The 922746-nt window shown below is 71.7% G+C and carries 817 protein-coding genes, 8 tRNA genes, 3 rRNA genes, 28 pseudogenes and 2 riboswitches (2 of these 858 cut by a window edge); of the genes and pseudogenes, 470 read left to right on the top strand and 386 right to left on the bottom strand.

Translation table 11 applies throughout. The features are described 5' to 3' along the window. A protein-coding gene (locus AC5677_RS08015; protein ID WP_497194313.1) for an amino acid deaminase/aldolase crosses the window boundary here: on the bottom strand, window positions 1-937 show its 5' portion. 368 nt of this gene lie to the left of the window's left edge; the window shows 937 of its 1305 coding nt (coding positions 1-937); it begins with the start codon at window positions 935-937; its stop codon lies off the left edge, out of view. A 201-nt stretch (window positions 938-1138) separates the two neighbouring features. On the opposite strand from AC5677_RS08015, the gene AC5677_RS08010 reads away from it, so the two are divergent. The 4 genes from AC5677_RS08010 (at window position 1139) to AC5677_RS07995 (ending at window position 5331) form a co-directional block, all read left to right on the top strand. Beyond that, the gene (locus AC5677_RS08010; RefSeq protein WP_497194312.1) at window positions 1139-2524 is read left to right on the top strand and encodes a hypothetical protein; all 1386 of its coding nucleotides are present in this window, start codon (window positions 1139-1141) and stop codon (window positions 2522-2524) included. Then, entirely contained in the window at window positions 2521-3684 is a 1164-nt protein-coding gene (mycP, locus tag AC5677_RS08005) for a type VII secretion-associated serine protease mycosin (RefSeq protein WP_497194311.1), read from the top strand. Before AC5677_RS08010 ends, mycP begins: the two co-directional genes overlap by 4 nt. A 66-nt stretch (window positions 3685-3750) precedes the next feature. Then, entirely contained in the window at window positions 3751-4482 is a 732-nt protein-coding gene (locus tag AC5677_RS08000; RefSeq protein ID WP_497194310.1) for an SseB family protein, read from the top strand. Between the two features lie 99 nt (window positions 4483-4581). Further along, a complete protein-coding gene (locus tag AC5677_RS07995) occupies window positions 4582-5331 on the top strand; it encodes an MIP family channel protein (protein WP_497194309.1) in 750 nt (249 codons plus the stop codon). 91 nt (window positions 5332-5422) lie between these two features. Here the strand turns inward: AC5677_RS07995 and AC5677_RS07990 are convergent, their stop codons facing one another. Further along, complete coding sequence (locus AC5677_RS07990) at window positions 5423-5824, bottom strand: DUF1844 domain-containing protein (RefSeq protein ID WP_497194308.1); 402 nt, start codon at window positions 5822-5824, stop codon at window positions 5423-5425. Between the two features lie 334 nt (window positions 5825-6158). Between AC5677_RS07990 and infC the strand changes: the two genes are divergently transcribed. From infC to AC5677_RS07940, 10 genes are all read left to right on the top strand, one after another. Then, window positions 6159-6872 (top strand): translation initiation factor IF-3, encoded by a 714-nt coding sequence (infC, locus tag AC5677_RS07985; protein WP_388268032.1) that lies wholly within the window; start codon window positions 6159-6161, stop codon window positions 6870-6872. Window positions 6873-6995: 123 nt separating this feature from the next. Beyond that, window positions 6996-7190 carry a 50S ribosomal protein L35 gene (gene rpmI, locus AC5677_RS07980; protein WP_006607578.1) on the top strand — a complete coding sequence of 65 codons (195 nt, stop codon included), beginning with the start codon at window positions 6996-6998 and terminating at the stop codon, window positions 7188-7190. Between the two features lie 107 nt (window positions 7191-7297). Beyond that, window positions 7298-7681: a 50S ribosomal protein L20 gene (rplT, locus tag AC5677_RS07975; RefSeq protein WP_393541208.1), complete on the top strand. Its 384-nt coding sequence runs from the start codon at window positions 7298-7300 to the stop codon at window positions 7679-7681. A 124-nt stretch (window positions 7682-7805) separates the two neighbouring features. Continuing rightward, window positions 7806-8660: a TrmH family RNA methyltransferase gene (locus tag AC5677_RS07970; protein ID WP_497194307.1), complete on the top strand. Its 855-nt coding sequence runs from the start codon at window positions 7806-7808 to the stop codon at window positions 8658-8660. Window positions 8661-8742: 82 nt separating this feature from the next. After that, window positions 8743-9927 (top strand): sensor histidine kinase, encoded by a 1185-nt coding sequence (locus AC5677_RS07965; protein ID WP_497194306.1) that lies wholly within the window; start codon window positions 8743-8745, stop codon window positions 9925-9927. 155 nt (window positions 9928-10082) lie between these two features. Continuing rightward, a complete protein-coding gene (pheS, locus tag AC5677_RS07960) occupies window positions 10083-11207 on the top strand; it encodes a phenylalanine--tRNA ligase subunit alpha (protein ID WP_497194305.1) in 1125 nt (374 codons plus the stop codon). Next, complete coding sequence (pheT, locus tag AC5677_RS07955; RefSeq protein ID WP_497194304.1) at window positions 11207-13732, top strand: phenylalanine--tRNA ligase subunit beta; 2526 nt, start codon at window positions 11207-11209, stop codon at window positions 13730-13732. Before pheS ends, pheT begins: the two co-directional genes overlap by 1 nt. Before the next feature lie 163 nt (window positions 13733-13895). Then, window positions 13896-15137, top strand: a complete 1242-nt coding sequence (locus AC5677_RS07950) for a PP2C family protein-serine/threonine phosphatase (protein ID WP_497194303.1) — start codon at window positions 13896-13898, stop codon at window positions 15135-15137. A gap of 77 nt (window positions 15138-15214) precedes the next feature. Continuing rightward, a complete protein-coding gene (locus tag AC5677_RS07945) occupies window positions 15215-16552 on the top strand; it encodes an NsdA family TPR-like regulatory protein (RefSeq protein ID WP_497194302.1) in 1338 nt (445 codons plus the stop codon). 48 nt (window positions 16553-16600) lie between these two features. Next, window positions 16601-17131, top strand: a complete 531-nt coding sequence (locus AC5677_RS07940; RefSeq protein WP_497194301.1) for an NUDIX domain-containing protein — start codon at window positions 16601-16603, stop codon at window positions 17129-17131. Between the two features lie 27 nt (window positions 17132-17158). Here the strand turns inward: AC5677_RS07940 and AC5677_RS07935 are convergent, their stop codons facing one another. Together AC5677_RS07935 and AC5677_RS07930 are read right to left on the bottom strand one after the other, a co-directional pair. Further along, window positions 17159-17416 (bottom strand): hypothetical protein, encoded by a 258-nt coding sequence (locus AC5677_RS07935; protein WP_497196540.1) that lies wholly within the window; start codon window positions 17414-17416, stop codon window positions 17159-17161. Between the two features lie 350 nt (window positions 17417-17766). Beyond that, on the bottom strand, window positions 17767-18636 hold the full coding sequence (locus AC5677_RS07930; protein ID WP_497194300.1) for a 3-hydroxybutyryl-CoA dehydrogenase: 870 nt from the start codon (window positions 18634-18636) through the stop codon (window positions 17767-17769). A gap of 160 nt (window positions 18637-18796) precedes the next feature. On the opposite strand from AC5677_RS07930, the gene AC5677_RS07925 reads away from it, so the two are divergent. Then, window positions 18797-20020 carry a glycoside hydrolase family 10-like protein gene (locus AC5677_RS07925; RefSeq protein ID WP_497194299.1) on the top strand — a complete coding sequence of 408 codons (1224 nt, stop codon included), beginning with the start codon at window positions 18797-18799 and terminating at the stop codon, window positions 20018-20020. Window positions 20021-20062: 42 nt separating this feature from the next. Here the strand turns inward: AC5677_RS07925 and AC5677_RS07920 are convergent, their stop codons facing one another. Both AC5677_RS07920 and AC5677_RS07915 read right to left on the bottom strand, forming a co-directional pair. After that, window positions 20063-20269, bottom strand: a complete 207-nt coding sequence (locus AC5677_RS07920; RefSeq protein ID WP_497194298.1) for a DUF1918 domain-containing protein — start codon at window positions 20267-20269, stop codon at window positions 20063-20065. A 192-nt stretch (window positions 20270-20461) separates the two neighbouring features. Continuing rightward, complete coding sequence (locus tag AC5677_RS07915; RefSeq protein ID WP_497194297.1) at window positions 20462-21421, bottom strand: DMT family transporter; 960 nt, start codon at window positions 21419-21421, stop codon at window positions 20462-20464. Here AC5677_RS07915 and AC5677_RS07910 point away from each other — a divergent pair. The 4 genes from AC5677_RS07910 (at window position 21420) to AC5677_RS07895 (ending at window position 24985) form a co-directional block, all read left to right on the top strand. Beyond that, complete coding sequence (locus AC5677_RS07910; protein WP_497194296.1) at window positions 21420-22880, top strand: aminotransferase-like domain-containing protein; 1461 nt, start codon at window positions 21420-21422, stop codon at window positions 22878-22880. The genes AC5677_RS07915 and AC5677_RS07910 overlap by 2 nt on opposite strands. 123 nt (window positions 22881-23003) lie before the next feature. After that, complete coding sequence (locus AC5677_RS07905; RefSeq protein ID WP_497194295.1) at window positions 23004-23456, top strand: GNAT family N-acetyltransferase; 453 nt, start codon at window positions 23004-23006, stop codon at window positions 23454-23456. A gap of 97 nt (window positions 23457-23553) precedes the next feature. Then, on the top strand, window positions 23554-24123 hold the full coding sequence (locus tag AC5677_RS07900; RefSeq protein WP_497194294.1) for a histidine phosphatase family protein: 570 nt from the start codon (window positions 23554-23556) through the stop codon (window positions 24121-24123). 106 nt (window positions 24124-24229) lie between these two features. Continuing rightward, window positions 24230-24985, top strand: coding sequence for a hypothetical protein (locus tag AC5677_RS07895; RefSeq protein ID WP_497194293.1), 756 nt, complete (start codon window positions 24230-24232; stop codon window positions 24983-24985). A 32-nt stretch (window positions 24986-25017) separates the two neighbouring features. Here AC5677_RS07895 and AC5677_RS07890 read toward each other — a convergent pair whose 3' ends face one another. The 3 genes from AC5677_RS07890 to AC5677_RS07880 form a co-directional block, all read right to left on the bottom strand. Beyond that, window positions 25018-25179: a nuclear transport factor 2 family protein gene (locus AC5677_RS07890; RefSeq protein WP_497194292.1), complete on the bottom strand. Its 162-nt coding sequence runs from the start codon at window positions 25177-25179 to the stop codon at window positions 25018-25020. A gap of 181 nt (window positions 25180-25360) precedes the next feature. Then, complete coding sequence (locus AC5677_RS07885; protein ID WP_497194291.1) at window positions 25361-26113, bottom strand: helix-turn-helix transcriptional regulator; 753 nt, start codon at window positions 26111-26113, stop codon at window positions 25361-25363. 236 nt (window positions 26114-26349) lie between these two features. Next, window positions 26350-27474, bottom strand: coding sequence for a class I SAM-dependent methyltransferase (locus tag AC5677_RS07880; RefSeq protein WP_497194290.1), 1125 nt, complete (start codon window positions 27472-27474; stop codon window positions 26350-26352). A 138-nt stretch (window positions 27475-27612) separates the two neighbouring features. Between AC5677_RS07880 and AC5677_RS07875 the strand changes: the two genes are divergently transcribed. From AC5677_RS07875 to AC5677_RS07850, 6 genes are all read left to right on the top strand, one after another. Continuing rightward, complete coding sequence (locus AC5677_RS07875) at window positions 27613-27804, top strand: DUF1059 domain-containing protein (RefSeq protein WP_497194289.1); 192 nt, start codon at window positions 27613-27615, stop codon at window positions 27802-27804. Between the two features lie 179 nt (window positions 27805-27983). Beyond that, entirely contained in the window at window positions 27984-29012 is a 1029-nt protein-coding gene (argC, locus tag AC5677_RS07870) for an N-acetyl-gamma-glutamyl-phosphate reductase (RefSeq protein WP_497194288.1), read from the top strand. An 88-nt stretch (window positions 29013-29100) separates the two neighbouring features. Continuing rightward, window positions 29101-30255 (top strand): bifunctional glutamate N-acetyltransferase/amino-acid acetyltransferase ArgJ, encoded by a 1155-nt coding sequence (gene argJ / locus AC5677_RS07865; RefSeq protein ID WP_497194287.1) that lies wholly within the window; start codon window positions 29101-29103, stop codon window positions 30253-30255. After that, window positions 30252-31193 carry an acetylglutamate kinase gene (gene argB, locus AC5677_RS07860; RefSeq protein ID WP_497194286.1) on the top strand — a complete coding sequence of 314 codons (942 nt, stop codon included), beginning with the start codon at window positions 30252-30254 and terminating at the stop codon, window positions 31191-31193. Before argJ ends, argB begins: the two co-directional genes overlap by 4 nt. A gap of 73 nt (window positions 31194-31266) precedes the next feature. Beyond that, on the top strand, window positions 31267-32502 hold the full coding sequence (locus AC5677_RS07855) for an acetylornithine transaminase (RefSeq protein WP_497194285.1): 1236 nt from the start codon (window positions 31267-31269) through the stop codon (window positions 32500-32502). An 8-nt stretch (window positions 32503-32510) separates the two neighbouring features. Further along, entirely contained in the window at window positions 32511-33053 is a 543-nt protein-coding gene (locus AC5677_RS07850) for an arginine repressor (RefSeq protein ID WP_497194284.1), read from the top strand. A gap of 27 nt (window positions 33054-33080) precedes the next feature. Here AC5677_RS07850 and AC5677_RS07845 read toward each other — a convergent pair whose 3' ends face one another. From AC5677_RS07845 to AC5677_RS07810, 8 genes are all read right to left on the bottom strand, one after another. Beyond that, a complete protein-coding gene (locus AC5677_RS07845) occupies window positions 33081-34046 on the bottom strand; it encodes an LLM class flavin-dependent oxidoreductase (RefSeq protein ID WP_497194283.1) in 966 nt (321 codons plus the stop codon). Next, window positions 34046-37183 (bottom strand): S41 family peptidase, encoded by a 3138-nt coding sequence (locus AC5677_RS07840; protein ID WP_497194282.1) that lies wholly within the window; start codon window positions 37181-37183, stop codon window positions 34046-34048. Before AC5677_RS07840 ends, AC5677_RS07845 begins: the two co-directional genes overlap by 1 nt. Window positions 37184-37284: 101 nt before the next feature. Further along, complete coding sequence (locus AC5677_RS07835) at window positions 37285-38835, bottom strand: nitroreductase family protein (RefSeq protein ID WP_497194281.1); 1551 nt, start codon at window positions 38833-38835, stop codon at window positions 37285-37287. A 25-nt stretch (window positions 38836-38860) separates the two neighbouring features. Next, on the bottom strand, window positions 38861-40858 hold the full coding sequence (locus tag AC5677_RS07830) for a TOMM precursor leader peptide-binding protein (protein ID WP_497194280.1): 1998 nt from the start codon (window positions 40856-40858) through the stop codon (window positions 38861-38863). Window positions 40859-40944: 86 nt separating this feature from the next. Next, complete coding sequence (locus tag AC5677_RS07825) at window positions 40945-41094, bottom strand: thiazolylpeptide-type bacteriocin (protein ID WP_403504570.1); 150 nt, start codon at window positions 41092-41094, stop codon at window positions 40945-40947. Between the two features lie 86 nt (window positions 41095-41180). Then, a complete protein-coding gene (locus AC5677_RS07820; RefSeq protein WP_497194279.1) occupies window positions 41181-43241 on the bottom strand; it encodes a TOMM precursor leader peptide-binding protein in 2061 nt (686 codons plus the stop codon). Window positions 43242-43664: 423 nt separating this feature from the next. Further along, on the bottom strand, window positions 43665-46751 hold the full coding sequence (locus AC5677_RS07815; RefSeq protein ID WP_497194278.1) for a lantibiotic dehydratase: 3087 nt from the start codon (window positions 46749-46751) through the stop codon (window positions 43665-43667). 59 nt (window positions 46752-46810) lie between these two features. Beyond that, a complete protein-coding gene (locus AC5677_RS07810; RefSeq protein ID WP_497194277.1) occupies window positions 46811-47749 on the bottom strand; it encodes an LLM class flavin-dependent oxidoreductase in 939 nt (312 codons plus the stop codon). Between the two features lie 404 nt (window positions 47750-48153). Between AC5677_RS07810 and pstS the strand changes: the two genes are divergently transcribed. Continuing rightward, window positions 48154-49296 (top strand): phosphate ABC transporter substrate-binding protein PstS, encoded by a 1143-nt coding sequence (gene pstS, locus AC5677_RS07805; RefSeq protein WP_497194276.1) that lies wholly within the window; start codon window positions 48154-48156, stop codon window positions 49294-49296. Between the two features lie 85 nt (window positions 49297-49381). Here the strand turns inward: pstS and AC5677_RS07800 are convergent. Continuing rightward, window positions 49382-49458 (bottom strand) — tRNA-Pro (locus AC5677_RS07800). 142 nt (window positions 49459-49600) lie between these two features. Here AC5677_RS07800 and AC5677_RS07795 point away from each other — a divergent pair. The 6 genes from AC5677_RS07795 (at window position 49601) to AC5677_RS07770 (ending at window position 57758) form a co-directional block, all read left to right on the top strand. Then, a complete protein-coding gene (locus AC5677_RS07795) occupies window positions 49601-49978 on the top strand; it encodes a DUF488 domain-containing protein (RefSeq protein ID WP_497194275.1) in 378 nt (125 codons plus the stop codon). A 117-nt stretch (window positions 49979-50095) separates the two neighbouring features. Further along, window positions 50096-51292 carry an argininosuccinate synthase gene (locus AC5677_RS07790; RefSeq protein WP_497194274.1) on the top strand — a complete coding sequence of 399 codons (1197 nt, stop codon included), beginning with the start codon at window positions 50096-50098 and terminating at the stop codon, window positions 51290-51292. Window positions 51293-51445: 153 nt separating this feature from the next. Then, on the top strand, window positions 51446-52876 hold the full coding sequence (argH, locus tag AC5677_RS07785) for an argininosuccinate lyase (RefSeq protein ID WP_497194273.1): 1431 nt from the start codon (window positions 51446-51448) through the stop codon (window positions 52874-52876). A gap of 166 nt (window positions 52877-53042) precedes the next feature. Beyond that, window positions 53043-53594: a TetR/AcrR family transcriptional regulator gene (locus AC5677_RS07780; protein ID WP_497194272.1), complete on the top strand. Its 552-nt coding sequence runs from the start codon at window positions 53043-53045 to the stop codon at window positions 53592-53594. Beyond that, entirely contained in the window at window positions 53591-55198 is a 1608-nt protein-coding gene (locus tag AC5677_RS07775) for an MFS transporter (RefSeq protein WP_497194271.1), read from the top strand. Before AC5677_RS07780 ends, AC5677_RS07775 begins: the two co-directional genes overlap by 4 nt. 589 nt (window positions 55199-55787) lie before the next feature. Then, on the top strand, window positions 55788-57758 hold the full coding sequence (locus AC5677_RS07770; RefSeq protein WP_497194270.1) for a bifunctional metallophosphatase/5'-nucleotidase: 1971 nt from the start codon (window positions 55788-55790) through the stop codon (window positions 57756-57758). A 179-nt stretch (window positions 57759-57937) separates the two neighbouring features. On the opposite strand, the gene AC5677_RS07765 is transcribed toward AC5677_RS07770, so the two are convergent. Continuing rightward, window positions 57938-58606: a lysophospholipid acyltransferase family protein gene (locus AC5677_RS07765; protein WP_497196539.1), complete on the bottom strand. Its 669-nt coding sequence runs from the start codon at window positions 58604-58606 to the stop codon at window positions 57938-57940. Window positions 58607-58882: 276 nt separating this feature from the next. Between AC5677_RS07765 and AC5677_RS07760 the strand changes: the two genes are divergently transcribed. Next, entirely contained in the window at window positions 58883-60040 is a 1158-nt protein-coding gene (locus AC5677_RS07760) for a glycerophosphodiester phosphodiesterase (protein ID WP_497194269.1), read from the top strand. Between the two features lie 220 nt (window positions 60041-60260). Beyond that, on the top strand, window positions 60261-60806 hold the full coding sequence (locus AC5677_RS07755) for a GNAT family N-acetyltransferase (protein WP_497194268.1): 546 nt from the start codon (window positions 60261-60263) through the stop codon (window positions 60804-60806). A 117-nt stretch (window positions 60807-60923) separates the two neighbouring features. On the opposite strand, the gene AC5677_RS07750 is transcribed toward AC5677_RS07755, so the two are convergent. Continuing rightward, window positions 60924-61367: a hypothetical protein gene (locus tag AC5677_RS07750; RefSeq protein ID WP_497194267.1), complete on the bottom strand. Its 444-nt coding sequence runs from the start codon at window positions 61365-61367 to the stop codon at window positions 60924-60926. Then, window positions 61360-61728 carry a hypothetical protein gene (locus AC5677_RS07745; RefSeq protein ID WP_497194266.1) on the bottom strand — a complete coding sequence of 123 codons (369 nt, stop codon included), beginning with the start codon at window positions 61726-61728 and terminating at the stop codon, window positions 61360-61362. The genes AC5677_RS07750 and AC5677_RS07745 overlap by 8 nt, the downstream gene beginning before the upstream one ends. 783 nt (window positions 61729-62511) lie before the next feature. Between AC5677_RS07745 and AC5677_RS07740 the strand changes: the two genes are divergently transcribed. From AC5677_RS07740 to AC5677_RS07705, 8 genes are all read left to right on the top strand, one after another. After that, a complete protein-coding gene (locus AC5677_RS07740; protein WP_497194265.1) occupies window positions 62512-63603 on the top strand; it encodes a methionine ABC transporter ATP-binding protein in 1092 nt (363 codons plus the stop codon). Beyond that, on the top strand, window positions 63600-64334 hold the full coding sequence (locus tag AC5677_RS07735; protein ID WP_497194264.1) for a methionine ABC transporter permease: 735 nt from the start codon (window positions 63600-63602) through the stop codon (window positions 64332-64334). The genes AC5677_RS07740 and AC5677_RS07735 overlap by 4 nt, the downstream gene beginning before the upstream one ends. An 88-nt stretch (window positions 64335-64422) precedes the next feature. Further along, complete coding sequence (locus AC5677_RS07730) at window positions 64423-65280, top strand: MetQ/NlpA family ABC transporter substrate-binding protein (RefSeq protein WP_497194263.1); 858 nt, start codon at window positions 64423-64425, stop codon at window positions 65278-65280. A 233-nt stretch (window positions 65281-65513) separates the two neighbouring features. Next, complete coding sequence (locus tag AC5677_RS07725) at window positions 65514-66149, top strand: GNAT family N-acetyltransferase (protein WP_497194262.1); 636 nt, start codon at window positions 65514-65516, stop codon at window positions 66147-66149. Between the two features lie 133 nt (window positions 66150-66282). Beyond that, the gene (gene cbiE / locus AC5677_RS07720) at window positions 66283-67503 is read left to right on the top strand and encodes a precorrin-6y C5,15-methyltransferase (decarboxylating) subunit CbiE (RefSeq protein WP_497194261.1); all 1221 of its coding nucleotides are present in this window, start codon (window positions 66283-66285) and stop codon (window positions 67501-67503) included. Window positions 67504-67740: 237 nt separating this feature from the next. Then, a complete protein-coding gene (cobT, locus tag AC5677_RS07715) occupies window positions 67741-71544 on the top strand; it encodes a nicotinate-nucleotide--dimethylbenzimidazole phosphoribosyltransferase (RefSeq protein WP_497194260.1) in 3804 nt (1267 codons plus the stop codon). Between the two features lie 199 nt (window positions 71545-71743). Continuing rightward, window positions 71744-72991: a uroporphyrinogen-III C-methyltransferase gene (gene cobA, locus AC5677_RS07710; RefSeq protein WP_497194259.1), complete on the top strand. Its 1248-nt coding sequence runs from the start codon at window positions 71744-71746 to the stop codon at window positions 72989-72991. Between the two features lie 107 nt (window positions 72992-73098). Then, complete coding sequence (locus AC5677_RS07705) at window positions 73099-73914, top strand: TrmH family RNA methyltransferase (protein WP_497194258.1); 816 nt, start codon at window positions 73099-73101, stop codon at window positions 73912-73914. Between the two features lie 115 nt (window positions 73915-74029). On the opposite strand, the gene AC5677_RS07700 is transcribed toward AC5677_RS07705, so the two are convergent. After that, window positions 74030-75418, bottom strand: coding sequence for a serine/threonine-protein kinase (locus AC5677_RS07700; protein WP_497194257.1), 1389 nt, complete (start codon window positions 75416-75418; stop codon window positions 74030-74032). Between the two features lie 98 nt (window positions 75419-75516). On the opposite strand from AC5677_RS07700, the pseudogene AC5677_RS07695 reads away from it, so the two are divergent. The 4 genes and pseudogenes from AC5677_RS07695 to AC5677_RS07680 all read left to right on the top strand — a co-directional run. After that, window positions 75517-75771, top strand: a pseudogene (locus AC5677_RS07695) (hypothetical protein); the annotation flags it as partial. A 425-nt stretch (window positions 75772-76196) separates the two neighbouring features. Then, a complete protein-coding gene (locus AC5677_RS07690) occupies window positions 76197-76367 on the top strand; it encodes a hypothetical protein (protein WP_497194256.1) in 171 nt (56 codons plus the stop codon). 258 nt (window positions 76368-76625) lie between these two features. After that, complete coding sequence (locus tag AC5677_RS07685) at window positions 76626-77609, top strand: phosphotransferase family protein (protein WP_497194255.1); 984 nt, start codon at window positions 76626-76628, stop codon at window positions 77607-77609. A gap of 132 nt (window positions 77610-77741) precedes the next feature. Beyond that, the gene (locus AC5677_RS07680) at window positions 77742-78020 is read left to right on the top strand and encodes a TFIIB-type zinc ribbon-containing protein (RefSeq protein ID WP_497194254.1); all 279 of its coding nucleotides are present in this window, start codon (window positions 77742-77744) and stop codon (window positions 78018-78020) included. A gap of 63 nt (window positions 78021-78083) precedes the next feature. On the opposite strand, the gene AC5677_RS07675 is transcribed toward AC5677_RS07680, so the two are convergent. The 5 genes from AC5677_RS07675 to AC5677_RS07655 all read right to left on the bottom strand — a co-directional run bounded on the left by AC5677_RS07675 (window position 78084) and on the right by AC5677_RS07655 (window position 78541). Then, window positions 78084-78155 (bottom strand) — tRNA-Val (locus AC5677_RS07675). A 35-nt stretch (window positions 78156-78190) separates the two neighbouring features. Beyond that, window positions 78191-78262: transfer RNA gene (locus AC5677_RS07670), tRNA-Val, on the bottom strand. Between the two features lie 24 nt (window positions 78263-78286). Continuing rightward, a tRNA-Val gene (locus AC5677_RS07665) sits at window positions 78287-78358 on the bottom strand. Between the two features lies 1 nt (window position 78359). Beyond that, a tRNA-Cys gene (locus tag AC5677_RS07660) sits at window positions 78360-78433 on the bottom strand. A 35-nt stretch (window positions 78434-78468) separates the two neighbouring features. After that, a tRNA-Gly gene (locus tag AC5677_RS07655) sits at window positions 78469-78541 on the bottom strand. 177 nt (window positions 78542-78718) lie between these two features. Here AC5677_RS07655 and AC5677_RS07650 point away from each other — a divergent pair. From AC5677_RS07650 to AC5677_RS07640, 3 genes are all read left to right on the top strand, one after another. Continuing rightward, window positions 78719-79789, top strand: coding sequence for a chorismate-binding protein (locus tag AC5677_RS07650; RefSeq protein ID WP_497194253.1), 1071 nt, complete (start codon window positions 78719-78721; stop codon window positions 79787-79789). Further along, the gene (locus tag AC5677_RS07645) at window positions 79786-80610 is read left to right on the top strand and encodes an aminotransferase class IV (protein WP_497194252.1); all 825 of its coding nucleotides are present in this window, start codon (window positions 79786-79788) and stop codon (window positions 80608-80610) included. The genes AC5677_RS07650 and AC5677_RS07645 overlap by 4 nt, the downstream gene beginning before the upstream one ends. A gap of 76 nt (window positions 80611-80686) precedes the next feature. Beyond that, the gene (locus tag AC5677_RS07640; RefSeq protein ID WP_497194251.1) at window positions 80687-81517 is read left to right on the top strand and encodes a GNAT family N-acetyltransferase; all 831 of its coding nucleotides are present in this window, start codon (window positions 80687-80689) and stop codon (window positions 81515-81517) included. Between the two features lie 21 nt (window positions 81518-81538). Here the strand turns inward: AC5677_RS07640 and AC5677_RS07635 are convergent, their stop codons facing one another. After that, a complete protein-coding gene (locus AC5677_RS07635) occupies window positions 81539-82069 on the bottom strand; it encodes a DsbA family protein (protein WP_497194250.1) in 531 nt (176 codons plus the stop codon). Window positions 82070-82260: 191 nt separating this feature from the next. Between AC5677_RS07635 and AC5677_RS07630 the strand changes: the two genes are divergently transcribed. After that, window positions 82261-82731 carry a hypothetical protein gene (locus AC5677_RS07630; RefSeq protein WP_497194249.1) on the top strand — a complete coding sequence of 157 codons (471 nt, stop codon included), beginning with the start codon at window positions 82261-82263 and terminating at the stop codon, window positions 82729-82731. Window positions 82732-82799: 68 nt separating this feature from the next. Beyond that, complete coding sequence (locus tag AC5677_RS07625; protein WP_497194248.1) at window positions 82800-82955, top strand: hypothetical protein; 156 nt, start codon at window positions 82800-82802, stop codon at window positions 82953-82955. 45 nt (window positions 82956-83000) lie between these two features. Here the strand turns inward: AC5677_RS07625 and AC5677_RS07620 are convergent, their stop codons facing one another. Both AC5677_RS07620 and AC5677_RS07615 read right to left on the bottom strand, forming a co-directional pair. Beyond that, a complete protein-coding gene (locus AC5677_RS07620; protein ID WP_497194247.1) occupies window positions 83001-83567 on the bottom strand; it encodes a CGNR zinc finger domain-containing protein in 567 nt (188 codons plus the stop codon). Between the two features lie 228 nt (window positions 83568-83795). Further along, the gene (locus AC5677_RS07615) at window positions 83796-84209 is read right to left on the bottom strand and encodes an SsgA family sporulation/cell division regulator (RefSeq protein ID WP_003959770.1); all 414 of its coding nucleotides are present in this window, start codon (window positions 84207-84209) and stop codon (window positions 83796-83798) included. 190 nt (window positions 84210-84399) lie between these two features. Here AC5677_RS07615 and AC5677_RS07610 point away from each other — a divergent pair, with 190 nt between their 5' ends. The 4 genes from AC5677_RS07610 to AC5677_RS07595 all read left to right on the top strand — a co-directional run bounded on the left by AC5677_RS07610 (window position 84400) and on the right by AC5677_RS07595 (window position 85672). Beyond that, window positions 84400-84831 carry a TIGR02611 family protein gene (locus AC5677_RS07610; RefSeq protein ID WP_497194246.1) on the top strand — a complete coding sequence of 144 codons (432 nt, stop codon included), beginning with the start codon at window positions 84400-84402 and terminating at the stop codon, window positions 84829-84831. A gap of 53 nt (window positions 84832-84884) precedes the next feature. Next, window positions 84885-84956 (top strand) — tRNA-Val (locus tag AC5677_RS07605). A gap of 86 nt (window positions 84957-85042) precedes the next feature. Further along, complete coding sequence (locus tag AC5677_RS07600) at window positions 85043-85504, top strand: SRPBCC family protein (RefSeq protein WP_497194245.1); 462 nt, start codon at window positions 85043-85045, stop codon at window positions 85502-85504. A gap of 96 nt (window positions 85505-85600) precedes the next feature. Continuing rightward, window positions 85601-85672 (top strand) — tRNA-Val (locus AC5677_RS07595). A 125-nt stretch (window positions 85673-85797) separates the two neighbouring features. On the opposite strand, the gene AC5677_RS07590 is transcribed toward AC5677_RS07595, so the two are convergent. Next, window positions 85798-86523 carry an exonuclease domain-containing protein gene (locus AC5677_RS07590; RefSeq protein ID WP_497196538.1) on the bottom strand — a complete coding sequence of 242 codons (726 nt, stop codon included), beginning with the start codon at window positions 86521-86523 and terminating at the stop codon, window positions 85798-85800. Between the two features lie 202 nt (window positions 86524-86725). Between AC5677_RS07590 and AC5677_RS07585 the strand changes: the two genes are divergently transcribed. From AC5677_RS07585 to thrS, 3 genes are all read left to right on the top strand, one after another. After that, window positions 86726-87313, top strand: coding sequence for a DUF4365 domain-containing protein (locus tag AC5677_RS07585; RefSeq protein WP_497194244.1), 588 nt, complete (start codon window positions 86726-86728; stop codon window positions 87311-87313). Beyond that, window positions 87313-88536: a hypothetical protein gene (locus AC5677_RS07580; protein ID WP_497194243.1), complete on the top strand. Its 1224-nt coding sequence runs from the start codon at window positions 87313-87315 to the stop codon at window positions 88534-88536. The genes AC5677_RS07585 and AC5677_RS07580 overlap by 1 nt, the downstream gene beginning before the upstream one ends. Before the next feature lie 114 nt (window positions 88537-88650). After that, window positions 88651-90633, top strand: coding sequence for a threonine--tRNA ligase (gene thrS / locus AC5677_RS07575; protein WP_497194242.1), 1983 nt, complete (start codon window positions 88651-88653; stop codon window positions 90631-90633). Between the two features lie 63 nt (window positions 90634-90696). On the opposite strand, the gene AC5677_RS07570 is transcribed toward thrS, so the two are convergent. Next, window positions 90697-91344 carry a potassium channel family protein gene (locus AC5677_RS07570; RefSeq protein WP_497194241.1) on the bottom strand — a complete coding sequence of 216 codons (648 nt, stop codon included), beginning with the start codon at window positions 91342-91344 and terminating at the stop codon, window positions 90697-90699. A gap of 61 nt (window positions 91345-91405) precedes the next feature. On the opposite strand from AC5677_RS07570, the gene AC5677_RS07565 reads away from it, so the two are divergent. The 3 genes from AC5677_RS07565 to AC5677_RS07555 all read left to right on the top strand — a co-directional run bounded on the left by AC5677_RS07565 (window position 91406) and on the right by AC5677_RS07555 (window position 94051). Continuing rightward, the gene (locus AC5677_RS07565) at window positions 91406-91963 is read left to right on the top strand and encodes an HIT family protein (protein WP_497194240.1); all 558 of its coding nucleotides are present in this window, start codon (window positions 91406-91408) and stop codon (window positions 91961-91963) included. 91 nt (window positions 91964-92054) lie between these two features. Next, window positions 92055-92849: a polysaccharide deacetylase family protein gene (locus tag AC5677_RS07560; protein ID WP_497194239.1), complete on the top strand. Its 795-nt coding sequence runs from the start codon at window positions 92055-92057 to the stop codon at window positions 92847-92849. Continuing rightward, window positions 92849-94051 carry a YncE family protein gene (locus AC5677_RS07555; protein ID WP_497194238.1) on the top strand — a complete coding sequence of 401 codons (1203 nt, stop codon included), beginning with the start codon at window positions 92849-92851 and terminating at the stop codon, window positions 94049-94051. Before AC5677_RS07560 ends, AC5677_RS07555 begins: the two co-directional genes overlap by 1 nt. A 30-nt stretch (window positions 94052-94081) precedes the next feature. Here AC5677_RS07555 and AC5677_RS07550 read toward each other — a convergent pair whose 3' ends face one another. Continuing rightward, a complete protein-coding gene (locus AC5677_RS07550) occupies window positions 94082-95761 on the bottom strand; it encodes an AbeC-like domain-containing protein (protein ID WP_497194237.1) in 1680 nt (559 codons plus the stop codon). 131 nt (window positions 95762-95892) lie between these two features. Beyond that, complete coding sequence (locus tag AC5677_RS07545; RefSeq protein WP_497194236.1) at window positions 95893-98091, bottom strand: elongation factor G-like protein EF-G2; 2199 nt, start codon at window positions 98089-98091, stop codon at window positions 95893-95895. Between the two features lie 264 nt (window positions 98092-98355). Between AC5677_RS07545 and pgsA the strand changes: the two genes are divergently transcribed. From pgsA to AC5677_RS07470, 15 genes are all read left to right on the top strand, one after another. Then, on the top strand, window positions 98356-99012 hold the full coding sequence (pgsA, locus tag AC5677_RS07540; protein ID WP_497194235.1) for a phosphatidylinositol phosphate synthase: 657 nt from the start codon (window positions 98356-98358) through the stop codon (window positions 99010-99012). Further along, window positions 99009-99959 carry a phosphatidylinositol mannoside acyltransferase gene (locus tag AC5677_RS07535; RefSeq protein ID WP_497194234.1) on the top strand — a complete coding sequence of 317 codons (951 nt, stop codon included), beginning with the start codon at window positions 99009-99011 and terminating at the stop codon, window positions 99957-99959. Before pgsA ends, AC5677_RS07535 begins: the two co-directional genes overlap by 4 nt. Beyond that, a complete protein-coding gene (locus tag AC5677_RS07530) occupies window positions 99956-101116 on the top strand; it encodes a glycosyltransferase family 4 protein (RefSeq protein WP_497194233.1) in 1161 nt (386 codons plus the stop codon). The genes AC5677_RS07535 and AC5677_RS07530 overlap by 4 nt, the downstream gene beginning before the upstream one ends. Before the next feature lie 74 nt (window positions 101117-101190). Next, the gene (locus tag AC5677_RS07525; RefSeq protein ID WP_497194232.1) at window positions 101191-101736 is read left to right on the top strand and encodes a LemA family protein; all 546 of its coding nucleotides are present in this window, start codon (window positions 101191-101193) and stop codon (window positions 101734-101736) included. A 222-nt stretch (window positions 101737-101958) separates the two neighbouring features. Continuing rightward, entirely contained in the window at window positions 101959-102870 is a 912-nt protein-coding gene (pdxS, locus tag AC5677_RS07520) for a pyridoxal 5'-phosphate synthase lyase subunit PdxS (RefSeq protein ID WP_030067142.1), read from the top strand. A 60-nt stretch (window positions 102871-102930) separates the two neighbouring features. Beyond that, window positions 102931-103521, top strand: a complete 591-nt coding sequence (pdxT, locus tag AC5677_RS07515; RefSeq protein ID WP_497194231.1) for a pyridoxal 5'-phosphate synthase glutaminase subunit PdxT — start codon at window positions 102931-102933, stop codon at window positions 103519-103521. Between the two features lie 63 nt (window positions 103522-103584). Beyond that, window positions 103585-104337, top strand: coding sequence for a YebC/PmpR family DNA-binding transcriptional regulator (locus tag AC5677_RS07510; protein ID WP_497194230.1), 753 nt, complete (start codon window positions 103585-103587; stop codon window positions 104335-104337). 237 nt (window positions 104338-104574) lie between these two features. After that, window positions 104575-105123, top strand: a complete 549-nt coding sequence (gene ruvC, locus AC5677_RS07505) for a crossover junction endodeoxyribonuclease RuvC (protein ID WP_497194229.1) — start codon at window positions 104575-104577, stop codon at window positions 105121-105123. Beyond that, entirely contained in the window at window positions 105120-105737 is a 618-nt protein-coding gene (gene ruvA, locus AC5677_RS07500; protein WP_497194228.1) for a Holliday junction branch migration protein RuvA, read from the top strand. Before ruvC ends, ruvA begins: the two co-directional genes overlap by 4 nt. Window positions 105738-105819: 82 nt before the next feature. Further along, the gene (ruvB, locus tag AC5677_RS07495) at window positions 105820-106911 is read left to right on the top strand and encodes a Holliday junction branch migration DNA helicase RuvB (RefSeq protein ID WP_497194227.1); all 1092 of its coding nucleotides are present in this window, start codon (window positions 105820-105822) and stop codon (window positions 106909-106911) included. 161 nt (window positions 106912-107072) lie between these two features. Next, the gene (gene yajC / locus AC5677_RS07490) at window positions 107073-107636 is read left to right on the top strand and encodes a preprotein translocase subunit YajC (RefSeq protein ID WP_497194226.1); all 564 of its coding nucleotides are present in this window, start codon (window positions 107073-107075) and stop codon (window positions 107634-107636) included. Window positions 107637-107783: 147 nt separating this feature from the next. Further along, entirely contained in the window at window positions 107784-109577 is a 1794-nt protein-coding gene (secD, locus tag AC5677_RS07485; RefSeq protein WP_497194225.1) for a protein translocase subunit SecD, read from the top strand. Window position 109578: 1 nt separating this feature from the next. Continuing rightward, window positions 109579-110691, top strand: coding sequence for a protein translocase subunit SecF (gene secF, locus AC5677_RS07480; RefSeq protein WP_497194224.1), 1113 nt, complete (start codon window positions 109579-109581; stop codon window positions 110689-110691). Continuing rightward, window positions 110688-111236 (top strand): adenine phosphoribosyltransferase, encoded by a 549-nt coding sequence (locus AC5677_RS07475; protein ID WP_497194223.1) that lies wholly within the window; start codon window positions 110688-110690, stop codon window positions 111234-111236. Before secF ends, AC5677_RS07475 begins: the two co-directional genes overlap by 4 nt. Before the next feature lie 172 nt (window positions 111237-111408). Then, complete coding sequence (locus AC5677_RS07470; protein WP_497194222.1) at window positions 111409-114009, top strand: RelA/SpoT family protein; 2601 nt, start codon at window positions 111409-111411, stop codon at window positions 114007-114009. Between the two features lie 62 nt (window positions 114010-114071). Here the strand turns inward: AC5677_RS07470 and AC5677_RS07465 are convergent, their stop codons facing one another. Continuing rightward, window positions 114072-115301: a DUF349 domain-containing protein gene (locus AC5677_RS07465; protein ID WP_497194221.1), complete on the bottom strand. Its 1230-nt coding sequence runs from the start codon at window positions 115299-115301 to the stop codon at window positions 114072-114074. A 252-nt stretch (window positions 115302-115553) separates the two neighbouring features. Further along, on the bottom strand, window positions 115554-116384 hold the full coding sequence (locus tag AC5677_RS07460) for a peptidylprolyl isomerase (RefSeq protein ID WP_497194220.1): 831 nt from the start codon (window positions 116382-116384) through the stop codon (window positions 115554-115556). Window positions 116385-116594: 210 nt separating this feature from the next. Between AC5677_RS07460 and AC5677_RS07455 the strand changes: the two genes are divergently transcribed. The 4 genes from AC5677_RS07455 to AC5677_RS07440 all read left to right on the top strand — a co-directional run bounded on the left by AC5677_RS07455 (window position 116595) and on the right by AC5677_RS07440 (window position 120858). Then, the gene (locus AC5677_RS07455; protein ID WP_497194219.1) at window positions 116595-117308 is read left to right on the top strand and encodes an MBL fold metallo-hydrolase; all 714 of its coding nucleotides are present in this window, start codon (window positions 116595-116597) and stop codon (window positions 117306-117308) included. 11 nt (window positions 117309-117319) lie between these two features. Further along, the gene (hisS, locus tag AC5677_RS07450; protein ID WP_497194218.1) at window positions 117320-118582 is read left to right on the top strand and encodes a histidine--tRNA ligase; all 1263 of its coding nucleotides are present in this window, start codon (window positions 117320-117322) and stop codon (window positions 118580-118582) included. A 185-nt stretch (window positions 118583-118767) separates the two neighbouring features. Then, on the top strand, window positions 118768-119409 hold the full coding sequence (locus AC5677_RS07445) for a vitamin K epoxide reductase family protein (protein WP_497194217.1): 642 nt from the start codon (window positions 118768-118770) through the stop codon (window positions 119407-119409). A 90-nt stretch (window positions 119410-119499) separates the two neighbouring features. Beyond that, window positions 119500-120858 carry a replication-associated recombination protein A gene (locus AC5677_RS07440; protein WP_497194216.1) on the top strand — a complete coding sequence of 453 codons (1359 nt, stop codon included), beginning with the start codon at window positions 119500-119502 and terminating at the stop codon, window positions 120856-120858. Window positions 120859-120905: 47 nt separating this feature from the next. Here AC5677_RS07440 and AC5677_RS07435 read toward each other — a convergent pair whose 3' ends face one another. Next, window positions 120906-121658, bottom strand: coding sequence for a DUF2470 domain-containing protein (locus tag AC5677_RS07435; protein WP_497196537.1), 753 nt, complete (start codon window positions 121656-121658; stop codon window positions 120906-120908). A 182-nt stretch (window positions 121659-121840) separates the two neighbouring features. Between AC5677_RS07435 and rpsD the strand changes: the two genes are divergently transcribed. Further along, complete coding sequence (rpsD, locus tag AC5677_RS07430; protein WP_497194215.1) at window positions 121841-122452, top strand: 30S ribosomal protein S4; 612 nt, start codon at window positions 121841-121843, stop codon at window positions 122450-122452. A gap of 24 nt (window positions 122453-122476) precedes the next feature. Here rpsD and AC5677_RS07425 read toward each other — a convergent pair whose 3' ends face one another. Then, window positions 122477-124687, bottom strand: a complete 2211-nt coding sequence (locus tag AC5677_RS07425; protein ID WP_497194214.1) for an ATP-binding protein — start codon at window positions 124685-124687, stop codon at window positions 122477-122479. Between the two features lie 181 nt (window positions 124688-124868). Here AC5677_RS07425 and AC5677_RS07420 point away from each other — a divergent pair, with 181 nt between their 5' ends. The 14 genes from AC5677_RS07420 (at window position 124869) to nusB (ending at window position 138390) form a co-directional block, all read left to right on the top strand. Next, the gene (locus AC5677_RS07420) at window positions 124869-125303 is read left to right on the top strand and encodes a DUF948 domain-containing protein (protein ID WP_497194213.1); all 435 of its coding nucleotides are present in this window, start codon (window positions 124869-124871) and stop codon (window positions 125301-125303) included. An 8-nt stretch (window positions 125304-125311) separates the two neighbouring features. After that, a complete protein-coding gene (locus AC5677_RS07415) occupies window positions 125312-125659 on the top strand; it encodes a DUF6167 family protein (RefSeq protein WP_497194212.1) in 348 nt (115 codons plus the stop codon). After that, window positions 125659-128328: an alanine--tRNA ligase gene (gene alaS, locus AC5677_RS07410; protein WP_497194211.1), complete on the top strand. Its 2670-nt coding sequence runs from the start codon at window positions 125659-125661 to the stop codon at window positions 128326-128328. Before AC5677_RS07415 ends, alaS begins: the two co-directional genes overlap by 1 nt. 14 nt (window positions 128329-128342) lie before the next feature. After that, on the top strand, window positions 128343-128807 hold the full coding sequence (ruvX, locus tag AC5677_RS07405; protein ID WP_403831063.1) for a Holliday junction resolvase RuvX: 465 nt from the start codon (window positions 128343-128345) through the stop codon (window positions 128805-128807). A gap of 130 nt (window positions 128808-128937) precedes the next feature. Next, entirely contained in the window at window positions 128938-130674 is a 1737-nt protein-coding gene (gene mltG / locus AC5677_RS07400) for an endolytic transglycosylase MltG (protein ID WP_497194210.1), read from the top strand. A 24-nt stretch (window positions 130675-130698) separates the two neighbouring features. Then, entirely contained in the window at window positions 130699-131526 is an 828-nt protein-coding gene (locus AC5677_RS07395; protein ID WP_497196536.1) for a shikimate dehydrogenase, read from the top strand. 153 nt (window positions 131527-131679) lie between these two features. Beyond that, on the top strand, window positions 131680-132864 hold the full coding sequence (gene aroC / locus AC5677_RS07390) for a chorismate synthase (RefSeq protein WP_497194209.1): 1185 nt from the start codon (window positions 131680-131682) through the stop codon (window positions 132862-132864). Window positions 132865-132872: 8 nt separating this feature from the next. Then, a complete protein-coding gene (locus AC5677_RS07385; RefSeq protein ID WP_497194208.1) occupies window positions 132873-133430 on the top strand; it encodes a shikimate kinase in 558 nt (185 codons plus the stop codon). Beyond that, window positions 133427-134518 carry a 3-dehydroquinate synthase gene (aroB, locus tag AC5677_RS07380; RefSeq protein ID WP_497194207.1) on the top strand — a complete coding sequence of 364 codons (1092 nt, stop codon included), beginning with the start codon at window positions 133427-133429 and terminating at the stop codon, window positions 134516-134518. Before AC5677_RS07385 ends, aroB begins: the two co-directional genes overlap by 4 nt. Window positions 134519-134523: 5 nt before the next feature. Then, entirely contained in the window at window positions 134524-134964 is a 441-nt protein-coding gene (gene aroQ, locus AC5677_RS07375; RefSeq protein WP_497194206.1) for a type II 3-dehydroquinate dehydratase, read from the top strand. Window positions 134965-135243: 279 nt separating this feature from the next. Beyond that, window positions 135244-136131 carry a Pro-rich N-terminal domain-containing protein gene (locus AC5677_RS07370; RefSeq protein ID WP_497194205.1) on the top strand — a complete coding sequence of 296 codons (888 nt, stop codon included), beginning with the start codon at window positions 135244-135246 and terminating at the stop codon, window positions 136129-136131. Window positions 136132-136218: 87 nt separating this feature from the next. Further along, window positions 136219-137325 (top strand): aminopeptidase P family protein, encoded by a 1107-nt coding sequence (locus tag AC5677_RS07365; RefSeq protein WP_497194204.1) that lies wholly within the window; start codon window positions 136219-136221, stop codon window positions 137323-137325. 64 nt (window positions 137326-137389) lie between these two features. Next, window positions 137390-137956, top strand: coding sequence for an elongation factor P (efp, locus tag AC5677_RS07360; RefSeq protein ID WP_497194203.1), 567 nt, complete (start codon window positions 137390-137392; stop codon window positions 137954-137956). Window positions 137957-137958: 2 nt separating this feature from the next. After that, entirely contained in the window at window positions 137959-138390 is a 432-nt protein-coding gene (gene nusB / locus AC5677_RS07355) for a transcription antitermination factor NusB (protein WP_497194202.1), read from the top strand. Window positions 138391-138649: 259 nt separating this feature from the next. Here nusB and bldD read toward each other — a convergent pair whose 3' ends face one another. Then, window positions 138650-139150, bottom strand: a complete 501-nt coding sequence (gene bldD, locus AC5677_RS07350; protein WP_362712307.1) for a transcriptional regulator BldD — start codon at window positions 139148-139150, stop codon at window positions 138650-138652. Window positions 139151-139372: 222 nt separating this feature from the next. On the opposite strand from bldD, the gene pyrR reads away from it, so the two are divergent. The 14 genes from pyrR to AC5677_RS07280 all read left to right on the top strand — a co-directional run bounded on the left by pyrR (window position 139373) and on the right by AC5677_RS07280 (window position 156209). Next, window positions 139373-139978, top strand: a complete 606-nt coding sequence (gene pyrR / locus AC5677_RS07345) for a bifunctional pyr operon transcriptional regulator/uracil phosphoribosyltransferase PyrR (RefSeq protein ID WP_497194201.1) — start codon at window positions 139373-139375, stop codon at window positions 139976-139978. A gap of 93 nt (window positions 139979-140071) precedes the next feature. Beyond that, window positions 140072-141049 (top strand): aspartate carbamoyltransferase catalytic subunit, encoded by a 978-nt coding sequence (locus AC5677_RS07340; RefSeq protein WP_497194200.1) that lies wholly within the window; start codon window positions 140072-140074, stop codon window positions 141047-141049. Window positions 141050-141053: 4 nt separating this feature from the next. Then, window positions 141054-142340: a dihydroorotase gene (locus AC5677_RS07335; protein ID WP_497194199.1), complete on the top strand. Its 1287-nt coding sequence runs from the start codon at window positions 141054-141056 to the stop codon at window positions 142338-142340. Next, the gene (locus AC5677_RS07330; RefSeq protein ID WP_497194198.1) at window positions 142337-142924 is read left to right on the top strand and encodes a PH-like domain-containing protein; all 588 of its coding nucleotides are present in this window, start codon (window positions 142337-142339) and stop codon (window positions 142922-142924) included. The genes AC5677_RS07335 and AC5677_RS07330 overlap by 4 nt, the downstream gene beginning before the upstream one ends. Beyond that, window positions 142921-144063, top strand: a complete 1143-nt coding sequence (gene carA / locus AC5677_RS07325; RefSeq protein WP_497194197.1) for a glutamine-hydrolyzing carbamoyl-phosphate synthase small subunit — start codon at window positions 142921-142923, stop codon at window positions 144061-144063. Before AC5677_RS07330 ends, carA begins: the two co-directional genes overlap by 4 nt. Continuing rightward, on the top strand, window positions 144056-147367 hold the full coding sequence (gene carB, locus AC5677_RS07320; protein WP_497194196.1) for a carbamoyl-phosphate synthase large subunit: 3312 nt from the start codon (window positions 144056-144058) through the stop codon (window positions 147365-147367). Before carA ends, carB begins: the two co-directional genes overlap by 8 nt. Window positions 147368-147471: 104 nt before the next feature. Then, window positions 147472-148581, top strand: coding sequence for a quinone-dependent dihydroorotate dehydrogenase (locus AC5677_RS07315; protein ID WP_497194195.1), 1110 nt, complete (start codon window positions 147472-147474; stop codon window positions 148579-148581). Further along, entirely contained in the window at window positions 148578-149414 is an 837-nt protein-coding gene (gene pyrF, locus AC5677_RS07310; protein ID WP_497194194.1) for an orotidine-5'-phosphate decarboxylase, read from the top strand. Before AC5677_RS07315 ends, pyrF begins: the two co-directional genes overlap by 4 nt. A gap of 216 nt (window positions 149415-149630) precedes the next feature. Continuing rightward, window positions 149631-149954, top strand: coding sequence for an integration host factor (locus AC5677_RS07305; RefSeq protein WP_390779081.1), 324 nt, complete (start codon window positions 149631-149633; stop codon window positions 149952-149954). Between the two features lie 38 nt (window positions 149955-149992). Next, the gene (gene gmk / locus AC5677_RS07300) at window positions 149993-150613 is read left to right on the top strand and encodes a guanylate kinase (RefSeq protein WP_497194193.1); all 621 of its coding nucleotides are present in this window, start codon (window positions 149993-149995) and stop codon (window positions 150611-150613) included. Window positions 150614-150701: 88 nt separating this feature from the next. Continuing rightward, entirely contained in the window at window positions 150702-150974 is a 273-nt protein-coding gene (gene rpoZ / locus AC5677_RS07295; RefSeq protein WP_005319902.1) for a DNA-directed RNA polymerase subunit omega, read from the top strand. Window positions 150975-151111: 137 nt separating this feature from the next. After that, window positions 151112-152374, top strand: coding sequence for a bifunctional phosphopantothenoylcysteine decarboxylase/phosphopantothenate--cysteine ligase CoaBC (gene coaBC / locus AC5677_RS07290; RefSeq protein ID WP_497194192.1), 1263 nt, complete (start codon window positions 151112-151114; stop codon window positions 152372-152374). Window positions 152375-152625: 251 nt separating this feature from the next. After that, entirely contained in the window at window positions 152626-153834 is a 1209-nt protein-coding gene (gene metK, locus AC5677_RS07285) for a methionine adenosyltransferase (protein ID WP_497194191.1), read from the top strand. A gap of 233 nt (window positions 153835-154067) precedes the next feature. Further along, window positions 154068-156209: a primosomal protein N' gene (locus AC5677_RS07280; RefSeq protein WP_497194190.1), complete on the top strand. Its 2142-nt coding sequence runs from the start codon at window positions 154068-154070 to the stop codon at window positions 156207-156209. A gap of 130 nt (window positions 156210-156339) precedes the next feature. Here the strand turns inward: AC5677_RS07280 and AC5677_RS07275 are convergent, their stop codons facing one another. Continuing rightward, window positions 156340-156876 (bottom strand): hypothetical protein, encoded by a 537-nt coding sequence (locus tag AC5677_RS07275; protein WP_497194189.1) that lies wholly within the window; start codon window positions 156874-156876, stop codon window positions 156340-156342. A gap of 276 nt (window positions 156877-157152) precedes the next feature. Between AC5677_RS07275 and fmt the strand changes: the two genes are divergently transcribed. The 11 genes from fmt (at window position 157153) to AC5677_RS07220 (ending at window position 170497) form a co-directional block, all read left to right on the top strand. Beyond that, a complete protein-coding gene (fmt, locus tag AC5677_RS07270; protein WP_497194188.1) occupies window positions 157153-158091 on the top strand; it encodes a methionyl-tRNA formyltransferase in 939 nt (312 codons plus the stop codon). 84 nt (window positions 158092-158175) lie between these two features. Further along, window positions 158176-159615, top strand: coding sequence for an RsmB/NOP family class I SAM-dependent RNA methyltransferase (locus AC5677_RS07265; RefSeq protein WP_497194187.1), 1440 nt, complete (start codon window positions 158176-158178; stop codon window positions 159613-159615). Window positions 159616-159853: 238 nt separating this feature from the next. Continuing rightward, window positions 159854-161068, top strand: coding sequence for an esterase/lipase family protein (locus tag AC5677_RS07260; RefSeq protein WP_497194186.1), 1215 nt, complete (start codon window positions 159854-159856; stop codon window positions 161066-161068). 213 nt (window positions 161069-161281) lie between these two features. Then, window positions 161282-163501, top strand: coding sequence for an NADP-dependent isocitrate dehydrogenase (locus AC5677_RS07255; protein ID WP_497194185.1), 2220 nt, complete (start codon window positions 161282-161284; stop codon window positions 163499-163501). Window positions 163502-163638: 137 nt separating this feature from the next. Further along, the gene (rpe, locus tag AC5677_RS07250; RefSeq protein WP_497194184.1) at window positions 163639-164319 is read left to right on the top strand and encodes a ribulose-phosphate 3-epimerase; all 681 of its coding nucleotides are present in this window, start codon (window positions 163639-163641) and stop codon (window positions 164317-164319) included. 199 nt (window positions 164320-164518) lie between these two features. After that, window positions 164519-165508 carry a sugar-binding transcriptional regulator gene (locus AC5677_RS07245; RefSeq protein ID WP_497196535.1) on the top strand — a complete coding sequence of 330 codons (990 nt, stop codon included), beginning with the start codon at window positions 164519-164521 and terminating at the stop codon, window positions 165506-165508. A gap of 131 nt (window positions 165509-165639) precedes the next feature. Further along, window positions 165640-166086 (top strand): guanyl-specific ribonuclease, encoded by a 447-nt coding sequence (locus AC5677_RS07240; RefSeq protein ID WP_497194183.1) that lies wholly within the window; start codon window positions 165640-165642, stop codon window positions 166084-166086. After that, window positions 166083-166526, top strand: coding sequence for a barstar family protein (locus tag AC5677_RS07235; RefSeq protein ID WP_497194182.1), 444 nt, complete (start codon window positions 166083-166085; stop codon window positions 166524-166526). The genes AC5677_RS07240 and AC5677_RS07235 overlap by 4 nt, the downstream gene beginning before the upstream one ends. A 163-nt stretch (window positions 166527-166689) precedes the next feature. Beyond that, window positions 166690-168129 (top strand): GuaB1 family IMP dehydrogenase-related protein, encoded by a 1440-nt coding sequence (locus tag AC5677_RS07230; protein WP_497194181.1) that lies wholly within the window; start codon window positions 166690-166692, stop codon window positions 168127-168129. 429 nt (window positions 168130-168558) lie between these two features. Next, a complete protein-coding gene (locus AC5677_RS07225) occupies window positions 168559-170031 on the top strand; it encodes an amino acid permease (RefSeq protein ID WP_497194180.1) in 1473 nt (490 codons plus the stop codon). A gap of 10 nt (window positions 170032-170041) precedes the next feature. Continuing rightward, window positions 170042-170497, top strand: a complete 456-nt coding sequence (locus tag AC5677_RS07220) for an Lrp/AsnC family transcriptional regulator (protein WP_403504857.1) — start codon at window positions 170042-170044, stop codon at window positions 170495-170497. Here AC5677_RS07220 and AC5677_RS07215 read toward each other — a convergent pair. Then, window positions 170494-171951: an MFS transporter gene (locus AC5677_RS07215; RefSeq protein WP_497194179.1), complete on the bottom strand. Its 1458-nt coding sequence runs from the start codon at window positions 171949-171951 to the stop codon at window positions 170494-170496. The genes AC5677_RS07220 and AC5677_RS07215 overlap by 4 nt on opposite strands. 55 nt (window positions 171952-172006) lie before the next feature. On the opposite strand from AC5677_RS07215, the gene AC5677_RS07210 reads away from it, so the two are divergent. The 3 genes from AC5677_RS07210 to AC5677_RS07200 all read left to right on the top strand — a co-directional run bounded on the left by AC5677_RS07210 (window position 172007) and on the right by AC5677_RS07200 (window position 175732). After that, complete coding sequence (locus tag AC5677_RS07210) at window positions 172007-172927, top strand: LysR family transcriptional regulator (RefSeq protein WP_497194178.1); 921 nt, start codon at window positions 172007-172009, stop codon at window positions 172925-172927. Between the two features lie 183 nt (window positions 172928-173110). Next, window positions 173111-173911 carry a carbon-nitrogen hydrolase family protein gene (locus AC5677_RS07205; protein ID WP_497194177.1) on the top strand — a complete coding sequence of 267 codons (801 nt, stop codon included), beginning with the start codon at window positions 173111-173113 and terminating at the stop codon, window positions 173909-173911. A gap of 114 nt (window positions 173912-174025) precedes the next feature. Continuing rightward, window positions 174026-175732: a flavin monoamine oxidase family protein gene (locus AC5677_RS07200; RefSeq protein WP_497194176.1), complete on the top strand. Its 1707-nt coding sequence runs from the start codon at window positions 174026-174028 to the stop codon at window positions 175730-175732. 87 nt (window positions 175733-175819) lie between these two features. Here AC5677_RS07200 and AC5677_RS07195 read toward each other — a convergent pair whose 3' ends face one another. After that, window positions 175820-176527: a DUF5995 family protein gene (locus tag AC5677_RS07195; RefSeq protein ID WP_497194175.1), complete on the bottom strand. Its 708-nt coding sequence runs from the start codon at window positions 176525-176527 to the stop codon at window positions 175820-175822. A 201-nt stretch (window positions 176528-176728) separates the two neighbouring features. On the opposite strand from AC5677_RS07195, the gene AC5677_RS07190 reads away from it, so the two are divergent. Next, window positions 176729-177181, top strand: a complete 453-nt coding sequence (locus AC5677_RS07190) for a phospholipase (RefSeq protein WP_497194174.1) — start codon at window positions 176729-176731, stop codon at window positions 177179-177181. Window positions 177182-177220: 39 nt separating this feature from the next. Here the strand turns inward: AC5677_RS07190 and AC5677_RS07185 are convergent, their stop codons facing one another. Beyond that, complete coding sequence (locus AC5677_RS07185) at window positions 177221-178672, bottom strand: uracil-xanthine permease family protein (RefSeq protein WP_497194173.1); 1452 nt, start codon at window positions 178670-178672, stop codon at window positions 177221-177223. Window positions 178673-178805: 133 nt separating this feature from the next. Between AC5677_RS07185 and AC5677_RS07180 the strand changes: the two genes are divergently transcribed. Beyond that, window positions 178806-179282, top strand: a complete 477-nt coding sequence (locus AC5677_RS07180; protein ID WP_497194172.1) for an acyl-CoA thioesterase — start codon at window positions 178806-178808, stop codon at window positions 179280-179282. Between the two features lie 22 nt (window positions 179283-179304). Here AC5677_RS07180 and AC5677_RS07175 read toward each other — a convergent pair whose 3' ends face one another. Genes AC5677_RS07175 through AC5677_RS07165 form a run of 3 tightly spaced genes read right to left on the bottom strand, consistent with a single transcriptional unit; the run spans window position 179305 to window position 181517 of the window. Continuing rightward, window positions 179305-179727 carry a hypothetical protein gene (locus AC5677_RS07175; RefSeq protein WP_497194171.1) on the bottom strand — a complete coding sequence of 141 codons (423 nt, stop codon included), beginning with the start codon at window positions 179725-179727 and terminating at the stop codon, window positions 179305-179307. A 34-nt stretch (window positions 179728-179761) separates the two neighbouring features. Beyond that, window positions 179762-180241 carry a hypothetical protein gene (locus AC5677_RS07170; protein ID WP_497194170.1) on the bottom strand — a complete coding sequence of 160 codons (480 nt, stop codon included), beginning with the start codon at window positions 180239-180241 and terminating at the stop codon, window positions 179762-179764. Between the two features lie 46 nt (window positions 180242-180287). Continuing rightward, the gene (locus AC5677_RS07165; RefSeq protein ID WP_497194169.1) at window positions 180288-181517 is read right to left on the bottom strand and encodes an MFS transporter; all 1230 of its coding nucleotides are present in this window, start codon (window positions 181515-181517) and stop codon (window positions 180288-180290) included. Window positions 181518-181597: 80 nt separating this feature from the next. Between AC5677_RS07165 and AC5677_RS07160 the strand changes: the two genes are divergently transcribed. After that, on the top strand, window positions 181598-182836 hold the full coding sequence (locus AC5677_RS07160) for an ROK family transcriptional regulator (protein ID WP_497194168.1): 1239 nt from the start codon (window positions 181598-181600) through the stop codon (window positions 182834-182836). A 95-nt stretch (window positions 182837-182931) separates the two neighbouring features. Here AC5677_RS07160 and AC5677_RS07155 read toward each other — a convergent pair whose 3' ends face one another. Continuing rightward, window positions 182932-183711 carry an SDR family oxidoreductase gene (locus AC5677_RS07155; RefSeq protein WP_497194167.1) on the bottom strand — a complete coding sequence of 260 codons (780 nt, stop codon included), beginning with the start codon at window positions 183709-183711 and terminating at the stop codon, window positions 182932-182934. 172 nt (window positions 183712-183883) lie between these two features. Beyond that, window positions 183884-184014, top strand: a riboswitch (FMN riboswitch). 185 nt (window positions 184015-184199) lie between these two features. On the opposite strand from AC5677_RS07155, the gene ribD reads away from it, so the two are divergent. From ribD to AC5677_RS07105, 10 genes are all read left to right on the top strand, one after another. Continuing rightward, entirely contained in the window at window positions 184200-185309 is a 1110-nt protein-coding gene (gene ribD / locus AC5677_RS07150; protein ID WP_497196534.1) for a bifunctional diaminohydroxyphosphoribosylaminopyrimidine deaminase/5-amino-6-(5-phosphoribosylamino)uracil reductase RibD, read from the top strand. A gap of 1 nt (window position 185310) precedes the next feature. Further along, complete coding sequence (locus tag AC5677_RS07145; protein WP_497194166.1) at window positions 185311-185946, top strand: riboflavin synthase; 636 nt, start codon at window positions 185311-185313, stop codon at window positions 185944-185946. After that, the gene (locus tag AC5677_RS07140) at window positions 185943-186596 is read left to right on the top strand and encodes a nicotinamide mononucleotide transporter family protein (protein WP_497194165.1); all 654 of its coding nucleotides are present in this window, start codon (window positions 185943-185945) and stop codon (window positions 186594-186596) included. The genes AC5677_RS07145 and AC5677_RS07140 overlap by 4 nt, the downstream gene beginning before the upstream one ends. A gap of 95 nt (window positions 186597-186691) precedes the next feature. Continuing rightward, window positions 186692-188011 (top strand): bifunctional 3,4-dihydroxy-2-butanone-4-phosphate synthase/GTP cyclohydrolase II, encoded by a 1320-nt coding sequence (locus AC5677_RS07135; RefSeq protein ID WP_497194164.1) that lies wholly within the window; start codon window positions 186692-186694, stop codon window positions 188009-188011. A 67-nt stretch (window positions 188012-188078) separates the two neighbouring features. Then, window positions 188079-188564, top strand: a complete 486-nt coding sequence (ribH, locus tag AC5677_RS07130) for a 6,7-dimethyl-8-ribityllumazine synthase (protein ID WP_497194163.1) — start codon at window positions 188079-188081, stop codon at window positions 188562-188564. Window positions 188565-188599: 35 nt separating this feature from the next. Next, a complete protein-coding gene (locus tag AC5677_RS07125; RefSeq protein ID WP_046929067.1) occupies window positions 188600-188872 on the top strand; it encodes a phosphoribosyl-ATP diphosphatase in 273 nt (90 codons plus the stop codon). A 53-nt stretch (window positions 188873-188925) separates the two neighbouring features. Continuing rightward, window positions 188926-189774, top strand: coding sequence for an ATP phosphoribosyltransferase (gene hisG / locus AC5677_RS07120; RefSeq protein WP_497194162.1), 849 nt, complete (start codon window positions 188926-188928; stop codon window positions 189772-189774). Window positions 189775-189810: 36 nt separating this feature from the next. Then, window positions 189811-190284: a PH domain-containing protein gene (locus tag AC5677_RS07115; protein WP_497194161.1), complete on the top strand. Its 474-nt coding sequence runs from the start codon at window positions 189811-189813 to the stop codon at window positions 190282-190284. 174 nt (window positions 190285-190458) lie between these two features. Then, complete coding sequence (locus tag AC5677_RS07110) at window positions 190459-191829, top strand: hemolysin family protein (protein ID WP_497194160.1); 1371 nt, start codon at window positions 190459-190461, stop codon at window positions 191827-191829. After that, on the top strand, window positions 191826-192929 hold the full coding sequence (locus tag AC5677_RS07105; RefSeq protein ID WP_497194159.1) for a hemolysin family protein: 1104 nt from the start codon (window positions 191826-191828) through the stop codon (window positions 192927-192929). Before AC5677_RS07110 ends, AC5677_RS07105 begins: the two co-directional genes overlap by 4 nt. 86 nt (window positions 192930-193015) lie before the next feature. Here AC5677_RS07105 and AC5677_RS07100 read toward each other — a convergent pair whose 3' ends face one another. The 3 genes from AC5677_RS07100 to AC5677_RS07090 form a co-directional block, all read right to left on the bottom strand. Continuing rightward, a complete protein-coding gene (locus tag AC5677_RS07100) occupies window positions 193016-193462 on the bottom strand; it encodes a DUF6086 family protein (RefSeq protein ID WP_497194158.1) in 447 nt (148 codons plus the stop codon). 52 nt (window positions 193463-193514) lie between these two features. Next, a complete protein-coding gene (locus AC5677_RS07095; protein ID WP_497194157.1) occupies window positions 193515-195410 on the bottom strand; it encodes an AAA family ATPase in 1896 nt (631 codons plus the stop codon). Window positions 195411-195902: 492 nt separating this feature from the next. Continuing rightward, window positions 195903-196487 (bottom strand): uridine kinase family protein, encoded by a 585-nt coding sequence (locus AC5677_RS07090; RefSeq protein WP_497194156.1) that lies wholly within the window; start codon window positions 196485-196487, stop codon window positions 195903-195905. Window positions 196488-196664: 177 nt separating this feature from the next. Between AC5677_RS07090 and AC5677_RS07085 the strand changes: the two genes are divergently transcribed. Then, a complete protein-coding gene (locus tag AC5677_RS07085; RefSeq protein WP_497194155.1) occupies window positions 196665-198092 on the top strand; it encodes a C39 family peptidase in 1428 nt (475 codons plus the stop codon). An 879-nt stretch (window positions 198093-198971) separates the two neighbouring features. On the opposite strand, the gene AC5677_RS07080 is transcribed toward AC5677_RS07085, so the two are convergent. The 4 genes and pseudogenes from AC5677_RS07080 to AC5677_RS07065 form a co-directional block, all read right to left on the bottom strand. Further along, on the bottom strand, window positions 198972-199274 hold the full coding sequence (locus AC5677_RS07080; RefSeq protein ID WP_497194154.1) for an SUKH-4 family immunity protein: 303 nt from the start codon (window positions 199272-199274) through the stop codon (window positions 198972-198974). Window positions 199275-199358: 84 nt separating this feature from the next. Then, window positions 199359-199670, bottom strand: a pseudogene (locus tag AC5677_RS07075) (hypothetical protein); the annotation flags it as partial. Between the two features lie 334 nt (window positions 199671-200004). Then, on the bottom strand, window positions 200005-200388 hold the full coding sequence (locus tag AC5677_RS07070; protein WP_497194153.1) for an SUKH-4 family immunity protein: 384 nt from the start codon (window positions 200386-200388) through the stop codon (window positions 200005-200007). 43 nt (window positions 200389-200431) lie between these two features. Further along, window positions 200432-200659, bottom strand: a complete 228-nt coding sequence (locus AC5677_RS07065) for a hypothetical protein (protein WP_497194152.1) — start codon at window positions 200657-200659, stop codon at window positions 200432-200434. Between the two features lie 715 nt (window positions 200660-201374). Here AC5677_RS07065 and AC5677_RS07060 point away from each other — a divergent pair. Then, a pseudogene (locus tag AC5677_RS07060) lies at window positions 201375-201521 on the top strand (peptidase C39 family protein); the annotation flags it as partial. A 750-nt stretch (window positions 201522-202271) separates the two neighbouring features. Here AC5677_RS07060 and AC5677_RS07055 read toward each other — a convergent pair. The 11 genes from AC5677_RS07055 to AC5677_RS07005 all read right to left on the bottom strand — a co-directional run bounded on the left by AC5677_RS07055 (window position 202272) and on the right by AC5677_RS07005 (window position 218528). Beyond that, window positions 202272-202838, bottom strand: a complete 567-nt coding sequence (locus AC5677_RS07055; protein WP_497194151.1) for a DUF6529 family protein — start codon at window positions 202836-202838, stop codon at window positions 202272-202274. Between the two features lie 4 nt (window positions 202839-202842). Then, the gene (locus AC5677_RS07050) at window positions 202843-203343 is read right to left on the bottom strand and encodes a hypothetical protein (RefSeq protein ID WP_497194150.1); all 501 of its coding nucleotides are present in this window, start codon (window positions 203341-203343) and stop codon (window positions 202843-202845) included. Between the two features lie 2 nt (window positions 203344-203345). Further along, window positions 203346-203825 (bottom strand): cupredoxin domain-containing protein, encoded by a 480-nt coding sequence (locus AC5677_RS07045; protein ID WP_497194149.1) that lies wholly within the window; start codon window positions 203823-203825, stop codon window positions 203346-203348. A 640-nt stretch (window positions 203826-204465) separates the two neighbouring features. Further along, window positions 204466-209586, bottom strand: a complete 5121-nt coding sequence (locus AC5677_RS07040) for an amino acid adenylation domain-containing protein (protein WP_497194148.1) — start codon at window positions 209584-209586, stop codon at window positions 204466-204468. Between the two features lie 117 nt (window positions 209587-209703). Next, the gene (locus AC5677_RS07035; RefSeq protein ID WP_497194147.1) at window positions 209704-209922 is read right to left on the bottom strand and encodes an MbtH family protein; all 219 of its coding nucleotides are present in this window, start codon (window positions 209920-209922) and stop codon (window positions 209704-209706) included. Window positions 209923-209955: 33 nt separating this feature from the next. Then, complete coding sequence (locus AC5677_RS07030; RefSeq protein ID WP_497194146.1) at window positions 209956-211185, bottom strand: aminotransferase class V-fold PLP-dependent enzyme; 1230 nt, start codon at window positions 211183-211185, stop codon at window positions 209956-209958. Beyond that, a complete protein-coding gene (locus AC5677_RS07025; protein ID WP_497194145.1) occupies window positions 211185-212468 on the bottom strand; it encodes a phenylacetate--CoA ligase family protein in 1284 nt (427 codons plus the stop codon). Before AC5677_RS07025 ends, AC5677_RS07030 begins: the two co-directional genes overlap by 1 nt. Continuing rightward, window positions 212465-213394 carry a TauD/TfdA family dioxygenase gene (locus AC5677_RS07020; RefSeq protein WP_497194144.1) on the bottom strand — a complete coding sequence of 310 codons (930 nt, stop codon included), beginning with the start codon at window positions 213392-213394 and terminating at the stop codon, window positions 212465-212467. The genes AC5677_RS07025 and AC5677_RS07020 overlap by 4 nt, the downstream gene beginning before the upstream one ends. Window positions 213395-213480: 86 nt before the next feature. Beyond that, the gene (locus AC5677_RS07015; protein ID WP_497194143.1) at window positions 213481-216537 is read right to left on the bottom strand and encodes a non-ribosomal peptide synthetase; all 3057 of its coding nucleotides are present in this window, start codon (window positions 216535-216537) and stop codon (window positions 213481-213483) included. 71 nt (window positions 216538-216608) lie between these two features. After that, window positions 216609-217199 (bottom strand): DUF6817 domain-containing protein, encoded by a 591-nt coding sequence (locus AC5677_RS07010; RefSeq protein WP_497194142.1) that lies wholly within the window; start codon window positions 217197-217199, stop codon window positions 216609-216611. Then, complete coding sequence (locus tag AC5677_RS07005) at window positions 217200-218528, bottom strand: MFS transporter (protein WP_497194141.1); 1329 nt, start codon at window positions 218526-218528, stop codon at window positions 217200-217202. Window positions 218529-219311: 783 nt separating this feature from the next. Between AC5677_RS07005 and AC5677_RS07000 the strand changes: the two genes are divergently transcribed. The 5 genes from AC5677_RS07000 to AC5677_RS06980 all read left to right on the top strand — a co-directional run bounded on the left by AC5677_RS07000 (window position 219312) and on the right by AC5677_RS06980 (window position 228330). Beyond that, window positions 219312-223982 carry an amino acid adenylation domain-containing protein gene (locus AC5677_RS07000; RefSeq protein WP_497194140.1) on the top strand — a complete coding sequence of 1557 codons (4671 nt, stop codon included), beginning with the start codon at window positions 219312-219314 and terminating at the stop codon, window positions 223980-223982. Window positions 223983-224040: 58 nt separating this feature from the next. Next, window positions 224041-224853, top strand: coding sequence for a phytanoyl-CoA dioxygenase family protein (locus tag AC5677_RS06995; RefSeq protein ID WP_497194139.1), 813 nt, complete (start codon window positions 224041-224043; stop codon window positions 224851-224853). A 182-nt stretch (window positions 224854-225035) separates the two neighbouring features. Then, the gene (locus tag AC5677_RS06990) at window positions 225036-225584 is read left to right on the top strand and encodes a YciI family protein (protein ID WP_497194138.1); all 549 of its coding nucleotides are present in this window, start codon (window positions 225036-225038) and stop codon (window positions 225582-225584) included. 929 nt (window positions 225585-226513) lie between these two features. After that, window positions 226514-227299, top strand: coding sequence for an AfsR/SARP family transcriptional regulator (locus AC5677_RS06985; protein WP_497194137.1), 786 nt, complete (start codon window positions 226514-226516; stop codon window positions 227297-227299). Window positions 227300-227868: 569 nt separating this feature from the next. After that, entirely contained in the window at window positions 227869-228330 is a 462-nt protein-coding gene (locus tag AC5677_RS06980; protein WP_497194136.1) for an SRPBCC family protein, read from the top strand. A gap of 291 nt (window positions 228331-228621) precedes the next feature. Here AC5677_RS06980 and AC5677_RS06975 read toward each other — a convergent pair whose 3' ends face one another. After that, complete coding sequence (locus AC5677_RS06975; protein WP_497194135.1) at window positions 228622-229212, bottom strand: dihydrofolate reductase family protein; 591 nt, start codon at window positions 229210-229212, stop codon at window positions 228622-228624. 402 nt (window positions 229213-229614) lie between these two features. Between AC5677_RS06975 and AC5677_RS06970 the strand changes: the two genes are divergently transcribed. The 8 genes and pseudogenes from AC5677_RS06970 (at window position 229615) to AC5677_RS06935 (ending at window position 239214) form a co-directional block, all read left to right on the top strand. Next, window positions 229615-229908, top strand: coding sequence for a hypothetical protein (locus AC5677_RS06970; protein ID WP_497194134.1), 294 nt, complete (start codon window positions 229615-229617; stop codon window positions 229906-229908). A 128-nt stretch (window positions 229909-230036) separates the two neighbouring features. Continuing rightward, a pseudogene (locus AC5677_RS06965) lies at window positions 230037-230600 on the top strand (RNA polymerase sigma factor); the annotation flags it as partial. 265 nt (window positions 230601-230865) lie between these two features. Further along, window positions 230866-231618, top strand: coding sequence for a hypothetical protein (locus AC5677_RS06960; protein ID WP_497194133.1), 753 nt, complete (start codon window positions 230866-230868; stop codon window positions 231616-231618). A gap of 332 nt (window positions 231619-231950) precedes the next feature. Continuing rightward, window positions 231951-233429, top strand: coding sequence for an amidase (locus AC5677_RS06955; RefSeq protein WP_497194132.1), 1479 nt, complete (start codon window positions 231951-231953; stop codon window positions 233427-233429). Between the two features lie 223 nt (window positions 233430-233652). Continuing rightward, window positions 233653-234351, top strand: coding sequence for an HAD family hydrolase (locus tag AC5677_RS06950; protein WP_497194131.1), 699 nt, complete (start codon window positions 233653-233655; stop codon window positions 234349-234351). Between the two features lie 27 nt (window positions 234352-234378). After that, a complete protein-coding gene (locus AC5677_RS06945; protein WP_497194130.1) occupies window positions 234379-235875 on the top strand; it encodes an MFS transporter in 1497 nt (498 codons plus the stop codon). Window positions 235876-236095: 220 nt separating this feature from the next. Next, window positions 236096-236644 (top strand): MarR family winged helix-turn-helix transcriptional regulator, encoded by a 549-nt coding sequence (locus AC5677_RS06940; RefSeq protein WP_497194129.1) that lies wholly within the window; start codon window positions 236096-236098, stop codon window positions 236642-236644. Then, the gene (locus tag AC5677_RS06935) at window positions 236641-239214 is read left to right on the top strand and encodes an MFS transporter (protein WP_497194128.1); all 2574 of its coding nucleotides are present in this window, start codon (window positions 236641-236643) and stop codon (window positions 239212-239214) included. The genes AC5677_RS06940 and AC5677_RS06935 overlap by 4 nt, the downstream gene beginning before the upstream one ends. A gap of 80 nt (window positions 239215-239294) precedes the next feature. On the opposite strand, the gene AC5677_RS06930 is transcribed toward AC5677_RS06935, so the two are convergent. Then, window positions 239295-240653: an MFS transporter gene (locus tag AC5677_RS06930; RefSeq protein ID WP_497194127.1), complete on the bottom strand. Its 1359-nt coding sequence runs from the start codon at window positions 240651-240653 to the stop codon at window positions 239295-239297. 187 nt (window positions 240654-240840) lie between these two features. Here AC5677_RS06930 and AC5677_RS06925 point away from each other — a divergent pair, with 187 nt between their 5' ends. Both AC5677_RS06925 and AC5677_RS06920 read left to right on the top strand, forming a co-directional pair. Further along, window positions 240841-241599: a FadR/GntR family transcriptional regulator gene (locus AC5677_RS06925; protein WP_497194126.1), complete on the top strand. Its 759-nt coding sequence runs from the start codon at window positions 240841-240843 to the stop codon at window positions 241597-241599. Window positions 241600-241835: 236 nt separating this feature from the next. Next, window positions 241836-243209 (top strand): pyridoxal phosphate-dependent decarboxylase family protein, encoded by a 1374-nt coding sequence (locus AC5677_RS06920; protein ID WP_497194125.1) that lies wholly within the window; start codon window positions 241836-241838, stop codon window positions 243207-243209. Between the two features lie 35 nt (window positions 243210-243244). On the opposite strand, the gene AC5677_RS06915 is transcribed toward AC5677_RS06920, so the two are convergent. Further along, window positions 243245-243865, bottom strand: a complete 621-nt coding sequence (locus AC5677_RS06915; protein ID WP_497194124.1) for a TetR/AcrR family transcriptional regulator — start codon at window positions 243863-243865, stop codon at window positions 243245-243247. A 280-nt stretch (window positions 243866-244145) separates the two neighbouring features. Between AC5677_RS06915 and AC5677_RS06910 the strand changes: the two genes are divergently transcribed. Continuing rightward, window positions 244146-245723, top strand: a complete 1578-nt coding sequence (locus tag AC5677_RS06910) for an APC family permease (protein ID WP_497194123.1) — start codon at window positions 244146-244148, stop codon at window positions 245721-245723. Here AC5677_RS06910 and AC5677_RS06905 read toward each other — a convergent pair. The 4 genes from AC5677_RS06905 to AC5677_RS06890 form a co-directional block, all read right to left on the bottom strand. Further along, entirely contained in the window at window positions 245669-247069 is a 1401-nt protein-coding gene (locus tag AC5677_RS06905; protein WP_497194122.1) for a DUF2252 domain-containing protein, read from the bottom strand. The two genes, AC5677_RS06910 and AC5677_RS06905, sit on opposite strands and share 55 nt — an antisense overlap. Before the next feature lie 40 nt (window positions 247070-247109). Beyond that, window positions 247110-247496 carry a DUF7144 family membrane protein gene (locus tag AC5677_RS06900; RefSeq protein WP_497194121.1) on the bottom strand — a complete coding sequence of 129 codons (387 nt, stop codon included), beginning with the start codon at window positions 247494-247496 and terminating at the stop codon, window positions 247110-247112. 168 nt (window positions 247497-247664) lie between these two features. Further along, complete coding sequence (locus AC5677_RS06895; protein WP_497194120.1) at window positions 247665-248870, bottom strand: Glu/Leu/Phe/Val dehydrogenase dimerization domain-containing protein; 1206 nt, start codon at window positions 248868-248870, stop codon at window positions 247665-247667. Continuing rightward, on the bottom strand, window positions 248867-250612 hold the full coding sequence (locus AC5677_RS06890) for a 5-guanidino-2-oxopentanoate decarboxylase (RefSeq protein ID WP_497194119.1): 1746 nt from the start codon (window positions 250610-250612) through the stop codon (window positions 248867-248869). The genes AC5677_RS06895 and AC5677_RS06890 overlap by 4 nt, the downstream gene beginning before the upstream one ends. Window positions 250613-250790: 178 nt before the next feature. On the opposite strand from AC5677_RS06890, the gene AC5677_RS06885 reads away from it, so the two are divergent. Both AC5677_RS06885 and AC5677_RS06880 read left to right on the top strand, forming a co-directional pair. Next, window positions 250791-251327 carry an HAD domain-containing protein gene (locus tag AC5677_RS06885; RefSeq protein WP_497194118.1) on the top strand — a complete coding sequence of 179 codons (537 nt, stop codon included), beginning with the start codon at window positions 250791-250793 and terminating at the stop codon, window positions 251325-251327. A gap of 50 nt (window positions 251328-251377) precedes the next feature. Continuing rightward, on the top strand, window positions 251378-251782 hold the full coding sequence (locus AC5677_RS06880) for a VOC family protein (RefSeq protein ID WP_497194117.1): 405 nt from the start codon (window positions 251378-251380) through the stop codon (window positions 251780-251782). Here the strand turns inward: AC5677_RS06880 and AC5677_RS06875 are convergent. The 5 genes from AC5677_RS06875 to AC5677_RS06855 form a co-directional block, all read right to left on the bottom strand. Then, entirely contained in the window at window positions 251743-252477 is a 735-nt protein-coding gene (locus tag AC5677_RS06875) for an HAD family hydrolase (RefSeq protein WP_497194116.1), read from the bottom strand. The two genes, AC5677_RS06880 and AC5677_RS06875, sit on opposite strands and share 40 nt — an antisense overlap. Beyond that, on the bottom strand, window positions 252474-253202 hold the full coding sequence (locus tag AC5677_RS06870; RefSeq protein ID WP_497194115.1) for a phosphatase PAP2 family protein: 729 nt from the start codon (window positions 253200-253202) through the stop codon (window positions 252474-252476). The genes AC5677_RS06875 and AC5677_RS06870 overlap by 4 nt, the downstream gene beginning before the upstream one ends. 71 nt (window positions 253203-253273) lie before the next feature. After that, a complete protein-coding gene (locus AC5677_RS06865) occupies window positions 253274-254209 on the bottom strand; it encodes a M56 family metallopeptidase (RefSeq protein ID WP_497194114.1) in 936 nt (311 codons plus the stop codon). A gap of 126 nt (window positions 254210-254335) precedes the next feature. Further along, entirely contained in the window at window positions 254336-254920 is a 585-nt protein-coding gene (locus AC5677_RS06860; RefSeq protein WP_497194113.1) for a DUF5134 domain-containing protein, read from the bottom strand. A gap of 144 nt (window positions 254921-255064) precedes the next feature. Next, window positions 255065-255451 carry a VOC family protein gene (locus AC5677_RS06855; RefSeq protein WP_497194112.1) on the bottom strand — a complete coding sequence of 129 codons (387 nt, stop codon included), beginning with the start codon at window positions 255449-255451 and terminating at the stop codon, window positions 255065-255067. A gap of 184 nt (window positions 255452-255635) precedes the next feature. On the opposite strand from AC5677_RS06855, the gene AC5677_RS06850 reads away from it, so the two are divergent. Beyond that, a complete protein-coding gene (locus tag AC5677_RS06850; protein ID WP_497194111.1) occupies window positions 255636-256172 on the top strand; it encodes a GNAT family N-acetyltransferase in 537 nt (178 codons plus the stop codon). Between the two features lie 45 nt (window positions 256173-256217). On the opposite strand, the gene AC5677_RS06845 is transcribed toward AC5677_RS06850, so the two are convergent. The 5 genes from AC5677_RS06845 to AC5677_RS06825 form a co-directional block, all read right to left on the bottom strand. Continuing rightward, on the bottom strand, window positions 256218-257012 hold the full coding sequence (locus AC5677_RS06845) for an amino acid ABC transporter ATP-binding protein (RefSeq protein WP_497194110.1): 795 nt from the start codon (window positions 257010-257012) through the stop codon (window positions 256218-256220). Further along, complete coding sequence (locus AC5677_RS06840) at window positions 257009-257884, bottom strand: amino acid ABC transporter permease (protein WP_497196533.1); 876 nt, start codon at window positions 257882-257884, stop codon at window positions 257009-257011. The genes AC5677_RS06845 and AC5677_RS06840 overlap by 4 nt, the downstream gene beginning before the upstream one ends. A gap of 59 nt (window positions 257885-257943) precedes the next feature. After that, window positions 257944-258831: an ABC transporter substrate-binding protein gene (locus AC5677_RS06835; RefSeq protein WP_497194109.1), complete on the bottom strand. Its 888-nt coding sequence runs from the start codon at window positions 258829-258831 to the stop codon at window positions 257944-257946. Between the two features lie 127 nt (window positions 258832-258958). Further along, the gene (locus AC5677_RS06830; RefSeq protein WP_403505035.1) at window positions 258959-259642 is read right to left on the bottom strand and encodes a glycerophosphodiester phosphodiesterase; all 684 of its coding nucleotides are present in this window, start codon (window positions 259640-259642) and stop codon (window positions 258959-258961) included. A 281-nt stretch (window positions 259643-259923) separates the two neighbouring features. Beyond that, a complete protein-coding gene (locus AC5677_RS06825) occupies window positions 259924-260562 on the bottom strand; it encodes a PadR family transcriptional regulator (protein WP_497194108.1) in 639 nt (212 codons plus the stop codon). A gap of 50 nt (window positions 260563-260612) precedes the next feature. Here AC5677_RS06825 and AC5677_RS06820 point away from each other — a divergent pair, with 50 nt between their 5' ends. The 5 genes from AC5677_RS06820 (at window position 260613) to AC5677_RS06800 (ending at window position 266613) form a co-directional block, all read left to right on the top strand. Next, entirely contained in the window at window positions 260613-261743 is a 1131-nt protein-coding gene (locus AC5677_RS06820; RefSeq protein ID WP_497194107.1) for an LLM class flavin-dependent oxidoreductase, read from the top strand. Between the two features lie 282 nt (window positions 261744-262025). Further along, entirely contained in the window at window positions 262026-263423 is a 1398-nt protein-coding gene (locus AC5677_RS06815; protein ID WP_497194106.1) for a DUF6421 family protein, read from the top strand. A gap of 62 nt (window positions 263424-263485) precedes the next feature. Continuing rightward, entirely contained in the window at window positions 263486-264247 is a 762-nt protein-coding gene (locus AC5677_RS06810) for an SDR family NAD(P)-dependent oxidoreductase (RefSeq protein ID WP_497194105.1), read from the top strand. Beyond that, on the top strand, window positions 264244-265314 hold the full coding sequence (locus tag AC5677_RS06805) for a threonine aldolase family protein (protein ID WP_497194104.1): 1071 nt from the start codon (window positions 264244-264246) through the stop codon (window positions 265312-265314). The genes AC5677_RS06810 and AC5677_RS06805 overlap by 4 nt, the downstream gene beginning before the upstream one ends. A 600-nt stretch (window positions 265315-265914) precedes the next feature. Continuing rightward, window positions 265915-266613 (top strand): B3/B4 domain-containing protein, encoded by a 699-nt coding sequence (locus AC5677_RS06800; protein WP_497194103.1) that lies wholly within the window; start codon window positions 265915-265917, stop codon window positions 266611-266613. Window positions 266614-266647: 34 nt separating this feature from the next. On the opposite strand, the gene AC5677_RS06795 is transcribed toward AC5677_RS06800, so the two are convergent. Further along, window positions 266648-267358, bottom strand: a complete 711-nt coding sequence (locus AC5677_RS06795) for a lysophospholipid acyltransferase family protein (RefSeq protein ID WP_497194102.1) — start codon at window positions 267356-267358, stop codon at window positions 266648-266650. 184 nt (window positions 267359-267542) lie between these two features. Continuing rightward, a complete protein-coding gene (locus AC5677_RS06790) occupies window positions 267543-267980 on the bottom strand; it encodes a DUF4395 domain-containing protein (protein ID WP_497194101.1) in 438 nt (145 codons plus the stop codon). A 75-nt stretch (window positions 267981-268055) separates the two neighbouring features. Between AC5677_RS06790 and AC5677_RS06785 the strand changes: the two genes are divergently transcribed. The 4 genes from AC5677_RS06785 to AC5677_RS06770 all read left to right on the top strand — a co-directional run bounded on the left by AC5677_RS06785 (window position 268056) and on the right by AC5677_RS06770 (window position 271243). After that, complete coding sequence (locus AC5677_RS06785; protein ID WP_497196532.1) at window positions 268056-268502, top strand: thioredoxin family protein; 447 nt, start codon at window positions 268056-268058, stop codon at window positions 268500-268502. A gap of 225 nt (window positions 268503-268727) precedes the next feature. Then, window positions 268728-269234: a flavin reductase family protein gene (locus tag AC5677_RS06780; protein ID WP_497194100.1), complete on the top strand. Its 507-nt coding sequence runs from the start codon at window positions 268728-268730 to the stop codon at window positions 269232-269234. Between the two features lie 212 nt (window positions 269235-269446). After that, the gene (locus AC5677_RS06775; protein WP_497194099.1) at window positions 269447-270232 is read left to right on the top strand and encodes an electron transfer flavoprotein subunit beta/FixA family protein; all 786 of its coding nucleotides are present in this window, start codon (window positions 269447-269449) and stop codon (window positions 270230-270232) included. Between the two features lie 48 nt (window positions 270233-270280). After that, entirely contained in the window at window positions 270281-271243 is a 963-nt protein-coding gene (locus AC5677_RS06770; protein ID WP_497194098.1) for an electron transfer flavoprotein subunit alpha/FixB family protein, read from the top strand. 72 nt (window positions 271244-271315) lie between these two features. Here AC5677_RS06770 and AC5677_RS06765 read toward each other — a convergent pair whose 3' ends face one another. Further along, window positions 271316-271837 carry a DinB family protein gene (locus AC5677_RS06765; protein ID WP_497194097.1) on the bottom strand — a complete coding sequence of 174 codons (522 nt, stop codon included), beginning with the start codon at window positions 271835-271837 and terminating at the stop codon, window positions 271316-271318. A gap of 201 nt (window positions 271838-272038) precedes the next feature. On the opposite strand from AC5677_RS06765, the gene AC5677_RS06760 reads away from it, so the two are divergent. After that, the gene (locus tag AC5677_RS06760) at window positions 272039-273313 is read left to right on the top strand and encodes a DUF6986 family protein (protein WP_497194096.1); all 1275 of its coding nucleotides are present in this window, start codon (window positions 272039-272041) and stop codon (window positions 273311-273313) included. 402 nt (window positions 273314-273715) lie between these two features. On the opposite strand, the gene AC5677_RS06755 is transcribed toward AC5677_RS06760, so the two are convergent. After that, on the bottom strand, window positions 273716-274756 hold the full coding sequence (locus AC5677_RS06755; RefSeq protein WP_497194095.1) for a LacI family DNA-binding transcriptional regulator: 1041 nt from the start codon (window positions 274754-274756) through the stop codon (window positions 273716-273718). Window positions 274757-274911: 155 nt separating this feature from the next. On the opposite strand from AC5677_RS06755, the gene AC5677_RS06750 reads away from it, so the two are divergent. Together AC5677_RS06750 and AC5677_RS06745 are read left to right on the top strand one after the other, a co-directional pair. Then, complete coding sequence (locus AC5677_RS06750; RefSeq protein WP_497194094.1) at window positions 274912-275868, top strand: ROK family protein; 957 nt, start codon at window positions 274912-274914, stop codon at window positions 275866-275868. A gap of 108 nt (window positions 275869-275976) precedes the next feature. After that, window positions 275977-278148, top strand: coding sequence for a serine/threonine-protein kinase (locus AC5677_RS06745; RefSeq protein ID WP_497194093.1), 2172 nt, complete (start codon window positions 275977-275979; stop codon window positions 278146-278148). A gap of 34 nt (window positions 278149-278182) precedes the next feature. Here the strand turns inward: AC5677_RS06745 and AC5677_RS06740 are convergent. After that, window positions 278183-279442, bottom strand: a pseudogene (locus AC5677_RS06740) (glycoside hydrolase family 27 protein); the annotation flags it as partial. 1361 nt (window positions 279443-280803) lie between these two features. On the opposite strand from AC5677_RS06740, the gene AC5677_RS06735 reads away from it, so the two are divergent. Beyond that, window positions 280804-281838: an NUDIX hydrolase gene (locus tag AC5677_RS06735; RefSeq protein WP_497194092.1), complete on the top strand. Its 1035-nt coding sequence runs from the start codon at window positions 280804-280806 to the stop codon at window positions 281836-281838. Window positions 281839-282401: 563 nt separating this feature from the next. Here AC5677_RS06735 and AC5677_RS06730 read toward each other — a convergent pair. Beyond that, window positions 282402-283784, bottom strand: a complete 1383-nt coding sequence (locus tag AC5677_RS06730) for a dipeptidase (RefSeq protein WP_497194091.1) — start codon at window positions 283782-283784, stop codon at window positions 282402-282404. Between the two features lie 177 nt (window positions 283785-283961). Here AC5677_RS06730 and AC5677_RS06725 point away from each other — a divergent pair, with 177 nt between their 5' ends. Continuing rightward, window positions 283962-285185: a geranylgeranyl reductase family protein gene (locus AC5677_RS06725; protein WP_497194090.1), complete on the top strand. Its 1224-nt coding sequence runs from the start codon at window positions 283962-283964 to the stop codon at window positions 285183-285185. 400 nt (window positions 285186-285585) lie between these two features. Here the strand turns inward: AC5677_RS06725 and AC5677_RS06720 are convergent, their stop codons facing one another. Next, window positions 285586-286026, bottom strand: coding sequence for a nitroreductase family deazaflavin-dependent oxidoreductase (locus tag AC5677_RS06720; protein WP_497194089.1), 441 nt, complete (start codon window positions 286024-286026; stop codon window positions 285586-285588). A 278-nt stretch (window positions 286027-286304) separates the two neighbouring features. Here AC5677_RS06720 and AC5677_RS06715 point away from each other — a divergent pair, with 278 nt between their 5' ends. From AC5677_RS06715 to AC5677_RS06705, 3 genes are all read left to right on the top strand, one after another. After that, on the top strand, window positions 286305-287015 hold the full coding sequence (locus tag AC5677_RS06715; protein WP_497194088.1) for a TetR/AcrR family transcriptional regulator: 711 nt from the start codon (window positions 286305-286307) through the stop codon (window positions 287013-287015). Window positions 287016-287102: 87 nt separating this feature from the next. Continuing rightward, window positions 287103-288386, top strand: coding sequence for a sensor histidine kinase (locus tag AC5677_RS06710; RefSeq protein ID WP_497194087.1), 1284 nt, complete (start codon window positions 287103-287105; stop codon window positions 288384-288386). Beyond that, a complete protein-coding gene (locus tag AC5677_RS06705; RefSeq protein ID WP_497194086.1) occupies window positions 288383-289048 on the top strand; it encodes a response regulator transcription factor in 666 nt (221 codons plus the stop codon). Before AC5677_RS06710 ends, AC5677_RS06705 begins: the two co-directional genes overlap by 4 nt. Here the strand turns inward: AC5677_RS06705 and AC5677_RS06700 are convergent. The 3 genes from AC5677_RS06700 to AC5677_RS06690 all read right to left on the bottom strand — a co-directional run bounded on the left by AC5677_RS06700 (window position 289009) and on the right by AC5677_RS06690 (window position 291974). Then, window positions 289009-289272 carry a DUF6332 family protein gene (locus tag AC5677_RS06700; protein WP_497194085.1) on the bottom strand — a complete coding sequence of 88 codons (264 nt, stop codon included), beginning with the start codon at window positions 289270-289272 and terminating at the stop codon, window positions 289009-289011. The two genes, AC5677_RS06705 and AC5677_RS06700, sit on opposite strands and share 40 nt — an antisense overlap. Before the next feature lie 462 nt (window positions 289273-289734). Continuing rightward, the gene (locus AC5677_RS06695) at window positions 289735-290502 is read right to left on the bottom strand and encodes a maleylpyruvate isomerase family mycothiol-dependent enzyme (protein WP_497194084.1); all 768 of its coding nucleotides are present in this window, start codon (window positions 290500-290502) and stop codon (window positions 289735-289737) included. A gap of 230 nt (window positions 290503-290732) precedes the next feature. Continuing rightward, window positions 290733-291974, bottom strand: a complete 1242-nt coding sequence (locus tag AC5677_RS06690; protein WP_497194083.1) for an MFS transporter — start codon at window positions 291972-291974, stop codon at window positions 290733-290735. 17 nt (window positions 291975-291991) lie between these two features. Between AC5677_RS06690 and AC5677_RS06685 the strand changes: the two genes are divergently transcribed. Both AC5677_RS06685 and AC5677_RS06680 read left to right on the top strand, forming a co-directional pair. Continuing rightward, window positions 291992-293212 carry an ROK family protein gene (locus AC5677_RS06685; protein WP_497194082.1) on the top strand — a complete coding sequence of 407 codons (1221 nt, stop codon included), beginning with the start codon at window positions 291992-291994 and terminating at the stop codon, window positions 293210-293212. A gap of 62 nt (window positions 293213-293274) precedes the next feature. Continuing rightward, entirely contained in the window at window positions 293275-293658 is a 384-nt protein-coding gene (locus AC5677_RS06680; protein WP_497194081.1) for a PPOX class F420-dependent oxidoreductase, read from the top strand. A gap of 32 nt (window positions 293659-293690) precedes the next feature. Here the strand turns inward: AC5677_RS06680 and AC5677_RS06675 are convergent, their stop codons facing one another. The 4 genes from AC5677_RS06675 to AC5677_RS06660 all read right to left on the bottom strand — a co-directional run bounded on the left by AC5677_RS06675 (window position 293691) and on the right by AC5677_RS06660 (window position 296407). Continuing rightward, on the bottom strand, window positions 293691-294650 hold the full coding sequence (locus tag AC5677_RS06675) for a phosphotriesterase family protein (RefSeq protein WP_497194080.1): 960 nt from the start codon (window positions 294648-294650) through the stop codon (window positions 293691-293693). Continuing rightward, the gene (locus tag AC5677_RS06670) at window positions 294647-295240 is read right to left on the bottom strand and encodes a DUF4865 family protein (protein WP_497194079.1); all 594 of its coding nucleotides are present in this window, start codon (window positions 295238-295240) and stop codon (window positions 294647-294649) included. Before AC5677_RS06670 ends, AC5677_RS06675 begins: the two co-directional genes overlap by 4 nt. A 101-nt stretch (window positions 295241-295341) precedes the next feature. After that, window positions 295342-295740, bottom strand: coding sequence for a (R)-mandelonitrile lyase (locus AC5677_RS06665; protein WP_497194078.1), 399 nt, complete (start codon window positions 295738-295740; stop codon window positions 295342-295344). Between the two features lie 13 nt (window positions 295741-295753). After that, window positions 295754-296407 carry a TetR/AcrR family transcriptional regulator gene (locus AC5677_RS06660; RefSeq protein ID WP_497194077.1) on the bottom strand — a complete coding sequence of 218 codons (654 nt, stop codon included), beginning with the start codon at window positions 296405-296407 and terminating at the stop codon, window positions 295754-295756. Between the two features lie 204 nt (window positions 296408-296611). On the opposite strand from AC5677_RS06660, the gene AC5677_RS06655 reads away from it, so the two are divergent. Then, on the top strand, window positions 296612-296917 hold the full coding sequence (locus tag AC5677_RS06655) for an SHOCT domain-containing protein (RefSeq protein ID WP_497194076.1): 306 nt from the start codon (window positions 296612-296614) through the stop codon (window positions 296915-296917). Between the two features lie 321 nt (window positions 296918-297238). On the opposite strand, the gene AC5677_RS06650 is transcribed toward AC5677_RS06655, so the two are convergent. Both AC5677_RS06650 and AC5677_RS06645 read right to left on the bottom strand, forming a co-directional pair. Then, on the bottom strand, window positions 297239-297763 hold the full coding sequence (locus tag AC5677_RS06650; RefSeq protein WP_497194075.1) for an ATP-binding protein: 525 nt from the start codon (window positions 297761-297763) through the stop codon (window positions 297239-297241). A 174-nt stretch (window positions 297764-297937) separates the two neighbouring features. Next, window positions 297938-298225, bottom strand: coding sequence for a hypothetical protein (locus AC5677_RS06645; RefSeq protein ID WP_497194074.1), 288 nt, complete (start codon window positions 298223-298225; stop codon window positions 297938-297940). 291 nt (window positions 298226-298516) lie between these two features. Here AC5677_RS06645 and AC5677_RS06640 point away from each other — a divergent pair, with 291 nt between their 5' ends. After that, window positions 298517-299614, top strand: coding sequence for a PLP-dependent cysteine synthase family protein (locus AC5677_RS06640; protein ID WP_497196531.1), 1098 nt, complete (start codon window positions 298517-298519; stop codon window positions 299612-299614). Between the two features lie 170 nt (window positions 299615-299784). Here AC5677_RS06640 and AC5677_RS06635 read toward each other — a convergent pair whose 3' ends face one another. Beyond that, on the bottom strand, window positions 299785-300258 hold the full coding sequence (locus tag AC5677_RS06635; protein WP_497194073.1) for an SRPBCC family protein: 474 nt from the start codon (window positions 300256-300258) through the stop codon (window positions 299785-299787). Between the two features lie 206 nt (window positions 300259-300464). After that, window positions 300465-301310: a DeoR/GlpR family DNA-binding transcription regulator gene (locus tag AC5677_RS06630; protein ID WP_497194072.1), complete on the bottom strand. Its 846-nt coding sequence runs from the start codon at window positions 301308-301310 to the stop codon at window positions 300465-300467. Window positions 301311-302409: 1099 nt separating this feature from the next. On the opposite strand from AC5677_RS06630, the gene AC5677_RS06625 reads away from it, so the two are divergent. Then, window positions 302410-304818, top strand: coding sequence for a hypothetical protein (locus AC5677_RS06625; protein ID WP_497194071.1), 2409 nt, complete (start codon window positions 302410-302412; stop codon window positions 304816-304818). Here AC5677_RS06625 and AC5677_RS06620 read toward each other — a convergent pair. The 6 genes from AC5677_RS06620 to AC5677_RS06595 all read right to left on the bottom strand — a co-directional run bounded on the left by AC5677_RS06620 (window position 304788) and on the right by AC5677_RS06595 (window position 310895). Beyond that, window positions 304788-307223 carry a right-handed parallel beta-helix repeat-containing protein gene (locus AC5677_RS06620; protein ID WP_497196530.1) on the bottom strand — a complete coding sequence of 812 codons (2436 nt, stop codon included), beginning with the start codon at window positions 307221-307223 and terminating at the stop codon, window positions 304788-304790. The two genes, AC5677_RS06625 and AC5677_RS06620, sit on opposite strands and share 31 nt — an antisense overlap. A gap of 168 nt (window positions 307224-307391) precedes the next feature. Beyond that, a complete protein-coding gene (locus AC5677_RS06615; RefSeq protein ID WP_497194070.1) occupies window positions 307392-307994 on the bottom strand; it encodes an Rv1733c family protein in 603 nt (200 codons plus the stop codon). Window positions 307995-308110: 116 nt separating this feature from the next. Continuing rightward, window positions 308111-308572: an ATP-binding protein gene (locus tag AC5677_RS06610; protein WP_497194069.1), complete on the bottom strand. Its 462-nt coding sequence runs from the start codon at window positions 308570-308572 to the stop codon at window positions 308111-308113. Further along, window positions 308569-309453 (bottom strand): MEDS domain-containing protein, encoded by an 885-nt coding sequence (locus tag AC5677_RS06605; protein WP_497194068.1) that lies wholly within the window; start codon window positions 309451-309453, stop codon window positions 308569-308571. Before AC5677_RS06605 ends, AC5677_RS06610 begins: the two co-directional genes overlap by 4 nt. A 64-nt stretch (window positions 309454-309517) precedes the next feature. Continuing rightward, entirely contained in the window at window positions 309518-310342 is an 825-nt protein-coding gene (locus AC5677_RS06600) for an MOSC domain-containing protein (protein ID WP_497194067.1), read from the bottom strand. 79 nt (window positions 310343-310421) lie between these two features. Then, window positions 310422-310895, bottom strand: coding sequence for a DUF6643 family protein (locus AC5677_RS06595; protein WP_497194066.1), 474 nt, complete (start codon window positions 310893-310895; stop codon window positions 310422-310424). Window positions 310896-311142: 247 nt separating this feature from the next. Between AC5677_RS06595 and AC5677_RS06590 the strand changes: the two genes are divergently transcribed. Next, on the top strand, window positions 311143-312465 hold the full coding sequence (locus AC5677_RS06590) for a TerD family protein (RefSeq protein ID WP_497194065.1): 1323 nt from the start codon (window positions 311143-311145) through the stop codon (window positions 312463-312465). Between the two features lie 21 nt (window positions 312466-312486). On the opposite strand, the gene AC5677_RS06585 is transcribed toward AC5677_RS06590, so the two are convergent. Further along, window positions 312487-313635, bottom strand: a complete 1149-nt coding sequence (locus AC5677_RS06585; protein WP_497196529.1) for a glycosyltransferase — start codon at window positions 313633-313635, stop codon at window positions 312487-312489. A gap of 96 nt (window positions 313636-313731) precedes the next feature. Here AC5677_RS06585 and AC5677_RS06580 point away from each other — a divergent pair, with 96 nt between their 5' ends. The 3 genes from AC5677_RS06580 to AC5677_RS06570 all read left to right on the top strand — a co-directional run bounded on the left by AC5677_RS06580 (window position 313732) and on the right by AC5677_RS06570 (window position 315844). Beyond that, entirely contained in the window at window positions 313732-314559 is an 828-nt protein-coding gene (locus tag AC5677_RS06580; RefSeq protein ID WP_497194064.1) for a glutamate racemase, read from the top strand. Window positions 314560-314652: 93 nt separating this feature from the next. After that, complete coding sequence (locus AC5677_RS06575) at window positions 314653-315267, top strand: hypothetical protein (RefSeq protein ID WP_497194063.1); 615 nt, start codon at window positions 314653-314655, stop codon at window positions 315265-315267. Between the two features lie 70 nt (window positions 315268-315337). After that, the gene (locus AC5677_RS06570) at window positions 315338-315844 is read left to right on the top strand and encodes an NUDIX hydrolase (protein WP_497194062.1); all 507 of its coding nucleotides are present in this window, start codon (window positions 315338-315340) and stop codon (window positions 315842-315844) included. Here AC5677_RS06570 and AC5677_RS06565 read toward each other — a convergent pair. Continuing rightward, the gene (locus tag AC5677_RS06565; RefSeq protein WP_497194061.1) at window positions 315841-316470 is read right to left on the bottom strand and encodes a hypothetical protein; all 630 of its coding nucleotides are present in this window, start codon (window positions 316468-316470) and stop codon (window positions 315841-315843) included. The genes AC5677_RS06570 and AC5677_RS06565 overlap by 4 nt on opposite strands. Before the next feature lie 451 nt (window positions 316471-316921). Here AC5677_RS06565 and AC5677_RS06560 point away from each other — a divergent pair, with 451 nt between their 5' ends. Next, window positions 316922-317194 carry an Ada metal-binding domain-containing protein gene (locus AC5677_RS06560; RefSeq protein ID WP_497194060.1) on the top strand — a complete coding sequence of 91 codons (273 nt, stop codon included), beginning with the start codon at window positions 316922-316924 and terminating at the stop codon, window positions 317192-317194. A gap of 42 nt (window positions 317195-317236) precedes the next feature. After that, window positions 317237-317872 (top strand): DNA-3-methyladenine glycosylase I, encoded by a 636-nt coding sequence (locus AC5677_RS06555; protein WP_497194059.1) that lies wholly within the window; start codon window positions 317237-317239, stop codon window positions 317870-317872. A gap of 76 nt (window positions 317873-317948) precedes the next feature. Here AC5677_RS06555 and AC5677_RS06550 read toward each other — a convergent pair whose 3' ends face one another. Further along, on the bottom strand, window positions 317949-318533 hold the full coding sequence (locus AC5677_RS06550; protein WP_497194058.1) for a carboxymuconolactone decarboxylase family protein: 585 nt from the start codon (window positions 318531-318533) through the stop codon (window positions 317949-317951). A 165-nt stretch (window positions 318534-318698) separates the two neighbouring features. Between AC5677_RS06550 and AC5677_RS06545 the strand changes: the two genes are divergently transcribed. Together AC5677_RS06545 and AC5677_RS06540 are read left to right on the top strand one after the other, a co-directional pair. Then, a complete protein-coding gene (locus tag AC5677_RS06545; protein WP_497194057.1) occupies window positions 318699-319010 on the top strand; it encodes a winged helix-turn-helix transcriptional regulator in 312 nt (103 codons plus the stop codon). A 757-nt stretch (window positions 319011-319767) separates the two neighbouring features. Then, window positions 319768-321393, top strand: coding sequence for an FAD-binding oxidoreductase (locus AC5677_RS06540; RefSeq protein WP_497194056.1), 1626 nt, complete (start codon window positions 319768-319770; stop codon window positions 321391-321393). A gap of 194 nt (window positions 321394-321587) precedes the next feature. On the opposite strand, the gene AC5677_RS06535 is transcribed toward AC5677_RS06540, so the two are convergent. The 7 genes from AC5677_RS06535 to AC5677_RS06505 form a co-directional block, all read right to left on the bottom strand. After that, a complete protein-coding gene (locus tag AC5677_RS06535) occupies window positions 321588-322331 on the bottom strand; it encodes an SDR family oxidoreductase (RefSeq protein WP_497194055.1) in 744 nt (247 codons plus the stop codon). A 97-nt stretch (window positions 322332-322428) separates the two neighbouring features. After that, a complete protein-coding gene (locus AC5677_RS06530; protein ID WP_497194054.1) occupies window positions 322429-323952 on the bottom strand; it encodes an MDR family MFS transporter in 1524 nt (507 codons plus the stop codon). A gap of 124 nt (window positions 323953-324076) precedes the next feature. Continuing rightward, window positions 324077-324601, bottom strand: coding sequence for a cupin domain-containing protein (locus tag AC5677_RS06525; protein WP_497194053.1), 525 nt, complete (start codon window positions 324599-324601; stop codon window positions 324077-324079). A 151-nt stretch (window positions 324602-324752) separates the two neighbouring features. After that, on the bottom strand, window positions 324753-325988 hold the full coding sequence (locus tag AC5677_RS06520; RefSeq protein ID WP_497194052.1) for a class I adenylate-forming enzyme family protein: 1236 nt from the start codon (window positions 325986-325988) through the stop codon (window positions 324753-324755). Between the two features lie 6 nt (window positions 325989-325994). Then, window positions 325995-327473, bottom strand: a complete 1479-nt coding sequence (locus AC5677_RS06515) for an amidase (RefSeq protein WP_497194051.1) — start codon at window positions 327471-327473, stop codon at window positions 325995-325997. Between the two features lie 100 nt (window positions 327474-327573). Beyond that, window positions 327574-328692 carry a 3-dehydroquinate synthase II family protein gene (locus AC5677_RS06510; protein WP_497194050.1) on the bottom strand — a complete coding sequence of 373 codons (1119 nt, stop codon included), beginning with the start codon at window positions 328690-328692 and terminating at the stop codon, window positions 327574-327576. Next, entirely contained in the window at window positions 328689-329510 is an 822-nt protein-coding gene (locus tag AC5677_RS06505) for a 2-amino-3,7-dideoxy-D-threo-hept-6-ulosonate synthase (RefSeq protein WP_497196528.1), read from the bottom strand. Before AC5677_RS06505 ends, AC5677_RS06510 begins: the two co-directional genes overlap by 4 nt. 359 nt (window positions 329511-329869) lie before the next feature. Here AC5677_RS06505 and AC5677_RS06500 point away from each other — a divergent pair, with 359 nt between their 5' ends. The 7 genes from AC5677_RS06500 to AC5677_RS06470 all read left to right on the top strand — a co-directional run bounded on the left by AC5677_RS06500 (window position 329870) and on the right by AC5677_RS06470 (window position 338507). Then, on the top strand, window positions 329870-331066 hold the full coding sequence (locus tag AC5677_RS06500; RefSeq protein WP_497194049.1) for an FAD-dependent monooxygenase: 1197 nt from the start codon (window positions 329870-329872) through the stop codon (window positions 331064-331066). Between the two features lie 1019 nt (window positions 331067-332085). After that, a complete protein-coding gene (locus AC5677_RS06495; RefSeq protein ID WP_497196527.1) occupies window positions 332086-333150 on the top strand; it encodes an IS701 family transposase in 1065 nt (354 codons plus the stop codon). Between the two features lie 410 nt (window positions 333151-333560). Further along, the gene (locus tag AC5677_RS06490; protein ID WP_497194048.1) at window positions 333561-334646 is read left to right on the top strand and encodes a 50S ribosomal protein L11 methyltransferase; all 1086 of its coding nucleotides are present in this window, start codon (window positions 333561-333563) and stop codon (window positions 334644-334646) included. 39 nt (window positions 334647-334685) lie between these two features. Then, window positions 334686-336110 (top strand): iron-containing redox enzyme family protein, encoded by a 1425-nt coding sequence (locus AC5677_RS06485; RefSeq protein ID WP_497194047.1) that lies wholly within the window; start codon window positions 334686-334688, stop codon window positions 336108-336110. Then, window positions 336110-336430, top strand: coding sequence for a Rieske 2Fe-2S domain-containing protein (locus tag AC5677_RS06480; RefSeq protein WP_497194046.1), 321 nt, complete (start codon window positions 336110-336112; stop codon window positions 336428-336430). Before AC5677_RS06485 ends, AC5677_RS06480 begins: the two co-directional genes overlap by 1 nt. Window positions 336431-336526: 96 nt before the next feature. Continuing rightward, window positions 336527-337801, top strand: a complete 1275-nt coding sequence (locus tag AC5677_RS06475) for an ATP-grasp domain-containing protein (RefSeq protein ID WP_497194045.1) — start codon at window positions 336527-336529, stop codon at window positions 337799-337801. Window positions 337802-337850: 49 nt separating this feature from the next. Further along, window positions 337851-338507: a LysE family translocator gene (locus AC5677_RS06470; RefSeq protein WP_497194044.1), complete on the top strand. Its 657-nt coding sequence runs from the start codon at window positions 337851-337853 to the stop codon at window positions 338505-338507. A gap of 17 nt (window positions 338508-338524) precedes the next feature. Here the strand turns inward: AC5677_RS06470 and AC5677_RS06465 are convergent, their stop codons facing one another. The 3 genes from AC5677_RS06465 to AC5677_RS06455 all read right to left on the bottom strand — a co-directional run bounded on the left by AC5677_RS06465 (window position 338525) and on the right by AC5677_RS06455 (window position 340613). Then, window positions 338525-339079 carry a methylated-DNA--[protein]-cysteine S-methyltransferase gene (locus AC5677_RS06465; protein WP_497194043.1) on the bottom strand — a complete coding sequence of 185 codons (555 nt, stop codon included), beginning with the start codon at window positions 339077-339079 and terminating at the stop codon, window positions 338525-338527. 143 nt (window positions 339080-339222) lie between these two features. Continuing rightward, window positions 339223-340005 carry a methylated-DNA--[protein]-cysteine S-methyltransferase gene (locus AC5677_RS06460; RefSeq protein ID WP_497194042.1) on the bottom strand — a complete coding sequence of 261 codons (783 nt, stop codon included), beginning with the start codon at window positions 340003-340005 and terminating at the stop codon, window positions 339223-339225. 20 nt (window positions 340006-340025) lie between these two features. Further along, window positions 340026-340613, bottom strand: coding sequence for an RNA polymerase sigma factor (locus AC5677_RS06455; protein ID WP_497194041.1), 588 nt, complete (start codon window positions 340611-340613; stop codon window positions 340026-340028). An 876-nt stretch (window positions 340614-341489) separates the two neighbouring features. Here AC5677_RS06455 and AC5677_RS06450 point away from each other — a divergent pair. Beyond that, a complete protein-coding gene (locus tag AC5677_RS06450; protein WP_497194040.1) occupies window positions 341490-342875 on the top strand; it encodes an aldehyde dehydrogenase family protein in 1386 nt (461 codons plus the stop codon). 422 nt (window positions 342876-343297) lie between these two features. Here AC5677_RS06450 and AC5677_RS06445 read toward each other — a convergent pair whose 3' ends face one another. Then, entirely contained in the window at window positions 343298-344692 is a 1395-nt protein-coding gene (locus AC5677_RS06445; RefSeq protein WP_497194039.1) for an ATP-binding protein, read from the bottom strand. Continuing rightward, complete coding sequence (locus AC5677_RS06440) at window positions 344689-345360, bottom strand: response regulator transcription factor (RefSeq protein WP_497194038.1); 672 nt, start codon at window positions 345358-345360, stop codon at window positions 344689-344691. Before AC5677_RS06440 ends, AC5677_RS06445 begins: the two co-directional genes overlap by 4 nt. A 488-nt stretch (window positions 345361-345848) precedes the next feature. On the opposite strand from AC5677_RS06440, the gene AC5677_RS06435 reads away from it, so the two are divergent. Then, window positions 345849-346682, top strand: coding sequence for an undecaprenyl-diphosphate phosphatase (locus AC5677_RS06435; protein WP_497194037.1), 834 nt, complete (start codon window positions 345849-345851; stop codon window positions 346680-346682). A 597-nt stretch (window positions 346683-347279) separates the two neighbouring features. Here the strand turns inward: AC5677_RS06435 and AC5677_RS06430 are convergent. Together AC5677_RS06430 and AC5677_RS06425 are read right to left on the bottom strand one after the other, a co-directional pair. Continuing rightward, window positions 347280-348512: an adenosine deaminase gene (locus AC5677_RS06430; RefSeq protein ID WP_497194036.1), complete on the bottom strand. Its 1233-nt coding sequence runs from the start codon at window positions 348510-348512 to the stop codon at window positions 347280-347282. A gap of 188 nt (window positions 348513-348700) precedes the next feature. Then, window positions 348701-349447, bottom strand: coding sequence for a GntR family transcriptional regulator (locus tag AC5677_RS06425; RefSeq protein ID WP_497194035.1), 747 nt, complete (start codon window positions 349445-349447; stop codon window positions 348701-348703). Between the two features lie 438 nt (window positions 349448-349885). Between AC5677_RS06425 and AC5677_RS06420 the strand changes: the two genes are divergently transcribed. Then, the gene (locus AC5677_RS06420) at window positions 349886-351334 is read left to right on the top strand and encodes an MFS transporter (RefSeq protein WP_497194034.1); all 1449 of its coding nucleotides are present in this window, start codon (window positions 349886-349888) and stop codon (window positions 351332-351334) included. Window positions 351335-351471: 137 nt separating this feature from the next. Here AC5677_RS06420 and AC5677_RS06415 read toward each other — a convergent pair whose 3' ends face one another. Continuing rightward, window positions 351472-352755, bottom strand: a complete 1284-nt coding sequence (locus AC5677_RS06415) for a cytochrome P450 family protein (protein ID WP_497194033.1) — start codon at window positions 352753-352755, stop codon at window positions 351472-351474. A 32-nt stretch (window positions 352756-352787) separates the two neighbouring features. Then, window positions 352788-353615, bottom strand: coding sequence for a TetR/AcrR family transcriptional regulator (locus AC5677_RS06410; protein ID WP_497194032.1), 828 nt, complete (start codon window positions 353613-353615; stop codon window positions 352788-352790). 349 nt (window positions 353616-353964) lie between these two features. Here AC5677_RS06410 and AC5677_RS06405 point away from each other — a divergent pair, with 349 nt between their 5' ends. The 5 genes from AC5677_RS06405 (at window position 353965) to AC5677_RS06385 (ending at window position 358571) form a co-directional block, all read left to right on the top strand. Next, entirely contained in the window at window positions 353965-355230 is a 1266-nt protein-coding gene (locus tag AC5677_RS06405) for a cytochrome P450 (protein ID WP_497194031.1), read from the top strand. A 150-nt stretch (window positions 355231-355380) separates the two neighbouring features. Continuing rightward, entirely contained in the window at window positions 355381-355671 is a 291-nt protein-coding gene (locus AC5677_RS06400) for a hypothetical protein (RefSeq protein ID WP_497194030.1), read from the top strand. 245 nt (window positions 355672-355916) lie between these two features. Beyond that, on the top strand, window positions 355917-356204 hold the full coding sequence (locus AC5677_RS06395) for a hypothetical protein (RefSeq protein ID WP_497194029.1): 288 nt from the start codon (window positions 355917-355919) through the stop codon (window positions 356202-356204). After that, window positions 356191-356703 (top strand): RNA polymerase sigma factor, encoded by a 513-nt coding sequence (locus AC5677_RS06390; protein ID WP_497194028.1) that lies wholly within the window; start codon window positions 356191-356193, stop codon window positions 356701-356703. Before AC5677_RS06395 ends, AC5677_RS06390 begins: the two co-directional genes overlap by 14 nt. Beyond that, on the top strand, window positions 356700-358571 hold the full coding sequence (locus tag AC5677_RS06385) for a SpoIIE family protein phosphatase (RefSeq protein ID WP_497194027.1): 1872 nt from the start codon (window positions 356700-356702) through the stop codon (window positions 358569-358571). The genes AC5677_RS06390 and AC5677_RS06385 overlap by 4 nt, the downstream gene beginning before the upstream one ends. 52 nt (window positions 358572-358623) lie before the next feature. Here AC5677_RS06385 and AC5677_RS06380 read toward each other — a convergent pair whose 3' ends face one another. After that, window positions 358624-359931, bottom strand: a complete 1308-nt coding sequence (locus AC5677_RS06380; RefSeq protein WP_497194026.1) for a phosphoribosyltransferase family protein — start codon at window positions 359929-359931, stop codon at window positions 358624-358626. A 213-nt stretch (window positions 359932-360144) separates the two neighbouring features. Here AC5677_RS06380 and AC5677_RS06375 point away from each other — a divergent pair, with 213 nt between their 5' ends. Beyond that, on the top strand, window positions 360145-360957 hold the full coding sequence (locus AC5677_RS06375) for an HAD-IIA family hydrolase (protein WP_497196526.1): 813 nt from the start codon (window positions 360145-360147) through the stop codon (window positions 360955-360957). Here the strand turns inward: AC5677_RS06375 and AC5677_RS06370 are convergent. Continuing rightward, window positions 360878-361525, bottom strand: coding sequence for a histone deacetylase (locus tag AC5677_RS06370; RefSeq protein ID WP_497196525.1), 648 nt, complete (start codon window positions 361523-361525; stop codon window positions 360878-360880). The two genes, AC5677_RS06375 and AC5677_RS06370, sit on opposite strands and share 80 nt — an antisense overlap. A 421-nt stretch (window positions 361526-361946) precedes the next feature. Here AC5677_RS06370 and AC5677_RS06365 point away from each other — a divergent pair, with 421 nt between their 5' ends. Further along, window positions 361947-362966, top strand: coding sequence for a hypothetical protein (locus tag AC5677_RS06365; RefSeq protein ID WP_497194025.1), 1020 nt, complete (start codon window positions 361947-361949; stop codon window positions 362964-362966). Between the two features lie 28 nt (window positions 362967-362994). On the opposite strand, the gene AC5677_RS06360 is transcribed toward AC5677_RS06365, so the two are convergent. Beyond that, window positions 362995-363558 (bottom strand): TetR/AcrR family transcriptional regulator, encoded by a 564-nt coding sequence (locus tag AC5677_RS06360; protein ID WP_497194024.1) that lies wholly within the window; start codon window positions 363556-363558, stop codon window positions 362995-362997. Between the two features lie 237 nt (window positions 363559-363795). On the opposite strand from AC5677_RS06360, the gene AC5677_RS06355 reads away from it, so the two are divergent. Both AC5677_RS06355 and AC5677_RS06350 read left to right on the top strand, forming a co-directional pair. Further along, window positions 363796-365337, top strand: a complete 1542-nt coding sequence (locus AC5677_RS06355) for a purine-cytosine permease family protein (protein WP_497194023.1) — start codon at window positions 363796-363798, stop codon at window positions 365335-365337. A gap of 73 nt (window positions 365338-365410) precedes the next feature. Further along, window positions 365411-367075, top strand: coding sequence for an amidohydrolase (locus tag AC5677_RS06350; protein WP_497194022.1), 1665 nt, complete (start codon window positions 365411-365413; stop codon window positions 367073-367075). 93 nt (window positions 367076-367168) lie between these two features. On the opposite strand, the gene AC5677_RS06345 is transcribed toward AC5677_RS06350, so the two are convergent. Next, the gene (locus tag AC5677_RS06345) at window positions 367169-367894 is read right to left on the bottom strand and encodes a DUF6333 family protein (RefSeq protein WP_497194021.1); all 726 of its coding nucleotides are present in this window, start codon (window positions 367892-367894) and stop codon (window positions 367169-367171) included. A gap of 124 nt (window positions 367895-368018) precedes the next feature. On the opposite strand from AC5677_RS06345, the gene AC5677_RS06340 reads away from it, so the two are divergent. From AC5677_RS06340 to AC5677_RS06330, 3 genes are all read left to right on the top strand, one after another. Further along, the gene (locus tag AC5677_RS06340; RefSeq protein ID WP_497194020.1) at window positions 368019-369566 is read left to right on the top strand and encodes an ATP-dependent DNA ligase; all 1548 of its coding nucleotides are present in this window, start codon (window positions 368019-368021) and stop codon (window positions 369564-369566) included. Window positions 369567-369570: 4 nt separating this feature from the next. Next, entirely contained in the window at window positions 369571-370044 is a 474-nt protein-coding gene (locus tag AC5677_RS06335; RefSeq protein ID WP_497194019.1) for an NUDIX hydrolase, read from the top strand. A 206-nt stretch (window positions 370045-370250) separates the two neighbouring features. Further along, on the top strand, window positions 370251-371264 hold the full coding sequence (locus AC5677_RS06330) for an ArsR/SmtB family transcription factor (protein ID WP_497194018.1): 1014 nt from the start codon (window positions 370251-370253) through the stop codon (window positions 371262-371264). Window positions 371265-371274: 10 nt separating this feature from the next. On the opposite strand, the gene AC5677_RS06325 is transcribed toward AC5677_RS06330, so the two are convergent. The 5 genes from AC5677_RS06325 to AC5677_RS06305 all read right to left on the bottom strand — a co-directional run bounded on the left by AC5677_RS06325 (window position 371275) and on the right by AC5677_RS06305 (window position 376402). Next, entirely contained in the window at window positions 371275-372267 is a 993-nt protein-coding gene (locus AC5677_RS06325; RefSeq protein WP_497194017.1) for a zinc-dependent alcohol dehydrogenase family protein, read from the bottom strand. Beyond that, complete coding sequence (locus AC5677_RS06320; RefSeq protein WP_497194016.1) at window positions 372264-373112, bottom strand: carbohydrate ABC transporter permease; 849 nt, start codon at window positions 373110-373112, stop codon at window positions 372264-372266. The genes AC5677_RS06325 and AC5677_RS06320 overlap by 4 nt, the downstream gene beginning before the upstream one ends. Then, window positions 373109-374089 carry a carbohydrate ABC transporter permease gene (locus tag AC5677_RS06315; protein ID WP_497194015.1) on the bottom strand — a complete coding sequence of 327 codons (981 nt, stop codon included), beginning with the start codon at window positions 374087-374089 and terminating at the stop codon, window positions 373109-373111. The genes AC5677_RS06320 and AC5677_RS06315 overlap by 4 nt, the downstream gene beginning before the upstream one ends. Continuing rightward, complete coding sequence (locus AC5677_RS06310) at window positions 374070-375479, bottom strand: ABC transporter substrate-binding protein (protein WP_497194014.1); 1410 nt, start codon at window positions 375477-375479, stop codon at window positions 374070-374072. The genes AC5677_RS06315 and AC5677_RS06310 overlap by 20 nt, the downstream gene beginning before the upstream one ends. 161 nt (window positions 375480-375640) lie before the next feature. After that, the gene (locus AC5677_RS06305; protein WP_497194013.1) at window positions 375641-376402 is read right to left on the bottom strand and encodes a DeoR/GlpR family DNA-binding transcription regulator; all 762 of its coding nucleotides are present in this window, start codon (window positions 376400-376402) and stop codon (window positions 375641-375643) included. A gap of 323 nt (window positions 376403-376725) precedes the next feature. Between AC5677_RS06305 and AC5677_RS06300 the strand changes: the two genes are divergently transcribed. Continuing rightward, window positions 376726-377154, top strand: coding sequence for an STAS domain-containing protein (locus tag AC5677_RS06300; protein ID WP_497194012.1), 429 nt, complete (start codon window positions 376726-376728; stop codon window positions 377152-377154). Window positions 377155-377190: 36 nt separating this feature from the next. On the opposite strand, the gene AC5677_RS06295 is transcribed toward AC5677_RS06300, so the two are convergent. Further along, complete coding sequence (locus AC5677_RS06295; RefSeq protein WP_497194011.1) at window positions 377191-378441, bottom strand: sialidase family protein; 1251 nt, start codon at window positions 378439-378441, stop codon at window positions 377191-377193. 226 nt (window positions 378442-378667) lie between these two features. Continuing rightward, complete coding sequence (locus tag AC5677_RS06290; protein ID WP_497194010.1) at window positions 378668-379564, bottom strand: LysR family transcriptional regulator; 897 nt, start codon at window positions 379562-379564, stop codon at window positions 378668-378670. Window positions 379565-379717: 153 nt separating this feature from the next. On the opposite strand from AC5677_RS06290, the gene AC5677_RS06285 reads away from it, so the two are divergent. From AC5677_RS06285 to amaB, 3 genes are read left to right on the top strand one after another with little or no spacing between them, the layout of a single operon-like run. After that, on the top strand, window positions 379718-380932 hold the full coding sequence (locus tag AC5677_RS06285) for an NAD(P)/FAD-dependent oxidoreductase (protein ID WP_497194009.1): 1215 nt from the start codon (window positions 379718-379720) through the stop codon (window positions 380930-380932). Window positions 380933-380955: 23 nt separating this feature from the next. Further along, window positions 380956-382383 carry a 2-oxoadipate dioxygenase/decarboxylase gene (gene hglS / locus AC5677_RS06280; RefSeq protein WP_497194008.1) on the top strand — a complete coding sequence of 476 codons (1428 nt, stop codon included), beginning with the start codon at window positions 380956-380958 and terminating at the stop codon, window positions 382381-382383. A gap of 51 nt (window positions 382384-382434) precedes the next feature. After that, the gene (amaB, locus tag AC5677_RS06275; protein ID WP_497194007.1) at window positions 382435-384015 is read left to right on the top strand and encodes an L-piperidine-6-carboxylate dehydrogenase; all 1581 of its coding nucleotides are present in this window, start codon (window positions 382435-382437) and stop codon (window positions 384013-384015) included. Between the two features lie 7 nt (window positions 384016-384022). Here the strand turns inward: amaB and AC5677_RS06270 are convergent, their stop codons facing one another. Next, complete coding sequence (locus AC5677_RS06270; RefSeq protein WP_497194006.1) at window positions 384023-384811, bottom strand: hypothetical protein; 789 nt, start codon at window positions 384809-384811, stop codon at window positions 384023-384025. 2 nt (window positions 384812-384813) lie between these two features. Next, complete coding sequence (locus AC5677_RS06265; protein ID WP_497194005.1) at window positions 384814-385509, bottom strand: RNA polymerase sigma factor; 696 nt, start codon at window positions 385507-385509, stop codon at window positions 384814-384816. 345 nt (window positions 385510-385854) lie between these two features. Here AC5677_RS06265 and AC5677_RS06260 point away from each other — a divergent pair, with 345 nt between their 5' ends. Then, the gene (locus AC5677_RS06260) at window positions 385855-386676 is read left to right on the top strand and encodes an SAM-dependent methyltransferase (RefSeq protein WP_497194004.1); all 822 of its coding nucleotides are present in this window, start codon (window positions 385855-385857) and stop codon (window positions 386674-386676) included. Window positions 386677-386694: 18 nt separating this feature from the next. On the opposite strand, the gene AC5677_RS06255 is transcribed toward AC5677_RS06260, so the two are convergent. From AC5677_RS06255 to AC5677_RS06230, 6 genes are all read right to left on the bottom strand, one after another. Continuing rightward, a complete protein-coding gene (locus tag AC5677_RS06255) occupies window positions 386695-387105 on the bottom strand; it encodes a PTS-dependent dihydroxyacetone kinase phosphotransferase subunit DhaM (protein WP_497194003.1) in 411 nt (136 codons plus the stop codon). After that, on the bottom strand, window positions 387102-387710 hold the full coding sequence (dhaL, locus tag AC5677_RS06250; RefSeq protein WP_497194002.1) for a dihydroxyacetone kinase subunit DhaL: 609 nt from the start codon (window positions 387708-387710) through the stop codon (window positions 387102-387104). Before dhaL ends, AC5677_RS06255 begins: the two co-directional genes overlap by 4 nt. Before the next feature lie 63 nt (window positions 387711-387773). Continuing rightward, a complete protein-coding gene (dhaK, locus tag AC5677_RS06245; protein ID WP_497194001.1) occupies window positions 387774-388766 on the bottom strand; it encodes a dihydroxyacetone kinase subunit DhaK in 993 nt (330 codons plus the stop codon). Window positions 388767-389029: 263 nt separating this feature from the next. Continuing rightward, on the bottom strand, window positions 389030-389644 hold the full coding sequence (locus tag AC5677_RS06240; RefSeq protein WP_497194000.1) for an antibiotic biosynthesis monooxygenase: 615 nt from the start codon (window positions 389642-389644) through the stop codon (window positions 389030-389032). Between the two features lie 77 nt (window positions 389645-389721). Then, entirely contained in the window at window positions 389722-390066 is a 345-nt protein-coding gene (locus AC5677_RS06235) for a GNAT family N-acetyltransferase (protein ID WP_497193999.1), read from the bottom strand. Beyond that, a complete protein-coding gene (locus AC5677_RS06230) occupies window positions 390063-391031 on the bottom strand; it encodes a pirin family protein (RefSeq protein ID WP_497193998.1) in 969 nt (322 codons plus the stop codon). The genes AC5677_RS06235 and AC5677_RS06230 overlap by 4 nt, the downstream gene beginning before the upstream one ends. Window positions 391032-391128: 97 nt before the next feature. Here AC5677_RS06230 and AC5677_RS06225 point away from each other — a divergent pair, with 97 nt between their 5' ends. Continuing rightward, window positions 391129-391629, top strand: coding sequence for a carboxymuconolactone decarboxylase family protein (locus AC5677_RS06225; RefSeq protein WP_497193997.1), 501 nt, complete (start codon window positions 391129-391131; stop codon window positions 391627-391629). A 67-nt stretch (window positions 391630-391696) separates the two neighbouring features. Here AC5677_RS06225 and AC5677_RS06220 read toward each other — a convergent pair whose 3' ends face one another. The 8 genes from AC5677_RS06220 to AC5677_RS06185 form a co-directional block, all read right to left on the bottom strand. Then, window positions 391697-392548, bottom strand: coding sequence for an NmrA/HSCARG family protein (locus AC5677_RS06220; protein ID WP_497193996.1), 852 nt, complete (start codon window positions 392546-392548; stop codon window positions 391697-391699). A gap of 369 nt (window positions 392549-392917) precedes the next feature. Beyond that, window positions 392918-394378 carry an aromatic amino acid lyase gene (locus tag AC5677_RS06215; protein ID WP_497193995.1) on the bottom strand — a complete coding sequence of 487 codons (1461 nt, stop codon included), beginning with the start codon at window positions 394376-394378 and terminating at the stop codon, window positions 392918-392920. 59 nt (window positions 394379-394437) lie between these two features. Further along, entirely contained in the window at window positions 394438-395763 is a 1326-nt protein-coding gene (locus AC5677_RS06210) for an MFS transporter (RefSeq protein ID WP_497193994.1), read from the bottom strand. Between the two features lie 285 nt (window positions 395764-396048). Then, window positions 396049-397023 (bottom strand): formimidoylglutamase, encoded by a 975-nt coding sequence (gene hutG, locus AC5677_RS06205; protein ID WP_497193993.1) that lies wholly within the window; start codon window positions 397021-397023, stop codon window positions 396049-396051. After that, a complete protein-coding gene (hutU, locus tag AC5677_RS06200) occupies window positions 397020-398696 on the bottom strand; it encodes a urocanate hydratase (protein ID WP_497193992.1) in 1677 nt (558 codons plus the stop codon). The genes hutG and hutU overlap by 4 nt, the downstream gene beginning before the upstream one ends. A 198-nt stretch (window positions 398697-398894) precedes the next feature. Continuing rightward, window positions 398895-399713, bottom strand: a complete 819-nt coding sequence (locus AC5677_RS06195; protein ID WP_497193991.1) for an IclR family transcriptional regulator — start codon at window positions 399711-399713, stop codon at window positions 398895-398897. A gap of 61 nt (window positions 399714-399774) precedes the next feature. Further along, window positions 399775-400572 carry an IclR family transcriptional regulator gene (locus AC5677_RS06190; RefSeq protein WP_497193990.1) on the bottom strand — a complete coding sequence of 266 codons (798 nt, stop codon included), beginning with the start codon at window positions 400570-400572 and terminating at the stop codon, window positions 399775-399777. A 278-nt stretch (window positions 400573-400850) separates the two neighbouring features. Then, window positions 400851-401387: a hypothetical protein gene (locus tag AC5677_RS06185; protein ID WP_497193989.1), complete on the bottom strand. Its 537-nt coding sequence runs from the start codon at window positions 401385-401387 to the stop codon at window positions 400851-400853. 177 nt (window positions 401388-401564) lie between these two features. Here AC5677_RS06185 and AC5677_RS06180 point away from each other — a divergent pair, with 177 nt between their 5' ends. Next, window positions 401565-402506, top strand: coding sequence for a DUF8832 domain-containing protein (locus AC5677_RS06180; protein ID WP_497193988.1), 942 nt, complete (start codon window positions 401565-401567; stop codon window positions 402504-402506). 76 nt (window positions 402507-402582) lie between these two features. On the opposite strand, the gene ku is transcribed toward AC5677_RS06180, so the two are convergent. After that, window positions 402583-403536 carry a non-homologous end joining protein Ku gene (gene ku / locus AC5677_RS06175; protein WP_497193987.1) on the bottom strand — a complete coding sequence of 318 codons (954 nt, stop codon included), beginning with the start codon at window positions 403534-403536 and terminating at the stop codon, window positions 402583-402585. 436 nt (window positions 403537-403972) lie between these two features. Between ku and AC5677_RS06170 the strand changes: the two genes are divergently transcribed. Continuing rightward, the gene (locus AC5677_RS06170) at window positions 403973-404638 is read left to right on the top strand and encodes an HhH-GDP family DNA glycosylase (protein ID WP_497193986.1); all 666 of its coding nucleotides are present in this window, start codon (window positions 403973-403975) and stop codon (window positions 404636-404638) included. A 52-nt stretch (window positions 404639-404690) separates the two neighbouring features. Here the strand turns inward: AC5677_RS06170 and AC5677_RS06165 are convergent, their stop codons facing one another. The 8 genes from AC5677_RS06165 to AC5677_RS06130 all read right to left on the bottom strand — a co-directional run bounded on the left by AC5677_RS06165 (window position 404691) and on the right by AC5677_RS06130 (window position 414337). Further along, window positions 404691-407117 carry a phosphoketolase family protein gene (locus AC5677_RS06165; protein WP_497193985.1) on the bottom strand — a complete coding sequence of 809 codons (2427 nt, stop codon included), beginning with the start codon at window positions 407115-407117 and terminating at the stop codon, window positions 404691-404693. A 2-nt stretch (window positions 407118-407119) separates the two neighbouring features. Next, window positions 407120-407320 carry a DUF5133 domain-containing protein gene (locus AC5677_RS06160; protein ID WP_497193984.1) on the bottom strand — a complete coding sequence of 67 codons (201 nt, stop codon included), beginning with the start codon at window positions 407318-407320 and terminating at the stop codon, window positions 407120-407122. 167 nt (window positions 407321-407487) lie between these two features. Then, window positions 407488-407658, bottom strand: coding sequence for a hypothetical protein (locus AC5677_RS06155; protein WP_497193983.1), 171 nt, complete (start codon window positions 407656-407658; stop codon window positions 407488-407490). Window positions 407659-407878: 220 nt separating this feature from the next. Next, entirely contained in the window at window positions 407879-409108 is a 1230-nt protein-coding gene (locus tag AC5677_RS06150; RefSeq protein ID WP_497193982.1) for an NAD(P)/FAD-dependent oxidoreductase, read from the bottom strand. A gap of 130 nt (window positions 409109-409238) precedes the next feature. After that, window positions 409239-410015 (bottom strand): HpcH/HpaI aldolase family protein, encoded by a 777-nt coding sequence (locus AC5677_RS06145; protein ID WP_497193981.1) that lies wholly within the window; start codon window positions 410013-410015, stop codon window positions 409239-409241. Window position 410016: 1 nt separating this feature from the next. Continuing rightward, window positions 410017-411321, bottom strand: coding sequence for a type III PLP-dependent enzyme (locus tag AC5677_RS06140; protein ID WP_497193980.1), 1305 nt, complete (start codon window positions 411319-411321; stop codon window positions 410017-410019). Next, window positions 411318-413144, bottom strand: a complete 1827-nt coding sequence (locus tag AC5677_RS06135) for an IucA/IucC family protein (RefSeq protein WP_497193979.1) — start codon at window positions 413142-413144, stop codon at window positions 411318-411320. The genes AC5677_RS06140 and AC5677_RS06135 overlap by 4 nt, the downstream gene beginning before the upstream one ends. After that, window positions 413132-414337 (bottom strand): MFS transporter, encoded by a 1206-nt coding sequence (locus AC5677_RS06130; protein ID WP_497193978.1) that lies wholly within the window; start codon window positions 414335-414337, stop codon window positions 413132-413134. Before AC5677_RS06130 ends, AC5677_RS06135 begins: the two co-directional genes overlap by 13 nt. Window positions 414338-414527: 190 nt before the next feature. Here AC5677_RS06130 and AC5677_RS06125 point away from each other — a divergent pair, with 190 nt between their 5' ends. Further along, entirely contained in the window at window positions 414528-414839 is a 312-nt protein-coding gene (locus AC5677_RS06125) for a hypothetical protein (protein WP_497193977.1), read from the top strand. Here AC5677_RS06125 and AC5677_RS06120 read toward each other — a convergent pair. From AC5677_RS06120 to AC5677_RS06095, 6 genes are all read right to left on the bottom strand, one after another. Then, window positions 414739-416562 carry an IucA/IucC family protein gene (locus AC5677_RS06120; RefSeq protein ID WP_497196524.1) on the bottom strand — a complete coding sequence of 608 codons (1824 nt, stop codon included), beginning with the start codon at window positions 416560-416562 and terminating at the stop codon, window positions 414739-414741. The two genes, AC5677_RS06125 and AC5677_RS06120, sit on opposite strands and share 101 nt — an antisense overlap. Window positions 416563-416684: 122 nt before the next feature. Next, on the bottom strand, window positions 416685-417872 hold the full coding sequence (locus AC5677_RS06115; protein WP_497193976.1) for an ATP-grasp domain-containing protein: 1188 nt from the start codon (window positions 417870-417872) through the stop codon (window positions 416685-416687). A gap of 528 nt (window positions 417873-418400) precedes the next feature. Next, window positions 418401-419417 (bottom strand): ABC transporter substrate-binding protein, encoded by a 1017-nt coding sequence (locus tag AC5677_RS06110; protein WP_497193975.1) that lies wholly within the window; start codon window positions 419415-419417, stop codon window positions 418401-418403. 84 nt (window positions 419418-419501) lie between these two features. Next, window positions 419502-420314: an ABC transporter ATP-binding protein gene (locus AC5677_RS06105; RefSeq protein WP_497193974.1), complete on the bottom strand. Its 813-nt coding sequence runs from the start codon at window positions 420312-420314 to the stop codon at window positions 419502-419504. After that, complete coding sequence (locus AC5677_RS06100) at window positions 420314-421366, bottom strand: FecCD family ABC transporter permease (RefSeq protein ID WP_497193973.1); 1053 nt, start codon at window positions 421364-421366, stop codon at window positions 420314-420316. Before AC5677_RS06100 ends, AC5677_RS06105 begins: the two co-directional genes overlap by 1 nt. Beyond that, a complete protein-coding gene (locus tag AC5677_RS06095; RefSeq protein ID WP_497193972.1) occupies window positions 421363-422373 on the bottom strand; it encodes a FecCD family ABC transporter permease in 1011 nt (336 codons plus the stop codon). The genes AC5677_RS06100 and AC5677_RS06095 overlap by 4 nt, the downstream gene beginning before the upstream one ends. 226 nt (window positions 422374-422599) lie before the next feature. On the opposite strand from AC5677_RS06095, the gene AC5677_RS06090 reads away from it, so the two are divergent. The 3 genes from AC5677_RS06090 (at window position 422600) to AC5677_RS06080 (ending at window position 424989) form a co-directional block, all read left to right on the top strand. Further along, window positions 422600-423766 (top strand): FAD-dependent oxidoreductase, encoded by a 1167-nt coding sequence (locus AC5677_RS06090; protein WP_497193971.1) that lies wholly within the window; start codon window positions 422600-422602, stop codon window positions 423764-423766. 61 nt (window positions 423767-423827) lie between these two features. Then, the gene (locus AC5677_RS06085) at window positions 423828-424409 is read left to right on the top strand and encodes a TetR/AcrR family transcriptional regulator (RefSeq protein ID WP_497193970.1); all 582 of its coding nucleotides are present in this window, start codon (window positions 423828-423830) and stop codon (window positions 424407-424409) included. Window positions 424410-424539: 130 nt separating this feature from the next. Continuing rightward, on the top strand, window positions 424540-424989 hold the full coding sequence (locus AC5677_RS06080; RefSeq protein ID WP_497193969.1) for an SH3 domain-containing protein: 450 nt from the start codon (window positions 424540-424542) through the stop codon (window positions 424987-424989). A 74-nt stretch (window positions 424990-425063) separates the two neighbouring features. Here the strand turns inward: AC5677_RS06080 and AC5677_RS06075 are convergent, their stop codons facing one another. Beyond that, a complete protein-coding gene (locus tag AC5677_RS06075) occupies window positions 425064-425519 on the bottom strand; it encodes a group II truncated hemoglobin (RefSeq protein WP_497193968.1) in 456 nt (151 codons plus the stop codon). A gap of 194 nt (window positions 425520-425713) precedes the next feature. On the opposite strand from AC5677_RS06075, the gene AC5677_RS06070 reads away from it, so the two are divergent. The 3 genes from AC5677_RS06070 to AC5677_RS06060 all read left to right on the top strand — a co-directional run bounded on the left by AC5677_RS06070 (window position 425714) and on the right by AC5677_RS06060 (window position 430304). Next, complete coding sequence (locus tag AC5677_RS06070) at window positions 425714-426904, top strand: acyl-CoA dehydrogenase family protein (RefSeq protein WP_497193967.1); 1191 nt, start codon at window positions 425714-425716, stop codon at window positions 426902-426904. A gap of 493 nt (window positions 426905-427397) precedes the next feature. Further along, entirely contained in the window at window positions 427398-428315 is a 918-nt protein-coding gene (locus tag AC5677_RS06065; protein WP_497193966.1) for an oxygenase MpaB family protein, read from the top strand. 33 nt (window positions 428316-428348) lie between these two features. After that, complete coding sequence (locus tag AC5677_RS06060) at window positions 428349-430304, top strand: serine/threonine-protein kinase (protein ID WP_497193965.1); 1956 nt, start codon at window positions 428349-428351, stop codon at window positions 430302-430304. Between the two features lie 20 nt (window positions 430305-430324). Here AC5677_RS06060 and AC5677_RS06055 read toward each other — a convergent pair whose 3' ends face one another. Continuing rightward, the gene (locus tag AC5677_RS06055; RefSeq protein ID WP_497193964.1) at window positions 430325-431650 is read right to left on the bottom strand and encodes a glycoside hydrolase family 27 protein; all 1326 of its coding nucleotides are present in this window, start codon (window positions 431648-431650) and stop codon (window positions 430325-430327) included. Between the two features lie 178 nt (window positions 431651-431828). On the opposite strand from AC5677_RS06055, the gene AC5677_RS06050 reads away from it, so the two are divergent. The 5 genes from AC5677_RS06050 (at window position 431829) to AC5677_RS06030 (ending at window position 439299) form a co-directional block, all read left to right on the top strand. Beyond that, entirely contained in the window at window positions 431829-433397 is a 1569-nt protein-coding gene (locus tag AC5677_RS06050) for a phytoene desaturase family protein (RefSeq protein ID WP_497193963.1), read from the top strand. Window positions 433398-433539: 142 nt separating this feature from the next. Then, complete coding sequence (locus AC5677_RS06045; RefSeq protein ID WP_497193962.1) at window positions 433540-434649, top strand: NAD(P)H-dependent flavin oxidoreductase; 1110 nt, start codon at window positions 433540-433542, stop codon at window positions 434647-434649. Then, a complete protein-coding gene (locus tag AC5677_RS06040; RefSeq protein ID WP_497193961.1) occupies window positions 434646-436196 on the top strand; it encodes an acyl-CoA synthetase in 1551 nt (516 codons plus the stop codon). Before AC5677_RS06045 ends, AC5677_RS06040 begins: the two co-directional genes overlap by 4 nt. A 616-nt stretch (window positions 436197-436812) precedes the next feature. Then, a complete protein-coding gene (locus AC5677_RS06035; RefSeq protein ID WP_497193960.1) occupies window positions 436813-438381 on the top strand; it encodes an acyl-CoA synthetase in 1569 nt (522 codons plus the stop codon). Window positions 438382-438498: 117 nt separating this feature from the next. Continuing rightward, window positions 438499-439299 carry a VOC family protein gene (locus tag AC5677_RS06030; protein WP_497193959.1) on the top strand — a complete coding sequence of 267 codons (801 nt, stop codon included), beginning with the start codon at window positions 438499-438501 and terminating at the stop codon, window positions 439297-439299. 38 nt (window positions 439300-439337) lie between these two features. Here the strand turns inward: AC5677_RS06030 and paaK are convergent, their stop codons facing one another. After that, complete coding sequence (gene paaK / locus AC5677_RS06025) at window positions 439338-440702, bottom strand: phenylacetate--CoA ligase PaaK (protein WP_497196523.1); 1365 nt, start codon at window positions 440700-440702, stop codon at window positions 439338-439340. Between the two features lie 170 nt (window positions 440703-440872). Here paaK and AC5677_RS06020 point away from each other — a divergent pair, with 170 nt between their 5' ends. Next, window positions 440873-441571 carry an alpha/beta fold hydrolase gene (locus AC5677_RS06020; RefSeq protein WP_497193958.1) on the top strand — a complete coding sequence of 233 codons (699 nt, stop codon included), beginning with the start codon at window positions 440873-440875 and terminating at the stop codon, window positions 441569-441571. Window positions 441572-441986: 415 nt separating this feature from the next. Further along, on the top strand, window positions 441987-442601 hold the full coding sequence (locus AC5677_RS06015) for a chorismate mutase (protein ID WP_497196522.1): 615 nt from the start codon (window positions 441987-441989) through the stop codon (window positions 442599-442601). A 97-nt stretch (window positions 442602-442698) separates the two neighbouring features. Here the strand turns inward: AC5677_RS06015 and AC5677_RS06010 are convergent, their stop codons facing one another. Continuing rightward, window positions 442699-444327: an acyl-CoA synthetase gene (locus tag AC5677_RS06010; RefSeq protein WP_497193957.1), complete on the bottom strand. Its 1629-nt coding sequence runs from the start codon at window positions 444325-444327 to the stop codon at window positions 442699-442701. Window positions 444328-444569: 242 nt separating this feature from the next. On the opposite strand from AC5677_RS06010, the gene AC5677_RS06005 reads away from it, so the two are divergent. The 6 genes from AC5677_RS06005 (at window position 444570) to AC5677_RS05980 (ending at window position 449563) form a co-directional block, all read left to right on the top strand. Then, window positions 444570-445478 (top strand): crotonase/enoyl-CoA hydratase family protein, encoded by a 909-nt coding sequence (locus AC5677_RS06005; RefSeq protein WP_497193956.1) that lies wholly within the window; start codon window positions 444570-444572, stop codon window positions 445476-445478. A 17-nt stretch (window positions 445479-445495) separates the two neighbouring features. After that, window positions 445496-446443, top strand: coding sequence for a Zn-ribbon domain-containing OB-fold protein (locus AC5677_RS06000; protein ID WP_497193955.1), 948 nt, complete (start codon window positions 445496-445498; stop codon window positions 446441-446443). Continuing rightward, the gene (locus AC5677_RS05995; RefSeq protein ID WP_497193954.1) at window positions 446443-447531 is read left to right on the top strand and encodes a thiolase family protein; all 1089 of its coding nucleotides are present in this window, start codon (window positions 446443-446445) and stop codon (window positions 447529-447531) included. Before AC5677_RS06000 ends, AC5677_RS05995 begins: the two co-directional genes overlap by 1 nt. Window positions 447532-447539: 8 nt before the next feature. Beyond that, window positions 447540-448730: a thiolase family protein gene (locus tag AC5677_RS05990; protein ID WP_497193953.1), complete on the top strand. Its 1191-nt coding sequence runs from the start codon at window positions 447540-447542 to the stop codon at window positions 448728-448730. A gap of 76 nt (window positions 448731-448806) precedes the next feature. After that, window positions 448807-449199: a RidA family protein gene (locus AC5677_RS05985; protein ID WP_497193952.1), complete on the top strand. Its 393-nt coding sequence runs from the start codon at window positions 448807-448809 to the stop codon at window positions 449197-449199. Window positions 449200-449323: 124 nt separating this feature from the next. Then, complete coding sequence (locus AC5677_RS05980; RefSeq protein WP_497193951.1) at window positions 449324-449563, top strand: DUF397 domain-containing protein; 240 nt, start codon at window positions 449324-449326, stop codon at window positions 449561-449563. 73 nt (window positions 449564-449636) lie between these two features. Here AC5677_RS05980 and AC5677_RS05975 read toward each other — a convergent pair whose 3' ends face one another. Next, complete coding sequence (locus AC5677_RS05975; protein WP_497193950.1) at window positions 449637-450368, bottom strand: leucine-rich repeat domain-containing protein; 732 nt, start codon at window positions 450366-450368, stop codon at window positions 449637-449639. Between the two features lie 56 nt (window positions 450369-450424). Here AC5677_RS05975 and AC5677_RS05970 point away from each other — a divergent pair, with 56 nt between their 5' ends. The 3 genes from AC5677_RS05970 (at window position 450425) to AC5677_RS05960 (ending at window position 451616) form a co-directional block, all read left to right on the top strand. After that, entirely contained in the window at window positions 450425-450583 is a 159-nt protein-coding gene (locus AC5677_RS05970) for a hypothetical protein (protein WP_497193949.1), read from the top strand. Next, entirely contained in the window at window positions 450580-450975 is a 396-nt protein-coding gene (locus tag AC5677_RS05965) for an ACT domain-containing protein (protein WP_497193948.1), read from the top strand. Before AC5677_RS05970 ends, AC5677_RS05965 begins: the two co-directional genes overlap by 4 nt. 140 nt (window positions 450976-451115) lie before the next feature. Further along, window positions 451116-451616, top strand: a complete 501-nt coding sequence (locus AC5677_RS05960) for a hypothetical protein (RefSeq protein ID WP_400065517.1) — start codon at window positions 451116-451118, stop codon at window positions 451614-451616. Between the two features lie 145 nt (window positions 451617-451761). Here AC5677_RS05960 and AC5677_RS05955 read toward each other — a convergent pair whose 3' ends face one another. Then, entirely contained in the window at window positions 451762-453759 is a 1998-nt protein-coding gene (locus tag AC5677_RS05955) for an N-acetylmuramoyl-L-alanine amidase (RefSeq protein WP_497193947.1), read from the bottom strand. Between the two features lie 329 nt (window positions 453760-454088). After that, complete coding sequence (locus AC5677_RS05950) at window positions 454089-455222, bottom strand: aminoglycoside phosphotransferase family protein (RefSeq protein WP_497193946.1); 1134 nt, start codon at window positions 455220-455222, stop codon at window positions 454089-454091. Window positions 455223-455507: 285 nt separating this feature from the next. Here AC5677_RS05950 and AC5677_RS05945 point away from each other — a divergent pair, with 285 nt between their 5' ends. Continuing rightward, on the top strand, window positions 455508-457043 hold the full coding sequence (locus AC5677_RS05945; RefSeq protein ID WP_497193945.1) for a DNA-binding protein NsdB: 1536 nt from the start codon (window positions 455508-455510) through the stop codon (window positions 457041-457043). 161 nt (window positions 457044-457204) lie between these two features. Here the strand turns inward: AC5677_RS05945 and AC5677_RS05940 are convergent, their stop codons facing one another. Further along, window positions 457205-458668 carry a PP2C family protein-serine/threonine phosphatase gene (locus AC5677_RS05940; protein WP_497193944.1) on the bottom strand — a complete coding sequence of 488 codons (1464 nt, stop codon included), beginning with the start codon at window positions 458666-458668 and terminating at the stop codon, window positions 457205-457207. Window positions 458669-458991: 323 nt separating this feature from the next. Between AC5677_RS05940 and AC5677_RS05935 the strand changes: the two genes are divergently transcribed. Further along, window positions 458992-460416: a HEAT repeat domain-containing protein gene (locus tag AC5677_RS05935; protein WP_497193943.1), complete on the top strand. Its 1425-nt coding sequence runs from the start codon at window positions 458992-458994 to the stop codon at window positions 460414-460416. Window positions 460417-460682: 266 nt separating this feature from the next. Here the strand turns inward: AC5677_RS05935 and AC5677_RS05930 are convergent, their stop codons facing one another. Beyond that, entirely contained in the window at window positions 460683-460907 is a 225-nt protein-coding gene (locus tag AC5677_RS05930) for a helix-hairpin-helix domain-containing protein (protein ID WP_497193942.1), read from the bottom strand. A 179-nt stretch (window positions 460908-461086) separates the two neighbouring features. Between AC5677_RS05930 and AC5677_RS05925 the strand changes: the two genes are divergently transcribed. From AC5677_RS05925 to AC5677_RS05910, 4 genes are read left to right on the top strand one after another with little or no spacing between them, the layout of a single operon-like run. Next, window positions 461087-462214, top strand: a complete 1128-nt coding sequence (locus AC5677_RS05925) for a glycosyltransferase family 4 protein (protein WP_497193941.1) — start codon at window positions 461087-461089, stop codon at window positions 462212-462214. Further along, a complete protein-coding gene (locus AC5677_RS05920) occupies window positions 462211-463473 on the top strand; it encodes a glycosyltransferase (protein WP_497193940.1) in 1263 nt (420 codons plus the stop codon). Before AC5677_RS05925 ends, AC5677_RS05920 begins: the two co-directional genes overlap by 4 nt. A 2-nt stretch (window positions 463474-463475) precedes the next feature. Beyond that, window positions 463476-464339, top strand: coding sequence for an SGNH/GDSL hydrolase family protein (locus tag AC5677_RS05915; protein ID WP_497193939.1), 864 nt, complete (start codon window positions 463476-463478; stop codon window positions 464337-464339). Beyond that, on the top strand, window positions 464336-468019 hold the full coding sequence (locus AC5677_RS05910; protein WP_497193938.1) for a hydantoinase B/oxoprolinase family protein: 3684 nt from the start codon (window positions 464336-464338) through the stop codon (window positions 468017-468019). Before AC5677_RS05915 ends, AC5677_RS05910 begins: the two co-directional genes overlap by 4 nt. An 18-nt stretch (window positions 468020-468037) precedes the next feature. Here the strand turns inward: AC5677_RS05910 and AC5677_RS05905 are convergent, their stop codons facing one another. Further along, window positions 468038-468610 carry a TetR/AcrR family transcriptional regulator gene (locus AC5677_RS05905; RefSeq protein ID WP_497193937.1) on the bottom strand — a complete coding sequence of 191 codons (573 nt, stop codon included), beginning with the start codon at window positions 468608-468610 and terminating at the stop codon, window positions 468038-468040. Between the two features lie 99 nt (window positions 468611-468709). Here AC5677_RS05905 and AC5677_RS05900 point away from each other — a divergent pair, with 99 nt between their 5' ends. Further along, complete coding sequence (locus AC5677_RS05900) at window positions 468710-468997, top strand: putative quinol monooxygenase (RefSeq protein WP_497193936.1); 288 nt, start codon at window positions 468710-468712, stop codon at window positions 468995-468997. 58 nt (window positions 468998-469055) lie between these two features. Here the strand turns inward: AC5677_RS05900 and AC5677_RS05895 are convergent, their stop codons facing one another. From AC5677_RS05895 to AC5677_RS05885, 3 genes are read right to left on the bottom strand one after another with little or no spacing between them, the layout of a single operon-like run. After that, window positions 469056-469919, bottom strand: a complete 864-nt coding sequence (locus AC5677_RS05895; RefSeq protein ID WP_497193935.1) for a 5-oxoprolinase subunit C family protein — start codon at window positions 469917-469919, stop codon at window positions 469056-469058. Further along, a complete protein-coding gene (gene pxpB, locus AC5677_RS05890; RefSeq protein WP_497193934.1) occupies window positions 469916-470539 on the bottom strand; it encodes a 5-oxoprolinase subunit PxpB in 624 nt (207 codons plus the stop codon). The genes AC5677_RS05895 and pxpB overlap by 4 nt, the downstream gene beginning before the upstream one ends. Then, entirely contained in the window at window positions 470536-471372 is an 837-nt protein-coding gene (locus tag AC5677_RS05885) for a LamB/YcsF family protein (RefSeq protein WP_497193933.1), read from the bottom strand. The genes pxpB and AC5677_RS05885 overlap by 4 nt, the downstream gene beginning before the upstream one ends. A gap of 143 nt (window positions 471373-471515) precedes the next feature. On the opposite strand from AC5677_RS05885, the gene AC5677_RS05880 reads away from it, so the two are divergent. From AC5677_RS05880 to AC5677_RS05850, 7 genes are all read left to right on the top strand, one after another. Then, entirely contained in the window at window positions 471516-472259 is a 744-nt protein-coding gene (locus tag AC5677_RS05880; protein WP_497193932.1) for a GntR family transcriptional regulator, read from the top strand. Between the two features lie 114 nt (window positions 472260-472373). Further along, entirely contained in the window at window positions 472374-473081 is a 708-nt protein-coding gene (locus tag AC5677_RS05875; protein ID WP_497193931.1) for a DUF969 domain-containing protein, read from the top strand. Further along, window positions 473078-474046 (top strand): DUF979 domain-containing protein, encoded by a 969-nt coding sequence (locus AC5677_RS05870; protein WP_497193930.1) that lies wholly within the window; start codon window positions 473078-473080, stop codon window positions 474044-474046. Before AC5677_RS05875 ends, AC5677_RS05870 begins: the two co-directional genes overlap by 4 nt. A 19-nt stretch (window positions 474047-474065) precedes the next feature. After that, on the top strand, window positions 474066-474710 hold the full coding sequence (gene pcp, locus AC5677_RS05865) for a pyroglutamyl-peptidase I (protein WP_497193929.1): 645 nt from the start codon (window positions 474066-474068) through the stop codon (window positions 474708-474710). A gap of 306 nt (window positions 474711-475016) precedes the next feature. Next, window positions 475017-476555: a hypothetical protein gene (locus AC5677_RS05860; protein WP_497193928.1), complete on the top strand. Its 1539-nt coding sequence runs from the start codon at window positions 475017-475019 to the stop codon at window positions 476553-476555. 217 nt (window positions 476556-476772) lie between these two features. Continuing rightward, window positions 476773-477672 (top strand): hypothetical protein, encoded by a 900-nt coding sequence (locus AC5677_RS05855; protein ID WP_497196521.1) that lies wholly within the window; start codon window positions 476773-476775, stop codon window positions 477670-477672. A 75-nt stretch (window positions 477673-477747) separates the two neighbouring features. Beyond that, window positions 477748-482475: a coiled-coil domain-containing protein gene (locus AC5677_RS05850; protein ID WP_497193927.1), complete on the top strand. Its 4728-nt coding sequence runs from the start codon at window positions 477748-477750 to the stop codon at window positions 482473-482475. Between the two features lie 35 nt (window positions 482476-482510). Here AC5677_RS05850 and AC5677_RS05845 read toward each other — a convergent pair whose 3' ends face one another. Together AC5677_RS05845 and AC5677_RS05840 are read right to left on the bottom strand one after the other, a co-directional pair. Further along, complete coding sequence (locus tag AC5677_RS05845; RefSeq protein ID WP_497193926.1) at window positions 482511-483596, bottom strand: S-(hydroxymethyl)mycothiol dehydrogenase; 1086 nt, start codon at window positions 483594-483596, stop codon at window positions 482511-482513. 248 nt (window positions 483597-483844) lie between these two features. Continuing rightward, on the bottom strand, window positions 483845-484717 hold the full coding sequence (locus tag AC5677_RS05840) for an IclR family transcriptional regulator (RefSeq protein WP_497193925.1): 873 nt from the start codon (window positions 484715-484717) through the stop codon (window positions 483845-483847). A 170-nt stretch (window positions 484718-484887) separates the two neighbouring features. Here AC5677_RS05840 and AC5677_RS05835 point away from each other — a divergent pair, with 170 nt between their 5' ends. Next, complete coding sequence (locus AC5677_RS05835; RefSeq protein WP_403507960.1) at window positions 484888-485217, top strand: bifunctional 3-phenylpropionate/cinnamic acid dioxygenase ferredoxin subunit; 330 nt, start codon at window positions 484888-484890, stop codon at window positions 485215-485217. Between the two features lie 13 nt (window positions 485218-485230). Here AC5677_RS05835 and AC5677_RS05830 read toward each other — a convergent pair whose 3' ends face one another. Beyond that, window positions 485231-485614, bottom strand: a complete 384-nt coding sequence (locus tag AC5677_RS05830) for a hypothetical protein (protein ID WP_497193924.1) — start codon at window positions 485612-485614, stop codon at window positions 485231-485233. A gap of 375 nt (window positions 485615-485989) precedes the next feature. Between AC5677_RS05830 and AC5677_RS05825 the strand changes: the two genes are divergently transcribed. Genes AC5677_RS05825 through AC5677_RS05815 form a run of 3 tightly spaced genes read left to right on the top strand, consistent with a single transcriptional unit; the run spans window position 485990 to window position 489664 of the window. Then, window positions 485990-488776 carry a sensor histidine kinase gene (locus AC5677_RS05825; protein WP_497193923.1) on the top strand — a complete coding sequence of 929 codons (2787 nt, stop codon included), beginning with the start codon at window positions 485990-485992 and terminating at the stop codon, window positions 488774-488776. Then, window positions 488773-489222: a roadblock/LC7 domain-containing protein gene (locus tag AC5677_RS05820; protein ID WP_497193922.1), complete on the top strand. Its 450-nt coding sequence runs from the start codon at window positions 488773-488775 to the stop codon at window positions 489220-489222. The genes AC5677_RS05825 and AC5677_RS05820 overlap by 4 nt, the downstream gene beginning before the upstream one ends. Window positions 489223-489250: 28 nt before the next feature. Next, complete coding sequence (locus AC5677_RS05815) at window positions 489251-489664, top strand: DUF742 domain-containing protein (protein ID WP_497193921.1); 414 nt, start codon at window positions 489251-489253, stop codon at window positions 489662-489664. Between the two features lie 9 nt (window positions 489665-489673). Here AC5677_RS05815 and AC5677_RS05810 read toward each other — a convergent pair whose 3' ends face one another. Beyond that, window positions 489674-490675: an MASE1 domain-containing protein gene (locus AC5677_RS05810; protein ID WP_497196520.1), complete on the bottom strand. Its 1002-nt coding sequence runs from the start codon at window positions 490673-490675 to the stop codon at window positions 489674-489676. A gap of 12 nt (window positions 490676-490687) precedes the next feature. Beyond that, window positions 490688-491512 carry a PP2C family protein-serine/threonine phosphatase gene (locus AC5677_RS05805; protein ID WP_497193920.1) on the bottom strand — a complete coding sequence of 275 codons (825 nt, stop codon included), beginning with the start codon at window positions 491510-491512 and terminating at the stop codon, window positions 490688-490690. A gap of 192 nt (window positions 491513-491704) precedes the next feature. Between AC5677_RS05805 and AC5677_RS05800 the strand changes: the two genes are divergently transcribed. The 3 genes from AC5677_RS05800 (at window position 491705) to AC5677_RS05790 (ending at window position 494117) form a co-directional block, all read left to right on the top strand. Continuing rightward, window positions 491705-492568 carry an alpha/beta fold hydrolase gene (locus AC5677_RS05800; protein ID WP_497193919.1) on the top strand — a complete coding sequence of 288 codons (864 nt, stop codon included), beginning with the start codon at window positions 491705-491707 and terminating at the stop codon, window positions 492566-492568. 64 nt (window positions 492569-492632) lie between these two features. After that, window positions 492633-493244, top strand: a complete 612-nt coding sequence (locus AC5677_RS05795; protein ID WP_497193918.1) for a TetR/AcrR family transcriptional regulator — start codon at window positions 492633-492635, stop codon at window positions 493242-493244. Between the two features lie 261 nt (window positions 493245-493505). After that, window positions 493506-494117 (top strand): GTP-binding protein, encoded by a 612-nt coding sequence (locus AC5677_RS05790; protein WP_497193917.1) that lies wholly within the window; start codon window positions 493506-493508, stop codon window positions 494115-494117. Window positions 494118-494248: 131 nt separating this feature from the next. On the opposite strand, the gene glpK is transcribed toward AC5677_RS05790, so the two are convergent. The 5 genes from glpK to AC5677_RS05765 form a co-directional block, all read right to left on the bottom strand. Beyond that, window positions 494249-495766, bottom strand: coding sequence for a glycerol kinase GlpK (gene glpK / locus AC5677_RS05785; protein ID WP_497193916.1), 1518 nt, complete (start codon window positions 495764-495766; stop codon window positions 494249-494251). 66 nt (window positions 495767-495832) lie between these two features. Continuing rightward, window positions 495833-496600, bottom strand: coding sequence for an MIP/aquaporin family protein (locus AC5677_RS05780; RefSeq protein WP_497193915.1), 768 nt, complete (start codon window positions 496598-496600; stop codon window positions 495833-495835). A gap of 147 nt (window positions 496601-496747) precedes the next feature. After that, window positions 496748-498475 (bottom strand): bifunctional diguanylate cyclase/phosphodiesterase, encoded by a 1728-nt coding sequence (locus AC5677_RS05775; RefSeq protein ID WP_497193914.1) that lies wholly within the window; start codon window positions 498473-498475, stop codon window positions 496748-496750. Between the two features lie 155 nt (window positions 498476-498630). Beyond that, window positions 498631-499821: a lipid-transfer protein gene (locus tag AC5677_RS05770; RefSeq protein WP_497193913.1), complete on the bottom strand. Its 1191-nt coding sequence runs from the start codon at window positions 499819-499821 to the stop codon at window positions 498631-498633. Continuing rightward, complete coding sequence (locus tag AC5677_RS05765) at window positions 499818-500276, bottom strand: Zn-ribbon domain-containing OB-fold protein (RefSeq protein ID WP_497193912.1); 459 nt, start codon at window positions 500274-500276, stop codon at window positions 499818-499820. Before AC5677_RS05765 ends, AC5677_RS05770 begins: the two co-directional genes overlap by 4 nt. A gap of 116 nt (window positions 500277-500392) precedes the next feature. Here AC5677_RS05765 and AC5677_RS05760 point away from each other — a divergent pair, with 116 nt between their 5' ends. The 4 genes from AC5677_RS05760 (at window position 500393) to AC5677_RS05745 (ending at window position 504450) form a co-directional block, all read left to right on the top strand. Further along, on the top strand, window positions 500393-501460 hold the full coding sequence (locus tag AC5677_RS05760; RefSeq protein WP_497193911.1) for an ABC transporter ATP-binding protein: 1068 nt from the start codon (window positions 500393-500395) through the stop codon (window positions 501458-501460). 93 nt (window positions 501461-501553) lie between these two features. Further along, entirely contained in the window at window positions 501554-502732 is a 1179-nt protein-coding gene (locus AC5677_RS05755) for an ABC transporter substrate-binding protein (RefSeq protein ID WP_497193910.1), read from the top strand. Window positions 502733-502749: 17 nt separating this feature from the next. Next, window positions 502750-503598 (top strand): ABC transporter permease, encoded by an 849-nt coding sequence (locus tag AC5677_RS05750; protein WP_497193909.1) that lies wholly within the window; start codon window positions 502750-502752, stop codon window positions 503596-503598. Window positions 503599-503613: 15 nt separating this feature from the next. Beyond that, on the top strand, window positions 503614-504450 hold the full coding sequence (locus AC5677_RS05745) for an ABC transporter permease (RefSeq protein WP_497193908.1): 837 nt from the start codon (window positions 503614-503616) through the stop codon (window positions 504448-504450). A gap of 13 nt (window positions 504451-504463) precedes the next feature. On the opposite strand, the gene AC5677_RS05740 is transcribed toward AC5677_RS05745, so the two are convergent. Beyond that, window positions 504464-504856, bottom strand: a complete 393-nt coding sequence (locus AC5677_RS05740) for an Mpo1-like protein (RefSeq protein WP_497193907.1) — start codon at window positions 504854-504856, stop codon at window positions 504464-504466. A 106-nt stretch (window positions 504857-504962) separates the two neighbouring features. On the opposite strand from AC5677_RS05740, the gene AC5677_RS05735 reads away from it, so the two are divergent. The 4 genes from AC5677_RS05735 (at window position 504963) to AC5677_RS05720 (ending at window position 509405) form a co-directional block, all read left to right on the top strand. Next, window positions 504963-505916: an NUDIX hydrolase gene (locus AC5677_RS05735; protein ID WP_497193906.1), complete on the top strand. Its 954-nt coding sequence runs from the start codon at window positions 504963-504965 to the stop codon at window positions 505914-505916. Continuing rightward, the gene (locus AC5677_RS05730; protein WP_497193905.1) at window positions 505913-506962 is read left to right on the top strand and encodes a protein kinase family protein; all 1050 of its coding nucleotides are present in this window, start codon (window positions 505913-505915) and stop codon (window positions 506960-506962) included. The genes AC5677_RS05735 and AC5677_RS05730 overlap by 4 nt, the downstream gene beginning before the upstream one ends. Before the next feature lie 61 nt (window positions 506963-507023). After that, complete coding sequence (locus AC5677_RS05725; RefSeq protein WP_497193904.1) at window positions 507024-508016, top strand: hypothetical protein; 993 nt, start codon at window positions 507024-507026, stop codon at window positions 508014-508016. A 9-nt stretch (window positions 508017-508025) separates the two neighbouring features. Next, window positions 508026-509405, top strand: coding sequence for an adenylosuccinate synthetase (locus AC5677_RS05720; RefSeq protein ID WP_497193903.1), 1380 nt, complete (start codon window positions 508026-508028; stop codon window positions 509403-509405). Here AC5677_RS05720 and AC5677_RS05715 read toward each other — a convergent pair. After that, entirely contained in the window at window positions 509381-510175 is a 795-nt protein-coding gene (locus AC5677_RS05715) for a M15 family metallopeptidase (protein ID WP_497193902.1), read from the bottom strand. The genes AC5677_RS05720 and AC5677_RS05715 overlap by 25 nt on opposite strands. Window positions 510176-510222: 47 nt before the next feature. Next, on the bottom strand, window positions 510223-512613 hold the full coding sequence (locus AC5677_RS05710; protein ID WP_497193901.1) for a glycoside hydrolase family 31 protein: 2391 nt from the start codon (window positions 512611-512613) through the stop codon (window positions 510223-510225). A gap of 306 nt (window positions 512614-512919) precedes the next feature. On the opposite strand from AC5677_RS05710, the gene AC5677_RS05705 reads away from it, so the two are divergent. Continuing rightward, window positions 512920-514950: an acetoacetate--CoA ligase gene (locus AC5677_RS05705; protein ID WP_497193900.1), complete on the top strand. Its 2031-nt coding sequence runs from the start codon at window positions 512920-512922 to the stop codon at window positions 514948-514950. 118 nt (window positions 514951-515068) lie between these two features. Next, window positions 515069-515971 (top strand): DUF8829 domain-containing protein, encoded by a 903-nt coding sequence (locus tag AC5677_RS05700; RefSeq protein WP_497193899.1) that lies wholly within the window; start codon window positions 515069-515071, stop codon window positions 515969-515971. A gap of 103 nt (window positions 515972-516074) precedes the next feature. On the opposite strand, the gene ptsP is transcribed toward AC5677_RS05700, so the two are convergent. After that, on the bottom strand, window positions 516075-517745 hold the full coding sequence (ptsP, locus tag AC5677_RS05695; RefSeq protein ID WP_497193898.1) for a phosphoenolpyruvate--protein phosphotransferase: 1671 nt from the start codon (window positions 517743-517745) through the stop codon (window positions 516075-516077). Window positions 517746-517823: 78 nt separating this feature from the next. Beyond that, the gene (locus AC5677_RS05690) at window positions 517824-518273 is read right to left on the bottom strand and encodes a PTS sugar transporter subunit IIA (protein WP_403828664.1); all 450 of its coding nucleotides are present in this window, start codon (window positions 518271-518273) and stop codon (window positions 517824-517826) included. Between the two features lie 606 nt (window positions 518274-518879). Between AC5677_RS05690 and AC5677_RS05685 the strand changes: the two genes are divergently transcribed. From AC5677_RS05685 to AC5677_RS05625, 13 genes are all read left to right on the top strand, one after another. Continuing rightward, window positions 518880-520408: ribosomal RNA gene (locus AC5677_RS05685) — 16S ribosomal RNA — on the top strand. A gap of 299 nt (window positions 520409-520707) precedes the next feature. Beyond that, window positions 520708-523830 (top strand): 23S ribosomal RNA (locus tag AC5677_RS05680). A 74-nt stretch (window positions 523831-523904) separates the two neighbouring features. Beyond that, window positions 523905-524021: ribosomal RNA gene (gene rrf, locus AC5677_RS05675) — 5S ribosomal RNA — on the top strand. Together the 16S, 23S and 5S rRNA genes form the textbook arrangement of a ribosomal RNA operon. A gap of 148 nt (window positions 524022-524169) precedes the next feature. Beyond that, window positions 524170-524781, top strand: a complete 612-nt coding sequence (gene clsA, locus AC5677_RS05670) for a cardiolipin synthase ClsA (protein ID WP_497193897.1) — start codon at window positions 524170-524172, stop codon at window positions 524779-524781. Window positions 524782-524902: 121 nt separating this feature from the next. Further along, a complete protein-coding gene (locus AC5677_RS05665; protein WP_497193896.1) occupies window positions 524903-527398 on the top strand; it encodes a sugar phosphate nucleotidyltransferase in 2496 nt (831 codons plus the stop codon). An 85-nt stretch (window positions 527399-527483) separates the two neighbouring features. Continuing rightward, window positions 527484-528407: a DUF881 domain-containing protein gene (locus AC5677_RS05660; protein WP_497193895.1), complete on the top strand. Its 924-nt coding sequence runs from the start codon at window positions 527484-527486 to the stop codon at window positions 528405-528407. Continuing rightward, window positions 528404-528736 carry a small basic family protein gene (locus AC5677_RS05655; protein WP_003984969.1) on the top strand — a complete coding sequence of 111 codons (333 nt, stop codon included), beginning with the start codon at window positions 528404-528406 and terminating at the stop codon, window positions 528734-528736. Before AC5677_RS05660 ends, AC5677_RS05655 begins: the two co-directional genes overlap by 4 nt. A 5-nt stretch (window positions 528737-528741) precedes the next feature. After that, complete coding sequence (locus AC5677_RS05650; protein WP_497193894.1) at window positions 528742-529704, top strand: DUF881 domain-containing protein; 963 nt, start codon at window positions 528742-528744, stop codon at window positions 529702-529704. Between the two features lie 106 nt (window positions 529705-529810). Then, complete coding sequence (locus AC5677_RS05645; RefSeq protein WP_497193893.1) at window positions 529811-530671, top strand: FHA domain-containing protein; 861 nt, start codon at window positions 529811-529813, stop codon at window positions 530669-530671. 17 nt (window positions 530672-530688) lie between these two features. Then, window positions 530689-531438, top strand: coding sequence for a transcriptional regulator FtsR (gene ftsR / locus AC5677_RS05640; protein ID WP_497193892.1), 750 nt, complete (start codon window positions 530689-530691; stop codon window positions 531436-531438). Window positions 531439-531491: 53 nt separating this feature from the next. Next, window positions 531492-531965, top strand: coding sequence for a bifunctional nuclease family protein (locus AC5677_RS05635; RefSeq protein ID WP_046929376.1), 474 nt, complete (start codon window positions 531492-531494; stop codon window positions 531963-531965). Window positions 531966-532192: 227 nt separating this feature from the next. After that, complete coding sequence (locus tag AC5677_RS05630; protein ID WP_497196519.1) at window positions 532193-532759, top strand: MerR family transcriptional regulator; 567 nt, start codon at window positions 532193-532195, stop codon at window positions 532757-532759. Between the two features lie 66 nt (window positions 532760-532825). After that, window positions 532826-534289, top strand: a complete 1464-nt coding sequence (locus tag AC5677_RS05625; protein ID WP_497193891.1) for a DNA polymerase IV — start codon at window positions 532826-532828, stop codon at window positions 534287-534289. Here the strand turns inward: AC5677_RS05625 and AC5677_RS05620 are convergent. Beyond that, the gene (locus AC5677_RS05620) at window positions 534199-534582 is read right to left on the bottom strand and encodes a PRC-barrel domain-containing protein (protein ID WP_497193890.1); all 384 of its coding nucleotides are present in this window, start codon (window positions 534580-534582) and stop codon (window positions 534199-534201) included. The two genes, AC5677_RS05625 and AC5677_RS05620, sit on opposite strands and share 91 nt — an antisense overlap. Before the next feature lie 114 nt (window positions 534583-534696). Then, a riboswitch (glycine riboswitch) is annotated at window positions 534697-534794 on the top strand. A 187-nt stretch (window positions 534795-534981) separates the two neighbouring features. On the opposite strand from AC5677_RS05620, the gene gcvP reads away from it, so the two are divergent. Beyond that, on the top strand, window positions 534982-537867 hold the full coding sequence (gcvP, locus tag AC5677_RS05615; RefSeq protein ID WP_497193889.1) for an aminomethyl-transferring glycine dehydrogenase: 2886 nt from the start codon (window positions 534982-534984) through the stop codon (window positions 537865-537867). A 114-nt stretch (window positions 537868-537981) separates the two neighbouring features. Here gcvP and AC5677_RS05610 read toward each other — a convergent pair whose 3' ends face one another. Both AC5677_RS05610 and AC5677_RS05605 read right to left on the bottom strand, forming a co-directional pair. Next, window positions 537982-538182 (bottom strand): DUF5999 family protein, encoded by a 201-nt coding sequence (locus AC5677_RS05610; protein ID WP_403507862.1) that lies wholly within the window; start codon window positions 538180-538182, stop codon window positions 537982-537984. Window positions 538183-538480: 298 nt separating this feature from the next. Further along, window positions 538481-539071 (bottom strand): hypothetical protein, encoded by a 591-nt coding sequence (locus AC5677_RS05605; protein WP_497193888.1) that lies wholly within the window; start codon window positions 539069-539071, stop codon window positions 538481-538483. Window positions 539072-539663: 592 nt separating this feature from the next. On the opposite strand from AC5677_RS05605, the gene AC5677_RS05600 reads away from it, so the two are divergent. Then, the gene (locus tag AC5677_RS05600) at window positions 539664-541214 is read left to right on the top strand and encodes a glutamate-cysteine ligase family protein (RefSeq protein WP_497193887.1); all 1551 of its coding nucleotides are present in this window, start codon (window positions 539664-539666) and stop codon (window positions 541212-541214) included. 75 nt (window positions 541215-541289) lie between these two features. On the opposite strand, the gene AC5677_RS05595 is transcribed toward AC5677_RS05600, so the two are convergent. After that, the gene (locus tag AC5677_RS05595; RefSeq protein WP_497193886.1) at window positions 541290-543128 is read right to left on the bottom strand and encodes a substrate-binding and VWA domain-containing protein; all 1839 of its coding nucleotides are present in this window, start codon (window positions 543126-543128) and stop codon (window positions 541290-541292) included. A gap of 219 nt (window positions 543129-543347) precedes the next feature. On the opposite strand from AC5677_RS05595, the gene AC5677_RS05590 reads away from it, so the two are divergent. Then, window positions 543348-544169: a CPBP family intramembrane glutamic endopeptidase gene (locus AC5677_RS05590; protein ID WP_497193885.1), complete on the top strand. Its 822-nt coding sequence runs from the start codon at window positions 543348-543350 to the stop codon at window positions 544167-544169. A 51-nt stretch (window positions 544170-544220) separates the two neighbouring features. Here AC5677_RS05590 and AC5677_RS05585 read toward each other — a convergent pair whose 3' ends face one another. The 3 genes from AC5677_RS05585 to AC5677_RS05575 all read right to left on the bottom strand — a co-directional run bounded on the left by AC5677_RS05585 (window position 544221) and on the right by AC5677_RS05575 (window position 546145). Continuing rightward, window positions 544221-545042, bottom strand: coding sequence for a PhzF family phenazine biosynthesis protein (locus tag AC5677_RS05585; RefSeq protein ID WP_497193884.1), 822 nt, complete (start codon window positions 545040-545042; stop codon window positions 544221-544223). A 61-nt stretch (window positions 545043-545103) separates the two neighbouring features. After that, window positions 545104-545661, bottom strand: coding sequence for a hypothetical protein (locus tag AC5677_RS05580; RefSeq protein ID WP_497193883.1), 558 nt, complete (start codon window positions 545659-545661; stop codon window positions 545104-545106). Between the two features lies 1 nt (window position 545662). Further along, window positions 545663-546145 carry a MarR family winged helix-turn-helix transcriptional regulator gene (locus tag AC5677_RS05575; RefSeq protein WP_497193882.1) on the bottom strand — a complete coding sequence of 161 codons (483 nt, stop codon included), beginning with the start codon at window positions 546143-546145 and terminating at the stop codon, window positions 545663-545665. Window positions 546146-546270: 125 nt separating this feature from the next. On the opposite strand from AC5677_RS05575, the gene AC5677_RS05570 reads away from it, so the two are divergent. Beyond that, complete coding sequence (locus tag AC5677_RS05570; RefSeq protein WP_497193881.1) at window positions 546271-546993, top strand: dienelactone hydrolase family protein; 723 nt, start codon at window positions 546271-546273, stop codon at window positions 546991-546993. Window positions 546994-547230: 237 nt separating this feature from the next. Next, window positions 547231-547602: a nuclear transport factor 2 family protein gene (locus tag AC5677_RS05565; RefSeq protein ID WP_497193880.1), complete on the top strand. Its 372-nt coding sequence runs from the start codon at window positions 547231-547233 to the stop codon at window positions 547600-547602. Window positions 547603-547694: 92 nt separating this feature from the next. Here AC5677_RS05565 and AC5677_RS05560 read toward each other — a convergent pair whose 3' ends face one another. Then, on the bottom strand, window positions 547695-548123 hold the full coding sequence (locus tag AC5677_RS05560; protein WP_497193879.1) for a VOC family protein: 429 nt from the start codon (window positions 548121-548123) through the stop codon (window positions 547695-547697). Window positions 548124-548530: 407 nt separating this feature from the next. On the opposite strand from AC5677_RS05560, the gene AC5677_RS05555 reads away from it, so the two are divergent. Next, the gene (locus AC5677_RS05555) at window positions 548531-549175 is read left to right on the top strand and encodes a PadR family transcriptional regulator (protein ID WP_403507850.1); all 645 of its coding nucleotides are present in this window, start codon (window positions 548531-548533) and stop codon (window positions 549173-549175) included. Between the two features lie 52 nt (window positions 549176-549227). Here AC5677_RS05555 and AC5677_RS05550 read toward each other — a convergent pair whose 3' ends face one another. Both AC5677_RS05550 and AC5677_RS05545 read right to left on the bottom strand, forming a co-directional pair. Next, window positions 549228-549656, bottom strand: a complete 429-nt coding sequence (locus AC5677_RS05550) for a type II toxin-antitoxin system Rv0910 family toxin (protein WP_497193878.1) — start codon at window positions 549654-549656, stop codon at window positions 549228-549230. Between the two features lie 82 nt (window positions 549657-549738). Further along, complete coding sequence (locus tag AC5677_RS05545) at window positions 549739-550263, bottom strand: HAD domain-containing protein (RefSeq protein WP_497193877.1); 525 nt, start codon at window positions 550261-550263, stop codon at window positions 549739-549741. Between the two features lie 291 nt (window positions 550264-550554). Between AC5677_RS05545 and AC5677_RS05540 the strand changes: the two genes are divergently transcribed. The 3 genes from AC5677_RS05540 (at window position 550555) to AC5677_RS05530 (ending at window position 553380) form a co-directional block, all read left to right on the top strand. Then, entirely contained in the window at window positions 550555-551085 is a 531-nt protein-coding gene (locus tag AC5677_RS05540) for a peptidase (RefSeq protein ID WP_497193876.1), read from the top strand. Between the two features lie 59 nt (window positions 551086-551144). Further along, a complete protein-coding gene (locus AC5677_RS05535; RefSeq protein WP_497193875.1) occupies window positions 551145-552224 on the top strand; it encodes an EamA family transporter in 1080 nt (359 codons plus the stop codon). Window positions 552225-552402: 178 nt separating this feature from the next. Further along, window positions 552403-553380 (top strand): DMT family transporter, encoded by a 978-nt coding sequence (locus tag AC5677_RS05530; protein ID WP_497193874.1) that lies wholly within the window; start codon window positions 552403-552405, stop codon window positions 553378-553380. Between the two features lie 49 nt (window positions 553381-553429). On the opposite strand, the gene AC5677_RS05525 is transcribed toward AC5677_RS05530, so the two are convergent. Together AC5677_RS05525 and AC5677_RS05520 are read right to left on the bottom strand one after the other, a co-directional pair. Then, window positions 553430-554080, bottom strand: a complete 651-nt coding sequence (locus AC5677_RS05525; RefSeq protein ID WP_497193873.1) for an FMN-binding negative transcriptional regulator — start codon at window positions 554078-554080, stop codon at window positions 553430-553432. 29 nt (window positions 554081-554109) lie between these two features. Further along, window positions 554110-554790 (bottom strand): pyridoxamine 5'-phosphate oxidase family protein, encoded by a 681-nt coding sequence (locus AC5677_RS05520; RefSeq protein WP_497193872.1) that lies wholly within the window; start codon window positions 554788-554790, stop codon window positions 554110-554112. Window positions 554791-554825: 35 nt separating this feature from the next. On the opposite strand from AC5677_RS05520, the gene AC5677_RS05515 reads away from it, so the two are divergent. Beyond that, entirely contained in the window at window positions 554826-556157 is a 1332-nt protein-coding gene (locus tag AC5677_RS05515; RefSeq protein WP_497193871.1) for an aminotransferase class I/II-fold pyridoxal phosphate-dependent enzyme, read from the top strand. Window positions 556158-556908: 751 nt separating this feature from the next. On the opposite strand, the gene AC5677_RS05510 is transcribed toward AC5677_RS05515, so the two are convergent. Then, the gene (locus AC5677_RS05510) at window positions 556909-557901 is read right to left on the bottom strand and encodes a DMT family transporter (RefSeq protein ID WP_497193870.1); all 993 of its coding nucleotides are present in this window, start codon (window positions 557899-557901) and stop codon (window positions 556909-556911) included. A 74-nt stretch (window positions 557902-557975) separates the two neighbouring features. Between AC5677_RS05510 and AC5677_RS05505 the strand changes: the two genes are divergently transcribed. After that, window positions 557976-558884 carry a LysR family transcriptional regulator gene (locus tag AC5677_RS05505; protein ID WP_497193869.1) on the top strand — a complete coding sequence of 303 codons (909 nt, stop codon included), beginning with the start codon at window positions 557976-557978 and terminating at the stop codon, window positions 558882-558884. A gap of 27 nt (window positions 558885-558911) precedes the next feature. On the opposite strand, the gene AC5677_RS05500 is transcribed toward AC5677_RS05505, so the two are convergent. The 3 genes from AC5677_RS05500 to AC5677_RS05490 all read right to left on the bottom strand — a co-directional run bounded on the left by AC5677_RS05500 (window position 558912) and on the right by AC5677_RS05490 (window position 562487). Further along, on the bottom strand, window positions 558912-560300 hold the full coding sequence (locus AC5677_RS05500; protein ID WP_497193868.1) for a carboxyl transferase domain-containing protein: 1389 nt from the start codon (window positions 560298-560300) through the stop codon (window positions 558912-558914). Beyond that, window positions 560293-561753, bottom strand: a complete 1461-nt coding sequence (locus AC5677_RS05495) for an acyl-CoA synthetase (RefSeq protein WP_497193867.1) — start codon at window positions 561751-561753, stop codon at window positions 560293-560295. The genes AC5677_RS05500 and AC5677_RS05495 overlap by 8 nt, the downstream gene beginning before the upstream one ends. A 269-nt stretch (window positions 561754-562022) precedes the next feature. After that, window positions 562023-562487, bottom strand: coding sequence for a pyridoxamine 5'-phosphate oxidase family protein (locus AC5677_RS05490; protein ID WP_497193866.1), 465 nt, complete (start codon window positions 562485-562487; stop codon window positions 562023-562025). A 196-nt stretch (window positions 562488-562683) separates the two neighbouring features. On the opposite strand from AC5677_RS05490, the gene AC5677_RS05485 reads away from it, so the two are divergent. Beyond that, the gene (locus AC5677_RS05485) at window positions 562684-563328 is read left to right on the top strand and encodes a cysteine hydrolase family protein (RefSeq protein WP_497193865.1); all 645 of its coding nucleotides are present in this window, start codon (window positions 562684-562686) and stop codon (window positions 563326-563328) included. Window positions 563329-563401: 73 nt separating this feature from the next. Here AC5677_RS05485 and AC5677_RS05480 read toward each other — a convergent pair whose 3' ends face one another. After that, the gene (locus AC5677_RS05480) at window positions 563402-563683 is read right to left on the bottom strand and encodes a hypothetical protein (RefSeq protein ID WP_497193864.1); all 282 of its coding nucleotides are present in this window, start codon (window positions 563681-563683) and stop codon (window positions 563402-563404) included. Continuing rightward, a complete protein-coding gene (locus AC5677_RS05475) occupies window positions 563664-564260 on the bottom strand; it encodes an RNA polymerase sigma factor (RefSeq protein WP_497193863.1) in 597 nt (198 codons plus the stop codon). Before AC5677_RS05475 ends, AC5677_RS05480 begins: the two co-directional genes overlap by 20 nt. Window positions 564261-564488: 228 nt before the next feature. On the opposite strand from AC5677_RS05475, the pseudogene AC5677_RS05470 reads away from it, so the two are divergent. Beyond that, window positions 564489-564605 (top strand): annotated as a pseudogene (locus AC5677_RS05470) (transporter); the annotation flags it as partial. A gap of 232 nt (window positions 564606-564837) precedes the next feature. Next, a complete protein-coding gene (locus AC5677_RS05465; RefSeq protein WP_497193862.1) occupies window positions 564838-568413 on the top strand; it encodes a hypothetical protein in 3576 nt (1191 codons plus the stop codon). A 132-nt stretch (window positions 568414-568545) separates the two neighbouring features. Here AC5677_RS05465 and AC5677_RS05460 read toward each other — a convergent pair whose 3' ends face one another. The 3 genes from AC5677_RS05460 to AC5677_RS05450 form a co-directional block, all read right to left on the bottom strand. After that, window positions 568546-569502 carry an SRPBCC family protein gene (locus AC5677_RS05460; RefSeq protein ID WP_497193861.1) on the bottom strand — a complete coding sequence of 319 codons (957 nt, stop codon included), beginning with the start codon at window positions 569500-569502 and terminating at the stop codon, window positions 568546-568548. Between the two features lie 3 nt (window positions 569503-569505). Further along, complete coding sequence (locus tag AC5677_RS05455; protein WP_497193860.1) at window positions 569506-570147, bottom strand: hypothetical protein; 642 nt, start codon at window positions 570145-570147, stop codon at window positions 569506-569508. A gap of 809 nt (window positions 570148-570956) precedes the next feature. Beyond that, the gene (locus tag AC5677_RS05450) at window positions 570957-571085 is read right to left on the bottom strand and encodes an LPFR motif small protein (protein WP_497193859.1); all 129 of its coding nucleotides are present in this window, start codon (window positions 571083-571085) and stop codon (window positions 570957-570959) included. A 359-nt stretch (window positions 571086-571444) separates the two neighbouring features. On the opposite strand from AC5677_RS05450, the gene AC5677_RS05445 reads away from it, so the two are divergent. Next, entirely contained in the window at window positions 571445-571600 is a 156-nt protein-coding gene (locus AC5677_RS05445) for a DUF6131 family protein (RefSeq protein ID WP_497193858.1), read from the top strand. A gap of 382 nt (window positions 571601-571982) precedes the next feature. On the opposite strand, the gene AC5677_RS05440 is transcribed toward AC5677_RS05445, so the two are convergent. Then, on the bottom strand, window positions 571983-572942 hold the full coding sequence (locus AC5677_RS05440; RefSeq protein WP_497196518.1) for an AI-2E family transporter: 960 nt from the start codon (window positions 572940-572942) through the stop codon (window positions 571983-571985). 1493 nt (window positions 572943-574435) lie between these two features. Here AC5677_RS05440 and AC5677_RS05435 point away from each other — a divergent pair. From AC5677_RS05435 to AC5677_RS05380, 12 genes are all read left to right on the top strand, one after another. Further along, window positions 574436-574939 carry a hypothetical protein gene (locus tag AC5677_RS05435; protein WP_497193857.1) on the top strand — a complete coding sequence of 168 codons (504 nt, stop codon included), beginning with the start codon at window positions 574436-574438 and terminating at the stop codon, window positions 574937-574939. 53 nt (window positions 574940-574992) lie between these two features. Beyond that, window positions 574993-575793 carry a ribonuclease BN gene (locus AC5677_RS05430; protein WP_497193856.1) on the top strand — a complete coding sequence of 267 codons (801 nt, stop codon included), beginning with the start codon at window positions 574993-574995 and terminating at the stop codon, window positions 575791-575793. Window positions 575794-576277: 484 nt separating this feature from the next. Continuing rightward, on the top strand, window positions 576278-576475 hold the full coding sequence (locus AC5677_RS05425) for a hypothetical protein (RefSeq protein WP_497193855.1): 198 nt from the start codon (window positions 576278-576280) through the stop codon (window positions 576473-576475). A 260-nt stretch (window positions 576476-576735) separates the two neighbouring features. Beyond that, window positions 576736-577305 carry a DUF5994 family protein gene (locus AC5677_RS05420; protein ID WP_497193854.1) on the top strand — a complete coding sequence of 190 codons (570 nt, stop codon included), beginning with the start codon at window positions 576736-576738 and terminating at the stop codon, window positions 577303-577305. A 443-nt stretch (window positions 577306-577748) separates the two neighbouring features. After that, entirely contained in the window at window positions 577749-578063 is a 315-nt protein-coding gene (locus AC5677_RS05415; protein ID WP_497193853.1) for a gas vesicle protein GvpO, read from the top strand. A 36-nt stretch (window positions 578064-578099) separates the two neighbouring features. Continuing rightward, window positions 578100-578570, top strand: coding sequence for a gas vesicle protein GvpJ (gvpJ, locus tag AC5677_RS05410; protein ID WP_497193852.1), 471 nt, complete (start codon window positions 578100-578102; stop codon window positions 578568-578570). Window positions 578571-578573: 3 nt separating this feature from the next. After that, window positions 578574-579320 (top strand): GvpL/GvpF family gas vesicle protein, encoded by a 747-nt coding sequence (locus AC5677_RS05405; RefSeq protein ID WP_497193851.1) that lies wholly within the window; start codon window positions 578574-578576, stop codon window positions 579318-579320. 1 nt (window position 579321) lies between these two features. Next, window positions 579322-579546, top strand: coding sequence for a gas vesicle protein GvpG (locus tag AC5677_RS05400; protein ID WP_497193850.1), 225 nt, complete (start codon window positions 579322-579324; stop codon window positions 579544-579546). Window positions 579547-579706: 160 nt separating this feature from the next. Beyond that, window positions 579707-580066, top strand: coding sequence for a gas vesicle protein (locus AC5677_RS05395; protein WP_497193849.1), 360 nt, complete (start codon window positions 579707-579709; stop codon window positions 580064-580066). Further along, complete coding sequence (locus AC5677_RS05390) at window positions 580063-580914, top strand: GvpL/GvpF family gas vesicle protein (protein WP_497193848.1); 852 nt, start codon at window positions 580063-580065, stop codon at window positions 580912-580914. Before AC5677_RS05395 ends, AC5677_RS05390 begins: the two co-directional genes overlap by 4 nt. Window positions 580915-580917: 3 nt before the next feature. Continuing rightward, the gene (locus AC5677_RS05385) at window positions 580918-581157 is read left to right on the top strand and encodes a gas vesicle protein (protein WP_497193847.1); all 240 of its coding nucleotides are present in this window, start codon (window positions 580918-580920) and stop codon (window positions 581155-581157) included. Further along, window positions 581154-581450 carry a gas vesicle protein K gene (locus AC5677_RS05380; RefSeq protein WP_497193846.1) on the top strand — a complete coding sequence of 99 codons (297 nt, stop codon included), beginning with the start codon at window positions 581154-581156 and terminating at the stop codon, window positions 581448-581450. Before AC5677_RS05385 ends, AC5677_RS05380 begins: the two co-directional genes overlap by 4 nt. 169 nt (window positions 581451-581619) lie before the next feature. Here the strand turns inward: AC5677_RS05380 and AC5677_RS05375 are convergent, their stop codons facing one another. From AC5677_RS05375 to AC5677_RS05365, 3 genes and pseudogenes are all read right to left on the bottom strand, one after another. After that, a complete protein-coding gene (locus AC5677_RS05375) occupies window positions 581620-584157 on the bottom strand; it encodes a glycosyl hydrolase family 28-related protein (RefSeq protein ID WP_497193845.1) in 2538 nt (845 codons plus the stop codon). A gap of 497 nt (window positions 584158-584654) precedes the next feature. Next, window positions 584655-585350, bottom strand: coding sequence for an alpha/beta hydrolase (locus tag AC5677_RS05370; RefSeq protein ID WP_497193844.1), 696 nt, complete (start codon window positions 585348-585350; stop codon window positions 584655-584657). Between the two features lie 285 nt (window positions 585351-585635). Then, window positions 585636-585815 (bottom strand): annotated as a pseudogene (locus tag AC5677_RS05365) (transcriptional regulator); the annotation flags it as partial. Between the two features lie 333 nt (window positions 585816-586148). On the opposite strand from AC5677_RS05365, the gene AC5677_RS05360 reads away from it, so the two are divergent. The 4 genes and pseudogenes from AC5677_RS05360 to AC5677_RS05345 all read left to right on the top strand — a co-directional run. Next, window positions 586149-587126 carry an aldo/keto reductase gene (locus tag AC5677_RS05360; protein WP_497196517.1) on the top strand — a complete coding sequence of 326 codons (978 nt, stop codon included), beginning with the start codon at window positions 586149-586151 and terminating at the stop codon, window positions 587124-587126. A 49-nt stretch (window positions 587127-587175) separates the two neighbouring features. After that, window positions 587176-587496, top strand: a pseudogene (locus AC5677_RS05355) (alcohol dehydrogenase catalytic domain-containing protein); the annotation flags it as partial. 2 nt (window positions 587497-587498) lie between these two features. Continuing rightward, the gene (locus AC5677_RS05350) at window positions 587499-587675 is read left to right on the top strand and encodes a hypothetical protein (RefSeq protein WP_497193843.1); all 177 of its coding nucleotides are present in this window, start codon (window positions 587499-587501) and stop codon (window positions 587673-587675) included. Between the two features lie 29 nt (window positions 587676-587704). Beyond that, window positions 587705-587899 (top strand): annotated as a pseudogene (locus AC5677_RS05345) (aldo/keto reductase); the annotation flags it as partial. Here the strand turns inward: AC5677_RS05345 and AC5677_RS05340 are convergent. Further along, entirely contained in the window at window positions 587845-588507 is a 663-nt protein-coding gene (locus AC5677_RS05340) for a class I SAM-dependent methyltransferase (protein ID WP_497193842.1), read from the bottom strand. The pseudogene AC5677_RS05345 and the gene AC5677_RS05340 sit on opposite strands and share 55 nt — an antisense overlap. A 729-nt stretch (window positions 588508-589236) precedes the next feature. On the opposite strand from AC5677_RS05340, the gene AC5677_RS05335 reads away from it, so the two are divergent. Then, window positions 589237-589728, top strand: coding sequence for an SAM-dependent methyltransferase (locus AC5677_RS05335; RefSeq protein ID WP_497196516.1), 492 nt, complete (start codon window positions 589237-589239; stop codon window positions 589726-589728). Window positions 589729-590187: 459 nt separating this feature from the next. On the opposite strand, the gene AC5677_RS05330 is transcribed toward AC5677_RS05335, so the two are convergent. Continuing rightward, a complete protein-coding gene (locus AC5677_RS05330; RefSeq protein ID WP_497193841.1) occupies window positions 590188-590598 on the bottom strand; it encodes a MerR family transcriptional regulator in 411 nt (136 codons plus the stop codon). A 65-nt stretch (window positions 590599-590663) separates the two neighbouring features. Here AC5677_RS05330 and AC5677_RS05325 point away from each other — a divergent pair, with 65 nt between their 5' ends. Then, entirely contained in the window at window positions 590664-591803 is a 1140-nt protein-coding gene (locus tag AC5677_RS05325) for an alkene reductase (protein ID WP_497193840.1), read from the top strand. Window positions 591804-592313: 510 nt separating this feature from the next. Here AC5677_RS05325 and gap read toward each other — a convergent pair. Beyond that, window positions 592314-593312 carry a type I glyceraldehyde-3-phosphate dehydrogenase gene (gap, locus tag AC5677_RS05320; protein WP_497193839.1) on the bottom strand — a complete coding sequence of 333 codons (999 nt, stop codon included), beginning with the start codon at window positions 593310-593312 and terminating at the stop codon, window positions 592314-592316. A 107-nt stretch (window positions 593313-593419) separates the two neighbouring features. Further along, entirely contained in the window at window positions 593420-594376 is a 957-nt protein-coding gene (locus AC5677_RS05315) for a GlxA family transcriptional regulator (protein WP_497193838.1), read from the bottom strand. 192 nt (window positions 594377-594568) lie between these two features. On the opposite strand from AC5677_RS05315, the gene AC5677_RS05310 reads away from it, so the two are divergent. Then, the gene (locus AC5677_RS05310; protein WP_497193837.1) at window positions 594569-595567 is read left to right on the top strand and encodes an NAD(P)H-dependent flavin oxidoreductase; all 999 of its coding nucleotides are present in this window, start codon (window positions 594569-594571) and stop codon (window positions 595565-595567) included. Window positions 595568-595650: 83 nt separating this feature from the next. On the opposite strand, the gene AC5677_RS05305 is transcribed toward AC5677_RS05310, so the two are convergent. From AC5677_RS05305 to AC5677_RS05295, 3 genes are read right to left on the bottom strand one after another with little or no spacing between them, the layout of a single operon-like run. Next, window positions 595651-596859 carry a cytochrome P450 gene (locus AC5677_RS05305; protein WP_497193836.1) on the bottom strand — a complete coding sequence of 403 codons (1209 nt, stop codon included), beginning with the start codon at window positions 596857-596859 and terminating at the stop codon, window positions 595651-595653. A 35-nt stretch (window positions 596860-596894) separates the two neighbouring features. Next, a complete protein-coding gene (locus AC5677_RS05300; protein ID WP_497193835.1) occupies window positions 596895-598289 on the bottom strand; it encodes an NAD(P)/FAD-dependent oxidoreductase in 1395 nt (464 codons plus the stop codon). Continuing rightward, window positions 598279-598506, bottom strand: a complete 228-nt coding sequence (locus AC5677_RS05295; RefSeq protein WP_497193834.1) for a ferredoxin — start codon at window positions 598504-598506, stop codon at window positions 598279-598281. Before AC5677_RS05295 ends, AC5677_RS05300 begins: the two co-directional genes overlap by 11 nt. Window positions 598507-599028: 522 nt before the next feature. On the opposite strand from AC5677_RS05295, the gene AC5677_RS05290 reads away from it, so the two are divergent. The 3 genes from AC5677_RS05290 (at window position 599029) to AC5677_RS05280 (ending at window position 604676) form a co-directional block, all read left to right on the top strand. Further along, window positions 599029-600732: an amidohydrolase gene (locus AC5677_RS05290; protein WP_497193833.1), complete on the top strand. Its 1704-nt coding sequence runs from the start codon at window positions 599029-599031 to the stop codon at window positions 600730-600732. 31 nt (window positions 600733-600763) lie between these two features. Further along, the gene (locus tag AC5677_RS05285) at window positions 600764-601528 is read left to right on the top strand and encodes a helix-turn-helix transcriptional regulator (protein WP_497193832.1); all 765 of its coding nucleotides are present in this window, start codon (window positions 600764-600766) and stop codon (window positions 601526-601528) included. Between the two features lie 319 nt (window positions 601529-601847). Continuing rightward, window positions 601848-604676, top strand: a complete 2829-nt coding sequence (locus AC5677_RS05280) for an ATP-binding protein (protein ID WP_497193831.1) — start codon at window positions 601848-601850, stop codon at window positions 604674-604676. Window positions 604677-604823: 147 nt separating this feature from the next. Here the strand turns inward: AC5677_RS05280 and AC5677_RS05275 are convergent, their stop codons facing one another. Beyond that, window positions 604824-605963 carry an RICIN domain-containing protein gene (locus tag AC5677_RS05275; protein WP_497193830.1) on the bottom strand — a complete coding sequence of 380 codons (1140 nt, stop codon included), beginning with the start codon at window positions 605961-605963 and terminating at the stop codon, window positions 604824-604826. Window positions 605964-606444: 481 nt separating this feature from the next. Between AC5677_RS05275 and AC5677_RS05270 the strand changes: the two genes are divergently transcribed. Further along, window positions 606445-606972 carry a GNAT family N-acetyltransferase gene (locus AC5677_RS05270; protein ID WP_497193829.1) on the top strand — a complete coding sequence of 176 codons (528 nt, stop codon included), beginning with the start codon at window positions 606445-606447 and terminating at the stop codon, window positions 606970-606972. Window positions 606973-607333: 361 nt separating this feature from the next. Here the strand turns inward: AC5677_RS05270 and AC5677_RS05265 are convergent, their stop codons facing one another. From AC5677_RS05265 to AC5677_RS05255, 3 genes are all read right to left on the bottom strand, one after another. Next, entirely contained in the window at window positions 607334-607795 is a 462-nt protein-coding gene (locus tag AC5677_RS05265; RefSeq protein ID WP_497193828.1) for a Rieske (2Fe-2S) protein, read from the bottom strand. Window positions 607796-607986: 191 nt separating this feature from the next. Beyond that, the gene (locus tag AC5677_RS05260; protein WP_497196515.1) at window positions 607987-610131 is read right to left on the bottom strand and encodes a S9 family peptidase; all 2145 of its coding nucleotides are present in this window, start codon (window positions 610129-610131) and stop codon (window positions 607987-607989) included. 180 nt (window positions 610132-610311) lie between these two features. Beyond that, entirely contained in the window at window positions 610312-610944 is a 633-nt protein-coding gene (locus tag AC5677_RS05255; protein ID WP_497193827.1) for a flavodoxin family protein, read from the bottom strand. 129 nt (window positions 610945-611073) lie between these two features. Between AC5677_RS05255 and AC5677_RS05250 the strand changes: the two genes are divergently transcribed. Next, window positions 611074-611418 carry a MerR family transcriptional regulator gene (locus AC5677_RS05250; protein WP_497193826.1) on the top strand — a complete coding sequence of 115 codons (345 nt, stop codon included), beginning with the start codon at window positions 611074-611076 and terminating at the stop codon, window positions 611416-611418. 30 nt (window positions 611419-611448) lie between these two features. On the opposite strand, the gene AC5677_RS05245 is transcribed toward AC5677_RS05250, so the two are convergent. The 11 genes from AC5677_RS05245 to AC5677_RS05195 all read right to left on the bottom strand — a co-directional run bounded on the left by AC5677_RS05245 (window position 611449) and on the right by AC5677_RS05195 (window position 624385). Beyond that, window positions 611449-611961 (bottom strand): VOC family protein, encoded by a 513-nt coding sequence (locus AC5677_RS05245; RefSeq protein WP_497193825.1) that lies wholly within the window; start codon window positions 611959-611961, stop codon window positions 611449-611451. A 141-nt stretch (window positions 611962-612102) separates the two neighbouring features. Next, on the bottom strand, window positions 612103-612633 hold the full coding sequence (locus AC5677_RS05240) for a GNAT family N-acetyltransferase (protein WP_497193824.1): 531 nt from the start codon (window positions 612631-612633) through the stop codon (window positions 612103-612105). Window positions 612634-612754: 121 nt separating this feature from the next. After that, window positions 612755-613438 (bottom strand): DUF899 family protein, encoded by a 684-nt coding sequence (locus AC5677_RS05235; RefSeq protein ID WP_497193823.1) that lies wholly within the window; start codon window positions 613436-613438, stop codon window positions 612755-612757. 42 nt (window positions 613439-613480) lie between these two features. Then, on the bottom strand, window positions 613481-615958 hold the full coding sequence (locus AC5677_RS05230) for an ATP-binding SpoIIE family protein phosphatase (RefSeq protein WP_497193822.1): 2478 nt from the start codon (window positions 615956-615958) through the stop codon (window positions 613481-613483). 323 nt (window positions 615959-616281) lie between these two features. Continuing rightward, on the bottom strand, window positions 616282-617715 hold the full coding sequence (locus AC5677_RS05225) for an aminobutyraldehyde dehydrogenase (RefSeq protein WP_497193821.1): 1434 nt from the start codon (window positions 617713-617715) through the stop codon (window positions 616282-616284). Next, window positions 617708-619021: a flavin monoamine oxidase family protein gene (locus AC5677_RS05220; RefSeq protein WP_497193820.1), complete on the bottom strand. Its 1314-nt coding sequence runs from the start codon at window positions 619019-619021 to the stop codon at window positions 617708-617710. Before AC5677_RS05220 ends, AC5677_RS05225 begins: the two co-directional genes overlap by 8 nt. A 48-nt stretch (window positions 619022-619069) precedes the next feature. Beyond that, window positions 619070-620194, bottom strand: a complete 1125-nt coding sequence (locus AC5677_RS05215) for an ABC transporter ATP-binding protein (protein WP_497193819.1) — start codon at window positions 620192-620194, stop codon at window positions 619070-619072. 3 nt (window positions 620195-620197) lie between these two features. Beyond that, the gene (locus AC5677_RS05210) at window positions 620198-621043 is read right to left on the bottom strand and encodes an ABC transporter permease (RefSeq protein ID WP_497193818.1); all 846 of its coding nucleotides are present in this window, start codon (window positions 621041-621043) and stop codon (window positions 620198-620200) included. Then, window positions 621040-621948 carry an ABC transporter permease gene (locus AC5677_RS05205; protein WP_497193817.1) on the bottom strand — a complete coding sequence of 303 codons (909 nt, stop codon included), beginning with the start codon at window positions 621946-621948 and terminating at the stop codon, window positions 621040-621042. Before AC5677_RS05205 ends, AC5677_RS05210 begins: the two co-directional genes overlap by 4 nt. A 1-nt stretch (window position 621949) precedes the next feature. Beyond that, window positions 621950-623083 (bottom strand): polyamine ABC transporter substrate-binding protein, encoded by a 1134-nt coding sequence (locus AC5677_RS05200; protein ID WP_497193816.1) that lies wholly within the window; start codon window positions 623081-623083, stop codon window positions 621950-621952. A gap of 150 nt (window positions 623084-623233) precedes the next feature. After that, window positions 623234-624385 carry an aromatic ring-hydroxylating oxygenase subunit alpha gene (locus AC5677_RS05195; protein ID WP_497193815.1) on the bottom strand — a complete coding sequence of 384 codons (1152 nt, stop codon included), beginning with the start codon at window positions 624383-624385 and terminating at the stop codon, window positions 623234-623236. Window positions 624386-624732: 347 nt separating this feature from the next. On the opposite strand from AC5677_RS05195, the gene AC5677_RS05190 reads away from it, so the two are divergent. From AC5677_RS05190 to AC5677_RS05155, 8 genes are all read left to right on the top strand, one after another. Beyond that, on the top strand, window positions 624733-625143 hold the full coding sequence (locus AC5677_RS05190; RefSeq protein WP_497193814.1) for a hypothetical protein: 411 nt from the start codon (window positions 624733-624735) through the stop codon (window positions 625141-625143). Next, complete coding sequence (locus tag AC5677_RS05185) at window positions 625140-626420, top strand: NADH-ubiquinone oxidoreductase-F iron-sulfur binding region domain-containing protein (RefSeq protein WP_497193813.1); 1281 nt, start codon at window positions 625140-625142, stop codon at window positions 626418-626420. The genes AC5677_RS05190 and AC5677_RS05185 overlap by 4 nt, the downstream gene beginning before the upstream one ends. Continuing rightward, window positions 626417-626608 (top strand): ferredoxin, encoded by a 192-nt coding sequence (locus AC5677_RS05180; RefSeq protein ID WP_497193812.1) that lies wholly within the window; start codon window positions 626417-626419, stop codon window positions 626606-626608. The genes AC5677_RS05185 and AC5677_RS05180 overlap by 4 nt, the downstream gene beginning before the upstream one ends. A gap of 2 nt (window positions 626609-626610) precedes the next feature. Further along, the gene (locus AC5677_RS05175) at window positions 626611-628707 is read left to right on the top strand and encodes an acetate--CoA ligase family protein (RefSeq protein WP_497193811.1); all 2097 of its coding nucleotides are present in this window, start codon (window positions 626611-626613) and stop codon (window positions 628705-628707) included. A 36-nt stretch (window positions 628708-628743) separates the two neighbouring features. Next, on the top strand, window positions 628744-629916 hold the full coding sequence (locus AC5677_RS05170) for an acyl-CoA dehydrogenase family protein (RefSeq protein ID WP_497193810.1): 1173 nt from the start codon (window positions 628744-628746) through the stop codon (window positions 629914-629916). A 48-nt stretch (window positions 629917-629964) separates the two neighbouring features. Next, entirely contained in the window at window positions 629965-631137 is a 1173-nt protein-coding gene (locus AC5677_RS05165; protein ID WP_497193809.1) for an acyl-CoA dehydrogenase family protein, read from the top strand. A gap of 111 nt (window positions 631138-631248) precedes the next feature. Beyond that, window positions 631249-632115, top strand: coding sequence for a 3-hydroxybutyryl-CoA dehydrogenase (locus AC5677_RS05160; protein WP_497193808.1), 867 nt, complete (start codon window positions 631249-631251; stop codon window positions 632113-632115). A gap of 127 nt (window positions 632116-632242) precedes the next feature. Beyond that, the gene (locus AC5677_RS05155; protein WP_497193807.1) at window positions 632243-632854 is read left to right on the top strand and encodes a TetR/AcrR family transcriptional regulator; all 612 of its coding nucleotides are present in this window, start codon (window positions 632243-632245) and stop codon (window positions 632852-632854) included. Between the two features lie 34 nt (window positions 632855-632888). Here AC5677_RS05155 and AC5677_RS05150 read toward each other — a convergent pair. After that, a pseudogene (locus AC5677_RS05150) lies at window positions 632889-633152 on the bottom strand (DUF4097 family beta strand repeat-containing protein); the annotation flags it as partial. Window positions 633153-633247: 95 nt separating this feature from the next. On the opposite strand from AC5677_RS05150, the pseudogene AC5677_RS05145 reads away from it, so the two are divergent. After that, window positions 633248-633474 (top strand): annotated as a pseudogene (locus AC5677_RS05145) (MarR family transcriptional regulator); the annotation flags it as partial. Here the strand turns inward: AC5677_RS05145 and abc-f are convergent. The 3 genes from abc-f to AC5677_RS05130 all read right to left on the bottom strand — a co-directional run bounded on the left by abc-f (window position 633463) and on the right by AC5677_RS05130 (window position 636550). Continuing rightward, window positions 633463-635097 carry a ribosomal protection-like ABC-F family protein gene (gene abc-f, locus AC5677_RS05140; RefSeq protein WP_497193806.1) on the bottom strand — a complete coding sequence of 545 codons (1635 nt, stop codon included), beginning with the start codon at window positions 635095-635097 and terminating at the stop codon, window positions 633463-633465. The pseudogene AC5677_RS05145 and the gene abc-f sit on opposite strands and share 12 nt — an antisense overlap. A 399-nt stretch (window positions 635098-635496) precedes the next feature. Beyond that, entirely contained in the window at window positions 635497-635688 is a 192-nt protein-coding gene (locus AC5677_RS05135; protein WP_497193805.1) for a hypothetical protein, read from the bottom strand. A gap of 259 nt (window positions 635689-635947) precedes the next feature. After that, entirely contained in the window at window positions 635948-636550 is a 603-nt protein-coding gene (locus tag AC5677_RS05130; RefSeq protein ID WP_497193804.1) for a peptidoglycan-binding protein, read from the bottom strand. Window positions 636551-637378: 828 nt separating this feature from the next. Between AC5677_RS05130 and AC5677_RS05125 the strand changes: the two genes are divergently transcribed. Next, window positions 637379-638215 (top strand): peptidoglycan-binding domain-containing protein, encoded by an 837-nt coding sequence (locus AC5677_RS05125; RefSeq protein ID WP_497193803.1) that lies wholly within the window; start codon window positions 637379-637381, stop codon window positions 638213-638215. A 224-nt stretch (window positions 638216-638439) separates the two neighbouring features. Beyond that, the gene (locus AC5677_RS05120; RefSeq protein ID WP_497193802.1) at window positions 638440-639855 is read left to right on the top strand and encodes an FG-GAP repeat domain-containing protein; all 1416 of its coding nucleotides are present in this window, start codon (window positions 638440-638442) and stop codon (window positions 639853-639855) included. 74 nt (window positions 639856-639929) lie between these two features. Here the strand turns inward: AC5677_RS05120 and AC5677_RS05115 are convergent, their stop codons facing one another. Then, on the bottom strand, window positions 639930-641237 hold the full coding sequence (locus tag AC5677_RS05115) for a glycosyl hydrolase family 28-related protein (protein ID WP_497193801.1): 1308 nt from the start codon (window positions 641235-641237) through the stop codon (window positions 639930-639932). Window positions 641238-641277: 40 nt separating this feature from the next. On the opposite strand from AC5677_RS05115, the gene AC5677_RS05110 reads away from it, so the two are divergent. Beyond that, a complete protein-coding gene (locus AC5677_RS05110; RefSeq protein WP_497193800.1) occupies window positions 641278-642009 on the top strand; it encodes a CDP-alcohol phosphatidyltransferase family protein in 732 nt (243 codons plus the stop codon). A 61-nt stretch (window positions 642010-642070) separates the two neighbouring features. On the opposite strand, the gene AC5677_RS05105 is transcribed toward AC5677_RS05110, so the two are convergent. From AC5677_RS05105 to AC5677_RS05085, 5 genes are all read right to left on the bottom strand, one after another. Next, window positions 642071-642499, bottom strand: coding sequence for an FAD synthase family protein (locus AC5677_RS05105; protein ID WP_497193799.1), 429 nt, complete (start codon window positions 642497-642499; stop codon window positions 642071-642073). A 50-nt stretch (window positions 642500-642549) separates the two neighbouring features. Beyond that, window positions 642550-644088: a fibronectin type III domain-containing protein gene (locus AC5677_RS05100; protein WP_497193798.1), complete on the bottom strand. Its 1539-nt coding sequence runs from the start codon at window positions 644086-644088 to the stop codon at window positions 642550-642552. Between the two features lie 160 nt (window positions 644089-644248). Then, entirely contained in the window at window positions 644249-645823 is a 1575-nt protein-coding gene (locus AC5677_RS05095) for an oligosaccharide flippase family protein (protein ID WP_497193797.1), read from the bottom strand. Further along, complete coding sequence (locus AC5677_RS05090; protein WP_497193796.1) at window positions 645820-647496, bottom strand: polysaccharide biosynthesis tyrosine autokinase; 1677 nt, start codon at window positions 647494-647496, stop codon at window positions 645820-645822. Before AC5677_RS05090 ends, AC5677_RS05095 begins: the two co-directional genes overlap by 4 nt. Continuing rightward, a complete protein-coding gene (locus tag AC5677_RS05085) occupies window positions 647493-648983 on the bottom strand; it encodes a hypothetical protein (protein ID WP_497193795.1) in 1491 nt (496 codons plus the stop codon). The genes AC5677_RS05090 and AC5677_RS05085 overlap by 4 nt, the downstream gene beginning before the upstream one ends. A 182-nt stretch (window positions 648984-649165) precedes the next feature. On the opposite strand from AC5677_RS05085, the gene AC5677_RS05080 reads away from it, so the two are divergent. Next, window positions 649166-650386 (top strand): glycosyltransferase, encoded by a 1221-nt coding sequence (locus AC5677_RS05080; protein ID WP_497196514.1) that lies wholly within the window; start codon window positions 649166-649168, stop codon window positions 650384-650386. A gap of 35 nt (window positions 650387-650421) precedes the next feature. On the opposite strand, the gene AC5677_RS05075 is transcribed toward AC5677_RS05080, so the two are convergent. The 3 genes from AC5677_RS05075 to gmd are packed head-to-tail and all read right to left on the bottom strand — an operon-like array spanning window position 650422 to window position 653083. Then, window positions 650422-651540 (bottom strand): glycosyltransferase, encoded by a 1119-nt coding sequence (locus tag AC5677_RS05075; RefSeq protein ID WP_497193794.1) that lies wholly within the window; start codon window positions 651538-651540, stop codon window positions 650422-650424. After that, complete coding sequence (locus tag AC5677_RS05070) at window positions 651537-652073, bottom strand: LbetaH domain-containing protein (RefSeq protein ID WP_497193793.1); 537 nt, start codon at window positions 652071-652073, stop codon at window positions 651537-651539. Before AC5677_RS05070 ends, AC5677_RS05075 begins: the two co-directional genes overlap by 4 nt. Beyond that, complete coding sequence (gene gmd, locus AC5677_RS05065) at window positions 652070-653083, bottom strand: GDP-mannose 4,6-dehydratase (protein ID WP_497193792.1); 1014 nt, start codon at window positions 653081-653083, stop codon at window positions 652070-652072. Before gmd ends, AC5677_RS05070 begins: the two co-directional genes overlap by 4 nt. 186 nt (window positions 653084-653269) lie before the next feature. Here gmd and AC5677_RS05060 point away from each other — a divergent pair, with 186 nt between their 5' ends. Continuing rightward, window positions 653270-654214, top strand: coding sequence for a GDP-L-fucose synthase family protein (locus AC5677_RS05060; RefSeq protein WP_497196513.1), 945 nt, complete (start codon window positions 653270-653272; stop codon window positions 654212-654214). Between the two features lie 76 nt (window positions 654215-654290). Here the strand turns inward: AC5677_RS05060 and AC5677_RS05055 are convergent, their stop codons facing one another. From AC5677_RS05055 to AC5677_RS05030, 6 genes are all read right to left on the bottom strand, one after another. Then, a complete protein-coding gene (locus AC5677_RS05055) occupies window positions 654291-655793 on the bottom strand; it encodes a sugar transferase (RefSeq protein ID WP_497193791.1) in 1503 nt (500 codons plus the stop codon). A gap of 281 nt (window positions 655794-656074) precedes the next feature. Further along, a complete protein-coding gene (locus AC5677_RS05050) occupies window positions 656075-657205 on the bottom strand; it encodes an alpha/beta hydrolase family protein (protein WP_497193790.1) in 1131 nt (376 codons plus the stop codon). A gap of 113 nt (window positions 657206-657318) precedes the next feature. After that, entirely contained in the window at window positions 657319-657759 is a 441-nt protein-coding gene (locus AC5677_RS05045; protein WP_497193789.1) for a GntR family transcriptional regulator, read from the bottom strand. 213 nt (window positions 657760-657972) lie between these two features. Then, window positions 657973-659409: an NADP-dependent phosphogluconate dehydrogenase gene (gnd, locus tag AC5677_RS05040; RefSeq protein ID WP_497193788.1), complete on the bottom strand. Its 1437-nt coding sequence runs from the start codon at window positions 659407-659409 to the stop codon at window positions 657973-657975. Window positions 659410-660071: 662 nt separating this feature from the next. Beyond that, window positions 660072-661721, bottom strand: coding sequence for a benzoylformate decarboxylase (gene mdlC / locus AC5677_RS05035; protein ID WP_497193787.1), 1650 nt, complete (start codon window positions 661719-661721; stop codon window positions 660072-660074). Between the two features lie 135 nt (window positions 661722-661856). Next, complete coding sequence (locus AC5677_RS05030; protein ID WP_497193786.1) at window positions 661857-662483, bottom strand: isochorismatase family protein; 627 nt, start codon at window positions 662481-662483, stop codon at window positions 661857-661859. A 223-nt stretch (window positions 662484-662706) separates the two neighbouring features. Between AC5677_RS05030 and AC5677_RS05025 the strand changes: the two genes are divergently transcribed. Then, complete coding sequence (locus AC5677_RS05025; protein WP_497193785.1) at window positions 662707-663156, top strand: MarR family winged helix-turn-helix transcriptional regulator; 450 nt, start codon at window positions 662707-662709, stop codon at window positions 663154-663156. Window positions 663157-663430: 274 nt separating this feature from the next. Here the strand turns inward: AC5677_RS05025 and AC5677_RS05020 are convergent, their stop codons facing one another. After that, complete coding sequence (locus AC5677_RS05020; RefSeq protein WP_497193784.1) at window positions 663431-664528, bottom strand: alkene reductase; 1098 nt, start codon at window positions 664526-664528, stop codon at window positions 663431-663433. A gap of 121 nt (window positions 664529-664649) precedes the next feature. Here AC5677_RS05020 and AC5677_RS05015 point away from each other — a divergent pair, with 121 nt between their 5' ends. The 3 genes from AC5677_RS05015 (at window position 664650) to AC5677_RS05005 (ending at window position 665999) form a co-directional block, all read left to right on the top strand. Further along, complete coding sequence (locus AC5677_RS05015) at window positions 664650-665255, top strand: TetR/AcrR family transcriptional regulator (RefSeq protein WP_497193783.1); 606 nt, start codon at window positions 664650-664652, stop codon at window positions 665253-665255. A gap of 84 nt (window positions 665256-665339) precedes the next feature. Continuing rightward, window positions 665340-665522 carry a hypothetical protein gene (locus AC5677_RS05010; protein ID WP_497193782.1) on the top strand — a complete coding sequence of 61 codons (183 nt, stop codon included), beginning with the start codon at window positions 665340-665342 and terminating at the stop codon, window positions 665520-665522. Between the two features lie 30 nt (window positions 665523-665552). Further along, window positions 665553-665999 (top strand): cupin domain-containing protein, encoded by a 447-nt coding sequence (locus AC5677_RS05005; RefSeq protein ID WP_497193781.1) that lies wholly within the window; start codon window positions 665553-665555, stop codon window positions 665997-665999. A gap of 50 nt (window positions 666000-666049) precedes the next feature. Here AC5677_RS05005 and AC5677_RS05000 read toward each other — a convergent pair whose 3' ends face one another. Further along, window positions 666050-666583 (bottom strand): SRPBCC domain-containing protein, encoded by a 534-nt coding sequence (locus AC5677_RS05000; protein WP_497193780.1) that lies wholly within the window; start codon window positions 666581-666583, stop codon window positions 666050-666052. 140 nt (window positions 666584-666723) lie between these two features. Here AC5677_RS05000 and AC5677_RS04995 point away from each other — a divergent pair, with 140 nt between their 5' ends. After that, complete coding sequence (locus tag AC5677_RS04995) at window positions 666724-667131, top strand: winged helix-turn-helix transcriptional regulator (RefSeq protein WP_497193779.1); 408 nt, start codon at window positions 666724-666726, stop codon at window positions 667129-667131. Window positions 667132-667236: 105 nt separating this feature from the next. Here AC5677_RS04995 and AC5677_RS04990 read toward each other — a convergent pair whose 3' ends face one another. Then, window positions 667237-667929 carry a maleylpyruvate isomerase family mycothiol-dependent enzyme gene (locus AC5677_RS04990; RefSeq protein WP_497193778.1) on the bottom strand — a complete coding sequence of 231 codons (693 nt, stop codon included), beginning with the start codon at window positions 667927-667929 and terminating at the stop codon, window positions 667237-667239. A 57-nt stretch (window positions 667930-667986) separates the two neighbouring features. Continuing rightward, on the bottom strand, window positions 667987-668298 hold the full coding sequence (locus AC5677_RS04985; RefSeq protein WP_497193777.1) for an ArsR/SmtB family transcription factor: 312 nt from the start codon (window positions 668296-668298) through the stop codon (window positions 667987-667989). Window positions 668299-668436: 138 nt separating this feature from the next. Between AC5677_RS04985 and AC5677_RS04980 the strand changes: the two genes are divergently transcribed. Then, window positions 668437-669399 (top strand): alpha/beta fold hydrolase, encoded by a 963-nt coding sequence (locus AC5677_RS04980; RefSeq protein WP_497193776.1) that lies wholly within the window; start codon window positions 668437-668439, stop codon window positions 669397-669399. 100 nt (window positions 669400-669499) lie between these two features. On the opposite strand, the gene AC5677_RS04975 is transcribed toward AC5677_RS04980, so the two are convergent. Continuing rightward, window positions 669500-670273 carry an IclR family transcriptional regulator gene (locus AC5677_RS04975; protein ID WP_497193775.1) on the bottom strand — a complete coding sequence of 258 codons (774 nt, stop codon included), beginning with the start codon at window positions 670271-670273 and terminating at the stop codon, window positions 669500-669502. 116 nt (window positions 670274-670389) lie between these two features. Here AC5677_RS04975 and hutH point away from each other — a divergent pair, with 116 nt between their 5' ends. The 4 genes from hutH (at window position 670390) to hutC (ending at window position 676920) form a co-directional block, all read left to right on the top strand. After that, window positions 670390-671925 carry a histidine ammonia-lyase gene (hutH, locus tag AC5677_RS04970; protein ID WP_497193774.1) on the top strand — a complete coding sequence of 512 codons (1536 nt, stop codon included), beginning with the start codon at window positions 670390-670392 and terminating at the stop codon, window positions 671923-671925. Window positions 671926-672026: 101 nt separating this feature from the next. Next, a complete protein-coding gene (hutI, locus tag AC5677_RS04965) occupies window positions 672027-673241 on the top strand; it encodes an imidazolonepropionase (RefSeq protein WP_497193773.1) in 1215 nt (404 codons plus the stop codon). Beyond that, a complete protein-coding gene (locus tag AC5677_RS04960; RefSeq protein WP_497193772.1) occupies window positions 673234-675987 on the top strand; it encodes an aminotransferase class I/II-fold pyridoxal phosphate-dependent enzyme in 2754 nt (917 codons plus the stop codon). Before hutI ends, AC5677_RS04960 begins: the two co-directional genes overlap by 8 nt. A 183-nt stretch (window positions 675988-676170) precedes the next feature. Next, the gene (gene hutC, locus AC5677_RS04955) at window positions 676171-676920 is read left to right on the top strand and encodes a histidine utilization transcriptional repressor HutC (RefSeq protein ID WP_497193771.1); all 750 of its coding nucleotides are present in this window, start codon (window positions 676171-676173) and stop codon (window positions 676918-676920) included. A gap of 18 nt (window positions 676921-676938) precedes the next feature. On the opposite strand, the gene AC5677_RS04950 is transcribed toward hutC, so the two are convergent. Beyond that, window positions 676939-677781: an IclR family transcriptional regulator gene (locus AC5677_RS04950; protein ID WP_497193770.1), complete on the bottom strand. Its 843-nt coding sequence runs from the start codon at window positions 677779-677781 to the stop codon at window positions 676939-676941. 152 nt (window positions 677782-677933) lie between these two features. Here AC5677_RS04950 and AC5677_RS04945 point away from each other — a divergent pair, with 152 nt between their 5' ends. The 4 genes from AC5677_RS04945 (at window position 677934) to AC5677_RS04930 (ending at window position 682489) form a co-directional block, all read left to right on the top strand. Beyond that, window positions 677934-679403, top strand: a complete 1470-nt coding sequence (locus AC5677_RS04945) for an amino acid permease (protein ID WP_497193769.1) — start codon at window positions 677934-677936, stop codon at window positions 679401-679403. A gap of 334 nt (window positions 679404-679737) precedes the next feature. Next, window positions 679738-680466: a S16 family serine protease gene (locus tag AC5677_RS04940; RefSeq protein ID WP_497193768.1), complete on the top strand. Its 729-nt coding sequence runs from the start codon at window positions 679738-679740 to the stop codon at window positions 680464-680466. Between the two features lie 501 nt (window positions 680467-680967). Beyond that, the gene (locus tag AC5677_RS04935) at window positions 680968-681456 is read left to right on the top strand and encodes a carboxymuconolactone decarboxylase family protein (RefSeq protein ID WP_497193767.1); all 489 of its coding nucleotides are present in this window, start codon (window positions 680968-680970) and stop codon (window positions 681454-681456) included. Window positions 681457-682012: 556 nt separating this feature from the next. Next, window positions 682013-682489, top strand: a complete 477-nt coding sequence (locus AC5677_RS04930; RefSeq protein WP_497193766.1) for a lamin tail domain-containing protein — start codon at window positions 682013-682015, stop codon at window positions 682487-682489. A 359-nt stretch (window positions 682490-682848) separates the two neighbouring features. Here the strand turns inward: AC5677_RS04930 and AC5677_RS04925 are convergent, their stop codons facing one another. After that, window positions 682849-683523, bottom strand: a complete 675-nt coding sequence (locus tag AC5677_RS04925; RefSeq protein WP_497193765.1) for an HAD family hydrolase — start codon at window positions 683521-683523, stop codon at window positions 682849-682851. A 38-nt stretch (window positions 683524-683561) separates the two neighbouring features. Continuing rightward, a complete protein-coding gene (locus tag AC5677_RS04920) occupies window positions 683562-683762 on the bottom strand; it encodes a hypothetical protein (protein WP_497193764.1) in 201 nt (66 codons plus the stop codon). 342 nt (window positions 683763-684104) lie between these two features. Here AC5677_RS04920 and AC5677_RS04915 point away from each other — a divergent pair, with 342 nt between their 5' ends. Both AC5677_RS04915 and AC5677_RS04910 read left to right on the top strand, forming a co-directional pair. Next, the gene (locus AC5677_RS04915) at window positions 684105-685427 is read left to right on the top strand and encodes a M64 family metallopeptidase (RefSeq protein ID WP_497193763.1); all 1323 of its coding nucleotides are present in this window, start codon (window positions 684105-684107) and stop codon (window positions 685425-685427) included. A 190-nt stretch (window positions 685428-685617) separates the two neighbouring features. Further along, a pseudogene (locus tag AC5677_RS04910) lies at window positions 685618-685872 on the top strand (helix-turn-helix domain-containing protein); the annotation flags it as partial. Between the two features lie 26 nt (window positions 685873-685898). On the opposite strand, the gene AC5677_RS04905 reads toward AC5677_RS04910, so the two are convergent. After that, window positions 685899-686426, bottom strand: coding sequence for a winged helix-turn-helix transcriptional regulator (locus tag AC5677_RS04905; RefSeq protein WP_497193762.1), 528 nt, complete (start codon window positions 686424-686426; stop codon window positions 685899-685901). A gap of 112 nt (window positions 686427-686538) precedes the next feature. Between AC5677_RS04905 and AC5677_RS04900 the strand changes: the two genes are divergently transcribed. Further along, the gene (locus tag AC5677_RS04900; protein ID WP_497193761.1) at window positions 686539-687333 is read left to right on the top strand and encodes an SDR family oxidoreductase; all 795 of its coding nucleotides are present in this window, start codon (window positions 686539-686541) and stop codon (window positions 687331-687333) included. Between the two features lie 24 nt (window positions 687334-687357). After that, window positions 687358-687717: a nuclear transport factor 2 family protein gene (locus AC5677_RS04895; RefSeq protein ID WP_497193760.1), complete on the top strand. Its 360-nt coding sequence runs from the start codon at window positions 687358-687360 to the stop codon at window positions 687715-687717. Window positions 687718-687920: 203 nt separating this feature from the next. Here the strand turns inward: AC5677_RS04895 and AC5677_RS04890 are convergent, their stop codons facing one another. After that, window positions 687921-688310: a VOC family protein gene (locus AC5677_RS04890; RefSeq protein ID WP_497193759.1), complete on the bottom strand. Its 390-nt coding sequence runs from the start codon at window positions 688308-688310 to the stop codon at window positions 687921-687923. A gap of 190 nt (window positions 688311-688500) precedes the next feature. On the opposite strand from AC5677_RS04890, the pseudogene AC5677_RS04885 reads away from it, so the two are divergent. Beyond that, window positions 688501-688638: pseudogene (locus AC5677_RS04885) on the top strand (helix-turn-helix domain-containing protein); the annotation flags it as partial. Between the two features lie 464 nt (window positions 688639-689102). Here the strand turns inward: AC5677_RS04885 and AC5677_RS04880 are convergent. The 4 genes from AC5677_RS04880 to AC5677_RS04865 form a co-directional block, all read right to left on the bottom strand. Next, window positions 689103-689513, bottom strand: a complete 411-nt coding sequence (locus AC5677_RS04880; protein WP_272924865.1) for a PaaI family thioesterase — start codon at window positions 689511-689513, stop codon at window positions 689103-689105. A gap of 204 nt (window positions 689514-689717) precedes the next feature. Further along, entirely contained in the window at window positions 689718-689894 is a 177-nt protein-coding gene (locus AC5677_RS04875) for a LuxR C-terminal-related transcriptional regulator (protein WP_497193758.1), read from the bottom strand. Window positions 689895-689950: 56 nt separating this feature from the next. Then, on the bottom strand, window positions 689951-690289 hold the full coding sequence (locus tag AC5677_RS04870) for a hypothetical protein (RefSeq protein ID WP_497193757.1): 339 nt from the start codon (window positions 690287-690289) through the stop codon (window positions 689951-689953). Window positions 690290-690350: 61 nt separating this feature from the next. Beyond that, window positions 690351-691589 carry an FAD-dependent monooxygenase gene (locus AC5677_RS04865; protein WP_497193756.1) on the bottom strand — a complete coding sequence of 413 codons (1239 nt, stop codon included), beginning with the start codon at window positions 691587-691589 and terminating at the stop codon, window positions 690351-690353. A gap of 465 nt (window positions 691590-692054) precedes the next feature. Between AC5677_RS04865 and AC5677_RS04860 the strand changes: the two genes are divergently transcribed. The 3 genes from AC5677_RS04860 (at window position 692055) to AC5677_RS04850 (ending at window position 694706) form a co-directional block, all read left to right on the top strand. Continuing rightward, entirely contained in the window at window positions 692055-693011 is a 957-nt protein-coding gene (locus tag AC5677_RS04860) for a hypothetical protein (protein ID WP_497193755.1), read from the top strand. A gap of 205 nt (window positions 693012-693216) precedes the next feature. Beyond that, window positions 693217-693870 (top strand): DUF7691 family protein, encoded by a 654-nt coding sequence (locus tag AC5677_RS04855; RefSeq protein ID WP_497193754.1) that lies wholly within the window; start codon window positions 693217-693219, stop codon window positions 693868-693870. Window positions 693871-694178: 308 nt separating this feature from the next. Next, entirely contained in the window at window positions 694179-694706 is a 528-nt protein-coding gene (locus tag AC5677_RS04850; protein WP_497193753.1) for a hypothetical protein, read from the top strand. Window positions 694707-694778: 72 nt separating this feature from the next. Here AC5677_RS04850 and AC5677_RS04845 read toward each other — a convergent pair whose 3' ends face one another. The 4 genes from AC5677_RS04845 to AC5677_RS04830 all read right to left on the bottom strand — a co-directional run bounded on the left by AC5677_RS04845 (window position 694779) and on the right by AC5677_RS04830 (window position 697067). Beyond that, window positions 694779-694946 carry a DUF6207 family protein gene (locus AC5677_RS04845; RefSeq protein WP_497193752.1) on the bottom strand — a complete coding sequence of 56 codons (168 nt, stop codon included), beginning with the start codon at window positions 694944-694946 and terminating at the stop codon, window positions 694779-694781. Window positions 694947-695144: 198 nt separating this feature from the next. Beyond that, entirely contained in the window at window positions 695145-695810 is a 666-nt protein-coding gene (locus tag AC5677_RS04840; RefSeq protein ID WP_497193751.1) for a restriction endonuclease, read from the bottom strand. A 98-nt stretch (window positions 695811-695908) separates the two neighbouring features. After that, entirely contained in the window at window positions 695909-696292 is a 384-nt protein-coding gene (locus tag AC5677_RS04835) for a DUF3224 domain-containing protein (RefSeq protein WP_497193750.1), read from the bottom strand. 115 nt (window positions 696293-696407) lie between these two features. Next, entirely contained in the window at window positions 696408-697067 is a 660-nt protein-coding gene (locus tag AC5677_RS04830) for a TetR/AcrR family transcriptional regulator (protein ID WP_497193749.1), read from the bottom strand. Window positions 697068-697211: 144 nt separating this feature from the next. Between AC5677_RS04830 and AC5677_RS04825 the strand changes: the two genes are divergently transcribed. After that, window positions 697212-698171 carry an alpha/beta hydrolase gene (locus AC5677_RS04825; RefSeq protein WP_497193748.1) on the top strand — a complete coding sequence of 320 codons (960 nt, stop codon included), beginning with the start codon at window positions 697212-697214 and terminating at the stop codon, window positions 698169-698171. An 87-nt stretch (window positions 698172-698258) separates the two neighbouring features. On the opposite strand, the gene AC5677_RS04820 is transcribed toward AC5677_RS04825, so the two are convergent. Then, on the bottom strand, window positions 698259-698588 hold the full coding sequence (locus AC5677_RS04820; protein ID WP_497193747.1) for a hypothetical protein: 330 nt from the start codon (window positions 698586-698588) through the stop codon (window positions 698259-698261). A 105-nt stretch (window positions 698589-698693) separates the two neighbouring features. Between AC5677_RS04820 and AC5677_RS04815 the strand changes: the two genes are divergently transcribed. After that, window positions 698694-699194 (top strand): hypothetical protein, encoded by a 501-nt coding sequence (locus AC5677_RS04815; RefSeq protein ID WP_497193746.1) that lies wholly within the window; start codon window positions 698694-698696, stop codon window positions 699192-699194. 382 nt (window positions 699195-699576) lie between these two features. On the opposite strand, the gene AC5677_RS04810 is transcribed toward AC5677_RS04815, so the two are convergent. The 4 genes from AC5677_RS04810 to AC5677_RS04795 all read right to left on the bottom strand — a co-directional run bounded on the left by AC5677_RS04810 (window position 699577) and on the right by AC5677_RS04795 (window position 702467). Beyond that, on the bottom strand, window positions 699577-700647 hold the full coding sequence (locus AC5677_RS04810; protein ID WP_497196512.1) for a polyprenyl synthetase family protein: 1071 nt from the start codon (window positions 700645-700647) through the stop codon (window positions 699577-699579). 494 nt (window positions 700648-701141) lie between these two features. Then, on the bottom strand, window positions 701142-701384 hold the full coding sequence (locus AC5677_RS04805; RefSeq protein WP_497193745.1) for a hypothetical protein: 243 nt from the start codon (window positions 701382-701384) through the stop codon (window positions 701142-701144). A 36-nt stretch (window positions 701385-701420) separates the two neighbouring features. Further along, entirely contained in the window at window positions 701421-701882 is a 462-nt protein-coding gene (locus AC5677_RS04800; protein ID WP_497193744.1) for a VOC family protein, read from the bottom strand. Between the two features lie 138 nt (window positions 701883-702020). Further along, window positions 702021-702467, bottom strand: a complete 447-nt coding sequence (locus tag AC5677_RS04795) for a DinB family protein (protein WP_497193743.1) — start codon at window positions 702465-702467, stop codon at window positions 702021-702023. A gap of 63 nt (window positions 702468-702530) precedes the next feature. Here AC5677_RS04795 and AC5677_RS04790 point away from each other — a divergent pair, with 63 nt between their 5' ends. Continuing rightward, complete coding sequence (locus AC5677_RS04790; RefSeq protein ID WP_497196511.1) at window positions 702531-703547, top strand: helix-turn-helix transcriptional regulator; 1017 nt, start codon at window positions 702531-702533, stop codon at window positions 703545-703547. A gap of 90 nt (window positions 703548-703637) precedes the next feature. Here AC5677_RS04790 and AC5677_RS04785 read toward each other — a convergent pair. Beyond that, window positions 703638-703730, bottom strand: a pseudogene (locus AC5677_RS04785) (nucleotidyl transferase AbiEii/AbiGii toxin family protein); the annotation flags it as partial. A gap of 650 nt (window positions 703731-704380) precedes the next feature. Here AC5677_RS04785 and AC5677_RS04780 point away from each other — a divergent pair. After that, entirely contained in the window at window positions 704381-705286 is a 906-nt protein-coding gene (locus AC5677_RS04780; RefSeq protein ID WP_497193742.1) for an ATP-grasp domain-containing protein, read from the top strand. A 194-nt stretch (window positions 705287-705480) separates the two neighbouring features. On the opposite strand, the gene AC5677_RS04775 is transcribed toward AC5677_RS04780, so the two are convergent. Beyond that, a complete protein-coding gene (locus tag AC5677_RS04775) occupies window positions 705481-706023 on the bottom strand; it encodes a DUF4232 domain-containing protein (RefSeq protein WP_497193741.1) in 543 nt (180 codons plus the stop codon). A gap of 210 nt (window positions 706024-706233) precedes the next feature. Beyond that, window positions 706234-707406, bottom strand: coding sequence for an epoxide hydrolase family protein (locus tag AC5677_RS04770; RefSeq protein ID WP_497193740.1), 1173 nt, complete (start codon window positions 707404-707406; stop codon window positions 706234-706236). A gap of 103 nt (window positions 707407-707509) precedes the next feature. On the opposite strand from AC5677_RS04770, the gene AC5677_RS04765 reads away from it, so the two are divergent. The 5 genes and pseudogenes from AC5677_RS04765 (at window position 707510) to AC5677_RS04745 (ending at window position 711436) form a co-directional block, all read left to right on the top strand. Beyond that, window positions 707510-708085 carry a CGNR zinc finger domain-containing protein gene (locus tag AC5677_RS04765; protein ID WP_497193739.1) on the top strand — a complete coding sequence of 192 codons (576 nt, stop codon included), beginning with the start codon at window positions 707510-707512 and terminating at the stop codon, window positions 708083-708085. Between the two features lie 239 nt (window positions 708086-708324). Beyond that, window positions 708325-708801, top strand: a complete 477-nt coding sequence (locus AC5677_RS04760) for a hypothetical protein (protein WP_497193738.1) — start codon at window positions 708325-708327, stop codon at window positions 708799-708801. A 29-nt stretch (window positions 708802-708830) separates the two neighbouring features. Continuing rightward, window positions 708831-709025: pseudogene (locus AC5677_RS04755) on the top strand (hypothetical protein); the annotation flags it as partial. Window positions 709026-709331: 306 nt separating this feature from the next. Beyond that, window positions 709332-710894 (top strand): GMC family oxidoreductase, encoded by a 1563-nt coding sequence (locus tag AC5677_RS04750; protein WP_497193737.1) that lies wholly within the window; start codon window positions 709332-709334, stop codon window positions 710892-710894. 182 nt (window positions 710895-711076) lie between these two features. Further along, the gene (locus AC5677_RS04745; protein WP_497193736.1) at window positions 711077-711436 is read left to right on the top strand and encodes a DUF1330 domain-containing protein; all 360 of its coding nucleotides are present in this window, start codon (window positions 711077-711079) and stop codon (window positions 711434-711436) included. 379 nt (window positions 711437-711815) lie between these two features. On the opposite strand, the gene AC5677_RS04740 is transcribed toward AC5677_RS04745, so the two are convergent. Further along, window positions 711816-712730 carry a hypothetical protein gene (locus AC5677_RS04740; protein ID WP_497193735.1) on the bottom strand — a complete coding sequence of 305 codons (915 nt, stop codon included), beginning with the start codon at window positions 712728-712730 and terminating at the stop codon, window positions 711816-711818. Between the two features lie 181 nt (window positions 712731-712911). On the opposite strand from AC5677_RS04740, the gene AC5677_RS04735 reads away from it, so the two are divergent. After that, window positions 712912-713070: a hypothetical protein gene (locus AC5677_RS04735; RefSeq protein ID WP_497193734.1), complete on the top strand. Its 159-nt coding sequence runs from the start codon at window positions 712912-712914 to the stop codon at window positions 713068-713070. Window positions 713071-713247: 177 nt separating this feature from the next. Here AC5677_RS04735 and AC5677_RS04730 read toward each other — a convergent pair whose 3' ends face one another. Next, window positions 713248-713772, bottom strand: coding sequence for a GNAT family N-acetyltransferase (locus AC5677_RS04730; RefSeq protein ID WP_497193733.1), 525 nt, complete (start codon window positions 713770-713772; stop codon window positions 713248-713250). A gap of 246 nt (window positions 713773-714018) precedes the next feature. Between AC5677_RS04730 and AC5677_RS04725 the strand changes: the two genes are divergently transcribed. After that, window positions 714019-714789: an SAM-dependent methyltransferase gene (locus AC5677_RS04725; RefSeq protein WP_497193732.1), complete on the top strand. Its 771-nt coding sequence runs from the start codon at window positions 714019-714021 to the stop codon at window positions 714787-714789. A 79-nt stretch (window positions 714790-714868) separates the two neighbouring features. On the opposite strand, the gene AC5677_RS04720 is transcribed toward AC5677_RS04725, so the two are convergent. The 5 genes from AC5677_RS04720 to rpmG all read right to left on the bottom strand — a co-directional run bounded on the left by AC5677_RS04720 (window position 714869) and on the right by rpmG (window position 718617). Further along, window positions 714869-715744, bottom strand: coding sequence for an EamA family transporter (locus AC5677_RS04720; protein ID WP_497193731.1), 876 nt, complete (start codon window positions 715742-715744; stop codon window positions 714869-714871). A gap of 967 nt (window positions 715745-716711) precedes the next feature. Then, window positions 716712-716948, bottom strand: coding sequence for a 30S ribosomal protein S18 (gene rpsR, locus AC5677_RS04715; protein WP_109886464.1), 237 nt, complete (start codon window positions 716946-716948; stop codon window positions 716712-716714). Between the two features lie 62 nt (window positions 716949-717010). Continuing rightward, window positions 717011-718162, bottom strand: a complete 1152-nt coding sequence (locus AC5677_RS04710; RefSeq protein ID WP_497193730.1) for a CobW family GTP-binding protein — start codon at window positions 718160-718162, stop codon at window positions 717011-717013. Next, window positions 718162-718416 carry a type B 50S ribosomal protein L31 gene (locus AC5677_RS04705; protein WP_497193729.1) on the bottom strand — a complete coding sequence of 85 codons (255 nt, stop codon included), beginning with the start codon at window positions 718414-718416 and terminating at the stop codon, window positions 718162-718164. Before AC5677_RS04705 ends, AC5677_RS04710 begins: the two co-directional genes overlap by 1 nt. A 36-nt stretch (window positions 718417-718452) precedes the next feature. Then, the gene (gene rpmG / locus AC5677_RS04700; RefSeq protein WP_497193728.1) at window positions 718453-718617 is read right to left on the bottom strand and encodes a 50S ribosomal protein L33; all 165 of its coding nucleotides are present in this window, start codon (window positions 718615-718617) and stop codon (window positions 718453-718455) included. A gap of 65 nt (window positions 718618-718682) precedes the next feature. Here rpmG and rpmB point away from each other — a divergent pair, with 65 nt between their 5' ends. Both rpmB and rpsN read left to right on the top strand, forming a co-directional pair. Beyond that, window positions 718683-718919 carry a 50S ribosomal protein L28 gene (gene rpmB / locus AC5677_RS04695; RefSeq protein ID WP_497193727.1) on the top strand — a complete coding sequence of 79 codons (237 nt, stop codon included), beginning with the start codon at window positions 718683-718685 and terminating at the stop codon, window positions 718917-718919. After that, window positions 718919-719224 (top strand): 30S ribosomal protein S14, encoded by a 306-nt coding sequence (rpsN, locus tag AC5677_RS04690; RefSeq protein WP_397921450.1) that lies wholly within the window; start codon window positions 718919-718921, stop codon window positions 719222-719224. Before rpmB ends, rpsN begins: the two co-directional genes overlap by 1 nt. Before the next feature lie 124 nt (window positions 719225-719348). On the opposite strand, the pseudogene AC5677_RS04685 reads toward rpsN, so the two are convergent. Then, a pseudogene (locus tag AC5677_RS04685) lies at window positions 719349-719556 on the bottom strand (helix-turn-helix domain-containing protein); the annotation flags it as partial. A gap of 313 nt (window positions 719557-719869) precedes the next feature. Here AC5677_RS04685 and AC5677_RS04680 point away from each other — a divergent pair. Continuing rightward, on the top strand, window positions 719870-720280 hold the full coding sequence (locus AC5677_RS04680) for a RidA family protein (protein ID WP_444471378.1): 411 nt from the start codon (window positions 719870-719872) through the stop codon (window positions 720278-720280). Window positions 720281-720630: 350 nt separating this feature from the next. Here the strand turns inward: AC5677_RS04680 and AC5677_RS04675 are convergent, their stop codons facing one another. Further along, window positions 720631-721107, bottom strand: a complete 477-nt coding sequence (locus tag AC5677_RS04675) for a barstar family protein (RefSeq protein WP_497193726.1) — start codon at window positions 721105-721107, stop codon at window positions 720631-720633. Window positions 721108-721618: 511 nt separating this feature from the next. Here AC5677_RS04675 and AC5677_RS04670 point away from each other — a divergent pair. Together AC5677_RS04670 and AC5677_RS04665 are read left to right on the top strand one after the other, a co-directional pair. Beyond that, window positions 721619-722359, top strand: a complete 741-nt coding sequence (locus AC5677_RS04670; RefSeq protein ID WP_497193725.1) for an SDR family NAD(P)-dependent oxidoreductase — start codon at window positions 721619-721621, stop codon at window positions 722357-722359. A 294-nt stretch (window positions 722360-722653) separates the two neighbouring features. Further along, window positions 722654-722800 (top strand): annotated as a pseudogene (locus AC5677_RS04665) (FAD-dependent oxidoreductase); the annotation flags it as partial. Window positions 722801-723200: 400 nt separating this feature from the next. On the opposite strand, the gene AC5677_RS04660 reads toward AC5677_RS04665, so the two are convergent. After that, window positions 723201-723530, bottom strand: coding sequence for an ATP-binding protein (locus AC5677_RS04660; RefSeq protein WP_497193724.1), 330 nt, complete (start codon window positions 723528-723530; stop codon window positions 723201-723203). Between the two features lie 468 nt (window positions 723531-723998). On the opposite strand from AC5677_RS04660, the gene AC5677_RS04655 reads away from it, so the two are divergent. After that, window positions 723999-724211, top strand: a complete 213-nt coding sequence (locus tag AC5677_RS04655) for a hypothetical protein (RefSeq protein ID WP_497193723.1) — start codon at window positions 723999-724001, stop codon at window positions 724209-724211. Window positions 724212-724238: 27 nt separating this feature from the next. On the opposite strand, the gene AC5677_RS04650 is transcribed toward AC5677_RS04655, so the two are convergent. Then, a complete protein-coding gene (locus tag AC5677_RS04650) occupies window positions 724239-725627 on the bottom strand; it encodes a GAF domain-containing sensor histidine kinase (RefSeq protein ID WP_497193722.1) in 1389 nt (462 codons plus the stop codon). Window positions 725628-725799: 172 nt separating this feature from the next. Here AC5677_RS04650 and AC5677_RS04645 point away from each other — a divergent pair, with 172 nt between their 5' ends. Further along, on the top strand, window positions 725800-726453 hold the full coding sequence (locus AC5677_RS04645) for a response regulator (RefSeq protein WP_497193721.1): 654 nt from the start codon (window positions 725800-725802) through the stop codon (window positions 726451-726453). A gap of 276 nt (window positions 726454-726729) precedes the next feature. On the opposite strand, the pseudogene AC5677_RS04640 reads toward AC5677_RS04645, so the two are convergent. The 5 genes and pseudogenes from AC5677_RS04640 to AC5677_RS04620 all read right to left on the bottom strand — a co-directional run. Beyond that, window positions 726730-727020, bottom strand: a pseudogene (locus tag AC5677_RS04640) (MFS transporter); the annotation flags it as partial. Between the two features lie 81 nt (window positions 727021-727101). After that, entirely contained in the window at window positions 727102-728307 is a 1206-nt protein-coding gene (locus AC5677_RS04635) for an NAD(P)/FAD-dependent oxidoreductase (protein WP_497193720.1), read from the bottom strand. After that, window positions 728304-728513: a ferredoxin gene (locus AC5677_RS04630; protein WP_497193719.1), complete on the bottom strand. Its 210-nt coding sequence runs from the start codon at window positions 728511-728513 to the stop codon at window positions 728304-728306. Before AC5677_RS04630 ends, AC5677_RS04635 begins: the two co-directional genes overlap by 4 nt. A gap of 35 nt (window positions 728514-728548) precedes the next feature. After that, a complete protein-coding gene (locus AC5677_RS04625; protein WP_497193718.1) occupies window positions 728549-729787 on the bottom strand; it encodes a cytochrome P450 in 1239 nt (412 codons plus the stop codon). A gap of 123 nt (window positions 729788-729910) precedes the next feature. Beyond that, window positions 729911-730393 (bottom strand): MarR family winged helix-turn-helix transcriptional regulator, encoded by a 483-nt coding sequence (locus AC5677_RS04620; protein WP_497193717.1) that lies wholly within the window; start codon window positions 730391-730393, stop codon window positions 729911-729913. 208 nt (window positions 730394-730601) lie between these two features. Between AC5677_RS04620 and AC5677_RS04615 the strand changes: the two genes are divergently transcribed. Further along, entirely contained in the window at window positions 730602-730754 is a 153-nt protein-coding gene (locus AC5677_RS04615) for an ATP-binding protein (protein ID WP_497196510.1), read from the top strand. 340 nt (window positions 730755-731094) lie between these two features. On the opposite strand, the pseudogene AC5677_RS04610 reads toward AC5677_RS04615, so the two are convergent. Both AC5677_RS04610 and AC5677_RS04605 read right to left on the bottom strand, forming a co-directional pair. Continuing rightward, window positions 731095-731543 (bottom strand): annotated as a pseudogene (locus tag AC5677_RS04610) (nitroreductase family deazaflavin-dependent oxidoreductase). 425 nt (window positions 731544-731968) lie between these two features. Next, window positions 731969-733123 carry a Gfo/Idh/MocA family oxidoreductase gene (locus AC5677_RS04605; RefSeq protein ID WP_497193716.1) on the bottom strand — a complete coding sequence of 385 codons (1155 nt, stop codon included), beginning with the start codon at window positions 733121-733123 and terminating at the stop codon, window positions 731969-731971. Window positions 733124-733828: 705 nt separating this feature from the next. Here AC5677_RS04605 and AC5677_RS04600 point away from each other — a divergent pair. From AC5677_RS04600 to AC5677_RS04585, 4 genes and pseudogenes are all read left to right on the top strand, one after another. Further along, window positions 733829-734746 carry an endo-beta-N-acetylglucosaminidase H gene (locus AC5677_RS04600; protein ID WP_497196509.1) on the top strand — a complete coding sequence of 306 codons (918 nt, stop codon included), beginning with the start codon at window positions 733829-733831 and terminating at the stop codon, window positions 734744-734746. A 395-nt stretch (window positions 734747-735141) separates the two neighbouring features. Beyond that, a pseudogene (locus tag AC5677_RS04595) lies at window positions 735142-735423 on the top strand (cytochrome P450); the annotation flags it as partial. 208 nt (window positions 735424-735631) lie between these two features. After that, window positions 735632-736260: pseudogene (locus tag AC5677_RS04590) on the top strand (transposase family protein); the annotation flags it as partial. A 354-nt stretch (window positions 736261-736614) separates the two neighbouring features. Then, window positions 736615-737583, top strand: coding sequence for a hypothetical protein (locus AC5677_RS04585; protein ID WP_497193715.1), 969 nt, complete (start codon window positions 736615-736617; stop codon window positions 737581-737583). On the opposite strand, the gene AC5677_RS04580 is transcribed toward AC5677_RS04585, so the two are convergent. Further along, a complete protein-coding gene (locus AC5677_RS04580; RefSeq protein WP_497193714.1) occupies window positions 737580-737846 on the bottom strand; it encodes a hypothetical protein in 267 nt (88 codons plus the stop codon). The two genes, AC5677_RS04585 and AC5677_RS04580, sit on opposite strands and share 4 nt — an antisense overlap. A gap of 329 nt (window positions 737847-738175) precedes the next feature. On the opposite strand from AC5677_RS04580, the gene AC5677_RS04575 reads away from it, so the two are divergent. The 5 genes and pseudogenes from AC5677_RS04575 to AC5677_RS04555 form a co-directional block, all read left to right on the top strand. Then, window positions 738176-738988: a hypothetical protein gene (locus tag AC5677_RS04575; protein ID WP_497193713.1), complete on the top strand. Its 813-nt coding sequence runs from the start codon at window positions 738176-738178 to the stop codon at window positions 738986-738988. A gap of 476 nt (window positions 738989-739464) precedes the next feature. Beyond that, the gene (locus AC5677_RS04570) at window positions 739465-740022 is read left to right on the top strand and encodes a DUF3291 domain-containing protein (RefSeq protein WP_497193712.1); all 558 of its coding nucleotides are present in this window, start codon (window positions 739465-739467) and stop codon (window positions 740020-740022) included. A 194-nt stretch (window positions 740023-740216) separates the two neighbouring features. Then, window positions 740217-740606 (top strand): annotated as a pseudogene (locus tag AC5677_RS04565) (DUF5655 domain-containing protein); the annotation flags it as partial. A 70-nt stretch (window positions 740607-740676) separates the two neighbouring features. Continuing rightward, window positions 740677-741506 (top strand): IS5 family transposase gene (locus tag AC5677_RS04560; protein WP_497193711.1). Its coding sequence is split into 2 segments (ribosomal slippage): window positions 740677-741015 and window positions 741018-741506, totalling 828 coding nucleotides; the frame shifts between segments, so codons are not numbered across the junction. A gap of 19 nt (window positions 741507-741525) precedes the next feature. Beyond that, window positions 741526-741627, top strand: a pseudogene (locus AC5677_RS04555) (DUF5655 domain-containing protein); the annotation flags it as partial. A gap of 172 nt (window positions 741628-741799) precedes the next feature. Here the strand turns inward: AC5677_RS04555 and AC5677_RS04550 are convergent. Next, window positions 741800-742012, bottom strand: coding sequence for a hypothetical protein (locus tag AC5677_RS04550; protein WP_497193710.1), 213 nt, complete (start codon window positions 742010-742012; stop codon window positions 741800-741802). On the opposite strand from AC5677_RS04550, the gene AC5677_RS04545 reads away from it, so the two are divergent. The 3 genes from AC5677_RS04545 to AC5677_RS04535 all read left to right on the top strand — a co-directional run bounded on the left by AC5677_RS04545 (window position 742011) and on the right by AC5677_RS04535 (window position 743842). Then, window positions 742011-742265 carry a hypothetical protein gene (locus tag AC5677_RS04545; protein WP_497193709.1) on the top strand — a complete coding sequence of 85 codons (255 nt, stop codon included), beginning with the start codon at window positions 742011-742013 and terminating at the stop codon, window positions 742263-742265. The genes AC5677_RS04550 and AC5677_RS04545 overlap by 2 nt on opposite strands. Window positions 742266-742377: 112 nt before the next feature. Further along, window positions 742378-743142 carry a class I SAM-dependent methyltransferase gene (locus AC5677_RS04540; protein WP_497193708.1) on the top strand — a complete coding sequence of 255 codons (765 nt, stop codon included), beginning with the start codon at window positions 742378-742380 and terminating at the stop codon, window positions 743140-743142. Between the two features lie 457 nt (window positions 743143-743599). Beyond that, complete coding sequence (locus AC5677_RS04535) at window positions 743600-743842, top strand: SDR family oxidoreductase (RefSeq protein WP_497193707.1); 243 nt, start codon at window positions 743600-743602, stop codon at window positions 743840-743842. 103 nt (window positions 743843-743945) lie between these two features. Here AC5677_RS04535 and AC5677_RS04530 read toward each other — a convergent pair whose 3' ends face one another. Then, window positions 743946-744914 (bottom strand): LysR family transcriptional regulator, encoded by a 969-nt coding sequence (locus AC5677_RS04530; protein ID WP_497193706.1) that lies wholly within the window; start codon window positions 744912-744914, stop codon window positions 743946-743948. A gap of 235 nt (window positions 744915-745149) precedes the next feature. On the opposite strand from AC5677_RS04530, the gene AC5677_RS04525 reads away from it, so the two are divergent. From AC5677_RS04525 to AC5677_RS04515, 3 genes are all read left to right on the top strand, one after another. Beyond that, the gene (locus AC5677_RS04525; protein ID WP_497193705.1) at window positions 745150-745806 is read left to right on the top strand and encodes a CatB-related O-acetyltransferase; all 657 of its coding nucleotides are present in this window, start codon (window positions 745150-745152) and stop codon (window positions 745804-745806) included. 5 nt (window positions 745807-745811) lie between these two features. Further along, the gene (locus AC5677_RS04520; protein WP_497196508.1) at window positions 745812-746702 is read left to right on the top strand and encodes a Vgb family protein; all 891 of its coding nucleotides are present in this window, start codon (window positions 745812-745814) and stop codon (window positions 746700-746702) included. A gap of 68 nt (window positions 746703-746770) precedes the next feature. Beyond that, entirely contained in the window at window positions 746771-747118 is a 348-nt protein-coding gene (locus AC5677_RS04515) for a YciI family protein (RefSeq protein WP_497193704.1), read from the top strand. A gap of 97 nt (window positions 747119-747215) precedes the next feature. Here the strand turns inward: AC5677_RS04515 and AC5677_RS04510 are convergent. After that, window positions 747216-747884: pseudogene (locus AC5677_RS04510) on the bottom strand (IS5 family transposase); the annotation flags it as partial. Between the two features lie 196 nt (window positions 747885-748080). On the opposite strand from AC5677_RS04510, the pseudogene AC5677_RS04505 reads away from it, so the two are divergent. Together AC5677_RS04505 and AC5677_RS04500 are read left to right on the top strand one after the other, a co-directional pair. Then, window positions 748081-748293: pseudogene (locus AC5677_RS04505) on the top strand (MerR family transcriptional regulator); the annotation flags it as partial. 81 nt (window positions 748294-748374) lie between these two features. After that, on the top strand, window positions 748375-749367 hold the full coding sequence (locus tag AC5677_RS04500; protein WP_497196507.1) for an aldo/keto reductase: 993 nt from the start codon (window positions 748375-748377) through the stop codon (window positions 749365-749367). 264 nt (window positions 749368-749631) lie between these two features. Here AC5677_RS04500 and AC5677_RS04495 read toward each other — a convergent pair whose 3' ends face one another. Continuing rightward, complete coding sequence (locus tag AC5677_RS04495; RefSeq protein ID WP_497193703.1) at window positions 749632-749784, bottom strand: hypothetical protein; 153 nt, start codon at window positions 749782-749784, stop codon at window positions 749632-749634. A gap of 186 nt (window positions 749785-749970) precedes the next feature. Between AC5677_RS04495 and AC5677_RS04490 the strand changes: the two genes are divergently transcribed. Then, on the top strand, window positions 749971-750783 hold the full coding sequence (locus AC5677_RS04490) for an SAM-dependent methyltransferase (protein WP_497196506.1): 813 nt from the start codon (window positions 749971-749973) through the stop codon (window positions 750781-750783). Between the two features lie 118 nt (window positions 750784-750901). Here the strand turns inward: AC5677_RS04490 and AC5677_RS04485 are convergent. Beyond that, window positions 750902-751629, bottom strand: a pseudogene (locus AC5677_RS04485) (NF041680 family putative transposase); the annotation flags it as partial. Window positions 751630-752290: 661 nt separating this feature from the next. On the opposite strand from AC5677_RS04485, the gene AC5677_RS04480 reads away from it, so the two are divergent. From AC5677_RS04480 to AC5677_RS04450, 7 genes are all read left to right on the top strand, one after another. Continuing rightward, window positions 752291-753115 (top strand): HipA family kinase, encoded by an 825-nt coding sequence (locus AC5677_RS04480; RefSeq protein WP_497193702.1) that lies wholly within the window; start codon window positions 752291-752293, stop codon window positions 753113-753115. A gap of 112 nt (window positions 753116-753227) precedes the next feature. Then, entirely contained in the window at window positions 753228-753623 is a 396-nt protein-coding gene (locus AC5677_RS04475) for a DUF3037 domain-containing protein (RefSeq protein ID WP_497193701.1), read from the top strand. Between the two features lie 206 nt (window positions 753624-753829). Continuing rightward, window positions 753830-754591 carry a 3-oxoacyl-ACP reductase FabG gene (gene fabG / locus AC5677_RS04470; RefSeq protein ID WP_497193700.1) on the top strand — a complete coding sequence of 254 codons (762 nt, stop codon included), beginning with the start codon at window positions 753830-753832 and terminating at the stop codon, window positions 754589-754591. Between the two features lie 17 nt (window positions 754592-754608). Then, window positions 754609-755379, top strand: coding sequence for an SDR family oxidoreductase (locus AC5677_RS04465; protein ID WP_497193699.1), 771 nt, complete (start codon window positions 754609-754611; stop codon window positions 755377-755379). A 138-nt stretch (window positions 755380-755517) separates the two neighbouring features. Continuing rightward, complete coding sequence (locus AC5677_RS04460; RefSeq protein ID WP_497193698.1) at window positions 755518-756483, top strand: aldo/keto reductase; 966 nt, start codon at window positions 755518-755520, stop codon at window positions 756481-756483. A 158-nt stretch (window positions 756484-756641) separates the two neighbouring features. Continuing rightward, window positions 756642-757316 carry a uracil-DNA glycosylase gene (locus tag AC5677_RS04455; RefSeq protein ID WP_497196505.1) on the top strand — a complete coding sequence of 225 codons (675 nt, stop codon included), beginning with the start codon at window positions 756642-756644 and terminating at the stop codon, window positions 757314-757316. 140 nt (window positions 757317-757456) lie between these two features. After that, window positions 757457-757945, top strand: a complete 489-nt coding sequence (locus AC5677_RS04450) for a hypothetical protein (RefSeq protein ID WP_497196504.1) — start codon at window positions 757457-757459, stop codon at window positions 757943-757945. Window positions 757946-757988: 43 nt separating this feature from the next. On the opposite strand, the gene AC5677_RS04445 is transcribed toward AC5677_RS04450, so the two are convergent. Beyond that, window positions 757989-758576, bottom strand: a complete 588-nt coding sequence (locus AC5677_RS04445) for a TetR/AcrR family transcriptional regulator (RefSeq protein ID WP_497193697.1) — start codon at window positions 758574-758576, stop codon at window positions 757989-757991. Window positions 758577-758759: 183 nt separating this feature from the next. Between AC5677_RS04445 and AC5677_RS04440 the strand changes: the two are divergent. Both AC5677_RS04440 and AC5677_RS04435 read left to right on the top strand, forming a co-directional pair. Further along, a pseudogene (locus tag AC5677_RS04440) lies at window positions 758760-760013 on the top strand (FAD-dependent monooxygenase); the annotation flags it as partial. A gap of 109 nt (window positions 760014-760122) precedes the next feature. Next, on the top strand, window positions 760123-761046 hold the full coding sequence (locus AC5677_RS04435) for a Gfo/Idh/MocA family protein (RefSeq protein WP_497193696.1): 924 nt from the start codon (window positions 760123-760125) through the stop codon (window positions 761044-761046). 140 nt (window positions 761047-761186) lie between these two features. On the opposite strand, the gene lnt is transcribed toward AC5677_RS04435, so the two are convergent. The 3 genes from lnt to AC5677_RS04420 all read right to left on the bottom strand — a co-directional run bounded on the left by lnt (window position 761187) and on the right by AC5677_RS04420 (window position 765331). After that, window positions 761187-762728 (bottom strand): apolipoprotein N-acyltransferase, encoded by a 1542-nt coding sequence (gene lnt, locus AC5677_RS04430; RefSeq protein WP_497193695.1) that lies wholly within the window; start codon window positions 762726-762728, stop codon window positions 761187-761189. A gap of 49 nt (window positions 762729-762777) precedes the next feature. Then, on the bottom strand, window positions 762778-763260 hold the full coding sequence (locus tag AC5677_RS04425; protein WP_497193694.1) for a nuclear transport factor 2 family protein: 483 nt from the start codon (window positions 763258-763260) through the stop codon (window positions 762778-762780). Window positions 763261-763333: 73 nt separating this feature from the next. Continuing rightward, complete coding sequence (locus tag AC5677_RS04420) at window positions 763334-765331, bottom strand: ABC transporter ATP-binding protein (RefSeq protein ID WP_497193693.1); 1998 nt, start codon at window positions 765329-765331, stop codon at window positions 763334-763336. Between the two features lie 227 nt (window positions 765332-765558). Here AC5677_RS04420 and AC5677_RS04415 point away from each other — a divergent pair, with 227 nt between their 5' ends. From AC5677_RS04415 to AC5677_RS04405, 3 genes are all read left to right on the top strand, one after another. After that, window positions 765559-766368, top strand: a complete 810-nt coding sequence (locus tag AC5677_RS04415; protein WP_497193692.1) for an ATP-grasp domain-containing protein — start codon at window positions 765559-765561, stop codon at window positions 766366-766368. Between the two features lie 108 nt (window positions 766369-766476). Continuing rightward, on the top strand, window positions 766477-767739 hold the full coding sequence (locus AC5677_RS04410; protein WP_497193691.1) for an SLC13 family permease: 1263 nt from the start codon (window positions 766477-766479) through the stop codon (window positions 767737-767739). Window positions 767740-768272: 533 nt separating this feature from the next. Next, complete coding sequence (locus AC5677_RS04405) at window positions 768273-768656, top strand: STAS domain-containing protein (RefSeq protein ID WP_497193690.1); 384 nt, start codon at window positions 768273-768275, stop codon at window positions 768654-768656. A gap of 98 nt (window positions 768657-768754) precedes the next feature. On the opposite strand, the gene AC5677_RS04400 is transcribed toward AC5677_RS04405, so the two are convergent. The 3 genes from AC5677_RS04400 to AC5677_RS04390 all read right to left on the bottom strand — a co-directional run bounded on the left by AC5677_RS04400 (window position 768755) and on the right by AC5677_RS04390 (window position 771853). Next, on the bottom strand, window positions 768755-769243 hold the full coding sequence (locus AC5677_RS04400) for a glutathione peroxidase (protein ID WP_497193689.1): 489 nt from the start codon (window positions 769241-769243) through the stop codon (window positions 768755-768757). A gap of 252 nt (window positions 769244-769495) precedes the next feature. Next, a complete protein-coding gene (locus tag AC5677_RS04395) occupies window positions 769496-770857 on the bottom strand; it encodes an SGNH/GDSL hydrolase family protein (protein ID WP_497193688.1) in 1362 nt (453 codons plus the stop codon). Between the two features lie 192 nt (window positions 770858-771049). Further along, on the bottom strand, window positions 771050-771853 hold the full coding sequence (locus AC5677_RS04390) for a TetR/AcrR family transcriptional regulator (RefSeq protein ID WP_497193687.1): 804 nt from the start codon (window positions 771851-771853) through the stop codon (window positions 771050-771052). A gap of 103 nt (window positions 771854-771956) precedes the next feature. Here AC5677_RS04390 and AC5677_RS04385 point away from each other — a divergent pair, with 103 nt between their 5' ends. Continuing rightward, a complete protein-coding gene (locus AC5677_RS04385; protein ID WP_497193686.1) occupies window positions 771957-774236 on the top strand; it encodes an ATP-binding cassette domain-containing protein in 2280 nt (759 codons plus the stop codon). Between the two features lie 133 nt (window positions 774237-774369). Then, window positions 774370-775269: a siderophore-interacting protein gene (locus AC5677_RS04380; protein WP_497193685.1), complete on the top strand. Its 900-nt coding sequence runs from the start codon at window positions 774370-774372 to the stop codon at window positions 775267-775269. 128 nt (window positions 775270-775397) lie between these two features. Here the strand turns inward: AC5677_RS04380 and AC5677_RS04375 are convergent, their stop codons facing one another. Both AC5677_RS04375 and AC5677_RS04370 read right to left on the bottom strand, forming a co-directional pair. Continuing rightward, window positions 775398-775775: a VOC family protein gene (locus tag AC5677_RS04375; RefSeq protein ID WP_497193684.1), complete on the bottom strand. Its 378-nt coding sequence runs from the start codon at window positions 775773-775775 to the stop codon at window positions 775398-775400. Window positions 775776-776058: 283 nt separating this feature from the next. Continuing rightward, entirely contained in the window at window positions 776059-777309 is a 1251-nt protein-coding gene (locus AC5677_RS04370) for a glycosyltransferase (RefSeq protein ID WP_497193683.1), read from the bottom strand. A 450-nt stretch (window positions 777310-777759) separates the two neighbouring features. Here AC5677_RS04370 and AC5677_RS04365 point away from each other — a divergent pair, with 450 nt between their 5' ends. Continuing rightward, window positions 777760-778434 (top strand): SGNH/GDSL hydrolase family protein, encoded by a 675-nt coding sequence (locus AC5677_RS04365; RefSeq protein WP_497193682.1) that lies wholly within the window; start codon window positions 777760-777762, stop codon window positions 778432-778434. A 402-nt stretch (window positions 778435-778836) separates the two neighbouring features. After that, entirely contained in the window at window positions 778837-779478 is a 642-nt protein-coding gene (locus tag AC5677_RS04360) for a TetR/AcrR family transcriptional regulator (protein ID WP_497193681.1), read from the top strand. A gap of 127 nt (window positions 779479-779605) precedes the next feature. Here AC5677_RS04360 and AC5677_RS04355 read toward each other — a convergent pair whose 3' ends face one another. Continuing rightward, window positions 779606-781072: an MFS transporter gene (locus AC5677_RS04355; protein WP_497193680.1), complete on the bottom strand. Its 1467-nt coding sequence runs from the start codon at window positions 781070-781072 to the stop codon at window positions 779606-779608. Window positions 781073-781319: 247 nt separating this feature from the next. Further along, window positions 781320-782135, bottom strand: a complete 816-nt coding sequence (locus AC5677_RS04350; RefSeq protein ID WP_497193679.1) for an alpha/beta fold hydrolase — start codon at window positions 782133-782135, stop codon at window positions 781320-781322. Between the two features lie 335 nt (window positions 782136-782470). Here AC5677_RS04350 and AC5677_RS04345 point away from each other — a divergent pair, with 335 nt between their 5' ends. Genes AC5677_RS04345 through AC5677_RS04335 form a run of 3 tightly spaced genes read left to right on the top strand, consistent with a single transcriptional unit; the run spans window position 782471 to window position 783485 of the window. After that, entirely contained in the window at window positions 782471-782665 is a 195-nt protein-coding gene (locus AC5677_RS04345; RefSeq protein ID WP_497193678.1) for a hypothetical protein, read from the top strand. Further along, window positions 782662-783060 carry an ArsR/SmtB family transcription factor gene (locus AC5677_RS04340; RefSeq protein ID WP_497193677.1) on the top strand — a complete coding sequence of 133 codons (399 nt, stop codon included), beginning with the start codon at window positions 782662-782664 and terminating at the stop codon, window positions 783058-783060. The genes AC5677_RS04345 and AC5677_RS04340 overlap by 4 nt, the downstream gene beginning before the upstream one ends. Before the next feature lie 32 nt (window positions 783061-783092). Further along, window positions 783093-783485: a DUF6126 family protein gene (locus AC5677_RS04335; RefSeq protein WP_497193676.1), complete on the top strand. Its 393-nt coding sequence runs from the start codon at window positions 783093-783095 to the stop codon at window positions 783483-783485. Window positions 783486-783515: 30 nt separating this feature from the next. On the opposite strand, the gene AC5677_RS04330 is transcribed toward AC5677_RS04335, so the two are convergent. Beyond that, on the bottom strand, window positions 783516-784238 hold the full coding sequence (locus AC5677_RS04330) for a CDP-alcohol phosphatidyltransferase family protein (RefSeq protein WP_497193675.1): 723 nt from the start codon (window positions 784236-784238) through the stop codon (window positions 783516-783518). A gap of 170 nt (window positions 784239-784408) precedes the next feature. Here AC5677_RS04330 and AC5677_RS04325 point away from each other — a divergent pair, with 170 nt between their 5' ends. The 5 genes from AC5677_RS04325 to AC5677_RS04305 all read left to right on the top strand — a co-directional run bounded on the left by AC5677_RS04325 (window position 784409) and on the right by AC5677_RS04305 (window position 788922). Beyond that, the gene (locus tag AC5677_RS04325) at window positions 784409-785413 is read left to right on the top strand and encodes a zinc-dependent alcohol dehydrogenase (protein ID WP_497193674.1); all 1005 of its coding nucleotides are present in this window, start codon (window positions 784409-784411) and stop codon (window positions 785411-785413) included. Window positions 785414-785535: 122 nt separating this feature from the next. Next, window positions 785536-785934, top strand: coding sequence for a 6-pyruvoyl trahydropterin synthase family protein (locus AC5677_RS04320; RefSeq protein ID WP_497193673.1), 399 nt, complete (start codon window positions 785536-785538; stop codon window positions 785932-785934). After that, the gene (locus AC5677_RS04315; RefSeq protein WP_497193672.1) at window positions 785931-787046 is read left to right on the top strand and encodes a glycosyltransferase family 4 protein; all 1116 of its coding nucleotides are present in this window, start codon (window positions 785931-785933) and stop codon (window positions 787044-787046) included. The genes AC5677_RS04320 and AC5677_RS04315 overlap by 4 nt, the downstream gene beginning before the upstream one ends. Next, the gene (locus tag AC5677_RS04310) at window positions 787043-787930 is read left to right on the top strand and encodes a methyltransferase domain-containing protein (protein ID WP_497193671.1); all 888 of its coding nucleotides are present in this window, start codon (window positions 787043-787045) and stop codon (window positions 787928-787930) included. Before AC5677_RS04315 ends, AC5677_RS04310 begins: the two co-directional genes overlap by 4 nt. Further along, window positions 787927-788922, top strand: a complete 996-nt coding sequence (locus tag AC5677_RS04305; protein ID WP_497193670.1) for a lysylphosphatidylglycerol synthase transmembrane domain-containing protein — start codon at window positions 787927-787929, stop codon at window positions 788920-788922. Before AC5677_RS04310 ends, AC5677_RS04305 begins: the two co-directional genes overlap by 4 nt. A 102-nt stretch (window positions 788923-789024) precedes the next feature. Here AC5677_RS04305 and AC5677_RS04300 read toward each other — a convergent pair. Then, window positions 789025-789684, bottom strand: a pseudogene (locus AC5677_RS04300) (RibD family protein); the annotation flags it as partial. Beyond that, window positions 789677-790441 carry a creatininase family protein gene (locus AC5677_RS04295; RefSeq protein WP_497193669.1) on the bottom strand — a complete coding sequence of 255 codons (765 nt, stop codon included), beginning with the start codon at window positions 790439-790441 and terminating at the stop codon, window positions 789677-789679. The pseudogene AC5677_RS04300 and the gene AC5677_RS04295, both read right to left, overlap by 8 nt. A gap of 113 nt (window positions 790442-790554) precedes the next feature. Here AC5677_RS04295 and ribA point away from each other — a divergent pair, with 113 nt between their 5' ends. Continuing rightward, window positions 790555-791208 carry a GTP cyclohydrolase II RibA gene (gene ribA, locus AC5677_RS04290; protein WP_497193668.1) on the top strand — a complete coding sequence of 218 codons (654 nt, stop codon included), beginning with the start codon at window positions 790555-790557 and terminating at the stop codon, window positions 791206-791208. A gap of 68 nt (window positions 791209-791276) precedes the next feature. On the opposite strand, the gene AC5677_RS04285 is transcribed toward ribA, so the two are convergent. Next, window positions 791277-792026, bottom strand: a complete 750-nt coding sequence (locus AC5677_RS04285; RefSeq protein ID WP_497193667.1) for a CbtA family protein — start codon at window positions 792024-792026, stop codon at window positions 791277-791279. 14 nt (window positions 792027-792040) lie between these two features. After that, window positions 792041-792259 carry a CbtB domain-containing protein gene (locus AC5677_RS04280; protein ID WP_403507657.1) on the bottom strand — a complete coding sequence of 73 codons (219 nt, stop codon included), beginning with the start codon at window positions 792257-792259 and terminating at the stop codon, window positions 792041-792043. A 312-nt stretch (window positions 792260-792571) separates the two neighbouring features. On the opposite strand from AC5677_RS04280, the gene AC5677_RS04275 reads away from it, so the two are divergent. Both AC5677_RS04275 and AC5677_RS04270 read left to right on the top strand, forming a co-directional pair. After that, complete coding sequence (locus tag AC5677_RS04275; protein WP_497193666.1) at window positions 792572-793171, top strand: histidine phosphatase family protein; 600 nt, start codon at window positions 792572-792574, stop codon at window positions 793169-793171. A 105-nt stretch (window positions 793172-793276) separates the two neighbouring features. Beyond that, on the top strand, window positions 793277-793717 hold the full coding sequence (locus tag AC5677_RS04270) for an SPW repeat protein (protein WP_497193665.1): 441 nt from the start codon (window positions 793277-793279) through the stop codon (window positions 793715-793717). 41 nt (window positions 793718-793758) lie between these two features. Here the strand turns inward: AC5677_RS04270 and AC5677_RS04265 are convergent, their stop codons facing one another. Further along, window positions 793759-793974, bottom strand: a complete 216-nt coding sequence (locus AC5677_RS04265) for a hypothetical protein (protein WP_497193664.1) — start codon at window positions 793972-793974, stop codon at window positions 793759-793761. A 258-nt stretch (window positions 793975-794232) separates the two neighbouring features. Here AC5677_RS04265 and AC5677_RS04260 point away from each other — a divergent pair, with 258 nt between their 5' ends. From AC5677_RS04260 to AC5677_RS04245, 4 genes are all read left to right on the top strand, one after another. Continuing rightward, window positions 794233-795273: a methyltransferase gene (locus AC5677_RS04260; RefSeq protein WP_497193663.1), complete on the top strand. Its 1041-nt coding sequence runs from the start codon at window positions 794233-794235 to the stop codon at window positions 795271-795273. A 171-nt stretch (window positions 795274-795444) separates the two neighbouring features. After that, entirely contained in the window at window positions 795445-797271 is a 1827-nt protein-coding gene (locus tag AC5677_RS04255) for an alkyl/aryl-sulfatase (protein ID WP_497193662.1), read from the top strand. 121 nt (window positions 797272-797392) lie between these two features. Next, the gene (locus AC5677_RS04250) at window positions 797393-798112 is read left to right on the top strand and encodes an SDR family NAD(P)-dependent oxidoreductase (protein WP_497193661.1); all 720 of its coding nucleotides are present in this window, start codon (window positions 797393-797395) and stop codon (window positions 798110-798112) included. A 424-nt stretch (window positions 798113-798536) separates the two neighbouring features. Continuing rightward, window positions 798537-800567 (top strand): ATP-binding protein, encoded by a 2031-nt coding sequence (locus AC5677_RS04245; RefSeq protein ID WP_497193660.1) that lies wholly within the window; start codon window positions 798537-798539, stop codon window positions 800565-800567. 26 nt (window positions 800568-800593) lie between these two features. Here the strand turns inward: AC5677_RS04245 and AC5677_RS04240 are convergent, their stop codons facing one another. The 5 genes from AC5677_RS04240 to AC5677_RS04220 form a co-directional block, all read right to left on the bottom strand. Further along, window positions 800594-801634 (bottom strand): serine hydrolase domain-containing protein, encoded by a 1041-nt coding sequence (locus tag AC5677_RS04240; protein WP_497193659.1) that lies wholly within the window; start codon window positions 801632-801634, stop codon window positions 800594-800596. After that, complete coding sequence (locus tag AC5677_RS04235) at window positions 801631-802563, bottom strand: DUF6895 family protein (RefSeq protein WP_497193658.1); 933 nt, start codon at window positions 802561-802563, stop codon at window positions 801631-801633. The genes AC5677_RS04240 and AC5677_RS04235 overlap by 4 nt, the downstream gene beginning before the upstream one ends. Then, a complete protein-coding gene (locus tag AC5677_RS04230; RefSeq protein WP_497193657.1) occupies window positions 802560-803534 on the bottom strand; it encodes a DUF6895 family protein in 975 nt (324 codons plus the stop codon). Before AC5677_RS04230 ends, AC5677_RS04235 begins: the two co-directional genes overlap by 4 nt. Then, on the bottom strand, window positions 803531-804127 hold the full coding sequence (locus tag AC5677_RS04225) for a hypothetical protein (RefSeq protein WP_497193656.1): 597 nt from the start codon (window positions 804125-804127) through the stop codon (window positions 803531-803533). The genes AC5677_RS04230 and AC5677_RS04225 overlap by 4 nt, the downstream gene beginning before the upstream one ends. A gap of 114 nt (window positions 804128-804241) precedes the next feature. After that, on the bottom strand, window positions 804242-804427 hold the full coding sequence (locus tag AC5677_RS04220) for a hypothetical protein (RefSeq protein ID WP_400065376.1): 186 nt from the start codon (window positions 804425-804427) through the stop codon (window positions 804242-804244). 558 nt (window positions 804428-804985) lie between these two features. Between AC5677_RS04220 and AC5677_RS04215 the strand changes: the two genes are divergently transcribed. The 3 genes from AC5677_RS04215 to AC5677_RS04205 are packed head-to-tail and all read left to right on the top strand — an operon-like array spanning window position 804986 to window position 807846. Further along, window positions 804986-806869, top strand: coding sequence for an MFS transporter (locus AC5677_RS04215; protein ID WP_497193655.1), 1884 nt, complete (start codon window positions 804986-804988; stop codon window positions 806867-806869). Then, window positions 806866-807423, top strand: coding sequence for a MarR family winged helix-turn-helix transcriptional regulator (locus tag AC5677_RS04210; RefSeq protein ID WP_497193654.1), 558 nt, complete (start codon window positions 806866-806868; stop codon window positions 807421-807423). The genes AC5677_RS04215 and AC5677_RS04210 overlap by 4 nt, the downstream gene beginning before the upstream one ends. A 9-nt stretch (window positions 807424-807432) precedes the next feature. Beyond that, window positions 807433-807846, top strand: a complete 414-nt coding sequence (locus AC5677_RS04205; protein ID WP_497193653.1) for a TOBE domain-containing protein — start codon at window positions 807433-807435, stop codon at window positions 807844-807846. Window positions 807847-807894: 48 nt separating this feature from the next. Here AC5677_RS04205 and AC5677_RS04200 read toward each other — a convergent pair whose 3' ends face one another. After that, on the bottom strand, window positions 807895-809433 hold the full coding sequence (locus tag AC5677_RS04200; protein WP_497193652.1) for a helix-turn-helix domain-containing protein: 1539 nt from the start codon (window positions 809431-809433) through the stop codon (window positions 807895-807897). A gap of 538 nt (window positions 809434-809971) precedes the next feature. Here AC5677_RS04200 and AC5677_RS04195 point away from each other — a divergent pair. Next, a complete protein-coding gene (locus AC5677_RS04195) occupies window positions 809972-810520 on the top strand; it encodes a molybdopterin-dependent oxidoreductase (protein ID WP_497193651.1) in 549 nt (182 codons plus the stop codon). A gap of 11 nt (window positions 810521-810531) precedes the next feature. On the opposite strand, the gene AC5677_RS04190 is transcribed toward AC5677_RS04195, so the two are convergent. Beyond that, window positions 810532-810951: a TOBE domain-containing protein gene (locus tag AC5677_RS04190; RefSeq protein WP_497193650.1), complete on the bottom strand. Its 420-nt coding sequence runs from the start codon at window positions 810949-810951 to the stop codon at window positions 810532-810534. Window positions 810952-811237: 286 nt separating this feature from the next. Between AC5677_RS04190 and AC5677_RS04185 the strand changes: the two genes are divergently transcribed. The 3 genes from AC5677_RS04185 to AC5677_RS04175 all read left to right on the top strand — a co-directional run bounded on the left by AC5677_RS04185 (window position 811238) and on the right by AC5677_RS04175 (window position 814651). After that, window positions 811238-811633: a TOBE domain-containing protein gene (locus AC5677_RS04185; RefSeq protein WP_497193649.1), complete on the top strand. Its 396-nt coding sequence runs from the start codon at window positions 811238-811240 to the stop codon at window positions 811631-811633. Between the two features lie 172 nt (window positions 811634-811805). Further along, window positions 811806-812603 (top strand): molybdate ABC transporter substrate-binding protein, encoded by a 798-nt coding sequence (gene modA, locus AC5677_RS04180; RefSeq protein ID WP_497193648.1) that lies wholly within the window; start codon window positions 811806-811808, stop codon window positions 812601-812603. A gap of 104 nt (window positions 812604-812707) precedes the next feature. Next, window positions 812708-814651 (top strand): ABC transporter permease, encoded by a 1944-nt coding sequence (locus AC5677_RS04175; RefSeq protein WP_497193647.1) that lies wholly within the window; start codon window positions 812708-812710, stop codon window positions 814649-814651. Window positions 814652-814699: 48 nt separating this feature from the next. On the opposite strand, the gene AC5677_RS04170 is transcribed toward AC5677_RS04175, so the two are convergent. The 4 genes from AC5677_RS04170 to AC5677_RS04155 form a co-directional block, all read right to left on the bottom strand. Beyond that, a complete protein-coding gene (locus AC5677_RS04170; protein WP_497193646.1) occupies window positions 814700-815146 on the bottom strand; it encodes a nitroreductase family deazaflavin-dependent oxidoreductase in 447 nt (148 codons plus the stop codon). A gap of 239 nt (window positions 815147-815385) precedes the next feature. Then, window positions 815386-816852: a SulP family inorganic anion transporter gene (locus AC5677_RS04165; RefSeq protein ID WP_497193645.1), complete on the bottom strand. Its 1467-nt coding sequence runs from the start codon at window positions 816850-816852 to the stop codon at window positions 815386-815388. A gap of 14 nt (window positions 816853-816866) precedes the next feature. Further along, window positions 816867-817469 carry a carbonic anhydrase gene (locus AC5677_RS04160; RefSeq protein ID WP_497193644.1) on the bottom strand — a complete coding sequence of 201 codons (603 nt, stop codon included), beginning with the start codon at window positions 817467-817469 and terminating at the stop codon, window positions 816867-816869. 90 nt (window positions 817470-817559) lie between these two features. Continuing rightward, complete coding sequence (locus tag AC5677_RS04155) at window positions 817560-818018, bottom strand: hypothetical protein (RefSeq protein WP_497193643.1); 459 nt, start codon at window positions 818016-818018, stop codon at window positions 817560-817562. Window positions 818019-818331: 313 nt separating this feature from the next. Here AC5677_RS04155 and AC5677_RS04150 point away from each other — a divergent pair, with 313 nt between their 5' ends. After that, window positions 818332-820059: a hydrogenase maturation protein gene (locus tag AC5677_RS04150; RefSeq protein WP_497193642.1), complete on the top strand. Its 1728-nt coding sequence runs from the start codon at window positions 818332-818334 to the stop codon at window positions 820057-820059. Window positions 820060-820151: 92 nt separating this feature from the next. Here AC5677_RS04150 and AC5677_RS04145 read toward each other — a convergent pair whose 3' ends face one another. Then, entirely contained in the window at window positions 820152-820667 is a 516-nt protein-coding gene (locus AC5677_RS04145; RefSeq protein WP_497193641.1) for a winged helix-turn-helix domain-containing protein, read from the bottom strand. Window positions 820668-821510: 843 nt separating this feature from the next. Here AC5677_RS04145 and AC5677_RS04140 point away from each other — a divergent pair. Next, window positions 821511-822521, top strand: coding sequence for an alpha/beta hydrolase (locus AC5677_RS04140; protein WP_497193640.1), 1011 nt, complete (start codon window positions 821511-821513; stop codon window positions 822519-822521). Window positions 822522-822678: 157 nt separating this feature from the next. On the opposite strand, the gene AC5677_RS04135 is transcribed toward AC5677_RS04140, so the two are convergent. Continuing rightward, a complete protein-coding gene (locus AC5677_RS04135; RefSeq protein ID WP_497193639.1) occupies window positions 822679-822870 on the bottom strand; it encodes a hypothetical protein in 192 nt (63 codons plus the stop codon). Window positions 822871-822970: 100 nt separating this feature from the next. After that, complete coding sequence (locus AC5677_RS04130) at window positions 822971-825379, bottom strand: SpoIIE family protein phosphatase (RefSeq protein ID WP_497193638.1); 2409 nt, start codon at window positions 825377-825379, stop codon at window positions 822971-822973. A gap of 365 nt (window positions 825380-825744) precedes the next feature. Between AC5677_RS04130 and AC5677_RS04125 the strand changes: the two genes are divergently transcribed. Continuing rightward, window positions 825745-826524 (top strand): VOC family protein, encoded by a 780-nt coding sequence (locus AC5677_RS04125; RefSeq protein WP_497193637.1) that lies wholly within the window; start codon window positions 825745-825747, stop codon window positions 826522-826524. Between the two features lie 24 nt (window positions 826525-826548). Here the strand turns inward: AC5677_RS04125 and AC5677_RS04120 are convergent, their stop codons facing one another. Then, the gene (locus AC5677_RS04120) at window positions 826549-829350 is read right to left on the bottom strand and encodes an ABC transporter substrate-binding protein (protein ID WP_497193636.1); all 2802 of its coding nucleotides are present in this window, start codon (window positions 829348-829350) and stop codon (window positions 826549-826551) included. A 132-nt stretch (window positions 829351-829482) separates the two neighbouring features. Here AC5677_RS04120 and hemC point away from each other — a divergent pair, with 132 nt between their 5' ends. Continuing rightward, window positions 829483-830418, top strand: coding sequence for a hydroxymethylbilane synthase (hemC, locus tag AC5677_RS04115; protein WP_497193635.1), 936 nt, complete (start codon window positions 829483-829485; stop codon window positions 830416-830418). Between the two features lie 70 nt (window positions 830419-830488). On the opposite strand, the gene AC5677_RS04110 is transcribed toward hemC, so the two are convergent. Then, complete coding sequence (locus AC5677_RS04110) at window positions 830489-831982, bottom strand: S1 family peptidase (RefSeq protein WP_497193634.1); 1494 nt, start codon at window positions 831980-831982, stop codon at window positions 830489-830491. Window positions 831983-832161: 179 nt separating this feature from the next. Between AC5677_RS04110 and AC5677_RS04105 the strand changes: the two genes are divergently transcribed. Further along, window positions 832162-836868 carry a hypothetical protein gene (locus AC5677_RS04105; RefSeq protein WP_497193633.1) on the top strand — a complete coding sequence of 1569 codons (4707 nt, stop codon included), beginning with the start codon at window positions 832162-832164 and terminating at the stop codon, window positions 836866-836868. A gap of 36 nt (window positions 836869-836904) precedes the next feature. Here AC5677_RS04105 and AC5677_RS04100 read toward each other — a convergent pair whose 3' ends face one another. Beyond that, window positions 836905-838224, bottom strand: a complete 1320-nt coding sequence (locus AC5677_RS04100) for a M20 metallopeptidase family protein (protein WP_497193632.1) — start codon at window positions 838222-838224, stop codon at window positions 836905-836907. Window positions 838225-838752: 528 nt separating this feature from the next. On the opposite strand from AC5677_RS04100, the gene tdh reads away from it, so the two are divergent. The 4 genes from tdh to AC5677_RS04080 all read left to right on the top strand — a co-directional run bounded on the left by tdh (window position 838753) and on the right by AC5677_RS04080 (window position 843461). Then, window positions 838753-839781 carry an L-threonine 3-dehydrogenase gene (tdh, locus tag AC5677_RS04095; RefSeq protein ID WP_497193631.1) on the top strand — a complete coding sequence of 343 codons (1029 nt, stop codon included), beginning with the start codon at window positions 838753-838755 and terminating at the stop codon, window positions 839779-839781. A 48-nt stretch (window positions 839782-839829) separates the two neighbouring features. Then, window positions 839830-841053 (top strand): glycine C-acetyltransferase, encoded by a 1224-nt coding sequence (locus tag AC5677_RS04090; protein WP_497193630.1) that lies wholly within the window; start codon window positions 839830-839832, stop codon window positions 841051-841053. Window positions 841054-841080: 27 nt separating this feature from the next. Next, entirely contained in the window at window positions 841081-841989 is a 909-nt protein-coding gene (locus AC5677_RS04085; RefSeq protein ID WP_497193629.1) for a LysR family transcriptional regulator, read from the top strand. A 131-nt stretch (window positions 841990-842120) separates the two neighbouring features. Then, complete coding sequence (locus AC5677_RS04080) at window positions 842121-843461, top strand: chloride channel protein (RefSeq protein WP_497193628.1); 1341 nt, start codon at window positions 842121-842123, stop codon at window positions 843459-843461. Between the two features lie 48 nt (window positions 843462-843509). Here the strand turns inward: AC5677_RS04080 and AC5677_RS04075 are convergent, their stop codons facing one another. The 5 genes from AC5677_RS04075 to AC5677_RS04055 all read right to left on the bottom strand — a co-directional run bounded on the left by AC5677_RS04075 (window position 843510) and on the right by AC5677_RS04055 (window position 848511). Then, window positions 843510-844100 (bottom strand): GTP-binding protein, encoded by a 591-nt coding sequence (locus AC5677_RS04075; RefSeq protein WP_497193627.1) that lies wholly within the window; start codon window positions 844098-844100, stop codon window positions 843510-843512. After that, the gene (locus AC5677_RS04070) at window positions 844087-844452 is read right to left on the bottom strand and encodes a DUF742 domain-containing protein (protein WP_497193626.1); all 366 of its coding nucleotides are present in this window, start codon (window positions 844450-844452) and stop codon (window positions 844087-844089) included. Before AC5677_RS04070 ends, AC5677_RS04075 begins: the two co-directional genes overlap by 14 nt. Continuing rightward, window positions 844452-844856 (bottom strand): roadblock/LC7 domain-containing protein, encoded by a 405-nt coding sequence (locus AC5677_RS04065; protein WP_497193625.1) that lies wholly within the window; start codon window positions 844854-844856, stop codon window positions 844452-844454. The genes AC5677_RS04070 and AC5677_RS04065 overlap by 1 nt, the downstream gene beginning before the upstream one ends. Beyond that, entirely contained in the window at window positions 844853-847072 is a 2220-nt protein-coding gene (locus AC5677_RS04060) for a sensor histidine kinase (RefSeq protein ID WP_497193624.1), read from the bottom strand. Before AC5677_RS04060 ends, AC5677_RS04065 begins: the two co-directional genes overlap by 4 nt. A gap of 407 nt (window positions 847073-847479) precedes the next feature. Continuing rightward, window positions 847480-848511 (bottom strand): PHP domain-containing protein, encoded by a 1032-nt coding sequence (locus AC5677_RS04055; RefSeq protein WP_497193623.1) that lies wholly within the window; start codon window positions 848509-848511, stop codon window positions 847480-847482. An 829-nt stretch (window positions 848512-849340) separates the two neighbouring features. Here AC5677_RS04055 and AC5677_RS04050 point away from each other — a divergent pair. The 8 genes from AC5677_RS04050 to AC5677_RS04015 all read left to right on the top strand — a co-directional run bounded on the left by AC5677_RS04050 (window position 849341) and on the right by AC5677_RS04015 (window position 859413). Continuing rightward, window positions 849341-849547 carry a type A2 lanthipeptide gene (locus AC5677_RS04050; protein WP_403507566.1) on the top strand — a complete coding sequence of 69 codons (207 nt, stop codon included), beginning with the start codon at window positions 849341-849343 and terminating at the stop codon, window positions 849545-849547. Between the two features lie 215 nt (window positions 849548-849762). Continuing rightward, window positions 849763-850569, top strand: a complete 807-nt coding sequence (locus AC5677_RS04045) for a hypothetical protein (protein WP_497193622.1) — start codon at window positions 849763-849765, stop codon at window positions 850567-850569. Beyond that, window positions 850566-852866, top strand: a complete 2301-nt coding sequence (locus AC5677_RS04040; RefSeq protein WP_497193621.1) for an NHLP family bacteriocin export ABC transporter peptidase/permease/ATPase subunit — start codon at window positions 850566-850568, stop codon at window positions 852864-852866. Before AC5677_RS04045 ends, AC5677_RS04040 begins: the two co-directional genes overlap by 4 nt. Window positions 852867-852876: 10 nt before the next feature. Next, entirely contained in the window at window positions 852877-855795 is a 2919-nt protein-coding gene (locus AC5677_RS04035; RefSeq protein WP_497196503.1) for an NHLP bacteriocin export ABC transporter permease/ATPase subunit, read from the top strand. A 124-nt stretch (window positions 855796-855919) separates the two neighbouring features. Next, window positions 855920-856378: a cyclic nucleotide-binding domain-containing protein gene (locus tag AC5677_RS04030; RefSeq protein ID WP_497193620.1), complete on the top strand. Its 459-nt coding sequence runs from the start codon at window positions 855920-855922 to the stop codon at window positions 856376-856378. Window positions 856379-856481: 103 nt separating this feature from the next. Then, complete coding sequence (locus AC5677_RS04025; protein ID WP_497193619.1) at window positions 856482-857552, top strand: ABC transporter substrate-binding protein; 1071 nt, start codon at window positions 856482-856484, stop codon at window positions 857550-857552. A gap of 35 nt (window positions 857553-857587) precedes the next feature. Continuing rightward, window positions 857588-858607: a FecCD family ABC transporter permease gene (locus AC5677_RS04020; RefSeq protein ID WP_497196502.1), complete on the top strand. Its 1020-nt coding sequence runs from the start codon at window positions 857588-857590 to the stop codon at window positions 858605-858607. Next, window positions 858604-859413 (top strand): ABC transporter ATP-binding protein, encoded by an 810-nt coding sequence (locus AC5677_RS04015; protein ID WP_497193618.1) that lies wholly within the window; start codon window positions 858604-858606, stop codon window positions 859411-859413. The genes AC5677_RS04020 and AC5677_RS04015 overlap by 4 nt, the downstream gene beginning before the upstream one ends. A gap of 30 nt (window positions 859414-859443) precedes the next feature. Here AC5677_RS04015 and AC5677_RS04010 read toward each other — a convergent pair whose 3' ends face one another. Together AC5677_RS04010 and AC5677_RS04005 are read right to left on the bottom strand one after the other, a co-directional pair. Continuing rightward, entirely contained in the window at window positions 859444-860427 is a 984-nt protein-coding gene (locus AC5677_RS04010; RefSeq protein WP_497193617.1) for an L-tyrosine/L-tryptophan isonitrile synthase family protein, read from the bottom strand. After that, the gene (locus AC5677_RS04005; protein WP_497196501.1) at window positions 860421-861704 is read right to left on the bottom strand and encodes a cytochrome P450 family protein; all 1284 of its coding nucleotides are present in this window, start codon (window positions 861702-861704) and stop codon (window positions 860421-860423) included. Before AC5677_RS04005 ends, AC5677_RS04010 begins: the two co-directional genes overlap by 7 nt. A gap of 220 nt (window positions 861705-861924) precedes the next feature. Between AC5677_RS04005 and AC5677_RS04000 the strand changes: the two genes are divergently transcribed. From AC5677_RS04000 to AC5677_RS03990, 3 genes are read left to right on the top strand one after another with little or no spacing between them, the layout of a single operon-like run. Further along, window positions 861925-862248: a hypothetical protein gene (locus tag AC5677_RS04000; RefSeq protein ID WP_497193616.1), complete on the top strand. Its 324-nt coding sequence runs from the start codon at window positions 861925-861927 to the stop codon at window positions 862246-862248. Beyond that, on the top strand, window positions 862245-864575 hold the full coding sequence (locus AC5677_RS03995; RefSeq protein WP_497193615.1) for a heavy metal translocating P-type ATPase: 2331 nt from the start codon (window positions 862245-862247) through the stop codon (window positions 864573-864575). Before AC5677_RS04000 ends, AC5677_RS03995 begins: the two co-directional genes overlap by 4 nt. Beyond that, window positions 864572-865045 (top strand): copper chaperone PCu(A)C, encoded by a 474-nt coding sequence (locus AC5677_RS03990; RefSeq protein WP_497193614.1) that lies wholly within the window; start codon window positions 864572-864574, stop codon window positions 865043-865045. Before AC5677_RS03995 ends, AC5677_RS03990 begins: the two co-directional genes overlap by 4 nt. Window positions 865046-865129: 84 nt before the next feature. On the opposite strand, the gene AC5677_RS03985 is transcribed toward AC5677_RS03990, so the two are convergent. After that, window positions 865130-865732 (bottom strand): sigma-70 family RNA polymerase sigma factor, encoded by a 603-nt coding sequence (locus AC5677_RS03985; protein WP_497193613.1) that lies wholly within the window; start codon window positions 865730-865732, stop codon window positions 865130-865132. 49 nt (window positions 865733-865781) lie between these two features. Between AC5677_RS03985 and AC5677_RS03980 the strand changes: the two genes are divergently transcribed. Then, entirely contained in the window at window positions 865782-866024 is a 243-nt protein-coding gene (locus AC5677_RS03980) for a zf-HC2 domain-containing protein (RefSeq protein WP_497193612.1), read from the top strand. Between the two features lie 155 nt (window positions 866025-866179). Here the strand turns inward: AC5677_RS03980 and AC5677_RS03975 are convergent, their stop codons facing one another. Both AC5677_RS03975 and AC5677_RS03970 read right to left on the bottom strand, forming a co-directional pair. Next, a complete protein-coding gene (locus AC5677_RS03975; RefSeq protein ID WP_497193611.1) occupies window positions 866180-866914 on the bottom strand; it encodes a PE-PGRS family protein in 735 nt (244 codons plus the stop codon). A gap of 68 nt (window positions 866915-866982) precedes the next feature. Then, window positions 866983-868161, bottom strand: coding sequence for an extracellular solute-binding protein (locus AC5677_RS03970; protein ID WP_497193610.1), 1179 nt, complete (start codon window positions 868159-868161; stop codon window positions 866983-866985). Window positions 868162-868451: 290 nt separating this feature from the next. On the opposite strand from AC5677_RS03970, the gene AC5677_RS03965 reads away from it, so the two are divergent. The 3 genes from AC5677_RS03965 (at window position 868452) to AC5677_RS03955 (ending at window position 872550) form a co-directional block, all read left to right on the top strand. Then, entirely contained in the window at window positions 868452-869198 is a 747-nt protein-coding gene (locus tag AC5677_RS03965; protein WP_497193609.1) for a Clp protease N-terminal domain-containing protein, read from the top strand. A gap of 86 nt (window positions 869199-869284) precedes the next feature. Further along, window positions 869285-870148 (top strand): LLM class flavin-dependent oxidoreductase, encoded by an 864-nt coding sequence (locus tag AC5677_RS03960; RefSeq protein ID WP_497193608.1) that lies wholly within the window; start codon window positions 869285-869287, stop codon window positions 870146-870148. Between the two features lie 335 nt (window positions 870149-870483). After that, window positions 870484-872550 (top strand): SpoIIE family protein phosphatase, encoded by a 2067-nt coding sequence (locus tag AC5677_RS03955; protein WP_497193607.1) that lies wholly within the window; start codon window positions 870484-870486, stop codon window positions 872548-872550. A 42-nt stretch (window positions 872551-872592) separates the two neighbouring features. Here the strand turns inward: AC5677_RS03955 and AC5677_RS03950 are convergent, their stop codons facing one another. The 5 genes from AC5677_RS03950 to AC5677_RS03930 form a co-directional block, all read right to left on the bottom strand. After that, window positions 872593-873477, bottom strand: coding sequence for a serine hydrolase (locus AC5677_RS03950; protein ID WP_497193606.1), 885 nt, complete (start codon window positions 873475-873477; stop codon window positions 872593-872595). Between the two features lie 206 nt (window positions 873478-873683). Next, the gene (gene aspA, locus AC5677_RS03945) at window positions 873684-875090 is read right to left on the bottom strand and encodes an aspartate ammonia-lyase (RefSeq protein WP_497193605.1); all 1407 of its coding nucleotides are present in this window, start codon (window positions 875088-875090) and stop codon (window positions 873684-873686) included. Between the two features lie 74 nt (window positions 875091-875164). Then, entirely contained in the window at window positions 875165-876199 is a 1035-nt protein-coding gene (locus tag AC5677_RS03940) for an asparaginase (RefSeq protein ID WP_497193604.1), read from the bottom strand. A gap of 20 nt (window positions 876200-876219) precedes the next feature. Beyond that, window positions 876220-877707, bottom strand: coding sequence for an amino acid permease (locus AC5677_RS03935; RefSeq protein ID WP_497193603.1), 1488 nt, complete (start codon window positions 877705-877707; stop codon window positions 876220-876222). After that, window positions 877704-878444 carry a FadR/GntR family transcriptional regulator gene (locus tag AC5677_RS03930; protein WP_497193602.1) on the bottom strand — a complete coding sequence of 247 codons (741 nt, stop codon included), beginning with the start codon at window positions 878442-878444 and terminating at the stop codon, window positions 877704-877706. Before AC5677_RS03930 ends, AC5677_RS03935 begins: the two co-directional genes overlap by 4 nt. Window positions 878445-878680: 236 nt before the next feature. On the opposite strand from AC5677_RS03930, the gene AC5677_RS03925 reads away from it, so the two are divergent. Then, on the top strand, window positions 878681-879385 hold the full coding sequence (locus AC5677_RS03925) for a hypothetical protein (protein ID WP_497193601.1): 705 nt from the start codon (window positions 878681-878683) through the stop codon (window positions 879383-879385). A gap of 26 nt (window positions 879386-879411) precedes the next feature. On the opposite strand, the gene AC5677_RS03920 is transcribed toward AC5677_RS03925, so the two are convergent. Next, window positions 879412-880581, bottom strand: coding sequence for an NAD(P)/FAD-dependent oxidoreductase (locus tag AC5677_RS03920; RefSeq protein ID WP_497193600.1), 1170 nt, complete (start codon window positions 880579-880581; stop codon window positions 879412-879414). 620 nt (window positions 880582-881201) lie between these two features. On the opposite strand from AC5677_RS03920, the gene AC5677_RS03915 reads away from it, so the two are divergent. The 7 genes from AC5677_RS03915 (at window position 881202) to argG (ending at window position 891538) form a co-directional block, all read left to right on the top strand. Continuing rightward, on the top strand, window positions 881202-881945 hold the full coding sequence (locus AC5677_RS03915; RefSeq protein ID WP_497196500.1) for an IclR family transcriptional regulator: 744 nt from the start codon (window positions 881202-881204) through the stop codon (window positions 881943-881945). Window positions 881946-882143: 198 nt separating this feature from the next. Next, window positions 882144-884621 (top strand): GcvT family protein, encoded by a 2478-nt coding sequence (locus tag AC5677_RS03910; protein ID WP_497193599.1) that lies wholly within the window; start codon window positions 882144-882146, stop codon window positions 884619-884621. Between the two features lie 58 nt (window positions 884622-884679). Further along, window positions 884680-885867, top strand: a complete 1188-nt coding sequence (solA, locus tag AC5677_RS03905; protein ID WP_497193598.1) for an N-methyl-L-tryptophan oxidase — start codon at window positions 884680-884682, stop codon at window positions 885865-885867. 25 nt (window positions 885868-885892) lie between these two features. Further along, on the top strand, window positions 885893-887053 hold the full coding sequence (locus tag AC5677_RS03900; RefSeq protein ID WP_497196499.1) for an aromatic ring-hydroxylating oxygenase subunit alpha: 1161 nt from the start codon (window positions 885893-885895) through the stop codon (window positions 887051-887053). 49 nt (window positions 887054-887102) lie between these two features. Next, window positions 887103-887618 (top strand): helix-turn-helix transcriptional regulator, encoded by a 516-nt coding sequence (locus tag AC5677_RS03895; protein ID WP_497193597.1) that lies wholly within the window; start codon window positions 887103-887105, stop codon window positions 887616-887618. Between the two features lie 104 nt (window positions 887619-887722). Continuing rightward, the gene (locus AC5677_RS03890) at window positions 887723-888901 is read left to right on the top strand and encodes a DUF2306 domain-containing protein (RefSeq protein ID WP_497193596.1); all 1179 of its coding nucleotides are present in this window, start codon (window positions 887723-887725) and stop codon (window positions 888899-888901) included. Between the two features lie 1191 nt (window positions 888902-890092). Continuing rightward, entirely contained in the window at window positions 890093-891538 is a 1446-nt protein-coding gene (argG, locus tag AC5677_RS03885) for an argininosuccinate synthase (protein WP_497193595.1), read from the top strand. 53 nt (window positions 891539-891591) lie between these two features. On the opposite strand, the gene uriT is transcribed toward argG, so the two are convergent. Next, complete coding sequence (uriT, locus tag AC5677_RS03880) at window positions 891592-893052, bottom strand: uridine transporter UriT (protein ID WP_497193594.1); 1461 nt, start codon at window positions 893050-893052, stop codon at window positions 891592-891594. Further along, entirely contained in the window at window positions 893049-893996 is a 948-nt protein-coding gene (gene uriH / locus AC5677_RS03875; protein ID WP_497193593.1) for a uridine-preferring nucleoside hydrolase UriH, read from the bottom strand. Before uriH ends, uriT begins: the two co-directional genes overlap by 4 nt. 253 nt (window positions 893997-894249) lie before the next feature. Between uriH and AC5677_RS03870 the strand changes: the two genes are divergently transcribed. After that, window positions 894250-895266: a LacI family DNA-binding transcriptional regulator gene (locus tag AC5677_RS03870; RefSeq protein WP_497193592.1), complete on the top strand. Its 1017-nt coding sequence runs from the start codon at window positions 894250-894252 to the stop codon at window positions 895264-895266. 12 nt (window positions 895267-895278) lie between these two features. Here AC5677_RS03870 and AC5677_RS03865 read toward each other — a convergent pair whose 3' ends face one another. From AC5677_RS03865 to AC5677_RS03785, 17 genes are all read right to left on the bottom strand, one after another. Next, window positions 895279-895788 carry a mycothiol transferase gene (locus AC5677_RS03865; protein WP_497193591.1) on the bottom strand — a complete coding sequence of 170 codons (510 nt, stop codon included), beginning with the start codon at window positions 895786-895788 and terminating at the stop codon, window positions 895279-895281. Window positions 895789-895851: 63 nt separating this feature from the next. Beyond that, the gene (locus AC5677_RS03860; protein WP_497193590.1) at window positions 895852-898335 is read right to left on the bottom strand and encodes a glycoside hydrolase family 65 protein; all 2484 of its coding nucleotides are present in this window, start codon (window positions 898333-898335) and stop codon (window positions 895852-895854) included. Next, window positions 898335-899096 (bottom strand): HAD family hydrolase, encoded by a 762-nt coding sequence (locus tag AC5677_RS03855; protein WP_497193589.1) that lies wholly within the window; start codon window positions 899094-899096, stop codon window positions 898335-898337. The genes AC5677_RS03860 and AC5677_RS03855 overlap by 1 nt, the downstream gene beginning before the upstream one ends. Before the next feature lie 192 nt (window positions 899097-899288). Next, window positions 899289-899861 (bottom strand): hypothetical protein, encoded by a 573-nt coding sequence (locus AC5677_RS03850; RefSeq protein WP_497193588.1) that lies wholly within the window; start codon window positions 899859-899861, stop codon window positions 899289-899291. Between the two features lie 371 nt (window positions 899862-900232). Beyond that, window positions 900233-900982 carry a maleate cis-trans isomerase family protein gene (locus AC5677_RS03845; protein WP_497196498.1) on the bottom strand — a complete coding sequence of 250 codons (750 nt, stop codon included), beginning with the start codon at window positions 900980-900982 and terminating at the stop codon, window positions 900233-900235. Window positions 900983-901082: 100 nt separating this feature from the next. Next, window positions 901083-901562: a MarR family winged helix-turn-helix transcriptional regulator gene (locus tag AC5677_RS03840; protein WP_497193587.1), complete on the bottom strand. Its 480-nt coding sequence runs from the start codon at window positions 901560-901562 to the stop codon at window positions 901083-901085. A 59-nt stretch (window positions 901563-901621) separates the two neighbouring features. Continuing rightward, window positions 901622-902470, bottom strand: coding sequence for an alpha/beta fold hydrolase (locus AC5677_RS03835; protein ID WP_497193586.1), 849 nt, complete (start codon window positions 902468-902470; stop codon window positions 901622-901624). A gap of 32 nt (window positions 902471-902502) precedes the next feature. Beyond that, window positions 902503-903168 carry an isochorismatase family protein gene (locus AC5677_RS03830; protein ID WP_497193585.1) on the bottom strand — a complete coding sequence of 222 codons (666 nt, stop codon included), beginning with the start codon at window positions 903166-903168 and terminating at the stop codon, window positions 902503-902505. Continuing rightward, on the bottom strand, window positions 903165-903830 hold the full coding sequence (locus AC5677_RS03825; RefSeq protein ID WP_497193584.1) for an SRPBCC family protein: 666 nt from the start codon (window positions 903828-903830) through the stop codon (window positions 903165-903167). The genes AC5677_RS03830 and AC5677_RS03825 overlap by 4 nt, the downstream gene beginning before the upstream one ends. A 2-nt stretch (window positions 903831-903832) precedes the next feature. Then, complete coding sequence (locus AC5677_RS03820) at window positions 903833-904372, bottom strand: (2Fe-2S)-binding protein (RefSeq protein WP_497193583.1); 540 nt, start codon at window positions 904370-904372, stop codon at window positions 903833-903835. After that, window positions 904369-906741 (bottom strand): xanthine dehydrogenase family protein molybdopterin-binding subunit, encoded by a 2373-nt coding sequence (locus AC5677_RS03815; protein ID WP_497193582.1) that lies wholly within the window; start codon window positions 906739-906741, stop codon window positions 904369-904371. The genes AC5677_RS03820 and AC5677_RS03815 overlap by 4 nt, the downstream gene beginning before the upstream one ends. Next, complete coding sequence (locus AC5677_RS03810) at window positions 906738-907586, bottom strand: FAD binding domain-containing protein (protein WP_497193581.1); 849 nt, start codon at window positions 907584-907586, stop codon at window positions 906738-906740. Before AC5677_RS03810 ends, AC5677_RS03815 begins: the two co-directional genes overlap by 4 nt. Next, window positions 907583-909004 (bottom strand): MFS transporter, encoded by a 1422-nt coding sequence (locus AC5677_RS03805; protein ID WP_497193580.1) that lies wholly within the window; start codon window positions 909002-909004, stop codon window positions 907583-907585. Before AC5677_RS03805 ends, AC5677_RS03810 begins: the two co-directional genes overlap by 4 nt. Before the next feature lie 14 nt (window positions 909005-909018). Continuing rightward, window positions 909019-910287 carry an FAD-dependent monooxygenase gene (locus AC5677_RS03800; RefSeq protein WP_497193579.1) on the bottom strand — a complete coding sequence of 423 codons (1269 nt, stop codon included), beginning with the start codon at window positions 910285-910287 and terminating at the stop codon, window positions 909019-909021. Between the two features lie 69 nt (window positions 910288-910356). Beyond that, complete coding sequence (locus AC5677_RS03795; protein WP_497193578.1) at window positions 910357-911391, bottom strand: 2,5-dihydroxypyridine 5,6-dioxygenase NicX family protein; 1035 nt, start codon at window positions 911389-911391, stop codon at window positions 910357-910359. 435 nt (window positions 911392-911826) lie between these two features. Continuing rightward, the gene (locus AC5677_RS03790) at window positions 911827-912018 is read right to left on the bottom strand and encodes a DUF6381 family protein (protein ID WP_497193577.1); all 192 of its coding nucleotides are present in this window, start codon (window positions 912016-912018) and stop codon (window positions 911827-911829) included. Window positions 912019-912116: 98 nt separating this feature from the next. Continuing rightward, on the bottom strand, window positions 912117-913025 hold the full coding sequence (locus AC5677_RS03785) for a LysR family transcriptional regulator (protein WP_497193576.1): 909 nt from the start codon (window positions 913023-913025) through the stop codon (window positions 912117-912119). A 208-nt stretch (window positions 913026-913233) separates the two neighbouring features. Between AC5677_RS03785 and AC5677_RS03780 the strand changes: the two genes are divergently transcribed. From AC5677_RS03780 to AC5677_RS03770, 3 genes are all read left to right on the top strand, one after another. Further along, complete coding sequence (locus AC5677_RS03780) at window positions 913234-914112, top strand: NmrA family NAD(P)-binding protein (RefSeq protein ID WP_497193575.1); 879 nt, start codon at window positions 913234-913236, stop codon at window positions 914110-914112. Then, window positions 914109-914879 (top strand): group II truncated hemoglobin, encoded by a 771-nt coding sequence (locus tag AC5677_RS03775; RefSeq protein ID WP_497193574.1) that lies wholly within the window; start codon window positions 914109-914111, stop codon window positions 914877-914879. The genes AC5677_RS03780 and AC5677_RS03775 overlap by 4 nt, the downstream gene beginning before the upstream one ends. A 91-nt stretch (window positions 914880-914970) precedes the next feature. Beyond that, the gene (locus AC5677_RS03770; RefSeq protein ID WP_497193573.1) at window positions 914971-917001 is read left to right on the top strand and encodes a M3 family metallopeptidase; all 2031 of its coding nucleotides are present in this window, start codon (window positions 914971-914973) and stop codon (window positions 916999-917001) included. 25 nt (window positions 917002-917026) lie between these two features. On the opposite strand, the gene AC5677_RS03765 is transcribed toward AC5677_RS03770, so the two are convergent. The 6 genes from AC5677_RS03765 to AC5677_RS03740 form a co-directional block, all read right to left on the bottom strand. Next, window positions 917027-917470, bottom strand: a complete 444-nt coding sequence (locus AC5677_RS03765; protein WP_497193572.1) for an Asp23/Gls24 family envelope stress response protein — start codon at window positions 917468-917470, stop codon at window positions 917027-917029. 122 nt (window positions 917471-917592) lie between these two features. Beyond that, complete coding sequence (locus AC5677_RS03760) at window positions 917593-918186, bottom strand: HEAT repeat domain-containing protein (RefSeq protein WP_497193571.1); 594 nt, start codon at window positions 918184-918186, stop codon at window positions 917593-917595. 188 nt (window positions 918187-918374) lie between these two features. After that, window positions 918375-919697 carry a sugar ABC transporter permease gene (locus AC5677_RS03755; protein WP_497193570.1) on the bottom strand — a complete coding sequence of 441 codons (1323 nt, stop codon included), beginning with the start codon at window positions 919695-919697 and terminating at the stop codon, window positions 918375-918377. Next, the gene (locus AC5677_RS03750; protein WP_497193569.1) at window positions 919694-920473 is read right to left on the bottom strand and encodes an ATP-binding cassette domain-containing protein; all 780 of its coding nucleotides are present in this window, start codon (window positions 920471-920473) and stop codon (window positions 919694-919696) included. The genes AC5677_RS03755 and AC5677_RS03750 overlap by 4 nt, the downstream gene beginning before the upstream one ends. An 11-nt stretch (window positions 920474-920484) precedes the next feature. Next, window positions 920485-921585 carry a substrate-binding domain-containing protein gene (locus AC5677_RS03745; RefSeq protein WP_497193568.1) on the bottom strand — a complete coding sequence of 367 codons (1101 nt, stop codon included), beginning with the start codon at window positions 921583-921585 and terminating at the stop codon, window positions 920485-920487. 1 nt (window position 921586) lies between these two features. Next, window positions 921587-922746, bottom strand: the 3' portion of a protein-coding gene (locus AC5677_RS03740; RefSeq protein WP_497196497.1) for a SpoIIE family protein phosphatase. The gene runs 1261 nt beyond the window's last position; 1160 of the gene's 2421 nt are visible here — the last part of the coding sequence; the start codon falls outside the window, past its right edge; the stop codon is at window positions 921587-921589.

Below are 922746 nucleotides of genomic sequence, written 5' to 3'. Positions count from 1 at the left end.
TGTCGAACAGCCGCGGCACATACAGCCCCGACCCGGCCGCGACCTCGGTGACCGCCGCCTCCGCCGCCGTGTGCTGCACACTGCCGGTCCCGCCGCCGTTGACGAACTCCAGCCGCGGCGCCACCGCCCGCACCGCCCGTACGGCCTCCCAGCGCCGCTGCGCCAGCTCCTTGCGCGCCGCCGCCTGCATCACCCGGATCGCCCGGGAGAACACCGGCTTCCCGGCGACCTCGTCGCCCACCCCCGCCACATGCCCCTCGTATGCCATCAGCCCCACCAGCCGGAACCCGGGGCGGCGCGCCACCACCCGGGCCAGCGCGCCCAGTTGGGCGGGTGTCCGCAGCGGCGACCGCCGCGCGCCGACCCGCACCTTCCCGCCCATCACCCGGTACGAGGTGTCCAGCTCCAGGCAGACCCGGACCTCCTCGCCCGAGCCGCCGGCCGGCCGGGCCGCATCGATCAGATCCAGCTGCACCGGATCGTCGACCATCACCGTCACCGCGGCCGCCGCCTCGGGATCGGCGGTCAGCTCGGCGAAGCCCGCCCGGTCCGCCGACGGATACGCCAGCAGCACGTCCAAGAACCCCGAACGCGCCAGCCACAGCGACTCGTCCAGCGTGAAACTCATGATCCCCGCGAAACCGTCCCGCGCCAGCACCCGCTCCAACAGGGCCCGGCAGCGCACCGACTTGCTCGCCACCCGGATCGGCTTGCCCTGTGCGCGGCGCACCAGATCGGCGGCGTTGGCGTCGAAGGCCTGCAGATCGACGACGGCCAGCGGGGCGTCGAGGTGCGCGGTGGCCCGGTCGATCGGGCCACCGCCCGCGAGCCGGGGTACCCCCGGTGCGCCGTCGTGCGGAGCCGAGGGCTCCAGGGACGAGCGGAGCGCTCGGGGAAGGGCTGTGTCGCCGGACGCGTCGGCGGTGTACTGGGCCATGGCGGCAGCCTGCCAGAGACGGCTACCACTGGGTAGGGGGAGAGTTCGCGACAGAGTGGACACAGGTTGGAGCGGCGGCGGCACCAGCCCGTACAGTGTCCGCACGCGGCAACCGGCAGGTCAGCGGCGTGATGTCCGGATACGAGCAACCCTGCCCCGATTGCGGATCGAGGCCGGGCAGCGGCGCAAGGGGGAGCGCGGGTGGGTACCGACGCCGACTGCGCGAACACGCAGCAGCACACCCCTCCCATACCCCCGCAGCCCCCGCAACGTCCCGCACCCGCCGCGCCCTCCGTCCCGCCCGCCCGCCCCACCCCCGACGAGGACCCGCAGACCACCGTCCTGCGCCCGGTACCCGCCGGCCCCACCGTCCCGCCACCGGCCGCGCCGCCCGCCGGCCCGATGCCCCCCACGGCCCCACCGCGCCCCGCGACCCCGCCGCCCGCGCCGCCCCGCCCCCGTACGCAGCCGCCCGCGCCGCCGCGCCCCGCGACCCCGCCGCCCGCCGCCGCACCGCAGCCGCCGCCCAGCCCGGCCCAAGGGCCCGCCGCACCCGCCCCGGCGCCCCCGACGGGCCGCCCCACGTCCTTCCGCGACACCGCCGCCTTCCACCTCGCCAACAGCGAAGGCCTGTGGAACGCCGGCTCCGACGGCGCGAACGGCGCCGCGCCCGCCGCCCCCGAGGCCGCCGCCGCGACACCCTCCGCCGCGCCCGGCGGCCGTCCGCCCGCCGCCCCCTGGCCGGGAACTCCCCTTCCGCGCCAGGGAGTCGGACCGTACGCGGGCGCCCCGGCCGCACCGGCCGCGCCGCTGACCGGGCCCCGCCGCTCCCGCCGGCGCCGCCTCGCCATCGCCGCCTGCCTCGTCCTCGGCACCGGCCTCATCGGCGGTGCGGCGGCCGGGAGTTGGCTCACCGAAGGGCCCGACGCGCCCCCGACGCCCCAGGCCAGCTTCGCCAAGGGCCGCGACGTCTGGCGCAACACCCCCGTCGACCGGCTCTTCCCGCGCACCCTCGACGGCCTGGGCGTCGGCCCCGGCGGCTCCGACCGGCGCTGGACCCGGATCGCCGTGGCCCCCGACAGCACCTGCGCCAAGGGCCTCGACCCGGCGCTGGCCAAGACGCTCGCCCCGGTGGGCTGCGCCCGCCTGCTGCGCGCCACCTACACCGACGCCACCCGCTCCAGCGTCATCACCGTCGGCGCCCTGACCGCCAAGGCCGACGCCCCCGGCATGCTCGCGATGAACTCCCGCTTCAGCACCAGGAATCTGGCCGCCCGCACCACCATGATGCCGCTGCCGTACGCCGCCCAGGGCACCCCGGCCGCGCACTTCGGGCCCGCTCAGCGGGCGAGCTGGACCGTCCGGATCCTCACCGACATCCCGGTCGTCGTCTATGCCGTCTCCGGTTTCGCCGACGGCCGCACCGTCACCGATCCGCAGCCCGCCGAGGCCGCGGTCCGGCCCGGCACCACCACCGCCCCCGCCGAGTCCGGCCTCGGCCACGACGCGAAGAACCTCGCGGACCGCATCGAGGCCATCTTCCGCAAGGAGTCGGGGATTTCCGGGCAGAACACGGAGGATCCGTGAGCCGCAAGCACCCGCTGCGCGCCGCCGCCGTCGCCTGCGCCGCCGCGCTGGCCGTGCTGCCCGCCCCGCCCGCGCAGGCCGACACCGTCCGCGCCCAGGAGTGGGGCCTGCAGGCGATGCACGCCCAGCAGGCCTGGCGGACGACCAAGGGCGCGGGCATCACCGTCGCCGTCCTGGACACCGGCGTGGACGCGAATCAGCCCGACCTCAAGGGCCAGGTGCTGCCGGAGAAGGACCTGGTCGGCTTCGGCGCCGGTCCCGGCGATGAGGCCTGGGCCGATCACGGCACCGGCATGGCCAGCGTCATCGCAGGTCACGGCCATGGCGCGGGCCGCCAGGACGGCGTCCTCGGCATCGCCCCGGAAGCCCGGATCCTGCCCGTCCGGGTGATCCTCGAGGACGACGACCCGCAGCGTGAACGGGCCCGTACGGAGAAGGCCGGCGCCCTCGCCGACGGCATCCGCTGGGCCGCCGACCACGGCGCCGACGTGATCAACATGAGCCTCGGCGACGACAGCGAGACCGCGCACCCCGAGCCGCGCGAGGACGCCGCCATCCAGTACGCCCTCGGCAAGGGCATCCCCGTCGTCGCCTCCGCGGGCAACGACGGCCGCAAGGGCGACCACATCTCCTACCCCGCGGCCTACCCGGGCGTCATCGCCGTCACCGCCGTCAACCAGGCGCGCGAGCGGAGCGAGTTCTCCACCCGCCACTGGTACGCCACGGTCTGCGCGCCCGGCGACACCATCATCATGTCCAACCCCGACCGCACCTACTACAACGGCAGCGGCACCAGCCCCGCCGCCGCGCTGGTCTCCGGTGCCATCGCCCTGATCCGCGCCGAACACCCCGGCCTGAGCCCGGCCCAGATCAGGGACCTGCTCGTCGCCACCGCCCAGGACACCCCCGAGGGCGGCCGGAACGACGACTTCGGCGCCGGCCTCGTGGACGCGGCCGCCGCCCTCGAACGGGCCGCCACCCTCAAGCCGGCCCCCCAGAAGCCGCGCCCCGTCGCCTACCCCCACCGCTACTTCGGCCCCGGCCCGGCCCCCGCACCGGACGACACCACCCCCACCGCCTGGCTCCCGTGGACGGCCGGCGCCCTCGGCGTGGCACTCCTGGCAGCCGGAATCCTCCTCTGGCGACGCCGCACCGGCTGACCGCACCCCCCACCGCGGCGCCGCACCGGGCACCGTGGGAAAAACCCGAGCCAGTAGGCTCGTGCGGTGCACAAGAACATCCCGGACCCCGGCTTCTCCGACGACGACGGCTCCGCCGACCCGGCCCTCGCCGAGGCCCTGGCGGCCTACGACAGGGACCGGACCACGGAGGGCGCCCTCCTGTCGGCGCTGGCGGGCGCGCGCGTCCTCGTCCCCGTGGTGGCCGTACTGGGAGAGGTCGAGACCGGCCCCGACGGCCTCCGCCGCGAGAAGACCAGCGATATGGCCGTCCCCACGCTGCAGGCCCCCGACGGCCGCCGCGCCCTCCCCGCCTTCACCTCCATGGAGACCCTCCAGCGCTGGCGCGCCGACGCCCGCCCGGTGGCGGTCCCGATGCGGCAGGCCCTGCTCGCCGCCTCCCACGAGAAGGCCGACACCGTCGTCGTCGATCTCGCCGGCCCGGTCACCTACCAGCTCACCGGTGCCGCCCTGCGGGCCCTGGCCGAGGGCCGCGAGAGCGCCGACCCGCTGGCCGACCCTGCCGTCACCGACGCCCTGCGCGCGCTGCTCGCCGCCGAGCCGGCCGTCCTCGTCGCCCATCTCGCACCCTCCGACGAGACCGACGCGACCCTCGCCCTGGGCCTCGCCCCCGATGCGCCCACCGCCGAGGTCGCCCAGCGCCTGGCGCGCGCCCTGGCCACCGACGACGTGCTGCGCGCGCGGCTGGTCAAGGGCCTTGACCTGGCCCTTCTGCCGCCGGGCGGACAGCGGCCGCAGGAAGCCCTGTTCCGCCGCTGACCTCGCGCGGGGCTCCTGACGCGGTCTCCTCGCCAACGCGCGCGTTCGGCTCCCCGCCCGCACTATGGGATGAGCTCAAGATCCACGCGAGGAGAGCTCATGGAGACCACCGAGACCCGCATCGTCGTATCCGAATTCCTCGGCACGCTGCTCCTGGTGTTCTTCGCCGTCGGCGCTGCCGTGCTGGCGGGCGAATACATCGGCACCTTCGGCATCGCCCTGGCCTTCGGCTTCACCATGCTGGCACTGGCCTACGCGCTCGGCCCGATCTCGGGCTGCCACATCAACCCCGCCGTGACGCTCGGCATGCTGCTGGCCCACCGCATCTCCCTCCACCGGGCAATCTCGTACTGGATCGCCCAGGTGCTCGGCGCCATCGTCGGCGCCGCCCTGCTCTTCCTGGTCGCCAAGCAGGTACCGGGCCTCAAGACGCACGACGCGTTCGGCACCAACGGCTGGGGCGACCGCTCGGCGGTGCACCTCAACCTCGGCGGCACGTTCGTCGCCGAGATCGTGATGACGTTCCTGTTCGTCTTCGTCGTGCTCTCGGTCACGCACCGGGTGGCCGTGACCGGCTTCGGCGGTCTGGCGCTCGGTCTGGCGCTGGGCACCGTCCACCTCATCGGCATCCCGCTGGACGGCACCTCCGTCAACCCCGCCCGAAGCATCGGCCCGGCCCTGTTCGCGGGCGGCGCCGCCATCACCCAGCTGTGGCTGTTCATCGTCGCCCCGCTGATCGGCGGCGCGCTGGCGGCCGTGGTGCACCAGATCACCCATCCGCCGAACGAACCGCGGCTCATCGCCGACGAGGAGATCACCGGCGACCCCGAGTCCGGCGAGCGGGTCTGAGCGCGCGACCGCTTCGTACCACGGCTCGGCAGACGAACGGCGAAGGGCCCCGGCCGTGGCGGCCGGGGCCCTTCGCCGCACGCGTTCCGGCTCAGCCGTACACGGGCCCGGTGAACTTCTCCCCGGGGCCCTGGCCCGGCTCGTCCGGTACGAGCGAGGCCTCACGGAAGGCCAGCTGCAGCGACTTCAGGCCGTCCCGCAGCGGCGCCGCGTGGTACGAGCCGATCTCGGTGGCGCTGGCCGTGACCAGCCCCGCCAGCGCCTGGATGAGCTTGCGCGCCTCGTCGAGGTCCTTGTGCGCCTCGCCCTCCTCGGCCAGTCCGAGGTTGACCGCCGCCGAACTCATCAGATGCACCGCGACCGTGGTGATCACCTCGACCGCCGGCACCTCCGCGATGTCACGGGTCATGTCCTCGAAGCCGGGGTTCGACGGCTCGGCTGCGTGCGCCGCGCCGGACGGCTGCTCCGGCTGCTGCGGGGTCTGGTCACTCATGTCCTGGGGCTTCACTTCCTGCTGAGGGGTCGCCTCCAGCCTATGGCCCGCCCCGCGGGACGCCGCGCCCGGGAGCGTCCGCCCGCGCGCGGGGCCGGTCGGCCACGTGTCGGCCCGGCACACAAGTGGGTGTCACTCCTTGACTCGTGTATTCTGGTGTGAACGACCGGCCGGACACGCATGTGACCGGCCCACAAGTGGAGGCTCCGATCTCCCACCCGCACCGACCTCAGGGTTGGCGGGTCAACGGTCTGGCTGCGCCCCGCGGAGACTTCGCGGCGGTGTTCCTGATCCTTTCCGGAGCCCCGCCTGTGTCCCGTCCGGGGCATTTTTCATGTACCGGCGCGGTTGGTCACACCGAAACAGACGTTACGCGGCAGTCCGCCAGGCCGTCGCGTGGTGCTACCGAGGAGGATCCATCAGCGCCGAGCCCCGCATCAACGACCGGATTCGCGTCCCTGAGGTGCGACTCGTCGGTCCCAGTGGCGAGCAGGTAGGCATTGTCCCGCTTGCCAAGGCACTGGAGCTTGCACAGGAGTACGACCTCGACCTCGTCGAGGTGGCGGCCAACGCCCGTCCTCCGGTCTGCAAGCTCATGGACTACGGCAAGTTCAAGTACGAGTCGGCAATGAAGGCCCGTGAGGCGCGCAAGAACCAGGCGCACACGGTCATCAAGGAGATGAAGCTCCGGCCGAAGATCGACCCGCACGACTACGACACCAAGAAGGGTCACGTCGTCCGGTTCCTCAAGCAGGGTGACAAGGTCAAGATCACGATCATGTTCCGTGGTCGCGAGCAGTCCCGTCCGGAGCTCGGCTTCCGGCTGCTGCAGCGGCTCGCGGAGGACGTCCAGGAGCTCGGCTTCATCGAGTCGAACCCCAAGCAGGACGGCCGGAACATGATCATGGTCCTCGGTCCGCACAAGAAGAAGACCGAGGCGATGGCCGAAGCCCGCGAGGCGCAGGCCGCCCGCAAGGCGGAGCGCCAGGGTGGAGCTCCCGCGGAGCAGTCCGTGGAGGAGCCCGCCGGGGAACCCGCCGAGGCGTGATTCGCGGGCGTGCGCCCCGGATGCATGCCGGGGTACCCGCCCCGGACACAACCGATTACATCTGACGCTCCCGCGGGCCGGTCCGTGCCGGTGGGAGCGCCACTGACGAGGAGAGTACGGCGCATGCCGAAGAACAAGACGCACAGCGGTGCCAGCAAGCGCTTCAAGATCACTGGCTCCGGCAAGGTGCTGCGCGAGCGCGCAGGCAAGCGCCATCTGCTCGAGCACAAGTCGTCCCGTGTGACGCGTCGCCTCACCGGCAACGCCGAGATGGCCCCGGGCGACGCCGCGAAGATCAAGAAGCTTCTCGGCAAGTGAGTCCGGGGCGCCCCGCCGACGGCGAGGGCGCGCCAGGACCAGGACCGGGACCCAATCGAACCGGGCCGTGTGACGACAACCACGGCCCCGCTACAAGGAGTTAACAAGTGGCACGCGTCAAGCGGGCAGTCAACGCCCACAAGAAGCGCCGGGCGATCCTGGAGCAGGCCAGCGGTTACCGTGGCCAGCGCTCCCGCCTCTACCGCAAGGCGAAGGAGCAGGTCACCCACTCGTTCGTCTACAACTACAACGACCGCAAGAAGCGCAAGGGCGACTTCCGTCAGCTGTGGATCCAGCGCATCAACGCCGCTGCCCGCGCCAACGGCATGACGTACAACCGCTTCATCCAGGGTCTGAAGGCCGCCAACGTCGAGGTGGACCGCAAGATCCTGGCCGACCTCGCGGTGACGGACGCCAACGCGTTCGCCGCGCTCGTCGAGGTCGCCCAGAAGGCGCTTCCGAGCGACGTCAACGCCCCGAAGGCCGCCTGAACTTCGGCCTGACGACGTTGTGACGCGGACCCGCAGGCCCCGGCCTGCGGGTCCGCCGCATTTCCGGTCCCGGGACGCCAGGGTCCCGGACCCCGCACCGAACGAAAGAAGCGAGCCGCCGCCCATGGGCACCCCCGAGCTGATCTCCCCGCGTTCCCCGCGTGTCTCCGCCGCCCGGCGGCTGGCCCGCCGCGCCTTCCGCGGCAAGGAGCGCCGGTTCATCGCCGAGGGCCCGCAGGCCGTACGGGAGGCCATCGCGCACCGCTCGGACGGTGAGCCCACGCTCATCGAGCTGTTCGCCACCGTCGAGGCCGCCGAGCGGCACGCCGAGATCGTCGAGGCCGCCCGCGCGGCCGGGGTACGGGTGCACTTCGCCGACGACCGGACCGTCGCCGACATCTCCCAGACCGTCACCCCGCAGGGCCTGCTGGGCGTCTGCCGCTTCCTCGACTCGCCGTTCGAGGACATCCTCGCCGCACGCCCCCAGCTGATCGCGGTGCTCGCCAACGTCCGCGACCCCGGCAACGCCGGTACGGTCCTGCGCTGCGCCGACGCGGCGGGCGCCGACGCGGTCGTGCTGACCGACGCCTCGGTGGACCTCTACAACCCCAAGTCCGTCCGCGCGTCGGTCGGTTCGCTCTTCCACCTGCCGGTCGCGGTCGGCGTCCCCGTCGAGCGCGTGGTGGGCGGCCTCCAGGGCGCCGGGGTGCGGATCCTGGCCGCCGACGGCGCGGGGGAGTGCGACCTGGACGCCGAGCTCGACGCCGGCTCCATGGGCGGCCCCACCGCCTGGGTCTTCGGCAACGAGGCCTGGGGGCTGCCGGAGGAGACCCGGGCCCTGGCGGACGCCGTCGTACGGGTCCCCATCCACGGCCGGGCCGAGAGCCTCAACCTCGCCACGGCCGCCGCGGTCTGCCTCTACGCCTCCGCGCGCGCCCAGCGCACGGCCGGAGGTTGCCGCTCCGGATCACCCGCCTGAGGGGTGTCCGGCGGATCTCCTGGCACATCCGACCCGAGCTAGTAGTGTGGCGTGCTCGGGGCCCGGGAGGGGGCGAACGGGGATGGGTGTGAGGACTTCCGGTAACACAGTCACCGCTGACAGCGGCCTGTCCGACGGGCTCGGGCACGGGCCGTCGGACACGGCGCCGGCCGCCCCGGACCCGACTGGACTGGGGTTCGACCCCGACGATCTGCCCGACGGCCTGGTGGTCGCGGACGAGACCGGCACGGTGATCACCTTCAACGCCGCGGCCGCCAGGATCACCGGCATCGCCCCCCGGGACGCCCTCGGCCGCCACCTGGAGCGGGCCCTTCCGCTGCAGGACATCGAGGGCCGCGCCTGGTGGCAGCTGACGGCCCCGTACAGCGGCCTCGCCATCCGCCGCGGCCAGCCCGAACGCAATCTGCTGCTGGGCGGCCGCGAGGTGCTGGTCTCCGCCCGTTATGTCCGCAGCCGGCCGACCGGTCCCGTACAGCGGCTGGTGATCGCGCTGCGCGGCACCGAGGCCCGGCGGCGTACGGAGCTGAGCCATGCCGAGCTGATCGCCACCGTCGCCCATGAACTGCGCTCGCCGCTGACCTCCGTCAAGGGCTTCACCGCCACCCTCCTCCAGAAGTGGGAACGCTTCACCGACGACCAGAAGCGGCTGATGCTGGAGACGGTGGACGCCGATGCCAACCGCGTCACCCGCCTGATCGCCGAGCTGCTGGACATCTCCCGCATCGACTCGGGCCGGCTGGAGGTGCGGCGGCAGCGGGTCGACATGATCGCCGCGGTGCGCCGGCACGTCCAGGCGCAGACCACCGCGGGCCAGAGCCCCGACCGTTTCCTGATCCGGATGCTGGAGCCGCTGCCCGATCTCTGGGCGGACCCGGACAAGGTCGACCAGGTGCTGGGCAACCTCCTGGAAAATGCGGTGCGCCACGGCGAGGGAACGGTCACCATTGAGGTCGGTCCGGCAACGGCCCTGACCGGCACCGAGGAGACCGGTGCGGACGCGACGACACCAGAGGGGACGACCGTCACCGTGAGCGACGAGGGCCCCGGCATCCCCGAGGAGTCGATGAGCCGCGTCTTCACCCGCTTCTGGCGGGGCAGCAAGCGCGGCGGCACGGGCCTGGGCCTCTATATCGTCAAGGGCATCGTCGAGGCGCACGGCGGGACGATCACGGTCGGCCGGGCCCCGGCCGGCGGCGCCCAGTTCCGATTTAGCCTGCCCGTCGCGGCTCCGGCGTTCATGGCCTAGGAGCACCCGCGGCGGGCGCCCCCATGGGGCTCGGACCTGCCGCGTCGGCCGTCCCCCTTAGACTTGACCTTTGGCACCTTTGGCGCACCAGCATCGCGGGCGAGCCGAGGCGACGCGAGCCATGCCAAGCCAGTCCACCGGAAGCACGGGAAGAGATGTCCGCACCCAATAAGTCGTACGACCCTGTCGAGGTCGAAGCCCTGAAACCGGAAGAGATCGCCGCACGGCTGGAGGAGGCGCTGGCCGCCATCGCCGCCGCCGCCGATCTGGAGGCGCTGCGCGAGGTGAAGGCCGCGCACGCCGGCGACCGCTCGCCGCTCGCCCTCGCCAACCGCGAGATCGGCGCCCTGCCCCCGCACGCCAAGGCGGACGCCGGCAAGCGCGTCGGCCAGGCCCGCGGCCGGGTGAACCAGGCGCTCAAGGCCCGCCAGGAGGAGCTGGAGGCGGAGCGCGACGCGCGCGTGCTGGTCGAGGAGGCGGTGGACGTCACGCTGCCGTACGACCGCACCCCGGCCGGCGCCCGGCATCCGCTGACCACCTTCATGGAGCGGGTCGCGGACGTCTTCGTCGCGATGGGCTACGAGGTCGCCGAGGGCCCCGAGGTCGAGGCCGAGTGGTTCAACTTCGACGCCCTGAACTTCCTGCCGGACCACCCGGCGCGCCAGATGCAGGACACCTTCTTCGTCCAGGGCAACGGCACGCAGGGCGATGAGAGCGGCGTCGTGCTGCGCACGCACACCTCGCCGGTCCAGGCCCGTACGCTCGTCGACCGCGAGCCGCCCGTCTACGTCGTCTGCCCGGGGCGGGTCTACCGCACCGACGAGCTGGACGCCACGCACTCCCCGGTCTTCCACCAGATCGAGCTGCTGGCCGTCGACGAGGGCCTGACCATGGCCGACCTCAAGGGCACCCTCGACCACATGGTCCAAGCGCTGTTCGGGCCGGACATGAAGACCCGGCTGCGGCCGAACTACTTCCCGTTCACCGAGCCGTCCGCCGAGATGGACATGGTCTGCTACGTCTGCCGTGGCGAGTCCGTGGGCAACCCCGACCGGCCCTGCCGCACCTGCTCCAGCGAAGGCTGGATCGAGCTGGGCGGCTGCGGCATGGTCAACCCCAAGGTGCTCATCGCCTGTGGCGTCGACCCCGAGAAGTACAGCGGGTTCGCGTTCGGGTTCGGCATCGACCGGATGCTGATGTTCCGGCACAACGTGGAAGACATGCGTGACATGTTCGAAGGCGACGTCCGGTTCACCCGGCCGTTCGGGATGGAGATCTGATGCGGGTCCCGCTTTCTTGGCTGCGGGAGTACGTCGACCTGCCGGCGACGGAGACCGGCCGTGACGTACAGGCCAAGCTCATTGCCGTCGGCCTCGAGGTCGAGACCGTCGAGCGGCTCGGCGACGGCCTCAAGGGCCCGCTCGTCGTCGGCCAGGTGCTGACCATCGAGGAGCTGGAGGGCTTCAAGAAGCCGATCCGCTTCTGCACCGTCGACGTCGGCGACGCCAACGGCACCGGCGAGCCCCAGGAAATCGTCTGCGGCGCGCGGAACTTCGCCGTCGGCGACAAGGTCGTCGTCGTCCTCCCCGGCGCCGTGCTGCCCGGCGACTTCAAGATCGCCGCGCGCAAGACGTACGGCAAGAAGTCGCACGGCATGATCTGCTCCGGCGACGAGCTGGGCATGGGCGACGACGGCACGCACGGCATCATCGTGCTGCCGCCGGAGTACGAGGTCGGCACGGACGCCATCGAGCTGCTGGAGCTCGTCGACGAGGTGCTGGACATCGCCGTCACCCCGGACCGCGGCTACTGCCTGTCGATGCGCGGCGTCGCCCGCGAGACCGCCATCGCCTACGGCCTGCCGCTGCGCGACCCGGCGCTGCTGGACGTGCCGCCGCCGAACGCCGGCGGTTACCCGGTCAAGGTCGCCGAACCCATCGGCTGCGACCGCTTCACCGCCCGCACGGTCACCGGCCTGGAGCCCGAGGCGCGCTCCCCGCTCTGGCTGCAGCGCCGGCTGCAGAAGGCCGGGATGCGCCCGATCTCGCTCGCCGTCGACATCACCAACTACGTGATGCTGGAGCTCGGCCAGCCGCTGCACGCCTACGACCGCGCCAGCGTGGACGGCCCGATCGGCGTCCGCCGCGCCACCGCGGGCGAGGCGCTGACCACCCTCGACGGCACCAAGCGGGTGCTGGACACCGAGGACCTGGTCATCACCGACAACCGCGGCCCGATCGGCCTCGCGGGGGTCATGGGCGGCGCCAACACCGAGATCGCGGCGCCGGTCGCCGACCCCGAGACGGGCCGGCTGCGCGGCACCACCGACATCGTGGTGGAGGCCGCCCACTTCGACCCGGTCGCCATCGCCCGTACGGCCCGCCGGCACAAGCTGTCCTCCGAGGCGGCCAAGCGCTTCGAGCGCGGCGTCGACCCGGAGGCCGCGTCCGCCGCGGCGCAGCGCACCGTCGATCTGCTGGTGCTGCTCGGCGGCGGCACCGCCGAGGACGGCGTCACCGAGATCGTCTCGCCCCGCGGGCCGCGCACGATCAGCATCCCCGCCGACCACCCGGACAAGGTCGCCGGTGTCACCTACGGCCGGGAGACCGTCGTCCGCCGCCTCCAGCAGGTCGGCTGCGACGTCTACGGCCAGGACGAGCTGGTCGTGACCGTGCCGTCCTGGCGGCCCGACCTCAGCGACCCCAACGACCTGGCCGAAGAGGTCATCCGGCTGGAGGGCTACGAGAATCTGCCCTCCACCCTCCCGAAGCCGCCGGCCGGCCGCGGGCTGACCGAGCGTCAGCGGCTGCACCGCCGGGTCGGCCGGGCGCTGGCCGGCGCGGGCTACGTCGAGGCGCTGAACTACCCGTTCACCGGCTCGCACGTCCTCGACCAGCTCGGCATCGAGCCGGACGACCCGCGCCGCGCGGCGGTCACCCTCGTCAACCCGCTCTCCGACGAGGAGCCCGACCTCCGGACGACCCTGATCCCGGGGCTGCTCGGCGCGCTGCGCCGCAACTTCGGCCGGGGTACGCACGATCTGGCGCTCTTCGAGACCGGCCCGGTCTTCCGCGCCGGCGGCGACGAGAAGCCGGCCAGCCGGCTGGTCGTCGACCGCCGTCCGACCGACGACGAGATCGCCTCGCTGGACGCCTCGCTGCCGCAGCAGCCGCGGCGCGCCGCCGTGGTGCTCGCCGGGGGCCGCGAACAGGCCGGCTGGTGGGGCGAGGGACGCCCCTCGATCTGGGCGGACGCCATCGAGGCGGGCCGTACGGTCGCGCGCGAGGCGGGCGTCGAGCTGATCGTCCGCCAGGACCAGCACGCCCCGTTCCACCCGGGCCGCTGTGCGGCGCTGCTCGCCCTGATCGACGGCGAGGAGGTCCTCGTCGGCAACGCCGGTGAGCTGCACCCGCGGGTCATCAAGACCCTCGCCCTGCCGGAGCGCACCTGCGCGATGGAGATCGACCTGGACCGCATCGAGCGGGCCGCCGCCGGACCGCGGCGCGCCCCGCGGATCTCGGCCTTCCCGGTCGCGACCCAGGACGTGGCGCTCATCGTCGACGAGGCCGTCCCGGCGGCCGCGGTCGAGAGCGCGCTGCACGAAGGTGCCGGTGAACTCCTCGAATCGCTGCGGCTGTTCGACGTCTTCACCGGCGAGCAGCTGGGTGCGGGCAAGAAGTCCCTCGCCTATGCGCTGCGCTTCCGCGCCGAGGACCGCACGCTGACCGCCGAGGAGGCCTCCGCGGCCCGCGACGCGGCGGTCGCGGCGGCGGTGGAGCGTACCGGGGCGGTGCTGCGCGGCTAGCCGCCTGCCGTGACATCCGAGGGCCGCGCGAGTGCCGCGCGGCCCTCGGGTCGTTTCCGGCCACCTGCGCCATCACTCCATCGGGTGAGATGCCGCCCACGGTCGGCGTACCGGTACCGAACGTCGTAAGAATCATTGCGGTCTATCTAGGGGGACCATCGGCATGATCCGGGCCTGGGCGAGAGGCGGTGCATCCGCGGGTGCGACGCGCGCCGGACAGGTCTTCCTCCTGGTGCTGCCCGGCGTCTGGGTCCTTGGCGTGGTGGGCTGGGAGCTGTGCCGGCCCTCCAGCGGCCAGCTGCTGCAGCTGCTGGCCGCCGCGCCCGCCATCGCCTGTGCCGGGACCGGCCGCCGCCAGTGCGTGCTGCTCGGCGGGCTGTGTGCGCTGCTGGCGCTGGTGCCGTTCGGTGCGGTGGAGCCCGCGGCCGGGCCCGGCACCCGGGCCGCGACATGTGGCGCGATCCTAGCGGTCGTCTGCGCCAGCTATCTGACGGCGGGCCGGCGACGGCGGCTGCTGCGGGAGCTGGAGCGCAGCCGGGAGGTCGCCGGTGCCGCGCAGCGGGTGCTGCTGCGGCCGCTGCCCTCGCGTATCGACGGAATGACGCTGGCCGCCGGCCATCTCTCCGCGAGCGAGGGGGCCGTGGTCGGCGGGGACCTGTACGACGTCGTGGGGACGCGGTACGGCGTACGGGCGGTGATCGGGGACGTCCGCGGACACGGTCTGGAGGCGCTGGGCACGGTCGCCGCGATGCTCGGCAGCTTTCGCGAGGCGGTCCATGACGAGCCCGAACTGAGCGGTCTGCTGCGCCGGTTGGAGCGCACGCACCAGCGGCATCTGCAGGAGCGGGCGGGCAGCGGGCAGCCGGCGGGCCTGGTGGCGGAGGAATTCGTGACGTTGCTGCTGCTGGAGGTGGACGGGGACGGTGCGGTGACGGCGCTGAACTGCGGGCACCCGTGGCCGTACCGGATCGGCGGCCCGGCGGGCCCGGAGGCGGCCCCGCTCGCGCCCGCGGAGCCGATGCCGCCGCTGGGGCTGTTCCCGCTGCCCGACGAGCTGCCCCTGGTCCCCTGCGGGCGGCTGGGGCCCGGCGAGGGGATGCTGCTGCACACCGACGGGGCGGCCGATACGCGGGACGCCGCGGGGGAGTTCTTTCCGCTGACGAGGGAGGTGCGCCGGGCCGCGGGGAAGCCGGGGAGTTCGCCGGCCGGGCTGGTCGAGGACGTACGGCAGGCGCTGCTGCGGCATTCCCGGGGGCGGCTGAATGACGATGTGGCGCTGGTGATGCTCCGCAACGACCGGCCGGAGGTGCCCGGAGCGGCTCCCGTCCCCAACGACCGGCCGGAGGTGCCCGGAGCGGCTCCCGTCCCCTTCACACCCCGTGTGAAGCGCGGTTCACTACGCTGATCCGTGGAGACGTCACGTCGACAAGGCCATGAGCCACGCAGCCGCCGGGGGACGGCCGGGCTCTCGGGGAGGCCGGCATGGAGCCCAACACCCTGCTCGACGCAATCCTCGACGAGGCCGGCATCTCGCACGCCGGGCTCGCCGCGCGCATCAACCAGCTCGGCCGCGGCCGCGGGCTCGCCCTGCGCTACGAACACACCGCGGTGGCCCGCTGGCTGAAGGGGCAGCGGCCGCGCGGCCAAGTACCCGATCTGATCTGCGAGATCCTCGGCGAACGGCTGCACCGCGCGGTCGGCCTCGACGACATCGGGCTCAGCCGTCCCGGTGTGCGCCGGACCCCCGACACCCCGCTCTCCGGCTTCGTCGAGCGCGCCACCGCCCTGTGGCGCTCCGACGAGCAGCAGCGGCCGCACGTCCTGGCCGCGCCCGCACTCACCGGCACCTCGGCGGTCATCCCCGTATGGGAATGGGAGAACCCGCCCGAGGACCAGGATGTCTCGCGCGACGGGCTGACCCGGGTCGGCATGGCCGACATCGAGATGTTGCGCGCCGCGCGGACCCACTACGAGCAGATGTACCGGAAGGCGGGTGGTGTCGCGACCAGAGCACGCATCGTGGGATTCCTCAACACCGAGGCGGCGCCGCTGCTGCGGGGCAGCTACAGCGATGCGACGGGCCGTCAGCTCCACCGGGCCACCGGGGGACTGGTCGCCGTCGCGGGCATCTGCGCGTACGACTCGGACGCTCTCGGGCTGGCCCAGCGCTATTTCCATCAGGCGCTGAGGCTGGCCAAGGCCAGCGGGGACCGCGGCCTCGGCGCGTATGTCATCGCGCTGCTGGTCAATCAGTCCCTCTTCGTACGGGAATACCGCCAGGCGGTCGCCTTCGCGGAGGCGGCGCTGCGGGCCGCGGGCCCGCAGATCACCCCGGCGCTGGCCGCGGACCTCTACGCGATGCAGGCCAAGTCCTACGCCCGGCTCGGCGACGGGTCCGGCGCACTGGCGTGCATCCGGCGCGCGGAGGCGGCGGCGGAGCGCATCCGGCCCGGCCTGGAGCCGGCCGAGACGGGCTATGTCCAGCCCGGCCTGGTGAACGTACAAGTGGCGGAGGCGCTGCTGAGCCTCGGCGACCTGCGGGCCGCCCGGGAACAGGCGGACGCCGCCGTCGACACCCCCGCACACGACCGCGGCCGGGTCCACCGGCTGGCCATGCTCACCCATATCGAGCTCCGCCAAGGCGATGCGGACCGGGCCGTGGCCGATGCCGCGCAGATGACGGAGCGGGCTCGGGGCATGGAGTCGCAACGGCTGCGGGACCGGCTGCGGGCGGTGCGCGAGCATCTGGCCAGGACCGGGAGTTCCGCGACCCGTGAGGCTGCCGACCTGATCGATGAGGTGCTGCGCGTTCCGCTGTGACCGGGCTCGTGTCACCTTGCCTGCTCAACAGCGGAAGGTGGCAGTTACATGCGTTGGAACAATCTCAGCGAGAAGCCCGTCTATGCGAATCCGTGGTTCCGGGTCAATCTGGCCGATGTGGAGCTGCCCGACGGCCGTCATCTGGATCACTACCTGATCCGGATGCGGCCGGTCGCCGTGGCCACGGTGGTCAATCCGGCCCATGAGGTGCTGCTGCTGTGGCGGCACCGCTTCATCACCGACACCTGGGGGTGGGAACTGGCCGCCGGGGTCGTCGAGGACGGCGAGGACCTCGCGGCCGCGGCCGCGCGGGAGATGGAGGAGGAGACGGGGTGGCGCCCCGGCCCCCTCCGGCATCTTCTGACGGTGGAGCCGTCCAACGGCCTCACCGACGCGCGGCATCACATCTACTGGTCGGACGAGGGCGAGTACGTCGGCTCCCCGCAGGACGACTTCGAGTCGGAGCGGCGGGAGTGGGTGCCGCTCAAGCTGGTGCCCGACATGGTGGCGAGGGGGGAGGTACCGGCCGCGAACATGGCCGCGGCGCTGCTGATGCTGCATCATCTGCGCCTGGGCTGACCGCTGGTGGCCGCTCCCGCCGGGCGGTCACCGTCCGGTCGCCTGCCACACCGTGACCGCCAGGGCCGCGAGCCCGGTGAGCGCGGCGAGGGACGGCAGGGGCCAGCGGGTGCCTTCCAGCCGCGTGACGCGGGCCTGCAGCTCGTCCGCGTCACGCTCGCTCTGTTCGGCGCGCTGGGCGAGCAGCGCCAGATGTCCGTCGACCCGGGCGGTGCGCACATCGAGGCAGCGCCTCAGCTCCGCTAGGCGGCCGGTCACCTGATCGGTTTCGGGGTGGGCGGTCACGTTCCGCATCCTCATTCCTTGTGCCGGGGGACATCGTCGTCCGTACGCATAACAGTCAACTGCGCTGCGGCGAAAGGCGGGAGCGTGTGTTTCGGGGAGATGCGGGTCCCCGGAACACACCCCGTGTGAAGTGACGGCGGGTGACGGCGTGCGGCGCCTCGCACGGGGTGTGAACCGTGCGCACCGAGCGGAGCCCTTCACACGCTCCCCCGGCCGCCGGAAGGGGAGTTGACTCGTACTCCACGGGGCCGACGCCGGCGGACGGGCGCCCGCCGGCCCGGTGTCCGCCCGCCGGTACTCCCCCGAGCGGCGGGCGGACGGCCCCGGACGGCGCGGCTGCGCGCGGGGCGTCAGTACGAGTAGAAGCCCGACCCGGACTTCCGGCCCAGCCGGCCCGCGTCCACCATGCGCGCGAGCAGCGGGGGAGCGGCGTACAGGGGCTCCTTGTACTCCTCGTACATGGAGGCGGCGACCGAGGCCACGGTGTCGAGGCCGATCAGGTCGGACAGCTTGAGCGGGCCCATCGGGTGGGCGCAGCCCAGCTCCATGCCGTTGTCGATGTCCTCGCGGCTGGCGATGCCGGACTCGAACATCCGGATCGCGGAGAGCAGATACGGGATCAGCAGCGCGTTGACGACGAAGCCGGAGCGGTCCTGGGCGCGGATGGCGTGCTTGCCCAGGACGTTGTGGACCAGTGCCTCGGCGCGCTTGATGGTCTCGTCGCCGGTGGTCAGGGCGGGGATGAGCTCCACCAGCTTCTGCACCGGGGCCGGGTTGAAGAAGTGGATGCCGATGACCTGGTCGGGGCGGGAGGTGGCGACCGCCAGCTTCACCAGGGGGATGGAGGAGGTGTTGGACGCCAGGATCGCGTCCGGGCGGGTGACGACCTGGTCGAGGACCTGGAAGATCTCCGTCTTGACCTGCTCGTTCTCCACGACGGCCTCGATGACGAGGTCGCGGTCGGCGAACTCCCCGAGGTCGGTGGTGAAATTCAGCCGGCCGAGCGTGGCGTCGCGCTCGGCGGGGGTGATCTTGCCGCGCTCGGCGGCCTTGCCGAGCGAGTTGGTCAAGCGGGTGCGGCCCAGCTCCAGGGCTTCGCCGGTGGTCTCGGCGACCATGACGTCCAGTCCGGCGCGGGCGCACACTTCGGCGATGCCGGCGCCCATCTGGCCGCAGCCGACCACTCCGACGCGTGCGATGTCGGTGAAAGTGTCCGTCACCTCGTGCCTTTCGCTGATCTTCAGGACCCTGCGGTACGCCGTAAGGGTCCGACGCCCGCCTCGGCCCCGACGTTACTCCGCGCGGCGCTGTGCTCTGGCCGCCGGGGCGGGCATCCTGAGCCCTCAGGACGGGACAATCGGGACAAGCTGAGGGTTTTTCATGAGACGGATCACACGGCGGGGATTCGCGGCGGGCGTGCTGGGCGCGGCGTCGTCACTGCTCGGAGCGGGACACGGGACGGCCGGGGCGGTGGGTGACCCGGGCTCGGCGCCGATGCGCGGCATGTGGCTGGCCACCGTCGCCAACCTGGACTGGCCCACCCGGCCGGGGCTGACGCCCGCCGAACAGCAACGCCAACTGCTCGACCTCCTGGAGGTGGCCGTGGAACGCCGCCTGAACACGGTGTTCTTCCAGGTCCGGCCCACCGCGGACGCCCTGTGGCCCTCGCCGCACGAGCCCTGGACGCAGTACCTGACCGGAACGCAGGGCAAGGATCCGGGCTGGGACCCGCTCGGCTTCGCCGTCGCCGAGGCGCACCGGCGCGATCTCCAACTGCACGCCTGGTTCAACCCGTACCGCGTCGCCAACCACGCCGACCCCGACCGGCTGGTGTCCGGCCATCCCGCGCGCCGGCATCCGGAGTGGGTGCTGCCCTACGGCGGCAAGCTCTACTACAACCCGGGGCTGCCCGAGGTCCGGGGCTTCGTCCAGGAGGCGATGCTCGACGCGGTGCACCGCTATCCCGTCGACGGGGTGCATTTCGACGACTACTTCTATCCCTATCCGGTCGCGGGAGAGGAGTTCGACGACGATGCGGCCTTCGAGGAGCACGGTGCGGGCTTCGCGGACCGGGCCAGCTGGCGGCGGGACAACGTCGACCGGCTGGTGCGGGAGATGAAGCAGAAGGTGGCCGCCGTGGGGCGGCCGGTGCGGTTCGGCGTCAGTCCCTCGGCCATCTGGCGCAATCGCGGGACCGACTCCTCGGGCTCCGACACCCGCGGACTGCAGACCTATGACGACCTGTACGCCGACACACGGCGCTGGGTGCGGGAGGGGTGGATCGACTACATCGTGCCGCAGGTGTACTGGCACATCGGTTACGAGGCCGCCGACTACGCCAAGGTCGTGCCGTGGTGGTCGGAGGCCGTCTCCGGCACCGGCGTGGACCTCTACATCGGCGAGGCCCTGTACCGGGCGGGCGATCCGGCGCAGGGCACCCCTTGGCTGGACCCGGCCGAACTCTCCCGCCACCTCACCTTCGCCCGCGGCTATCCGCAGGTCGGCGGGCATGTCTTCTTCTCGGCGAGGGATGTCGCAAAGGACCGGTCGGGCGCGCTGGCCCGGATCGTGCATGACCACTACGGCGGCGCGGCGCGGCCGTAGTGGTCACCGTGTCCGGCCGCCGGCCGGTGGTGGTGCGGGGTGCTAGCGGCCGGTGATGTCGGTGGACTTGCCGTGCTGGACGACGCAGTCGGGCCCGGGGGACATGATCGATTCATGGCCGTCCGCGGCGCGGACGCGGTACGGCGGCTCGCCGTTCGTTCCCAGTACCTCGACGATCTCCACGGCGTGGTCGCCGTGCCCGACGGTTCTGCCGTGCACCAGCAGCCGGTCGCCCGTGTTTGCGTGCATCAGGATCCTCCCGCTTCGGGCGGCCGCGCGACCGGGACGGCCCACAGGGAGCTGCGGCCGGGCGGTTGAACGGCCAACGGTTTACCTGTTGACGGGCCTGGTGGCGGCCCGGACGGCGGTACATGCCATCGCGGCAAGTTTACGTCCCCGGCGGGTCCCCGCACCCGGCGGGCGAGGGGCGGACCCGGTGCGTCAGCCGCGGGTCCGCTGGGTGACCGCGATGCACACCAGCACCGCGACCGCCGCGAGCGGCGCGGCCGGCGGCAGGTGCTCGCCGAGCAGCACCACCGACCAGACCAGGGTCAGCAGCGGCTGGGCCAGCTGCAGCTGGCTGGCCTTGGAGACGCCGATCGCGGCCATTCCGCGGTACCAGACGACCAGGCCCAGGAACTGCGAGCCGAACGCCAGCCACAGCAGCCCGGCGACGGTGTGCGCGGTCAGGTGCAGCGGCTCGGCGGCCAGCGCGAGGGCCGCGCCCGGGACCGTCAGCGGCAGGGCCAGCACCAGCGCCCAGCCGATCACCTGCCAGCCCGGCAGATGGCGGGCCAGCCGGCCGCCCTCGGTGTAGCCGGCCGCGCACACCAGCAGCGCGGCGAACAGGAACAGATCGCCGGTGCTGGGCGCCCCGCCGCTCTGCTGCACCGCGAAGGCGATGACGACGGCGGCGCCGGCCAGCGAGGCGATCCAGAAGGTGCGCGAGGGCCGGGCCCCGGTGCGGACGGCCGAGAAGGCCGCGGTGGTCAGCGGCAGCAGGCCGACCACGACGGCCGCGTGCGAGGTGGTGGAGGTCTCCAGGGCCAGGGTCGTCAGCAGCGGGAAGCCGAGGACCACACCGCCCGCCACGACGGCGATCCCGGCCCAGTGGCGGCGCTCGGGGACGCGGACGCGCAGGGCCAGCAGGCAGCCGCCCGCGAGGGCCGCGGCGAGCACGCTGCGCAGCATGACGACCGTCCAGGGGCCCATGCCCTCCAGGGCCCAGGCCGTGCCGGGGAACGTCAGGGAGAACGCGGCGACGCCCAGCGCGGCGAGCAGGGCGCCGGGGACGGCGGGACGCTCCGGGGCGGTGGCGCGGGGGGCGGCGGGCCGTTCCGGGGCGGTGACGGTGCCGACCGCTATCCCGCTCGTCGCGATAGCGCTATCGTTGTCTCTCATGCAAGAGCGTAGCAGTGTCGCTGAGCTGGCCGCGAGCCTGCGGGAAGAGCTGAACCGCTACTCCCCTGGAGAGAAGCTGCCGTCCAGTCGCGCCCTGGTGGAGCGGCACCGGGTGAGCCCGGTGACCGTCTCCCGGGCGCTCGCGGAGCTGGTCGCCGAGGGCCTCGTCGTCACCCGGCCCGGCGCCGGGGCGTTCCGCGCGCAGCCGCGTGCCGAGGCGCCGCGGCCCGCCGACACCTCCTGGCAGGAGATCGCCCTGAGCGCCGAACCGGCCGGCGACCAGGTGCCGCGCAGCGTCGACGCGGCCGGCGTCCTGGCCACCCTCGCCACGCCCGCCCTCGGCGTCATCGAACTCCACGGCGGCTATCTGCACCCCGACCTCCAGCCGGAACGCGCCCTCGCCGCCGCCCTGGCCCGCGCCGGACGGCGGCCGGGCGTCTGGGGACGGCCGCCGATCGAGGGCGTCCCGGAGCTGCGGGCCTGGTTCGCGCGGGAGATCGGCGGCCCCGGCGGCGCGCTCGCCCCCAGCGACGTGCTGATCACCGCCGGCGGCCAGAGCGCGCTGACCACCGCCCTGCGTGCGCTCGCCGCGCCCGGCGCGCCGGTCCTCGTCGAATCCCCCACCTACCCGGGCATGCTGGCCGCCGCCCGCGCCTCCGGCCTGCGGCCGGTGCCCGTACCGGTGGACGCGGACGGGGTCCGCACCGATCTGCTCGCCGATGCCTTCCGGGCCAGCGGGGCGCGGCTGTTCGTCTGCCAGCCGCTGTTCCAGAACCCGACCGGCGCGGTGCTCTCGGCGGAGCGGCGGCGCGAGGTGCTGCGGGTGGCCCGCGCGGCCGGGGCGTTCGTGGTCGAGGACGACTTCGCCCGGCGGCTGGTGCACGACGGCGCACCCGCTCTTCCGCCGACCCTGGCCGCCGACGACCCGGACGGCACCGTCGTCCATGTCTGCTCCCTGACCAAGATCACCTCGCCCAGTCTGCGGGTGGGCGCCCTGACCGCCCGCGGCCCGGTCCTCGACCGGCTGCGCGCCATCCAGGTCGTCGACAGCTTCTTCGTACCGGGCCCGCTCCAGGAGGCCACCGTCGAACTGGTCGGCTCGCCCGCCTGGGCCCGCCATCTGCGCCTGATCTCCGGCACCCTGGCCGACCGCCGGGACGCCATGGCCGCCGCGCTGCACCGCCATCTGCCCGCCGTCGCGGCCCGCAGCCCGCGGATCGCACCGGGCGGCTACCTCCTGTGGGTACGGCTGCCGGACGGTACGGACGAGGCGGCGCTCACCGGCGCGGCACTGCACGCGGGCGTCGCCGTCGCCGCCGGCCGCCCCTATTTCGCCGCCGAACCGCCCGCGCCGCATCTGCGCCTGAGCTACGCCGGCGCGTCCGGGACCGCGGAACTCGCGGAAGGCGTGCGCAGGCTCCGTACGGCGTGTGACGAGCTGGGGATCCCGGTGGGGTGAGGAAGCCGCCCGGGGTCCGCCGGAGGATCCGCCGGGGGATCCGCCGAGCAAGCGGCCGGGGGATCCGCTGTCCGTCCGGATTCCGGTTCGACGCCGTCACCGCGCTTCTGGGAACCTCCCCGCATGACCGATGAAGCGCTCGACGGCTACGACATCTCCACCGACCCGGCCCGCCTGGACCGGGACCTGGTCCACCACTGGCTGTCCACCGACGCCTACTGGGCCGTGGGCCTCACCCGCGAGCGGCACGACCGGGCCGTCGCCGGTTCGCTCAACTTCGGCCTGTACGAGGCCGGTTCGGGGCGCCAGGTCGCCTACGCCCGGGTGGTCACCGACCACGCCACCTTCGCCTGGCTCTGCGATGTCTACGTCGCCCGCGACGACCGCGGCAAGGGCCTGGGCACCGCCCTGATAGAGGCCGTCGCCGAGCATCTGACGCCCTGCGGCCTGGCGCACATCACGCTCGCCACCAAGGACGCGCACGGCGTGTACGAGAAGATCGGCTTCCGGAGCCTGGTGTCGCCGGAGCAGTGGATGACGATGGGGCTGATCGATCCCGGGCCGCTCCCCATCTGACCGGCCGGGGGGACGGGCGGCCGCGCGCCGGCCGCCGGATTCATCGCGCCGCGCGCAAACCGGCCACCCGGGACGCCGGGGCTCATACCATCGGCGAATGCACGTTCGCCTCAAGCTGCTTGCCGCCGCCCGCAGCTCCGCGCTGCTCGAGACCCGGTTCGACGACGACCGCCCGCTCGACGCCGCCGGATGGCACGATGCCGAGCGCGCCGCCCCCGCCCTGTGCCGGCTCGCCGCCGCCGAGCTGCGCTACTGCTCCCCGTCCGCGCGCTGCCGCGAGACCGGTGAGGTCCTCGGCCTCACCCCGCTCGCCCAACCGGCCCTGCGCGACTGCGACATGGGGCGCTGGCGCGGCCGCACCCTAGGCGAGGTGGCCGCCGCCGAACCGCAAGCCGTGGACCGATGGCTCGCCGACCCGCGGTCCGCGCCGCACGGCGGCGAGTCGCTGCTGGCCTTCATCACCCGGGTCGGCAACTGGCTGGACACCCGGCCCGCCGGTGAGGGCGCCGGACCGGTGGCGGTCGCCGAGCCCGGGGTGGTCCGCGCCGCCCTGGTCTACGCGCTCCAGGCGCCGCCGCACACGTACTGGCGGATCGACGTCCAGCCGCTGTCGGTGACCACCCTGGCCGGGCGCGCCGGCAGCTGGAGCCTGGCCCTGGAGGCGTGAGCCGGGTGCCCGGCTCACGGCCCGCACTCGCGAAAGTCCACCCGGAAAGCCCAGCCGGGCCCGCCACCGACGTGCGCGCGGTGAGCGGGGACGCTTCGCTCGGGATATGTACACATACGCCGTCCGCCGCTCCGCCCACCGCCCGTTCCGCCGCCTGCGCGTGGCCGGTGCCGTGACGGCGGCCCTCGCGCTGGGCGGCTCCGGCGTCGCCACCGCCGCCGACGACGCGAACCAGGTGGTCGTCCAGCCCGACCCGGTGGCGCCCGGCGGTGAGTTCTCCGTCCTCGACGGCGGCAACTGCACCGGAGGATCGGGCGAGGCCACCTTCGAGGGCGCGGACATTCCGAAGCTGAAGCTGTCCGAGCTGCGCGACCAGGTCGGCGGCACCGCCACGGTCCCGCGGTCCGTCCCGCCGGGCGCGTACACCGTCACCGTCAGCTGCGGCGACGGCAGGGGCGACGACCTCACGACCCAGGGCGATACGGAGCGCGGGGCGCGCGGCGACGGCGCCGCCGGGCACGACCGCGGCGACCACGGCCCCGGCGCACCCGGCCCCGACGCACCCGGCAGGGCTCGCCTCACCTTCACCGGCACCCTGACGGTCTCCGCCGACGGCAGGGCGGACGCCGGAGCCGACACCGGCGCCGAGTCGCCCGGCGAGACCGGCCCCCAGGCCGCCGCCGACGCCGGTCCGGACGCCGGGCCCGGCCAGGCCGTCCCCAGGGGCGGTGCGGACACCGGTCTCGGCGGCGGCTCCGCGGTCGGCACCGGTGTCACGGTGCTCGGCGGCGTGCTGCTGGCCGGCGCGCTCGGCTGGGGCGTCGTCGCCTATCTGCGCCGGCCCCGGAGCGGCCGGGGCTGACGCGAGGGGCAGGGACGGCGCCGACGGCACCACTACGGCGTCGGATCGAGCGCCGTCGGCCCCGACCCGTCCATCAGGAACGGCACCGAGCCGTGCGTATGCGTGATCTTCCAGACGCCGTCGGTCTTGCGCAGGCCGACGGTCGCCCGGCTCCACAGCCGCACCTCGAAGCCGTCCGCCTTCGTCCCGGTCATCAGGTTGATGCTGCGTGAAGGCGACCTCGTCGCCGGCCGTGATCCCGACCTGGCGGCGGGCCTCCTGCCGCCCGGCGCCGCGGCGCCCCGGATCGGTGTACGGAAGGCGGACGCCGGCGGCGCCGGAAACTCATCGGCTGCCGGGTGCGCCGCCCCGGTGACAACCGCGCCGGGGCCCGCCCTACGACGCCAACTGCGCCGAATCGCCCCTGGTCAGCCAGGCGTTTGCGGCCTCCACACGGCTGCCGACGCGGAGCTTGGCGTAGGCGTGCTCCAGGTGTTTGTCGACGGTGCGGGGGCTGATCGCCAGGCGGCGGGCTATCTGCTGGTTGGTCAGGCCGTGGGCGAGCAGGGCGAGCACGGCGGACTCGCGGCGGGTGACCAGGCCCGGGGCGGGCGCGGGCGACGGCGGGGCGAGGCGGTTCAGGACGTGCCCGAGACGGGTGCGCAGCAGGGTCGCGGCGAACACGTCGTGGTCGGTGAAGTCGCTGCCGCTGCGGTTGACGGCCAGGCAGATGCTGCGCGGCACCCCGTTCACATAGCCGCCGGGGAAGGCCATCGCGAGCTGCCGCTCGGCGCCGACCGGCCGGTAGACGTCCGCGTAGGCGGCCAGCGCGTGGTACTCGCGGTCGGTCTGGAGCGTCGAGCGGCGCAGCGGGGCTCCGGTCCCGAAGGTGGTGTGAGCGACCAGCGGATCGGCCGGCGCGTCGCGGGCGAAGGCCGCCCACGCCTCCGGCGCGAGCAGGTCCGCGGGCAAGGTCAGCGGACGGCCCGCCGGTGCGGGCCGGGGCGTCCAGACGATGCTGTCGCCCGGTACGGCGCCGAGCAGCAGGGGGAGCAGTGCCGGAACGAGGGATTCCTCGTCGACGGCATCGATCAGGAGGTCCACGACGGCGAAGATGCGTCGCAGGCCGGCCTCCGCGGCCGCGCTCATGGATCCAGCGTGGACAGCGCGCGGGGGCAGCGTCAAGGTGCCGTTCGGCCCTTGGCGGGACGGCCGCTCGGATCTTCCGCCGCAGATCTTCGGTCACCGGTCTTCGGTCACCGGTCTTCGGTCACCGGTCTTCGGCCGCCGGTCTTCGGCCACCGGTCCACGGTCACCGGTCCTCGGTCACCGGGGATTGCCGCCCGGCCGGCCGGGGGAAGACCGGCCGGGGGCGTCGGCCGCGGTTAGCGGCCGACGGCGTAGACGCGGTTGACCGGGCTCTCGGCCGCCAGCTTCCAGCGGCGCAGCCCGGCGTCGGCGGCGATGGTCCGCATCGCCTCCTCTCCCGCGTGATTTCCCAGTGCCTGGGGACCGTGCTGGGCCAGCGCGGACGGCAGGCACACGGCGACCGAGGCGGCGGTCAGCGCCCGGCCGATGGGGGTGGCGTTCTCCTGGACGTCGGCCGAGCCGTTCGGCTCCACGATCATGCAGATGCCGTCGTCGGCCAGCGCCTGTTCGGCGCGGCGGAGCGCGCCGCCGGGGTCGCCGATGTCGTGCAGGCAGTCGAAGAAAGTGATCAGGTCGAAGTTCTTGCCCGGGAAGTCCTGGGCGGTCGCGACATCGAAGCGCACCCGGTCCGCCAGTCCCCGCTCGGCCACGATGCCGCGGGCCGCCCGGACGGAGGGCCGGTGGAAGTCGAAGCCGTAGAACTGCGAGGCGGGGAAGGCCTGGGCCATCAGCATCGTCGAGTAGCCGTAGCCGCACCCGATGTCCGCGACCCGCGCGCCCCGCTCCAGCTTGTCCACCATGCCGTCCAGCGACGCCAGCCACTCGGGGACGAGCGAGGCCGCATAGCCGGGCCGGAAGAACTTCGCGGTGCCCGCGAACAGGGCCGGTCCGTGCTCCTGCCAGCCCACGCCCTCGCCGGTGCGAAAGGCGTCCATGAGGGCGTCCTCGGTGGCGTAGACGGCCTGCAGCATGGTGAAGAAGCCCGCCGCGTAGTGGGGTGAATCGGGGTCCGCCAGGACGGCGGCGTGCGCGTCCGGCAGCTCGTAGGTGTCGGTCCCGGGTGCGTACGTCACGTACTCGCCGGCGACCTGGGCGGCCAGCCATTCGCGTACGTAGCGCTCGGCCAGGCCGGTGCGGTCGGCGAGCCGGGCGGAGGTGAGCGGTCCGGCCCCGGCCATGGCCGTGTACAGGCCGAGCCGGTCACCGAGGGAGGTGCACAGGCCCGCCACCGCGGCCCCGCCGTCGATGATCACCCGCTCCAGGAACTGCGCGATCCGGTCCTCGTCCGTGCGCTCCGTGCCGCGGCGCTCCTTGGGCGGCGCGGAACCGGGGGTGACGCCTGCGGACGCGGACGTGGCCATGCCCTCACCTCCTTGTACACCCCCACTCCATCAGGGACGCGGGCCCCGCGCCATACGGGATTCCCCGTATACGACGGGCCGATCCGGGTACTGCCATTCGCGACATTCCGGACCGACACTGGGGGGAGGAGGTGCGCCATGCGGAAGAGGGTCGACTGCCGGGATCACCCGAGCGAGATGCACTGCACCCTGGTCATCGCCGGCGAGGAGGAGGAAGTGGTCCGCGCCGCCAGCGAGCACGCCGTATCCGTCCACGGCCACACGGACGGCCCGGAGCTGCGCGAGCAGATCCGCTCCTCCCTCAAGGACGACGTTCCGCAGCGCGCCTGAGCCGCGGCGGGCATCGCCGCCGGGGAAGCGCGGCGGCGATGCCGCCATGGGGGCAGCAGGTCCCGCCGCCCTCGGTGCGGGGCGGCGGTCGCGGTGTGCGTACGACCCCGCGCCGGGCGCCACGCCATTGCATAAAACTGCTGCAATCCGTATAGTCATGCCATCGATGAGGAGGGTCCATGACGGTACGAGCAGCAGTGGCCGGAGCGAGCGGATACGCGGGGGGTGAAGTCCTGCGCCTGCTTCTGGCGCACCCCGAGGTCGAGATCGGCGCGGTGACCGGACACTCCAACGCGGGCCAGCGCCTGGGTTCCCTGCAGCCGCATCTGCTCCCGCTCGCCGACCGGGAGGTGCAGCCCACCTCCGCCGAGGTGCTGGCCGGACACGATGTCGTCTTCCTGGCGCTGCCGCACGGCCAGTCCGCGGCGGTCGCCGAGCAGCTCGGGCCCGACGTGCTTGTCGTCGACTGCGGTGCCGACTTCCGGCTGACGGACGCCGCCGACTGGGAGGCGTTCTACGGCTCGGCCCACGCGGGCACCTGGCCGTACGGTCTCCCGGAGCTGCCGGGGGCCCGCGCCGCGCTGCAGGGGTCCAAGCGCATCGCGGTCCCGGGCTGCTACCCCACCGCCGTCTCGCTCGCCCTGTTCCCCGCCTACCAGGCCGACCTCGCCGAGCCCGAGGCCGTCGTCGTCGCGGCGTCCGGCACCTCCGGCGCGGGCAAGGCGGCCAAGCCGCATCTGCTGGGGTCCGAGGTCATGGGCTCGATGAGCCCGTACGGCGTCGGTGGCGGCCACCGGCACACCCCCGAGATGATCCAGAACCTCAGCGCGGTGGCCGGCCGGCGCATCGGCGTCTCCTTCACCCCGACCCTGGCGCCGATGCCCCGCGGCATCCTCGCCACCTGCTCGGCCAAGGCCCGGCCCGGCGTGGACGCCGCCGCGGTGCGGGCCGTGTACGAGAAGGCGCTGGCCGACGAGCCGTTCGTCCGGCTGCTGCCCGAGGGCCAGTGGCCCGCCACCGCCGCCGTCCACGGCTCCAACGCCGCACACCTCCAGGTGACGCTGGACGCCGCCGCCGGCCGGATCATCGCGATCTGCGCCATCGACAACCTCACCAAGGGGACCGCGGGCGGCGCCATCCAGGCCATGAACATCGCCCTCGGTCTCGACGAGACCACCGGACTTTCGACGATCGGAGTCGCGCCGTGAGCGTCGTGCGCGCAGCCGCCGGACCGCAGACGACGACGATGGCCGCGCCGCTGCGCTGCGCGGGCGGAGAAGCGAACAAGGAGACACAGTGAGCGTTACGGCAGCCAAGGGATTCACGGCGGCGGGCATCGCCGCCGGGATCAAGGAGAACGGCAATCCGGACCTCGCCCTCGTGGTGAACAACGGGCCGCGGCTGGCCGCCGCCGGCGTCTTCACCTCCAACCGCGTCAAGGCGGCGCCGGTCGTCTGGTCCGAGCAGGTCCTCAAGGGCGGCCGGGTCTCCGCCGTCATCCTCAACTCCGGTGGCGCCAACGCCTGCACGGGCCCGCTGGGCTTCCAGGACACCCATGCGACCGCGGAGAAGGTCGCCGAGGTGCTGGCGGGCCACAACGCCGGCGAGGTGGCGGTCGCCTCCACCGGGCTGATCGGCCTGCGGCTCCCGATGGACAAGCTGCTGCCGGGCGTCGAGCGGGCCGCGGCCGAACTGACCGAACACGGCGGTGAGAAGGCCGCCATCGCCATCAAGACCACCGACAGCGTGCACAAGACCGCGGTCGTCACCCGGGACGGCTGGACCGTCGGCGGGATGGCCAAGGGCGCCGGCATGCTCGCGCCGGGCCTGGCCACCATGCTCGTCGTACTGACCACCGACGCCGATCTGCCGGCCGCCGACCTGGACAAGGCGCTGCGGGCCGCGACCCGTACCACCTTCGACCGGGTCGACTCCGACGGCTGTATGTCCACCAACGACACCGTGCTGCTGCTCGCCTCCGGCGCGTCCGGGAACACCCCGCAGTACGGGGAGTTCGCCGAGGCGGTCCGCACCGTCTGCGACGATCTCGCCCGCCAGCTCATCGGCGACGCCGAGGGCGCCAGCAAGGACATCCGCATCGAGGTGATCAACGCCGCGAGCGAGGACGACGCCGTCGAGGTCGGCCGCTCCATCGCCCGGAACAACCTCCTCAAGTGCGCCATCCACGGCGAGGACCCCAACTGGGGCCGGGTGCTCTCCGCCATCGGCACCACCTCGGCCGTCTTCGAGCCCGACCAGCTCAACGTCGCCATCAACGACGTCTGGGTCTGCAAGAACGGCTCGGTCGGCGAGGACCGCGACCTGGTCGACATGCGCTACCGCGAGGTGCGGATCACCGCCGACCTCGCCGCCGGCACCGAGTCCGCGGTCATCTGGGCCAACGACCTGACCGCCGACTACGTCCACGAGAACAGCGCGTACTCGTCATGAGTGCACGCAAGCACACCGCGCTCCCCAAGGCCCGCACCCTCATCGAGGCGCTGCCCTGGCTGACCCGGCACCACGGCAAGACCGTCGTCATCAAGTTCGGCGGCAACGCCATGGTCGACGAGGAGCTCAAGCGCGCCTTCGCCCAGGACGTGGTCTTCCTGCGGCACGCCGGCCTGCGCCCCGTCGTCGTCCACGGCGGCGGTCCGCAGATCAGCGCCCAACTGGACCTGCTCGGCCTGGAGTCGGAGTTCAAGGGCGGTCTGCGGGTCACCACGCCCGAGGCGATGAACGTCGTACGGATGGTGCTGGCCGGCCAGGTCCAGCGCGAACTCGTCGGACTGCTCAACGAGCACGGTCCGTTCGCCGTCGGCATGACCGGCGAGGACGCCCACCTCATGACCGCGACCAAGCACTACGCGGACATCGACGGCGAGCGGGTGGACATCGGCCGGGTCGGCGAGATCACCGCCATCGACTCCGGCGCGGTCCAGGCGCTGCTGGACGACGGCCGGATCCCGGTCATCTCCTCCATCGCCCGGAGCAGCGACGCGGCGGACGCCCTCGCCGGGGCGTCGGCGTCGAGGGTCTTCAACGTCAACGCCGACACCGCCGCGGCCGCCCTGGCCGCCGCCCTCGGCGCCGAGACCCTGATGGTCCTCACCGACGTCGAGGGCCTCTACGAGGACTGGCCGAACAGCGACGAGGTGATCTCCCGCCTCACCGCCACCCAGCTGGAGAAGCTGCTGCCCGACCTGGCCAGCGGCATGGTCCCCAAGATGCAGGGCTGTCTGCACGCGGTACGCAACGGCGTGCACACCGCCCGGGTCATCGACGGACGGGTCCAGCACTCCATCCTGCTGGAGATCTTCACCGACGAAGGAATCGGCACGATGGTCGTGCCGGACGCGAACACGCACACGAACGAGGGGGAGTCATGAGCGAGCGCAGCGAGCGAATCATCGAGAGGTGCGCGCCGAGCGAGTGCGAGGCCGAGCGCAGCGAGGTATCGGCATGAGCGAGGCGGCAGACACCCGGGGCCCGGCGGACAACGCCGGCCTCACCCGGCGCTGGCAGGGCGCCATGATGGACAACTTCGGCACCCCGCGCATCCCGCTGGTACGCGGCGAGGGCGCCGTGGTGTGGGACGCCGACGGCAACGAGTACCTCGACTTCGTCGGCGGTATCGCGGTCAACGCCCTGGGCCACGCCCACCCCGCCGTGGTCCGTGCGGTCTCCGACCAGGTCGCCACCCTCGGCCATGTCTCCAACCTCTTCGTCGCCGAGCCCACCGTGGCGCTGGCCGAACGGCTGCTGGCGCTGGCCGGCCGCCCCGGCCGGGTCTACTTCTCCAACTCCGGCGCCGAGGCCAACGAAGCCGCCTTCAAGATCGGCCGGCTCACCGGGCGCACCCATATGGTCTCCACGGCCGGCGGCTTCCACGGCCGCACCATGGGCGCCCTCGCGCTCACCGGCCAGCCCGCCAAGCAGGCCCCGTTCGTCCCGCTGCCCGGCGACGTCGACCACGTCCCCTACGGCGACGTCGAGGCCCTGCACGCCGCGGTCACCACCGACACCGCGTTCGTCATCCTCGAACCCGTCCAGGGCGAGAACGGCGTGATCGTCCCGCCGCCCGGCTACCTCCGGGCCGCCCGCGAGATCACCGCCGCCACCGGCACCCTGCTCGTCCTCGACGAGATCCAGACCGGCATCGGCCGCACCGGCCACTGGCTGGAGTCCCAGGCACAGGGCGTCGAGGCGGACATCATCACCCTCGCCAAGGGCCTCGGCGGCGGCCTGCCCATCGGCGCCACCCTCGCCTTCGGCCCCGCCGCCGACCTCCTGACCCCCGGCTCGCACGGCTCCACCTTCAGCGGCAACCCGGTCGTCTGCGCCGGCGCCCTCGCCGTCCTGGACACCATCGAGAAGGACGGCATCCTCGACGACGTCAAGCGCGTCGGCGAGCGGCTGCGGGACGGAATCGAGGCGCTGGGGCACCCATTGGTCCGTCAGGTCCGCGGCGCGGGCCTCCTCCTGGGTATCGTCTTGACCGAGTCCCTCGCGCCACAGGTGCAGCAGGCGGCTCAGGACGCGGGCCTCCTGGTGAACGCGGTCGCGCCGGACGTCATCCGGCTCGCCCCGCCGCTGATCGTCTCCGACGAGCAGGCGGACACGTTGCTCCAGAAGCTGCCCGCCGTCCTCAATACGGCCCGCCAGGGGGCCGACGGGGAACAACGATCCGGAGACTGACGACAACGATGACCGAGCCGCAGGAGACCGAGTCGCACAACGGCGGACCGGCCGTACCGCAGACCCGCACCGCCCGCCACCGCCGGATCGTGGACATCCTCAACCGGCAGCCGGTCCGCTCCCAGAGCCAGCTCGCCAAGCTGCTCGCCGACGACGGCCTGTCCGTCACCCAGGCGACGCTCTCCCGCGACCTGGACGAACTGGGCGCGGTCAAGATCCGCAACACCGGCGGCGAGCTGATCTACGCGGTGCCCAGCGAGGGCGGCGACCGCAAGCCGCGCGCCCCGCTGGGCGAGTCCGCCAAGGAGGAGCGGATGCGCCGCCTCTCCGGCGAACTCCTCATCTCCGCCGAGGCCTCCGCCAACCTCGTCGTCCTGCGCACCCCGCCCGGCGCCGCCCAGTTCCTGGCCTCGGCCATCGACCAGGCCGAACTGCACGACATTCTCGGCACCATCGCCGGCGACGACACCCTGATGCTCATCAGCCGCGACCCGGCGGGCGGGCAGGCCCTGGCCGAACACCTGCTGCGGCTGGCGCAGGGCGCGCGCTGAGCGGCGGGCCGGTCCGGCCCGCCGGGCTCAGCCGGTGAACTCCTCGATCAGGGCGGCCAGCTCGGTCAGCGCGGTGCGCTGCCCGTGGACGCCGTGGACGCCGTTCACGGCGATGACGATCTCGTCCGCACCGGCGTCCGCGTAGGCGGCGCAGCGCTCCGCCAGACCGGCGGGCGAGCCGTACAGGAAGGCGCCGCAGTCGACGAGCTTGCCCGCCCTGGCCTCCGGCCCGTCCTGCGGGGTGATGCCGGCCCCGGCGCGGTTGAGCATGTCGATGTAGTGCGGGACGGCGAGATGGGCCCGGTTGGCGGCGAGCGCCAGCCGCACCGGGTCCCGGTCCGCCCCCGCCACCGCCATCGGCACCATCGCCGTGATCCTGGGCGCCGCCCGCCCGGCCCGCTCCGCACCCTCGCGCAGCGCCGGCACCAGCGTGTCCCGCAGATAGCCGGCGGGCGTCAGCCAGGTGATGGCCCGGTCCGCAAGTTCGCCCGCGAGGCGGGCCATCGCGGGCCGCAGCACCCCCAGCCCCGCCTCCACCGCGGGCGCGGGCACCGGCGGCAGCAGCGCCCGCGAGCTGACATAGTCGCCGTCGACGACCGCGAGTTCCCCGTCCACCAGCCGGCGCACCGCCGTCAGATACTCCCGCACCGCCCGCAGCGGCTTCGGGTACGGCCGCTCCAGTACGGCCTCCTGGAATTCCGCGGGCCCCGGGCCGAAGCCGGCGACGACCGGGTGACCGGTGGTCAGCGCCACCGAACGGGCCTGCAGCGCGGCCTCGTACGGATGCCGCAGCCCCATCAGCGTCACCCCCAGCCCCACCGGCACCCGGAAGCCGGCGCCGGCCGCGTACGCGAACCCCTGATGCGCCTCCACCAGCATCGACTGCGCCTGCCACAGCCGCGCGGCCGGCGTGTAGGAGACCAGCCCGGCGTACGGCAGCAGCTGTTCCGGGCGGCGCGGTACGAAGGGGACCAGGACCGAGTACTGCACCATCACTTCTCTCCTTGCCGGCCGAAGTGCGGCACCCGGGCGGGCGGGCGCCGGTCGAGCAGCTCCATCGCCTGCCGGACCGCCTCGTCCAGCTGCGGGTCACGGCCGCGTACGTGGTCCTGGGGCGGGACGGGCACTTCGGTGTCCGGTGCGATGCCGACGTTCTCGGCGTCCCAGCCGGGGCCCTCGAACCAGCTGGCGAAGCGCGGCAGCAGCAGCCCGGTGCCGTCCATCAGGGAGTGCTGCCATTCGATGGCGGTGAACCCGCCCCAGGTCCGGGCGCCCACGACGGGGCCGATGCCCCGGTGGCGCACGGCCCAGACCATGATGTCGCCGTCCGAGCCGGTGAACTCGTCCGCCACCAGGACGACGGGGCCGCGCGGCGCGACATTGGGGTAGGCGTAGCCGAAGCCGCTGCGGTCCACCCGCCAGCCCGCCACCCGCTGGCCGAGCAGTTCGAGGACCTTCTCCGACATCTCGCCGCCGGCGTTCTCCCGGATGTCGAGGATCAGCCCGTCGCGGACGATCTCGGCCCGCAGATCGCGGTGCAGCTGCGCCCAGCCGGCGGTCGTCAGGTCGGGGAGGTGGAGATAGCCGAGGCGGCCGCCGGACGCCTCGGTGACGTGGTCCCGCCGTGCGGCGACCCCGTCGTGATAGCGCAGCGTCCGCTCCTCCGCGAGCGGCGTCACCGTCACCCGGCGGACGGCGCCGTCGGGGGAACGGACCGTCAGTTCCACCCTGCGGCCCGCCGTGCCGGTGAGCAGCGGGCCGGGGCCCGGGTCCGGGGCGACGGCGACGCCGTCGATCTCCAGCAGGACCTCGCCCGGCCGCACCCCGGCCCCCGGGGCCGCGAGCGGCGACCGGGCGCCGTCGGCCGACACCTCGCCGCGCGGGATGCGGGCGATGCGCCAGGCTCCGTCCGCGCCGCGCACCAGATCCGCGCCCAGGTGGCCCTGTGCCGCGGACGGGTCGCTCGCGCGGGGGCGCGGGGCGACATTGGTGTGCGACATGCCGAGTTCGCCGTGCAGCTCCCACAGCAGGTCGGTGAAGTCGTCGTAGCTGCCGACGCGGGCGAGCAGGGGACGGTAGCGGTCCACCACGTCGTCCCAGCGGGCGGGCTCCAGGTCGGTGCGGGCGCTGACGTCCCGCAGCAGCCGCGCGTCCTCCTCGAAGACCTGCCGCCATTCCGCCGCCGGGTCGACCACGGCCCGGATGCGGTCGGTGTCCACGGCGGTGGCGGCGCCCGCGCCGGTGGCGGGGTGCACCCACAGGGCGTCGGTGTGCGTCCGCGCCACGACGCGGGTTCCGTCGCCGCTGACCTGGAAGTCCCGTACGCCGGTGCGCAGTTCCACGCTCCGCATCCCGGCGAGGTCCCAGCCCTCCAGGACCGCCTGCCCGTCCGCCGCGGCGGGCGGTGGGAGCGGGTCGCGGATCCACAGCAGACCGTGCGCGGTGGCGCGCAGCGTCCGGTAGGTACCGGAGGCGACGGGCAGGGCCGTGGCCCGGTCGGCCAGCCCCTCGGTGTCGACGGTGACTTCGGCGCCGCCGGTGACGCCGGCCGGTGCGGGCCCGGCACCGGGGCCGAAGGGGAGCGGTACGGCCGCCGTGAGCGGCATCAGATGGGGCCGGGTCGCGCCGACGAAGGCCATGCCGAAGTCGTGCGCCTGGTGCACGGGCGCGAAGTCCCGGGCGGAGAGAAAGGCCAGATGGCGGCCGTCATGGGTGAACGCGGGGGAGAAGTCGCGAAAGCGCATCGGGGTGGCCTCGATGACGGATCCCTCGCGCACGCGCGCCATCCGCAGCTGTCGCAGCTGCTCGGGCCCGGGGTGGGACCACGCCAGCCAGGCGGAGTCCGGCGAGAAGACGAGCCCGCTGATGTCGCCGGAGTCGCTCCGGTCGATCTCGGTGACCCGGCCCGACGCCACATCGGCGAGCAGCACACCGCCGTAGAGATCGGACACCGCGAGCGTCGTGCCGTCGGGGGAGGCGGCCAGGTCCAGTACGCGCACGAAGCGGCCGGCGCCGATGTGGACCGGCGCGGCGCCCGGGGCGTCCCCGGTGATCTCCAGGCATTCGGTGCCCGGCGCATCGCTCACCCAGGCCACCTTGCCGGTGTCGCCCAGGACCCGCGGCAGGCGGCGGCGTACCCCCGGCCGGACGCCGAGGGCGCGCACCGGCCCGTCGTCGTACGGCAGCCGGTGGACGCCGCCGCGGATCTCGACCAGTGCGGCCCGCCCGGTGTGGTCCGGGGCGAAGCCGCCCAGGTTCCCGGCGGCCGGGACGCGGTGCGGGGCGAGCGCGGTACGGGGACCGCCGAGCGTCACCGCGATGCGCTCGGGTGTGGTGGCGGGGGACAGGTCCGGCAGCCGCCACAGGTCGCCGGCGCACTGGTAGACGATCCCCGCGCCGTCGGTGGCGGCGTGCCGGGCGTAGCCGTCGTGCCCGGTGTGGCGGCGGAGGTCGCCGCCGTCGGGCAGGCTCGACCACAGCTGCCCGCGGCCCGTGTGGTCGGAGAGGAACGCGACCCGGTCGCCTACCCACAGCGGGCATTCGAGGTTGCCGTCGACCGCGGGGTGCAGCCGGGTGAACTCCCCGGACCCGGCCGGATCGATCCACAGCCGTCCGGCGGTGCCGCCCCGGTAGCGCTTCCAGTAGGCGGCCTCGACGAAGACCGGCGTCTGGAGCAGCACCGCACCGTCCGGCCCCGGCGCCAGGCCACCGACCGGCCCGTACGGCAGCCGCTCGGGCGCCCGCCCGTCCACCGGCACCCGCCAGGCCCACGGCCGGCGCGCGCTGGGTTCCCCGGCGGCGGTGATCACCAGGACGTCGCCGTCCGGCGTCCAGCCCGCGACCCGGGTGCGCCGGTCACCCCAGTAGGTCAGGCGGCGGGCCGGGCCGCCGTCCGCCGGCGCGAGCCACACCTCCGGGGCGCCGTCGCGGGTGGCGGTCCAGGCGATCGATGCCCCGTCCGGGCCGATCCGCGGATGGCTGACCGGCACCCGGTCCGCGCTCAGCCGCCGGGCGCGGCCGCCCGACGCCGGGCACGTCCAGACGTCGTCCTCCGCCGTGAAGGTCAGCAGATCGCCGCGCACATGGGGAAAGCGCAGATACGCACCGGACGCGGCAGAGGGGGCACTCACGAACGCTCCTGAGTCGGATGAGGATCGAGTCGGATGAGTCGGATGAGGTGGAGTCGGATCAGGATTGAGGGGGCAACAGAGATCGGGCGGGGCCCGGGTGTTCAGCGCAGCCGGCCGTCGAGGGCCGCCGCGCCCGGCCGGTGAGCGCCGAGGAACACATACACCTGGCTGTGCCGGCCCTGCTCGGTCAGCCCCAGCGCCGCGTCCAGCGGGACGGCATCCATGCCCAGGACGATGCCGGAGGCCAGGTCCAGCGCGGTGGCCGCCAGATGCGCCCGCTGCGCGGCGGCGCCCGCCTCGATGTTCGCCGCCCGGTAGGCGCGGGGACCGTACGCGGTGACCGTCTCGCGGGGGTGCCAGTGCAGGACGAGCAGGGCCGGGGCCTGGCCGACGGAGTAGTTGTCGAGGCCGTAGAGCTCTTCGGTGACGGCGGCCAGGCCGTCACCGGGGACGGGGACGAGGGCGTGGCCGCCGGCGTGATAGCCGTACACCCCGGGGGCGAGGCCCCGCACCCGGCGCACGACCACGCTCAGCCCGGTCGGCGCGGCGGGCTCGTCCCCGTCGTGGGCGGTGCGGTCACCCGGTGCGGTGGCCCGCAGGACCGCCGCCAGCGCGTCCTGCTCCAGCGGCCGGGAGGCGTCGAAGCGTCCCGACGCGGAGGAGCGCCGGGCGAGGGTGGCGGCGGCGCGGCCCGCCGGGCGGGCGTCGCGCCCGCGGGGCAGCGCCAGGGCGCCGGGCGACAGCGGCTCCTCGGCGCGGGGGACGGCCCGCGGAGCGGTCGCCGGGCCCGTCGCCGTCGCCCGCTGCACATCCCGCGCCAGCGCGAAGTCCCGTACCGCGGAAGACCGTTCGTGATGCGGCGGCCGGACCGCGACCGGGGCGCCCGGTGCCGCCGGCGGTTCGCCCGCCCGCCACCGCAGGGGGAGCACCGCATGGACGGCCTCCGCGTCCGGCTCCAGCCCCAGCAGCCCGTTCAGCGCGTCCTGGTCGAACCACACCCGCTGCCGGTAGGGGAGCCCGCGGTCGTCGCCGAGCAGTTCCCAGGAGGCGGTGAACGCGCCCAGGTCCAGCGTCGCCAGGTGATAGGAGAGGTTGTGGTACTTGAACGCGTTCTTCCACGGCCGCACGGTGCACAGCAGGAACTGGTCCCCCAGGTCGGCCGCGCCGGGGCCCAGCGCGGCGTGCACGGCGGCGGTCGGGTCCCCCGCGGACAGCCGTTCCATGGCGTGCAGCCCCGAGGCGTAGTGGAAGACGCCGCCGGGCACCGGCGCCGAGGGACCCGCCGCCCAGTACACCTCGACCGGGTAGGCGGCGCCGCCCGACGGGGTGCCCCGGCCCCAGCGGACGGTGTGCGGCGCGGCCCGGTCGGCGAGGTCGGCGTTCCAGTCGACCTGGTAGCGCCGGGCGGCGATGCCGAGGGCCGCCTGGAGGTCGGCCGCCAGAGCATCGATCCCCAGCGGCCCCTGGGGAACCGGCTGCGCGAGTTCCGCGGGGAAGGGCAGCGGAAGGCGTTCCGCGCCCGGGTGGTGGGTGTGCGGAAGGGGCCGGTCCGCCCAGTCGGGGGTGAAGCCGGGCGGCTCCAGCGGGTCCTGCGCACGCCGGTGGACGGCGTCGAGGTAGTCGAGGGTCACGCGTGCGGCGTCGGTGTTCATCGTCTGGCGCTCTCGCTCCGGGCGGTCACGGGAAGGGGTGCGGATGACGGTGGACGTCCGCGTCCGCCAGCGGCGCCGCGCGCCGCCCGGCCCGCCAGGACGCGGTCCGCAGCCGCGGGTGGTGCAGGGCGCGCTGCTGCTCCCAGCCGAAGTCGATGGGGACGAGCCCGGGGGCGACGACGGCCGCGGTGTGCAGCCCGCAGGCCCGCTGCTCGGGGCAGGTCTGGTCGACCACGATGACGTCCTCGCTCACCGCGCCGACCAGCCGTACGCATTCCCTGAGGTCGTCCAGCAGATCTGCGGGGCGCGGACCGCGCTCCCGCCAGTCGGCGAAGGCCTCGTGGAGCGGTGCCGCGGGAGCGCCGGGCGGGCCGGCGAACGGCACCTGCGCCGCCATCTCCGGCAGCCCGTAGAGCAGTTCGTGGTCCTCCAGCTCGCGCACCAGGCGGTAGTCGGCGGCCATGGCGCGCGCCTCGTCCTGCCGCTCGCGCACGGTGGTGCGCTGGCGGTGCAGCTGCGCCGCGACCTCGCGCAGCGCCGAGGCCACCGCGTCCTCGGCGGACAGCGCCGCCCCGGCCGACAGCGAGATGTTGCCCAGGCCGGGTTCCTCCAGGCCGGCCAGGCACAGCACGGCCGGCACCGGCAGGTCGATCCGCATGTCGAAGAGCCGGATCGTGTAGCCCAGTCCCTCGATCTTGTCCCGCATCGCCGCGAGCGCGGGGGTGCCGGTGGCGCTGTCCAGGTCGATCTCGGGCAGCCGTTCGGCGCCGTACCAGGCGAGCAGGAACGCATCGCGCTCGATCAGTTCCAGCAGCCCGAACAGCGCGGCCTCCTCCAGGCAGCTGCCCGTCGCGCAGCCGTTGGAATTGCTCGACAGCAGGGAGGCGCCGCGCCGCCGGGGGCCGTAGTAGACGAGCTGCTGCGGTACGAGTACCGGCGCGTCCCGCACCAGGGAGTGCCCCCAGACCCAGTCCACCCGCTCATCGGGCCTAAACGGGCGGAAGGTTTCCCGGTGCCGGGCGTAGAAGTCGTCGTCGTAGAGGAGCCCGCCGCGCGGGTCGAGCGCGGGCAGCGACTGCTCGGCCAGTTCGTCGAGGGACATCCGCAGCGCCGGTCCGCGGCCCCACGGCCGCTGTCCCGCATAGCGCTCCAGGCCCTCGAACAGGGCCACCATCTCGCTCTGGTCGTAGGTGTCGGTGTGCCCGGCCCAGGTCGTCTCGTACAGTCCGCTGCCGCCGGTGCGCTCCCCGCCGAGCCGCAGCGTGCCGCCCACGGATTCGGTGACCGGGCTCGCCATGTCGTGGAAGACGGTGAAACCGAGCGCCCCACACACCGGGTTGATCAGCGCGTTCTTCGGGATCCCGTACGAGCGCCAGCTCCGCAGCCGGGCGCCGCCGCCGGGCCGGCGCGGCCGCGCGGCGGGGAAGCCGGTGAGGGCGGGCGGCACGTCGGGGCGGGCGCCGCCGCAGCGCGGGCACTGCGGGTCGGCCAGCAGGTGATGAGCCGTCACCAGACCGTCGACCAGGCCGACTTCCAGCACGGTGGCCGGTGCGGCGGAGGCGCCGGCGCGGGCGTCGGGGGCGCTGCGGGCCAGGGCGTGCAGGGCCGCGGCGACGGCGGGCGCGCCCCATTCGTAGGGGCCGGTGTGCCCGGGGCCGGTGACGTACTGTCCGGTGCCGGTCTCCAGCGCGATCCGCTCCTTCAGCGGGCGCAGCCGGATCCAGCGCCGCTCCAGGCACAGCGCGCACGGACCGGGGCTGTCGGCGTCGGTGTGCAAGGGGCCGACGAGGGCGGTGTCGCGGTGCAGGCGGACGGGAAGGACGACCGCGCCGTCGCCCGTGGGCCGTCCGCCGCGCGGTGCGGCGTCCGCCGGTGCGGGGAGCAGGCCCAGGGTCCCGATCTCCACGGTGGCGTCGGGTGCGCCGGGCGCGGGCGACGCGGCGAGGAGGGGGCGCAGCGCCTGGGCGAGCGCGTCCTGAGCGGCGGCCGGCGCGGTCTCCGTAGGGAGCGTGACGACGTGCATGGGGCTCTCCGCGGGGCTCTGGGAGGGAGGTACCGCGGTGGCGGGCGGGGCCCGCCACCGCGGTCAGGCGGTCAGCTGACGTAGCGTCAGGCGGACAGCTCCGGGGTGGTGCTGCAGTTGCAGCAGGAAGAGGTGCTGGCACAGCCACGGGCCGCCGCGGTCTCGACCTCGACGGAGACCGCCTCGATCTCGAAGTCCTCGACGTCCAGAACGGCCAGCTCGGACAGGTTGTTCATGATGTGCTCCTTATCGATATGTATGCGAACGGAACATCCACCGGAGCGGGCTCCGGCGCCTCCCCGCGGTCTCCCGCGGGGAAATCTCAGCGGGTGAGCAGGACGCGGCCCACCCGTACGGGTGCCTCGGTGCCGCCCAGTGCCGCGGGCGGCGTCGCCACCAGCAGCGCATCGCGGCCCGCGGTGCGCAGCTCCGCCAGCAGCCGGGCCAGCGGGTCGGGTCCGGGCGTCGTGTCGGGGCGCCGGGCGGCGGCCACCGGTTGCGGCGACGGCCAGTCCGGCGGGCACAGCAGCGACCGGCCGCCGTCGTGCCCCGCACCGCCGTCCCCGAACTGCCGTCGGCCGGCCAGCTCCACCAGCGCGGTGCGCAGGGCGGCGGCACGGGTCACCCCCGCCGCGACCACCTGGAGGCCGCCGTCGGACGTGGTGTGGCGGGCCACCACCACGCGCGCGGGTCCCGCGCCGGGCAGTTCGGCGAGCGTCAGCGCACCGGAGCGGGCCAGGCCCGGCAGCACCGTCAGTCCGGACTCCGTGGCCGCCTGCGGTACCGGCAGGTCCTCGGCGGCCGCTCCGCCCTCGCGCCACTCCCGCACCCGCTCGTGCAGCAGCGCCGACAGCACTCCGTCCAGGGCCAGTTCGGCGACGGCGGACCCGGCGCCGTAGCCCGCCAGGGCCGACGGCGCGGGGGCCCCTGGCGCCCCGGTCACCGCCGCCGCGGGCACCCACACCGGACGCCGGTCCAGCAGGGAGACGGCCGGGGTCCAGCACACCGGCTCGGCGTCGTCGTCGCCCGTGCGGCTGCCCGTGCCGCCGTGCGCGGCGGCGAGCCGGTCCGCGGTCACGACCTCCGCGGGGCCGTCCCCGAGTTCCTTGGCGGTCGCGGTGACCGTCGCGAACGGGGCCGGATCGGCCGCCGCGGCCCGCCGTGCGGCCCGTTCGACGGCGGCGCACCGGGCCTCGGCGAGCGAATCGGCGTCGAAGCCCGCGATGAGGGCCGATGCCGGTGCGGCGGTGCGCACCACCCCCACCTTGACCGCGGTCTGGGGCACCGATCCGTCCTCGAAGCGGGTCAGCGCCCCGGTCGTTTCGGCCGGCAGCTCCGCGTAGCGCTCATAGCGGTCGGCCGCCTCGCCCGGAAGGTCGAGCCGTCCCTCGGCGAGCGCCAGCAGGCCTGCCTGCGCCTCGGGGACGGTGGGCGGCGGGGCGCAGACCGGGCACCGGGGATGGGCGGGCAGCGGCTCCCGGCGGGCCGCCAGGGTCAGCGGGTCCTGGACCACCACGGCCCGCTCCAGCCCGGACGGCCCGGTGGCCGCGAGGTGCCGGAAGACCTCCAGCGCCAATTCGCTGCCGGCCGCGGCGAGCACCGCCGGATAAAGCCGGTCGCTCTCGATACGGCCGGATGTCCCGGGTATTTCTTCCCGGTTTTCATTCCGTGGCAGCCGCAATTCCGCACACGCCCAGCATGCGGTGCCCCGTGCCGGAACCAGCGGACCCTTGACGAGATGGTCGCCGGATATTCCGGCGGTGACAAATGCGGAACCGGATTCGTATGCGCGGGAAAAAAGCAGTTCACGGAATTCGCGGTCCGTTTCCTCCGGTGTGAGGATGACCGCGTCGGCCGGCCGTTCCGCCAGCGCCCGCGCCACGGATTCCGCCGAATCGGCGCGGAATGTCACCAGGCGGGCCGGTGTCCCGGCGTCCTGGAGTTCGGCCAGATCGCCGTCCCACGGCCCGGCGGCCGTACCGGCGGCCGATCGCCCGGCCGTCGTACCGGTGGCCCATGGCCCGCGCAGGCCCACGGAAACCTCCCGCGCCCCGTTGCGCAGCAGCGACCGCACCGCGGTCACCGCCGCCGGACCGCGCCCGACCACCAGCACCCGGGCGTCCCGCCAGCGGCGGAACCGCGCCAGGGGGAACTCCCCGTCGTGGGTGAGGAAGGCGATCTGCTCGCCGAAGCGCCGCGTCACGGCCTCGGGGAGGAGGTCGTCCGGCTCGGCCCGGCGCACGGTGACGAACCCGGCCTCGCCGAGGCGGGCCACCAGCCGCCCGACCATGTCGCGGCGCTGCGCGTCGAGTCCCTCGCAGAGCTCGTCCAGACCGCAGCCGGCCGAAAGGCGCGGGGCCAGTGCGACCAGCCACCGGTACACGGCCTTCCCCTTGAGGAAGGCATCCCCTTGCGCGCCTCTCAGAAAAACGCCGTCCGGAGTCTCGAAGAATGCAGAGTCCTGACGAAGGAAATACTTTTCGGTCGCTCCGGAAACGGAGTCGGCAGTCTCCACAGAACCTCCGTTCCGATCGCTCCGGCCTGACATCGCTTAGCCAACATGATCTCGGCGAGTTCTGTAAATGGTTCGCAATGTACAAGTTACGGGAGTATTACGGAGGCATATTTTGGAGGAAGGTACAAGGGGTGTCCTGAGTGGAAATGCGTCGCATTGATGAGAATACTGGATTCCGCTTCACCGGCTTCGCGGGTAAAAAGACGGCAACGCCTCGCCGAAGAAGGCGAGGCGTTGCCATGGGTTGCGAAGATGCGCCGCGAACTAACCTTTGGCCAATGGTTCAGTGGTTCATGCCCCGGCCTCCCGCCGCGCGATCCACGACAGCGCCGCGGCCCGTGCCAGCCGCAGCGCGGCCCGCTCGGCGTCCTCGTCCAGGCCCGCCGCGCGGACATGGTGCATGTGCAGCAGGGAGGGCAGTACGTGCAGCGGTTCCCGCCCGCCCCCTTCCGCCAGGCGCTCCCGATAGCCGGCCAGCGCCGCGCCGCGCCTGCGCCACGCCTCGACCGTCTCGGCACCGCCCGGCAGCGCACCCAGCGCGGCGAAACCGTCGTCCGGACGCGCCAGTTGCAGGGTCTCGTCGTGCAGCGCCCGGTCCGGCGCCGGACCCGAGCCCTTCGCGACATACGCCACCAGCCGGCGCATCCCGCCCTCGGTGTCCCCGGTGAGCGACACCGCCAGATCCACCAGGCTCGCCGCGGTCAGCGCCTGCGCCCGCGGCCCGCCGCGGCCCGCGGCCAGCCGCCACTGCGCCACCACCGCGGCCGAATCGGCGGCGAACACCGCCTCCGCGGCCGCCATCGCCGCGCCCCGCCCGTAGCGTCCCGTCTCCGGGAAATACGTGTCCCACTGCACCTGGCTCACCAGCCCGAGCCGGCGCAGCCCGGCCGCCCAGGCGCCGGCCCGGCCCCACACCCCGTCGGCGGCCTCGCCCCCGGGCACCCGGAAGCGCAGCCGCAGATGCGGGCGCGGATCGCGGTATCCCACGAAGAACCACTCGGGCGGCGTCTCCCAGCCCTCCCACAGCCGCGGCAGATGCGCGGTGAGGATCTCGGCCTGCCGCGCCGGATGCCCGTACAGCTTCAGATACGCCCATTCGCCCGCGCCCGGCAGCTGACCGTGGTCGCGCCCGGTCGCCACGGCCGGCGTCGAGCGCTGCGGTACGGGCGGCAGCGACCGCTCCTGGTGGGCGGCGAGCGGCATGCTGATCTCGTTGGCCCGGCCGCCCAGCCACCCGAACTCCCCGGCGTCCGGCGCCTCGTGCAGCGTGGCCTGCCCGTCGCGCGTCACCTCCGCCCGCAGCAGCTGCCGGTGCGCCCGCTCGGCCAGATCCAGCCGCAGCCGCCGGTCGTCGCCACCGAGGTAGACCGCCTCCGGCAGCCGGAACCGCCGCCGCCAGTCCGCCAGGCTCTTGTCCCAGACCTCCTCCGCGGCCCGCGGCCCCGCGAGGTCGGCCGCGTCCAGCGTCCAGCGGGCGGCGGCCAGCACCGTCCGCCCGTAGCGGACCCGGGGCAGGAACGGCAGATGACGGGCGGCACCCCAGACGAACGGGGCGAGCGCGGCCGCCCGCGCCCGGGGGACCTCGCACAGGAACCGCGCCAGCGGGTGGGTGAACAGCGTGAACTCCACGGAGTTCAGCACGGTCGGCTCCACGATCCGGCCGGTCGACAGCGACACCACGTACAGCCGGTGGTGATCGCCGCCCACGGCCAGGTCCTCCAGCGGCAGCGCCCGCTCGCCGTCGCCGTGCTCGGCCAGCGGGATGACCAGGGGCAGCACCGCGGGCGCCCGGCCGAGGTTCTCGGTGCGCACCAGCAGGGGAGGGCTGGAGACCTGGGCGGGCTGCGCATCGGGTTCCAGGGTCGGCACGGCCGCGTAGGCCGCGCTCAGCCGGTCCCGGTCGGCCTCGTCGAAGAGATGGAGGAAGCGCCCCGCGGTGGAGCCCGCGGCCGGCGACATATTGCCCACGGCCAGCTCGAAGTCGCCCTGGGCCAGGGCCTCTTGGCCCCTCGCCCGCAGCTGGAGGTAGAGCTCGGCGTGCGCGGGCACCCGGACCGGCTCCGCCGGTGCCAGGGCGTCGAGCATCCCGTCGTCGAGCACGATCTCCACGGCGCCGTCGAAGACCGCCCGCTGGGCCAGCGCCAGCAGCCGTTCCTCGCGGGCGGACGGCGCGGTCTCCGGCCGCTCCAGAAGGGAGCCCTGGTACCCGGCGGGCAGGCCCAGGCCCGCGTCGGGATCGGTGAGTTCGCGCACCGGCACCAGCGCCCCGATGCCGTACCGCTCCAGAAAGGCGGTGTGGTACTCCTGCCAGGCCACCGACCCCGAGGGGAACGGGGAGAGCCGGGCCAGCGCCGTCGCCGCCCGCTCGGCCTCCAGCGCCACCTCCTCGGGCAGCTGCACCGCGCAGTCGAGCCGCAGATCCACGAAGAGGGGCTGCTCCACGGCGTCCGACAGGGCGGTCATCCGCGCGGCGACGGCCGCCCTGATGTCCGCCCGGTCCTGCGGCGCGGCCCGGTTGTGCCGCTCGATGCCCGCGTGGATCTCCCGCAACGCGCCCACGGTGTCCGCGACATCCCCGACCGCCCCGGCGTCCGCCGCGGCCAGCCGGTCCAGGACATGCCCCAGCCCGTCGGACACCGTCATCGGCGCCCGCAGAGCGGTCAGCAGCACCCGCCGCGCCACCAGCTCCGCCAGCAGCCCGTCGATCACCTCGGCCGGCACCTTCGGGTACTCCGCGGCCAGTTCGCCCGCCACCTCGCCGAGCACGACGGGGGTACGGGCCGACCGCAGCACCGCCGCCACGGCGGGCGTGTGCCGCATGCTCACCTCGGTCGCGCCCACCCCCGCGTCGTGCCGCGGCTGCTGACAGGGCACCACCAGCTTCCCGCCCCGGACGACGGCCGTGGGGTCGGCGACGACCGGCAGCCGGTGCAACAGCTCGCGGGACGCCTCCAAACGGCCGACGACATCGGCCAGCCAGACCGAATCGGCCCGGACGACGGCGAGATGATCCGGACCCCAGCGCACCCGCGGACCCTCGCCGACAGCGGCCGGCGCGATCCCGGCGAACAGCCCGAACGGCGTCGCGCGGTGCTCCATCCGCAGCAGATAGCGCACGAGGGACTCCACCGCCCGCCGCACCCGGCGGGTCTGCTGCACCTGGCCCTCGCACACCGCGCGCACCCGGCGCGCCAGGGCCGGACTCGCCACCTCGACGGCCCGGGCCACGCCGTCGCACGCCCACACCTCCCGCAGCCAGTCCCGCCACTGCGCCACCCCGGCCCCGTCGCCCAGATCCGGCCAGGGCGGCAGCTCCCGGCCCTCCGGATAGGCGGCGGCCCGTACGAGCGCCACGTCCATGTGCCTGTACAACCGCACGTGATCCCCCACTCCTCAGCAACCGCGACAACGTCGTGACGGCATCCGCCCACGGGCGCTCATCCCAGGGTGTCCAGGACCGTCTCCAGCTCCGCCAGCGCCCCCTGCGCACCGTCCTTCATCCACACACCGGTGACGTTCAGGACGACGTCGTCCACCCCGGCCTCCTCGAACGCGCGCAACTGATCGACCACCCGCTCCCGTTCGCCGTACAGGAAGGCGCCGCCGTCGATGACCGCCTCGGCGCTGCGCCGAGGCGCGGCCATGTCCAGATCGATGCCGGACCGGCGCAGCATGTCCGCGTAGTGCGGCAGCCGCATATGGCCCTCGTTGCTCTCCAGCGCGAACTCCGCCCCGTCGCGGCCCGGTCCGGCCAGGGCGAGCGGCACCATCGCCACCAGCCGCGGCATCGGCCGGCCGGCCGCCTCGGCGCCGGCCCGCAGCTGCGGGATGACCACCGTGCGCAGATAGGACGCCGGCGTCAGCCAGGTGATGGCGACATCGGCCACCTCGCCGGCCAGCCGCGCCATCCGCGGCCGCAGCACACCCAGGCCGATCTCGACCGGCGGCCGCGGTATCTGCCACAGATGCGCCTGACAGGTGTAGTACTCGCCCACATGGTCCGCGGAGCCCTTCTCCAGCAGGCCCCGCATGACGGTGAGGTACTCCCGGGCGGCGGCCAGCGGCCGGCCGTAGGGCGCACCGAGCAGGCCGCGCTGGAGGTCGGTGGCGCCGGGCCCGTATCCGACCGTCACCGGCTGCCCCATCGTCTGCGCCAGGTTGGCCGCCTGGAGCGCGGCATCGTACGGATGGCGGAACGGCATCAGCGCGACGCCGATGCCCACCGGCACCCGGAAGCCGCTCGCCGCCGCGAACGTGAAGGTCTGATGCGGGTCGTTGGCCGGCGCCTGGCCCTGCCACAGCCGGTGCGCGCCGCTGCGGTGGACCAGCTCGGCGAACGGCAGGATCTCCTCCGGTTCGCTCGGCGCAAAGGGCATCAGAACGGAATACGTGGTCAATGGGTCCCCAAGTCGTCATCGGCCCGGCGTACGGCCTCCCGCCGCGCGCCCGGCCGGTACGGATGCCGGCCCTCGACGGGCCGCGCGCTCCGCGGAAAACACTTTCCTCATCGCGGACGCTACCTCCGGGAACGCCCGTGCGGCCCGGGTTCCCGGAAACCGGATCTTCGCCGCGACCGGCACAGGAGACGCGCGAACTCCCCGAAATGCCGCAATCGCCACCAGTGCGGACACATCTGCATATAGTTACCGCGCGTCCGGTCGCGAGCGCAGCGCTCACCCCCGCGGGAGGCGCCGCCGCACGGCCGCACGCCGCGTGAGCGCGGTGTCCTCACCCTCTACCGCGCCGGCCGGGGCCGGTCCGCAGGAAGGAGCGCCGCGAAGTGAAGCCTCAGCGCAGGAGCGGGACACGCGCCACGGCGGCCGGGGCCGTGGCCGTCTGCGGCGCCCTGGTCCTGACGGCCTGCGGCGCCGGCAACGGCTCCCGTCCCGCCGGCGGCTCGTCCACCGTCGCGGCTCCCAGCACCGCCGCCGGCGGCATCGTCTGCGCCAAGGCGGCCACCCTGAGCGCCTCCGGCTCGACGGCGCAGCAGTACGCGATGAACTACTGGATCAAGAACTACACCAAGGCCTGCACCGGCACCCACATCAGCTACACGGGCAACGGCTCCGGCTCCGGCCAGGACGATTTCCTGGCGGGGAAAACCGCCTTCGCGGGCTCGGACTCCCCGCTGACCGCCGATCAGGTCACCCGCTCCAAGAAGGTCTGCGCCGGCGGCGGGCACGCCATCCACCTGCCGATGGTCGGCGGACCGATCGCGGTCGGCTTCCACCTCCCGGGCATCGACCGGCTGGTCCTCGACGCCCCCGCCCTCGCCAAGATCTTCAACGCGGAGATCACGAAGTGGAACGACCCGGCGATCGCCGCCCTCAACAAGGGCGTCACGCTGCCCGCCACGCCGATCCAGGTGTTCCACCGCTCCGACTCCTCCGGCACGACCGACAACTTCACCGCCTACCTCGCCGCCGCCGCCCAGGGCGCCTGGCCCTACCCGCACAGCAAGACATGGGCGGCCAAGGGCGGCCACGCCGTCAAGGGCTCCGCGGACCTCGCCGACCAGGTGCGGCGGACCGCGGGCGCCATCGGCTACTTCGAGCTGCCCTACGCGGTGTCCCGCATGATCCGCACCGTCTCGGTCGACACCGGCGCGAGCGCTCCCGTCGACGCCAACGTGATCGCGGCCTCCCATGCGATCTCCGGTGCCAAGGCCACCGACACCGGCAACGACGTGCTCCTGCGCCTCGACTACGGCACCAAGGAGCCCGGCGCCTACCCGATCGACGTGGTCACCTACGAGATCGTCTGCAACAAGGGCAACAAGCCGGCGACCTGGCCCGCCACCAAGGCGTTCCTGACCTACATGGCCGGCCGAAAGGGCCAGGAGAACCTGACGTTCCAGGGCTATGCGACGCTCCCCGCCGAGGTCCTCACCAAGGTCCGCGACGAAATCGGGTCGCTGTCCTGACGGCCGCGCGCGCAGGACTCCCGCCGACAACGCGAAAGGCCGCTCCCTCGTTACGAGGAAACGGCCTCCGACCTGCGAAAAACGCTGGTCGGGACGACAGGATTTGAACCTGCGACCCCTTGACCCCCAGTCAAGTGCGCTACCAAGCTGCGCCACGTCCCGGTTGCCCGTGCCGGCCGGAATGTTCCCGGTCGGGGCGTGCAGAAGAAAAATACCCTGTCCCCGGCCCTGATTCCAAAGCGGGTCCCCTTCCGGCCGCTCTCCGGTCCTCGGCGGCCGGTACTCGTCCGTGTTTGTATGGGTTATGGCGGAAAAGTTCGAGGATGCCGATATTCGCGTGCGCCGGGTGTACGACCCTCCGGAGCCGGCCGACGGCGCCCGGGTGCTGGTGGACCGGTTGTGGCCGCGGGGGCTGTCGAAGGCGGATGCGCTGCTGACCGAATGGTGCAAGGACGCGGCCCCCTCGTCGGAGCTGCGGCGCTGGTACCACCACGAGGGCCCGCGCTTCGAGCGGTTCGCCGAGCGCTATCGGGGTGAGCTGGCGGGGGAGGCGGCGCAGCCGGCGCTGGCGCGGCTGCGGGAGCTGGCGGGGGAGGGTCCGCTGACGCTGCTCACCGCGACGAAGGAGGTGGGCCACAGCCATGTCGTTGTGCTGCTCGAGGCCCTTCGCGGGGGTTCCTGACCCCGCTCGGTGCCCCATCGGGCCGCGGTTGACCTGCGCATTCGTCGATTCATTGACGAAACATACGGCCGAGTGCATACTTATGCCTATCAGCGCATGCACAGTAAGGAGAAACCCGTGACCGAGCGCGTCGTACTCGCCTACTCCGGAGGCCTGGACACCTCTGTCTGCATCGGCTGGATCGCCGAGGAGACGGGCGCCGAGGTCATCGCCGTCGCTGTGGATGTCGGTCAGGGCGGTGAGGACCTCGAGGTCATCCGCGAGCGCGCCCTCGCCTGCGGTGCCGTGGAGGCCGAGGTCGCGGACGCCAAGGACGAGTTCGCCCAGGAGTACTGCCTCCCGGCGATCAAGGCCAACGCCCTCTACATGGACCGCTACCCGCTGGTCTCCGCCCTCTCCCGGCCGGCCATCGTCAAGCATCTGGTCGCCGCCGCCAAGAAGCACGGCGCCACCACCGTCGCCCACGGCTGCACCGGCAAGGGCAACGACCAGGTCCGCTTCGAGGCCGGCATCTCCTCCCTCGCCCCCGACCTCACCTGCATCGCCCCGGTCCGTGACTACGCCATGACCCGGGACAAGGCGATCGCCTTCTGCGAGGCGAAGAACCTGCCGATCGCGACGACCAAGAAGTCGCCGTACTCCATCGACCAGAACGTCTTCGGGCGGGCCGTGGAGACCGGCTTCCTGGAGGACATCTGGAACGCGCCGATCGAGGACGTCTACGAGTACACCCAGAACCCGGCCACCCCGCGGGAGGCCGACGAGGTCGTCATCACCTTCGAGCAGGGTGTCCCGGTCGCCCTCGACGGCAGGAAGGTCACCGTCCTGGAGGCGATCCAGGAGCTCAACCTGCGGGCCGGCGCCCAGGGCATCGGCCGGATCGACATGGTCGAGGACCGGCTGGTGGGCATCAAGTCCCGCGAGGTGTACGAGGCGCCCGGCGCCATCGCGCTGATCACCGCGCACCAGGAGCTGGAGAACGTCACCGTCGAGCGCGAACTGGCCCGCTACAAGCGGCAGGTCGAGCAGCGCTGGGGCGAGCTGGTCTACGACGGCCTGTGGTTCTCCCCGCTCAAGCGGGCCCTGGACGGCTTCATCGACGAGGCCAACCGGCATGTCTCCGGCGACATCCGGATGACCCTGCACGGCGGCCGCGCGGTGGTCACCGGCCGGAAGTCCGACGCCTCGCTCTACGACTTCAACCTGGCGACGTACGACACCGGCGACACCTTCGACCAGTCGCTCTCGAAGGGCTTCATCGAGCTCTTCGGGATGTCCAGCAAGATCGCGGCGCTGCGTCAATCGCGGGCGTAGCCCGACGCGACCAGGCCCGAGCCCGCTCGTTTATCCCCGTACGACCATCCCCGTACGACTGCCGCCTCCCCGCCCTCCCGGCGCGACGGGGGTACCCCCGGCCCGCACGGCCCGGGGGAAAGCAGCACATCACCACCCCTCCGAGGAGCAGCAGTGAGCAGCAACAGCGGTGACGTCCGGCTCTGGGGCGGCAGGTTCGCCTCCGGTCCCGCCGAGGCCCTGGCCCAGCTGTCGGCGTCCGTCCACTTCGACTGGCGCCTGGCCCCGTACGACATCGCCGGCTCCCGCGCGCACGCCAGGGTCCTGCACAAGGCGGGTCTGCTCACCGAGGACGAGCTCTCGCGGATGATCGCCGGGCTCGACCGGCTCGAAGCGGACGTCGCCGACGGTTCGTTCACCGGCACCATCGCCGACGAGGACGTGCACACCGCCCTGGAGCGCGGGCTTCTGGAGCGGCTCGGCCCGGACCTCGGCGGCAAGCTGCGGGCCGGCCGGTCCCGTAACGACCAGGTCGCCACACTCTTCCGGATGTATCTGCGCGACCACGCCCGGATCATCGGCGGTCTGATCGCCGGCCTCCAGGAGGCGCTGATCGGCCTCGCCGAGGCGCACCCGGACGTCGCCATGCCGGGCCGTACGCATCTCCAGCACGCCCAGCCGGTGCTCTTCGCCCACCATGTCCTGGCACACGTCCAGTCGCTGTCCCGGGACGCGGAGCGGCTGCGGCAGTGGGACGAGCGGACCGCGGTGTCCCCGTACGGCTCCGGTGCGCTCGCGGGCTCGTCGCTCGGCCTGGACCCCGAGGCGGTCGCCACGGACCTGGGCTTCGAGCACGGCTCGGCGGGCAACTCCATCGACGGCACGGCCTCGCGTGACTTCGTCGCCGAGTTCGCCTTCATCACGGCGATGATCGGGGTCAACCTCTCGCGGATCGCCGAGGAGATCATCATCTGGAACACGAAGGAGTTCTCCTTCGTGACCCTGCACGACGCCTTCTCCACCGGCTCGTCGATCATGCCGCAGAAGAAGAACCCGGACATCGCGGAGCTGGCGCGGGGCAAGTCGGGGCGCCTCATCGGCAATCTGACGGGGCTGATGGCGACCCTGAAGGCCCTTCCCCTCGCCTACAACCGCGACCTCCAGGAGGACAAGGAGCCGGTCTTCGACTCCTGCGACCAACTGGAGGTTCTGCTGCCGGCGTTCACCGGCATGATGGCCACGCTGACCGTCCACCGCGAGCGCATGGAGGAGCTGGCCCCGGCGGGCTTCTCGCTGGCCACCGACATCGCCGAGTGGCTGGTCAAGCAGGGCGTGCCGTTCCGGGTGGCGCACGAGGTCGCGGGGGAGTGCGTCAAGGAGTGCGAGGCGCACGGCATCGAGCTGGACCAGCTCACCGATGACCAGTTCGCCAAGATCTCCCCGCATCTGACCCCCGAGGTCCGCGGCGTCCTCAACGTCCCCGGGGCGCTGGCCTCGCGCAGCGGCCGCGGCGGCACCGCGCCCTCCGCGGTGGCGGCACAGCTCGCCGAGCTGAAGGCGGATCTGGCGGCGCAGCAGGCCTGGGCCACGGCCAAGCAGAAGTAGCGTACGGACGCGAACGGCGGCCTCCACCGACTCGGTGGGGGCCGCCGTTCGCGTTCCCGCGGAGGCCCGGCGGCTCCGGGGCGGCAGGCGGATCCGGCCGGGAGAGGGTGAGACGCTCAAGAATGTTATGAGACATGCGTGTCTCATTCGGGGTATTCTCTGTCTCATGGCAGTGGATCGTGAACAGGTACTCGCCCAGGCCGCCGCGCTGCTCAGCCGCCGCGCGACGACATCGATGGACGACATCGCCCGCGCCGCCGGCATCAGCCGGGCCACCCTGCACCGGCACTTCGCCGGTCGGGACGCGCTGATACGCGCCCTCGAACAGCACGGCATCGAGCGGTTCGCCCGGGCCATGGACGCGGCCCGGCTCGACGACGGCGCCGCCGGCGACGCGCTGTGCCGGCTGATCGGCGAGGCCGAACAGGTCGCCGGCGTCCTGGCCTTCCTCTTCACCGAGAACCAGCTCTTCGAGGGCGGGGAGATCAACGAGGGCTGGGCCCGGCTGGACGCCCGTATCCATGCGCTCTTCCGCCGCGGCCAGGAACAGGGCGACTTCCGCATCGACCTCAGCGCCGCCTGGCTCACCGAGGCCTTCTACGGGCTGATGGGCGCCGGCGCCTGGGCCGTCCACGAAGGGCGCGTCGCCCGCAACGACCTCAACCACTCGATCGCCGAGCTGCTGCTCGGCGGCATCCGACGGAGCATGGAGAAATGACCGAGACCATAGCGTCAGGACCGGCCGGTTCGGCCCATGTGGACGACCAGCCCCGCCCGGGTCGCTGGCTCGCCCTCGCCGTCCTCGTCCTCGCCGTCCTGCTGGTCGGTGTCGACGCCACGGTCCTCGGCCTGGCCACCCCCTTCCTCAGCGAGGACCTGGAGCCCTCCGGCACCCAGCTGCTGTGGATCGGTGACATCTACTCCTTCGTCATCGCCGGTCTGCTGGTGTCCATGGGCAGCCTCGGCGACCGCATCGGCCGCAAGAAGCTGCTGCTGATCGGCTCCCTGGCGTTCGGTGCGCTCTCGGTGGTGTGTGCGTACGCCACCAGCCCGGAGATGATGATCGCCGCGCGCGCCCTGCTGGGCGTGGCCGGTGCCACGCTGATGCCGTCCACCCTGGCGCTGATCCGCAACCTCTTCCACGACCCCAAGGAACGCAGCCTCGCCGTCGGCATCTGGGGCGCGATGGCCTCGGCCGGCACCGCCGTCGGCCCGGTCCTCGGCGGCTTCCTGCTGGGCCACTTCTGGTGGGGCTCGGTCTTCCTCATCAACCTGCCGGTGATGGTGCTCCTGGTGGTCGTCGGCATCAAGGTGATCCCGGAATCCCGCAATCCCGATCCCGGCCCCTGGGACGTGCCCAGCGTCGCGCTGTCCCTGGTGGGCATCGTCGGCGTCGTCTACTGCATCAAGGAGGCGGCGGTACACGGCTATCGCTGGGACATCCTGGCCGCCGGACTCCTGGGCCTGCTCGCCCTGACCACCTTCGTGCGCCGCCAGCTCACCCTGCCCTCGCCGCTGCTCAACATGAAGCTCTTCCACCACCGGGGCTTCTCCGGCGCGGTACTGGCCGATCTGCTCACCATCCTCGGCCTGTCCGGGCTGGTCTTCTTCCTCTCGCAGTTCCTGCAGATGGTGCAGCTGCGCCCGCCGCTGAACGCCGGTCTGGTGGAACTCCCCGCCGCGGTCGGCGCGGTGGGCGCGGGCCTCGCCGCCGGCTATGTCGCCCGACGGCTGTCCGTACGCCTCGTCGTGGCCGGCGGCCTCGGGATCGTCGGTCTCTCGCTCGTCGGCTCCACGACCCTGCACGCCGACACCGGCACCGCCTCCATCGGCCTCATCCTCTTCGTCGTCGGCGTCGGCGCGGGCTTCTCCTTCACCGTCACCGCCGATGTGATCCTCTCCAGCGTCCCCAAGGAAGAGGCGGGCGCCGCCTCGGCGGTCTCCGAGACCGCCTACGAACTCGGCGCGGCGCTCGGCATCGCCTTCCTCGGCTCCATCGTCACCGGCATCTACCGCGGCTTCACGGCGCCCCCCGGCATCCCCGAGGCCGCCGACCACGCCGCCCGCGAATCGCTGGGCGGCGCCATCGAGGTCGCCAAGGACCTGCCCGCGGACCAGGGCGCGGCCCTGCTGAAGGCCGCCCAGGACACCTTCGTCGACGGCCTGGACATCGCCGTCGGGGTGAGCGCCGTGGTGCTGCTGAGCGCGGCCGTCGCCGCGTGGTTCCTGCTCCGGGGGCAGGAACTGGGCACCAGCCCGGCCGACGCGGACAAGGCCCACCGGCCCGAGCCCGAGCCCACGGCGGGCGACGGGGCGCGCTGACCGGGTCGCCGAGCGCCCAGGACGCCGCGGACGCCGGATCCCCCGCCCGCCTGGGGGCCACCCAGGCGGGGGATCCGGCCGAGCCGGCGCGGCCGCGGTCGGCGTACCGCACCCGGCGCGCCGGGATCCCCGGGCGAAGGGAAGCGCCGCCGCGATGCGCCAACTCGACGCCGGAGCAGCCGACTTGACCCCTTGGCGGGACAGTCCGCCCTCCGCGTCCTGACGGTCGGGGCCGCTCCCCGTACCGGCCGGCGGCGCGACCCCCGGGCAGCCGGCGCTCCGGACATCCGCCTCCCCGGACGGAAGAGGCGACTTCCGTCACCGCGCCGGTGAGCTGACGGACCGACCGGCGCACGGTACGGCGGCATCCGGGCCGTCCCCGCGGACATCCGGGTCATGACGGCCGCCGGCGGGCGTGTCCTGCCGCATCGCACGCCCTGACCGCGCCATGATCCACAAGACACGCCCCGGGGGCGACTGTCCCCAGCCGTTCACGCCCGGTACGCGTCCTGGTGGCCGGACGCCCCGCACGGCTCGATTGACTCTCCCGTCGTCCCCCTTCGGCCGGCCCGCTCAGGAGAGTGACGCAGTGCGCGACATCGGACGACGGTTCTTCTTCACCGCGGCGGGGGCCATGGCCACCGCCAGCGCCATCGGCAGCAGCGCCTACGCCACCGGACACGCCCGCGACGCGGGCACCGCCGACGAGTACGTCGATGTGCAACTGCTCAACATCACCGACCTGCACGGATACCTCCAGGGCGCGCCGGGCGGCAATTCGGTCATCAGGGGAGCGGGCGGCACGGCGTACACGGTGGGCGGCGTCGCCTATATGGCGGCCCATCTGGAACGGCTGCGGGACGGCCACCGCAACTCCCTGTTCTTCGCCCCCGGCGACCTCTTCTCCGGCTGGGAGTTCGACGCCGCCTCCCTCGCCGACGAGCCCACCATCGAGGCCCTCAACGCCATGGGCTTGGACTTCGCCTCCGCCGGGAACCACGAATTCGACAAATCGGCGGCCTATCTCACCTCGCACATGGCCAAGGGCGTCAGCTACCCCGTCATCGGCCGCGACGACTCCTTCGACGACTCGACCGGCCGGCGCTTCCACGGCGCGAAATTCCCGTACTACAGCGCCAACATGGTCTGGAACGAGAACGGCGAGACCGTCCTGCCGCCGTACAACATCGCGTATGTGGACTCCGGCCGCGGCCACACCCTGCCGATCGGCTTCATCCACCTCACCGCCCTCGGCACCGAGTCGTTCCCCGGCTCCTACCAGCCGGGACTGCGCACCCTGGACGAACTGGACACCGCCAATCGCTGCGCCGCCGAACTGAAGTCGCGCGGCGTCAACGCGATCGTGCTCAGCATGCACGACGGCGCGGTCGCCGGCGGCGACTTCTCCAGCGGCAGCAACCCCTCGGGCCCCGCCTACGAACTGGCGCTGCGGGTCTCGTCGGACATCGACGCCATCGTCACCGGCCACTGGCACTGCGCCTTCACCATGATGCTGCCGGACCCCAGCGGCAACCCCCGCCCGTTCGTCGAAGCGGGCTGCTACGGCCAGCTGATCAACGAGATCACCCTGCGCCTCGACCCCGACACCGGCGAGGTGATCCGGCCGCTGACCACCTCCACCAACCACCCCAACACCCGGGACGTGACCCCGCACCCCGAGCTCCGCTCGATCGCCGACTACTGGGCGGGCTACGGCACCCGGCGCGCCGCCACCCCGCTCGGCAAGCAGACCGCCTCCTTCACCCGGCGGCGCAACGCCGCGGGCGAGAGCACCATGGGCGATCTCGTCGCCGACTGGGCGCTGTGGGCGGGCCGGCAGCCGCACGGGCCGATGGACGACGCCGCCGCCCACCCCAACACCCCCGCCGAACTCTCCGTCATCGCGGTCGCGCCGCGCGTCGGCCAGACCGTCATCGCCGGCGACCTGGTACGTGACGAGGCGTCGGACGGCACCATCACCCTGGGCCGGGCCTGGAACAGCGTCGGCTTCGGCGACCCGATCATGACGGTGACCGTCACCGGCGCCCAGATCCACGACGCACTGGAGGAACAGTGGGCCCCCGCCACCGGCGGCGGCCTGGGCTTCGCACCGCTGGCCGTCTCCGCCAACGTCCGTTACACCTTCGACGCGGCCGGCCCGGTCGGCAAGCGCGTGGACCCCGCCGAGGTCTTCATCGACGGCACCGCGCTCGACCCGGCGCGCAGCTACCGCCTCGCCGCTCCCTCGTACACCCTCATCAACCAGGACGGCTACAGCGCCTTCTCCGGATTCACCGCGCCGGTACGGCACACCCGAGACTTCGAGAGTTTCGTGGAATTCGTCCGCACCCAGAAGCAGTTGACGCCCGCTCCGCTGAACCGGGTGGCGGTGAAGAACGCGGACGTGCCGGGCGCCCGGATCGGCGGCGTCGCCGAACGGCCGCAGCTGATGCAGTCCGACGGCAGCAAGGTCCCGCGGCCCGAGGCGGCGCTGCGAACGGCGCTCACCGGCGGCCCCGAAGGCCAGCGCGCCCCCGGCGGCTTCCGGGTGCCCTGCTGACCACCACGCAACGGGACCCGTCCGATCCTCGGACGGGTCCCGAACCGCGCACGGGCGCCTCAGCCCTCAACGGGCGCCTCAGCCATCAACCAGTGCCTCAGCCATCAATTGAGCAACCCCAACGGCGAGCAACCACCTCCGCGAGAGCGGGCGGCGGCTTAGCCGCAAAGGGGGCTCCCTCAGGCGGCCCTGGCCTTCGTGGCGTACATGTCGACGTACTCCTGGCCGGACAGCTCCATGACGTCGCTCATCACCTCGTCGGTGACGGCCCGCAGGACGTAGCGGTCGCGGTCCATGCCCTCGTAACGGGAGAAGTCCAGCGCCTCACCGAAGCGCACCGTCACCGGGGCGATGCGCGGGAGACCCTTGCCGCCGGGCTGCACCTTGTCGGTGCCGACCATCGCGAACGGGACGACGGGGGCGCCGGTCATCAGGGTGAGCCGGGCGATGCCGGTACGGCCGCGGTAGAGGCGGCCGTCGGGGGAGCGGGTGCCTTCGGGGTAGATGCCGAAGATGCTGCCTTCCTCCAGGATGCGGCGGCCGGTCATCAGCGCCGCGACGCCACCGTGCCCGCCGTCCCGGTCCACCGGGATCATGCCGGCGCTGGTGAAGAACCACGCCATCAGCCGGCCCTTGAGGCCCTTGCCGGTGACGTACTCGTCCTTGCCGATGAAGTAGACGGGACGCTTGACGACCAGGCTCAGGAACAGCGAGTCGATGAACGTGACGTGGTTGCCGGCGAGGATCACCGGACCGGTCTGCGGAATGCGCTCCATGCCCTCGACCTTCGGCCGGTAAAGGACACGCATGAGGAATCCGAGAATCGCCTTGAGCACAATGCGGGACAACGGGTCCTCCGGGTCGTGGCTGGTCAACGTCGAGGCAGCAGCGAACTTCTGCAGCCCAGGACGATACTCGCGGGTCACCTGCGCCCGCACATCGGGTTCACAGGGTCGATACGGAGAGTTGACGCGCGGTTGACCTCTGTTACCGCCGTGTTCCGTCCGATGTCGTCGCATGTCTCCCCGACGGGCCCGGTGCGTGCCTACGATCGGCCGCTACTCCTCCGGGGTCCCTGCCCCTCGGGAATCGCCCCGGACACCACACGACAAAGGAGCGCGAGCATGCAGAAGCGGCAGCAGCCGGGACGGCGGACGGTACTGGGCGCCGCGGCCCTCGGTGCGGGTGCGGCGGTGTTCGGCGGGGCCGGGCAGGCGAGCGCGCGCGAGGCGGACGGCGGCGCGGCGAGCGGGAGCGGGGCGGCCCGGGAGCTGCCCGTGCCGCTGATCGTCGGGCACCGCGGGGCCAGCGGGTACCGGCCCGAGCACACCTTCGGCTCGTATCAGCTGGCCCTCGACATGGGGGCGGATGTCATCGAGCAGGACCTGGTCCCCACCAAGGACGGGCACCTCGTGTGCCGGCACGAGAACGACATCACGGCCACCACGGATGTTTCCGACCATCCCGAGTTCGCCGGCCGCAGGACCACCAAGACCGTCGACGGGGTCGCGCTCACCGGCTGGTTCACCGAGGACTTCACCCTCGCCGAGCTCAAGACGCTGCGCGCCAAGGAGCGCATTCCGGGCACCCGGCAGCACAACACCCTCTACGACGGCCGGTGGGAGGTGCCGTCGTTCGAGGAAGTGCTCCAGTGGGCAGAGCGGGAGGGCCGCAGGCGGGGCCGCCGGGTCTGGCTGCACATCGAGACCAAGCACCCCACCTACTTCCGCAAACTGGGGCTGGGGCTGGAGGAGCGGGTGGCCAAGGCGCTGCGGGCGCACGGCCGGCACCGTGAGAACTCGCCGAACTTCCTCCAGTCGTTCGAGCCGAGCAGCATCCAGCGGCTGGGCAAGCTCGTCGACTGCCCCAAGGTCGTGCTGCTGTCGACGCCCGGCGCCCGCCCGTGGGACTTCGTCGAGGCGGGCGACCCGCGCACGGTCGCCGACCTGGTCACCCCCGAGGGGCTGGCCTGGATAGCCGGATTCGCCGAGGGCATCGGCCCGGACCTGACCGTCATCATCCCGCGGGACAAGGGCGGCAAGCTCGGCACGCCCACCTCCGTCGTCAAGGACGCGCATGCGGCGGGGCTCGTCCTGCACCCGTACACGGTCCGCAATGAGAACAGCTTCCTGCCCGCCGATTACCGCCGCGGCACGGATCCCACTGCGTACGGGGACGCGCTCGGCGTCTTCAAGGCCTATCTGGGGACGGGTATCGACGGGCTGTTCTCCGACAACCCGGACACCGCGCTGCTCGCCGCCGCGGAATTCCGTCGGCGCTGACGTCCGCAGTGCCGCGGCGCCCGCGCCGTCCGGACCGGCCCCGCCTCCCCTGAAACCCATGGCATCTCATCTGAGTTGGGAATGTCACAGAGGAGCCGGGGGCCGGTCTGTTCCCCATGTCCCATATGCCCGCGCACAATGCTCGCGGCGGGGATTGCCACTGCCACATTCCGGGGAATCCGGAAGCACGCAGCGAACCGAAAAGGGGAGGCATACGCGCATGGGCACGAGTGTGACCATCTCTGCGGCGACCGACCAGGATGCCGAGCAGATCCTCAAACTGCAGTACCTCTGCTACCAGTCGGAGGCCGCGCTGTATGACGACTACGGCATCGAGCCGCTCACCCAGAGCCTGGCGGCCCTGCGCGCGGAACTCGAAGAGGGGTGTGTGGTGGTGGCCCGGCTCGGCGGCGAGGTCGTCGGGTCCGTACGCGGCACGGTCGACCCGGACGGTACGGCGCAGATCGCCAAGCTGATGGTGCACCCGCGGATGCAGCGGCACGGGCTGGGCGGCCGCCTGCTGGGGGCGGTCGAACAGCGGCTCGCGGCCGAGCGCTCCGCCAAGCGCTGTCGCCTCTTCACCGGCCACCGCAGCGAGGGCAATCTGCGGCTGTACCGCAGTCACGGTTATGTGCCCGTCGGCACCGAGCGCCTCAGCCGCAAACTGAGCGAGGTCACCCTGGAGAAAGACCTGGGCAAGAGCCCGGTGGCGGCCGTGGGGGCGCCTCCCGGGCGGGGCCTGGGGGACTACGTGGCCGGGGCGTAGTCGCACCGCTGCCATCCAGGACCGGCGGGTGGGCCTGCTGTGGGGGCGGGCCCACCCGCCGTATCTCTTGCGGTCCGGCGTATCCCTGCGTCCGGGCGGATCCCGGTGACCCGGCCGCTATGCCTGCGTACGGGAGCGGCGCAGCCACATCACGCCGGTGACGGGGAGGACGACCGGGATGAAGAGGTAGTCCATCCCGTAGTCCGACCACACGGTGGCGTCGGGGAAGGCGGACGGATCGACCAGCGTCCAGGTGCCGATGCCCAGCACCCCGATCAGTTCCAGCGCGCAGGAGACGATGGCCGCCTTGCGGGCGCCCTCACCGCCGCGTACCAGCGAGAAGAGGATGAAGGCGTAGACGACCGCGGAGAGCGCCGAGAGGCTGTACGCCAGCGGGGCCACGTGGAACTGCGCGATCAGCTGGTAGAGGGAGCGGGACGCGGCGGCGACGGTGAAGACGCCGTAGACGGTGACGAGGAGGCGTCCGGGGCCGGTGCCCAGCGAGCGCCTGGCCGGGGGCGCGGCGGCCTCCACCGCCGTGGCCGTGGTCGGTTCAGGCACTGCCGCCTCCCCAGATGTCGAAAAGCCGTACTTCCAGCACCGCCAGCACGACGGCGCCCGCCGCGACGGTCGCCGAACCCCAGCGCGTGCGCTCCGAGAGCGACATGAAACCGGTGGCCGGCACGCAGGCGGCCGCGCCCAGCAGATACGCCACAAAGATCGCGGTGCCCTGGTCCGGCGACTGGCCGCGCGCCAACTGCACGAAACCTATGACCAGTTGGGCGATGCCGAGCACCGACACAAGGGCCATGCCGATGAAGTGCCAGTCCTTCGTCGGCTGGTCGCGGTAGGTGGCGAAGCCGCACCAGGCGGCCAGCGCGAGAGCGGTCACGGCGACCGCGACGGTCAGTGCGTCGATCACCGGGACCTCCGCGCGGCGCCGAGGTGCGCCGAGGGGATGTGGGGCATGGGGCGATGCTAATGGCCCCCCGGCGGGCGGCCGCGCCCGGCCCCGCCGCGGCACGTACGCGTGCGAACCATGAGGATCTCCGCCGATGCGCGCCTTCACGGCAATCACGACACGGCCGCGGAGGGCGTCACCCTCGGTGACATCCGGTGACATCGCCCCCGGTGGCCGACCCGCATCCCTTCCCGGCGGGGACGCCCACCGTGGCGTTGACCACACGCATCGGACGCAGGGGCGGTCCCCGGACGTCGTCGCCACCGTTCCCTCGGCGGCATCCGTGCAGGCCACGGGCGGGACGACCGAGATCATCTTCGGTGCGCGGGGCGCTGTCCACGGATCGGTCGGGCCTGTCCGCTATCCGGACAGGCTTGATCGGGCCGTACCGCTGTCTGGTTTACTTGCCGCCATGACCACGACGAGCAACCGCACCCCTGCGACCGAGGCGACCACGACGCCCGGTGCTCGTTGCATGTGTCGAATGTGTGACCGCTGAGGGCCCCCGCTGAGCCTCGCGCCCCGAAGCGAGACCCTCCCCCAAGCTCTTGACACTCTTGAGGAGCAGGGGGACCGCACCGCGCCGTATGTCATCGGTACGCCAACGACGGCACACCGGCCGCCCCGCGTCACCGGAACCCGAAGCCGGGCCCACGCCCCCCGGGTTTCTCCCTGCCGCACTCGCAAGAATGCCCCGTACCCGGTGGGCGAGCCGCCGGGCACTCGACAGTGACGGAATTCCCTGTGATCACCACAACGGGCCTGACCAAGGTCTACCGTTCAGGAGACCGCGAAGTCACCGCCCTGGACGGCGTCGATCTGCACGTCCGCGAGGGCGAGGTGTACGGCGTCATCGGCCAGAGCGGCGCCGGTAAATCCACCCTCATCCGCTGCCTCAACCTCCTGGAGCGGCCCACCTCCGGCACGGTCACCGTCGCCGGCCAGGACCTCACCGCCCTCGCCGGCCGCGGCCAGCGGGCGAACGCCGCGCTGCGGGCCGCCCGCAGCCATATCGGCATGGTCTTCCAGCACTTCAACCTGCTGTCCTCGCGCACCGTCCAGGACAACGTCGAACTGCCGCTGGAGATCCTCAAGGTCGACCGCCGTGAGCGCTCCCGCAAGGCCCTCGAACTGCTGGACCTGGTCGGCCTCGCCGACAAGGCCCAGGCCTACCCCACCCAGCTCTCCGGCGGCCAGAAGCAGCGCGTGGGCATCGCCCGCGCCCTGGCCGGCGACCCCAAGGTGCTGCTCTCCGACGAGGCCACCAGCGCCCTGGACCCGGAGACCACCCGCTCCATCCTCCAGCTGCTGCGCGACCTCAACCGCAAGCTGGGCCTGACCATCGTGCTCATCACGCACGAGATGGACGTCGTCAAGACGATCTGCGACTCGGCCGCGCTGATGAAGAACGGCCGGGTCGTCGAACAGGGCACCGTCGCCGAACTGCTCGCCACCCCCGGTTCCGAGCTGGCCCGCGAGCTGTTCCCCGTCGGCGGCGAGCCCTCGGGCGACGACCGCACCGTCGTCGACATCACCTTCCACGGCTCGGCCGCCACCCGCCCGGTGATCTCCGAGCTGGCCCGCACCTACAACGTCGACATCTCCATCCTCGGCGCCGCCATGGACACCGTCGGCGGCAAGCAGATCGGCCGGATGCGGATCGAACTGCCCGGCCGGTTCGAGGAGAACGTCGTACCCATCGGCTTCCTGCGCGAGCAGGGGCTCCAGGTCGACGTGGCCGATGCCGCAGACACCGTCGACGCCGTCGACGCCCCCGTATCCGACCCGGCGATCCCGGCGCCCGCCGCCGCGCTCCAGAAGGAAGGCGCCAAGTGAGCTGGAACGACATGCAGCCGCTGCTGTACGACAACACCCTCGACACCCTCTTCATGGTGTGGTGGTCGACGTTCTACGCGGTGCTCTTCGGCATACCCATCGGCGTGGTGCTGCATCTGACCGACCGCGGCGGCATGCTCCAGAACGTCGTGGTGAACAAGGTCCTCGGCGCGATCGTGAACATCGGACGGTCCTTCCCGTTCCTGATCCTGATCGTGGTGCTGATCCCCTTCACCCGCCTCGTCGTCGGCGTCTCCATCGGCCCCACCGGCGCGGTCGTCCCGCTCGCCATCGCCGCGATCCCCTTCTTCGCCCGGCTGGTCGAGGCCGCGCTGCGCGAGGTCGACAAGGGTCTGATCGAGGCCGCCCAGGCCATGGGCGGCGGCACCTGGACCATCATCTTCAAGGTGCTGCTCCCGCAGGCGCTGCCCGCGCTGGTCGCGGCCGTCACCACCACCGTCATCACGCTGATCGGCTACTCCGCCATCGCCGGCGCGGTCGGCGGCGGCGGCCTCGGCAACCTGGCCTACACCTACGGCTACCAGCAGTACGAGACCACCCTGATGGTCACCACCGTCGTGGAGCTGATCGTCCTGGTCACCCTCGTCCAGCTGCTCGGCGATTTCGTCGTCCGCCGCCTCGCCGGCCGCGGTACCCGCACCTCTTCCGTACGGGTGGGCCTGCGCCGCGCCCGCGCCGAGGAGCCGGTCGCCGTCACCGAGGCCGCCTGACCCCCACCGCATCACCCCTGAGCCCGGACCCTTTGCCGGGCGGACCACCACGCGCCACCGGCGCGTGCACAAGAAAGAGGCACTCTTCGTGCGCAACACCGTAAAGATCACCGTGGCCGTCGCCGCCGCCTCCGCCGTCGCCCTCGGCGCCAGCGCCTGCAGCGCCCCCTCCGACACCACCGCCAGCACCGACAAGAACGACAAGAACGCCCCGCTCGTCGTCGCCGCCAGCCCCACCCCGCACGGCACCATCCTCGACTTCATCGAGCACAAGCTGGCGGCCAAGGCCGGGCTCAAGCTGGTCGTCAAGTCGTTCACCGACTACAAGCAGCCCAACAAGGTCACCGACGACGGTCAGGTCGACGCCAACTTCTTCCAGCACAAGCCGTTCCTGGACACCTTCAACAAGGAGAACGGCACCCACATCGTGCCCGTCCAGAACGTCCTGATCGAGCCGCTGGGCATCTACTCCAAGAAGCACAGCAAGCTCTCGGAGCTCAAGGCCGGCTCCACCGTCTCCGTCCCCAACGACCCCTCCAACGAGGGCCGCGCGCTCAAGCTCCTCGCCGACAACGGCCTGATCACCCTCAAGTCCGGCGTCGGCGCCGACGCCAAGCTCACCGACGTCAAGGACGACAAGGGCATCAAGATCACCGAGCTGGACGCCGCCCAGACCGCGCCGCGCATCGACGACGTCGACGCCGCGATCATCAACGGCAACTTCGCCATCGGCGCCAAGCTCAAGCCCTCCAAGGACGCCCTGGCCCTGGAGAGCGCCAAGGACAACCCCTACGCGAACTTCCTCGCCGTCAAGAAGGGCAACGAGAACGACCCGCGGATCAAGAAGCTTGCCAAGCTCCTGAACTCCCCCGAGGTCAAGAAGTTCATCGAGGACAAGTACAAGGACGGCTCCGTCATCCCCGCCTTCGGCCCCGCCAAGAGCTGACGCGCCTCCTTGTGCGCAGGTCACCGGAAGGCGGCCGTCCGCACACCCGCCCAGTGGGCCCCGGATCCGCACCGCATGCGGCCGGGGCCCGCTTGCGTGGCACATCCCCGGGCGGATGCTGCATGCTGGTGCCCTCATAGACGGTCAGGACGGCCCGTGACCTCGCGTGACCTCACGCGGCAACGGCCCATGACGTCCCGGAGAACTACAGCCAACGGCGTTGGAGCAGCGGCATGACATCCACCTTTCCGGACATCTCCATCAGCACGGATCGGTTGGTGCTGCGCCCCCTCGACGAGGACGACATCCCCGCCCTGACCGAGATGATGAACGACGAGCTGGTCGCGGCCTGGACCTCGATACCCCAGCCCTACACCGAGGCCAACGCCCGCCGCTGGGTCACCGAGTACGCGCCCGCCGAACGCACCGCCGGCCGCGGCATCGACTTCGCCGTCACCGAATTCCTCACCCAGCGCCTCGTCGGCGTCGTCCAGCTGGGCAACACCAACTGGCGGGTGCGCTCCAGCGAGATCTCGTACATCATCGCCTCCTGGGCCCGCGGCGAGGGCTACGCCTGCGAGGCCGCGCTCGCCACCGCCCAGTGGCTCTTCCAGGACGAGAAGTTCGAACGCCTGGAGCTGCGCACCGCCGCCGGCAACACCGCCTCCCAGCAGGTCGCCCAGAAGGTCGGCTGCATCAGCGAGGGCGTGCTGCGCAACGCCTCGATAGCCCGCAGCCGCACGGAGGACGGCGGCTGGACGGACATCCGCACGGACATGATCGTATGGAGCCTGCTGCCCGAGGACCTCGAAGGCCTCCCCGGCCGGATGGCGGACGCCAACGGATTCGCCTACCCCGAGTGGAACTGACCTCGCACGCACGACCGGGTCCCTGCCTCTCGGGGTACTCTCGGCCTGCCGCACCCCTCGCCACCAGCGAGGACCCCACCACGGCCCGGCACCCCGGCCGCCCCGCCCGCGTACCCCCAGGAGACTGACGAGCATGGCCGACCGGGTCACGGTGATCGGATGGGACGGCTCCGCGCTGACCGCCCCCGCCCGCGCCGCCCTCGGCGCCGCGACGCTGGTGGCCGGTGCCGCCCACCACCTCGCACTGCCCGAAGTCCCGCCGGGCGCCGAACGCATCCGCCTCGGCAGCGTCACCCTCGCCGCCCGCCGCATCGCCCAGCACCGCGGCACCGCCGTCGTCCTCGCCGACGGCGACCCCGGCTTCTTCGGCGTCGTCCGCACCCTCCGCGCCCCCGAGCACGGCCTCGAAGTGGAAGTGGTGCCCGCCGTCTCCTCCGTCGCGGCCGCCTTCGCACGGGCCGGCATGCCCTGGGACGACGCCCGGATCGTCGTCGCCCACAGCCGCGACCTGCGCCGCGCCGTCAACGTCTGCCGCGCCCACACCAAGGTCGCCGTCCTCACCTCACCCGGCGCCGGCCCCGCCGAACTCGCCCTGCTGCTCGGCGGCGTCCACCGCACCTTCGTCATCTGCGAGGAACTGGGCACCGACCGGGAACGGGTGACGGTCCTCACATCCGACAAGGTCGCCGACCACGTCTGGCGCGACCCCAACGTCGTCATCGTCGTCGGCGGCTCACCCGGCGGCGCCGCCGCCCAGGGCACCGGCTGGATCGCCGCCCACGAGGTCGGCCACCCGACCGGGCCGCGCGGCTGGGGCCTGCCGGACGGAGCGTACGGCGGCGCCCTCGACGAGGGGGAGGCCATCCAGCTGCGCACCGCCCAACTGGCCCGCCTCGGGCCCCGGGTGGGCGACCTCGTCTGGGACATCGGTACGGGCAGTGGCGCGGCCGCGGTGGAGGCCGCACGGTTCGGCGCCGCCGTCATCGCCGTGGACGCCGACCCGGACGCCTGCGCGCGCACCGCCGCCGTCGGCCGCCGCCACGGCGTCCAACTCCAGGTCGTCCAGGGCCGCGCACCGCAGATCCTGGAAGACCTCCCCGAGCCGGACGTGGTGCGGATCGGCGGCGGGGGAGCGGCCGTCGTCACCGCCTGCGCGGACCGCCGCCCCGAACGCATCGTCACCCACGCCGCCACCCGCGACGAGGCCGAAGCACTCGGACGGGCGCTGGCCGACGGCGGGTACGAAGTCGAGTGCGCGCTGCTGCAGTCCGTCGACCTGGACACCACGGCCTGGGTCGAACGTGAACGTTCGGTGGTCTTTCTGCTCAGCGGGTATCGCGTTCCTCACCCATGACCTGGAAGGCAACCCGCGGGAGGTAGGCTGGCGGATCGTTGCGCCGCTGTTCCGCGTTCGGGTGAGTACGTCAAAATCCGGAAAATGCCGTGGTTTTGGCCGAAAATGAAGCACTAGTGGGCGGACGTGCCGCGCGGCGCGCTCGCTCGTTCTCGCTATCGGGGCGTCGGCGCGCCCCGGTCGAGCGCGTCGCACGAGCGGTTGGAAGGAGCACTAGCACATGGGCGAGGGGTACGCATGACCGACACCGGCCAGGTCCCGGGCGAGGGACAGCCGGAGAACGCAGGCGGGTATCCCGGGCAGCCGCAGCCGGCGGCCGCTCCCTCCCCTGCCGACGCCGGCCCGATGCAGCAGCCGACACATCAGCAGGGCATTGCCCCGCAGGCCGACGCGTACTCCTACCTCGAACCGGCCAACGGCGCCGAGGACGACGATCTGCTGCTGATGCCGGGCGCCCAAGGGGCCTGGAGCGAGCAGCAGGCCCAGCCGATGCCGCAGCCGCAGCAGGCCGTACCCGCCCAGGGCGGTCAGCTGCCCGCAGGGGCCGGCGACCACGAGAGCGGCGGCCGGGACTCCGGTGCGGTCGACCTCAGCGCCGTGCGCATCCCGCAGCCCGCGGCACCCCAGCAGGAGCGCGCGCAGGCGGCCGCACAGGCCCAGCCCGCCCGCCGCCCGCTGCACATGGGCCCGCCCGTCCCGGACCCGACCGGCGGCGTGGTCCGCTCGCTGGCCGACCGCGGCCCCGCGGAGGCGCCCGGCCGGCACGCCGGACCGCGCACCACCGAGCCCGAGTACCTCGATGCCCAGGCGGCTCCGGCCGCGCCCGGCGAGCCCGCCGCGGCCCTCGCTGTGGAGCAGCCGGTGGCGGCCGAGCAGCTGCCCGCCGAGCAGCCGCTCGTGGAGACGGCGCAGCAGGAGCAGCCGGCCGCGATGCCGCCGTACGGCGAGCAGCCCTACGACGGCCAGCTCCACGCCGAGCAGTCGTACGGCGCCGCCGGTCAGGGCCCGTTGCCCGGTCCGCAGCTGGGCGAGATCCCCTCGCAGATGCCGCCGTGGAACGACGCCTCCGCACAGGCGGTCGCGACCCCGCCCGCCGGAACGGTCGCTCCGGTGGTGGCCGAGCAGGCCCCGCAGGAAGCCCCGCTGCCCGCCGAACAGCCGCAGGCACAGCCGATGCCGCTGCCGGAGCAGGAGGCCGCGGAGACGGCGGTCGCGGCGGACGCGGCCGTCGAGCCGGTCGCCGACGCCGATGCCCTTCAGGCGGCGGCGCAGGACGTGACGGCGGATGCGGCGGCGGCAGCTGACGATGCGGCAGCTGACGCGGCGCCGGCCGAGGCGCCGGCACCGGACGTCGAGACGCCCCTGGCCGCGGAGGCCCCGGAGGCCGCCCCGGAGCAGGTTCAGCAGTCCGAGGCGCCGGCCGTGGCGGACGAGGCCGTGGAACAGGCCGCGCAGCCCGAACAGCCCGTGCAGGCGGAAGAGGCCCCGGCCGAGGCGGCGGACGCCGCCGCGCCCGTCGAGGCCGCGGACGCCGGTCAGCAGTCGGTGGAGGAATCCCCGTCGGCGGCTCAGCCGGTCGCCGCCGAGGCCGTGAGCGACGCGGACGCCGCCGCGGCCGAGGCCGAGCAGGCCGTCGAGCAGCCGGGCCCCGTCGAGGCGGCCGAACCCCGGCCCGAGGTCCCGGCGGTGACGGACGCCGCCCCGGTGGCCGACACCACGGTCCAGGGCCCCATCGCCCTGCCCGCCCCGGAGCAGGGCACGGCCCCGGAAGAGCCCGTCATGGAGCAGCCCGAGGCGCAGCCCACGGCCGCCGGACTCCCGCAGCCCGCCGAGGCCGAGGAGCCCCCGTCCGACGACCCGGCCGCGGCCCACGCCCAGGAGGCCCCCGCCGACGCCCCGGCGGAGACCGCTGCCGAGCCGGAGCCCGAGACCGAACCCGTCGCCGAGCAGCCCGCCGACGACGCCCCGGCGACGGCACCGGCCGAGCTCACCGAGCCGACCGTGCCCGCCGCGGCCGACGAGGGCGCCGAGCTCACCGGGCCCGACGCCGCACCGCAGCCCGCCGTCATCCACATCCCGGCCCAGGCAGCCGCCGAGCCGACCCCGGACGACGTTCCGGCCGAGGCCGAGGCCGACGCCGACGCCGAGGCAGACGCCCCGGAGGACCGCCCCCACGAGCAGGACGCGGCCGAACTCGTCCAGCTCGGCGAGGGCCACGACGACGAGCAGCTCCAGGAAGCGGACCGGCCCGGCCCGCAGGCCGCCGCCGAGGCAGCCGACGGCGATGCCGACCCGGCCCCCCAGGGCCCCCCGGCCGCCGGATACGACGACTCCGAGCGCGCCGCCGTCCACCGCGTGATCCGTGAACGCCGCGACATCCGCAACGGCTTCCGCGGCGACCCGATCCCCAACGACGTGCTGCTGCGCGTCCTGGAGGCGGCCCACACCGCCCCCAGCGTCGGCCACTCCCAGCCCTGGGACTTCGTCGTCATCCGCTCCGACGAGACCCGCGAGCGGATGCACCAGCTCGCGATGGCGCAGCGCGAGGCCTACGCCAAGTCGCTGCCCAAGGCCCGCGCCAAGCAGTTCCGCGAGCTGAAGATCGAGGCGATCCTCGAAACGCCGGTGAACATCGTCGTCACCGCCGACCCCACCCGCGGCGGCCGCCACACCCTCGGCCGGCACACCCAGCCGCAGATGGCCCCGTACTCCTCCGCGCTCGCCGTCGAGAACCTGTGGCTCGCGGCCCGCGCCGAGGGCCTGGGCGTCGGCTGGGTCAGCTTCTTCGACGAGCGGGAGATGGTCCGCGAGCTCGGCCTGCCCGATCACCTCGAAATCGTCGCCTACCTCTGCGTCGGCTACGTCGACGAGTTCCCCGAAGAGCCCGAGCTGCTCCAGGCGGGCTGGTCCAAGCGCCGTCCGCTGTCCTGGGTCGTCCACGAAGAGACCTACGGCCGCCGCGCACTGCCCGGCGAGGACCCGCACGACCTCCTCCAGGAGACCCTGCAGGGCATCCGCCCGCTGGACGCCAAGGCGCTGGGCGAGGCCTGGGAGCGGCAGAAGCGGATGACCAAGCCCGCCGGGGCGCTGGGCATGCTGGAGATCATCTCCGCGCAGCTGTGCGGCCTGTCCCGCAAGTGCCCGCCGCCGATCCCGGAGCCCGCCGCCGTCGCGATCTTCGCCGGTGACCACGGCGTGCACGCCCAGGGCGTGACCCCCTGGCCCCAGGAGGTCACCGGCCAGATGGTCGCCAACTTCCTGGGCGGCGGCGCGGTCTGCAACGCCTTCGCCAACCAGGTCGGCGCCGAGGTCTGCGTTGTGGACGTCGGCGTGGCCGCGGAACTCCCCGCCACCCCGGGGCTGCTGCCGCGCAAGGTACGGCCCGGCACCGCGGACTTCACCGCGGGCCCGGCGATGACCCAGGAGGACGTCCTCAAGGCCATCGAGGTCGGCATCGAGACCGCCCGGGACCTCGTCGCGGCGGGCAACAAGGCGCTGCTGACGGGCGAGATGGGCATCGCCAACACCACCACCTCGGCCGCCCTGATCTCCGTCTACACCGGCGCCGACCCGGTCGAGGTCACCGGCCGCGGCACGGGCATCAACGACGAGACGCACGCCCGCAAGGTCGATGTCGTCCGCCGCGCCCTGGAACTCCACCAGCCCGACCCGGCCGACCCCATCGGCGTCCTGACGGCGGTCGGCGGCCTGGAGCACGCGGCCCTCGTCGGCCTGATCCTCGGTGGCGCCTCGCTGCGTACGCCGGTCATCCTCGACGGCGTCAGCGCCGGCGCCGCCGCACTGGTCGCCCGCGCCATCGCCCCCGAGGCGCTGGCCGCCTGCATCGCCGGGCACCGCAGCGCCGAGCCCGGCCATGTCGCGGCGCTGACCAAGCTCGGCCTGCGTCCGCTGGTCGACCTGGATCTGCGCCTCGGCGAGGGCACCGGAGCCCTGCTCGCCCTCCCGGTGGTGCAGAGCGCCGCGCGCGCCATGCACGAGGTCGCCACCTTCGACTCCGCCGGAGTGACGGAGAAGAGCTGACCGGCGGAGCCGACCGGCCGCGGCCGGGACCGGCCGCCCCCGTATGACCCCCGGCCCGCAGCCCCATAGGCTGTGGGCCGGGGCACTACCTCCCACCGGACGCCCCCGGCCCTCCGCACCACCCTCACAGCCGCTCCAGAGCCGCAGCGACTGAGCCGGTCGTCGAATTCGCACCACCCGCACAAGGAGCCGTATCACCATGGCTGAGCATGTCGCCGAACACGCCGCCTACCCCGTCGGACTGCGGCTGTCCGGCCGCCGCGTGGTCGTCCTCGGAGCCGGCCAGGTAGCCCAGCGCCGGCTCCCCTCGCTGGTCGCCGCCGGCGCCGACGTCCTGCTGATCTCCCCGTCCGCCACCCCCTCCGTCGAGGCGATGGCAGATGCCGGCGAGATCCGCTGGGAGCGCCGCCGCTACCAGGACGGCGACCTGGCCGAGGCCTGGTACGCGCTGATCTCCACCGACGACCCCGCGGCCAACACCGCCGCCTCCCAGGAGGCCGAGAGCCGCCGGGTGTGGTGCGTACGCTCCGACGACGCCGCGGCCGCCACCGCCTGGACCCCGGCCACCGGCCGCAGCGAGGGCGTCACCGTCGCGGTCCTGACCGGCCAGGACCCGCGCCGCTCGGCCGCCGTCCGCGACGCCATCGTCGAGGGCCTGCGCGACGGCAGCCTCGCCGCCCCGCACCACCGCCGCCCGCACACCCCCGGCGTGGCCCTGGTGGGCGGCGGCCCCGGCGACCCCGACCTGATCACCGTCCGCGGCCGCCGCCTCCTCGCCGAGGCGGACGTCGTCATCGCCGACCGCCTCGGCCCCCGCGACCTGCTCGCCGAGCTCCCCCCGCACGTCGAGGTCATCGACGCCGCGAAGATCCCCTACGGCCGCTTCATGGCCCAGGAAGCGATCAACAACGCCCTGATCGAGCACGCCAAGGCCGGCAAGGCCGTGGTCCGCCTCAAGGGCGGCGACCCGTTCGTCTTCGGCCGCGGCATGGAAGAGGCCCAGGCACTCGCCGAGGCCGGCATCCCCTGCACGGTCGTTCCCGGCATCTCCAGCACCATCTCGGTCCCCGGCGCCGCCGGCATCCCCGTCACCCACCGCGGCGTCGCCCACGAATTCACCGTCGTCAGCGGCCATGTCGCCCCCGAGGACGAGCGCTCCCTCGTCGACTGGCCCGCGCTCGCCAAGCTGCGCGGCACCCTCGTCGTCCTGATGGGCGTGGAGAACAGCGGCGCCATCGCCGCCAAGCTCATCGAGCACGGCCGCCCCGCCGACACCCCCGCGGCCGTCATCCAGGAAGGCACCACCGCCACCCAGCGCCGCGTCGACGCCACCCTGGCCACCCTGGGCGAGACCGTACGGGCCGAGGGCGTCCGTCCCCCCGCGGTCATCGTCATCGGAGACGTCGTCACCGTAGGCACCACACCCGCCCCGAATCACTCAAAGTGATGCAAAATGCCCCGATGTAGCGCAACGTAACACCGCGCCCCGGGCAACCGCCGCCCGCCCCGCTCCCCCCTCTGGGAACCTCGACACCGACAAGGCACTATCTCCCCGTGGCAGAAATCATCACCGTCGACGACCCGGACGACCCGCGGCTGGCCGACTACACCGGCCTGACCGACGTCGAGCTGCGGCGCCGGCGCGAACCCGCCGAGGGGCTCTTCATCGCCGAGGGCGAGAAGGTCATCCGGCGCGCCCGGCACGCCGGATACGAGATGCGCTCCATGCTGCTCTCGGCCAAGTGGGTCGACGTCATGCGCGATGTCATCGACGAGGTCCCGGCCCCGGTCTACGCCGTCAGCCCCGACCTCGCCGAACGGGTGACGGGCTATCACGTCCACCGCGGTGCCCTGGCCTCCATGCAGCGCAAACCCCTGCCTGCACCGGCCGAACTCCTCGCCGGGGCGCGCCGCATCGCGGTCATGGAAGCCGTCAACGACCACACCAACATCGGTGCCATCTTCCGCAGCGCCGCGGCCCTCGGCATGGACGCGATGCTGCTCTCCCCCGACTGCGCCGATCCGCTCTACCGACGCTCGGTGAAGGTCTCCATGGGCGCGGTCTTCTCCGTCCCCTACGCCCGCCTCGACAGCTGGCCACGCGACCTCGCCACCGTCCGGGAAGCGGGCTTCAAACTCCTCGCCCTCACCCCGTCCGACAAGGCCACCGCCATCGACGAGGCCGCCCCGCACACCCTGGAACGGGCCGCGCTGATGCTCGGAGCGGAGGGCGGCGGCCTGACACCGGGCGCCCTGCGCGCCGCCGACGAATGGGTGCGCATCCCGATGGCGCACGGCGTGGACTCCCTGAACGTCGGAGCGGCCGCCGCCGTCGCCTTCTACGCGGTGGCGACCGGCCGCCCCGCCTGAGGAGACGGGAGACGGGAGACGGGAATACCCGCCCGCGGGGAATACCCGCCCGCCCCGCCCCGTTGTGGCCCCGAGGGGGCGCTCGCGTCCCCTAAGGGATGTGTTCGCCATCCCCCTAGGGAATGTCCGCGCTCCCGTACAGCGCGTACGACCCATGCAACGCATACGACCCGTATGACGCATCCGGCGCAGACGTCGCGACCCGCTCCGGCCGCTCCCCGCCCAGCCCGCGGGCCGGACCCTGACAGCCCTGCGCCGCCGCGATACCGAGCGCCACCAGCAGCGTCACCACCACGAACACGATCACCCGCTGCCGCAGCAGCCTGCGGTCCGGCCCGGGGCGTCGCCCGCCCGGTCCCGTACGGACCGGGGTACGCGAGCCGTTTCGCCCCCCGGGCCGCGCCGCCGGGACCCGCCCCGCACCGCGCCCGCCGGTCCGCGGGTTCGTGCCCTTCACGCCCTTCGTGCCGGATGCCGGCCCCGATCCGGACGACCGGGAGGTCGCCTCGCGGGGCGCCGGAGGCCGCGACGCATGCGGCCGCGGCGGGGGAGTGCCCGCCGTCCGCCGCTCGGTGCGCTGCCGCGCGTACTCCTCGGCCCGCTGCCCGGTGGGACGGCCCTGCGGACGGCGTTCCGGATGCTCCCAGCCCGCCCCGCTCTCCGCGGGATCGCCCGACAGGCCGTGCGCCTCACGGGCCGCGATCTCCTTGAGCCGCAGCGACAGCGACAGCGTGCTCGGGCGGTCCGCCGGGTCCTTGGCCAGACACGTCGCCAGCAACGGCGCCAGCGCGTCCGGCACCCCGGCCAGCTGCGCCTCCTCATGGACGACGCGGTAGAGCATGACCTCCGAACTGCCCTGTCCGAAGGGGGAGTCCGCCGTGCAGGCGTACGCGAGGGTGGCACCCAGCGCGAAAATATCGGTCGCCGGCGTCACCGCCGCGCCGCGCACCTGCTCCGGCGCCAGGAAGCCGGGCGAACCCACGGCCGTACCGACATGCGTCAGCGTGCTGGCGCCGGTGGCCCAGGCGATACCGAAGTCGATGATCCGCGGGCCCTTGGGGGACAGCAGGATGTTGGACGGCTTCAGATCGCGGTGCACCACGCCCGCGTCATGGACGGCCAGCAGGCCCTCGGAGAGCGCGGCGCCGATGGAGGCGACCTCCGCGGGGGACAGCGGCCCTTCCTCGTTGACCTTGTCGTGCAGCGAGGGCCCGGGGACGTACTGCGTGGCGAACCAGGGGCGGTCCGCGTCCAGATCGGCCGCCACCAGGCGGGCCGTACAGCCGCCGCGGATCCGCCGGGCCGCCGACACCTCGCGCGCGAACCGCGACCGGAACTCCTGATCCTCCGCCAGATCCGGCCGGATCACCTTCAGCGCCACCCGTTGTCCGCGCTTGTCCGAGCCGAGATAGACCACGCCCATCCCGCCCGCGCCGAGCCGGCGGTGCAGCCGGAACGTCCCGACGACACGCGGGTCCTCGCGTCGGAGCCGCATCATCGCCATGTCCGTCCCCTACCTGCGGCGGGGCGTCCCCTCCGCTGCCAACCGTCTGACGTGGCACAGCTTACGGATTGACGGCTCGCTGTGCTGAGAGGCCGCGCATGCGTCGGCAACCGGATTGTCAGTGGCGGGCGGGATCCTCGAAGAGAGGTACGGAACCGGCCGCCGTACGCCCCGACTTCCGGTGCCAGATCCCAATGATCCGGCACAGAAAGGAGTTTGACACGACGAAAGGTGATGAAGTCGAGATGGCCTTGGATGTCCGAGGCGGCTCCAGGGCGTACGAAGCGGTGGCGAACGGAGCGGGGCGCAGGGGGGAGGCGGCGATACGCGGGGGAGCGGCCGAAGTGAGCGAAGTCACCCGGGCGGGTTCGGTGGTGCGTGCGGCCCGGTTCACGGCCGGCCGGGTCCCGGCTCCCTCCGGGCATCCGGTGGCGCGGACGGCCGAGCGCGATCCTGACGGCCGAATCCGCACGGTCCCGACGGCCGAATCCGCACGGTCCCGACGGCCGAAACCGTACGGTCCCGACGGCCGGGTCCACACGGTCCTGACGGCCGGGTCCGCCCGATCTCTCAGGGACTTCCCCAGGTCCCTGCCCCGCTCTCTCCACCCAGGGGAGTACGCCGGGCGTCTTCCCGTCATCCTCCTGGAGGCCGGAAAGCGGTACGACGGCATGACGCCCGGCGCCCGCCGCGTGCCTAATGTGGTCTCCAAGCGGCGGGCGCAGCACTCGTCCCCCGAGGTCAGACGCCCGCCGCCCCACACGACAGGAGCAGCGCGATGGCGGACACCTCAGGACGGCCGGCCAACGGTCGACCTTCCGGTACCCGCCACCCTCTGGTCGCCGTGGCCATGGTGGTGCCGCTGGCGATACTCCTGACCGTGGTCTTCGGCGGCTGGGAAGCCGTCGTCACACAGGCGTCGTCCGTGGCCGGAATGCTGGGGCGCTGAGCGGCGCCCCGGTCCCGGGAGAGCGGCCCGGGACGGGGGACCTCCGGCCAAAACCCCGTGGGGACGGGGGTGCGGCGGACGGCACGAATGGCCGGGCATCTGGGGAGATGCCCGGCCATCGAGTTTTCCCGCGCCGCCACGGCCCGCACGGACCCGCACCGCGCGTACGATCCCAGGTCCGGGCCCCGCGCGGCCCGCCCGCCCACGCGCACAACACAACCGGCGCACCACGCACGGCTCGCAGGCCCCGGGGGCACCATGACCACCACCGCAGCACTCCTGCACCGCCTCGCCGCCCTCTCGGCGCCGGCCGCCCCGGGAACGGCCCCCGAGGTGCTCGCCGACCGCCCCGACGGCACGGTCGTCCGCACCGGCCACACCGTCGCCAAGGCCCACGCCCCCCACTGCGACGCCCACGACCTGGCCGCCCGGCTACGCGTCGCCGCGCACCCCCTCCTGCACGGCATCCTGCTGCCCCCGCTCCCGGTCACCGCCCCCGACGGCTTCCTCACCCGCACCGACGACGGCCGCGCCCTGACCCGCTGGCCCTACGGCAGCCCCGTCCCGGCCGATGACCCGGACGCCGCGCCCTGGGCGGACGCCGCCCGCCTGCTCGCCCGCCTGCACCGCGTGGACGTGGGCCAACTTCCCGGTCCCGTCCCGCCGATGCGCGGCCCCGCCAAGGCCGCCCGCGCCCTGAGCCGTATGCGCACCGCGCTCGCCCCCGGCGGCCGGCCCGCGCCGCTTTCCGCGGCCGCCGCGGCCGTCGAACGCGCCTGGGCCCTCCTCCCGCCCTGGGCCCGCGCCGCCGCCCCACCGCCCCGTACGGACGTCCTCTGCCACGGCGACTTCCACCTCGGCCAGCTCGTCCGTCATCCGGCCCCCGACGGCCCCTGGCTCTTGATCGACATCGACGATCTGGGCCCGGGTGACGGCGCTTGGGACCTGGCCCGCCCCGCCGCCTGGTTCGCCACCGGCCTGCTCGCCCCGGATATCTGGTCCCGTTTCCTGGCCGCCTATCGAGCCGCCGGCGGCCCCGCCGTCCGCCCCGACGGCGACCCCTGGCCCGCCCTCGAGATCCCGGCCCGCGCCCTGACGGTCCAGACCGCCGCACTCGCCGTCGCCAAGGCCGTCACCGCATCCCGCCCTCTGGACGAGATCGAGACAGCGGTCGTCGACGCCTGCGCCCGGATGACGTCCCTGCCGCACCAGTTGGCACCCGCCGGCCCGGACGTAGGGTGAACACCGCATCGCCGGGAGGCCGTTCCGGCGATGTCGCACTCAGCAGCAGTCCGAACCAGCCCGAAGCGGTCTGAAGCAGTCCGAAGCAGTCCGAAGCGGTCAGCGGCAGCGAATGTAGGAGTTGAGCCGACGATGCAGTGTCCCAAGTGCCATGCACCGATGCACACGTACCAGCGCAGTGGCGTCCAGATCGAGCAGTGCGCCGGCTGCCGGGGGATCTTCCTCGACTACGGCGAGCTGGAGTCGCTGAGCCGCCTCGAGGCGCAGTGGATCCAGCAGGCGCCCCCGCCACCCGCCCCGCAGGCCTACCCGGCAGCCCCGGCCTGGGGCGCCCCGCACCAGGGCCACCACGGTCACCATGGACACCACGGCCATCACCGCAGCTTCGGTCACATGCTGTTCTCTTCCTGACCGATGACCGTCTGAACAACGCCGGAGGGCCGGAGCGATCGCTCCGGCCCTCCGGCTCAGATGTGGACGATACTGGGATTGAACCAGTGACCTCTTCCGTGTCAGGGAAGCGCTCTCCCGCTGAGCTAATCGTCCTCGGGACCACGGCCCGGGGGCCGCGGAGTACTGCGTGCGCGATACTGGGATTGAACCAGTGACCTCTTCCGTGTCAGGGAAGCGCTCTCCCGCTGAGCTAATCGCGCGGGGGTCCGGTCGAGCCGGACCAGTGGACGATACTGGGATTGAACCAGTGACCTCTTCCGTGTCAGGGAAGCGCTCTCCCGCTGAGCTAATCGTCCTTGGAGGTGGAGACGGGATTTGAACCCGTGTAGACGGCTTTGCAGGCCGTTGCCTCGCCTCTCGGCCACTCCACCAGGAGTGAGGGGGTTCGGGAAGATCCCCCACATCGAGCGGACGACGAGACTCGAACTCGCGACATCCACCTTGGCAAGGTGGTGCTCTACCAACTGAGCTACGTCCGCAGGTGTCTCCCCCAGACTACGTCCGGGAGCTACTTGGCCTCCGGGGCGCTGCTGCGTCCCGGCGACGTGTTGAACTCTAGCGGATTCCGGGGCCAGTACAAAAACGCGTTTGTGCAGCGTGCTGCGCTGCTCGCTCGGCCAAGGCGGTGGTCGGGCCCCCGCCATAGACTCGGTGACGTGCGCGACTTCCCTCCCCTGGCCCGCTTCGGCGGCCTGATAGCCACCGACCTGCGCGATGTCACCACCGATCCCGCGGCCCTGGACTCCGCAGGTTGGTGGGCCGTCGTCGCCGGATTCGAAGGGGGTGTGGTCTGCGCCCGCTTCGGCGACGTCCGCCCCGCCACCGCCGCCGACGAACCCGCCCCCGGTGGCTGGGCCGGCCCCGCCCGCGAGGCCTGGGACAGTTCCATGGACCGCGACGCCTACACCGACGGCGTGCGACGGGTGCGTGAATACATCGCGGCGGGCGAGGTCTACCAGGTGAACCTCTGCCGGGTGCTGTCCGCGCCGCTGCCCGACCCCGGCCGCAGCGACGTGGACGCGCTGTCCGCGGTGCTGGCCCGCGGCAACCCCGCCCCGTACGCGGGCACGATCCGGTTGCCCGCGCACGGCGTCGAGGTCGCCTCCGCCTCACCGGAGCTGTTTCTGCGCCGCGACGGCCGTACGGTCGAGTCCGGGCCCATCAAGGGGACCGGCAGGACGGCCGCGGACCTCTCCGAGAAGGACCGGGCGGAGAACGTGATGATCGTGGACCTGGTCCGCAACGATCTCGGCCGGGTCTGCGCCACCGGCACGGTGACCGTCCCGGCACTGTGCGCCGTCGAACCGCATCCCGGCCTCGTCCACCTGGTCTCCACGGTGCGCGGCGAACTGTCCGAGGCCCACGAGAAGACGGCCTGGGCGGATCTGCTGGCCGCCACCTTCCCGCCGGGGTCGGTCACCGGCGCCCCCAAGTCCAGCGCGCTGCGGATCATCGACGAGCTGGAGCGGGCCCCCCGCGGCCCGTACTGCGGCGGCATCGGCTGGGTCGACGCCGACCGCCGCACCGGCGAGCTCAACGTCGGTATCCGCACGTTCTGGATCGACCGCGCCGCGCCGGGCGGGCCCGTCCTGCGGTTCGGTGCCGGTGCCGGGATCATCTGGGACTCCGACCCCGAGCGGGAGTGGGCCGAGACCGAATTGAAGGCGAGCCGACTGCTCGCGGTAGCGTCGGGCGTGCACGAAGTGAGCGGAGGAAAGCGACGATGAAGATCTGGCTCGACGGGGGACTGCGGGACGCCGACAGCGCCCGGATCTCGGTCTTCGACCACGGGCTGACGGTCGGCGACGGGGTCTTCGAGACCATCAAGGCCGACCGGGGACGCGCCTTCGCCCTCACCCGCCATCTCGAGCGCCTGGCCACCTCCGCCCGCGGGCTCGGCCTGCCCGAACCCGACCTCGACGAGGTACGGCGCGGCTGCGCCGCGGTCCTGGAAGCCAACCCGATGGCGCTCGGCCGGCTGCGGATCACCTACACCGGCGGGCTCTCCCCGCTCGGCTCGGACCGCGGCGACCACGGCACCACACTGGTCATCGCGGCCTCCGAGGCCCACCGCCGCCCCGACACCACCGCCGCCGTCACCGTCCCCTGGACGCGTAACGAACGCGGCGCGCTCAGCGGCCTGAAGACCACCTCGTACGGCGAGAACGTCGTCGCGCTGGCCCGCGCCCGGGAACTGGGCGCCTCCGAGGCGCTCTTCGCCAACACGGTCGGTGCGCTGTGCGAGGGCACCGGCTCCAATGTCTTCGTCGTCCTGGACGGCGAGCTGCACACCCCGCCGCTGCACTCCGGCTGCCTGGCCGGCATCACCCGCGCCCTGACGGTCACCTGGGCGGGCGCCAAGGAGACCGACCTGCCGCTGGACGCCCTCGAGCGGGCCGAGGAGATCTTCCTGACCTCCACGCTGCGCGACGTCCAGGCCGTGACCCGCATCGACGGCCGCCAACTGGCCGACGGGCCGGGCCCGGTGACGGCCGAGGCCATGCGGATCTTCGACGAGCAGGCGGCCGCGGACTTCGACCCCCGGTAGGCCCCCGTGAGGCCCCGGCGGCGGCCGGGGGCGGTCCGGGTGATGCGTGGCCCGCTCGGCAGGGTAGGAACTCCCCGTGACCACTACGCTGCGCCCCGCGGGACCCGAAGAGCGCCATGACGACGGCGGCCGGGCCCGTTCGTACGACGTCTGTGTCAACAGCCGCCGCGTCGGCGGGATCCGGCTGACCACCGACGCCCGGTTCGGGCCGGTCGCCGGCCGGATCGAGGCGCTGGACATCGACCGGCCGGACCGGCACCGCGGCCGCGCCACCGTCGCCGCGCTCGCCGCCGAGGAAGTGCTGCGCGGCTGGGGCTGCAAGCAGATCGAGGTGACCGTCCCGGCCGGTGCCGAGGCCGCCGTGCGCCTGGCCGCCGCCCTGGGATACACCGAGCGCAGCCGCAAGATGACCAAGCCGCTGGACGTGCCGCCCGAACTCCCCGACGCCAGCCATGAGCGCCGGATGAGCGCGGCGGAGTACCCGGCCTGGCGCGACGCGGCGATCGCCGAGCACATCCGGGTGCAGACGGAGCTGGGCGTGCCCCGGGAACGGGCCGAACGGGCGTCGTACGACGGGCATGCCGCGATGCTGCCGGACGGCGAACGGAGCCGGGGCCATGCGCTGCGCGTCCTTTCGCACCGCGGGGCGGACGTCGGCACGCTCTGGGTCGCGGTCGAGATCCCGGGGCATCCCGGTGGCTATGTCGTCGATGTGACGGTGGACCCCGGGCACCGCGGCCGGGGCCACGGCCGGACGCTGATGCTCGTCGCCGAGCGGGTCTGCCTCGCGGCGGGCCGGCCGGTGCTGGGGCTCAACGTGTACGCGGACAACGCCCCCGCCCTCGGGCTGTACGGCTCGCTGGGCTACCGGCCCACCGCGTACGAGCTGGGGAAACGGATCCTGTGACCGCGGCCTCGGGGTGAGCGGTCAGCCCTGCTCGGCCAGCAGCCGGTCGGCGATCTCCTCGATGCGCGCGCGCAGCCCCTCCTGGCTCTTGCCGCCGTCCAGCCGTTCGCCGCCGATCACATACGTCGGGGTGCCGGTCACACCGATGGCCTTGCCCTCCGCCTGGTCCGCGTCGACGATCAGCAGATGCCGCCCGTCGATCAGCGCGGTGTCCATCTCCTCGGCGTCCAGTCCCAGCTCCCGGGCCACCTCCAGCAGCAGCTTCTCGCCGCCCTTGGTGAGCTCCCCGGTGCGCGCCAGCACGGCCTCGATGTACGGCCATCCCCGCCCCTGCTCGACGGCCTCCTCGGCGGCCTGGGCCGCGGCGTAGGCGTGCTTGTGCTTGGCCAGCGGGAAGTGGCGCAGCCGGATGTCGAGCCGGTCGCCGTAGCGCTCGCGCAGCGTCCGCAGATCGTCCAGGGCGGCATGGCAGTCGGGGCACTCCAGCTCGCACCACACATCGAGAACGGGGCGCTGGGGGCGGGCGGGGCCGGGGGCGGTGGCATCGTTCATGGAGTCAGTCTTTCAGCCCGTGCACCGGAGCCCGAACCGGCACCTTCGGATGAGGCCGACCCCGAGATGTCCCTGAAGCCGGGCGGAACATGTCCGTTCGGGCGCCGGACAGGGCAGGATGGAAGGGAACACATCGAGCACGCGGCAGGGAGCACACCGCGGGCTCGGCCATCCACCGGCAGGAGGACCGGATGCTGACGTCGACCGTCTGTGCCGCGGTGTCGGCGGCGGGCCTGGGCATCGCCGCGCTGACGGCATACCGCAAACGCTTCCTGGCCGCGACCCGCATCGCGGCGTTCTCGCTGATCCCCATCGGTCTGGTGATGACGGGCGTCATCGACTGGGTCACCAACATCGTCTTCAAGCCCACGGTCTGGGCCGGATTCGGCGTGCTCGCCCTCTCGGCCGTGCTGTTCATGATCAGCAGGATGGTGGAGCGCCGCAGGGGCGGCACAGGCGGCCGCAAGGAGCGCAAGGCCGCCGCGGCATCCGGGCACGATGCGGTGGCCCCGGCCGCCTCCGCGCCCTCCCTCGCCAGCGGCCGCGGCGTCGCTCAGCCGACCACGAAGGCCGCCGGAAAAGCACAGGCCAAGGGCAAGGGCGGTGCACCGAAGGATGACTTCTCGGACATCGAAGCGATCCTGAAAAAGCACGGGATCTGATGAACTCCCGCTGCTGAGGCGGATATTGGGAGCGCGAAGACGATCATCTGCGCCATGATGCGCGCGAGATGAACGATGAGTGCGCCCTGGCCCGGGAGGACGCCCCGGCCCCCGAATCGCGCGGCTGTCTTTTCGCGCTGTCCCAACCACCGCTGATGCTCTTCCTCGGCATCATCGGCTTCCTGCTCCTCCTCGGCGCCGTACACGACCTCTACATCCTGTGAGCCGCCGCGCGCCGGCGCCACACCGCCGGCTCCTCGCAGGGTCCCTCAACCCGCCGCATCCCGCTGCCGGGCCCGGTACGCGGCGACATGCAGCCGGTTGCCGCAGGTGCGGCTGTCGCAGTAGCGCCGGGAGCGGTTGCGGGAGAGATCGACGAACGCATGCCGGCAGTCCGGTGCCTCGCAGTGCCGCAGCCGCTCGCGCTCCCCGGCGACGAAGATGAAGGCCAGTGCCATCCCGCCGTCCGCGGCGAGATGATCGGCGAGGGAGGCGCCCGGCGCGAAGTAGTGGACATGCCAGTTGTAGCCGTCGTGATCGGTCAGCTGCGGAGTCGTGCCGGCGGAGGCGACCAGGGTGTTCAGCAGCTCGGCGGCCTCGCGGTCGTCCTGTGCGGCGAAGACCTGGGCCAGCCGTGCGCGCAGCGCCCGTACGGCCGCCAGATCGGCCTCCCCGAGGACGCCGACATCGCTGATGTTGTTGCGCCGTACGAATTCCTCGAGCTCCGCGAGATCCGTCAGGGAGTCCGGTGCGTGCGGCGCCTCGCCCTCCGGGGCGGTGTTGAGCAGATCGACGACCGCGTCGAGGGCGCACCGGGTGTCATGGGTGATCAGCACGGTTCTGCTCCCTGGCCGAGTGGGGAGCGGACGGACGCCGCCCCCGGTGTCGTTGCCGAATGGTCGCCGACTCTAGCGCCTGGAACAAGCCTCGGCGCCGTCTCCGCGGTGGGTCCGCGGCGACGGCGCCGAAGTGTGCCGTATGAACTTGTCGGTCCTGCGCCGTCTCCCCGAGTCGGACGGTCGCAAGTGTGAGCGGGTGGTTGCGGTGGGCGGCTGGGGTGCGTCTCAGCTCTCCGCCAGGATGTGGGAGAGCTCGGTGTCGAGATCGAAATGCCGGTGTTCCGTACCGGGTGGTACGGCGGCGTCGGTCCTCTTGAGGAAGGATTCGAGAGCCCGCGCCGGGGCCTCCAGCAGGGCTTCGCCTTCCGGAGAGCTCAGGGCGATGCAGACAACACCCTGACCATGGCTCCGGGACGGCCATACGCGGACGTCTCCGGTGCCCGTGGGCCGGTGCAGGCCCTCGGCGAGGAGGTCGCGGGCGAAAACCCACTCGACCGTCTCCTCGGCTCCGGTGTGGAAGGTCGCATGCACGGCATACGGATCGGCCGTGTCATACCGCAGGCCCGCGGGTACAGGCAGTGAGGACTCGCTCGACACAACGAGGCGCAGGTGCAGCTCGCAGCTGACCGTGGTGTTCATAAGCGCCAGGGCCTTTCGCTCAGTGTGCGCTCGGGGATTCGCACGTCGGCGAAATCGACATGCCACCTACGGTGCCGTTGTAAACCCCTCTGACGGTTTTGGGTGGCTTCACGTACCTCTTACGGCGGATTGCGGGATCGTCCTCGGCGGTAATTCCGGCGGAGGGATCGCCTCCGGTAGGTTGGCGGACATGAATACGGAGAGTAACGGGGGGCCGGAAAAGGCCGAAGGGGATGCCGGTCCGGCTGAGCAACCGCTCGGTTCGCGGGCGCCGCACTTCATCAAGCGTTCCCGGTCGCTGCATCTGAGCTGGCAGGCCGGAGTTTTCGTGGTCGGCCTGGCGGTGGTGGCGGCCGGCGTGATCATGCTGCCGCTCCCGGGGCCCGGCTGGCTGGTGATCTTTGCCGGAATGGCCATCTGGGCGACCGAATTCGTTTGGGCCCAACTGGTGCTGCGCTGGACCAAGCGGAAGGTCACCGAAGCGGCACAGAAGGCGCTCGATCCCAAGGTGCGGCGCCGCAACATCATTCTCACGGCCATCGGCTTGTTGATCATCGCCGCGCTGCTCGCGGTCTATGTGGGGAAGTTCGGCCTCGTGATGCCGTGGAACGTCGGCGAGTGACCTCTGTGTGGTCGGGAGTCCCCGCCGACGTGCGGTAATGTTGGCCGTGCGCCGGGCGATTAGCTCAGTGGGAGAGCGCTTCGTTCACACCGAAGAGGTCACTGGTTCGAACCCAGTATCGCCCACCCCGGCAGACGGCCCGGAGACACGAAGTCTCCGGGCCGTCGCGGTTGTTGGGCGCACGGGCCGTCCGGGGGCGCACACTGGGATCATGCCCGACTGGTCCACCAGACTGCACCGCTACCGCTTCCGCAGCGAATGGCTGCTCAACGCCGCACCCGCCGTCGTCTATGCCGTCCTCGAACGGGCCGAGGCCTATCCCCGCTGGTGGCCGCAGGTGCGCGAGGTGACCCCGATCGACGACCATAGCGGGCTGGCCCGGTTCCGCTCCTGGCTCCCCTATGACCTGACGGTCGTGGCGACCGAGCAGACAAGGGATCCCGGGCGGGGCGTGCTGGAGATAGTGCTGCGCGGGGACATGGGGGGCTGGGCGCGCTGGACGATCCGGCCGGGCCACGGCGGGACGCGGGTCGTCTTCGAGCAGGACGTCGAGCTCTGCAAACCGCTGCTGCGCCGGCTGGCGCTGCTGGGCCGGCCGCTGTTCCGGCTCAATCACGCGCTGATGATGCGGGCCGGGCGCCGGGGGCTGGCCGCCTGGCTGGCCCGGGGGTGAGGCGGCCGTGGCCGCCGGCAGAACAGGAATTTGATGGAAGGCCGCGGGGGCCTGTATTGTTCTGCTCGTTCGCGAGGGAAAACCCCGCAGACACCCGGGCGATTAGCTCAGTGGGAGAGCGCTTCGTTCACACCGAAGAGGTCACTGGTTCGAACCCAGTATCGCCCACCGGGATCAAGGACCGGGCCGTCAGGAGACGGCCCGGTCCTTTTCGTTGGGCCGCCCGGCGAAGAACCGGCCGTAATGCCGCGGGGCCGGAAATCCCTGAATGGCCCGGAATTGCTGATGTGCAATCAGGCCACCGCAGGGAGTTCCGGACGCAGCGGCCAATGGGGATCGACCGCTTCGGGGGTGCCGCTGCGGTCGAACCACGCCTGCAGCCCGCGGGCCTGCGCGGCGTGCCAGATCGCCTGGCGGGTGTGGAGTTCGCCCGGCTGCAGCCCGTCCAGCCTGGCCGCGAAGCGGCTGCCCAGGGCCCGGACGACCCGCAGCGCGGCCAGCGCGTCGGCGGCCGCCTCATGGGCGTCGGTCAGCTCGACCTCGTAATGGGCGCACAGATCCGTCAGGGTGCGGCGGCCCTTGCGGTAGCGGTCGAGGTGTTTGTCGAGCACGCGGGGATCGAGGACGCACAGCGGGTGCCCGCCCAGATACGCGGCGAGCGAGCTGGCGCGGTGGCGTTTCAACTCGCGGTCCACGAGGGTCAGGTCGAACGGGGCGTTCATCACGACCAGCGGGCGGCCGGCCACCGACTGGGCGGCCAGGGCCCGCGCGACCTCCTCCAGCACCGGCGCCGGCCAGCGGCCGTGCAGGGCGAGATGGCCGGCGGTCAGGCCGTGCACCGCGGTCGCCGCCTCGGGTATCTCCACGCCCGGGTTGATCAGCCAGCGGGTGACACGGGGGGCCGAGCGCGGGGTCTCCTGGACCACCAGGGCCGCGGAGACGATGCGGTCCCGCTCGACGTCGATTCCCGTCGTCTCGGTGTCGAAGGCAGCCAGTGGACCGTCGTACCAGGGCGGCATCATCCCAACTCCTCGCATTCGTGGGGCGGATGACGACACGGGCCATCCGAGCTGGTGATACCCGACCCGCCGCCTTCTCGAACCGTCCTTTGTTTGACGGCCACTTGACGCGGAGACAACCACAGGGACGGGCCGCGCCGTCCCCGCGCGCTCGCCCCGTCCGCCAGACGCATCGATCGGCACGGCCCGGAAGGCAACCGCGATGACCATCGCGCAGCCCGAACCGGGCGGGCTGTCCCCCGCAGGCGCGAGGTATTCCCAGCCCGCCTTCACCCCGCAGCGCGGCGCACTCGCCACGACTGCCTGCATGGAGACCCTCCAGGTGGGCTATCTGCATGCGATCGCCGCCGCTTCCGGGTGCTCCCTGGCACAGCCCTTCCCGGACAACGGCATCGACTGGCACGTCAGCCATGCCGCGCCGGGGCACACCGTCGACGACGAGGTCACCATCAAGGTGCAGCTCAAATGCACCTACCAGACCGCCCCCCGCCCGCCGGGTCCCACCTTCGCCTTCACGCTCGACAACGACCATCTGGTGAAGCTGGCCCGTACGCCCGTATCGGTGCACAAGATCCTGGTCGTGATGCTGGTGCCACGGACCCAGGACGACTGGCTGCGGGCGAGCCACGACCGTCTCGCAGTGCGCCACTGCTGCTACTGGATCAATCTGGCCGGCCACCCCGTGACCGGCCGGCGCAGGACCACTGTGCGGATCCCGACCGCGCGGATCTTCGACGACCGAGCGCTCTGCGAGATCATGACGCGGGTCGGGGCGGGAGGGAGACCCTGATGGACCGGCAGACCCCTGAAAACGCTGTACACGCCGAACATGCCGAACACGCCCCGTACGCCGCCTACGGCGCGCGGCTGCTGGATCCCGCGCAGCTCGACCCGGCGGTGCTCAGCGCGCTGCTGGCCCGGCACGGCTGGCGGCGCAGGGGCGGGGCCGCCGGCCACTACGCCCGGTGGACGCCGCCCGGCCAAGGCGGCGGCACCAGCCTGCTGGTGCCGCACGACCGCCGGTTCCCCGACAGCGGGGAGCTGATCGCCGAGGCGCTGGCGGCGCTGGCGCAGAGCGCCGCACCCTCCGCCCGCGAGGTGCTGGTGGGGCTCGCGGTGCCCAGCGACGAGGTGCGCTGGGAGCGCGAGATCCCGGACGACGGGACGGGGGCGGCGCACTGGGTGGCGCAGGAGCAGCTGCGCGGCGCGGCCCGTTCGATGCTGGTCGCCGGGGCGCTGGGCACCTATGCCCGAGCTGGTTACTACGGTGCCCGGCACAAGCGGAGGGCGGAGGGGTTCCTGGGCGAGGTGCTGGTCGGGCCGGTCGCGGCGGGGAGCCGGGTGACCGCGTTCGTCCCGGTGCACGGCGGGCGCAGCGCCGTGTCCGGGCTGCAGCGGGCGCTGCACGCGATCCGTGACGCCACCGACTACCAGCGCGCCACCGGCCGGATGGAGGCCTTCGACGCGGCCGTGGAGCTGGGCGTCTGCCATGAGCTGGCGCAGGCGCTGATCGCACTGGTGCGGGATGCGGAGGGGGTCCGGATCGCGGTGGAGTGGTCGCCGGCCGCGGGGGCCCCGGTCGGCTTCGCGGCCCGTCCCGAGCCGGTGGAGTTCTCGCCCGGCGATCTGCCCGCGCTGCAGCAGGCCGCCCAGCGCTACGTACGGGAGGAGCCGTCGCTGCCGGTACGGGTGACCGGTGCGGTCGTCCGGCTGCGCAGGGAGCGGCCGGGCGGTCCCGGCTCGGTGCGGCTGCGGGTGATCACCGGGGCGGACGTGGGCCAGGTGCGGGTCGCGCTGGGGGAGGAGGACTACCGGATCGCCGGGCATGCGCATCTGGTGGGGCTGCCGGTCCGGGTGAGCGGGCGGCTGGAGAGCCGGGGCGGGTTCCGCCGGATCACCGGGGGCTGCGATGTCACGCCCGTACAGGTCGACGAGGCGGAGCGGGACCGGCTGCTGAAATCGCTCCAGGAGAATCTCGACGTCTTCGAGGAGGCGTGCGGGGGCGAGGAATAGCGGGCGAGGGGCGGGCGGCGGGCAAACCGTTTCGCGGTCGGGTCGGATGGCTCGGTACGATTCGGGCTGCGCAGCAATCGCTGACGCGAAAGAGACATGAGTCAGGAGAGACCGGTGTCAGACGTCCGTGTGACCGTCCAACGCGATTCCGAGCGGGAAGAACGCGTGGTGACCACGGGCACTACGGCCGCCGACCTCTTCCAGGGCGAGCGCAGCGTCGTCGCCGCGCGGGTGGCCGGGGAGCTGAAGGACCTCGCGTACGAGGTCGCCGACGGCGATGCGGTCGAGCCCGTCGAGATCACCTCCGAGGACGGTCTGAACATCCTGCGGCACTCCACCGCGCATGTGATGGCGCAGGCCGTGCAGGAGCTGTTCCCGGAGGCCAAGCTCGGCATCGGCCCGCCGATCAAGGACGGCTTCTACTACGACTTCGACGTCGAGACCCCCTTCCACCCGGACGATCTCAAGCGCATCGAGAAGAAGATGCAGGAGATCCAGAAGCGCGGGCAGAAGTTCGCGCGCCGTGCGGTCAGCGATGACGCCGCGCGCGAGGAGCTGGCGGACGAGCCGTACAAGATCGAGCTGATCGGCCTCAAGGGCTCCGCCGCGGACGCCGCCGAGGGCGCCTCCGCCGAGGTCGGCGCCGGCGAGCTGACCATCTACGACAACCTCGACGCCAAGACCGGCGACCTGTGCTGGAAGGACCTCTGCCGCGGTCCGCACCTGCCCAGCACCCGGATGATCCCCGCGTTCAAGCTGATGCGCTCGGCCGCCGCGTACTGGCGCGGCAGCGAGAAGAACAAGCAGCTGCAGCGGATCTACGGCACCGCCTGGCCGACCAAGGACGAGCTCAAGGCGTATCTGGAGTTCCTCGCCGAGGCCGAGAAGCGCGATCACCGCAAGCTGGGCGCGGAGCTGGACCTCTTCTCGTTCCCGGAGGAGCTGGGCCCGGGTCTCGCGGTCTTCCACCCCAAGGGCGGCGTCGTCCGCAAGGTGATGGAGGACTACTCGCGTCGGCGGCACGAGGTCTCCGGCTACGAGTTCGTGAACACCCCGCACCTCTCGAAGGAGCGCCTCTTCGAGATCTCCGGGCACCTGCCGCACTACGCGGAGGGCATGTTCCCGGCCATCGAGTTCGACGAGCAGAACTACCGCCTCAAGGCGATGAACTGCCCGATGCACAACCTGATCTTCAAGTCGCGGGGCCGCTCCTACCGCGAACTGCCGCTGCGCCTCTTCGAGTTCGGCACGGTCTACCGCTACGAGAAGTCGGGCGTCGTGCACGGCCTGACCCGCTCGCGCGGCTTCACCCAGGACGACTCGCACATCTACTGCACCAAGGACCAGATGCCCGAGGAGCTCGACACGCTCCTCACCTTCGTGCTCGACCTGCTGCGCGACTACGGTCTGACCGAGTTCGAGCTGGAGCTGTCCACCCGCGACCCGGAGTCGGACAAGTTCATCGGCTCGGACGAGGACTGGGAGGAGGCCACCGAGGCGCTGCGCCTGGCCGCCGAGAAGCAGGGCCTGCCGCTGGTCCCGGACCCGGGCGGCGCCGCGTACTACGGCCCGAAGATCTCCGTGCAGGCGAAGGACGCGATCGGCCGGTCGTGGCAGATGTCGACGCTCCAGGTCGACTTCAACCAGCCCAAGCGCTTCGGCCTGGAGTACACCGCGGCGGACGGCTCCCGGCAGCAGCCGGTCATGCTGCACCGCGCCCTGTTCGGCTCCATCGAGCGGTTCTTCGGTGTGCTCCTGGAGCACTACGCGGGGGCGTTCCCGGCGTGGCTCGCGCCGGTGCAGGCCGTCGGCATCCCGATCGGGGACGCGCATGTGCCGTATCTGCAGGAGTTCGCCGAGCGGGCGCGGGCCAAGGGGCTCCGGGTCGAGGTGGACGCCTCCTCGGACCGTATGCAGAAGAAGATCAGGAACCAGCAGAAGGCCAAGGTTCCGTTCATGATCATCGCCGGTGACGAGGACATGGAGGCCGGTGCCGTCTCGTTCCGCTACCGCGACGGTTCGCAGAAGAACGGGATCCCGCGCGATGAGGCGATCGCCGAGATCCTGGACATCGTGGAGCGCCGCGTCCAGGTGTGACGCCCGTGTGTGAGGTGAGGCCCCGGGGAGCGACCCGCTCCCCGGGGCCTTCTCATGCCTGGCTCATGCCTCGCCGTCCTGGCGGAAGCGCCGCAGCAGCCAGGACGAGAAGGAGCCCACCACCGCCCCGACGAGGGCCACCCCGACGAACATCAGCCCCACCGCGACCCACCGCCCGCGCGAGGTGACCGGCGTGGCGTCGCCGTACCCGGTCGTCGTCAGGGTCGAGGCGGCCCACCAGACCGCATCGCCGAAGGTGCGGATATTGGCGCCCGGGGCGACCCGCTCGTCGTTGTAGACGGCCAGGCTCGCCGCGAAGCCCAGTAGCAGCGAGGTGAGCCCGGCGTACGTCATCACCCGGGCCTCCAGGACGAGCCGCGGATGATCCCGCCGGCGCTGCATCCGGTCGTGCATGTCCACGATGCGCAGCGGGCGCATCAGCGGCAGCACGGTCACGATCAGGTCCAGCCAGCGGGTGCGGACGAAGTGCCGCCGGTCGTCGCTGAGCGACAGCCGGCCCAGGTATTCGAGGACGAACAGACCCCAGGTGACGTACGTGACGAGGGTCCAGAAGGTGTGCCAGCCGGGGGAGAGGCCCGGGACCAGGACCCGGACCGCGTAGGAGGTCAGGAAGAGCAGTGAGGCAAGCAAGAGGAACGGCTCGGCCGTCCGCTCCCACTGTGCCAGCCGCCGTTGCCTGTCCACCGGCACAGCATCGCGGAGCCCGCCGTGAGGTTCGCCCCAACGACACGCCGCCGAAGGGCGAAGCAATATGCTGGCCCGTATGACAAGCGAGCCGGAACAGCAGATCGGAGTCGGGACGCAGGACGCCTTTCAGCGCCTGTGGACGCCCCACCGGATGGCCTACATCCAGGGCGAGAACAAGCCGAGCGGCCCGGGGGCCGACGACGGCTGTCCGTTCTGCACGATCCCCGCGAAGTCGGACGAGGACGGTCTGGTGATCGCGCGCGGCGAGCGGGTCTATGCGGTGCTGAATCTGTATCCGTACAACGGCGGGCATCTGATGGTGGTCCCGTTCCGGCATGTCGCGGACTACACCGAGCTGGACGGCGCGGAGACCCTGGAGCTCGCGGAGTTCACCAAGCGCGCGATGACCGCGCTGCGGACCGCGTCCGGGGCGCACGGCTTCAACATCGGGATGAACCAGGGCACCGTCGCCGGAGCCGGGATCGCCGCCCATCTCCACCAGCATGTCGTGCCGCGCTGGGGCGGCGACACGAACTTCATGCCGGTGGTCGGCCACACCAAGGTGCTGCCCCAACTCCTCGCGGACACCCGGGCGATGCTCGCGGAGGCCTGGCCCGCGTGAGCGCCGGGCCGGCGGTCACCGCAGGCGACACGCACCCCGATAAATCGGACAGATAACCTCAAATTCGGATGATTGCCACTGTAATGGTGGGGTGACCTTCCTAGCTCGTCGCACCGTGCTGCGCGCGGCCACCTCGGCCGCGGCCGCCGGTGCGTTCGCCTCGGGCTGCGCCCGGGCCCGTACGGACTCCTCGGCCGCACGGGTCGCCACGCCGCACTCCGGCGGGCCGAGCGCGCCCGGCCCCGCCCCGGCGCACGCCGCCCGGCCGCCCACCCGGGTGCCCGGACAGCCCGTCCAGATCGCGCACGGGCCACGGGACGGCCGGGCGGTCGCGCTGACCTTCCACGGCAGGGGCGACCCCAAGCTGGCCACCGCCCTGCTGGGCGAGGCCGAGCGGGCCGGCGCCCGGGTGACCGTGCTCGCCGTCGGCGACTGGCTGGACGAGCAGCCCGCGATGGCCCGCCGGATCCTCGACGGCGGCCATGAGCTGGGCAATCACACGATGCACCACCGCAATATCTGCGCCCTGCCCGAGGACGCCGCATACGCCGAGATCAGCCGGTGCGCCGACCGGCTGCGGCGGCTGACCGGCAGCATCGGCAGCTGGTTCCGGCCCTCGCAGACCCGGCGGGCCACGGACCTGGTGACCCGGCTGGCCCGTCAGGCCGGCTATCCGCACGTCCTGTCCTACGACCTGGATTCCCTCGACTCCCAAGACCCCGGTGCCGCGGCCGTCCAGCGCACGGTCCTGGACCGGATCGGGCCGGGCTCGGTCGTGAGCCTCCATCTCGGGCACGCCGGCACGGTGGCCGCGCTGCCCCCGATCCTCGACGGACTGAGCCGGCGCGGGCTGCGCGCGGTGACGACAACGGAGCTAGTGACCTGATGGCTGACCGGAACCGTACCCCCGTCCGCAGATCCCCCCGCCCCGGCCGCCGGGCCGCGCTGCTCGCCGTGGCCTGCGCGCTGCTGGCGGCGGGCTGCTCGGGCGGCGGGGAGACCAAGCCCAAGGACGGCCCGCGCCCCGCGAAGCCGTCCGAGGCCAAGGCCGTCGGGCCGGGCCTGCCCGGGATGCCGCCGCAGATGGAGGAGGGCGACCTCTATGCCGCGGACCGGCCCAACAGGCTGGCGAAGCAGGTGCGGGACTTCCCCTCGCGGGTGTATGTGCCCAACACCGGATCCGATTCGGTCACCGTCATCGACCCGAAGACGTACAAGGTGATCGAGACGATCCCGGTCGGGGTGCAGCCGCAGCACGTCGTGCCGTCGTGGGACATGAAGACGCTCTGGGTCAACAACAACCGGGGGCACGACCTCACCCCGATCGACCCCGCCACCGGCAAGGCCGGCGAGCCCGTCAAGGTCCACGACCCGTACAACCTCTACTTCACGCCCAACGGGAAGTACGCGGTCGTGATGGCCTCGATGGACCGGCAGCTGGTCTTCCGCGACCCGCACAGCATGAAGATCCGCAAGACCCTGCCGGTGAGCTGCGCGGGCGTCAATCACGCCGACTTCTCGCCGGACGGGCGGTACTTCATCGTCTCCTGTGAGTTCTCCGGCGAGCTGCTCAAGGTCGACACCGAGAAGATGAAGGTCATCGGGCAGGAGAAGCTGCCCTTCGAGGGCGCGATGCCGCAGGACGTGAAGATCTCCCCCGACGGCAAGACCTGGTACATCGCCGACATGATGGCCGACGGGGTGTGGGTCCTGGACGGCGACCGCTTCACCAAACCGCGGCTGCTGCCCACGGGCAAGGGCACCCACGGCCTCTACGTCAGCCGCGACTCGAAGAAGATGTACATCTCCAACCGGGGCGAGGGATCCATCTCGCTGCTCGACTTCAAGACCGGCGACCTCGTCGGCAAATGGCACATCCCCGGTGGCGGCAGCCCGGACATGGGCGGGGTCTCGGCGGACGGCAAGGTGCTGTGGCTGTCCGGGCGCTACAACTCCGAGGTCTATGCGCTGGACACGCGGAGCGGCAAGACGCTCGCAAAGATCCCCGTGGGCCAGGGCCCGCACGGGCTGGCGGTGTATCCGCAGCCGGGGCGGTACTCCCTGGGCCACACGGGGATCTTCCGCTAGCAGCGGCGTCCGGCCTGCGCCCTACGGGGTCTAGGCGTGGTACTCGTCGGCGTTCTTCGGCTCCGCGCTCTGGACCATGCCGCTCAGCACCAGCGAGCGGTTGTCGAAGCGCTCGGTGTCCACGCCGTTCTCCTTCAGCACGCTCAGGGCGGCGGAGTGCACGACGCGCAGCACCGGGGTCGCGGCGCGCAGCGCGTCGTCGGCCATGAAGCGGTGCCGCCAGGGCTTGTCGGCCCAGACATGGCGCAGGCCGAACGGCTCGGGGAGGGTGAGCTTGCCGCCGAGGAAGTCCAGGACCGGCGGGAACCACGTGAGCGGGGCGCGGGCGGCGAGGCGGACGACCTCGCCCGCGTCGATCAGCGGGAGCGTGACCTTCCTGGTCTCCCAGAACCGGACGGTCTTCGCGACATCCTTGGTCTTGGGCTCCGGCTTGCTCGTGAAGAGGCCGTTCACCGGGCCGAGGGCATGGCCGGTCACCTCGATGCGCAGCGTCTCGTGCAGGACCGTGACGGTGATCATCAGCGTGAGCACCAACTGGCCGTCCCACAGGACGAACTGCACGCCCAGATAGTGGCGGTTGCCGGCGCCGAACTGCTGCTCGTTGCAGATGCGCTCTATCTCGTGCCCACGGATCTGGAACGCATCGGTGTCCGTGCCGTCCGGGCGGGAGACCGAACCGGCCTTCTCGCCGACCGGCGAGACGATCCAGTGGCGTACGGAGGGGGCCGGGAAGCCGCCGGTGTGCAGCGGGGAGCGCTCCAGCAGACGCAGCCGGTCGTGGATCACCCGGACGACGTCCCAGCTGCGGAACGGGTGGATCTCCACGCCCTCCTGGGCCGGCCGCAGCTCCTCGGCGAGCTGCCAGCTGCCCCAGCGCGTGCCCATGCCGAGTATGCCCTTGGGGCCGGCGTAGAAGACGACGTTGCTCTGCTGCTCGGCGCTGACTTTGGCGAGATTCTGCCGCAGGGTCTCGGCGGCGGTCTGGTTCGGGTCCTGGGGCACCGCCTCGGGGATCTTGGCGGCCACGCCGCCGCCCTCGAGCAGTCCCTTCCAGGCCTCCCGCATCGTCACCGCGGCCTTTTCGCAGATCTGTTTGGCCCACCACCAGCCGACCACCGGGGCGACGATCATGGCGCGGACGTACAGCGGCCACAGGCCGTTCCACGGCAGCTTGACCATGAAGAACACGGCGGCGCCCGCCAGCACCACCAGCAGCGCCCCGCCGAGCAGGGAGACGCCGCCGCCCTCGCCGTCCTTGGAGAGCATCTTCTTGATCTGGAAGGCGCCCAGCCACAGCAGCACACCGGGCAGGAACAGCAGCCCGAAGAGCACCATGATCAGCGTCAGCTTGGCGTCCCGCTGCTTGCGCAGACGCGTGGCGGACAGGCAGTGCTCGACGATGGTCTGCGGTTCCGTCCCGAAGGACTGGATGAGGGCCTTGCGGCCGCCGCCGAGCATCCGGACCTGTACGGCGCGCGCGAACGCCTCGCCGAGGTTGGGCGCGAACAGCGACAGCTTCGGCTTCTTGATCTCGGACTTGCCGGAGTCGGAGTCGGCGTCGGAGATCTTGGAGAGCTTGCAGTCGCGATAGGCCGCCGAGGCGAGGGCCTGGGTCGCCGCCGTCTGCCCGGCGCCACCGGCGATCGGTACCTGAGCCCCCGGACTGAAGTCAAAGCCGTCTGCCACTACCGCCCCCATCACCGCGCGCATCCGATGATGCGGCTCTTTCCCGACTACCGCTCACGGCACACCCCTGCCGAGCCGATGACCACCGCATCTCAGCGTACAGCCGCCGTCCAGCCCAAGGGAGTTGAGCCGGACAGCGGCTGCGGCACCGCTGACTATGCGCCGTTCAGCGCCTCCTGACGCACCTTGTCGGCGTGCTGCGGCGGCATCGGCTCGTGCCGCGCGTAGACGCGGGTGAAGCGGCCGGTGCCGTGGGAGAGGGAACGCAGATCGACGGCGTAGCGGCCGAGCTCGATCTCGGGGACCTCGGCGCGTATGAGCGTGCGGCCGGCCCCGGACTGCTCGGTGCCCACCACCCGGCCGCGGCGCCCGGACAGATCGCTCATGGCCGGGCCGACGAAGTCGTCCGGAATCAGCACCGTCACCTCGGCGACCGGCTCCAGCAGATCGATCCGGGCGTCGGCGGCGGCCTCCCGCAGCGCCAGCGCGCCGGCCTTCTGGAAGGCGGCGTCCGAGGAGTCGACGGAGTGCGCCTTGCCGTCGAGCAGGGTGACGCGGATGTCGACGAGCGGATGCCCGGCGGCCACCCCGCGCGCGGCCTGGGCGCGGACGCCCTTCTCCACGGACGGAATGAACTGGCGGGGCACCGAGCCGCCCACCACCTTGTCGACGAACTCGATGCCGGAGCCACCCGGCAGCGGCTCGACCGTGATCTCGCAGATCGCGAACTGGCCGTGACCGCCGGACTGTTTGACGTGGCGGCCGCGCCCGGACGCGGCGGCGCCGAAGGTCTCCCGCAGCGCCACCTTGTGCGGGACCGTGTCGACCTGGACGCCGTACCGCGAGCGCAGCCGCTCCAGCGCCACATCGACATGCGCCTCGCCCAGGCACCACAGCACCATCTGATGGGTGTCCGGGTGGTGTTCGAGGCGCAGCGTCGGGTCCTCCGCCACCAGCCGGGACAGGCCCAGCGAAAGTCTGTCCTCATCGGCCTTGCTGTGGGCCTCGATGGCGATCGGCAGCAGCGGGTCCGGCATCGTCCACGGCTCCATCAGGAGCGGCGCGTCCTTCGCCGAGAGGGTGTCGCCGGTCTCGGCGCGGGTCAGCTTCGCCACGCACGCCAGATCGCCGGCGATCGCCCGGGACAGCGGCCGCTGCTGTTTGCCGAACGGGGCGGTCAGCGCGCCGATCCGCTCGTCGACGTCATGGTCCTCATGGCCGCGGTCCTCCAGGCCGTGCCCGGAGACATGCACCGTCTCGTCGGGCCGCAGCGTGCCGGAGAAGACCCGTACCAGCGAGACCCGGCCGACGTACGGGTCGGAGGAGGTCTTGACCACCTCGGCCGCGAGCGGGCCGTCGGGATCGCAGGTCAGCGTCGGGCAGGGGGAGCCGTCGGTGCCGGTCACGGCCGGTGCCTCCCGCTCGGCGGGGGTCGGGAAACCGCCGGTGATCAGCTCCAGCAGCTCGACGGTGCCAAGGCCCTGCTTGGCGCCGTCACCGGCCGGGGCGGCGGCGAGCACGGGATGGAAGGTGCCCCGGGCGACCGCCGTCTCCAGATCCCCCACGAGCGTCTTGATGTCGATCTCCTCGCCGCCGAGGTAGCGGTCCATCAAGGATTCGTCCTCGCTCTCGGCGATGATCCCCTCGATGAGACGGTTACGGGCCTCTTCGATCAGCGGGAGCTCGTCGTCCGTCGGTGCGCGCTCGGTGCGCTCGCCGGAGGAGTGGTCGAAGACCCGCCGGGAGAGCAGGCCGATCAGGCCTTCCACGGGGGCGTGGCCGTCGGCGCCCGGGGTGCCGTACAGCGGGAGGTACAGGGGCAGCACGGCGTCCGGGTCCTCGCCGCCGAAGGTGTCGCGGCACAGCCGGGTCATCTCGTCGAAGTCGGCGCGGGCCGCCTCGAGGTGCGTGACGACCAGGGCCCGCGGCATGCCGACCGCCGCGCATTCGTCCCAGACCATGCGGGTCGCGCCGGCCACCCCGTCCGCGGCCGAAACGACGAAGAGGGCCGCGTCCGCTGCCCGCAGACCGGCCCTCAGCTCCCCGACGAAATCGGCGTATCCGGGGGTGTCCAGGAGATTGATTTTTATGCCGCCCCAGTCCACCGGGACCAGGGAGAGCTGTACGGAACGCTGCTGGCGGTGCTCGATCTCGTCGTAGTCCGACAGACACCCGCCGTCCTCGACCCGGCCCGCGCGGTTGACCGCGCCGGACGCCAGCGCGAGGGCCTCGACCAGGGTGGTTTTTCCGGAACCGCTGTGGCCGACCAGCACCACATTGCGCAGGGCGGTGGGCCGGTCGGCCGTGGGTGCCCTTCCGGCGGCTCCCGGGTGTGTACTCGACTTCTCGCTCATGTGTCTCGCCTCCAGGTCGACACTTTGCGGTGATTCGAGCTTTCCACCGAGGCCACCTTGCGTCCATACATGGCACAACGGGCGATCCTGGAGCTTGCGGCCTATCATGCCTGCGCGGGCGCCCGGAGGCGTGCGCCGAGGTCCGTGCGCCGTGCGTTGCACCCGGCGCCGCGGTGCGTTCGTGGTGGCCGGTGGCCGCCTGGCTACGATGGGCCAGCCGGTGGCCCCTTGACCGCGCGGCCCGTATCGACCTCCGGGAAGGCCATGCTGAACAAGTACGCGCGTGCTTTCTTCACGCGTGTTCTCACACCGTTCGCCGCCCTGCTCATCCGCTTGGGGGTCAGCCCGGACGCGGTCACCCTCGTCGGGACCGGCGGCGTGGTGGCCGGCGCCTTGATCTTCTACCCGGAGGGCGGGTTCTTCTGGGGCACGGTGGTCATCACCCTGTTCGTCTTCTCCGATCTGGTCGACGGCAACATGGCGCGGCAGCTGGGCCGCTCCAGCCGCTGGGGCGCGTTCCTCGACTCCACCCTCGACCGGGTCGCCGATTCGGCGATCTTCGGCGGGCTGGCCCTGTGGTACGCCGGGGGCGGCGACGACCTGGTGCTCTGCGCGATCGCGATCTTCTGCCTCGCCAGCGGCCAGGTGGTCTCGTACACCAAGGCACGCGGCGAGGCCATCGGGCTGCCGGTGAACGTCAACGGCCTCGTCGAGCGCGCCGAACGGCTCGTCATCACGCTCGTGGCCTGCGGTCTGTCCGGTCTGCACGCCTTCGGTGTGCCGGGCGTCGAGATCCTGCTCCCGATCGCGCTGTGGATCGTCGCCCTCGGCAGCGCCGTCACCCTCGGCCAGCGTGTGGTGACGGTACGCCGCGAGTCGGCCGAGGCCGACGCCGTCGCGCAAGGGGGGAACGGCGCATGAGCGCGGCCACCGACAAACTCACCGACGCCCTCTACGGCCTGGGCTGGACGGCCGTCAAGAAGCTGCCCGAAGGCGCCGCCGTACGGCTCGGACAGCGCATCGCCGACATCGCCTGGAAACGCCGCGGCAAGGGCGTCCTCCGCCTGGAGGCGAACCTCGCCCGCGTCGTCCCCGATGCCTCCCCGCAGCGCCTGGCCACGCTCTCCCGGGCCGGTATGCGCTCGTACATGCGCTACTGGATGGAGTCCTTCCGCCTGCCGTCCTGGAGCAAGGACCGCATAAGGAACGGCTTCGACCCCGAGGACGTGCACCACCTCGTGGACGGCCTCGCAAGCGACCGCGGCGTCGTCCTGGCCCTGCCCCACATGGGCAACTACGACCTCGCCGGTGTCTGGGTCACCACCAAGCTCAACACCCCCTTCACCACCGTCGCCGAGCGCCTCAAGCCCGAATCCCTCTACGACCGCTTCGTCGCCTACCGCGAGGGCCTGGGCATGGAGGTGCTGCCGCACACGGGCGCCGCCGCCTTCGGAACCCTCGCCCGCCGGCTCCGGGCCGGCGGCCTGGTCTGCCTCGTCGCCGACCGTGATCTGTCCGCTTCCGGCATACCGGTCACGTTCTTCGGCGAGGCGACGAAGATGCCGGCCGGCCCCGCGATGCTCGCCCTGCAGACCGGCGCGATGCTGCTGCCGGTCACCCTCTGGTACGACGAGAGCCCCGTCCTGCGCGGCCGCGTCCACCCGGAGATCGAGGTGCCCGAGACCGGCACCCGTACCGAGAAGGCCGCCCAGATGACCCAGGCGCTCGCCGACGCCTTCGCCTCCGGCATCGCCGACCACCCCGAGGACTGGCACATGCTCCAGCGTCTTTGGCTCGCCGACCTGGAGCCGCGCGTGGAGCCGCGCGAGACGCCCGGCGTACCGGCCTCCGGAGGGGAGACGGCATGAAGATCGGCATCGTCTGCCCGTACGCCTGGGACGTCCCCGGCGGCGTCCAGTTCCACATCCGCGACCTGGCCGAGCACCTGATCCGCCTGGGCCACGAGGTCTCCGTCCTGGCCCCCGCCGACGACGAGACGCCCCTGCCCCCGTACGTCGTCTCCGCCGGCCGCGCCGTCCCGGTCCCCTACAACGGCTCGGTCGCCCGCCTCAACTTCGGCTTCCTCTCCGCCGCCCGGGTCCGGCGCTGGCTGCAGAACGGCGCCTTCGACGTCATCCACATCCACGAACCGGCCTCCCCCTCGCTCGGCCTGCTCTCCTGCTGGGCGGCCCAGGGCCCGATCGTGGCGACCTTCCACACCTCCAACCCGCGCTCCCGGGCCATGATCGCCGCGTACCCGATCCTGCAGCCCGCGCTGGAGAAGATCAGCGCCCGGATCGCGGTGAGCGAATACGCCCGCCGCACCCTCGTCGAACACCTCGGCGGCGATGCGGTGGTCATCCCCAACGGCGTCGACGTCGACTTCTTCGCCCGCGCCGAACCCAAGCCCGCATGGCAGGGCAGGACGCTCGGCTTCATCGGCCGCATCGACGAGCCCCGCAAGGGCCTGCCCGTCCTGATGAAGGCGCTCCCCGCCATCCTCGACAGGGTGCCGGACGCCCGCCTGCTGGTGGCGGGCCGGGGCGACGAGGAGGAGGCCGTCGCGGCCCTGCCCCCCGACATGCGCTCCCGGGTCGAATTCCTCGGCATGGTCAGCGACGAGGACAAGGCCCGCCTGCTGAGCAGCGTCGACCTCTACGTCGCGCCCAACACCGGCGGCGAATCCTTCGGCATCATCCTCGTCGAGGCCCTGTCGGCCGGCGCCCCCGTCCTGGCCAGCGACCTGGACGCGTTCGCCCAGGTCCTCGACCAGGGCGAGGCCGGCGAGCTCTTCGCCAACGAGGACGCCGACGCCCTCGCCACCGCCGCCGTACGCCTCCTGAACGACCCGGCGAGGCTGGCCGAACTCCGCGACCGCGGCCTCAAGCACGTACGCCGCTTCGACTGGTCGACGGTCGGCGCCGACATCCTGGCCGTCTACGAAACGGTGACCGCGGGCGCCGCCTCGGTGGCCACCGACGAGCGGGTCGGGCTGCGCGCGCGGTGGGGCCTGGCCAGGGACTGACCGGCTGCAACGGCGGGCGGGGCAGTCATGTGTGCGGCGGGCCCGCCCGCCACGTACGGGTAACGTGACGGCCCGTGACCACCCTGATCTGGATCGCCGTCGCGATCGTCCTCATCGGTATCTACCTGAGCTGGACGGCCGGCCGCCTCGACCGCCTGCACGCCCGCATCGACGCGGCCAAGGCGGCCCTGGACGCCCAGCTGCTCCGGCGCGCCTCGGTCGCCCAGGAGGTGGGCACCTCGGGTGTCCTCGACCCCGCCGCCTCGATCGTCCTCTACCAGGCCGCCCACGAGGCCCGGCAGGCCGAGGACGACCACCGCGAGGTCGCGGAGAGCGAGCTCAGCCAGGCGCTCCGCGCCATCTTCGCGGAGGACGCCCAGCTGGAGGCCGTACGGGAGGCCCCCGGCGGCGAACAGACGGTCGCCGAACTCACCGCGGCCGTGCGCCGCGTCCCGATGGCCCGCCGCTTCCACAACGACGCGGTACGGGCCGCACGGGCGGTCCGGCGCCACCGCCTCGTCCGCTATCTGAGGCTCGCGGGCCATGCGCCGTTCCCGCTGGCCTTCGAGATGGACGACGAGCCGCCGGCGGTCCTGGACGACCGCTCGGCGGGCGGCTGACAATGGGGGCACCGGACGCGGAGCGGGCCGCCGAAGGATGCGAGGGCAGGAGAGAGCCACCTGCGACGGCGGCCGGCGACGGCGGCCCGCAACCCACCGCACCCGGCCGCACAACTCCAGGCCGTAACGAGCCACCCACCTTGAATTGGCCCTTTCCCTCGCCCCCGCACAAAGGGTTGTGTGGCCAACACGCATAACCACCCGCAAAGAGTGAGGTCAACCGTGTCCAGCACGCCCACCACGCCCCAGAACCCCGAGACCGGAACCGCGCGCGTCAAGCGCGGAATGGCCGAGCAGCTCAAGGGCGGCGTGATCATGGACGTCGTCACGCCGGAAGAGGCGAAGATCGCCGAGGACGCCGGCGCCGTCGCCGTCATGGCCCTGGAGCGGGTGCCCGCGGACATCCGCAAGGACGGCGGCGTGGCCCGCATGTCGGACCCCGACATGATCGACGGCATCATCGACGCCGTCTCCATCCCGGTCATGGCCAAGTCCCGGATCGGCCACTTCGTCGAGGCCCAGGTCCTGCAGTCGCTCGGCGTCGACTACATCGACGAGTCCGAGGTCCTGACCCCGGCCGACGAGGTCAACCACTCCGACAAGTGGGCCTTCACCACCCCCTTCGTCTGCGGTGCCACCAACCTGGGCGAGGCCCTGCGCCGGATCGCCGAGGGCGCCGCCATGATCCGCTCCAAGGGCGAGGCCGGCACCGGCAACGTCGTCGAGGCGGTCCGCCACCTGCGCCAGATCAAGGGCGAGATCGCCAAGCTGCGCGGCTGCGACAACAACGAGCTGTACGCCGCCGCCAAGGAGCTGCGCGCCCCGTTCGAGCTGGTCAAGGAGGTCGCCGAGCTCGGCAAGCTCCCCGTCGTGCTGTTCTCCGCCGGCGGTGTGGCCACCCCCGCCGACGCCGCGCTGATGCGCCAGCTCGGCGCCGAGGGCGTCTTCGTCGGCTCCGGCATCTTCAAGTCCGGCGACCCCGCCAAGCGCGCCGCCGCGATCGTGAAGGCCACCACCTTCTACGACGACCCCAAGGTCATCGCGGACGTCTCCCGCAACCTGGGCGAGGCCATGGTCGGCATCAACTGCGACACCCTCCCCGAGGCCGAGCGCTACGCCAACCGCGGCTGGTAAGCACGCGGGACACACCGCGCAGGAACACAGCACGCAGGAACAAAGGACGCAAGAACACAGATGAGCACCCTCACCATCGGTGTGCTGGCCCTCCAGGGCGACGTCCGCGAGCACGTCAAGGCGCTCGCGGACGCCGGTGCCCAGGCGCGGCCGGTGCGCCGCCCCGAGGAGCTGGCCGAGATCGACGGCCTGGTCATACCGGGCGGCGAGTCCACCACCATGTCCAAGCTGGCCATCGTCTTCGGCATGCTCGAACCGCTGCGCGCGTTCGTGAAGGCCGGGAAGCCGGTCTACGGCACCTGCGCCGGCATGATCATGGTCGCGGACAAGCTGCTGGACGCGCGCGCGGACCAGGAGACGTTCGGCGGCGTCGACATGATCGTGCGCCGTAACGCCTTCGGGCGGCAGAACGAGTCCTTCGAGGCGGCCATCGACGTGGCCGGCATTCCCGGCGGACCGGTCGAGGGCGTCTTCATCCGGGCGCCCTGGGTCGAGTCGGTCGGCGCCGCGGTCGAGGTCCTGGCTACGTACAACGGCCACACCGTGGCCGTGCGGCAGGGTAACGTCCTCGCCACGTCCTTCCACCCGGAGCTCACCGGCGACCACCGCGTCCACGCGCTGTTCGTGGAGATGGTGCGTCACGCCGTGTGACGTGGCCCCGGTAGGATCGATGGCGTTCGTTTCGGAAATGGGTTACGCGAAGGAGACAGGCGGATGTCCGGCCACTCTAAATGGGCTACGACGAAGCACAAGAAGGCCGTGATCGATGCCAAGCGCGGCAAGCTCTTCGCGAAGCTGATCAAGAACATCGAGGTCGCGGCGCGCACCGGTGGCGCCGACGTCGACGGCAACCCGACCCTCTTCGACGCCATCCAGAAGGCGAAGAAGAGCTCGGTGCCCAACAAGAACATCGACTCCGCGGTCAAGCGCGGTGCGGGTCTTGAGGCGGGCGGCGCCGACTACGAAACCATCATGTACGAGGGGTACGGCCCCAACGGTGTCGCGGTGCTCATCGAGTGCCTCACCGACAACCGCAACCGTGCCGCCTCGGACGTCCGCGTCGCGATGACCCGCAACGGCGGATCGATGGCCGACCCGGGCTCGGTGTCCTACCTGTTCAACCGCAAGGGCGTGGTGATCGTCCCCAAGGGCGAGCTGAGCGAGGACGACGTCCTCGGCGCGGTCCTGGACGCGGGCGCCGAGGAGGTCAACGACCTCGGCGAGTCCTTCGAGGTGCTGAGCGAGGCCACCGACCTGGTCGCGGTCCGCACGGCGCTGCAGGAGGCCGGCATCGACTACGACTCGGCCGACGCCAACTTTGTCCCGACCATGCAGGTCGAGCTGGAGGAAGAGGGCGCGCGCAAGATCTTCAAGCTGATCGACGCGCTGGAGGACAGCGACGACGTGCAGAACGTCTTCGCCAACTTCGACGTCGCGGACGAGGTCATGGCGAAGGTCGACGCGTAGGACGGACCACGCGAGGCCGGGCCGGAGCATGCGCGGCCGCGCCGCTTCCGTGCGTACACGGGCCGACGGGGAACACCCCCGTCGGCCCGTCGCGTTGTCGGTGCCGCTCGATTGTCAGTGCCACCCGATACTGTGCTGAGCAGGGGATCTCCGTCCCCCCATGGGGGAACGGCGAGCCGAAACGGTACGGCACGGCACAGCGCGTACGGACGGTACGGGCATGAGGGGAGGGGCACCGTGAAGGTGCTCGGGGTGGACCCGGGGCTGACGCGCTGCGGCGTCGGCGTGGTCGAGGGGGTGGCCGGACGGCCGCTGACGATGGCGGGCGTCGGCGTCGTGCGCACGCCCGCGGACGCCGACATCGCGCACCGCCTCGTGCTGATCGAGCGCGGCCTGGAGGAGTGGCTCGACACCCACCGCCCCGAATTCGTCGCCGTGGAGCGGGTGTTCAGCCAGCACAACGTCCGTACGGTCATGGGCACTGCCCAGGCCAGCGCGGTCGCCATGCTGTGCGCGGCCCGCCGCGGACTGCCGGTCGCGCTGCACACCCCCAGCGAGGTCAAGGCCGCCGTCACCGGATCGGGCCGGGCCGACAAGGCGCAGGTCGGCGCCATGGTCACCCGGCTGCTGCGGCTCGACGCGCCGCCCAGGCCCGCCGACGCCGCCGACGCCCTCGCGCTGGCCATCTGTCATATATGGCGCGCCCCCGCGGTCAACCGCCTCCAGCAGGCGCATGCCGCGGCCCGCCGCGCCGCTCCCGTACGCACGCCGAAGGGCACCCGATGATCGCTTTTGTCTCCGGCCCGGTCGCGGCCCTGGCCCCCGATACCGCCGTCATCGAGGTCGGCGGCGTCGGCATGGCCGTCCAGTGCACACCGAACACCCTGTCCGGGCTGCGCATCGGTGAGCAGGCCAAGATCGCCACGTCCCTGGTCGTCCGCGAGGACTCGCTCACGCTGTACGGCTTCGCCGACGACGACGAGCGCCAGACCTTCGAGCTGCTGCAGACCGCCAGCGGCGTCGGCCCGCGGCTCGCCCAGGCCATGCTGGCGGTGCACTCGCCCGACACGCTGCGGCTGGCGGTCGCGAGCGGCGACGAGAAGACGCTCACCGCGGTGCCCGGCATCGGCAAGAAGGGCGCGCAGAAGCTGCTGCTGGAGCTCAAGGACCGGCTCGGCGCGCCGGTCGGCAACGCCCGCGCGGCCGGCGGCGCGGTCACGTCCGGCTGGCGCGATCAGCTGCACGCCGCGCTGATCGGGCTCGGCTATGCCCCCCGAGAGGCCGATGAGGCGCTGGACGCGGTCGCCCCGCAGGCCGAGGCCGCCCTCGCCGACGGCACCCAGCCGCAGGTGCCCCAGCTCCTCAAGGCCGCCCTGCGGACCCTCAACCGCGCGCGATGACCGCCGCCGGACGGGCCGCGCGCCCCCGACCGTACGACCACCCCGGCGGCCCGGCCGCCCCGACCCCGCGAGGCATTCCGCAGTGAACTGGGACGACACCGCACCGTCCGCCGCAGACGAGACCCCCACCGGCGCGCCCGACCGCCTGGTGGCGGCCGACGCCGACGGCGAGGACACCGCCGTCGAGGCCGCCCTGCGGCCCAAGGACCTGGAGGAATTCGTCGGCCAGGAGCGGGTGCGCGAACAGCTCGACCTGGTGCTGCGAGCCGCCCGCGCCCGCGGCGCCACCGCCGACCACGTCCTGCTCTCCGGGGCCCCGGGCCTGGGCAAGACGACCCTCTCGATGATCATCGCGGCCGAGATGGGCGCCCCGATCCGGATCACCTCCGGCCCCGCCATCCAGCACGCCGGCGATCTCGCCGCGATCCTCTCCTCCCTCCAGGAGGGCGAGGTCCTCTTCCTCGACGAGATCCACCGGATGTCCCGGCCCGCCGAGGAAATGCTGTACATGGCGATGGAGGACTTCCGCGTCGATGTGATCGTGGGGAAGGGGCCGGGCGCCACCGCCATCCCCCTCGAACTTCCCCCCTTCACCCTGGTCGGCGCCACGACCCGGGCCGGTCTGCTGCCGCCCCCGCTGCGGGACCGCTTCGGCTTCACCGGGCATATGGAGTTCTACGCGCCGGCCGAGCTGGAGCGGGTCATCCACCGCTCGGCCGGTCTGCTGGACGTCGACATAGCGGCAGAGGGCGCCGCCGAGATCGCCGGCCGCTCCCGCGGCACGCCCCGTATCGCCAACCGCCTGCTGCGCCGCGTCCGCGACTACGCCCAGGTCAAGGCCGACGGCGTGATCACCCGCGAGGTCGCCTCCCAGGCCCTCGATGTCTACGAGGTCGACGGCCGCGGCCTGGACCGCCTCGACCGCGCCGTGCTCACGGCCCTGCTCAAGCTCTTCGGCGGCGGACCGGTGGGCCTGTCCACGCTGGCGGTCGCGGTGGGGGAGGAGCGCGAGACGGTCGAGGAGGTCGCCGAGCCGTTCCTCGTCCGCGAAGGACTGCTGGCCAGGACGCCCCGCGGCCGGATCGCGACACCGGCGGCCTGGGCCCACATGGGGCTGGTCCCGCCGCAGCAGCAAGCGGGCGCGAACGGGCAGCAGGGCCTGTTCGGACCGTGACGGCGCGGAGACTCGCCCGGTCAGGAACTGCGGTGCGATGCTGGGCGTTGTTCCTGTGGTGGGGACTCGCTTAGACTCCGCCGATGCCGTCCGCATGGACGGTGTACCCACCCCCGTATATGAGACCGTGCAGCAGCGGTCGTGTGAAGGATTTCCGTCCCGTGCCCAATATCGTGACTCTCCTCCCCTTCATCGTCCTCATCGGGGCCATGTTCCTGATGACCCGGTCCGCCAAGAAGAAGCAGCAGGCGGCGCAGCAGATGCGCAATGAGATGCAGCCTGGCACCGGCATCCGGACGATCGGGGGCATGTACGCCACCGTCAAGGAAATCCATGAGGAGTCCGTCCTCCTGGAGGTCGCTCCTGGCGTGCACGCCATTTACGCCAAGAACGCCATCGGCGCGGTGTTGGCCGATGACGAGTACAACCGCATCCTGGACGGTGCCGACCCGATCAAGACCGACGAGCCGGTCGTCCCGGACGACGCCTCGTCGCTGACCGGTGACGTCGCGGACGAGGACGCCGACCAGGCCGAGAAGATCGACCTGGGCAAGGACGCCCCCAAGGCCGACGCCGACAAGCCGGCCGCCAAGGATGCCAAGACCGACGACGCCGCGTCCGAGAAGGACGCCGACGACGCCGCCGACGAGGCAAAGGACGCCGTCAAGGCCGACGCGGACACCGCCGAGGAGGACAAGAAGGCCGGCGGCGCCGACGCGAAGTAGTCCGCTCTGGGGAACCGCGGTGCCCGCGCGTAAGGCGCACCGCGGTTCCTCGACGGTCTAGGCTCCGGCGGGGGCACGTCCCCACAACACTTCGTGGCCCCTCGGCAACACCCGAAGCCGAGGGGTTGGACAGGGAGATACGAGAAGGTGGCAGCACCGAAAAAGGGCCGTAGGGCGCCCGCGACCCAAGGGCATCCGGGCCGCACCCTGGTCCTGATCCTGATCGTGATGATCGGGCTGGTCGGCGGGATGTTCTGGTACGGACATCTGACGCCGCGGCTGGGCATCGACCTGGCGGGCGGCACCAGCTTCACGCTGGCGGCCCAGAACCAGCCGGGCAAGCCCAATGCGATCAACGAGACCAACATGAACACCGCCGCCGGGATCATGGAGCGACGGGTCAACGGTCTCGGTGTGTCCGAGACCGAGGTCCAGACGCAGGGCAACGATCACATCATCGTGAACATCCCCAAGGGGACGGACGCGAAACAGGCCCGCCAGCAGGTCGGCACCACCGCCCAGCTCGGCTTCCGGCCGGTGCTGACCACCACCGCGGGCACCAAGACCCCCGCGCCCGAGCCCAGCCCTTCCAAGAGCGGGAAGACCGGCAAGGGCGGCCAGGGCAAGAACGACCAGGGTGAGAAGGCCACCGGCAAGCAGGGCACCCAGCAGGACGCCTCGGCGCCCAGCGCCACGCCCACCACCCGGGGCCGTGCCGTCACGGACTCCCTGAAGAAGGCGCCCTCCGCCACCCCCTCCGCCAAGCCCACCCCCTCCGGCTCCACCAAGCCGTCCACGCCGCCGGTGCCGCCCACCGGTGGCGCCGAGGGGATCTCGCCGGCCCTGCAGAAGCAGCTCGCCGCGCTGGACTGCTCCACGAAGGAGGGCCGCGCGCTGGCGGGTCAGAAGGCCGCCGCCGCCAAGCCGACCGACCAGGTCGTGGCCTGTAACCAGGACGGCTCGCAGAAGTACGTGCTCGGTCCGGTCGCCGTCGAGGGCATGGACGTCAAGGACGCCAAGGCCGTCTTCGACAGCCAGGGCGGCCAGGGCTGGATCGTCCAGATGGACTTCACCTCCGACGGCGGCAAGAAGTTCGCGGACATCACCGGCAAGCTCGCGACCAAGGCCGCGCCGCAGAACCAGTTCGCGATCGTCCTGGACGGCGCCGTGGTCTCCGACCCGCGCGTCAGGGAGCAGCTCAACGGCGGCAGCGCCACCATCTCCGGCGGCTTCACCCAGCAGAGCGCCGAGGACCTGGGCAACATGCTGTCGTACGGCGCGCTGCCGCTCTCGTTCAAGATCGACGACGAGACCACGGTCACCGCGGCGCTCGGTGGCGAGCAGCTGCACGCCGGCCTGATCGCGGGTGCGATCGGCCTCGGGCTGGTCGTCATCTACCTGGTCGCCTACTACCGGGGCCTGGCGCTGGTCGCGCTGGCCAGCCTCGGTGTATCGGCGATCCTCACCTACACGATCATGACGCTGCTGGGCCCGGCCATCGGGTTCGCGCTGAACCTCCCGGCGGTCTGCGGCGCCATCGTCGCCATCGGTATCACCGCCGACTCGTTCATCGTGTACTTCGAACGCATCCGTGACGAGATCCGCGAGGGCCGCACGCTGCGTCCCGCCGTCGAGCGCGGCTGGCCCCGGGCCCGCCGGACGATCCTGGTCTCCGACTTCGTGTCGTTCCTGGCCGCCGCGGTGCTCTTCATCGTCACCGTCGGCAAGGTGAAGGGCTTCGCGTTCACGCTCGGCCTGACCACCCTGCTCGACGTCGTCGTGGTCTTCCTCTTCACCAAGCCGCTGATGACGCTGCTGGCCAGGCGGAAGTTCTTCTACGAGGGCCACTCCTGGTCCGGCCTCGATCCCAAGCGCCTGGGCGCCAAGCCGCCGCTGCGCCGCCGTCGTGGCAGCGCCCCCACCCAGACGAAGGAGGCGTGAGATGTCCAAGCTCGGAAACATCGGCGCCCGGCTCTACCGCGGCGAGGTCGGCTACGACTTCATCGGCAAGCGGAAGATCTGGTACGGCATCTCGATCCTCATCACCATCACGGCCCTCGTCGGCCTGGGGGTGCGGGGCCTGAACTTCGGCATCGAGTTCTCCGGCGGCGCGGTCTTCACCACGTCCGGGACCTCCGTGTCCGCGACGCAGGCACAGCACACGGCCGAGTCGGCGGCCCCCGACCACCAGGCCATGGTGCAGAAGCTCGGTGACGGCTCGCTGCGCATCCAGATCAGCGGTCTGGACACCAAGCAGTCGCTGCCGGTCCAGGAAGAGCTCGCCAAGGCCCTGAAGGTCCCGGTCAAGGACATCAACACCCAGCTGGTCGGCCCGAGCTGGGGCGAGCAGATCGCCAACAAGGCGTGGCTGGGCCTGGGCATCTTCATGGCCCTGGTGGTGCTCTATCTGGCCATCGCCTTCGAATGGCGGATGGCGATTGCCGCGCTGATCGCGCTCATCCATGACCTCACGATCACCGTGGGCATCTACGCCCTGGTCGGCTTCGAGGTCACCCCGGGCACGGTCATCGGTCTGCTGACGATCCTCGGTTACTCCCTGTACGACACGGTCGTCGTCTTCGACAGCCTCAAGGAAGCCTCCAAGGACATCACCAAGCAGACCCGCTTCACCTACAGCGACATCGCCAACCGCTCCATCAACAGCACCCTGGTGCGGTCCATCAACACCACGGTCGTGGCGCTGCTCCCGGTCGCCGGTCTGCTGTTCGTCGGTGGCGGTGTGCTGGGCGCGGGCATGCTCAACGACATCTCGCTGGCGCTGTTCGTCGGTCTCGCCGCCGGTGCGTACTCCTCGATCTTCATCGCCACTCCGCTGGTCGCCGACCTCAAGGAGCGCGAGCCGCAGATGAAGGCTTTGGCCAAGCGGGTGAAGGCGAAGCGCGCATCGGCCGCGGCCAAGGAGGGCGAGCAGCAGGACCCGCAGGACAGTGACACCGGCACTGCGGACACCGCGGACGATCCCGCGGTGGTCGGCCCGCGCCACCAGCCCTCCCGCAACCGCGGACGCGGCCGCCCGTCGGGCAAGCGCCGATGACCGCGCCCGCCGCGCTCCGCGAGCTGCTGCTGAGCCGGATAGCGGACGTCCCGGACTACCCCAAGCCCGGCGTGATGTTCAAGGACATCACCCCGCTGCTGGCCGATCCGGACGCCTTCGGCGCGCTGACCGACGCCCTCGCCGACCTGTGCGCACGGCACCGGGCGGACAAGGTCGTCGGCCTGGAGGCGCGCGGTTTCATCCTCGCGGCCCCCGTGGCCGTCCGGGCCGGGGTCGGCTTCGTCCCCGTACGCAAGGCGGGCAAGCTGCCCGGTGCGACGCTCGGGCAGGCCTATGAGCTGGAGTACGGCACGGCCGAGATCGAGATGCACGCCGATGCGCTGGCCCCGGGGGACCGGGTCCTGGTGATCGACGACGTGCTGGCCACCGGCGGCACGGCCGATGCGTCGCTGCAGCTCATCCGCCGTGCGGGCGCCGAGGTGGCGGGCGTCGCGGTGCTGCTGGAGCTCGGGTTCCTCGCCGGGCGGCAGCGTCTGGAGCCGGGCCTGAAGGGCGCCCCGCTGGAGGCGCTGATCACGGTCTGATCCGGCCTTTCCCGGTACATCGGCAGCAGGGGCACCCGGAAGATTCCGGGTGCCCCTGCTGCTGTGTCATGTACGGAGCCACGGCCGCGCGAGAGCGGTGGCCGTGGGGTCGATACCATGGCACCCCGGCCTGTTCGTGGTCTCGGGGTCCGGAACTGCTTGAGGAGTGCTCTTGCCAGACGAGGCCCAGCCGCTCTCCCCCGGACTGCGTCCGAAGGGATCCACCGCCGCGCGCCAGGACGAGCCGAAGACCGAGGACGCGGCGTCCCGGGCGACGCCCCGGTCCGAGAAGAGCGGCGCCGCGGGCGGTGACCAGCCCCGTCCGGCCTCCCCGCCGAAGCCGGGCGCCGCGTCGTCCAGGACCGAGCCCGCCGTCGGCAAGGGCGCAGCCAAGCCGCCCGCCAAGGCCGGGCCGGCCGGCGCGCACATCGCCCCGGTGGCCAAGCCCGCCCCGTCCGCCTCAGCGGGCCGCTCCGGCACCCCCAACCGCGTACGGGCCCGCCTCGCCCGACTGGGCGTACAGCGCTCGAGTCCGTACAACCCGGTCCTCGAACCGCTGCTGCGCGCCGTCCGCAGCAACGACCCCAAGATCGAGACCGCGACGCTGCGCCAGGTCGAGCGGGCCTACCAGGTCGCCGAGCGCTGGCACCGCGGCCAGAAGCGCAAGAGCGGCGACCCGTACATCACCCACCCGCTCGCGGTGACGACGATCCTCGCCGAGCTGGGCATGGACCCGGCCACCCTGATGGCGGGCCTGCTGCACGACACCGTCGAGGACACCGAATACGGCCTGGACACCCTGCGCCGCGACTTCGGCGACCAGGTGGCGCTGCTGGTCGACGGCGTCACCAAGCTCGACCGCGTCAAGTTCGGCGAGGCCGCGCAGGCCGAGACCGTGCGCAAGATGGTCGTCGCGATGGCCAAGGACCCGCGCGTCCTGGTGATCAAGCTCGCCGACCGGCTGCACAACATGCGCACCATGCGCTACCTCAAGCGGGAGAAGCAGGAGAAGAAGGCCCGCGAGACGCTGGAGATCTACGCTCCGCTCGCCCACCGCCTGGGCATGAACACCATCAAGTGGGAGCTGGAGGACCTCGCCTTCGCGATCCTCTACCCCAAGATGTACGACGAGATCGTGCGGCTGGTCGCCGAGCGGGCGCCCAAGCGGGACGAGTACCTGGCGATAGTGACCGACGAGGTCCAGGCCGATCTGCGCGCCGCCCGTATCAAGGCCACCGTCACCGGCCGCCCCAAGCACTACTACAGCGTCTACCAGAAGATGATCGTGCGCGGCCGCGACTTCGCCGAGATCTACGACCTGGTGGGCATCCGCGTCCTCGTCGACACGGTCCGCGACTGCTACGCCGCCCTCGGCACGATCCACGCGCGATGGAATCCGGTCCCCGGCCGGTTCAAGGACTACATCGCGATGCCGAAGTTCAACATGTACCAGTCGCTGCACACGACGGTCATCGGCCCCAGCGGTAAGCCCGTCGAGCTGCAGATCCGCACCTTCGACATGCACCGCCGCGCCGAGTACGGCATCGCCGCGCACTGGAAGTACAAGCAGGAGGCGGTGGCCGGCGCCTCCAAGATCCGTACGGACATCCCCAAGGGCGTCGGCAAGGGCGCGGGCCAGGACACCGTCAACGACATGGCCTGGCTGCGGCAGTTGCTCGACTGGCAGAAGGAGACCGAGGACCCCGGCGAGTTCCTCGAATCGCTGCGCTTCGACCTCTCCCGCAACGAAGTCTTCGTCTTCACGCCGAAGGGCGATGTGATAGCGCTGCCGGCCGGCGCCACGCCCGTCGACTTCGCCTACGCGGTGCACACCGAGGTCGGCCACCGCACGATAGGAGCGCGGGTCAACGGACGGCTCGTACCGCTCGAATCGACCCTGGACAACGGCGACTTGGTGGAGGTCTTCACCTCCAAGGCGCCCGGCGCCGGACCGTCCCGCGACTGGCTCGGCTTCGTCAAGTCCCCGCGCGCCCGCAACAAGATCCGCGGCTGGTTCTCCAAGGAGCGCCGCGACGAGGCCATCGAGCAGGGCAAGGACGCCATCGCGCGCGCGATGCGCAAGCAGAATCTGCCCATCCAGCGGATCCTGACCGGCGACTCGCTCGTCACCCTCGCGCACGAGATGCGCTACCCCGACATCTCCTCCCTCTACGCCGCCATCGGCGAGGGCCATGTCGCGGCGCAGGGCGTCGTCCAGAAGCTGGTGCAGGCGCTCGGCGGGCAGGACGAGGCCACCGAGGACATCGCCGAGTCCACCCCGATCCGGCCGCGGTCCAAGCGCCGCTCCAGCGCCGACCCGGGCGTGGTCGTCAAGGGCGTCGACGATGTGTGGGTCAAGCTCGCCCGCTGCTGTACGCCGGTGCCGGGCGACCCCATCATCGGCTTCGTCACCCGCGGCAACGGCGTATCGGTGCACCGCGCCGACTGCGTCAACGTCGATTCGCTGTCCAAGCAGCCGGAGCGGATCCTCGAGGTCGAGTGGGCGCCCACCCAGTCCTCGGTCTTCCTGGTCGCCATCCAGGTCGAGGCGCTGGACCGCTCCCGCCTCCTGTCGGACGTCACCCGCATCCTGTCCGACCAGCACGTCAACATCCTCTCGGCCGCCGTCCAGACCTCCCGCGACCGGGTCGCCACCTCCCGCTTCACCTTCGAGATGGGCGACCCCAAGCATCTGGGGCACGTGCTCAAGGCCGTACGGGGCGTGGAGGGCGTGTACGACGTGTACCGGGTGACGTCGGCCCGGCGCCCGTAGCAACGGATACGGCGGCCCCGGTACGGAGATCCGTACCGGGGCCGCCGTATGTCAGCCACTCCTCAGCCGCCGAACTCCTCCAGGCCCTTCAGCGCCTGGTCCAGCAGCGCCTTGCGGCCTTCCAGTTCGCGGCCCAGCTTGTCGGCCTTGGCGGTGTTGCCGGCCGTCCGGGCCGCCTCGATCTGCTTCTCCAGCTTGTCGACGGCGTCCTGGAGCTGGCCGGTCAGCCCCGCCGCGCGGGCCCGCGCCTCGGGGTTCGTCCGGCGCCACTCGGCCTCCTCGGCCTCCTGGATGGCGCGCTCGACGGCATGCATCCGGCCCTCGATCTTGGGACGGGCGTCCCGCGGGACATGGCCGATGGCCTCCCACCGCTCGTTGATCGACCGGAACGCGGACCGCGCGCCCTTCAGGTCCGAGACCGGGAGCAGCTTCTCGGCCTCGATGGCCAGCTCCTCCTTGCGGGTGAGGTTCTCCCGCTGCTCGGCGTCGCGCTCCGCGAAGACCTCGCCGCGCGCCTGGAAGAAGACGTCCTGGGCGCCGCGGAAGCGGTTCCACAGGTCGTCCTCGTGCTCGCGCTGGGCGCGGCCGGCGGCCTTCCAGTCGGCCATCAGCTCGCGGTAGCGGGCGGCGGTGGCGCCCCAGTCCGTCGAGTTCGACAGCGACTCGGCCTCGGCGACCAGCTTCTCCTTGGCCTTACGGGACTCCTCGCGCTGCGCGTCCAGCGACGCGAAGTGCGCCTTGCGGCGCTTGGAGAACGCCGAGCGGGCGTGCGAGAAACGGTGCCACAGCTCGTCGTCCGCCTTGCGGTCCAGCCGCGGCAGGCCCTTCCAGGTGTCGACCAGCGCCCGCAGCCGCTCGCCCGCCGCGCGCCACTGCTCGCTGGCGGCCAGCTCCTCGGCCTCGGCGACCAGCTTCTCCTTGGCGTGCCGGGCCTCGTCGCTCTGCTTGGCCTTCTGTGCCTTGCGCTCCTCGCGCCGGGACTCGACGGTCTCGACGAGCTTGTCCAGCCGCTTCCTCAGCGCCTCCAGATCGCCCACCGCGTGGTGCTCGTCGACCTGCTGCCGCAGATGGTCGATGGCGGTCTGGGCGTCCTTCGCCGACAGGTCGGTGGTCTTGACCCGGCGCTCGAGGAGGCCGATCTCGACGACCAGGCCCTCATACTTGCGCTCGAAGTAGGCGAGGGCCTCCTCGGGAGTGCCCGCCTGCCACGATCCGACGACCTGCTCGCCGTCGGCGGTACGCACGTACACGGTCCCCGTCTCATCGACGCGGCCCCATGGGTCGCTGCTCACAGCGCCTCCTCCACATGATGCCGACGGGGGCGTGCGGCCCCCCGGCATCGTCCACAGTTTCTGTCCGGCAGAGCCGCGCCCTGGCCGGTCCGACGTGCTGTCTTGCGGGTGAGGGCGGCACCCGTCGGAGCGGGCACCCTCACCCAACGCCAATCTAGGCGACCGGCGGTCGGCTGTCCGCATCCAGCACGACCGAAATTCAGCGGTTCGCACCACGGAGAACGGCGGAAAGCCGCATGCCGGTCAGGGCGGTCAGGATTTGGTGACGGCCGCCTTGTCGATGACGACCGTGGCGTTCGGCGCCGTGCTGCCGGTCTTCGGGTCGGGGCGGGTACCGGCCGCGGCGATCTTCTTCAGGACGTCCATACCGCCGGTGACGGTCCCGAACGGCGTGTAGTCCGGGGGCAGCGGGCTGTCCTGGTAGACGAGGAAGAACTGGCTGCCGCCGCTGTTGCGGGTGTTGTTGTGCTTGCCGTCGTAGCTGTTGGCCATCGCGACCGTGCCCGCCGGATAGACCTTGCCCTTGAGCCGCGGGTCCTTGAGGTTCTCGTCCGGGATCTTGTAGCCCGGCGAGCCCCCGCCGGTGGCGGTCGGGTCGCCGCACTGCAGGACGAAGATCCGCTGGTCGACCAGGCGGTGGCACCGGCTGTGGTCGAAGAAGTGCTGCCCGGCCAGGAAGGCGAAGGAGTTCACCGTGTGCGGCGCCTTGGCCGCGTCCAGCTTCAGCTCGATCCCGCCGCAGGTGGTGCTCAGCTTCGCGGTGTAGGAGGCGGCGGTGTCGATCGACATGGCCGGTTCCTTTTTCCATGTCCGCTTCGACGGTGCGCCCTTGGCGGGCTGCCGGCACGGGTCCGGCGCCGCGGTGGGCGAGGGGGCCGCGGCCGCTTCGTCGGTCCGGTCGTCGCCGCCCGCGAGGCCGGCCGAGGCATATGCGGCGGCGCCCGCGGCGAGTGCCACCGCCAGAGAGGACGCGACGATCACGTTGCGGCGCTTGGCCTTGCGCGCGGCCGTGGACCGCCGTTGCTGCTGGCGCTCGAACTTCTCCCGGGCGAGCTGCCGCCGCCGCTGATCCTTGCTGACCACCGGTCGTCTCCTTCTCTGAGCATCTGGCCGTCTGGGCATCCGAGCGCATCGAGGTCCGGACATCGGGCGCCGCCGTCTGCCGTGGCCGTACCGTATACGGGTTCGCCCCGCCGGGAGTCGCGCCGGTAGGCTCTGGAGCTGCCGAGATGTTCCGGGAGCGGTCCCGCAGAGCTGAGGTTTGCAGATTCCTACCGACCTTTAAGGACGAACGTGCTGATTGCCGGGTTCCCCGCCGGGGCCTGGGGGACCAACTGCTATCTGGTCGCCCCCGCCGCAGGCGAGGAGTGCGTGATCATCGACCCGGGCCACCAAGCGGCCCAAGGAGTCGAGGACGCGGTCGAAAAGCATCGGCTCAAGCCCGTCGCCGTCATCCTCACCCACGGCCATATCGACCATGTCGCCTCGGTCGTCCCGGTGTGCGGCGCGCACGACGTCCCGGCCTGGATCCACCCCGAGGACCGCTTCATGATGAGCGACCCGGAGAAGGCGCTCGGCCGCTCCATCGGGCAGCAGCTCATGGGCGAGCTGACCGTGGGGGAGCCGGACGACGTCAAGGAGCTGACCGACGGCAGCGCGCTGGAGCTCGCCGGGATGGAGTTCTCCGTCGCGCACGCACCGGGCCATACCAAGGGGTCGGTGACGTTCCGGATGCCCGAGCAGGCCGACATTCCGCCGGTCTTCTTCTCGGGCGACCTGCTGTTCGCCGGCTCCATCGGACGTACCGATCTGCCGGGCGGCGACCACGCCGAGATCCTCCGGTCGCTGGAGCGCGTATGCCTCCCGCTGGACGACTCGACCGTGGTCCTGTCCGGCCACGGCCCCCAGACCACCATCGGCCGCGAGCGCGCCGCCAACCCGTACCTGCGGGAAGTGGCCGCCGGCCTGGGAGACGGCCTCCGTGCCGCCCCGCGACGAGGAATGTGACGAGACTTTCCGTGAGCACCTTTCAGGCACCCAAGGGCACCTACGACCTGCTGCCGCCGAATTCCGCGACGTATCTCGCGGTCCGCGAGGCGATCTCCGGCCCGCTGAAGAACTCCGGCTACGGCTACATCGAGACCCCCGGCTTCGAGAACGTCGAGCTGTTCGCCCGCGGCGTCGGTGAGTCCACCGACATCGTGACCAAGGAGATGTACGCCTTCGAGACCAAGGGCGGCGACAAGCTCGCGCTGCGCCCCGAGGGCACCGCGTCCGTGCTGCGCGCGGCGCTGGAGGCCAACCTCCACAAGGGCGGCAACCTCCCCGTCAAGCTCTGGTACTCCGGTTCGTACTACCGCTACGAGCGTCCGCAGAAGGGCCGCTACCGCCACTTCTCGCAGGTCGGCGCCGAGGCCATCGGGGCCGAGGACCCGGCGCTGGACGCCGAGCTGATCATCCTGGCCGACCAGGCCTACCGCTCGCTGGGGCTGCGCAACTTCCGCATCCTGCTGAACTCCCTGGGCGACAAGGAGTGCCGCCCGGTCTACCGCGCCGCCCTCCAGGACTTCCTGCGCGGCCTCGACCTGGACGACGACACCCGCCGCCGGGTCGACATCAACCCGCTGCGCGTCCTGGACGACAAGCGCGACGCCGTCCAGAAGCAGCTGACCGGCGCGCCGATGCTGCGCGACTACCTCTGCGAGGCGTGCAAGGCGTACCACGAGCAGGTGCGCGAGCTGCTGACCGCGGCGGGCGTGGCCTTCGAGGACGACGAGAAGCTGGTCCGCGGCCTGGACTACTACACCCGCACCACCTTCGAGTTCGTCCACGACGGCCTCGGCTCGCAGTCCGCGGTGGGCGGCGGCGGCCGCTACGACGGCCTCTCCGAGATGATCGGCGGCCCCGCGCTGCCGTCCGTCGGCTGGGCGCTGGGCGTCGACCGTACGGTGCTGGCGCTGGAGGCGGAGGGCATCGAGCTCGACATCCCCGCCGCGACGGCCGTGTACGCGGTGCCGCTCGGCGAGGAGGCCCGCCGGGTGCTGTTCGCCAAGGTCACCGAGCTGCGCCGGGCCGGCGTCGCGACCGACTTCGCGTACGGCGGCAAGGGCCTGAAGAACGCCATGAAGTCCGCCAACCGCTCCGGCGCGCGGCTGGCCCTGGTGGCGGGCGAGCGGGACCTGGCCGAGGGCGTCGTCCAGCTCAAGAACCTGGAGAGCGGCGAGCAGACCCCGGTGGCGCTGGACGCCGTCGTGGGCGAGGTCACGCGCACACTGGGCTGAGCGACCGGAAACGGCGCTTGCCGGCGGCCGCGTCAACAGGCCGCGCACCGATTCCTGCCTTTCGTGTGCAGCTTGTTTATGCGCAGCGAACGGTGGGCCGTCGGGGAGTTGGGGCAGAATGAGGGGCGCGCCCGCGGACCCGCGGGCCGCCCGGCCTCATTCCCAGCGACCGACGGAACGGCTCTATGACGACGACAGCGGTTGATGACGTGTCTCTCGACGACCGGCCCGCGCCCGACGCGGGCACCATCGGATCGGGCCGCGGCTACGCCCTCCTCCTGGTGATCACCAGTGCGCTGGGCCTCCTCGCGGCGTGGGTCATCACGCTGGACAAGTTCGAGCTGCTGAAGGATCCGAACTACAAGCCGGCCTGCAGCATCAACCCGATCATCTCCTGCGGCAACATCATGAAGAGCGCGCAGGCGGAGGTCTTCGGCTTCCCGAACCCGATGGCCGGCCTGGTCGGCTTCGGCGTCGTGATGGCCATCGGCGTGGGCCTGCTGGCCGGCGCCCGCTTCCGCCGCTGGTACTGGATCGGCCTGAACGTCGGCACGCTGGCGGCCACGGTCTTCTGTATGTGGCTGATGTCCCAGTCGCTGTACGTGATCAACTCGCTGTGCCTGTGGTGCACGCTGACCTGGCTGATCACCATCCTGATGTTCTGGTACACCACCGTCCACAACCTCAAGCACGGCATCATCCCGGCCCCCGAAGGCCTGCGCCGGGCCGTGGCGGAGTTCCACTGGGTCGTGCCGGTGCTCTGGTACGGCGTGATCGCGCTGCTGATCCTCACCAAGTGGTGGACGTACTGGAGCACGCTCATCTAGGACCCACCCGCGGGAAGCCGCCGCACGCCCCGGCCGCCGTCGATGACGGTGGCCGGGGCGTTGTCAGTGGGGTGACATAGGCTCGTCGACGTGGAGCCCGACCTGTTCACCGCCGCCGCCGAAGACCGTCAGGAGAAGGACCCCGCGGGGTCTCCTCTCGCCGTACGGATGCGTCCGCGCACCCTCGACGAGGTCGTGGGGCAGGGGCATCTGCTCAAGCCGGGGTCGCCGCTGCGCCGCCTGGTGGGAGAGGGCGACGGCGGCCCGGCCGGCCCGTCCTCCGTCTTCCTGTGGGGCCCGCCCGGCATCGGCAAGACGACCCTTGCGTACGTCGTCAGCCAGGCGACCAACAAGCGCTTCGTCGAGCTTTCCGCGATCACGGCGGGCGTCAAGGAGGTCCGGGCGGTCATCGACGGCGCCCGGCGCGCCTCGGGCGGCTACGGCAAGGAGACGGTGCTCTTCCTCGACGAGATCCACCGCTTCAGCAAGGCCCAGCAGGATTCCCTGCTGCCGGCCGTCGAGAACCGCTGGGTCACGCTGATCGCCGCGACGACCGAGAATCCCTACTTCTCGGTGATCTCCCCGCTGCTGTCGCGGTCTCTGCTGCTGACGCTGGAGCCGCTCACGGACGACGATCTGCGCGGGCTGCTGCGGCGCGCGCTGACCGATGCGCGCGGGCTGGCCGGTTCGGTCACCCTCCCCGAGGACGCCGAGGCGCATCTGCTGCGTATCGCGGGCGGCGACGCCCGGCGCGCGCTGACGGCCCTGGAGGCCGGGGCCGGATCCGCGCTGGCCAAGGGCGAGAAGGAGCTGAGCCTCCAGACGCTGGAGGATTCCGTCGACCGCGCGGCGGTGAAGTACGACCGCGACGGCGACCAGCACTACGACGTCGCCAGCGCGCTGATCAAGTCCATCCGGGGCTCGGACGTGGACGCCGCGCTGCACTACCTCGCGCGCATGATCGAGGCGGGGGAGGACCCGCGGTTCATCGCCCGCCGGCTGATGATCTCGGCGAGCGAGGACATCGGTCTCGCCGATCCCTCGGCCCTGCAGACGGCGGTCGCCGCCGCACAGGCGGTGGCCATGATCGGCTTCCCGGAGGCCCGGATCACGCTCGGCCAGGCGACCATCGCGCTCGCCCTGGCACCGAAGTCGAACGCCGCCTATCTGGCCATCGACGCCGCGCTGGCGGACGTCCGGGCGGGCCGGGCCGGTGCCGTGCCGCCGCATCTGCGCGACAGTCACTACAAGGGCGCCGAGAAGCTGGGCCACGGCCAGGGCTATCAGTACCCGCACGACGTGCCGGGCGGTATCGCGGCCCAGCAGTACGCACCGGACGAGGTGCACGGCAAGCGGTATTACGCCCCGACGCGGCACGGCGCGGAGGCGCGCTATGCGGATGTCGCGGAGCGGGTCCGGGCGCGGCTGCGCGGTGAGGGCGGCGACTGAGGGGCGGGCCCGTCACCTGGGGCGGGCCCGGCGCCCCCGTCGGCGCCTCACTCCGCCGCCGCGTCGAACAGCACGTGCATGGCCCGCCGCAGCTCCACGACATCGCGTACGGGCTCGGGGAAGTCGAAGCGGGCGTCGAAGGAGCGCCGCTCGCTGTCGGTGAAGCGGACGCGGAGCCCGAAGCGGTCGAGGCCGACGGGGACGGCACGGTCGCGCACCCCGCACACCGCCGAGCGGTCGCCGAGGAGGGCGCACAGGCCGCGTACCTGCTCGCTGTGGGCCGAGTGCAGATGCTGGAGCAGCTCCGCCTCGTGGCCGATCAGCGGGTCGGCGGACGCGGCGGCGAACTCGTCCGGTTCGACGGCCTCGGCTCCCCACAGGTCGTCGACCGCGCCCTCGCCGACCTCCAGGCGCAGCATCATCCAGGCGGACCGCTCGCGCAGCCCCGCCGCCGGAGCGGGCTGGAGCGCCTCGCCGATGCCCAGCAGCTCCCCGACGGGATGCCGCTCGGCGAGCAGCATCGCGGCCTCGGCGCGCTGCTCATTGCGTACCGGCGTGAGCCAGCCGGCGATCCAGGCGCGGCCGCGGATGCGGTGGGGCACGGAGACGGGTGCGACATCCGTGATCTCCATCACGGCGGTGAGATCGTCGTCCTGGGCGTAGGCGGCGGCGCGTGCCGCGGCGCAGTCGCCAGGAACCAGCAACAGCACGTCTCCGTCGGGCGTCACCGTCCGACAGACGGGCGCCGAGAGGCCGGTCTCGTCGGAATCCTCGACTCCGGGAATGCTCAGGGAACCCATACCATTGGACTCCACGAGGGTGCGTACGCGCTCGGCGGCAGAGGGCCGCTGGGCGTTTTCCACGGGACGCGGCTGACCCGCCTCGGTGCTGTGTGCGCCGGGCAGGGGGATCCCAGGTCGAAACATGCGTTCTCCTCGCGCTAAGGTAAGCCTCACCTAACTTACACGGAGGTCCGTTCCACGTGAACCAGTCGCGTCCCAAGGTCAAGAAGTCCCGCGCGCTCGGCATCGCGCTGACGCCCAAGGCGGTCAAGTACTTCGAGGCCCGTCCCTACCCGCCCGGCGAGCACGGCCGTGGCCGCAAGCAGAGCAGTGACTACAAGGTCCGGCTGCTCGAGAAGCAGCGCCTGCGTGCGCAGTACGACATCAGCGAGCGCCAGATGGCGCGTGCCTACGACCGCGCTCGGAAGGTCGAAGGCAAGACGGGCGAGGCCCTGATCGTCGAGCTGGAGCGCCGTCTGGACGCGCTCGTCCTGCGTTCGGGCATCGCCCGGACGATCTACCAGGCCCGCCAGATGGTCGTGCACGGCCACATCGCGGTGAACGACCGCAAGGTCGACAAGCCGTCCTTCCGCGTGCGCCCCGGCGACGTCGTGCAGGTCCGCGAGCGCAGCCGCGAGAAGCACCCCTTCCAGGTCGCGCGTGAGGGCGGCTACGCCCCCGACGGCGAGACCCCGCGCTACCTCGAGGTCAACCTCCAGGCGCTGGCGTTCCGCCTCGACCGGGACCCCAACCGCAAGGAGATCCCGGTGATCTGCGACGAGCAGCTCGTCGTCGAGTACTACGCCCGCTGATCACCGGCAGGCGCGGCACCGCACTCAGCCCGCCGCCTCCCCACCGCTGCTCGCGGAGGGGGAGGCGGCGGGCTCGTTCGTGGCGGGCGGCGTGATCCTGGCCATCCGGCGCGGTTCCGGTGTCTCCTCGGCGGTGCCCAGGATCCGGGCCACCGTCCGGTCCAGGTCCAGCCCGCTCCCGGCCCGCAGGCACGCCTCGTAGCGCTCCGCCCCCAGCAGCTCCCGCGCCTGCTCCTCGCAGAGCGCATGCGGCTGGTTGAAGTAGCGCGAACCGAACAGCGGCAGCCCCACCGACGGCCAGATCCGGCCCGCCGCGCCCTGGAGCACGGCCGCCTCCTCCGCGTCCCCCTCGCCGAGCGTCACCAGCGCCAGCAGCTCGATCGCCAGCACCGCACCCAGCAGATCGTGGAAGGTGTGGTCGATCGCCAGGCACTCCTCCAGCAGCTCCCGGGCCCGGCCGTGCTCGCCGCCGGTCCACGCCGCGAAGGCCAGCACGAACAGCGCATACGCCAGCGTCCAGCGCTCGCCGTGGTCCCCGCACACCTGCCGGACGTCCTCGCACAGCCGCACCGCGTAGTCGAGCTCGCCCTGGAAGGCCACCGCGATCGCCAGCTCCACCTGCCCCATCAGCACATTGCTGTTGAGCTCGCCGATCTCCCGGTAGCGGACCAGGGCCCCGCTCAGCAGCTTCTCGGCCCGCGGCATGTCGTCGCAGACCAGCGCCAGACAGCCGGTGCGGTGCAGTGCGTACGCGGCCGCCGTGGCGTTGCCCGTCTGCTCGGCCTCCTCGCGGCACTCCTGCAGCGCCGCCATCGCGCCGAGGGTGTCGCCCTGGAGCACCGCGACATAGCCGACCACCCACAGCGCCTTCAGCCGCGCCTCGTCGTGGTCGCTCTCCAGCTCCAGCGCCCGGTCCAGCCACTGCCGCCCCTCCGAGAGCCGGCCGCAGCCCACCCAGTAGAACCACAGCGTGCCCGCCAGATACTGGCCGAGATACGCGTCCCCCTCGGCCTCCAGGCTCTGCTCCAGCGCGACCCGCAGATTGGGCAGCTCGGCCTCGATCCGCGCCGCGACCTCGGCCTGCCGGGGGCTGAACCAGTCCAGCTCGCACCAGGTGGCCAGCCCCAGATACCAGTCCCGGTGCCGTCGCCGCAGCCGCTCGCCGTCCTGCGTCGCCTCCAGCCAGCACGCGCCGTAGGCCCGTACGGTGTCCAGCATCCGGTAGCGCACCCCGGCCGCGCCCTCCTCCCGTACGAGGACCGACTGCGCGACCAACTCCGAGATGACATCGAGGAGTTCATCGGTGGGCAGCTCCGGACCCGAGCAGACGTACTCCACCGCCTCCAGGTCGAACTGCCCGGCGAAGACCGACAGCCGCGCCCACAGCAGCCGCTCCTGGGGCGTGCACAGCTCATGGCTCCAGCCGATCGCCGTACGGAGCGTCTGATGGCGGGGCAGGGTGCCGCGGGTCGTCCCGGTCAGCAGCCGGAAGCGGTCGTCGAGGCGGTGCAGCACCTGGTCGACGGAGAGGGCGCGCAGCCGGCCGGCGGCCAGTTCCAGGGCGAGCGGGATGCCGTCGAGGCGGCGGCAGAGTTCGGCGACGGCCGCTTCGGAGGCGGGGCCGGCGGCGAAGTCCGCGACGACCGCCGCGGCGCGGTCGCCGAAGAGCTCGGCGGCGTCGGTCTCGTTCAGCGGCGCCAGCGGCAGATTCTGCTCACCGGGCAGCCCCAGCGGACGCCGGCCCGCCGCCAGCACCCGCAGCCCCGGCGCCCGGCGCAGCAGCTCCCCGGTCAGCTCGGCGCACTCGGCGACCAGATGCTCGTATCCGTCCAGGACGAGCAGCAGTTCGCGGCCGGCGAGGTGATCGCACAGCGCGTCCAGCGGCGGCCGCCCGGTGTGGTCGACCGGTGCCAGCGCCTCGACGAAGGCGTGCTCCAGGACCTGGGGATCGCGCAGCGGCGAGATCTCGACCAGCCGGGCGCCGTCGCAGAAGCGATCCTGCAAGATCGTCGCCGCACGGAGGGCGAGGCGGGATTTGCCGACGCCGCCGAGGCCGGTCAGCGTCACCAGGCGGGCGGATTCCAGCCGCTGTGCCAGCACGGCCAGTTCGTCGTCACGGCCGATGAACCGATTGAGTTCCGCGGGCAGATCCCCCGGACCGACCGGTTTCCCCGGTCTGGGCGGACGCGAGGAAGAGGAGCCGGACGAGCCGTCGGGGCGCGGGATGCGTCGCATGGCACACGGAGCGTACTCGGACCCGTGCGGACCGTACAATCGCAGCTTTCGATTGCCCTCGTGGCACGGGGAACGGGGTACGGACGGACAGTCACGGCGCGATAAGGTCAAGGCTGCCGTTCGAGCGGGACGAGCCGAGCGGGACGAGACCAGCCCCAACCAGTCGGAGAGTGGTGCCAGCGTGTCCGGTGGAGAGGTGGCCGGGATCCTCGTGGCCGTCTTCTGGGCGATCCTCGTGTCGTTCCTCGCCCTCGTGCTGGTGAGGCTCGCGCAGACGCTGAAGGCGACCACGAAGATGGTGGCCGAGGTGTCCGAGCAGGCGGTTCCCCTCCTGGCCGACGCCTCCGCAACGGTCCGCTCCGCGCACACCCAGCTGGCCCGCGTCGACGCCATCGCCGCCGACGTCCAGGAGGTCACCGCCAACGCCTCCGCGCTCTCCTCGACCGTCTCCTCCGCCTTCGGCGGACCGCTGGTCAAGGTCGCGGCGTTCGGCTACGGCGTGCGCCGCGCGATCGGCAAGAAGGGCGAAAGCGAGCCGAAGCGCACCGTCGTCGTCGGCCGAACCCTGCCCGGCGCCCGCCGCGGCGGGCGCCGAAACCGTCGCTCCAAGGACTGATCACAGCGATGTTCCGCCGCGCATTCTGGTTCACGACCGGCGCCGCCGCCGGCGTCTGGGCCACCAACAAGGTCCACCGAAAGCTGCGCAAGCTGCAGCCCGACAGCCTCGCGGCGCAGGCCGCGGACAAGGCCGTCGAGACCGGACACCGGCTGCGCCAATTTGCATTGGACGTACGCGCGGGAATGGCGGACCGTGAAGAACAGCTGCACGACGCGCTCGGCCTGAACAGCACGGCCGAGGTCGCCGAGCTGCCCGCGCCGCGTTCCCACGCGGCGCTCGAAACGCACCACCGCACCACGAGAACCCCGGGACAGACCGGGTTGACCGGACCGACTGGAAATGAGGACCACTGATGGAGTCGGCTGAAATCCGCCGCCGCTGGCTGCGCTTCTTCGAAGAGCGTGGGCACACCGTCGTGCCGTCGGCGTCGCTCATCGCGGACGACCCGACGCTGCTGCTCGTCAACGCGGGCATGGTCCCCTTCAAGCCGTACTTCCTCGGCGAGGTCAAGCCGCCCGCCCCGCGCGCCACCAGCGTGCAGAAGTGCGTGCGTACGCCGGACATCGAAGAGGTGGGCAAGACCACCCGGCACGGCACGTTCTTCCAGATGTGCGGCAACTTCTCCTTCGGCGACTACTTCAAGGAAGGCGCCGTCAAGTACGCCTGGGAGCTGCTGACCGGCTCGCAGGCCGACGGCGGCTACGGCCTCGACCCGGAGAAGCTCTGGATCACGGTCTACCTCGACGACGACGAGGCCGAGCGCCTCTGGCACGAGGTCGTCGGCGTGCCCAAGGAGCGCATCCAGCGCCTGGGCAAGAAGGAGAACTACTGGTCCATGGGCGTCCCGGGCCCCTGCGGCCCGTGCTCGGAGATCAACTACGACCGTGGCCCGGAGTTCGGCGTCGAGGGCGGCCCGGCCGTCAACGACGAGCGGTACGTGGAGATCTGGAACCTGGTCTTCATGCAGTACGAGCGCGGCGCGGGCACCGGCAAGGAGGACTTCGAGATCCTCGGCGAGCTGCCCAGCAAGAACATCGACACCGGCCTCGGCCTCGAGCGCCTGGCGATGATCCTGCAGGACGTCCCGAACATGTACGAGACGGACACCCTGCGCGTCGTCATCGACAAGGCCACCGAGCTCACCGGCGTCCGCTACGGACACTCGCACGACTCCGACGTCTCGCTGCGTGTGGTCGCCGACCACATCCGCACGTCCACGATGCTCATCGGCGACGGCGTCACCCCCGGCAACGAAGGCCGCGGCTACGTCCTGCGCCGCATCATGCGCCGCGCCATCCGCAACATGCGCCTGCTCGGCGCCACCGGCCTGGTCGTCGCCGAGCTGCTGGACGTCGTCATCAAGACGATGGGCCAGCAGTACCCGGAGCTGCTGGAGGACCGCCGCCGCATCGAGACGGTCGCCCTCGCCGAGGAGGCCGCCTTCGTCAAGACGCTGAAGGCCGGCACGAACATCCTCGACAGCGCCGTCACGGACACCAAGGCCGCCGGCGGCACGGTCCTGGCCGGCGACAAGGCCTTCCTGCTCCACGACACCTGGGGCTTCCCGATCGACCTCACCCTCGAAATGGCCGCCGAGCAGGGCCTGTCGGTGGACGAGGACGGCTTCCGCCGCCTGATGAAGGAGCAGCGCGAGCGCGCCAAGGCCGACGCGCAGGCCAAGAAGAGCGGTCACGCCGACCTCTCGGCCTACCGCGAGGTCGCCGACAAGTCCGGCACCACCGAATTCACCGGTTACAGCGCCACCGAGGGCGAGTCCGCCGTCGTCGGCCTGCTGGTCAACGGCGTCCCGGCGCCCGCCGCCCATGAGGGCGACGAGGTCGAGGTCGTCCTGGACCGCACGCCGTTCTACGCCGAGGGCGGCGGCCAGCTCGCCGACACCGGCCGGATCAAGCTGGAGTCCGGCGCCGTCGTCGAGGTCCGCGACGTCCAGCAGCCGGTGCCCGGCGTCACGGTCCACAAGGGCGTCGTCCAGGTCGGCGAGGTGGTGCTCGGCTCCGCCGCGTACGCCGCCATCGACGTCACCCGCCGCCGCGCCATCGCCCGCGCCCACAGCGCCACCCACCTCACCCACCAGGCGCTGCGCGATGCCCTCGGCCCGACGGCCGCCCAGGCCGGCTCCGAGAACTCCCCGGGCCGCTTCCGCTTCGACTTCGGCTCGCCGACCGCCGTCCCCGGTTCGGTCCTCACCGACGTCGAGCAGAAGATCAACGACGTCCTCGCCCGCGAGCTCGACGTCCATGCCGAGGTCATGAGCATGGAGGACGCCAAGAAGCAGGGCGCCATCGCCGAATTCGGCGAGAAGTACGGCGACCGGGTCCGCGTGGTCACCATCGGCGACTTCTCCAAGGAGCTGTGCGGCGGCACGCACGTCCACAACACCGCCCAGCTGGGCCTGGTGAAGCTGCTCGGCGAGTCCTCCATCGGCTCCGGCGTGCGCCGCGTCGAGGCGCTGGTCGGCGTGGACGCCTACCGCTTCCTCGCCCGCGAGCACACCGTCGTCTCGCAGCTGACCGAGCTGGTCAAGGGGCGCCCGGAGGAGCTGCCGGAGAAGATCTCCGGTGTCCTGGCCAAGCTGAAGGACGCCGAGAAGGAGATCGAGAAGTTCCGCGCCGAGAAGGTGCTGCAGGCCGCGGCCGGGCTGGCCGCGGGCGCCAAGGACGTCCGCGGGGTGGCGCTGGCCGCCGCCCAGGTCCCGGACGGCACCTCCGCCGACGATCTGCGCAAGCTGGTCCTGGACGTGCGCGGCCGGATCCAGGGCGACCGCCCCGCCGTCGTGGCCCTGTTCTCGGTTGCCAACGGCCGCCCGGTGACGGTCATCGCCACCAACGAAGCCGCCCGCGAGCGCGGCATCAAGGCCGGCGACCTGGTCCGTACGGCCGCCAAGACGCTCGGCGGAGGCGGCGGCGGCAAGCCGGACGTCGCCCAGGGCGGCGGCCAGAACCCCGCCGCGGTGCCCGAGGCCCTCGCGGCCGTCGAGCGCCTCGTGGGCGAGGCGGCCTGACGCTCGTGAGTGAGATGCGACGCGGCCGGCGCATCGCCGTGGATGTCGGGGACGCCCGTATCGGGGTCGCCTCGTGCGACCCCGACGGGGTCCTCGCCACCCCCGTCGAGACCGTGCCGGGACGGGACGTCCCGGCGGCGCACCGCCGGCTCAAGGCGATCGTCGACGAGTACGAGCCGCTCGAGGTCGTGGTCGGCCTGCCCCGCTCCCTCAGTGGGGGAGAGGGGCCGGCCGCGGCCAAGGTCCGGGCCTTCGCGCAGGAGATGGCGAAGAACATCGCGCCCGTAGGGGTGCGGCTGGTCGACGAGCGGATGTCGACGGTCACCGCGACCCAGGGCCTGCGGGCCTCCGGTGTCCGCAGCAAGAAGGGCCGCTCGGTGGTCGACCAGGCGGCCGCCGTGGTCATCCTGCAGAGCGCGCTGGAGACGGAACGGACTTCCGGGCAGCCGCCGGGGGAGAGCGTCGAAGTGGTCATCTGATCGCGGTACGGTAACGTTCCGCGCGATGTGGCGGCGGTTCGAACAGCCGCGCGTGCAAGTAGAGGCGGATCGGTACACCGCAATCGCGCTGCCGGGCCGGAGCGCACCGCCTCTCGGCTCTAGGGGATCGATGACCGAGTATGGCCGGGGCTACGGCTCCGAACCGTGGCATCCCGAGGACCCGCTCTACGGAGACCAGGGTCCCTACGGAGGCCAGGCACAGCAGCCCCAGTGGGACGGGCAGCAGTCCGCTTCCTACCCCCAGCAGCACCATCCTCAGCAGCAGTACGACGGCAGCTGGGGCGGTACGCAGGGCGGGCAGCTGCCGTACGACCCGTACGACCCCTATGCCCAGCAGCAGCCACCGGCGGATCCGTACCACGGGGCGGGCCAGGACTACTACGGCCATCAGGACGCCTACCAGCAGCAGCCGCAGCACGTGCAGCCGCAGATGCCGCAGTACCAGCAGGTGCAGCAGCAACAGCAACAACAACAGCAACAACAGCAGTACCCGCCGCAGCAGTACGACCAGTACGAGCAGCAGCAGTACCCGTCGCAGCAGTACGAGCAGCACGCGGAGCCGTACGAGGAGACCGCGGGCGACGACTGGCGGGCCGATCCGGAGCGGCCGCGGGAGCCGGAACCCGAGCACTCGTTCTTCGCCGATGACGACGATGACGACGGCCACCCCGACGACGACCCGCGCGAGGGCCGGGGCGGCCGCGACCGCCGCGGCAAGAAGGACGCCAAGAAGAACGGCAAGAAGAACAAGCGGCGCAGCGGCCGGGCCTGCCTGGTCGTGGCGCTGGTCTTCGCCGGGGCGGTCGGCGCCGTCGGCTATTTCGGCTACGACTTCTTCATGTCCCACTTCGGCGCGTCGCCCGATTACGAGGGCGAGGGATCCGGCGCCGTACAGGTCGAGATCCCGGAGGGTTCGCTGATCTCGGACATGGGCCAGATCCTCGCGAAAAAGGGCGTGATCAAGAGCGCCGGCGCGTTCAACGACGCGGCGTCCGAGAACGACAAGAAGTCGAGGTCCCTGCAGCCCGGCACGTATTCGCTGCGCAAGCACATGTCGGCGGCCGCGGCCATGGAGCTGATGCTGGACCCCAAGAGCCGGAACGGTCTTACCGTCCGCGAGGGGTTGCGGGCCGGTGCGGTGTATTCGCTCATCGACCAGAAACTCAAGCTCACGGCGGGTACCACCAAGAAGGTCGCCCGCAGCCAGTACAAAAGCCTCGGTCTGCCGTCCTGGGCGAATGACTCGCGGAATATCAAGGATCCGCTGGAGGGCTTCCTCTTCCCTTCCACCTACAGTGTGGGTGACCAGGCGAAACCCGCGGATGTCCTCAAGCAGATGGTCGGCCGGGCAACTCAGGCGTACGGGAAGTACGACTTGGCGGCCGAGGCGCGGAAGCTGCATCTGAAATCACCGTTGCAGGTCATCACCGTCGCCAGCCTCACCCAGGCCGAAGGCATGACGCACGACGATTTCCGGAAGATGGCGGCGGTCGTCTACAACCGGCTCTCGCCGAGTAATACGGACACCAATCAGAAGCTGCAGTTCGACTCGACGTACAACTACCTCAAGAACCAGAGCAAGATCAATATCAGCCTGGACGAGATCAACAACTACGACGACCCTTACAACACCTATTTCTACCGGGGTCTGCCGCCCGGTCCCATCGGGAATCCGGGCGTCGAGGCGCTCAAGGCGACGGTTAATCCGGACACCACGAAGCGTTGGTTGTATTTCGTCTCCATAGACGACAAGAAGACCGACTTTGCCACCAACCTCACCGAGCACAACAAGCTCGTCGAGGCGCGCAAGAAGTGGCAGGCGGCGCACCATCGGAACGGGAACTGAGGCAACGTCGTGTCGGTCAACACTGTGTCCGCGAACAAGAGGGCGGCAGTGCTCGGGTCGCCCATCGCGCACTCCCTCTCCCCGGTCCTGCACCGCGCCGCCTACGCCGAACTCGGCCTGACCGGTTGGGAATACGGCCGCCACGAGGTCGACGAGGCGGCTCTGCCCGGATTCATCGAGAAGCTCGGCCCCGAATGGGCCGGCCTCTCCCTGACCATGCCGCTCAAGCGCGCCGTGATCCCGCTGCTCGACGAGATCACCGACACCGCGGCGTCCGTCGAGGCGGTGAACACCGTCGTCTTCACGGCCGACGGCCGCCGCACCGGCGACAACACCGACATTCCCGGCATGCTCGCCGCGCTGCGCGAACGCGGCGTGGAGTCGGTCGAGCGGGCATCCGTCCTGGGCGCGGGCGCCACCGCCTCCTCCGCCCTCGCCGCGCTCTCCCGTATCTGCACCGGCGAGGTCACCGCGTACGTCCGCAGCGCCGCCCGCGCCGACGAGATGCGGGGCTGGGGCGAGCGGCTGGGCGTCGCGGTCCGTACCGCCCCCTGGGAGGACGCCGCCGAGGCCTTCGGGGCGCCGCTGACCATCGCCACCACCCCGGCCGGCACCACGGACGCGCTCGCCGCCGCCGTGCCCGACCGGCCCGGCACCCTCTTCGACGTCCTCTACGAGCCCTGGCCGACGGCGCTGGCCGCCGCCTGGTCCGACCGCGGCGGCGCGGTCGTCGGCGGGCTCGACCTGCTCGTCCACCAGGCGGTCCTCCAGGTGGAGCAGATGACGGGCCGGTCACCGGCCCCGTTGGCCGCGATGCGCGAGGCGGGCACGGCGGCGCTCGCCGCCCGCTGATCCGGCGGTCACCGCACCCGGCGGCGCCCGCCGCCGGGTGATCGCCGGACGGACCGTCCGGTCCGCTCCCTGGACTGGGCGCCGCCGCCCCCGCGTGACGTGGGAGGATCGGGGGGAGACCGTACGCGGATGAGCAGTACATGAGGAGCACCGTTGAGCAGGTTGCGCTGGCTGACGGCGGGGGAGTCGCACGGCCCCGCACTCGTGGCGACGCTGGAGGGCCTTCCGGCCGGAGTCCCGATCACCACCGATCTGGTGGCGGACGCGCTGGCGAGGCGCCGGCTCGGCTATGGCCGCGGTGCCCGGATGAAGTTCGAGCGGGACGAGGTCACGTTCCTGGGCGGCGTGCGGCACGGTCTGTCGCTGGGCTCGCCGGTGGCCGTGATGGTCGGCAACACCGAGTGGCCCAAGTGGGAACAGGTCATGGCGGCCGACCCGGTCGACCCCGAGGTGCTGGCCGAGCTGGCCCGTAATGCGCCGCTGACCCGCCCCCGCCCCGGCCACGCCGACCTGGCCGGCATGCAGAAGTACGGCTTCGACGAGGCCCGCCCGATCCTGGAGCGCGCCTCCGCCCGCGAGACCGCCGCCCGGGTCGCCCTGGGCGCGGTGGCCCGCTCCTTCCTCAAGGAGACCGCCGGCATCGAGATCGTCTCGCATGTCGTGGAGCTGGCCGCGGCGAAGGCCCCCTACGGCGTCTACCCCAAGCCCTCCGACGTCGAGAAGCTGGACGCCGACCCGGTGCGCTGCCTGGACGCGGACGCGAGCAAGGCGATGGTCGCCGAGATCGACCAGGCCCACAAGGACGGCGACACCCTCGGCGGCGTCGTCGAGGTGCTGGCGTACGGCGTCCCGGTGGGCCTCGGCTCGCACGTCCACTGGGACCGCCGGCTGGACGCCCGGCTGGCCGGCGCCCTCATGGGCATCCAGGCCATCAAGGGCGTCGAGGTCGGCGACGGCTTCGACCTGGCGCGGGTGCCGGGGTCGAAGGCGCACGACGAGATCGTCGCCACCGAGGACGGCATCAAGCGCACTTCCGGCCGCTCCGGCGGCACCGAGGGCGGGCTGACCACCGGTGAACTCCTGCGCGTCCGGGCCGCGATGAAGCCGATCGCGACCGTGCCGCGGGCGCTGGCGACCGTCGACGTGACCACGGGCGAGGCGGCCCAGGCGCACCACCAGCGCTCGGACGTCTGCGCGGTCCCGGCCGCCGGTATCGTCGCCGAGGCGATGGTGGCGCTGGTCCTGGCGGATGCCGTGGTGGAGAAGTTCGGCGGCGACAGCGTCACGGAGACCCGCCGCAACGTCCGCAGCTTCCTCGACAACCTGGCGATCAAGTGAGCGGTGACATGGCGTCGCCGGTCGTCGTCCTCATCGGCCCGCCCGGCGCGGGCAAGTCCACGGTGGGCGCGCTGCTGGCCGAGCGGCTCGGCGTGCGCTACCGGGACACCGACGCGGACATCGTCGCCACGGCCGGCAAGCCGATCGCGGAGATCTTCGTCGACGACGGCGAGCCGCACTTCCGTGACCTGGAGCGGGCGGCCGTACGGGCCGCGCTCGCGGACCACCCGGGCGTGCTCTCGCTCGGCGGCGGCGCGATCCTGGACGACGGCACCCGCAAGCTGCTGACCGGCCTGCCGGTGATCTTCCTGGACGTCGAACTCTCCGACGCCGTCAAGCGGGTGGGCCTGGACGCGCCGCGCCCGCTGCTGGCCGTCAACCCACGCAAGCGGTGGCGCGAGCTGATGGAGCACCGCCGTCCGCTGTACACCGAGGTCGCCCGCGCCGTGATCGCCACCGGCGCGCGCACCCCCGACCAGGTCGCCGAGGCGATCCTGGACGCTTTGGAGCTACCGCAGGCCGCGGCGGATGCCCCGCGGCCCGCCCACAGGGAGGAACAGGCATGACGGAGCAGGCCACCCGTATCCAGGTGGGCGGTACGGCAGGCACCGACCCCTACGAGGTCCTCGTCGGGCGGCAGCTGCTCGGCGAGCTCCCGGGCCTGATCGGTGAGGGCGTGAAGCGGGTCGCGGTGCTGCACCCGGAGGCGCTGGCCGCCACGGGCGAGGCGCTGCGCGAGGACCTCGCGGCCCAGGGCTACGAGGCGATCGCCATCCAGCTGCCGAACGCCGAGGAGTCCAAGACCGTCGAGGTCGCCGCGTACTGCTGGAAGGCCCTGGGCCAGACCGGCTTCACCCGCACCGATGTGATCGTCGGCGTCGGCGGCGGCGCCACCACGGACCTGGCCGGTTTCGTGGCCGCCACCTGGCTGCGCGGGGTCCGCTGGATCGCCGTACCGACCACGGTCCTGGGCATGGTGGACGCGGCGGTCGGCGGCAAGACCGGCATCAACACCGCCGAGGGCAAGAACCTCGTCGGCGCCTTCCACCCGCCGGCCGGTGTCCTGTGCGACCTCGCCGCCCTCGACTCCCTCCCGGTGCACGACTACGTCTCCGGTCTGGCCGAGGTCATCAAGGCCGGCTTCATCGCCGACCCGGCGATCCTCGAGCTGATCGAGTCGGACCCGGAGGCCGCCAAGCGCCCCGACGGCGCGCACACCGCCGAGCTGATCGAGCGGGCGATCCGGGTCAAGGCCGAGGTGGTCTCCGCCGACCTCAAGGAGTCCGGGCTGCGCGAGATCCTCAACTACGGGCACACGCTGGCGCACGCCATCGAGAAGAACGAGCGCTACAACTGGCGGCACGGCGCGGCCGTCTCGGTCGGCATGGTCTTCGCCGCCGAGCTGGGCCGGATCGCCGGGCGCCTCGACGACGCCACCGCCGACCGGCACCGCGCCGTCCTGGAGTCCGTCGGGCTGCCGCTGACCTACCGTGGCGACCAGTGGCCCAAGCTGCTGGAGACCATGAAGGTCGACAAGAAGTCCCGTGGCGACCGGCTGCGCTTCATCGTCCTGGACGGCCTCGCCAAGCCGACCGTCCTGGAGGGCCCGGACCCGGCCATGCTGCTGGCCGCTCACGCCGAGATTGCAGAGTGAGCCGAATGACCACGCGCGTGCTCGTCCTGAACGGCCCCAACCTCGGCCGTCTGGGCTCCCGCGAGCCCGATGTGTACGGCGCCACCTCCTACACCGGCCTGGTCGAGCAGTGCACCGCGCTCGGCAAGGAACTGGGCTTCGAGGTCGACGTCCGGGAGACCAACGACGAGGGGGAGATGATCCGCTGGCTGCACGAGGCGGCCGACGCCTCGCTCCCGGTGGTCATCAACCCCGGTGCCTTCACGCACTATTCGTACGGCATGCGGGATGCGGCCGCGCAGCGCACCGCCCCGCTCATCGAGGTGCACATCTCGAACCCGTACGCGCGCGAGGAGTTCCGCCACAATTCGGTCATCGCGGCCGTGGCCAGCGGTACGGTCGCCGGTTTCGGCATCGGCTCGTACCGTCTCGCGCTGCGTGCGCTGGCCGAGGAGCTTTCCGGCTGACACACCCGCAATTCGGGGCACTTCTCGCCACCTCCGGCCGTTCATCCGACGAACGCCGGGGGTGGCGAGCGCAAGAGCGCCCCCACCTGGTGGCAGTTGGGAGGGTACCGTTCGCAGCAGCACCACCCACGCCGACGGCTGTGGGGCGCAACGGCCCGTCCGGGCCGCTGGGTTACCGCACGACGCGCCGGGCAGTACGGCCCGGCGTCTGGGGGCACCACCCAGCGTGAGCCGGGCGGGCACCGCACACGTCGACCGCACGAGACGGAGAGCCACCGGATGCAGTACGCAGTGGGGGCTCCGCTGCCACCGCCCCGCCGGCCGGGATCGGATCCGGGACCGGCCCTGGGGGCGACCATGAACTGGACCCCCAACCCGGGACAGCCCATACCGCATACCCCGCCGCAGGCTCCCCCGCCGCCGGCCCCCGCGCCGCCGCCTCCCCCCGCCGCCCCGCCCGCCCAGGGGCCGGGCTGGAACGGCCCCGCGGCGTACCAGGAGGCGCCGACCCCGCACAGCACGGACATCACGGGCCACCTCCGGCTGCCGCCCGGCGCCCCGGTGGCGCTGCCCGACCCGCCCGCCGGCACGGCGGCCCAGGACTCCGCGCACGCCACCGTCGCGGTGCTGCTGATCGGCCCGGCCGGCGCCGGCAAGACCAGCGTCGCCCGCCATTGGGCCGACAGTCGACGGGTGCCCACCGCGCACATCAGCCTCGACGACGTCCGCGAATGGGTCCGCTCCGGCTTCGCCGACCCGCAGAAGGGCTGGAACGACAACTCCGAGGCGCAGTACCGCCTCGCCCGCCGCACCTGCGGCTTCGCGGCCCGCAACTTCCTCGCCAACGGCATCTCCTGCATCCTCGACGACGCCGTCTTCCCGGACCGCCCGGTCGTCGGCCTCGGCGGCTGGAAGCGGCATGTGGGCCCTGGCCTGCTGCCGATCGTGCTGCTGCCGGGCCTGGAGATCGTCCTGGAGCGCAACGCCCGGCGCAGCGGCAACCGCCGGCTGTCCGACGAAGAGGTCGCCCGGATCCACGGCCGGATGGCCGGCTGGTACGGCTCCGGGCTGCCGATCATCGACAACTCCCAGCACGACGTCGCCACGACGGTGCGGGTGCTGGACGATGTCGTCGCCCGCTCCCTCGCCAGTCCGCCCAGCTGGTAGCGCTCCCCGGCCCCTTCCGTCCGGCGGCGTCCCCCGGGCGGCGGTCTCCGACCGGCCGCCCGGACGGTCCGGCCGTACTCTCGGGATATGTCCGAGTTGTACGCGGTTCGACGCACGCGGCTGCGCGACCGCGTGGCCGGGGCCGGAAGCACCGCCGCCCTGATCTCGCGCCCCGCCAACGTCCGCTACCTCACGGGCTGCGCCCCGCCGGGCGCCGCCCTGGTGCTGGGCCCGGCCGATGACGTCCTGGTGTGCGGTATGCCGCCGAGCGGCGATCCGTCCGAGGGCCGGCCCGCCGAGGACGTACGGGTCTCGGTGCTGCCCACCCGCGGCGGCGACCCCGTGGTGGCGGGCGCGGACCTCGCCGCGAAGTCCGGCGCGCAGACCCTGGCCGTCGAGGAGCACCATCTGACGGTCGCCCGCCACCGGGCGCTCGCGCAGGTCGCGCCGCGGACGCGGCTGGTCGACCTGGGCTGCGCGGTCGAGGCGCTGCGGCTGGTCAAGGACGACGACGAGATCGCCTGTCTGCGGATCGCCGCGGAGATCACCGACCAGGCGCTGGGCGAGCTGCTGGAGTCGATCCTCGTCGGCCGCACCGAGCGGCATCTCGCGCTCGAACTGGAGCGCCGCCTCGTCGACCACGGCGCGGACGGCCCGGCCTTCCCCACCTCCGTCGCGACCGGCCAGAACTCCGGCCGCCCCGGGCATCTGCCCACCGACCGGCGGGTCGAGGAAGGCGACTTCCTGACCGTGGGTCTGGGCGCCAATTACCGCGGCTACCGCTGCGAGATCGGCCGGACCTTCGTCATCGGCACCACTCCCGCGGACTGGCAGATCGAGCTCTACGATCTGGTTTTCGCCGCCCAGCGGGCCGGCCGGGAGGCGCTGGCGCCGGGTGTGGAGTGCCGCGAGGTGGACCGGGTGACCCGCCATGTCCTGGTCGCCGCGGGCCACGGCGAGCGGCTCGGGCCGTGGACCGGGCACGGCGTGGGACTCGAAATCGATGAGGACCCTCAGCTGTCGCCCGCCGCCATGGGTAAACTGGACGCTTGCGTGCCGGTCACCGTCGAACCGGGGGTTCACCTCCCCGGCCGCGGAGGTGTCCGGATCGACGACACACTCGTCGTCCGCCCCGAGGCGGACGGCGGGCCAGAGCTACTCACGATCACGACCAAGGAGCTGCTCGCACTCTGAGCCGCAGCGGCTCGGTGCCCGGCTTCGTGGTCCCACCACCTGCAGTCCAGGAGATTCCGCAACCGTGGCATCCACGAACGACCTCAAGAACGGCATGGTGCTCAAGCTCGAAGGCGGCCAGCTCTGGTCCGTCGTCGAGTTCCAGCACGTCAAGCCCGGCAAGGGCCCGGCCTTCGTCCGCACCAAGCTCAAGAACGTGCTGTCCGGCAAGGTGGTGGACAAGACCTTCAACGCCGGTGTGAAGGTCGAGACGGCCACCGTCGACAAGCGCGGGATGCAGTTCTCGTACATGGACGGCGAGTACTTCGTCTTCATGGACATGGACACCTACGACCAGCTGCACGTCGACAAGAAGGCCGTCGGCGACGCCGCCAACTTCCTGATCGAGGGCTTCGAGGCCGTCGTGGCGCAGCACGAGGGCGCGGTGCTCTACGTCGAGCTGCCGGCCGCCGTCGAGCTCGTCGTCCAGGAGACCGAGCCCGGCGTCCAGGGCGACCGCTCCACCGGCGGCACCAAGCCCGCCACGCTGGAGACCGGCCACCAGATCCAGGTCCCGCTCTTCATCACCACCGGTGAGAAGATCAAGGTCGACACCCGCACGAGCGACTACCTCGGCCGGGTGAACAGCTAACCGTGGCTGCCCGCAACAAGGCCCGTAAGCGCGCCTTCCAGATTCTCTTCGAGGCCGATCAGCGCGGCGCCGACGTGCAGTCCGTGCTCGCGGACTGGATGCGGCACGCCCGGACCGACCCCCGGCAGCCGCCGGTGAACGAGTACACCCTGGAGCTGGTCGAGGGGTATGCGGAGCACACCGATCGCATCGACGAGCTGATCTCCACCTACTCCGTCGAGTGGGAGCTGGACCGGATGCCGGTCGTCGACCGCAACATCCTGCGGCTCGGCGCCTACGAGCTGATCTGGGTGGACGACACGCCGGACGCGGTGGCGATCGACGAAGCGGTACAGCTCGCCAAGGAGTTCTCCACGGACGACTCCCCGGCCTTCGTCAATGGCCTCCTCGGCCGCTTCAAGGAGCTGAAGCCGGGACTGCGGCGCGAGGCGTAGTAGCGCGACGCGCCACAACGGCCGCTGAGCATGCGAACGGGCCCGGAGCGATCCAGATCACTCCGGGCCCTTCGCATGCCCGCAGAACGCCGCCTGGCCCCCGTGCAGCCGCCTCACAGGCCCCTGCGCCCGCACCGCCCGGGTGCATAGCCCGCTTCGCCGGACATAACGCGACGGCTCATGACGCGGCCGCACATAACGCGACCGCCGCCCCGGGAATCCCGGAGCGGCGGTACGTTTCTGCAGCTGACGGCCGGCGTCAGATCTCCTCGTGGGCCACCGCGCGGCGCGCGTCGGCATCCAGCACACCCCAGCTGATCAGCTGTTCGGTGAGCACCGAGGGCGACTGGTCGTAGATCACGGCGAGGGTGCGCAGGTCGTCCTGGCGGATCGACAGCACCTTGCCGTTGTAGTCGCCGCGCTGGCTCTGGATCGTCGCGGCGTAGCGCTGCAGCGGTCCGGCCTTCTCCTGGGGGACATGGGCGAGGCGCTCCAGGTCCAGCACCAGCTTCGGCGGCGGCTCGGCCGCGCCGCCGGGTGTCGTGCCCGGCAGCAGCTCCTGCACCGGAACACCGTAGAAGTCTGCGAGTTCGGCGAGGCGCTGGACGGTCACGGCACGGTCGCCGCGCTCGTACGAGCCCACGACCACGGCCTTCCAGCGGCCCTGGGACTTCTCCTCGACACCGTGGAGAGAGAGGCCCTGCTGGGTGCGGATGGCGCGGAGCTTGGCCCCGAGCTGTTTGGCGTATTCGCTGGACATAAAGCTCCCCAGACGGCTGTATCGACGTGCGGCTCCGCCGCGTGGCTGGTAACTCACTGTGAGGTTACGCAGCGTAATCTGACTTCGTCAAGCGGAAGGGGTCAGAGCATCGCCCGTCGGGGGTGCGCGCGGCTCCTGGAGGGGCTCCTGATAGCCTGAGGCACGTAAATCCGACGTCCTTTAAAGTCCGTCCCGTGAGGCGGAGAAGGGGGTCCGTTTCGTATGGACGCAAGCAGCTCCGACGTACGTGCAGCAGGCGTACGCGATCAGCTTCCCGCGCGCCCGGTGCTCGAAGGCCCGGACATCGCGCGGATGCTCACCCGCATTGCCCACGAAATCGTCGAGCGCGCCAAGGGCGCGGACGATGTGGTGCTGCTGGGAATCCCCACCCGCGGCGTCTTCCTCGCCCGGCGGCTGGCCGCCAAGCTCGAGGAGATCACCGGCCGCACGATCCCGGTCGGCTCGCTCGACATCACCATGTACCGCGATGACCTGCGCCTGGGCCCGGCCCGGACGCTGGCCCGTACGGAGATCCCCGGCGACGGCATCGAGGGCCGGGTCGTCCTGCTCGTGGACGACGTCCTCTTCTCCGGACGGACGATCCGCGCCGCGCTGGACGCCCTGGGCGACATCGGGCGGCCGCGCGCCGTACAGCTGGCCGTCCTGGTCGACCGCGGCCACCGCGAACTGCCGATCCGGGCCGATTACGTCGGCAAGAACCTCCCCACGTCGCTGCGGGAGACGGTCAAGGTCCAGCTCACCGAGGAGGACGGCCGCGACGCCGTGCTGCTCGGCCTCAAGCGGACCGCTCCGGCCGGCGAGCGCTAGGCACCGCGCGGGGACCCGGAGATCCCGGTCCCGTACGCCTGCCTGCTCAACGGACATTCCCGTACAGCCTCCTTCACCCACGGAGAAAACCGGATGAAGCGTCACCTCATCTCGGCCGCCGACCTCACGCGCGACGATGCCGTCCTGATCCTCGACACCGCCGAGGAGATGGCCCGGGTCGCCGACCGGCCGATCAAGAAACTCCCCACCCTGCGCGGGCGCACGATCTGCAACCTCTTCTTCGAGGACTCCACCCGGACCCGGATCTCCTTCGAGGCCGCCGAGAAGCGGCTCTCCGCGGACGTCATCAACTTCGCCGCCAAGGGTTCCAGCGTCTCCAAGGGCGAGTCCCTCAAGGACACCGCCCAGACCCTGGAGGCGATGGGCGTCGACGCCGTCGTCATCCGGCACAGCGCCTCCGGCGCCCCCTACCGCCTCGCCACCTCCGGCTGGATCGACGCCCCCGTCATCAACGCCGGCGACGGCACCCACCAGCACCCCACCCAGGCCCTGCTCGACGCCTTCACGATGCGGCGCCGGCTCATCGGTCCCGACGCGGGACTCGGCCAGGACCTCGCCGGGAAGCGCATCACCCTCGTCGGCGATGTGCTGCACAGCCGCGTCGCCCGCTCGAACGTCGACCTGCTGCACACCCTCGGCGCCGAGGTCACGCTCGTCGCGCCGCCCACCCTGGTGCCGGTCGGCGTGGAGACCTGGCCGTGCGCGGTCTCGTACGACCTGGACAGCGTGCTGCCGAAGTCGGACGCCGTGATGATGCTGCGGGTGCAGCGCGAGCGCATGAACGCCGCCTTCTTCCCGACCGAGCGCGAGTACTCGCGCCGCTACGGCCTGAACGGCGACCGGATGGCGCGGATGCCCGAGCACGCCCTCGTGATGCACCCCGGCCCGATGGTCCGCGGTATGGAGATCACCGCCGAGGTCGCCGACTCCGACCGCTGCACGGTCGTCGAGCAGGTGGCCAACGGGGTGTCCATCCGCATGGCCGTCCTCTACCTGCTCCTGGGCGGCAACGAGCCGGCCGTCACCAACCCCCGTACCGAGGAGAAGTAAGACCATGAGCAAGATCCTGATCCGCGGTGCGAAGGTGCTCGGCGGCGAGCCGCAGGACGTCCTGATCGACGGGGAGCTCATCGAGGCCGTGGGCCCCGGGCTGCCGGCCGACGGCGCCCAGGTCATCGAGGCCGACGGGAAGGTGCTGCTGCCCGGACTCGTCGACCTGCACACCCATCTGCGCGAGCCCGGCCGCGAGGACTCCGAGACCGTCCTCACCGGCACCCGGGCCGCGGCCTCCGGCGGCTACACCGCGGTGTTCGCCATGGCCAACACCTTCCCCGTCGCCGACACCGCCGGCGTCGTCGAGCAGGTCTACCGGCTCGGCCAGGAGTCCGGCTACTGCGACGTCCAGCCCATCGGCGCCGTCACGGTCGGCCTGGAGGGCAGGAATCTCGCCGAGCTGGGCGCCATGCACGAGTCCGCCGCCGGGGTCACCGTCTTCTCCGACGACGGCAAGTGCGTCGACGACGCCGTCATCATGCGGCGCGCCCTGGAGTACGTGAAGGCCTTCGGCGGCGTCGTCGCGCAGCACGCCCAGGAGCCGCGGCTGACCGAGGGCGCCCAGATGAACGAGGGCATCGTCTCCGCCGAGCTGGGCCTCGGGGGATGGCCCGCGGTGGCCGAAGAATCGATCATTGCCCGGGATGTCCTGCTCGCCGAGCACGTCGGCTCGCGCGTCCACATCTGCCATCTGTCGACCGCCGGATCCGTCGAGATCGTGCGCTGGGCCAAGTCCCGCGGCATCGACGTCACCGCCGAGGTCACCCCGCACCACCTCCTCCTCACCGACGAGATGGTGCGCACCTACAACCCGGTCTACAAGGTCAACCCGCCGCTGCGCACCGAGCGCGACGTCATGGCGCTGCGCGAGGCCCTCGCCGACGGCACGATCGACATCGTCGCCACCGACCACGCCCCGCACCCGCACGAGGACAAGGACTGCGAGTGGGCCGCGGCCGCCATGGGCATGGTGGGCCTGGAGACCGCGCTGTCCGTCGTCCAGCAGACGATGGTCGAGACCGGCCTGCTGACCTGGGCGGACGTCGCGGACCGGATGTCCTTCAAGCCCGCGCGGATCGGGCGGGCCACCGGCCACGGCCGCCCCATCTCGGCAGGTGAGCCCGCCAACCTCACGCTGGTCGATTCCGCTTACCGTGGAGAGGTGGACCCCGCGGGCTTCGCCTCCCGCAGCCGCAACACCCCCTACCAGGGCCGTGAGCTGCCGGGGCGCGTCACCCACACCTTCCTGCGGGGCCGCGCAACGGTCGTCGACGGGAAGCTGGCGTGACTCCTTCACTCATCCATCTGGCCGAAGCGCAGAAGTCCGCGCCGGTCACCGACTGGGCCGCCCGGATCGGCTGGGTCGTCGGCCTGCTGGTCTTCGTGATCTTCCTCTACTGGCTGATGCGCGAGGGCTGGAAGTGGCGCGGCAAGCTCCAGGGCGATCTGCCCGAGCTGCCGGCCACCCCCGACGACCTGGGTGAACCGACGCTGAGGCTCAGCGGCCGCTACCACGGCTCCACTACCGCCGGGCAGTGGCTCGACCGGATCGTCGCGCACGGCCTGGGCACCCGCAGCCGCGCCGAGCTGACCCTGACCGACCGGGGCCTGGACGTCGTACGGCCGGGCGCGCAGGACTTCTTCGTGCCCGCCGCCGCCCTGCGCGGCGCCCGCCTCGACAAGGGCATCGCGGGCAAGGTCCTCACCGAGGGCGGTCTGCTGATCGTCACCTGGGAGCACGGGGACAAGGAGATCGACTCCGGGTTCCGCTCCGACCGGGCGGACGAGCACGCGGCCTGGGTCGAGGCCCTCACCACACTCAGTTCCACCACCAGCACCACCGAGCACACCGAAACGGAAGGCGCACGATGACGACCTCCACCAGGGGGACTGCCAAGATCCCCGCCGTACTCGTCCTGGAGGACGGCCGCACCTTCCGCGGCCGCGCCTACGGGGCCGTGGGGGAGACCTTCGGCGAAGCGGTGTTCTCCACCGGCATGACCGGCTACCAGGAGACGCTGACCGACCCCTCGTACCACCGCCAGGTCGTCGTCATGACCGCCCCGCACATCGGCAACACCGGCGTGAACGACGAGGACCCCGAGTCGCAGCGGATCTGGGTCTCCGGCTACGTCGTCCGCGACCCCGCCCGCATCCCGTCCAACTGGCGCTCGGTGCGCTCCCTGGACGACGAGCTGGTCGCGCAGGGCGTCGTCGGCATCAGCGGCATCGACACCCGGGCGCTGACCCGCCATCTGCGCGAGCGCGGCGCCATGCGCGTCGGCATCTTCTCCGGCGACGCGCTGCCCGACGCGGGCGTCATGCTGGCCAAGGTGCGCCAGGCCCCCGAGATGCAGGGCTCGGACCTGTCCACGCAGGTTGCCACCAAGGAGTCCTACGTCGTCCCGGCCATCGGCACGAAGAAGTTCACCGTCGCCGCGATCGACCTGGGCATCAAGGGCATGACCCCGCACCGGATGGCCGAGCGCGGCATCGAGGTGCACGTCCTGCCCGCCACGGCCACCGTCGAGGACGTCTACGCCGTCAACCCGGACGGCGTGTTCTTCTCCAACGGCCCCGGCGACCCGGCCACCGCCGACCACCCCGTCTCCGTCATGCAGGGCGTCCTGGAGCGTAGGACGCCGCTGTTCGGCATCTGCTTCGGCAACCAGATCTTGGGCCGTGCGCTGGGCTTCGGCACGTACAAGCTCAAGTACGGTCACCGTGGCATCAACCAGCCGGTGCAGGACCGTACGACCGGCAAGGTCGAGGTCACCGCGCACAACCACGGTTTCGCCGTCGACGCGCCGCTCGACAAGGTCTCCGACACCCCCTACGGCCGCGCCGAGGTCTCCCACGTCTGCCTGAACGACAACGTGGTGGAGGGGCTCCAGCTCCTCGACCAGCCGGCCTTCAGCGTCCAGTACCACCCCGAGGCGGCCGCTGGCCCGCACGACGCCGCGTACCTCTTCGACCGCTTCGTTTCCCTGATGGAGGGCCAGCGTGCCTAAGCGCACCGATATCCAGTCCGTCCTGGTCATCGGCTCCGGCCCGATCGTCATCGGCCAGGCCGCCGAATTCGACTACTCCGGCACCCAGGCCTGCCGGGTCCTCAAGTCCGAGGGCCTGCGCGTCATCCTGGTGAACTCCAACCCGGCGACGATCATGACCGACCCGGAGATCGCCGACGCGACGTATGTCGAGCCGATCACCCCGGAATTCGTCGAGAAGATCATCGCCAAGGAGCGCCCCGACGCGCTCCTGCCCACCCTCGGTGGCCAGACGGCCCTGAACACCGCGATCTCGCTGCACGGATCCGGTGTCCTGGACAAGTACGGCGTCGAGCTGATCGGCGCCAATGTCGAGGCCATCAACAAGGGCGAGGACCGCGACCTGTTCAAGGAGGTCGTCGAGGAGGTCAACCGCAAGATCGGCCACGGTGAGTCCGCCCGCTCGGTCATCTGCCACTCCATGGACGACGTCCTGGCGGGCGTCGACGAACTCGGCGGCTACCCCGTCGTCGTCCGTCCCTCCTTCACCATGGGCGGCGCCGGCTCCGGCTTCGCGCACGACGAGGAGGAGCTGCGCCGCATCGCCGGCCAGGGCCTGACGCTCTCCCCGACCACCGAGGTGCTCCTGGAGGAGTCCATCCTCGGCTGGAAGGAGTACGAGCTGGAGCTGATGCGCGACCGGAACGACAACGTCGTGGTCGTCTGCTCCATCGAGAACTTCGACCCGATGGGCGTGCACACCGGCGACTCGATCACGGTCGCGCCGGCCATGACGCTCACCGACCGCGAGTACCAGATCCTGCGGGACGTCGGCATCGCGATCATCCGCGAGGTCGGCGTCGACACCGGCGGCTGCAACATCCAGTTCGCGGTCAACCCCGAGGACGGCCGGGTCATCGTCATCGAGATGAACCCCCGCGTCTCGCGCTCCTCGGCCCTGGCCTCCAAGGCCACCGGCTTCCCGATCGCGAAGATCGCCGCCCGTCTCGCCGTCGGCTACACCCTCGACGAGATCCCCAACGACATCACCGAGAAGACCCCGGCCTCCTTCGAGCCGACCCTCGACTACGTCGTCGTCAAGGTGCCGCGCTTCGCCTTCGAGAAGTTCCCGGTCGCCGACGCCACGCTCACCACGACCATGAAGTCGGTCGGCGAGGCGATGGCCATCGGCCGTAACTTCCCCGAGGCGCTGCAGAAGGCGCTGCGCTCGCTGGAGAAGAAGGGCAGCCAGTTCGACTTCGTCGGCGAGCCCGGCGACAAGGCCGAGCTGCTGGTCAAGGCCCAGGTCCCCACCGACGGCCGGATCAACACCGTCATGCAGGCCATCCGGGCGGGCGCCACCCCGCAGGAGGTCTTCGACGCCACGAAGATCGACCCCTGGTTCGTCGACCAGCTCTTCCTGATCAAGGAGACCGCCGACGAGATCGCGGCCGCCGAGAAGCTCCACCCGGAGATCCTTGCGGACGCAAAGCGCTGCGGCTTCTCCGACGCCCAGATCGCGGCCCTCCGCGGCCTGCGCGAGGACGTCGTCCGCGAGGTCCGGCACGCCCTCGGCGTCCGCCCGGTCTACAAGACGGTCGACACCTGCGCCGCCGAGTTCGCCGCGAAGACCCCGTACTTCTACTCCTCCTACGACGAGGAGAGCGAGGTCGCGCCGCGCGAGAAGCCGGCCGTGATCATCCTCGGCTCCGGCCCCAACCGCATCGGCCAGGGCATCGAGTTCGACTACTCCTGCGTCCACGCCTCCTTCGCGCTCAGCGACGCGGGCTACGAGACCGTGATGGTCAACTGCAACCCCGAGACCGTCTCGACGGACTACGACACCTCCGACCGCCTGTACTTCGAGCCGCTGACGCTCGAGGACGTGCTGGAGATCGTGCACGCCGAGCAGCAGGCGGGCCCGGTCGCCGGCGTCATCGTCCAGCTCGGCGGCCAGACCCCGCTGGGCCTGGCGCAGGCGCTCAAGGACAACGGCGTGCCGATCGTCGGCACCTCGCCCGAGGCCATCGACCTCGCTGAGGAGCGTGGCGCCTTCGGCCGCGTCCTGACCGAGGCCGGACTGCCCGCCCCCAAGTACGGCACCGCCTTCTCGTTCGACGAGGCCAAGTCCATCGCCGCCGAGATCGGCTACCCGGTGATGGTCCGCCCGTCGTACGTCCTCGGCGGCCGCGGCATGGAGATCGTCTACGACGAGCCGTCGCTGGGCGGGTACCTGGAGCGGCACGCGGGCCTGATCGACCAGCACCCGGTCCTCATCGACCGCTTCCTCGACGACGCCATAGAGATCGACGTCGACGCGCTCTACGACGGCCACGAGCTCTACCTCGGCGGCGTCATGGAGCACATCGAGGAGGCCGGTATCCACTCCGGCGACTCCGCCTGTGCGCTGCCCCCGATCACCCTCGGCGGCTACGACATCAAGCGGCTGCGCGCCTCGACGGAGGCCATCGCCAAGGGCGTGGGCGTCCGCGGCCTGATCAACATCCAGTTCGCGATGGCCGGCGACATCCTCTACGTCCTGGAGGCCAACCCGCGCGCCTCGCGCACCGTGCCCTTCACCTCGAAGGCCACCGCGGTACCGCTGGCCAAGGCCGCCGCCCGGATCTCGCTCGGCGCCACCGTCGCCGAACTGCGCGCCGAGGGCATGCTCCCGAGGAACGGCGACGGCGGCACCCTGCCGCTGGACGCGCCGATCTCCGTCAAGGAGGCCGTGATGCCCTGGTCGCGGTTCCGCGACATCCACGGCCGCGGCGTCGACACCATCCTCGGCCCGGAGATGCGCTCCACCGGCGAGGTCATGGGCATCGACTCGGTCTTCGGCACCGCCTACGCCAAGTCGCAGACCGGCGCCTACGGGGCGCTGCCCACCAAGGGCCGCGCGTTCGTCTCCGTCGCCAACCGCGACAAGCGCTCGATGATCTTCCCGGCCCGCGAGCTGGTCGCCCACGGCTTCGAGCTGCTGGCCACCTCCGGCACCGCCGAGGTCCTGCGCCGCAACGGCATCAACGCCACCGTGGTGCGCAAGCAGTCCGAGGGCGAGGGGCCCAACGGCGAGAAGACCATCGTCCAGCTGATCCACGACGGCCAGGTCGACCTGATCGTCAACACGCCGTACGGCACCGGCGGCCGCCTCGACGGCTACGACATCCGTACCGCGTCCGTCGCCCGCGGCATCCCCTGCCTGACCACGGTCCAGGCGCTGGCCGCCGCCGTCCAGGGCATCGAGGCGATGTCCCGCGGTGACGTCGGCGTGCGTTCCCTCCAGGAACACGCACAGCAGCTCACCGCGGCCCGCGAGGAGTAGGGACCGGGAGGGGGACACCGCAAGGTGTCCCCCTCTTCGTCAGCCCCCGTACCTCTCCAGCGATCTCCCCTGCGACCTCTTCAGCGCGGAAGGCCCACCCGACCATGTACCGCCTCTTCTTCAACCTGATCTTCAAGCGCATGGATCCCGAGCAGGCCCACCACCTGGCCTTCCGCTGGATCCAGCTGGCCGTGCGCCTCCCCGTGCTCCGCACCTTCATCGCCGCCGCCCTCGCGCCCCGCTACAAGGAGCTGCGCACCGAGGCGCTCGGCCGCCGGATGCACGGCCCGTTCGGTCTGGCCGCCGGCTTCGACAAGAACGCCGTCGCCATCGACGGCATGACCATGCTCGGCTTCGACCATGTCGAGATCGGCACGGTCACCGCCCAGGCCCAGCCCGGCAACCCCAAGAAGCGCCTGTTCCGCCTCGTCCCGGACCGCGCGCTGATCAACCGCATGGGCTTCAACAACGACGGCTCGGCGTCCGTGGCGGCCCGCCTGGCCGCCCGTAACCCGGTCTTCCCGACCACCGTCGGCGTCAACATCGGCAAGACCAAGGTCGTCCCGGAGGAGGAGGCGGTGGGCGACTACGTCACCTCCACCGAGCGCCTCGCCGTCCACGCCGACTACCTGGTCGTCAACGTCTCCTCGCCCAACACCCCGGGCCTGCGCAACCTCCAGGCCGTCGAGCACCTGCGCCCGCTGCTGAGCGCCGTACGCGAGGCCGCCGACCGTACGGTCACCGACCGCCGCGTCCCGCTGCTGGTCAAGATCGCCCCGGACCTGGCCGACGCGGACATCGACGCGGTCGCCGACCTCGCCCTGGAACTGGGCCTGGACGGCATCATCGCCACCAACACCACCATCGCCCGCGACGGCCTCGGCCTGACCTCCGACCCGAAGCTGACCGCCGAGACCGGCGGCCTCTCCGGCGCCCCCGTCAAGGAGCGCTCCCTGGAGGTCCTGCGCCGCCTGTACGCCCGCGTGGGCGACCGGATCACCCTCATCGGGGTCGGCGGGATCACCACCGCCGAGGACGCCTGGCAGCGCATCCTCGCCGGCGCCACCCTCGTCCAGGGCTACAGCGCCTTCATCTACGAGGGCCCGTTCTGGTGCCGCGCCCTCCACAAGGGCCTCGCCGCACGCCTGCGCAACAGCCCGTACGCCACCCTCGCCGACGCGGTCGGCGCCGAGCACAAGAAGGTGACCGCATGACTCCCGAGCCCTTCGGCGCCCGCCTGCGCCGTGCCATGGACGAGCGCGGCCCGCTCTGCGTCGGCATCGATCCGCACGCCTCGCTGCTGGCCGACTGGGGCCTGAACGACGACGTCGCGGGCCTGGCCCGCTTCACCCGTACCGTCGTGGAGGCGCTCGGCGAGCAGGTCGCGGTCTTCAAGCCGCAGTCCGCGTTCTTCGAGCGCTTCGGCTCGCGCGGCATCGCCGTCCTGGAGACCGCCGTCGAGGAGGCCCGCGAGCGCGGCGCCCTGGTCCTGATGGACGCCAAGCGCGGCGACATCGGCTCGACCATGGCCGCATACGCCGAGACCTACCTGCGCAAGGACTCGCCGCTCTTCAGCGACGCGCTCACCGTCTCCCCGTACCTCGGCTACGGCTCCCTGAAGCCGGCCGTCGACCTGGCCCGCGAGAGCGGCGCCGGACTCTTCGTGCTCGCCCTGACCTCCAACCCGGAGGGCGCGGAGGTCCAGCGCGCGCTGCGCGAGGACGGCCGCACGCTGGCCGCGACCATGCTCGGCCACCTCGCGGCCGAGAACGCCGGCGCCGAGCCGCTGGGATCCTTCGGCGCGGTCGTCGGTGCCACCCTCGGCGATCTCTCGTCCTTCGATCTGGCCGTCAACGGCCCGCTGCTCGCTCCCGGCATCGGCGCCCAGGGCGCCACCCCCGCCGACCTCCCGACGGTCTTCGGGGACGCCGTGCGCAATGTGGTCCCCAGCGTCAGCCGAGGGGTCCTTCGGCACGGTCCGGACACCGCAGCGCTGCGCGCCGCGGCGGCCCGGTTCGCCGAGGAAGTGCGCACCGCGGTCTCTTAAGAGCGTTCCGGCAGGTGATTTGGTCCCGAATTGTCCTAGTCAGCAGAGTCTGACCAGGACTTTTCGTCTGTTCTCGCTGACTACAGCGCACTTGCCCGCTAGTCTCCGTCGAGAGCACTGCACGTAAGCGCGTTGCTCGTTGCTCCGCAGGTGCGGGGCGACTAGGTTCCACACCGGTCCGTATCCGATCAGTTCGACATCCGAGGTGACGTAGGCGTGGCTCTTCCGCCCCTTACCCCTGAACAGCGCGCAGCCGCGCTCGAGAAGGCCGCCGCGGCTCGCCGGGAGCGGGCCGAGGTCAAGAATCGGCTCAAGCACTCCGGTGCCTCGCTGCATGAGGTCATCGAGCAGGGCCAGAAGAACGATGTCATCGGCAAGATGAAGGTCTCCGCGCTCCTGGAGTCCCTGCCCGGCGTCGGCAAGGTCCGCGCCAAGCAGATCATGGAGCGGCTCGGGATCTCCGAGAGCCGCCGCGTACGGGGTCTTGGCTCCAACCAGATCGCGTCGCTGGAGCGAGAGTTCGGCGGCACCGCCGCCTGAGTTTTCCGGCACTGCCCGGAAGCTGGAATAATCGCTGCATGAGTTCTGCAGTCTCCCGGGGGGAGACCCCCGTACCCCCGGTCAGACAACCGCGACTGACCGTGCTCTCCGGCCCCTCGGGGGTCGGTAAGAGCACGGTCGTCGCGCATCTGCGCAAGGTCCATCCCGAGGTCTGGCTCTCGGTTTCGGCCACGACCCGCAAGCCGCGCCCCGGGGAGCGGCACGGCGTCCAGTACTTCTTCGTCGAGGACGAGGAGTTCGACAAGCTCATCGCCAACGGTGAGCTGCTCGAATGGGCCGAATTCGCCGGCCACCGCTACGGCACGCCACGCCAGGCGGTCATGGACCGTCTCGACGCCGGTGAACCGGTCCTGCTGGAGATCGATCTGCAGGGCGCCCGCCAGGTCCGCGAATCCATGGAGGAGGCCCAGCTGGTCTTCCTCGCCCCGCCGAGCTGGGAGGAGCTGGTCCGCCGGCTCACCGGCCGGGGGACCGAGGCGCCCGAGGTCATCGAGCGCCGACTGGCGGCCGCCAAGATCGAACTGGCCGCCGAGAAGGAATTCGATGTGACCCTTGTCAACACCTCCGTCGAGGCCGTCAGCCGTGAGCTGCTAGCCTTGATGCTGGATCGATCTGGGGACCGGAACATCAGCGGCTGAGCCCGCGGAGGTTTCCGGCGGATCCCCGGACGTCACATCTTTGCGTTTAATGCTTCACCCCGGCTTCATCCCCTTCGGAAGGCAGAGAGTGTCCTCTTCCATCACCGCACCCGAGGGCATCATCAACCCGCCAATTGATGAGCTTCTCGAGGCCACCGACTCGAAGTACAGCCTTGTGATCTACGCCGCCAAGCGCGCGCGCCAGATCAACGCGTACTACTCGCAGCTCGGTGAGGGCCTGCTTGAGTACGTCGGTCCGCTCGTCGACACGCACGTCCACGAGAAGCCCCTGTCGATCGCGCTGCGCGAGATCAACGCGGGCCTGCTGACCTCCGAGGCCATCGAGGGCCCGGCCCAGTAAGCGGCAGCACACCTCATCGAGGGCCCGGCGGGACTTCCGCCGGGCCCTTGGTGTGTCATAGGGGCATACGTACGGACCACGTACCGGCCGTGTGCGGATCACGTACCGGACCGGTTGTCTTGGGGAGAGCCGAAGCGATGGACGCACAGGAGCGGGGTCAGGGGCGGGCACGGCCCAGGGTCGTCCTCGGGGTCAGCGGCGGGATCGCCGCGTACAAAGCCTGTGAGCTGCTGCGGCGGCTCACCGAGTCCGGGCACGACGTACGGGTGGTGCCGACCGCCGCGTCGCTGCACTTCATCGGGGAGGCCACCTGGTCGGCGCTGTCCGGCAACCCGGCCTCCACCGAGGTCTGGGAGTCCGTCCACGAGGTCCCGCATGTGCGCATCGGGCAGCACGCCGACCTCGTCGTGGTCGCCCCCGCCACCGCCGACCTGCTGGCCAAGGCCGCCCACGGCCTCGCCGACGACCTGCTGACCAACACCCTCCTCACCGCCCGCTGTCCGGTGGTCTTCGCCCCCGCGATGCACACCGAGATGTGGGAGAACCCCGCCACCCAGGAGAACGTCGCCACCCTCCGCCGCCGCGGCGCGATCGTCATCGAGCCCGCCGTCGGCCGTCTGACCGGCGTCGACACCGGCAAGGGCCGCTTCCCCGACCCCGTGGAGATCTTCGACCTCTGCCGTCACATCCTGCGGCGGAGCGGATCGGACCGCGGCGAACAGGTCCTCCCTCAGGACCTCGCGGGCCGTCATGTCGTGGTCACCGCCGGCGGCACCCGCGAGCCCCTGGACCCGGTCCGCTATCTGGGCAACCGCTCCTCCGGCAAGCAGGGCTACGCCCTCGCCCGCACGGCTGCGGCCCGCGGCGCCCGGGTCACCCTCGTCGCGGGCAACACCGAGCTGCCCGACCCGGCCGGTGTGGACGTCCTCCGCATCGGTACGGCCCGCCAGCTCCGCGAGGCCGTCCTGAAGGCCGCCGCGGATGCCGATGCGGTGGTGATGGCCGCCGCCGTCGCCGATTTCCGGCCCGCCGTCTATACCACCGGCAAGATCAAGAAGATCGACGGCGCGGAGCCGGAGCCCGTCACCTTGGTGCGTAATCCGGACATCCTCGCCGAGATCTCCGGGGAACGGGCCCGCCCCGGGCAGGTCGTCGTGGGCTTCGCCGCCGAGACCGACGACGTGCTTGCCAACGGCCGCGCCAAGCTCGCCCGCAAGGGCTGTGACCTGCTGGTCGTCAACGAGGTCGGCGAGCACAAGACCTTCGGCTCGGCCGAGAACGAGGCGGTGATCCTGGCCGCGGACGGCAGCGAGACCCCGGTGCCGTACGGTCCCAAGGAAGACTTGGCCGAAACCATCTGGGACCTCGTCGCCCTCCGTCTCACCACGTTCCGCCCCTGAGTCGCCCGTGTAGCCTCGATTGGCCCCACCAGTCCCGAAAAGACCGGCGTGCCCCCTTGACCCGGGCCCCTCACTGCGGTGATCGTCCTACGGTGGACCGTGGTGTCCCAGGTCACGAGGGGTCCATAAATCGAGACTGCGTGCCCGAACGTCACATACGACCGATAAACTGGCCGTGGATCGGGCCGAGCGCAGCTCTCGGCCCTTCCGCCAATGATCAGCCAGCAGCCGCTGCAACCCCAGGGAGCGATGTGTCCCGCCGCCTGTTCACCTCGGAATCCGTCACCGAGGGCCACCCCGACAAGATCGCTGACCAGATCAGCGACACGATTCTCGACGCGCTCCTCAAGGAGGACCCGACCTCCCGGGTCGCCGTCGAGACGCTGATCACCACCGGCCTGGTCCACGTGGCCGGCGAGGTGACGACCAAGGCGTACGCCGACATCCCCAACCTCGTCCGCAACAAGATCCTCGACATCGGCTACGACTCCTCCAAGAAGGGCTTCGACGGCGCTTCCTGTGGGGTCTCGGTCTCCATCGGCGCACAGTCCCCGGACATCGCCCAGGGCGTCGACACCGCGTACGAGAACCGCGTCGAGGGCGATGACGACGAGCTGGACAGGCAGGGCGCCGGCGACCAGGGCCTGATGTTCGGCTACGCCTGCGACGAGACCCCGGAGCTGATGCCGCTCCCGATCAACCTCGCGCACCGCCTCTCCAAGCGCCTGTCCGAGGTCCGCAAGAACGGCACCATCCCCTACCTGCGCCCCGACGGCAAGACCCAGGTCACCATCGAGTACGACGGCCAGAAGGCCGTCCGCCTCGACACCGTCGTCGTCTCCTCGCAGCACGCCTCGGACATCGACCTCGACTCGCTGCTCGCGCCCGACATCCGCGAGTTCGTCGTCGAGCACGTCCTGGCCCAGCTCGTCGAGGACGGCATCAAGCTGGACACCGACGGCTACCGCCTGCTGGTCAACCCGACCGGCCGCTTCGAGATCGGCGGCCCGATGGGCGACGCCGGTCTCACCGGCCGCAAGATCATCATCGACACCTACGGCGGCATGGCCCGCCACGGTGGCGGCGCCTTCTCCGGCAAGGACCCGTCCAAGGTCGACCGCTCGGCCGCCTACGCCATGCGCTGGGTCGCCAAGAACGTCGTCGCCGCGGGCCTGGCCCAGCGCTGCGAGGTCCAGGTCGCCTACGCCATCGGCAAGGCCGAGCCCGTCGGTCTCTTCGTCGAGACCTTCGGCACCGAGACCGTCGACACCGAGAAGATCGAGAAGGCCATCGGCGAGGTCTTCGACCTCCGCCCGGCCGCGATCATCCGCGACCTCGACCTGCTCCGCCCGATCTACTCCCAGACCGCCGCCTACGGCCACTTCGGCCGTGAGCTGGAGGACTTCACCTGGGAGCGCACGGACCGGGTGGACGCGCTGCGCGAGGCGGCGGGGCTCTAAGCCGTCCCTTTGCCATGGCCCGTGGCCCCGGACCGTTCGACGGTCCGGGGCCGCGGGTCTTCCCGTACGCGGCACGGCCGGTCTTGACCGTTCGCCGTCACACGGGCGTGTCATCGGGGCGGAGCGCCGGATGATCATGGCGCATCCGGCGGGGCGGGCGGTGTGCCGCAGGGGCGCGGGGCGGACCGGCTCGCGGCCGCCCGCTGTCAGTGGCGTCTGCTAAGACTGGTCCTGTGAGCAGTGAGAACGGGCGGGATCCGGGGGAGCGGGGCGAGCAGCTGGCGCTGATCCGGGAGACCGTGCGGAAGGCGAAGGCGCCGCGGGCCAAACCGCGGACGTGGCGGGGGGCGGCGCTGGCCGGGGAGCTGCCGGTGGCGCGGGTGCTGGTCGACAAGGGCCCGGTGCATCTGGACAAGCTGTGGGACTACGCGGTGCCCGCGGCGATGGACGACGAGGCGCAGCCCGGGGTGCGGGTGCGGGTGCGGTTCGGGGCGGGCACCGGCAAGGTGCGCGACGGCCGGCGCGAGGGCGGGGGACTCCTCGACGGGTACATCGTCGAGCGGATCGCCGAGTCCGACTACCGCGGGCCGCTGGCCGCCCTCACCCAGGTCGTCTCGCCGGAGCCGGTGCTCAGCCCGCCGCTGCTGGCGCTGTGCCGGGCGGTCGCCGACCGCTATGCCGGCTCGCTCGCCGATGTGCTGCAGCTGGCCGTTCCGCCGCGCAACGCACGGGCCGAGGCGGAGCGGTTCCCGGCGCCGCCACCACCGCCCGCGGTGCCGTCGCTGGCCAGTTGGGGCCGGTATCCGGACGGGCCCGCGTTCCTGGACGCCCTGGTGCGCGGCGGCTCGCCGCGCGCGGTGTGGACGGCGCTGCCGGGGCCGGACTGGCCGTGGGAGCTGGCCGCCGCGGTGGCGGCGACCCTGGCGTCCGGGCGGGGCGCCCTGGTGGTGATGCCGGACGGGCGGTCGGCCGCCCGGGTGGACGCGGCGCTGACCGAGCTGGTGGGGCGGGGGATGCACACCGTGCTGGTGGCGGATTCGGGGCCCGAGGAGCGCTACCGCCGCTGGCTGTCGATACGCCGGGGCGCGGTCCGGGCCGTCGTGGGCACCCGGGCCGCCATGTATGCGCCGGTGGCGGATCTGGGGCTCGTCGCCATCTGGGACGACGGGAATTCCAGCCACAGCGATACCAACGCACCGCATCCGCACGCCCGCGATGTCCTGCTGCTGCGGGCCGTGCAGGAGAAGGCGGCGTGTCTGGTCGGCGACCTGGGGCGCACGGTCGAGGCCACACAGCTGGTGGAGAACGGCTGGGCGCGGGCCTTGGAGGCCGGGCGCGAACAGGTGCGCACGGCCGCGCCGTTGATCCGTACGGTCGATGACGTCGAGGCGGCCCGCGATGAGGCCGCGCGCGCCGCGCGGCTGCCGTCGCTCGCCTGGCAGACGGCCCGCGCGGGGCTGGCGCGGGGGCCGGTGCTGGTACAGGTGCCGCGCCGGGGCTACGTACCGAGGCTGGCCTGTGTCCGGTGCCGCGAGCCCGCGCGGTGCCGGCACTGCGCCGGGCCGCTGGAGGCGCACAGCAACGACAGCGCGCTGGGCTGCGCCTGGTGTGGACAGCAGGCACCGGACTGGTCCTGCGCGGAGTGCGGGGGCAGCAGGCTGCGGGCCCAGATCGTCGGCGCGCGGCGCACGGCCGAGGAGCTCGGGCGGGCGTTCCCGGAGGTGCCGGTGCGTACCTCCGGCCGTGACCACATCCTCGACACCGTGCCCGACCGGCCCGCTCTCGTGGTCTCCACACCGGGCGCGGAGCCGCTCGCCGAAGGCGGCGGTTACGCCGCCGCCCTGCTCCTGGACGGCTGGGCGCTGCTGGGGCGGCCGGATCTGCGGGCCGGGGAGGAGGCGCTGCGGCGCTGGCTGGGGGCGGCGGCGCTGGTGCGCGGGCAGGCGGCCGGCGGCACGGTCGCGGTGATCGCGGAGCCGACGCTGCGGCCGGTGCAGGCGCTGGTGCGGTGGGATCCGGTCGGGCACGCCGTGCGGGAGCTGGCCGAGCGGGCCGAGCTGGGTTTCCCGCCGGTGTCCCGGATGGCCTCGGTGGCCGGGCGGCCGGAGGATGTCGCGGAGTTGCTCGGTGCCGCGGAACTCCCGCCCGGAGCCGAGGTGCTGGGGCCCGTACCGATGCCGGTGCAGGATCCCGGGCGGCCCCGTCGGCCGGGCGATCCCCCGCCGGGGGAGGCGTGGGAGCGGGCGCTCGTACGGGTCCGGCCGGGGCAGGGGGCGGCGCTCGCGGCGGCGCTCAAGGCGGCGCGTGCGGCGCGGCTGGTCAAGCGGGAAGGGGAGCCGGTGCGGGTACGGATCGATCCGCCCGATCTCGGGTGAGCCGACCGGTCCCGGGTGCACGGCGGCCCCGTCCATGGCGCCGCCCCGGGACCGTGGTCGGCGGGCGGTCCCGGGGCGCTGGCGTGCGTCGGCGTGCGCAACCGGCAGAAGCGGTGCGCCGGGGGTGGCGTCAGCCGTTGCGGGGGCCGGGGAAGGCGCCCGGCCGGGCCTCGTCCCTGCTGGCGGCGGTGGGCTGCGCGGGCAGCGAGCGGGCGGCGGGGACGGACGGCGAGCCGGGCAGGCCCGCGGCCACGCCGACCGGGCGGGAGGAGGACGCCTCCGGCGCGCGTTCGGCGCCGTCGGCCGGGGGCTGGGCGGCGGCCCGGCGGGCGCCGTACCGGCGGTGCACCGCCTGCTTGGTGACGCCGAGCGCCGAGCCCACCGCATCCCAGGAGAAGCCCAGCGAACGGTCGAAGTCGACCGCCGCGGTGACGAGCGTCTCGACGCTGTCGCGCAGCTCCTGGGCGAGGCGCACCGTGGGGGCCGGCGCCCGCCCGTAGACGACGAAGCCCGCGGAAGGGCCCGTGCGGCGCGGCCGGTAGACGTTGCCGAGCTGAGCGGTCAGGGTGCGCAGCGCGTCCACCTGCCGGCGGACCCGCTCGATGTCCCGCACCAGGAGATGCAGGCTGGCGCGTGCCTGAGCGTCGTGGGTTGCGTGGTCGGCCATGAGCGAGCCTCTCGAACCGGCGTGAAAGAGGATGGATGAAAGCGAGCGGGCCGCCAAAGCGGCCCGTCGAAGGTCAATGCTGTTTGACCAACGCGACAGCAGCGGCTCTGGTCACGGTATGGGGGCGTACGAGCTTCCACAGGAGGCGCGGAAGTACTCGCACGCCCCCCGGCGTCGTACACCGCGGCCCCGCACCGGAGTCCGCCCCCACCACGTGCGCCGAGCCCCCTAGACTGGTGCGCCGTTCCGCAGCGCGAGAGAGGTAGTGCGCCACCCATGAGGCTCGTCTTCGCCGGCACCCCCGAGGTTGCCGTGCCCGCCCTCGATGCCCTGATCGCCTCGGACCGGCATGAGGTCGTGGCCGTTGTGACCCGGCCCGACGCGCCGTCCGGCCGCGGCCGCAGGATGGTTGCGAGCCCCGTCGCGGAGCGCGCGGAGGAGGCCGGTATCGAGGTCCTCAAGCCCGCCAAGCCGCGCGACGAGGACTTCCTGGCCCGGCTGCGGGAGATCGCGCCGGACTGCTGCCCGGTCGTCGCCTATGGCGCGCTGCTGCCGAAGGTCGCGCTCGACGTCCCCGCCAAGGGATGGGTCAATCTGCACTTCTCGCTGCTGCCCGCCTGGCGCGGTGCGGCGCCCGTTCAGCATGCGGTCCTTGCGGGTGACGAGGTCACCGGCGCCGCCACCTTCCAGATCGAGCAGGGCCTGGACTCCGGCCCGGTCTTCGGCGTGCTGACCGAGGAGATCCGGCCGACCGACACGAGCGGTGATCTGCTCACCCGGCTGGCGTTCGCGGGCGCGGGGCTCCTCACCGCGACCATGGACGGCATCGAGGACGGCACCCTGCAAGCCGTCCCGCAGCCCGCCGAGGGCATCACGCTCGCGCCGAAGATCGAGGTGGAGGACGCCAAGGTGGACTGGGCGGCGCCGGCGCTGCGCGTCGACCGCCTCGTGCGGGCCTGCGCGCCCGCGCCCGGTGCCTGGACGGTCTTCCGCGACGAACGCCTCAAGCTGATGTCGGCCGCTCTGGTGGCGGACCGTGCGGACCTGGAGCTGGCGCCCGGCGAACTCGCCGTCACCAAGAAGGCGGTGTACGTCGGCACCGGCAGCCACGCCGTCGAACTCCTCTGGGTCCAGCCCCAGGGCAAGAAGCCGATGAAGGCCGCCGACTGGGCCCGCGGTGTACGGATCGAGACCGGGGAGCGGCTCGCGGGCTAGCCCGCGACGTCCCCGCGGCGGGGGCCGGCGCAGCCCGCGTAGGCTGGTGCCGGTCCCCTCTCTCGTATCCGGAGCACCTTTTCTGTGAGTCAGCAGCCGCCTCGCCGTCATGGCACCCGTAAGCCCTATCGCCGTCCGCAGAAGGACCCGGTACGGATCCTCGCGTTCGAGGCCTTGCGGGCCGTCGACGAGCGGGACGCGTACGCGAATCTCGTGCTGCCGCCGCTGCTGCGCAAGGCGCGGGAGGGCGGGAACTTCGACAGCCGGGACGCGGCGCTGGCGACCGAGCTGGTCTACGGGACGCTGCGCCGGCAGGGCACCTACGACGCGATCGTCGCGCAGTGCGTGGACCGGCCGCTGCGGGAGGTCGACCCGCCGGTGCTGGACGTGCTGACGCTCGGCACGCACCAGCTGCTCGGCACCCGGATCCCGACGCACGCCGCGGTCAGCGCGAGCGTGGAGCTGGCCCGGGTGGTGCTGGGTGACGGGCGGGCCAAGTTCGTCAACGCGGTGCTGCGCAAGGTCGCCGCCCATGACCTGGACGGCTGGCTGGAGCGGGTCGCGCCGGACTACGACGAGGACCCCGAGGATCACCTCGGTGTGGTGCACGCCCACCCGCGCTGGATCGTCTCCGCCCTGTGGGACGCCCTCGGCGGCGGCCGGGCCGGCATCGAGGACCTGCTGGAGGCGGACAACGAGCGGCCCGAGGTGACGCTGGTGGCGCGGCCGGGCCGGGCCACCGCCGAGGAACTGGTCGCCGCCGTCGGCGAGGACAGTGCGCTGCCGGGCCGCTGGTCCCCGTACGCCGTGCGGCTCGCGGAGGGCGGCGAGCCGGGCGCGCTGGACGCCGTACGCGAGGGCCGAGCCGGCGTGCAGGACGAGGGCAGCCAGCTGGTCGCGATAGCGCTGGCCAACGCGCCGCTGGAGGGCCCCGACCGGGCCTGGCTGGACGGCTGCGCGGGCCCCGGCGGCAAGGCCGCCCTGCTGGGCGCACTGGCCGCTCAGCGCGGCGCCGCCCTCCTCGCCTCCGAGAAGCAGCCGCACCGCGCCCGGCTGGTGGCGCGGGCCCTCGACGGCAACCCCGGCCCCTACGCCGTCATCGCCGCCGACGGCACCCGCCCGGCATGGCGCCCCGGGTCCTTCGACCGCGTGCTGGTGGACGTCCCCTGCACCGGCCTGGGAGCCCTGCGCCGCCGCCCCGAGGCCCGCTGGCGCCGCCGCCCCGAGGACCTGGACGGCTTCGCCCCGCTCCAGCGCGACCTGCTCCGCCAGGCCGTCGCGGCGGTACGCGTCGGCGGCGTCGTCGGCTACGCGACCTGCTCGCCCCATCTCGCCGAGACGCGCGCCGTCGTGGACGACGTCATCAAGGGGCGCGGCGGCCCCGCGGTGGACGTGGAGTTCATCGACGCCCGGCCGCTGATGCCGGGGATCCCGGCGCTGGGGGACGGGCCGGACGTCCAGCTGTGGCCGCATCTGCACGGGACGGATGCGATGTATCTGGCGCTGCTGCGGCGGGTGGGCTGAGGAGAGCCCGCGGCCGGTGGTCACTCGGCAGCCGGGGTGCTCGTAGCCGGTGACGGCGTCGAGCACCTTCGCGAGCATCGTGCCGTCCGTTTCCTCGGCTGCCCAGGTGGCCAGGAGTTCGCTGTCCCTCGAGGAATCAATCCAATGTGGTGAACCGCGCGTTATGCATGTGTGGTGACGGATTCCCCAGCCGAGCATGTCCTTTGAATCGTTGTCAGCAGCGTGGAAAGGGACGCTCGTGGCCGACAGCAAGACGGAGAAGGCCAGGAAGGCCGCCGGGTCGATCGGGCTCGTCACCCCGGTGGGAGGGCCGGCGGCGCCCCAGGCGCCCCGGGCCGACGAGGAGTGGCCGCTGCCGGGCGGCGGCGCCCGGGTGTACTACGGGGAAGGCCGAGAGGGAGTGGTCCGGCCGGTGATCCTCGCCGACGGGTTCAACCTCGGGCCGACCGACTTCGACCGGCTCTGGAACGAGCTGGAGAACGGCCGGTTCCCGTTCATCAGCGAGCTTCGGCGCCGCGGGCGCACGCTGATCCTGGTCGGGTTCGACGAGCGCAGCGAGTCGATCCTGCGGAACGCCGAGACGGCGACGGCCGCGATCCTGCGGACCATCGCCGAGCAGCTGGGCGACACCCGGCTGTGCGTCGGCGGGTTCAGCATGGGCGGCCTGATCACCCGGTACGCGCTGGCGAAGATGGAACTGCAGCGCATGGACCACCGCGCCGGCTTCCATGTGTCGTTCGACAGCCCGCACCGCGGGGCGTGGGTGCCGATCGGGCTGCAGGCGTTCGCGCACCACATCGCCGGGATCGACGACACCTACCTCCGGCAGATCAGCAGCCCGGCCGCGCAGCAGACGCTCTGGCGGTACCTGGACGGCATCGACGGCACGCCGCAGGAGAGCCCGCTGCGGACGGCGTTCAAGGAGCAGCTCCGTCAGGTCGGCGGATGGCCCCGCATCCCGCGCCTGCTCGGGGTGTCCAGCGGACGCGGAGACGGTGTGGGCAACGGCCTCGGGGCCGGCGAGAAGACGCTGAGCTGCTCCGGGCCGCTCTTCGACGGCACGTACTTCCTCGCCCAGCCACCGGGCGGCCCGGCGGAGGTGGCCGTGCTGAACGGCATCCTCGGCGGACCGCACACGATCACCACGAGCGGGTTCCCCGAACTGGACGGGGCGCCGGGCGGGACGCTCGAATCGTTCGGCATCGTCGCCGACGCGCTCGCCGGCGCCGGTGAGTCCGTCGACCCGGCCCACCGGGCCGTGTGCTTCGTGCCGTCCGTCAGCGCGGTGGCCATCCGTGACCTGGACCGGCAGGACGACCTGTACGCCCGCATCGACGAGCTGCCCCCGGAGGAGTCCGAACTCGATGACTTCGTGCTCTCCACCGACAACGACCCGCACGCCGTCATGACGCCCGAGATCGGCCAGTGGGTCCTGGACCGGCTGCCCGACTGACCGGATTGCGGCCTGCCGGGGCGCCGGCCGGCTGCGTGAGGTGAGTGGCGGCACCGACCGGTGCCGCCACTCGGCGTTCGGGGCCGCAGCCGCCCCGGGGTGACACGTCTCTCCCCCCGCTCCTCCCGGGCCCTGTCGAGAGGGGGGCGATCACGAGATATCTTGATGTCGAGCAATGTTGGAGACGTGGAGAGACCTGGAGCGGAGCACCCGGTGACTGACTCGACCATCATCTATACGCACACTGACGAGGCTCCGGCCCTGGCGACGTATTCGTTCCTGCCTGTGATCCAGGCATACGCATCGACCGCCGGCGTCACTGTGGAGACCCGCGACATCTCCCTGGCCGGACGCATCATCGCCCACTTCCCCGAGTTCCTCGAGGAGAGCCAGCGCATCGACGACGCGCTGGCCGAGCTGGGCGAGCTGGCCAAGACGCCCGGGGCGAACATCATCAAGCTGCCGAACATCTCGGCGTCCATCCCGCAGCTGAAGGCCGCCGTTGCCGAGCTGCAGGAGCAGGGCTACGCGCTGCCGGACTACCCGGACGACCCGAAGACCGACGCGGAGCGGGACATCCGCGCCCGTTACGACAAGGTCAAGGGCAGCGCCGTCAACCCGGTGCTGCGCGAGGGCAACTCCGACCGCCGCGCGGCCGCCGCGGTGAAGAACTACGCCAAGGCGCACCCGCACCGCATGGGTGCCTGGTCGGCGGACTCCAAGACGAACGTCGTGACCATGGGCGTCGACGACTTCCGTTCCACCGAGAAGTCCGCGGTCATCGGTGAGGCCGGGGCGCTCCGTATCGAGCTGCACGGCGACGACGGCAGCACCACCGTGCTGCGCGAGTCGGTGCCGGTCCAGGCGGGCGAGGTCGTCGACGCGTCGGTCATGCGCGTGGCGGCGCTGCGGGAGTTCCTCACGGCGCAGGTCGCCCGCGCCAAGGCCGAGGGCGTGCTGTTCTCCGTGCACCTCAAGGCCACGATGATGAAGGTTTCCGACCCGATCATCTTCGGTCACGTCGTACGGGCCTTCTTCCCGGACACCTTCGCCCAGCACGGTGCGGCGCTCGCCGCGGCCGGGCTCACCCCGAACGACGGTCTGGGCGGCATCCTCAAGGGCCTGGAGTCGCTGCCCGAGGGCGCGGCGATCAAGGCGTCCTTCGAGGCCGAGCTGGCCAAGGGCCCCGAGCTGGCGATGGTCGACTCCGACCGCGGCATCACCAACCTGCACGTGCCGAGCGATGTCATCGTCGACGCCTCGATGCCGGCCATGATCCGTACGTCCGGCCACATGTGGGGCCCGGACGGCGCGGAGGCCGACACCCTCGCGGTCATCCCCGACAGCAGCTACGCGGGCATCTACCAGGTCGTCATCGACGACTGCAAGGCCAACGGCGCCTACGACCCGGCCACCATGGGCTCGGTGCCGAACGTCGGTCTCATGGCGCAGAAGGCCGAGGAGTACGGCAGCCACGACAAGACCTTCGAGATCGCCGCCACGGGCACCGTGCGGGTCGTCGACGAGGCCGGCAACGCCGTGCTGGAGCAGGCCGTCTCGGCCGGCGACGTGTTCCGGATGTGCCAGACCAAGGACGCGCCGATCCAGGACTGGGTCAAGCTCGCCGTCACCCGCGCCCGCGCGACCGGTGACCCGGCGGTGTTCTGGCTCGACGAGGGCCGGGCGCACGACGCCAGCCTGATCGCCAAGGTCGAGCAGTACCTCCCGGAGCACGACACGGAGGGCCTGGAGATCGAGATCATGGCGCCGGTCGACGCGATCCGCTTCTCCCTGGAGCGCATCCGCCGCGGCGAGAACACGATCTCGGTCACCGGCAATGTGCTGCGTGACTACCTGACGGACCTGTTCCCGATCCTCGAGCTGGGCACCAGCGCCAAGATGCTCTCCGTCGTGCCGCTGATGAACGGCGGCGGGCTCTTCGAGACCGGTGCCGGCGGTTCCGCGCCCAAGCACGTCCAGCAGCTGGTCAAGGAGAACTACCTGCGCTGGGACAGCCTGGGCGAGTTCCTCGCGCTGGGGGTCAGCTTCGAGCACCTGGCGCAGACCACGGGCAACGCGCGCGCCCAGGTGCTCGCCGACACCCTCGACCGCGCGACGGCGACGTTCCTGGAGAACGACAAGTCGCCCAGCCGCCGCCTCGGTGGCATCGACAACCGCGGCAGCCACTTCTACCTCGCGCTGTACTGGGCGCAGGAGCTGGCCAAGCAGACCGACGACGCGCAGCTCGCGGAGGCGTTCGCGGCCCTGGCCAAGACGCTGACCGAGCAGGAGCAGACGATCGTCGACGAGCTGATCGCGGTGCAGGGCTCGCCCGCCGCCATCGGTGGCTACTACCAGCCCGACGTCACCAAGGCCGCGGCCGTGATGCGTCCGTCGGCGACCCTCAACCAGGCGCTGGCGACCCTCGCCTGACGCACGGGTCACCACCGCACCTTCCGCCCCGGCCGGTTACTCGGCCGGGGCGGTCGTGTGTCCGCACCAGGGCGCCCGATCGGGGGCGGTGGGCTCCCGGCTCCGTCGGCCCGCGGGCGGGGCGCCATACTGGTGGCATGGCCTTGATCAACCCCAGCATCCTGTCCGCAGACTTCGCCCGCCTCGCCGAGGAGGCGAAGGCCGTCGAGGGCGCCGACTGGCTCCACGTCGACGTCATGGACAACCACTTCGTCCCGAACCTCACGCTGGGCGTGCCGGTCGTCGAGTCGCTGCGCAAGGCGACGGACACCCCCCTCGACCTGCATCTGATGATCGAGGACCCGGACCGCTGGGCGCCGAGCTACGTTGAAGCGGGTGCCGGTTCGGTGACCTTCCACGTGGAGGCCGCGGCGGCGCCCGTACGGCTGGCGCGGGAGATCCGGGCCAAGGGCGCGCGGGCCTCGATGGCGCTCAAGCCCGCCACCCCGATCGAGCCGTACGAGGACCTGCTGCCCGAGCTCGACATGCTGCTGATCATGACCGTGGAGCCGGGCTTCGGCGGCCAGGCGTTCCTGGACATCATGCTGCCGAAGATCCGCCGCACCCGTGAGCTGATCTCCAAGCACGGGCTCGAGCTGTGGCTCCAGGTGGACGGCGGGGTCTCCGACGCGACCATCGAGCGGTGCGCGGAGGCGGGCGCCGATGTGTTCGTGGCGGGTTCGGCCGTCTACGGCGCGGACGATCCGGCGAAGGCGGTGCGGGATCTGCGGGAGAAGGCCGCGGCGGCGACGGCCGCGGGCTGGGGCTGCGCACACTGAGACGGAAGGGGTGCACGGGGCGGGCCGCCTCCTGTGAGGCGGACCGTGCCACGGGTTGTCCGAGTCGCAACCGAGCGTTCACGGCCGTCGCAGCGGTCATGGTCCCCGTACACCTCCGGTTTCTGAAAGGATGAGCAAAGACTCGATCAGATGCGCAAAAGGGGAGAATTTCGTGGTAGCCAGCCGCCCACAGTCCGGAATGGGCCCCGCCGAGCTGGTGCAGGCGGCGGCGATGGCCCGCCGCTTCTATCTTGAGGGCAAGTCCAAGATCCAGATCGCGGACGAGTTCGGCGTCAGCCGGTTCAAGGTCGCCCGGGTGCTGGAGACGGCGCTGGAGAGGGATCTCGTACGGATCGAGATCCGCGTGCCCTCCGAGCTCGACGCCGAACGCTCCGATGCGCTGCGGGCCCGTTACGGCCTGCGGCACGCCGTCGTCGTCGAGTCGCCCGCCGACGCTTCCGAGGACGCCGCCGACCCGGAGAACCTCGGCGAGGTCGCGGCCGACCTGCTGGGCGAACTGGTCGCCGAGGGCGATGTGCTCGGCCTGGCCTGGGGCCGGTCGACCATCCACATGGCGGCCGCGCTGCACCGGCTCCCGCCGTGCACCGTCGTCCAGCTGACCGGCGTCTACGACGCGGGCACCGCCGACCGCGGCTCGGTCGAGGCGGTACGCCGCGCGGCCGATGTCTCCGGCGGCGAGGCCCACCCGATCTACGCGCCGATGCTGCTGCCCGACTCGGCGACCGCCGCCGCGCTGCGCGGCCAGACCGGCATCGCCCGCGCCTTCGAGTACTTCGACAAGGTCACCGTCGCCTGTGTCTCCATCGGCTCCTGGGAGCCGGGCGTCTCCACGGTCTACGACATGCTCTCGGAGGAGGAGCGCGAGCACTACGCCTCGCTGGGCGCCGCCGCCGAGATGTCCGCGCACCTCTTCGACACCGAGGGGCGGCGGATCGGCCGGGACCTCGGCGAGCGCTGCATCACGGTGGAGGCCGACCGGCTGCGCCGTATCCCCGAGGTCGTCGCCATCGCGGGCGGCCGGCGCAAGGCCGCGGCGATCGGCTCGGTGCTCCGTTCCGGGCTCGTCACGAGCCTGGTGACGGACACCGCCGCCGCCGACCACCTGCTGCTGGAGACCGGCCCCGGGCCGCGCCCCGCCCTCGACCGGGCGGACCCCGACGGGGACTGACGGGGTCTCACCGAGTCTTCTGAGTCGTACCGAGTCCTACCCAGTTCCACGGAGTTCCACGGAGCCCTCGCCCGCCTGCGCCGCCGGTCACCGGCGGGCAGCGCGGGCGCGGCTGTGACAGCATCGGCGCCATGGTGATCCGCTCCGCACCGCGCCGGGCCGCAGCCCTCATCGGCGCGCTGCTGGCCGGGCTGCTGCTGGTGCTCACCGGATGCTCCACGGGCGCGGGCCGGCAGGCGGGTTCACCCACCACGGTGTCCGGCGTCCCCGGCTCGCCCCGCGTACCCGGCTGGGCCAAGGGCATGCCGCTGCTCCCCGCGGGCAGGCTGCCCGCGCAGGCGCGCACCACCCTCCGGCTCATCGACGCCGGCGGGCCTTTCCCCTACCCCCAGGACGGGACCGTCTTCGGCAACCGCGAGCGGCGGCTGCCCGACCGTCCGCGTGGCTACTACCACGAGTACACGGTCCCCACCCCCGGCTCCCCGGACCGCGGCGCCCGCCGTCTGGTCACCGGCGAGGGCCACGAGACCTACTACACCCAAGATCACTACCGGACTTTCCAGGCGGTGTTGCGATGACGGGTTCTGTGCCCCGGCCGCTGGCGGCCGTGCTCGACGGCAGTACGCCCCCGGGGGTGCTGCCCTGGCCGGGTGACCGCCCCGTGGCGGAAGCGCTGGCGGCCGCCCGGGACGCCGGGTGGAGCACCGCGACCCTCGATCTCGAGGGGGCCGTGGACAAGGCGGAATTCATGGAGCGGTGCGCCCGGTCGCTGCACCTGCCCCAGTGGTTCGGCCGCAACTGGGACGCGCTCGCCGACTGCCTCACCGATCTGTCCTGGTGCCGGGCCGACGGCGGCCGGCTGCTGGCGCTCACGGGCTGGCAGGGGTACGCGGCGGCCGCACCGGAGGACTGGAGCGTCGTCGAGGGGGTGCTCGCGGACGCGGTCGGATTCTGGCGCGGAACGGACACCGGACTGGCCGTGATCATGGCGCGCGGCCGGGTGCGGCGGGGTTCGTAGGAATCTCCAGGGGCATGTGTGCCATCGCACCAAGGGAACACCGGTTCGCATCTTGACGCGGGGATGAGGGATGATGTCCTAGGAGCCGCAGCCTGACCGGGGATACGGTTCGGTGCTGACTCCCCACCGGCCCAGACGTAAAACCGCAGGTGAGAGAGCCAGTATGCGTTTCCTGAACGATGCCAAGCCGCCGTACGACCTGACGTACGACGATGTGTTCATGGTGCCCAGCCGCTCCGCGGTGGGTTCCCGGCAGGGCGTGGATCTGTCCGCGCCCGACGGGACCGGCACCACTATTCCTCTTGTCGTCGCCAACATGACGGCGATCGCCGGCCGCCGGATGGCCGAGACCGTGGCGCGCCGCGGCGGCCTCGTGGTCATTCCGCAGGACATCCCGCTCGACGTCGTCACCGAGGTCGTGACCTGGGTCAAGCGCCGGCACCTCGTCCTCGACACCCCGATCGTGCTGTCCCCGGTCTCGACCGTCGCGGACGCCCTGGCGCTGCTGCCCAAGCGGGCGCACGGTGCGGGCATCGTCGTCGAGAGCGGCCGCCCGGTCGGCGTCGTCACCGAGCACGACCTGGCCGGCGTGGACCGCTTCACCCAGGTGTCCGAGGTCATGTCCAAGGACCTGCTCGTCCTGGACGCCGACATCGACCCGCGGGAGGCCTTCAACCGCCTCGACGCCGCCAACCGCAAGCTCGCCCCGGCGGTCGACGCCGACGGCATGCTGGTCGGCATCCTGACCCGCAAGGGCGCCCTGCGCGCCACCCTGTACACCCCCGCCACCGACGCCCAGGGCAAGCTGCGGATCGCCGCCGCCGTCGGCATCAACGGCGATGTGGCGGGCAAGGCCAAGGCGCTGCTGGACGCCGGCGTGGACACCCTCGTCGTGGACACCGCGCACGGCCACCAGGAGGGCATGATCAGCGCGGTCAAGGCCGTCCGGGCGCTCGACCCGCAGGTCCCGATCGTGGCGGGCAACATCGTCGCCGCCGAGGGCGTCCGCGATCTGATCGAGGCGGGCGCGGACATCATCAAGGTCGGTGTCGGACCGGGCGCCATGTGCACGACCCGCATGATGACCGGCGTCGGCCGGCCGCAGTTCTCCGCGGTGCTCGAATGCGCCGCCGAGGCCAAGAAGTACGGCAAGCACGTCTGGGCCGACGGCGGCGTGCGCCACCCGCGCGATGTCGCGATGGCGCTGGCCGCGGGCGCGTCCAACGTCATGATCGGCTCGTGGTTCGCGGGCACCCTGGAGTCGCCGGGCGACCTCCAGCACACCGCCGAGGGACGCCCGTACAAGGAGAGCTTCGGCATGGCGTCCGCGCGTGCGGTGCAGCGCCGTACGAGCGAGGAGTCGGCCTACGACCGGGCCCGCAAGGGTCTGTTCGAGGAGGGCATCTCCACCTCGCGGATGTTCATCGACCCGGCCCGCCCCGGCGTCGAGGACCTGATCGACTCGATCATCGCGGGCGTCCGCAGCTCCTGCACCTACGCGGGCGCCGGCTCCCTGGAGGAGTTCGCCGAGAAGGCCGTGGTCGGCGTGCAGAGCGCCGCCGGTTACGCCGAGGGCAAGCCGCTGCACGACAGCTGGAGCTAAGACCCGGGGGAGTGGCCCCGCACCGGTCGACGACGTCGGCGGGTGCGGGGCCATTCGCGTTTCCGGGCGGTCCGCCTCCCGGGCTTCCCGGCGATTTTGCACGCCTTCGCGCAATGAACCACCGTCCGCCCCGCCGGTGCGCAACGATCCTTCGCCATTGCGCAAGGAACCCGCATTACGGCAGGTCAACGCGGCACCGTAAGGTTCACCGCGGTACGTGGAGTGGCGGAGGCCGCCTGCTCGGCGGTCTCCCCTTTGTGCGGGTTGCTTCGGCATGCCCGCGTGCGGACCGCCGTCGGTCGCCGCCATCCGTCCCCGTGAGGGCCGCCCACCGCAGTGCGCGCCCTCCGGAACCCGTCATCGGAACCGTCAAACGGAATCCCGCACGGATTCCGCCATCCGACCGGCAGCGATAAAGGAGCCACCCCAGTGTTGGAGCACGGCGCAGCCCCGCCCGCAGGGGCCAGCGACACCCGGCCACCTAGCCCAGGCGGTCCCGTCACCCGCCTGATGCGGCGCAAGCCGGTCGAACGGCTGGTGGCCGAGGGCGGCCAGGGAGAGGGCGGCACGCTCCGCCGCTCGATGGGCATGTGGCAGCTGACCATGATCAGCATCGGTGCCACCCTGGGCACCGGCATCTTCGTCGTCCTGGGCCAGGCCGTCCCGGACGCCGGACCCGCGGTCATCATCTCGTTCGTGATCGCCGGTATCACCGCCCTGTTCTCCGCGCTGTCCTACGCGGAGCTGGCCGGCACCATTCCGGTCTCGGGATCGTCGTACTCCTACGCCTACGCCACCCTCGGTGAGCTGGTCGCCTGGATCTGCGGCTGGTGTCTGATCCTGGAGTACGGCGTCTCGGTCGCGGCCGTCGCCGTCGGCTGGGGGCAGTATCTGAACGAGCTGCTGGACGGCACCTTCGGATTCACCATCCCCGACGCGCTGTCCCAGCCGCCCGGCGACGGCGGCATCTTCAACCTCCCGGCGCTGCTGGTCGTCATGCTGGCCATGGTCTTCCTGCTGGGCGGGGCCAAGGAGAGCGCCCGCGCCAACACCATCATGGTGGCCGTCAAGATCGTCGCGCTGCTGCTGTTCTGCGGTGTCGCGATCCAGGGCGTGCACTCCGGGAACTACGCCGACTTCATGCCGCTGGGCATGACGGGCGTCAGCGCCGCGGGCGCCACCCTCTTCTTCTCCTACATCGGCTTCGACGCCGCCTCCACGGCCGGCGAGGAGGCCAAGAACCCGCAGCGCGACCTGCCCCGCGCGATCATGCTCTCGCTGATCATCGTCACCGCGCTGTACTGCCTGGTCGCCGCCATCGCGGTCGGTGCGATGCCGTGGAAGAAGTTCCAGGGCTCGGAGGCCGCCCTCGCCGGGATCATGAAGGACGTCTCCGGACAGGACTTCTGGGCCGTGCTGCTCGCCTTCGGCGCCGTCATCGCCATCGCCAGCGTCGTCCTGACCGTCCTTTACGGTCAGACCCGCATCCTCTTCGCGATGTCCCGGGACGGCCTGGTGCCCAAGGTGTTCTCCAAGGTGCACCCCAAGAGCGGCGCCCCCCGCGCCAACACCGTGATCGTCTCGGTGTTCTGCGCAGTGCTCGCCGCGGCGATCCCGCTGGGCCAGCTGGCCGACGCCACCAGCATCGGTACGCTCTTCGCGTTCGCGCTGGTCAACGTGGCCGTCATCGTGCTGCGCTACAAGCGCCCCGACATGCCGCGCAGCTTCCGTACGCCGCTCTCCCCGCTCTTCCCCGCGATCGGCTTCCTGCTGTGCCTCTACATGATGGGCAGCCTCGACGCCGTGACCTGGATGGTCTTCGGGGTCTGGATGGTCGTCGGCCTTGTGATCTACTTCGGATACGGCATGCGCCGCTCCCGATTGGCCACCGCAGAGAAGTGATCCACCCGCAGTGCGACTGAACGATCTCGACGAACGCATCGTCCACGCCCTCGCCGAGGACGCCCGCCGCAGCTATGCCGACATCGGCCAGGAGGTCGGGCTCTCCGCCCCGGCCGTCAAGCGGCGGGTGGACCGGCTGCGGGCCGAGGGTGCCATCACGGGATTCACCGTGCGGGTCGACCCGGCCGCGCTCGGCTGGGAGACCGAGGGGTTCATCGAGCTCTACTGCAGCCGCAACACCTCGCCCGAGGCGATCCACCGCGGCCTGTCGCGCTACCCGGAAGTGGCGTCCGCCTCCACCGTCACCGGTGAGGCGGACGCCATCGTCCAGGTCTTCGCCGCCGATATGCGGCACTTCGAGCGGGTACTGGAACGGATCGCGGGCGAGCCGTTCGTGGAACGGACCAAGTCCGTGCTGGTGCTCTCGCCGCTGCTGCGGCGGTTCGGGTCGGGGGCGCCGAGCTAGCGCCCGCCCACGCCCTGCCCCGCGCGCAGCCCGTACGCCACCGCCGCCCCCACCACCAGCACCACGACCGCCGCCATCCGGTAGCCGAGCGCCGTGGCGTCGGTGAAGGCGGCGGCCGCGGCGGTGCCGCTGCCGGTGGCCGCGGTGAAGCGGACGGACAGGACGGTGCCGACCACGGCGATGCCCAGCGCCGCCCCCAACTCCCGTGCCGCGCCCTGGAGTCCGGAACCCATACCGGCCTGACCGGGCGGCACGGACGCCACGACGGCGTGCGAGAGCGTCGGCATCGCCAGGCCCCCGCCCACCGACATCACCAGGAGAAAGACCAGGTAGACGGGGTAGGGGGTGCGGCCGGTGGCGGTGGAGAGCAGAAGCAGGCCGAGAGCGATCAGGGCCAGCCCGGCGCCGCTCGTCCGGGCCTCGCCGATGCGGTGAGCCCAGCGCATGCCGTAGCGGGTCACGGCCATCATCCCGAACGCCGGCGGAACGATCGCCCACCCGGCCTGGAGCGGCGAGTAGCCCTTGACGTACTGCAGGAACTGGGCGTTGACGTAGAACAGCGCGAACATCCCGAAGAACGTCACGGCCAGCCCCGCGGCTCCGGCGCGCAGCCGCGGCAGCCGGAACAGCCGGGGATCCAGCACCGGGTGCGCGGCCCGCAGCCCGTGCCGGACGAAGAGGCCGAACGCCGCCAGGGCAAGGGCGAACGCACCGGCCACCGGGGCCGAGAACCAGCCCAGCCCCGGGCCCTCGATGACGCCGAAGAGCAGCGCGCCCGCCCCCAGGACCAGCAGCCCCGAACCCGGCAGATCCAGCGTCGCGGTACCCCGCGGCACCCGGGGCGCGGCCTTCGCGGCCCACCACAGCAGGACCAGCCCCAGCGGGACGTACACCCAGAACAGGCCCTGCCAGGGCAGGTACTGGAGGATCAGCGAGCCGCCCGCGTTGCCCGCCATCCCGCCGATGCCGAGGGCGGTGCTCCAGGCGGCGACGGCCCCGGCCTTCCGGTCGGCGGGGGTGGCGTACAGCAGCACGGACAGGGTGGCCGGAACGGTCAGCGCGGCGCCCGCACCCGATATCGCCCGGCCCGCCAGCAGGAGCGGCAGCACCGGCGCCAGCGCGCTCAGCAGCGCACCCGCGGCGAACACGCCGAGCCCGGTCAGCAGGACGCCCTTGCGGCCGAACCGGTCGCCGAGCGCACCGGCCGGGATCAACAGCCCGGCGAAGACCAGTACGTAGGTGTCGACGATCCACAACAGCTGGGCGGGGGAGGGGTGCAGACCGCTCGCGGCGATCTTGGGTATCGCGAGATTCATCGCGGCCACCAGGGACTGCGCGACCAGTACGCAGGCGCACAGCGCGGCCGTCACCGCGCGCCGACCGGTGTGGCCGGCGGAGCCGACAGGAAGAGGGACAGATGAGGCCGCCGAGGCCGTCGACGTCGTCGAGGTCATGGACGGGGACGCTAGAGTCCCCGTCAGTTGATCTCAAATGCAAGGTGTGCACTCCATGGTTGCGCGAAACGCAAACATCGACCTCAACCTGCTGACGGCACTGGATGCCCTGCTCGAAGAGGAGAGCGTGACCGCGGCCGCCGACCGGCTCGGGCTCTCCGGGCCCGCGATGAGCCGCGCCCTCGGCCGGATCCGCCGCACGATCGGGGACCCCGTCCTGGTGCGGGCCGGCCGCCATATGGTGCCCACCCCGCGCGCCCTGGAGATGCGGGCCCAGGTCCGGCAGCTGCTGGAGGCGGCGCACGGGGTGCTGGCGCCGCCCGTCCCCGCCGATCCGGCCCGGCTGTCGCGGGTGTTCACGATCAACGCCAACGACCTCTTCGTCACCTCCTTCGGCCCGGCCCTCGTCGCCCGCGCCGCCCGGGAGGCGCCCCAGGTGGTCCTGCGCTTTCTCGGCGAGAGCCATATCGATGCCCCGCTGCTGCGCGACGGCGTCGCCGACCTGGAGCTCGGCGTCATCGACAGCACCGAGCCGGAGATCCGCAGGGAGGAGCTCTTCACCGACCGGGGCGTCGCGGTGGTACGCGAGGGCCATCCGCTCGCCGGCCGGAAACTCACCCCGCGCCGCTTCGCCGACGCCCCGCACATCACCTTCTCCCGCCGCGGCCGGCTGACCGGCCCCATCGACGAGGCGCTCGCCGAGCTCGGCCTGCGCCGCAAGGTGATCGCGACCGTCCCGACCCTCGCGGCCTCGCTGATGATGGTGCGCGACAGCGACGCGATCGGCCTGTGCCCCGAGCGGGCCGGCGCGGCGGTGATCCGTGCGCTGGGGCTGCGCGTACTGGAGATCCCGTTCGACCTGCCGCCGATGCACATGGCCATGGCCTGGCACCCGCGGCAGGAGGCGGACGCCGGCCACCGCTGGCTGCGCGGACTCGTCCGGGACGCCGCCGCGGCAACCCTCGACCGGACGTGACGGCGGCCACGGCCGACACCCCCGCCCCACCTGCACGGACGCCATGGCGCAACGAATCACCGCCGAGCCCCTTGAACGCGCAACGAATGCTCCGCCGACGCGCAACGGTGGCGCCTTGTCCCGGATCGTCGGCGGCCCGTACCGTCAATGCGTCCCGCCCGCACCGTCCCGCCGAGGGGTCCCATGCCGTCCCTGCACACCGCCCTGCTCCAGAGTTCGGGACGGCCCGGCGATGTCGCGCACAATCTGCAGGTGCTCAAGGACGCGGCCCGTGCGGCCGCCGCGGGCGGCGCCGGGCTGATCGCCTGCCCCGAGCTGTTCCTGACCGGCTACGCCATCGGCGGCGACGTCCACCGGCTCGCCGAGCCCGCCGACGGCGACAGCGCCCGCGCCATCGGCGCGATCGCAGCCGAATACGGCATCGCGGTGCTCTACGGCTACCCCGAACGCGCCGACGCCGACACCGTGTACAACTCCGCGCAGCTCATCGGCCCCGAGGGCGAGCGGCTGGCGAACTACCGCAAGACCCACCTCTTCGGCTGCTTCGAGCGCGAGTGGTTCACCCCGGGCGAGCAGGCCGTCGTCCAGGCCGAGCTGTCCGGCGTCCGGATCGGCGTGATCATCTGCTACGACGTGGAGTTCCCGGAGAACGTCCGGGCGCACGCGCTGGCCGGCACCGATCTGCTGCTGGTGCCCACCGCGCAGATGCACCCCTTCCAGTTCGTCCCCGAATCCGTCATCCCGGTCCGGGCCTTCGAGAACCAGATGTACGTCGCGTACATCAACCGGGTCGGCGCGGAGGGCGAGTTCGAGTTCGTCGGCCTGAGCTGCCTGGCCGGTCCGGACGGTGTCGTCCGCACCCGCGCCGGCCGCCACGAGCAGCTGGTGCAGGCCGAGGTCGACGCCGTCTTCCTCAAGGAATCCCGGGCGGACAACCCGTATCTGCACGACCGGCGGCCGGAGCTGTACGGCCCGCTGACCTGACCCGCCCCGACTGACCCCACCCCCCACCGGAACCCCGGTCCGGCCGCAGCCCGCCCCCGGTCTGCGCCGCCCTGCCCCGCCCGCTGTGCCCTGCCTGCAAGGAGTCCGTACCCCATGACGTCCACGGTGCCCCCCGCCGTCCCGCACACCGACGTGCAGCCGCCGATCACCATGTTCGGCCCGGACTTCCCGTACGCCTACGACGACTTCCTGGCCCACCCGGCGGGTCTCGGCCAGATACCGGCGACCGAACACGGCACCGAGGTCGCGGTCATCGGCGGCGGCCTCTCCGGCATCGTCACCGCGTACGAGCTGATGAAGATGGGCCTCAAGCCCGTCGTCTACGAGGCGGACCAGATCGGCGGCCGGCTGCGCACCGTCGGCTTCGAGGGCGTCTCCGCCGCGGGCGACGCGGCCGAGCTCAACTGCGAGCTGGGCGCGATGCGGTTCCCGCCGTCCTCGACGGCGCTTCAGCACTACATCGACCTGGTGGGCCTGCGGACCGCGCCGTTCCCGAACCCGCTCGCCGAGTCCACCCCGTCCACGGTCGTCGACCTCAAGGGCGAGACGCACTACGCACAGACCCTGGACGACCTGCCCGCGGTCTACCGCCAGGTCGCCGAGGCGTGGAACGCCTGCCTGGAGGCGGGCGCCGACTTCACCGACATGAACCAGGCCATGCGCGAGCGCGACGTGCCGCGCATCCGCGAGATCTGGGCGCAGCTCGTCGAGAAGCTCGACAACCAGACCTTCTACGGCTTCCTCTGCGACTCCGAGGCCTTCAAGTCCTTCCGGCACCGCGAGATCTTCGGCCAGGTCGGCTTCGGCACCGGCGGCTGGGACACCGACTTCCCCAACTCCATCCTGGAGATCCTGCGGGTCGTCTACACCGAGGCCGACGACCACCACCGCGGCATCGTCGGCGGCTCCCAGCAGCTGCCGCTGCGCCTGTGGGAGCGCGAGCCGGAGAAGACCGTGCACTGGGCGCCCGGCACCTCGCTGTCGTCGCTGCACGACGGCGCGCCCCGCCCCGCGGTGACCCGCCTGCACCGCACCGCCGGCAACCGCATCACGGTGACCGACGCCGACGGCGACATCCGCACCTACGCGGCCGCGGTCTTCACCGCGCAGTCCTGGATGCTGCTGAGCAAGATCGCCTGCGACGACTCGCTGTTCCCCATCGACCACTGGACGGCGATGGAGCGCACCCACTACATGGAGTCGTCCAAGCTCTTCGTCCCCGTCGACCGGCCGTTCTGGCTGGACAGGGACGAGGACACCGGGCGCGACGTGATGAGCATGACGCTCACCGACCGGATGACCCGCGGTACGTACCTGCTGGACAACGGGCCGGACAAGCCCGCCGTCATCTGCCTCTCGTACACCTGGTGCGACGACAGCCTGAAGTGGCTGCCGCTGGACGCCAACGAGCGGATGGAGGTGATGCTCAAGTCGCTGTCGGAGATCTATCCGAAGGTCGACATCCGGAAGCACATCATCGGCAACCCGGTCACCGTGTCCTGGGAGAACGAGCCCTACTTCATGGGCGCGTTCAAGGCCAACCTGCCCGGCCACTACCGCTACCAGCGCCGCCTGTTCACCCACTTCATGCAGGACCGGCTCCCCGAGGACAAGCGGGGCATCTTCCTGGCGGGCGACGACATCTCCTGGACGGCCGGCTGGGCCGAGGGCGCCATCCAGACCGCGCTCAATGCCGTGTGGGGCGTGATGCACCACTTCGGCGGCAGCACCGACGCGGCCAACCCGGGCCCCGGCGACGTCTACGACGAGATCGCCCCCGTCGAGCTGCCCGAGGACTGAGTCCCCGGCGGTTCCGGGGCCTGTCCGACGGTCAGGGTCGGACAGGCCCCGGTTCGGCGGCGCCGATGCGGCGGCACCCCGGCGGTGCTAATTGAGCGGCGTGAGCAGACACCGGCCCACCAGCCCCACGCTCGCGTCCAGCCCCTCGGCGAACTCCTCGGCCATCTCGGGCAGCCGGCGCGCGCCCCACATCATCCGGGCCGCGGCCCAGGCGGCGTCCCGCGCCCGCTCCAGGCTCCAGGAACCGGCGAGATGGGTGAGCGGATCGGCGATGTCCAGCAGGTCGGGGCCGGGCATCAGGCTCTCCCGGATCCGCTCCTCGAGCCCGGTCAGGACCGTCCCGATACGGTCGAAGTCCCCTTCCAGGGCGGGCGGTTCGCACTCCAGCGCCCGGCAGGTGTCCACCACCGCCAGCGCCAGGTCGTGCCCGATGTGCGCATTGATCCCGGCGAGCGCGAACTGCAGCGGGTGGATGCCGGGATGCCGGCGCAGCTGGAACAGCGGGCGCCAGCAGGCGGGTGGGCGCCGGCCCGCGGCGGCCGCGTCCACCGCGAGGAAGTAGCGCCGGGCGAAGCGGATGTCCAGCTCGCCCGCGGCCACCGGGTCCGCGAACGCGCCGTCCCCGATCCCTTTCGCCACCGCTTCGGTGACGGTCAGATAGACGCGGTTGAAGACGGCCACCCCGTCCTCGGCGGGCAGCGCCGCGTCCAGGTCCCGCATCCGCGCCAGTACCGCACCCACATCCGCCGCCGTCGCGGATCCCGGCGGATTTTCGCGCGGCTGAGTCGTCGTCATCCGCTCAGCGTGCCAGCGGCGCCCGGAAATGCGGCCTTTGCCGTGTGCCGATGACCTGATCGGGGTAATCGCGGGCGCGCCCACTTGTGCTTTTAGGCTGAGCCTTAAAGAGCGTCAACTGCCCTGGAAAACCACATACTTTGGCGTCCTCCCCAGGAGCCACCGCAGCCCACGCGGTGCCGAATTCCGGAGGTCGTTGCCATGTCCCGAAGGCTTGCCGCAGCCCTGTCCGTCCCCCTCCTCGCCGCGTTGACGCTGTCGGCGGGGGCGGCCCCGGCGCAGGCCGCACCCGCCGACAAACCGCGCATACTCGCCGGTTGGACCCAGACCGACGCGAGCAGCTACAACAACTGGGTGGCGGCCCGCGGAGATCAGGCGAAATGGTCCGCATACGACTTCGACTGGTCCACCGACTATTGCTCGAAGTCGCCCGACAATCCCTTCGGCTTTCCCTTCGAGATCTCCTGTGCCCGGCATGACTTCGGCTACCGCAACTACAAGAAAGCGGGCACTTTCGACGCCAATAAAGCGCGGCTCGACAGTGCGCTGTATGCCGATCTGAAGCGGGTCTGCGCGCGCTACTCCGGCGCCAAGAAAGGCTCCTGCGACGCGCTGGCCTGGACGTACTACGAGGCCGTGAAGCACCTCGGCTGACCGGCCGGGCCGGAGCGGGCCGGAGCGCGCGCCGCGTCGTCAGCGGCCGCCCGGCCCGCTCTTCCCGTCCGTCCCGCCGTCCGTCTTCCCGTCCGTCGTCCCGTCCGTCCCGCCGTCCGTGCTGTCGCCGTACGCGGAGGTGCCCTCGTCCAGCAGCGGGGCCTGCGTCTTGAGATGCGCGGGAGCCAGGGCGCGCAGGACGTGATAGCCGACGAGGACCACGATGGTGCCCAGCGCGATACCGCCGAGCTCGAAGTTGTCGCTGATGCGCAGGCTGACGCCGCCGACGCCGATGATGATGCCCGCGGCGACCGGTACGAGGTGGAGCGGATTGCGCAGGTCCACCTTGTTGTGGACCCAGATCTGGGCGCCGAGCAGGCCGATCATGCCGTACAGGATGACGGTGATCCCGCCCAGCACGCCGCCGGGGATCGCGGCCACCACCGCGCCGAACTTCGGGCACAGGCCGAAGAGCAGCGCGAAACCGGCCGCCGCCCAGTAGGCCGCGGTGGAGTAGACCCGGGTGGCCGCCATGACGCCGATGTTCTCGGAGTACGTGGTGTTGGGCGGGCCGCCGACCGCGGTGGAGAGGATCGAGGCGGCGCCGTCCGCGGAGATCGCGGTGCCCAGCTCGTCGTCGAGCGGGTCGCCGGTCATCTCGCCGACCGCCTTGACGTGTCCGGCGTTCTCGGCGACCAGCGCGATCACGACGGGCAGCGCCACCAGGATCGCCGACCACTGGAAGGTGGGCCCGTGGAAGGACGGCAGGCCGATCCAGTCGGCCGAGCCGACGGCGGAGAAGTCCAGCCGCCAGTGGTCGGCGACCTTCCCCGCCCCGTTGACGGAGTGGATCTGTCCGAAGACCCGGTCGAAGACCCAGGAGACGGCATAGCCGAAGACCAGCCCGAGGAAGATCGCGATCCGCGACCAGAACCCGCGCAGACAGACCACGAACAGCCCGGTGACCAGCATGGTCAGCAGCGCCACCCACTGGTCCTGCGGCCAGTACGTACTCGCCGTCACCGGCGCCAGGTTGAAGCCGATCAGCATCACCACCGCGCCGGTGACCACCGGCGGCATCACGGCATGGATGATCCGCGCCCCGAACCGCTGGACCGCCACCCCCACCAGGAACAGCGCGACGCCGACGACGAGGACCGCCCCGGTGACGGTCGCGCTGGTGCCGCCCTGCGCGCGGATGACGGCCGCGACGCCGACGAACGACAGCGAACAGCCCAGGTACGAGGGCACCCGGCCGCGGGTGGCGAGCAGGAAGATGGCCGTCGCCACGCCGGACATCATGATGGCGAGGTTCGGGTCGAGACCCATCAGCACGGGCGAGACGAAACTCGCCCCGAACATCGCCACGACATGCTGCGCACCCAGGCCGGCGGTCCGCGGCCAGGACAGCCGCTCATCCGGTCTGACCACGGCCCCTGGGGCCGGGTTGCGCCCGTCGCCGTGCACGGTCCAGCGCACACCGAGGCCCATGACTGCTCCACTTCTCCGAACGGTGAGGACAGAGCAGTTTCGCATCCCGCCGGAGAACCTGTACTAAGCGGCCGCTTACGATGGATCCGAGTCCCGCCCGCACCGCGTCACAAGAACTTCAGGAGCACCACCCGTGAGCGTCGAAGCCCTCCAGGCCGCCCACCCCGTCCCGTACGGCCAACTGGTCCCCGTCACCGTCCACTTCGACGACCTCGACGCGCTCGGCATGCTCCACAACTCCCGCTACCCGCTGCTGGCCGAGCGCGCCTGGGGCGAGTACTGGCACGGCCACGGCTTCGGCTTCGACGGCGACTGGGCCGCCGCGGGTGACATGTGCAACGTCATCAAGGAGATGCGCGTGTCCTACGAGCGCCCGGTCACCCGTGCCGGCCGCTACGCCGTCCACCTGTGGGTCGAGCGCCTCGGCCGTACGGGCCTGACCTACGGCTTCCGGATCTGCTCGGCCGACGGCGCCGAGACCTACGCCCAGGGCCACCGGGTGCTCGTCCGCGTCGACTCCGGGACGCTGCGCCCCACCCCGTGGTCGGACCGGGCCCGCGCGATAGCGGACGGGCTGCGGCGCCCGGAGACGGCGGCGGAAGCGGCCTGAGCCGCGGGCTGCGGCGCCCGCGTCACATGCCGCAGCGGTGCCGGGCCCGCGCCACGGCCATCCCGCCGGCCTCCTGGAACCCTCGCTCGCTGGTGTCCACCGGGTGCCAGCGCAGGTCGGTGACCGCGCACCGGACGGCCGGCCGGACGTCCGGCGGCAGTGCGCCGAGGGCCTCCCGGATACCGCGCTCCAACGCCTCCTTCAGCAGACCGACCCACTCCCGGTCCTCGGGCCAGGCGCGGAGCCGGTCCCGGAACTCCTGCCGGTCGTCCACCGGCCACTCGACGACGACCGGCGCGCCGGCGCCGTCGGGCAGCGGCTCGAAGTCCACGCCGATGATCGCGAACGGACCGCCGCACGAGGTCTGACGGATGTGGTGGACGGACACCTCCCGCACCGGATGCGGGGGGAAGCGGCGGACCGGCTGCGCGGGACGGGTGGTCACAGGGGCTCCCGGAAGGTCACCGGCGCGGTGGCGGTCACCGTGCCGCCCGCGAGCGTTTCAGGCCGGTGGGGGGTGCCGCGAGGCGTTTTCTGCGTGCGCCGCCCGCGACCGGGCCGGCGAGGCCGCAGAGGCGCAGCGCCTGCCGTACGGCCATCGCTCCGGCCTGCTCGAAGGCGCGGGCACGGGAGTCGACCTCGTGCCAGTGGACCTGGGTGACGGTGCACCAGGCGGCCGCCCGTACCCCCTGGGGCAGATCGTCGAGCGCCGCCCTGATGCCCCGCTCCAGTGCCTGTGCCAGGTCGCCGGGCAGCCAGTTCTCCGGATTCCGCCGCCGGTCGCGCTCGGCCCAGTCGACGACGGCCGGCGCGAACTCGTCGTCGGGCAGCGGGTCGAAGTCCACGGTGCACACCGCATGGGGTCCGCCGCATCCGCCGTTGCCGACGTGGACGATGCGCACCCCGGACATCCGGTACGGCGGAAAGCGGCGCGCTGCGGGTGCGGGCGGGTCGGTCATCGGGGCTCCGGACGGGTGGCCGGTGCGGCGCCGGTTGCCGCACCGGTCAGGAGCGTTCCAGATCGGTCGCGGGGGCGGCCACCGTTTTGTGCGTCGCGCGCCCCGGCACCCGCAGCACCCGCGCCCCCACCACCAGCCCCGCCGCCAACGCCGTGACCAGCGCGAACGAGACCGTCAGCGAGGACGCCTGGGCGATCGAGCCGATCGCGGACGGGGCGATCAGCCCCGAGGTGTAGGTGATCGTGGCGACGCCCGCGATGGCCTGGCTGGGGGCCGGGCCGCTGCGGGCCGCGGCCGCGAAGGCCAGTGGGACCACGACCGCTATGCCCAGGCCCATCAGGGCGAAGCCGGCCATCGCCGGCGCCGGATGCCGGGCGGCCACGATCAGCAGGCCGCCGGCCGTCGCCAGGATGCCGCCGCCGCGCACCGTGCGCACCGCCCCGAAGCGGGCCACCACCTTGTCGCCGGCCAGCCGCGCGACGGCCATCGTGCAGGCGAAGGCGGTGGTCGACGCGGCCGCCAGGCCCGCGTCCGTGCCCAGCCGGTCCCGGAGATGGACCGCCGACCAGTCCAGGCTCGCGCCCTCCGCGAAGACCGCGCAGAAGCCCATGGCGCCGATGAGCAGCGCGGATCTGGGCGGCAGCGCGAAGCGCGGCGGCGGATGCTCCTCGGGGGCGCTGCGCAGATCCGGTACGCCCTGGCAGGCGGCGGCGCCCAGGAGCGTCAGCACCAGCGCGGCGCCGCCCAGATGGAGCCGGGCGTCCGCCCCGGTGTGCGCGGCGACGGTGCCGGCCGCCGAGCCCAGCAGCGCGCCCGCGCTCCACATGCCGTGCAGCCCCGACATGATCGGCCTGCCGAGCCGGTCCTCGGTCTGCACGCCCAGCGCGTTCATGGCGACGTCCGCCATGCCGGAGGTCGCGCCGTAGATCAGCAGCGCGGAGCACAGCACGTACAGGTCGGGGGAGAGGGCGGGCAGGGCCAGGGAGAGGGTCCACAGGGCGAGCAGGAGGCGCAGCGCGGTGCGGGCGCCGAGGCGGTGGCTGATCCGTCCGGCCAGCGGCATGGCCAGGGATGCGCCGATGGCGGGGAAGGCGAGGGCCAGGCCGAGCAGGCCCGGGGTGAGGGCGGTGTGGTCCTGGATCCAGGGGACGCGGGTGGCGAAGTTGCCGGTGACCGCGCCGTGGACGAGGAAGACGAGGGCGAGGGCCCACCGCGCGCGGCGCGGCCCGTTGACGGGGGGCGGGGTGGGGGCGCCGGGGACGCCGTTGCCGACCATGCGGGGTAAATTATCAGGAAGCCTGCCTGTTAATAAGAGGCTGTCCCGTCGGTGATCCGCACGGATGAAAGGATCCAGCCATGGAAGCATTGCGCGCGCCGGCCGCAGGGCGCACCGCCTCACCGGCCACCGCACGGCGGATCAACGACCGGCTGGCCCTCCAACTCCTGCAGTCCGAGGGCCCGTTGACGGCGGGTCAGCTCAAATCGCTGACCGGGCTGTCCCGCCCGACCGTGGCCGATCTGGTCGAGCGCCTCCAGGAGGCCGGGCTGATCTCCGTGGTCGGCGAGAGCGGCGCACAGCGGCGCGGACCCAATGCGAGGCTCTACGGCATCGTCGCCGACCGGGCCCATCTGGTCGGCCTCGATCTGCGCACCCACAGCGCCACCCTCGCCGTCGCCGACCTCCTGGGCCGGGTACACGCCGAACGCACCGTTCCCCTCGGCCCCGACGACACGCCCGAAACCGCCGTCGCGACCGCCCTCGCCGCCGTGGACCAGGCCCTCGGCGCGGCGGGCGCCACCCACCCGCACACCCTCGCCGTCGGCGCCCCCGGCCTGGTCGACCCCGCCACCGGCAGACTCGGCGGCAACGACTGGATCCCGCCCTGGCACCTCGCCCTGGTCGGCGCGCTCCGCGACCGCCGCCCCTCGGCCGTCCTGCTGGAGAACGAGGTCAACCTCGCCGCCATCGCCGAACAGCGCGACGGCGCGGCCCGCGACCGCGACACCTTCGTCCTGCTCTGGCTCGGGCACGGCACCGGTGCCGCCGTGGTCCTGGACGGCGCCCTGCGCCGCGGCGCCTCGGGCGGCACCGGCGAGATCGGCTTCCTGCCCGTCCCCGGCACCGACGCGCTGCCCTCCGCGAACGGCTGCGACGGGGGCTTCCACTCGCTGGCGGGTTCCGCCGCGATCTGTGCGCTGGCGGCGGAACACGGCCTGGTGCGGGAGACGGCCCCGGCCGGGGCCGTCTCCGCGGATGCCCCGCCCGCCGAGGCCCTCGTACGGACCGCGGTGTCCGGGGGACACGCCGCCCACGCCGCCCACGCCGCCTTCCTCGATGCGCTCGCCGCGCGGATCGTCCTCGGCGTGGCGGCGGTCTGCGCCGTACTCGACCCCGGGTGTGTCGTCCTCGGCGGCGAGATCGGCCGGGCCGGCGGCGAGGCGCTCGCCGAGCGCGTCGCCGAGCGCCTCGCCCGCCTCTCCCCGCTGCGCACCGAGGTCCGTGCGGGCACGGTCGGCGGGCGGGCGGTACTGCTCGGCGCGGTGCACGCCGCACGCGACGCCGCTCAGAACGCCCTGTTCGCGCCGACGGGCTGAGCCGCCGCCCGGCCGCCACGGCGGCGGCACCGCGGCGCGCTCACGGGGCGCCGCCTCCCCGGACACGGAGCCCCGGCAGCGCCCGGAACCGCCCGTCACCGGCCCGCCCCGCCCCCGGCCCGCGCCGCCAGGAACTCCGCGTACGTCCGCCGCCCGTCCGCGTGTTCCGGCGCGAGGATCCCGCCCCGCCGCAGCGCCGCGAACGTCCGGCCCGGCAGCCACAGCGGCATCCGCAGCCGGCGCCGCCCGCCCGCCTCCAAAGTGGCGCGCACCAGGTCCCGGGCCGACAGCACCTCGGGGCCGCCGAGGTCGGCCACCCGCCCGGCCGGCGCACCGGCCGCCAGATCGGCCAGCCGGGCGGCCACCTCGGCCACCTCGACCGGCTGCACCCGCACGCCCACCGGCACCGGCAGCACCGGCGACCGCGCCCCCGCCTTGATCACCCCGAGCACCAGATCGTGGAACTGCGTGGTGCGCAGCACGCTCCAGCCGAGCCCGGAGTCCTCGATCAGCCGCTCCACCGCGAGCTTGGCGCGGTAGTAGCGCATCGGGACCCGGTCCACGCCGACGATGGAGATGTAGACCAGATGGGGTACGGCCGCCGCCTTCGCCGCGTCGATCAGCCGCCCCGCCGCCTCGGTGTCCCCGCCGGCCGGCGACGAGGCGCAGTGCACGATCGCGTCCACCCCCGCCACCGCCTCGTCCAGCCCGGTGCCGTCGCGCAGATCGACCGCGTACCCCCGCAGCCCGTGCCGCCCGCGGCCGGTGTGCGGCCGCCTGCTCAGCGACCGTACGTCGTGGCCGTCGCCGAGCAGCCGGTCGACCAGGATCCGCCCGAGCGTGCCCGTGCCGCCGGTCACCAGAATTGTCGCCATCGCGGAATCAGTCCTTGTGTGCGCAGGTGCCTACAGTTCCCACTGTGACGAGACGGCCGGGCCGTCCGTGACACCCGACGCGCGCCGCGTCCTGTGAGCCACCCCACAGGCCCTCGCCCGCATGGCCGACGATCAGCCGTGGCAGACTGAAGCTGTACTGACATAAGAGCAGCAGCGCACTCCGGGGTCGGTGTAATTCCGAACCGGCGGTAACAGTCCGCGACCCGTCCGCAGCCAGCGGCCGGTTGAGCAGGTGAAATTCCTGCACCGACGGTGAAAGTCCGGATGGGAGGCAGTGCGCGGCGGGCGAGCTTCGGTACACCGCCGTCGGCGGCGCGTCGGGTCGTATCCCGGCGAGCCCCTTTTTTTCCGGCCGCGGTGTCCCCGTGGCGTCGTTCCCGCTTCTGTCGTCCAGACAGCCCCGGAGTCCGTGCCCGAAGAGGCAGGAGGACCCGGTGGCCACCGCAGCCCCCGACGAGAGTGCGGCGATGCGCCGGGCCATTGAGCTCGCCGCGCGCGGCCTCGGGCACACCAGCCCCAACCCGGTTGTCGGCTGTGTCGTCCTGGACTCCCACGGCCGTACGGCCGGCGAGGGCTGGCACCAGCGGGCCGGGGGACCGCACGCCGAGGTCCACGCGCTGCGCGCGGCGGGCGAGCGGGCCCGCGGCGGCACCGCACTGGTCACCCTCGAACCCTGCAACCACACCGGCCGCACCGGCCCCTGCGCCCAGGCGCTCATCGACGCCGGGGTCGCCCGGGTCGTCTACGCCGTCGCCGACCCCAACCCGGCCGCCACCGGCGGCGCCGTCACCCTGGCCGCGGCCGGCATCGACGTCGAGGGCGGACTCCTCGCGGACGAGGCGGCGGCCGGCAACGAGGCCTGGCTGACCTCCGTCCTGCGCCACCGCCCGTTCGTGCTGTGGAAGTACGCCGCCACCCTCGACGGCCGGATCGCCGCCGCCGACGGCACCAGCCGCTGGATCTCCTCGCCCGCCTCGCGCGCCGACGTCCACCGGCTGCGCGCCGCCGCGGACGCCGTCATCGTCGGCTCCGGCACCGCCCGCGCCGACGACCCCCAGCTCGGCGCCCGGATCGCCGGACTCGCCGACGACGAGATCAGCCAGCCGCTGCGGGTCGTCGTCGACTCCGGTGCCACCGCCGTCAAGGCCGGCGCCCGCGTCCTGGACGGCACCGCCCCCACTCTCATCGCGGTCGCCGAGGACGCCGATGCCGCCCACCTCGAAGGCCTCGCCCCGATCGTCCGGCTGCCCCGCGCCGCCGGGGGCCGCGGCCTGCACATCCCCGCCCTGCTGAAGGCCCTGTACGAGCGGGACGTCCGCTCCGTACTCCTCGAAGGCGGGCCCACGCTCGCCGGGGCCTTCCTCGCCGCACAGGCCGTCGACAAGGTCGTCGGCTATCTCGCCCCGGTGCTGCTCGGCGCCGGACCGGCCGCCGTCGGCGACGCCGGAATCACCACCATCGCCCAGGCGTTGCGGCTCGACGTGACCGACATCGAACGGCTCGGCCCCGATCTGCGCATCACCGCAACCCCCATCCGCCATGCCCCTGCTGAGCATGCCCGCCACGAGGAGAACTGAAGTGTTCACCGGAATCGTCGAAGAACTGGGTGAGGTCGTCGCCGTCGAGGACCTCGGCGACAGCTCCCGTTTCCGACTGCGCGGCCCCGTCGTCACCGAGGACGCCAAGCACGGCGACTCCATCGCCGTCAACGGCGTCTGTCTGACCGTCGTGGCGACGGAAAACGGGGAATTCACCGCCGATGTGATGGCCGAGACCCTCCAGCGCTCCAGCCTCGGCGCGCTGGCCGCCGGCTCGCGGGTCAACCTCGAACGCCCGATGGCGCTCGGCGGACGGCTCGGCGGGCATCTCGTCCAGGGCCACGTCGACGGCACCGGCACCATCGTCGAGCGCACCCCGGGTGAGCACTGGGAGATCGTCAAGATCGCGCTGCCCGCCACGCTCGCCCGCTATGTCGTCGAGAAGGGCTCCATCACCGTCGACGGCGTCAGCCTGACCGTCGTCGAGGCGGCGGACGACTACTTCACCATCAGCCTCATCCCCACCACGCTCGACCTGACCACCCTGGGCATCAAGGGCGTCGGCGACCCCGTCAACCTCGAGGTCGACGTCCTCGCCAAGTACGTCGAGCGGCTGCTCGGCCGGGGCTCCGAGGACGTCAACGACATCGAGGAAGTCAAGGAGATGGACCGTTGAGCGCCCTCGACTGGCTGAACGGCGAGGCCTTCACCGCCTTCGGACAACACGTCATCTGGTCCGACATGGTCGGCAACACCATCGGCCTGGCGGCCCTCGCCCTCGGCTGGCGGCGGTCCATATGGACCTGGCCCGCCCAGTTCCTCTCCGGCGTCATCCTCGTCGCCGCCTACGCCTCCGCCCACCTCAGCGGCGGCGTCGGCAAGCAGCTCCTGGTCATCGGCGTGGCGCTGTGGGGCTGGCGGCAGTGGCAGCGCGGCCGGCAGCAGGCGCAGGACGGCACCATCGCCGTACGGTTCGCCAGCGGCCGCGAGCGCGCCCTGCTGATCGTCGGTACGGCGCTGGGCACCGCCGCCGTCGGCGGACTGTTCACCCTGCTCCCGCAGCTGTCCTGGAACCCCTGGCCGGACGCCTACATCTTCATCGGCACGCTCGCCGCGATGGTCGCCCAGGCGCGCGGCCTGGTGGAGTTCTGGTTCGCCTGGCTGCTGGTCGATGTCGTCGGCGTTCCGCTCGCCTTCAGCAGCGGCCTGGCCTTCTCCGGCCTCGTCTACGTCGTCTATCTCGCCCTCGTCGCGTGGGGCATGCGCGACTGGTGGGTGCGCTCGCGGGCCGCCGCCCGCCCCGTCCTGGAAGGAGCACTCTCGTGAGCTGGGGGAGCACGCGCGGCCGCCGGGTCGCGGACAGCACTGAAGGGCGCACCTCTGCGCCGCGTGGGCGGAGAAGCGAACGAAGGGGTAGGAGCATGACCGCACTGCAAAGCTGGTACGACGCCGAGGGCGACGGTGCGCCGGCGCTGGACCCCGTGGAGCGGGCCATCGCCGAGATCGCCGCGGGCCGTCCCGTCGTCGTCGTGGACGACGAGAACCGCGAGAATGAGGGCGACCTCGTCATCGCGGCCGAGAAGGCCACCCCCGAGATCGTCGCCTTCATGATGAGTGAGTGCCGCGGCCTGATCTGCGCCCCCATGGAGGGCGCCGAACTCGACCGGCTCGCACTCCCGCAGATGGTCGAGAACAACACCGAGTCGATGAAGACGGCCTTCACCGTCTCCGTCGACGCCACCGCCGCACACGGCGTCTCCACCGGCATCTCCGCCGCCGACCGCGCCACCACGCTGCGGCTGCTCGCCTCCGGTGACTCGACGCCCGGTGACTTCGTACGGCCCGGCCACATCTTCCCGCTGCGCGCCAAGCCCGGCGGCGTCCTGGTCCGCAACGGCCACACCGAGGCCGGCGTCGACCTCGCCCGGCTCGCCGGACTCCACCCCGCCGCCGCCATCGTGGAGATCGCCGGCGAGGACGGCACCATGCTGCGGCTGCCCGAGCTGGTTCCGTTCGCCCGTAAGCACGGCCTGGCGATCATCTCCATCGAGGACCTCATCGCCTACCGCCGCACCTCCGCCCCCACCGTCCGCCGCGAGGCCACCACCCGGCTGCCCACCGCCCACGGCGAGTACACCGCGCACGGCTACCGCTCCACCGTCGACGGCGTCGAGCACGTCGCGCTGGTCGCCGGCGACATCGGCGACGGCGAGGACGTCCTGGTCCGGATGCACTCCGAGTGCCTGACCGGCGACATCTTCCACTCGCTGCGCTGCGACTGCGGCCCCCAGCTGGAGGCCTCGCTGGAGCGCATCGCCGAGGCCGGCCGCGGCGTCGTGATCTACCTCCGCGGCCACGAGGGACGCGGCATCGGCCTGCTGTCCAAGCTGCGCGCCTACGAACTCCAGGAGCGCGGCCGCGACACCCTGGACGCCAACCTCGAACTGGGGCTGCCCGCCGACTCCCGCGACTACGCCGCGGGCGCGCAGATGCTCCAGGACCTGGGCGTGCGCTCGCTGCGCCTGATGACCAACAACCCCGACAAGACCTCCGCCCTGGTGCGGCACGGCCTCAAGGTCACCGGCCGCGAGCCGATGCCCGTCCAGGCCGGCGAACACAATCTGCGGTATCTGCGCACCAAGCGGGACCGGATGGGCCACGACCTGCCCTGGCTGCCCGGTGCGGGCACCACGGCCGACGCCGGCCCCCCGGCCGACGCGACCACCTGCGGCAACCAGTAACCACCCCGCGGCACCAGCAACCCAGTAGTCAGCACACCACCACCCCATCACCCGTACGAGGAGAACCGTGAGCGGCAAGGGCGCACCCGAACTGACCGTGAAGAACTGTGGCGACCTGCGGGTGGCCGTGATCGCCGCCCAGTGGCACGAGCAGGTGATGGACGGCCTGGTGGACGGCGCACTGCGCGCCCTGACCGAGCTCGGCATCGACGAGCCGACGCTGCTTCGGGTCCCCGGCGCCTTCGAGCTCCCGGTCGTCGCCAAGGTCCTGGCCGGCCGCGGCTATGACGCGGTGGTCGCGCTCGGCGTCGTCATCAAGGGCGGCACCCCGCACTTCGACTACGTCTGCCAGGGCGTCACCCAGGGCCTGACCCAGGTCTCCGTGGACACCGGCGTCCCCGTCGGCTTCGGCGTGCTGACCTGCGACACCGAGCAGCAGGCCCTGGACCGCGCCGGCCTCGAGGGATCCACCGAGGACAAGGGCCACGAAGCGGTCACCGCGGCGGTCGCCACCGCCGCCACGCTCCGCACGGTCAGCGAACCCTGGCGCTGAACGCGGCGGGGCGACCGCGTAGGGTAGGCGTCACCATGTCCAAGAAGACTTTCGAGGAGCTCTTCGCCGAGCTCCAGCAGAAGGCCGCCACCGGCGACCCCGCCACCTCCCGCACCGCAGAGCTGGTGCAGGCCGGTGTCCATACGATCGGCAAGAAGGTCGTCGAAGAGGCCGCCGAGGTCTGGATGGCCGCGGAGTACGAATCCGACGAGGCCGCCGCCGAGGAGATCTCCCAGCTCCTCTACCACCTCCAGGTGATGATGGTCGCCAAGGGAATCTCCCTCGACGACGTCTACGCCCACCTCTGATCCACCCCCAGCTCCCACCTCAACTCCCTTCACCTGCAAAGGAACCTGCACTCATGCTGCGCATCGCTGTCCCCAACAAGGGTTCACTGTCCGAGCCTGCGTCGGCGATGCTCCATGAGGCCGGCTACCGCCAGCGCAAGGACCGCAGGGAACTGGTCCTGGTCGACGCCGAGAACGAGGTCGAGTTCTTCTTCCTGCGCCCGCGCGACATCGCGGTCTACGTCGGCTCCGGCAAGCTCGACATCGGCATCACCGGCCGCGACCTGCTGCTGGACTCCGGCTCGCACGCCGAGGAGATCATGCAGCTCGGCTTCGCCGGCTCGACGTTCCGCTACGCCACCCGCCCGGGAACGGCTAAGGACGTCAGCGAGTTCGGCGGCATGACGATCGCCACCTCCTTCGCCGGCCTGGTCGGCAAGCACCTCGCCGACAACGGCGTGGACGCCTCCGTCGTCCACCTCGACGGCGCCGTCGAGACCGCCATCCAGCTCGGCGTCGCCGAGATCATCGCCGATGTCGTGGAGACCGGCACCACGCTGCGCAACGCCGGCCTGGAGATCATCGGCGAGCCGATCCTCACCTCGGAAGCGGTGGTCATCCGCCGCGCCGGCGCCCCCGAGGACGACCCGAAGGTCCGCCAGTTCCTGCGCCGTATGCAGGGCGTCCTGGTGGCCCGCCGGTACGTGATGATGGACTACGACATCCGCGTCGAGCACGTCGAGAAGGCCGTCGCCCTCACCCCGGGCCTGGAATCGCCCACGGTCTCCCCGCTGCACCACGAGGGCTGGGTCGCGGTCCGCTCCATGGTCCCGTCCAAGGAGGCCCAGCGCATCATGGACGAGCTCTACGACCTCGGCGCCCGCGCGATCCTCACCACCGGCATCCACGCCTGCCGGCTCTGACCGCTGCCGCCCCGCCCACGACGGAAGACCGACGACGTGTCCGCCGAGCCCGTTTCCGCACCCGAAGCCGCGCCCAGCCTCCCGGTGACCTTCCGGCCGGCCCGTACCCGGGTCGTCCTGTACACCGTCGGCATCGCCCAGCTCGCCGCCCTGACGGCGATCGCGTTCCTGCTGCCGAAGCTGACCGGCGGCGAGCGCATGAGCTTCGTCGGCACGGGGCTGCTGGTCCTGGCGGTCCTCCTGCTGCTCGCCCGCCCCAAGGTGGTCGCGCGGCAGGAGGGCATCACGGTCGTCAACCTCACCACCAAGCGCGAACTGGCCTGGGCCCAGGTGCTGCGGGTCAACCTCCGCCAGGGTGACCCCTGGGTCCATCTCGACCTCGCCGACGGCACCAGCCTGCCCGCGATGGGCATCCAGCCCGGCATCGCCCGCGAAGCGGCCATCCGTGACGCCCGCGCGCTGCGCGAGCTCGCCGAGAACCACGGCACCCACGGCCACATGGCCGGGTGAGCCTGCCCTAATCCGGGCCCGGCTGTTTACTCTGTTCTCCGGGACGCGCCGTGCGTCCCGCCCCTCAAGGGGCAACCTGCGAACCGAGGAGTGACTCCCTCCGGCAATGGACGGATCGTCCTGTAGTACCTGCGCCGCCCCTCCCCAACCCCCGCACACCACGGAGGCGGCGGCATGACCGGCCCCTTGCTGCTGCTCGCGGCCGCCCTCGTCCTGATCCTGGCCAACGGCTTCTTCGTCGCCGCGGAATTCGGCCTCGTCACCGTCGAGAAGGCGGACGCCGAGCGTGCCGCGGCCGACGGCGACCGCCGCGCCGCGACCGTCGTCTCCGCGCTCCGCGAGCTCTCCTTCCAGCTCTCCGGCACCCAGCTGGGCATCACGATCACCTCCCTGGTGGTCGGCATGCTGGCCGAACCCGCGCTGGCCGGGCTGCTGGACGGCCCGCTGCGCGCCATCGGCCTGCCCCGGGCCGCGGCACCGGGCGTCGCCGTCGTCCTCGGCATGCTGCTGGCCTCCGGCGTCCAGATGGTCGTCGGCGAGCTGGTGCCCAAGAACTGGGCGGTCTCCAAACCGCTCCAGGTCGCGCGCTTCGTCGCCGGTCCGCAGAACGCCTTCTCGCGGTTCTTCCGCCCGGTGATCACCCTCCTCAACACCGTCGCCAACCGCCTCGTCCGCGCGCTCGGCGTGGAGCCGACCGATGAGCTGGCCTCCGCCCGCACGCCCGGGGAACTGGTCTCGCTCGCCCGGCACTCCGCCCAGGCCGGCGCCATCGAACAGGACACCGCGGACCTCTTCGTCCGCACCCTCACGCTCGGCGACCTGACCGCGGAGAACGTCATGACACCGCGCGTCCGGGTCAGCGCCCTGCAGGCCTCCGCGACCGCCGAGGACGTGGTGAACCTCACCCGCGCCACCGGCCTGTCCCGCTTCCCCGTCTACCGCACCCGGCTCGACGAGATCGTCGGCATGGTGCACCTCAAGGACGCGCTGGCCGTCCCGGCGCACGAGCGGCTGCGCACCCCGGCCGCCCGGATCGCGGTGCCGCCGCTGCTGGTGCCCGAAACGCTGCCGGTGCAGCCGCTGCTGGAGCGGCTGCGCAGCGAACAGCCGATCGCCGTCGTCGTCGACGAGTACGGCGGCACGGCCGGTGTGGTCACCCTGGAGGACATCATCGAGGAGCTGGTCGGCGAGGTCCGCGACGAACACGACGGGGTGGACCTGCCCGAACTGGGCCAGGCCCCGTCGGAGGACGGCCGCCCGTCCTGGGACGCCGACGGCGGCTGCCGCGTGGACACGCTGCGGCGGATCGGCCTGGAGGCCCCCGACGGCCCGTACGAGACGGTGGCAGGACTGGTGGCACACATACTCGGCAGGATCCCGGCGCCCGGCGACACCGCCGAACTCGACGGCTGGCGGCTGCGGGTCCGGCTGGTCTCGCACCACCGCGCCGAGCGGATAAGGATCGTACGGACCGGCACGGCCGTGCCCACCGCGGCGCCCGCCGCCGCGGCCGCCGCCCCGCTCGTCGCGGAGGCGGCCCGATGACCTTGGCCCAGCTCTTCTTCGCGATACTCCTCGTGCTCGCCAACGGCTTCTTCGTCGGCGCCGAATTCGCCCTGGTCTCCGTGCGCCGCAGCCAGATCGAACCGCTGGCGACGGGCGGCTCCAAGCGGGCCCGACAGGTCCTGCACGGCCTGGAGAACCTCCCGCAGATGATGGCCGCCGCCCAGTTCGGCATCACCGTCTGCTCCCTGACCCTCGGCGCGGTCGCCGAACCGACCGTCGCCGGCCTCCTGGAGCCCGCCTTCGAGGCGATCCACCTCCCCGAGGCCCTCATCCACCCCCTCGGCTATGTCATAGCCCTGGCGCTGGTGGTCTTCCTCCACCTCGTCATCGGCGAGATGGTCCCCAAGAACATGGCGATGGCGGCGCCCGAGAAGACCGCCCTGTGGTTCAGCCCCGGCCTGGTCGCCTTCGCCCGGCTGTGCCGCCCGGTCACGGCGCTCCTCGGCGCCTGCGCCCACGGTGTGCTGCGGCTCTTCCGCGTCGAGCCCAAGGACGAGGTCGAGGCGGTCTTCACCAGCGAGCAGCTCACCCATCTCGTCGAGGACTCCGGCCAGGCCGGCCTGCTCGAACCGGAGGAGCAGGAACGGCTCTCCGACGCCCTGGAGCTCGGCAGCCGCCCCGTCACCGACGTCCTCCTGGACCGGGCGGGCCTGATCACCGTCGACCCGACGGTGACGCCCCGCCAGGTGGAGGAGCTGACCGTCAAAACCGGCTACTCCCGATTCCCGGTCTGTGCGCCCGGCGGCGCGTACATGGGCTACCTCCACGTCAAGGACGTCCTGGACCTGGAGGACAGGGACCGCGCGGTCCCGCAGCGCATCTGGCACCCGATGACGACCCTGCGCGCCGAGCTGCCCCTGGACGACGCCTTGACGGCGATGCGCCGGGCCGCCTCCCACCTGGCGGCGGTCGCCGACGGAACCGGCCGGGTGCTCGGCCTGGTCGCCCTGGAGGACGTCCTGGAGATGCTGGTCGGCGAGGTCCGCGACCCGGCCCACCGCCACACCCCCGAGGCCCGCGCCGAACGCGTCGCCGCCCCGCGCGCCCTGCCGGAAGGTGACCGGGCACTGGCGGGGTGACGGGGCCGGTCCCCGGCCGGTACGCGTACCCCCCGGGGCCGCGCGTCCGGCCGGGGCGGCCAAGGGCCGACCCCCGATGCACCGGCTCAGCGGGCCATCCCGCGGTCCAACTCCCGCGCCCGTGTGCCCAGAGCCTCGACGACGTGGTGCGACGCGGTCCCGGGAACGCCGGGAACCTGCACGTCGCGCCGGACTCCACCGCAGCCACCGCGGGTTTCCGGTGCGGGCATGCCCGCCTCGATCCCCGCTCGCCGCGCGAGCACGACCGCCGTCGCCACGAACCCCTCGGAGAGCGCCCGGATCACGGAGTGCCCCGTCCGGCAGTACCAGGCGACCAGGCCGCGCACGAACTCCGCGTACGCGTCCGGATCGACCTCGCACGTGTCCGGGTCGCCCCCGTCCCTGCCCGCGCCGATTCCCGAGGACAGCCCGAGCTCCTCCTCGAAGACCCCGACCTGCCGCAGGAAGAGGCGGCCGGCACCGTTCGACGGGTTCCACAGCGTCTCGTCGCCGATGTCGAAGTACATGCTCATCGCCCGTTCCCCCGCTCGGCCGGCCCGGCACCACTGACCCATCGGACGGGCCCTAAGGGGCCAGCCCCCTGCCCGGCCCCTGCGCGTCCGGCCCGCGCCCGGACAGTACCTCCCCGTATGCCTGCATCAGATCGGGCAGCCGCAGCGTGGCGAGGTCGTCGCGGCTCGGTGTGCCGCGCCAGGTGGACAGCCGCAGATCGCGGTAGGCACAGCTCTTCTCGTACAGGGTGCGCAGAAAGCGGCCGTTGCCCAGCTCGTCGATCCAGCCCTGGTCGACGACATGGCCGCTGATGCTGCACAGCTCGTCGCGGGACTCCTCGTCCCAGCGGTCGCCGTTCTCGGCGGCCAGCACCTCGCCGATGGCGGTCAGTTCCAGCGGGCGGTAGCTGGGGAAGTCGACGCGGCTGGTGAAACGGGACGACAGGCCCGGGTTGGCGGCCAGGAGGCGGTCCATGCCCTCCGGGTAGCCGGCCAGGATGACGACGAGCCGGTCGCGGTTGTCCTCGGCGCGCTTGAGCAGTACCTGCAGCGCCTCGTCGCCGTACGCATCGCCCTTGCTGTAGCCGGAGTTGGACAGGCTGTACGCCTCGTCGACGAAGAGCACCCCGCCCAGCGCCGAATCGATCAGCTCGTTGGCCTTGACGGCGGTCTGGCCCAGGAACTCGCCCACCAGGTCCGCGCGTTGCGCCTCGACGAGGTGGTCGCCGCCGAGCAGCCCCAGCGCGTAGAAGACCCGCCCCAGTATCCGGGCCACGGTCGTCTTGCCCGTGCCGGACGGCCCGGAGAAGACGAAGTGCCGCTTGGGCGGCGCCACGGGCAGCCCCTGGCTCGCACGCAGCCGCGCCATCCGCAGCTGCGCCGACAGCGCCCGCACCTGCCGCTTGACCGGCTCCATGCCGACCATCCGCTCCAGCTCGGCCAGCGCCTTCTCCAGCAGCACCGGATCGGCGGGGCCGGCGGGCAGCCGCTCGGCGCCGCGCGGGCCCGGCGCCGCGGCCTTGACCCGGACGGTGGTGTCGCTCCCGAGCGGCGGACCGGCCGGCTCGGGATCGTCCTGCTCGCCGGTGGCCAGCAGCTCGCGGCCGTCCACGGGATCGAGCGGGGCGAGCGGGTCCAGATCGCCGGCCGCCTCCTGGCCGGTGCCCGAGGCGGAGACGGTCGCGAGGCCGGGGCCCTCGTCCAGACCGTCCGCCTCGGCGATGGCGGCCAGCCGCGCCGCGGTGTCCATGAATGCCCGGTCGACGCGGTGCACCGCGCGGTAGAGGGGGAGGGCCGCGGCGCTGCGGCCCGTGCCCTCATGGGCGCGCGCGAGCCAGTAGCGCAGCTCCTTGCGCTGCGGCTGCTCGCTGCGGCACCGCATCAGCGCGGTGGCCAGCATGGGCTCGGCCTGCCCGTACATCTCCAGCCGTACGCGTGCCATCCCGCCGAACAGCCCCGCCTCGATGCCCAGCACCGGGTCGGCGAGCAGCGGCTCGGTGTGCCGTACGAGCTGGTCCCAGTCCTTGACGAGATAGGCGCGGCAGGCGTGCAGAAAGCGGACCTGCGGGTCGGCGTCGACCGGCGGGCAGCCGGCCAGTGCCTGGTCGAGTTCGGCGACATGGCGGCCGTCGAGCCAGTGGGAGGCGTGTGCGAGCAGCAGGTCGCGGCCGGTCTCCAGCACCGGCTGGACCCACCAGCCCAGCCAGTACCAGGAGTTGAGGGTGCGTCGGTGGCGGGTGCGCTGTTCGCCGAAGCGGTCGCGGTGCTGGTGCATCCGCAGCAGTGCGGTGGCGGTGTCGGCGCGCAGCGCGTGCAGGCCGAGCCAGGCGTCGGCCATCGTGGGGTCGAGCCCGACCGCGGCCCGGAACTCCTCCTCGGCCTGCGGATACGCGCCCACGGTGTAGGCGTCGACCGCGCGCAGCCAGGCGAGTTCGGCCGGGGCGGGTGAGCCCTGCGTGCCGAAATCCATCCCGTCCCCCCACAAAACGTCCCCCCGAGGTGTGCGCCGCCGGGTGTGTGCCGGGCCGCGGCCGCCCGAACCGTCCTACGGCGGGCGGGAGTTGTCCGTCGCCGCACACGGCGGTCCGGGCCCTGCGTACAGGCACAGACACGCATCGTACCCGCGAGATCGGCGCAGGCCGAAGAGGGCGGCACGGGGTAGAGCTGCGGGAACGGCGGGACGCGACGGCGCGAAGAGTGCGGTTACCGAGGGTGAGGGCCGGGCGGCGCAAGAGGGCCCGGAGGAGGCATCCCGAGGGGATTTCGCACAGAACGAAGCCCCCGATCACGGGGGAACAACCGGGGGCTTCGCGTCTGCGGGCGGTCCGTTGAACCGCACATTGAGAACGTAAGTCCTGTACGCCCCCTAGGTCAAGCCGAGTTGGCGCACTCGGCGGGACCCTGTCGTCGTCTCCCGGTGCCCCGGCCGCCCATTGTTACGGAGCGTGAAATCCGGGGGTGATCATGAGCCCTCGGGTGGTCCCATGCGTACCTCGTACCCCACCTTCCCCTGGTGAACCAGGAGATCTGCGTACGGACGCGAGGGGTCCGCCGCAAAGTGCCGACGCTCCGCACGGATCCAGCCATCCCAGAAGACCGAAAGGCCCGGCCCGTCCCGGAGTTGACCCCTTTCCCATGAGCGTTCGCTCGTCAGTTCCATCCACAGGAGGCACGCCAGATGCGGGCGCAGCGCACGGCGTCCCGTGCCGACACCCTCGATCAGCACCACGGGCGCGGGCGCCAGCTCCCGCCGCTCGGTGAAGGCGCACCGGATCCAGTCGTAGACCCAGTAGTGCGCGCTCTCGCCCCGGGACAGCGGCTCCACCACCTGCTCCCGGAACCGCTCGTGCCAGGTGAACAGCTCGTCATGGGTGGCCAGGTCGTCGGTGTGCACCACCGGCGCGCCGCCGAACGCCGCCGCCAGCCGTCCGGTGAAGGTGCTCTTGCCCGACCCGGCGTGTCCGTCCACCGCGATCAGCCGGACCGGTCCGCAGGACGGCGGCAGGGCGCGCAGCCGGGCGGCGAGCGGGGCCAGATCGTGTGTCACCCCGCCAGCGTACGTCAGTGGTCCACACCAATATTCCTGCGGCGACGCGCGCCGAACCGCTGGCCGAAGCCCGTGGTGAACGGAGATAGTTGGGCATCGCTGTCATGCACGTGCCCGCCCGCTGTCCGGCCCGACCCCTCGTATCCGCTCGCCCGCATCCGACTGGGGGACCTCCATATGACCAGCTCCGCACCCCGGCGCACCGTCCTGGCCGCCGCGCTCGCCGCCGCGGCGGGCGCCGCCGGCCCCTTGGCGCACGCCGCCGAGGAGCCCCGTAAGGCCCCCCGCGCCGCCAGGGGCGCCACCGAGAAGGGCGCCACGGCGATGAGCGACACCGCGGCGAGCGCCGCGCCCCGCAGAGCGAAGAGCCCCGTGGACTATCACGCCTCGACCACCGCCGCCGACTGGCGCGCGGGCAAGCATCAGGGCACCGGCACCGCGCACGGCGCCCGCCCCGGCATCCGCATCACCCGGCCCGTCGGCACCGTCGACTACCACGACCCGCACACCGACAAGACCGCCACCTGGGAGTACGCCACCTGGACCGCCCCGGTGCGCCCCCTCAAGGTCCCGGCCACCGAGGTCGTCGCCTCCTGGAACGCGCACACCCCGGCCGGCACCTGGATCACCGTCGCCCTGCGCGGCACCTACAGCGACGGCACCCGGACCCCGCCGTACATCATGGGCCACTGGACCGCGGGCGACGGCGACAAGGACATCCGCCGGACCTCCGTCGACGACCAGAAGGACGGCAAGAGCAGCATCTCCACCGACACCTTCGCCATCGACGAGCCCGCCGGCGGCCTCCGCCTGACCTCGTACGAGCTGCGCGTCACCCTCTACCGCAAACCCGGCAGCAAGCTCACCCCGACCGTCTGGCGGCTGGGCGCCATGGCATCCGACATCCCCGACCGCTTCGAGGTGCCGGCCTCCAGGCCCGGCCTGGTCGGCCGCGAGCTGTCCGTACCCCGCTACTCGCAGGAGATCCACAAGGGCCAGTACCCGCAGTACGACAACGGGGGAGAGGCCTGGTGCAGCCCCACCTCCTCCCAGATGAACATCGAGTCCTGGGGCCGCAAACCCACCCCCGAGGACCTGGCCTGGGTCAACCCCGACTACGCGGACCCCCAGGTCTGCCATGCCGCCCGCCACACCTTCGACTACCAGTACGACGGCTGCGGCAACTGGCCCTTCAACGCCGCCTACGCCGCCACCTACAAGGACCTCCAGGCGGTCGTCACCCGCCTGGACTCCCTCACCGACGTCGAACGCCTCATCCACGCGGGCATCCCGGTCATAACGTCCCAGTCGTTCCTGAAGACCGAGCTGGACGGCGCGGGATACGGCACCGCCGGCCATCTGATGACCGTCATCGGCTTCACCGAGTCCGGCGACATCATCGCCAACGACCCGGCATCACCCAGCGACCCGGCCGTACGGCGCGTCTACAAACGCCGCCAGTTCGAGAACATCTGGCTCCGCACCAAGCGCAAGAACGCCGACGGCAAGGTCGTCGGCGGTTCCGGCGGCGTCTGCTACCTGTACTTCCCGGCCAGACCGGCGCCCAGGCAGCGCCGGGTGCTGTGGCAACTGGGAATCCGCTGAGCATGTGCACCCCGAAGGTGGCCTCGATGACCTGACGGCAGCGCCGGCTGCCGTCGAGGGTGAGGTGGCCGTACCGGTCCACCGTGATCTTGATCGGGCTGTGGCCCATCCATCGCGACACCTCGTGGATGGGCACGCCGTTGCTCAAGGTCACGGTGGCCCACTTGTGCTGGAGGTCGTACGGGTTGTGGTCGGGAAGCACGAGGCGTTTGAGGGCGCGGTCCCAGGACTTGCGAAACAGGTCCGGGTAGATCACTCCCTCCGGCTTGATTCCGTATAGGGAGTCGCTCAGTGAGAGGTTCCACGGTGCCGGGTGCAGGTGTGTGGCGCCACTCACCCTCTTCTTCAGAGGTGCATAGAGGGCAACATACTTGCCTGAAGAATTCTTGATTCGAACAACTTGCCGATGACCTGCACCCCCTTGGGCAGAGCCACCTTCAGGGTCCGGAGAGCAACTGCTCCACCTCGCGCGACCGGCGTGTGCGGCCCATCCGATGTATGTGCGTGTGGAGCACCAGTCGCTTCTCCGAGAGGCGCCGGAGCTCCGAAATCCATTGCGTACCGCTGTACTGCACGGACTCCAGGCCCAACGCTTCCAGCACCTGCCGCAGCACACGTCCATCATCGCCGGACCCGCCGTCGACAAAGCTCAGCCACCTTCCCGGAGACAGGGGATCCGATGCGTCCTGTCACCAGCGCATGAGCCGGGTGGTTGCTTCCTCCGAGGAATCGGCTTCCAGCACCGGGGCGTTGCCGGCCAAATTGCTGCCCCTCCTTGTCGCCCCTACGGCACCACAGGATCACGGGTCTTCACCGAAAGGTGGCCCATCACCGCAGATGGCGGTCCATCTCCCTGTTCATGGTTTGCTCGTTGAGTTCTCAAGGGTTGGGGTGTTGGTCCCTGCGGTAGAGCGCGATCGCCGATTTCGGCGGGAAGTTGGGTACATACGTCAGTGACCCGTCAGTTTTGGAGATGACGAGGTGGCTGCCGCCGAACGAACGAGGTTCGGTAGGGGGGAACGTGGCGTAGATGAGGTATCCGATGTCGAACTGTTCGACGTGTACGGATGCCGGAGTGCCGTCGCGACAGCGGGGCTTGAAGCAGGTGCGGGCTATTTCCAGTGCTTCCTCGGCGGTTGCGGGAACGGCATTCCCGGGCTCGGACGGCTCGTTCTCCGGCATGAGATGACTCCTTGTTGACCGGGCTCAGCGTGAGCTGACGGAGGTTGTTTTCAGGGACTGGAGAGTCTGCTGTTTGCCTGCCTGTTAATGGCTGTGGAAGGCGTATGCCCAGGCAGGCGCCTCTGCCCCCACTCGGTCGATGCGCTTGTGGGCGGCGAGCACGTGATCGGGCAGGAGATTGACTTCGTCGTCACCTTCTACGAGCCCCTTGGTGAGGTGGCCGGTGACCCACAGCGCGACCATGGTGAGGAAGTCGTCCAGGCTGTGCGCGACGGGCAGGCCCGCAAGGTGCCCCTCGTCCGGCTCTGACGGCATGCGCAGCACATGTCCCGTAGGGCCGTCGATGACGAGTTTTCCACCCATCCAGAAGCCGATCTGGATGAAGGGGCCGGCTTCCTCTGGAACTGCTCGCCGAAGGACTTCTCCTCCGGCTGTTTTTCTTTGCTCGGGTCGGCGGGCGGTCCTGCGCCCAGCTTGTTCAGTCCGTTCATGAGCCGTTCGACCGACGAGTAGAAGTCTTCGCCGAGCTTTACGAAGTTGGTGCCCTCAGCCTTGAGGGACTCCACATCGGTCTGGAACCCGCCCGCCCCGCCCACAACGCCCCGCGCTCGCAATGGTTACGTAAAGCTAACTTCGAGTTAGAGCTTGACGGGTCCCACTGACAACTCACCACGCGCGCTCGGGCGATGGCGCCTCCCCATAGACCGAGAAGCTACGACAGCCGCAGGCCTCAGGTTGTCCTCCGGCTACGGAGGCGGTGGTAGAGCGCTACCGCCTCCTTCGGGGGGTAGTTGGGCAGGAAGGTCACCTCGCCGTCGGCTTTGGCGATGACGACGTTGCTCCCTCCGGGCTGCGAGGGTCGGGCGGTGGGGTTCTCGCGGCGCGGCCAGCCGGCCCGGATCAGGTAGCCGATGTCGAATTCATGGACGGACAGGCCGACGGGGCCGCCGGGTGAGCCGAGCCGGGGGAAGTGCCGTCGGCCGATCTCCAGCGCCTCGGCCTCGTTCGTCGGCACGGGCTGCGGCGCACCGTCCGCAGCGCCGGAGTGCGGAGGTACTGGGGGAGGCGTGGGAGGCAGGACGTGGTTGTTCCCTGCCTGGTCGGAATCGGTCACGGTGCTGTCTCCTTTGGCGCCGATCTTGTCGGTGGTGGTCAACCTAACTCACGCCGCAGCGACCCGATTCGTTCACCTCCGGTGGAGGCAAGCCGCTCGGCGGTGCGTCCAGGCGCAGGGCGGGGCGCAGGCCGGTCGGAACCGTACGGTCGAGCAAGTAGCTGTTCTGGACGCCGAAGTTCTGACTGGCGGTCTGGGTGATGAGGTCGGAGACGCTGGCCACCAGGGAGGAGATCATCGGCTTCTTGGCAGCTTCATGGATTATGTGCATGAACTACAAAGGGTGCGTGGGCCCTGCGCGTTGGGCTTATCGAGCCACGCCCCGACGCGCACCATGGCGGGCTCTGTTCACTTCCGGCCCAGCCGTCCCACGTCCACCATCCGCGCGAGCAGTGGGGGAGCGGCGTACAGCGGCTCCTTGTACTGGTCGTTCATGTAGCCGCTCGCTCGCGGCAGTTGTTTTCCAGCCCATGCTTTATCTCGCTGGGCCAGAACCGCAGTTGTTGTCCAACTCGGAAGCTCGGTATGGCCTGCTTCTCGTGATTGTCGTAACGCATGAGACGGGCTTTCCGAGAAAGTCTGCCGGGGCCGGCACAGTCCACATCGGTTGGTCCACAGCTGTTCAGTTCCGTGGGTCAGGAGTTCGACACGATGGGGACAGATCACGGCCGCACCAACGGCCCGCGCAACGCCACGTGGCCTCCGTGACCTGTAGTGGCTGGCCTCGCGGGGGGATGGAGATGGGGCTGAGGTCACGCACAGTGAAGAGGGCGCGTGTCTAGGACGTGGGGTGTGGGCGCATCCTCCGCGCTGCCGGAAACCAGCACCGGTCCAGCACAACACCCCCCAACGGACCGGAAAGGGCGGCAGCGGAACTCAGCACGAAATCAGCACGGCCCGGCTTGGGCTCGTTCGGAGTGAACGAGCCCAAGCCGTTGACCTGCATGTTTGTCATCGAGTCCAGCATCTGCTGCCTACCCGTATCCCAGTTCGAGAACATCTGGCTCCGCACCAAGCGCAAGAACGCCGACGGCAAGGTCGGCGGCGGCTCCGGCGGCGTCTGCTACCTCTACTTCCCGGCCAGGCCGGCGCCCAGGCAGCGCCGGGTGCTGTGGCAGCTGGGAATCCGCTGAGCATGTGCACCCCGGAAGAGGGGCGAGGACGGCTTGGGGAAGTCCTGCGCGCGGCGCAGGGCCGCTTCACACACCCCGGCCGTGGCGGCTACGTAGACTCGTCGGCGCCACGGCGCCACGGCGCGCCAGTGCCGGCCGGTCGCGGGTCCCGGCCGCGAAGCTGCCTCCGGGCAACCGCGGCGGCTCGCTCACTCGGCCCATGGGATCGCCCCGGACTTCTCGTACCAGTCAGGCCGAGATCGCTATCGCCGGCAGCGCGGCCAGGAGCCGGCGGAAACCCGGGGGCGCCCGCCGACCGTGTGGTCACACCCTGTCGCCGGTGTGCGTGCCCCAGTCGTGGGCCCCGTACGCACCGTAGTTGCGGGTGAAGGACAACTTGGCAAGCAGCTTGGCGATCATGAGGCACTCCTCTCGCTTGCCACCAGCGCCATGTGCCGTACGTTCCTTTTTCGCGTATGGCACATATGGCGCATTTTAGGGCATTGACCGCGCGCATGGATACAAGGTGCGTGCTTGCGGGGCTGGGCCCGTAAGCACGTCAGCGTCGCGCCGGTGCCGGCGGTCGGTGCCGCCGCCGGCCGCGAGGTGTGGCGGCGCCGGGCACCTCAAGACCGGCGGCACCGACGCACCGAAGGAACGGAACGGCTTTCGCGCGAACCGGTCACCTCGCACCTCGGGAAGGCGGCGGGGCGGCGAGCTGTAACCACTGCCGATGGTGGCCGACGGCGGCACCGATCGGGCGCCGTCCGCCTACAGGCCGGGCGCCCGGGAGCCGTCCAGGAACCAGAACGCCGCCGAGTACCAGGCCAGGGCGATCACCGTGACGAGCGTGCCACCGGCGAGCGGGAGCGCCCAGCCCGGCCAGCGGCGGTGGCGCACCACGATGACCTTGGCGACGAAGGCCCCGTAGAGAAAACAGCCGGCGAACGAGTGCAGGGCCTCGCGGGGCCCGGTCAGGCTGACGCCGTAGGCGATGATGCACTGCTGGGCGATCGGGATGGAGAGCAGGAAAGCGACCACACCGATCAGGCGGTGCACGGTGCCCACTGGCTGCGGCGCGGCGCGCAGACCGGGCAGCCGGCCGTACATCCACAGCGCGAGGAGCAGCTGGATCAGGGCCAGTCCCATCAGGGCGCTGCCCAGCTGGGACTTGAGCAGGAAGACACCGGGGCCGTGCGCCCCGAAGAAGCTGCGCCGGTACTCCGGGGTGTGTACCAGGCCGTACCAGACCAGGGCGGCGGTCACCGCCAGGGGCAGCAGCAGCCACAGCAGCCCCAGGAACTGCCGGGGTTCGGTGCGGAGGGTGCGGCGTGGCACGTGATCACCCTCCGCCGTCGGCCTCGTCGCCCCGAGGAGCCTCGGCCCGAGTGGACGCAGAGCGCGGTCGGCCGGTGATCAGAAAGCCGACGAGCGCGGTCACGGCGCCGACGGCCTCGGCGATCGCGCTGCCGGTCTTACTCGGCCACCAGGCCGGCTCGTACATGTTCGGCAGCGGACCGAGCGTGCCCACGTTCACGTACCGATAGAGCAGCACGGCGCCCACTGCGGAGACGGACACCAGGAAGGCGAACGCCCACACCGGCCGCCGGCGACCGAGGAGCAGGACCAGCAGCGCGGCCAGGGACGCCACGGCGGCTTCGAGGCGGAACAGCGTTCCCTGGGTGATCTGCTGCCCGGTCCGGTCATAGACAGCGGCGAGGTCGGCGTGCACGTAGGCGTTCACGGCCAGCGCGGCCGCGGTCACCACTTGGAGCAGCACGCGCGCGACCGTGCGTCGGTCGATGGCGGTGCGGTGCGGGCGGGCGCCGGGTTCGGGAGTCATCGCTACTGTCCGGTCGCGGTCGCGGTGGCGCTGCTGGGAGCCGGCGACGCCGGGCCCTTGGCGCCGACCTGGAGGTGGGTTTCCATGCCGGCTTCCCGGTGTTTGTCGATGGGGCACCACAGCTCGTAGCTGCCGGCCTTGAGGGTGACGGTGAGCCGCGCGTGGCCGCCGGGCGGGAGGGTCGAGGTGTGCGCGTCGGACACGCCGGGCCCCGCGACGGCCAGTGCGTGTGCCACGGCGCCGGCGTTGTCCACGACGAACGTGACGGTTCCCGCGGCCGCCCGGGCCGGCGAGAGGGTCAGTGAATACTCCTTCATCGTCACGGTGATCGTCGTGGCCGACTTCGCGCTGGAGCTCGGACTGCCGGTCGGGGCCGGGGGCGAACCGTTGGAGCACGCAGTGGCAGCGGTCAGCGCGATGAGCGCCAGGAATTTTCCTCCGTCGCGGGCGGGGCGCGGAGATCCGAAGCAGTGCACGGCCATGTTTGGCGGGCCTCCCTTCCGCGACGAAGACTGACCCACGTTCCCGGCCGCGCCAACGCCGACACTCTCCGCGGGCGGGCCATCACCCGATCGGTCCACCGCGGCCACCATCAGCAGTGAAAGGGGCGCAGCCCGAACCGCGGCCGGTGACCGACTGCCCCACGCCGGCGAAAGCCGAATCCGAAGCGGCACGGTGATGAGGCCGGGTCGTCCAGCCCCCAGGGGCCACTTACCGGCCGGGACCGGCGATCGCCCCGCTGGTGGTGCCGCTCGTCTCGCAACCGCGGATCACGTGCAGGGATTCAGGCTGCTCGGCGTTGTGCGGTGTGTCCGTGAGCGACTCCGGTCGAGCGAACCGGGCGGCGACGATGGCCGAGCCGTCTTCTCGTGAAGCCCGAACACCTCGGCGAGGTGAAGGGGGTCAGGGCCTCGGACCATGGCCTCTTCGAGCTGTCGATCGACTCGGAGCCGCTCCAAAGTTGCTTCCCGACTGCGCAGAGGCCCGCGGATCCAGCGGTTGCTCGCGCGACCGTGCTCGCGGAGCTGGGAATTCGCTGAGTAGGGGCACCCCGGGGTGCCCGTAGGTGTGCCACCCGGCCCGGGGAACACCCTGTGCGGTGTTCCCCGGGCCGGTGTCCGCTCAGTGGTCGTTCGTCATGGCGCGCCGACGGCTTGCCAGGCTTCCCAGGGAGCTGCCCTGTGGGCGTGCCGGAGGGGCGGCGGACAGCTGCTGGGCGAGATCCGCCACCACCGGGGACTCGAACACCGTGCGGACCGTCAGCTCCACGCCCAGCGCCGAGCGGGCACGGTTGACCAGCTTCGCCGCGGCCATCGAACTCCCCCCGAGTGTGAAGAAGTTGGCGTCCCTGCTGGACACCGGGACGCCGAGGACGTGCTCGATCAGCAGGCACGCCTTCCGCTCCCAGTCGGTACGCGGGGGCGCCCCGCCCGGGGAGGCGGCCGCGGGGGAGGCGGGCAGTGCCCTGTGATCCAGCTTGCCGTTGCCGGTCAGCGGCAGGGCGTCCAGTGCGATGAAGGCCGACGGCACCATGTACTCGGGAAGCTCCGCGGCGGCGTGCCGGCGCAGTACCGAGGCGTCCGGACAGCGTTCTCCGGCCGGCGGCACCACATAGGCGACCAGCTGCTTCTCCCCGGAAGGGGACTTCTGTGCCACCACGGCGACCTGGGCCACCCCGGGACAGCCGGAGAGCACGGTCACGATCTCGCCCGGCTCGATGCGAACGCCGCGGATCTTCACCTGGCCGTCGGCGCGCCCGAGGTAGTCGAGCTCTCCGTCGGGCCGCCAGCGGGCCAGGTCGCCGGAGCGGTACATCCGCGAGCCGGGCGGTCCGAACGGGTCCGCGACGAAGCGTTCGCTGGTCAGCGCGGGCCGGTAGAGGTAGCCGCGCGCCACGCCGTCGCCCGCCAGATAGAGCTCGCCGACCACACCGACCGGGACCGGGTTGAGCGCGCCGTCCAGTACGTACGTCTGGCTGTTCCACACCGGCGCACCGATCGGGGCCGTCACGGGCCAGTCGTCCACCTCGGCCGGCAGCGTGTACCCGGTCACGACGTGGGTCTCCGACGGCCCGTAGTGGTTGTGCAGCCGGATCCACGGGCGGCGCCGGTGGAAGGCCTGGACGTTCTCGGAGAGCTGGAGCGCCTCGCCCGCCTGGAGCACGTGGCGCAGCGAGGCGAGCCGGAGGTTTTGCTCGTTCGCCGCCTCGTACACGCCCCCAACGACCAGATCGGGTGCGAAGAGCTCGGTGACCCGCTCGCGGTCCAGCCAGTTGGCCAGTTCCGCCGGGTCGAGCCTGGTCTCCTCCGTGGGGATCAGCAGGGTCTTGCCGTTGAGCAGCGTCGCCAGGAACTCATGGATGGAGGCATCGAACGTGATCGAGCTGAACTGTGCCACCCGGGCATGGGGTTCGACGGGGATGGCGTGCCGGTTCCAGGCGAGCAGATTGACCAGTACCTGGTACGTGACGACAACGCCCTTGGGGCGGCCCGTCGAACCGGAGGTGTAGATCACGTAGGAGGGGGAGTGCGGTGTGGCGGCCGGGTGTTGGCCGTCCGGCAGGTTCGCCGGTGAGTGGTGCCGGAGCGTGGCGGCGGTCTCGGCCGTGTCGAGCGCGAGCACCGGGGTGCCGGACAGCAGCCGGCTCGTGGCGCTGCTGGCCAGGGTGAGTACCGGCCGGCAGTCCTCGGCGATGTACGCGATCCGGTCCGGCGGGAACAGCGGGTCCACCGGCACGTAGACGGCGCCCACCTTGAAGATCGCCAAGAAGGCGACCAGCAGCTCCGCGGAGCGGGGCAGCAGTACGCACACCCGGTCCTCGGGCCCGATTCCCCGGTCGGCCAGCAGCCGGGCCAGGCGATTGGCCCGCGCGTTGAGCTCGGCGTACGAGAGAGTGGTCCCGGGATCGGTCACCGCGGTCGTGTCGGGTGTCCGCGCGGCCTGCTCCTCCATCTGCCTGCTCAGGGAGGCGGCCGGCAGCGGCGCCGCGGTGTCGTTCCAGTCGAGGAGCACCTGCCGCCGTTCGGCGTCGTCGAGCAGCTCGATCGTGGCGACGGGGCGGTCCGGGTCCTCGGCCACGGCCTCGAGGAGATGGACGAGCCGCTCCAGGAGGCGCTCCACCGTCGCACGGTCGAACAGGTCGTCGGCGAACTCGACGATGCCGGTCATCCCCGCGCACTCCCGGTCCGCGGACCGCTGCGCCGCGATGTTGAACAGCAGGTCGAACTTCGCCGTCCGGGTGCCCAGTTCCTCGGACGTCTCGGCCAGGCCGGGCAGCGAGACCCCGGTCCCGTCGGCGTCCTGGAACACCAGCATGGTCTGGAACAGCGGGTGTCTGGCCTGCGTACGTACCGGATTGACCGCCTCCACGACATGCTCGAACGGCACCTCCTGGTGGTCCAGGGCCGCGAGCGTGGCCGCCCTGACCCGCCCGAGCAGTTCGCGGAAGCTGACCCGGCCGGAGACGTCGGTGCGCAGCACCACGGTGTTGACGAAGAACCCGACGAGGTCGTCGAGGAGTTCGTCGGACCGTCCCGCGACCGCCGATCCCAGGGGGATGTCGTCGCCGGCCCCCAGCCGGTGGAACAGCGACGAGAGCGCCGCCTGCAGCACCATGAACAGCGTGCTGCCGTTCGACCGGGCCACCTCTGCCAGTGCGGCGTGCAGATCGGCGTCGATCCGCAACGCGATCCGCTCTCCGCGGTGGCTCGCGGCCTGGGGGCGCGGGCGGTCGAAGGGCAGCTTCAGTTCCTCGGGCAGGTCCCGCAGCGCCTCGCGCCAGTACTCCAGCTGCTGGGCGAACCGGCTGCCCGGCTCGGCCGCCCCGCCGAGCAGCTCCCCCTGCCACAGGGTGTAGTCGGCGTACTGGACGGGCAGCTCGGTCCAGTACGGCGCCGCGCCGGCGCACCGCGATGCGTACGCATGCTCCAGGTCGCGGCTGAACGGGCCGTCGGACCAGCCGTCCGACGCGATGTGGTGGAACACCAGCAGCAGGACGTACCCACCGGTGCTCACCTCGAACAGCACGGCGCGCAGCGGCACGTCGCGGGTCAGGTCGAACGGCTCGGCCGCCGCCCGCCGCAGCTCGGCGTCCAGCCGCTCGGGCGTCGCGGGGACGACCGGGAGCGGGGGACGGGCGGACGCGGCGTCCAGCACCAGCTGGTAGGGCTCCCCGTCCGTTTCCGGATACACGGTGCGCAGCGCCTCGTGCCGCGCCACCACATCGCCGAGCGCCGCCTCCAGGGCCGCGAGGTCCACGGTCCCGGCCAGCCGGTGCACGGAGGGCAGGTGGTAGAGCGCCGACGGCCCTTCCAGGGTGTTGATGAACCACAGCCGCCGCTGCGCGAACGACAGCGGCATGCGCTGCGGGCGGGTCCTGCGGGACAGCGCCGGCCGGGCCTCGTGCGCGCCGTCCAGACGCACACCGAGGGCGGCCACCGTCGGCGCCTCGAAGAGCGTCTTGAGCGGCAGCTCCGCGCCGAGCACCCGCCGGACCCTGCTCGCCAGACGGGACGCCGACAGCGAATGCCCGCCGAGAGCGAAGAAGTCGTCGTCGATCCCCACCCGCCGCAGGTCGAGGATCTCGGCGAACAACTCGCAGAGGATCTTCTCCCGCTGGGTGGTGGGCGGCCGGTGGACCCCGACGGCACCGGCGAAATCGGGGTCGGGCAGGGCCTTGCGGTCCACCTTCCCGTTGGCGGTGAGCGGCAGCGCGTCCAGGACCACCACCAGCGCCGGCACCATGTACTCCGGCAGCTGCCGCGCCGCGAAGCCACGGACGGCGGCGGGCAACCCGTCGGTGCGCGCGGCCGGGGAGGTGACATAGGCGACCAGCCGCTGGTCGCCCGCGGTGTCCGCGCGGGCGACCACGACGGCCTGGTCCACGTCCGGGTGGCGCGCCAGCCCCGCCTCGACATCGCTCGGTTCGATCCGGTGCCCCCGGACCTTGACCTGGCCGTCCGCGCGGCCGACGAAGGTCAGTTCGCCGTCCGGTGACCACTGGACGCGGTCCCCCGTTCGGTACATACGGCTGCCCGGTGGCCCGAAGGGGTCCGCCGTGAAGCGCTCGGCGGTGAGCGCCGGCTGCCCGTGGTACCCGCGGGCCACCCCCTCGCCGGCGAGGTACAGGTCCGCGGTGACCCCGGGCGGCACCGGCCGCAGCCGGCCGTCGAGGACGTAGGCCCGGGTGTTCGCGATCGGACGGCCGATGGGCGGGGTGCCGCCCTGGTGCGGTGCCTCGATCCGCGCGGCGGTGGACCAGATGGTGGTCTCCGTCGGGCCGTAGAGGTTGGTCGTCTCACCCACCGTCCGCAGGGTGTCGGCGAGACGCGCGGGCAGCGCCTCGCCGCCGACCAGGACGCGGAGCGCCGGCAGCGCCTCGCCGCGGTCCGCCGATTCGGCCGCCAGCGCCCGCCACAGCGAGGGCGTCGCCTGCATGATCGTGGCCCGCTGCCGGCGGAGCAGCGCGATCAGCTCGGCCGGGTCCAGCACCGCGGACCGCTCGGCGAGGATCACCCGGGCACCGCTGATCAGCGGCAGGTACAGCTCCAGTGCGGCGATGTCGAAGGCGACCGTGGTGACGGCGAGCCATCCGTCGTCCTCGCCGAGGGGGAAGCGGACGCCCATGTCGGCCAGGAAGTTGACCAGGTTCGCATGGGTGACCACCACCCCCTTGGGGCGGCCGGTCGAGCCGGAGGTGTAGATCACGTAAGCGGCCGAGGAGGGGCACAGCGGCATACCGCGCTCGGCGTCGGTCGGCGCGGTGCCGGCGAACCCGGCGAGCGCATCGGCGACGTCCGGCCGGTCGAGCACCAGGCAGCCCGAGGCGAGCGGGGGCAGCCGGTCCAGCGTCGTGCCGTCGGCCACCACCAGTGCCGGAACGGCGTCCCGGAGCACATCGGCGATGCGCTCGGCCGGATAGGCCGGGTCCACCGGTATGTAGGCCGCACCGCACATGAGGACCGCCAGCAGACAGGCCGGCAGGTCCACGGAGCGCGGCAGCACGAGCGCGACGCGGTCGCCCGGACGGACGCCCCGCGCCAGCAGGAGGCGCGCGATGCGGCCGGCCCGGTCGTGGAGATCCCCGTACGAGAGCTCCGTCCGGCCGGCGACCACCGCCACCCTGTCCGGGGTCCGGGCGGCCTGCCGCCCGAACAGCTCCGGCAGGGTGGCGGACGGCAGCGGTACGACGGCGCCCTGCCATGCCTCCTGGACGCGGGGGAGGGAGAAGGATGACGTACTCACAGACGTGCTCCCGGGCTGGGACGGGCCGGACAGCGGAGCTGCCCACGGCCTGCCGTGGTGGACTTCCTGAATTTCCGAGAGGGCGTCATGGGCACATCCCTCAGGCGTTCCCTCGGTTCACGAGCCGTTGGCCATCAGCGCACGGAGGCTCTTCGGGCGCAGATCGGTCCAGTGGGCCTCCACGTACTCCAGGGCGGCCTTGCGGTCACCGGGGCCGAAGACGACCCGCCAGCCGGCGGGCACCTCGGCCGGCACCGGCCACATGGAGTGCTGGTCCTCCTCGTTGGCCAGCACGTAGAACTCACCTGCGTCGTCGTCAAAGGGGTTGGTGGTCATGGTTCGCTCCCATCCCGGCCGGGGGCCGTCACGTCATCGGTGCGCGTCGACCGCGACCGGAGCCATCCAGCTCAGCAGTTCGTCCAGCGCCTGGTAGAAGCCCTCGATCTCCGCGACGTCGTTGTAGAGGTACGCCGAGACGCGGAGGGTTTCGCCACCGGCCAGCTCGGTGACCAGCGGCTGCGCGCACATATGACCGCTGCGCACCATGTAGCCGTAGGAGTCGCTGAGCAGCCGGGCGACCTCGCCGGCCGGGACGGCGCTCTCCAGGCGCAGGGTCGCGAGCGCGATCCGGTCGGTCTGTTCCGGCGGGCCGATCAGGCTCACCCTGGGGCGGGCCAGCGCCCCGCCGACCAGGGCCGCGCACAGGTCCTGGCCGTGCTGATGGACCGTCGGGGCATCCAGCGCCTCCAGGTACCGGATCGCCGCGGCGGAGCCGATGATGGAGGCGATGGCCGGCGTCCCCGTTTCGAACTTGAAGGGGATCCGGCGGTCGACGCTGCCGTCGAGGTCGACCCAGTCGACCATGCCCCCGCCGACCGACAGCGGGCGCAGCTCCGCGAGGAGTTCGCTCCGGCCGAAGAGGCAGCCGACGCCGGTGGGGCCCAGCATCTTGTGCATCGAGAACGCCATGAAGTCGACGTCCAGCTCGCGCACATTGACGCGCTGGTGCGGCAGGGACTGCGCGGCGTCGAGGACGATCACCGCGTCGCAGGCCGCCCGGACCTCGGCGATCAGCTCCGCCACCGGGTGGACGACCCCGGTGACGTTGGAGCAGTGGGTGAGCGCGACGACCTTCGGCCGGCCGCGCAGGAGCCGGCGGAAGTGGTCCCGGTCGAGGCGGCCGTGCGCGTCCACCCGCGTCAGGTCGAGGCGGCCGACCCTGCGCCACGGCAGCATCTGGGAGTGGTGCGCGTCCAGACAGCCGACGATGTAGGCGTCCGGGTCGAGGCCCAGCCCGCCGGCGACCAGGTTCAGCGCCTCGCTCGTGTTCCGCAGCAGGACCACTTCGTTCGCCGCGGCGCTGATGTGCCGGGCGATCACCGTACGGGAGGCCTCGTACGCATCGGAGGCCTCTTCGGACAGCCGGTGCTTGCCCCGGTGGATGTTCGCGCCGTTGGTCTCGTAGTACTCGGTGACGGCCTGGATGACCGCGCGGGGCTTGAGGGTCGTGGCCCCGTTGTCCAGGTAGGAGATCGCCTGTCCGTCGATCTCGCGCCGCAGGGCCGGGAAGTCGTCCCGGCAGGGATTCCGGAGGGTCATCACGCACCTTCTGCGGAGATGTGGGAGACGCAGGGCTGGAACTTCCCGCTGCGCTCGCAGGCGATGTAGTCCACGGACTCGATGTCCACGCGGTTCGGCGCCAGGGCCTCGGTCAGGCGCCGGCCGAGCGCCGCGGCGTCATCGGGGTGTGCCGTGTCGTTGGCGATGTACCGGAAGGTGCAGGCACCGGTGCGGTCCTGCTCCAGCTTGTAGACGTCCATCCAGGGGGCGTCCCCGACCACGGCGTCCACCGCCCCCGGCGTGACCGTGCGGCCGTCCGCCAGCCGGATCATGTGGGTGGCCCGGCCCTCGATCCGCACCAGCGGCAGCTCACTGCCGCAGTCGCACGGATGCCCCAGCGGGGTGAAGTGGTCCCCGGTGGCGTAACGGATGCGCGGGACCAGGCCGTCATCCACCGTGGTGACGTACAGCTCGCCCCGCTCGCCGTCCTCGACGGGCTTGCCGTCCCGGACGAACTCGACGTAGAAGTCCCGGTTGTTGATGTGCCGCTGCCCGAGGTGGCATTCGAATCCCAGATAGCCCAGCTCGGACATCCCGATCATGTCGCCGATCGGCAGGTCGGCGCCCATGAACTCCTCGATCTGGCGCCGCGCGACCCGGGTCATGAGGGTGTACCCGCACACCATGTGCAGGGCGCGGGGGGAGGTGATCCGGCGTCCGAGCCGCCGCGCCCACCGGGTCAGGAAGGCGAAGTGCGTCGGGTCCACCACCAGCATGTCGGGCTGGTAGGCCTCGATCTCGTCGAGGGCCTTGACGATCTGCCACTCCGGGGTCGCCAGCACGTCGTGGCCGACGGTCAGCACCAGCGTGCCGTCCGGCAGCGTCCGGTCCGCCATGGTCGAGAATCCCGTCGCGCATTCCACGTCCGAGCAGTTCGGCGGCGCGAACCGGCAGATCTTGGGCCGGCTGCCGGGACGCCAGAGCTCGTCGAAGCGGCGGTTGACCCCGATCGCGGTGGCCTGCCGTCGCGCCAGGTCGAAGGAGAGAATGGCGCTGTTGAGACGGTCCCCGGACGTGCCGGAGCTCTGGAAGCGCATGACGTTCGGCGAGTTGAGGGTGTATCCCTTGGCCAGCACGCCGGCCGGGAAGTTGCGCCGGTAGTGCACCTTCGAGGTCGGCGGGATCCGCTGGAAGTCCGCCGCGTCCTGGATGTCCTGCGGCCGCAGACCGTTGTCCTCCATGTGCTTGCGGAAGAACACGGTGTTGTCGAACGCGTAGGTGATCTCTTCCTGGACGGCTTCGAACATCATCGAGTCGGTCATGCCATGGCCACCAGGACGGAACGGGCCCCGGAATAGGGCCTTCTGCCGTGTGCGAACTGTTCGTTGTCGACGATCACGACATCGCCCGCCTGCCAGGGGAACGCGATCTCCTCCGCCTCGTAGGCGGCCCGGACCGCGGCCAGGTCGGCCGGTTCCAGGGGGCTGCCGTCGCCGTACAGGGCATTGCGCGGCAGCTCGTCCTCGGAGAAGCTCTCGCGCAGTTCGCGTTCGATGCTCCCGGGCAGCGAACTGACGTGGAACAGGTGCGCCTGGTTGAACCAGACCTGCTTGCCGGACGCCCGTGAGGTGACGGTCGCCTGGACCACGTGCCGGGTGCGGAGCCGTTCGCCGCCCAGCCACTCCGCCTGGATGCCGTTCTTCTCGCAGTAGGCGGTGACCTGGTCGCGGTCCTCGGTCTGGAACGCCTCCTGCCAGCTCAGGTCCAGACCGTGGCCGAAGTTGCGCACGTACATCACGCCGTCCCGCTCGAAGCGCTCACGCGTCGCGGCCGGCACCCGGTCGTGGACGCGGGCGCTGTCGGCCAGCGGCGTCTCGCCGCCCTCGGCCGCCGGGACCATACAGGCGAGGAACAGCGTGTCCGGCCACGAGGCCGTGTACGACATCTCGTTGTGCAGCGGAATGGTCTGGTCCGGCGGGTACTCCGTCGAGGTGAAGACCCTGTTGTTGACCCGCGTCCGCGGGGTGGAGCGGTTGTCGTAGTCGCGCAGCTCTCCGGAGAGCGCCGTGGCGAGCTCGCCGAGACCGTCGGCGTCGAGCGGGCTGAAACCGCGCAGCAGGACGGCCCCGTGCTCCTCACGCAGCCGTGCCAGCGTCGAGCCCGAGCCGGCCAGCCACTCCCGCGCGTCGAGCCCGGTGACGGCCGGGGTGCACGCCACGGCCCGCGTGCCGTCGAGCAGCGGAGCCACGTGGACCAGTGTTGCGCTGCTGACCGAGACGGACTTCCGCGAGCCGCCGAAGCGTCCCTTGGCGCTCGTCCGTGTCCCCTGGGACATCATTCCCCTCCCGACTTCTTCTCGAGGAGCTCGTCGATGAATTCGGCGAGCTCCGACACCACGGGCCGCTCGAAGAGGCTGCGCAGCTTGATGTTCACCTTGAACTCGTCGCGCAGCCTGGCGATCAGCTGGGTCGCCAGCAGCGAATGACCGCCGATCTCGAAGAAGTCGTCGTCGGCTCCCGCGGCCTTCAGCAGCAGGAGGTCCGCCATGATGTCGGCGACCTTCTTCTCGGTCGGGGTGGACGGCTCGACGTACGACGTGGCGGCCTCGCTGTAGGAGCCGGGCGCGGGGAGCATCTTGGCGTCGATCTTCCCGGTGCTGGTCAGCGGGAAGGCGTCCAGGGCCACGAAGTGTGCCGGGATCATGAATTCCGGAAGGCGCTCCGCCAGGAACTCGCGGAGCCACTCCGCGGACCCGCGGCTGCCCTCGGCGTCGGTCACATAGCCCACGATGTGGGCGGCCGTGCTCTCGCCGGCCACCACGGCCACGCTGCCCGTCACCCTCGGGTGCGCGCGCATGACCGCCTCGATCTCCCCCAGCTCCACCCGGAATCCGCGCACCTTGATCTGCCGGTCGATGCGGCCGAGGAACTCGAAGCTGCGATCGGGAAGCAGCCGCGCCTTGTCGCCGGAGCGGTACATCCGCGCGGACGGGACGGGGCTGAACGGGTCCGCGACGAACCGCTCCTCCTGGTCCGCCGTGCCCGCGAGGTACCCCTGGGACACCGAGGATCCGCCGATCCACAGCTCTCCCGGGATGCCGACGGGCAGCGGCCTGCCCTGGGGATCCAGGACGTAGGCACGCGCATGCCGCATCGGCGTGCCGAGCGGCACGGTGGAGGCCAGACCGGCCAGGTCGTGGGAGGCGGCCTGCCCGCACAGCACGCCGACGGTCGTCTCGGACGGGCCGTAGTGGTTGAAGAGCTTGCAGCCGCCGAGGAACCCGTGGAACAGGTCGTAGGTACCCCATCCGATCGGCTCGCCGCCCACGACCAGCGCCTGACGGGGCATCAGCTCTTCCGGCGCCTCGGCCACGGCGAAGACGGCCTCCAGATGCGACGGGGTGATCTTGAGGAGGTCGTAGCTCTCCTGGACCAGCAGCTCCGCCAGCGCCTGTGCGTCCGCCGAGACGTCCGCGGCGACGACCCGGAGCTCGCCCCCGGTCATCAGCGGCGGGAACAGCGCGGTGTTGCCCAGGTCGGTGCCCAGGGTGCTCAGGGCGACCGAGTCGATCTCGCCGGTGAGCCCCAGGCGGTCGAGTACGCCGTCCAGATAGGCCGCGAGCTGCCCGTGGCCGACCAGCACGCCCTTCGGTGTGCCGGTGGAGCCCGAGGTGAACAGCACATATGCGGGGTGGTCGTCCGCCGTCACGACGTCGAGGCGCTCGCTGCTGCGCTCCGCGCACACCGTCAGGTCCGCGTCGACGAGGACGGCGTCGCAGCTCTCCGGGAGATCGGAGACCGTCTCCGCGGTCGCCACCACATGCGTGAAGCGGACCGCGTCGATGATGGCGGAACGGCGCTTCGGGGGGAGGTTCGGGTCGACCGGGACGTAGCCGGCGCCGGCCTTGGCGATCGCCAGCATCGAGACGATGGCCAGGTCGGAGCGTTCGAGACAGAGACCCACCAGGTCCCCGGCGCGCACGCCGCGTTCGGCCAGCTCGTGGGCCAGGCGGTTGGCGGCCCGGTCGAGGTCGCGGTAGCTCCAGGTGCGGGTGTCCGACCTGAGGGCCGCGGCGTCGGGCGTGCGCTGCGCGGTCCGTTCGACCTGCCGGTGCCAGTGCGCCACGGGGTGCGCCGGCGGCTGTGCGGCGTTCGTGGCCGCCACGAGCTCCCGCGCGGCGTCCTCGTCGAGCATGGCCGGCGCCTGCACCGCGGCCGAGGGGTCGCCGGCCAGTGCCGACAGGACGGCCTGCAGGCAGACGAGAAGCGCCTCGGCGCCCCCCTCGGCCATTCCCTGGGCCTGGTGGCGCAGCCGGAGGCGGATCTCCTCGTCGGTGCCCTGCACCCAGAGGCCGACCTTGCGGGTGTCATCGGCCGGTTCGATCCACAGGCCGGAGAAGGCCGGCGCCTCCTGCGCGGTGAACTCCGCGGCGTCGCTGAACCTGAAGCCCGGGATGCCGGCGGCGTGTTGCCGGGCCGGGTCCATGGAGCTCTCGTCCGCGCGCTCGAAGGAGTCGACGTCCAGGTCCACCGACCGCAGCAGATCGTTCAGCGTCGTCGTGTCGGATATCGCGGCGAAGACCGGCATCGGGGTGGCGAAATGCCCGATCGACGTGGCCAGTTCGCCGAACGGCCGCCGGGTGAGCATCGTGTCGACGGCCAGGCTCTCCGGGCGTCCGGTGGCGTGCCACAGGGCGGCGAACCAACCGGTCAGCAGGACGCTGCGCAGACCGCCCGCGAGATCGGTGCCGAGGTTGCGCAGCTCCTGCGTCAGGGGCGCCGGGACCGTCCACGCCACCTCGTCGTGACCCGTTTCCTGGGAGCGGAGCTCCAGGGGCAGGTGCAGGGGAGGCAGGCCCGACAGCTGCGCCTCGCGGGCGGCCGCGCTCTCCTTCTGCGGGGTGCTCGGCGCCCCCTCCTCGACCTGCCACTGGGCGTAGTCGGCGTACTGGACGACATCCTCGCGCTGCCATGGGGCGCCGCTGCGCCGCGCGGCGTACGCCTGCTGCAGGTCCCGGAAGAAGACCTCGGCCGAGGCCGCGTCCATGCTCAGCCGCGGAGCCGAGACGAGGAGCGACCGGCGCTGGTCGGTGTGGGTGAAGAGGATCAGGCGCAGCTCCCGCGCATCGGCCTCATCGCCCTCGTCGGCCGCCGCGTGCAGTTCCTCGCGGACGAGCGCGGTCAGCGCCGCGTCGTCACCGGCGCTCTCCGACACGCGGATCGCCGGCTCGTCCTCGATCACCATCAGTACGGTGCTGTTCTCGCCGAGGACCTTGCGGTAGGCGGTGCGGAGGCTCTCGTGCACCAGCGCCACGTCGTGAACCGCCTGCTCCAGCACCTCACGGTCGACGGGGGCCGCGAGGCGCACCCCGGCCACGGTCCTGCTCGCCATGCCACCGGATACGAGGCCGAGGACGTGCTCCTGCTGCCTGGACAGGCGGAAGCCGTCCCACGTCTGGGAAGTCAGTTCTGTTCCGTGTCGATACATAGTTCGCCTCCCGTGAATTTGTTCCATGTGCGGATTGCGTCCGGCCCGAGGTATTCGGCGGCCATTTTCCAGAAGCCCGAATATTCCGTCGTCACGTCGACCAGGGAGTGGCCGACCTGCGGGGGCAGATGCGCCAGGACATCGCCGAGCTTCATGCGCAGCAGATCCAGGAATTCTTCCCGGTCCATCGGGATGTCCGCGCCGGTCCGCCGGTCCTTGATCTCCGGCTTCCCGCTCGGGCGCATCACCTTGCGGAAGCTCTTCCCCAGGGATGCATAGCTCATGACGGAGAAATTGAAGATTACCTGCTCGACCTCGGGCCCGACGGCCGCCCGGACCTTGACGCGCTTCGAGTCGGGAATGGACTCGACATCGTCGTTGTGCAGTCCTTCCGTCCCGTAGGCGCCGTGGAAAAGTCCCGCGAGGCAGATATGTTCTTTCGCCTTCATGTCCTGGAGGATGGTGCATGCCCTGAACATGTGATCCATCAGAGTTACGTCCTGATGCGCGACCTTATGCATGCCCAACCGCATGAGTTCGCTTCGATATTCCTGAGCGTCAAGCATCTAACCCTCCTTGCTGGTCGTTCGTTCGCTTTTTTTGACGTCGACATCGGCGATGCTACGAATTCGCCGGATGGGCGAGATCAGCGTCATGACCGCCGGAATGAGGAACCCTCCACCGATGCCGACGATCGTGGACCGGGTTCCGAATGCTTCGCCCAGGAAGCCGCCGATGAGTGCCCCAATGGGCAGCGCTCCCCATACGAGGAACCGAATGGCGGCCGTCGTTCTCCCCATCAGATGATCGGGGGTGATCATCTGGCGAATGCTGATGACATTGACATTGAAGAGCGGCTGACTGGCGTTGATGAGCAGGAATCCGAACCCGACAATGACGATGGTCAGGAGCGATGACCCGTTGGCCGTGGCCAACAGGAAGCCGCCGGCGCTGGTCGTGCACATGGAGAGCACGATTCCCCACCCCAGGCCGCACCACTTGTTGATGGAGCCCATCGTCAGGACACCGAGAACGGCGCCGAAACTTCCCGCGAGCACCACGATGGCGACGGTGGTGGCGGTCAGATCCAGGTCCCGCGCGAGATAGACGAAGAAGACCGCAAGAAGGGCCTGATACAGAAGGTTCCACGTGGCGCCGATGGCGGCGTTCCAGCGCAGAAAGCTGGTCTCCCGGATGAAGCGGAGACCGGCCTTGAATTCGGTCCAGATCGATGAATCGCCCGCCGCCCGGGGTGCCGAGGGCGCCGCCGGCGCCGTGGGTGCCGAGTCGGTGGGGCGTATCGAATGGATGAACAGGGCGGAGAAGGCGAACGAAAGGGCGTCCACGGCGATGGACACCGGTACCGACACCACCTTCAGGAGGCCTGCGGCGACACCCGGACCGGACATTTCGGCCACCGACCGGCTGGTTTCGAGCCACCGGTTGGCCGTGAGCAGATCGCCGGGCTCCACGACCGAGGTGAGCACGCTCTGGTAGGCGATATCGAAGAAGACCGTACAGGAACCCACCGCAAAGGCGATGGCGAACAGCCATTCAATGGTCAGGGCGTCGGAAAATGCCGCTATCGGAATCAGGGCCAATGCCGCCGCACGGATCCAGTCCGTGACGAGCAGTACGAGCCGCGGCCGCCAGCGATCGACCAGAACGCCGGCCACCAGGCCGAACAGAAGAAATGGCGCCCGCTCCAGCGAAGAGAGCATACCCACTTCCGACACGCTGGCGTCAAGCAGCGAGATCGCTATGAGCGGGAAAGCGATGAGGCTGATCTGGGAGCCGAAAACCGAAATAGACTGCGCGCACCAAAGCCTGTGGAAGCTCGGTCGCTCAACAGCGAACGTCCACCACCTTTGCCGTGCGGCCACCATATCTTCCATGGACCCTCGCCGGTAGAAATACGAGGGCACTCGCCGAACGCGATGATTACCCTCCTGTGCCGTAGCAGCCGTGAAGGTAGCCTGCATTGGTTACACGGCGGTTATGTGCACGGGAGTCGGTAATCCGACGCCTCTGCCGTGCGGGGGAAGGCCGCGGTACCGGTTTCTGCGCGGCCCGGGGCGTGAGCGCCCGTGACCTCGCAACACTGGCCGTGTATTAACTCGCCGGACTTTGGTATGGAAGTTCTATTCCGTCGAGTGGATGACGTCGAGCGGGCGAACAGGCCGTTCCGCGGCCGGGGTTCGGCGCCCGTTCGCGTCTGCCGGCAGACGCGAACGGGCGCGCCGGTCTGCCGGGCATCAATCCGCCATGCATCAATCCGCCGTACGCCAATACCTCGTGCGCCAATCCGTCGTCCCGTCCCGTACCGTCCCGCACCGTTCACCGGAAGAGTTCCGTTCTCCCAGCTCAGTCGCGCTCTTCGCGGGAAAACATCGCCACCGGTTCCGTGCGAATATCCGAGGCCGTCGGCCGGTATGCGTAACCGAACCCAAACTGGGTCCACCTACTCTGACCACCGCTCGGTCCGAGAGATCCTCTCCGCCTGCCCCGTGCAGGGGGAGGCCGTCGAAGTGTTCGGGCTGATTATTGGGCCAATGGGCGACTCGGGCCTGAGGAATCGGATGGCCCTCACAGGCATCTGACGTGCTCTCCGGAAACGGCTACCGGGTGCGATTTCGCGCGTCTTCATCCTGTCAGTCCCACCGGTGGGGAGAATCTGCATGATCCAGTCATCTCTAGCGCAGCAGCGGTTGTGGTTCCTCAATCAGCTCGAAAATGCCAGTGCCACCTACAACCTGCCCTTTGTGCTGCGGTTGCGGGGTGATGTGGACCGGGCCGCATTGGGTGCGGCCCTGCGCGACACCGTGCTGCGGCAGGAGAGCCTGCGGACGGTGTTCGTCGACGAGGGTGGTGTTCCCTGGCAGCGGATTCTGGAGCCGTCCGAGGTCGAGGTCCCGTTGCGGGTGGTGGTGGTGGCGGAGGACGTTCTGGAGCGGGAGCTGGCGGCCGCGGCGGGCCGGGGTTTCGATCTGGCCGAGGAGATCCCGCTGCGCGCCTGGCTGTTCGAGCTGGGGCCGCAGGACCAGGTGTTGCTGCTCGTGATGCATCACATCGCGATGGACGGCTGGTCGCTGGAGCCCTTGTTCCGGGATCTGTCGACGGCTTATGGCGCGCGGGTCGAGGGGCGGGAGCCCGGCTGGGCGCCGCTTATGGTGCAGTACGCGGATTACGCGGTGTGGCAGCGCGAGATGCTGGGCCCGGAGTCCGATCCCGAGAGCTTGGTCAGCCGGCAGCTGCGGTACTGGCGGGAGGCGCTCGCGGGCATTCCGGACGAGCTTTCCCTGCCGTACGACCGGTCCCGCCCGGCGGTGGGTTCGCAGCGCGGTGATCTCGTCCCCGTCGTCCTGAAGGCGGAACTCCATCAGGCGCTGACCGGCCTGGCCCAGCGCACCGGCACGAGTCTTTTCATGGTGTTCCAGGCGGCGCTGGCGGCGCTGCTGACGCGGATGGGCGCCGGACACGACATTCCGATCGGCGCCCCCACCGCGGGACGTACCGATGAGGCGCTGGACGACCTGGTCGGCTTCTTCGTCAACACCCTGGTGCTGCGGGTCGACACCTCCGGCAACCCCACCTTCGAAGAGCTCCTGACCCGGGTCCGGGAAGTCGACCTCGAAGCCTTCAGCCACCAGGACGTGCCCTTCGACCGCCTCGTCGAGGAAATCAACCCGCACCGCTCCCTCTCCCGGCACGCCCTCTTCCAGGTCATGCTCTCGCTGGAGGAGAACGACGGGGCCCTGGAGCTGCCCGGCGTGCGCTGTACGGAGCAGCCGCTCCACCTCCCCAGCGCACGCTGGGACCTGAATCTGACCCTCTCCGCGGCCTCCCACGAGAGCGGCGCCCGAAGCGGACTGACCGGGTATCTGGAGTACGCCACCGATGTGTTCGACCGGGGCACCGTAGAGGCGCTGACGGAGCGGTTGGTGAGAACGCTCGAAGAGGCCGCCGCGGATCCGGGCCGGAGGATCGGTGAGATCGAGCTCTTCTCTGCCGACGAACGCGCACGCATCCTCGACGACTGGAACGACACCGCCCGCACGGTGCCTGCCGGGACGGTCCCGGATCTGTTCGAGGCGCAGGCCGCCCGCACTCCGCAAGCGCTCGCGCTGGTGGACGGGCGGACGAGGTGGACGTACCAGGAACTGAACGCGCACGCGAACCGCCTGGCACGGACCCTCATGGACCATGGCGTCGGACCCGAATCGGTGGTCGCGGTCGCCGGGGAACGTTCGGCCGCACTCGTCTCCGTGCTCCTGGCCACCCTGAAGGCCGGCGGGACGTACCTGGCCGTCGACGGCCGGTACCCGGCGGATCGTATGGCGTTCATGCTCGCCGACGCCCGGCCGGCCGTGATCGTGACGGCGGGCGGCGTGCCGGACACGATCCGGCGGGCGGCGCACGACACCGGCACGGCGGTGCTCGCGCTCGACGATCCCGCGGTCGTCGCCCGCCTGGCGGAGCTTCCGTCCGCCGATCCGACCGGGGCCGAGCGCCCGCTGTCACCGCTGCCCGAACACGTCGCCTACCTCGTCTACACCTCTGGATCGACCGGCCGGCCCAAAGGGGTCGCCGTCCCGCACGCCGGAGTCGTCCGCCTGGTGCACGGTGCGGGCTTCATGGAGCTCGGCGCCGGCGACGTGTTCGGCCAGCTGTCCTCGGTGTCGTTCGACGCGGCCACCCTGGAGATCTGGGGAACGCTCCTCAACGGCGCAACCCTGGCGATTCCCCCTACGGGACTGCTGTCGAGCGTGGAGCTGCGCGACTTCCTGACCGGGCACAAGGTGACCGCCCTGTGGCTGACGGCCGAACTGTTCCACCAGGCGGTCGACGCGGACGCCGCAGCCTTCGCCGGTCTCCGGTATCTGCTGGCCGGCGGCGATGTGCTCGCCGCCCCGCAATGCCGCGCGGTGCTGGCAGCGGCTCCCTCGGTCACCCTCATCAACGGCTACGGCCCGACCGAGAACACCACCTTCACCACGACCCACACCGTGCGGGCCGCGGACCTGGCGGACCACGCTGCGGTGCCCATCGGGCGGCCGATCGGCAACACCCGGGTGTACGTCCTCGACGAGCACCTCACACCGGTTCCGCCGGGCGTGACCGGTGAGCTGTACACCTCCGGCGCAGGGCTGGCGAGGGGCTACCACAACCGCCCCGGGCTCACCGCCGAACGCCTTGTGGCCTGCCCGTTCGGTGCCGCCGGTGACCGCATGTACCGCACCGGCGACCTGGTCCGGTGGGGCCGCGACGGGGTGCTGGAGTTCATGGGCCGGGTGGACGACCAGGTGAAGATCCGCGGGTTCCGGATCGAACCCGGCGAGATCGAAGCGGCCGTGCTGGACACCCCAGGGGTGGGACGCGCGGTGGTCGTGGTGCGCGAGGACGTCCCCGGCGACCGCCGCCTCGTCGCGTACGTGGTCCCGGCGGGCAGCGCTCAGAGCGAGGACGACGCGATCCCGCAGTCCGTCGACGGGCGCAAACTGGCCACTTCGGTGGAGGAGTTCACCGCCACCCGGCTCCCGGAGTACATGGTCCCTTCCGCGGTGGTCGTCCTCGACGCCATTCCGGTGACCGCCAACGGCAAGCTGGACCGCCGGGCACTGCCCGCACCCGCCTACGGCACGTCCGGAGCCGAGGCCGGCAGCTCGCACCGGACCCTCGTCACCGAACAGGAGCGCATCCTCTCCGGGCTGTTCGCCGAAGTCCTCGGCCTCGCACAGGTCGGCCTGCACGACAACTTCTTCTCCCTGGGCGGCCACTCGCTCCTCGCCACCAGATTGATCAACAGCGTGCGCTCCACGTTCTCCGTGGAACTGCCGCTGAAGGCGCTGTTCCAGGCGCCGACGGTGGCCTCACTGATGAAGATCATCAGCAGCAACGAGGAAACCCGTCCCCCCTTGGTGCACCAGGACCGCCCGGGACTGGTGGAGGTCTCCCTGGCGCAGCAGCGGCTGTGGTTCCTCAATCAGCTCGAGGACGCCAGCGGCACCTGGAACGTTCCGGTGGGGCTGCGGTTGCGGGGTGATGTGGACCGGGCCGCGCTGGGTGCGGCCCTGCGGGACACGGTGTTGCGGCAGGAGAGCCTGCGGACGGTGTTCGTCGACGAGGGTGGTGTTCCCTGGCAGCGGATTCTGGAGCCGTCCGAGGTCGAGGTCCCGTTGCGGGTGGTGGCGGTGGCGGAGGACGTTCTGGAGCGGGAGTTGGCGGCCGCGGCGGGCCGGGGTTTCGATCTGGCCGAGGAGATTCCGCTGCGCGCCTGGCTGTTCGAGCTGGGACCGCAGGACCACGTACTGCTCCTGGCCATGCATCACATCGGCATGGACGGCTGGTCGCTGGAGCCCATGTTCCGGGATCTGTCGACGGCCTACCGCGCACGGACCGGGGGACGGGAACCCGTCTGGGCTCCCCTTCCGGTGCAGTACACGGATTACACGGTGTGGCAGCGCAAGGTGCTGGGCTCGCAGTCCGATCCGGGGAGCTTGGTCAGCCGGCAGCTGCGGTACTGGCAGGAGGCGCTCGCGGGAATTCCGGACGAGCTCGCCCTGCCGTACGACCGGCCCCGCCCGGCGGTCAGTTCGCATCGCGGCGATCTCGTCCCCGTGGTCCTGGATGCCGAACTCCATCAGGCGCTGACCGCCCTGGCCCAGCGCACCGGCACCAGCCTCTTCATGGTGTTCCAGGCCGCGTTCGCGGCGCTGCTGACCCGCATCGGCGCCGGACACGACATCCCGCTGGGCGCCCCCACCGCAGGACGTACCGACAAGGCGCTGGACGACCTGGTCGGCTTCTTCGTCAACACCCTGGTGCTGCGCGTCGACACCTCCGGCAACCCCACCTTCGAAGAACTGCTGACCCGCGTCCGGGAAGTCGACCTCGAAGCCTTCAGCCACCAGGACGTGCCCTTCGACCGCCTCGTCGAGGAAATCAACCCGCACCGCTCCCTCTCCCGCAACGCTCTCTTCCAGGTCATGCTCATGCTGGAGGAATCGGGCGACGCTCTTCAGCTGCCCGGTGTCCAATGCACGGACCAGCCCGTCGACTTCCCGATTGTGCGCTTCGACATGTGGCTGGGTCTGACCGAGTCGAAGTCCCCGGAAGGGGACTGCAAGGGAGTTACCGGAGAGCTCCGCTACAGCGTCGACCTCTTCGACCATTCCACGATTCAAGACCTCGCGGAAAAGTTCCTTTCCCTGCTGCGGACGGTCGCCGCTCACCCGGAGCGTCCCGTGACATCGACGCGTTCCCCCAATGCGCTCGGGACAGTTCGGCGGAAGCCGGTCAAACTCCCGGCCGATTCCTCCTTCCAGGCCACAAATGACCACACGGCTTGACCAGTTTTGAGAGGCACATCATGTTCTTCGTTTTTCAGCCCGAGTTCCGGGAGGCGTCGTGACCCAGTCGATCCACATGGCAGGAAGCATCAGGAGCTCTTATGAGCGGGACGGCTGGTTCTTGTCGCCAGATGTTCTGGACGAGGAGGTGATAGCCGGCGTGACGGCCCGAGTCGAGGCCATGAGCGCCCAGGACCGGCCCGAGGTCGTGTACGAGAAGGGCACCCGGACCGTGCGCGGCATCCACGGATGTCACCTCTTCGACGATGTCTGCAGTCGGCTCGTCCGGCTGCCCGCGCTGCTGGGCCTTGCCGAGGAAATCCTCGGCGAACCGGTCTACGTCTACCAGTTCAAGGTCAACATGAAGCAGCCCGGGGAGGGCGCCGCGTGGCCTTGGCACCAGGACTTCGCCTTCTGGAGCCGGGAAGATGGAATGCCCGCGGACAAGGCGGTCAACATCGCGATCCTCCTCGACGAGGTCCACGAGAAGAACGGCCCCTTGCGCGTCATCCCGGGCAGCCATCGGCAGGGCCTCGTCGGCCCCGAGGCCGACGGGATGGAGGGTGAGGGCGGCGGCGACTGGCGCAACCACGTCTCGGCGGATCTGGAACACACCGTTCCCGACACCTTCGCCGAGGCCCTCGCGGAGCAGTCGGGCACCGAACTGGCGGTGGGACCGGCCGGCTCGCTCTATGCCTTCCACCCGACGATCGTCCACTCGTCGTCCAACAACCTCTCGGACGACCGCCGGGCGCTTCTCCTGGTGACCTACAACGCCGTGAGCAATGCCCCCGAGCGGCTGACCCGGCCGGAGTTCCTCGTGAGCAGGGACACCACCCCGCTGGCCGCGGTCGCGACGAACGCTCTGTGAGCTCGGCTCACCGCGCATTTCGGCCTCTCGGTTCCCTGTCGATCCCGGCGGGGAACCGAGAGGCCGCGCTCTTGATCGCGCCGCGCAGGGCGTGATCGTGCAGGTACCACACCCAGGCGGGTGGACCGCGCCCGGCACGGCCTGCGGTCGGCGAGCCGGGCGTGGTGCTGAAGACTGTGGGCATGGAGTTCTTCTGTTACCACCGCGACCGGCCCGGCTCCCTGACGCTGCGTGAGGAGCTGCTGGAGGAACACCGCTCGTACATGGACCGGTATGCGGCGGAGATGATCGCCCGCGGCCCGAGCCTCACGCGCGACCGCACCGCACCCACCGGCAGCGTGCACATCGTCGACCTGCCCGATGCCGCCGCCGCCCGCGCGTTCGCCTTCGGCGAGCCCGGCTACCAGGCAGGCGTGTACCGCGATGTGCTGCTGCGCCGGTGGCGCAACCTGCTGGGGCGCACGATGTGGGACTTCCCCGGTGGCAGCACCGGCGGCAACCGGTATCTGGTGCTCGGCCTCGGCGCGGGGCGGGCCGCCGATCTCGACCTACCGCCCGACCAGGACGAGTTGATCGCGTACGGGCCGCTGCTGTCCGACGACGGTGTCGCCTGGCTGGGCACGGCGGCGCTGCTGCGTGCCCCGGACCCGGATGCGGCGCGCGCCGTCCTCGACCCGGAGCGGTACGCCGACATCGAGGTGCACAACTGGCAGTTCGGCGGGCGACCGTGAGGAACCGGGGCGCCGTGGCCGGCAGCCGCGACAGGAAGAGATCCCCCTAAACCTTTCGCGGTAACGGGTTTCCGTAGCAGGGCTCGGTAACGGTCTTGGTCACGCGTCCCGGTAACTGATCTCGGTAATGGGTTGAGGTGACGGGCGCCCTGCCGGTGCGGTCGGCGGAACCTCCGGCGGCTCGGGCGGAATCCGCGGTTCCTGAGGATCCGCATCGCCCTCGCGTGAGAGATCCGGCAGGTAGCGGCGAAATCCGCGGTGAAACCGTTAACTGGATCACGGTCGAACTCCGCCCGGCGGGCCGGACCACCCTCGATACTGTCATCGGCCTGTCTCCCGGCGTCGGCTCGGTCGTCACGGTCCGTTCGATCACCGGCTCCACCAACCAGCCGATCGGAAGGCGCAGTTATCCCTATAGGAAATGTCGATAGGTCAAGGGATTGACACGGACGGTGTCCGCGAGGACATGATGCCCGCGTGTGGATAGCCGTAGCGGGGGCGGGCCGGGGGCGAGAGGGGCATTGTCGGGTGCCAGTTGACGGATCCGGGGGCCGTCGAGGAATCAGCGTCATACCAGGGCGGCCTGCCTGAAGCAACGCAGGGCGCAAATCTGACGGCGAGTGCCGGGCCGAGTGCGGGGTTCTCGCCGCAGCAAAGCCAGGCGCTCGGCGGGGGAGTACGGGGGGAGTATTCGATGGTCGGCATGGCGGTGCCTGACGCCCCTGACCATTCGAGGCCCCTCGGTCGGGCGAGCCTTCGGCAGAATCGTTTCCACCAGGGCCGTGTGTGGCAACGGGGTGGGGCCACAGCGGTCCTCGGGGCACGGTCAGTGTCACCAAGCGCGGTGAGAAGTTACCGAGAAAGGTTCATTGGATAGCTTTATGGACGGGGTCTGTACCATTTCGATATGCGCCTTTGGCGCCTTCAAAGTGACGTTCAACGGAGATCCCGTTGAAAGATGGCACGCCGGCAAGGCAAGAAAATTGCTGCAGTTCTTACTGCTGCATCGAGATCAGTCGGTATCGCGCGATGTTCTCTACGATGCGCTCTGGCCCGACGCATTAAGCGCGACCAATTCCAGCGCGTTGAAGGTGGCCGTGCACGCGCTCCGGAAAATTCTGCAGCAGGCGCAGCGGCGGCACCATGCCGAAGGTCTGAATTCCTCCCTTCAAGTGCGCACCTGCGAGTCCGGCTACCGCCTGGAAACCCGTAACGTCTGGACCGATTTCAGCGAGTTCGAATCGCTGGTCGACCGAGCGCATGAGGCGCAGAAGAGACGTGATCTCCACAGCGCGGAAGAGCTGTACGGCAAGGCGGTTGAGGTCTATGGAGGAGACTTCCTGCCGGGCCTGCTGGACGACTGGGCCGCCACCCAGCGCGAGTGGCTGAGGAGCCGCCAGCTCTTCGCCCTGGGATTCCTGTCGGCGAGACGCCTCGAGCAGGGCGATCAGCTCAGCGTGATCGATCTGTGCCGACGCATGCTGGCGGTCGATTCGCTGCACGAGGATTCCTACCGCATGCTCATCTCCGTGCACGCCGAACTCGGTCAACTGGCCCAGGTGCAGCGCTGGTACAGGCTCTGCGCCAAGCGGCTCCGCGACGAGCTGCAGGTGCCTCCGGACGACGAGACCCAGCGCATCTACGAGCACGCGCTACGCGGCCGGCAACTGGTCAGGATGAATGCGCGGTGCCTGCCGGCCGGTGACGTTTCTTGATCCCTGCGGTACGAGGGGATCGAGCGCAGTTCGAGAACATCTGGCCGCGGGTCAACCGCGACGACCGCAACCCACCACCGTCCACTCACGCCACGCGCATCCCCTATCCCACCCGCATCCCCGTCCCCTTCCCCATCCCTACCCGCATCCCCCATGCCCTTCCTCATGTCGCTAGGTGCCACACGACTGCCGCGGGGCCCCGCGTCGAGGGCCTCGCGCGCTCATCGGCCCGGTCCGCCGTCCGCCCGCACGGAGGCGGTGCGCGCCCGGTCGCCCTCCGGTGGCGGACGGGCGGGCGCCAGGGGCTCGTCGACCATGGCGGAAGGTGTGCGCGCTGCGTGACGCGCGTCACTGTCCATGCCGTCACAGTTGCGGCCCCTGTCGTGTCTACAGGGTGAATCGGGTGCGGACAGGGAGGCGAGGGGCATGCGGGGTGAGCGTCGACTCGACCGTCCGCTGACCCGTGAGATCGCCGTCCCCTGGCTCCACGGCAAGTACGCCGTGCGCCGCCCCGACAAGGTGGGTGCGGCGATCGTTCCGCGCCGTCCGGCAAGGAGGAGGGAAGAGACATGGAGACCGTGACGGTGCGACGTGTCATCGCAGCGCCGATCGCCGAGGTATTCGATTGGTGCACCACGACCACCAACTACACCCGTTCCCCGTTCGTCCTCAGGGCACGGCTGGCCCGGCCGGGTGCGGGCGCACCCTATGGAGTGGGCGCTGTCCGGTTGCACACATGGCTGATCGGCTGGTTCCGCGAACGGATCACCGTCTACAACCCGCCGTACGACTTCGACTACACCGTCGAACGCAGCTTCCCGCCGGCCCGGCACGAGCTCGGCCGCATGACCTTCACCGAAGTCGCCGAGGGCACCCAGGTCGACTGGACGTCGACCTTCCAGCTCCCGCTGCCCTTCGGCGCGGCCGCCCTGACCCGCGCATTCGCCAAGCCCGTCATCGCCCACGTCTTCGGGAAGATCCTCGACGCCGCTGACACCGCACTCACCGCTCGCCCGGCCGGCCGCACCTGACCGAGTGCGGGTGGCCGCACCGTGCCTGTCGCTCGTCGCTCGTCGCTCGTCGCTCGTCGCTCGTCGCTCGTCGCTCGTCGCTCGTCGTCCGTCGTCCGTCGCCCGTCGCTCGCCGCGGCACCGTGCCCGCGGCGAGCGCGCCGGGCGCCGCCCTGCCCCTGTCCCTGTCCCGGCACCGTGTGGGCCCTACCTGCGCGGCACGAACTGCGAGAGGAGCAGCTTGTGTTGAGTGCCTGAGAGGGCATGCCGTGCGCGGACCGGCCGGCCCGCGCCGCCGGCTCCCGATGCCGCCTAGGCGACCGACCGGTAGGTGCACACGTGTACGCCCGTACCGCTGGTCACCGTGGAGACCAGTTCCAGCGTGCGCAGCGCACCGTCGTCGGGGAAGAGCCTTTTGCCGCCGCCGAGCAGCACCGGCATGATCATGAGCCGGAGCTCGTCGACCAGGCCCTCCGCCAGAAGGGCACGTACGAGTGTGGGGCTCCCCATGACCAACAGGTCGCCGCCCTCGCTCTCGCGCAGCTTCCGGACCCGGGCGAGGGCCTTGTCGCCGGGGATGCGCGTGGTGTTTTCCCACGTCAGTTCGGCGTCGCCCAGCGTCTGGGACACCACGTACTTCGGGATGGCGTTCATCCGGTCGGCGAACGGGTCGCCGGCCCGCTCGGGCCACGCCGCGGCCATCGTCTGCCATGTGCGGCGCCCGAACAGCAGCGCCTCGGCCTTGGTCAGCGCGTCGGCGAAGGCACCGCCCACCACCTCCGGATCGAAGAAGGGGTGCGACCAGCCGCCGTGGGCGAAGCCCCCATCGGTGTCCTCGTCGGGCCCGCCGGGCGCCTGCACGACGCCGTCCAGGCTCATGAACTCACTGATAACGATGCGCATGGGACTCGCTCCTCTTCCTGTCTTCGGGTGGACATCAAACGGTCGGCAGCAACGGTCGGCGACAAAGAACGGTCGGCGACAAGGAACGGTCGGCGACACGGTGGGACAACAAGGGAGACCGTCGGGCCGCGCCGGAATCATCGCGCCCGCTCGATCCCGCCGTACGCGTCGTCGGGGCCTGCCGCGTGGTGGGGACGATCATGAACCATTCAACGGGCTCGACACGTAACCCTCATAGATCTGATCCTGGCGAGTTCCAGGAGGTCCTCGATGTCTTCCCGTACTGCTGAGGCGGGGCTGAGGGGAGTCGCAGCGATCTGCGCGCTCCTCAGCGCCGTGGTCCATCTCCTTCTCGTCCCGGAACATCTCCGGGAAATGCCGTATATAGGAATCCTTTTCCTTGTGGGCAGTATTGCGCTGCTCGTCGTCGCCGCAGGTCTCGTGCGGCGGAACCCCGTACCGGCGTGGCTGCTGGGTGCAGTGGTCAACGCCGGCATGATTCTCGGCTTCGCGCTGTCCCGGACCGTCGGGCTGCCGGGCTACTACGAACCAGGCTGGGATCCCCCCTACGGGACCCTGTCCATCGTGTCCGAGGCCGTGTTCATCGTCGCCTTCGTCGCCTGGTACGGCATGCGTAGGGCGGGCCCGCCGTCCCGTACGGTCACCCGCTCGGCCGCATCCGTGCACGTGCGGTGACGGCTTCCGGTGGCGGTGATGTCGCGAGCGCGGCCCATGGACCGGCCGGTGGAACGGGGGAGAATGGGGTCGTGGTCTTCCGTATCCGCCGGGCAATCCCGCGGCCGGGGCGGACCGTATATAAGGGCATGCAGAGGTTGCAGCTCCCGGTCGGACGCATCCCGGACGAGGCGCTGCTGGCTGGTCTGGCCACGGGGGACCCCGAGCTCGCCGTCACCTTCGTACGGCGTTTCCAGCACACGGTCTTCGGCGTGGCCATCGCGGTCACCCGCGATGCGCAACTCGCGGAGGACATCTCCCAGCAGACGTTCGAGCGTGCGTGGCGGCACGCGCAGATCTACGACTCGCGCCGTGGATCGGTGACGACCTGGCTGACGACCATCGCGCACAATCTCGCCATCGACGCCGTCCGTGCCCGTCGGCCGGAGCCGGTCGCCCCCGAGGACCTCGACGCGCTGTTGGAGGTGGTGACCGATACTCCCGAGCAGCGGGCGCTCGCCGACGAGGCCTCGTCCACCCTGCGGGCCGCGGTGGGCCGGCTGCCGCGCGAACAGGCCCGTGCCCTGGTCATGGCGGGCATCTACGGGATGACCGCTCGGCAGATCGCCGACCGGGAGCACATCCCCCTGGGCACCGCCAAGACGCGGATCAGGACGGCGATGGGAAAACTGCGGACCACGCTCGCTTCGCCGAATCCCGCGTCTGAGGAGCCCGCATCTGCGGATCCGGCGTCGGCGAGTCCGGCGTCTGCGGATCCGGCGTCTGCGAGTCCGGCGTGTGCGAGTCCGGAGCCTGCGAGTCCTGAATCTCCGAGTCCTGAGGCTGCGAACCCCGCGTCCGCGCAACAGCCTGCGAACCCCAAGTCCCCGAAACCGACATCCGCTGATCCCAAGTCTTCGAACCCAGCATCATCGAACCCAGCATCCTCGAACCCTGCGTCTCCGAAGCGAGGCGACCATGACTAGCCACCTGACCTGCGAAGAGCTGCGCGAGACCGGCGCCGAGCTGGCACTGGGCGTGCTCGCGGGCCGGGAGCGTGCCGAGGCGGCCGCCCATCTGGACCGCTGTGCGGAGTGCCGGGAGTACGTCGAGCAGCTTGCCCTCGTAGGCGACGGGCTGCTCGGCCTCCTGCCCGGCAGTGAGCCGCCGGCCGGCTTCGAAACCAGGGTGGCGCGGCGGCTGACCCGGCTCGCGGCGGCGCGCGACGGACGCGTGACCGCCCGCGGCTTCGGGCTCCGGCGCGAGGGGTTCCGCCGAGGCGCCCGGCTGCGGCTCGCGTCTGCCGCGGCCGTGCTCGCGCTCGGCTTCGGGTTCGGCGGCTGGGCGCTGGGCACGGCGGCCGTCGAACACGGTGCGGCCGCCCCGACACGGCCCGGCCAGGCCGGGGCGGGAATGGTGCGCGCGCAGCTGACCGGCGCCGGTACGTCGGCTCGGCAATCGGTCGGTGAGATCTATGCCCATCCCGGACCACCGGGCTGGGTGTTCATGTCCGTCGATCTCGACGACGCCGGGATTCCGTACAACGGGAAGGTCACCTGCCTGCTGGAGCGTACCGACGGCACCACCGTCCGGCTCGGCACCTTCGACCTGCACCACGGGTACGGCTACTGGGGCGCCCCGAGCTCCGTGGATCCCTCCACGCTCTCCGGAGCCCGCCTGACCTCGGCCGATGGCCGGGTCCTTGCCACCGCGGACTTCGCTGCGCGGTGACCGCGGTTCGGCTGCGGCACCGGGCGTACCGATCACTGCGTACTGCTTGCTGTGTATTGCCCGCTGCGTACTGCTGCCTGCCGCGTACCGCTCGACTGCGTACTGATCACTTCGTGCTGCCGCCGGAGTGCCGAGGCCATGGCCGGATGGGCGAATCGTGGGCCGTCCGGCCTCGTCGTGGCCCGGTGCAACCCGTGATCCGCGTCCGGTGTTCTTTGAGGTGAGGGCGGGAGACGGTCGGAAACGCGAGAGGAGTGCGGAGAGTTCGGGGGGCCTGAGCGCCGACCGTAGCGACCCTTGTGCCCGCAGCGTTCTCGAGGAGGGCCGGATTCATGGACAACACAGCATCTCTGACGGCGACTCAGCTCGCAGAGCTCATCCGAAACCGTGAGATCTCGCCGACGGAAGTGGTGCAGGCGAGTCTCGACCGCATCGAGCTTCTCAACCCCGCGGTGAACGCTTTCGTGACCGTCTGCCGTGACGAGGCGCTCGCCGCGGCGGAGAGGGCGGACCGGGCGGTGGTGTCGGGGGCCGAGCTGGGACCGCTGCACGGCGTGCCGATCGGGGTCAAGGATCTTGATCCGGTCGAGGGCGTCCGGGTGACACGCGGTTCCACACTGTTCGCCGAGGATGTTGCACAGGAGACGATCATGTGCGTGGACCGGCTGGTGAAGGCCGGTGCCATCGTGGTCGGAAAGACCAACACACCCGAGTTCGGATTCAAGGCCACCACGGACAACGCCCTGTTCGGGCCGACCTCCACACCCTTCAACCTGGCCATGAACGCAGGCGGTTCCTCCGGCGGCAGCGCCGCCGCGGTCGCCACGGGAATGGTGCCACTGGCGCAGGGGTCCGACGCGGGCGGCTCGCTGCGGGTGCCCGGGGCCTTCTGCGGCGTGTTCACGATGATGACCACCTTCGGCCGGGTGGCCGTGCCCGCCCGCCCCAACGCCTTCCGCAGGCTCAACCCAATGGTCTGCTACGCCCCCTTGGCCCGTACGGTCGAGGATGCGGTCCTCGGCCTCGACCTCATGTCGGGGCCGCATCCGAGGGACCCCTACTCCTTCCCGCTGCAGGAGTCGCTCGCCTCGGCCCTGACGCCCTCGCTGTCGGGCCTTCGGGTTGCCTACAGCCCCGACCTCGGCGGCTATCCGGTCGAGTCGGAAGTCGAATCCCTGGTGCGGGCCGCGTTGCCGGCGTTCAAGGAGGCCGGGGCCGAGGTCACGGAGGTCGACTTCCGGCTTCCCCTGCCACATGCCGAGCTGACCGCCATGTGGCGCCGCTATCTGTCCCTCTGCCATGCGGAGTCCGCAGAGGTCAGCCGCAGCCAGGGCGTCGATCTGCTCGGTGAGCAGGGGCGGGCGGTCGACCCCCACTACCTGGCGAGCGTGCGTACCGGCGCCGCCCTGAGCGCCGTGGACTTCAGGCTGGGTGACCTGGTGCGCACCAAGGTGCTGGACGCGTTCGAAGACCTCTTCGACGCGTTCGACCTCGTCATCAGCCCGGTGAATTCCGTGGCGGGCATTCCCAACGACGACACCCGCACCACTGTCGGACCGCGCCAGGTCGCGGGCCAGGAAGTCGACCCCTTTGTCGGCTGGTCGCTGACCAGCCCGTTCAACCTGATAGCCAGCCCCGCCGCGACGGTCCCCGTCGGGCGGGCGGCCAATGGCGTGCCGGTCGGCCTGCAGATCGCGGCGCGTCGGCACCGCGACGCGGCCGTCGTCCGGGGCGCCACCGCTTTCCAGAAGCAGTCGCCGTGGCAGGGCCTCTACCGGGACCTCTGGGGCGCTCTCCCCGGACGCGGCTGACCCCGCACCCCGCCGCGCCGACCCCCAGCAGTCAACCGGCACCCCACCAGCCAACCGGCGATGCGCACCGCCCAACCGGCGTCCCGCACCAGCCAACCAGCCAACCGGCCAACCGGCCAACCGCCCCAAGCCCCACCACCGGCCCCCACCCAGCCCCATCGAGCCCGCCCTGCCACCACGGGGGCGAGACGAACCCCTGCGAACCCCTAAGGAAAGTTCTCTGATGACGCACGGTTCCTCCGCAGCACCGCAGTCCGAGTCCCTGCCCGCGGCGGCCCAAGCGGCGCTCTTCGACCTCGACGGCACGCTCATCGCCACCGAACACCGCAGCCGCGCCGCCTGGACCCGGCTCTTCGAGGCCCATGGGCTGGCCGTCGACGACGCGCTGCTCGCCACCTTCGTCGGGCGGCGCGGCCAGGAGGCCCTGGGGGATCATGCGCACCGCTTCCCGGGCAGCACGGTCGAGGAGCTCTTCGACGAGGCCGTCGGATATCTCAACGGCCCTGATATGCCGCCCCCTTACGCCGTGCCGGGAGCCGGCGCACTGGTGAAGAGACTGCATGCCGACGGTGTCCCGATGGCTGTCGTCACCTCGGGGCTGCGGGAGCACGCTCGCGCCCTGCTCGACCTGGTGGGCGGCGCGCATCTCTTCGCCGTAATGATCACCGCCGAGGACGTGAGCCGGGGGAAGCCACACCCGGAGGGCTATCTGGCGGGGTGCGCGGCGCTGGGGGTCGAGCCGGGACGGGCGGTGGCCTTCGAGGACGCGCCCGCCGGTGTGGCGGCTGCCCAGGCAGCGGGCCTGGCCTGTGTGGGGATCACGACGACGCACACCGGCGCGGATCTCCGGTCCGCGGATCTCGTGGTCCCCGATCTCACCACGGTCGACTGGCCGCCCGTACCGATCCACACGACCGTCTGACGCACTCTCACAAGGACTGGCCTCACCATGCAGCAACAGCCCCCTGGTACCGAAAGCGGGGAAACCCCCCGGCAGGCCGTCGCGCCGCAACCCGGCGCCCGGGACGGTGCGGGCCCGGCGCGGAGATGGCGGCTGCTCGCGGTGCTTCTGGCGGCGCAGTTCATGGCCAATGTGGACACCGCGATCGTCAACATCGCCGCGCCGTCGATCCAGAGCGATCTGGGTGCCTCCGGCGGCGAGGCGGGCCTGGTGATTTCGGGTTATGTGGTGGCGTACGCCGTCCTCCTGGTGACCGGAGCCCGGCTGGGTTCCCTGCACGGCCACCGCCGGATCTTCAACACCGGGATGACCGTCTTCACCGCCGCATCACTCGCCTGTGCCCTGGCGCCGGACTCCCTCGTACTGATCATCGCCAGGGTCGTCCAAGGTGCCGGGGCGGCCCTGATGGTGCCCCAGGTGCTCAGCGGCATCCAGCTGCACTTCCCCGGCCGGCAGCGGATCAAGGCCCTGGGCTATTACGCCCTCGCGCTGTCCGGGGGAGCCGTGGCGGGGCAGGCACTGGGCGGTGTGCTCATCGCGGCGGACCTCTTCGGTACCGGCTGGCGCCCGATCTTCTTGATCAATGTCCCGGTGGGGCTGCTGCTGATAGCCGCGGCGATACGGATGATGCCCAGGGACGAAAGGGCCCGTGAGGCACCGGAACTGGACCTGCGGGGGATGGCGCTCCTGTCGGCGGCCGTCCTGCTGCTGATCGTGCCGCTGCTGCTCGGCACGGACCAGGGGTGGCCGGCCTGGACATGGATCTGCCTGGGGCTGAGCCTTCCGGCGCTGGTGGGATTCCGGCTGAGCCAGCGCGAGCTGTCCGCCCGCGGAGGGCGGCCGCTGATAGCCGAAGAGGTGATCCGGCAACGGGCCGTCCGCTGGTGGCTGTGCGCGCACGGCGTGACCACCATGACGTACTTCGCCCTGCTGTTCGTCCTGGCGGTCTACCTCCAGGAGGGCCTGCACCGGGGCCCGGCGTATGCGGGTCTGGCCATGGTCTCCTGGGTGGCCGCCTTCGGCCTCGGCGGTCCGATGCTGGCCCGGACCCCGGAGCGCAGCCGGGCGGCGATGCCGGCGATCGGCTGCCTGGTCCTGGCCGTGGGGTACGCCGCGATATGGGTGTACCTGATGGCCGGAGAGCGTTCCGGACCGCTGATGTTCGTGTTGCTGGGCGTGGGTGGCCTGGGGCTGGGGATCAGCTCCAACTCCCTCATCAGCGCGATGACATTCGCGTTGCCGGAGCGCTATGCCGCCGATCTCTCGGGCGTGATCAGCACCAATGCCCAGCTCGCCGGGGCGCTGGGGGTCGCCACCTTGGGCGGCGTCTATCTCTTCCTCGCGGAGAGAGGCTCGGCGCAGCTCTCGGCCCGCGCGCTGGGCATCGTGCTGTGCATCTCCGCGGTGCTGTCGCTGCTCAGCGCGGTGGCGGCCCAGTTGGCCCGTCGCCGGCCGGCGGCCGAGGGACTGCCCGCGGTGTCCTGAAGCGGGAGGCACGGGGGCGCCGGCGGCACGGGCGGCACGGCGGGAGCGGGGACGGCGACGGTGAAGCCGACGCGGGGGTCCGGACCGGGAATCGGTCCGGACCCCCGCGTCGGAGGGGGTGGTCCATCGCGCTCCGGTATGTGGTTAGACTTGCTAGGTACAAGCAATATTCTTATCGGACCGTCAGGGCTACCGACGGATACATCGGGGGATCACGACGATGGGTAACGGCACGGTCCGTTCCGATGGCCAGACGGACCCGCAGGTCACGGCGGCGTCGGGGCTCGCCGATGCGGCCGCCGGGCTGGGCACGGAGATCGTCCGCTTTTCGCGGCTGATCGCGGCATGGAAGCAGCGTGCCAAGAAGGACACCGGTGCCGCCGACCGGGTGCTGCTGGCCCGGCTCGTGGTCGGCGGCGACCGCAGGGCCACCGATCTGGCCGCGGATGCGTTCCTGGATCTTTCGACGGTCAGCCGTCAGGTGCGCTCCCTGGTGGAGCGGGGCCTGGTCGACCGGCGTCCGGATCCGGAGGACCGCCGCGGGACGCTGCTGACCCCCACCGACGCGGGGCGCGCCGCCTTTGCGCACTACCGGCGTCAGCGCGATGCGGAACTGGCCGAGCTCCTGGAGCCGTGGCCGCCGCAGGACCGGGCCGATCTGATCCGGCTGTTGGGCCGGCTCAACGAGGACTTGGCAGAACAACACGCACGGCAGCTCCCAGGGGGAGACCAGGGCGGCACCGTGGAGCAGGGAGACACACACGAATGAGCACATCCACCTCGCCACCCGTGGCGGAACCCGCGGCGATACCGAGCTCGGGGGGACTGAGCCACCGGCAGATCCTCACCATCCTCAGCGGTCTGATGCTGGGGATGTTCCTTGCCGCGCTCGACCAGACCATCGTCAGCACGTCCATCCGCACCATCGCCGACGATCTGCACGGCCTCAGCCAGCAGGCGTGGGCCACCACCGCCTACCTGATCACCTCGACGATCGCCACGCCGCTCTACGGCAAGCTGTCCGACCTGCACGGCCGCAAGCCGTACTACCTGGCCGCGATCAGCATCTTCGTCGTGGGCTCGGTGCTGTGCACCTTCTCCACCTCGATGACCGAACTGGCCTCGTTCCGCGCGGTGCAGGGTCTGGGTGCCGGCGGTCTGATGTCGCTGGCGCTGGCGATCATCGGTGACATCGTCCCGCCGCGCGAACGCGCCCGCTATCAGGGCTACATGCTCGGTACGTTCGCCACCTCCAGCGTCGCCGGACCGCTGATCGGCGGCGCACTGGCCGGTCAGGACACGCTGCTGGGCATCACCGGCTGGCGCTGGGTGTTCCTGGTCAACGTACCGATCGGCATCATCGCGCTGTTCGTCGTCGCCAAGGTCCTCAACATCCCGCACTCCCGCCGCGACCACCGCATCGACTGGTGGGGCGCGCTGACCATCGCCATCGGCGTCGTGCCGCTGCTGCTCGTCGCGGAGCAGGGGCGCGAGTGGGGCTGGGACTCGACCCGGTCCATCGTCTGCTACGCCGTCGGCGCGGTCGGCATCATCGCCTGGATCTTCGTCGAGCGGTGGGTCGGCGATGACGCGCTGATCCCGATGCGGCTGTTCCGCAACGGCACCTTCAGCATGACCAGCCTGCTGTCCGTGCTGATCGGTATGGGGATGTTCGGCGGAATGCTGATGATCCCGCAGTACCTCCAGCTGGTGAAGGGCGCCAGCCCCACCAAGTCGGGCCTGGAGATGCTGCCGTTGATGGCGGGCATGATGATCGCCTCCATCGCCTCCGGCCAGATCACCGCCAAGACCGGCCGCTACAAGATCTTCCCGATCCTCGGCACGGCGCTGATGATCGCGGCGATGCTGCTCTTCCACTTCCGCGTCCAGTGGGACACCCCACTGTGGGAGACCATGGTCTACATGCTCGTCTTCGGCCTCGGCCTGGGCGGCTGTATGCAGACACTGGTGCTCGCGGTGCAGAACGCCGTGCCGCCGAAGGACATGGGCGTGGCGACCGCCTCGTCCACGTTCTTCCGGCAGATGGGCGCCACCGCCGGTACGGCGATCTTCCTGTCGGTGCTCTTCAGCACGGTCGGCGACAAGATCGGCTCGGCGTTCAAGGCCGCCGCGCACACCGACCGCTTCCAGGCGGCCCTGCACGACCCGTCGGTGCTGCAGGACCCGGCCAACAAGCCGGTGCTGAAGATGCTGCACGGTTCCGGCGGCGACTCCTCCGGCGTGCTCAGCGACTCGTCGTTCATCCAGCACCTCGACCCGCGGCTGGCCGAGCCGTTCAAGCGCGGCTTCGCCGACTCGATGCACACCGTCTTCCTGATGGGCGCGATCGTCGTCGCGGTGGCCTTCCTGCTGGTGCTGTTCGTCAAGGAGGTGCCGCTGCGGCAGATCTCCGGCCTGGAGGCGCGGGCGCAGGCGGACGCGGAGGCGAACGGCCAGGCGCCGGGCGCCGGCAGCGAGGGCGTGCCGTCGGCCGAAGCCCCGGTCGCCGACACCGCCGCGCAGATTCCTCCCCAGGAGCCGGTCCCCGTGGCCGCCGTGGCCCAGGCGCCGGCCGGTCCCGTCATCCAGGGATCCGTACGCGACGGCAACGGCAGCCCGGTGGCGCAGGCGGTGGTCACCCTGATCGACGTCGGCGGGCGGCAGCTCGGCCGCGCCTCGACGTCGGCGGACGGCGGCTACGAGCTGCCCGTCCCCGGTCCCGGCACCTATGTGCTGATCGGCTCCGCCGGATCCCGGCAGCCGCAGGCGGCGACGGTCGTCGTCGGGGCCGAGCCGGTGCGGTTCGAGCTGACGCTGAGCGGTTCGGCGGGGCTCTCCGGCGAGGTACGCGAGGAGAAGGGCGACGAGCCGGTGCCCGGCGCGCTGGTCGTGGCCACCGATGTGCGGGGCGAGGTCGTGGCCTCGGGCCTGGCCGGCCAGGACGGCGGCTTCGCCTTCGGTGAACTGGTCCCGGGCAGCTACACGCTGGCCGTCAGCGCCGACAGCCACCGCCCGTCGGCCCTCCAGGTCGAGGTCGTCTCCGGCACCCGCAACTGGTACGAGGTCCGGCTGACGCACGGCGCGCGGGTGCGCGGCGTGGTGCGGACGGCGAACGGCAACGCGGTCGAGGACGCCCGGGTGACGCTGCTCGACCCGGCCGGCAACGTCGTGGGCACCGCCACCACCGGCAGCGACGGAGAGTACGTCTTCGCCGACCTCGACGGCGGCGAGTTCACGGTGATCGCCTCCGGCTACCCGCCGGCCGCCCGGCCGCTGCGCCTGGAGGGCACCGGACGCAGCGAGTTCGACATCGAGCTGGGGCACGACCCGGTGATCTGACGGCTCGGCCGCGCGGATGACAGGAGCGCCCGGCCGGGGTTTCCCGGCCGGGCGCTCCGTGCGTGTCGGGCCGGGCCCGTTCAGCCCGTGGCGGCCTCCGCCTCCCGGCGGGCGACCGGGGCGTCCGGCGGGGCAGCCTCGTCCGCCGGCCTGCAGGCCATCAGACAGACCGCGCTGACCAGGGCCATGGCGCCGAAGGCGATTGCCACCGGCGTCCAGGAGTTGCCGAAGGAGGTGAACAGCCAGCTGGTGGCGGCCGGGGCCAGCGTGCCCAGCAGCCCGGCGGTCTGGAAGCTCATCGACAGACCGGTGTAGCGGGTGCGGGGCGTGAACCAGCCGGAGACGAGGGTGCCGATCGCGGCGTAGGCGATGGTGCTGGCCAGCATCGGCAGGCACATGGCGAGCCAGAGTCCGGTCACCGAGCGGGTTTCGGCGAGCCAGAACATCGGGAACGCGACGACGAGGTGCAGGAGGATCCCGGTCAAGGTCACCTTGCGCAGCCCGAAGCGGTCGGCGGCGAGGGCGGCCAACGGGGTGCAGACGATCACCACGATCGACGCAGCGGTGCCCGCGCCGGCGGTCTGGGAGTCGCTGAAGCCGAGCGACGACACCGCATAGGTCGACATGAAGGTGACGACGATGTAGTAGCCGCCGACGGTGATCAGGAACGCGCCGGAGGCCAGCAGCCAGGTCCGCCAGGCATCGCGTACCACCGCCACGACCGGGGTTTCCCGCTTCTGAGTGTCGGCGCCGGACTCCCGGGCGGCCTCGAATTCCGGGGACTCCTCCATCGTCGACCGGATCAGCAGACCGACCAGGACGAGCGCGGCGGAGAGCAGGAAGGGGATACGCCAGGCCCAGCCGACGAGGGCGTCGTGCCCGAGCAGGGCGATCGCGGCGAACGCGCCGGTGGAGAGGAAGTAGCCGACACCGTCGCCGACCTGCGGGAACGAGCCGAAGAACGCCTTGCGCCGGGGCGGTGCGTGTTCGACGGCGAAGAGCACGGCGCCGCCCCATTCGCCGCCGATGGCGAGCGACTGCGCCATCCGGATCAGTACGAGCAGCACGGGGGCGACGACGCCGATGGTGCCGTAGCCCGGCAGCAGGCCGATGCAGACGGTGCCGCCGCCCATCAGGACCAGCGACCAGATCAGGGCCTTCTTGCGCCCGTAGCGGTCGCCGATGTGGCCGAAGACGATGGCGCCGAGGGGGCGGCCGAGGGCGCCGACGAACAGCGTGGCGAAGGACATCAGGGTGCCCAGGGCGCGGTTCAGCTCGGGGAAGAACAGTTCGGGGAAGACCAGGGCGGCGGCCGTTGCGTAGATCCCGAAGTCGTACCACTCGACGCTGGTGCCGATCAGCGAGGCGGTGGCGATCTTCCAGGGACCCGACCGCTTCGCGGTGCCGGTGCCAGGTGGGGCACCTGCGGTTGTGCTCATGTTTGACGCTCCTCATGGCGGAACCCAAGGAAGCCGACGGCGGGGGCGGATTCAATGGGCTTGCTTGGGATCCAAAAATGTTGAGGTGACGCTAAGAGCGGGCGACCCGGGTGTCAATAGGTTCCGGCGCAAGTCCAATAACATGGAGGGGCTTGTCAGGCGTGCCATGTTCCGAGGGGGAGCGGCTGTGAACGGTGAAGGATCCGGGGGGCTGGCGAACGGCGCGGCCCAGACGTCGTCGCGCGCCGTGGTGGCCGAGGCGCTCCGGCAGCGCATCGCACTGGGCGGCTTCGGGCCCGGCGACCGGCTGCCCCCCGAGCGGGAGCTGGCCGCCGCCTTCGGCGTGGGCCGCAACACCGTCCGCCAGGCGCTGCGTGAGCTCGCCGAAGAAGGCCTGGTCACCACCACCCTCGGGCGCTCGGGCGGCACCCGCGTCGCCCCGGCCCGGCCCGGCGGGGACAGTGCGCGGGTGGCGGTCACCGCCGGCATCCGGGCGGCGCTGCGCGACTACATGGAATACCGGCAGGCGATCGAGCCGTTCGCGGCCCGGCTGGCCGCCGAGCGCGGCGCGGGCGCGGTCCGCCGCGAGCTGGTGGCGATGCTCGACACCAAGGTCGAGGACCTGGGCGCGTACCACCGCATCGACACCCGCTTCCACCTCGGGATCGCCACGGCGGGCGGCAACGAGGTGCTCTCCGAGGCGGTGACCAGGGCGCGGGCCGAGATGTTCGTGGCGGGCAACGCCCTGTGGCTGGGTTCGGACTGGAGCCGGGTCTATCCGACCGCCGGGGACTTCGGACTGGCCTTCCGCGAGGAGCACGAGGCCATTGCCTTCGCGGTGCTGGCGGGGGACGGCGACGCCGCGGAGGCCCGGATGCGCGACCATCTGCGGGAATCGCACCGGCAGTTCCTGACGGTCCTCGACCAGTTCGCCGCGCAGGACTAGCCGGGGCCCGCCCGACAGCCCCGGCGCCACCCGCGGCAATGGCTGCCACGGCACTGCGCCACCGCGCCCTCACGTCACCGCGCCCTCACGTCACCGCGCTCTCACACCACCACGCCCCTCACGGCAGGGCCGCTCCGTCCTCGATTGACGCTCGCGCCGCGGACGCTTACGCTCCGAGAAATGGATCCAGCCGGGATCCAAAAACGGATCCCACAGCGCCACCAGGAGACACGCCCGTGCACGCTTACGACGAGGACCTCACCCAGCAGGTCATGCAGCACCTCCTGCACCGGCTCCGGCTCGACGCCCCGCCGCTGGGCCGCCTCGGCGACGCGGGCGAGCTCTCCGTGGCCCTCAAGGAAGCCATAGGTTCCGGGCCGCGCCCGCCCGCCGATGTGCTGCGTACCTATGCCGAGGACCTGGAGCCCACCGTCGTCTCCTGCGACCACCCGGCGTTCCTGGCCTTCATTCCGGGCGCCCCCACCAAGGCCGCCGCCCTCTTCGACATGGTGCTCTCGGCGTCCTCCCTGCACGGCGTCTCCTGGCTGGAGGCCTCCGGCGCGGTGGCCGCGGAGAACCAGGTGCTGCGGCTGTTCGCCGACCTCGCCGGGATGCCGGCCGGCGCGGGCGGCTGCTTCGTCAGCGGCGGTTCGGCCGGCAACCTCTCCGCCCTCGTCGTGGCCCGCGACACCGGGCGGCGCCGGCTCGGCCTCGACGACCGCGCCCCGGTGCGGATCGCGGTCAGCGACCAGGTCCATTCCTCCGTCGGCAACACCCTGCGCATCCTCGGCGTCGAGGCGCTCGTCGTCCCGACCGAGGACCACCGGCTCACCGGGGACGCCCTGCGGACCGCCCTGGACGCGGCCGAACGGGACGGCGGCGCCCCCGTCGTCGCGGCCGTCGCCACCGCCGGCACCACCAACGCCGGCATCATCGACGACCTTTCGGGCGTCGCCGACCAGACCCGCACCCGCAACCTCTGGCTGCACATCGACGCGGCCTACGGCGGCGCCGCCCTCTTCGTCCCCGAACTGCGCGAGAAGCTGCGCGGCATCGAGCACGCCGACTCACTGGTCGTCGACCCGCACAAGTGGATGTTCGCGCCTTTCGACTGCGGCGCCCTGCTCTACCGCGAACCGCACCTGGCGCGGGCCGTCCACACCCAGGACGCCTCCTACCTCGACGCCATCCACGGCGCCGACGGCGCGGGCCCCGACGAGTGGAACCCGAGCGACTACGCGTACCACCTCACCCGCCGCCCCCGTGGCCTGCCGCTGTGGTTCTCGCTGGCCGTCCACGGCACCGACGCCTACCGCGACGCCGTCGCCCACGGCGCGGACATCGCCCGCTGGACCGCCCGCGAGGTGGAGCGGACCGACGGCCTGGAGCTGCTGCGCGAGCCCGAGCTGACCGTCGTCCTCATCCGGCGCACCGGCTGGCGGCCCGAGGACTACTACGCCTGGTCCAAGCGGCTGCTGGCCTCCGGAGCCGCCTTCATCACCCCGAGCGTCTGGGAGGGCGAGACTGTCGCCCGCCTCGCCTTCCTGCATCCCGGCATCACACGGGAGACCGTGCGCGGCATCCTCGACTCCCTCGTCGGCGAGGACTGAGCCGCCGGGCCGCGCCGCCGGCCGGGCCGCGCCCGCTATCCCTCGGCCTCGGCGCCTTCCTCGGTGCCGAGGCCGAGTTCGCGCGTCAGCGCCTCCTCCACCCACCGCTGCATGGTCCGCCGTGGCAGGGCGCCCTCGTAGGTGATGGTCTGTACGGCGAAGCCGTCGAGCAGCGCGGTCAGCCGCCATGCCGCGCCCTTGGGGTCCGCGCAGCCGAACTCGCCCGCCGCCGCACCCTGCGCGATGACCTCGGCGAGCGCCGCCTTCCACTGCCGGTCCAGATCCTGCGCCACCTCGCGCAGCGCCGGCTCCCGCAGCGATGCGGCCCAGCCCTCGATCCACAGCTTCCAGCCCTTGGCCTGGCCGGTGGGGGAGTACCAGCGCAGCGCCGCCCGCAGCCGGCGCAGGGCGCTGCCCCGCCGGCCCAGCAGCGACCGCAGACGGGCCAGATCGGCCTCCGCCGCGTACCGGAAGGCCGCCGCGACCAGCTTCTCCTTGGTCGCGAAGTGATAGAGCACCAGGGCGTTGCTCACCTGGAGTTCGGCGGCGACATCGGCCACCCGCAGCGCCGCGACCCCGCGCCGCTCGATCTGCCCGACCGCCGCCCGCAGCAGTTCCTCGCGCCGCTCCGCCACGCTCAACCGTACTCTCGCCACGCCGTCACCCTACTCAGTGCCGTGGGTGCCGTTGCCGCCGTCCGTCACGAAAACCGGCGGCGAACGTGCCGCCCCACCCGCCGGCCCACCCGTCGGCGAATCCGTCGGCGAATTCGCCGGGACACCCGCCGACAAACCTGCGAACGACCCCTTGACCGGCTCCGGTCGCACCGTCCACAGTCTGCTCTTACTGACTGCACGTTCAGTCAGTTCTGGAGGCATCCCCAGGACTGCCCGGACCGGTCGCCGTGCCCTGCCGCGCCCGTAGGAGGTCGTGTACGTGACACCGGCAAACGAAGCCAACCCGCCCGATCTGTCCGCCGGCTGGCACGAACAGCGGGCCCGGCTCCGCAAGGACCTGCGCCGCCGCGACGTCTTCTTCTTCCTGGTCTGCACGCTCGTCGGCCTGGACACCATCGGCTCGGTGGCCGCCGCCGGACCCCAGGGGCTGACCTGGATGGCCGTACTGGCCGTCGTCTTCTTCCTGCCCTACGGCCTGCTGGTCGCCGAACTCGGCTCGGCCTTCCCGGTCGAGGGCGGCCCCTACGTCTGGACCCGGCTGGCCTTCGGACGGCCGGTGGCCGGCGTCAACCAGGTCCTGTACTGGCTCTCCAACCCGGTCTGGCTCGGCGGCAGTCTCAGCATCATCGCGCTGACCACCTGGGAGCAGTTCTTCACCCCGCTGCCGGGAGGGTGGAAGTACGCCGCCGGGCTGGCGTTCATCTGGGCCGGGGCGCTGGCCGTCGTCCAGTCCGTACGGGTCGGCAAATGGGTGCCCATCGCGGGGGCCGTCGCCCGGATCGTCCTCCTCGGCTTCTTCCTCGTCTCGGTGATCGTCTACGCCCTCCGGCACGGCGTGCACCCGCTCCCCGCCGGTGACTTCGCCCCCACCTACACCGGCTTCGTCGCCCTCGTCCCGGTCCTGATCTTCAACTACGTGGGCTTCGAACTCCCCAGCACCGCAGCCGAGGAGATGACCCACCCCAAGCGGGACATCCCGCTGTCCATCCTCCGCTCCGGCCTGGCCTCGCTGGTCCTCTACGGCGGCCCGATCCTGGGCATCCTCTTCGTCCTGCCCGGCGAACGCATCGGCAGCCTCGGCGGCTTCATCGACGCCTGCAAGGCGGTGTTCACCGTCTACGGGGGCGAGGTCGCGGCCGACGGTACGGTCACCCTCACCGGCTTCGGCGCGCTCTTCGGCAGCATCGCCGCGGCCGGACTCATCGTCGGCGTACTGACCAGCGGCGTCACCTGGGCGATGGGCGCCCATCGGGCGCAGGCCGTCGCCTGCGCGGACGGCGCGGGACCGGCCTGGCTGGGGAAGTTCTCCGAGCGCCACGGCACCCCGGTCCGGGTCAATCTGCTCTCCGCGGCCCTGGCGTCCGTCCTGCTGATCGTCGCGCTGCGGCTGACCGACGGCGACGGCGAGAAGTACTTCGCGGCCGGCCTCGGGCTCACCATCAGCACCACCTTCATCTCCTACGTCATCACCTTCCCCAGCCTGCTGATGCTGCGGCGCCGGTTCCCCGGCACCCCGCGCCCGTACCGCGTACCCGGTGGCCGGGCGGGGGCCTGGGCGGTCACCGTAGCGGCCACCGGTCTGGTCGCCTTCACCGTCGTGGTGCTCATCTGGCCCGGCTTCGGCGTGGGATGGTTCGGCACCGCGGGCACGCCCGCCACCTCGCTGCCCGAGAGCTTCGCGGGGCAGCGGCTCCAGTACACCCTCAGCCAGGTCGTGCCGCTGCTGCTCTTCGTCGTGGTGGGGGTGGTGTTCGTGGCGCTCGGGGCGCGCGGCCGGCGGCGTCAGCCGGGTTCGGCGATGACCCGGCCCGCGCCGACCGCATCCACCAAGGCCTGATGGTCCCGCTCGTTCTGGTCGGCGTACCGCTCGGCGAACTGCGCCAGCGCCCGGTCGAAGGTATCCCCCTGGCCGAGATAGGCGGCGATCGCGATCCGGTCCCCGCTGCGCGCATGCGCCCGCGCCAGCGTCGCCCCGCACAGCGCGGCGAACCGCTGCATGCCCCGGGGCACCATGATCCTGGTCTCGGCAATGCCCTTCCAGTCCCGCAACTGCCGTACGTAGAAGTCGCGTTCGCGCCCGTCGAAGCCGGTGACCCGCTTCCAGCCCAGGAAGATGTCGCTGGCGGCCTGCATCAACCGCTGCCCCGTGACGACCCGTTCGCCCTGGTTGACGTATCGGCTCGGGGCGGTGTGCGCGGCGAGGACGGACTCATCGGCCTCCTTCGCCTGGAGCAGCAGGGGGTCGTCGGCGTCCTTGCCCAGCAGCAGGACGATCCAGCAGCGGGTCCCCACGCTGCCCACCCCGACGACCTTCCGGGCCATGTCGACCACCCGGTACTGCTCCAGCAGATGGCGGTGGTCCGAGCGGAGGCTGCGCGCGTAGTCGTGGATCAGCTGGCGCAGCATCGCGGCCATCTCGTCGCCCTCGACCCCGGGGAGCAGCTCGCCCAGCGGCACGATCAGCGGGGGATCGGCGGCGAAGCGCACCCGGCCGCCGTCGACCCGGACCAGCTTGCGGAACGCCTGCAGGGAGTCGCGCGAGCGGGCCTTGTCCATCATGCCGGCCAGCCGCCCCCGGCCGGTGCTGCTGAGCCGGTGCGCCTCCGCGGCCCGGACGTCCTCCATGTCGGCGCGCGCGTACCAGACATCGAGGGTGCGCATCCCCGCGTACCGGCGCAGCTGCTCGCGGTACGAGGCGCAGGCGGTACGGACGATGCCCGACCGGACGGCCTCGTCGAAACCGTTCTCGCGGCCGGCGATCACCAGGCTGGCGGCGAGCCGTTTGACGTCCCACTCCCAGGGGCCGGGCAGGGTCTCGTCGAAGTCGTTGAGGTCGAAGAGCAGATGGCGCTCGGGCGAGGCCAGCAGCCGGAAGTTCAGCAGATGCGCATCGCCGCACAGCTGGGTGGTGAGTCCGGTGGCCGGGGTGGTGGCGAGATCCGCGGCCATGATGGCGGCGCCGCCGCGGTAGAAGCGGAACGGTGACTCCAGCATCCGGCGGTAGCGAAGCGGCACCAACTCCGGTACGCGGCGCGCCGACTGCTCCTCGATCAGCGCGATCGGATCGGCGCGGTCGGCCGCCGGGGCGTACTCCGCGTGCCGGGAGCGGGGGACCTCGCCGCGCAGCTCCTTGCCGGCGGCCGCGCGCTCGGGCGGCCAGGCGCCTTCCGGTGCGGCGGACATGGCCAGGTCTCCCTGCCGTCGTCGGCTCGGCCCACCCTCGCTAGGTCAGGCGGCGCCGGTCGGCCGTGCACAGCGCCCAGATGATGGTGATGTTCATGGCGAGCAGCACGATGCCCCAGAACGGTGCGTTCGGAATCCACAGGAAGTTCGCGAGCGCGGCGATGCCGGCCAGCGTCACGCCGACCATCCTTGCCCACAGCGCGCCGCGGAACAGCGCACAGCCCGCGAGGAGGATGAGGGCGCCCAGGATGATGTGGATCCATCCCCAGCCCGTGAGGCTGTAGCGGAAGAGGTAGTCCCGCGTCGTGATGAACACATGGTCGTGGCCGAGGGCGGCGATCCCCTCGAGGATCGTCATGATGCCGCCGACGATCATCAGCACCGCGGCCAGAACCGTCCAGCCGCTGAGGTGGTTTTTAGACGCCATGGCCCGCTCCTCACAGTAAGAAACAAGGGGAACCTGGCCGTCGACACCCGAGCCCGCCGGCGGACATGCTGCTCATTCAACGGTTTCACAGGTGCCGGGCACCCGCATCTTGCCGGCGGGCGCCCGCACGGCCCGCGGCCGGGGTAGGCGGGCAGCCGCCGTTCCTCCTCACCGGTGGTACCCGTACCGCTCGGCGATCTCCGGCAGCCGGTCGGCGACCAGCGCGTGCGCGGCGGCCCGCGGCGTGCCACCGTCGGCCGCCGCGCGATCCAGCATCCGCCCGACCAGCGCCCGCATGGCACCCCGTACATGGGCGAAGGCCCGATCCGCGTCCGCGCCGATGTCACCGAAGAGGGTCCACCACCACCAGGCATTGGTGCCGGAGTTGACGACCACATCCGGCAGTACGGTGACGCCCCGCGCCGCGAGCAGCGCCTCGGCGTCCGGCAGCACCGGCATATTGGCCGCCTCCACCACCCAGCGCGCCCGGATCTCCGCCTGGTTGGCGGCGGTCACGCAGTACGACACCGCCGCCGGGACCAGCACCTCGGCGTCGGCGGACAGCCACGCCCCGGGCGGCAGCTCCGTATCTCCCGGGCCCAGTGCCGTACGGTCCATCGCGCCGAAGGCGTCCCGGCCGCGCAGCAGCGCCTCGACGTCCAGGCCGTCCGGATTGGCGACGGTCCCCTCGGCATCGGCGACGGCGACGATCACCAGGCCCGCCCGCGCCAGGAACCGGGCGGTGGCGCCACCCATCGTGCCCAGCCCCTGGAGCGCGACCCGGGTCCCCTCGTACGGCGTCCCGTCCCGGTCGAGGGCCGCCAGCACCGCCTCGGCCACCCCGCAGCCGCCGGCCAGTTCGTCGAGCCCGATCCCGTCCACCGTGACGGCGAAGGCGTCGGCGAGCCGCTGCCGGGCGGCCGCCTCGTCGTCGAGCAGCGGATAGACGGCCTGGATGGAGGAGACCAGACCGGCCTCGGCCGCCGCCGCCTCGACGAGGTCCTGCGTCAGACCGAGGTCCTCCCCGGTGGTCCAGAACTGCTCGATGTACGGCCGCATCGCGCGCAGATACCGGGTCAGCACGCCATACGCCTCGGGGTCGTGCGGATCGCAGTCGATGCCGCCCTTGGCGCCGCCGAGCGGGATGTAGCGCGCGCCGGGGGTGTAGTGCAGCGCCTCCTTCATCGTCATCCCGCGGGCGAGCCCGGTGACCTCCGCCAGCGTGCAGCCCTCCCGCATCCGCAGTCCGCCGCTGGCCACACCGCGCACCAGCCGGTCGATGACGAGATGGCCGCGGCGGCCGGTGACGGCGTCGGTCCAGGTGAGCGAGATGAACGGGGCGGCGGGGGCGGAGGGGGCGGCGGGCGTGGTCATGGGGTGGTCTCCTCGGCGGATTCGGCGGATTCGGCGGATTCGGCGGGTTCGGCGGGTTCGGCGGGCGGCTCGGGGACGGTGATCACGGTCGGCCCCGGCACGGTCAGGGCGGTGCGCAGCGCCGCGGCGAGCGCCTCGGGGGTGTCCGCGCGGACGCCGTGTCCGCCGTACGCGCGGGCCAGCGCCCCCAGGTCCAGCGGCGGATGGTCGACGGCCACCGGGGCATCGCCCCGTGCGGCCATCTCGTCGCGGATCTCGCCGTAACCGCCGTTGTCGAACACCACGACGGGCAGCGGCAGCCCCAGACCGGCCGCCGTCGCCAGCTCCTGCACGGTGAACTGCAGCCCGCCGTCCCCGCTCAGCGCGACGACCGGCCGGTCGGGCTCGGCCGCCTTGACGCCGAGGGCGGCGGGCAGGGCGTAGCCGAGGGTGCCGAATCCGGTGGGGTGGAGGTAGCGGCCGGGCGGGTCGACGGGCAGATGGGGCAGCGCGCCGTAGTAGCAGCACTGGGCACTGTCGGAGGTGAGGACCGCGGCGGGCGGCAGTACGGACCGGATCGCGGCCAGGAACGGCAGCCGGGCCGCGTCGCGTGCGCCGGTCGCCGCGTCCGCCTCGGCGCGCACGGCCGCCGCCGCACCGGCCGGCCGCGCCTGCCCGGCCCCTCCCGCGCGCGGCCCGCCCGGCAGCCCCCGCAACCCGTCCAGCACCCCGCGCAGCGCCTCCCGCGCGTCCGCGACCAGCGCGATGTCCGCCGGCAGGACGGCGTACATCTGCGCCGGATCGACATCGGCGCGGATCAGCGTCCCGCCGAGCGCGGGCGCGGCCGACCACAGGTCCGACTCGGCGAGTTCGGTGCCCACGGCCAGGACGGCATCGCTGTCCGCCAGCCACTTCTGGACGGCGGGGGTGTGCAGGCGTACGCCGAGCGAGAGCGGATGGGACTCGGGGAAGGCGCCCTTGCCGTTGGCGGTGGTGGCCACCGGCGCGCCCAGCAGTTCGGCGAGCGCCAGCGCTTCGGCCCGCGCCCCGTGGGCGCCCCCGCCGAGCACGAGGGCCGGCCGGCGGGCCCGCCCCAGCGCCTCGGCCGCCGCCCGCATGGCTTCCGGCCGCGGGCGGACGGGCGGGAGCAGGGGCGCGAGCGGCGGCGGCCCCGCCCCCTCGGTGGCCGTCAGCAGATCGAGCGGCACCTCGATGTGGACGGGCCGGGGCCGCCCGGCACGGAAGCGGGTGAACGCCCGTGCCACGGCGGCACTGATCTCCGGCACCGACGACACCCGGTGGCTGAAGGCCGTCAGCTGCCCGAACGCCGCGCTCTGGCCGGGCATTTCGTGCAGCAGACCGGTGGCCAGCCGGGGATGCCGCAGCGGCATGCCGGGGGAGACGACCAGCAGCGGGACGCTGTCGGAGTAGGCCTGGCCGACGGCGGCCGCGATGTTCATCAGGGCGGGTCCGGTGGTGGTGAGCGCGATGCCGGGACGGCCGGTGGCGCGGGCATAGCCGTCGGCGGCGTATCCGGCGCCCTGCTCGTGCCGGGGTGCGAGGTGCCGGATGCCGTACGCGGCGAGGTGCCGGTAGATCTCCAGGTTGTGCGTACCGGGAATGCCGAAGGCGAGGTCGGCGCCGTGGGCGGCCAGGGCGCGGACGAGTGCCTCGCCGCCGGTGATGTCCCGGTGCCCGGCCGTGGCGGCGGCGCCGGACCGTCCGGGGGCGTGCGGGACCGGTACGGAGGGGAGCGAGGGCACGGTTTGCCTCCAGGTGGTGACGGCGGCAGAGGTAACTGAACCGCGAGTCAGTATCAGGAGCGCCGGAGCGGACTGTCAACGGAGCCTGCTGAATCGCGATTCAGTAAGAGGCTCGGCCTGCGCAGCGCACCCCGCCGGTACCCTCGCGCCCGCCGCCCCCGAGGCGCATCATCAAGGCGTGACCGCCAACCGCCCGCTCCTCTTCCTCGACGTCGACGGCCCCCTCAACCCCTGGCGCGCCAAGCCCCACCGCCGCCCCGCGGGCTACACCACGCACCGGACGCGGCCCACCGGCTGGGAGCCTCCGCGCCGCCCGCTGCGGGTCTGGCTCAACCCCGGGCACGGGCCGCTCCTGATGGAGCTGGGCTACCGCCTCATCTGGGCGACGACATGGAAGGAGGAGGCCAACACCTGGATCGGCCCGGTGCTGGGGCTGCCCGAACTGCCCGCCGTGCAATGGCCGCAGATGCACCATCGCGACCCGGACGGCATCCACTGGAAGACCCGGCAGCTCCTGGCGCACGCCGCCGGCCGCCCCTTCGCCTGGGTCGACGACGAGATCGGCCCGGCCGACCTCGGCTGGATCGCCCGCCACCATCCGGGCCACGCCCTCCCGTACCGCGTGGATCCGGGCAAGGGCCTGCTCCCGGACGACTTCGCCGCGCTGCGCGGCTGGGCCGCGGGCGCACCCTGGCGGCGGGACGGGAGTGGCTGACGGGGCTACTGTTGTCCCCACATGATGCATTGAGGGGGATGCCGATACTCATGGAACTGTCCCAAGTCCGGCTTCTGGTCGAGGACTTCCGCGGCTGCTACCGCTTCTACCGCGATGTCCTGGGGCTGAAGCCGCAGTTCGAAGCCGAGGACGGCCCGTACGCGAAGTTCCTCTTCGACGGCGGTCCGGCGGGGATCGCGCTGCAGCGGCGGACGGACATGGCGGAGGTCCTCGAGGAGCTGGGCGCGCAGCCGACCGGTTACCGGTCGCTCGTCGTGCTGCGGGTCGACGACGTCGACGGCTTCTGCGCGGAGATCACCGGGCGCGGGGCCGTCCTGGTCCACGGCCCCGGCCCGATGACGGACCGGATGAAGGTCGCCCACCTGAAGGACCCCGAGGGCAACGTCATCGAGCTTCAGCAGTGGCTGGTCCCGCGCGTGCCCTCCGGGGACTGACCCACCAGCTCCAGCACCGGCCGCAGCCCGTCCGGCCGCTCCTCCACCGGCAGATGATCGACCGGCAGAAACGCGCAGCCCAGCGCGGTGGCGCCGCCGTCCGCCGTGCGGTCGTCGCCCACCATCAGCACCTGCGACGGCGCCAGCCCCAGACCGTCGCAGGCGAGCGCGAAGAGCTTGGGGTCCGGCTTCTGGATGCCGTGTTCGAAGGACAGGACGCAGCGGTCGACATAGCGGTCCAGGCCGTGGGCGCGCAGCACCGGCCGCAGGTCCCAGCCGATATTGCTGAGTACCCCGATCCGGATCCCGTCCTCATGCAACCGGGCCAGCACCTCGGCGGCATCGGGGTACGGGGACCAGGCCCCCGGCGTCATATGGCGGTCGTAAAGCGCGTCGTACAACTCCGCCTCGGGGAGCGGGACTTGACGTGCCAGGCCGGTGTAGAGCGCGCGGTGGTGGGCGGCGTCACGGTCGCGGATTTCCCACAGACCGGCCAGTTCGGCGGGGAGTTCGGCGGGCGAGGCGCCGCCGGGCAGCGCACCCGCCCGTTCGAGCGCGGCCGCGCGGCGGGCGAGTTCGGCGTCGTCCATGGCGGTGCCGGAGGCGTCGAGGGCGGCGCGCAGCCAGGACTCGGCGGACTCGATCCGCATCAGTGTTCCGGAGAAGTCGAAGAGCACACCCTTGATCGTGGTCATGCCGGCCATCCTCGCGGCTGCCCGGCGCCGGGTCGATCCCGCACGGGCCCGCGGCCCACCCGGCGCGCACACGCCGGATACGCCGCGGCCGCGCCGGCCACCAGCGCCCCGCCCAGCAGCCAGCCGCCGAGGACATCCGACGGCCAGTGCACGCCCAGAAGGACGCGGGTGAAGCCGACGCCGACGACCGAGACGGCGACGACCGCCCGGACCGTCCACCGCGGCCGCGGGCCCGCCCCGTGCAGCCGCAGCAGCCACAGGACGAGACCGCCCGCGACCGTCACCGACAGCGCATGTCCGGAGGGAAAGGCCGCGTAGTGCGCGAAGTCCACCGGATCGGGCCAGGTGGGGCGCGCCCGGCCGACCGCCGCCTTGAGCGTCTGCTGCAGCGCCGTACCGGTCAGCGCGGTGCCCGCCACCCACAGCCCCAGCGGCCAGGCTCCCCGCCGTACGAGCCACAGGACCACCCCCGCCAGCAGCGCGCGCATCGTCCACGGGTCCCACACCCAGTCGGTCAGCAGCCGGTTGACCTCCGTCCAGGTGGGCGCGGCGACGGCGGACCGGTGGAGCGCGTTCGCCACGGACATGTCGAGCGAGTACAGCGGGCCCCAGCGCGCGACGACGAGGGCGGTGAGCAGCGCGGAGAGAAGGGCGAGGAGGGCGGCGAGGAAGAGCGGGCGGCGCGGGCGGACGGCCGGGCGCGAGGTCGGTGCCGGAAGAGCCATGGGCCCGATCCTCGCCGAAGCGCGGGGGCGGTGGCCAGGAGGCCCCTGGGGCCCGTCCGACGGGTCGGGCCCTAGGTCAGTGCGCTGAGCCCGGGAATGAAGGTCACCAGCAGCGGTACCGCCGGGACCAGGGCCGCGAACGCCGTCATCCGCAGCCGGCGGGCGGGAGTGAAGCGGGGCGCGGGCGTCAGCAGCCGGTCCACCCGCTGCGGGACCTGCGCGAGCTGCGGCGGGCAGGGGCCGAACACCCCGCGGTCCTCGTTGAGTTCGACCAGCGCCAGGGCGATGGCCAAACGGCCGAAGCGGCGCGAGGCCGAATCGTCGGCGGCCAGCTCGACCAGCCGGTGGACCTGGTCGCGGAAGGCGGCGAAGACCGGGATCTGCGGGAAGCCGGCGGCCAGCGCCGAGGCGCAGTACAGCAGGACGTCGTGCCGGGCGCGGGCGTGCCCCTGCTCATGGGCGATCAGCGCATCCAGCTGACGGTCCTTCAGCCTGCGCAACGCCGAGGTGGTGATGACCAGTTGAGGCGAGGACCGCTGGAGCCACCAGGCCTCCGGGCGGTCGCCCTCCAGGACCACCAGGCGCTCGCCGGACGGCTTCTCGCCGGGCAGCAGCGGGGCGCGGCGCAGCAGATCCGCCCGGCTGCGGCGACGGCGGGCCCGCGCGGCCCGTACCTCGCGGGTCAGTGCGATGGCCGTCCAGGCGCCGCCGCCCGCCAGGAAAAGGGCCAGCGCTCCGGCCCACGGCCCGTGCGCCTGGAGCGCATAGGCCTCCACGACCACCCGCGGCGCGAAGCCGAAGACGGGGCTGCGGACGGTCTCCCACGCCGCGGCCGCGCTCAGCGACATCGCGAGCCCGCAGCACAGCAGCACCCCGGCCACCACGCACTGCCACACCCACAGGGCGAGCACCGGCTCGCGGTCGGGCCAGTCGGAGCGGGCCATCAGGCGCGGCGCCATCGCCGCGGCCAGCACGCCGAGAACCATCAGCGCGAGGGGGACCATCATGGCGCCAGCCTATGAGCGCGGCCTACCGGTGGGTACGGGCGCGCGGTGTATGTGACGTACGCCACCCTTGCGCAAGGTGTGAAACGCGGACCGCGGTGAAACCGGCGGCACGGCGTCCGTCGCAGGTCAGAGCGTCAGCAGCATGGCGAGCATGGCGATGCCCATCGCCACCCGGCAGGCGCGCATGACCGAGGGCCGTCCAGGGGCCACCGCCGCCACCGGCCCCTCGGCCACCACGGCAGCGGGGGCCAGCCGGAGCCCGGCGGCGATGACGAAGACGGTGTAGTAGCCGAGCAACAGGACGGTCAGCACGGGCAATCCGGCCGGCGCCGCATGAACCGCCGGGCCCGCGTGGTGCATGCCCGCCGGATGCGCGGGGCCGCCGTCCCCTCCTCCGGCCGCGGGCAGGACCATCGCCAGCGCCATGTAGACCATCGCCAGCGCGCCCACCGCATGGTGGATATGACGCCGCGCCAGCGCCCACAGCCCCATCGCCCCGAAGGCGCCGGCGAACACCCAGGACGACCACCCCGGCGCGGTCAGGGCCTGCGCGGGCAGCGCCATCACCGCCATCCCCAGCCCCATCAGCCCCTCGCCCCGCAGTTCGCCCCGCCGCGCGGCCGTGCCCGTACGCGCCCGCGACAGGCAGTACGCACCCGCCGCTGCGCACAGCAGCACCAGCAGCCAGCCGACCAATGGCGGTCCGTGCACGGAGCACCTCCCCACGCCCGGCGTCACGGGCAGCACACATCGGTGCGGGGCATCGCTCCCGCACGACGGCAGACTGCCCAGAACCGGCCGGGCGCATGGGAGCGCACCGGCGCACCGGGGGAGCGCGGCCGGGCCGGGAAGGCGTCAGGGGCGGTAGCGCAGCGGATGGTCGGCGGGGACCTCGGTCACCACGATCCGGTGGCCGTCCGGGTCCGCCAGCCACATCTCGATCAGCCCCCACGGCTCGCGCACCGGCGGTCGCAGCACCTCCACGCCCCGTGCCAGCAACTCCTCGTGCGCCGCCGCCGCATCCGCCACCTGGAGCCACAGCTGAAGGGTGCCCGTGGCGGGCTCCGCCGAGCGCCCGGAGACCTCCAGGAAGCCGCCGCCGAGGAAGTACACCGTGCCGCGGTCGGGCCCCGTACCGAACTCCCGGTAGATCTCCAGCCCCAGCGCCTCGCCGTAGAACGCCCGCGAGCGCGCGGGGTCGGACGGCCGCAGCAGCACCCTGCTGCTCAGTACCTGCACCATGGGACGGACCCTACGCCGCCGGAGCGCGCGGGCCGGGGCGGCGGGCCGGGGCGGGCGGCCGGGAGGGACGAAAGGCCCTGACATGGCGGTCGCGCCTCTTGTTAGCCTCCAAGGGAGTTCCGGAGCTTCACCCCTCCGGCCCTCCCCGCACCCCTCCGCCCGGCCCGAGAGGATCCCGTACACCATGCCGTCCACCAGCGAGCTGACCTTCCGTACCGCCGTCGATGCCGACATACCCGGACTCGTCGGGCTCATCGAGTCGGCGTACCGCGGGGACGCGAGCCGGGCCGGCTGGACGACGGAGGCGGATCTGCTGGAGGGGCAGCGCACCGACCCGGACGGCGTCGCCGCCGTGGTCCGCAACGACACGGGCCGGCTGCTGATCGCCGAGCGCGACGGCGAACTGATCGCCTGCTGCCAGCTCGAACACCGCGGTGACCACGCCTACTTCGGCATGTTCGCGGTCCGCCCGACGCTGCAGGGCGGCGGCCTCGGCAAGGTGATCATCGCCGAGGCGGAGCGGACCGCGCGGGCCCTGTGGGGCGCCCGCGAGATGCGGATGACGGTCATCCGCCAGCGCGAGGAGCTGATCGCCTGGTACGAGCGCCGCGGCTACCGGCGCACCGGCGAACTCACCCCGTTCCCGTACGGCGACGAGCGGTTCGGCGTCCCGCAGCGCGCGGACCTGGAGTTCGAGCTGCTGGTCAAGACGCTCGGCTGACGTCCGGGGCGGCGGCCCGGTCCGGCGGACCAGCGGCGGAAGGGCCTACAGCCGCCCGCCCGCGATGATCCGCTCCAGGAACTGCCGGGTGCGCTCCTGCTGCGGGTCGCCGAAGACCTCCTCGGGCGCGCCGCGCTCCAGCACCACCCCGCCGTCCAGGAAGCACACCTGGTCGGCCACTTCCCGGGCGAAGCCCATCTCATGGGTGGCGATGACCATCGTCATACCGTCCTCCTTGAGGTCGCGGACGACCCCGAGCACCTCGCCGACCAGCTCCGGGTCGAGCGCCGCGGTGATCTCGTCCAGCAGGAGCAGCCGGGGCCGGGCCGCCAGCGCGCGCACGATGGCCACCCGCTGCTGCTGCCCGCCGCTGAGCCGGTCCGGGTACTCGCCCGCCTTCCCGCCGAGCCCCAGGCGCCCCAGCAGTTCCTGGGCGCGCGCCTCCGCCTCGGCCCGCGGTACGCCGTGCACCCGGCGCGGCGCCAGCGTGATGTTGTCCAGCACGGTCATGTGCGGGAAGAGGTTGTAGGCCTGGAAGACCACCCCGATCCGGCGCCGTACCGCGTCCGCGTCCGCCCGGGGGTCGGTGATCTCCACGCCGTCCAGGAAGATCGCGCCGTCGTCGATCTCCTCCAGCAGATTCGCGCACCGCAGCAGGGTGGACTTGCCGGACCCCGAGGCGCCGATCAGCGCGGTCACGGTGTGCGGGGCGACGTCGAGATCCACATCCCGCAGGACGACCGTGCCCCGCCCGTACGTCTTGCGTACGGACTCCAGCCGCAGCACCGGCTCGCCGGCCGTGCCGTCCCGGTCCTCGATGCCGTCCTTCGTCGTCCTCATACCGTCCCTCCCTGGGCGCGCCGGCGGTCCATTCGGGCGGTGACCCAGTCCGTGAAGCGCGTCATCGGGATGGTCAGCGCGACGAACACCAGCCCGGCGACGACATACGGCGTGTAGTTGAAGTCCTTGCCGGCGATGATCTGCGCCGCATAGACCGCGTCCACCGCACCCGCGATGGAGACCAGACCGGTGTCCTTCTGCAGCGACACCAGGTCGTTGAGGAGCGGCGGCACCACCCGCCGTACGGCCTGCGGCAGTACGACATGGCGCAGCGCCTGGCCGCTGGTCAGGCCCAGGGACCGGGCCGCGGCCCGCTGCGAAGGGTGGACGGACTCGATGCCGGCCCGGAAGACCTCGGCCACGTACGCGGAGTACGTCAGCACCAGCGCCGCGCCGCCGAGCACCACCGGATCGGTGGTCACGCCCTGGAGCCGCAGCGCCGGGATGCCGAAGACCACCATCAGCAGACAGATGATCAGCGGCAGCCCGCGGAAGAAGTCGGTGTACGCCGTGGCCAGGGCGCGCAGCGGGAAGAACACCGGGCCGCGCAGCGTCCGGGCGACGGCCAGCAGCATGCCGATCACCAGCACCGCCGCCCCGCACACCACCAGCAGCCGCAGATTCAGCAGCAGCCCCGCCAGCACCTCCGGCAGCGCCTTGCGGGCGTACTCGGCGCTGAAGAACGTCGCACGGGTGCGTGGCCAGCCGGGGGAGTTGGTGATGACGAGGAAGAGGACGACGCCGGTGACCAGGGTGCTCAGCGCGGCGATGGCGGTCGCCCGCCGGGCCCGCGCCCGCCGGAACCGCTCCCGCTCGATCCGCCGGGGAGAGGGCACATAGGCGTCGTCGCCCCTCGCTTCCTTCTCCGGCACCCGCTCGCCGCGCTCTCCCCGCACTGCGTACCGGCCGTCCTCGCCGATCTTTCCGTACGTCACTTCAGCACCGGTGCGGCGACGGCGTCGGTCAGCCACTTCTTCTCCAGCGCGGCCAGCGTGCCGTCCTTGCGCAGCGCGTCCACCGCGGCCGTCACACACCCCGTGATCCGGCTCTCCTTGTCCAGGACCAGCCCGAACTGTTCCTTCGCCGCGCCGCCGGTCCGGAACTGCCCGACGACCTCGGCGTCCTTGACCTCGGCGGAGGTGATGTAGAAGGCGGTCGGCAGATCCACCACGACCGCGTCGACCTGGCCGTTCTTCAGCGCGGACTTGGCCAGGTCGTTCTTCTGGAAGACGGCCGGGGACTGGCTGGGACGGATGGTGTCGTTGATGACGTCGAGGCTGGTGGTGCCGACCTGCGCGCCGAGCTTGGCGTCCTTGAGATCGGCGACGCTCCTGGCCTTCGCGGCCCGGGAGCCCTTCAGCGCGACCACCGCCTGCCGCACGTCGTAGTACCCGGAGGAGAAGGCGACGGCCTGCTTGCGCGAGGCGCTGATGGAGATCTGGTTGATGTCGAAGTCGAATTTCTTCTCGCCGGGCGCGAAGGCGTTGTTGAACGGCACGGTCTCCCAGCGCACCGCGTCCTTGCCGTAGCCCAGCTGCTTGGCGACGGCATAGGCGACCGCCGATTCAAAACCTTTGCCGTTGGCCGGGTCGTCGTCGGCGAACCAGGGTGCGTAGGCGGGCTTGTCGGTGCCCACCGTGAGCTTGCCGGATGCCACGGTGGCCAGCTTGCCGCGGTCACAGCCGGACCGGCCCGGCCCGGCGGCGGAACCGCCACCGGGGGACTCCTCCTGCGGGGCGCAGCCGACGGCCGCGGCGAGCAGTACGGCGGTGGCGGCGGCCCAAGTGGCGGGGCGAAGGGGGCGGTTGACGAGGCGCATGGCGGGAGACTGGCAGTGGACCGGCCCCGCTGTCGAGATCACCGGGCCGAACGTCCGCATGCTGGATGACCGTTGCGCGCCTGTGAACTGCGGATTTCCGCGTATGGACGGCCGGCCCCGCGCCGTGTTAAGCGGTGAAGCGCACCGCCCGCCGGATCTCCGGCAGGTCGGTCACCACCCCGTCCAGGCCCAGCCCGCGCGCGAGCCGGAGCTGGTCGTGGGTGTTGACGGTCCAGCCCAGGACCTTCAGATGCGCGGCGTGCGCGCGCTCGACCAGCTCCAGGGTGAGTCGGCGGATGTTCAGGGAGAGCATGCTCGCGCCGACGGCCTGCGCGCGGTCGACGGCATCGGTGCCGTAGCGGCTGCCCACCAGCGCGGTACGCACGCCCGGCAGCAGCGTGCGGATCGCGGCCAGCGCCTCGTCGTGGAAGGAGATCACATCGATCCTGCCGGTCAGATCGCGCGAGCGCATCACCTCCGCCAGCGCCTGCGCGGCCGCCACGTCCTTGATCTCGGCCTGGAGCGGCGCCTTGACCGCCTCCACGACCTCCTCGAACACCGGGATCCGCTCGCCCCGCCCGGCGTCCAGCTCGCGCAGCTCGGCCAGCGTGCGCTCGGCGATCGGGCCGGTGCCGTCGGTCGTCCGGTCCACGTCCGCGTCGTGCATCACCACGAGCGCGCCGTCCTTGCTCAGATGCAGATCGAGTTCGATGACGTCGAGGCCTTCGCGTTCGGCGCGCACGAAGGACCGCAGGGTGTTCTCCGGCTCGACGCCCATGACCCCGCGGTGTCCGATGGTGAGAAAGGACAAGGCTGCCTCGCTTCTGTCGGTTCGCTTCTGTCGGTTGGAATGTGCCGGCCCGGAATGCGTCGGCCGGACGTGTCGGCCGGCACGTGTCGACCGTCGACAAACTGCTGTCCGAAATGGCGCACAGCCTAATCCGTTCTGTGCCGTGGCGCTGTAGGGACAAGTCCCCCTAGACCGTACGAGTGCCCCGCCGCCGCGGTGTCTACGCACCGCCCGACGAAGGCCGGGAAACGACCGGCGGCGCCGGGGCCGGGGTCCCGGCGCCGCGGCGGCCCGGCCGTCGCTCACCCGTCCGTGGGCGCGTCGTCCCCCGTCGCCTGCCGGGCCGCCCCCAGCCGGTCCAGGTCCGCCAGCATCGCCTCGGCCAGCTCCAGCTCCGCCAGCTGCTGCCGCTCGCTCCAGCCCAGCGCGACCAGCGGGAACTCCCACTCCGGTACCCGCTCGGCGCGCAGCCGGGCGTCCCGTACCTCCTTGAGCGCGCCGCGGGTGCGCTCGATGTGCTGCTCCACCAGGGCGCGCAGGGTGGCGGGGGCGGCGAGGTGGCCCAGCCAGACGCGCAGGACCAGCGGATGCTTGAGGACCGGGGCGCCGGGGTCGTCGGCGCCGTCGGCCCAGGCGGCGAGCGCGCCGCGCCCGGCTTCGGTGATCGTGTAGCGGCGGGTGGCCCGCGGCTCCTCCGCGCCCGAGCGCCGCGAGGTGGCGTACCCGAGGGCCTCCAGCCGCCGCAGCTCGGCGTAGATCTGGCTGATGGCCGGCGACCAGTAGAAGAACCGCAGCGAGGAGTCGGCCCACTTCTTCAGCTCGTAACCGGTGCGCTCGCCGCGGAAGGAGAGCAGCCCGAGGACCGCCCACCCGGTGAGCGGCAGCCGCGCCGCGTCCCCCTGCCGTTTCTCTTGCTTGTTGCTGATATGACGGCTAGTCATATGACTGATTGAAATAAGGAGTTCGCCGGAACGCAACCCCGGGAGACGCCATGAAGTTCTCGGTCATCTTCGAGGCCCAGCTCGCCGATCCGACCGTCGAGCGCGAGCATCAGCTCTTCCACGACAGCGTCGAGCAGGCCGTGCTCGCCGAGCGGATGGGCTTCGACCGGATCTGGGCCGTCGAGCACCACTCCCTGAAGTGGTACGCGCACATGAGTGCCCCGGAGATCTTCCTGACCTGGGTCGCGGCCCGCACCAGCACCATCCGCATCGGCCACGGCGTGGTCTGCATGCCGTTCCGGTTCAACCATCCCGCGCGGGTCGCCGAGCGCGCCGCCACCCTCGATCTGCTCTCCGGCGGACGGCTCGACCTCGGCGCCGGGCGCGGCGGGACCGAGCAGGAGACCTCGCTCTGCGGCGTCGACCGGGACCGTACGACGCAGGAGGTCCAGGAGGCGCTGCGCATCATCGGCAAGGCCTGGCAGGACGACGAGCTGGAGTATCACGGTGAGTTGATCGACATCCCGCCGCATCCGATCCTGCCCCGCCCGCAACAGATGCCGCACCCGCCGCTGTTCCTGGCCTGCAGCCGGGTCGACACCCTGCGGCAGGCCGCCGAGATGGGCCTCGGCGCGCTGGTCATGGGCTTCGCGGGGCCGGAGGCCACCGCCGAGATGCGCCGCGCGTACGACGCGGCGCGCGCGGCCCGCACCGGCGACCGGCTGGTCTCCACGGAGGTCAATGATCACTTCTCCGTGCTCTGCCCGACGATCGTGCTCGACGACCGTGACCGCGCCCGCGCCGTCGGACTGCGCGGTCAGCGCTTCTTCGCCCAGTCGATCGGCTACTGGTACGGCGGCGCCGGGCTGCCGGACGAGGCCGTCGTGGCGGGCGCGAGCGCCGCCCAGGCCGAGGCCGAGCTGCAGCAGGCCGCCGAGCAGGTCGTGGCCCGCCTCAACGAGCAGCGCATTCCCGTGCGGCCCACCTCCACCGCCACCTTCCACGCCGACCACGCCTATGGCACCGCCGACGACGCGATCGCCTACGTGGAGCGACTGCAGGCGGCCGGCGCCGACGAGGTCATGTGTCTCATCCAGATGGGCACGGTGCCGCAGGAGGTCTGCCTGGAGACCATCCGCCAATGGGGTGAAAAGGTCATTCCGCGCTTTGCGGGTGCCTAGAGGGCAGGCCGTCCACGGGCCGGACGGGACTTCCTAGGGGTGGTGTGGCATATGCCACACCACCCCTAGGGGTTTCATGGTTGGCCCTTGCTCCGACCTCCGCAGGAATGCCGGATTCCGCTGCCAGTACGGGCAGAACGTCTTGACGTTGCCGCCACTCGCAGGAAAAAAATGCCTCTAGGGCGGGTCTCGGCAGAATAATTTTCACCTGCTCCTCTTGAGTGGCGGATCCTTGCCTGGTTACGGTGGGCGGACAAGAAGATCTACCGCCGGAGGGCAGTCATGACGGAAATCCTTTCGCCTGTGGGTGTCCCGGAGGGCGCCACGACCGCAGAGCGTGTGGTCGAGCACCCGGCGTGGCCCGTCCTCAAGGACGCGGTCGAGGCCATCCGCCCGTGGCAGTCCAAGGACGGCTCGATCGACCTGGAGGCGGCGGGCGCCCCGTCCGCCGGCACCGTCCGCGGCGAGGTCGAGCGCGTCATAGGAGCCGTGGGTGAGCTCTCCCCGCTGCTCCCGCACGACGCCGTCTATCACCAGGCGCTCCTCGCCGATCTGCGCCGCTGGGCCGACGAGGGCTTCGGCGTGCCGGACTTCCTCGACTCCCTGCTCGCCTTCCAGCCCGCCCGGCAGCGCGCCGACGGCCTCCAGCACCTCGTGCTGTTCCCGATGTACACGCAGAACGGCAACCCGGACCGCAACTTCGAGGCCGTCGTGCTGCGCATGGTCTGGCCCGACTGGCTCGCCGAGCTGGAGCGCACCCGCTACGACAACGCCCTCTTCTGCGGCATCACCTTCGAGGACTTCACGGCGGGCTACGACACCCACTCCGCCGTGCTCTTCCCCGAGACCATCGCGGTGCGCGAGGCCCCCGAACGGTTCAGCTGGGGCGGCATCTTCTGCGACCGCGAGGCCGCCCGCTTCCGCCGGGTCAGCGAGGCCGCCGTCGAGACGCTCGGCGTCACGCTCCCGCCGGACATCCGCACGATGCTCGACGACCAGGAGCGCTGCCAGGAGGCCTTCGTCCTGTGGGACATGGTGCACGACCGCACCCACAGCCACGGCGACCTGCCGTTCGACCCGTTCATGATCAAGCAGCGGCAGCCGTTCTGGATGTACGGCCTGGAGGAGCTGCGCTGCGACCTCACCGCCTTCAAGGAGGCCGTGAAGCTGGAGGCCGAGGGCTACCGCCAGGCGCGTGATGTGCAGTTCGCGGTGATCTTCGACCGGATGTTCCGGTTCCCCGTCACCGGCGACCGGGTGCGCAACTACGACGGGCTCGGCGGCCAGCTGCTCTTCGCCTACCTGCACAAGCACGACGTCGTACGCTGGACGGACAACACACTGCACATCGACTGGGAGCGGGCGCCCAAGGTCACCAACCAGCTGTGCGGCGAGATCGAGAAGCTCTACCGCGACGGCATCGACCGGCCCAAGCTGGTCCACTGGTTCGCCGCGTACGACCTCGTCTCGACCTACCTCGCACCGCACCCGGGCTCGGTCTGGGCCAAGGGGCCCGACGCCCTCGACCTCGACCAGCCGCCGCGGAAGCTCGTGGACGACGTGCTGGCGGACGAGTTCCCGCTCAGCATGTTCTACGAGGCGCTGCGCAAGAAGCTGCGTACGGTGATCGAGTCCACCAAGGGCATCACGGCCGACAGCGGCACCCTGGCGGCGGCGTGAGGACCGGGCGGAACACCACCAGGCGGACGGCCGTCCAGGGGCAGGACGAGGAGGCGACGGAGATGGGTACTTCGACGGGCGGCCAGGGGCCGCTGGAGGGCGCGGTCATCGCGGTGGCGGGAGCGGCCGGACCGGCCGGGCGCGCCACCCTGCTGCGGCTCGCCGAGGCGGGCGCGGTGGTGGTCGGCTCCGACTCCGACCCCGAGCGGCTGGCGCAGGCCGTCGACGCGGCCCGTTACGCACACGGCGGTGCCACGGTCATAGGGGACACCGTCGACCTCCTCGACCTCGACCAGACCCGCGAATGGGCGACCCGTACGGAGAAGGAGTTCGGCCGGATCGACGGCCTGGTCCACCTCGTGGGCGGCTGGCGCGGCTCGTCGACCTTCGCGGAGACCAACCTGACGGACTGGGATGTGCTGCACAAGCTGCTCATCCGCACCGTCCAGCACACCTCGCTCGCCTTCTGCGACGCCCTCGAACGCAGCGGAAACGGCCGCTTCCTCCTCACCAGTGCGGCCGGCGCCTCCAAGCCCACCGGCGGCAACGCCGCCTACGCCGCCTCCAAGGCGGCCGCCGAGGCCTGGACCCTCGCGATGGCGGACGGCTTCCGCAAATCGGGGGGTGAGGAGGGCCCGCGCGCCGCGGCTGCCATCCTGATCGTGAAGGCGCTCGTCAACGACCAGATGCGCGCCGAGCGACCGAACGCCAAGTTCGCGGGCTTCACGGACGTCACGGAGCTGGCCGAGGCCATCGCCGAGGTCTGGGACCGGCCCGCCCAGGATGTGAATGGAAAGCGTCTGTGGCTGACCCCCGAGCCGTGAGCGGAGACAAAACCGACGCCCGGCAGCACCACGACACCCAGGTACGCGGTTTCGCCAGTGACAACTACGCGGGCGCCCACCCGGAGGTCCTCGCCGCGCTCGCCCTCGCCAACGGCGGCCATCAGGTCGCCTACGGCGAGGACGACTACACCGCACACCTCCAGCGCGTCATCCGCAGCCACTTCGGGCAGCGCGCCGAGGCGTTCCCGGTGTTCAACGGCACCGGCGCCAACGTCGTCGCCCTCCAGGCGGTCACCGACCGCTGGGGCGCGGTGATCGCCGCCGAGACGGCGCACATCAACGTCGACGAGTGCGGCGCACCCGAGCGGGTCGGCGGGCTCAAGCTGCTCACCGTGCCGACCGAGGACGGCAAGCTCACCCCCGACCTGATCGACCGGCAGGCGTTCGGCTGGGACGACGAGCACCGCGCCATGCCACAGGTCGTCTCGATCACCCAGACCACCGAACTCGGCACGGTCTACACCCCCGACGAGGTCCGGGCGATCTGCGAACACGCCCATGAGCGCGGCATGCTGGTGCATCTCGACGGCTCCCGGATAGCCAACGCCGCGGCGACGCTGGACGTTCCGATGCGGGCGTTCACCAATGCCGCGGGCGTCGACATCCTCTCCTGCGGCGCCACGAAGAACGGCGCCGTCTTCGGCGAGGCGGTGATCGTCCTCAACCCCGACGCCGTACGGGCCATGAAGCATCTGCGCAAGCTGTCCATGCAGCTGGCCTCGAAGATGCGCTTCGTCTCCGTCCAGCTGGAGGCCCTGCTCGCCAAGGACCTGTGGCTGCGCAACGCCCGGCACTCCAACGCCATGGCGCAGCGCCTGGCGGCCGGCGTGCGGAAGATCGACGGCGTCGAGATCCTCTACCCGGTGCAGTCCAACGCGGTCTTCGCACGCCTGCCGCACGACGTCAGCGAGCGCCTGCAGAAGCGCTACCGCTTCTACTTCTGGGACGAGGCGGCCGGCGTGGTGCGGTGGATGTGCTCGTTCGACACGGCGGAGGAGGACGTGGACGGGTTCCTCGAGGCGATTCGGGAGGAGATCGCCCGTTAGTGGCCTTTTCGCTGCACCCCTTCGCTGCGCCCCTTCGCTGCGCTTTGCCTGGGCCGACGTTTTCGGCTGGCCCGCCGAGGCGGTTTCCCTGGGTTCGCCTGCGGCGGGCTGGTGCCGCTTGCGCGGGGCTGTTCGGCTGAGGGGCCGGGCCTCCGGACTCCGTCCTGCGGCCCGGCCCCTCCCCGTTGGGGGTGGTGGGAGGAGGTCGGTGGGGGCGTGCGTCGGTGGTCAGGTGCACCGGTCACGGAACGCCCGCCCCCACGAGACTCACCCACTCACGGGAGGGGCCACCCCGCAGGACGAAGTCCGGAGGGGTGGCACCGCACCCGACAAACCACGCCCGCCGCAGGCGCAACGGCGAGAACACGGCACGGCGGGACAGCCGACAACGTACGGCCCCGGCAAAGCGCAGCGAAGCGGCCGCAGGCGTAACGGCGAAACGCCCTCATGGCGGGACAGCCGAAAGCGTAGCTGTCGGTGCAACGTGATGCACCGAGAGGTATAGTTTGCCGCACCGTGCCCGGGCGTGCTCCAATGCCCAGGAGACGGTCGGCCCGACCGTCTCCACCGGCTTCCCAGCGAACCCCGAGGCGGCACCCGATGACCCGTCCCCTGCACATCTCCGACGAGGTGCGTGCTCTCGCCCCCGGCTTCGGCCACCTCGTCATCGAGGCGCACGGGCTGACCAACGGCCCCAGCGACGAGGCCGGTTCGGCCCTGCTGGACGAGGCCGCCCGCCGCCTGGCCGACCGCCTCGGCGGCCGCGCCCCGCAGGACGATCCGCACATCGCCGCCTGGCGCGCCGCGTACACCGCCTTCGGCACCAAGCCCTCACGGACCCGTAACTCCGCCGAGGCGCTCGCCAAGCGTGCCCTCGCGGACGGCGGACTGCCCCGCATCAACCGCCTGGTCGACCTCTACAACGCCATCAGCGTGGCGCATCTGATCCCCGTCGGCGGCGAGGACCTCGACCGGATCCAGGGGGACATGCGGCTCGTACGGGCCACCGGCGACGAGCCGTTCGCGACCGCGGCGGGCGGCGTCGAGGTCATCGAGCACCCCGAGCCCGGCGAGGTCGTCTGGTGCGACGACCAGGGCGTCACCTGCCGTCGCTGGAACTGGCGCCAGGGCGTACGCACCCGCCTCACCGAGGACTCGGTCAGCGCCCTGTTCCTGCTGGAGCGGATGGCCCCGATGACGCTGGAGGAGCTGACGACGGCGGGCGCCGAGCTGGCCGAGGCGCTGCTCAAGGCCTGCCCGGACGCCCGTGTCGAGATCGGTGACGTCTGGTCGCAGTGACCGCCGGGTCCGCCCGGCGGTCACCGGAGCGGGGTTACGCGCCGGGCGCGGCCGGTGCGGTGCCGCCGAGGTGCGCCGGGATCCACCAGGTGTCCTCGGCGTCCTTGGGTCGTACCGGGTAGGCGCGCTGAGCCGCCTCCAGCAGGTCCTGGACGCGGGACCGCAGCCGGTCGGTGATCTTCTCGGCCTGATCGGCGGCGTCGGCCTCCACCGGCTCGCCCACCCGGATCGTGATCGGGAAGTGGTTGCGGCCCAGATCGCGCTTGTGGCCCTTGGTCCACAGCCGCTGGGTGCCCCACAGTGCCAGCGGGACCAGCGGCACCCCGGCCTCCTGCGCCAGCCGCGCCGCGCCCGACTTGAAGTTCTTGAGGGTGAACGACTCCGAGATGGTCGCCTCGGGGAAGACGCCGATGATCTCCCCGGAACGCAGGGCGCTCAGCGCGTGCTTGTAGGCGTGCATGCCCTGCGCGCGGTCGACCGGTATGTGCTTCATGGCGCGCATCAGCGGCCCCGACACCTTGTGCCGGAAGACCGACTCCTTCGCCATGAAGCGCACCAGCCGCTTGGCGGGCCGTGCCGCCAGACCCGCGAAGACGAAGTCGAGATAGCCGATGTGATTGCTCACCAGCACCGCGCCGCCGCGGCGGGGAATGTTCTCCGCCCCTGAGATGTCGAACTTCAGGTCGAGCGCCTTGAAAACGGTACGGGCGGCGCCGATCACGGGCGGATAGACGAGCTCGGCCATATCGGGGGACCCCTTCTCTGTGCCTGGGGAGGGTTCTCCCGGCGAAGACTGTGTACAGCTGTAACTTACGCAGCCGTAAGTGTGCGGCCTTCGGGAGATCGTGCCCGATCCCGGCCGTCGCGGCCAGCGTGCCGCATGGTGCGGCCGGGAGATCCTCGTCACGTGAAGACCGGCCGCAACCGGCTCAGCCGGCCGTCCGTCCGGTGGCTCTCCGCAGGAGAAGATACATCTCGCAGCCCAGGCAGAACCCGAAGGCGGCGTTGAGAAACGCCGCGGCGAGCGCGCAGCCGGTGGCCGCGAGGCCCAGCCACTGCGGCCCGGCGGTGTAGCCCACCAGCCCCAGCAGGGCGAAGAACAACCCCACGCACTGCGCGAAACGCGGCGGCGCGGCGCTCTCGAACTCCACCGGAGGGGACAGACGGGGACGTACCGCCGTCTTGAACAGCCAGGCGTAGGGCGAGTGCTGGACACCGGCCACCGCTCCGGTGGCGAAGACCAGCGCCTGAACGGCGAGCAGCGGACCGCTTCCGGTGATCAGCACGGCCGCCAGGACGACGGAGGTGAGCGCCGCGCCGAACCGCGGGCCCCGTACGTCGAGCAGGTCGGGGTTGTCGTTGGGCATGCCCCTACTCTCCCGCAGAAAAGTCGGTACCCGGTGCCGGGAATCTTTGCGGTCTCGTGAATGCTGAACGCTGAGATGACCGGACTCATGGTGTGCATCGCGGTGCTCGCGGCGGCGAGCGCCTTCGGCGTGTGGCACCAACGCCGCAACGGGAGGCTGACGGTGTACGGGCAGGACGGCGGGAAGCGGCGCGCCGCCGCGCAGGGCACGGCACGGCTGGGAGCCGCCGAGATCGGCGCGGAGCTGGGGGAGCGGGCCACGCTGGTGCAGTTCTCCAGCGCCTTCTGCCAGCCCTGCCGCGCCACCCGGCGGACCCTGGCGGAGGTCGCGGAGATGGTGGCGGGCGTGGCGCATGTGGAGGTCGACGCCGAGGCCCATCTGGATCTCGTACGGCGCCTGAACATCCTGCGCACCCCCACCGTGCTCGTGCTGGACGCGGGCGGTGCGATCGTGCGCCGCGCGGCGGGTCAGCCGCGAAAGGCCGATGTCATCGCCGCTTTGGGTGCGGCCGTCCGTGATTGATCTCCCAGATGGCGGGCGCCACTTGACGCTGCGGGCCGAGCATCGTCAGTCTGACGTGATGCGGCCAGGAACCCTTCTGTACGGACGCGCGCACGTGGACCTTCTGCGGACCGCCAGCGCGCGCTGTCCCAGCGTGTGAGCAGCGACGACACCACCGCTGCCGGCCGCCGCGCCGCTGCCGGCAGCCCTGCCTCGGCTCGTACACCACACCAGAAGGACAACTCCATGACGGCCTCGCCCGACCTCGGCACGCCCCGCACCGCCACCCCCGACCTGCTGCGTTCCGTCTTCCGGCAGCACGCCGCCGGCGTCGCGGTGATCACCGCGCACGGCTCCCGCCCCGTCGGCTTCACCGCCACCTCCCTGACCTCCGTCGCCGCCGAACCCCCGCTGCTGTCGTTCGGCATCGGCACCGGCGCCTCCAGCTGGCCCACCGTCGCCGAGGCCGGGCACATCGGCGTCCACATACTCGGCGAGCATCAGCGGGAGCTGGCCGCCACCTTCGCCCGCAGCGGCGCGGACCGCTTCGGCCCGGCCACCTCCTGGCGCCCCGGCCCCGAGGGCGTGCCCCTGCTGGACGGCGTACTGGCCTGGCTGGTGTGCAAGGTCGTGGCCAAGGTCCCGGCCGGCGACCATCGCATCGTGCTCGCCCAGCCCGTCGTCGGCGACCCCGCCGGACCCGGCCGGCCGCTCCTCTATCACCAGGGTCGCTTCAACGCGCTGCGGGACTGACGGGTTCCCGCGAAGCTTCGTCATCACCCGGTCAAGGCCGTTGGCAACGTCACATTTCAACGGCCTTGATTCGGGGCACAAGACTGGATGTACTGGCGAGTAATATGAGGGTCGGCGCGGGGATCCGTATCCGACCCGGAGCCGCCCCAACAGGCGCCTATGCTGCCAGCACAAGGCAGTTCTGAAGAGACGAAGCAGGTAGGAGAGCCGGCGTGAGCTTGAGGATCGTTGTCTGTGTGAAGTACGTGCCCGACGCCACCGGCGACCGGCACTTCGCCGAGGACCTGACCGTCGACCGCGACGACGTGGACGGCCTGCTCTCGGAGCTCGACGAGTACGCGGTCGAGCAGGCCCTGCAGATCAAGGAAGCCGCCGACGACGCGGAGATCACGGTCCTGACCGTCGGCCCCGAGGACGCCTCCGACGCGCTGCGCAAGGCGCTGTCGATGGGCGCCGACAAGGGTGTCCACGTCGAGGACGACGACCTGCACGGCACCGACGCGCTGGGCACCTCGCTCGTGCTCGCCAAGGCGATCGAGCACGTCGGCTACGACCTGGTCGTCTGCGGTATGGCCTCCACCGACGGCACGATGGGCGTGCTGCCCGCGCTGCTCGCCGAGCGGCTCAACGTCCCCCAGGTGACCCAGCTCTCCGAGGTCTCCGTCGCCGACGGCAAGGTGACCGGCCGCCGCGACGGCGACACCGCCAGCGAGCAGCTCGAGGCCGCCCTGCCGGCCGTCGTCTCCGTCACCGACCAGTCGGGTGAGGCGCGTTACCCCTCCTTCAAGGGCATCATGGCCGCCAAGAAGAAGCCGGTGGAGGAGCTGGACCTGGAGGACCTGGAGATCGAGGCGGACGAGGTCGGCCTCGAAGGCGCCTGGACCAAGGTCGAGGACGCCGCCGAGCGTCCGGCCCGTACGGCGGGCACGATCGTCAAGGACGAGGGCGAGGGCGGCAAGCAGCTGGCCGAGTTCCTCGCGGGCCAGAAGTTCATCTAAGGCCCGCCCCCTCTCAACCGCCCTCATTCTTCCCGCAGGAGTCATCCCATGGCTGAAGTTCTTGTCTACGTCGACCACGTGGACGGTGCCGTCCGCAAGCCCACCCTCGAGCTGCTGACCCTGGCCCGCCGCATCGGCGACCCGGTGGCCGTGCACCTCGGTCCCAACGCCGAGGAGGCCGCGAAGGTCCTCGGCGAGTACGGCGCGGTCAAGGTGCTGGCCGCCGACGCGCCCGAGTTCGCCGAGTACCTCGTCGCCCCCAAGGTCGACGCGCTCCAGGCCGCCTACAAGGCGGTCACGCCGGCCGCGGTGCTGCTGCCGTCCTCCGCCGAGGGCAAGGAGATCGCGGCCCGCCTCGCGCTCCGTATCGAGTCCGGCATCATCACCGACGCCGTCGACGTCGAGGCCGGCGACGAGGGCCCGGTGGCCACGCAGTCCGTCTTCGCGGCGTCGTTCACCACCAAGTCCCGTATCACCACGGGCACCCCGGTCATCACCGTCAAGCCCAACTCCGCCGCCCCCGAGGCCGCCCCGGCCGCCGGTGCCCTCGAGCAGCTCGCGGTGACCATCGCCGACTCCTCCAAGGGCACCAAGATCGTCTCGCGCACTCCGCGCGAGTCGACCGGCCGCCCGGAGCTGACCGAGGCCGCGATCGTGGTCTCCGGCGGCCGCGGCGTCAACGGCGCCGAGAACTTCCCGGTCATCGAGGCCCTCGCCGACTCCCTCGGCGCGGCCGTCGGCGCCTCCCGTGCCGCGGTGGACGCCGGCTGGTACCCGCACACCAACCAGGTCGGCCAGACCGGTAAGTCGGTCTCGCCGCAGCTGTACATCGCGGCGGGCATCTCCGGTGCGATCCAGCACCGCGCCGGAATGCAGACCTCGAAGACCATCGTCGCCATCAACAAGGACGCCGAGGCGCCGATCTTCGACCTCGTCGACTACGGCGTGGTCGGCGACCTCTTCGACGTCGTCCCGGCGCTCACCGAAGAGGTCAAGACCCGCAAGGGCTGAGGCCGTCCCCGGCACGCGCCGCAGCACCCCGCAGGCCCCGTACGCATCCGCGTACGGGGCCTCGGTGCGGTGTCAGTCGCCCGTCGCCCCGTCGATCCGCTCCCGCAGCAGGTCCGCGTGGCCGTTGTGGCGCGCGTACTCCTCGATCATGTGGACGTAGACCCAGCGCAGATTCAGCTCCTGGCCGGTGCGCTCATGGACGAAGGTCTCGTCCAGCCCGCGGTCCGCCACCGTCTCGTTGCAGGCCGCTATCTCGGCGCGGAGCGTCGCGAGGTCCGCCTCGGCCCCGGACGCCTCGGCGTCGTCGAAGTCGGCGTCGATGTTCCGCTCGAGGTCGTAGAGATCCTCGATCTTCTCGCCGGCGAAGCGCTGACGGAACCAGGTGCGCTCGACCAGCGCCAGATGGCGCACCAGCCCGAGCAGGGTGAGTGTGGAGGGTGCGGCGCTCGCCTCGACGAGCTGCTCCGGGGTGAGGCCGGTGCACTTGCTCAGGAGGGTCTCGCGGTGCCAGCCGAGCCAGTTCTGCAGCGTCTCCCGTTCGCCGGCGGCGGCGGGGATTTCTCGGCGGGTGATCTGCGGTGCGGTCCAAGTCATGGGAGGAGTCTGGCGGGGGCGGTGCCGCCGTGCCACGGAGTTACCGGATGCGGTGCGGGCCAGTGATGCGCGTCGCCTCGGGCCGGGGGGTGTTGACCTCGCTACCCTACACAGTTAACTTCGCTATACGGATTGTTGATTCCGTGAAGCGGAAAATGAGGCCCGGCGGTCGTCGGGCACACGAACCGGGAGGGTGCCGAAATGGGGCAGCAGGAGACCGTGGCGACGAGCCTTGCGGACACCGTACGCGAGGGAATCGGCGCCGCTCTTGCCGAGGTGGACGCCGATCTGGCGCGGCGTTACCCGGGCGACCCCGGCACCCGCCAGCCGGTCCACACGGTCTACGTCCCCGGCGATGCCTTCGCCGCCGACACCATCCGCTCCTGGGGCGACCAGGCGCTCGCCGCCCTCGATGAGCACGCCCCCGACGCCGCCGCGCTCGCCGCCGTCCTCGGCATCCCCGACGAGCTCGCCGGGCCGGTCCACGACCGGGTCCGCGCCAAGCTGGAGCGCGAGCCCATCGAGGACCTGCGCATCGACTTCGAGGACGGCTACGGCAACCGCCCCGACGCCGAGGAGGACGCGCACGCCGCCCGCGCCGCCGCCCTCGTCGCCGCCGCCTACCGGGACGGCACCGCTGCCCCGTACATGGGCATCCGCATGAAGTGCATGGAGGCCGCCGTCCGCGACCGCGGCATCCGCACCCTGGACATCTTCCTCACCGGCCTGATGCAGGCCGGCGGTCTGCCCGACGGCCTGGTGCTGACGCTGCCCAAGGTGACCTACGCCGAGCAGGTCACCGCCATGGTGCGGCTGCTGGAGGCCTTCGAGAAGACGCACGGCCTGGACAGCGGCCGGATCGGCTTCGAGATCCAGGTGGAGACCACCCAGTCCATCCTGGGCGCCGACGGCCGCGCCACCGTCGCCCGGATGATCGAGGCCGCCGAGGGCCGCGCCACCTCCCTGCACTACGGGACCTACGACTACAGCGCCTCCTGCGGCATCAGCGCCGCCCACCAGTCGCTGGACCACCCCGCCGCCGACTACGCCAAGACCGTGATGCAGGTGGCCGCCGCGGGCACCGGCGTCCGGCTCTCCGACGGCTCGACGAACATCCTGCCGGTCGGCCCGACGGAGCGGGTCCACGAGGTCTGGCGGCTGCACCACGGCCTCGTCCGCCGCTCGCTGGCCCGCGCCTACTACCAGGGCTGGGACATGCACCCCGGCCACCTGCCGACCCGTTACGCCGCGGTCTACGCCTTCTACCTGGAGGGCCTCGAGCAGGCCGCGGCCCGGCTCACGGCGTACGTCTCGAAGGCCGGCGGCGACGTCGCGGACGAGCCCGCCACCGCCAAGGCCCTCGCCGCCTACCTGCTGCGCGGCCTCGACTGCGGCGCCGTCGACACCGGCGAGGCCGCCCGGCTTACGGGTCTGACCCGCGCCGACCTTGACGGGCTCGCGGGGCGCTCGGTCTGAGCCGACGGTTTCGGCTTGCCCGCCGTGGGGGTGTCTCGCTATTGCGCCTGCGGCGGGCTGTGGTCGCTGCGCGAGGCTGTTCGGCAGCGGGACCGGGCCTCCGGACTCCGTCCTGCGGCCCGGCCCCTCCCCGTGAGGGGTGGGAAGAAAACCGGTGGGGGCGTGCGTCGGTGGTCAGGTGCACCTGGTGGACATGATCACCTGCACCTGACACGAGACGTCCGCCCCCACCGGCCTTTCCCACCCACCCACGGGAGGGGCCACCCCGCAGGACGAAGTCCGGAGGGGTGGCACCGCACCCGACAACACCACGCCCGCCGCAGGCGCAACGGCGAACAACCACCACGGCGGGAAAGCCAAAAACGTACGGCCAAAAGCAAAGCGCAGCGGACCGGCGAACGGTCAGGATTCGGTCGGCGGGATCTCCCCCGACCCGCGGGCGATCAGGCGGGTGGGGATCTCCACCCGCCGCGGCGCGTCGGCTGCCCCCTCCAGGCGGCGGAACAGTAGTCCGCCCGCCGTCCGGCCCAGCCGTGCCGCGTCCTGGGCGACGACCGTGATCGCGGGCCGGACGAGGTCGGCCAGCTCGAAGTCGTCGAAGCCCACCAGGGCGATGGGGCGCGGACGTTCGCCCAGGACGCGTACGGCCGTGACGGTGACGCGGTTGTTGCCCGCGAAGAGCGCGGTGACCGGCTCGGGGGCGTCCAGCATGGCGGTGGCCGCGGCCCGGACCCGTTCGGGGGCGGTGGAGCCCAGCGCCACCCAGGACTCGTCGACCGGCAGCCCGGCGTCGGCCATCGCGGTGCGGTAGCCGCGCAGCCGCTCCTTCGCGGTGTGGATGCGCGGCTGGTCGCCGATGAATCCGATCCGGCGGTGGCCGTGCGCGATGAGGTGGGCGACCGCGTCCCGGGAGCCGCCGAAGCTGTCGGAGAGCACCGTGTCGGCGTCGATCCGGCCGGCCGGGCGGTCCACGAAGACGGTCGCGATGCCCGCCGCGATCTCCGGCTCCAGATAGCGGTGGTCGTCACCGGCCGGAATGACGACCAGCCCGTCCACCCGCCGCGCGCACAGCGCGAGCACCAACTCCTGTTCCCGGGCCGGGTCCTCGGCGCTGGAGCCGTTGATCAGCAGCGCGCCGTGGTCGCGCGCGACCTCCTCGACGGCGCGGTTGAGCGGCCCGTAGAAAGGGTCGGCGAGATCCTCCAGGACCAGACCGATGCTGGCCGTCCGGCCCTTGCGCAGGATGCGGGCGGAGTCGTTGCGACGGAAGCCCAGGGCCGTGATGGCCTCCTGGACCCGTCGCTCCGTGTCCGGGGTGACGCCCGCCTCGCCGTTGACCACGCGGGAGACCGTCTTGAGGCCGACCCCGGCACGCGCCGCAACATCCTTCATCGTGGGCCGGGTGCCGTAGCGACGAGAGGTGCCCTGCGCGGTGTCCGTCACGGTGTGCGGTCCTGATTCTTTAGGGGGCTGCTGGAGGTGTCGGGGGGTGCCGTCGAGCATAGCCCCTGGACAACGTTGTCAGCTGCGGTAAGACTGGCGTTCTCGCGCCGGGACGATCCACCCCGGCCCCGGGCCCACCAGGAGATTCGACACCGATGCAGACGGACCTCAGCGCAGCGCTCGACATTGGCGGCACCAAGATCGCCGGTGCTCTGGTGGACGGGCGCGGCAGGCTGATCGTACGGGCCGCCCGGCCCACCCCGGCCGACGAGGACGGGGCGAGCGTGATGCGCGCGGTGGCCGAGGTGGTCCAGGAGCTGACAGCGGGACCCGACTGGGCGCGGGTGGCGGCCGTGGGGATCGGCAGCGCGGGCCCGGTGGACGCCTCGGCCGGCACCGTCAGCCCCGTCAACATCCCCGGCTGGCGCGACTTCCCGCTGGTCGCCGGGGTGCAGGCGCTGGTCGGCGGACGGCCGGTGGTGCTGGTCGGCGACGGCGTCGCGATGACCGCGGCCGAACACTGGCAGGGCGCGGCCCGCGGCCACGCCAACGCCCTGTGCATGGTGGTCTCCACCGGGGTCGGCGGCGGGCTCGTCCTGGACGGCCGCCTGCACACCGGCCCCACCGGAAATGCCGGCCACATCGGCCACATCAGTGTCGACCTCGACGGTGACCCCTGCCCCTGCGGCGCCCGCGGCTGCGTCGAGCGGATCGCCAGCGGCCCCAACATCGCCCGCCGGGCGCTGGCGAACGGCTGGCGGCCGGGCCCCGACGGCGACACCGGCGCGGCCGCCGTCGCCGCCTCGGCACACGCCGGTGACCCCATCGCCCTGCGTTCCTTCGAACGTGCCGCCCAGGCGCTGGCCGCCGGGATCGCGGCCACCGCGACGCTCGTCGAGATCGACATCGCGGTCATCGGCGGGGGAGTGGCGGGCGCCGGGGACGTCCTCTTCGTCCCGCTGCGCAAGGCCCTGCGCACCTACGCGACCTTGTCGTTCGTCGCGGACCTGACGGTCGTACCCGCCCAGATGGGGACGGATGCCGGAGTGGTGGGCGCCGCCGCGGCCGCTGCGCAACAGTCCCGTCTCGATGCCTTCGTCGCCATGCCCTGAGGCCACCATCCGCCCCCGTGCGCCCCTTAGTCTGTTGCCGACCGCGAGGTACACCGTGAGATACGCGGCGTACCGGCAGACACACGGGTATCGAGGGGATCGGCGACGATGACATCGGGGGAACGTGAGCCGCGCGGATCGGATGAGCCGGGGGAGCCCGGCGGGGCGGGTGACGGAGCGGCCGCCCCACCGCCCGGCGAGGGTGCGCCCGTTGCCGCCGCCAAGAGCGGCCCGAAGCGCGGCACGGACGCCGATCTGACCGGCCGGGTGCTCGGCGGGCGCTACCGCGTCACCGGCCGGCTCGGCCGCGGCGGAATGGGCGTGGTCTGCCGCGCCGTCGACGAGGTGCTGGGCCGCGAGGTCGCCGTCAAGGTCCTGCGCGCCTATACCGACGCCTCCGCCCCGGAGCTCGCCGATCTGCGCACCCGGATGCAGCGCGAGGCGCGCGCCGCCGCCCGTATCCGCCACTCCGGCGTGGTCACCGTCCATGACGTCATCGACGAGGACGGCCGCCCCGTCATCGTCATGGAGCTGGTCGACGGACCCTCGCTGGACGACGCCATCCAGCAGCAGGGCGCCCTCGCCCCCCGGGAGATCGCCCGGATCGGCGCCCAGGTGATGGACGCGCTGGACGCCGCGCACCAGGTCGGCGTGCTGCACCGCGACGTCAAGCCCGGAAATGTGCTGCTCGACCGCACCGGCCGCGTGGTGCTCACCGACTTCGGCATCGCCAGCATCGAGGCCCCGGGCGACGGCGCCACCACCAACATCACCCGCAGCGGCGAACTCGTCGGCTCCCTCGACTACCTGCCGCCCGAGCGGGCCCAGGGCCAGGACCCCAGCCCCGCCTCGGACATCTGGTCGCTGGGCATGACGCTGTACGCGGCCGTGGAGGGCGGCGGCGCGCCGTTCCGCCGTACGTCGGTGTGGTCCACGCTCACCGCGATCGTCACCGAGGCGCTGCCGGAGCCGCAGCGGGCCGGGCCGCTGACGCCCGTGCTGCATGCGCTGATGGCCAAGAACCCGGCCGACCGGCCGTCCGCCGCCCAGGCGCGCAGCATGCTCACGGAGGTGGCCGAGGGGCGCGAACCGGCGGCCGTGCCGATGCCCGGCGCGCCGCATCTGCCGACCGCGACGGACATCCGGCCGCTTCCGCCGCCGCCTCCGCCGCAGGAGTTCGGGCAGGGGGCGGCGGGCCAGGGCGGCGCCGCCGCGGCCGGTGGTGCTGCGGCGGGCGGTACCGCGCCCGCCGGTCCCACGCCCGCCGGTCCCGCGGCGTCCGGACCCGCGCCCGCCGGTCCGGTCAACTCGTCCGCGCCGCCCGCGAGTTGGCTGTCCGGCGGTCCGGGTTCCGGGGGTTTCGCCGCGCCCCCGCCGGTGCCCGAGGCCGCCACTCCCGCCTCCGCCATCAGCCCCGGCTTCGATCCGCCCGGCGTGGTGAGCGGCCCGGCCGTCGGCAGTACGGGCACGCACCCGCAGCTGCGGAACCCGTCCGACGGTGACACCGAGCGGCTGCCCGCCCGCGGTCGCCGCCGGACGCTGCTCGCCGCGGCGGCCGTGCTCGCCGTGCTCGCCGCCGGTGGCGGGGTGACGTACGCGCTGGTCGGCGGGGGGCCGAGCGACACCGTTGCGGACGGCGGACGGCAGTCGGCGCCGCCGGCCGGTAAACCGACACCGCCTGCCGACCCGAGCCCGGCAGGCAGCAAGACGCCCGCCAAGGGGGACGCCAAGGGCAGCGACAAGGGCAAGGAGAACGGCACCGAGGCGTCGCCCTCCGCGTCCCAGGGGCCCTCCGGCGACCCGGCCGGAAAGAACCCCAAGCCCGGCTCCCCGGGCGGGAGTTCGGGTGATCAGGGCGATGGCGGGAGCAAGGACGGCGGCGCCTCCGGCGGCCTGTTCGGCGGCGGCTCGGGGGCCTCCGGTGGGTCCGGCGGCGGCAGTGGCAGTGGTGGCAGCGGCAGTGGCAGCGGTGGCAGTGGCGGTCAGCCCACCCCGCATACCTCGTGCGTGTCCATCGGTGGCGGCAAGACCAACTGCGACGTCTGGCGTGCCGCCACCTCGTACACCGCGTCCTTCCAGCAGGCCGGCACCCTCAACGCGGGCACCAACTACTTCTACTGCCAGGCGAAGCTGGGCCGCCGCGAGACGTACGGGAAGTGGACGAACGTCTGGTGGGCCAAGACCGATGACGACAGCGGCAACACCGGTGTCTACATCAGCGTCGTGTACCTCACCGGAGGGGAGAACGACCAGCCGATCCCGGGGCTGCCCACCTGCTGACGGCTGACGGCCCCGGGGCCCGGACTCAGTGCCGCTCTGCGGAGACGCGGTAGACGGCGATGCCGTGCGCCGGGACGGTCGCGGAGACGGCGCCCGTGGTGGCGGCGTCGCGGTGCTGCCACAGGTCGCGCAGCCGGTAGCGGTCCGCCTGCGGGAGGCCCGCGTCCTGGGCGGTGGTGGCGATCGTCTGCTGCTGGTCGGTCTCGTTGAAGAGCGCGATGGCGCGGTCGCCGTTCGCCAGCTCCTTGACGAGCGTCCAGCGGCCGGACTCGGACTTCAGCACGGTGGCCTGCTTGCCCAGGGGGTCCTGGTCGAGGGCGATGACGTCCTTGTTGTCCAGGATCGTGAAGGTCTCCGGGGTCGCCTTTCGCAGGTCGGAGCCGATCAGCAGCGGTGCGGACATCATCGACCAGAGGGAGAAGTGGCTGCGGTATTCGGTGTCCGTCATACCGCCGTTGCCGACCTCCAGCATGTCGGGATCGTTCCAGTGGCCGGGGCCCGCGTACGGGGCCAGCGGCAGGTTCGCCTTGGCGATCCCGAGCATGCTCGACCAGTCGTCGCTGATGTCACCGGTGGTCCGCCACAGATGCCCTACGTCCGATGCCCACTCCCAGGGCTTGTTCTCGCCCCATTCGCAGATGCTGTAGACGATGGGGCGACCGGTGGCCTCGAGTGCGTCCCGCATCGTGCGGTAGCGCTGCTTGGCGTCCACACCCTGGTTGTTGCAGTTGTCGTACTTGAGGTAGTCCACGCCCCAGTCGGCGAACTGCCGGGCGTCGGACGCCTCATGCCCCAGCCCGCCGGGGAACCCGTTCTCGTTGCAGGTCTTGGTGCCCGCGCTCGTGTAGATGCCGAACTTCAGGCCCTTGGCGTGGACGTAGTCGGCGACGGCCTTGATGCCGTGGGGGAAGCGCTCGGGGTCCGGTACGAGCTTGCCGTTCGCGTCCCGCTCGGGCAGCGCCCAGCAGTCGTCGAGATTGACGTACCGGTAGCCGGCGTCCTTGAGGCCCTTGGCGAGGAAGAGGTCGGCGATGCCCTTGACCATCCCCTCGTTGAACTCCGCCCGGCAGTGCGTGGAGTTCCAGTTGTTGAAGCCCATCGGCGGCGTCTTGGCGAGCCCGCCGGGGAGACGGGGGACCGGCGTATCGGCCGCGGCGGGCGGGGCGCCCGGCACCGCCGTGCACAGCAGCACGGCGGACAGCGCTCCGATGAATCTTCCGTGGGCCTGCCTGCGGGTGCTGCGGGTGCTGCGGGTGCTGCGCGGGCTGCGGATGGTGCGGGTATGAACGCGCATGCTTCGCGTCCTCCGTCTTCGCGTGGGGTGTGGGGAGTTGTGCGCGGTGCTGTGCGCCGGAACGTGTCCTTGAACAGGCATGACAAACCGTCACGAGCCATGGCGCGCCGCGACGAGCCGCGACGAGTCATGCACCCGTCATCGGCGAGGGTTTACGGTAGGGCTTGTTGGACTCTGTTGGAAGAGGGCGGTAGCGGTCAGGTTCAACCCGCCAAAATGCTTGCCTGGGCGCGCCGTTCGGGGTGACGTCCGGCCGCTCGCGTTCGTTTCTGTTTGATTCCTGGGGCGGGGTAGGACATCGGATGTCTCACCGGAGGCCGCTACGGGGCGCGGCGCCCGGTGTGGCGCCCGGTGTGGCGCCACGCACCGATCGCTGTCCCCGGGCCGGCCCCGGACGATGTCCTTCTGCGATGCGCCGGGAACCCACGCGGTACTTCGGCATCACTGCCCCGGCGCCACTCCCGCATTTCCACAGTGGTTCTCCGGTACTTCACGCAGAACGGGTTGTTCTTGGCAAGCGGCGTTCCCCGGCGGGAATTCGACCCATTCATCCGACCCATTCATCGACGCACCGAAGAAGCAATCGACCGGCGCGGACCGCGAGTCGTATGCGATTCCCCACCGTTCTCCCCGAACCGAAGAGCGGACCGATGCCCTCCGCCTCCGGCGACAAGGACGACCGGGCGGCGACGGACGCTTTCGACCGTCCCGACGGATGAGCTTCACCCCGCTCCATGACCTGTTCAGCGAGATTCCGCTGCCACCGTGGAGGGTCCGCTCCCCAATGCGTTCGCTTCTTCGTCCCCTTCCGGATCGATTTTCCGCACACCCCGCTCGGGAAATCCGCGAGCCGTAATCGTCGACGGCACCGCCGCCCGCGCCCGGTGCCGACGGGCCGCCCATTACCGTTCCGCCCCGCTCGTGGCGCCCCGTTCACCTGGATGTACAACGGCTTTCTCCGTCTCCTGATCCTCCTCTCCCGCGGCGGGAAAGCCGACCCCGGTCAGTTCCGCGCGCAACCATTTGCGCGGCCGGTTCCGCACCGGCCGCAACCTCCTCGCGACGGGTTACGCGGGCGGCGAAGAGCGAAAACAAGGGCGGTGAAGAGAACGGGCAAGGAGCGCGGGGCAAGGGGCGAGGGTAAGTGCCGCAGAACTGTTCGTTGATCGCTCGATGCTCCGCCGTCATATGCGACAGAGGCCGGTATGCAGGTGGGGGTTTCGGTACAGGAGAGGCGGGGGAGCGCTTGTTTGCCGGGGGCTTCGCGGCGGGGGATGCACTGACCGGCATCCGTCTTCCCGAGCGTTTCCGTGGCAGGGTGTTGCGGGCAACTCACCTGGGTCTAGGGAAGAGGGGAAACCGTGATCGTCTGGCTGAACGGCACGTTCGGTGCGGGCAAGACCACTGCGGCGAATGAAGTGCTCGACCTGCTTCCCGGAAGCACGCTCTACGACCCCGAACTCCTCGGCAGCGGACTGCGGTTGATGCTGCCGGCCAAACGGTTCGAGGGCATCGACGACTATCAGGACCTGCCGGCCTGGCGCCGCATGGTCGTGGACACCGCCGCGGCGCTGCTCACCGAGGTGCCGGGCCCCTTGGTGACGCCGATGACGCTGCTGCGCCAGGAGTACCGAGACGAGATCTTCGGCTCCCTCGCGGCCCGCCGGATTCCCGTACGGCATGTTCTGCTGCATGCGGAGGAAACGATCCTGCGGGAGCGGATAGCCCGGCGTACGGAGCCCCAGGGGGATCCCGAGACCGATGCCTCCGTACGCCGGTGGTGTCTGGAGCACCTGGGCCCGTACGCCCGCGCACTGGAGTGGATCAAGGACGACGCCCATGTCGTCGACACCACCCGGCTCACGCCCCGTCAGACCGCCGAACAGGTCGCCGAGGCCGTCCGTACCGGAGCCGGCGCCTGCGAGATCGTGCAGACCCCCGAGCCGACCGCGGAGACCCTGGCCGCCGGCGTACTGCTCTTCGACGACCAGGACCGGGTGCTGCTCGTCGACCCGACCTACAAGCCCGGCTGGGAGTTCCCCGGCGGCATCGTGGAACCGGGCGAGGCACCCGCGCACGCCGGAGTGCGCGAGGTCGCCGAGGAACTGGGCATCCAGCTGCCCCGCGCGCCCCGGCTGCTCGTACTGGACTGGGAAGCGCCCAAACCGCCCGGCTTCGGCGGTCTGCGGCTGCTCTTCGACGGCGGCACGCTCACCAGCGAACGCATACGGGACCTGCTGCTGCCCGGAGCGGAACTGCGGGACTGGCGCTTCGTGACCGAGGCCGAGGCCGAGACGATGCTGCCGCCGGTGCGCTGGAACCGGCTCCGGTGGGCGCTGCGCGCCCGCGAACGGGGCTGCCCGCTCCATCTGGAGGCGGGGGTTCCCGTGGGGTAGCCCGACGTTTTTGGCTGTCCTGCCGTGGGGGTTTGTCGCCGTTGCGCCCCTTCGCTGCGCTTTGCCTGGGCCGTACGTGTTCGGCTGTCCCGCCGTGGGGGTTTCGCACCGTTGCGCCTGCGGCGGGCGGTGCCGCTTGCGCGGGGCCGTTCCGCTGCGCTTTGCCTGGGCCGACGTTTTTGGCCGTCCAGCCGTGGGGTTTGCCGCCGTTGCGCCTGCGGCGGGCGGTGGTCGCTGCGCGAGGCTGTTCGGCTGCGGCACCGGGCCTACACGGCTCCGCCGCTACGGCCCGGCACCTCCCCGTTGGGGGTGGGGAGAAAACGGTGGGGGTGCAGGTCGGTGGTCAGGCGTGCCTGGTGGATTGATCATCACAGCTGAGCCTGACGCTCAACGCACGCCCCCACCGGCCTTTTCCCACCCACCCACGGGAGGGGACGGCCCGCAGGACGGAGTCCGGAGGGCCGTCACCGCACCCGACAACCCACGCCCGCCGCAGGCGCAACGGCGAACAACACCCACGGTGGGAAAGCCAAAAACGTACGGCCAAAAGCAAAGCGCAGCGCCTAGCGCCCCGCGTACCGCCGCAGGAACAGCGCCTCCGCGAGCGACAGCCGTTCCAGCTCCTGCGGCGAGACGCTCTCGTCGACCGCGTGGATCTGCGCCTCCGGCTCGCTCAGTCCGATCAGCAGGATCTCCGCCTCCGGGTAGAGCCCGGCGAGCGTGTTGCACAGCGGGATCGAGCCGCCCAGGCCGGACATCTGCATCTCCTGGCCGTCGTACGCCTCCCGCATCGCCGCCGCCATCGACGCGTACGCCGGGCTGCTGGTGTCCGCACGGAAGGGCTGCCCCTGCCCGATCTGCTCCACCGCGACCCGCGCGCCCCACGGAGCGGCGCTCTCCAGGTGGGCCGCCAGCAGCTTCGTCGCCTCTGCCGCGTCCGTGCCCGGCGGCACCCGCAGGCTCACCAGGGCCCGCGCGCCCGCATGAACGGACGGGGTGGCGCCGATGACCGGCGGGCAGTCGATGCCGAGCACGGTGACCGCGGGGCGCGCCCAGATCCGGTCCGCGACCGTGCCGTTGCCGATCAGTCCGACGCCGTCCAGGACCTTGGCGTCCTTACGGAAGTCCTCCTCCGGGTACTGCAGGCCCTCCCAGTGCGCGTCCGAGGCCAGCCCCCGCACGGTCGTCGAACCGTCCTCGGCTCGCAGCGAGTCCAGGATCCGGATCAGCGCGGCCAGCGCGTCCGGCGCCGCGCCGCCGAACTGGCCGGAGTGCAGATTGCCCTCCAGCGCATCGACCTGCACTCGCACCAGCGTCATCCCGCGCAGCGTCGCCGTCACCGTCGGCACCCCGACCCGGAAGTTGCCGGTGTCGCCGATGACGATCGCGTCGGCGGTCAGCAGCTCCGGATGCGCCTCGGCGTACCGCTCCAGCCCGCCGGTGCCCTGCTCCTCGGAACCCTCCACGATCACCTTGACGTTGACCGGTATGCCGCCGTGCTCCTTCAGCGCGCGCAGCGCCGTCAGATGCATGATCAGGCCGCCCTTGCAGTCGGCGGCGCCGCGCCCGTACCAGCGGCCGTCGCGCTCGGTCAGCTCGAAGGGCGGCGAGGTCCACGCGGCCTCGTCCAGCGGCGGCTGCACGTCGTAGTGCGCGTACAGCAGGACCGTCGGGGCGCCTGCCGGGCCGGGCAGGTAGCCGTAGACGGACTGGGTGCCGTCCGGGGTGTCCAGCAGCGCCACGTCCTGGAAGCCGTCCGCGCGCAGCGCATCGACGATCCAGTTGGCGGCCGCCTCGCACTCGCTCCTGGGGAACTGCGCCGGGTCCGCGACCGACTTGAAGGCCACCAGCTCGGCGAGTTCCGCCAGGGCGCGGGGCTGCAGCGCGGCGACGGTCTGGGCGAGCGGGCTGCCGGGGACATCCGGGCTGCCGGACCTGTCAGTCATGGAACGCTCCTTGTGGGCGCGACGTTGTGTACGTAGGCCGTCCGTCCTGGTGAGCCGTACGGGCCGGACGTACGGGGATGAGTGCCCCCGATCTTCCCACAGGCGGTGGGGGAAACAGCGGGCCGTAGGATGCGGGCGGTACGCGCAGCCAGGCATCGAACGGGAGCGAACGCACAGGTGAGCAGCGAGCACGAAGCCGAGGGCAACCAGCAGGTGTGGGACGTCGTGGTGGTGGGCGCGGGGCCCGCGGGCGCCTCGGCCGCGCATGCCGCGGCCTGTACGGGACGCCGGGTGCTGCTCCTGGAGAAGGCGGAACTGCCCCGCTACAAAACCTGCGGCGGCGGCATCATCGGCCCCTCGCGGGACTCCCTGCCGCCCGGCTTCGACCTTCCGCTGCGCGACCGCGTGCATGCCGTGACGTTCTCGATGAACGGCAAGCTGACCCGCACCCGCCGCTCCAAGCAGATGCTCTTCGGGCTCATCAACCGCCCCGAGTTCGACGCCGGACTGGTCGAGTCCGCCAAGGACGCGGGGGCCCGGGTCCGTACGGGCGTCACGGTCGCCCGGGTGGAACAGCACGGCGCCGAGGTGCCCGACCGCCGGACCGTCGCGGTGGTGCTCGGCGACGGCGAGGTGCTGCTGGCACGGGCCGTGGTCGGCGCGGACGGCAGCGCGGGCCGGATAGGCGCGCATGTCGGGGTCAAGACGGAGCAGGTCGACCTCGGCCTGGAGTCGGAGATCCCGGTGCCCGAGACGGTCGCCGAGGACTGGGCGGGGCGGGTGCTCATCGACTGGGGCCCGATGCCCGGCAGCTACGGTTGGGTCTTCCCCAAGGGGGACACCCTCACCGTCGGCGTGATCTCCGCGCGCGGCGAGGGCGCGGCGACCAAGCGCTATCTGGAGGACTTCATCGGCCGGCTGGGCCTGGCGGGCTTCGAGCCGAGCATCTCGTCCGGGCATCTGACGCGCTGCCGCGCCGATGACTCGCCGCTGTCCCGCGGCCGGGTGCTGGTGTGCGGTGACGCGGCGGGACTGCTGGAGCCGTGGACCCGGGAGGGCATCTCCTTCGCGCTGCGCTCGGGGCGGCTCGCGGGGGAGTGGGCGGTACGGGTCTCCGAGGCCCACGACGCCGTGGACGCCCGCCGGCAGGCCCTCAACTACGCCTTCGCCATCAAGGCGGGGCTGGGCGTGGAGATGGGCGTCGGGCGGCGGCTGCTCAGCGCCTTCTCGCGGCGTCCGGGCATGTTCCACGCGGCGATCACGGGCTTCCGGCCGGCCTGGAACGCCTTCGCGAAGATCACCCGCGGGACGACGACGCTCGGGGAGCTGGTCCGTACGCACCCGATGGCGCGGCGGGCGCTGGATGCGTTCGATCGTGCGGAGGCGCGCCGGGGGGAGTGATCGGCGGGGGCACGGGGGCACGGGGGCACGGGGCCGGTGGGGGCCACCGGGCTGGTCGTCGGCCGGGTGTGGTCGCCCGGCGATGGTCGGGAGGTGGTCTCGCGGGTGGGCCGGGCGGTGGGCCGGGCGGTGGCCGGGAGGCGGTCCCGTGGTGGTCCCGCCGCGGTCTCGCGGTTTGGTTGCCGCTGGTTGAGGGGCGGCCGGTTCGTTGGAGGTGGCCGCCGTCCGTCGGCTGCCGTCCGCCGTTCGTCGGCCGCTGTCCGCTGTCCGCTGTCCGCCGTTCGTCGGCCGGTTGGCTGCCGGTCGGCGCTTGGGGGCGTCGCTGTGCCGTCTGCCGTTCGTGCCCGTGATGCGGCGCTCATGAGGCGGCGTTCGGAGTTCGGTGCCCGGGATCCGGTGCTCAGGACTCGGTGATACGGAAGACCGGGTGGCGAGGGGCCGCGGCGAGCAGCTCCTCGTCGCTGGAGTCGGCGGTGATCTCCCCGAAGTACGACTTCACCTCCCAGCCCCAGCGCCGGAGATAGGCGCGCAGCAGCGCCGGGGTCTCGGCGGGCGGCACCTCGACGGCGGTGAACGGGCGGGTGCGGCGGCCGACGCGCAGTTCGCCGCCGCCCGCCGCGCGCATATTGCGCACCCATTCGGAGTGGCCGCGCGCCGAGACGAGATAGCGGCCGTCCTCGTAGGACATCGGATTGACGGGTACGCGCCGCCATTCGCCGCTCTTGCGGCCGCGGACGGCGAGGTCCGCCGAGCCCGCGAGGCTGATACCGCGCCGGGCGAGCCAGCCGACGATGCCGTTGAAACGGGCGGCGAGGCGGTTGGGCTTCACGTAGTGGGACATGGGTGGGCCTCCAGTGACTTCGGTGGCGCGGGCTGTTCGGCTGGTCGGCCGGCGCGTTGCGTACTGCCTGCTGCGGGCCTGCCTGCCGTTCTGTGAGCGCCACTCCGATTCGAGAGCGGTGCTCTCGCTTATGGGTAGCAGTGTGCAGCAGGGTGTCGCGGCAATGCAAGAGCACTGCTCCTTTTCTCGTTCAACGATCTCAATTGCGCCCAGTGCTCTTACAGTCGACCACCGCTCCGGCTTTGGTGCACCGCTCCGCGTCGTGCCAGACTGCTCCCATGACTGCGATCCGAGGAGCCCGGGAACGGGCCCGTAGCGAAATCACCGCGGCCATCAAGGACGAGGCCCGCAGACAGCTCGCCGCCGAGGGCGCGGCCAAGCTGTCGCTGCGCGCCGTGGCCCGCGAACTGGGCATGGTCTCCTCGGCGCTCTACCGCTACTTCCCCAGCCGCGATGACCTGCTCACCGCGCTGATCGTCGATGCCTACAACGCCGTCGGCGCGGCCGCGGAAGGCGCCCGTGACGCCCTGACCGGCCCCGATGCCCAGCGCCCGGTCGCCCGCTGGAGCGCCGTCTGCGCCGCCGTACGCACCTGGGCGCTGGCCCATCCGCACGAGTACGCGCTGATCTACGGCTCCCCGGTGCCCGGCTACACCGCCCCCCGCACCACCGCCGAGCCCGCCGCCCGGGTCGGCCTCGCGTTGATCGGCGTGGTCCGCGAGGCGCACACGGCGGGCGCGCTGAAGGAGCCCGCCGAGCCGCTGCCCGACGCGGTGGTGGGCGATGCGCTCGCCCTCGGCGCGGAGCTGGGCATCGAGCTGCCGGGCACGGTGCTGGCGCGGCTCGTCGGGGCCTGGGCGCAGCTGTTCGGGCTGGTGAGTTTCGAGGTGTTCGGCCAGTTCAACCGGGTGGTCGAGGCCCGTTCCGAATTCTTCGAGCAGGCCGTCCTCCAGCTGGCCCGCAGCGTCGGGCTGACCACGGGACGTTAGGGGCTGTCCGCTACTCCCCGGGGAGTACGGCCGGTCACTGCGCCGGGCTGACGCCGTCGGGCCGGGCCCCGGTCTAGCGTTACCGGCATGGAGAACACACGGCCGCCGTGGGCGCGGCGCTGCCTCGGGCCGGTGTGGGAGCGGTGGTCGCCGGTGCGCGCGGAGCCGAAGAGCTGGACGGGCGCCCGGCTGCCGTGGGTGTCGACGGTCGTGGTGACGGTTTTCGTCACGGTCGGCTCGGGCTTCGCGGCGCACAATCAGCCCGAGCGGGTCCCGCTCGATGCGTTCGCGCGGGCGCTGCTGGTCCTCGGCGGCGCCCTGCTGCTCTTCCGGTACCGGTATCCGCGGACGGTCGCCATCGGCACGGCCGCCTCCGCGGCGGTCTACTTCGCGGCCGGATACCCGTACGGACCCGTCTTCCTGACCGTGGCGCTGGGCGCCTTCGGCGCGATCCTCGCCGGGCGGCGCGCCGTCGCCTGGTGCGCGCTCGGCGGTCTGTGGGTCAGTCACCTCCTCGTCGGCCACTGGCTCTACCGGTGGCTGCCGCCGCACGACGGTGCCGCTCCGTGGGGGGACGAACTGTTCGCCGCCGTCCTGATGGTGGCGGTGGTGGCCGTATCGGAGCTGGTGCGGGTGCGCCGCGAACAGGTGGCCAGGGTCCGCGCCGAGCGGGCCGCCGCCGAGCGGCGCAGGGCCGACGAGGAGCGGCTGCGGATCGCCCGCGAGCTGCATGACGTCCTCGCGCACAGCATCTCCGTCATCAACGTCCAGGCGGGCGTGGGCCTGGCGCTGCTGGACAGCGACCCCGAGCAGGCCCGGACGGCGCTGACCACCATCAAGGCCGCGAGCAAGGAAGCGCTCGGTGAGGTGCGGCAGGTCCTGGACACCCTGCGCACCCGAGGCGACGCGCCGCGCTCCCCGGCCCCCGGCCTGGAGCGGCTGCCCGAACTGACCGAACAGGCCAGGGGCGCGGGGCTGGCCGTGGACGTCACCAGCGAGGGCGCCCGCGCCGCGCTGCCACCGGGCACCGACCTCGCCGCCTTCCGCATCGTCCAGGAGGCGCTCACCAACATCGTCCGCCACTCCGGTTCGCGCACCGCCCGGGTCCTGCTCCGGCACACGCCCGTCGCGCTGGAGATCCAGGTCGACGACGACGGCCCGGCGACCTCCGCCGCGGAGGAGCCGGCCGGCGGCGGAAACGGCCTGGTCGGGATGCGGGAACGGGCCGCGGCCTTCGGCGGCACGGTCGAGGCGGGCCCGCGCCCGGACGGCGGCTTCCGGGTCCGGGCCCGCATTCCGCTGGCCGGTACGGAGGATCCGGCCGCCGGTACGGATACGGTGACCCCGGCCGATACCGAGGAGGAGTCGTGATCCGGGTACTGCTGGCCGACGATCAGCTGCTGGTCCGGGCCGGTTTCAAGGCGCTGCTGGACGCCCAGTCCGACATCGAGGTGGTCGCCGAGGCGTCCGACGGACAGGAGGCGCTGGCCGCGGTCCGCGAGAAACTCCCGGACATCGTGCTGATGGACATCCGGATGCCCGTCCTGGACGGCCTGGTGGCCACCCGCCGGATCACCGAGGACCCGCGGCTGTCGGACGTCAAGGTCGTCATGCTGACCACCTTCGAGCTGGACGAGTACGTCTTCGAGGCGATCCGCTCCGGGGCCTCCGGCTTCCTCGTCAAGGACACCGAACCGCAGGAGCTGCTACGGGCGGTGCGCGCGGTCGTCGACGGCGATGCGCTGCTCTCGCCCGGTGTCACCCGCCGCCTCATCGCCGAATTCGCGGCCCGCTCCAAGGAACCGGCCGCGGTCGACGCGCTGTCCGCACTGACCGAGCGGGAACGTGAGGTGATGGCTCTGGTGGGCATCGGCCTGTCCAACGAGGAGATCGCCCGCCGTCTGGTCGTCAGCCCGCTCACCGCCAAGACCCACGTCAGCCGCACCATGATCAAACTCGGCGCCCGGGACCGCGCCCAACTGGTCGTGCTGGCCTATGAGTCGGGATTGGTGCGCCCCGGCTGGCTGGGCTGACCGGGCCGCAGCACTCGCACCACCCGGACCACGAAGAGCGCCGCCCCGATGATGCCGCTCGCCCTCAGCCACGGGCCTTCCCAGGATCTGGGCAGGGGCGCCCACAGAAGCGCGCTGCCGATCGCCAGAAACCCGATGACGCCGATGAAGAGGGCGGTGACCAGCGCGAAGGTGATCTCGACGGTGAGGGCGTCGCGCTCGGCCTGGGTGCGTGCGGGAGACATCTCGCAAGTCTGCCAGGGGCGCGCGCACTTCGCGCCGATCGTGCGCCGCGGTCCGGGCCGGCCGGATGGAAGCGCGGCGGGGGCGGGGACGCTGGAGCGGGCGGCCGCGGTGGCCCGGCGCGGTGGAGGCGCTCGGTTTTGTCGAGGGGGCAGGGGCGCACGTTCTGGATCTGCTCCGGGGCGGAATCCACGTCTGTGCGTCGCTCGGGCCGCTGCCGCTGCCGCGGCAGGCGTTCTTCATCGCCGTGGCGGTGCGCGGCCGCTGGGCGTCCGGCCGGCGGTGGGCGTGATGACGCTGGACGTCCTCACGAACCGGACCGCCAACCGGCCGCGGCTGCACCAGCATCCGGAGATGCCGCTGCAGCCCGTCGGCCTGCTGCCCATCATGCTCTTCGGACTGTTCGCCGTCGGCTGCGCGCGCCCGCCGCTCGGGGCGCTCGCCCCGGCGGGCGGCCACGGAGCTCAGATGCCGCTGCGCTCCTGCCACAGGGTTATCAGCGCCTCGTCGCCGCTGATCTTGAGTCCGTCCCACGGCAGGCGGTTCCAGAGCGCGAGATAGAGATCCTCGGCCGGCCCCTCGACCGTGCAGTCCGCCGGCGTCTCGGGCTCCCCTGCCTCGCGCGGCGGCCCGGACCGGCGGACGGTCTGCGGCGGCGCGTCGGAGAGCGACACGGTCCACTCCGCGTCGGCGGTGTCCGTGGCGCGCACCCGTAGCGTCTTGGGGGCGACCGTGCGCAGCCGGCTGCGGTCCATGGAATGAATGCCGGCGAGGAGTTCGTCGATGCCGTCGGCGGCGAAGGCGGACGGGAAGGGCGTGAGCGTGCTGCCCGCGGCCTGCTGGGCGTCCACGCGGTGCACGGATGTCTCATGGGCCTGGCGCCGCGCCCAGAACGCGAGCGGGGACGGCGCGGGCAGGAAGGACCAGGTGTCCAGGTCCGGCGGTGCGGTGTGCAGCGCCACGACGAGGCGGTGATGGCCGTCCCGCAGCCACGGCACCAGCTCGTCGTCGGTCATCTGCGGAGCCTCGGCGGGACCGCCGGTCCGGTGGTCGACGGGCTGTGTCACAAACTCCGTGGCCCAGCGGTGCACCCGCCCGACGTGCGTGACCAGATCCCGTATCCGCCACTCGGGGCAGGAAGGAATGGGGGCGTCGGGCCCGGCCTGCTCCGCGGCGTCGGCCAGGAGTCCTCCGTCCAGTCGCAGCGTTTCGACGAACTCAGTGATCTCCATGCCGACGAGTGTGCCAGTCGCCTCTGACAACGCATCGCCACGGGCCCCTCGACCGTCGCCCCTCGCGCGGTGGACGCACCCGGGACGGCGCGGGCACGAGGGCTGCCGCGGCGGTCGCGCTCGTCAAGTGGCCTGCGGGTGAGCCGAGTTCGTCCCGGAGTGTGTCTCCCGCGCGCCGCAGCGGAATGACCGCCGTCCGCCGACCGCGTACCCGGCGCCCCGTCCGCCCCTCACCCCCGCCCGGTGCGGTGTGCCCCGCGCGTCGCGTACGCGATGAGCGCCGCGGCCGCCGCGAGCAGGGCGACCGTCGTCAGCGCGAGGGGCAGGCCGAACGCCTCGGCCAGGAAGCCGATGGCGGGCGGGCCCAGCAGCATGCCGCCGTAGCCGATGGTGGAGGCCGCGGCCACGCCGCCCGCACCCCCGGCCTCGCCGGCGCGCGCGATGGCGATGGGGAAGATGTTGGCGAGCCCGAGGCCCGCGACCGCGAAGCCGAGGCAGGCCGCCCAGGGGCTGGGGGCCAGCGCGCCGAGCAGCATGCCGGCGGTCGCCGTCGTGCCGCCCGCGATCAGCGCGCGGGCCGGTCCGAAGCGCTGCACCACGGCGGTGCCCGACAGCCGCCCGGTGGTCATCGCCAGCGCGAACACCGCGTACCCGGCGGCGGCGAGGCCGGGCCCGGCGGCCAGGTCCTGGGAGAGGTGCAGCGCGCCCCAGTCGGCCATCGCGCCCTCCCCGTAGGCGGTGCACAGCGCGATGAGCCCGAAGACGCACACGAGGCGGCCGGGGCGGCGCCGACCGGTACGGTCCTCGGGCGCGGGCAGCCGCTCCGGTACGGCGGGCGCCGGATGCCTGAGCAGCTCGCGCCCCGCGCCGGCCGTCACCAGGAGGCCGATCAGCGCGATCAGCAGCAGATGGACGGCGGGGGACAGGCCACCGGCGATCAGCCCGCCGAGTCCCGCGCCGAGCATTCCGCCCAGGCTGAAGGCGCCGTGGAAGGCGGGCATGACGGGCCGCCGCAGCGCGCCGATCAGATCGACGGCGGCGCTGTTCATGGCGACATTGAGCGAGCCGTACGCGGCGCCGAAGACCAGCAGGACCAGGCCCAGCGCGGTGGCCGAGTGGGTGAGCGGCGGCAGCGTGATGCTCAGCGCCAGGGCGGCACCGGAGACGACCGTGACGGCATGGCTGCCGAACCGGCGGCACAGCCGTCCGGTGATCGTCATGAACGCGACCGCGCCCGCCGACACGCCGAGCAGGGCGAGCCCGAGCGCGCCCGCACCGGCGCCGGTCTGCGCCTTGATCGCGGGGATGCGGACGACCCAGCCGGCGAAGAGGAAGCCGTCCACGGCGAAGAAAGCGGTGATCGCCAGACGGAGCCGGGCCAGTCGCGGGTCGGTGGGGGTACGGGGCGTGGAGCGCGTCTTGAGGGTCACGGCTCCCCAAAGGGTGGTCCGTATTTTGTTTAACGTCGGCACAAAGTCAGAATAGGGGCGTGACCCAGACTCGGACAACCAGGTTGGAGCGAGGCCGTGGCGCCCTCGGTCCCGCACTGGAGCTCGTACACACCGGCCGCGCACCCACCCGCGCCGTTTTGACCTCGGAACTCGGCGTGACCCGCGCCACCGCGGGCGCGGTGGCCGCCGAGCTCGAGGCGCTCGGCCTGATCACCGTCGACTCCCGGCCCACGGCCCCCGCCGGATCGCAAGGGCGCCCCTCCCACCGGCTGTTCGTGAACGAGCGCGGCCCCGTCGTGCTCGCCGCGCAGATCCACGCCGACGGCTTCCGTGTCGCCCTGGTCGGCCTCGGCGGCCGCATCGTGGCGACCGCCGCCGGCTGCGGCACCATTCCCGCCGACCCGGCCCATGTCCTCGCCGAAGCCGTCGAGGCCGGATCCGCCCTGCTGCGCGAGACCGGCCGCCGCTGCCTGGGCGCGGGCCTGGCGGTGCCCTCCGCCGTCGCGGAACCGGACGGCGACGCCCTCAACCCGCTGCACCTCGCCTGGCCTTCCGGCGCCCCCGTACGTCAGCTCTTCCTCCGCGCGCTCGCCGACGCCGGCATCCCCGGAGTCACCGAAGCGATCGGCTTCACCGGCAACGATGTCAATCTCGGGGCGCTCGCCGAACACCGGCACGGCGCCGGCCGCGGCGCCCGCGACCTGCTCTGCGTCGCCTCCGGCCACCGGGGCGTCGGCGGGGCACTGGTGCTCGACGGCCGCCTGCACAGCGGCAGTTCGGGCCTGGCCCTGGAGGTCGGCCATCTGACCGTCAACCCCGAGGGCGCGCCCTGCCACTGCGGCGGCCGCGGCTGCCTGGACGTCGAGGCGGACCCGCTCGCCTTCCTCGGCGCCGCGGGCCGCGAACCGGGCCCCGAGGGCTCCCTGCTCCAGCAGGCCGCCGACCTCCTGCGCAACGACTACGCCGACCCGGGCATCCGGGCCGCGGCCGACCTCCTCATCGACCGGCTCGGCCTGGGCATCGCCGGACTCGTCAACATCCTCAACCCCGACCGCATCATCCTCGGCGGGCTGCACCGCGCCCTCCTGGAGGCCGACCCGGAACGGCTGCGGGCGGTGGTCGCCGACCGCAGCCTGTGGGGCCGCAGCGGCAGCGTGCCGATCCTGCCGTGCAGCCTCGACCACAACAGCCTCGTCGGCGCGGCGGAGCTGGCCTGGCAGCCGGTGCTGGACGACCCCCTGGTGGTCGTCGAGCGGTAGCGCAGGCCCGCCCCTGGGTCCGGCCCTGACCTGACCCATTGGAGAGGACCTAGGCTGCCGCCATGGTTCCCGAAGCGCTCGCCCGCAGCCCGTACGTCAGCCTGGTCACCCACCGCAGGAACGGCACCCCGGTGGCCACCCCCGTGTGGGCGGTGGCCGCCGGGGACGAACTCCTGGTGTGGACGCGGGACGACAGCTGGAAGGTGAAGCGGCTGCGCAATGATCCGCGGGTGACCGTCACCCCGTGCGATGTGCGCGGCCGCCTCACCGAGGGCGCGACGACCGAGGAGGGCACCGCCCGGCTCCTGGAGGGCGCCGGGGAACTCCTGTGGGTACGCAAGGCGTTGGCCGGGAAATACGGCCTGCGGTTCCGGTTGATGGACACCGGTGGCGCGCTGCTCCGCCTGGGCAAGCGGCCCCATGTCGGCATCGCCGTCAGGCTGTGACGCCTCGCCGTGAGCCGTTGAACCCCTTGCCGTCAGCCCTCGACGTGCCGGTGCCGCCCCCAGTGCGCCGCGAACGCCCGCGCCGGGTTCTGCGTCAGGAACCGCGTCACCAGGTCTTCCCCCAGGGCGAGTTCGAGGCGCGCCCGGTGGCGGCGCAGCAGATGCGGCATGCCGGGGCCGCCGTTCACGGACCGGCCGCCGGCCGTCGTGGTGTCGCCGCCGAGCAGAATCCGGTCACCGAAGCCCGCCCCGGCCAGCGCGGCCAGGGCCTCGGGCAGCCGCCAGTCCGTCGCGTGATGCGCCCGTGAGGGGCCGTCGAAGGCCAGGTAGGCACCGGCCTCGGCGGCCATCCGGTGCACGACGAGGTCCGGCGCGCGGTTGAGATGGCCGAGGATCACCCGGTCCGGCGCGACCCCTAACTCACCGCAGAGCAGATCGAGTACGTCGAGCGCGCCGGTGCCCAGCTCCAGGTGGATGCCGATGGCCGCCCCGGTGGCGTGCTGGGCCTCGGCGGCCGCGGCCATGGTGTACCGGGCGTGCCGGTCCAGGCCGTGGAAGCCCCCGGCGACCTTGATCATCCCGGCGCGCACCCCCGTCCCGCCGATCCCCTCGGTCAGCTCGGCGACGAAGACCCCGGCAAGGTCGGCGCGCAGGCGCTCCAGCACCTCGGGCGCGTAGTGCACCGCCTGGTGCAGCCCGGTGGCGGCGACGATCCGCACCCCCGACTCCTCTGCCAGCCGCGGCAGTTCGGCGGCGCCCCGGCCCATGCCGTACGGCGTCCACTGGATCACCGACGCGCCGCCGGCCGTGCGGAAGGCGGCCAGCTCCGCCGCGGCGGCCGCGACATCGTCCAGCTCCTGGCCCGCCAGCTGCGGGCTGCGCAGGAAGAGGTGGTCATGGGCGTCGCAGACACCGAGGCCGGCGGGGGCGATGTCGCCCAGGACCGTACGGATGGCGGGCCCGGCCGACCGGTCCCCGGCGGCCGCGCTCACCACTGCCGCCCCCCGCCCAGCCGGTCGACGCCCGGTGCGGACAGATGCAGCACCTGATAGCGGTCGCCCGCGCTCCCGGGGACGGCGTCGGTCCAGAGGGTGAAGTGGACCAGCTCCCAGCGGCGGGGGTCGAGTGCCAGAGAGGTGGTGTGCACGCCCTCGGTGGCGGCCAGCTCCTCGTGCCGGGTCACCGCGTGCGCGATGACGGTGGCCGGATCGGCGCCCTCGGGCACGGACTCGGTGCGCCGCGAGTAGGCCCCCGGGAGGCTGCCTGCGGCCGGGCCGGGACGGTGGAACAGCCCCTGCCAGTGCCGGACGGCCGGCCGCCCGAAGTCGCGGATCACCCCACGGAATCCGTCGCCCAGGAGGAAGCCGTTCATGGCTTCCGCGTCGGCCCACAGGTAGAACGGCGCGTACTCGTTGACCGGCGAGCCGTCGGCCCCGCGCTCGCGGATGCCGTACGCCTTGAGGCCGAGCCCCGGGAAGTCGTCCAGGAGGTGGCCCTTGGACTGCACACGGCGGCGGATGATCCGCATGTCGTAGTCGGCGGGGAGGGCGATCGCGTACTGCATCGCCTGGAGGGCGGGCATGGCGGCTCCGTACGGGAGGGGGAAGGACGAGGAAGGGTGGGGAAGGACGGGGAGGGGTGGGAAGGGGCGGGGAGGCTTTCCCGGTGGCTTCTCGTGGGCGGTTACGCGCCCGGGTACTCGTGCGCGCCGACCTGCTCCGCCCATTCGGTGGTGCTGCCGTCGGCGGCGGCCTCGACGGTGGCCAGGTGGGTCATGAAGGTGTCCGGCGCGGCGCCGTGCCAGTGCCGCTCGCCCGGCGCGATCCACACGGTGTCCCCGGCCCGGATCGGCTCGACGGGCCCGCCGTCGCGCTGCACCAGGCCGGCGCCCTCGGTGACGTGCAGGACCTGACCGTGCGGATGGGTGTGCCAGGCGGTGCGGGCGCCGGGCGCGAAGTGGACGCTGAACATGCGCAGCCGGGACGGCGCGGGCGGGACGGCGATCTCGTCGAGCCAGACGCTGCCGGTGAAGTGCTCGGCGGGGCCCTGCAGGCTGGCCGGGCGCTGTCGGGTGATCTCCATGGGACGTGGACTCCTACTGGTGGGTGGTGGCGTCGTGGTGGGGCGTGGCGTCCGTACCGGACGCGACCTGCGCCGCGAGCAGCGCCAGCGCGCCGCGTACGGCCGCGTCGAACGGCGCGGCGTCATCGGCCGCCCGCGCCAGGACATATCCGCCCTGGACGACGGCCGCGACGGTCGCCGCGGTGTCCGCCGGATCCAGGCCCGCGGCCAGTTCGCCGCGCTCCTGCCCCTCGGCGAGGACCTCGGCGATACGCCCCTGGAGCCAGCCGAACATCTCGTCCAGCGGCCGCCGCAGCTCCGGGTCCTGCACCACATCGCGGTCCTGCGTCATCCGGCCGATGGGGCAGCCGCGCAGCACCCGCCGCTCGCGCAGCAGATAGGCGGCGACCCGGTCGTACGCCGTACCGGGCCCCGACAGGCACTCCTCGGCGGTCTCCCGCATGCCCTCCGCGGTGCGCCGGACCGCCGCCAGGGCGAGTTCGGACTTGCCCGCGAAGTGGTGGTACATGCTGCCCTGGCCGACGCCCGCGCGGTCCAGGATCGCCTTGGGGCTGGTGCCGACGTAGCCGCGCTCCCACAGGAGCTCCTGGGTGCTGCGGACCAGACGTTCCCGGGTGCCGGGCCGCGCGTCCTCGTGGCCGGGACGCCGTTCCTGAGTGCTGCTCATGATCGCACTGTACATACTAGTAGTTACAGAACTCAAGGCCCGGTCGTCCGGCGGCCCTTGGGTGGCGGCCGGAGCAGTCCCGCGCGACCCGCCTGCTTCCCCCGTCGTACGCACACAGCCGCTGCCCGTACGACGACTTGCGGCGCCCGGCGGGCGAGCCTCGGAGGAGACGGCAACAACCCTTCCACCGAGGAGCTGAACCTCATGTCCGAACTGGCGAACCCCTGGTCCGGTGGCGGCCCCGGCCCCTGGATCCTCTTGGTCCCGGTCCTGTGGGCGCTGGCCGTCCTCACCGTGGTGACGCTGCTGCGCCGCACCGTATGGCGGCACGGCGGACCGGGCCGGCCGTTCCGCGGCCCGCAGGCCGCCGCCCGGACCGACGCGCCCACCCCCCTCGTCGTACTCGGCCGCCGCTTCGCCGCCGGCGAGATCGACGAGGAGGAGTACTGGCGCCGGCTGTCCGTCCTGGAGGAGCACTTCGGCGCCGGCCCCAAGGGCGACGCGGCATGACCACCGCCGTCCCCTCCGCACCCGTCGCCGCACCCACCCTCCGCCCTGTCCGCGGATAGGGCGGAGGGTGGGTGCGGGCTCCGGACTGGGTGGGCGTTCCCCGCTCGGCGGGGCGCCGGTACGGGCCGCCGGTGGCGCCGTCTTCGCATTGCCGGTGGGCCGGTCGGCGGCGGTGGGGCCGGTGGGGCCGGTGATGGCGCCGGCCGGGGCCCGCCGTCGGGGCGGTGGCCGGACCGCCCCCGGCGCGCCGGGCCGCGCGGCGGGACGTCCTGCGGGCGATCGCGACCGGGTGAGCGTCGCCGCGGTGAGGACGGCCGCGGCTCAGCCGACCTTCGTGCCCTCGGGCCGGGGGAGCGGCTCGGCCGCGGCGGGGGCGGGCTCCAGCGGGTCCGGGTCGAGCGGTACGGGCTCCCAGCGCGCGTGCGTCGCGGGTCTTCGGGGGGCGGCGGCCGGGGCCGGGAGGGTGAACCAGACGACCTTCCCCTGGCCGTTCAGGTCCGGGCGCATTCCCCAGCTCTCGCTGAGCGCCGCGATCAGGGACAGGCCGCGGCCGCAGGTCTCCCAGGTGTCGGCGTCGCGGATCCGCGGCAGCCGCGGATCGCGGTCATGCACCGACACGGTCAACTGATCGAGCAGTGCGTACAGTTCGACCGTGCACTGTTTACTCGGACGCGCGTGCCGGTGGACATTCGCGAGCAGTTCGCTCACCCCCAGCGCCGCCGGATCTATCAAGGCGTCCAGATGCCAGTAGCGCAATTGCGCCGAGACGATCCTGCGCACATGTCCGATACGGGCCGGAAGGGCTTGGAGCTCCACCGTGCAGTGCCTGCTGGGCTGCCTGATCACGACCGCGACTCCCTGATGAGGCCGGGCGCCCCGGCTCCACGGCAGGGGCGAAGATCGGATCCAGCGATGCCGGCTGCACCACAGCGTCACCGCTGGTGAACCCTCAGTGATACGAGTTCAGGGTCGGGCAGCCGGCACGGTCCCGCAACCGCACCACTCGGTCGTGCGAGCCTCTCAGGAGCGCGGTGGACGCGCCGCCTGCACGGCCTTCAGGAAGCGATCCGGGGCCCCCAGGGTCAGCGAATAGCGGTGGCCGTTAAGGGTGGCGAGCGCCCGGTCCCGCGCCGCGAACAGCGGCTTATGGGCCTGTACGGCCCCCAGCGGCGCGCTGTCGATCTCCGTGCCGTAGCTGGTCAGCAGGGCCAGCCGGCCGTCTCTGATGACGACCTGTCCGGCGCGGGTCAGGGACCGCAGCCATCGCTCGATCCGTACGCCGGTCGCGTTGAATTCCGGCTCCGCCATGGCCACCACCTCCTCGGTACATCGGGCAGGTGCCCTTCACCGCCCCTTCAGGAAGTTTGCCCGTACGACGCCCCGTACACCAGTGCCCCCGGTCGCAACCGCCTTCTCCCAGGCTCTCCTTGGGGCCTCTCAAAGTGATGTTTATGCAGGTGAGAAGCGTGCGGCGGGTGGTTATAGTCGGAAGCGGCCCGGCGTTGTGCGCGGGCTCATGTATCCCTGAGGAGTGCGCCGGTGAGTACCGCACCGCAGCCGCAGAGCCGGCCGGACCGCGACACGGCGGCCGTGGCCCCGATGGCGACCATCGATGTCGACCGTACGGATCCGGACTACCGCGACTGGCTGAAAGAGGCCGTCCGCAAGGTCCAGGCGGACGCCAATCGCACCGCCGACACCCATCTCCTGCGCTTCCCGCTGCCCGAGGACTGGGGCATCGACCTCTACCTCAAGGACGAGTCGACGCACCCCACCGGCAGCCTCAAGCACCGGCTGGCCCGCTCGCTGTTCCTCTACGGGCTGTGCAACGGCTGGATCCGCCCCGGCAAGCCCGTCATCGAGTCCTCCAGCGGCTCCACAGCGGTCTCCGAGGCGTACTTCGCGTCGCTGATCGGCGTGCCGTTCATCGCGGTGATGCCGGCCACCACCAGCCCCGAGAAGACTCGGCTGATCGAGTTCCACGGCGGCAGCTGCCATCTGGTGCAGGACCCGCGGACCGTCTACGAGGTCTCCGCCCGGCTCGCCGCCGAATCCGGCGGCCACTACATGGACCAGTTCACCTACGCCGAACGGGCCACCGACTGGCGCGGCAACAACAACATCGCCGAGTCGATCTACGAGCAGCTGCGCCTGGAGCGCTACCCCGAACCCGCCTGGATCGTTGCCACGGCCGGCACCGGCGGCACGTCCGCCACCATCGCCCGCTACGTCCACTACATGCAGTACGACACCCGCGTCTGCGTCCCCGACCCGGAGAACTCCTGCTTCTTCGACGGCTGGCGCACCGGCGACGCCGGGACCGACTGCGCCACCGCCTCCCGCATCGAGGGCATCGGGCGGCCCCGTATGGAGCCGAGCTTCGTGCCCGGCGCGATCGACCGGATGATGAAGGTCCCGGACGCGGCCAGCGTCGCCGCCGTCCGCGCCCTGGAGACGGCGATCGGCCGCAAGGCGGGCGGCTCGACCGGGACCGGACTGTGGAGCTCGCTGAAGATCGTCTCGGAGATGGTCGCCGAGGGCCGCACGGGATCCGTCGTCACCTTGCTCTGCGACCCCGGCGACCGGTACCTCGACAAGTACTACTCCGACGACTGGCTGGCCGCCCAGGGCCTGGACATCGCGCCGTACGCCCGCACCATCGAGACCTTCCTCGCCGACGGCTCCTGGACGGGCTGACCGCGGCCCGAGGGTGAAGGGGGCTGGGGGCGTGGCTGGGACGGGGGCGGTTCTGATGGCGGTGCGGTGGCGGGGCCGGGCGCCGGGGCGGCCGCCGGGCGGGGCGTGCGCCTTCGCGCCGTGCCGCGCCGGTCATGCCGTGGCGCACTGGTCACGCCGCGACGTGCCGGTCACGCCGCGGCGAGGCGGCGCTCCAGTGCCCGTACGGATTGCCGGAAGGCGCGCCCCAGGCCGGGCCGCGCCAGGCTCATCACCAGCCGGAACGGTGCCGGGCCGTCGGCCGTGAACGTCCACTGCACCCGCGTCCCGCCGCCCGCCGGCGTCAGCCGCCAGTCCTCCAACAGGGCTCGCAATCCAGGGACGTTGGTCGTATCGACGCGGTAGGCGTAGCGCTCGTCGGGCTCGGCCGCGAGGACCGTCTCGGTGAAACGGGTGCCGCCCGTGAGCCGCACCTCGCGGCCTCTGCCGCCGTCCGTGGACGCCGAGCGCGAGACCCCCGTGAACCAGCTCGACCAGCCCGCCACATCGTCCGCCAGCGCGGCGTACACCGCCTTCGGCGGCGCCGCGACCTCCGCGGCGAACACCAGCCGCAGCGGAGCGGACTCGACGAAGTCGAGCTCGACGGGGCGGAGTCGGCGCGCCATGGACGAACACCCCCTACGGGCCTGCGGACAGGCCAGGTTATCCGGGCCCGGAGCCGCACACCATAGCTGACGATTCATCAGATGTCTGCGCCGGATGCCTGCACCGGATACCCGTGCGCATGCCTGCTTCAGGTGTCCGTCGCACGTGTCGCCCACACGTGTCCGCGTCGACTGCCGGTGCCAGATGTCCGCCTCGGAAGTCCTCGTCAGATGTCGGTGTCGGGCGACTGCTCGCCCGCCACCAGCAGTTCCGGCGGCAGCTCCGCGAACTCCGCCCGCGCCCCGGCGGACAGCCCGGCATCCGTCACCAGCACATCCACCTCCTCCAGCGACGCGAACGAACTCAGCCCGACCTTGCCCCACTTGGTGTGGTCGGCAACCACCACCACCCGCCGCGCGGACCGTACGAAATGGCGGTTGGTCTCCGCCTCCGCGAGATTCGGCGTGGACAGCCCCGCCTCCACCGATATGCCGTGCACCCCGAGGAAGAGCACATCGAAGTGCAACGACCGGATCGCGGCGTCCGCCACCGGCCCCACCAAGGTGTCCGACGGCGTACGCACCCCGCCCGTCAGCACCACTGTCGCCGCCCCCGCGCGCGGCGCCGCCCCGACGCTCGCCGCCGCCCGCTGGGCGTTGTAGAAAACATCCGCCACCCGCACCGAATTTGTCACCACCGTCAGATCCGGCACCTCGAGCAGCTGCTGCGCCAGCGCGAACGCGGTCGTCCCGCCCGCCAGCGCGATCGCACTGCCCGGCGCGGCCATCTCGGCCGCGGCCTTGGCGATGTCCTCCTTGGCGCTCAGCTCCAGCCCCGACTTCGCCTCGAACCCGGGCTCATGCGCACTCGGCTCACTGACCGGCACCGCGCCGCCGTGCACCTTCTCCACCATGCCCTGCCGGGCCAGCGCGTCCAGATCGCGACGGACCGTCATGTCCGACACATTGAGCCTGCGGGTGAGCTCATTGACCCGCACCCCGCCCCGCCGCCTGACCTCATCGAGAATCAGGGCACGCCGCTGCTCCGCGAGGAGATTCTGGTTGTCGCTCACCCCGGCCCGTCCCTTCCGCCCGACCAGCTTCCTCGGGTCTGCTGCGCCTGCCGCCGCCTGCGATCACTGTTCCCTCATCCTCGCATGAGGCACTGACAGCGAGGCCTGGGCGGCGGGGCTGCGTTTGCCGGCGCCGCCGTCCATTCCGCGGCTCACGGGTGCAATCCGCCGCGGGCCGACGCAATCCATTGCAGGCCGACGCAAACCGTCGCGGGAGCGCGCCAATCTCCGCGGGAGCGCATCAATCTTTGCGGGAGCGCGCCAATCTTTGCGGGAGGGCGTTAATTGCCGTGGGCGTGCGCCGATCGCCATGTGCCTGGGGGCGGGCGGGTGCGGGGGTGGGCCACCGCCTGGGGCGGCGGCCGCGGCTGCCGCGTCGGCTGCGCAGGGCGCGGCGGCCCCGCGCGTGCCGGGCGGGCCCGCCCGTGTCACGGAGGCCCCATGAGCGTCACGTAGGCCCCACGAGTGTCACGGTGGGCCCGTGCCAGGCGTGGTGGGCCCGCCCAAGCCGCAGCGGGCCGGCCACGCTACGTCGGAACCGTGCAGGCTACGGCCGACCTGACGGCCACGCCGGACCCGTGCAGCTCACGCCGGGTCCGCGCGTGCCGAAGCGAGGCGCCTTGCATGCCGGCGCGAGGCCCTGCGCATGCGCGGGCGGGATACCTCGCCGCGCCGCTTCGCCGGGGGACGCCTCGCTGCTCCGCCTCGCCGGGGCGCGGCGCATTTCGGCGCGAATCCCCCGCCGATTGCTCCCCCGCCCCCTCCCCCTCTCCCCCTTCGGGGGAGGGGGCGGGGGTGGGTTCGGGGGTGGGGGGACGCGCGGTCCGCGAGCGCGCACGCCGCACCACGCTTCCACGAGCGCGCGCCACCCCAGCCCTCCCGCGAGCGCGCACGCCCACCCCGCCCTCCCGCGAGCGCGCACGCCGCGCCCGACACCGCCACCCGCCCCGAAACCCCACACAGACCCGGACGCCAAACCCCCGCCCGCGACACTTATCCACAGTCTTGCCGTCAATGGATGCGCTTCCGCGGAAAAGAGAGAATCCTGAATGGCACCGCACCACACCGCACGGTGCCGTTCGACAACGGGGGAACATCAGTGGAGACCGCGGACACCACACCGCCCACGCACGCAAATGACAGGAAACCCAAGGCAGTTGGGCCGCCTCCATCCGTGCCGCCCGCCGGACCTCAACTCGCCCTGGAGCTACTCGTACACGGCGTCGGCGGCACGACGCCGGAGGAGATGCTCGGCGACCCGCGGGTCCGGCGCATCACCGGCGACGACACCGCTGCCTGCTACCGCCGTACCGAGGACGCGGACGCCGAAGACCGTCCCGACGCGTATCGCGGCGAGCCGGTCCGCGAGGCGTACTGCTGGTCCAATCTCACCTCGGGCAACAGCGCCCGCGCCCTGTGGCTGATCCTGGTGCCCTTCATGGTGGCCAACCTCGCCCACTGGATGCGCCCCGCCGCGCCGCCGGAGCACCGCGCTCAGCGGATCTACGACGTACTCGTCCGGATCCTGGCGCTGACGTTGACCGTCCTCCTGGCCGCCGCGGCCTGCGAGGTGGCGCTCGACCTGACCGCCTGGCAGTGCGCCGGTACCTCCGTCTGCAGCGACGGCAAGTCCTGGCTGGGCTTCCTCAGCCCCGCCAACTCCGGCTGGTGGAGCGCCCCCGGCCGCCGTCTCGCGCTCGCCTCGACGGTGCCGCTGCTCGTCATCGGCTTCCTGTGGTGGCTCTCGCACCGCACCTGGAGCGCCTACGAATCCGCCTCCCCGCCGCCCCGCGACCCCGGCACCTCCCGCGGCACCCCCGCCCACCAGCGCACCGTCCTCAGTCTGCACGGCTTCTGGTACGGCCGCCGGCTCGTCGCCCGCCTGCGCGCCGCGCACGCCACGGCGGGCGTGCTCACCATCGCCGCCGCCCTGCGCATCGCCACCGCGCAGCTCGACCGGAGGGGCGGGAACGACACCGCGCTCGCCGTCACCGGGCAGGCGCTGACCGCCCTGGTCGTGCTGCTCGCCGCCGCCACCGTGCTGATCGTCTGGCGCACGGCCCGCAGCGAGGCCGCCCCCGACGACCAGTCCGACCGCCTCGTGGTCCGGGCACTGCCGTACGCCTCCCTCGGCCTCCTGGCGATCGTCGCCGTCCACACCGCCTGGTCGCGCCCGGGAGCCCAGAGCCACGGCCCGCTGCCGGGTGTCGCCGCCTTCGGCGCGATCGCGGTCTTCCAGAGCCTGGTGGTCCTCGCGCTGGTGGTGACGGCCTGGCTCCTCCACCGCGCCGCCCGCGACGAGGCCCGCAGCGCGCTCAACGGGATGGGCGGGCCCGCCGTCGCCCTGCTGGCCTGCGCCGTCGGCGGCGTGCTGTCCGGGGGAGTGGCCCAGCGCTTCGCCGACTGGATGGACGGCGACGCCACCCCCGGCCAGGCGCACGCCCCCATCCCCGGCCCTCCGGTCCTGCTGTCCTGGCAGGCCTCCGTCATCCCCGCCCTGCTGGTCGTGGTGGCCGTCGTGGTGGTGCTGGCCGGCATCCGCGTGCTGGTCGTCCGGAAACAGGTCACCCGGAACGTCCCGGGCCTCTACGACGCCCGGGAGCGCCCCGACGCACGGCGTACGCAGAGGATCGCGGGGACCATCGCCCGCGCCGGACTGACGGACGTGGCACCCGTCCTGGTGGCGGCCATCGCCGCGGTCACGCTCGTCCTGGGGGCCGGCGCGGTGGCGGGCGCCTGGCTCACGGATCTGGCGCCCGGCCGCGCCACCGAAGGGGCACCGCCGGTCGTCCATGCCGCCGCCGAGACCGCGGAGTCCCTCGGCTCCTGGCTGATGAGCGCGGGCGTCATACTCCTGCTCACCATGGGGCGGCGCGCCTACCGCGACCATTCCGCCCGCCGCACCATCGGCATCCTCTGGGACGTCGGCACGTTCTGGCCCCGCGCCGCCCACCCCTTCGCACCGCCTTGCTACGCGGAGCGTGCCGTGCCCGACCTCACCTGGCGGATGGCCACCTGGACCGAGCGGTTCGACGGCCGACTGGTGATCTCCGGGCACTCCCAGGGCAGCGTGCTGGCTGCGGCCGCCGTCTGGCAGCTGGACCTGGTGACCCGCAGCCGCGTCGCCCTGCTGACGTACGGAAGCCCCCTGGAGCGGCTCTACGGGCGCTGGTTCCCGGCCTACTTCGGACCGGACGTCCTCACCGGCCTGCACCGCGAGATGGACGACTGGCGCAACCTGTGGCGCTTCACCGACCCCATCGGCGGCCCGATCCTCCTCACCACCGAGGACGGCCGCAAGGTCGACCAGGGACCGCTGCGCGACCCGCTCGCCTTCGGCCGCACCCTGCAGAATCCGCTGCCCGCCCAGATCCTGGGCCACGGCGACTATCAGGCCGACCCGGTCTTCGGCACCGTACGCAGCGAGCTGATCGCCCGGCTCGGCCCGGGGGTACCGCCCCAGCGGCCACAGCTCCCTCAGGGCAGCTCCGGCAGATCCTCCGCATAGAGCAGGGTGAGATCGTCGGTACTCGGGTCGGCCAGCTCCGCGACCCGGCCCGCGTGCCGCTCCACCATCGACTCGAAGGTCTGCCGGGCGGTCCGGCCGTTGCCGAACGCCGGGCCCTTGGGCAGCGCGGTGAAGTACTTCAACAGCGCCTCGCCGGCGCCTTCGGCGAGGTGGTACTCATGCTCCTCGCCCTGCTGCTCGACGATCCGCAGCAGCTCCTCCGGCGCATAGTCGCCGAAGGTGATGGTGCGGGAGAAACGAGACGCGACACCGGGGTTGACCGCCAGGAAGCGCTGCATCTCGGCGGTGTAGCCCGCCACGATCACCACCACCGCGTCCCGGTGGTCCTCCATCAGCTTCACCAGGGTGTCGATGGCCTCCTTGCCGAAGTCCCGCCCGGAGTCCTCGGGGGAGAGGGCGTAGGCCTCGTCGATGAACAGCACCCCGCCGCGCGCCCGGTCGAACGCCTCCTGGGTACGGATGGCCGTGGAGCCGATGTGCTCGCCCACCAGGTCCACCCGCGAGACCTCGATCAGATGCCCGCGCTCCAGCACCCCCAGGGCGTGCAGGATTTCGCCGTAGAGCCGGGCCACGGTTGTCTTGCCGGTGCCGGGGGAGCCGGTGAAGACCAGGTGGCGGCGTACGGATGCGGCCTTGAGCCCCGCCTCCTGGCGCCGGCGGCCCACCTCGATCATGTTGATCAGGCTGCGCACCTCGCGCTTGACGCTGTCCAGCCCCACGAGCGTGTCCAGTTCGCCCAGCACCTCGTCGGAGGGGCGGCTGACGACGGCAGGTTCGGCGGCGGGCGATGCGGTCTGTGCGGGGGCGGCGGGAACGTTGCCCAGCAGCCCGGCGGTCTGCGTCGCCTGCTGTACCGCGGGCGCCGTCACCGCCCCGGCGCCCGGGGCCTGCGCGGCCCGGCTCTCGTCGCTGCTGCAGTCCTCGACGGTCGGGCCGCCGCCGCTGCCGTCGCCCTGCGCATCGGCGAACTCGTAGCCCCCACGGGCACACCGCTCCGTGCGGCACCGCGTCAGCGTCGTACGGCAGCCGTCGATCACATGGAAGCCGAAGCCCGAACTCCCCGTCACCCGGCAGCTGTTGAACGTGCCACGGCCCTCCGCCGAGACATAGAACCCGGCCTCGGCCGGCGAACTGACCGTGCAGCCCTCGATGGTGGGGTCCGCGCCCTTGGTGACGATCACGCCGGTCTGCGCACCGTCGATGGTGCAGTTGGCGAGCGTGCCGCCGCTGCCGTGATCGCGGAACCAGGCGCCGGTCGCCGCCTCGCGGATCCGGCAGTCGTCCAGCTGGACGGTGGCCCCGTCGCTCACCGACACGGCGGTGTTGCGCACCTGGGAGATATCGCTGTCGACGACGTCGGCACGGGAGCCCCGGTCCAGCACGAACAGGGCGTCCGGGACGTCGTGCACACGCGTCGAGTCCAGCACCGCGGTGGCCCCGTCGCTGACCCACACCGCCGGGTAGTCGCCCGTACTGTCGTGGATCTCACACTGGTTGGCGTCCACCCGCGTGCCCGGGTCCCATACGGACAGACCGTTACGCCCGAAGTGCCGGACCGTGCTGCGGGTCAGCGTCAGCACCGAACGCGACCGCAGATCGATGGCGTTCTCCGGAATGTCGTGGATATCGCAGTCGGCGAGCGTCAGGACCGCATCGGTGTCCAGCGTGACGCCGTCGGCGGAGGTGCGGTGCACCGTGCAGTCGGTCAGATGGCCGGTGGCGCGGGCGGCCACCTGGATGCCCGCCCCCTTGATCTCGTACAGCTCGCAGCCGACCGCCTCGACGGAACTGCCCTCGCCGTTCACGGCCAGCCCGGCGCCGGAGGCGTGGTGGATCCGGCAGTTCTCCAGCCGCGGATGGGCCCCGCCGCGTACCGCCACACCGGCCTGCCCGGCGGCCACCACCTCGCACTCCTCGAAGACCCCGCCGCCGCCGTCCAGGACGCTGATGCCGACGCCGCCTGCGTTGTCGACCGTGCACCGGCGGACCGTCGGGCGGGCGCTGCCGCGTACCTCGATGCCGGCCGCGGAACGGGTGACCACCCGCAGACCGGACAGCTCCGGGGCGCCGTCCTCCACCAGGAGCGCGGGGGAGGCGGAATCGGTCGCCTCCAGATGCAGATCGTGGACCGTGGCCGACGCACGTATGGTGAGCGCCACGCCGTCGGACGGGGCGATCCGCACCGAACCGCGGGCACCGTCGGGCCCGCGCAGCGTCACCGCGCGCGCCAGCACCAGATTCTCCCGGTACGTACCGGCCGGGACGGTGAGCACATCGCCGTCCCCAGCAGCCTCCAGGGCGGCGGCGAGCGTGCTGTACTCCCCTGTACGGCGCCGCCAACGCGACGTTCCGGAGTGCGTCACCTGGACCGAGCCCTGTGCCATGGCGCTGTCGTGCCCCCACTTCGTACGGCTGTTGTCGGCAAGGCGGAATCCGTCCGCGGATGTCCGCATTCGGGTCTGCGAGGCCCCAGCCGAGAGGCTGGCTGCACCACCGTAGCGCGCCCGGAGAGCGGTAGTTGACATGGTCAGCCACCTCACCGGATACCGGAGTCAGCCGCCCGCGCCGGCCCGTCCCCAGTCCTGTCCCGCGCGCTCCCATTCCTGGTCCCAGCGCCGGAAGCGACGTACCATCAGCCGCCAGACGATCAGCCGGCGGGCGCCCTCGATCAGCCCGCCGACGGCAGCCGCGCTGCCCAGACCGGCCAGCACCGCATGCGTACCGGCGGTGCCGGCGTCCATCGGCCGCGGCACGACCTGGCCGCGGTCGTCGGTCCAGATGCGGAAGCGGTCGCCGGGGTCCACGGGCCGCGGCGTGGAGATCGGTCCGAGATGCCGGCTGCGGTCCCACGCCGTCCACCGGGCGATGACCCGGCGGTGGGCGTCGCGCTGCGAGGAGGTCTCCGGATCGGGGTCGAGCGGGGCCCGGGAGATCAGCCGGTCGACCGTTGCCCAGACCAGATGCCGCTGCTCGTGCTGTATTCGTACGGTTTCCAGGAGCGCGTCGTTGGCGGCCTGCCCGGTCAGGGAGCCCGCCGTCGGGGCGCCGGCGGCGATCAGGAGAGCGGCGGCCAGCGCCACCCAGGCTTCGAGCCGGTCCGTCCGGCGCCGCAGCGGATTGTGCCGCCAGCGCCATACGCCTGTGATCGCCCGCATCGTCGCTCCCCCCTCTCCGTGTCCGTAAATACCTCATCGGACGCCGATCACGCCAGAGCTCGGCGAAGAGAGAGCAAGATCACGCCAGGTGCGGGCGGCGCTGCCGCGGAGGGCGGTCAGCGCAGCCGCACGGCGACCGTCACCACAGTGCCCGCATTGTCCGCATCTGCCGTCCCTGCCACGGCAGTTCCGGTGGCCACCGCGAACCGGTCCGCCACCAGACGCGCCAGCCACAGCCCGCGCCCCTCCGGCGTCCCGTCGAGGCCCGGCAGCAGCTCGGGAATCACCGCCTCGCTGAAGCCGGGCCCCGCGTCGCTGACCCGGCATTCCAGCTCGTCGCCCACCCGCAGCAGCACCAGCCGCCCCGCACCGCCCGCGTGTTCCACGGCGTTCCCGGCGATCTCGTCCACGGCCAGCACGAACTCCCCGCGCCGCGGCTCGGGCAGTCCCTCGCGGGCCGCGCACTCCTCCACCAGGAGCCGTAGTTGGGGCAGCAGCCGGGCGGTGAAGCGCCGCTGCAGCAGCGGGCGGCCGGTCTCGGGCGCCTGCCGGGGACCGGCCGGCTCTGGGATCGTCACGGCCGTATCGCCTCCCGCGTCGCCAGCCGCGGCAGCTCATCGGCACCGAGCCGCCGCAACAGCCCCCGAGGCCCTGGGCTGCAGCGCACCTCGACCAGATCGTGCCCCGCGGCGCCATGGACCAGGGCGAGCAGCCCGGTGGCGCAGCCGACCGAGAGGAAGTGCAGCCGGGTCAGATCGACGGTCAGCCGCCGGGCCGGTGCCGTACGGGCCAGTGCGATCTCCAGCGACCTCAGGAAGGCGGCGCGGTTCGCGGTGTCGGCCTCGCCGATGAAGCACACCTCGTCCTCGGCGCCGCGCATCGAGCGCAGGCTGCCCAGCCGCTCCAGAAGGGCATGCGGATGCGCGCTCTCCATCGCGGAGACCATCGCGCGATCGAACCGGCGGCGGTCGTAGGCGCAGATTTCGGTGTACGGGCGCCCGGAGAACAGCGTCTGCGCATGCGTTTCGCGATGCGCCACCGTGGCGAGGTCCGCGCCGAGCGCGGCCACCCAGCCCATGTCGATGAAGGCCCGCAGGCCCGTGTACCCCTCGGCTGTCGCCCGGTCCGTCTCGGTGTGCAGCCGGCCCAGCTGCCGCGCGGCGGTGAACTCCGCGTCCGGCTGGATCACCGCCCGCATGCTGCTGAGCACCAGCTGGCCGCGCTCGCGTGCCGAGGCGGTGCTCCGGCCGGGGAAGTCCATCCTGGCCAGCACCTCTTCCTCGGGCACGGCCGGGCAGGGCAGGACCATGACCTTCTCGCCGCGGGCCAGCCCCAGCCGTACGAACGCCGTGATGACGTCCCAGCGGACCTCGTCGTCGGCGTAACTCGCAAAGGCGTGGTCCCCGGGCCGCAGCTGCTGGACAGGCAGGAGATGGCCGTTTCTGTCCCTCCCAGGCATCGACACGCAGCTCTCGGCCTCCCCCCGTGGCTCCACCGGCCCCTTGTGCGACCGCGCCGGGCCGTCAGTCGAGTATCTCGAACGGGTCACCGACACGGATCGTGCCGCTCCCGCGCGGAATCAGATTCTGGCCGAAGATGAGCCCGTCGCCGAAGCGGCGATGCCGGCCGAGCGTGCGCAGTGGTTCCTTGCCGCGTTCGGCGGTCTGCTGGTCGGTGGTCGTGACCACGCAGCGTGCGCTGGGTTTGGCCACCTGGAAGACCACCTCGCCGATGCGCACCGTCCGCCAGTCGTCCTCCGCCCAGGGCGCCGTGCCGTCCACGACCACATTGGGCCGGAAACGGTTCATGGGGAGGGGGCCCTCGTCGGCATGGTCGCCCTGCGCGATGAGGGAGTTGAGGGCGTCCAGCGACGAGGTGGTCGTCAGCAGCAGGGGGTAGCCGTCGGCGAAGGTGACCGTGTCGCCGGGCTCGGAGTACTCCGGATCGATGGGCCGGCGTATCTCCGGGGCGTCGAGATACACCAATTCCGCCTCGACGCCGAGATATTCGCCGAACCACCCGGCCGCCGCCGGGCCCGCGGTCACCGCATCGATCTTGTCCCGGAAGTGCTCCACCGGAATCGTCTCGCCGGGCGCGGGCACCTCGACCGTCAGCGGCGGCATCCCGGGCGCGGTCAGCCGGAGAGCCCCCGACGCGAGCTCCTCGGCATGGGCCAGCGCCAGCTTCGGCAGCGGCCGCTGGGTCAGCAGCTTGCGTCCGCCGTCCACCACCATCCAGCGTCGGTCCCCGGCGAGCCCCCACGGCTCTACGTTGGCCTCGCCGGGACCGGACCCCGCAATGGACTTGACCGGATAGAGATGGATCGCTTGGAGCGCAGGATTCGGCATGGATCCATCCTGCCAGCCGCCTGTGACAATCGGCCGAATGGGCAGGTCAGTGCCCGTTCGGCGAATGTTCCGTGCTCGTTCAGTACCCGCGCGGATACTGGCGGCCGCCGTAGGGGTCGTCGTACGGCGAGGCCGGGCGCGGCGCCGGGGGACGGGGCGCGACCGGGGCGGCCGGCCGCATCGCCTCGTAGCCCGTGCCCGGGGACGACGGCCGCTGGGGCTGCTGCGGCTGCTGGGACGGGTAGCCGCGGACGCCGGCCTGCTGAGGGATGTACGGCGCCGGAGCGTGCTGCAACGGCGCTACCGGCTGCGGAGCCGGACTCGGGTAACCGTGTGACGGCGCGGCCGCGGAGGGGCCGGCCGGCAGCGCCGGCAGGCGTGAGGAGAGTGCCGGCAAATAGGACGAACCCGTGTCGTAAGGGGAGGGGTTCACCTGGATCGGGGCGATCTGCGGCGTTCCGCGCTCCGCGACGAGGCTGTCGTAGATCGGAGTGTCCGGGAAGGAGGGCGAAGCGTAGTAGCCGCCGCCGTAGGTGGAGCGGGGGGAGGTCATGCCTCATAAGTTAAGCCCACGATGTGCCGATTGGGGAGCCTGAAAAGAGGGTTGTTTTACGCGTTGTGAGTGGTCCTCGATCCCCAATGCGAGCGAACTTGCGGAAATCGGTCGCGATCGCCCATAGGAATCGTGTAAAGACCGCGCTTCTCGCGGATGAACAGAGGGCGTTCGGGGCGCCCCGGGCCAAGTAAGTTGGACGGTGCCACCGCTGACGGTGCACGGAGGACGAGAGGAAGGCGCGGCGATGTCGATGCTCAAGGGCAGCAATGTTCCGGTCCCGGCACCGACGGTCCGGCTGGAGCTGGGCTGGCAGGCGCCGCCGGGCACCCCGGACGTGGATGCCTCCGCCCTGCTGCTGGTGTCCGGAAAGGTCCGCAGCGACGCGGACTTCGTCTTCTACAACCAGCCCGTGCATGCCTCCGGCGCCGTACGCCACGAGGGCAAGCGGCAGACCGGCGGCGCGATGACCGACGGCCTCACCCTCGACCTCGCCGCCGTCGAGACCGCCGTCGAGACCGTGGTGCTCGCCGCCTCCGCGGACGGCGGCTCCTTCGGGAACGTCCCCGGCCTGCACATCCGCGTCCTGGACGCGGCCAGCGGCGCCGAGCTCGCCCGCTTCGACAGCCAGGACGCCACCACCGAGACCGCCTTCGTGCTCGGCGAGCTCTACCGCCGCCAGGGCGGGTGGAAGTTCCGCGCGGTGGGGCAGGGGTACGCCACCGGGCTCGCGGGCCTGGCCACGGACTTCGGCATCAGCGTGGCGGAGGAGCCGCAGACGGCGCCCACCCCGCCGCCGGCCCCCATGCACCCCACGCCCCCGTTGCCGGCCGGTCAACCCGCGGCGTCAATTCCACCGCCCCCGGGGGCGCCCGTCCCGGCCCCCGCGCCCACCCCCGTTCATCTGACGAAAGTCACCCTCACGAAGGAAGCCCCCGCCGTCTCCTTGACGAAACAGGGCGGCACCTCGGGCGCGATGCGGGTGAACCTCAACTGGACCAGCGGCAGCGCGGGCAAGCGGCTGACCAAGAAATTCGGCCGCAAGGCCATGCAGGCGCTGGGTGCCGGCGGCGCGCTGCTGCCGCAGTCCGGCGAGCTCGACCTCGACCTGTGCGCGCTGTTCCAACTCACCGACGGCTCGGCCGGTGTGGTGCATCCCCTCGGCGGCAACTTCGGCAGTCTGCACGCCCCGCCGTACATCCAGCTCGACGGCGACGACCGGACCGGCTCCGTCGCGGCCGGCGAGAACATGACCATCAACCTCGACCACCAGGCCCGCATCAAGCGCATCCTGATCTTCGTCACCGTCTACGCCGGCGCCCGCAGCTTCGAGGGCCTGCACGCGACCGTCACCCTCCAGCCGCAGCACGGCGCCCCCGTCGACTTCTCGCTCGACGAGTGCACCGTGCCGTCCAACGTCTGCGCCCTGGCCATGATCACCAACACCGGCAGCGAACTCGTCGTCGAACGCGAGGCTCGCTACCTCGTCCCCGAACCCGGCGTCAGCCCCCAACGCACCGTCGATTACGCCTACGGGTGGGGCCTGGACTGGTCCCCGGCCAGCAAATGACACCACCACCGGGGGCGCGGCTCACGGCGCCCCGTAGGTCCGGCCCTTCCACGCCGCCCCGCGCCCCCGGTAGTGCTGCACCGCCGAGTCCACCGTCATCAGCAGATACAACAGCGCGGTGAACGGCAGCAGCGGCGCCGTCCACCACGGCTGCCGGTAGTAGCGCAGCATCGGCAGATACGTCCCGCACATCACCGCCCAGGCCGCCGCACCCAGCGCCGCCACCGCCCCCTTGCCGCCCGCCGCCCCCACCGCCAGCGCGACCGGCGGCACGAGATACACCAGCGCCAGCCCGATCACCGTGCCCAGCAGGAGCAGCGGCCGGTGCAGCAGCTGCGCGTACGCGCTCCGCGAGACCATCCGCCACAGCTCGGCGAGCCGTGGATACGGCCGTACGCTGTCGACCCGGTCGGCCAGTCCCAGCCAGATCCGGCCGCCGCTGTCCTGGACCGCCCGCGCCAGCGACACATCGTCGATCACCGCATGCCGGATCGCCTCCGGGACGCCCGCCCGCTCCGCCGCCTCGGCCCGCAGCAGCACACACCCGCCGGCCGCCGCGGCGGTACGCGCACCGGGCCGGTTGACCCGGCGGAACGGATACAGCTGCCCGAAGAAGTACACAAAGGCCGGGACGATCAGCCGCTCCCAGAACGTCACCACCCGCAGCCGCGCCATCTGCGACACCAGATCCAGCCCCGCCGACCGGGCCGCCGCCACCAACTCCCGCAGACTGTCCGGTTCGTGCGCGATATCGGCATCGGTCAGCAGCAGATACTCCGGCGCCATCCGCTCCCGCGCCAACGCCGTCCCGTGCCGTACGGCCCACAGCTTGCCCGTCCATCCCGGCTCGGGCTCCCCGGGCGAGGACACGGTCAGCGGCAGTCCGCCCCGCGCCGCCGCCAGCTGCCGGGCCAGCGCGCCGGTCCCGTCCGTGCTGCCGTCGTCGACCAGGAACACCTCGGCGCGCCCCGGATACTTCTGCGCGAGCAGCGACGGCAGGCTCTTCGGCAGCACCGCGGCCTCGTCCCGCGCCGGGACCACCACGGCGACCGACGGCCAGCGCTCCGGATCCCGGCGGGGCGGCAGCCGTACGTCCGTCCGCCAGAAGAAGCCCTGCCCCAGCAACAGCCACGTCCAGGCCAGCAGCGACCCGGCGCCGATCCACTCCATCGCTCCCACGGCCGCAGTCTGCCGCACCGGCCGCGCCGTGAGCGGTAACACCGTCCGGTATGACAAGTCGGGCGCGCGGACCGATAAAGTGTCCGGGTGAAGATCGCGCTCATGGACTCCGGGACCGGCCTGCTCCCCACCGCTGCCGCCGTGCGACGACTGAGGCCGGACGCCGACCTCATCCTCTCCACCGACCCGGACGGCATGCCCTGGGGCCCGCGCACCCCCGACGATGTCACCGCGCACGCCCTCGAGGTCGCCCGCGCCGCCGCCGCACACGCCCCCGAGGCCCTGATCGTCGCCTGCAACACGGCATCGGTGCACGCCCTCCCGGCCCTCCGCGCCGAGCTCGAACCCGCCATCCCGGTCATCGGCACCGTCCCCGCCATCAAGCCCGCCGCGACCGGCGGCGGCCCGATCGCCATCTGGGCCACCCCCGCCACCACCGGCAGCCCCTACCAGCGCGACCTCATCGAGCGCTTCGCGCACGGCGTGGACGTCACCGGAGTGCCCTGCCCCGGACTCGCCGACGCGGTCGAGGCCGCCGATTACGCCGCGATCGACGCCGCCATCGCGGCCGCCGCGCGCCGGACCCCCCGCGACATCCGCGCGGTCGTCCTGGGCTGCACCCACTACGAGCTGCTCGCCGAGCGCATCCGCGCCGCCCTCCAGCAGCCCGGTGCCCCCGCCCTCACCCTGCACGGCTCCGCCGAGGCGGTCGCCGCCCAGGCGCTGCGCCGCATCGGCGCCGAGCCCGCGCCCGCGGCCGCCCCGACCGGCGGACTGCGCGTGATCCTCAGCGGCCGCCCGGCGGCACTCCCCGCCGCGGCACTGGCGTACGCGGAGGGCCGGCTGCTGGCGGCGAGCGGCACGGACAAGGCCGCGGACGCCGCCCTGGTGGGCGACGGGGCCGGGCGCGGCTGACGTCAGCCATGACGTCGGACCCCTCCTGACCGAGGGGGAAACGACCCGTCCGACGCACTGCCGTAGCGTGCGAAGGCGCGTACGCTGCGTCCCATGAGGGACCACCCCCACGAGGGGGCAGCAGCCCCCGAGGACCACGCTCCTGTCGACGGCGCCGGCGGCGCGCGCGCCACAGGCGGTGCCCATGCGGAGATTCCCGAGGTCTGGCACGGCAGCGCCACCAACCGCATCCAGTGGCTCCTGGCCGCCGTCGGCGCGGGCTGCCTGGCGCTCGGCGTCGAGCTGGCCGTCGACAGTTCCTGGACCACGGGCCTGACCCCCCTGGTCATGTCGGTGGTCGGCTGTGTCGCGGCCGGCCTGCTGGTGCTGTTCGGCACGCTCGCCTTCGTCCATGTCGCGGTGCGCGTCGAGAAGGACTACCTGGAAGTGCGCTGCGGCCATATAGGGGTGCCCCGCCGACGGATCCCCCTCGACCTGGTGGTCGGCGCCGATTTCGCGCCGCGGGTCACGCCGCGCCACTGGGGCGGCTGGGGCTACCGCTGGCGTCCCGAACAGGGCACCGCCGTCGTCGTACGCCGCGGCGAGGGCCTGGTCCTCCAGCTCGGCGACGGCCGCACCTTCACCGTCACCGTCGACGACGCCGAGGCCGCCGTCCGCTGCATCCGCGGTCGCCTGGGGCTGCCCAAGGGCACGCCGGCGGGCGCCTGAGCAGGAGGTTTCCCGGACTTCGGCGTGTGCGTGCTGTCGGCGCACCGCCTGGGTCCCGTAGGGTCGATGCATGGCAACCCCCGACTTCATCCGTGACCTCCGCAGCTCCATCGGCCGGCAGCTCCTGTGGCTGCCCGGCGTCAGCGCGGTCGTCTTCGACGGCGAGGGCCGGGTCCTGCTGGGCAGGCGGGCCGACACCGGCGGCTGGTCGGTGATCGGCGGCATCCCCGAGCCCGGCGAGCAGCCGGCCGAGACCGCGGTGCGCGAGGTCTATGAGGAGACGGCCGTACACGCCGTGCCCGAGCGGGTCGTCCTCGTGGAGGCCATGCCGCCGATGCGATATCCCAACGGTGATATGTGCCAGTTCATGGACATCACGCTGCGGTGCCGCGCGGTCGGCGGCGAGGCGAAGGTCAACGACGACGAGTCGCTGGACGTCGGCTGGTTCGCCATGGACGCCCTGCCGACGCTCGACGACTACGCCCTGACCCGGATCAAGCGGGCGGCGGAGTCCGAGCCGACGTGGTTCCAGGGGATGGGGGAGGAGCCGCAGGAGCCGGGCGTGGTGGCTCCCTAGAGCTCCTCCGTGGACGGCTCGTCCATCGGGTCGTCCGGCTCGTCGGGCAGGCTCGGGAGCTGCGACTCGTCCGGTATGCGAGGTTCCTCTGATTCGCCGGGCTGTGCCGATTCGCCGGGCTCCTCCGGGCCACCGGGCTCCTCGGGTGCGGCGGATGCATCCGGCCCGGCGCCCTGATCGGACGACTCCTCGGTGTGCATTTCCAGCTCGCCCTTGTCGCAGGTGCTGATCCAGGTGCCGGTCGGCCCGCTCTCGTACTTGCAGAGCCAGCCCCGCACGGTCAGCGACCCGGGCTTCTCACCGTCCTGCTGCGGCGCGCGCACAAAGAATTCCGCCATCACGTCGTGGGCCTCCGCACAGTCCACCGTGCCGCCGGCGCCCGGGTCGGCGAACAGCGCGACGCTCCGCGAATCGACCAGCGCATCGGGAATCTCGCCGCAGCGCACCGACTGGCCCGGGACGCCGGCGGACGGGCCCGACGAAGGGGGGCCGTCCCCGGTGCCCTCGCTCTGGCTGCCGCTGGTCCCGGCCCCACCGTTCGGCCTCTGTCCACCCTCGTCACCGCTGCCGCATCCCCCGGAGGTGAGGGCGAGCAGCACGGTCGGCACGGCGATGAGCCTACGCATGATCGGACTCCCTTGATCGGACTCCCCTGGTCGGACTGACGCGGGCTCCCTGATGCGGAGTCCCTGATGCGGAGTCCTGGATGCGGACTCCTCGTGACGGCGCTTGGTGTCATGCGCGCTTGGTGTGGCGGTGGCGCTTCGTGTGGCGGTGGGGCTCGGTGGGGTCGGTGGAGCTTGGTGGTCGGCGGCGCTCGTGGAGGCGGTCCGCAGGCGTTGGCCTGCGTCGATTGACGCTAGGAGCCCGGCGCGGGCGCGGCGATCCGGGGCGGCCGTTCGGGTGAGGGGTTTCCGGCGGGCACGCCTGTCCCTTGTCGCTCCCTCCCCGTACCTGTCGGCGCGAACGATCCCAACGGCTCCGGTGGGCAGGCGGCCGGGCGGACAGCCGGGAACGGGGCAGCACGATGTCCGAATTCCGCCGGACCTTCGGGCGCGGCGCGTACAGACTCGGCTCATGGGCGAGTCGACGTACAGGCTGACGGGGCGCGACGGCCGGCCCTACGCGAGTGCCGTGCCCGGCTCGTTGGGCGGCTATCGGCGGGGGAAGCTGTACGGGCGGCTGGACTGCCCTTCCGCGCTGCGTGCCCTCGCCCGTGGCCACTACCTGCGACATCGGGTCTTCTTCGCCGACGAGGAGACCGCCGTCGCGGCGGGGTACCGGCCGTGCGCGGTGTGCATGCCCCGGCAGTACGCACGGTGGAAGGCCCAAAGGGACGGGGCAAGGTGAGGGTCGCCCGCTCGGGGCGGCCCTGGAAGAGAGAGTGAGTGCGTGACCAGTACTACCGGCAGCGAGTCGGACGTCCGGCCGGCGGAGGGCGAAGCCGTCGTGGGGGAGGACGGGCTCGGGCGCTGCGTGTGGGCCGCCTCGCACCCGCTCAACAGGCACTACCACGACACCGAATGGGGCCTGCCCGTCCGGGGCGAACAGGCGCTGTTCGAGCGGATCACGCTCGAGGCGTTCCAGTCCGGGCTGAGCTGGCTGACGATTCTCGCCAAGCGGCCGGCCTTCCGTGCGGCGTTCGGTGGGTTCGATCCGGAGACCGTCGCGGGGTATACGGACGGGGATGTCGAACGCCTCATGGGCGACGCCGGGATCGTCCGTAACCGCGCCAAGATCGAGGCGGCGCGTACCAACGCGCGAGCCGTCCTGAAGCTGCGGCAGCACGGCGGGCTCGACCAGCTGATCTGGTCGCACAAACCCGGCTGTACTCCGGTGCCCCGGACGGTCTCCGAAGTGCCGACGCAGACAGCCGAGTCGAAGGTGCTGGCGGCCGATCTGCGGTCACGTGGCTTCCGGTTCGTCGGCCCCACCACGAGTTACGCGCTCATGGAGGCCATCGGAATGGTCGACACGCATCTGGTGGGATGCCATCGGCGCGGGACGTCGGGTCAGCATGACGCGTAGTCATGTGACGTTGTTCCGGGCGGCGTTGCGTCCGACGGTGGGTTGAGGGGGCCGTCGGAGGGTCCGGTCGGAGTCGTCAGGGTGTCGGGCGGGCCGGGAGCGCGAAGTCGCGGAACCGCGGCGCCCCGGGTTCCCGGGGCAGTCTGGTGGCGCGAGCGGTGAAGCTGATGGCGTGGTACCAGCCGCACAGCATGAGCAGGTCCAGGAGCTGTTCGGGGCTGAATTCGGCGGCGAGCCGCTCCCACAGGGCATCGTCGATGTCGTGGTGGGTGTGCAGCGCATCGGTCGCCTCGATGAGGAGCCGGTCGCGTTCGGCCGTCCAGCAGGTGTCCGTGCTCGTGCCGTGAGTGAGGGAGGCGACCTGCGCCGTGGTCAGTCCGGCGCGGGGCGCGAAGCGCGCGATGTGCACGCTCCACTCGTATTCGCATCCGCAGACGGCGCAGGTGCGGTCGATGACGATCTCCCGGTCCCGAAGGCCGAGGCTGAGCTGCCGGCTGAGCTGGTACGTGCCCCAGGCGTGGAGCGCCTCTGTCAGGCGCACATGGTGCGCGTAGGTGCGGAAGAGGCCGATCGGCTCTTCGCCGGCGGGCATCATGCGACGAAGGACCGGCGCGACCTCTGGCGGATAGGGCGAAGTGAGGGGAGGGATTCGGGCGGTCATGGGGCCATGCCATCCTTTCGTGCTTCGATTTCAGAAGCATCGACAGGGACGGTAGTGTTTCTGAAAAAGAAGCGCAATCCCGTGCGGAGAGGAACGGCAGGCACGATGGCGGCGGCACCCACACCTCGGCGACCGGTCCGCGGATCCTCCACGGGCCGCCCGGTCATGGCCGCCCTCGACCTGTTCGGGCGGCGGTGGGCCCTGCGCATCCTGTGGGAACTGCGGGGCCAGGCCCTCGGGTTCCGGCCGCTGCAGCAGCGGTGCGACGGAATGTCGTCCAGCGTGCTGCAGCAGCGCCTCACCGATCTGCAGGAATCCCTCCTCGTGGAGCGCGACGCCCAGGAGGGCTACCGGCTGACGCCTCTGGGCAGGGACGCCTGCGAGGAACTTCAGGGCTTGCACCGCTGGTCCGAACGCTGGGCCGCGGAGCTCGACCGGGCGGCGTCCGACGGCTCGGACGCGAAGCCGCAGCGGTGAGCGTGGCGGCGATGGTGGCCGTGACGCAGTGGCTCACTGCCGGAGGTCGCCCGGGGGTGTGTTCCCGGCCGATTCGGTGAGCCTCCCGCTGTTTCTCGAACGGTGAAGCCGCCGACAGCCCGAGCGTGAACTCTCCTGCGGCTCACTGAAGTCAGCCCTGGCGAACTGTCTCGCGACGCGCTCCGCCGGCGCCTCGATCCTGGCCGGACGGGGGCGGGTCCGCTTCGTGACCTGTGGGCACTGTCCGATGTTCGGTGGGTCCCGCCGGTGATCGATGGATGCCCGGGGCCGTCCTCGCTCCGCCTTCGGCCGGCGTAAGTGCGTTCCATGGCACGGGTGTTGGGGGCCTGCCGATCCGGAGTGTGGAACTCCGATTTCGATGGCCGGGCTGTGTTTTACGCCAGTTCTGTCACGGCCTCTTGTCGGGATGGCAAACACTGTGCAGGGATATCCCGGTTTTCCTTGAAATCCTGTGGCCCGCGTTTCATTATTTCGGTGACTCCCTTTTGAGGCAGGGGCTTCGAGTCGTCCTGCCGAGTGTCGGGGAGTCCGGGATCCGGGGGGAGATCTTTTCGTTGGCGCTCCATGCGCATTCTCTGCCTGCGGCACGGCATGTGATCGCGGCGGTCGCACCTTCGGCCCTGATGGCGTTCGCGCCCATCGTCCGCTGCCGCTTTGCGGACAGCGCAGAGATTCCCGGCTCGTGGGGATCGGGTAGGTCCGGGGCAATTCACTCAGGAAGGGCTCGACAACGGTTATGACGAACGAACATGACGGTCAGGCACAGGGCGGGGGGCCCAGGGGCCGGAAGCCCGAGGACGCTCCTGTCGCGGAGTTTTCCGCGGCGACGATCGGGGCGGCGGATCCGCGTTACGGGGATCTGGTGCGCGGGATGAACCAACGCTGGGTCGGGCGACCGGAATTCGTACGAGTGGTCGATTCCACTCAGCAGGTTCAGACCGTGGTGCAAGAGGCGGTCCGGGCCGGAAAGAAACTGGCGGTCCGCGGCGGCGGGCACTGCTATGAAAACTTCGTCTTCAACGCCGAGACCCAGATAGTGCTCGACATGTCGGAGATGACCTCGGTCTACTACGACGACAAGTTCTGCGCATTCGCGGTGGAGGCGGGCGCGACGCTGCTCGATGTCTATGAGCGCCTGTACAAGGTGTGGGGCGTCACCGTCCCCGGCGGTATGTGTTACTCGGTGGGCGTGGGCGGCCATGTCAGCGGTGGCGGATGGGGCATGCTCGCCCGCCGGGACGGCCTGATCATCGATCACCTCTACGCGGTCGAGGTCGTGGTGGTCGATGACCGCGGCACCGCTCGTACGGTGGTCGCCACCCGCGAGGAGTCCGACCCCAACCGGGATCTGTGGTGGGCCCACACCGGAGCCGGTGGCGGCAATTTCGGCGTCATCACCCGGTATTGGTTCCGCTCCCCGAAGGCCACCGGACACCGGCCGGAGCAGGCGCTCATCAAGCCGCCGAGCGAGGTGCTGGTCAGCGCCGTTGCCTGGCCCTGGGAGGACATGACCAAGGAAGCGTTCATCCGCCTCACCCGGAATTACTCGGCCTGGCACACCGCGGACGAGAACTCCGAGCCGGGCAGCGCCTACAGCGGACTGATGAGTTCGCTTCTGCTCAATCACAAGTCGAACGGCCAGATAGGCCTGGTGTCCCAGATGGATGCCACCACTCCGAATGCGGAGAAGCTCCTGGAGGCCTATATCGCCGCCGTAACCGAGGGCGTCGATATCGAGCACGGCCCCGTCACCAACACGATGGGCGAGCACAAGCCGATGCCGCAGTACCACAAGCCGCAGCGGCTTCCGTGGCTGCAGGCCACGCGGTACTTCGGCACGACCACCACTTTCCTGGTCGACCCGACGCTGCGCGCGGACTACAAGTCGGCGTACAACAAGCAGAATGTGACCGACACCCAGATCGAGGCGATGTACGAGCACCTGGCTCACACCGATCTCGAAAACCCGCGCGCCATGGTGCAGTTCAGTTCATTCGGCTGCGCGGTGAACAGCGTGAAGCCGGGGGACACCGCGAGCGTGCACCGCGATTCACGTTTCAAGCTGCTCTACCAGACGTACTGGAATAACCCCGCCGACGACGACGTGAACATCTCGTGGCTGCGGTCCTTCTACGAGGACGTGTACCAGAAGACGGGCGGCGTTCCGGTCCTCGACGAGACCACCGACGGCTGCTACATCAACTACGCGGACATCGATCTCAACGACCCGCAGCACAACACGTCCGGAGTGCCGTGGCACACGTTGTATTTCGGGGACAACTACCCCCGCATGCAGCGGGTCAAGGCGAAGTACGACCCGGGCAACCGCTTCAACCACGGCCAGTCGGTGCGCCTGCCGTAACGGCCCCGGTGTAACAGACCCAGCGTGACAGAGCCGCGGTAACGGACTCGCGGCAGCGACCCCGGTCGCACCGCGATGACGTGCCGGCGATGCCCTGTCGGCGATGCCGTCCCGGTGACGCCGTCCCGGTGACGTCGTCCCACCCGGAGCTGGTTGCCCCGGGTGGGACGGCAGCGGGACCGCGGCGAGAGGGCTCAGGCGCCGAAGCCGCCGTCGATGTCCAGGCTCGCGCCGGTGACGAAAGCGGACTCGGGGCCCGCGAGGTACGAGACCATCGCCGCAATCTCCTCGGACCGGCCGAACCGGTCCAGAGCCATCCAGCTGAGCATGGCGCTGGACAGGGGACCGTCGGCCGGGTTGGCTTCCGTGTCCGTCGGACCGGGCTGGACGTTGTTGACGGTGATACCGCGCGGCCCCAGCTCCCGGGACAGACCGCGGGTCAGCCCGGCCATCGCCGCCTTGGTCATGGCGTAGACGGAACCGCCGGGGAAGGGCATACGGTCGGCGTTGATGCTGCCGATCGTGATGATGCGGCCCCCGTCCGGCAGATGCCGGAGCGCCTCCCGGACCCCGACGACCACGCCACGGATGTTCACATCGATCATCGTGTCGATGGCGTCGATGGGCAGATCCTGCACCGGCCCGAAAGTGCCACCTCCGGCGTTGTTCACCAGGATGTCCAGGCTGCCCAGGACCCGCACCGTCTCGTCGACGGCCGCGGCGATGTCCTCGTCCTTGGCGCTGTCGGCCTGGATGGCATGGGCGCGTCCGCCCGCGGAGCGGATGCCCGCGACGACCTCCTCCGCGCGGTCCTTGGAGTGGGAGTAGGTAAGTGCCACGGCGGCGCCGTCGGCCGCCAGGCGCTGCGCAATCGCCGCCCCGATGCCACGGGATGCCCCGGTGACCAGGGCGACCTTGCCATTGAGGGTGTCTGTCACGTCGTGCGTCCTCTCACAGGTATATCGATTTCTTTGTTGGTGCCATGTGTTGGGCGGGGGTTCGTGGGGCGGCGGTGGTTCCGCGCGCCGGGGCGGTTCAGCTTTCCGCCGGGGTGCCGCCGCGCTCGGCGGACGGCAGGAAGAGGGCGACTATCGCGCCGACCACGCAGAGACCCAGCGTCCACCAGAAGGCTGCGCCGAACGCCTCGGTGATCGGCCCGGCCAGATGGGGCGAGGAGACGACCGACGCGGCGGAACCGTTGGGGCCCAGACGGTCGGTGAGCTGCTGCTGTACGACGACGGCGAGCAGGGCCGTGCCGACCGAGCCGCCCAGCTGGATGGAGGCGATCAGGGCGCTGCTGGCCCGGCCGGTGTTCTCCGGGGCGATGCTGGTGAAGCCCGTGGACAGCGCCGGGGCGAGCGTCGTGCCCAGACCGACACCGCGCACGAGCAGCGCGACGACGAGCAGCGCCGTGTCATGGGCGGGGTCGAGCTGGGTGTAGGCGAGGGTGCTGATCGCCGCGAGGGCCATGCCGGCGAGTACGACGGCGCGCGGGCCGAACCGGGCAACGAGACGTCCCACCGCGGGCAGGATCAGGACCGTGCCGACGCCCTGCGGCGCGAGCAGCAGACCCGAGGTCCAGGCGTCGAAGCCACCGCCCTGCTGGAAGAAGAGCGGCAGCAGGAACATCATGCCGTAGACCGAGGCACCGAACAGGAACGAGCCCAGGGCGGCTGCGGTGAACCGGCCGGTGGCGAACAGCCGCACATCGATGAGCGGTACGCCCCGCATACGGAGCGCATGCACCACATACGCGATCAGCAGGACCGCGCCGACGCCGAACGAGACCAGCACGACCGGGGCGCCGATGCCGCCGCCCGAGGCCAGCTGGGAGAAGCCGAGCAGCAGTCCCGCGAGGGCCGCGGGCAGCAGCGCCAGGCCGGTCACATCGAGCCGCGAGACGCCCCGCTCCTCACGGGGCGGGTCGGTGGGCAGGATGCGCTGGGCCAGCACCGCGCACAGCACGCCGAGCGGGACGTTGAACCAGAACAGCCAGCTCCAGTCCAGGTTGTCCATCAGCACACCGCCGACCATGGGACCGAAGACCGGGGCGAGCGTGATGGGGATCTGGACCATGCTCAGCACGGTGGTGGCGCGCTTCGGTCCGGCCGCACGGGCCAGCATCGTGAGCATGATCGGCTCGAACATGGCCCCGCCGATGCCCTGGACGACCCGGGCGGCGATCAGCGCGCCGACGCTGCCGGCGACGGCGGCCAGGACACAGCCGATGAGATAGACGACGAGGGATGCCTGCCAGAGGGTCTTCTCCCCGAAGCGGTCCATCGCCCAGCCGGCGACCGGGATGGCGACGGCGATCGCCAGCAGATAGGCGGTGCTCACCCACTGCACGGTGGACAGCGGCACCGTGAACACCTCGGCCAGGCGCCCCATGCCCACCGACACGATGGTGGTACTGAGCAGGGCGATGACGGCGCCCAGGGACAACGTCGATCCGATGGGCAGCAGGCGCTGTTGGCCCTGCTCGCCTCCTTCGGAGGGAGCCCCGGCGCGCGGGGCGTTGTCGACTTCCGGCGGCTGTGCCGCCGCGGTCTCTTCCATCGTTACCTTCCGTGCTGTCATTGCGTCCGTACCGCGCTGTTTCCGAGCGGCGCGCGGGCCGGCGGGGGTGTCGTCCGTGTGCGGCCTTCGGGCCGCAAGGCGCTGGGACGGTGGCGCGCCGGGGTCAGCCGGCGGGTTCTTCTCCTGGCTCCCAGCCGTGGCGCGCGCCTATCTCAGCGACGTGCGGGAAGCGCTCCGGGGGCCAGGGCCGGGGCTGTACTCCGGGCTGGGCGGGATCGCCGGCTTCGAGGAAGAACTTGTCGAATCCGGCGGGGGTGAACAGAAAGACCATCTTGGCCACATGCAGGCCGGTGTTCTTGAACCGGTGGGTCACTCCGCGGGGTATGAAGACGAAGTCACCTTGCTGAGCGGTGAACGTACGTCCCGAGTCGAGGACTTCGAGTTCACCGGAGAGCAGGTAGTACGCCTCGTCCTCGCCCCGGTGCACATGGGCTGCCGGGCCGCAGCCGGGCGGTACGGAGGCCTCCATGAAGGCCAGGCGGCCGCCGGTGTTCTCATGGCTCGCCTTGATGGTGTACGTGTCGCCGTCGACCCAGACGGTCGGGCCCTCCCCGGCCGGGACATGCAGGACACGTCGGGGGCGCTCCGGGTCGTCTTCCTTTCCCTTGGTCATCGTTGCCTCGGTCATGGGGCCTCCAGCTCGGGTGGGTTCGGCGAGAGAGTCGGTGCGACGCGGAGCGTCCGGTTCGGTGGCATGCACAGGGGAAACACCGCCGGTTCGGAAACGGTTGCATCCCGGGCCGAAAGGCGGCCCGGGATGCACTTCCGGATCATCGGATTCAGTGGGCGAGGGAGCCGTCGCGGCCGAGAAGCCGGACGACGGCACGGTCGGTGACCTGCCGCTGCGTGGCGTCGGCGGTCAGCCCACTCCGGTCGGCGAGCGGGTCGAGCCGGCCCAGCAGCCGCAACGCCCCGCCGGCCGGATCGACCTCGACCAGGTCACGGGTGCACAGCCAGCCGCCCGGGTCGGGCCCGCCGTCCGCGAGGAACCGCGCGGGCGGTTCCTCCGGTGCGAGGTACGGCGAGCCGGGCAGCCGTACCTGCAGCTCCCCGGAGACCAGCCGGACGCGGACGCCGGGCGCCGGCACGCCGACCGTCCCCGGCCCGTGCACCCCGGCCGTATCGACGGCGATGATGCCGGTCTCGGTCGTGCCGTACGCCTGGCCGATCCGCACCCCGAAACGCTCGGCGAAGCGCGTGGGGACCTGCCGCTCCAGCACGTCACCGGCGGAGACCGCCGCCCGCAACCGGGGCAGCGGCGGCGGTGCGCCGTCGTGGTGCGCGAGGGCCGCGAAGTGCCCCGGCGCCCCGAGGACCGCGTCGACGTGATGCGCCCGGCAGGCCTCGAGCACCGCCCGGGGCCCGGTGTCCCGGGCGAAGACGGTGACCGCGCCGGTGTTCATGGCATGCAGCAGCCCGCCGATGAGGCCGAAGGAATGCTCCGGCGGCGCCAGCACCAGTGCCTTCTCACCGTCGTGGGGCATCCCGCCGATCGCACGGAAGCGCCCGAGTTCCGTGGTGAGGGACTCGGGCGTACGGCCGATGGCCTTGGCGATGCCGGTGCTGCCGGAGGTGAACTGGACCAGGCAGTGCGGGGTCTCGGCCGGGCGGCCGCCGACCAGCCGTCGGACCAGGACCTCGCACTCGTCGTGGAAGGTCCCGGCCGCCCACCCCGGGGCGTCGAAGGAGAGGTGATACTGCGGCCGGCAGCGGTCCAGCAGGGTGCCCAGCTCCCGGCCGCGCAGACCGGGCCCCATCAGCATCACCTGGGCGCCGCACGACCACAGAGCGAGCAGCGCCCACGTCTGGGTGAAGCTGCGGGCACCCTGCAGGGCGACGGTGTTGCCCGCCCCGATGCCGTACGACCTCAGGGTGTGACGCAAGGACGTGACCTGGGCGCGCAGTTGGCCGTAGGTGACCGTGCTGCGGGCGATCGCCCATGGGGCGTCGGACGGCCGGGTCTCCAGCAGTCCGGCGCCCCACCAGTCGGTGTCCCGACGGGAAGTGAGGGACACCGTGACTCAGCCTTCCCGCTCGCGCCGCAGCTCCAGGCGCTCGTAGCCCGCGTGCCAGGGACGGCGGCGTTCCACTGCGGCGCAGGCGGCGACGACCTGAGGCTCGTCGAAGCGCCGGGCGGCGACCTGGAGACCGACCGGGAGCCCGGCCGGGGTGAAGCCGGCGGGAACCGTGGCGGCGGGGCTGCCGATGAAGTTGTACAGACCCGTCAGACACCATCCGACCAGCGGATTGACGCTCTGACCCGCGACCTGGGAGGGGCCCACGGTGGTGCGGTCGGCGGCGTTGGGTATCCGTGCCACCGACGTCACCGGGCTCACGATGAGGTCGTACTCGTCGAAGACGTCCTCCAGCGAGTCGAGGAGTTCGCTGCGCAGGACGTCCTCGAGGCGGTAGTCGACGGCCGAGGGACGCGCGCCCATCTCCAGGAGCTCCAGGTAGGTGGGCGCGATGCGGTCGCGGTGGGCGAGGACGTCCACGCCGGCGCGCCGCATACGGGTGATGAACTCGACCTGGCGGACGGCCTGCATGCGCCGCCACAACGCCGTGAACTCCTGGTGGGGGCGCGGGAGTTTGATGTCGACCTCGACGACCTCGGCGCCGTCGTCGATGAGCGCCCCGAGCGATTCCCTTACGACCGCGGCCACATCGGGTTCGACGGGGAAGCCGCCGAGGTCGGGGGAGTAGGCGACGCGCAGGCCGGTCAGCGGGCGCCGCAGCGCGTCCGCGAGGCGCTCGGGTGCGGCGGGCAGCGAGTAGGGGTCCCGGGGGTGCGGACCGGCCATCACCTCGAACATCAGCACCCCGTCCTCGACGGTGCGGGTGACCGGGCCGTAGCACACCATGGGGTTGAGCAGGCCGAACGCATTGGGCCGCACCACGGTGGGCACCCGTCCGAAGGTGCCCATCAGGGCGAACACCCCGCACAGGGACCCCGGGACGCGCAGTGAGCCGCCCGCGTCGGACCCCTGCGCGAGGGGCACCAGCCCTTCGGCGACGGCAGCGGCGGCGCCACCGGAGGACCCGCCCGCGTTGGCGGTCAGGTCGAAGGGCGTGCTGGTGGGCCCGAACAGGAAGCTGTCGGTGATGGCCTTGTGGCCGAACTCCGGGGTGTTCGTCTTGCCGATGACGATGGCCCCGGCCTGCTGGAGCCGTTCGGCGCTCACGCCGTTCGCCTCGGGCACCGTGTCCTGGAAGGCGTACGACGCCTGCGTGGTGCGGATGCCCGCCACCGGGTCGAGGTCCTTGATTCCGATGGGGAGACCGTGCAGCGGCGGCAGCGGGGCGCCGGTGAGCACCTCGCGCTCCGCGCGGCGGGCGGCCTCCAGGGCCTCGTCGGCGCAGACCGTGACAAAGGCGTTGACGGCGGGGTTACGGCGTTCGATGCGGTCGAGGCAGGCCTGGACCAGTTCGACCGGGGACAGTTCACGGCGGCGGATCATCCCGGCCAGGCGGGTGGCCGGCTGATAGGCGAGTTCATCCATGGTGCGACTTCCCTCTACTTCGCGCGCGGCCGGCCCGGACGCCCCCGTACGGGACCTGGGAGTCGGCCCGTACAGTGGGCGCCCGAGCCGGCGCGCTGGCCTACTTCTCGACGCAGAACTCGCCGACCGGCCAGCCGACATGGCGCTGGTCGGTGGCGAGGTAGCCCATCAGCTTCTCGCCCTTCTTGAGCTCGGTGACGTTGCGCACCGCGTCCCCGGGGCCGAGGACCCGTACATGCCAGTCGTCCTGGACGGCGAGGCTGACCAGGGTGCCGTCCTCGGCGCGGGTCTTGATGGTCAGCAGCGGGCGCGATTCGAGCTTGACGCGGCCGACCACGACGCGGCGGGTGCGTCCGGTGGTGCTGACGGCCAGAACGGTGTCGCCGGCGCCGAGTTCGCTCAGGTAGTTGGTGCGGTTGTCGGTGCCGAGCACATACGACTGCAGGGCGCCGGCGTTGACGCGGAACGGACGGGTCGGCATGTAGGGCAGCGGATGCGTCTCACTGGAGCACAGGATGAACCCGTGGGAGTACGAGCCGACCAGGATGCCCTCGTCCTTGTGCAGATAGCTGCAGGTGTCGACGCACACCCGGTCGCCGAGGCCGCTGTGCTCGATGGACTCCACCGTCAGCTCGGTCAGCTGCAGCGGCGGGGTGTCGGTCTGGAGGAGCTCGGCGAGCTCCAGCACCTCGGCGACGGAGGTCGGCGCAAGGAGGATGCCCTCCGAACCCTTCTCCAGCACATCGAGGATGATCTTGGCTTCCTCCAGGGAGTCCGCCCGGCAGATCAGCTGGCCGGGGGCCTTGTCGGCCGCGGCGATCACGATCTCCAGCGGGATCTTGGTGGGGTCCTTGAAGGTGACCGCGGTGTAGGGCAGGGCCCGTGCGGCCGAGCACGCCAGGGTGAGCGAGGCATCGTCGTCGACCGGTACATGGGCGGCGACGGAGTCCTGGCCCTCGAGGGCACGGCCCTGCAGCACGGCGAGGCCGGCGGTGTCCGTGACGTCGGTGAGCAGTACGTCGTAGCCGTCCCAGCCCGCGGCGGCCCCGTCGCCGGGCCCCTTGGCGACCAGTACCTTGCGCACGGTCGGGGGGAGGGTGGCCAGGATCTCCGGTCCGTCGTCGACGATGCCGTCGATCCGGGCGTGCACGGCCGCCTCGACCAGCGCCGTGCGCTGGTCGGCGGAAACGGAACGAATGTCAATCCAGGCGAACTTCACATCGCACCTGCCAGTTCGGGTAGGGAGGTTGAATTCGGGGCGGTTTCCGGTCGTGGTTCATGGACGGCGGCGGCCAGCGTGCGTACCGCCTCCGCCGGGTCGGGGCTCAGGAACACCCGGCGGCCGACCGCGAGTCCGCGGCAGCCGGCGTTCATCGCGAAGTTCGCGAAATCGGTGAGGCCACGGCCGTCGCCGGACCCGCCGGCCACCACGACCGGGACCGGGGTCTTGGCGACGATGCCGGCCATGTCCTCCGCCGAGCCCGCGGCGACGGTCTTCACCAGATCGGCGCCGAGGTCGACGGCGATGCTCACCACATGCGCGAGGAGTGCGGGGTCGCGGGGGTCCTGGATGCGCGGCCCGCGTGCGTACATCATCGCCAGCAGCGGCATCCCCCACCGCTCGCAGCCCGCCGCGATCGCGCCGAGGTCGGCGAGCTGGCGTTTCTCGGTGTCCGAGCCGATGTTGATATGCACGCTGACCGCATCCGCCCCGGCGCGTACGGCTTCCTCGACGCCGCCGACGAGGACCTTGGCGTCGCCGTCGGGCGCGTGGGGAGTACTGGCACTGAGGTGGACGATCAGGGCGGCGCCGTTCAGCAGACCCGGTTCGATGGTGCGGGCGCGCCCCTTGTGCACGACGATGGCGTCGGCACCGGCGGTCACGACGTCACCGACGATCCGGCTGAACCCCGCGGCGTCGGCAATGGGGCCGTCGGCCACGGAATGGTCCATGGGTACGATGAGAAATTTTCCGTCGCCGGGCCTGGAAAGCCGGGTAAGGCGCAGCGATTTTCCGCTCAGGGGTAGTAGGGGCACAGCACCCTCCGTAAGCACGGGTGATACGGGAACCGTCAGTCGAAACTGCGGATTGATAAAGACCCGGAGAATGATGAACTCTTGGGTAACGGGCCGAACCAGGCCGGGTGAAAGATTTTTCGAGCGCTCCGGCTTCAGCCCGTGTGCGTTCCCGCCGGATACAGATTCTTAGGGCCCGGCGGCGTCCTGAGCAACATCCTCAAGGGCTCCGGCGCCGAATGGGGAGGAAGTCGGCGGCTACAGCGGTACTTCGCCGGCCGGGGAAGGTCAATTTCCCCGAAAACGCAACTGAGTTGCGCTCTCCGGTGTTCTGCGGATGAGAGTGCCTGCACGGGCACCGCGCCGTAGAGGAGGGGCCGATGAGGAAGGACACGCCACCACGCATCGCTGTGGTCGGAGGAGGGCTGGCGGGTCTGACGCTCGCGCTCGCGCTGCACCGGGCCGGGCTGGAGTGCCAGGTCCATGAGCAGGCGCCCCGGTTGGGGGAGGTGGGAGCGGGGCTCCAGCTGGCGCCGAGCGCGACCAGGCTGCTGCATCGTCTCGGGCTGGAGCCCGCGCTGCGGAAGTCGGCGGTGACACCGGAGGCCATGGAGTTCCGCCGCTGGGCGGACGGTTCGGTGATCAGCCGTGGGCTCCTGGGGGAGCACTGCGAGAAGCGGTACGGCGCGCCGTACTACGCGATGCACCGCGCCGATCTCCACCAGGCGCTGGTCGACGCGCTGCCGCCGGACATGGTGCGGCTGAACGCCCGGTGCACCATGGCGGAGGAGGGCGCGGACGAGGTCGTGCTGCGGTTCGCGGACGGCTCGGAGGCCGTGGCGGACGTCGTCGTCGGCGCGGACGGTATCCATTCCGTGCTGCGCCAGGCCCTGGTGGCCGACCGGCCGCGGTTCTCCGGACAGTCCGTCTACCGGGGGCTGGTCGACAGCCGGCGGATACCCGCCCTGGTGGCGGAGCCGCGGGTGCAGCTGTGGCTGGGTCCGGGGCGGCACTTCGTCTGCTATCCGGTCTCGGGCGGGCGGCTGGTCAACTTCGTGGCGACGGTGCCCACCAGCGGCTCCGAGGCGGAGTCGTGGTCACGCCGGGGCCGGGTGACGGACGTGGCCGCGGCCTACGAGGGGTGGTGCGAGGACGTCACTTCGGTCATCGCCGCGGCGGACCAGGTGAGCCTGTGGGCGCTGCACGATCGCGACCCGATCGAGCGGTGGAGCACCGGGCGGGTCACGCTGCTGGGCGATTCGGCGCATCCGATGCTGCCGTTCCTGGGCCAGGGCGCCAACCAGGCCATCGAGGACGCGGTGGCGCTGGCGGCCTGTCTGCGCGACGCCGCCCCCGGGGACCTCCCCGCGGCACTGCAGCGCTATGAGTCGCTGCGCCGACCGCGGACCACGCTGGTGCAGGAGCGTTCCCGGGGCAACAGCACGGCGTTCCATCTGGCGGACGGCGATGCGCAGCGTAAGCGCGACGCGGCGATGGGCACTCCCGCGCCGGACCGGCAGGACTGGCTCCACGGCTATGACGTCGAGAGCTCCCTGGCGAGTCATCAGCCGGTCTGATACCCGGCGCCATCTCCCGGCCTCCGGACGGCATCTGTCCTCCGGGGGCCGGGTTTTCCATGGCCCCGCCCGATTCCCCTAACCGAGCCCCGTGGGATATGGCCGGATTGCATCCGCCTCGACGGCGGCTTCCGGCGTCATCCGGAATGGCCTTTCCGCGGTGTTTCCTGAGGTCGGATCCCGCATGCCGTACCGCCGATCTTTGCCGTCAATTCTCCGCCCTACCCCTATGGAACACCGCGGAGCGCCGGAAGGTTGCGGAAGGCCCGCTTCAGGAACGGCATTCGAGTCAAACCGCCCGACCTGATCATTTCTCCGATCCGGGCACTTCTCGGTCCGTTCGGCAACCAGAGGGCCGTCCACCTGCACGTACGCTGTACCAGCTTGCCACCAAAGATCTCTTTCCATGGTGAACGCTTTACGTTCCATTGGGTTAGCTTTTAGTTGCCGAGTCTTCGGCCCGTGGGGTTCGCTGGGGTTGGTCCGGAAAGTGCGCAGGGGGCGCCTTCGTGCGATCGGTAAACAAACTGACTGAAAAGTTTGTTTCTGCCGCCGGCCGGACCATGCGAAGTAGCGGGGGGTTCACGACGTGACCGAGCCGGAGCAACCGGGATTCGGGCGAATGCATATGCGCGCTCGCAGATACCGGAAGGCATCTGTCCGTTTTCTTGCTGCCCTCTGAGCATTATTCATCCCACCTGGAATGAAGCACGTACCGCGCCAGAGCAGGCACGCGGCCATGTGGCCGTGCGCCCGACGGAGGAGCTCTAGTGATCGTTACCGAGTGCGCTACCAGACCGACGGACATTGCGTTATCGACCCCATCACCGAAGGCCTTGCCGACCGCGTCGCCGGACGCATCACCGACCGCGGAGAGCGCCCGGAACCCGGCATCCGGCGAGACGGACGGCGTCCATATACCGCCACCGCCGCCGGACAGCGGCTGGGAACCGCCCGCCGCGGGCGCAAGGCCTGCGCCCCGTGCCGACGACGCCCAACTGACGAAGGTCCTCGCCGAACTGGGGGAACGGATCGGCCCGCTCTTCGCCCGCCCGGAACCACGCGCGCAGGCGATGCAGTACGCCCTGGGCCTGCTCGCCGACGGCGGCCGCAGCAACACCTGGCAGCTCGCCCAACGGGTCGGGGACTCGTCACCCTGGCGGATGCAGCGCCTGCTCACGCGCGCCCGATGGGACGCCGACGCCGTCCAGGACACCGTCCGCGGCTATCTCGCCGAAAACCTGGGCCATCCCGACGCCACGCTCGTCCTCGGACAGACCGACGCCCTGAAGAAAGGAGCCAAGACCGTCGCCGCGGCCCGCCAGTACACCGAGCTCACCCGCCGCGTCGAAAACTGCCAGACCGCCGTCATGACCGCCTATATCTCCCCGCACGGCCGCGCCCTGATGGACCGTGAACTGCTGCTGCCGGAAGCCTGGACCGACGACCCGCAGCGATGCATCAAGGCGGGCGTACCCGAGGAGCGCCTCGCGTACCGGACCAAACCCGAGCTGGCCCGGACGATGATCGAGCGCGCCATGGACGCATCCATCCCCTTCCGGTGGGTGTGCGGAGGTCAGGACTACGGCCAGGACGAGACGCTGCGCGGCTGGCTGGAGGAGCGCGGCATCGGCTATGTCTTCGCCGTGCCGGCCAGGCGGCTCGGCGCCGCTTCGGCCGCCGCCGCCATCCCGAAGCAGCGCTGGTGGCCGTCCCCCGGAGTCCCGGGCGAACCCGGCACCATCCCCGGCAGATGGGCGCGGCTGACCGTGCCGAACACCTCGCACTGGGGCCCCGCGGCGCCCCTCTGCGAAGGATTCACCCGCTCGCTGCTGCTGCACCGCCGGCCCGACGCGCCGCGGACCGACTGCTATCTGGTGCACGCGCCCCGGGGCACCAACGGCCACACCATGGTCACCGCCGCCGCGGCCCGCTGCCATGCGCGGCGCCACCTGGACGAGGCCCGGCTGCACACCGGACTCGACCGGCACGAGATCCGCACCTGGACCGCCTGGTACCGGCACATCACGCTCTCCCTCCTGGCCATGGCCGCCCACACGGTGGCCCTGGGCCGGGCAGCCTGACAACGGCCGGCCCGCACCCGGCGCACGCACGTCTCCGCACGGGCGCATTCGCCTGCCCGTCATCCCGGTTCGACGCCCGTGGCGCCGCGCCGGGATGACGCCTGCCCGAACTCCGAAGGCTCCCTATTCCTTTTGCGGCGACCCGGACACCGGATTGTGCATGAGCAATCGGTGAACTGTCAGGGGCGCGTCAGTAACCGGCGGAAGGTGCCATCAAAACCCCACCGCCGACCCTTCATGAAATCTCCAAGTACCGCAGTAGGACCGCACTCCGAGAGGTTCCTTGCCCGGCCCCCGCGGCGGATGGTGTCCTGAGGATGAGAACGACCCGCTTCGCCCTCCATGGGCAATACATACCTCAGCGGCCGTCAATTCGGAAATTCATTCCGGAGGAGTGTGCAGACACTGCCATGAGTATTTCCGCCAACTCCCTGACCAACGGGAATACCGAATTCCGGGACGAGGAATTCACCGCGCTCGATCTCGACGCGTCTCCGGGGCTGCGTCTCGCGCTCGCCTCGCTGCAGACCCAGGCGCAGGAGCTGAACCGGCTGGTGACCGCCACGGTCGATGCCATGGCCCGGCCCCGCGAAAGCCTGTCCCCGCACTCCGCGGCCTTCGCCGAGATCGCTGCCCGGACGATCCCGCGCTGGCACTTCGCCATGCTCAACGACACCGAACGCAACGATGCCCTCATCGTGGCGCTGGAGCGCCGCATCCCGGCCGGCTCCCACGTCCTGGACATCGGCACCGGCACTGGCCTGCTCGCCATGGCCGCCGCGCGAGCCGGCGCCGGACGCGTCATCACCTGCGAAGAGAACCCGCTGCTCGCCGAGATCGCCCGTCAGATCATCGCCGAGCACGGCATGTCCGACGTCATCACCGTCGTCAACAAGCGCTCCACCCACCTCGAGATGGGCAGTGACCTGGAACGCCCGGTCGACGTCCTCATCTCCGAGATCGTCGACTGCGGACTGATCGGCGAAGGGCTGCTGCCCACGATGCGCCACGCCCGCACCCACCTCCTCGCCCCGGGCGGCATCCTCATCCCGGGCGCGGCACGGGTGTACGGCCAGCTCATCCACAGCGAGGTGGCGGACGGCCTCAACCGGGTGAGCAACGCCGGCGGATTCGACGTATCGCTGATGAACGCGGCGTCCACCCGCGGACACTTCCCCGTACGGCTGCACACCTGGCCGCACGAGATCCTCTCCGGACCCGTCGAACTCCTCGACTTCGATCTGCTCACCGGCCCGCTGGAGGCCGGCAGCCGGGTGATCCCGGTGCCCGCCACCGCCGCCGGGCAGGCCACCGCGCTGGTCGCCTGGTTCGAACTGGACCTCGGGTCCGGAGTCGTACTGCGCAACTCGCCCGACAATGTCGGGTCCCACTGGATGCAGGCCCTCATCCCGTTCGACAAGCCCATCCCGGTCAGCCCGGGAGAGCGGCTGGACGTGGAGCTGCACTGGACGGACTACAGCCTCTCCGCACGCTGAGCAACCGCACCCACCTCACAGGAAGGCCGACCTGATCCGATGAGCCACACTCCGTTCCCCTACGAACCCTTCGAGCTGCACGGCCAGGAACTGCGCGACGCGGTGGTCCGTTACGCCAGCAACCCCATCTACCTTGACAACGAGGAGTGGCAGAACGACGACAACCCCTACCGCCGCCAGCTGCGCCCGCAGGTGCTGCGGCATCTGGACCTCGACCGGGTCCCGGGCCGCGACGAGATACTGGACTACAGCAGCCTCGCCGTGCAGCGCCTGCTCACCAGCATCTACGAGGCCGATCTGGTCTTCCTGCCCAAGGGCGGCCTCAAGGGCGCGGGCAAGTGGGAGGACTTCAAGCGCTTCTACAGCCCGACCAACCGGGTGCTCGGCGAGATGATCCGGCCCGCACTGGAGCGCTACGCCTTCGGCTTCCTCGACAAGGAGGTCGAGACCTCCGGGACCTGGACGGCCGAAAGCCTCGAGACCTACCTCGAATCCCTCAACGCCCATGAACCGGCCGGCCCCTCCCTCTCCGAGAAGGCCATCGCCAACTCCACCGACCGCGAGCGCGCGGCCCGCATGTGGCTCATCCAGTTCGCCCCGGACTTCCTCTCCGAGGCCTCGCCGATGATCCGCAATGTGCTCGGCTACTACGGCGCAGCCCAGTCCGAGTGGTTCAAGATCGTCATTGACGAGTACGGCTACGGGGTCCACGACACCAAGCACAGCCAGCTCTTCGAGCGCACCCTGGAGTCGGTCGGGCTCGAGACCGACGTCCACCGGTACTGGCAGTACTACCTCAACAGCAGCCTGCTGATGAACAATTACTTCCACTACCTGGGCAAGAACCACGAACTGTTCTTCCGCTACGTGGGCGCGCTCTACTACACCGAGGCCACGCTGGTGGACTTCTGCCGCCGGGCCACCGCCCTGCTCAAGGACGTCTTCGGCGACCGCGTCGATGCCCAGTACTTCACCGAACACGTCCACATCGACCAGCACCACGGCCGGATGGCCCTGGAGAAGCTGATCCGCCCGCTCGTCGCCGAGCACGGCGAACAGATCATCCCGGAGATCGTCCGCGGCATCGAGGAGTACCGCCGCATCCAGGATCTCGCCGACGAGGACTTCGCCACCCAGATCGCCTGGATGGACAACGGCCCCGAGTTCAAGAAGCTGCACGCGCCGGTGTGGGACGCCCTCTCCAGCGGCCGCGTCACCGCCCCGGTCGCCGACATCGTCGAGCCGTACGGCGAACTGTCCAACACCCACTGCCACGACGGCGACGAGCTGTGCCACATCGTGTCCGGGACGATGAAGTTCGTCTCCGGCTTCGACTCGCACCAGATCCTCGAAGCCGGCGAGGGCACCGTCATCCAGCGCAACCGGCTGCACGGAGCGATCATCGAATCCGACGAATGCGTCTACCAGATCCACTCGGTGGGGGACTACAAGAAGTGCATGTAGTGACGTTCTCCGTGGCCGGCCGGAACAACTGCGCGGTCGTGGCCGGCGAGCCGTATGTGTATGCGCGGACCGATGAGGGCTCCTTCGTGATGCGGGCCCGCTGCCCGCACCGCGGCGGTCCGCTGCACCTGGCCGAACTGGCCCCCGAGGGCAACCGGCTGGTGTGCCCGTGGCACGAGCGCAAGACGTCGCTGACCCGGCTGCGGCAGGAGATCCCCGCCGTACGCAGCGGCGACATCGTCACCGCGGTCTTCCCCGGCCTGCCCGAGGCCGAGGTCAGCATCGGACACCGGCCGCTGTCGGCGGACCTGGCGGGCTGACCGCGCAGTGCGGCCGGGGCCCTCCGGTCCCGGCCGCCGCCGGCCGACCGCACACCGCGAGCCCATCACCCACCGAGCGGACAAGGAACACCAGCTGTGCCTCCCCATCCTCCCGGCAGTCCCGCCGTCATCGTCGATCCCTTCTCCTCCGGTGGCCTCTACGCACCCGCCTTCCGCGCCGCGGGCGTGCCGACGGTGGGGGTCGTCTCGTATCCGGAGATCCCCCAGGCCTACGCCGGGTCCTTCCAGCCGGCGGACTTCGACGAGATCCTGACGCTGACCGGCGACGAGGCCCCGCTCGTGGAACGGCTGCGGGCGCTGCGGCCACGCTGCATACTGCCGGGCGCCGAGATCGGCGTGGAACTCGCCGACCGGCTGGCGGCCCAGGTCGTGCCCGATGTGGCGAACATCCCCGAACTCGCGGCTGCCCGGCGCCACAAGTACGCCATGGCGCAGGCCGTCTCCGCCGCCGGGCTGCCCGTGATCCGGCAGCTGTGCACCGACGATCCGGACGAGGTCGCGGCCTGGCTCGACACGGCGCATCTGACCGGCCACGACCTCGTGATCAAGCCGCCGAAGAGCGCCAGCACCGACGGCGTGACCCGCATCGCCGGCGGGCACCACTGGCGCCAGGAATTCGAGGCCCAGCTCGGGCAGCTCAACCAATGGGGAATCCGCAACGACCAGATGCTCGTGCAGGAGTACGCGATCGGCACCGAATACGTCGTGGACGTCTTCAGCCACGCGGGCAGCCACACCGTCACGGACGTGTGCCGCTACCGCAAGGTCGACAGCGGCGGGCAGATGGCGGTGTACGAATCCATGGACTGGGTCCCCGAGGACCGCCCCGAGGTCCCGGAACTGGTCCGGTACACCCGCGGTGTGCTGGACGCGGTCGGCTTCCGGTGGGGCGCCGCGCATGTCGAGGTGATGATGACCGCCGACGGGCCGCGGCTGATCGAGGTCAATGCCCGCCCGCACGGCGGCGGCCACCCCCGCTTCTGCCGCGCCGCGACCGGCGACAGCCAGGTCGACCGGGCCGTGGCGTACTTCACCGGCACCCGCACCCTGCCGTCCGGCTACGAGCTGCGCCGACGGGTCCGCGTGGTGTTCCTGATCAGCCGGTCCTCCGGAGTGGTGCGCAACGCCGAAGTCCTCGACGCCATAAGGGAGGTGAAGAGCCATCACGTCTCCGCCGTGCCGGTGCGCAACGGCGACCGGATCGCCCCGACCAAGGACCTCCTGGGCACGCTCTCGCTGGGCTTCGTCGTCCTCGCCCACGAGGACCCGGAGCAGCTCGACGCCGATCATGCGGAAGTCCGCCGGATCGAGTCGCTGCTGACCGTGGAACCCGACGAGGACGCGGCATGAGCCCACCGTCCCCAAGGGCGACCGCCACCGGGCGCCGCCGGAGCCACCCATGATCAGCGGGTGGTTCCTGGGCAGCTCCCTTCTGGTGATCACGACTCCGGGGCCCGACGCCGCGCTGGTCACCCAGCTGGTGCTGCGCACCGGACGGCGCGCCCCCGCGCTCGCCGCGGCCGTCGGCATGCTCACGGCGGGAGCCGCCCATGCGACGCTCGCCATCAGCGGAGTGTCCGTCGTCCTCGCCGGCCGGCCCGAGCTGTTCACCGCCATCCGCTGGTGCGGCGCGGCCGTCATGCTGCTGTGGGGCCTACGGGCCCTGCGGTCCGCGCTGCGCCGCCCGCTCCCGCCGGACGCGCCGGGCCCGGGCCCCGACCGCGCGGAGCCGCCCCCGGTGTCCCTGCGGCGCTGCTGGCTGCGGGGGCTGCTCTGCACCGGCGCCAACCCCAAGGTCGGGCTGTTCCTGCTCGCATTCCTGCCGCAGTTCGTGCCGCCCGGTGATCCCCCGGCGCGCACGATGGCGGTGCTGGCCGCCGTCCATCTGTCGCTGGCGGCGCTGTGGCTGGCCCTGCTGAGCGGTGCCGTATATCTGCTGCGCCGCTGGGTGGCCGCGCGCCGGCCCGAGGCGGGCGCCGGAGCGGCGCGCGTCGTCGAGGCCGTCGTGGGGACGGTGTTCATCGGCTTCGCCGTACGCCTGGGCCTCGGCGGATGAGCTCGCGCATCACCGGCTCAGCCCTGACATTCCAGGGCGAGCAGAAAACGCTTGGCCTGCACACCGCCCGCGTAGCCCGTGGGCCGGCCCGAGGCACCCACGACACGGTGGCAGGGCAGCACGACACACAGCGGGTTCGCTCCCAGCGCCTTGCCCACCGCCCGCGCGGAGCCGGGACGGTGCACCGCCGCGGCGAGCTCACCGTAGGTGGCCGTCCCCCCGTACGGAACGTGCTCCGCGACCGCCAGCACCACCTGCTTGCTGAAGGGTGTCGCCAGGCTCGGATCCAGCGGCAGGGAGAACGCGCGCCGCTTCCCCGCGAGGAAGTCGTCGAGCTGACCGCGCGCCTCGCTCATCACCCCCAACTGGTCCGGGCTGGCCGCGGCTTCGTCCAGACACTCCCGCGCACCCGCCGTCAGCCGCTGTCGTACCGTCTCCGGCGGGAAGAAGCCGCAGTACAGCAGCGCTTCATCCGTGGCGGCGAGCGCCAGGCGGCCGATCGGTGTGTGGTGTTCCGCGACGACCACTGCGCCCACCGCTTCGGGCACGGCGCCCCGGCTCTTGGCATGCATGACGTCTTCCTCCCCGCTGAGTGACATGACTGGATGTCCCTTGTTCCGCGGCTCCTGACACGCCGCTGGTTCCCACCCGGCGCGAGGGACCTCACGCCGTAACAGGCCTCACTCCGCGGCGGATCTCCTTCCGCCGCGCCGCCTCACGCCGCTATGGGCCGGCAGCTCTTGCAGGCGCGGTAACCCGCCGCGCGTGCGGCTCGCGCCGAGCGGAACGGCACCTGGTGCGGCGCGGTGATCCGCCGTGCATGGGCACAGGTCGGATGGCAGTAGATACGTGTGGTGTCGCTGCCGAGGAACACCGTCCCCGAACGGGACAGCCCCACCAGCTCGTCGTCGATACCCTCGGCGCCGCGCAGCAGCGCGCCCACCATGGGTCCGTACCGCAGATCGCAGGGGCCGCCATTGTCGAACGTCACGCGGTGGCAGGGGATCAGCAGCGGCACCGGATTGCTTCCCAACGCCTCGATGACGGCGGCATCGGCGGGCAGCGCGGCCTCCCGCGCGACCCAGGCGAGCGGCCGCAGCTGCCCCCGTGGAATGGTGCGTACCGCATCGAGCGCGGCCCGCTCGGCTTCGGTGAGCTCCGGCAGATCGATCGGCAGACTCTTTGTGCGCCCCGTGCGCAGCGCGGTCCGTAGCCCCGGCAGGGGCCGCGTCGTAGGAATCGCGCTTCGTCCGGTGCGGGCGAGGTGCGCCTCCTCGAACGCCTGGGGGCCGGGCAGCGTGCTGCCCAGTGCGGCTCCGGTCACGGCTTGCGCCCCGTACGCGACGTACAGCCCGCCGGCGGGCGCGTCGAGGTGCAGATACATGTCGTACCGGTCCCTCGGGATTCCGACCCGTTGCAGCACCCGCGCCGCGAAGTCCCCCGGAGCGGGACCCGCAAGGCCCGCCAGGGCGCCCTCCACACCGCCCTCCGGCTGCATGGGCCATTTCCCCTCTCGGTTCACATCGTCACCTCCCTCAGCAACGCGACTTCTGGTTCCAGCAATTCACGCAGTGTGCCGAGCCCTCTCGACACCTGGGCCTTGACCGTACCGACCGGGGATCGCTGCACCGCGGCCACTTCGGCGTAGCTCATCCCGACCACATGCCGCAGCACCACCGCCTCCCGGGCCCGCTCGGGTAATCGAGCGAGCGCCGCGACCAGCAGCGCCCGGTCGGCGGCCGTGTCCACCCGCTCCTGCGGACCCGGCCCTTCGGCAGGCCAGCTCTCGCAGGCGTCCTCCACACGAGCGGTGGCGACCGGCCGGCGGACGCAGGAGCGCACATGGTTGCGCCACACGTTCGCGGCGATCGTCATCAGCCACGCACGGGGACGCAGCGCACGGCGCCGTTCCGCGGAGTACCCCTGCAGTGCCGTATAGGCACGCAGGAATGTCTCCTGGCCCAGGTCGTCCGTCTCCGCGGCGTTTCCCGTCATCCGGAGCAAGAAGGCATGGACCGCTGAGGCGTGGACCCGGACCAGTTCCGTAAAACCGTGGTCCAGATCCGTCGCCAGGCGTTCGCAGAGTGGCTCGGCTGTCTCGTCCATCACTCACAAAAACACCGGCGGGCTTCCGATGGTTGCAAGGGGCCGTACGTGCCTTTTCCGTGAGAGCGGATCCGTGGCGTCATACCGCTCCCGCGAACGGGCCGGCCCGTGGCCGGGGCGATCGCGCACGGCGGCCCGCCGGGCTCCGTACCGCGGCTCAGGACTCCGCGCCGCCCCGGCCGTGCGACGGCACGGCCGCCGGCCTTTCGCACGGCTCGGCGCACGTCCATGACCAGGGATGACGGGCCCTCACCTGTCCGGTCGGCGGCCGGGCGGGTGAATTCGTGCCCCGGGCTGTGATCCCTGAGGGCCGGGCGCTTTTAACACACCGATGGCACCTACGACCCGGCTCGCCGTCAGGAGCGGCAGGGGCCGGGGGAGCCGACGTCATCCCTCGTTCCCTATGTCACCAGGAGCCGCCTGTGTCCCGCGCCCCACGCGGCGTTCCCCGTCCCTCGCGCCGCTCGCACGCGAGGCACCGGCGTCAGGCCGCCCCCGCGGCCCTCGCCGCCGTGGCCGTCCGGCTTGCGGCCGCCGGCGCTGCGCAGTCCTTCGCGGCCTCGCCTTCCGCTGCCGGCCGCGCAGGACGGCAGACCTGCACCATCGACACCCTGCCGGTGAGCCGGTCACCGGCCGGCCGGCGCCGTCCGCCGCGCCACGCCGCGTCGAGACCGTGGGTACGGCCGGGCCGGACCTCCGCCAGCCACCCGCCGCCAGCCCGTAGCGGATCGCCTCCGGCCGGGCGGCCCTCCACGGCGGCGGAATCCCGACGGCTGCTATGAGCTGAGCAGCTGGGCCCAGCCTCCCCCCACCCCCACCCCCCACCCCCACCCCCACCCCCCACCCCCACCCCCTACCCCTCCAGAACAGAGCGGCATGACCTCCTCCTCCACCCCCTCGGCCCCCACCCCCGCGCAGCTGTGTGCGGACCTTCCCGACCCCACGGCACTCGGCCTGGTCACGTCGGGAAGCGATGCCTGCGCACCGGTGGCCAGCGCCTTCACCGGACGGCGACTTGCCACCATCCCGGCGTCCGTTCCCACCGACGTCCACCAGGCCGCGGGGCGCGCCCGAATCGCCCAACAGCTGTGGCACGCGGCGCCGTTGTCGCGGAGAATCGGGATTCTCCGGGAGCTGCGGGCCCGCTTCCGGGCGGAGCGAACCCTCCTGTACCCCGCCCTGGTGCACGGCTGCGGCCTCGGCTCCGTCGACACCATGACGGAACTCCACCTGGCCGACCGCTACTTCCCGGCCTGCGAGGCCGCCGCCCGCGCCCACTTCCGCCGCTACCGCCTGCCCCGGCCGCACCTGGGCGGGCGCATCGCCGCACGGACCGGCCCGGACAACGCGGTGGTGACGTCCTGCACCGATGACGCCCACCCGCTGATGTCCCTGCTGGAGGGAGCGCTGCCCGCCCTGCTGAGCGGAAGCGCCGTCATCACCCGGCTGAGCACCCGCACGGCGGTGGCCGCGCTACGGATGGCGCAGCACGCCCGCGCCGCCGGACTCCCGGACGGGGTCTGGCAATTCGTCCTGCCTCAGAGCCGGACCGCCACCTGGGCCCTGCACGCCCTCCTGACCGAACACTGCGACGCACGCGCTCCGCAATGCTGCCCGGCCACGCCCCGCCCGGAAGGGGAAACCCTGGCTCCTCCGGGCCTGTTGGTCGTGCGGCACGACGCGTCCGTCACCGCGGCCGTGCGTGCGGCCGTACCGTCCTGCTTCGGGCGCGCCGGCCGGACCTGTGCGGCCGCGTCCCTCATCGCCGTACATCAGAGCATCTGGTCCTCCTTCGAGAGCGCCTTCACCAGAGCCGCACTCCATTACGCGGCCCACCCCGCCAGCCGTACCGCCCTCCCCGTCGCCAACGCCGAACGCGGTGCCGCCTGGGCGCAGGCCGCCCGCGCCTGCGGGGCCCGGCCGCTTCTCGGGACCCCCCGGGCGTTCGCGCCCCGTCCGGACGCACTCTGGCACCCCATGGTCCTGGCCGCGTCCTCCTGGGACGGCGCGCCGATCCCGGCCGTTCCGCGCGCCCCACTCGCGCTGCTGGTCCGCTTCACGGCCTGGTCGGAGGTCCTGGACCTGGCCCGGCACACCAACCGCCACCTGGGGATGTTCACCCGCACGCGGTTCTCCCAGCTCGTCCCGCAGTTCGCCGGCCTCCCCGCCGAGCACATCACCCCCAACGCCGCACCCAGGTCGGGACTCTCACCCCGGCAAGCCCTGCACGACCTGCGGCATCCGGCCGGCCCCTACGGCTGAGCGCGGCGCACCGGGCTCCTGGGGGTCAGGGTCGACGCTATGCGGCCCTGCCGGCAGCGTGGCTGCCGTGCGTCCCCGGCCGGGAAAGCTCGCCGATCGCGCCTGGTAGGGAATGTTCGTCGGGGCGTCATGTGACCACTGTCGCCGTGGTGCGCCCGACCGCACATCCCACTTTCGTCTCCAGCTGCCGCAGCTTTCGTACGGGGTGCGGAACGCCATGGTGGGCAACGTTGTGGCCAGTGGCCAGTGGCCAGTGGCCAGTGCCCAGTGCCGAGCGCCTTGCTCGGTCCCGTCACCATGCTGCTCGCTCCTGGCCGTCATCCTCGGGCTGGTCGTCCACCTCACCCGTACGAAGCGTGACGTGGCTCCGGCCGAGGTGCCCGGCGCCCGGGAACCCGAGGCCGCCCGGCCCGTGGGCGAGGTCAGCCCGTAGGAAGGGTGACGGCGAAACGCGCCCCGGGGCCGGCGTCGGCCAGGGTGATGTCGCCGCCGGCCGCGCGGGCCAGCCGCCGGGCCAGCGCCAGGCCGAGGCCGGCGCCGTCGTGCCCGTCCTCGGGATCCGCGCGGCGACCGGGTTCGAAGAGCGAGTCGACGAACTCCTCGGGCACCCCGGGCCCGTCGTCGCCGACATGGACCGTGACCGCTCCGGCCTCCACCGTCCACGCGAGGGTGATCGCGTGGACGGCGTACCGGCGGGCGTTGTCCAGCAAAGGCATCAAGATCCGCTCCGCGACCGCCTCCGACACCCCCACGCTCGCCTCGCCGCCCTCGACCGTCACCCTGGGGGCGTCGGGGTGCTCGGCCGCACAGCGCCGCGCCAGTCCGTGCGCCAGAGCGGGGATCCGGCAGCTCCCCGGGGTCTGCGCACCGCGGGTACGCGCCTCGGACAGCAGCGAGTCGCAGATGTGCTGCATCGTGGCGGCGGCGCTCGCGATGGCCTCGAGCGAGGCATCCCGCTGGGCCGCATCGCGCGGGCGGCCGGTCAGCCAGTCCGTTTCCGCGGTGATACGGGCCAGCGGCGTGCGCAATTCGTGCGAGAGCTCCGCGGCCTGCTGCTGCTCATGGCGCAGCACCGCGGCCAGCCGGTCCAGCAGCGCGTCGAGGCTGGCGGCGAACGAGGCGAGCTCCGCGGGCCGGCCGGCCGCACCGAAGCGTTCCGGCGCGCCGGCCGCGCTCCACCGGGCCGCCTGTTCGCTCATGGCGGCGACCGGCCGCAGCGCCCGGCGTACCACCAGGCGGGTCAGGAGGTAGACGGTGCCCAGCAGCAGCGCCGCGAGCGTGAGGGAACCGGCGAGCGCCGTGGCGGCCGTGCTGCGGTAGGGGTCGAGGCTGACGGAAGTGACCACGGTGCCCGCTTGGCCGTGTCCGGAAGCGGCGACGACGGGGGAGGCATACAGCCGCGTCGCGCCGGGGCCCGCGGCATCGGCGAACTCCTGGCGGTGCCCGGCGAGCCGCTCCGCCTGCCGTTGCAGGGCGGCGGACGCGCCGGGCGGCCGGTCGACCACCTTGGCTCCCTGGAAGATCCACACGCCGGCGTCCAGCGCCTGGTCCTCCGCGGGCTCGTGGACGGTCAGCCGCCCGTCCGGCCGGGCCTCCACAGTGGCCACCACCGCCTCGGCCCGGGTCCGCAGCACGTCGTTCGCCTGCTCGTGCAGCCGCTTCTCCAGCGCCAGATTGAAGGCCGTCGTCAGGACGGCGACCCACAGCGCACTGGTGGCGAGCGCCATCAGGGCGAGCCGGCCGCGCAGCGTACGGGGGGCGAGGAAGCGCTGTCCGCGGCGTGTCGTCGGACGTTTCCTGAGCGGCAGCCACGTCATCCGAAGCGGTATCCGATCCCGCGGACCGTGCTGATACCGTGCGGGCTGTCCGCCTCCCGCAGCTTGCGCCGCAGGCGCGCCAGGTACTGATCCAGCGTGTTGTCGCTGACCTGCGCCCCCTCCGGCCAGCCGGCCCGCAGCAGGGCCCGCCGGCGGATCACCGCCCCGGGGTCCCCCATGAGGCACGCCAGGAGCCGGAACTCGGTGGGCGTCAGCGCGACGGCCCGGCCGTGCACGGCCAGCTCATGCCGTACGGGATCGAGACGCAGAGCGCCGGCGCTGCCGACGATCGCGCCGTCGCCGCCCCCGCGACGCAGCACCGCCCGGATGCGCGCGGCCAGCTCGCTCAGGTGGAAGGGCTTGGCAAGGTAGTCATCGCCTCCGGAGGCGAAACCCGAGAGCCGGTCGGTGAGGTTGCCCCGCGCCGTCAGGAAGATCACCGGGACGGTGATCCCCGCACCGCGCATGGCCTGGCACACATCGCGCCCGTCGGAGTCCGGCAGCCCGATATCGAGCACCACGGCGTCCACGGACCCGTCGACGGTACGCAGCGCCCCCGCGCCGTCGGCGGCCGTGACGACGTCGAATTCCTCCTCGCGCAGCCCCCGCGCGAGGACGTCGCGCAGGCCGTGGTCGTCCTCGACGACAAGAATGCGGGCAGCGGTCACCTGGCCAGTATTACCAGGCCAGGGGCGCGCTCTTCGGATACAGGGGGAGAGGGGGCCGATGCGTTCAGGTTCTGTTCAGGTTCCCTTGGGGCCGGATGTACGCGAGGGCCGCGATGCTGTCCGTGCGGGCCGCGGTGCTGTGCGTGCGGACCGGGAGGTTGTCCGTGCGGGCCGCGGTGCTGTGCGTGCGGACCGGGAGGTTGTCCGTGCGGGCCGGGAGGTTGTCCGTGCGGGCCGTGCCCCGTCCGTTGACCCGCGCCCGGCCTCTCCACCGGGTCGTCTACAGTGATGTAGACCATCGCCGTGCCGTGGCCACCGGGGCAGCGCCGCTCTGGCATTCTCACAGCGGTACCATCCTGCGTCCATCGCCGCGCGGCGCACCACCGGCCCGGACCGCTCGCCGGCCGGCCGTGGAAGCCGCCCCGGCAACGTCCTCGCGACCCAGCCGCCCACGCCCACCGCCCACACCTTCCCCAGAAGTGGACCCCATGAGCGCGATCAACATCGGCCAAGCCCTCGTCCTCGGAGCAGTCGAGGGGGTGACGGAATTCCTCCCCGTCTCCTCCACCGGCCACCTCAAGATCACCGAGGGCCTGATGGGGATCCCCGTCGACGACAAGTCCGTCGTCGGCTTCTCGGCCGTCATCCAGGTCGGCGCGATCGCCGCGGCGCTCGTCTACTTCGGCAAGGACATCGTGCGCATCGTGGGCGCCTGGTTCCGCGGACTGCGCAACCGCGAGGAGCGCTACCACCACGACTACAAGTTCGCCTGGTGGGTCATCTACGCCACCATCCCGATCGTGGTCGTCGGCCTGGCCGCCAAGCCCCTGATCGAAGGCCCGCTCGCCTCCCTGTGGGTGGTGGCCGGTTCACTGATCATCGGCAGTGGCGTGATGTGGGCGGCGGACCAGATGGGCCGCCACAAGCGGGGCGAGGACGACACCTCCCTCAAGGACGCCATGTGGGTCGGCTGCTCGCAGATCCTCGCCCTGCTCTTCCCCGGCTTCTCCCGCTCCGGCGCGACCATGTCCACCGCCCTCATCCTCGACCTGGAACGCGTCGCGGCCACCCGCCTGTCCTTCTTCCTCGGCATCCCCGCGCTCACCGGAGCCGGCCTCTACGAGCTGAAGGACGCCGTCGGTTCCGGTGCCTCCCTCGCCCCGCTGGCCGTCGGCACGGTCGTCTCCTTCGGCGTCGCCTACGCCTCGATCGCCTGGCTGCTGAAGTTCGTGGCCAAGCACTCCTTCAACTCCTTCGTCATCTACCGGATCATCATCGGTGTGCTCCTGTTCGGGCTGCTGAGCGCCGGGATGGTGGGCTGACGCCGTCGGCGGGCGGAGGAATCAGCCGCTGACCGCGGTCGGTTGAGCCCTCCCCTGCGGGGTGCGGCGGCACCCCGGGCCGGACTCGGACGCCGGCGAGCGGCTCCGGTGCCCGGCCGGAGACCCGGCCGAAGCCCTGGCCCAGGACCGGCGGCAATCCCGGCCTGCCACTCACACCCGATCCCGTCGCCGTCCCGGTCGAGGTGGCGGCCGTCCGCCCACACGGGAACCCGGCTGCTGGAAGCACACGCGCCAGTTCGCGTCGGCCCGCTGGCCGGCGTCGCCGTCGGAAGCGTCGTGGGAGACGGCGAGCGAGGAGCCGTCCAGGATGCGGCCCCGGGGGTGGCAGTCCGGGCGCCGGCCGGCCGGTGATCCGCCTCGGCGCCGGGCCTGCCGCCGTCGGGGGCGCGGCGACGGCCGGGACGACGAGGAACCACAGCCCGGACAGCACCGAGGCGACGATCTTTTGTACGGGACGCCAGCGGCTCAGCCAGGCGAGGACGATGCCCGCCGAAGTGTGATCGCTGACAGTTTCGGCCACATACGGAGGCCGGACGCAGGGCCCGCCCGCCCAGGCACCCCCTACGCAGGCACCCCCTACGCAGGAAGGGCCTGAGCGGGAACCGCCGTCGCGGCCCACGCGGCCGGGAGGCGGCTGAGGCTCTCGGTGCGCAGCTGGGCGTAGCCGGGGCGGATGGTCTGGTGGATCACGGTGAGGCGCTCGTCGAAGGGGATGAACGCGGACTTCATCGCGTTCACGGTGAACCATTCCATCTCGTCCAGGCCGTAGCCGAAGGTGTCGGCGAGGTGCTCGAATTCCTGCGTCATCGTGGTGCCGCTGACCAGGCGGTTGTCGGTGTTGACGCAGACACGGAACTTCAGCCGGCGCAGCAGGTCGATGGGGTGCTCGGCGTACGAAGCGGCCGCGCCGGTCTGGAGGTTGGACGTGGGGCACACCTCAAGGGCGATGCGGTGGTCGCGCACGTAGGAGGCGAGCCGGCCGAGCGTGACGGAGCCGTCGGCGGCGACGGTGATGTCGTCGGTGATACGGACGCCGTGGCCGAGCCGGTGGGCCCCGCAGCGCTGCACCGCCTCCTGGATGGAGGGCAGGCCCACGACCTCGCCGGCGTGGATGGTGACGTGGCTGCCGGCCGCCCTGAGGTGGTCGAAGGCGTCGACGTGGCGCTCGGGCGGGTTGCCGGCCTCGGCTCCGGCGATGTCGAAGCCGACGACGCCGGAATCGCGGTAGGTGATGGCCAGTTCGGCGATCTCGCGGGAGCGGTCGGCGTGCCGCATGGCGGTCAGCAGGGTGCCGACGCGGATCGTGCGCCCGTCGGCCGCCGCGCGCCGTTCACCCTCGCGGAAGCCATCGTTGACGGCCTCGATGACCTGTTCCAGGGTGAGGCCGCGCTCGAGGTGCTGCTCGGGTGCGTAACGGATCTCGGCGTAGACGACGCCGTCGGCGGCCAGGTCCTCGGCGGCCTCCGCGGCGACCCGGTGCAGCGCCTCTCGGGTCTGCATCACGGCGCAGGTGTGCGCGAAGGTCTCCAGGTAGCGCTCCAGGGAGCCGGAGTCGGCGGCGTCGCGGAACCATGCGCCGAGCCGGGCGGCGTCGGTGGTGGGCAGGGCGTCGTAGCCCGCGTCGCGGGCGAGTTCGACGATGGTGGCGGGGCGCAGGCCGCCGTCCAGGTGGTCGTGCAGAAGGACCTTGGGAGCCTGCCGGATCTGCTCGTGATCGAGGGTGCCGGTGCCCCGGCCGGGGGCGTGGGCGACGCCGGGTGCGTCGGAGGAGGCGGATGCGTCGCGGGAAAGCTTGTCTGACAAGTGCATGGGGTGGGAGTGTAGCTGCGGGATTCCGGAACCGGAACGGGGGGCGTCATCGGGGGCACGGCATCCCGGTGTCCCTCCCGGCAAGTCCGCTTTCCCTCTGACATGTCCGCCTTGTTTCCTCCTCGTTCGGTGTGCCGTGGCCCTTGTCGCGCCGCGGGTCGTCCGTTGTCGCGCCGCGGGCCGTCCGTTCAGCGTGATTGCCAGACGGGGAGCGCCGGGGCCCCGGTGGGCAGCATGTACTTGGCGGCCAGGACGGGGGTCCGCCCCGCCTGGACGACCTGGGTCACCAGGACGGCGGGGGTGTCCGCGGGGCGGTCGAACTGCTCCCCGCGCTGGCGGCCGAGCATGGTGGCGACCATGGTCGAGGAGCCCTTCAGGGGCATTCCGCGCCCCGCTTCCAGCAGCAGCCGGAGCATGGTCGCGGGCGCCCCCCGCGCGCCGTCGAAGGCCTGCGCGGGCGCGAGGCCGAGCCGGGCGAGGGTCTCGTCGGGGGCCGCCCACTCGTGCGCCAGACAGGACGGCAGCCCGTTGACCTCGATCACGCTCTCCCAGAACCGGACCTCGCCGTGCGCGGGAAGCAGCAGATGCTGGGCCGAGAAGTCCGTCGGCTCCTCCCGGGTCTGCGCCAGCCGGACGGTACGGACCGCCTGCCCCGCGCCGAGCAGTTCCTCCATCGGCTTGAGGGTCTCGAACCCGCGCTGCGGCGGATGGTGGTTGACCGTACGGCCCACCCCGCGCCGCACCGTGATGACCCCGTCCTCCTGGAGGAGGATCAGCGCCTCGCGCAGCGCGGGCCGGCTCACGCCCAGTTCGGCGGCGAGGCGGGGTTCGGTCGGCAGTTGCGACCCGGGCGGGTAGACGCCCTGATGGATCGCTTCCACGATCCGCTCGTACAGCACGACGACCGGGCGCCGCTGCTGCTGTCTGTCAGCCATTGCCATCTCCTGAGGGTGTCGTCGGACTGCCGCTGACCGGCGGTCCAGCCTACGCATTCGGGCGAAGAGCGGGGAGGTGTGGCCGGTGTGCGGGGAGTTCGTACGGCGCGCGGTGGGCGGCACGGGGGCGCGGGGAGCCCTTGACAGCTCTCCGAACGCGGGGGTAGACCAGTTCAACATCACTTCTTGTCTGACAAGTAGCGCTTGGGCGTCCCCATCAATGACGTTCCGGGTGCCGTCAGTCCCCCTTCGCGGACGGCCATCGCGGCCGTCGCAGCCATCGCGGCCGTCGCAGCCATGACGGCTCTTGCAGGCCTTTGCGGAGAGCGGAAGAACGGGGCCGATCCCCCCGTCCCACCTCCCCTGTCACCCCGACCCCTCCGCCCCGACTCCTCCGCCCCGCCCCTCTCCCCGCCCCCTCTCCCCTTAGGAGCCGCCATGTCGACGTGCTCTGACCGCCCCGAGACGCCGCGGTCCGACAGCCGTCCCGGCATGCTGGTGGCGTTGGCCCTGGCCGTGCTCGGTTACCAGCTCAACGCCACCATGCTCAGCCCCGCCCTCCCCGACGTCATCCGGCGTCTGCACACCACCAGCGGACTCGTCGGGCTCTCGCAGACGCTGTTCTTCCTGTTCGCGGCGGTCGGGCAGGTCACTCTGGCCCGGCTCAGTGACTACCGCGGCCGCAAGCCGATGATGCTGCTGGGCTGTCTGCTGGTGATCGCGGGCGACATCGCCTGCGCCGCGGCCCCGGACATCGGCGTATTCCTCGCGGGACGCGTACTGCAGGGCTTCTCCGCCGCCCTGTTCACCCTGTCGTTCCTGACCTTGAACGACACCCTGTCGCCCAAGGGGTTCGGCCGTGCCGCGGGCATCATCACCGCGGTCAACGGCGGATTCGCCGGTGTGGACGCCGTGTTCGGCGGCCGGCTCGCGGACACGGTCGGCTTCCGCGGCATCTTCCTGGCCGGCCTCGCGGTGTCGGTGGCCGGCACCCTGGCCGTACTGAAAACCGTCCCCGCCGCACCGCCCACGGCGGTCGGCCGGATGGACTGGCGCGGTACGTCCTTCCTCGGCCTCGGCCTGACCGGGGTGCTGATAGGCCTGGCGCAGGGGGAGTCGTGGGGCTGGCTGTCCGTGCCGACCGCGGCCTGTGTGCTGGGCGGGCTCGCCTGTCTGGTCGCGTTCGTCCTGGTCAGCAGGGGCAACCGGAACGCCATCATCGACACCGGGCTGCTGGCCTCACGCCGCGCCTGGCCGCTGCTGGCCACCACCGTCCTGACCCTCGCCGGCGCTTTCGGGGCGCTCACCCTCACCGTGCCCCTCTTCACCCAGGACCCGCACGCCGGTTACGGCCTGAGCGCGACACGGTCGGCGCTGTTGTTCGCCACCCCCGCCCAGGCCATCGGCGTGATCGGCGCCCCCCTCGCGGGCATCCTCGGCCCGCGGATCGGCTGGCGCCGCAGCGTGGTCATCGGCTCTGCGGGCTCGCTGATCGCGTTCGCCGTCGCGGTGCCGTTCATGACCTCGCAGTGGGTCCTGGTGGCCGCGCTCGCGGTGCTCGGCATCACGTACAACGGCCTGAGCATCACCGCCATCAACGCCTTGGCCGTCGTCTCGGCCCCCGAGGGCCAGAAGGGCGCCCTGCCCGGTCTGAACGGTGCCTGCTTCGGCATCGGCGCCTCGCTCGGGACCGCGCTGGCCTCCGCCCTGATCACGGCCGCGGGGAGCGCCGGCGCGCAGGGCCCGGACCTGTACGCGATCGCCATGTGGGCCTCGTTGGGGCTCCTGGCCGCGGCGATGGTGACAACGGTCGCCCTCAAGGCCGTGCCACGGGAGGCCATGGAGGCGGACGGGGCCGCGGTGGCGGTACCCGCCATGCACATGTGAGCCGTCGACGGGTGCGGCCGACGACGTCCGGCTCCGCTCCCCGTGCGGGCGCGGACGGCAGGAGATCCCCCGCCGCCCGCTCCGGTGCGCGGAACCGCCGGGCGGGTGCGTGCCGTACGCACCCGCCCGGCGGGGTGCTACAGCCGCACGGGCAAGCTGGTGAGCCGCCAGCTGCCGGGCAGCTGCGGGCGTTCGAGACGGTCGGGCGGGACGGCCAGCGAGAGGTCGGGGTAGCGCGCGAACAGCTTGCCCAGGGCGACTTCGCCCTCCTGGCGGGCGAGCGAGGCGCCCAGGCAGTAGTGCAGGCCATGGCCGAAGCCGACGTGGTTCTCCGCGTGGCCGGCCGGGTGCCGGGTGATGTCCAGGCGGTTCGGGTCGTCGTAGTGGCGAGGGTCGAAGTTGGCGGCGACCAGGACGAGCTGGACGGAGTCCCCCTTGCGGATACGGGTGCCGGCGAAGTCGACGTCCTCGGTGGCGTAGCGCAGTTGGGTCGCCTGGGCCGGACCGCACCAGCGCATCAGCTCATGGACCGCGCGGGGGAGCAGGTCCGGGTCCGAGGTGAGCAGGCGTCGCTGATCGGGGTGGGTGAGGAGGGCGGCCGTGCCGTTGCCGATGAGGTGTGCGGTGGTTTCGTGACCGGCGAAGACCAAGGTGAGGACCAACGTGGCCATCTCGATGTCGCTGAGCCGGTCGCCGTCGTCGTCGTGCGTCCGGATCAGCTCGCTGAGCAGGTCGTCGGTCAGCGCGCCGCGTCGCACCTCGATCAGTTCGTGGATGTGGTCGATCATCGGCCGGACGGAGGTGCTGAGGCGCCCCGGCACCAGCGACACAAGGTCGGCGCCCCATTTCCGCCATTGCGGGCGGTCCGCCTCCGGAATCCCGACCAGCTCGCAGATGACGGTGATGGGGAGGGGGTAGGCGAAGTGCTCGATGAGGTCGACGACGCCGTTCTCTGCATGGCCGGGGAGCTGGGCCAGCAGGTCGTCGGCGAGCTGCGTCACGCGCGGCCGCAGATCGTTGATCTTGCGTGCGGTGAAGGCGCGGGACACCAGACGGCGCAGGCGGGTGTGGTCGGGGGCGTCGGTGTTGAGGATCGACCCGAGAAGGTAGGGGCGGAGGTCCTCGGGGAGCCCCATGGTGTCCATCAGGCGGGTCAACGGGCCGTCGTCCGCACCCCCCAGGGAGGAGGACGGGTTGTTGACGAAACGCGGGTCGCGTAACACCTCGCGGACGTCATCGAAGCGGGTGATGAACCAGACGGGGGAGTCGTCGACGAAGCGGCCACGGACCACGCGGTCTTGTTCGCGGAGCTCGCCGTAGCCCTTGAAAGGGTCGGCGAGCAGCACCGGGTCCATCACATTGAGCTCGCCCGGGTGCTTCCCGACATGTTCGGCCAGTGGGTTGGCAGGGGATGTGGACATGCGTCTGTTCTCCTCCGGGTGGGGTCTTGCCGTCAGTCGCGCAGCTGCCGGCCCATTTCCTGTGAGCTGAGCTCTTGCACGTGCTCGTAGAGCGCGATGATCTCGGGGGCGGCGGCGGTCGCCGCCGCGAGCGTGCGGTCGGCGGGAACGGGGTGGGCGGAATCCGGGGCGGCGCCATCGGCATCCGGGGCGACGGGGAACTCCAGGAGGCTCCGGAGCGTGTGGGCCAGGATGTCGATCCGCTGCTCCGGTGGGACCGGGGAGTCCGGGGCAGCCGTGCCGAGCGCTTCGGTCAGGAAGAATCCGGCGGACACCGCCAGGATCGCGTAGTGCTGCTGGGCGACGGTGACGTCCTGACGCACCAGGCCGTGTTCGCGCAGCACCTCGAGATGGCGGCACAGAGCGCGGTGGCCGTGCGCCATCAGTTCCGCGAGCTCCTCCTTGGCAGTGTCATTGAGGCGGCCGAGGACGTCGGAGTCGTCGGTCTGAACGGCGCGCAGCACCGGGTCGGCCAGGTAGTCGCGGTGCAGCCCGCACATCATCCGGCTCGGCAGGACCTCCATCGGATCGGCGCGCATCCGCTCCAGCTGGCGGCGCAGACTCCGCGATTTGGCGTTGAGCACGACGGCCAGGAGCAGCGCGTCCTTGGTCTTCCAGTGGAGATAGACCGTGCCCTTGCCGACCTTGGCGTGACGGGCGATCTCGTCGATGGTCACCCGGCGGTAGCCCCAGGCGAGCAGTAGCTCGCCGGCGACCTCTAGGATGCGTTCACCGCGCTGTGTCTGTGCCACGACCTGTGCCTTTTCGGGTGCGAGTGCGATGGGGTACGACCGTCGTGACCAGATTTCGAATCTGGTCACGCAGTCAAAGCTAGGCGGAGTGGGGGCGGGGGACAAGGGGGTGATTCCGGCCAGATGGGGAGGGGGGCAGTGGCAGCGGTTAGGGCGGCAGTTATGGCAGCGGTGGCGGCGGTGGCAGTGACAGCGGTGCGAGTGCCGGGGATGAAGCGCCCCAATATGGCTGCCAAATACGGGAGTTGGGGCTACGCGACGCGAGGGGCCCTCTGGACCGACCCGGCCGCACTGGCCTAGCGTCGGGCGGCACCGCAAGGGGGCACCGGTCGCCCGCTCCCGATCCCGAGCCCCTCGCGACCCTGCCCCCTACCCCGATCCCTCTCCCGATCCTGCTCAGGGAAGCCGAGGACGCGTCGTGACCACGATTCCGCAGCCGCCCGACATCCTCTCCCCGGAATTCGAAGCCGACCCCTACTCCGCGTATCGCGTCCTGCGGGAGCATTACCCGCTGTTTCATGATCCGGGGACCGGCAGCTATCTGATCTCCCGGTACGAGGATGTCCAACGGGCCTTCCGCGAACCGGTGTTCACCAGCGACAACTACGAATGGCAGATCGAGCCGGTGCACGGCGGCCGGACCCTGCCTCAGATGAGCGGGCGCGAACATGCCGTCCGCCGCGCGCTGGTGGCGCCCGCGTTCCGCGGCCGCGAGCTGCGCGAGAAATTCCTGCCGCTGATCGAGCGCAACGCCCGGGAGCTGATCGACGGTTTCCGCGACGCGGAGGAAACCGACCTCGTGGCGCGCTTCGCGACCCGCTTACCGATCAACGTCATCGTCGACATGCTCGGCCTCGACCGGGCCGACCACGACCGCTTCCACACCTGGTACGGGGCGGTCGTCGCGTTCCTGGCCAATCTCGCCCAGGACCCGGACGTCACGGCCACCGGGCTGCGGACCGCCGAGGAGCTGGCCGCGTACCTGCTCCCCGTCATCCAGGAACGGCGCGCCGCACCCGGTGACGATCTGCTGTCCACCCTGTGCACCGCCGAAATCGACGGCACCCGGATGAACGACCAGGACATCACCGCATTCGTCAGCCTGCTGCTCGCGGCCGGCGGCGAGACCACGGACAAGGCCCTCGCGGGCATCTTCCGCAACCTGCTCGCCCACCCCGACCAGCTCGCCGCCGTACGGGCCGACCGCAGTCTCGTACCGGCGGCCTTCGCCGAGACCCTGCGCTACAGCCCGCCCATCCAGATGATCATGCGGCAGCCCGCCGAGGACGTCGCCCTCAGCGCCGGCACCGTACCGGCGGGCTCCACCGTCACCTGCCTGATCGGCGCCGCCAACCGCGACGAGCGCCGCTACGCCCACCCCGAGACCTTCGACATCTTCCGTACGGAGATCGCGGCGGCCAGCGCCTTCAGTGCCGCCGCCGACCATGTGGCCTTCGGGATCGGGCGGCACTTCTGCGTGGGCGCGCTGCTGGCGAAGGCCGAGGTGGAGGTCGGCGTGAACCAGCTGCTGGACGCCTTCCCCGAGATGGATTTCCCGGACGGTGCCGCGCCCGCCGAGGCGGGGATCTTCACCCGGGGACCGAGGCGGCTGCTGGTGCGGCTGACGAGTGGTGGCGGGCAGGGGCACGGTCAGGGATCCGCCCAGGGGCCTGCGCAGGGATAACTCTGCGTAGTCAGGAGGGGGCGCGTCCCGGCGGACCGCCCCGTTCCGGATTGCCGGGTCAATGCGCTGCGCCGTCGCCGGTCCGGTGTCAGACTTGAAAGACCGCACTGGCTGCCGGCGGCCGGTGGCCCCTGGCATCAAGGGGGAGACATGACCTGGGCATCTTGGACCACGATCGGCATCTACGCGCGGCCCGGGGTGGTGCGCACCGAGGAGGTCGGTGTCATCGACGGCGACCTGAGCGTGCATACGACCTGGTCGGAGGGGCAGGCGCATGTGGCGGTGCAGTACACGGGTGCCACCGACTGGTTCACCATGGCTGGCAGTCCGGTCCCCTGTGACTCGGAAGAGGACAGCCGCAGCTTCCACCAAGCGGTGGTCGAAGCGATGCGGGACGGCGATGAGGCCGAGCATCCTCTCCGGGAACTGTTCCGCCAGTAGGCAGTAGGCAGTAGTCAGCAGGCAGTAGTCACCCAGCGGAGGCCCCTGGCCCGTCGGTCCGTACATCCGTCGGCGCTTCCTTCCCGCACAAGCCCCCGCCAGGGCACCCCGCACGCGTAGCGCATCGCGCCTTCCCGTCCCGTCTCGTCCCGTCCCCTCCCGTACCGCCCCGCCTAGACATTTTTGACGCTCTTTTGCTCTTGGGGCTGACAGGCGACGAGGCAATCGCGGGAAAGGGCTGCAGGGTGACGGAGTGGCAGTGGATGGTGGTGGCCATCGGTGGACCGGCGGGGGTGATGGGCGTATGCGCGGCGGTGGCTTACCGCATCAGGGAGCGGGCGCGGATGAGTGGGATCGTGGCCGCGGCGCGTGCGCTTCGCCGGGGTGGCACGATCCGCTATCGCTCGCTCGACCGGCAGGGACGGGCGACGACGGAGTGGGAGATGCGGCTCTCCCCGGTCTCGGCGCAACATGCCGGGGAATGCGATGTCCGGGCGCCCGGCGAGCACGGTGGGTGTGGTGAGGGCGGCTGACCGGGCCGCGGCCGAGGCGGCGTGCGAGGCGCTGTTCCGCGCACACAAGGACGGGCTGCTGGCCGCGGCGATGGTGGTCGATCCGCATCTCGCATGGGACGGTGTGCAGCAGGCATTCGAAGAGGCGCTCAAGCGCATGCTGACACCGAACGCGGAGCCCGTGCACAACTGGTGGGGCTGGCTCCGGCGGGTGACGGTCCGTCATGTGGTGGCGCGCCGCCAAGAGGTCGCCGCCCACGCCTCGGCGGAGGGCATGGACTGGGTGGATCCCGCCCCCTTGACGGAGGACCTCGTGGTGATCAAGGAAAAGTTCGAAGGAATGCTGCGCCAGGTCGCGGCGTTGCCGCTGCGGCAGCGGCATGCGGTCGGTCTTCGGTTCCTGGGGGGCTTCTCCTATCCCGAGATCGCGCGGATCATGGCGGTGGAGGAGGTCACGGTGCGCAATCTCGTCAGCCAGGCGCGTCGTTCCCTCAAGGCCGATCAAGGGAGGCTGTCATGAGCGACCCCACCGCTCCGACGCGGTGGTCCATGTCGCCCCCGCTCGGAGCGAGATCGGCGGGTGCCCGGCGGCCGGATGCCACCTCCCGCGCGGCGGACGCGTCCGATGAGGAACGGGATCTGCGGGAGTCGCTGGCCGAGGCCGAGCGGCAGGCCGGTCAGATGGTGAGCTCCTACGTCGATGACGACCTGGCACTGCGGCAGCTGCGTAGCCGGCTTGCGGCGGTGGAGGGCGACGAGTTCGAGGAGGCCGACGGATTCGAGGAGGCCGACGGGTTCGGTCAGGCCGACGGGTTCGAGGGCGTCGAAGGACCGGACGAGGCCATCGGCGTGCATGGCTTCCGGCGGGGCCAGTTGGCCATGTTCGACCACATTCCCGGCTTGGTGGCGGTCGTGCACGGCCCCGAGCACCGCATCGCGTACGTCAACGGCGCCTACGCCGACGTCTTCGGCCCCCGCCCGGCCGGCCACACGGCCCGCGAGGCCCTCCCCGAGCTCACCGAACTGGGCCTGCTCCCCCTCATGGACCAGGTCCTGCGCAGCGGCAAGCCCCGTACGGTCAAGTCGCGCAAGGTCCCCGCTGGCGCCGGCCCGGACGGTGCGCAGCGGCACTACACGTTCACCTGTACGCCGATGGAGCCCCACGGTGTGCTGGTCTTCGGCGCGGATGTCACGGACCAGATCGAGTCCGCCGAACGCCTCCGTGTCCGTGAGGCCCGCCAGCGCGAGGCCGCCGTCACCCTCCAGCGTTCCCTCCTGCCGCAGGAGCTGGAGCAGCCCGACGATCTGCAAGTGGCCGCCGAGTATCAGCCCGGTGGTACGGACGCGGCCGTCGGTGGGGACTGGTACGACGTGATCACGCTCGGCGCGGGCCGTACGGCCCTGGTCATCGGGGACGTCATGGGCCGGGGGGTGCGTGCCGCCGCCGTGATGGGTCAGCTCCGTACCGCCGTACGGGCCTATGCGCGTCTGGACCTGCCGCCCCACGAGGTGCTCCAGCTGCTGGACGGGCTGGCCGCCGAGATCGACGCGAGCCAGATCGCGACCTGTGTCTACGCCGTCCACGACCCCAACGAAGGCCGCCTGGTCTACGCCTCGGCCGGCCATCTGCCCATTCTCGTCCGCGACGCCGACGGCACGGTCCGCCGCGCCGCCGAGCCGACCGGGCCGCCGCTGGGCACCGGCGGCTGGCTGCACACTTCCGGCTCCGTCCCCCTCGGCCCCGGTTGCAGCGCCGTCCTCTACACCGACGGCCTCGTCGAACGCCGCGACGCCGACATCGACGACGGCATCCAGAAGCTGGAACGCGCCTTCGCGGACGCCGCTGCCACGCCGCAGGCGGTGTGTGACGGGTTGCTGCGGGACCTGGGCGTCACCTCCTGCCATGACGACGGTGCCGCCGTGCTCGTCGTCCGGCACCCCGAGCGCACCGGGCACGACGCCGAGCTGTTCCACAACGCCGCCCTCGAACTCCACGGCGGCACGGAAGCGGCCTCCCGCGCCCGCGCCTTCGCGTCCGGGGTACTGGCCTCCTGGCGTTTCCCGTCCGAGCTCAGCGAGCTGGGCGTGCTGGCGGCCGGCGAGCTGGTCGCCAACTCCCTCCAGCACGGCACGCCGCCCATGCGGCTGCGGCTGCGCCGTACGGACCGGCGGCTGATCGTCGAGGTCACCGACGGCGACGACCATCTCCCCCGTCGCCGCCGGGCCGAGCCGGCCGACGAGGCCGGCCGCGGCATCTCCGTCGTCGCGACCATCGCCTCGTCCTGGGGCTCCCGCCGCACCCCCGGCGGCGGCAAGGCCGTCTGGTGCGAATTCGCGCTCTCGAACGACGGACCGGGAGCCGCGGAACAGCGCAGACGGCGGCCATGATGCCGTGGGTCCCGGCCGCGTCGAGGCGCCATGCACTCCCGTCGGCCCGCCCCTACCCGGCCTGCGGGACCAAGTGCCTGGTGAACCAGTCCTGCGCCAGATCGGCGACCGCGTCCAGCGCTCCCGGCTCCTCGAAGAGGTGCGTGGCATGCGGGACGACTTCGAGCTGGTTCTCGCAGCGCAGCTCTTGCAGGGCCTGCCGGTTGAGGTCGAGGACGAGGGTGTCGTTGCCGCCCACGATCAGCAGCGTCGGCGCCCGTACGTCACCGAGGTGGGGGCCGGCGAGGTCGGGGCGGCCGCCGCGGGAGACCACGGCGCCGATGTCGACCTCGGTGGCCGCGGCGGCGCGCAGCGCGGCCGCGGCTCCGGTGCTGGCCCCGAAATAGCCGATCGGGATCGGCACCCGGCCGTGCAGCCAGCGGGTGGCGTCGGCCAGCCTCCCGGCCAGCGTCGCGATGTCGAAGACATTCGCCCGGTCGGCCTCCTCGCCCGGGGTGAGCAGATCGAAGAGGAGGGTGCCCAGACCGGCCCGGTTCAGGACCGCGGCCACCATCCGGTTACGGGGACTGTGACGGCTGCTCCCCGAGCCATGGGCGAACATCACGACCGCCTCGGCGCCCTCCGGGAGGCTGAGGTCCCCGGCCAGCCGCAGCCCGCCCGCGTCCACCTCCACCGGCTCCTCGACCACCGACCCGTGGGCCGCAACGGGCGGGTCGCTCAACGGGCGGGCCGCCGCCTCGGTCAGCAGGGCGATGACCTCCTCGTCCGGGGTCTGGGAGAAGTCCTGGTACCACTCGCCGACGGCGGAGAACGACGCCGGCGTGGACAGGCACACCACCTCGTCCGCCTTGGTACGCAGCCAGGCGGCGGCGTCCGGCGGCGCCACCGGCACGGCCAGCACCACCCGGGCCGCGCCCTGGGCCCGGACGACTTCGCAGGCGGCCGCGGCCGTCGCACCGGTCGCGATCCCGTCGTCCACCAGGACCGCCGTGCGGCCCTTGAGGGACAGCCGTGTCCGGCCGGCGCGGAAGCGTCGCGCCTGACGCGTCAGCTCCGCCTCCTCGGTGCGCTCGACGGCCTGGAGGTCGGCCTGCCGGATCCGGCCGCGCCGGACGATGTCCTCGCTGATCACCCGGACGCCGCCCTCACCGATCGCACCGAAGCCCAGCTCACGGTGGTACGGCACGCCCAGCTTGCGGACGACGATCACGTCGAGGGGCGCGCCCAGGGCCTGCGCCACCTGATAGGCGACGGGGACGCCGCCGCGCGGCAGCCCGAGGACGACGGGGTCTTCCCCGGCCAGACGGCCGAGCGCTTCGGCCAGACGGTGCCCCGCGTCCGTGCGATCGGTGAACAGCACAATCGAGCACCCCCTACCCAGGGGAGACAGAAGCCACGTCCACACCTACTTCGAAACAACCCCATGTGCGGGCGTTCCGCAAGTCGGGGAGCGGCTCCGTTTCCGCCGTCGGCCGGTCGTGGTTACGGTCGGCATATGGCACGCAGCGGTACGGGGCCGAGCGCCACGGGTCCGAGCGGTAGCGGGCCGCCCGGCGCCGGGCCGGGCGGTCGCATCAGGGCGGTCCTGATCGATATCGACGGTGTGCTCACGGTGTCCTGGAAGCCGCTGCCCGGTGCCGTGGCGGCCATGCGGCGGCTGCGTGCCGCCGGGCTCCCGCTGGCCCTGGTCACCAACAACACCTCGCGGACCCGCGCCGTGATCGCCGGGAGGCTGGCCGGGGCGGGCTTCCCGGTCGACGCCGACGACATCCTCACCGCACCCGCCGTCACCGCCGGGTATCTGCGCGAGCACCACCCGGGTGCCCGCTGCCTGCTGATCAACTCCGGTGACGTGCGCGACGATCTCGCGGGCGTGACGCTCGTCGACAAAGGGGCGCACGAGCCCCCGGACGTGATCGTTTTCGGGGGTGCGGGCAGCGCCTTCGACTACCCGGCCCTCAACGCGGCCTTCCGCCATCTCCAGCGCGGCGCCCGGCTCGTGGCCATGCACCGGAATCTGTACTGGCGGACGGCGGACGGGCTCGACCTCGACACCGGGGCCTTTCTCCTCGGGCTGGAGCGGGCCGCCCGGGTCGAGGCCCAGGTCACCGGAAAGCCCGCCGAGGCGTTCTTCGCCACCGCCCTGCACCACCTCGGGGCCACACCGGCCGAGACCCTGATGGTGGGCGATGACATCGTCTCCGATGTGCTGGCGGCCCAGCGCGCCGGAATCACCGGCGTACTCGTCAAGACCGGGAAGTACCTGCCCGAAACGCACCGGGAGGCCGACGGCACCCCCGATCACGTCATCGATTCCTTCGCCGACCTGCCGGATCTTCTGGAGCTCGCGGACCCGCCGCCGGCTCCGGGGAACAGCCCCGGGTGACCAGCGCCTCGATCTGGGTGACCGACCACCGCCCCGCCACCCCCGGGCATCCGGCCAGGTACGCGGCCGTCCGGCGCGCGCTCCACCCGTGTGCGGCGACGATGCCCGCCGCGATGTGGTGGAGATAAGCGGCGGACGGGGCGTTCCACGGGATGTCGCCGCTGCGCCACGGGGCCGTGAAGGTCAGTACGGGGGAGCCGTCCAGCCGGCCGGCGCGGACCAGCGTTTCATAGCGGCCGGGGCCGATCGTCGCCCGTCCCGCACCTAGGACGTCCGTCAGATCGAGGTCCTCGCCGGGCGCACGGTACATCTCCTGGGCCGCGATGTCGGAGAACTGGCCGAGCGTCAGAAGATAGGCGCGGGCGGGGAGCCGACCCTCGCCGTCGGGGTCGTAGAAGGCTCTGCCGCCGGTCCACGTCAGGGATTCGGTGGCGAAGTAGAGCAGGCCCGGCAGCATGACCGGCTCGGCGCGCAGGGGCGGGCGGGGGTCCCGGCAGCCGGGGTAGCCGACCCGCCCGCCAGGTGGCCGGCCGCCCTCCAGGTAGGCGGTCAGCCGGTCGAGGTGCATGTTGGAGCCGTATGCCGCGTACCAGACCCGGCGGGCGGTGGGGTGGCGAGGCGTGGTCAACGGGCCGTTCCCTTCCTGCTCGGGCCGCTTCCGGGTGCCTCCGTGGTGCGCGGCACTCGGCGGCGAGAACTCACTCCGGCACTCCGGCACTCCTGCACTCCTTCGTGCCTCCGATTCTCCTCGTTCTCCGTGCTCTCCGCGTCGTTCCCCTTCCCCCGAACCTCGTCGGTCGATCCCTTCGCTGCCTCACCGCCGTCACGGCGTTCGCGGCGGTTCGCTCACCGGCGGCGCCGCTCCCGGTGAACTCGGGCGCAGGGATGGCGAATCGACGTGTGCGCGAGGGCGCCGGGAGGAGGTTTTGCGGGGTGTGGGCTGGACAGGCGCGTGGTGCGGGGGTGAGGTGGCGACGGACGGAGGCGGCGTGGCGGAGGAACCGGGCAGCGCGGGCGGGCCGGACGACAGGGGCGGGGCGAGCCGCCGCAGGATGCTCGCCGCCGGCGCCGCGGCCGGCCTCGGACTCCTCGCGGGATGCGGCACATCGGCCGCTCGGGACGACCCCGCGAACGGCGCGCCGCCGCCCGAACGGCGGACCGAGCCGCCGCACTCCCCGTCCGCCCACCCGCCCGGGCGCCGCCCGCGCCGCCGCCCCGAACTCCCGCGGGGCGGACGGGAGTTGTTCCCCCGGCACCGCCTGGTGGGGTTCTGCGGGTTCCCCGGTGCCGCCGCGCTCGGCCGGCTCGGCATCGGTGACCCCGGGGCCCGCGCCGCCGAGATCGAGAAGGTGGCGCACTCCTACGCCGCGGGGCGCGAGCCCTTGCCCGTACTGGAACTGCTGGCGGTGGTCGCGAACGCCGGCCCCGGGCCCGACGGGACCTACCGCACACGGACGCCGTCCACCACGATCCGCCGCTTCCATGAACTCGCGCGGGCGCGCCGCGCACTGCTGCTGCTGAACGTCCAGCCGGGCCGGGCGGCGCCGCTCGGTGAGGTGAAGGCGCTGCGCGAATGGCTGGTGCACCCCGATGTGGGGATCGCGCTCGATCCGGAATGGGAGATGGGACCGGGCGAGGTGCCGGGACGGAAGTTCGGCCACACCAGCGGGCGGGAGATGACCGGCGTCGCCCGTTATCTCTCCGGCCTCGTCGACAAGCATGATCTGCCGACCAAGCCGCTGGTCTTCCACCAGGTCGCCGCCTCCGTGCTGCGCGAGGAATCCGCACTGCGGCCACAGCCCGGTGTGGCGGTGATCAAGAGCGTCGACGGGATCGGCTCCCCGGGCCTGAAGCGGGGCACCTGGCGCAGGCTCGTCTCCCGCATACCCGAGGACGTGCACACCGGCTTCAAGCTGTTCTACGAGGAGGATGCGCGGGGCGGTCGGCTGATGACCCCGAAGGAGGTCCTGGCGCTGACGCCCCGGCCGGAGTACGTGATGTACGAGTAGGCCGCCACGAGGGCCTACGAGCGGGCCGCTATGAGCCGGCCGCCCTGGCGATGAGGCGTTGTGTCGCGGAGCGGGCCGCGGCCAGGGCCTGCGGGCGGTCGGTGCCGCGCTGGCCGAGGACGACGCGGGTGCTCAACCCGTCCAGCAGCGCCAGGAGTTCGGAGGCGCGCGAGGGGACGTCCATCGGTGCGAACCTCCCGCGCTGCACCCCCTTGGTGAGCAGCGCCTCCAGATCGTCCTGCCAGCTCCGGTCCATCTCCTCCTGCGCCTGGTGCAGCGGCTCGTTCGACGGGGTGCGGGCCCAGAGCTCGATCCACAGCGTCCAGCGCGCGTCGCGCGGGCCGCACGGCAGATACAGCTCCAGGAACAGGTCGAGTTTGCGCTCCGCGGTCAGCCGGCGGGCCAGCAGCGCGCGCCGCTCCTCGGCGAGGGCCGCCTCGCTCCAGCGCAGGGCCTCCAGGAGCAGCAGGTCCTTGCTGCCGAAGTAGTACAGGATGTGGCCGCCGCTGGTGCCCAGCCGCTCGGCGAGGGCGGACATGGTGAGCGTGGCCAGGCCCTTCTCGGCGATGGCCGTCATGGCCTCCTCGAGCATCCGTTCCTGGGTGATGTGCCCATCGCGCCGTCGTGCCGCCCGTGCCACCCGTATCGCCCCCGGTCTTCGCTCTCGTGCCGTTTTGTCGTCGCCGCGCCGTCGCGGTGTTCCGGGCCCGAGCCTATCCGCGAATTTGTGCAGGGGTCTTGACGGGCGGGGGAGTGGTCGCACATCTTGAATGCCGTTCTAGGAGTTAGAACGACATTCAAGATGTGGATGTCGAAAGGTGGTGCGCGGATGGTGCAGCGGCAGTCGGACACGGAGATCCCGGACGCAGGGGTCCCGGGCGCGGAGGGCGCCGGGGCGGCGCAGGCGGCGAGCGGAGCGGCCGATGTGGCCGATGCGGCCGTGGCCACCTCCGTCGGCACGTCGGTCCATTCGCCTCATGCGAGTGATCCCGGCAATCCGGATAGCGATGAAGTGTTCCGGGTCGAGACCCACGGCATCGATCCGATCCCCGACGACGAGCGGCACGGCAGCGCCAAGGACCTGTTCTGGCTCTGGTTCGGCTCCAACCTCACCTTCACCTACGTGATCAACGGCGCCCTCGCGGTCGGCTTCGGCCTGTCCTTCTGGCAGGCGATCGCGGTCGTGGTCCTCGGCGGGCTGTCGTTCTTCGCGATCAGCGCCGCGGGCCTGAGCGGCATCCGCACCGGCACCGCCACCCTGGTGATCTCCCGCGCCGCCTTCGGCGTCCGCGGCAACTGGCCCGCCGGCCTGCTCAACTGGGTGGTCAGCATCGGCTACACCATCGTGAACACGGTCGTCGGCACCCTCGCCCTCGAAGCGTTCTTCGCCGACCTGGGCTGGGCCGGCGGCAACCTCGCCCGCGCCCTCGCGCTGCTGATCACCCTCGCGCTCACCTTCGTGGTGGCGATGTGGGGCCACGCCACGGTCCAGTTCGCCGAACGCTGGATGGCCTACATCCTCGCCGTCGGCTTCGCCGGGCTGCTGGTCTTCGTCCTGCCCGGCGCGCACACCACCGGCCACGCCTCCGCCCCCGGCGCCGCGGGCTGGAGCCTGGCGTTCGTGGTCATGCTGGCCGGGCCGTTCTCGTACGTGCCGATGCCCGCCGACTACACCCGCTATCTGCCGCAGTCGACCTCGCTGCGCGCGATCACCTGGACCGGTGCGCTCGGCGGCTTCATCTCGTCCGTCGCGCTCGGCGTCATCGGCGTGGCCGCGGCCAGCCGTACGGACATGACCGACGCCGTGGCCGGAACCGAGAAGCTGCTGCCGGGGTGGTTCCAGCCGGTCTTCCTGGCCCTGGTCCTGGGCGGATCCGTCACCAACTCCATCATCACGCTCTACTCGTCCTCGCTGAACCTCCAGGTCCTCGGCATCCCCTGGAGCCGCTCCAAGGCCATCATCATCAGCGCCGCCGTCACCGCGCTCGGCTCGCTCGGCGCGCTCTTCTTCACCGACTTCACCGAGTCGCTGCTGTCCTTCCTCTCCCTGCTGATCATCGTCTTCGCGCCCTGGGGCGGCGTCTTCCTCGCCGACATGCTGCTGCGCCGCTGCCGGTACGACACCGAGGCCCTGCACTCCGGGCGCGCGGGCGCGTACTGGTACCGCTCCGGCTACCACCCGGCGGGCATGACCGCGCTCGTCGCCGGCATGGTCTTCGCGGCCCTGACCTGCGACTCCGAGCTGTGGACCGGCCCCCTGGTCGCGCCGCTCGGCGGCGCCGACCTCACGCTGCTCGGCTCGGTCGTCTCCGGCCTCGTCTACTGGGCGCTCGCCCGGCGCACCGTCGGCGCCCCGGCCGCGGCCGCCTGACGGCACGCACCGCCGCCCCTCGAACCACCCACCGGTCAAGCACCACCCGTACCACCTCAGGAGCACACCCCTCATGTCCGCCACCACCGCGCCCGCCCCCGCACCGGCCGATCTGGTCCTCACCGGCGCCCGTATCCACACCGTCGACCCCGACCTGCCCGAGGCGCAGGCGCTCGCCGTGCGCGACGGCCGGATCGCCTGGCTCGGTGCGGACGCCGACGCCGGACAGTGGACCGGCCCCGACACCCAGGTGATCGACGCCGGCGGCCGGCTGGTGCTGCCCGGATTCATCGACGCGCACAACCACGTCCGGCTCGGCTCCGACGACGCCTGCGTCCAGCTCGCGGGCGTCCGCACCCTCGACGCCATCCACGAGCGCATCCGCACCTGGCGCGACGCCCACCCGGACGCCGAGTGGATCGAGGCCGAGGCCTTCGACTACTCCGCGATCCCCGACGGCCGGATGCCGCGCGCGAGCGACCTCGACCCCGTCACCGGCGACACCCCCGCCTTCGTCCTCAGCTACGACGTCCACACCGCCTGGCTCAACACCGCCGCCCTGCGCCGCCTGGGCATCGACCGGGACCGCACGAGCCTGCCCTTCGGCGAGGCGGAGACCGACCCGGAGACCGGCGAGCCCACCGGATTCATCAAGGACTTCGCCGTCAAGGGCCTCTCCCGCGACGGACACCGCGCCCTGAAGGAACTCGGCGTGCCGTGGGCCTCGGCCGACCGCCAGTACGGCCGCCTCGCCAAGAGCCTCGACGACGCCATCCGCTTCGGCATCACCACCGTCGTCGAACCGCAGAACTCCCTCGACGACCTCTCCCTCTTCGAGCGCGCCCGCGCCGAGGGCCGGCTCCGCTCGCGGATCGTCGCGGCGCTCTTCCACCCCCGTGGCACCACCGACGCCGACCTCGACGACTTCGCGGCGGCCGCCCGGCGCCACGACGACGACCGGCTGCGGGTCGGCCCCCTCAAGCTGTACATCGACGACGTCGTCGAGCCGCGGACGGCCGCGCTGCTGGAGCCGTACGTGGGCTGCGGGCACCACCGGGGCGAGACGTTCTACCCGGCCGCCGACTTCGGTGATCTGCTCACCAAGCTGGACGCCCGCGGCTTCCAGTGCTTCGTGCACGCCACCGGCGACCGCGGCATCCGCACCGTCCTCGACGCCGTCGAGCAGGCCCGTACGGTCAACGGCCCGCGCGACGCCCGCCACCAGGTCGTCCACGTCGAATGCCTCGACCCCCGGGACACCCCGCGCTTCGCCGAACTGGGCGTGGTGGCCTGTATGCAGCCGCGGCACTGCGCCCCGGAGATCGCCGGCCCCGGACAGGACTGGGCCGAGAACGTCGGCCCGGACCGCTGGCACAAGGCCTGGCCGATGCGCAGCCTGCACACCGAGGGCGCCGTCCTGGCCTTCTCCAGCGACTGGAACGTCGCCGAGATGGACCCGATGATCGGCATCTACACCGCCCTCACCCGTAAGCCGCTGGCCGGCGGCGAGGCCTGGCAGCCGGAGGAGACCGTGGACGTCGAGACCGCGGTGTACGCGTACACGATGGGCTCGGCGTACGCCAACTTCCTGGAGGAGGAGCGCGGTTCGCTGACCGTCGGCAAGCTCGCCGACTTCGTGGTGCTCTCCCGGGACATCCTGCGGGCCGCGCCCGAGGACATCCTCGGGACGGTCGCCGAGACGGTCGTCGTCGGCGGTGAGGTCGTGCAGCAGAGCTGACCGGCCGCCCCGCCCCGGCCCCCGTCCGCCTGCCGCGGGCGGGGGCACGCCCTTGCCGACGGGCCCCCGCCGCCGCCCGCACGGTCCGGCCGTTCAGGGCTCGTCGAGCCAGATGTCCTGGAGGTGGCCGGTGGCCTGCCGGGTGTGGCGGACCAGGAACCGGGACATCCTCAGCTCCGCCCGTCCCCACGGGGAGTGCGGCTCCAGCAGGACGTGGCCGAAGTGCCCCCAGCCGACCTCCGCGTCCAGGTCGATGCCTTCCCGGGCCAGGACCTCGGGGCCGATGCCGACGGCGCGGACGAGGGCGTGCGGGTCGCCGCGGAACTCGTAGAAGTCGGATTCCGACCAGGACTCGGCGTGCAGCAGCAGCCCGCCCGGCAGATGGATGGCGGCCTCGACGTGGTTCGCCCCGCGGTCGACGGAGGCCTCCCCGACGATCCGGGCCTCCGGGTACCGCTCGGCCAGGACGCCCGTCGCGTCCAGCAGCGCCTGCCCGAGGCCGTCGTCCGCGAGCGCGGGGTCGGAGAGGGCGATGACATTGCCCCAGCAGCCGACGCTCACCACGTCCAGGTCCTCGCGCGCCCACGGGGAGTCGGCCACGGCGACGGTCGGCTCCAGCTCCTCCAGGACGGCCTCGACCGTGGGGAAGGCCTCGGCGAAGGCCCGTGCACGCGCCGGGTCGTGGGGCGCGAAGGACGCGGCTTTGTCGGGTGTGGGGCGGGCGTAGGGACGGAAGGGCGGGTGGACGAGTGCGATGGTGCCGTTGCCGTATCCGCGGAGCTCGTGGTCGGGCGGGTGGTCCCAGTAGCTGTCGGTCATGCCCGCACGCTAGGGCAGGGCACCGACAGCGCTGCGGGGACAACTTGCTCCGTCCGGTCCGCCCGGTCCGCCCGGTCCGTCCGGCCCGGAGGCGATGACGGTGCGCCGGGCGCACCATGGTCCTGTGCTGCTGGCCGATCTCGCACAGGTCTCCGCGGACGTCGCCGCGACACCGGCGCGGTCGCGGAAGACCGCGCTGCTGGCCGGGCTGTTCCGGGCCGCCGAGCCGCAGGACGTGCCGATCGTCATCCCGTACCTCGCCGGGCGGCTGCCGCAGGGGCGGATCGGCGTCGGCTGGAGCGTCCTGCGGGAGCCGGTGCCGGCGGCGGCGCGCGCCACGCTCACCGTGCGCGAGGTGGATGCCGCGCTGACCGGCCTGGCCGGGGTCGGCGGCGCCGGGGCGCAGGGGGAGCGCCGGCGGCGGGTCCGCGCGCTGCTGGCCGCGGCGACCGGGCCGGAGCAGCGGTATCTGCTGGGGCTGCTGACCGGGGAGGTGCGGCAGGGCGCGCTGGACGCCCTCGCCGTCGAGGGGCTCGCGGCGGCGGCGGAGGTGCCCGCGGCGGCCGTACGGCGGGCCGTGATGCTGGCCGGGTCGCTGCCGGACGTCGCGCGGGCGCTGCTCGCGGACGGGCCGCCGGCGCTGGCGGAATTCCGGCTCACCCTCGGCCGGCCCGTCGGACCGATGCTCGCGCACAGCGCCCGGTCGGTGGCCGAGGCCATCGCCAAGCTCGGCGTCTGCGCCGTGGAGCAGAAGCTCGACGGCATCCGGGTGCAGGTCCACCGGGACGGCGACGACGTACGGATCTACACCCGCACCCTGGACGAGGTCACCGACCGGCTGCCCGAGGTCGGCGCCCTCGCGCGGACGCTGCCGGCCGGGCGGTTCATCCTGGACGGCGAGGTGATCGCGCTGGACGAGGACGGGCGGCCGGTGCCGTTCCAGCGGATCGCGGGACGGTTCGGCTCGCGGGTGGACGTCACCGCCGCGCGGGCCGCGCTGCCGCTGTCGCCGGTCTTCTTCGACGTCCTCTCGTGCGACGGCCGTGACCTGCTCGAACGGACCGGCGCGGAGCGGCACGCGGAGCTGGTCCGGCTGGTGCCGGCGGAAGCGCGGGTGCGGCGCCAGGTGGTGCACGGCCCGGACGATGCGGCGGGCCGCCGCGCCGCCGAGGACTTCTGGGCCCGGACGCTGCGCGACGGCCACGAGGGCGTCGTCGTCAAGGCCCTGGACGCCCCCTACAGTGCGGGCCGCCGCGGCGCCGCCTGGCTCAAGGTGAAGCCGGTGCACACCCTCGACCTGGTCGTGCTCGCGGCGGAATGGGGCCACGGCCGGCGCACCGGCAAGCTCTCCAATCTCCACCTCGGGGCGCGCGGCCCGGACGGGGGATTCGTCATGCTCGGCAAGACCTTCAAGGGCCTCACCGACGCCACGTTGGCCTGGCAGACCGAACGGTTGCAGGAGCTGGCGGTGGAGGAGCGGGGGCAGGTCGTCGCCGTACGGCCGGAGCTGGTCGTCGAGGTCGCCTACGACGGCCTGCAGACGTCCACGCGCTATCCGGCGGGCGTGACGCTGCGCTTCGCGCGCGTGCTGCGCTACCGCGACGACAAGACGGCGGCGGAGGCGGACACGGTGGAGGCCGTACTGGCCGCGCACGGGGGCGGGGAGACGTAGCCCCATGGCGGGCAAACGCAGCGCCGGGCTGCTGCTGTACCGACGGGGTGCGGGCGGCGTCGAGGTGTTGCTGGCGCATATGGGCGGGCCGTTGTGGGCCGGGCGGGACGCCGGTGCCTGGTCGGTGCCCAAGGGGGAGTACCTGCCGCCGGAGGAGGCCCGGGACGCGGCCCGGCGGGAGTTCGAGGAGGAGCTGGGGCTGCCGCCGCCGGCCGGCCCGTACCTGGAACTGGGCGACACCCGCCAGGCGGGCGGCAAGGTGGTGACCGTCTGGGCCGTCGAGAGCGATCTCGATCCGGAACGCATCGTGCCCGGCACCTTCGCGATGGAGTGGCCCCGGGGCTCGGGCGTGCCCCGGAGCTTCCCGGAGGTCGACCGGGTGGCGTGGTTCGCCCCGCAGGCGGCGGCGGAGCGGATGGTGAAGGGGCAGCGGGTGTTCCTGGAACGGCTGGCCGAACAGCTTGCGGGGGCGGGCTGAGCGGCTCCGGGGAGCGGGGCTGAGGGGCCCGGCCCCGGGGGCCGCCCGCCGGGCCGGGACCCGGCCCCCGTACGACCCCCGGACCGCCCCGCACGGGCTTTGGGTACAGCTCGCCCTGGACACCCCCTTCGCCGCCCGGCAGTCTGTGCGCGGGGAGAAAACGGGGGGCTCTGGGGACGGGGTCATGAGCATGCCGCGGGGGCCGCATGTTGCGTATCCATTTCGATGAGCGGGACATCGCGCGCGTACAGATCGCGGCCGAACCGGACCCGTTGTGGGAAACGGTGCTGGCCATGCACCAGCTGACGGCGCCCGGCAACGGCCTGCCGGTGTACGCCGCGTGGCGGGCCCGTGCGCGGGCCGAGCTGGCCGAGCGCGGGCTGACCCGCGCCGCCCGGCTGATCTGCGCGCTGGCGCCGGGCGACGCCCGCTACTTCCCGGACTTCCTCACGCCCGACGCGGGGCGTCACGGCCTGGCGGCGGGGCTGACGGCGCTGCGCGAGACGCCCAGGGCCCGGCTGACCGCGGAGCTGCGCCGGGCCGCCCTCCCGGCCCGGCTGCCGCGCTGGGCCGGCGCGGTGGCCAAGGGCAGCCGGCAGCCGCTGGACGAGCTGGCCGCCGCGTTCCAGGAGGTGCACGGTGCGGTGGTGGCCCCCGACTGGACGGAGGCGACCGCGACGGCCGCCCGCGACCGGGCGGCCCGCGCCCGCACGCTGTGCCACGGCGGCGTCGACCGGATGCTCAACTCCTTCCGCCCGTACCTGCGCTGGGAGCCGCCGGTGCTGTACGTCGACTACCCCCGCGAGGGCGATCTGCGGCTGCACGGACGCGGACTGCGGCTGATCCCGTCGTATTTCTGCTGGCGCCGGCCCATCGCGCTCGCCGACCCGGACCTGTCGCCGGTCCTGGTCCACCCCATCGAGCACTCCACGGCCTGGGCCCCCGCCACCACCCGCGCCTGCCATCCGCAGGCCCTGTCCGCGCTGCTCGGCCGCACCCGGGCCCGCGTCCTGGCCGCCCTCGACGCGCCCGCCACCACCGGCGAACTGGCCCGCAGGCTACGGGTCTCCGCCCCCTCGGCGAGCGAGCATGTGAGCGCGCTGCGCGAGGCGAGCCTGGCCCACAGCCGCCGCGACGGCACCAGCGTCGTGCACACCCTCACCCCGCTCGGCGCGGCGCTGCTGCACGGCGAACTGGCGCCCGTACGGCTGCCCAGCTGAGGTCACGGGCTCACGGCCGCACCTGGATCTTCCGGCCCTGCCCGGCCCGGAAGCGGTCCAGCGCCGCCGCGTACTCCGTCAGCGGCAGCCGGTCGCTGATGAAGATCTCCGGGTCCAGGACGCCCGCCGCGAACAGCTCGGCGGCGCGTTCGTAGCTGTGCAGGACGGCCATCGAACCGGTGATGGTGATCTCCTGGTTGTAGATCCGGTACGGCTCGATGACGGCGCGGGCGGCGTAGTCGGCGACCCCGAACTGGAGGAAGGTGCCGCCCCGGCCGACCCGCCCGAGCGCGTCCTGGATGGCGCGTTCGTTGCCGGTGGCGTCGATGACCACGTCCCAGCCGCGCGGCCGGTCCAGCTCGTCGGCGGAGGCGGCCGCGTTGCTGCAGCCCAGGGTGCGGGCGGTGGCCAGCCGGTCCGGGTTGATGTCGATCATGTCCACGCCCGCCGCACCGGTGCGCTTGGCCAGTTCCAGCATCATCAGGCCCATCGTCCCGGAGCCGTAGATCAGCACCTGGGTGCCCAGCTGCTGGGAGCGCAGGATGTCGTAGCCGCGTACGGCGCAGGAGAGCGGCTCGATCAGGGCCGCGTCCTCGGTGCGTACGTGGTCGGGCAGCTTGATGCAGTTCGCGACGGGCGCGACGGCGAACTCGGCGGCGCCGCCGGACCGGGTCACCCCGATCGCCGCCCAGCGCTCACAGAGGTTGTTGCGGCCGATGCGGCAGTAGTGGCACTCGTAGCAGTACAGGGACGGGTCGACGGCCACCCGGTCGCCCTCGGCGAGTTCGGTGACGGCGCTGCCGGTGGCGACGACCGTCCCGGCGAATTCATGACCGGGCACGACGGGCAGGGTGGGCGCGAACTCGCCCTGGAGGATGTGCAGATCGGTGCCGCACAGCCCGCAGGCGGCGACCGAGACGACGACGTCGCGGGGCCCGGGGGTGGGGTCGTCGACGGTGGCGACCTCGACCTTGCCGGGGGCGGTGATCACTGCGGCTTTCATTTCACGGCTCCGAGGGAGAGGCCCTGGACGAGCTTGTCCTGGGCGGCGAATCCGGCGATGAGCACCGGGAGGGAGATGACGGTGGCGGCGGCGCACACCTTGGCCAGGAACAGGCCCTGGCTGGTGACGAAGCCGGTCAGGAACACCGGTGACGTGCCGGCGACGACGCCGGTCAGGACCCGGGCGAACAGCAGCTCGTTCCAGCTGAAGATGAAGGAGATCAGGGCCGTGGCGGCGATGCCCGGCATGGCGACCGGGGCGACGATCCGGGTCAGGGTGGTGGTCAGTCCCGCACCGTCGATCGAGGCGGCCTCCAGCATCTCCACCGGGACCTCGGCGAGGAAGGAGCGCATCATCCACACCGCGATCGGCAGGTTCATCGAGGTGTAGAGGATGACCAGCAGCCAGATGTTGTCGAGCATCCCGGTGTTCTGCGCGACGAGGTAGATCGGCAGCAGCCCGGCGACCAGCGGCAGCATCTTCGTGGAGAGGAAGAAGAAGAGGACGTCGCTCCACTTGCGGACCGGCTTGATGGAGAGGGCGTACGCCGCCGGTACGGCCAGCAGCAGGACGAGGAGGGTGGAGGCCACCGACGCGGTCAGCGAATTGATCAGCGGTGGCCAGGGACTGACGCCGGTGCCCTCGCCGAAGAACTCCCGGTAGCCGTGCAGGCTGAGCCCGGCACCGAGGCTGGGCGGGTTGGTCGCCGCGTCCGTCTCGCTGTGGAAGGACGTCAGCACCATCCAGGCGACGGGCAGGAAGAAGGCGATCCCGCACAGCCAGGCCACCAGGCCCAGCAGCCTGCCGGTGTGCCGCCGGCGCGGGGTCGGGGGTGCGCTGTTCATCGGGTGACCTCCTCACGCAGCAGGGACGAGACGGTGCGCAGGGCGAAGGTGGCCACGAGCAGCGAGCACAGCACGACGACGACGCCCTGCGCGGACGCCCGTCCGTAGTCGTGGGCCTGGTAGAAGGTCTGGTAGATGGTGTAGGGAAGGTTGGCCGTGCCCAGCCCGCCCGAGGTGATGGTGAAGACCGCGTCGAAGTTCTGGACGACGTAGACGGTCCCGAGCAGGGCGGCCAGCTCCAGGTAGCGGCGCAGATGCGGCAGGGTCAGATACCGGAAGATGTCCCACGGTGTGGCGCCGTCCATCCGGGCCGCCTCGATGGCGTCCGTGGCGCGGCTCTGGAGCCCGGCCAGCAGGATCAGCATCATGAACGGCGTCCACTGCCAGATCAGCGACATCTCCACCGCGGCCAGCGGGGAGTCGGTCATCCAGTCCGGCTGCGGGGGACTGTCGCTGCCGAAGAGTCCCCAGAGCCAGGTCAGCGCGCCGTTGAGCAGCCCGTACGAGGCGTTGTAGAGGGCGTGCTTCCACAGCAGGGCGGAGGCGACCGGGACGACGAGGAACGGGGTGATGAGCAGGGTGCGGACGATGCCGCGGCCGCGGAAACTGCGGTCCAGCAGCAGCGCGAGGCCGAGCCCCAGCAGCAGGCTGACCAGCACCACGGTCACCGTCAGCAGCACCGTCGTGCCCACCGAGGACCGCATCGCCGGATCGGTGAAGACGGCCTTGTAGTTGTCGAGGGCGGCGAAGCCGCGGTTCTCGGGGGCCAGCGCGTTCCAGCGGGTGAAAGAGATCACCACGGTCGCCAGGAACGGCAGCTGGGTCACGACGATCAGGAAGACGAGGGCGGGCAGCAGGGGAGCGCGCCGGGCCCAGTCCTTCGCCCGCAGGATGCGCCGGGCGCGGGCCGCCCGACGGTCGGGCGCCGCGGCGACGGCCTCGGCGGACCGGGCCGCCTCAGTGGTCGGCGTAGGCATCGGACACCTCCTGTGCCAGCCGCTGGCTCTTCCTCAGGGCCTCGGCCACGCTCTGCTTGCCGGCGATCGCCGAGCTGATCTCGTCGGCGACCTTGGTGCCCAGGTCGGAGAACTCGGGGATGCCGACGAACTGGATGCCGGGGGCCGGGCGTTCCTGGACGCCGGGGTCGTGGGGCCGGGCCGAGCCGATCGCCTGTTTGGTCGCCGGGGCGAAGGCGCCCGCGCTCTTCAGGTACTGGGGGTTGCGGTAGAGGGACGCCCGCTTGCCGCCGGGCACCCTCGACCAGCCCAGGGTCCGGCCCACCAGCTGCTCGTACTTCTGGCCGGAGGCCCAGCGGATGAACTTCCACGCCGCGTCCTGATGCGTACTGGCCTTCTGTACGCCCCAGGCCCAGGTGTAGAGCCAGCCCGAACCGGCCGTCCGCTCGACCGGCGCCGGTGCGTAGCCGACCTTCCCGGCGACCTTGGAGTCGGAGCCCTCCAGCGAGCCGGCGCCGGCCGTCGCGTCGTACCACATGGCGACCTTGCCCTGCTGCATGTCGTTGAGGCACTCGGCGTAGCCGGCCTGCGGCGCGCCCGCCTCCCCGTGCTTGCGGACCAGGTCGACGTAGAACTGCGTGGCCTTGGTGAACTCCGGGCTGTCCAGCCGCGCCTGCCAGTCCTTGGTGAACCAGGTGCCGCCGAAGGTGTTGACGACGGTGGTCAGCGGGGCGATCAGCTGGCCCCAGCCGACCTGGCCGCGCAGGCAGATGCCCTTCATGCCTTTGCGGAAGCCGTCCAACTTGGCTGCTGTGTCCGCGACCTGCTGCCAGGTGGGCCGGGCGGGCATGGTCAGCCCGGCGGCCTTGAGGAGGTCCTTGCGGTACATCAGGAACGACGATTCGCCGTAGAACGGCTCCGCGTAGACCTTGTCGTCGGCGGCGGTGAGCGAGGCGCGGACCGGGGCGAGGATGTCGCTCTGGTCGAACTCCGGGTCCCGCTCGGCCCGTTCGCCCAGCGGGGCCAGCCAGCCGTTGCGGGCGTAGATGGGCGTCTCGTAGTTGCTGAGGCTGGCCACGTCGTACTGTCCGGCCTGGCTGGAGAAGTCCTGGCTCATCTTGTCGCGCAGATCGTCCTCCGGCAGCACGGTGAAGTGCACCTTGATGCCGGTCTCCTTGGTGAAGTGCGCGGCGGTCAGCCGCTGGAGATCCACCATCTGCGGGTTGTTGACCATCAGCACATTGATGGTGTGCGCGGCGTCGTTGCCCGCGTCACCGGCGCCGCGGTAGCAGGCGGTGGCGGACAGCGACAGGGCCAGGGCGAGCGAGGTCAGGCCCACGGCGCGGACCGGGCGGCGGCGCCCGGGGGACGGGTGTCCAGGGGGCGGGTTTCCGGGTGGTCGTGCTGTCACGGCTCGTACCTTTCTGGGGACGGGGGCTGGCGCGGCACCGGGCGTGGGGGACCGCTGCGGGTACGCCGGAATGACCGTCCGAGGGCCGGGGGAAGCGGGCCTTCGGCGGTGAGCTGTGGAGGTGTCGTACGGGGCCGGTTGTCCGGGCGGCCGCCGGTCCGTCAGACCCGGAGCACCTGCGGCCCCAGGAGGGAGTAGCGATGCGCCTCCGGCGCGGAGAGCCCGGCATCGGTGATGACCGTGTCGAAGTCGCTCACCTCGGCGAACCTGCAGAAGCTGCTGGCCCCGAACTTGCTGTGCACCCCGACCAGTACCCGGCGCCGCGAGGACCGCACGGCCTGCGCCTTCACCTCCGCGACGGCCGGGTCGGGGGTGGTCAGGCCGTGCTCCCGGGAGATGCCGTTCGCGCCCATGAAGGCCAGGTCGATCACGAACCCGGCGAGCATGTCCCGGGCCCAGGAACCCACCGTCGCCTGCGTCCCGGCGCGGACCCGGCCGCCGGCCAGCAGGACGGTGGTGGAGTCGGACGCGGAGACCAGCGAAGCGGTGCGCAGCGAGGCGGTGAGCACGGTCAGCGGGCGGTCGGTCGGCAACAGCGTCGCGACCAGCTCGGGCGTGTAGCCCTCGTCCACGAACACCGTCTCCGCCGCACCCACCAGCTGCGCCGCGGCCGCCGCGATCCGGCGTTTCTCCGCGACCTGCTGGGTCTCCCGCTTCGCCAGCGTGGTTTCAAAACCCGCGCTCTCGACCGGATATGCCGCGCCGTGCGTGCGCCGGATCAGGCCGCGCCGCTCCAGTTCGCTCAGATCGCGCCGTACGGTTTCCCGGGCGACCCCGAACTCGGCCGCGGCGTCGGCGACCTCGACCCGGCCCGACTGCCGGGCGAGCACGAGAAGGCGGTGCTGGCGTTCCTCTGCCCTCATGGTGGTCTCCTGCCCGTAGCGGTGCGGAACGACGGTCCGAAACGGTGCTCCGTTCGGTCACGGGCCTGCCCGTTTCTGCCCGCCTGAGGTTTATAGCAACGGTAGGACGCCGCACGTCCGCCCGTAGCGGCGTAAAACCGGCCCGTTTCTGCCCGCACCGGAACGCCTCCGACCTGGCCGGATACCCGCTCCCGGTGCCCGTACGGCCTGGTGGGACGCTCCGTGGGCCTGCCCGCGGGCAGGCGGGCGACCCGGGGGCGACCCGCGTACACCTGTCGGCCATGTCGATGATGCGGTCGAAAAGGGCGCATAGTCTGGACGCCATGAGTGCGGAGATGCGGTCCTTGGCGGTCACGGCGATCGTCGAGGCGGACGAGTGCGCGGTGCTGCGCGTCAGCGGGGAGCTGGATCTCCGCACCGAGCAGGCCTTTCTCGAGGAGGCCCGGTCCATCGTCTCGGCCGGCCATCGCTTCCTCGTGCTCGATCTGACCGCCCTGCGCTTCTGTGACTCACGGGGGCTGAGCTGCCTGCTGGCCCTGGAGTGGCTGTGCCGGCGGCTGGAGGGCCGGCTGTTCCTGGCCTCGCTCGGCGTACGGATGCTGCGGCTGCTGGTCGGCACCCAGTCGCTGGGCGTCTTCTCCTGCTTCCCGACCGTCGGTCACGCACTGGCGGCCGTCCCCGACGGCGCACGCCCGGCGTGGCCGCCCGCGGTGGACGAGCCGCCGTTGCCGGGCGATGACCCGTTCGTGTGACGTGACGCGGCATCGGGGTGACGGCCGCGGTGGCGGTCACCGGGCCGGGCAACCCGCCCCCAGCCAGGCGCCGTCGAACCGCGCGAACACGATCCTTTGGTACGGGCCGGACTCGTAGAGCAGCCCGAAGGTGCCGTCCTTCAGGCGGGTCAGGGTCGAGTACGCCGCCGGGCCGGGGGTGACGACCCGGGAGACGGGCCAGCTCCGTCCGTCGTCGCAGGACAGCCGCACGGTGAGGTTCTGCCGGGCGGTGGCGCTGGCCGTGTTGCTGAACAGCAGCCAGTGCGCCCGCTCGTCCGCCGGCGGCAGGGTGCGGTCGTAGCGCAGGATCGACGCATTGTTGACCGGGTCGACCAGGGCGCCGTCCGCGACCGGCTGGCTGTACGTCAGCCCGCCGTCCCCGGAGTAGGAAACCAGCCGTTTTGTGGTGCTGCCGGTGCGGCTGTTGAGCATGACGCGGCCATCAGCCAGCTCGACGGTCTTGTTCTCGTCCATCAGCGGCCCGACCGGTGTCCCCAGGCGCCAGGTCTCCCCGTGGTCGTCGCTGTAGGCGCTGGCCGCCCACATACCGCCGTCGGCCTTGCGGAACGCGTACTGCTGCAACAGCCGCCCGGTGGAGAGCTGGATGCCGGTGCCGGACGACGCGAAGATGCCGAGCCAGGACGGGTCCTTGAGCTCATGGGTCAGGCGGCGGTACCGCCAGCTGCGGCCGCCGTCGTCGGAGTAGTGGTAGTCGGCGTGCAGGATCGTGGTGCTGTCGTGGTCGTTGCCCCGGCCCGCGTTGCGGAAGCCGATGCCCTTGGGGCCGTACGCGTGGAAGAGGAAGAGGCGGCCGGTCCGCCGGTCGGCGAGCAGACTGGGATCGCCGGCCCCCGCCCCGCCGTCGTAGTCGGCGACCGCCTGCGGGGCGCTCCAGGTCCGCCCGTTGTCGGTGCTGCGCCGCACCATCACATCGACGTTGCCGGGCAGATCGGCGGCGCTGTCGTTGCGCCGGTCGTAGGCGGCGACGAGGGTGCCGTCGGGGAGCGTCTCCAGGGCCGGGATGCGGTAGGTGTGCGCGCCCTGCCCGGCGACCGCGAGATCGGTGGACTCGTACAGCGGGGCGGGCTCGTACAGCGGTGCGGGCTCGTACAGCGGTGCGGGCCCGTGCGGCGGGGAGGGGGCGAGCCGGGGCGGCGGTTCGGTGGCGGGCGCGGCGCGGGCGGCCGTCGCCAGTGTGCCGCCGGCCGCGAGCAGAACGGCCAGCGACAGGCAGCGGGCGGATCTCGCCGGGCGGGCTGGTCTCACCGGTACCTCCAGGGCGGGGCGGCACGGGCCGGGACGGGGCGGGAGGGGACGGGGCGGGGCAGGGCGCGACGGGCCGGGCCGCGCATGCGGAGGCACCGGGCACGGGACGTCCGGGGCCGACGTCCCCCGTTCCTGTCCCCGTCCCTGTCCCTGTCCTATGGCCTCGACGTCAAGGTAATCCGAGCCGACGGACCGCGCCCTGCCACGCGTTGGCCGCGGACCGCCCCTACGGTGTCGCGCTCTCGCGCAGTGCGGCGATCAGCGCCTCGACCGACGGCCGCCCGCGCGCGGCGGCGCCGACCGCGACGACGATGTGCCGCTCGACCACATCCGCCAGCGGCACCGGCACGATGCCCTCGGACCGCAGCCGCAGCATCAGATCCGTCAACGGCGCGACCCCCAGCCCCGCCCCCACCATCGCCAGTGAGGTGGCGGTATCGGTCACCTCGTGCACCACCCGCGGTTCGAACCCGGCCCGCCGGCAGGCGGCCCGTACGGCCCGCCCGTAGTACGAACCGGGCGCGGGCAGGATCCAGTCGAATCCGGCGGTCTCCGCGAGCCGCAGCGGCCGCCGCTCCCTCACCCGCCCGGCCGCCACCGCCAGCCCGAACCGCTCCGACCGCAGCCGTATCAGCTCCACCGCGCCGTCCGGCGCCAGCGGCGCATCCGGATAGTCCAGGCCCAGCGCCAGATCCACCCGACCGGCGCAGACCTCCGTGTACGCCTGGTCCACGTCCACCTCGCGGCTCGCCACGCACACCCCCGGATGCCGCGCCCGCAGCCGCTCCAGCGCGGGCGGCAGCAGCACGGCCGCCGCCGTACCGAACACGCCCAGCCGCAGCCGCGCCGCGACCTCGCCGCGGCCGCGCTCCAGGGCCGCCACGGCCTCGTCCTGCGCGGCCAGGATCCGCGCGGCGTGCTCGGCGAGGGTGTGCCCGGCGTCCGTCAGCTCCACCCGCCGGCCCAGCCGCCGCACCAGCTCCGTCCCGGTGGCCCGCTCCAGCGCCGCGATCTGCTGGGACACCGCGCCCGGGGTGTAGCCCAGGGCCGCGGCCGCCGCGGTCATGGTGCCGCTGCGGGTCAGCTCCAGCAGCGCCCGCAGCTGGGCCCCCGGCAATTCCATGCCGGGACCCTACCCAGCGCTTCCGAGGACCAGAACCTCTGATAGATCGCCTCCAGCAACTGTGCATGGACGGCGGACGTCCCACCCGCCACCATCAAGAGTGACCGGCCCGACGACGAGCCGGCCCCGCGCGACGACGGGAAGGCGGCCCCGATGGCTTCCCCTGCGGCTTCTGTCCCCCTCCCCGAACGGGCCGGCGTCCCCGACCGGACCGGCATCCCCGAACAGGCCGACGTCGTGATCATCGGCGGCGGCGTCATCGGCGCGAGCATCGCCTTCCACCTGGCCGAGGCGAACGTCCCCCGGGTGCTGCTGCTGGAGCGCGACCGGCCCGCCTCCGGCTCGTCCGGCAAACCCATCGGCGGCGTCCGCGCCCAGTTCTCCGACCCGCTCAACATCAGGCTCGGCCGGCGCAGCCTGGACGCCTGGCGCTCCTTCGCCCGCCGCCCCGGCGCCGACATCGGGCTGGAATCCGTCGGCTATCTCTTCCTCCTCGGCGACGACACCGAACTGGCCACCTTCACCGAAGGCGTCCGGACCCAGAACGCCCTCGGCCTGCCCAGCCGCATCATCACCCCGCGCGAGGCCGCCGAGCTGTGCCCGTACGTCGACCCCCGCAGCATCGTCGCCGCCGCCTACTCACCCACCGACGGCTACGCCCTCCCCAAGGCCGCCGTCACCGGCTACCTCCGCGCGGCCCGCCGGCTCGGCGCCACCGTACGCACCCGCTGCCCGGTCACCGCGATCGACACCACCGGCGGCGTGCTCCGGGCCGTCCGTACCCCGTACGGCACCGTGCGCACCCCCACCGTGATCTGCTGCGCCGGCGCCTGGTCCGCCGCCGTCGGGGCGATGGCCGGCGTCGACCTCCCCGTCACCCCGCTGCGCCGCCAGATCGCCCTCACCGGACCGCTGCGCCCGGCCCCGCCCCGCATCCCCTTCACCCTCGATTTCGCCTCCACCCTCTACTTCCACAACGACACCGCGGACGGCCTCCTCCTGGGCCTGTCCGATCCGGACCAACAGCCGGGATTCGGAAGGCGGTTCACCCGCGAATGGCTGCGCCCCTTCCGCGCCGCGGCCGCCCGCCGGGCACCGGAACTCGCCCGCCTGCCCGTCACCGGCGGCTGGGCCGGCCTGTACGAGATGACCCCCGACCGCAACGCACTGATAGGCGAGGCCGCCTGCCCGAGCCGCTTTCTCTACGCCACCGGCTTCTCCGGCCACGGCTTCCTCCAGGCGCCCGCCGTCGGCGAGATCATCCGCGACCTCTGTCTCGGCCGCGCACCGTTCCTCGACATCTCCGCGCTCACCGCCACCCGCTTCGGCGGCCGCGCCGCCGGCCGCCGCGAGGCCCACATCATCTGACCCCCTCCGTCCGGGAGCCCCCCATGGTCCCCACCTGGCGGCTACGCGCCGCATTCGCCCGTCGGCTGTCCGATATGTACGGCACCGAAGTGCCCGCCTACACCACGCTCCTGGAGGTGGCCGGGCAGGTCAACGACGAGGTCGCGGGCCGGGACCCGGACGCGGAACGGCTCGGCAGCATCTCCCGGGTCACCGCCGAACGCCATGGCGCCATCCGCGTGGGCACCGAGGACGAACTGCGCCAGGCCGCCCAGATCTTCGCCGCCCTCGGGATGCGTCCGGTGGGCTTCTACGATCTGCGGGACGGCGGGACCGGCGCCGTACCGGTCGTCTCCACCGCCTTCCGCCCCACCGGCACCGAAGAGCTGGACCGCAACCCCTTCCGCGTCTTCACCTCCCTCCTCACCACCTCCGACCGCCGCTTCTTCGACGCCGACCTGGAGTCCCGGCTCGACGGCTTCCTCGCCCGGCGCCGCCTCTTCCCGCCGGAACTCCTCCAACTCGCCGAGGAGGCAGAGGAGTTGGGCGGTCTCCCGGAGTCCGGGGCGGAGCGCTTCCTCGTCCTGGCCGTCGCCGCCTTCGAGCTCTCGCCCGAGCCCGTCGACCGCAGCTGGTACGCCGAACTGGAACGTGTCTCCGCCGTCGCCGCCGACATCGGCGGGGTGGCCGCCACCCACATCAACCACCTCACCCCCCGCGTCCTGGACATCGACGCCCTCTACCGCCGCATGGGGGAGCGCGGCATCGTCATGATCGACCGCATCCAGGGACCCCCGCGCTGGGACGGACCCGATGTCCTGCTGCGACAGACGTCCTTCCGCGCCCTCGCCGAGCCGCGGCGCTTCCGCGAGCCCGACGGCGGCATCACCCGCGGCTCGCTGCGGGTCCGCTTCGGCGAGGTCGAGGCCCGCGGCATCGCCCTGACCCGCGCCGGCCGGGCCCGCTACGACGAGCTGATGACCGCGACCGACCACCACCTGGCCCAGCACCCGGACGCCGACCGGCAGGAGACCGCCCGCGCCCTGTGGCGCCGCACCTTCCCCCGCACCGAACGCCAACTCGCCGTGGACCGGCAGGCGTTCTTCACCTACCGCCCGGTGACCGGACGGCCCCGCGACGGCCGCCGGCCGCCCGCCGACCTCGCCGGGCTCCTCGACGGCGGCTGGCTCACCGCCCACCCGATCGTCTACGAGGATTTCCTGCCCCGCTCCGCCGCCGGCATCTTCCGTTCCAACCTCACCGGCGAAGGCACCCGGGACGCCGCCCTGACCGGCACCCCCTTCGACGCCCACCGCCTCTCCGAAGCCATCGGCCGCCCCGTGCTCGACCCGTTCACCCTCTACGCCGCACAGCAGGACCGCTCCCTGCGCCAGGCGCTGTTCACCCTGCGGGCGGGCGCGGCCTTGCGCGCCCTGGACGGCGATGACGGCCCCCGGACATCCCCCGACTGACGCCCCGCCACCGCCCGCCACCCACCGCTTCCCGTCCCCAAGGAGCCCGCCATGACCGCCGGCCCGGCCACCGCCACCCCGTCCACCGGCCCCCGATTCCCCTCCGCGGACGCCCTGCGCACCCGCGCGGCCACCGCCCTGCGCCGCTGCGGCGTGGACCTCGACGCCCTCGACACAGCCGATCCGGCGTCCGACGTCCTGCCGGCCCGTACCCCCCTGACCGGCGCCGTCCTCGCCCGTCTCCCCGCCACCACCGCCGCGCAGGCGGACCGGGCCCTCGACGCGTCCCACCGCGCCTTCCAGCAGTGGCGCACCGTTCCGGCACCCCGCCGCGGCGCCCTGGTCAAGCGGCTCGGCGAACTCCTGACCGCCCACAAGGACGACCTCGCCGACCTGGTCACCCTCGAAGCGGGGAAGATCCGCTCCGAGGCGCTCGGCGAAGTCCAGGAGATGATCGACATCTGCGATTTCGCGGTCGGTCTGTCCCGGCAGCTCTACGGCCGCACCATCGCCGGTGAACGCCCCGGCCACCGCCTCGCCGAGACCTGGCATCCGCTCGGCGTCGTAGGCGTCATCTCCGCCTTCAACTTCCCCGTCGCCGTCTGGTCCTGGAACACCGCCATCGCCCTGGTCTGCGGCGACACCGTCGTCTGGAAGCCCTCCGAACTCACCCCGCTCACCGCGCTGGCCTGCGACGGTCTGCTCGCGCAAGCCGCCGCCGAGGCCGATGCGCCGCCCGCCGTGCACCGGCTGCTGCTCGGTGCCCGCGCCTGCGGCGAGCGGCTGGCCGACGACCCGCGGGTGGCGCTGGTCAGCGCGACCGGCTCGGTACGGATGGGCCGCCAGGTCGGCCCGCGGGTGGCCGCCCGCTTCGGCCGCTGCCTGCTGGAGCTCGGCGGCAACAACGCCGCCGTCGTCACCCCCTCCGCGGACCTCGACCTGACCGTCCGCGGCGTCGTCTTCTCCGCCGCCGGCACCGCGGGCCAGCGCTGTACGACGCTGCGCCGGCTGATCGTCCACGAAGACCTCGCCGACCGCCTCACCGAGCGGATCGTGCACGCCTACGGCCAACTGCCGCTCGGCGACCCCTTCGACCCCGCGACCCTCGTCGGCCCGCTCATCACCGCGGCCGCCCATACGGCCATGGCCGATGCCCTGACCGCCGCGCAGCGCGCCGGCGGCAAGCTGCTGACCGGCGGGGACCGCCACTTCGCCGCCGAGGCCCCGGACGCCGCCTACGTCCGCCCCGCCCTCGTCCGGATGCCGGAGCAGACCGAGATCGTGCGCACCGAGACCTTCGCCCCGATCCTGTACGTCCTGACCTACCGCACCCTCGACGAGGCCATCGCCCTGCACAACGACGTCCCCCAGGGCCTGTCGTCGAGCATCTTCACCCAGGACCAGCGGGAGGCCGAGCGCTTCCTCTCCGCCGACGGCTCCGACTGCGGCATCGCCAATGTCAACATCGGTACGTCGGGTGCGGAGATCGGCGGCGCGTTCGGCGGCGAGAAGGAGACCGGCGGCGGCCGCGAATCCGGCTCCGACGCCTGGCGCGCCTATATGCGCCGGGCGACCAACACGGTGAACTACTCCGCGGACCTCCCCCTCGCCCAGGGGGTCAACTTCCTCTGATATCCGCTCAGACGACCCGGCCGAGGTCGCGGACGAGGGTGGGCGACGGACGCGGGATCTCCCCGAAGTCCTCGTCGTCCCCCTCCACCACAAGGCGGTTGATCACATTCTCCAGCGCCGACGGCAGGGTCGGGGCGAGCCCGCTGTGCCACTGGACGAGGAGATTGTGCCGGGCCGCGTCCGGCAGCAGCTGCTTCTCGTCGAACGCGGCCACCGGTGGGCGTTCCTCGTCCGGCGCGTGCGCGGCCTGGCCGCGCCAGTAGTCGGCGTCGCGGTACTCCCCGTTGCGCCGATGGGAGAGGTAGAGGCAGTACGCGGCGGTCCGGCTCCCCGCGCCCGCGCCGAAGTGCCACCAGAAGTGCGCCGCGTCGAAGCGCCCGGTGATGTGCAGCAGACAGGCGAAGACCAGCGCGCCCTCGGGGTCGATGTGATGGTCGTCGACCAGCCGCTCCAGGCTGGCCGCGGCCGCCGCGGCATTGACGACCAGCGCACAGGCCAGCTCCAGTTCATGGGTGGCCTCGTCGCGCGCACTGGGGTAGGCGCTGGGCGCGCCGTGGTCGGCGCGGACCCCGCGGGGGCCGGCGCCGGGCCCCGCCGCCACGTCCCCGCTGCGGCACTCCGCCTCCGTGGCGGCCTCGAAGCAGCCCAGCCCGTCGAGCGCGCCCGCGTCATCGAGCGCGCAGAAGCCGGCCAGGCCGTCGATTCCGGCGACCGCCGCGGCGGCGCTCAGCAGCGTTTCGACGGTGTCCCGACGCTCGGAGTGCTCGGTGTGGCGGAGGTGATCGGTGGACGACATGGTCAATTCCCCCCTGCTGATGCGTTGTGGTGCGGGCGTGCCGTGGTGCCCTGGTCGATGCCGAGCGCGGCGGCGAGCTTGCGTTTGCCGCGGCTCGCATAGGAGCGGACGGTGACTTCGTCGACGCCGAGCAGCGCGGCGATCTGCGCGTCGTCGTACCCGATGACATGCCGCAGCACGATCACATCGCACTGCCGCTCGGGCAGCCGCGCGATCGCCGCGTACAGCCCCAACTGGCTCTCCAGCAGCGCGAACCGCTGCTGGCACTCGCGCAGCAGGGCATGCGTGACGACCGCGAATGCGGCGGTCTCGGTGAGCGCGGTGGGCTGCTGGTGGTCGTACAGCCACTCCACCACGCACTCCTTGAGGACCGACCACGCGAACGCCTCCACCGACGCCTGCCGCAGCGCATGCGGCCACAGCCGGCCCAGCCGCCGGAAGGCGGACCGGGTCACCTCCTGGGCCGCGCCCTCGCTGCCGGTGTGCAGATAGGCGTAGGTCAGCCACTTGCGGGCGTGCGTGGCGTGGAAGGCCTCCAGGGCTATGGACAGATGACGGGCCGACGGGTCCGCGGAATCCGGTGGGCCGGGCGGCCCGTTCGCGCCGGCCGGGAGCCGGCGGGGGAGCGCGGCTAACTCCGCGCGAGGGCCGCGCGCCTCCGCACACGCCGGCAGAAGTCGGTCCCGGTTTGAGCCCACGAGCCGTCCTCGTTCCGTTCGCCGTGCACCGCTGCTGCCGCACCGAGGATGCCGGCGGCAGCGGAAGGACTGTCTGCCCTCACCTCTAATGAACAGGAAAGTGCGCCCTTTTGTGGCACCGGGGCGCAAGAAATCTTCCGCTGCGTATTCATATGACTACCCGTGCCGCAGGCATGTTCATCCGGCACACCGGCGCGCCGCGCGTGCGCGGGGCGCGCGCCGGGGCGCACGAGGCGTCCCGGCATGATCCGGTCCGTACCGGGCAGTGCTCCAACTGCCGGGCGGGCGGCGGCATCCGGAACGCCGCCGGGTGCCCCGGCGGCCGTACTGGGGAGGCAGCGCACGATGAGCGACCGCAACGAGCCCGTGGTGGACCTACAGCTCGACCGGGCCCATTCCTCCCGCATCTACGACTACTTCCTCGGCGGCAAGACCAACTTCCTCGCCGACCGGATGGCCGCCGGCAGCGTCCTGTCCGTCTTCCCCAGCGCGCTGGTCGCCGCCCGGATCAACCGCGAGTTCATGCACCGCGCCACCCGCTTCCTCGCGAGGGCGGGGCTGCGCCAGTTCCTCGACATCGGCACGGGCATCCCCACCCCGCCGAACCTCCACGACATCGCCCAGGGCATCGCCCCCGACGCCCGGGTCGTCTATACGGACAACGACCCCATCGTCCTCGCGCACGCCGCGGCCCTCCTCCTGAGCACCGAGGAGGGGCGCACCGCGTACGTACAGGCCGATGTCAACGACCCCGAGGGCATCCTGACGGCGCCGCACCTCCTCGACACCCTCGACCTGCGCAAACCGGTCGCCCTCAGCCTCAACGCCCTGATGCACTTCGTCACCGACGACGGCGGACGGCGCGCCCACTCCATCGTCGACGCCCTCAAGGCCGCCCTGCCCAGCGGCAGCACCCTGGCCATGACCCATGCGACACCGGACTTCGCCCCCGAGGCGATGCACAAGATCATCGACATCTACCGCGGCGCCGGCACCACCCTGCAGTTCCGCTCCCGCGCCGAATTCCTCCGCTTCTTCGACGGCTGGGAGCTGCTGGAGCCGGGCGTCACCCTCTCCCACCAATGGCGCCCCGACCGCCCCGGGGACGCCACCCATGTCACCGACGCCGAGGCGGCCTGCTACGCAGCCATCGCCCGCAAACCGTGAGCGGCGGCCGCGCGCCCCTCACTCCTTCCGATAGCCGTACGCCTCCCCGGCCGCCGCCGCCACCGCGTCCAGATCCGCGCCGGCCGAGGCGGTCACCACCGCGGCCACCGCGCCCTCCACGAACGGCGCATCCACCAGCCGCGCGCCCTCGGGCAGCTCGTCCCCCTCCGCCACCATGGCCTTCACGGTCAGCACGGCGCTCCCCAGGTCGGCCAGGACCGCCACCCCGGCGCCCCGGTCCACCTCCCGCGCCGCCGCCCCGATCAGCTCCGTACTCGTGCCGAGCCCGCCGTCCGGCGTCCCGCCCGCCGCCGCCACCGGCGCCGTGCCGCCGCCGGCCAGCCCCACCGCCATCGCCGCGACCGACTCGGCCACCGGCCCGCTGTGCGACACCAGCACGATCCCCACCGGCGCGGCGTCCCCGGTCACCGCGCCACCTCCGTGAGGGCCGCGAACAGCAGGGCCGACGACGTCGCCCCCGGATCCTGATGCCCGATGCTGCGTTCCCCCAGATAGCTGGCCCGGCCCTTCTTGGCCAGCAGCGGTACGGTCGCCCGCGCGCCCTGCTCCGCCGCCGCGGCCGCCGCCTCGAACGACGTCCCCAGCGCCGCCACCGCCGGCACCAGCGCATCCAGCATCGTCTTGTCCCCCGGCGCCGCACCGCCGAGCTGCGCCACCGTGTCCACCCCCGCCTGCAGCCCCGCCCGCAGCTCCTGCCGCGTCACCTGCGGCGCCTCGCCCATCGCCTTCCCGCTGCGCCGCAGCAGCGTCCCGTACAGCGGGCCCGACGCGCCCCCCACACTGGAGATCAACTGCCGCCCGGCGGCGGCCAGTACGCCCCCGGGCGTCGGCGGCTCATCTGCCTCCAGCATCTTCGCCACGGCGGTGAAACCGCGCTGCATATTGGTTCCGTGATCGGCGTCCCCGATGGCGGAATCCAATTCGGTCAGCCGGTCGGCCTCCCGGTCCACGGCGGCGGCCATCGCCGTCATCCACCGGACGAAGAACGCGGTATCCAAGACGGTGTCCGACACGTAGTACTCCTCTGTTCCTGCTCTGGCTGATCCGTCGGTCCTGAGCGGCGACGCCCGCCGGGCTCACCGCCCCCAGCGCAGCCCCGCCGTCTCCACCGGCGCGTCCCACAGCCGCAGCAGCTCCCCGTCCACCTGGCACAACGACACCGAGCACCCCGCCATGTCCAGCGACGTCACGTAATTCCCGACGAGCGTACGGGCCACCGCCACCCCCCGCTCGTCCAGCACCCGCCGCACCTCCGCATTGAACCCGTACAGCTCCAGCAGCGGCGTCGCCCCCATGCCGTTGACGAGCACCAGCACCGGCAGCCTCGGCGCCAGATCCTCCAGAATCGCGTCCACGGCGAAGTCCGCGATCTCGCGCGAGGTCATCATCGCGCGCCGCTCCCGCCCCGGCTCGCCGTGGATGCCGACGCCCAACTCCAGCTCCCCGGCCGGAAGGTCGAAGGTGGGACTGCCCTTCGCTGGCGTCGTGCAGGCGCCGAGCGCCACCCCGAAACTCCGCGAGGACGCCACCACCCGCCGGGCGAGCGCCTCGACCCGCTCCAGCGGCATGCCCTCCTCGGCCGCCGCCCCGGCGATCTTCTCGACGAAGAGCGTGGCGCCGGTGCCCCGGCGTCCGGCCGTGAAGGTCGAGTCGGTCACCGCCACATCGTCGTTGACGAGCACGCTGGCGACCTGCACCCCCTCGTCCTCGGCCAGTTCCGCCGCCATCTGGAAATTGAGCACATCGCCGGTGTAGTTCTTCACGACGAACAGCACGCCGCGCCCGCTGTCCACCGCCGCGGCGGCCCGCACCATCTGATCCGGCACCGGCGAGGTGAACACCTCCCCGGGACAGGCGGCGTCCAGCATCCCGGGCCCCACGAATCCCCCGTGCAGCGGCTCGTGCCCGCTCCCGCCCCCGGACACCAGCGCCACCTTCTCCGCCACCGGCGCGTCCCGCCGCACGATCACGCGGTTCTCCGCATCCACCACCAGTTCGGGATGCGCCGCGGCCATGCCCCGCAGCGCGTCCGCCACGACGGTCTCGGCGACGTTGATGAGCATCTTCACGGATACCTCCTGGTGAGCTTGGCGGGCACGTCGCTGAGCGGGGTCTTTGCAGGTCAGGACGGGCGAGGCGCATTGTTGGTCTCGGCGGTTCGTGGCGCCCGGGGCGGTTCCGCGGGTGCTGATGCCGACTCGTTGCTGACGTGTTGCTGACTTATGGCCGACGTTCCTGAGGGTGCATCAGGTCAGGTCGGCCGTGGAGGGTCTGTGCGAATGTGCATCATCGCGCAATTATCGGCGTGAGGGCATGAGCGTGCACCGGTGCGTCATCGGTCGGATCCGGGTGATTCCGGAGATCCGCGCAGGGGCGCTACGGCGTGAGCCAGCCGCGCAGGAGTCTGCTCACGGTGGGCATGGCCACGTGTCATGAGCACGTTGAAGACGCAGGCGACGATCGCGCTGCTGAGCAGGAGGGGGAGTGTGGTGAGGTGGGGGACGAGGAAGAGGCTGCCGAGCACGGAGATGGGGTAGATCGCCAGCGTCGCGCTGATCGCCATTTTCCACCGGGGCGGCGCGGGGCGTGTCGAGCCCGGCTTGGCGAACCACGTCTCCATGCCGGTGAGCGTGCGCCGGGCGATCTCGGTGTGGTGGTGTCCCCGGCAGTCGGCGAACCAGGCGGCCCGCTCGGGGGATTCCTGCCAGGTCCGGCAGGCCTGGGCGTCCTGGAACCGGTGGACGAGGAACCAGGGGGCGTCGCCGCCGGAGGACCGGAAGAGTCCGTATCCGAGGTGCCCGGGGAAGGCGGCCGCGCTTTCGAGGATGCCCTTCGCCCACAGCTCGAAGTCGGCTTCGTGGCCGGGCTCCACCCGGCGGGCTATCAGAAGGGTCACCTCGCCGGTGTCGGCGGGGACGGTGGCGTGTTCAAGGCCGGCCGCGGTCACAGATGCTCCTCATGATCACGCCGCGCCCGCGCACACTGTACGCCCTGCCGGCCCGCCCGGGCCGCTTGCCCGGTGCCTCAGCGCTTCAGCTGGGCGTCGAGCCAGGACAGGACCTCGGGGGTGACGGGGTCGGTGATGTCGGCGAACTCCTCGTGCTTCTTGAGGAACTTGGCCACGTACGGGCAGACCGGGACGATCCGCATCCCGGCGGCGCGGACGTCGGTCAGGGCCCGCTCGACGAGGATCGCGGCGAGCCCCTGGCCCGCGTAGGCGTCGTCGATCTCGGTGTGGAAGAAGACCCGGCGGTCGTCGCGGTCGCGGTAGGCGGTCAGGCCGGCGCGCGTGTCGTCGACGAGGATCTCGTAGCGGTGGCGGGCGTCGGCACGGCGGACGACGGGGGCGGTGGTGGGCTGCTCGCTCATGACGGCCCTTTCGGCACGGAGGGTTGGTTCGGTAGGGGGGGGCAGCGGTGGGAGGGGTTCTTGCGGGGTGTGATGACGGCGTTCGGCAGGGCGGGGGCCGGGAGGCGGTCGCCGGGGTAGCCGTCGACGGTGCCGAAGCGGTCGGAGGCCCGCTCCCATTGCTCCCGCGCCTCGACGATGTCCTGGTGGCTGCGGCCGATGAAGTTCCACCACATGACGATCTCCTCCTCGAAGGGCGGGCCGCCGAGGAGGATCGTCCGGGCCGGACGGCCGGAGGTGTTGGCCAGGGTGAGGGTGGTGCGGCCGGGGGCCGCGTAGCCGAGTTCGGCGGGGCGCAGCGGGGTGCCGTCGAAGTGGACGTCGCCTTCGTCGACGAGCAGGCCGTGTTCGAAGTCCGGGGCGACGTCGAGGGTGACGGTGGCTCCGGCGTCGATCAGGACCTCGGCGCCGAGGAGCGGGGTGAAGGTGCGGACGGGGGAGGTCTCGCCGGCCAGCGTGCCCAGGAACACCCTGACCTCGGCGCCGTCGACGCGGAACGGCTGCGGGGCGTGGTGCTGGAAGTCGCGCGGGGCGTGGCGGTGTTCGTCGGGAAGGGCCACCCAGAGCTGGACGCCGTGCAGCACGGTGGTGTCGGGCGTGGAGACCTCGGTGTGGCTGATGCCGTGCCCGCCGGTCATGAGGTTGATCTCGCCGGGTCGTACGGAGGCGTGGGTGCCGAGGCTGTCGCGGTGCTCGATCTCGCCGCTGAAGAGCCAGCTGACCGTCTGCAGGCCGGTGTGCGGGTGCGGAGCCACGTCCATGCCGCCGGACTCCGCGACCCGGTCGGGGCCGTAGTGGTCGGCGAAGCACCAGGCGCCGATCAGCGTCCGGGCCCGCTGCGGCAGCGTGCGCCGTACGGTCATCGCGCGCGGTCCGCCCAGCGGGACGTCCCGGGCGGTGAGGATCTCGACCTCCGTGTGATCCATCTCCCGGCCCCTTCTTCGGCATGTAGTTTCGTTTTCAACAATCATGGGGGATCATAGTCCCGATGGCGACCCGCGACAACAGGCGAAGGAGCACAGGGTGAGCGAGACGGCGCAGGTCCCGGCGGCCCGCAGGGCGAACGGGCGGATCTATCTGGACAAGCAGAGCCCCGCCGCGTACCGGGCCCTGGTGGAGACCGCCGACGCCGTCCGCGCGACGGCCGCCGACGCCGGGCTCGACCGGATCCTGGTCGAGTTGATCAACCTGCGCGTGTCCCAGCTCAACGGCTGCGCCTTCTGCCTCGACGTGCACACCCGGGCCGCGCTGCGCGCCGGGGAGACCACGCGGCGCCTGGGCGTGCTCGCCGCCTGGCGGGACACCGAGCTCTTCACGGCCCGCGAGCGCGCGGCGCTCGCGCTGGCCGAGGCCACCACGCATCCCGCCGACGCCCTCGCCCAGGAGCGGGCGTACGCGGAGGCGGGCGCGGCCCTCACCGGTGACGAGATCTCCGCCGTGATCTGGGTGGCCATCGCCATCAACGCCTTCAACCGGGTCTCGATCCTGAGCAAGCACCCCGTACGGGAGGCTGCCGGCCGCTGAGTCCCTACGGCGCCGCCGCCCGGCCCGCGCCCGAGAGCCGCCGGGCGACCGCCTCCGGACGGCAGGTTCAGCGGGCGCCCGCCCAGGCGTGCTGCGCCCAGTCGGCGAAGCCGGTCCAGTGGATCTCCGGGTGGGCGTCGTGGAGTGCGGGGATGTCGACGCGATAGCCGGGGCCGTTCAGGAACGTCCACATCGCATGCATGTCCGGATTGCCGATGGCCGTCAGCGGTACCTGCTCATGACGGACTTCCCGTCCCAGCGCGGTGCCGAGCGCAGTCGCCATCTGTGCCGGAGTGGGCGCGTCGGAGGCCAGTTCGATGCGCTGCCCGGCGTACGGAGCGGGGTCGAGGAGCACGTGCGCCGCGAATGCGCCGAGGTCGGGGCGGGCGAGCTGCTGCAACGGCCGGTCGGGCGGCAGCGGCAGATCGAGCACGCCGTCGCGGATGCGTTCCGCTCCGCCGAGTGCGTTGTCGAAGAAGTACGTCGGTCCCAGGATCGTGTACGGCACGTCGCCCGCGGCCAGTTCCGCCTCGATGCGCGCCTTGCTCTCGAAGTGCGGTACCCCGCTGTCCTGGTCGGCCCCGGCGACCGAGCTGAACACGAGATGCGGGACGCGCTCCTGAGCAGCGGCGGCGAGGATCGCCCGCCCCTGTTCCACCTCCGCCTCGACACCGGCCTCGAAGGGTGTGGTGAACGCGAAGACACCGGCCACCCCGTTCATGGCCGCGGCCAGCGACCCGCGATCGCTCAGGGAACCCGCCACCACGTCCACGCCCCGGTCGGCCAGTTGCCTCGCGGCACTGCGGCCGGGGTCGCGGACCAGCGCCCTGATCCGGGCCCCGCGGGCCAGCAGCGCGTCGATCACGGCCCTGCCCTGTCCGCCGGTCGCCGCGAGCACCAATACCGGTTCATCGGCCATCGAAGAACTCCTCTCCCAGTAGAAGGGGTACCGGATCGGCAGCCGGCCCCAGCGGTCATCATCCGTGCCGGGCGGCGGCGCGCGGTGCCGACGCGCGCGAGGAGGGCGCTGGGGGGCGCGTCCCGGTGCGCGCAGAGTCATGACGGTCGTGCGACCGCGCCCGGCGTTCCCCGCCGCACACGGTTGCCGGAAGAAGAGGGACGAGACGCGCGGTCGGTCCGTCCAGGCACGGCAGCGGCGCGTCCCGCAACAGCGCCCGGACGAGGTTCGGTTGGAGGGAATGGCCGGCGGGCGGGCCGGTGCGCGTTCGCCGGGCGGGGTGTCCCGTCGCTCGTCCGACGGCGCTTCGGGGCGGTGCCGGGGCGCCGGCTACGCCAGGGCCCCGGCGTGCCGTTCGGCGCCGAGCAGGGCCGCCGCGGCGTGGACGTCCCCGGTGAGCTTGCGGTCGTCGGTGGACGGGTCGAGGAGGGCCTCGACGGCGCGGCGGAGGTCCGTCAGCTCCGGGGCGCCGAAGGGCGGCAGCGCGCGCATGCGCAGTGCCCTTACGGCGGCGAGCAGTTCGCAGGCCAGCACGTACCGGAAGGCCGTGATCGCCTCCTGCAGGCGGCGGACCGCGGTCGAGGCGAAGCTGGCGTGCTCCTCGACGCCGCGGGAGAGCACGGCGTGGCCGAGCATGCTCGGCTGGGCGGCGCCGCGCAGATCCGCGAGGGCGGACTGGGCGGCGTACTCGACGATCATGATTCCGCTGCTGCCGTCCCGGTCCCGGGCGAGGAAGGGCGGCAGTCCGGTGAAGTCCGGTTCGACCAGGACGCCGAGGCGGGCGGTGGACAGCCCGGCGGTGCCCAGCAGGGCGAGGCGCAGCTGGTCCAGTGCCAGCGCCAGGGAGGCCTGGTGGAAGCCGCCGTGGTGGTGGTACTCCGCCGTGTCGAGGTTGAGCAGCGGGTTCTCGCAGGCGGCGTTGAGTTCCACCGCCAGTACCCGTTCCAGTGCGGTCATCGCGTCGAGGGCGGCGCCGTGGACCTGGGGCAGGCAGCGGAAGCCGAACGGGTCCTGGATCAGCGCGGGTTCCCAGGACGGCCGGCCCAGGAGCGTACACATGCGTGCGGCGGTGCGCCGCGCTCCCGAATGCGGCCGGCGGGCGTGCACGTCCTCGGCGTAGGGCTCGGTGGACCCCTGGACCGCCGCCAGGGACAGCGCGGCCACCATCGGCACCCGGTCGAGCAGATCGCTCAACTCCGTTGCGAACAGGGCCGCTTGGCCTATCGTCAGGGCGCTGCTGGACATCAGCGGAAGGGCGTCCCAGTGGCTCAGCTGCAAGGGCTCCGGGGCCGGGCCGGTGCCCTCCCGCCAGGGCAGGTCGCCGGCGAGGGCGAGGCCCAGCTCGGCCAGCGCCGAGAGATCGCCGGTGCCCACCGAGCCGTGGGTGTGCACCGCGGGGACGTGCCCCGAGGCCAGCGCCTGTTCGAGGCGGTCGGCGATGCCCGCGCCGAGCGCCGTGCCGGCCCCGAGGAGCTGGTTCAGCCGGACCGCGAGCATGGCCCGTACCTGCTCCGCCGGTACCAGCGGGCCGATCCCGCCGCTGTGGCTGCGCAGCAGCCGCAGACCGTGCTGATCGGCGGAGTCGCCGGGGACGGCGGTGGTGCGGTTGGCGCCGACGCCGGTGGTGTGGCCGTACACCGGGCGCAGGGCCACCACCTGCTCGGCCACCAGGCGGGCCTTGAGCATCCGGTCGCGGGCGTGCGGGGCGACCACGGCGCGCGCCGTTCTCCTGGCCAGGGCCGCTACCTGGGACGCGGTCAGGCCGGTGCCGTCGAGGCGAACGCAGGTCATGGGGGGTGCCGTCGGCGGTTCGGTCCGGGCTTCGGCGCGTGGTGGCGTCAGGGGGGCCATCAGTGGGTCCAGCCTTCGGTCGTCACCGAGTCCTTGGTCTCCGGTGCCCAGGCGATGCTGATGACCGTGCCGAGCAGCAGGACCCCGGCCAGCCAGGCCATCGACCAGGTGACGCCGAGGTGGTCCAGGCTGACGGGGAGCACGAAGGTGCCGATGGCGGCGGCCACCCGGCTGGTTCCGCAGAGGAAGCCCACGCCGGAGGAGCGCAGCGCGGTGGGGTAGAGCTCGGGCGGGTACACCTGCGTGATGTTGGAGGCCCCGGCCATCACGAACGTGTAGATCACGAAGGGGACCATCATCGCCAGGGGCGAGGCGTCCGCGAGCACCGCCAGCGCGGCGAGCGAGACGGTGAGGATGCCGAAGCTGACGATGGTGAACGGGCGGCGTCCCATCCGCTGTGTGGGCCACAGGCCGACCACGCCGCCGAGCAGCAGGAACAGGTTGAGCAACAGGTTCTGGGTGTCCGCGTCGGAGACCTGCATCGCGGACAGGATGGTGCCCATGAAGGTGTAGATGGCGAAGTAGGGGAGCACCTGGGCGCTGTAGAAGAACACGCCGAACCAGGTGTTGCGCCGCTGCCCCTTGGCGAACAGCTGACCGTACCCGGCCGGCTTCTGCTTCTCGCCCGCTCCCGCGGCGCCGTCCGTGTCGAGCTCCAGCTCGGTGCCCAGGAAGCGGCCGGCGATGGCGCGGGCCTCCTCGATCCGTCCCTGGCTGACGAGCCAGCTGGGCGACTCCGGGGTGCCGATGCGCAGCAGCAGGACCAGCGCGGCCGGCAGTGCGGCGCTGGCCAGCAGCAGGTGTGAGGAGGAGTCGTCGAGCGACAGGTAGCTGCCGAGGATGTTCGCGACGACATACCCGACGGTCCACAGCACGGTGAGCGAGCCGAGCAGCAGGCCGCGCAGCCGTCGCGGGGCGAACTCGGCCAGCAGCGTCGGCCCGACCGCGTAGTCCGCGCCGAGCCCGAAGCCGATCAGCAGGCGCAGTACGAACAGGACGAGTGGGTCGTGTGCCCACAGCTGCAGCGCCGAGGCGACGGTGATCAGGGCGAAGTTGTAGATGTAGAGCTTCTGACGGCCGACGAGGTCGCCCACCCAGCCCAGCACGACGCTGCCGAAGAACAGGCCGATCAGCGCGGACGCGCCGAGCAGGCCCTGCCACCAGCCGGAGAGGTGCATGGAGGCGGTGAGGGCCGGCAGCACCGCCCCGATGATGCCGAGGGCGTAGCCGTCGGAGAAGTTCGCTCCGAACGTGGTCGCGGTGATCCGGAGATGGAAGCCCTTCAGGGGTTCCTCGGTCCGGGGTTCGACGGTGAGCGTGGCCATGCATGACCTCCCAGAGTGGGGATGCGGCACAGAGGGGATGCACGGCATCCTGAATGGAGAATTACAGCCAAGCAATAGGTGAATGGCCATTTCTCATATGCGAGACGCGGTGACGCCGCTCCCGCCGCATCGGGGTGGAACGGAGCCTGGACAGGCCCCAACTGCACCGCGTACGTGGGGAGGTCACACCCGTACGGCCCCCGGCCCCGACAGCCGACGGCGCCGACGGCACGATTGCCGTCGGCGCCGTCGGCCGCTCCGCCCACTTAGGCTGCCCGCGTCCTGTTACCGGTCGGCCGTGGTGCCCGTCGAGGTCAGGATGCGGTGGACCAGCCGGGCGCCGGCCCGCGCCGTGCGGTGGTCGATGTCGAGCTGGGGATTGAGCTCGGCGACATCGCACACGGCGAGCTTCCGGCTTGCCGCCACCTTCGCGCAGACGCGCTCGACGATCTCCATCGGCACTCCGTAGGCGGCGGGCGCGCTGACGCCGGGCGCCGCGCCGGCCGGGAGCACATCGAGGTCGATGCTCAGATGCACGACATCACAGCTCGCGAGGAACTCGTCGACGAAGGCGTCGACGCGCTCCAGGTCGAGCAGGCCGCACTCGGTGTCCGGCAGATGCCGCACGCCGAGCTCGTCCGCGGTGTGGAACAGCCGCTCCGTGTTGCTCGGCTGGCTCACGCCGAGCACCCAGTAGTTCAGCCGCCGCCCGTGCCGTTCCTCGCTCTGTGCCATCTGGAGGAAGGGCGTGCCGGAGCTGGGCCGGTCGTCGTCACGCAGGTCGAAGTGGGCGTCGAGGTTCAGCACCCCCAGGCGCCGTCCGTCGCGCAGCGCGCGGCTGCCGGCCAGCCCGAGGTAGCTGCCGTAGGCGACCTCATGACCGCCGCCCAGCACCACGACCGTGTGGCCGCGGTCGACGAGCGAGGCGACCGCCCGGCCCAGCCGCTGCTGGCCGTCCTCCAGGTTGCCGTCGCCCACCTCGACGTCGCCGACGTCCAGCGCCCGCATCGGTGCCGGCAGCGCCATCGACGCGAGGGCGCCGCGCAGCGCACCCGGCCCGTCCGCCGCGCCCGGACGGCCCTTGTTGCGCCGCACTCCCTCGTCGCTGCGGAAGCCGACGAACGCGACCTCGCCGGATCCGGCCCGGTCGGCATCGAGGCCGACCGCATGGTGCCAGCGCAGATTCCCCGGCCCGTGTCCGTCGTCCCGGCCGGTCCACGGCTCCGGCGCCCGGTCCACGGCCGTCGTCGCCGTCGTCACTTCGGCTCGTCCTCCGTCATCGGGACGCGCACTCCGCGCTGCTGCGCCACGGACGCGGCGTGCTCGTAGCCGGCGTCCACATGGCGGATGACGCCCATACCGGGGTCATTGGTCAGCACCCGGGACAGCTTCTGCGCGGCGAGCTCGGTGCCGTCGGCGATGCAGACCTGCCCGGCGTGGATCGAGCGGCCCATGCCGACGCCGCCGCCGTGGTGGATGGAGACCCAGGACGCGCCGGACGAGGTGTTCACCAGGGCGTTGAGCAGCGGCCAGTCGGCGATGGCGTCGGATCCGTCGAGCATCGACTCGGTCTCGCGGTACGGCGACGCCACCGAGCCCGAGTCCAGGTGGTCACGGCCGATCGCGAGCGGTGCGGACAGCTCCCCGGACGCGACCATCTCGTTGAACCGCAGACCGGCGCGGTGCCGCTCGCCGTAGCCGAGCCAGCAGATGCGCGCGGGCAGGCCCTCGAAGGAGATCCGCTCGCCGGCCATGTCGATCCAGCGGTGCAGGTGCTCGTTCTCCGGGAACAGCTCCTTGATCGCGGCATCCGTCTTGGCGATGTCCTCCGGGTCACCGGACAGGGCGGCCCAGCGGAACGGGCCGAGGCCCTCCTCGAACAGCGGGCGGATGTGCGCCGGGACGAAGCCGGGGAAGTCGAAGGCGCGCTCGCAGCCCGCCTTGCGGGCCTCGTCGCGGATGGAGTTGCCGTAGTCGAAGACCTCGGCACCCTTGTCGAGGAAGCCGATCATGGCCTCGACGTGCAGGCGCATCGAGTGGCGCGCCTTGTCGGTGAAGCCGGCCGGGTCGGCCTCGCGCTCCTTGTCCCAGTCCTCGACCGAGATGCCGACGGGCAGGTAGGCCAGCGGGTCGTGGGCCGAGGTCTGGTCGGTGACGATGTCGATCGGGGCCTCGCGGCGCAGCAGCTCCGGGAAGATCTCGGCGGCGTTGCCGACGACGCCGATGGACAGGCCGCGGCGCTCGTCGCGGGCCTGGACCGCGAGCTCCAGGGCGTGGTCCAGGTTGTCGGCCTTCGTGTCCAGGTAGCGGGTGCCGATGCGGCGGTCGATACGGGTCTCGTCGACGTCGACGCAGATCGCGACGCCGTCGTTCATCGTCACGGCGAGGGGCTGGGCGCCGCCCATACCGCCCATGCCGGCGGTGAGGGTGATGGTGCCGGCCAGAGTGCCGTTGAACTTCTTGCGCGCGACCGCGCCGAAGGTCTCGTACGTGCCCTGGACGATGCCCTGCGAGCCGATGTAGATCCACGAACCGGCCGTCATCTGGCCGTACATGGTCAGCCCCTGGGCCTCCAGGGACCGGAACTCCTCCCAGTTGGCCCAGTCGCCGACGAGGTTGGAGTTGGCGAGGAGCACGCGCGGCGCCCACTCGTGGGTGCGCATCACGCCGACCGGCTTACCGGACTGGACGAGCAGGGTCTCGTCGTCCTCGAGCGTCTTGAGGGTGCGGACGATGGCGTCGTAGGCGGCCCAGTTACGCGCGGCCTTGCCGGTGCCGCCGTAGACGACCAGGTCCTGCGGGTGCTCGGCGACCTCGGGGTCGAGGTTGTTCATGAGCATCCGCAGGGCGCCTTCCTGCTGCCAGCCGCGGCAGTTCAGTTCGGAGCCGCGGGGGGCGCGGATGTCGCGGGCATCCGGAAAAACGCTGGTCATGCTGCCTCCAGGGGGAGTCGGATCTGCTCGTCCCATGACAGGCGACGGGACGGGCGGCAGCCAGGCGCACCGGCCGGGTTTCTCGGATCCGAGAACGATTCGCCCGGGGCCCGCGCCGCGACGAGCCGATGCGGCCCCCTGCGCCGTGACGTCCCCGCGGCCGTCAGCCGCCCCCTGCGCCCCGCCCCCCCGCGGCCGTCAGCCGCCCGTCCGCCGGGCGGGGGCGCGGCCGGACACCGCGGCCGTGAGCCGTGCCGCGCCCTGCTGCAGGACCTCGCGCACATGATCCGGGGTGTGCCGGCAGTGATGCCGGTGCCAGGTGCTGCTGAGCGCCGCCACCGGCCGCTCGTTGTGGTCGAAGGCCGCCACGCCGATCGAGCGCAGCCCCTCCGACACCAGCTCGACCTCCTCCGACCAGCCGCGCTCGCGGTCCCGCGCCAGCTGACCGCGCAGCTCGGCCAGCGAACGCGGGCCCTTGCCGGTGCGGGTGATGAGATCGCCAGGCCGCGGGAACAGCGCCCGGAGCTGCGCCTCCGTGGAATGGGCGAGGATCGCGCAGCCGTTGGCCGTCAGATGCGCCGGCAGCCGGACCCCGATGTCGGTGACGAGGGCGACGTCGACATCGCCGGACCGCGCCGTGGACGGTCGCTCCTTCAGCAGGTACACCGTCTCCGCGCCGTGCAGGATGCCCAGGTGAACCGTCTGGCCGAGCCGGTTCGAGAGGCTGCGCAGGATGGGCCGGGCGCGCCGCTCCAGCGGCTCGTGCCGCAGATAGGCGGAGCCGATCTCGAAGGACGCGACGCCCAGCCCGTACGCCTGCTCCTTCGGGACGTAGGTGACGAAGCCGCGGTCCACCAGGACCGAGAGGATGTGATAGGCGGAGGACCGCGGGATGCCCAGGTCCCGGGCCAGCGCCGCCGCCTGCACCAGACCGGACCGGCCGGCGAGGTGCAGCAGGATGTCCAGCGCCCGCCCGACGGCCGGCGAGGTGCTCGAAATCGTCTCGCGTTCACTCATGCGGTCATCCCTGACAGAGCCATATACACAGGAATATACAAGTCGACATTTCGCGGTCGTTTCACTCCGCCCGGTGAGGCGGCGAGGCGTGCCGGGCCCCGCCGCCGATGCGACGGCTGAGCTCGCGGGCCGTCCGGGCCGGCTGCGCGGCGATCCGCCGCCGCTCCGGGCCCGCCTCCGCGGCCGGGAAGGTGACCGATACGGCCGCGACCGGGTGGTCTCCGTGGTCGAGGACCGGGACGGCGAGGGAGGAGAAGCCCGCCGTCACCTCGCCGTCCTCCGTCGCATGTCCCCGCTGCCGCACCTCCACGAGGAGGGCCCGGAGCGCGGACGGCGAGCCGGGACCGTGGCCGTTGCGCGACACAAAGGCCGCGGAATCCGGGAACAGCGCCCGTACCTGGGCTCGCGGCAGGCTCGCCGGCACCGCCCGGCCGCTGGCGGTGAGCTGCGCAGGCAGCCGGACGCCGACCTCGGTGACCAGCGGCGGGCGGCCCGGTGCCCGCTCCTCGACGACGTAGATGACCTCGCGGCCGTGCGGCACGGCCAGATGGGCGTGGTGACCGGTGCGGTCCGCGAGCAGGGCGAGCGGGACCCGGGCCAGGCGCTGGAACGGGGCCTGCCGGCTGTAGCCGGAACCCAGCTCGAAGGCGCCGACGCCCAGCCCGTAGCGACGCTCCTCGGGCAGGTGCACCACAAAGCCTTCGCCGGCCAGCGTGTTGAGCAGCTGGTAGGTCGTCGACCGGGGCAGCCGGACATCGCGGCTGATGGCCGCGGCCGGCACCGGGCCACCCTGACCGGCGAGGTACCGGAGGATGGCCAGGACCTGCGCGGCGGCGGGAACCACGGGAACCATGGACATGTCGCGAGCGTAGGTTCCGGCCCGGCCTCCCGGCGCGGGCCGTCGCCGACGTCTGGGATACGAGACGGATTGCCGTGCCAGGGCGTAGCGGAAGCGCTCCTGCCCGGTACTTCATGGACCCGGACGCACGGCACCTGCTGCCCCGGCGGCCCCTGCCGGACCTCGGTGCATTCCGCGCCGGATTCCGCCCGAGTCCCCTGCCGCACCACGGTGTTGGCGGCGGACCCCCTTCCCGCCGCGGTGCCCCGTTCGGGCCGCCGTAACGGCGCGAGCGGGTATCACGGGGTGCGGGCGGACCCGAGCTGCCAATTCCCCGAGTGGCCGGGCGGGAGTGCGAGGTCGCGCCGGACCGCCGCGTAGTACCCCTCGCGCGCGGCGCGCTGCTGCTCCAGCATGGCCGACCACGTCTCCGGGTTCCGGGTCCGGTCGCGCAGGAACTGCTCCATGTCCATGACCGCGACGACCCATGCGCGGGCCGCGGTCACCACATCCGCGGTGCCGAGCATCAACAGCGCCTCTCCGGCCGGATCCCGGGCGTCGGTGGCCTCGGCCAGGTGCGGCGCCGCCTCTTCGGGGGACAAGGGGTGCGGATGAGGGTCGTTGCCGAGGTGCGACGCGACGCGGTACGTCAGGGTGACGGTCTTCTTCAGCGATCTCGCGTAGTCCGCATAAGCCGTCAGTCGCCGCTCGTCCCAACGGGCCGCCTGCTCGCGGCGGAAGCGGGCCCGGTCGCCGCGCGTGGTCGCCACGTACGAGCCGAGGGCGCCGACGATCACGCCGATCAGCGCGGGAAGCTGTTGTATGAATCCGGACATGGCCGCACGGTATCCCGCGCGTCGCCCCTCCGGACCCTGAAACGTCATACCCCTGCCCCGTATTCGGCACCGCCCTTCGGTGCGCGCTTGCGTATACCCCCTAGGGGTATGTAATCTCCTCGATGTCATCGCAGCGGTACGGCAGTTGGCCGGCCCGGACGATCAGAGGAGAGCGCCATGAAGAGCCCGCTGAAGATCACCGCATACGCCGCTGCGCTCGCCGCGTCCTTCGCCGGCGCCTACGGGGTGGGGAACGTCATGGGCCCCGTTGCCGCCGACGCCGGACCGGCCGCACACGCCGGACACGGCACGCCCGGGAGCGGGACGGCCGGCGGCCAGGACATACCCGTCGGCGGACTGCGGATCTCCGAGGCCGGCTACACCCTCGACCTCAAGACCCCGCGCGTGGCCGCGGACCGCAAGAGCGAACTGCGCTTCGCCATCCGCGATCGCACGGGCCGGCAGGTCACCGCCTACCAACGCAGGCACGACAAGGAACTCCATCTCATCCTCGCCTCCCGGGACTTGGGCACCTTCCGTCATCTGCACCCCACCCGCGCCGCCGACGGCACCTGGAGCACCTCCGCCGACCTCCCCGAGGCCGGCACCTACCGTCTCTTCGCCGACTTCACCCCCACCGGCAAGGGCGCCGAGAACCTCACCCTGGGCGCGGACCTCGCCGTCTCCGGCGACTACCGGCCCGCCCCGCTCCCCGCCTCCTCCGCCGTCGCCAGGATCGACGGCTACACGGTCACCCTCGCCGGCCGACTGCGCGCCGGGACGGCGGGCGAGCTGACGGTGAAGGTCACCAAGGACGGCCGCCCCGTCACCGACCTCGACCCCTACCTCGGCGCATACGGCCATCTGGTGGCCCTGCGCTCCGGCGACCTGGCCTACCTGCACGTCCACCCCAACGGCGAACCCGGCGACGGCCGGACCGAGCCCGGCCCCGAGGTCTCCTTCACCGCCACGGCCCCGAGCGCCGGCGCATACCGCCTCTTCCTCGACTTCCGGCACCAGGGCACGGTCCGCACCGCCGCCTTCACGGTCACGGTGGACGGCGGCGGGCGGACGACGCAGAAGGCCGAGCCCGAGGCGGCCGAGGGGCATCGGCACTGAAGTCCCGCGGCACGGTTCGCCCGGCCGGCGCCGCCCCACGCCCGCGGCCGTCGTACCTGCGCCGCCGCCGGGCGGGTCAGCCGGCCCGGCGGCGGGGCTTGGCCGCCGTCTTCTTGGCCGCGCTCGTCCTGGCGGCCGTGGACTTCTTCGCGGAGCCGGCGGGCTTCTCGGCCCGGTCGGTCCTGGCCGTACGCGCGGGGGCCTTCTTCGCCTTCGCGCCGGTGGCGCGCTCGGCGTCACCGCCCTCGCCACGCGACTCCTTGGCGGCGCGCACGCTGTCCTGCAGGGCCGCCATCAGGTCCATCACCTGGCCCGCCGGCTCCTCCCGCGGGGCTTCGAAATCCGGCTCGCGGTGGGCCAGCTTCGCCGCCACGATCTCTTCGAGCGCCTCGCGGTAATGATCGTGCACATCGCCTTCCGACAGCTCGCGATAGGAGTCCATCAGACTCTCGGCGGCCGCCACCTCCTTGGCGCCCAGATCCACCCCGCCCTCGGGCAGTACGCCCTCCATCGGACGGATCTGGTCCGGCCACAGCAGGACCTGCATCACGAGGGTGTCCTCGACGGGACGGATCATGGCCAGCGTCTCCCGGCCGTGCAGCGCGACCTTGCCGATGCCGACGCGCTGATGCCGTTCCATGGCGTCCCGCAGCAGGACATAGGGCTTGGCCGCGGCATCGCCGTCGGCGCTCAGGTAGTAGCCCTTGCCCATCTGGAGGGGGTCGATGTCGCCACCGTCGACGAAGGCCAGGATCGTCAGCGTCTTCGCGGTCGGCAGGGGCAGCGCGGCAAGATCCTCGTCGCTCAGCGGGACGAGCGCGTCGCCCTCGGCCCGGTAGCCCCGGCCGATCTCGTCCTCCGTGACCTCGACGCCCTCCAGCGAACACACCGCTTGATTGCGCACCCGTCCGCCGTCCGCCGTGTGGATGCGCACAAAGCTGACGGAGGCGGTGGTGTCCGTGGCGGAGTACGCGGCCACGGGGATGGTGACCAGGCCGAAACTGATGGAGAACTTCGCCGTGGGGCGCATGGGGGCCGCTTTCGTCGGTACCTGTCGGCGGGCCGGCGGATCGGGGGGTCGGCGTGAAAGCCATGGTAGGCGGGTCGGTCGGGGCATACATCTCAGCCGCGGGCGACAGGGGGACGCCGCCACCGCACGCCGCCACCCGTACGCACGAGTCCGCGGCCGCGCCGTTCGGGTGCCGTCAAGACGGCACGCTCACGCCCTGCGCGGCCTCCGGGAGCAGGGCGGACGCCCATCGCGGGACAGGCGCCCGGGGCGCGGTACCGGTTTCCGCGTCCCCGGCCCGGTGGTACGGAAAACCGCAGCGGATTCCGCCGCCGTTACCGACACGGCTGACCGACGGAGGACATGGCGTGGCCGTCATCGCAGCGAGGGACGTCCCGGAGGCCGCCGGAGAGAGCCGTACCGAGGACTTCGGCGGCCCGGACACCGGCGGCCGGGCATGAGCGGCGACGCCGCGCACCGGACCGTCGCCCGGACTCTGCTGGACCGGCACGGCGAGACCTACGCCGAACAATGCGGCATCACGGTCCGCAACACCCCGCAGCCGCTGTATCAGGTCCTGGTGCTGGCAGACCTGCTCAGCACGCGGATCCGCGCATCGGTGGCGGTCGCCTCGGCGCGGGCCCTGTTCGACGCGGGCATGAACACCCCGCGCCGCATGCTGGACGCCACCTGGCAACGGCGCGTCGACGCGCTCGGCGAGGGCGGCTACCGGCGCTACGACGAGAGCACCGCCACCCGGCTCGGCGACGGCGCCTCGCTGCTGCTGGACAAGTACGGCGGCGATCTGCGGCGGATGCGGCAGGCCGCCGACGGCGATGCCGGCACGCTGCGCCGGGCGCTGGAGGAACTGCCGGGCGTCGGGCCCACGGGATCCGCGATCTTCCTGCGCGAGGTGCAGGGCGTCTGGACGGAGTACGCCCCGTTCCTCGACCCGAAGGCCGTACAGGGCGCCGAACGGCTGGGGCTGCCGGGCGACAGCAGGCGGCTGGCGCGGCTGGTCACCGAGGAGGAGTCGGCCGCGTTCGCCTCGGCGCTGGTGCGTGCGGCGCTGGACCGGGACATCGCCGAGGAGGTACGGGAGGCCGCGGCGGGCCAGGCGTAGAGATCACGAGCGTTGTTCCCCGTCCGGTCGACCGGCCGCCCCGGTCCCGCGCTCACCCGGTCCAGGTCCAGTCCGCCACCTCCGGCAGATCCGTCCCGTGCTCGCGGATCCAGGCGTGATGGCGGGTACGGACATCCGCCATCGCCTGGCGCAGCGCGACCGCGCGGACGCCGAGGCCGGGGACGCGGTCCACGACGTCCATCACCAGGCGGTAGCGGTCGAGGTCGTTGCGGACGACCATGTCGAAGGGCGTCGTCGTGGTGCCCTCTTCCTTGTAGCCGCGGACATGCAGATTGCGGTGGCCGGTGCGGCGGTAGCAGAGGCGGTGGATCAGCCACGGGTAGCCGTGGTAGGCGAAGATGACCGGCTTGTCGGGGGTGAAGAGGGCGTCGTACTCGAAGTCCGGCATGGCGTGGGGGTGTTCACCCGGCGGCAGCAGCCGGGCCATGTCGACGACGTTGACGACCCGGACGGCGAGTTCGGGCAGATGGCGGCGGAGCAGACCGGCGGCCGCCAGGGTCTCCTGGGTGGGGATGTCTCCGGCGCAGGTCAGGACGACATCCGGCGCCGGGGTCCCCCCTGCGCGAGCGGAGCCGAGCGACTGCGGGAGGCCGCCGTCCTCCGTGCCCGCCCAGGACCATGCGCCGGCGCCGCGGGCGCAGTGGGCGCGGGCCTCGTCGAGGGTGAGCCAGTCGAAGCTCGGCTGTTTGCCGGCGACGATGACATTCACGTAATCGCGGCTGCGCAGCACATGATCGGCCACCGCGAGCAGGGTGTTGGCGTCCGGCGGGAGATAGACCCGGACGACCTCGGGGCTCTTGTTGAGGATGTGGTCGACGAAGCCGGGGTCCTGGTGGGAGAAGCCGTTGTGGTCCTGGCGCCAGACGTGCGAGGTGAGCAGGTAGTTGAGGGAGGCGATGGGGCGGCGCCAGGGGAGCCGGCGGGCGGTGCGCAGCCATTTGATGTGCTGGTTGACCATCGAGTCGACGATATGGGCGAACGCCTCGTAGCTGGAGAAGAGGCCGTGCCGGCCGGTGAGGACATAGCCCTCCAGCCAGCCCTGGCACAGATGCTCGGAGAGCACCTCCATCACCCGGCCGTCGTGCGCCAGATGCTCGTCGGTGCCGACCGTCTCGGCCTGCCACGCCTTGCCCGTCGCCTCGTAGAGGGCCTCCAGGCGGTTGGAGGCGGTCTCGTCGGGGCCGACGACGCGGAAGTCGCGGCGCTCCGCGGTAGCCGCCATGACGTCGCGCAGCAGGCCGCCGAGCACCCGGGTCGGCTCGTGCAGCACGGTGCCGGGCTTCTCGACGTCCACGGCATACCGCTCCAGGGGCGGCAGCGGCAGGTCGCGCAGCAGGAGCCCGCCGTTGGCGTGCGGGGAGGCGCCCAGCCGCCGGGGCCCGTGCGGCACACAGGCGAGGACATCCGGCAGGGGTGCGCCGGAGGCGTCGAACAGCTCCTCCGGCCGGTACGAGCGCAGCCAGCCCTCCAACTGGTGGCGGTGGCCGGCGTGGTCGCGTACGCCGGCCAGCGGGACCTGGTGCGCGCGCCAGGTGCCCTCGACGGGCACACCGTCGACCTCATGGGGACCGGTCCAGCCCTTGGGCGTCCGCAGCACGATCACCGGCCACTGCGGCCGCTCCCGCTCGCCTCCGGAGCGGGCACGGCGCTGGATGTCGGCGATCTTGTCCAGCGCCCGGTCCATGGCGGCGGCCAGCGCATCGTGCACCGGCGCGGGGTCGTTGCCGACGACGTACAGCGGATCGTGGCCGTAGCCGCGCAGCAGGGCGTCCAGCTCGTCGTGCGGGATCCGGGCGAGCACCGCCGGGTTGGCGATCTTGTAGCCGTTGAGGTGCAGGATCGGCAGGACGGCGCCGTCGTGCACCGGGTCGAGGAATTTGGTGGCGTGCCAGGACGCGGCGAGCGGCCCGGTCTCCGCCTCGCCGTCCCCGATCACACAGGCGACCAGCAGCCCCGGGTTGTCGAACGCCGCGCCATAGGCATGGGTGAGGGAGTAGCCCAGCTCGCCGCCCTCATGGAGGGAGCCGGGCGTCTCCGGGGCGACATGGCTGGGGACGCCGCCGGGGAAGGAGAACTGCCGGAAGAGACGTGCCATGCCCGCGCGGTCCCGGCTCACATCGGGGTACGTCTCGCCGTATGTGCCGTCCAGCCAGGAGTTGGCCAGTACGGCGGGACCTCCGTGCCCCGGACCCCAGACGCACAGCGCCTCCAGATCGCGGGCCCTGATCACACGGTTGAGGTGGGTGTGCACGAGGTTCAGGCCCGGCGAGGTGCCCCAGTGGCCCAGCAGCCGCGGCTTGATGTGCTCGGGGCGCAGCGGCTCCGTCAGGAGGGGGTTGGCCATCAGATAGATCTGGCCGACGGACAGGTAGTTGGCGGCACGCCAGTAGGTGTCCAGGGTGCGCAGTTCGGCGGGGTCGAGGTGGGTCGGCGCGGGCGGCGTCGGGGCGTCGCGCATGCTCATCTCCTCGCGAGGAAGCTCTCCGCCGCGACGATCGCCTCGCGGGCGGTGCGGCGGCCCGTCAGGACGCACAGCGTGTAGGCGACATCCTCCAGCCGACGGCGCCGGGCCGCGTCCTGGGGCCTGGCCTCCACGAGGTCTTCCCACACCCGGTAGCGCCGCAGGTGTGAAGCGAGCACAGTTCTGTCCGGCAGCAGCATGCTGTCTTCTCCCGCATGGTGTCCGCTTCCCCGGGCCCGTCGAGCCCTTCCCGCACCAGGGGGTGGGAAGTTCCACGGTGCGCCGGTCGACCCGTGCACGCAAGCGGAGGCGCGCTGTACGGGGCGGTGCGGGGCGGTGCGGGCAGGGCGGCCGGTGCGGGCGTCGGTCAGTCGGGTGGTTCCGGGGCCGGGTCCTCGTCCGGTCGGGTACCCGGCGGTTCGGCCGGACGCGGGTCCGGCTCGTCCGGCGCCGGTTCGGCCGGACGGGGGTCGCGCGGCAGCGGCTCCGGCTCGCGCGGCACGGGGCCCGGCCCGTCGGGAAGCGGCTCAGTGGTCATGGCGACCCTCCTCCTCTCCATGGTGCGCGCGTCTCCGCAGGCGCGCGCGATCCCCGGTTCGGGTAACCGGCGGCCCGGGGCGCAAACGTACGGCCGGGAAGCCGTCCGCCCGCGTCAACCGCCATGAGGGCTCGTCGTCGGTATGAGGGCTCGTCGGTACCTGCGCGGTCGATTCCCGGCCGGGGACCGTCCGGCTCGCCGCCCCTCCCGCCCCGCGGCCTCATACGAGGTCCGGCAGCGGCACCCCCGGGTCGGCGAGACGCGCCGTGTCGACCGTCTGCCCGCCGGCCACCAGCGCCCGGATCGGCTCCACCACATCCCAGATGTTGACGTTCATACCGGCCAGCACCCGGCCCCCGGAGAGCCAGAACGCGAGGAACTCGCCGCCACCGGGGTCGCCCCGGAAGACGACGCGGTCGTAACCACCGGGTGCGACATACCCCGTGTACTCCATCCCCAGGTCGTACTGATCGGTGAAGAAATACGGCAGCCGGTCGTAGGCCACATCCTGACCGAGCATCGCCTTGGCCGCGGTCACCGGCTGGTGGAGGGCGTTGGCCCAGTGCTCGACCCGCAGATGCGTGCCCAGCAGGGGATGGAAGGCGTTCGCGACATCCCCGGCGGCGTGGATGTCCGGGTGCGAGGAGCGCAGCTGCGCATCCACCCGGACACCGTTGTCCACCTCCAGCCCGGCTTCCTCGGCCGGCCCGCTGTTGGGCGCGACACCGATACCGATGATCACCGCGTCCGCCGGCACATGCGTGCCGTCCGTCAGCTGCACCCCGTCCGCATGGCCGAGCGTGCCGGTGATCTCCGCGACCTGGACGCCGCCCCGGACCTCCACCCCGTGAGCGGTGTGCAGATCCGCGAAGACCTGGGCGACCTCCCGGCCCAGCACCCCCAGCAGCGGCAGCTCCGCCGACGCCAGTACGGTCACCTCCACGCCGGCGGCGCGGGCGGCGGCCGTCGTCTCCAGCCCGATCCAGCCGCCGCCGATCACCGCGATGCGGGTGGCGTGCCGGAAGGTCTCCTTGAGCTCATCGCTGTCCGCCAGCTGCCGCAGGTAGTGCACCCCGTCGAGCTCCGCGCCCGGCACCGCCAGCCGACGCGGCGCGGCACCGGTGGCCAGCAGCAGCTTCGCGTAGCCCTGGCGGCTCCCGTCGGCGAGGGTCAGCTCATGGGCCGCGGGATCGACGGCGGTGACCGCCGTGCCCAGCCGCAGATCGACGTCATGATCCCCGTACCACCGGCTCGGATGCACATAGGCTTTCTCCCGCTCCGAGGTGCCCAGCAGATAGCCCTTGGACAGCGGCGGCCGCTCGTACGGCCGCTCGCGCTCGTCCCCCAGGAGCACCAGCGGCCCGTCGAACCCCTCCGCGCGCAGCGCCTCCGCCGCCTTCGCCCCGGCCAGCCCCGCTCCCGCGATCACCAGCGCATTGCTCGTGCCCATTCCGCTCAGCTCCCTCGGTCCCGTACTTCAGCCACAGGTACCCACTCGGATGCCGGGCGGATCCCGCCGATGGTGTTGCCGGGGCGGGAGCCGCGGGCGTACGGCGCCGGACGCCGGGGCCGCCGCGCCCTCAGCCGCCCTCGGCCTCGCCCATCCGCGCCAACTGCTCCCGCAGCGCCCGCGCCGCCAGATCGCGGTCCTCGCCGAGGACGAACGCGGTGACGCCGTCGGCGCGCCACTCCGCCCGGCGCTCCGGGGTGGTGGACAGGGCGCAGAAGGGGACGGAGTGACGGGCGCAGGCCGCGCGGACCGAGCGGACGGCCTCCTGGACGCGCGGGTGGCGGACCTGCCAGGGGACCCCGTAGGACTGCGAGAGGTCACCGGGGCCGGGGAGGACGAGGTCGACGCCGCCGGGAGCGAGGATCTCCTCGATCGCGGCGACGCCCTCGGCGTCCTCGATCAGCGGGATGAGCATGATCTCGGCGTTGGCCTGCCGGATGTAGTCGGTGAGGCCGATCCGGCCGAAGCCGGGGCCGCGGCCGCCGTTGAGGGAGCGCATGCCCTCGGGGGCGTAGCGGGCGGCGCGGATCGCGGCGTCCACGTCCGCGCGGGTGCGGACGTGCGGGACGACGATGCCCATCGCTCCGGCGTCCAGGGCGCGCAGCACGGCACCGGGGTCGGCCTCGGGGACGCGGACGAACGGGGTGAGGCCGTTGGCCTCGGCGGCCCGGATGAGGTTTTCCAGCTGCTGCGGGTCGACCAGGGTGTGTTCGGTGTCCAGGACGACGAAGTCGTATCCGGCGCAGCCGATCATTTCGACCACGGCGGGCTCGGGGAGCGTGCTGAACAGGCCGTGGACCTCCTGGCCCGCGGCGAGTTTCCGGCGGACCTGGTTGGGGCGGAGCATCTCAGGCCCCACCCGCCGCGACGCCGACCGGATCCGCGGTACCAGCGCCCTTTGTCCCCGCGTGCTCCGTACTCGCGTGCTCCGTACCCGCGGGCTCCGTGGCGCCGAGGAAGTGGAACCCCGGGCGCGGGTGCATCAGGAAGTCATGGTGCGAGATGTTCCAGGCGTACGCCCCGGCCACCCCGAACACCACCCGGTCACCGGCCCGCAGTCCCGGCGCCGCGACCTCGCGGGCGAGTACGTCCTTGGGGGTGCACAGCTGGCCGGTCAGCGTCACCCGCTCGCCCGTCGCCGCCGAACGGGGCCACGGGTGCGGCCACGGCTCGTCGGACGGCAGCACCGTGCAGGGCTGGTCGTGGCCCTTGGTGGCCGGGGTGCGCAGGTGATGGGTGCCGCCGCGGACCACGGCGAACTCCTCGCCGTGACTGCGCTTCACATCCAGCACCTCGGTGGCGTACCAGCCGCAGTACGCGGTGAGCGCGCGGCCCGGCTCGATGCGCAGCGTGACGCCGGGGTGCGCGGCGGCGATCCGGGCCAGGCCCGCCCCGTAGGCCGCCCAGTCGAAACGGGCATCCGGAGCGGCGTAGTCGACGGCCATCCCGCCGCCGATGGTCACCTCGGAGAGCGGGAAGCGGTGACGTTCGGCCAGCTGCGCGGCCCAGGTCACGATGGACCCGGCGACCGTGAGCTGCTCGGGCGCCTCCAGACCGCTCGCCAAGTGGGCGTGGATTCCGCGGAGTTCCAGCTGCGGGTAGCTGCCGTCCGTCAGCAGCGTGACCACCTCGTCGGCCCGCGCGGGGTCCAGGCCGAAGGGGGTGGGGCGACCGCCCATGGCCAGCGAGCTGCCGTCCAGGGCGCCGTCGCCCACCGGAAGGTTGAAGCGCGGCAGCACGGCGACGCGCCGGCCCGCGGCGTGTTGGGCGGCCAGCTCGGCCAGCATGTGCAGTTCGTACACGCTCTCCACATGGAAGCGTGCGACGCCGAGCTCCAGCGCCCGGGTGATCTCGGCCGGCGTCTTGCCGGGACCTCCGAAGGCCAGGGGCGCGCCGGGTACGGCCGCCTCGACATGCGCCAGTTCGCCGCCCGAGGACACCTCGTAGCCGTCGACGTACGGGCGCAGCGCGGCCAGGATCTCCGGTTCGGGGTTGGCCTTGGCGGCGTAGTACAGATCGACGGGGGCGGGGAGCGCGGCGCGGACACCGCGGAGGTGGTCCCGCAGCGCCGTCAAGTCGTAGACGTACGCCGGGAGTTCGTCGCCCCGCAGGGTGCGGGTGTGGTTGCGGACCAGGGGAGTGGGGGCGGTCATCGGGCGTTCCAGGGGGTGGTGTCGTCGGTGCGTACGGTGCCGGTCAGGACGGACTCGGCGAGCGGCGAGGGCAGCAGGACATAGCCGGCCTCGCGGTCGGCCTTGCGCTCCCAGCGGGTGAGGAGATTCGCCTTGGCCGGCAGCGGCACACCGGCGAGCAGGGCGGCCAGCCGCGGCGGGCAGCCGTACCGGTCGGCATGGGTCTGCAGGGTGCGCCGGACCTGCGCCCACAGGTCGGCCTCGGTGTCCGGATGCAGATCGGCGAGCGCGGCGAGCATCTCGGAGACGTGGTTGACCAGCAGGCAGTAGACGACGCGGTCCCAGCCGCGCTGTGCGTCGTACGTCATCGGCGCGGCGACCGCCTCGGGCAGCGAGGCGAGCAGCTCGGCGTGGCGTTCGGGGACGAGCTTGGTGCCCTCCAGGTCACGGAAGAGGACCTGGGCGGGCATGCCGTCGCCGTCCACGCAGACCAGGACGTTCTGCAGGTGCGGTTCCAGCACCACACCGTGGTCGAAGTAGGCGGCGAGCACGGGCGGGACGAGGAGGTTGAGGTAAGCGGCCCACCAGTCGAGCGCGGCCTGCGGGCCGGCGCCGTCCAGAAGGCGGGAGACATGGCCGTCGCTGTGGGGGTACTCGTCGGCGACCGCGGCGGCCAGCAGCGGAGTGGTGCCGGGCAGCAGCCGCCGGGACAGGCCCTCGCGGATGATCACGCCGAACCCTTCGAGCAGCTCGGTGTCGGGCCGGCCGTCCGGACCCGGCAGGGCGAGGCTGCGGTAGGCGGGCTCGCGCAGCACCGCACTGCCCGGGAAACGGGTGGCCAGGTCGGCGAGCACCGGCTCCAGCAGCCGGGTGAGGGCGACCGCCCCGGACAGCTCGTAACTGGCGTTCTTGCGAAGGCAGTTGGTGATCCGGACGTTCAGACTGAACTTGAGGAAGGACGCGCCGTCGTAGAGCGTGCGGACGGAGGCCGTCGCGGCGAAGGGGGTCCGGCCGGTGCCCAGGACGCGCACGTCGCCGCGGTCCAACGCCTCCCGCAGGACGGGGTGGTCGCGCAGCAGCTCGTACTGCCAGGGGTGCGCGGGCAGCAGCCGGTAGCCGTCCGGAACCTCGGCGTGCAGCGCGTCCAGGGGCGCGGCGTCGCCGGGCGCGGCCGACTCCTCGGCGATCAGCTCGTCGCGCACGGCGAGCAGCAGCAGCGGGAAGGACGCCCCGGCCTCCGGTGCGTACGACCGCCAGGAGGCGGGGTCGCCGGTGCGGGCCTTGGGGGTGGGGTGGAAGCGGTGACCGAGGACCAGGGACTGTTCGGAGGCGAGGTAGCGGGCCGGCCAGTCGTCGGTGTCGGCCCCGGCGTCGGCGGCCGGTCCGGCCGGGCGCGGCGCCGTACGGCCGGCGGGCGCGGCGGAGATCGCCTGATGGCTGGAGGTGATCTGGGCCAGGAACTCGTCGTTGTCCACACCGGTCCGCAGCGACAGCTCGGCGTGGACGTACTCGGCCAGCCGGCGCCAGCCGACCTCGGCCCAGCCGCCGTCGGTCTCCTCGGTCACCGGGCCGGTGAAGCGGTGCGCGCCGATCAGCGACGTACGGCGCAGCGCGATCCGCAGCAGCACACCGCGGCGCGGCAGCCGCAGCAGCAGATGGCCGCTGTCGACGGCGGTCTGGTGCTCGGGCCCGGAGACCTCACGCAGCAGACAGTTCAGGAGGGTGTGCGCGACGGCCTGGTCGGCGGTGGGCGGACCGGCGGGGGCGGCGGCCGGGGCGGTGCCCGGGACCTGGGTGGTGCCGGGGGCCGGGACCGTGTCGGGGGAATTCGTCAGCGGGGGCATCGAGGGCTCCTGCGGGTGCGGGGGAGACGGGACGGCAGAGCGGGGATGACGGTCGCGACCGCTGTGACCAGCGCGATCGCGGTACCGATCAGGAGGGGGGCGGCGGGGCCGAACACGTCGTTGCCGGCCGCCGCGGCCAGGCCGGCGGCGACGGCGCCGGCCTTGGAGAAGAATTCGATGGAGCCGAACAGCCCGCCGGGCGCCCGGCCCTTGGCGCAGTCGGCGGCCAGTACGGACAGGCAGACCAGGCCCATGGTGAGACCCGCGCCGAGGACGAGGCGGACCGCGACGAAAGCGGTGAGCGAGTCGGCGAAACCATGGCCGGCCAGGCCGAGCGCTATACAGGCGAAGCCGAGCGCGATGCCGAGCCGGGGACGGGTGCGGAACAGCGCGTGCACCGCCATCGCCGCGACCAGATAACACATGTGCGGCAGCGCGAACAGCACACCGGACACCATCGGGCCGGTGCCCGGTATTCGCTCCTTGATCAGCGAGATCAGGTACGGGAAGGAGATCACGGTCGAGAAGACGAAGGCGAACTCCAGCACGTAGAGCGTGCGCAGGGAGGTGGCCGGGGCGCGTCCGGACGGCTCGGCCGCGGGGGTGTCCGCGGCGTCCACCGCCGTCGCCTCGACCTCGGCGGCCGGGGGCCGCGCGGCCGACTGCTGCTGCGGCGGCTCGGGGAGCGCCGCCAGCATCAGGGCGGCGGCCAGCGGCAGTACGGCCAGCAGGGCGTACTGGCGGTGCGGCGACAGCCAGGGTGTCAGCGCGCCGACGACGATCGGCGCGAAGACCAGCGCCGCGCGGGCGCTGCCCTGCATCACCGTCAGCGCCCGGGACAGAGCGGCGCCTTCGAGCGCCGCCCCCAGATACCCGTTCGATGCGGCGAAGGTGCCGCCCAGCACACCCTGGAGGACCAGCGCGGCGGCGAACGTCGCCAGCGATTCCGCCCAGCCGGCCAGCAGGAACGCCGCGGCGAGCCCCAACTGCGCGCGCAACAGCAGCCGTTTACGACCGAAACGGTCGGCGAGACGGCCCCACAGCGGGGCGCCGATGGCGCCGAAGATGGTCGGCACGATGTAGAGCAGACCGGCCCAGCGGGCGGCGCCGTCACCCAGCTCGGGCAGGATCTCGGTGAGATACGGCGGCAGGCCGAGCGCCGCGAACGACGCCACGAAGTAGCAGCCGGCCACCGCGTACACCTGACGGCGCGGGAGGCCCCGCCGGACCTTGGTCTCGACGGCGGCCGCGGCGACCTTCCGCGACCGACCGGCTCCGGCACCTCGCCCGGATCCGGCGACCTCCTGCGAACCGGCAACTCTCTGTGATCCGGCGGTGTTCTGTGAGGTAGCGGCGTTCTCCGGCGCGGAAGCGGTCCGGTGAGTGGGGGTGATACGTGATGCGGCGCTGTCGTACGAAGTCGAACTCGACGGATTCGGCGAACTCGGCGAACTCGGCGAACTCGGCGAATTCGGCGCAGCGGAGGAAGCCGCCGATGTGGCGTCGGCCGCCGAAGCGGAAGAAGCCGAGGAAGCCGAGGATGCGGACGAAGTGGATGAAGTGGACGAAGTGCGTGAAGTGGAGGTGGTGGCCATCAAGAAATCCCCGTCGGCAGCCCGGCGCTCCACAGCGAAGAGTTCGCCGACAGAGCCTCCGGCAGCAGATAGTTGGGACCGCTGGCGTAGTGCTTGTTGATGTCGGCCGCACCCGAGCGCTCCTTGGAGAGCAGCGTCCCGGCGCTGACCATGGCCTTTATCGGCAGTTCGGGCGCGTCCAGGACGGCGGCGCGCAGCGCCGCACCCGGCTCGCCCGCCCCGGTGCCCAGCCGCTCGACGGCCTCGGCGAGCCGGTCGCGTATCAGGCCCAGCAGCCGCCCGAGCGGAGCCCGGCCGTGCCGGGCGAGCCCGAAGGCGTAGGAGCCGGCGCAGAGGTGGAGGGTGATGGTCGTGAACAGGTCCAGCACCGGCCGGTCGCCGTCGGCGAATATCCGCGGGTCGGCGAAGTCCTCGGGGTCCGGCGCGTCCGTGCCCAGGGTGTCCCGCAGCCGCACGGTGTTGATGCGCGGCGCGTCATTGTCCTTGAACAGCAGCCGCAGCCGGGTGCCGCCCGCCGCCCGGTCCAGCACGAGCGAGATGTTCTGCTGATGGGACTCGAGCCCGATGCCGTAGCCGAAGAGGGTGGTCTGCCAGTCGAAGAGGAGGGTGAGGCAGGCATCCAGCAGGGCCAGCGGGTCGCCGCCGTAGTAACGGTCCGCGAGGTGGTCGATCACCAGCCGCCCGCCCGGTGCCCGGCCCAGCAGCGCCGCCATCGGCACGACGGAGCTGCCCTCGAGGCCGGCCGGGTAGCGACGGCAGAGCACGGCCAGCAGTTCATGGCCGGCATGCGCATAGACGGTCTCGTCGGCCTGCAGGACCGAGTGGGCGAAGCGCGGCTCGCGGGCCAGCACCTTCTCCAGCAGCCGCTGGCCCTCGGCGCCGTCGACGAGCGTGCGGGGCTTGATGGTGCGCCGGTTGCGCAGGCCCAGGGTCGCGGTGGCCAGCGGCAGCTTCAGATGCAGCGCCGGATCGGCGGGCAGCGCCACGGTGCGCATCGACAGCGTCGGTACGACGGAGAGCCGGGCGGACCCGGACAGCACCGCCTCGCCCTCCAGCCCGCTCTCCCGCAGCGCGTCATGCAGCGCATCGCCGAGCGTCAAGGGGTGGACGGGGAGGGGGAGATGGCTGCCTTCGAGGTGCGGCAGGCCCAGGTCCGTCGGAGTCGGCCAGCAGGCGGGCAGGGTCGCCTCGCCGCCCGGCACGGTGACCGCGGCGCGCGGCAGGGCGAGCCAGCGCAGCGCGAAGTCCGGCCGGAATTCGGGTGCGTACGCGCGCAGTTGTGCCTCGTCCAGGCCGGCCCGGCCACGGGACGTCGGATAGACCGGATGGTCGAGGCGGGCGGCCAGCGCCTCATAGGCCAGACCGCCGTCCAGCCCCAGCCAGGCGCCGGGGTCCTCGCCGTGACGTTTCGTCAGTTCCGTGTCCGCCTCGTCCCGCGTACGGGCGTGCAGCCGCATCGTCGCCAGGGTCTGGCGGCACTCCTCGGCGAAGGCGTCGAAGCCCTCGTGGTCCTCGGGGTCGGCGAGCGCGCGCAGCGCGGTGAGGGCGCCGTCGACGGTGCTCAGCCGGGCGCCGTCGGACTCGCGGATCAGCAGCGGCAGCCGGGCGGTGTGCACGCTCTGATAGCCGTCCGCGGCGAGCGGCAGCAGCAGGGCGCCGGCCGCCTCGTCCGCGGGCAGCCTGAGCCAGGGGCCGTCGGGGCGTTCCAGCACGGTGCTACGGCTCCGCAGCCCGACGACGTCCTCCCGCAGCAGTGCGCCCAGGACCCGCGTCAGCAGCTCGGCCTCCTGCGGCTCGGCCTCCTGCGGCTCGGGCTTTTGCAGTTCGGCCTCCTCGGCCCCGCCCGAAGCGCCACCGTCCCGACCACCGGCGGTCTCCAGTGCTCCACTCCTCACACGGTCTCCCGGTGCATCACGCATCACGCGGTCTCCCGGCGCTCCGCTCATCACGAGATCTCCCAGCGCTCGGCGGCGAAGAAGCCGTCCACGGCCCGGTCCACCGCGCCCTGGTCGCTGCCGATGGCGCGTACGACGCCGAGGTAGTCGCGGTTGGTGCGGTAATAGGGGTGCTCGGTGCCCAGGGCGCGCAGCGGCCGGTAAGACAGCCGTACGCCGTCCGCGGTCAGGTCACTGGCCTCGGGTGCCGCGGTGAGCGTCCCGGCCCGGTCGGCGAGGGCGTACTCCACCCGGGCCGCGCCGTCCTTGCGGGCACCGAGGTCCGCGGGCAGCGGCTCTCCCATATGCGTCCGCAGAATGTGCTCGAACAGCGGAATGTCCAGGACCTGCGCGAGCAGCAGATCGCACTGGTCGCCGATGACCCGGTAGTTCACCTCGATGAGCCGCGCCCGGCCCTCGTGCACCACGAACTCCGTGTGGCAGGCGCCGAATCCGACGCCCAGCGCGTCCAGCTGGGCCAGCACCTGGGCGCTCACGGACTCCGGGTGGGCGGCGACGAACTCGTGCCGCTCCTCGATGAAGGTGGGCGGCGCGGAGAGGGACGAGTGGAACCCACCCAGGACGTGCCGCAGCCGGCCGTCGCCGAGAGTCTCCAGTGTGTAGAGCTCGCCGGCCAGGAACTCCTCCGCGACCAGCGCCGCTTCCGGCCGCCGCGCCTGGATGTCCTTGGCCCGCGCCACGAGTTCCTCGGGCCCGTCGACCAGCATCACATCCTCGCTGGCCACCCCCTCACGGGGCTTGACGACACAGGGATAGGGCAGGTCGGCGGCGGCGAGCGCGGTCGGGTCCTGGCCGGGGCCGAGTTCCACGGACCGCACGGTGTCCACGCCCGTGGCGGCCAGATGACGGCGCATCTCGGCCTTGTTCTTGGCGCGCAGCGTGGCCCGCCAGTCCTTGCCGGGCAGCCCGAAGTAGTCGGCGGCCAGCGCCGCCTGAGTCTGCAGGTGATCGCTGTTGGTGAAGATCGCGTCGGCCGGGTGGTGGCTCGCTACGCGGGTGATGACGGCGCGGAAGTCATGGACGTCGCACTCCAGGACCTCGGTCTGGGGACAGCGGCGCCGGTGCGCTTCGGGCTGGTCGGTCAGGACCGTGACATCGAGACCGAGGCGGGCGGCGGCGGGCAGAAATCCCTCGGTGACCGAGTCGGTGGGGTTGAGGGCGAGCAGATACATCCGCATGAGCGGGACCCCTTCGGGATCAAGGGTGGTGCGGGGGACAGGCCGGGCGGGCCAGGGCGGCAAGAGCAACAACTCATCACTCACCGCCCGGAATTAATTACTCTCCGTAAGCGTTGCCGGAAAAGAAGGAGGCAGCACGAGGCACAAGGCGAAGGCACGCGCCGCACAGGGCACAGTCACGCGCCGCACAGGGCACAGGCACGCGCCCTCCGCCCCGTACGCCGCGGACGGACATCCCTCGGACCTCCGACCGATGACCCGCCCCCTCCGACGGGCCCATCGGGACCCGCCGGCTTTGAGGACGGGGCGGGACGGGCTCCAAGGGGGCGGACAGGCTCCGAGCGACGGACATCCTCATCGACCTCGTCCGAACGCGGCCTCATCCGAACCGCGGCGATGAGCGGCCGTCCTCCGTGGCCATCCATCACGGCCGACCTTCACGGCCGACCACCACGGAGGACAACGGCCCGCCCCTTCGGCTTCCGCCTTCCGCCTTCGGCTTCGGCGTCAGCCTTCGGTGGCGGTCGGTCAGGCCTTCGGCAGCGGCACGCCGGTGGCCTTCGCCACGTCGGCGAGCATGTGCTCGGCGGCCTGGATACCGATGCCGGACATCCAGGTCTCGTCCGGAACGTCGAAGACCTTGTGGTTCTTCACGGCGGGCAGCGCCTTCCAGACCGGGTTGGACGTGACGTCCTTCTTCTGGGTCTTGTCCGGCAGATCCGCGACGGTGACGAAGACCAGGTCGGCGTCGGCCTTGTCGATCTCCTCCGGGCTGACGTCGAGCATGGTCTTCACCGGGTCGGTGGAGCTCTGCGACTTCGGACGGGCCAGGCCGATGTCGTTCAGGACGACACCGCTGTAGGAGGACTTCTGGTAGAGGCGGGTCGGGCCGGCGACGAAGCGGACCACGGAGGCCGACGGCATCGTGCCGTGGTACTTCTTCTTGATCTCCGCGCCCAGCGCCTTGGCGCGCGCCTCGTACGCCTTGAGCTTCTGATCGGCCTCCTTCTCCAGGCCCAGGGCCTTGGCGTGGACCTTCAGATTGGCCTTCCAGGGGCCGCCGGTGGTCTCGGTGAAGACGGTCGGCGCGATGGCCTTGAGCTTGTCGTAGATCTTCCCGTGCCGGACCTTGGAGGACAGGATCAGGTCGGGCTTGAGGGAGATGATCTTCTCGAGGTTGGGCTCGAGCAGCGGACCGACGTCCTTGACGCCGCCGATCTCGTCCTTCAGGTACGAGGGGAAGCCGCCCTCGGTCTTCATGTGCGGGGAGACCGCGCCGACCGGCTTGACGCCGAGCGTGGTGACGTCGTCGAGCTCGCCGGTGTCCAGGACGACGACGCGCTTGGGCTTGGCGGGGATCGTCACGTCGCCGCCCATGACGCTCTTCACGGTGCGGGGGAAGCCGGCGCCGGCGTCGGCCTTCGCCGCGTCGTCGCCGCCGGACTTGCCGCCACCGCAGGCGGTGAGGGCGGCGGTGCCGAGGGCGAGGGTGAGCAGGGCGGCGGGCAGCCGGCGGACACGGCGCGAAGTGGGTCTGGTGAACATGAGGGTTCGACTTCCTTAGGGGACCGGAGCAGAAAGGGGAGACGGGGAAGGGAAGGGAGCGCTCGTGGGGGAGAGCGGGCCGGGTCAGGCGGGCACGGCGGTGTGCCGCTTCGCGCTGCCCTTGGGGACGACCAGCGGGGTGCCGGTCTCGGGGTCGGGGATCACCCGGCAGTCCACGTCGAACACGGACTTGACCAGCTCCGCGTCGAGTACGTCCGCCGGGGCGCCGGCCGCCGCAAGCTGCCCGTCCTTGAGGACCACGAGGTGATCCGCGTAACGGGCGGCCTGCCCGAGGTCGTGCAGCACCATCACCACGGTGCGGCCCGCCTCGGCGTGCAACTCGGCGACCAGGTCGAGGACATCGAGCTGGTGCCGCAGATCGAGGAAGGTGGTGGGCTCGTCGAGCAGCAGCAGATCGGTGTCCTGGGCCAGTGCCAGGGCGATCCAGGCGCGCTGCCGCTGCCCGCCGGAGAGCTGGTCGACGCACTGGTCGCGCAGCACGGCGGTCCCGGTGCGCTCCAACGCGTCCTCCACGGCCCGCTGGTCGGCCGCCGACCAGGGGCTCAGCAGCTTCTGGTGCGGATAGCGGCCGAGCCGTACGAGCGCCTCGACGGTGATCGCGTCGGGGGTGACCGGCTGCTGCGGGAGCAGCCCCATCCGCAGGGCGAGCGCACGGGCCGGCATCCGGTGGATGTCCGCGCCGTCCAGCGCGACGGTGCCCGCGGCGGGCGCCAGCAGCCGCGTCAGACCGCGCAACAGGGTGGACTTGCCACAGGCGTTGGGGCCGACGACCGCCGTGACGGCGCCGCCGGGCAGCACCAGATCGAGGCCGCCGACGATCAGCCGGTCGCCGTAGCGCAGATCGAGCCCGTGCGTGGAGAGCTGGTTGGCGGTCATCAAACACTCCTGTTCACGGAACTGCTCTGACGGATCATCAGCACCAGCAGCCAGGGCGCGCCCAGAGTGGCGGTGACCACCCCGACCGGCAGCCCGCTGACCGGCAGCAGATGCTGCGCCACCAGATCGGCGGAGAGCAGCAGTACGGCACCGGCGAGGCCGGACAGCGCTAGCGTCCCGGCGGTGGGCGGGCCGGCCAGGAACCGCACCATGTGCGGCACGGCCAGCGCGACGAAGGCGACCGGCCCGGTGAGCGCGGCGGCCAGCGACGCCAGCACGATCGCGGTCACCAGGACCTGAAGGCGGGCGGCGTCGGTGTTCAGACCGAGCGCACCAGCCGAGTCGTCGCCCAGGTCGAGTACGGCCAGCCGGCGGTGCAGCGCGAAGGCGATGACCAGCGCCACGGCCACCGCGCCGCCCGCGGCCCACACTTCGGTCCAGGTCCGTCCGTACACCGAGCCGGTGGTCCACTGCAGGGCGGAGCCCGCCAGTTCGGTGGGGAAGCGCACGACCATGAAGTTCACCGCGGCGGTCAGCCCGGCCTGGACGGCGAGGCCCACCAGCACCAGCCGGGTCACGCTCGCACCGGAGCGCCAGCCGAGCACCCCCAGCAGCACCGCGGCGAGCAGTCCGCCGCCGAGCGCGGCCAGCGGCATCAGCGCCTGCGAGGCACCGGCGGCCAGCATCGCCACCGCACCGAACGACGCGCCGCCGGTCACCCCCATGACATCCGGTGAGGCCAGCGGATTGCGGAACAGCCGCTGCAGCAGCGCACCGGCCACCGCCAGCCCGCCGCCCGCGATGATCGCGGCGGCCATCCGCGGGGCGCGGAACTCCTGGACGATCAGCACGGTGGCCGTATCGCCCAGCCCGAACAGGCCCCCCAGCGCATCGAACGGCGGCAGCGGCATATCGCCGGTGGACACCGACACCGTGACCAGCACGAGCAGCACCGCGACGGTGCCGAGGGCGAGCAGCGGGACGCGGCGAACGGCACGACGGCGCGCGGGGTTCGGCGCGGCGGGCTGCGCGGGACGCAGGACGTCGGTCATCGGGCCACCTTCCGGGCCAGCAGCGCCAGCAGCGGGGCGCCGAGGAAGGCGCTGATGATGCCGACCTGAAGCTCGGACGGCCGGATGACGAGCCGTCCGAGGATGTCGGCGGCGAGCAGCAGCAGCGGTCCGGCGATCAGGCAGCCGGGGATGACGATGCGGTGGTCGGAGGTGCGGAACAGCTGCCGTACGAGGTGCGGTGCGGCCAGTCCGATGAAGGCGAGCGGCCCGGCGACCGCGACGGCCGAGGCGGCGAGCAGCACCACGGCGAGGCCGCCGGCCAGCCGGATGCGGGTCACCGGTACGCCGAGCGCCTGCGCCGCATCGTCGCCCAGGGCAAGGGCGTTGAGCGCCGGGGTGAGGACCAGCGCGAGGACCAGACCGATCACCAGGGTCGGCAGCACCGGCCAGAGCACCGACAGCGGGCGCTCGGCCAGCGATCCGGCCAGCCAGAACCGCGCCTCGTCCAGCGAGCGCTTGCTGGCCAGCATCACCGTGGACGTCCAGGACAGCAGCACGAGTTGGAGGACGGTGCCGCCCAGCGCGAGCCGTGCCGGGTCGAGGTCCCCGGCCCGCCGGGCCAGCGCCTGGGCGAACACGGCGGCCGCCGCGGCGCCCGCGAAGGCGAACCAGAGGTATTCGGCGGGACGGGTCAGATGGAGGGCGTAGATCGCGGTGACCACGGCGAAGCCGGCACCGGCGTTGATGCCGAGAGTGGTCGGTGAGGCGAGCGGGTTGCGGGTGATGCCCTGGACGACCGCCCCGGCGACGCCGAGCGCCGCGCCGACCGCGAGTCCGACGAGGGTGCGCGGCAGCCGAAGACCCGTCACCACGAGGGCGTCCCGCCCGTGTTCGGTCCCTGACAGGGCGTCGAGCACGGTGGACAGCGGTACGGAACGGGCCCCCAGTGCGAGGCTCAGCGCCGCGCAGACCGCCAGCGCGCCCAGGCCGGCCGCGAACAGCGGGATACGCCGCCAGGTCCGCGCGGCGGGGCGCGGTTCGGGCACGGGGGGTGCTGTGGCAGGTGGGTTGGTCGTCGACACGCGTCGTTACATTAGGTTAGGCATACCTAATTCTGCAAGTGCAAGGACTGGATGCGGGTAACTGTCCTCTTTGTCGGCGAAGTTGGCCTCAATCCTGCCTTTCGAAGGTTTCCCCCCGGGGATCGCGAGGTTCACTCACTCTCAAAGTGTATTGATTGCACCTTCTTAGTCACTGTGCTTTTCTTGAGTCATGACCACCACCCCGCGTATCGCGATCATCGGCGGCGGCCCCGGCGGGCTCGTCTGCGCCCGGGTCCTCCAGCGGCACGGCATCGAGGTCACCGTCTACGACCGCGATGCGTACGCCGAAGACCGTCCGCAAGGCGGCACGCTCGACCTGCACGAGGCCACCGGTCAGGCGGCCCTGCGCGCGGCGGATCTGGACAAGGAGTTCTTCGCCCTGGCCCGCCCCGAGGGCCAGGAGATGCGCCTGCTGGACCACACCGGCACCGTGCTCTTCCGGCATGCGCCGGACGCCGGCGAACCGGACCGACCCGAGATCGACCGCGGCGAACTGCGCCGCCTCCTCCTGGACTCCCTCACCCCCGGCACCGTCCGCTGGGGCCGCTATCTGCGCACCCTCCACCCGCGCGGCGACGGCACCCACGAGGCCGAGTTCGACGGCGGCCCGTCCGAGACCTTCGACCTGGTCATCGGTGCCGACGGCGCCTGGTCCCGGGTGCGGCCGCTGCTCTCGGACGACTCGCCCCACTACGCGGGCGTCACCTTCGTCGAGACCGCGTTCGACGACGTCGACACCCGCCATCCGGCCGTCGCCCGCCTCGTCGGCGACGGCGGCATGATGGCCGCACACGACAACAAGGCCCTGATCGCCCAGCGCACTTCCCGCGCCCGGATCCGCGTGTACGCCGCCTTCCGGGGGTCCCAGGACTGGGCGCTGGAGCGCGGCGTGCACCTCGCCGACCCGGAAGCGGTGCGCGCCGCGCTCCTGGAACGCTTCGCCGGCTGGGACGACCGGCTGCTGGCACTGCTACGGGAGGGCGACGGCGGGTTCGTCAACCGGCCCCTGTACGCCCTGCCGGTACCCCACACCTGGACCCACACCCCGGGCCTGACCCTGCTGGGTGACGCCGCGCATCTGATGACGCCGTTCTCCGGCATGGGCGCCAACCTCGCCATGCTCGACGGCTGCGAACTGGCCCAATCCCTCGCGAGGCACGACGAGTTGGACGAGGCGGTGCGCGCGTACGAGGCGAGCATGCTGCCCCGCGCCGCCCGTGCGGCCGAGGCCGCCGCCCGCGGCCTGGACAACGCCATCGCCCCCGACGCCCCGCAGGGCTCGCTGCGCCACCTGCGCCACTTCCAGCGCTCCGCCGACCAGCCGCCCACCACGTAACGCTCCGCCCGTACCGACTCCACTTTCCGAGTCACTCAACCCTGAGAGTTAGTCTGACGTTATGACTCAGCCGACGACCGGCCGCCGGGAACGCAAGAAGGCCCAGACCCGCAAGGCGCTGGCGGACGCCGCCCTCGAGCTGTTCCTGGAGCACGGCTACGACCAGGTCAGCGTCAAGGATGTGGCGGAGGCCGCCGATGTGTCGGTGACCACGTTGTTCAAGCACTTCAGCGGCAAAGAGGCGCTGGTCTTCGACCGGGACACCGAACGGGGCGAGGCGCTGGTCGCGGCGGTACGGGAGCGCGGACCGGGCCGGACGGTCCTGGACGGACTCCGTGACCACCTGCGGGACATCGTGCTCAAGGCCCATGACGCCCCGGAGTTCCGCCGGTTCCGGGAGCTGATCGACGGCACCCCGGCGCTCGGCGAGTACGCGCACCGCATGTGGATGCGGCACGAGACGGCCCTGGCCGGTGCGATCGCCGCGGAGACCGGTGTTGATGCGGATGATGTGCGGGTCCGTGCGCTGGCCCACTATGCGCTGGCCGCGCCCCGGCTGGCCGGCGGTGGCGCGGACCCCGGGGCCGACCTGGACCGCATCTTCACCCTTCTGCGACACGGCTGGGGTGACCTGGGCGTCTGACGGGACGAATCATCAGTTCGTCACACGAACGGCTCCTCGATCGTCGTTGCGTCGTCGAATTCTTGTGATTTACGCGTAATGTCCACTTCGCGCCAATGGTGGCATTGCGCGTCAAGAACAGGAGAACCTTATGTCCACGACCGACATCTTCGGGGGCCGAGGCAAGCAGCTGGCGGCCGGTGCGGGTGCACTGACCGCGGCCCTCACCCTCGGTGCGACGCTGCTCGCTGCGGCTCCCGCTCAGGCGGCGGCGCCCCCCGCGCCCCCCTCACCGCCCCAGGGCGCGGCCGCGAAGCCGTACGGCACGATCACCGCCAGCCATGGCCTGACCCTGCGTCAGGACCCCAGCACGGACGCCCTTGTGCGCGGCTACGTCCGCCACCAGGCGCGGATCGGCCTGCAGTGCAAGGTCCGTGCGCAGAGCATCGAGGGGAACAACATCTGGTACCTGGTCCGTGACACGCGGGACAGCTGGATCTCCGCGAAGCATGTGAACAACAGCGGAGCCGTCAAGTTCTGCAAGGACATGCCGCACAACAAGGTCGTACCGAACAACCCGCCGAAGCACGCCAAGGGCTGACCGGCCCGGTGAGGCCCGGTCCGGTACCGCAGGGTGCCGGACCGGGCCTTCCGCATGCGCGCCGAAGGGGCGCGTCAGACCAGGCCGTTCCAGCCCCAGCGGGGTGTGGGGCCCGGGTCGCCGAGGTCGGTGCCGGCCGGGTCGGCGGACACCTCGCGGGCGATCCTGGTGCCCCAGTCGAAGTACGCGATGACCTGCCGGCGCAGCTCCTCGTCGGCCGGCAGCTCCTTATCGACGGCGCCGCCCATCAGCTCCATCCAGCGCAGCCGTTGCTCCTCGGTGATCTCCAGGCCGAGGTGCGAGCGCAACAGGGCCTGATGGCCGCCCAGTTCGTCGGTGAACGCGGTGTCCCCGCCGAAGATCTCCGCCAGCCAGACGGCGACATGCTCGATATGGGTGCGGGTGAAGTCCGCGAACACCGGCGCCAGTACGGGGTCGGCGAGCACCGCTTCGTAAAAGGTGTTGCTCAGACGGCGCAGCACCTCGATGCCGCCGATCGCTTCCAGCAGCGTATGCGGCCGCTCGGTCATGGCTCCGGTTCCCTCCGTTGTGTCACCGCATCGGTGATCGTCCGGTGAGCGTAGAGCGGGCGGCCGGTGCCGAGAGGCCCTTCCGTATTAATGGAACACGTTCTACTGTGCCCTTCGGTCCGGCGGTCGACGGGCCGTCAGAATCGCCGCGCGCCATCGCACCGGACGACCGGACCGGACGAACTGGAGGGGCCGTGCACCTCGAATACACCCCCGAGCAGCAGCAGTTGCGGGCCGAGCTGCGGACGTACTTCGCCGAACTGGTGCCGGACAACGCCTACGCCCGGTACGCCGACCCCGCCGCCCAGAAGCGCTTCTACCGCGCCACCGTGCGCCGCCTCGGCTCCGACGGCTGGCTCGGCGTCGGCTGGCCCAAGGAATTCGGCGGCCGCGGGATGACCCCGATGGAACAGTTCATCTTCTTCGACGAGGCCGCGCAGGCGGGCGTACCGCTACCGCTGATGGCGCTGAACACCGTCGGCCCGACGATCATGCAGTTCGGCACCGACGAGCAGAAGGCCTACTTCCTGCCCCGGATCCTCTCCGGCGAGATCGACTTCGCCATCGGCTACAGCGAACCGGACGCCGGAACGGACCTGGCCGCGCTGAAGACCCGTGCCGTACGCGAAGGGGACGAGGACAGCGGCCACTACGTCGTCAACGGGCAGAAGATCTGGACGACGAACGGCGACACCGCCGACTGGGTCTGGCTGGCGGTACGGACCGATCCCGACGCCCCTCCCCACAAGGGCATCACCATGCTCCTGGTCCCCACCAGCGACCCCGGCTACTCCTGCACCCTCATCAACACCCTCGCCTCGCACGACACCACCGCCAGCTACTACGAGAACATCACCGTCCCCGCCTCCCGCCGCGTCGGCCAGGAGAACAAGGGCTGGCGGATCATCACCAACCAGCTCAACCACGAGCGGGTCACCCTCGCCGCGCACGGCACCATGGCCATCCGCGCCCTGCACAACGTCCAGCGCTGGGCCGCCGCCACCAAGCTAGCCGACGGTCGCCGCGTCATCGACCTGGGCTGGGTCCGCGGACGGCTGGCCCGCACCCACACCAAACTGGATGCGATGAAGCTGCTGAACTGGCAGATGGTCGACGCGCTCCAGCAGGGCACGCTCACCCCCCAGGACGCCTCCGCGGTCAAGGTCTACGGCTCCGAGGCCCGGCGCGACGCGTACGCCTGGCTGATGGAGACCGTCGGCGCCGCGGGCCCCCTCAAGGAGGGCTCGGCCGGCGCGGTGCTGCACGGCGAACTGGAACGCGGCTACCGCTCCGCCGTCATCTTCACCTTCGGCGGCGGCAACAACGAGATCCAGCGCGAGATCATCTCGTGGATCGGCCTCGGGATGCCCCGCGTACGGCGCTGACCGGCCGCGACGAGGACTTCGGGCGGTCGCTTGCCGCGCGGCTGTCGCCCAGGAGGGCGATGGGCATCAACACCGCTACCGGTGCGCGAAAGTGATGCCCCGTCACATTCTTCATCCTCCCGGTACCGAACGACGGCACAGACCTCATGAAGTCTGCGCCGCCGTTCCGGAGTGCGGGACGGGTCAGCCGGCGGAGCCGCTGCCTCTGACGCGCCTCGCTGTCGCCGCCAGGCGCCGTATCCGGGCTGCGGCGGCTGCGGCGGCTGGTGGGTCACGGTTGTCGACTCGCTCACTTCATCGATTGCAGGGGCCGCACATCCTTCCGCAGCCCGCGAATTCGCCGACGTCAGGGTGTTGGTGCGGGACTACGGGCAGCCACCGCACCGCCGCGTCCCAGGTGGCGTGTGCTGGTGGGCGTCGCTCCCGGTCAGTAGCGTTGGTGAGAGCCAACCGGCAATCCCGGTCACACCGGCGTCCAGCGGGAGGTGTGGTGATGGCAGGCGACCCCGGGCTCTTCGGTCCCCGTTCGGTGACCTGGCAGATGCACGGCGACCCGATGATGTGGATCGCGGGTATCCGCGCGCTGTACCTCCAGGCGCTGCATCCCCGCGCGGTGGCCGGCGTCATCCAGAACTCCGCTGCTTTCCAGAAGAACAAGAGGGGCCGGCGCGACGCCTGGGGCCGGCTGATGCGCACGGCGAACTTCGTCGGCACCCTCACCTATGGCACCACCGACGCTGCCGAACGGGCCGGTGGCAGGGTCCGCGCCATCCACCGCAGGCTGTCCGCCACCGACCCGGCCACCGGCGAGCGCTACCGCATCGACGACCCGGAGCTGCTGCTGTGGGTCCACTGCGCCGAGGTGGACTCCTACCTCCACGTCCTGCGCCGCTCCGGATTCCCGCTCAGCGACGCCCAGGCCGACGCCTACCTGGACGAACACCGCGTCAGCGCCCGGCTCGTCGGCCTCGACCCGGCCGCCGTCCCCGGCGACCGGGCCGCACTCGCCGCCTACTTCGCGGCCGTCCGGCCCGCCCTCGCGCTCACCCCCGAGGCCCGGCAGGTCGACGACTTCCTGCGCAGCCCGCCGACCCCCGCCGTCCTCGTGCCCGCCCGCGCGCTCGTATGGCACCGGGTGGCCACGCTCGCCTACGGCGCACTGCCCGCCTTCGCCCACGAGCTGTACGGGCGCCCGGCGCCACCGCCCGCCAGCGTCACCCGCCGGCTGCGCGCCACCGGCCGGGTCCTGCGCGCCGTTCCCCCCGCCGTGCGCTGGCAACTTCCGCCGCAACACATCCTGCGCGCCGTCGCGCGGCTCGGCCCCGGCAGCCGCCCAGCGCCCTACAAGCTGCGCCGGTCCGCCGCCATACTGGAGCGGCAGGAGGACCCGCAGGGGGAGCTGCACGACTGAACGCGGGGCGTGGACGGGGGACGGCGATACGCGATGGCCGAAGAAAGGCTGATCCAAGGGCGCTACCGGCTGCTCGACATCATCGGGCGGGGCGGGATGGGCGAGGTCTGGCGGGCCCGCGATGAATCGCTGGGCCGCCAGGTCGCCGTCAAATGCCTCAAGCCCATGGGGCCGCGGCACGATCCGCGGTTCCTGACGGTGCTGCGCGAGCGCTTCCGCCGCGAGGCGCGGGCCGCCGCCGGTCTCCAGCACCGCGGCATCACCGTCGTCCATGACTTCGGCGAGCACGACGGCACCCTCTTCCTCGTCATGGAGCTGCTCAACGGCCGCAACCTCAGCCAGCTGCTGGACGACAACCGCCGCCGGCCGCTGCCCGTCCCGGACGTCATCGACATCGCCGAGCAGGTCGGCGCCGCGCTCGCCTACACCCATGCCCAGGTCATCGTGCACCGCGACCTCAAACCGGCGAACATCGTGCGCACCATCGACGGCACGGTCAAGATCTGCGACTTCGGCATCGCACGGCTCGGCCACGACATCGGCTTCACCGCCCGGCTGACCGGCACCGGCGTCGCCATGGGCAGCCCGCACTACATGTCACCCGAGCAGATCGGCGCGGACGCCGTCGACCACCGCAGCGATCTGTACTCGCTCGGCTGTGTGCTGTACGAGATCGCCACCGGCGCCCCGCCGTTCGGCACCGGCGACGCCTGGGCGGTGCTCGTCGGCCATCGCGACACCGCCCCGCGGCCCCCGCGCGAACGCCGGCCCGATCTGCCCGAGCCCTACGAGCGGATCATCCTCGATCTGCTCGCCAAGGACCCGGACGACCGCCCCCAGGACGCCGACGAACTGGGCAAACGCCTGGCCGACGCCCGCCAGGGGCGGTCCGGCCCGGCGGCCCGCGTGGACGCCGTTCCCACCCGGCGCGTGCCCTCCTGGACCCGCGGTATGACCCTCGGCTCCCCGGCCGGCACGCCCCGCCGTCACCCTTTCGACCAGGCCACCGCCGTCCTCACCGACACCTGGACCGACGGCAGCGGCACCCAGCGCCAGGAGACCTCCCCGGCCGCCGGATCCGCCCGGCCGGTGCGGCCCGGTGACGACCCCGACGCCCTCACCGCCCGCCTGGAGGACGGCTTCGCGCTGGGCAGGCTCGGCCGGCACTTCGAGGCGCAGCAGATCTGGGCCGAGGTACTGGCCGGCCGGGAACGCGTCCTGGGCCCCGACCACCCCGAGACCCTCGACTGCCGCCATCACCTCGCGTTCGGCCTCGCCCGCCTGGGCCGGCTGGAGGACTGCTGCGCGATGGCCGGCGAGGTCGCCGACGCGCGCGCCCGGGTGCTCGGCGCGCGGCATCCCGACACCCTCGTCACCCGTTACGAAATGGCCTATGTGATGGGGCAGCTGGGCCGGTGGCAGGAGGCGCTGCGGACCTACCAGGAGGTGGCGGCGGCGCGCACCGTAACGCTCGGCCCCGACCACCCCGACACCCTCGCGGCGCGTTACGAGACCGGCATCGGCCTCGGCCGGCTGGGCCGCGGCGCCGAGGCCCTGGCGCTCTACCGCGACCTGGTGGTGGTCCGCAGCCGCGCACAGGGCGCCGACGACCCGGAGACGCTGCGCGCCCGGCACGGACTGGGCGTCAACCTCGGGCGGCTGGGCCGGTGGGAGGAGGCGCTGGCCGAAGCCCGCGAGGTGGCGGCGGCGCGCGAGCGGGTGCTCGGCGCGGACCACCCCGACACCCTCGTCAGCCGCCGGGAGATCGCCGTGGCGCTCGGCTGGCTGGGCCGCTGGGCCGCGGCGCTCGTCGACTACCGCCAGGTCGCCGACGCCCGCGAACGGGTCCTGGGCGCCGGCCATCTCGACGCGCTGGCCAGCCGTACGGACGAGGCGCAGTGCCTGGAGCAGCTGGGCCGCACGGACGAGGCGGCCGCCCTCTACCGCCGGGTCGCCGCGCTGCGCGAGGAGCGCGCCGCGCGGCGGTAGCGGACGGCGGCCCGGCCGCCTCAGCGCGCGGCGACCCGGTAGAGCACGGTGCCGTGCGCCGGCACGTCCCGCGCGACGATGTCCCCGCCGCTGTGCCGGACGCGTCCGGTGACCAGATCGTGCAGCCGGTACGAGGACGCCTGGGGCAGCCCCGCCGCGGCCGCCGTGGTGGACACCGTCCGCGGCGTGTCACCGGTGTTGAACAGCGCCACCGCCCGCCGGCCGTGCCGCAGCGGCTTGGACATCACCGTGAAGCCGTCGTTCTGCTCGATGACCTTGCCCTGCTTGCCGAGCGGGTCCTGGTCGACGGCGATGATCTCCTCGTTCCCCAGTACCTCCTGCGCCTCCGGGGAGAGCTTGCCGAGATCCGTACTGGAGATCAGCGGCGCCGCCATCATCGCCCACAGCGACATCTGGCTCTGCATCTCGTGCCGGTTGAGCCCGGAGTCACCCACGAGCAGGAAATCCGGGTCGTTCCAGCGTCCGGGCCGCTGAAGCTGCGCCAGTCCCGCGTTGTAGCGGAAGTTGTAGACGATGGAGGACCACTTCGTGGCCGGGCTCTGCTGCTCCAGGGCGATGTCCCGTCCGCCGCGCCACAGATTGCCGACCTTGGCGGACCAGTCGATGACCTGGTGCCAGACGCTGTCGCCGTCGTACTGGAAATAGGCCGGCGCGGACACCGAGAAGGTGATGGGCCGTCCGGTGGCCTCCAGCGCCCGGCTCTGCTGCTCGTACACGTCGCGATAGATCTGTTCCTTGGTGCGGCCGGCGGGCCGCGGCACATTGCAGCCGTCCGCCTTGAGGTAGTCGACGCCCCAACGGGCGAACAGCCGCGCGTCCTCGTTGAAATGGCCGTAGCTGCCCGGGTACTTGCCGCAGGTGAGGGTGCCGACGTCCTCGTAGATCCCGAATTTCAGGCCCATCCGGTGCAGTTCCCGCCCGATGTACGCCATGCCGTTCGGGAACTTGTCCTTGTCCGGCACCAGCTCGCCCTGGGGGCCGCGCTGCTTGGCCATCCAGCAGTCGTCGACGGTGACGGTGTCATAGCCCTTTTTCGCGAGCCCGGTCCGCACCAGTGCCCGCGCGTTGTCCAGGACGACCTTCTCGTTGACGTTGCACAGGTAGTACGACCAGTTGTTCCAGCCCATCGGCGGGGTCGGGGCGAGATTCGGATACGCGGCGGAGGTGCGCGCGCGGGCCGCGGTACGTGTCGTACCGGAGGACGCATCGGCGTCCGAGGCGGCGGAGGCGGGTCCGGTGGCCGCGAGCAGCCCGGCCGAGCAGGCGGCGACGGCGGTCAGGGCGATGAACGCGCGGCCGGTGCGGGGAACCTGACGGTGGGACACGGATCACCTCACGGGGTGGGCGGGACGGCCGGGGCGCTGCACCGTCGGCGGAATCGGTGCGGCGCACGGCCGGACGCTAGAAGTCGGCCCCGGCCCGGTCAAGAAGCCGCACCGACCCGCCCGGAGGTTTCAGCCGCCTGCCCTGGCCACCGAGATCACCGCGTGCTATTCCAAGGGCATGCCGGAACGGACTTCGTATGACGCCGTCATCGTCGGCGGCGGGCACAACGGACTGGTCGCCGCCGCCTATCTCGCACGCGCCGGGCGCAGCGTGCTGGTGCTGGAGCGGCTGGACCACACGGGTGGTGCGGCCGTGTCGACCCAGGCGTTCGCCGGGGTCGACGCCCGGCTGTCCCGCTACTCCTACCTCGTCAGCCTGCTGCCGCCGAAGATCGTGCGGGACCTGGGCCTGCGCTTCGCGGTCCGCAAACGCACCGTCTCCTCCTACACCCCCGCCGTACGCAACGGCCGTCCCACCGGCCTCCTGGTGGGCGGCGGCGAAGCCCGTACCCGTACCTCCTTCGCCGAACTCACCGGATCCGACCGGGAGTTCACCGCCTGGCAGCGCTTCTACGGCACCACCCACCGCCTTGCCGGGCGCGTCTTCCCCACCCTCACCGAGCCGCTGCCCACCCGCGCCGCACTGCGCGCCACCGTCGACGACGACGCCACCTGGGAGGCCCTCTTCGAACGCCCCCTGGGGGAGCTGGTCGAGGAGACCTTCTCCGACGACCTGATCCGCGGGGTCGTCCTCACCGACGCCCTGATCGGCACCTTCGCCACCGCCCACGACCCCTCACTGCGCCAGAACCGCTGCTTCCTCTACCACGTCATCGGCGGCGGCACCGGCGACTGGGACGTGCCCATCGGCGGTATGGGCGCGCTCACCGACGCCCTGGCAGACGCCGCCCGCCGGGCCGGGGCGGAGATCGTCACCGACTGCCCGGTCACGGCCATCGCCACGGACGGCCGCAGCGCCGAGGTGACGTCCGCCCAGGGCACCGTCGGCGCCCGCCGGGTGCTGGTCAACGCCTCCCCCCGCGAGCTGGCCCGGCTGCTCGGCGAGGCCCCGCCGCCGCCCGCGGAAGGCGCCCAGCTCAAGGTCAATATGCTGCTCACCCGCCTGCCGCGGTTGAAGGACACCGGTGTGGACCCCCGGGAGGCCTTCTCCGGCACCTTCCACATCGCGGAGGGCTACGGCCAGTTGGAGGCGGCCTACCGGCAGGCGGCATCCGGGGAGCTGCCCGCCGCCCCGCCCTCCGAGATCTACTGCCACTCGCTCACCGACCCCTCCATCCTCGGCGGCGACCTGGTCCGCCGGGGCTTCCAGACCCTCACCCTTTTCGGACTGCACACCCCCGCCGGGCTGTTCGCCGCCGACACCCCCGAGAAACCGGCCACCCGCGACCGGCTGCTCGCCGCCACCTTGGCGGAACTCGACACCCATCTGGCCGAACCGATCGCCGACTGCCTCGCCCGCGACGCCGACGGCCGCCCTTGTATCGAGGCCCGCAGCCCGCTCGACCTCGACCGGGAGCTGGGGCTGCCGGGCGGCAACATCTTCCACCGGGACCTGGCGTTCCCGTACGCGGACGAGGAGGCCGCCGGGGCCGGCGCACCGGGCCGCTGGGGCGTGGCCACCGGGCACGCCAATGTGCTGCTGTGCGGAGCGGGCGCGGTGCGCGGCGGGGGAGTGAGCGGCATTCCCGGGCACAACGCGGCGATGGCGGTGCTGGAGGAGGGCTGAGGGGCGTTCGGCGGCCCAGGGGCCGCCCGGGGTAGCTGTCGCGGGCCCGGTGCCGGGGGCGCCGGGCCCGTCCCACGCGAGTTTCTGACGCAGCATCAGAAAGTCTCTTCCCTCCCGCGCCCCGCTGCGGCATCCTGCGCCCATGCAGACGGAGCTGAGCAACACGCTGGGCGTCGAGCACGCCGTCTTCGGGTTCACGCCCTTCCCCGCGGTCGCCGCGGCGATCACCCGGGCGGGCGGCTTCGGGGTGCTCGGCGCGGTCCGCTACACCGCGCCCGACGAACTGGCCCGCGACCTCGACTGGATGCAGGACCACACCGACGGCCTGCCGTACGGCCTCGACGTCGTGATGCCCGCCAAGAAGGTGGAAGGCGTCACCGAGGCCGATGTGGAGGCGATGATTCCCGAGGAACACCGCCGTTACGTCGCGGGGCTCCTCGACAAGTACCAGGTGCCGCAGCTCGCCGACGGGGAGGAATCCGGCTGGCGGATCACCGGCTGGATGGAGCAGGTCGCCCGCAACCAGCTCGATGTCGCCTTCGACTATCCGATCAAGCTCCTCGCCAACGCTCTCGGCTCGCCGCCGCCCGACGTCATCCGGCGCGCCCATGACCACGGCGTCCTCGTCGCCGCACTGGCCGGCAGCCCGCGCCACGCGCAGCACCACAAGGCGGCCGGAATCGACATCGTCGTCGCCCAGGGCTACGAGGCCGGCGGGCACACCGGCGAGATCGCCACCATGGTCCTCACCCCCGAAGTGGTCGCCGCCGTCGACCCGTTGCCCGTACTCGCCGCCGGCGGCATCGGCACCGGCGAACAGATCGCCGCCGGCCTGGCCCTCGGCGCCCAGGGCGTCTGGCTCGGCTCGATCTGGCTGACCACCGAGGAAGCCGAGCTGCACTCCCGCCGGCTGACCGCCAAACTGCTCGCCGCGGGCGCCGGCGACACCGTCCGCTCCCGCGCCCTGACCGGCAAGCCCGCCCGCCAGCTGCGTACCGAATGGACCGACGCCTGGGACGACCCCGGCGGCCCCGGTCCGCTCCCCATGCCGCTGCAAGGACTGCTGGTCGCCGAGGCCAACTCCCGCATCCAGCGCCATGAGGTCGAGCCGCTGCTCGGCACCCCGGTCGGCCAGATCGTCGGCCGGATGAACAGCGAACGCAGCGTCCAGGCCGTGTTCGACGACCTCACCCGCGGCTTCGAGCGGGCCATCGACCGCATCAACCGCATCGCCGGAAGGAGCCAGCAGTGAGCCAGCCCCCCAACGGCTTCTGGGCACAGGCCACCACCGACCCGGACCGCACCGTCCTGATCGCCCCGGACGGCGAGGAGTGGACCGCGGGCCGCCTGCACGCCGCCGTCAACCAACTGGTCCACGGACTGCGCGCGGCGGGCCTGGAGCGCGGCGACGCCTTCGCCGTCGTCCTCCCCAACGGCGTCGAGTTCCTCACCGCCTATCTGGCCGCGTCCCAGGCCGGGTTCTATCTCGTCCCCGTCAACCACCACCTGGTCGGCCCCGAGATCGCCTGGATCGTCGCCGACTCCGGCGCGAAGGTACTGATCGCCCACGAGCGGTACGGCGCCGCCGCGCGCCAGGCCGCCGACGAGGCGGGGCTCCCGGCCGCCCGGCGGTACGCCGTGGGCGCGGTCGACGGCTTCCGCCCGTACCCCGAACTCCTGGCCGGACAACCGGAGTCCGCGCCCGCCGGCCGCACCCTGGGCTGGGTCATGAACTACACCTCGGGCACCACCGGACGCCCCCACGGCATTCGCCGCCCGCTACCCGGCAAGCCCCCCGAGGAGACCTACCTCGGCGGCTTCCTCGGCATCTTCGGCATCAAGCCGTTCGACGACAACGTGCACCTCGTCTGCTCGCCGCTCTACCACACCGCCGTACTCCAGTTCGCCGGTGCCTCGCTGCACATCGGGCACCGCCTCGTCCTGATGGACAAGTGGACCGCACAGGACATGCTGGCCCTGATCGACGCGCACCGGTGCACCCACACCCACATGGTGCCCACCCAGTTCCATCGGCTCCTCGCGCTCCCCGAGGAGGTGCGGGCGTCCTACGACGTCACCTCCATGCGGCACGCCATCCATGGCGCCGCGCCCTGCCCCGACCACGTCAAACGCGCCATGATCGACTGGTGGGGCGGCTGCGTCGAGGAGTACTACGCGGCCAGCGAGGGCGGCGGCGCCTTCGCCACCGCCGAGGACTGGCTCAAGAAGCCCGGCACGGTGGGGAGGCCCTGGCCGATCAGCGAGCTGGCGGTCTTCGACGACGACGGCAACCGGCTGCCGCCCGGCGAACTGGGCACCGTCTACATGAAGATGACCACCGGCGGCTTCAGCTACCACAAGGACGAGGGCAAGACGAAGAAGAACCGCATCGGCGACTTCTTCACCGTCGGCGACCTCGGCTATCTGGACGAGGACGGTTATCTCTTCCTCCGCGACCGCAAGATCGACATGATCATCTCCGGCGGCGTCAACATCTACCCCGCCGAGATCGAGTCCGCCCTCCTCGCCCACCCCGCCGTCGCCGACGCGGCCGCCTTCGGCATCCCGCACGACGACTGGGGCGAGCAGGTCAAGGCCGTCGTCGAACCGGCCGACGGCTACGAGGCGGGGCCCGCGCTCGCCGACGAGATCCTCGCCCACTGCGAGGCGCAGCTGGCGGGCTACAAACGCCCCCGCTCCGTCGACTTCGTCGACGCCCTGCCCCGCGACCCCAACGGCAAGCTCTACAAGCGGCGACTCCGGGACCCGTACTGGGCGGGGCGGGAGCGGGCGGTTTAGGGCTGCTGGGAGCGGCGTGCGTGTTTGGAGGCCTGTGTGGATGGCGCTGAGGCATGTTTGGGCGGCGGGCTCCGAGCTGCGGCCTGAGCTGCGCTTCGCGCCGCGCCCCGCGTCGCGCACCGCGCGGCGGGCCCCGCGCTGCAGCCCCGCGCCGCAGCCCCGCGCCGCAGCCCCGCGCTGCAGCCCCGCGCTGCAGCCCCGCGCCGCAGCCCCGCGCCTCGCCCCGTCGCGCCCCGCACCGCGCGCCACAGCCCCGCGCCCCGCACCGCAGCCCCGCACCGCAGCCCCGCGCCGCGCCCCGCGCTCCTCCACCCGCCCACCCCCCGAAGGGGGGTGGGCGGCGGGGAAACAACAACACCGGGGTGGGCGGCGGGGAAACAACAACACCGGGGTGGGCGGCGGGGAAACAACAACACCGGGGTGGGCGGCGGGGAAACAACCCAGGGGCGGGCAGAACCGGGCACCGTCGGTCAGGGCCGGGCACGCGTGGTCAGGGCCGGGCACAGCCGGTCGGGACCAGGCACGGGCGAGCAGGGCCGGGCCGGGCAGGTCCCGGCCCGGCGGCGCGTTGTCCACAGGGCTTGACCGGGCATCAGGTGGCCCCGAGGATCACGCCATGACGGAAGCGCGGAGCAACACGGTGGACGGGGTACTGCGGCGCAGCGCGCGGCGGGTGCCCGAGCGGACGGCGGTCCGGTACGCCGAGCGGGCCTGGACCTACCGCGAGCTGGACGAGGCGGTGACGGCCGCGGCCCGGGTGCTGCTGGGGGAGGGCCTCCGGCCGGGCGACCGCGTTGCCTCGTACGGGCACAACTCCGACGCGTACCTGATCGGCTTCCTGGCCTGCGCCCGCGCCGGCCTGGTGCACGTTCCGGTCAACCACGGCCTGACCGGCGAGGACCTGAGCTACATCCTGGATCAGTCCGGCAGCGCGCTCGTCCTCACCGACCCCGCCCTCGCCCACCGGCTGCCCCCCTCGGTACGCACCATGCCGCTGCACGACGCCCCCGAAGGACTGCTGGAGCGGCTGCCCACGGCCACGGAAGCCGCGGGCGGGCCGGACCCGGCACAGCCGTCGGCGGACGGCGATGTTCTCGTCCAGCTGCTCTACACCTCGGGCACCACCGCCCTCCCCAAGGGCGCGATGATGACGCACAGCGCGCTGGTGCACGAATACACCAGCGCCATCGTCGCCCTGGACCTCAACGAGACCGACCGGCCGCTGCACTCCCTCCCGCTCTACCACTCCGCGCAGATGCACGTCTTCCTGCTGCCCTATCTAGCGGTCGGGGCGGAGAACGTCATCCTGGACGGGCCCGATCCGGGCCGGATCTTCGACCTGGTCGAAGCGGGCCGGGCGGACAGCCTGTTCGCGCCGCCGACCGTCTGGATCGCGCTCTCGAACCACCCGGACTTCGCGGTACGGGAGCTGAGCGGCCTGCGCAAGGCGTACTACGGCGCCTCGATCATGCCCGTACCGGTCCTGGAGCGGCTGCGTGCCCGGCTGCCCTCCCTCGCCTTCTACAACTGCTTCGGGCAGAGCGAGATCGGCCCGCTGGCCACCGTGCTCGGCCCGGACGAACACGAGGGCCGGATGGACTCCTGCGGACGCCCCGTGCTGTTCGTGGAGGCGCGGGTGGTCGATGAGGCGGGCCGGGAGGTGCCGGACGGCAGCCGTGGCGAGGTCGTCTACCGCTCACCGCAGCTGTGCGCCGGCTACTGGGACAAGCCCGAGGAGACCGCCGAGGCCTTCCGGGACGGCTGGTTCCACTCCGGCGACCTCGCCGTGCGCGACGCGGAGGGCTATTTCACCGTCGTCGACCGGGTCAAGGACGTCATCAACTCCGGCGGCGTACTGGTCGCTTCCCGCCAGGTGGAGGACGTGCTCTACGAGCATCCGCAGGTTGCCGAGGTCGCGGTCATCGGGCTGCCGGACGAGCGATGGATCGAGGCGGTGACCGCCGTGGTCGTACGGCGCACGACGGTCAACGGCGGCAGTGGCAGCAGTGGCGACGGTGAGGGTGCCGGCGGCGAGGTGAGCGAGCGGGAGCTGATCGACGCCGCCCGCGCCCGCCTCGCGCCGTTCAAGGCGCCCAAGCGGGTGATGTTCGTGGACGCGCTGCCGCGCAACGCCAGCGGCAAGGTCCTCAAGCGAGAGCTGCGGAACCGCTTCGGCGCGCCCTGAGCAGCGCGCGAAGGCCGACTGTCAGTGCCCCCTGCCATGCTGAGAGTGATCGGAAATACGGCCGTGCACCTCCCGCGCACGACCCCGATCGGCACGCAGCGCACAGGAGGAGCGACGATGCTGACCACCCATTACGTCCCCGGCACACCGAACTGGCTCGACCTCGGGGCGCCCGACATCGACGCCGCCGTCGATTTCTACGCCGGCGTCTTCGGCTGGACCTTCCAGTCGGCGGGCCCGGAGGCCGGCGGCTACGGCTTCTTCCAGCTCGACGGCAGGACCGTCGGCGCCGTCGGCCCGCTGACGGAGGAGGGCGCGAGCTCTTCCTGGACGGCGTACTTCCACGCCGCCGACGCGGACGCCACGGCCAAGGCCGTAGAGCAGGCGGGCGGCGCGGTCCGCGTCCCGCCGATGGATGTCTTCACCGCCGGGCGGCTGGCCGCCTTCACCGACCCGACGGGCGCCGATTTCGCCGTATGGCAGCCCGGTGACACCCCGGGCCTGGAGACGGTCATGGAAGCGAACACCCTCTGCTGGACCGAGCTGTACACCACCGATGCGGCCGCCGCGAAGGACTTCTACGCCTCGGTCTTCTCCTGGGACTACCAGGACATGCCGATGGGCGGCGACATGGTGTACTCCGTCGTCTCCTCGCCCGGCGGCGGCAAGGAGGGCGACACCGGGCAGGGCGGCATCCTGCAGCTCCAGAAGGACCACCTCCAGGCAGGCTCGACGTCCGAATGGCACCCGTACTTCGGCGTGACCGACTGCGACGCGACGTTCGGCGCGGCCACCTCCCGCGGCGCCACGGTCCTCATTCCCCCGAGCGACGCACCGGGCGTCGGCCGGCTGGCCATGCTCCTGGACCCCGCGGGCGCGGCATTCGCCCTGATCAAGGGCGAGCCGAGCACGTCCTGACCCGGCCGAGCAGGTGGAGAGGCATGCCCATGGGCCCGCTAGGCCTCGCCCCGCGGACGCGCGTCCACGATGCGTTTGATCTTGCCGACCGAGCGCTCCAGCGTCTCGGGATCGACGATCTCGACCGCGACCGAGACCCCGATGCCGTCCTTGACGCTCCGCGCGATCGCCCCGACGGCCGCCGTGCGCTCCTCGGGAGTCGCATCCGGCCGGGCTTCGGCGCGTACGGTCAGATGGTCCATCCGGCCCTGGCGGGTCAGCCGCAGCTGGAAGTGCGGGGCGACGCCCGGCGTGCGCAGCACGATCTCCTCGATCTGCGCGGGGAAGAGATTGACGCCGCGCAGGATGATCATGTCGTCGCTGCGCCCGGTGATCTTCTCCATCCGGCGGAAGGCGGCGCGCGCGGTGCCGGGCAGCAGCCGGGTCAGATCACGGGTGCGGTAGCGGATGACCGGCATGGCTTCCTTGGTGAGCGAGGTGAAGACCAACTCGCCGTGCTCACCGTCCGGCAGCACCTCGCCGGTGAACGGATCGACCACCTCCGGATAGAAGTGGTCCTCCCAGATGTGCAGCCCGTCCTTGGTCTCCAGGCACTCCTGGGCGACGCCCGGTCCCATGACCTCCGACAGGCCGTAGATGTCCACGGCGTCGATCGCGAACCGTTCCTCGATCTCCCGGCGCATCTCCTGGGTCCATGGCTCGGCACCGAAGATGCCCACTTTGAGGGAGGTCGTACGGGGATCGATGCCCTGCCGCTCGAACTCGTCCAGGAGGGTGAGCATGTACGACGGCGTCACCATGATGATCTCGGGGCGGAAGTCCTGGATGATCTGGACCTGCCGCCCGGTCATCCCGCCCGACGCCGGCACGACCGTACAGCCGAGCCGCTCCGCGCCGTAGTGCGCGCCGAGGCCGCCGGTGAACAGCCCATAGCCGTAGGCGATATGGACGGTGTGCCCGGGGCGTCCGCCCGCCGCGTGGATCGAGCGGGCGACGACATCCGCCCAGTGGGAGAGATCGCGCTCGGTATAGCCGACGACCGTCGGCCGTCCGGTGGTGCCGCTGGAGGCATGAATGCGGCGTACCTCCTCCTTCGGGACGGCGAACATCCCGAAGGGGTATTGGGCGCGCAGGTCGTCCTTGACGGTGAAGGGGAAGCGGGCGAGATCGGCGAGCGAACGGCAGTCGTCGGGGTGTACCCCGGCGCGGTCGAACGACTCCCGGTAGAACGGCACGCGGTCATACGCATACCGCAACGAGGCGCGCAGCCGGGTCAGCTGCAGCTCGCGCAAGGCCTCCAGGGAGAGCCGTTCCGCGTCGTCGAACGTCTCGCGCGCGCCGCTGCCCGAGGCACCTGAGGAGCCTGAAAGACCTGAGGAGCCTGAAAGACCCGAAGAGCCCATAGATTCCGAAGGCATGCCCGTAGCCGCTTCCCTGGCCGTTTCCGGCATGGAGTGTCACCGCCTCGTCTCCCTACCGATCATTCGGTAGCTGGATGCGGATCCAAGTAATCAGCGCGCGGCGGACACGTCAAGGGGCGTGCCGCATGCCGCTCGCGGGTAGCGTCCAGCGCATGAGTGACGTCCGGAAAGTGCAGGTCGGTGAGGTCCAGCTGGCATACCGGGTGTGGGGTGAGCCGGATGCGCCGCCGGCCGTGCTGCTGCACTGTCTCGGGGAGGACGGTGAGGACTGGCGCGGCGTGGTCGGCCGGCTCGCCGGCACCCATCGCGTTTTCGCCCTCGACCAGCGGGGTCATGGACACAGTGACTGGCCGGGGGAGTACGGCTTCGCGCGGTGGCGGGACGACGCGATCGGTTTTGTGACGGCCCTCGGTCTGGGACGGGTCACCCTCATCGGGCACTCGCTGGGAGCCGTGACCGCGCTGCTGCTGGCCGCGGACCGCCCCGAGCTGGTGGACAGGCTGGTCCTGGAGGAAGCCGCGCCGCCGGTGCCGTCCGATCCCCCGCAGGAGGTGCCCGAGCGGCCGGAGGGGCCGCAGTCGTTCGACTGGCGGGCCAAGATCGCGGTGGTCGCGGAGCGCAATACGCCCCACGCCTTCGACCGGGACGCCCTGGCGAAGATCAGCGCGCCCACCCTCGTCATCGCGGGCGGCCCCACCAGCCACATCCCGCAGCACCACCTCGCCGAGGTGGCCGACCGGATCCCCGATGCTCGCCTGGTGACCATCGAGGGCGCCGGCCATCTCGTTCACGAGGAGCGTCCGGGGGAGTTCCTGGCGGCGGTGACGTCCTTCCTGGCCGCGCGGTCGTAGCGCGCGGCACCGCGTCACAGGGTGGTGTAGCCGTACGCCAGCACGATGCCATGCCCTCGGCCCGTACGGGCCGACCGGCGTTCCCAGGCTCTACGAAGCGGTCCCGGGGCGGTATCGCCCGCTGCCCGCCCTGGAGCTGGCCGGCCGCTTCCAGTCCACAGGGGATCGTGCCGGGGCGCGGAGGTGGCCGTGGCGGGCCGTGCCGCGTCCGCGTTCGCCCTCGCCCGCTCCTGACCCGGTACGCCCGGACGGCCGCAGTCCGGGTGCCGTACGGTGACCCGACAGGCCAACTCCCCGCCACCCGCAGTGCTTTCCGTTGAGAGAGTGCGGTGAGTGCAGTGAGTGCAGTGAGTTGAGAGAGCTGAGAGACCTGAGAGAGTTGAGAGAAAGGACGGCCGTGCAGCCGACCAGCCCGATGCGCCGCGCGCTGATCGCCGGTGCCACCGCGACCCTGCTGTTCGCCGCAGCCGGTGGTGCCGTCGCCGCCCCGGCGCACCCGACGGCGGCCCCCGCGCGCGCCGTCGCCCATGCCCCCGCCGCGACCTCCCCGTACGCCCAACTCCGTCCGCTCGCCGCGCTGTCCGCCGAGCGGCTGGCCACCGGCGACCTGGTGGCCGCGGCGAAGTGGGGCACCGGGAGCCCGATCGACGATCCGGCCCGGGAACAGGTCGTACTGGACTCGGTCGCGGCCCAGGCGCGGCAGTTGGGCGCCGATCCCGAGGCGACGGTGCGGATCTTCCGGGACCAGATCGAGGCGAGCAAGATCGTGCAGCGCGGGCTGCACCGCCAATGGGACGCCGACCCGGCCCAGGCCCCCACCGAGCGGCCGGACCTGAACGAGGTGCGGGAGAAGATCAACCGCATCAACGGCGAGCTGGTGCGCGCCATCGCCGCTTCGTCACCGGCCCGCTCCGCGCCGTACTGCGGTCCGCTGGAGGCCGGGGCCGCCGTCCAGGTGCGGTACGAACGGCGCCTGGACGCACTGCATACCGTGGCGCTGGCCCGCTCGCTGCGCTCGGTCTGCGGCTGAGGCCCCTGCCGGGCGGCCCACCGGCCGGGGGCGGGCCGCCGACGACCGGCCGCGCCGCCCCCTCACCCGCAGCCCCTCACCTGCCGCCCGCCGCCCGTCACCCCTCCCGCTCGCCCGCCACCACCGCCTTCGCCCACCGGTAATCCGCCTTCCCGCTGGGCGAACGCTGGATACGGTCGGTGAAGACGACGGCCCGCGGGATCTTGTACCCCGCCAGCCGGGTACGGCAGTGATCCTGTATGCCGGAGAGGTCCAGCGGTTCGGCCCCGGAGCGGAGTTGGACGACGGCCGCGACCCGGTTCCCCCACCGCGCGTCCGGCACCCCCGCCACCAGCGCGTCGTACACATCCGGATGGGCCTTCAGCGCCTGCTCGACCTCCTCCGGATAGATCTTTTCGCCGCCGGAGTTGATGCACTGCGACCCCCGGCCGAGGACGGTGACTATGCCCTCGGGGTCGACGGTCGCCATGTCCCCCAGCAGCACCCACCGGTCCCCGCCCGACTCAAAGAACGTCTCCGCGGTCTTCTTCGGGTCGTTGTAGTACCCCAGCGGTACGTGTCCGCGCAGCGCGAGACGGCCCGGCTCGCCCACCCCGACCGGCTCATGGGTGGCCGGATCCACCACCGCCATGCGGGAGTTGACCCGCAGCCGGAATCCCGTATCCGGGCCGGAGTCCTCCGTCGCGGTGCCGTTGAAGCCGGATTCCGAGGAGCCGAAGTTGTTGAGCAGCATGGCGTTCGGAACCAGCGCGCTGAACTGCGACCGTACGGTCTCGGAGAGGATCGCGCCGGAGCTGCTGACGCTGAAGAGGGACGAGCAGTCGGTGCCCCTGAGCGGCCCGTCGAGCGCATCGACGAGCGGGCGCAGCATCGCATCGCCGACCAGCGACACGCTGGTCACCTTCTCGCGCGCGACGGTCCGCAGTACCTCCTCCGGCACGTACTTGCGGTGAATGACGACCTTCTGGCCGAAGTGGAAGGCGATGAACGCGGTGAGGGTGGAAGTGCCGTGCATCAGCGGGGGCGTGGGGAAGAACACGAGACCCTCGCCGCCCGCCGCGACCCGCTCGGCCAGTTCCTGGGGCCGTTTCACCGGCTCGCCGGTCGGTGCGCCGCCGCCCATTCCGGAGAAGAAGATGTCCTCGTGGCGCCACATCACACCCTTGGGCATCCCGGTCGTGCCGCCGGTGTAGATGACGATCTGGTCGTCGGCGGAGCGCGGGCCGAAGCCGCGTGCGGGTGACCCGTCGGCCTCGGCGTCCGCCAGGGCCACCGGGGCGAGCGCGGGCTCGGGGGCACCGGCGGGCGGCGTGCCGACCCGTACGAGATGCCGCAGACCGGGCGCCTGTGGGAGGGCGGCGGCCACGCGCTCGGTGAACTCCGCGTCGAAGACCAGGCCCACCAGGTCGGCGTCCCGGTAGAGGTAGACCAGCTCTTCCTCGACGTAGCGGTAGTTGACGTTGACCGGCACGGCGCGGATCTTCAGACAGGCGTAGGCGGCCTGGAGATATTCGATGCCGTTGTACAGATGCAGGCCGACGTGCTGGCCGGGGCCGATGCCGCGGTCGCTCAGGTGGTGGGCGAGGCGGTTGGCGGCGCGGTCCAGTTCCGCGTAGGTGAGGCGGCGTTCGGCGCCGGTTCCCGGGTGATCGACGTACACCAGCGCCTCGCGGTCGGGAACCGTGTCGACGATCGACTCGAAGAGGTCGGCAAGGTTGTACTCCACGTCTCCTCCAGACCGGGCGGGCATCGGTTCGGTCCGGTCCGCCGGACCGGGCCTCGGCGGTCATTAGAGCGTCGGGGAGGGGAGCAGGGAAGGGGCGCGGCCAAGAAATCTGACTGAGTGTCAGAAAAGCCTTGAAGTCGCCGTGCGGCTACTGCAACCTGTTCTACGCCTTGAGACGGGAGGACGGAATGGGTGGTACGGACGGAACGGGAAGTGCGAAGGGAACGAGCAGCGCTGAGCGAATGAGCGGTGCGGAGGGAACGGGCGCCGCGGTGGGAACGGGCACCGCAGAGGAAGCGGGCACCGCAGACGCAACGGGAAGCCCGGACGGACGACGCGGCAAGCAGGAGACGGCCGGCACGGAGCATCTGACCGTGACCCGCGTCGGCGCCACGCTGGTGCTGACCCTCAACCGGCCCGAGGCGAAGAACGCCCTCTCCCTGCCGATGCTGGTGGGCCTGTACGACGGCTGGATCGCGGCCGACGAGGACGACGACATCCGCTCCATCGTCCTCACCGGCGCCGGCGGCACCTTCTGCGCCGGAATGGACCTGAAGGCCCTGGCCGGCAACGGCATGGCGGGCCAGCAGTACCGCGACCGCCTGCGCGACGACCCCGACCTGCACTGGAAGGCGATGCTGCGGCACCACCGCCCGCGCAAACCGGTGATCGCCGCCGTCGAGGGCCACTGCGTCGCGGGGGGTACGGAGATCCTCCAGGGCACCGACATCCGCGTCGCCGGCGAGAGCGCGACCTTCGGACTCTTCGAGGTCAAGCGGGGACTGTTCCCCATCGGCGGCTCCACGGTCCGGCTCGCCCGCCAGATCCCGCGCACCCACGCCCTCGAAATGCTGCTCAGCGGCCGCCCGTACCCGGCGGCCGAGGCCGCGCGCATCGGACTGATCGGCCATGTCGTGCCGGACGGCACCGCGCTCGGCGCGGCCCTGGAGATCGCCGAACGGATCAACGCCTGCGGGCCGCTCGCCGTCGAGGCCGTCAAGGCATCCGTCTACGAGACCGCCGAGATGACCGAGACCGACGGGCTCGAGGCCGAACTCGCCCGCGGCTGGCCGATTTTCGACACCGCCGACGCCAAAGAGGGCTCCCGGGCCTTCGCGGAGAAACGCCCGCCCGTCTACCGGCGCGCCTGACACCTACGGAGCCCCGCATGCCAGAAGTCCTCTCGGCGCCCCTCGTCGTCGAATTCCCCTTCACCCGCTCGCTCGGCCCCGTACAGAGCGCCTTCCTCACCGGGCTGCGCGAACGCACCGTCCTCGGCGTCACCACGAGCGACGGCCGGGTCGTCGTACCGCCCACCGAATACGACCCGGTCACCGCCGAGGAGATCCGCGATCTCGTCGAGGTCGGCACCAGCGGCACGGTCACCACCTGGGCCTGGAACCCGGCCCCGCGGCGCGGCCAGCCCCTGCGGACCCCCTTCGCCTGGGTCCTGGTCCGGCTCGACGGCGCCGACACCGCGCTGCTGCACGCCCTGGACGCACCCGGCCCCGAAGCCGTACACACCGGCATGCGGGTCACCATCCGCTGGGCCGCCGAACGCACCGGCGCGATCACCGACATCGCCTGCTTCGAACCGGCCGGCGCCGACGAGCCCACCACCGGACCGACGCCGCACAGCGGCGAGTTCGCCGACCCCGTCACCGGCATCACCGCCCCCGCCCGCCTCGACTACACCTACTCGCCCGGCCGCGCCCAGTCCCGCTACATCCAGGCGCTCGCCGACCACAAGACCATCGGCGAACGCTGCCCCTCCTGCCGCAAGGTGTACGTCCCGCCCCGCGGCGCCTGCCCCACCTGCGGCGTCGCCACCGACACCCAGGTCGAGGTCGGCCCCCGCGGCACCGTCACCACCTTCTGCATCGTCAACATCAAGGCCAAGAACCTCGACATCGAAGTCCCCTACGTCTACGCCCATATCGCCCTCGACGGCGCCGATCTCGCCCTGCACGCCCGGATCGGCGGCATCCCCTACGACCAGGTCCGCATGGGCCTGCGCGTCGAACCCGTATGGAGCGAGGGCGGGCGCTTCCCCGACCACTACCGCCCCACCGGCGAACCCGACGCCGACTACGACAGCTACAAGGAGCTGATCTGATGCCCGAGCCAGAGCGGGATCCGGTGCGCGGTCCGGGGCGCGAGGTCGCCATCGTCGCCTTCGGGCAGAGTGCGCACATCCGCGACAGCACGGAGACCTCCGAGGTCGAAATGCTGATGCCGGTGCTCCATGACGTCCTGGCACAGACCGGCCTCAAGGCCGGCGACATCGGCTTCACCTGCTCCGGCTCCAGCGACTACCTTGCGGGCCGCGCCTTCTCCTTCACCATGGCGCTGGACGGCGTCGGAGCCTGGCCGCCGATCTCCGAATCCCATGTCGAGATGGACGGCGCCTGGGCGCTGTACGAGGCCTGGGTCAAGCTCCTGACCGGAGAGGCCGAGACCGCGCTGGTCTACGCGTACGGCAAATCCTCGCCCGGCGACGTCCGCGAGGTCCTCACCCGCCAGCTCGACCCCTATTACGTGGCCCCGCTGTGGCCCGACTCCGTCGCGCTGGCCGCCCTCCAGGCCCAGGCCCTGATCGACGCGGGACTGACCGACGAACGCCAACTGGCCGGTATCGCGGCCCGCAGCCGCACCTCCGCCGAGTCCAACCCGCACGCCCAGCTGCGCGGCGGCACCCGGTCCGGCGGCGCCCCCGTCGTCGCCCCCCTGCGCACCGGCGACTGCCCGCCCGTCAGCGACGGCGCGGCCGCCGTCGTCCTCGCCGTCGGCGACACCGCCCGCGCTCTCTGCGACCGCCCCGCCTGGATCCGCGGCCTCGATCACCGCATCGAGGCACACAGCCTGGGCGTCCGCGATCTCACCGACTCACCCTCCACCCGCCTCGCCGCCGAACGCGCCGGAGCCTTCGACGGGCCGGTCGACACCGCCGAACTGCACGCCCCCTTCACCTCCCAGGAAGTCGTCCTGCGCCGCGCCCTCGCACTCGACGCGCCCGGCTCCACCGTCCGGATCAATCCGTCCGGGGGCGCACTGGCCGCCAACCCCGCCATGGCCGCCGGCCTCATCCGCCTCGGCGAGGCCGCCGCCCGTATCCAGCGCGGGGAGTCCGACCGCGCCCTCGCGCACGCCACCTCGGGGCCGTGCCTGCAGCAGAACCTGGTCGCCGTCCTGGAAGGTGAGTGAGAAGCGTCATGACCGTCAGGAGCAAGGCCCCGACAGGGAAAGAGCCGGTGGCCGTCGTCGGCATCGGACAGACCGCACACGTCGCCGCCCGGCGCGATGTCTCGATCGCCGGACTCGTCCGCGAGGCCGCCCGACGCGCCCTGGAAGACGCCCAGTTGACCTGGGCCGACATCGACGCCGTCGTCATCGGCAAGGCCCCCGACTTCTTCGAGGGCGTGATGATGCCGGAGCTCTACCTCGCCGACGCGCTCGGCGCCGTCGGCAAGCCGATGCTGCGCGTGCACACCGCGGGCTCCGTCGGCGGCTCCACCGCACTGGTCGCCACCAACCTCGTCGCCGCCCGGGTCCACCGCACGGTCCTGACCCTCGCCTTCGAGAAGCAGTCCGAGTCCAACGCCATGTGGGGCCTGTCCCTGCCCATCCCCTTCCAGCAGCCCCTGCTCGCCGGCGCCGGCGGCTTTTTCGCCCCGCACGTCCGCGCCTATATGCGCCGCTCCGGCGCCCCGGACACGGTTGGCTCCCTCGTCGCCTACAAGGACCGCCGCAATGCCCTGAAGAACCCCTACGCCCACCTCCACGAAGCCGGCCTCACCCTCGAAAAGGTCCAGGCGTCCCCCATGCTCTGGGACCCGATCCGCTACTCCGAGACCTGCCCCTCCTCCGACGGCGCCTGCGCCATGATCCTCACCGACCGCACCGGCGCCGCGCGCGCACCCCACCCTCCAGCCTGGGTCCACGGCGGCGCGATGCGCAGCGAACCCACCCTCTTCGCCGGCAAGGACTTCGTCTCCCCGCAGGCGGGCAAGGACTGCGCCGCCGACGTCTACCGCCAGGCGGGCATCACCGACCCCCGCCGCGAGATCGACGCCGTCGAGATGTACGTCCCGTTCTCCTGGTACGAGCCGATGTGGCTGGAGAACCTCGGCTTCGCCGACGAGGGCGAGGGCTGGAAGCTCACCGAGTCCGGCGTCACGGAACTGGACGGCGACCTCCCCGTCAACCCTTCCGGCGGCGTCCTGTCCACCAACCCCATTGGCGCCTCCGGAATGATCCGCTTCGCCGAGGCCGCACTCCAGGTACGCGGCCAGGCGGGCGAACATCAAGTCGACGGCGCACGACGGGCGTTGGGGCACGCCTACGGAGGCGGCTCCCAGTTCTTCGCCATGTGGCTGGTGGGCTCCGAACCCCCGGCAGGCTAGGACCGCCGCCCGACGGCCTGGGCCGTGCAGGGACACCGCGGCGCTCTGCGAGCATGGTGCGATGGAACACGGTGCGATGGAACATGCGCGAAAGACGGTCAGTTCGGGCTCACCGATGGAGCCCCGGATCGGATTCTCCCGGGCCGTCCGCAAGGGGAAGCACGTCGCGGTCGCCGGCACCGCGGCCATCGGGGACGACGGGACGACGGTGGGGCGCGGCGATGTCCACGCCCAGACCGTGCGGTGCCTGGACATCGCCGAGGCCGCGCTGCGGGAGGCCGGGGCGACGCTCGACGACGTGGTACGGACCCGCATCATGCTCACGGACGTGACGCGCTGGAAGGATGCCGCACGAGCGCACGGCGAGCGGTTCGCAACGGTCCGGCCGGCCTGCACCTTCGTCGAGGTCTCCCGCTTCATCGACCCCGACTGGCTCGTCGAGCTGGAGCTCGACGCCATCCTCGACTGACGCACGGCGGACCGCGAGCGCGTCGCCCCACCGACCCGGCGCGCCCCGGGCCGCTCGCACCCTGTCCGTCACCGGGCCCGGTCACTACGCTGACGCCGGACGACCAACCGGGAGGAGCGGCAACGTGGCCGACAGCATCACCGAGCAGCGACCGACGGACGGCAGCGCACCCGCGCTCGACCTGACCGAAGCCGAGTGGCAGTCGAGCAGTCAGGGCGTGGGCGACGTCCAGATCGCCTTCGTCGAGGGCTATATCGCGATGCGCAACGGCCGCAGTCCGGAGATCCCGGCGCTGATCTTCACTCCTGCCGAGTGGCGGGCATTCGTCCTCGGTGCGCGGGAGGGGGAGTTCGACCTCACCTAGGCTGCCCGGCCGCCCGGGGTGCCCCGAGGACAAGGGCACCCCGGGCCGCGGAGGCCGGCAGGGAGCGTCGCCCTCACGTCAGAACCGCGCACCCCTTTTCCCGCAGCGCCACGACCGGCTCCGCGGTGTCCGCCACCGCATTCCACCGCAGATCCAGCTTTTCCAGCGACGGCAGCTCGGTGATCCACGACGGCAGTTCCCCGATCCGATTGCCCCGCAGATCGATCCGGCGCAGCAGCGGCAGCGCACGCAGCGCCTCCGGGACGCGGGGCAGCGCATTGTTCCGCAGCTCCAGCAGCCGCAAGGCCCCCAAGGCGGCAAACGAGGCGGGCAGCCCGGTGAGCGCATTGCCGCCCAGCCACACCTCCCGCAGCAGGCCGAGCCGTCCCACCGACGCCGGCACGCCCGTCAACCCGGCGTTCTGGGCCCGGAGTTCGATCAGACCGCCCATCGCGCCGATCTCCTCCGGCAGCCGGCCCAGCGGATTGTCCCCGACGTTCAGATAGCCGAGCCGGTCCAGCGCGCACAGCCCGTCCGGCAGGTCGGTGAGCCGGTTGTCGTGCAGATACAGATAGCGGGTGAGCCCCGCCGCCAGCGCGCCGATTTCCGCCGGGACCCCGGTCAGCGCGTTGTGGCCGAGGTCGAGGGTGTGCAGCGAACGGAGGCGGCCGAGGGCGGACGGGATCTCGGTGAGGTGGTTGTCGGCGAGGATCAGGACCTCGCAGTCCGCGCGTCGCCAGACCTCCGGCGGGACCGAACGCAGGCCCGACTTCCAGTAGTTGAGGACGAGACGCGGATCGGTCATGGTCCCTCCGTCCCCCTCCACGGTGAATGAACGGCGGCGACCCTAGCATGGGCCGCATGACCACCCCACGGCTCACACCCGATCTTGCCGTCACCCTCCGTCACTACGGACACGGCGGCGTCGCCGACGCCCACCGGCTGCTCCCGGAGGCCGAGGTGCCCCGCCACCACGAACGGCGCCGGGAAGCGCGCGCGGCAGGGCGGGGCGGCGCATGACGGGCGAGCGCGACCTCCAGGTGCTGCTCAGAAGCATGCGGCCCGAGCTCCACGAGGGGCGCTATGTCTTCACGACCGTGCGCGGCGCCGTCCCCGAGGGCCTGGAGCCGGTGGTCACGGTCGCGGAGGCGGAGGGCACCACGCTCGTCGTCCGGCAGGAGGAGGCCGACCGGGCGGGCCTGGCCTATGACTACGTGGCCGGCCGGCTCACCCTGCGGGTGCACTCCGCGCTGGACGCCGTCGGGCTGACCGCCGCGGTCGCCGCGGAACTCGCCGCCGCGGGCCTCAGCTGCAATGTCGTCGCCGGATACTTCCATGATCACCTCTTTGTGCCGTACGCCGCCGCCGACGAGGCGGTCCGGCTGCTCACCGCGCTGGCCGAACGCGCCTGAGCAGCCGGGCGGGCCCCAGGAAGGGGCCCGGACGACCGGGCGGGCGCCCGAACCGCTCCGGTCGGAGCCCGGCACGCACCCGCCGCCACTTGCCCCGATGTCCGCGCGGCGAGCCCGGCGCGGACACGTACGATGGCGGCATGTCCTTCCTCCGCCGCCGTAGCGCAGCCACGCCCGCTGGTCCTGACTTCGACGTTCTCGCGATGGACCCCGGGGACTGGCCGGGCAACCTCGGTGCCGGGCTGCTGCCCGCGCCCGACGGCACCTGCCAGGGTGTCTTCCTGCGCTACGACCTGTTCGGCGGCCGCGGCCCCGCGATGATCATCGGCAATCTGCCGGAGGGCTCCCCGGCCCGCGACCTCGCGGACGACGAGGTGCCCTTCGAGGTGGCCCAGCTGCTCGCGGCGCTCGGCAACGACGAGCCGGTGACGGTCGTCGAGAGCGAGGACACCCCCGTGATGCACGAGGACAACCTGCTGATCGTCAAGCGGATCAAGTGCTCCGAGAGCCGGATCTCCTGCGCCCAGTTCGACCGCAGCGACGGCGTACTGGTCACGATCGCCAGCTGGGACCGCCCGATCACGGACGATCTCTACGCGCTGCTCAAGCCGCTGCCCGCGGAGCTCTTCCAGCAGGGCTGACACCGGAACGGACGGGCATCGCGCCCGGTGGACGACAGGACCGTCCACCGGGCGCGACGCTTGCCGTCACACGACCGGAGTCACACCCCCGCAGCGCGGCCCGGGTGCCCGTACCGGGCGGCGGGCCCCGCTACGAGGGACCGCACTACGCGTCGGAGCGGCGGATGTCCACATCGTCCGCCCGGACATAGCCGACCCGGTGGCCGAGCTGGATCTCGTAGTAGACGTCGTTGCCGCGCACGACCGCGTGCTGCGAGACATCGAACGTCGGCGCGAAGAAGTAGTCGCCGCGCATCCGGTCGCCGACCACGTACTTCTGGCCGGCCGTGATCTTGTACGGGAGCGGGGTGACGGCCTGGTACGGCACAGTCGCCGGGTAGGCCTCCTTCTCCGGGTACGCCCGGCCGTACACCGGGATCTCCGCCCGGCCCTCCTTCGGCGTGGCGACCAGGCCCTTGGAGTTCACCGCCGTCCGGTTGCCGTCGGGGTTGCGGAACCACGCCTTCTGCCCGAGGTACCAGACGGCCGTCCAGTCACCGGCACGCTCCGCCACCGCGAACCGCTGGCCGGTGGAGGCGCGGGCGCCGGTGTCATTGACATCGATGGTCGAGTCGCTGCCGTCCGGGTGCAGCCCGATGTCCCTGACCAGCGGCGCGTGCTCGTCCGGCGCGGTGTACAGCCGGACCGCCGCCGAACCGTGCGCCGCACACGGCTCACCGGGCTTGGTGCAACCGGTGTAGTCGGGCCGGTTCCGTCCGTAGTCGGGGCGGATGGTCACCAGTCCGCCGCGCGGCCCCGCATTGGGCGTGAAGGGCGCACCCAGCAGGGTGAAGTAGTGGTCCCAGTCCCAGTACGGCCCCGGGTCGGTGTGCATGCCCTTGATCGCCGCCGCGGTCGTGCCGGGCACGTTGTCATGGCCCACGATGTGCTGCCGGTCCAGCGGCACGTCGTACTTCCGGCTCAGATAGCGCACCAGCCGGGCCGACGTACGGTACATGGCCTCCGTGTACCAGGCGTCCGGCGACGCCAGGAAGCCCTCGTGCTCGATGCCGACGGAGTGCGAGTTGATGTACCAGTTCCCGGCGTGCCAGGCGACGTCCTTGGTCGGCACATGCTGCGCGATCAGCCCGTCGGAGGAACGGATCGTGTAGTGCCAGGACACATACGTCGGGTCCTTGATCAGCTTCAGGGTGGTCTCCCACGACCCCTCGGTGTCATGGATGACGATGGTGCTGATGCGCTGGTCCCGGGGGCGGTTCGCCAGGTCGTGATTGCCGTAGTCGTGGTCACCGAACTCCTCGTACGGCGCCGGGACCGACTCGCAGGCCACGCTCCACGGGCACTCCACCTCGGCCCCGGGGTCCTGCTTCGTCTGCAGGCCGGCGCGCTGCGTCTGCCCGGAGTCGACGTGCAGGCTGGGCGCGGCGGCCAGCGTGATCCGCTGCCCGGCGTCCGTCGTCCGGGTCAGGCCGCGCCGGATCACCTCGTACACGTCGTTGGCGAAGGACCGGCCGGCCTCGGCGTTGTCCTCGCCGGCGTAGCGCGCCACCGCGGTGTACCACTGGGCCGGATCGGCGCTGCCGGCCGACCCCAGCCGGCGCTGCTCCGCGGCGAGCAGCGCCGCACCGCCGAGCACATTGGCCGCCGGGTCCGTACGCAGCTTCTCGGGCGACAGCCCGGTGAGCCTGGCGGCCGTGCGCAAGGTCCGCAGCCGGGCGGGGAGTTCGGCGGGCAGCGCGGCCCGCGCCGCCGGCTGAGCGGCCGCGGCCTTACGGACACGCGAGCCGTCCCCGCGGGCGTCCTCGGCCGGGGCGCTGAACTCCGGCTCCTTCGACAGGGCCGTACGGGCGTCGGTCAGATGCATCGGGCCGTAACCGCCCGAGACACTGGGCGCACCGCCGTGCTCGTCCCAGCGGGACTCCAGGTACGAGACGCCGAGCAGCACGCTGCGCGGTACGTGATAGCGCTCCGCGGCTTCGGTGAAGGCGCGCTGCAGATCATGGGGACCGGGCCGGCCGGCCCCCGCGGACGGAGTGGCCGCGACCAGCGGCAGCAACAGCACCGCGGCGGCGACGGCGGTGGCGGACCTGCGCAGGGCGGGACGGGCGGTTCTCTTGTCGTCTTCCGGGGCGGATCCTCGCAAAACAGCCTCCTCAAGCCGGCCCTAGCCGACGCGATGTGACGGTTGATGCGCAAACGGCCGTACGAAGCGAAGGACCCGAGACTAAAGCCACCGGTCGGCCCAGAGCCAGGGGTTTGCCGACGCTCCGTCAATCGCCACGCCCCAGCCGGATTTCGCATGTCAGGGCATCTACCGAGGATCCTTCCCGGACCGGGCACCGGGCCCGCGGGGCGTCAGTGGAATGGACCAATGAGCCGGCACGCCGGACATGGGTGAGCGGCGCGCCCCGTCCCGGGCGCGCCGCTCACATTCCCGTACGCCTGAACGGCGCTGGGGACCCCCACCCGCGGTCAGCGCGTGCCGACCGCCGCCCGCACCGCACGCCGCGCCATCTGGCAGTCGTCGTGCAGCCGGCGCAGGAGCAGCCGCTGCTCCTCGCCCGCCGCGGGCACCCCGGGCTGTCCCGGTCCCGGAGTCCCCGTGGGCGCGGGCTCGCGCATGGTCCGCTGCACCGCCGTTTCGTAGCGCCGGATCTCGCGGGTCAGTACCAGCATCAGATTCACCAGGAAGGCGTCCCGCGCGGCCGGCCCCGCGGACTGGGCGAGCTGGCTGATCTGACGGCGTGCCACCGGGGCGTCACCGAGCACCGACCACAGCGTCGCCAGGTCGTAGCCCGGCAGATACCAGCCCGCGCTGTCCCAGTCCAGCAGCACCGGACCGGCGGGCGAGAGCAGCACGTTGTTCAGCAGCGCGTCGCCGTGGCAGAACTGCCCCTGGGTGTGCGCCAGGCCGTGCAGCAGCTTCTGCAGATCGCCCAGGTCACGGTCGGTGAGCAGCCCCAGGTCGTGATACCGGCCGATCCGGCCCGCGTAGTCCAGCGGGGCGTCGAACAGCCCGGCCGGCGGCCGCCAGTGGTTGATCCGGCAGATCGCGCCGAGCGCGGCCCGTACGTCCGCGCGGGGAGGCGCCTCGGACGGGTGCCGCGCCGCGGCCGCGACCCGGCCCGGCATGCGCTCGACAACCAGCGTGCAGTTGTCGGGATCGGCCGCCACCAGCCGCGGCACCCGTACCGGCGGGCGATGCCGGACGAACGCGCGGTAAGCAGCTATTTCCTGCCGGAACCGCTCGGACCATGCGGGGGAGTGGTCCAGTAAACACTTCGCGACCGCGCTCGTCCGGCCCGTCGTGCCCACCAGGAGGACGGACTTGCCGCTGCGGCGCAGCACCTGGACCGGATTGAACTCCGGACAGATCCGATGCACCGACGCGACGGCGGCGCGCAGCTGAGCGCCCTGGGGGCCGGACAAATCGAGTCTCCCGCTGAGCGGTTGGGTGCCCGTCCCCTGTGGCCGCCGGGTACGTCCGCCGGGGAGGCCGGCGACACCCCCCGCGGAGGGGGAGGGGTCGAGATACGGCCCGCTGCCGGAGGGGTGCGGGCGGTACGGCCGGGCGGTGGCGGTCACGGCGGACGATGCTGCATACATGGGTGAGACAGATCCCTTCGTGCGCCGACGAGTTGCGTGCGCTCCCGGCCCGGTGGTGGGAACCCGGTGAACGGGCCCGCAGAAGGAGGCCGATCCAGGGTCCCTGTGAAGGGCGCGCACCCTGGGGAATGCGGTCCCGCCACCGGGCCGGGGGCTGCACACCTACCGAACACGGGGCTACGGGTGGCAGACCATCTGGCGCACCCTGGCGAACCCTGGCGAATGGTCGCAGCGCCCATCACCGGCCGTTACTGTCAACTCAGTCGAGGAACCTGGGGGCTTGACGTGGACAGGCAGCCGAACACCCGTCTCGCGGACCTTTTCGGCCTGGCCGGCTGGTCCAAGGGAGAGCTGGCGAGACTGGTCAACCGGCAGGCGGCGGCCATGGGCCATCCGCAGCTGGCGACCGACACCTCGCGAGTGCGGCGCTGGATCGACATGGGGGAGACGCCCCGCGATCCGGTGCCCAAGGTCCTGGCTTCCTTGTTCACCGAGCGCCTCGGCCGTGTCGTAACCATCGAGGACCTCGGGTTCGCCAGAACAGGTCGCTCGGGGAAGCGGCAGGCCATGGACGGTCTGCCGTGGGCTCCCGAACGGACCGCTGCGGTCCTCACGGAATTCACGGGAATGGACCTCATGCTCAACCGACGCGGCTTGGTGGGCGCGGGCGCGGCGCTCGCCGCGGGATCCGCACTCACCGGCGCCATGCACGACTGGCTGCACACCGACCCCGCCCTGACCGCCGACGCCCCACGCCACGACGATCCGTTCGCCTCCGACTCCCTCGACCAGATCGGCCTCGACCGCTATGAGGCGGCCCCCGTGGGCTCCCAGGAGATCGACGCGCTGGAGCGCTCGGTCGAAGTGTTCCGCGCCTGGGACGCGAACCGCGGCGGCGGACTCCAGCGCAAGGCCGTGGTCGGACAGCTCAACGAGGTCGGCGGCATGCTCGCCTACCGCCACCCCGACCATCTCCAGCGCCGGCTGTGGGGCGTGGCGGCCAACCTCGCCGTCCTGGCCGGCTGGATGTCCCATGACGTGGGGCTGGAGCCCACCGCCCAGAAGTACTTCATCATCGCCGCCCATGCCGCGCGCGAGGGCGGCGACCGCCCCCGGGCCGGCGAGGCGCTCTCCCGCGCCGCCCGTCAGATGGTCCACCTGGGCCGCCCGGACGACGCCCTGGACCTGATGAAGCTGGCCAAGTCCGGCTCCGGCGAGCAGACCCTGCCGCGGACCCGCGCCATGCTGCACACCATCGAGGCCTGGGCGCAGGCCGCCAAGGGCAACGGCCAGGCGATGCGCCGTACCCTGGGCGAGGCGGAGGAGCTGTTCGTCTCGGACAAGAGCGATGTGCCGCCGCCCAGCTGGATGCAGATGTTCGACGAGGCGGATCTGCACGGCATGCAGGCGCTGGCGTTCCGTACGCTCGCCGATCACGACCCCTCCGTCGCCAAGATCGCCCAGAATCACGCCAAGCAGGCGCTGCGGCTGCGGAACGCCGGCTTCCAGCGGTCCCAGATCTTCGACTACATCTCGATGGCCTCGGCCTGCTTCCTCGGCGACGACCCCGAACAGGCCGACCGCTACGCCCGGCTGGCCCTGGTGTCCATCGGCGAGAATTCCTCCCATCGGACCTGGGACCGGTTGCGCGAGATGTTCCGGCTCACCCATCAGTACGCCGACCACACCAAGATCCAGGACCTGCGCGAGGAGATCCAGCATGTCCTGCCGAAGGCGAAGACCAAGCCGAAGGGGAGCGCATCCGGTCTCGGCCCAGGGCTGGGAGCGGCGAGCGCCCTGGGGCCCAACTTCACCGTGTAGCAGGAGATATGACGGAACGCCATGTGAAGATGACGATGCCTCACATGGCGAAGGCGAAAGCGATGGCGATGCTTTCGGCATCGCCGGTCATGCCGGTGATATCGATGACGCCGTTGCCCTGATGTCCGTTTCGCCGTGCGGAGATGCGTCCGTGCCGTGTGTCAGTCGCCGATCCTGGCGATCAGCACACAGGCGTCGTCCTCACGCTCGGTGCTGCCGAACTCCTCGACGACGATACGGACACTGTCCTGCGCACTGCGGGCCGCGGCGAACCGTGGCGCCAGCGCGAGCAGCCGCTCGGCTCCCTCGTGGGCGTCGGCGGTGGGGTTGCGGCGGGGCACCAGACCATCGGTGTGCAGGACGAGCAGATCGCCCGGCTCGAGTTGTTCGGTGCGCTGGCTGTAGGTCGCGCCCGCGGTCGCGCCGAGCAGTACGCCCTCGGGCGGGTCCAGCGCGCGCCCCGTGCCGCCGCGGAACAGCAGCGGTGCGGGGTGCCCGGCCTGGGCCCACTCCAGCCGACGGGTGTCGGGGTCGAAGCGGCAGCACACCGCGCTGCCCAGGGCGGGCTGGGCGGTGGTGTCCAGAAGCTGGTTGAGGAAGCCCATCAGCGGTCCCGGCTGCTGCCCGGCGACGGCCATCCCGCGCAGCGCGCCGAGCACCATCGCCATCCCGGAGGTGGCGGTGACGCCGTGCCCGGTGAGATCGCCGACGCTCAACAGCGTCTTGCCGTCCGGGAGTTGCAGCGCGTCGTACCAGTCGCCGCCGATCAGCGCGCTGGTGCCGGCCGGGAAATAGCGGCCGGCGAAGTCGAGGGCGACCGGCCCGCCCTGCGGGAAGCGCAGCGAATCGCGCCACTGCGGCAGCACGGACTCCTGGAGCTCGACCGCCATACGGTGTTCGGTCTGCGCGGCATGCCGCTCGCGCTGCAGCGAGTCCACGCTGTCGCGCACCGCGGCCTGGCTGCGCCGCAGCTCGCTGACGTCACGCAGCACGGCCCACATGCATGCCGTACTGCCGTCCGTGTCGAGCACCGGCTCGCCCACCATATGGACCGTGCGCAGGCTGGCGTCCGCGCGCACGATCCGGAACTCGCCGTCGATCGGCTTGCCGTCGACCAGGCAGTCGGTGACCATCGCGGCCAGCCCCTCCTGGTCCTCGGCGAGCACCAGGGACGGCAGCTCGTCCAGGGTCAGCGGGCCGTCGGAGGGCCTGCGGCCGAACATCGCGAAGAGCTCGTCGGACCAGCTCACCTCGTCGGTGAGGAGATTCCACTCGGCGCTGCCTACCCGGCGCAGCAGCGAGCCGCGCTCGGGCGTCGCGGGCTGGGGCGCCGCCGGCACTACCGCATCCGGCGCCGCGTCCTCCTCGTCCTCCGGCGGCAGTCCCTCTCTCAGCTGGTCGAGATGACCGCCGAGGTCGTCGAGGTGGTGGACGGCGAGGTCGCACAGCGCCCGCTGCCAGCGCAGCTGCGGGTCGGTGGCGAGGCCGGTGTCCACGGCCGCGGATTCCCGGCGTACCGCATCCAGGCCACCGCGCAGGCGGCGGGCCTGCGTGATGAGTGCCTCGACGGTGTCGCGCTCGGGAGACCGGTCGGCTGAGTGATCCGCGAAGAGAGGGGACGGCATGACGTACTCCGTGATCAGGCGGCGCCGGGGCCAGGTCTGACAGAAGGGGCCGGTAACGACTGTTGCACAGGCTGCGACGCTCCGTAAGGGATTTGGCATTACCCGATACGGTGGTGCACCTGGCATATGCCATAGGCCTTCCGTGGCAACCCCGGGTCGAATCGGCGGAATGGCAGCTTCCAGGCTAGGCTGCGGCGGCCGTAGAGCTGTCATGCCCGCCGATCCATGGTGGGAACGACGCATACAGCCCGCAGTCACCGGCAAGAATGCCGGTCAGCGGAAATCCCGTTGCCAGCCCGCCCCTCGCCCCGGATGCTGACCTCATGTTCGATCCAGACATAGCGCCCAGCGGCACCCTGCTCGGCCTCCTTCAGCGAGGCCGCGGCGACGGGACCCTGCATGCCCTCGCGGCGCCGCGCGCCGAGGCGCTCGCGGCGCTCAATGACAGCGTGCTGCGTGATCCCCGGCGCGACTGGCAGATCGAGAACCGCTCGCTCTACTACGCGCGCCTCTACATGCAGCTCGACGGCGGACTCGAAGAGATCGAACGCCACCTCTTCCACGCCGACGACCTCCTCGACACCGGCGAGGAGCGCACCGGCCTCGCCCTCTCCGTGCTCGGCCACCTCGCCGCGTACGGCCGGGACGCCGCCCGTCTGCTGCTGCGCAGCTACGCCGCGGCCGGCAGCAACTGGCGCTGGGCCCTCGACGAGCTCGCTCTGCGTGACGACGACGCCGGGCTGATGACCCTCGCCCCCGCCGCGCTCGCCCGCTTCCCCGAGACCGAGGAGGGCGAGGCCGAGCTGGCCGCCGCCGTCCGCGATGCCTTCGAGCCCCGGCCCTGGCGGCTGTGGGCCGAGGACCCCCGGTACGGTCCCCGGCTGGCCGCCGCGGGGGAGCAGGGCTCCTTCGACCGCTGGCAGCGCCAGCTGCGCCCCCGCGGCCCGCGCCCCGGCTGGAGCGTGACCGAGGTCCTCCAGTGGGCCCAGCAGGGCCTGGAGCTGGAGCCCGAGGAGCACCGGTACGTCGCCGCCGCCCGCTGCCTGGGCGCGGTCGCCGGACCGGAGGACCGCCCCGAGCTGCTGAGTGCCGCCCGTACGGGCCCGGACGCCGCGCGCGCCGCGGCCCTGCACCACCTCGCCGAACGCGGCGACACGGACGTCCTCGATCTGATCGAGGAAGCGGTCGCCTGCCCCCTCTCCTCCGAGTTGCCGGTCTCGGCCGCGCTCGCCGCCTTCGGGCGGATGCGCAGTGTGGCGGCCGTGGAGCGGGCCCGGGTCTGGGCCCGGCGTACGGACCGCCTCGGCACCTCTGCCGCCGCGATGCTCGCCCGCCGTGGCGCGCAGCGCGACGCCGACCTGGTGCTGGCCGCGCTGCGCCGCACGGTGCGTGAGGAGGGGCCGGACGCGGGCGGCCTGTGGGAGCTGGTCGACGGCGTCGGCCGCCTCGGTGTCGCCTGCGCCGCCCCGGTACTGCGTCACGTCTACCGCGAGACCTCTTCCTCCCACCTCCGTGGCCGGGCGGCCGGTGCGCTCGCCGCCACCGATCCCGGATTCGCGGCCGGCTTCGCCGTCGAGTGCCTGTGGGACTGTGAGGAGACCACCCGCGAACTCGCGGCCCGGCACGCCGCCACCGGCGACGACCGGGTCGTCGAACAGCTCCGCCGCCTCGCCGCCGATCCCGCGGAGGAGGCCGAGGTCCAGACGGCGGTACGCAGCCGCTTCGGGCCGGAGGCCCAGGGGGTTTAGCGCTCTGGGGGGGGCGGGGCCGGGGGGTGGGTAGGGCCCAGGGGCGTGCGGGTGGGGGAAATCCCCTAGGGGGTGCATGAGCCCCTTGCGGGCCCCAACGCGGCGGGGCCGGGGCGGTATTCCCTCGGCCCGTTGGTCGGAGGCCTCGCGGTAGCTGTGGCCCAGTGCGGTAGCTGTGGTGCAGTGCGGTAGCTGCGGCCCAGTGCGGTGGCTGCGGCGCCGTACGGGGGCGGCGCAGCGGGCGGTTCGCCCTCCGGCGGTCGGGCTCACTTCCCGGCGAAGGACATTCCCTGCGCCGCCAGCGCGTCCCGCAGGATTCCCAGGGCCTTGGGGCCCATACCGTGCAGCTGCCGCAACTCGGCCTCGCTCGCGTCGGCCAGTTGCGACAGCCGCAGATAGCCCGCCCGCTCCAGGGCCCGGCGTGCCGGGGCGCCGATCCGCGGGGGGAGGCCGTCAGCGGGCTCGTCGGGCTCCGCGTCGTAGGACGTCACACGTCTCCTCGTCCGTCCGCTCCGGTTTCGGCGCCGCGGCGCCGGGTCCACCTCCAGCCTGACATCCGGGGCGGCCGGCCGCTCGGCGGAGGCGTGCGCAGCGGAACGCTCATGGGACGTTCCCCGGCTGGAAAGATCCCCTTGGCCCGGTCCACGCACGGCGCGCCGAGAACAGCCGTATGCGTGTCGTCATCGTCACCGAATCCTTCCCTCCCGATGTCAACGGCGTCGCACACTGCGCCCTGGAAACCACCCGCCATCTCGTCCGGCGCGGCCACGATCCGCTCGTCATCGCGCCGCTCGGCGGCCATGAGCCGGAGGTCGCGGCCGTCGAGAGCCCCTGTCCGGTCGTCCGGGTGCCGTCCGTGCCGCTGCCCGGCTATCCGCAGGTACGGATCGCGCTGCCGGGGCGGAGACTGTCCGCCGCACTCGCCGCGCACCAACCAGACGTGGTGCACCTCGCCTCCCCCTTCGTCCTCGGTGCCCGTGGGATGGCGGCCGCGGCCCGGCGCCGGGTTCCCGCGATCGCCGTCTACCAGACCGATCTGGGCCGCTATGCCCGCACCTATCTCGGCGGCGGCGCGGCGACGGCCTGGCGGCGGATCCGGGCGGTGCACGCGGCCGCCGACCGGACGCTCGCGCCCTCCAGCGCGGCGCTGCTGGATTTGACCGAGCACGGCGTGCCGCGGGTGCATCTGTGGCCCCGTGGCGTCGACTCCGCGCGTTTCCACCCGGCCCGGCGCGACGCGGTGCTGCGCGGCTCGCTGGCCGCGGGGCGCGAGCTGCTGGTGGGGTACGTGGGGCGGCTGGCCCCGGAGAAGGACGTCCGGCTGCTGGCCGAGACCTCCCGGCTGCCCGGCGTACGGACCGTCGTCATCGGCGACGGCCCCAGCGCCCCCGGACTGCGCGCCGCCCTCCCCGAGGTGCGTTTCCTGGGCCGCCGCACCGGCGATGAACTCGCCCGGATCTACGCCTCCTTGGATGTTTTCGTGCACACCGGGCCGTATGAGACCTTCTGCCAGACCGTGCAGGAGGCGATGGCCTCCGGGGTGCCCGTGGTCGCGCCGAGCGCCGGAGGCCCACTCGACCTGGTGGACCACGGCCGCACCGGGCTGCTCGTGCCACCGGGCGACGGCGGGGCCGTGCGGGACGCGGTGCGGCTGCTCGGGGACAACGCCGAGCTGCGCATCCGCTACGGCGCGGCGGGCCGCGCGGCCGTCGAGGACCGCACCTGGGAGGCCGTGGGCGATCAGCTCCTCGGCCATTACGAGGCCGTGCTCGCCGACCGGACGGCGGTGGCGGCATGAGCGGCGGCACCGCGGACGGCATACGGGGCGGCGCGCGGGTCCGCCGGGACGGCGGGGCGGGGCTGCGGATCGTACGGGTCGCCAACTTCGTCACCCCGGCGTCCGGCGGGCTGCGTACCGCCTTGCGCGAACTCGGCGCCGGCTATGCGGCCGCCGGGCACGAACCGGTGCTCATCGTGCCGGGGGCGGGACCCGGAGCGTCCGACGAGCTCACCGAGCAGGGGCGGGTGATCACGCTGCCGGGGCCCGCGGTGCCCGGCACCGGGGGCTATCGGGTGCTGACCGACGGGCGCCGGCTGCGGCGGGTGCTGCGGGCGCTCGACCCCGACCGGCTGGAGGTCTCCGACCGCACGACGCTGCGGTGGACGGGCGAGTGGGCGCGCCGGGCCCGGGTCCCCGCGGTGATGGTCTCGCACGAGAGCGTCGACGGCGTGCTGCGGACCTGGGGCGTGCCGCACCCGCTCGCCCGCGCCGCCGCGGACCGGCTCAACTCCCGTACGGCACATGCCTACAGCCGCATCGTGTGCACCACCGAATGGGCGGCGGCGGAGTTCACCCGGGTCGGGGCGCGCAATGTGGTGCAGGCGCCGCTCGGCGTCGATCTCGCGGCCTGGCACCCGGACTGCCGCAGCGCGGAGCTGCGGCGGCGCTGTGCGGGACGGGCCGCCGTCCTGATGCTGATGTGCTCCCGGCTGTCGCCCGAGAAGCGGCCGGGGCGGGCGCTGGACGCGCTGGCGGAGCTGCGTCGGCGGGGCGTCGATGCGGCGCTGGTGGTGGCCGGTGACGGGCCGCTGCGGGCGCGGCTGGAGGGCCGGGCGCGGGCGGAGCGGCTGCCCGCGGCGTTCCTGGGGCACATCGCCGACCGCGCCCATCTCGCCGCGCTCCAGGCGAGCGCCGACCTCGCCCTGGCGCCGGGCCCGGCCGAGACCTTCGGCCTGGCGGCCCTGGAGGCGCTCGCCTGCGGCACACCCGTGGTGGTCAGCGCCGCCTCCGCGCTGGCCGGGCTGGTCGGCAGCGTCGGCGATACGGCGCTCGACGACGGCCCGTCCTTCGCCGACGCCGCCCAGCGGGTGCTGGCCCGCCCCGGGCCCGCCCGCCGCGCCGCCGCCCGGCAGCGCGCCGAGGGGTACGGCTGGCGGCCCGCCGTCGACGCCTTCCTGGCGGCGCACGACGCACCCGACCCGCACGATGCGCCCGCGCCGCGCGGCCGGGCGGCCGTCGGCCCCGTGCCGCCGGTGCGTCCCCGGGGCGGGTGGTGACGATGCCACGGTCCGGTTTCGCCGCGCTCGGCGACTCGCTCACCGAGGGCCTGGGAGACCCCGTACCCGGCGGCGGCTGGCGCGGGTGGGCGGCGCTGCTCGCCACGGCGCTGGGGGAGCGGCCGGGCGGCGTACCGCTGGTGAATCTGGCGTGCAGCGGGGCGCTGGCGGCCGATGTGGCCGCGCGCCAGCTGCCCGCGGCGCGGCGGCTGGCGCCCCGCTACGCCTCCCTCGTCGTCGGCGCCAACGACACCTTGCGGGCCGCCTTCGCCATAGAACGGGTCGCCGCCGCGCTCGATCTGACGCACCGTACGCTCAGCGCCGACGGGGCCGTCGTCCTGACCGCGTGTCTGCCCGACCCGGGGCGGATGCTGGGGCTGCCCGCGCCGCTGGCCCGCCCGCTCGCCCGGCGGATGCGCGCGGTGAACACCGTCGTCCATGCGGTGTCCGGCCGCTACGGCGGTATCCATCTGCACCTCGCCGACCATGCCTGGGTCGCCGACCGCACCAGCTGGAGCGTGGACCGGCTGCACCCCAGCGAGCGCGGCCACCGGCTGCTGGCCCGCGGCTTCCACGCGGCGCTGGCCGCCGCCGGACACGCCGTGGGGCCGCCGCCCCCGCTCGGCCTCGACGGGCCGCCGCCGACCCGCGCCGGCTCCGCCTGGTGGATGGCCACCCGCGGCACCCGCTGGGTCGCCGACCGCTGTACGGACCTGCTGCCCGGTCTGCTCGCCCTGGCGCTCCAGGAATGCCGGCACGGCCTGGCCGGCTCCGGACGGCTCCTCGACGCCACCGCCGAACGCGCCACGCGCGCCGCGCTCGCCGCCCTTTCCGATCCGAAGGGCGCTGCGACAATGGCCGGATGACCGGACGCTGGGAGTTCTGGATCGACCGCGGCGGCACCTTCACCGATGTCATCGGCAGACGGCCGGACGGCCGCCTCGTCACCCACAAGCTGCTCTCGCACCACCCCGAGCGCTACCGGGACGCCGCGGTGGCCGGAATCCGGATGATGCTGGGGCTGGGACCGGACGAACCGGTGCCCGCCGAGCGGGTCTCCGTCGTCAAGATGGGCACCACCGTCGCCACCAACGCCCTCCTGGAGCGCACGGGCGAGCCGACGGTGCTGCTCATCACCGAGGGATTCCGGGACGCGCTGCGCATCGCCTACCAGAACCGCCCGCGGATCTTCGACCGGCGGATCGTGCTGCCCGAGGCGCTCTACGCGCGGGTGATCGAGGTGCCCGAGCGGATCGGCGCGTACGGCGAGACCGTACGGCCGCTGGAGGCCGACGGGGTCCGCGAGGCGCTCCTGCGGGCCCGCGCGGACGGGCTGCGCAGCGCGGCCGTCGTCCTGCTGCACGGCTACCGCCACGCCGCCCACGAGAAGGCCGTCGCCGCACTGGCCCGGCGGGCGGGCTTTACGCAGGTGAGCTGTTCGCACGAGGTCAGCCCGCTGATGAAGCTCGTGCCGCGCGGCGACACGACCGTCGTGGACGCCTATCTCTCGCCGATCCTGGGCCGCTACGTCGACGAGATCGCCGCCGAGCTTCCCGGGATCCGGCTGATGTTCCTGCAGTCCAACGGCGGGCTGCGGGAGGCCGAGCACTTCCGGGGCAAGGACGCGGTGCTGTCCGGGCCCGCGGGCGGCGTCGTCGGCATGGTCCGCGCCGCCGCGGACGCCGGCGGCCACGACCGGGTGATCGGCTTCGACATGGGCGGCACCTCCACCGATGTGTCCCACTACGCCGGGGAGTTCGAGCGGGTCTTCGGCAACGAGGTCGCGGGCGTGCGGATGCGTTCCCCGATGATGAACATCCACACCGTCGCGGCCGGCGGGGGCTCCGTGCTGCACTTCGACGGACGCCGCTACCGCGTCGGCCCCGACTCGGCCGGTGCCGTTCCGGGACCGGCCTGCTACCGGCGCGGCGGCCCGCTGACCGTCACCGACGCCAATGTGATGCTCGGCCGCATCCAGCCCGGCCACTTCCCCGCGGTGTTCGGCCCGGACGGCGACCGGCCGCTGGACGCCGACGTCGTCCGCGGCCGGTTCGCCGAGCTGGCCGCGCGCGCCGCGGCGGCCACCGGGGACGACCGCGGCCCCGAGGAGGTCGCCGCCGGCTTCCTGGACATCGCCGTGCTCAACATGGCCAACGCGGTCAAGAAGATCTCCGTCCAGCGCGGCCACGACATCACCCGCTACGCCCTCACCAGCTTCGGCGGCGCGGGCGGCCAGCACGCCTGCGCGGTCGCCGACGCGCTGGGCATCGGCACGGTGCTCGTACCGCCGCTGGCCGGTGTCCTCTCCGCGTACGGCATCGGGGTCGCCGACGCCACCGCGATGCGCGAGGCGGCCGTCGAGGCGGAATTCGGGCAGGCCGGGGCCATCGACAGGGTGCACGAGGTGTGCGACACCCTCGCCCGGCAGACCCGGCGCGAACTCCTCGACGACGGCGTGCCCGACGCCTCCGTCACCACGCACGCCAAGGTGCTCATCCGCTACGCCGGGACGGACTCCACCATCGGCGTCCCGCTGGCCGACGCCGCCACCATGGCCGACGCCTTCCACCGCGCCCACCGAGCCCGCTACGCCTTCACCATGGACAAACCCCTGGTGGCCGAGGCGGTGTCGGTCGAGGCGGTCGGGGCGGCCGGCGGGGCGACCGGCTACGAGGTGCCTGTCACCGAGCGGCCGGGGGACGTGCGGCCCCTGACCACCGTGCAGATGTACACGCAGGGGCGCCGGCAGGACACCCGCCTCTACCGCCGCACCGATCTGCGCCCCGGCGACTCCCTCACCGGCCCGGCGATCATCGCCGAGGAGGACGCCACCACCGTGCTCGACCCGGGCTGGCGGGCGGCCGTGGGCGAGCGCGGCCACCTGCTGCTGACGCGCGTACAGGAGCGCACCGGCCGGACGGGGGTGGGCACGGAGGCCGACCCCGTGATGCTGGAGGTCTTCAACAGCCTCTTCATGGCCATCGCCGAGCAGATGGGCGTCCGCCTGGAGAACACCGCGCACTCCGTCAACATCAAGGAGCGCCTCGACTTCTCCTGTGCGCTGTTCGACGCCGACGGCAACCTGATCGCCAATGCCCCGCACATCCCCGTGCACCTGGGCTCGATGGGGGAGTCCATCAAGGAGGTGCTGCGGCGGCGCGGCGGCGATATGCGGCCCGGCGACGTCTACGCGATCAACGATCCCTACCACGGCGGCACCCACCTCCCCGACGTCACGGTCGTCACCCCCGTCTTCGCCACGCCCAGGGACGCGATGCCCGAGGACGCGATGCCCGAGGACGTGACGCACGATGACGTCACGCATGCTGAGGTAACGCACGGTGACGAGCTGTTGTTCCTGGTCGCCTCCCGCGGCCACCACGCCGAGATCGGCGGCATCACCCCGGGCTCGATGCCCGCGTTCAGCCGCACCATCCAGGAGGAGGGCATCCTCTTCGACAACTGGCTGCTGGTGCGCGACGGCAGGCTCCGCGAGCGCGAGACCCGCGAACTGCTCGCCTCCGGCCCGTACCCCTCCCGCGCCCCGGACGCCAACATCGCCGATCTGCGCGCCCAGATCGCCGCGAACGAGAAGGGCATCGAGGAACTGCGGCGGATGACCGAGCAGTTCGGCCTGGAGGTCGTACGGGCCTACATGGGGCACGTCCAGGACAACGCCGAGGAGTCGGTGCGGCGGATCATCGCCGGGCTGTCGGACGGCTCCTGCCGCTACGAGACCGACAGCGGCGCCGAGATCCATGTCGCCCTGACCGTGGACCGCGCGGCCCGCAGCGCCGTACTGGACTTCGCCGGGACCTCACCCCAGCAGCCCGGCAACGCCAACGCGCCCAGCTCGGTGGTGATGGCCGCGGTGCTGTACGTCTTCCGCACCCTGGTCGCCGAGGACATCCCGCTCAACAGCGGCTGCCTCAAGCCCGTCCAGGTCCGTATCCCGCCGGGCTCGATGCTCGCCCCGCACTTCCCGGCCGCCACCGTGGCGGGCAATGTGGAGACCTCCCAGGCGGTCACCGGCGCCCTCTACGCGGCGCTCGGCATCCAGGCCGAGGGGTCGGGCACCATGAACAACCTCACCTTCGGCAACGACCGGGTGCAGTACTACGAGACCGTGGCCAGCGGTTCCGGCGCCGGCGACGGCTTCGACGGCGCGGACGCCGTACAGACCCATATGACCAACTCCCGGCTGACCGACCCCGAGGTACTGGAGTGGCGCTACCCCGTCCGCGTCGAGCGCTTCGCCATCCGCAACGGCAGCGGCGGGAGCGGGCGCTGGCACGGGGGCTGCGGCGCCGAACGCCGGCTGCGTTTCCTGGAGCCGATGACGGTGGCCCTGCTGAGCAACCACCGCAGGGTCGCGCCGTACGGGATGGCGGGCGGCGCGCCCGGCTCGCTGGGCGTCAACACCGTGGAACGCGCGGACGGTTCGTGCGAGGCGCTGCGGGGCTGCGACACGGCGGACGTGGGGGCCGGCGACGTGCTGGTGATCCGTACGCCGGGCGGGGGCGGGTACGGGCCGGCGGAGGGGTAGGCGAAGGAGTAGGCGGAGTTACCCGACGGGGTTGTCCTGCGGGACGTCGAGGACGATGTCGGCGGCGCGGGCGATGACCGGGGCGCGGGTGCGGCCGGGGTGGTCGGCGGCGAGGAAATGGCTGCCGATGGCCGCGCAGAAGGCGAGCAGGGCGCGGGCCTCGACCTCTTCGGGGTCGGCGCAGAAGGTGCCGATCGCGTCCCGCGCCAACTGAATCCGCTTGTTGTCCACGCGGCGCAGGCGGTCGGCGACGGTGTCGTCGCGGCGGGCCCATTCGCGGACGGCCAGGTCGATGGGGAGCAGGCGGTCGCTGGAGAAGGTGAGCTGCCCGGCCCGGCGGACCTTGTCCCGTGCGTCGCCGCCCTCCCGCTCCACTTGGTCGATGACGTCGTCGATGCTCTCGCGCTCCCAGGTGTCGAGCATCTCGGCCAGCAGTGCGTCGCGGTCGGCGAAGTACCCGTAGAAGCCGCCCTTGGTCACCCCCAGCGCCTTGGCGAGGGCCTCGATCCGCACCGTGTCCACCCCGCCTGCGGCCAGCGCCTGCAGTCCTGCCTCGACCCACTTCTCCCGCGGTGTACGCAATGCGCCCATCTGTGACCCACCTCACCCTGTCAAGCCTGTTGTACGGAGCCGTACAACAGGCCTAGTCTCGCGTTGTACGGCATCGTATAACTCGGGAGAGGACGCCGCATGTCATTCGGTTTCGTTGCCTTCCACTACCCCGCCCCGGAGCACCTCGAGGAGTTCGTTCGCGACTGTCACCAGGTCGCCGAGGCGATGCGGCGCCGGCCGGGCTTCGAGTCCGTCGGGGTCTGGGTCACCCCGGACGGCGACGCCGTCGTCACCACCGGCGCGTTCGAGTCCCAGGAGGCCTTCTCGGCGACGGCCGATGTCGCCCGCGAGATGGGCGCGACCCCCGACGGCCTGAGCGACCTGGAGGTCAGGCCCCGCGAGGTCCACTTCCTCGTGTCGCGCTAGGAGGCCCACCGGGACCGGCGCGTGGCCCTGCCACCTCCGCGGACCCGACGGACGCGCCTCAGCGCATGCGCACGAAGCGGACCGGTGTGCCCGGTACGGCCTGGGCGGCGGGTGCCAGGAAGCGTTCGGGGACCACGCCGACGACCGGATAGCCGCCGGTCGTGGGGTGATCGTGGAGGAAGAGCACCGGCAGGCCGTTGGGCGGGACCTGGAGGGCACCCAACGGCATGCCCTCGCTGGGGAGTTCGCCGGAGCGGGCGCGTTCCAGGGGCGGGCCCTCGGTCCGCAGGCCGATGCGGTTGCTCGCCGGGGAGACGGCGAAGCGGCCGGTGGTCAGGGTGCGCAGGCCGGCGTCGGTGAACCACGCGTCGCGCGGGCCGGGCAGGAAGGGGAGGACGAGTTCCGTCACCGGGCCGGGCTGCGGGACCACGTCCACGGCGACGGGCGGGGCGCCGGGGCGGCCCAGGGGGAGGACCGCGCCGTCGGCGAGCGGGTCGGGCCCCAGCCCCGAGAGCAGGTCCGTGGCGCGGCTGCCCAGGACGGGATCGGCCTCGATGCCGCCGCCGAAGGCGAGATACGCGCGCAGGCCGTGGGTGGCGGGCCCGGCTTCCAGGACGCCGCCCGCTGGGACGCACACGGGGGCGCCCCAGCGGGCGGGGCGGCCGTCGACCGTCACCGGGCAGGGAGCGCCGGTGACCGCGGCGACGGTCGCCGTGCGGACCCGTACGGCGCAGCCCGTCAGCGTCGTCTCCAGGGTGGCGGCCCGCTCCGGGTTGCCCACCAGGCGGTTGGCGAGGCGGTGCGCGGGCTCGTCGAGGGCGCCGGCCCGGGGCACGCCCAGGTGGGCATGGCCGGGCCGGCCGAGGTCCTGGACGGTGGTGAGCGCTCCGGCCCGTACGACCGAGAGGGCGCGGTCGGTCATCGGGCGGGCTCCTGGGGGACGAAGCGGACGCGGGTGCCGGGAGTGAGCAGCGCCGCGGGTTCGCGGGCGGGGTCCCACAGGACGGTGTCGGTGGTGCCGATCAGCTGCCAGCCACCGGGGGAGGAGCGGGGGTAGACGCCGGTGTACGGGCCCGCGAGGGCGACCGAGCCGACCGGGACCCTGGTGCGGGGCGTCGTCCGGCGGGGGACGTGCAGCTGCCGGGGCAGGCCGGTCAGATAGCCGAAGCCGGGGGCGAAGCCGCAGAAGGCGACCCGGAAGGCGGCGCCGGAGTGCAGACGGACGACCTCGTCGGGGGTGACGTCCCACAGGGCGGCCACCTCGGCGAGGTCGGGGCCGTCGTAGCGCACCGGTATCTCGACGGTGGGGCGGTTGCCGGACGTCAGGGGCGGGACGTCCCAGGTCGGCAGTTCCGCGAGGAGGCCGCGGGGGTCGGCGAGGCCGTCGACGAAGACCGTACGGGCGGCCGGCACGATCTCGCGCACCGGCGGCAGCGTGCCCTCGGCGGCGCGGCGCCGCAGCTCGGCGTGGAGCGCCGCGACCTCCTCGGCGCTCTCCAGCTCGATGAGCAGCCCGTGCTCACCGACGGGCAGCGGCCTCATGCACCGCTCCCGAATGCGTCACCTCGGGATGCGTCACTTCGGGATGCGCCGCTCGGGACGAAGCCGCGCACCTGCACGCCGGCCGCGGTCAGTTCGGAGCGCACGCGCCGGGCGAGGCCGGCCGCGCCGGGGGTGTCGCCGTGCAGGCACAGCGAGCGGGCCGTGATCGCGAGGTGCCGTCCGTCGACCGAGGTGACGGCGCGGTCGCGGGCCATGCCCAGGGCGCGCTTGACGACCTCGTCCGGGTCGTGGATCACGGCACCCGGCTCGCGGCGCGGGACGAGGGTGCCCTCGGCGGTGTAGGCCCGGTCGGCGAACGCCTCGCCGACGACGGGGAGCCGGGCCTCCCGGGCGGCGTGGTGCAGCCGCGAGCCCGCGAGGCCGAGGACGGGCAGCGGCGCGCCGCCCGCGGCGCGGATGCCGGCGACGACGGCGGCGGCCTGCTCCTCGTCGTGCACACAGCGGTTGTAGAGCGCGCCGTGCGGTTTGACGTAGCCGACGCGGGCACCGGCGGCACGCGCGAAGACCTCCAGCGCGCCGATCTGGTACGTGATTTCGTCGGCCAGCTCGTCCGGCGGGACGTCCATGGCGCGGCGGCCGAACCCGGCCAGATCGCGGTAGGAGACCTGGGCGCCGATGACCACGCCGCGCTCGGCGGCCTGCTCGCACACCCGGCGCATGGTGGACGGGTCGCCGGCGTGGAAGCCGCAGGCGATGTTCGCGCTGGTGACGACGGACAGCAGGGCGTCGTCGTCGGTGAGCTGCCAGCGGCCGAAGCCTTCCCCGAGGTCGGCGTTGAGGTCGATGACGGGAGGGGCCGCCGGGTCGGTCATGGGTGTCCGTTCCGTGTGGTGTGCACGTGCAGGGGCGCCGGTCAACGTACTGGATTGTTGAACGATCCGACAAGGGGTGTGTTGTCTCGTTCTCTCATCTGGGATTGACTGCCGCCGACACGGCAGCGGAGAGCGGGAGTGCAATGGCCGGCGGAGTGGCGAAGAACGATCAGCGGCGGCTGGCCGAGGTCAAGGGCCTGGAGTCGGACCGGGCCCTGCTCGGGCGCGCGAGCACCGCCGAGCGGGTCGCCGACATCCTGCGGGACCGGATCACCGAGGGCTTCTTCCCGCCCGGCGCCCGGCTGTCCGAGGAGAGCATCGGCGGCGCGCTGGGCGTCTCGCGCAACACTCTGCGGGAGGCGTTCCGGCTGCTCACGCACGAGCGGCTGCTGGAGCACCGGCTCAACCGCGGGGTGTTCGTACGGCTCGTGACGGTCGAGGACCTCGACGACATCTTCCGGGTCCGCATGATCGTGGAGTCCGCGGCGGTGCGGGGGCTGGGGAAGGGGCCGTACGACGCCGGGGTGAACGAGGCGATCGCGGCCATCGACGCGGCGGTGCGGGCCGGTGAGCGGGCCGCCGCGGACCGCGCCTGGGAGGACCTTTCGACCGCCAATATCCGCTTTCATCAGGCCGTCGTGGCCCTGGCGGGCAGCCCGCGCACCGATGAGCTGATGCGCGGCGTCCTGGCCGAACTCCGGCTGGTCTTCCACGTCATGGACGATCCGCAGCGCTTCTATGCGCCGTATCTGGTCCGCAACCGGCAGATCGCGGATGCGCTGCTGGCGGGCGAGGCGGCCGAGGCCGAACGGCTGCTGCTGGACTATCTGGAGGACTCGCGGGGCCAGTTGTCCGGGGCGTACGCCCAGCGCATCGCGGAGGGGTGAGGTCCGCGGGGAGTTCGCCCCCGCCAACCCCTTGTCGGATCGTTGAACAATCGCCTAGCCTCCTCGGCACTCTCCTCACCGTCCGTGGGGTCCCTGCATGTGGAAGGCGGACCCATGATCGTTCTCCTGGGTGTGCTCGTGGTGGTGGTCGGTTTCGCCACGAAACGCAATCCCCTCCTGGTCGTCGGGGCGGCCGGCATCGCCACCGGCTTCCTCGGCGGGCTCTCACCCGGCAAGGTGCTGGCCGCCTTCGGGGACGGCTTCGCCAACAGCCGCGCGGCGACGATCTTCGCCATCACCCTCCCGGTCATCGGCCTCCTGGAGCGCTACGGCCTCCAGGAGCAGGCCGCCAACCTCATCGCCAGGTTCGCCAAACTCACCACCGGACGCTTCCTCGCGCTCTATCTGGGCCTGCGGCAGATCGGCGCCGCGGTCGGGCTGACCAACGTCTTCGGGCCCGCGCAGACCGTCCGCCCGCTCGCCGTGCCGATGGCCGAGGGCGCCGCGGAGCGCAGGTACGGGCAACTCCCGGAACGGGCACGGGAGAAGGTCCGGTCGTTCGCCGCCAGTGCGGACAACGTCGGCCTGTTCTTCGGCGAGGACGTCTTCCTGGCCGTCGGCTCGATCCTGCTGATCACCGGCTTCGTCAACACCTCCTACGGCACCCACCTCGAGCCGCTGCACCTCGCGCTGTGGGCGATCCCCACCGCGGTGTGCGCCTTTGTCTTCCACGGCTGGCGACTGCTGAGGCTGGACCGCCGGTTGGAGCGTGAACTGGGCGCCGTCCCGGCCGGCACCGTCGCGATGGAGGCCGCCAAGTGATCAAGGCAGAGTGGTTCTACTGGCTGGTCGGCCTCAGCTTCCTGGTGATGGCCGCCCAGATGTTCACCGACCGCAGCAACCCCAAGCGCTTGGGCACCGGCGCCTTCTGGGGCCTGGTCGGCGCCGGATTCTTCTACAGCAGCTGGGTGGTCACCAAACAGGCGCCCGCCGAGCCGCTGGGCGTCGCGGTACTGGTCATGGCCGCTCTGGCGGGCTTCGGATGCACCGGGCGCGGCACCCCGCGCACCACCACCGCGACGGAGCGCGCGGCCGCCGCCGCCCGGCTCGGCAACAAGCTCTTCGTCCCCGCGCTCACCATCCCCCTCGTGGCGATGGTCTGCGCGATCGGCGTCAAGCACCTCTCCTTCGGGGGCGAACCCGTCCTCCAGGAGGGCAGCGAGACCATTCTGGGACTGGGCCTGGGCGCCGTCGTCGCCCTGGTCGTCGCCATGATCATGCTGCGCGAGAAGCGGATCTCGGTGCCCGTGCAGTCCGGCCGCTCCATGCTGGAGGCGATGGGCTGGGCGATGCTGCTGCCGCAGATGCTGGCCACGCTGGGCGCCATCTTCCAGGTCTCGGGCGTCGGCATCCAGGTGGGCAAGCTCGCCACCGCCGTGCTGCCCGAGGACTCGCTCCATGTCGCGGTCGTCGTCTACTGCGTGGGCATGTTCCTGTTCACCATGATCATGGGCAACGCCTTCGCCGCGTTCCCGGTGATGACCGCCGCCGTCGGCTGGCCGGTCCTGATCGGCCACTTCGACGGCAACCCCGCCGCCGTCCTGGCCCTCGGCATGCTCGCCGGATTCTGCGGCACCCTCGTGACCCCGATGGCCGCCAACTTCAACATCGTCCCGGCGGCCCTGCTGGAACTGAAGGACCGGTACGGGCCCATCAAGGCCCAGCTGCCGACCGCCGGCGTGCTGCTCGGCTGCAACATCGTCTTCATGTCCCTGTTCGCCTTCTGAGCCCGCCGAGGACCCCGATATGACCCGGGTACTGCTGACCGGATTCGAGCCCTTCGACGGCGAGTCGGTCAACCCCTCCTGGCAGGCGGTCCGCGCCGTCGCGGACGGGCCGCCCGCCGGCCTCGAGGTGTCCGCCGTGGAACTGCCCTGCGTCTACGGCGCCTCGCTGAGCGCCCTGCGTGCCGCGGTGGCGGACGCCCGTCCCGAGATCGTGGTGTGTGTCGGCCAGGCGGGCGGCCGCCCGGACGTCACCGTCGAGCGCGTCGCCATCAACGTGGACGATGCTCGCATTGCGGATGTTGCGGGCGCCGAGCCGATCGACGAGGCGATCGTGCCCGGCGGCCCCGCCGCGTACTTCTCCACCCTGCCGATCAAGGCCTGCGTGGCGGCGGTCCGCGCCGCGGGGGTGCCCGCCTCGGTCTCCAACACCGCGGGCACCTTTGTCTGCAACCACGTGTTCTACGGGCTCGCGCATCTCCTGGCCACCGAACTGCCCGGCGTACGGGGCGGCTTCGTCCACGTGCCCTACGCGCCGGAGCAGGTCGTCGACCGGGCCCAGCCCTCACTGCCCGTTGCGGCGGTGGCGCGGGCGCTGGGGGAGATCGCGGCCACGGCGGCCCGTGTGCGCACGGATGTCCGGGTGGCGGAGGGGGCTACGCACTGAGGGTGGGGGAGGGGCTTCGGTCTCCGGCTCCGACCTCAGGGCGGAGGCGCGGCTTCCGCCCCCCACCCCACCCACACACCCTCCCCCCCCACCCTGCCCTCCCCCCCCCGAAGGGGGGAGGGCAGGGTGGGGGGGGGGTGGGGGCGGGGGCGCGGAACGTCGCGGAACGGGGCCGCCGTAGACTGGTGCGTCGGCCGGTGAGCGGGTCCATCAACGGGCCCCGCAACGGTTCCACCAGCGGTTCCTGCGCGGTGGCGCACCGCGCCGTTTCGTCCGTTGTCAGTGCGAGCGCCTACTCTGTGCGACGTGACTTTTTCCGCCCCGGGGACCGCTGCGTCCCAGCTCAACGGGCCGGCCCGGCCCGCGCCGGGACCGGCCGCCGACGAAGGCCTGGCCCGTCGGCTGCGTGCCCTGGCATGCACCGCGCCGCTGCACGACCTCGACGCGCGCAAGGCCAACCTCGCGGGCGAGTACAGCGGCTACGCGATGGCGGAGGTGGCGCTCGCCGTCATCGACCTCGTCACCCTCAACATGGACTTCGACACCGGTGCCGATCATGAAGAGATAGTGGCCAAGGTGCTCCCGCGGGTCGCCGCCCAGGCTCCCCGGCGCGCCCAGGGCGAGCACGAACGGGTGGCCCGCTGGGTGCTGGAGAATCTGATCAACGTCGGCAGCGTGGACCGCGGCTTCCGGGCCGTCTACGGCACGTTCACCACCGACGGCGAGTACGTCCGCCGCGACTACGACTTCAAGCTCATCGAGGAGGTCCCGGGCCCCGGTGGCACGGTCTACCTCCGGGCCACCGACGAGGCGGTCAACGTCCTGGTCGGTGCGCTCGACACGGACGTCACCAGCGCCCAGATCGCCGCCGAGGTCAAGCTCGAGGTGCTGATCAGCCGCGGCCGGCTGGCCGACGCCCAGCTCGCCGCCGAGCAGGCCCGCTACCGCACCGTGCAGTACGCCGAGACGCTGCGCAAAACCCTGGACGCCACCCGGCGCAACGTCCGCGCGGTCGACTGGCTGGAGACCGTCCCGGACATGATCGCCGAGGCGCTGGACCATGTCGCGGACCGCTACCGCCACGAGAACGCCATCCTCACCAACATCCGCAAGGTCCGTGACGAGGCCGAGGCCGTCGACGAGAAGACCGGCGAGCACAAGCGGCGCGCCGCGGAGCTCGTCGACATCGTCAAGGACTGCATCCGGCGGCACACCCAGCTCCAGTCCCGGCTGCTGGAAGCCGGCCCGCTCTTCCGCGCCGAGCAGGACCGGCAGGCCTTCGCCACCCCCACCGCCCGCTCCGGCCTGGACCTCTACGGCCAGTTGGTCGCGCCGCTGCTGCCGCTGCCCGCCGAGCGGGCCATCCGCGTCACCGACGCCTTCTTCGCCCGCGGCACGGGCCTGCGCACCCCCTCCGCGGTGCGCGTCGGCGATCTCGTCGAGATGCTGCTCACGCCGCCCCTGGAGCGCGAACACCTCGGCGCCGAGATGCCCGAGCCCGATCTGGTGGCCACGCCGGACGACAGCCGCTTCAGCGAGGAGCAGCTCGACGCCGCGATGGAGCTCCTCGACCTGCCCGCCGACGCGCCCCGCCGGCTCTCCGGACTGCTGGCCGATGCGCGCCGTAAGGACCCCGAACTCCCTTATCTCGTGGCCCTGTTGGCGGTGCACGCCGCCAGCCCCCCGGTCGGTACGGCCTACCGCCAGGGCGAGTCGCAGCTGCTGTTCGCCGTGGACGACGGCACGGAGCTGGCCGATCCCGAGTTCGGCGGCGCCGACCTCATCGTCGGCACGGCCCTGCTGGACGCGGCCGGGATGGCCGCCGATCGCTCGGAGGTGGCCTGATGACCCCGAGCCCGATGCCCCCGAGCCCGATGTCCGCAGGCCCGATGCCCCCGAGCCCGACGCCCCCGGGATCGACGCCCACGGGACCGACGTCCCCGGGCCCGATGCGCCCGGCCCGCCGGATACCGCCGCCGCACACCCGCCCGGCCGTCCGGACCCCGCACAAGGAGCTTCAACCGTGACCGAGTCCATTGGGTACACCGCCGCCGACCAGGCGGTGCCCGAGTCCGTGAGCGACGCCCCGTCCTGGGGCGGGCCCGCGGACGAGACGCCGGCGCCGGCCGCCCCCGCGGCCCTGAGCCCGGCCGACGCCGCGGACGCCGCCCGGCTGGTCTCCTTCGGGCTCCAGCCCAAGCTGCTGCCCGCCCGCGACGCCGAGTACGGCGAGCTGCTGCGCCGCTATCGGGACGAGCCCGCCTTCGCCCGCCTCGCCGACGCGGTCGCCACCGGCCTGGGCCTGGTGGTCCTGGAGGTCTCCACCCGCGCCGGGATGGCCGTCACCGCCGCCGAGGACTCCGTCTTCGCCGTACGGATGGGCGACTACGCCCGCCGCGCCTCCACGGACTCCGCCGACCGCTTTCTGCACGGCCTGGCCCATCTCGCGGTCGCCGCGCTGGCGTTCCCGCGCCCCGAGGACCTCGCCGACGACGGCTACATCGGCCGGATCACCGTCAACGGCGTCGACGCGTTCGTCCGCCAGGCCTGCCGCCGCCTGGAGGAGCGCGCCGCGCAGGACGGCGAGAACACCGACCCGGTCAGCGATGCGCCCGGCCTGGAGTCGGCCTGGCGGGTCTATGCCCGGCGCAGCGCGACCGGCGCCACCAAGGACGCCCGGCGGCTGGCCGGTTCGACCACCGGCATCATCGCCAAGGCCGTCACCTTCCTCGTCGACTCCGGATTCCTCCAGCGCACCGGCGACGACGCCGGAGGCGCGTACCGCACCACCGCCCGCTATCAGCTCCAGGTCCGCGACATGGCCGGCAGCGCCGCCATGGCCGAGCTCCTGGAGCTGGGCGTGGTCCCCGTCGCCGACGGCAGCGGCTCGCTGCTGCCCGGCGAGGACACCGACGACCTCGAGCTGGTCGCCGGCGAGGGACTGCCCTTCCACTCCGGCTGACCGCCCGCGATCACCGCCGTACGACCGCTGTTCCGCCCGCCAGACCACCGACCGACACCACAACGAGAGTCCGCCATGTACGAGCTGTCCCGGGTCCGCCTCTACTCCATCGGGCCCGCCGGTGCGCGCTATGCCGACACGGTGCTGGACCTGCGCGGAGTCGGCGCGCCCGTGCCCCGACCGGCGCCGGCGCAGGCGGACTTCTTCGAGGACGAACCGGTCGGCCCGCCGCGCCGCCCGGCCCCGGCCGGCGTGCTCTTCCTGGAGAACGGCGGCGGCAAGTCCGTCCTGCTCAAGCTGATCTTCTCGGTGATGCTGCCGGGCCACCGCAACACCCTGGGCGGCGCCAGCTCCGGCGTCCTGCGCAAGTTCCTGCTCGCCGACGACTGCGGACATGTCGCCCTGGAATGGCAGCACGTCCTCACCGGCGAGAGCATCGTCGTCGGCAAGGTCAGCGAATGGCGCGGCCGCCAGGTCTCCAACGACCCCCGTAAGTTCGCCGAGGCCTGGTACAGCTTCCGGCCGGGCCCCGGGATGAGCCTGGACTCCCTCCCGGTGGCCGAGGCCACCATCGTCCGGCCCCGCCAGGAGAACGGCGAGGGCGCCTCCGGGGCGCAGGGCCGCCGCCGCACGATGAAGGGCTTCCGCGACGTCCTGACCGAGGCGGGGAAGAACTACCCGAATCTGGACGTGGTGTGGGAGGAGATCCACGAACGGTGGAACGAGCACCTCGGTGCGCTGGGCCTGGATCCGGAACTGTTCCGGTACCAGCGGGAGATGAACGCCGACGAGGGCGAGGCCGCCGGACTGTTCGCGGTCAAGAACGACTCCGACTTCACCGATCTGCTGCTGCGCGCCGTCACCGACACCCGTGACACCGACGGCCTGGCCGACCTGGTGCACGGCTTCGCGCACAAGCTCGGCCGACGCGCCGAGCTGACCGCCGAGCGGGACTTCACCGCCGGGTCGCTGGATCTGCTGTCGCGGATCGCCGAGGCCGCCGAGCAGCGCGAGCGGGCCCGCGAGGTCCATGCGGGGGCCGAGCGGCGCACCCGGGGCCTGGCCCAGCGGCTGCATGCCCGCGGCACCCTGGAGCGTGGCCGGGCCGCCGAGCTCGCCGAACAACTCGCCGCCGCGGCGCACCGCGTCACCGACGCCGAACGCACCCGCGAACGCCGCTCCCTGGTCTCCGCCGAGCTGGCCTACCGCCATGCCTCGCTGGCGCTGGCCGCCGCCGAGAAGGGCGCCGCCGCCCAGCGCCGCGAGCTGAACGACGCCCGTACGCTGCACAGCGCCTGGCAGGCCGCCGAGATCGCGCTCCGGCACCGCGCCGCCGCCGACCGCTCCGCGCGGGTCGCGGCCGCCATCCGCGAGGCCGAGCGGGACGCCGCCCCGGCGCTCGCCGCCCGTGCCACCGCCGCCACCGACCTCGTCCGCGCCCTGCACACGGCCGCCGAGGCGGGCGAGCGGAACGCCAACGAGGAAGAGGAACGATCCGCCGCCCTCCAGGAGGCCGGCGAATCGGCGCACCGCGACGCCACCGCCGCCGCCACCCACGCCCAGCGCGCCCGCAGCGAGGCCGATCACCTCAAACAGCGGCTGGCCGAGGTCGCCCAGGAGACCGCCGAGGCCGTCCGGGCCGGCTGGCTGGACGACTCCGCCCCGGACGCCGACCCGGCCCGCGCCGCGCTCGCCGCCTCCGACGCGGAGAAGACCGCGGTCGAGGCCTGGGACTCGGCCCGCGAGGCCGCCCGGCAGGCCACCGACCGTGCCCGGGAAGCCGCGGCCCGGCACTCCGCAGCGGAGCTGGCGGCGGCCCGCGCCGAGGACGCCGCCACCGCCGCACACCGTGCGTACGACGCCGAACGCCGTGCCGCCGGGGCGATCGGCGCCGAGCAGCGGCTCGCCGACCTCCTCGGACTTCCCGAGGCGAAGGCCGTCGCGCTGCCCGGCCCCCGCACGGCCGACGCCGGTGCGGACGGCGACGGTCCGGACGGCGACGATCCCGCGGGGCCGCTGACCGCCGAGGAGCTGGACGGCAACGCCGACGCGCTGCGCGAGCTGCTCGAGGAGGGCGTGGCCGCGGCCGAGCGCCAGCTGTTCGACCTGCGCACGGCCGCCGCCGACGACTCCCGGATCCTGGGCGCGCTGGGCGACGGCGGACTGCTGCCGCCGGGGCCCGATGTGCTCGCCGCCGTGGAGTACTTGGGCGAGCACGGCGTCCCCGCGCTGCCCGGCTGGCGCTATCTCGCCCAGTCCGTCGACCCGGCCGACCACGCCCGGGTGCTCGCCGCCCGCCCCGAGCTGGTCGACGGCGTGATCATCACGGACCCCGACACCCACGCTCGGGCCCGCGAGGTGCTCGCCCAGGCCGCGCTGCTGCCCCGCTCCGCGGTCGCCGTCGGCACGGCCGCCGCGCTGCTCGCGCCCACCCCCGCCCCCGACGGCTCGGACAGCGGCGCCTCCCAGGTATTTCTCGTCCCGCCGAACCCCGCGATGCACGACGAATCGGCGGCGGACGAGGAACGGCAGGCGCTGCGCACCCGCGCCGCCGAGCGCGACGAGGAGATCCGCCGGCTCGCCGCCCGCCTCGCCGGGGACCGCGCGCTGGCCGCCCGGCTCGCGTCCTGGCGGACGGGATGCCCGCAGGGCCGCCTCGCCGAGCTGGCCGAGGCCGCGGAGCAGACCCGTACGGCCGCGGACGCGGCGGCGGCCGAGCTGGCCGAGGCCCGTACGGTCCGTGCCGAGGCCGACGAGGTCGCGGCCGAGGCCACCCGGGTGCGCGACGAGCGGCAGGAGAGCGCCCAGCGCGCCCGCCGCGCCGCCGACCTGCTGGCCGGGCTCGCCCACCGCCTGCGCGAGCGCCCCGCCTGGCAGTCGCGGCTGCGTGAACTGGCCGATGAGGCGGCCGAGTTCGAGGCCCGCGCCGAGGAGTGCGTGGACCGCGCACGGGCCGCCGACGAGGACCGCCGGGCCGCCCAGCGCACCGCCGACGACGCCCGCCGCACCGCCCGCGCGCTGCGCGCCGAGCGGGCCGAGATCGCCGGCGTACCGGACGACCCGGGCGCCGCGCCCGAGGGGGCGAATGCCTCGCTGCCCGCGCTGCGCGAGGCCTACCGCGCCGCCTCCCAGGTCTACGAAAAGGTCGGTGTCGGCGCCGATCTGCGCGCCGAACAGGCCCGCGCCGAGGGCGACGAATCCGCGGCCCTGGCCGAGCTGAACCGCCTCACCAACAAGGTCCGCACCCGCGCCGAGGCGCTCCTGGAGAGCCCCGAGGCCGCCGACGGCCCGTCCCGTCAGGCCGCCGCGGCCCGCGCCGAATCGCTCGTCCAGATGCTGGAGACCCGCGCCTCGGCCGCCAGCGAGCAGCTCGGCCGGCTGCGCGGCGAGGCCGAGCGGCTGGCGCCCGTCGACGGCGAGGCGCACACCGAGCTGCCCGACGAGCTGGTCCCCGGGGACGCCGACCGCGCCAAGGAGCTGCTGCGCGCCGCCAACGCCGAACTGGCCACCGCCACCGAGGCGTTGGCGGACGCCCGCGCACGGCACGAAGAGCTGCTGCGCGGCCACCGCGCCGCCGAGGACGCGGCCGGCGGCTTCGACGAGACCGCCGCGCTGCTGCGCGATCTGCTCCGGGACAACCAGAACACCGAGGGCGCGGCGGACGCGGCGCAGGCCGAGATCGAGCCGTACGCCGGGCGGCCGGAGGAGGCCCGGCAGGCCGCGGCCGAGTCCCGCCGTTCGCTGCGCGGCTGCGCCGCCGACCTCTCCGCCGCCGATGCCGCGGTCCGCGAGGCCTCCGACATCCTCGTACGGCACGCCAACTCCACCCGCTACGAACAGGTCCGCACCCCCGCCCGGCAGCAGATCCGCGAACTGCCCGCCGCGGCCCTGCCCGACCACGCGGCCAAGTGGGCGGAGGCCTTCGCGCCCCGGCTGCGGGTGCTCACCGACGAGCTGGCGCAGCTGGAGCGCAACCGCGACTCCATCGTCGACCGGCTGCGCGGCCTGGTGGAGTCGTCCCTGACGACGCTGCGCTCCGCCCAGCGGCTGTCCCGGCTGCCGGAGGGGCTGGGGGAGTGGTCGGGCCAGGAGTTCCTGCGGATCCGCTTCGAGGACCCCGATCAGGCCACGCTCACCGAGCGGCTGGGCGAGGTCATCGACGAGGCGACCCGTTCGGCGGTCAAGAAGAACAGCGATCTGCGGCGGGACGGGATGTCCCTGCTGCTGCGCGGCGTCGGCGCGGCGCTGCTGCCGCGCGGTGTGGCCGTGGAGATCCTCAAGCCGGACGCGGTGCTGCGCGCCGAGCGGGTGCCCGTCGGGCAGATGGGCGATGTCTTCTCCGGCGGCCAGCTGCTGACCGCTGCCATCGCCCTGTACTGCACGATGGCGGCGCTGCGCAGCAACGACCGGGGCCGCGACAAGCAGCGGCACGCCGGCACGCTGTTCCTCGACAACCCCATCGGCCGCGCCAACGCCACCTATCTGCTGGAGCTCCAGCGCGCCGTCGCCGATGCGCTCGGCGTTCAGCTGCTCTATACGACCGGTCTCTTCGACACCACCGCGCTGGCGGAGTTCCCGCTGGTCATCCGGCTGCGCAATGACGCGGACCTGCGCGCCGGGCTGAAGTACATCAGCGTCGAGGAGCATCTGCGGCCCGGCCTGCCGCAGCAGGATGCGGCGGGGGAGGCGGTGCACGGCCAGATCACGGCGACGCGGATGTACCGCCGCCCGGACGAGGCACCGCAGGTGCCCGTCCAGCAGGAGACGGGGCCGGAGGACGCGCCGGACGGCTCCGCGGGCTGACGGCTCGTCAGGATGTGGCCGTCAGGGCGCGGTCGTCAGAGCGTGACCACCGACCGCAGTACCTCGCCGCGCCGCATCTTGGCGAAGGCCGCCTCCAGGTCCTCGAGCCCGATGGTCTCGGTGACGAACCGGTCCAGGTGGAGCTTGCCGCTCAGGTAGAGATCGATCAGGACCGGGAAGTCGCGGCTGGGCAGGCAGTCGCCGTACCAGGAGGACTTCAGGGCGCCGCCGCGGGAGAAGAGGTCGATGAGCGGGAGTTCGATCCTCATCTCCGGGTCGGGTACGCCCACTTGGACCAGGGTTCCGGCGAGGTCGCGCATGTAGAAGGCCTGGGTGTACGTCTCCGGGCGGCCGACGGCGTCGATGACGACATCGGCGCCGTGGCCGCCGGTGAGCCCCCGGACCGCCTCGACCGGGTCCGTACCCCGGGAGTTGACGGTGTCGGTGGCGCCGAACCGCTCGGCGGCGTCCAGCTTGCCGTCGTCCAGGTCGATGGCGATGACGCGCCGCGCGCCGGCCCGGGAGGCCCCGGCGATGGCGGCGTTGCCGACGCCGCCGCAGCCGATGACGGCGACGGTGTCGCCGCTGCCGACGGCCCCGGTGTGCACGGCGGCGCCGTAACCCGCCATCACGCCGCAGCCGATGAGCCCGGCGGCCTCCGGGCGGGCCGCGGGGTCCACCTTCACCGCTTGGCCGGCCGCGACCAGCGTCTTCTCGGCGAACGCGCCGATCCCCAGGGCCGCGGACAGCGGGGTGCCGTCCAGGAGGGTCATCGGCTGGGCGGCGTTACGGGAGTCGAAGCAGTACCAGGGGCGGCCGCGGCGGCAGGACCGGCACTGGCCGCAGGGCGCCCGCCAGGCGAGCACCACATAGTCGCCGGGAGCCAGGTCCGTGACGCCGGGGCCGACGGCCTCGATGAGACCCGCCGCCTCGTGGCCGAGCAGATACGGGAAGTCCTCGCCGATCGCGCCCTCGCGGTAGTGCAGATCGGTATGGCAGACGCCGCAGGCCTGGACGGCGACCAGTACTTCCCCCGGGCCGGGATCCGGCACCAGGATCGTCTGCACCTCGGCGGGTGCACCCTTTTTGACGGCGACGGCGGCGCGGACTTCGTACGGCATGTCTCACTCCTCAACAACGCCCGGACGACGATCCGGCAGTGCGGCGACGTCGGTCCAAAGTTGCTTATGGCGCTCTGGGTTGCGCCATGGGAGACATGCTGGAAGCCCGTCAGGGATCCGTCAAGAGGCGAATTCCCGCTGCCCGATGAGTGCCGGATGAGTGCCTGATGACTGCCTGAGTGGCTGCCCGATGGCTGCCCGGCGACTGCCCGGAGACCGCCGCCCGCCACCCCGCCGCGGGCCGCCGGTCACCCCGGGTAGCCCATCCGGCGGGAGAGATCGGCGGCGGCTTTCGCGGACCGCTCCGCGAGCTCCGGGAGCAGGGCGCGCTCCATCCGGTACGCCGGCCCCGAGACGCCGATCGCCCCGATCACCGCGCCGTCGTGCGCCCGCACCGGCGCCGCCACCGCGTTCAGCCCGATCTCCAGCTCCTCGGTGGAACGGGCGAATCCGTCCGCGAAGGCGGCCGTCAGCTGCTCGCGCAGCCCGGTGGGCGTGGTCAGGGTGTTCTCGGTGAACCGGGCGAGTTTGCGGGTCACCAGGGCCTCCCGGCGCTCCCGGGGCAGATGGGCCAGCAGCACCTTGCCGCTGGCGGTGGCGTGCAGCGGGGTGCGCCGGCCCAGCCAGTTGTACGCGGTCACCGCCGCGGCGCCTCTGGCCTGCATGATGTTGACCGCCGCATCGCCGTCCAGCACCGCGATGTTGGCGGTCTCCCCGGTGTCGTCGGCGAGCGCCCGGCACACCGGCTGGCCCTCCTGCGAGATGTCCAGCCGGATCGCCGCCGCGCCCGCCAGCCGCAGCACCCCGGCGCCCAGGAAGTACTTCCCGCGCTCCTTCTCCTGGCCCACCAGCCCACGGTTCTCCAGCACCCCGAGGATCCGGAACGCGGTCGACTTGTGGACGCCCAGCTCCTCGGAGAGCTCGGTCACCCCGGCCTCGCCCAGCCGGGCCAGCAGCTCCAGCACGCTCACCGCGCGGTCCACCGACTGGACGGAGCCCGCCGCGCCGCGCCGCTCCTCCGGCCGCTCCGTCGCCGCCCCGCCCGACGCCCGCGACGTGTCCGGTGCGTCCGGTGCGTTCGATGGGTTGGCTGCGTTTGATGCGTTCGATGTGCTTGACATGGGTGTTTGCGTCACCGCCCGTTCGGCCACCGCGGGGCGTCTCCCAGGGCGCTTGTCCGGATCTCCGGAAAGCCCTTGACGGCCCGCTCCCCGACTTGGATTCTGTTGCGCATCACGCTCTGCGATGCGTTATTCAAAACGATGATACCGATCAGCGCGAGGGGGGCCAGATGATTGCCGTCTGCCGCATCGAGGACCTGCCCGAGGGCGAGTCCCTACGGATCGAGATCGACGACACCACGCCGGCGATCGCCGTCTTTCACGCCGAGGGCGGTTTCTACGCCGTCGACGACACCTGCAGCCACCAGGACGCCTCGCTCTCCGAGGGCTGGGTCGAGGGCTGCTTCGTCGAATGCCCGCTGCATGCGGCGCTGTTCGACCTGCGGACCGGAGCGCCGACCTGCCTGCCCGCCCGTCGTCCCGTGCGGACCCACGAGGTCAGCGTCGTGGACGGCATGATCCATGTCCGGCCCGCCGTACGGGAAGAGGCGGTGGCGTAACGGCCGGTCGCGCTCAGGCGGCCGCGCGGTCGATCCGGGACGGGCCGTCCCGTGTCTCCCGCGCCGCCGCCCGGCGCGCCCGCCGCCGCTCGCGGCGCAACTCCCGTGCCGTACTGCTCGGTTGGGACTGCACACCATGGCGCTGCACCCACACCTGACGCGTCACCCACACATCCAGCACGGCCCAGGTCGCCACCACGATGCTGGCGACCGTGCTGAGCACCATGGGAAAGGCAAGCCAGGAACCCGCCAGTGTGGTCAAGAAGGCGACCATGGCTTGAATTAGCGTGATCGCGACGATGATGACGGCCCGCACCGCGGCGGTCCGTACGGGATCCGCCATCCGGCGCCGCGGCGTCGGCTCCTCGTGCCACAAGGGACGCCTGTCGGTGTCCATGAAATCGTCACACTCCCCGCACTCTCCCCGCCTGTCCGACTCCTCGGTGGCTGCCCGGATTTTGCCGGATACCTGTCCCTGGTGCCGCTCCCCGTCCTCCCTTATCGTCACGCACCGTTCCGGCGAGGAGTTCCCCGGGGGAGGAGAATTCCGGCCACTCGGCGGGCCCGCGCACCCCGTACCCGCGCGGTGCGCAAGACCCCTGACCACGGGCGTGTTGTCCGCGTATCGACGGACAACACGTGACGATCCCGCCGTGCCTGCGGTCCCCAACGTCCAAGCAGGTCTTCGGGTTGGTCACTCGGCAGTAGTAGGCTCTCGCCGTTTGTTGACGGAACACCACCCCCGTGCGCCGGGGTTGACGTAGGGGAGGCCATGCGCTTTCGCGGAAAGTCGATCCGCCGGAAGATCGTGGCGTTGCTGCTCGTACCGCTGGTGTCCCTGACGGCCATGTGGACGTTCGCGACGTACATCACCGGGCGCGAGGCCAACCAGCTGCTCGATGTCGCCAACGTCATGCAGAAGGTCGGCTATCCGGCCGAGGATGTCGTCCAGGCCCTCCAGCGCGAGCGCCGCCAGAGCCTGCTGTATCTCGCGGACCGGCGCGGCGCCGACGCGCTCACCCAGCTGCGGCAGCAGACCCGGGCCACCGACGAGGCCATCGCCCGGCTGCGCGGCAACGCCCAGGATCCGGACGTGCTCGACGAGCTGCAGGGCGGGGTGGCCTACCGGGCCAAGAACGTCATCGAGACCCTGGCCGGGCTGCCCGAACTGCGCAAACAGGTCGAGGACAACACCGTCAGCCGCGACGAGACCCTGGAGGCGTACAACTCCATGGTCGACCCCAACTACGACTTCCTCTCCTCGCTCAACTCCCTGCAGAGCGTGGAGATGGACAAGCAGGCCCGCGCGCTGGTGCAGGTCACCCGCGCCCGCGAGTCCTTCTCCCGCGAGGACGCGCTGATGTCCGCGGCGCTCGCCTCCGGCAGCATGAGCAGGCGCGATCTGCGGATGCTCGCCGACCGGGTCGCCGAACGCCGGATCCTCTACGGCACCAGCCTCACCCTCCTGCCCGCCAAGGACCGCGGGATCTTCGAGGACTACTGGCGCTCGGCCAGGGCGCGCGAGGTGGCCTCCTACGAGGACACCGCGATCGCGGCCGGCGCCCGCTCCGCGCCGCACGTCGTCAACGCCGAGCGCTGGAACACCGCCGCGGACAAGGTGCTCGACGACCTCACCCGGATGGGCAAGGAGGCCGGTGACCGCTACCAGAAGCGCGTCGAGCCGTACGCCACCCACGTCGTCCTCAAGGCCGTCATCGCCGGCGTCCTCGGCTTCGTCGCGCTGCTGGTCTCGGTCATCGTCTCGTTCCGTATCGGCCGTAAGCACGTCAAGGACCTGACCCGGCTGCGCAAGGCCGCGCACGAGGTCTCCGGTGTGCGCCTGCCCAGCGTGATGCGCCGGCTCGCGGCCGGTGAACAGGTCGATGTGGAGACCGAGGCGCCCCGGCTCGACTTCGGCCAGGACGAGACCGGCCAGGTCGGCCAGGCGCTCAACACCCTCCAGCGGGCCGCCGTCGAGGCCGCCGTCAAGCAGGCGGACATGCGCCGCGGCGTCTCCGAGGTGTTCGTCAACCTCGCCCGCCGCAGCCAGGTGCTGCTGCACCGCCAGCTGACCCTCCTGGACGCCATGGAGCGGCGCACCGAGGACACCGACGAACTCGCCGACCTCTTCCGCCTCGACCACCTCACCACCCGTATGCGGCGGCACGCCGAGGGCCTGGTCATCCTCTCCGGCGCGGCTCCGTCCCGGCAGTGGCGCAAGCCGATCCAGCTGATGGACGTGGTGCGCGCGGCGGTCGCCGAGGTGGAGGACTACGAACGGATCGAGGTGCGGCGGCTGCCGCGGCTCGCGGTGGACGGCCCGGCCGTCTCCGACCTCACCCACCTGATCGCCGAACTCCTGGAGAACGCCACCGTCTTCTCGCCGCCGCACACCGCCGTGCAGGTCCTGGGCGAGCGGGTCACCAACGGCTTCACCCTCGAGATCCACGACCGCGGTCTGGGCATGGCCCCCGACCTGCTGCTGGACGCCAATCTCCGGCTCGCCGAGACCCCGGAGTTCGAGCTGTCCGACACCGACCGGCTGGGCCTGTTCGTGGTCAGCCGGCTCGCCCTGCGGCAGGGCGTACGGGTCTCCCTGCAGACCTCTCCGTACGGCGGCACCACGGCCGTGGTCTTCATCCCCGGCGCGATCCTGACCGAGACCTCCGAGGGCGGCCGCGAGGACACCGGAGCGCATGCCCTCGACCCGGCTGACCGGCGCGGCGGCAACGAGCTGGAGCGCGCCGCGGGCCGGCAGGCGCTGTCCCGGGGGCCGGCGGCGCTTCCGGAGCGCCGCACCCCGCGCGTCATCGACGGCCCGGTCGAACTGGAGGCGCCGCTCGCCCTGGACGAGTTGGGGCCCCTGGACGACGACGCGGACAGCGTCTTCCGCGGCCGGGAACGCGGCCGTGAGCGGCCCGGACCGGCAGCCCGGCCGACCGGCCCCACTCCTTCTCCGGCGGCACCGCCCGGCCTGGTGCCGGTCCGGTCCGGCGAGCAGCATCAGCAGGCCCGCGACCAGACGCCCGGCGGCGGCCCCGCCCCGCTGCCGCGCCGCCGCAAGCCGCCGGTCCTGGTCTCCGACCACGGCAGGACGGTCGACGACGGGGACGCGCATGCACAGGCGTCCGCCGGTCAGGACGAACCGCAGCGCCGCGGTCCGCGGCGGCCGGAGCCCGTCGAGGAGCCGCCCGCGGGCGGCGCCCCCGAGGCCCCCGCCCCGCCGACGCCGGGCGGGCTGCCCCGCCGGGTACGCCAGGCCAGCCTGGCGCCCCAGCTGCGGCAGGACCCCGACCGGCAGGCCGGCGAGCACCCGGGCGAGCAGCCCGCGGACGACCGCGACGCCGACGCCGTACGGGCCCGGATGGCCTCGCTCCAGCGCGGCTGGCAGCGCGGCCGCCGCGACAGCGAGGACACCGCGGCCGATGACCGTCCCGACGGCGACGGCCCGGCACACGACGACACCCACCGCACCGAGGCCGGCCACGAGGCGCCGGCCCACGGCGACGACGGTGACAGCACAGCACCAGGAACCACATCGGGAGGGGACGGTCCATGACCGCATCGAAGGCAGCAGCGTCCATCGCCACGGCGCCGGGAAACGCACAGCAGGGGGCCGGTGACCTGAACTGGCTCCTGGACGAGCTGGTGGAGCGGGTCGGCTCGATACGCAAGGCACTGATCCTCTCCAGCGACGGCCTGGCCACCGGCGCCTCGAAGGACCTGACCCGCGAGGACGGCGAGCATCTGGCCGCGGTCGCCTCCGGTTTCCACAGCCTGGCCAGGGGGGTCGGCCGGCACTTCGAGGCGGGCCGGGTCCGGCAGACCCTGGTCGAGCTGGACGATGCGTTCCTGTTCGTCAGCGCGGCCGGTGACGGCAGCTGCCTGGCCGTCCTGGCCGACGCCGACTCCGACGTGGGGCTGATCGCCTACGAGATGACGCTGCTGGTCAAGCGCGTCGGTACGCACCTGGGCGCGGCGCCCAGGTCAGGTCCGGCCACCTGATCGGCGACGGACCGACGACGGTGACGTCATGAGTGATCAGGACGGCCGAGCCGTACCGAAGCGGGGCGCGGCCCGCTGGTTCGACGACGAGGCCGGACCGGTCGTCCGCCCGTACGCGATGACCCGTGGGCGCACCCGGACGGCCGCGGAGGGGCGGCTGGATCTGATCGCGCAGGTGATCGCCGAGAGCCGCGAGGGCCATGCGGTGGCCGACCAGCTGCTGTCCCCCGAGCATGTCGAGATCGTCGAGCTGTGCCGTGAGGCGCCGCTGTCGGTCGCCGAGCTGGCGGCCGAACTGGATCTGCCGGTGGGCGTGGTGCGGGTGCTCATCGGCGATCTGCTGGAGGCGGAGCTGGTGCGGGTCAGCCGGCCGGTACCGCCCGCCGAGCTGCCGGACGAGCAGGTGCTGCGCGAGGTGATCGACGGCCTGCGGGCGCTGTGAGACGGCCCGTCACCCGGTGTCGTCGTCCGGCTTCCGCTCATGGGGCGGCGGCCACCGCCGCAGTGAGATGTCCGGCTCCAGATCGGCGAGGACCTCGCCGAGCTGGGCGACGACACGTTTGATCTCGCGGTGGGTGTCGCGCCGCTCGGTGACCACCGCCGCGAGCAGCAGCGCGGTCAGCGCGGTGATCCCGTTGAAGGCCTGGAGGGTGACCATGTTGGTGAACAGGTCGTGATGGGCGAACGGCCCGTGCCGCTGGGCGGCGGCGACGATCGTGATCGTGGAGACCAGCAGGGCGCACGGCGCGGCGCCCGCGCGCTGGAAGCGGAACGCGGCCCAGATCAGGCAGGGGGAGACGAGGAAGAGCAGGTTCATCGAGCTGCTCACGGCCAGCTCGGTGACGGCGAAGGTGACGATCACCAGGGCCGCCGCCTCCGCCCACCGCAGGGGGCGGACCTGGGCCCGGTGGGGCGGCCGCACGGCGCTGAGGAGCAGCAGTACGGGCGTGATCACCAGGACGCCCATCGCGTCACCGGTCCACCACACCGCCCAGGTCGGCCAGAAATCGACGGCCTTCAGGGCCCCGGAGAGCACCAGGACCCCGCTGCCGATGGTCGTACTCACCAGCATCCCGGTCAGCGCGCCGAGGAACACCAGCGCCACGGCGTCGCGCAGCCGGTCCATCCGTACCCGGAATCCCGCCCGTCGCAGCAGCAGACAGGAGACCACCGGGGCGAGGGTGTTGCCCGCGGTGATCGCGAGGACCACCAGGAGCGAGGGGCCCAGCGTCACATTGACCAGGAAGGCGCCCAGGGCGATCCCCGGCCAGGTACGGAGGCCGAGCAGGAGCAGGGCCGTCAGCGCGATTCCGGTGGGCGGCCACAGCGGGGTGACCTGGCCACGGACCAGCTCCTGGAGCAGTCCCAGCTTGGCGCCGGCGTAGTAGGCGGCCGCGACGCAGAGGATCCGCACGGCCGTGGGGCCGTGCCGGCTCAGCCACTCGTTGCGCAGCACATCGGCCTGCTAGAGGTAGGGACCGCCGTTGTGACGGAGGACGAGGACGGCGGCGTCGTCGCTGTGTCCGGTCAGGTCGGCCACGGCGATCACGTCGGAGGCCAGCTGGTCGGCGTCCGCGTCGTAGGACGCGCCGACCAGGTCGACCACCCGCGCCAGGCCCCGCTCGAGAGGGAAGGCCGGTCCTTCCACCACCCCGTCGGTGATCAGGACGAACGCGCCCACCTGGCACAGCCGTCGGTGGGTGACCGGATACGGCCCGGTGGGCAGGACACCCAGCGGGAGCCCGCCGGGGTCCTGCAGGACATGAGCGCCGCCGGCGGTGGCCCAGACGGCCGGTACGTGCCCGGCGCGGGAGCCGGCCAGATCGCCGCTGGCCGGGTCGAAGCGCAGGAAGGTACAGGTGGCCATCAGGTCAGAGCGCATCGACAGCAGCAGGTCGTTGGCCCGGCCCAGCACCTCGCCGGGGTCGGTGGTGGAGCCCGTGACCGCCCGCAGGCCGGTCCGGACCTGGCCCATGAAGGCGGCCGCCTCCACGTCATGGCCCTGCACGTCGCCGATGACGAAGCCGAACGACCCGTCCGGCAGCGCGAACGCGTCGTACCAGTCGCCCCCGATGTCCAGGCCCGTCTGCGCCGGTACGTACCGGGCCGCGGTCCGGAGTCCGGGCAGTGCCGGCAGTTCGGGCGGGAGCATATGGCGCTGGAGTTCCACGGCCAGGGCCACCCGGGCCTGCTGGAGCTTGATCCGTTCCATGACCCGGCCGGTGAGTTGGCCCAGGACGTGCAGCAGCTCTTCGGGGGGTGGAGTCGGGGTGGTGCGGCGCCGGTTCATTCCACACTCCGCTCGGAAGCTTCGAAATGGCCGGTTCCGGTCGGCCAATCGCTGCTGGATTCTCACGTTACCGCCGAACGGACAGGGGCGTCGGTGGCCGGCCCGGCCCCGCCCCACCGCTCCTATTGAGCAATACTCAACGCGGGCGTACGGTGTCTGTTAAGCATCTGTCAATGCAAGGAGAGCGCCGCCATGGCCCCCACACCGGCCCCCTTCGAGCGCCTGGAACTCCAGGTCGGCCCGCACACCTACGACGCCCTGGCCACCGGCCCGGCCGACGGCGAGCTCGTCCTGCTGCTGCACGGCTGGCCCGAATTCGCCGACTCCTGGAGCGCCGTGCTCCCCGCCCTGGGCGCGGCCGGCTACCGCGCCGTCGCCGTCGACCAGCGCGGCTACTCCCCGGGCGCCCGACCGTCCGGCATCGCCGACTACGCCGTGCCCGAACTGGTCGCCGACGCCCTCGCCTTCGCCGACTCCCAGGGCGCGGACCGCTTCCACCTCGTCTCGCACGACTGGGGCGGCATGGTCGCCTGGGCCCTGGCCGGCGCCCACCCCGAGCGGCTGAAGTCGCTGACCGTACTGGCCACCCCGCACCCCGAGGCGCTCAACCGCGCCGCCGCCGGGGACACCGAACAGCACCATCGGCTGGACTACGTCCGCTTCTTCCGTACCGAGGGCCACCCCGCCGAGGCGGCCCTGCTCGCCGACGACGCCCGCCGGCTGCGCGCCGCCTACGGCGGCAAGGTCCCGGCGGCACTCGTCGAGGCCAACGTCCGCCGGCTCACTGAACCGGGCGCGCTGACCGCCACCCTCAACTGGTACCGGGCGCCCGCATCGGTCATCTCCGTGCCCGCCGGCCGGATCGCCGTGCCCACCCTCTTCCTGTGGGGCAGCGAGGACGTCGCCCTGGGCCGCGTCGCGGCCGAGTCGACGGGGGAGTGGGTGGACGGCCCGTACACCTTCGAAGAGCTCCCGGGCGCCAGCCACTGGCTGCCCGAAGAGGTCCCGGACGTGGTCACCCCGAAGATCCTCGACCACCTCGGCAAGCACGCCTGACGGGCCGCCGGGCCGGGACGCACCGAGATCGTTCCGGCCCGGCCGGCCCCCGTACACTGCGCTCATGTCCGGCAAGCGGGTCACCCGCCTCACCCCCGACCAGCGCAGGGAACAGCTGGTCGGCATCGGTCTGGAGATGCTCGCCGACCGCTCCCTGGACGAACTGTCCACTGACGAGGTCGCCCGTCGGGCCGGTATCTCCCGCGGACTGCTGTTCCACTACTTCGACTCCAAGCGCGATTTCTTCCGCGCCGTCGTCCGCGCCGCGTGCGACCGCTTCACGGCCGCCACCGAACCGGATGCGGCGCTGGCCCCGGTCCCGTGGGTGCGGGCCTTCATCGCCGGCTTCGTCGCGTACGTCATGGCGCACCGCCAGGTCTATCTCGCGCTGGTCCGGGGCGCCGCGGGCAGTCACCCCGCGGTGACCGACATCCTCGACGAGACCCGCGAGATCCTCGCCCGCCGGGTCCGCGACGGCCGGCGGCGGCTGGGCATGCCGGACGCCCCCCGGCTGGACCTGGCCTCCCGGGCCTGGATGGCCTTCGCCGAGGAGGCCGTCCTCAGCTGGCCGGCCGAGGAGGACGCCGGCCACGACGAGCTGTGCGCCTTCGTGGAGTCCAGCTTCGTCTGCTTCCTGGGGCTCCTCGACCGGCCCGCGGCGCTCGCCCAGAGCTGACCCGCCGCCCCGACGGATCCGCTCCGCCTCCTCAGCGGATCCGGCGCCGCCCCAACGGGCCCTATTCCGCGACCGTTTGGGACCATTGGCGGCCTTGGGGAAGCGGCCGTTCCGGATCGGGCGGGACCTCAAGTGGGCGCCGCGCGAAGCACGTTGTACCGTTCCCTTGTAGCTGCCATCGGTGTGCTGCACCGCTCCCCGGCAAGCCGTACAAAATCTTTGTTTCCCCCTGCACTTACGGCAATTCAGGAGAAGAATCCCATGGCCTTCGGGCGTTCTGAGCGCCGCAGCCGGCCTGTGGCGGCCGACCCGATGACGCTCAAGATCCTTGTCGCGGGCGGCTTCGGCGTGGGCAAGACCACCCTGGTGGGCGCCGTCAGTGAGATCAAGCCGCTGCGCACCGAGGAGCGGCTGACCGAGGCGGGCCGGCCCGTCGACGACCTGAACGGGGTGGAGGGCAAGACCACCACCACCGTCATGATGGACTTCGGTCGCATCACCCTCAACGAGGAACTGGTCCTCTATCTCTTCGGCACCCCGGGCCAGGACCGCTTCTGGTTCCTCTGGGACGAGCTCTCGCGCGGCGCCCTCGGCGCGGTGGTGCTCGCCGACACCCGCCGCCTGGCGGACTGCTTCGCCGCGATCGACTACTTCGAGCGGCGCGGCCTGCCCTTCACCGTCGCCGTCAACTGCTTCGACGGCGCCGAGCACTACCCCGCGGAAACCGTCCGGGAGGCCCTGGACCTGGACCCCGCGGTGCCGGTGATGCTGTGTGACGCCCGGCGCAAGGAGTCCGCACGGGATGTGCTGATCGCGGTCGTCCGGCACGCGATGCACTTCGGCGCGGAGGAGCGGGAGCCGGCGCTGCCCTGACCGGGCGCGCGGATGCGGCCCGTACCCCGCCGTCCGGGGCACGGGCCGCAGACCCTGTCCGAGGGGTCAGCCGTCGGCCCGGACGGGGGGCGTGGGGCCGCCCCGCCCGCCGCCGGACCTGCCGGTCCGGGTCACGACGCCCCCTCCAGCCAGCCGAAGCTGCGCTCCACGGCCTTGCGCCAGTTGCCGTACTCGCGCTCCCTGGCCTGGCCGTCCATCCGCGGCGTCCACTCCGTGTCGCGCTTCCAGTGCGTCTTGAGTTCGTCGAGGTCCTGCCAGACACCGGTCGCCAGCCCCGCCGCGTACGCCGCGCCCAGGCAGGTCGTCTCCGGGATCACCGGGCGGATCACCGGTACGCCCAGCACATCCGCCTGATGCTGCATCAGCAGATTGTTGGCCGTCATCCCGCCGTCGACCTTGAGCTGGGTGATCCGCACCCCCGAGTCCTGGTACATGGCGTCCACGACCTCACGGGTCTGCCAGCTGGTCGCCTCCAGGACGGCGCGCGCCAGATGGGCCTTGGTCACAAAGCCGGTGAGGCCGGTGATCACCCCGCGTGCGTCCGAGCGCCAGTACGGCGCGAACAGGCCGGAGAACGCCGGGACGATATAGGCGCCGCCGTTGTCCGGGACGCTCGCCGCCAGCGGCTCGATCTCGGCCGCCGACGCGATGATGCCGAGCTGGTCGCGCAGCCACTGCACCAGGGCGCCGGTGATCGCGATGGAGCCCTCCAGGCAGTAAACCGGCGCCTCGCCGCCGAGCTGGTAGCCCATGGTCGTCAGCAGCCCGCTCTTGGACGGAACCGGGCGGTTGCCGGTGTTCAGCAGCAGGAACGAACCGGTGCCGTAGGTGTTCTTGGCCTCGCCGACGCCGTAGCAGGTCTGCCCGAAGACGGCCGACTGCTGGTCGCCCAGCGCGGACGCCACGGGGACGCCCTGCAGCTGCCCGACGGCCGTCCCGTACACCTCGGCCGACGAGCGGATCTCCGGCAGGATCGCCTCCGGCACCCGCATCGCCGACAGGATCGCCGGGTCCCATTGGAGGGTGGAGAGGTTCATGAGCATGGTGCGGCCGGCGTTGGTGACGTCGGTGACATGCACCCCGCCGTCGGTGCCGCCGGTCAGATTCCAGATCAGCCAGGAGTCGATGGTGCCGAACGCGATCTCGCCGCGCTCGGCGCGTGCCCGCAGCCCCGGTATCTCATCCAGCAGCCAGGCGGCCTTCGGCCCGGAGAAATAGCTCGCCAGTGGCAGCCCGGTGGCCTCCCGGAAGCGGTCCTGGCCGTCCGCGCCGCCCAGTTCGGTGCACAGCTCGGCGGTGCGGGTGTCCTGCCAGACGATCGCGTGGTGCACCGGCTGTCCGGTGGCCCGGTCCCACAGGACCGTGGTCTCGCGCTGGTTGGTGATGCCCAGGGCGCTCAGCTGGTCCGCGCGCAGCCCCGCCTTGGCCAGCGCGCCCGCCACCACGGCCTGCACCTTCGACCAGATCTCGGTGGCGTCGTGTTCCACCCAGCCCGGCTGCGGAAAGATCTGGAGGTGCTCGCGCTGGTCGACGGCGACGATCGCCCCGTCGTGGTTGAAGATGATGCAGCGGCTCGACGTGGTGCCCTGGTCGATCGCGGCAACGTACTTCTCGGTCTGCTCCGTCATGCCGTCACGCCTCCTGAAGTCCTGGTAGTGGGTGCAGCGGGCCCGCCGCGTCCGCGTGCCGCGGGATCAGAACGCTGCTTGGTAGGCCAGGCCGGAGAGCACCGCGCCGATCAGCGGACCGGCCACCGGCACCCAGGCGTAACTCCAGTCCGAGGAGCCCTTGTGGGGGATCGGCAGCAGTGCGTGCGCGATCCGCGGACCGAGGTCGCGGGCGGGGTTGATGGCGTAGCCGGTGGGTCCCCCGAGCGAGAGCCCGATGCCGACGACGAGCAGCGCGACCAGCAGCACATTGATCCCGGAGCCGTAGACGCCCGCGTGCGCGCCGGGGACCTGGCCGATGCCGATGCCCTTGTTCTCGCCGAAGAACAGCAGCGGCAGCACCAGGCCGACGGTGGCGATGATCTCCGTGACGAGGTTGGCGGCCGGATTGCGGATCTCCGGGCCGGTGGCGAAGATCCCCACGGTCGGCTGTGCCTTGTCCTGCTCGGAGTTGGCGGCGAACTGCGCGTAGTACAGCGCCCAGGCCAGTACGGCGCCGATCATCGCGCCGATCATCTGGGCCAGGATGTACAGCGGTACCTTCGACCACTCGGTGCCGCCCGCGACCGCCGAACCGACCGTCACCGCCGGGTTGAGGTGTCCTCCGGACAGCGGCGCGGCGGTATAGGCCCCGGCGAGTACGCCCATACCCCAGCCGAAGGCGATCACCACCCAGCCGGCGGATCTCGCTTTCGAGTAGTGCAGTGTGACGGCGGCGCACACCCCCGCGCCGAACAGAATCAGGATCGCGGTGCCGATCACTTCACCGACGATGATGTCCCCATTGGAATACATGGCGCCTCCTTGGCCTCACCCGGGGCGGCCCCCGGACCTCCGTGCAGGCACCGGGAAGTGTTCACCTGAGGTGATCGACCGTCAAGGTCGCGCACAATGGCGGAAGTTGAGGAGAGATTCCGGTTCGGGGAACGCTCTGTGACGCCGTTACAGGCGGCTTCGTGCGCCCTCTGTGCCGGCCGTACCCGCCGTGCCCGCACCCGTCGTACCGGCCGGCGGCGGCACCCGCGCCGCGCCTCCCCGCCGGATCTCCGTACGCTCCGTGCCCGGCCGGCCGACCACCCAGCTCGCCCCCGGCAGCGCCTTCGCGGCCTGCTTCAGCGGCGCCAGGGCGGCCGCCGCCTCGTGGTGACCGCGGACGCTGCCCGGCGGACAGTCCACCGTCGCCAGCGACAGGGTGACCGGCCGCCCGCCCGCCGTCCACGTCACATCCAGCACCGCCTCCGCGAACGGCCCCGTCGCCCCGGGGCCGGTCAGCACCAGGAAGTCGTCCCCGCCGATATGCCCCACCCGGGCGCACGGCTCGCGCGCCGCGACCTCCGCCAGCGTCCGCCCCACCGAACGGATCAGCTCATCGCCCGCCGCGAACCCCGCTCCGTCGTTGATCTGCTTGAAACCGTCCACATCCAGCCAGCTCAGCGCGAACGCCCGGCCCTCGGCCATCCGCCGGTCCACCTCGCCGTTGACCGCATCCGAACCGGGCAGCCGGGTCAGCGGATTGAGCCGCGCGGCCTCCTCCACCCGGCTCTCGGCCAGCGCCCGCACGATGTCGGCGAGATGGACCACCCCCATGCACCGGCCGCGCTCGTCCACCACCGCCACATCGTCGCCGGTACGGTCGCGCTCCCCGTCGGCGATCAGGTCCAGCACCTGCCAGGCGGTGGCGTCCGCACCCACCGTGCGCGGCCGGTCCGCCAGGCGCAGCGCCGGCCGGTCCGCGTACAGCGCATGGCCGTACCGTCCGGACAGCGACAACAGGAACCGGTCGCGGTCGATCGCCCGCACCGGCACCCCGTCGGTGTCCACCAGCAGTACCCCCGACACCCCCGGAAACCCGGTGAGATGGCTGCGCACCGCACCCGCGGACGCGGACATCGGCAGCATCGCCGCGGGCTGCAGGAACTGCGCGACCGGCGGTCCCGAGGGCGGGCTGTACGGCGCCGGGCCGCGCGTCTGCGGCGGGCGCTCGGCCGGCAGGTACACATCGACGGCGGCGCGCCGGGCGGGCGGCGCGAACAGATGCCCCTGCGCCAGCTGCACCCCCGCCGCCCGCGCCGCCGCATACTGCCGCTCGGTCTCCACCCCCTCGATGGCCAGCAGCCCGCCCACCTGCTCGCACAGCTGCCGCATCGCGGCCACCGCGGCCCGCCGGCCCCGGTCGGTGGCCAGTCCCGCGCACAGCGACCGGTCGAGTTTGACCAGGTCCGGCGTCAGTTCGCCGAGCAGCCGCAGCGGCAGATCGCCGTCCCCCACCCCGTCCGCGCAGATCCGGTACCCCTCGTCGCGCAGCCCCGCCACCGCCTCCAGCAGCGAGCGGTGCGGGACATGGGTGAACGGCCCGCCGATGTCCAGCGTGATCTCCCACGGTCGCCGGCCCGCATCGCGTACGGCTTTGCCCAGGGACGTCAGTGACGGCAGTTCGGCGACCGTCGCGGCGAAGACGTTCACCTGCAGCGGCAGCATCGTCTCCTGGCGAGCCGCGGCCCGTACGGCGAGCGCCGCCAGCTCGGCGTCCAGATCGGGGCAGCGGTGCGCGGAGCCCAGCACGTCGAAGCCGCCCTCGCCGTCCTCGGGGCGGGCGAGTATCTCCAAGGCGGCGACCGAGCCGGTCGCGAGGTTCACGACGGGTTGAAAGGCGAAGCGAAGCTCGTCCATCCAGGCAGGCACCGCGCCAGAATGCCGCCCCAGGGCCACGAACGGCGCCCGGTTCACGCACTGTTCACGCATCCTTTCGGAGCGTATGGGCGGCCGCCCGGCGATGCGCACACGCTTTTCGGGCGGAGGGGCCCGCGGGTCCCGCGCCCGGCCGCTCACCGTACGGCGACGACCGCCGACCCGTGCCCGAACAGCCCCTGATTCGCCGTGACACCGACCCGTGCGCCCGGGACCTGACGCTCACCCGCCCGGCCCCGCAGCTGCCAGGTCAGCTCGCAGACCTGGGCGATCGCCTGGGCCGGCACCGCCTCGCCGAACGAGGCCAGCCCGCCGCTGGTGTTCACCGGCAGCCGCCCGCCGAGCGCGGTCGCCCCCTCCTGCAGCAGCTTCGCCGCCTCGCCCGTCCCGCACAGCCCCAGGTCCTCGTACCACTCCAGCTCCAGCGCGGTGGACAGGTCGTAGACCTCGGCCAGCGAGAGGTCCTCGGGGCCCAGGCCCGCCTCCTCGTACGCATGGCGCGCGATGGAGGCCCGGAAGCCGGTCGCCGGCTCCGGCACGGCGGCCGCCGAGTCGGTGGCGATATCGGGCAGGTCCGGTACGGTCCGCGGATACTGCGGGGTGGCCGTGGAGACCGCCCGGATCCGGACCGGGTCCGCGACGCCGTGCCGCCGGGCGAAGTCCATGCTGCTCAGGACCAGCGCCGCGGCGCCGTCGGAGGTGGCGCAGATGTCCAGCAGCCGCAGCGGATCGCAGACCACGGCCGACGCGGCGACCTCCTGCGCGCTGACCCGCTTGCGGTAGCGGGCGTACGGATTGAGCGCGCCCGCCGCCGCGTTCTTCACCTTCACCTGGGCGAAGTGATCCGTCGTATCGCCGTACAGCGCCATCCTGCGGCGCGCATACAGCCCGAAGTACGCCGGGTTGGTGGCACCCAGCACCCGGAACCGCAGCCAGTCCGGATCGTCCGGGCGCTCGCCGCCGGCCGGGGCGAAGAAGCCCTTGGGCGCGGCGTCGGCGCCCACCACCAGCGCCACCTCCGCCAGGCCCGCCAGGATCTGCGCCCGTGCGGTGCCGATGGCCTGCGCACCGGACGCGCAGGCCGCGTAGACGCTGGTCACCCGCGCGCCCTGCCAGCCCAGCGCCCGTGCGAAGGTCGCGCCCGCGACATGGCCCGGATAGCCGCCGCGCACCGTGTTCGCGCCGACCACGCTCTGTACGGCGCGCCAGTCGAGCCCCGCGTCCGCCAGCGCCTCCCGCGCCGCCTTCGTCCCGTACTCGACAAAGCTCCGTCCCCACTTGCCCCAGGGATGCATCCCCGCGCCGAGCACCGCCACGTCGTGCGTCATGCGCCCTCCCCGCGGCCCGCGGCGACCGGCTTCCAGTGCCAGGTCGTCCAGGTGTGCTCGGCGTCCTCGTCGAGTACCCCCGGCACCAGCTCGACCTCCGCGCCGACCTCCAGATCCGCGACGCCCACGCCGGGCGCCGCCTGCCCGAGGACCACCATCCGCTCGGCCGCCAGCTCCACGGCGACCAGCGTGTACGGCCGCCATTCGGCGTCGGGGTCGCTGACGTACGGGGCGGGCGGGCGATAGCGGGCATCGGTGTAGGACCAGACCGTGCCGCGGCGGGACAGCGGCACCTCCTCCAGCTCGCCGCCCGCGCAGCCGGGGTTGCGGCAGAAGGCGTCCTCGCGGGGGAAGAACACCGCGCCGCAGGCCCGGCACCGCGTCCCCAGCAGCCGGAACTCCGCGGCGTCCGGATCGAACCAGCCCGGCACCACCGGCTTACGTGAGCGTGGCACGACGCCTCCCCGGAACCCGAAACTGACGGAACGTCAGAAGTGTGGCACGCTGCCGCCCGGCGCGGAACCCCGGTACAGTCACCGGCGCGATCACGCCGTTCACGAGGGGAGTGCCCGTGACCGAAGCCGGCCGCGCCGACGCCGGTGCCGCCCGCACCGCCGCACCTCCCGCCGTCCGCCTGACGGCCGTCACCAAGGACTTCGGCCCGCTCCGCGCCGTCGATGCCACGGAACTCACCATCCACCAAGGCGAGTTCTTCTCCCTGCTCGGCCCCTCCGGCTCCGGGAAGACCACCCTGCTGCGCCTCATCGCCGGCTTCGAACGCCCCACCACGGGCCGCATCACCCTCGCCGGCCACGACGTCACGGACCTCCCGCCCAGCCGGCGCGACGTCCACACCGTCTTCCAGGACTACGCCCTCTTCCCGCACATGACCGTCGAGCAGAACGTCGCCTACGCGCTGACCGTCCGTGGCATCCGCAGAGCCGAACGCCTCGCCCGCGCCCGCGAGGCCCTGGCGACCGTCCGGCTCGACGGCTACGGACCGCGCCGCCCCGACCGGCTCTCCGGCGGCCAGCGCCAGCGCGTCGCCCTCGCCCGCGCCCTGATCGACCGTCCCGGACTGCTGCTCCTCGACGAGCCCCTCGGCGCCCTCGACCTCAGGCTGCGCCAGGAGATGCAGGCGGAGCTCAAACGCATCCAGCGCGCCACCGACGTCACCTTCCTCCTCGTCACCCACGACCAGGAGGAGGCGCTGACGCTCAGCGACCGCCTCGCCGTCCTCGACGGCGGCCGCATCGTGCAGACCGGCCCGCCGCTGGAGGTCTACGACCACCCGGCCACCGCCTTCGTCGCGGGCTTCGTCGGCACCACCAACCTGCTGCGCGACGAGGCGGCGGCGCGCGTCGTCGGCGCCCCGGGCACGTACAGCATCCGCCCCGAGCGGATCCGGATCGCGGCGCCCGGCAGCGTGCCGGGGCCGGGGGAGCGCGGGGTGCCCGGCCGGATCACCGATATCGCCCATGCCGGTGCCCACACCCGCTTCGTGGTCCGCCTCGACGGCGGTGACGACCGGCTCACCGTGCTGCGGCAGAACACCGCGCGGCTGCCGGAGGCGGCGCGTACCGGCGCCGCCGTCCACCTTCTGTGGGACATCGGCGACGCCTTCCCCGTACCGGGCTGAGGGACGTCCGGCGGCCGACGCCCCCTGGTGGCGGACGACCGGTTTCCGGATACTGGCGGGGCTCGACAGCCGTGTGCGACAGGGGAGTTCACCATGCGCAACGCGAATTCGTGGCGAGCCGTCGCGGCGGCCGGTGTCCTGCTGCTGGCCGCCGCCTGCGGCTCCGGCGGCGGGGGTGCCGGCGGCGCGGGGCCCGCCGAGAAGAAGACCGTCGGCAAGGGCGAGGGACGGGTCGACATCGTCGCCTGGGCGGGCTACGCCGAGGACGGCTCCAACGACCCCAAGGCCGACTGGGTGCACCCCTTCGAGAAACGGACCGGCTGCAAGGTCAACACCAGGACCGCCGGGACCTCCGACGAGATGGTCGCGCTGATGAAGACCGGCCAGTACGACACCGTCTCCGCCTCCGGCGACGCCACCCTCCGGCTGATCGCCGCCAAGGACGTGGCGCCCGTCAACACCGAGCTCGTCCCGAACTACCGCGACATCTTCACCGGCCTCAAGATGCGCCCGTTCAACTCCAGGAACGGGCGGATGTACGGCATCCCGCACGGCCGCGGCGCCAACCTGCTGATGTACCGCACCGACAAGGTCTCCCCGGCACCCGACTCCTGGCGGGCCGTCTTCGACGACGCGGCGAAGTACTCGGGCAAGGTGACCGCGTACGACTCGCCCATCTACATCGCCGACGCCGCCCTCTACCTGATGAAGACCGATCCCGCGCTCGGCATCAAGGACCCCTACGCCCTGGACGACAAGCAACTCGCGGCCGCCGTCGCGCTGTTGAAGAAGCAGCGGCAGCACATCGGCGAGTACTGGAGCGACTACCAGAAGGAGGTCACCGCCTTCAAGGGCGGCGACAGCGTCATCGGCACCAGCTGGCAGGTCATCGCCAACACCGCCACGGCGGAGAAGGCCCCGGTCAAGGCCGTGCTCCCCAAGGAGGGCGCGACCGGCTGGTCGGACACCTGGATGGTCTCCGCCACCGCCAAGCACCCCAACTGCGCCTACAAATGGCTCGACTGGATCGTCTCCCCGAAGGTCAACGCCCAGGTGGCCGAGTACTTCGGCGAGGCGCCGGCGAACGCCAAGGCCTGCAAGGAGACCGCCGACCCCCGGCACTGCGCGGTCTACCACGCCGACGACGAGAGCTACTACCGTCGCGTCCACTTCTGGACCACGCCGGTCCCGCAGTGCCTCGACGGCCGGAAGAACGTCAGGTGCACCGATTACGCGGAATGGACCCGCGCCTGGACGGAGATCAAGGGCTAGCCGGGGCGGGACCCCGGATGTCCGCCCCCGACGAAGGGCCCCGCGCCCGCGCCCGGCTCGCCGCCCTCCTCGCCCCGCCGCTCCTCTGGCTGGTCCTCGCCTACCTCGGCTCCCTCGCCGTCCTCCTCCTCACCGCCTTCTGGACCACCGACCCCTTCACCTCCGACGTCGTCCACTCCTTCACCACCGACAACTTCCGCGACATCCTGACCACCCCGGTCTACCGCGCCGTCGCCCTGCGCACCCTGGGCATCGCCGTCACTGTCACCCTCCTCGACGCCGCCCTCGCCCTGCCCATGGCCTTCTTCATGGCGCGGGTGGCCACCGGCCGGCTGCGCGCCGCCCTCCTGGTGGCCGTCCTCACCCCGCTGTGGGCCGGCTATCTCGTCAAGGCGTACGCCTGGCGGGTCATGCTCGGCGAGCACGGCATCGTCAACGCGGCGCTCGCCCCGTTCGGACTGCACGGCCCCGGATACGGCACCACGGCCGTCGTCCTCGTCCTCGCCTACCTCTGGCTGCCGTACATGATCCTGCCGGTCCACGCGGCCCTGGAGAGGCTGCCCGCCCACCACCTGGAGGCCTCCGCCGACCTCGGCGCGGGCACCCTCAGAACGCTGCGCTCCGTCGTCGCCCCGGCCGTCCGTCCCGCGCTCCTGGCCGGTTCCGTCTTCACCTTCTCGCTGTCCCTCGGCGACTACCTCACCGTGCAGATCGTCGGCGGCCGCACCCAGCTCCTGGGCAATGTCATCGCCTCCCAGGTCACCCTCGACCTGCCGCTCGCCGCGGCCCTGTCCGCCGTACCGGTGGCCCTCATCGTCTGCTACCTCGCCGCCGTCCGCCGGGCGGGCGCCCTCGATTCCCTCTAGCCAGGAGGTGGTTCGGTGCAGCTGCCGCGCACCGCCCGCATCGTGCTCGGCTGCATCACGGCCGCCGGACTCGCGCTGATCCATCTCCCGCTGATCCTGGTCGTCCTCAACTCCGTCAACGCCGACCGCTCGTTCGCCTGGCCGCCCAGCGCGCTCACCGGCGAGTGGTGGCGCCGCGCCCTGCACAGCGCGGGCGCCCGCGACGCCCTGTGGACCTCGCTGCAGGCGGGCCTCGGCGCCACCGCCATCGCCCTGGTCCTCGGCTCGCTCGCCGCCTTCGCCGTGCACCGCCACCGCTTCTTCGGCCGGCGGACCGTCTCGTTCCTGATCGTGCTGCCGCTCGCGCTGCCCGGCATCGTCACCGGCATCGCCCTCAACGCCGCGTTCCGCACCGTCCTGGAACCGCTCGGCATCGGCTTCGGCCTGTTCACCGTCGTCGTCGGCCATGCGACCTTCTGCGTCGTCATCGTCTTCAACAACGTCGCCGCCCGGCTCCGCCGGATCGCCCCCTCACAGGCCGAGGCCTCCGCGGACCTGGGCGCCCGCCCCTGGCAGACGCTGCGCCATGTCACCTTCCCGGCGCTCCGCCCAGCCCTTTTCGCCGGCGCCCTGCTGGCCTTCGCGCTCTCCTTCGACGAGGTCGTGGTGACCACCTTCACCGCGGGCGCGGGCACCAGGACGCTGCCCCTGTGGATCTACGAGAACCTGGCCCGCCCCCGCCAGGCGCCGGTCGTCGACGTCGTCGCCACGCTGCTGATCGTGCTGTCCGTGATCCCCGTCCATGTGGCGCAGCGACTGTCGTCGGATCCGGCGGGCGGGCGGATCCGACGCCTGCCGACCGACGGAACGTGACGCGCCGCGTCCCTCAACTCCCGTTCTCTGCAAGCCACTTCGCGGCGATCTCGGCCAGCTCCGCATCCCGTCCCGCGAGCATCATCCGGATCATCTGCGCATCGCCGCGCAGCGACCACGCCGGGTGGCCGAAGGTCGCGGGGTTGTTGCCCTCGATGAGGAAGTGCGCGGGCCAGGCCGTGCCGTAGCCGATGACCGGCAGGGCGAGCAGCAGCCGGGGCCGCCGCCGCAGCACCCCGTACGCGGACACCGCCAGCCCGGTCAGCGTGCCGGTCAGATGGATCCAGCGGGTGGCCGCCTTCGAGTGCATCGCCACGTAGTAGGGCCAGAACTCCTCGTACGAGCCGAACTCGCGGCCGGCGGCGTATTCGTCGGCTTCATCGGCTTCATCGGATGCATGGGTCATGCCCGCACGGTAGTGCCGCCCCTGGACGCTGTCAGCACCCGGTGCTATGTTGTTCTCGCTTCGAGAAAGACTCAAAGTGAGAATGACAAGCGGAGGCGATGCGGTCATGGACGCGCACCGGGGGAGTGGCACCGCGGATGGCGGCGACGACGGCGCGTTCCTCGCGGCGTACGACCCGCGCGAATTCCCGGCCATCGCCGTGACCGTCGACATCGTCGTACTGACGCTGCGCCAAGGAGCCCTGCACGTCCTGCTCGTGGAGCGCGGCGGCCGGCCGTTCAAGGGCGCCTGGGCGCTGCCCGGCGGCTTCGTCCGGGCCGGCCGGGAGACGCTCGACGAGGCCGCGGCCCGCGAGCTGGCCGAGGAAACCGGACTGGACCCCACGCACCTGGAGCGCGTCCACCTCGAACAGCTCGGCTCGTACGGCGACCCCGGCCGCGACCCGCGCATGCCCGTCGTCACCGTCGCCTACCTGGCCTTCGCGCCCGATCTCCCCGAGGCGCGGGGCGGCAGCGACGCCTCGGCCGCCGCCTGGATCCCGGTCGCCGGACTGGGGCTCGGCGCCGGCCCCGGCTTCGCCGTGGGCGATACTTCCGCCGTCACCGAACCGGACGCGGCCCGCCCGCGTCCCCCAGAGCAGGGCCCGGGGCACGGGACCGACGGGGGTGATTCCGTGCCCCGGCCCGACGACGACACCCAGGAGGCGCCCGGCCGTACGGCCCTCCCGCTCGCCTTCGACCACGCCCGGATCGTCACCGACGGCCTCGACCGCGCCCGCGCCAAGCTCGAATACACCCCGCTGGCCACGGCCTTCCTCGGCGAGGAATTCACCATCGTCGAACTCCGCGGCGTCTACGAAGCCATCTGGGGCAGCCCGCTGCACGCCGGCAACTTCCACCGCAAGGTGCTCTCGGTCCCCGGCTTCGTCGAATCCACCGGCGCGACCGCCGCCCGCGGCGGAGCCCGCGGCGGCCCCCGCGCCCGCCTCTACCGCGCGGGCGACGCCCGCCTGCTGCACCCGGCGCTGCTGCGCCCGGACCGCGAGGAGAGCGTCCGATGACCGGCACGGCGGACACCCGCGCCGCCGCCCGCGCCGCCCTGGCTGCCGCCCGCACACCCGCCGACCTCTTCCCCGACGGCGACGCCGCGGCCGCCCGCATCCACCGCAGGCTCGCCCGCCTCCTGCACCCGGACACCGTCCCCGCGGCCGAACGCCCGGACGCCGAGGCCGAGTTCGCCCGCCTCGACGCCCTCTGGCGACGCCGCACCGCCGGCGCCCAACCCACACTCACCACCCGCCGCCGCACCTACACCCTCGGGCCGGTCGCGGCCTCCGGCGACCTCGCCGTACTCCGCGAGGCGTCGTACGAGCAGGACGGCACCCGGCACCGCGCCCTGCTGAAGATCCCCCGCGCGGTCGCCGACAACGACCTGATGGAACGCGAGGCGGCGGCCCTGAACCGGCTCGCCCGCCGCGGCGAGCCACGCCACCGCGGCTACGCACCCCGGCTCCTGGAGACCGTCCGCCACCGCGACCCCGACACCGGAGCCGAGCGCCGCATCAACGTCCTCGTCCCGCTCACCGGCTGGCACACCCTGACCGAAGTCCGCACCGCCCACCCCGACGGCCTCGACCCGCGCGACGCCGCCTGGATGTGGCGCCGGCTCCTGGTCGCCCTCGGCTGGGCCCACCGGACCGGCCTCGTGCACGGCGCCGTCCTGCCCGACCACGTCCTCATCCACCCCGGTCAGCACGGCCTCGTCCTCCTCGACTGGTGCTACAGCACATCGCTCGGCGTCGGCGATCACGTGCCCGCCCTCGTCGAACGCCACCGCGACCACTACCCGCCCGAGGTCACCGGCCGCCGCCCGGCGACCGAGGCCACCGACATCCACCTCGCCACCCGCACCATGGCCACCCTCATGGGAGACCGCGCCCCGCAACCGATGCACGCCTTCCTGCGCGGCTGCACCCTCCCCGCCGAGGCCCGCCGCCCGCACGACGCCTGGCGGCTGCTGGCCGAGCTCGACGAACTCCTCGACCGCCTCTACGGGCCCCGTACCTTCCGCCCGTTCGCGATGCCGGCCGCACGGCCGCATCCCTAGACGGCATCCCGCCACACCACGCACACCACACCACGCACACCACACATCAGGGGGAATCATCATGGGCAGCGGAACCTGGTCCACCAACGTCTACGGCGCCGCGGCAAGCTACCGCGCCGCCGCCGGCACCAGCGCCTTCGACTACAGCGACCGCACCACCGCCTCCACCCCGCGCCACACCTGGACGGCACACCCCTCGCTCGACCCCAACGGCCTCACCACCCGCGAGAGCCGCGACTCCGACGAACACCCCACCTCGCTGGCCATCTCCGTCCTCTTCGACGTCACCGGATCGATGGGCTCGGTGCCGCGGACGCTGCAGACCAAGCTCCCCGAGCTGTTCGGCCTGCTGCTGCGCAAGGGGTACGTCGCACACCCGCAGATCCTCTTCGGCGCCGTCGGCGACGCCACCTGCGACCGCGTCCCGCTCCAGCTCGGCCAGTTCGAGTCCGACAACCGCATGGACGACGACCTCGGCAACATCCTGCTGGAGGGCGGCGGAGGCGGCCAGATGACCGAGTCGTACGAACTCGCCCTCTACGCCATGGCACGGCACACCAGCCTCGACTGCCACGAAAAGCGCGGCCGCCGCGGCTACCTCTTCCTCATCGGCGACGAGATGCCCTACGGCAAGGTCAAGGCCCGCGAGGTCCGCGCCGTCTTCGGCGACCACCTCACCGAGGACATCCCGCTGCCCGCGATCCTCGCCGAGCTGCGGCGGAAGTTCGAGGTGTACTTCATCGTCCCGGCCGGGGCCGCCCACGTCGGCAACACCGCTGTCCTCGGCACCTGGCGCAAGCTCCTGGGCCAGAACGTCATCGAACTCGACGACCTCGGCGCCGTCTGCGAGACCATCGCGCTGACCGTCGGCCTCGGCGAGGAGGCCATCGACCTGGCCTCCGGACTCGACGACCTCGCCGACATCGGCTCCGACGCGGGCGCCACCGTCGGCAAGGCGCTGGCCACCCTTGGCCGTTCCGGCGGCACCGTGGCCCGCTCCTCCGCACCCCTCGTCGACGCCGACCCCACCGCGGGCGGCACCACCCGCCTGTAAGGACCGCCCGTGCACACCATCGTCGTCGACCTCGGCCACGGCGACGCCGGCAAGGGCACCGTCGTCGACCGGCTCTGCGCCCCCCTGCCGGGCGCCGCGCCGGTCACGGCGGTGGTCCGCTTCAACGGCGGCGCCCAAGCCGCCCACAACGTCGTCACCGCCGACGGCCGCCACCACACCTTCGCCCAGTTCGGCTCCGGCACCTTCAGCGGAGTCCCCACCCATCTCTCCCGCCTCATGCTGGTCGACCCCCTGGCCCTCGCCGCCGAGGCCCGCCACCTGGCCTCGCTCGGCGTCCCGGACCCGCTGTCCCTGCTCACCGTCGACCGCCGCGCCCTGCTCACCACCCCCTACCACGCGGCCGCCAACCAGGCCCGCGAACGCGCCCGCGGCACCGCCCGGCACGGCTCCTGCGGCATGGGCATCGGCGAAACCGCCGCGTACGCCCTCGCCCACGCCGCCGACGCCCCGACGGCCGGCGACTGCGCCTCCCGTACGGCGCTGCGCCGCAAACTCACCCTGCTCCGCGACCGGCTGACCGCGGACCTCGGCCCGCTCGGCGGCCCGCCCGTCGACGCCTGCCTGGACGCCTGCGCCGCCTTCGCCCACCACGTACGCCTCGTCGACGGCGACCACCTGACCGCACTGGTGCGCTCCGGCGCCGTCGTCTTCGAGGGCGCCCAGGGCGTGCTGCTGGACGAGTGGTACGGCTTCCACCCGTACACCACCTGGTCCACCACCACGTTCCAGGGAGCGGAGACGCTGCTCGCCGAGGCGGGCCGGCCGGGAACCGCGCTCCGCCTGGGCGTCGTCCGCACCTACACCACCCGCCACGGACCCGGCCCCCTGGTCACCGAGGACCCCGCGCTGCGCACCGCCCTGCCCGAGGCCCACAACGGCCACGGACGCTGGCAGGGCGCCTTCCGCGCCGGACACTTCGACGCACCGGCACACGCCTACGCGGCCGCGGTGTGCGGGGGAGTGGACGCCCTCGCCGTCACCCACCTCGACGCGCCCGCCCGCCACCCGGAACTGCGCCTCGTCCACGGCTACCGGACCCCCGACGGCCCGATGGACCGCGTCCCGGCCGCCGCCCGCCCCGGCGACCTCGACCGCCAACAGCGCCTCACCGAAACCCTGCTGACCGCCCGCCCGGCCGCCTGGCGGTCACCGGGCGCCGACCCGCGCGCCTGGTGCGACGCCATCGGCGAGGCCCTGGCGGCCCCCGTCCTGATGGAGTCCTACGGGCCGACGGCGGCGGACAAGGTCCTCGCGACCGGCGGGTCCGGCCGCCGGAGCGGCGGGTCCGCCCGCACTCCCGTCCGCCCGATGCCCGGCGAACCGGTGGCCGCGGGCACCGGAACTCAGCGCACCGGGAAGTCGAAATAGGTGTCCGGGAACGTCTCCGGCTGGAAGGTGAAGTGCCACCACTCCTCCGGAAGATTCACGAACCCGGCCCGCTCCAGCCCCGTCTTGAGCAGCAGCCGGTTCTTCAGCTGCCGTCCGTGGATCCGCGGATCCAGCGTGTGCGCAAGGGTGTCGAAACAGTCGAAGCCGGTCCCCATGTCGAGCGAGTTGTCCGGGAAGCGCCCGGCCTTCGGCCCGTAACAGGACGTCAGCGGCTCGCCCGGCACATACGGGCGGGTGGGCAGCGCCGGCAGCCGCACCAGGGTCAGATCGACCGTACTGCCCCGGCTGTGCCCCGACTTGGCGGCGATGTAGCCGTCGTCGAACAGCCGCGTCTTGTCCACCCGCGGATAGAACTCGGCCTTCATCCGCTGGTCATCGAGGTCCTTGGCCCACCGGACGAAATGGTCCACGGCCCGCTGCGGGCGGTAGCAGTCGTACACCTTCAGCGAGAACCCCCGCTTCAGGAACGAACGCTGGGCGCGATGCAGCGCCCGCGCGGCGTCCCGCGTCAGCAGACACGTCGGGCGCTGGTAGCCGTCCACCGGAACGCCCACGAAGTTGTGCGGCGTGATGTAGCGCATCTCCTGAATGATCGTCGGGTCCACGGCCCGCAGCGCGACGAACTCCGGGGGGCGGGCGGACGGCGGCGCCGCGCCGCCCGCCGAGGCGCTCGACGGGACGACGGTGAGGGTCAGCAGGGCGGCGGCGGCGACGGCGAGGCCGCGCAGCGCGGCAGCAAGTCTCGGCATGGCCCTGATCTACCAGCCGCGGCGGGCGCAGCGGAAGCCCCGCCGCGTCAGCCGTCCAGCCCGCGTATCCGCACCGGATACCCCACCGCGCCCCCGTCCTGCCGCGCCACGACCACCGCGCCGTCCTTCAGCCGCGAGGTGAACCGCTCCACCTCCGGCCGCCCCCAGCCGTCCCCGGTGTCCGGCACCACCACACCGCCGCCCTGCCGCCCGGCCACCGGCGCCCACACCTCCAGCTCCGTGGCGCCGTCCGCGCCCGCCACCGGCAGCACCGCACCCGCCCGCGCCAGCACCGGGATCCGCGCCGCCGGCGCCTCCACCACCACCTGCCCCGGACCGTCGTACGCGCGCCCGGTGGCCGTGTCGTACCACCGCCCGCGCGGCAGCCGCACCGCCCGCTCCGTCACACCGGCCTCCAGCACCGGCGCCACCAGCAGCGCGTCCCCCAGCAGGAACGCGTCCTCGCAGTCCCGCAGCTCCCGGTCGCGCGGCGCATGCCACCACAGCGGCCGGACATACGGCGCGCCGGACAGCCGCGCCAGCTGCCCCAGCGTGTGGAAGTACGGCAACAGCCGCATCCGCTCGCCGAGCGCCGCACGGGCGTGCGCCAGCACCTCCGGCCCGAACTCCCACGGCTCCCGCCGCCCCGCCCCCACCGCCGAATGCGTACGGAACAGCGGCAGCCACGCACCCAGCTGGAACCACCGCAAGTACAGCTCCGGCGACGGCTGCGCGGAGAACCCCCCGATGTCCGGGCCGCTGTAAGGGATCCCGCACAGCCCCAGGCCGAGCACCAGCGACAGCGAGGCCCGCAGCCCCGGCCAGCCCGTCGCCACATCCCCCGACCAGGTGCCGCCGTACCGCTGCAGCCCCGCCCAGCCCGATCGCGAGAACAGGAACGGCCGCTCCTCGGGCCGCAGTTCGCACAGTCCCTCATAGCCGGCCCGCGCCATCGCCAGCCCGTAGACGTTGTGCGCCTCCCGGTGGTCGCCGCCCCGGCCCTCCAGCGCATGCCGGGCCGAGCGCGGCAGCGTCGGCTCCCCGAACGCCGCGAAGGACACCGGCTCGTTCATGTCGTGCCAGACACCCGCGAATCCCTGTGCGAGCCGCTCCGCGTACAGCGCACCCCACCACTTGCGCACCCGCGCATCGGTGAAATCCGGATACACCGACTCGCCCGGCCACACCACCCCGCGCACCTCCCGCCCCCGCGCGTCCCGCACGAACGCATCGGCCGCCGCCCCGCCCTCGTAGACCACCTCGCCCGGCGCCGCCTTCACCGCCGGATCCACGATCGACACCAGCCGCACCCCCTCGCCGCGCAACTCCCGCGCCAGACCCGGCAGATCCGGATACCGCTCCCGGTCGACGGTGAAGACCCGATGGCGGTCGTAATGGTCGATGTCCAGATGGACGGCGGACAGCGGCAGACCGCGCTCCCGGTAGCCGGCCACCACCCGGCGCACCTCGTCCTGCCCGCCGAAGCCCCAGCGGGCATGCTGATACCCGAGCGCCCAACGGGGCGGCAGCGCCGGCGCGCCGGTCAGCGCCGTCCACCCCAGCAGCACCCGGGACGGGGCACCCAGCAGCACCCAGTAGCGCAGCGGCCCGCCGTCCATCCGCAGCTCACACGTGCCCGGCCGGTCGTGCCCGGAGCCCGCGCCCTCCGCGCCCTCGCGCAGCGTGACCCGGCCGTCCCAGGAGTTGTCGTGGAAGACCAGATGCGTCCCGGCGTCCGCCACCACCAGCTGCACCGGCATCGTCAGGGACAGCGGATCGTCCCCGGGCACGAACGCCCCGCCCGGATCGGTGTTCCACAGCCGGTACACCCCGTCCCGCAGCCGCGGCCCGTGCGCCCGGCCGCCCAGCCCGAAGAACCGCGCGTCGGCCCCCACCTCCGAACGCTGCACCCACCGCGAGACGCCGCTCCCCTCCGGCCGCCCGTCGGCCACCGAGCCCTCGGAGTCCGCGGCATCCCACCAGCGCGGCGGCAGCTCCCGCCGCAGCGTGACCCCACCGGGCGTGCGCACCTCGACCGCACCGTGCCGGGACACCGCCACCAGCACCCGCTCCGAGACGACCCGCCAGCCACCCTCCGTGTCCGGCTCCAGCACCGCCCGCGGGTCCACCTGCGGACACGCCCCGGCCAGCGCGTACGAGGGCTCCGGCTCGGCGCCGTCCCAGCCGCAGAACACCGCGCCACCCGACGCGACCCGCACCCGCAGCGACGACCGCGCGAAGTGGATCAGCCCGCCACCCGGCTGCGGCTCCGCCCCGGTCGCCGCCCCCGGCACCCGCGCCCGCTCCCCGCCCTGCCGCGCAAACGCCCGCCCGTCCGCTCTCCGGCGCCGCCACGCCATCCGCACGGACCGCAGCCCCTGCGCCGGCCCGACCGCCCTGACCATCCGTACCGACCGCACCAGATCCCGCCCGTCCATGCAGGCCAGCCTGCCATTGACGCACCGGTGTGCGGGCAGCGTTCAACTGCCGTTCACCTGCGCGGGGTCACCCTCGGCCACCTTCAGGCCCGCGGACCGGGGCCCGATGGCTTGATACCGCCGGGCAACCGGACGATCACGCACTCCGCGGCCGCCGCCACCCCGGATGTGGCAGGCCCACCCTGGTGCACAAGTCGATCACATGGCATGGTCCAGGCAAGCCGTGTCACGCGCGCCCCCACCCACCAGGCAACCGGGGCCGCGCACGACCGACGCACACGACGCGTATCGCCCGGGAGCCGCATCATGACCACCGCACCGCAGTCCGACGACCGACCGGAACCGCAGCCGGAACCCCTCTGGCAGCCCGGCCCGGACCGCATCGCCGGCGCCCGGATCACCCGCTTCCACACCTGGGCCGCCGCACACCACGGCGCACCCGCCCCCACCCCCGGCGACCCCGCCGCGAGCTACGCCGACCTGCACCGCTGGTCCGTCGCCGACCTCCCGGCCTTCTGGCAGGCCACCGCCGAATGGTTCGACGTCCGCTTCACCGCGCCCTACGACACGGTCCTCGCCGACCGCACGATGCCCGGCGCCCGCTGGTTCCCCGGCGCCACCCTCAACTATGCCGAACACGCCCTGCGCGCCGCCGCGGACCCGGACCGCGCGGATGCCCCGGCGCTCCTGTACGTCGACGAGACCCATGAGCCCACCACCGTCACCTGGACCCAGCTGCGCGACCAGGTCGGCGCGCTGGCCGCCGCACTCCGCCGCCTCGGGGTTCGCCCCGGCGACCGCGTCAGCGGCTATGTCCCCAACATCCCGCAGGCCGTCGTCGCCCTCCTGGCCACCGCCGCGGTCGGCGCCGTATGGACCTCCTGCGCCCCCGACTTCGGCGCCCGCAGCGTCCTGGACCGCTTCCAGCAGATCGAACCGGTCGTCCTGTTCACCGTCGACGGCTACCGCTACGGCGGCAAGGAACACGACCGCCGCGACACCGTCGGCGAACTCCGCGCCGAACTCCCCACCCTCCGCGCCGTCATCCACATCCCCCTGCTCGGCACCCCCGCCCCCGAAGGCGCCCTGAACTGGCCGGACCTGATCGCCCAGGCCACCGAACCGGTCTACGAACAGGTCCCCTTCGATCACCCCCTGTGGGTCCTGTACTCCTCCGGCACCACCGGCCTGCCCAAGGCCATCGTCCAGTCCCAGGGCGGCATCCTCCTCGAACACCTCAAACAGACCGGCCTGCACTGCGACCTCGGCCCCGAGGACCGCTTCTTCTGGTACACCTCCACCGGCTGGATGATGTGGAACTTCCTCGTCGGCGGCCTCCTGGTGGGCGCCACGATCGTGCTCTACGACGGCAGCCCCGGCCACCCCGACATCTCCGCCCAGTGGCGGGTCGCCGAAACCACCCGCGCCACCGTCTTCGGCACCTCCGCCGCCTACGTCATGGCCTGCCGCAAGGCCGGCATCCACCCGGCCCGCGACCTCGACCTCTCCGCCATCACCTGCGTCGCCACCACCGGCTCCCCGCTCCCGCCCGACGGCTTCCGCTGGCTGCACGACTCCTTCGCGGAGAGCGGCGCCGACCTGTGGACCGCCTCCGTCAGCGGCGGCACCGACGTCTGCAGCTGCTTCGCCGGCGCCGTCCCCACCCTCCCCGTCCACATCGGCGAACTCCAGGCCCCCTGCCTGGGCACCGACCTCCAGGCCTGGGACCCCCAGGGCAAGCCCCTCACCGACGAGGTCGGCGAACTCGTCGTCACCCACCCCATGCCGTCCATGCCCACCCGCTTCTGGAACGACCCCGACGGCAGCCGCTACCACGACAGCTACTTCGACATGTACCCCGGCGTCTGGCGGCACGGCGACTGGATCACCCTCACCTCCCGCGGCAGCGTCATCATCCACGGCCGCTCCGACTCCACCCTCAACCGCCAGGGCGTCCGGATGGGCTCCGCCGACATCTACGAGGCCGTCGAACGCCTCCCGGAGATCCGCGAATCCCTCGTCATCGGCCTCGAACTCCCCGACGGCGGCTACTGGATGCCCCTTTTCGTCCACCTCGCCCCCGGCGCCACCCTCGACGACGCCCTCCGCGACCGCATCAAACGGACCATCCGCACCGAACTCTCCCCCCGCCACGTCCCCGACGACATCATCCAGGCCCCCGGCGTCCCGCACACCCTCACCGGCAAACGCATCGAGGTCCCCGTCAAACGCCTCCTCCAGGGCACCCCGCTCGACAAGGCCGTCAACCCCGGCTCCGTCGACAACCTCGAACTCCTGCGCTTCTACGAGCAGGTGGCCCGCGACCGCGCCAAGTAACCACGGCCCAGGCCTGGTCGGCGCCGGTCCGCCGGGCGCCGACCGGCCATTGTCAGACCCCCCGCTTACTCTCAGTGACAAGTGACGTTCGACCAACGCACCGCACTGAGGGGGAGCCATGACATCCACCACCCGGCGCACCGACCAGGCCGCCGCCCGCCGCAAGCTGCGCCGCGAAGTCCCCAGCACCGCCGCCGTCCTCGCCGACGAACGCGACTTCGCGGCCATGCGCCGCTACCGCACCTTCCCGTTCGACGACCACCGCAGCTACCTCCAGCAGATGGAAACGCTGCTCCGCACCCTCGCCGCCCAAGGCGTGCTCACGACCCTGAGCCTCTTCGACCCGGTCGCCTACGCGCAGTACTGCACCGACCTCGCCCTGGACCCGGACCACCCCGGCAGCCGCACGCGCTACACCGCCGAACTCGCCTGCACCGGAGCGACGCTGCCCTACGCGGGCGAGCCCCTGGCCCAGCTCCTCCCCCTGCTCATCGAGGAGGCAGACCGCCAGGCGACCTGGGACCAGGCATCCGCCGTCCTGGCCCGCGCGGGCAGCTGCCAGGACTGCGGCGCCGACCTCGGCCACGCCGCCTTCGCCCGCGCCACCGCCGCCGTCCGGCAACTCCTCAAAGCGCTCGGAGACGGCACCCACCACCTCGTCTGCAGCGTCCCCGCGGGGGATCCACCCCTCCTCGCGATCCTGCACACCACCACGGCCGAGGCCGACCGCCCCCAGCTCTCCGAGTCCGAGACGCTCATCTTCTGCACGGTCCTCGCCGCCGGCCTCGCGCTGCGCACCCCGGGCGGCATCGTCGCCCGCACCACGACCGGAGAAAGGCGCTCCACGGTCCGCGGCTGGTCCCTGCGCGACGGCTGGCCCTGCCCGCTCACCGAGGCCGAGGTCTTCACCGCCTACTGCACCGACGCCGACACCGGCGAGCCCATCCCGCCCGAGCACGGCGTCGACCACGCCCCCGGCCTCCCCCTCACACCCCCACCGGACGAACACCGCCACCACTGACCGGTGCCCCCACCAGGCCACCGCACCGCCACGGCAGATGGCCGCCCCACCACAGAGGCGGGACGGCCATCAACGGCTCCGGCGACGCACGCGCCGGGCGGCGCTACTCCCCGGAGAGCACCGCCCGCGCCGCGGCCCGCGCATCATCGGCGGTGTCCGCCGCCCGCGCCGCGGCCGCCGCACGCTCACACTGCGCCAGCGTGTGCTTCGCCAGCGTCGCGCGCACATACGGAATCGACGCCGCACCCATCGAAAGGCTGGTGACACCAAGCCCCGTCAGCACACACGCCAATTCCGGATCGGAGGCCGCCTCACCACACACACCACAGCTCTTGCCCTCGGCCTTCGCGGCCTCGGCCGAAGCCGCCACGAGGTCCAGCAGCGCCGGCTGCCAGGGATCCTGCAGCCGCGACACCGCACCCACCTGACGGTCGGCGGCAAAGGTGTACTGCGCCAGGTCATTGGTCCCCAGCGAAAGGAACTCCACCTCCTGCAGAATCGACCGCGCCCGAAGGGCCGCGGACGGAATCTCCACCATCGCACCGAACTTCGCCCGCAGCCCGGCCTCCCGGCACGCGTCCGCGAACGCCTTGGCGTCGATCCGGTCCGCCACCATCGGGGCCATGACCTCGAGGTAGACCGGCAGCCCCTCGGCCGCCCTGGCCAGCGCGGTCAGCTGCGTCCGCAGCACATCCGGGTGGTCCAGCAGCGTCCGCAGACCCCGTACACCCAGCGCGGGGTTCGGCTCGTCGGCCGGCGTCAGGAAGTCCAGCGGCTTGTCGGCACCGGCGTCGAGCACCCGCACGACCACGCGTCCCTCGGGGAAGGCCTCCAGCACCTTCCGGTACGCCTCGACCTGCTTGTCCTCCGACGGCGCCTTCTTGCTGTCGTCCAGGAACAGGAACTCGGTACGGAAGAGTCCAACCCCCTCCGCCCCGGCCTCCACGGCAGCGGGCACATCGCCGGGCCCACCGACATTCGCCAGCAACGGCACCTTGTGCCCGTCGGAGGTGGCCCCCGGACCGGAGGAAGCGGCCAGCGCAGCCTTCCGCTCCGCCGCGGCCTGCTCGAGCGCCGCCCGCTTGTCCGCATCCGGCTCGACGAACACCTCACCGGTGCTGCCGTCCACCGCGATCACGGTGCCCTCGACGATCTCCCCTGCGCCCGGCAGCGCCACCACGGCAGGCACCCCCAGTGCCCGCGCGAGAATCGCACTGTGGCTGGTGGGCCCGCCCTCCTCGGTCACGAACCCCAGCACCAGCGCCGGGTCCAGCAGCGCGGTGTCGGCGGGCGCCAGATCCCGGGCGATCAGCACAAACGGCTCATCGCTGTCCGGCACACCCGGCATCGGCACACCCAGCAGCCGCGCGACGATGCGGTTGCGCACATCATCAAGATCGGCGACCCGCCCGGCCAGGTACTCCCCGGCCCCCGCCAGCAGCGCCCGGTAGGCCGCAAACGCGTCGTACACCGCCCGCTCGGCGGTGCTGCCCACGGCGATCCGCCGCTCCACATCCGCCATCAGCTCGGGGTCCTGCGCCATCATGGCCTGCGCCTCGAGCACGCCCTGCGCCTCGCCGCCCGCCAGATTCCCCCGCGCGACCAGATCGGCGGCAACGGCCTCCACGGCCTGACGCGCGCGCCCCTGCTCGCGCTCCGCCTCCTCCGCCGGAATCTGCTTGGCCGGCGGCTCGAGTACGGCCGTACCCATGTGCCGTACCTCGCCTATGGCCACGCCGTGGCTCACGCCGACGCCCCGCAGCGTTGTCTCCATGTCACCCGTCTCCCTTGATACGGCGGCCCCGGCCGCCGCGATGGATGTCGTACCCGCCGTCCAGGACGGCGTCCGCTGCTACTGCCAGGAGAAGAGCGCGTCGCCCGCCTTGACGTCGCCGTCCTCGCGCACGTCACCGAGCGAGTCCGCGGCCGCCTCCAGCGCAACAACCGGGCACACCGCCGACTTGCCGGCCTCCTCGACCGCAGCCGGGTTCCAGCGCACGACCGCCTGGCCGCGGGAAACGGTGTCCCCCTTGTTGACGAGCAGCTCAAAGCCCTCGCCGTTGAGCTGAACGGTGTCGATACCCAGGTGCGTCAGCACGCCGTGCCCCTCGGCGTCGACAACAACGAACGCATGCGGGTGCAGAGAAACGACAACGCCGTCCACGGGCGAAACCGCCTCGGACGGCTCACGAACGGGGTCGATGGCGGTACCCGGACCCACCATCGCTCCGGAGAACACCGGATCGGGCACTGCCGCGAGTCCGATGGCGCGTCCTGCAAGAGGGGACGTCACGGTGGTCATGGGAAGCCTCCCAGGGGTGGAGATTCATCAGGCCGCCGTCACTACCTGTCCTGGACGGCGCACCGTTCAGAAGCGTAAGTCATAAGAACGGCCGATTCCGCATGGGCGACACCGGCCGAACGGACCCTGATGCCCGCTGAATCGATTTGCCTCGCCCACAGCAGGGCTGTACTGTCTGAGACCTGCCCCAGACAACCAGGCCGCAATCAACTGCGGTCCGGTCGACCGTGGGCGGCACTCCCTCAGATTCTTGATCGAGATTCTCGAATTGCGTGATTCTGCATGTCTGCAGAAAAGCAGCGGTTCGGAAGACCGGAAAAGGCCTGATAGAGTGTGAAACACCGAAGGGAAGCGCCCGGAGGAAACCCGAGAGGGAATCCAAAGGAAGCGTCCGTTCCTTGAGAACTCAACAGCGTGCCAAAAGTCAACGCCAGATATGTTGATACCCCGTCGACCGGAAACATCCGGGAGATGAGGTTCCTTTGAAAGTCCTGCCGACACCTTGTGTGACGGTAGGCAATACACAGCGAGGACGCTGTGAACGAGCAGGCTTATTCCGCCCGCTCGTTCCGCTCAACGCGAGTGTCACCCGATTACGGGTAAACATTCACGGAGAGTTTGATCCTGGCTCAGGACGAACGCTGGCGGCGTGCTTAACACATGCAAGTCGAACGATGAAGCCGCTTCGGTGGTGGATTAGTGGCGAACGGGTGAGTAACACGTGGGCAATCTGCCCTTCACTCTGGGACAAGCCCTGGAAACGGGGTCTAATACCGGATACGACACGGGGTCGCATGACCTCCGTGTGGAAAGCTCCGGCGGTGAAGGATGAGCCCGCGGCCTATCAGCTTGTTGGTGGGGTGATGGCCTACCAAGGCGACGACGGGTAGCCGGCCTGAGAGGGCGACCGGCCACACTGGGACTGAGACACGGCCCAGACTCCTACGGGAGGCAGCAGTGGGGAATATTGCACAATGGGCGAAAGCCTGATGCAGCGACGCCGCGTGAGGGATGACGGCCTTCGGGTTGTAAACCTCTTTCAGCAGGGAAGAAGCGAGAGTGACGGTACCTGCAGAAGAAGCGCCGGCTAACTACGTGCCAGCAGCCGCGGTAATACGTAGGGCGCAAGCGTTGTCCGGAATTATTGGGCGTAAAGAGCTCGTAGGCGGCTTGTCGCGTCGGATGTGAAAGCCCGGGGCTTAACCCCGGGTCTGCATTCGATACGGGCAGGCTAGAGTTCGGTAGGGGAGATCGGAATTCCTGGTGTAGCGGTGAAATGCGCAGATATCAGGAGGAACACCGGTGGCGAAGGCGGATCTCTGGGCCGATACTGACGCTGAGGAGCGAAAGCGTGGGGAGCGAACAGGATTAGATACCCTGGTAGTCCACGCCGTAAACGTTGGGAACTAGGTGTGGGCGACATTCCACGTCGTCCGTGCCGCAGCTAACGCATTAAGTTCCCCGCCTGGGGAGTACGGCCGCAAGGCTAAAACTCAAAGGAATTGACGGGGGCCCGCACAAGCAGCGGAGCATGTGGCTTAATTCGACGCAACGCGAAGAACCTTACCAAGGCTTGACATACACCGGAAAACCCTGGAGACAGGGTCCCCCTTGTGGTCGGTGTACAGGTGGTGCATGGCTGTCGTCAGCTCGTGTCGTGAGATGTTGGGTTAAGTCCCGCAACGAGCGCAACCCTTGTTCTGTGTTGCCAGCATGCCTTTCGGGGTGATGGGGACTCACAGGAGACTGCCGGGGTCAACTCGGAGGAAGGTGGGGACGACGTCAAGTCATCATGCCCCTTATGTCTTGGGCTGCACACGTGCTACAATGGCCGGTACAATGAGCTGCGATACCGCGAGGTGGAGCGAATCTCAAAAAGCCGGTCTCAGTTCGGATTGGGGTCTGCAACTCGACCCCATGAAGTCGGAGTTGCTAGTAATCGCAGATCAGCATTGCTGCGGTGAATACGTTCCCGGGCCTTGTACACACCGCCCGTCACGTCACGAAAGTCGGTAACACCCGAAGCCGGTGGCCCAACCCCTTGTGGGAGGGAATCGTCGAAGGTGGGACTGGCGATTGGGACGAAGTCGTAACAAGGTAGCCGTACCGGAAGGTGCGGCTGGATCACCTCCTTTCTAAGGAGCATCTAGATCCTGTAAGGGATCCAGAGCCACTACGTCGGCAAATGTCCGACGGTGGTTAGCTCATGGGTGGAACGTTGACTATTCGGCGCACTTGATTGGTTGTCACTAGTACTGCTTCGGCGTGGAACGTGGGGATTGAGATGGTGGGCCGGGCACGTTGTTGGGTATCTGAGGGTACGGGCTACGGTCTGGACCTTCGCGATGCCGGCCCCAGTGAACTCAGCCTTCGGGTTGGGGTGGTGGGTGGCTGGTCGTTGCTTGAGAACTGCACAGTGGACGCGAGCATCTGTGGCCAAGTTTTTAAGGGCGCACGGTGGATGCCTTGGCACCAGGAACCGATGAAGGACGTGGGAGGCCGCGATAGGCCCCGGGGAGCTGTCAACCGAGCTTTGATCCGGGGGTGTCCGAATGGGGAAACCCGGCAGTCGTCATGGGCTGTCACCCGCTGCTGAACACATAGGCAGTGTGGAGGGAACGCGGGGAAGTGAAACATCTCAGTACCCGCAGGAAGAGAAAACAACCGTGATTCCGGGAGTAGTGGCGAGCGAAACCGGATGAGGCCAAACCAGTCACGTGTGATACCCGGCAGGGGTTGCGTGGTTGGGGTTGTGGGATCTCTCTTTCATAGTCTGCCGGCTGTGAGACGAGTCAGAAACCGTTGATGTAGGCGAAGGACATGCGAAAGGTCCGGCGTAGAGGGTAAGACCCCCGTAGCTGAAACATTGACGGCTCGTTTGAGAGACACCCAAGTAGCACGGGGCCCGAGAAATCCCGTGTGAATCTGGCGGGACCACCCGTTAAGCCTAAATATTCCCTGGTGACCGATAGCGGATAGTACCGTGAGGGAATGGTGAAAAGTACCGCGGGAGCGGAGTGAAATAGTACCTGAAACCGTGTGCCTACAAGCCGTGGGAGCGTCGCACAAGGAACTTGTTCCTTGTGTCGTGACTGCGTGCCTTTTGAAGAATGAGCCTGCGAGTTTGCGGTATGTTGCGAGGTTAACCCGTGTGGGGAAGCCGTAGCGAAAGCGAGTCCGAATAGGGCGTTGAGTAGCGTGCCCAAGACCCGAAGCGGAGTGATCTAGCCATGGGCAGGTTGAAGCGGAGGTAAGACTTCGTGGAGGACCGAACCCACCAGGGTTGAAAACCTGGGGGATGACCTGTGGTTAGGGGTGAAAGGCCAATCAAACTCCGTGATAGCTGGTTCTCCCCGAAATGCATTTAGGTGCAGCGTCGTGTGTTTCTTGCCGGAGGTAGAGCACTGGATAGGCGATGGGCCCTACCGGGTTACTGACCTTAGCCAAACTCCGAATGCCGGTAAGTGAGAGCGCGGCAGTGAGACTGTGGGGGATAAGCTCCATGGTCGAGAGGGAAACAGCCCAGAGCATCGACTAAGGCCCCTAAGCGTGTGCTAAGTGGGAAAGGATGTGGAGTCGCAGAGACAACCAGGAGGTTGGCTTAGAAGCAGCCACCCTTGAAAGAGTGCGTAATAGCTCACTGGTCAAGTGATTCCGCGCCGACAATGTAGCGGGGCTCAAGCACACCGCCGAAGTCGTGTCATTGCAGCATTAGGACCAACGTCTGCTGTGATGGGTAGGGGAGCGTCGTGTGCCGGGTGAAGCAGCCGTGGAAACGAGTTGTGGACGGTTCACGAGTGAGAATGCAGGCATGAGTAGCGATACACACGTGGGAAACGTGTGCGCCGATTGACTAAGGGTTCCTGGGTCAAGCTGATCTGCCCAGGGTAAGTCGGGACCTAAGGCGAGGCCGACAGGCGTAGTCGATGGACAACCGGTTGATATTCCGGTACCCGCTTTGAAACGCCCAATATCGAATCCATTAATGCTAAGGCCGTGAAGCCGGCCTGGAGTCTTCGGACGAAGGGACGTGGTGGAGCCGCTGACCCAAGGTGGTAGTAGGTAAGCGATGGGGTGACGCAGGAAGGTAGTCCAGCCCGGGCGGTGGTTGTCCCGGGGTAAGGGTGTAGGACGCTGTCTAGGCAAATCCGGACAGCATTTAAGTCTGAGACCTGATGCCGAGCCGATTGTGGTGAAGTGGATGATCCTATGCTGTCGAGAAAAGCCTCTAGCGAGTTTCATGGCGGCCCGTACCCTAAACCGACTCAGGTGGTCAGGTAGAGAATACCGAGGCGTTCGGGTGAACTATGGTTAAGGAACTCGGCAAAATGCCCCCGTAACTTCGGGAGAAGGGGGGCCATTGCTGGTGATCCGATTTACTCGGTGAGCTGGTGGTGGCCGCAGAGACCAGCGAGAAGCGACTGTTTACTAAAAACACAGGTCCGTGCGAAGCCGTAAGGCGATGTATACGGACTGACGCCTGCCCGGTGCTGGAACGTTAAGGGGACCGGTTAGTCACATTTCGGTGTGGCGAAGCTGAGAACTTAAGCGCCAGTAAACGGCGGTGGTAACTATAACCATCCTAAGGTAGCGAAATTCCTTGTCGGGTAAGTTCCGACCTGCACGAATGGCGTAACGACTTCTCGACTGTCTCAACCATAGGCCCGGTGAAATTGCATTACGAGTAAAGATGCTCGTTTCGCGCAGCAGGACGGAAAGACCCCGGGACCTTTACTATAGCTTGATATTGGTGTTCGGTTCGGCTTGTGTAGGATAGGTGGGAGACTTTGAAGCAGCCACGCCAGTGGTTGTGGAGTCATTGTTGAAATACCACTCTGGTCGTGCTGGATGTCTAACCTGGGTCCGTGATCCGGATCAGGGACAGTGTCTGGTGGGTAGTTTAACTGGGGCGGTTGCCTCCTAAAGAGTAACGGAGGCGCCCAAAGGTTCCCTCAGCCTGGTTGGCAATCAGGTGTTGAGTGTAAGTGCACAAGGGAGCTTGACTGTGAGACTGACGGGTCGAGCAGGTACGAAAGTAGGGACTAGTGATCCGGCGGTGGCTTGTGGAAGCGCCGTCGCTCAACGGATAAAAGGTACCCCGGGGATAACAGGCTGATCTTCCCCAAGAGTCCATATCGACGGGATGGTTTGGCACCTCGATGTCGGCTCGTCGCATCCTGGGGCTGGAGTCGGTCCCAAGGGTTGGGCTGTTCGCCCATTAAAGCGGTACGCGAGCTGGGTTTAGAACGTCGTGAGACAGTTCGGTCCCTATCCGCTGTGCGCGTAGGAGTCTTGAGAAGGGCTGTCCCTAGTACGAGAGGACCGGGACGGACGAACCTCTGGTGTGCCAGTTGTCCTGCCAAGGGCATGGCTGGTTGGCTACGTTCGGAAAGGATAACCGCTGAAAGCATCTAAGCGGGAAGCCTGCTTCGAGATGAGGGCTCCCACCCCCTTGAGGGGTTAAGGCTCCCAGTAGACGACTGGGTTGATAGGCCAGATATGGAAGCGCCGTAAGGTGTGGAGTTGACTGGTACTAATAGGCCGAGGGCTTGTCCTCAGTTGCTCGCGTCCACTGTGTAGGTTCTGAAGTAACGACCGTTGAGTCATGCTCCGGTGTTAACTTCATAGTGTTTCGGTGGTCATTGCGTTAGGGAAACGCCCGGTTACATTCCGAACCCGGAAGCTAAGCCTTTCAGCGCCGATGGTACTGCAGGGGGGACCCTGTGGGAGAGTAGGACGCCGCCGAACAAAATTTAAGAGAAAGCCCCGTTGGGAACCAGGTTCCCAACGGGGCTTTCTCGCGTTTCGGCGGAGCCGGGACCCGCGGCGCGGCGTGGCCGGCGGGGCAGGTAAGGTCAGGGGTATCGTCGGCACATTTCCCACAGGAGGCTTCCGAGTGGAGGTCCAGGAGACGCAGGTCCAGACGCACCGCGTCCTCACCATCCCGAATATTCTGAGCATGGGGCGTCTGGTCGGCGTGCCGGTGTTCCTGTGGTTGATCCTGTGGCCGGAATTCGATGGGCCGAAGTCCGCCGATGCCTGGGCATTGGTGGTCCTCGCGCTGAGCGGCGTCAGCGATTATCTGGACGGCAAGCTCGCCCGGCGCTGGAACCAGATCAGCAGCCTGGGCCGGATCCTCGACCCCGCGGCCGACCGCCTCTACATCCTGTCCACCCTCGTCGGGCTGACCTGGCGGGAGATCCTGCCGATCTGGCTCACCGCGGCTCTGCTGGCACGCGAACTGATGCTGTTGATCGCGGTCGGATTCCTGGGCCGTCACGGGTATGGCCCTCCCCAGGTGAACTTCCTGGGCAAAGCGGCTACGTTCAACTTGATGTATGCCTTCCCGCTGCTCCTGCTGAGCGTCGGGAACGGCTGGCTTCACACACTCGCTGCCATTTTCGGATGGGCGTTCGCGGGATGGGGTACGGCGCTCTATTGGTGGGCAGGGATCCTCTACGTGGTCCAGGTCCGTCGGCTCATCAGGGCGGACGCCACGGCCGACTGAGCTCGCCGAACCGGCAGATTGTGCCAAGGCCCGGCGCCCGTACGTGAGTACAAGAACAGTGGGCGATCTGGACAAGTGAAGTCGGCAAGACCGTCGTCTCTTAGAGGAGGACGCTTCCGACATGAAGGCCGTTGTGATGGCGGGCGGCGAGGGCACACGTCTTCGCCCCATGACGTCAAGCATGCCCAAGCCGCTGCTGCCTGTGGCCAATAGGCCGATCATGGAGCATGTGCTGCGGCTGCTGAAACGGCATGGTCTCAGCGAGACCGTCGTAACCGTTCAATTCCTTGCCTCGCTCGTTAAAAACTATTTCGGCGACGGGGAAGAGCTCGGAATGGAGCTCACCTACGCCAACGAGGAAAAGCCGCTGGGCACCGCGGGCAGCGTGAAGAACGCCGAGGAAGCCCTCAAGGACGATGCATTCCTCGTGATCTCGGGTGACGCCCTCACCGACTTCGACCTCTCGGACCTGATCCGCTTCCACAAGGAAAAAGGCGCCCTGGTGACGGTCTGTCTCACCAGGGTGCCGAACCCTCTGGAATTCGGCATCACCATCGTCGACGAGGCCGGCAAGGTCGAGCGTTTCCTGGAAAAGCCCACCTGGGGCCAGGTGTTCTCGGACACCGTCAACACCGGCATCTACGTCATGGAGCCGGAGGTTTTCGACTATTTCGAGCCCGACGTTCCGGTGGACTGGTCCGGCGATGTCTTCCCGCAGCTCATGAAGGAAGGCAAGCCGATCTACGGCTATGTCGCCGAAGGGTACTGGGAGGACGTCGGCACTCACGAGAGCTATGTGAAGGCCCAGGCCGATGTGCTCGAGGGCAAGGTCGACGTCGAAATCGACGGCTTCGAGATCTCGCCGGGGGTGTGGGTCGCCGAGGGCGCCGAAGTGCATCCGGACGCGGTGCTGCGCGGTCCGCTGTACATCGGCGACTACGCCAAGATCGAGGCCGGTGTGGAAATCCGTGAGCACACCGTTGTCGGATCCAACGTGGTGGTCAAGAGCGGGGCGTTTTTGCACCGGGCGGTGGTGCACGACAACGTCTACATCGGGCAGCACAGCAATCTGCGTGGCTGCGTGATCGGCAAGAACACCGACATCATGCGGGCCGCGCGGATCGAGGACGGTGCGGTCATCGGCGATGAATGCCTCATCGGCGAGGAGTCGATCGTCCAGGGGAATGTGCGGGTCTATCCGTTCAAGACGATCGAGGCGGGTGCGTTCGTCAATACCTCGGTGATCTGGGAATCCCGGGGCCAGGCGCATCTGTTCGGCGCGCGCGGGGTCTCCGGAATCCTCAACGTCGAGATCACCCCGGAGCTGGCCGTACGGCTCGCGGGGGCGTACGCCACCACGTTGAAGAAGGGCTCCACGGTCACGACCGCCCGGGACCACTCCCGTGGCGCGCGGGCGCTCAAACGCGCGGTGATCTCCGCGCTGCAGGCCAGCGCCATCGACGTACGGGACCTCGAGAACGTTCCGCTGCCGGTCGCCCGCCAGCAGACCGCCCGGGGCAGCGCGGGCGGCATCATGGTCCGTACGACGCCCGGGGTGCCGGACTCCGTCGACATCATGTTCTTCGACGAGCGCGGCGCCGACCTCTCGCAGGCCGGGCAGCGCAAGCTCGACCGGGTCTACGCCCGTCAGGAATACCGCCGCGCCTTCCCCGGCGAGATCGGCGATCTGCGGTTCCCGGCGAGCGTCTTCGACTCCTACACCGGCTCCGTACTGCGCGCGGTGGACACCACGGGCGTCGCCGACTCCGGGCTGAAGGTCGTCGTGGACGCCTCGAACGGCAGCGCCGGGCTGGTCCTGCCCAGTCTGCTGGGCCGGCTCGGTGTCGACTCGCTGACGATCAATCCCGGTCTCGACGAGTCCCGGCCGACCGAGACGCCCGACGCCCGGCGTGCGGGACTGGTGCGGCTCGGCGAGATCGTGGCGTCGGCGCGGGCCGCCTTCGGGGTCCGTTTCGACCCGGTGGGCGAGCGGCTGTCCCTGGTGGACGAGCGCGGCCGGATCATCGAGGACGACCGTGCGCTGCTGGTGATGCTGGACCTGGTGGCGGCCGAGCGGCGCAGCGGGCGGGTGGCGCTGCCGGTGACCACGACCCGTATCGCCGAGCAGGTGGCGGCGTACCACGGGACCCAGGTGGAGTGGACGACCACTTCGCCGGACGATCTGGCCCGGGTGGCCCGGATGGAGGGCACGGTCTTCGGCGGGGACGGCCTCGGTGGCTTCATCATTCCGGAGTTCAGCGCCGTCTTCGACGGCGCGGCCGCATTCGTCACGCTGATCGGCCTGGTGGCCCGTACCCAGCTCACGCTCAGCCAGATCGACGCACGGATCCCGCGGGCTCATGTGCTGCGCCGTGACCTTGCCACGCCGTGGGCGGTCAAGGGCCTGGTCATGCGGCATGTGGTCGAGGCGGCCGGCGACCGGGACGTGGACACCACCGACGGCGTTCGCGTCGTGGAGGCGGACGGCCGCTGGGTGCTGGTGCTCCCCGACCCGGCCGAGGCGGTGACGCATCTGTGGGCGGAGGGGCCGGACGACGCCTCCGCGCAGCAGTTGTTGGACGAGTGGGCGGCCGTGGTGGACGGCGCCGGACGCTGAGCCCGAGCCCACCGGCGTGCCCGCGATCGGGCACGCCGGTGGGGCCATTGGGAGACTGCGCGGCCGACGTGCGACGATGTGCGGCATGTCGCAGCAGCGCCCCGATCGGAGCACTCCCAGGAAGCCGGCCTTGCGCCCCGACGCATCCATGTCGCTGCTGACCAATGTGATGGATCACAGCCTCGACGACGGGTACGCGGAGGCCGCCGCGCGGAAGTCCGCCGCGGGCGTGCGCGGTCTGCCCCGCACCCTGCGGGCGAAGTTGGGCCTGGCAGCCGGTCTGGTGCTGGCAGCGGTGGTCGTCACGGTCGGCGCCGCCCAGGCGCGGATATCGGCACCGACGCTGGCCAAGGAACGCGAAGAGCTCATCCATCGCATCCAGAAGGGCACCGGCGAGGCGGACAAGCAGCAGAAGCGGGTGGACGCGACCCGCGACGAGGTCAGCAGGATGCAGCGCGAGGCGCTGCGGACGCACGGCGGCGACAAGGCGGAACTCCTGGCCCTGTTGTCCGGTTCGACCCAAGTGACCGGACCTGGCGTGAAACTTGTGGTGGACGATGCCAAGGACGCGGAGTCCAGTGGGGGAGGGCCGCGGGAGAGCAGTGGTTTCTCCGATACCGGGCGGGTACGCGACAGGGACATGCAACGCGTCGTCAACGGCCTGTGGGAGTCCGGTGCGGAGGCCATCTCCGTCAATGGGCAGCGGCTTACGTCACTCTCGGCGATCAGAGCCGCGGGAGACGCCATACTGGTCGACAACAAGCCACTGGTACCGCCTTATACGGTGCTGGCGGTGGGGGACGGGCAGCGGCTCAGCACCGCTTTCCAGGACAGCGTCGACGGCCAGTATCTGCACGTCCTGCACGAGAACTACGGCGTGCGCACGAGGATTTCCGCCGAGAGCGAGGTCACGCTGCCACCCGCGCCGAGTTTGACCGTACGTACCGCAAAGCCGCAGGCCGGTGCCGCCAAGGCGGATGGCGCCGACACAGGGAAGGGCACATCGTGATCGCCGTACTGGGCCTCATCGTGGGAGTCGTGGTCGGGCTTGTGGTCCGACCCGTGGTGCCGACGGTGGTCGAGCCCTACTTGCCGATCGCTGTCGTCGCGGCGCTGGATGCCGTGTTCGGCGGTCTGCGCGCGATGCTGGACGGCATCTTCGACGACAAGGTCTTCGTCGTCTCCTTTCTCTCCAACGTCGTCGTTGCGGCGCTGATCGTCTTCCTCGGGGACAAGCTGGGCGTCGGTGCCCAACTCTCCACCGGTGTGGTCGTGGTGCTCGGCATCCGGATCTTCTCCAACGCTGCCGCGATCCGCCGGCACGTCTTCAGGGCGTGAGGCGGATGGCAACGGACGAGACCCCGGAGCCGGAGAAGAAGCCGGAGCCGCAGCAGAAGCCCGAGCCGCAGCGGGACCGCAGCCCCGCCGACCGGCGGCCGATGCCTCCCGAGAGCCGGCCCGCTCCGAAGGAGGCCGAGGAGCGGACGGAAGGGCGTAAAGCGGACGACGCGCAGCAGAACGGCGACAAACCGACAGACGCCGCCGCCCCTGCCCCGGAAGAGGAAGATGGGGGCGCGGGAAAGCCGCAGAACGGCCGGCAGCGGCTCGCCGCAAGCCTGTGGCCGCCGCGGCTGACCCGGGCTCAACTGATCGTCGCGTTGCTCCTGTTCATTCTCGGCCTCGGCCTGGCGATTCAGGTACGTTCCACGAGTGACAGCAGTGCGCTGCGGGGTGCGCGCCAGGAGGACCTTGTGCGCATTCTGGACGAACTGGACAATCGCTCCCAGCGGTTGACGGACGAGCAGCGCCGTTTGGAAGGGCAGAAGACCGAGCTGGAGAACAGCTCGGACCAGGCCGAGGAGGCTCGTAAGCAGACCGTGGAGAAGGAACAGCAGCTGGGCGTGCTGGCCGGGACCGTCGCGGCGCAAGGGCCCGGCATCTACCTGACCATCGACGACCCGACGCACTCGGTCGAGGCGGACAAGCTGCTGGACACCGTCCAGGAGCTGCGAGCGGCCGGCGCCGAGGCCATCCAGGTCAATAACGTACGGGTCGTCGCCAACACCTATCTCTCGGATGCCAGCGGCGGCGTGGAGATCGACGGCAAGCGGGTCACGCAGCCTTACCGTTTCAAGGTCATCGGCAAGCCGGAGGACCTGGAGCCGGCGCTGAACATCCCCGGTGGGGTGGTGCAGACCTTGGAGAAGGAGCAGGCCAAGGTGTCGGTGACCCGGCAGGAGAAGATCATTGTGGATGCCTTGCGAGAGGCGAAGCGGCCTGACTACGCTCGGTCGTCTTCGCAGTGAGGTGTCCAGATATGTCCATGGCCCGGGGAGGGCATGAGGTAGCGGGGGGTCGGCGCACCGTGTTTGTGGTGTGTGGTGGAAACTGTCTGCAGGCCACGGACGTTCAATGGATGTCCGGATCGGCCGGTGTGTGCATCGAGGGTTCGTCCTGCCCCACGGGCGGGTCTGTTTCGTTCAAGGGGAATCGCCCGTGAAGTTGTTTGGAAAGCTGTTCGGCAAGAGCGCCCGCCAGGAGGGCGGCAGCGGCTCGGCGCGGCATCGTGCCGCGGGCCGGCCCGATGAGAGCGGTTCTGGCGAGGACCGTCCGCTCTTCCGTGACGAGGTCAGCGGTCCGTCCGGGGGGTACGGCGCGGGTTCTGTTGACCCCTCCGGGTCCGGCCGCATAGGTTCCCAGGAACCATCAGCCTCATCCACGGGTGGAGGGTTGGCCTTGCCGGTTTGTACGAGGTGCGGACATCGGAACGCCGAGGCGAGCCGGTTCTGCTCCAACTGTGGCGCGCCGCTGCGCCCGGGTGCGCAGCCCGAGCGCGCGTCCGAGACGACCTCGACCATCTCGATCTCGGGGATCGAGGCCTATGACGCGGAGGCGACGGGCCAGACCCAGATGCCGTCCCTGTCGCCCGAGGCCCAGGCGGCCGTCGACGCCCTTCCGCTGGGTTCGGCGCTGCTGGTCGTCCGCCGGGGGCCGAACTCCGGCAGCCGCTTCCTTCTGGACAGCGAGCTGACGACGGCCGGCCGGCACCCGCAGGGCGACATCTTCCTCGACGATGTGACGGTCTCGCGCCGCCATGTGGAGTTCCGCCGAGGTGCGGACGGACGCTTCGCGGTCGCCGATGTCGGCAGCCTGAACGGCACGTACGTCAACCGCGAGCGGATCGATTCGGTTGCGCTCTCCAACGGCGACGAGGTCCAGATCGGCAAGTTCCGGCTGGTCTTTTACGCGAGCCAGCGAGGCGCCGGAATCTGACCGGCCAGGGAAGGCATATGCGCCAATCACCGACAGGCGGTGCCGGGTCCTCCGGCGCCGCCTCCTCGGACGGCAAGCCGGTGAGCATCGGCACGGTGCTCACTTTGCTGCGCGAGGAATTTCCCGAGGTCACCATCTCCAAGATTCGCTTCCTGGAGGCCGAGGGGCTGGTCGAGCCGACGCGCACGCCTTCCGGGTACCGCAAATTCACCGCGGCCGACGTCGAGCGGCTGGCGGGCGTCCTGCGGATGCAGCGGGACCACTATCTCCCGTTGAAGGTCATCAGGGAGCATCTGGACGCCCTGGAGCGCGGTGAGCAGGTGCAGCTGCCGGCCCAGGCCACTTCCTCGCGGGACCTGGTTCCGGGCATGCGCGAGCCCGGTGAGGACCGTCCGGCGGCCGCCCGGGTCGGCCGGGCCGAGCTGCTGGCGGCCGCCGAGGTCGACGAGGCGGCGCTCGCCGACTGGGAGTCGTACGGGCTCGTCGTACCGGATGCGGACGGCGCTTTCGACCGCGAGGCCGTCACGGTTGCGAAACTGGTCGCCGAGCTGGGGCGTTTTGGTCTCGAGCCGCGGCATCTGCGGGCCGTCAAGGCGGCCGCGGAGCGGGAGGCGGGCCTGGTGGAGCAGGTCGTGGCACCCCTCCGCCGGCATCGAAATCCGCAGACCAGGGCCCATGCGGAGGCTACGGCCAGGGAGCTGGCAACGCTGTCGGTACGGCTCCACGCGGCATTGGTCGAGACCGCGCTGAAGGTCCGCCTCACATGAGCAAATGACTGCCCGACTACCCAAACCTGCCGGGCACGTCCTAGGGTTGCTGTGTGAACGAGCTCGACGTCGTGGGTGTCCGGGTGGAAATGCCTTCCAGCCAACCGATCGTGCTCCTGCGGGAGGTGGGAGGCGATCGCTACTTGCCCATTTGGATCGGGCCAGGGGAGGCCACCGCCATCGCCTTTGCCCAGCAGGGCATGGTCCCTGCCAGGCCGCTGACGCATGACCTTTTCAAGGATGTGCTGGAAGCGGTGGGCCAGGAGCTGACGCAGGTCCGCATCACGGATCTGCGCGAGGGAGTGTTCTACGCCGAACTGGTCTTTGCCAGCGGCGTCGAGGTCAGCGCGCGTCCGTCCGACGCCATAGCGCTGGCGCTGCGCACCGGGACGCCGATTTACGGCACCGACGGCGTGCTGGACGACGCGGGCATCGCCATTCCGGACGAGCAGGAGGACGAGGTGGAGAAGTTCCGCGAGTTCCTCGACCAGATCTCGCCCGAGGACTTCGGCAGCAGCAACCAGTGACCCCGGTCGGCAGATACGTCTGATTCCGGCCAAACTATTTAGCCGTTCCCCGCGCGAGGTCACGAGAAACCACTCGTAGGGTGATTATCACTCGGCGTGGCGAGCGCGGCGATCGTTGACGCACCCCGAGTGACTGCATACCGTCGATAAGGCAGGTCCCGTCCGGGACGTGGAGGACGGAGGGCGGCGTGGCAATCACCGGTGACGGTACGGCGGCGGAAGGGGCGTTGCCGCTCCACCCGAATGCAGCAGTGAACCGCGCACCGGCACAGCCCGCCGCGGTGTCGGGGGACTGCGCAGCAGGGACCATCGGCTACCGCGGTCCGACGGCGTGTGCGGCGGCGGGGATCACCTACCGGCAGCTCGACTACTGGGCCCGTACCGGCCTGGTGGAGCCCAGCGTGCGCCCCGCCTACGGATCCGGTACCCAGCGGCTCTACAACTTCCGGGACGTCGTCGTCCTCAAGATCGTCAAGCGGCTGCTGGACACCGGGGTTTCGCTGCAGAACATCCGCACCGCCGTTCAGCATCTGCGCTCGCGCGGGCTGGACGATCTGACGCGGATGACGCTGATGAGCGATGGCGCCACGGTCTACGAGTGCACCTCGCCCGACCAGGTCGTCGATCTGCTCCAGGGCGGCCAGGGCGTCTTCGGCATCGCGGTGGGTGTGGTGCTGCGGGACGTGGAGGGCGCGCTCTCCGAGCTGCACGGGGAGCGGCTGGACACCGGCGAGACGCTGGTCGGCAAGAACCCGCGCGACGAGCTGGCGCGGCGGCGCAACCGGGCCGGCTGAGCCCCGCATCCGGACTCCGGCCCGGCAGCGGGTCGATTGTCAGTGGTGTGCGGGAGGATCGGTCCTGTGAGATCCGCGCCGACGATTCTGCATCTGGACATGGATGCGTTCTATGCCTCCGCCGAGCAGGCGGCCAAGCCGAGCCTGCGTGGGAAGCCCGTGGTCGTCGGCGGGATCGGGCCGCGCGGGGTGGTCGCCACGGCGTCGTATGAAGCGCGGGTCTTCGGTATCCGCTCGGCCATGCCGACGGCGCAGGCGCGGCGGCTGTGCCCCAATGCCGCCTACCTCAGTCCGCGGTTCCAGTTGTACCGCCAGGTGAGTGACGCGGTGATGGAGCTGCTGCACGCGCTGTCGCCGCTGGTGGAGCCGCTGAGCCTGGACGAGGCGTTCGTGGATCTGGAGGCGGGCGGGGTCGCGCCCGAGGTGGTCGCCGTACGGGCCGTGGGGGAGCGGCTGCGGCGGGACATCAAGGAGGCCACGGGCCTGACCGGCTCGGTGGGGCTCGCGGGCGCCAAGATGCTGGCGAAGATCGCGTCCGAGGCGGCGAAGCCGGACGGCCTGGTGGTGATCGAGCCCGGTACGGAGCGGGAGCTGCTGGGGCCGATGCCGGTGCGGACGCTGCCCGGGGTGGGGCCGGCGACGGCCGAGGCGCTGCGCCGGGCCGGGATCCATACGGTCGCGGAGACCGCGGAGGCCGGTGAGGACGAGCTGGTGCGGCTGCTGGGCAAAGCGCACGGCGCCGGGCTGTATGCGATGGCGCTGGGCCGGGACGACCGCCCGGTGGTGGCCGAGCGGGACGCGAAATCCATCTCGGTCGAGGACACCTTCGAGGTCGATCTCACCGACCGGACGCGGGTGCGGGCCGAGCTGGTGCGGCTGGCGGAGCGCTGTGTGCACCGGTTGCGGGAGGCCGGGCGGTCCGGTCGCACGGTGGTGATCAAGGTCCGTAATTACGATTTCTCGACGCTGACCAGGTCGGAGACGCTGCGCGGGCCGACGGACGACCCCGCGGTCGTACGGGAGGCGGTGGCGCGGCTCCTGGAGACGGTGGACACCACGGGCGGGGTGCGGCTGCTGGGGGTCGGGGTGAGCGGGCTCGCCGACTTCACGCAGGAGGATCTGTTCGCCCAGCTGGCGACCGAGCAGGAAGCCGAGGAGACGGCGGCCAGGGCAGCGGCCAGAGCGGCGGCGCCGGTGTCGGGCGGGGTGGGTGAGCCGGAGCCGGAGGAGGAGCGGCCGCGCCGCTGGCATCCGGGGCTGGACGTGGTGCACGACGAGTACGGCGCCGGCTGGGTGCAGGGCAGCGGGGTGGGCAGAGTGACCGTACGTTTTGAACAGCCGTGGTCCGCACCGGGAAGGGTGCGGACCTTTGCCGTCGATGACCCGGCGCTGCGGCCGGGGGAGCCGTTGCCACTGGTGGGCGGGGAATCAGGAGCCGGTCAGTCCTCCGAGCCGGCGATCTTGCCGAAGTCCTTGTCGCCCGGGGACGCAACGGGGTCGGAGCCCGGGGAGGAGATATCCAGCCGGTAGTGGTGGTAGAGCTGGAGTTCCTGCTCGGGGGAGAGATGGCGGCCCACCCCGAAGTCCGGGGCGTCCTTGATCAGCTTGCGGTCGTAGGGGATGCGTAGCCCCTCGTCCGCCAGCTCGCTCGGCTCCAGGGGGACGAACGCGTCCCGGCTGAAGAGACCGGTGCGCACGGCCGCCCATTCGGGTTCGCCGGTCGCGTCATCGAGATATACCTCATCAATGGTCCCAATCTTGGTGCCGTTCCGGTCGAACGCTTTGCGGCCGATCAGGCTCCGGGGATCGATATCGGTGTGCACAGCCCCTCCTTGTGGTCGCAACTGCCCTGTGACAACTACCAAACGGCACATTTCATGCCCCGGCCACTCGAAAGTTCCCCCGACAGGTGCGCTGGTAGGCTGACTGATGGCCGCTGACCCCATGCGGGAGAGTCCCTTGCCGTTCGCGGCGGGGGCGCCGAAGGAGCAAATCCTCCCCGGAATCTCTCAGGCATCCGTACCGCATGGACGAGGTCACTCTGGAAAGCAGGGCGGGCCGCGGTGGCACAGCGCCGGGACCCCTCCTCACCGACGGTGAAAGCCGGGCCGCAGCCTGCGGACCGGTGAAGCTCTCAGGTTGAGATGACAGAGGGGGAGGCCGTCCGGGCACCCGCGCCGTGGTGCCCCTCGTAGGTCGCAGTGACCAGGAGGCCCCCGCAGATGACCACCAATCGCATCTCCCTGACAGAGCTGGAGCGCGGTACGCCCTTCGAGGCCCGGCACGTCGGTCCCGACCTCGAGGCGCAGGCCAAGATGCTCGCGCAGGTCGGCTTCGGATCGCTGGACGATCTCACCGCCACGGCCGTACCCGACGTGATCAAGAGCGCGGAGGCGCTCGGCCTGCCGCAGGCCCGTACGGAGGCGGAGGTCCTCAAGGAGCTGCGCGGCCTCGCGGACCGTAACCAGGTCCTGTCCTCCATGATCGGCCTCGGCTACTACGGCACGTTCACCCCGCCGGTGATCCTGCGCAACGTCATGGAGAACCCGTCCTGGTACACGGCGTACACGCCCTACCAGCCGGAGATATCGCAGGGCCGTCTGGAGGCGCTGCTCAACTTCCAGACCATGGTCGCCGACCTGACCGGACTGCCCACCTCCGGTGCCTCCCTGCTGGACGAGGGGACGGCCGCCGCCGAGGCGATGGCGCTCTCCCGCCGCGTCGGCAAGGTCAAGCAGGGTGTCTTCCTGATCGACGCGGACTGTCTGCCGCAGACCATCGCGGTGATCCAGACCCGTGCCGAGCCGACCGGCGTCGAGGTCGTCGTGGCGGACCTGTCCGACGGCATTCCCGCGGAGATCGCCGAACGCGGTGTCTTCGGCATGCTGCTGCAGTACCCGGGCGCGTCCGGCGCGGTGCGTGACCCGCGTACCGTCATAGCGCAGGCCCAGGAGCTGGGCGCGGTCGTCACCGTCGCCGCCGACCTGCTCGCCCTGACGCTGCTGACCTCGCCCGGCGAGCTCGGCGCGGACATCGCGGTGGGCACGACCCAGCGCTTCGGCGTTCCGATGGGCTTCGGCGGACCGCACGCCGGCTTCATGGCCGTACGCGAGAAGTTCGCCCGCAGCCTGCCCGGCCGCCTGGTGGGCGTCTCCGTCGACGCGGACGGCGACAAGGCCTACCGCCTCGCGCTGCAGACCCGTGAGCAGCACATCCGTCGCGAGAAGGCGACCAGCAACATCTGCACCGCGCAGGTGCTGCTCGCCGTGATGGCCGGGATGTACGCGGTCTACCACGGTCCCGAGGGCCTGCGGACCATCGCCCGGCGCACCCACCGCTACGCCGCCGTCCTGGCCGAGGGCCTGCGCGCCGGCGGCGTGGAGATCGTCCACGACGCGTACTTCGACACGCTCACGGCGCGGGTGCCGGGCCGGGCCGCCGAGGTCGTCGCCGCGGCCCGTGAGGCGGGCGTCAACCTCCGGCCGGTCGACGCGGACCTGGTCGGTATCGCCTGTGACGAGACCACCGGGCGCGCGCAGCTGGCCGGTGTCTGGAGCGCCTTCGGGGTGCAGGGCGATGTCGAGCAGCTGGACGCCGTCGCCGCCGAAGCGTTGCCGCAGGAGCTGCTGCGCGGCGAGGACTACCTCGCGCACCCGGTCTTCCACCAGCACCGCTCCGAGACCGCGATGCTGCGCTACCTGCGCACGCTCGCGGACAAGGACTACGCGCTGGACCGCGGCATGATCCCGCTCGGCTCCTGCACGATGAAGCTGAACGCCACGACCGAGATGGAGCCGGTCACCTGGCCCGAATTCGGCCAGCTGCACCCCTTCGCCCCCGCCGACCAGGCGCAGGGCTACCTGACGCTCATCCAGGAGCTGGAGGAGCGGCTCGCCACGGTCACCGGCTACGACAAGGTCTCCATCCAGCCGAACGCCGGATCCCAGGGCGAGCTGGCCGGTCTGCTGGCCGTCCGCGCCTACCACCGCGCCAACGGCGACGAGCAGCGCACCGTCTGCCTGATTCCCTCCTCGGCGCACGGTACCAACGCCGCCAGTGCCGTCATGGCCGGCATGAAGGTCGTCGTCGTCAAGACCGGCGAGGACGGCGAGGTCGACACCGACGATCTGCACGCCAAGATCGACAAGCACCGGGACGAGCTCGCGGTCCTGATGGTGACCTATCCCTCGACGCACGGCGTCTTCGAGGAGCACATCACCCAGATCTGTGCGGCGGTGCACGACGCCGGCGGCCAGGTCTACGTCGACGGCGCCAACCTCAACGCGCTGGTCGGTCTCGCCGAGCCCGGCAAGTTCGGCGGCGATGTCTCGCACCTCAACCTGCACAAGACCTTCTGCATCCCGCACGGCGGCGGCGGCCCCGGTGTCGGCCCGGTCGGCGTCCGCGCCCACCTGGCGCCGTACCTGCCCAACCACCCGCTGCAGCCCACCGCGGGCCCCGAGACCGGCGTCGGGCCGATCTCCGCGGCTCCCTGGGGCTCCGCCGGGATCCTGCCGATCTCCTGGGCGTACGTCCGCCTGATGGGCGGCGAGGGCCTCAAGCGCGCCACCCAGGTCGCGGTCCTGAGCGCGAACTACATCGCCAAGCGCCTGGAGCCGCACTACCCGGTGCTCTACACCGGCCCCGGCGGCCTGGTGGCGCACGAGTGCATCATCGACGTCCGGCCGCTGACCAAGGCCACCGGCGTGAGCATCGACGATGTCGCCAAGCGGCTGATCGACTACGGCTTCCACGCGCCGACGATGTCCTTCCCGGTGGCCGGCACGCTGATGATCGAGCCGACCGAGAGCGAGGACCTGGACGAGCTGGACCGCTTCTGCGACGCGATGATCGCCATTCGCGCGGAGATCGAGAAGGTCGGCTCGGGGGAGTGGGACAAGGACGACAATCCGCTGCGCAACGCCCCGCACACCGCGGGCGCGCTGGCCGGCGACTGGTCGCACCCCTACAGCCGTGAGGTGGCTGCCTTCCCGGCCGGTGTCGTGGCCGCGGAGAAGTACTGGCCGCCGGTGCGCCGTATCGACGGTGCCTTCGGTGACCGTAACCTCGTCTGCTCCTGCCCGCCGCTGGACGAGTACCACGACTGATCCGGCGTACGGGGTGTCCGGGTAGCGGTTGCCCGTCCCGTCGGTACACATCTACACATCAAGGGCCCTCGGCAGATCTGCCGGGGGCCCTGTTGTTCTGCCAGGTGCTGTGGGTCAGGCCACGCTGGCAACCCGTTCCTGCGGTCGGTGCGGGGCGATGACCTGCCCGTCCGGCAGCAGCTCACCGGTGTCCTCGAAGAGCAGGACGCCGTTGCACAGCAGGCTCCAGCCCTGTTCGGGGTGGTGCGCCACGGGATGCGCGGCCTCCCGGTCGCTGGAGTCTGCGGACGGGCAAGGAGGTTGGTGCTGACACATGGAAGTTGTCTTTCGCTGCGGTGTGAACGTCGTTGTGCGGCTCGATGAGATGGCCATGGCCGCTCCCCCGTTTCCATCGGTTGGTCCCAGTGTTGCCCCACGGAAGGGTTTCCGCAGGGATTTGGCGGCAGTGGTACTCACTGGATGAGGACGCATCACCCGTGCGGGCGGTTCAATTGCATTCTTGCCCAAGGGGGTTGAGAGTGCTTCGGGCTACTGGCCCGCCCGGGTGAGCGCAGCACTGCGCCCCGCGGCCGGATGGGGCGCGGGGCGCTGCGCTGGGCGACGGTGTGCGCGGTCAGGCGGCCGGGGAGTCCAGCAGCGGGCCGGGGGCGAGGCGGAGGGTGAGCCGGGGCAGCAGATCGGCGACGCGCTGCGGGTGGTGCGGGGCGATTCCGGGCGGCGCGGGCGCCAGCGGTACCAGCAGGTCACCGGGGTCGGGCAGGCCGTCCGCGCCGTCCGAGGCGATGTCGTGATGCAGCCACAGCGTGAGCATGTACAGCTCCGGTACGGACAGCAGCCGCGGCTGGTACGGCGCGGACAGCGACTCCGCCTGCTGGAGCGCCTGCTCGGTCGCGCCCACATAGGGGCCGCCGCAGAAGTGCGAGAACGTCCAGCCGTCTGCGGTGAGCATCGCCTCGGCGGCTGCCACGGCGCGCTCCCCGCTGCGGACGAGGAAGCGCCAGCCGGCCAGCCGGGTGCGCGGCGAGCCGCCCGCGCGGCTGACGTCGTCCCAGACGTGGACGGGCAGCGGACGGTCGGGACTGAGCGGGCCGTGATGGTCGCGCAGGGCGGAGCTCGGGGCTTCGCGGACGGCGGTGGGCGAGCCGAGGGCGGCGAGAACGCTGCGCAGGGCGGGCGCAGGGGCAGGGGGGAGGTGCAGCGGCATGGTGGGTCGCCTCTCACTTCGGAGACACGGTGAAGCCGGGCAGGTGCGGACGGCGCTGTCAGCATGCGGGGCCAGAGCATGGCCGGCCGGAGCGGTGGCCCCGGTGGGTCAGCGCAATGCCCCAGTGCCGGTGAGAACACCGCAGCACCGGGCGCCAACTCTCTGCCTCGTGTGCGGAGTTTATACGACGTATGTTCTGAAAATGTTTCGGCTACTGGTCTTGTGGATTTCCGGCAAGGCGGAATCCGGACCCTTCTTCGGGGGGATTTCCCCCGCTTTGCGCGGACCTTTGTCCACGCCACCTCATATTTTCCCGCGGGCGTGGTAGGCCGAATCTTGTCGGTGTTTTTCACAAGAGAAATGCTTATGGCGATGGCCGCTTGGATATGCCCTTGGCGCATGCCATGGGTATGTCCTGCCCGGCTCCGGTCCGCCGCCACTTCGAGCCTATCGGTACCAGGGTGCCCGGGAGGCGTTATCGATCAGATTGCCGGGGCATCATCGACCGTAGCTCGTGCCCCGGTGGTATCGGGGACGGCCCCAACCAGCCCGTGTCCACGGGCCGTTCGCTCGATCGAGGAAGGACCCTTCGATGGGGGAGAAGGTCGCCGCGCACGGCATCGACCTGGCTGACCGGGAGCGTTATCGAAGAAAGCTCCACGAGTGTCTCGCGGGATTGCGGAGGATGCTGGAAGAGAAGAGGTTCGACCGGCCCAAGAATCTCATCGGCCTGGAGATCGAGCTCAATCTCGCGGGCGCGGACGGACTGCCCCGAATGCTGAACTCTCAAGTTCTGGAACGCATCGGGAGTCGTGATTTCCAGACGGAACTCGCCCAGTGCAGTCTCGAGGTCAACATCGCGCCGCACCGATTGGCCGGCCGCGTCCTCGACCAGCTCGCCGAGGAACTCCGCACGGGCCTCTCCTACGCGGACAGAAAAGCCCGTGAGGTCGCCGCGCGGATAGTGATGATCGGAATTCTGCCCACCATGGCCGCCACCGACCTCACGGCCGCCAATCTCTCCGCCATCGACCGCTATGTGCTGCTCAACGACCAGATGCGGGCGGCGCGCGGCGAGGACTTCGCGATCGACATACAGGGCGTCGAGCACCTGGTCTCCCGTTCGGCCTCGATAGCTCCGGAGGCCGCCTGCACGTCCGTCCAGCTGCACCTCCAGGTCACCCCGGGCCGGTTCGCCGCCGTCTGGAACGCCGCCCAGGCCATCGCCGCCGTACAGGTCGCCATCGGGGCCAACTCGCCGTTCCTCTTCGGCCGTGAACTGTGGCGCGAGTCCCGGCCGCCGGTCTTCCAGCAGTCCACCGACACCCGGCCGCCCGAGCTCCAGGCCCAGGGGGTCCGCCCGCGTACCTGGTTCGGGGAGCGCTGGATCGACTCCGCCTACGAACTCTTCGAGGAGAATCTGCGGTACTTCCCGCCGCTGCTGCCGATACCGGGGTCGCAGGACCCGCTGCGGACCCTCGACGAGGGCGGCGTACCCGACCTGGCGGAACTGGTGCTGCACAACGGCACGGTCTACCGGTGGAACCGCCCCGTCTACGGGGTCGCCGACGGCGTCGCCCATCTGCGGGTCGAAAACCGGGTCCTGCCGGCCGGTCCCACCGTCGCCGACGTCATCGCCAACACGGCCTTCTACTACGGTCTGGTGCGGGCGCTGGCCGACGATCCCCGCCCCGTCTGGAAACGCCTGCCGTTCGCCGCGGCGGCCGCCAACTTCGACACCGCCTGCCGCTACGGCATCGACGCCTGCCTCCACTGGCCGCGCCCCGGCCGCGGCGGCGCCCTCACCGAGATCCCGGCCGTACGGCTGGTCCGCCAGGAACTGCTGCCGCTGGCGGCGGCCGGACTGGACGCCTGGGGCGTGGAGCCGGCCGACCGGGACCTGTATCTGGGCATCATCGAGGACCGCTGCGCCCGACGGGTGAACGGCGCGTCCTGGCAGGCGGCGGCCTTCCACCACGCGCTGCGCCAGGGCCTGGACCGGGATGCCGCGCTGGGCGCGATGACCCGGCGCTACAGCGAGCTGATGCACGCCGGGCAGCCGGTGCACACCTGGCCGGTGGCCTGGGCGGTGGGGACGCCGCCGGCCGTACCGGGGGCGCGGCACAGGGTCGAGAGCGCTTAGGGGACGTGGGGGCGGCATGGGCGTCGTCGTCGATGCCGCCCGGGGCCTCTTCGGCCCCGGCCCATCGGACGCCCCCTAGCGCGGCCCCTTCATGCCCGCCGTCATGATGGCTTTGAGGATCACCTCGTGGATCTGCGAGGGGTCGTTGACGCGGTGCGCCGAGCCGCCGGTCGGGGCCACGATGCGGTCCAGGGCCGATTTGTCGGCCGCCGGGCCGATCGCGATGGCGATCAGCGGTACCGGCCGCTTCGGGTCGGCGCGCTTCTTGAGCTTGCGTACGAGTGCGTCCAGTTCGATGCTGCTGGAGTCGTCGTTGGCGCCGTCGGTGACGATGACCAGGGCGTTGAATTTGCCGCTCGCGTAGGTCTCGCAGGCCTTGTCGTAGGCGGCCAGCGTCGTGTCGTACAGGCCGGTCGCGCCATTGGGCACCGGGGCGAGCGAGCCGAACGCGGCGGCGAGGTCCTCGCGGTGGGTGCCGCCGTGCGCGCCGGGGTCGCCGAGGCGGCTGGTGGGGGAGAGCTCCACATAGTCCTTGTCGCCGTCCAGCGAGGTGGCGAATTTCCACAGCCCGATCTCGTCCTCGGGCGTGAACGTCGACAGCGCCTGGAGCAGCGAATTCTTCGCGAGTTCCATCCGGGACCGGCCGCCGCTGCCGGGGACGGCGTTGCCCATGGAAGCCGAGGCGTCCACGACCGTCGCTATCCGGGCGCTCTGCACCGTGATCGTCCACATGCCCAGCAGCGCCCGGAGTTCCTTGGCCGACGGCGGATCGGCGGGATCCGCGGTGTACGGCTGCGGGTCCCGGCCGCCGGCTGCCCGGGCCACCGCGGCGCCCGCCTTGCCGTTGGCGCCGCGAAAGCCCCGTGCCTGCAGCTCGCGCTGGCCCGCGGCGCCGTCCAGGAGCGTCATGAAGCGGTTGGCGGCGCGGGTCTGGTCGGCGTTCAGCGCATCGTCGTCCACCAGGGTGAACGGATAGTCGAGCCGGGCGGTGCCGTCCTTGGGATAGAAGAGACGGAGGTCGGGGCCGTTGGCCGGGCCGGTGTTGTGGGCGTGGGCGGCCTGTTCGGAGAGCAGCAGCGCCTGGTTGCGGCGCGGATTGCCCTGCTCGGCACCGGAGCCGTCGCGCGGCAAAGTGGCCAGCACCTGGCTGTCGCCGTCCGCGACCCGCTCGTACAGGAGCTTGGCCGCGGCGGCGGTACGGGTGTCGGAGTCGCCGCCGTCCTCGGAGGCGGGGGCGCTCCTGGCGGCCTTCGCGTGGGAGACGTTGATGCGGGCCAGCGCGAGCAGTCCGGTGGCGCTGCGGGCCGGGTCGGCGACGCCCAGGCGCAGCCGGTCGTCCGTGGTGGCGGCGCGGGTCAGCTGGGCCCAGGTGTAGGTCTTTTCCGGCCAGCCCAGCGAGGTGGCGGTGGCGGGGACGGCGCCCAGCGCGATCGGCGAGGAGGCGATGGCTCCGACGGCGGTCAGCGGGGTGCCGCTCTCGGTGCCGACGCGGTCCACCCAGAGGCTGGAATCGGGTATCCAGACCTGGAATCCGGGGTGCTCCGGCCGCCGCCCGAGGGCATCGGCCACCTCGTAGGAGGCCCGCGCGGTGACCCTGACGTCCAGGCATTTGCCGTCGGACCGCGTCTCGTTCCGCCGCGCCCGGGTGGCCACCTTGTCGATCGCCGGGGCGATATCGGGGGAGGCGAACACCCGAAGCCGCACCGCATTGCCGTCGCAGGGACCGCCGAACGACAGCAGATCGCTGCGCAGCGCCACGGCGGAACCGGCGGCGAGGACGAGGACGGTGGCGATGATGACGGTGCGGGTGCGGATCCCGCCTGCCCGCGCGGGGCCGAGAGCGCGCGGCACGGTGCCGGGGCGGGCCCCCGTGCTCTCCGGCGCGGACGGATCGGGCAAGCTGTGTCGTCCCATTGCGGTAGCGCCTCTCCTGATGCTCGGAGCCCGATGCCCCGGACTCGATCGGGATTCGATGGGGTTCGACGGGGAGAGAGAACGCGCCACGTGGATGGCGCCCGTCCCCGGCCTGTCGCGCGCGATCTTCGTACCTGCTTTCGAGACCCTAGCGGGGCGGTGGCGGTGAAGAGGCGGTATCCCGGAAGTGGAGGAAGCGTGGAGTCGGAGACAAGTCCCTTGGCAGATGCGGACGTTCCAGGTCAGGGGCCTGGTGCCGGGCGGGGCGCGGGGGTCGCGGAGGAGCCGTGCCGGAGCATCTTGAGGAGTGAGACGCTGCTCGTTCTGGCCCTCTCGCTCGGGGCCAGCGGGGTGTCGGCGCTCATCAGTTTCATCGGCTCGGTGACCAGATCCGGCGCCCTCAAGCACCAGGCGGCCACGCTCAATGCGTCCCATGCGCCCGGCCGGCCATGGCTGGATCTCGCCTGGCAGCTGTTCGGCATCGCGACCGCGCTGGTGCCCGTCGCGCTGGTGGCGCACTTCCTGCTACGGGAACGGGCCGGCGGACTGCGCGCCATCGGCTTCGACCGGCGGCGGCCCGGCTTCGACCTGAGCCGCGGCGTGGGGGTCGCCGCGGTCATCGGCGGCAGCGGACTGCTGCTCTATCTGGGCGCGCGGGCGGCCGGATTCAATCTGACGGTGGTCCCCGAGGCGCTGCCCGAGGTGTGGTGGAAGATCCCGGTGCTGATCGCCTCCGCGGTGCAGAACGCCGTCCTGGAGGAGGTCATCGTCGTCGGCTATCTGCTGCGCAGGCTGGGGCAGTTGGGCTGGGCCCCGATGGCGGCACTGGCGGCCAGCGCGCTGCTGCGCGGCTCGTACCACCTCTATCAGGGCATCGGCGGGTTCGTCGGCAACATGGTGATGGGCGTGATCTTCGTCCTGCTCTACCGGCGGTGGGGCCGGGTCGGTCCGCTGGTCGCCGCGCACGCCCTCATCGACATCGTGGCGTTCCTCGGCTACGCCCTGCTGGCCGGCCGGGTGGGGTGGCTGCCGACGGCGTGAGACGGGCGCGGCGCGGGCCGCCGGCCGGGCGTCCCGCGCCGGGGAACGGGCTCAGCCGGTGGTGCGCAGCTCACCGTCGATGACCGTGACCGCGCTGCCCGTCAGCAGCGTACGGTCGCCGCGCAGCCGGGTCCGTACGAAACCGGTGCGGGCGCCGCCCTGCAGACCGACCAGCGCGTCACGGCCCAGGCGCGCCGACCAGAACGGGGCGAGCGCGGTGTGCGCGCTGCCCGTCACGGGGTCCTCGTCGATGCCCACGTAGGGGAAGAAGCAGCGCGAGCGGAAGTCGTGGCCGCTGTCGGGGTCTTCGGCGCGCGCGGTGGCGATCACGCCCCGGCCGCCGTGCCCGGCCAGCGCCCTGAAGTCCGGCGACAGCGCCCGTACGGCCTTCTCGTCCGCCAGCTCGAGCAGCAGATCGCCGACGTCGGGGCCGGTGTCGTGCGCGGAGAGGATCTCGGCGCCCAGCGCCCCGGCGACCACCGGCGGCACATCCACCGGGGTCAGCGGTGCCGTCGGGAAGTCCATGGTGATCGACCCGTCGTCCCCGGCGGTCGTGATCAGGACGCCGCTACGGGTGCGGAAGCGGACCGTGCCGGTCGCGGTCCCGGTGGTGTGCAGGACGTGGGCGGTGGCCAGCGTGGCGTGCCCGCACATGTTCACCTCGACGGACGGGGTGAGCCAGCGCAGCGCCCAGTCGGCGTCGCCGCCCGCGGGCAGCGGGTGCGCGAACGCGGTCTCGGAGAGGTTGACCTCGGCGGCGACCTGCTGGAGCCAGGCGTCGTCGGGGAACGCGTCGGAGTCGAGGAGTACGACTCCTGCGGGGTTTCCGGCGAAGGGACGCTCAGTGAAGGCGTCGACAATGCGAATCCTCATGACGGCGAGCGTAGAAGGGCCATCAAGCCGCGGGCCAAGGCCAATTCCGGGAGGCTGGACCCTATTCGAACGTGTCGTGGCGGGCGCGCACCCACTGCGCGTCGAACTCGTCCCGGCTGATCTCCGCATCGGCCAGTCCGGGGTCGAAGAGGTCGACGATGGGAGGGTTCAGCGCCCAGTCGTCCGGGCCGCTCCGGAAAGCGGTGCCGTCCTCGGGCAGCCTCACCTGCCGCAGCCGGCGCCCGTCCCGTCCCACCTCCAGCAGGTAGACGGTCGGGTCCTCGTCGTCGTCGCCGTCCCAGCGGCGCCGCAAGTGGACGATGCTCCGGCCGGCCAGCGCACCGAACCCCGGGCGGTCGCGCTGCGCGGCGCGCTTGTCCCGCAGGCCGGCCAGGCCCGCGGGCATGCCCGGCGCGTCGATGTCGGCCTCCGTCAATTCCCAGGACGCGGCCTCCTCCACCGTTGCCGCGTCGTCGACGACCTCGACCTCCGCGAACGTTTCGAGGACCTCCCGGGGCGACCTCGCCAGCACCCACCACCACACTCCGCCCATGCCGTAGTCGTGCAGGACGAGGAAGCGCCGCTTGGGTGTGGCGCCGGCGTCCGTCGTGTCCGCCATGTCAGCAGCTCCGGGTGTGGTGGTCCAGCAGGCGGGTGAGCAACTCCACGAACTGGTCGCGTTCGGCCGGATTCAGCGGCGCGAGCAGTTCGTCGTGGAGGTCGTCCAGGACCGTGTCCAGGCGGCGTAGATGACGGCGGCCCCGGGTGGAGATCGTGATGATGTTGCGGCGCCGGTCGTCGGGATCCGGTGCCCGCTCGACGAGGTCACGCTCGGCCAGTTCGTTGAGCACGCCGACCATGTCGCTGCGGTAGATGCCGGTGCGCGTGCTCAGCGCCGCCTGGCTGCCCGGCCCGTGATCCTGCAGTGCGGCGAGCACGGCGTAGTGCCACTTACGGGCGTCGACCTGCGCCAGTCCCTCGGTGATCAGACGGTCCGACCGCGCGGTCAGCTGCGACAGCAGTCGGCTCGCCCGCCGGCGCAGTCTGTCGGGCGTCTCGCGCGCGCCGTCGTCGGGCAGGTCCGGGGCTTCGGCTCTGGTCATGGCTGAAATCCTACCCATTGCGTTAGTTGGACTAACGATGTACGTTCGCTCGCGCCGATAACGTTAGTGCAATAAACGTTAGTTCGGTGAACTCCAAGGAAGGAAGATCCGCCATTCCCACCGAGATGTTGCAGATTCCCACCACGGACGGCCGGGCCGACGCCTTCGCCGCCTTCCCCGACGACGGCGAGCGGCACCCGGGGGTGCTGATGTACGGGGACGCCTTCGGCGACCGGCCCGTCCTGCGCGAGATGGCCCGCGAACTGGCCGGGCACGGCTACTACGTGCTCGTCCCCCACTTCTTCTACCGGCACGGCCCGGCACCGGTGATCGAACTTCCCGAGTACATCGGGGAAGAGGACCGGCCCGCGCTCATCGCCCGGCTGATGCCCATGATCGAGGCGCACACCGCCGAACGTGTCCTCCGCGATGCCGACGCCTACCTCAGGTTCCTCGCCGGCCGGCCCGAGGTCGCCGCCGGACCGGTCGCGGTGACCGGCTACTGCATAGGCGGCCTCCTGGCGATGCGCACCGCCGCGGCCCACCCCGGCCAGGTGGCCGCCGTCGCCGCGTTCCACGGCCCCGTGCACGTCGACGGGCCCGACGGCTTCTCCGAGCTCACCGCCCAGGTCCACTTCGGCCACGCCGAAACCGACCTGACGCCCGAGGCTCTCGGCGAGCTCAACCAGGCCCTGGACGCCGCGGGTGTCGACTACACCTCCGAGATCTACCCCGGCACCGTCCACGGCTTCACCATGTCCGACACCGACGCCTTCAACCCCGCCGCACTGCAGCTGCACTGGGACCGCCTGCTCCCGCTCCTCGGCCGCACCCTGACCAGCGGCTGAGGCTCCGGACCGGAAACCGGGCCTGGCGTACGCGGCGGCGCTCGGCGGGGCGCGGCGAGATGTGGCCACGTCATCGGGATCGATGACGTGGCCTTCTGCCGGCTTCACCGGCGGAGGCCGGCGAGGTCGCTATCGTGCTGCTCGACGCGATCTCCCGAACGGAGCCGGCGGGGTACTTCCCGGCCCCGCACCGGAACGCCTGCACGATGCCGGCCGGCGCGACCCGAAGGACCGCTCATGAACAGCACCGTCGCCGACCTGATGCGCCGCAACCTCCTCGACGTCTTCAACGAGCCGGACCCCGGGCGCCGCAGCGCGGCCATCGCCCGAACGTACGCCGAGGACGTCGTGTGGCACGAACCCGACCGCGTTGTCCGTGGCCGCGAGGCCCTCGCCGAGCGCGCCACGGAACTCCGTGCGCAGACCCCGGACTGGGTCTTCCGGCCTGACGGCCCCGTCTCCGTCAACGACGACCTCGGCCACCTCGGCTTCCGGTACGGTCCGGCCGGCCAAGCGCCCGTCGCGACCGGAATGGACATCGCCCACTGCAAGGACGGCGTCATCGTCGAGCTCTACACCTTCGTCACCGAAGTCCGTCAACCGTCCTAGAGGACGGGTCGGGTCGTGATCAACGGCAGAGGTCGGCGGCGGTTCTTCGTCTTGGCTCATGGGGGGCAGAACGAGGACACGTTCGCGGCCCTTCAGTCGACGCAGAACTCGTTGCCCTCGATGTCCTGCATCGGGATGCATGAATCATTGCCGTCGTACAGCGTTTGCACGTGTACCGCGCCGAGCGCGACCAGTCGTGCGCACTCGGCCTCGAGTGCGGCGAGGCGCTCTTCACCCACGAGCCCGGTGCCGACCCGCACGTCGAGATGCACCCGGTTCTTGACGACCTTGCCTTCGGGAACGCGCTGGAAGAACAGTCGCGGGCCCACCCCCGAGGGATCGATGCAGGCGAACGCCGAACCCTGACGCTCAGGCGGCAGCGAGCGGTCGAAATCGTCCCAAGTGGCAAACCCCTCCGGCGGCGGCGGTATGACGTACCCCAACACCTCGCACCAGAAGCGAGCGACGCGCTCGGGATCTGCGCAGTCGAAGGTGACTTGGAACTGCTTGATCGATGCCATCGGCTCACCATAGTGGCGCGCGCTGTTGACCGGGCCGGATTATTTGCGGCAGGGGCCAAGCGCGCGAAGGGACAGCGAACCGCTGCAGTGGTCCACCTTCACGGGGGCGAACCAGTAGGTCGTCGATCTTCGCTGAGACGAAGCCCCGTCGGCGCAGCCTGTGCAGCTCGTGCAGCTTGCCCGAGATCGCCTCGACCTTCATGGGGACGGATCATCCGGCTCCTCACTCAAGGGGTTGTTCGGCGAACAGTTCCGATATATCGTTGAAGCATCGCGATCGATCAACGATGGCGTTTCAGTAACGGCTGCGCAAGCAAGGGCGGCCGCAAGATCAACGAGATCAACGAGATCGGCAAGAACAGCAGGAGTGACTGCTGGAATCGACAGAAGGCAGAGAGGGCGTCGTCATGCGTTCCCAGGGACATCACCACGACAGCAACCACGAGCACGGACACGAGCACCGTCACGAGCGCTGCGGACCCGGCCGGCCGGGCGGCTGGGCCGAATTCGCCGGCGGCTTCGAGCGGCGGCGGGCCGCGTTCGGCGGCTTCGGGCCGCCTTTCGGAGGGCCGCCCTTCGGCGGGGGCCGGGGCCGCGGCGGGCCGCGCGGCCGGGCGCGGCGCGGCGATGTGCGCGCCTCGATCCTGGCGCTGCTCAAGGACCGTCCGATGCACGGCTACGAAATGATTCAGGAGATCGCCGAGCGCAGCGGCGGGGCCTGGAAGCCCAGCCCCGGTTCGGTCTACCCCACCCTGCAACTCCTGGAGGACGAGGGGCTGATCACCAACGCCAGTGAGGGCGGCAAGAAGCTCTTCTCGCTGACGGAGGCCGGCCGCGCCGAGGCCGAGGGCGGCTCGGACGCACCCTGGGAGGACGCCGGGCGCGGCGTCGACTGGGAGGCCATGAACGAAATCCGCAAGGCGGGCGGTGGCCTGGTCGAGGCCTTCCGTCAGGTGTGGGCCACCGGCAGCGCCGAGCAGCGGGAGAAGGCCATGGCGGTGGTCAACAAGGCGCGCAAGGAGCTGTATCTGATCCTTGCCGAGGAGGACTGAGTCGGGGCGGGGTGAGGGCGGGGTGCGCGCCGGGTGCGGTGCGTACCCCGCCTCAGCCCACCAGGCCCGCGAGCTTGCGCAGCGATTCGTTCAGGGCCGCGCTCGCCGAGTCCTTCAGCTTGCCCGCCATCAGGGAGACCGCGGCCCCGGTGAACGCCCCGTCGATCCGCAGCGTCGTCGCCCCGCCGTCCGGCGTCAGCTCGTAGCGCATGCCCAGGTTGACGCCCATCGGGCCCTTCCCCTTGATGTCGAGGAGGCGGCCCGGCTGCAGTTCCCGTACGGTCCAGGTCACCTCGGCCGGGAAGCCCATCAGCTTCATGTTCTCCTCGTAGCCCGCGCCCACTTCGAGCGTGGTGGGGCCGCCCTTGGGGAAGGCGGTGTGGGTGGCGTTCCACTCCCCGTACGAGTCGAAGTCGGTCAGCCGGTCCCAGACCTGTTCGGCCGGTGCCTCGATGCGGGCCTCGGCGGTGACTTCGGCCATGCGACCACCCCTTCGGTGACTGTCCCTGGCTGGTGCCGCGGAACGTAGCCCCAAGGCGGTGAAGGTTCAATACCGACGGCCATCATTCCTGATGTGCCGTCAGATTCATGCAGAGCCGCGGCCGGGGCGGGGCCGTGAGGAGCCGGTCGACATGATGGCGGCGCAGTCCGCGCGCGGGATCCACCGGGATCAGCAGCCGGTCCGGCCGCCAGCGGCTCCGCCGCACCAGGCTCTCCGGCATCACATCGTCGACCCAGGCGAACGGACGCCCGTCCGCATGGCGCAGTATCGGCTCCCACTTCCGGGCCGGCGGGCTTTCCGGGCCCTCGAACTGCGGGTCGTCGGGCCGGGCGGGACGGCCGGTGAAAGCGACGACCGGCAGCTCGGGCAGCTCCAGCAGCGGAGCGATATGGGTGTTGGCGTGATGCTCCCAGGTGGTGGCCCAGACGAGTTCGTATTCCGCGGACAGTTCGCGCAGCCAGTCGGCGTGGTCCGCGGACAGCAGCACCGTGTGGTCGAGCAGATGGTGCGCGGTGAAGCCGGGTGACGGCAGCACCGGGTTCAGTACGCCGTCGATGTCGAGGAAGAGCAGCGGTCGGGTGGCCATCGGAATCCTTCGCCACGGAGGAGTTCGGGGTGGACCGGGACCGGGCGGGCGGACGTTGTCCGGTGGGGGCGGCGCCGAGCCTGTCGGGGAAAGACGCGCGCGGGGCGGTCTCCGGTTGCCTGCCGCGGGCCACAAGAGGGAGCTCGGAACCCAAATGCCCGGCTTCCGTGATTTCCGGCTATCTCCTCCGCAAGGATGAGATGCGAGGAGGTCATCCCCAACCAGGGTGGGATGCGTAAATGCTTCCCGCCGGGGATGCTCCGGGCCGTGGCGGCTGGTGGGGTGGGACTTGTGCAAAACCGTACTGCGTACAGCGGCGCCGACGGCCCCGCCCGGGTGGACCTCGACACCCAGCTCACCGTGGAGCTGGCGTCCGTCGTGTCCGCCGCCCGCAGGAGGGCCACCCGCGACGGCGACCGCCAGGTGGACACCGCGCATCTGCTGCACGGCCTCCTGGAGTCGGACCCCGCGGTCCGCGACGCCTTCGACGGCGGGCCCCAGATCGCCCGGCTCCTCGGCTACCTCGTACAGCGCAGCATCGGCTACGGACTCCAATGGCACGGCACCGTCGAGGACTCCGGCGCCGTCCCCACGGTCACCGAGGGCGGCGTCCCCGGGTGGTCGCCCGCCGCGGCCGCGGCCCTGGACGGCGCGCTCGACCGTGCGCACGCCCGCTACGCCACCCGCGCCGGCTGCCTCGACCTGCTCGCCGCCCTGGTGGACGACCCCGAATCACGGGCCGTCGAGGTCCTGCAGCGGGCCTCCGTGAACACCGCCCTGCTCGCCGCCCGTCTGGACGGCGACGGCTCCGGCCGGGAGTGACGCGGGGGAGACAGGGGTCTCGGGGGTGGTGCTGCTGACGGGGCTGTCATGATGAGCGGATGCACGCGTCTTCGGGGAGCCCCGCCGGTCCAGCCACCGGTATCGGCCCAGCAGCACCAGGGTCCACCGCGACCCCCCAGGCATCATCATCGGCCCATGGCGGGAGCGCGCCCCGGGGGCGCGGCGCGGGCGTCGGCATCGCGCTGCTCTCCGCCCTCGCGTTCGGCGGATCCGGCGTCGCCGCCAAGCCCCTGATCGAGGCCGGCCTCGAGCCGCTGCACGTCACCTGGCTGCGGGTGGCCGGCGCCGCGCTGGTCATGCTGCCGCTCGCCTGGCGCCACCGCGATCTGCCGCGCCGTCGGCCCGCCCTGCTCGTGGGCTTCGGGCTGCTCGCCGTCGCCGGCGTCCAGGCCTGCTACTTCGCCGCGATATCCCGGATCCCCGTCGGGGTCGCGCTGCTCATCGAATACCTCGCGCCCGCCCTCGTCCTGGGCTGGGTGCGCTTCGTCCAGAAACGGCCCGTCACCCGCGCCGCGGCGGTCGGCGTCGTCCTGGCCGTCGGCGGCCTGGCCTGCGTCGTCGAGGTGTGGTCCGGGCTCAGCTTCGACGCCATCGGCCTGGCCCTCGCGCTCGGCGCGGCCTGCTGCCAGGTCGGCTATTTCGTGCTGTCCGACCACGGCGGTGACGGCGACGACACGGCCGACCCGCTCGGTGTGATCGCCTACGGCCTGCTGATCGGCGCCGTCGTGCTCACCCTGATCGCCCGCCCCTGGAACATGGACTGGCAGGTGCTCGGCGGCAGCGCCGGTATGAACGGCACGCAGGTCCCCGCGGTACTGCTCCTCGGCTGGATCGTGCTGATCGCCACGGTGGCCGCCTACCTGACCGGGGTCGTCTCCATCCGGCTGCTCTCGCCCCAGGTCGCCGGGGTGGTGGCCTGTCTGGAGGCGGTGATCGCGACCGTACTGGCCTGGGTGCTGCTCGGTGAGCATCTGTCCGCGCCGCAGATCGCGGGCGGGTCGGTGGTGCTGGTCGGCGCCTTCATCGCGCAGTCGGCCAAGCCGAAGGAGCCGGCCCCGGCCGCCTCCGCTCCGGCGCCCGCCGGGGACGGCTTGCCCGCCGGTTCGTGCGCCCCGTAGGGTATCGATCATGCGTTTGACTGTGCTGCCCCCTCCCGCCGCGTAAGGCGGGCGGCGGCCTCCGAGGAAACCCTGGCCCGGGAGCGTTCCCGGGCCGATCGTCGCTGCCTGCACACGGGACCACGCGACCATTCCGCGGCGCAGCGCGCCGTCCTGGATTTCCCGGAGCACCTCTCTCATGCATGCCACGCCTTCCTCCGCCCTGCCCGTGGGCCGGGGGCTGCTGTACGTCACCTTCACCGGCATCGTCTGGGGCACGGCCGGTGCCACCGCCGCCCTCCTCTACCGGGGCAGCGGACTCGGCCCGCTGGCCATCAGTTTCTGGCGCACCTTCGGCGGCCTGGTGCTGCTGCTCGCCGTGCGGGCGGTGCTGCGCCGCCGACAGGCCACGGCTGCCGGCGCCGCCCCGTACGAGCCGGTGCGTCGCCGGACGGCGCGGATCGCCGCCACCGGCATCGGATTCGCCGTCTTCCAGACCGCCTACTTCGCCGCCGTCGAGGACACCGGTCTGGCCGTGGGCACCGTGGTCACGATGGGGGCGGCGCCCGTCCTGATAGCCGTCGGTGCGCGCGTGATGATGGGCGAACGGCTCGGGTCGGGAGGCGTCCTGGCGGTCGCCGGGGCGGTGACCGGGCTGCTGGTCCTGGTCCTCGGCGGGGGCGGGGCGACGGTGCGGCCCGCCGGTATCGGGTATGCCCTGCTGTCGGCGGCCGGCTGTGCCGCGATGACGCTGATCGCGCGGCGGCTGGGCAAGGGCGGGGGCGGCGACACGTACGCGTCGGCGGTCAGCACCTTCGCGGTCGGTGCGCTCTGTCTGCTGCCGCTCGCGGCGGCGGAGGGGCTGTGGCCCCAGGCGCAGGGGCTGGGCCGCAGCCTCCTTCTGCTGGGCTATGTCGCCGCGGTGCCGACGGCGCTGGCGTACGTGCTGTATTTCGCGGCGCTGGCCGTCGTTCGGGCCGCGACCGCCTCGGTGATCCTGCTGCTCGAACCCGTGTCGGCGGCGGCCATCGCCGTGCTCTTCCTCGGGGAGCGGCTGACGATGACCACGGCGGTCGGCACCGGGGTGCTGTTGACGGCAGTGGCCGCGCTGGCGGTGGCCGAGGCGCGGCGGGCCTCGGCGGGTGTGGAAGCGGCCGTTCTGCCGGTGGCGGGCTGACCCGGGCGTGCCCGGCCGGCGGTGGGCGACGGCCGGGCACGGCGACGGCTCAGCGGGCCGTAGCGGACCGGGCGGCCCGGCGGCGCTCCTGGTGGCCGCGGGCCGCCGCGTCGCCGGGGCCGTTCCGCTCGGCGAGGCGCTCGGCGATGCGCCGCTGGACGGCCTCGCTCCGCTTGCCCGCGTACTTGAACTTGGCCCGTACCTCGCGCACTTCGAGCCGTAGCCCACGAAGGCCGGAGAGCTGCCGGCCGTACGGCATCCGGCCGGCGGCGACCGGAGCCGAGCCGCCCTCCGGCTGGAAGTGGCCCATCTGGCGCTGCAACAGCGCGGCCTTGGCCTCCGGGTCGTCCACGACATGGGCGGTGCAGGTCAGCTGCACCGCGGCGTAGAAGCTGGTCGGGACGCCGTGCTCGGCCGGCTCGTCCTCCGCCGCCTGCCAGGGGCCGGGGATGAAGACGTAGTCGTCCACCACGCTCAGCAGGACCGTCGGCCGCCCCTCCAGCGCGTGCCAGATGGGGTTGGGGCGGGCGAGGTGGGTGATCACCTCGCGGCGGGCCGGGTCGTAGGCGAAGTGCGTCGGCTGGACCATCGGCGGTGCGCCGGCCGCCCCGTTGACGGCCAGCTGCCCGAAGTCGTGCGTGGTGAGCCAGTCCTGCCACTCGGCGTCATCGGTGGGGGCGTCCCAGGGATGAATCAGCATCGTGACTCCTCGGTCGGCATCGTGACTGCTCAGCGGGCGGTGAGATACGAGGGCTGGGGCGTGCCGGGCGCGAGATCGTCGGACGGTATGGGGGCGCCGTACACCGGGGCCACGGGCAGGACGCCGCTCCAGTACGGCAGCTCCAGATCCTCCGGCTCGTCGTTGGGGCCGCCGGTGCGGATCTTGGCCGAGACCTCGCGCAGGTCGAGGCGGATCACAGCCGTGGCGGCCAGTTCCTTGGCGTTGCCCGGCCGGGAGTCGGCCGCGCGGCCCGGGAGCACATGGTCGACGAGCGCGTCCAGCGCGGCCGTCTTCTCCTGGGGGTCGACGACCTGATGGGCGGTGCCGTGGACCACGACGCTGCGGTAGTTGATGGAGTGGTGGAATGCGGACCTGGCCAGCACGAGGCCGTCGACGTGGGTGACCGTGACGCAGACCGGCAGGCCGGGGTCGGTCGTCTCGCCGGCCGCCCGCAGCGGGCGGGAGCCCGTCGAACCGTGCAGGTAGAGGCGGTCGCCGACGCGGCCGTAGAGGGTGGGCAGCACGACCGGGGCGCCGTCGCGCACAAAGCCGAGGTGGCAGAGGTATCCCGCATCGAGGATGGCGTGCACCGTCTCGTGGTCGTAGGCGGCGCGCTCGCGGGCGCGGGTGGGGACCGTGCGCTCGGTCGGCGCGTACGACGTGTCCCGTGCCAGTTCCTCGTGTGCCATTGCCTTCTCCATTGCACTAGTGCATAATCGAGTTTGTGCTAGGAGAGTATCGGATCGAAGGGCGGCGCGCATCGGAGATTGCCGCCAGCGTCGAGCGAGCCGTCGGTGCCGGTGAGCTCCAACCAGGCGAAGTCCTGCCGCCGCTAAGGGAGTTGGCGGTCTATCTCGAGGTCAATCCCAATACGGTCGCGTCCGCGTATCGGACGCTGCGGGACCGTGGGGTGATCGAAACCGCGGGCCGCAGGGGCAGCCGGGTGCGCCCCAGACCCGCGAGCACCTCCCGGGAGGCGCTGCGGGTGGAGGCGCCGCCGGGAGTACGGGAGGTCTCGGACGGCAATCCCGATCCGGCGCTGCTGCCCTCCCTGGAAGGCGCGCTGGCCGAGGCGGCGGCGCGCAGCTCCCGGCGGCCCACGCTCTACGGCGCGCCCGCCGTCGACAGCGATCTCGAGGCGCTGGCCCGTGCGGCCTTCATCCGGGACGGCGTGCCCGAAGCCCCGATCGCCGTCACCAGCGGCTCGCTGGATGCCATCGAAAGGGTGCTCGCCGTCCATCTGCGACCGGGCGACACGGTGGCGGTCGAGGATCCGGGGTGGGGCAGCCTGCTGGATCTGATCCCGGCGCTCGGGTTGCGCCCCGCCCCGGTCGCGGTGGACGACGAAGGCCCGGTGCCCGAGCGCTTGGCGCAGGTGCTCCAGGAGGGCGCCCGTGCCGTCGTCATCACCGACCGGGCGCAGAACCCCACCGGAGCGGCGGTCGGCCGTACCCGCGCCACCGAGCTCCGCGCCCTGCTGGCCGACCATCCCGGCGCTCTCCTCATCGAGGACGACCACGGCCACGGCATCGTCGACGTCCCGCTCCATCCGCTGTCCGCCGTCACCGACCACTGGGTGCTGGTCCGCTCCACGGCCAAGGCCTACGGTCCGGACCTGCGCCTCGCCGTGCTCACCGGTGACGCGGTGACCCTGGACCGGGTGCGCGGCAGACAGCGCCTGGGGCCGGGCTGGGTCAGCCATCTGCTCCAGGACGCGGTCGCGCATCTCTGGCGTACGTCCGCCATCGATCCCCGGCGGGTCGCCGCGGCATACGACCGCCGGCGGGACGCTCTGCTGCGCTCCCTGGCCGAGCGCGGAGTCCGGGCGCGGGGACGCAGCGGGATGAATGTCTGGGTGCCGGTCCCCGACGAAACGGGCGCCGTCGCCCGGCTCCTGCACTCCGGCTGGGCGGTGGCGCCGGGCGCGCGCTTTCGGATGCAGTCCCCGCCCGGCATCCGGATCACCGTGTCCGGCCTGACCGACGACGACATAGCGCCGGTGGCGGACGCCGTCGCGGCGGCCACGGGAGTGGGGGAGGCGCGGCGGTATGAGTGAGGCCCGGTGGGCCGAGAAGCGTGCGGGGCGGGGCGGGGGCGGGACCCCCGTGGGGTGTCGCCCGCTGCGTGTGGGCGAGAAGGCCAGGTGCCGGGTCTGGGGGTGGTACGCGGGCCGGACGATACCGGCCGGGTGAGGGGCCGCGGCGATGGCGGCGTGGCGGTCGCCCCGCTCCCCGGGCGCCGGGAGCGAGCGCGCCCGCCGTCTTCCGTCCGACCGGTCCCGGGGCGGGCGTACAGGGGCGGCCCCCGGGTGCCCAACCAGCGGGCCCGTACTGCTCCGAGCTCCTCCGAGGGCGGGGCGGAGCGGCTGGGAGCGGCCACGTTCGGCGGGGTGCGTGCCAGCGCGTCGGGCGCCGCGGCTGCCCGTGCGCCGCGTGGTGGGAGCCACTTCGAAGGACGGTTCGTCACGGGTGTGCCCGGCCCGCGCTCGGCCGGTCGGAAGGGGTGTCCCGCTTCGGCGCTCGGCGAGGGGGGAGGCGTTCGCCGGGCCCGCTGGGTACTGCGGTGCGGACCGGAGTGACGTCAAGGAATTCCCGGACGGCGGGTACGGCCTGACGGTGCCGTCTACCTCGCCGGGGCGCGCCGCCGGAGTCGCCCGTCAGACGCCGGCGGATGTTCGGTACGACGTGGCGGGGCGGCTCTTCTGCTGCGCGGGCCCCGGGTGGCGACGGGCAGGGGAGAGCCCCCGAGTTGGGGCTCGGGGGCTCTGTGGGGAAGTGGCGTCGGTGGGCCGGGGGCCGGGCCGGGGGCTAGGACTTGCGTCGGGGCTTGCTCTGGGTGAGGGCGGCGCCGGCGAGGACGATCAGGGCGCCGACGGGGGTGTTCCAGCTCAGCCGCTCGTTCAGGAGGGCCACGCCCGCGGCGGTGGCGATCACGGGGATGAAGTACGTGCACATCTGGGCCGTGGTGGGGCCGATCTCCGCGACCAGGCGGTATTGGAGGACGAAGGCGAAGCCGGTGCCCAGTGCGCCGAGCGCGAAGACGCAGAGCAGCGGTGCGAGCGGGAACGACGTGGGAAGGGAGGTGAACAGCGGTGCCACGACGGCCAGTTCAAGGGTGGCCAGCAGAAGCTGGGTGCCGGTCATGGCGACGGGGGAGTGGTCGGCGCCGGCCAGCGTGCGGCGGACGTAGATCCAGCCGATGGCGTAGCAGAGCGAGGCTCCCAGGGCCATCGCGGTGCCCGCCAGGTCCGTACCGGCGAAGCCCTGCCAGGCGCCGAGCACGGTGAGCACGCCCAGGAAGCCGAGGCCCAGCCCCGCGACGCGGCGCCGGGTGGGGCGGTCCTCGGAGAGCGCGACGAGGGAGAGCACCATGCCCCACAGCGGGGAGGTGGCGTTGCAGATGCCGGCCAGGGTGGAGGGGATGGTCGTCTCGGCGTAGGCGAAGAGGGTGAAGGGGAGGACGTTGAGGATGAACGCGGAGACCGCCAGATGGCCCCAGATCCGGGGGGAGCGCGGCAGCCGCTCGCGCCTGATCGCGAGGATCACCAGCAGCACGAGCGCACCGCAGGCCAGGCGGCCCAGCGTGAACTGCACCGGCGTGAAGCCCTGGGTGCCCACCTTGATGAACAGAAAGCTGAAGCCCCAGACCAGGCAGAGAACGGCGAAGCGGACCGGCCAGCCCAGGGCCCGGCGGCGGGCGGGGTGATCCGCAGTGTCACCGGGGACCGGAGCGTCGAGGACCGTGGGGGACGGCGGTGTGGTGCTGGTGGCGGCGGTGTCGGGGCCGGTGGTGGTGCTCATGCCGTCTACGATGCCGACCCCTACTTCGTAGCACAAGCGAGAATTTGTGCTGGGTATCGCGTAGCATTGCTTATGTGTTGAACCTGGATCGTCTACGGACCCTGAGCGCGATCGCTCGCCATGGTTCGGTGAGTGCGGCCGCCGAGGGGCTGCACGTCACCACCTCGGCGGTCTCGCAGCAGATCGCCAAACTCGAACGCGAGACCGGGCAGCAGCTGCTGGCGAAGAACGGCCGTGGGGTGCGCCTGACGGACGCGGGACGGCTGCTGGCCGAGCATGCGGGGCGCATCCTCTCGCAGGTCGAGCTGGCACAGGCCGAGCTGGAGGCGCACCGCGGCCAGGCCGTGGGCGAACTCCGGCTCGCCGCCTTCCCCACCGCGGCCCGCGGGCTGTTCCCGGCCGCGCTGACCGCCCTGCGTGCCGAGTACCCCCAACTCCGCGCGCGGCTACGGGAGATGGAGCCGGACCCTGCGGTGCGTGGCGTGGTGCGCGGCGACCTCGATCTGGCGGTCGTCCTGGACTGGTACAACCGGCCGCTGCCGCTGCCCGAGGGGCTGGCGAAGGCCCCGCTGCTCGACGATCCGGCGGATGTGGCGATGCCGTCGGACCACCGGCTGGCGCAACGGCACTCCGTCGACCTGGAGGAATTCGCCGATGACGAGTGGATCTCCTGGCCGCAGGCGGAGTTCTGCCACGACTGGCTGATGTTCACCCTGCGCAGCAACGGCGTGGAGCCCCGCATCGCGCATCTGGCCGAGGAGCACCACACCCAACTCGCCCTGATCGCGGCCGGGCTGGGCGTCGCGGTCGCCCCGCGCCTCGGCCGCGGGCCGGTGCCGGAGGGGGTGAGCGTGGTGCCCGTACGGCATACGATGCGCCGCCATGTCTACGCCATCTGGCGCGCGGACGCCGACCGCAGGCCCTCGATCCGTGCGGCCGTCGCGGCGCTCCAGGTGGCGGGGAAGGCCGTATCGGGCTGCTGAGGGGCCGGGAGCGGGACGGGGCTCCGGTCAGGCCGGCGGGACGATGCCGCGGATGACGCCCAGATCGAGCAAGTCCTGTGGGCGGATGTGGAGTTGGTCGGCGGTGTGCGGCACCTCCTCGGGGTCGCGTTTGAGGATGGCGGCGGCCAGTTCCGGGGCGATCACCGAGAAATAGCTGTCCGGGGTCGCCCAGAGATGGCCCGGTGCGGCGAGGGCCAGCGCGCCTCCCGAGCCGCCCTCGCCGATGAGCAGCGAGGTGACCGGCACCTGTGCCGAGGCCAGCGCAGCGAAGGCGTCGGCGATGGCCGCGCCGGCGCCGGCCCGCTCGGCCGCCGCGTCGTTCGCGGCGCCCGGGGTGTCCACCAGGGTGAGCACCGGGATGCCGAGCCGGTCCGCGAGCCGGATCAGCCGGGCCGCCGTACGGAATCCGGCCGGGCGGGTGGCCGTACCGCACTGCGCGGCGAATGCGATCGTCCGGCCGTCACGACGGCCGAATCCGCAGCGTATGCCGCTGTCGACGCCGCCACAGCGGTCGCCGCTGATCTCCTCCCGGTCGTCGAAGTACGCCCGCAGATAGGCCTCGGCGCGCGGGCGCCGGGCGTCGCGGGCGCGGGCCACCGCGCTCCGGCCCGTCTCCGGCAGCTCGCGCCGGCCGAGCGCGGACGGCGGTGGTACCCGGCCGGGGCCGCTCCCGGCCGCCGACCGCCGCCCTGCGCCCAGCAGATGAAGCCACCGCTGCAGCGCAGCCCGCAGCCGGTCCGGCGGCACGACGGCGTCGATCTGGCCGGCCGCCAGCTGGCCCTCGGCGGAGTAGGCGTGCGGGTCGGCGTCCGCCGGGCGCACCCGGGAGCCCGCGAAGCCGATCTGCGCGCCGGGCAGCGCGAGGATGACATCGGCGCCCGCGCCGAGCGTCGCCCAGCCGCCGCCGGTCGTCGGATCCCGCAGCACGGCGATCTCCGGCAGCCCCAGGGCCCGGTGGAGCGCCGACTGTCCGGCCACCCGCTGGAGCTGGGCCAGCGCCCGCATCCCCTCCTGCATCCGGCTGCCGCCCGTGGCGATCAGCGACACCAACGGCAGGCGGCGCTCGCGGGCCTCGGTGTACGCGGCCTCCAGGCGGTCGCCGGTACGCTCGCCCAGCGAGCCGCCCAGATACCCGAACTCGAAGGACAGCAGCACGACTTCGGTGCCGCCTATGGTGGCGAGGGCGGCGACCACCGACTCGTCCTCGCCGGTCCGGGCGCGGGCCCGGCTCCGGGTGGCGTCGTAGCCGCGCCAGCCCAGCGGGCCGTCCGGACGGCCGGACGCCGCGCCCTCGGGTGCGATCAGCTCGACGTAGGAGTCCGATACCGCCGCCATGGCCTGACGGGCCGTCAGTCGCATGCTCGGCATCGGGGCCCCGGCGTCGGACCTAGGCATGGAGCTCTCGTTTCAGGATCTTGCCCATGTCGTTCCGTGGCAGTGCGTCCAGGAAGTGCACCACGCGGGGCCGCTTGTGCGGCGCCAGCTGGTGGGCGACATGGTCGGCGAGCTCCTGCCCGGAAGGCGGCGGCCCGGCGTCCGGGCCGGTCTCGGCCACGATCCAGGCGACGATCCGCTCGCCGAGATCCTCGTCCGGCTCGCCGGTGACGGCCGCCTCCGCGACCCCGGGGTGCGCCAGGAGGGCGTTCTCGATCTCGCCGGCGCCGATCTTGTAGCCGCCGCTCTTGATCAGGTCGGTGGCCTTGCGGCCGACGATGCGGTAATTCCCCGATGCGTCACGGACCGCCATATCGCCCGTACGGAACCAGCCGCCGTCGAACGCCGCGGCCGTGGCATCGGGGCGGTTGAGGTACTCGACGAACAGATTCGGGCCGCGGACCTGCATCTCGCCCACCGTCTCGCCGTCGCTCGCCTCGATGGCCTGCCCCGCGTCGTCCACCAGCCGGACGTACACCCCCGGCAGCGGCACGCCGACCGTCCCGGCCGCATCCGGGCCGTCCGCCCGCACGCTGGTGTTCATGAGCGTCTCCGTCATGCCGTAACGCTCGATCACCCGCCGCCCGGAGGCCGCCGCGATCCGTTCGTGATCGGTCAGCGGCAGCGCGGCGGAACCGGAGACCAGGAGCCGCGCCCCGGAGAGCGCCTTGGCGAGCGCGGGGTCGCGCCCGGCCTCGGCGGCGAGGCGGTGGTACATCGTCGGGACGCCGAAAAGCATCGTGCCGCCCGCGGACAGCTCCCGCGAGACCGCTTCCGTACCGAAGCGCCCCAGGTGATGGACGCTGCCCCCGCGGCGCAGCGGACCCAGGATGCCGAGGATCAGCCCATGGACGTGGAACAGCGGCAGGGCATGGACGAGGACGTCGTCGGCGGTCCACTGCCAGGCGTCCTCCAGCGCATCGAGGGTGTGGGCGATGGCGCGCCGGGGGAGGACGACGCCCTTGGGCGGGCCCGTCGTGCCGGAGGTGTAGACGATCAGGGCCGGTGCCTCGTCGACCGGTTCGTACGGGAGCGGGACCGGCTCCGTGCCCTCCTCGGGCTCGGCCGCTGTCACGTCCATACGGGGGAGCGCGGCGAGCGCGGCCGGCAGGTCGTCGTCCGATGCGGCCAGGACGAGCGAGGGCGCGCTGTCCGCCACGATGTGCGCCAGCTCGCTCTCGCCGATCTTGGGATTCACCGGCACCGCCGCCACCCCGGCGAGCAGCGCGGCGACCGTGGCGACCGCGGTCTCCAGCGTCGGCGTCGCCCAGATCGCCACGCGGGTCTCGCCGCCGATCCGCCCGGCGAGCGGCACCGCCACCGCGGCCAGTTGGCGGTAGCTGAGCGCGCGGTCGCCGAAGCGCAGCGCGGGGGCGGGCGAAGCGTCGTGCAACGCGGGGAAGAGGACGTCCACCGGATCTCCTTCGTCGTCGGCGCCCGGCCCGTGGCGGCCGAACCACCCCGCTCCCGCACCTGTGACGATGGAGAACGGGCTGACCACTCCACTCTCGCAGAGACCACTGACAATGCGATCCCTGACGGCGCGACCGAGGATGTGATCTCGGACCCGGGACGACGGGAGCCCCGTCCGACCGGACCGCGCCCGGACCGGCTCCGTGACGGGTCACGACGGCTGCATGACGGGGCCGCGACGGGGCGGGACCCCGCATCCGCCCCCTCGGCTCACCCCGGGATCTTGCGGAAGTCCCACGAGGCGACGGAATCGGGCGTCAGTCGCAGCCACGCATGCCGCCCGTCGTGCGGCATCGCGTCCATGGCGAAGTACTTCGCCGCGAACAGCCGCTCCGGGCCCTCCAGTTCGGGGCAGGGCTCGCCCGTGCGGGGCGCCTCGCCGATGAACACCGCCTCGCCCGCCAGCTCGACGCCGCGCAGCTCCCCGTACTCGTGCCCGTCGTCGACGACCACCGCGATCCGCGGGTCCTTGCGCAGCTGCGCCCACCGCTTGCTGCGGGTGATGGAGTACAGCCACAGCGCCGCGCCGTCCCAGACGAACCACAGCGCCCCGACGTGCGGCGCGCCGTCCCCGCCGACCGTCGCGACCCGGCAGGTCCGTTGCGCCGCCAGGAACGCGTCCAGCTCGTCCCGCGTCATCATGATCCGGCGTCCGCGCCGCTGGGTGTCCGTCATCGCTCATCGCCTCCGCTGCCGTCCGTCGCGTCCCCGACCGGTCGTACCCGGCTGGGCCGCACCCCACGGGGCCGTGCCGAGCCGTGGCCCCACACATCTGACTGATCGTCAGAATGCACGGGGGAATCATGCGGGCTCTTCCTAACGGACGCAATGGCGGCTAGCCTCGCGCGCCTCGTACAGGAGGGGATCGCCCATGCCGTCGGACGCGCGACTCATCGAGCAACTGGACCCGGCCACCACGGTGCTGCTCACCGTCGAGTGCCAGCGCGGAGTGGTCGGTACGGACAGCGCGCTGCCCGAACTCGCCGATGCGGCCCGCACATCGGGCGCGCTGGCGAACGTCGCCCGCCTGGTGGCGGCCGCCCACGAGGCGGGCGTCCAGGTGCTGCACGCGATCGCCGAACGCCGTCCCGACGGGCGCGGCGCCAGCCACAATGCCCGCCTGTTCAAGGCGGCCGAGCGGTTGCCCGTCCGGCAGACCGTCGGGTCCACCGCGGTACGCGTCGCCGACCCGATCCCGGTCTCCGACGATGACCTGGTGGTGCGCAGGCTGCACGGACTCTCCCCGATCGCCGGTACCGACGTGGACGCCCTGCTGCGCAACTTCGGGTGCCGGACGCTGGTGGTCACCGGGGTCTCGGCGAATGTGGCGATCCCCAACGCCGTGTTCGACGCGGTCAACCTCGGCTACACGGCCGTCGTCCCGTCGGACGCCATCGCCGGGGTGCCCGCCGAATACACCCCCGCGATGGTCCGCCACACGCTCGCCCTGGTGGCCACCATCGCCACCACCGACTCCGTCCTGACCTGCTGGAAAAGGCCCCGCCGCGCCCGTTGAACCCGGGCGCGGCGGGGCGGGGGGGGGGAAGGCGGCCGGCAGGGGGACCGGGCCGCCCGGCTCGTCGGCGGTGTCACGGTGGAACGTCCGCGCTGGTCAATGTGCACCGGCCGTCCTTGCAGGAGCGCTGCAGTCGGCCTCGGGAAAGGGTCTGCATCAGCCCGACCGCCCAGCACATCGGGCAGCCGCGCAACGCGAACAGACCGGCCGGCAGGAGCACCAGGCTGCCCGGCCCGACGGCCGGGATCAGGGCTACCGAGCCGACCAGCGCGCCGAATCCCACCGCGCCGCGCACCAGGTGCCGGGGCAGGGAATCGCTCGCGTAGTCGGGGCCGTCAGTCTTCGTTCCGGGCATCGCTTCCCCCAGGAGCCGAGTCGGATGTGGCGCGGAGCGTGTGCCGAACCGCGGCGCGGGCCCGGTGCAGACGGGATTTCATCGCCGCCGTGCTGAGGCCCAGCGCATCGGCGACCGTCCGTCCGCTGTGGCCCTGGATGTCTCTCATGATCAGCACCCGGCGCTGGTCGGACGGCAGGGCGGCGACCGCCGCCGCCACCCTGCTCGCGTCCAGGCGCCGCAGCGCCTCCTCCTCGGCCGAGGCCACGGCGGTGTCCACGGCCGTCGCCATGGCGGCGCCCGGCAGCGGTGGATGGTCCCGCAGCATCGTCCGGGCGCGCCGCAGACACTCGTTGCGGACGATGCGGAACATCCATGACGCCAGTGCGCCGGAGGCCCGCAGCATCCCGATCTTGCGGTACAGGATGATCAAGGCTTCCTGCGCCGCGTCCTCGGCGTCCTCCGGGGTCGCGCAGAGGGAGTGGGCGAAGCGCTGCACGGTCGGGTGGGAGTCCGACACCAGCGCGGTGATCGCGGCCACGTCACCGCTCTGCGCGGCGACGATCAGCTGTTCGCTGGGCCAGACCGTGTCAGCCACGCTCACCTCGCTTGCGCTTCAGGACGAACATGCAGGTGCAGAGCAGCACCAGACCCACCGCGACACCGATACCAACGATCACGACAACCTCCAGGTCCTGTCCGACGTTCGTCGGGACAGGTATAAGAGGCGCGGGCCGCGCGAAAGGATTCAGCCTCTGTCCACACGGGTGACGGCGGGCCGCGCCGGGGCGCGCCGGACGCGGCGACCGTACCGGCCCTTGTTCGCGTGAGCGCACCCCGGCCGATCTGCGTGGCCGGCGACTCCACCCCCTACGACGTGCACGCCGCGCGTGAGCACCGGCGCAGCATCGACCTGGTTCGCTACCGCTTCTTCGGCAAGGAGCACTTCGGTGCGTCGCGCGATGGGCCTTTCCCCCGTTCATTCGCCTTGCCTGGGGCTATCCGGTGCTGTGGTCGGCAGGGCACGGCGCGTGCACTCGCGGTGGGAGCCAGGTTGTGCGAATGCTTGATCCGCCTTCAATACCGGGCACACCGCGCTCGGGTGGCGATGCGTCCGCTGGGCGCCTCCATCAGCTCGCCCTTGTCCGACCCTCACCGCAAGGCAGGTCTCGCGCATGCAGACGTCCCCGCCCCAGGAAAAGACCCGGCCCCGGCCGGCGAGGCCGCTGCCGAGCCAGGTCACGGTCACGGATGTGATCAGCCAGGACACTCTCTTCGGCAACCCGCTGTCCCTGACCAAAGAGGGCGCGGCGAAGCCGGTTCTCGCCTTCCGCAACCCCTATCGGTTCCCGAAACTGCCCGACCTGCAGCACGAGGCCCTGGTGCGTACCTGGCCGGCGGGTGCGGACAAGCCGCAGGTCCTCCATGTGTTGCCGCAGCTGGGGCACGAGTCGGGCTGGGTTGCGGAGCGGGTGTTCTCCGATCACGCCCCGGAGGAGATGGTGATCGTCGAGGCGGGGCCGACCGTCGTGCAGTGCTTCTTCCGCTCCGGGGAGCGGATCTACCTCTCCCATCTGAGGGAGGCCGGCTGGGGGAAGCCGGAGGAGTACGTTCCCGCCCGCGGGCTCATCGGGCTGCAGGTGGCCTACACGCCGGGGCACGGGCCGCTGGTGTACGGGCGATTCAGGGACACACCCACGGCGCTGTACCTCACTGTCGGCGAGGACGGCGCCCACGAGCACTTCAGCGTCGCGATGCGGGCGGATTCCACGGCGCGTGCCGTGTTGCTGCGGCGCGCTCGCGGTGACTCGTGGGTGTTCGCTGCGTGGCCGAGCAGGTCCGCGGTGACGGTCGGGATCAATTCGAGCCTTCACCGGACGGAAGGGCGCGTCCTCACGCACGACTTCGGCCAGCCGGTCGATGCCGTGATCGGGGGGCTGGGCCTCGGCGATTCCGGAGTCCTGTATCTGGTGCGCACGCAGGACGGAGGGTTGCACCAGCTCCGGGTCACCGTCCAAGGGGGAAGGGCCGGTGAGCCCCGCAACCGGAGTTTCCCCATGACCACCAGGTCCATGGGGCGGCTGAGCTTCCGGGCGGATGCGGTGCAGCTGACCGGGCTCACCCACGTCGATGCGGCCTGGGACCTCTACGGAGAGGACGACGACGGCACGCTCTGGGCGATGCGCCAGGACCCCGACCGGCCCCGGGAGGCGGACGGCACCCTGCGGTGGGCGCCGCCGGTACCCCTCGACCGGAACATCGGCGGTACCTCGATCAGTCACGCCCCGGGTCACTCCACGGCCCTGTTCTCCTACACGCGGGACGGCACGAGCCTGCGGCTGGATCTCCAGGACGAGAAGACCGGCATGTGGCAAGAGGCCACCGTGCGCGTTCACGTGCCGGAGCACAAGCCCGGGGAGGCCGCCGCCGGGGCGCCGGAGGGCGGGACACAGCTGCACGAGATGCCCCGGCACCGGCTGGAGGCGGTCCTCACCGACGACCACGGAGTCCCGGTGCCCGGCTGCCGAGTGTCGTTGAAGGTGGCTGACGGAAGCGCGCCGTGCCGCATCGCCTGTCAGGGGCACACCGTCGCGGTCAGCAGGGAACCGGCCGAACTGTTCACCGACGCCTACGGCCGACTGACCGTCTCGCTGCCCGCGGACGGGCTGGCCACGCCCCGTCTGGAGCTGACCGCCAAGGGCCTGCCGGTTCCCGTCGTCCTGGAGCCCGGCCGTACGGTGCATGAGTATCTGGCCGGAAAGCGGAAGACGCTCAACCCGACCAATCCAGGTGGCGGACTCCCCGAGTTCACTGAGGACGGCAAGGGGCTGTACAAGCTCGCGCCCGGCGCCGATCCGGGCGACGCGGAAGGCGCGGCCAAGGCCATTCGCAAGAGCGCGGCCATCGGCCTCGGCATGGAGACCAGCGACGCCGGCTTCCACTTCGCCGTCGGTGACGGTGGCACGGCGGGCCGCGGCGCCGTCACGTGCGCGACCCTGCGGACCCAGGAGGACGTGCAACATCAGCTGACCCTGATGGCGGGGAACCCCGGCGTGGCCCTCGCTCCGGGAGTGACCGGCGAGATGCCCGAGTCCGTCTTCGACCTCGGGGATTGGATCAAGGACAAGTGGCACAAGTTCAAGAAGGTCGCGGGCGACGTCTGGCACGGCCTCAAGCGGGGCGCCATGGTCATCACCGACGCCGTCGTGGAAGGAGGAAAGAAGCTCGTGACGCTGGCGGTGCGCATCGGCAAGATCGTGATCAAAGGCGTCAAGCTCGCCATGCACGCGCTGGAGCAGGTCGCGCACTTCATCGTGCAGGTCCTCAAGGCCATCGGCGCCGCCATCGAGAAGATCATCGAGTGGCTGAAGGCACTCTTCAGTTTCCGCGACATCTGGAACACCAAAAAGGCGTTCGAGCAGGCCATGGACTCCGCCGGAACCCTGCTGCGCAACGCGGCCCAGGAAGCCTCCCAGGACGCGCGCCAGTGGATCGGCCAGGGTAAGCGAGACCTGCACACGTGCATCCAGCGGTTCGCCAAGGAGCACGGCGGTCGATCCCTGGTGCCGAAAGTGCCCGACTCCCACTCCGGGGTGGCCGGAGCGACGTCCGGGCACGATGTGCACCGGAACTGGCTGATGGACAAGGTGCAGGCGCATTCCGTGCCGCTGTTCACGGACGAAAGCAGCGCCGAGGGCTACGAGGTGCCCGATTCGCTGGCCTCTTGGGTGGATCAGGCCGGCGCCGCGCTGGGGGAATCGGGTGTGGCGTACGCACGGGCAGTCGGCGGCCTGCTGACGAACCCCGATGCTTCCCTCGGGGAGTTCGCGACCGCCGGCGAAGGCGTCATCGATGTAGGGCTCGACCTCGCCGGCGCGCTCGTCGCCGAGGTCGAACGGCTCGTGGAGAACGGCGTCCAGGCGTTTCAAGCCATGCTCAACAGGGAGCTGCATCTGGGCCCCCTCAACACACTCTGGGATTGGCTCGCCTCTCTGGCGGGTCACCTGGGTGACAAGCTGACCTTCGGGGGGCTCCTCGCCCTGCTGGCCGCACTTCCGGTCACGGTCGCCTACAAGCTCTTGTACGGCGCCGACGACCAGCCCTTCCCGCACGGCAGTCTGCCCCGGCCGGCCGCTGCGGGCGAGGGCGCCGAGGAGGAGTACGGGGCCATCGAGACCTGCCTCATGGTGGGTGGACTGCTCCAGGCAATGAGCGTCATGACGGCCACCACGGCCGACATACTGGGGGAGGAGACTCCGGGCTGGTTCACCGGAGTGAGCCTGGCCGCTTCGGCGATCATCGTCGGACTCTCGCACGCCGGGCTGGGCTGGAAGGGGCTCAAATGGGCGGGCCTGGGCTGGAGTATCTTCGCCGGCACCATCGCTGCGTCAGCCGTCGGCATCGGGGTGTGGGTATTCGTCAAGAGCGAGAAGGCAAGGAAGTTCGCCCGGACAGCGGGTCCTGTCCTGCTGACGGTGGTCGGGCTCGCCGGCCTCGGCTACGCGATCTATCAGGTCGTCGACCAACAGCTGAAGGGCTGGGCGCTGGCGGCGTCCTTCCTCATCCTTGCCACCGGAGTCACGGCCTTCCTCAACGTTCCGAAAATCCGTGACAGCCAAGGCGAATGGTCGATCCCGGTCAAGGTCGGCATCGACACCATCGGCAACTCCGTGGGCGGGACCCTCGCCATGGTCGCCGCCTCCAGCCGCTCCATGGTGATGTCCGTCCCGACGACCGGCGCGGCATCATGACCTCCCGGCTGTTCCTTCCGGCTCGCCACCCGTCAGCGTCGGAGGTATGCCTCTGAGGGGGCGGCCCGACGTTGATCGCGACGTGACCTGGAGGCACGTCGTCCCGCGCCCGCGCCCGCTCGCGCGATAGCCTCACTCCTCCTCATCTTCCTCGTCTTCCTCTTCTTCCTCGTCCTCCTCTTCGTCAAATTCTGCGTTTTCGTCGTCATCTTCTTCGGGCTCTTCCTCGAATTCCTCAGCCTCTTCTTCCTCGTCGAAGTCCTGGTCCTCGTCGTCTTCGAGCCCCTCTTCGTGGGTTCGGACGACCTCCCCGTCACGGATTTCTCCGCGCCAGCCTTCGATATCCTCGTCCGCCGTGAGCGTGGCGTACCGCTGGAAGTGCTTGAGGTCCAGCCGGAGACGGCGTCCCTGCGCGCGCCAGATGTTGCCGGTCTTCTCGAAGAATCCGGAGGGGTAGTACTCGACGACCGCGACGATGCGTGTGAGGTTCGGGGTCAGTTCGTGGAAGCTGATGGCGCCGCGTGTGGTGCCCTTGCCTCCTTCGGAGTTCCACACGATCCGCTCGTCGGGGACCTGCTCTTGGACGGTCGCTTTCCAACTGCGGCTGGAGAGGGCCACTTTGAGCTTCCAGTTGCTCTCTATCTCGTCCGACTGCGAGACGCTCTTCACTCCCTTGGTGAAGCTGCTGAACTCCTCGAGCTGCGTCCAGCGGTCATAGACGGTGCGCAGGGGCATGCCGACGTCGATGGCCTCGACGATATTGATGACCTTCTTGTCCCCGGATTTTCCGCCCCCACCACCGAAGGCGCTCTTGACGGTGTCGATCGCCTTGTCCTTGAGGTCCCCGGCTTTCTCGCTGAGAAAGGCTTTGACGGGTGACTCGCCACCGAGAACGCGCTTCCCGACGTTGAGGAGGCTGCTGTTGCCGTCAGCCACCTGGCCCAGGTCCTGCGCGAGATCGGTGATTTTGTCTCCAGCCTTTTCCACCAGCTTTTGGCCCTGCGCTTCAGCGAATCCGGCAAGCTGCTCTTTGAGCAAGTCGAGGCCAGAGGGCTTGCCTTGAGCCGTGTTGTCCTCCTTCTTGGCCATTGCTTACCTCCTGCGGCCGGTGCGGCGGGATGTCGAGGTCTTCTTGGTGCCGGACTTCCCTGCCGTCGTCTTGCCCGCTGCCGCCTTCTTCGCCGGGGCCTTTCTGGCAGGGTGCTTCTTCGGCGGGGCCTTCCTGGCTGCTGTCTTCTTCGCCGGTGGCTTCTTTGCGCGGCCACGTTTCGCGGCCGTCTTCTTCCTTGGCCGCCGGCGCGAGGACTTCTCCTCTTCCTCCTCGTCGGCTTCTTCTTCCTCTTCCTCTTCTTCCTCGTCCGGTCCTTCGTCTTCTTCCTCGTCCTCGTCCTCTTCCTCGACTTCTTCTTCCTCGTCTTCCGGCGGTTCCTCCAGGGCACTCGTGCGCTGCTGCAGGGCATCGGCAAGTGATTCGAAGCCGCGGTCGGCCGTCGCGGACAGGGCGGAACGCCCGGACTCCAGGAGCTCCCCTCGCACCTGGTCGATGAGCTGTGCGGCCTGGGGGGTCTCCGCCAGCTTGCGTACCCCTTGGACGATCAGTTCTCGCGGACTCAGGAACCCCTGGCCTGCAAGCATCGAGGCGACCCCGATGGCGAGCTTGCCTTTTTTGGTCCGGCCCAGGACATACCCGGCCGCTATCGCAGCGCCAAGGGTGGCTTTCTTCTCGGTATCCATGGATGGCCTCGTGTCACGTTCGTGGGATCAGCCTGCTCAGGCCAAGCAGTGGCGGCCTTTCGCTGCCGCCGGCTCCTCGTAACGTCTCTGCACGATGCCTCTCGAGGCGGCAGTGGCCCCGTTTCCACCTTCACTCCACATCCGCTGGAACGCATCTCCCCGGCAAAGTCCTCGCGAAGTGCCCACTCCCGTCCAGCAGCGGAACGGAGTGCGCAGCACCTGCCGTGGCAGCTGCTGCGCACTCCGTGACCATGGGCACAGAAACCCTGGGTAGTCGTGCTCCACCGTGCGTAAACGCTCGCTCGGCAATGGATGACTGGCTGCTCCGGCCACTGGAGCCGGGCTCCCCACCAACTCCCAGATGCTCACGTGTACTTAGGCACGGGCCGAACGGATCGCAATCAGCGGGCAATGTGGCGACGTCGGCCGGGCGGTCCCCGCCGAGGGGGCCGAGAGGGCTCCGCGCAGGGGGACCCTGGCCGGGGACATTGCACCGTCCGCGGCTTGCGCCACTGCGCCGGCGCAGCCGATATCGGGGACTCGAACGGCGACTGGAATCGGCATAAGCGACAGCGCACACCGCCCTGCCCACTGGGAGACCACGAGCCGGTCGAGATCCAGCACGACTGCGTGCGAGCTATTCGCCAACGCGGCCGCATCAACTTCGCGAGCGAGTTACGCGATCAATGCGCGAAATGCGTCCTACGCCGCAACACCGATCCTCCAGACCCTTGTTCGGACAGCCACACATGTCATCTCTCCGGCCGAGGAAGCGGCCGCCCAAGGCCTGAACCCGGTGTCGGTCATTGTCAGTGATGTCCGTGGGCGCTGTCGGAGGCTCCGCCGAACAGCCGGGCGGCGGCGCGGAAGGGGAGGGTGACGACGGTGGCAATGGCGCCACCGATAGATCTCAAGACGTCTGCGATGGCCGTGAGCATGGAGATCCTCCGAAGGTCTGCACTTCTGCATCGGGCGAGGTGCCGCCGTGCGGCGCCTGTTGTGTTGCCCAACGGCATGCTGCACACACGGAATGGACGCCTCCCTGAATTCATTCTGAGGCCCGCGCAGTGAAGCTGCCACCTGCTCAGCACACCCGTCGATTCCCGTCCCGTCAGGGCCCTTGAAACCGACGGTCTCCGCGACGACGTCGCTCCTGCCGTTGGCCGCTTCTGATCTTTCAGGTGCCCGGCCGCAATCACCCGAGGGCGCCAGAGGCTCGCGCCGCTTGCCGTTCCCATATGAGGGGATCACAGTAGAAGGGAACGTTCGCACTTTCGCACGAGAAGGGAGTGGGATCGTGATCGTTCTCGGGATCATTCTCCTCGTCGTAGGTTTCGTGGCCGGCATCGCCATTTTGTGGACCATCGGAGCTGTCCTTGTCGTACTCGGGCTGATTTTCTGGATTCTCGGCGCGATGGGCCACGCAGTCTTCGGGCGAAAGCACTATTGGTAGAAGCATGTGCGTGCCTGCTCGGCGGTGACCGTCCCGCCGACTTGGGTCGAGGTGCCACGGGACCGCCGCAGCACGCCCGAAGCAGTCGGCATCAGGCGACCACGGAGGAACTGTGGAGCACGGTGGTGCACTATCGCGCCTTGGAGAAGGGGCCACATCTCGGTCCCGAGGAGGAGTTCCGCCGCAGGTGGCAGGAGGTCCAAGGCGAGTTTCTCGTGGTGGCCATCTGAGTCAACCGGCCAGCCAGTCATCGGGCCAGGCCCTGACCCGGTCGCGTTCGTACCTCAGCGCGGTCGGCATCTGAAGCCTCCGTGATGTCGTTCCTCCCTCAGCGGGCCAATCTCCTGAGGTTGTGGAGTCGACAGCAAGGGGCGACGGCCCGTCAGGCGGCCCTGATTTTCGGGAAGACGAACTCGTCGAGGACGAGCCCCAGGGCGATGGCCGCGGGAATGGCGAGCAACGCACCGATGATGCCGATCAAAGCCGCGCCGACCAGCACCGCGACCACGGTGACGATGGGATGAATCCGTACGGCGTATTTCATCACGCGAGGCACGATGAAGTAGTCCTCCGCGAGCCGGAAGACGGTGTAGAAAGCGGCCGTGCCGATGGCGATGGGAAGAGAGACTGCCAGCGCGACGAGGCTGACGACGACCCCTCCGATGGTGGAGCCCACGATCGGCACCAAGTCCAGCAAGGCGACGAGAACGCCGAGCGCCGCCGAATAGGGGACGCCGGTCGTGGCGCACCAGATGAATGTGGCCAGGCCCGCGATTCCGGACGTGAAGACATTCCCCAGCATGTACCAGCCGGTCCGGGTGAGGATTTCTTCGGTGAGAGCTTCCATCTCCGCTCGACGGCTGCCCGGGACGAACTGGAAGCAGAATTTCTTGATCTGCGGCAGGCCGGCCATGCAGTACAGCGCCACCACCACGACCACCAGGCCTGCTGTGACCGTGCTGACCACCAGTTGTCCCGCTCCGAGAAGACCTCCGACCACACGCGAGGAGGCCCCGGAAGTGAACTGCTCACGCAATTTGCTGAACAGGTGGAATCGGGCCTCGAATCTCCCCAGAGCGGTGTGGTTGTCGTGGAGCTGCCGCAGCCAGCGGGTCATGGCATGGGTGAATGCGGAGACCTCTTCAGCGACCGGAGGAATCACCAGCGCCAGGAATCCCGCCAGCAGGACGACGAATGCCAGGAGCACCACGGTGACCGCCCACCCCCGGGGCAGCCGGTGCCGTACCAGCCACCGCACGACGGGGTCCAGACTGACGGCTACGAAGAGGGACATGAGCAGAAGGATCATCAGTTCGCTGAGCCGTAGGGCTTCGTGTGCCAGCCAATAGGCGAGCGCACCGCCGAGAGTGGCACTGAAGCCTGCGGCGAACCAGAACCGCAGGCCGCCGCGGCGCCGCCCCGTGCGTCTCCATTTCCCACCGGAGGGCTGCCCGCCCCGAGAACTTTCGGATGTCATTTCGATGTCCTGGCAATCAAGAGCGTTGATTCCGGGCGAAACCTTGGGGGCACGCCCAGGCTGATTCGACCATTGGACAACTACGGCCGCCGTCCTTCCGCTGACCGACGCGACAGCTCGCGCCTTCAGTCCGCTGCCCGCGGCCCCGGAGGACGTCGTGCCGCTGAGCGACGCCGAGAGGCGGAGAGGTGCACACCGGGGTTGCGGGCCGTCCCCAGGCGCTCTGCACCGAGATCGTCCGCTGCCTCAAACGCTACGTCGACCGAGAGATCTTCAACCTGGTCAGGCCTTCACCATCATGACCTCCGCCATAGGGGCAACTGCGCATGGGCAGCGGAGCGCTCGCACCTCGACAAGCGATGGTGCAGGCGAGCGATCTTCTAGGCTGGATGGGCTGACCGGAGCACAGGGGGAACGCCATGCTGTATTGCGAGCGCCATGAAATGCACAACTGTGCTGACTGTGTGCCTGACGACCGTGTACGCCGTGCCGGCAAACGCCCTGATGGGGCAAAGCCGGGCTGGGAAGGCTGGCCGACGGGGGCAATCATCGTTCATGAGAGCGGCAAGGCCCACCTACCCGGGTGTGCTCACCTCTCGGACAGCCGGATTCAGGCCCCGACGTTTGGCTGGGTGACCGCTTCCGCTCCAGGCACGTGGTGACGGCTCTCGGAATCCAACCCGCTCAAGGTGACTGAGGGCAACACCGAACTCGCGGGCCTGAGTCGTTGCGGTACGTGCGATGCCACCCAATAGGCCGCGTCCCGTTGGCGGAACCGGTCAGCGCTGAACCAGGCTCCTGCAGAACGCACGCGGCCTGGCCCATAGCGCCGATCAGCCGGCGCCGGCGAAACCTCCAGCCACCAACGGTGACGGCAGCGTGTCCGGGACCGGAGCCCTGGGGCGCGTCACCACCGACCTGAGCCCTGGGGCGCGTCACCACCGACCTGAGCCATCGTCAGGTCCACGGGCGGATCGATCGGTCAGTGCTTGAAGGCGTCCCTAACCCCGGCCGTGGCCTGCTTGCCGTTGCCCGCGACTTCGTCTCCGCGGCCTCCGGCCGGCAGGTGCCGACTGCCGGTGGCGTCGGCCGCTCGGCGCACAGACCCGGGAACAGGCATTGCCGAGCCGGCGCCGAGAATTCCGATGCAGCACTACAGCCCTTGGACCCCTGAGCCGTTCGGGTTCGTCCCCGGCATTTCGCCGCGCCGGCTCCCTTCCCCCGCGGTTTGCTGTCGTGTGTGCGGGGGAATCCGAGCAGGTGCTTCCCACCCGCTTGTGTACGCGCTCGCACCGTCGAGGAAAGCGTCGAGGAAAGCGTCGAGGAAATCGCCGAGGACAGGCGAGAAGGGGTCCGGGGTGCATCGCGACAAGCTCGGGATCTACCTGAATGACCACTTGTCCGGTGCCACCTTCGGCGTCGGGCTTGCGCAGCGCATCGCCCACCAGCACCGCCACTCGGCGCGCAGCACCGACCTGCAACGCATCGCCGACGAGATCGCCGAGGACCGGCGGAGCCTGCTCGAAGTCATGGACGCGCTCGGCGTCTCCGCACGCCGCTACAAGGTCTACGGCGGCTGGGCGGCCGAAAGGCTGGGGCGCCTGAAGCCGAACGGCGTCCTGTACCGGCGCTCCGCGCTGAGTACGCTGATCGAGCTGGAGACCCTGCGGCTGGGAGTCGAGGGGAAGACCCTGATCTGGCGCACGCTGCTGGTCGTGGCCGCGGGGGAACCCCGCCTGGATGAAGCCCAGCTGCACGATCTGCTGGACCGGGCACGGGGACAGATCGACACGCTGGAGACACTGCGCCTCACGGCCGCGGCGGCGGTCTTCTCCCCCCGAGGCACGCAGCGTGATTCCTGACAGCCCGTGAGATGGCGGCGACGTCGTCGACCGTGTAGTCGACAGGCACACCGATGAAGCCTTCCGATGCCGCGACCCGCCCCTCTCCCTTCGGACGGCTGCGCCTGGTGATCCGGCATTCGCCGGTCGGGCGCGGATGGAGCCGGGGCCGTGAGCTGGAGCTGGGATCGCGGTCACTGGGCTTCGCGGCGCTCGGGTTCCTCACGCTGGTGCCGCTGCTGATCGTTGTCTCCGCGGGTGATCCGACACACGGGCGGGGGTTCGCGCAGTGGCTGGGGGACGGGATCGGCGTGTCGGCGACGTCCAGGGGACAAATCGGGCAGCTGTTCACTCGGCCCGGCCAGGCAGCACGGACCACGACCGCGTTCGGCCTTGCCACCCTTGCTGTCTTCGGTCTGTCGTTGGGCTCGGCGGTGCAGACCGGTTACGAGAGGGTCTGGGAGCTCTCACCGGCGCGCTGGTATGCCCGCTGGCGGCATGTGCTGTGGCTCGTCGTACTCGTCGGGTACCTCTTCATGTCCGCCACCACCACGCTGTGGCGACAGTCTTCGGCTCTCACGTCGGTCGCGCTGCTGGGCGCTGTGCTGTTCTTCTGGTGGTCTCAGCGGATGCTGCTCGGTGGGCGGGTCGGCTGGGGCGCCCTGCTGCCCGGCGCGGTGGCTACGGTGGCCGGGCTGATCGGTCTCAGGGTCTTCTCCCGGTTTGTCTTCTCGCCGTTGATCGCGTCCAGCGCCGTCACCTACGGCGCCATCGGAACCGTCCTGGTCGTCCAGTCCTGGCTGGTCGGCGTGGGCGTGGTGGTTTTCGGCGGTGCGCTGGTCGGCCGACTGGTGCTTCAGCATCGACACCGTTGAAAAGACCGGGCAGACGGATGCGCGCCCCGTGCCCGGCCGGCTCCCGGATACCGCAGGCCGCGCGGCTCAGCACCTGGCACGTCGGGTGTTCGGTGAGCCAGGTCCAGGCCCCGCCCTCGGGACCACCAAGCGGTAGTTGTCGGCCGAGCCGAGCCGAGCCGAGCCGAGTCGAGCTGAGCTGAGCTGAGCCGAGCCGAGCCGAGCCGAGCCGCGTCCGCGTACGTCGCCGCGCGTATCGCCGCAGCGCCCGCTCGCTACACGCTGCGCGCCACCGTCCCCACCGACGCTCAGACCGTGTGCGCCCGCACCTGGTTCCCGCGCCCGGCCGCGTGCACGCCCTCGACGACCGCACCTGCACCGTCGGCCTCGCGACCGAGAGCCCCCGCCGCCTCGCCACCCAACTCCTGTGCCTGCCGCCCGCCACGGACCTGGACGGCACCCCCGAACTCGCCTCGCTCCGCCGCCCGGCTCGCCGCCGCCCTCAGTGCCGGCACGGCTGTTGCCGGCCGGCGCCGCCGAGCTCAACGACCTGATCATCGATGGCGAGCTGGAGCTGGGTACGTCACAGTCGGTCGTACTGGTGAACGCCGACCCGGACGGCCCCGAACGCCAAGCCCGGCTGTCCTTCCTCGGCCGACCGGCCGACCGGCCGACCGGCCGACCCACGCAGTCCTGCGGCTGACAGTCCCCGTTGGCAGTCGATATCGGACGAGACCGTCCAGCTGCTCGCACGGGAGGCGCTGCCTCTTCGCCATTCTCGGGCCGCCTGCGCCAAGGTCTCCTGTGCCGTTCACCCCGTCGCTCCGGATCGGCCCGGCGCGCCTTACCAGGAGTAAGCTGGAATTACCGAGGGCACTTCGTACACCAGCTCCACGCTCGTGTCGTTTTCGGCGATTCACGACACCGGGCGGGTTACGGTCGGCCCGGGGCAAGGTCCGCGTCATGACCACGACCATTCGGTATCCGCCTGCGGTCGAAGACCGGACCGCTTCGCTGCCCCTGCGACTCATGCTGGCGCCGGCCGGCACCGCTCCGGCTCTGCTCGACGGTGCGTGGTGGCCCCGCTCCCGTGACCTCACGGCGGAACTTCCCGCACTGACGGCCGCCCTTGACCCCCTGTGGGGGCGGATCACCCACGTCACGGTGAACCCCACGTTCTGGCCGGTCATCCCACGGAAGGTGCCCGTCGACGGGCATGTGGTGGGTGTCGGCTGGTTCAAGGCCGAGCAGGATCCCCACAAGCTGCTGCTGCTCTCCTACGGCGTCGGTCGTTGGGACCTGCTGGTGATCCCTCCGGAGACCAGCCCCGCCACGGCCGCCCGGCTCATGACCGAGGCCGCCGATCCGCGGGGCACCCGCACCGCGAGCGCCCTGATGGACGAAGCGGAGCAACGCCGGATCGCGGAGGAGGTGGAACTGTCCCTGGTCTCGGTCTGGGACTCCGAAGGCGGCCATGGCGCAAGCCTGCCGACCTCAGGTTCCCCCGTCCAAGCCGTCATTGCTCAGGTATGAGATGCGGCGGCGGCTGTCTGAGCATCGTGTCGGTCATCGAGAGCGCAACGTCGATCCCGCAGCCCGCTCCGGAGGAAGCCCCAGGCCAACAGCCTGGGGCTTGTCTCTTGTCCGGACCTTCCCGCCGCAGGCGGCGGCTGAGGTCAGGGCCACAGCGGCAACGCGCAGGGTGCAGCGACGAGCGGTGCGGACTGTGGTGCTGATGCTCAGCGGGACTGCGGGCGCCGGCCGGGGGCAGGGAGCCTCCTGGCTCGTCACCGTTCCGGCCCGACCTCTGCGATGACGCCGCCGATGGCCTTCGCGGGGTCACCTGTCTGGCGGCGCTCCGACCTCGTCGGAGAGCGGGCGGGGCCGAGTCCGTCGCCGACGGCACGAACCGGATACGGGACGCCGTTCGGCTCTGCTCAGCGTGCGGTGGCCGGGGCGGCGATCAGACTTGACCTATGGCAGAGCGATCGCGGACACGCACCTCGTCGACGGCCACCCGGAAGCGGAAGGCGCCTGAGATGCGGCCGGGGGACGCGGCGCGTGGTGCGGCCGAGTTGTTGCAAAGCCTGATCAGCCATCGTGTCGAGGGGGTGTCGGCCGTCCGGCGCACCGAGGACGGCTGGTGTGTCGAGGCGGAAGTCCTTGAGCTGGCACGCATTCCCGACACCACGAGCCTGCTCGCCACCTACGAAGTGAAGCTCGATGAGCAGGGCGAGCTGCTGGAGTACTTCCGTACCCGCCGCTATCGCCGAGGCTCGGCCGACGAGTGAGCGCACGGTCCTCATGCGATGAAAGGACGTCAACAGATGGCCGCCACGAGCACGTATTCCGGCTTCGCCGGCGAGGTAGTCCCCTGCCCGCCACGAGCCGGCACGTTGTACGACGTGCTGGAGCTCATCCTGGACCGGGGCATGGTCATCGACGTGTTCATCCGTGTGTCGCTGGTCGGTATCGAGATCCTCAAGATCGATGCCCGCATCGTCGTCGCCAGCGTCGACACCTATCTGCGTTTCGCCGAGGCATGTAACCGCCTCGACCTGGAGCGGGATTCGGGAAGCGTCACCGTTCCCGAGCTGTTCAGCGGGCAAGCCGCCAAGAGCATCGGGAAGAGCAAGGTCAAGAAGGTGGCCAAATCCGTCGGCGACACCGTTCGCACCGCGGTGGGGGCGGGCGACGACGAGGACGGGGAGTCCGAGGAGGAATCGCAGCCGAGGCGACGGCGGGCCCCCGCCCGATCCGGAGCGGCCTCCCGCCGACGCAGCTCCGGGGAGGACTGACCGGTGACCGACGACGGCCTCTACGTCTACGGGATCGTCCGGGCGGCGCATCCGGTGCCCACGGCTCTGCACGGGGTGGGGAACCCGCCGGGGGCGGTGACGGCGATCGAGGAAGGGCGGCTCGCCGCGGTCGTCAGCCCCGCCCCACCGCAGCTGCGCGCCCGCCGCCGTGACCTTCTGGCGCACCAGGAGCTGCTGCTGACGCTGGCCGAGCAGGGGCCGCTGCTCCCCATGCGCTTCGGCATGGTCGCGCCCGACGCGGTGGCCGTGCGCCGGCAGCTGGCGGATGCCGAGGACCGGCACCTGGCCGTCCTGGAACGGGTCGCGGACCGAGTCGAGATCAACCTCAAGGCGATGCCGGCCAACGACTCCCTCGCGGCCGTGGTCAAGGACGACCGCACCGTCCGCGAACTGCGCGAGGCGGTACGCCGCCGACCGACCTACGAGGCGAACGTCCGCCTGGGAGAGGCCGTGGCGGCGGCGCTGTCGCGCCGGGCCGCCGAAGCGGGGCGCGACGCCGTAGGGGAGCTGCGCCGCGCGGCTCATGCGGTCGCCGCCGGGCCAGAGGTCTCCGGATGCGTGATGAACGTGTCGTTCCTGGTCAGCCGGGATGACTGCGACGGATTCACGGAGCAGGTGCGCCTGCTGGCCCAGCGCCATCGCGACCGGGCGGACCTGAGGGTCGCCGGCCCCCTCCCGTGCTACAGCTTCCTGGAGCCCGAGCACGCCGCCGAACGCATCGGCGTATGACATGGGGCTGATCAGCGGACTGCTCACCTTTCCGCTCGCTCCCGTGCGGGGCGTGACCTGGGTCGCCGGGCAACTCGCCGAGGCCGCCGACCGCGAGCTGCACGACCCGGCACTGGTCCGCGTCCGGCTCGCCGCCCTGAATCAGGAGTACGAGAACGGTCATCTCTCCACCGAGGCCTTCGAACGCGAAGAGGACCGGCTGCTCGACCTGTTGCACGGATGCTGACCCGAACCCGATACGCGCGCGAGGGCTGGCGCGGTGAATTTTCGCGCGCGCGAGGCCGCGCGTCGAAGAGAGAAGCCCGCCCGACGACGAAGATGACGAGGGCGGCGAGGGGCACGGAGGCGACGCGGACCATGAGGCGGACGGCGGAATGGGCGACCACATGACAGACGTCGACTACCGGCAGGGCGTGTCTCCCGCGTCCGGTCCCAGTACGGCCAACCTTGCCGACATCCTCGAACGGGTTCTCGACAAGGGCATCGTCATCGCCGGGGACATCAAGATCGACCTCCTCGATATCGAGCTGCTCACCATCCGCCTGAGACTGTTCGTCGCTTCGGTCGATACCGCGAGGAAAGCCGGCATCGACTGGTGGGAGACGGACCCGGCGCTCAGTTCGAAGGCGGCCCGCAGCGAACTCCGGGACGAGAACCGCCGGCTGCGCGAACGCCTGGAAGCCCTGGAGGCCGACGGTGACGAGGCGTCGGGCGCCCCCCGCGCGAAGAGCGGGGCGGACGCATGACGACGCAGGTGGTCAGCGGTACGACGCACCCCACGGCCATCGGTTCTCCGTCCCCCGGTGCGGGGGCCGAGACCGCCGTCTACGTCTTCGCCGTGTGCCGCCGACTCGACCCCGCGGACCTGACCGGACTCCCGGGGCTCGCCGACGGCTCCCCGGTGCGCGCTCTGCCGTTCGGCGCGCTCACAGCGGCGGTCCAGGACGTACCGGCAGCCGAGTTCACGGAAGAGGCCTGGCACCGGCGGCTCGGCGACCGCCTGGAACTGGAGCGCTGCGCACGGGCCCACCATGAGGTGGTCACCGCGGCGGCCGCCTGCGGGCCGACGGTGCCCCTCGCGCTGGCCACCCTCTACCACGGCGAAGCGCGCGCCAAGGAGGCCCTCGGCCGGGACGCGGACCGCTTCGGCGCGGCGCTGGACCGTATCGACGGCCGTGCCGAGTGGGGGGTCAAGGTCTACGTGTCGGCCACGCCCGCCGCGCCTCGCGGCGGCGAGCCCGCGTCCGCCCGGACGGCCTCCCCGGCAGGTACCGGTGCTGGCCGCGCCTACCTCCAGCGGAAGCGCGGGCTGCACCGAGCACGGGAGCAGCACCATGACCGCACGCTGCGGATCGCCGAGGACGTCGATACCGCGCTGTCCAGCCTGGCGACGGCCGCCCGCCGGCTCCGCCTGCACAGCCAGGAGGCGACGGGGGAGGAACACCGGGTACAGATCCTCAACGCGACGTACCTGGTCGCGGCCCCGGCGGCCGAAGAACTCCGCGCCGCCGTGGTCGACCTGCGGCGTCGCACCGGAGCACACATCGAGATGTCCGGGCCGTGGGTGCCGTACTCCTTCGTCGGGGAGGTGTGACCCGTGACGGCGGCATCGCCCCATCAGCCCGCTCCCTGGGAGACTCCCGGCCCCCTGGCCGGCCCCGTCGGCGTGCCACTGGTGGACCTGCTGGACCGCCTTCTGGCCACGGGCGTCGTCGTCAGCGGCGACCTCGTCATCGCCATCGCCGAGGTTCCCTTGGTCCGGCTCTCCCTGCACGCGCTGTTGTCGTCGGTCAGCGAGCGAGTCCCCGCCCCCTGGCCGGACGGAGGCCCCCTGTGACGGATGAGCGCACCCGGGCGGAGAGCCGCTTCGACATCGACCGCGACGAAGTGGGCCGCGATCTGGTCGCTCTGGTGCTCACCATCGTCGAACTTCTACGGCAGCTGATGGAACGACAGGCGATCCGGCGGGTCGACCAGGGCGACCTGAGCGACGAACAGGTGGACCGGATCGGGGAGACGCTCATGCACCTCGAAGAGCGGATGACCGAACTCTGCGACCAGCACGGCCTGCGCCTGGAGGACCTGAACCTCGACCTCGGGCCGCTGGGCTCGTTGCTGCCCCGCACCTGATGCCCTGCCAGGTCGGCTCCGGGTGTCACTCATATCGTTGGGCGGCGTTGTCCCCGGCGGCGTGTTGTCCCACTTCGTCCAGCACAGGACTCAGCAATCAGCGGAACGTGCCGAACAGCAACGGCAGCGGAGATGCAGCGCGCCCGGTATCAGTCCCCTGCACCTCCGCTTATTCCAGTAGATTCGCCTTTCTCATCTTGGCAAGAAGCGCGTTGAACTCTGCCCTCAGCCCGGCAATGTCCGTCGCTGTCGAGTCCGGCTGACCTTTCGCGCGCTGAGGAAGCGGTTCAATGACCCATGCATTTGCGGGAACATCCAAGTCATAGAGCGTCTGCCATTGCAGGTCCTTGTCGGGAGTCAAGCCTCCGACCGACTTGTTCCAGTCCGGCTCCTGCTCGCCGGAGACCTTCTGCAGCGGGTAGGACGGGCCACCGATGTAGGCGGTCAGCCGATACAGGTGGCCTCTGCCATTGGAGTGCGCCGGCCTGACGACTTCCCCGATGCGGTAGTGCTTCCTGTGAACCCAGTCAGAGTCACCAGTCTTTGGCCGCCGTCCACACAGGGCCTTCACCGCCCACCCGATCCCGCCCCGGCGCTCCTCGGCTGGTCTTCCCGTGGCGTTGAGAAACAGATCGCCCGGCCTGTAGAAATCGACGCTCCTGTCGCTGTGCGGCACATAGAAGGGTGTTTCGGAAGTTCCGGTATAGACAACACCGATTCGCCGCTCACCGAAGTAGTAGTCGCCAATCCAGGCATCCGGAAGCAGCAGCGTACCGGGAACCGGACCGTTTTCGTACGAGTTTTGATAGTACGTGTGGCGATCTGTCCCGCTCGTGAGGGACGTTTCAATCCTGCCCTTGACCTCGGCAGTGGGCGAGACTTGGGTGCGGAAGAAGGGATTCTGATCTTTTATATCCGGCTTGTCATAGCCGTAATCCTGAATGATCGTGGAATCCGCATTACTTCCGAGGTAATTGAATGCTGAGACTGGACGCTCGTATTTACCCTCACACCTCCATACCAGACCGTCAAACTCTGCCACCGTTTCCCCGACCGTCTCCGGCCACCTCTCAGGCGGGCTCTCGGCGGGACTGCGATGTTCTCCGTAAGTGCGCCCGGCGGAAATTGCTTTATATTTGAATCCGTTCCCGGGCGTCTGCAGCTCGCCGGCGTCGATACGAATTCCGAGCCCCGCGCCAGTACCTGGATACAGGTGCACCTCAGAATAGTGGTTTGTCACACGGAGGGTGGAAGGTCCACTACTGGCAGGGGCGAAGCCCCAATATTTTGAGTCCGGAGTAATGGCTATATCCCCTCCGATGACGGCGATGTTGCCCTTGAATACTGATGGCGCATCGCCTTCGCCGTAGCAGCCGATGTACGTGGCGAAATTCGGAGCGGCGTTATCGCAGCTGTAGTTTCGGTGATGGTTCGATGCGGTATGACACGAAACGAAGGTGCAGCCCAAGAATGAATGGTCATGAATACCATCGCGACCATTGGTCGAGGCGGAAACATTCATGATCAGCATGGTATTGGCGCCGTCGTTGCCATGGCTGCCGATGTCGAGGCCATGTTGGCCATTGCTATCGAGAACGCAATCACGTATCTGCGTGAGGTTGGCATTGGCCTGCCCGCGTATCCGCGTGAGGTCGGCATGCGCCCCAGGGTCAGGCGGCCCGGGGTCAGGCGCGGGGCCGTCCACTGATAGTCCGTTACGCCTGAAGCCGGAAACCCCCACCGTCTCGATCAATGGGCCGTGCGCCAGAATTCTCACGCCATCCATCTGGGGGGCCTGATAGAGGGCGGGGGCAAATATCCCTTGGTCGGGGAACGACTCGAGGGTGAACTGGCGAAGCACAGCATAGTCCGCACGAGCGCGAGAGGGCACTACAGCCGATCCAGAGGTCCAAGCGCCCACCAGGGCAATTGCACAATAAACAGTCTCCCCCGCGACTGGACCGAGACCGGCGATCCTGGCGGAGAGGTCGAAATTCCCGGCTTTGACATCTGCGAGTATGCGAGTATTTTCAGTGACGCCAAGGCCGGCTCCGCCAGCCCCCTCCAGAATGCAATGGTGCTTGACGACAAGAGGTTTCGTAATCAGGTAGTCACCCGGAGGAAGGCAGACCACTTTGCCCTCGAGTACCGGCTCACCCGCTTCGAATCGCGTTGCGCAGTCGAGGGCACCTTGGAGCGCGTCCGTGTCGTCGGCCTTGCCGTCCCCTGCCGCTCCGAAGTCGAGCACGTTCAGCCGCGTGTCGCGGCGGGGCCGGATCGTCACCGTGCCCGAAGCATCACAGTCACCGATCCAGTTCGGAGCGCTGATGCAGGATTTATCCTTGGCGCGAACGAGTTGTCCCGCACTGTTGATGCCAACCGCGCCAGACTTTTCGGAGTCCAGGCCGTTGAAAATACCGCCTATTTGAACGTCGACCTTCTTCCCCGCACCCACCGTCTGCAGAGCAACCCCGAAGAACGGAAGGGTATGCACCGTCCCGCCTTCGGAGGTGCTCTGGACGGCAGGGGTGACGGTGCGCGATCCTGTGGTGCGGACCGCCTGTCCAGCTGTGATGGGCTGTGCGGCTTGCATGGTGACGGTGTCCATCGGAACGTCTCTTCCGTCGAGGCTTCGTCGGCCGGACGGGTCGGCGAGAGCGCGGCCGAAGCGCGCGACCACCTCGGCCTCGGGGGCGAAAGTCGGCACCCTTCGGCAGTACTACGCTGCAACACACCACCGTTCGCGCCTCTTGCGCTGTCCCCCGATATCTCCACGCTAGGCGTGACCACCAGCCTGTGCATATCGGCAAGGTCGGCGCCGACTTCAAGAACGGCCTGTCCATGCGACAGATCGTCGAGCGTGCGTCCTGGCGGGCTGACCACGGCCACGGCCCGTCGATCATGCGGTTCTGCTGGGGGATGGGCCGGCGGCTGAAGGCGCGTGAACCGCGGGAACACCCGGGACGACATCCACGAGGCGTTCCTCGAATCGGACCGCTGCGTGGTCACCAACTGACGTGCCCGAACCTTGTGTTGGCTCCTCCGAGTCCGGCGCCAGGTTGAGCTGCCGGAGGGCGCGCTGCAGGTGTACCAACGGGAAGACCGCCAAGAACCACCGGAGCCTTGGTCCGCAGGCGCGCGAGGGCGCTCTACGAGCAGGCAGAGGCCCGGCGGAGCGCCGGCTCGGCTCGTCCGCGGCCGCCGTCACAGGCTCAGCAGCAGGTCCCGGACCGCTGCAGGCCGGGACAGGAACGGGTGGTGTCCGGCGTCGAGTTCGACGACGCTGCCGGCCCGGCGGGCGAACTCGCGCTGCAGCCGCGGCGGAGTGCCCCGGTCCTGAGCGCAGACGAGGTACGTCGAGGGCAACTGCTGCCATGCGGCCGCCCCGACCGGCTGCCCGGTCACCTGCACGTTCTGCCGGGCGAGGTGGTGCGCCGCCTGCGCTTGAACCTCGGGGTCGCAGTCCTGCAGGAACGTGTCCACGAGCAGCTCGGGGCGGACCCCGAACGAGCCGGCGTCGGGGTCGACGTCGAGGAACGGGGCGGGGCTGCCGTCCCCGAACTCCGACAGGCTCTGCCCGACCTCGGGCAGGTAGCTGGAGACCAGCAGCAGGTGGCGCACGGACCTGATTCCCGCAGCGGCCTCCGCGGTGACGATACCGCCGTAGCTGTGGGCGACCACGACGGTCGGCTCGTCGCCGGCCCGCAGCACCTGCCGCACCGCGGCAACATCCTCGGGCAGCCCCGGACCGCCGACGCCGCCGGGCAGGCCCGCCTCGCCGCAGCTCGGCAGCGCCGGGGCCACGCTCGGCACCCCCCGCTCCTGCAGCAGGTCGGCGGTGCGGTGCCACCACCACGACCCGTCCCGCACGCACGCCCCGTGCACGAACACGACTCTCATGGCCACCTCCAAGTCGGCCTCGACTGTCCCAGGCGGGCCTTCCGATCATCGTCGCCCAGGTCTCGTGTTGTCAGCTTCTGCTCCTCAACCACCCCATCGCCGGCGACCTCTCCCTGGACCGGGACACCCTGACGGCCGGCACCGCCCCGGATCGGCAGCTCGTCGTACGGACCGCCGAAGTAGGCTCCCCTCAACCCACGACGGGCTGCGCATCCTCGCCCCCTGGGCGGCCGGCCGGCCGGCACCGCACCACCGCAGAACCCGCCGACCGAGCGCCCCGCGTGGTCAGTCCCGGTGGGGCCGCTGACCAGTGGCTGTCGGGTCGGTCGCGGGGCGTTCCCTTGGCCGCGGCGCGGTCATGTCCAGCAGGAGCAGGGCGTCGTAGTCGGGGCTGCCGGGTTCGGCGGTGTAGACGCCGATGCGCTGACCGGGAGTGCCTTCCACGTGCAGGGACTGCGAGGTGAGGGGGTACGGCGGATACCGGTGCCGACGGTGAGGCCGACGTGCTCGGGGCTGGTCCGGGTGCGGCGGGCACGCAGGTAGCGGCCCAGCTCGGCGCCCTCGCTGTGCGCGCTTTCGGATGCCATGACTCCAGTCTCACCCGTCCATGACCGGGCGCGCAGGCGCGAGGGGGCCCTGTCATTAGCCCCGAAGAGCCCGCCCTGCCACACCCGCGCAATCCGGGCGAAGCTGAATGAGCAAGACGCCGACACCCCGACCCCAGCCGGCGCAGGCACGACCTGCGGGACCGGCTGAGAGTGAGGGTGCCGGGCGATGCCACGATACGGAGAGGGCGAAATGCGCTACATCAAGCTGCGTGACCTGGAGGTTTCCCGAATCGGCCTGGGCGCGATGGGGATGTCCCACGGCTACACCGGCTCCGGCACCGACGACGCGGAGTCGATCAGGACCGTGCACCGCGCGCTGGAGCTCGGCGTCACGCTCATCGACACCGCGGAGATCTACGGCCCCTACACCAACGAGGAACTGCTCGGGAAGGCGCTGAAGGGCCGCCGCGACCAAGCGGTGCTGGCCACCAAGTTCGGTCTCGTATCCCACAGCGGTGAAGGCGCCTGGAACCTGGACTCCCGGCCGGCCAACATCCGTACCGCCGTGGAGGGCTCCCTGAAGCGACTGGGCACCGACCACATCGACCTGTACTACCAGCACCGGGTGGACCCGAACACCCCCATCGAGGAGACCGCCGGCGTGGTGGCGGAACTGATTGCCGAGGGCAAGGTGCGCGCCTTCGGCCTCTCGGAGGCCGGCCCGGAGACGATCCGCCGCGCCCACGCCGTCCAGCCGGTCACCGCGGTGCAGTCCGAGTACTCCCTGTGGACCCGGGGCATCGAGGAGCGCATCCTGCCCGTGCTGCGGGAGCTGAACATCGGCCTGGTGCCGTTCTCCCCCCTGGGACGCGGCTTCCTGACGGGCGCCGTCCGCTCCACCGACCAGTTCGACGAGGGCGACTTCCGGCGCGACAACCCGCGCTTCACCGGCGAGAACTTCCAGCGCAACCTCGCCCTCGCCGACGAGGTCAAGGCCCTGGCGGCCGAGGCCGGCGTCACGCCCGCGCAGGTGGCCCTGGCCTGGCTGCTCGCCCAGGGCGACGACATCGCCCCGATCCCCGGCACCAAGCGCGTCAGCCGGGTCGAGGAGAACACCGCCGCCGACGCCGTCGCGCTGACCGCCGAGCAGCTCGACAAGCTCTCCAGCCTGCCACCCGCCGCCGGCGACACCCACACCGAGGCCCAGGCGCGGATGCTCGAACGCTGATCCCGCGCCGCGCCGCCTGGCACCACCCCTGTTTGGAGTGCACCCGCTGATGCATGCAGCAGTGATGTACGGAGCCGGAGACGTCCGCGTCGAAGACCGGCCCGACCCGAAGATCACCCAGCCCACCGACGCCGTTGTCCGCGTCGTCGCCGCGTGTGTGTGCGGCAGTGACCTGTCGCCGTACCGGTCGATGCCCACCACCGACACCGGACGCCCCATGGGGCATGAGTTCCTCGGCGTTGTCGAGGAGACCGGCGCGGACGTGACCGGCCTGAAGGGCGGCGACCTGGTCGTCGCCCCGTTCACCTACAGCGACAACACCTGCGACTACTGCGCCAAGGGCCTGCACATCTCGTGCCGCAACGGCGGCCGGTGACCGGCGGCGCCGGCCCCGCCCGCGCCTACATCGACCAGCTGCTGCCCGACGTCCTGGACGGCACGATCGCCCCCGGCCGCGTCGTCGACCAGGAATTCCCCCTCGACCGGACTCCCGACGCCTACCGGGCGATGGCCGACCGCCAGTTCCTCAAGGCCCTCATCCGCCCCTGACCTCCACCCGCACCGCAAAGGAACTCCCCATGCAGTACGCGACCTTGAACAATGGTGTCGAGATGCCGCTCCTCGGCTTCGGCGTCTACCAGATCCCCGCCGAGGACACCGAGCGCGCCGTCTCCGACGCACTGGCCGCCGGATACCGTCTCCTCGACACCACCGCCGCCTACGGCAACGAAGAGGCCGTGGGCCGCGCCATTCCCAGCCGCAGCCCCAGACAGCTCCACCGCACTCCCGCCCGCGCATGCGGGTCGTCCCGCTCGCTGTGGTGGATCGCGGCGAATCCGTAGTGACCAGCCAGCTCGATCGTCTCCCGCGCCGAGACCTCGAACATCCGGCGGCCCGCCGGCACGGGGCCGTGCCGCAGCGTCAGCACGATCTGCCCGACCGGGGCGAGCAGGGCGGCCAGCCGCCGCAGGGACTCCCGACGCTGTTGCTCGTCCAGGTGCATCCACACGGCGGTGAGCAGGACCAGGTCGAAGCCCTGGGCGAAGCGCCGGTCGCGGTCCCGGAGCGCGGTCAGTTCGGTCAGTCCGGGCAGCGCGTCGTCGAGCCACTGGACGTCCTGGCCCGCGTGGATCCGCTCCCCCAGGCGGCGCAGTTCCGACGTCGGCTCGACGGCCACGACCCGGTGCCCCAGGGCGGCCAGCGCGGCGGCGTCACGGCCGCTGCCCGCGCCGATGTCCACCACGGCGGCCGGCTGCGTGGGGAAGAGGTGCAGCACCTCGCGGTGCACCTCGGCGAAGGAGACACTCTCGTACTGCTCCGCCAGCGCCTCGGCGGCCTCGCCATATCCAGCGGTGCTGGGAAGGTTCGCCCGGTCGGTCATTCGCACACGATAGCGAGCAAGGTCTTCTTGCTCGTTCTCCTCCCGGCCGGGCGATCCCCGGCAACCCATCCGCCCCCAGGCATGTCCAAGCGATCATGTGACGTCGGCCCCCGACTCGTCGTCGCCGTCGGCCGGCCCCTGCCCGGCAACCGAAACGGCTGCAACACACGGGAACTGTGCGAAGCCAAGGCCACGGACTCCCGGAGGTCGCAGCAGGTCGAACTCCCCGCGGGTCGGTGGAGATGCGCTGACGATCGCCGAGCCGAGCTATGCACGCTCCGCACATCTGAGGCGGGACCGCGGTCCCGGGGACCGGTCGCCGTTCCGTGCCCGATGCGGTGGTGCGAGTGACGGCGGCTTGTTCGAAGTGGCAGCCATGGAACGGGCGTTCGTGATAGTGATCAATTGGGTCGAGAGCCCGGCTGACAGCCCGGAAGGAGTCGGAACATGGCGATGCTCACCCTGTTGTCGAGGGCCGCGGACCCGGGGAGGAGAAGCCTCGCCGACGCCGGGGCCGTGATCGACCGCGTCTTGGGGCTGCCCGAGGGAAGCTGTCAGGTGGCCTGGCGCCAGTGTCTCACCGGCGCCGACGACCAGTCCGCCCCCGTTGTCTGTCTGTTGACGGTCGACGAGAGGGATTTCCCGGACGCGGACCGGCAGGCACTTCTCCAGCAGCTGCTGGGCGAGGCGTTGCAACGGGTGCCGGGAGTGGCGCAGGCCGAGGTACAACTGGCCGTCGAACGGCGGAGGGGCGAGGAGCCGCTCGTCGTCTCGCGTCCCGTTGCCAGGGTTGTCGGCGGTCGGAACGAGGCGTTCGACGACGACTGGGCGACGGTTTCCTCGGTGATTCGCCTGGACGCCGGGCAGTTCTCGGCCGAGGCGTTGGCCGGCCTCGAGGCCTTCTCCCACCTGGAGATCGTCTTTCACTTCGACCGGGTGCCGGTGGAGAAGATCGAGACGAACGCCCGGCATCCGCGGGGCAACAAGGAGTGGCCGCTTGTGGGCATCTTTGCGCAACGCGGCAAGAACCGCCCCAACCGGATCGGTGTTTCGCGCTGCCGGTTGGTCGAGGTGGCCGGGTACGACCTGCGTGTGGCAGGGCTTGATGCCGTGGACGGAACCCCCGTTCTCGACATCAAGCCGTACATGGCGGAGTACGGGCCGCGTGGCGATACCCAGCAGCCGCAGTGGGCGACGGAACTCATGCGGAACTACTACTGAGCCGCGACTGAGCCACGTCTGGGGCGGTCGCGACCACCGCCGAGCCGCCCCCCGGAAGCACTGCCGAACCACTTCCGAACCGCTGCCGGACCACTGCCGGACCAGGTCTCCGGGGGGCCGGGCCCATCAGACCCCGTTTCGACGAGAGGGCCTTCGTTTTCAGGGCACGGTCGCCGCGGCCGCGATCCGCCTGCGGCTACGGTCCTGAACCTCAAGGGCTCACCCCGGTTCGAGCGCACTGTCGTAGGCGTCTTTGGCCGTGAAGAGCACACGCTGCGACATCGTGCCGCTGCCACCCCCTGCTCAGAGCTCCCGGCCCTGCTCGCCTTCATTTCCCACCTACCAAGGCTCGGGGTGGAATTAGGCGGGGGCTGCGGGGTGAACGCTCGTCGTCAGGACGTTGGCTGACGCGTTGATGGCGGTCTCGGGGACTGCGCGTGGCCTCTGTCAGTCGGACCACTATCCGTGGGCGGCCCCGACCGTGTCGGCGCGGGAGATGGCGGCGGCATGCATTCCGGCCGAGGCCGTGGCGATGGCTTCGTCCAGGACGTCGCGGGAGCGGATCAGGTCGGTGATCATTCGATTGATGCGGTCCCGTTCCCCAGTGAGTTCGTCGACCAGCCGTGGTGTGGCGATGTCGCTCGGGGCGCCGTCCGCGTCACGCATGCAGGGGAGCAGCTGCGCGATCTTCTTGCTGTTCAGTCCCGCGGCGTAGAGTGCCTGGATGCGGATGACCCGGTCGACCGCCCACTCGCCGTAGTGCCGTTGGCCACCCGGAGTGCGCTCGGCCCTCAGGAGCTCCTGCGTCTCGTAATAGCGCAGCGAACGCTCGCTCACCCCGCTGCGCCGAGCCAGTTCACCGATCCGCATTCCCCACCTCGCATGCCGACTCAGGACTTGAACCTGACACTGATGTCAGGTTCTACCGTACCGGCATGACGAACACAGCAGTTGACTCCCGCCTCTTCGAACCCGCCCGGCTCGGCACCCTGCGCCTGCCCAACCGCCTGGTGATGGCGCCGATGACCCGCAACCGCGCCGGGGCCGACGGTGTCCCGCAACCGATCATGGCCACTTACTACGAGCAGCGTGCCTCCGCGGGGCTGATCATCGCCGAGGCCTCCACGCCGAACGCCGTGGGCCAGACCTACCCCAACATCACCGCGATCTACAACGAGGCGCATGTGGCCGGATGGCGACGCGTCACGGACGCGGTGGGCGCCGCGGGTGGCCGCATGTTCCTGCAGTTGCAGCACGGTGGCCGGGTCGGGCACCCCGACAACAGCGGGCTGACGCCGGTTGCGCCCTCGCCGGTCCCGCTCCCGGAGACGATCTTCACTCCCGGCGGGCACCAGCCGGCCGTCGTGCCGCGTGAGATGACCATCGACGAGATCCACTCCACCGTGGCCGACTTCGCGGCCGCCGCCCGCAACGCCATCGACGCGGGCTTCGCCGGAGTGGAGGTGCACTCCGCCAACGGCTACCTTCTGCACCAGTTCCTGGCGCGGGGGACCAACCACCGTACCGACGCCTACGGCGGCTCGGTGGCCGGCCGCATTCGGTTCACGGTCGAGGTGGTCCAAGCCGTCGCCGACGCGATCGGCCCGGAGCGGGTAGGTGTGCGGATCGCGCCAGGACTCACCGTCAACGGCATAGAAGAGGGCGACACCGAGGACATCTACCCGGCGCTCATCGCTGCCCTGGCCGATGCCGGTCTTGCCTACCTGCACGTCGTCTTCGCGGATCCGGACCAGCCCCTCTTCCAGGAGATCCGGAAGACCTGGCCGGGCACGCTGATCGCCAACCCGGTCCTCGGGTGGGGGAAGCCGTTGCCGGCCGACGGCGGAAAGCACGAGGGCGAGCGGCTGCTCGCCGCGGGAGCCGACCTGATCTCACTCGGCCGCCCGTTCCTTGCCAACCCCGACCTGGTCGAACGACTGCGCATCGGCGCACCGCTCAACCCGGTGCGAGACCGGGGCCTGATGTACACGGGCGGTGAGGCCGGGTATACCGACTATCCGGTGCTGGCCGCCGCCGAGCACCGAGCCGAGACGCCCGACCCCGTCGGAACGTGACCATCGCGAGCCAGGGCCGCCGACACCCCCGGGGCGTCTGTGGCGGGTCGCCTGTGGGCGGCTTCTCACGATTACCGTCGCGCGCTTGTCAGCAGGAAATCGTGCCAACGTCGCCCTTCCAGCCCTTCCAGCCCTTCCAGCCCTTCCAGCCCTTCCCGGCCGTCCCCCTCATCGAGCGCGCAACCAAGTGAGGAGGAAGGAAGAGTAAGACTGGTGAATTTCAAGGATTCTCATCAACACAACTGTTGGGGCTCCTTGAAATTCCCCAGCCCCGCTCTTCGCCCCCACTTGGTTGTGGGCTTGACCAGGGGGGCGGGCCCGTCTGATAGCCGCCTGATTCGAGGGGCGTCGCGGAGTGTGAAGGGTGGACGTAGGACAGCGCGGGGCGACGCTCGAAGAGTCCCTTGACTGGCCGTGGCGCTCCGGTTGGCCCGACTGGTCAACCGGAGCGCCCACAGGAAGTGCCGACCGGCGCGGTCGCCGGAGGCGGGGCACCGCCCCGGCGTCCGGTCAGTGGGTGGCGAGGAGTTCGAGCGTGTCGATCACGCGGTTCGAGAAGCCCCACTCGTTGTCGTACCAGGCGACCACCTTGACGTGGCGGCCGTCGACGCGGGTGAGGGCCGAGTCGAAGATCGACGAGGCGGGATTGCCCGTGATGTCGGACGACACGAGCGGGTCCTCGGAGTACTCGAGGATGCCGGCGAGCGGCCCCTCGGCTGCGGCGCGGTACGCCGCCAGCACGTCGTCGCGCGTCACGTCGCGGGCGACGGTCGTGTTGAGTTCGACGATCGAGCCCACCGGGACGGGCACGCGGATCGAGTCGCCCGACAGCTTGCCGTCGAGGTTCGGCAGCACCAGGCCGATCGCCTTGGCGGCGCCGGTCGTGGTCGGCACGATGTTGACGCCGGCGGCACGGGCGCGACGGGCGTCGCGGTGCGGACCGTCCTGCAGGTTCTGCTCCTGCGTGTAGGCGTGCACCGTCGTCATGAACCCGTGCTCGATACCGGCGAGTTCGTCGAGGACCGCGGCCAGCGGCGCGAGCGCGTTGGTGGTGCAGGAGGCGTTCGAGACGATCGTGTGCACGGCCGGGTCGTAGGCGTCGGTGTTGACCCCGAACGCGAGCGTGACGTCGGCACCGTCCGACGGCGCGCTGACGAGCACCTTGCGCGCGCCCGCGTCGAGGTGGGCGCGGGCGGCCTTGGCCGAGGTGAAGCGGCCGGTGGCTTCCAGGACGATGTCGACGCCGAGTTCGGCCCACGGCAGCTGCGCCGGTTCGCGCTCGGCCAGCACCGTGATCCGATGGCCGTCGACGACGAGGGCGTCCCCGTCAACGGTCACCGGGCGCCCGAGCCGGCCGGCCGTGCTGTCGTAGGCGAGCAGCCGGGCGAGCGTGGCGGGCTCCGTCAGGTCGTTGACGGCGACGATCTCGAGGGCGCTGTCGCGCTCCAGCAGTGCGCGCAGCACATTGCGTCCGATGCGGCCGAATCCGTTGATGGCGATGCGAGTCATGAGTGAGGTCCCTTCCCTTCGCGACCAGGGTCGCCCGGGGCTCGCGCCGCTGACAGTGGCGGGATCGCCATGGTTCAAAAGGATCCCGCCACGCGGTGCCGGGCGGGCTACTCGCCCCGCGTGAAGGTGCGCCGGTACTCGCTCGGTGTGGTGCCGAGGATGCGCTGGAAGTGCAGGCGCAGGTTGGCGCCGGTGCCGAGCCCGACGTCGGCGGCGATCTGTTCGACGCTGCGCTGCGAGCGCTCGAGCAGTTCGCGGGCCAGGTCGATGCGGGCGCGCATCACCCACTGCATCGGCGTGTAGCCGGTCTCCTCGACGAAGCGCCGGGAGAACGTGCGCGGCGAGACCCCCGCCTGCCGCGCCAGTGTGTCGAGGGTGAGGGGCTCGTCCAGCCGGTGCAGCGCCCACTCACGGGTGGCGGCGAACCGCTCGCCGAGCGGCTCGGGGACGCTGCGCGGCACGTACTGGGCCTGGCCGCCGCTGCGGTAGGGGGCCGCGACCAGGCGGCGGGCCGCGTGGTTGGACGCGGCCACTCCGAGGTCGCCGCGCAGGATGTGCAGGCACAGGTCGATGCCGGAGGCGGCGCCGGCCGAGGTGAGCACGCTGCCCTCGTCGACGAACAGCACGTTCTCGTCGACCTGGACGAGCGGATGCCTGGCCATGAGTGCCCGCGTGTAGTGCCAGTGCGTCGTGGCGCGCCTGCCGTCGAGCAGGCCCGTGGCGGCGAGCGCGAAGGCACCCGTCGAGATGGCGGCGAGCCGCGCGCCCCGGTCGTGGGCGGCGATCAGTGCGTCGACGACGGCCTGCGGCGGGTCGTCGCGGTCCGGGCGCCGGTAGCCGGGGACGAAGACGATATCGGCCCACGCAAGCGCGTCGAGGCCGTGGGCGACGTAGTACGCGAGGCCATCGCCGCCGGTCACGAGGCCGGGTGTCGCCCCGCACACCCGCACCTCGTACGGCATGCTCGCGCGGGTCGTGAACACCTGCGCAGGAATGCCGACGTCGAGCGGCTTCGCACCGTCGAGCACAAGGACGGCGACGCGATGCAGGCGGGAGGCTGGCACAGGACGAGGTTACGTGGGGCGTGACTTCGAGACGCCCTCTGCGCGGACCGGGCGGACGACACGCCGTCTCGCGCAGGGCACCTCGGGCCGGCGCCAACTGCCGCACCGGCCCGGATCGCTCCAGCCTCGCTGCCGTTCTGGGCATGCCCCCGTTGGCGTTTCGCCGTTTCGCCAATCCGTTACTGTTCGTCCATGTTGCAGACGAGATTCACCGATATGTTCGGGCTTGCCCATCCGGTGATGTCAGCTCCCATGGCTCTGCACAGCGGCGGGACACTTGCTGCCGCGGTCTCCGCCGCCGGCGGACTCGGCTGTTTCGGGGGTACGCATCCCTGGAAAGGGCCCGACTGGATCCGTGCGGAGATCGCGACCATCCGCGCCACGACGGACCGGCCGTTCGCAGTCGGCTTCATCACGCCGTTCCTTCCTTTCACCGAGGCGCTGTTCGAGGCCACGCTGAGGGAAGGGCCGGAGGTCGTCGCCTTGTCGTTCGCCGATCCCCAGCCATGGCTCTCCCGGGCCAAGGACGCGGGAGCCCGGGTGATGTGCCAGGTCCAGAACTACGAGGACGCCGAGGTGGCCGTCGCCGCAGGGGCCGATGTCCTCGTGGCACAGGGCAACGAGGCCGGCGGTCACACCGGGGCGATGGGTCTGCTGCCGTTCCTGACCGGGGTCGTGCGGAGATACCCCGATATCCCCGTGCTGGCCGCCGGCGGCATTGGCGACGGCCGAACGCTGGCGGCGGTCCTCACCGCCGGTGCGGACGGCGCCTGGCTGGGCACGGCGTTCCTCGCCACACCCGAGGCGGTCGAGGTGCACGACATCCACAAGCGTCTGATCGTCGAGAGCGACGGCGGCGACACCGTATGGACACCGGCCTACGACATCGTGTCAGGACTGCCGTGGCCGGCCGGTATCGGCGAACGCGTCCGCCGCAACCGGTTCACCGACGAGTGGGCGGAGCGCGAATCAACGCTGCGCGACCGCGCGGAGGAATTCCGGCCCGCGGAAGGCGCCAACCCCTTCGGGGCCGCGCCCGACCCCGATACGAGCGAAATCGTCTACGGCCAGTCGGCGTCCTTCGTCGATCGCGTGCGCCCGGCCGCCGAAGTGGTCCGTGCGATCAGCGACGAGGCCGAAGCGATCCTGGACTCGCGGCCTCGCTCGCTGCTCGGCCGCCCGGCAACCTGAACGGCGTGGCACCCGGCCCCCGATGGGACGGCCGCATACGCCCATGCCGAGTGGCCCGGACGGAACGACGGGCCCTTGCCGCCTCAGGCGGCGACGGCGTCGACCGCCAGGGGAAGGTGGCGGGGGCCACGGAGGACGGGGTTGACGCGGTAGGGCGGCGGGTCCGCCAGCAGCCGTGGGTTCTCGATCCGTCGGAAGAGCCGGGGCAGGGCGAGCTGTGCCTCCAACCGGGCCAGCGGGGCGCCGAAGCAGTAGTGGATGCCTGTGTAGAACCCGAGGTGCTGATTGTCCTCGCGGTCAGGATCGAACCGGTCGGGGTTTTCGAAGCGCCGGGGGTCACGGTTTGCCGAGGCCAGCAGAAGCCACACCTGCGCGCCCTTGGGGATGGTGGTACCGGCGACGTCGATATCGGAGAGGGCGAAGGTGAACGGGATGAACTGCACCGGCGGTTCGTACCGCAGCACTTCCTCGATGAGCGGGATGACCAGGCCCGGTTCGTTCTGGAAACGCTTGAGGACGTCGGGGTGGCGCAGCAGCGTGAGCGTCGTGTTGCTGATCAGGTTGACGGTGGTCTCGTGGCCCGCGATCAGGAGCAGTATCGAGGTGGCCACCAGCTCCGCCTGCGACATGCCCCCGCCGGGGCCGGTTTCGCGGGCGAGGGGGCCGAGGATCCCGCTGCCAGGACGGCGGCGCTTGGTGTCGATCAGGTCGGACAGGTAGGCGCCGAGCTCGACGCGTGCCTGGCGCGCTCTTTCCTTGCCCTGGCTGGGATCGAGGCCGGATGCCACCGTGTCGGCCCAGCCGTGGAAGAGCGGTTCGTCCTCGCGTGGCACGCCGAGGATCTTGCAGATGGCCGTGACGGGAAGGGGGTAGGCGAAGTCGTCGACGACATCGACCTCGGTCTTGCCTTCGAGCCCGTCCAGCAGGTCCGTGATGATCTTGGCGATGTCATCCCGCATGTCGTAAAGGAACCTGGGGCTGTGCGGGGGGCCGAACTGCCCCATCGCCGTGTTGCGCAGCCGGTCGTGTTCCGGCGGGTCGTGGAAGATGAAGCTGGGCGGCAGGTTCGTGTCCTCCTCGGTCGTGGCGGGGCCGCCGGGGGCGCGGTTGCGCGGGTCGTTGCTGAGCCGCGGGTCGTTCGCCAGGCTCCGCACCTCGTAGTACGTGCTGACCAGGTAGGAACCGTCGTCCTGACGCGTGACCGGCGACTCGCGCAGTGCGGCGTAGAGCGGGTACGGATCGGCGCGATTCGCGAAGTCGGTGATCTGCGCGGACATGGTCGCGAGAGTCATGGTGCCTCCTGAAGGGCGACGTCCCCGGGCGAGGGTCAGGCGCGTGGTGCGACGAACCGGACGCGCCGCTCGGTCGGCGAGTGCCCCGTCACGGTGACCGTCGGCCCGTGGGTAGGCAGGTGGGGGTCCGGGAAGGCCGGATCTACGGGATGCAGCGCGTCGGTGCGGCGGTCCACCAGTGCATAGTCCGGCGGGAACGGCGCTCCGGTCTCGATCTGCTGTTGATAGAAGCCCAGCCACTTCCCGGCGTCGAAGGAAGCCGCGGCGATGACCCGGCCGCGATACCCGTACACCGCGACGAACCGCGCCTCGCTGAGCGCCCCTTGGGCTACGACCAACTGGTCGCCCAGCGTGGGTACACCCACCGACTTGATGTTGACGCCGAACTGGACGGACCAGAACATCGGCACCCACAGGTGCGGGCGACGGTCGGGGCCCGCGCTGACCATGTTGTGTGCCGCTATCCGGGCCTGTTCCACAGCGTTGCCCCAGTGCTCCAGTGACAGGAACTGGTAATCGAACAGCGGATTGGGGCTGCGGGCGACGTCACCGGCGGCGTAGATGTCATCCGTGACGATGCCGTTGACGTCGAACACCCGGCATCCCGCGTCACAGGCGATCCCCCTGGGGCCGGCCGCCAGCCCGGAACCGGCCAGCCATTCGGTGTTCCGGACGGCGCCGAGGGAGACCACCGCCACGTCCACGTCGATCGCCGATCCGTCGGACAGGTGGGCTCGCCGCAGCCGTCCGGCCTGGTCGCCCTCCAACGCGGTGACGCTGACACCACAGCGGAGATCCACCCCATGATCGCGCTGCAGCCGGGCCGCCACCGCGGCGACCACCCCGCCGAGCGCGCCCACCAGCGGCGCCGGGGCGCGTTCGGCGACCGTCACCTCCACGTCTCGCTCCCGGCAGACGGAGGCGATCTCGGAGCCCGTGAAACCGGCGCCGATCACCAGCACCCGGCGCGGGCCGGCAGCGAGTTTCCGGAACAGCCGAGCCGAGTCGTCGCGGGTGCGCAGTACGAAAACCCCGTCCAGGGCGGCTTCTTCGGGATGGAACCAGGGCCGGGCCTTGGTCCCGGTCGTGATCAGCAGGCGGTCGTAGGGAAGGGTGTCGCCGTTCACCAGGCGCACGTGCTTGGCGGCTCGGTCCAGGCTCGCGGCCGCCACACCAAGGCGCCATTCGGCGTCGATGTCGTGTGTGCGCGGCAGCGCGGTGTCCTCGGCGGACTCCAGCCCCAGCAGCACCTGCTTGGACAGCGGGGGTCGGTCGTAGGGCTCGTACGGCTCGTCCCCGACCAGCGTCAGCGACCCGGTAAAGCCCCGGTCACGCAACATCTCCGCCGCCCGCAGGCCGGCCAGCGAGGCGCCGACGACGACGATCCGGCCCTTTCGGCGGAGGGCCTGGACATCGGCGTCAGCCGACACGGCCCTCCACCCCCTTGGTCGTTTCGTCGGAGAAGTCGACGAGAATGGCCTGGACCGGGCACGCGGCCGCAGCCTGTTCCACCTGGTCACGTAGTGCCTCGTCGAAGCGGGAAGTGAAGAGCAGCGCCTCCTCGCCGTGCAGTGTGAAGACGTCCGGGGCGAGAAAGGCGCACTGCGCGAATCCCTGACAGCGGTTGAGATCGACGACAAGCCTCATCTGGAACCCCGCTCCTCGCTCGGGCCATTCTGACCGCAGACGCCGCAGCCCCTCTGCGCTCGGTTCACTCGAATGGTCGGCATGCCTCTTCTTCAGGATCAGTCCGGCGGGAGGGCCTCGCAACGCGAGTGCAGCGCAGTCGGCTACGTACCGGATATCCGCTGCGGCTCAGCCCGGAAGGCGGCACTGGCACTGGCAGTGGCAGTGGCAGTGGCAGTGGCAGTGGCGTCAGACACAGCCCTGCCGCGGCACGGAGCCCGGCGCCAGGTGCTCCCAGCCAGTCGACGGCTCCCGCAATTCCGCTTCGCCGCGTTCAACGCGCGGGCAACCCGATCCGGCACGAGTTGACCGGTCGTTGAGCGCACCCCCTGGGTGTGGGCGGTCAGGGATGAGGTCAGCCTGCCACCGCGGGAGCGCGTATCGGTGGGATGACCGATGTGCGAGGGGCGGGGGCACGGCCATAGTCCTCGGGAGATCGTTCGCGGGTGGCCGTGGTGCGCCCGATTTCCGAGAGGACCTTCCATGGACAGGTATGCAGATCTGGCGTTTGTCGGCGGGCGGGTGGTCACGGTCGATGCGGAGTTCTCCGTCGCTTCGGCCCTGGCGGTGACCGGTGGGATCATCACTGCCGTCGGGGGGCGGGACGACGTCGCGCCGCTCGTCGGGCCCGGCACCCGCGTCGTCGACCTTCGGGGGGCGACGCTGCTTCCCGGTATCAACGATTCTCATCTGCACGGCTGCGCCTTCGGCATGGCGACGCCGCCGCTCTCCCTCGAGGTCGGCCATCCCGCCGTGTCCTCCCTCGCGGACGTGGCCGAGGCGGTACGGGAGGCGGTCGGGCGGGTTCCGGGCGGGCAGTGGATCACGGGGCACGGCTGGGACACCGGTTACCTCGACGAGTGCGTCGCCGATCCGTCGCTTCTGCCCTCGCGGCGCGACCTCGACGCCGTGAGCCCGGACCACCCCGTTGTCCTGTACTCCTTCTCCGGGCACGCCACCTGGGTCAACTCCAAGGCACTGGAGCTCATCGGGATCGACCGGCACACCGTCGCGCCGCCCGGCGGAGCCATCGTCGTGGACGACGCCGGGGAGCCGACCGGGCTGCTCCACGAGGGGGCCCAGGCCCTCGTCCAGAACGCGCTGCCGCCGCTCAGCCGGCAGGAGCGGACCGACGCGATCAGGTCGACCCTCGCCACGCTCGCCCGGCTCGGCGTGACCAGCTACACCGAGCCCGGGCTCGGCCCCGGCGGCGACGGCATCATGCGGGGCGCGCTCGGCGCTCAGACCCTCGACGTCTACCGCCGGCTGCTGGCCGACGGCGAACTGACCGCCCGTCTCGGCGTCCTGCTCCTGCCCACCGGAATGGCGAGCACCGCCGAGGAGTTCGCCCGCACCCTCACCGCCCTCGGCGAGTGTGGCGACGCCGATCCTCGCCGCCTCGCGATCCACGGGGTCAAGATCTTCGCCGACGGCATCGTCCCCAACAAGACGGCCTGGATGCACGAGCCGTACGTCGGCGGCGGCTGCGGCTCCCTGTGCGTCGGCGGCGAGACCGACACCGAGCGGACCGCCGAGATCGACGCCATGATCCGGCACGCCCACGCCGCCGGGCACCAGTTGGGCGTCCACGTCACCGGCGACCGGGCCATCGACACCGTCGCGGACGCCTTCGCCGCGGCCATGGCCGAGCACCCGCGGCCCGACGCCCGCCACTACGTCATCCACGGCGACTTCCTCACCGCGCACAGCATGAAGGTGCTGGCCGCGCACGGCTTCGGCGTCAACATGAACCCCACCATCAAGTGGACCGTCGCCGATATGGAGGAGGAGTTCGTCGGCGCCGGACGGGCCGCCTACGCATGGCCCTACCGCGATGCCATCGACGCTGGCGTGCGGGTCGCGAGCGGGTCCGATGCCCCGGTCACCTACCCGGACTGGCGCCAGGGCGTCGCCACCATGGTGCTGCGCGAGTCGAAGGCCGCCGGCCGGGTCAGCGGCCCCGAGCAGCGCATCGGCCTGGCCGAGGCGATCCGTACGTACACGATCGACGCGGCCTGGCAGGACTTCGCCGACGACTGGAAGGGCTCCCTGGAGCCGGGCAAGGTCGCCGACCTCTGCGTGCTCGACGGGGACCTGCTCGCCGCCGACCCCCACGACATCCCGGAGATGCCCGTCGTCCTCACCGTCGTGGACGGGCAGGTCGTGCACGACACCCTCCGCGATTGACGTCATCCGGGCGCATGATCATCCTTGGAGGATGGCAGCGCAGCGGAGCACGGCGGACATCCTCGACGCGGCCGTCCAGGTCCGTGAGGCCGCCAGGAGCGCCACGAGCGGTGCGACCGGTGTCGACACGGTCCTGGCGGCGCTGTCGGCGGTGATGGAGTACGACCATGCCTCCCTGGCCCGGTGGGATCCGCTTCGCCGGCGCCACACCACCCTGGCCGGGAGCTACCCGGACGACGCCACTGCCTACATCGAGACCCGTCTCCACCACGACCCGGTGTTCCCCGTGCTCCGCAGCCCGGCCCGAGGCGGTCTCTGGCTCAGGGACGTCCCCCGGCAGCTCCTCGCGACGTCCCCGGGCTTCCAGGAGGTGCTGTCTCCCCTCGGCGTCGAGGACGGCGTGGCCCAGTGCCTGTTCGCCACCGACGGCCGGTACGTCGGCATGCTGAACGTCAGCACCCGCCGGCCGCGGCGCATGCCCGATCCGGCGCGCGCCGTGGTCACCCTGCTCACCGAGGCCCTCGCCGCGACCGTCGACCCCCGGTCGGGGCCGCCGCCCGCGGAGGTCGCCGCGGCCGCGGACGCGCGGCGGCCTGGCGGGCTCTCGCCGCGGGAGCTCCAGGTGCTGGCCGAACTGACCACCGGCCGCACCAACCGGGAGATCGCCGAGCGGCTGTACATCACGCCGCGCACCGTAGGGACCCACATCGAGCACATCCTCGCCAAGCTCGACCTCCCCAACCGCGCTGCCGCCGCCGCCCGAGCCGCCGCCTGGGGAATCGCCCCCTCCCGCTGACGCGCTGCCCGCCTCGTGCTCAACTCGCCACATCTGATGCTCAGTCACACCGGTTGGTGACTGAGCGAGCTGGTTGGCCGATGGCCGCTTCAGTTGGCCGCTTTGGTGTGACGTCGTCGGTCCGCCCTGCACGCTCCGCCTCGCGCACGCAGCCCTCGCCCAGGTCCTTCTCGTCCAGAGGCCGCCTGCCCGGCGCAGCCGAGGGCGGATCTTGTCCGGGTGACGGTCGTTCGCTACGCACATCCAAGACATGTGCTATGAAACACCTGGCATTGCATGGCGTGGGGGCGAAGTGATGGCTTCATTCGAAGGTTTGCTGGTGGGGCGTGCGGCTGAGTTGGCGGAGCTGTCCAGGCTGGCGGAGTCCACGCTTGCGGGCGAGGGGCGGGCCGCGTTCGTCGTGGGTGAGGCAGGTCTCGGGAAGACCGCGGTGCTCGAGCAGGCCGCGGCGGCCGCAGAGAGCAGGGGCCTGCGGGTGCTGCAGGGGAGTGCCCAGGAGCTGGAACAGGCATGTCCGTTCGCCTTCATCTCAAGCTGCTTGGGGCTGGAGGAGTCTCCCTCGGATGCCCGGCGGGCCCGGGTCGCCGAGGTGCTGCGTGGCGATGCCCGCTACGGTCTGCCGGGCGCCAAGAGCGAATCGGCGGGGGCGTATGCCGCGACGATCGAGGCGATGATCGGGCTGGTCGAGGACCTGTGCGCACAGGGGCCGCTGGCGCTGTTCCTCGACGACCTCCAGTGGGCGGACTCGGCAAGCGTGGCCGTGCTGCACAAACTGGTGTGTTCGGTGCATCAATTGCCGCTTCTGGTGGTGGGGGCTCACCGGCCCCTGTCCGGAGTCGGGGAAGTCGACCACCTGTCACGGAGCCCGATCGCCGGAAATCGCACCCTGCTGGAGCTGGCACCCCTCGATACGGAGGCCGTGGCGGCCCTGCTGGCGGAGCTGTGCGGCCGACCGGCCGGTCCGCGACTGCGCCGCATGGCCGAGGGAGCCGCCGGCAACCCGCTGTACCTCACCGAGTTGATCGCCGCGCTGAGGCGCGAGCGGGCCATCGAGACCGGTGGGGCCACGGCGGACATCGCCGCCGGCTGCTCGCTGCCGCCGCTGACCGCGCTGGTGACGCACCGGCTTCGCTATCTGCGTGATGACGTGCTGCAGGTGCTGCGTGTCGCCTCCGTACTGGGCGCCAGTTGCACCACCACCGAACTCGCAGCGGTGGTGGACCTTCCGCTACGCGACCTGCTGGCCGTCTTCGCGGAGGCCGAGGCATCCGGGGTGCTGAGGGACACGGGTCAACGCCTGCGCTTCCGGCATGACCTCATCCGGCACGCCTTGTACGACGCCGTGCCGGGATCGGTCCGGGCCATGCTGCACATGAGAGCAGCGCAGTGTCTGGCTGGGGCCGGGGCAGCTCCCGAACGCGTTGCCGAGCACCTCCTCAACGGGCCGCCGGGCCCGGACTTCCTGATCACGTGGCTGGAAGGATCCGCGGCACGGCTCACCACGCGGGCACCGACCATGGCTCTGCGGCTGCTCACCACGGCGTTGGAAGTCGGCGACCCCACGGATGCCGGGTACGCCAACCTCCGCCTGCACCACGCCCTTGCGCAGCTCTCCTGCGGTCTCCTCGCCGAAGCGGAGGAAAGCGCCCGCTGCGCCCTGGCCAAGGCGCCTGACCCCGGGTGGGAATGCCTGATGCGCTGGATCGTCATCCAGGCCGCGTTCGCCCGCGGCCGGCCCGACCTGGCGCTGGCGGAGGCACGGGCCGGCTGCCGGAGCCCAGGCATACCGGCGATCGAGGCGGTCCGGCTCCAGGCGTTCGGCGCGGTATGCCTCTTCGCGCTGGGCGACCTCACCGAAGCCGGCGCGGTCGCCTCACGTGCCCGGCGCGCCGCTGACAAGGCCGGCGACAGTCACGCCCTGGCCGGCGCCCTGCACGTACTGGCGGCCAAGCGTTTCCTCGAAACGCCGGACGCCGAAGCGCTGGAACTTGCGCGGCAGGCGTCCCGCCTCACGCCCGACACGATGCACCCGGCGCAGTGGATGGGGCTGCAACTCGCCCTGGTGAACTACTACGTCGATCTCGATCTCGGGCACGACGCCCAGCAGACCCTCGCCGCCATCCGCGTCCCGGCGGAGCACACCGGAGGGATGTTCCTGCCCTGGTACCACCTGTCCTGCGCGCTCCTCGCCTTTCACACGGGGCGCTGGGACGATGCGCTGGCGGAGATCGCATCAGGTCTCGACTGCGGAGGCCAGGACGCGCTGAGCCGGGCGCTGCGGGCGGTGGCGGCATTGATCGCCGTGCACAGAGGCCGGCGCCCCCTCGCCGAAGCACATCTGACCGCTCTGCTGCCTGAGGTCGACAACTCGACGGTCGCCGCCTTCTACGAGTATCTGCCGTTGTGCGCCGGCGTCCTTCTGGACGAAGCGCAGGGCGATGCCCGGCGCGCCTACTCCCGGCTCGCCGAGGCGTTCGACAGCGGCGTCGGCCATCTGCCGGGCCAGCTGATCCTCAGTTTTCTGACACCTGATCTGGTCCGCCTCGCCCTGGCCCAGGGGGACCGTGCGAACGCACGCCGATACGCCGCCGCCGCGCAACGGCGCGCCGACCACAGCGGGGGCCTCTACCACCTCGGTGACGCCTACCGCTGTCAAGGTCTGCTGAACGGGGACCCCGATCTGCTCATGGAAGCGGTCCGCTGCTACCGCAACGCTCCGCGGCCACTCAACGCGGCACACGCCCTGACCGATGCGGCGGAAATGCTGGCCCGTGGAGGGCGGCCGGATGACGCCCGTTTCCTGCTCGACCAGGCGCTGGACACCTTCACGCAGCTGGGCGCGGTCTGGGACGTGGCCCAGGCGACGTCCCGGCTGCGTGCGGTCGCCGTCCGCCGGGGCTCACACAGGACCCGAACCGGTTCTCGCGACGGCTGGGAAGCACTCACCCACACCGAACGCCTGGTTGCGGAGCACGTGGCCGAGGGGTGTTCCAATCCCGAGATCGCGGCTCGGCTGTCCATCGCCCGAAGCACCGTCAGCACCCATGTGTCCAGCATCCTCAGAAAGCTGGCGATGACCTCACGGGTCGAGATCGCCGCGGAGGTGACCCGCCGGCAGAAGTCCGGGCGGTCACCTTCGCGGGACTGACCCCTCGGCGCTCGACGCGTTGTTCCCCGGCTCCCTTCGCGGAGGCCGGGGAACGGTCCGACGGCGGGCCGTCAAACGGTCCGAGGACGTGCCGTCAGATCACGCGGCGCAGTGCACTCGGATCACGGGGGGAGTGCTCCGCACCGGTCACCGGTTGTTGACGCACTCCGAAGCGGAGCTGTCGCTCGTGCACAGCACCAGGTCGCTGCTGAGATTGTCGGTGCCGTCCTTGGCGGGGACGGTGGCGGTGCCGTCGCCGGACCAGGTGTCCCCGAGATCATTGGTGAACGTCCACTTACCCGTCACCGTCTTCATCAGCTGGCCGCGCATCGCCCAGCTGTAGTTGCCCGGCTTCACGGATATCTTGTTCGCGTCGCTCACGGTGTCGGTCTGGGTCCAGGAGTGCTCATAGCGTGCGGTGAGCGCCGTACTGACCTTGGCCGTGACGAATTCGACGTTGACCCCGACCTCGCTGGTGACGGTGAGGGAGGTGCCCACCGTGTTGGTCTGGGACGTGGTCTGCGTCCAGGTGATGGTCCGTTCCCCGGGATCGGTGCTGTTGTTCCACACGTTGGAGCTGACCCGCTTCAGATTCCCCACGGACGCCACGCTGTCGCCGGTGACCGCGTAATCGCACGACTTGACGGCGCCGGCACCGTTGCTGCACTGCTTCAGGGCGTACGCGGTGGCCAGGTCCGCGAGGGTGGGGCCGGTGTACTCCGGGCCGGGCGTCGGGCCGATGGTCCACTCCTGGTTGCTGTCACCGTTGCAGTCGTGGATGCCCACGGTCGTGCCGTCGTTACTGCTTCCCCCGAACACGTCCATGCACTTATCGGTGTTGACGTTCCGGATCAGGTAGTAGCCGTCACCGCCGCCCGAGGGCTGCAGATACCAATTCTGCTTGCTGTTCTTCTGGTCGCAGTACTGCGGCTCGACGAGGTGGCCGTTGTCGGTGTTGAAGTCGATGCACTTCTGCGTCTTGTCGTTGCGGATCAGGAAACTCCCGTCCCCGTTGGGAAGGATGCTCCAATTCGCCATCGGCGACTTGTTGATGACTACTTCGGTGCCGTAGTCCGGCGAGTCCTTCGCCAGATCCAATGACGGCGCAAGACCGTCGCTCTGGGGCAGGCGTGGCGACAGGGACAGGCCGGTGAGGGCGGGAGTGTCCGCGTGAGCCGTTCCGGTCGTGAGCGGAGAGACTGACGTGGCGAGCGTGGCGAAGGCGACCGCGGCAAATGCGGCCATCGTCCGCCGCACCGGCCCGTGGGGGGTCGGCTCGGTGATCATGGTTATTCGGTTCTCCTTGGGCGGTTCTTGCCTGTGGGGCCGGCTCGGTAACCGGCCCTGTTGCCGCGGTAACGCCTCCCGGACGGGGGAGGAAGCGCCCCATTCCTGGCTGTGGCCCTGCTGCGGCGGTGCCAACGTACGAGGGGCCGCGCGGCGTTACATCCGTCAACTGACGGAGGACTTGCGGAAGAGGGCACTCGCGGCTGGGCTGCCCTCTCCGCTCGGCAGGGCCACGAACCGGCGTTGCGCCGACGTCCGTCGCGTGGGACCCCACTCTCGGCTTTCTCGCCCGTCTGCTCCCGTCGAGCCCTTCACGCGATGCCGCAGGCACGCCCGGTCGCACGGCACGCGCCCCATACACCTGCCTGCCTGCCCGCCCAATACTCCAGTGGTAGATCGTCATGCGCCTTGGGCTCGGCGCTGCCGGTCGCTGACGGAAACCAGGTGGGGGCTCGGCGTACTACCTGGGTAAGGTCGCGCAATGCCCGAGCTGAAGCGGCTGCATGCCGACGATGCCCCGGCGGTCCTGGCCTTCGAGCTGGCGAACCGCGCCTACTTCGCTGCCTCGGTCTCCGACCGCGGCGACGACTTCTTCGACCGGTTCGCCGACTGGTACAACGCCCTGCTGGCTGAACAGGAGGCCGGCATCTGTGCCTTCTATCTGCTCGTGGCCGAAGACGGCGCGGTACTCGGCAGGTTCAATCTGGTCGACATCGAGGACCGTACTGCGGAACTCGGCTACCGGGTCGCGCAGCACGTCGCCGGCCGCGGCGTGGCAACCGCGAACGTCCGGGAGCTGTGTCGGCTGGCGGCGGCCCGGCATGCGCTGCGCACACTGCGGGCGGCGACCGCCCGCCGGAATGTCGCGTCCCAGAAGGTGCTGACCAAAGCCGGGTTCGTCCCCGCCGGGCCCGCCGACCCGGCCCATCTCGGCGGTAAGCCAGGGACCTGGTATCAGCGCGACCTGGTGCTCCAGCCGTACGGTGTGATCTTGCCGGGGGCCAGCTGAGGGGGCAGTGGCGGCCACTGCTGACCATCGGCGTGAAGACCAACGATCTTGCGGTGGCCGTAGGTCACGGCAGAGATCCTGCCCGTTGGCAGGAGACGTTCGAGGCCCTGATGGGCCCTATCGCGGGACGGTTCGTCCGGGGAACCACGCTGCCGCGGCGGCCCGCCTCAAGGCAGCCCCGGGAGGCGAAACAGCCGGCCGAGGCCGCCCTGAGGAACCGGTCACTTGCGCCAGAACAGGTGGCGCGTCACCCCGCTCGGGCTGGGGACGCCCCCCCAGGTCCGCGTTGCCGATCTGCGAGAACCGCTGGCTCTTGCTCCCTTGCCACGGAAAGCCGGCAGGGAAGGACTTCGCTGCGCCGTCAGCCGAGGGTGAGCGAGCCGTCCTCGACGTTCACCTTGGCCGTCGGCAGCGGTTCGGTGGCGGGGCCGTGCTTGACGCTGCCGTCGGTGACGTCGAATTTGCTTCCGTGGCAGAGGCAGTTGATGGTGCCGCCGGTGATCTCGCCGACCAGGCAGCCCGCATGCGTGCAGACCGCGGAGAACGCCTTGAACTCGCCGTCCTTCGGCTGGGTCACCACCACCTTCTCGGCCTTGAAGATCTTGCCGCCGCCTCGGGGGATCTCGGAGGTCTTCCCGAGGGTGGTCCCGCTCGCGGCGGACGAGCTGCCGCCGCCGCAGGCCGCCAGGGCCGCGGTCAGCCCGACTGCGCCGGCCGCCGCGACGACGGTCCGCCGCGCGGGCCCGCCCGGCCGCTCCGGTGCCGTCCGCTGCGATATCGCCTGCTCCGGTGCCGTCCGGTCCGCCGATTCCTCTCGAGCCATGTCCGCCTCCGATGTCCGGTGGGTTCGCCAGGTGTGGGGTTTCCGCGTTCGTTACGGCCATACGGGCGGGCCGCCGCCAGCGTTCAACCCCCGAGCAAACCTGCGTCTCCGCGCAGATCTGCGTCCTCAGGCAACCCTTCGCCCCCGCCCGAACCCGTGCCGCCCACGCCCGACCCCGTACCGCCGGCGCCCTACCGTCCCCCGCGCGACCCCCGGCCGGTCCGCAGCGCCCCGAGCAGGAAATCGCGCTGGAAACGGAGCAGGTTCTCGTTGACCGCCGCATCGGCCGGGGAGTGGGTGGCCCCGGGCAGCGGCAGGACCGTGTGCGGTTTGCCCGCCGCGAGCAGTTCCGCCGAGAAGCGCAGCGTGTGCGCGGCCGCGACGTTGTCGTCGGCGAGCCCGTGGACGAGCAGCAGCGGGCGGCGCAGCCGGTGGCCGTGGCCGACCAGGGAGGAGCGCGCGTAGTTCTCCGGGTGGGTGTCCGGGTGGCCCAGGAACCGTTCCTTCCAGTGGGTGTCGTAGAGCCGCTGGTCGGTGGGTGGGGCGCCGGCCACCGCCGCGTGGAAGACATCGGGCCGGTGCAGTACGGCGGCCGCCGCCAGGAACCCGCCGAATGACCAGCCGCGGATCGCCACCCGCCCCAGATCCAGGTCGCCGAACCGTTCCCCGGCGGCCAGCAGCCCGTCCACCTGGTCCTCCAGCGCGGGCGTGAGCTGGTCGCCGTGCACGGCCTTCTCCCAGGCGGGGCCCCGTCCCGGCGTCCCGCGGCCGTCGATCACCAGGACCGCGAAGCCCTGCTCCGCGAACCACTGCGACACCCCCGCGGGCCAGCCGCGGTCGCGCCCCACGCACTGCGTGCCGGGGCCCCCGTACGGGTCGAGCAGTACCGGCAGCCGCCCGGTGCCCTCCGTGTGCCACGACGGGAGGTAGAGCGCGCCGCGCAACTCGCGTGCGCCGAGCGCGAGAAGCCGCGGCCGCGGGGCGACCACCGGTTCCTCCGCGAGCGAGGCGATGGCCCCCACGGGCACGCACCCGCCGACCTCGGTGCGGACGACCGTCACCTCGGCGCCCGACGGCCCGACGCCCGCCAGGACGACCGTGCCGACCCGCCCCACGCCCCCGTACCTGCCGGGATCCCGGCTCAGCGGGCGGCTGCCGTGGCCGGGCTCGTAGCGCCATACATGGGTCTCGGCAGGGTCCTCGCTCGCCGTGAACAGCACCCGCTCGCCCTCGACGCCGAGGACCGCGCGCAGCTGCAGCCCGTCGGGTGTGACCCGGTGGCCGCCGACGGTCAGATACCGGGTGCCGTCCGTGTCCTCCGGCAGGACCAGGGCTCCCGAGGCGGTACGAGCCGGGGTGCCGGCCACGAGCTCCACCCACGCGGGATCCGTCCGCTCGTGCAGCACCTCGGTGGCGCCGGTCGCCGGATCGACGGCGAGCGTGCGCACCGTGCGCTGGTCACGGCTCTGTACGGCGATGACGGGGCCGTGCGCGTCCCAGCCCGCGTCGACGAGGTACTCGTACGCCTTCCGGTCCCATGTCACGTCCACCCGCTCGCCGTCCAGCGCCACCACCTGCAAGGTGACCTCCGCATTCGCGGTGCCCGCCGCCGGGTAGCGGATGACCTGCGGTGGCTTCGTCGGGTCGGCCGGGTCGCTGAGGTAGCGCCGTGCCATGGGGGAGGTGTCGACCCGGGCCACCAGGAGACGGCGGCTGTCCGGCGCCCACCAGTAGCCGCGCGACCGGCCCATCGACTCGGCGGCGGCGTATTCGGCGAGGCCGTAGCCGATCTCCGGGCCCTCGCTGCGGGCCAGCTGCCGGTCGGCGCCGTCCAAGCCGACGACATGCAAGGACCGGCGGCTGACATAGGCGATGGCCCGCCCGTCGGGTGAGGGACGCGGGTCGACGACCGGACCGGCCGCGGGTACGGAGAACGGCTCGCCGCCGTCCGTACGCACCGCCCACAGCGCCCCGGACAGCGCGAACGCCACCAGCCGAGCGGCGTCATCGGCGGCATACGCCACCACCCCCACGGACCGCTCCCGCGCCCGCTCCCGCCGCAGCCGCTCCTCCTCGGGCACCGCCTCCGGCCCGGCCCCCACCAGGAGCGCCGGGTCGGCCAGCACCCGCTCCGTGCCGTCCTCGTGCTGCCACAGCCGGCCGACCGGATCGGTCCCCGACCCCGTCCGCACGAAGAGCACCCGTCGTCCGTCCGGTGAGACGGTGAACTGCCGCGGCACACCGAGCGAGAAGCGGCGGGTGCGCGCGAACTGCCGTGGGAAGCCGTCCGAGTGCGCTTCCGCACCGTCCCGCGTGTCCTGCGACGCGCCGTCCAACGCGCCGTCCAACGTGCCGCGCGATGCGCCGTGCGATGTGCCGTCCAAGGTGCTGCCCTCCAAAGTGCCGTCGCGTGGGGCCGTGATGGCCCAAGGTTGTATAGGCACAAAAGAGCGCGGCGCGAAAGGGATATCCACGGAATCGGGCACCGGGGCGGCGGACGGAACCCGGGAACGCCGCTACGCCTCCCCGGCCTCCTCCTCGTAGGGGAACCGGGCGAGCGGGGCGGCCTGCTGGAAGAACGTCTTGGCGCGGATCGCCGCCCGCTCGTCGGCCCGCACCTGACCGGGCCGGGAGCCGTTGCCGAACAGCACCCCGCCGAACCGCATCCGCAGATACGCCGCCGTGTGGCGCAGGGTGGTCGTCAGCCCGTCGGCGACGGCCTCGTCGCGGTCCGCCATGACCGTCACCCCCCACAGGGTCCGCCCCGCCATCCGTTCCTGGAAGTCCGAGCCGGGCGCCGTCAGCCAGCCCGACCAGTAGTCGAGGTAGCGCTTGGTCTGCGCGGAGAGGGTGTACCAGTACAGCGGCGAGGCGAGGACGATGTCGGTGGCGTCGAGAGTGGCCCGGCGCAGCGTCTCCTCGCTCTCCCCGGCCGGCCAGGTGCCGGTCTCGTGCCGCCCGTCCTGGAAGTCCGGCAGGGGCAACGTGGCCAGGTCCACCCAGCGCTGCGGTATCTCCGTGGGCAACTGCTCTGCGGCGGCCCGCGCGAGCATCTCGGTGTTGCCGTCGGGGCGAGAGCTGCCCAGGACGAAGAGGAACGAGCGGGCGGCCGCTGCCCGGTCGTCGCGTGGGTCGGCGGAAGAGGTCATGGGTCACTCCAGCGGTACGGGATCGGGCGGATCGGCGAGCGGCCCGCCGAGCGGCGGAATGCCTGCTCGCGCAGCGACGTTAAGCCTTGACACCAGTGAGAAGGTCAACCTCTGAGGGGGACGGGGCACATGCTGATCGGGGAGTTGTCGCGGCGTACCGGGGTCAGCCCGCGGCTGCTGCGCTACTACGGCGCGCAGGGACTGCTCGACGCCGGCCGCGGACCGAACGGCTACCGCGAATACGACGAGGAGTCGGTGGTCACCGTGCGGAAGATCCGCGCCCTGCTGACGGCCGGACTGTCCACCGAGGTGATCCGCGCGGTCCTGCCCTGCGCCCGGGGCGAGCTGCCGGAGTTCGACTGGTGCGCGGACCTGCGGGCCCTTCTGGACCGGGAGCTGGCGGCCACGGACAAACGCATCGACGATCTCCAGCGCACCCGCAGCGCCCTCGCCGGCTATCTGGCACAGCCCTGAGCCGGCGCCCACGGTGCGCGGATGACGCCGCTATACGTGGTCCGCGCCGCCCAGCTCCTCGGCGAGGGACTGCTGTACGTAGGCCATGGCTTCCTGGTAGGAGGGCTCGGCGAAGCGCCGGCCCATCTCCTCCGGCGTGACGTCCTCCACGCGCTGGAAGATCCACCACAGATGGCCCTGCGGGTCACGGATCCGTGCGGCCGCTTCGCCGAAGGCCAGCACGGTCGGCCGGGTCACGAGCCGGGCGCCCGCCGAGAGGGCCTTGTCCACGGTCGCCTGCGCATCGTCGACGTAGATCCTCAGATGCGCCGGCAGGGCCGGCCAGCCCGGCCGGCGGTCGAACATCATCACCACCGAGCCTCCCACCTCCACCTCGGCGTGGCCGATCGTGCCGTCCTCGTTGAGGATGCGGGAGCCGCGCTCCCGGGCTCCGAACACCCGGCCGAGGAACGCGATCTCCGCGTCGGTGTCCTGGGATATCACCCATGGGTCGATCCGGGAGTAGCCGCCGGAAACGATGTCGCCATCGTCATTGATCGTCATGCCGGGAGCCTTGCACACCGGCCCGCCCGCGAGGGCGAAATCGGCGGCCAACAAGGCGGAATGCAGGGCCACTTCGGCCGTTGACGCGGAGGCGGCGGCGCTGACCGGTGTCCTTGGCCGCCGGGTGTCCCGGCCGCCCCGTCAGCCGACCCGCCGGGCCAGCACCTGTCCCGGCCATTCCCCGGACAGAAAAGGGTCGGTGGGGTGGAAGCCGTTGCGCTCGTAGAACGCGACCAGCTCGCCCCCGCCGCCCGCCCAGCAGTCGACCCGCAGCAGCTGGACGCCGGCCCGCCGGGTCTCCTCGGCGGCATGGGACAGCAGCGCCGCCCCGATGCCCCGGCCGGCGTACCGTCGGTCGGAGACCAGCAGCCGGACGTAACGCTCGGGTTCCCCGGCCGGTTCGATCGGCATCTGCGGGCTGGGTCCGTGGTCCAGGACCAGGGCTCCGACCGGCGTCCCGGCCAACTCCGCTACGTACGGGGTGTTTTCGGTGGTGTACCGCTCGACCCGGGCCACCCCGCCGGGCTTCTGCGAATACGGTGTGGTGCCCCACTGCTGGGTGTTGCCGCGGGCGTTCATCCAGGCCACCGCGGCGTCGAGCATGTCCAGAATGGCCGGTGCGTCGGCGAGGCTGCCCGTTCTGATCCGTATGTCGTGCGTGGTGTCGTTCACGGCAGAAGCCTAGGCACTGCCGGGCGATCACGGGCGGGTCAGGGGAGGGTCAGGGGCGGATCATGACCCGCTCGCCGCGGGCGGCGTCCGGATCCCCCGACCCGCCGTACGGCCGGACCGATCACTCGTAGCTGACCGACGGGAACCAGTCGTCCCGGCCGCGGCGGGTGAGATCGAGAAGGTGCCATACGGGGCTGAGCAGGTCGATGCCCCGCTGGTCGATGGCGTCGGACATCCGGGGGTGCACCGAGTAGAAGTGGCGCATGGACCCGTTGCCGTCGCGGGTGAAGACCGACACCGTCGAATCCTGGTTGCCGTCGGCGTCCTCGCTGCCGAGGTCGTATGTGAAGCTGCCGGCCCCGGCGCTGAGCAGGCGCAGCCGCGTCCACCGCCGGCTGCGGGCGTGCGCGCGGAGCGCGGGCGGGTCGGCCGCGGCGACGATCACGAAGTCGACGTTCCGCGCCACGTGGTGGGCGATTCCGTTGAAACCGTCGATCCACATGGTGCACATGGGGCACGGCTCGGTCTGCTGCTTGCCGTACATGAAGTGGTAGACGACCAGGTCGCGTCCGGGCCGGGTGAACAGTTCGCTCAGCCGGACGGTCGTCACCGGCGCATCGCCGGCCTGTAGGTCGGCAGGGCCCTCCGTGAACGCGTAGTCCTCGACGACGGGGCCCGGTGGCAGCCGGCGGCGCAGGTCGGCGACGCGTTCGCGATGGCGCATCAGCTCGATCTCGGCCTGGCGCAGCTCCTCGCGGGCGCCGGCGTATTCCGCCGATTCCCCGGTGAGATTGGTTTGACGCATCACTACCTCCTGGACGATGGCCGGCGCACGGCAGGTCTCGGGTCAGGGCTCGTCATCGGCGTGGCGGAACTCGGCGCCGTGGGCGGGGCCGGTGCCGTCGGGCAGGGGTTGTTCGGCCCAGATGGTCTTGCCGCGGGTGTGGTAGCGGGTGCCCCACAGCTCGGCGAACTGCGCGACCATGAACAGCCCGCGCCCTCCCTCTTCGGTGTCCTGCGCGCGGCGGATGTGCGGCGAGGTGCTGCTGCCGTCGGTGACCTCGCAGATCAGGCTGCGGTCGCGGATCAGCCGCAACCGGATCGGCGGCGCGCCGTAGCGAATGGCGTTGGTGACCAGCTCGCTGACCATGAGCTCGGTGGTGAACTCCAGGTCCCCCAGCTCCCATTCGGCGAGCTGCCGCGTGGCCAGCCGCCGTGCCGCGGCCACGTTCTCGGGCTCCGCCGCCAGCTCCCAGGTGATGTGCCGGTCCGGCTCCAGTCCGCGCACCCGCGCCACGAGCAGGGCCACATCGTCCTGCGGCCGGGGCGACGGAAGGCGGCGGACGACCGCGTCGCAGACGCCGTCGAGCGGGGGAGAAGAGGCGAGCCGGGCATCGGAGAGCGCCTCGCGGAGCCAGGCGGGACCGGCGTCGGCGCTCGGGTCCTGCGGGCCGGCCAGGCCCTCGCTGTACAGGACGAGCAGATCGCCGTCGGTCAGCGTCGTCTCGCCGCACTCGAAGGTCGCTCCGCCGCCACCGAGCGGGGGGCCGCCGGGCAGATCGAGGAACCGCACCGACCCGTCCGCCGTCACCTGCGCGGGCGGCGGATGGCCCGCGCGGGCCATGGTGCAGCGCCGGGTGACGGGGTCGAAGACCGCATACGCGCAGGTGGAGCCGGCCGCCCCGGCTGCGCGGTCGCCGCCGTGCTCGTCCTGGAACCGGTTGACCTGGTCGTCGAGATGGGTGAGCAGCTCGTCGGGTGAGAGATCGAGATCCGAGAGCGTACGCACCGCGGTGCGCAGCCGCCCCACGGTCACCGCCGCATGCAGACCGTGCCCCGCCACATCGCCCACCACCAGCGCCACCCGCGCGCCCGACAGCGGGATCACATCGAACCAGGCACCTCCGAGCACCGTGCTCCCACTCGCCGGCAGATAGCGCGACGCCGCCTCCACGGCGCCGAGCGCGGGCATCCGCTGCGGCAGCAGACTGCGTTGCAGGGCCAGCGCCGTCGTCCGTTCCCGGGCGTACCGCCGGGCGTTGTCGATGCATACGGCGGCGCGGGCCACGAATTCCTCGGCGAGCAGCACATCGTCCACCTCGAAGGCGTGCGCGCCCCGGGAGCGTATGAAGACCGCCGCACCCAGCGCGGTCCCCCGCGCGAACATCGGCACCAGCAGCCACGAACGGACCCCGAACTCGCGCGCCGCCGCGGCCCGGCGGGGATCGACCGCGGACAGCTCGGCAAGCACCTGCTCACCCGTCAGCAGCAGCGGCTCGCCGCCGGCCAGGGCCTGGTGGAACAGGGACGCGGGCCCGGACGCGAACGGGTCGGGCTCTCCCGTGGCGACCGTCCGCACCTGGCCCTCGGGGATGCGCGAGGTCGCCGCACGCCGCAGCGGCAGCTCCGCCGGGACCGGTCCGGAGACCGGTTCCTCGCCTCCCAGCACCGCTTCCAGCAGATCGACATAGGCATGGTCGGCGAACGGCGGCACGACCAGATCGGTGAGCTCCTGCGCCGTGTGCAGGACATCGAGGGTGCTGCCGATCCGCGCACTCGCGTCGTTGAGCAGGGTCAGCCGTTCCCGGGCCCGGACCCGGTCGGTGATCTCGAACACGATGTGCGCCAGCCCGATCGTCTCCCCGGCGCCGCTGCGCAGCGGAACGATCGTCTCGGAGAAGGCCTGGTACCGCTCCGGGGCGCCGGGCGGATGGGTGCGCACTTCGGTGGCCACCAGCGCCTCGCCGCTGTCCAGGACCTGGCGCTGGCGGGCGTCGAACGCTTCCATGTCCATGATTCCGGGCGGTGCCACCTCGCGCATGGTGCGGCCGATGAAATCGTGGTCCGCGAAATTCTTCAAGCGGCGGGCGTTCTGTGCGATGAAGTGCAATCGGATGTCGAATACGTCGATATGGAACGGTGATTCGCTGAACAGGCCCCGCAGCAGCGCACGGCCCAGGCTCTGCCGGCGCACATCGGCGGCGGGCTCCGCCCGGATCAGCCAGTAGGGCTCGTCGGTGGCGGGTTCGAGCAGATGGGCCCACATGCCCACGTCGACCCGGCTGCCGTCCCGGTGCCGCAGGGCCGCCTGCCCGAGGTAGGGCGTCTCCATCGCCCGGCACCGCTCGACCAGGAGGGAGGCATCGGGGCGTGCGTACAGCAGCTCGGCGCCGGGGTGCCCCTGGACGTCGTCCGGGGTATGGCCGAGCAGGCGCTGGGCGCCCGCGCTCCAGCCCGTCAGCACACCCCGTTGGTCGACGGTGGCGTAGGCCTCGTCGCCCGGCTCAGGAAGATCGCCGAGGGTGTCGAACCTGGCATCGTGCATGCGTGGCACCGTTCCGCGAATCGCTCCACCCGGCACCCGGCGCCGCCCCTGTTCCGGAGAAATCCGCGGCATTTCCGAGGATGCGGCATTTCCGAAAATGCGGTGTTCCGGAGAGTGCGGAATTCCTGAGAATTCCGCGGCCGCGAAAAGGGCTGCGCCGTTCGCCGGGTCGAATATTTCTCGCACACCGCGTGGGTCGATCCGGAAGGCAATTCTATCCCTGGGGCATGCACCCTGCCGGTCCGCGGGCGGGGCCGGAAGGATGCGGCCGGCGGCATGGCCATGCCGTCCCGTGCCGCCGGCCGCCGGGCTCCCGCCGCGGCTCACAGCATGACGTGCTTGACCTGCGTGTAGTCCAGCAGGCCGGCCAGTGACAGATCGCTGCCGTAGCCGGAGTGCTTGACCCCGCCGTGCGGCATCTCCGACACGGTGGTGCCGTGCGTGTTCACCCAGACGATCCCGGTGTGCAGGGCCCGGGTGGCGCGCAGGGCACGGTCATGGGCGCCGGTCCATACGCTCGCCGCGAGACCGAACCGCACGCCGTTGGCCAGCCGCAGGGCCTCCGCCTCGTCGGCGAAGCGCTGCACGGTGACGACCGGTCCGAAGATCTCCTCCTGCACGATCTCGTCGTCCTGCCGCACCCCTGCGACCACGGTGGGGGAGTGGAACCATCCCCGCCGCCCCGTCGCCGTCCCGCCCGTCACGATCTCCGCATGCGCCGGCAGACGACTCAACAGGCGTTCCACGGAAGCGAGTTGGGCATGGCTGTTGAGCGGGCCGTAGTCCGCCGGGGGACCGTCGGGCGGCCCGGTCCGCAGCGTGCGGGCACGGGCCGCGAAGGCGGCCACGAAGGCGTCGTGCACGCGGCGGTGCACCAGCAGGCGGGTGGGCGCGGTGCAGTCCTGGCCCGCGTTGTAGTACGCGACGGCGGCGAGCTCGGCCGCGGTGGCCTCGACGTCCACATCGTCGTGCACGATGACCGGGGCGTTCCCGCCCAGTTCCAGATGCACCCGTTTGAGATCGGCCGCCGCCGCGGCGGCGATCTCCCGGCCGGCCCGGACGCTGCCGGTGACGGCGACGAGCCGGGGCACCGGGTGCGCCGTCAGGAAGCGCCCGGTGTCGCGGTCCCCGCAGACCACGTTCAGCACACCGGGCGGCAGCTGCTCCGCCGCGATCCGGGCCAGCAGCACGGCCGACGACGGGGTGGTGTCGGCGGGCTTGAGGACGCTGGTGTTGCCCGCCGCCAGCGCGGGCGCGACCTTCCACGAGGCCATCATCAGCGGATAGTTCCAGGGGGTGATCCCCGCGCAGACCCCGACCGGTTCGCGCCGCAGCAGCGAGGTGCGGCCCTCGGTGTACTCGGCGGCGGCCGCGCCCGGCAGATTGCGCGCCGCCCCCGCGAAGTAGCGGAAGGTGTCGGTGATCGCGGGCAGTTCGTCGTCCCGGAACCGCTCCGGCGGCTTGCCGGTGTCGGCGACCTCGGCGGCCACCAGGGCATCGGCGTGTTCCTCCAGCGCATCGGCGATCCGCAGGAGCGCCCGCTGCCGCTGCGCGGGCGTGGTCAGCGACCAGCGGGCGAAGGCCGCCTCCGCCGCGGTGCAGGCGGCGTCGGTGTCGCAGGCGCCGGAGCGCGGGGCGCTGCCGTGCACCTCACCGGTGGCGGGGTCGACCAGTTCCATCGTCGCGCCGGAGTCCGCCGGGCGGTCCTGCCCCGCGATGTGGTTGCGAAGGGGCGTCGGTGCGCCGGTCTCAGCCATGGCGCAGCACCTCCTGCGCCGCCGCCCGCCCGGTGCGCACCGCGCCCTCCATGTAGCCGGCCACCCACTGGTCGGATCCGCAGACGTAGAACGGCGGTTCATGGGTGCCGTGCAGCGGGCCGACCGCCATCACGTCCCCGGGATTCCACTGTGTGACATAGCCCTGGGTCCAGGGATCGGTGCCCCACAGCCGTAGATACGACGTGAACGGCTGGAGGGCCTCGTCACCGTAGAGGCGGGCCACCTCGCGCAGCAGCTCGTGGTCGCGGAGCGGCTCGGGCATGCCCAGGAGCACGCCGTAGCGCTCGGGCGGTATCAGCGCGGACAGCACGCCCTCGCTCTGCGGCCAGGTGCTGCCGAGCACGCCCTCGCACTCGGAGAGACCGCTCAGGCCCAGGCCGCGCCAGAAGGGCCGGTCGTAGGCCGCCGCGAACTTCGCCGCGACGGCCTGCCGCTGACGGTGCAGCGAGGCGAGCCGCGCGTCGGAGACCCCGGTCACGGCGACCGAGCGCAGCGGGCCGACCGGCAGGGCGCTGACCACGGCGCCGGCCGTCAGCGTCTCCCCGCCCCGCAGCCGCACCCGGCAGCCGCCCGGAGCCACCGCGACCTCTTCGGCCGGTGCTTCGAGCCGGACCCGCCGGCCCAGCTCCGCGGCCATGCGCAGGGCCACCGTCGCCGAGCCCTCGGCCACCCGCAGGCCCTCCCAGTCCTCGTAGGCATAGGCCTCGTCACCCGGGACCGCGGCGTGTTTGCGCAGCGCGGCGAGCAGCGAGGTGCGTTCGCACGAGCCGTCGGCCAGGGCGAGTTGGCCGATCTCCCACAGCCGCACGACGGCCGGGCTCGCCCCTTCGGAGCGCAGCCAGTCGCCGACCGACAGCCGGTCGAGGGCCTCGGCGTGCGGATGGGACCAGGGATCGTGCGGATCGACGGTGCGGGCCAGCGCGACGAACGCCTCGGTCACCCGCCGGTGGCCGGCGTCGTCACCGGGGCCGAACCAGTGCGGCGGGTCGCCGGCCGAGATGCCCTCCGCGGTGGCCCGCACCATCCGGCCGGGTTCGGCCACATAGCTGGGCACGAGGCTCAGCCCGAGTTCCGCGGCCAGCGCGAGATAGGCGTGATGGGCCCGGCCGACCACCTCGCCGCCGAGCTGGACCAGCCGGCCGCCGGGCAGTACGGCCTGTTCGACGCGTCCGCCGACCCGGTCACGGGCTTCGAGGACGAGGACGTCGGCGCCGGCCGCGCGCAGGTCCCGCGCCGCGGCGAGACCGGCGAGGCCGGCGCCGAGCACGATGACATCGAGATTCATGGGGGAGCGTTCCTTTGCTGTCGGTGGGCGGCTGCGGGCGGGCGGACGTCAGTCCAGGACCAGGCAGTGCTCCGGCCGCCAGCCGATCTCCACGCTCTCGCCGCCGCTCCAGCGGTCCTCCATGCGCGAGCGGTCGGTGTTCTGTTCCAGTACGGACACCGTGACGCCGGGGGCGAGTTCGATCAGGTACGTGGTGGTGGGGCCGGAGTAGACGGTCTCCCGGACCACACCGCGCACCAGGGCCATGTCCGGTTCGAAGTCGGAGAGCCAGATCTTCTCCGGCCGGATCGAGAGGCTGACGCCGCTGCCCTCGGCGATCCCGCGGTGGGTGCCGACCGGCAGCGCGGGCCCGCAGTCCAGGACGACCTTTCCGTCGCGGTAGGTGCCCGGAACGAGGTTCGAGGTGCCCATGAAGGAGGCGACGAAGCGGCTCGCGGGCCGCTCGTAGACGTCCTCCGGCGTTCCGCACTGCTCGACCCGGCCCTCGTTCATCACCGCCACCCGGTCCGACATGGTCAGCGCCTCGTCCTGGTCGTGCGTGACGAAGACGAAGGTGATGCCGACCTCGCGCTGGATCTGCTTGAGCTCGACCTGCATCCGCCGCCGCAGCTTGAGGTCGAGCGCGGCCAGCGGCTCGTCCAGCAGCAGCACCTGAGGGCGGTTGACCAGGGCGCGCGCCAGCGCCACCCGCTGGCGCTGGCCCCCGGAGAGGGTGCGCGGCTTGCGGTCACCGAGGCCGCCGAGCTGCACCCGTTCGAGCATGGCGGCGACCCGCTCGCGGATCTCTCCCCGGCCCACGCCCTTGCGCTTGAGACCGAAGGCGACGTTGTCGGCCACCGAGAGGTGGTCGAAGAGGGCGTAACTCTGGAAGACGGTGTTGACGTTGCGCTTGTCCGGCGGCAGCGCCGTCACGTCCGTACCGCTGAGCAGAACGGACCCGGCGGTGGGGTCGGTGAATCCGCCGATCATCCGCAGCGAGGTGGTCTTGCCGCAGCCGGACGGTCCCAGAAGGGAGAAGAACTCACCGGGCGCGATGTCCAGGGACAGGTCCCGCACCGCGCAGGAGGAGCCATAGCTCTTGCTGATGTGGTCGAGCCGGACGGCGGGCGGTGCGGCGGCCGGGGCCGCGTCAGGGGTGGGGGAGCCGGGGGAGAGGGAGTTCGTGGAGGCCATGGGTCACTTCCCGGAGAGCAGATCGAGGCCACCGCGGCGGCCGAACAGCCGCGGGATGGCCAGGGCGAGACCGACGAGGCCGACCGAGCCGGCCAGCATCAGCGTCCCGACGGCGTTGATGGTGGGCTGCACGCCGAACCGGATCGCCGAGTAGATGCGGACGGACAGCGGCTGGGGATCCACGCCGGTGGTGAAGTAGGCGAGGACGAAGTCGTCGAAGACCAGGGCGAAGACGAGGACCGCCGCGGCCAGGATGCTGGGGAGCAGGGCGGGCAGGGTGACCAGCCGCAGCGCCTGCCAGCGGGTGGCCCCCAGATCCATCGCGGCCTCCTCGACCTCCGGGTTGAGGGCGGCGATCCGCGACCGCAGGATCACCGTCACATAGGAGATGGAGAAGGTGATCTCGGCGAGCATCACCGTGCCGGAGGAGAGGGTGATGCCCAGGCCCTTGAAGAGCAGCATCGCGGCGACGCCGGTGACGATCTCCGGGGTGATCAGCGGTACGAGCATGATCAGGCCGGCCAGCGACCCGAGCCGGGTACGGCAGCGCACCAAACCCAGGGCCAGCGCCACCCCGAGCACCACCGAGCCGGCCATCGCCACCAGGGAGACCCGCAGGCTCATGCCGAGCGAGTCGATCAGGACGTTGTCGTGGAAGAAGGCCGCGTACCAGCGGAGGCTGAAGCCCTTGAGGACGGTGAGGGACTTCTGGGCGTTGAAGGAGAAGAGGACGACGACGCCGATGGGCAGGTAGAGGAGGAGGAAGAAGACGGCGGTGACGGCCAGGGCGGCCCGGGGCCTGCGGTCGGTGCCGCGGCGGCGCCGCCGGTGCGGCGGGCGGAGCGTCATCGGGTGGCCTCCGCTTCGTCCTTGCGGGTCCGGCGCAGATAACCGAGCATCCCGATGAAGAGGACCGCCATCATCAGCATGGTCAGGGCGGAGCCCAGCGGCCAGTTCTGGCCTTGGAAGAACTTGTCCTGGATGAGGTTGCCGATCATGATCTGGTCCGGGCCTCCCATCAGCTGTGCACTCACGAAGTCGCCCATGGCGGGCAGGAAGACCAGCACCGCGCCCGCGGCCGCGCCCTGCCGGGTGGTGGGGAGGGTGACGAAGACGAAGGTGCGCAGGGGCCCTCCGTAGAGGTCCCGGCCCGCTTCGATCAGCGACAGATCCATGCGTTCCAGTGCCGCGTAGAGCGGGATGATCATGAAGACGATGAAGCCGTAGACGAGTCCCGCGATGACGCCGACGCCGCTCTGCAGGATCTTGGTGTGCCCGTCGGCCAGCCCGACCGCACGCAGCACCTTCAGCACCGGGCCGCCGTCCGAGAGGACCACCGACCAGCCGTACATCCGCACCAGGTAGTTGGCGAAGAACGGGACGACGATCGCGGCGATCAGCAGATTCTTGAACCGCCCGCCGTGCAGGGCGATGACGTAGGCGACCGGGTACGCCACGACCAGGCACACCACGCAGGCGATCAGGGCGAATCCCAGGGAACGCAGCAGCACGATGCGGTACGCGGGGTCGGCGAGGGCCCGGATGTTGTCGAGGTCGAACCCGAACCGCGGATTGCCGAGGGGGTCGGTGGTGCCCAGCGCCAGGGTGGCCACCAGAAGCAGCGAGGCGATGAGGAATCCGGTCATCCAGAGGGTGCCGGGGAGCATGAGCCAGGTCCACAGCCGGGTGCCGGACGCGGCGCGCCCGCGCGGCGCCCGGAGCGTCCCGGAGGGAGAGGGGGTGCGTTGTGCCATGTCAGCCGGCTTTCACGTGGGTCCAGGCGGTGTCGCGGGCCCGCTCGCCCGGTGCGGAGGCGTTGCGGAAGAAGAGTTCGGCCCTGAGGTCGTCGGGGGCGACCAGACACTGCGGGAACGGTTTGACGATCGCGGCGTAGACGTCCTCGCTGCCGCGGACCGGCATGGGGTAGCCGATGTAGCGGATGTTCCGGCGGACGTTCTCCGGCCGGAGCATGTAGTCGATGAAGAGCATCGCCGTACCGGGGTGGCGGGCGTTGGCGGGGATGGCGTAGCAGTCCGAGTTGATCGGCGCGCCTTCCCGGGCGACCTCGAAGCCGAGGACGGACGGGTCCTTGGCCTGCCCGAGCATGGCGGCCATGTCCCCGCTCCAGGCCTGGGTCATCGCCGCGTTGCCGTTGAGCAGGTTGTTGTAGCTGTCGCTGGAGAAGCCGCGCAGCCGGGGGCGGAGGCTCTGCAGCGTCCTGGTGATCCGGGCGAGGTCGTGTGCGTCGGAGGTGCCGAGGTCCAGGCCGAGCTTGAGCGCGGCCATCCCGAGCACCTCGTCCCGGTCGTCGAGGACGAAGACCTTGCCCTTGGCCCGGGGGTTCCACAGGTCGTCCCAGGAGTCGGTCAGATCGTCCCCGATCCGGTCCTTGCGCCAGCCGATGCCCGTCTTGTACATGGTGAACGGGACGGTGTGGGCGGAGTGGCGGTCGTACCAGGGGTCGGCGAAGTAGCGGTAGTGGCCGAACACCGCGTCGGCGTGCGGGAGCCGGTCGTGGTGGATACGGCGCAGCCGGCGGCCGGCGGTCAGCCGCTGGGCCCACTTCGCGGTGGGGAAGATGATGTCGTAGCGGTTTCCGGCGTTGAGCTTGGCGGCCATGCCCTCCATCGAGTCGAAGTTCGACTGGATGACCTTGACGCCGTACTCCTTCTCGAAACCGTCGAAGACGGCGGGCGCGACGAAGTCCGCCCAGTTGAAATACACCAGATCGCCGTCGACCTTGACGTCGATCGGCCGGTCCGGGTCGCCGAAGGCGTTCCGGCCCTCCGGCATGAAGCCGCAGCCGCCGAGGCCGAGGCCGAGGGCCGCGGCGGCGCCCGAGCGCAGGAACGCGCGCCGGGAGGGGGGTGGGGATTCCTCGGGGGACATCGGTGTCCTCTCCGTAGGGGGTGAGCGCTGCTTCAGGGCGCGGTCACGGATGCACGGAGGCCCTGCCCTCCGTGCGGACCGGTCGGCCGTGGCGCGTGGGGCGACGCGCGCCGAGGGGGACGGCTCGTACGGCTGCCTCGACGTCGCGGCTCAGGTCATCGCGTCACCGAGGTCGGTGCGTACCCGGTCGGCGAACCAGCCGACCGCGGCCTCCCGGCGGGACAGGGGGCCCGGCTCGAAGCCCGGTGTGCCCAGGCCCTTCTGGACCCGGGCCACCAATGCGGCGTCTTCGTCATTGGTGATCCAGCCGATGTGGATGTTGAGCCGGCGGGCGAGCCGGGTCCGTGCGCTCGTCCCGCGGCGCGTGTAGAAGGCGCCGGGGACGGCCACCCGGTCGACGGCCGTCGGGATGGCGGTCCAGGCAAGCACATGGTCGGGGTAGAAGTCGATGAGTGTGTTGGGGTAGATCACGGCGTACCGCCAGACCCGCCGGTCGGCGTCGGTGAGCCCCGGCATGGGGGAGGCCAGGCGCTGGTAGAGCCGCTCGGCCCAGTTCGCGGACGGTTTGTCGCGCAGCGGCGAGGCGAACAGCGCGTAGGACGCGTCGGTCTCGCAGGTGTAGCCCTGGTAGTCCAGCAGCCGCATCAGCCCGGGGTGGGCGACCGGTACGTGATAGCCCTCCAGGTAGTTGTCGACCGCGACCTTCCAGTTGGCCTCCTGCACCTCGGCGCCGGCCAGGTCGTGGATGCGGCTGCGGCCCACCGGCACCAGGTCGGCGCCCGCGTAGTGGCCGACGGCCTCGGCCAGCCCGGCGCACTGCTCGGCCAGAGGGACGGCGTCCGGATCGAGATTGGCGAAGACGAAGCCGAGGAACGATTCGACCCGGACCGGCAGGAGGCCCAGTGCCGGCTTGTCCAGGCAGGGGATCTGCCGTGCCTCGGGCGCACCGACCAGGCGCCCGTCGAGTTTGTACGTCCAGCCGTGGTACGGGCAGCGGATGGCCTTGCCGCCCGGTTCGGGGGCGGAGACCAGCCGGGTGCCGCGGTGTCGGCACACATTGAGGTGGCCGGCCAGGGAACCGTCCTCGGTGCGGACGACCAGCACCTCGCGGTCGGCGACGGTGGCGGCGAGCCGGGCGCCGGGGGCGGGAAGGTCGGACTCGTGGCATACGAGCTGCCAGGACCTGGCGAAGATGTGCCGCGTCTCGGCGGCGGCGATGGCCGGATCGGTGTAGTGGCGGGCGGACAGTGCGTGTCCGGGGGAGTCCTGCTGCGGGGGTGCCGTCGTGGCTTCGGGGTGCATCGGGTCACTCCTCTGTGCCGCACGGGTGAAGGGGGCGGAGGCGGCGGGGCGCGCGGGGGGCGCCGGCGCGGCCGGTATCGCATCCCGCGCTGACTAATTGGTCAGTCAGATTGCTGACGAGTTTCGGGGAAGTCAAGACTTGTGTCCTGACTAATTAGTTAGTTAGTTTAGTCGCGACGCCGCTCCGGTGCCCCGCAGCACGGACACCCAAGGCGAGCCGGCGCCCCGCGCCCCGATCCTTGCGCCGCACCCCACAGCGGCACCTCACCCCGGCACCGAGCCCCCGCCCCCATCCGGCGAACGGGCCCGCACCGTGCCGGCACCCCACCCTCTCCCCGGAGGCACGCATGAGCGGTCGTCGGACCCTGGTCTGGCTGGGGCTCACCCCCGAGCCGGAACGGGAACTGCCCGCCACCGTCGCCGCCCTGCGCACCGCCGCGGCGCACGCGGCGGACGTACCCGCACCGGCGATGCGGGCCGAGCGCCGCCGCGTCGAACACCTGGTGCTGCACGGCACCCAGCGCGGCTGGCTGCGCTACCTCGCCGAGGTGACCCGCCTGGTGACGGAGGTCGCCGACGGCGCCCGTCCCGGCGACCGCCGCGCCGCGCTCCTGGCGGCCGAAGTCGTCCTCGACCACCACCGCATGCTCATCGGCCTCCCCGGCCCCGGGTACGGCCGCACGGCCGGTGACCGCACGGCCCTGGAAGGCGCGGTGCGCACCCTGCGCGCCGCCGCACCGAACGGAGAACGAGGATGACCGGGATCCACGTCCTGACACCACCCGGAACCCCCACCGTGCTCGGCGCCCACCCGGACACCACCGAGGACGCCGGAACCTACACGGCCACCGGCGGTTACGGCACGGCGACCGGGGCGGCCGAACTCCTGGAACTGATCGCCGGCGCCGGCCTGCGCGGCCGCGGCGGCGCCGGCTATCCCACCGCGGTGAAACTGCGCGCCGTCCGCGACGCCGGCACCCGCCCCGTCGTCGTCGCCAACGGCGCGGAGGGCGAGCCCGGCTCGGTCAAGGACCGCTGGCTGCTGCGGGCCCGCCCGCACCTGGTCCTGGACGGACTGGCGCGCGCCGCGCAGATCACCGGCGCGGACCGCGGCTACGTCTACCTCTCCGACCCCACGGCCGGCGACCGGGTCCGCCGCGCGCTCACCGAACGGGCACCGGAGCTGCCGGTGGAGGTCGTCGACGCCCCGCACGCCTATGTCGCCGGGGAGGAAACCGCCGCGGTCCGGCGGATCGACGGCGGCCCGGCCCTCCCCACCGCCAAACCGCCCCGGCCCCACGAACAGGGCGTCGGCAACGCACCGACCCTCGTCGCCAATGTCGAGACGCTGGCCCGGATCGCGCTCATCGCCGCCCGGCCGGACCAGCGGCACCGAACGGCCCGCACCACCCTGGTCACGCTCTCGGGCGGCGGCGCCGCACCGCTGCTCGCCGAGGTCCCCTACGGACGGACCCTGCGCAGCCTCGCCGGGGCCCAGGGCGCCACCGAGCCGTCCGGCGCCCTGATGGGCGGGCTGTTCGGCGGGCTGATCGGCCCCGGCCGCCTCGGCCTCGCCCTGGACCCGGACACCCTCGCGGCCGCGGGCACCGCACTGGGCTGCGGCGCGCTCCGCTTCCTCGGCCCGGACGAGTGCCCGGTGGCCCTCGCCGCCGCGGCCCTCACCCACCTCGCCGCCGAAAGCGCCCGCCAGTGCGGCGTCTGCGTCGCGGGCACCGGAGCGCTCCGCGACGCGGTCGGCGCGCTGACCACCGGCACCGCCGCCCCCGACCTCGCCGACCGGCTCAACCGCTGGTCCACCTCGCTGCCCGGCCGCGGCGCCTGCGGCCTGCTCGACGCCGCGGCGGGCACCGCCGGCAGCCTCCTGGCCGCCTTCCCGCACCTCGTCCGCGCCCACCTCGACGCCCCCTGCCCCGCCTGCGCGGCGGGCGGCGGGCTCACCGTCGCCGTCCCCCTCGTCGCCGGCCCCGCCGTGCCGCACCAGCGAACCGCTCCCGCCGAAAGGAAGCGCCCGTGAAACTCCACCTCGACGCCACCCGCTGCCAGGGCTACGGCCTGTGCCACGAACCCGCACCGGACCTCATCGACCTCGATGAGTGGGGCTACGCCTCCGTCGCCACCCAGCCCGCACCGGGCCCCGCCGAGGACGCCGCCCGCGACGCCGTCGCCGCCTGCCCCAACTCCGCGCTCCGACTGGCGAGGTGACCATGGGACGTGATCTGTCGGCCCTGTTCGACCCCGCATCGGTCGCGGTGGTCGGAGCCAGCGACGACCCGGCGAAGTACGGGCACGCGGTCGCCGCCCAGGCGCTGCGGGCACCCGGCCGCCGCCCGGTCCATCTCGTCAATCGCCGCGGCGGCACGGTCCTGGGACGCACCACCGCCCCCTCGCTCGCCGCCGTCGGGGAACCCGTCGACCTGGTGGTGATCTCCGTACCGGGCCCCGGATTCGAGGCGGCCGTCGACGACGCGCTGGCCTGCGGGGCCCGCGCCATAGTCGGCATCACCGCCGGCTTCGCCGAGACCGGCCCCGCCGGGCTCGCCCGCCAGCGGGCCATCGCCGAACGGGTACGTGCCGCCGGCGCCGTCCTCGTCGGTCCCAACTGCCTGGGCATCGCCGACAACACCACGGAGCTGTACCTCGCCTCGGACGGCTTCGCGCCCGGTGAGGTCACCCTGCTCAGCCAGAGCGGCAACCTCGCCCTCGAACTCCAACTCCGCTGCGCACCCCACGGCCTGGGTTTCGCGCGCTTCGTCTCCCTGGGCAACCAGGCCGATGTCACCCTGGTCGACCTCGTCGAGGACGCCGCCCGGCACGACGCCACCCGGGCCATCGCCGTGTACGCCGAGGACTTCGGCGACGGCCGCGCCTTCGCCGAGACCGCCGCCGCGGCCGGGAAGCCCGTGGTCCTGCTCACCGCCGGACGGGGCACCGCCTCCGCCCGCAGCGCGCAGTCCCACACCGGCGCCCTGACCACCTCCGCCGACGTCGTGACCGCCGCCTGCCGCGACGCCGGGGTCGAACTGGTCGGCACCCCAAGGGAGATGGCCGTCGTCCTCGCCGCGCTGAACGGCCGCCGGCGCGCCACCGGCCGCCGCACCGCGGTCTGCACCGACGGCGGCGGCCACGGAGCCATCGCCGCCGACGCCGCCGAGAGCGCGGGGCTGACCGTCCCCGAACTCACCGCGGACGCCCAGCGGCAGCTCCGGACGCAGCTGTGGGAGCAGTCCGCGGTCGGCAACCCCGTCGACCTGGCCGGAATGGGGGAACAGGACCCGCACTCCTACGGCGACACCGTCACCGCCCTGCTCGCGCTCGACGAGATCGACTCCGTCCTGCTGACCGGGTACTTCGGCGGCTACTCGGCGGCCACCGGCGGCCTGGGCGGCACCGGCACCGCGGGCGGCGGCGCGCTGGCCGCGGGCGAGCTGGAGACCGCACGCCGGATGGCGGAGGGGGCGACGGCCCTCGCCAAACCCCTGGTGGTGCAGTCGATGTTCCCGGATTCGCCCAGCTGCCGGACGCTGGCCGCGGCCGGCATCCCGGTCTTCGCCGCCACCGAGGACGCCGCCCGCGCCCTGTCGGCGCTGACCGTCCCCGACCCCGGCGGCCGGCCCGGCGTGTGCCCGCTGCCCCCGCCGGCTCCGCCGCTGCGCGACACCGGCTACCACGGCGTGCGCGCACTGCTCGACGCCGCCGGAGTGCCGTTCCCCGCGGCCCGGGAGATCACCGACGAGGCCCAACTGCTCGCCGCCGCTGATGCGTTCCCCGGACCGTATGTGCTCAAGGCGCTCCACCTCCTGCACAAGTCCGACGCCGGCGGCGTCGCCCTGGGGCTGCCGGACCGCAGCTCGCTCCTGGCCACCTACCGGGACATGCACGCCCGGCTCGGCGCCGCCTCCTACTCGGTCGAGGCGATGGCCGACCTCTCGGACGGCGTCGAGCTGATCGTCGGCGTGCACCGCGATCCCCGGTTCGGCCCGGTGGCCATGGTCGGCCTGGGCGGCGTGCTCACCGAAGCACTCCAGGACGTCGCCTTCGCGCTGGCGCCCGTCCCGGCGGCCCGCGCCGAAGCGCTGCTGGCCGGGCTGCGGACCGCCCCGCTCCTTCAGGGTGTCCGCGGCCGGCCCGCCGTCGACGTGGCCGCCGCGGCCGCCGTCATCGAACGCCTCACCACGCTCGCCGCTGCCCACCCCGAGATCGCCGAGATCGAGGTCAATCCGCTGCTCGTCCGCCCCGACGGAGCCCTCGCCCTCGACGCCCGCGCCGTAGTGGCCCCACCCCCGCCCACCCCGCACACCTGACCCCGCCCCGCGCACGTCCGCCGCTCCGGAGGAGACATGGACTTCCGCTACACCCCCCGACAGGCCGATCTCAAAGCCCGCGCCGCCGCCTACACCGAGCTGCTGTATCCGTACGAGGACCGGGCCGAGGAGGCCGGCGGACCGCTGCCCGCCGAGACCGTCCGTGAGCTGACCCGAGCCGCCATCGACGCCGGCGTCTACGCCATCAACATGCCCGAGGAGTGGGGCGGGCCGGGCCTGACCCTCCTCGACCAGGTCATCGTCGAGGAGGAATTCGGCAAGGTCACCAACTGCCTGTGGGACATCCCTTGGCGGCCGGCCAATGTGCTGGCGTACGGCACCGAGGCCCAGCGCGAGAAGTATCTGCTGCCCGTCATCCGCGGCGAGCGCTTCGACGCCTTCGCGGTGACCGAACCCGGCGCCGGCTCCGACCCCGCATCGGGCACCAGCACCGCCACCCGCACCGACGGCGGATGGCTGCTCAACGGCGAGAAGTGGTTCGTGACCTGCGGCGACATCGCCGACTTCCTGCTGGTGCAGGCGGACGCGGGCCCGGAGCGGGCCGCCACCCTCTTCTTCGTCGACAAGCAGGCGCCGGGCGTACGGATGAGCCGGGTGCCCCGCTTCATGCACTCCGCCGTGAACGGGCACCCGGAGTTCACCTTCACCGATGTCTTCGTCCCCGACGACGACGTCCTCGGCGGCGTGGGCAACGGCTACGAGCTGACCAAGGAATGGTTCACCGACGAGCGGCTGATGATCGCGGCCCGTACGACCGGCGCCGCGGAGCGGGCCCTGCAACTGGCCCGGGACTGGGCGGTGGAGCGCCGGCAGTTCGGTTCGCCGATCGCGGACTTCCAGCTGGTGCAGGGCATGCTCGCGGACTGCGCGGTGGACATCGCCGTCAACCGTGCCTACACCCACCAGGTCGCCTGGGAGGCCGACCAGCCCGGCGCCGACCGCAAGACCCTGCACGCCAAGGCCTCCACGGCCAAGCTGGCGGCGAGCGAGGCGGCGGGGCGGGTCATCGACCGGTGCGTTCAGATCTTCGGCGGCCGGGGCTACGACCGTTCGTACCCCGTCGAGCGGCTCTACCGCGAGCTGCGGGTGGACCGGATCTGGGAGGGCACCTCCGAGATCCAGCGCCTGATCATCGCCAACGAGCTCATCAAACGCGGCACCCGCGCCCTCGGCCTCCCCCAGCCCTGACCCGCCGCCCGATCCCGGCCCGGCCCACCACGACCTTCGAGGACTGACATGGACTTCCGTCTCACCCCGCGCCAGGCGGACCTCAAGCGCACCGCACGCGCACTCACCGAGACCCTCACCGACTACGAAACCGCCTGCGAGGAGAACAACGGCCTTCCGCCCGAGGACCACGCGGCCATCCGCAAGGCCGTCCTCGCCAGCGGTCTGCAGGCCGTCAACATGCCGCAGGAATGGGGCGGCGCCGGCCTCACCATCCTGGAACAGGCCATCGTCCAGGAGGAGTTGGGGCAGCTCACCGGTGCGCTGTGGGACACCGTATGGCGTCCCGCCAACGCCCTGCGCTTCTGCACGCCCGCACAGCGCGCGCGTTTCCTCGAACCGGTCATCCGCGGCGAGCGCCGGGACTGCTACGCGGTGACCGAACCCGGCGCCGGCTCCGACCCGCAGAATCTCGCCACCGTCGCGACGCGGACCGCCGAGGGCTGGACGCTCAACGGCGAGAAGTGGTTCGTCACCGTCGGTGACCACGCCGACTTCATGATCGTGCTGGCCGCGGCGGGCCCGGACCGGGAGCCGACGCTGTTCCTCGTCGACAAGGACACCCCCGGCATCGAGATGACCCGGGTGCCCCGCTTCATGCACACCTTCGTCTACGAGCACCCCGAGTTCACCTTCACCGACGTCCGGGTCCCCGAGGACGCGGTGCTCGGCGGCGTCGGCAAGGGCTACGACATCACCCGGTCCTGGTTCACCGAGGAGCGGCTGATGATCGCGGCCCGTACGACCGGCGCGGCGGAGCGGGCCCTGCGGCTGGCCCGGGACTGGGCGGTGGAGCGCCGGCAGTTCGGTTCGCCGATCGCGGACTTCCAGCTGGTGCAGGGGATGCTCGCGGACTGCGCGGTGGACATCGCGGTCAACCGCGCCTACACCCACCAGGTCGCCTGGGAGGTGGACGAGGGTTCCGCCGACCGCAAGACCCTGCACGCGAAGGCCGCCATCGCCAAGCTGGCGGCGAGCGAGGCGGCGGGGCGGGTCATCGACCGGTGCGTCCAGATCTTCGGCGGCCGGGGCTACGACCGTTCGTATCCCGTCGAGCGGCTCTACCGGGAGCTGCGGGTGGACCGGATCTGGGAGGGCACCTCCGAGATCCAGCGCCTGATCATCGCCGGTGAACTGATCAAGCGCGGCACGGGCGTCCTGCAACTGCCCACCGCCCCCTGACGGCTCCGGCGTGCCCCCGCTTCCGGGCCGGGGCACGCCGGGACCGCCCCGCGGCACCCGCCGCCGCACCCTCATCTGTCACACCGTCAGCACACTTGCCGAGGAGGACCGTTGTCCGAGAATCCTGTGGAACGGATCGGGGTGGTGGGCTGCGGCCTGATGGGATCCGGGATCGCCGAGGTGTGCGCCCGCGCGGGCCGCGAGGTGCTCGTCGTCGAGACCGGACCGCGCGCGGCGGACGCCGGACGGGACCGGATCGCCCGCTCGCTCGACCGCGCCGCCACGGCCGGCAAGCTCTCCACCGGGCAACGGGACGCCGCACTCGCCAGGATCACCGTCACCACCGACCAGGATGCACTGGCCGACCGCGATCTGATCGTCGAGGCCGTCGCCGAGGACGAGGCCGCCAAGCTGGCCGTCTTCGCGCGGCTGGACGCGACGGTACGGAATCCGGCGGCGATCCTGGCCACCAACACCTCGTCCCTGCCGGTCATCCGTCTGGCCGGCGCGACCGGGCGCCCGCAGCAGGTCATCGGCCTGCACTTTTTCAACCCCGTTCCGGTGCTGCCGCTCGTCGAGCTGGTGCCCTCGCTGCTGACCGGCGAGGACACCGTCGGCCGGACGCGGGCCTTCGTCACCGACGTCCTGGGCAAGCAGGTCGTACAGGCCGCGGACCGGGCCGGTTTCGTCGTCAACGCGCTGCTCGTCCCCTACCTGCTGGACGCGGTGCGGATGGTCGAGTCCGGCGTGGCCCCGGCGGCCGACATCGACCGGGGCATGCGGCTGGGCTGCGCCCATCCGCTGGGCCCCCTCGCGCTGGCCGACCTGATCGGCCTCGACACGACGCGGGCCATCGCCGAGTCGCTCTACGCGGAGTTCCGCGAGCCGCGCTATGCGCCGCCACCGCTGCTGGCCCGGATGGTCGACGCCGGACTGCTCGGCCGTAAGTCGGGCCGGGGCTTCCACCACTACCGATGAGAGCGCCCGCGGGAAACCATGCGGGAGGCGAGGTGCGAGAACGCCCGAAGGAGACCATGCGGGAAGATGGAAGGAGACGGGCCGCAGGAGCCCGCCGCACGCCGACACCGACCCGGGGAGCACTCACGTGGCCAAGGCTGAACGCACTCTCGAAACGCGGGAACGGATTCTCTCCGCCGCGTGCGAAGTGATCGCCGAGGTCGGCTTCGAGAAGATCCGCATGCGGATGGTCGCGGAACACGCCGGGGTGTCCACGGCCCTGCTGCACTACCACTTCGAGAACCGCGAGCGGCTCTTCGCCGAGGCGATGACCCACTCCTTCGGTCAGACCGGCACGGAGCTCGAACGCGATGCCGACACCGTGCCCGCCTCCGTGGTCCTCGCCCGCATCCTGCACAACATGCTCCCCACGGACCCGGAACTGCGCCAGGACTGGCGCCTGTGGCAGGAGCTGTGGGTCAGGGCCCTGCGCGACGCGTCCGCCCGGCACCTCGCCGTCGACCTCTACGACCAGCTGCACGCCTGGATCAGCCAGGCGATCCGCCGGGGCATCGACGCGGGCGAGTTCACCGACTGTGATGTCGAGGCAACCAGCACGCTGCTGATGGCGCTGAGCGACGGCTTCGGCATCCGGCTGATGCTGGACGACCCGCGGATCGACCTCCCCGCCGCCCAGGCCGCCATCTGGCGCGCGGTGTCGGGCACGCTCGGCGTGCCCGACACCTTCCCCGAGATCTGAGCCGGCGGGCGGCCGCCGGCGGGGAGGCGCACCGTCAGAGGCTGCGGGCGGTGATGTCGCCGTAGGCGGTGGTTGCCCGGATGTTCAGGTCGGCGGTGGCGCCTTCGGTGTTCTTGAGTGCGTTGTGGATCCGGCCGTAGCTGGTGCCGGCGTCCAGGGTGGCGGAGACTCCGGGGGCGGCGCCGACCGAGATCTCGCCGGCCTCGGTGCGCAGTACGACCGAGCCGCCCACGGCCTCGTTGATGCGGATGTCGCCCTTGGCGGTGGTGATCTCCGAGGGGCCGCCGAGGCGGCCGACGAGGCGTCCGCGGGCCGGACCTCGACCGTGGTGTCGGCCCGGCGCGGCGGCGATGAACCGGAGACACCGACACCGACACCGACACCGACACCACGGCCCGGGTGCTGACCTGCCTTTACACCGCCGACGCGGGCAGCCTCACCGCGTCCGAACCCGCGACGAACGGCGCCGCGAGCGCTACGCCGTCGACGACGATGTCATGTACCAGTCGACGATGGCCAGTGCCCGCGCCACCGCCCACCTCGGCGAGGTCGCCCGGCCGGGCGTGGGCATCCTCGGCCCCGACACCGCTCCCGGCCGGCGCCGCGGCTCAGGCGCCCGGTGCCCCCGTCTCCGTCAGTTCTCCGTCGGCGACCCGCAGCCACCGGTCGACGCCGATCCGTTCGAGGAACCGCTCGTCATGGCTGACCACCACGAACGCGCCGCGGTAGCAGGTCAGGGCGCTCTCCAGCTGGCCCGCGCCGACCAGGTCGAGGTTGTTCGTCGGCTCGTCCAACAGCAGCAGCTGCGGGGCCGGTTCGGCGCACAGGACGCAGGCGAGCGTGGCGCGCAGACGTTCGCCGCCGGAGAGTACGCGCACGGGCAGGTGTGCCCGGGGCCCGCGGAACAGGAAGCGCGCGAGCAGGTTCATCCGCTCCGCCTCCGGCCGGTGCGGGGCGAACACCGCGAAGTTCTCGGCCACGGTGCGGTCGGGGTCGAGCAGATCCAGGCGCTGCGACAGGGAGGCGATCCGCCCGTCGGCACGCCTGATGTTCCCGCCGTCCGGGGCGAGTTCACCGGAGATCAGCCGCAAGAGGGTGGTCTTGCCCGCGCCGTTGGGGCCGGTGAGCGCGATGCGCTCGGGACCGCGGATCGTGAGGCCGACGCCGTCCCCCGCGAACAGGTTGCGCTCGCCATGGCGGATCTGCATCCGCTCGCCCAGGATGACGGTGCGCCCGGCGGGGACGTCGGTGTCGGGCAGCTCCAGGACGAGCCGCTGCTCGTCCCGCAGGGCACGTCCCGCCTCGTCGACCCGGGCCTGCGCCTCGTGGACGCGGGTGGCGTGCATCTGGCCCGCCCGGCCGGCTGACTCCTGGGCGCCGCGCTTCATGTTCCCGGCGAAGATGCGCGGCAGGCCGGCGTTCTTGAGGTTGCGGGCGGCGTTGCTCGCCCGCCGCTCGGCCCGTTCGCGGGCCTGCTGCATCTCGCGCTTCTCCCGCTTCAGCTCCTGTTCGGCGTTGCGTACGTTCTTCTCCGCGACGTCCTGCTCGGCCCGTACGGCCTGCTCGTACTGGGTGAAGTCGCCGCCGTACAGCCGCAGTTCACCGCGGTCCAGTTCGGCGATCCGCTCCATGCGGTCCAGCAGGGCCCGGTCGTGGCTGACCAGCAGCAGACTGCCGTTCCAGTCCGAGAGCACCTCGTAGAGCCTGTGGCGGGCTTCGAGGTCGAGGTTGTTGGTCGGTTCGTCGAGCAGCAGCACATCGGGGCGCTTGAGCAGCTGTGCCGCCAGGCCGAGGCTGACGATCTGGCCGCCGCTGAGGGTGCCCAGGGTCCGGTCGAGGGCGAGCTGGGCGAGGCCGAGCCGGTCGAGCTGGGCGCGGGTGCGCTCCTCGATGTCCCAGTCGTCGCCGATGGTGGTGAAGTGTTCCTCGCTCACATCGCCGGACTCGACGGCGTCGATGGCGCGGATCACCGCGTCGACGCCGAGGACCTCGGCGACCGTCGGTTCACCGGTCAGGGGGAGGGTCTGCGGGAGGTAGCCGATCGTGCCGTGGACGGTCAACGCCCCCGCAGCGGGCCGCAGTTCACCGGCGATCAGCTTCAGCAGGGTGCTCTTGCCGGAGCCGTTGGGCGCCACCAGGCCCGTACGGCCGGCGCCGACGGTGAAGGACAGGCCCGCGAAGACCGGGGTGTCGTCGGGCCAGGAGAAGGTCAGCTGGGAGCAGATGACGGAAGTGTCGGACATGGGGATGACCTCGTGAGGGAAAGAGGGCAGAGCGCTCCACGGGGAAACCGCTGAACGGAGTCCGCTGTACGAAAACTGCTGTACGGGAACCGCTCCACGGGGAATCCGCTGCGCGAAGGGCACTGCGCCTGAGACAGGGAAAGGGGACGACGCGATGACCACAGCGGCGGCTGCCTGGATGCGCCTGCCGGTGGCCGATCAGATCCGGGTATCACCCGGAGATGTCGTCGTCACCCGCCATGTCTGGACTCCTCTACGAAAGATCACTGTCGCGGCAACCGTATCAGGCTCCGCGCGGCAGTCCGAAAACTCCCGCCTCCGCCTCCCCTCTTGTTTCCTCCTCCGCTGCCGGTGTGAAGGCCCGCGGCCCGCGTCCCGTGCGGCGGAGGAGGGCGCGCTTCAGAGCACCAGGTCCCACGCCACGCAGGCGAGGAGATTCCCCGCTCCGGGGTTGCCGGCGTCCCGCTCCGGGTCCCTCGACGAGGCAGCCTTCGTCTCCACCATGTCGTCGTAGGCGATCCGCTCGGGCAGCGCGCCGAACCGCGCATGGCGCACCGCCGAGTCGCTGTCCTGTGTGCTGTGGTCCCGCATCGTCAGCCTCCCGTTCCCTCGGTTTCCTCGCGCGCGGCCCAACTTCCTTGCCGGGCCGCACGATTCAGTATGCACGCGTCCGTAAGGCAATTGACGATCCCTCGGAGTCGTCCGGCGTCGACGACGGCTCGCGCGAACGCCGCTCCCCCCGGTCTGCGCGGGCCGAGCAAAAGGCACCTGACGGGCGAAAGCCGGGTCAGGTGCCTTTTCTTGTGGTCCGGAAGAAGCGCGGGGCTTCTTCGGCGGGCAAGGGCGTCGGTCAGACGTTGGGCACGTGCAGCTTGTCCCAACTGGACCTGCCGGGGACGCCGTCGGCATCGCGTCCTGAGAAGTGGAGCTTCCGCTGCCAGGCGGCGTAGGAATTCACATCGCCCGAGCCCCACACATTGGTGGTGCTGCTGGACTGGTATCGATCGCAGCCTTCCGCGACAAGCCGGTGGTGCATCTCGGCGATGATCGGCGACTTCTGCCCGGTGTGGAAGAACGACGCACCAGGGAACGGCTCGAACTTGGCGGAGCCGCCATCCATGTGCTGCAGGTAGGCACCGTTCTTGAAGGTGGACCATTGGGTCCAGCCGTGTGCGTCCTTGATGGCCTTTGCCGTCGTGGCGTTGTAGAGCGGATCCTTGAGCTTTTTGGCAATCCTGAGCGTGTCCGGCGGGGAGAACTGCTCCGGGTGCCGGAGGGAGCGTATCTGGAAGAGGCCGAGGGACGGCCCCCACTTGTGGTCGGCCAGACCCTCGTCGCCGACGGCGCCCGGATTGCCTCTGGACTCCGCCATCGCGACGGCCGCCGCGATGTTGATGTCTTTGCCGTGGAACCCTGCCTGTGTGGCGAGGGTACGCAGCTCGGTCAGGTTCATTGTCATTCCCTACGCCCTCTTGGCTTGTCACGTGCCGTTCAGGAGTCATGTGCCGTGTGCACATATCGCATTGCGGTGCCGAATCGGCCGGCGGGTGTCGGCCGGAATCCCCGGACCGGGACCAGATATCGGCGGAATGCGATACCTGCGCTTGCACGCACTTGCGGGTCAGGGACGACAATCCCGGCTGTGAGCGCCCACTGATTGACGCATATACAAAAATGAGAACGAGGCACTCTTGCCCGCGCCTCCATGGATATCGAGGCGCTTGCGAGGTGCGAAAAAAGATCAGTTATTTCCACCCTATGGTGGCGTCGGGAAAGGGGCAACCGGAGCGGGTTCAAGTTCCGTGCGCTGTGGGCGGTTTGGCGGCGTTCACGCCCGGCCGTCGCCGGCGTCCGGCGCTCGTTGCCGTGACGGATGTGGTCACGGGGAGATCCGCTCGGCGCGGCCGCGGTCCACCAGTGGCATGCAAGGGGTGCACTTTTTGCGTACCGAGCGTATGAAGCACGCGGGACGAGGGGGACTTTCCGGCCGTCGCTCGCATTGCTTGACTTCCCCGAGCGAGAAGATGCAACCTGATATGGACGCTTCACGATTTATTTCTCTATGTCCCATGCGCCGGCCAAGTGTGCCGGCCAAGCCGCGAACATCGCACAGGCGTCTGTGATGAGATGTGCAATTCCGGCGAAACTCGTGGTTGTTCGCGCCTTCACCGAGCGGAGCTTCGTGACGCCCGCCGTTCTGGCGTATCGCCAAGGCAGCAACTCCCGGCGGCCGCCCGCGCCCAGTTCCCTGTGAAGCCGTTCCCTGTGAAGGGAGTGAGGAATGCACCTCGTCACTCGCGCTCAATGGGGGGCCAAGCCGTCCCGCTTCCCCCTCGAGAACATCACGTCCACCCGGGGCGTGAAGGTCCACTATGAGGGCGCTCCCGTCCCGGCCGATCTCGCCAAGCCGGAGAACCACACCAAGTGCGCCGGCCGGGTGCGGGCCATCCAGGCCGACCATCTCGCGAACCGCAAGGAGAACTACTCCGATATCGCCTACAGCTACGTCGTCTGTCCGCACGGTCATGTCTTCGAAGGGCGTGGCCTGCACAAACTCCAAGCGGCGAATGGCAACCACCAGCTCAACCTGCACCACTACTCGGTGTGCGGCATGGTGGGCGACTCCGGTCTGACCCGTCCGACCGATGCGCAACTGGCCGGTATGCGCGACGCCATCGACCTTCTGCGGCAGAAGGGCGGCGCCGGAGCGGAGATCAAGGGCCACCGCGACGGCTTCGCCACCGACTGCCCCGGCGACCCGCTCTTCACGTGGGTGAAGAAGGGCGCTCCGCGGCCCGGCGGCGCTCCCTCCCCGCCGCCCACTGGTGTCAAGGTGAGCCTCTCCCACGTCGTCTCTGCCGCACGCACCGACCCGGCCGCCGCCCAGGGGCACACCACCTTCCCGGCGGACGTCAAACCCGTGGAGGCCGCCCTGGTCCAAGAGGGGCTGCTGGATCCGAGTCTCGGCGACGACGGGTCCTTCGGCTCCAAGACCGTCAACGCCTACGCGGCCTACCAGCGCCGCGAGGGGTTCACTGGAACTGCCGCCGACGGCATTCCGGGTATGTCCACCCTCACTACGCTCGGCAGCCGGCACGGGTTCGTGGTCGTCGCCTGAGCCCGGACCGGACCCCGGTCCACCGGCCTTTCTCCCACGGTGGTGGAGAGAGGCCGGTCGCGTATGTCTGCTGCGGCCATGGCGAAGGCGACAGTTCTGTCGATGTCCACGACGCATGCCTCTTCTGTCACCACAACCTCTCCCGAGGCTCGGTTGTCTCCCGTACGGAAGGAATTCAGGAATCCGCCACCCTTGCGGATTCCCGGCACAAGGGGGACCTGCAGATGCACACATGGCGTCGGACGCTGGTCGCGGGCGGCTGTTCCGGGCTGTTGGCCGTCGCGCTGGTGTCCTGGGGCGCGGGCGGAGCGGTGGCCGCACCGTCGGGCCCGCGCGGCGACTTCAACGGCGACGGCTACGGTGACGTGGTGGCCGCCTCGGACGGCGGGGCGGGGCGGATCACCGTGTTCTACGGAGCGGCGGGCGGCCTCGGCGGCACGCCGACCGTGCTCGACCAGGAGTCGCCCGGCGTCCCGGGGCACAACGAGGACGGCGACGGCTTCGGCCGGGCCCTGGCCGCGGCGGACTTCGACGGCGACGGCCACGGCGACCTCGCGGTGGGCATTCCGCACGAGGTGACCGGGAGCGGCCCTTGGGAGTCGGGTTCGGTGACGGTCCTGTGGGGCGGCCCCTCCGGGCTCACCCAGGGCACCCCGTTGCCGACCGGTGTGCCGGACCCCGAAGGCCCCTACGAGGCGGTCGGGGCGACGCTCGCCGCCGGGGACTTCACCGGCGACGGTCACCCCGATCTCGCGGTCGGGCAGGCGGGCGGCGTGCGCGTGATCAAGGGCCCGTTCACCCGCGCCGGCGCCAACGCCGGTGTCACGGCGCACCGGCTCCCGGCGGGCACCGAGTGGATCGACGCCGTACGCGCCGCCGATGTGAACGGCGACGGCCGGGCCGATCTGCTGGCCGAGGCCAACCCCCAGCCCGAGGACGGCTCCGACACCTCCACCGGCATCTGGTGGTTCGCCGGCGCACCGGACGGCCTGGCGAAGGGCGTCGTGGTACCCGGGCTCCCGGACAGCGCGCACCTCGCGGGCGGCAAGGCGTTCACCGCGGGCGACCTCGACGGCGACGGCCGGGCGGACCTCGCCGTCGGCAGCGGGGGAGAGGTGACGGTCGTCTACGGCGCGTCCGCGGGCCCGGGGGCCGGCCGGGCCACCGTGCGGCTGAACCAGGACACCGCCGGTGTGCCGGGCACCGACGAACCCGAGGACGCCTTCGGCGCGGCGCTGGCCATCGGTGACGCGGACGGGGACGGCCACGGCGACCTCGCGGTCGGCGCGCCGGGGGAGACCCTCGGCACCGGAACGGCGGCCCTCCGGTCGGCCGGTGCGGTCACCGTGCTGCACGGCTCCCCGGACGGCCTGACCACCGCGGGGGCGGCGATGCTCACCCAGGACAGTGCGCAGGTGCCGGGGGCCGCCGAGAGCGGTGACCGTTTCGGGGCGGCGCTGCTGTTCAGCGACCACGACAAGGACGGCCGGGCGGACCTGGCGGTGACCGCCGACGGGGAGAACGGCACCGGAATGGTGTGGCGGCTGCCGGGCGGCGCGAGCGGAACGACGGGCAGCGGCTCGGCGTACTTCGGCGGGCCCGCCTCCGCCGTCCGGTTCGGGCGTCCCCTGGAGGGCTGAGCGGGAGCGCCGCCCCCCGCGCCGCGGGAGGGGACGCCGCCGCCCCTCCCGCCCAGGCCTCCGGGCAGTCGACCTCACACCTCCAGACAGTCGACGAACCGCACGCGGTCGCCGGAGCCGGCGATGAACTCCCGCGCGGAGTGATTGCGCAGCAGACACATGTCGTAGCGGACCCGGGGGCCGCCGGCCCCGTCGCCGTCCTCCTCGTAGAGGTGCTTCCCGGACAGCTGACATGAGTCGTAGCGCACCAGCGGCCCCCGCGCCCCGGTCCGGTAGCGGTGCGGCCGGGTGCCGGCCGCGAAGGGCTTGAAGGCGTGTGCGGTGTCGTCGCAGTCGTTGAAGTGCACCGTCCCGCTGCCCCAGGCGCAGTCGATCACGACGGTGTCCGCGTTCCGCACCTCGAAGCGGATGTCCTCGGCGTGGAAACGCTGTACGGAGTCGTGGTGCGCGGCGCGCGGAAAGCGGAAGAAGGTGCTGGTGCGCCCGTAGTCGCCGGAGTTCTCGGGGCGCCGGCCGGTGATGATGTACGAGCCGCCGCGGCAGGTGAGGGAACCGCCGTAGGGGAACTCCAGGAAGTTCCCCCAGGAGTACTCGACCTTCATGTCGGTGAACCAGTAGTTGAGGAACTGGTCCTGCTGCGCCGGGTCCGGCGACTTCTGCGAGAGGCCGGAGTAGAGGAACGCCTTGCGGTAGGCGCCGCCGACCCGGCAGGCGTCCCAGCGCATCTCCGAATTGGTGTTGCTGCCGTCGAGGGCGATTCCGTACGTCCACTCACCGGTCCACTCGCATTCGGTGAAACGGTAGTCCTGCGCCTGGCCGGTGGAGTAGGAGTAGAAGAACGAGGCGCCCGCGGTGCCGGAGGCGAACGCCAGGTGCTCGAAGTCCACGTTCGCCCAGCTGTCCTCGTTGCGGCAGAGGTAGGCGCCCGCGGCGCGCGACGGCGCGAAGAGCAGCTGCGTCATGCGCTTTCCCGCCCCGCGGAACCGCAGGCCGTTCGCCTTGAGCTTGCCCCCGGGGGCGTCGAGCAGCGCGTGCGGGGAGCGGATGAGGTAGGTGCCGGCCGGTACGTCGATCACGGTGCGGCCCACGTGGTCCCACACCCGGCCGGCCGCATAGGCGTAGGCGCGGGCGAACGCCCGGCTGTCGTCGGTGCGGCCGTCGCCCTTGGCGCCGCAGTCCGCCACCACGTCGATGACGTCCCTGCCCTTGGGCTTCTGCCCGGTGACCTTCGGCGCCAGGGCCTCGTCCGACCGGTCCCCGGGCGAGGAGTCGGTGGGCGCGGAGTCGCATCCGGCCAGTGCGGCGGCGAGCGCGGCGGCCGTTCCGGCCACCACTGTCCGACGCGTGGCCGCACCATTTGACGGAGAGGTCCTGCCTGTCATGATGTTGCTCCTTCGGGGGCCAATGCATCAGGTGGGGGATATGAGCCGCTTCGGATATGCGATCAGAGAACTCTCGACGGCCCAGAAAACCGCGAAAGGGGTGTCCCTGTACTCGCGCGGTGTGAACCGTCCGATCGGGCGGGTGCTGGCCGCCGCGGGATACGGAATGGGACTGACGCCCAATCAGATAACTCTGATCAGCGGCGCCTTCACCTTTACCGGCGTCCTGATGATTGCCGCGCTGCGCCCCTCGCCGGTGGCGGCGCTGGGTATTGTCGCGGCGCTGGTGCTCGGTTTCGCCCTCGATTCCGCCGACGGACAGCTGGCCCGTCTGACGGGCACCGGCAGTGCCGCGGGGGAGTGGCTGGACCATGTGATCGACTGCGCCAAAATGCTGGCCCTCCACATGGCCGTACTCGTCTCCTTCCACCGCCACTTCGGATTCTCCGAGCCCACGCTGCTGTTCGTCCCCATCGCCTTCCAATTCGCCGCCGTCATGGTCTTCTTCGGCGGTGTCCTCACGGAACAGCTCACACGCGCCGAGCGGTTGCGCGACGGCGCGCCCCGCCCGGCCGCCGCGGCACCGGTCTCGCGACTGCGCGCGGTGGCTCTGCTCCCCGTCGACTACGGGGTGTTCTGCCTGCTGTTCCTGCTGTTCGCCGACCGGAACCTCTTCGTGGCCGGGTACTGCGTCCTGTTCGCCGCGCACGTTCTTTTCATGGTCGCGTTCCTCGCCAAGTGGTACCGCGAATTGTCCGTCCCCGGCCGCTGAGGGACGGGGACGGAATACGCCGTGGCGGGCGGCCCCGGAATGTCACCGGAGCCGCCGTGCCTCATGCGGAATTCGCCAGACCGGCGAGCGCCTGACGCAGCAGGGTGCTCGAGGTGTGCACGGTGTACGGGAAATAGATCACCTCGACGCCGACCGTCGCGAAATCGCGCTCCAGCTTGTCGCCCTTGCTCGTACCCCGCCAGTCGTCGCCCTTGAAGATGACGTCGAACCGCACCTGTTGCCAGGTCTCCAATTTGTCGGGCACCGTCTCGACGAATGCCGCGTCCACGAAACGGACGCTGCGTACGATCTCCAGCCGTTCGGTGAGGGGAATGACCGGGGCCTTCCCCTTGGCCCGTTCGGCCATTTCGTCCGAGACGACACCGGCCACCAGGTAGTCGCACTGGCTCCTGGCGTGCCGGAGAATGTTCAGGTGCCCCACATGGAAGAGGTCGTAGACCCCGGGCGCATAACCCACTCGGTGCGTCATCCGGCCCTCACCGTCCACCCTCCCCACTGTCCACCCCGCGCGGCATCCGCTCAGCTCCTGGCCGTCACATAGACCGGCCCGTTACGGCCCGAGACGTTGGTGCCGTCGGTGACCTCCAGGGAGTAGCGGTGCTGTGCGCCGGGCTGGACGGTGTCCGTGTAGCTCATGTCCGGCCGGTTCCAGTACCGCGAATCCTTGGTGAGCGAGGTCAGATACACGCCGTCGCGGTAGATCTTGTAGGTCAGGACGCCGTTGTCGCGGTCCCACGACGCCTTCCACTTCAGCGTGATCTTGCCCCGTGCTCCGCTGGCGCCGCTGAGCAAGGGCACCTGCGGCGCCCCGGTGTCCGGCGCGGCCGCGAACCGGGTCAGGCCCTGCTGCGGCGCGTCGTTGACGGTGGTGAACTCGCCGCCCGCCCACAGCACGCCGTCCGCCATGGTCAGCGCGCGCGGCCCGATCTGCTCGCCGATCCCGTCGTTGGTGTCCGGGAACCACGGCAGGATCGTCTTGTCGGAGATCGACTGCGCCAGGAAGTGCTGGCGGTTGCCGATGTCCGGGAAGCCGCCGGGGGTGTCCTCGCAGTTGTGCGCGTGCGAGCCGCTGTAGAGCACGCCCTTGTACGGCAGCACGGCCTGCGTCGCGCCGAGGCAGGTGTCCTTCCAGATCCGGGAGCCGTCCGAGAGCCGGCCGGCGATCCGGCCGTCGAAGACGCCGCCACCGGTGCCCTCGGCGCCCAGATAGAAGTTGGTGCCGTCGTTGACCAGCGTCTTGACCGCCGACCGCTGCGGAATCCAGCCGCTGAAGGAATGCACCACCTTGCCGGTGGTCGCATCCAGGCCGGCCAGCGCGTGCACACCCAGCAGACTGCCGTTCACCGAGGTGAAGCGCCCGCCGATGATGACCTTGTTGAGCTTCGGGGCGACCGTGATGGCGTTGACCCCGGGAGTGGTGTCGTTGGGGATCGACGAACCCCGGATCGTCGCCTTGAAGGGCAGCAGGGTGCCGTTCGGGCGCAGCGCGGCGATCCGCTCACGGGTCTGCCCCTGCACGGTGTCGAACCCGCCGCCGATGTAGACGGCGTCGGCGGTCACGTCGAGGGCCCGTACGGTCGAGCTGACGGTCGGCTTCCAGTCCGCGCCGATCGTGCAGTCGGCCGTCTCCAGGGAGGCGGTGTTGGAGCGGCCGACCGGGCCGGCCTTGCCGAACGAGCCGCCGATGTACAGCAGGGAGCCGTCGGGCGAGGGCTTCATGGCCCGGACGGTGCCGCTGCCGCCGGTGAACGCCGGTGCGCACGGCAGCGGTTGACCGGTTTTCGCGTCGAAGGCGGCGAAGTTCTTCCGGGCGAGCTCACCGGTGCCCGGGGCGGCGCCGGGTGGCCGGATGTGGTCGAAGGTGCCTCCCACGTAGACGATGCCCTTGGCGTAGGCCAGGGACCACACGATGCCGTCGGTCTGCCAGGTGCCGAGCGGATCGGCGGTCAGCGTGGCCTCACCGGAGGCCTGGGCCGGCCCGGCGGCCAGCGCCGTCGAGGCGGTTCCCAGCACCGCGGCCGCGAGGACGAGATGGACGGTTCGGTTTCTTTGGCGCACAGGTCCCCCCTGGAATCATGGCGCAATCAGAATTAATCGGGAGTGGACGCGTGAACGAGATGAGTTCTGTGCGGAATTGCGTCCGGTGTTCCGTGGCCAGCGGTGTTCCGTGACCATTGTTGTTCTTGACCACTGATGTTCTGTGACCACTGATCGGTGTTCAGCGGTCAACAGAAGCTTTCCGAACGCGTTTTCGCAGTACTCCCAAGAACTCCCCCACCCCCAAGGCCAAACGATAGCGCCGGACGAGGGCGCCGAAAGCTACAATGGAAGAAAGTATTGCCAAAAGAGCACCGGGAACGCTGTCGCCGAATAGCGTTCGGATAGCGAACGCGATGGTTGCCACCGCGCCGATACCGATCCCGGCGGCCAGCAGGTAATCCCGGTCCACGGACCGAAAACCCAGCCGACGGTGCACGAGCCAGGCCGAAAGGCCGTTGTCCACGACGATCGCCAGCCCCCAGGACACCGCCGCACCCAGTACCCCATAGCGCGGAACCAGCCAGATACCGCCGCCCAGTTGGACCACGAACGCGGCCCCGGCCACCGCGAGGTTCCAGACGCTCCGGCCGGCCATCAGGATGACCGTCTGCGCATTGCCGACGCCGACGTTCACCGCACCGGCCACCGCCAGCACCACCAGGCCGGGCGCCCCGCCGGAGAACCCCGCCCCGAACACCGACAGCACGGTGCGCGGATAGGCCGCCAGCACCACCCACACCGGCCACGAGAACAGCGCGATCCAGCGCGTCGACACCCGGTGCAGACGGTGCGCCGCGTCCGTGTCCCCGGCCGTCAGCAGCCGGCTGATCTGCGGCGCCACCGCCAGCCGGACGGCCAGCTGCAGCAGTGTCCCCGCGGTCACCAGCCGACCGATGGCCGTATGGACACCCGCCTCGGCGCTCGTCCCCAGCACCGACAGCAGGATCACACCGATCCACACCGCCGCGATGTCGAAGAGCGAGGAGACCGCCCGCGGCCCGGCGAAGGCCCAGAACTCCCGCGCCTGCGACGGTGGTGCGGTACTGCCGGGATGCGCGCGATGGGACCGGCGCAGGGAAACCCCGGCCGCCACCGCACCCAGCACCCCCGGCACCAGCCACGCCGCCGACAGCGTGGCCACGCCCGGCGCGAGCAGCACCAGCGGCACCGCGAGCAGCACCCGCAACGCCGGCTTCCCGATCTGCTCGACCCCCACGAACGGGACCACCGAGCCGTACCCGCGGGTGGCGCCGAGCAGCACCAGCGCCACCGTCGTCACCGGCAGGAACGCCGCGAACAGCCGCACCACCACGAGGGCCTGGTCCGGAGCGAGGTCCGGCAGCAGCCAGCCGGCGAGCCCCGGGGAACACAGCACCACCGCCGCCCCCACGACGCTCGCCAGCAGCGTAGGCACCACCGAGATCCGCAACAGCCCCGGCACCCCCGCGCCACCGGTCAGCTCCAGATCCCGGGAGACGTACCGCACCAGCGCGGTATCGGCCCCCAGCTTCAGCGCATTGCTCACGATGGTGAACGCCGCGACGCCGGTGAACACCGCACCGGCCCCCCGCGCCCCCAGCCCGTGCGTGACGACGGCGACCAGGACGAACCCGAAGACCGCCGTCGCCGCCGAACCCGCCAGGGCGATCAGGCTCCCGCGCGCGGTCGGGGCGACACCCCGGTCGGGACCGTCGTCCCCAGGGCGCGCCGCCGCCGTCCGTCCGCCGAGGCCCGCCGGACCCGTCGCCGTCATCCGCGCAGCGACGAGGCGTCGGCAGCGGCGGACCCGCCGGACGTCTGCCCCGTACGGGACGGTGGCTGTTCCCGCAGGACGGGCGGCGGCGCCACCACCGCACCGGTACGCGCCCGGCCGCGTTTGCGGTCCGTCGGGCCGGCGTCCGTGAGCCGGCGCAGCGGCCGGCCGCTGCGCCCCTTGTCGAGGACGGCACCGAGAATGTGCCCGCCGGCCCCCGTGATCAGCTCCCACACCCGGTCCAGGTCGTCCCGCCGCACCTCGGCGAGATCGCAGACCACCACCACACCGGCCGCCTGTTTCGCCACGGCCAGCCCGTCCGCATGCGCCAGCAAGGGCCCGGTGACGACCACGACGTGCTCGTGCGGGCCCGACGACGCCGTCAGCAGCCGCGCGAACTGCGGCGACGTCAGCGCGCGCGCCGGATTGGGAACCTCCCGGCCGGGCAGCAGATCGAACCGTCCGTCGACTCCGGCGTCCACCGCCAGCCGCTCGCCCTCGGCCCAACTCCCCGGTACCGGCCGCCCGTGCCCGGGGTGCAGCGGCAGCCGCTGGGCGAGTACGGGCGTCCGCAGATTCGCCTCCACCAGCAGGACGTCGTTGCCGATCTCGGCGAACGCCCCGGCCAGGTTGACCGCCACCGGGACCGCGTCCGCGTTCTGCCGGGGCGCCACGATCAGCAGGCTGCCCCGCCCGGCGAACCGCCGGTCGTGCACCAGCCGGAAGGCGATCGTGCGGTACGCCTCCGCCCGGTTGCCGTGCCCGGACCGGCCGACCTCCAGCATCCCCCGGCCGCCCCGCCGGCGCGGCAGTATCCCCAGCACCGGTGCCCGCAGATTGTCCTGCACGTCCGCCACCGACCGGACCCGCGGCTCCAGCACCGACCGCACCCAGGCCGCCAGGATGCCCAGCACCAGACCCGCCACGGCGCCCGTGAGCAGCAGCATCGTCAGACCGGGGCTGGACGGGAAGGCCGGCGGATCGCCCTTGCGGACGATGTCACCGGGCGTCGTGTCGAGCGATTTGAGACTGGCGATCCGCCCCTGCAGATCCGCTATCTCCGTCACCAGACTGCCGCGCTCGGACTGGTCGGCGGTCCGCCCCGACCCGGCGCCCTCCCCGGCGATCCGCTGGTCCAGCACCTTGCGCTGCGCCACCAGCGGTGCGAGCTCGGCACCGAGTTTGCCGACCGTCGTGTCGATCCGGTGGGCCGCCGCGTCCTGCCGGTAGCTCAGATACGCGTGGACGAAGGCGTTGACCAGCTCGGCAGCCCGGTCCGGGGAGCCCGCGCTGTACTCGAACATCAGCGTCTGGGTCTCGGGCGGATTGCTCACCCGCAGGTCGCGCTGGAGCGCGGCCGGATCCGTACGCTCCCCCAGGGCCTTGGCCGCCCCGGCCGCCACCGACGCGCTCTGGGCGATCTGCCGCTCGGTACCCATGCTGATCTGCTTGTCCACCGAGACACGACCCGCCTCGAACGGCGCGGTACTGATCGCATGCACCACCACCTCACCGGTCGCGGTATAGGTCTCGCCGCCCAGCACCGACACCGCGGCACCGCCGAGCATGCCCAGCACCAGCCCGAGCACGATGAAGGCCCGGTAGCGGAAGAGCCGGCGCAGCTGTTCGCGGATCTGGTCCGGCTCCTCGGCAGGCTCGTCGAAGACGCTCACGTACGTGCTCCTCCTGTGGGTAGGGGCGAGGGCGCCGCTTCGGCCGGCGCGACAACGGGATCCGGCACCGGTGCGGACCGGCGCCGGGACGGGCGGGTGATCAGCAGCGGGATGCACACCAGCAGGGCGAGCGGTCCCACGATGGCCATGAGACTGCCGCGCAGCAGCACCAGCTGGTAGAAGCCGAACGCCGGCACCAGCAGCGCGGCGAGCGTGCCCGGCCGGTGCCGGATCCGGTGCCGCACCTCGTCGATGCGCCGCCCCACGGCACCGATCAGACCGAACACGGCGACCACCGAAGGGAATCCGGCCCACATGTATGCCTCGATCCACAGCGGCGCGGAGAGGTTCTCGAAGCGGTATCCCGCGTGCCGGGCCAGCAGGACCCCGGCGTCGTCCGGCTTGCCCGGCCACGCCGGACGCGGCACGAAGAACAGCGGCGGACCGAGCGCGGCGGACGGTGTGAAGCCGTGCGTACGGACATAGTCCACACCCGTCTCGATCTGCTGGAACGCGTCGTAGTCGCCGTTGGAGGTGAACTGCTCGGCGAGCGCGACCACCCGGACCGGCTCCCGCTTGTCGTAGCGGAAGTAGTCGCTGTAGGGGAAGACCACCAGCACCACGGCCGCCACCCCCGCGGCACCGACCCGGAAGGCCCGCGGCCCGCGCAGCCAGGACGCGCCGAAGACCAGCGCCAGCAGGACCGTGCCGGCCCAGAAACGAGGCTGGCTGATGGGGTTGTTGACCACGACGTTCAGCGCGATCAGCAGCGGCAGCAACAGCCACCGCAGCCCCCGCAGCACCCGGTCACCGGCCTTGAACCGCGGTACGTGCACCAGCGCCACCAGCGCCCAGAACGCCGGAACCGACAGGGCCCACGCCGCCATCGCCCGGCCCGCCGACCCCGACGGCTCGGCCTGTGCCGCCGCCTCGTTGGCGGCCTGCCGACTGAGGAAGAATGCCGGTAACCCGCCCTGACCGGGAATCAGCACCACGGCCAGCAGCAGCGCCAGCCCGCACAGCAGCAGCACCCGCCCCGGCGCCAGCCGCCGCGAGAGGACCGGTTCCAGCGCCACGGAGGTGCGGGACGAACGCCACGCCGCCAGCGCCGATCCCGCGCTGTAGGCCAGAAGTCCCGTCTCCACCAGGAGAGTTGTGAGGAATCCGGTCCGCTCGTCGACCAGGAATCCCCGCGGATACGCATCCGTCGCGAGCATGGCCAGCGGCGCCAGCCCCAGCCACACGTACGAGAAGAGCCAGAACCCCAGGCCGATCAGCCGCGCCCGGACGTCCGTCAGCACCCGGGCGAGCGCGCCACCGGTGTGCACCACCACCACGCACTGCACGGCGAGCGCGGCCCCGAACCGGGCGTCCAGTGACCTCAGCACCAGCAGCGGCAACAGCACCACGAGGAACAGCACCCAGCAGCACAGCGCGGCGACCGCCCGCGAAGGTGGCGCGCCGCCCGCACGTCTCCCGGACGTCATCGGCCGACCACCCCCCAACTCCCCTTCCGCGAGGCCAATCTAAGGGGCATCGCATAGTAAGGCCGCCTACAGGACACAATCCCAACCCAATTCACCGTTCTCGGGACTCGGTTCCTCCTCCGACGACCCGACAGCCAGAGGGGGCAGCCGTGGAAGACTCGTTCACCGGCCGGTGCGTGCTCGTGGTCTCGACCAACTACGCACCCGAACACACCGGCATTGGGCCGTACTCGACACAGATAGCCGAACATCTTGCCGCGTCCGGCGCGGACACCCATGTCCTCGCGGGCATGCCGCACTACCCGGCCTGGGAAGTGGCGGAGGGATACCGTGGACGGTGGCGGGTCCGGGAGCGGCGGGGCGGGGTCACCGTGCACCGGCGCCGGCACACCGTCCCGCCGCGCCAGACCGCCGCGCACCGGGCGCTGTTCGAGGCGAGCATCCTGGCGCACGGTGTCCTCGCCCCGCCGCGCCTCCGGCCCGATGTGGTGCTCACCCAGATGCCCACCCTGGCCGGGGGAGTGCTCGGCGGGCGGCTGGCCCGGCGGTCCGGCGCCCCGCATGTCGTGGTGGTCCAGGACCTGATGGGCGCGGCGGCGGCGCAGAGCGGCATCCGCGGCGGCGGCGGGACCGCCGCGCTGGCCGGCGCCGTGGAGGCCCGGATCCTGCGCGGCGCCGCGGTCGTCGGGGTGGTCCACGAGTCGTTCGTGGCGCGGGTCACGGCGATGGGGGTGCCGCGGTCCCGGGTGCATGTGGTGCCCAACTGGACGCATGTGCAAGGGCCCGGCGGCGACCGGGAGCGGACCCGGGCCCGGCTCGGCTGGCCGCCGGAGGAGACCGTGGTCCTGCACGCCGGCAACATGGGGCTCAAACAGGGCCTGGACGTCCTCGTCGAGGCCGCCAGGCTCGCCGGTCAGGAGGCCGCCCCGGTACGGATCGTGCTCATGGGCGACGGCAACCAGCGCGCACATCTCCAGCGGCTCGCCGCGGGCGTCCCGGCGCTGTCCTTCCTGCCACCGGCCGGCGCGGAGGAGTTCTCCGACGTCCTCGCCGCGGCCGACGTCCTCGCGGTCACCCAGAAGGCGTCCGTGCTCGACATGAGCCTGCCGTCCAAGCTGACCTCGTACTTCATGACCGGGCGGCCGGTGATCGCCTCGGTGGCCGCCGAGGGCGGAACCGCCCAGGAGGTGCTGCGCTCGGGCGCCGGAGCGGTGATCGCGCCGGAGGACCCCAAGGCGCTGCTCGCCGAGGTGCGCGCGCTCGCCGCCGACCCCGGGCGGGCCGCCTGCCTCGGCGCCCGTGGGCCCCGCTACGTCGAGGAGCGGCTGAGCAGCCGGGCGGGACTGGAGCGGATCACCGCGCTGCTGCACCACGCCACCGCTGGGCGGGACGCCCGCCGGTAGGTCCGGGCGGCGGGGCCGCACCCCGGCCGCCCCCGTCACCACGCTCCCGTGAGAGACCGGTAGAACTCCTCCAGCCGGTCGGCCACGGCCGCCAGGGAGAACTCCGCCTCGACGGCCGCGTGGCCCGCGCACACCACGCGGTCACGCAGCTCGTCGTCCTCCAGCAGCCGCAGCACCGCATCGGCCAGCTGCTCCGGCGAACCGTCGGTCACCACGGCGGCCGCGCGCCGCCGCAGCGTGCCGGCGATGCCGCAGCTGTCGGTGCAGACCACGGGCGTGCCCACGGCCAGGGATTCCAGCACGGTCATCGGGAACGGCTCGTCGATGCTCGGCAGGACGTAGACGGTGGCCCGCGCGGTCCGCCGCACCGCCGCGTCGTGGTCCAGGGCACCGCCGTACCGCACCGCCTCCGACAACCCCTCGTCGGCGATCAGCCGCTGCACACCGGCGAGTTGCCCCTCGTCCGCACCGTGCACGGCGAACGTCACGTCGGGCCGCTTGCGGTGCACCAGCGCGGCCATCCGCACGAACGCCTCGGGCCGCTTGCGGGCCTGGAGCCGGGCCAGGAAGAGCACATCGGCGGTTTCCCGCGCCACGTCGGCCGGCCGGGCCCGCACCCCGTTGTGGAGCCGGACCAGCCGCGGCCCACGCGGCCCCAGCACCCGCCGCAGCCCGGTCTCCTCCTCCTCGGTCAGCACCAGTCCCGCCGCCGCCCTGCGCAGCAGCGGGACGTAGGCCCGGTCGAAGAGCCGGGCGACGGCCGAGCGGCGGGGCTGGACCATGCCGTGCGTCTGCACCAGGAAGGGCCGGCGGCGCGCCACGGCCACCGCCAGCGCGGCCAGCGACACCAGATCGCGTCCGGCGTGCAGATGCAGCACCTCGGCCCGGCCCGTGCGGCGCCACAGCAGCCACAGCAGGCCGGGGTGGAACAGGCCGAGGAACCCCTGCCCCGGCACCAGCGTGCGGGCCCGGCGGGCGCGCAGCGGTACCCCGTCCACGGTGCGCGGGGGCGCGCCCCGTCCCCGCCACAGCGAGACCAGCTCCACCTCATGGCCCCGTGCGGCGAGTTCGCCCAGCTGCCCGGTCGCCACGCTCACCGGGCCGCCGTACGCGCCGTCGTCGCTGACCAGGGTGACGACATGGGTGATCCTCACCGGACGCCTCCGGTGGTGTGCACGGTCCCCGCGGGCACGTCCCGGTGGGCGACCGCGCCCGCGCCGACCACCGCGCCCGCCCCGACGGTGACCCCGCGCAGCACCATGGCGCGCGCGGCCACCCACGCCCCGGCCTCCAGCCGGATCGGCGCGTTGTCGAACTCGAAGGTGGGAGAGCGCCGTTGATGGCTCCCGGTGCACAGCACCGCCCCCTGGGAGACGCAGACGTCGCTGCCGATGGTGATCGGCTCCAGGTTGATCAGCCAGGCGCCCTCGCCCACCCAGACGTCGTCGCCGACCGACAGCTTCCACGGCCACTGCACGCGCACCCGGTGCCGGATGAGCACCCGGCACCCGATCCGGGCACCGAACGCGCGCAGCAGCACCGGCCGCAGCCGCGGCGGACACCACCATTTGACGAAGACGAGGTTGAGCACCGCGAACCAGGCGGCCTGCACCGCAAGTCCGCGCCCCTTGTCGTAACCGGCACCGCTGAAGCCGCGCAGCCGACGCGCCGTGGCGGGAGCGCTCATCGGTCCACCCGCACCCGGAGTCCGGAGAGTTCGTCCTCCAGCTGCCGTACGTCCGACTCGACCATGATCCGGGCCAGTTCGTCGAACTGCACCTTCGCCGACCAGTCCAGCAGGCTCCTGGCCTTGGACGGATCGCCGATCAGCGCGTCCACCTCGCTGGGCCGTTCGTACTTCGGGTCGAAGCGCACGCTGCGCTCCCAGTCCAGCCCCACCGAGCCGAACGCGGCCTGGAGGAAGTCCCGTACGGTCGCGGCCACCCCCGTCGCCACCACGTAGTCGTCCGGCTCGTCGCGCTGCAGCATCAGCCACATGGCCTCCACGTACTCGGGGGCGTAGCCCCAGTCGCGGACCGCGTCGAGGTTGCCGAGGTAGAGGTGCTCCTGCAGTCCGGCCTGTATTCGGGCCACCGCGCGGGTGATCTTGCGGGTGACGAAGGTCTCGCCGCGACGCGGGCTCTCGTGGTTGAAGAGGATGCCATTGACGCCGAACAGGCCGTACGCCTCGCGGTAGTTGACGGTGGACCAGTACGCCATCACCTTGGCGCAGCCGTAGGGGCTGCGCGGGTGGAACGGCGTGCCCTCGTGCTGGGGCGGCGGCGTGGCGCCGAACATCTCCGAGGACGAGGCCTGGTACAGCCGGGTCCGGATGCCGCTGGCACGGATGGCCTCCAGCAGCCGCAGGGCGCCCAGACCGGTCACGTCGCCGGTGTAGAGCGGCGCGTCGAAGGAGACCCGGACATGGGACTGCGCGCCGAGGTTGTAGACCTCGTCGGGCTGCACGTCATGCAGCAGGTTCACCAGCGCCACCCCGTCCGAGAGGTCGACGTGGTGGAGCAGCAGCCGCCGGCCGGGCGTGTGCGGGTCCTGGTAGATGTGGTCGATGCGCTCGGTGTTGAAACTCGACGAGCGCCTGAGCAGCCCGTGCACTTCGTAGCCCTTGCTCAGCAACAGCTCCGCCAGATACGAGCCGTCCTGGCCGGTGATGCCGGTGATGACAGCGGTCTTGGGCATGACTTCCCCCCACGAGAAGCGATGGTGACGAGAGACCGAACGAGGTGATTTCCCCCTGCGCCGAGGGCGCGGGGCGCGGACGCTACCCGTTCGCCTCCCGGTGGTCGAGAGCGAGGCATGGCAGAAATTTCCGGAAATAGAGGGTGGGCATAGCGGATCTACTGCCACAATCCGCCCATGGATGCCATGGATGACCTGCTGCCCCCACCCGCCCGTGTCTTCGTCGCCGGCCACCGCGGCCTGGTGGGATCCGCCGTCGCCCGGCGGCTGACCGCCCAGGGCTACGACGTACTGACCCGGTCGCGCGCCGAACTCGACCTGAGGGACGCCGAGGCCACCGCCGCCTACCTGCGCAGGACCCGCCCCGACGCCGTCGTCATGGCGGCCGCCAAGGTCGGCGGGATCATGGCGAACAGCACCAGCCCCGTGGACTTCCTGGAGGACAACCTCGTCATCCAGCTCAGCGTCATCGCCGGCGCGCACCGCGCGGACGTACGCCGGCTGCTGTTCCTCGGGTCGAGCTGCATCTACCCCCGCCACGCCCCCCAGCCGATCACCGAGGACGCCCTGCTGAGCGGCCCCCTGGAGCCCACCAACGAGGCGTACGCGATAGCCAAGATCGCCGGGCTGATCCAGATCCGGTCCTACCGGCGGCAGTACGGCGCGTCCTTCATCTCCGCCATGCCGACCAATCTCTACGGCCCCGGCGACAATTTCGACCTGGCGACCTCGCACGTCCTGCCCGCGCTCATCCGCCGCTGCCACGAGGCCAAGGAGAACCGGCTGGACCGCCTCACCCTCTGGGGCACGGGCACGCCCCGGCGCGAGTTCCTGCACGTCGACGACCTGGCCTCGGCGTGCGAGGTGCTGCTGCGCCGCCACGACGGCGACGCCCCGGTCAACGTCGGCTGCGGCGAGGACCTGACCATCGCCGACCTCGCGCACACCGTCGCCTCCGTCGTGGGCTACGAGGGCCGGATCGCCTTCGACCCGTCCCACCCCGACGGCACCCCGCGCAAGCTGCTGGACATCAGCCGGATGCGCGCGCTGGACTGGGCGCCGACCGTGCCGCTCGCCGAGGGCATCGCCCAGACCTACCGGGCGTGGCGCGCGCAGTTCGCGCCGGCGTGAGAGCGCCGCGCCCCGGGCGGGCGGCCGGCCGGTCCTCGACGAGGTGCCGCCGGCCGCCCGCCCGCCCCCGCCCCGCTCAGTACGCACCGCGACCGTCCACCACGGCCCGCACGGTGCGGGCCAGCACATCGAGGTCGCGGGCGTAGGACCAGTTGTCCACATAGCTCAGATCCAGCGCGACGGTCTCGTCCCACGAGAGATCGGACCGGCCGCTGACCTGCCATAACCCGGTCAGTCCCGGTTTCACCGACAGCCTGCGCAGCTCGGTGCCGTCGTACCGCTCGACCTCCTCGGGCAGCGGCGGCCGCGGCCCGACCAGCGACATATGGCCCGCCAGTACGTTGAACAGCTGCGGCAGTTCGTCCAGCGAGAAGCGGCGCAGCACCCGGCCGACCCGGGTCACCCGCGGATCGCGCCGCATCTTGAACATCGCCCCGTCGTGCTCGTTCGCCGCTTCCAGCGCGGCCCGCATCCGGTCGGCGGCGACGACCATCGTGCGGAACTTCCACATCCGGAACGGCATCACGTCCCGGCCCACCCGCATCTGCCAGTAGAACACCGGCCCCGCGGAGGAGAGCCTGATCACCGTCGCCACCACGGCGAACACGGGGGCGAGCAGCACCAGCAGCAGCAGCGCCCCCGCCCGGTCCGTGGCCCCCTTCAGCACCACCGGAAGCCCCCGCCGTGCCGCCGGCGCTATGTGCAGCACCGTCAGACCGGCCGCCTCGGCGATCCTGACCCGGTGCCGGGACACATCGAACAGTCCCGGAAGTATGGCCAGATCCCGGCCCTCGTCGTGCAGCGCCCAGGCCAGCCGGCGCACCCGTGCGGCGGACATCCGGCGGCCCGGCACCACGAAGACCAGATCGGCGTCCAACTCGGCCGCACACCGCAGTACGGTCTGCCCGTCCAGCTGCGCTTCGAGGCCGTCCCCGTCCCGGGCGAGCCGCGCCGGCACGGGCACCGCCGCCTCGAACGGCTCCGCCCCGACGAGGCAGCCGCCGACGACGACGTACTCGTGATCGGTGCGGTGTGCCAGCCCCGCCAGCGCCATGTCGACCGCGCCCGCCTCCCCGACCAGCAGCACCCGGCGCAGCGCCTGCGCCCGGCGGCGGACGGCGAGGAGGTAGCGGTGGACGAGCTTGCGCCGGACCACGGTCAGCGCCAGAGCGGGCACCAGCGCCGGCACGCAGACCGTGGTGGCCACATCGATGCGCGCCGCGACGCAGACGACGCCCAGCACCCCCAGCATCGTCAGCCAGTCCCGTAACACGGGCAGCACCGCTCCGCCCGCCCCCAGCTCATCCCTGCCGTAACGATTCTTTGCCGCACCCACGACAAGCCATGCGGCGCCGGCCAGAACGGCGACGAGCACCGGCTGCGGCTGCCGCGTCGCCGCACAGGCCACCCCGACCGGCACCACCGTGCCGACCACATCCGCTACCAACACCCCCTGCAGGAGCCGCCGTTCGACGTTCCTGCGTCTGCTTGCCCGGTGCGGTCCCGACGCACACCGCAGCCCTGCCGTCGTGGCGGGAGAGGAGGCCCCCCGTGACGCGGCAGCTTCGAACAACCCCATGGCCCCCCACTTGGTCGTCCCCTCAATTCCGGCGCGGCCGCCCCCCCCCGGCGCCCGGCCGCCTCCGTGCTGGACGTGAACGCTAGAGCACGATGCGTCCGACTGCTGCTGTTTACCTATTTTGACTGTTCTTGTGAGTCATTGTTTACGGTTGAGGGACGTTGTGATCCATCATCCTGGGGTGTCCGGCATGGTGGCCGGGATGCGCGAGGACCAACTCCCTCTCATCCACCGCGAGTTGGTGTATGCCGCCGACTCCGTCGCGGCCGGGCACCGGTCGCTCAGCTCGCCGCGTCCGACTTCCAAGGGCGGACGAAGTCGGACAGGGCGCGCTGTGCGGCCAGGGCGATCATCTGTTCGTTGAGCGGGGTGTCCGCCGGGTGAAGGAAGTGGTCGAGGCCGGGCAGGACCCGTAGTCCGGGACCGGTGGTCCGGGCCGCGGCCAAGGCCGCGAGCAGCGGTGGCATTGTCCGGCACAGCACGTTGGTGTCCGCGGTGCCACAGGTGACCAGGACGCGGGTGCCTGGGGCGACGCCTCGGGCGATGTCCGGCGGATAGATGGCGTCGTCGCTGCGGACGAAGAGGGCGTTGCGCGGACCGAACATCACGTTCAGCGAGGAAACGATGAAGGGCAGCAGTCCCGAGGTGTCCACCTGGCGTCCGGCACGGAAGTCCGCGATGGAACGGTATACGCCGTACTTGTTCAACTGCGCCTGCCCAGGCCAGAGTTCATCCGCCTTGACCAGCTTGTCCAAGTTGTCCCCGAGTTGCCGGCCGATCGCGTCCAGGACCCGGGTGGCCTGCGGGGCGATGAGCGCCAGCCCGGCGGGCTTCGGGTGAACGGCGCGGGCGACGAGCAGTGCCTGGAGGCCTCCCTCGCTGTGCCCGACGATGATCAGCTTGTGCGGGTCGGCGTCGGGCTGGGCGCGCAGGACGTTGTACGCGGCGACGGCCTGGGCGGTGTACGCGGCCATGTCGATGTGCTCGGGGTTCTTGTACCGGCCCCATTCGGTACGGCCGGTGCCGAATTTGTCGAAGCGCAGGCTCATCACACCGTTCTCGCCCAGGACGCTCGCGATCAGGGCGAGGGTGTGTGGAGTGAACACGGGCGGCTGGTCGCCGTTGCGGTCCGTCGGGCCGCTGCCGGGGAGCAACAGCGCGGCGGCAAGCCGTTGGCCCGCGCGATGGGCGGGGATGTGCACGGTGCCGTACGTGGTGGCGCCGCCGACGGTGAACCGCACCTGGTGATCGGCGGCGGGTATGACGGCCGTGGAACGGGCCGCTGTGGTCGCGTCGGCCGTCCCCAACGCCGCGTCGGCCGTTCCCAACGCCGGCTCGGCCATGGTGACGGCGGCCGCGGCCATGAGTACGGCCAGTGCGCGGCGCCGCCAGGTGCCGGTGCTCCCACGCATGAGTTCTCCCAACGGTCCGGGAATGCGGGAAACGTGCGGGTCCGCGAGCGACTCCTCCCGACGTCAGCGGGCGGCCAGGGGGATGGCTGCGTCGACCTGCAGCGCCCCGCTGTTCATGACGCCGCGTCTCCTTGCACCGTGCCGTGGGCTGCGCCGGCTGCGGCACGCGCGGATGAGGTGAACGAGGTCAGCACGCCCCCGCAGCTGTCCAGAACCGTCGGATCGCCGATGCCATGGGCAACCGCTTCGGCGAGCAGTGTCCGCAGCCGCGTCTCCCACTCGTCGGCGAAGCCGGGCGCGGGCGGACCGCTGCGGGCGTCACGCTGCACCAGGGCGCCGCTCTTGCCGTTGATCCGGAGGAGACCCTCCCGTCGCAGCAGGTCGTACGCCTTGTTCACGGTGTGGAAATTGATGCCCAGATCGACGGCGAGCTGCCGGGTCGAGGGCAGTGAACTGCCTTCGACGAGTTCACCGGATGCGATGGCCTCAACAATCCGGTTCCGGATCTGCTGGTAAATGGGCACCTCGCCGCCCGGATCGAGGCCGAGGATCACGTTCGGGCTCCCATCGTCGCCCTGTTCTACCCTGCATAGAACAGTACGGCGGTCTGCCGGAGAGGCGCGTTAAGGACGCGCTAAAGTCTCGCTGAAAGCTTGCGGTTCTCCATCGGCCCGGTTCCGTCGGGATGATCACCGACGTGGCGACGTGGGAGAGCCGGCCGCGTCGCGGAAGGGACCGGATCCCCTCGACCGGATCGATCGAGTCGGTCAGGCGGAGTGCTCGGTGCGGTCGCCGCCCCAGAGGGTGTGGAATGCCCCGTCACGGTCGGTGCGTCGGTAGGTGTGTGCGCCGAAGAAGTCCCGTTGGCCCTGGATGAGCGCCGCCGGCAACCGCGGTGAACGCAGGGCGTCGTAGTAGGCGAGCGCCGCCGAGAATCCGGGGGCGGGAAGACCCAGTTCGGCCGCCGAGGACACCACCCGCCGCCAGGCGTCCTGCGCCGCCTCCAGTGCCTCCCGGAAGTAGGGCGCGGTCAGCAGCGTCACCGGCTGGTCCGTGCCGCGGTAGGTCTCGGTGATCCGGTTCAGGAAGCGGGCCCGGATGATGCAGCCGCCGCGCCAGATCTTCGCCACGGCTCCCGGGTCGATTCCCCACCCGTACTCCTGGCTGCCGGCCTGGATCTGGTGCACGCCCTGTGCGTAGGCGACGATCTTCGACGCGTACAGCGCCTGCTCGACGTCGTCGGTGAAGGACTCGGCCGCCGACCCGCCGAGGCGCCGGCCGGCCGGGCCCGGCAGTCCCTGCGAGGCGTCGCGGAGGTCGGCGTGGCCGGACAGTGAGCGGGCGAAGACGGCCTCGGCGATTCCGCTCACCGGTACGCCCAGGTCCAGTGCCGTCTGCACGGTCCAGCGGCCCGTCCCCTTCTGCTCCGCCTGGTCGAGCACCACGTCGACGAACGGCTTGCCGGTGGCGGCGTCGGTGTGTCCCAGGACCTCGGCGGTGATCTCGATGAGGTACGACTCCAGCCGGCCCTGGTTCCAGGTCCGGAAGACCTCGGCGATGCCGGCCGGATCCATGCCCAGCGCCCGGCGCAGCAGGTCGTACGCCTCGGCGATGAGCTGCATGTCGGCGTACTCGATGCCGTTGTGCACCATCTTCACGAAGTGGCCGGCACCGTCGGGCCCGATGTGCGTGCAGCACGGCGCGGCGTCGACCTTGGCGGAGATGTCCTCCAGCAGGGGGCCGAGCGAGGCGTACGCCTCGGGCGAGCCACCGGGCATGATGCTCGGGCCGTGGAGCGCGCCCTCTTCGCCGCCGGACACGCCGGTGCCGACGAAGTGCAGCCCCCGGTCCCGCAGCGCGGCCTCCCGCCGTCGGGTGTCCGCGAAGTGCGCGTTCCCCCCGTCCACGATCATGTCGCCCGGTTCGAGCAGCGGCGCGAACTCGTCGATGACCGCGTCCGTGGGCGCCCCCGCCTTGACCATCACCATCAGCCGTCGCGGCCGTGCCAGCGAGGCGACGAACGCCTCCGCCGACCCGGTGGGCACAAAGCTCCCCTCGCCGCCGAATTCGTCCATCAGCGCCTGAGTGCGGGTCTCGGTGCGGTTGTGGAGCGCGACGGTGTGCCCGTGGCGGGCGAAATTACGGGCGAGATTGCGGCCCATCACCGCGAGCCCGGTCACGCCGATGTCCGCCTGCCCAGCCATGATCATCAACTCCTGCCGTTCCCGACACGCCTGAACGTCGTTTCCGTGGCCCGGCGAGGCGCTGTCGGCCGCCCAACTCCGATCTTGCATATCAAATCACGATGATCACCCATGAAGTGGACATCGCTGACGCACTGGCGTGCCGGTCGGGCGCGTGCAGCCGGTACGGAAGGGCGAGCGACCCCGGGGACGGGGTGCCCGGGGATCGGGCTGGCGCTCCGGCGGCGACCGGCATCCTGACCGTGGACGACTCCCCGGGCGTGTCGTGTGCGTCGCCGTGGTGACGCACACGTGCGGAACTGTGGTGACGTTGCGTCCACCGTGTGGGGTCGGTTCGGAGGCTGACCGGGCGGAGTGGACCGGTCCTGTTGACCCCGCTCCGGGGCGAGAGAGGTGAACACGATGACGGACAGCGCAGACCGGATCGCCGAGACGGACCGCGGCACGGTCATGCGTCGAACTGCCCTTCCTCTTCCGCACCTTCGACGCCTACCCGGAGAGTCCGATGCTGGGCAGGCCGACCGACGCCGAGCGGGCCCTGGGCCGCACTTTCGCAGCCGGGATCGCCGAGTTCGTCACGACCGGATCGGTGAACGACTGGCTGCCCCAGGCCGTATTGCCGCCGACCCCCGTCGGTGCCTCCTGTTGCCGTCCGGGGCGGTCTACAGCGCGGCCTTCTGGGGCTGAGTGGGGACGACGATGACCGTTGTGGTGTCGGCGGCGAGGGCCTGGGTGAATGCGCGTTCCAAGTCGTCGGTGGTGTCGACGTCGACGGTGCGGCAGCCGAAGCCGTGGGCCAGGGAGGCGATGTCGATGCCGGGCAGGTCGAGCCCTGGCACGCCGGGGGTTTCCTCCAGCTCCGCGAAGGACTTGAGGATGGAGTATTCCTGGTTGCGCATGACCACGTAGACGATCGGCAGTCGGTGCTGGGCGGCGGTCCAGATGGCTTGGACGGAATACTGGAACGAGCCGTCGCCGATCAGGCCGATGACGGGTCGGCGGACGCCCCGGCTGCGATCGGCCAAGGCGACCCCCACCGCCGCCGGAGTGCCCCATCCGATGCCTCCGCTGGCCGTGGCGAAGAACGATCCCGACGCGACGGTGGGCAGCCACTCGATCTGTTGGGCCATGGTGGAGGTCGACTCGTTGACGATGACGGCGTCGAGAGGCCTGAGCTTGCTGAGGGACGCGTAGACCTCTGGCGGGGTGAGCGGGCGGCTCGGTGTCGCCGGGAGTTGCCGCGGCCGCTCCATGGTCTTGGGGGCGCTCCGCGCCGATCCTTCCGCGACGAGTTCGAGGAGTTGGTCGATGGCGGTCGTGGGATCGCCCAGGAGGCTGTCGCCCCTCCGCGCGGCCGCGGCGACCTCGGGGTCCGCGGTGATCTGCAGCAGTTCCGTCCCTGCCGGGAGGTAGTCGCCGGGCACGTAGGGGTAGTAGCGGAACACCTCGCCTCCGAGCACGACGACCAGGTCGTGCCCGGCCAGCCGATCGCTGACGGCCTTGATGGAGATGCCGAGCGGGCCGCAGAAGAGCGGGTGGTCTTCGGGGAACGAGACGCGGTCCGGCAAGGGGGCCCCGTAAACGGCCGCGCGCAGCTTCTCCGCCAGGGCGATCGCCGAGTCCCATCCGCCGCTGCGGTCCACCTCCGGTCCGAAGACCAGCGCGGGGCGGCGGCTCGCCGAGATGCGGTCGGCGAAGGAGCGCAGCCGCTGCGCGTCGGGCACGACCCGTGCGCTCACGGTACGCACCGGCACCGAGCCGGCCAGCGGCCTCTTCCAGTCGTCGAGCGGAATCGACAGGTGGACCGGGCCGGCCGGCGGCTGGAGGGCCGTCGCGTAGGCCCGCATGAAGGCGTTCGGTACGTCTTCGGCGCGGGCGGGCTCGTACGACCACTTCACCCATGGCTTCGGCATGGTGGTCGCATCCCGATTGCCCAGGTACGGCTCGCCGATGACCATCTCGCGGTGCTGCTGCCCCGACGTGATGATCAGGGGGGTGTTGCCGCGGTACGCGGCCACCAGATTGCCCAGGGAATTGCCCAGCCCCGCCGAGGAGTGGACGTTGACCAGCGCCGGGCGCTGCGTGACCTGGGCAAAGGCGTCGGCCATGGCGATGACGGAAGCCTCTTGCAGCGCCAGCACGTAGGTGAAGTCGTCGGGGAAATCCTGGAGGAAGGTCTGCTCCGTCGAACCGGGATTACCGAAGACGGTCGTCAGCTCAAGGGTGCGCAGCAGATCGTACGTAACGCTGTGGACCGTTGATTTCGGAGCCACGGACACCACCCGTTCCTCATCACGGCGCTGAGAGGTCATCCGGCCCAGTATGTGGCGGACGGAACGACCGCCGGCGCGTCGCCGCCGTGTCCGCCGAATGTTGGGCCGTTCGCGATGCGCGACGGCCCCGGAGCCGTACCGCCCGCTCCGTCACCGGGGACGCGTCGGGGGCCGCTATGCCTGACGGGCCGCGGAGATCTGGCCGACCAGGACGGCGAACGGCATGTCGAGGGCGGCGTAGACGGCGCCGGACTCGGGTGCCGCGTTGTCGGCCAGGGCCTCGACCATGAGGGTGGCGTAGTCGCTGACGATGACGCCCGCCTGCTGCATGCGCACCAGCCCCGCCTGCCGCTTGGCCCGGCTGAAGGTCCCGGAGGCGTCCAGGGCGACGTACGCGTCGTATCCGGCGGCCGTGGCGGCGTACGCGGGCAGCGCCGCGCACACCTCCAGCGACACCCCGGCGAAGATCAGCTTCTGTCGGCCGGTCGCCTCGATGGCCTCGCGGACGCGGTTGTCGTGCCAGGCGTTGACCGTGCTGCGGTCGATGATCTTCTGGTCGGCGGGCAGCGCCTCGACCAGCTCAGGGGCGGTCGGCCCCCACAGGCTGTCGGCCGAAGTGGTGGTCACGACCAGCGGGATGCCCAGGACCGTCGCCGCCTTGGCCAGCGCCACCACGTTGTGCTTGAGCTCGTCGACGGTGATGTCACGGACGCCGGACAGCAGGCCCACCTGGTGGTCGACCAGGACCACGGCGGCGTTCTCCCGCGTGAGCGACTCCAGGAACTTGCTGCGCTCGCTCATCTCGCACTCCTCGTTGGGTTGAGCCACAGCTCATTGGTCACTAATCTTGATAGTCAATATTGGTGACTACTTCACGCTATGCCTCGGCCCGGGGGAGCGCAAGCACCCGACGGGGCGGGGTGCCCGGGGCGGGCCGGTGCCGTCCCGGCCGTCGTTCAGGGACACCTGAATGCGCAGGTCACACCCTGCGCGGCGGCGGACGACCATCGAGACGGGAGCTGCGTTGGCCAGGAACCGGACCGCGGAACCGGACCTCGGCGTACTCGCCGCGCAGGTCCTCTTCGCCGTTCAACACGAGCTGTTCGCCGCGCTCGCCGAGCAGGGCTTCGACGACATCCAGCCGCGCACCGGCGCCGTCCTCGCCCACCTGCGTGCCGAGGGCATCCGGGCCAGCGAACTCGCCCGCGCCTCCGGACGGCACAAGCAGGTCATCGGCTCCCTCATCGACGATCTCGAACGCCTGGGCTATGTCGAGCGCACACCCGACCCCGCCGACCGCCGGGCCAAACTGATCTGCCCCACCGAGCGTGGCCTGCTCCAGATGGAGACCGCCGCCGCCATCATGCGCACGATCGAGGAACGTCACGCGAAGGCGCTGGGCAGGCAGGAATACGCCGCCTTCAAGTCGGCTCTCCGCCGTGTGGCCGACCTCCCACGCAAGTCCTCAGGGTGAACGCGCGAACCACCGGCCCGAGGCGCGGCCGCGCACGCCGGGCCCGGGTGCGACGAGTTGGCCCACCGCGCGCACTCGTCCCGCAGGACGTTCATCCGGCGTTTCCGGCAGGAGACGGACACCTCGCGTCGGGAGCGGGGCGGCCGTGGAGGCGTTCGACCCGGTGACGTAGGTGTGCTCGTCCGGTCCGGCGTCGTCGCGGTGGGCACGGGCCCGCACCACCGGTGATCAGGATGGTGTTTCCGGTGAGCTTCATGAGGTGCTCCTTGCCGTCTCAGACCGTGGCCAGGGCCGGGTAGTCGGTGTATCCGCGGGCGCCGGAGGCGTAGACGGTGGTCCAGTCGATGTCGGCGAGCGGGGCTCCGGTGGCGAGCCGGGCAGGCAGGTCGGGGTTGGCGATGAACGGGCGGCCGAAGGCGACCACGTCGGCGAGCCCCGCATCGACCAGATGGGCGGCCCGCTCGGCGGCGAACTCGACGTTGGCGATGAGCGTGCCGTCGAACAGCGGCCGGAAGTGGGCGAACATCCCGTCGCCGCCCAGTCCGTCGAGCGGGGTTGCGGTCAGGTCGCGCGTGGCGCCCATCACCAGCAGGTGCGACAGGCCGTTCAGGTGGGAGATGACGTACTCGGCGGCCGGCAGGGTCTCGTCGTTGGCCTCGAACGGACCGGTCTCGTGCATCGGGCCGAGCTTGACGCCGGTCCGTTCCGGACCGACCGCCGTGGCCACCGCGTCGGCGATCTCCAGGGTCAGCCGGGCCCGGTTCTCGATGGACCCCCCGTAGGCGTCGGTGCGCTGATTGGTGGCCTTGTTGAGGAACTGGGCCGGCAGGTAGAGGTAGTTGGCGAGGATCTGCACGCCGTCGAACCCGGCGGTGAGGGCGTTGCGGGCAGCGGTGGCGTAGTCGGCGATGGTCCGACGGATCTCGGCGGGGCTCATCGCGCGCGGCGTGACCGTGGGCTTGCGGCCGGTCGGGGTGACGCTGCGCTGCTGCGGGTCGACGGCGGAGGCCGAGAGCGGGAGGGCGCCCGCGCGCAGATCGGGGTGCGAGATGGCCCCGGTGTGCCAGAGCTGGGCGATCATCCGGCCGCCCGCCGCGTGCACGGCCTCGGTCACCCGCCGCCAGCCGTGAACCTGCTCGGAGCTCCACAGGCCGGGCGTGTCGGCCCAGCCGAAGCCGTCCGGGCTGATCGCGGTCGCCTCGCCGACGATGACACCGGCGGAGGCCCGCTGGGCGTAGTACTCGGCCTGCAGTGCGGTCGGCACATGGCCGGGATTGTCGGCGCGCATCCGGGTCAGCGGTGCCATCGCGATGCGGTTGGGCAGTTCCAGATCGCCCATCCGGACCGGCGTGAACAGCGGTGCGACGTTCATCGTGTGCTCCTCTCACCCATTCACAATGTCGCTCGACATCGTTTTATGCCCGATCCGGTGCCATGTCAATGTCGAGTGACATCGTGTACGGTGAATGAGTTGCGAGAGGGAGGTGCCAGGCATGGGCGTGTCACGACAGAAGGCAGCCGAGAACCACGACGCGATCGTGGACGCCGCCGAGACGCTGTTCCGTCAGCGCGGAGCGGAGGCTGTCGGCCTGGTGGAGCTGATGGCGGCCGCCGGACTGACCCGGGGCGGCTTCTACAACCACTTCGCGTCCAAGGGAGCCCTGGTGGACGAGGTGGTGGCCAAGGCCATGACCAAGGGGCTGGCCAACCTCACCGCCCTCCTGGATGCCCCCGTCGCACGCGATACCGACCCGGTCGACGCCCAGATCGACTGGTACCTGTCACCCGAGCACCGCGCCGACATCGACCACGGCTGCCCCAACGCGGGCTTCCTCGGCGACGCCCCCCGCCTCGACGACGCCGCCCGCTCCCGCTACACCACCGGACTGACCGCCAACCTGCACCGCTTCGGTCAGGCCATTCAGGACGCCACCGGCCTGGACGAGGAAGAAGCCTGGTCGCGCGCCCTCGCCCTCTTCAGTCAGATGGCCGGCGCGCTCCTGCTGTCCCGCGCGGTCGCCTCCACCGACCCGGAACTGTCCGACCAACTGCTCGCCGCCGCCCGCCAGGACCTCCACACCCGCGCCCACCACAGCTGAGGCCCTTGCGTCGATTGCCATCGGTGATGCCGGGAGAACCTGGCGTCACCGGCGTACGAAGGTGCGCACGGGCCGACGTGCGCGGTGCGCCGCAACACCGCAACCTGGACGCATGACCTGTGGGTGCGTGACGAAGGGGCAGCACTGAAATCCGCAGTCGTCGACGCCGCCGGTCCGACCGGGGCGCAGGCCGAGAAGAAGCTCGACGCCACCGGGCAGGAGGCGTGTCGCAGCGCCCCATCCGCCGACACCGACCAGCTCACCTGACCCGGCCGGCCCTCCATGGGAGAACTCGCCATGCCGAACAACGAAGAGACGAGGGGCAGCGCCGCGAGCCAACCGCGCTCGGAAGCATGGAAGACGGCGCTCACCGTGCTGCAGTCGGCGAAACCGCCGTTCGTTCCGGAGGGGGCGGAGGCGATGACGGTTCTCGTCGAGTTCCCTCCAGGCGATCCCGGTACCCCTCCGCACCGGCACCCGGGACCTGCCTTCGGCTACATGCTGGCGGGGGAGATGCTCTTCGAGCTGGAAGGTGAGCCGGAGCGGGTGATCAAGGCCGGTGAGTCGTTCTGGGAGCCGGGCGGCGATGTCATCCACTACCAGGACGGCAACAACCGGACGGACTCCCCGAGCCGCTTCGTCGTCACCATGCTGTGCGCACCGGGTCAGCCCATGGTCACTCTGGTCGACGACGAAGAGCTGGCCCGGCGCCGGCACCTACGCGCTCCCCGCCCGGGCGCCTGACCCGCCACTGACCCCCTTGCGTGGACGGGTACCGGCTTGCCCCGTGGCCGTCAGGTCAGAGCCGCCGCAAGGCCGTTCAACCGCAGGCGGGTGGCGCCGCGCAGGTGGGGGAAGTCGTGGTCGGGCTCCGCGGAAGGGGTGAGGAAGGCCGCTTGCTCGGTCCACCTCAGGCGGGTGCCGTCGGCCTCCGGGCGCAGTTCGACGGTGACCAGTGACGTCCAGCGCGGTATGTCGTCCACGCGGGACGTGTACGCGTAGACGATCCTCGACCCCGGCGCGATGTCGAGGTACCGGGATGCGTACGCGAGCCGTTCCGGCGGTGCGTCCGGGACCGTGAAGACACTGGACGCCGTCTCGCCACCGTGCACGGTGAAGTCGTGGCGGTACGACACCTGGCGGCCCGGCAGCTTGAACCACCGGCGCCGGACCGGAGTGTCGGCAAAGGCCTCGAACACCGCGCTCGGCGGCGCGGCCAGGTCGACTCCGACCGTGAAGGTGTCGTGCCGTACCCCCGGGACCGCGCTGCCGGACTGTCCGTCAGCGGCTGCGCCCGCGGTACTGGTTCCGACGGCGTTGGTGGCCATCTTTTCCTCACATGACGTCGTGGGGGATCGGGCGAGCGCCCATTGGTTACTATCCGTATGTAACGGCGTGCGGCCGCCGTGATCAAGGTCTGGCGCTCACGCACTTTGACGTCAGCTACGCACTCGAAGGGAACCGGCACATGGATTCCGCACTGCGCTCCCAGCTGGCGGCCGCCGGGGTCACCCCGGAGTGCGCGGCGACCATCGAACTCGTGCGCGATGTGCTCGCCCGCGTCGGAGACAAGTGGACCGTCCTGGTCATCACCACGCTCGCCGACGGACCGCTGCGCTTCACGGTCCTCCACGAGCGGATCGCCGGGATCTCCCAGCGGATGCTCAGCCAGACGCTCCGTTCGCTGACCCGCGACGGGCTGATCACGCGGACGGCCTACGCCGAAGTACCGCCTCGCGTCGAATACGCGCTCACCCCGCTGGGGCGATCGCTCGACGCCACCGTCACGCACGTGGTGGGCTGGGTGCAGGCACACCAGATGGAGATCGTCCGTAACCGTGAGGTGTTCGACGGAGCCGGTTCCGCGGCGCCGTGAAGCCACGGGCAACACCGCCGCGCCTTCCGCTCGCCGGTCTCGCGGCGGCGTGCGTCAGGACGGCAGCCGGCACGGCCCGGTGTTGTGTGTTCGCGTCGAGCAAGGTCAGGGGGTGAGGGGCCCCTGCAGGATCCGCCGGCCTGCCTTCTCGTCGCCGTCCCAGACGAACGCCCCGCCGTCGAGCGGCATTCGCCCCCACAGCAGAAGCAGCAATGATTCCGCGGGCGCGGCCAGCGCGGCCACCGGTGCACCGGGGCCGTACACCCACGAGGCGCCGGTGTCGGTGGCTTCCAGGCGCAGGGTGGCCGTCGGCGGCCGGGTGCGTCCGCGGGCGATCTGCCGGGGCGCCATCGTGTCGAAGACCTCGGCCACCCCCTCGCCCGCGAGTCCGGCGTCGAGCGGTCGCGGGGCACCCGACGCGCGTTCGGCGTCCCAGCGGTGGACGAGTGCCTCCAGGCAGCGGCGCCGTTGCCAGAAGCCGACGGTGTGCGGCGGGTGGAACGTCCAGGCGGGAGCGGATGGATCGGTGTCCAGTGCCTCGTACAGCGTCTGCGACGCATCGTCGAACCACCGCACCAGAGCGGCCCGCTCGCGCGGCGCGGCAGGCGGTTCGTAGCCACCGCGCTTCTGGGTGACTGCGACGGCCGCCGAGAGGTTCGAACTGCCCACGTGCTCCGCCAGGTTCAGCAGCGTCCAGTCGCCGCAGTGCTCGACCCGCGCGGTGAGGTCCCCGTCGAGGCAGTCCCGGAAAGCGTCCAGTTCACGGCGCAAGTGGCGGAGAAGCGGAGAGGGTTCCATGCGGCGAAGCTATCCGACACGGGCGGGAGTCCGGAGCCGGTCTGTGGGGCACAGCGTTCAGGACGGTTGGGTCCGGCCTTGGAAGACGACGGTCAGGAGCCCGGGAAAACACGCTTCGAGATCGTCCGCGCGCAGGGTGAGGTAGTTTCTGCGGCCTTCGTGGCGGAGGCGGATGACGCCGCTCTCGCGCAGGACTCGCCAATGGTGGGTGAGGGTGGATTTCGGTGCGTCCGTCTCGATCGCACCGCAGTAGGTCTCCGCTCCCGACGCGAGCGCGCGGACGATCTTCATTCGCACCGGGTGCCCGAGTGCGGCCAACACGTCCTCGAGGGTGATCTGTTCGCGGGTCGGGTGCAGGAGAGCGGCCATGTTTCGAGGCTACGGCATATCCGTACAGCCGTACGTCGACCGTTCCCGTTCGCTCCAAGTGGCCACTGGGCAAAGGGATCTGAGACTCGACTATTGTACGGTTCTCCCGTACAAACGTACTTGTTCCCAGGGGGGCGCATGCCTGACGCAGTGTCCGACGTCGAGCTGGCACGTTCACTGGAAGGCGGGTTCGTCAGCCGCCACGCCGAGATCGGCGGGGTTCGCCTGCATTACGTGGCAGGCGGTCACGGCGATCCGCTGCTGCTGTTGGGCGGATGGCCGCAGACGTGGTGGCAGTTCCACAAGGTCATGCCCGCACTCGCCGAGCGCTTCCGGGTCGTCGCCGTCGACCTGCGCGGCATGGGCGGCTCGGGCAAACCCGCCGGCGGGTACGACAAGAAGGCCATGGCCGCGGACATCCGCGGCCTGGTCGGCCACCTCGGATACGACGCCGTGCATATCGCGGGGCACGACATCGGGGGCATGGTCGCGTACGCGTTCGCCGCCAACCACCCCGAAATGACGCGCCGCGTCGCACTGTTGGACATCGCGCCACCGGACGACCGGTTCTTCGGCCACTCCCTGCTGCCGGTACCCGGGCGCCATCAAGTCGACGGCGACATCCACGCCGGCCCCGGCCGGTTCCTGTGGTGGTTCGCCTTCAACCAGGTCCCCGACCTGCCCGAACGGCTCCTCGCCGGCCGTGCCCGGTTGCTGATCGACTGGATGATCGACTACCTCGCCGCGAACCCTGCCGCCATCACCGACCACGACCGGGACGTCTACGCCCGCGCCTACTCCGGTGACGGGGCGATCCGCGCCGGCAACGCCTGGTACCGGGCCCTTGCCCAGGACATCGCCGACGGAACGACGTACGCCCCTCTGACCGCTCCGGTGCTGGCCCTCGGCGGTGGCGAAGGCACCCGAGCCATCCTGGAACCGGTCCTCGCATCCCGGGCCACCGACCTCGAAATCGTCGAAGTCCCCGGCAGCGGCCACTACCTCCCCGAGGAACAACCCGAAGCGGTCATCGGCCACTTCGTCCGCTTCTTCCGCGACCGGCCGCACGACGCCGCACCGAGCGGCGCCGCCACCCGCTGAGGCCGGACCCATGACGCCGCACAGCGGCGGGACACCCGCCTCCGCGGACGGCGGGAACAACGCAAGGGTCGCCGCGCACACCGGGAGCCGGTGAGCCGCATCACCGCTGCACCGCGATGACGCCCCCCACCCGGCGGGTCAGCTCCCGTGCCGTCTGCGCGACGTGACCGGCGATCCGGCGGCGTTCCGCCTCGTCGGCCGACTCGCCGGGAAAGGTGACGGAGACGCCGGCGATCGGGCGGGCGTGGTGGTCCAGCACCGGCGCGGCGACGGAGGAGAGGCCGGGGGTGACCTCGCCCTCCTCCGTCGCATATCCCCGGCGCCGCACCTGGGTCAGCAGGCCCCGCAGCGCCGTCAGCGATGCCGGGCCGACGTCGTGCCGCAGCACGAAGGCCGACCGGTCAGGGAAGAGTGCCCGCACCTGCGCGGGGGGCAGCAGCGCCAGCACCGCTCGCCCGCTGGCGGTCAGGTGGGCCGGCAGCCGTACCCCCACCTCGCTGACGAGCGGTGATCTGCCCGGGGCGCGCTCCTCGATCACGTAAATGACCTCGCGGCCGTGCAGCACGGCGAGGTTCGCATTGTGCCCCGTGCGGTCCACGAGCATGGCCAGTGGCACCCGTGCCAGCCGCTGGAACGGCCCTTGGCGCTCGTATCCGGAGGCGAGCTCGAAGGCGCTCACGCCGAGGCCGTAGCGCCGCTCCTCCGGCAGATGGACGACGAAGCCGTCCGCGGCCAGGGTGTCGAGCAGGTGGTACGTCGTCGAGCGGGGCAGCCCCACGTCACGGCTGATGGCGGCCGCGGGCACGGGCGCGGCCTGCCGCGCCAGGAAGCGCAGGACGGCCAGCACCTGCGCGGCGGCAGGAACGATGCTCATGGGGCGAGAGTAACGAGAGTAAACGGTGAAGGCGCAAAACCAAACGTCTGGGATACCAGACACAACCCGCCCCGCCCCCCTCGCAGACCCCCGCTTACCTGGGGCTTCATAGAGGCATGACCGTTGTTGTTGGTGTCGGCGCGCTCTCCGCCGACGAAGTTCTGTCCGTTGCCCGTCTTGGCGCCCCGGTGGCCCTCGCCCCGGAAGCGCTCAAGGAAATCGCCCGCAGCCGCGAGGTCATCCAAGCCCTCGCCGACGACGCCAAGCCCCATTACGGCGTCTCCACCGGTTTCGGTGCCCTGGCCACCCGCCACATCCCCACCGAACTGCGCGCCCAGCTCCAGCGCAGCCTGGTCCGTTCGCACGCCGCGGGCTCGGGACCGGAGGTCGAACGCGAGGTCGTCCGCGCGCTGATGCTGCTGCGCCTGTCCACCCTCGCCACGGGCCGCACGGGCGTCCGCACGGAGACCGCGGAGGCCTACGCCGCTCTGCTGAATGCCGGTATCACCCCGATCGTCCACGAGTACGGCTCCCTCGGCTGCTCCGGCGACCTCGCCCCCCTCGCGCACTGCGCGCTCGCGGTCATGGGCGAGGGCGAGGTCCGCACCGCCGGCGGTGAGCGCAAGCCCGCCGCCGAGGCACTCGCCGCCGCGGGCATCACCCCCGTCGTCCTGGAGGAGAAGGAGGGCCTCGCCCTCATCAACGGCACCGACGGCATGCTCGGCATGCTCGTCCTCGCCGCCCACGACCTGCGTCTGCTGCTGCGCACCGCCGACATCGCCGCCGCGATGAGCGTCGAGGGCCAGCTCGGCACCGACGCCGTCTTCGCCGCCGACCTGCAGGCGCTGCGCCCGCATCCGGGCCAGGCCGACAGTGCCGCCAACCTGCGCTCCCTGCTCGCCGACTCGGCCATCGTCGCCAGCCACAAGGGACCGGACTGCACCCGCGTCCAGGACGCGTACTCGCTGCGCTGTTCACCGCAGATCCACGGCACGGTCCGCGACACCCTCGCCCATGCCGAGCTGGTGGCCTCCCGCGAGCTGGCCAGTGCCGTCGACAACCCCGTCGTCACCCTCGACGGCCGGGTGGAGAGCAACGGCAACTTCCACGGCGCCCCCGTCGCCGCCGTCCTCGACTTCCTGGCCATCACGGTTGCCGACCTCGCCTCGAACGCCGAACGCCGCACGGACCGGTTCCTGGACCCCGCCCGCAACCGAGGTCTCAACGCCTTCCTGGCCGACGACCCCGGTGTCGACTCCGGCCACATGATCGCCCAGTACACCCAGGCCGCGATCGTCTCCGAGCTCAAGCGGCTGGCCGTGCCGGCCTCCACCGACTCGATCCCCTCCAGCGCCATGCAGGAGGACCACGTCTCGATGGGCTGGGCCGCCGCCCGCAAGCTGCGACGCGCCCTCGACGGTCTGAGCCGCGTCCTCGCGGTGGAGATCTACACCGCCGCCCGCGCCCTCGACATGCGGGCCCCACTGGTGCCGTCTCCGGCCACCGCGGCCGTCCGCGACGGGCTGCGCGAGAAGGTCGACGGCCCCGGTACCGACCGCTGGCTCGCCCCCGAAATCGAGGCGACCGTCCAGTACGTCATCTCCGGCCGCGCCCTCGCCGCCGCGGAGTCCGTCACCGGCCCGCTGCTCTGACCCAGCCGTTCCAGGGCGGGCCGGAGGTTCCGGGCCCGGGGACACCGCCCGCCCGGCCCGCCCAGGAACGGTCAGCTTCCCGCTCACTCAGGAGTATCCGCATGGAACCGCACCATCCACGCACCGGTGCAGCCACCACACTCGTCACGAACATCGGCTCACTGGTCACCAACGACCCGGCCCTCGGCCGGGGCCCGCTCGGCCTCCTCACCGATGCCGCGCTTCTCATCGACGGTACCGAGATCGCCTGGGCCGGCCCCGCCGACCGTGCCCCGTCGGCCGATGAGCGGGTGGACGTCGGCGGCCGGGCCGTGATCCCCGGTTTCGTCGACTCACACTCCCACCTCGTCTTCGCCGGCGACCGTACGGCCGAGTTCAACGCCCGCATGTCCGGCCGCCCGTACTCCGCCGGCGGCATCCAGACCACCGTCGACGCCACCCGGGCCGCCACCGACACGCAGCTGCACGCGGTGGTCGAGCGCCATGCGCGCGAGGCGCTCCGGCAGGGCACCACCACTCTGGAGATCAAGTCCGGCTACGGCCTGACGGTGGCGGACGAGGCGCGCGCCGTGTCGGTGGCCGCCGCCCACACCGACGAGGTCACCTTCCTGGGCGCGCACCTCGTGCCGGCGGAGTTCGCCGACGACCCCGGCGGCTACGTCGACCTCGTCACCGGGCCGATGCTGGACGCCTGCGCACCGCACGCCCGCTGGGTGGACGTCTTCTGCGAGCAGGGGGCCTTCGACGGTGACCAGGCGCGGGCGGTCCTCACGGCGGCGGCGGCCCGGGGCCTCGTACCCCGGGTCCACGCCAACCAGCTCTCCTACGGGCCGGGCGTCCAGATCGCCGTGGAGCTGGGAGCGGCCTCCGCCGACCACTGCACGTACCTCACCGATGCCGACGTGGATGCCCTCGCGCAGGGGGACACCGTCGCCACCCTCCTGCCGGGATCGGACTTCTCCACCCGCTCGCCCTACCCCGACGCCCGCCGGCTCCTCGACGCCGGTGCCACGGTGGCCCTCTCACCCAACTGCAATCCCGGCTCGTCCTACACGAGTTCCATGGCCTTCTGCATCGCGCTGGCCGTACGGGAGATGCACATGACGCCCGACGAGGCGCTGTGGGCGGCGACGGCCGGCGGTGCGCAGGCCCTGCGCCGCGCGGATGTCGGACGTCTTTCGCCCGGTGCGCGGGCCGACCTCGTCGTCCTGGACGCACCCTCCCATGTGCATCTGGCCTACCGCCCCGGGGTGCCGCTGGTCTCGGCGGTCCGGCGTGCGGGCCGTCCTTGGGAAGGCGGCCGTCCCGGTGAGTGACCTGCCGACCGCCAGCGTGCACAACAGCGTCGGGCAGCTGCGCGCCGACGCCTGGAGCTCGCTGGCCGACCTCACCCACCAGCTTTCGGACCAGGGGGCACACGCGCATCCGCGGATCACCCAGCGGCTGGAGGAGCTGCTCGCGCTGCTGGCGCCGATCGAGAACTGCTGGGCCTTCCCCGGCACGGCCGGCCTCGACGAGCTCCGTCGGCTGTACGGGAACGGGGAATACCAGCGGCTCGCCAGGCGTACCGAGGACCTCAACCGCGCGCTGGGCAGCGGCAGTTACCGGAACACCGCGGCCACCGCGGCTTCGCCGCCGACTTCTCCAGGGGCCCCGGGCATCCTCGGCGACGACGGGACGGCGGACGATCCGGCATCCCAACCGGCGGCGAGGCCGTATTTCGAAGTCCTCGTCGTCGGCGAGATGGACGCGGCGGAGGAGGACGCACTCCGCAAGGAGCTGCGCCAACTGCGCCGCCCCGAGGACGAGTTCGTGTACGAGCTCGTCGTGGCCCCCAGTTTCGAGGACGCGGTCATCGCGTCGCTCGTGAACTCCGGTCTGCAGGCCGTGGTGATCCGCCACCGGTTCGCCGACCGCTCCCTGCACGACCTTCAGGTGGTGCGGCGCTTCTTCGAAGGCGCCGCCGCGGACGCCTCCGCCGGCATTCCCGAAGAGCACTGGCGGCACAGCGAGGAACGGGCGCAGGCGCTGGGGGACCGGCTGCTCGCGCTCCGACCGGAGCTGGATCTGTACCTGATGTCCGAGGCATCCGTGGAGACGACCGCAGGCCGCCTCAGCCGACGTTTCCAGCGGGTCTTCCACGCTCGTGAAGGACTCCTCGAACTGCACCTGTCGATCCTGCACGGCATCGCCGAACGGTTCCGCGCACCGTTCTTCACCGCGCTGCGCGCCTACAGCCGGCGGCCGACGGGTGTCTTCCACGCCCTGCCCATCTCGCGCGGCACCTCGGTGGTCAACTCCCACTGGATACCGGAGATGGCCGGCTTCTACGGGCTGAACATCTTCCTCGCCGAGACCTCCGCCACCTCCGGCGGCCTGGACTCCCTCCTCGCGCCCACCGGCCCGCTGAGGGAGGCCCAGGACCTGGCGGCCGAGGCCTTCGGCGCCCGGCAGACGTACTTCGTCACCAACGGCACCTCCACCGCCAACAAGATCGTCGTGCAGGCGATGGTGCGGCCGGGCGACATCGTGCTCGTGGACCGCAACTGCCACAAGTCCCACCACTACGGACTGGTGCTGGCCGGCGCCCACGTCGTCTACCTCGACGCCTATCCCCTCGACGAGTACGGCATGTACGGAGCCGTGCCGGTGGAGGAGATCAAGCGGAAGCTGCTGATGCTGAAGAAGGAGGGCGTCCTCCATCGCGTCAAGCTGCTCATGCTCACCAACTGCACCTTCGACGGGATCGTCTACAACCCCTCCCGCGTGATGGAGGAGTGCCTGGCCCTCAAGCCGGACCTGGCGTTCCTCTGGGACGAGGCGTGGTTCGCCTTCGCCCGCTTCCACCCCGTCTACCGTCGCCGCACGGCGATGGCCGCGGCCCGCCAACTCACAGACCGCTACCGCGACGCGCGGTACGCCGAGGAGTACGCCGCCCACCGTGAGCGGCTCGGCGACGACCCGGATGAGGAGACCCTCCTCGCCCACCGGCTGATGCCCGACCCGCAGCAGGTCCGGGTGCGGGTGTACGCGACGCAGTCGACGCACAAGACGCTGACGTCCCTGCGTCAGGGCTCCATGGTGCACGTCTTCGACCAGGACTTCCGCCACAAGGTGGCAGAGACCTTCCACGAGGCGTACATGACGCACACGTCGACGTCGCCCAACTACCAGATCCTCGCCTCCATGGACCTGGGCCGCCGGCAGGCGGTGCTGGAGGGCTTCGAGCTCGTGCAGAAGCAGCTCGAACAGGCCGGGGTGCTGAGGGACGCCATCGACCAGCACCCCCTGCTCAGCCGCTACCTGCGCTTCCTCACCACACCGGAGCTCATCCCGCCCCGGTACCGCTCCTCCGGCGTCGAGCAGCCGCTGCGTACGGGCATGGCGCGGATGGCGGAGGCCTGGGAGGAGGACGAGTTCGTCCTCGACCCCACCCGCGCGACGATGCACATCGGACTCACAGGTGTCGACGGCGACACCTTCAAGCACGAGCTCCTGATGGACCGGTACGGCGTACAGGTCAACAAAACCACCCGCAACACGCTGCTGTTCATGACCAACATCGGTACGACGCGCAGCGCGGTCGCCTATCTCATCGAGGTGCTCGTCAAGATCGCCGAGGACCTGGAGGAGCGGGTCGGGGAGATGAGCCCCCGCGAACGCGCCGCGCACCTTCAGGTGGTGAACGGCCTCGGGAGCCTGTCCGCCGCCCTGCCGGACTTCAGCGAGTTCCACCCGGCCTTCCGCCCGAGCGCCCACACGCCCGAGGGTGATATGCGCGCGGCGTTCTTCCTCGCCTACGACGACACCGAATGTGACTACCTCTCCGCTCAGGCGATCACCGAAGCGATGGCCGAGGGCCGGTCGGTCGTCTCCGCCACGTTCGTCACCCCCTACCCGCCGGGTTTCCCCGTGCTGGTTCCCGGCCAGGTGATCAGCAAGGACGTGCTGGCCTACATGGAGGCCCTGGACACCCGCGAGATCCACGGATACGTCCCGGAGACCGGATACCGGGTCTTCACCGAGGCCGCGTTGCAGGCGCGGCTCGCGGGTGCGCGATAGGGCGCATCCGGAAAGGGCAGCCCCCTTCCCCTGAGCCTCGGAGACCCAGGGGAAGGGGGCTTTCGCCCATCCGGCCGGAGGCCGGTCCGCGGTGCGGAAGAGCCGGGACGTCTCCTTTAAGATTCCGGTGGAGCAGGGACAACGGCGGCGCAGCGGATGACGAGGACGGTGGACGGCTTGGTCGTGGATCCGGCTGACCTGAGCCGGCTGTACGCGCAGCGCTCGGCCGGCGCCTCTCCCGCGTACCAGCGGGTCAAGGACCTCGTGGTGCAGCAGATCGCGGGCGGCCACTGGCGTGAGGACGACGTTCTGCCGTCGGAGAGCCAGTTCGTCGAGGCGCTGGGCCTGTCCCGCATGACGATCAATCGCGCGCTGCGCGAGCTGGCCACCGAGGGCGTCATCCGGCGGGTCATGGGGGTCGGCAGCTTCGTGGCGCCGAGAAAGGCCACCTCCGCCCTGCTCGAGGTCCACAACATCGCTGATGAGGTGCGCCAGCGCGGCCACCGGTACGAGGCCCGTGTGCTGACGGTGAGCGAGGAGCAGGCCGACCCGAAGACCGGTGCGCAGCTCGGTCTCGGCAAGGGGCAGCCGGTCTTCCACTCGCGGGTGGTGCACTACGAGGACGGGGTGGCGCTCCAGCTCGAGGACCGTTACGTCAATCCGGTCTTCGCGCCCGGCTATCTGGATCAGGACTTCAGCCGGCAGACGCCGTTCGCGTTCCTCTCCAAGGTCGCGCCACTGGGCAGGGGCGAGCACATCGTGGAGGCGGTGCTGGCGTCCGCGGAGGAGTGCGCGATCCTCGACGTCGCGCCCTCCGAGCCGTGCCTGCTCGTGGTCCGCCGCACCTGGTCGAGGGATCTCCTCGTCAGCATCGCGCGGCTGCTGCACCCCGGCTCCCGTTACCGCCTTGAGGGCGCGTTCGACACGCACTGATCGGCGGGGCGGCCGCGCTCACGCCGCGGTGGTCGCCCCCGTTCCCGTTCCCGGTGCACGTCCCGAGACGGCCGCGGTGAGCCGTGCCGCGCCCTGCCGCAGGACATGGCGCACCTGGTCCAGGTCGTGCCGGCAGTGGTGACAGCGCCAGGTGCTGCTGATCGCGGCGACGGGCCGCCCGTTGTGGTCGAACGCGGCCACCCCCATGGAACGGAACCCCTGGCTGACCAGTTCGACCTCCTCCGAGCAGCCGCGTGCACGCTCCCGTGCCAGTTCGCCGATCAGGCGCGGCAGTGTCCGCGGCCCCTTGCCCGTGCGGGTGGTCAGGTCGCCCGGCCGGGGAAGGAGCGCCCTGAGCTGCGCCTCGGAGGTGTGGGCGAGGAGGGCGCGGCCGTTGGCGGTGAGGTGGGCCGGCAGCCGTACGCCGATGTCGGTGACGAGGGCGATGTCGACATCGCCGGCCCGGCCCGCGGGCGGCCGCTCCTTGAGCAGGTAGACCGTCTCCGCGCCGTGCAGGATGCCCAAGTGCACCGTCTGGCCGAGGCGGTTCGCGAGGGTACGCAGGATGGGGCGGGCGAGCCGCTCGAGGGGTTCGTGCCGCAGGTAGGCGGAGCCGATCTCGAAGGCGGTCACGCCGAGGCCGTACGTCTGCTCCTTCGGGAGGTAGGTGACGAATCCGCGCTCGGTCAGCACCGTGAGGATGTGATAGGCCGAGGAACGCGGGAGGCCCAGATCCCGGGCGAGGGCGGCGGCCTTCACCGGTCCCGACCGGCCGGCAAGGTACACCAGGATGTCCAGCGCGCGGCCGACCGCGGGCGATGTGCTCGACGCCGACCCCGGCGTGCCTTCCTGTTCACTCACTGGATCACCTCTTGACAACGCCTGTATATACAGGACTATACAGAGTGCTTCCGTGGTGCGCGGCGCACCCGTTCCGGAAGAGCCATCGCCTCACCCCCGCCTCTTCAAGCGCCCCGCACCCCCATCACCACTGGTCCCAAGGGAGAGCACAGTTGGCCACCGAAAAGGCGACGCTGAGCAGAGGGCTCAACTCTCGCCACATACGCTTCATCGCACTGGGTTCGGCGATCGGCACCGGACTCTTCTACGGGTCCTCGGAATCCATCAAAGCCGCCGGGCCGGCGGTGCTCCTCGCCTATCTGATCGGCGGCGCCGCCGTCTTCCTCGTCCTGCGGTCCCTGGGCGAGATGGCCGTCCACTCTCCGTCCGCCGGTTCCTTCGGTGATTACGCCACGAAGCACCTCGGCCCGCTTGCCGGCTTCACCACCGGCTGGACCTACGTCTTCGAAATGGTCATCGTCTGTCTCGCGGACGTCACCGCGGTCGGCGTCTACATGGGCTTCTGGTCCCCCGGTGTGCCGCGCTGGATCTGGGTGCTCGGCGCCGTCCTCCTCATCGGCGCGCTCAACCTCGTCAGCGTCAAGGTCTTCGGCGAGCTGGAGTTCTGGCTCTCACTGGTAAAAATCATCGCCATCATCGCGATGATCCTCGCGGGCATCGCCGTGATCGCCTTCGGCCTCGGCAGCGGCGGCAGCCACGTCGGCGTGTCGAACCTCTGGGAGAACGGCTTCTTCGCCACCGGCCCCCATGGCTTCATCGTCTCCTTCGCCGTTGTGATGTTCGCCTTCGGCGGCACGGAAATCATCGGCGTCACGGCGGGCGAGGCGGACTCCCCGGAGAGGACCATCCCGAGCGCGGTCAACTCCATCCCCCTGCGCATCATCCTCTTCTACGTGCTCACCCTCGCCGTCATCATGGCTGTCAACCCCTGGCAGCACGTGGGCACCTCGGGCAGCCCCTTCGTGGAGATCTTCACCGGCGTCGGCCTCAAATCCGCGGCCGCCGTGCTGAATGCCGTCGTCCTCACCGCCGCCCTTTCCGCGATCAACAGCGACATCTTCGCCGCGGGCCGCATGATGTTCGGCCTGGCGCAGCGCGGGCAGGGCCCCGCGGTCATGCAGCGGCTCAGCCGCAACGGCGTGCCGTGGGTGACCACCCTCATCATGATCGGCGCGCTGCTCCTGGGCGTGGTGATGAACTACCTGATGCCCGACCAGATCTTCCTGATCATCTCCTCCATCGCCACCTTCGCCACGGTATGGGTCTGGGTGATGATCCTGCTGACGCAGGTGAAGGCACGACGGGACATGCCCCAGGGGGAGCAGGAGGCCCTGAAATTCCCGGTCCCCTTCTGGCCGTACGGGCAGATCGCCGCCATCGTCTTCATGGTCGGCGTGCTGGTGGTGCTCGGCTTCTACGAGAGCACCCGCATCGCCCTGGTCGTCGGCGTGGTGTGGCTGGCGCTCCTCGCCGTCGTCCACTACGTCCGGGTACGGCGGCGGAGCCCCGGCCCGACGCCGTCGAACTCCGCCACGGAGGAGGCGGCAGTGGAGAACGACCTCGCGGACCCGGAAGGCCCCGCGCCCACTTCCGACACGAGGACGCCGCTAACCCGTCGGTAGGCCCCGCCCGCTGACGTTCGTACCGACCGCCGGTCAGTGCGCCGACGGCCCGCAGCCCATTCCCTGCCGGGGAAGACACGGATCCGCGGGCCTGTCGGCCGTCCTCGCTCCCGCCGGGATGCCGTCGCCGCCGACCACCGGCCTGTCCGGCGGATCTTGTGACCGGCGTGGTCCGGGGGCGCGCCGGTTCTGTCCGTAGGCCGGCGGCAGCCGCCGTGGAGCGTCGTCCTAGATTGACCTGGTGACGACTCGCCCTTCCCCCGAAGCGACTTCGGTTCGCCCGACTGTCCCCGCACGCCTCCGCGCCCTCGTTCTCTGCACCGGGCTTGTTGTTGTGCTGCTCGCGGTCGCGGCGTTCGCGCCGCTTCCGTACTCCCTCGCCCGGCCCGGACAGACCACGAACGTCCTCGGTGTGTACCACGGCACCGAGGTCGTCTCCATCAGTGGCGCCCCGGTGCGCAGAACCAGTGGGCAGCTGCGGATGGTGGCGATCCGGGCCACCGGACCGCATGTCGCCGTACACCTGGGGGAGTTGGCCGAGGGTTGGTTGCGTAGGGACCGTGCCGTGATGCCGAGGGAGGCCGTGTTCCCGTCGGGTGCGTCCGACGAAGAAGTCGCGCGGCACAACACCGCCGAAATGAAGTCCTCGCAGCACGCGGCCACTTCCGCCGCGCTCCGGCTGCTCGGGCAGGACCCTCGGAAGGTGAAGGTGAAGCTGGCGCTCGACGATGTGGGTGGCCCGAGCGCCGGTCTGATGTTTTCGCTCGGCATCGTCGACAAGCTGGCCGGTGACGGCGCAGGCGGCGGTCTCACCGGTGGGCGCATCATCGCGGGGACGGGGACGATGGACGCCGACGGGAAGCTGGGCGCGGTGGGCGGAGCCGCGCTGAAGGTCCAGGCGGCCAAGCGGGATGGGGCGAGCGTATTCCTGGTGCCGAAGGCGGAGTGCGAGCAGGTGCAGCCGGCCCCGGCCGGACTGCGGCTGATCCCCGTCGCCACCCTCCGCGAGGCGGTGCACGCCCTGCGCGCTCTGACCACGGGCGGCCGGGTCCCCACCTGCTGACCAGGGTGCCCGGCCTGGACGCTCGTTGCCGTGAGGTGCCGACGAGTCGCCGCTCGATCACCGGGAACGGCTCTTGCGCGCTGCCGGCCCGAATTTCGCAGCATTTGTCGCGGGAAGGGTAAAGCGATGCCCCGCTGATTCGGTGGGGAACCCGGTGTTGGAGGCAGCCGTTGATGACCAGCGGCTCGCCAGGAACGCTGTGCAAGCGAAGTCCGTTAGGTGGCCCAGGCTGTCCCAGGCGCGCCGAGAGGCATGGTCTGGTCGTTGGGCAGGGGAGTCCGTGGTGACCTTGGCGGCACGTTGCTCGGCTGTCCGCACGGTGACGAGTCCCGGTGGCGCGGATGCTCCGGCGCGACTCAGCGGGCGCGGCCTGCGAAGGGCAGGTTTGCCGCCAGGCCGGGAGCACGCCAGGAAACTTTTCCGGATTCCCGTCACATCTGCGTGCGCCCATCCGTCAGTGCTGTGAAGACGCCAACCAGGCGGAAGCGAAGGAGCGCAGCCATGACGAAGACCTCCATCTCCCGGATGCCCAACCCGGCCGAGTTCGTGCCCGAGCTGAACGACGTCAGCGCCGCCCTCTTCCGGGCCACGGGCAACCACTCGGTGCCGCGGACCACGATGAACCTCGTCCACCTGCGCGCCGGGCAGATCGTGGGCAACACCTACCTGACGATCCTCAACACCGGCTTCCTGCGCAAGGCCGGGGAGTCCGAGGAGCGCATCACCGCAGTCTCCTCCTGGCAGGACGCCCCGTACTTCACCGAAGCCGAGCGCGCCGCCCTCGCCTTGGCGGAGGCCACCCTCCAGCCCGCCCCGCACGGCAGGGAACGCGTCTCCGACGAGCTGTACGCCGAGGTGGCGAAGCACTACGACGAGAAGGCACTGGCCACCCTGACCATCGCGATCGGCCAGATCAACTTCTTCATCGCCCTGGCCGTCATAGGCAAGCCGCAGCCGGTCAGCTCCCTCGCGGACGAGCAGTGGGACTGACCTGTCCATCGGTTTCAGGGGCCGCCCGATCCGCCGACGCGAGGCCGCACGGCCGTCGATGAACACGTCGAGACCGTGCCCCTCGGCGGTGGCGCGGAGCCCTTCGGCGTCGCGGCCGCCAGGCGGACATTCGGCAAGCGGGGTGCGGCACAACCCATCCCTCGCGGCGGGAACCGGCCACCGCCTCGGCAGCGGTGCTCGGTCGATGCCTGCGACGACCGGCTGGGTGGCGCGGACGGCGGCGGCGGAGCAGCAGCCGCCGTCATCCAGTGCAGTGCGGTGTCACCTCCGGCCGGCTCCGGCAGTTCTGAGTGGTTTACCGAGGGTGGCCCCTTGGGGCGTCTGGATGCGTGTAGGGGGTGTCGCATCGGGGCTGATGGGCGCGGGGGAGTGTGCGCCTGGCGCGGCGCGGTTGTGTAAATGTCCGCATTTCGTAAAGTCAAATCGGATTTCTTCCGCCAAGGGATGACGTGGCGTCATTGTGTGGGGGCCCGGTCGAACCGGCCGGGCGTCCGGTTTTCCGGCACCCCGCGTGGGTGCCTTGGGAGGGATCTTCGTGTTCCGTCATGCGTCACGTATCGCCGCTGCCGTCCTCGGCTCCGCGGCACTTGCGGCCACCGCTGCTCTGCCTGCGGCCGCGGTCGGCCACCACCACGCTCCGGCCCGGCACCACCATGTCCGCTCCGCAGTGGTCCTCGGGCCGATCCAGTACGACAGCCCCGGCCGCGACGACCGCTCCAACCGGAGCCTGAACGCCGAGTGGGTCACGGTGAAGAACACCGGCCGCTGGCCGGTGACCATCAAGGGCTGGACCCTCTCCGACAAGAGCGGTCACACCTACCGCTTCGGCAACGTCCGCCTGGCCGGCCACACTCAGGTCCGCGTCCACACCGGCATCGGCCACGACAACCGCCGGGACCTCTACCAGGACCGCCGCACGTACGTCTGGGACAACAACCGCGACACCGCCACCCTGCGCAACGCCCGCCACCGCATCATCGACTCCGAGCGCTGGGGCCGCCACGGCCACTGACCCGATGACCAACCGGTGAGACCTGGTCACTCTCACCACCCCCGGTGCGCCGCAGCCCTACGTCTGCGGCGCACCGCCATGTCCGGCACCGGCGCGGTGTGCTTCAGCCGCGCACGGCGGAGGCGAAGAGGGCGGCCGGCGCCCGTGACCGTGGACTCGGACTACTCGGACTCTGTCGTCCCGCCCAGGGGGTACGGCGTGGCGATACCTTTTCGATGGCCGATCCGCCGGCCGTCAGCGGTGCGCACATATTCCGCAGCCCGGCGCTGGGCTGCGGAGCCGGCGGCGTGCCCGGTCAGGGACGGCGGGTGCAGCATGTCCGTAACCCCGAGAAGGCGTTTCTCGTGGCAGCCGGTGGGTCAGAGGGCGGTGCCTCGCCCCAATTTCCCGGCCCAGTCCAGCAATTCGGGCTCGGCCAGGCTGGCGCCCAGCCAGTCGTGATCGAGGGTGGCCTCCGGAAGGGACGGCACGACCGCGACGTACAGACCCGCGGCACGCGCCGAGGCGATACCGGTGGCCGAGTCCTCGAAGGCGACGGAACGCTGCGGGGCCGCACCGAGTGCCTCGCATGCCGTGAGGTAGAGGTCCGGTGCGGGCTTGGGGGAACGCGCCTCGTCGGCGGCGAACGAGTGGGTGAAGTATGCGGCGAGACCAGCCGATCCCAGCGCCGCGTCCAGGAGTTCCCTGGGGCTGTTGCTCGCGACGGCTATGGGTACGGATGCCCGGCAGGCCCGCACCAGCTCCGCAGCCCCGGGGAGGGCGGCGGCGCCCCGGGCCAGCTCCTTGCGGACGCGGTCGAGGAGTTCGGCGGCGAGTTCGACGCCGGCTCCGGTCCGACCGAAGTAGTCCGCCATGGCCTGCCCCGCAGCCTCCACGGTACGGCCGATGACCAGCGCCTTCTGTTCGGGGCCGAAGGCGTGGCCGTGCGCGGCGAAGATGGCCGTTTCCGCGACGGTCCAGCAGACTTCGGTGTTGACCAGTAGGCCGTCGCAGTCGAATACCACGGCCTCCGCGCTGGCGGGGAGCGAGCCCATGACTGTGTCCTTTCACTTCCGGTGAGCTGGTCGGCTGTTCAGACGGTGTCGGCGCGATCGACGATGCCTGTCCCGACCTCGGCGCCGCTCCTGGTCGTCTTCGGGCACTCGTCCACCGCGTGGCGCCGGGTGGCCCACAGGAGCGAGGAGAGCCCGCGCCACGCGCTGTCGAACCCGGGAGGGAGGGCGGGAAATCCCGCCATCAGAGGGAAAGCCCCCAATGCGCTTATGGCGGTCATGGACGATCACCATAGGTTCGAAATCGTGGAACATCCACTTTCCTGCCCGAAGTCGGGCAGGGATTGGTCCTTTCGCTCCTCTGCTGTCGCGCATCGCGCATCGCGCCTTGCGGGGAGGTGCCCGAGACGCCTCAAGCGGTGGCGCCGACCGGTCGGCCCGGGCTCCTGGCGGAACGAGGGCGCCTGACGAGCTCGTGCAAGGGCGAATGGCGTGAAACGCCGCTCACCACAGACCACTTGAGCCACGCCCGTTGTCCGCCGCCTCCCCAGCCCATACATTGAGCCGCGCCAAAATCTGGCTCAACCCGCCGCCGTCGCGGCGGGCTTCGGGAGGACCCCCACATGCGTAGACGCACCTCCATATCCGCACGCACCGCAGCGGCCATCGGGACGACCCTCGCGGCCGTCGTCGCCGCGACAGCCGCCGCGACCACGGCCCAGGGCGCGGCCCCGTCGTCGGCTCCCCAACCCCCTCAGACCCATCAGGCGGTCGAGTACTTCACCGGCCCGGACGGGCACCCCCGACACACCACCGTTGCCTCCCCGAAGCCGCTGTCGCCGGCCGACAAGGCGGCCATCGCCGCCGACGGGGACGTCACCCCGATCGTGCAGAACGGCCCCGTCGGCAGCAAGCTCGACGTCGTCTTCGTTGGCGACGGTTACACCGATGCGCAGCAGGAGGACTTCCACGCCGACATCCGCGCCAAGTGGGCCAAGATGACCGAGGTCGAGCCGTACGCCTCGTACACCGGCCTGTTCAACGTCTGGGCCGTCGACGCCGTCTCCCATGACTCCGGCGTCTCCGGCGATCCGACCCAGGACGTGGTCCGCGACACCGCCCTCGGCTCGGCGTTCTTCTGCGACGGCACCGAGCGGCTGCTGTGCGTCGACACCAACAAGGTCGAGTCGTACGCGGCCAAGGCCCCCGCGGCCGATCTCGTCGTCGTACTGTCCAACTCCACGAAGTACGGCGGCGCGGGCTACAACGACGTCTCGTCGCAGGTCGGTTACGAGGGGATCGCCACCGCCTCGTCCGACAACGCGCAGTCCGACCAGATCGCGGTGCACGAGACGGGCCATTCGCTCGGCAAGCTCGCCGACGAGTACGACTACGGGCAGCCGGGGACGTACTCCGGTCCCGAGCCCGCTGAGGTCAACCTCTCGACCCTCTCCGCCGACGAGATGACCGGCCGGCAGCAGAAGTGGTACCGCTGGATCGGGCAGGAGTCGCCCGACGGCGGCACGGTCGGAGCCTACGAGGGCGGCGGCTACTACCAGTTCGGGCTCAACCGCCCCACCGAGAACTCGATCATGCGCACGCTGGGCCGCGAGTTCAACCTCCCCGGCCGCGAGGCCATGATCGCCGGCTTCTACCGCCACGCGAGCGTGCTGACCAGCCAGGTCGATACCGCGCACGCCTTGTCCCGCGAAGACCGGATCCGCGTCACCCCGGCCCCCGGGGCGCGGGTGACGTGGTACGTCGACGGGCATGAGGCCGCCGCCGCTCGCGGCCGGACCACGGTCGAGCCCGGATCCCTCGGCGTCCCCGCCGACGGCCGCGCCCACACCGTCACCGCCAAGGCCGTCGACCCCACGCGCGCGGTCCGCACCCCGGCCCTGCGCAAGTACCTGTCCGCAGCGCTGACCTGGCGCGTCACGGGCTGACCCGCAGACCGCCGGCACGGGCGGGGACCCGGCTCCGGGACCCCGCCCGTACGCCCCCGCCCCTCCGTATGTCATTGCAGCGCGCGCATCTGTCATCCCTGATCAGCGATGTGCGCCGCCGTCACAGCAGAGAGGATCGTCAGGTCGGTTGATTCGGCGCGATTGCGGCGCTCGGTCCTGGCCATTCGGCATGGCCGAGCGGGTGCAGGTGTGGGAGATCGATGACGACGAGGGCGCTCGTCCGTCGCGCATCGTGCGGCGCGGCACCGGGGCGTTGGTGACCCGGAGGCGGGCGCAGCTGGTGCGGCTGTCCGCGCGGGGTGTGCCGGTGGCGAAGATCGCCGAGGTGACGTTCACCAGCGCGGACCGGGCCCGGGACGTCATCCATGACGCCAACGCCGACGGCTTCGAGGCGCTCCAGTACCCATCCGCTCGAAGGGCACGGCTCGACGCCTGTCTGCGAGCCGGACGTCACGTGGTGATTGCACCGTCAGCCGTGGTTGCCGTGGTCGCCGCGGTTCGGTCATAGCGGGCGCGCATGGCACGGCTGGCGGCGGGGCCGGCGGTGAACACGTAGGCGTGACTGTCGTCCAGGCGGCGTCCGGTCCTGGCGTCGACGACCACGGGTTCGACTTCGTCGCCGCTGCCGGCGTCGATCAGGATCATGCTGCGCTGCTCGGGGGTGAGGCGGGAGTTGCCCCATGCGGCGAGGGTGATGATCACCGGGCGCAGGGAGCGGCCCAGGCCGGTCAGGACGTACTCGTAGCGGACCGGATTGGTCTGGTAAGGGCGGCGCTCCAGCAGGCCGTCGGCGACGAGGGTCTTCAGGCGTGCGGTGAGCATGCTGGTGGAGATGCCGAGGTTCTCCTGGAACTGGTCGAAGCGGGTGTAGCCGTCGAAGGCGTCGTGGAGGATCAGCAGCGTCCACCATTCGCCGACGTGCTGCACGGTCGTGGACAGCGGGCATTCGAGGTCTTCTGCCCTGATGCGGCCTGCCAAGGTTGACCACCCCCGGATAGTTACTGCTAAAGTCGAAGTTAGTGGCTTCTATTTTAGCAGTACCGATGGGTGCGGTGCCGCTGCCTGCCCGTACCCGGGAACGGAACTCTCCATGACCACCCCCGTCAGCGACATCAGCGAATCCCTGAAGGGCCGACGCGCCCTGGTCACCGGCGGCACGAAGGGGGTCGGCGCGGCCGTCGCCCGACGCCTGACCCAAGCCGGCGCCACCGTGCTCGTGACCGCGCGCAGCCGACCGGACGGCCTCCCGGCCTCGGACATGATCACCGCAGACCTGGCCGTCCCCGAGGGGGCCGCCACTGTCGTCGAGGAAGCCCTTCGCCGCCTCGGTGGCATCGACATCCTGGTCAACAACCTGGGCGGCTCGGAAGCACCCTCGGGCGGATACGCGGCCCTCGACGAGGACGACTGGGCCAGGGAGCTGAACGTCAACCTCCTCGCCGCCGTCCGCCTGGACCGCGGCCTGCTGCCCGCAATGATCGAAGCCGGCCGCGGCGTCATCATCCACGTCTCCTCGATCCAGCGCCGCATGCCGCTGTGGAACGGCACCCTCGCCTACGCCGCCGCCAAGGCCGCGCTGACCACCTACAGCAAGGGCCTGGCCAACGAGGTCGCCCCGCACGGCGTCCGCGTCAATACCGTCGCCCCCGGCTTCGTCCAGACCACCGCCGCGGACCACCTCGTCGCCCGAATCGCCGAGAATGCCGGCACCACCCACGAGGCGGCACTGAAACAGCTCATGGACTCCCTCGGCGGCATCCCGCTGGGCCGCCCCAACCGCCCCGAAGAAGTCGCCGAACTCATCGCCTTCCTCGCATCCGACCGCGCCTCCGCCATAGTCGGCGCCGAGTACGTCATCGACGGCGGCACCATCCCCACCGTATGAACCCCTCCACCGTCAGGAACCGCCATGCACACCGACCAACCTCAGGACCTCGCCCCCGACGCCCTGCCCGAGGTGATCACCCGCTACTTGGAAGCCCATCGCACCCGTGACACCGCCACCGCACTCGGCGCCTTTCATCCGGACGCCACCGTGACCGACGAGCGCAGGACCCACAAGGGAGCCGCGGCGATCGAGAGCTGGCTGAACCGTTCCGCCAGTGAGTACACGTACACGATCGAACTCACCGGCACACAGAAGGTCGACACGGACCACTACGTCACCACACACCACCTCGAAGGCAACTTCCCCGGCGGCGTAGTGGACCTGCACTACCGCTTCACCCTCGGCACCGGCCTCATCGAGGACCTCGTCATCGAACCCTGACCTGCACCCACGTATGCCCGGTCGGCACCACAGCACTCGCCGTTCAGTTCCGCAGGTGCTGAACAGGCCGATGCGGTCCTGTGTGCTCTGGTCCGGCGATTGTTCCTGTTCGAGGGCGGCGGCGCGGGCGAGGTGGCTCGCGACGGTCTCGGCCCCGGTCGGATCGACCGCGACCGCGTCCAGCTGGATCGCCGTGAGGTTCCTCAGGCGTCCTGCGGGTACCAGCGCAGTTCCACGGTGTTGCCGTCGGGGTCCCGTACATAGACGGAGACCGCGGTGCCCCGGGCGCCGAAGCGCTCGCCGGGACCGTCCAGCACCGTGAAGACACCGGAATCGATGACCTGCTGCCAGTCGAGCGGCTCGACCACCAGGCAGATGTGGTCGACGTTGGAGCCCTCCGGCCGCCCGTCGGGCGCCTCGACGAGGTCGATGATGGCGGTGGGGCTCAACCGCACGGACGGGAAGGAGACCTTGCCGGCCCGCCACTCCTCCACCCGTACCGGTTCGAGCCCCAGCGGGCCGGTGTAGAAGGCGAGGGAACGCTCGATGTCGGCGACGTTCAGGACGAGGTGGTCGAAGGCGATCACGCGCATGGGTGTCTCCGTGGGGTCGGGGCGCCAGTGCGCCACTGGTGGTACGCCGGGGCCTGCGGCCCCGGGCCTCGCCGGTCCGTGGCTGGTTGTTAACTGCCATGGCCCGCCGTGGACTTCAGCATCGCCGAGCAGACATCCATCCGTCCAATACATGGTTGTCATCCCATCCATCGTGTTTCACGATGGGTCAATGGGCGTCCAGCGGATGCGCTACGTCCTCGCGGTGGCGGAGGCCGCGAGCTTCACCCGCGTCGCCGAGCGGTGCCACGTCGTCCAGTCCGCGCTCAGCCACCAAGTGGCCCGGCTGGAGACGGGACTGGGCGCCCGGTCGACGCCGAACAGGAAGCCCCGCTCGAACTCGGGGCCATCCCCGTATGCGCGGGGCTGGTTCGGCGCGGGGTCGGTTCGGTGACGGGCTCGGTGCCGTACGAACCTGTCCTCGCTCCCCGCATTCGAGGGCGCTTGGCTGAGCGGCGTGGCAGCTCCATGCCGCGGATGCGAGGTCTGGCCTGGGAGGAGTTCGATGTTCAGTCCGTTCCGTCGGCACGGCCACGCGGCAGCGACCCGGAGCTTTGTGCAGTTGTCAGCGACTCGGCGAGATGTGCCCGGGCGGGCATCGTGGTGAAGCTCTGCCAGGGCCACGCCAGCAGCCAGCGGCGGCACTGCCGCCAGCAAGGCCGGCGGCTGCCGGAACCGACGCATCCTTCACGATGCGGGCCATGCGGATCGGGCGGGCAGGTCTTCGCCGGGATGGCCGCAGGCAGGGGCTATGGCTGGGAACGGACGGATCTCTCAGGCCACGTTCCGCTCCGGTGGCCGGATATAGGTCAGGGTGTGGTGGGATACGAGCTTTCCGGCGGTGTCGGTCGTGTCAGCGGTGCCGTAAACGATCAAGCGGCCGGGCCGGACGATCGTCGACTCGCAGACCAGATCGGTGCGCGCCGGGCCGAGGAAACTCGTCGTCATCTGCTGGGTGACGGACGGATCGTCCTCGCCGAACAGCGACATGATCGCGATCCAGCAGGTCACATCGGCGAGTGTCATCGCACACCCGCCCTGGAGGACGCCGCCGGGGCGGAAGAGCTCCGGGCGCTGGCGTAACGAAACCTTGGCCTGCCCCTTCCCGACAGCTTCCACCTTGAATCCCCACCAGGGTCCGAAGGGGCTGTTATCGAGGACGGCTTGAGCTGCGTCGATATCCATCATCGACCTAACATAGCAACGTTACGAATACCGAACGCGCAGATCCAGCAGAGTAAGAATCACGAACATTCGAATCCAACGCCTCAGCCGCACAATGCCGTTGTTCAGCGAGAGTGGTCGCTCCTCGACGACCGGCGCGGAGACTGCAATGCAAGGAGTTCGGGATTCACGGCCGGTGCGCTGCACGCGCTGCACCACAAGCCCTCATCCGGAAGTCGGATCTACCGCGTGCCGCTCACCGCTTCGGGCCGTGCTGGGAGACAAGCGGCAAGCCGCTTCCACCCGGTTGGCAGCCGAAAAATTGATCATTGCGCGATGCGCATGCTTCTTCACGGTTTTCTCCGCGATGCGAAGAGCGGAACCGATCTGATTGATCCTCACATAGGCGCCTAGTCAAGGGAGAACTTCTTTCTCTCACGATGTGAGGCCCGAAATCGCTACCGAGGTTGAAGGCGTCGGACATTCGGTACTGATATCGGAAAGCCGTCACGCGGGAGGAGATACACCGCACAGCCCCAGCTGACCAGGGTGATCGCGTTGGCGAAGTCCTCCTGCAGGATTTCCGGATCCGCGAACCCGGCGACCTTGGCTCGTAAAGCGTCCTGTGACGCGACGACGGAGTCGTGACGCCACAGGACGATATTCGAGGCATGTGCGCCGATCGGCTGGACGAGACGGTGAAGGTTGTCACCCGTCAGTTTGCGAGGATTGAGCAGAACGATGTCGGGGGCCTCGCGGTCAACGGCGGCCAGGACGCCTGCCGCGTCCTGCGCCATGCCGGCCACGTCAAGTCCGGGAGCGTCCCTGGTCATCGCCGTGAGACCGGATCGGTTTTAACTAGGCCCGAGGGCGCGGGGACGACTTCTCCGCGCAGCGTGCCTGCCGCGGGGCAAGTTCACGGTAGTCGCGGAGCGTGATGTTCTCCGCGGCCTTGCGGGCGATCTTGGAAGCCATGTTCTTGCCCGGCAGGTACGGCATGACCTTGTAATAGCGGTTGAGGAGCGTGGCCAGGACGCGGCTTCCGGGGACCATCAGCTTGGCTACGCCGTCACCCATTTTCTGGCAGCCCACCGCGTACTCGCGCATTTCCTCCTCGTACCGCGCGAACGCAACGCGGTGATCGCCGTGCGCGGCGGCCAGCTCGCCCGCCAGGACGTACGCGCCGACCAGAGCGAGGCCCGACCCCATGCCCGACAGGGAGGACGGGCAGTAGGCGGCGTCGCCGATCAAGGCGACCCGGCCGCGGGACCAGGTGTCCATATGGACCTGGCCGACCGAGTCGAAGTAGAAGTCGGGCGCGTTCCGCATGTCCTGCAGCAGCCGGTCGCTCTCCCAGCCGTTCCCGGTGAACGTCTCAGCGAGGACGGCCTGTTGCCGCGCCACGTCACGGCGGTCCACATCCAGCTGCGGCGCGGCGAAGTAGAAGACGGCCCTGGCCTCGGCATTGTGGCGGGCGCTGTGGAGTGCGACGAGCCTGCCTGCGGTGCGGTAGGCGTGCCCGGTGTGGTCGAGCCCGAGGTGGTTGGCGGTGGTGAAGATCGCGCAGTGCACGCCCAGGTGCTTCACGAACTGTTCCTCCGGACCGAACGCCAGGCGGCGGGTGTTGGAGTGCAGCCCGTCCGCGCCGATCACCAGGTCGAAGCGGCGCGGCGCGCCGTGCTCGAAGGACACGGTCACGCCCTGGGCGTCCTCGGTGAGCGAGGTGATGGAGTCGCCGAAGACGTACTCGGTGTGCTGCCGGGTGGCGTCGTACAGGATCCGGGCCAGGTCACCCCGGAGGATCTCGATGTCCCCGGCGAACATGTCCGCGGGCAGCTCGGCCTGTGGCTTGCCCGCGCTGTTGACGTAGGACATCGAGCCCGTGCCCGTCCGGACGCGCTCGAGGTCGGCCAGGATGCCCATGCGGCGCAGGACCGTCAGGTGGGCCTCGCCGCGGAAGTCGACGGCGTAGCCGCCGTCGCGGAGCGCGGGGGCGCGCTCCACGACGGTGGGCTGGAAGCCATGCTGATGGAGCCAGTAGGCGAGCGCGGGGCCGGCGACGGAGGCGCCGGAGATCAGTACCTTGAGGTTCGTCATGCCTCAGACCTTCTACGGGAGCGCTCACCGCGGGCTCACCGTGCGCTCACCGCGCTCACCGCGCTCACCGCGGAGGAATGGCCGCGCTCACCGGTCCGCGGCCATGGCCTCGCGGACGGACGGACTCCATGGCCTTCTCGGGCAACCCCGGCGTGCCGCTCGGTGAACCGTGCGTGCCGGGTTCGACCTGCGACCACCTGCTGATCCGCCTGCCCTGTCTCCACGGACCCGACCTGGAACACCGTCCCACCGTCCCACTGCCCCACTGCCCCACTGCCCCACTGTCCCGTTCTCAGGGGCCACGCCCGCATAGTGACCGTTCGTCAGGGAAGCTCGCGCGCCCGGTCCGTCCGGATGACGAGATCGGGCTCCGCCGCCCGGTGGAGGCGAACGCTCCTCATGGCGGACGTACACGGGCAGGGGGATGTCCGAGGCTGGAGTTCCTGCTGAGGAAGGGACATCCAGGTGGAACGCTGGGACCGGGTCGGACGGTGCGCGGGATATGGGGCGGCGTTGGCAGTGTCGCCCTATCTGTTGATCAAGGCGTCGTGGGTCGTCGGCTCACTGCTGGGACTGGCGCCGATCGGGAAGGGCTTCTCCCTGGCCGGTTGGGTGCTCCTCAATACCGTGACCATCGGCATGGCGGGCATCGGGATCGCCCTGGCGCTCGCCCTGGTGCGGCCCTGGGGCATGCGGATACCGGGGCGGCTGGCGGCCTTCTGCGCTTGGACGGGGTCGGGGTTCCTCGTGTCGATCCTGCCGTATGCCGTGCTCAGTACGGTGCTGGATGCAGCGCGCGGCGGCGCGGCGAACGGCGGGGGCGACGACTCGGCCATGCCTGGCTGGGAAGGCGCACTGATCCAGTTCAGCTTCATCGGGATGGGGTTGGGGCTGGCCCTCGCGCTCCCCGCTTACCTGCGGCGACGCTGGCCGGAAGCTTTCACCGCGCGGCTCGGGGACGGTACCCGTACCGCAGTGCCATGGGCTGCTGCTGTCGCAGCCGTCGTCGGTCTTGCCTGGACGTACTGGGCAGTTGGCGGCACCCTCGGAGTCGCACACCCGGCCGAGCGGGACACCAATGGGTACCTGCTGACGGGCGTGGGTGCGTGCTGGGCGCTCGCCGGAGCCGCCGCCGTCTGGATGCTTGCCCGACAACGTCCTACCCGGGTGCCCCACCACCTCCTGCTGGCGCTCGGCTGGCTCGGGTCGGGCTCGCTGTTCGCGTGGAGCGGCTGGAAACTGCCTCTCACTCTGTTCGTGGCACTGGCCCACCCCAGCCACGTCACCTTGCCGGAAAACCTTGCCGTCGCTGCGGTGCTGCACGTCGCCGCCGTCGTGACGGGGGTCGGCATGTTGAGATCACTTGTCGGCTCACGCCCGCGCACCCCCGCCGACACCAGCCCGACACCCCTGCGCACGTAGGAGCTGGGCGATACAGAGGGCATAGCCCACCAATGGAGGCATTCGGTCGCACCAGCCGCAGGATCGCGCGTGACGGAAGAGCCTGTCCATGGATCACGGTGGCGATGGATCTGCCGGGGCCGGCTGCCGGGCCCGGCCGTCGGCTGCCCTGTGGGGCCCCTGCCCGCCGAGTCCGATGTCAGTGGTGGCTGACAGCATGACGATCATGAGCCGAATCATCTCGTTCAACAGCGCCGACAAGGCCGACGTCGTCGCCTTTCTCGGGGCCGCCGGGAACCTCACATCTGACCAGCAGCGCAACCTCGGCGTCATGCGCGAGCTCGCGCAGGCCAGGCAACTCGACCTCGACCACGAGGGCATCGACTGGGGCCTGTCCGTTCCGGACGCGCTCGACCACCTCATAGCCGGCCACGCCGGCTCAGACGCCGAGTACGCGGCCGCCGCCTACTACAGTGCCCTCCAGCTCATCATTGACCGCAATGGCTCCGACCCCGACGAGCTGGGCGTGTACTCGAAGCCCTCGACCTTCTTCGGGCTGCTGGACGGCGAATTGCAGCGATTGGGCGTGAGTGCCGACCTCTTGCTGCACGACCACCTGTTTTCCGGGCCGCCGGAAGAGATCCCCTTCTACATCCCGTATCCCGTGGACGGCCCGCACATCGGGATGTTCCCGCTGGCCAAGGCCAAGCCCGCCGCGGATGCTTACCGTGCGGTCCTGGACAGGATGGACGACGGTTTCACCTATGACGTCCAAGTCCTCATCGAGAAGCTGGATGTCGAGCACGAATCGTGGGAGTACGGCACGAAGAACCTCGACTGGTACACCCAGGACACGATCTTCTTCTCCATCAAGGGCTGACCCGTAGAGACACGGTCGCCGCACCGCGAGCGCCAGGACGGCCTGATGGGCAGCGAACACGGAGCGGACATTTCGCTGGTCGAACAGGACATTCACATCGACGGACCACCCCCACGCCGGCGGGGAAAGCGTGCTCAGCGGGGCGGGCGTGGAGCCCTGGAGCGGGCCGCCCCCGCATCGGCGGGGAAGACCCGTAGTGACTGGCGGGCAGCGTCTGCGGCATCGAACCACCCCGCAGGCGCGGGTCCGGTCCGGGAGCTGAAGGCCCAGATCAATCGGTGCCGCGCGGGCTCCGATAGCCTGCGGCGGTGGCTGATGCTTCGTTGACGTTCCTGATCGATGCCGATCATGGACAGTTCTACGTCCAGGACCTCGAACCCTATGACGCCTGGTTGGCCGAACACGCGATGGACCCGGACGTGCCGCCGGCCGGCTGGACCGAGGAAGCAGTCCAGGTTCATCGCATCGGGGTGGAGCCGCACTCGATCTCTGTCGGCACCGCCCGGGACGACATGGTCGAGTCGTTGATCACCGTGCACGAGTCCGCGCCGATGACGGAGCCGACGGCCGAGCACATCGTCGAGGCGGACCTGGACGCCTCGACCGGCCAACTCGCCGTGTCCAGCCCGGGAGTCCTTCCGGAGGACGGACCGAGCGTGACCGTTCCCTCCGGGCTGCTGCGCGTCCGGGTCTCCTACATCCCCTCCGAGCCACCAGCCGTCGACACCAACGGTGGCCCCGGTGACCACTTTCTCTATCAGATCGACCTATGGCCCACCGCCCAGGCGGGCGGGCTCGCCATCCTCAAACAGGGGCCGAATCCCTGGGCCGGATAGGTTCTCCCCACCGTCGACCATGCCGAGCACAACGGCCTCCTCCTGGCCTGCAGCACGCCGATGTCGATGCCGTCAGGCTCGTTGAGGCCATGGGGCGCCGGGGCCGCCGGTCAGCGGGGCGCGATGCAGGTCGGCGTAGGCGCGGATGGCGACGAGGGGCTGGCCGGGGGTGTGCCGGGGGGCGGAGGGTCCGCTGGAGAGCCACAGTCCGCCCAGCGCGGCGACCGCCTGGGACGACATCCGACCAGGACAGCAAGCAGTCACCCGTGCCGAGTTCGGAAGCCTCAGACGCGAAAGGTGTCGGGCTTCAGTCGCCGGACGCGGTGGGTCGGCTGAAGACCGCGGCGTGGGACGTGCATCTCGGATGGTGAGGCACGATCGTCGGCTTGTCCGACGTGCTTTCCCCCCGGCTACTCCTCCACGCTGTTCGCCGTGGGGTCAGGCCCAGGGTGGGCGGCCGCCGGCGGCCCAGCGGGCGAGGCCGCGGCCGTCGATGAGCCGCAGCGCCTTGGGCAGCATGGCGTTGGTGCGCTCGGCGTCTGCGGTGAAGGCGCTGGTGGTGATGATCGCGGCGCCGACGCAGTTGTGGATGTCCCGGTAGGTGCCGTTGATCTTCATGACTTCTTCGGAGCCGACGCGGCCCTTCCAACGCTTGCACTGGAGGAGGTAGCGGTCGCCACTGTGGAGGTGGACCAGGACGTCCAGGCCACGGTCGTTCTTGCCGCCGGAGACCTCGGTTTTGCGGACGGCGGGGTCGCGGCGGGCGAGGTCGGCCATGGCGTGCTCGAAGTCGGTGGAGCCCATGTTCTGGTAGGCGGCGATGGTGTGCGTGAAGTCCCGTCGCGGCTGGGTTCCCGTGGCGCCGGCGAGGCCTGCGGGGAGCCGTAAGCGGCCGGTACGGGCGAGGTGGACGGTCAGGGCCGCGGCTGCTGTGAGGGTGATGACGATGGCGCTGGTGACGGGGTAGGCGCTCACGGCTGCGACGGCGAAGACGGCGGTGAGGAGGGCGGCGAGGCCGCGGGCTTCGCGCTGCCGGCGGCGGGCGGCTTTGCCGCGGGGCCGGCGGGCGGGGCGGCGGTTGCTGGGTCGTCGGGCTGTCGTCACGTGATCCCCCGATGTGCTGATCGGTCGCGCTGGCCTGCTCAGTGTGGTGTGGCAGGCGCCCCGCGGGTGGGCGGGCCGGTCCGGTTGGCTGGTTGTGCTCAGTCGTTGGCTTTCCCGCCGGTCACTCGTCCGTGGCAGCGGCAGCCGCTCATGCGTCGTCTTCTGACCCGGCACGGTGAAACACGCCCTGGCCCAGTGATGCCGGCCAACGCGCTTGTCCCACTGGGCGGCACGATGACGAAGAACTCGCTCTCCCTTCCTTCGCCCAGGGTTGTCGCGGAGTGCGCAAAATTGCAGGCGCCCTGCTGCCCGTGGAGTGACCCTTCGAAGGACTCCATCGCGGCATACGTCCCCGTCCCGGTGGACTGGTCGAACGCGGCGGTGAACAAGGTGGCGGAGCGCCCAACGACCTCGCCTTGGTACTGCTTCTCCAACGTGGCTACACCGACGGGCAATGCCGTCTCGATCGCGGGGTTGGGCACCGGCGCCGGGGTGAAGTCGGCAACTTTGAATGTGCCTGAAGCTCGCACCCCGGATCGTATGCCGCACCACTGACATGGCCACCGAGTAGTCCCGCCGTGACCCGTCGGACAGGCCCTAGCTCGGGCGGATTGCAGCCTCGATGTGGGCGAGATGGGCGGCGAGGATCTCCTCGAACGCGTCGCGGCGGTCTGCGCCGAGGGGGCGGATGTCGCGAGCGTAGTGAGCCAGGGCGGGAAAGCGTTCGGGGTCGGCGCCCAGTACTGCGACGCGGAACAGCTCCATGCCCTGTTCGTTCTCTTCGGTGGTGATGGTGCTGACGCCGGCCTCGGAGGCGATCAACGCGGCGAGGAGGATCACGATCCGGTGGTAGCGCGCCGGGATCTCCTGATCGGGCAGGCCCGAGGCTCGCAGTGACTGCAGGATCTCTTCCATGACCAGCCGGGATCCGGTGCCGCTGGACGCGTAGCGTCCCCAGATCACGGCGAGTTGGGGCTGTTGGCCGAAGGCTTCGCGCAGGCGAAGGGCCGTGGCGGTGATGCGCTGCTTCCAGTCGCCCTCGGGGCGGTAGCCGTCCATGGCGGCCGCCAGGATCCGGTCGGCGACCGCGCGCAGCAATTCGGTCTTGTTGCGGAAGTGCCGGTAGAGGCTGGAGGAGTCGGTCCCGAGCGTTGCCGCGAGCTTGCGCACGCTGAACGACTCTGCGTCGCTCGTACGCAGCAGTTCCGCCGCCGTGTCCAGGATCTCCTCGGTCGACCAACGCCTTCGGCCTGCCATCTCGCCCCTCTCGTCCGGGCTCAGCCTAACCTATGCACTTAGCTATGCGCTTACCTATGCACTTGCTGTTGCACGCAGTGCGTGCATACTGAGGGCGCAAGCCTGCCGGGAGGCAAGGCCGGGAGACGAAGGAGAGACACAGACATGAACCAGACCGCAGCTGCGACGCGGCCGCCGGAGCCGGACTTCGAGACGTTAACGACCGAGGAACTGATTGCCTATCGCGACGCGGAGAACCGCTTCCGGGCATCCCCCGCGGCGCGGGCGATCACCGGGGAGCCGGACCCCGGCGCCGCGATCGAGTGGCGTGATGTCGCGCTGCCCGGGCGCGACCTCCCGGTCCGGGTGTACCGGCCGGCGTCGAGGGGTGACGGTGACGTCGCCCGAACCGACCTGCCACTCGTGGTCCATGTCCACGGAGGCAGCTTCGTGGGCACGGCGGTGCAGTGCGACTGGACCAACAGCCACCTCGCCGTCCAACTGCCCGCGCTCGTCGTCTCGGTCGAGCACCGCCTCGTCGCCCCGGACAGTCCGCTTGCGAACGCCGCCGACGACGGCTGGGACGTGCTGCGGCACGTGGTGCAGCACGCCGCCCAGTGGGGCATCGACCCGGCGCGCACGGCCGTCTTCGGCGAGAGCTTCGGCGCACTCGTCAGCGCCCTGACGGCCATCCGGGCCCGGGAGGACGGTCTGCACCTGGCGGCGCAGGTGCTGGTCAACCCCGCGGTCGATGTGACCGACACGATGTACGACTACCCCTCGATCGCCGAGTACGCCTACAACCCGACCCGCGCCCTGCCGCAACTGCGGTTCTTCCAGCGGCTCGCCGTCCCGGCGGGCACGGACGCCCGGGCATTCTCGCCGCTCTACGCGGACGACCTGAGCGGGCTCGCCCCGGCGCTGCTCGTGGTGCCGACCCAGGATGCGGTCGCCGATCACGGCCGCCGCTATGCCGAGCGGCTGCGGGCCGCCGGGACGTCCGTGCGGCTGACCGAATACCCGGGCGCGAGGCACGCGTTCCTCACCCTGCCGGGAGTGGAACCGCAGGCCGGAGCCGCCCAGGCGGAGATCCTCGCGTTCCTCCGCGCGGCTCTGGCGAGGTGACGGAGGAACGATGCACACCGACGCCCTTGGCGTCGACGGCCCCGCGGTCTCCCGGCTCGGTCCGGGCTGTATGAGCATGACCGGCAGCTATGGCCCGGCCGACCCGCATGAGGCAGCGGCCACGGTGCTGGAGGCCCTCGGATCCGGCGTCACCACGCCCGCGCCGACCAGGCTCTGTGGGGTGGGGCGTCGCTCGTCGGCGCCCGTGACCGGTCCGAACGTGGGGTCGCGCAGCACGATGAAGGCCAGCCCCTCGGCGTCGAGCTGAGCGCTGTGGCGCCAGCCGACCGTCAGCAAGGCGATTTCACCCTCGTCGAGGGTGAAATCGCGCTTGCCGTCCTGGACGTTGACTGCGAGCGGGGCGATCACGGAGAAGGCGCCGCCGGGGCGTAGCCGCTCGCGCGGCCGGTTGACCACCCGGGTGAGTCTCGGACGAACGGGAAGCTCTGCCGAAAGATGATCAGGCCGTAGGCGCGGTACGGGAGATCCGCGAGTTCACCGGCCTCGATGTAGCGTGGCTCGGTGGGGAACGTATTCGGTGGTGGGGAACAGTGCCTGTACCTGTCCAACGGCGGCACAGAGGTGTTCATCGACGTGTTGATGTTGGCGGTATCCGATCTTGCTGATGACGCGTGGGACTACCGCTTCGCGGCTCTTCTGAATCTGCAGGACCAGAACGTGATGGGGCGGGGGGCTGTCGGATTCGACCTGCAAGACATTGCGTGGGGCACAACTCCGCGTGAACGTGCCCGATCGAAGGACTTCGTGCTGCGCGCCATCGCACTCGCGTTGACTCGCCACCGCTGGAGCGAGCTCGGGTACGCCCCTGCCTTCGCCCGTGACTACCTGAACCAGTTCAAAGCCATGGTCGAGTCGTTCGTACCGGCCGACGACACTCATCGCGTCGGAGACTTCCCCGGACCGGACGACCGTGCGATGGCCTCGTGCTCACAACACCGGATCCTTAGCGGGCTCCCGCACTGGGAGGGGTGCTTCCTCTGCACCAGGTCAAGGCAATCTTGAGCATTCGAGCCGGCGAAAGCCGCCAACTGCGGCTGCTGCCCCGTGGTGGGGAAGCTTGGTCGATTGCCACCGAAGGCCGACGACTGGTTGCTTCGTGACGACGAAGGTGCTCCGAGCCGCCCTCAACCGCCTGCCCTGGCGCCTGGTTCAGCGCCTCATGGCCGCGAGCGCCGTCCCGGGCCGGCTCACCGTCCGCGCCTCCCCTCTCGCGGTGCGCCGGCGTCTGTACTACGGCCAGGCGGCCGTACACCCCATCGACCCAAACGCTGGCTCCAGGCCCTCGCAGACCTGGCGACCCAGGCGTCTCCGGCCGCCGTCTGTGCCCCCGCACCCGCCGGGGCACAACCCCTGAAGCCGACCACGCCCGGTCTCGCGCCGCTGATCACATGGCTCGCTCGACGGTCAACAGGGGCACGCGTTCGAAGAAGGTGACCGCCTCTTCGCGCCACCGTGACCGCCAGCCGGCGGCCACCTCGGCAGCCTGCTCCGCACACCGGTGCATCTGCGCCTGCATCCTGACCGTCACACCGCGGCGTTCGCCGATCTCCCGGAGGGCGGCGATGGTCTCCGGAGTGCAGGACGGGTCACCGAGTGCGGCTTCCACTACGCGGCGCTCGGTGTCGTCGACGGCAGCCAGCAGGGCGTGAACGGTGTAGCTGTGTTTGCCGTCGCGGATGTCGGTGCCGGTCGGCTTGCCCATGACGGCCGCGTCCCCGAACAGGTCCAGGTAGTCATCCCGCATCTGCCCGCACATCCCCAGCAGCCGCGCGTAGTCGCGTAGCTCCCTTTCGAACAGCGCCGGCTGCTCGCCCGCGGCCAGGAGTCCGAGCTGCATGGGCGCGAGAATCGAGTAGCGGGCGGACTTGTAGTCGGACACGCAGTGCAGGATGTCTTCGTCCGGCGCGGCGGCGAAGTCGCGTTCCAGGTCGATGATCTGGCCCACGAACGTGTCGGCCGCCGCCCGTGACTGCACCTCGACCATGGCCTGCCGCACCGGCACAGCCACCTTCGCGTCCAGCAGCACCTGCAGGGACAGGGCGAGGGCGAGGTCGCCCGCGAGCACGGTCAGACCCAGGGCCGTCTGCGGGTGACCGGGGAACCGCTCACGGTAGGCGTAGTAGGTGGACGGGCCGCTACGGCGGGTGGGGCTGTCGTCGATGAGGTCGTCGTGCACCAGGCCGTGGGTCTGCAGCAGCTCGATGCTCAGCGCCGCGGCGTCCAGTCCTTCGACCGGCTCGGCCGTCACCAGGCGGGCTGCCTCACGCAGCAGGACAACCCGCATCCGCTTGCCGCCCCGCAAGGACAACTCCCGCAGCAGGCGCAGGCACTCCGGGGCGAACCGGCTGAACGACGGCGCATCCAGCCCGGCGCTCACCGTGTCGAAGTACTCCTCGAAGAGGGTGTTGAACCAGCGCTCGTATCCGGCGATGCGTTCCCATACCTGCTCGCTCATCATGAGTTCTTCCTGCTCCGAGGGTGAGTGACACCGTTGTGGACGCACTACAGGGGTGTCCGGTGCTCCGGACACGCGGCCGCTGCGCGGTCAGGTGCACTGGGTGGCGCTGACCGCTCCGCCCTGCAGAGCACAGTCCGCAGCCAGCAGGATGCCAGCCGCGACCAGGGCCCGCCGCACCGGTTCACAGCGGGAAACGAGCATCAGCTCGGTCTGCTCCCGCACCCGGTCGCCTGCGGGATGCTCCGGATCTCCGCCGCCTCACGCTCACCCAGGTCCACCCGGCCCACCATTCGGTGGAGCCGTTCACGCTGGACCTGGTCGGCACGCTGAAGTCCCAGCGCCGGCAGAACGGTCCGCTCGCCCTCCCGCAGATCGCTCAGGCCGGCGCGCAGGGGGCGTCCGCGCTGCCGAAGACGTCCAACAGATCATCCCGCATTGGGAACGCCTCCCCCAACGGCAACCCCCGTCACGTGAAGACATCCATCACAGCCTCACCGGCCCCAGCGACGGCAGCCCCCAGCTGAAGAGGGCGCTCGCAGCAGCGTGTGCAGGACGAGCGTGCCGTGCCGGGGCCGGAGTACGGCCAGGCGCTCGCGGGTGCGGACGGCCACCTTACGGACGGCGACGGCCCCGGTGTGGGCGAGCGCGGCGGTCAGCAGGGTGTCCGCCCTGGTCGTCGGCCGGCATGGACTGCCGCCTCGACCGGCCTCGGGAAACACTGGTGCGGCGGTCAAGACCGGCCGCGGCTCCGCGACTACCGCTGGGCTGCGTCAGTCCAAGCAGAACTCGTTGCCCTCCGGGTCGGTCATCACGATAAAGCCGGCGCTCATCGGGGGAGAGGGCTCATGGCGACGTACCCGCTTCGCCCCCAGCGCGACGAGCCGGTCGCACTCGACCTCCAGCGCCGCCATCCGCTCCTCTCCCTGCAGTCCGGGAGCCGCGCGGATGTCGAGGTGGACGCGGTTCTTGGCGACCTTGTCCTCCGGCACCTGCTGGAAGAACAGCCGTGGGCCGTGCCCGTCCGGGTCCTCGATGGCCGATCGCGTGTTGCGCTGCTCCTCCGGTACGCCGATCCGCGCGAGGAAGTCGTCCCAGGCGGCCAGCGGGTCGGCGCCCTCGGGCAGGCTGACTCCGGGCGGACCGGGGTGGACGTAGCCCAGTGCATCGCGCCAGAAGGACGACAGTGCCAGCGGGTCGTGGGCGTCGAAGGTGACCTGGATGTGGTGGCTCATCGGGTTGCTCCGTTCGTAGCGGGTTTCGTGTGCAGGTAGAGGTCGCGCGGCAGGCAGACCTCGGACGGGTGATGGGTCAGCTCGCAGTGGATGTGCAGCACCAGGTCGGCCATGGGCATCTCGGGGAAGGGCTCCTTCTCACCGATCGGGACCCGGAGCCCGGCGTTCCCCGAGGCTGCGGACCCCAGCCGGCCAGACGTCGAGCTGGGCCTCGAGCCGGTCGAGCGCGGTGGCCGCGCTGCCGGCGTACTCCCAGGTCTCGTACGACGCCGCCGGCGCGCCGAAATGTGCCGCGTTGCGCGCGGCGAGCACGCCGACGATGACGTGACCGAGTCGCCAGGCGATGGTGGTGAAGGCCGCGGGGACCGGCTGAGGGGAGGCGTAGTCCATCGTGAAGTCCCCGGCACTGAACTGCACGGGCGCCGTCGAGCGGCCGCGCGGCCGCACGCTCCAGGCGTCCGCTACCGGCGACCAGAAGTATTCGTCGTCGGTGAGGCCCTCAAGCCGGGCTCGGAGCTGATGTTTCCAGTGGACCTCCCACTGCTCGCGCAGTGTCCGGTTCCAGTCGAGTTGGTCTGCGTCCATGGAGCCACCGTGACATCTCTGGCGGACAGGATCGGTCCGCTATTTTCTGGCAGGGTGGGCGGCATGGGCGTGGCAAGCGGTGACGAGCGGGGTACGACGGAGCGGGTGCTCACGCTGCTCGGGCTGTTGCAGCAGCGCCAGGTCTGGACCGGCCCCGAGCTCGCCGACCGGCTCGGGGTCACGCCGCGCACGGTGCGGCGTGATGTCGAGCGGTTGCGCGCCCTCGGCTATCCGGTGCATGCCAGTCAGGGTGTCGGCGGCGGCTACCGGCTCGGCCCAGGGCAGGACCTGCCGCCACTGCTTCTCGACGACCAGGAGGCCATCGCCACCGCGGTCTCGCTGCTCGCCGGCGCGGGCGGCGCGGTCGCCGGCACCGGCGACGCCGCGCTCCGGGCGCTGACCAAGCTCGACCAGGTGCTGCCCACCCGGCTGCGGCACGAGGTGCGCGCGCTCACCGGCTCGGTGGAGTCCTTCGGCGGAGGCCACCCGCCGGTCGACCCGGAGGTGCTCATGACGCTGGCCAGAGCCTGCCGCGATGAGGTGGAGGCCGGCTTCGACTACCCGTCCGGAGGCGAGGTGCGACGGCGACGGGTCGAGCCCTACCGCCTGGTCGCCTCCGACCGGCGCTGGTACCTCCTCGCCTACGACCTCGATCGCGACGACTGGCGCAGCTTCCGCGTCGACCGGATGGCCGACACGTCTGCACGGACCTGGCGCTTTCGCCCGCGCGCGGCGCCTGACGCGGCAACGTACGTGCAGGAGGGCGTGGCAAGCCGGGTCTACCCACACCAGGCGCGCTTCCTCGTGCACGCGTCGGCCGACACGGTGCGGATGCAGATTCCGGTGTCGGCTGCCGTCGTACGACGGCGCGGGAACGAACTCTGCGAGGTGCTCAGTGGCGCCGCAAGCCTCGACGCCGTGCTCATGCACGTGCTCCTGCTGGGGCACGACTTCGAGATACTCGACCCTCCGGAGCTCGGAAGGCGCTCTCGTGCGCTGGCGCAGAGACTGCTGTCGGCCGGTGCAACGATCTCACCCGTGCCGGAAGGGGAGGAGTCACCGGAATTGGACGATTCGTGAGCCGCGACCACGCCAGCGCGGAGGACCGCCTCCGTCCTGAGCACTTACCGTTCCGGCCCGGATCGCCCGAAGCGTCACCACGCGCTCATCCAGCGAGTACCTGCCGGTGATCACGAGCGGGTAGGGGCTGCCGACAGCGAAGACGTCGGCCAGGAGCCGGCGGTGCGGATCCGTCAGGTTCACACGGCCGTCGCGGCTGCCGCGGTGGTGAGCTCGGGGAAAGCGGCGTCCATGGGAGCGGCGGCCCGACCGGACCACGTGCAGCGGCAGGTCAACCGTGCCGCGGGCGGGACCGGCCAGGTCCTCCGGCTGCGCGGGCAGACGCTTCACGTACTGCGTACACAGCAGCTCGGACGCGCTCGGCACCGGAAACGAGTGGGACTGTGCACGGTCGTGCCGCCAGCATCGCCCGGCGGGCCACGTGACCATCACGTTGCCCAGCAGGAGTAGGACGAGCAGTCCGAGCCCCATCGTCGTCCCCTCTCCCTCGGGGTGCGACCCGTCTCCGCGCATCGTCGCCGCCTACGAGACCGGTTTGGTGGTCCCCGGGCGCCTCACGAACTGAACCCCGGCGGCGCACGGAAGGAGACCTGGCCCGCCGGCTACCGCACAGTGCAGGAACCGACTCAGTGACCCCTCCACCAACCGTCTGAGGCCCGCCACCAGCTGTGGCTCGCCTCCGCAGCTCGCCCCACGCAGTACCAGCTGTCTGTAATCGCGCTATCGCCTTCCGTATTCGCGCTGGCAGGATCGAGCCTCGCGGCGGGTGCCGCGAAGTGCGACCCAGTGGGCGAGGGGATCAGGCCGATATGGGCACACGCGAGGTTGTGTTGATGACCGATCACGGGTCGACGGAGGGCAGTCGTTCCGCTCTGGCCGCTGCCGTCGAGTTGCTCACCGGACGGCCACCCGTGTTGATCGATGCGCGGCACTTCATGACGGGTGGGACCGGTCGGACACATCTCGTCGACGCAGGAGTCCGGTTCGAGGTGCCGGCCGAAGGGCTGATGGTGACACCTTCGGCTGTACTCATCTACGAGGTTCAGCCACCCGAACGCCGCAGCTTCGCCCCGTTCCAGCGACTGCTGAGCCGGCACGGGGTGGCGTCGCTCGGAACGGACGCCAGTGCCTGGCGGGCGGCCACCGAAAAGAACCTCACGGTGGAACGGTTCGCCCAGCACGGTATCCGGCATATGGAAACCATCAGTCTGTCCCGGCCCAGCGCGCAGCGAGCCGCCGCGGCATTCGAGAGACTGGGGCGAAACGTCTGGGCTCGGCCGGTGCTGGGCACCGGTGGAAATGACGTCTTCCACGTCACCACTCCTGAGCAACTGCGTGCCGCAATCGGCTACTACGCCCGTTCCGGGCAGGACTGGTTGATCTCCCGGGACGCCGACAACTTCAACTCCGATGGGCTGCGCCATCAATTCCGGGTGTCCGTGCTGGACGGACGCCCGGTACAGGCATGTGAACATGTCCAGGCGGATCCGGATGCACCCTGCAACGAGGCTCAGGGAGCGGGCTGCACCCCCTTGCCGATTGACGATCTGCCCGCGGAACTCTGCAAGCTGGCCGTCTCGGCCACCGAGTCTATGGGGTTGCCGTTCGCCGGCGTCGACCTCGCCGTTGAGAACGGTGGCGTGGTGTTCGAAGTCAACGTGCATCCGATGCTCGGCTCGGTGCACCCCGCGGAGTCGGTTGCGGTCCCGTACGTGGAAGCGCACCTGGCCATGCTGTGATCAGGCAAGTGGCCCCTTGGTCCCAGCCGAGCGGACCCGCGCCCCCTCACTGCACGTCACACCGCGGTCCACGAACCGCCAGAGCACGCGGCCCCTGGGTGGCCACCGCTCTCCCCGGCGGCTTCAACTCATTCCGGGAGTCCTGCGGTGGCCACCAGCGACGCTGCAGGGAAGCTCGGAGGCTGTCCAGTCGGTTACCGCCCGACCGGATTGAGGTAGGTGGCCGGGTGGGTGGCGCCGTCCTGCTTGAGGATCTGGCCGCCGAACGGCCACTTCAGGGTGAAGTGCTCCGTCTCGTTCGGCGGGGTGACCAGGAACTTCGCCGGAACGAACTTCTCCTTCTGCGGCGTGGACTTGGCCACCGGGAGCAGGGTGATGCTGAAGTCCACCGTGTCCCCCGGCCCCAGGGTCATCTTTTCGGGCTTCGTGGCGGAGCGCACCAGCGACCAGGTGCCGTCGGTCTTCTGAGCGCCGATCATGTCGACACCCGCGAAGCCGGACAGGGTGCAGGTGCGCTTGCTCTGGTTGGTGAACCAGATGTACGCCTGGGTCTGCTTCTCGGTCTGGTCCATCTCCGGTGCCGCGTCCTCCCCCGTGGCGAAGCCGGCCTTCAGGTCGGCGGTGTGGCAGCGGGTCGGCTCGGCTTTGGCGGGGGCGGCCGAGGCAGGGATGGCGGTAGCGGCAGTGCCGGCGACGACGAGGGCCGCAAGGGCCACGGTGGTCAGCTTGCTCTTCATGTCGGGTTCCCCTCGAAGGCTAATCGGCGCGCGAGGTCAGCGCGCGCCTACGCACCTGAAGATGGGCAATGCCCGGGGGAGGTTCGGTGTGCCGGAGAACCTTTTCCCGACAGCCAGGGTGCGGGCCGTCGCGGCATCGTGGGAAGGACACCGCAACGGCCCGCCGCATCGCTCAGCATCCGGTCCGGCAAGGCGGGATCGCTGCCGCGTTCACCGATTGGCGGCCAGCACTGCCGCGAGGCCCTCTTGCAGATCTTTGACGAAATACTCGGGAACCTCCAGCGACGGGAAATGTCCCCCCTTCTCGGGCGACCTCCATCGGACGATCTGCCGGTACCGCTCCTGCGCCCAGGGGCGCGGACACTTCTCGACGTCGCGGGGATACATGGTGAGTGCTGACGGGACGTCGACCCGCAGTTCAGGGTCGAGCGAGTTGTGGCTTTCGTAGTAGATGCGGGCCGCCGATGCGCCGGTCCGCGTGAGCCAGTACAGGGTGACGTCGTCGAGGATGCGGTCTCTGGAAATCGTCTCGAACGGGCTGTCCTCGGTGTCCGACCACTCGGCGAACTTGTCGAGGATCCAGGCGAGAAGCCCGACCGGTGAGTCGACGAGCGAGTAGCCGATGGTCTGCGGGCTGGTCGCCTGCTGCTTCGCGTACCCCGCGCGGTGGCGCCAGAAATCGCGGGTCTCCTCGGTCCACTGGCGCTCGACCGCCGTCAGCCCGTCCGTGCTCAGACCGGGCGGTCCCTCCGCGAAGGTGGTGTGGATGCCGAGCACGTGCGCCGGGAACCTGCCGCCGAGAACCGTGGTGATGTTGCCTCCCCAGTCGCCGCCGTGGGCTGCGAACGTCCGGTAGCCGAGCCGTCCCATCAGTTCCACCCATGCGGCCGCGATCTTCTCGGTTCCCCACCCGGTGGTGGCCGGCTTGTCGCTGTAACCGAAGCCGGGGAGCGACGGGACCACGACGTGGAACGCCGGCGCGTCCACGTCCTTCGGATCTGCCAGCTCGTCCACTACGTCGATGAACCGAGCGATGCTGTCCGGCCAGCCGTGCGTCAAGAGCAGAGGAGTGGCATCCGCGCGCGCGGACCGCCGGTGCAGGAAGTGGATTCCCAGATCGTCGATGGTCGTGCGGAACTGGCCGATCCGGTTGAGGCGCTCCTCGAACGACCGCCAGTCGTATCCGGTGCGCCAGTAGTTCACGACATCGACGAGGTCGGCGAGCGGAACGCCCTGCTCCCATCGGCGGGGGCCTGGCGCGGAGCCACGCACCGTCTCGGGCTCCGGTAGTCGCGCCGCAGCCAGTCGCGCGCGCAGATCGTCGAGGTCGGCGTCAGCTGCGTGGGCTTCAAATGCTTGGACGTCGCTGGTGGGACGGGGCATCAGACCTCCTGGCCGTCGTGGTACCGGCTACGGCCTATAGCGAACCGGCTAAGACGGTTCTAACAGCTTTCCGAGCCACGCCGCAACCAGCTAAGGTGGTTCCATGCGTGCTGCGTTCCCTGACTTCCGCCTCGGTAAGGTGCTGGCGACCAGCTTCACGGGGACTCTGTCGGAGCGTCATGGCGACGCCGTGGAGCGCATTCCCGCGCCGCACCGACTCGTCGACTGGCTGGCGGTGAGCGGCCTCGCCGTGGACTCCTGCACCACTGCCCAGCTCGACCGCGCTCGGGAACTGAGGGAGTCGATTCACGCCGCCGCGACAGCGGCCGCGATCCAGGAAGCTCTCCCCGCGTCTGCTGTCCAAGTCATCAATGACTGCAGCGCTCAGGGCCGGGCCGCGGCGATCCTGACGCCCGAGGGCAAGCGGCGATGGCAGCTCAGCTCCGCCTCCTGCGTCGAAGATGCCCTCAGCGTGATCGCCGCCGACGCGATCAGCATCCTGGCGGGCGAACGAGACGGAAAATTGGCCTTGTGCGCATCACCAACCTGCCAAGCCGCCTTCTTCGACACCAGTCAAAGCCGCACCCGCAAATGGTGTGACATGAACACGTGCGGGAATCGCCAGAAGAAGGCGCGCTTCAATGCCAACCAGCGCAGAAATCCCAGATCGGCGGAGTGATCGTTACCTCGGTACCTCCAAGTGGGCCCCACGCCGGCGACACATCTGTCATATCGGCTGCACCCCAACGGCACCGCTAAGAGCCCCTGACGGAATGACTTCAGGCGTCTTCAGCGGGCTCCCGCCATGACGCTCGGGTTGCGCGCTCAGCCCCGTGAACGGGGTTATCCAGGACGGCTCGGACGCCGTGATCACACCACCCACAGCGAGATCGTCCCAAAGATCGACGGCGTGGCACGATGACCACCATGTCAGGTCAGGTCTGGGTGTCACTCATATCGTTGGGCGGCGTAGTCCTCGGCGGCATGCTGTCCTACCTCGTCCAGCACAGGACTCAACTGTCAGCGGAACGCGCTGAACAGCAACGGCAGCAGAACGCCCTGTCGGAGGCTCGGCGCGCGGAACGGCTGGCGCTGCTGGAGCGGTTCATCGAGGTGGCGGCCGAGGCCGAACGCTCCGCCTTCAGCCGGCCTTCCGAGTTCGACGACACCCACCCCTGGCACCTCAGGACTCAGGACGTCATGAACAGGCTGTGGGTCGCCGAGCGGCTCATCCGCATCCAGTTCCCCCTGCCTGTGCACGACGCGGCACGTGCGTACTTCCTCGACCTCAACCGGACGGTGTGGGAAGGCTTGCCCGACGGAGAGAGCGTGCGGGACTACCTGGAGGACAACCGGCTGGTGTTCCTCGACGCCGCCCGAGCAGCCATGGGATAGCCCATCGCCAAGCCACGGAGATCTTTTACGGAACAGCCCTTACCCAACGCCGGGTCGTGGAGCGCGCATTTGCCCATGGGCATTGGTTCCGCCGTCTACGGATCCGCTGGGAGATCCGGGACGACATCCGCGAAGCCCGCGTTGCAGCAGGTCGGCCCATGTCCCGGCGCCCTCGTCAGGTGCCCGGCATCGTCGGGACCACCCTCCGAAGTTGCGGCGGGTGAGAGCCTGCGGAAGGCTTGATCTTGCGGTATTCCGTAATCCCGACACGCCTTGTCGGGGGTGCGTCCCGTGCAGGTGGAGTGCGGTCCCGTGCCTGCTCGGGGTGTTCGGCCTCGGCCAGGTGATCAACCCCCGGACCGCCCGCTCGCAACTGCTCGGCGGTATGACCACGGGCCCTTCGATGGCGCTGATCGTCGGCGCCGCCGCGGCGATCGCCCGCGCCGTGCGCCGCGCCACCGGCAATCCCCATCCGGGACCTGCCGTTCGCCCTGGGCACGCTGCTGCGATCGGCCGTCGTCGGAGGAGACATGAACGAGTTCGACTACGTCGTGGTCGGCGCCGGCAGCGCCGGTTGCGTCCTCGCCGCACGGCTGTCGGAAGATCCGCGGAACCGGGTGCTCCTACTGGAGGCCGGGGCCGCGCACGGGCCGGAGACCATGGCGGACCCGACGGCGTGGCCGACGCTGATCGGGAGCGAGGTCGACTGGGGCTACGCCACCGTCCCGCAGCGGGCAGCTGGTGGGATCGCCCGCAGGTATCCACGCGGCAAGGTCCTGGGCGGCTCCAGCAGCATCAACGCGTTGGCCTTCATCCGGGGCCACCGCAGCGACTACGACAAGTGGTCAACGGGCGCTCCCGGTTGGAGCTATGAGAATCTTCTGCCGTTCTTCAAACGCAGCGAGGCCACGCAGGGGCGCGACCCGGCATATCGAGGCACCGACGGCCCCATGCGGGTCGCACCGGCGAGTAACGCCCATCCCCTGTCTTACACCTTCCTGGACGCCGCCGAGGGCGCCGGATACCCCCGAAGCGACGATCTCAACGGAGCCGACCAGGAAGGTGTCTGCTGGTGGGACCTCAACATCGTCAACGGCATCCGGCAGGACGCCGCGAACGGCTATCTGCGCCCCGTCCTGGAACGTGCAAACCTTGCCGTGATGACCGACGCATGGGCGCACCGACTGGTCATAACTGGCGGACGGTGCACCGGAGTTGAGTACTCCGTCGGCGCCGAGGTGCGGAGGGCCTACTCGCTCGCCGAGACGATCCTGAGCGCCGGTTCGATCGGGTCCGCCCACCTGCTCCTGCTGTCCGGCATCGGGCCGGCCGACCACTTGCACTCCGCGGGCATCGACGTGGTCGCCGACCTGCCCGGTGTCGGTGCAAACCTCCACGACCACCTTCTCGCCGGGGTCGTCTACGCCGCGGCGCAGCCCGTTCCCCCCGGTCGGAACAACCACGGCGAGGTCGTTGCGGCCGTGCGCAGCCACCCCGCCCTGGCCGCTCCCGACCTCCATCTGATTCCCATCGACGTGCCGTTCCACCCGCCTTCGATACAAGGACCGGCGAACGGGTACACCATCGCGTTCTCGTGGCTGCGCACACACAGCCGGGGCTCGGTCCGGCTGGCCGACGCCGATCCGGTGAGCGCCCCGCTGATCGATCCGAACTTCTTCGGCGACGACCGCGACATGGTGGCGATGCTGACGGCCCTGGGGATCGCCCGCGAGATCGGCAGCTCATCGGCCTTCGACGACTGGCGCGAACGGGAGGCGCTTCCCGGACACGAGGTGCACGACGAGAGCGAGCTGCGCGGCTATTTGTGCCGTGACGCCGACCCGTATCAGCACGCGGCAGGCACCTGCCGGATGGGTACCGACCCCATGGCGGTCGTCGATCCCCGACTGCGCGTGCGCGGCATCGACGGGCTGCGTGTCGTGGACGCCTCCGTGATCCCCACCCTTCCCGGTGCCAACCCCAACGCCACCGTCTATGCGATCGCCGAACGAGCAGTGGATCTTCTGCGCGGCCATGTACAGGAGCCCTGCACACCGGACGGTCGAATACCGACGCGAGGGACCGGGAGCTGATGACCGGGTGGACCGGATGTCCTGCGGGCGACGAGCGGCGCAGCACTCGACGAACGCGTTCGCCGGATGCGGCGGCGCGTTCGCCCACGCGCAGACCAGGCAGCAGTGGCCACACCACAGTGATAGCGGTGCCGTCTCCCGCCACCGCCTCCACGACTCCGCGACGACCCGGAGGGTTCGGTATGAGTACTTACCTGATCAATCACCTGCGTATCCCCGGCGACGTTCCCAACGAGGAGGGCCTGTCCTATCTGGAACAGGTTGAGGCCACCGTGAAGCCCTACGGCGGCAAGTGGCTGGCCAACGGTGAGGTCACGGTCGTGGAGGGGGCCTGGCCGGGCCTCGTCGTCCTCATGGAATTTCCGGATCGCGCCGCCGCGGAAGAGTGGTACGACTCGCCGGCTTACCGAAGAATCCGCCCCCTGCGCACCAACAACTCGATCAGCGACATGGTGCTGATCGACGCTCTCCCCGCGGACTACACCGTCAAGGGCTTCGCCCAGCAGGTCCGCGCCGCCGTCGACGCAGCGTCCGGCTCCTAGCCACATCGTCGCGTCTGCTCTGCCGTCCTGCCTCGCAGGAACGACAAGCCCAGGCGGCTTTCGCCCCACGGCACTCGGCGGAGAAGCCGTCAGCCGCCCCTCCGGAACGCCCGGCTGCTCGGAGGGGGCCGGAGTGTCAGCGCAATGCCGGAGTCGCGTGACGGTGGATCGGTGGTTATGGGCCCTTTGAATCCGTGTCCCTGACAGGCGCGGATCGGAAGGGCCCAGTTCTCTTTCTCTGCTCAGTGCAGAATCGAGTCGCCATCGGTCGATACATGGAGGAACGGATTACACACTTCATCAGCGGAAAGCCGGCGCAGCCGGAACTTCGGCTGGTGGGTGCTGACGGTCTCGTCTCCCCTGCTGTACGGCCCTCGATCTAATCGTCGTGCTCGGTCCCGCCGAAGAAGTGCAGCTGTCCAAGCCATCGGATCGGCTGGCCGACCGGGAGATGATCACGCCCCAGATCGGGCAGGGGCACCTTCGACCAGTCGATGAATGGTCGTCCCTCAGCTGACCGGCCAAGTGCCTCACGCAACTCATATCCTTCGCGCCTGCTGCCGGGGACATGAGTCCACACGCTGAATTCGTCGTCGAGACCGAGGCCGCAGTTGGTCAGCCATGCGTCAAGGTAGCCGTCCACAGAGCTCTGGACCGAGGACGGATCGCTGAGCAGCCAAACCCAGCCCTTGGTGCTCCCGCTGTGACCCACGAGATGGGTCATCTCCAACAGGTGGAAGCCGTGCGGATGGTGGGTGATGAGCCCGCTTGGCGGCTCAGGGAGCTCGATGTTCACCAATTGCTCTACGCGGGCCTTTGCGATGTGGTCGTAGGGATCGAGACGGAGTGCCTCACGATAGGCCGCCGCTGCGGCGTCATGATCGCCCATCCAATGCAGGGCACACGCGCGCGAGAAGACTGCGAGGTTGTTGGTCCCTTGCAGGGCAAGAGTGCGCTCCGCTGCCCGCACCACTTCGGCGGCCAGAGTCCGGCCGCGCTGGTCGTCCTCGTCCAATTCGGCGGGTGGGTTGTCTTCATCGTCGAAGTGGTCGTATCCGGTGCCGATTTCGTCGTTCAGGTGTGCCCGCAACTTTCCCAATTCCAGCAGCATCAGGCAGGTCGAACTGGCAGCGTCGTCGGGAAATGCCTTCTGAATGGCAGCGCATGCCTCCCGGACTTCAGCTTCGTCATCCTCCAGGTCCTCGGGAGTGTCGTACTCGGCTGCCTCCCAGTAGTACTGAAGAGATGAGCCTGCTTCTTTGCGTGCCACTTCGATTTCCGTTGCGCTGTCCATGACCACCAGAGCCTAGCGGGCCTGGGGTCCGACCCGGTTTCCTTGTCGCGGGAAGGTACCGAGGGCCGATGCAGTGGGCACCACGTCAGGGTGGAAGAGCCGCAGGGACGCGGGGACGTCCTGTCGTCTCTAACCGCGCAGCGGCCGGCTTGCCCTGCTCGCCGAGGAGCTGCGCCACGCCGTGCACACCGGGGAGATCGCCGAACTGGACCCGGACCTTACGACGTTCCAGATCGACGCCGTGCTCATCGCCGCCAACATCGCGTTGCGGCTGGGCGAATCCGGTGTCGTCTCGAAGGTTCGCCGCGTGGTTGACGGTTTCCTCCGCCCACCGTGCTGAGTGGCAGCCGCCCTGAGGATCGCACGATAGGCGGCCCGCTCCTCTCCTCCTTCGGCCCTCCCGCCCTCGTCCTCAATCGCCGGACAGGCCCTGGTTGTATTGATCACGCTGGATCGCCCGTGGCTCCACCACCGCGAGGGGGCCCTGGAGGCATCGCCGCCTCCAGGGCCCTGGGAATCAACGCTGTGAGTGGTCCGGTCTCGTGATCCTGAACCGGGCGGTGTTCTCCGCGTTCTCTTCAGTGGCCCACCGGTGGAAGCCGGCCTTCTCCAGCACGCGGACCGAGGAGGGGTTGGACAGTTCCACACTGGCGGACACGGTGTGGACATCTGACGCGGTAAAGGCGAACTCTGCCAGGGCCCGGGTGGCTTCGGGGGCGTAGCCCCGGCCGCGGCGGGAAGCCACGATGCCGTATCCGATCTCCAGGACGCCCTCGCTGGGCGGCCAGAACAGGCCGATGGAGCCCACCACCAAGCCGCTCTCACGCTCGATGATCAGACGGTGGCCGTATGCGCCGAGCCAGACGGGGTGCTGGTCGAAGAGGCCGGCGATCACGCGATCGCCTTCGGCGGGAAAGTCGTCCGCCCAGTGCACGGACCGGGTGTCGTCGAGGACTGCGGTGGCATCGCTCGTGGTCCAGGTCCGAAGGACGAGACGCCTGGTGATCACGTCGGCGTGGGCAGGTGAAGAAGAGGAAGACACGTGTCTCTCCTGGTCGTTGGAACGACCGGGCCGCGCTCTGCTATCGCGCGGGCCGGATGAGGGCATGCTGATGAGGGCCGACGGCGGCCATATTCATCAACCTCCCCATCCCGTGATCACGCGTCTGTCGCGCTGACGTGACGCTAGCCGGTGTTCCCCGGCCGAGGCAACGCACTTTCGACTCGCCGGCCCGGGGACGGCGGGGGGAAATCGGATTGCGCCTGCGTAGGCGATCGGCTTGGGTCCGTGCTCGTGACTGCCTTGGATGATCTCGTACGCCCGGACCGCTACCCGCGCTCCTCTCGCTATGACCCCGCCTGGTTGATCGACCTCGATATGGGGCCAAACCCGTTGTGGCTGCTGGAGGATCTCGCCCGGCAACTTGATCTCCGTCCCGGGATGCGGATTCTCGACCTCGGCTCCGGCAAGGGTGCCACGTCGGTGTTTCTGGCCCGCGAGTACGGCGCCCAAGTCGTGGCGGCCGACTGGTGGATCGCTCCCGAGGACGCGGCAGCCGTCTTCACCAAGGCGGGTGTCGGCGACCAGGTAACTGCCGTGCGAGCGGAGGCCCACGCCTTGCCGTTCGAGGAGGAGACCTTCGACGCCATCATCAGCGTCGACGCGTTCGAGTACTTCGGCACGGCGGACAGCTACCTGCCCTACCTGGTGCGATTTCTCCGTCCTGGCGGACAACTGGGCATGGCGACTCCCGCCATGACACGAGAAGTCCGTGAGCTCGGGCATATCCCGCCCCACATCAAGAAAGTGGTCGGCTGGGAAGCGATCGCCTGGCACACGGCAGATTGGTGGCGCTTCCAATGGGAGATCACCGAGCTGGTGGAGGTCACTTCGGCAGCACTGCAGCAAGACGCCTGGCGGGACTGGCTGCTGTGGGCCCAGGCAGGGGCCGAGCGTACGCCGGCGAACCAAAGCGAGAACCAGGCCGTCATCGACATGCTCACCGCGGACGGCGGAGAATTCCTCTCCTTCGCACTGGTAACCGCACGTAAGAACTGACCTGGGGTCTGCCGTCAAAGCGCGCACCCAGGCGATCAACCAGCTCAAGGCCGTCCTCGTCACCGCCCGGAGTGTCCCGCTAGTCGGCAGGCGTTCGGGTCGTCGGCTCGCCTGACGTGTCGCTCGGCGTCTCGGGCGTGGTCGGCCTGCGGGGGTGGCCTGGGGCGCGGGTGGCGCCGATGGAGGCGAGGGCTACGGCGAGCACCCCGGCCCATTGCGGGGTGGCGAGGTGCTGGCCGAGGAGCGCTCCGACGGCGGGTTCGAGGCTGGTCAGGATGCCGAAGACGCGGGCCGGCACACGGCGGAGGGCTTCGAGATGGAACGTGTAAGGCAGGACGCTGGAGAGTATGGCGACGGCGGAGGCCAAGGCGAGTGTGCCGGGGTCCAGGAGACGGGTGCCTGCTTGGGCGATGCCGTAGGGCAGGCTCAACAGGGATCCCCAGGTGACGGCGAGGGCCAGGCCGCGCCCGTCGGGGACGCGTTCGGCCAGGCGTTTGCCGACGAGGATGTAGCCGCCCCAGCAGCACCCGGCGAGAGAGGCGAACGCGAGTCCCGCGGCATTGAGCGGGATGCCGGAGTGGCTGAGCAGTACGACGCCGGCGGCGGCAAGGCAGGCCCACAGCAGGTCGGTGGCACGGCGTGAGCCGAACAGCGCGATGGCGAACGGTCCCAGGAACTCCATGGTGGTGGCGGCGCCCAGTGGGAGGCGGTCGACCGCTTCGTAGTAGCTGAGGTGGTGGACGGTGAGCAGGCTTCCGGCGGCGGCTGCGATGCCGAGCGTGGTGCGGTCCCATCGCAGTCCCGGCCGCCACAGGGCGGTGAGGACGAATGCGGCGATGCACAGGCGCAAGGTCACCACTCCGGCCGGTCCCACGGTCGGGTAGAGCCGGGTGGTGAGCGCGGCCCCGCACTGCAGGCCGATCACGCCGCCCATGACCAGCCCGGGGGCGGGCACGGCGCTCAGTCCTCGGCTGATCGCGGTGACGGCGTGCTCGCGTCGGGTGCGAAGCTGACTGATGGGTGGCCTCCTTGAGCGTCGGCACGCGGCAACGCGCGCAGGTTTCCGTTCGAGCGATGGGTAGGGCGGGGCTGCGCGCCCTGTCCGGCGCGCAGCCCCGCAGCCTGCTCCGCCTCCAACGTCTCGCGACGGCACAGCAGTTGTCGTGCCAGCGGCTCCATGTCCTGGGTTTTGTACCTCTGCGGTATGTCCGCCAACTATGCGGAGAGGACCTGGCGGGCCCGCTCGCCGAGGCGGACTTCGCCGAAGGAGGCACCGCCATCGCGGCGGCCTCCGGACTCGTCGGCCACTTCCCGGTCCTACGGGCTCAGATCTTCACCGCCGATGCCCTCAACCATGGTGGTGGAAGCCTTGATCGAGGCAGCGGAGGCGGAGGGGCTCGTCAGCGCCCAGTCCCTGCACGCCCGGCCGCTGTCCGCCGGCTCAACGGTCGGGCTGTCCACCGTCTACCGTACGCTCAGCGCCCTGGCCGCAGCCGGGCGTGCGGTCACGTGCGGGACCTGCAAGGGGAGCGACTCTTCCGCTACCGCGCTGGCTCCGACCACCGCCACTAACTGCTCTGCACCGAATGCGGGGCCGGCGTGACGCTGGATTCCGCGGTGGTGGAGAAATGGGCTGCCGATATAGCCCGCACGAGCGGATTCACCGCCGTGCGGCACACCGTTGAACTCACCGGCATCTGGCGCCGACTGCGGCACCTCGGCGGGCGGTTCTCCGCGAGGCTGACGCGATTCGCAGCCGGGGGCGGAACACGGTTCCGAAGCGGACGAGGAACCCAAAGCATCACCACTGGTGCCGCCGACAGAATCGACGAAGAAGAGGCCGGCACGGTGCAGGCAACCGGGCCGGCCTCTGGTGGATGACGCCGGGTGATTCACCGGGCGGCAGCCGGCGCACGGGCGGACTATCTCGGGGCGTACGGCAGGAGCGCCATCTCCCGTGCGTTCTTGATCGCGCGGGCCAGTTGGCGTTGCTGCTGGGCGGTGACCCGGGTGACCCGGCGGCTGCGGATCTTGCCGCGGTCGGAGATGAACTTCCGCAGCAGATCGGTGTCCTTGTAGTCGATGTAGGTGATGCCTGCCTGGTCCAACGGGTTGGGGCGGGACTTGAGGGGTTTGCGGGGATCGGGGCGGCGGGCCATGGGGCTCCTTTTCTCGGCCGGACGGTCGAACGGCCGGTGTTCGGTGGGGATGTGGTCGGGGTTCAGGAAACGGGGTCGAGGAGCGCGTCGAAGGAGGCCGGCAGGCGCTTCCACACCTTGCGTCCGCCGGCGAACTCGGCCTCGGTCAGAAGGCAGGAGTCGAGCAGCCGCTCCAGGCCGTCGCGGTCGAGGCCGGGGGCGGTGAAGACCAGGTGCTGGCAGCAGTCGCCGTGTTCGGGGTGCCAGTCGAGGGCGGCGGCCGCTCGGCGTATCGCCGGGACCATCTCCCAAGCGGCGTCCGGGAGGGAGGCGAGCCATGGGCCGGTGTTCTCCACGCACAGGGCGCCGCCCGCGGCATCCCAGGACAGCAGGGTGTCGGGGCGGTCGGCGAGCCAGAAGCGGCCCCGGCTGCGGGCCGCCGCACATGCCAGGTCTTCCAGTGCCTGGTAGAGCCGTTCCGGGTGGAACGGGCGACGCCGGTGCCACACGAGGGTGGCGACTCCCGACTCCTCCGCTTCCTGCGGCAGCAGCGCGCATGCCGGGTGCTGGGCCGCGGCCGCCGCCTCGACGTCGAATCCCGCGAACGCGACCTCGGCGAGCTGCCGGGAAGCCACGGGCACGCGGCGTGCGGTCGGGTGCAGCTGGGCGAGGAGTGCACGGTCCTCGTCATCCGCCTCCTCGCTGTCGACGAGTACGAGCACGGGGGCGTACTCCAGCTGGCGCGCCCAGGTGTCCCCGATGGTCCGCTGATCGGTTGCGGCCGCCGCGAGGCCCGCCTCCGCCAGGTCGTCGCCATTGGCGAGATACGGCAGGACGAGTACGGGGTCGACCGCTGTGATGACGTTGGAGAGCGTCAGCGCTTCGCCACCGTGCGAGGCGATCACCTCGGCCATCGCCCTGGGCTCGACGGAGTCCCAGAGCTCGACCACCGCCAGCCGGTGCCGACCGCTGTCGGCCAGCCGCTGGAGTTCGGGAACCAGGTCCTCGCGCAAGGCGCAGCACGCGCAGTCGTTGACGAGGGGAGCCTCGCCGGAGGACAGCTCACCCGAGGCGTCGCGCACGGTGCGCCGCACGGTTCCGTCCGCTGCCGTGGACAGGTCGTGGTGGAGGGCGACGCTGCCGCGCACGGTGTGCAGAAGGCGCCGTACGACGTGCTCGCGGGCCTCGGAATGCAGCCCGCCGACGATGACGACGGGAAGCCGGCGGTCCTTCATCACTGTGCCCCGCGCCGCGCGTAGCGCCGCTCGAAGCGCTCGACCCGGCCGGCCGTGTCGAGGACGCGAGCCGTGCCCGTGTAGAAGGGATGGCTCTGCGACGAGATCTCCACGTCGATCACGGGGTAGGTCTCGCCGTCCTCCCACTCGATGGTCTTGTCACTGGTCGCGGTGGACCGGGTGAGGAAGGCGAAGTCAGCTGCCTTGTCGCGGAAGACGACGGGCCGGTAGGCGGGGTGGATCCCAGGCTTCATGAAGGTGTTCCTGTCTGTGTGAAGTCGGCTCGTGGGTCAGCGTTCTTCCCGGAAGTCGACGTGGCGGCCGATGACCGGGTCGTACTTGCGCAGGACCATGCGGTCGGGGTCGTTCCGCCGGTTCTTGCGGGTGACGTAGGTGTAGCCCGTGCCGGCGGTGGAGCGGAGCTTGATGATCGGGCGTAGTTCGTTGCGAGCCATGGGCGCTACTATATGGGAATGGTTTCCATTACCGATAACGTCTCCGACGAGAGGTGACCCACTCCATGTCCGCCCACTGCCAGCTGACCGGCGCCAAGCCGGGCTTCGGCAAGACCATCTCCCACTCGCACCGCCGCACATCCCGCCGGTTCGACCCGAACATCCAGCGCAAGCGCTACTGGCTGGCGAGCGAGGGGCGCCACATCCGGCTCACCCTCAGCGCCAAGGCGATCAAGACGGTCGATGCCATCGGCATCGAGGCCGCGGTGGCACGTATCCGCGCACGAGGGGTGAAGGTCTGATGGCCAAGCAGAGCAAGATCGCGAAGAACGAACAGCGCAAGGTGATCGTCGAGCGGTACGCGGCCCGGCGTGCCGAGCTGAAGGAGATCATCCGACGCCCTTCGTCCACCGAGGCCGAACGCGCCGCGGCTCAGGCCGAATTGCGACGCCAGCCGCGCGACGCCAGCGCCACCCGGGTGCGGAACCGGGACAGCGTGGACGGCCGGCCCCGCGGGCATCTGCGGAAGTTCGGCATGTCCCGAGTGCGCATGCGGGAGCAGGCGCACGCCGGGTTCCTTCCCGGGGTCACCAAGTCGTCCTGGTGAGGCCGAGATGGCGCCGTGGCCCCGGTGGTCACCCGGGCCACGGCGCCATCCGTCAGAGGACCGTACCGATGAACCACGGATCAGCAGGCGAGCCGAGCCGCCCGTTCTCATGGGAAGCCGAGTGCCGGTGAGGCTGGTGATGGGGCCTGCCGGAGCGGTCCTTCGCCCCCCGCGTGCCCGTGGCGTTGGTAGCGGCCGGCCCAGCGTGCCGCTGTCGTGTGGCCGACCTGGAACCGTTCCGCGGCGCGGCGCAGAGGCCGGCCGTCATCGACGACGCACCGGGCAAGCCGCAGCCTGCCGGTCGGTGTCAGCGGGGCGTTACGGTGGATCACGAGGGCCTCCTGCGCTCGGCGGTAGATGTCGCAATCCCCACCGAGCCAGAAGGCCCTCACCTCGTTCAAGCACCCAGCACGCGTGTCACCAGCGTGCCGGGGCAGCACACCTAGCTAGGGCGTGCCTCTTCGATCAAGTGATTCGTCGGGGGATCGGCATGCGACGGGTGCTGACGCGCTGACCATGCAGATCGATTCGGCGGCCGACGGCAGTGGCCCATCACGGGAGTTGGCGGACACGAAATTCCGTCGAACGCGGAGTCGATCTTTGAGAAGGTCGCGAGTGTCCCGGATCTACTGTGAAAGGAAGCCCGTGTCTCGTGCCGTCACGTTGATTCGCTCTGCGTCCCTGTCCGATGTTGCCGAGTACGCCTACGCGGCCACGGCCCCGGCCGAGTCGCGGCTGATCTTCCTGGCCGGAGCATGTCCGCTGAATGAGGACGGCTCCACCGCGGCAATCGGAGACGTCGCGGGGCAGGCAGCCAAGGCCGTGGAGAATATGCGGATCGCTCTGGCAGACTCCGGCGCGTCACTCCACGATGTCATCAGCACCCGCGTTCTCGTTGCCTCCCACCGCCGGGAGGACCTGGTGACGGCGTGGGGGGTTGTCCGGACTGCGTTCGGCGACCACGACGTGCCCAGCACATTGATGGGTGTCACCGTACTCGGCTACGACGGCCAGCTCGTAGAGATCGAAGCCATCGCCGCCGTGCTCGATTCCTGAGCCGGCGGACCATCCCGCAAGGGCGACCAACCGCCTTGCCCGCGTTCTGGCTCCGATCACGACCGGAGCCAAATGCGGAGGGCGGCAGCGGTGACCGTGCCGAGATGGACATACCCGCGCTTGCCGTAGCGGGTGGCGACGGCCTGAACTGCTTGGGCTTTCCGATGGCCCGCTCCACCGTGTTGCGATCTTTGTAGCGGTCCTTGTTGATCGAAGAGACGCGGCCTCGCGGCGCATCAACTGTCTGAATCAGCGGCGCGGCATCGCAACCCGCTAGGAGAAGGCGGCAACCATCTACCTGGCCGGACTCCACCTCGCGGGGATCTTCCTCTGGTCCGCGAGACGATGCCCTATGACGATGCCGATGCCGTCTCTGCCAAGCATGATCGCAGCCGTCCCTGCAGGGACGGGACGGATGCGTCGTCACAAGACATGACCACCACGAGCCTGCCGAGTTCGATGCCCTCGGACCGCCGTGCGTAGGACCATCGCCGGCCTGCCTGCAGCAGGGATTTGAAGAGCAGCCGCTGTTCGGAGGTGTCGTCCGACAGTGCCTCATCCGCGGCCTCGACGATCAGTACGTAGTGGTCCGCAGACAGCCATCTCAGGTCGCGCAGACAGTCGGAGAGGGCATTCCAGTTCCATCCGAAGTAATCCGGAAGCTTCAGTCCGTCGTAGAACTGTTGGAGGACAGCGTCCGTGTCGCGCATTTCCCGGCCGTCAAGACGCGCGACGTACGTCCTGCCGGTCACCGGAAGCAGCAGATCGACAGGAAGAGCGTCTTGCTTCCCAACTACATGCAACCAAGGCACGGTGTGCACTGCCACCCTCCCTCCCGAGAACCACGCCGTCGACCGGCGTCAGCGGCAGGCTGCACAGTTTGGATCCAAACGAAACGGCCCTGGCCACACCCACACACCTCAAAATCCCACAGATCGAGGGTCCGTGCCGGAAGCAGTCGGCACGGACCCTCTGCGTATCTCGCGGCAGCGTGGTCGCTCAGGCCCCTTCTCGCTGCTGGGCGGCTGCGGGGCGATCGGCGCCAGAGTTGGCCTCACCGATGTGCTCGACCAGCCATTCGTCGTCACCGGTCTGGATGCAGCGCACCCGTCGATCTCCATGAGCAGTGCGGCGCGCTCCAGTCGCCCGTGGACATGGTCAGCGAAGACGAGCTCACTGGCCTCCAAAGACCACGTGGGCCACGGCTCCGCACTGGACCATGATCAACGATCGGCCCGGCGTGGGTCAGTCTCCGCCCTGGAATGAACCATCAGGATCATCAGTTACACGAGGAACAGCAGACAGCATGTCGTTCCTCTCGGCTTGGAGGAGCTTTCCATGACTGCAGAACTGGATGGATCCACCGCTCTTGTCACCGGCGCCACCTCTGGCATCGGCCGGGCCGTTGCCCTTCGCCTGGCGGCGTTGGGGGCCTCGGTTGTCGTCCACGGGCGGGACGAGCAGCGAGGTGTTGAGACCGTCAAGGAGATCGCTGCCGCAGGCGGGAAAGCCCGGTTCGTTGCTGCGGATCTGAGCAGCTCTGAAGATGTCCTGCGTCTTGCCGCCGAAGCAGGCGAGGTGGACATTCTGATCAACAACGCCGGTATCTACCGGTTCGCCGGTACGCCGGACACCACCGCCGAGATGTTCGACGTTCAGATGGCCGTCAACTCGCGCGCGCCGATGCTCCTGGTCGGTGCCCTCGCCCCGGGAATGGCTGCACGGGGGCGTGGCGCCATCGTGAGTGTGAGCACAGCGGCGGCTACCACGCCGGTGCGGGGAACGGGTGCTTACGGGGCTTCCAAAGCTGCACTCGAACTTCTCACGCGAGTATGGGCTGACGAGTTCGGCGCCCAGGGCGTCCGCGTGAACGCCGTGGCCCCGGGCCCTGTCCATACCCCCGGGACGGAGGAGATGGGAGAGGAAACCCTCCGAGTGATCGGGCGGACCACCGTACTGGGGCGGGTCGCAGACCCTGACGAGATCGCGGAAGCGGTTGTGTTCCTTGCCTCCTCCCGCGCCAGCTACGTCACCGGCGCGGTTCTCGAGGCACGCGGCGGACAGCTCGCGATCGGCTGACTCCGGGCTGGGCCGCGATGGGCATGCCAAACCTGACATGCATGTCCATGAGGTCCATGGACCGGTCGGCGTGCGCGTCGGGAGAGGCCCACACCACGAGCGGCGGCTCGATGCCCAAGAGCGGCTCGTTCGGGCACGAGGCGAAGGTCCCCGGGTGCTCGGTTCGGCGACGGCTGCCTTGACCCGTAAGAAGTGTTTCTGATCCTGGCATCGGCAGTTGACGGGGTGTGGTTACGGCCGCAGCTGGCGAGACGAGGATCGCTGCCCAGGCATCCGGTGGCCATGCCGGCCACTGACGACGCCGGGTGCCTGGCCGAGCGGCTGGCCGCCGGGCCGCGCCGGGTGCTGGTCATCGGCGCAGGCTGCACCGGCTCGGAGATCGCCTCGGTCTGCCGGGAGCGGGGCATCGAGGTCATGGTCGCAGAACGTGGATCCCGGCCGGGTTCTTCATGGGGCTCGTACCCCCAGCATCATCCGGGGCCCTGCTCGGCCTTCACAGCGGTCTCCTGAACGGCTCCATGGCGTTCGTGGAGCCCGCGGGGCGGCCGCCGTGGCCGGGCCTCTGCCTCGGCTGCCCGACCCCACGCCGCACGGTCTTCGTCGGCGGTGCGGGCGTGCTGCTGGGAACCGCCGTGATAACTCTTCGCCTCGGTCTATCTGGTCGCCTACCTGGGCTTCGGCGTGCCGGCGATCGTCGCGGGACTTCTGATCGCTCCGGTCGGTCTGCTGGGTACCGTCCCCGCGTACGGCGTCGCCGTCCTCGTCGTGGCAGCCGCTGGGCCGGTCGCGCAGTACCGCGTCACCGCGCGCGACCGATCCGGAAAGGGGGCGTCGGCGCCGGTCAGGCCGTGGCGTTGACGTCGGCCCAGTGGACGGTGTGCCCAGGGTGGTCGTGCTCGCCGTGGGCGGCCGTGATGTGGTCGATGATGTCCAGCCCGCGGCCGTGCTCGTCAGGGGTGCCGCTGGCGGCCCAGTCGCCCTCCTTGTCGGCGGGGCCTCCGTCGGAGACCTCGATGTGCACCCGGCGGGTGTCCGCGTCGCGGTTCAGCTCGAGGTTCAGTGGGGGCTGGGCGTGCTCGACGGCGTTGGTGACGAGTTCGGAAACGGTCAGCAGCACCGAGTCGGCCGCCTCCTGGGGGACACCCCACCACGTCAGGAGCGTTTGGGTCATCCTGCGGGCCTCTCCGGCGGCTTCCGGGCGGTGCGCGAGGGGCCAGGCACCGCCCGTTGCCTGTCGTGGCCTCCGGGTGACGCCTCGCCGCGGGGAGACGGTGGGCGCGTAGGTGCAGGTCATGGTGATCACCCTCTTCCGGCGCCACGGTGACGCCCGGGACTCCAGGCCCCTAACGGCCTATGGCCATGTATATCATCTCTCTATATAGTTTGTCTATATAGAGAGGTGATATATGGGCTTCGAGTTAAGGATCTTGATCTGGTGGGCGACGAGATTGCAGCTGGCCGGTATAGCCGCTTGCAGCCTGCAGGATTGTCCGGGGTTTCCCGGCGGGGCAGCGTAGAGGTCGGGAAGACGGAATTGAACGGACGTCAGAAGGCCCAAGGCCCGAGGCCCGGCAGTCCCCTTCCGTGCGCGTCTTACCTGATGAGCTGTCACATTCCCTTTCGCTACAGGAGATTGATCATGCGTAAGATCAAGTGGCCCCTCGCCGCCCTCGCGGGCATCGTTCTGGCCCTGGGAGGTTCCACCGCGTCGGCCGTCGCCGCGCCGGCCTCACCAGTGGGCGTGCTTCAACATCACCACCATCACCACCACCATGGTGGCGACGTCGACTCGGCCCAGGTCACCGGCGGCTGGGGCGGCGATGGCTGGGGCGGTGGCGGATGGGGATGGTAGTTCCATCCCCGACGGGGCAGCGGCGGTCTAGTCGCGGCCTGTGCTGCCGCTCGGCACGAGCGGCAGCTCCGCGCTGAGGGTGGTCCCCGCGGTACGCGGACTGTCCAGAACCATCCTGCCGCCGAGGGCTTCCACCCGGTCCTTCAGACCCACGAGGCCGGTACCGGCGGCAAAGGCGGCCCCGCCGACGCCGTCGTCCTGTACGCGGACACGCAGTACGCCGGAGTCGGTGTCCACGGCGACGGTGACGGTGACGGTCGAGGCCTTCGCGTGCTTCGCTGCGTTCGTCAGTGCCTCGGAGACGACGTAGTACGCGCTGACTTCCACCCGTTCGGGCAGTCTCCCCGGGAGGCGCACCTCGACATCGACGGGGAGGGCCGATCGGCGGGCAAGCGCCCGCAGCGCGGGACCGAGGCCGCCATGCGCCAGGACCGCCGGATGGATGCCCCGTGCCACCTCGCGGAGTTCGTCGAACACGCCCGTGACCCCGGCGGCGACGTCGCGCAGTCGCGCGCGGAGCTCGTCCAGATCCGGCGGAACCGTCAGCTGCGCGTGCTGGAGCAGGAGGAGCAACGACACGAGCCTCTGCTGGACGCCGTCGTGCAGATCACGTTCGATACGGCGGCGCGCCCCGTCGGCGGCCGTCACGACACGGGCTCGTGAGGCGGTCAGTTCGGCACGGTTCCTGGCGTTCTCGATGGCGATCGCCGCCAGATCGGCGAAGGCGGCCATCTGGGACTCGGTGTTCGCCGGGAACGGGCCGTCGCTCTCCTTCGAGGCGACGATCACGCCCCAGGCCTCCCCGCCCACCACGATCGGGCGCCCCAACGACGAGCGCATGCCCGGTGCGCGTGCCTGCCGGGCGATCGCTCCGGTGGTGTCCTCGACGTCCTCGATGCGGACCGGACCGCACGTCGACCGGACCTGGCGGGCGGCACCGCGTCCGTCGAGGGCGGAGCGAGCACCGACGGGCGACGGGTCCGGCCCGCCCCGACGGCTCCAGGTCGCGACGCCACGCATGCCGCCGTACGTCTCGAAACACGCCAGGCAGGCCAGATCGGCGCCGCACAGGAGGCCCATCTCGCGGGTCACGGCCTCGAACACGGTCGCCGGCGGAGCGGACCGTGCGACGAGGGTGGCGACCTGCCGCAGCGCGGACTGCTGCTGCGACAGTTGTGCCGACACCTGAGCGGAGTGCCGCAGCCGCGCCGCCAGGCGGCCGACGATCGCCGCTGCGAGGAGGAAGGCGGCCAGAGCGACGGCGGATTGCGAGCCGGTGATCCCGAAGCCGTGCTGCCCGGCGTACGGCGCGACGGCGCCCAGGAGGCCCGCCGCGCCCGCCACGATCGCCATGCCCGCCACGATCGCCGTTCCGGCGGGCCGGCCCTTCGCCCAGTGCCGACTCCGTATGTCCACCCGGCCCTGTGTCATCGCTTCACGCCCCTTGCCCGGCCCGGCCCGGACCGGGCGGTTCAGCGGTCGACCGGTGCCGATGCCCATGAGAGCCTGCAGCTGGGCAGGTCATCGCCGCCATCGGCCGGCGACGGGGCCGGCCGGGCATGCCGCACAGGACGGTGGAAGGCGCGGTATGACACAGTTGCGAGTGGTTCTGGCGGACGACGACGTGCTGCTGCGCCAGGGCCTGGCAGGCCTGCTCGAGCGGGCCGAGGTGTCCGTGGTGGGGCAGGCCGGTGACGGCTCGACCTTGCTGCAGCTCGCGAGGGACACGGTGCCCGACCTGGTCGTGGTCGACATCCGTATGCCGCCGACCAACACCACGGAGGGTCTGGAGGCGGCCCGGGTCATCCGCCGTGAGCTGCCGGATGTCGGCATCCTGGTCCTGTCCGCGCATGTCGAGGTGGAGCAGGCCATGGAGCTGTTGGCCGGAGGTCGGCGGATCGGGTATCTGCTCAAGAGCCGGGTCGCCGACATGGAGGAGTTCCTGGAGGCGGTCAGGCGGATCGCCAAGGGCGGATCCGTCGTGGATCCCGCCCTGGTTCAGGAACTGTTCTCGGCGCAACGACGAAGGAATCCGCTCGACGCGCTGAGCGCACGCGAGCGCGAGGTACTGGCCCTGATGGCGGAGGGCCGGTCCAACGTCGGTATCGCACGCCGTCTCTGGGTCACCGAGGGCACCGTCGAGAAGCACGTGCGCAGCATCCTCGGCAAGCTGGGTCTGTCCGAGACCGACGATGACCACCGGCGGGTACGAGCCGTCCTGACCTTCCTGCAGGCCCCCTGATCCCGCGCCGAACAGGACGGAGTCCGGCGACACCTCTGCGGTGCGGGGGAACCCATGGACGCGGCAGCTGCCCGCCAGGTCGCGGGGCGCCCGGAACCGGATCAGCATGTCGGCCGCTGTCCCTTCCGACGGCCCGACCCGTCCAGCGGCCAGTGGCTCCCCGGTGCCTCGGCCACCGTGGCAGTGCAGGGGGCTCGTCCCGGCCGGTCGTCCACTGCCCCGCCTGCCGAGGTCGTCGCGAGGGGGCTGGTGGAGGCTGCCGCCGGTGGGGGTCCTGATGCTCGAGGTGCTGGGGGCGGCGAACAGCCCGTTGCCGAGGCCGTGGTGCAGGAGCAGGGCTGCGAAGAGGCCGTAGGGGAAGTCGGTGGGCAGGCGGAGGCGCCCGGCGAAGGGGGCGGCCGTCGCGACGCATCCCGCCACAGCGAACGGCCGGGCGCTCCATCTGTCCGACAGGGCTCCGGATACCGGTCCGGCCGCGAGGAAGCCGATAGTGAGGGGCAGCAGGTAGACGCCGGCCCACAGCGGGGTGCGGGCGTAGCCGTAGCCGTGGAGCGGCAGCCGGATGCCGGGGGCGGTGCCCGCAGGGCGGGGGGCTCGGTCGGGGGTCACCGGAAGTCCTCCCTCCTTGCTTCCTGTGGGACCTGGAGGTCAGTTGACGATTGCCGGGCCGAGTGCCGGTGCGGCCGTGAACGGCATCCAGGGCGCGCCTTCGACGACCAGGCGGCGCAGCGTGCGTACCTGGCGTGGGGCGTTCCAGCCGAGGGCGCCGACCACCCTCCCGCGGTGGCCGTAGGTGGCGGCGAAGCGGCCGTCCGATGTGTCGCCGTCGACGATCCGCATCTCCGCGTCCGGCGGGAAGATCCCGTACGCCTGGATCCTGGTGTTGTACTGGTCGGTCCAGAAGTAGGGCACGGGAGCGAACGGGGTGGCGTCGCCGAGCAGGTTGCCGGCTGCGGCCATGGCCTGTTCGGTGGCGTTCATCCGGTGCTCCAGCCGCATGCGGGTGCCGAAGCGTGCATGGGGCCAGGAGGCGACGTCCCCGGCGGCGTAGATCCCGGGTGCCGCCCGGCAATACGCGTCGCACTCCACCCCGTCTCCCAGCCGCAGCCCCGAACCTTCCAGCCAGCCGGTCGCGGGCACGGCGCCGAGGGCCAGGACGACGACGTCGGCCGGCAGCGTGGTGCCGTCGTCGAGGTCCACTCCGGTCACCCGGCCGTCGGCGCGGCGTAGCCGGTGTACCGGCACTCCGCATCGCAGGCGTGTTCCGTGGTCCCTGTGCAACTCGGCGACGAGCGCACCGATCCGGTCCCCGAACGGGCGCCGCACCGGGACCGGTTCCGGCTCGACCACGGTCACCTCCAGGCCCATGGTCCGGGCGGCCGCGGCGACTTCGGTACCGAGGAATCCGGCACCGACCACGACCACCCGGGGCCCGGCGCGCAGCGCGGCGCGCAGGGCGATCGCGTCGTCGAGCGTGCGCAGGACGTGAACTCCGTCCAGATCGCTGTCGGGCAGGCGCCGGGGAGCCACACCGGTGGCGATGATCAGCGCGTCGAAGCCGATGCTCTCGCCGTTGTCCATGCGCACCCGGCGGTCCGGGACGTCCAGGGCGACGGCGCGCCGTCCGAGCCGCAGGTCGGCCCGCAGTCGCGCGAGATCCGGCGGGGAGCGCAGGGTGGCGCGTTCGGGCCCCCAGGCGCCGGTCAGGATCTGCTTGGACAGCGGGGGCCGGTCGTACGGCGGATGGGGCTCCTCGCCGATCAGGGTGAGGTGACCGTCCCAGCCGCGGCGACGGAGGGTCTCGGCCGCGGTCAGGCCCGCGGCCGAGGCTCCCACGATGACTATGCGCTTCACTCCTTCTTCTCCTCTTCTTCCACCCAGATCGCCTGGGCCGGGCAGAGGGCGACGGCCTGCCGGACGTCGTCCGCCAGACGCTCGGGCGGGGTCTCGGTGAGGAGTACGACGATGCCGTCCTCCTCTCGCTGGTCGAACACCTCGGGTGCGGTCAGCACGCACTGGCCGGCGGCGACACACTTGTTCTGGTCGATGATCACCTTCATCGGATGCTCCTTTCCTGCGTGGCGGTTGGCCGCGCTCACCAAGTGACGGGCAGTTCGTAGACGCCGTAGACGTTCCCGTCGTGCTTGAACGGGATCTGGTCGAGATCCACGGCGAGCTTCAACGTGGGGATGCGGCGGTAGAGGGTGCTGTAGACCACCTGCAGTTCCACCCGGGCCAGCGGCTGGCCCAGGCACTGGTGGACGCCGAAGCCGAAGGCCACGTGGTGGCGGGCGTTGCGGTCGATGTCCAGCCGGTCGGGGGCGGGGAAGGCGTCGGGATCGCGGTTCGCGACGTCGCTGGAGAGGACGACGCCCTCGCCGGCGCGGATGGTCACGCCGCCGACCTCGATGTCCGCCAGGGCCACCCGGCGGCGTCCGCCGTGCACGATGGTGAGGTAGCGCAGGAGTTCCTCGACCGCCGAGGCGACCGTCTTCGGGTCGTCGCTCTCGCGCAGCCGGTCCAGCTGGTCAGGGTTCTGCAGCAGGGCCAGGGTGCCCAGCGCGATCATGTTCGCGGTGGTCTCGTGTCCGGCGGTCAGCAGCAGCATCCCCATGCCGGCCGCTTCACGCCGGGAGAGCTCACCGGCCCTGACCCGCTCGGCCAGTGTGGAGAGCACGTCGTCGGCCGGGTGGGCGAGTTTGACGCCGATCTGCCGGTCCAGGTAGTCGAGCAGTTGCTGTGTGGCCACCCGCGCCTGCTCCACGGTGCTGGTGCGCTTGATCAGGATCTTGCTGTTGGCTTGGAAGAAGTCGTGGTCGGCATACGGGACGCCGAGCAGCTCGCAGATCACCAGCGACGGCACCGGCAACGCGAACGCCTGGACCAGGTCCGCCGGCTTGGGCCCGGCGAGCAGGGTGTCGATCAGGCCGTCGACGATCTTCTGAATGGCGGGCCGCAGCGCCTCCACCTGCCTGATGGAGAAGGTCGCGGTCACCATGCGGCGAAGCCGCGCGTGCTCCGGATCGTCCATGTTGATGAAGGTCCGCGACTGCCTGCGGCGCTCCTTCTGGGCCGGGCTCAGATGGGGGTAGTGCGGGTGGTTGCTCTCCGAGCTGATCCGCGGATCGGCCAGCAGAGCCCGTACGTCGTCGTAGCGAGTGACCAGCCACGGGGTGCTGCCGTCCCACAGCCGCACCCGGCTGATCGGGGACCGGTCCTGCAGCGTGCGCAGGGCCGGCGGCGGATCGAAGGGGCAGCGGGCAGCCCGGGTCATGGGGTAGTCCGGTACCTGCGCCGACGGCACATCGGTGCCGGATGCCGAGGTGGTGCTCATGTTCTCCGCCCTTTCCGTAAGTCGGACATGGGGGCAGTGCCGGGACCGGGCTCGGCGCGCGTGGGGCGCGACGGGGTAGGTACCGCCTGCTGGAGGAGACATCGAAGAGCGAAGCCAGGAGGCTCAGGAGGGTGATTCGCCGCCGGACACGCGGGGTTGCGGGTCGGCTTGGAGCATCCGCCGCACGAGGGGCAGGGCCGTACGCATGGCCTCGCCCAGCGACCGCACGTCCTGCTCGGGCAACGCGGCCAGCATGTCGGCCACCCGGGCACACTGCGCGCGCCGGCGCTCGGTCATCAGCTCTCGCCCGGCTTCCGTGATGGCAACCAGGCGGACCCGCCCGTCTCCGGGATGGCCCACCCGAGTGGCGAGGCCCTGTTCTTCCAGGCGCTGCACCAGGGCGGTCATCGACGGTTGGGCGATGCCCTCCGCCGCCGCCAGTGCGGTCAGCCGGACCGGACCTTCCCGCTCCAGCCGGCTGAGCGCCGCAGCGGTGGTCAGACTCATGCTCTGCCGTTCCGACAGAAGGTGTCTGACCATTCCGGTGGCCAGCTCGTTCAGCGCCGCCGCCACCTCCTGGTGACCCTCTTCAGGCATCTCATCCATACCCTCATGTATATCACCCTTCTATATAGACTGTCTATATAGAAGGGTGATATATGCGCGTCCTGGGCCATCAGGGGTTCTGGTGACAATCAAGGCGGCATGGCGGCGCCGGAGGAAGGTGATGACCGTGACCTGCACCTATGCCCCAGAGGCACTCCCACGGTAGAGCCCTGCTCGCAGTCCGTCGGCGTCCGTCGGCACATGGACTCTGGCGCACGGCTCGGATGCCGCGGGGGAGGCCCGCAAGATCACTGAAGAGCTCCCGACTCAGTGGAGCGTCGCCGAGGACGCGGCCGACTCGGTCCTTCCGGCCCTCTCCGAACTCGTCACCAATGCCGTGGAGCATGCCCGGCCTCACTGAACTTCGGAACAACCTTCCGTTCTGGCGATACGGGAGCCGTCAGGTGCCCTGGGCCCGCTCCTGGGCCTCCAGGGCGGCGTCTCCGTGCTTGTGGATCCACCCGCCCAGCGCGCAAAGGGCGCCGCGCCACGTCGGCCAGCGGACAGACCGCAGGGAGATGCCTGCGACGGCGAGTCCGCTGGGCGAACGGCCGCCCTGACTGCCCCTTTACGGCCGGCGGCTGCGTCGGTCCGCGGGAACGGGAATCACCGTGCGAAAACCGCGCTTGCACAGGGTGCTCGCGAATCACACGTCACGAATACGCCTCTCGGGCAGGACGACGGCCCGAGGCGCCCTGGGCTTACTGCGCGACGACAGGTTCCAGGATGAACACGGGGAACTCCCGCGAAGTCTTCTTCTGCACGTCGGCGTACCTCGGAAGGCGGCGACGGCGCGCTGCCACCACTCCGTCCTCTCCTTGCCGGTGGCCTCATGGGCCGTCATGTCCTGCTTCACGGGGCCGTCCTGGAGTTCGACGTGCGGATCGGCCTTGACGTTGAAGTACCACAGTGGATGCCTGGGGGAGCCGCCCAACGAGCCGACCACCGCATATCGCCCGTCGTGCTCGACGCGCATCACCGGCGCCTTGCGGATCTTGCCGCTCCTGGCGCCCCGGGTGGTCATCACCACCACGGGCTGCCCGGTGTCCCACAGTGTCGTCCCCTTGGTGCCGCCGGAGCTTTCGTACACCTCCACTTGCTCGCGCACCCACTGTGTCGTGCTGGGTTCATACTCGCCCTCGAGAGGCATGGCATCCTCCCCTCGTCGTAAGGATGTTCTCGCACCGTGCTGTAACGCCGGCACAGGCATCGGACATTCCGGACAGGGGTGACCTCGCAGGTGGATGCCCTGCCGTCGCGGTCGGGTCCGGCTTCTCACCTGAGGACATCGCTCCGAGGTCCTGCTGACGCCCGAGGAAGCCGACCTTCGCGAACGCCTCCAGGCCCAGGTACTCCAGAGCTCGAAGACCGAGTGGCCAGCAAGATCATCGCCGGGGCGCCAATGGCAGTTCCGTTGGCCTCCGGGGCCGGTTTCGCAGATCGCCCAGAAGCTCGTCATCACCTCGGGTAGGAACCTCGGGTAGGAACCAGGGCAACCGCCCCTCGGCCGCCACGGCCTGCCGCATCCTGGCCGAGGGCGAAACGGCCGAGCTCACGACTGACTCGCTTCGGGGCTTACGCGCCGTGCTCTGCGAGCGTGACCTTCCGGCCCGCGCGCGCCGCCTCTCGGATCCGCTCCAGCATGCGGTGTCGCCGGACGGCGTGCCGGAAGTCGGGAACGCCGTCCTCGTCCGGCGCAAGGTTCCCGGTGATCTGGTCGCGCAGCAGCGCGTACTCGTGGGCGACGTTGAAGGCGGGCTCGGCGGATCGCTCGGTCCCTGGTGTCAGCGACCGCTGGTAGCGGGCGGGAACCGGAAGTTCGGTCAGCGCGCCGTCCCCTCCCCGGACGCCGTACAGCCGCAGCCCCCCGTACCACCACTGGGCCTGGTCGGCCTTGACGACGAGATCACCCTCCGTGCCGTTGATCTCCCAATGAAACGCGGTGGCACGTGACGTCCCACCGCGCATGTGCATCGCGGCGACGGCCCCCGACTCCAGCACACCGGTGACGGCGATCTGGTCCTCCGCGGTCTTGGCCGCGACCGCCCCGCTCGTGACGTGGGTGACCTCCGGGCGCAGGTTCTCGATGAGAGCCGACACCTCGCGGAACTCCCCGAGCACCATGGTCAGCGCGTCGACCGAGTGCCCGAAGGGGATCGACAGCAGCGTGGCGCCGCTCGTGACGTCCAGCACGTACGCATAGTTGTCGTCGTAAGTGGCGCCCCCGATCCAGCCCGACCCGAGCATGCTGGTCGACAGCACCCGCCCTACGTAGCCGTCGGCGACCAGGTCCCGCAGATACCGAAGCGGCGGAGCCGACCGGGCCTGCAGACCGACAGCCGTCAGCACACCCCTGCGATGCGCGAGGTCGGCCAGCTCCTCGGCCTGCGCGAGATCGGCACCGAGCGGCCACTCGCTGAACACCATCTTCCCCGCTTCCAGCGCGGGTCGGATGAGCTCCAGGTGATGCGGAACCTTCACCGTCACCACCACGAGGTCGACTTCCTCACTGCGGGCCAGCTCCTCTGCACTGGCGAAGGCCAGCGGCACCGCGTACTTCTCGCCGGCCGCGCGCGCCGACTCGGCGCTGCTGGCGCTCAGCGCCCGCAACTCGTATCCGTCGAGCCCGGCCAGCGCCGGCACATGGGCGGTGGCCGCCCACCCGCCGCTCGCGCTCAGCCCCACGACACCGACACGAATCAGCTCCCGGCGAGGGGAAGTGGACGTCATGTGCACCCCAGCGTTCGCAACCGCCTGCTCTCTCACCTCAAAACGGCCCATAGTCATGGCGGACACGCTCTGAGCATCACGTTCAGCCACATGCCGATCGGTTCGCCGTCCGTTAACGGCACCTCGACTCGGAGAGTTCGCTCGCCGCATCCCGCTCTGCGGCTCGTCGGCGCCTTCGAACCGGCCGTCGTCATGTCACGGCCGACCCCGCGCTACCGCGTACCGAGTCGTCATCCTTGAGGAGATGCAGGTAGAGGCTGTTGTCGGGCTGCTCGCTCACTGGCATGGACGTGCGGATCGGTGACATGTAGTTGCGGATCGTGGATCCCCGTGGCCCGGACTCCCTCGTCTCGTTCCAGAGCGCGACCGGTCTCCTACGAGGCGTACAGGTCCCGCTCGGTGAGGCGCGGTTCGTCTGCCGCGGTTCGTCTGTCACGGCTCGTCTGCCGCGGTGGGGACCTCGTCACCGGGCCGGTGGACGGTGCTGTGGTCGACGTACGCTCCGGTGGACAGAGCCGCGGCCGTCAGTTGCCCGCCGTCTTCGACGAGTTCCGCTTCGACTGTCCCGATGCGTGCGTGGGGGCTGTGAAGAGTTCGGCCAAGGCTCTCGGGATTCGGTCGCGGGAGCGGAAAACTCGGAGGGCTCACTCGGCGCTTTCGAACAGGTCGGGCGCCGGGACCTATGCGATGGGAGACCGATCAATGATGTTCACTCTGTTACGGAGCAGAGTGCGGATGGCCGCGCTCGCGCTCTCGGCCGTCGCGGCCCTTGCCTTCGGCGCGACCGCCACGACCGGCGCGGCAGCGGCCCACGCACCCGCGAAACAGGGGCCGACCTCGGTGGCGTACGTCGAGGTGAACAACAACAGCATGCTGAACGTCGGCAAGTACACCCTCGCCAACGGCGGCGGCAACGTCTTCGACGTCGCCGTGATCTTCGCGGCGAACATCAACTACGACACGGGTACGAAGGCGGCGCATCTGTACTTCAACGAGAACGTGCAGCGCGTCCTCGACAACGCCGCCACGGAAATACGGCCGTTGCAGCAGAAGGGCATCAAGGTCGTCCTCTCGGTGCTCGGCAACCACCAGGGCGCGGGATTCGCCAACTTCCCGTCACAGCAAGCGGCTTCGGCGTTCGCGAAACAGCTGTCGGACACCGTGGCCAAGTACGACCTCGACGGCATCGACTTCGACGACGAGTACGCCGAGTACGGCAACAACGGCACCGGCCAGCCCAACGACAGCTCCTTCGTCTACCTGGTGACGGCGCTGCGCGCGAACATGCCGGGCAAGATCATCAGCCTCTACAACATCGGCCCGGCCGCGTCGCGTCTCTCCTACGGCGGCGTCGACGTCTCGTCCACGTTCGACTACGCCTGGAACCCGTACTACGGCACCTGGCAGGTCCCCGGCATCGCACTGCCCAAGTCGAAGCTGTCGCCGGCGGCCGTCGAGATCGGCGGGACCTCGCAGAGCACGGTAGCCGACCTCGCCCGCCGCACCGTCAGCGAGGGGTACGGCGTCTATCTGACGTACAACCTCGACGGCGCCGACCGCAGCGCGGATGTCTCCGCGTTCACCAGGGAGCTGTACGGCAGTGACGCCGTCTACACGCCGTAAGGCGACCGCACGCCCCAGTGCGCGGCGCTCCCTCGGGGCTTGCCGCATCCCGTAGGGCGGCGATCCGCGCAGGCCGTGCCTTCGACAACGATGTCGGGGGCGCGGTGCGGGCTGACTCATGGGAGCTGAGAGCTGAGAGCGGGGAGCTGACAGCTGAGAGCGCGCTGACCGGGTGTCTTGCTCAGGCTGCGCCGACCGCCGGCCGGGGATGGTGCGTTGCCGGTGCCGGGCTGGGCGAGTGTGTCCCGATAGGGGCTCGCCGACCAGCCCGGCGTCGTCACGGTGCCGACCGCTCGCGCGGTCCGGTGCCGGCGAGGGAACCTGGCTGATGCAAGGGCGAGTTGAGGGCCCCTCGGACAGACTCAAGGACAGGACTTGGGACAGGAGGCACCGTTATGCGCATCCCCGGCCCCGAACACCAGGACGACGGCGGGGTGAGCGCCGTTGCGGCTGCGGGCGGGCTGCACCGGTACCAGTTACGCCTGCACGAGGCGCACGGACCCGTCGTGCGCTTCCAACTTCCGGGCGCCGGAACGGTCGTGTCGGTCGCCGACCCCGTCCTTCTGGAGGCCACGGCGCACATCGACAAGCGGCCCGACGAGCTGTTCGCGTTCCTGGACCCGCTGTGCGAGGCGGGCAACCTGCAAGTGCTACCCGCCGACGAGCACACCCCCTACTTGTGGGGGCCGTGGTTCATTGCCGGTGGCATGGCCTTTGCCGCGGCCGCCACGCATTATGTCCGCCGACATGACGGCCGGCGTGAGGTACGGCTTTACGGCTCTGCGGGGGCGCTGGGCGCGTTGTTCCTGTCATTGGCCTCGATGGTCACCGGGATTGGTTGACGGCTGTCAGGCAGCTGCCGATCACGGGTGAATTGATCACGTCATGGTCGGTGTGATCACGACATCCGAACCGTCATGGATAGCCCCGTTCACCGGGCTGAGCCCGCGCGTTTTCAGGAAGCTGGTGACCGTTCTGCGGCGCGAGGGTGCGGACGCGGTCCGCAAAGACCGGCCGTGGCGCATTCCGCTGGAGGAGCGGGCGCTGCTGGTCGCGACGTACTGGCGCACGAACCTGACGATGCGACAGCTCGCCCCCTGTTAGGGGTGTCCAAGCCGGCGGCGGACCGGATCATCGACCACCTCGGGCCGATGCTCGCGCTCCGGCCCCGAAAGCGGTTCGCCAAGGACACCGTACTGATCGTGGACGGCACCCTGGTCCCCACCCGGGATCACTCCATCGCCGCGCGGTCGAAGAACTCTCGGTACACCACCAACCACCAGGTCGTCATCGACGCCGACACCTGCCGAGTTGTCGTGGTCGGCCAGCCGCTTGCCGGGAACCGCAACGACTGCAAGGCGTGGGAGGAATCCGGCGCGAAGGCCGCCGTCGGCAGGAGCCTCACGATCGCCGACGGCGTCCACCCAGGCACCGGACTTGTCATCCCGCACCGCCGCGAGCGCGGCCAAGCCGAACTCCCGGCCTGGGAAGAGGAGCGCAACCAGTCCCGGCGCGGCCGATTGCCCCGGAAAGTCTCGTCTTCGTCGAGCCCCAGGAGCTGCCTGGGACCTGGCCGCCGTCCCCGTCGGCCGCCTCACCGCGCAAGTGGCCACCTGTGAAACGCCGGCGAGGGGTTACGGCTCCGGCACCGTGCACGGCCGCGGTCGTTGTGCCGCGTAGCGCTCCGTCGAGAGGGGCGAGCACGAGCAAGTGTCGACAGCCCGGCCCCCGATCCGCCGCACGGACCGGGGGCCGCCTCATGCCCGGTGCCGGGGCCGGCGCGGCGCGCCCGGCAGCACGGGGCGCCCGGTCGGGAACCGTGGCCCGGCTGGGACGCGTCCCCTTCCGGGACCGTGGAATGGAGGCCCATGAGCATCGACGCACCCCACCCGTCCGGGCGGTCGCCACACGGCGGGCCGCGGCCCGCGAGCGACCCACCGCAGCTGTACACGCCGCTGTGGCGACGGCTGCGTGAGGACGAATGGCCGCCGCTGGGTGAGGTGTTGCGGGGGCGGCGGGAGCAGATGCGTCCCGGGGTGTTGCTGGTGCTGCTCCTCCCGTGCCTGTGGTGGCTGACCGTGCCGGTGCTGGTCGGCTATCAACTGGCCCGTACGGCCCGCCGTATGGCGCGCCGGGTCTTCCCCGTACGCCTGGAAGGGCACGTCGAGGATCCCGAGGTGCTCCGGGTGCAGCGGGTGCGGGCCTGGGTGGCCCTCGCCATGTCGGGGTTGCTGCTGGCCGTGTTCGGTGGCTGGCAGGACGTGTGGGAGGCACAGCAGCAGGCCCTGCAACGGCTGTTGTTCGCGCCGTGGTTAGCGCTGTTGAGTGCGGCGGTGGTGGTGGCGCTGCTCTTCTGGGCGGCCAGGCCCGGGACGCGGCGGGCCATGCGGACGCAGCTGTGGCCGTCCGGCCGGTCGGCCCTGTGGTACTTCGGTGCCTGGACGCTGGTGCCGCTGCTGTTCACGGCGGCGGGCAAGGGAATGGGGCTGCTGCCCAGCAGCGCCAACGGGCTGTTCGGACTGCTGCTCTGGGTGTCCGTGATGTTCGTGTGCTGGGCGCCGTTCTGGTGGGTGATCTTCTTCCTCTGCTTCGCCTCCGGTCCGGCGCTACGCCACGCCTTCAACCTGTCCGCCCTGCATGCGGCGCTGCCCGCGCTGGTCACCTCCGTCCTGGTCTGGGTGTTCGCCTTCCTCGGCCTGTCGGCGGGCGGCCTGCCGCCGGGCCCGGTGCCGCTCGCGGTCTGCGCGTTCCTCGGCGGCCCGGTGTCGGTGACGGCGGTGGCCTGGTGGGAGATCCACCGGCTGCGGCATCGGCACGGGGTGCGGTGGCGGGGCTAACGCCGCGAAGCTGAGCGTTCCGGCCCTTCCGCGGTGTCCGGCGGATCGATACCTGCGGCAGGCGAGCCCCGATCGGTGATCCGCAGCGCGCCCGAAGATCGGATCGCCGGGCGGGAGCAGAAACACTGGAAGTGCGTCCACGTCGGGGCCTTCACCGACTGCTTCAGCCTGTTGTACTTCGTGGTGCCGGAGGCGTCCTTGTCGAGCAGCAGGGCCGGCAACCGCTCCCGGTGGGCCTCGCTGAGCGGGTCGTAGATGCCCACGCCCGCGGTACCGCCGGATTCCGGTCTTACTTCGTCGTGGTGTACCGGGCATCGACGTCACTGCGCCGACCTCGCACACGCCGTACGCCGTCAACGCGCAGAAGATGGTCGAGTCGAGTCCCTGCCGCGGCCCTGAACGCCGTTTCCCGACGCGAACTACACCTGGGCGTCGGAGCACGCCCCATCGAGGGGTGGTCGGCCGTGGCAGGCCTGCCCCGCTGACCGGCGATGATGGGTGCGGGCTCCGCGGTGGCGTCCGGTGGGTTCTCGGGGGTGCGGCAGTGATCGAGGTCGGGCAGCAGGGCGCGTTCAGCGTGAATTGTGTCGGTATGGAGCGCCGGCCCTTCCCGTTGAGCTTCAGCGTCCGCGAGACCGAGGGTGCGTGGCAGGTGACGGCCGCCGCGGCCCAGGCGGGCGAGCTGGTCGACCTGCTCGTGGCCGTGGCGAACGACGCGGTGGCGGTGGTGTCGCTGGAGACCAACTCCTACCTGGACGAGGACTGGCAGACACTGCGGCCCTCGCTGATCGCGGCCGAGCTCGGCGTGCTGTGCACGGTCCACTCCCTCGGATCCTGGGCGTCCGGGACGTACGGACTCGGGGAGGAGCTCCTGGTGATGGACCGCGACCTCCTGCCTCGTCTCCTCGACGGCACCTGGTCGCCGTATGAGCTGACCCTGATCGACGTGCCTGCCGACGTGACCCCGGAGCAGCTCGACGAGCTCGCCCTCGTGCTCGGCACGACCGGCGTCGACGAGCCGCTCCTGAGCCGTCTGGGAGACTCCCGAGTCTGGTTCTCGGGTCACGACGACTGCTACGTGATGTTGGAGACCTGCGACCCCGCCCTGCCGACCGCAGTCCTGGCGCGGCTGCTGACGCTGCTGGCCGGCTCCGCCCTCACCGAACTCACCGAGGCGCCCCTCTCACGCGTCCCCGAGCCCGGGCCCTGGCTGCCGGAACGGCTGATCGCCACGGCATCCCACTGGATCGGAGCCCTGGGCAAAGTCACCGAGGATCAGGTATCGATCGAGCTGGCGGCCCTTTCGGAGCCGTGGCGGCTGGGCGTTTCGTTCCCGCCGCAGGCCGACCTCACCGCGACGCTCGACGTACGTCACCGCACCTGGCAGATCGCGCCCGCGGAGTAACACGAGGAGCCACCCCCGCCGAAGGGCCGGACGTCAAAATGTCCCTGGCTGAGGCTGAAGACCTGCTCGGCCCCGGCTCGGCCAGCGAGCGCGAGACCGACCTCGGCCAGTGCCGACCCGCCGACGACGCCGCCGGCGTCGCCGCGGCACACCGGCTTGAGCGGGGTTGTCGATGCTGCTTCTCGGCATTTGCCGGGCCGATGCGGACTTCCACGGCGGCAGGCAGCGCCACCGCCCCAGTTCCCGCAAGGGCCTGTGCGAGAAGCCACTTGGACAGGGAAAACGCAACTTCGACAGGGCCCGCAGAGGCCGCTACCTTCACCTGGTCTTCGGCGATCGCCCACGGTCGCGCAGGAGTTCCTTCAGGCTGAGCCACCCGCGACGGGATGAGTCGGTCACGCCCCACGACTCCTCGCCCCCATGCGGAAGCCACCGAACCGGTTCCACACCAGGCACCCCCAACCAGGGAGAGACGCATGCCCCATCTTGCTCTGTACACATTCGGCGTCCTGAAGTCACCTCTCGCCGATCCCGCACCTCTCACGCGCGAGTTCTACGACATCGGTGAGGCCGTCTACCGGAAGATCAGTCAGCACCCCGGATACCTCGCGCATGCCGAAGCGGCAGACGGTGTCCAGGGCATGCTCTTCGGGGCGGACTGGGGTGCATGGGGAGAGTTCGCCGTACCGACCTGGTACGACAAGGGCCGTACGGTGGAAACCACCGCCCTGGCCACGACCCTCTCACTCTGGACCGACCTGCGCCCCGCCCTCGACGCCGTCTACACCGGTCTGCACCGCGAGGCGCTGAACAGGCGTTACGACTGGTTCGAGAGGACAGGGCACCCGAATTACGTGTTCTGGTGGGTCTCCGACGGCGTGATACCCACCTGGCAGGACGGGGTTTCCAGACTGGAACACCTCCACGACCACGGCTCCGCGCCGCACGCCTTCACCTTCCACCACTCATTCGCCCCGGACGGAACTCCGACCAGGAACAAAGACATCGGGCCGAAGAGCGACCAGGTTCGCTGACAAGGAAGCCTGAACGACTGGATTCGCTGTCAAACGCCTCGATTGAATGACGGCGAACAGCAACGGCCTGGCTTTGTTCACGAGAACCCGGTTCTCGTGAACAAAGCCAAACGGCTCCGACTCCCCGTCACGGACATGCAGCCTATGAGTCGTCGCAGTTCAGAGCCGTTTCACGAGCTCCTGCGGTCGGTAAAGTGGAGTGCAAGCGGGGCGTTGATGCGGGCGTCATCAACCAGGGCTTGTTCTGCTTCTCGTGGTTGATGGACCACCGCGCCTCGTTCGAGCACCTGGTCCGCGGCCGGCTCGGGGCGACGGCCGCGTCCGAGGTCCTGTGGAGCGGACCGCGTCAGATCCGCACCGCCGGCGACTTCACGCGCTACGACGTCCACGCCGTGTGCGAGCACCGGAGGTCGATCGACCTGGTCCGTTACCGACTCTTCGGCAGCGACCTGCTCGGGCTTGAGACCGTGGCGTCCGTCAGCGGCGGGATGCAGGCAACCCACCTGACGCGCCGGCGGGCGGTCGCTCGGGCGTCAGCCGATGTCCAGGGCGCGTCGATGGTGGAACTGGCTCGCGCGGTCGACTAGAGCGTGTCTCTTTGATGGGTTGGTCAGTTGATCGGGTGTGTCCGTCCGATTAGTGATCACTGATGCCATGTGGGACCGGATCGAGCCGTTGATGCCGGCCGATCCGGTCCGTGGTCGACGGTGGGCCGATCACCGCCGCACCCTTGAGGCCATCGCGTGGAAGTACCGGACCTGCTCCCCCTGGAGGGATCTGCCAGGTGAGCTCGGTTCGTTCCAGACCGCTCACAAACGCCTGCTGCGGTGGGCCGTCGATGGCACGTGGGAGCGCATCTTCACCGCGGTCCTGGCTGCGGCGGACGCCGACGACGACGTCGGCTGGACCGTGTCGGTGGACTCCACCGTCTGCCGGGCCCATCAGCACGCCGCCGGCGCGGGGAAAGGGGGGCGGCCGGCCGGTCCGAACCCGTCGATCACGGACTCGGACGCTCCCGCGGCGGACTGAGCACCAAGGTCCACCTGGCAAGCGATGGGCGGGCGCGTCCGCTCGCCCTCGTTATCACTGCAGGCCAGGCCGGCGATGCACCGGCCTTCGAAGCCGTGATGGCCCGCATCCGGGTTCCACGGGCCGGGCTCGGAAGACCCAGAACCCGGCCCACGGCCGTTCTCGCGGATCGTGCGTACTCCTCCCGCGCGATCCGCGGGCATCTTCGCCGCCGCGGCATCCGCTCAGTCATCCCACAGCCCACCGACCAGATCGGCCATCGTCGACGACGCGGCCGACTCGGCGGCAGGCCACCCGGCTTCGATGCCGAGGCCTACAAGCAGCGCAACACCGTCGAACGCTGCATCAACCGCCTCAAGCAGTGGCGCGGTCTGGCCATGCGAACCGACAAACTCGCCATCGCCTACCAGGCTGCACTCCACCTCGCCGCCATCCTCATCTGGACCCGACGCTGACCAAAGAGACAGAACCTAGGCACTGCTCGGGCTCGGGAATGGCGTGAACCGCGTCAAGCGCAAGCAGTACACGGCCTTCCAGCGTCTGCGGAACTTCGCCTGCCGCTGTCCGCCGCAACGGCGTGAGACGCAGCCGCACATGCTCCCCACAGCCCGAGGTGAAGCCGTGGAGAGCATGTGGGCAAGGGCGCCGCGTCGTGTGGCTGACTGCCGCGGCAGTTCACGAGGAGCCTCCTGGCGGTGTCATGCCGCTGCCCGGACGGTGTTGAGGAACTGCTCAACGCCCGGCACTTTCAGGTGGGGTTCGTAGCCGCGTGCGAGGTCGCTGATCTGGCGAAGGCAGCGGGGGCGCCGATCCGCTGGGCGAGCACGAGGGCTTCACCGGCAGTGGCGGCGCTGTGCTCGATGCGGGAGCCAAGGACAAGCTCGCCCAGGTCGACCGTCGTCCCCACACTGCCGTGCATCTGTCGGAGAAGCCGGACGATCTCCGAATCAAGTTCGTCCATGGCCGGCTCCCGTACCCGATCTTCAGCCAAACGTTCGGCCAGGTACCTCACCAACGAGTCAGTCGTCCAGTATGACGTCATCGAATCGGGCAACGAGGGGACTGGCGGACTGATGCTCGATCATGAGCAGGTCGCGATCCACACCGGTCGGCGCTCCCGGCTGCCGGTGATCGTGGCTGTTCACTCGACGGCGCTCGGTCCGGCGGCCGCCGGCCTCCGGCTCTGGCACTGCCCCGAGCCCCCGGCGGCGTAGCGTCCCGGCTCGCCGGCTCTCCCGCCGAGCTCCGCTTCACCTGGCTCAACGCCGCACTGCTCGCGCAGACCGGCGGACGGCAGGGCGTACAGACCACCCGAAGGAGCACGCCATGACCCCCGACGCGGGTACCACCGTCGACCACTACGACCGACTGCTCGCCGAGCACTACACCTGGATGCTGGGCGGCGACATCCACGAGATCGCCGACCGGCAAGCCGCGCTGCTCGCGGAACTCGGCCTGGCGGGGACCGAAGACGACGGGACGGCCATCGACCTGGGCTGCGGCTCCGGTGCACAGACGCTGGCGCTGGTCCGTCTCGGCTTCTCCTCCGTGATCGCAGTGGACAACAGCCGCCGGCTGCTCGACGAGCTCGTCTCGTACGTCCCCGGCGCCGAGGCGGTACGGCCGGTGCACGGCGACATTCGCACCGTGCTGCCCGAGGCGGCCGAGCCGGGCACGGTCGCGGCAGTCGTCTGCATGGGTGACACGCTTCCCCACCTCCCGTCCAAGGCGGACGTCCCCGTGCTGCTCGGCCACATCAGCCGTGCCCTCGCCTCGGGCGGCCATCTCGTCGTCACCTACCGCGATCTCACAGTGGAGCTGCGCGGCACGGACCGTTTCATCCCGGTCCGCAGCAGCGACGACCGGCTGCTCACCTGCTTCCTCGAATACCGCGACGAGGACACGGTGATCGTCCACGACCTGCTCCACACCCGGACGGACGGCTCCTGGCAGCAACAGGCAAGCAGCTACCCCAAGCTGCGGATCGCGTCCTCCTGGCTGGTCGAACAGTGCCGGGCCGCGGGACTGGACATCCGCCACGACGCTGCAGACTCCAGGGGGATGCGGATCCTCCACGCCGTGAAGCCCTGACGGGTTTTCATGGCTCTCGTGCGACACCGGCGATGACCGTGGGGTGACGACCTTGCGGACGGCCGCGGTCTTGGCACGGTGCCTTCCCCTTTGGCGAACAGCAGGTGCCCGGCGCCGCCCTCTTCTCCGCGACTGCCGACCCCGACGGGGACTTCGACGGCGCCACGGACAACCCCGCTGCGTCGCTACGGCATGGGAGGCGTGGCGGACCGAGGTGGCCTTCGCCGAACGGTTCGTCACCGAGGCCCCCGACCTCGACGTTGAGGGCGACGACTCCTGGCGTGCGGCGCACTGCGCTTTGCCCGTACTGCCGCACCCGTTCTCCCGCCCGACGGATCGATCGGCTCCGTGCTGTCCTTGTCAGTGAAATCCCCCTGGCCGAACATGAGCGTGTCCAACGGACTTTGCCCAGGACTCGCCATGGCCGCCAAGACGCCGGCCGCTGAGCTGAGGCCACGTGGCATCAGAGTCAACGGCTTCAAAGTCGGCTCAACTAGCAATCGACCGCCCCGAAAGCCTGGAGCAGGCCAACGGCGATCCGCAGCGAGCACGCGCCGAACGGACGGCCGAAATCCCACTGCGACGCTACGGCGCACCTGAGGAGTTCGGCCGCATGGCCGCCGTCATCCTGTCACCGACAGCGTCCTGCATCACTGGCACCGCGATCCACATCGATGGCGGCGCCCTACGCACCCTGTGACGTCACCACGCACTATCTGTGTCGGTGCCCCGACCATGCCTATCTGGGCAGCCTCTAAGAACCACTAACACAATGCGGTTGGGCCGGCTTCTTCCTGTTGGGCTCAGTTGTCGGGCACTGAGGAGCGTGGACCATGACCAGCTGTGGCTCGTCCTGGTCGCTCTTCACGGGCTCCGCCCCTGTCAATCTCGCGCGCCCCGAGTTCGCGGGCGGTCTCTATGAATGCCCGTACATGCGGCGCGGGGGCGGACTCGGGCAGGACGAGCGCCCATTGGGTGAGTGGCGCATCATCGATCGGGACCAGCACCACTCCGGGGTAGCTGTAATAGCGGGGGACATGGGCGTTGAGCGGGCAGACCACGCGCCCGGTGGCGACCAGGGCCAGGACCTCGTGGAAGGTCCTCGCCTGAGGGCCGCGGTGGACCAGGCGCCCGCCCGGCGTCCGCTCCGGGCACATCGCCCCGAACCACTCCTCGGGAGTACGCGTGCCGGGGTCCGGAACTGTCCGACCGGCCAGATCCTCAAGCGACACACGAGCCCGTGACGCCAAATCGGAGCCCTTGGCCACAGCCAGGACCCGGCCCTCCGTCAGCACTACGGGCCCGAGCCGGAGTCCGGGTTCAGGCACCGGGAGCCACATCAGTTGGGCCGCTACCTCGCCGGCCCGGATCCGGGCGAGCGGATCGCTGAAGTGGTACTCCACGAACTCCACGCTGCACTGGGGGTGGCGGGCGCAGAACTCCTCGACCAGCCAGGCCAATTCGGAGGGGAGTACGCCCATCGCCCCCAGCCGAACGGTCCCGGAGCAGCCGCGGGCGGTCTCCTCCGCACGGGTCAGGGCTTTGCGGATCAACCCGTAGCCGGGGTGGAGATCGTCGCGCAGCCGCTGACCCAGGGGCGTCAGTGTCACGGAGCGGGTGCTGCGGTCGAACAAGGCGCCGCCCAGGCGGCGTTCCTGCCGGCTGATGGACTGGCTGACGCGTGCCTGGGAGAGATGCAGCCGCTCCGCGGTCCGGCCGAAGTGCAGCTCCTCGGCGAGCGTCAGGAAGATCTCGATGTCCCGCAGTTCCACGGCTCTCCCATTTATCACTCCCGCTTATGGCTGCCTTGCGGAAATCGTCGTTGTTCCGGCCGAACAGCCTAGGTGAGACTGGGCGCTGTCCCGCTGTCCCGCTGTCCCGCTGTCCCGCCGTCCCGCCGGCACCCGGCTGGAAGCAGCGTCAGCCGTGCCTGCCTGCCCTTTCTCCTCTCCGCATCGTCCGCCGCCGCGGACCGCACCGCACCGCACCGTACAAAGGACCCTCACCTTGGCACCTGATCCGGCCACCGTTCACCCGCTGTCCGCGCACGACCGGGTGGTGTTCCTCAAACCGCTGGTCGCCTCACCGAAGATCGTCGTTGGCGAGTACACCTACTACGACGACCCCGGCGGTGCGACGGAGTTCGAGCACCGCAACGTGCTGTACGCCTACGGGCCGGAACGCCTGATCATCGGCAGGTACGGCGCGATCGCCACGGGAACCCGCTTCCTGATGGCCGGCGCGGAGCATCCGACGGCGGGTGTGTCCACCTTCCCGTTCACCATGTTCGGCGGCCGCTGGGCCGAGGAAACCCTGGACATCGTCACGGCCATGCCCAGCCGCGGGGACACGGTCATCGGCAATGACGTCTGGTTCGGCCACCAGGCGACCGTCATGCCGGGTGTGCACATCGGCGACGGCGCCATCATCGCGGCCGGCGCCCTGGTCACCGCCGACGTTCCTCCCTACACCATCGTCGGTGGCAACCCGGCCAGGCCGATCCGGCAGCGGTTCGCCGACGACGACGTCGAACGACTCCTCCGCGCGGCATGGTGGGACTGGCCTACCGACCTGGTCACCGAATACGCCCGCACCATCATGGCCGGAACTCCCGCGGACATCGCACGCATCGCCGCCGAGCACGATCTGGAGAAACCCCTGTGACCCACGTGTCCATCGACGAGCACGCCGTGACTGACGGCGAAGCCGGACCGTACTCCATCACCACCGGGCCGGACGGCGCACTGTGGTTCACCCTGGTCCACAGCGGCCAGGTAGGTCGGCTGATCCCCGGCGGACAACCAACGAGCCACCAGCTCGACCCCGCCTGCGGGCCGACCGTCATCGTCCACGGCCCCGACGACGCCCTGTGGTTCACCCAGTACCAGGCACACCGGATCGGGCGGATCACCACCGGCGGCGTCATCGACAACTTCGCGATACCCACCCCCGGCTGCGGGCCCTTCGGTATCGCAGCAGGGCCGGACGGTGCCCTGTGGTTCACCGAGACCACCGCCGACCGCATCGGTCGCATCACCCTCGACGGCCGGGTCACCGAGTTCCCGCTCCCGGTCACGGGCGCATTCCCTTCCGCGATCACCGCCGGCGCCGACGGCGCGATGTGGTTCACGCTCAACCAGGCGAACGCCATCGGGCGGATCGGCATGGACGGCGTAGTGGCCCTTCACTCACTGCCGACCGAGGACGCCGCTCCGGTAGGCATCACCGCGGGGCGCGACGGGGCGCTGTGGTTCGTCGAGATCTCCGCCGGTCAGATCGGGCGGATCACCCCCGACGGGCAGGTCATCGAGTTTCCGCTGCCCGACCGCGCAGCCCGGCCCCACGCCATCACCGTCGCCGACGACGGCACTGCGTGGTTCACCGAGTGGGGCGGCAACCGCGTCGGCTCGATCACTCCCGACGGCACCATCACCGTGCACGACCTGCCCACCCCCGGCTCCGAGCCGCACGGCATCACCCCAGGTCCCGACGGCGCCTTGTGGGCAGCTCTGGAGATCGGTGCGCTGGCTCGCATCGCCCCCGTGGACAACGCCACCTGACCAACGACCCCCTTACACCCGCCAACGTCAACAACGGCCGCCCACACGGCGACCGGAGAGGAACATCCGTGAAATACGCACTCGTGATCTTTGAGACAGATGAGTCACGCCGCCGGATCCAGGCCGACCGGGACACCTACCGCGCGGATTACCAGACCTGGATCGGCACACTTGCGGCGGCCGGAAAGCTGGTCGGCGGCGACGCCCTGGAAACCGAGCACAACACCCCGGCGACCGTGCGCAAGACGACAGACGGGGCGTCTTCCGTGACCGACGGGCCCGCGCACACCGGCGAGGAGACCCTCGGCGGCTGGTTCGTGGTTGAGGTGGCCGACCGTGCAGAGGCCGTCGAACTGGCCAAGTCCCTGCCTACTCCGGAGACGGTCGAGATCCGCCCGCTCCTCGAATCCGCCTGAGCCCAACCACCGTCGTAACGAAGCGGTTCGAACGGGAACGCCGCGCTTCGCAGCTGCCGTCGGCACCGTTGACGCCGTACCGCACGCCTGCCGAAGTTCAGGAAAGCCGGTCGATCGCTCGGACACGTCGGTAGGTGATCACGCAGCGGGCAACCTTAAGGGGGGCTTCATGGATGTCGTCACGTGCGGCGTACCACGGCGGGCAATGACGGGCTTGATCCCGCGCTCCCGCACTCCCGCAGCAAGCGGCGGCGGTACTTGTCGAAGTCGTAGCCCCGATCGGCGAACGGCTCGCGTCGCCGGTGGCCGGGACGGCCGGTTCGACGCTTGACGTGGGGAATCGCGTCGAGTGGAGGCAGGAACTCGGTGACGTCATGGCGGTTCCCGCCGGTCAGCGTGATGGCCAACGGAGTGCCGCGAGCGTCTGTGATCACATGGTGTTTCGAGCCCGGTCTTCCACGGTCGACCGGGCTCGGCCCCGTTTTTGGGCCGCCCCGACGTGCCGGTCGATGCGACCCGTCGATCACCGCCCTTGACCAGTCCGGCTCATGGGCCTGGTGCAGCTCGCTCAAGAGCGCCTGGTGTAGCCGGTCCCACATCCCAGCGACGTGCCAGTCCTCAGCCTCCGCCAGCAAGTCATCCCGGAGCCGAAACCCAGTTCCTGCGGCAGCCACTCCCACTGAATACCGGTGTGCAGCACGCACAGGATTCCGCTTAGTACGTGCCGGTCAGAGAGCGGCTTGCGGCCCGGATAGCGAAAACGCCGTGAACCCCATGACCCCTCGTTGACGCCTCAACCTCAGAATGCGCCATCGTGGAAGCCGGCGTCGCCGCCAAAACGAGAGTTCGATGGTGGATGCGGCCGACATGGCGCGGCTCTCTCAAGGGTGCCATGGTGGCTCCGACGCCCCCAGACTCATCCGATTGACTTAGATCGCACTTCAAGTTCTACCGTGACTGATATGACCGAATCGGCAAGGGTCGAGCACACGCGCGCGATGTCGATCTCCGATGTCGCCGAACGCACCGGACCCTCGACGCACACGCTGCGCTACTACGAGCGCGAAGGGCACGTGTTCGCGCCGGTCGACAGGGCACCGTCGACCCATCGCCGATACACCAAGGCCGACCTCAATTGGATGACCCTTCTCGCCAAGCTGCGCATGACCTCGATGCCCATCGCCACAATGCGCGAAGACGGCGAGCCTCGCCGCCATCGACTACAAGATCGGTCTCTATCAAGAAAGGGTGTCCGCATGAAGAAGATCACCCTGGGAGGAGAGGGGCTCGAGGTCTCGCGTCTGGGCCTCGGCTGCATGGGCATGTCCGGGGGCTACACCGGCGCCGGCACCGACGACCTCGGGTCGATCGCCACGATCCACCGCGCCATGGAGCTGGGCGTCACCTATTTCGACACCGCCGAGATCTACGGTCCGTACACGAACGAGGAACTGCTGGCCAAGGCGTTCGCCGGCCACCACGACGAGGTGGTCATCGCCACCAAGTTCGGCCAGATCAACCATCTCGTGCCCGAGGAGAACGGACTGCCTGTCCTCGGGCTGAACGGCACCCCCGAGAATGTGCGGCGGTCGGTCGAGGGCTCGCTGCGACGCTTGAACACCGACTACATCGACCTCTACTACCAGCACCGGATAGACCCGGGGACGCCGATCGAGGACACGGTCGGGACGCTTTCCGAGCTGATCGAGGAAGGCAAGATCCGCCACTACGGGCTGTCGGAGGCGGCGCCCGCCACCATCCGGCGTGCGCACGCCGTGCACCCGGTGACCGCCATCCAGACCGAGTACTCGCTGTGGACGCGCGACCCCGAAGCCGAAGTGCTTCCCACCGTGCGCGAGCTCGGCATCGGCTTCGTGCCCTACTCGCCGCTCGGCCGCGGTTTCCTCACCGGCACGATCCGCTCGCTCGACCAGCTCGACGCCGACGACTGGCGCCGGTCCAACCCACGCTTCGAGGGGGACAACCTTGAGGCGAACATCCGGATCGTGGAGCAGGTGGACGACGTCGCCAAGCAGCTCGGCGCGACGCCCGCTCAGGTTGCGCTCGCGTGGCTGCTCGCGCAAGGCGACGACATCGCGCCCATCCCCGGCACGCGCCGCGTCGCCAATCTGGAGCAGAACGTGGTGGCGGACGAGCTGGTGCTCTCGGCCGAGCAGCTGAAGCAGCTGTCCGAGGTGGCGGCGCCGGTCGGCGACCGGTACGCCGACATGAGCCGCATCAACCGATAGTCCACGCCCGTTCGGAGTGGCCCCCGCTCACGCGAGTCGCGTCCACGCACAGGGCTGGTCCGGAACGCAGGCGTCCTCCTCGTTGACCAACTCTTCGACAATCCCTCAACTCGAACGAGGAACACTGGGACGCCGAATACCGGATGATCACTGCATTCTTGCCGTTGCCATTCGCCGGTGAGTCCCAGTCGATCACCTATCCGAAGGGAACCGCATCGCTGGGAGCCACGAACTGCCGGTCGTTCAGCGATAGGTTCCCGACCTTCAGGGGACGGACCAATGGCGCGGCTTTGGAGTTGTTGGACGCTTGGCCTTGGTCAAGACCTCGTCGGCGGCCTTGGTCCAGGTGAACGGGTAGGTGCGCTCGTTGTTCCAGCCGTCGATGAAGGCGCGGATTTCAGCGTGCAGATCGGGCACCTACTTGAAGTCACCGCGGCGAATGGCCTGGCGCTCGACGATGGCGAACCAGACCTCCACGAGGTTCATCCACGAAGCAGACCGGCTGGCCGCGCATGAACCTGGCGCCCCTCATCAGGCCCCTTGGAATCGGCCATCTAGGCTGGCGCGGTGACTGATGAGCAGGAGCGGGTGCAGCCGTCGGGAGTGTGGGCCACGGCGGTGGGAGTGGCCAGGGTGCGGGCGCTGGAGACCGAGCGGGAGAACGCGCTGTTCCGCGACCCACTGGCACAGGCCTTCGCCACCGCCGGCGGCCTGTGGCCCTCCTCGCCGCCGCCCGATGACGAGGCCGCGCGACGCCGCCGGCTGGCCGTGTCGTCCTCCATCGTCATCAGGACGAAGTTCCTCGACGACCTGTTGCAGCAGGCCTCCGCGTCCGGGGTCCGGCAGGTCGTGCTGCTCGGCGCCGGTATGGACAGCCGGGCCTTCCGGATGGACTGGCCCGAGGGCACCCGCCTGTTCGAGGTCGACACCGCCGCGCCACTGGACTTCAAGGCTTCGGTGCTGCGCCAGGAGCGGGCCGTCGCACGCTGCGAGCGGATCACCGTCGCGGTGGATCTGCGGGAGGACTGGCCAGGCGCGCTGGCGGCCGCAGGGCACGATGCGGCGGTGCCGACCGTGTGGATCGCCGAAGGACTGCTGATCTACCTGCCCGAGGACGCGGTGGAGCTGCTGCTGGCCCGGATCAGCGCGCAGTCGGCGGCAGGCAGTCGGATGGGGCTGGCGTTGGGCTCGCGCGGCGTGATCGAGCGCTTCGGCGCGGACGCCGCGCCGGGATCGGCGGCGTCCATGTGGGTTTCGGAGATGCCCGACGACCCGGTGGGCTGGCTGGCCGGGCACGGCTGGGAGGCCGACAGCCACACCCTGCGCGAGCGCGCTGCCGCCTACGGCCGCCCGATCAGCACCCCGCCGCAGCGCGAGGAGCGGCCCGGCGGACTGATCTCGGCGGTCCGCCGGTAGAGGGCCTCCCGGGTCCCTGGATGATCGATTCCAAGGGGGCCTGATGAGTGGAGCCAGGTTCATGCGAGGCCAGCCGGTCATGGGCGCATTGACCGGCTACGACCACTGAGCTTGTTCTTTATGGCCTGAGCTGGTCGCGTTCGGCGATGGTCCGGGCCGCCTGGCCGTTTTGCCCATGTCGTGGCGGGGTGGCGGGGTGGCGGTTCTTCGAGCCGAGCGGTCTGCCGGGGCCGGGCCGGGCCGGTCGGGTTTCGGTGCACGGGCCGGGAAGGGCAAGTTCGGGCGGAGATTCCTGAACCCCCAGCGGCCCCGGGCGGGAGTCGGCCGGGCTCGGTCGGCTTCTCCCAGGGGCGGCGGAGGTCCGCGGCCAGCGGCCGGGCCAGGCGAAGTTGGGTGTGGGCCGCGATGACCAGCCAGGTCCACCGGTCCGCCGCCTCGGGGGTGCGAGGCTTCGGGCGGGTCCGTCCAGCCCAGCGTCTGCTCGATCATCCGAAAAGTGTGTTCCAGGTCGAATCTGCGCAGGAACGCCTGCCGGCGCAGGTCGACGCCCTCGCCCGACAGGCCGGTGGCCGACGACCACAGCCAGACGGGGAGTGGGTCGTGGCCGTCGGGCAGGCGGTCGACCTCCAGACGGATCAACGTGCCCTCGATGGCGGGGAGTTCACTGGTGTGGTCGATCCATGCGGAGCGAGTGGTCAGACGAGGATGGATGCGGTTCCAGGCCATTGCGCGGGCGGTGCCATGGCGGTCGGTGACCTGTACCGTCGCGGCATCGGGCTCGCCCCAGGTGTCAGGCTCGGCGAAGCGGAGTTCCTTGCCGTGCTTCGGCGGGCGCCCGCCCTGTGGCGGTGAGATCCACGGCACCGGGACGTCCTGCTGAAAGGGGCGAAGGTGTGTAGCGTCGACATGCCCTCCTCGGTGGCCGAGAAGCTGACGCGCCATGTCGGCATGTTCTCGCCGGCGGAGGTGGAGCTTCCGTGGGAGAAGCCGGGGTCGGATGGGCCGCGGAGGAATTTCTCCCTGCTGCTTCCCGCGCGATTCGGTAACGCCGTGGCCGTGAACACGTGGAACACCCACAGCTGGAAACCCGCGCTTGCCAAAGCCGGTGTCATCCCTCCGCGTCCCAAGGGTGCGAAGCCGTGGCAGTGGGAGGCGGCGCCGAAGGACGGCTTCCACGTGCTGTGGCACACCTACGCCTCGATGATGGCGGAGGCGGGGGAGTCCGTGGTGACTGTGGCGCGGTGGGTGGCTCGGGCACTCCTCGCCGGCTGTCACGCTCGGTTACTATGCGCACGGTCGTGCCGGGGGCCGGGAGCAAGGGGCGGGGCGCACTGCCGTTGACGGACTGCTCGGAGAGGAAGGGGGATGCATGGGATCCACGGGATCCATCGTGCCGGTGGAAACTTTCCAGATTCTCTCCAGGGCTGATCGCGGCGGATTCACCGGCTCGTGAGCGTCTGGATTTAATCGTTCATTGTAAGGCCACTTGGTCGGATAGCCTGGGAAAATGCTGACTGAAGTGATAGCGACCCGCTATGTCACGCCCTTGCGTGAGGGCGGATCGTTGCCGGGAATCGTCGAGGCCGACGATCTCGGTACGTACATCATGAAGTTCACCGGTGCCGGTCAGGGGCGTAAGACCCTGGTGGCCGAGATCATCTGCGGGCTGCTGGGGCGCCGGCTCGGGCTGCGGGTGCCGGATCTGGTCCAGATGCAGCTCGACCCCGTGATCGGGCTGAGCGAGCCCGACCAGGAGGTGCAGGAGCTGCTCAAGGCCAGCGGCGGGCTGAATCTCGGGATGGACTATCTCCCCGGGTCGCTGGGTTTTGATCCGCTTGCGTTCGAGGTGAGTGCGCGCGAGGCGGGGCGCGTGGTGTGGTTCGACGCGCTGATCAACAACGTCGACCGGTCGTGGCGCAACCCCAACATGCTGGTCTGGCACGGCGAGCTGTGGCTGATCGACCACGGCGCCACGATGATCTGGCACCACAACTGGCCCAGCGCGGAGAAGGCCGCGATCAAGCCCTTCGACGCCTCCGATCATGTGCTGGCCGGTTTCGCCCCGGATGTTGCCGCGGCCGCCGCCGAGTTCGCGCCGCGTATCACCGAGGAGCTGCTGACCGGGATCGCGGCCGAGGTTCCCGACGAATGGCTGACCGACGAGCCGGGATTCGAGGCGCCGGACGACCTGCGCCGGGCCTACGTCAGGACGCTGCTGGCCCGTGCCGAGATCATCAGCGACCACATCACCATCGGGGAACCCACCAAGGACGCCCCCTCCAAGGCACCGGAATGGCTGGCGGGCAAGCTGCCGCGGAGGGTCGTGACGTGAGCGGGTGCAGCATGCGAGTCCCCCCGGCCGGAGGCCGGGGGATAACCATGGGGATAACCATTAGGAGGTGCGCGCCTCGCGAATGCGGGGCCGAGCGGAGCGAGGTTTCGGCATGAGCGGTCTGCACAACGGGCGCGATGTTTTCGAGTACGCCCTCCTGAAGGTCGTGCCGCGGGTCGAGCGGGGCGAGATGATCAACGCCGGGGTCATCGTGTACTGCCGGGCGCGGCGCTTTGTCGAGGCCCGGGTCCATCTGGACGAGGCCCGGCTGCGGGCCCTGGATCCCGCCTGTGACGTCGAGGGTGTACGGGCCGCGCTCACCGCCGTCGAGGGCATCTGTCACGGCGGCGCACAGGCCGGACAGGCCGCGGGGGACGACGAGGGGCGCCGTTTCCGCTGGCTGATCGCGCCGCGCAGCACGATCGTCCAGCCGGGCCCCGTCCACACCGGCCTGACCGCCGACCCCGCCGCCGAGGCGAAGCGGCTGCTGGAGCTGCTGGTGCGCTGAGCCGCCGGAACACCGCTGATGCCCGCGCCGGGCCCGTCTCCTACGGGCCCGGCGCTGTTGTGTCGGGTGAGGTGGGTTACGGCACTGGGGCGGGGCGTTGACAGCCGGTGGCCGGGCTTCTAGCGTCAGCCCTACTAAGCGGTTGCTCACCTGTTCGGCCGGTGCGGCGAGCCGCTTTCGAGGTTTCGAGGGTGAGGAGAACCCGCATGTCCACCACCGAGCAGCGCGTCGCCATCGTGACGGGCGCGGCCCGCGGCATCGGCGCGGCCACCGCCGTACGCCTGGCCGCCGAGGGCCGCGCCGTCGCCGTACTCGACCTCGACGAGGCGGCGTGCAAGGACACCGTCGAGAAGATCACCGCGGCGGGCGGCAAGGCCATCGCGGTCGGCTGCGATGTCTCGGACTCGGAGCAGGTGGAGGCGGCGGTCGCCCGGGTCGCGGCCGAGCTGGGCGCGCCGACCGTGCTCGTCAACAACGCGGGCGTGCTCCGCGACAACCTGCTGTTCAAGATGAGCGACAGCGACTGGGACACGGTCATGAACGTGCATCTGCGGGGCGCGTTCCTGATGTCGCGGGCCTGTCAGAAGCACATGGTCGACGCCAAGTTCGGCCGGATCGTCAACCTCTCCTCCAGCTCGGCGCTCGGCAACCGCGGCCAGGTCAACTACTCGGCCGCCAAGGCCGGTCTGCAGGGCTTCACCAAGACCCTCGCCATCGAACTCGGCAAGTTCGGCGTCACCGCCAACGCCGTCGCCCCGGGCTTCATCGTCACCGACATGACGGCGGCCACCGCCGAGCGCGTCGGCATGGGCTTCGAGGACTTCCAGGCCGCGGCCGCCACCCAGATCCCGGTGCAGCGCGTCGGCCGGCCGGAGGACATCGCCAACGCCATCGCCTTCTTCACGGGCGAGGCGGCCGGGTTCGTCTCCGGCCAGGTCATGTACGTCGCCGGCGGACCGCTCAACTGACCACGGGAGTTCAGGACATGACCGAGCAGGACAACGCGCTCCCCGAGCTCAGCGGCAAGGTGGCGCTGGTCACCGGCGCCAGCCGGGGCATCGGCTACGGCATCGCCGAGGCCCTGGTGGCCCGCGGCGACCGGGTCGTGATCACCGGCCGCAACGAGGACGCCCTCAAGGAGGCCGCCGAGAAGCTGGGCGGCGACCGGGTGATCGGCGTCGCGGGCAAGGCGCACGACGAGGCCCACCAGGCCGTCGCCGTGGAGCGCGCGATGGAGGCCTTCGGCCGCGTCGACTACCTCGTCAACAACGCCGGTACGAACCCGGTGTTCGGCCCCATGGCCGACCTCGATCTCGGCGTCGCGCGCAAGGTGTTCGAGACCAACGTCATCTCGGCGCTGGGCTTCGCGCAGCGCACCTGGCACGCCTGGCAGAAGGACAACGGCGGCGCGATCGTCAACATCACCTCCATCGCCGGCCTCAACGCCTCGCCCTTCATCAGCGCGTACGGCATGAGCAAGGCCGCCATGGTGAACCTGACGCAGCAGCTCGCGCACGAGTTCGCGCCGGTGGCCAGGGTCAACTCCATCGCGCCCGCGGTGATCAAGACCAAGTTCGCCGCCGCGCTGTACGAGAACCGCGAGGAGGAGGCGGCGGCCGGCTACCCGATGGCGCGGCTCGGCGTCCCGGAGGACATCGGCGGGGCCGCGGCCTTCCTGCTGTCCGACGCCTCGGGGTGGATCACCGGGCAGACGCTGGTCGTCGACGGTGGGCTGTTCCTCAACGCGGGGGTCTGAGCGCTCCCGGTGAGAGGAGTCCCCCTTGGGGGCGCCGGGCCTTGCGTTCGTGTGCGCTCCAAGAGGCAGAGTCCGTGGTGCCGGTCCCGACGGGGCCGGCACCACGCGCGTCAGCGGACTCTGTGAGGGAGAGGCACCATGCACTACCGCACCCTCGGCGGTGATCAAGGTCCCCGGATCAGCGCCGTGTGCCTGGGGACGCTGCCGTTCGGGACCACGGTCGACGAGCGGACCTCGTACGCCGTCCTGGACCGCTTCGCCGAGGCCGGCGGCACCTTCGTCGACACCGCGAACCACTACGCCTGCTGGGTGCCCGGCGCGACCGGTGACGAGAGCGAGCTGCTGCTCGGCCGCTGGCTGCGCAGCCGGGGCGCGGCCGGCCGTACGGTCCTGGCCACCAAGGGCGGCGCCCGGCCCGATCGGGCCCGCGGCGCCCGGTGGCCCGCCAACGCCGAGGGGCTGGCCGGGCCCGCGCTCCGCGCCGCGCTGGAGGGCAGTCTGCGCCGCCTGGGCACCGACCGGGTCGATCTCTACTACGCGGGCATCGAGGACCGCGCCGTCCCCCTGGAGGAGACCGTCGAGGCGCTGGGCGGGCTCGTCAGGGACGGCAAGGTGGGCGCCCTCGGCGCCAGCAACCATCCGACATGGCGGCTGGCCGAGGCCCGGCAGGCCGCCGCCGGGCGCGGTCTGCCCGGCTTCCGGGCCGTACAGCAGCGGCACACCTATCTGCATCCGCGCCGGGACCTGCCGTCCGGCCTCCAGCGGGAGACCGACGAGGAGCTCCTCGACTACGCGGCCGCGCACCCCGGGGTCACCCTCCTCGGCTACTCGCCCCTGATGGACGGCGCCTACACCCGCACGGACAAACCGCTGCCGGAGCGCTACGACCATCCGGGCTCGGTGGTGCGCATGCGGGTGCTGGCGGAGGTCGCGGCGGAGTGCGGCGCCACCCGGAACCAGGTGGTGCTGGCATGGCTGATGGGAGGGTCGGTGCCGGTGGTGCCGGTGCTCGGGGTGAGTTCCGTGGGGCAGCTGGACGAGTGCCTGGCGGCGCTGGACCTGGAGCTGGATCCGTACCAGCGCGCGCGGCTCGACACCGCCTGAGGGCACCGCCCGGCGCGGCGTCCGAGCCGCCGCCCAGGTCAGTGGTTCCGCGCCGGGGCCCGGATCCGGCGCCCGCGGACCGCGTTGTCAGTGGTCGCCGGTAAGTTCTGATGATGAGAACGGAACGCACAACGGAGGTTGTTGACGTGGTGACCGACATGCTGCCCGAATCCTGGCGCGGGGTCCTCGGCGAGGAGTTGGAGAAGCCCTATTTCAAGGAGCTGACCGATTTCGTCGAGGAGGAGCGGGCCAAGGGCCCGGTGTACCCGCCCCGTGAGGAGGTCTTCGCGGCGCTGGACGCCACACCGTACGACCAGGTGAAGGTGCTGGTTCTCGGGCAGGATCCCTACCACGGCGCGGGGCAGGGCCATGGCCTGTGCTTCTCCGTGCAGCCCGGCGTCAAGACGCCGCCGTCGCTGCGCAACATCTACAAGGAGATGAAGGAGGAGCTGGGCCACCCGGTTCCGGACAACGGCTATCTGATGCCGTGGGCCAAGCAGGGCGTGCTGCTGCTGAACGCCGTCCTCACGGTCCGCGAGGGCGAGGCCAACTCCCACAAGGGCAAGGGATGGGAGAAGGTCACCGATGCGGTGATCCGCGCGGTGGCCGCCCGGCCCGACCCGGCGGTGTTCGTGCTGTGGGGGAATTACGCCAAGAAGAAGCTGCCGCTGATCGATGAGGAGCGGCATGCCGTGGTGCAGGGCGCGCACCCCTCGCCGCTGTCGGCGAAGAAGTTCTTCGGCTCCCGCCCGTTCACCCAGATCAACGAGGCGATCGCCGCACAGGGCCACACCCCGATCGACTGGCGCATCCCCGACCTGAACGCCGGCTGAGCCGGACCGTCACGCGGGCCGAGCCGGACCGTCAGGCCGGCCGGGCCGCTCCATCCGGCGCGCCGCCCACGGCGCGCGGCGGCTTCCCCCGGCGGTTAGCGTCGGGGGGAGGGCCGGCGAACGAGCGCGGGGTGAGTGCGGTGACGGAGGAGCGGGAGGAGACGCCGCTGGACGGCGTGCTCATCCGGATCGGCCAGGCGATCATGCTGCATCGCGCCGGGGACAGGGAAGAGGCCCGCAACCGCCTCCTGGAGCTGTGGCACGAGATCGGGCCTCAGGGGGACGCCTTCCACCGCTGCACGCTCGCCCACTACATGGCGGACACCCAGGACGACCCCAGGGACGAACTCGACTGGGACCTGCGTGCCCTCGAAGCGGCCGAGGGCTTCGTCACCGAGCGCGCCACGGGCACGGACACCGGCGCCCTGTGTGCCTTCTTCCCCTCGCTCCACCTCAACCTCGCCGCCGACTACGTCGCCCTCGACCGCCCGGCCGACGCCCGCGCCCAGCTGCTCAGGGCCCGCGCCTCGACCAGCGGAGTGGCCGACGGCGAGTACCGCCAGGGCCTGCGGGAGGCCATCGACCGGCTGGCGGTACGGCTCGAAGCGGGCGGCAGCGCGGAGGCGTAGCGGCCGCCGTGCCCAGGTGCCGCTCCGACGCTTGCCCCGGGCGCTATCCCCGCAGCATTCCGTTCAGAAGCTCGGCGCACGACGCCCGCAGCGCGGCCCGGCTCGGTACGGCGCCGTGGAACTGCCCCGCCGTACAGGAGAACAGCACCCCGTCGCACCAGGCGATCGCGCTGAGCGCATGCCGCTGCGGGTCGGTGGAGCCGGCCGCCGTCAGCATCGCGACCATCGGCTCCCGGAAACCCCGCCCGGCCCGGTCGTACAGAACCCGCAGCTCGGGCCGCCGAGAGGCCTCCAGGGCCAGCTCGTAACGGGCGACGAGCAGCTGCCGGTGGCCCGACAGATAGCGGTGCAGGGCCAGCGCGAGGGCATCGGCCACCGCCGCCGGGGTGCCGTCCGCGGCGGGCGGCATCTCGTCCGGTGTGAGCACGGCCGCCTCCCGCTCCGCCAGCCGCCGTACCGCCGTCTCCAGCAGCGCCGCGCGGGTGCGCGCGACATTCGAGGTGGAGCCCTGCGGCAGTCCCGCCGCCTCGTCGACGGCCCGGTGGGTCAGCCCGCGCATTCCGCGCTCGGCGAGCAGGGTCAGGGCGGTGTCGGCGATCAGCTCATGGCGCGGCGTACTGCGGGCGTTCATGGGAGGTGAGCCTATCGCGCCCACTACGGCCGTAGTAGGTGTGGCGGCGATGGCTGCACCGGACGCTTCGACTACGGCTGTAGTGGACGCGTTGACTACGGCCGTAGTAGCGTGAAAGGTGAAACTACAGATGTAGTGCTGCGCTGCAGTGACACAGGCAGAGGTAGGGAAAGGGACGCGACCATGGACCGACGCACCGCTCTCGTGATCGGTGGCGGAATCGGCGGACTGACCGCCGCACTGGCGCTGCACCGCCGCGGCTGGGCGGTCACCGTCCTAGAGCGCACCGCCGCACCGGAACCGGGCCCCGCATCCGGACACCCGGCTACGCGCGGAGCCGGAGCGCCGCGTAGCGGGGCGGGTATCGGGCTGGCCGCCAACGCCCAGCGAGCCCTGGAGACCCTGGGCGCCGGCGACGCGGTCCGCGCCATGGCCGCCCCGCAGATCACCGGCGCACTGTGCCTCCCCAGCGGCCGACGGCTGGCCCGTGTGGACGCCGCCGCGGCCGTCCGGCGCTTCGGTGGCCCGGTCGTCGTCGCCCACCGCGCCGAGCTCCTCGCCCTCCTCGCCGCCCGGCTGCCCCAAGGCGCCCTGCGCACCGGCGCCGCCGCCACGCTCGTCGACGAGGGCGACCCGGCGCCCGGCGGCCGCCCGGCGCGAGTGGCGGTCATCGACGGAGGCGACGGCGAAGGAGACGACGGCGAAGAGCTGACCGCCGACCTCGTCGTGGGTGCCGACGGCATCCACTCCGCCGTCCGCCGCGCCGTCTTCCCCGGCCATCCCGAGCCCCGCTACGCCGGATTCACCGCCTGGCGCTTCGTGGCGCCCGCCCCCGAGCGCCCGTACCCGGCACACGAGACCTGGGGCGCCGGAAGCCTGTGGGGCTCGATTCCGCTGTCCGACGGGCGCGTGTACGCCTACGCCACCGCGGCCCTGCCGCCCGGCGGACGGGCCGCCGACGGCGACGAACGGGCCGAACTGCTGCGCCGCTTCGGCGACTGGCACCACCCCGTCCCCGCGCTGCTCGCCGCCGTCGACCCGGCAACCGTCCTGCGCAACGACGTCCGGACCGCGGCCGCCGCGCCGCCCGCCTTCCACCGGGGACGCGTCGCCCTGCTCGGCGACGCCGTCCACCCCATGACCCCCCACCTCGGCCAGGGCGGCTGCCAGGCCATCGAGGACGCCGTCGTACTCGCCCACGAGACCGCCGCGGACGCCGATCTCGGCGCCGCGCTCGCCGCCTACACCCGGCAGCGGCTGCCGCGCACCATGGACGTGGTGCGCCGGGCGGAGCGGATCGGCCGCCTCACCCTCTGGCGGTCCCGGCCGGCCCGCGCGCTGCGCGCCGCCGGTATGGCCGCCACCGCCCGGCTCGCGCCGGATCTCGCGCTGCGCGGCCTGGACGGCATCGCCGACTGGCGCCCCCCGGCCGCCACGTAAGCTTCCGGCACACGGTCGTCCGGCACACGGGTCGTCCGGCCCGCGGCATCAACCACCACACGGCCGCGGCACCACCCGCGGTGCCGTCCCAGGAGGAGGAGTACGAGTGAAGGTCGGCTGCATCGGACTCGGAGACATCGCCCAGAAGGCGTACCTCCCCGTACTGGCCACGCAGCCCGGCATCGAGCTGCATCTGCAGACCCGCACCCCGGCCACCCTCCAACGGGTCGGCGCGATGCACCGGCTGACCGGCCGGCAGCTGCACACGGACCTGGACTCGCTGCTCTCCGCCGGCCTGGACGCGGCGTTCGTGCATGCGCCGACCTCCGTACACCCCGAGATCGTGACGCGGCTCCTGGAGGCGGGCGTGCCGACCTATGTCGACAAGCCGCTGTCCTATGAACTCGCCGCATCGGAGAGCATCGTGCGGCTCGCCGAGGACCGGGGAGTGGGGCTGGCCGTCGGTTTCAACCGCCGCTTCGCGCCCGCGTACGCCCAGTGCCGGGATCATGCCCGCGATCTGATCCTGATGCAGAAGAACCGCGTCGGCCTGCCGGAGGACCCGCGCACCCTGGTGCTCGACGATTTCATCCATGTCGTCGACACCCTGCGGTTCCTCGTCCCCGGCGAGATCGATCACATCGATGTGCGGGCGCGGATGCGCGAGGGGCTGCTGGAGCATGTGGTGCTCCAGCTCTCCGGCGGCAGTTGCTCCCTGGCACGCGAGGGCTTCACCGCGATCGGGATCATGAACCGGCTGAGCGGGTCGGCCGAAGAGCGCCTCGAAGTGTCCGGGCAGGACACGAAGCGTGAGGTGGTGAACCTCGCGGAGGTGATCGACCACAAGGGACAGCCGACCATCCGTCGCCGCGGCGACTGGGTGCCGGTCGCGAGGCAGCGAGGTATCGAGCAGGCGGTGCTCGCGTTTCTCGACTCGGTACGCGCCGGCGAGGTGCTCAGCGCCGCCGACGCCCTGCGGACCCACGAGCTGTGCGAGCGCATCGTGCGCACGGTGACGCAGGAGGGCTGAGGACCCGGGGCCGGTCGGCGGGTCCGTTCTCCCCGCACCGCACCGCACCGGCAGCCCACCCGGCGTCAGCAGGCGCCGTCACGCCGGTGCCCGCCCCCGCACGTCCATGGACGCGTCCACGGAGCGGTGCGCCCGGAGGGTCACCGGGGAGTTCGCGCCGGCCGCCCGCCGAGCGCCCGCGCGCCCGTGTACGCGCCCGCGAGCACCAGCGCGCCCACCGCCGCGTACACCGCCCAGTCGCCGAACCGGGTGTACGGGCTGGTGCCCCGGGCCAGCGGCAGATCGTAGACGGCGGCCGCGCTGCGGTCGGTGCCCAGCCGTTCGCCGACCGGCTCGCCACGGGGGCCGTAGACCGCGCTGATGCCGGTGAGCGTGGCGTGCACCATGGGCCGCCAGTTCTCCGCGGAGCGCAGCGCGGCCAGTGAAGCGTGCTGGGCCGGCGCCCAGCTGCCCTGGAACGTCGAGGTCGAGGACTGGGCGACCAGCACCTGCGCACCGTCGCGCGCCAGGTGGCGGCTCATGTCGGGGAAGGCCGTCTCGAAACACACCAGGGGGCCGATGCGCAGCCCGTCCGCCGTGGGGATCCGCATCACGACCTGGTGGGTGCCGCGGATCCGGTCGGTGGTCGCGGCCCTGCCCACATGGGTCGCCCAGCCCAGGAGGGACCTGGCCGGTATGTATTCGCCGAACGGCACCAGTCGCATCTTGGCGTAACGGTCGCCGGTCGGTCCCTGCGGCCCGATCAGTACCGCGCTCTTCTCGATGCCCGCCCGGCCGGCCCGCCGGGCGTCCGCGTTGACCAGCAGGTCCGCGCCGGTCTGCCGGGACAGCGCGGCGAGCCGGGCGGCGAGCGCGGGATGGTCGCCCGGGTCCTGGTAGAGGCTGCTCTCGCCCCAGACGACGAGGCGTACGCCGCGGTGCGCCAGCGACCGGGTCAGCGCTTCGCTCCGGGCCAGCCGTTCGGTGGGGGTGCCGCCGATGCCGGGCTGGACGACGGCGATGCGTACCGTGCCCGCGGGGCGGGGGAGGGGCGCCCAGAACCAGGCCGCGGCGGCCGCCAGGGCGGGCACCAGCAGCCCGGCGACGGCCGCCCGCCAGGCCGCGGGGCGGGCGATCAGCTCGGCCAGCGCGGTGTTCACCGCCACGATCAGCAGGCTCAGCAGCCACACCCCGCCGAGCGACGCCAGGCGCAGCGCGGGCGGCACCTGCCACTGGCTGGCGCCGAGCAATCCCCAGGGACCGCCCAAGTACTGCCAGGAGCGGACCAGTTCGACCATCAGCCAGCCCGCCGGGACCAGCACCAGCGCGGCGGCGTACCGCCCGCCCGTCGCCCGCCCCCGCCCGTCCGACAGCAGCGCGTGCACCAGCATCCCCCAGGGCGCCCACAGCGCACCGAGGAGCAGGGCCAGCACGAGAAGGAAGACGTGCAGATTCGGCAGCAACCAGTGGTGGACCGCCAGCATGAACCCCGCGCCGCCCAGCCAGCCGTCCAGCGCCGCCCGCCGCACCGTCGGCGCCGACCGCACCAGCAGCAGCCAGGGGACGAGGGCGGCATACGCCAGCCACCACAAGGACGGCGCCGGAAAGATGAGCGTCGGCAGCGCCCCGGCGAGCGCCGCGACGAGACCCCGTCGCCAGGGGGAGCGGAGCCGGGGCACCCGATCGCCGAGCGGTGTGTGCATACCGTCTCCTTCTCGTCGCGCGGACCGGACCGTCCAAAGGATCTGGGGATCATTCCCCGGCGGGCAGCACCTCGCGCCATTTCTCGTGCACGACGACCTCGGTCAGCCGCCAGCCTTCGGGTGTGCGGCGGGCGGCGAACGCGTAGCGGCCGGCACAGGTGTAGTTGGGGGCGGTGGGGCCGGCACCGGCGTCCGCCGCGCCGTCGTCGAGCCGCATCGGGTTGAGGTAGTCGGCCTGGACGACGGCCGTATCGCCCGGTGCGCCGTCCCGCCGGGCGAGGGTGATCCGACGATTGACGATCAGGTGCTGACGTACCGGGAAGAGACGCAGCATGTCGGTGAGCCAGGCCGCGATCTCCGCCGTGCTGCCCTCGATGCCGCCCGCGGAGCGGTAGTCGGCCCGGCCGTCGTCGGTGAACAGGGCCCGGTAGCCGGCCCAGTCCCCGTCGTCGAGGGCTATGGCATAGCCGGTGACCAGATCGTCGATCGCGAGGCGGTCCATGACTGTCGAGTGTTCCGCGCGCTGCGTCATTGCCTCAGTTTTCGGCATACGGCGGCCCCCGCCAAGAGAGCGGGGGCCAAGCGGCGCGGTATCCGGCGCGGGATCACCCCACCAGCACGGTGTCCTCGGCGAGGCCGTCGCCCGGCTCCTGGCCGGAATTCGCTGCGGTCGCCGTCCCGGGAGCGCCGGAATCCGCCTCGTTCGCCTCGTGTGCGTCGTGTGCGTCGTTCGCCTCGTCCGTCTCCGAGGCGAACTGGGTCCGGTACAGCTCCGCATACCGCCCGTCGGCCGCCAGCAGCGTCGCGTGCGTACCGCGCTCGACGATCCGGCCGCCCTCGATGACGAGGATCAGATCGGCGGCCCGTACGGTCGACAGCCGGTGGGCGATCACCAGCGCGGTCCGGCCCTCCAGGGCCTCGCCGAGCGCCTCCTGGACGGCGGCCTCGGAGGTGTTGTCCAGGTGGGCGGTGGCCTCGTCGAGGATCACCACCCGGGGGTGGGCGAGCAGCAGCCGGGCGATGGTCAGCCGCTGGCGCTCGCCGCCGGAGAGCCGGTAGCCGCGCTCGCCGACGACGGTGTCCAGGCCGTCGGGCAGGCTGCGGATCAGCGCCTCCAGACGGGCGCGGCGCAGTGCGTCCCACAGCTCGTCCTCGGCGGCCTCGGGCCTGGCCAGCAGCAGGTTTTCGCGGATGGTGTCGTGGAAGAGGTGCCCGTCCTGGGTGACCATGCCGAGCGCTTCGCGCAGCGAGGCGGCGGTCAGATCGCGGACGTCCACCCCGCCCAGCCGGACCGCGCCGCCATCGGCGTCGTACAGCCGCGGCAGCAGCTGCGCGATGGTCGACTTGCCGGCGCCCGAGGAGCCGACCAGGGCGACCATCTGGCCCGGCTCGGCGCGGAAGGAAATGTCGTGCAGGACCCGTTCGCCGCCGCGGGTGTCGAGGGTGGCGACCTCTTCGAGGGAGGCGAGGGAGACCTTGTCGGCGGCGGGGTAGCCGAAGCGTACGGTGTCGAACTCCACCGACACCGGGCCCTCGGGCACCGCGCGGGCGTCCGGCTTCTCGGCGATCAGCGGCTTGAGGTCCAGCACCTCGAAGACCCGCTCGAAGCTGACCAGCGCGCTCATCACCTCGATATGCGCACCGGACAGGGCGGTCAGCGGGGCGTAGAGCCGGGTGAGCAGCAGCGCGAGCGAGACGATCGCGCCGGGCTGCAGATGGCCGCGGAGCGCGAGATAGCCGCCGAGCCCGTAGACCACGGCCAGCGCCAGCGCGGAGACCAGGGTGAGCGCGGTGACGAAGTACGTCTGCACCATCGCCGAACGGACCCCGATGTCGCGCACCCGGCGGGCGCGGGTGGCGAATTCGGCGGATTCGCGGGCCGGCCGGCCCATCAGCTTGACGAGGGTGGCGCCCGGTGCGGAGAACCGCTCGGTCATCTGCGTACCCATCGCGGCGTTGTGGTCGGCGCCCTCGCGCCGCAGCGCCGCCAGCCGCCGGCCGACCCGCCGGGCGGGCAGCACGAACACCGGCAGCAGTACGAGCGCGATCAGGGTGATCTGCCAGGACAGACTGAGCATCACCACGAGGGTCAGCAGCAGCGTCGCGATATTGCTGACGACCCCGGAGAGGGTGTCGCTGAAGGCCCGCTGGGCGCCGATCACATCGTTGTTGAGGCGGCTGACCAGCGCCCCGGTGCGGGTGCGGGTGAAGAACGCGATCGGCATCCGCTGGACGTGGTCGTAGACGGTCGTCCGCAGATCCAGGATCAGCCCCTCGCCGAGGCTCGCCGACAGCCACCGGGTCAGCAGGCCCAGACCCGCCTCGGCGACGGCGATCAGGGCGATCAGCCCGGACAGCGCGAGGACGACGGAGGCGGAATCGCGGTGCCAGATCGCGTCGACGACCCGGCCCGCGAGCAGCGGGGTGGCCACCGCGAGCATCGCGGTCACGGTGCTGAGCAGCAGGAACCACAGCAGACGGCGCCGATGCGGGCGGGCGAAGCCGCCGATCCGGCGCAGGGTGCCGCGGGAGAAGCGGCGGCTGCCCTGCTGTGCGGTCATCGTGCTGTGCAGCGAATGCCAGGCGGTGACTTCCATGTCCATCGCGGCCTCCAGGTGTCGGGGTCGGCACGGGATCGCCGTGGCTGACCGGCGACATGAAAGGAACCTAGGACCTAAACCAATGTTGAGGTCAAGGGATTCCGCGCAGGTCACCCTCCGGGACGCGCAGCGGGTCCGCCGATCACCCTCCCGGTCTCCCGTACGGCCCCTCGGCCGTCCCCCGGGACGCACCCCGAATCCCCAGTTAACCCGCCGCTACCATGATCGCCATGCGACATGGGGGCGATGTCCACGACCACCACACGACGGCAGCCGCCGCACCCGCGGCCACCCTGCTCCTGCCGCCGCGCCTGACGGCGTCGGCCACCGAGCTGCGCGACACCGCCCGGCGGCGCGGACTGCGCACCGTCCAGCTGCCCACCTTCGCCCTCCCGGACGGCCTGCGCGCCACTCATCTGCACGCCGGGCCGACCTTCGCCGACGCGGTGGCGGGCCCGCTCGGCATCGCCCCGCTCGAAGCCCCGCCATGCTGGCTCGCCGAGCTGCCCCGCGACCTCGTGCGGCGCGAGATCCGCGCGCTGCCGATCCGCGAGGCGTACGCCCTGCGCAGGCCGGTCTTCGTCAAGCCACCCAACGACAAGAGCATCCGGGCCATGGTCTACGCGGACGGCTCCCGGCTGCCCGGAGCCGACGCCGTCGACCCGGACACCCTCGTACTGGTCTCCGACGTGGTCACCTTCGCCGCCGAATACCGCCTCTACCTCCTGGACGGCGAGGTACACACCGGCGGCCGCTACGCCGAGGACGGGCGCCTGAGCCTCGGCCCGCTCACCCCGGATGCGGCCGCCTTCGGCGCCGAACTCCTCGCCCGCTGCGGCGCCGGCCTGCCCTCCGCGATCGTCGTCGACATCGGCCGCCTCGACGGCCACTGGGCGGTCATCGAGGCCAACGCGGCCTGGGCGAGCGGGCGCTACACCAGCGATCCGGAGCGGGCCCTGGACACCGTGCTGCGGGCGGCGGGTCCGGTGGCGCGGGTGGCGGCGCGCGATCGGCCGTTCATCAGGGCGGCGGCGCGGTGACCTGCGTCCATCAGGGCGGTCGCGAGGCGACCGGGGGATGAGGGGCCGGTGATCTGCCAGGGGCGGACCGGGCGCGGGGCCCGGCAGCGGGACGGGTAGCGTTCGGTGGTGACTATCGCCTGGTCGGAGACCGTTTCCCTGCTGCTGTTGCTGGGCGTGCTGGGTTTCGCGGTACGCAGGCCGCGCGGCGCCTCCGAGGCGGTGGCGGCGGTGCCCGCGGCGGCGATCGTCGTGCTGATCGGCGCGGTGTCACCGGCCGAGGCGTGGGCCCAGGTGCACAGCCTGCTGCCGGTCGTCGGCTTTCTCGCCGCGGTGCTGGCACTGGCCTACCTCTGTGCCCGCGAGGGCGTGTTCGAGGCGGCGGGCGCCGCGCTGGCCCGGCTGTGCGCCGATCGTCCGCGCCGCCTGCTGACCGGGGTGTTCGCGCTGGCCGCGGCCGTGACCGCGGTGCTCAGCCTGGACGCGACGGTGGTGCTGCTGACGCCGGTCGTGCTGGCCACCGCGGCCCGTGCCGGTGCCCGCGCACGGCCCCATCTGTACGCCTGCGCCCACCTGGCCAACTCCGCCTCGCTGCTGCTCCCGGTCTCCAACCTCACCAACCTCCTGGCGCTCGGCGCCGCCGGGCTGTCCTTCACCCGGTTCGCGGCGCTGATGGCACTGCCCTGGGCCCTGGCGGTCGCCGTCGAGTACGTCGTCTTCCGCCGCTTCTTCGCCCATGACCTCGCGGCGACCGTGGGACGGCCGGAGCGGACGCAGCGGGCGGATCCGCCGCTGCCGGTCCCCGCCCTCGTCGTCCTCGCCCTCACCCTCGGCGGGTTCGTGGTGACCTCCTTCGCCGGGATCAACCCGGCGTGGGCGGCGACGGCCGGTGCCCTGGTCCTTGCGGTCCGCGCGCTGCGCCGCGGGGAGACCACCGTGCCGCGGCTGGTGGCGGCGGCGAACCCGCTGTTCTGCCTGTTCGTGCTCGCCCTGGGCATCGTGGTCAAGGCCGTCGTCGACAACGGGCTGGGCGACGCCGTGGACCGGCTGCTGCCCGACGGGTCGTCGCTGCCGGCGCTGCTCGGGCTCGCCGCGTTCGCGGCGCTGCTCGCGAACCTGATCAACAACCTGCCGGCCGTCCTCGCGCTGCTTCCCGTCGCGGCCCCCTCCGGCGCGGGGCCCGTCCTGGCGGTACTGATCGGCGTGAACGTCGGCCCGAACCTGACCTATGTCGGTTCCCTGGCCACCCTGCTGTGGCGGCGCATCCTGCACGACCACAAATCCGCGCCGGCCCTGTCCGTCTTCACCGGCCTCGGCCTGCTGACGGTCCCGGCGACGCTGGTCCTGTCGACGGTCGGGCTGTGGGTGGCGCTGCGCGTCATCGGCACCTGACGAGGCGCGGGTGTCCGTGGGCCACGCCGCGATCAGGGGACCGATGACCCGCCTCGTACCGCCGGGCGGATGTGCCGCTGTGCCGTCCGTCATCTGCGCGACATCGAAACCCGCTATTTCAAGCCATGCGGCGCACGAAGCCTGATTGCGGCGGCCCCGGGACGCCGATGCAGCCGGATCACCGACGAAGGCACCGACGCCCTGATGTGCATCCAACTCGCCCTCTGCGCAAGCCCGTTACCCACCCACCCAGGCTTCGTGCGCACGCGCGACCGCGGCCCGCGGGAACCCCCTCTGAACCGGCCCGCCGTAATTGAGCCAACCTCTTTACGTGGTTCTCACCAGGACTTGACGCCACGATGGGCGGGTAAGCCGTAGAACGTCACGCACAGCAGCGATGTCAGGGCACGGCCGACGACCGGATACGGATGCGTCCGTCCGGATCGCGACGGGCGCTTCCCCCTCACTCCCCGGATCCCTTCGCCCCTTGTGTGGCGCTGTCTCGCTCCCTGGCACGAAAGTGGGTCGGGCTGATGGCCGAGGGCCACAACTACCAAGAATTCGTCGGGCACATCCGCGAGGCGGGCAGCACGATCGTGCTGGAGCTCCGCGGTGAATGGGACATCCTCGCCGCCTCTATGGTCTCCGACCGGCTGGACGCGCTGACCGGCGTGCAGCGCCCCGATCTCGTCCTCGATGTGAGCGCGGTGACCTTCATGGACTGCGTCGGGCTGGGCCTGCTGTGCCGGGCCCGGCACCGGACGCGGGACCGGGGCGGGCGGCTGCGGCTGACCGGGGTCACGGACGGCGGGTGGGTCGCACGGCTGCTGCGGATGGCCTCGCTGACCGGTGAGTTCGAGATCGTGGCCGAAGCGATCGCCGGAGCCACCTGCCTGGCCGACTGCGTGGCCGTCTGACCGCCGGCGGGCGGACGGCCGCCCACGCGCCACCGGCCCGGCGCCGCATGCGACGACCGGACCGGGCGGCCGCGGGACGGGCGACGCGGCAGCGGGGATCAGGCCGGCAGGGCCGCCTCGATGGCCGCGACCAGCTCGTCGGCCTCCGGCTCCGTGCGCGGCCGGAACCGCCCCACGACCTTGCCCTGGTGGTCGATCAGGAACTTCTCGAAGTTCCACTGGACGTCCCCCGCCGCGCCCTCCGCATCCTGGGTGCCCGTCAGCTCCGCATACAGCGGGTGCCGCTCCGCGCCATTGACGTCGGTCTTCTCGAACAGCGGGAAGCTGATGCCGTACTGCGCGGAGCAGAACGTGGCGATCTCCTCGGCCGTGCCCGGCTCCTGGCCCGCGAACTGGTTGCTGGGGAAGCCCAGCACGCTGAAGCCGCGGTCGGCATAGCGCTCCTGGAGCCGCTCCAGGCCCGTGTACTGCGGGGTCAGCCCGCACTTGGACGCCACATTGACGACCAGCAGCGCCCGGCCGCGGTAGTCGGCGAGCGAGGCGGGCTCACCGGTCAGGGTGCGCAGGGGAATGTCGTACAGGCTCACGGTCATGCTCCTCAATGCGGTTCCGCGAATAGGGACGGACGTCATTGCTGACAACAGTGGCGCCCGGCCTGATCTTCCCGGAATCGTCGACCGGCCACGAGACCACCGGCCGGCGCGCGCCCGCGCGCCACTCCCTGACCAACTGGTCGAAGATGGGGGTCGCCTCCTCGGGGGACCGTCGTGCGTACGGGGGCGAGAGCGACAGGCGCTGGAAAACATGACCCGTGGTCTTTTTCGCGTCCATATCCGGACTCAACCTGGAGAGTGCCGCACGGGTTGCGGTGCGCACGGGGGACGGCCGCGAGATGCGCCTGAGCCGGTGACGGGCAGAAGATACGTTCCCGCCCGGCCCAGGGCCGACAGGTCCACCGCCTGTGCCATGGCGTGCATTCCGGCGGTGTTCGGATGCACACCGTCGCCGCTGTTGTAGGCGCGCCGCAGCCGCCTGGGCGCGGCCGGATCGCGCAGCGCCGCATCGAAGTCGACGACGCCGTCGAAGGCCCGTCCGGTACGGATCCAGTGGTTGACCTCGGCCCGCATGCGTTCTCCCGCCGGGCGGAGCAGGGCGTTCGGGGTGAGCGTGCCGGCGTGCAGCGCGATCCCGGCGGCCTGTGCCCGGCCGGCGAGCGCGGCCAGTCCGGCGATCACCTGGCCGGCCGTCACCTTGGTGCCCCGGTGCACCCCGGTGCCGGCCCCCAGATCGTTGGTGCCGAGGAGCACGATCGCGTCGGAGACGGCGGTCTGCCCGAGCACATCGCGGGCGAACCGGGCCTCGCCGTTGACCCCGAGGTGGATCCGCCCGTCGGCGCCCGTCCCGACGTCGCTCAGCAGCCGGTTGCCGCCGATGCCCGCATTGACGACGGAGAGGCCGCGGCCGCGCCGCGCGGTATCGGCCAGCCGCCGCGCCAGTACGTCCGGCCAGCGCAGATTGGCGTTGTCCGGGATGGCGCCGCCTTCGGTGATGGAGTCGCCGAAGGCCACCACCGTGCGGTCCGCTTCCGTCGTGCCGACGTCCACGCCCGACAGGAAGAACCAGGACAGGATCTGGTGGCGGAAGGCCGAGCCGCGCTCGTCGGTGGTGTGATCGCCCCGATTGGAGACGTAGCTGGTCTGCTTCGCGCCGCCGTGCCAGGTGGTGGGCCCGGTCGTTCCCGGGAGATGGATGCTCACCACCAGGTCGCCGTCGGCGTGGACCCTCAGCCGTACGGGATCGCTGACGACCTCCGCGCCCGCGGGGACGACGGCCGAGCGGCGCCCGGCGAACGTCACCGTGCGCCGGCTGCCCGGCTCGGTGGCGGCCCCCTTGGCCCGCCGGGCGACCGTCACCGCGCCCAGGTCCAGCGGCCGGGTGCCGTACAGGTTGGACAGCCGCAGGCGGACGCGGTCGCCGCCGACGGAGAGGTGCACCACCAGGCGGAGGGTGCGGTGCGCGAACCCGGTGACGGACCGGCCCCTGCGGGCGGGCGGCGTGACGGCGGCCGCCCAGCCGCCCACCCAGTGGCGGATCCCGGCGGCGGATACCGCCGGTGTCGCGGCGGCGGGTGCCACCGGCGTCGCGGCAGCCCCCAGGAGGCCGAGCGCCGACGCGCCGGCCAGCAGGGATCTGCGGGGCAAGGGGCGTCCTCGCACGGGTGCCTCCCGTCGTCGGTCGTCGTCAGCGGCGCTCGGTAATGGTCCACGGACCGTCCCACCGCCGTCGGCGCGGTCGGCGTCGTACACGCCGTTCTCGCCCTTCTGGCGGAACCCGAGTGGCTGGTGGGACGAGCGGGACGGGGCCGGCGCGACCGAGGAGCGGCGGCGAGGGGGTCAGGGGGCGGCCTTGTCCATCGTCGCCGCGATGCCGTCCAGGAGGACGGTCAGGCCGACCTCGAAGGTGGTCTTCGCCTCGCGCTCCAAGTACGGCTCCGAACCGCCCGTGTGCGGTGCCGCGCCCTCGGTCTCGAGGCGGACCAGGAGCGGGAAGCGGTCCTGGAAGTCGGGCACGACCTCGCCGAGCACGGTGGAGCGGGACTGCCACCATTCCTCGTCGGACATGCCCGTCGCCGCCGCGGCCAGCCGCGATTCCGTGACGGTCTGGGCGGCGCCGCGGACGAAGTGGAAGAGAGCCCCGACGATCCGGCGCAGCACGGCGGAGTCCAGCTCGGTGGCGTACAGCAGCCGCACCAGCGTCTCCAGCGCGACATATTCGTTCGGCCCGAGCACCGGCCGGGCCTGGGAGACCTGGAGCACCCACGGGTGGCGCAGATAGAACTCCCAGGTGTCCTCGGCCCAGGACGTCACGGCGGGCCGCCAGCCCGGCGTGAGGTCGTAGTCGGTGGGCAGCTCGGCCAGCGCGCGGTCGTACATCAGGTCCACCAGCTCGTTCTTGCTGGGGACGTACGTGTACAGCGCCATCGCCGTCCGCCCGAGGCGCTCGCCCACCGCGCGCATCGACAGCGCGGCCAGGCCCTCGGCGTCCGCGACGGCGATGCCCGCGTCCACGATCGCGTCCACGCTCAGCGCCGGTTTGGGGCCGGGCGCCGAGCGCTTCCCGGCCGGGTCCTTGTCCTTGGCGCGCCACAGCAGGGACATCGAACGGCGGGCGTCGCCCTGGCCGGCGAAGAGGACCACTTGCGAACTCCTTACGGCATAAAGTAACCTCGTCGAGCGAACTCTTTACGTTGTAAAGATATCAGGGGGCGGGATGGGGTACCAGGGGTCCGGCGGATGGTCCATGAGGTCCGCGGCCGACAATCACGACGTCATCGAGGTCCGCGGCGCGCGGGAGAACAATCTCGCGGAGGTGTCCCTCGACATCCCCAAGCGCCGCCTCACGGTCTTCACCGGCGTCTCCGGATCGGGGAAGTCCTCCCTGGTCTTCGGCACCATCGCCGCGGAGTCGCAGCGGCTGATCAACGAGACCTATACCGCCTTCGTCCAGTCGTTCATGCCGAGACAGGGGCGGCCCGACGTCGATGCACTGCGGAACCTCAGCGCGGCGATCATCGTCGACCAGGAGAGGATGGGCGCCAACTCCCGCTCCACGGTCGGCACGGCGACCGACGCCCACACCATGCTGCGGATCATCTTCAGCCGCCTCGGCAGGCCGCACATCGGCACCTCGACCGCCTTCAGCTTCAACAGCGCCGAGGGAATGTGCCCAGCATGCGAGGGACTGGGACAGGTCTCGGCGATCGACGTCGGCGAGCTGGTGGACACCGAACTGTCCCTCAACGAAGGCGCGATCACCGCACCGGGCTTCGCCGTCGGCTCGTTCTACTGGCAGACCCTCGCCCACTCCGGCTTCTTCGACCCGGACGTCAAGCTGAAGAACTACACCCCCGAGCAGTGGGACGCATTCCTGCACAAGCCCGCCACCAAGACCAGACAGGGCACCTTCAACATCACCTGTGAGGGTCTGCTGGTGAAGGTGCAGCGGGTCCATCTCGCCAAGGACCGCGAGTCCATGCAGCCGCACATCCGGGCCTTCGTCGACCGCGCGGTGACCTTCACCTCCTGCGGCGACTGTGGCGGCGCGCGGCTCAATCCCGCCGCCCTCGGCTCCCGTATCGCCGGCCGCAATATCGCGGAATGCTCCGCCCTCCAGATCAGCGACCTGGCCGCCTTCGTGCGGACCATCGACGACCCCTCCGTGGCCCCGCTCCTCGCCACCCTCTCCCACACCCTGGATTCGCTGGTCGAGATCGGGCTGGGCTATCTGAGCCTGGACCGCGAATCGAGCACCCTGTCCGGAGGCGAGGCCCAACGGGTCAAGATGGTCCGCCACCTCGGATCCAGCCTGACGGACGTCACCTATGTCTTCGACGAGCCGACCGTCGGACTGCACCCGCACGACATCCAGCGGATGAACGACCTCCTGCTGCGGCTGCGCGACAAGGGCAACACCGTCCTGGTCGTCGAGCACAAGCCGGAAACCATCGAGATCGCCGACCATGTGGTCGACCTCGGCCCCGGCGCCGGATCCGCCGGCGGCCGGATCTGCTTCACCGGCGATGTCGACGCGCTCCGCCGCTCCGACACCTTGACGGGCCGCCACCTCGACCACCGTGCCCGGCTGCGCGAGACGGTCCGCCGGCCCAGCGGTCAGCTGTCCATCACCGGCGCGAAGCAGCACAACCTCAAGGACGTCAGCGTCGATATCCCGCTCGGCGTCCTCACCGTCGTCACCGGGGTCGCGGGATCGGGCAAGAGCTCCCTGATCCATGGTTCGCTCGCCCGCCGGGACGGCGTGATCGTCGCCGACCAGTCCGCCATCCGCGGCTCCCGCCGCAGCAATCCGGCCACCTACACGGGGCTGCTCGCCCCCATCCGTACGGCCTTCGCCAAGGCCAATGGCGTCAAGGCCGCGCTGTTCAGCGCCAATTCGGAGGGTGCGTGCGCCGCCTGCAAGGGCATCGGGCTGGTCTACACGGACCTCGCGATGATGGCGGGCGTCGCCTCGGTCTGCGAGGAGTGCGAGGGCAGGCGCTTCACCCCGAAGGTGCTCACCTACACCCTGCGCGGCAAGAACATCAGTGAGGTGCTGGCCATGTCGGTGGCCGAGGCCCGCGCGTTCTTCCCCACCGGACAGGCCCGCACCCTCCTCGACCGGCTGAGCGACGTCGGCCTGGGCTATCTCGGCCTCGGCCAGCCGCTCACCACCCTCTCCGGCGGCGAACGCCAGCGCCTCAAGCTCGCCATCCATATGGCGGAGAAGGCCGCCGTCTATGTCCTGGACGAGCCGACCACCGGCCTCCATCTCGCCGACGTGGATCAGCTCCTGGGCCTGCTGGACCGGCTGGTGGACGACGGCAACACCGTCATCGTCATCGAGCACCACCAAGCGGTGATGGCCCACGCCGACTGGCTGATAGACCTCGGCCCCGGCGCGGGCCACGACGGCGGCCGCGTGGTGTTCACCGGCACCCCGGCCGATCTCGTCGCCCACGGAGATTCACTGACGGCCCGTCACCTCAAGTCATACCTCCGACCGCGCGCGGCGCAGACGCCATAGGCCTGGCGGGACCGCAGGGCAGCAGCAACCCCCGCAGGCCTTGCGGGAAACCGCCCCACACCCGACCTCGCCGACCTCTCCGACCTCGCTCCAGCCTCTTCCCACCAACTCCGCACATCTCATGGAGGATCCGATGACGGCCGTGCCCGTCGCGCTCATCCAGGTCACCGACGTCCGGCGGATCACCCCGCGCATGGTCCGGGTCACCTTCGCCGGAGACGGCCTCGACGACTTCCCCACCTGGCCCGACCAGCAGCTCAAGCTGCTCTTTCCCCGACCGGGCCAGACCGCCCCCCGGCTCCCGGACACGGGCGCGGACGGCGATGTGATGCGCTGGTACGAGGCGTTCCTCGCCCTGCCCGAGGACGAACGGCCCTGGATGCGCAGCTATACGGTGCGGTCCTACGACGCCGAACTCCATCGGATCACCGTCGACTTCGTCCTGCACGCAGCCGCGGACACCCCGGAGGTAGACGCGGCAGCCGGCCCGGCCACCCGCTGGGCGGCCAACGCCCGAAGGGGCGACACCCTCGCGCGCTACGGGCCGGCGGCGGCTTATGCCCGGCCGCTGCCCCTCGACAGCACCGACTGGCTGTTGCTGGCCGGCGACGAGACGGCGCTGCCCGCGATCGGTTCGCTGGTGGAAGCGCTGCCCGCGGGCGCCCCCGCGACGGCGTACATCGAGGTGTCCGACGCCGCGGAGGAACAGCCCTTCACGACCCCGGCCGACCTCACCGTCCACTGGGTGCACCGCAACGGCGTCGCGGCCGGACAGAGCGACGGCCTGCTGAGCGCGGTACGCGACGCCGCATTCCCTTCTTCCGGGACGGTCTTCGCCTGGCTCGCCGGTGAGGCCGGCACGGTCCGCGCACTGCGTCGCCATCTCGTCAACGAGCGCGGCCTGGCCACCACGCAGATCGACTTCACCGGCTACTGGCGCCGCAGACTCACCCAGGACGACGCCCCCACGGCAGAGGACCTGGCCGAGGCGCAGGAGAAGATAGCCGGGGCCCAGGCGCAGGCCGGGGAATAGGGCGGTGCTCCCCGCCCGGTGTGCGACCGGGCGGGGAGCACGGCCGACCCTTTCGCCTCCTCCGCCACCTCCGCCAAGAAGGCCGGACGGCGCCGGGCACGGCGCTCACGCGGCGTCCCGGTGGGACCTCACCCCGCCGCCCGCTCGGCCGCGCTGCGCTCCACACAGAACTCGTTGCGCTCGGGATCGGCCAGCGTCACCCACCCCGTGCCGTCGGGCCGGCGGTGGTCGGCGACCAACTCCGCGCCCAGTGCGAGCAACCGCTCGACCTCTTCGTCCCGGCTGAGGTCCTGCGGCTGCAGATCCAGATGCAGCCGGTTCTTGACGGCCTTCTTGTCCGGTACCGCGATGAACAGCAGCACGCTGCCCGCAGCGGTCACCAAGGCCTCCGGGTCGCCCGGCCGGTCGTCCTCGGCGAGCGAGCCGCCCAGCGCCTCGGCCCAGAACTGCGCCAGGCGATAGGAATCGGCGCAGTCGATCGTGATGTGGCGTACCAGGGATGTCATGCGGTGCCTTTCGCAGAAGGGTGACCACCGCCAGGACCCCACACCCTGACCAGCGGAAACATGAAGTAAGGGTTATCCGGTACTACTTCGGCATGTCACCCTATGCCTTCCGGGGACAGGCCGGGACAAGACGGCCTGGAAGCGGCGGTGTTGGCGGCCCCCGGTGTACCGACGGTGGCTCCTCGCAGCGCAGTTACGCGCGGCTCGCGGGGGCCTGCGCAGGCCGAGTTGGCGGTGCAGCCGGGCGCCGGGCGCCGTCCCCGGCTCGGCGACCCCGCGTCGTTCACGCGGACCCGGCCGGCGTTTCCCGGCCGGCCGCGTCGAGCAGCAGCTTCGCGGCCACCGCCGCCCCGTCGGTGCGGACCGTGCCGGCCACGGCCTTGGCCCGCGCGCCGGTCTCGGGGGTCAGGGCCGTCCTGAGCGCGGCCGACAGGGACGCGAAGGTCGGCGTCGGACCGTCATGTGCCGCGCCGATGCCCAGGTCGGCCACCCGGCCGGCCCAGTACGGCTGATCCGCCCCCTGGGGTACCACCACCTGGGGCGCGCCGGCCCGGGTGGCCGTCGTCGTCGTGCCCGCGCCGCCGTGGTGCACGACGGCGGCCACCCGGCCGAACAGCGCCTGGTGATTGGCCTCGCCGACGACGAAGCAGTCATCGGCGTCGTCGATCAGGGCCAGACCTGCCCAGCCGCGGGAGACGAGTGCGCGGCGGCCCTGCGCCCTGATCGCCTCGATGACCACCTTGGGGAGGTCCTCGGAGGTGTGCATGGGCATGCTGCCGAAGCCCACGTACACCGGTGGTGTGCCGGCGTCCAGGAACGCCACCAACTCGGCCGGGAGCGGCCGGACATCGGGCAGGATCCACGCGCCGGTCTGGACGACGTCGAGGTCCGGCGACTCCTGCCACGGGTCCAGGACCGGGTCCGCGGCCAGCCACGGCCGGTCGCCGATGACGTAGTCGCGGACGTGGTCCACCGCCGGCAGGCCGATCGACGCCCGGTTGGTGTTGAGCGCCTCGCCGAACAGCGCGTTCACGCTCTGGGCGTCCAGGTCCCACAGCACCCGGTTGTCGGTCGCCTCCGGCGGGAACGGCCGCCCCGGATACGCCAGCGGCGGGTGGTGGGGGGACGGCAGAACCAGCTTCTGGAAGCTCGCGTACACGGAGCGGATGCCCAGCTTCTCGGCCACCGACAGCGCGCCGGCCGCGGCGGGAAGCATGCCGGTCGCCAGCAGCACGTCACATCCCTCGGCCGCCGCGGTGACCGCGTCGAACTGGGCGGCGATCAACTCGGCCGCACGCTCGGACAGGGACGACGGCGGCGGCGCGGCGGCCGTCAGTGCGCGCGCCGACCGGCCGACGGGCACCAGGGGCACGCCCACACCGGCCAGCAGCTGCGCGAAGTCCTCGTCCGGCGGCGCGCACACCCGAACCTCCGCGCCGAGTTCCCGCAACTGCACCGCCAGCCCCGCCATCGGCTCGACGTCCCCACGCGACCCATACGTCGACAACAACACCCGCACTGTACGACTCCCCATTCCTCAACTTCTGGCTTCGGTCGGTGATTCTGCGGTACCACCAGGGCCTTGCCGCAAGCCCCCCAGTGCGCTATACGTTGAGCATGGAAAGGAGTGGGGAACTCCTTTCCCTTTTCTTTTTGTCGTCCGCTGCGGACGGACCGGCCCCTCGCGAAGCGCCCGAGCGCCGCCTACGGGGACCGCGAGGCCCTCGCTGCGATCGTCTTCGTGGTCCCGACGGACTGCACCGGGCGGCAGTTGCCCGGTCCGGGCGAAGCTGCACCGCCTGATCCTCGACGAACGGGGCTCGCGTGCAGAGCCGGAACGGGGCCGGGGCCGGGGCTCTCTGACACCTCGTCACCTCGCCACCTCGCCACCCTCGCCACCCTCGCCACCCTCGCCACCTCGCGTGTGTCAGGCCGCCTCGGCATCGACGTTGACATTACATACGGCCGACCGCATTCTTTGGTGATGACTTCGACATCCTTCACCGAGGAGACCGATCCGTTCTGCCTGCCCACGCTCGATGCCGCGGCGCTGCTGTTCGATGCCCCCTGGCAGCGTTACGCCGTGATCGGGGACAGCCTCTCCGCAGGGACGGGAGACGCGAGCGTCGGCTACGGGAACCAGGGCTGGCCCGATCGATTCGCGCACATCCTGCGGCAGGTGAGGCCCGGTCTGGCCTACCTGAACACGGCGGTGGCCGGTGCCACGACGGTTGACACCATCGACCATCAGATCGACGAGATGCGGGACTTCGCGCCGGACCTGCTGCACATCCCGTGCGGCGCCAACGACCTCCTGCGCCGCTCACCGGATTTCGGGGAGATCGAGCAGAACATGCGCAAGATGTACGACCTGGCGGCTGAGACGGGTGCGCAGCTCACGACGTTCACCCTGGGGCGCGCCTACGTCGTGCCGGTCTTCCCCGACTGGACGGAGCGCGTGCTCACCCTGAACGACCTCACGCGCGCCCTCGCCGGCGAGTATGACGCCGTCGTCGTCGACATGTGGGATCACCCCGTCAACTCCCGGGAGAACCTGCTGAGTGCGGATCGCCTCCACTTCTCCACGTCGGGCCAGGCCGTCATGGCGAGCGAGATGGTCAGGGCGCTGGCCGCCGCCCTGGCCCACCGCACGCCCTGAACGCCGGTGCGGCAGGGCAACGAGGAAGGTCGACGCGGTGTGGCGAGGGCGGTCATGGGCCCCTTCGCCGCACCGCGTTCGCCGTCGGCGCCCGGTACTCGCCCGGCTGTCACGCCGGGCGGGCCGGCCCCGGACGCTCGCGCATGATGTCCGAGGAGAACGTCTGTTTCGTGATGCCGTGTGCTGTGCGCAGCTCCGGGCCGGGTTCGACACTCAACTCCTGGAACGGATCGCGCTCGGCGCGGTGATGCGACCGGACCGCCTCCGTATACCGGCCCAAATGCACCGGAGCGCGATGTGGGGGTGCTGAATCCGCATGCCCGAATGCCCGATGTGATGAGGCGGCCCGTAGGAAGGGGTGCGTTCTCCCGCCCATCACACACAAGAGGTACGATCGACCGTATGGACACTGGGGCGCGAACCTTCGTCACGCGGGCAGATACGGTGTCGATCACTGACAAGCGCCTGCTCAAAGGGGCGCGAGCGCGGGAGACCGCACTGCGGCGCGCCGTCGACATCGCTTCCCTCGACGGGCTGGACGACGTGAGCTTCGGTCGTCTCGCGACCGATACGGGGATGAGCAAGGCGGGCATCCAGACCCTCTTCAGGTCCAAGGAAGTGCTGCAGCTCGCGACCATCGATTATGCGCGCGAAATGTTCCTCGACGCGGTCATCCGCCCGGCGAGGGAAGCGGCCCCCGGAGTCGACCGGCTGCGCTCATTGATTGAGCGCTGGTTCGATTACGCCAAAACCCCGCTGTTCGAAGGCGGTTGCTTCTACGTCGCGAACATCGCCCGTTTCGACAGCAAGCCGGGAACGATTCACGACGCCCTGTTCCGCAACCAGCAGGAATGGTTCGACACCATCGCGGACGAATTGCGGAACGCCGTCGCATCCCACGAGATCGCGGAACTCGACATCGACCTCGCGGTCTTTCAGATCGATTCCGTGCTCTGCGCGGCCAATACGGCCCTGCGCCTCGGGGACGACGACGTCATCACCAAGGTGCGCCGCACCGTGGACAATCTCCTGCAATCGCCCTGAATTCGCCCTGAGAACACCCTGAACAAGACCTGACCGCTCCCCGCGCCGGGCCGTGCGACGCAAGACAAGAGGTGCCGGCGCCTCCAGGGATTCGCTCCCCGGAGGCGCAGGCACCTGCTGCGCGTCGTCACGCCTTCGTCGGCGGCGTCTTCGGCAGGAGGAACACCAGTAGCGCCGCGAGCGCCGCGATGGCGAAGGTCGTCAGGGACGTCAGCGCGAAGGCGTGTCCCGCCGCATGCACCTTGTCGCCGGAGGCGGCGCCTGTCTGGAAGGAGTGGAAGAACACCGCTCCGACGACCGCCACGCCCAGCGCACCGCCGACCTGCTGGGCGGTGGACAGTGAGCCCGAGGCCATCCCCGCGGACCGCGGATCGATCCGCGCCAGGACCGTATTGAGCAGCGGAGTGATCAGCAACCCGCCTCCCACGCTCTGCAGCATCAGGGTCGGGATGATGAGCAGGGGCGTCAGACGCGGCCCGGACAGCAGAACCACGGCGGTCGTCAGATAGCCGACCGCGAGGACGATCGAACCGACCTCCAGCACGCGGCGGCCGTACTTCGGGACGAGCCGTCCGGCGATCAGGCTGCAGACGAAGAAGGTCACCGCCGCCGGCGTGTAGACCAGCCCGGAGCCGAGGGGTGACATGCCCAGCCCGTCCTGCATCGAGACGGACAGCGCCAGGTAGTACGAGTACAGAAGCGCGTACACGGCGAGGACAAGGACGATGCCGAGCGAGAACGAGCGCTGCGCGAAGAGCGACAGCTTGATCAGCGGCTCACCGCCGCGCCGGTCGACCGCTCGCTCCAGCGCGACGAAGAGCGCGAACGCCCCCGCGCTGCCCGCGAAGCACGCCCATGTCCACCAGGGCCGGCCCGCGTCCCGCCCCTGGATGAGCGGGTAGGTGAGCAGCAGCAGGGCCGCGCTGAGGGCCAGCACGCCGGGCACGTCCAGCTTGCGGGTCTGCTCCGCCCGCGACTCGGGTACGTACTTGAGAGCCAGCAGGATTGTGACGATGCCGATGGGGATGTTCACCCAGAACACCGAGCGCCAGTCGGAGCCGAAGAGGTTCGCGCCGATCAGGAGGCCGCCGACCAGCTGACCGCTGACCGACGCCATGCCGAGGACGACCCCGAGGACACCGAAGACACGGTGCCGGTTCTGCGTGGAGACCGTCAGCGTGATGATGGCGAAGACCTGCGGGACCATCAGGGCCGCGCCGAGGCCCTGGACGATACGGGAGCCGATGAGCACGCTCGGATCACCGGCCAGGGCGCAGGCGATGGACGAGAGCGTGAAGACCGCCGTCCCGATGAGGAAGACGCGCTTGCGCCCGTACAGATCCGCGAGCCGGCCGCCGGTGATCAGGAAGACCGCGTAGCTCAACTGGTAGCCGGCGAGGACCCATTGGAGCTCGCTCGCGGTCGCCTTGAGATCGGTCTGGATGGCGGGGCCCGCCACGACGACGATGAACGAGTCCAGGATCGCCATGAACATACCGATCATGACGGTCGACAGCGCGGCCCAAGGCACCGCATCCCCTGGACCGGGCTGCGCGCTGCGCGCCGCCTTCAGTGTGTGACTGGCATTCGGCATGTGAGACATCCCTTTCGCGGCAAGGCGCACTTGCGCACTGGCTCGGCGGTCCCGAGCCGCGACAAAGAATACGCACGACCGTATGTTCACTTCAATCGGTTATCCCCCTGAGTCAGCGGGAACGCCTCCGGGGCGGGCCGGCGACCGGCCCGCCGCCAGGTGGGACGCTGTCGTCGGGCCCCGCCAGGTCAGTGAACGGGGCCCCTGCGGACGGGACTTCGCCGATTCTGCGGTGATGTCGTGCGCGTCACGGTGCGGTTGACGGGCGGGGGTGTTCAGTGGGCTGCCCGATTCGGTGGCCCTCGCCCGCGGCGGCGCGGAGCAGCAGGTCGGTCAGCTCGTCCGGGTGGGACAGCATCGGGTAGTGGCCGGTGTCCAGGTCGAAGAAGCCGACCTGGGGGTCGGTGAGCCTCTGGAAGCGGGGGTCGCCCGTGGCCACCAGCGACTCGATGAGGGCGATGCTCGCCCCGTGCGCCGTGCAGAAGATGCCGGTGGCCGGGATCCGCGCCGACTCGCCGGTCAGGCGGAGCGGCTGGGTGAGGGTGGCCAGCGGCTGGGGTGCGGCGAGCCGCAGCAGGCGCTGCCGGGCGGCCTCCGGGAGCAGCGCGAGGCTGCTGCCCCACAGCTGCTCGTCCTCCGGGGGCGGAGGCGGCAGGAATCGCCCGTTGCCCCGGTCCTCGGCGCGTCGCAGCAGCCGGTCCCGTACGGCCGGGTCGGGCATCACGTCGACCCCCGCGTCGCCGTCGTCGGGCATCCCCGCGTCCAGATAGACGAGACGGCGGACCCGGTCCGGCCGGCGGTCGGCGGCGCCCAGCAACGGGATCAGGCCGTAGCAGTGACCGACGAGCACGGTGTCCGCCAACTCCTCGTGGTCCAGAAGCTGCACCACGTCCTCGATATGCGTCTCGAGATCCGTTCCGGGACCCGCCAGGTGCCGGCGGTCGCCCATCCCGGTGAGCGTCACCGGGTGCGCCTGATGGCCCCGTTCGCGCAGCCGGGCGGTGACGTCGCGCCAGATCCAGCCGCCGGTGTAGCCGCCGGACACGAGGACGAATGCGGTCATGGTTTCTCCTTGAGGTCGGGTTCCCCGCGGCCCGCCGATACCGTCCGGGCCGCGTCCGTCGGCACCGTAAAAGCTCCTCCAGCGGGAGATTCAAGCCGGGAGCGGCGGGCGGGGAGCGGCACGTTCCGGGCGTGAGCGCTTCGCGTGGTCGCGGGCCGCGAGCGCGCCGGTCCGCCCGGGGCCCGGCCGCCCGCGGGCCGAGGACGTTTTGCCGCCATCGGAGGATTGGGCCGCCCCACCCATAGGGGAGGCCCGCCCTTGTCGTCTACAGTTGCAGAATTCCGCAATTCAACAGATGACGCGACGGCCGGTCGGCCTGGACGCGGAGGGCAAGCGTGGGCGGTTTCGCCGAGGCGGTACGGGAACGGGTGCGGGTTGCGCGCGCCGCCGTCGACGCGGCGCGGGCGGCGGGTGACGCCTATGCGCTGGCCGTGGCGGAGGACGAGCTGGACGACGCGCTGCGGGTGGCCCGCAATGTGGGCATCACGCAGGACGGCGGGGCCGGGCCGGAGAGCGGGGCGCCGGAGTGAACGGCGCAGGGGTCCCGCTCTACCAGGCGAAGGCCGAATTCTTCCGGATGCTGGGCCATCCCGTCCGCATCCGGGTGCTGGAACTGCTCCAGGACGGGCCGCTGCCGGTCCGCAGCCTGCTGTCCGCGATCGAGGTGGAGCCGTCCGCGCTCTCCCAGCAGCTGGCGATCCTGCGCCGCTCGGGCATCGTGACGGCCACCCGCTGCGGCTCCACCGTCGTCTACGAGCTCGCCGGCGGCGATGTCGCGGAGCTGCTGGGCGCCGCCCGCCGGGTGCTCACCGATGTGCTCACCGGCCGCCATGCGCTCCTCGCCGAGCTGCGGAAGGCCGAGGCCGGCACCGTTCGCACGGCCGGCGCGGTGGCGACGGCCGACGGCGTGGGGGCGGTGTCGTGACGTACGCGCGCCGCCCCGAGGGGTGATCGCAGATGGCCGCAGCGAGGCGTAAGGGCCCGCCGCCGTGGCGGGCGGTCCGCTCCCGCACCTGCATACCGTCCGCCACCGGGCCGGGCTCCGGCCGCCCCTGCCGCGGGCGCCACCACGGCCGGGGGCCGCTGCGGACCGCACCCGGACACGGCCGCGGCTGCCCGGAATTCGCCGCCCGCCACCGCACGTCACCGCGCTGCGGCGGCCGGCGCGGCACCCCCACCGCCGTCCGCCCCGGCCGTCAGCTGGCGCGGCTGCCCGGCGCGGTCCATGTGCCGCACCGCCCCGTCCAGCACAGCGTATGGCGGCGGGTGTTGCTCTCGATCCTCGTCAGCCAGCTCCTGCTCGTCTTCCTGGCGCTGGTCGTCTACCTGGGGCGGCACGCGGGAACGTGACGGCCGCGCCGCGCCCCGGCGCGGGCCGCGTCACGCGGCGGAGCCCCGCGCCCGCCACAGCCAGGCGACATCCCGCCCGAACGACCACACCAGCAGCGCCAGCGCCACCCCCACGGCGAGGACCGTCCACGCCGTCGGCGCGATGCCGGCACCGGCCCCCACCAGGACGATCCCCTGCAATGCGGCCACCGTCTTGCGGGCCATGCTGTGCGGCAAGTCGCCGCGCAGCCACGGCAGTACCCAGGACGCCGCGACGAAGGCGTACCGCATGAGCCCGATGAGCAGCACCCACGCGCCCAGCGGCATCGCCACGTAGACGGACAGCACCAGGATGAGGAACGCGTCCACCTCCATGTCGAACCGCGCGCCCAGCGCCGTCGCCGTGCCCGTGCGCCGCGCCACCTGCCCGTCGACGGCGTCCAGGATCAGCGCCACGGTGGCCAGCGCGACCAGCACCGCCACCGGCGGCCGGTGCCCGAAGGAGTCCGCGACCAGCGCCGTCACGCCGCCGACGAGGATCGCGCGGGCCAGCGTGACGCGGTTGGCCGGGCCGAACGAACCGGTCCAGGACCGCTGCAGCGCCAGGGTGAGCAGGGCCCAGGTGACCACCGCGAACGCGGAGCCCGTCAGCCAGCCCGCGGTGCCCAGGCCGAACACCCGGCACAGGACTTCCAGCACCAGCAGCTGTACGCCCATGCCCGCCGTGGTGTCCTGGCCGAAGGGCCTTGTGTCGTACGGATCCTGTACGGCCACCGGGCCTCCCGGGATGTGTGGCGGAGTCGATGACTGCCGCGTATGGTAACCGCGTCCTCATGATCCCCGGCATGCGGCTCCGTCCGCATGCGGCTTCCCCGTATGCCGCTCACCGGCATGCCGCCCACCTGCACTCACGCACCACTGCCGCAGCGTCCAGGAGGTTTCCGATGTCGCGCGTCGCCCGGTCCTTCTGGGTCGCATCTCCCGGCCGGGGCGAGATCCGCGAGGTCGCGCTGCACGGACCCGGCGAGGACGAGGTGCTGGTGCGCGCGCTGTACTCCGGTGTGAGCCGGGGGACGGAGAGCCTGGTCTTTCGCGGCGGGGTGCCCGAGAGCCAGTACGCCGCGATGCGCGCGCCGTTCCAGGAAGGGGAGTTCCCGGGACCCGTCAGCTACGGCTACCTCAGCGTCGGGGTCGTGGAGGAGGGGCCCGCACGGCTCCTGGGCCGTACGGTGTTCTGCCTCTATCCGCATCAGACGCACTATGTCGTCCCGGTGAGCGCCGTCGTCCCCGTGCCGGACGGCCTCCCCGCGTCGCGGGCCGTGCTGGCGGGGACGGTGGAGACCGCCGTGAACGCCCTGTGGGACGCGGCGCCGCTGGTGGGGGACCGGATCGCGGTGGTCGGCGGGGGGATGGTCGGGTGCAGCGTCGCCGCCGTACTGGCCCGCTTTCCCGGTGTCCGGGTGCAGCTCGTCGACGCGGATCCCGCACGGGCCGGGACGGCCGCGGCGCTGGGCGTCGCCTTCGCGCCGCCCCAGGAAGCGCTGGGCGACTGCGACCTCGTCGTCCACGCCAGCGCCACCGAGGCCGGACTGGCCCGCTCGCTCGAACTGCTGGCCACCGAGGGCACGGTCATCGAGCTGAGCTGGTACGGCGACCGGCCGGTCAGCCTGCCGCTGGGCGAGGCCTTCCACTCCCGCCGCCTGACGGTCCGCAGCAGCCAAGTGGGCGCGGTCTCCCCGGCGCGCCGTGCCCGCCGCACCTTCGCCGACCGGCTCGCCCTCGCCCTCGATCTGCTCGCCGACCCCGCCTTCGACGCGCTGATCACCGGCGAATCCGCGTTCACGGACCTGCCCCAGGTGCTGCCCCGGCTCGCCACGGGTGAGCTGCCGGCGCTGTGCCATCGCATCCGGTACGGGGAAGCGGACGCGGCCCCGGTGGACAGACCCTAGCCCTCGGTGCCGCGGTCGCGCCCCCGCCCGCTCCGGCCGCGCGCACCCGCGTCCACCTGCCCCGACCGCCCCGACTGCCCCCACCTGCCACCCCCCCCGTCCGACACCACCGGAGGACCACCTTGTTCAGCATCACCGTCCGCGATCACCTGATGGTCGCCCACAGCTTCCGCGGCGCGGTCTTCGGGCCCGCGCAGCGTCTGCACGGCGCGACCTACGTCGTGGACGCCACCTTCCGCCGCGCCGAGCTCGACGCCGACAACATCGTCGTCGACATCGGGCTGGCCACCCAGGAACTCGGCGGGGTGATCGGGGAGTTGAACTACCGCAACCTCGACGACGAGCCCGCCTTCGCCGGCATCAACACCTCGACGGAGGCCCTGGCCAAGGTCATCGCCGACCGGCTCGCCGACCGCGTACAGGCCGGCAACCTCGGCGAGGGCGCCCGCGAGCTGGCCGGGATAACGGTCACCCTGCACGAGTCGCACATCGCCTGGGCGACGTACGAGCGCACGCTGTGACCGACACCGGGCCGGGCCAGGAGCGCGTGGTGCACTTCGTCCTGCCCGGTGATGTGGCCGACCCGGCCGCCCCCAGCGGCGGGAACACCTACGACCGCCGGGTGTGCCGAGGCCTCCCGGCGGCCGGATGGCGGGTGCACCCGGCCGCCGTGCCCGGGAGGTGGCCACGGCCGGACCCGGCGGCCCGCGACGCCCTGGCGCGCCGCCTGGCCGCGCTGCCGGACGGCGCCCTCGTCCTCCTGGACGGGCTCGTCGCCTGCGGCGTCCCGGAGGTCCTCGCCCCACAGGCCGCACGGCTGCGGATGGCGGTGCTGGTGCATCTGCCGCTGGCCGACGAGACCGGGCTCGCCCCCGGCGTGGCCGCGGAACTGGACGCCCGGGAGCGCCGCACCCTGCATGCCGTACGGGCGGTGGTGGCCACGAGCCGGTGGGCCGCGCGGCGGCTGGTGGCGCGGCACGGGCTCGCGGCGGACCGGGTCCATGTCGCCACGCCGGGGGTCGACGCCGCGCCCCTCGCCCCCGGAACGGACGGCGCGACCCGGCTGCTCTGCGTCGCCGCGGTCATCCCCCGCAAGGGCCACGACCGGCTGATGGACGCCCTCGCCGACGTCGCCGACCTGCCCTGGAGCTGCGACTGTGTGGGCGGGGTGCGCGGGAACCCCGGCTACGTCGAGCAACTGCGAGCAAAGGCAGGACGGTTGGGGCTTGACGGCCGGGTGCGTCTGGTCGGGCCGCGGGCGGGTGCGGAACTGGCGGCGAGTTACGCGGCCGCCGATCTCCTGGTGCTCGCGTCGTATGCCGAGACCTACGGAATGGTCGTCACCGAGGCGCTGGCGCGGGGGATTCCGGTACTGGCGACGGCGGTCGACGGCATTCCGGAGGCGGTCGGGAAGGCCCCGGACGGCAGCGTGCCGGGGCTTCTCGTACCGTCCGGCGACCCCGCGGCGCTCGCCGGGGCGCTGCGCGACTGGCTCGGGGATCCGGCGCTGCGGCGGCGGCTGAAGATCTCGGCGCGCGGGCGGCGTGCCATGCTGGCGGGGTGGGAGACAACGTCGCACGATCTGGCGGGGGTGCTGGAACGGCTTCGGCGCGAGCCCCGGACGGCGGTGTGAGGGCGGCCGGGCGGCCGCGATTCGCCCCGGAATGGCTGGAGTTGCGGGAGCCCGCCGATGCCGCCGCCCGCGCGCCCGGACTGCTGACCCCGCTGCGTACCGCGCTGTCCGCCCGGCCCGGGGCCGCGCGGACGGTGATCCGCGACCTGGGCTGTGGTACCGGCTCCATGGGGCGCTGGCTCGCGCCCCGGCTGCCCGGCCCGCAGCACTGGATCCTGCACGACCACGACCCGGCGCTGCTCGCCCGCGCCCGGCAGACGCTGCCCACGACGGCCGCCGACGGGGCGGCCGTCACCGCCACCACCGAGCGCGGCGACCTCGCCCGGCTGACCGCCGCGGCGCTCACCGGGACCATGCTGGTCACCGCCTCCGCGCTGCTGGATCTGCTCACCCGCGACGAGGTGGCGGGGCTCGCCGAGGCCTGCACCCTCGCCGGCTGCCCCGCCCTGCTGGCGCTCTCCGTCGCGGGGCGCGTCGCGCTCACCCCGTACGAGCCGCTCGACGACGAGATCGGCGCCGCCTTCAACGACCATCAGCGCCGGACGGCAGGCGGGCGGCGGCTGCTCGGGCCGGACGCGGTGGCGGCGGCCACGGAGGCGTTCGAGCGGTGCGGCGCGACGGTCCTCACCCGGCCCAGCCCCTGGCGGCTGGCCGCCCCGGAGGCCGCGCTCACCGCCGACTGGCTGCGCGGCTGGGTGGCCGCCGCCCGCGAGCAGCGGCCGGCGCTGGCGGCCCGCTTGGACGGGCCGGACGGGTATCTGCACCGGCGGCTGGCGGCCTGCGCCGCCGGGGAGTTGCGCGTCACCGTGCAGCACACGGATCTGCTGGCACTGCCCCGGCCGCGCCCGGCTTCCGGTCCTCCGGACGCGGGGGGCACACGATGAAACGGTCCGTCTGGGCGTGGCTGCGGGTCCTCGGGGGACTGGCCATCCTCGCGGTGCTGGTGTGGCACCTGGGGTCCCGGGCCTTCCTGGACGGTCTGCGCCGGATCGACGCCGGGGCGCTGTCGGCCGCGCTCGGCATCGGCCTGCTCACCACGGTGTTCAGCGCCTGGCGCTGGTGCCTGGTGGCCCGCGCCCTGGGACTGCGGCTGCCGCTCGGCCGGGCCGTCGCGGACTACTACCGCGCCCTGTTCCTCAACGCCGCGCTGCCCGGCGGCGTGCTCGGCGATGTGCACCGCGCGGTACGGCACGGCCAACGCGCCCACGACCTGGGACGGGGCGTACGTGCCGTCGTCCTCGAACGGACCGCGGGCCAGCTCGTCCTGGGCCTGGCCGGCGCGGCGGTGCTGCTGCTGCGGCCGTCCCCGGTCCTCGCGCGGGCCGGCCGCTTCCTCGGCGCGCCCGGCGCGGTGATCGCGGCGGCCGTGGCGGGCGCCCTCGCGGTCGGCGTCGCCTGCTGGAGCCGGGGCGCCTCCCGCGGCGCGCGGGCCGTCCGCGCCGCGCTCGCCGAGGCCCGCCGGGCCTTGTTCGCGCGCGGCAGCCGGCTGGGCGTGGCGTTCTCGTCCGTGGTGGTCCTGGCGGGCTACCTCGGGATGTTTCTGCTCGCCGCCCGCGTGGCGGGAGTCGGCGCGCCGCCGGCCGAGCTGGTGCCGCTGGCGGTACTGGCGCTGCTGGCGATGGCGCTGCCGCTGAACGTCGGCGGCTGGGGCCCGCGGGAAGGCGTCGCGGCGTGGGCGTTCGGCGCGGCCGGACTAGGCGCGGCGCAAGGGCTCGCCACCGCCGTCGTCTACGGCGTCCTCGCCTTCGCCGCGAGCCTGCCGGGCGCCGGGGTGCTCATCGTGCGCGGGGTCGCCGGACTGCGCGGCGGACGCCCGCAGATCGAGCTCGAAGAGGGTGTCCTCGCCGAGCAGTCCGCGCCGCAGCGGCGGACGTAGCGCCTCGCGCATCACCGGCGTACCGGGAAACCGCAGACCGGGCACGCCGTCGCCGAGCAGCACCGGGGCGACGGTCAGATACAGCCGGTGCAGCGCCCGCGCCCGCAGGAACCCCGACACGGTGACGCCGCCGCCCTCGACCAGCACCCGGCCGAGACCGCGCCGCGCCAGGGCCGCCAGGAGGCGCCGCGGGGCGAAGGCATCGGCGTCGGGCAGCGGCAGCACGTCGACGCCGGACCCGGCACCGGATACGCCGGCTTCCCGCGCCCGTGCGGCCCCCTCCGGCCCCACCACCCACAGCGTCGGTGCGGCCCCGTCCAGGAACACCCGGCGCCGGCGCGGCACCCGGCCGCGCGGATCGAGCACCACGCGCACCGGATTGTCGCCCGCGCAGGCGCGTACCGTCAGCCGGGGATCGTCCGCCACGGCGGTGCCGGCCCCGACGACGACCGCATCGGTCAGCGCGCGCAGCCGGTGCAGATGGCGGCGGTCCTCCTCCCCGGTGACATAGTCCGCGTCGCCGGTGCGGGTCGCGATGAAGCCGTCCAGACTCTGCCCGAGCTGCGCCACCGCGACCCGGGGACCGGCCAGGCACAGCGGCAGATAGCGCTCGGCCAGCCGCGCCGCCTCGGGTGCGGCGGCCGCCCGCCACCGGAGTCCGCCGTTCCCGTCCGGCACCAGCCCGGCGGCCTCGGCGTCGTCCGCCGTACGGATGCGCCGCAGCCGCTCCCAGGCCGCCGTCGCGTCGAGCGGCTCAGCCATGGGATGCCGCCCGTATGCCGAACAGCTCCGCACAGGCGCCGAATGCCTCGGTCAGCCCGGCCAGGAGTTCCCCGCCCTTGTGCGCGGAGGCGAGGGAGGGGCGTCCGATGATTCCGGACTCCGTATAGGCCGACATACCGAGCGTCAGCAGATGCCCGCGTTCCTCGGCGACGCAATCCGCCGATTCCGCCGATTCATATCCGGGCCGTACCAATTCGGGATGGGCATACAGAAGAATGGAGGTCTCCACTTCTCCCGCGTGCATATCGCTGTGCGCCGACGTCTGTGCACCGGCCCGTGTGCGCGCCGCTTCCCAGTCGGCCGAGCCGGGGAAGAGCGCCATCCGCGTCCCGGTACCGGCGGATTCCTGAACCACGTTGCGCAGTACGTAATTTCCGCCGTGCCCATTGACGAGAATCAGGTCATGGATGCCCGACCGCCGCAGCGATTCGGCGATGTCCGTCACCACGGTGTGCAGCGTGCGGGCCGAAATGCTGACGGTGCCCGGCCAGGCGGCGTGTTCGTGGGAACAGGAGACGGTCAGCGGCGGCAGCAGAAGGACCGGGCGGTCGGCGGCGATCCGCTCGGCGATGGTGCAGGCGATGACCGTATCGGTGGTCAACGGCAGGAAGGGGCCGTGCTGTTCAAAGCTGCCGATGGGCAGCAGCGCGCAGTGCGGCCGCCGGACCCCGACCTCCCGGGTGGTTTCCGCCGGCAAGAGCCCGCGGGCGGAAATCCGGTGTGCCGAAGCGGTCATGACGGGGTGCCGCCTTTCGTAGCGTTCATTCGCCGGGCCGTCGCAGCATAGGCATGCGCGCATATCATGCCAACCGATGCCAACCGGCCGCCCGCGCCGGGTACCATCGCGCCATGACGGACCCCGATGCCGAAATCGCTGCGGATGACGACACCCTGGTGGAAAGGGTGGTGGCGGTCCGACTCCCCACCACACACGGCGAATTCCTCGCCGTCGGCTATCTCGACATCCGCCGCGGGACCGAGCAAGTGGCCCTGGTCCACGGCGACGTCGCGGGGGAGACCGTACTGACCCGGGTGCATTCGGAGTGTTTGACCGGTGATGTCTTCGCCTCGACGCACTGCGAATGCGGCGATCAATTGTCCGCGGCGCTGGCGGCGATCGTGGCGGCCGGCCGCGGAATTCTCGTCTATGTGCAGGGCCATGAGGGCCGGGGGATAGGGCTGCTGGCCAAGCTCCGGGCGATGAAGCTGCAGGAGGACGGGCTGGACACGGTCGATGCGAATATCGCGCTCGGACTGCCGGTCGACGCCCGCGAATACGACGTCGCGGCCGGAATTCTGCGGGACCTCGGGGTGCGTTCGGTGCGGCTGCTGTCGAACAATCCGCACAAGCGGGCGGCGCTGCTGCGGCACGGTATCGCGGTCGCCGAACAGGTCCCGCTGCTGATGCCGCCCGGTGTGGAGAACATCCGCTATCTGCGCACCAAACGGGAACGGCTCGACCATGACCTGCCGCATCTGGACGGCATCCCCGGCCTGTCCTGACGTACGAAAAGGCCCGCGACGCAGGTACGTCGCGGGCCCTCCGAGGTGGGCCGACCGCCCCCGCGCCGTCAGGACGCCGCGGGTGCCGCCTCCGCGGCCGCGGTGTCCCGGGCCGGGGTGATGACGCGTTCGGCGAGGTGCCCGAAGAGCAGCCCGAAGGCCGTCCACAGCACCAGCTGGATGGCGATCGCCGACAGCCGGAACTGCCAGAGCAGGGTGCCGGAGAAGCCGTTCGGCACCTCGTTGATGGACGGCAGGAAGGCGTACGCGATCCCGATGGCGACGGCGAACGCCGCGCCGGCCGCCACCGTGGCGTACCAGTTGCCCAGCTTCGGAGCCAGCCGCCGGCCGAAGAGCGTGGCGCCGACGGCGAGCAGGATGCCGAGCAGCATCATCAGGAAGTACAGGGCCGTGCGCTTGCCGATGGTGTCGGGGTCACCGATGGACGGCGGATTGGCCGGGTACTTGAGGAACGGTACGAGGTAGACGGCGAGCAGCGCCGCGCCGGAGAGCAGCGCGGCGGTGGCCCGGGGGCCGAAGCGGCCGATCCGGCCCAGCGCGAAGCAGAACGCCAGCGCGGCGATGCCGCCCAGCGCCACGCCGTAGATCAGCACGCCGGTCGCCAGCCCCGCCGTGGACTGCACGGCGCGGCTGACGACCTCCATCTCGTGCTCGTGGCTGTGCGCTTCCTCGAAGGCGATCGCGGCATCCACCCTCGGCTCGCCCAGCACATAGGCGACGACGAGGGCGAGGAGGCCGGCGCCCAGACCGGCGAGCATGCCGCGCACCAGGAGATTTCTGACGGTGACGGAGTTCATGGAACGGCGTCCGATCAGTGGCAGGGGAAGCCGAGGAGGTGGCGTCCGTCGTGGACCCACTCGTGGACGTCCGTACCGGAGAGCAGCGAGGTGGCGCCCTGCTCGGCGCCGACGAAGTACAGCAGAACGAGCATCAGGACGCCGACGAACAGCGCCCACGGGGCGATGGCCTTGAGGGGGAGCGGGGCCGGGGCGGCGGTGCCGGTGGCCGGGGGTGCGATGGTCTGAGCCATGGCAGGGGACCTCCTGATAGGGGGAACTCGCGTCCCTAGTTGCGGGAGTACTAACGACATGCCGGGTCTGGCTCGCCCGGTCCCGGCCCCTGGGGGCTGCGTCAAAACCGGACATACAGTGGCGCGACCGCGCCGGGATCCCACCGGCTTCCGTCATGTCGTCGTCAATATCATCGGGAAGGTACCGCGAACCGACCGGCGGGCCAAGGCCACGGAGGGGGCGGAGAGGCGCAGCGCGGGGCGCGCCGACCGGACAACTCTCGTGAACTGGGCAGTTGTTGCCGTGGTGGAGGGACAGGGAGAGAAGAGGCCATGACAACTCGGGTGATGTTGATCTCACCGGCCGCCGGGGAGGCGCAGCGCGAGGTGCGTTTCGACGACGACGGGCCGCTGAGCGAGGCCGGTCTGCGGCGGGCCCGTGCGGTGGCCGGAAATCTGCCGTCCGCCGCGCGGATCGTGGTCTCGCCCTCCGCCCGGTGCCGCCGGACGGCCGAGGAGCTCGGGCTGCCGGTGGATCCCGCGCCCGAGCCGGGGCCGCCCGGCTGTGCGATGGGCCGCTGGCGGGGGAGGACCCTGGCCGAGGTGGCCGGGACCGAAGCGGAGGCGGTGTCCGCCTGGCTGTCGGACCCCGGGTTCGCGGGACACGGCGGGGAGTCGCTGCGCGACCTCTGCGTACGGACCGAGGCCTGGCTCGGGCGGCTGGCCGCCACCTCCGGGCGGGTGGTGGCCGTTGTGGAGGTGGACGTGGTGCGCGCCGCCGTGGTGTGCGCCCTGGGCGTCCCGGTGGAGACCTTCTGGCGGCTGGATGTGCCGCCGCTGACGGCGACCGAGCTGAGCGGGCGGGGCGGGCGCTGGAATCTGGGGCTGGGCCGGGCGCTGCCGGGAGGCGTGGCTGCGGGTCCGCAAACTTGACCTGCCGCTCATCTACACATAAAGGCGACATAAGCGCAGAATAAAGAGTGCGCGGTTCCTATGCCGCGAGACGGCCAGGCTTGTGCAGCGAAGGAGGCGAGTCGCATGGCCGACGTCTCACACCACAGGGGAGATCTCGCAGGTCACCCCGACGTATCAGAGATGCAGGAGCGTTACGAGCGCGTGCTCGGCGGGCGCGACGTCATCCTCGTGGACGGGCCGGTGTTCCTGGTCGGCCTGTACTGCGCCGCGTCGCCGTGGATCGTCCACTACGCGGCATCGCAGCCCGCTCTGTTGACCCACAACCTGATCCTCGGCATCGCCATTGCCCTGCTGGCCATCGGGTTCACCGTCACACCGGACCGCATGTACGGCCTGAGCGGCGCCATGTGCGCCATGGGCGTGTGGATGATCGTGGCGCCCTGGATCGTCGGCAGCAGCCCGGACGCCGGCGTGATCTGGAACAACGTCATCATCGGTGCCCTTACGTTCCTGCTGGGGGCGATGTGCATCGGGGCGGCAGCAAAGAGCCGCCGTACGACATGAGGCGTGCCCCGCAACGGGGTAGGTGAGGGCCGTCGGCCCGTTCACCCTCGCCGAGGGTGAACGGGCCGGCGGGTGTCCGGGGTCAGGAGGTGCCCGGAGATCCCGGCCAGCACCAGCCCGCCCGCCATCAGCAGGCCGTGTCCTAACGCGATGCCGGTGCCCAGGCTGCCGAGCGCGGCGGTCAGCAGCAGCCCGGCGGCGCCGCGCCGGAACTGCCCGGCGCGGTCGCCGGGTTGGCGGTCGTCGTCGGGGGACACGGGGCGTCCCTCCCCTCCCGGAGCGAGCCGGTGGTCGCGGCGTACGGGCCGGATCGCAGGGCATTGCCCCGGTGATCCGGAGAACTTAGGGTGCTCAGGCTTACTTAGGTTTGCCTAATAAGGATGGGTGTGACGAGCCGACGGCCACCACGCCACAGGCGTTGTTGTGCCCTGGGAAGCCCTGCGCGTAACGCAGGAGTCCCGCCATGACGCAGAAAGCCCTGTCCGTAACGCCGTTGAACAGAGAGGTGTTCCCGCATGCCCCGCGAGAATCGGCCGGTCGACGAGGCCCGTGAGGTGCTCACCCGGATCGCGTACGGCGCCATGGCCTCGCACGCCGTGGGCGCCGCCGCCCGCCTCCGGGTCGCCGACCTGATGGGCGACGGCGAGCGCACGGCCGACGAGCTGGCGGGGGAGTGCGCGGTCCAACCCCAGCCCCTGGCCCGGTTACTGCGGGCGCTGGCCGGACTGGGGCTGCTCGCCGAGAACGCCCCGGGACGGTTCGCCCTCACCCCGGCCGGCGCCCTGCTCCGCTCCGACGGGCCGCAGTCGATGCACTCCTTCATCCGGATGTTCACCGACCCCACCCTGCTCAGGTCCTGGGAGCATCTGGACGACAGCATGCGGACCGGCGAGCCGGCCTTCGATGCGATCTTCGGCCAGGACTTCTTCGGTCATCTCGCCGAACAGCCGGAATTCGCCGCCGTTTTCCACGCCGCGATGGGACAGGCCACCCGCGATACGGCGGCGCAGGTGCCCGCGGCCTTCGACTTCGGCCGCTTCTCGACCGTGGCCGACATCGGCGGCGGCGACGGCACGCTCCTCGCCGCGATCCTCAAGGCCCATCCCTCCCTGAAGGGCATCCTCTTCGACCTCGGGGAAGGGCTCGCGCAGGCCCCCGGCACACTGGCGCGGGACGGGCTGGCGGGCCGCTGTTCCCTGGTCGGCGGGGACTTCTTCACCACGGCTCCCGAAGGCGCCGAGGTATATGTCCTCAAGAGCGTGATCCACGACTGGAACGACGCGCAGTGCACGGACATCCTCCGTCACTGCCGCCGGGTCGTCCCGGACGACGGCCGGCTGCTGATCATCGAGCCGGTGCTGCCGCCCGTCGTGGACCCCTCGGCGGCCGGCGTCGTCTACATCAGCGACCTCAACATGCTCGTCAACGTCGGGGGCCGGGAGCGCACCCGCGACGACTTCGAGCGGCTGTGCCGCGGTGCGGGCTTCGCGCTGCGGTCCGTGACGCGGCTGGCACAGCCCAGCCGGTTCTCCCTGATCGAGGCCGAGCCGGTGTAAGGCCGAGGGGCGGGGCGACGGGCCGGAGGCCGCGGGCGGACGCCGTGACCGGGCGGGCGTGCATATGCGGCATGCCCGCACATTGAGGTTAAATCGATGGTAAGGACCCTGGCCCGCCGGACGGCCACGCCGCCGTCCCGCCGTCCCGCCCGCTCGGAGAGGGGGTGCCAGGTGGCCGTTCAGCCCGTCGACGACCATGAAGACTTCGCCGATGCCGACCGTGGCTTCATCGCCGCCCTCTTCCCGCCCGAGGTCGCCGCGAAGGACGGGCGCACGGTCTGGGACGCCGAGGCCTACAGCTTTCTGGCCGGAAACTGCCCCGACACCGCACACGAGAGCCTGTGGCGGCAGGGCAGGCTGGTGAGCCGGCAGGGCCTGTACGAGGTCACGGACGGCATCTACCAGGTACGTGGTCTGGACCTGTCCAATATGACGCTGGTCGAGGGCGACCACGGCGTCCTCGTCATCGACCCGCTGATCTCCGCCGAGACCGCCGCCGCCGCGCTGGAGCTCTACCGCAAGCACCGCGGGGACCGCCCGGTCACCGCCCTGATCTACACCCACTCGCACGCCGATCACTTCGGCGGCGGGCGCGGGGTGCTCCCGCCCGGCCACGACACCCCGCCGGTCCTCGCGCCCGCCGGCTTCCTGGAGCACGCGGTCAGCGAGAACATCGCCACCGGCACGGCGATGACCCGGCGCGCCGTCTACATGTACGGCTCCGAACTCCCCAAGGGCCCGGCCGGCCAGATCGGCTGCGGCCTCGGGACCACCATGTCCACCGGCACCCTCACCCTCATCCCGCCGAGCGTGGACATCACCCGCACCGGCCAGGAGGAGATCGTCGACGGCGTGCGGATCGTCTTCCAGCTCACCCCGGGGACCGAGGCACCCGCAGAGATGAACTTCTACTTCCCGGCCCACCGGGCGCTGTGCATGGCCGAGAACGCCACCCACACCATGCACAACATCCTGACCCTGCGCGGCGCGGTCGTCCGCGATGCCCGCAACTGGGCCCGCTACCTCAACGAGGCGCTCGCCCTCTTCGGCGCCGACGCGGCCATCGCCTTCGCCTCGCACCACTGGCCGACCTGGGGAAACGAGCGGATCCGCAATCTGCTGGCGAACCAGCGCGATCTCTACGCGTATCTGCACGACCAGACCCTGCGGCTGCTCAACCAGGGCCTCACCGGCGCCGAGATAGCCGAGGAGCTGCGGCTGCCCCCGGGCCTGGAGCGGTCCTGGGCCGGACACGGTTACTACGGCTCGCTCAGCCATAACGTCAAGGCGATCTATCAGCGCTACATGGGCTGGTTCGACGGGAATCCCGCCCATCTGTGGGAACACCCGCCGGTCGAACAGGCCAAGCGGTACGTCGAGTCCCTGGGCGGCGTGGACGCCACGGTCGCCACCGCCAGGCGCTACGCGGACGACGGCGACCTCCGCTTCGCCGCCACGCTCCTCAACCACGCCGTCTTCGCCGACCCCGGCCACACCGCCGCCCGCCAGGAACTGGCCACCGTCTACGACCGGCTGGGCCACGGCTGCGAGAACGGCACCTGGCGCAACTTCTATCTGACCGGCGCCATGGAACTGCGCGGCACTCCGGCCGAGGTACGGGTCGACCCCACCAACCCCGAGATGACCAAGGCGCTGACCGTCGACCAGCTCATCGACTCGCTCGCCATCCGCATCGACGGCCCCCGGGCCTGGACGGCCGCCCTCACCTTCGACTGGTACCTCGCCGACGAGGACCGCACCTGGCAGCTGACGCTCTCCAACGGAGCGCTCACCCACCTCAGTTCGCCCGGCCCCCCGAAGACCGCCGGGGAGCGCCGCCCGGACCTGACCCTCACCCTCACCAAGCCCCAGCTGCTGGACCTCCTCGCGGGCCGGGGCGCGGCCGGGGTGACGAAGGAGGGCGAAACCGGGGCACTGAGCGAACTCCTCGGGCTGCTCGGTGACGGGGACCCCAACTTCCCGATCGTTACGCCCTGAGGGAGGGCGGCCGGTGCCGGCACCGGGCCCGATGCAGGTCCGGGTCCGATGCGCGTCTGGACTCACACCTCGTTTATTAGGTTAGGCTTACCTAATTAAATATGAGGCGAGGGGATACGGCGTGTGGGATTCCGAGCTGTCCGGGCGAACGGCGCTGGTCACCGGTGCCGGGCGGGGCATCGGTGAGGCCGTGGCGCGGCTGCTGGCCGAAGAGGGCGCGCGGGTGATCGCCGTGGACCGCGACGCCGACGGCACAGCGGCCCTGGAGGCCGCGTACGGGCGGGCGCGGATCACCGCCCGCGCCGTGGACATCACCGACCGCACGGCCGTCGACGCCCTGGTGGACGACGCCGAACGCACCGTCGGCCCACTGGACATCCTCGTCAACGTCGCCGGTGTGCTGCGGACCGCGTCCGTCGTCGAACTCACGGACCAGGACTGGGACGACACCTTCGCCGTCAACACCACGGGCGTCTTCCACCTCTCCCGCGCCGTCGCCCGGGGAATGACCGCCCGCCGGGCCGGCAGCATCATCACCGTGGGCTCCCATGTCGCGGGCGCACCTCGGGCCGGGCTCGCCGCCTACGCCGCGTCCAAGGCCGCCGCCACCCTCTTCACCAAGTCCCTCGGCCTGGAACTGGCGGGCAGCGGCGTGCGCTGCAACGTCGTATCCCCCGGCTGCACCTACGGGGACCTGCAGGCCCCGCACAGCGACACCCCCCTCGGCCGTATCGCCGACCCCCTCGACATCGCCGAGGCCGTCGCCTTCCTGGTCTCCGACCGGGCCCGCCACATCACGATGCACGATCTTTATGTGGACGGTGGGGTTCGCTGCGGGTAGCTGCGCAATGCCTGCGCCCCACGTTGTCGGCTGTCCCGCCGTGGGGGTTTGTCGCCGTTGCGCCTGCGGCGGGCTGTGGTCGCTGCGCGAGGCTGTTCGGCTGCGGGACCGGGCCTCCGGACTCCGTCCTGCGGCCCGGCCCCTCCCCGATGGGGGTGAGGAGAAGGACAGTGGGGGCGTGCGTCGGTGGTCAGGTGCACCCTGTGGACACAACCACCTGCACCTGAACACGAAACGTCCGCCCCCACCGGCCTCTCCCACCCACCCACGGGAGGGGGCGGCCCGTAGCGGCGGAGCCGTGTAGGGACGTCACCGCACCCGACAAACCCACGCCCGCCGCAGGCGCAACGCACAACAACCCCCACGGCGGGACAGCCGAAAACGTGGGAAGCCAGCCAAGCGCAGCGTGAGGCACACTGAGGCCGTGGCGAGCAACATTCCCGAAGAATCCACCAGTTTCATCGGACGTAGGGACGAACTGCGCCGACTGACCATCGAGTTGACGCAGCATCGGCTGATCACCCTTACCGGTCCCGGCGGTGTGGGGAAGACCCGGCTCGCGATGCGGGCCGCGGGCGCCGCGGTGGCGCGTTATCCGGGTGGGGCGGGGTGGGCCGATCTGTGGCCGCTGCGCGGCGACCGGCTGCTGGCGGCCACCGTGTGTGATGCGGTGGGGCTGTCCGACCATACGGCGCGGATGCCGGTGGCGGCGTTGTGCGACTGGCTCTGCGACAAGCAGCTGCTGCTGGTGCTGGACTCCTGTGAGCACCTCGTCGACGCCTGCCGGGACCTGATCGGCGATCTGCTGACGGCCGCCCCGCTGGTGACCGTACTGATCACCAGCCGGCAGCCGTTGGACGTGGTCGGCGAGTGGGTCACCGAGGTCGAACCGCTGCCGGTCGAGGGGGACGGCGATGCGCTGGCCCTGTTCAGCGAGCGGGCCGCGGCGGCGGCCCCCGGGTTCCGGCTGACCGACCCGGCGAACGCGGCGGCCGCGGCCGCCATCTGCCGGCGCCTCGAAGGCATCCCGCTGGCCCTGGAGCTGGCCGGCGCCCAGCTGGCCGGCAGCTCCGCCGAGCGGGTCGCCGAGCGGCTCAACTCCCGCTTCGACGCGCTCGACGGCGACGGCATGGCCCGGCCCCCCTGGCACCGCACCCTGCGCACCGCCATCGGCTGGAGCCACGAGCTGTGCGCACCGCTGGAGCGGCTGCTGTGGGCCCGGCTGTCCGTCTTCCGCGGCACCTTCGACGAGGAGTCCGCGCAGTCGGTCTGCGCCGGCGGCCCGCTCACCGCACCGGAGGTGCACAGCGGGCTCGCGGGCCTGGCCGCCAAATCGGTGATCTGCCGCGAGGGGCAGCGCTTCCGCATGCTCGACACGCTGCGTGAGTACGGCCGGCTGTGGCTGGAGGAACTCGGCGAGGCGGCGGCGCTCGCCGACCGGCACGCCCGGCACTTCCTCGGCTTCGGCCGCCGCGCCGACATCGGCTGGCTCAGCGGCGACCAGGTCCGGTGGTACGAGCGGGTCGCCGAAGCCCATGTGGACCTGTGCACCGCGCTCGACCACCTCCTGGTCGTCGACCCCGAGAGCGCCCAGGAACTCAGCGCCTGCATCGGCTTCTTCTGGAGCTGCTGCCGCCATCTGCACGAGGCCCGCGGCTATCTGGAGCGTGCCCTCGCCGCCCATCAGGGCCCGAGCCCGGCCCGCACCCGGGCGCTGTGGATGCTCGGCGTCGCCCTGCTGCTCCAGGGTGATCTGGAGACCGCCGACGAACTGGGCCGCCAGTGTTCGCGCGCGGCCCGCGAGTACTCCGACGCCGAGGCGATGCGCGCGGCCGGCTATCTCGTCGGCCTCACCCACCTGATGGCGGGCCGCCCGCTGGCCGCGTACACCGTCGCCGACCATGTGCTCGGCCCGATGCCGGACGACCCGTTCGACTCCGCGGCCCGGCTGCGCTGCCACATCATCCGGATCTTCGCCCTCACCGGCCTGGGCAGGCTCGCCGAGGCACGCGCCGAGGCGACCGAACTGCGGCACGGCTGTGTGGCGCACGGCGAATACTGGGCCCGCTCCTACGCCGACTACCAGCTCTCCCTGATCGCCCTCCTCCAGGGTCGCCCCGAGGACTCCGCGGGCCACGCCCGCGCCATGCTCGTCGCCAAGCAGGGCATCGGCGACAACTTCGGTATCGCCCTCGGCCTCGATCTGCTGGCCGCCGCGGTGGCGGCGCAGGGCAACGGCGAGAGCGCCGCGGTGGTCTACGGCACCGGCCAGGCCTACTGGCGCACGGTCGGGCACCCGCAGCGGGGCACGCCGGAACTGCGCGCCGTCCGCGAGGAGTGCGAGCAGCGGGCCCGCGCGGCGATCGGCGACGAGGCCTATGCGGACGCCTTCCGCCGGGGCACCGAGGCCCGCCCCGAGGCCTCCCTCGCCAAGGTTCTGGCGGGCGATCTCTGAGGACCCTCCCAGGGCGGGCGGCGGCCTCAGACCACCGGGTCGCCGGCCAGCTCGTACAGCAGCTCGTAGGCGGTGTCGACCATGTGGCAGGTGCGCCCGCGGCGGGTGGCGATCGCCAGCAGGCCGATGCCGGAGGCCGGCTGGAATCCGAGGAACGCCTGCTGGCCGAAGGTCGCCCCGACGTGGAAGAGCAACGGCCCGCGCGGGGCGGGGTGCTGGTACCAGGTCAGCGTGTGGGTGTGCCGGTGCCGCCAGCCGCGGCGCAGCAGCGGTACCTGGACATCGCGCAGCGCCCCGGCCAGCGGCGTGTCCTCGGGGAAGAGGTGCGCCTCCAGATAGGTGAGCAGATCGTCCGGAGCGGAGTGCACCGCCCCGGCGGCGCGGAAGCCGCCCATGTCGGAGGCGGGGACCGGCGTTCTGCCGTTGGCGCGGTGGCCGATGGCGTCGGTTCCGGTGGTGCCGGCGCCGAGCGTGGTGCCGGTCAGCGTCAGGGGCTTCAGCACCCGCTCGGTGAGCAGGGTCGCGTAGTCGGTACCCGCGGCGCTCTCCATCGCCGGGCCGAGCAGCGCCAGCCCGAAGTTGGAGTAGCGCCAGCGGGTGCCGGGCGGGTGCCGTAGCCGGGTGCGGGAAAAGGTGTCCAGGAGGCGGCCGGTGTCGTAGCGGGCGTAGCCGTTGCGGTACGGATGCAGCAGCGCGCCGGCCACCAGATCGGCGGGGATACGGGGCAGCCCGGAGGTGTGGGTGGCCAGATGCCGCAGCGTGATCTCGCGCGAGGCGGCGTGCGGGAGCGGCAGCGCGGGCAGATGGTCGGCCACCCGGTCGTCGAGGGAGAGCACACCGGACCGGGCGAGTTCGGCGAGCAGCAGCACGGTGAACGTCTTGGACAGCGAGCCGAGTTCATAGCGCAGCGCGTGCCGGGGCGTGGGCGGCGCGAGGGCGGTGCCGCCCGTGACCACGGTCCGCCGGCGCCGGTGGGTGACGGCCAGCACGATGTCCGGGGCGTCGATGAGGGTGACCGCCTCCGCGAGACGGTCACCGAGGGCGCCACCGGGGCCGGTGCCACTCATCCGGCGTCGGCGGACAGCGACCGCGAGGTGGCCATCGCGGAGGCGAAGGCGGCCACCAGGGTGGGGTGGTGGACCTGGTCGAAGACGTCCTGCGGATCGCCGGCCGGCATCCCGCGCTGAATCGGCATCGCCCCGCTGTCGGACTGCGCGGCGGCGTACCGCTCCCACATCTCACCGTCCAGGGTGGGCCGCGGCAGACAGGCGTCGACGACCAGGAGTTCACCGAGCAGGTCCCAGTGCTCCAGGTCCGCCCAGTCCTCCATCCAGGCGGGCAGATACCGCGCCAGATAGTCGGCGGGCCCCGGCGGGATGCGGTCCGGTGCCTCGCCCCAGTTGGTGAGGTGGAAGACGGTGTGTGTGAGGTCGTAGGCGATGTGGTACTGCACCGTCCACGGCTCCGGCATCCGGCCCAGCCAGGTGGCCGCCAGGGCCCGGTCGAAATCGTCACTGGGCGCGAGCTTCATCTTGCGTTCGGCGTTGAGGACGCCCAGCCGGCGGTTGGGCACCATCTCCAGCGCCGTCCAAGTGGCGGTGCGCCGCGGGATCTCCAGGGCCGTCTCCAGCGCCGGATGGCGGTGGCCCAGCTCGTGGAAGGTCGCATAGATCTCCAGCGGAACGGGGGAGAGCGGCTCCTCGTGCTGCAGCGCGGCCAGCACATTGCCGCCGTCCAGCAGCTCCCGCCAGGCGAAGTCCAGCAGCTGCCCGGCGCGCGCATGCTGCCGCGAACCGGCCACGCCCTCCCGGAACAGCACCTGCATATTGATCGCCAACTCGCCGATGGGCTTGAGCCGTTCGATCAGGGCGCCGCCGGTGGCGCGGTCCTCGTCGGTCAGCCGGAAGAAGTCGCGGTGCTTGTCGAGCCAGGTCAGGGCCCGGTCACCGACGCCGTGCAGCAGCGCGGGGGGAGCGGGTGCGGCCGTCACCGTCACGGGATTGCCTCGCTTTCGCAGGGGGTCCGCCCGGCCGTCGCCGCCGCCTCGGATCCTTCCCGCGAAGGGTCCGGGGCGATCCGGGCGAGGGTGCCGGCGAACGCGGTCACCAGGGTGGAGTGGTAGCAGGCCGTGAAGGCCTCGGCGGGATCGTCCGGGCAGGGGACGGAGCCGGTCTCGGGCACGCTGCCGTCGGCGGCCTGCGCGGCGGCCAGCCGCTGCCAGGCGACGGGATCGTACGGGGCTCCGGGCAGGCAGGCCGTCACGGCCAGCAACTCACCTGCCAGGTCCCACAGTTGTTCCTCCAGCCAGTTCTCCAGCCAGGAGGGGAGCCACAGCCGCAGATAGCCGGCGAGCTCCACGGGCAGCCGCTGGGGGGCGCGGCCCCAGTCGGTCAGATGGAAGACGTCGTGGGTCAGGCCGTACACCGCCTTGCGGTCCAGCGCCCAGGGCTCGGGCCGGTGGCCCAGTGCGGTATGCCCCAACACCGCGGCGAAATCGGCGTGCTGGGGATGCCCGATGCGCCGCTCGGCGTTCAGTACACCGAGGGTGCGGGTGTGATCCTCGCGCGCCACCCGCCAGGCCCGCAGCCGTGTCGTCGTCGACAGCAGCTCCTCGACGGCGCCGTTGCGCAGCCCGGTCCTGGCGAACACCCCGTAGATCTCCACCGGGTAGGTGGCATAGGGCTCACCGCGGATCAGCTCGGCGAACAGCTCCCCGTCCCGGGTCTCCTCCCAGGCGAACGCGAAGAGCCCGTCCGCCGACTCCCGGATGCCGGCATGCGGGTGCAACGACGCGATCACATGCATCAGTTCGGCGAGTTCGCCGAGCGGTTTGAGGGTCAGGTTCGGATCGGCGTCGGTGGTCGCGTTCGCGGGCAGGCGGAAGAACGGCCGCGCGCCGTCCAGCCACCCCAGGCTGTTCTCGACCATTCGGTCCAGCAGCTCCGGGGCGCCCCGGCCGCCGGTCACCACCCCCGCCCGTAGAACCGCTGGGCGGCCACGACATGCAGCGCCACCCGGGCGTCGCCGCCGCTCATCTGCCGTACGAAGGCGAGCCCGGCGTCCAGGCCCAGGGTCGTCGGTACGTCGGGCATCCGGGACAGCCAGCGGCCCACGCCGGCCGCCTGGAGCCAGTCGCGGCGGCGGACCGCGCGGACGAAGCCGCGGGCCAGATCGTCCGTGCGGTGCGCCAGGTCCTCGGTGAGCCCCGGTGCCAGCCCCGGGAGGGCGAGCGCGGCCAGCTGGGAGGCCCGGTGGGCGAGCTTGGGCCAGGGATCGGCCGTCACCCAGTCGGCTCCCGCCGGTGGTGGCGGCGGCCAGTGCCCCGCGCCGCCGGGCAGATACGAGTGCGAGGCCTCGACCAGGCCCCGGTAGCTCCACGTCGACACCTCCGAGGCATCCGCTCCCGGCGGATAGGCGGCGAGCGTCTCGCGCACCACGGTCTCGTCGTCGGCGCCGGGGGGTGTCCGGTGGTCCAGTGCATACGGTGCGAGCGCGTCGGCGCCCAGTACCCGGAGCGCCGCCATGGACACCGCGTCGCCCTGCCGCAGAATGCGCGACAAGGCATAAGGGTCGCCCTCGCCCCGAAGGGCGAGGGCGACCCCGGTTGCGGCATCGGCGATCACAGCGCTCAGTGGGACTGCGCCCTGCGCCTGTTCAGCCAACGCATGCCCCTTTTACCGTGCGTCCGTCTTCGGACGGGGGGTGGGCGGCGAGATGAGCAGGAGCCCCAGGAGCAGCAGGCCTCCTCCGCACTCGCGGGTGTCGCGGAACACGCCGTGAGGTTCGGCGGAGTCCAGCAGTCCTTCGACTTCGGCGGCCAGGGTGGTCGTGTCGGTCGGTGCTGTGCGATCCGTAACCATAGGTTTTTTCCTCTCTTGTGCGGCGGACGAGATCCACCTTGGCATCCGCCCAAATCGCCCGCAATCCGAACAAATCGGACTTCGCGCTTTCCCGGCGTCGGGCCCAGAGCCCGCCGTACGTGGTGTGTTGCTCGCCCGGACCGCCTCCCGACCTGCCAACTTCCTTGGAAATGTGCCGGATTGAGTGCGGTCCGGTGACCGTCGAACGGCGTACGGCGGGGCCCGGACTCCCTCGCCCGACGCCGACCGGCACTGCTCCGTTCGGGCGTACTACCCGCAAGTACGAGGCGCCGGACACCGTTCCGCACCGGCGGTCCGTGTACGGCGGCCCGCTCCAAGGCACCCCATGGCGCGCCGGTGCGCGGCGTCCGCCCGTGCCCCCCGGCCCTCCCCGTGGCCCTCCCCGTGGCCCTCACCCCTGGCCAGGTTCTCCGCCGAGGTCTAAATTGGAAATTGGTTGATGTCAAGCAAGTAAGTGCGGCCGGTGGGTGCCACCGGCGGAGGAGCCGAGCACCTCACCGTCCCGGTGGAGCCCTCTATCTGTAGGGGTGGTGTTCCGTGGGAAAGACTGCCGAGCCGGCCGATGCGACCGTCCCCGGAGGCGGGGTGCGCCGTGCGCCGGATCCCCGCTACAAATGGGTCGCCCTGTCGAACACGACGCTGGGCGTGCTGATCGCCTCCATCAATATGTCGATCATGCTCATCGCGCTGCCCGACATCTTCCGCGGCATCGGCGTGGACCCGCTCCGGCCCGGCAACACCAGCCTGCTGCTGTGGCTGATCATGAGCTATCTGGTCGTCACCGCCGTCCTGGTGGTCAGCTTCGGCAGGCTCGGCGACATGTACGGCCGCACCCGGATGTACAACCTCGGCTTCGCCGTCTTCACGCTCTTCTCCGTGCTGCTCTCGGTCACCTGGCAGCACGGCACGGCGGGCGCCCTCTGGCTGATCGGGATGCGCGTCCTGCAGGGCGTCGGCGGCGCGATGCTGATGGCCAACTCCAGCGCGATCCTCACCGACGCCTTCCCCGCCGCCCAGCGCGGCCTAGCCCTGGGCCTGAACCAGGTCGCGGGCATCGCCGGCTCGTTCCTCGGACTGGTCCTCGGCGGGCTGCTCGGCCCCGTCAACTGGCGGCTGGTCTTCCTGGTGTCGGTGCCGTTCGGCGTCTTCGGCACGGTCTGGGCGTACCTCAAGCTCCGCGACACCGGAGTGCGCACCCCGGCCCGGCCCGACTGGTGGGGCAACCTCACCTTCGCGGCCGGACTGATCGCGCTGCTGACCGGAATCACCTACGGCATCCAGCCCTACGGCGGCCACACCATGGGCTGGACCAATCCCGCGGTGATCGCGGCGTTGACCGGCGGGACGGCGGTGCTGGCGATCTTCTGCCTGGTCGAGCGGCGGGTCGCGGAGCCCATGTGCGATGTGCGGCTGTTCCGGATCCGGGCGTTCACGGCCGGGAATCTCGCCAGCCTGCTCGCCTCGCTCGGCCGCGGCGGCCTGATGTTCATCCTGATCATCTGGCTGCAGGGCATCTGGCTGCCGGTGCACGGCTACGCCTTCGCCCGGACCCCGCTGTGGGCCGGTATCTACATGCTGCCGATGACCGTGGGATTCCTGGTGGCCGGACCCGTCTCCGGATGGGCGTCCGACCGCTTCGGGGCCCGGACCTTCGCGACCGGCGGCATGCTGCTCGCGGCGGGCACGTTCGTCGCCCTCCAGGCGCTGCCGGTCGACTTCTCCTACCCCGCCTTCGCGCTGATCCTGCTCCTCAACGGCATCGGCATGGGCCTGTTCGCCTCGCCCAACCGGGCCGCCGTCATGAACAGCCTGCCGCCCGACCGGCGCGGCGTCGGCGCCGGAATCAGCACCACCTTCCAGAACTCCGCCATGGTGCTGTCCATCGGCATCTTCTTCTCCCTGATGGTCGCGGGCCTGGCCGGTGCGCTGCCCGGCGCCCTCACCAGCGGCCTGACCGCGCACGGCGTCCCGGCCGCCGACGCGGCCAAGGTCGCCGCGCTGCCCCCGGTGGGCGTCCTCTTCGCCTCCCTCCTGGGCTACAACCCGATTCAGACCCTGCTCGGCCCGCACGTCCTCGCCCACCTCCCGGCCGGCCACGCCGCCTATCTCACCGGCCGGGAATTCTTCCCCCGACTGATCTCCGCGCCGTTCGCCGACGGGCTGGCCGTCGCCTTCGGCTTCGCCATCGCGGCCTGCCTGGTCGCGGCCGTCGCCTCGCTGCTGAGGGGCGGGCGCTATGTGCACGGGGAGCAGGGCGGCGGCCCGGACCGCCGCGCCGAACGGGCCGCGAAGGAACCCGTCCGGCAGGAGACGGCCCCCGGCGGCCCGCCCTCCGGCGCTGCCGCCCGCGGGCCAGCCCCGGCCCCTGAAGCGGGTCCGGCCCCGCCGCCGCCGCCGAGCCACCCAGGGAGCTCCCGATGAACACCACCCCCGAGACCGCACCCGGCGCGGCCCCCGCGCCGCCGCCCGACGCGGAGCTGGCGGGCCGGCTGCGCGCGGTGATCCAGCATCTGCTGCCACTGCTCCGCCGCCAGAGCGTGCACGGCGATCTGACCCCCAGCCGGCTGACCGCCCTCGCCGTCCTTGCCGCGCACGGCCCGCTGCGGATCAGCGACTTCGCCGCGCGGATGAACATCGCGCTGTCCACCGCCTCCCGGATGGCCGACCTCCTCGACGGCTGCGGCTGGCTCGCCCGCCGCCCCGACCCCGAGGACCAGCGCGCGAGCCTGATCAGCCTCAACGACGACGGGCGGCGGCTGCTGAGCGCCGTACGGCACGAGACCACCGGCCTCCTCGCCACGGAGATAGCGGGGCTGACTCCTGGCCACCGGCGCCTGCTGCACGACGCGCTCCCGGCGCTCGAAGCGCTCGCCGAGCGCGCCCAGCAGCCCCGCCCCCGCCCGCCGGCGCCGGATCCCGCCGGCTTCCCGGACCCGAGCCCACCCCGCACCCGCCGCGGGCGGCCGCTGCCCTAGAGTGCGGGGGTGCCGTCGTACAGCATTGGCCAGGCAGCCCGGCTGCTGGCAGTGAGTTCGGAAACCGTCCGCCGCTGGGCCGACGGAGGTCAGCTCAGGATGGACCGGGACGGCTCCGGCAACCGCGTGATCGACGGGGTGAGCCTCGCCGCGTTCGCCAAGGACCGTGCCGCCGGGTTGCATCCGGTGCCCGGCGAGGTCCGCACCTCGGTACGGAACTCCTTCGCCGGGATCGTCACCGCGGTCACCCTGGACGATGTCGTCGCCCAGGTGGAGATCCAGTCCGGGCCGCATCGGCTGGTGTCGATGGTCAGCCGGGAGGCGGTCGAGGAACTGGGCATCGAGGTGGGCGTCACGGCCACCGCCCGGGTCAAGTCGACCAATGTGCACATCGACCGGCAGGACGGCCGCGGGCAGCTGTGAAGGCCACCCGCCGCCCGCACGGCCCGGCCTCCGGCGGCCGGTGCGGGTTCAGCGGCACAACAGCGCCGCATGCAGGTCCAGTTTGTGGTCCAGCCGGGACAGATCGCGGCCGGTGAGCGACTCGATGCGCTGAATGCGGTAGTGGACCGTGTTGACGTGCAGATGCAGCGCTTCGGCCGTACGGGCCCAGGAGCCGTGCTGGGCGAGGAAGACCTCCAGGGTCTCCAGGAGCATGCGGTGGGAGGTGCTGCTGCCGTGGGCCAGCGGGCCCAGGACCCGGGAGCTGAAGGCCGTACGGACCTCGGCGGGGACACCGGCCAGCAGCGTGCCCAGCGTGGTGAGGTCCTCGACGGAGGTCACCCGGGCGGCCTCCGGGGCGTCGGCGCGGGCCGCGGCCAGGGCGTAACGGGCCTGGTCGAGCGCGGAGTTGAGGCCGCCCGCGGCGGCAGTGAGGCTGCTGACGCCGGCGTGCAGCGGGGTCTGCGGGTGGCAGGCGTGGAGGGCCGGCCACAGGTCGTGCAGCGCGGTGTGCCCCTCACCGCCGAGGCCCGTGCCGGAGTCCGCGTCGGCGCGGACCACCGCGACGGCCTCGCCGCCCGGGAGGCGGCCGGCGACGAACGGCTCGTCGGGGAAGTGCCGTAGCGCCTCGGTCAGCGCGCCGACGGCCCGGTCGCCCTCGCCGCTCCCCAGCGACGCCACCACCACGCGGTACGGGCCCGAGGCGGGCAGGCCGGCGGCGTGCACCGCGGCGTCGAGCGCGGTGCCGTCGGCCGGGGCGGCGTCGATCAGCGCCATCAGCTCGTCGGCGGCGCGGCGCCCGGCGTCCTGCCTGCGGTCGAGGCGATGGCGGTACTGGGCGATGACCTCGGCGATCTCGTGCAGGACGCGCGGCGGGGCGTCGGCCGCGCCGCGCAGATGCAGATGCCAGCTGTCGTACGGGCCGAAGTCCCCGTCGATCCGCAGGCTGACGCCGACCGTGCCGGTCAGACCGCGGAGCGCCTGCTGCGTGGTCAGGAAAGGGGCCGACGGGGTGCGGGCGATCACCCGCCCGGTCGCCGTCAGCAGATAGCAGGCCGGCCCGCCGAGGTGGGCGAACGCGCGGTCCAGCAGCGCGTCCGGCGCGGCGTCCTCGGCGAGCAGCCCGGCCAGTTCCGTGCGGACGTTCTCCGGCAGCGCGTAGTGGTCGGTGGGGCGCCGGCTCAGGTCTCCCCACTGGCGCAGGTACACCGCTTCCGTGATCGCCCGGAAGGTGGTGTGCGCGGGGACGGAGACCAGCGCGATGTGGTGTTCGCGGCAGGACGCGAGGAGGTCCTCGGGCACCGAGCCATGGGTCTCCTCACCCGCCAGCAGCGCCGCCGCCCCGGCCGCATGCAGCGCGGAGACGAAGCGGTCGACCTTCGCGCGGCTCTCCCCGGGCTTCCACCACACCAGTCCGCTGAGCACCAGCTCGCCCGGCTGCAGAAACCGCGTCGGGTCCTCCAGATCCGTGGCAGTCACCCCGCTGACTTCCCGGGCGAGCAGGGCGCTCTCGCCCCACAGCAGGTTCAGATCGAGCGAATCGAGCTGGAGGAGTTCTTCGACGTGCATGTGCTGGCTCCTTGGGCGGCTGCCGGGGCGGAGAACGGACGGGAGGGGCCCGGCATCTCACATTCACGAGGCGAATGCGCGTTGGGTCATCGTAAATGCAAGCTGTTCTCGCCGATATACCTCTTGGTTGATCATCCAGTTCCGGGCCGCCGCACTGGTGCTTTCCCATGCCGTGCACCCGTCGTGCCGGGCGCCGCCGCGTTGGTTCACTCGCGGTAGGGGCCTGAACGCCGTGCTCGCGGCGACCTGCACGGATCGAGGACGCCGTACGCGGGGTCAAGGGCGTCGAGGATTCGTGCGGGGGAGGGCTCGTCGGCCACGGCGCATCCGTCCCGTGCGGGGTCGGTGTGAGGCGCCCGGATGACGGCGCCGTGCGGATGGCTGGATCGCAACACCGGACATGCCGCCTTCATGGCCCATTTCGCCTCACACACGCGAGGTAAAAATGCATGTGCGGATGGCATCCGTGGTTCGGGTGCGGCGCGGCCGGGCATCACAGGGGGCAGTCGCCACGCGAACAGCCTCAAGGGGGACTCGAATGAGCCGACTCAGCCCGCCGCCCCGCCCCGTCGCCGTCCACCCGGAGCCGGACGGCGCACCCTCCCCCGGTCGCGGCGTCGCTCGACCGGGGGGACCCCCGTCGCCCCGGCGCATGGTGATCCGCGGTCAGCTGCACCGTCCGCTCGCGCTGACCGTCGCGGATCTCCGGGAGCGATGGGCGCAGCGGCACGCCGACGTGGTTTTCGACTGCGCCACCAACGGGCCGCAGCACCACACCTTCGACGGGCCGCTGCTGAGGGACGTCATCGGCGCGGCGGGGCCGGCTTTCGACGCCCGGCGGCGCAAGGACCGCTCCCGCTTCCTGCTGTCCGTCAGCGGCGGGGACGGGCACCACACGGTGCTCTCCTGGGCGGAGCTCGACGCGGACTTCGGCGATGCGCCCATCCTGCTGGCCACGGCCATGGACGGGCGCGGGCTGGACGAGGCGGGCAGTCAGCTCGTGGTGCCCTCGGACCGCTGCGGGGCGCGGTACATCAGCGCCATCACCGGGATCTGGGTGGGCGTCTGCGCCGTGCCGGAAGAGTGAGTGCGCCGGGTTCAGGCGGCGGCGAGGGAGATCTCGGTGGCCTTGATCAGCGCGGTGACCGGCGAACCGGCGGTCAGCTCCAGGTCGTTGACGGCGTCCTTGGTGATCGCGGCGGTCAGCTCGCCGCCCGCGACGCTGATCTTCACCCCGGCCATCGCGCCGCCGGTGGTGACCCCCTCGACGGTGCCGGGGATCTGGTTTCGGATGCTCAGGCCGTCGACCGGCCCGGTGGCGAGCGCGACCTCGGTGGATTTGATCAGCGCACGGACCGCCGCCCCCGCCGCCAGGCCCAGGTCCGTGGCCGCCTCCCGGGTGATCGCGGCGGTGACGTCCTGACCGCCGTCCAGGCGGACCTTCACGGTGGCCATCACCTCGCCGGTGGTGACGGAGGTGACGATGCCGGGGAGGTGGTTGCGCATGCTCAGGTTCATGGTGGGCGCCTCATGTACGGAGTCGAATGCGGAAGGGCGTGGCGTCGAATGCCGAGAATTGCCGGATATGTCGCCACTTCTTGCACTCTAGTCACACCCCGCGCAGTCGTCCGGACACGCATTGCAGGTGTGAGGGTGATGAGGAATTCGCACGGCATCACGCAGGTGGGAGCCGGGAAGTGGCGAGAACTTGCCTTTGGCATTTCCTCCTACGCGCCTAGCGGCTGCTATATACATTCGCCAAAAGAATTGCAAATGCCAGCCAATGCTGCATATCTTGTCGCACATGCAGTCCTACACAATCGGCCAGGCGGCGCGATTGCTGGGCGTCAGCCCGGACACCGCCCGCCGCTGGGCGGACGCCGGAAAGGTCGCCACCCATCGCGACGAAGGCGGCCGCCGCCTGATCGACGGCCGGGACCTGGCCGCGTTCTCCACCGAGGTCGCACAGACCGGCACCGGTGAGGACGACGCCTCCTACACCTCGGCCCGCAACGCCTTCCCGGGCATCGTCACCGCCATCAAGCTCGGCGATGTGGCGGCGCAGGTCGAAATCCAGGCGGGACCGCACCGCCTGGTGTCCCTGCTGACCCGGGAAGCGGTGGAGGAACTGGGACTGGAGGTCGGCATGCAGGCCACCGCCCGCGTGAAGTCCACCAGCGTGCACATCGACCGCACCTGAACCGCCGCGTGACACCCCGCTCCTGAGCCCTCGCGGCATCCCCATCCGCTCATCCGCACCCACCGTCCCCCACCGGTCGGCTGCCCTCTCCAGCGGCGTCGCCGTCCTCGGCGCGGCTTGTCCCCATCCGCTCGGGCGGCGCCCGCCGCCCGCGTCACAAGGAGTCCCGCCCATGTCCCGTGTCATCACCCGACGCCGTACGGCCGCCGCGCTGGTCACCGCCGCCCTGCTCGTTCCGCTCGCCGCCTGTGGCAAGGACGACGCCAAGAAGGACGACGCCGCCGACAAGTCCGGCGTCCCGAAGGCGAATCTGACCGTGCTGGCCGCCTCGTCGCTGACCGATGTCTTCAAGAAGGCCGCAGCGGTCTACGAGAAGGCGCACCCGGGCACCAAGGTGAAGTTCTCCTTCGCCGGTTCCCAGGAGCTGGCCGCCCAGGTCAGGGAGGGTTCCCCCGCCGACGCCCTGGTCACCGCCGACACCAAGACCATGGACTCGCTGGCGAAGGCGGACCACGGTCAGCCGACCGTCATCGCCAAGAACCGCCTGGTCATCGCCACCGGTGAGGGCAACCCGAAGAAGATCGCGGGCCTCAAGGACCTCACCGACAGCAAGCTGAAGGTCGTGCTCGCCGCGCCCGAGGTCCCCGTCGGCCGCTACAGCAAGCAGGTCCTGGACGCCCAGAACCTCACGGTCAAGGCGGTTTCGCAGGAGCCCAACGTCCGCGCCGTGCTCAGCAAGGTGGAGATGGGCGAGGCCGACGCCGGCCTCGTCTACAAGACGGACGCCGACACCGCCCCGAAGAAGGTCGATGCGGTCGACATCCCCGACGCGCAGAACGCCATCGCCTCCTACCCGGCCGCAACCCTGAAGACCTCCACCAACGCCAAGGCCGCCGCCGCGTTCGTGAAGTGGCTGAGCAGCCCCGAGGCGCAGAAGATCCTGCAGGACGCGGGCTTCCAGAAGCCGTAACCGTCCCGTGCGCCGCAGGGGTCCGTCCGGCTCGGGGGAGCGGACGGGCCCGCGCGGCGCCCCGCAGTACGCCGCCGGCCCGCCCCATCTCTCCTGGAATCCCGATGAGACCCTCGCGCACGCCCGGCACCCGTACCCCCCTCGCGCTGGGCCTGCCCGCGCTGGTCGCCGTCGCCTTCCTGCTGATGCCGCTGATCGGCATCCTCGCCAGCACCACCTGGAGCGACCTCGGCACGCATCTGACCAGCCCCGGCGTCACCGAAGCGCTCCGCCTCTCACTGCTGGTCTCCTTCTGGGCGCTGGGGCTCTCGCTGGTCCTCGGGGTGCCGCTGGCCTGGCTGCTGGCCCGGGTCAGCTTCCCCGGCAAGGCGCTGGTGCGCTCGCTCGTCCTGCTGCCGATGGTGCTGCCGCCGACCGTCGGCGGTGTCGCCCTGCTGCTCGGCTTCGGCCGCCGGGGCCTGCTCGGGCCCTGGCTGGAGGACACCTTCGGCATCACCCTGCCGTTCCACACCTCCGGCGCCGTGATCGCGGCCACCTTCGTCGCGATGCCGTTCCTGGTCATCAGCCTGGAGGGCACCCTCGCCGGACTGCGCCCCCGCTACGAGGAGACCGCGGCCTCCCTCGGCGCCTCTCCGGTACGGGTCTTCTGCACCGTCACCCTCCCCATGGTCGCCCCCGGCCTCGCCGCCGGCGCCGCGCTGACCTGGGCCCGCGCCCTCGGGGAATTCGGCGCCACCATCACCTTCGCCGGCAATCTGCCCGGCACCACCCAGACCCTGCCGCTCCAGGTCTATCTGCTGCTCCAGGACTCCCCGGAAGCCGCCACCTCGGTCTCCCTGCTGCTGCTCGTCATCGCCATGGCCGTCCTGGTGGCGCTGCGCGGCCGCTGGACCGGCGGCAGCGCCGACCGCCCGGCCCGCGCCGTACGCGCCGATGACACCGGCCCCCTGTCGTCGACGGCGTCGACCGCCGCACCCGAGGAGTCCGCCGCCCCGGCCGAGGTCCCCCTGGAGCCCTGGCCGCTGCACGCCGAGGTCACCGGCTTCAACCAGCTCACCCTGGACGCCGACCCGGGCACCACCATCGCCGTCGTCGGCCCCAACGGCGCCGGCAAGACCACCCTGCTGCGCGCCCTCCTCGGCCTCACCCCGCGCGCCCACGCCGCGCTGCGCCTGGGCGACACCGACGTCAGCGCGCTGCCCCCGCACCGCCGCGGCGTCGCCTGGGTGCCGCAGGACGGCGCGCTCTTCCCGCATCTGAGCGCCCTGACCAACACCGCGTACGGGCTGCGCGCCCACGGCACCCCGCGCGTCGAGGCCCGCCGCGCCGCCCAGCAGTGGCTGGACCGGCTCGGCGTCGGCCACCTCGCCCACCGCAAACCCGCCCAGCTCTCCGGCGGTCAGGCCCAACGCGTCGCCCTGGCGCGGGCGTTGGCCGCCCGGCCGCGACTGCTGCTGCTGGACGAGCCGCTCGCCGCCCTCGACCAGACCACCCGCGCGCACGTACGGCACACCCTGCGCCGCCATCTGGCGGGCTTCGGCGGTGTCTGTCTGATCGTCACGCACGACCCCGTCGAAGCGGTCTCGCTGGCCGACCGGGTGCTCGTACTGGACGAGGGCCGCACCCTCCAGGACGCCCCGCCCGCCGAGGTCACCCGGCACCCCCGCTCACCCTGGGTCGCCCGGATGCTGGGCCGCAACGCCTGGCCCGGCACCGCCACCGCCGACGGCCTCGCCCTCGCCGGCGGCGGTCGTCTCGTCACCGCCGACCGCCTCGCCGACGGCGCCCCGGCGCTGGCGATCATCGCCCCCGAGGCGGTCGCCGTGCACAACACCGAGCCCGAGGGCAGCCCCCGCAACGTCTGGCCCGGAACGGTCGCCGAAATCACCTCCGCGGGCAGCCGGCTGCGCATCCTGGTCACCTCGCCCGCGGCCCCCGACCTGGTGGCCGAGGTCACCCCGCAGGCCGTCCTCGCACTGGGCCTGGCCGACGGCGCCGCCATCTGGACCAGCGTCAAGGCCACGGAGGTCACGCTCGTCGGCCTGTAGGCGGCCGCACCGGTCCGCCGGTGCGGCCGCCCGGCCGGGGCCCGGCGGTCAGTGCGCCGACGCCGCCGGCTCCAGCACGAACACCGGGATCTGACGCTCCGTCTTCGCCTGGTAGTCGGCGTAGTCGGGGAACGCCTCGACGGCACGGGCCCACCACACCGCCTTCTCCTCCCCGCTGACCTCACGGGCCGTCATGTCCTGGCGCACCGGCCCGTCCTGGAGCTCCACCCGGGGCTCGGCGACCAGGTTGTGGTACCAGACCGGGTGCTTGGGGGCGCCGCCCATGGAAGCCACCACGGCATAGACGCCGCCGTGCGCCACTCGCATCAGCGGACTCTTACGGATCTTTCCGCTCTTCGCGCCCCGGGTCGTCAGCACGACGACGGGCATGCCGCGCATCGTGGTTCCTTCCGTGCCGCCCGAGCTCTCGTACAACTCGACCTGGTCACGCACCCACTGCGCGGGGCTCGGCTCGTACTCACCCTCAAGAGGCATGCTGTCCGTCCCATCCTCGAAGCATCGCGACATCGGCCGGGCGGGCGGTCGCGCCGCGCACGGCAGCCACGACCCTGGCCCAACAACCGCGGCCGCGCAATCACTCCCGTCCGCGCCGTCGTGTCGGGACGGGACCGCGGCCCCCGTCGAGGCCTCCCGGCCCGCCCACGGCCACCGGGATCGGTGGCCGTGACGGACCGGGAGGCTGACGGTGTGTCCGTCCCGGGGACCTCGGGCGGTCAGGAGACCAGTTCCGCCGCCCGGTCGCGGCTGCGACGGTGCTGCTCGGCCCAGTTCTTGAGCGCGGCGCCGCACGCGTGGTCGAGATGGCGCAGGCCGCTCAGGTCGAGCGCGACGTCCCGGTCCCGGGGAAGCGCCTCCAGCTGGTCGAGGAGCTTGGGCAGCCGCAGGAAGGTGGCATTGCCCAGGGCCCGTACGACGACGGGCCCATCGCCCTCCGGCTCGTCGATCTCGAGGTGCACATGGGAGGTCTCCCAGGCGGTCTTGGCGACGGCCATCAGCAGACCGATGAGCACCCCTTCGAACATGTTCACCGTGACGATGGCGAGCGCGGTGACCAGCAGGACAACCGCCTCGCCGCGGTGCTCGCGCCACAGGGGGCGCAGATCGCGCAGCGGGATCAGCTTCCAGCCCGCGTGGACCAGTACGCCGGCCAGCGCGGCCACCGGAACCACGCCCAGCGCCGCAGGGAACGCCGCCGCGAAGAGCAGCAGCCAACAGCCGTGCAGCACACGGGAGGCCTTGGTCCGGGCCCCCGCCTGGACGTTGGCGGCGCTGCGGACGATCACCGCGGTCATCGGCAGCGCGCCCAGCAGCCCGCACACCGTATTGCCCGCGCCCTGCGCCATCAGCTCCTTGTCGTAGTCCGTCCGGGGACCGTCGTGCAGCCGGTCCACCGCGGCGGCGCTGAACAGCGACTCCGCCGAGGCGATCAGCGCGAAGGCCAGGACCGTGCCGATCACGCCGATCTCGGTGAGCCGGCCGAGGTCGGCGAGGCCGGGCGGCTGGATCGCGTCGAGCGGGCCGCTGACCTTGACGCGTGCCACGGGCAGATCCAGCGCCCAGACCGCGGTGGTGGCCAGGGCCACGGCGGCCAGTGGCGCGGGCAGGATCCGCGCGGCCCGCCGCCAGCGGGGCCACAGCACCAGGACGGCGATGGTGGTGGCACCGATGGCGAGCGCGGTCAGCGCGGGACCGGACCCCGCGGTGGCGGTCACCAGGCGGGGCAGCGCGCCGAGGTTGGCGAGGCCGCTGCCCGGTGCCTTGGCGTCCGTGAGGGCGTAGAGCTGCCCGGCGATCAGGACCAGGCCGATACCGGCGAGCATGCCCTGGACCACGGCGACCGAGATGGCCCGGAACCAGCGCCCGAGCCGGAGCGCACCCATGGCCAGTTGCAGGGCACCGGCCGCCAGCACCAGCGCGCCCAGCGCCCCGATGCCGTATTCCTTGACCGCTTCGAAGACGAGCACGGTCAGCCCGGCGGCCGGGCCGCTGACCTGGAGGCTGCTGCCGGGCAGCAGCCCGGTGAGCAGTCCGCCGACGATGCCGGTGACCAGGCCCAGTTCGGCCGGGACGCCGGAGGCGACCGCGACCCCGACACACAGCGGGACGGCCACCAGGAAGACGACGAGGGACGCGGTGAAGTCCGCCCGGAAGGCGGTGAGTCGGCGCAGTTGCTGCATCATGTTCCGGCCCGCCTTCACAGCGGGAGGAACGCGTCGGCGGCCGGGTCGTGCGCCGACACCCGGCCGGTGTGCACCTCGTAGAACCAGCCGTGCAGCCGGACCTCGCCGGCCGCCAGGCGTTCCCGTACGCAGGGGTACTGCCGCAGCCGCTCGACCTGTTCGCGGACATGCTGCTGGACCGCTGCGGTGACCATCGGCTCCGCGTCGCCGGGCAGTTCGTCGGACAGCTGCTGGGTCAGCCAGTCCCGCACGGCGGGTGCCGCCGTGAGGTCCTCGTTGCGGGCCTTCGCGCCGACCGCTCCGCAGTGCGAGTGACCGCAGACCACGATGTCGGCGACGGCCAGTACACACATCGCGTACTCGATGGTGGCGGCCTCCGAACTGGCCGCCATGCCTTCCTGGTAGCGGGGCACGGCATTGCCCGCCGTGCGGAGTTCGAAGAGTTCGCCGGGCCGCGCCCCGGTGATCAGGGACGGTACGACCCGGGAGTCGGAACAGGTGATGAACAGGGCGAGCGGGGACTGCCCGTCGGCGAGCCGGCCGTAGGCCTCCCGCTCCTCGCTCCGTTCGGCGATCCGGGCCGTCCGGCCGCGGGCATGCTGGATGAAGGTCTCCATGAGGAGGTCTCCTGCTGATGAGTGGTGCCACCGAGGGGTGGCGTGAACGTGCGGTGCGCGAGTGGTGGGGCGGGCCACCACGTGCGTCGCTCAGCAGCGGGAGACGCAGTGCAGTACGGGGAGTTGGCGCGGTCTCGAGTCGGCGGCGGCCGGTGTCGGTCCCCGGCCCTGCGGGGGGCCGCAGGCGTCGGCGGGCGCGGAGGTCGGGTCGGTGCGGCAGGGCGGGAGCGGGCGGCCGGTGTGCTGCGGAATGCCCACCGAACTGCGCGCGGGGCGGTGTGGCCGGCCGCGTTCGGCCTCGATCTCGGCGCAGCCCACGCTGCGGTCCTCCGCGTCGCCGGCGACCGGGGCGCTGCCGTCGGACTTGAGCGCCACGGCGGCCGGCAGGGCGGGCGTCGGCGTATCGGGCACGACGGCGGCACCGGCCAGGAGGCAGGCGAGGACGGCGACGAGGAGGGCGAGCGGGATACGGCAGAGACGGCGGAGCGATATGCCGGGCGCATCGGCGGTGCCGGTGGTGCGGGATATGCCCCTTCCCTTCCGCATCATCGCCCTCCGTCTCGATCCAGGTGCCGTCATCCTGCACCCTTCAGGTTTCACCCGTGATAACGGGAAATGACGTCTTGTTTCGTTGGTTGTGCGCCGTGGGTACGCGGTCGACGGGGATACGCCTCCCGGGTATCCGAACGTAAAAGAATCGCCAAGTCGATGTCAAACAAGGGTAATGGCTGCCGGTCACTGCGCCGCCCGGCGTCCACCGATCGAGTGACCCGCCGAGCGGGTCCGGCGGCCCGCCACCGTTGCTGCGGAACGATCGCGATCAGTCATCGGCTCATCGGTACCAGCCTCAGGGGAGTCTGCCGTGCGCATTCTGCTCATCGCCGGCGCGTTCAACAGCCTGACGCAGCGCGTCTTCGCCGAACTCACCGACGCCGGACACCACGTGGGCGTCGAACTCGTCAACCGGCGGACGCCGCTGCTCGAGACGGTGCGCGGACACGCCCCGGACCTGGTCATCGCGCCGATGCTCAAAACGGCCGTGCCGCGGGAGGTCTGGTCCGCGTGCACCTGCCTGATCGTGCACCCCGGGCCCCTCGGCGACCGTGGGCCGTCCTCCGTGGACTGGGCGGTGCACCTGGGTGCGGACCGCTGGGGCGTCACGGTCCTCCAGGCCAATGACGAGATGGACGCCGGCGATGTGTGGGCCACCGCCGAGTGCCCCGTCCCCGAGGTCGGCAAGAGCGATCTGTACCGCAACGAGATCGCGGATGCGGCCCTGGCGGCGGTCCGCACCGCCGTCGACCGCTTCACCTCCGGCGCCTACCGCCCGCGCCCGCAGCACGCGTTGCCCGCCGCCGAAAAACCCGGCCGCGTCCGGCCGCCGCTGCGCCAGGACACCCGCCGCATCGACTGGCGCACGGACCCGACCGGGACCGTCGTCCGCAAACTGCGCGCCGCCGACTCCCAGCCGGGCGTACGGGACGAACTCCTCGGCGGCACCTGGTTCCTGCACGGCGGCCACCCCGAGGACACCCTCACCGGCGAGCCGGGCGCGCTGCTCGCCACCCGGTGCGGGGCCGTCTGCCGGGCGACCGCCGACGGCGCGGTCTGGATCCCCGAACTGCGCCCGCCGCGCACCCCGGGCGACCCCGCCCCCGTCAAGCTGCCCGCGACCCTCGCCCTCGGCGACCGGCTGCCGCCCCTCCCGGAGATCCCGGCACCGCCGGAGCCGGACGACGGCCCCCGTGCGGCACCCGGCCGCCCCCGCACCTGGACCGATATCCGCTACCGCGAGGACGGCGCCGTCGGATTCCTGCGCTTCTCGTTCCCCGGCGGGGCGATGAGCACCGACCACTGCCGCCGGCTGCTCGCCGCCTACCGGCACGCCTGCACCCGGCCGACCTCCGTGCTCGTCCTCGGCGGCCGCCGCGACTTCTTCTCCAACGGCATCCACCTCAACGTCATCGAGGCCGCGCCGGACCCCGCCGAGGAGTCCTGGGCCAACATCAACGCCATGGACGACCTCGTCCACGCCGTCCTGACCACCACCGACCGGCTGGTGGTCGCCGCCCTCGGCGGCAACGCCGCGGCCGGCGGGGCGATGCTGGCTCTGGCGGCCGACGAGGTCTGGTGCCGGTCGGCCGTGGTGCTCAACCCCCACTACCGGCTGATGGGGCTGTACGGATCCGAGTACTGGACCTACACCCTGCCCGGCCGGGCCGGTCCCGAGGCGGCCGCGCGGCTCATGGAGCGGGCGCTGCCGGTCACCGCCGCCGCCGGGCAGCGCCTGGGGCTGGTGGACCGGATCATCGACTGCGCCCCACAGGACTTCGCCGCGCAGACCGCGCGGCTCGCCGCCCGTCTGGCCTCGGCGCCCGCCTGCCAGCCGCGGATCGCCGCCAAGAAGGCGCGCCGGGAACGGGACGAGGCGCAGCGGCCGCTCGCCGCCTACCGGTCCCATGAACTGGCCCGGATGCACACCCAGTTCTTCGGCCCCGACCAGCCGTACCACGCCCTGCGGCGCGCCTTTGTGCGGAAGGAGCCGCCGACGGCAACGCCGGCGCATCTGGCGGCGGGCACGGCCGGGTGACGGCGCGCCGCGGCCCTTGCACCGGCGAACGGGGGGCGCCGGTACAAGGGCGCGGGCCGAAAAGAGTCTGTGCCGGCCGCAGAACCCGCCGTCTAAGGGGTGGGCAGGTATTTGTAGCCGATGCCGAACACCGTGCTGATGGAATCGCGGAGGCCCGGCCCCAGACGTCGCCGCAGTCGGGCGATGTGAACATCGACGGTGCGGGCGCTGGACTGGCAGGTGGGCCAGAGGGCGTCCATCAGCTGCTGCCGGGTGAAGGCGCGCTGGGGGTGCAGCACCAGATGGGAAAGCAGGTCGAATTCCAGCCGGGGAAGGCTGAGTTGGCGGCCTTCAACGGATACGGTGCGGGCCGCGGTATCGATCGATATCGGATCCGGTGGTGCCGCCGTCGGCTGTGCGGGTGCCTGAACGGCGGTGGGCTGCGGCGGTTCCTCGCAGGCCGGAGCCAGGATGATGTGCACCTCGTCCGGGAGCCGGTGCACCGACACGGGTTCGAGGTCGTGCAGGGTGAGTTGCCACTTGCCGTCGGGAAGCCGGTCGACCGCCAAGGGAGGCCCGTCGTCGGGGGCGGCGTCGGCCGGGAGGCCGAACTCTGACTCTGGTCGCAAGACAAGGGTCGTCGAGGAGTTCATAAACATGATCTGGGCCCATTCCTCTTGCAAAGCAGGCGTGTACGGACAGAGACATGGCGGTGCTCGACGTTCGGTGTTCGGGGGTACTGCGGGGCGAGCGCGATGCGATGCCGATACGGATTGGCCAACCGGCACTTGTGATGCGGGTGTGGCCAGCGGGGCCATAGCTCCGTCCGTGCCGGAAGCATGCGCGCGCCCAGGCCCGTGGTCAGCCGTGACGTCACGCAAAGCCACGGCTCAGGTCCAGTCGAACGCTACATGTGATCACACGCTTCCGGAAAGTAGCGTCCGCTAATCACAGTTGGTCTTTGGACGTTTTCCCGTGAACCTGGCGGTCCGTCAGATAGCCGCGTGAGGTGTCTTTTTGGTGTACGGATGATGATTTCTTCGTGAACATCTATGGAACGTACCGGAGATGGGTCAGGGATGCGTCAGGGGCGGGACCCGGCCGCGGGGAAAGTGGCGAGCTCGGGCGGCGGGAGTGGCCGGAAAGAGGCATCGCCACACCCTTCGGGGCCTCCCGTAGCGACACTCGGGGTGGCTGAAAATTCGCGTCGAATTGGCCGACATTTACGAATGGTTGAGAGATGAACGGGGTGCGAAACGCGTCATGATCGGCCGCCGTCGCCCTGGGTCCACTCGCCGCCCGGCGGGGCCCGGCCATCCGACGATGCGGATGCCCGGCGGTATCACCGGGCAGGATCGCGATGATCGGCCAGGGGATGGCGCCGCGGACGAGGCCGGCGCCTTCCCCCGACGACCTGTCCCGACGACCCGCCCCCACGCCCGATCCCGATGACCTGTGAGGCAGCGAAAACGATGACCAGCACCCAGCGCACCGGCGCGCAGTCCGTCCCCGTCGGGCCGCCGCCCCCGTTCGACCCGGAACTGGCCGCTTCCCTCGAGGCCATAGGGGAGGACCTGCCGCCCTCCCTGCTGCCCGAGATGATCCCCGTCCTGCGCCGGTCACCCCTGAGGGCGCCGGTGCCGGACGAGGCGCTGAGCCTGGGCGGTGCCTTCGAGATCGAGGACCGTACGGTGCCGGGACCGCCGGGCGCTCCGGACATCTCGCTGCTCATCCTGCGGCCGACGGGGGAGCGGGGCCCGCTGCCGGCCCTGTACGTGATGCACGGCGGCGGCATGATCGTCGGGGAGCGGCGCAGTGGTGCCCTCGGCTTCCTGGAGTCGGCGCGGCAGCTGCGTACCGCCGTCGTGTCGGTCGAATACCGGCTCGCCCCCGAACACCCGCACCCCGCACCGGTCGAGGACTGCTACGCGGGCCTGCTCTGGACGGCCGCCCACGCCGCCGACATCGGCGTCGACCCCGGCCGGATCGTGGTCGCGGGCGTCAGCGCCGGCGGCGGACTCGCCGCGGCCGTCGCCCTGATGGCGCGCGACCGGGGCGGCCCGGAACTCGCCGGACAGCTGTTGCTCTGCCCGATGCTCGACGACCGCAACGACACCCCGTCCAGCTACCAGATGGCCGGGATCGGCGTCTGGGACCGGACGGCCAACGACACCGGCTGGACCGCGCTCCTGGGTGAGGCGCGCGGCGGCCCGGACGTCTCGCCGTACGCCGCGCCCGCCCGCGCCGAGGACCTGTCGGGGCTGCCGCCCGCGTTCATCGACGTCGGCTCGGCCGAGACCTTCCGCGACGAGGACATCGCCTACGCCAGCCGGCTGTGGCAGGCCGGTGGCAGCGCGGAACTCCATGTCTGGCCGGGTGGGTTCCACGGTTTCTCCGGCATGGCGCCGCACGCCGCCCTGTCCCAGGACGCCGGGGCGGCACCGCTGCGCTGGCTGCGCAGGCTGCTGGCCCACCGTCCGTGATCCCCGGTCCGCCGTCCGTGCCGACGGCGGACCGGGGCCCGGCACCGACGCAGCCGCTCCCGGCCCCGCTCCCGCGGTGCGATCCGTAGCGGCGCACGGGCCGCGGAGGCGTGCACAGGGAGCCTGCGCACGCCTCCGCGGCGTGACGATCAGGACATCACGGCAGATACCGCTCGATGGCGGCCGGTCCCTTCTCTTCGATCAGCCGCCTCGCCCACTCCAGGCTCTCAGGCGTCGGTTCGCGTCCCGACGCCTTCACCAGGTCCTCCGGGTCGAAGGGCCGCTCACCACCCGTGTACAGCTGTGTCGGCCGGTGCTCGGCCGCGCTCTGGCTCCCGTTGCTCGTCACAGGACCTCCTTATTCCGCGCCCGCCGAGTCTCTGGGCGGCCGCTTGACTCCATCATCGGTCCCCGGTCGGGCACCCGCACGGCGTGCACCGGCCGGGACCTCAGCCCACCGGGCGCGGCGCCCCCGGATAGTCCGGGGGAAAGGCCTGCTCGGTCCAGATCGTCTTGCCGTACGGCGTGTAGCGGGTCCCCCAGCGCTGGACCAGCTGCGCGACGATGAACAGCCCGCGGCCGCCTTCGTCGTCGCTCGCGCTGTGCCGCAGGTGGGGCGAGGTGTGCCCGGTGTCCGAGACCTCGGTGAGCAGCGTCAGATCGCGCAGCAGTCGCAGATGCAGCGGCCCCGAGGCGTGCCGTACGGCATTGGTGACCAGTTCGCTGACCACGAGCTCGGTGGCGTACGACAGCTCCTCCAGGCCCCAGCCCGCAAGTTGCCGGGTGGCCAGCTCGCGGGCCCGGCCCACGGCCTCCGGCTCGGCGGGCAGCTCCCACGCGGCCACCTGCCTCGTGTCCAGCTCGCGGGTACGTACCAGCAGCAGCGCCGAGTCGTCGGCCGCCGTCCCGGTGGGCAGCAGCTCGGCCACCGCGCGGTCGCACAGCTCGTCCAGCGGCCTGCGGTGATCCAGCAGCACCCGGCCCAAGGTGTCCAGGCCCGCCTCGATGTCCCGGTCGCGGCCCTCCACCAGCCCGTCGGTGAACAGCGCCAGCAGGCTGCCCACCGGCAGCTCCAGCTCCAGCGACTCGAACGGCAGGCCCCCCAGCCCCAGCGGTGGACCCGCCGGCAGATCCGGGAAGGACAGCCCGCCGTCAGGGCTGACGACGGCCGGCGGCAGATGCCCGGCCCGCGCCATGGTGCACCGCCGTGAGACCGGGTCGTAGATGGCGTACAGGCAGGTCACCCCGGTGGCCATGTCGTCGTCCGTGTCGGTGCCCGGCGTGCTGTTGCGGTCGTCCGCCGTCTGTCCCACCAGGTCGTCCAGCCGGCTCAGCAGCTCGTCGGGGGACAGGTCCATCCGGGCCAGCGCCCGTACGGTCGTCCGCATCCGCCCCATCGTGGCCGCCGCCTGCAGACCGTGGCCCACCACATCCCCCACCACCAGCCCGACCCGGGTCCCGGACAGCCCGATGACGTCGAACCAGTCGCCGCCCACCCCGGCACGGTTGTCGCTGGGCAGATAGCGGAACGCCAGATCGACCGCGGACTGCGGGGCCAGATGCTGCGGCAGCAGATTGCGCTGGAGGGTGAGTGCGGCGGAGTGCTCGCGGGCGAAGCGGCGGGCGTTGTCGAGCCAGACCGCGGTACGGGTGACCAGCTCGTCGGCCAGCTCGATCTCACCGCTGTCGAAGATGGAGGGGTGCTCGCCGCGCACGAAGGTGACCAGGCCCAGCGGTGTGCCGCCGGCCCGCAGCGGTACGACCAGGGTGCGCTCCACCTGCACCATCCCGCCGGAGGACAGGCTGCGGTACTGCGGCGAGCCCGGTGGATAGACCACCCGGTGGGCGCTGCCGGGCACCCCGCCCGTCGTTTCCTCGCCCGACCGCGCCGCGACCCGTACGAGGGTGGGCAGTCCGACGCCGTGGCCCAGCTCCTCGCCCTCCAGGATGGACTGCACCAGATCGACGGTGACGGAGGCGGCGAAGCCCGGCACCGCCACCTCGGCGACCTCCCGGGCGGTGACGGCCATGTCCAGCGTGGTGCCGATCCGGCCGCCCGCGTCCACCAGGAGGTTCAGCCGCCGCTGGGCCTGATAGCGGTCGGTGATGTCGAAGGCGTCCTCACACACCCCCAGCACCCGGCCGTCGGCGTCGTGCAGCCGGTAGTAGGAGCACGACCACACATGATCGGTCCCCGGATCGGTGGGCAGCTGCCCGATGAAGTGCAGATCGACGACCGGCTCGCCGGACTCCAGGACCTTTGCCATCACCGACTGGGTGCTCCGCGGATACCCCTCCGTGACGAACACACCCCGCGGATAGAGCTCATCGGCGCGCTTGCCCATGAAATCCCGCAGCGGCAGCCCGATCTCCCGCCCGTACGTGGCGTTGAACCAGGTCAGCCGCAGATCCGTGTCGTAGATCGCCAGGCCCACCGGCGACTGGGTGGCCAGCCCGTGCAGCATGGCCTGCTGCGACTCCCAGGCCCGCAGCCCGTCCAGCTCGGCCGCCACCAGGACGCGGGCGGGCTCGCCGCCGGTACCGCCGCCCGTGTCGGCCAACGGGCAGATCGTGGTCGCCACTGACAGCAGCCGCCCGTCGCGGTGCCGCGCCGTACGGGAGACGCTGCCGAGCATCCGTGTCGACGGCGCTTCCTCGGCGGCGCTGGGTCCCGCGGACGGGAACAGGGTCTCCAGGGGGCGCCCGACGATCTCGTCCGCCCGGTACCCGAGCAGCCGCTCGGCCGCGGGGCTCCACCCGATGACCAGGTTGCGGACGTCGAGCACCGCTGTGGCCGCCCTGGTGACGTCGAGGGGACCACGGAAGTCGGCGCTCTCCACCGCATTCCATGCGTTCATGGCATCAACCCAGCCCGGTTCAGTACCTACAGCATCGAGCCTGATCAATACGCGCACAACCGCTCTGGCACCCCGCCACGTGGTGGGCCCGGGCAGGAGCCGTTGGTGGTTGCGCCGGGTGGGGGACTTGTGTGGTGGGGCTGCTCTGGCACCCCGCGGCGTGGTGGGCCCGGGCAGGAGCCGTTGGTGGTTGCGCCGGGTGGGGGACTTGTGTGGTGGGGCCGCTCTGGCACCCCGCGGCGTGGTGGGCCGGGGCGGGGGCCGTTGGTGGTTGCGCCGGGTGGGGGAACGGCCGCGCGGTCGCCCGTACCGTGGGTCGCTGGCACAGTGGGGGAAGGGCGGTGAGTACGAGGAGGCAGATTCTCATGTCCCCCCATGAGCCCGTCGTTCCCGTGCGCGGCGCCCCGTGCTGGGTCAGCCTGATGGCCCGCGACCTCAAGGCGGCGCAGCAGTTCTACTCGGCGGTCCTCGGCTGGCGGTTCCGGCCGGCCAGTCTCGGAGACGAGTTCTCCGTCGGCGTCTCCGACGGAGAGCCGGTCGCCGGTATCGGCGCGCTGGCCCCCAGCTTTCAGATCGCGGTCGCCTGGACCTCGTACTTCGCGGTGGCCGACGCCGACGACACGGCGGCCCGGATCCGTGAACGCGGCGCGACGGTCGCCGTCGGCCCGCTGAAACTCGGCCCCGGCCGCGCCGCCCTCGCCGCCGACCGCGACGGCGCGACCTTCGGCTTCTGGGAAGGCCAGACCATGGCCTGGTCGGTCGGGCACGGCAGCGCCCCGGCCTGCCTGGAACTGCGCACCCGCGACGCCTTCGAGGCCGCCATCTTCTACGCGGAGGTCTTCGACTGGGCCTCCGAGGAGCCGGGCGGCTGCGATGTCACCTACGAACACGACCAGGTGATCGTCAGCGACGGCACCCATATGGTCGCCACCCTGCGCGGCGGCGGCGTCGAGGCGGCCCCCGACCCGCGGGTCCGCCCCCGGTGGCACGTCTACTTCCCGGTCCGTGACATCGAGGCGGTGACGGCGGCCGCGGTCGCCGCGGGCGGCACCGTCACCCCCATCACCCCGAATCCGGACGGCAGCGGCGTCCAGTCCGTCATACGTGACCCCGACGGCGGACTGTTCACCGTCACGGCACCCTGAGCACCGGGGCCGTGCCGACCGCCGTCACCCGCCCTTCTCCGGCTCCCACTTCGGGCACCACGCCGCCTGCTGCCGCCCGCCGACCCGCCCGCAGAATCCGGCCTGCGTGGGCCGGCCCCGCGCGTCGATGTGCTGGACCGACAGCAGCTTGTCCAGCGGCACCTGGCGGTCCACATCACCGCCGAAGCTGATGATCCCGCTCTCGCCGTCCAGCGCCTCGTCCCCGTGGACCCCGCTGATCGCATGCCATACCGCGGGCGGCGTCAGCGGCATCCCCGCGGCCTCCTCCCGCAGCTGCTTGACCGCGTTGATGTAGAGCTTGACCGCATCGAAGCCGAGCGCCGCATGGCCGTCGAGCGAGGAGCTGGGCACCTTCGGGCATTCCTCGGGAAACAGCCGGCTCATCTCCGCGTACAGCTCGCTGGTGCCGTCGCAGCGGGCCGAGCCGAGGGTGAAGTCCAGGAAGTCGTACGGGATGCCGGGATAGTGCGTACGGCGCTCCGCGTCGGCGGCGAGCCGGGCCACGTCGTCGCCGCCGAAGAGCAGCGGCGGGGCCGAGTTGCAGGACTCGTTGATCCCGCTGAGCAGCGTCTCGAAGTCCTCCGAGCGCCCGGCGAAGAACACCAGCCCGGGGTAGGAACAGGTCCGCTGGCCCACCGCGCCCGCGCCGGGCGCGTCCGAGACCGGGTCGTCGCCCGGAGCCGCGGGCGGCGTGTAGGAGACCTTCTCGACCGTGAACCCGCGGGCCCGGAACCGCGCGACGACATCGTCGCTGAGGGTCTTGCTGTAGGTGTCGCTCGGGTCGGCGGAGCCGATCACCCGGACCTGCTTCTTCTTGTTCCTGCCCGTGATCCGGGTGACATGAGCGGCGTACGCGGCCGCCACCTCCGCCTCGCGGGAGTTCTGCGGCGACACCTGGAAGTACATCGGGGACTGCCGTACCAGGGTGTCCGCGGACAGGGTCGTGGCGACCATCGGCAGCCCCGCCTCGGTCAGCTTCCGTATCGTCCGGTTGGTCGCCTGCCGGCTCTGGTCCAGCCCGGTGACCCCGACGATCGAGGGATCCTGCCGCTTGAGCACCTCCAGCATCTCCACCACCCGGGTGCCGAAGCGCATCCCGGATCCGGCGTTCGCGGGAAAGATCCGCAGGATCGGCTCCGAGCTTCCGGTGCTGCGCAGCTGCCGGGACTGGGCGCTCGCCGCGCCCTGCAGCGCCTCGCGCCCGTAGGCGAGCTGCGCGCTGGACTTGCCCGTACTGCTCAGCAGCGCGGACAGGTGGATCAGCGTGATGAACGGGCGCTCCGGAGCCTCCTGGTGTGCCGCGTCGGCACGGCCGTTCTGCTCGGCGATCTTCGCGAGGGTTTCGTTGAGCACCCGGTCGGGGGAGTGGAAGGTGAAACCGTGTTGGGAGACCCCGATGCACTCGCCGGTCTCCGCGGTCCGCAGGGTCTCCGCGTCGTCGTCGAACCGGCTCAGCCCGCAGTGCGCCTTCCGGTACGCGCTCTCGCCCCGCAGCACCAGCCCGCCCGCCCCCAGCAGCGCCACGGTCACCGCGCAGGCCGCCGCCGCGGACACCGCCCGGCGCGCCCACAGCGGCGGTTCGGGAATCCGCAGCCGGGCGTCCTGGCCGACCTCCAGCCGCCGCGTCAGCTCGTACTCCTCCTGGGCCGGCGGCATCAGCTCCGGGACGGTCACCGGCAGGTACCAGGGCGCACGGTTGCGGGCCCGGCCGGTGTGCAGGAAGGTGTCCCGCCAGCCGCCGTAGAGCCGGTCGTTGAGCTCCCACAGGGAGCTGTGGCCCCAGTCCGTGCGGACCTGCGAGCCGTCCTCGGGCGGCTCGGCGCCGCAGCCGATGACCAGCAGCGGGTCGAAGGCGCCGGTTTCGTTGCGTACGTCGATGATCGCCTGCATCAGTGCATAGCCGCAGTTTCCGGCGGCCGTACCGTCGAGCAGCGCCACGCAGTACGCGGTGCGCCGGGCCGTCCGCGGCCGCCAGATGCGCCGCCGGAACGCCACCCGCAGGTCTTCCAGGAAGGCGTTGACCATCAGCTTGCGCAACTGCTCGGAGTCCTCCACCTGGTGGTGCGGTGTGGTCAGCCGTTCGGCGAACCCGAGGAAGGTGCCCGGGTCGCGCGGTGCCAGATAGGGCTGGTTGAGCAGCCACCGGTATTCGCGGCCCAGCCCGCGGCGCACCCGGAACCACGCGAGCGGAAAGACATGCACCGCGAACAGCCACACCCACCACGGCACATTGCCGTCCACCGCCAGTTCGGTCTCCGGGGACCGCAGCAGCCCGAACATCCGCCGGCGCCGGAACTCCCGTTCGCGCAGCCCCTGCAGCAGAGAGTGGTCATTGCCCTCCAGCCCGCCCGGGTAGTGCGGTCCCGAACCGCCCGCGCCGGTCTGCATCAGCCAGTTGACCAGGCCGAACCGGCGGAAGCGGACCCGGCCGTCGCTGCCGTTGACGCTGAGGGCGAAGCCCTGCGCCAGCCGCTCCAGGGTGTGCCGTACCGCCTCGACCGACCCGGCCGACTCCGGTTCCGCGGGGGCGCTTTCGTCCTCCAGGTCGTGCAGTACGTGCGGGACCCGGCGGGGATCGGCGTGGCTGAGGAAGTAGCTGATGCCCTTGGCGAGTCGGGTGTGGTCGGGGCCGCCGACCAGACAGAGCACGGGCAGGCCCTCCCGCCCCTGCGCGACGTCCCGGTGCCGCACCGGTTCGGGACATTCGCGCCGCCGCGGCCGGCGCACCAGATCGGCTATCAGGCGCAGCAGATGCCCGGCTCCGCGGAACACCGGTATATGGGAATCGAGATCGTTCGCCGCCATGGGTCCCCCGAGGCAAGGCCGGGAACGGAACAGGGCGGACATTCTGACACCTCACCACGGCTGCCGGAAGGCTCCGCGCCACGGGTGCCGACCCGCCGAAGATCCCCTGGCCCGAAGGTCTATCGTGGCGGCATGTCCGCCCCAGAGCTGATCCGTATCGTCTCCCGTGACTCGCCCATGGCCCTGGCCCAGGTGGAGCGCGTCCGCGCCGAACTGAGCGCGCTGCACCCCGGCATCGCCACCGAGGTCATCCCGGTCAAGACCACCGGCGACCGGTGGATGGGTGCCCTCTCCCAGGTCGAGGGGAAGGGCGCGTTCACCAAAGAGGTCGACGCCGCCCTGCTCGCCGGGGAGGCCGATCTCGCGGTGCACTGCGTCAAGGACATTCCCGGCGACCGGCCGCTGCCCGCCGGTACGGTCTTCGCGGCGTTCCTCAAGCGCGACGACGTCCGCGACGCGCTGATCCATCCCGGCGGGCTCACCCTCGACGAACTCCCCGCCGGGACCCGGATCGGCACCTCGTCCGTACGGCGCATCGCGCAGCTCGCCGCCTCCCATCCGCATCTGACGTGCGTCCCGATGCGCGGCAACGCCAACCGCCGGATGGAGAAGCTGGCCGCGGGCGAGGCGGATGCGCTGCTGCTGGCGGTCTCCGGACTGGAGCGGATCGGCCGTACGGATGTGATCACCCAGATCCTCTCCGTGGACGAGATGTGCCCGCCGATCGGCGCGGGTGTGCTGGCTCTCCAGTGCCGCGAGGGCGACACCGCCACCATCGACGCCGTCAGCGGCCTCGGCGACCCCGCGGCCTACCGCGAAACCACCGCCGAGCGGATGCTGCTGCACGTCCTCCAGGGCCACTGCAACAGCCCGATCGCCGGCTATGCGACGACCGACCGGCGCGGCGAACTCGCCCTGCGCGCCTGTGTTTTCACCCCGGACGGCAAGACCGTCCTGAACGCCCACGAGTGGGCCGGGCCGCTCAACCCCGAGACGCTCGGCACATCGGTGGCCGTCGCGCTGCTGCGGCAGGGCGCGCGCGAGCTGATCGACGGCATCGCGCACTGAGGCCGCGCGGGAAGGGCCCCGCACCGCGCGTGCTGCGGTGCGGGGCCCTCGACCCGGGATCGGCGTGAGGTCAGTTCACGGCATCACCCCCGCCCGCGGCTGCTGAGCCGGCGCCCCCACCGGCGCCGATTTCGGCGCCGGTGGCCTGGAGCGCGGCGGTGACGGGCTGGAAGAACGTCTCGCCGCCCTGGGTGCAGTCGCCGCTGCCGCCCGAGGTCAGCCCGACGGCCGCGTCACCCGAGAACATCGAGCCGCCGCTGTCGCCCGGCTCGGCGCACACGTCCGTCTGTATCAGGCCGTTGACGATGTCCCCGTTCCCGTAGTTCACGGTGGCGTCGAGCCCGGTGACGGTGCCGTCATGGAGCCCGGTGGTGCTGCCCGAACGCTGCACCTTCATCCCCACGGCGGCCTCCGCGGCCTTGGTGATCGGCTGCGTCTTGCCGTTGCCCAGGTCGACCGCGCTCTGCGGCTGCGCGCCCGGATCGTCGTAGGTGACCAGCGCGAAGTCGGTCTTGGGGAACTGGGAGTCCGTCACGGTCGCCAGCGGCTGGCCGCCCTGATCGGCGGACCAGGTCTTGGAGTCGTTGCCGCAGTGGCCCGCGGTGAGGAAGGCCGGGGCTCCCTTCACGGTGACGTTGAAGCCGAGGGAGCAGCGGGCGTTGCCGCCGAAGATGGCGCTGCCGCCCACCGGCGCCGCGGCCGCACCGCCGCCGCCCGCACCGCCCGCACCGCCGTCGTCTCCGGCACCACCGGCCGCTTCTCCCGCGCCGCCGGCTGCCGCGGCGCCACCGTCCGTGCCGGCGCCGCCATCTGCTGCGGCGCCACCATCTGTACCGGCGCCGCCATTTGCTCCTGCACCCCCGTCCACTCCTGCGCCGCCGTCCACTCCGGCCCCGGCGTCCCCGCCCGATCCGGCGTCGCCGCCCGTCCCGGGGGCACCACCCATCCCGCCGGCGCCCTGCTGCCCCGCCCCCATGTCCCCGCCGTCGTACCGCTTGAACTCTCCGGCCGACCGCTTGACGGTCACCATGCCGCCCATGGACGCGGTGGCCTTGTTCAGGGTGGCCATCTTCCGGCCGGTGACCGTCCGGTCGGCGAGCACCACGATTCTGTTCGTCTTCGGATCGATCGACCAGGCCGTGCCCGGGACCGACGCGGTGCTGCGCAGCGTCCGTGTGCCCGCCTTCAGCGCGGCCATGCTGTGGTCCACGACCTTGGCCACCGCGCCCTGGGAGGTGACGCGCGCGGCATCCTCCTGCGCCAGCACGTTCATCACCAGATGACCGGTCTTGCCGTCCAGATACCAGCCCGCCGACTTGTCCCCGAGATCCGCCTTCAGGGACGCCGCGAGCCGGGCGGCCGACGGCGCGGAGAGGGTCTTCAGGGCGGGCGGCCGGTCCGTGCTGGCATGGGCGTTGGGGAGCAGGATCGCCGCCGCCGCGATGGCCGCCGCGGAGGCTCCCGCGATGGCACCGGTCCGCTTGTTCACATGGCGGTGGCCCGCCTGCCCGCGGCCGATCCGTCGACGGCCCGCCGGCCGGTGGCTGACTTGTCGGGGACTCATTCACTGACCTCCAACTGGGATGCACTGTTGTCACCCAGTCCTACGCAGCCGGTCCGTCGCGGTCTCACGGCCACTCAAGGTGCGATGAATTCCGCCGGATCCGGCTCCGGGCCCCCTACACTCCCGGCGACTGCCCGCTCAACGGCCGGTTGTCAGTGCCGCATGCCAAGATTCGTTCCATGTCTGCACAGCCCGTGATGCCGCCCGCCGATCCGAAGAATTCGACCGTCTTCCTGGAGTGGGCGCGTCTGCACGCCCCCGAGGCGGAGGACGACGCACACCGCCTCATCGCGACGGTGACGGACGGGCTGGGGCGTGCGCTGAACAAACCCGGCGGGTTTCTCGACGAGTTGAAGTACCGTGCCGCCAAGCTCCCGGCGACGCATCTGCCCTGGTTCTGGGACACCGTCGGGCACCGCATGGGCCCCTGGACGCCGCGCCATGCCGGTACCGCCTACGGACTGGCCCGCCAGGCGGAGGAGCAGCACGGCCTGCCGGTCGACGAGACGTACCACCGCGCGAACGTCCTGCTCTACGCCCGCCTCGGCGCGCTGCCCGCGAAGGAGGTCGCCGGACACCAGCGGAGGCTGCACGCCACGCTCGATGCGGCCGCCGCGCATCAGGAGTTCGTACAGTTCCTGCTGGCCTTCGCCGCCGGTGGCGGTACGCCCGGGAGGGATCTGCACCGCAGGGTGCAGGCGTCGGCCAAGGCGGCGGGGCTCGGCATCGTGGAGAGCGCGCAGGCGCTCGGCGACATCCTGGTGGCGGCGAAGGGCCGGCCCCTGCCGGATGCTCTCCTGGACGGCCTGGGGCCGGTCTTCGCCGAGGTGCCGCCTCCGGCGCCGGTGCGCCAGGCGCTGGCGGAGCTGTTCCCGACCTCGGTCACCGACGGCGGGGCATGGCTGCGGCTGCTGGCGGCCACCGGAGTCGACGACGCCATGGCGGAGGGCCGGATCGTCCCGTCCGGAGGCCTGAGCGGATGGCTCGGCTCCTTCGCCTTCCACTACTCCTACAAGCGCTACAGCTCCGGCGTCATGCGGCAGGCGATGCCCGATGAGCTGTACGCCCTGGTGCCCCGTATCGCCGGCCGGATCAGGGCCGAGAACACCCCCGTCAGCCTCCACCGGTCACGCTTCCGGCACACCCTCTTCGACGCCGATCTCGTCGATGTCTGCCTGGCGAACGCCATCGCGGTGGCGGACCCCGGCCCGCGCGTGGGGCTGGAGTTCTGGGGCGGGAAGGCCCGCCGCGACCACCGGGCGCTCGCCGCCGACCCGGTGCTGGGCCCCCGCCTGATCGGCACGGCCCATGCGCCGCGCGGCCCGCGCGCCGGCGCCCCGCGGCTGCCGCTCGGCGACGGCGTCGATGCGGCAGTCCACGACCGCGTGACCCGGCTGATGGACTCCGTCGCGGACGGCGGGCTGGGCGCGGCGCAGGATGCCCTCGCCAAGCTGGACACGATCCTCGACCCACCGACGATCACCGCGCTCAAGGGCATCGACACCGCTCTGGACGCCCTCGACGGCGTCGGACCGCTGCTGCGTACGCTGCGCGCCGGCCTCCCGGAGGAGCTGGCCTGGCCCGCACTCGAGGAGGCCGTACGGCGGCTGGGCGGCGTCCGGGAGATCGCCGGGGTCACCTGCACCTGGCCGGTGCTGACCGTCTTCGGCCGGGACCGGGCGATCGCCGTCGACCACAGCGGCGAGCGCGGCAGCTGCACCTTCGCGCTCCCCGAAGAGGCCGCCACCCATTCGGTGTTCTTCATCGGCGGCAGCTTTCTGGTCGGCTGGGCCGACGGCAAGACGTACGGCCTGTCGGCGCGGCGGGCGTTCTGGGCCGACCGTCCCGAGGACGGCTTCGTGCCCGAGGACTCCTTCGGCATGGTCTCCTACGGCGGCAGTACGGACGGTGCGCTCGGCTATCAGTTCGCCACGCCCGACGGCGGCGGCCGGTACGACGGTGCCCGGGTGCTCCGGCCGGGCGGCCGGGAGGGCATCGGCGACTACGAGCAGCAGCTCGCCGACGGCACCCGGCTGTGGAGTTCCCGCCTGTTCGGAAGCAGGATCGGCCACCGCGACGGCGTGTGGCGCGAACTCGACGCGGACAGCGGCGAACGTACGGACAACACCGCCCTGCCCCCCTTCCTCGCCGCCGAGCCGCCCAAGGGCCTGTTCCGCACGCACGACATGCAGACCCTCGCCCCGATGCCGCCCGGCGCCCCGGAATCCCCGCTGGGCCAGGTGGACGGCGTCACCGGCTGCCGGGTCCTGCACTGGGACCACAGCGAGACCGCCCCGGTGCGCTATCTGCTGGAGGGCAACGACGGACGGCGCGCCGAATTCCGTGTCACCCACCCCGGGGAGGACCCCTGGGGCATCATCCGGCTGCCCGAGGGCGGCGCCGAGGCCGTGCTGACCGACCACCGTCCGATGCGCTGTTACGCCGCCGACGACAACTCCCTGCTGTGGGAGGCGCGTGGCTTCCCCTACCCCAAGTGGTCCGGTGGCGGATCCGCCGCGCCCGGCGACGGGCCGCTGTTCCCGCCGCCCGCCTTCTGGCACTTCCTGACCCCGCGGGACGCCGCATCCTCCAAGGCGCTGCGCACGGTCACCGAGGATGCCGCAAAGGCCCTGCTGGCGGCGGCAGTCGGCGACGGCGGCGAGGAAGCGGACCGCGCCGAGGAAGCGGTTCGGGCCGAGGAAGCGGTTCGGGCCGAGGCCGCCCGGGTGCTCTCCGGGGTGACCGACCCCGGCGTCCTGGACGGTGTGGTGCGTGCCGTCCGCACCGCCGCCGGGATCCTGGACCGCCGCCGCACCCTCTCGTCGAGGTCGGCGCTGGTCGTCAACGGCGCCCAGGTCCGCCCCGCCGGGGAGACCGCCGACACCGCGCTGATCACCGCCCTGCGCGACCTCGTGGAGGTATGGATCCCCTACAACGCGCCGCGGATCGCCGAAGAGGCCGCCACCGTCAGCGCGATCGCCGCCGACGGCGAGTTCCTGCGCGGCCGGATCGACGACGCCGCCCGGCGCGTCAGCCCGCCGGCCCGGCCGCGCGACTGGGCACCGCTGCTCGGCGACGGGATCGCGGCCGCCGCCTGGCGCTGCGTCACCCAGACCACACCGGACGAGGACCGCACCGCACTGAGCGCCTTGCTGCGCACCTGGGCCGCCACGCCGTTCGCCGCACCCGGCACCTGGCGACTGGGCCGCGCCTCCGGTGCGGCGCTGCGCCCGCTGTGCGACACCGGCCGGGCCGTGGCCACCGGAATGGGCGACGGCAGACAGGGCGTCGCCCCGAATCCCAGCGAACCTCTCGGTCCCACGGGCGGCTACCGCTTCGTCCAGCCCGAGTCCGCCCCCGTACCCGAGGGCGCCACCGAGGTCCGCACGGTCACCGTCGGCCACGACGACGCGGCCCGGCTGCCGCGACTGCTGGAACTCCTCGCCGAGCACGGCCCGCTGACCCTCACCCCCGAAGCCGTCGCGGCGTTCGTCGCCCGCACCGGAGTGCGGCGGGCGGTGGCCGTGCAGGCCCTCGCCGGGCTCCCCACCAGGCCCGGGATCAACGGCACCCGGCAGATGCTGCGCGCCAAGCCGTTCCAGGCCACACCCGAGGTGGCCCGGGAAGCCGAATCGCTGGTGCACCGCCTCGGCACGGCGGGCCGGGCGCGGGTCCTGGCGGCGGGCCTGCCCGACGACCCGGCGGAGCTGTGGACGGCGTCCGGGCTGGTGGCGGCCGCCGGGCGGATGGGCGCCGAATGGGCCGCGATCCTCGGTCAACAGACCGCGGTGGACGAGGAGTTGACCGCGGAGCTGGAGAAGGAGCTGGGCGCGGGCGGGCTCTCGGCGGCGCTCGGTGATCCGCAGGGCGGCGGGGTACTGACCGAGGACCGGCGCCGGGTCATCGCCGCCAGCAAGTACGGCTATCTGTACGTCTATCCGGCGGCGGCCGACGGCTCCCCGGGCGACCGGCCGGACTACACCATGCCGTACCTCGACACGGCGTCCGCCCTCTCCTGGGTGCTGACCGAACGCCCCGTGGGCGATCCCGCCACCGCCGGTGCCCGGGTGCTCTGCGCACGGCTTGCCGAACGCCTCGACGCACCGGACTTCCTCGTCGGGCTGGGACGCCACAGGATTCCCCTCGACCAGGCCCGCATCGACGTGCTGTTCGGACCCGAGAGGTACCCGGTGGCGGCCGCCGAACCACCCGCGACCGACCGGGCGGCGCGGCTGCCGCTCTACTACGACCAAGGACTGCTCATCGTCCGCAGCAACGGCGAGTGGGCCACGGTGTTCCTGCGCCCCGCCGGCTTCACCCGCCGCGGAAAGCACGAAGCGGTCACGCGGCTCTGCGAGGACCTGGGCATGACCGAGCTGGCCACGGAGATCGAGCGGATACGGGTGCTGCGCGACGGCATCACGGCGCTGGCCGCACGGTCCGCCGACACCCCCGTACCGGTCGGCGGATACGAAGCGAACCCGCTGCTCAGCGTGCCGGCACTGGTCGATGCGGCGGCCGAGGCGCTGGGCGTCGGCCGGGATGCCGCCGCGCTCCACCTCCAGCTGCTGACGCTCGCCCGCCCCACCGACCGCAACATCCGCCGCTGGAACGGCTGGAGCGCCGCCCGGCACCGCACCGTACAGGCCGAACTCGCCGCCACCGGCGCCGTGGTGACGGAAAAGCGCAGCCGTGCGGGCCGTACGGCCTTCCTCCCCGGCGGCTGGACGGACCTCAAGGCGCCCCATCTGCCGCTGGAGACCGCCAAGCTCGACGCCCATCTGGCCACCGCCACCGAAAAACGCGAAATGGAGGGCCCATTCACCCGGCTGCTGCCGCCCCGCCCGCTGCATGAGATGTTCGCCGCTGCCTGGGCCGGGCGTTGAGACGCCCGGCCCAGGCAGCGATTTCCGACCGGAGAATCAGGCAGCCGGCCACGCCCGCGCTGCCGTGGGCGTGCCCGCTTGCCGGGTCCGCATCGCGAGCCAGCCCGCCATCGCCCGTACGCCGAGGCCGATGGCGCGCTCGTCCGGGGCGAAGTCGGGGTAGTGCGGATAGCTGGTGGTGACCGGGGCGCCGGGGGCCCGGACGCCGAGGAAGGTGTAGGTGCCGGGGACGCGGTCCAAATAGAGGGCGAAGTCCTCGCCGTTGTAGGGGAAGGCGGCGTGGAGCTCGGTGACCGCGGACCGGCCGAGTGTCCGGCGCAGGTGGCGGGCGAGCGTGCGGGCATCGCGTTCCGGGCAGACCATGGCGGGGAACGGCTCGGTGGGGAAGCTCACCCCGGCGCCCGCGTACGACGTGGCCAGCCGGCGGATGTTCTCGCGCACCTCCACGTACCGCTCCTGCGGCCAGCAGCGGTAGGCCACACTCACCGTGGTGTCCTGCGCCCTGGCCCGGACGGCCACGAACCGGGCCAGTGGCCCGTCCGGCGTCTGGACATCGGCGACCATCCGCTCCAGGTCCGCGGGCGTCTGCGGGGGAGTCACCGTCGCGAGCGCGCCGATCTCGGCGGCCAGCCGCTGCGCGGCAGCGGGCGCGTCCGGACCGGTGAGAGTCACCTCCGCGCGGTCCTGGCCCGGCAGGCCGTAGCCCGGAGTCACGGCGAACTGCCCCACCGGGAACGGCCCGCAGTGCAGCGCATGGATCTCCTCGACCCCGGTGCGCTCCAGCACGCCCGCGTCGATCAGTGCGCGCGCCCCGGCCAGCGCCTCCTCGGCGGGCTGGAAGAGGAACACCACGGTCCCGCTCACCTGCTGCCGCAGCCGCGCCAGGACCCGTGCGACGCCGAGGGCCACCGTGGTGTGGAGGTCGTGCCCGCAGACGTGCGCCGGTGCGGTGCCGCCCCCGACGATGTCCTTGGGTGGCACCGCGTCCATGTCCGCCCGGTAGGCGACGGTCCGGCCGGGCAGCGCACCCCGCAGGACGCCGACGACGCCGTTTCCGCCCACGCCGGTGGTGACGGTCAGTCCGGCCGCCCGCAGCTCCCGGGCCACCAGCGCGGCGGTGCGCTGTTCTTGACCCGGCGCCTCGGGGTGCTGATGGAGATCCCGCCGCAGTGCGATCAGGGCGCGCTCCTGGCGCGCCACCTCGGCGTCCACCGCCGCTTGCGCCACCGCCCCTTGCCCCACCGGCCGTGCCCGCCCGCCGGCGGCGGCGTTCCCCGCGGCTCCCCACACGATCCCCGCACCGGCTGCCGCCGCCGCACCGGCGAGCAGCGTGCGGCGCCCGAGAGCGCGCTCCATGGGACGATTCACCATTCCCCCTTATTGATCCTTCATGTGGTGCTTCACGCGATGCCGCACGCGACGCTTCGTGTGGTGCTTCACGCGATGCCTCATGTGATGCCTCATGTGATGCCTTGTGCGGTCATCCGGGACGTCTGACGACGCCTGGCCGGAAATCCGTGATCACACGATCGCTGCAGCCGCATGCCGTTGCCCATCCGGCGAGCCACCAGCCGGGGGTGGGGGTAACCCCCCTCGCGGTCCGTCGGCGGGTGCCAACGGCGCGGGGTGACAACGGGGGGCCGTCCTGGCCCTGGTCGTCCCGCGCAGGGTGCCGAGCGTCCGGCGTACGACCGTTTCCGGCCCGGCCCACGACGGCTCAGGGCCCGCGACGGCCGGTCCCCCGGGAGGGCGTAAAGGGCAGCTGTGACCGTGCTTAAGAAAACCTCGATGGACCAGGCGGCCGTCGTACGGAAGATTTCCTGACGGAGATCGGGCGGCCGAAATGCGCCCCCGGCAGGTCATATGCGTACGGGAGCCGTTGCGGTGAAGGCACTGGTCAAGCAGAAGGCGGAGCCCGGACTGTGGCTCACGGACGTGCCGGAGCCGGCCGTCGGCGCGGGCGATGTACTGATCAAGGTGCTGCGCACCGGCATCTGCGGCACCGATCTGCACATCCGTTCCTGGGACGGCTGGGCGCAGCAGTCCATCAGCGCCCCGCTGACCGTCGGCCATGAATTCGTCGGCGAGGTCGTCGACACCGGCCGCGATGTCGCCGACATCAAGCCAGGCGACCTGGTCAGCGGCGAGGGGCATCTCGTCTGCGGCAAGTGCCGCAACTGTCTGGCCGGCCGCCGTCATCTGTGCCGCGCCACGGTCGGTCTCGGCGTCGGCCGGGACGGCGCGTTCGCCGAGTACGTGGCGCTGCCCGCGGCCAATGTGTGGGTGCACCGGACCCCGGTCGACCTCGATATCGCCGCCGTCTTCGACCCGTTCGGCAACGCCGTGCACACCGCGCTGTCGTTTCCGCTGGTCGGCGAGGACGTACTGATCACCGGCGCCGGGCCGATCGGCATCATGGCCGCGGCCGTCGCCCGCCACGCGGGCGCCCGCAATGTCGTGATCACGGACGTCAGCGAGCCGCGCCTGGAACTGGCGAGGAAGGTCGGCGCGAGCCTCGCGCTCAATGTCGCCGAGGCCTCGATCGCCGACGGCCAGCGCGAGCTGGGCCTGAGGGAGGGCTTCGACATCGGCCTGGAGATGTCCGGCCGGCCCGAGGCGCTGCGCGACATGATCGGCAACATGACGCACGGCGGACGGATCGCCGTCCTGGGGCTGCCGTCCCAGGAGTTCCCCGTCGACTGGTCCCGGATCGTCACCTCCATGATCACGATCAAGGGCATCTACGGCCGAGAGATGTTCGAGACCTGGTACGCGATGTCCGTCCTCCTCGAAGGCGGCCTCGACCTCGCGCCCGTGATCACCGGCCGCTACCCGTACCAGGAGTTCGACGCCGCCTTCGACGACGCCGCCAGCGGCCTCGGCGGCAAGGTCATCCTCGACTGGGCCGTCTGACCCGCCCCGTACCGCTCCGCCACCCTTCAACTCCCGGAGAAATCAACGATGTTCGACTCCGTACGCGACGAACTGCGCGGCACCCTCGACGAGATCCGCGCCGCCGGACTGCACAAGCCCGAGCGCGTCATCGGCACCCCGCAGTCCGCCACCGTCGAGGTCACCGACGGAGGCCGACCCGGCGAGGTCCTCAACTTCTGCGCCAACAACTACCTCGGCCTCGCCGACCACCCCGAGGTCATCGCCGCCGCCCACGAAGCCCTCGACCGCTGGGGCTACGGCCTGGCCTCGGTCCGCTTCATCTGCGGCACCCAGGAGGTGCACAAGGAACTGGAGCGGCGGATCTCCGGCTTCCTCGGCCAGGAGGACACCATCCTCTACTCCTCCTGCTTCGACGCCAACGGCGGTGTCTTCGAGACGCTGCTCGGCCCGGACGACGCGGTCATCTCCGACGCCCTCAACCACGCCTCCATCATCGACGGCATCCGCCTCTCCAAGGCCCGCCGCTACCGCTACGCCAACCGCGATATGGCGGACCTGGAACGGCAGTTGAAGGACGCCACCGAAGGCGGCGCGGGCCGCACGCTGATCGTCACCGACGGCGTGTTCTCCATGGACGGCTACCTCGCGCCGCTGGGCGAGATCTGCGACCTGGCCGACCGCTACGGGGCCATGGTCATGGTCGACGACTCGCACGCCGTCGGCTTCGTCGGCCCCGGCGGCCGCGGCACCCCCGAACTCCACGGCGTCATGGACCGCGTCGACATCATCACCGGCACCCTCGGCAAGGCCCTCGGCGGCGCCTCCGGCGGCTATGTCGCCGCCCGCGCCGAGATCGTCGCCCTGCTGCGCCAGCGCTCGCGCCCCTACCTCTTCTCCAACTCGCTCGCCCCGGTGATCGCCGCCGCCTCGCTCAAGGTCCTCGACCTGCTGGAATCGGCCGGCGACCTGCGCGAACGGCTGGCCGCCAACACCGCGCTGTTCCGCTCCCGGATGACCGAGGAGGGCTTCGACATCCTCCCCGGCGAGCACGCCATCGCCCCCGTCATGATCGGCGACGCGGCCGAGGCGGCCCGGACGGCGGAGCTGCTGCTGGAGCGCGGCGTGTACGTCATCGGTTTCTCCTACCCGGTGGTCCCGCAGGACCAGGCACGGATCCGGGTACAGCTGTCGGCGGCGCACTCGACCGACGATGTCCACCGCGCGGTGGACGCCTTCGTGGCGGCGAAGGCGGCCCTGAAGGCCGAGGCGGGCGCCGCCGTGGGGGCCTGACACCGCGGGCCCTGCGAAACTGACCACATGATCGAAGCACGACGGCTGCACATCCTGCGCGCGGTGGCCGACCACCGAACGGTCACCGCCGCGGCCGCCGCGCTCTACCTCACCCCCTCCGCGGTCTCCCAGCAGCTGGCCGCCCTGGAAACGGAGACCGGCCACCGCCTGGTGGAACGCAGCGCCCGCGGCGTCACGCTGACCGCCGCGGGCGAGATTCTGCTCACCCACGCCAACGCCGTACTGGCCCAGCTGGAGCGCGCCGAATCGGAACTCGCCGCATACGGCTCCGGCGAGGCCGGCGTGGTGACCGTCGCGGCCTTCGCCACCGGCATCTCCCTGGTCGTGGCGCCCGCGATCACCGAGCTCGCCGCCTCCTCGCCCGGCATCCGGGTCCGGGTCCGGGACGCCGAGGGCGACGCCAGCCTGCTGATGGTCCTCGACCGGCAGGTCGATGTCGCCGTCGCCGTCGAGTACCGGGGCGCGCCGCGCGCGGACGACCCCCGGCTGACCCGCGTCCCCCTGTACGCCGAGCCGTTCGACGCCGTCCTCCCGGTCGGCCACCGCCTCGCCGGCTCGGCGCGCATCGCGGTCGCCGACCTCGCCCAGGACCCGTGGATCGGCCCGTACCCCGGCAACCCCTGCCATGACGTGGTCGTCCTGGCCTGCGAGTACGCCGGATTCGAGCCGCGGCTGGAGCATTCCTCCGACGACTTCCGCGCGGTGGTCTCGCTGGCGTCGGCCGCGGCGGGGGTGGCGCTCGTCCCGCGGTCCGCGCTGGGCGACGGGGACCTGGCGGGGGTGGTGGTCCGCCCCGTCGACGGCGTGGCGCCCACCCGGCGGGTCTTCGCCGCCGTACGCCGCGGGGCCGAGGAACATCCGCTGCTGCGCCCGGTGCTGGCGGCCCTGAAGGAGGCGGCGGCGCCTCAGGGCTGAGCGCCGGCGGGCCCCGAGCACACCGTTGCCCGGCCGCGTCTGCGCGCCGTCCCGGAGCGCGCATGGCAGGCTCGGCACGGCGGCGGCAAGGGTGGCGCCAGGCGCAGTCCCGGCTCCGAGGAGGCGATGCGATGTCGGTCGGCCGGACCGGACCGGTGGGCGGCGCACCGGCCACGGCGCCGCAGGACCCGCTCGCGCTGCTGCGCAGCCGCGGCTACCTCAAGCTCCTGGTGCCGGTCGCGCTGCTCGGCGTACCGGTCTGCGCCGTGGCGTTCGGCTTTCTCGCGCTGGTCCACGCGCTGGAACCGCTGATCTACCAGGACCTGCCGCGGGCGCTGGGCTTCCACGGCACCCCGGTGTGGTGGCCGCTGCCGATGCTCGCGGCCGGCGGTGCGCTGGTCGCGCTGACCATCCGCTACCTGCCGGGCAACGGTGGCCATGAACCGGCCGACGGACTGGCGCTCGGCGGCGCCCCCGCCCCGTCCGCGCTGCCGGGTATCGTGCTGGCCGCGCTGGCCACCCTCGGCTGCGGCGCGGTGCTCGGCCCCGAGGCGCCGCTGATCGCGCTCGGCGGCGGGCTGGCCGTCGCCGCCGTACGCCCGGTGCAACGGAACCTGACCGAGCAGGCGGTCGCCGTGGTGGGCGCCGCGGGCAGCTTCGCCGCGCTCAGCGCGCTGCTCGGTTCCCCGCTGCTGGGGGCGTTCCTGCTGATGGAGGCCTCGGGGCTGGGCGGCGCGCTGCTGGGCGTGATGCTGGTGCCCGGACTGCTCGCGGCCGGGATCGGCGCGCTCATCTTCACCGGCCTGGGGGACTGGACCGGGCTCGGCACGTACTCGCTCACCCTCCACGACGTCCCCAAGGCCGCCGCCCCGGCCCTCCCGGAATTCGGCTGGGCGCTCGCCATCGGCGTGCTCGGCGCCCTCGCCGGGCACGGCGTACGCCGGCTCGCCCTGTTCCTCAAGGACCGCGTCGCCGCGCACCGGCTCCCGGCCACGGTGGCGCTGGCCCTTGTGGTGGGTGCCCTGGCGATCGCGTTCGCCGAGGCCACCGGCAAACCGGCGTCCGAGGTGCTGTACTCGGGGCAGTCGGCGCTGGGGACCCTCTTCGGCCACACCGCCGACTTCCCGGCGGTGGCACTGGTCCTCCTCGTCGTCTGCAAGAGCCTGGCGTACTGCGCTTCGCTGAGCTGCTTCCGGGGCGGCCCCATCTTCCCCGCGATGTTCATCGGCGCGGTGGGCGGCATCGCCCTGGCCCACCTCCCCGGCCTGTCGGACACCGCGGGATTCGCCATGGGCATCGGCGCGATGACGGTCGCGATGCTGCGCCTCCCGATGACCGCCGTCCTGTTGGCCACCCTGCTGCTGGGCCGCTCCGGGCTCACCGTCATGCCCTTGGTGATCGTGGCCGTCGTCGTCGCGTACGTCGTAACGGCCCGCCTGACCCCCGCGCCGGCTCCCGGCGCACCGGCCTAGGGCCTGTCCGACCCTGACCCATCGGACAGGCCCCAGCCAGGCGCAGCGTCACACGGGCGCCGCGGTCCCCGCCTTGGCGATGAGCATGTCCAACAGCGAGAGCAGGGCGCCGCGGACGTCGTCGCGGGAGCGGGCGTCGAGCATGAGGAGGGGCGTCTCGGGGTCCCGCAGATGCAGCGCCGCCCGGATCTCCTCGGCGGTGTACGGCTGCTCGCCGTGGAAGCAGTTCGCGCCGACCACGAACGGCAGCCCGCGGTTCTCGAAGAAGTCGACGGCCGGGAAGCTGCGGTCCAGGCGACGGGTGTCGACCAGCACGATCGCGCCGAGCGCCCCGTTCAGCAGGTCGTCCCACATGAACCAGAAGCGCTCCTGGCCCGGCGTGCCGAACAGGTAGAGGACGACCCCGGCGTCGGTGAGGGTGATCCGGCCGAAGTCCATCGCGACGGTGGTCATCGACTTGGATTCGATGCCGTCGAGGTCGTCGACGCCGACCCCAGCGGCCGTCAGCCGCTCCTCGGTACGCAGCGGTTCGATCTCGGAGACCGTTTCGACCAGTGTCGTCTTGCCGACGCCGAATCCCCCGGCGATGAGGATCTTGACGGGGGACGCTTCCGGGGCGGCGGAGTCATATGCGGGCAAGGCTGTCCCTGATTTTCATGAGCAGGTGGACGTTGGTGGTCTCGGCCGGGGCCAGGGGCGGTCGGTGGTCGATCAGCCCGCGGTCCGCGAGTTCGCCGAGCAGGACCGTCATCGGCGTGAGCCGCATGCCCATACGGGCGGCGATCTCGGCGACCGCTCCGCCGTCCGGCGCCGGGCACATGGCGAGGATCGTCTGCCACTCGGTGGGCAGTCCGCCCCGGGCATCCTCGGGGACCGCCGCCGTGATCGTGGTGTCCATGGTCAGGACGGTGTGCGGAGCGGCGGTACGGCCATCGGTCAGGGCGTACAGCCGCGTCCGGCGGCGGCCTCCGTGCTGCGGATCGTCCGCCATTACGACGTGGGCGTCTGGGTGCGTTCGGGCGTGCCCAGCCATTCACCGAGCGCCTGCGCGGTGCGCACCGCCTCACCGCCCAGCTCCCCGAGGCGTGCCTTGCGGGAGGTCACCACGATGAGGGTGCTGCCCTCCCCGCAGCCGACGATGCACAGATAGCGGTCGTCCATCTCGACCAGCTGGCGGATCACCCGGCCGCCGTCGACCTCCCTGGATATCGCCTTCATCGTCGCCGCGATGCCGGAGGACGCCGCGGCGATGCGCTCCGCCTGCGGCTGGTCCAGCAGGTAGGCGCTGAGCTTGATGCCGTCGTTGGAGAGCAGCACGGCTCCCTGGATGCCGGCGATCCTGGTGAGGTTGTTGTCCAGGATGCTGTAGATCGTGTCGTTCGCTGTCGTCGTCATGGCTGGTCCTGTCGGAGCTCTGCTTCCACTTTCTGGGTCCCGTCCTCGTAGTCCGCCCAGGCGTCGGCCACCTCTTCGGGCGTCGCCGTGTCCTGGCTGACGGCTGCTTGCGGTGCGCTCGGCTCGCGCAGTTGCTCGGCGATATGCGTCTGCGGGACGCGCTCGGGCAGGGCCGGCCGGGCGTCACCGTCCCGCGCACCCACGGGCCGGACCGGCAGCGCGCTCTCCTGCGGCCGCTCCGGCGTCCGGCGGGTGGGCAGTCCGGACCCCACATGCAGCACCAGCTCGGGCTTGCGTTCCTCGGGGCGGCGCGCAGCGGGGGCGGGGCGCGCGGGGGCGGGCGCTGCGGCGGCGGACGGTGCGGGGGTGGCCGGCGCCGACGCGCGCGCCGGTTCCCGCTCGGTCGGCACGAGCAGCTCCTGGGGAACGATGACCACGGCCGACGTCCCGCCGTACACCGAGCGGCGCAGCGTGACCGTGATCCCGAGCTGGTCGGCGAGATGACCGACCACGAAGAGACCCAGCCGGTGCGCGTTCTCCGCCAGGACGGCGTACGGCGGGGCCGAGTGCAGCCGCCCGTTCATCTCCTCGTAGCGCTCGGGCGCCACCCGAGGACCGCGGTCCTCGATCTCGACCGACAGTCCGTCGGCCACCGACTCGGCCCGGATGACGACCTTCGACCGCGGCGGGGAGAACCGGGTGGCGTTGTCCAGCAGTTCCGCCAGCAGATGGCTGATCTGGCTGATCACCTGCGGCTCCACGCTGACCTCGTCCAGCGCCTGCCGCTCGATCCGCCGGAAGTCCTCGACCTCCGCCGCGGCCTCGCGCAGCAGGTCGGCGAGGCGCATGGGCTCGGTGTGCGGGTCGGGAATCTCGCCGCCCGCCAGGATGAGCAGGTTCTCGATCTGCCGCCGCATGCCCACCGTCAGCTGGTCGGAGCGCATCAGCTGGGCCAGCAGCGCCTCGTCGTGTCCGAAGGTGTCCTGAAGGTCTTCGGTCAGGCTCAGCTGACGGCTGACCAGGTTTCCGGTGCGCGAGGCGATGCCCGCGGCGAACATCCCGAAGCCGTGGCGCTCGTCCGCCAGCTGCCGGTGCCCGTCGACGGACACGGCGACGACCCGGGCGAACGCATCGCTGATCCGACCGACCTCGTCCCGCTCCCCGCTGCTCCTGGGCAGCGCCTCGGCGTCGACGGCCTGTCCACGCTGGAGCCGGGCGACGACATCCGGCAGGGTCTCCTCGGCCATGGTGACGGTGCGTTCGTGCAGATCGTGCAGGCGCCGGAGCGCCGAGCGGGTGAGGACGACGACGAAGGCCGCGACGGCCAGCAGTGCCGCGCCGCTGCCCACGATCAGCCAGGTGACCTTCGTCTCGAGGTCGGACGCCTTGGCGTTGGCGTTCGTGATCACCTCTTGTGACCGCTGGACGTTGAGCGTGTCCAGCTGGACCGCGAGCTTCTCGTGCGCGGGCCGCCAGCCGTCGACCTCGCGCGGCAGCCGCACGCCGGAGGCGATGTCCCGGTGGCCGGAGACCACCGCGTTCTCGATACGGGTCTTGCTCGCCCATGCCTGCGAGCCGACGATCCGCCGGTACAGCGCGCCGTCCTCGGCCGGCAGATACGGCGCGATCCACGTCTCGTACAGGTACCGGTGGGCGCCGACGGCGTTGGCGAATGCGGCGAACCCGGGGGCGGTCAGCTTTCTCGACGGGCCGGCCAGCGCGAGCGCGGTGTCCTCGCGCGCCAGCATCTCCGTCGCCGAGAACATCGCGACGACCGGCCGGCTCTCCTGAGTGAGCTCGGCGTCCTCGATGTGGTTGAACTCCTCCTGGTAGAGGTCGATCATCCGGGCGATCGAGCCCGTGTAGTAGCCGATCGTGGTGTCGGCGCCGCCGCTCCGGGCGTCCGCCCGCTCGCGGTAGGCGTCCAGGTCGTCGAGACCGTCCGTCAGCTCCCGCAGGAGACGGCCCTCGGCCCCGGGTTCCGACGGCGCGGAGGCGACCGCCCGGCGGAACTCCGCCGCCGCCCGGTCCGTGGCCGCACGCCGGTCGCGCAGATCGATGACGGACACGGGAGACCCCGCCCACCGCGCGGCCGTCAGGGACCGTTCGGCCTGCATCGCGGTCATGAGGGTGTGCACGGATCCGCCGACCCGCTCGCCGTCCGCCACATCGGCGCGCAGATGCCGCGACTGCTGCAGCAAGCGGTCGACGGTCACGGCGACTTGGGTACCCATGGCCACGGTGGGGACGATTGCCAGCCAAATGAGCAGGGTGCGAAGGCGCACGGTGCGCCGCCGACGTATGCCCGGCGACTTCTGCGGGCCTTCGGGTGCTAGGGGAGACATCAATCCTCGAGGGCGGGAGAACGGGAGTGCAACCGGCGGTCGGACGCAGGGTGAGCCGGGGGAGGGGGACGGATGGACGCCGGTCCGGCTGCGGTGGGACGGGAGGGATGCAGATCATAACCAGCCACGCCGCGAAAAGGAGAGGTTGTCTCGGCGATGGGCGAATGGTAGGTGCGTCACAAGGCGTTGGGGAGCGGAGACCGGACCGGCGTTCCCCGCCGAGCCGGCCGGACGCCGATCCGCCGAAGCGGCCGGACACCGGCCCCTCGGACACGGCCCTAACGCCGCGGCGTCCGCCCCGTCCTGGTCCAGGTGGTCAGCTGCCGCTCCGTCCAGGTGGTGATGACCCGCTCCGCCGGCACCCCGCACTCCTCCGCGCGGGCGCACCCATATATCTGCCAGTCCAGCTGCCCCGGCGCATGCGCATCGCTGTCGATGGCGAACAGCGTCCCGGCGTCCAGCGCCTGACGGAGCAGCCGGCGCGGGGGATCGAAACGGTCGGGGCGGCAGTTGATCTCCACGGCCGTACGGTGTGCCGCGCAGGCCGCGAACACCTCGCCGGCGTCGAACTGCGACTCCGGCCGCAGCTTGCCGGTGATCTGCCGGCCGGTGCAGTGACCCAGCACGTCGACCAGCGGGTTGGTGACCGCGGCCAGGAGCCGACGGGTCATCGGTCCGGACTCCATCCGTAGTTTGGAGTGGACCGAGGCGACCACCACATCGAGTTCCGCCAGCAGCTCCGGCTCCTGGTCCAGCTCGCCGTTGTCGAGGATGTCGCACTCGATGCCGGTCAGCAGCCGGAACGGCGCCAGCCGTGCGTTCACCTCCGTCACCAGCGACAGCTGCGCGCGGAGCCGGTCCGGGCTCAGCCCGCGGGCGACGGTGAGCCGGGGGGAGTGGTCGGTCAGCACACACCACGTGTGCCCGAGGTCGCGGGCGGCGGTGGCCATCGCCTCGACGGGGCTGCCACCGTCGGACCAGTCCGAGTGCAGATGGCAGTCGCCGCGCAGCGCCCGCCGCAGCCGCTGCCCCTGCTCCCCCTCGACCAGCGGCCCGCCCGCTTCCTCCTCCATGCGCGCCAGATATGCGGGCACCTCGTCCGACAGTGCCTCCTCGACCACCTGGGCCGTCTTGGGCCCCAGCCCCTTGAGCCGGGCCAGCGAACCGTTCGCCGCGCGCTTGCGGACCTCGTCGGGGGAGAGTCCGCCGATCACCTCCGACGCCGTGCGGAACGCCCGTACGCGGTAGGTCACCGCCCCTTGCCGCTCCAGCAGGAAGGCGATCCGCTCCAGCGCCTCGACCGGCTCCACCTGCGGCTCCTTCCCGGCGTGCCGCGCAGTCCCCTTCCACGGTGCCGCACCGGGGGACCGGCTGCCACCGGCGGGATGTGAAGGGGCGGGCGGGGACACGCCTTCGGTCGTTATACGGCGCCATTGGCCGGTATGTCGCGGGGCCTCACACGGGGGGGCATCACGCACCGAAGCGGGGCGCCGACCGGAAATCGCCTAAATCGCCCGCATCCCGCGTAGCGTCATTATGTGGCTATGTCCGATCTCCGGATGGGCGATCCCTTTCTGTTCGTGATGGCCCGTCAATTCCGGCGCGCATTACCGGCAATATCGCCCGGAAATGCGGGGTGGTGCATGTTCCGGCAATGCCCGCGCAACATCTCTCGATAGATGCCGAAGGCAACCTTGGCAGGTCTTTGGCGGGGCCGTGGCCGGATGTAGCGAAAAGCTCGGGCCTTCAGAAAATCTGCACATCGAATGTGTAGGCGACACACGCCGTCTCGTCGGCCATCCACGTCCTGACCTGCGGCTCAGCGCTTTGCGACGGGAATGTCCAGTTCGGGGTAAAGGGCGCGCCAAATCGCCAAGATCCAAGCGGTAGAACATGTGAAGAAGCTGCCACCAAGTCATGAACATGTGTCCACGTCAGGTAATTCGATGGAGGCTTGGAGTCCGGATCCGCGCTCGTCGGATTAGCAGACCAACGCGCCTGCATGCTTTGATCCTTCGCACCGCGGAAGTCGCACATGGGTTCTCGGTTTCGAGACCCGGCAACCGCTGCCGCGGCCGTACTGCCCTGCCGGACGGCTCGGCCGCAGCTATTAGTTACATGCATCCGAAAGGAATCATCATGCGCGAGATTCAGACCCAGGAAATCGCTGACAGCGAGCTGGACAACGTGGCCGGTGGCCTCGTCGGTGGCCTGGTCGGCACCGTTACCAACACCGCCGACTCCGTCGCCCCGGTTTCGGGCCTGGTGAACACCGCCACCGGTCTGGTCGAGCAGACCGCCGGTGTCAACACCGCGGGCGTGACGGGCCTCGTCGCCGGTCTCTGAGACCAACGGCAGGTCGGCGTCCCCTCCTTGCCGACATGCCGCACCGGGCGCCCCGGAACCACCAGGCTTTCGCCGGGTTCCGGGGCACCCGGCTGCCGCCACCCGGAGGCACCCCCGTACGCTCGGCCCCACGCAGCGCCGGCCGGACCGAGCTGCCTTGGCTGCCTTGTCCGAGGCGGGCCAGACAGATCCATCGCAGCTGAGGGAAGAGTGTCGTGCAGTTTCGCCAACAGGCCCTTTCCAAGCTGCAGTCGCCGGAGGAAATCGATCTCCCGGTGCGCTTCGCCCGGCCCCAGGGCTGGCTCGTACTGATCATCACGGTCGTCGTACTGATCGGCGCCGCCATGTGGGCCGTGACCGGCTCCGTCTCCTCCACCATCAACGCACCGGGCATCCTCACCCACGGCCAGGGCAGCTACATCCTGCAGAGCCCCGTCGCGGGCCAGGTGACCGCCGTGCTCGCCGAAGAGGGCAAGCAGGTCGCCGCCAATTCCCCCGTGCTCAAGGTCCGTACCGCACGCGGCACCGTCGTCGTCCGCGCGATCGCCGCGGGCCGGCTGACCACCATGGTCGCCACCATCGGCTCCGTCGTCACCACCGGCGCGGACATCGCCTCCGTGGAACGCGTCGCGCGCCCCGACGACCCCCTGACCGCGACGCTCTACGTCCCCGCCGCCAACGCCGCGACGGTCCCCGTGGGCGCCTCGGTCGATCTCACCGTCCAGTCCGTGCCGGCCCAGCAGTACGGCGTACTGCGCGGCCGGGTGCAGGCGGTCGGCCGGGCCGCCCAGACCCGCCAGCGGATCGGCGCCTACCTGGGCAGCAGTCAGCTCGGCGAGCAGTTCTCGCAGCACGGCCCGCCCGTCGCCGTCCTGGTGAAGCTGGACCGCGCGCCCCGCACCAGATCCGGCTACGCCTGGTCCACCTCCGACGGACCGCCCTTCGCGGTCGACTCGATGACGATGGCCGACGGCGCCGTCCACCTTGCCGAGCAGCACCCGATCGATTGGCTGCTGCCGTGACCGCACCGAACGACGCCGCCCGGACCGGCGCCCCCCAGCAGCAGTTGCCGCCCCCGGGCCGCCGCCGGCACCGCCCGGAGCCCGCGCCCAGCGGCCGCCGGGCCCGCCGCGCCGCACCCCCGCAGAACCCGAAGGCCGGGAAGACCCGGTCGGTCCGCACCCCCACCGTCCTCCAGATGGAGGCCGTGGAATGCGGCGCCGCCTCGCTGGCCATGGTCCTCGCCCACTTCGGCAAGCACGTGCCGCTGGAGGAGCTGCGGATCGCCTGCGGCGTCTCCCGCGACGGCTCCCGGGCCAGCAACCTCCTCAAGGCCGCCCGCAGTTACGGCCTGACGGCCAAGGGCATGCAGATGGAACCGGCCGCGCTCGCCGAGGTCCAGGCGCCCGCCATCCTCTTCTGGGAGTTCAACCACTACGTCGTCTACGACGGCATGGGCCGCAAGCTCGGCCGCAAGGGCGTGCACATCAACGACCCCGACAAGGGCCGCCGCTTCGTGGCGATGGAGGACTTCGACACCAGCTTCACCGGTGTCGCGCTCGTCTTCGAGCCGTCCGAGTCGTTCGAGAAGGGCGGGCGCAAGCCGGGGATCCTGGGCGCCGTGCCCGCCCGCCTGCGCGGCACCAAGGGCACCCTGCTGGCCGCCCTGCTCGCCAGCCTGCTGCTGGTCGCGGTCGGCGCGGCGGTGCCCGCGCTGAGCCGCACGTACATCGACATGTTCCTGATCGGCAACCAGACCTCGCTGCTGGGGCCGCTCTTCGCCTCGATGACCGCGATGGTCGCGCTCACCGCCGTACTCACCGGCCTCCAACAGGCGAACCTGCTGCGCGGCCGCATCATCTCCTCCACCCTCAGCAGCGCCCGCTTCCTGCGCCATCTGCTCAGACTCCCGGTCACCTTCTTCGCCCAGCGCAGCCCCGCCGACCTCGTCCAGCGGCTCCAGTCCAACGACGCGGTCGCCGAAACCCTGGCCCGCGACCTCGCCGCGGCCGGGGTGGACGGCATCGTCGTCGTCCTCTACGCCCTCCTGCTGTGGACCTACGACCCGCAGCTGACCGTCATCGGCGTGGGCATCGCGCTGCTCAACGTCGTCGCGATGCGCATCGTGGTACGCCTGCGCGCCACCCACACCCAGAAACTGCGCGCGGACAGCGCCCGGCTGACCAACACCTCCTACACCGGCCTCCAGCTCATCGAGACGATGAAGGCCACCGGCGGCGAGAACGGCTACTTCCGCCGCTGGGCCGGCCAGCACGCGGCCACGCTGGAGGAACAGCAGCGGCTCGGCGTCCCCAGCGCCTGGCTGGCCGTCGTCGCACCCACCCTCGCCACGCTCAACAGCGCCCTGATCCTGTGGATCGGCGGACTGCGGGCCGTCGAGGGCCATATCTCCATCGGCCTGCTCGTCGCCTTCCAGGCGCTGGTGACCCGCTTCACCGCACCCATCACCCGGCTCAACGGCGTGGCCGGCCGGATCCAGGACTTCGCCGCCGACGTGGCCCGCCTCAAGGACGTCGAGAGCTTCCCCGCCGACAGCCTCTACGCCCGCCCCGGCGCGGACGGCGGCACCCGCCGCCTCAAGGGCCATGTGACGCTGGAGAACATCACCTTCGGCTACAGCCCGCTCGACAAACCGCTGCTCACCGGCTTCTCCCTCGCCGTCGGCCCCGGCCGCCAGGTGGCCCTCGTCGGCGGCTCCGGCAGCGGCAAGTCCACCGTCTCGCGGCTGATATCCGGCCTCTACACCCCCTGGGAAGGCACGATCCGCATCGACGGGCAGCGCCTGGAGGACATCTCCCGCAGCGCGCTGGCCGCCTCCGTCTCCTTCGTCGACCAGGACATCTTTCTCTTCGAAGGCACCGTGCGGGACAACGTGGCGCTCTGGGACCCCTCGATCCCGGACGACGCCGTCATCACCGCCCTGCGCGACGCCGCCCTCTACGACGACGTCATCGCCCGGCGCCCCGACGGCATCCACAGCCGCGTCGAGCAGGACGGCCGCAACTTCTCCGGCGGACAGCGGCAGCGCCTGGAGATCGCCCGCGCACTGGTCCGGCGGCCCAGCATCCTCGTCCTCGACGAGGTCACCAGCGCCCTGGACGCCCAGACCGAACAGACCATCATCGACAACCTGCGGCGGCGCGGCTGCGCCTGCGTGGTCATCGCCCACCGGCTGAGCACGGTCCGCGACAGCGACGAGATCGTGGTCCTCGACCACGGTGAGGTCGTCGAACGCGGCCGGCACGAGGACCTGGTCGCCGCCCAGGGCCCGTACGCCGAGCTGGTCAAGGAGCACTGACGTGTCATCCATGATTCCGCCCCCCGCCTCGTCCACGGCCGGGGAACCGGGCGAGATGGACGCGGTGACGCAGGCGATGGGAGGCCTCGGCACCCCCGTCGACTGCACCGGACTGCGCAGCGTCCCCCTCGAAGGCCCGCACGTCCTGTGGCTGGTCACCGGCGGCTGCCTCGATCTCTTCGCGGTCGACGCCGTCCAGGAGGGCCACTGGCACTTCCTCGGCCGGCTGGAGACCGGAACGCTGCTGCTCGGCCCCGTCGAGGGCCCGCAGCACACCCTCCTGGGCCGCCCGTCGCAGGACTGCGCGCTGCGCCGCATCCCGCTGCGCGAGCTGCCCCGCCCCGAATACGGCGGCGAGTACGGCCCGGAATACGGCTCCGAATACGGCGGCGAGTACGGGACGTACGGCAACGGGACGTACCAGAGCGGCTACGGCGACACCTACGCGGGCCAGGACGGCGGCCCCACCCCCCTGGAACACGCCTTCGCGCTCGGCACCGGCCGCAGCCTGGGCGTGCTGTTCGAGGCCCCGCTCGACGGCCGGCCCGGCGACGAGGCGGTGGCCGACGACGACATCCTGTGGATGCCGGTGCCGCCCGGCAGCGTGCAGTACGGCGCCACCTACGGCGCGGATGCCGCGGACGCCCTGCTGGTCGACCCCGCGATGTGGCAGCAGATGGTCAATCAGCAGTACCGGCTGCTGTCCGCCGTGGACCGCTGGATCGAGCAGCTGGAGCGGGCGCACGAGGACCGCACGGCGGCCGGCATCAAGGCGGGCGAGGCGGTCCGCGAACGCGCCGACCAGGCGCTGCTGGCCTCCATCGGCCGCCAGGACCGCGGCGGCCGCGGCACCCGCACGGACCGCGCCACCGACGACGCCACCTTCGCGGTCTGCCGAACGGTCGCCGAGGCCGCCGGGATCACGCTGACCGAGCCCCCGAAGGGCGGCGCCGTCAACGACCGCATCAGCCCCGTCGAGCGGATCGCCGTCAGCTCCCGCATCCGCACCCGCGCCGTCCGGCTCGGCAACAGCTGGTGGCGCACGGACACCGGCCCGCTGGTGGGCCATCGCGCCAAGTCCGGCGCCCCCGTCGCGCTGCTGTGGCGCCGCGGCCGCTACGAGGCGGTCAACCCGGCCTCCGGGCTGCGCATCCGCATCGGCAAGGACAACGCCGACGAGTTCGAGCCGCGTGCCGTCATGTTCTACCGCCCGCTGCCCGAACGGCCGATGACCATGTGGCGGCTGATGCGCTTCAGCCTGCTCGGCACCCGTATGGACGTCCGCAATCTCGCCATCAGCGGACTGGTGACGGTCGGCCTCGGCGCGCTGGTCCCGATCGCGACCGGCAAGGTCCTCGGCGTGTACGTCCCGGCCGCCGAGCGGGGCCTGATCGTCCAGGTCGCCCTCGCCGTCATCATCTCCGGCATCGTCACCGCCGCCTTCATGCTGCTGCAGAACCTCACCGTGCTGCGGATGGAGGGCCGGATCGAGAGCGCCCTCCAGCCCGCGGTGTGGGACCGGCTGCTGCGGCTGCCGACGAAGTTCTTCACCGAACGCTCCACCGGAGAGCTGGCCAGCGCGGCCATGGGCATCAGCGCCATCCGGCGGGTGCTGTCCGGCGTCGGCCCGGTGGCCGTCCAGTCCGTCACGGTCGGCGCGATGAACCTCGTCCTGCTGCTCCTCTACAGCGTGCCGCTGGCGCTGGCGGCGATCGGCATGCTCGTCGTCATCGGCGCGGTCTTCCTCGCCATGGGCCTGTGGGAGCTGCGCTGGCAGCGGCGGCTGATCACCCTCAGCAACAAGCTCAACAACCAGGCCTTCCAGACCCTGCGCGGACTGCCCAAGCTGCGCGTCGCCGCGGCCGAGAGCTTCGCGTACGCCGCCTGGGCCCGCGAGTTCGCCCGCTCGCGCGAACTCCAGCAGAAGGCCGGCCGGATCAAGAATCTGACCACCGTCCTCAACGCCGTCTATCTGCCGCTCTGCTCGCTCACCATGTTCCTTCTGCTGGCCGGGCCGGCCCGCGGCAGCATGTCGGCGGGGTCGTTCCTGACCTTCAACACGGCCATGACCATGCTGCTGACCTCGGTCACCCAGATCACCGGCGCCTTCGTCTCGGCGGCCGCCGCGCTGCCGATGTTCGAGCAGATCAAGCCGGTGCTGGACGAGGCGCCCGAGGTCCGCGGCGCCAGTGCGCAGCCCGGAACCCTCTCCGGCGGCATCGCGGCCAAGAAGCTCTCCTTCCGCTACACGGACGACGGCCCCCTGGTCCTCGACGACATCTCCCTCGAGGTCGCGCCCGGCGAGTTCGTGGCCGTCGTCGGCCCCAGTGGCTGCGGTAAGTCGACGCTGCTGCGGCTGCTCATCGGCTTCGACAAGCCGTCCTCCGGCAGCGTGCTCTACGACGGCCAGGACCTGGCCGCCCTCGACCAGGCGGCGGTGCGACGCCAGTGCGGCGTGGTGCTGCAGAACGCCCAGCCGCTCACCGGCTCCATCCTGGACTGCATCTGCGGCGCCGAGGCATTCACCCAGGAAGAGGCCTGGGAGGCGGCCGAGATGGCGGGCCTGGCCGAGGACATCAAGCGGATGCCGATGGGCCTGCACACCATGATCTCCGGCGGCGGCGCGATCTCCGGCGGCCAGCGCCAGCGCCTGATGATCGCCCAGGCGCTGATCCGCCGGCCGCGCATCCTCTTCTTCGACGAGGCCACCAGCGCCCTGGACAACGAGACCCAGCGCATCGTCATCGAAAGCACCCGCAAGCTCAGCGCCAGCCGCCTGGTGATCGCCCACCGCCTGTCCACCGTCATGGACGCCGACCGCGTCATCGTCATGGCGGACGGCCGCGTCGTCGAGCAGGGCGCCCCCGCCGAACTGCTCGCCAACACCGGGGGGCACCTGCACGAACTGGTACGCCGCCAGCTGACCTGACGCGACCTCGTCCCACGCCACCTCCCACGCAGCCTCCCGTGACCCGACCCGGACGGCCGGTCCCCGCATCCCCGCATCCCCGTAAAACACCGCATATCGTGCAGGGCAGCGGACGGAGGATGAGATGGCCACAGCGCGGGACCTGTTCGGCGGGATGCCGCCCGACCGGCGCCGGAAGCTGACCGAGATCGCCCGTGAGGTGTCGCTGCCCCGCGCCACCCGCCTCTTCGAGGAGGGCCACCGGGCGGACCGGTTCTGGATCATCCGCAGCGGCAAGGTCGCGCTCGACCAGCGCGTTCCCGGCCGCCAGGCGGCGGTCGTGGAGACCCTCGGCCGCGATGAACTGCTCGGCTGGTCCTGGCTCTTCCCGCCGTACCTCTGGCACCTGGGCGCGGAGACCACCGGCCCGGTGGAGGCGGTGGAGTTCGACGCCACGGTCGTCCGCGACCTGTGCGACTCCGACCCGGTCGTCGGCCGGGCGATGTACCGCTATGTCGCCGAAACGCTCGCCGACCGGCTGCACGGCACCCGCACCCGGCTGCTCGACCTCTACGGCCCGCACGGCAGCGGCCTGGAACCCTGAGCTCCGGACGGCCGGCGCCGGGAACCGTAACCGTCACCCCGCCGACTACCTGTGCCGGGCCGCGACTGCGGCCCGTCGGAGAGTGAGTCGTAGGGAGAGGCCCATGCGTCCTTGGCGGATGTGCGGATTGGCGGTGGTCGTCGCGCTGGCCGCGACCGCGTGCGGCGGCGGCAGCGGCGGTACGGGGACCGACAAGGGCGCCGCGGGGCGCGCGGCCGACGGATTCCCGGTGAAGGTGGCCGACTGCCAGGGCGCCCGCACCACGTTCGACGCCCCGCCCCGCAAGATCGTGACGAGCAATGCGGCAAGCCTGGAGATGCTGCTGCGGCTGGGTGTCGGCGACCGGATCATCGGCACCGGATTCCCGCCCGGCAAGGGCACCGTGCCCGGCAAGCTCGGCGCGCAGGCGGAGAAGGTCCCGGTGCTGGGGAAGTCCGTCATCGCCAAGGAGAAGCTGCTCGGGTCGGGGGCCGATCTCTACGTCGACACCTTCTCCTCGATGGGGAACATGGGCGGCGCGGGCAATGCGCCGACACCGGAGGAGTTCACCGCGGCGGGAATCAAGCACGTCTATCTCGCCTCCACCGCATGCGCGTCCATGGCCAAGAAGCCGCAGCACGACCTGTCCGGGGTGGAAGGCGACATCATCCGGCTCGGCGCGGTGACCGGGACGGCGCAGCGGGCGCGGGCCATCGTGGCCGGGATGCGGGCGAAGGTCGCCGCGGTGCACAAGGCCATCGGTGACGTACCGGAGGGCAAACGCCCCGGATATTTCTTCTTCGACTTCGACGCGGGCACCAGGCAGCCGATGGCGGTGTGCGGCAAACAGGTCGCCAACGCCGTGATCAGCCAGGCCGGGGCGCGCAATGTCTTCGCCGGGTGTGACGGCGACTTCAAGCCCGTCTCGTGGGAGGACGTGGTCGCCAAGGACCCGGACTGGATCCAGCTCGGGGTACGCAACCGCGGCGATGCGGCGGCCACGGCGAAGGCGTACGACCAGGCCGAGGCGTTCCTGAAGAGCTTCCCGGCCACCAAGGGGCTGCGCGCGGTCCGGGAGGGGAAGTTCCTGCGGATCGGGTCGGAGCACACCACCATCGCCGGCGTCGGCAACGCGGAAGCGGTGGAGCGGATCGCGCGCACGATCCACCCGGACGACTTCCCGGCGGGCCGGTAGTGGCGGCGGCGGTCACCGACCGGGCGCGGCGGACGGTGCGCCCGGTGCCGCTCGCCGTGGGGACGGGCCTGGCGCTGGCGGTGGCGCTGACCGCCGCCGTGGCGCTCGGCTCCACGGACATCGCCCCCGGCGAGGTGTGGTCCGTGGTGTTCCGGCGGCTGGGCGGCGCGGCCCTGCGGCCCGGCACCAGCGACCTGATCGTCTGGCAACTCCGTGTCCCCAGGGCGCTGTTGGCCGCGCTGGTCGGCGCCGGACTGGGGCTGGTGGGTGCGGCGACCCAGGCGCTGGTCCGCAATCCGCTGGCGGACCCGTACCTGCTGGGCATCTCCAACGGCGCCTCCCTCGGCGCGGTCGCCGCGATCGTGCTGGGCGCGGGCACCGGCGGCCTGCTGGGCCTCGGGCTGTCCGGGGCCGCCTTCGCGGGTGCGCTCGGCTCGTTCGCGCTGGTGTGGTCCATGGCCCGGCGCGGCGGGGGCTTCTCGCCGCTGCGACTGGTGCTGGCGGGAGTGGGGATCGGGCAGTTCCTGTCCGGGTTCACCAGCTATCTGGTGCTCCAGGCCGGTGACGAGCAGCAGACCCGCAGCGTGCTGTTCTGGCTGATGGGGAGCCTGAGCGGGGCGACCTGGAGCGTGCTGTGGCTGCCGGCGCTCGCCGTCGCCGCCGGACTGCTCGTCCTCCAGGCCCGCGCCCGCGCCATGAACGCCCTGCTCATGGGCGACGAAACCGCGGCCGGCGTGGGCGTGGACGTCACCCGGCTGCGGCGCGAGCTGTTCGTGGTGACCAGCCTGCTCACCGGCGTCCTGGTGTCCGTCTCCGGGGCCATCGCCTTCGTGGGCCTGATGGTGCCCCACCTCTGCCGTCTGCTCATCGGCGGCGATCACCGTCGTCTGCTGCCGCTCTCCGCGCTCACCGGGGCGCTGCTGCTGGTCGTCGTCGACGTGGTGTGCCGTACGGCGATGGACACCCAGGAGCTGCCGGTGGGAGTGGTGACGGCGATGATCGGGGCGCCCGCCCTGCTGTTCATTCTGGACCGGCGGATGGAGGCGGGCCGATGAAGGTCGAGATCGAGGATCTGCACGTCGGCTATGCGGGCCGGGACGTGATCGCGGGGGTGCGCCTCGTGGCGGCCGAGGGCGAGATCGCCGGGCTGGTCGGCCCCAACGGCAGCGGAAAATCCACCGTGCTGCGCACCGTCTACCGCCATCTGCGGCCCACCGCCGGGCGGGTGCTCCTGGCCGGGGACGATATCCGCGCGCTGCGCCCGGGACAGGCCGCCCGGCAGGTCGCCGCGCTCCCGCAGGAACGCGGCGGCGACTTCGAGCTGACCGTACGCGAGGTGGTGGTGATGGGGCGCACGCCCTACAAGCGGGCCTTCGCCGGGGACGACGACGGCGACCGGGAGATCGTGGCCCGGTCGCTGGCCGCCGTCGGCATGACCGGGCACGCGGCGCACCGGTTCTCCGCGCTGTCGGGCGGCGAGCGCCAACGCGTCCTGCTGGCACGGGCCTTCGCACAGGAACCGCAGGTGCTGGTGCTGGACGAGCCGACCAACCACCTCGATGTCCGGCACCAGGTGGAGCTGCTCGCCCTGCTGCGCGCGCAGCGCCGCACCACGCTGATCTCCCTGCACGACCTGAACGCCGCGGCGTCCCTGTGCGACCGGCTGCATGTGCTGCACCAAGGGCAGGTGGTGGCCTCCGGTACGCCCCGCGAGGTGCTCACCCCCGAGCTGCTGGCCGAGGTCTTCGGGGTGCGCGCCGCGGTCACCGAACACCCGCTCACCGGCGACCCGTTGATCGCCTTCGACCACCGCAGGACGGCGCACACCCAGGACGCGGGCCATCACCGCGCCCTCCGCTGAGGCGTGCGGCCGACGCCCGATTCGGTCGCGCTACGGCGCCTCGAAATGGCTCGGCCGCCCCTGGCGCAGCACCAGGCGGCCGATCCGCTCGGCGTCCGCCCGCCGCATCAACTCCGTTCTTCCGTCGCGGTGTCGGAGGACGCACGCATGCCACGGCGTCATCCACACATCCGGCGCGTCGAGCAGCCGGATGCCGAACTTGGCCGAACCGCGCGGCTGCGGATGAATGGACAGCCGGACCGCCCCCGGATGGTGCCCGGCGATCAGATCGCCCCAGGCGCGGCTGCGCTGGATCACGCCGTACGCGCGGGCCCGGCAGGCGCGCTGCAATGCCGACCGGGTACCGGTGAAGGAAACGGCGTCCTCGAAGAGGAAGCGGGTGATGCCCTGGTACAGCCGCAGCGTCTCCGCGTCGCCGCCGCGGGTCTGTGCCCGCAGCGTCTCCAGGGACGGCGCGTGGTGTGCGTGGACCCGGGCGCGCTTGTCGTCGTAGGGCAGATCGCCGTAGACATCGCGCAGGTCGAAGAGGTGCAGACGGGTCAGGCCCGCGTCCGCGATCAGCGCGCGCAGGGCGTCGCCGTAGGCGTCGATCTGCGGGTCGGGGACGTGGATGAGATCGCCGAAGAGATGGCCGTCGGAGCAGAGGACGACCCGCGCACCGGGCGGGTGGACGGCGGCGATCCGGGCGCAGAGGCCGTCGAGGAAGCGCAGGGCGAGCCGTTCGCCCTCGTCGGGGAGATGGCCCAGCACCTTGGCCGGGTTGGGGGATTTGCAGGGGAAGCCGGGGAGGGTGAACCGGATCGGTTCGCCGGCCGCGATGGCCGGGAGGAGCTGGCGGAGCTGGGGGCGGAACGCGTCGGGGGCGGCCTCGTGCGGGCCGTCCGCCTGCGGGCCGTCCGGCGTGCGGCGGTAGGGCAGGAGGATCGCCAGCACCGCTTCGGCGGTCGCCCGGTGGCGGGCGGCCGTGCCGGGGTGCGGGCGTGCCGGGTGGGTCGTCCTGTGATGGGTCAGCATGCGGCGTCCGCGCCCCGTCCGACGGGGCAGCGGGCGGCCGCCGGTCCGTCCGAGGCGGGACCGTACGCCACCGGAAGCCGTTCGACCCCACGGGCAAGTACCGCCGAGGTCCAGGACAGTTCGGCGTCGGCTCCGGCCGGCCGCAGGCCCGGCAGCCGGCGCAGCAGCGTGCCCAGGGCGATCTGGAGTTCGATACGGGCCAGGGCCGCGCCGGGGCAGAAGTGGATGCCGTGGCCGAAGGCGAGATGCGGGTTGGGGGAGCGGCCGAGGTCGAGGGTGTCGGCGTCGGCGAACCGGCGCGGGTCCCGGTTGGCCGCACACAGCGAGACGATCACGGAGTCGCCCGCCGGGATCCGCGTCCCGTGCAGATCGGCGTCCTCGGCGAAGAAACGCCAGGTCGTCAGCTCGAAGGCGCTGTCATGGCGCAGCAGTTCCTCGACCGCCCGGGGCAGCAGCTCGGGACGGCCGGCCAGCGCCGCCAGCTGTTCGGGGTGCCGCAGCAGGTTGACCAGGGAGGTGGTGATCTGGTTGGTGACCGGCTCCTGTCCGGCGACCAGCAGCTGGAAGATCATGGAGTCGAGCTCCTCCTGCCCGAGCCGTCCGGCGTCCCGGGCCACCACCAGCCGCGAGAGCAGATCCTCGCCGCGCTCGCGCCGCTTGTGGTCCACCAGGTCGGCGATGTACCGCTGGAGGCCGCGCAGCCGCGCCTCGTACGCGGGGCGGCCCGGGTCGTCGGGGCCGACGGGCGCCACGACCTTCCCCCAGTCCCGGTCGAAGCGGTCCGCGAACTCCGGTGACAGGCCGATGACTTCGGCCAGCACCAGAAAGGGGAAGCGGGCGGCGAAGGCGTCGACGAGGTCGATGCGGCCGGTGTCGGGGAGCGCGTCGAGCAGGGCGTCGGCCATGGCCTGGAAGCGGGGGCGGAGCGCTTCGACGCGCTGCGGCACGAAGGCATCGGTGATCAGGCGGCGCATCTCGGTGTGCTTCGGCGGGTCCTGATGCAGCAGATGCACCTGAAGCCGGGAGTGCTGCGGCTCCGGCATGATCGAGGCGCGGGCCCGCCAGGCGGCGTTGCCCCGCGAATGATGCTTGCCCAGCCGGGGATCGGTCAGCGCCTGCTGGGCGGCGTCGTAGCCGGTGACGAGCCAGGCACACACCCCGCTGGGGAAGCGGACCCGGTGGACCGGCCCGCGGGCCCGCAGCTCGGCGTACAGGGGGTAGGGGTCGCGCTTGTAGTCCGTCCCGTACAGCTCTACGGGTTCCGGCGCTGCGGACATGGTGGTGATCTCCTCGCTCTTCTCCACGCCGTGCCCGGTCGGCACGGCGTGAGAGAAGTCGGACGGCGGGGGAGGGGAGTTCCCGCGGCGGGGATTTCGGCGGCGCGGGATACGGAGGCCGGCGGTCCGGGCAGCGGAGATCGGCAATGACGGGGAACCCGGGCGCCGGCCGCGCCGACTACCTCTGCGCAACCTCCCCCACGCCACCACTGGAGCGGCGATGTCCCACCCTTCGGCCGCGTCGGCCCCGTCCGCCGCGTCGGCCCCTGAGGCCCCCGAGGCCCCTTCGGCCACTGCGTCCTCGGCGGACGACCGCAAGCGGCCCGTTCTTCCCCCGGCGGTCCAACGGCTGCTGCCCGCCCGGCCGGTCATCGGCTTCGTCGCCCTGCTGGCGGTGCTCTTCGCGCTGTCGTACGGGGTCGGCGCCGCCGCCGGACCGGTCGCGCCGGGGCTGCACCCCGCGGGCGACACCCGTACCCCCGGACCCGGACCCGCCCGCGACGGCGACATGGGCGGCATGCACGGGATGGGCGGCATGCGATGACCGCCACCGCCCCGCGCGACGCCACCGCCCTCCCGTCCGCGCCCCGCACCACCACCCTCACGGTCGGCGGGATGACCTGCGCCGCCTGTGTGGGCCGGGTGGAGAAGAAACTCGGACGGCTCGACGGCGTATCGGCCTCGGTGAACCTGGCCACCGGCCGGGCCCGGATCAGCCACCCCGCGGCGCTGCCCGTCGACGAGCTCATCGCCACCGTGGAGGCCGCCGGATTCACGGCCCAACTCCCCGAGCCCGCCACGGAGCCGCGCGACGCACCCTCCGTCCCCGAGGACGCCACCGGCAGCGGCCCTGCGGAACGCCACCGCCTGCTGCTGACCGTCCTGCTCTCCGTGCCCGTCCTGGCCCTGTCCATGGTCCCCGCCTGGCAGTTCCGGCACTGGCAGTGGCTGTGCTTCGCGCTCGCCGCTCCGGTGGCGGTATGGGGCGCGGCCCCCTTCCACACCCGTGCGCTGCGCGGCCTGCGGCACGGCGCCGCCACCATGGACACCCTGGTGTCGCTGGGCGTCGCCGCCTCCTTCGGCTGGTCCGCCTACGCGCTGTTCCTCGGCGGCGCCGGTACGCCCGGCATGACCATGCCCTTCACCCTGCTGCCCACGGCCGGCGACGGAACCGCGCACCTCTACCTCGAAGCCGCCGTCGGCGTACCGCTGTTCGTGCTGGCCGGGCGCCGGATGGAGGCCAAGGCCCGGCGCGGCACCGGCTCCGCGCTGCGCTCGCTGGCCGAACTCGCCGCCAAGGACGTGGCCGTACGCCGCGACGGGACCGAGCGCCGCATCCCGCTCAGCGGGCTGCGGGTCGGTGACCTCTTTCTCGTACGGCCGGGGGAGCGGGTCGCCACCGACGGCACCGTCACCGAGGGCAGTTCCGCCCTGGACCTGTCGCTGATCAGCGGCGAGAGCCGGCCGGTCGAGGCCGGGCCGGGCACGGCGGTGGTCGGCGGCGCGGTCAACTCCGGCGGACTGCTGGTGGTCCGGGCCGACGCGGTCGGCGCGGACACCCAACTCGCCCGGATCACCCTGCTGGTGGAGGACGCCCAGACCGGCAAGACCTCGGCGCAGCGGCTCGCCGACGCGGTGGCGGCCGTCTTCGTCCCCGCCGTACTGACCGTCGCGGTCACCGTCCTGGGCTTCTGGCTCGGCGCCGGAGCCGACCCCCAGGCCGCGGTCACCGCCGCCGTCGCCGTCCTCGTCGTCGCCTGCCCCTGTGCGCTGGGGCTCGCCACCCCGACCGCGCTGCTGGCCGCCACCGGGCGGGGCGCCCAGCTCGGCATCCTCGTCAGCGGGCCACGGGCGCTGGAGCGGCTGCGCCGCATCGACACCATCGTGCTGGACAAGACCGGCACGCTCACCACCGGCAGGATGAGCGTGACGGCTCTGACGCCGCGCGCCGACGGCCTCGACCCGGCCGAGGCCCTCCGCCTGGCGGCCACCGTCGAGCGGGGCTCCGAGCACCCCCTGGCCCGCGCCGTCACCGCCCACGCCGCCCGGCAGGCTCAACTCGCCCCGCCTGTAGCCGATTTCACCGCCACGCCCGGATACGGCGTCAGCGGCACGGTGGACGGCCGCCGGGTGACCGTCGCCCGGCCGCCCGCCGACCCCGCCGGCCTGCCCGCGCCTCTCCCGGAAGCCGTACGCGCCGCCGAAACCGCCGGCCACACCGCGGTCCTGGTCACCGTCGACGACACCCCCGAGGCCGTCCTCGCCGTCGGCGACGCGCTCCGCCCCGACGCCTACCGGGCCATCGACCATCTGCGCCGCCTGGGCCTGCGCCCCGTGCTCGCCACCGGGGACCGCGAGGCCACCGCCCGTGCCGTCGCCCGGCATCTGGCCGTCACCGAGATCCACGCCGGGGCCGCCCCGCAGGACAAGGCCGCCCTCGTCACCACCCTCAAGGAACAGGGCGGCCGGGTCGCCGTCGTGGGCGACGGCGTCAACGACGCCGCGGCCCTGGCGCTCGCCGACCTGGGCATCGCCATGGGCAGCGGCACCGATGCCGCGATCGGCGCCGCGGACGTCACCCTGGTGCGGGAGGACCTCCAGGCCATCGCCGACGCGGTCCGCCTGGCCCGCCGCACCCTGGGCACCATCCGCGCCAACCTCGTCTGGGCCTTCGGCTACAACCTCCTCACCGTGCCGCTCGCCGCCGTCGGCCTGCTCACCCCGATGCTCGCGGCCGCCGCGATGTCCGCCAGTTCGCTGCTGGTGGTCGGCAACAGCCTGCGCCTGCGGGCCTGGCAGCCGACGCGGGAGGCGAAGCCGTCCCGGCGCGCCCGGCACCCCCGTACGCACGCCCCTTGGGAGACCTCATGAACCGACTGCGCGCGGCGGCCGGCGTACCCGTGCTCGTGTGCCTGGCAACCCTGGGCACCCTCGTCGCCTGGACGGCCACCGGCAACGCCGGTACCCCGGCACGGGTGACCGCCGCCGAGGGGCGCGTGCTGATCCCCTACGGGACGGAATCCACCGCGGCGTTCTTCACCCTCCGCAACACCGGCACCGCGGACGCCACGCTCACCGGCGTCACCGGCCCGCCCGGACACCGCGCCATGCTCAGCCGCACCGCCGACATCGGAGGCAACGCACGGCGGATGGAAATGGTCCGGGCCGCCACCGTCCCGGCCGGCGGCACGCTGCGGATGACGGCGACCGGCCTGGACATCATGCTCACTCCGCCACCCCGGCTCGCACCGGGAGACCGGCTCACCTTCACCCTCCACTTCCGCGACGGCCCGCCGCTCACCGTCCGGGCGCGGGCGACGGCGACCCTCGGCGCGGGCTGAACCCGGCGGCCCCCGCACCCGCACCCACCGGTGCCGGCGCGGGGGCCGACCCGCACCTACCGCGCCGAGGAACCTGACGCTACGTCAGGCAACGGCGCCCGCCAGAGCGCGCGGCGGCGGCCCCGAGGCGGGCCCGCGGGCCCCCTCCGCCTCCGCCAGCCGCGCGATCAGCGTCTCCCGGGCCCGCGCCACCCGGGATCTGACCGTCCCCACGGGGCAGCCCATCACCCCGGCGGCCGCCGCATACGGCAGGCCCAGCAGCTGCGTCAGCACGAACGCCTCCCGCCGCTCCGGCCCCAGGGCCGACAGCAGCTCCGTCAGGGCGACGCCCTCGTCGAAGCCCGGCACCCCGCGCGGCTGCACCCGCTCCGCCGCCGCCTGCCAGTCGTCGGTCGCCGCCAGCCGGGGCCGGACCGCCTGGGAACGGATCCGGTCCGCCACCACGCGCCGGGCAATGGTCAGCAGCCAGGTCCGCGCCGACGACCGGCCCTCGAACCCCGGCAGGCTGCGCAGCGCCCGGACGTAGGTGTCCTGCACCAGGTCGTCGGCGGCCTGCGGATCGCCGCTGAGATGCGTCACATAGCGCCGGACATGCAGCTGAGTGGCCCGTACGAACTGCTCGACGGCCCGTTCGTCACCGCTGCGGGCGGCCAGCGCCCACCCGGTCACCGCCTCGTCATCGCGCATTCCGCGACCGCCCCTCGTCGTGCGCCGATGTGTCGGGGAGGATGGGCCCATGCACTGCGCGCGCATCCGTACGGCCCTCTCCGCCCGTCTCGACGGCGAGGAACTGCCGCCCGGCCTCACCGGCCGCCGGCTCGACGACCATCTCTCGGGCTGCGCCGACTGCCGCCACTGGCAGCTGCGGGCACGGGCGCTGGCCGCGGACATCGCCCGCGCCGCGGCGCCCGCCGAGGACGACACGGCGTCCGTCGACGCGCTGCTGGCACGCTTGCGGCCGGGGTCGGCGCCCGGCTGAGGGGACGCCGGGGCGCCCGGTCCGGACAGGAATCATCATCTGGAGTCCTTGGAGTCCTTGGCGTGATCCGGTCGCCGCATACGGCAACCGGTGAAGGGGAGCCCGGGACCGCCGTCGGCGGATGGCCCGTACGGCCCGGGAATTCGACCGTGCTGTCAGACGACAGCCGGCTCACACGGTGGACCCCGCAAGGACATGACATGGGCCAGCAGCAGCCGCTGCACCGCACGCCGCGGCTCCTGCGGGGCGGCGCGTACGGCGGGCGGCGCATCGGGCAGCAGGACGCGCAGGACGAGCACCAGCGGCGCGAACACCCGCGCCGAGACGGTCCGTACGAGCCGGAACGCCGCGCGTTCGCCGCCCCACAGCCACCATGCGCTCAAGAGCGCGATGAGCAGGTGGACGGCGAGCATGCCGCCCGCGTCGCCGCCCATGGCGTGCATCGCGGTCGGGTCGCTCATCCCCGCCATGCCGTCCTGCATCCCGTGCATGCCGGGCATCCCGTGCGGCATCTGCGGCATCTGCTGCATCCGCCGCGCGACATCGATGTCCGCGAGCGACATCCCCTGTGCGCCGCACAGCCAGGTGCTCGCCCATTGGCGCGCCAGGGAAGCCCGTTCACCGGCGGCGCCGGCGACCGCCTGCCCGAGGGAGAAGGCGCTGTGCAGGGCGGCTTGGGTGCCCACCGTCAGCAACCCCACGAGCAGCGGCCCGCGTTCGCGTCCGGCCAGGCACCAGGCGCCGGCCGCGGCCACCGCGCCGGCCGCGAGCAGCAGCCGGCCGGGCACCGGGGCACCCGACATCGCGGTGTGCCCCAGCGCGGCGAGCAGCACACAGACCGCCGCGAACACCGCGGCGCGTAGCCCCCTGAGAACGTGCCCCGCATCCATGTCGGGCCTATCGTCGCACCTCGCCACCACCGGACCGACGGGAGGGGCCGGTGGTGGCGGATGCGGCGTCAGAAGCGCCGGGCGGACCTGTCCTCGGCCATGTTCGCGGTCAGCTGGAGCGAATCGAGGGTGCTGCGCGGACTGCCGCCCGTCGTGACCGCATCGCCGATCCGGTCCCGTACGGCGTCGCGGACCTTGGGCCACGAACTCCGGTTGACCGGATGGAACTGGGCCTTCGGCATCTGGTCGATGAACTTCCGCAGCGGCCGCTGGGCCGGCTGCCGGCGCAGCGCCTCCGAAGCGGACACCGTCACCGGCAGGGTTCCCTGGCCCGCCGCGAACCGGGTGGCCGACTTCTCGCTGAACAGGTGGCTGAGGAAGGCGCCGCACTCCTTGCGGTGCCCGTTGCGCTGGAACGCCATCAGCCAGTCGCTCAGCCCGACCGGCGCCGCGGTGCCGCCGTCCCTCGTCGGGAAGTCCGCGTCCCCGTACGGAATCCGGGCCTGCTCGGCCGCCTTGACCAGCATCGGGTGGGCCAGCATCATGCCGACCTCGCCTTTGAGGAACGCGCCGTACGCGGCCGTCCGGTTGAACTGCGCCGGATCGCGGCCGGCCAGCCCCGGCGCCACCAGCTCGGTCTTCAGCCAGGTCAGCGCCTCGACGTTCTCCTTCTTCGCGAAGTCGTACCCGGCCGGGCTCGCGTAGCCGCCGCCGGCCGCCAGCATCCACGCCAGCGCCTCGTCCTCGGCCGCCTCCGGGCCGAACTGGAGCCCGTACGGGATGGTGACCCCGGCCGCCTTGAGCGCCTGCGCGGCGGTGCGCAGCTCGGCCCAGGACGAGGGCGGGCCGCTGACTCCCGCGCGAGCGAAGAGGCTCTTGTTGTAGAAGAGGCGCGGTGTGCTGGCGAGGAACGGAATCCCGTACTGGATGTAGCCGATCTCCCCGGCCCGTGCGAAGGAGGCGATGAAGTCGGCCTGCAGGGTGAGATCGAAGAGGTCGTCGACCGAGTAGAGCTGACGGGCCTCGGCGTAGTCGGCGAAGACGTACGACTGCGCGATGTCCGGAGCCCGTCCGCTGGCCACGCGGGCGGCGAGCGTCTTGTCGATCTGGCCGATCGGGACGAGCTCCAGGTCGATCTTGATCTTCGGGTGCCGCTTCTCGAAGGCGGCGATGGTCTCGTGCCACCGGTCGACGAGGGAGGAGCCCACGCTCTTGCCGTAACTGGCCGCCATCACCGTCAAGGTCACGTGCCCGCCGGCCGTATCACCCGAGCCGCAGCCGGCGAGGCCCCACGCCGCCGCACCCGCCATACCCGCCGTACGAGAAAGAAAGTGCCGTCGACGCACTGCTGTTGCCACCTCTGCTGTGCTGCCCGTGCCCAGGGGACGGGGCCAACCGTATGGATGAAGGCCCAACCGTACGCGGTGGGTGGCAGGGCGTGCCAAGCAGGCATGTCTTGCCATGCCTTGCCGGGATTGCACCCCGGAATCGTCAACTCGCGGTTGACGATTGCGTGTCGTCAACCTATGGTTGACGCATGGAGAATTCACGCCGTACCACGCATCCGGTCCGCCTCGACGACCTGATCGAGGCCATCAAAAAGGGACACGCCGACGCCCTGGGGCAGCTGTCCGATGCGGTTCTCGCCGCGGAGCACCTCGGCGATGTGGCCGACCACCTGATCGGCCACTTCGTGGACCAGGCCAGGCGCTCGGGCGCCTCCTGGACGGACATCGGCAAGAGCATGGGGGTCACCAAGCAGGCGGCGCAGAAGCGCTTTGTGGCGAAGGGCTCCGGCGAACTCTCGGACCTCGATCCCCAGCAGGGCTTCAGCCGGTACACGCACCGGGCCCGCAAGGTCGTCGTCGCCTCACAGGAAGAGGCCCGCGCGGCGTCCGGCAACGAGATCCGCCCCGAGCACCTGGCGCTGGGGCTGCTGGCCGAGCCGGACGGGCTCGGCGCACAGGCGATCGTCGCGCAGGGCGTGTCCCTGGACGCCGCACGGCAGGCCCTCACCGCGGCTCTGCCGCCCGCCGTCGACGAGCTGCCGGCGCTCATCCCGTTCGACGCGCAGGCGAAGAAGGCGCTGGAGCTGACCTACCGGGAAGCCCTGCGCCTGGGGCACAACTACATCGGCACCGAGCACATCCTGCTCGCCCTGCTGGAACGCGAGGCCGGCACGGGGGTGCTCACCGGACTCGGCATCGACAAGAAGGCGGTCGAGGGCCACGTCGCCGCCGCCCTGGACGCGATCGTCAAGGGCGAGGCGGACAACGGGTCCTGACCGCGGGCCCCTTAGCGGACGCAGACGGCGCCGCCCGAGCGGCGCCGCCTGTTCGCAAAGCGGCGTCCATGGGCCACCATGGGACGATGCGCTGTTCGATCAACATCCCGAACTTCGGTGACTTCGCCGATCCCAGGACGGTCGCGACGGTGGCCCTGGCGGCGGAACGGGCGGGCTGGGACGGGCTCTTCGTCTGGGATCACGTGGTGCATCGCAAGGATCTGCGCCGGACGTTCGGGGACCCGTGGATGCTGCTGACCGCCGCGGCACTGGCGACGTCCAGGATCAAGCTGGGCACGCTGGTCACACCGGTCGCCCGGCGGCGCCCGCAGCAGCTCGCCCGTCAGGTGGCCACGCTGGACGCCCTCAGCGGCGGCCGGGTGATCTTCGGTGCGGGCCTGGGCGGCCCGATCGACGACGAGTACGGCAGCTTCGGCGAGCCGACCGACCCCGTCGTCCTTGCCGAACGCCTGGATGAAGGGCTGGACCTCCTCGGACGCTACTGGTCCGGAGAGCCGGTGACCCACCACGGCCGGCACTTCCACGCCGACGACGTGACCCTGTTGCCCGCGACGGTGCAGCGCCCACGCCCGCCGGTGTGGGTGGCGGGCTTCTGGCCGCACCGGCGTCCGATGCGCCGCGCCGCCCAATGGGACGGCGCGGTGCCGTTGTTCACCGACGCCACGCACGGCCATCTCCCGCCCGTCGACCAGGTCCGTGACCTGGTCACCTACGTCGACCGGCACCGCGACCGCGCACGGCGCGGCCCGTTCGAGATCGTGATCGGCGGCGCGACCCCGGGGACGCCCGCCAAGGCCCGCGATCTGATCGGGCCCCTGGCCGATGCCGGCGCCACGTGGTGGGACGAACGCGGGCTCATCGAGAGCGATCAACTCGACCGGCTCGCACCGGTGTTGCGTCGTATCGAGCAGGGGCCGCCCACGCTCTGAGGCCCCGGCCCGGCGCCCCCCCCCGTGTCGCGCGGTCGCCGCGGCCGCCGCCCGGACCGCCGTGCCGGATGCCGCCCGGCGCATCGGCCAGGGCTCGGCGCCGCGGGTGCGCGCGGGCGCGGACCTCGCCGCGGCACGCGGTCGCCGCCGCGCCGGGGCCCTGACCTCGGCGGCGGCTCGCCGACCGGGTACGGAGCGGGGCGCCGGGCGCGTGCCGGGCGGTCGCCGGGGTCAGGGGGGACCATGGAAGCACCGCGGGGTGCGGGCGACGCCGCCGGAGCCGCGAGCCGGCGGGGCGCCGCGCGTCGCGTTCATGGGCGGAGGGAGTGCCCGGGATGAGTACAGCGGTCCCCTTCGGTTCCGCGGCCGGCGGACCGGAATCCGGGGCGCCGCAGCGCAGCGGGCTGCTGGATCTGCTCGGTGTCGCGGCGGTGCTCCTGGACGCCGAGGGGCGGATCGTGCTGTGGAGCCCGCAGGCCGAGTCGCTGTTCGGCTACACCGCGCAGGAGGCGCTGGGCGAGTTCGCGGGGCGGCTGCTGGTCCATGAGCGGCACCTGGACCTGGTGATCAGGCTGTTCACCGAGGTGATGGGGACGGGCCAGAGCTGGGCGGGAGCCTTCCCCGTCCGGCGCAAGGACGGCAGCACCCGGCTGGTGGAGTTCCGCAACATGCGGCTGCTGGACGACCGCGGTGACTTCTACGCACTGGGCATCGCCACCGACGAGGCGACCCTGCGCCAGGCGGAACGGGACGTGGCGCTGTCCACGCGGCTGGTGTCCCAGTCCCCGATCGGGCTGGCCGTCCTGGACACCGACCTGCGCTACCTGGCCGTCAACCCGGCGCTGGAGCGGATGAACGGCGTCCCCGCCGAGGACCACATCGGCCGGACGGTCCGCGAGGTGCTGCCGTTCCTGGAGGCGGACGAGATCGAGGCCGCGCTGCGGCAGGTCCTGCGGACCGGACATCCCCTGGTCGACGAGCAGACGGTGGGGCGCACCCCCGCCGACCCCGGCCACGATCACGCCTGGTCGGTCTCCTACTACCGGCTCGAGGACCCCGGCGGACGGGTGCTGGGGGTGGCCGGCCTGCTGGTGGACGTCACCGACCGGCACCGCGCCGCCACCGAGGCGGCCCGCGCCCGGCGCCGCCTGGCCCTGATAGCCGACGGCTCGGCCCGTATCGGCACCACCTTGGAGGTGGAACGGACCGCCCGCGAGCTGGCCGAAGTCGCCGTGCCCGAGCTGGCCGACGTGGCGGCGGTGGACGTCCTGGACTCCGTCCTGGAAGACCGTCCGCCCACGGCGCCCGGCGCCCGCCCGGCCCTCTTCCGGGCCCTCGCGGTGAAGGCCGCCTACCCCAACGAGGCCGTCGAGGCCGCCGACCCTCCCGGCCACCTCGCCAGCTACGGAGCCGATCGGCTGGTCACCCAGTGCGTGCGCACCGGTCGCCCCATCCTGATACCGCACGTCGACGAGCGGGACCTCGCCCGTATCGCCCGTGACCCCGAGGCCGCCGCCCTCCTGGCCCGCGCCGGCGTACACACCTATCTGACGACGCCGCTGATCGCCCGCGGCGGGGTGCTCGGCGCGCTCGGCCTCACCCGCGCCCGCAATCCCGTGCCGTTCGACGAGGACGACCTCACGCTCGCCGGTGAACTGGCCGACCGCGCCGCGGTGTGCATCGACAACGCCCGCCTCTACCAAAGCCTGCGCGACGCCGCCGTCACCCTCCAGCGCAGCCTGCTCCCCGACCGCCCGCCGCAACAGACCGGCCTGGAGATCGCCACCCGCTACCAGCCCGCCGGAACCACCCTCGAAGTCGGCGGCGACTGGTTCGACGTCATCCCCCTCGCGGCCGAGAAGACCGCGCTCGTCGTGGGCGATGTGATGGGCAGCGGCATCAACGCCGCCACCACCATGGGACGCCTGCGCACCGCCACGTCCACCCTGGCCGACCTGGACATCCCGCCGGCCGATGTGCTGCGCCACATCGACAAGATCACCAGCGGTCTGAACCAGTACGCCACCTGCGCCTACGCCGTCTACGACCCGCACCGTGCTTGCTGCCACATCGCCGTGGCCGGACATCTGCCCCCGGTGCTGATGCGCGGGGGCCGGCCCCCCGAGCTGCTCGACCTGCCCACCGGCGTACCCCTGGGGGTCGGCGGTGTCGCCTTCGAGGACACCACCTTCGGGCTGCGCCCCGGCGACCAGCTGGTCCTCTACACCGACGGCCTGGTCGAGACCCGCCACCACGCCATCGACGAGCGCCTGGCCCTCCTGCTCCGCCTGCTGGACAGCCCCGACCGGTCCCTGGAGGACACCTGCGACCGGCTCCTCGAGGCCCTGCGCGATCCGGACGACCACGACGACGTCGCCGTACTCATCGCCCGGCCCCGGTAGCGCGTCCGGTCCCGGCGCCGCGCCGTCGGGCCCGTGCGGTGGTTACTGCCCCGTCGCGGCCAGGTCGTGCTGGATGACCCGCGCCGCGCTCTCGATGGCGGCCACGCCGTCCTTCATGGTGCGGTTTCCGTGGGAGAGGACGGCCATCCCGTAGTCGTGGCCGTTGCCGGTGAAGGCGCCCACGCTGTGCACCCGCCAGCCGTGGCTGGCGCGCGGCAGCCAGCCGTTCTTGACGTGCACCGTGGCCGAGTCGGGGGCTCCGGCGGGCACGCCCCACTGCTGGTCCCGTTCGACGTGGTGCATCAGGTCGAGTGCGTAGGCACGGTCGGCGCCGGAGAGCACCGCATTCTCCGAGGTGAGCAGCCGCATCAGCGTCAGCTCGTCACCCGCGGTGATCTGGGTGAGCCCCCACGACCCGCCCTTGCCCGGCACGGTGTCGTGCATCTTCGCCAGGTCCAGGAACCGCTGGATGCCGGCGGGGCCGATCCGGCGCCAGAGGGCGTCGGTCGAGGCGTTGTCCGACTTGGTGATCATGGCGGTGGCCCAGCGGGTCTCCTGCGGCGTGAGCGGGCGGTGCGCCTCGCCGGCCTGGCGGAGCAGCGCCCCGAGCACGGTGACCTTCACCACGCTCGCGGAGTCGAAGTGCGTACCGGCCTGGTAGCGGCAGATGGTCCCGGTGGGCCGGTCGTAGACGGCCAGCGCCGACTGGCCGGTGCGCCCGTCGAGGGCGGCCGCGATGTCCTGCGACAGCTTGGGCGCCAGGCCGGACTTCTCCGAGGTGCACACGACCTTCGAGCCGCCCGCGGGGGAGCTGGCGGTGCTCGCCGCGGCCGGGACCGCCGTGTGAAGGGCCGCCAGCAGGGAGCCGCCGGCCACCACTGCGACCAGCCCGCGGCGTGCGCAGCGTGTGATGCGCGATGCGTGCATAGGGAATTCCGTTCCGGCCGCCCGGTGCGGGGTGCGGCTCTCACTTCCGTTCATGGGCCACGGTGACGATACGGGGCCCGATATGGGCCGCCTCGAAGGAACAGGGCGAAATGTCCAAATTTGTCGGCGTCGCCGAAATGTGACGTTCGCCAAATCGAGACCGATTTCTCCGCCCTGTCCCTCCTGTCTCGCGCCCTCTGCCGCCCCTACCGCTGCCCCGCCAGCTCCTCCGGGCGCAGCAGCGCCGCGAGCCGGTCGGCCGGCAGCAGCCCGCGCTCCAGCACCAGTTCCGCCACCCCGCGCCCCGAGGCCAGCGCATCCTTCGCGATGGCGGTCGCGGCGGTGTAGCCGATGTGCGGATTGAGCGCCGTGACCAGGCCGATGGAGTTCTCCACGGTCGCGCGCAGCGCCTCGGTGTTGGCCGTGATGCCGGACACACAGCGCTCGGCGAGGGTGCGGCAGGCGGCCCGTAGATGGGTGATGCTCTCCGACAGCGAGTGCAGGATGATCGGCTCGAACGCGTTGAGCTGCAGCTGCCCCGCCTCGGCGGCCATGGTGATGGTGACGTCGTTGCCGATCACCTCGAACGCCACCTGATTGACGACCTCGGGGATCACCGGGTTGACCTTGCCGGGCATGATGCTCGAACCCGCCTGCACCGGCGGCAGGTTGATCTCCGCGAGCCCCGCACGCGGCCCCGAGGACAGCAGCCGCAGATCGTTGCAGCTCTTGGAGAGCTTCACCGCGATCCGCTTCAGGACGCCGGACAGATGCACGAAGGCCCCGCAGTCCTGGGTGGCCTCCACCAGATTGGCCGCGGTGACCAGCGGCAGCCCGGTGATCGCGGCGAGATGCCGGCGGGCCGCCTCCGCGTAGCCCTCGGGAGCGTTGAGACCCGTGCCGATGGCGGTGGCACCGAGGTTGATCTCATGGATGAGCAGGACGGCCTCGGCCAGCCGGCTCTGGTCCTCCTCCAGCATCACGGCATACGCGGAGAACTCCTGCCCCAGCGTCATCGGCACGGCGTCCTGCAGCTGGGTGCGCCCCATCTTCAGCACATCGCGGAACTCCGCCGCCTTCGCGGCGAATGCCTCGCGCAGCGCCGTCATCGCCTCCAGCAGCTCGTGCACGGCGATGATCGTGGCCACCTTCACGGCGGTGGGATAGACGTCATTGGTGGACTGGCCGAGGTTGACGTCCTCGTTGGGATGCAGCCGGCCGTAGTCGCCCTTGGTGTGGCCCAGGACCTCCAGCGCCCGGTTGGCGATGACCTCGTTGGCGTTCATGTTCGTCGAGGTGCCGGCGCCGCCCTGGATGACGTCGACGATGAACTGGTCGTGCAGCAGCCCCTCTTCGCGGATGTCCCGGCAGGCGGCCGCGATGGCGTCGGCCTTTTCCGGCGCGAGCAGCCCGAGATCCTCGTTGGCCCGCGCCGCGGCCTCCTTGACGGCGGCAAGGGCGTTGATCAGATGCGGGTAGGCGGAGATCGCCGTACCGGTGATCGGAAAGTTCTCCGCGGCGCGCAGGGTGTGGACGCCCCAGTAGGCGTCGGCGGGTATGTCGCGGTCACCGAGGAGGTCGTGTTCGCGGCGGTGGCCGGCGGTGGCAGTCATGGTGCAGTCGGTCCTTCGTGAGGGAGGGGAGGGTGCGGCGAGGGGGCGAGGGGGGAGGGGTTACGGGGCGGGGGTTACGGGGCGGAGACGGGTGCCAGCGCGCCCGCCGCCCGCAGCGCACCGACGCTCTCGCCGCCCCCGATGACCGGCGCGGTGGCGAATGCGGAAAGGGTTCGAGGGGCGATGCCGCAGCGTTCGAGGGCCGCGGCAGTCACCGGCATCCGGGCGCGGTCGGCGCCGTCGGCGATCTTGACGCCCACCGCCCGGCCGTCCGGCAGCGCCGCGATCTGTACCCCTTCGAACCCGTCCTTGGCGATCAGCCCGGGGACCGCGCGCATGAGCGCGGTGACGTCCCGCCCGTCTCCGGCGACCATCTCCGGATGCTCGCGCATGGCGTGGGCGACCCGCCCCTCGTCGGTACCGGGCGCGGCGGTCGCCAGCCGTGCCACGGCCCTGGTGAGACCGTGCAGCGATACGGAGAACAGCGGCGCCCCGCAGCCGTCGACCGTGACCCGGGCGATGCCCTGCCCGGTCAGGTCCTCGACCGTCGCGGCGATCTCCCACTGGAGCGGATGCCCGGGATCGAGGTAGCTCTCCAGGGACCAGCCCCGTGCGCGGGCCGTGAGCAGCATGGCGGCGTGCTTGCCCGAGCAGTTCTGCGCGAGCCGGGACGGACCCAGCCCCCGCCGCAGCCAGTCGTCGCGTACCGGGGCTCCGTACGGCAGGTCCGGCACATTGCGCAGATCGTCCTCGGTCAGCCCGGCCGAGTGCAGCATGCGCCGGGCCGTGGCCAGATGCCGTTCCTCGCCGGAGTGGCTGGCCGCGGTGAGCGCCAGCGACGCCGGGTCCAGCGGCGGCAGGCCCGCGCGCAGCAGCCCGACCGCCTGGACCGGCTTCAGCGCCGAGCGCGGATAGAACGCGGCCTCGATGTCGCCCGTCTGGAACTCCACGCTGCCGTCCGCCGCCAGCACCACGACCGAGCCGTGGTGGACGCCTTCGATCAGGCCTCCGCGCACCACATGGGCGACGGGGACATGGGCCGGCTCCCGGGCGTCGGGCGGTGCGCCGGGCGTGCGGCGGGGCGGCAGGGTGGTGGGGTGAGTCATCATCAACTTCCGGTGATATTCGCTTACTTGGAGATGCCGGCGCGGTCGGGCGCGGCCGCGTCCCGCAGGGAATCGACCCGGCGCCGTACCAGGAACCAGCCGCCGACCAGCGCGGCCGCGATCGCCGGCAGGCACAGCACGGTCGTCCGGCCCGGCCCGCCGTCCGCCCACATCAGCACCAGCACCGACGCGAGGAAGACCAGCGTGACGATCTCGGTCCAGGGGGAGCCGGGGAGCCGGTAGCCGGGGCGGACGGCCAGCCCGGCCTGCGCCCTTCGCCAGAAGAGCAGATGACAGACCATGATCATGGCCCAGGTGCTCAGAATGCCGATCGCCGCGAAATTCAGCACGATCTCGAACGCCTCGCTCGGCACCAGGTAGTTGAGCCCCACGCCCAGCACACAGATCCCGGAGGTGAGGAGGATCCCGCCGTACGGGACCTGACTGCGGCTCATCACGCCGGTGAACCGCGGGGCGGATCCGGACATCGCCATGGAGCGCAGGATGCGTCCGGTCGAGTAGAGACCGGAGTTGAGGCTGGACATCGCGGCGGTGAGGACCACCAGGTTCATCACGCCGCCCGCCGCCGGCACCCCCACGTGGGACAGCACGGTCACGAACGGCGACTCGCCGGCCGAGTACGCGTTCCAGGGCATCAGCATCGCCAGCAGGACCACCGAGCCGACGTAGAAGACGCCCACCCGCCACATGATGGAGTTGATCGCCCGGGGCATGATCTTCTCCGGCTCCGCGGTCTCACCCGCCGTGACGCCGACCAGCTCGACCGAGGCATAGGCGAAGACGACGCCCTGGATGACCAGCAGCATCGCCAGCGTCCCGGTCGGGAAGATGCCGCCGTTGTCGGTGATCAGCGCGGGGCCGGGGGAGTGGCCGGCGATCGGGTGCTGGGTGACCAGCAGGAAGATGCCGATCAGCATGAAGACGACCAGCGCACCGACCTTGACGATCGCGAACCAGAATTCCAGTTCGCCGAAGATCTTCACGGAGATGAGATTCACGGTCAGCACGACCGCGAGCGCGATCAGCGCGATCACCCATTGCGGAACGTCGGAGAACATCCCCCAGTAGTGCGTATAGGTCGCCACCGCCGTGATATCGGCGATTCCGGTCGTCGCCCAGTTCAGGAAATACATCCAGCCCGCGACGAACGCCCCTTTCTCGCCGAGGAATTCCCGGGCGTACGAGACGAAGGCGCCGGACGACGGCCGGTGCAGCACCAGTTCGCCCAGGGCCCGTACGACGAGGAACGCGAAGATTCCGCAGACCGCGTACGCCAGCGCCAGCGACGGCCCGGCGTCCGCGAGCCGGCCGCCCGCGCCGAGGAACAGCCCGGTGCCGATGGCTCCACCGATGGCGATCATGTTCACATGCCGGGACTTCAGGGACTTCTGGTACCCGGCATCGCCCGCGTCGACATGTCCGTCGGCGGCATGCTCGGCCGCCTGCGGTTCCTGCCGCTGTTCTGCCTGCCGGAGGGATTGCTCGCTCACGCCTGATCCTCTTCGTCGGGGGAGGGGGTGGCCGTACGGTGCGCGGGCCGCACGATGGTGCTCAGCGTCGTCTCGACGCGCGCGAGGTGGTGGGTCATGGCTTCCACCGCGTCCTGCTCGGAGCGGTCGACCAGCGCCTCGACGATCGCCCGGTGCTCGCGGTTCGACTGCTCGCGCCGCCCGCCGAGCTCGTTGAGGAACGTCGACTGGCGGGCCAGCGCATCGCGGATCTCCTCGATGACCCGCCGGAAGACCGGATTCCGCGCGGCCTGCGCCACGGCCAGGTGGAAGAGGGTGTCCATCGCCACCCACGCGGTGGTGTCGGTCTCCCGCTCCATCCGCTCCAGCAGATGCGTCAGGTGGTCGAGGTCCTCGGAGGTCCGGCGCACGGCCGCGTACCCGGCCACCGGGATCTCCACATGACGCCGGACCTCCAGCAGGTCGCTGGCCGCGTAGTCACCGAACGTCGGGTCCTCGACCGCGCCGGCGGACACGACGAACGTGCCCTTGCCGGTACGCGAGACCGTGAGCCCCATCGTCTGGAGCGCCCGCAGCGCCTCGCGCAGCACCGGCCTGCTCACCTCCAGCCGCCGGCACAGCTCCGCCTCCGAGGGCAGCTTGTCGCCGACCGCGTAGTCGCCGCGCTCGATGGCGCTGCGGAGATGGGTCAGTACCGCTTCCATGGCGCTGATCCGCCTGGGCATATCGCCAGCTGTCTGGCTGTCTGACAGGTTCACCCCGGGATAGTCGGCCGCGTGGGGGCGGGGTGTCAAGGGGTGTGCCGGTGCTCGTTCGGCCGAGCGCACGGCGTCGGCCCGCGGCGAGGCGGGAGCACGGGAGGCAACCGCCCCGCGGCGGGCGCCCGGCATGGGTGGCGGGAGCGCTTGTGTGCAGCAGTGCGCCCTGTCCGAATGCCGGACGCGGCCGTCACGATGGGCACAACAGCGCCCACGAACGGCTCGGAGGCCGCCTGATGGACGTCACCACCCTCACCCAGCTCACCGACGACGCCTATGAGCGGCTTGTCCTCGACAACGCCCACCCGCCGGCCCGCGACAGGAAGACCTGGGAATTACTCATCAGCCCGCCGCTGATCGACCGCACCCGCGACACACTGTCCGGCCTTGTACAGCGCAATGTCTCCGCACTGCGGAGACGCAAGGCCGAGCGCGAGGCATTTCAGGCCGCATGCTTCGCCCGGGGATCGGCAGGGAAAAAGGACTGGTTCGATACCCGGAACGAGTACGAGGAATGGCGGCACCGCGCCGCGAATTTCGCCCGTACCGTCCAGAACGCCCTCGCCGACGTCAACCGCGCCAAGCGCGACCTCAACCGCTCGGCGAACCACAGCGTGGCCCAGGAGCACCGCGAATGCCTGCGACAGCTGGCCCTCGCGGTGCAGCGGCACCAGACCGCGCACGCCCGCGCCGGGGACGGCGCGGAGCGGCCGGACCGTGAGCTGTGGCGGGCCCTGGACCGGATCATGGTGCCGATGGGCCCGGACAGCGAGCCGACGCCGCTGCGCACCATGCTCGACATCCACTGGACCGATGCCGCGCCGGTGGACCCGGCGGCCGGAGACCGCGCCGGCGCGGAGCGGGCGATGCGGCCGGCGCCGGCCGGGCGATCCGGCCGGTGCGGCGGGAAAAAGGAGTGGGGGATGACGTTGGGCCGATAGCCGGCGCTCCACGCCGTGGCGTCCCCCTACGTGCCCGTCGGCTGCGTCGCGCGGCCGAGTTCGCGGCGCAGCCGCTGGAAGGGGCGGGGGCGGTTGACGGCGAGGACGGCCGTGGTGCGGCCCTCGCGTTCGTAGCCGGCCAGGAAGCTGCGGTCGTCGGGGGAGCCCTCCAGGATGCGGGGGGTGTCGGTGGCCCGGCGGTGGCCGGCGAACTGGAGGCGCACCCCGTACTGGTCCGACCAGAAGTAGGGCACCGCGCGAGGGGCGGCGACGGTGCGGCCGGCCAGGAGGTTGCGCACGGCGACGGTGGCCTGTTCGGTGGCGCTGGTCCAGTGTTCGGCGCGGGTGCCGTCCACTTTGGCCACATCGCCGACGGCCACCACGGCGGGCAGCGGGGTGACACAGCCAGCGTCGCAGCGCACCCCGTCGTCGAGCGGCAGCCCGGAGCCGGTGAGCCAGTCGGTGCGGGGCCGTACGCCGATGCCGACGACGACCACGGAGGCGGCCAGCAGCCGCCCGTCGGTCAGCTCGACTCCGGTGACCCGATCACCGGGGCCGTCGCTGCGGAGGCGGGCGACGCCGGTCCCGGTGAGCAGGCCGACTCCGTGGTCCCCGTGCAGGGAGGCGCAGAACCGGGCCATTTCGGCGCCCAGTTGGGGGACGAGGGGGAGCGGGGCGGCCTCGACGACGGTGACGTGGTGGCCGAGCGCGGCGCAGGACGAGGCGACCTCGGCGCCGATGAAGCCGCCGCCGATCACCACGACGTCGGCCGGGCCCCGGGCCAGGTCCGCGCGCAGGGCCTGGGCGTCGTCGAGGGTGCGCAGGGTGTGGGTTCCGGCGGGCGCCGGGCCGGGGAGGCGGCGCGGGGTGGCTCCGGTGGCGATGACCACGCCGTCGGTGACGAGGGACCGGCCGCCGTCGAGGAGCACCGTGCGCGCGCCGGTGTCGAGTCCGGTGGCCCGCGTGCCCAGCAGCCACTCGGCGTCAAGTGCGGCGGTCTCTTCGGCGTCGGCCAGGGCCAGTTGGTCGTGGGCGGCGGCGCCGGTGAGGAAGTCCTTGGACAGCGGCGGGCGGTCGTAGGGGCGGTGCGGCTCGTCCCCGACGATGACCAGGCGGCCGTCGAAGCCCTGGGCGCGCAGGGCCCGTGCCGCGTACAGCCCCGCCAGCGAGGCACCGATGACGGCGATCGACTTCATACGGTGATTCCTTTCCCGGCGGTACGAGGGAGGGGGGAGCGGGCCGGCGCCGTGCAGGCCTCGACGGCTACGGGAGGGCGGCGCCCGGGGCGAGCGGCGGGCGGCCGTGCCGGGGCCCCGGCACGGAGATCGAATGAAACGGCGGGCAACGGGCAGCCGACCGGACACCCCTTCAGCCGGTCGCCGGAGCGTGCGGCGCGCTGGTGGCGGCGGGTGTCGTCGATGGCGTACGGCTCTCCGTCGGCGTGACGGACGGCGATCGGAGGAGCGAAATCGATGCGGCAGACGGGAATCACACGACCCCCCAGTTGCTGTTCGGCCTGTTTGGTCCGTTCGGGCCGGTCGGCCTCTTCGGCGGAGAAGCGTTTCGCGGTGCGCATGGTGGAGCGTTATGCGCAACAGAATCCCGATGGGGGAGCGGTGCGTCAAGCGGTCCCCGGCAACGCGGCCCGGCGACCGGCGCGCCGGGCGGTGGCTGCGGGCAGATGACGGACACCACAGCGGGCACGGCGGCGGACCCGGCCGGGGAACCGGCGGCGCACGGTGGCACGGATCCGGCGGGGGCGGCGACAACGGTGTGGCGGACCGCGGAGAAGCCGCCGAAAGGGCCGGTCAGCGCGGTGCGGTCGGTCGACCGGGCGGTCACCGTCCTGGAGATCCTCGCCCGGCACGGCGAGGCCGGGGTGACCGAGGTCGCCGACGAGCTGGGCGTGCACAAGTCGACCGCGTTCCGGCTGCTCGGTGTGCTGGAGAACCGGGGGCTGGTGGCGCAGGAGCCGGAGCGCGGCAAGTACTACCTCGGCGCGGGGGTGTTGCGGCTGGCCGGCGCGGCCGCCGTGCGGCTGGACATCTCACGGGAGGGCGCGGCGGTCTGCCGGGGCCTCGCCGACGAGCTGGGCGAGACGGTCAATATCGCGGTGCTGGACAGCGACGCCGCCGTCAACATCCTGCAGGCGCGCGGCCCGGCATCGGTCACCGCGCAGAACTGGCTCGGCCGGCGCACCCCGCTGCATGCCACCTCCAGCGGCAAGGTGCTGCTCGCCCACCAGCCGGAGCCGTACCAACGGGCCGTCCTGGACGGCGTATTGGCTCCGTGCACCGAGCGGACGGTCGTCTCGGCGGCCGCGTTGCGCCGCGAGCTGGGTGAGGTGGCCGAGCGGGGATTCGCGGTGGCGATCGAGGAGCTGGAGCTCGGGCTGCGGGCGGTGGCCGCGCCGGTACGGGCGCGCGGCGGCGCGGTCGTCGGGGCGATCAGCGCCTCGGCGCCCGCGTACCGGCTGGCCGAGGAGCGGCTCGCGGAGGTGATCAAGCGCACCGTCGCCGCCGCCCGGGAGCTGTCGCGGCGGATGGGGTGCGCATGGTGAGCGGGTGACGGAGGTTGCCGATGCGCATGCGGGGCCGGAGCGGCGATCCGGCCCCGCATGCGTGTACCCGGCTGTCACCGGCCCCTGACGAAGAGCCGCACCGGGCCTCTTGACGCTGCCGAGGCGGGACTCCCACGATGTCTCTCATCGCGCAACCAGTCGTGCAGTGCGCAACACTGGGTTGGCAGGAGGAGGGCCATGTCCCGTACGCCCGCAAACAGTTCCCGTGTGGTGGTCATCGGCGCCGGCATCGTCGGCTGCTCGCTCGCCGACGAGCTCACCGCCCGCGGCTGGACCGATGTCACCGTCCTCGAACAGGGCCCGCTCCCGGCGCCCGGCGGCTCCACCTCACACGCCCCCGGCCTGGTCTTCCAGACCAGCCCGTCCAAGACCATGACCGAGTTCGCCGCCTACACCGTCCGGAAGTTCGGCTCCCTCGACGTCGACGGCCTGCCCTGCTTCCACCCCGTCGGCGGCCTGGAAATCGCCACCACCGAAGCCCGCTGGGCCGATCTGCACCGCAAGGCCGGGCTCGCCGCCTCCTGGGGCGTACGCGGCGAACTGCTCACCCCGCGGCAGTGCAAGCGGCTGTGGCCGATGCTGGACGAGACCGCGCTCCACGGCGGCTTCCACACCCCGGACGACGGCCTGGCCCGCGCCCTGCTCGCCTGCCGCGCCCAGATGATCCGGGCCGAGCGCCGCGGCGCCCGCTTCCTGGAGCGGCACACCGTCACCGGCATCGAGCGGGCGGACGGCCACGTCACCGGAGTCGTCACCGACCGGGGCACCTTCCCCGCCGACCATGTCGTGACGGCCGCCGGCTTCTGGGGCCCGGTGATCGGCGCGATGGCCGGAGTGGACGTCCCCCTGCTGCCGCTCGCCCACCAGTACGCCAAGACCGAGCCGCTGCCCGAACTCGCGGGCGTCAACGACCCCCGCACCGAGGCGAGCCGGCCGATCCTGCGCTTCCAGGACCGCGATCTGTACTTCCGTGAGCACACCGACCGCATCGGCATCGGCTCCTACGCCCACCGCCCGATGCCCGTCGACCCCCACGCCGTGCCCGCCTTCGACGAAGCTCCCGTCATGCCGTCGTCGCTGCCCTTCACCGAGGACGACTTCGCGCCGAGCTGGCAGGACAGCATCGGTCTGCTCCCCGCCCTGGGCGCATCCCGGGTGGCCGAGGGCTTCAACGGCGTCTTCTCCTTCACCCCCGACGGCATGCCGGTCCTCGGCGAATCCCGCGAACTGCGCGGATTCTGGCTGGCCGAGGCGGTCTGGGTCACCCACTCCGCGGGCGTCGCCAAGGCCGTCGCCGAGTGGATGACGGACGGCCGGCCCGCCCTCGACGTCCACGAGTGCGACCTCGCCCGCTTCGAGGACGCCCAGCGCTCACCCGCGTACATCGCCGACCGCGGCGCCCAGAACTTCATCGAGGTGTACGACGTCATCCACCCGCTCCAGCCGATGGAGCGGCCCAGGCCGCTGCGCACCAGCCCCTTCTACGCCCGACAGCAGGAGCTGGGCGCGTACTTCCTGGAGGCCGGCGGCTGGGAGCGCCCGCACTGGTACGAGGCCAACGCCCCGCTCGCCGAAGGGCTCCCGCTCCCCGAGCGGGACGCCTGGTCCGCCCGCCACTGGTCGCCGATCGCCGCGGCCGAGGCCAGGGCCACCCGGGAAAGGGTCGCCCTGTACGACATGACCCCGCTGCGCAGGCTGGAGGTCACCGGACCGGGGGCGCTGGACTTCCTGGACCGGATGACCACCAACAACCTGCGCAAGAAGCCCGGCGCGGTCACCTACACGCTGCTCCTGGACGACGCGGGCGGCATCCGCTCCGACCTCACCGTCGCCCGCCTCGGCCCCGACCGCTTCCAGGTCGGCGCCAACTCCCCGGCCGACCTGGACTGGTTGCTGCGGCACGCGCCCGATGGGGACCCCTTCCGGTCGAGCGACGCCGAGAGCGGGGGAGTCCACATCAAGGACATCACCTCCGGCACCTGCTGCATCGGCGTCTGGGGGCCGCTCGCCCGCGAGCTCGTCCAGCCGCTGACCCGCGACGACTTCTCGCACGAGGGCTTCGGCTACTTCCGCGCCAAGCAGACCTACCTCGGCCATGTGCCGGTGACGGCGCTGCGGCTGAGCTACGTCGGCGAGCTGGGCTGGGAGCTGTACACCACCGCCGACCTGGGGCTGCGGCTCTGGGACACGCTGTGGGAAGCGGGCCGCGCGCACGGCGCGATCGCGGCCGGGCGCAGCGCCTTCAACAGCCTGCGCCTGGAGAAGGGCTACCGCGCCTGGGGCACCGACATGACCGCCGAGCACCACCCGTACGAGGCGGGACTCGGCTTCGCCGTCCGCCGGGACAAGGACTTCGTCGGCCGCGCCGCCCTCGACACGGACGCACCCCCCGCCCGCAAGCTCACCGCGCTCCTCCTCGACGACCCCGCCGCCAACGTCCTGGGCAAGGAGCCCGTCCATGTCGACGGAGCCCCGGCCGGTTATGTGACCAGCGCCGCCTACGGCTACACGCTGGGCCGGTGCGTCGCCTATGCCTGGCTGCCGCCGCTCGCCACCGGCACCGGCGTGGGCATCGAGTACTTCGGCCGGAAGGTCCCGGCAACCGTCGCCGACGAGCCGCTCTTCGACCCGAAGATGACCCGCATCCGCCGCTAGGGCCCGGCCCTCCCCATCTCACCGGGCCCTTCCCCGCCCGACACGCCAGGAGGCGACATTGTCCCCCTCGTACGACGTCATCGTCCTCGGCCTCGGTGGCATGGGCAGCGCCGCCGCCCACCACCTCGCCGCCCGCGGCGCCCGCGTCCTGGGCCTGGAGAAGTTCGGCCCGGTGCACAACCGCGGCTCCAGCCACGGCGGTTCGCGCATCACCCGCCAGTCCTACTTCGAGGATCCCGCCTACGTACCGCTGCTCCTGCGCTCGTACGAGCTCTACGACAAGCTGGAGCGGGACTCCGGCCGCGAGGTCGCCACGCTGTGCGGCGGGGTGATGGTCGGCCGCCCCGACAGCCGTACCGTCAGCGGCAGTCTGCGGTCCGCCCGGCAGTGGGACCTCCCGCACGAGATGCTGGACGCGAAGGAGATCCGCCGGCGCTTCCCCACCCTCACCCCGGCGGACGACGAGGTCGCGCTGTACGAGGCGCGGGCCGGGCTGGTGCGTCCCGAGTACACCGTCGCCGCCCATGTCCAGCTCGCCACCCGGGACGGCGCCGAGCTGCACTTCGAGGAGCCGGTCACCCGCTGGGAGGAACTGCCGGGCGGCTCCGGCGTCCGCGTCCACACCCCCGAAAACACCTATACCGCCGGGCAGTTGGTGATCTGCCCAGGAGCCTGGGCGCCGCGGCTGCTGACCGACCTCGGGGTGCCGTTCACCATCGAGCGGCAGATCATGTACTGGTTCGGACCCGAGGGCGGCACCGCGCCGTTCGTCCCCGAGCGGCATCCGATCTACATCTGGGAGGACGCGCGAGGCGTCCAGATCTACGGCTTCCCGTCGATCGACGGCCCCGGCGGCGGAGCCAAGGTCGCGTTCTTCCGCAAGGGCACCGTCTGCACCCCCGAGACCATCGAACGCACCGTCCACGACCACGAGGTGCGCGCCATGGCCGACCAGGTCCGCACCCGGATCCCCACCCTCCCCGGCCGCTTCCTCAAGGCCGCCACCTGCATGTACTCCAACACCCCCGACGAACACTTCGTGATCACCCGGCACCCGGCGCACCCGGAGACGGTCACCGTCGCCTGCGGCTTCTCCGGCCACGGATTCAAGTTCGTCCCGGTGGTCGGCGAGATCGTCGCCGATCTGGCGCTGACCGGCGCCACCGCGCACCCCATCGAGCTGTTCGACCCTTCCCGCCGCTTCGCCGGGGAGACCCCTGGCCGGCCCGCCGCCGCGCCCGCTTGAGGAGGGCACCATGACGACCCCATCCATGACGACGCAGGCCACGACGTCCGCCCCGACCGCGTCTCCGACCGCGCCCCCTGCCCCCGCCCCGAGCCTGATCGCCACCCTCGCCGGCCACTACTACACCGACCCCGGGATCTTCCGTCAGGAGCAGGAGAAGATCTTCGAGCGCCTGTGGTTCTGCGCGGTGCGCGGCGCCGACCTGGAAAAGCCCGGGGCGTTCCGTACCGTACGCATCGGCCGGGAGAGCGTCCTGATCACCCGTAACCGCGCCGGCGAGCTGCGCGCCTTCCTCAACATCTGCCGGCACCGTGGCGCGCAGCTGTGCACCGAGGAGTCGGGCGAGGTCCGCCGCAATCTGCAATGCCCCTACCACGCCTGGACCTACGACCTGGACGGCCGCCTGGTGGCCGCCCCCAATCTGCAGAAGATGCCGGACATCGACCGTACCGAGCGCGGCCTGGTCGCCGTCGCGCTCCGCGAATGGCTCGGCTACGCCTGGGTGTGCCTGGCCGACGAACCGCCGTCCTTCGAGGAGACGGTGATCGGCGCGGCCGTCGAGCGGCTGGGCGACCCGGCCGCCCTCGACCGCTACCGCACCGAAGGGCTCGCCCTGGGCAAGCGTCTGACCTACGACGTCCGGGCCAACTGGAAGCTCATTGTCGAGAACTTCATGGAGTGCTACCACTGCGCCACCATCCACCCCGAACTGACCGATGTGCTCCCGGAGTTCGCGGACGGTTTCGCCGCCCAGTACTACGTCGGCCACGGCGCCGAGTTCGCGCCTCAGGCGCAGGGGTTCACGGTGGACGGCGGCGCGGGCTTCGGCCGGCTGCCCGGTATCGAGGACGGCCAGGACCGCCGCTACTACGCGATCACCGTCCGGCCGCAGGTCTTCGTCAACCTCGTTCCCGACCACGTCATCGTCCACCGGATGTTCCCGATGGCCGCCGACCGCACCGTCGTCGAATGCGACTGGCTGTATCTGCCGGAGGTCGTCGGATCCGGAGCGGACGTCTCCCGCTCGGTCGAACTCTTCCACCGGGTCAACACCCAGGACTTCGACGCCTGCGAGCGCACCCAGCCGGCCATGGACTCCCGTGCCTACCGGGACGGCGGTGTGCTCGTCCCCAGCGAGCACCACATCGGGGCCTTCCACCGCTGGGTCACCGAGCGCCTGGGCTGAGAACGGTGCAGGCGGGGGCCGGTGCCGGCGGTCGCGATACGGTCGCGGCATGGCTGACTCCCGGTTGACCACACCGTCGTTCCTCGTGCTGGGCATCATCGACAAGCTGGGGGAGGCCAGTCCCTACGACGTGAAGGTCGAGGCCGCCCGCACGGTGGCGCCGTTCTGGTCGATGCCGCATGCGCAGGTGTACGCGCAGTGCGACCGCCTCGTGGCGGCGGGCCTGCTGTCGGAGGCCCGCCAGACGGGCGGGCGGAACCGGCGGCTGATGAAGCTGACCGCGGAGGGCAAGGCGGCCCTGGAGGAATGGCTCGCCGACCCGGCCTTCGTCCCGGTCGAGGCGCGCGAGCGCGGCATCCTCAAACTGTGGTTCGGGTCCCGGCCGGAGGTGCTCGCCCCGGTGCAGCTCGCCGAGCACCACGGCACGCTCGCCGGCTACGAGGAACTCGCGGAGAGCGTGGGCGACTTGCTGACGCGGGGACAGCGCGAGGCGCTCGAATTCGGGATCCGCTACGAGCGGATGATGGTCGATTTCTGGCAGTGGGTGGAGCGGCGCGGCGCGTGAGGACGCCGCGGTGACCGTTGACCACGGCGACGGTCCCCCCTTACCTTCTCGATAGTCCAGAAAGGACTATCGAGGGCCATGGGGCCGCGATCGAGGGAGTCGCCGTGAACCGTCCGAGGAGGGTCGCCTGGCGCCGCGTGGCCACGATCGCCGTGGTGGTCGTCTGTGTGGGCTACGCGCCGATCGCGATGACCGAGCTGTGGCCGTACGCGCAGCGCGGCGCACCGGCGTTCGGGGAGTGGCTCCTCGCCCGCGCGGTCTCGCCGCACTACGTCGCCGACGCCCTCGCGACCCGCATCGGGCCGTACGGCCGCAGCCTGGTGGCGATGATCGTCCATTCGGTTCTGGGCGGTGCGCTGATGCTGCTCGGGCCGGTCCAGCTGCTCTCGGCGGTGCGGCGGCGCATCCGGCTGCACCGTGCCATGGGCGTGGTGTTCGCGCTGACGGTGTATGTCTCGATGGCGGGCGCCGCGATCTATCTGGTGCGCACCGCACCGGGCGATGCGTTCAGCGGGGCGGCGTTCTGGATCGTGCTCGCCACCATCCTGGTCGGCACCGTGCTGAGCGTGACGTACGGGATCTTCGCTGCCGTCGGCAAGCTCCCCGACCTGCACCAGCGGTGGATGCTGCTGTGCTACGGCTTCCTGATGACCGCCCCGCTGCTGCGCCTTGAGTGGGGCGCGCTCCCGTGGATCCTTCCCGGTCTGTCCATGGAGGACATCAACCGCGTCGCGATCATGCACCTCGGATCCGTGGTCGCGTTCGGTGCGTTGGCCGCCTCCCGCACGATGGACAAGCGCGCCACCGTTCCCGGGGTGACCGGGACGTGGGTGCCGCTGCCGGTGCTGGCCGCGGTGCATCTCGTCGGCGCGGTCGCGCTGGTCTGGATCGCCAAGTCCTACCTGGAATGGGGCGCCGAGGGGCGGCGCCTGCTGCTTGCCTATCTGATCCCGTACGGCGCGACCTACGCCGTCATGCTGGTCCGCCAGCGGCGCGCGGGGCGGGAGGGAAGGAGCTGGGCGCGCGAGGAGTGGCGTCTGCATCTGGCCGCCTTGTGCCTGGCGCCGGTGCTCTCGGTCGCCGCCGGGTTGCTGTTCGAGCGCTATCCGGGTCTCGACCCGCACACGGCGCTGTCCGCCGGAGTCGCCATCGGTTGCGGGGTGCTGGCGTTCGCGGCGACCACCGTGGTCAGTCTGCGCGCCATGCACGGCCGTGAGCGGGTCAAGAGGGAGCGCCTGGCCGCCGCGCGCGGCCCACGCCGGGATCCGTCGCCGGTCGCCTAGCCGTGGGTGCGGGTCGGTTCGCCGTGGCTTGGTGGGTGGGGCCGGAGGGGACGCCCCGTAACCCGTCCTCGGGCCGGGCGCTTCTGGTCCCGGACACAGGAACCCCGGCGTCCGCTCCGGTCCCTGCGGGCGGGTTACGGGACATCCCCTCCGGCGACCGACGCGGGCGACCGTCCCGCCGTACCGATCACCGTCACACCACACCACGGCACGGCACGGCCCGAGGCGACGCGACGCGATGCGGCACGGCAAGGCACGGGGCGAGGCGACACGATGCGATGCGATGCGGCGTACCCGTCGTCTCCCTGGGCCGGGACGGGCAGTGCCACCGGGCGGCAGACGGGACACGTAGGCCGGAGGGGATGTACGGGTGTCCGCCCGCAGGGACCGGAGCGAACGGGGGGCCGCCCTTCCTACGGACCAGAAGCGCCCGGCCCGAGGACGGACACCCGTGCGTCCCCTCCGGCCCCCCCCCGCGGCACCAACGCACCCCGCTCCACACCCGCCCCCACCGGGCCCGGAGTCCCACACGAACGGAGGCTCCCTCGGCCCCGTTCGTCAGCCCATCCGCCGCCCGGTACGGATCCGTCTCGCCGACGACGCCCCCGGAGATCGCCGATCCGCTCGCGCAGCGCCGTGACAGCGACCGTCTCGACCTCCCGCGCCCGGCGCCGCTGGCCCGGGACTCTGTGCTCGGACCGCTCGTCGTGTGCGCGGTCGGTGGTCTCGTCCGGCAGTACCTGATGCCCGCCCGGCCTCTGGGGACCCGGCCGCGCCGCTGCCGGGCTGGTCGAAGCCGTTCCTGGCCGTGCTCGGATCGGCAGGGCCGGGTATCGGCGCGGAACTGCCGGCCCTTCCGGGTCTGGGCCGATTTCGTCCCCTGGACCGTCGCCCGTCCCGACTCGGAGGCGCTCGGGGTCCGGGGACTCGCGCTCGGCCTCGGCGTTCTCGGCGCACTGGCCGAGGACGGCTCCGTCCGGCGCGCCTCGCCCTCCACGGCGTTGCGATCGGCGCCGCCGTGGTGCTGGGCGCCCGTGCCGCGGAGGTCAACTGGATGTCCGGCCCCGGCCTGTCCCTGATCACTCTGCTCGGCGGGCCGCTGCCGGCCGGCGTGACCGGCCGTCGGCTCGTATCGCGACGCGCGACCTCACGCACATTGCATGATCATGCGTAATGGCGCATACTCTTCCTATGTCTAAGGTTCTTACCTCCCTGCCCACCGGCGAGCGCGTCGGCATCGCCTTCTCCGGCGGCCTCGACACCTCCGTCGCGGTCGCGTGGATGCGCGACAAGGGTGCCGTTCCGTGCACCTACACCGCCGACATCGGCCAGTACGACGAGCCCGACATCGCGTCGGTGCCCGGCCGCGCCTCGGCGTACGGCGCCGAGATCGCGCGCCTGGTCGACTGCCGCGCGGCGCTGGTCGAGGAGGGGCTGGCCGCGCTCACCTGCGGCGCGTTCCACATCCGCTCGGGGGGACGCTCCTACTTCAACACGACGCCACTCGGCCGTGCGGTCACCGGCACCCTGCTGGTCCGGGCGATGCTCGAGGACGACGTGCAGATCTGGGGCGACGGCTCGACGTTCAAGGGCAATGACATCGAGCGGTTCTACCGCTACGGCCTGCTCGCCAACCCGCACCTGCGGATCTACAAGCCGTGGCTCGACGCGGACTTCGTCTCCGAGCTCGGCGGCCGCAAGGAAATGTCGGAGTGGCTGCTCGCCCACGACCTGCCCTACCGCGACAGCACCGAGAAGGCGTACTCCACCGACGCCAACATCTGGGGCGCCACGCACGAGGCCAAGACCCTTGAGCACCTGGACGTGTCGCTGGAGACCGTCGAGCCGATCATGGGCGTCAAGTTCTGGGACCCCTCGGTGGAGATCCCCACCGAGGACGTCACCATCGGCTTCGAGCAGGGCCGCCCGGTCACCATCAACGGCAAGGAGTTCGCCTCCGCGGTCGACCTGGTGATGGAGGCCAACGCGATCGGTGGCCGGCACGGCCTCGGCATGTCCGACCAGATCGAGAACCGGATCATCGAGGCCAAGAGCCGCGGCATCTACGAGGCCCCGGGCATGGCCCTCCTGCACGCCGCCTACGAGCGGCTCGTGAACGCGATCCACAACGAGGACACCCTCGCCCAGTACCACGCGGAGGGCCGGCGTCTCGGCCGTCTGATGTACGAGGGCCGCTGGCTGGACCCGCAGGCCCTGATGATCCGCGAGTCGCTCCAGCGCTGGGTCGGCGCCGCCATCACCGGCGAGGTCACCCTGCGGCTGCGGCGCGGCGAGGACTACTCGATCCTCGACACGACCGGCCCGGCGTTCAGCTACCACCCGGACAAACTGTCCATGGAGCGCACCGAGGACTCCGCGTTCGGCCCGGTCGACCGGATCGGCCAGCTGACCATGCGCAACCTCGACATCGCCGACTCCCGCGCCAAGCTGGAGCAGTACGCGGGCCTCGGCCTGCTCGGCTCCGGTGGCTCGGCGGTCGGCGCCGCGCAGGCCGCCGCCACCGGCCTCATCGGCACCCTGCCCGAGGGCGGCGCCCAGGCCATCGCCTCCCGTGGTGAGGTCTCCAGCGAGGACGAGGCCCTCGACCGTGCCGCGATGGAGTCCGGCACCGACTGATCGGGGAAACCCTCAGGAGCCGCCGCCGCGCTCGCGCGCGGCGGCGGTCCGGGTCAGTCCTGTGCCTCCGCCGCGACCGGCTTCGGGATCAGGAACGACGTCGCGATGGCGAGGGCCAGGATGACGACGCCCGCGATCATGCCGGCGGCGTACCCGGCGTGCGATGAGGGGTCCGCGGGCGCACAGGCGGTCATGACCGCGTACAGCAGGGCGAAGCTCAGGCCCGCGCCGAGGTTGAAGGCACCCGCGTTGAGGCCGGGCAGGAAGCCCGGGTTCTCGCTGGGGGACAGGACGATGCCCAGCCCGTTGAGGACGATGTTCGCCACGCCCGCGTAGGTGATGCCCACCAGGAGCGAAGCCGCCAGCAGCAGGATGTGCGAGTGGCTGCCGAGGGTGAGGAGCATCAGGACGACGGTCGCCACCGCGCCGATGAGGCCGAGCCGCAGGATCCGGCCATACCCGAAGGTCGCGGCGAGACGCCCGGCGACCGGGCCCATCGCGAGGCCCGCGAGGGCGTAGGGGGTCAGCGTCCACCAGGCGGACTGTTCGGCGCTCATGCCGAGTCCGGCCTGGGCGTCCTGGGCGAACGCCGGGATCAGCCCGTTCATGACGGCGAAGACGCCGGTCATGGTGAGCACGGTGGTCAGCAGGGTCGCCCAGGTGGCGCGCTGCTTGAGGTGCCGGGTGGCGACCAGCGGGTGGCCGCTGCGGTTCTCGGTGCGCCAGAAGGCGGCGAAAGCGGCCGCGGCGACCACGACGAGCACGGCGATCAGCGGCCAGTTCGCGGCGGCGAGCTTGCCGGCCTCGTTCAGCGCGGTCAGCAGGGAGCCGATGGAGACGACGAGGAAGGCGACTCCGGGCCAGTCCATCCGGGTCGCGGTGGGCGCCTTGGTCTCGGGCGTCAGGGTGGCGATCAGGACCGTGGCCACGGCCGCGACCACCGCCATCGCCCAGAAGACCGACTGGAAGCCGTGCCGGTCGGCGAGGTAGCCGCCGGCGAGGGAGTCGACACCGGCGATGCCGCCGTTGACGGCGGTGATCACGCCCAGCAGGGTGCCGTACCGCTTCGGCTCCCGCACCTCGACCCGCAGCATGATCAGACACAGCGGGACGACCGGACCGGACACTCCCTGGATGATGCGGCCGACGAAGAGCATCGGCACGCTGGTCGCGAGCGCCGCGACCACACAGCCGATGACCATCAGGCCGAGCATGCCGGCCAGTACCTTGCGGCGGCCGATGACATCGCCCAGCCGGGGCAGGAAGAGGGAGAACAGCGCGGCCGAGGTGAAGAACGCGGTCTGGGTGAGGCCGATCTCCGCCGAGCTTGCGCCGAGGGTGTCCTGGATGCTCTTGAGCGCCGGGCTGAGCATGCTCGCATTGAGCTGGAACGCGAAACAGGCCGCCAGCAACGCCGTGACCAGGACGCCGATGCGGACACCGGATCCCTGCGGCGCGGCGGGCGGACGTATCTCCGTGGTGCTGGTGGTACGGGTAGTACTGGTGGTTCTCATGCCGCTACGTCACCGATCCGCTCGAGCGCGTCCACCACGAGGTTCCAGAACCGCTCGTGGTCCAGCTTGACCGCGACCTGCGTGGTGCAGTCGGCGGGGGCGGGCGCGCGGAAGTCCGCCACGGTCATGCCGAGGGTCAGTTCGCCGCGCAGCTCGATGTTCACCGGGGCCTTGCGGACGGTCATCACGTCCGGGTCGATGACATACGCGACCGCGCAGGGGTCGTGCACCGGCGGGTGGTCGAAACCCTGGTTCTCCCGGTAGGCCTCGCGGAAGAAGTCCAGCAGCTCCAGGACGAACCGGGCGGGCTTGGTGCCGACGGCGGCGATCTTCGCCTCGACGTCGGGGGTGGCCAGCGCCTGGTGGGTGAGGTCCAGGCCGACCATGGTGACCGGCCACTTCTCGTTGAAGACGATATGGGCGGCCTCGGGGTCGATCTTGATGTTGAACTCGGCGACCGCGCTCCAGTTGCCCTCGTGGTAGCCGCCGCCCATCAGCACGACCTCGCGCACCCGCTCCGCGATCCGCGGTTCCTTGCGCACGGCCATCGCGATGTTGGTCAGACCGGCCGTCGGGACGATGGTGATCTCGCCCGGCTCATGCGCCATGACGGTGTCGATGATCAGGTCGACGGCGTGCCGGGGGTCCAGCTCGAAGGCCGGCTCGGGCAGCTCCGGCCCGTCCAGACCGGAATCGCCGTGCACCTCGGGCGCCGTCTCGATGTCCCGTACGAGCGGACGCGGGCAGCCGGCCGCGAACGGGACGCCGGTGATCCCGGCGATGCGTGCCACGGACAGGGCGTTGCGGGTCACCTTCTCGACCGTCGCGTTCCCGACCACGGTGGTCACCGCGACCAGCTCGACGTCGGGATTGCCATGCGCCAGGAGCATGGCGACCGCGTCGTCATGCCCCGGGTCGCAGTCGAGAATGATCTTTCTGGCCAACGGAGGAGCCCCTTTGCTCTGCTGCTCTGCGGGAGGGTGGTGCGCGGTGAAGTCTCTTCGGAGCGCCGCAGGAGGCTGCTACCGCGGGAAAACGTTCTCCGGGAATGTCGCTCATCACGCGCGCCGATGTCAACGAAGTGTGAGGCATGTGACCTGCTACTCCCTGGTAGGGACGCGGTGCAGGGCCGGTGATAACGTTTGCCGCCACCATGACCGAGCGCCCTCGCGCCCGAGCGCTAAGGGGCGCACCCACGTGGCCGAAGTGACCTTGAAGGACGTCGCGCGTGCGTCGGGCTGCTCCATCGCCACCGTCTCCCGGGTCCTGGCCGGCACCCGCCCGGTCGGCGCCGAGACCGCCCGCACGGTACGGGAGGCCGCCGAACGCCTCGGATACCGCCCCAACCAGGTCGCCCGCGCCCTGCGCAGCCGCTCCACCGGCACCGTCGGCCTCGTCCTGCCGCAGATCACCAACCCCTTCTTCCCGTCCCTCGTCCGGGAGTTGGAGCACGCCCTGCACGCCGAGGGCCGCGCCGTACTGCTCGCCGACTGCGACGACGACCCGCTGACCGAAGCGGCCCGGATCGGCGCCCTCCTGGACCGTCAGGTCGACGCCCTGCTGCTGATACCCGTCGATGAGCGCCGCAGCCGGGACGCGGTGGCGGACGCGGCGACCCGGGTGCCGCTGGTGCTGCTCGACCGCGGCTGCGGCCCCGGCGTCGCCGATTCGGTCGCCGTCGACAACGCCGCCGGTATGGCCCTCGTCCTGGACCATCTGGCCGCCACGGGCCGCCGCCGTCCCTGTTTCGTGGGCGCGGCCGGGACCGCGTCGGCGGCCGTCGAACGCCGGGTGGCGTACGAGAGCGGGGCCGCGGCGCTGGACCCGCAGGCCCCCGGTCGCGTCGAACTCGGCGACTTCTCGGTCGAGTGGGGCCGCGCCGCCGTCGACCGCATCTGGCCGTCCCGCCCGGACGCCTTCGTCTGCGCCAACGACCTCATCGCCGTCGGCGCGCTGCAACGGCTGCGCCAGCTCGGCGCGGACGTTCCCGGGGAGGTCGCGGTCACCGGCTTCGACGACATCCCCCTGGCCGGCCTCGCGGACCCGGCCCTGACCACCGTCCGCCAGCCCGTCGGCGAACTCGCCGCCGAGGCCACCCGGTTGCTCGTCCGCCCGCCCGGCGGAACCGGCTCGCGCCGCGCGGTACGGCTCGCACCGGAACTGGTGGTCCGCGCCTCCAGCCCCGCGGCGGAGCCCGGCGCAGTGCCGGGGTGACGCCCCCGTCGCCTACCGTCGCAGCACACCACGGATGAACGCGGCCTGCCCCACGTGCTGGAGATCATCGGCGATCACGCTCACCAGCCGCACCCCCAGGGTGACCGGTGGTGCCCAGCCGTCGTCGACGATCCGCTCCAGGTCCTTGACGTGCAGCTCCTTGAGATACCGGACCGTGTTGTCGTGCACGGCCCCGTGGTAGCCGTTCAGCAGCTGCCGGCTCACGTCCCGCACCGCCGCGACGTCCTCGGGGGAGTGGCCGAACCCGGTGTCGGCGTCCGCGAACGGCAGGGCGAACCGCTCGTACCACCCCTGTGAGGTCCATATCTGGTCGGTACCGGCCGCATCGGCGATGTGGTCGTCCTGGATGCGGGTGAGGTGCCAGACGAGCCAGCCGATGGAATTGGCTTCCTCGTCGAGCCGGGCGCTGAGTTCGCCGGTGCCGAGTCCGGAGAGCACGTCGTCGACGGTCTCCTGGATGCGTCCGAAGGCATCGATGAGGAGGTCCGTACTGGCGCTCATGGCGGGCTCCTTTCTCCTGGGGTCGGGGGGCCGGCCGGGCCGGGGTCTGATCGGGCCGGGATTTCAGGGGCTCGGGCCGACGTGGGAGGACGCCGGCAGGCCCAGCCACCTGGTCGCCCCGGGGACGACCGTGAACGTCTGCCCGCCGAGCCGCACCCGCACCGGCCCGTTGCCCCCGTCCGGTACGGCGACCCGCACCCGCTCCGCCCGCAGCGCCAGGCCGATGTCCCAGTGCCGCCGATAGCGGATCCGTACCGCGAACTTCGAGAGCTGCGGGAGCGGCGCCGGCGCCAGCCACAGCGCACCGTCGCGGGTCTCCAGGCCGGTCATACCGCGCTGGACGAGGTCCAAGGTGCCCGCCATCGCCCCCAGATGGATGCCCTCGGTGGTGGTGCCGCCCTGGAGGTCCGCGACATCGCCGGTCAGCGCCTCCTCGCAGTACGACCAGGCGTCGTCGTGCCGTACCCGCGCCAGCACCCAGGCGTGGACCAGGGCGCTCAGCGTCGAGCCATGGCTCGTCCGGGCGAGGTAGTACTCGACGGTGCGGCGCCAGATGTCGTCGTCGAGGGCGTAGCCCAACTGCCCGAAGATCTCGGAGAGTTCGGCCGGTGAGAAGAGGTAGCCGAGCATCAGCACATCGGCCTGCTTGGAGGCCTGATAGCGGTTGACGGTGTCGCCCTCCGCCTCCAGGATCCGGTCCAGCCGCCGGATGTCGCCGTATCGCTTGCGGTACTCCGCCCAGTCGAGCTCCGCCAGATCCGGGTACCCGGCGAACTGGCTGATGACGCCCTGGTGGTACGGCACATACAACCGGTGTGCGATGTCGTCCCAGCGCGCCAGTTCCTCGTCGCCCAGGTGACTGCGGTCGCCCAGCTCCCAGTGGCACGTCTCGGGGAGCGCGCGGCAGAGGTCGAGCGCCCGCATCAGCACCCACGCGGCGGTGACATTGGTGTACGCGTTGTCGTCCAACCCCGGTTCCATCGCGCCCGGGTAGGCGTCGTGGTACTCGTCCGGCCCGACGACCCCACGGATGCGGTACCGCCCGATGGCCGGGTCCCAGGCCGCACTGTCCGCCCAGAAGCGGGCGATCCCCAGCAGCATTTCCGCGCCGTGGCCGTACAGGAACTCCGTATCGCCGCTGGCCTGGCAGTACTGCCAGACGTTGTACGCGACCGCCGAGCCGACATGGTGCTGCAGCCGCGAATGATCGGGCAGCCAGTGCCCCGAGCGCGGGTTCAGATGCAGCTGCTGGGTCTCCTCGCGGCCGTCGCTGCCGCTCTGCCACGGGTACATCGCGCCCGCCCGGCCCGCCTCCTGCGCCGCCCGGAAGGCCGCGGGCAGCCGGCGGTGGCGGTAGTCGAGCAGCGCCCGGGAGACCTCCGGCAGATGCAGGTTCAGGAACGGCAGCACGAACAGCTCGTCCCAGAAGACGTGCCCGCGGTACGCCTCACCGTGCAGCCCGCGCGCCGGAACGCCGACGTCCAGCTCGGCGGTGTGCGGGGACAGCGTCTGCAGCACATGGAACAGATGCAGCCGCAGGATCTCGCCCGCCTCCCCTGGCACCTCCAGCTCCGCCCGCTGCCACAGGTGCTCCCAGGCGGCGCGGTGCGAGGCCAGCAGCCGGGGGAAGTCCGGGGCCTCGAGCGCCCCGTCGATGGCCGCGCGCAGCGGGCTGCCGATCGCCGGGTCGCGCGAGGTGTGCAGCGCCACGGTCTTGTCGACGACCGCGGTCGACCCGGTCCCCAGGATGGGCAGCCGCAGCCGCTGGCAGACCCGCCGCACGGTGCGCTCGGTCGCCCTCGGCGGCGCACCCTGCCCCGGGCCCACCTCGATCCGGGCCGCCAGCGCGATCCGGACGTCCGAGTCGACGGTGCGGCAGCTCAGCCACACCGTGTCGGCCTCCCCGCATCCGCCGCCGGGCCCGGTCTCGCCGTCGTCCCGGGTCCCGTCATCGAGCTCGGATCCGGTGTCCCAGCCCCCGAGATGCCGGCTGGCCAGATCCCGGTAGCGCGCCACACCGGTGTTGCGTACATCGCCGTCGATGCCCGCCACCACCTCGACCTCGCCCGACCAGCCGTCGGCGGTGAACAACGTGCGCAGCGCGGCCAGATGCGGGTCTCCCATGTGGACGAGGCGGGTCTGCTTCACCCGTAGCCGCCGTCCGTCCCCGTCCTCGTACGTCGACCAGCGCGTCAGCGTGCCGTGCCGCAGGTCCAGCGTCTGGCGATGCTCCGTCAGCTGCGGATGGTCCGGGGAGAGCCACGGCCCCGGGGGCGCGTCCGAGGGGTGGATGCGGTAGCGCAGCGGAAGCCAGTTCGGGAGGTTGACCATGTCTTCGTTCTCGACCTGCCGCCCCGCCACCGTGGAGGTCAGCCGGTTGTAGCAGCCCGCCGCGTAGGTGCCGGGATAGTGCAGGGGGCCGGCGGACGTCTCGGTCGCCGCGCCCCGCGTGACGAAGTAGCCGTTGCCGAGCGCGCACAGCGTTTCGCGCAGCCGCTCCGCCTGCGGGTCATAGCCGTGATACGACCAGGTCCAGCCCGATTCCATCAGTCCTCCCCGGAGGTCAGGAGTTCGCCCGGGTCGGTCACGACCAGATCCGCGCCGCTGTGGCGCAGCTCGGCCGCGCCGGTCCAGCCGCCCGTCCGGTCCACGCCCACCACGAGGCCGAAGCCGCCGCGCCGGCCGGCCATGACACCGGCCGGTGCGTCCTCCACCACGGCGGTCTCGCGGGCCGGGACGCCCAGCCGCCGGGCCGCCTCCACGAACAGCGCCGGATCCGGTTTGCCCGGCAGCCCCAGCCGATGCGCCTCGTTCCCGTCCACCACGACCTCCAGGAGCCCGAGTACGCCCGCCGCCGACAGCAGCTCGGTCGCATGCCGGGAGGCCGAGGCGGCGGCACACGCCATCCGCTCTTGCCGCAGCACCCGCAACAGCCGCACCGTGCCGGGCCAGGCGGTGACACCCGCCGCCCGCAGACCGGCCCGGAACAGCTCGTCCTTACGGGCCGCGACCGCCCACACGGTGTCCGTGCCCGGTGCATCGTCCGGCTCCCCGAGCGGCAGCCGCACTCCCCGGGAGACGAGGAACGCCGCCGCCCCGTCCTGCCGGGAACGCCCGTCGACATAGCGCAGATATTCGTCCACGGGGTCGAACGGGCGCTGCCCGCCGACGGCCGTCAGGCAGGCGTCGAAGGCGCCCTGCCAGGCCGCCGTGTGCACCGGGACGGAGTCCGTGATCACCCCGTCCGTGTCGAAGACCACGGCCCGCAGCGCACGCAGGCACGCGGCCAGGGACGGCGCGCCGCTCATGATGACGCATCCCTTCGTCAGGGCCTCCTCGGCGGGCTCCGGTCCGGGCCTTCCCTCCATGGCACCACGACTTCGCGCCGGGCGCGCCCGCGCAGGAGGCCCGGCCGCGGCGCCGCCTCGTCGGGCCCTCGCCGTCAGCGCTTCGCCCCGTCGGCGAGGGCCGGCGGGGCGAAGCGAAGGGGACCGGGGTGGTTACGCCGGGTAGAAGTGCCAGCCCTGCCGCGCCGAGGGGCGCCCGCCCCACATCTTCTTCAGGTCGACGTAGTTGTCGCCCTCACTGCGGGCGGTCAGGGCCAGATCCTCGTGCACGTAGGACACGATGCCGTAATCCGGATTCTGGGGATCGGTGCCCGGAACGGGCTTGAGAAGCCACCACTGGTCCTTGTTTCCCCGGCTGCAGACCCGCAGATACGAAATGCTGTCGGCACCGTTTTCGTCCGTCGCGCAGGCCCCGCCGGGAGAACTCCTGAGCTGATACACGGGCCGGCCGTCGGAGGTCGCGACCACATCGAACTGCCACTTGTTGTTCCAGGTCGGCTGCTCGCTCGGATAAACCTGAAGGTAGGTGCCCACATTTCCCTTCGTATCGTCCGGGAGCAGGTAGTTGCCGGTGACCTGACTGACGGCCAGCACCGGGTGTCCGACGGGGACCGCCCTGATGGCCGGGGCGGCTGCGGCCTGCGCGGGTGCGCTGAGCGCGACCGTGGCCAGGGCGGTGGCGGCGAGTGCGGTGGCGATGAGTTTGCGGATGGTGCGGACGTGCAAGGGAGGCCTCCTTAAGGCCAATGCAACGACGGCCGCCCGGAGCGCGATGTCTCCGAGCCGGAGAAAATGCTATGGCCGGTAAAGTCCCCGGAGGGAGGGCGCGAAACCGCCACAGGGAGGGGTGGACGGGAATGCGCCAGGGCCCTTTCGGTGTGCGGGCGGTGTGAGTGCGGACGGTCCGCCGCGTAGGACGGATTCCGGTCCGCGAATATGCCGGGAGCGGCTGACGAATTCTCGCGCACGGCATTCCGCAGAGCCTTACTATGGGCGCCGCGGAATTCCCTTTCCCGGGCGCGTCGTGACCTCAACTCACTTCGTCCGGTGGCCAGTTCGCCCACGGCGCGGGGCGCGGGCGAGCCGGCGGCGGGCGATCAGCGCCCGCCGTCCGGAGCCGGGATCCGCCCGCTCAGCAGCCGCCCCGCCCCCGGGACGTAGGGCTCCAGCCCGAGTTCCTGCAGGATGCGATAGGTCGTGGCGGTGGCCGCCGACAGCACCGGCAGACCCGCGGCGTCCTCGACCGGCTGGACCGCGGCGAGCGAGGGCATCTGCACACAGGCCGAGAGGACCACCGCATCGGCCCGGCGCAGGTCGAGCCGCTTCCAGTGGTCGCGGAGGGCGGCGGGGTCGAGACGGGCGACCGCCAGGTTGTCCGGGACCTCCAGGCTCAGCGCGTCGACCACCTCCACCCCCGCGTCCTCGATGTAGTCGACGACCAGCGACGTCAGCTCCTTCATGTACGGCGTGACGACGGCGATACGGCGGGCGCCGAGCGCGGCGATGCCGTCCAGCAGCGCGCCCGCGCTGGAGACCACCGGGGCCTGCGCGCCCTGGCTGCGGAGCGCGGCGGCGATCTCGGCCTCGGCGGTGCAGTGGTGACCGGGGCCCTGCGCCATGATGGCGACCAGGCAGGCGGAGGCGACGACCTCGGGCCGGGCGTCGGCCAGTTCGAGGGCGGCCCGCTCGGCCTGGGCGTTCATACCGCGCAGCTGCTCGGGCGTGACGTGTTGCATCCGCAGCCGGCTGCTGTGGAAGAGGAAGCGGTCCCCGGGGCGCTCGCGCTCGCGCGCGGCGAGCATGCGCGGCAGTTCGGTCTCCATCGTGAGGTTGGAGCTGGGGACCATCAGGCCGATGTGGTGGTCGGTGGGCAGGCTGAGGGGGCGGTCGGTCACGGGTTCTCCTCGGGAAGGGGGAACGAGGCACCCGTGCGGACGACGGGTGCGGTCAGTGGTCCCCGGCCAGGCCCTCCCAGTGGTCGGCCAGGGATGTGAGCAGCTGCATGAGGTCCGCGCGCCGGTCGTCGTCGTACGGCTGCAGGAGCCGCTCGTCCAGGCGGCGGGCACGGTCGTGGGCCTCGCGGAGGGTCCGCTCGCCCTCGTCGGTCAGATGCAGCAGCTTGCGGCGGCCGTCGGTGGCGTCGCTGCGCCGCTCCAGCAGGCCGCGGTTCTCCAGCCGACGGGCGACATCGGCCATCGTGGACGTGTCCAGCGCCACCGCCGACGCCATCGACCGCTGATCGCGCCCCGGGTCCGCGTCCACGGCCGTCAGCACCGCGAACTGCGGCCCCGTGAGCGTGGTGTCCACCGCGCGGACCCATATGGCGAGATACGCCTGGTAGAGACGGCGCACCTGATAGCCCGGCGCGGCGGTCAGGGCCTGCGGAATCGCCGGCGCGAAGTCGGAGGAAGCGCTCTCATCAGCCATGGGGCAACTCAATCACGGGGTGACGGGGCATCGCCGACGGCTTCGCCACGGTCGGACGATCACCCAAGCATCGGGCGCAGCGCCTCTCGTAGGGCCGTCAGAGCAGCGGGCGGATTGTCCCAGAAAATCATGTGCCCGGCGTCCGGGACCGCGGCGAAGGACGCGGAGGGCAGCAAGGCGCGTGCCTGCGCCACGCCGGCCGCCGTCACGACGGGGCTGTCCGCGCCGTACAGCAGGGCCGTGGGGCCGGCGACCGACGGCCACCAGGCGAAGAAGTCCTCGGTCTCGAAGCCGCGGTGGCTGGCGATGATCGCCTGCCGTTCGCAGCTGGACAGCCAGCGGGCCCGCAACTCCAGTTCCCGGCGCGGCCACCGGGGCCAGGAAACCGCCACCTCATCGGCGTCCGTACCGCGCTCCGCCTGCGTCAGCTGGCCGAGGAAGGCCTCCAGGGAGGTCGGGTACGGCCCACGGCCGGGACCGCTCATCGGCGGATCCGCCAGCACGCTGCCGCCGATGGCAGCCTTGCCGCGGGCCGCGACCGCGGCGGCGATCCGCGCGCCCATGGAATGCCCGAAGAGCAGGGGCCGGCGCAGGCCGAGCCCGTTCACGAGGGCCTCGGTGTCCTCGGCGTACTCCTCCAGGCTGTAGGCGCCACCGCCGTCCGAGAGCCCGCGGCCGCGGATGTCGAGCACCAACGGGCGGACCAGATCGGTGAGTTCACGGGCGACGAAGTCCATGGCGACGGCCGGGCTGGTGATGCCCGGCAGGATCACCAGGGCGGGGCCACGGCCGCCGTAGTCCAGGACGTGCAGCCGGGCGGTGCCGGAGCGGACCCATCGGCCGACGGCCGGGATGTCGGCCAGATCTGCGAGGGCGGACTGCGGCAGGGCCCGCGGGGCGTGCGGCACAAGAACCTCCTGAAGGGGGAACGGGGAGCCGGTCAGGCGGGGCGGGGTGCGGCCGAGGCGAGACAGCCGAGGGCCTCGGCCTGGTCGATGACGTCGCCGTACTTCGCCTGGATGTCGAAGAGGGCCGCATCGTGCGGTCCCTGCGCGCGGTCGCCGACGCATGCCCGGGGGACGAGGACGGGGAAGCCGGACTGTACGGCGTCGACCGCGGTGGCCCGTACGCAGCCGCTGGTGGTCGCCCCGCAGATCACCGCCGTATCGCAGCCCAGACCGGTCAGGGTGGCGGCGAGGGAGGTGCCGAAGAACGCCGAGGCGCCTTTCTTGACCACCAGGCGGTCCGCCGAGGGGTGGTACGGCAGCCGCGGGTCCAGGGTGACCGCCTCGCTGCCCGCCACCAGGGCGCGCAGACCCGGCGCCTTGCGCAGCCAGGCGAGGCAGTCGCCGGACGCCTCCGCCGGGGTGTAGGCGATGGCGGTGAAGACGACCGGCACGCCGGCGCCCCTGGCCGCGGTTGCCAACTCGGCCGTCGCGGTGACGACTTCGGTGAGGTCCGCGCCGGTCGGGAAGCGGTCCTCGGTGAAGCCGCGGGTGAGGTCGACGACGACGAGCGCGGGGCGGCGGCCGCGGCGGACCGGGGCGCCGAATCCGGCGCGGGCATAGGTGCGGTCGGTGGCCGCTCCGTACTGGCTGGTGCTCATGCGCGCCGGGCCTCCTTGACCTGTCGGCTCAGGCCCTGGAGGCGGCCGAGCAGCCAGCCCTCGAACACGCCGAAGGCGAAGGCGGCGGCGAGCGGGCCGTACTTGGCCAGGGCCGGGCCGGCGAGCAGCGCGAGGCCGTCCAGTTCCGGGGCGGGGGAGGGGGCGGCGGCGGGTGCGGCCGCCCGCGGGGCCGGGGCCGGCGTGCTCCCGGCCGGCTCCGCCGCCCCCAGCAGTCCGCCCAGATTCCGCGCGAACTGCTCCAGGATCCGGTCCGAGACCGTACCGATGGCGCCCTTGCCGAACTGGGCGAGCTTGCCCCGGATGACCAGGTCCGTCGACAGCTCCAGCCGCGCGCCTTCCGGCGCCTCGGCCACCGTCAGCGTCACCTCCGCCTCCGCATCGCCGCTGCCGTGCGTATCGGCGCCGCGGGCCTGTACGCGCAGCCGCCGCCGTGCGGCATCGGCCTCCAGGAAACGGACGCTGCCGGCGTAGGCGGCGGTGATCGGGCCGACCCGCACCGTCACCCTGCCCCGCCAGGAGTCGCCGTCCCGGCCGTCCAGCGCCGCGCCCGGCATACAGGACGCCACCCGCCGTACGTCGTTCATCAGGGCGAACACCTCGTCCGGGGCGGCCTTCACCGGCACCGTGTGGGTGAGTTGCATGCTCATCGCTCCTTAGGGGTGTCCCTGGCGGCGCGCCGGGCCGTGGCGCAGCCGTCGATCGCCTCGACGATGGACTGGTAGCCGGTGCACCGGCACAGATTGGCCGCCACGACCTCGCGGATCTCCTCCTTGGTCGCCTCCGGCCGCTCGGCGAGGAACCCCTCGGCGAGCATCAGGAATCCGGGTGTGCAGAAGCCGCACTGAAGGCCGTGGTGTTCGCTGAACGCCCTTTGCAGATCGGACAGTTGGCGGCCGTCCGGCCCGCCGCCGGTGTCCTCGGCCAGCGATTCGACGGTACGGATCCGGGCGCCCTCGGCCTGCGCCGCGAACATCAGGCAGGCCCGTACCGGACGGTCGTCGACCAGGACCGTGCAGGCCCCGCAGATGCCGTGTTCGCAGCCGACATGGGTGCCGGTCAGCCGCAGATCGTGGCGCAGGACGTCGACGAGGGTGCGGCGCGATTCGGTGATCACCTCGTGCTGTGCGCCGTTCACGTCGAGCGTCATCAGCTGGAGGTCCGGCTGCGTCCCGGGATCGGTCATGACAGGTGCTCCAGGGTGCTCAGGGCGGTGTGCACCGCTTCCGGGGTGATCGGGGTGTCGTCGAGCTCGATGCCGGTGGGGCGCAGGGCGTCGTTGACGGCGTTCAGTACGGCCGCGGGGGCGCCGATCGTGCCGCCCTCGCCCGCGCCCTTCGCGCCGGTCGCGGTGAACGCGCAGGGCGTTTCGAGGTGGTGGATCGTCACGTCCGGGATCTCCTGGGCGGTGGGCACCTTGTAGTCCATGAAGCTGGTGGCCGACGGCTCTCCCTGTGCGTCGTACGTCACCCGCTCGAAGAGCGCGCCCGCGATGCCCTGGGCGATCCCGCCCCGGCACTGGCCTTCCACGACCTGGGGGTTGATGGCCACGCCGCAGTCCTCGACGCACACATAGCGCAGGATCTCCACCCGGCCGGTGCCCTCGTGGAGTTCGACCACGACGCCGTGGGTGGCGTTGGAGAAGGTCCCGTCGTTGAAGACGTCGAAGGTGGCGGTCGCGGTGAGCCCCGGTTCCAGGTCCTTGGGCAGCAGATCGGCCCGGAGGAAGGCGACTTCGGCCAGCTCCGGGTAGCGCAGCGCCACCGAGGGCGCGCCGCGGCGGCGGACCTCGCCCCGCCCGAGCTCGGTGTCCTCCCAGGGGATGTCCCAACGGGCCGCGGCCAGCCGCCGCAGCTTCTCGCCGAGCTTGCCCGCGGCCAGCCGTACGGCGCTGCCGCCCACCGTGATCGACCGGCTGGCGAACGTCCCCCAGCCGTAGGCGATGCGGTCGGTGTCGCCCTGATGGATCCGCACCTTGCCGATGTCCAGCCCGAGTTCATCGGCGACGATCTGCGCCAGGGTCGTCTCATGGCTCTGGCCGTGGCTCATGGTGCCGGTGGTGACGGTCACCGCGCCGCTGGTGTCCATCCGGACCTCGGAGATGTCGAAGCCCGGCACCACCTCCATCTTGCGCTGCGCGAAGGCGGCGGAACCGTAGCCCGTGCGCTCGCTGAAGCAGGCGTAGCCGATGCCGAGATGGCGTCCCTCGGCGGCCGCGGCGGTCCGGCGCGCGTACCAGCCCTCGTCCCGCAGCGTGCGCTCGCACAGATTCAGCGACTCCAGATAGGAGCCCGGGTCGTAGGTGATGCCGTTGACGCCGGTGTAGGGGAACTCGGTGATGACGTTGCGTCGGCGGATCTCCACCGGGTCCAGGCCCAGCTGCCGGGCCGCGCGCTCGAAGAGCCGCTCCACGACCATCACATACTGCGGCCGGCTGACGCCCCGGTACGGCGCGGTGGGTGCCTTGTTGGTGGTGACCGCCCGGCCGCGTACCCGGTAGGCGGGGACCTTGTAGACGCCCGGCATCTCGGCGGACGCCATCAGCGGCTCGATGCCGGCGGTGAACGGATAGCAGGAGTAGGCGCCCATATCGCACACCACCTCCGCGTCCAGGCCCAGGATCCGGCCGTCGCCGGAGAACGCGGCGCGGACGTCGTAGCGCTGCTCGCGGGCGAGGAAGGACGCGGTGAGCGCGTCCTTGCGGTCCTCGATCCACTTCACCGGCCGGCCCAGCCGCCGCGCGGCGGCCGCGGCGGCGATCTCCTCCCGTCCCACCACGCACTTGAGGCCGAACCCGCCGCCCATGTCCGGCACCTGGACGCGCACCGCGCGCTCGTCCATCCCGAGGCAGCGCGCCGCCACCGTTCGCACCTGGTGCGGGACCTGGGTGCAGAGCTGCATCACGAGCTGTTCCTCGCGGTCGTCCCAATGGGCCACCACGCCCCGCGTCTCCAGCGGCAGCGCGTTCTGCCGGCCGGTGCGGGTACGGACCCGCACGACGCAGTCGGCGGCGGCGAAGATCTCGTCGATGCCGTCGGTGGCGAACAGCGAGACATCCACCAGGGTGTTGCGCGGCGCCTCGTCGTGGACCAGCGGCGCCCCGTCCGCCAGCGCCGCCTCCTCGCTGGTCACCGGCGGGCGCACGGCATAGCTGACGCGTGCCGCCTCCAGGCCGTCCTCGGCGGCGTAGGCGTCGCGGGCGACGACGATCGCGATCGGCTCGCCGACGTAGCGGACCCGGTCGCGGGCCAGTACCGGCATCGCGGTGGGCACGAACTCCTCGCGCGGGCGGCCCAGTTGGGCGGTGATGTCACCGAGGTCGAGATCGTCGGCGGTGAACGCGGCGAGCACTCCCGGGACGGACCGTACGGCCGTGAGGTCGACGGCGGTGAGCACGCCGTGCGCCACGGTGCTCCGCACGAACTGGGCGTGCAGCATGCCGGGCAGCGCGATGTCGTCGACGAACCGGCCGCGCCCGGTCAGCAGCCGGGGGTCCTCGCGGCGCGCCACGGAGCGTCCGATCAGCGGACCGTTCTCCGGCGCCGTTGGCGTCATCGGGCCATCGCCTCCTCGCAGGCACGCCGGACCAGGGTCCGCACCAGGTGTTGTCGGTACGACGCGGAGCCATTGGCGTCGTCGGGCGGATCGACCGCGGCGGCGGCCGCCGCGGCGCAGTCGGCGAACGACCCGCCGCCGGCCAGCACCTGCTCCGCTGCCGGGACCCGGACCGGCACCGGTGCCACCCCGCCCAGCGCCACCCGGCCGCCCCGGACCGACGTTCCGTCGACGTCCAGATCGACCGCGGCCGATACGGTCGCGAAGTCGCCCCGGCGCTCGGCGAACTCGGTGAGCGCGGCATACGGCGCGGGCCGCGGGAAGACGATCTCGACGAGGATCTCGTCGTGGTCGAGGGCGTTGAGGTACGGGCCGAGGAAGAAGCCGTCGGCCGGGACACGGCGCTCACCGCGCGGGCCGTGGGCCACGAACTCGGCGTCCAGCGCGACCGCCAGCAGACACCATTCGGCGGTGGCGTCGGCGTGGGCGATGCTGCCGCCGACCGTGCCCCGGGTGCGGATCGGCAGATGACCGATCCAGCCCATGGCCGCGCGCAGCACGGCGAAGCCGGTGCCCAGCAGCGCGTCCGGGGCCGTCTCCACCGTGTGATGCGTGGTGAGCGCGCCGATGTGCAGGGCGCCGTCGGCGCCGGTGCCCAGGTGGTCGAGGGCGCGCAGCCCGCCGATGTCGACCAGATGCCGGGGCCGGGCCAGCCGGAAGTTCATCATCGCGACCAGGCTCTGGCCGCCCGCGATGACCTTGGCGTCGGGACCGAGCTCGGCCAGCAGCACCGCGGCGCCCTCGACATCGCGGGCCCGGTGGTAGCGGAAGGCGGCGGGTTTCACGGTGCTCCCGTCGTAGGGGCGGACGGACGGACCGGCGGGGCGGAGTGCGGCAGCGACGGCGGCTCCGCCGGGGCGTCCTCCTCGTCCAGCGCCCGCCCCTTCGTCTCCGGCGCCGCGACTGCCATCCAGGCCACCGCCAGCACCACGGCCAGCCCCAGCACCCCGAACGTCAGCGGCAGCCCCAGCACCGGCCACATCACCGTGCCGAACAGCAGCGGCGCGAACCCGGTGAGCGCCCGGCTGACCGACGAGGCCCAGCCGAAGCCGCCGGCCCGCAGCCGCGTCGGGTAGAGCTCCGCCACGTAGGCATACAGCGCGGGGATGGCCAGCTGCATCAGGAAGCCGAAGGCCCCGATGGCCACGACCGACCCGGTGGGCATCTTCATCACCAGAGCGAATACCACCAGCGCGAGGGAGGCGAGCGGCGCCGTGACGCCGATCAGCCATTTGCGCCCGACCAGATCCACCAGCGCGGTGGAGACCAGCACCCCCACGATCCCGACGCCGCTCATCACGGTGGTGCCCATGAACGCCGCCGTATCGGCCAGGCCCTGCTCCTTGAGGATCGACGGCATCCAGCTGAGCGCCGCGTAATAGACCAGCATGACGGTGACGAACAGCAGCCAGGCGGCCGACGTGATCCGGGGGCTGAACGACCAGATGCGGCCCAGCTGTTCGGCGACCGCGCGCGGGCCCCGGGACCGCGGGGCGGGCTCCGGCGCCGGAATCACATACGGCTCCGGTGTCGCCCCCGTACGCGCCACCAGATCGTCGATGACGGCCCGCGCCGCCGCCTCCCGGCCCTTCTTCGTGAGATAGACGGGCGACTCGGGTACGCCGCGGCGCACCCAGAACAACAGCAGCGCCGGCAGGCTCATCACCGTCAGCATCCACCGCCAGCCGTCGTCCAGCGTCACCATGGCCGTCGACACCAGACCGCACAGCGTCACCCCGACCGGCCACCACACGTCCAGCGCGGTCAGCACCCGCCCCCGGTACTTCCGCGGCGAGAACTCGCCCACCAGGGCGTAGTCGACGGGGATGCAGCCGCCCAGCCCCACGCCCGCCAGGAACCGCAGTACGAGGAAGACCGGGTAGGCCGGCGCGCAGGCACCCAGCACCGAGAACACCGCGAAGATCAGCAGCGTGACGCTGAAGGCCTTCTTCCGGCCGATGCGGTCCGCGACCGCGCCCCAGGCCACCGCGCCGACGGCCATCCCCACCAGGTTCGCGGTGGCCACCAGCCCCCGGTCGGCGAGCGTGAGGTGGAAGTGCTCGCCCAGCAGCGGCATCAGAAAGCCGTTCAGGGCGATGTCGTATGCGTCGAAGAGGTAGCCGAGGCCACCGATGAGGAAAATTCTGCCTTGGACGCCCCATCTCCAGGGGAGGTCCTGAACGATCTGATCGCCGGTTTTCACAGGAACTCCAGGGCTCAGCGGGCGAACTGGTAGGAGAACGCACCCAGATCGGGGTCATGGAGGGGCGTGCCGCGCCACAGCCAGTCGTAGGACAGGTCGGACTCGCCGTCGAAGCGCCGCAGCTTCTCGTCGCGGGCCCGCTGCTCGGGGCCGTCGGGGAAGTGGTAGAAGGTCTTGTTCTGCAAGGAGGCGTCCTGCACCATCCCGGCGTGCTTGGCCCGCCGGTCGACGTAACGGCGCAGCGCGCCCTCGGCGTCCGCGACGGTGACCGCACCCAGCTCCTCGGCCAGCACCGCCGCGTCCTCCATCGCCTGCGAGGCGCCCTGCGCCTGATAGGGGAGCATGGCGTGGCAGGCGTCGCCGAGCAGCGCGATGCGCCCGTCCATCCACACCGGGTCGCGCCGCCGGTGGTGGAGCGCGAAGCAGCTGACATTCTCCTTGGCCTTCGACAGCATCGCCGGCACCCGGTCGTCCCAGCCGGGGAACGCGTCCACCAGGTCCTGCGGGGTCGAGGTCACGGTCCACTTCTCGGCGACCTCATCCGTGCAGGGCACGCACGCCACGACGTTCAGATACTCGCCGCCGCGGATCATGTAGTGCACCAGATGCCGCTGCGGCCCGTACCAGATCGTGCTCTGGAAGCGGTCGACCAGCCAGCGCGTCGCCGGATCGGCGGCGATCAGCTCGCCGGGGATGAGCGCCCGGAACGCCATCTCGCCGGAGAACAGCAGGGTGTCGGGCGCGCCCATCAGCTCGCGCACCTGCGAGCGGACCCCGTCCGCCCCGATCAGCACGTCGCAGGCGAAGCGTCGACCGTCCTCGGTGACGGCCGTGGGCCGCTCGGGATCGGTGCGGTCCAGCGCGGTCACCCGGCTCGCGGTGTGCATGGCGACCACCGGGCCGGGGCCCGCCGGATCCAGACAGGCCTCCATGATCACGCGGTGCAGATCGGCGCGGTGGTAGTGCCAGTAGGGGGCGTTGAAGCGGTCCTTGCAGAACTGGCCGAGCGAGGTGAGCCCGATGACGCGGCCGTCCTGCCAGCGCCGCCTGACCTGGTCGAGCGGCTCGGTGTGGATCGCCTCCAGCTGCCGCCGCAGCCCGAGACCGAGCAGCACCCGGCTGGCGTTCGGCGCGGTCTGGATCCCCGCCCCGACCTCGCCGAGCCGGTCCGCCTGTTCCAGCACGGTGACCCGCAGACCGCGCTGACGCAGCGCCAGCGCGGCGGTCAGACCGCCCAGGCCGCCGCCGACGACGGTGACTTCATACGACTGACTGGACACCACTCTTCCTCCAGGCTGTGGTGGGAGGTTGCGCGAGGCAGGGCACGGGGGGCGCCGGTCGGCGACCACGGGTCACCGTTCGTCGGTCAGCCGGCCGTCGGTGACCACGTCCGTGCCGTCGACCGACACCGAACAGCCGCGCATCGCGATGTCGAGGTGCGCATACGACTCGCGGCCGAGCACCGGATGCGGCCCGGTCGACCACAGGAAGTTGCCCGCGAAGGCACGGGCGTCCATGCCCATCAGCTCGTCCTTGCCGTACATGGCGGTGGCGAACCAGTCGGCGCTGCGCATCAGCCCCCAGCCCATGTGGGAGAGGCTGCGCGCCCAGGTGTCCTGTGAGTCCTCGAAGAAGGTGGTGAGCAGATCGGCCTCGGCGCCGCCGGTGATCTTTTCGATGTGCCCGCCCGCGATCTGGAGGACCACCGGCTCGCGCACGTACTCCTTGAACGGCAGCAGGATGTCGCCCGGGGCGAGCACGATCTGCCCGTCGGAGACCTCCGGCCAGCACAGCACCATGGTGCTCGGCCAGTGGTCCCAGCGGCCCGGGTCGTCGGCGAAGCCGCACTGGAACTCCGGTTTGGAGCCGCTGAGTTGGACGGTCAGATCGGTCCCGGCGGCCGAGCCGACGTGCATCACGGACGACCGCTTGAGCAGTTCGACGCCGCGCAGGACCTCGTCCTTGTCCGATTCCTGGGGGAGGTTGCGGATGAGGACCTCGGGGGCGTCGCAGACGAAGATGATGCGGGTGCCCGCGCGCAGGATCTCCTGCTGGACCGGGGCGTGGATGAAGCCCTCGCGGGTCAGATCGACCACCAGATCCGCGGATTTGAGCAGGTCCTGGGCGGCGGAGTCGCGCAGGACGGAGGTCAGCCCGGGGCCGGCGCCGGTGTGCGTACTGGGCATCGGCGCCGGGGTGCCGCCGGGCACCGTGGCCGCGATGACGTGCGCGCCGCACGCCTTGGCCGCGCCGAAGGCGGCCGCGACATAGTCGCCGCGGCTGTCCGGCTCGGCGAGGACGACGACATGCTCGTCCGCGCGCAGTTTGCACAGCCGGAGCTGACGGGTGAACGCGTCGAGCAGATCGACGGCGGAAAGATCGAACACGGTGACCTCCAAGGAGGTGGGGCGGGCTCGGTGAGGTGAGAGGGGAATGCCGCGGAAGGGACGAAGGCCCGCCCGGGAGCTGGGGCGGAGCCGGTGAAATGGCCTGCGGACACGCTCTGATCTGCGGTGATGCCCCTGGTGTGGAGCACCCGACGGAGATAATCCGAACACGTACTATCTCGGCTTGGCAAGAGGGACGCGGCGAGTTCCTGGCCCCCGGAGGCGGCCGTTCCCCCTCAATGGGGCGCCGCGCGGCAGCGGGCCCCGTTCCCGTACGACCGGATGGCGTGTACGGGAACGGGGCCCTGGGATGCGTCCTTGGTGCGCGATCCCGGTGTGCTCACCGAGCGGCCGGTGGCCCCCGGTCCGTGCGGGCGTCCGCGGGGACGTCCGCGGGGCAGGGGGACACCGGCCGGTGCGGTTCGGTGGAGCGCGTCACAGGGGAGGCAGGATGTCTCCGCCGCCCATGCTGCTCTCCTGCTCGGTCTGGCTCTGCAGCTTGCGCGCCTTCTCCTGGAGGCGCTGCCGCTCCTTGGGATCCTTGGCCTGCGCGGCGGCCTCGGTCAGCTGCTGGGCCTTCTCGCGCATCTGCTGGAGGCGCTCATGCGCTTCGTCCTTGGCGCCCATGATCACTCCTTCGTCGCTAGCGGAAAGTCGCCATACCTCAGCCAATCAGGCTCCGCGACTCCCGGCACGTCGAAGGGTCGCCCTTGGTGAGCGAGCCGTCACTCGCCGGTGGGCCAGCCCCGGCGGCGGGCGAGTTCGGCGCATACCTCGAGGAAGCGGGGGACGGCCGGATGCGGATGATCCGCCCGCCAGACGGCGTCGACGCACAGGCCGGGGCGGGGTTCCGTCAGCGGCACCAGCGTGATGCCGCGCGGAAGCTGGTGGGCGAGCGACGCCACGACGAGGTTGACCCCGCGCCCGGCGGCGATCGACGCCCAGGCGTTGGAGCCCGAAGCGGTGTCGTCCAGCGCCGGCTCGAAGCCCGCGCCCCGGCAGGCCGCGACCACGGCGTCGTAGTAGCCGGGCGCCATCTCGCGGGGCCACAGCTGGAAGGTCTCGTCCCTGAGCCGTGCCGGATCCACGGCCGGGAGCCCGGCGAGCGGATGGCCGTCGGCGACCGCGAGCATCAACTCCTCGCGCCGGACGGTCCGTCGGTCGATCCCCTTCGGATACCCGGTCCGCGGCGCCAGCGCGATATCGCACCGTTCCTCCCGCAGCGTCCGGCAGACGTCCGCCGCGAAGATCTCCCGGGTCTCCACCTTCAGCCGCGGAAACTCCTCCGCGAGCAGCGCACTCAGCGCCGGGAGCGTCTCGTACACCGCGCTGACCGTATAGGCCACCCGCAACCGCCCCACCTCCCCGGCCGCCACGGCCCGCGCATGCTGCGCCGCGCGGCCCGAAGCGGCGAGGACCCGCTTGCAGTCGGCCAGATACGCCGCACCGGCCGGGGTCAGCTCCACCCGGCGCGAGGTCCGCTCCAACAGCCGTACGCCCAGGATGTCTTCGAGCGCCTTGATCTGCTGGCTGAGCGCCTGCTGGGCGACGAACACATCCTCCGCGGCGCGGGTGAAACTACGCCGCTCGGCCACCGCCACGAAGTACCGCATCTGCCGCAGCTCGGGTTCCATGCGACCGCATCGTACGGCCGGTCCGCCGCCCGCGTCGACAATCGCGGCTTGTCGATCGACAACAAGCTGCGCTTGTTGATCAATGGGGCCGCTCGTAGCGTGGGCGGGGCGGAAAGATGCAGGAACACCACGCGAGGGCCCGGACGTGTCCGCACCGCTCGGACGCCGCCGTGGCTCTCCAACTGCCCCTGGGGGAACGATGATTCTGGTGACGGGTGCGACCGGCACCGTCGGACGGCCGCTGGTGCGCGCACTGCGCGAACGCGGCGCGGCGGTCCGGGCGCTGGTACGGGACGCGGACGGCGTGCCCGCCGAGTGGGACGACGGAGTGGAAGCCGTGGTCGCGGACCTGAACGACGCCGGGTCGCTGGTCCCGGCCGCCGACGGCGTCGACGCCGTCTACCTCCTCACACCGGTCGACCCGGGCGCCACCCGGCAGGCCCGCAACGTGATCGACGCCGCGGCCAAGGCCGGCCGGCCCCGCGTCGTCCTGCAGGCGGCGATCGGCGTGGGGCGCCGGACCGCCCCGGTGCGGTTCTTCGCCGCGCACGCCGCGGGCCTCGACCACGCCAAGGCCCACGGTCTGCCCTGGACGGTGCTCGCCCCCAACGGCTTCCAGCAGAACTTCCTGGGTCTGGCGGCCTCCCTGCGCGCGGGAACCCTGGCGCTGCCCGCGGGCGCGGCCGCGGTCTCGTACGTGGACGCACGCGATGTCGGCGAGGCGGCCGCCGAGGTGCTCACCACGGAGGGGCACGAGGGCGCGATCCACGAACTGACCGGCCCGGAGGCCCTGACGCACGACGAGATCGCCGGACTGATCGGCGCCGTGCTCGGCCGCGACGTCGGCTACCGCGCCGACACCCCCGACCAGGCCCGCGCCGCCCTGCGCGCCGCCGGCCTGGACGAGTGGCGGGCGAGCGGGCTGGTCGAGCTCTACGGCATGTACGCGGCGGGCGAGGCGGCCGCCGTCACCGACGGCATCCCCCGTCTGCTCGGCCGTCCGGCCCGTTCCCTCACCGCATTTCTCACCGAACACGCCCCGGCGCTGCGCGCCACGCCGACGACTTCCCAGGAGCGCCCCGCATGACCATCGAGTACATCCGCTACCGCATCACCGACCCCGAGCGGCGCGCCGCCTTCGAGAAGGCCTACACGGACGCCGCCGAACAGCTCGACGCGGCGCCGCAGTGTCTGGGCTACGACCTGGCGCACGGCGTCGAGGAGCCCGACCGCTACATCCTCCGCATCGAGTGGACGTCCGTCGAGGACCACCTCCAGGGCTTCCGCGGCGGCCCGCTCTTCGGCCCGTTCCTGGCCTCCGTACGGCCGTACATCGACGACATCGAGGAGATGAAGCACTACGCGCGCACCCCGGTGGCGTCCGCACCGCGGGCCGCGACGCTGTACGAGGCCGTCGGAGGCCTCCCCGCCCTGCACCGCCTCAGCGACACCTTCTACGAGGCGGTCCTCGCCGATCCCGTCCTCGCCCCCGTCTTCGCACGGTTCACCCCCGAGCACCGCGACCATGTCGCCGTCTGGCTCGCCGAGGTCTTCGGCGGACCGGCGGACTTCACCGCCGCCCTCGGCGGCCATCAGGGCCTGCTGCGCGGCCACTTGGGCCTCGCCATCACCGACGAACAGCGCTCCCGCTGGATGGAGCTGATGTCCCGGGCCGTGGACAAGGAGCTGCCGCCCGACCCGGCGCTGCGCCGGCGCGTCATGGACTACTTCGACTGGGGCACCCGGATCGCCCAGAACGTCTCCCGGCAGCCGGCCGGCGCCGACCTGGGCGAGCCCGGCCCGACGCCGCGGTGGGGCTGGACCAAGGACGACGAGGGGAACGACGGGGCGTGACGGCACCGCGGCGGCCGGATCACGAGCTTCCGGCCGCCGTCGTGCACAACCGCCGGACCCGGCGCGGCCCGCGGGCATAGGGTCGGATTCCGTGACCGAGAACCCCTTCTTCCAGCCGAGTGAACTTCCCTACGAGCTGCCGCCGTTCGCGCGGATCCGGCACGAGCACTATCGGCCCGCCTTCGAACGCGGGATGTCCGAGCAGCTGGCCGAGGTGGCGGCGATCGGCGCCCGCACCGAGCCCGCGACCTTCGAGAACACCGTCGAGGCGCTGGAACGCAGCGGCGTGGTGCTGGGCCGGGTGCGCCGGGTGTTCTTCAACAAGACGGCCTCGGACACCGACGACGCCCTCCAGGCGCTGGAGGCGGAGATCGCGCCCCGGCTGGCCGCGCACGACGACGCGCTGCTGCTCGATCCCGCCCTGTTCGCCCGGCTGGACGCCCTCCACGGGCAGCGCCACCACATCGGCCTGGACGACGAACAGGTGAAGGTGCTGGAACGGCACCACACCGCCCGGGTCCGGGCGGGGGCCCGGCTCGGCCCGGAGCAGCAGCGCCGGCTGCGCGAGCTGAACACCGAAATCGCCGCCCGAAGCGCCGAATTCCGGCGGAACCTGCGCGCGGCCACCGCCGACGCTGCGCTGGTCCTGGACCGCGCCGAACAGCTGGCGGGCCTGCCCGAGGACGAGATCGCGGCCGCCGCCGAGCACGCCAAGGCCCTCGGGCACGACGGCAAATTCGTCCTCGGCATGAAGAGCTTCACCAGCCAGACGCAGCTCGCCTCGCTCGACGACCCGGCGCTGCGCGAGCGTCTGCTCGCCGCCTCGCTCGGCCGGGGCAGCGACACCAACGGCCCGCTCGCCGTCACCCTCGCCACGCTGCGCGCCGAGCGCGCCGCCCTGCTCGGCCACCCGAGCCACGCCGCCTGGCAGGTCGCCGATCAGACCGCCGGCACCACCGACGCGGTCGACAGCCTCTTCCGCCGCCTCATTCCCCCCGCCGTCGCCAACGCCGAGCGCGAAGCCGCGGCACTGGCCGAGGCGGCGGGCGTCGCCGAGATCGGCCCCGCCGACTGGCAGTACTACGCGGAGCGGATTCGCAAGGAGCGGTGCGGCCTCGACGCGGCGGCGCTGCGGCCGTACCTGGAGCTGGAGAGCGTGCTGCGGGACGGCGTCTTCCACGCGGCCCAACTGGTCTACGGGATCACGTTCACCGAACGCCCCGATCTGGAGGCCTACCACCCGGACGCCCGCGTCTTCGAGGTGCACGAGTCCGACGGCAGCCCGCTCGGCCTGTACATCGGCGACTTCCACGCCCGTGCGTCCAAGCGCGGCGGCGCCTGGGAGAACGAACTGGTCACCCAGTCGCATCTGCTGGGCCGGCGGCCGGTGGTGGTCAACAACCTGAACATCGCCAAGCCCCCGGCGGGCGAGCCCGTCCTGCTGACCTGGGGCGAGGTCAACGCGCTCTTCCACGAGTTCGGGCACGCGCTGCACGGCCTGTTCTCCGATGTGCGCCATCCGCTGCTGGCCGGTACCCAAGTGCCGCGGGACTTCGTGGAGTTCCCCTCCCAGGTCAACGAGATGTGGGCCGACCGGCCCGAGGTGCTGGCCCATTACGCCAGGCACCACCTCACCGGCGAGCCCATGCCGCCCGAACTCCCCGACCGGCTGCGCGAGGCGGAGGACTTCGGCGTCGGCTTCCGCATGGTGGAGCATCTGGCCGCGGCGGTGCTGGACTGGGCCTGGCACACCATCCCCGCCGAGGGGCAGCTGCCGGACGCGGCCGGCGCCGAGGCGTTCGAGGCGGCCGCGCTGCAGCGCTACGGACTCACCCTGGCCGCCGTCCCGCCGCGCTACCGCACCGGCTATTTCGCGCATGTCTTCGGCGGCAACTACGCGGCCGGGTACTACGGCTACCGCTGGGCCGAGGTGCTGGATGCGGATACCGTGCGGTGGTTTTGCGAGAACGGCAAACCCGTGCGCGAGAGCGGTGAGATCTTCCGCCGGGAGCTGCTCGGCAGGGGCGGCAGCGTCGATGCCATGGCGGCGTTCCGCGCGGTGGTGGGACGGGACCCGGAGGTCGGACCGCTGCTGGAGCGGCACGGCCTGGTGACCGGCTGACCCGGCGCGCCGGGCCGGTGCGTTGCTACAGCACGCGTTCCTGGGGCGCCGCTTCCTCTTCCGCTTCGTCGGGCAATTTCACATCGCTCACCGCGGTGTTCACTTCCACGACCTCGAATCCGGTCATCCGTTCCACCGCGGAAATCACGCTTTCCCGTACGGAGTCGGCGACATCGCGAATGATTTCGCCGTACTCCACGATGATGTCCAGGTCGATCGCGGCCTGTTTCTCGCCGACCTCGACCTTGACGCCGTGAACGGTCGTGGTCGGCCCGCCCGGGACGCGCTTGCGCAGGGCCCCCACGGAACGGGATATGCCGCTGCCCAGCGCATGGACGCCGGGTACGTCCTCGGCGGCCAGGTAGGCGACTTTCGCGACCACGCCGTCCGCGATGGTCGTTTTGCCGCGTTCCCGGGCGGGAGTGGAACGCTGGGCGGCTCCCGGACCGTGCTCCTTGATGTCGGTCATGGCACATCACCCCTTTGCTCCGTGGAGAGCAAGACAGCAAGATTTCCTGCTCCATTGGGAGCAAGACTTCGTCCACCTCTTCACGCTAGGGCGTCGCGGGGGATCCCGCCTCTGCGGGCCGCCTACCCGCTGTCACGGTGCATCCGCAGCAACTTCTGGTCCTTTTCCGGAACCAGGCTGGAGACATCGACCCCGGCGTCCTCGCCGAGATCCCGCAGTGCCATCACACACGCGACCTGAATGCTGCGGTGCTCGTCCGTCACATGCCGGATGAGCAGCTCGACGGCGCCGGGGTCGTCCTCGGCGGCCAGTCGCGTCAGCCCCTCGACGGCGGTGGTTCTGATGGTGATTTCTTCCCCCACGGTGGAACAGGGATAGGCGAATTCGGGGGTGCGTTCCGGCGGTATGGGAGTGGTCAATATGGTTTCGAATACGTCCGTGGCGGACGTCATACGGAGATCGGTGAGCAATTGGACGATGCCCCACCGGTCGGAATAGGCGAACTCCGGCAACGTCTCCCAGCCGCGTCGCAGCACCGCGGCGACGTCCTCGGCGGGATATCCGGTCAGCTCGTCGAGCGCCTGCTGATACCCCTCCGCGGCGTACTCGTCGGTGTCGTTCATGGCACCCACGGCACGCATGGCGTCGGTGACCGCCGCGCCGAGGCCACCGGATTCGGCGGCGAAACTCCATTGCTGTCCGTATTCCATGGCCATGAAGTTGCCGTCCCTTCGAGCAGAGGAGTTCGAGAAGGGGTGGGGGAACCGGAGGCCGGTAACAGGCCGGTAATGCCGGAACGGGCTGTCTTTCCACAGACTTCACCCGTCTGCACATTTCCCTCCATGTTTCGTGCTCGGGTCGGTATCCGCAACCGCACCCCGGCTCCGCATCGCCGGGATTCCCCTCACACCCGGCCGTGGGCCTTCTGGGCGCGCCGCGACAGCGAGTCGATGACCACGGCGACGAGCAGCACACCGCCGGTGATCATGAACTGGACGGCGGTCTGGATCCCCATGAGGGCCACACCGGAGGCGATCGACTGGATGACCAGGACGCCGAGCAGCGCGGACCAGGTTCTGCCGCGGCCGCCGAACATGCTGGTGCCGCCGATGACCGCCGCGGCGATGGCGTCCATCAGGAGGTTGCCCCCGCCCGAGGACTGGCTGGCGGAGCTGACCCGGGAGGCCAGGAACAGACCGCCGATCGCGGCCATCGTCCCGGAGATCATGAACACCGAGATCCGCACCAGCCCGACGTTGAGGCCGGTCCGGCGGGCGGCCTCGACGCTGCCGCCGAGGGCGAAGATCATCCGGCCGTAGGGCGTGCGGCGGAGGACGCCGTCGAGGCCCACGAGGAAGACCAGGAAGATCAGCAGGGCCAGCGGCAGGCCCTGGAACTGGTTGAGGACATACGCGGCGCCGAGCGTGATCGCGGCGAGGACGCCCGTCCGCACGAGGGTCTCGCGCAGCGGGCGGGTGGGCACCCCGGCGGCCCTGCGGCGCCTGGTGTCCCGGTACGAGGCGAGGAAGTACCCGGCGGTGCCGAGCGCGGCCAGGCCGTATGCGGCGGCGACATTGGTGAAGTAGTGGCCGGTCAGCATCGCGACCAGGCCCTTGTCGTCGAGGTTGATGGTGCCGCTGGTGCCCAGGATGTAGAGCATCAGCCCGTTCCAGCCCAGCAGGCCCGCGAGGGTGACCACGAAGGCGGGCACCCCGACCTTGGCGAAGAAGAAACCCTGGAAGGCCCCGATGGCCGTACCCGCGAGTACGGCCACGAGCACCGCGAGCCCCTCGGACATGCCCTGGTTGACGTTGAGCACCGCGAACACGGCCGCCGCCAGGCCGCTCACCGAGCCGACCGAGAGATCGATCTCGCCGAGCAGCAGCACGAAGACGATGCCGATCGCGATCAGGCCGGTGCCGACGATGTCCACGCCGAGGTTGGACAGATTCCGCGGCGAGAGGAAGTTCTTGTTCAGCGTCTCGAAGATGATCCACACCACCAGGAGACCGAGAACGACGGGGACCGAGCCGAGTTCGCCGCTGCGGAAGCGGCGGGCGAACGAGGCGAAGGGCCCCTGGTCGTGGGGTGCGGGCGGCGTGCCCCGGCGCCGTTCGGCGGCGGCGGACGGCCGCCCCGCGACATGGCCTTCGGCGCCCGGCCCTCCCGTGCCCTGCCCTCGCGTACCGGACGGTTTGTGCTTTCTGAGCGTCCAGGTGCGGCTCACTGCTCCACCTCCCACCCGGGGGTCTTCCGGCGGGTGACGGCGTTGTCCGTGGCCCCGGTGATGGAGGAGATGATCTGTTCGTGGGAGGTGCTCGTCACGTCGAAGAACCCGTTGTTCCGGCCGAGCCGCAGTACGGCGACCCAGTCCGCGACGGCCTTGACATCGCCCATGTTGTGGCTGACCAGCAGCACTCCGAGGCCGCGTTCGCGCAGCTGCTCGACCAGATCGAGGACCTGCGCGGTCTGCTCGATGCCCAGCGCCGCCGTGGGCTCGTCGAGCAGGACCATACGGGGCTCGCCCAGCAGCGAGCGGGAGATCGCCACGGTCTGCCGCTGGCCGCCGGAGAGGGAGGCCACCGGCCGGCGCACATCGGGCATCCGGATGGCGAGGGTGTCGAGCAGATCCAGGGTGAGGCGCTCCATCTCCACCTCGTCCAGGACACCGGCCCGGTGGATCTCGCGGCCGAGGAAGAGATTGCCGACGACGTCGAGGTTGTCGCACAGCGCGAGGTCCTGGTAGACGGTCGCGATGCCCAGGTTCCGGGCGTCGTGCGGGCGGGCGATCTGGACCGTGCGGCCCTCCCAGGCGAAGAAGCCGTCGTCGGCGGGGTCGACGCCGGCGATCACCTTGACCAGCGTGGACTTGCCCGCGCCGTTGTCGCCCACCAGCGCGACGACCTGCCCCGCATGGATGTCCAGCTCGATGTCGGCGAGTGCCTGTACGGCGCCGAAGCGTTTGAAGACTCCGCGCAGGGACAGCAGCGGCGGTGCGGACATGGGTACCCGCCTTACCTGGTGAGGCCCGCCTTGGCGCAGGCGGCCGCGAGTTTGGGCGTGCAGATCTGGTTGACCGTGTACATGCCGTCCCTGACGACGGTGTTCTTGATGTTGCCGGCGGTCACCGCGATCGGCTGGAGCAGTACGGTCGGGATGCCGCGGGTCGTGGGGCTGTCGACCGTGTGCGTGGTGATCTTGTCGAGCGGTTTGCCGCGCGTCAGGGCGACGGCCATTTCGGCGGCGGCGCCGGCTTCGGGGGCGAACGGCTTGTAGACCGTCATGTACTGCTCGCCCTTGACGATGCGCTGCAGGGCGGCGAGTTCGGCGTCCTGCCCGGTGACCGGCGGCAGCGGATCCATCTTCGCGGCCTTCATGGCGGCGATGACGCCGGCGGCCAGGCCGTCGTTGGCGGAGTAGACGCCGTCGATGTGGTCGGCGCCGAGGGCCGAGATCGCGCCGGACATGTTGAGATTGGCGTTCTCCGGCCGCCAGCCCGCGGTCTCGTAGGCCTTGCCGATCTTCACCTTGCCCCGGAGGACGGCCAGCGCGCCCCTCTCGAACCAGGCGGAATTGGGGTCCGTCGCGGCGCCGTTCATCATGACGATCTGGCCGCCGTGGGCCTTGTCGCCCATCGCCCTGAGCAGCGCCTGGCCCTGGAGCCGGCCGACCCGGTCGCCGTCGAAGGAGACATAACCCGAGACCGGCCCCTCCGCGAGACGGTCGTAGGAGACGGTCGCGATGCCCGCCCGGCGGGCGTTCTCGATGGAGGAGCGCATCGATTTGGAGTCGACGGCATCCAGGATCATCACGTTGACCCGCTTGGTGATCATCGCGTCCACCTGTTGCTGCTGCGTGGCCACATCGTGCTGCGCGCTGGCGAACTGCACCCGGCAGGCGGGGCACAGCTGATGGATCTTCCGCTCGATCAGCGGCTTGTCGAAGGTCTGCATACGGGAGGTGTAGTCGGGGAGCAGCAGGCCGATCGTCGGGCCGCCACCCGAAGCCGGCGCGCCGGACCCGCCCACCTCGCGGGCGTTCCCACAGGCGGCCGCGCCGACGGCCAGGCACAGCCCGGCCAGGACGGCGGCGGTTCCCCGTGCACGGGCGGTCATCTCAGGGGACCTCCTCCGTGCCGCCGCTGCCCACCCGCTCGCGCGGCGACAGCGCGATCTCGCTCCACACCTGCTTGCCGCCGCTGAGCGGCACCGAGCCCCAGGACACCGACATCGCCTCGACCAGCAGCAGCCCGCGGCCGCCGGTCGACTCCCAGTCCACGCTCACCGGCTTGACCGGCGCCCGCGGCGAGGCATCGTTCACCGCGATCCGCAGCCGGTCCGCGGCCAGCGTCAGATCCAGCCGCACCTCACCCTGCGTATGCGCGATGGCGTTGGTGACCAGCTCGGACACCACCAGCAGGGCCACGTCCATCTCCTGCGTCACCTGCCACGTGCGCAGCGTGCGCGCGGTGAACCGACGGGCGTGCATGACGGCGTCGGGCAGCCGCCACACCGTCCAGCGGGCCCGCGTCGGGCGGCTGCGCATCCCGTCGTACCGCAGGACCAGCACCGCCACGTCGTCGTCGCGCCGCTTCGCGCTGCCGATCAGCTCCTCGGCCACCCGCCCTGCGTCGGCCGGATCGGCCGCGCCGAGCGCCTCGCGCGCCTTGCGCAGCCCCTCCTCCAGGGGGAGGCTCGCCGACTCGGCCAGACCGTCGGTGAGCAGCGCCAGTACCGTGCCGGGGGCCAGCCCGACCTCGGTCAGCGGGAATTCGCCGTCCGCGATCACGCCCAGCGGCGGGCCGCCCTCGACCTTCATCTCCTCGGTGCTGCCGTCGGGGTACCGCAGCAGCGGCGGCAGATGCCCGGCCCGTACGAACCAGGCGAGGCCCTCCTCCATGTCCAGATCGACGTAGCAGCAGGTGGCGAACAGATCCGTCTCCATGCCCACGAGCAGGCGATTGGTATGCGCGACCACCACATCGGGCGGGTGGCCCTCCACCGCGTAGGCCCTGATGGCCGTGCGCATCTGGCCCATGATCGTGGCGGCTCCGGCGTTGTGCCCCTGCACATCGCCGATGACGAGCGCGACATGACCGTCGGACAGCGGGATGACGTCGAACCAGTCGCCGCCCACGTCCAGTCCCACCGTGGCGGGCAGATAGCGGGCGGCGGCCACTCCGCCGGCCAGCCTCGGCAGCTTGCGGGGCAGCAGGCTGCGCTGGAGCATCGTGGTCAGCTCGTGCCGGGCATCGAGCGCATGCGCCCGGACCAGGG

The organism is Streptomyces sp. JLSY215, from assembly GCF_059682825.1.
The sequence above is the reverse complement of the archived record's forward strand: the minus strand, read 5'-3'. Positions and strand labels throughout refer to the sequence as shown.

Coding starts and splice junctions, on each gene's coding strand:
- AC5677_RS05005 (WP_497193781.1), top strand. CDS start 665,553: ATGCCGAACAACGAAGAGACGAGGGGCAGCGCCGCGAGCCAACCGCGC.
- uriT (WP_497193594.1), bottom strand. CDS start 893,052: ATGAGAACCACCAGTACTACCCGTACCACCAGCACCACGGAGATACGT.
- AC5677_RS05275 (WP_497193830.1), bottom strand. CDS start 605,963: ATGATCACCGAGCCGACCCCCCACGGGCCGGTGCGGCGGACGATGGCC.
- AC5677_RS05520 (WP_497193872.1), bottom strand. CDS start 554,790: ATGGCACACGAGGAACTGGCACGGGACACGTCGTACGCGCCGACCGAG.
- ku (WP_497193987.1), bottom strand. CDS start 403,536: ATGCGCCCCACGGCGAAGTTCTCCATCAGTTTCGGCCTGGTCACCATC.
- AC5677_RS07775 (WP_497194271.1), top strand. CDS start 53,591: ATGACCGAGACCATAGCGTCAGGACCGGCCGGTTCGGCCCATGTGGAC.
- AC5677_RS06420 (WP_497194034.1), top strand. CDS start 349,886: ATGTCGACGTGCTCTGACCGCCCCGAGACGCCGCGGTCCGACAGCCGT.
- AC5677_RS06465 (WP_497194043.1), bottom strand. CDS start 339,079: ATGCATGCCAAGAGCCGGGGCGCCGTGCCCGAAGCGGTGGGCGCAGTG.
- AC5677_RS06180 (WP_497193988.1), top strand. CDS start 401,565: ATGAAGAGCCCGCTGAAGATCACCGCATACGCCGCTGCGCTCGCCGCG.
- AC5677_RS06750 (WP_497194094.1), top strand. CDS start 274,912: ATGCAGACGGACCTCAGCGCAGCGCTCGACATTGGCGGCACCAAGATC.
- AC5677_RS04845 (WP_497193752.1), bottom strand. CDS start 694,946: ATGTCGTCCCAGGCGGTCGCCGCGCTGGGCGGACTGTGGCTCTCCAGC.
- AC5677_RS05650 (WP_497193894.1), top strand. CDS start 528,742: ATGGCAACGGACGAGACCCCGGAGCCGGAGAAGAAGCCGGAGCCGCAG.
- AC5677_RS06020 (WP_497193958.1), top strand. CDS start 440,873: ATGAGTGACGTCCGGAAAGTGCAGGTCGGTGAGGTCCAGCTGGCATAC.
- AC5677_RS06485 (WP_497194047.1), top strand. CDS start 334,686: ATGAGCCACACTCCGTTCCCCTACGAACCCTTCGAGCTGCACGGCCAG.
- AC5677_RS03965 (WP_497193609.1), top strand. CDS start 868,452: ATGGAGAATTCACGCCGTACCACGCATCCGGTCCGCCTCGACGACCTG.
- AC5677_RS07200 (WP_497194176.1), top strand. CDS start 174,026: ATGACGTCCACGGTGCCCCCCGCCGTCCCGCACACCGACGTGCAGCCG.
- AC5677_RS04120 (WP_497193636.1), bottom strand. CDS start 829,350: ATGGCGGCGAACGATCTCGATTCCCATATACCGGTGTTCCGCGGAGCC.
- AC5677_RS04275 (WP_497193666.1), top strand. CDS start 792,572: ATGACAACTCGGGTGATGTTGATCTCACCGGCCGCCGGGGAGGCGCAG.
- AC5677_RS05845 (WP_497193926.1), bottom strand. CDS start 483,596: ATGCCGTACGAAGTCCGCGCCGCCGTCGCCGTCAAAAAGGGTGCACCC.
- AC5677_RS06085 (WP_497193970.1), top strand. CDS start 423,828: ATGACTCAGCCGACGACCGGCCGCCGGGAACGCAAGAAGGCCCAGACC.
- hemC (WP_497193635.1), top strand. CDS start 829,483: ATGTCCGCCCCAGAGCTGATCCGTATCGTCTCCCGTGACTCGCCCATG.
- AC5677_RS07600 (WP_497194245.1), top strand. CDS start 85,043: ATGCCCGACTGGTCCACCAGACTGCACCGCTACCGCTTCCGCAGCGAA.
- AC5677_RS06620 (WP_497196530.1), bottom strand. CDS start 307,223: ATGGCACAGGGCTCGGTCCAGGTGACGCACTCCGGAACGTCGCGTTGG.
- AC5677_RS07005 (WP_497194141.1), bottom strand. CDS start 218,528: ATGGAAGATATGGTGGCCGCACGGCAAAGGTGGTGGACGTTCGCTGTT.
- AC5677_RS06005 (WP_497193956.1), top strand. CDS start 444,570: ATGAGCGGTGCGGAGGGAACGGGCGCCGCGGTGGGAACGGGCACCGCA.
- AC5677_RS07835 (WP_497194281.1), bottom strand. CDS start 38,835: ATGAACACCGACGCCGCACGCGTGACCCTCGACTACCTCGACGCCGTC.
- AC5677_RS06950 (WP_497194131.1), top strand. CDS start 233,653: ATGACGCACGGTTCCTCCGCAGCACCGCAGTCCGAGTCCCTGCCCGCG.
- rpsN (WP_397921450.1), top strand. CDS start 718,919: ATGGCCAAGCAGAGCAAGATCGCGAAGAACGAACAGCGCAAGGTGATC.
- AC5677_RS06140 (WP_497193980.1), bottom strand. CDS start 411,321: ATGACCGCCCCCACTCCCCTGGTCCGCAACCACACCCGCACCCTGCGG.
- AC5677_RS06050 (WP_497193963.1), top strand. CDS start 431,829: ATGCCGGAACGGACTTCGTATGACGCCGTCATCGTCGGCGGCGGGCAC.
- AC5677_RS07945 (WP_497194302.1), top strand. CDS start 15,215: ATGGAGCCCAACACCCTGCTCGACGCAATCCTCGACGAGGCCGGCATC.
- AC5677_RS04760 (WP_497193738.1), top strand. CDS start 708,325: ATGACCACCATGTCAGGTCAGGTCTGGGTGTCACTCATATCGTTGGGC.
- AC5677_RS06770 (WP_497194098.1), top strand. CDS start 270,281: ATGGCTGAAGTTCTTGTCTACGTCGACCACGTGGACGGTGCCGTCCGC.
- AC5677_RS07110 (WP_497194160.1), top strand. CDS start 190,459: ATGACCGGCCCCTTGCTGCTGCTCGCGGCCGCCCTCGTCCTGATCCTG.
- AC5677_RS05820 (WP_497193922.1), top strand. CDS start 488,773: ATGACCGCATCGAAGGCAGCAGCGTCCATCGCCACGGCGCCGGGAAAC.
- AC5677_RS07245 (WP_497196535.1), top strand. CDS start 164,519: ATGGGCCCCGCCGAGCTGGTGCAGGCGGCGGCGATGGCCCGCCGCTTC.
- AC5677_RS07545 (WP_497194236.1), bottom strand. CDS start 98,091: ATGAGCGAGAAGTCGAGTACACACCCGGGAGCCGCCGGAAGGGCACCC.
- AC5677_RS04350 (WP_497193679.1), bottom strand. CDS start 782,135: ATGACCGCATTCGTCCTCGTGTCCGGCGGCTACACCGGCGGCTGGATC.
- AC5677_RS06930 (WP_497194127.1), bottom strand. CDS start 240,653: ATGAGCACAACCGCAGGTGCCCCACCTGGCACCGGCACCGCGAAGCGG.
- AC5677_RS05835 (WP_403507960.1), top strand. CDS start 484,888: ATGATTGCCGTCTGCCGCATCGAGGACCTGCCCGAGGGCGAGTCCCTA.
- AC5677_RS05115 (WP_497193801.1), bottom strand. CDS start 641,237: ATGACAGGCAGGACCTCTCCGTCAAATGGTGCGGCCACGCGTCGGACA.
- AC5677_RS04880 (WP_272924865.1), bottom strand. CDS start 689,513: ATGGATATCGACGCAGCTCAAGCCGTCCTCGATAACAGCCCCTTCGGA.
- AC5677_RS06540 (WP_497194056.1), top strand. CDS start 319,768: ATGACGAACGAACATGACGGTCAGGCACAGGGCGGGGGGCCCAGGGGC.
- AC5677_RS05310 (WP_497193837.1), top strand. CDS start 594,569: ATGTTGCAGACGAGATTCACCGATATGTTCGGGCTTGCCCATCCGGTG.
- ptsP (WP_497193898.1), bottom strand. CDS start 517,745: ATGGAGACAACGCTGCGGGGCGTCGGCGTGAGCCACGGCGTGGCCATA.
- AC5677_RS06730 (WP_497194091.1), bottom strand. CDS start 283,784: ATGACTGACAGGTCCGGCAGCCCGGATGTCCCCGGCAGCCCGCTCGCC.
- AC5677_RS07760 (WP_497194269.1), top strand. CDS start 58,883: ATGCAGAAGCGGCAGCAGCCGGGACGGCGGACGGTACTGGGCGCCGCG.
- AC5677_RS05920 (WP_497193940.1), top strand. CDS start 462,211: ATGAGCGGCGGCACCGCGGACGGCATACGGGGCGGCGCGCGGGTCCGC.
- AC5677_RS06960 (WP_497194133.1), top strand. CDS start 230,866: ATGACTAGCCACCTGACCTGCGAAGAGCTGCGCGAGACCGGCGCCGAG.
- AC5677_RS06335 (WP_497194019.1), top strand. CDS start 369,571: ATGGCGGGCAAACGCAGCGCCGGGCTGCTGCTGTACCGACGGGGTGCG.
- AC5677_RS04025 (WP_497193619.1), top strand. CDS start 856,482: ATGCGTCCTTGGCGGATGTGCGGATTGGCGGTGGTCGTCGCGCTGGCC.
- AC5677_RS06815 (WP_497194106.1), top strand. CDS start 262,026: ATGACGGAAATCCTTTCGCCTGTGGGTGTCCCGGAGGGCGCCACGACC.
- AC5677_RS07550 (WP_497194237.1), bottom strand. CDS start 95,761: ATGCGCGCGGTGATGGGGGCGGTAGTGGCAGACGGCTTTGACTTCAGT.
- hglS (WP_497194008.1), top strand. CDS start 380,956: ATGGTCCCCACCTGGCGGCTACGCGCCGCATTCGCCCGTCGGCTGTCC.
- AC5677_RS04800 (WP_497193744.1), bottom strand. CDS start 701,882: ATGAGCCACCACATCCAGGTCACCTTCGACGCCCACGACCCGCTGGCA.
- AC5677_RS04260 (WP_497193663.1), top strand. CDS start 794,233: ATGCCCCGCGAGAATCGGCCGGTCGACGAGGCCCGTGAGGTGCTCACC.
- gnd (WP_497193788.1), bottom strand. CDS start 659,409: ATGGCTGGGCAGGCGGACATCGGCGTGACCGGGCTCGCGGTGATGGGC.
- AC5677_RS04630 (WP_497193719.1), bottom strand. CDS start 728,513: ATGAAGGTGATCATCGACCAGAACAAGTGTGTCGCCGCCGGCCAGTGC.
- AC5677_RS04550 (WP_497193710.1), bottom strand. CDS start 742,012: ATGGACGAACTTGATTCGGAGATCGTCCGGCTTCTCCGACAGATGCAC.
- AC5677_RS05875 (WP_497193931.1), top strand. CDS start 472,374: ATGATCGTTCTCCTGGGTGTGCTCGTGGTGGTGGTCGGTTTCGCCACG.
- AC5677_RS04335 (WP_497193676.1), top strand. CDS start 783,093: ATGGCCGCAGCGAGGCGTAAGGGCCCGCCGCCGTGGCGGGCGGTCCGC.
- AC5677_RS04270 (WP_497193665.1), top strand. CDS start 793,277: ATGGCCGACGTCTCACACCACAGGGGAGATCTCGCAGGTCACCCCGAC.
- AC5677_RS06150 (WP_497193982.1), bottom strand. CDS start 409,108: ATGGGCACGAGCAATGCGCTGGTGATCGCGGGAGCGGGGCTGGCCGGG.
- AC5677_RS06455 (WP_497194041.1), bottom strand. CDS start 340,613: ATGGACGAGACAGCCGAGCCACTCTGCGAACGCCTGGCGACGGATCTG.
- AC5677_RS05775 (WP_497193914.1), bottom strand. CDS start 498,475: ATGGACGAGCTTCGCTTCGCCTTTCAACCCGTCGTGAACCTCGCGACC.
- AC5677_RS07950 (WP_497194303.1), top strand. CDS start 13,896: ATGATCCGGGCCTGGGCGAGAGGCGGTGCATCCGCGGGTGCGACGCGC.
- AC5677_RS04325 (WP_497193674.1), top strand. CDS start 784,409: ATGTCGCGCGTCGCCCGGTCCTTCTGGGTCGCATCTCCCGGCCGGGGC.
- AC5677_RS05585 (WP_497193884.1), bottom strand. CDS start 545,042: ATGAGGATTCGCATTGTCGACGCCTTCACTGAGCGTCCCTTCGCCGGA.
- AC5677_RS06645 (WP_497194074.1), bottom strand. CDS start 298,225: ATGGCGGAGCCGGAATTCAACGCGACCGGCGTACGGATCGAGCGATGG.
- AC5677_RS07205 (WP_497194177.1), top strand. CDS start 173,111: ATGCCGTCCCTGCACACCGCCCTGCTCCAGAGTTCGGGACGGCCCGGC.
- AC5677_RS05735 (WP_497193906.1), top strand. CDS start 504,963: ATGGACGCGCACCGGGGGAGTGGCACCGCGGATGGCGGCGACGACGGC.
- cobT (WP_497194260.1), top strand. CDS start 67,741: ATGACCGACACCGGCCAGGTCCCGGGCGAGGGACAGCCGGAGAACGCA.
- AC5677_RS07015 (WP_497194143.1), bottom strand. CDS start 216,537: ATGGCGAGCAGGACCGTGGCCGGGGTGCGCCTCGCGGCCCCCGTCGAC.
- rpsR (WP_109886464.1), bottom strand. CDS start 716,948: ATGGCCCGCCGCCCCGATCCCCGCAAACCCCTCAAGTCCCGCCCCAAC.
- AC5677_RS05230 (WP_497193822.1), bottom strand. CDS start 615,958: ATGCACGATGCCAGGTTCGACACCCTCGGCGATCTTCCTGAGCCGGGC.
- alaS (WP_497194211.1), top strand. CDS start 125,659: ATGGAGTCGGCTGAAATCCGCCGCCGCTGGCTGCGCTTCTTCGAAGAG.
- AC5677_RS07315 (WP_497194195.1), top strand. CDS start 147,472: ATGTACCGCCTCTTCTTCAACCTGATCTTCAAGCGCATGGATCCCGAG.
- AC5677_RS06330 (WP_497194018.1), top strand. CDS start 370,251: ATGTTGCGTATCCATTTCGATGAGCGGGACATCGCGCGCGTACAGATC.
- AC5677_RS05055 (WP_497193791.1), bottom strand. CDS start 655,793: ATGGGGTTGTTCGAAGCTGCCGCGTCACGGGGGGCCTCCTCTCCCGCC.
- AC5677_RS05715 (WP_497193902.1), bottom strand. CDS start 510,175: ATGCCGAGACTTGCTGCCGCGCTGCGCGGCCTCGCCGTCGCCGCCGCC.
- AC5677_RS07240 (WP_497194183.1), top strand. CDS start 165,640: ATGGTGATCCGCTCCGCACCGCGCCGGGCCGCAGCCCTCATCGGCGCG.
- AC5677_RS06640 (WP_497196531.1), top strand. CDS start 298,517: ATGGCGACCATCGATGTCGACCGTACGGATCCGGACTACCGCGACTGG.
- AC5677_RS06080 (WP_497193969.1), top strand. CDS start 424,540: ATGTCCACGACCGACATCTTCGGGGGCCGAGGCAAGCAGCTGGCGGCC.
- gmk (WP_497194193.1), top strand. CDS start 149,993: ATGAGTTCTGCAGTCTCCCGGGGGGAGACCCCCGTACCCCCGGTCAGA.
- AC5677_RS04160 (WP_497193644.1), bottom strand. CDS start 817,469: ATGGAGACCTTCATCCAGCATGCCCGCGGCCGGACGGCCCGGATCGCC.
- AC5677_RS06670 (WP_497194079.1), bottom strand. CDS start 295,240: ATGCCCGCCCTCCAGGCGATGCAGTACGCGATCGCCCTCCCCGCCGAC.
- AC5677_RS06430 (WP_497194036.1), bottom strand. CDS start 348,512: ATGCACTTGTCAGACAAGCTTTCCCGCGACGCATCCGCCTCCTCCGAC.
- AC5677_RS06895 (WP_497194120.1), bottom strand. CDS start 248,870: ATGACCACGCCCGCCGCCCCCTCCGCCCCCGCCGCCCCGTTCATCTCG.
- AC5677_RS05740 (WP_497193907.1), bottom strand. CDS start 504,856: ATGACCCATGCATCCGATGAAGCCGATGAAGCCGACGAATACGCCGCC.
- AC5677_RS06135 (WP_497193979.1), bottom strand. CDS start 413,144: ATGCCCCCGCTGACGAATTCCCCCGACACGGTCCCGGCCCCCGGCACC.
- AC5677_RS07990 (WP_497194308.1), bottom strand. CDS start 5,824: ATGAGTGACCAGACCCCGCAGCAGCCGGAGCAGCCGTCCGGCGCGGCG.
- AC5677_RS05185 (WP_497193813.1), top strand. CDS start 625,140: ATGACCGGGATCCACGTCCTGACACCACCCGGAACCCCCACCGTGCTC.
- AC5677_RS05220 (WP_497193820.1), bottom strand. CDS start 619,021: ATGAATCTCGATGTCATCGTGCTCGGCGCCGGCCTCGCCGGTCTCGCC.
- AC5677_RS04775 (WP_497193741.1), bottom strand. CDS start 706,023: ATGAAGAGCAAGCTGACCACCGTGGCCCTTGCGGCCCTCGTCGTCGCC.
- AC5677_RS04475 (WP_497193701.1), top strand. CDS start 753,228: ATGAGCGGTCTGCACAACGGGCGCGATGTTTTCGAGTACGCCCTCCTG.
- AC5677_RS05600 (WP_497193887.1), top strand. CDS start 539,664: ATGGGGGAGAAGGTCGCCGCGCACGGCATCGACCTGGCTGACCGGGAG.
- AC5677_RS04365 (WP_497193682.1), top strand. CDS start 777,760: ATGACTTCGACATCCTTCACCGAGGAGACCGATCCGTTCTGCCTGCCC.
- AC5677_RS06500 (WP_497194049.1), top strand. CDS start 329,870: ATGAGGAAGGACACGCCACCACGCATCGCTGTGGTCGGAGGAGGGCTG.
- AC5677_RS06460 (WP_497194042.1), bottom strand. CDS start 340,005: ATGCAGCCGGAGGGCGGTGTGGAGGGCGCCCTGGCGGGCCTTGCGGGT.
- AC5677_RS04645 (WP_497193721.1), top strand. CDS start 725,800: ATGACACAGTTGCGAGTGGTTCTGGCGGACGACGACGTGCTGCTGCGC.
- argC (WP_497194288.1), top strand. CDS start 27,984: ATGACGGTACGAGCAGCAGTGGCCGGAGCGAGCGGATACGCGGGGGGT.
- AC5677_RS06355 (WP_497194023.1), top strand. CDS start 363,796: ATGGTGCAGCGGCAGTCGGACACGGAGATCCCGGACGCAGGGGTCCCG.
- AC5677_RS05970 (WP_497193949.1), top strand. CDS start 450,425: ATGACCACCCCACGGCTCACACCCGATCTTGCCGTCACCCTCCGTCAC.
- ruvA (WP_497194228.1), top strand. CDS start 105,120: ATGATCGCTTTTGTCTCCGGCCCGGTCGCGGCCCTGGCCCCCGATACC.
- AC5677_RS05560 (WP_497193879.1), bottom strand. CDS start 548,123: ATGGCATCGATCAAGCAGTTCCAAGTCACCTTCGACTGCGCAGATCCC.
- AC5677_RS05060 (WP_497196513.1), top strand. CDS start 653,270: ATGGATGACCTGCTGCCCCCACCCGCCCGTGTCTTCGTCGCCGGCCAC.
- AC5677_RS07845 (WP_497194283.1), bottom strand. CDS start 34,046: ATGGTGCAGTACTCGGTCCTGGTCCCCTTCGTACCGCGCCGCCCGGAA.
- AC5677_RS07100 (WP_497194158.1), bottom strand. CDS start 193,462: ATGAGCATGTACTTCGACATCGGCGACGAGACGCTGTGGAACCCGTCG.
- AC5677_RS04100 (WP_497193632.1), bottom strand. CDS start 838,224: ATGGAGCGCGCTCTCGGGCGCCGCACGCTGCTCGCCGGTGCGGCGGCG.
- AC5677_RS03845 (WP_497196498.1), bottom strand. CDS start 900,982: ATGGTCCCCAGCTCCAACCTCACGATGGAGACCGAACTGCCGCGCATG.
- AC5677_RS06090 (WP_497193971.1), top strand. CDS start 422,600: ATGACCACCACCCCGCGTATCGCGATCATCGGCGGCGGCCCCGGCGGG.
- AC5677_RS06545 (WP_497194057.1), top strand. CDS start 318,699: ATGGCCGCCCTCGACCTGTTCGGGCGGCGGTGGGCCCTGCGCATCCTG.
- AC5677_RS05825 (WP_497193923.1), top strand. CDS start 485,990: ATGCGCTTTCGCGGAAAGTCGATCCGCCGGAAGATCGTGGCGTTGCTG.
- AC5677_RS07625 (WP_497194248.1), top strand. CDS start 82,800: ATGAACGATGAGTGCGCCCTGGCCCGGGAGGACGCCCCGGCCCCCGAA.
- gcvP (WP_497193889.1), top strand. CDS start 534,982: ATGACCACCAATCGCATCTCCCTGACAGAGCTGGAGCGCGGTACGCCC.
- AC5677_RS05450 (WP_497193859.1), bottom strand. CDS start 571,085: ATGCTCACGGCCATCGCAGACGTCTTGAGATCTATCGGTGGCGCCATT.
- pheS (WP_497194305.1), top strand. CDS start 10,083: ATGTCCGCACCCAATAAGTCGTACGACCCTGTCGAGGTCGAAGCCCTG.
- AC5677_RS05430 (WP_497193856.1), top strand. CDS start 574,993: ATGAAGCCTTCCGATGCCGCGACCCGCCCCTCTCCCTTCGGACGGCTG.
- AC5677_RS05125 (WP_497193803.1), top strand. CDS start 637,379: ATGCACCTCGTCACTCGCGCTCAATGGGGGGCCAAGCCGTCCCGCTTC.
- AC5677_RS06820 (WP_497194107.1), top strand. CDS start 260,613: ATGAAGTTCTCGGTCATCTTCGAGGCCCAGCTCGCCGATCCGACCGTC.
- AC5677_RS03790 (WP_497193577.1), bottom strand. CDS start 912,018: ATGGGCGCCAAGGACGAAGCGCATGAGCGCCTCCAGCAGATGCGCGAG.
- AC5677_RS06435 (WP_497194037.1), top strand. CDS start 345,849: ATGAGCGCGATCAACATCGGCCAAGCCCTCGTCCTCGGAGCAGTCGAG.
- AC5677_RS04920 (WP_497193764.1), bottom strand. CDS start 683,762: ATGACCGCCATAAGCGCATTGGGGGCTTTCCCTCTGATGGCGGGATTT.
- AC5677_RS05605 (WP_497193888.1), bottom strand. CDS start 539,071: ATGCCGCTGCACCTCCCCCCTGCCCCTGCGCCCGCCCTGCGCAGCGTT.
- AC5677_RS05985 (WP_497193952.1), top strand. CDS start 448,807: ATGGAACATGCGCGAAAGACGGTCAGTTCGGGCTCACCGATGGAGCCC.
- AC5677_RS04855 (WP_497193754.1), top strand. CDS start 693,217: ATGAGCCGAATCATCTCGTTCAACAGCGCCGACAAGGCCGACGTCGTC.
- AC5677_RS07610 (WP_497194246.1), top strand. CDS start 84,400: ATGAATACGGAGAGTAACGGGGGGCCGGAAAAGGCCGAAGGGGATGCC.
- AC5677_RS04585 (WP_497193715.1), top strand. CDS start 736,615: ATGAGCATCGACGCACCCCACCCGTCCGGGCGGTCGCCACACGGCGGG.
- modA (WP_497193648.1), top strand. CDS start 811,806: ATGTCCCGTGTCATCACCCGACGCCGTACGGCCGCCGCGCTGGTCACC.
- AC5677_RS07530 (WP_497194233.1), top strand. CDS start 99,956: ATGAAGATCGGCATCGTCTGCCCGTACGCCTGGGACGTCCCCGGCGGC.
- AC5677_RS05975 (WP_497193950.1), bottom strand. CDS start 450,368: ATGACCGATCCGCGTCTCGTCCTCAACTACTGGAAGTCGGGCCTGCGT.
- AC5677_RS05570 (WP_497193881.1), top strand. CDS start 546,271: ATGTTGCAGATTCCCACCACGGACGGCCGGGCCGACGCCTTCGCCGCC.
- rpmI (WP_006607578.1), top strand. CDS start 6,996: ATGCCGAAGAACAAGACGCACAGCGGTGCCAGCAAGCGCTTCAAGATC.
- mdlC (WP_497193787.1), bottom strand. CDS start 661,721: ATGACCTCTCAGCGCCGTGATGAGGAACGGGTGGTGTCCGTGGCTCCG.
- AC5677_RS06305 (WP_497194013.1), bottom strand. CDS start 376,402: ATGAGGGCAGAGGAACGCCAGCACCGCCTTCTCGTGCTCGCCCGGCAG.
- AC5677_RS05535 (WP_497193875.1), top strand. CDS start 551,145: ATGCACGCGTCTTCGGGGAGCCCCGCCGGTCCAGCCACCGGTATCGGC.
- AC5677_RS05130 (WP_497193804.1), bottom strand. CDS start 636,550: ATGAACCTGACCGAGCTGCGTACCCTCGCCACACAGGCAGGGTTCCAC.
- AC5677_RS07340 (WP_497194200.1), top strand. CDS start 140,072: ATGAAGCGTCACCTCATCTCGGCCGCCGACCTCACGCGCGACGATGCC.
- argB (WP_497194286.1), top strand. CDS start 30,252: ATGAGTGCACGCAAGCACACCGCGCTCCCCAAGGCCCGCACCCTCATC.
- AC5677_RS07795 (WP_497194275.1), top strand. CDS start 49,601: ATGGCGGAAAAGTTCGAGGATGCCGATATTCGCGTGCGCCGGGTGTAC.
- AC5677_RS06370 (WP_497196525.1), bottom strand. CDS start 361,525: ATGCACCTCGACCGGCTGACCGCCTACCTGGAGGGCGGCCGGCCACCT.
- AC5677_RS05455 (WP_497193860.1), bottom strand. CDS start 570,147: ATGGATACCGAGAAGAAAGCCACCCTTGGCGCTGCGATAGCGGCCGGG.
- AC5677_RS06780 (WP_497194100.1), top strand. CDS start 268,728: ATGACGGCCTCGCCCGACCTCGGCACGCCCCGCACCGCCACCCCCGAC.
- AC5677_RS06195 (WP_497193991.1), bottom strand. CDS start 399,713: ATGAGTGAACGCGAGACGATTTCGAGCACCTCGCCGGCCGTCGGGCGG.
- AC5677_RS06880 (WP_497194117.1), top strand. CDS start 251,378: ATGGAACTGTCCCAAGTCCGGCTTCTGGTCGAGGACTTCCGCGGCTGC.
- AC5677_RS04405 (WP_497193690.1), top strand. CDS start 768,273: ATGGCCGAGGGCCACAACTACCAAGAATTCGTCGGGCACATCCGCGAG.
- AC5677_RS06990 (WP_497194138.1), top strand. CDS start 225,036: ATGGAGTTCTTCTGTTACCACCGCGACCGGCCCGGCTCCCTGACGCTG.
- AC5677_RS04005 (WP_497196501.1), bottom strand. CDS start 861,704: ATGTCCGCAGCGCCGGAACCCGTAGAGCTGTACGGGACGGACTACAAG.
- AC5677_RS03955 (WP_497193607.1), top strand. CDS start 870,484: ATGAGTACAGCGGTCCCCTTCGGTTCCGCGGCCGGCGGACCGGAATCC.
- AC5677_RS04670 (WP_497193725.1), top strand. CDS start 721,619: ATGACTGCAGAACTGGATGGATCCACCGCTCTTGTCACCGGCGCCACC.
- hisG (WP_497194162.1), top strand. CDS start 188,926: ATGCTGCGCATCGCTGTCCCCAACAAGGGTTCACTGTCCGAGCCTGCG.
- secF (WP_497194224.1), top strand. CDS start 109,579: ATGTCCAAGCTCGGAAACATCGGCGCCCGGCTCTACCGCGGCGAGGTC.
- AC5677_RS07585 (WP_497194244.1), top strand. CDS start 86,726: ATGACCATCGCGCAGCCCGAACCGGGCGGGCTGTCCCCCGCAGGCGCG.
- AC5677_RS05965 (WP_497193948.1), top strand. CDS start 450,580: ATGACGGGCGAGCGCGACCTCCAGGTGCTGCTCAGAAGCATGCGGCCC.
- AC5677_RS07555 (WP_497194238.1), top strand. CDS start 92,849: ATGGCTGACCGGAACCGTACCCCCGTCCGCAGATCCCCCCGCCCCGGC.
- AC5677_RS05880 (WP_497193932.1), top strand. CDS start 471,516: ATGGCCGGCGGAGTGGCGAAGAACGATCAGCGGCGGCTGGCCGAGGTC.
- AC5677_RS04740 (WP_497193735.1), bottom strand. CDS start 712,730: ATGGACAGCGCAACGGAAATCGAAGTGGCACGCAAAGAAGCAGGCTCA.
- AC5677_RS04895 (WP_497193760.1), top strand. CDS start 687,358: ATGCACACCGACCAACCTCAGGACCTCGCCCCCGACGCCCTGCCCGAG.
- AC5677_RS04925 (WP_497193765.1), bottom strand. CDS start 683,523: ATGGGCTCGCTCCCCGCCAGCGCGGAGGCCGTGGTATTCGACTGCGAC.
- AC5677_RS07680 (WP_497194254.1), top strand. CDS start 77,742: ATGCAGTGTCCCAAGTGCCATGCACCGATGCACACGTACCAGCGCAGT.
- AC5677_RS04465 (WP_497193699.1), top strand. CDS start 754,609: ATGACCGAGCAGGACAACGCGCTCCCCGAGCTCAGCGGCAAGGTGGCG.
- AC5677_RS05190 (WP_497193814.1), top strand. CDS start 624,733: ATGAGCGGTCGTCGGACCCTGGTCTGGCTGGGGCTCACCCCCGAGCCG.
- AC5677_RS07580 (WP_497194243.1), top strand. CDS start 87,313: ATGGACCGGCAGACCCCTGAAAACGCTGTACACGCCGAACATGCCGAA.
- AC5677_RS05415 (WP_497193853.1), top strand. CDS start 577,749: ATGGCAGAGCGATCGCGGACACGCACCTCGTCGACGGCCACCCGGAAG.
- AC5677_RS07385 (WP_497194208.1), top strand. CDS start 132,873: ATGGCGTCGCCGGTCGTCGTCCTCATCGGCCCGCCCGGCGCGGGCAAG.
- AC5677_RS07910 (WP_497194296.1), top strand. CDS start 21,420: ATGCAAGAGCGTAGCAGTGTCGCTGAGCTGGCCGCGAGCCTGCGGGAA.
- AC5677_RS06855 (WP_497194112.1), bottom strand. CDS start 255,451: ATGGTGCAGGTACTGAGCAGCAGGGTGCTGCTGCGGCCGTCCGACCCC.
- AC5677_RS06825 (WP_497194108.1), bottom strand. CDS start 260,562: ATGACTAGCCGTCATATCAGCAACAAGCAAGAGAAACGGCAGGGGGAC.
- AC5677_RS04980 (WP_497193776.1), top strand. CDS start 668,437: ATGCCTGACGCAGTGTCCGACGTCGAGCTGGCACGTTCACTGGAAGGC.
- AC5677_RS07025 (WP_497194145.1), bottom strand. CDS start 212,468: ATGACCGACTCGATGATGTTCGAAGCCGTCCAGGAAGAGATCACCTAC.
- AC5677_RS05250 (WP_497193826.1), top strand. CDS start 611,074: ATGCTGATCGGGGAGTTGTCGCGGCGTACCGGGGTCAGCCCGCGGCTG.
- AC5677_RS05195 (WP_497193815.1), bottom strand. CDS start 624,385: ATGCACCCCGAAGCCACGACGGCACCCCCGCAGCAGGACTCCCCCGGA.
- AC5677_RS07915 (WP_497194297.1), bottom strand. CDS start 21,421: ATGAGAGACAACGATAGCGCTATCGCGACGAGCGGGATAGCGGTCGGC.
- AC5677_RS06165 (WP_497193985.1), bottom strand. CDS start 407,117: ATGCGCGACGCCCCGACGCCGCCCGCGCCGACCCACCTCGACCCCGCC.
- AC5677_RS04575 (WP_497193713.1), top strand. CDS start 738,176: ATGGAGCGCCGGCCCTTCCCGTTGAGCTTCAGCGTCCGCGAGACCGAG.
- AC5677_RS04185 (WP_497193649.1), top strand. CDS start 811,238: ATGCAGTCCTACACAATCGGCCAGGCGGCGCGATTGCTGGGCGTCAGC.
- carA (WP_497194197.1), top strand. CDS start 142,921: ATGACGACCTCCACCAGGGGGACTGCCAAGATCCCCGCCGTACTCGTC.
- infC (WP_388268032.1), top strand. CDS start 6,159: ATGTACCGGCGCGGTTGGTCACACCGAAACAGACGTTACGCGGCAGTC.
- AC5677_RS06285 (WP_497194009.1), top strand. CDS start 379,718: ATGGCTTCCCCTGCGGCTTCTGTCCCCCTCCCCGAACGGGCCGGCGTC.
- AC5677_RS05730 (WP_497193905.1), top strand. CDS start 505,913: ATGACCGGCACGGCGGACACCCGCGCCGCCGCCCGCGCCGCCCTGGCT.
- AC5677_RS06975 (WP_497194135.1), bottom strand. CDS start 229,212: ATGCGCATCGTTATCAGTGAGTTCATGAGCCTGGACGGCGTCGTGCAG.
- AC5677_RS04175 (WP_497193647.1), top strand. CDS start 812,708: ATGAGACCCTCGCGCACGCCCGGCACCCGTACCCCCCTCGCGCTGGGC.
- AC5677_RS07755 (WP_497194268.1), top strand. CDS start 60,261: ATGGGCACGAGTGTGACCATCTCTGCGGCGACCGACCAGGATGCCGAG.
- AC5677_RS05755 (WP_497193910.1), top strand. CDS start 501,554: ATGCGCAACGCGAATTCGTGGCGAGCCGTCGCGGCGGCCGGTGTCCTG.
- AC5677_RS05170 (WP_497193810.1), top strand. CDS start 628,744: ATGGACTTCCGCTACACCCCCCGACAGGCCGATCTCAAAGCCCGCGCC.
- AC5677_RS03860 (WP_497193590.1), bottom strand. CDS start 898,335: ATGGAATCGGGCTGGACCTGGTCGTATCACGGCTATGACCCGCAGGCG.
- AC5677_RS05095 (WP_497193797.1), bottom strand. CDS start 645,823: ATGACGGCGACGGGTCCGGCGGGCCTCGGCGGACGGACGGCGGCGGCG.
- AC5677_RS06470 (WP_497194044.1), top strand. CDS start 337,851: ATGATCAGCGGGTGGTTCCTGGGCAGCTCCCTTCTGGTGATCACGACT.
- AC5677_RS04445 (WP_497193697.1), bottom strand. CDS start 758,576: ATGAACGCCCGCAGTACGCCGCGCCATGAGCTGATCGCCGACACCGCC.
- AC5677_RS05485 (WP_497193865.1), top strand. CDS start 562,684: ATGCCGTCGGACGCGCGACTCATCGAGCAACTGGACCCGGCCACCACG.
- AC5677_RS05690 (WP_403828664.1), bottom strand. CDS start 518,273: ATGACCACCGTGACGTCCCCTCTTGCAGGACGCGCCATCGGACTCGCG.
- fmt (WP_497194188.1), top strand. CDS start 157,153: ATGAGGCTCGTCTTCGCCGGCACCCCCGAGGTTGCCGTGCCCGCCCTC.
- AC5677_RS05020 (WP_497193784.1), bottom strand. CDS start 664,528: ATGAACGTCGCACCGCTGTTCACGCCGGTCCGGATGGGCGATCTGGAA.
- AC5677_RS07780 (WP_497194272.1), top strand. CDS start 53,043: ATGGCAGTGGATCGTGAACAGGTACTCGCCCAGGCCGCCGCGCTGCTC.
- AC5677_RS04810 (WP_497196512.1), bottom strand. CDS start 700,647: ATGAGCGAGCAGGTATGGGAACGCATCGCCGGATACGAGCGCTGGTTC.
- ribA (WP_497193668.1), top strand. CDS start 790,555: ATGACGGACCCCGATGCCGAAATCGCTGCGGATGACGACACCCTGGTG.
- AC5677_RS06655 (WP_497194076.1), top strand. CDS start 296,612: ATGTCCGAACTGGCGAACCCCTGGTCCGGTGGCGGCCCCGGCCCCTGG.
- AC5677_RS07810 (WP_497194277.1), bottom strand. CDS start 47,749: ATGCCCTTTGCGCCGAGCGAACCGGAGGAGATCCTGCCGTTCGCCGAG.
- AC5677_RS05500 (WP_497193868.1), bottom strand. CDS start 560,300: ATGCCTAGGTCCGACGCCGGGGCCCCGATGCCGAGCATGCGACTGACG.
- AC5677_RS07210 (WP_497194178.1), top strand. CDS start 172,007: ATGGTTGCGCGAAACGCAAACATCGACCTCAACCTGCTGACGGCACTG.
- AC5677_RS03865 (WP_497193591.1), bottom strand. CDS start 895,788: ATGAGCGCCAGTACGGACCTCCTCATCGATGCCTTCGGACGCATCCAG.
- AC5677_RS05910 (WP_497193938.1), top strand. CDS start 464,336: ATGACCGGACGCTGGGAGTTCTGGATCGACCGCGGCGGCACCTTCACC.
- AC5677_RS03960 (WP_497193608.1), top strand. CDS start 869,285: ATGCGCTGTTCGATCAACATCCCGAACTTCGGTGACTTCGCCGATCCC.
- AC5677_RS06385 (WP_497194027.1), top strand. CDS start 356,700: ATGAGCGACCCCACCGCTCCGACGCGGTGGTCCATGTCGCCCCCGCTC.
- AC5677_RS04790 (WP_497196511.1), top strand. CDS start 702,531: ATGGGCGTGGCAAGCGGTGACGAGCGGGGTACGACGGAGCGGGTGCTC.
- AC5677_RS06585 (WP_497196529.1), bottom strand. CDS start 313,635: ATGGAGTGGATCGGCGCCGGGTCGCTGCTGGCCTGGACGTGGCTGTTG.
- AC5677_RS05225 (WP_497193821.1), bottom strand. CDS start 617,715: ATGGCTGAGACCGGCGCACCGACGCCCCTTCGCAACCACATCGCGGGG.
- AC5677_RS06115 (WP_497193976.1), bottom strand. CDS start 417,872: ATGCGGATGTATCTGCTCGCCCTCAACCCCACCGACTCGGTCACCGAG.
- AC5677_RS04130 (WP_497193638.1), bottom strand. CDS start 825,379: ATGAACGCATGGAATGCGGTGGAGAGCGCCGACTTCCGTGGTCCCCTC.
- AC5677_RS05885 (WP_497193933.1), bottom strand. CDS start 471,372: ATGACCGACCCGGCGGCCCCTCCCGTCATCGACCTCAACGCCGACCTC.
- AC5677_RS05750 (WP_497193909.1), top strand. CDS start 502,750: ATGTCCGCCCCCGACGAAGGGCCCCGCGCCCGCGCCCGGCTCGCCGCC.
- lnt (WP_497193695.1), bottom strand. CDS start 762,728: ATGCACACACCGCTCGGCGATCGGGTGCCCCGGCTCCGCTCCCCCTGG.
- AC5677_RS05950 (WP_497193946.1), bottom strand. CDS start 455,222: ATGTATGCAGCATCGTCCGCCGTGACCGCCACCGCCCGGCCGTACCGC.
- AC5677_RS03925 (WP_497193601.1), top strand. CDS start 878,681: ATGGACGTCACCACCCTCACCCAGCTCACCGACGACGCCTATGAGCGG.
- AC5677_RS05400 (WP_497193850.1), top strand. CDS start 579,322: ATGGGGCTGATCAGCGGACTGCTCACCTTTCCGCTCGCTCCCGTGCGG.
- AC5677_RS05165 (WP_497193809.1), top strand. CDS start 629,965: ATGGACTTCCGTCTCACCCCGCGCCAGGCGGACCTCAAGCGCACCGCA.
- AC5677_RS06185 (WP_497193989.1), bottom strand. CDS start 401,387: ATGTCCGGATTCATACAACAGCTTCCCGCGCTGATCGGCGTGATCGTC.
- AC5677_RS05390 (WP_497193848.1), top strand. CDS start 580,063: ATGACGACGCAGGTGGTCAGCGGTACGACGCACCCCACGGCCATCGGT.
- AC5677_RS07850 (WP_497194284.1), top strand. CDS start 32,511: ATGACCGAGCCGCAGGAGACCGAGTCGCACAACGGCGGACCGGCCGTA.
- AC5677_RS07690 (WP_497194256.1), top strand. CDS start 76,197: ATGGCGGACACCTCAGGACGGCCGGCCAACGGTCGACCTTCCGGTACC.
- AC5677_RS04995 (WP_497193779.1), top strand. CDS start 666,724: ATGGATTCCGCACTGCGCTCCCAGCTGGCGGCCGCCGGGGTCACCCCG.
- AC5677_RS04870 (WP_497193757.1), bottom strand. CDS start 690,289: ATGGCGCAGGACGCGGCAGGCGTCCTGGCCGCCGTTGACCGCGAGGCC.
- cbiE (WP_497194261.1), top strand. CDS start 66,283: ATGGCCGACCGGGTCACGGTGATCGGATGGGACGGCTCCGCGCTGACC.
- AC5677_RS05490 (WP_497193866.1), bottom strand. CDS start 562,487: ATGACGGACACCCAGCGGCGCGGACGCCGGATCATGATGACGCGGGAC.
- rpe (WP_497194184.1), top strand. CDS start 163,639: ATGGCCTTGATCAACCCCAGCATCCTGTCCGCAGACTTCGCCCGCCTC.
- AC5677_RS06415 (WP_497194033.1), bottom strand. CDS start 352,755: ATGTCCACATCCCCTGCCAACCCACTGGCCGAACATGTCGGGAAGCAC.
- AC5677_RS04385 (WP_497193686.1), top strand. CDS start 771,957: ATGAGGTCCGCGGCCGACAATCACGACGTCATCGAGGTCCGCGGCGCG.
- AC5677_RS05725 (WP_497193904.1), top strand. CDS start 507,024: ATGGGCAGCGGAACCTGGTCCACCAACGTCTACGGCGCCGCGGCAAGC.
- AC5677_RS06030 (WP_497193959.1), top strand. CDS start 438,499: ATGCTGACCACCCATTACGTCCCCGGCACACCGAACTGGCTCGACCTC.
- AC5677_RS04655 (WP_497193723.1), top strand. CDS start 723,999: ATGCGTAAGATCAAGTGGCCCCTCGCCGCCCTCGCGGGCATCGTTCTG.
- AC5677_RS06360 (WP_497194024.1), bottom strand. CDS start 363,558: ATGCTCGAGGAGGCCATGACGGCCATCGCCGAGAAGGGCCTGGCCACG.
- AC5677_RS04935 (WP_497193767.1), top strand. CDS start 680,968: ATGACGAAGACCTCCATCTCCCGGATGCCCAACCCGGCCGAGTTCGTG.
- AC5677_RS06590 (WP_497194065.1), top strand. CDS start 311,143: ATGTCGATGCTCAAGGGCAGCAATGTTCCGGTCCCGGCACCGACGGTC.
- AC5677_RS07215 (WP_497194179.1), bottom strand. CDS start 171,951: ATGACCTCGACGACGTCGACGGCCTCGGCGGCCTCATCTGTCCCTCTT.
- AC5677_RS04750 (WP_497193737.1), top strand. CDS start 709,332: ATGAACGAGTTCGACTACGTCGTGGTCGGCGCCGGCAGCGCCGGTTGC.
- AC5677_RS07425 (WP_497194214.1), bottom strand. CDS start 124,687: ATGCGACGCATCCCGCGCCCCGACGGCTCGTCCGGCTCCTCTTCCTCG.
- AC5677_RS07535 (WP_497194234.1), top strand. CDS start 99,009: ATGAGCGCGGCCACCGACAAACTCACCGACGCCCTCTACGGCCTGGGC.
- AC5677_RS07030 (WP_497194146.1), bottom strand. CDS start 211,185: ATGACCCTCCGGAATCCCTGCCGGGACGACTTCCCGGCCCTGCGGCGC.
- fabG (WP_497193700.1), top strand. CDS start 753,830: ATGTCCACCACCGAGCAGCGCGTCGCCATCGTGACGGGCGCGGCCCGC.
- AC5677_RS05120 (WP_497193802.1), top strand. CDS start 638,440: ATGCACACATGGCGTCGGACGCTGGTCGCGGGCGGCTGTTCCGGGCTG.
- AC5677_RS05050 (WP_497193790.1), bottom strand. CDS start 657,205: ATGCGTGGGAGCACCGGCACCTGGCGGCGCCGCGCACTGGCCGTACTC.
- AC5677_RS06425 (WP_497194035.1), bottom strand. CDS start 349,447: ATGGCTGACAGACAGCAGCAGCGGCGCCCGGTCGTCGTGCTGTACGAG.
- AC5677_RS07825 (WP_403504570.1), bottom strand. CDS start 41,094: ATGAACAACCTGTCCGAGCTGGCCGTTCTGGACGTCGAGGACTTCGAG.
- AC5677_RS04360 (WP_497193681.1), top strand. CDS start 778,837: ATGGACACTGGGGCGCGAACCTTCGTCACGCGGGCAGATACGGTGTCG.
- AC5677_RS05940 (WP_497193944.1), bottom strand. CDS start 458,668: ATGCCGTCCCCTCTCTTCGCGGATCACTCAGCCGACCGGTCTCCCGAG.
- ribD (WP_497196534.1), top strand. CDS start 184,200: ATGCGCCGGGCCATTGAGCTCGCCGCGCGCGGCCTCGGGCACACCAGC.
- AC5677_RS03825 (WP_497193584.1), bottom strand. CDS start 903,830: ATGCAACTCACCCACACGGTGCCGGTGAAGGCCGCCCCGGACGAGGTG.
- AC5677_RS03760 (WP_497193571.1), bottom strand. CDS start 918,186: ATGGCCATGGAATACGGACAGCAATGGAGTTTCGCCGCCGAATCCGGT.
- amaB (WP_497194007.1), top strand. CDS start 382,435: ATGACCGCCGGCCCGGCCACCGCCACCCCGTCCACCGGCCCCCGATTC.
- AC5677_RS06605 (WP_497194068.1), bottom strand. CDS start 309,453: ATGCCTGGGAGGGACAGAAACGGCCATCTCCTGCCTGTCCAGCAGCTG.
- AC5677_RS04015 (WP_497193618.1), top strand. CDS start 858,604: ATGAAGGTCGAGATCGAGGATCTGCACGTCGGCTATGCGGGCCGGGAC.
- AC5677_RS04220 (WP_400065376.1), bottom strand. CDS start 804,427: ATGGTTACGGATCGCACAGCACCGACCGACACGACCACCCTGGCCGCC.
- AC5677_RS05360 (WP_497196517.1), top strand. CDS start 586,149: ATGCGCTACATCAAGCTGCGTGACCTGGAGGTTTCCCGAATCGGCCTG.
- AC5677_RS06560 (WP_497194060.1), top strand. CDS start 316,922: ATGGGCGAGTCGACGTACAGGCTGACGGGGCGCGACGGCCGGCCCTAC.
- AC5677_RS04125 (WP_497193637.1), top strand. CDS start 825,745: ATGTCCCCCCATGAGCCCGTCGTTCCCGTGCGCGGCGCCCCGTGCTGG.
- AC5677_RS04480 (WP_497193702.1), top strand. CDS start 752,291: ATGCTGACTGAAGTGATAGCGACCCGCTATGTCACGCCCTTGCGTGAG.
- AC5677_RS06160 (WP_497193984.1), bottom strand. CDS start 407,320: ATGCTGCTGCCGGACAGAACTGTGCTCGCTTCACACCTGCGGCGCTAC.
- AC5677_RS05960 (WP_400065517.1), top strand. CDS start 451,116: ATGTCCTTCCTCCGCCGCCGTAGCGCAGCCACGCCCGCTGGTCCTGAC.
- AC5677_RS05595 (WP_497193886.1), bottom strand. CDS start 543,128: ATGGGACGACACAGCTTGCCCGATCCGTCCGCGCCGGAGAGCACGGGG.
- AC5677_RS06765 (WP_497194097.1), bottom strand. CDS start 271,837: ATGACTTGGACCGCACCGCAGATCACCCGCCGAGAAATCCCCGCCGCC.
- AC5677_RS04415 (WP_497193692.1), top strand. CDS start 765,559: ATGCGACATGGGGGCGATGTCCACGACCACCACACGACGGCAGCCGCC.
- AC5677_RS06955 (WP_497194132.1), top strand. CDS start 231,951: ATGGACAACACAGCATCTCTGACGGCGACTCAGCTCGCAGAGCTCATC.
- AC5677_RS06700 (WP_497194085.1), bottom strand. CDS start 289,272: ATGTCTCCCGCACGCACCCAGGCCGAGCGCGACGCCCTCACCGTCGAG.
- AC5677_RS05900 (WP_497193936.1), top strand. CDS start 468,710: ATGTCATTCGGTTTCGTTGCCTTCCACTACCCCGCCCCGGAGCACCTC.
- AC5677_RS07095 (WP_497194157.1), bottom strand. CDS start 195,410: ATGGATTTCGGCACGCAGGGCTCACCCGCCCCGGCCGAACTCGCCTGG.
- AC5677_RS05805 (WP_497193920.1), bottom strand. CDS start 491,512: ATGAACCGGCGCCGCACCACCCCGACTCCACCCCCCGAAGAGCTGCTG.
- AC5677_RS07105 (WP_497194159.1), top strand. CDS start 191,826: ATGACCTTGGCCCAGCTCTTCTTCGCGATACTCCTCGTGCTCGCCAAC.
- AC5677_RS05645 (WP_497193893.1), top strand. CDS start 529,811: ATGGATGTCCGGATCGGCCGGTGTGTGCATCGAGGGTTCGTCCTGCCC.
- AC5677_RS04165 (WP_497193645.1), bottom strand. CDS start 816,852: ATGATGCAGCAACTGCGCCGACTCACCGCCTTCCGGGCGGACTTCACC.
- AC5677_RS06450 (WP_497194040.1), top strand. CDS start 341,490: ATGACCTCCTCCTCCACCCCCTCGGCCCCCACCCCCGCGCAGCTGTGT.
- AC5677_RS05070 (WP_497193793.1), bottom strand. CDS start 652,073: ATGAGCGCTCCCGCCACGGCGCGTCGGCTGCGCGGCTTCAGCGGTGCC.
- AC5677_RS06110 (WP_497193975.1), bottom strand. CDS start 419,417: ATGTTCACCAGACCCACTTCGCGCCGTGTCCGCCGGCTGCCCGCCGCC.
- AC5677_RS07415 (WP_497194212.1), top strand. CDS start 125,312: ATGTTCCGCCGCGCATTCTGGTTCACGACCGGCGCCGCCGCCGGCGTC.
- AC5677_RS05325 (WP_497193840.1), top strand. CDS start 590,664: ATGACGAACACAGCAGTTGACTCCCGCCTCTTCGAACCCGCCCGGCTC.
- AC5677_RS06100 (WP_497193973.1), bottom strand. CDS start 421,366: ATGACCGACGTCCTGCGTCCCGCGCAGCCCGCCGCGCCGAACCCCGCG.
- AC5677_RS07155 (WP_497194167.1), bottom strand. CDS start 183,711: ATGGCGACAATTCTGGTGACCGGCGGCACGGGCACGCTCGGGCGGATC.
- AC5677_RS05205 (WP_497193817.1), bottom strand. CDS start 621,948: ATGGCACAACGCACCCCCTCTCCCTCCGGGACGCTCCGGGCGCCGCGC.
- AC5677_RS04455 (WP_497196505.1), top strand. CDS start 756,642: ATGCTGCCCGAATCCTGGCGCGGGGTCCTCGGCGAGGAGTTGGAGAAG.
- AC5677_RS06800 (WP_497194103.1), top strand. CDS start 265,915: ATGACCCGTCCCCTGCACATCTCCGACGAGGTGCGTGCTCTCGCCCCC.
- AC5677_RS03745 (WP_497193568.1), bottom strand. CDS start 921,585: ATGACCGCCCGTGCACGGGGAACCGCCGCCGTCCTGGCCGGGCTGTGC.
- AC5677_RS05830 (WP_497193924.1), bottom strand. CDS start 485,614: ATGGACACCGACAGGCGTCCCTTGTGGCACGAGGAGCCGACGCCGCGG.
- AC5677_RS06845 (WP_497194110.1), bottom strand. CDS start 257,012: ATGAGGACGACGAAGGACGGCATCGAGGACCGGGACGGCACGGCCGGC.
- rpmG (WP_497193728.1), bottom strand. CDS start 718,617: ATGGCTCGCAACGAACTACGCCCGATCATCAAGCTCCGCTCCACCGCC.
- AC5677_RS06035 (WP_497193960.1), top strand. CDS start 436,813: ATGACGGAAGCGCGGAGCAACACGGTGGACGGGGTACTGCGGCGCAGC.
- AC5677_RS04780 (WP_497193742.1), top strand. CDS start 704,381: ATGACCGATCACGGGTCGACGGAGGGCAGTCGTTCCGCTCTGGCCGCT.
- AC5677_RS05465 (WP_497193862.1), top strand. CDS start 564,838: ATGCAGACGTCCCCGCCCCAGGAAAAGACCCGGCCCCGGCCGGCGAGG.
- AC5677_RS04050 (WP_403507566.1), top strand. CDS start 849,341: ATGCGCGAGATTCAGACCCAGGAAATCGCTGACAGCGAGCTGGACAAC.
- AC5677_RS04765 (WP_497193739.1), top strand. CDS start 707,510: ATGCGTGCTGCGTTCCCTGACTTCCGCCTCGGTAAGGTGCTGGCGACC.
- AC5677_RS07885 (WP_497194291.1), bottom strand. CDS start 26,113: ATGAGCGCGGCCGCGGAGGCCGGCCTGCGACGCATCTTCGCCGTCGTG.
- AC5677_RS06905 (WP_497194122.1), bottom strand. CDS start 247,069: ATGTCCGCCGCACCGGAAGGCGCCTGGCCGCCCGAGCGCGCGGCCGCC.
- AC5677_RS05575 (WP_497193882.1), bottom strand. CDS start 546,145: ATGACCAGAGCCGAAGCCCCGGACCTGCCCGACGACGGCGCGCGCGAG.
- AC5677_RS06220 (WP_497193996.1), bottom strand. CDS start 392,548: ATGGCCGATGAACCGGTATTGGTGCTCGCGGCGACCGGCGGACAGGGC.
- AC5677_RS03980 (WP_497193612.1), top strand. CDS start 865,782: ATGCACTGCGCGCGCATCCGTACGGCCCTCTCCGCCCGTCTCGACGGC.
- AC5677_RS06215 (WP_497193995.1), bottom strand. CDS start 394,378: ATGACCTGCGTTCGCCTCGACGGCACCGGCCTGACCGCGTCCCAGGTA.
- AC5677_RS04420 (WP_497193693.1), bottom strand. CDS start 765,331: ATGGACATGGAAGTCACCGCCTGGCATTCGCTGCACAGCACGATGACC.
- AC5677_RS06490 (WP_497194048.1), top strand. CDS start 333,561: ATGAGTATTTCCGCCAACTCCCTGACCAACGGGAATACCGAATTCCGG.
- AC5677_RS05565 (WP_497193880.1), top strand. CDS start 547,231: ATGAACAGCACCGTCGCCGACCTGATGCGCCGCAACCTCCTCGACGTC.
- AC5677_RS05840 (WP_497193925.1), bottom strand. CDS start 484,717: ATGTCAAGCACATCGAACGCATCAAACGCAGCCAACCCATCGAACGCA.
- AC5677_RS07635 (WP_497194250.1), bottom strand. CDS start 82,069: ATGAACGATGCCACCGCCCCCGGCCCCGCCCGCCCCCAGCGCCCCGTT.
- AC5677_RS05110 (WP_497193800.1), top strand. CDS start 641,278: ATGAGCCGCTTCGGATATGCGATCAGAGAACTCTCGACGGCCCAGAAA.
- AC5677_RS06045 (WP_497193962.1), top strand. CDS start 433,540: ATGCAGACGGAGCTGAGCAACACGCTGGGCGTCGAGCACGCCGTCTTC.
- AC5677_RS06565 (WP_497194061.1), bottom strand. CDS start 316,470: ATGCGTAGGCTCATCGCCGTGCCGACCGTGCTGCTCGCCCTCACCTCC.
- AC5677_RS05530 (WP_497193874.1), top strand. CDS start 552,403: ATGCATGCCACGCCTTCCTCCGCCCTGCCCGTGGGCCGGGGGCTGCTG.
- pgsA (WP_497194235.1), top strand. CDS start 98,356: ATGCTGAACAAGTACGCGCGTGCTTTCTTCACGCGTGTTCTCACACCG.
- AC5677_RS06105 (WP_497193974.1), bottom strand. CDS start 420,314: ATGACCGCCAACCAGCTCTCCACGCACGGGCTCGATCTGCGCTACGGC.
- AC5677_RS07010 (WP_497194142.1), bottom strand. CDS start 217,199: ATGCTTGACGCTCAGGAATATCGAAGCGAACTCATGCGGTTGGGCATG.
- AC5677_RS06525 (WP_497194053.1), bottom strand. CDS start 324,601: ATGACCGAGGCAACGATGACCAAGGGAAAGGAAGACGACCCGGAGCGC.
- AC5677_RS04010 (WP_497193617.1), bottom strand. CDS start 860,427: ATGCTGACCCATCACAGGACGACCCACCCGGCACGCCCGCACCCCGGC.
- AC5677_RS06695 (WP_497194084.1), bottom strand. CDS start 290,502: ATGGAGATCACTGAGTTCGTCGAAACGCTGCGACTGGACGGAGGACTC.
- AC5677_RS07940 (WP_497194301.1), top strand. CDS start 16,601: ATGCGTTGGAACAATCTCAGCGAGAAGCCCGTCTATGCGAATCCGTGG.
- AC5677_RS05705 (WP_497193900.1), top strand. CDS start 512,920: ATGACCACCGCACCGCAGTCCGACGACCGACCGGAACCGCAGCCGGAA.
- AC5677_RS05700 (WP_497193899.1), top strand. CDS start 515,069: ATGACATCCACCACCCGGCGCACCGACCAGGCCGCCGCCCGCCGCAAG.
- AC5677_RS04710 (WP_497193730.1), bottom strand. CDS start 718,162: ATGAAGGACCGCCGGCTTCCCGTCGTCATCGTCGGCGGGCTGCATTCC.
- AC5677_RS07045 (WP_497194149.1), bottom strand. CDS start 203,825: ATGGCCGTGCACTGCTTCGGATCTCCGCGCCCCGCCCGCGACGGAGGA.
- AC5677_RS05015 (WP_497193783.1), top strand. CDS start 664,650: ATGGGCGTGTCACGACAGAAGGCAGCCGAGAACCACGACGCGATCGTG.
- AC5677_RS04155 (WP_497193643.1), bottom strand. CDS start 818,018: ATGATGCGGAAGGGAAGGGGCATATCCCGCACCACCGGCACCGCCGAT.
- AC5677_RS04210 (WP_497193654.1), top strand. CDS start 806,866: ATGAACACCACCCCCGAGACCGCACCCGGCGCGGCCCCCGCGCCGCCG.
- AC5677_RS03775 (WP_497193574.1), top strand. CDS start 914,109: ATGACCATCGAGTACATCCGCTACCGCATCACCGACCCCGAGCGGCGC.
- AC5677_RS06550 (WP_497194058.1), bottom strand. CDS start 318,533: ATGACCGCCCGAATCCCTCCCCTCACTTCGCCCTATCCGCCAGAGGTC.
- AC5677_RS07880 (WP_497194290.1), bottom strand. CDS start 27,474: ATGGCCACGTCCGCGTCCGCAGGCGTCACCCCCGGTTCCGCGCCGCCC.
- AC5677_RS07565 (WP_497194240.1), top strand. CDS start 91,406: ATGCTGGCCCGTATGACAAGCGAGCCGGAACAGCAGATCGGAGTCGGG.
- AC5677_RS07370 (WP_497194205.1), top strand. CDS start 135,244: ATGCAGTACGCAGTGGGGGCTCCGCTGCCACCGCCCCGCCGGCCGGGA.
- AC5677_RS06595 (WP_497194066.1), bottom strand. CDS start 310,895: ATGACCTCCCCCCGCTCCACCTACGGCGGCGGCTACTACGCTTCGCCC.
- AC5677_RS04540 (WP_497193708.1), top strand. CDS start 742,378: ATGACCCCCGACGCGGGTACCACCGTCGACCACTACGACCGACTGCTC.
- AC5677_RS06515 (WP_497194051.1), bottom strand. CDS start 327,473: ATGGATGAACTCGCCTATCAGCCGGCCACCCGCCTGGCCGGGATGATC.
- AC5677_RS05545 (WP_497193877.1), bottom strand. CDS start 550,263: ATGGCCACCCGACCGCTGCTCTTCCTCGACATCGACGGCGTACTGAAC.
- AC5677_RS04200 (WP_497193652.1), bottom strand. CDS start 809,433: ATGCACGTCGAAGAACTCCTCCAGCTCGATTCGCTCGATCTGAACCTG.
- AC5677_RS03765 (WP_497193572.1), bottom strand. CDS start 917,470: ATGACCGACATCAAGGAGCACGGTCCGGGAGCCGCCCAGCGTTCCACT.
- AC5677_RS06145 (WP_497193981.1), bottom strand. CDS start 410,015: ATGCTCCGCCCCAACCAGGTCCGCCGGAAACTCGCCGCGGGCCAGGAG.
- AC5677_RS03920 (WP_497193600.1), bottom strand. CDS start 880,581: ATGAAGTCGATCGCCGTCATCGGTGCCTCGCTGGCGGGGCTGTACGCG.
- AC5677_RS06635 (WP_497194073.1), bottom strand. CDS start 300,258: ATGGCGCGCCGACTCCGCCCCGTCGAGCTCGACTTCGTCGAGTCCGCT.
- hutU (WP_497193992.1), bottom strand. CDS start 398,696: ATGACCAGCGTTTTTCCGGATGCCCGCGACATCCGCGCCCCCCGCGGC.
- AC5677_RS05255 (WP_497193827.1), bottom strand. CDS start 610,944: ATGACCTCTTCCGCCGACCCACGCGACGACCGGGCAGCGGCCGCCCGC.
- AC5677_RS04915 (WP_497193763.1), top strand. CDS start 684,105: ATGCGTAGACGCACCTCCATATCCGCACGCACCGCAGCGGCCATCGGG.
- AC5677_RS04030 (WP_497193620.1), top strand. CDS start 855,920: ATGGCCACAGCGCGGGACCTGTTCGGCGGGATGCCGCCCGACCGGCGC.
- AC5677_RS06795 (WP_497194102.1), bottom strand. CDS start 267,358: ATGGCCGAGCTCGTCTATCCGCCCGTGATCGGCGCCGCCCGTACCGTT.
- AC5677_RS07335 (WP_497194199.1), top strand. CDS start 141,054: ATGAGCAAGATCCTGATCCGCGGTGCGAAGGTGCTCGGCGGCGAGCCG.
- AC5677_RS05270 (WP_497193829.1), top strand. CDS start 606,445: ATGCCCGAGCTGAAGCGGCTGCATGCCGACGATGCCCCGGCGGTCCTG.
- AC5677_RS07170 (WP_497194170.1), bottom strand. CDS start 180,241: ATGACCGACCCGCCCGCACCCGCAGCGCGCCGCTTTCCGCCGTACCGG.
- AC5677_RS06665 (WP_497194078.1), bottom strand. CDS start 295,740: ATGGAGATCACCCGACAGCGCCCGGCCAGCCTGCAGGGCCCCGCCGAG.
- AC5677_RS03985 (WP_497193613.1), bottom strand. CDS start 865,732: ATGCGCGATGACGAGGCGGTGACCGGGTGGGCGCTGGCCGCCCGCAGC.
- bldD (WP_362712307.1), bottom strand. CDS start 139,150: ATGTCCAGCGAATACGCCAAACAGCTCGGGGCCAAGCTCCGCGCCATC.
- AC5677_RS05525 (WP_497193873.1), bottom strand. CDS start 554,080: ATGCTGATTCATCCCTGGGACGCCCCCACCGATGACGCCGAGTGGCAG.
- AC5677_RS07275 (WP_497194189.1), bottom strand. CDS start 156,876: ATGGCCGACCACGCAACCCACGACGCTCAGGCACGCGCCAGCCTGCAT.
- AC5677_RS05395 (WP_497193849.1), top strand. CDS start 579,707: ATGACAGACGTCGACTACCGGCAGGGCGTGTCTCCCGCGTCCGGTCCC.
- AC5677_RS07965 (WP_497194306.1), top strand. CDS start 8,743: ATGGGTGTGAGGACTTCCGGTAACACAGTCACCGCTGACAGCGGCCTG.
- AC5677_RS07615 (WP_003959770.1), bottom strand. CDS start 84,209: ATGAACACCACGGTCAGCTGCGAGCTGCACCTGCGCCTCGTTGTGTCG.
- AC5677_RS07230 (WP_497194181.1), top strand. CDS start 166,690: ATGCGTTTCCTGAACGATGCCAAGCCGCCGTACGACCTGACGTACGAC.
- pdxT (WP_497194231.1), top strand. CDS start 102,931: ATGAGCACCCTCACCATCGGTGTGCTGGCCCTCCAGGGCGACGTCCGC.
- AC5677_RS07875 (WP_497194289.1), top strand. CDS start 27,613: ATGCGGAAGAGGGTCGACTGCCGGGATCACCCGAGCGAGATGCACTGC.
- AC5677_RS07590 (WP_497196538.1), bottom strand. CDS start 86,523: ATGCCGCCCTGGTACGACGGTCCACTGGCTGCCTTCGACACCGAGACG.
- AC5677_RS04195 (WP_497193651.1), top strand. CDS start 809,972: ATGAGCCGACTCAGCCCGCCGCCCCGCCCCGTCGCCGTCCACCCGGAG.
- AC5677_RS07630 (WP_497194249.1), top strand. CDS start 82,261: ATGCTGACGTCGACCGTCTGTGCCGCGGTGTCGGCGGCGGGCCTGGGC.
- AC5677_RS07920 (WP_497194298.1), bottom strand. CDS start 20,269: ATGCACGCAAACACGGGCGACCGGCTGCTGGTGCACGGCAGAACCGTC.
- AC5677_RS04890 (WP_497193759.1), bottom strand. CDS start 688,310: ATGCGCGTGATCGCCTTCGACCACCTCGTCCTGAACGTCGCCGACATC.
- AC5677_RS06785 (WP_497196532.1), top strand. CDS start 268,056: ATGACCGGACTCATGGTGTGCATCGCGGTGCTCGCGGCGGCGAGCGCC.
- AC5677_RS06530 (WP_497194054.1), bottom strand. CDS start 323,952: ATGGAAGAGACCGCGGCGGCACAGCCGCCGGAAGTCGACAACGCCCCG.
- AC5677_RS05850 (WP_497193927.1), top strand. CDS start 477,748: ATGTACGAGCTGTCCCGGGTCCGCCTCTACTCCATCGGGCCCGCCGGT.
- AC5677_RS06810 (WP_497194105.1), top strand. CDS start 263,486: ATGGGTACTTCGACGGGCGGCCAGGGGCCGCTGGAGGGCGCGGTCATC.
- AC5677_RS05030 (WP_497193786.1), bottom strand. CDS start 662,483: ATGAGCGAGCGCAGCAAGTTCCTGGAGTCGCTCACGCGGGAGAACGCC.
- AC5677_RS06230 (WP_497193998.1), bottom strand. CDS start 391,031: ATGGATCACACGGAGGTCGAGATCCTCACCGCCCGGGACGTCCCGCTG.
- AC5677_RS07085 (WP_497194155.1), top strand. CDS start 196,665: ATGACCAGCTCCGCACCCCGGCGCACCGTCCTGGCCGCCGCGCTCGCC.
- AC5677_RS04830 (WP_497193749.1), bottom strand. CDS start 697,067: ATGGCAGGCCGAAGGCGTTGGTCGACCGAGGAGATCCTGGACACGGCG.
- AC5677_RS07080 (WP_497194154.1), bottom strand. CDS start 199,274: ATGCCGGAGAACGAGCCGTCCGAGCCCGGGAATGCCGTTCCCGCAACC.
- AC5677_RS07895 (WP_497194293.1), top strand. CDS start 24,230: ATGTACACATACGCCGTCCGCCGCTCCGCCCACCGCCCGTTCCGCCGC.
- AC5677_RS06715 (WP_497194088.1), top strand. CDS start 286,305: ATGACTGCGATCCGAGGAGCCCGGGAACGGGCCCGTAGCGAAATCACC.
- AC5677_RS06320 (WP_497194016.1), bottom strand. CDS start 373,112: ATGAACAGCGCACCCCCGACCCCGCGCCGGCGGCACACCGGCAGGCTG.
- AC5677_RS04295 (WP_497193669.1), bottom strand. CDS start 790,441: ATGACCGCTTCGGCACACCGGATTTCCGCCCGCGGGCTCTTGCCGGCG.
- AC5677_RS04500 (WP_497196507.1), top strand. CDS start 748,375: ATGAAGAAGATCACCCTGGGAGGAGAGGGGCTCGAGGTCTCGCGTCTG.
- AC5677_RS07830 (WP_497194280.1), bottom strand. CDS start 40,858: ATGCACGTCGTCACGCTCCCTACGGAGACCGCGCCGGCCGCCGCTCAG.
- AC5677_RS05550 (WP_497193878.1), bottom strand. CDS start 549,656: ATGGCCGAAGTCACCGCCGAGGCCCGCATCGAGGCACCGGCCGAACAG.
- AC5677_RS07890 (WP_497194292.1), bottom strand. CDS start 25,179: ATGACCGGGACGAAGGCGGACGGCTTCGAGGTGCGGCTGTGGAGCCGG.
- AC5677_RS04990 (WP_497193778.1), bottom strand. CDS start 667,929: ATGGAACCCTCTCCGCTTCTCCGCCACTTGCGCCGTGAACTGGACGCT.
- aroQ (WP_497194206.1), top strand. CDS start 134,524: ATGACCACGCGCGTGCTCGTCCTGAACGGCCCCAACCTCGGCCGTCTG.
- pxpB (WP_497193934.1), bottom strand. CDS start 470,539: ATGAGGCCGCTGCCCGTCGGTGAGCACGGGCTGCTCATCGAGCTGGAG.
- paaK (WP_497196523.1), bottom strand. CDS start 440,702: ATGGGCTCTTCGGGTCTTTCAGGCTCCTCAGGTCTTTCAGGCTCCTCA.
- AC5677_RS03750 (WP_497193569.1), bottom strand. CDS start 920,473: ATGTCCGCACCGCCGCTGCTGTCCCTGCGCGGAGTCTTCAAACGCTTC.
- ftsR (WP_497193892.1), top strand. CDS start 530,689: ATGCGCCAATCACCGACAGGCGGTGCCGGGTCCTCCGGCGCCGCCTCC.
- AC5677_RS04795 (WP_497193743.1), bottom strand. CDS start 702,467: ATGGACGCAGACCAACTCGACTGGAACCGGACACTGCGCGAGCAGTGG.
- AC5677_RS05105 (WP_497193799.1), bottom strand. CDS start 642,499: ATGACGCACCGAGTGGGTTATGCGCCCGGGGTCTACGACCTCTTCCAT.
- AC5677_RS04975 (WP_497193775.1), bottom strand. CDS start 670,273: ATGAGCATCGTTCCTGCCGCCGCGCAGGTGCTGGCCGTCCTGCGCTTC.
- AC5677_RS06400 (WP_497194030.1), top strand. CDS start 355,381: ATGACCTGGGCATCTTGGACCACGATCGGCATCTACGCGCGGCCCGGG.
- AC5677_RS07160 (WP_497194168.1), top strand. CDS start 181,598: ATGGAAGCATTGCGCGCGCCGGCCGCAGGGCGCACCGCCTCACCGGCC.
- AC5677_RS06315 (WP_497194015.1), bottom strand. CDS start 374,089: ATGCCTACGCCGACCACTGAGGCGGCCCGGTCCGCCGAGGCCGTCGCC.
- AC5677_RS05085 (WP_497193795.1), bottom strand. CDS start 648,983: ATGACGTCCGGGAGACGTGCGGGCGGCGCGCCACCTTCGCGGGCGGTC.
- aspA (WP_497193605.1), bottom strand. CDS start 875,090: ATGACTGCCACCGCCGGCCACCGCCGCGAACACGACCTCCTCGGTGAC.
- ruvX (WP_403831063.1), top strand. CDS start 128,343: ATGCGACGCGGCCGGCGCATCGCCGTGGATGTCGGGGACGCCCGTATC.
- AC5677_RS06445 (WP_497194039.1), bottom strand. CDS start 344,692: ATGACGTGGCTGCCGCTCAGGAAACGTCCGACGACACGCCGCGGACAG.
- AC5677_RS05235 (WP_497193823.1), bottom strand. CDS start 613,438: ATGCGTCAAACCAATCTCACCGGGGAATCGGCGGAATACGCCGGCGCC.
- AC5677_RS07125 (WP_046929067.1), top strand. CDS start 188,600: ATGTCCAAGAAGACTTTCGAGGAGCTCTTCGCCGAGCTCCAGCAGAAG.
- AC5677_RS03975 (WP_497193611.1), bottom strand. CDS start 866,914: ATGGATGCGGGGCACGTTCTCAGGGGGCTACGCGCCGCGGTGTTCGCG.
- AC5677_RS07475 (WP_497194223.1), top strand. CDS start 110,688: ATGACCGCGCCCGCCGCGCTCCGCGAGCTGCTGCTGAGCCGGATAGCG.
- AC5677_RS07970 (WP_497194307.1), top strand. CDS start 7,806: ATGGGCACCCCCGAGCTGATCTCCCCGCGTTCCCCGCGTGTCTCCGCC.
- AC5677_RS06600 (WP_497194067.1), bottom strand. CDS start 310,342: ATGCCGAATCCTGCGCTCCAAGCGATCCATCTCTATCCGGTCAAGTCC.
- AC5677_RS07195 (WP_497194175.1), bottom strand. CDS start 176,527: ATGACGACGACTCAGCCGCGCGAAAATCCGCCGGGATCCGCGACGGCG.
- AC5677_RS05795 (WP_497193918.1), top strand. CDS start 492,633: ATGTCCGGCAAGCGGGTCACCCGCCTCACCCCCGACCAGCGCAGGGAA.
- AC5677_RS04745 (WP_497193736.1), top strand. CDS start 711,077: ATGAGTACTTACCTGATCAATCACCTGCGTATCCCCGGCGACGTTCCC.
- AC5677_RS03910 (WP_497193599.1), top strand. CDS start 882,144: ATGTCCCGTACGCCCGCAAACAGTTCCCGTGTGGTGGTCATCGGCGCC.
- AC5677_RS05175 (WP_497193811.1), top strand. CDS start 626,611: ATGGGACGTGATCTGTCGGCCCTGTTCGACCCCGCATCGGTCGCGGTG.
- AC5677_RS05665 (WP_497193896.1), top strand. CDS start 524,903: ATGAAGGCCGTTGTGATGGCGGGCGGCGAGGGCACACGTCTTCGCCCC.
- AC5677_RS04375 (WP_497193684.1), bottom strand. CDS start 775,775: ATGACATCCCTGGTACGCCACATCACGATCGACTGCGCCGATTCCTAT.
- AC5677_RS06710 (WP_497194087.1), top strand. CDS start 287,103: ATGGAGAACACACGGCCGCCGTGGGCGCGGCGCTGCCTCGGGCCGGTG.
- hutH (WP_497193774.1), top strand. CDS start 670,390: ATGACCGTTGTTGTTGGTGTCGGCGCGCTCTCCGCCGACGAAGTTCTG.
- AC5677_RS06300 (WP_497194012.1), top strand. CDS start 376,726: ATGAGTGCGGAGATGCGGTCCTTGGCGGTCACGGCGATCGTCGAGGCG.
- AC5677_RS06270 (WP_497194006.1), bottom strand. CDS start 384,811: ATGTCGTCCACCGATCACCTCCGCCACACCGAGCACTCCGAGCGTCGG.
- AC5677_RS06720 (WP_497194089.1), bottom strand. CDS start 286,026: ATGTCCCACTACGTGAAGCCCAACCGCCTCGCCGCCCGTTTCAACGGC.
- AC5677_RS05895 (WP_497193935.1), bottom strand. CDS start 469,919: ATGACCGACCGCGCCCTCTCGGTCGTACGGGCCGGAGCGCTCACCACC.
- AC5677_RS06660 (WP_497194077.1), bottom strand. CDS start 296,407: ATGAGCAGCACTCAGGAACGGCGTCCCGGCCACGAGGACGCGCGGCCC.
- AC5677_RS05290 (WP_497193833.1), top strand. CDS start 599,029: ATGGACAGGTATGCAGATCTGGCGTTTGTCGGCGGGCGGGTGGTCACG.
- AC5677_RS06325 (WP_497194017.1), bottom strand. CDS start 372,267: ATGAAAGCCGCAGTGATCACCGCCCCCGGCAAGGTCGAGGTCGCCACC.
- gmd (WP_497193792.1), bottom strand. CDS start 653,083: ATGCCCAAGACCGCTGTCATCACCGGCATCACCGGCCAGGACGGCTCG.
- AC5677_RS07135 (WP_497194164.1), top strand. CDS start 186,692: ATGACCGCACTGCAAAGCTGGTACGACGCCGAGGGCGACGGTGCGCCG.
- AC5677_RS06570 (WP_497194062.1), top strand. CDS start 315,338: ATGGCAACCCCCGACTTCATCCGTGACCTCCGCAGCTCCATCGGCCGG.
- AC5677_RS05510 (WP_497193870.1), bottom strand. CDS start 557,901: ATGAGCACCACCACCGGCCCCGACACCGCCGCCACCAGCACCACACCG.
- AC5677_RS05815 (WP_497193921.1), top strand. CDS start 489,251: ATGAGTGATCAGGACGGCCGAGCCGTACCGAAGCGGGGCGCGGCCCGC.
- AC5677_RS05245 (WP_497193825.1), bottom strand. CDS start 611,961: ATGACGATCAATGACGATGGCGACATCGTTTCCGGCGGCTACTCCCGG.
- gvpJ (WP_497193852.1), top strand. CDS start 578,100: ATGGCCGCCACGAGCACGTATTCCGGCTTCGCCGGCGAGGTAGTCCCC.
- AC5677_RS03995 (WP_497193615.1), top strand. CDS start 862,245: ATGACCGCCACCGCCCCGCGCGACGCCACCGCCCTCCCGTCCGCGCCC.
- AC5677_RS05935 (WP_497193943.1), top strand. CDS start 458,992: ATGTTCGATCCAGACATAGCGCCCAGCGGCACCCTGCTCGGCCTCCTT.
- AC5677_RS04355 (WP_497193680.1), bottom strand. CDS start 781,072: ATGCCGAATGCCAGTCACACACTGAAGGCGGCGCGCAGCGCGCAGCCC.
- aroB (WP_497194207.1), top strand. CDS start 133,427: ATGACGGAGCAGGCCACCCGTATCCAGGTGGGCGGTACGGCAGGCACC.
- AC5677_RS05610 (WP_403507862.1), bottom strand. CDS start 538,182: ATGTGTCAGCACCAACCTCCTTGCCCGTCCGCAGACTCCAGCGACCGG.
- AC5677_RS04605 (WP_497193716.1), bottom strand. CDS start 733,123: ATGACGTCCACTTCCCCTCGCCGGGAGCTGATTCGTGTCGGTGTCGTG.
- AC5677_RS03815 (WP_497193582.1), bottom strand. CDS start 906,741: ATGACGCCAACGGCGCCGGAGAACGGTCCGCTGATCGGACGCTCCGTG.
- AC5677_RS04065 (WP_497193625.1), bottom strand. CDS start 844,856: ATGACGACGACAGCGAACGACACGATCTACAGCATCCTGGACAACAAC.
- AC5677_RS06210 (WP_497193994.1), bottom strand. CDS start 395,763: ATGGCCACGCTCACCGTCGAACCCCGGACCGAGGAACCCCTGAAGGGC.
- AC5677_RS04000 (WP_497193616.1), top strand. CDS start 861,925: ATGTCCCACCCTTCGGCCGCGTCGGCCCCGTCCGCCGCGTCGGCCCCT.
- AC5677_RS05770 (WP_497193913.1), bottom strand. CDS start 499,821: ATGACGCACGACGTGGCGGTGCTCGGCGCGGGGATGCATCCCTGGGGC.
- AC5677_RS03840 (WP_497193587.1), bottom strand. CDS start 901,562: ATGGCTGATGAGAGCGCTTCCTCCGACTTCGCGCCGGCGATTCCGCAG.
- AC5677_RS07185 (WP_497194173.1), bottom strand. CDS start 178,672: ATGGGCCTCGGTGTGCGCTGGACCGTGCACGGCGACGGGCGCAACCCG.
- AC5677_RS05285 (WP_497193832.1), top strand. CDS start 600,764: ATGGCAGCGCAGCGGAGCACGGCGGACATCCTCGACGCGGCCGTCCAG.
- AC5677_RS06575 (WP_497194063.1), top strand. CDS start 314,653: ATGAGGGACCACCCCCACGAGGGGGCAGCAGCCCCCGAGGACCACGCT.
- AC5677_RS04190 (WP_497193650.1), bottom strand. CDS start 810,951: ATGAACCTGAGCATGCGCAACCACCTCCCCGGCATCGTCACCTCCGTC.
- hutI (WP_497193773.1), top strand. CDS start 672,027: ATGGAACCGCACCATCCACGCACCGGTGCAGCCACCACACTCGTCACG.
- AC5677_RS03895 (WP_497193597.1), top strand. CDS start 887,103: ATGGCTGACTCCCGGTTGACCACACCGTCGTTCCTCGTGCTGGGCATC.
- AC5677_RS05580 (WP_497193883.1), bottom strand. CDS start 545,661: ATGGCGGACACGACGGACGCCGGCGCCACACCCAAGCGGCGCTTCCTC.
- AC5677_RS05265 (WP_497193828.1), bottom strand. CDS start 607,795: ATGGCTCGAGAGGAATCGGCGGACCGGACGGCACCGGAGCAGGCGATA.
- AC5677_RS07700 (WP_497194257.1), bottom strand. CDS start 75,418: ATGGCGATGATGCGGCTCCGACGCGAGGACCCGCGTGTCGTCGGGACG.
- AC5677_RS06155 (WP_497193983.1), bottom strand. CDS start 407,658: ATGACCACTGAGCCGCTTCCCGACGGGCCGGGCCCCGTGCCGCGCGAG.
- AC5677_RS06190 (WP_497193990.1), bottom strand. CDS start 400,572: ATGTCCATGGTTCCCGTGGTTCCCGCCGCCGCGCAGGTCCTGGCCATC.
- AC5677_RS06980 (WP_497194136.1), top strand. CDS start 227,869: ATGGAGACCGTGACGGTGCGACGTGTCATCGCAGCGCCGATCGCCGAG.
- AC5677_RS04085 (WP_497193629.1), top strand. CDS start 841,081: ATGATCGAAGCACGACGGCTGCACATCCTGCGCGCGGTGGCCGACCAC.
- AC5677_RS06865 (WP_497194114.1), bottom strand. CDS start 254,209: ATGATGGTCCCCCTCGCGCTGATGGTTCTCGGCGTGCTGGCCGCGGCG.
- AC5677_RS03830 (WP_497193585.1), bottom strand. CDS start 903,168: ATGAGCACCAGCCAGTACGGAGCGGCCACCGACCGCACCTATGCCCGC.
- AC5677_RS04660 (WP_497193724.1), bottom strand. CDS start 723,530: ATGACCCAAACGCTCCTGACGTGGTGGGGTGTCCCCCAGGAGGCGGCC.
- AC5677_RS04170 (WP_497193646.1), bottom strand. CDS start 815,146: ATGCCTCTTGAGGGTGAGTACGAGCCGAGCCCCGCGCAGTGGGTGCGT.
- AC5677_RS06900 (WP_497194121.1), bottom strand. CDS start 247,496: ATGGCGTCTAAAAACCACCTCAGCGGCTGGACGGTTCTGGCCGCGGTG.
- AC5677_RS06940 (WP_497194129.1), top strand. CDS start 236,096: ATGGGTAACGGCACGGTCCGTTCCGATGGCCAGACGGACCCGCAGGTC.
- AC5677_RS04090 (WP_497193630.1), top strand. CDS start 839,830: ATGTTCGACTCCGTACGCGACGAACTGCGCGGCACCCTCGACGAGATC.
- AC5677_RS04425 (WP_497193694.1), bottom strand. CDS start 763,260: ATGACGCAGCGCGCGGAACACTCGACAGTCATGGACCGCCTCGCGATC.
- AC5677_RS06060 (WP_497193965.1), top strand. CDS start 428,349: ATGGCCGAAGAAAGGCTGATCCAAGGGCGCTACCGGCTGCTCGACATC.
- AC5677_RS04705 (WP_497193729.1), bottom strand. CDS start 718,416: ATGAAGCCTGGGATCCACCCCGCCTACCGGCCCGTCGTCTTCCGCGAC.
- pheT (WP_497194304.1), top strand. CDS start 11,207: ATGCGGGTCCCGCTTTCTTGGCTGCGGGAGTACGTCGACCTGCCGGCG.
- AC5677_RS07050 (WP_497194150.1), bottom strand. CDS start 203,343: ATGACTCCCGAACCCGGCGCCCGCCCGCACCGCACCGCCATCGACCGA.
- AC5677_RS04900 (WP_497193761.1), top strand. CDS start 686,539: ATGACCACCCCCGTCAGCGACATCAGCGAATCCCTGAAGGGCCGACGC.
- AC5677_RS07645 (WP_497194252.1), top strand. CDS start 79,786: ATGAAGATCTGGCTCGACGGGGGACTGCGGGACGCCGACAGCGCCCGG.
- AC5677_RS03820 (WP_497193583.1), bottom strand. CDS start 904,372: ATGACCGATCCCGGGACGCAGCCGGACCTCCAGCTGATGACGCTCGAC.
- AC5677_RS03785 (WP_497193576.1), bottom strand. CDS start 913,025: ATGGAACCCGAGCTGCGGCAGATGCGGTACTTCGTGGCGGTGGCCGAG.
- AC5677_RS06260 (WP_497194004.1), top strand. CDS start 385,855: ATGAGCGACCGCAACGAGCCCGTGGTGGACCTACAGCTCGACCGGGCC.
- AC5677_RS04545 (WP_497193709.1), top strand. CDS start 742,011: ATGGCCGGCTCCCGTACCCGATCTTCAGCCAAACGTTCGGCCAGGTAC.
- AC5677_RS05000 (WP_497193780.1), bottom strand. CDS start 666,583: ATGGCCACCAACGCCGTCGGAACCAGTACCGCGGGCGCAGCCGCTGAC.
- AC5677_RS04825 (WP_497193748.1), top strand. CDS start 697,212: ATGAACCAGACCGCAGCTGCGACGCGGCCGCCGGAGCCGGACTTCGAG.
- AC5677_RS05780 (WP_497193915.1), bottom strand. CDS start 496,600: ATGTATTCCAATGGGGACATCATCGTCGGTGAAGTGATCGGCACCGCG.
- AC5677_RS05990 (WP_497193953.1), top strand. CDS start 447,540: ATGACCGTCAGGAGCAAGGCCCCGACAGGGAAAGAGCCGGTGGCCGTC.
- mltG (WP_497194210.1), top strand. CDS start 128,938: ATGACCGAGTATGGCCGGGGCTACGGCTCCGAACCGTGGCATCCCGAG.
- AC5677_RS04305 (WP_497193670.1), top strand. CDS start 787,927: ATGAAACGGTCCGTCTGGGCGTGGCTGCGGGTCCTCGGGGGACTGGCC.
- AC5677_RS05915 (WP_497193939.1), top strand. CDS start 463,476: ATGCCACGGTCCGGTTTCGCCGCGCTCGGCGACTCGCTCACCGAGGGC.
- AC5677_RS07065 (WP_497194152.1), bottom strand. CDS start 200,659: ATGCACATAATCCATGAAGCTGCCAAGAAGCCGATGATCTCCTCCCTG.
- pyrR (WP_497194201.1), top strand. CDS start 139,373: ATGGACGCAAGCAGCTCCGACGTACGTGCAGCAGGCGTACGCGATCAG.
- AC5677_RS03900 (WP_497196499.1), top strand. CDS start 885,893: ATGACGACGCAGGCCACGACGTCCGCCCCGACCGCGTCTCCGACCGCG.
- AC5677_RS07510 (WP_497194230.1), top strand. CDS start 103,585: ATGTCCGGCCACTCTAAATGGGCTACGACGAAGCACAAGAAGGCCGTG.
- AC5677_RS06345 (WP_497194021.1), bottom strand. CDS start 367,894: ATGACCGACAGCTACTGGGACCACCCGCCCGACCACGAGCTCCGCGGA.
- AC5677_RS05340 (WP_497193842.1), bottom strand. CDS start 588,507: ATGACCGACCGGGCGAACCTTCCCAGCACCGCTGGATATGGCGAGGCC.
- AC5677_RS07445 (WP_497194217.1), top strand. CDS start 118,768: ATGACGACGACAGCGGTTGATGACGTGTCTCTCGACGACCGGCCCGCG.
- AC5677_RS04280 (WP_403507657.1), bottom strand. CDS start 792,259: ATGGCTCAGACCATCGCACCCCCGGCCACCGGCACCGCCGCCCCGGCC.
- pcp (WP_497193929.1), top strand. CDS start 474,066: ATGACCCGGGTACTGCTGACCGGATTCGAGCCCTTCGACGGCGAGTCG.
- rpmB (WP_497193727.1), top strand. CDS start 718,683: ATGTCCGCCCACTGCCAGCTGACCGGCGCCAAGCCGGGCTTCGGCAAG.
- AC5677_RS06290 (WP_497194010.1), bottom strand. CDS start 379,564: ATGGAATTGCCGGGGGCCCAGCTGCGGGCGCTGCTGGAGCTGACCCGC.
- AC5677_RS04865 (WP_497193756.1), bottom strand. CDS start 691,589: ATGACGAACCTCAAGGTACTGATCTCCGGCGCCTCCGTCGCCGGCCCC.
- argG (WP_497193595.1), top strand. CDS start 890,093: ATGTCTAAGGTTCTTACCTCCCTGCCCACCGGCGAGCGCGTCGGCATC.
- AC5677_RS07995 (WP_497194309.1), top strand. CDS start 4,582: ATGGAGACCACCGAGACCCGCATCGTCGTATCCGAATTCCTCGGCACG.
- AC5677_RS05710 (WP_497193901.1), bottom strand. CDS start 512,613: ATGGACGGGCGGGATCTGGTGCGGTCGGTACGGATGGTCAGGGCGGTC.
- glpK (WP_497193916.1), bottom strand. CDS start 495,766: ATGACGGAGCAGACCGAGAAGTACGTTGCCGCGATCGACCAGGGCACC.
- AC5677_RS06935 (WP_497194128.1), top strand. CDS start 236,641: ATGAGCACATCCACCTCGCCACCCGTGGCGGAACCCGCGGCGATACCG.
- AC5677_RS04105 (WP_497193633.1), top strand. CDS start 832,162: ATGTCTGCACAGCCCGTGATGCCGCCCGCCGATCCGAAGAATTCGACC.
- AC5677_RS06680 (WP_497194081.1), top strand. CDS start 293,275: ATGGTTCCCGAAGCGCTCGCCCGCAGCCCGTACGTCAGCCTGGTCACC.
- AC5677_RS07900 (WP_497194294.1), top strand. CDS start 23,554: ATGCACGTTCGCCTCAAGCTGCTTGCCGCCGCCCGCAGCTCCGCGCTG.
- AC5677_RS07905 (WP_497194295.1), top strand. CDS start 23,004: ATGACCGATGAAGCGCTCGACGGCTACGACATCTCCACCGACCCGGCC.
- AC5677_RS07925 (WP_497194299.1), top strand. CDS start 18,797: ATGAGACGGATCACACGGCGGGGATTCGCGGCGGGCGTGCTGGGCGCG.
- AC5677_RS04080 (WP_497193628.1), top strand. CDS start 842,121: ATGTCGGTCGGCCGGACCGGACCGGTGGGCGGCGCACCGGCCACGGCG.
- AC5677_RS04770 (WP_497193740.1), bottom strand. CDS start 707,406: ATGCCCCGTCCCACCAGCGACGTCCAAGCATTTGAAGCCCACGCAGCT.
- AC5677_RS04370 (WP_497193683.1), bottom strand. CDS start 777,309: ATGGGGAGTCGTACAGTGCGGGTGTTGTTGTCGACGTATGGGTCGCGT.
- AC5677_RS06875 (WP_497194116.1), bottom strand. CDS start 252,477: ATGACCACGATCAAGGGTGTGCTCTTCGACTTCTCCGGAACACTGATG.
- AC5677_RS07855 (WP_497194285.1), top strand. CDS start 31,267: ATGAGCGAGGCGGCAGACACCCGGGGCCCGGCGGACAACGCCGGCCTC.
- AC5677_RS05905 (WP_497193937.1), bottom strand. CDS start 468,610: ATGGGCGCATTGCGTACACCGCGGGAGAAGTGGGTCGAGGCAGGACTG.
- AC5677_RS05305 (WP_497193836.1), bottom strand. CDS start 596,859: ATGACTCTCGCGACCATGTCCGCGCAGATCACCGACTTCGCGAATCGC.
- AC5677_RS06000 (WP_497193955.1), top strand. CDS start 445,496: ATGCCAGAAGTCCTCTCGGCGCCCCTCGTCGTCGAATTCCCCTTCACC.
- AC5677_RS06235 (WP_497193999.1), bottom strand. CDS start 390,066: ATGAGCGAGCAGCCCACCACCGCCCCCGTCGTCCGCCGTGCCGACGCC.
- AC5677_RS05330 (WP_497193841.1), bottom strand. CDS start 590,598: ATGCGGATCGGTGAACTGGCTCGGCGCAGCGGGGTGAGCGAGCGTTCG.
- AC5677_RS05925 (WP_497193941.1), top strand. CDS start 461,087: ATGCGTGTCGTCATCGTCACCGAATCCTTCCCTCCCGATGTCAACGGC.
- AC5677_RS06615 (WP_497194070.1), bottom strand. CDS start 307,994: ATGCGGGCGATCACAGGCGTATGGCGCTGGCGGCACAATCCGCTGCGG.
- AC5677_RS07190 (WP_497194174.1), top strand. CDS start 176,729: ATGTCCCGAAGGCTTGCCGCAGCCCTGTCCGTCCCCCTCCTCGCCGCG.
- AC5677_RS05480 (WP_497193864.1), bottom strand. CDS start 563,683: ATGCCCGGAACGAAGACTGACGGCCCCGACTACGCGAGCGATTCCCTG.
- AC5677_RS04285 (WP_497193667.1), bottom strand. CDS start 792,026: ATGAACTCCGTCACCGTCAGAAATCTCCTGGTGCGCGGCATGCTCGCC.
- AC5677_RS06350 (WP_497194022.1), top strand. CDS start 365,411: ATGTCCGCCACCACCGCGCCCGCCCCCGCACCGGCCGATCTGGTCCTC.
- AC5677_RS05555 (WP_403507850.1), top strand. CDS start 548,531: ATGCGTTCCCAGGGACATCACCACGACAGCAACCACGAGCACGGACAC.
- AC5677_RS04985 (WP_497193777.1), bottom strand. CDS start 668,298: ATGGCCGCTCTCCTGCACCCGACCCGCGAACAGATCACCCTCGAGGAC.
- AC5677_RS05200 (WP_497193816.1), bottom strand. CDS start 623,083: ATGTCCCCCGAGGAATCCCCACCCCCCTCCCGGCGCGCGTTCCTGCGC.
- AC5677_RS05370 (WP_497193844.1), bottom strand. CDS start 585,350: ATGAGAGTCGTGTTCGTGCACGGGGCGTGCGTGCGGGACGGGTCGTGG.
- AC5677_RS06760 (WP_497194096.1), top strand. CDS start 272,039: ATGGGGCAGCAGGAGACCGTGGCGACGAGCCTTGCGGACACCGTACGC.
- AC5677_RS03950 (WP_497193606.1), bottom strand. CDS start 873,477: ATGCACGCATCGCGCATCACACGCTGCGCACGCCGCGGGCTGGTCGCA.
- AC5677_RS03990 (WP_497193614.1), top strand. CDS start 864,572: ATGAACCGACTGCGCGCGGCGGCCGGCGTACCCGTGCTCGTGTGCCTG.
- AC5677_RS07685 (WP_497194255.1), top strand. CDS start 76,626: ATGACCACCACCGCAGCACTCCTGCACCGCCTCGCCGCCCTCTCGGCG.
- abc-f (WP_497193806.1), bottom strand. CDS start 635,097: ATGTCCGACACTTCCGTCATCTGCTCCCAGCTGACCTTCTCCTGGCCC.
- AC5677_RS07435 (WP_497196537.1), bottom strand. CDS start 121,658: ATGGGTTCCCTGAGCATTCCCGGAGTCGAGGATTCCGACGAGACCGGC.
- AC5677_RS04380 (WP_497193685.1), top strand. CDS start 774,370: ATGACGGCCGTGCCCGTCGCGCTCATCCAGGTCACCGACGTCCGGCGG.
- AC5677_RS05210 (WP_497193818.1), bottom strand. CDS start 621,043: ATGACGCTCCGCCCGCCGCACCGGCGGCGCCGCCGCGGCACCGACCGC.
- cobA (WP_497194259.1), top strand. CDS start 71,744: ATGGCTGAGCATGTCGCCGAACACGCCGCCTACCCCGTCGGACTGCGG.
- AC5677_RS07000 (WP_497194140.1), top strand. CDS start 219,312: ATGATCCAGTCATCTCTAGCGCAGCAGCGGTTGTGGTTCCTCAATCAG.
- AC5677_RS04460 (WP_497193698.1), top strand. CDS start 755,518: ATGCACTACCGCACCCTCGGCGGTGATCAAGGTCCCCGGATCAGCGCC.
- AC5677_RS04140 (WP_497193640.1), top strand. CDS start 821,511: ATGACCAGCACCCAGCGCACCGGCGCGCAGTCCGTCCCCGTCGGGCCG.
- AC5677_RS06745 (WP_497194093.1), top strand. CDS start 275,977: ATGACATCGGGGGAACGTGAGCCGCGCGGATCGGATGAGCCGGGGGAG.
- AC5677_RS06075 (WP_497193968.1), bottom strand. CDS start 425,519: ATGACCGAGCGGCCGCATACGCTGCTGGAAGCGATCGGCGGCATCGAG.
- AC5677_RS05135 (WP_497193805.1), bottom strand. CDS start 635,688: ATGCGGGACCACAGCACACAGGACAGCGACTCGGCGGTGCGCCATGCG.
- AC5677_RS04070 (WP_497193626.1), bottom strand. CDS start 844,452: ATGGCGGACGATCCGCAGCACGGAGGCCGCCGCCGGACGCGGCTGTAC.
- AC5677_RS05995 (WP_497193954.1), top strand. CDS start 446,443: ATGCCCGAGCCAGAGCGGGATCCGGTGCGCGGTCCGGGGCGCGAGGTC.
- AC5677_RS06015 (WP_497196522.1), top strand. CDS start 441,987: ATGCGCCGCGCGCTGATCGCCGGTGCCACCGCGACCCTGCTGTTCGCC.
- AC5677_RS04240 (WP_497193659.1), bottom strand. CDS start 801,634: ATGAGTGGCACCGGCCCCGGTGGCGCCCTCGGTGACCGTCTCGCGGAG.
- AC5677_RS04570 (WP_497193712.1), top strand. CDS start 739,465: ATGCCCCATCTTGCTCTGTACACATTCGGCGTCCTGAAGTCACCTCTC.
- AC5677_RS04035 (WP_497196503.1), top strand. CDS start 852,877: ATGATTCCGCCCCCCGCCTCGTCCACGGCCGGGGAACCGGGCGAGATG.
- AC5677_RS07235 (WP_497194182.1), top strand. CDS start 166,083: ATGACGGGTTCTGTGCCCCGGCCGCTGGCGGCCGTGCTCGACGGCAGT.
- AC5677_RS05660 (WP_497193895.1), top strand. CDS start 527,484: ATGTCGCAGCAGCGCCCCGATCGGAGCACTCCCAGGAAGCCGGCCTTG.
- AC5677_RS04600 (WP_497196509.1), top strand. CDS start 733,829: ATGTTCACTCTGTTACGGAGCAGAGTGCGGATGGCCGCGCTCGCGCTC.
- pyrF (WP_497194194.1), top strand. CDS start 148,578: ATGACTCCCGAGCCCTTCGGCGCCCGCCTGCGCCGTGCCATGGACGAG.
- AC5677_RS05790 (WP_497193917.1), top strand. CDS start 493,506: ATGGCCTTCGGGCGTTCTGAGCGCCGCAGCCGGCCTGTGGCGGCCGAC.
- AC5677_RS06835 (WP_497194109.1), bottom strand. CDS start 258,831: ATGCGCCTCGTCAACCGCCCCCTTCGCCCCGCCACTTGGGCCGCCGCC.
- AC5677_RS03940 (WP_497193604.1), bottom strand. CDS start 876,199: ATGATGACTCACCCCACCACCCTGCCGCCCCGCCGCACGCCCGGCGCA.
- AC5677_RS07365 (WP_497194204.1), top strand. CDS start 136,219: ATGTCCGAGTTGTACGCGGTTCGACGCACGCGGCTGCGCGACCGCGTG.
- AC5677_RS03855 (WP_497193589.1), bottom strand. CDS start 899,096: ATGAGCGGCGCGCCGTCCCTGGCCGCGTGCCTGCGTGCGCTGCGGGCC.
- AC5677_RS06790 (WP_497194101.1), bottom strand. CDS start 267,980: ATGCCCAACGACAACCCCGACCTGCTCGACGTACGGGGCCCGCGGTTC.
- AC5677_RS06170 (WP_497193986.1), top strand. CDS start 403,973: ATGAGCGGCGACGCCGCGCACCGGACCGTCGCCCGGACTCTGCTGGAC.
- AC5677_RS06870 (WP_497194115.1), bottom strand. CDS start 253,202: ATGGCTCTTCCGGCACCGACCTCGCGCCCGGCCGTCCGCCCGCGCCGC.
- AC5677_RS04625 (WP_497193718.1), bottom strand. CDS start 729,787: ATGAGCACCACCTCGGCATCCGGCACCGATGTGCCGTCGGCGCAGGTA.
- AC5677_RS06945 (WP_497194130.1), top strand. CDS start 234,379: ATGCAGCAACAGCCCCCTGGTACCGAAAGCGGGGAAACCCCCCGGCAG.
- AC5677_RS04110 (WP_497193634.1), bottom strand. CDS start 831,982: ATGAGTCCCCGACAAGTCAGCCACCGGCCGGCGGGCCGTCGACGGATC.
- AC5677_RS05295 (WP_497193834.1), bottom strand. CDS start 598,506: ATGAGGCTTGTCGTCGATCTCAACCGCTGTCAGGGATTCGCGCAGTGC.
- AC5677_RS05420 (WP_497193854.1), top strand. CDS start 576,736: ATGACCACGACCATTCGGTATCCGCCTGCGGTCGAAGACCGGACCGCT.
- gap (WP_497193839.1), bottom strand. CDS start 593,312: ATGACTCGCATCGCCATCAACGGATTCGGCCGCATCGGACGCAATGTG.
- AC5677_RS05215 (WP_497193819.1), bottom strand. CDS start 620,194: ATGGCCTCCACGAACTCCCTCTCCCCCGGCTCCCCCACCCCTGACGCG.
- AC5677_RS07165 (WP_497194169.1), bottom strand. CDS start 181,517: ATGGTCGGCAACGGCGTCCCCGGCGCCCCCACCCCGCCCCCCGTCAAC.
- AC5677_RS06065 (WP_497193966.1), top strand. CDS start 427,398: ATGGCAGGCGACCCCGGGCTCTTCGGTCCCCGTTCGGTGACCTGGCAG.
- AC5677_RS06850 (WP_497194111.1), top strand. CDS start 255,636: ATGCCGTCCACCAGCGAGCTGACCTTCCGTACCGCCGTCGATGCCGAC.
- AC5677_RS04620 (WP_497193717.1), bottom strand. CDS start 730,393: ATGGATGAGATGCCTGAAGAGGGTCACCAGGAGGTGGCGGCGGCGCTG.
- coaBC (WP_497194192.1), top strand. CDS start 151,112: ATGGACGCACAGGAGCGGGGTCAGGGGCGGGCACGGCCCAGGGTCGTC.
- AC5677_RS07725 (WP_497194262.1), top strand. CDS start 65,514: ATGACATCCACCTTTCCGGACATCTCCATCAGCACGGATCGGTTGGTG.
- AC5677_RS05800 (WP_497193919.1), top strand. CDS start 491,705: ATGGCCCCCACACCGGCCCCCTTCGAGCGCCTGGAACTCCAGGTCGGC.
- AC5677_RS05460 (WP_497193861.1), bottom strand. CDS start 569,502: ATGGCCAAGAAGGAGGACAACACGGCTCAAGGCAAGCCCTCTGGCCTC.
- AC5677_RS07035 (WP_497194147.1), bottom strand. CDS start 209,922: ATGACCACCAACCCCTTTGACGACGACGCAGGTGAGTTCTACGTGCTG.